The sequence below is a fragment of the [Leptolyngbya] sp. PCC 7376 genome (assembly GCF_000316605.1).
GTDB lineage: Bacteria > Cyanobacteriota > Cyanobacteriia > Cyanobacteriales > MRBY01 > MRBY01.
In genome coordinates this window covers 1,499,459-2,422,204 of record NC_019683.1, presented here as the reverse complement: position 1 = coordinate 2,422,204, position 922,746 = coordinate 1,499,459, and the positions used below count along the sequence as shown (strand labels likewise).

787 protein-coding genes, 11 tRNA genes, 3 rRNA genes, 1 other RNA gene and 53 pseudogenes (2 of these 855 only partly in view) are annotated in these 922,746 nt (G+C 43.8%); 428 read left to right on the top strand and 427 right to left on the bottom strand.

Features of this window, described 5'->3' with window-relative positions; translation table 11 throughout:
- On the bottom strand, positions 1-18 hold the beginning of the coding sequence (locus tag LEPTO7376_RS10775; RefSeq protein ID WP_160148440.1) for a filamentous hemagglutinin N-terminal domain-containing protein. 5,958 nt of this gene lie to the left of the window's left edge; 18 of the gene's 5,976 nt are visible here — the first part of the coding sequence; the start codon lies at positions 16-18; its stop codon lies off the left edge, out of view.
- A 277-nt stretch (positions 19-295) separates the two neighbouring features.
- Here LEPTO7376_RS10775 and LEPTO7376_RS10770 point away from each other — a divergent pair, with 277 nt between their 5' ends.
- The 5 genes from LEPTO7376_RS10770 (at position 296) to serS (ending at position 4,054) form a co-directional block, all read left to right on the top strand.
- Positions 296-514: an NAD(P)H-quinone oxidoreductase subunit O gene (locus LEPTO7376_RS10770; RefSeq protein ID WP_015134206.1), complete on the top strand. Its 219-nt coding sequence runs from the start codon at positions 296-298 to the stop codon at positions 512-514.
- Positions 515-538: 24 nt separating this feature from the next.
- A complete protein-coding gene (mdh, locus tag LEPTO7376_RS10765; protein WP_015134205.1) occupies positions 539-1,510 on the top strand; it encodes a malate dehydrogenase in 972 nt (323 codons plus the stop codon).
- A gap of 8 nt (positions 1,511-1,518) precedes the next feature.
- Positions 1,519-2,094, top strand: a complete 576-nt coding sequence (locus LEPTO7376_RS10760) for a Pycsar system effector family protein (RefSeq protein ID WP_015134204.1) — start codon at positions 1,519-1,521, stop codon at positions 2,092-2,094.
- Positions 2,095-2,170: 76 nt separating this feature from the next.
- On the top strand, positions 2,171-2,701 hold the full coding sequence (locus LEPTO7376_RS10755; protein ID WP_160148439.1) for a hypothetical protein: 531 nt from the start codon (positions 2,171-2,173) through the stop codon (positions 2,699-2,701).
- A gap of 69 nt (positions 2,702-2,770) precedes the next feature.
- The gene (gene serS, locus LEPTO7376_RS10750; RefSeq protein WP_015134202.1) at positions 2,771-4,054 is read left to right on the top strand and encodes a serine--tRNA ligase; all 1,284 of its coding nucleotides are present in this window, start codon (positions 2,771-2,773) and stop codon (positions 4,052-4,054) included.
- A gap of 147 nt (positions 4,055-4,201) precedes the next feature.
- Here serS and LEPTO7376_RS10745 read toward each other — a convergent pair whose 3' ends face one another.
- Together LEPTO7376_RS10745 and LEPTO7376_RS28375 are read right to left on the bottom strand one after the other, a co-directional pair.
- Positions 4,202-4,750, bottom strand: a complete 549-nt coding sequence (locus tag LEPTO7376_RS10745; RefSeq protein WP_015134201.1) for a hypothetical protein — start codon at positions 4,748-4,750, stop codon at positions 4,202-4,204.
- 118 nt (positions 4,751-4,868) lie between these two features.
- The gene (locus LEPTO7376_RS28375; RefSeq protein WP_264309018.1) at positions 4,869-4,994 is read right to left on the bottom strand and encodes a hypothetical protein; all 126 of its coding nucleotides are present in this window, start codon (positions 4,992-4,994) and stop codon (positions 4,869-4,871) included.
- Positions 4,995-5,130: 136 nt separating this feature from the next.
- Here LEPTO7376_RS28375 and LEPTO7376_RS10740 point away from each other — a divergent pair, with 136 nt between their 5' ends.
- The 3 genes and pseudogenes from LEPTO7376_RS10740 (at position 5,131) to LEPTO7376_RS10730 (ending at position 8,600) form a co-directional block, all read left to right on the top strand.
- Positions 5,131-6,570 carry a pitrilysin family protein gene (locus LEPTO7376_RS10740; RefSeq protein WP_160148610.1) on the top strand — a complete coding sequence of 480 codons (1,440 nt, stop codon included), beginning with the start codon at positions 5,131-5,133 and terminating at the stop codon, positions 6,568-6,570.
- Entirely contained in the window at positions 6,570-7,679 is a 1,110-nt protein-coding gene (locus tag LEPTO7376_RS10735; protein WP_015134199.1) for a N(2),N(2)-dimethylguanosine tRNA methyltransferase, read from the top strand. The genes LEPTO7376_RS10740 and LEPTO7376_RS10735 overlap by 1 nt, the downstream gene beginning before the upstream one ends.
- 124 nt (positions 7,680-7,803) lie before the next feature.
- A pseudogene (locus tag LEPTO7376_RS10730) lies at positions 7,804-8,600 on the top strand (IS5 family transposase).
- 343 nt (positions 8,601-8,943) lie between these two features.
- On the opposite strand, the pseudogene LEPTO7376_RS26390 reads toward LEPTO7376_RS10730, so the two are convergent.
- A pseudogene (locus tag LEPTO7376_RS26390) lies at positions 8,944-9,105 on the bottom strand (IS1 family transposase); the annotation flags it as partial.
- Between the two features lie 31 nt (positions 9,106-9,136).
- On the opposite strand from LEPTO7376_RS26390, the pseudogene LEPTO7376_RS26800 reads away from it, so the two are divergent.
- Positions 9,137-9,278, top strand: a pseudogene (locus tag LEPTO7376_RS26800) (IS1 family transposase); the annotation flags it as partial.
- A gap of 26 nt (positions 9,279-9,304) precedes the next feature.
- Here the strand turns inward: LEPTO7376_RS26800 and LEPTO7376_RS24715 are convergent.
- From LEPTO7376_RS24715 to LEPTO7376_RS10700, 5 genes and pseudogenes are all read right to left on the bottom strand, one after another.
- A pseudogene (locus LEPTO7376_RS24715) lies at positions 9,305-9,556 on the bottom strand (IS1 family transposase); the annotation flags it as partial.
- A gap of 133 nt (positions 9,557-9,689) precedes the next feature.
- A pseudogene (locus tag LEPTO7376_RS29050) lies at positions 9,690-10,776 on the bottom strand (ISAs1 family transposase).
- A gap of 107 nt (positions 10,777-10,883) precedes the next feature.
- Positions 10,884-11,970, bottom strand: a pseudogene (locus LEPTO7376_RS25710) (ISAs1 family transposase).
- A 224-nt stretch (positions 11,971-12,194) separates the two neighbouring features.
- A complete protein-coding gene (locus LEPTO7376_RS10705) occupies positions 12,195-12,668 on the bottom strand; it encodes an NAD(P)H-quinone oxidoreductase subunit N (protein WP_015134196.1) in 474 nt (157 codons plus the stop codon).
- A gap of 143 nt (positions 12,669-12,811) precedes the next feature.
- Positions 12,812-14,353, bottom strand: coding sequence for a sodium:solute symporter (locus LEPTO7376_RS10700; protein ID WP_015134195.1), 1,542 nt, complete (start codon positions 14,351-14,353; stop codon positions 12,812-12,814).
- Between the two features lie 389 nt (positions 14,354-14,742).
- Between LEPTO7376_RS10700 and LEPTO7376_RS10695 the strand changes: the two genes are divergently transcribed.
- Genes LEPTO7376_RS10695 through LEPTO7376_RS10670 form a run of 6 tightly spaced genes read left to right on the top strand, consistent with a single transcriptional unit; the run spans position 14,743 to position 22,181 of the window.
- Positions 14,743-15,930: a radical SAM/SPASM domain-containing protein gene (locus LEPTO7376_RS10695; RefSeq protein ID WP_015134194.1), complete on the top strand. Its 1,188-nt coding sequence runs from the start codon at positions 14,743-14,745 to the stop codon at positions 15,928-15,930.
- A 19-nt stretch (positions 15,931-15,949) separates the two neighbouring features.
- Positions 15,950-16,990 (top strand): hypothetical protein, encoded by a 1,041-nt coding sequence (locus LEPTO7376_RS10690; protein ID WP_015134193.1) that lies wholly within the window; start codon positions 15,950-15,952, stop codon positions 16,988-16,990.
- A 54-nt stretch (positions 16,991-17,044) separates the two neighbouring features.
- Entirely contained in the window at positions 17,045-17,494 is a 450-nt protein-coding gene (locus LEPTO7376_RS10685) for a hypothetical protein (protein ID WP_015134192.1), read from the top strand.
- Positions 17,495-17,520: 26 nt separating this feature from the next.
- Entirely contained in the window at positions 17,521-18,444 is a 924-nt protein-coding gene (locus LEPTO7376_RS10680) for a UbiA family prenyltransferase (protein WP_015134191.1), read from the top strand.
- A gap of 55 nt (positions 18,445-18,499) precedes the next feature.
- A complete protein-coding gene (locus tag LEPTO7376_RS10675; RefSeq protein WP_015134190.1) occupies positions 18,500-21,094 on the top strand; it encodes a PEP/pyruvate-binding domain-containing protein in 2,595 nt (864 codons plus the stop codon).
- A complete protein-coding gene (locus LEPTO7376_RS10670) occupies positions 21,033-22,181 on the top strand; it encodes a DUF3419 family protein (RefSeq protein WP_015134189.1) in 1,149 nt (382 codons plus the stop codon). The genes LEPTO7376_RS10675 and LEPTO7376_RS10670 overlap by 62 nt, the downstream gene beginning before the upstream one ends.
- A 33-nt stretch (positions 22,182-22,214) precedes the next feature.
- On the opposite strand, the gene LEPTO7376_RS10665 is transcribed toward LEPTO7376_RS10670, so the two are convergent.
- From LEPTO7376_RS10665 to obgE, 4 genes are all read right to left on the bottom strand, one after another.
- Positions 22,215-23,555 carry an ATP-binding protein gene (locus LEPTO7376_RS10665; protein WP_015134188.1) on the bottom strand — a complete coding sequence of 447 codons (1,341 nt, stop codon included), beginning with the start codon at positions 23,553-23,555 and terminating at the stop codon, positions 22,215-22,217.
- Positions 23,545-24,162: a cysteine hydrolase family protein gene (locus LEPTO7376_RS10660; RefSeq protein WP_015134187.1), complete on the bottom strand. Its 618-nt coding sequence runs from the start codon at positions 24,160-24,162 to the stop codon at positions 23,545-23,547. The genes LEPTO7376_RS10665 and LEPTO7376_RS10660 overlap by 11 nt, the downstream gene beginning before the upstream one ends.
- Before the next feature lie 274 nt (positions 24,163-24,436).
- Complete coding sequence (locus LEPTO7376_RS10655; RefSeq protein ID WP_015134186.1) at positions 24,437-25,489, bottom strand: D-alanine--D-alanine ligase family protein; 1,053 nt, start codon at positions 25,487-25,489, stop codon at positions 24,437-24,439.
- Between the two features lie 79 nt (positions 25,490-25,568).
- Positions 25,569-26,669 (bottom strand): GTPase ObgE, encoded by a 1,101-nt coding sequence (gene obgE, locus LEPTO7376_RS10650; RefSeq protein WP_015134185.1) that lies wholly within the window; start codon positions 26,667-26,669, stop codon positions 25,569-25,571.
- Positions 26,670-27,135: 466 nt separating this feature from the next.
- On the opposite strand from obgE, the gene LEPTO7376_RS10645 reads away from it, so the two are divergent.
- Positions 27,136-27,591 (top strand): hypothetical protein, encoded by a 456-nt coding sequence (locus LEPTO7376_RS10645; protein ID WP_015134184.1) that lies wholly within the window; start codon positions 27,136-27,138, stop codon positions 27,589-27,591.
- Positions 27,581-28,453 (top strand): ABC transporter permease, encoded by an 873-nt coding sequence (locus LEPTO7376_RS10640; protein WP_015134183.1) that lies wholly within the window; start codon positions 27,581-27,583, stop codon positions 28,451-28,453. Before LEPTO7376_RS10645 ends, LEPTO7376_RS10640 begins: the two co-directional genes overlap by 11 nt.
- A 4-nt stretch (positions 28,454-28,457) precedes the next feature.
- Here the strand turns inward: LEPTO7376_RS10640 and LEPTO7376_RS10635 are convergent, their stop codons facing one another.
- Positions 28,458-29,012 carry a hypothetical protein gene (locus LEPTO7376_RS10635; RefSeq protein WP_015134182.1) on the bottom strand — a complete coding sequence of 185 codons (555 nt, stop codon included), beginning with the start codon at positions 29,010-29,012 and terminating at the stop codon, positions 28,458-28,460.
- 77 nt (positions 29,013-29,089) lie between these two features.
- Here LEPTO7376_RS10635 and LEPTO7376_RS10630 point away from each other — a divergent pair, with 77 nt between their 5' ends.
- Positions 29,090-29,359 (top strand): TIGR02450 family Trp-rich protein, encoded by a 270-nt coding sequence (locus tag LEPTO7376_RS10630; protein WP_015134181.1) that lies wholly within the window; start codon positions 29,090-29,092, stop codon positions 29,357-29,359.
- 138 nt (positions 29,360-29,497) lie between these two features.
- Here the strand turns inward: LEPTO7376_RS10630 and LEPTO7376_RS28370 are convergent, their stop codons facing one another.
- Positions 29,498-29,620: a hypothetical protein gene (locus tag LEPTO7376_RS28370; RefSeq protein WP_264309017.1), complete on the bottom strand. Its 123-nt coding sequence runs from the start codon at positions 29,618-29,620 to the stop codon at positions 29,498-29,500.
- Between LEPTO7376_RS28370 and LEPTO7376_RS10625 the strand changes: the two genes are divergently transcribed.
- From LEPTO7376_RS10625 to mreD, 3 genes are read left to right on the top strand one after another with little or no spacing between them, the layout of a single operon-like run.
- Positions 29,619-30,623: a rod shape-determining protein gene (locus LEPTO7376_RS10625; RefSeq protein ID WP_015134180.1), complete on the top strand. Its 1,005-nt coding sequence runs from the start codon at positions 29,619-29,621 to the stop codon at positions 30,621-30,623. The genes LEPTO7376_RS28370 and LEPTO7376_RS10625 overlap by 2 nt on opposite strands.
- A gap of 38 nt (positions 30,624-30,661) precedes the next feature.
- Entirely contained in the window at positions 30,662-31,471 is an 810-nt protein-coding gene (gene mreC, locus LEPTO7376_RS10620; protein WP_225901199.1) for a rod shape-determining protein MreC, read from the top strand.
- Positions 31,449-31,994: a rod shape-determining protein MreD gene (mreD, locus tag LEPTO7376_RS10615; protein ID WP_015134178.1), complete on the top strand. Its 546-nt coding sequence runs from the start codon at positions 31,449-31,451 to the stop codon at positions 31,992-31,994. Before mreC ends, mreD begins: the two co-directional genes overlap by 23 nt.
- Here mreD and LEPTO7376_RS10610 read toward each other — a convergent pair.
- Positions 31,967-32,803, bottom strand: a complete 837-nt coding sequence (locus tag LEPTO7376_RS10610) for an HAD family hydrolase (protein WP_015134177.1) — start codon at positions 32,801-32,803, stop codon at positions 31,967-31,969. The two genes, mreD and LEPTO7376_RS10610, sit on opposite strands and share 28 nt — an antisense overlap.
- Positions 32,804-33,296: 493 nt before the next feature.
- Between LEPTO7376_RS10610 and LEPTO7376_RS23520 the strand changes: the two genes are divergently transcribed.
- Positions 33,297-34,757, top strand: coding sequence for a glycosyltransferase family 39 protein (locus LEPTO7376_RS23520; RefSeq protein WP_160148438.1), 1,461 nt, complete (start codon positions 33,297-33,299; stop codon positions 34,755-34,757).
- Positions 34,733-35,503 (top strand): M48 family metallopeptidase, encoded by a 771-nt coding sequence (locus tag LEPTO7376_RS10600; protein WP_015134175.1) that lies wholly within the window; start codon positions 34,733-34,735, stop codon positions 35,501-35,503. Before LEPTO7376_RS23520 ends, LEPTO7376_RS10600 begins: the two co-directional genes overlap by 25 nt.
- Here the strand turns inward: LEPTO7376_RS10600 and LEPTO7376_RS10595 are convergent.
- From LEPTO7376_RS10595 to miaB, 4 genes are read right to left on the bottom strand one after another with little or no spacing between them, the layout of a single operon-like run.
- On the bottom strand, positions 35,481-36,056 hold the full coding sequence (locus LEPTO7376_RS10595; protein ID WP_015134174.1) for an HD domain-containing protein: 576 nt from the start codon (positions 36,054-36,056) through the stop codon (positions 35,481-35,483). The genes LEPTO7376_RS10600 and LEPTO7376_RS10595 overlap by 23 nt on opposite strands.
- 44 nt (positions 36,057-36,100) lie before the next feature.
- A complete protein-coding gene (locus LEPTO7376_RS10590) occupies positions 36,101-36,358 on the bottom strand; it encodes a hypothetical protein (protein WP_015134173.1) in 258 nt (85 codons plus the stop codon).
- A 4-nt stretch (positions 36,359-36,362) separates the two neighbouring features.
- On the bottom strand, positions 36,363-36,836 hold the full coding sequence (locus LEPTO7376_RS10585; protein WP_015134172.1) for an MEKHLA domain-containing protein: 474 nt from the start codon (positions 36,834-36,836) through the stop codon (positions 36,363-36,365).
- Positions 36,837-36,843: 7 nt separating this feature from the next.
- Positions 36,844-38,199 (bottom strand): tRNA (N6-isopentenyl adenosine(37)-C2)-methylthiotransferase MiaB, encoded by a 1,356-nt coding sequence (miaB, locus tag LEPTO7376_RS10580; RefSeq protein WP_015134171.1) that lies wholly within the window; start codon positions 38,197-38,199, stop codon positions 36,844-36,846.
- 373 nt (positions 38,200-38,572) lie between these two features.
- On the opposite strand from miaB, the gene pipX reads away from it, so the two are divergent.
- The 11 genes from pipX (at position 38,573) to LEPTO7376_RS10525 (ending at position 49,796) form a co-directional block, all read left to right on the top strand.
- Positions 38,573-38,842, top strand: coding sequence for a transcriptional coactivator PipX (gene pipX / locus LEPTO7376_RS10575; RefSeq protein WP_015134170.1), 270 nt, complete (start codon positions 38,573-38,575; stop codon positions 38,840-38,842).
- Between the two features lie 16 nt (positions 38,843-38,858).
- A complete protein-coding gene (locus LEPTO7376_RS10570; RefSeq protein ID WP_015134169.1) occupies positions 38,859-39,533 on the top strand; it encodes a YggS family pyridoxal phosphate-dependent enzyme in 675 nt (224 codons plus the stop codon).
- A gap of 398 nt (positions 39,534-39,931) precedes the next feature.
- The gene (locus LEPTO7376_RS10565) at positions 39,932-40,531 is read left to right on the top strand and encodes a cell division protein SepF (RefSeq protein WP_015134168.1); all 600 of its coding nucleotides are present in this window, start codon (positions 39,932-39,934) and stop codon (positions 40,529-40,531) included.
- A gap of 203 nt (positions 40,532-40,734) precedes the next feature.
- A complete protein-coding gene (gene proC / locus LEPTO7376_RS10560) occupies positions 40,735-41,544 on the top strand; it encodes a pyrroline-5-carboxylate reductase (protein WP_015134167.1) in 810 nt (269 codons plus the stop codon).
- The gene (gene cofH / locus LEPTO7376_RS10555) at positions 41,541-42,713 is read left to right on the top strand and encodes a 7,8-didemethyl-8-hydroxy-5-deazariboflavin synthase subunit CofH (protein ID WP_015134166.1); all 1,173 of its coding nucleotides are present in this window, start codon (positions 41,541-41,543) and stop codon (positions 42,711-42,713) included. The genes proC and cofH overlap by 4 nt, the downstream gene beginning before the upstream one ends.
- A 98-nt stretch (positions 42,714-42,811) precedes the next feature.
- Entirely contained in the window at positions 42,812-43,831 is a 1,020-nt protein-coding gene (ccsB, locus tag LEPTO7376_RS10550; protein ID WP_015134165.1) for a c-type cytochrome biogenesis protein CcsB, read from the top strand.
- 139 nt (positions 43,832-43,970) lie between these two features.
- The gene (locus LEPTO7376_RS10545; RefSeq protein WP_160148437.1) at positions 43,971-45,902 is read left to right on the top strand and encodes a KGK domain-containing protein; all 1,932 of its coding nucleotides are present in this window, start codon (positions 43,971-43,973) and stop codon (positions 45,900-45,902) included.
- A 6-nt stretch (positions 45,903-45,908) separates the two neighbouring features.
- Positions 45,909-46,883 carry a tRNA lysidine(34) synthetase TilS gene (gene tilS, locus LEPTO7376_RS10540; RefSeq protein ID WP_015134163.1) on the top strand — a complete coding sequence of 325 codons (975 nt, stop codon included), beginning with the start codon at positions 45,909-45,911 and terminating at the stop codon, positions 46,881-46,883.
- Between the two features lie 424 nt (positions 46,884-47,307).
- Positions 47,308-48,102, top strand: a complete 795-nt coding sequence (locus LEPTO7376_RS10535) for an RNA polymerase sigma factor SigF (RefSeq protein ID WP_015134162.1) — start codon at positions 47,308-47,310, stop codon at positions 48,100-48,102.
- A 204-nt stretch (positions 48,103-48,306) separates the two neighbouring features.
- Positions 48,307-49,095, top strand: coding sequence for an ABC transporter ATP-binding protein (locus tag LEPTO7376_RS10530; RefSeq protein WP_015134161.1), 789 nt, complete (start codon positions 48,307-48,309; stop codon positions 49,093-49,095).
- Positions 49,095-49,796: an ABC transporter ATP-binding protein gene (locus tag LEPTO7376_RS10525; protein ID WP_015134160.1), complete on the top strand. Its 702-nt coding sequence runs from the start codon at positions 49,095-49,097 to the stop codon at positions 49,794-49,796. The genes LEPTO7376_RS10530 and LEPTO7376_RS10525 overlap by 1 nt, the downstream gene beginning before the upstream one ends.
- Before the next feature lie 22 nt (positions 49,797-49,818).
- Here the strand turns inward: LEPTO7376_RS10525 and LEPTO7376_RS10520 are convergent, their stop codons facing one another.
- Both LEPTO7376_RS10520 and LEPTO7376_RS10515 read right to left on the bottom strand, forming a co-directional pair.
- Positions 49,819-50,763 carry a hypothetical protein gene (locus LEPTO7376_RS10520; protein WP_015134159.1) on the bottom strand — a complete coding sequence of 315 codons (945 nt, stop codon included), beginning with the start codon at positions 50,761-50,763 and terminating at the stop codon, positions 49,819-49,821.
- A gap of 102 nt (positions 50,764-50,865) precedes the next feature.
- Positions 50,866-51,819, bottom strand: coding sequence for a Gfo/Idh/MocA family protein (locus tag LEPTO7376_RS10515; protein WP_015134158.1), 954 nt, complete (start codon positions 51,817-51,819; stop codon positions 50,866-50,868).
- 345 nt (positions 51,820-52,164) lie between these two features.
- Between LEPTO7376_RS10515 and LEPTO7376_RS10510 the strand changes: the two genes are divergently transcribed.
- Both LEPTO7376_RS10510 and LEPTO7376_RS10505 read left to right on the top strand, forming a co-directional pair.
- Positions 52,165-52,458, top strand: coding sequence for a ferredoxin (locus tag LEPTO7376_RS10510; protein WP_015134157.1), 294 nt, complete (start codon positions 52,165-52,167; stop codon positions 52,456-52,458).
- A 384-nt stretch (positions 52,459-52,842) separates the two neighbouring features.
- On the top strand, positions 52,843-53,136 hold the full coding sequence (locus tag LEPTO7376_RS10505; RefSeq protein WP_015134156.1) for a 2Fe-2S iron-sulfur cluster-binding protein: 294 nt from the start codon (positions 52,843-52,845) through the stop codon (positions 53,134-53,136).
- 125 nt (positions 53,137-53,261) lie between these two features.
- Here LEPTO7376_RS10505 and nfi read toward each other — a convergent pair whose 3' ends face one another.
- Together nfi and LEPTO7376_RS10495 are read right to left on the bottom strand one after the other, a co-directional pair.
- Entirely contained in the window at positions 53,262-53,939 is a 678-nt protein-coding gene (nfi, locus tag LEPTO7376_RS10500; RefSeq protein WP_015134155.1) for a deoxyribonuclease V, read from the bottom strand.
- 83 nt (positions 53,940-54,022) lie between these two features.
- Positions 54,023-56,428 carry an endonuclease MutS2 gene (locus LEPTO7376_RS10495; protein WP_015134154.1) on the bottom strand — a complete coding sequence of 802 codons (2,406 nt, stop codon included), beginning with the start codon at positions 56,426-56,428 and terminating at the stop codon, positions 54,023-54,025.
- Positions 56,429-56,609: 181 nt separating this feature from the next.
- Here LEPTO7376_RS10495 and LEPTO7376_RS10490 point away from each other — a divergent pair, with 181 nt between their 5' ends.
- Positions 56,610-57,848: a hypothetical protein gene (locus LEPTO7376_RS10490; protein ID WP_015134153.1), complete on the top strand. Its 1,239-nt coding sequence runs from the start codon at positions 56,610-56,612 to the stop codon at positions 57,846-57,848.
- 86 nt (positions 57,849-57,934) lie between these two features.
- Here LEPTO7376_RS10490 and LEPTO7376_RS10485 read toward each other — a convergent pair whose 3' ends face one another.
- From LEPTO7376_RS10485 to LEPTO7376_RS10475, 3 genes are all read right to left on the bottom strand, one after another.
- Positions 57,935-58,420 (bottom strand): cupin domain-containing protein, encoded by a 486-nt coding sequence (locus tag LEPTO7376_RS10485; protein WP_015134152.1) that lies wholly within the window; start codon positions 58,418-58,420, stop codon positions 57,935-57,937.
- An 80-nt stretch (positions 58,421-58,500) separates the two neighbouring features.
- Entirely contained in the window at positions 58,501-59,250 is a 750-nt protein-coding gene (locus LEPTO7376_RS10480) for a carbonic anhydrase (protein ID WP_015134151.1), read from the bottom strand.
- Positions 59,251-59,378: 128 nt separating this feature from the next.
- Positions 59,379-61,592: an AAA family ATPase gene (locus LEPTO7376_RS10475; protein WP_015134150.1), complete on the bottom strand. Its 2,214-nt coding sequence runs from the start codon at positions 61,590-61,592 to the stop codon at positions 59,379-59,381.
- A 450-nt stretch (positions 61,593-62,042) separates the two neighbouring features.
- Between LEPTO7376_RS10475 and folE the strand changes: the two genes are divergently transcribed.
- Positions 62,043-62,681 (top strand): GTP cyclohydrolase I FolE, encoded by a 639-nt coding sequence (gene folE / locus LEPTO7376_RS10470; RefSeq protein ID WP_015134149.1) that lies wholly within the window; start codon positions 62,043-62,045, stop codon positions 62,679-62,681.
- Positions 62,682-62,783: 102 nt separating this feature from the next.
- Here folE and LEPTO7376_RS10465 read toward each other — a convergent pair whose 3' ends face one another.
- Complete coding sequence (locus LEPTO7376_RS10465) at positions 62,784-63,761, bottom strand: GTP-binding protein (protein WP_225901197.1); 978 nt, start codon at positions 63,759-63,761, stop codon at positions 62,784-62,786.
- A 284-nt stretch (positions 63,762-64,045) separates the two neighbouring features.
- On the opposite strand from LEPTO7376_RS10465, the gene LEPTO7376_RS10460 reads away from it, so the two are divergent.
- Both LEPTO7376_RS10460 and LEPTO7376_RS10455 read left to right on the top strand, forming a co-directional pair.
- A complete protein-coding gene (locus LEPTO7376_RS10460; protein ID WP_015134147.1) occupies positions 64,046-65,371 on the top strand; it encodes an efflux RND transporter periplasmic adaptor subunit in 1,326 nt (441 codons plus the stop codon).
- A gap of 50 nt (positions 65,372-65,421) precedes the next feature.
- Positions 65,422-66,171, top strand: coding sequence for an ABC transporter ATP-binding protein (locus tag LEPTO7376_RS10455; RefSeq protein WP_015134146.1), 750 nt, complete (start codon positions 65,422-65,424; stop codon positions 66,169-66,171).
- Between the two features lie 39 nt (positions 66,172-66,210).
- Here LEPTO7376_RS10455 and LEPTO7376_RS10450 read toward each other — a convergent pair whose 3' ends face one another.
- A complete protein-coding gene (locus LEPTO7376_RS10450; protein WP_015134145.1) occupies positions 66,211-66,759 on the bottom strand; it encodes a Uma2 family endonuclease in 549 nt (182 codons plus the stop codon).
- A 329-nt stretch (positions 66,760-67,088) separates the two neighbouring features.
- Between LEPTO7376_RS10450 and LEPTO7376_RS10445 the strand changes: the two genes are divergently transcribed.
- From LEPTO7376_RS10445 to LEPTO7376_RS10430, 4 genes are all read left to right on the top strand, one after another.
- Entirely contained in the window at positions 67,089-68,411 is a 1,323-nt protein-coding gene (locus tag LEPTO7376_RS10445; protein WP_015134144.1) for a hypothetical protein, read from the top strand.
- Positions 68,412-68,454: 43 nt separating this feature from the next.
- Complete coding sequence (locus tag LEPTO7376_RS10440) at positions 68,455-69,471, top strand: hypothetical protein (RefSeq protein ID WP_015134143.1); 1,017 nt, start codon at positions 68,455-68,457, stop codon at positions 69,469-69,471.
- 13 nt (positions 69,472-69,484) lie between these two features.
- A complete protein-coding gene (locus LEPTO7376_RS23515) occupies positions 69,485-70,168 on the top strand; it encodes an HIT family protein (RefSeq protein WP_015134142.1) in 684 nt (227 codons plus the stop codon).
- A gap of 128 nt (positions 70,169-70,296) precedes the next feature.
- Positions 70,297-72,666, top strand: a complete 2,370-nt coding sequence (locus tag LEPTO7376_RS10430) for an ABC transporter permease (protein ID WP_015134141.1) — start codon at positions 70,297-70,299, stop codon at positions 72,664-72,666.
- A 138-nt stretch (positions 72,667-72,804) separates the two neighbouring features.
- Here the strand turns inward: LEPTO7376_RS10430 and LEPTO7376_RS10425 are convergent, their stop codons facing one another.
- Complete coding sequence (locus LEPTO7376_RS10425; protein ID WP_015134140.1) at positions 72,805-73,185, bottom strand: ectoine synthase; 381 nt, start codon at positions 73,183-73,185, stop codon at positions 72,805-72,807.
- A gap of 540 nt (positions 73,186-73,725) precedes the next feature.
- Here LEPTO7376_RS10425 and LEPTO7376_RS10415 point away from each other — a divergent pair.
- The 3 genes and pseudogenes from LEPTO7376_RS10415 to LEPTO7376_RS10405 form a co-directional block, all read left to right on the top strand.
- The gene (locus LEPTO7376_RS10415; RefSeq protein WP_041763457.1) at positions 73,726-74,085 is read left to right on the top strand and encodes a helix-turn-helix domain-containing protein; all 360 of its coding nucleotides are present in this window, start codon (positions 73,726-73,728) and stop codon (positions 74,083-74,085) included.
- A 116-nt stretch (positions 74,086-74,201) separates the two neighbouring features.
- Complete coding sequence (locus tag LEPTO7376_RS10410; protein WP_015132805.1) at positions 74,202-75,059, top strand: IS982 family transposase; 858 nt, start codon at positions 74,202-74,204, stop codon at positions 75,057-75,059.
- A 39-nt stretch (positions 75,060-75,098) separates the two neighbouring features.
- Positions 75,099-75,573 (top strand): annotated as a pseudogene (locus LEPTO7376_RS10405) (IS630 family transposase); the annotation flags it as partial.
- Here the strand turns inward: LEPTO7376_RS10405 and LEPTO7376_RS10400 are convergent.
- Complete coding sequence (locus tag LEPTO7376_RS10400; protein ID WP_041763131.1) at positions 75,570-75,776, bottom strand: hypothetical protein; 207 nt, start codon at positions 75,774-75,776, stop codon at positions 75,570-75,572. The pseudogene LEPTO7376_RS10405 and the gene LEPTO7376_RS10400 sit on opposite strands and share 4 nt — an antisense overlap.
- 132 nt (positions 75,777-75,908) lie before the next feature.
- Here LEPTO7376_RS10400 and LEPTO7376_RS25705 point away from each other — a divergent pair.
- A protein-coding gene (locus tag LEPTO7376_RS25705; RefSeq protein WP_398338393.1) for an IS1 family transposase occupies positions 75,909-76,633 on the top strand; the annotation gives its coding sequence in 2 pieces (ribosomal slippage) (positions 75,909-76,232 and positions 76,235-76,633; 723 coding nt in all).
- 13 nt (positions 76,634-76,646) lie between these two features.
- Here the strand turns inward: LEPTO7376_RS25705 and LEPTO7376_RS23510 are convergent.
- The 7 genes from LEPTO7376_RS23510 to LEPTO7376_RS10360 all read right to left on the bottom strand — a co-directional run bounded on the left by LEPTO7376_RS23510 (position 76,647) and on the right by LEPTO7376_RS10360 (position 82,106).
- Positions 76,647-77,342, bottom strand: coding sequence for a DUF1499 domain-containing protein (locus LEPTO7376_RS23510; protein WP_015134139.1), 696 nt, complete (start codon positions 77,340-77,342; stop codon positions 76,647-76,649).
- Positions 77,343-77,400: 58 nt separating this feature from the next.
- A complete protein-coding gene (locus tag LEPTO7376_RS10385) occupies positions 77,401-77,802 on the bottom strand; it encodes a VOC family protein (RefSeq protein WP_015134138.1) in 402 nt (133 codons plus the stop codon).
- Positions 77,803-77,923: 121 nt separating this feature from the next.
- Positions 77,924-78,781: an IS982 family transposase gene (locus LEPTO7376_RS10380; protein WP_015134137.1), complete on the bottom strand. Its 858-nt coding sequence runs from the start codon at positions 78,779-78,781 to the stop codon at positions 77,924-77,926.
- Positions 78,782-78,836: 55 nt separating this feature from the next.
- A complete protein-coding gene (locus LEPTO7376_RS10375) occupies positions 78,837-79,694 on the bottom strand; it encodes an IS982 family transposase (protein WP_015134136.1) in 858 nt (285 codons plus the stop codon).
- Positions 79,695-79,900: 206 nt separating this feature from the next.
- Positions 79,901-80,386, bottom strand: a complete 486-nt coding sequence (locus tag LEPTO7376_RS10370; protein ID WP_015134135.1) for a hypothetical protein — start codon at positions 80,384-80,386, stop codon at positions 79,901-79,903.
- Positions 80,387-80,485: 99 nt separating this feature from the next.
- Complete coding sequence (locus LEPTO7376_RS10365; RefSeq protein ID WP_015134134.1) at positions 80,486-81,589, bottom strand: NmrA family NAD(P)-binding protein; 1,104 nt, start codon at positions 81,587-81,589, stop codon at positions 80,486-80,488.
- A 52-nt stretch (positions 81,590-81,641) separates the two neighbouring features.
- On the bottom strand, positions 81,642-82,106 hold the full coding sequence (locus tag LEPTO7376_RS10360; protein WP_015134133.1) for a MarR family winged helix-turn-helix transcriptional regulator: 465 nt from the start codon (positions 82,104-82,106) through the stop codon (positions 81,642-81,644).
- Positions 82,107-82,134: 28 nt separating this feature from the next.
- On the opposite strand from LEPTO7376_RS10360, the gene LEPTO7376_RS26385 reads away from it, so the two are divergent.
- Complete coding sequence (locus LEPTO7376_RS26385) at positions 82,135-82,329, top strand: hypothetical protein (RefSeq protein WP_160148436.1); 195 nt, start codon at positions 82,135-82,137, stop codon at positions 82,327-82,329.
- A 118-nt stretch (positions 82,330-82,447) separates the two neighbouring features.
- Here LEPTO7376_RS26385 and LEPTO7376_RS10355 read toward each other — a convergent pair whose 3' ends face one another.
- Positions 82,448-82,681 (bottom strand): hypothetical protein, encoded by a 234-nt coding sequence (locus tag LEPTO7376_RS10355; RefSeq protein ID WP_015134132.1) that lies wholly within the window; start codon positions 82,679-82,681, stop codon positions 82,448-82,450.
- Positions 82,682-82,901: 220 nt separating this feature from the next.
- Positions 82,902-83,786, bottom strand: coding sequence for a hypothetical protein (locus tag LEPTO7376_RS10350; RefSeq protein WP_015134131.1), 885 nt, complete (start codon positions 83,784-83,786; stop codon positions 82,902-82,904).
- A gap of 227 nt (positions 83,787-84,013) precedes the next feature.
- On the opposite strand from LEPTO7376_RS10350, the gene LEPTO7376_RS10345 reads away from it, so the two are divergent.
- Both LEPTO7376_RS10345 and LEPTO7376_RS10340 read left to right on the top strand, forming a co-directional pair.
- Positions 84,014-86,689, top strand: coding sequence for a hypothetical protein (locus tag LEPTO7376_RS10345; RefSeq protein ID WP_015134130.1), 2,676 nt, complete (start codon positions 84,014-84,016; stop codon positions 86,687-86,689).
- Positions 86,690-86,738: 49 nt separating this feature from the next.
- A complete protein-coding gene (locus LEPTO7376_RS10340) occupies positions 86,739-88,760 on the top strand; it encodes a WD40 repeat domain-containing protein (protein ID WP_216700291.1) in 2,022 nt (673 codons plus the stop codon).
- Between the two features lie 54 nt (positions 88,761-88,814).
- On the opposite strand, the gene LEPTO7376_RS10335 is transcribed toward LEPTO7376_RS10340, so the two are convergent.
- Both LEPTO7376_RS10335 and LEPTO7376_RS10330 read right to left on the bottom strand, forming a co-directional pair.
- A complete protein-coding gene (locus tag LEPTO7376_RS10335) occupies positions 88,815-91,178 on the bottom strand; it encodes a tetratricopeptide repeat protein (protein ID WP_015134128.1) in 2,364 nt (787 codons plus the stop codon).
- A gap of 113 nt (positions 91,179-91,291) precedes the next feature.
- On the bottom strand, positions 91,292-91,756 hold the full coding sequence (locus tag LEPTO7376_RS10330; protein WP_015134127.1) for a hypothetical protein: 465 nt from the start codon (positions 91,754-91,756) through the stop codon (positions 91,292-91,294).
- A 274-nt stretch (positions 91,757-92,030) separates the two neighbouring features.
- On the opposite strand from LEPTO7376_RS10330, the gene LEPTO7376_RS10325 reads away from it, so the two are divergent.
- The 3 genes and pseudogenes from LEPTO7376_RS10325 to LEPTO7376_RS10315 all read left to right on the top strand — a co-directional run bounded on the left by LEPTO7376_RS10325 (position 92,031) and on the right by LEPTO7376_RS10315 (position 96,476).
- Complete coding sequence (locus LEPTO7376_RS10325; RefSeq protein ID WP_015134126.1) at positions 92,031-92,762, top strand: DUF928 domain-containing protein; 732 nt, start codon at positions 92,031-92,033, stop codon at positions 92,760-92,762.
- A gap of 62 nt (positions 92,763-92,824) precedes the next feature.
- The gene (locus LEPTO7376_RS10320) at positions 92,825-95,569 is read left to right on the top strand and encodes a CHAT domain-containing protein (RefSeq protein WP_015134125.1); all 2,745 of its coding nucleotides are present in this window, start codon (positions 92,825-92,827) and stop codon (positions 95,567-95,569) included.
- Positions 95,570-95,625: 56 nt separating this feature from the next.
- A pseudogene (locus LEPTO7376_RS10315) lies at positions 95,626-96,476 on the top strand (IS982 family transposase).
- A 24-nt stretch (positions 96,477-96,500) separates the two neighbouring features.
- Here the strand turns inward: LEPTO7376_RS10315 and LEPTO7376_RS26380 are convergent.
- Positions 96,501-96,615: pseudogene (locus LEPTO7376_RS26380) on the bottom strand (IS1 family transposase); the annotation flags it as partial.
- Between the two features lie 42 nt (positions 96,616-96,657).
- On the opposite strand from LEPTO7376_RS26380, the pseudogene LEPTO7376_RS29045 reads away from it, so the two are divergent.
- Positions 96,658-96,768 (top strand): annotated as a pseudogene (locus LEPTO7376_RS29045) (transposase); the annotation flags it as partial.
- Positions 96,769-96,776: 8 nt separating this feature from the next.
- Here the strand turns inward: LEPTO7376_RS29045 and LEPTO7376_RS27535 are convergent.
- Both LEPTO7376_RS27535 and LEPTO7376_RS10305 read right to left on the bottom strand, forming a co-directional pair.
- Positions 96,777-97,295 (bottom strand): annotated as a pseudogene (locus tag LEPTO7376_RS27535) (IS1 family transposase); the annotation flags it as partial.
- Positions 97,296-97,396: 101 nt separating this feature from the next.
- Positions 97,397-98,050 carry a glycosyltransferase family A protein gene (locus tag LEPTO7376_RS10305; RefSeq protein ID WP_015134124.1) on the bottom strand — a complete coding sequence of 218 codons (654 nt, stop codon included), beginning with the start codon at positions 98,048-98,050 and terminating at the stop codon, positions 97,397-97,399.
- Positions 98,051-98,140: 90 nt separating this feature from the next.
- Here LEPTO7376_RS10305 and LEPTO7376_RS10300 point away from each other — a divergent pair, with 90 nt between their 5' ends.
- The 4 genes from LEPTO7376_RS10300 (at position 98,141) to sbcD (ending at position 103,650) form a co-directional block, all read left to right on the top strand.
- Entirely contained in the window at positions 98,141-98,599 is a 459-nt protein-coding gene (locus LEPTO7376_RS10300) for an NUDIX hydrolase (protein ID WP_015134123.1), read from the top strand.
- Between the two features lie 295 nt (positions 98,600-98,894).
- Positions 98,895-100,217, top strand: coding sequence for a carboxyl-terminal processing protease CtpB (ctpB, locus tag LEPTO7376_RS10295; protein ID WP_015134122.1), 1,323 nt, complete (start codon positions 98,895-98,897; stop codon positions 100,215-100,217).
- 108 nt (positions 100,218-100,325) lie between these two features.
- Positions 100,326-102,299: an AarF/ABC1/UbiB kinase family protein gene (locus tag LEPTO7376_RS10290; protein WP_015134121.1), complete on the top strand. Its 1,974-nt coding sequence runs from the start codon at positions 100,326-100,328 to the stop codon at positions 102,297-102,299.
- Positions 102,300-102,417: 118 nt separating this feature from the next.
- The gene (gene sbcD / locus LEPTO7376_RS10285) at positions 102,418-103,650 is read left to right on the top strand and encodes an exonuclease subunit SbcD (RefSeq protein ID WP_015134120.1); all 1,233 of its coding nucleotides are present in this window, start codon (positions 102,418-102,420) and stop codon (positions 103,648-103,650) included.
- 18 nt (positions 103,651-103,668) lie between these two features.
- On the opposite strand, the gene LEPTO7376_RS10280 is transcribed toward sbcD, so the two are convergent.
- Genes LEPTO7376_RS10280 through queA form a run of 3 tightly spaced genes read right to left on the bottom strand, consistent with a single transcriptional unit; the run spans position 103,669 to position 107,394 of the window.
- Positions 103,669-104,961 carry a TldD/PmbA family protein gene (locus LEPTO7376_RS10280; protein ID WP_015134119.1) on the bottom strand — a complete coding sequence of 431 codons (1,293 nt, stop codon included), beginning with the start codon at positions 104,959-104,961 and terminating at the stop codon, positions 103,669-103,671.
- Positions 104,962-104,973: 12 nt separating this feature from the next.
- Positions 104,974-106,299, bottom strand: coding sequence for a tetratricopeptide repeat protein (locus LEPTO7376_RS10275; RefSeq protein ID WP_015134118.1), 1,326 nt, complete (start codon positions 106,297-106,299; stop codon positions 104,974-104,976).
- A gap of 12 nt (positions 106,300-106,311) precedes the next feature.
- A complete protein-coding gene (gene queA, locus LEPTO7376_RS10270; RefSeq protein WP_015134117.1) occupies positions 106,312-107,394 on the bottom strand; it encodes a tRNA preQ1(34) S-adenosylmethionine ribosyltransferase-isomerase QueA in 1,083 nt (360 codons plus the stop codon).
- Positions 107,395-107,487: 93 nt separating this feature from the next.
- Between queA and LEPTO7376_RS10265 the strand changes: the two genes are divergently transcribed.
- Positions 107,488-108,024, top strand: coding sequence for a TIGR02652 family protein (locus LEPTO7376_RS10265; RefSeq protein WP_015134116.1), 537 nt, complete (start codon positions 107,488-107,490; stop codon positions 108,022-108,024).
- Positions 108,025-108,087: 63 nt separating this feature from the next.
- On the opposite strand, the gene LEPTO7376_RS10260 is transcribed toward LEPTO7376_RS10265, so the two are convergent.
- Positions 108,088-109,068, bottom strand: a complete 981-nt coding sequence (locus tag LEPTO7376_RS10260; protein WP_015134115.1) for a LysR family transcriptional regulator — start codon at positions 109,066-109,068, stop codon at positions 108,088-108,090.
- 144 nt (positions 109,069-109,212) lie between these two features.
- Here LEPTO7376_RS10260 and LEPTO7376_RS10255 point away from each other — a divergent pair, with 144 nt between their 5' ends.
- The 3 genes from LEPTO7376_RS10255 to miaA all read left to right on the top strand — a co-directional run bounded on the left by LEPTO7376_RS10255 (position 109,213) and on the right by miaA (position 111,314).
- Positions 109,213-109,929: an NnrU family protein gene (locus LEPTO7376_RS10255; protein ID WP_015134114.1), complete on the top strand. Its 717-nt coding sequence runs from the start codon at positions 109,213-109,215 to the stop codon at positions 109,927-109,929.
- A 144-nt stretch (positions 109,930-110,073) separates the two neighbouring features.
- Positions 110,074-110,412, top strand: a complete 339-nt coding sequence (locus LEPTO7376_RS10250) for a co-chaperone YbbN (RefSeq protein ID WP_015134113.1) — start codon at positions 110,074-110,076, stop codon at positions 110,410-110,412.
- Entirely contained in the window at positions 110,412-111,314 is a 903-nt protein-coding gene (gene miaA / locus LEPTO7376_RS10245; protein WP_015134112.1) for a tRNA (adenosine(37)-N6)-dimethylallyltransferase MiaA, read from the top strand. The genes LEPTO7376_RS10250 and miaA overlap by 1 nt, the downstream gene beginning before the upstream one ends.
- Here the strand turns inward: miaA and LEPTO7376_RS10240 are convergent.
- Both LEPTO7376_RS10240 and LEPTO7376_RS10235 read right to left on the bottom strand, forming a co-directional pair.
- Positions 111,309-111,830: a hypothetical protein gene (locus tag LEPTO7376_RS10240; protein WP_015134111.1), complete on the bottom strand. Its 522-nt coding sequence runs from the start codon at positions 111,828-111,830 to the stop codon at positions 111,309-111,311. The two genes, miaA and LEPTO7376_RS10240, sit on opposite strands and share 6 nt — an antisense overlap.
- 61 nt (positions 111,831-111,891) lie before the next feature.
- On the bottom strand, positions 111,892-112,476 hold the full coding sequence (locus LEPTO7376_RS10235; protein WP_015134110.1) for a VOC family protein: 585 nt from the start codon (positions 112,474-112,476) through the stop codon (positions 111,892-111,894).
- An 85-nt stretch (positions 112,477-112,561) separates the two neighbouring features.
- Here LEPTO7376_RS10235 and LEPTO7376_RS10230 point away from each other — a divergent pair, with 85 nt between their 5' ends.
- The 3 genes from LEPTO7376_RS10230 (at position 112,562) to LEPTO7376_RS10220 (ending at position 114,467) form a co-directional block, all read left to right on the top strand.
- Positions 112,562-113,209, top strand: a complete 648-nt coding sequence (locus LEPTO7376_RS10230; RefSeq protein ID WP_015134109.1) for a hypothetical protein — start codon at positions 112,562-112,564, stop codon at positions 113,207-113,209.
- Between the two features lie 422 nt (positions 113,210-113,631).
- A complete protein-coding gene (locus LEPTO7376_RS24695; RefSeq protein WP_015134107.1) occupies positions 113,632-113,802 on the top strand; it encodes an NAD(P)H dehydrogenase subunit NdhS in 171 nt (56 codons plus the stop codon).
- Positions 113,803-113,807: 5 nt separating this feature from the next.
- Positions 113,808-114,467, top strand: coding sequence for an HAS-barrel domain-containing protein (locus LEPTO7376_RS10220; protein ID WP_015134106.1), 660 nt, complete (start codon positions 113,808-113,810; stop codon positions 114,465-114,467).
- 91 nt (positions 114,468-114,558) lie between these two features.
- On the opposite strand, the gene trpB is transcribed toward LEPTO7376_RS10220, so the two are convergent.
- From trpB to LEPTO7376_RS10200, 4 genes are all read right to left on the bottom strand, one after another.
- Positions 114,559-115,812 (bottom strand): tryptophan synthase subunit beta, encoded by a 1,254-nt coding sequence (trpB, locus tag LEPTO7376_RS10215; RefSeq protein WP_015134105.1) that lies wholly within the window; start codon positions 115,810-115,812, stop codon positions 114,559-114,561.
- Positions 115,813-115,901: 89 nt separating this feature from the next.
- Complete coding sequence (locus tag LEPTO7376_RS10210; protein WP_015134104.1) at positions 115,902-117,287, bottom strand: hypothetical protein; 1,386 nt, start codon at positions 117,285-117,287, stop codon at positions 115,902-115,904.
- Positions 117,288-117,439: 152 nt separating this feature from the next.
- Complete coding sequence (locus tag LEPTO7376_RS10205; RefSeq protein ID WP_015134103.1) at positions 117,440-118,579, bottom strand: ATP-binding protein; 1,140 nt, start codon at positions 118,577-118,579, stop codon at positions 117,440-117,442.
- Between the two features lie 316 nt (positions 118,580-118,895).
- Positions 118,896-119,396, bottom strand: a complete 501-nt coding sequence (locus tag LEPTO7376_RS10200; RefSeq protein ID WP_015134102.1) for a DUF427 domain-containing protein — start codon at positions 119,394-119,396, stop codon at positions 118,896-118,898.
- 318 nt (positions 119,397-119,714) lie between these two features.
- On the opposite strand from LEPTO7376_RS10200, the gene LEPTO7376_RS10195 reads away from it, so the two are divergent.
- A complete protein-coding gene (locus tag LEPTO7376_RS10195; RefSeq protein ID WP_015134101.1) occupies positions 119,715-120,443 on the top strand; it encodes a hypothetical protein in 729 nt (242 codons plus the stop codon).
- A gap of 182 nt (positions 120,444-120,625) precedes the next feature.
- The gene (locus LEPTO7376_RS10190; protein ID WP_015134100.1) at positions 120,626-120,853 is read left to right on the top strand and encodes a hypothetical protein; all 228 of its coding nucleotides are present in this window, start codon (positions 120,626-120,628) and stop codon (positions 120,851-120,853) included.
- Here LEPTO7376_RS10190 and LEPTO7376_RS10185 read toward each other — a convergent pair.
- Together LEPTO7376_RS10185 and map are read right to left on the bottom strand one after the other, a co-directional pair.
- The gene (locus LEPTO7376_RS10185; protein WP_015134099.1) at positions 120,850-121,209 is read right to left on the bottom strand and encodes a hypothetical protein; all 360 of its coding nucleotides are present in this window, start codon (positions 121,207-121,209) and stop codon (positions 120,850-120,852) included. The genes LEPTO7376_RS10190 and LEPTO7376_RS10185 overlap by 4 nt on opposite strands.
- Positions 121,209-121,979: a type I methionyl aminopeptidase gene (gene map, locus LEPTO7376_RS10180; protein ID WP_015134098.1), complete on the bottom strand. Its 771-nt coding sequence runs from the start codon at positions 121,977-121,979 to the stop codon at positions 121,209-121,211. Before map ends, LEPTO7376_RS10185 begins: the two co-directional genes overlap by 1 nt.
- A gap of 326 nt (positions 121,980-122,305) precedes the next feature.
- On the opposite strand from map, the gene ilvC reads away from it, so the two are divergent.
- From ilvC to crtC, 5 genes are all read left to right on the top strand, one after another.
- Positions 122,306-123,301, top strand: coding sequence for a ketol-acid reductoisomerase (gene ilvC / locus LEPTO7376_RS10175; RefSeq protein WP_015134097.1), 996 nt, complete (start codon positions 122,306-122,308; stop codon positions 123,299-123,301).
- Between the two features lie 766 nt (positions 123,302-124,067).
- Complete coding sequence (locus LEPTO7376_RS10170; RefSeq protein WP_015134096.1) at positions 124,068-125,426, top strand: glycosyltransferase family 4 protein; 1,359 nt, start codon at positions 124,068-124,070, stop codon at positions 125,424-125,426.
- 357 nt (positions 125,427-125,783) lie between these two features.
- A complete protein-coding gene (locus LEPTO7376_RS10165; protein WP_015134095.1) occupies positions 125,784-126,386 on the top strand; it encodes a PTPA-CTERM sorting domain-containing protein in 603 nt (200 codons plus the stop codon).
- Positions 126,387-126,650: 264 nt separating this feature from the next.
- The gene (locus LEPTO7376_RS10160; RefSeq protein WP_015134094.1) at positions 126,651-127,289 is read left to right on the top strand and encodes an HpsJ family protein; all 639 of its coding nucleotides are present in this window, start codon (positions 126,651-126,653) and stop codon (positions 127,287-127,289) included.
- A gap of 25 nt (positions 127,290-127,314) precedes the next feature.
- Complete coding sequence (gene crtC / locus LEPTO7376_RS10155; RefSeq protein WP_015134093.1) at positions 127,315-128,256, top strand: cyanoexosortase C; 942 nt, start codon at positions 127,315-127,317, stop codon at positions 128,254-128,256.
- Positions 128,257-128,441: 185 nt separating this feature from the next.
- Here the strand turns inward: crtC and LEPTO7376_RS26370 are convergent, their stop codons facing one another.
- Positions 128,442-128,618, bottom strand: a complete 177-nt coding sequence (locus LEPTO7376_RS26370) for a hypothetical protein (RefSeq protein ID WP_015134092.1) — start codon at positions 128,616-128,618, stop codon at positions 128,442-128,444.
- A gap of 322 nt (positions 128,619-128,940) precedes the next feature.
- Here LEPTO7376_RS26370 and LEPTO7376_RS10150 point away from each other — a divergent pair, with 322 nt between their 5' ends.
- From LEPTO7376_RS10150 to LEPTO7376_RS10140, 3 genes are read left to right on the top strand one after another with little or no spacing between them, the layout of a single operon-like run.
- Positions 128,941-129,330, top strand: a complete 390-nt coding sequence (locus LEPTO7376_RS10150) for a hypothetical protein (RefSeq protein ID WP_015134091.1) — start codon at positions 128,941-128,943, stop codon at positions 129,328-129,330.
- A gap of 37 nt (positions 129,331-129,367) precedes the next feature.
- Positions 129,368-130,015: a DUF2301 domain-containing membrane protein gene (locus tag LEPTO7376_RS10145; RefSeq protein WP_015134090.1), complete on the top strand. Its 648-nt coding sequence runs from the start codon at positions 129,368-129,370 to the stop codon at positions 130,013-130,015.
- Between the two features lie 3 nt (positions 130,016-130,018).
- Positions 130,019-130,627: an L-threonylcarbamoyladenylate synthase gene (locus tag LEPTO7376_RS10140; protein ID WP_015134089.1), complete on the top strand. Its 609-nt coding sequence runs from the start codon at positions 130,019-130,021 to the stop codon at positions 130,625-130,627.
- 6 nt (positions 130,628-130,633) lie between these two features.
- Here the strand turns inward: LEPTO7376_RS10140 and LEPTO7376_RS10135 are convergent, their stop codons facing one another.
- Together LEPTO7376_RS10135 and LEPTO7376_RS10130 are read right to left on the bottom strand one after the other, a co-directional pair.
- A complete protein-coding gene (locus LEPTO7376_RS10135; RefSeq protein ID WP_015134088.1) occupies positions 130,634-131,590 on the bottom strand; it encodes a cobalamin-binding protein in 957 nt (318 codons plus the stop codon).
- 40 nt (positions 131,591-131,630) lie between these two features.
- Complete coding sequence (locus tag LEPTO7376_RS10130) at positions 131,631-132,848, bottom strand: response regulator (protein WP_015134087.1); 1,218 nt, start codon at positions 132,846-132,848, stop codon at positions 131,631-131,633.
- 183 nt (positions 132,849-133,031) lie between these two features.
- On the opposite strand from LEPTO7376_RS10130, the gene LEPTO7376_RS10125 reads away from it, so the two are divergent.
- On the top strand, positions 133,032-133,337 hold the full coding sequence (locus tag LEPTO7376_RS10125) for a hypothetical protein (RefSeq protein WP_015134086.1): 306 nt from the start codon (positions 133,032-133,034) through the stop codon (positions 133,335-133,337).
- Positions 133,338-133,516: 179 nt separating this feature from the next.
- On the opposite strand, the gene gatB is transcribed toward LEPTO7376_RS10125, so the two are convergent.
- The gene (gene gatB / locus LEPTO7376_RS10120; RefSeq protein ID WP_015134085.1) at positions 133,517-135,004 is read right to left on the bottom strand and encodes an Asp-tRNA(Asn)/Glu-tRNA(Gln) amidotransferase subunit GatB; all 1,488 of its coding nucleotides are present in this window, start codon (positions 135,002-135,004) and stop codon (positions 133,517-133,519) included.
- A 211-nt stretch (positions 135,005-135,215) separates the two neighbouring features.
- Here gatB and LEPTO7376_RS10115 point away from each other — a divergent pair, with 211 nt between their 5' ends.
- Positions 135,216-136,151, top strand: coding sequence for a ribonuclease Z (locus tag LEPTO7376_RS10115; RefSeq protein ID WP_015134084.1), 936 nt, complete (start codon positions 135,216-135,218; stop codon positions 136,149-136,151).
- A 50-nt stretch (positions 136,152-136,201) separates the two neighbouring features.
- On the opposite strand, the gene LEPTO7376_RS10110 is transcribed toward LEPTO7376_RS10115, so the two are convergent.
- The 6 genes and pseudogenes from LEPTO7376_RS10110 to LEPTO7376_RS26920 form a co-directional block, all read right to left on the bottom strand.
- Positions 136,202-136,534 carry a hypothetical protein gene (locus LEPTO7376_RS10110; RefSeq protein ID WP_015134083.1) on the bottom strand — a complete coding sequence of 111 codons (333 nt, stop codon included), beginning with the start codon at positions 136,532-136,534 and terminating at the stop codon, positions 136,202-136,204.
- Between the two features lie 236 nt (positions 136,535-136,770).
- The gene (locus LEPTO7376_RS10105; RefSeq protein ID WP_015134082.1) at positions 136,771-137,496 is read right to left on the bottom strand and encodes a fatty acid desaturase; all 726 of its coding nucleotides are present in this window, start codon (positions 137,494-137,496) and stop codon (positions 136,771-136,773) included.
- Positions 137,497-137,599: 103 nt separating this feature from the next.
- Positions 137,600-138,559: an orange carotenoid protein N-terminal domain-containing protein gene (locus LEPTO7376_RS10100; RefSeq protein WP_015134081.1), complete on the bottom strand. Its 960-nt coding sequence runs from the start codon at positions 138,557-138,559 to the stop codon at positions 137,600-137,602.
- Positions 138,560-138,913: 354 nt separating this feature from the next.
- A pseudogene (locus tag LEPTO7376_RS24690) lies at positions 138,914-139,474 on the bottom strand (IS1 family transposase); the annotation flags it as partial.
- A 138-nt stretch (positions 139,475-139,612) separates the two neighbouring features.
- A pseudogene (locus tag LEPTO7376_RS10090) lies at positions 139,613-139,954 on the bottom strand (transposase); the annotation flags it as partial.
- A 17-nt stretch (positions 139,955-139,971) separates the two neighbouring features.
- Positions 139,972-140,130 (bottom strand): annotated as a pseudogene (locus LEPTO7376_RS26920) (transposase); the annotation flags it as partial.
- 64 nt (positions 140,131-140,194) lie between these two features.
- Here LEPTO7376_RS26920 and LEPTO7376_RS10085 point away from each other — a divergent pair.
- Positions 140,195-140,991: pseudogene (locus LEPTO7376_RS10085) on the top strand (IS5 family transposase).
- 12 nt (positions 140,992-141,003) lie between these two features.
- Here the strand turns inward: LEPTO7376_RS10085 and LEPTO7376_RS27530 are convergent.
- From LEPTO7376_RS27530 to holA, 11 genes and pseudogenes are all read right to left on the bottom strand, one after another.
- Complete coding sequence (locus LEPTO7376_RS27530) at positions 141,004-141,306, bottom strand: transposase family protein (protein WP_225901196.1); 303 nt, start codon at positions 141,304-141,306, stop codon at positions 141,004-141,006.
- Positions 141,245-141,460, bottom strand: a complete 216-nt coding sequence (locus LEPTO7376_RS27525; protein ID WP_225901256.1) for a hypothetical protein — start codon at positions 141,458-141,460, stop codon at positions 141,245-141,247. Before LEPTO7376_RS27525 ends, LEPTO7376_RS27530 begins: the two co-directional genes overlap by 62 nt.
- Positions 141,461-141,485: 25 nt before the next feature.
- Positions 141,486-141,737 (bottom strand): annotated as a pseudogene (locus LEPTO7376_RS29040) (IS5/IS1182 family transposase); the annotation flags it as partial.
- Between the two features lie 18 nt (positions 141,738-141,755).
- A pseudogene (locus LEPTO7376_RS29035) lies at positions 141,756-142,236 on the bottom strand (transposase); the annotation flags it as partial.
- Between the two features lie 47 nt (positions 142,237-142,283).
- Positions 142,284-142,382: pseudogene (locus LEPTO7376_RS26365) on the bottom strand (IS1 family transposase); the annotation flags it as partial.
- A 252-nt stretch (positions 142,383-142,634) separates the two neighbouring features.
- Positions 142,635-142,757 (bottom strand): annotated as a pseudogene (locus tag LEPTO7376_RS26360) (IS1 family transposase); the annotation flags it as partial.
- A gap of 9 nt (positions 142,758-142,766) precedes the next feature.
- Positions 142,767-143,494 (bottom strand): annotated as a pseudogene (locus LEPTO7376_RS25700) (IS1 family transposase).
- 69 nt (positions 143,495-143,563) lie between these two features.
- The gene (locus tag LEPTO7376_RS28365; RefSeq protein ID WP_015134080.1) at positions 143,564-143,698 is read right to left on the bottom strand and encodes a hypothetical protein; all 135 of its coding nucleotides are present in this window, start codon (positions 143,696-143,698) and stop codon (positions 143,564-143,566) included.
- An 83-nt stretch (positions 143,699-143,781) separates the two neighbouring features.
- The gene (locus LEPTO7376_RS10065; protein WP_041763422.1) at positions 143,782-144,864 is read right to left on the bottom strand and encodes a hypothetical protein; all 1,083 of its coding nucleotides are present in this window, start codon (positions 144,862-144,864) and stop codon (positions 143,782-143,784) included.
- A gap of 190 nt (positions 144,865-145,054) precedes the next feature.
- On the bottom strand, positions 145,055-145,525 hold the full coding sequence (locus tag LEPTO7376_RS10060) for a DUF4168 domain-containing protein (protein WP_015134078.1): 471 nt from the start codon (positions 145,523-145,525) through the stop codon (positions 145,055-145,057).
- 161 nt (positions 145,526-145,686) lie between these two features.
- Positions 145,687-146,667 carry a DNA polymerase III subunit delta gene (holA, locus tag LEPTO7376_RS10055; RefSeq protein ID WP_015134077.1) on the bottom strand — a complete coding sequence of 327 codons (981 nt, stop codon included), beginning with the start codon at positions 146,665-146,667 and terminating at the stop codon, positions 145,687-145,689.
- A 70-nt stretch (positions 146,668-146,737) separates the two neighbouring features.
- Here holA and LEPTO7376_RS10050 point away from each other — a divergent pair, with 70 nt between their 5' ends.
- From LEPTO7376_RS10050 to LEPTO7376_RS10040, 3 genes are all read left to right on the top strand, one after another.
- A complete protein-coding gene (locus tag LEPTO7376_RS10050; protein WP_015134076.1) occupies positions 146,738-147,259 on the top strand; it encodes a photosystem I assembly protein Ycf3 in 522 nt (173 codons plus the stop codon).
- An 87-nt stretch (positions 147,260-147,346) separates the two neighbouring features.
- Entirely contained in the window at positions 147,347-147,640 is a 294-nt protein-coding gene (gatC, locus tag LEPTO7376_RS10045) for an Asp-tRNA(Asn)/Glu-tRNA(Gln) amidotransferase subunit GatC (RefSeq protein ID WP_015134075.1), read from the top strand.
- A gap of 180 nt (positions 147,641-147,820) precedes the next feature.
- Positions 147,821-148,483, top strand: a complete 663-nt coding sequence (locus LEPTO7376_RS10040; protein WP_015134074.1) for a CAP domain-containing protein — start codon at positions 147,821-147,823, stop codon at positions 148,481-148,483.
- An 84-nt stretch (positions 148,484-148,567) separates the two neighbouring features.
- Here the strand turns inward: LEPTO7376_RS10040 and bchM are convergent, their stop codons facing one another.
- Together bchM and LEPTO7376_RS10030 are read right to left on the bottom strand one after the other, a co-directional pair.
- On the bottom strand, positions 148,568-149,266 hold the full coding sequence (bchM, locus tag LEPTO7376_RS10035) for a magnesium protoporphyrin IX methyltransferase (RefSeq protein WP_015134073.1): 699 nt from the start codon (positions 149,264-149,266) through the stop codon (positions 148,568-148,570).
- A 62-nt stretch (positions 149,267-149,328) separates the two neighbouring features.
- Positions 149,329-149,817 (bottom strand): CYTH domain-containing protein, encoded by a 489-nt coding sequence (locus tag LEPTO7376_RS10030; RefSeq protein WP_015134072.1) that lies wholly within the window; start codon positions 149,815-149,817, stop codon positions 149,329-149,331.
- 219 nt (positions 149,818-150,036) lie between these two features.
- Between LEPTO7376_RS10030 and LEPTO7376_RS10025 the strand changes: the two genes are divergently transcribed.
- From LEPTO7376_RS10025 to gyrB, 5 genes are all read left to right on the top strand, one after another.
- Positions 150,037-150,423 (top strand): DUF2780 domain-containing protein, encoded by a 387-nt coding sequence (locus tag LEPTO7376_RS10025; RefSeq protein WP_015134071.1) that lies wholly within the window; start codon positions 150,037-150,039, stop codon positions 150,421-150,423.
- A 97-nt stretch (positions 150,424-150,520) separates the two neighbouring features.
- A complete protein-coding gene (locus LEPTO7376_RS10020) occupies positions 150,521-151,177 on the top strand; it encodes a Uma2 family endonuclease (protein WP_015134070.1) in 657 nt (218 codons plus the stop codon).
- A gap of 72 nt (positions 151,178-151,249) precedes the next feature.
- The gene (locus LEPTO7376_RS10015; RefSeq protein ID WP_015134069.1) at positions 151,250-151,936 is read left to right on the top strand and encodes a hypothetical protein; all 687 of its coding nucleotides are present in this window, start codon (positions 151,250-151,252) and stop codon (positions 151,934-151,936) included.
- 110 nt (positions 151,937-152,046) lie between these two features.
- Positions 152,047-153,990, top strand: a complete 1,944-nt coding sequence (dnaG, locus tag LEPTO7376_RS10010) for a DNA primase (RefSeq protein WP_015134068.1) — start codon at positions 152,047-152,049, stop codon at positions 153,988-153,990.
- Positions 153,991-154,224: 234 nt separating this feature from the next.
- A complete protein-coding gene (gene gyrB / locus LEPTO7376_RS10005; protein ID WP_015134067.1) occupies positions 154,225-156,147 on the top strand; it encodes a DNA topoisomerase (ATP-hydrolyzing) subunit B in 1,923 nt (640 codons plus the stop codon).
- Positions 156,148-156,155: 8 nt separating this feature from the next.
- Here gyrB and LEPTO7376_RS10000 read toward each other — a convergent pair whose 3' ends face one another.
- From LEPTO7376_RS10000 to sat, 4 genes are all read right to left on the bottom strand, one after another.
- Positions 156,156-156,551 (bottom strand): hypothetical protein, encoded by a 396-nt coding sequence (locus LEPTO7376_RS10000; RefSeq protein WP_015134066.1) that lies wholly within the window; start codon positions 156,549-156,551, stop codon positions 156,156-156,158.
- A gap of 17 nt (positions 156,552-156,568) precedes the next feature.
- On the bottom strand, positions 156,569-158,332 hold the full coding sequence (locus LEPTO7376_RS23505) for a serine/threonine-protein kinase (protein ID WP_051188758.1): 1,764 nt from the start codon (positions 158,330-158,332) through the stop codon (positions 156,569-156,571).
- A 312-nt stretch (positions 158,333-158,644) separates the two neighbouring features.
- On the bottom strand, positions 158,645-160,207 hold the full coding sequence (locus tag LEPTO7376_RS09990; RefSeq protein WP_015134064.1) for a glycosyltransferase family 39 protein: 1,563 nt from the start codon (positions 160,205-160,207) through the stop codon (positions 158,645-158,647).
- A gap of 80 nt (positions 160,208-160,287) precedes the next feature.
- Positions 160,288-161,454, bottom strand: a complete 1,167-nt coding sequence (sat, locus tag LEPTO7376_RS09985) for a sulfate adenylyltransferase (RefSeq protein WP_015134063.1) — start codon at positions 161,452-161,454, stop codon at positions 160,288-160,290.
- A 199-nt stretch (positions 161,455-161,653) separates the two neighbouring features.
- On the opposite strand from sat, the gene LEPTO7376_RS09980 reads away from it, so the two are divergent.
- The 3 genes from LEPTO7376_RS09980 to LEPTO7376_RS09970 all read left to right on the top strand — a co-directional run bounded on the left by LEPTO7376_RS09980 (position 161,654) and on the right by LEPTO7376_RS09970 (position 166,308).
- Complete coding sequence (locus LEPTO7376_RS09980; RefSeq protein WP_041763378.1) at positions 161,654-164,305, top strand: chloride channel protein; 2,652 nt, start codon at positions 161,654-161,656, stop codon at positions 164,303-164,305.
- A gap of 78 nt (positions 164,306-164,383) precedes the next feature.
- Positions 164,384-164,752: a hypothetical protein gene (locus tag LEPTO7376_RS23500; protein WP_015134061.1), complete on the top strand. Its 369-nt coding sequence runs from the start codon at positions 164,384-164,386 to the stop codon at positions 164,750-164,752.
- On the top strand, positions 164,752-166,308 hold the full coding sequence (locus tag LEPTO7376_RS09970; RefSeq protein WP_015134060.1) for a GUN4 domain-containing protein: 1,557 nt from the start codon (positions 164,752-164,754) through the stop codon (positions 166,306-166,308). The genes LEPTO7376_RS23500 and LEPTO7376_RS09970 overlap by 1 nt, the downstream gene beginning before the upstream one ends.
- Positions 166,309-166,373: 65 nt before the next feature.
- Here the strand turns inward: LEPTO7376_RS09970 and LEPTO7376_RS09965 are convergent, their stop codons facing one another.
- The 8 genes from LEPTO7376_RS09965 to purT all read right to left on the bottom strand — a co-directional run bounded on the left by LEPTO7376_RS09965 (position 166,374) and on the right by purT (position 172,618).
- The gene (locus tag LEPTO7376_RS09965; RefSeq protein ID WP_015134059.1) at positions 166,374-166,994 is read right to left on the bottom strand and encodes a Uma2 family endonuclease; all 621 of its coding nucleotides are present in this window, start codon (positions 166,992-166,994) and stop codon (positions 166,374-166,376) included.
- A gap of 156 nt (positions 166,995-167,150) precedes the next feature.
- A complete protein-coding gene (gene trpA / locus LEPTO7376_RS09960) occupies positions 167,151-167,945 on the bottom strand; it encodes a tryptophan synthase subunit alpha (protein WP_015134058.1) in 795 nt (264 codons plus the stop codon).
- Positions 167,946-168,014: 69 nt separating this feature from the next.
- Positions 168,015-168,317 carry a DUF3007 family protein gene (locus LEPTO7376_RS09955; protein ID WP_015134057.1) on the bottom strand — a complete coding sequence of 101 codons (303 nt, stop codon included), beginning with the start codon at positions 168,315-168,317 and terminating at the stop codon, positions 168,015-168,017.
- Between the two features lie 62 nt (positions 168,318-168,379).
- Positions 168,380-168,616, bottom strand: coding sequence for an NAD(P)H-quinone oxidoreductase subunit L (gene ndhL / locus LEPTO7376_RS09950; protein ID WP_015134056.1), 237 nt, complete (start codon positions 168,614-168,616; stop codon positions 168,380-168,382).
- A gap of 74 nt (positions 168,617-168,690) precedes the next feature.
- The gene (locus LEPTO7376_RS09945) at positions 168,691-169,029 is read right to left on the bottom strand and encodes a hypothetical protein (protein ID WP_015134055.1); all 339 of its coding nucleotides are present in this window, start codon (positions 169,027-169,029) and stop codon (positions 168,691-168,693) included.
- 285 nt (positions 169,030-169,314) lie between these two features.
- On the bottom strand, positions 169,315-169,890 hold the full coding sequence (locus tag LEPTO7376_RS09940) for a hypothetical protein (protein ID WP_015134054.1): 576 nt from the start codon (positions 169,888-169,890) through the stop codon (positions 169,315-169,317).
- A gap of 29 nt (positions 169,891-169,919) precedes the next feature.
- A complete protein-coding gene (gene dacB, locus LEPTO7376_RS09935) occupies positions 169,920-171,413 on the bottom strand; it encodes a D-alanyl-D-alanine carboxypeptidase/D-alanyl-D-alanine-endopeptidase (protein WP_015134053.1) in 1,494 nt (497 codons plus the stop codon).
- A gap of 35 nt (positions 171,414-171,448) precedes the next feature.
- Entirely contained in the window at positions 171,449-172,618 is a 1,170-nt protein-coding gene (gene purT / locus LEPTO7376_RS09930; RefSeq protein ID WP_015134052.1) for a formate-dependent phosphoribosylglycinamide formyltransferase, read from the bottom strand.
- A 306-nt stretch (positions 172,619-172,924) separates the two neighbouring features.
- Between purT and LEPTO7376_RS09925 the strand changes: the two genes are divergently transcribed.
- Positions 172,925-173,887, top strand: a complete 963-nt coding sequence (locus LEPTO7376_RS09925) for a CAP domain-containing protein (RefSeq protein WP_015134051.1) — start codon at positions 172,925-172,927, stop codon at positions 173,885-173,887.
- A gap of 204 nt (positions 173,888-174,091) precedes the next feature.
- The gene (locus LEPTO7376_RS09920; protein ID WP_041763375.1) at positions 174,092-174,469 is read left to right on the top strand and encodes a hypothetical protein; all 378 of its coding nucleotides are present in this window, start codon (positions 174,092-174,094) and stop codon (positions 174,467-174,469) included.
- 171 nt (positions 174,470-174,640) lie between these two features.
- On the opposite strand, the gene trmB is transcribed toward LEPTO7376_RS09920, so the two are convergent.
- Positions 174,641-175,291 (bottom strand): tRNA (guanosine(46)-N7)-methyltransferase TrmB, encoded by a 651-nt coding sequence (gene trmB / locus LEPTO7376_RS09915; protein ID WP_015134049.1) that lies wholly within the window; start codon positions 175,289-175,291, stop codon positions 174,641-174,643.
- Positions 175,292-175,430: 139 nt separating this feature from the next.
- On the opposite strand from trmB, the gene LEPTO7376_RS09910 reads away from it, so the two are divergent.
- Positions 175,431-175,865, top strand: a complete 435-nt coding sequence (locus LEPTO7376_RS09910; RefSeq protein WP_015134048.1) for a DUF2996 domain-containing protein — start codon at positions 175,431-175,433, stop codon at positions 175,863-175,865.
- Between the two features lie 44 nt (positions 175,866-175,909).
- Positions 175,910-176,680 (top strand): nickel pincer cofactor biosynthesis protein LarB, encoded by a 771-nt coding sequence (gene larB / locus LEPTO7376_RS09905; protein WP_015134047.1) that lies wholly within the window; start codon positions 175,910-175,912, stop codon positions 176,678-176,680.
- A gap of 37 nt (positions 176,681-176,717) precedes the next feature.
- Here larB and LEPTO7376_RS09900 read toward each other — a convergent pair whose 3' ends face one another.
- The 3 genes from LEPTO7376_RS09900 to LEPTO7376_RS09890 all read right to left on the bottom strand — a co-directional run bounded on the left by LEPTO7376_RS09900 (position 176,718) and on the right by LEPTO7376_RS09890 (position 181,618).
- Positions 176,718-178,097 (bottom strand): chloride channel protein, encoded by a 1,380-nt coding sequence (locus LEPTO7376_RS09900; protein ID WP_015134046.1) that lies wholly within the window; start codon positions 178,095-178,097, stop codon positions 176,718-176,720.
- Positions 178,098-178,550: 453 nt separating this feature from the next.
- A complete protein-coding gene (locus LEPTO7376_RS09895) occupies positions 178,551-179,393 on the bottom strand; it encodes a mechanosensitive ion channel family protein (RefSeq protein WP_015134045.1) in 843 nt (280 codons plus the stop codon).
- 635 nt (positions 179,394-180,028) lie between these two features.
- Entirely contained in the window at positions 180,029-181,618 is a 1,590-nt protein-coding gene (locus LEPTO7376_RS09890; RefSeq protein ID WP_015134044.1) for a glycoside hydrolase family 57 protein, read from the bottom strand.
- Positions 181,619-181,932: 314 nt separating this feature from the next.
- Here LEPTO7376_RS09890 and LEPTO7376_RS09885 point away from each other — a divergent pair, with 314 nt between their 5' ends.
- Positions 181,933-183,138: a histidine kinase gene (locus tag LEPTO7376_RS09885; protein ID WP_015134043.1), complete on the top strand. Its 1,206-nt coding sequence runs from the start codon at positions 181,933-181,935 to the stop codon at positions 183,136-183,138.
- On the opposite strand, the gene patD is transcribed toward LEPTO7376_RS09885, so the two are convergent.
- Entirely contained in the window at positions 183,101-183,526 is a 426-nt protein-coding gene (gene patD / locus LEPTO7376_RS09880; RefSeq protein ID WP_015134042.1) for a heterocyst frequency control protein PatD, read from the bottom strand. The genes LEPTO7376_RS09885 and patD overlap by 38 nt on opposite strands.
- A 246-nt stretch (positions 183,527-183,772) precedes the next feature.
- Here patD and LEPTO7376_RS09875 point away from each other — a divergent pair, with 246 nt between their 5' ends.
- Positions 183,773-186,022 (top strand): bifunctional (p)ppGpp synthetase/guanosine-3',5'-bis(diphosphate) 3'-pyrophosphohydrolase, encoded by a 2,250-nt coding sequence (locus LEPTO7376_RS09875; RefSeq protein ID WP_015134041.1) that lies wholly within the window; start codon positions 183,773-183,775, stop codon positions 186,020-186,022.
- Between the two features lie 83 nt (positions 186,023-186,105).
- Here the strand turns inward: LEPTO7376_RS09875 and LEPTO7376_RS26355 are convergent, their stop codons facing one another.
- Positions 186,106-186,261, bottom strand: coding sequence for a hypothetical protein (locus LEPTO7376_RS26355; RefSeq protein WP_160148433.1), 156 nt, complete (start codon positions 186,259-186,261; stop codon positions 186,106-186,108).
- 15 nt (positions 186,262-186,276) lie between these two features.
- On the opposite strand from LEPTO7376_RS26355, the gene LEPTO7376_RS09870 reads away from it, so the two are divergent.
- A complete protein-coding gene (locus tag LEPTO7376_RS09870; RefSeq protein WP_015134040.1) occupies positions 186,277-187,332 on the top strand; it encodes a diguanylate cyclase domain-containing protein in 1,056 nt (351 codons plus the stop codon).
- On the opposite strand, the gene LEPTO7376_RS09865 is transcribed toward LEPTO7376_RS09870, so the two are convergent.
- The 6 genes from LEPTO7376_RS09865 to LEPTO7376_RS09845 all read right to left on the bottom strand — a co-directional run bounded on the left by LEPTO7376_RS09865 (position 187,319) and on the right by LEPTO7376_RS09845 (position 194,325).
- Entirely contained in the window at positions 187,319-188,176 is an 858-nt protein-coding gene (locus LEPTO7376_RS09865; protein WP_015134039.1) for an NAD(P)-dependent oxidoreductase, read from the bottom strand. The two genes, LEPTO7376_RS09870 and LEPTO7376_RS09865, sit on opposite strands and share 14 nt — an antisense overlap.
- 118 nt (positions 188,177-188,294) lie before the next feature.
- Positions 188,295-189,872 carry an iron uptake porin gene (locus tag LEPTO7376_RS09860; protein ID WP_015134038.1) on the bottom strand — a complete coding sequence of 526 codons (1,578 nt, stop codon included), beginning with the start codon at positions 189,870-189,872 and terminating at the stop codon, positions 188,295-188,297.
- Between the two features lie 222 nt (positions 189,873-190,094).
- Positions 190,095-190,229 (bottom strand): 4a-hydroxytetrahydrobiopterin dehydratase, encoded by a 135-nt coding sequence (locus tag LEPTO7376_RS29030; RefSeq protein ID WP_225901210.1) that lies wholly within the window; start codon positions 190,227-190,229, stop codon positions 190,095-190,097.
- Positions 190,230-190,482: 253 nt separating this feature from the next.
- Entirely contained in the window at positions 190,483-192,120 is a 1,638-nt protein-coding gene (locus tag LEPTO7376_RS09855) for an iron uptake porin (protein ID WP_015134037.1), read from the bottom strand.
- A gap of 198 nt (positions 192,121-192,318) precedes the next feature.
- The gene (locus LEPTO7376_RS09850; RefSeq protein WP_015134036.1) at positions 192,319-192,597 is read right to left on the bottom strand and encodes a 4a-hydroxytetrahydrobiopterin dehydratase; all 279 of its coding nucleotides are present in this window, start codon (positions 192,595-192,597) and stop codon (positions 192,319-192,321) included.
- A gap of 333 nt (positions 192,598-192,930) precedes the next feature.
- Positions 192,931-194,325 (bottom strand): TldD/PmbA family protein, encoded by a 1,395-nt coding sequence (locus LEPTO7376_RS09845; RefSeq protein WP_015134035.1) that lies wholly within the window; start codon positions 194,323-194,325, stop codon positions 192,931-192,933.
- A gap of 80 nt (positions 194,326-194,405) precedes the next feature.
- On the opposite strand from LEPTO7376_RS09845, the pseudogene LEPTO7376_RS29025 reads away from it, so the two are divergent.
- The 3 genes and pseudogenes from LEPTO7376_RS29025 to LEPTO7376_RS27500 all read left to right on the top strand — a co-directional run.
- A pseudogene (locus LEPTO7376_RS29025) lies at positions 194,406-194,657 on the top strand (IS5/IS1182 family transposase); the annotation flags it as partial.
- A 25-nt stretch (positions 194,658-194,682) separates the two neighbouring features.
- Positions 194,683-194,898 (top strand): hypothetical protein, encoded by a 216-nt coding sequence (locus LEPTO7376_RS27505; RefSeq protein WP_225901256.1) that lies wholly within the window; start codon positions 194,683-194,685, stop codon positions 194,896-194,898.
- Positions 194,837-195,139, top strand: coding sequence for a transposase family protein (locus tag LEPTO7376_RS27500; protein ID WP_225901196.1), 303 nt, complete (start codon positions 194,837-194,839; stop codon positions 195,137-195,139). The genes LEPTO7376_RS27505 and LEPTO7376_RS27500 overlap by 62 nt, the downstream gene beginning before the upstream one ends.
- A 12-nt stretch (positions 195,140-195,151) precedes the next feature.
- Here the strand turns inward: LEPTO7376_RS27500 and LEPTO7376_RS09835 are convergent.
- Positions 195,152-195,948 (bottom strand): annotated as a pseudogene (locus tag LEPTO7376_RS09835) (IS5 family transposase).
- Positions 195,949-196,012: 64 nt separating this feature from the next.
- On the opposite strand from LEPTO7376_RS09835, the pseudogene LEPTO7376_RS26915 reads away from it, so the two are divergent.
- Positions 196,013-196,171, top strand: a pseudogene (locus tag LEPTO7376_RS26915) (transposase); the annotation flags it as partial.
- A 323-nt stretch (positions 196,172-196,494) separates the two neighbouring features.
- A pseudogene (locus tag LEPTO7376_RS24675) lies at positions 196,495-196,644 on the top strand (4-hydroxythreonine-4-phosphate dehydrogenase PdxA); the annotation flags it as partial.
- Here LEPTO7376_RS24675 and LEPTO7376_RS29020 read toward each other — a convergent pair.
- The 3 genes and pseudogenes from LEPTO7376_RS29020 to LEPTO7376_RS09815 form a co-directional block, all read right to left on the bottom strand.
- Positions 196,634-197,505 (bottom strand): annotated as a pseudogene (locus tag LEPTO7376_RS29020) (IS630 family transposase). The pseudogenes LEPTO7376_RS24675 and LEPTO7376_RS29020 overlap by 11 nt on opposite strands.
- Before the next feature lie 615 nt (positions 197,506-198,120).
- Positions 198,121-198,930 carry a hypothetical protein gene (locus LEPTO7376_RS09820; RefSeq protein WP_015134031.1) on the bottom strand — a complete coding sequence of 270 codons (810 nt, stop codon included), beginning with the start codon at positions 198,928-198,930 and terminating at the stop codon, positions 198,121-198,123.
- Positions 198,931-199,171: 241 nt separating this feature from the next.
- A complete protein-coding gene (locus tag LEPTO7376_RS09815; RefSeq protein ID WP_015134030.1) occupies positions 199,172-199,975 on the bottom strand; it encodes a hypothetical protein in 804 nt (267 codons plus the stop codon).
- Between the two features lie 153 nt (positions 199,976-200,128).
- Here LEPTO7376_RS09815 and LEPTO7376_RS09810 point away from each other — a divergent pair.
- Positions 200,129-200,589: pseudogene (locus tag LEPTO7376_RS09810) on the top strand (IS1 family transposase); the annotation flags it as partial.
- A 63-nt stretch (positions 200,590-200,652) separates the two neighbouring features.
- A protein-coding gene (locus LEPTO7376_RS25690; protein ID WP_398338393.1) for an IS1 family transposase occupies positions 200,653-201,377 on the top strand; the annotation gives its coding sequence in 2 pieces (ribosomal slippage) (positions 200,653-200,976 and positions 200,979-201,377; 723 coding nt in all).
- Between the two features lie 67 nt (positions 201,378-201,444).
- Here LEPTO7376_RS25690 and chlG read toward each other — a convergent pair.
- The gene (gene chlG / locus LEPTO7376_RS09800) at positions 201,445-202,440 is read right to left on the bottom strand and encodes a chlorophyll synthase ChlG (protein WP_015134029.1); all 996 of its coding nucleotides are present in this window, start codon (positions 202,438-202,440) and stop codon (positions 201,445-201,447) included.
- A 209-nt stretch (positions 202,441-202,649) separates the two neighbouring features.
- Here chlG and LEPTO7376_RS09795 point away from each other — a divergent pair, with 209 nt between their 5' ends.
- The 4 genes from LEPTO7376_RS09795 (at position 202,650) to LEPTO7376_RS09780 (ending at position 207,334) form a co-directional block, all read left to right on the top strand.
- Complete coding sequence (locus tag LEPTO7376_RS09795) at positions 202,650-203,798, top strand: alanine--glyoxylate aminotransferase family protein (protein WP_015134028.1); 1,149 nt, start codon at positions 202,650-202,652, stop codon at positions 203,796-203,798.
- 77 nt (positions 203,799-203,875) lie between these two features.
- Positions 203,876-204,667 carry a thioredoxin domain-containing protein gene (locus LEPTO7376_RS09790; protein ID WP_225901195.1) on the top strand — a complete coding sequence of 264 codons (792 nt, stop codon included), beginning with the start codon at positions 203,876-203,878 and terminating at the stop codon, positions 204,665-204,667.
- Between the two features lie 171 nt (positions 204,668-204,838).
- Positions 204,839-205,732 carry a mechanosensitive ion channel family protein gene (locus tag LEPTO7376_RS09785; protein WP_041763369.1) on the top strand — a complete coding sequence of 298 codons (894 nt, stop codon included), beginning with the start codon at positions 204,839-204,841 and terminating at the stop codon, positions 205,730-205,732.
- Positions 205,733-206,341: 609 nt separating this feature from the next.
- Entirely contained in the window at positions 206,342-207,334 is a 993-nt protein-coding gene (locus LEPTO7376_RS09780) for a hypothetical protein (RefSeq protein ID WP_015134025.1), read from the top strand.
- Positions 207,335-207,352: 18 nt separating this feature from the next.
- On the opposite strand, the gene LEPTO7376_RS09775 is transcribed toward LEPTO7376_RS09780, so the two are convergent.
- Positions 207,353-208,288 carry a LysR family transcriptional regulator gene (locus LEPTO7376_RS09775; protein WP_015134024.1) on the bottom strand — a complete coding sequence of 312 codons (936 nt, stop codon included), beginning with the start codon at positions 208,286-208,288 and terminating at the stop codon, positions 207,353-207,355.
- Positions 208,289-208,511: 223 nt separating this feature from the next.
- Here LEPTO7376_RS09775 and LEPTO7376_RS09770 point away from each other — a divergent pair, with 223 nt between their 5' ends.
- Positions 208,512-209,876, top strand: a complete 1,365-nt coding sequence (locus LEPTO7376_RS09770; protein ID WP_015134023.1) for a cytochrome P450 — start codon at positions 208,512-208,514, stop codon at positions 209,874-209,876.
- A gap of 184 nt (positions 209,877-210,060) precedes the next feature.
- A complete protein-coding gene (gene ftsH4, locus LEPTO7376_RS09765; protein WP_015134022.1) occupies positions 210,061-211,926 on the top strand; it encodes an ATP-dependent zinc metalloprotease FtsH4 in 1,866 nt (621 codons plus the stop codon).
- Between the two features lie 96 nt (positions 211,927-212,022).
- Here the strand turns inward: ftsH4 and LEPTO7376_RS09760 are convergent, their stop codons facing one another.
- The 4 genes from LEPTO7376_RS09760 to LEPTO7376_RS09745 all read right to left on the bottom strand — a co-directional run bounded on the left by LEPTO7376_RS09760 (position 212,023) and on the right by LEPTO7376_RS09745 (position 216,485).
- The gene (locus LEPTO7376_RS09760) at positions 212,023-213,375 is read right to left on the bottom strand and encodes a UDP-glucose/GDP-mannose dehydrogenase family protein (protein ID WP_015134021.1); all 1,353 of its coding nucleotides are present in this window, start codon (positions 213,373-213,375) and stop codon (positions 212,023-212,025) included.
- 95 nt (positions 213,376-213,470) lie between these two features.
- Entirely contained in the window at positions 213,471-214,403 is a 933-nt protein-coding gene (locus tag LEPTO7376_RS09755) for a UDP-glucuronic acid decarboxylase family protein (protein ID WP_015134020.1), read from the bottom strand.
- 67 nt (positions 214,404-214,470) lie between these two features.
- Positions 214,471-215,961 (bottom strand): BCD family MFS transporter, encoded by a 1,491-nt coding sequence (locus LEPTO7376_RS09750; RefSeq protein ID WP_015134019.1) that lies wholly within the window; start codon positions 215,959-215,961, stop codon positions 214,471-214,473.
- A gap of 101 nt (positions 215,962-216,062) precedes the next feature.
- On the bottom strand, positions 216,063-216,485 hold the full coding sequence (locus LEPTO7376_RS09745; RefSeq protein ID WP_015134018.1) for a YraN family protein: 423 nt from the start codon (positions 216,483-216,485) through the stop codon (positions 216,063-216,065).
- 50 nt (positions 216,486-216,535) lie between these two features.
- Here LEPTO7376_RS09745 and LEPTO7376_RS09740 point away from each other — a divergent pair, with 50 nt between their 5' ends.
- Positions 216,536-217,468 carry a DMT family transporter gene (locus LEPTO7376_RS09740; RefSeq protein WP_015134017.1) on the top strand — a complete coding sequence of 311 codons (933 nt, stop codon included), beginning with the start codon at positions 216,536-216,538 and terminating at the stop codon, positions 217,466-217,468.
- Between the two features lie 333 nt (positions 217,469-217,801).
- On the opposite strand, the gene LEPTO7376_RS23495 is transcribed toward LEPTO7376_RS09740, so the two are convergent.
- Positions 217,802-223,870, bottom strand: a complete 6,069-nt coding sequence (locus LEPTO7376_RS23495; RefSeq protein WP_015134016.1) for a CHAT domain-containing protein — start codon at positions 223,868-223,870, stop codon at positions 217,802-217,804.
- A gap of 155 nt (positions 223,871-224,025) precedes the next feature.
- Positions 224,026-224,259, bottom strand: coding sequence for a hypothetical protein (locus LEPTO7376_RS26350; RefSeq protein ID WP_015134015.1), 234 nt, complete (start codon positions 224,257-224,259; stop codon positions 224,026-224,028).
- 98 nt (positions 224,260-224,357) lie between these two features.
- On the opposite strand from LEPTO7376_RS26350, the gene LEPTO7376_RS09725 reads away from it, so the two are divergent.
- Complete coding sequence (locus tag LEPTO7376_RS09725) at positions 224,358-224,957, top strand: hypothetical protein (protein WP_015134014.1); 600 nt, start codon at positions 224,358-224,360, stop codon at positions 224,955-224,957.
- Between the two features lie 131 nt (positions 224,958-225,088).
- On the opposite strand, the gene LEPTO7376_RS23490 is transcribed toward LEPTO7376_RS09725, so the two are convergent.
- Both LEPTO7376_RS23490 and LEPTO7376_RS09715 read right to left on the bottom strand, forming a co-directional pair.
- Positions 225,089-231,178, bottom strand: coding sequence for a CHAT domain-containing protein (locus tag LEPTO7376_RS23490; protein ID WP_015134013.1), 6,090 nt, complete (start codon positions 231,176-231,178; stop codon positions 225,089-225,091).
- 132 nt (positions 231,179-231,310) lie between these two features.
- A complete protein-coding gene (locus tag LEPTO7376_RS09715; protein ID WP_015134012.1) occupies positions 231,311-232,042 on the bottom strand; it encodes a hypothetical protein in 732 nt (243 codons plus the stop codon).
- Between the two features lie 392 nt (positions 232,043-232,434).
- On the opposite strand from LEPTO7376_RS09715, the gene argJ reads away from it, so the two are divergent.
- From argJ to glcD, 3 genes are all read left to right on the top strand, one after another.
- Positions 232,435-233,679: a bifunctional ornithine acetyltransferase/N-acetylglutamate synthase gene (gene argJ / locus LEPTO7376_RS09710; protein WP_015134011.1), complete on the top strand. Its 1,245-nt coding sequence runs from the start codon at positions 232,435-232,437 to the stop codon at positions 233,677-233,679.
- Between the two features lie 357 nt (positions 233,680-234,036).
- Complete coding sequence (locus tag LEPTO7376_RS09705) at positions 234,037-236,817, top strand: ATP-binding protein (protein ID WP_015134010.1); 2,781 nt, start codon at positions 234,037-234,039, stop codon at positions 236,815-236,817.
- Between the two features lie 146 nt (positions 236,818-236,963).
- A complete protein-coding gene (gene glcD / locus LEPTO7376_RS09700) occupies positions 236,964-238,448 on the top strand; it encodes a glycolate oxidase subunit GlcD (RefSeq protein WP_015134009.1) in 1,485 nt (494 codons plus the stop codon).
- Positions 238,449-238,463: 15 nt separating this feature from the next.
- Here the strand turns inward: glcD and LEPTO7376_RS23485 are convergent, their stop codons facing one another.
- The 4 genes and pseudogenes from LEPTO7376_RS23485 to LEPTO7376_RS09680 all read right to left on the bottom strand — a co-directional run bounded on the left by LEPTO7376_RS23485 (position 238,464) and on the right by LEPTO7376_RS09680 (position 241,091).
- Positions 238,464-239,054: a transposase gene (locus tag LEPTO7376_RS23485; RefSeq protein WP_051188757.1), complete on the bottom strand. Its 591-nt coding sequence runs from the start codon at positions 239,052-239,054 to the stop codon at positions 238,464-238,466.
- Positions 239,055-239,119: 65 nt separating this feature from the next.
- Positions 239,120-239,517 (bottom strand): annotated as a pseudogene (locus tag LEPTO7376_RS29015) (transposase); the annotation flags it as partial.
- A 101-nt stretch (positions 239,518-239,618) separates the two neighbouring features.
- On the bottom strand, positions 239,619-240,203 hold the full coding sequence (locus tag LEPTO7376_RS09685; protein WP_264309013.1) for a putative colanic acid biosynthesis acetyltransferase: 585 nt from the start codon (positions 240,201-240,203) through the stop codon (positions 239,619-239,621).
- Positions 240,204-240,332: 129 nt separating this feature from the next.
- Complete coding sequence (locus LEPTO7376_RS09680; protein WP_015134007.1) at positions 240,333-241,091, bottom strand: hypothetical protein; 759 nt, start codon at positions 241,089-241,091, stop codon at positions 240,333-240,335.
- Positions 241,092-241,317: 226 nt separating this feature from the next.
- Here LEPTO7376_RS09680 and pyrF point away from each other — a divergent pair, with 226 nt between their 5' ends.
- The 14 genes from pyrF to LEPTO7376_RS09615 all read left to right on the top strand — a co-directional run bounded on the left by pyrF (position 241,318) and on the right by LEPTO7376_RS09615 (position 252,991).
- Positions 241,318-242,016 carry an orotidine-5'-phosphate decarboxylase gene (gene pyrF, locus LEPTO7376_RS09675; protein ID WP_015134006.1) on the top strand — a complete coding sequence of 233 codons (699 nt, stop codon included), beginning with the start codon at positions 241,318-241,320 and terminating at the stop codon, positions 242,014-242,016.
- A gap of 79 nt (positions 242,017-242,095) precedes the next feature.
- Positions 242,096-242,356 (top strand): BolA family protein, encoded by a 261-nt coding sequence (locus LEPTO7376_RS09670; RefSeq protein ID WP_015134005.1) that lies wholly within the window; start codon positions 242,096-242,098, stop codon positions 242,354-242,356.
- Between the two features lie 64 nt (positions 242,357-242,420).
- On the top strand, positions 242,421-242,750 hold the full coding sequence (gene grxD, locus LEPTO7376_RS09665) for a Grx4 family monothiol glutaredoxin (protein ID WP_015134004.1): 330 nt from the start codon (positions 242,421-242,423) through the stop codon (positions 242,748-242,750).
- A gap of 485 nt (positions 242,751-243,235) precedes the next feature.
- Positions 243,236-243,901 (top strand): MotA/TolQ/ExbB proton channel family protein, encoded by a 666-nt coding sequence (locus LEPTO7376_RS09660; protein WP_015134003.1) that lies wholly within the window; start codon positions 243,236-243,238, stop codon positions 243,899-243,901.
- A complete protein-coding gene (locus LEPTO7376_RS09655) occupies positions 243,901-244,314 on the top strand; it encodes a biopolymer transporter ExbD (protein ID WP_015134002.1) in 414 nt (137 codons plus the stop codon). Before LEPTO7376_RS09660 ends, LEPTO7376_RS09655 begins: the two co-directional genes overlap by 1 nt.
- 46 nt (positions 244,315-244,360) lie before the next feature.
- Complete coding sequence (locus tag LEPTO7376_RS28360) at positions 244,361-245,833, top strand: energy transducer TonB (RefSeq protein ID WP_015134001.1); 1,473 nt, start codon at positions 244,361-244,363, stop codon at positions 245,831-245,833.
- Between the two features lie 314 nt (positions 245,834-246,147).
- Positions 246,148-246,660: an iron ABC transporter permease gene (locus tag LEPTO7376_RS28355; protein WP_264309011.1), complete on the top strand. Its 513-nt coding sequence runs from the start codon at positions 246,148-246,150 to the stop codon at positions 246,658-246,660.
- Positions 246,660-247,055, top strand: a complete 396-nt coding sequence (locus LEPTO7376_RS28350; RefSeq protein WP_264309010.1) for an iron ABC transporter permease — start codon at positions 246,660-246,662, stop codon at positions 247,053-247,055. Before LEPTO7376_RS28355 ends, LEPTO7376_RS28350 begins: the two co-directional genes overlap by 1 nt.
- Positions 247,052-247,888 (top strand): ABC transporter ATP-binding protein, encoded by an 837-nt coding sequence (locus tag LEPTO7376_RS09640; protein WP_015134000.1) that lies wholly within the window; start codon positions 247,052-247,054, stop codon positions 247,886-247,888. Before LEPTO7376_RS28350 ends, LEPTO7376_RS09640 begins: the two co-directional genes overlap by 4 nt.
- Positions 247,889-247,949: 61 nt before the next feature.
- Positions 247,950-250,601, top strand: coding sequence for a TonB-dependent hemoglobin/transferrin/lactoferrin family receptor (locus tag LEPTO7376_RS09635; RefSeq protein ID WP_015133999.1), 2,652 nt, complete (start codon positions 247,950-247,952; stop codon positions 250,599-250,601).
- Between the two features lie 73 nt (positions 250,602-250,674).
- Complete coding sequence (locus LEPTO7376_RS09630) at positions 250,675-251,037, top strand: VOC family protein (protein WP_015133998.1); 363 nt, start codon at positions 250,675-250,677, stop codon at positions 251,035-251,037.
- A 72-nt stretch (positions 251,038-251,109) separates the two neighbouring features.
- Complete coding sequence (locus LEPTO7376_RS09625; RefSeq protein ID WP_015133997.1) at positions 251,110-252,024, top strand: ABC transporter substrate-binding protein; 915 nt, start codon at positions 251,110-251,112, stop codon at positions 252,022-252,024.
- A 44-nt stretch (positions 252,025-252,068) separates the two neighbouring features.
- Positions 252,069-252,404 carry a glyoxalase superfamily protein gene (locus LEPTO7376_RS09620; protein WP_015133996.1) on the top strand — a complete coding sequence of 112 codons (336 nt, stop codon included), beginning with the start codon at positions 252,069-252,071 and terminating at the stop codon, positions 252,402-252,404.
- Between the two features lie 38 nt (positions 252,405-252,442).
- A complete protein-coding gene (locus tag LEPTO7376_RS09615) occupies positions 252,443-252,991 on the top strand; it encodes a hypothetical protein (protein ID WP_015133995.1) in 549 nt (182 codons plus the stop codon).
- 19 nt (positions 252,992-253,010) lie between these two features.
- Here LEPTO7376_RS09615 and LEPTO7376_RS09610 read toward each other — a convergent pair whose 3' ends face one another.
- Together LEPTO7376_RS09610 and LEPTO7376_RS09605 are read right to left on the bottom strand one after the other, a co-directional pair.
- A complete protein-coding gene (locus LEPTO7376_RS09610; RefSeq protein WP_015133994.1) occupies positions 253,011-255,257 on the bottom strand; it encodes a CHASE2 domain-containing protein in 2,247 nt (748 codons plus the stop codon).
- Positions 255,258-255,460: 203 nt separating this feature from the next.
- Entirely contained in the window at positions 255,461-257,770 is a 2,310-nt protein-coding gene (locus LEPTO7376_RS09605) for a CHAT domain-containing protein (protein ID WP_015133993.1), read from the bottom strand.
- A gap of 556 nt (positions 257,771-258,326) precedes the next feature.
- Between LEPTO7376_RS09605 and LEPTO7376_RS09600 the strand changes: the two genes are divergently transcribed.
- Complete coding sequence (locus tag LEPTO7376_RS09600) at positions 258,327-258,524, top strand: hypothetical protein (protein WP_015133992.1); 198 nt, start codon at positions 258,327-258,329, stop codon at positions 258,522-258,524.
- 41 nt (positions 258,525-258,565) lie between these two features.
- On the opposite strand, the gene LEPTO7376_RS09595 is transcribed toward LEPTO7376_RS09600, so the two are convergent.
- Positions 258,566-259,228, bottom strand: coding sequence for a nuclease-related domain-containing protein (locus LEPTO7376_RS09595; RefSeq protein ID WP_015133991.1), 663 nt, complete (start codon positions 259,226-259,228; stop codon positions 258,566-258,568).
- A 115-nt stretch (positions 259,229-259,343) separates the two neighbouring features.
- On the opposite strand from LEPTO7376_RS09595, the gene LEPTO7376_RS09590 reads away from it, so the two are divergent.
- Positions 259,344-259,943 carry a nitroreductase family protein gene (locus LEPTO7376_RS09590; protein ID WP_015133990.1) on the top strand — a complete coding sequence of 200 codons (600 nt, stop codon included), beginning with the start codon at positions 259,344-259,346 and terminating at the stop codon, positions 259,941-259,943.
- A 127-nt stretch (positions 259,944-260,070) separates the two neighbouring features.
- On the opposite strand, the gene LEPTO7376_RS09585 is transcribed toward LEPTO7376_RS09590, so the two are convergent.
- Positions 260,071-260,697 carry a hypothetical protein gene (locus tag LEPTO7376_RS09585; RefSeq protein ID WP_015133989.1) on the bottom strand — a complete coding sequence of 209 codons (627 nt, stop codon included), beginning with the start codon at positions 260,695-260,697 and terminating at the stop codon, positions 260,071-260,073.
- Between the two features lie 221 nt (positions 260,698-260,918).
- Between LEPTO7376_RS09585 and LEPTO7376_RS09580 the strand changes: the two genes are divergently transcribed.
- Positions 260,919-262,028 (top strand): S-(hydroxymethyl)glutathione dehydrogenase/class III alcohol dehydrogenase, encoded by a 1,110-nt coding sequence (locus LEPTO7376_RS09580; protein WP_015133988.1) that lies wholly within the window; start codon positions 260,919-260,921, stop codon positions 262,026-262,028.
- Positions 262,029-262,213: 185 nt separating this feature from the next.
- Complete coding sequence (gene fghA / locus LEPTO7376_RS09575) at positions 262,214-263,053, top strand: S-formylglutathione hydrolase (protein WP_015133987.1); 840 nt, start codon at positions 262,214-262,216, stop codon at positions 263,051-263,053.
- On the opposite strand, the gene LEPTO7376_RS09570 is transcribed toward fghA, so the two are convergent.
- Positions 263,054-264,196 (bottom strand): PP2C family protein-serine/threonine phosphatase, encoded by a 1,143-nt coding sequence (locus LEPTO7376_RS09570; protein WP_015133986.1) that lies wholly within the window; start codon positions 264,194-264,196, stop codon positions 263,054-263,056.
- 53 nt (positions 264,197-264,249) lie between these two features.
- On the opposite strand from LEPTO7376_RS09570, the pseudogene LEPTO7376_RS27480 reads away from it, so the two are divergent.
- From LEPTO7376_RS27480 to LEPTO7376_RS09550, 5 genes and pseudogenes are all read left to right on the top strand, one after another.
- Positions 264,250-264,630 (top strand): annotated as a pseudogene (locus tag LEPTO7376_RS27480) (ATP-binding protein); the annotation flags it as partial.
- 42 nt (positions 264,631-264,672) lie between these two features.
- On the top strand, positions 264,673-265,515 hold the full coding sequence (locus LEPTO7376_RS09565; RefSeq protein WP_041765392.1) for a sulfurtransferase: 843 nt from the start codon (positions 264,673-264,675) through the stop codon (positions 265,513-265,515).
- A gap of 341 nt (positions 265,516-265,856) precedes the next feature.
- Positions 265,857-266,627, top strand: a complete 771-nt coding sequence (gene mddA / locus LEPTO7376_RS09560) for a methanethiol S-methyltransferase (protein ID WP_015133984.1) — start codon at positions 265,857-265,859, stop codon at positions 266,625-266,627.
- 345 nt (positions 266,628-266,972) lie between these two features.
- A complete protein-coding gene (locus LEPTO7376_RS09555; protein WP_160148432.1) occupies positions 266,973-267,560 on the top strand; it encodes a hypothetical protein in 588 nt (195 codons plus the stop codon).
- A 208-nt stretch (positions 267,561-267,768) separates the two neighbouring features.
- Positions 267,769-267,975: pseudogene (locus LEPTO7376_RS09550) on the top strand (lipid II flippase MurJ); the annotation flags it as partial.
- A gap of 113 nt (positions 267,976-268,088) precedes the next feature.
- Here LEPTO7376_RS09550 and LEPTO7376_RS26910 read toward each other — a convergent pair.
- From LEPTO7376_RS26910 to LEPTO7376_RS28345, 12 genes are all read right to left on the bottom strand, one after another.
- Positions 268,089-268,406 carry a hypothetical protein gene (locus LEPTO7376_RS26910; protein ID WP_041763347.1) on the bottom strand — a complete coding sequence of 106 codons (318 nt, stop codon included), beginning with the start codon at positions 268,404-268,406 and terminating at the stop codon, positions 268,089-268,091.
- A gap of 93 nt (positions 268,407-268,499) precedes the next feature.
- On the bottom strand, positions 268,500-268,742 hold the full coding sequence (locus tag LEPTO7376_RS09540) for a hypothetical protein (protein WP_015133980.1): 243 nt from the start codon (positions 268,740-268,742) through the stop codon (positions 268,500-268,502).
- A gap of 22 nt (positions 268,743-268,764) precedes the next feature.
- Positions 268,765-269,712 carry an ADP-ribosyltransferase domain-containing protein gene (locus LEPTO7376_RS09535; RefSeq protein ID WP_015133979.1) on the bottom strand — a complete coding sequence of 316 codons (948 nt, stop codon included), beginning with the start codon at positions 269,710-269,712 and terminating at the stop codon, positions 268,765-268,767.
- Positions 269,713-269,730: 18 nt separating this feature from the next.
- Positions 269,731-270,030, bottom strand: a complete 300-nt coding sequence (locus tag LEPTO7376_RS09530; RefSeq protein WP_015133978.1) for a hypothetical protein — start codon at positions 270,028-270,030, stop codon at positions 269,731-269,733.
- A gap of 17 nt (positions 270,031-270,047) precedes the next feature.
- Entirely contained in the window at positions 270,048-270,329 is a 282-nt protein-coding gene (locus LEPTO7376_RS09525) for a WXG100 family type VII secretion target (protein ID WP_015133977.1), read from the bottom strand.
- A 9-nt stretch (positions 270,330-270,338) separates the two neighbouring features.
- Positions 270,339-273,257 carry an FtsK/SpoIIIE domain-containing protein gene (locus LEPTO7376_RS09520; RefSeq protein WP_015133976.1) on the bottom strand — a complete coding sequence of 973 codons (2,919 nt, stop codon included), beginning with the start codon at positions 273,255-273,257 and terminating at the stop codon, positions 270,339-270,341.
- Between the two features lie 19 nt (positions 273,258-273,276).
- Positions 273,277-274,206, bottom strand: coding sequence for a hypothetical protein (locus tag LEPTO7376_RS09515; RefSeq protein WP_041763343.1), 930 nt, complete (start codon positions 274,204-274,206; stop codon positions 273,277-273,279).
- A gap of 256 nt (positions 274,207-274,462) precedes the next feature.
- On the bottom strand, positions 274,463-275,005 hold the full coding sequence (locus LEPTO7376_RS09510) for a hypothetical protein (RefSeq protein ID WP_015133974.1): 543 nt from the start codon (positions 275,003-275,005) through the stop codon (positions 274,463-274,465).
- Between the two features lie 6 nt (positions 275,006-275,011).
- Positions 275,012-275,962 carry a protein kinase domain-containing protein gene (locus LEPTO7376_RS09505; RefSeq protein WP_015133973.1) on the bottom strand — a complete coding sequence of 317 codons (951 nt, stop codon included), beginning with the start codon at positions 275,960-275,962 and terminating at the stop codon, positions 275,012-275,014.
- A gap of 16 nt (positions 275,963-275,978) precedes the next feature.
- A complete protein-coding gene (locus LEPTO7376_RS09500) occupies positions 275,979-278,108 on the bottom strand; it encodes a protein phosphatase 2C domain-containing protein (protein ID WP_015133972.1) in 2,130 nt (709 codons plus the stop codon).
- A gap of 63 nt (positions 278,109-278,171) precedes the next feature.
- On the bottom strand, positions 278,172-278,840 hold the full coding sequence (locus tag LEPTO7376_RS09495) for a vWA domain-containing protein (protein WP_015133971.1): 669 nt from the start codon (positions 278,838-278,840) through the stop codon (positions 278,172-278,174).
- Between the two features lie 48 nt (positions 278,841-278,888).
- Complete coding sequence (locus LEPTO7376_RS28345; RefSeq protein WP_264309009.1) at positions 278,889-279,104, bottom strand: U32 family peptidase; 216 nt, start codon at positions 279,102-279,104, stop codon at positions 278,889-278,891.
- Between the two features lie 519 nt (positions 279,105-279,623).
- Between LEPTO7376_RS28345 and tnpA the strand changes: the two genes are divergently transcribed.
- A complete protein-coding gene (gene tnpA, locus LEPTO7376_RS09485; RefSeq protein WP_015133970.1) occupies positions 279,624-280,073 on the top strand; it encodes an IS200/IS605 family transposase in 450 nt (149 codons plus the stop codon).
- A 196-nt stretch (positions 280,074-280,269) separates the two neighbouring features.
- On the top strand, positions 280,270-281,871 hold the full coding sequence (gene murJ / locus LEPTO7376_RS09480) for a murein biosynthesis integral membrane protein MurJ (RefSeq protein ID WP_015133969.1): 1,602 nt from the start codon (positions 280,270-280,272) through the stop codon (positions 281,869-281,871).
- 11 nt (positions 281,872-281,882) lie between these two features.
- On the opposite strand, the gene LEPTO7376_RS09475 is transcribed toward murJ, so the two are convergent.
- Together LEPTO7376_RS09475 and LEPTO7376_RS09470 are read right to left on the bottom strand one after the other, a co-directional pair.
- On the bottom strand, positions 281,883-282,473 hold the full coding sequence (locus LEPTO7376_RS09475; protein ID WP_015133968.1) for a DUF6940 family protein: 591 nt from the start codon (positions 282,471-282,473) through the stop codon (positions 281,883-281,885).
- 25 nt (positions 282,474-282,498) lie between these two features.
- Positions 282,499-283,428, bottom strand: coding sequence for a carbohydrate ABC transporter permease (locus LEPTO7376_RS09470; RefSeq protein ID WP_015133967.1), 930 nt, complete (start codon positions 283,426-283,428; stop codon positions 282,499-282,501).
- 121 nt (positions 283,429-283,549) lie between these two features.
- Between LEPTO7376_RS09470 and LEPTO7376_RS09465 the strand changes: the two genes are divergently transcribed.
- From LEPTO7376_RS09465 to LEPTO7376_RS09455, 3 genes are read left to right on the top strand one after another with little or no spacing between them, the layout of a single operon-like run.
- Positions 283,550-283,969, top strand: coding sequence for a hypothetical protein (locus LEPTO7376_RS09465; RefSeq protein WP_015133966.1), 420 nt, complete (start codon positions 283,550-283,552; stop codon positions 283,967-283,969).
- A 5-nt stretch (positions 283,970-283,974) separates the two neighbouring features.
- The gene (locus tag LEPTO7376_RS09460; RefSeq protein WP_015133965.1) at positions 283,975-284,565 is read left to right on the top strand and encodes an ACP phosphodiesterase; all 591 of its coding nucleotides are present in this window, start codon (positions 283,975-283,977) and stop codon (positions 284,563-284,565) included.
- Positions 284,566-284,608: 43 nt separating this feature from the next.
- Positions 284,609-286,747, top strand: coding sequence for a tetratricopeptide repeat protein (locus LEPTO7376_RS09455; RefSeq protein WP_015133964.1), 2,139 nt, complete (start codon positions 284,609-284,611; stop codon positions 286,745-286,747).
- A gap of 127 nt (positions 286,748-286,874) precedes the next feature.
- On the opposite strand, the gene LEPTO7376_RS09450 is transcribed toward LEPTO7376_RS09455, so the two are convergent.
- From LEPTO7376_RS09450 to LEPTO7376_RS09435, 4 genes are all read right to left on the bottom strand, one after another.
- Positions 286,875-287,567: a M41 family peptidase gene (locus LEPTO7376_RS09450; protein WP_015133963.1), complete on the bottom strand. Its 693-nt coding sequence runs from the start codon at positions 287,565-287,567 to the stop codon at positions 286,875-286,877.
- A gap of 23 nt (positions 287,568-287,590) precedes the next feature.
- Positions 287,591-288,184, bottom strand: coding sequence for a molybdenum cofactor guanylyltransferase (locus LEPTO7376_RS09445; protein ID WP_015133962.1), 594 nt, complete (start codon positions 288,182-288,184; stop codon positions 287,591-287,593).
- 2 nt (positions 288,185-288,186) lie between these two features.
- Complete coding sequence (locus LEPTO7376_RS09440) at positions 288,187-288,837, bottom strand: hypothetical protein (protein WP_015133961.1); 651 nt, start codon at positions 288,835-288,837, stop codon at positions 288,187-288,189.
- A gap of 157 nt (positions 288,838-288,994) precedes the next feature.
- A complete protein-coding gene (locus LEPTO7376_RS09435) occupies positions 288,995-289,624 on the bottom strand; it encodes a hypothetical protein (RefSeq protein WP_015133960.1) in 630 nt (209 codons plus the stop codon).
- 113 nt (positions 289,625-289,737) lie between these two features.
- Between LEPTO7376_RS09435 and LEPTO7376_RS09430 the strand changes: the two genes are divergently transcribed.
- The 4 genes from LEPTO7376_RS09430 (at position 289,738) to LEPTO7376_RS23470 (ending at position 293,120) form a co-directional block, all read left to right on the top strand.
- Positions 289,738-290,451, top strand: a complete 714-nt coding sequence (locus LEPTO7376_RS09430) for an ABC transporter ATP-binding protein (RefSeq protein WP_015133959.1) — start codon at positions 289,738-289,740, stop codon at positions 290,449-290,451.
- Between the two features lie 272 nt (positions 290,452-290,723).
- Positions 290,724-291,953 carry a hypothetical protein gene (locus LEPTO7376_RS23475; RefSeq protein WP_015133958.1) on the top strand — a complete coding sequence of 410 codons (1,230 nt, stop codon included), beginning with the start codon at positions 290,724-290,726 and terminating at the stop codon, positions 291,951-291,953.
- Between the two features lie 119 nt (positions 291,954-292,072).
- Complete coding sequence (locus tag LEPTO7376_RS09420; RefSeq protein WP_015133957.1) at positions 292,073-292,549, top strand: SufE family protein; 477 nt, start codon at positions 292,073-292,075, stop codon at positions 292,547-292,549.
- Between the two features lie 76 nt (positions 292,550-292,625).
- Positions 292,626-293,120, top strand: a complete 495-nt coding sequence (locus LEPTO7376_RS23470; protein WP_015133956.1) for a hypothetical protein — start codon at positions 292,626-292,628, stop codon at positions 293,118-293,120.
- A gap of 259 nt (positions 293,121-293,379) precedes the next feature.
- On the opposite strand, the pseudogene LEPTO7376_RS25685 reads toward LEPTO7376_RS23470, so the two are convergent.
- Positions 293,380-294,257, bottom strand: a pseudogene (locus LEPTO7376_RS25685) (IS630 family transposase).
- Positions 294,258-294,738: 481 nt separating this feature from the next.
- On the opposite strand from LEPTO7376_RS25685, the pseudogene LEPTO7376_RS09405 reads away from it, so the two are divergent.
- Positions 294,739-295,017 (top strand): annotated as a pseudogene (locus LEPTO7376_RS09405) (IS982 family transposase); the annotation flags it as partial.
- A 33-nt stretch (positions 295,018-295,050) separates the two neighbouring features.
- Here LEPTO7376_RS09405 and LEPTO7376_RS09400 read toward each other — a convergent pair.
- Positions 295,051-296,276 (bottom strand): annotated as a pseudogene (locus LEPTO7376_RS09400) (IS256 family transposase).
- Positions 296,277-296,336: 60 nt separating this feature from the next.
- On the opposite strand from LEPTO7376_RS09400, the pseudogene LEPTO7376_RS09395 reads away from it, so the two are divergent.
- A pseudogene (locus LEPTO7376_RS09395) lies at positions 296,337-296,927 on the top strand (IS982 family transposase); the annotation flags it as partial.
- Between the two features lie 128 nt (positions 296,928-297,055).
- On the opposite strand, the gene LEPTO7376_RS09390 reads toward LEPTO7376_RS09395, so the two are convergent.
- Both LEPTO7376_RS09390 and LEPTO7376_RS09385 read right to left on the bottom strand, forming a co-directional pair.
- The gene (locus LEPTO7376_RS09390) at positions 297,056-298,786 is read right to left on the bottom strand and encodes a diflavin flavoprotein (protein ID WP_015133954.1); all 1,731 of its coding nucleotides are present in this window, start codon (positions 298,784-298,786) and stop codon (positions 297,056-297,058) included.
- A gap of 894 nt (positions 298,787-299,680) precedes the next feature.
- Positions 299,681-300,043, bottom strand: a complete 363-nt coding sequence (locus LEPTO7376_RS09385) for a single-stranded DNA-binding protein (protein ID WP_015133953.1) — start codon at positions 300,041-300,043, stop codon at positions 299,681-299,683.
- A 113-nt stretch (positions 300,044-300,156) separates the two neighbouring features.
- On the opposite strand from LEPTO7376_RS09385, the gene LEPTO7376_RS09380 reads away from it, so the two are divergent.
- The 4 genes and pseudogenes from LEPTO7376_RS09380 to LEPTO7376_RS09365 all read left to right on the top strand — a co-directional run.
- Positions 300,157-300,957 (top strand): glutathione S-transferase family protein, encoded by an 801-nt coding sequence (locus tag LEPTO7376_RS09380; RefSeq protein WP_015133952.1) that lies wholly within the window; start codon positions 300,157-300,159, stop codon positions 300,955-300,957.
- Between the two features lie 265 nt (positions 300,958-301,222).
- Positions 301,223-302,113, top strand: coding sequence for a beta-carotene hydroxylase (gene crtR / locus LEPTO7376_RS09375; protein WP_015133951.1), 891 nt, complete (start codon positions 301,223-301,225; stop codon positions 302,111-302,113).
- Positions 302,114-302,164: 51 nt separating this feature from the next.
- A complete protein-coding gene (locus LEPTO7376_RS09370; RefSeq protein WP_015133950.1) occupies positions 302,165-303,226 on the top strand; it encodes an Mrp/NBP35 family ATP-binding protein in 1,062 nt (353 codons plus the stop codon).
- A gap of 282 nt (positions 303,227-303,508) precedes the next feature.
- Positions 303,509-303,787, top strand: a pseudogene (locus tag LEPTO7376_RS09365) (IS982 family transposase); the annotation flags it as partial.
- Between the two features lie 194 nt (positions 303,788-303,981).
- On the opposite strand, the gene LEPTO7376_RS09360 reads toward LEPTO7376_RS09365, so the two are convergent.
- On the bottom strand, positions 303,982-304,566 hold the full coding sequence (locus tag LEPTO7376_RS09360; protein WP_160148431.1) for an IS256 family transposase: 585 nt from the start codon (positions 304,564-304,566) through the stop codon (positions 303,982-303,984).
- Between the two features lie 53 nt (positions 304,567-304,619).
- Here LEPTO7376_RS09360 and LEPTO7376_RS26340 point away from each other — a divergent pair.
- A pseudogene (locus LEPTO7376_RS26340) lies at positions 304,620-304,802 on the top strand (IS1 family transposase); the annotation flags it as partial.
- Positions 304,803-306,227: 1,425 nt separating this feature from the next.
- Here LEPTO7376_RS26340 and LEPTO7376_RS09355 read toward each other — a convergent pair.
- Positions 306,228-306,425 (bottom strand): hypothetical protein, encoded by a 198-nt coding sequence (locus LEPTO7376_RS09355; RefSeq protein WP_015133948.1) that lies wholly within the window; start codon positions 306,423-306,425, stop codon positions 306,228-306,230.
- A gap of 68 nt (positions 306,426-306,493) precedes the next feature.
- Complete coding sequence (locus LEPTO7376_RS09350) at positions 306,494-306,721, bottom strand: chlorophyll a/b-binding protein (protein ID WP_015133947.1); 228 nt, start codon at positions 306,719-306,721, stop codon at positions 306,494-306,496.
- A gap of 293 nt (positions 306,722-307,014) precedes the next feature.
- On the opposite strand from LEPTO7376_RS09350, the gene LEPTO7376_RS09345 reads away from it, so the two are divergent.
- The 3 genes from LEPTO7376_RS09345 to LEPTO7376_RS09335 all read left to right on the top strand — a co-directional run bounded on the left by LEPTO7376_RS09345 (position 307,015) and on the right by LEPTO7376_RS09335 (position 309,641).
- Positions 307,015-308,520, top strand: a complete 1,506-nt coding sequence (locus LEPTO7376_RS09345; protein WP_015133946.1) for a bifunctional UDP-sugar hydrolase/5'-nucleotidase — start codon at positions 307,015-307,017, stop codon at positions 308,518-308,520.
- A gap of 59 nt (positions 308,521-308,579) precedes the next feature.
- Entirely contained in the window at positions 308,580-309,257 is a 678-nt protein-coding gene (locus LEPTO7376_RS09340) for a GGDEF domain-containing protein (RefSeq protein ID WP_015133945.1), read from the top strand.
- Between the two features lie 99 nt (positions 309,258-309,356).
- Positions 309,357-309,641, top strand: coding sequence for a hypothetical protein (locus tag LEPTO7376_RS09335; protein WP_015133944.1), 285 nt, complete (start codon positions 309,357-309,359; stop codon positions 309,639-309,641).
- A 27-nt stretch (positions 309,642-309,668) separates the two neighbouring features.
- Here LEPTO7376_RS09335 and LEPTO7376_RS09330 read toward each other — a convergent pair whose 3' ends face one another.
- Positions 309,669-309,920, bottom strand: a complete 252-nt coding sequence (locus tag LEPTO7376_RS09330; RefSeq protein ID WP_015133943.1) for a chlororespiratory reduction protein 7 — start codon at positions 309,918-309,920, stop codon at positions 309,669-309,671.
- A 49-nt stretch (positions 309,921-309,969) separates the two neighbouring features.
- Between LEPTO7376_RS09330 and LEPTO7376_RS09325 the strand changes: the two genes are divergently transcribed.
- From LEPTO7376_RS09325 to LEPTO7376_RS09285, 15 genes and pseudogenes are all read left to right on the top strand, one after another.
- On the top strand, positions 309,970-311,400 hold the full coding sequence (locus LEPTO7376_RS09325; RefSeq protein WP_015133942.1) for a YdiU family protein: 1,431 nt from the start codon (positions 309,970-309,972) through the stop codon (positions 311,398-311,400).
- A gap of 78 nt (positions 311,401-311,478) precedes the next feature.
- Complete coding sequence (locus LEPTO7376_RS09320; protein ID WP_015133941.1) at positions 311,479-311,661, top strand: PCP reductase family protein; 183 nt, start codon at positions 311,479-311,481, stop codon at positions 311,659-311,661.
- Positions 311,662-311,787: 126 nt separating this feature from the next.
- Positions 311,788-312,333: a YHS domain-containing (seleno)protein gene (locus tag LEPTO7376_RS09315; protein ID WP_015133940.1), complete on the top strand. Its 546-nt coding sequence runs from the start codon at positions 311,788-311,790 to the stop codon at positions 312,331-312,333.
- 55 nt (positions 312,334-312,388) lie between these two features.
- On the top strand, positions 312,389-312,937 hold the full coding sequence (locus tag LEPTO7376_RS09310) for a YHS domain-containing (seleno)protein (protein ID WP_015133939.1): 549 nt from the start codon (positions 312,389-312,391) through the stop codon (positions 312,935-312,937).
- Between the two features lie 194 nt (positions 312,938-313,131).
- A protein-coding gene (locus LEPTO7376_RS25680) for an IS1 family transposase (protein WP_398338393.1) occupies positions 313,132-313,856 on the top strand; the annotation gives its coding sequence in 2 pieces (ribosomal slippage) (positions 313,132-313,455 and positions 313,458-313,856; 723 coding nt in all).
- An 81-nt stretch (positions 313,857-313,937) separates the two neighbouring features.
- A pseudogene (locus tag LEPTO7376_RS29010) lies at positions 313,938-314,147 on the top strand (transposase); the annotation flags it as partial.
- 73 nt (positions 314,148-314,220) lie between these two features.
- Positions 314,221-314,400: a hypothetical protein gene (locus LEPTO7376_RS09300; protein WP_216700290.1), complete on the top strand. Its 180-nt coding sequence runs from the start codon at positions 314,221-314,223 to the stop codon at positions 314,398-314,400.
- 77 nt (positions 314,401-314,477) lie between these two features.
- A complete protein-coding gene (locus LEPTO7376_RS28340) occupies positions 314,478-314,609 on the top strand; it encodes a hypothetical protein (RefSeq protein WP_015133938.1) in 132 nt (43 codons plus the stop codon).
- 341 nt (positions 314,610-314,950) lie between these two features.
- Positions 314,951-315,289, top strand: coding sequence for a hypothetical protein (locus LEPTO7376_RS09295; RefSeq protein ID WP_041763322.1), 339 nt, complete (start codon positions 314,951-314,953; stop codon positions 315,287-315,289).
- A gap of 389 nt (positions 315,290-315,678) precedes the next feature.
- Positions 315,679-315,808: transfer RNA gene (locus LEPTO7376_RS26335), tRNA-OTHER, on the top strand.
- Positions 315,809-315,939: 131 nt separating this feature from the next.
- Positions 315,940-316,068, top strand: a tRNA-OTHER gene (locus LEPTO7376_RS26330).
- Between the two features lie 11 nt (positions 316,069-316,079).
- Positions 316,080-316,205, top strand: a tRNA-OTHER gene (locus LEPTO7376_RS26325).
- 20 nt (positions 316,206-316,225) lie between these two features.
- Positions 316,226-316,332 (top strand) — tRNA-OTHER (locus tag LEPTO7376_RS26320).
- A 20-nt stretch (positions 316,333-316,352) separates the two neighbouring features.
- A tRNA-OTHER gene (locus tag LEPTO7376_RS26315) sits at positions 316,353-316,479 on the top strand.
- Between the two features lie 56 nt (positions 316,480-316,535).
- Positions 316,536-318,134 carry a TROVE domain-containing protein gene (locus LEPTO7376_RS09285; protein WP_015133936.1) on the top strand — a complete coding sequence of 533 codons (1,599 nt, stop codon included), beginning with the start codon at positions 316,536-316,538 and terminating at the stop codon, positions 318,132-318,134.
- Between the two features lie 92 nt (positions 318,135-318,226).
- Here the strand turns inward: LEPTO7376_RS09285 and LEPTO7376_RS29005 are convergent.
- Positions 318,227-319,098, bottom strand: a pseudogene (locus tag LEPTO7376_RS29005) (IS630 family transposase).
- Between the two features lie 94 nt (positions 319,099-319,192).
- Here LEPTO7376_RS29005 and LEPTO7376_RS09270 point away from each other — a divergent pair.
- From LEPTO7376_RS09270 to LEPTO7376_RS09255, 4 genes are all read left to right on the top strand, one after another.
- A complete protein-coding gene (locus tag LEPTO7376_RS09270) occupies positions 319,193-319,798 on the top strand; it encodes a Uma2 family endonuclease (protein WP_015133934.1) in 606 nt (201 codons plus the stop codon).
- A 144-nt stretch (positions 319,799-319,942) separates the two neighbouring features.
- Positions 319,943-320,637, top strand: a protein-coding gene (locus LEPTO7376_RS24625) for an IS1 family transposase (RefSeq protein ID WP_015132314.1) whose coding sequence is annotated in 2 segments (ribosomal slippage) — positions 319,943-320,267 and positions 320,267-320,637 — 696 coding nt in all. Because the reading frame shifts where the segments join, the coding sequence is not laid out codon by codon here.
- Between the two features lie 251 nt (positions 320,638-320,888).
- Positions 320,889-321,524 carry a class I SAM-dependent methyltransferase gene (locus tag LEPTO7376_RS23465; protein WP_015133933.1) on the top strand — a complete coding sequence of 212 codons (636 nt, stop codon included), beginning with the start codon at positions 320,889-320,891 and terminating at the stop codon, positions 321,522-321,524.
- A 206-nt stretch (positions 321,525-321,730) separates the two neighbouring features.
- Positions 321,731-322,225, top strand: coding sequence for a hypothetical protein (locus LEPTO7376_RS09255; RefSeq protein WP_041763321.1), 495 nt, complete (start codon positions 321,731-321,733; stop codon positions 322,223-322,225).
- Positions 322,226-322,272: 47 nt separating this feature from the next.
- On the opposite strand, the gene LEPTO7376_RS26310 is transcribed toward LEPTO7376_RS09255, so the two are convergent.
- Positions 322,273-322,428: a hypothetical protein gene (locus LEPTO7376_RS26310; RefSeq protein ID WP_160148430.1), complete on the bottom strand. Its 156-nt coding sequence runs from the start codon at positions 322,426-322,428 to the stop codon at positions 322,273-322,275.
- Between the two features lie 22 nt (positions 322,429-322,450).
- A complete protein-coding gene (locus LEPTO7376_RS09250) occupies positions 322,451-323,290 on the bottom strand; it encodes a phycobilisome rod-core linker polypeptide (protein ID WP_015133931.1) in 840 nt (279 codons plus the stop codon).
- 656 nt (positions 323,291-323,946) lie between these two features.
- Here LEPTO7376_RS09250 and LEPTO7376_RS09245 point away from each other — a divergent pair.
- From LEPTO7376_RS09245 to LEPTO7376_RS09235, 4 genes are all read left to right on the top strand, one after another.
- A complete protein-coding gene (locus LEPTO7376_RS09245) occupies positions 323,947-324,786 on the top strand; it encodes a MerR family transcriptional regulator (RefSeq protein WP_015133930.1) in 840 nt (279 codons plus the stop codon).
- A 117-nt stretch (positions 324,787-324,903) separates the two neighbouring features.
- Positions 324,904-325,308 carry an MAPEG family protein gene (locus LEPTO7376_RS09240; RefSeq protein ID WP_015133929.1) on the top strand — a complete coding sequence of 135 codons (405 nt, stop codon included), beginning with the start codon at positions 324,904-324,906 and terminating at the stop codon, positions 325,306-325,308.
- Between the two features lie 123 nt (positions 325,309-325,431).
- On the top strand, positions 325,432-325,629 hold the full coding sequence (locus LEPTO7376_RS26305; RefSeq protein ID WP_160148429.1) for a hypothetical protein: 198 nt from the start codon (positions 325,432-325,434) through the stop codon (positions 325,627-325,629).
- A gap of 245 nt (positions 325,630-325,874) precedes the next feature.
- Positions 325,875-326,081: a cold-shock protein gene (locus LEPTO7376_RS09235; protein WP_015133928.1), complete on the top strand. Its 207-nt coding sequence runs from the start codon at positions 325,875-325,877 to the stop codon at positions 326,079-326,081.
- 105 nt (positions 326,082-326,186) lie between these two features.
- On the opposite strand, the gene LEPTO7376_RS26300 is transcribed toward LEPTO7376_RS09235, so the two are convergent.
- On the bottom strand, positions 326,187-326,375 hold the full coding sequence (locus tag LEPTO7376_RS26300; RefSeq protein ID WP_160148428.1) for a hypothetical protein: 189 nt from the start codon (positions 326,373-326,375) through the stop codon (positions 326,187-326,189).
- A gap of 50 nt (positions 326,376-326,425) precedes the next feature.
- Here LEPTO7376_RS26300 and LEPTO7376_RS09230 point away from each other — a divergent pair, with 50 nt between their 5' ends.
- Both LEPTO7376_RS09230 and LEPTO7376_RS09225 read left to right on the top strand, forming a co-directional pair.
- Positions 326,426-326,650 carry a hypothetical protein gene (locus tag LEPTO7376_RS09230; RefSeq protein ID WP_015133927.1) on the top strand — a complete coding sequence of 75 codons (225 nt, stop codon included), beginning with the start codon at positions 326,426-326,428 and terminating at the stop codon, positions 326,648-326,650.
- The gene (locus LEPTO7376_RS09225; RefSeq protein WP_015133926.1) at positions 326,647-327,060 is read left to right on the top strand and encodes a type II toxin-antitoxin system death-on-curing family toxin; all 414 of its coding nucleotides are present in this window, start codon (positions 326,647-326,649) and stop codon (positions 327,058-327,060) included. Before LEPTO7376_RS09230 ends, LEPTO7376_RS09225 begins: the two co-directional genes overlap by 4 nt.
- Positions 327,061-327,095: 35 nt before the next feature.
- Here the strand turns inward: LEPTO7376_RS09225 and LEPTO7376_RS09220 are convergent, their stop codons facing one another.
- Positions 327,096-327,917, bottom strand: a complete 822-nt coding sequence (locus LEPTO7376_RS09220; protein WP_015133925.1) for an oxidoreductase — start codon at positions 327,915-327,917, stop codon at positions 327,096-327,098.
- A 246-nt stretch (positions 327,918-328,163) separates the two neighbouring features.
- On the opposite strand from LEPTO7376_RS09220, the pseudogene LEPTO7376_RS29000 reads away from it, so the two are divergent.
- The 6 genes and pseudogenes from LEPTO7376_RS29000 to LEPTO7376_RS09195 form a co-directional block, all read left to right on the top strand.
- Positions 328,164-328,388, top strand: a pseudogene (locus LEPTO7376_RS29000) (YchJ family protein); the annotation flags it as partial.
- A 113-nt stretch (positions 328,389-328,501) separates the two neighbouring features.
- Positions 328,502-328,546, top strand: a pseudogene (locus tag LEPTO7376_RS28995) (hypothetical protein); the annotation flags it as partial.
- A gap of 339 nt (positions 328,547-328,885) precedes the next feature.
- The gene (locus LEPTO7376_RS27465; protein ID WP_225901193.1) at positions 328,886-329,104 is read left to right on the top strand and encodes an IS630 transposase-related protein; all 219 of its coding nucleotides are present in this window, start codon (positions 328,886-328,888) and stop codon (positions 329,102-329,104) included.
- Positions 329,105-329,124: 20 nt separating this feature from the next.
- Entirely contained in the window at positions 329,125-329,868 is a 744-nt protein-coding gene (locus LEPTO7376_RS25675; protein ID WP_225901192.1) for an IS630 family transposase, read from the top strand.
- Positions 329,816-330,982 carry an actin, cytoplasmic 2 gene (locus LEPTO7376_RS09200; protein WP_083891087.1) on the top strand — a complete coding sequence of 389 codons (1,167 nt, stop codon included), beginning with the start codon at positions 329,816-329,818 and terminating at the stop codon, positions 330,980-330,982. The genes LEPTO7376_RS25675 and LEPTO7376_RS09200 overlap by 53 nt, the downstream gene beginning before the upstream one ends.
- Positions 330,983-331,043: 61 nt before the next feature.
- Complete coding sequence (locus tag LEPTO7376_RS09195) at positions 331,044-331,190, top strand: Thymosin beta-4 (RefSeq protein WP_015133923.1); 147 nt, start codon at positions 331,044-331,046, stop codon at positions 331,188-331,190.
- A gap of 348 nt (positions 331,191-331,538) precedes the next feature.
- Here LEPTO7376_RS09195 and LEPTO7376_RS26295 read toward each other — a convergent pair.
- The 5 genes and pseudogenes from LEPTO7376_RS26295 to LEPTO7376_RS09175 form a co-directional block, all read right to left on the bottom strand.
- Positions 331,539-331,699, bottom strand: a pseudogene (locus tag LEPTO7376_RS26295) (IS1 family transposase); the annotation flags it as partial.
- A 241-nt stretch (positions 331,700-331,940) separates the two neighbouring features.
- Entirely contained in the window at positions 331,941-332,549 is a 609-nt protein-coding gene (locus LEPTO7376_RS09190; RefSeq protein WP_015133922.1) for a transglutaminase family protein, read from the bottom strand.
- Between the two features lie 76 nt (positions 332,550-332,625).
- Positions 332,626-333,171, bottom strand: coding sequence for a DUF3592 domain-containing protein (locus LEPTO7376_RS09185; protein ID WP_015133921.1), 546 nt, complete (start codon positions 333,169-333,171; stop codon positions 332,626-332,628).
- A gap of 240 nt (positions 333,172-333,411) precedes the next feature.
- Positions 333,412-333,798 (bottom strand): hypothetical protein, encoded by a 387-nt coding sequence (locus tag LEPTO7376_RS09180; RefSeq protein ID WP_015133920.1) that lies wholly within the window; start codon positions 333,796-333,798, stop codon positions 333,412-333,414.
- A 51-nt stretch (positions 333,799-333,849) separates the two neighbouring features.
- Positions 333,850-335,049 carry a glutathione S-transferase family protein gene (locus LEPTO7376_RS09175; RefSeq protein ID WP_015133919.1) on the bottom strand — a complete coding sequence of 400 codons (1,200 nt, stop codon included), beginning with the start codon at positions 335,047-335,049 and terminating at the stop codon, positions 333,850-333,852.
- A gap of 281 nt (positions 335,050-335,330) precedes the next feature.
- Here LEPTO7376_RS09175 and LEPTO7376_RS23460 point away from each other — a divergent pair, with 281 nt between their 5' ends.
- Positions 335,331-336,020: a hypothetical protein gene (locus LEPTO7376_RS23460; RefSeq protein ID WP_051188753.1), complete on the top strand. Its 690-nt coding sequence runs from the start codon at positions 335,331-335,333 to the stop codon at positions 336,018-336,020.
- Between the two features lie 98 nt (positions 336,021-336,118).
- On the opposite strand, the gene LEPTO7376_RS28990 is transcribed toward LEPTO7376_RS23460, so the two are convergent.
- From LEPTO7376_RS28990 to LEPTO7376_RS09155, 4 genes are all read right to left on the bottom strand, one after another.
- Positions 336,119-336,292, bottom strand: a complete 174-nt coding sequence (locus LEPTO7376_RS28990) for a DUF4278 domain-containing protein (RefSeq protein ID WP_083891085.1) — start codon at positions 336,290-336,292, stop codon at positions 336,119-336,121.
- A 633-nt stretch (positions 336,293-336,925) separates the two neighbouring features.
- Positions 336,926-337,525 carry a heme-copper oxidase subunit III gene (locus tag LEPTO7376_RS09165; RefSeq protein WP_015133917.1) on the bottom strand — a complete coding sequence of 200 codons (600 nt, stop codon included), beginning with the start codon at positions 337,523-337,525 and terminating at the stop codon, positions 336,926-336,928.
- Between the two features lie 16 nt (positions 337,526-337,541).
- Entirely contained in the window at positions 337,542-339,191 is a 1,650-nt protein-coding gene (gene ctaD, locus LEPTO7376_RS09160; RefSeq protein WP_015133916.1) for a cytochrome c oxidase subunit I, read from the bottom strand.
- A gap of 64 nt (positions 339,192-339,255) precedes the next feature.
- On the bottom strand, positions 339,256-340,257 hold the full coding sequence (locus LEPTO7376_RS09155; RefSeq protein WP_015133915.1) for a cytochrome c oxidase subunit II: 1,002 nt from the start codon (positions 340,255-340,257) through the stop codon (positions 339,256-339,258).
- A gap of 383 nt (positions 340,258-340,640) precedes the next feature.
- On the opposite strand from LEPTO7376_RS09155, the gene LEPTO7376_RS09150 reads away from it, so the two are divergent.
- The 3 genes from LEPTO7376_RS09150 (at position 340,641) to LEPTO7376_RS09140 (ending at position 344,143) form a co-directional block, all read left to right on the top strand.
- Positions 340,641-341,576, top strand: coding sequence for a heme A synthase (locus LEPTO7376_RS09150; protein WP_015133914.1), 936 nt, complete (start codon positions 340,641-340,643; stop codon positions 341,574-341,576).
- 168 nt (positions 341,577-341,744) lie between these two features.
- Positions 341,745-342,698: a heme o synthase gene (locus LEPTO7376_RS09145; protein WP_015133913.1), complete on the top strand. Its 954-nt coding sequence runs from the start codon at positions 341,745-341,747 to the stop codon at positions 342,696-342,698.
- Positions 342,698-344,143 (top strand): aminotransferase class I/II-fold pyridoxal phosphate-dependent enzyme, encoded by a 1,446-nt coding sequence (locus tag LEPTO7376_RS09140; RefSeq protein ID WP_015133912.1) that lies wholly within the window; start codon positions 342,698-342,700, stop codon positions 344,141-344,143. Before LEPTO7376_RS09145 ends, LEPTO7376_RS09140 begins: the two co-directional genes overlap by 1 nt.
- Here the strand turns inward: LEPTO7376_RS09140 and LEPTO7376_RS09135 are convergent.
- Positions 344,127-345,011 (bottom strand): prohibitin family protein, encoded by an 885-nt coding sequence (locus tag LEPTO7376_RS09135; RefSeq protein ID WP_015133911.1) that lies wholly within the window; start codon positions 345,009-345,011, stop codon positions 344,127-344,129. The genes LEPTO7376_RS09140 and LEPTO7376_RS09135 overlap by 17 nt on opposite strands.
- Positions 345,012-345,530: 519 nt before the next feature.
- Here LEPTO7376_RS09135 and LEPTO7376_RS28335 point away from each other — a divergent pair.
- From LEPTO7376_RS28335 to LEPTO7376_RS09120, 3 genes are all read left to right on the top strand, one after another.
- Positions 345,531-346,052, top strand: a complete 522-nt coding sequence (locus LEPTO7376_RS28335; RefSeq protein WP_015133910.1) for a type II secretion system protein — start codon at positions 345,531-345,533, stop codon at positions 346,050-346,052.
- A 132-nt stretch (positions 346,053-346,184) separates the two neighbouring features.
- Positions 346,185-347,477: an alkaline phosphatase PhoX gene (locus LEPTO7376_RS09125; RefSeq protein ID WP_015133909.1), complete on the top strand. Its 1,293-nt coding sequence runs from the start codon at positions 346,185-346,187 to the stop codon at positions 347,475-347,477.
- An 86-nt stretch (positions 347,478-347,563) separates the two neighbouring features.
- Positions 347,564-348,526 (top strand): hypothetical protein, encoded by a 963-nt coding sequence (locus tag LEPTO7376_RS09120; protein WP_015133908.1) that lies wholly within the window; start codon positions 347,564-347,566, stop codon positions 348,524-348,526.
- Between the two features lie 14 nt (positions 348,527-348,540).
- On the opposite strand, the gene LEPTO7376_RS09115 is transcribed toward LEPTO7376_RS09120, so the two are convergent.
- On the bottom strand, positions 348,541-349,092 hold the full coding sequence (locus tag LEPTO7376_RS09115; RefSeq protein WP_041763314.1) for a hypothetical protein: 552 nt from the start codon (positions 349,090-349,092) through the stop codon (positions 348,541-348,543).
- 370 nt (positions 349,093-349,462) lie between these two features.
- On the opposite strand from LEPTO7376_RS09115, the gene LEPTO7376_RS09110 reads away from it, so the two are divergent.
- On the top strand, positions 349,463-352,111 hold the full coding sequence (locus tag LEPTO7376_RS09110) for a GAF domain-containing protein (protein WP_015133906.1): 2,649 nt from the start codon (positions 349,463-349,465) through the stop codon (positions 352,109-352,111).
- 55 nt (positions 352,112-352,166) lie between these two features.
- Here LEPTO7376_RS09110 and LEPTO7376_RS09105 read toward each other — a convergent pair whose 3' ends face one another.
- Entirely contained in the window at positions 352,167-353,528 is a 1,362-nt protein-coding gene (locus tag LEPTO7376_RS09105; RefSeq protein ID WP_015133905.1) for a serine/threonine-protein kinase, read from the bottom strand.
- 60 nt (positions 353,529-353,588) lie between these two features.
- On the bottom strand, positions 353,589-353,960 hold the full coding sequence (locus tag LEPTO7376_RS25670) for a hypothetical protein (protein WP_015133904.1): 372 nt from the start codon (positions 353,958-353,960) through the stop codon (positions 353,589-353,591).
- Positions 353,961-354,205: 245 nt separating this feature from the next.
- On the opposite strand from LEPTO7376_RS25670, the gene LEPTO7376_RS09095 reads away from it, so the two are divergent.
- On the top strand, positions 354,206-354,949 hold the full coding sequence (locus tag LEPTO7376_RS09095) for a 2-phosphosulfolactate phosphatase family protein (RefSeq protein WP_015133903.1): 744 nt from the start codon (positions 354,206-354,208) through the stop codon (positions 354,947-354,949).
- A 121-nt stretch (positions 354,950-355,070) separates the two neighbouring features.
- Here the strand turns inward: LEPTO7376_RS09095 and psaM are convergent, their stop codons facing one another.
- Positions 355,071-355,166 carry a photosystem I reaction center subunit XII gene (gene psaM / locus LEPTO7376_RS09090; RefSeq protein ID WP_015133902.1) on the bottom strand — a complete coding sequence of 32 codons (96 nt, stop codon included), beginning with the start codon at positions 355,164-355,166 and terminating at the stop codon, positions 355,071-355,073.
- Positions 355,167-355,398: 232 nt separating this feature from the next.
- On the opposite strand from psaM, the gene LEPTO7376_RS09085 reads away from it, so the two are divergent.
- The 3 genes from LEPTO7376_RS09085 (at position 355,399) to LEPTO7376_RS09075 (ending at position 357,859) form a co-directional block, all read left to right on the top strand.
- On the top strand, positions 355,399-356,121 hold the full coding sequence (locus LEPTO7376_RS09085) for a TerC family protein (protein ID WP_015133901.1): 723 nt from the start codon (positions 355,399-355,401) through the stop codon (positions 356,119-356,121).
- 290 nt (positions 356,122-356,411) lie between these two features.
- Positions 356,412-357,368 (top strand): RNA polymerase sigma factor, RpoD/SigA family, encoded by a 957-nt coding sequence (locus LEPTO7376_RS09080; RefSeq protein ID WP_015133900.1) that lies wholly within the window; start codon positions 356,412-356,414, stop codon positions 357,366-357,368.
- A 161-nt stretch (positions 357,369-357,529) separates the two neighbouring features.
- Positions 357,530-357,859 carry a DUF760 domain-containing protein gene (locus LEPTO7376_RS09075; protein WP_015133899.1) on the top strand — a complete coding sequence of 110 codons (330 nt, stop codon included), beginning with the start codon at positions 357,530-357,532 and terminating at the stop codon, positions 357,857-357,859.
- Between the two features lie 982 nt (positions 357,860-358,841).
- On the opposite strand, the gene ssrA is transcribed toward LEPTO7376_RS09075, so the two are convergent.
- The 7 genes from ssrA to LEPTO7376_RS09035 all read right to left on the bottom strand — a co-directional run bounded on the left by ssrA (position 358,842) and on the right by LEPTO7376_RS09035 (position 365,349).
- Positions 358,842-359,238, bottom strand: a transfer-messenger RNA (tmRNA) gene (gene ssrA / locus LEPTO7376_RS24610).
- A gap of 44 nt (positions 359,239-359,282) precedes the next feature.
- Entirely contained in the window at positions 359,283-360,605 is a 1,323-nt protein-coding gene (locus LEPTO7376_RS09060) for a DUF2252 domain-containing protein (protein ID WP_015133898.1), read from the bottom strand.
- A 212-nt stretch (positions 360,606-360,817) separates the two neighbouring features.
- Positions 360,818-361,702 (bottom strand): ABC transporter permease, encoded by an 885-nt coding sequence (locus tag LEPTO7376_RS09055; protein ID WP_015133897.1) that lies wholly within the window; start codon positions 361,700-361,702, stop codon positions 360,818-360,820.
- Between the two features lie 5 nt (positions 361,703-361,707).
- Positions 361,708-362,868, bottom strand: a complete 1,161-nt coding sequence (locus LEPTO7376_RS09050; RefSeq protein WP_015133896.1) for a PotD/PotF family extracellular solute-binding protein — start codon at positions 362,866-362,868, stop codon at positions 361,708-361,710.
- Between the two features lie 8 nt (positions 362,869-362,876).
- Positions 362,877-364,058 carry an ABC transporter ATP-binding protein gene (locus LEPTO7376_RS09045; RefSeq protein ID WP_015133895.1) on the bottom strand — a complete coding sequence of 394 codons (1,182 nt, stop codon included), beginning with the start codon at positions 364,056-364,058 and terminating at the stop codon, positions 362,877-362,879.
- Between the two features lie 169 nt (positions 364,059-364,227).
- On the bottom strand, positions 364,228-364,710 hold the full coding sequence (locus LEPTO7376_RS09040) for a Dps family protein (protein WP_015133894.1): 483 nt from the start codon (positions 364,708-364,710) through the stop codon (positions 364,228-364,230).
- 252 nt (positions 364,711-364,962) lie between these two features.
- Complete coding sequence (locus LEPTO7376_RS09035) at positions 364,963-365,349, bottom strand: CU044_2847 family protein (RefSeq protein WP_015133893.1); 387 nt, start codon at positions 365,347-365,349, stop codon at positions 364,963-364,965.
- A 348-nt stretch (positions 365,350-365,697) separates the two neighbouring features.
- On the opposite strand from LEPTO7376_RS09035, the gene LEPTO7376_RS24605 reads away from it, so the two are divergent.
- Positions 365,698-366,392 (top strand): IS1 family transposase gene (locus tag LEPTO7376_RS24605; RefSeq protein ID WP_015133892.1). Its coding sequence is split into 2 segments (ribosomal slippage): positions 365,698-366,022 and positions 366,022-366,392, totalling 696 coding nucleotides; the frame shifts between segments, so codons are not numbered across the junction.
- Between the two features lie 151 nt (positions 366,393-366,543).
- Here LEPTO7376_RS24605 and LEPTO7376_RS28985 read toward each other — a convergent pair.
- From LEPTO7376_RS28985 to moaC, 10 genes are all read right to left on the bottom strand, one after another.
- On the bottom strand, positions 366,544-366,753 hold the full coding sequence (locus tag LEPTO7376_RS28985; RefSeq protein WP_225901208.1) for a CHAT domain-containing protein: 210 nt from the start codon (positions 366,751-366,753) through the stop codon (positions 366,544-366,546).
- 206 nt (positions 366,754-366,959) lie between these two features.
- A complete protein-coding gene (locus tag LEPTO7376_RS27450) occupies positions 366,960-367,532 on the bottom strand; it encodes an IS630 family transposase (RefSeq protein WP_041763060.1) in 573 nt (190 codons plus the stop codon).
- Between the two features lie 13 nt (positions 367,533-367,545).
- Entirely contained in the window at positions 367,546-367,944 is a 399-nt protein-coding gene (locus LEPTO7376_RS27445; RefSeq protein WP_225901096.1) for a transposase, read from the bottom strand.
- Between the two features lie 27 nt (positions 367,945-367,971).
- Positions 367,972-370,056 (bottom strand): AAA-like domain-containing protein, encoded by a 2,085-nt coding sequence (locus LEPTO7376_RS23450; protein ID WP_015133891.1) that lies wholly within the window; start codon positions 370,054-370,056, stop codon positions 367,972-367,974.
- Positions 370,057-370,128: 72 nt separating this feature from the next.
- Positions 370,129-371,784: an AAA-like domain-containing protein gene (locus LEPTO7376_RS09000; protein ID WP_015133890.1), complete on the bottom strand. Its 1,656-nt coding sequence runs from the start codon at positions 371,782-371,784 to the stop codon at positions 370,129-370,131.
- Between the two features lie 582 nt (positions 371,785-372,366).
- On the bottom strand, positions 372,367-373,176 hold the full coding sequence (locus LEPTO7376_RS08995; protein ID WP_015133888.1) for a DUF2993 domain-containing protein: 810 nt from the start codon (positions 373,174-373,176) through the stop codon (positions 372,367-372,369).
- A 44-nt stretch (positions 373,177-373,220) separates the two neighbouring features.
- The gene (gene tsaE / locus LEPTO7376_RS08990) at positions 373,221-373,676 is read right to left on the bottom strand and encodes a tRNA (adenosine(37)-N6)-threonylcarbamoyltransferase complex ATPase subunit type 1 TsaE (RefSeq protein WP_015133887.1); all 456 of its coding nucleotides are present in this window, start codon (positions 373,674-373,676) and stop codon (positions 373,221-373,223) included.
- Between the two features lie 9 nt (positions 373,677-373,685).
- Complete coding sequence (locus LEPTO7376_RS08985; protein WP_015133886.1) at positions 373,686-373,979, bottom strand: DUF3181 family protein; 294 nt, start codon at positions 373,977-373,979, stop codon at positions 373,686-373,688.
- A complete protein-coding gene (locus tag LEPTO7376_RS08980; protein ID WP_015133885.1) occupies positions 373,972-374,226 on the bottom strand; it encodes a hypothetical protein in 255 nt (84 codons plus the stop codon). Before LEPTO7376_RS08980 ends, LEPTO7376_RS08985 begins: the two co-directional genes overlap by 8 nt.
- 35 nt (positions 374,227-374,261) lie before the next feature.
- Positions 374,262-374,774 carry a cyclic pyranopterin monophosphate synthase MoaC gene (gene moaC / locus LEPTO7376_RS08975; RefSeq protein ID WP_015133884.1) on the bottom strand — a complete coding sequence of 171 codons (513 nt, stop codon included), beginning with the start codon at positions 374,772-374,774 and terminating at the stop codon, positions 374,262-374,264.
- 60 nt (positions 374,775-374,834) lie between these two features.
- On the opposite strand from moaC, the gene LEPTO7376_RS08970 reads away from it, so the two are divergent.
- Positions 374,835-374,908 (top strand) — tRNA-Arg (locus LEPTO7376_RS08970).
- Positions 374,909-375,150: 242 nt separating this feature from the next.
- On the opposite strand, the gene LEPTO7376_RS08965 is transcribed toward LEPTO7376_RS08970, so the two are convergent.
- Together LEPTO7376_RS08965 and ctpC are read right to left on the bottom strand one after the other, a co-directional pair.
- The gene (locus LEPTO7376_RS08965; protein WP_051188752.1) at positions 375,151-378,162 is read right to left on the bottom strand and encodes a plasmid replication protein, CyRepA1 family; all 3,012 of its coding nucleotides are present in this window, start codon (positions 378,160-378,162) and stop codon (positions 375,151-375,153) included.
- A 509-nt stretch (positions 378,163-378,671) separates the two neighbouring features.
- Positions 378,672-379,976: a carboxyl-terminal processing protease CtpC gene (ctpC, locus tag LEPTO7376_RS08960; RefSeq protein WP_015133882.1), complete on the bottom strand. Its 1,305-nt coding sequence runs from the start codon at positions 379,974-379,976 to the stop codon at positions 378,672-378,674.
- Positions 379,977-380,291: 315 nt separating this feature from the next.
- Here ctpC and dxr point away from each other — a divergent pair, with 315 nt between their 5' ends.
- From dxr to LEPTO7376_RS26735, 9 genes and pseudogenes are all read left to right on the top strand, one after another.
- On the top strand, positions 380,292-381,470 hold the full coding sequence (dxr, locus tag LEPTO7376_RS08955; RefSeq protein WP_015133881.1) for a 1-deoxy-D-xylulose-5-phosphate reductoisomerase: 1,179 nt from the start codon (positions 380,292-380,294) through the stop codon (positions 381,468-381,470).
- Positions 381,471-381,640: 170 nt separating this feature from the next.
- Positions 381,641-386,476 (top strand): PAS domain S-box protein, encoded by a 4,836-nt coding sequence (locus tag LEPTO7376_RS08950; RefSeq protein WP_015133880.1) that lies wholly within the window; start codon positions 381,641-381,643, stop codon positions 386,474-386,476.
- Positions 386,477-386,583: 107 nt separating this feature from the next.
- Positions 386,584-387,405: a Cof-type HAD-IIB family hydrolase gene (locus LEPTO7376_RS08945; protein ID WP_015133879.1), complete on the top strand. Its 822-nt coding sequence runs from the start codon at positions 386,584-386,586 to the stop codon at positions 387,403-387,405.
- Between the two features lie 152 nt (positions 387,406-387,557).
- Positions 387,558-387,683, top strand: a pseudogene (locus LEPTO7376_RS25660) (transposase); the annotation flags it as partial.
- 100 nt (positions 387,684-387,783) lie between these two features.
- A pseudogene (locus LEPTO7376_RS08935) lies at positions 387,784-388,611 on the top strand (IS982 family transposase).
- Positions 388,604-388,861, top strand: coding sequence for a transposase (locus LEPTO7376_RS24595; RefSeq protein WP_071880686.1), 258 nt, complete (start codon positions 388,604-388,606; stop codon positions 388,859-388,861). Before LEPTO7376_RS08935 ends, LEPTO7376_RS24595 begins: the two are co-directional and overlap by 8 nt.
- On the top strand, positions 388,843-389,010 hold the full coding sequence (locus LEPTO7376_RS23445) for a transposase (protein WP_160148426.1): 168 nt from the start codon (positions 388,843-388,845) through the stop codon (positions 389,008-389,010). The genes LEPTO7376_RS24595 and LEPTO7376_RS23445 overlap by 19 nt, the downstream gene beginning before the upstream one ends.
- 75 nt (positions 389,011-389,085) lie before the next feature.
- Positions 389,086-389,310 (top strand): transposase, encoded by a 225-nt coding sequence (locus tag LEPTO7376_RS28980; protein WP_398339554.1) that lies wholly within the window; start codon positions 389,086-389,088, stop codon positions 389,308-389,310.
- Positions 389,262-389,465, top strand: a complete 204-nt coding sequence (locus LEPTO7376_RS26735) for a hypothetical protein (protein ID WP_051188750.1) — start codon at positions 389,262-389,264, stop codon at positions 389,463-389,465. Before LEPTO7376_RS28980 ends, LEPTO7376_RS26735 begins: the two co-directional genes overlap by 49 nt.
- Positions 389,466-389,640: 175 nt before the next feature.
- On the opposite strand, the gene LEPTO7376_RS08920 is transcribed toward LEPTO7376_RS26735, so the two are convergent.
- The gene (locus tag LEPTO7376_RS08920; protein WP_015133878.1) at positions 389,641-390,105 is read right to left on the bottom strand and encodes a hypothetical protein; all 465 of its coding nucleotides are present in this window, start codon (positions 390,103-390,105) and stop codon (positions 389,641-389,643) included.
- A gap of 209 nt (positions 390,106-390,314) precedes the next feature.
- On the opposite strand from LEPTO7376_RS08920, the gene LEPTO7376_RS08915 reads away from it, so the two are divergent.
- Entirely contained in the window at positions 390,315-391,679 is a 1,365-nt protein-coding gene (locus LEPTO7376_RS08915; RefSeq protein WP_015133877.1) for an NAD-dependent succinate-semialdehyde dehydrogenase, read from the top strand.
- A gap of 112 nt (positions 391,680-391,791) precedes the next feature.
- Positions 391,792-393,429, top strand: a complete 1,638-nt coding sequence (locus LEPTO7376_RS08910; protein ID WP_015133876.1) for an acetolactate synthase large subunit — start codon at positions 391,792-391,794, stop codon at positions 393,427-393,429.
- 92 nt (positions 393,430-393,521) lie between these two features.
- Here LEPTO7376_RS08910 and LEPTO7376_RS08905 read toward each other — a convergent pair whose 3' ends face one another.
- The 4 genes from LEPTO7376_RS08905 to LEPTO7376_RS08890 all read right to left on the bottom strand — a co-directional run bounded on the left by LEPTO7376_RS08905 (position 393,522) and on the right by LEPTO7376_RS08890 (position 397,253).
- Complete coding sequence (locus tag LEPTO7376_RS08905; RefSeq protein ID WP_015133875.1) at positions 393,522-394,301, bottom strand: ABC transporter permease; 780 nt, start codon at positions 394,299-394,301, stop codon at positions 393,522-393,524.
- 60 nt (positions 394,302-394,361) lie between these two features.
- Complete coding sequence (locus LEPTO7376_RS08900; protein WP_015133874.1) at positions 394,362-395,054, bottom strand: NrtR DNA-binding winged helix domain-containing protein; 693 nt, start codon at positions 395,052-395,054, stop codon at positions 394,362-394,364.
- A 32-nt stretch (positions 395,055-395,086) separates the two neighbouring features.
- Complete coding sequence (locus tag LEPTO7376_RS08895; RefSeq protein WP_015133873.1) at positions 395,087-396,442, bottom strand: OB-fold nucleic acid binding domain-containing protein; 1,356 nt, start codon at positions 396,440-396,442, stop codon at positions 395,087-395,089.
- A 526-nt stretch (positions 396,443-396,968) separates the two neighbouring features.
- Positions 396,969-397,253: a hypothetical protein gene (locus LEPTO7376_RS08890; protein WP_041763296.1), complete on the bottom strand. Its 285-nt coding sequence runs from the start codon at positions 397,251-397,253 to the stop codon at positions 396,969-396,971.
- Here LEPTO7376_RS08890 and LEPTO7376_RS08885 point away from each other — a divergent pair.
- Positions 397,241-397,939, top strand: coding sequence for a pseudouridine synthase (locus LEPTO7376_RS08885; RefSeq protein ID WP_015133871.1), 699 nt, complete (start codon positions 397,241-397,243; stop codon positions 397,937-397,939). The two genes, LEPTO7376_RS08890 and LEPTO7376_RS08885, sit on opposite strands and share 13 nt — an antisense overlap.
- A 97-nt stretch (positions 397,940-398,036) precedes the next feature.
- Here LEPTO7376_RS08885 and LEPTO7376_RS08880 read toward each other — a convergent pair whose 3' ends face one another.
- Complete coding sequence (locus LEPTO7376_RS08880) at positions 398,037-398,237, bottom strand: hypothetical protein (RefSeq protein ID WP_015133870.1); 201 nt, start codon at positions 398,235-398,237, stop codon at positions 398,037-398,039.
- Between the two features lie 163 nt (positions 398,238-398,400).
- Positions 398,401-399,480, bottom strand: a complete 1,080-nt coding sequence (locus LEPTO7376_RS08875) for a RuBisCO accumulation factor 1 (protein ID WP_015133869.1) — start codon at positions 399,478-399,480, stop codon at positions 398,401-398,403.
- A gap of 109 nt (positions 399,481-399,589) precedes the next feature.
- Between LEPTO7376_RS08875 and LEPTO7376_RS08870 the strand changes: the two genes are divergently transcribed.
- Positions 399,590-400,444: a carbon dioxide-concentrating mechanism protein gene (locus tag LEPTO7376_RS08870; RefSeq protein ID WP_015133868.1), complete on the top strand. Its 855-nt coding sequence runs from the start codon at positions 399,590-399,592 to the stop codon at positions 400,442-400,444.
- A 46-nt stretch (positions 400,445-400,490) separates the two neighbouring features.
- A complete protein-coding gene (locus tag LEPTO7376_RS08865; RefSeq protein ID WP_015133867.1) occupies positions 400,491-401,993 on the top strand; it encodes an MBOAT family protein in 1,503 nt (500 codons plus the stop codon).
- Positions 401,994-402,009: 16 nt separating this feature from the next.
- Here LEPTO7376_RS08865 and LEPTO7376_RS08860 read toward each other — a convergent pair whose 3' ends face one another.
- The 4 genes and pseudogenes from LEPTO7376_RS08860 to LEPTO7376_RS08845 all read right to left on the bottom strand — a co-directional run bounded on the left by LEPTO7376_RS08860 (position 402,010) and on the right by LEPTO7376_RS08845 (position 407,626).
- Positions 402,010-402,357, bottom strand: coding sequence for a c-type cytochrome (locus tag LEPTO7376_RS08860; RefSeq protein ID WP_015133866.1), 348 nt, complete (start codon positions 402,355-402,357; stop codon positions 402,010-402,012).
- 96 nt (positions 402,358-402,453) lie between these two features.
- Positions 402,454-404,148, bottom strand: a complete 1,695-nt coding sequence (locus LEPTO7376_RS08855) for an HD domain-containing phosphohydrolase (RefSeq protein ID WP_015133865.1) — start codon at positions 404,146-404,148, stop codon at positions 402,454-402,456.
- 92 nt (positions 404,149-404,240) lie between these two features.
- A pseudogene (locus LEPTO7376_RS28670) lies at positions 404,241-405,758 on the bottom strand (cryptochrome/photolyase family protein).
- Between the two features lie 287 nt (positions 405,759-406,045).
- On the bottom strand, positions 406,046-407,626 hold the full coding sequence (locus LEPTO7376_RS08845; protein WP_015133863.1) for a sodium:proton antiporter: 1,581 nt from the start codon (positions 407,624-407,626) through the stop codon (positions 406,046-406,048).
- A gap of 283 nt (positions 407,627-407,909) precedes the next feature.
- On the opposite strand from LEPTO7376_RS08845, the gene LEPTO7376_RS08840 reads away from it, so the two are divergent.
- The gene (locus tag LEPTO7376_RS08840; protein ID WP_015133862.1) at positions 407,910-408,260 is read left to right on the top strand and encodes a DUF5684 domain-containing protein; all 351 of its coding nucleotides are present in this window, start codon (positions 407,910-407,912) and stop codon (positions 408,258-408,260) included.
- Positions 408,261-408,389: 129 nt separating this feature from the next.
- On the opposite strand, the gene LEPTO7376_RS08835 is transcribed toward LEPTO7376_RS08840, so the two are convergent.
- On the bottom strand, positions 408,390-409,490 hold the full coding sequence (locus LEPTO7376_RS08835) for a peptidylprolyl isomerase (RefSeq protein ID WP_015133861.1): 1,101 nt from the start codon (positions 409,488-409,490) through the stop codon (positions 408,390-408,392).
- Positions 409,491-409,514: 24 nt separating this feature from the next.
- On the opposite strand from LEPTO7376_RS08835, the gene LEPTO7376_RS26285 reads away from it, so the two are divergent.
- Both LEPTO7376_RS26285 and LEPTO7376_RS08830 read left to right on the top strand, forming a co-directional pair.
- The gene (locus LEPTO7376_RS26285; protein ID WP_160148425.1) at positions 409,515-409,655 is read left to right on the top strand and encodes a hypothetical protein; all 141 of its coding nucleotides are present in this window, start codon (positions 409,515-409,517) and stop codon (positions 409,653-409,655) included.
- Positions 409,656-409,883: 228 nt separating this feature from the next.
- Positions 409,884-410,114: a hypothetical protein gene (locus LEPTO7376_RS08830; protein ID WP_015133860.1), complete on the top strand. Its 231-nt coding sequence runs from the start codon at positions 409,884-409,886 to the stop codon at positions 410,112-410,114.
- Between the two features lie 141 nt (positions 410,115-410,255).
- Here the strand turns inward: LEPTO7376_RS08830 and LEPTO7376_RS08825 are convergent, their stop codons facing one another.
- The 5 genes from LEPTO7376_RS08825 to LEPTO7376_RS08805 all read right to left on the bottom strand — a co-directional run bounded on the left by LEPTO7376_RS08825 (position 410,256) and on the right by LEPTO7376_RS08805 (position 416,489).
- Positions 410,256-410,681 carry a DoxX family protein gene (locus LEPTO7376_RS08825; RefSeq protein ID WP_015133859.1) on the bottom strand — a complete coding sequence of 142 codons (426 nt, stop codon included), beginning with the start codon at positions 410,679-410,681 and terminating at the stop codon, positions 410,256-410,258.
- Positions 410,682-410,931: 250 nt separating this feature from the next.
- Positions 410,932-411,660 carry an NYN domain-containing protein gene (locus LEPTO7376_RS08820; protein WP_015133858.1) on the bottom strand — a complete coding sequence of 243 codons (729 nt, stop codon included), beginning with the start codon at positions 411,658-411,660 and terminating at the stop codon, positions 410,932-410,934.
- An 80-nt stretch (positions 411,661-411,740) separates the two neighbouring features.
- A complete protein-coding gene (alaS, locus tag LEPTO7376_RS08815) occupies positions 411,741-414,374 on the bottom strand; it encodes an alanine--tRNA ligase (RefSeq protein WP_015133857.1) in 2,634 nt (877 codons plus the stop codon).
- Positions 414,375-414,465: 91 nt separating this feature from the next.
- Positions 414,466-415,875, bottom strand: coding sequence for a hypothetical protein (locus LEPTO7376_RS08810; protein ID WP_015133856.1), 1,410 nt, complete (start codon positions 415,873-415,875; stop codon positions 414,466-414,468).
- Between the two features lie 65 nt (positions 415,876-415,940).
- Positions 415,941-416,489 (bottom strand): Uma2 family endonuclease, encoded by a 549-nt coding sequence (locus tag LEPTO7376_RS08805; RefSeq protein WP_015133855.1) that lies wholly within the window; start codon positions 416,487-416,489, stop codon positions 415,941-415,943.
- Positions 416,490-416,700: 211 nt separating this feature from the next.
- Here LEPTO7376_RS08805 and LEPTO7376_RS08800 point away from each other — a divergent pair, with 211 nt between their 5' ends.
- The 4 genes from LEPTO7376_RS08800 to LEPTO7376_RS08780 all read left to right on the top strand — a co-directional run bounded on the left by LEPTO7376_RS08800 (position 416,701) and on the right by LEPTO7376_RS08780 (position 426,341).
- The gene (locus tag LEPTO7376_RS08800; RefSeq protein ID WP_015133854.1) at positions 416,701-417,114 is read left to right on the top strand and encodes a hypothetical protein; all 414 of its coding nucleotides are present in this window, start codon (positions 416,701-416,703) and stop codon (positions 417,112-417,114) included.
- 239 nt (positions 417,115-417,353) lie between these two features.
- Complete coding sequence (locus tag LEPTO7376_RS08795; protein ID WP_015133853.1) at positions 417,354-417,929, top strand: dihydrofolate reductase family protein; 576 nt, start codon at positions 417,354-417,356, stop codon at positions 417,927-417,929.
- Between the two features lie 889 nt (positions 417,930-418,818).
- Positions 418,819-424,791 carry an AAA family ATPase gene (locus LEPTO7376_RS08785; protein ID WP_015133851.1) on the top strand — a complete coding sequence of 1,991 codons (5,973 nt, stop codon included), beginning with the start codon at positions 418,819-418,821 and terminating at the stop codon, positions 424,789-424,791.
- Positions 424,792-424,970: 179 nt separating this feature from the next.
- Positions 424,971-426,341, top strand: a complete 1,371-nt coding sequence (locus tag LEPTO7376_RS08780; protein WP_160148424.1) for a sensor histidine kinase — start codon at positions 424,971-424,973, stop codon at positions 426,339-426,341.
- An 85-nt stretch (positions 426,342-426,426) separates the two neighbouring features.
- On the opposite strand, the gene LEPTO7376_RS23435 is transcribed toward LEPTO7376_RS08780, so the two are convergent.
- The 3 genes from LEPTO7376_RS23435 to LEPTO7376_RS08770 form a co-directional block, all read right to left on the bottom strand.
- Positions 426,427-430,731 carry an EAL domain-containing protein gene (locus LEPTO7376_RS23435; RefSeq protein ID WP_015133849.1) on the bottom strand — a complete coding sequence of 1,435 codons (4,305 nt, stop codon included), beginning with the start codon at positions 430,729-430,731 and terminating at the stop codon, positions 426,427-426,429.
- A 592-nt stretch (positions 430,732-431,323) separates the two neighbouring features.
- Positions 431,324-431,554 carry a hypothetical protein gene (locus LEPTO7376_RS28305; RefSeq protein WP_264309001.1) on the bottom strand — a complete coding sequence of 77 codons (231 nt, stop codon included), beginning with the start codon at positions 431,552-431,554 and terminating at the stop codon, positions 431,324-431,326.
- A gap of 5 nt (positions 431,555-431,559) precedes the next feature.
- Complete coding sequence (locus LEPTO7376_RS08770) at positions 431,560-432,273, bottom strand: bile acid:sodium symporter family protein (protein WP_264309000.1); 714 nt, start codon at positions 432,271-432,273, stop codon at positions 431,560-431,562.
- Positions 432,274-432,441: 168 nt separating this feature from the next.
- On the opposite strand from LEPTO7376_RS08770, the gene LEPTO7376_RS08765 reads away from it, so the two are divergent.
- The 4 genes from LEPTO7376_RS08765 (at position 432,442) to LEPTO7376_RS08750 (ending at position 434,779) form a co-directional block, all read left to right on the top strand.
- On the top strand, positions 432,442-432,795 hold the full coding sequence (locus LEPTO7376_RS08765) for a Spx/MgsR family RNA polymerase-binding regulatory protein (protein WP_015133848.1): 354 nt from the start codon (positions 432,442-432,444) through the stop codon (positions 432,793-432,795).
- Positions 432,796-432,842: 47 nt separating this feature from the next.
- Positions 432,843-433,226, top strand: coding sequence for a phosphomannose isomerase type II C-terminal cupin domain (locus LEPTO7376_RS08760; protein WP_015133847.1), 384 nt, complete (start codon positions 432,843-432,845; stop codon positions 433,224-433,226).
- A 185-nt stretch (positions 433,227-433,411) separates the two neighbouring features.
- A complete protein-coding gene (purN, locus tag LEPTO7376_RS08755) occupies positions 433,412-434,059 on the top strand; it encodes a phosphoribosylglycinamide formyltransferase (protein WP_015133846.1) in 648 nt (215 codons plus the stop codon).
- 42 nt (positions 434,060-434,101) lie between these two features.
- Entirely contained in the window at positions 434,102-434,779 is a 678-nt protein-coding gene (locus tag LEPTO7376_RS08750) for an N-acetylmannosamine-6-phosphate 2-epimerase (RefSeq protein ID WP_015133845.1), read from the top strand.
- Positions 434,780-434,816: 37 nt separating this feature from the next.
- Here LEPTO7376_RS08750 and LEPTO7376_RS08745 read toward each other — a convergent pair whose 3' ends face one another.
- The 8 genes from LEPTO7376_RS08745 to tatA form a co-directional block, all read right to left on the bottom strand.
- On the bottom strand, positions 434,817-436,544 hold the full coding sequence (locus LEPTO7376_RS08745) for a hypothetical protein (RefSeq protein WP_015133844.1): 1,728 nt from the start codon (positions 436,542-436,544) through the stop codon (positions 434,817-434,819).
- A gap of 158 nt (positions 436,545-436,702) precedes the next feature.
- Positions 436,703-437,476 carry a matrixin family metalloprotease gene (locus tag LEPTO7376_RS08740; protein WP_015133843.1) on the bottom strand — a complete coding sequence of 258 codons (774 nt, stop codon included), beginning with the start codon at positions 437,474-437,476 and terminating at the stop codon, positions 436,703-436,705.
- 26 nt (positions 437,477-437,502) lie between these two features.
- Complete coding sequence (gene secG / locus LEPTO7376_RS08735; protein ID WP_015133842.1) at positions 437,503-437,766, bottom strand: preprotein translocase subunit SecG; 264 nt, start codon at positions 437,764-437,766, stop codon at positions 437,503-437,505.
- Between the two features lie 56 nt (positions 437,767-437,822).
- The gene (gene gpmI, locus LEPTO7376_RS08730) at positions 437,823-439,400 is read right to left on the bottom strand and encodes a 2,3-bisphosphoglycerate-independent phosphoglycerate mutase (RefSeq protein WP_015133841.1); all 1,578 of its coding nucleotides are present in this window, start codon (positions 439,398-439,400) and stop codon (positions 437,823-437,825) included.
- 128 nt (positions 439,401-439,528) lie between these two features.
- The gene (locus LEPTO7376_RS08725) at positions 439,529-441,067 is read right to left on the bottom strand and encodes a Gldg family protein (protein WP_015133840.1); all 1,539 of its coding nucleotides are present in this window, start codon (positions 441,065-441,067) and stop codon (positions 439,529-439,531) included.
- Positions 441,068-441,187: 120 nt separating this feature from the next.
- On the bottom strand, positions 441,188-441,982 hold the full coding sequence (locus LEPTO7376_RS08720; protein WP_015133839.1) for an ABC transporter permease: 795 nt from the start codon (positions 441,980-441,982) through the stop codon (positions 441,188-441,190).
- Positions 441,979-442,977: an ABC transporter ATP-binding protein gene (locus LEPTO7376_RS08715; protein WP_015133838.1), complete on the bottom strand. Its 999-nt coding sequence runs from the start codon at positions 442,975-442,977 to the stop codon at positions 441,979-441,981. The genes LEPTO7376_RS08720 and LEPTO7376_RS08715 overlap by 4 nt, the downstream gene beginning before the upstream one ends.
- Positions 442,978-443,120: 143 nt before the next feature.
- Positions 443,121-443,294: a twin-arginine translocase TatA/TatE family subunit gene (gene tatA / locus LEPTO7376_RS08710; RefSeq protein ID WP_015133837.1), complete on the bottom strand. Its 174-nt coding sequence runs from the start codon at positions 443,292-443,294 to the stop codon at positions 443,121-443,123.
- Between the two features lie 163 nt (positions 443,295-443,457).
- Between tatA and LEPTO7376_RS08705 the strand changes: the two genes are divergently transcribed.
- Positions 443,458-444,198, top strand: coding sequence for a phycocyanobilin:ferredoxin oxidoreductase (locus tag LEPTO7376_RS08705; protein WP_015133836.1), 741 nt, complete (start codon positions 443,458-443,460; stop codon positions 444,196-444,198).
- Between the two features lie 202 nt (positions 444,199-444,400).
- Here the strand turns inward: LEPTO7376_RS08705 and LEPTO7376_RS26280 are convergent, their stop codons facing one another.
- The 7 genes from LEPTO7376_RS26280 to LEPTO7376_RS08675 all read right to left on the bottom strand — a co-directional run bounded on the left by LEPTO7376_RS26280 (position 444,401) and on the right by LEPTO7376_RS08675 (position 450,396).
- Positions 444,401-444,577, bottom strand: coding sequence for a hypothetical protein (locus LEPTO7376_RS26280; RefSeq protein ID WP_015133835.1), 177 nt, complete (start codon positions 444,575-444,577; stop codon positions 444,401-444,403).
- 287 nt (positions 444,578-444,864) lie between these two features.
- Entirely contained in the window at positions 444,865-445,197 is a 333-nt protein-coding gene (locus LEPTO7376_RS08700; protein ID WP_015133834.1) for a hypothetical protein, read from the bottom strand.
- A gap of 160 nt (positions 445,198-445,357) precedes the next feature.
- Positions 445,358-445,431, bottom strand: a tRNA-Arg gene (locus LEPTO7376_RS08695).
- 11 nt (positions 445,432-445,442) lie between these two features.
- A complete protein-coding gene (locus LEPTO7376_RS08690) occupies positions 445,443-447,146 on the bottom strand; it encodes a hypothetical protein (RefSeq protein WP_015133833.1) in 1,704 nt (567 codons plus the stop codon).
- 35 nt (positions 447,147-447,181) lie between these two features.
- Positions 447,182-448,894: a hypothetical protein gene (locus LEPTO7376_RS08685; protein WP_015133832.1), complete on the bottom strand. Its 1,713-nt coding sequence runs from the start codon at positions 448,892-448,894 to the stop codon at positions 447,182-447,184.
- Positions 448,895-448,952: 58 nt separating this feature from the next.
- Positions 448,953-449,954, bottom strand: coding sequence for an ABC transporter ATP-binding protein (locus tag LEPTO7376_RS08680; RefSeq protein ID WP_015133831.1), 1,002 nt, complete (start codon positions 449,952-449,954; stop codon positions 448,953-448,955).
- Positions 449,955-450,198: 244 nt separating this feature from the next.
- On the bottom strand, positions 450,199-450,396 hold the full coding sequence (locus LEPTO7376_RS08675) for a DUF2949 domain-containing protein (RefSeq protein ID WP_015133830.1): 198 nt from the start codon (positions 450,394-450,396) through the stop codon (positions 450,199-450,201).
- Between the two features lie 677 nt (positions 450,397-451,073).
- Between LEPTO7376_RS08675 and LEPTO7376_RS08670 the strand changes: the two genes are divergently transcribed.
- The 5 genes from LEPTO7376_RS08670 (at position 451,074) to LEPTO7376_RS08650 (ending at position 454,338) form a co-directional block, all read left to right on the top strand.
- Entirely contained in the window at positions 451,074-451,415 is a 342-nt protein-coding gene (locus LEPTO7376_RS08670) for a histidine triad nucleotide-binding protein (RefSeq protein ID WP_015133828.1), read from the top strand.
- Between the two features lie 61 nt (positions 451,416-451,476).
- Positions 451,477-452,046, top strand: coding sequence for a gamma-glutamylcyclotransferase family protein (locus LEPTO7376_RS08665; protein ID WP_015133827.1), 570 nt, complete (start codon positions 451,477-451,479; stop codon positions 452,044-452,046).
- 53 nt (positions 452,047-452,099) lie between these two features.
- Positions 452,100-452,585: a thioesterase family protein gene (locus LEPTO7376_RS08660; RefSeq protein ID WP_015133826.1), complete on the top strand. Its 486-nt coding sequence runs from the start codon at positions 452,100-452,102 to the stop codon at positions 452,583-452,585.
- Positions 452,586-452,656: 71 nt separating this feature from the next.
- Complete coding sequence (locus LEPTO7376_RS08655) at positions 452,657-453,643, top strand: hypothetical protein (RefSeq protein WP_015133825.1); 987 nt, start codon at positions 452,657-452,659, stop codon at positions 453,641-453,643.
- A 68-nt stretch (positions 453,644-453,711) separates the two neighbouring features.
- Positions 453,712-454,338, top strand: a complete 627-nt coding sequence (locus LEPTO7376_RS08650) for a methylated-DNA--[protein]-cysteine S-methyltransferase (RefSeq protein ID WP_160148423.1) — start codon at positions 453,712-453,714, stop codon at positions 454,336-454,338.
- On the opposite strand, the gene LEPTO7376_RS23430 is transcribed toward LEPTO7376_RS08650, so the two are convergent.
- The 3 genes from LEPTO7376_RS23430 to LEPTO7376_RS08635 form a co-directional block, all read right to left on the bottom strand.
- The gene (locus LEPTO7376_RS23430) at positions 454,335-456,143 is read right to left on the bottom strand and encodes a GAF domain-containing sensor histidine kinase (protein ID WP_015133823.1); all 1,809 of its coding nucleotides are present in this window, start codon (positions 456,141-456,143) and stop codon (positions 454,335-454,337) included. The two genes, LEPTO7376_RS08650 and LEPTO7376_RS23430, sit on opposite strands and share 4 nt — an antisense overlap.
- Before the next feature lie 9 nt (positions 456,144-456,152).
- Positions 456,153-457,046, bottom strand: coding sequence for a hypothetical protein (locus LEPTO7376_RS08640; protein ID WP_015133822.1), 894 nt, complete (start codon positions 457,044-457,046; stop codon positions 456,153-456,155).
- Between the two features lie 84 nt (positions 457,047-457,130).
- A complete protein-coding gene (locus tag LEPTO7376_RS08635; protein WP_015133821.1) occupies positions 457,131-457,454 on the bottom strand; it encodes a hypothetical protein in 324 nt (107 codons plus the stop codon).
- A gap of 255 nt (positions 457,455-457,709) precedes the next feature.
- Here LEPTO7376_RS08635 and LEPTO7376_RS08630 point away from each other — a divergent pair, with 255 nt between their 5' ends.
- Together LEPTO7376_RS08630 and LEPTO7376_RS08625 are read left to right on the top strand one after the other, a co-directional pair.
- Positions 457,710-458,264, top strand: a complete 555-nt coding sequence (locus LEPTO7376_RS08630) for a GNAT family N-acetyltransferase (RefSeq protein ID WP_015133820.1) — start codon at positions 457,710-457,712, stop codon at positions 458,262-458,264.
- A gap of 132 nt (positions 458,265-458,396) precedes the next feature.
- The gene (locus LEPTO7376_RS08625) at positions 458,397-459,659 is read left to right on the top strand and encodes a VWA domain-containing protein (RefSeq protein WP_015133819.1); all 1,263 of its coding nucleotides are present in this window, start codon (positions 458,397-458,399) and stop codon (positions 459,657-459,659) included.
- 6 nt (positions 459,660-459,665) lie between these two features.
- Here LEPTO7376_RS08625 and LEPTO7376_RS08620 read toward each other — a convergent pair whose 3' ends face one another.
- The 6 genes from LEPTO7376_RS08620 to gshA form a co-directional block, all read right to left on the bottom strand.
- On the bottom strand, positions 459,666-459,893 hold the full coding sequence (locus tag LEPTO7376_RS08620) for an RNA-binding S4 domain-containing protein (RefSeq protein WP_015133818.1): 228 nt from the start codon (positions 459,891-459,893) through the stop codon (positions 459,666-459,668).
- Between the two features lie 56 nt (positions 459,894-459,949).
- Positions 459,950-461,590: a sensor domain-containing diguanylate cyclase gene (locus LEPTO7376_RS08615; protein WP_015133817.1), complete on the bottom strand. Its 1,641-nt coding sequence runs from the start codon at positions 461,588-461,590 to the stop codon at positions 459,950-459,952.
- A 158-nt stretch (positions 461,591-461,748) separates the two neighbouring features.
- Entirely contained in the window at positions 461,749-462,498 is a 750-nt protein-coding gene (locus tag LEPTO7376_RS08610; protein ID WP_015133816.1) for a dienelactone hydrolase family protein, read from the bottom strand.
- Between the two features lie 178 nt (positions 462,499-462,676).
- Entirely contained in the window at positions 462,677-464,788 is a 2,112-nt protein-coding gene (locus LEPTO7376_RS08605) for a peptidoglycan DD-metalloendopeptidase family protein (RefSeq protein ID WP_015133815.1), read from the bottom strand.
- Between the two features lie 537 nt (positions 464,789-465,325).
- Positions 465,326-465,781 carry a tRNA (cytidine(34)-2'-O)-methyltransferase gene (locus LEPTO7376_RS08600; RefSeq protein ID WP_015133814.1) on the bottom strand — a complete coding sequence of 152 codons (456 nt, stop codon included), beginning with the start codon at positions 465,779-465,781 and terminating at the stop codon, positions 465,326-465,328.
- 137 nt (positions 465,782-465,918) lie between these two features.
- Positions 465,919-467,064, bottom strand: a complete 1,146-nt coding sequence (gshA, locus tag LEPTO7376_RS08595; protein WP_015133813.1) for a glutamate--cysteine ligase — start codon at positions 467,062-467,064, stop codon at positions 465,919-465,921.
- A 172-nt stretch (positions 467,065-467,236) separates the two neighbouring features.
- On the opposite strand from gshA, the gene LEPTO7376_RS26795 reads away from it, so the two are divergent.
- Both LEPTO7376_RS26795 and cobA read left to right on the top strand, forming a co-directional pair.
- A complete protein-coding gene (locus LEPTO7376_RS26795; protein ID WP_015133812.1) occupies positions 467,237-467,380 on the top strand; it encodes a hypothetical protein in 144 nt (47 codons plus the stop codon).
- Positions 467,381-467,669: 289 nt separating this feature from the next.
- Positions 467,670-468,440 carry a uroporphyrinogen-III C-methyltransferase gene (gene cobA, locus LEPTO7376_RS08590; protein WP_015133811.1) on the top strand — a complete coding sequence of 257 codons (771 nt, stop codon included), beginning with the start codon at positions 467,670-467,672 and terminating at the stop codon, positions 468,438-468,440.
- Here cobA and LEPTO7376_RS08585 read toward each other — a convergent pair.
- From LEPTO7376_RS08585 to LEPTO7376_RS08555, 7 genes are all read right to left on the bottom strand, one after another.
- The gene (locus LEPTO7376_RS08585; protein WP_015133810.1) at positions 468,432-469,121 is read right to left on the bottom strand and encodes a hypothetical protein; all 690 of its coding nucleotides are present in this window, start codon (positions 469,119-469,121) and stop codon (positions 468,432-468,434) included. The two genes, cobA and LEPTO7376_RS08585, sit on opposite strands and share 9 nt — an antisense overlap.
- 41 nt (positions 469,122-469,162) lie before the next feature.
- Positions 469,163-469,576, bottom strand: a complete 414-nt coding sequence (locus tag LEPTO7376_RS08580) for a DUF1824 family protein (protein ID WP_015133809.1) — start codon at positions 469,574-469,576, stop codon at positions 469,163-469,165.
- 48 nt (positions 469,577-469,624) lie between these two features.
- Positions 469,625-470,287 (bottom strand): hypothetical protein, encoded by a 663-nt coding sequence (locus LEPTO7376_RS08575; RefSeq protein WP_015133808.1) that lies wholly within the window; start codon positions 470,285-470,287, stop codon positions 469,625-469,627.
- 37 nt (positions 470,288-470,324) lie between these two features.
- A complete protein-coding gene (locus LEPTO7376_RS08570; protein ID WP_015133807.1) occupies positions 470,325-470,873 on the bottom strand; it encodes a tetratricopeptide repeat protein in 549 nt (182 codons plus the stop codon).
- 91 nt (positions 470,874-470,964) lie between these two features.
- Positions 470,965-471,396 (bottom strand): tetratricopeptide repeat protein, encoded by a 432-nt coding sequence (locus LEPTO7376_RS23425; RefSeq protein ID WP_015133806.1) that lies wholly within the window; start codon positions 471,394-471,396, stop codon positions 470,965-470,967.
- 33 nt (positions 471,397-471,429) lie between these two features.
- Complete coding sequence (locus tag LEPTO7376_RS08560) at positions 471,430-472,575, bottom strand: murein transglycosylase A (RefSeq protein WP_015133805.1); 1,146 nt, start codon at positions 472,573-472,575, stop codon at positions 471,430-471,432.
- A 176-nt stretch (positions 472,576-472,751) separates the two neighbouring features.
- Positions 472,752-473,249 carry a pentapeptide repeat-containing protein gene (locus tag LEPTO7376_RS08555; protein ID WP_015133804.1) on the bottom strand — a complete coding sequence of 166 codons (498 nt, stop codon included), beginning with the start codon at positions 473,247-473,249 and terminating at the stop codon, positions 472,752-472,754.
- A 126-nt stretch (positions 473,250-473,375) separates the two neighbouring features.
- On the opposite strand from LEPTO7376_RS08555, the gene trpD reads away from it, so the two are divergent.
- Entirely contained in the window at positions 473,376-474,413 is a 1,038-nt protein-coding gene (gene trpD, locus LEPTO7376_RS08550) for an anthranilate phosphoribosyltransferase (protein ID WP_015133803.1), read from the top strand.
- A gap of 42 nt (positions 474,414-474,455) precedes the next feature.
- Here trpD and LEPTO7376_RS08545 read toward each other — a convergent pair whose 3' ends face one another.
- Positions 474,456-476,195: a peptide ABC transporter substrate-binding protein gene (locus tag LEPTO7376_RS08545; RefSeq protein ID WP_015133802.1), complete on the bottom strand. Its 1,740-nt coding sequence runs from the start codon at positions 476,193-476,195 to the stop codon at positions 474,456-474,458.
- 71 nt (positions 476,196-476,266) lie between these two features.
- Positions 476,267-477,046: a fumarylacetoacetate hydrolase family protein gene (locus LEPTO7376_RS08540; RefSeq protein ID WP_015133801.1), complete on the bottom strand. Its 780-nt coding sequence runs from the start codon at positions 477,044-477,046 to the stop codon at positions 476,267-476,269.
- 220 nt (positions 477,047-477,266) lie between these two features.
- Between LEPTO7376_RS08540 and rpsF the strand changes: the two genes are divergently transcribed.
- The 3 genes from rpsF to LEPTO7376_RS08525 all read left to right on the top strand — a co-directional run bounded on the left by rpsF (position 477,267) and on the right by LEPTO7376_RS08525 (position 479,282).
- Positions 477,267-477,623, top strand: coding sequence for a 30S ribosomal protein S6 (rpsF, locus tag LEPTO7376_RS08535; protein WP_015133800.1), 357 nt, complete (start codon positions 477,267-477,269; stop codon positions 477,621-477,623).
- A gap of 279 nt (positions 477,624-477,902) precedes the next feature.
- A complete protein-coding gene (locus LEPTO7376_RS23420; RefSeq protein WP_160148422.1) occupies positions 477,903-478,862 on the top strand; it encodes a type IV pilin-like G/H family protein in 960 nt (319 codons plus the stop codon).
- A 171-nt stretch (positions 478,863-479,033) separates the two neighbouring features.
- Positions 479,034-479,282 (top strand): Ycf34 family protein, encoded by a 249-nt coding sequence (locus LEPTO7376_RS08525; protein ID WP_015133798.1) that lies wholly within the window; start codon positions 479,034-479,036, stop codon positions 479,280-479,282.
- A gap of 143 nt (positions 479,283-479,425) precedes the next feature.
- On the opposite strand, the gene ftsH3 is transcribed toward LEPTO7376_RS08525, so the two are convergent.
- From ftsH3 to LEPTO7376_RS23415, 3 genes are all read right to left on the bottom strand, one after another.
- Positions 479,426-481,288, bottom strand: coding sequence for an ATP-dependent zinc metalloprotease FtsH3 (gene ftsH3, locus LEPTO7376_RS08520; RefSeq protein WP_015133797.1), 1,863 nt, complete (start codon positions 481,286-481,288; stop codon positions 479,426-479,428).
- 138 nt (positions 481,289-481,426) lie between these two features.
- Positions 481,427-487,078, bottom strand: coding sequence for a translocation/assembly module TamB domain-containing protein (locus LEPTO7376_RS08515; protein WP_225901190.1), 5,652 nt, complete (start codon positions 487,076-487,078; stop codon positions 481,427-481,429).
- A 412-nt stretch (positions 487,079-487,490) separates the two neighbouring features.
- The gene (locus LEPTO7376_RS23415) at positions 487,491-487,952 is read right to left on the bottom strand and encodes a hypothetical protein (RefSeq protein WP_015133795.1); all 462 of its coding nucleotides are present in this window, start codon (positions 487,950-487,952) and stop codon (positions 487,491-487,493) included.
- Positions 487,953-488,186: 234 nt separating this feature from the next.
- Between LEPTO7376_RS23415 and LEPTO7376_RS08505 the strand changes: the two genes are divergently transcribed.
- Positions 488,187-489,722 (top strand): FAD-dependent oxidoreductase, encoded by a 1,536-nt coding sequence (locus tag LEPTO7376_RS08505; protein ID WP_015133794.1) that lies wholly within the window; start codon positions 488,187-488,189, stop codon positions 489,720-489,722.
- Here the strand turns inward: LEPTO7376_RS08505 and LEPTO7376_RS08500 are convergent.
- Together LEPTO7376_RS08500 and LEPTO7376_RS08495 are read right to left on the bottom strand one after the other, a co-directional pair.
- The gene (locus LEPTO7376_RS08500) at positions 489,719-490,312 is read right to left on the bottom strand and encodes a hypothetical protein (protein WP_015133793.1); all 594 of its coding nucleotides are present in this window, start codon (positions 490,310-490,312) and stop codon (positions 489,719-489,721) included. The genes LEPTO7376_RS08505 and LEPTO7376_RS08500 overlap by 4 nt on opposite strands.
- A 74-nt stretch (positions 490,313-490,386) precedes the next feature.
- Entirely contained in the window at positions 490,387-491,064 is a 678-nt protein-coding gene (locus LEPTO7376_RS08495; RefSeq protein WP_015133792.1) for a uracil-DNA glycosylase family protein, read from the bottom strand.
- A 917-nt stretch (positions 491,065-491,981) separates the two neighbouring features.
- On the opposite strand from LEPTO7376_RS08495, the gene LEPTO7376_RS08490 reads away from it, so the two are divergent.
- The 6 genes from LEPTO7376_RS08490 to LEPTO7376_RS08465 all read left to right on the top strand — a co-directional run bounded on the left by LEPTO7376_RS08490 (position 491,982) and on the right by LEPTO7376_RS08465 (position 504,812).
- Positions 491,982-493,205 (top strand): response regulator, encoded by a 1,224-nt coding sequence (locus LEPTO7376_RS08490; protein WP_015133791.1) that lies wholly within the window; start codon positions 491,982-491,984, stop codon positions 493,203-493,205.
- 73 nt (positions 493,206-493,278) lie between these two features.
- Complete coding sequence (locus LEPTO7376_RS08485; RefSeq protein WP_015133790.1) at positions 493,279-493,641, top strand: response regulator transcription factor; 363 nt, start codon at positions 493,279-493,281, stop codon at positions 493,639-493,641.
- Between the two features lie 148 nt (positions 493,642-493,789).
- Positions 493,790-494,284, top strand: a complete 495-nt coding sequence (locus LEPTO7376_RS08480) for a chemotaxis protein CheW (RefSeq protein ID WP_015133789.1) — start codon at positions 493,790-493,792, stop codon at positions 494,282-494,284.
- Between the two features lie 103 nt (positions 494,285-494,387).
- Positions 494,388-498,776 (top strand): GAF domain-containing protein, encoded by a 4,389-nt coding sequence (locus LEPTO7376_RS08475; protein ID WP_015133788.1) that lies wholly within the window; start codon positions 494,388-494,390, stop codon positions 498,774-498,776.
- A gap of 242 nt (positions 498,777-499,018) precedes the next feature.
- Complete coding sequence (locus tag LEPTO7376_RS08470; RefSeq protein WP_015133787.1) at positions 499,019-502,240, top strand: response regulator; 3,222 nt, start codon at positions 499,019-499,021, stop codon at positions 502,238-502,240.
- Between the two features lie 301 nt (positions 502,241-502,541).
- Positions 502,542-504,812: a cation-translocating P-type ATPase gene (locus tag LEPTO7376_RS08465; RefSeq protein ID WP_015133786.1), complete on the top strand. Its 2,271-nt coding sequence runs from the start codon at positions 502,542-502,544 to the stop codon at positions 504,810-504,812.
- Positions 504,813-504,953: 141 nt separating this feature from the next.
- On the opposite strand, the gene LEPTO7376_RS08460 is transcribed toward LEPTO7376_RS08465, so the two are convergent.
- On the bottom strand, positions 504,954-505,160 hold the full coding sequence (locus tag LEPTO7376_RS08460) for a DUF751 family protein (protein ID WP_015133785.1): 207 nt from the start codon (positions 505,158-505,160) through the stop codon (positions 504,954-504,956).
- A 175-nt stretch (positions 505,161-505,335) separates the two neighbouring features.
- On the opposite strand from LEPTO7376_RS08460, the gene LEPTO7376_RS08455 reads away from it, so the two are divergent.
- From LEPTO7376_RS08455 to LEPTO7376_RS08435, 5 genes are all read left to right on the top strand, one after another.
- Positions 505,336-506,226 (top strand): branched-chain amino acid ABC transporter permease, encoded by an 891-nt coding sequence (locus LEPTO7376_RS08455; protein ID WP_015133784.1) that lies wholly within the window; start codon positions 505,336-505,338, stop codon positions 506,224-506,226.
- A gap of 173 nt (positions 506,227-506,399) precedes the next feature.
- Positions 506,400-507,407 (top strand): tryptophan--tRNA ligase, encoded by a 1,008-nt coding sequence (gene trpS, locus LEPTO7376_RS08450; RefSeq protein ID WP_015133783.1) that lies wholly within the window; start codon positions 506,400-506,402, stop codon positions 507,405-507,407.
- Positions 507,408-507,447: 40 nt separating this feature from the next.
- The gene (locus LEPTO7376_RS08445) at positions 507,448-508,359 is read left to right on the top strand and encodes a methylenetetrahydrofolate reductase (RefSeq protein ID WP_015133782.1); all 912 of its coding nucleotides are present in this window, start codon (positions 507,448-507,450) and stop codon (positions 508,357-508,359) included.
- A gap of 38 nt (positions 508,360-508,397) precedes the next feature.
- Positions 508,398-508,694 (top strand): hypothetical protein, encoded by a 297-nt coding sequence (locus tag LEPTO7376_RS08440; protein WP_015133781.1) that lies wholly within the window; start codon positions 508,398-508,400, stop codon positions 508,692-508,694.
- A gap of 20 nt (positions 508,695-508,714) precedes the next feature.
- Positions 508,715-509,602: a PhzF family phenazine biosynthesis protein gene (locus LEPTO7376_RS08435; protein WP_015133780.1), complete on the top strand. Its 888-nt coding sequence runs from the start codon at positions 508,715-508,717 to the stop codon at positions 509,600-509,602.
- Between the two features lie 8 nt (positions 509,603-509,610).
- Here the strand turns inward: LEPTO7376_RS08435 and LEPTO7376_RS08430 are convergent, their stop codons facing one another.
- From LEPTO7376_RS08430 to LEPTO7376_RS08420, 3 genes are all read right to left on the bottom strand, one after another.
- Positions 509,611-510,339, bottom strand: coding sequence for a Stp1/IreP family PP2C-type Ser/Thr phosphatase (locus LEPTO7376_RS08430; RefSeq protein ID WP_015133779.1), 729 nt, complete (start codon positions 510,337-510,339; stop codon positions 509,611-509,613).
- A gap of 58 nt (positions 510,340-510,397) precedes the next feature.
- The gene (locus LEPTO7376_RS08425; protein ID WP_015133778.1) at positions 510,398-512,143 is read right to left on the bottom strand and encodes an AarF/ABC1/UbiB kinase family protein; all 1,746 of its coding nucleotides are present in this window, start codon (positions 512,141-512,143) and stop codon (positions 510,398-510,400) included.
- Between the two features lie 79 nt (positions 512,144-512,222).
- Positions 512,223-512,552, bottom strand: a complete 330-nt coding sequence (locus LEPTO7376_RS08420) for a DUF6825 family protein (protein ID WP_015133777.1) — start codon at positions 512,550-512,552, stop codon at positions 512,223-512,225.
- 160 nt (positions 512,553-512,712) lie between these two features.
- On the opposite strand from LEPTO7376_RS08420, the gene leuD reads away from it, so the two are divergent.
- The 3 genes from leuD to yvcK all read left to right on the top strand — a co-directional run bounded on the left by leuD (position 512,713) and on the right by yvcK (position 515,312).
- Positions 512,713-513,306: a 3-isopropylmalate dehydratase small subunit gene (gene leuD, locus LEPTO7376_RS08415; protein ID WP_015133776.1), complete on the top strand. Its 594-nt coding sequence runs from the start codon at positions 512,713-512,715 to the stop codon at positions 513,304-513,306.
- A 15-nt stretch (positions 513,307-513,321) separates the two neighbouring features.
- A complete protein-coding gene (gene queD, locus LEPTO7376_RS08410) occupies positions 513,322-513,696 on the top strand; it encodes a 6-carboxytetrahydropterin synthase QueD (RefSeq protein ID WP_015133775.1) in 375 nt (124 codons plus the stop codon).
- 197 nt (positions 513,697-513,893) lie between these two features.
- Positions 513,894-515,312 (top strand): gluconeogenesis factor YvcK family protein, encoded by a 1,419-nt coding sequence (yvcK, locus tag LEPTO7376_RS08405; protein WP_015133774.1) that lies wholly within the window; start codon positions 513,894-513,896, stop codon positions 515,310-515,312.
- Between the two features lie 33 nt (positions 515,313-515,345).
- Here the strand turns inward: yvcK and LEPTO7376_RS08400 are convergent, their stop codons facing one another.
- A complete protein-coding gene (locus LEPTO7376_RS08400) occupies positions 515,346-515,852 on the bottom strand; it encodes a molybdenum cofactor biosynthesis protein B (RefSeq protein ID WP_015133773.1) in 507 nt (168 codons plus the stop codon).
- Positions 515,853-515,903: 51 nt separating this feature from the next.
- Between LEPTO7376_RS08400 and LEPTO7376_RS08395 the strand changes: the two genes are divergently transcribed.
- Together LEPTO7376_RS08395 and LEPTO7376_RS08390 are read left to right on the top strand one after the other, a co-directional pair.
- The gene (locus LEPTO7376_RS08395) at positions 515,904-516,386 is read left to right on the top strand and encodes a flavin reductase family protein (protein WP_015133772.1); all 483 of its coding nucleotides are present in this window, start codon (positions 515,904-515,906) and stop codon (positions 516,384-516,386) included.
- 48 nt (positions 516,387-516,434) lie between these two features.
- Positions 516,435-516,785, top strand: a complete 351-nt coding sequence (locus tag LEPTO7376_RS08390; RefSeq protein WP_015133771.1) for a phenylpyruvate tautomerase MIF-related protein — start codon at positions 516,435-516,437, stop codon at positions 516,783-516,785.
- Positions 516,786-516,811: 26 nt separating this feature from the next.
- Here LEPTO7376_RS08390 and LEPTO7376_RS08385 read toward each other — a convergent pair whose 3' ends face one another.
- The 3 genes from LEPTO7376_RS08385 to LEPTO7376_RS08375 all read right to left on the bottom strand — a co-directional run bounded on the left by LEPTO7376_RS08385 (position 516,812) and on the right by LEPTO7376_RS08375 (position 519,520).
- Positions 516,812-517,525, bottom strand: coding sequence for a class I SAM-dependent methyltransferase (locus LEPTO7376_RS08385; protein ID WP_015133770.1), 714 nt, complete (start codon positions 517,523-517,525; stop codon positions 516,812-516,814).
- Positions 517,526-518,244: 719 nt separating this feature from the next.
- Positions 518,245-518,607: an NAD(P)H-quinone oxidoreductase subunit M gene (locus LEPTO7376_RS08380; RefSeq protein WP_015133768.1), complete on the bottom strand. Its 363-nt coding sequence runs from the start codon at positions 518,605-518,607 to the stop codon at positions 518,245-518,247.
- Between the two features lie 73 nt (positions 518,608-518,680).
- Complete coding sequence (locus tag LEPTO7376_RS08375) at positions 518,681-519,520, bottom strand: MBL fold metallo-hydrolase (protein WP_015133767.1); 840 nt, start codon at positions 519,518-519,520, stop codon at positions 518,681-518,683.
- Positions 519,521-519,767: 247 nt separating this feature from the next.
- Here LEPTO7376_RS08375 and LEPTO7376_RS08370 point away from each other — a divergent pair, with 247 nt between their 5' ends.
- The 6 genes from LEPTO7376_RS08370 to LEPTO7376_RS08350 all read left to right on the top strand — a co-directional run bounded on the left by LEPTO7376_RS08370 (position 519,768) and on the right by LEPTO7376_RS08350 (position 523,846).
- On the top strand, positions 519,768-520,163 hold the full coding sequence (locus LEPTO7376_RS08370) for a hypothetical protein (protein WP_160148421.1): 396 nt from the start codon (positions 519,768-519,770) through the stop codon (positions 520,161-520,163).
- Between the two features lie 83 nt (positions 520,164-520,246).
- A complete protein-coding gene (locus LEPTO7376_RS08365; protein ID WP_015133765.1) occupies positions 520,247-520,789 on the top strand; it encodes an RDD family protein in 543 nt (180 codons plus the stop codon).
- 53 nt (positions 520,790-520,842) lie between these two features.
- On the top strand, positions 520,843-521,037 hold the full coding sequence (gene rpmG / locus LEPTO7376_RS24580) for a 50S ribosomal protein L33 (RefSeq protein WP_015133764.1): 195 nt from the start codon (positions 520,843-520,845) through the stop codon (positions 521,035-521,037).
- A gap of 122 nt (positions 521,038-521,159) precedes the next feature.
- The gene (gene rpsR, locus LEPTO7376_RS08360) at positions 521,160-521,375 is read left to right on the top strand and encodes a 30S ribosomal protein S18 (RefSeq protein WP_015133763.1); all 216 of its coding nucleotides are present in this window, start codon (positions 521,160-521,162) and stop codon (positions 521,373-521,375) included.
- 117 nt (positions 521,376-521,492) lie between these two features.
- Positions 521,493-523,505 (top strand): ribonuclease catalytic domain-containing protein, encoded by a 2,013-nt coding sequence (locus LEPTO7376_RS08355; RefSeq protein ID WP_015133762.1) that lies wholly within the window; start codon positions 521,493-521,495, stop codon positions 523,503-523,505.
- 134 nt (positions 523,506-523,639) lie between these two features.
- The gene (locus LEPTO7376_RS08350) at positions 523,640-523,846 is read left to right on the top strand and encodes a hypothetical protein (RefSeq protein WP_015133761.1); all 207 of its coding nucleotides are present in this window, start codon (positions 523,640-523,642) and stop codon (positions 523,844-523,846) included.
- 126 nt (positions 523,847-523,972) lie between these two features.
- Here the strand turns inward: LEPTO7376_RS08350 and LEPTO7376_RS08345 are convergent, their stop codons facing one another.
- A complete protein-coding gene (locus LEPTO7376_RS08345; RefSeq protein ID WP_015133760.1) occupies positions 523,973-525,118 on the bottom strand; it encodes a GDSL-type esterase/lipase family protein in 1,146 nt (381 codons plus the stop codon).
- A 249-nt stretch (positions 525,119-525,367) separates the two neighbouring features.
- On the opposite strand from LEPTO7376_RS08345, the gene LEPTO7376_RS08340 reads away from it, so the two are divergent.
- The 3 genes from LEPTO7376_RS08340 to murI all read left to right on the top strand — a co-directional run bounded on the left by LEPTO7376_RS08340 (position 525,368) and on the right by murI (position 529,626).
- Entirely contained in the window at positions 525,368-526,720 is a 1,353-nt protein-coding gene (locus LEPTO7376_RS08340) for a cation:proton antiporter (protein ID WP_015133759.1), read from the top strand.
- 139 nt (positions 526,721-526,859) lie between these two features.
- Positions 526,860-528,653 (top strand): N-acetylmuramoyl-L-alanine amidase, encoded by a 1,794-nt coding sequence (locus tag LEPTO7376_RS08335; protein WP_015133758.1) that lies wholly within the window; start codon positions 526,860-526,862, stop codon positions 528,651-528,653.
- 106 nt (positions 528,654-528,759) lie between these two features.
- Entirely contained in the window at positions 528,760-529,626 is an 867-nt protein-coding gene (murI, locus tag LEPTO7376_RS08330; protein ID WP_015133757.1) for a glutamate racemase, read from the top strand.
- Between the two features lie 68 nt (positions 529,627-529,694).
- Here the strand turns inward: murI and LEPTO7376_RS23410 are convergent, their stop codons facing one another.
- Both LEPTO7376_RS23410 and LEPTO7376_RS08320 read right to left on the bottom strand, forming a co-directional pair.
- Entirely contained in the window at positions 529,695-530,981 is a 1,287-nt protein-coding gene (locus tag LEPTO7376_RS23410) for a hypothetical protein (protein ID WP_015133756.1), read from the bottom strand.
- A 32-nt stretch (positions 530,982-531,013) separates the two neighbouring features.
- Entirely contained in the window at positions 531,014-532,153 is a 1,140-nt protein-coding gene (locus LEPTO7376_RS08320; RefSeq protein ID WP_015133755.1) for a HetZ-related protein 2, read from the bottom strand.
- A 241-nt stretch (positions 532,154-532,394) separates the two neighbouring features.
- On the opposite strand from LEPTO7376_RS08320, the gene LEPTO7376_RS08315 reads away from it, so the two are divergent.
- The 9 genes from LEPTO7376_RS08315 to LEPTO7376_RS08275 all read left to right on the top strand — a co-directional run bounded on the left by LEPTO7376_RS08315 (position 532,395) and on the right by LEPTO7376_RS08275 (position 543,008).
- Entirely contained in the window at positions 532,395-534,197 is a 1,803-nt protein-coding gene (locus LEPTO7376_RS08315; protein WP_015133754.1) for a response regulator, read from the top strand.
- 458 nt (positions 534,198-534,655) lie between these two features.
- The gene (gene gap / locus LEPTO7376_RS08310) at positions 534,656-535,693 is read left to right on the top strand and encodes a type I glyceraldehyde-3-phosphate dehydrogenase (protein WP_015133753.1); all 1,038 of its coding nucleotides are present in this window, start codon (positions 534,656-534,658) and stop codon (positions 535,691-535,693) included.
- A gap of 194 nt (positions 535,694-535,887) precedes the next feature.
- Positions 535,888-536,991: a CIA30 family protein gene (locus tag LEPTO7376_RS08305; RefSeq protein ID WP_015133752.1), complete on the top strand. Its 1,104-nt coding sequence runs from the start codon at positions 535,888-535,890 to the stop codon at positions 536,989-536,991.
- 285 nt (positions 536,992-537,276) lie between these two features.
- On the top strand, positions 537,277-538,596 hold the full coding sequence (locus tag LEPTO7376_RS08300) for a hypothetical protein (RefSeq protein WP_015133751.1): 1,320 nt from the start codon (positions 537,277-537,279) through the stop codon (positions 538,594-538,596).
- Positions 538,597-538,604: 8 nt separating this feature from the next.
- Positions 538,605-539,603, top strand: a complete 999-nt coding sequence (locus LEPTO7376_RS08295) for a pentapeptide repeat-containing protein (protein WP_015133750.1) — start codon at positions 538,605-538,607, stop codon at positions 539,601-539,603.
- Positions 539,604-539,765: 162 nt separating this feature from the next.
- Complete coding sequence (locus tag LEPTO7376_RS23405; RefSeq protein ID WP_015133749.1) at positions 539,766-540,272, top strand: salt stress protein, Slr1339 family; 507 nt, start codon at positions 539,766-539,768, stop codon at positions 540,270-540,272.
- Positions 540,273-540,332: 60 nt separating this feature from the next.
- On the top strand, positions 540,333-541,442 hold the full coding sequence (locus tag LEPTO7376_RS08285; RefSeq protein WP_015133748.1) for an ABC transporter permease: 1,110 nt from the start codon (positions 540,333-540,335) through the stop codon (positions 541,440-541,442).
- A gap of 30 nt (positions 541,443-541,472) precedes the next feature.
- Entirely contained in the window at positions 541,473-542,453 is a 981-nt protein-coding gene (locus LEPTO7376_RS08280) for a DUF5357 family protein (RefSeq protein ID WP_015133747.1), read from the top strand.
- 117 nt (positions 542,454-542,570) lie between these two features.
- The gene (locus LEPTO7376_RS08275; protein WP_015133746.1) at positions 542,571-543,008 is read left to right on the top strand and encodes a hypothetical protein; all 438 of its coding nucleotides are present in this window, start codon (positions 542,571-542,573) and stop codon (positions 543,006-543,008) included.
- Positions 543,009-543,305: 297 nt separating this feature from the next.
- On the opposite strand, the gene LEPTO7376_RS08270 is transcribed toward LEPTO7376_RS08275, so the two are convergent.
- Positions 543,306-544,145 carry a hypothetical protein gene (locus tag LEPTO7376_RS08270; RefSeq protein ID WP_015133745.1) on the bottom strand — a complete coding sequence of 280 codons (840 nt, stop codon included), beginning with the start codon at positions 544,143-544,145 and terminating at the stop codon, positions 543,306-543,308.
- A 110-nt stretch (positions 544,146-544,255) separates the two neighbouring features.
- Here LEPTO7376_RS08270 and LEPTO7376_RS08265 point away from each other — a divergent pair, with 110 nt between their 5' ends.
- Together LEPTO7376_RS08265 and LEPTO7376_RS08260 are read left to right on the top strand one after the other, a co-directional pair.
- Positions 544,256-544,915 carry a Crp/Fnr family transcriptional regulator gene (locus LEPTO7376_RS08265; protein WP_015133744.1) on the top strand — a complete coding sequence of 220 codons (660 nt, stop codon included), beginning with the start codon at positions 544,256-544,258 and terminating at the stop codon, positions 544,913-544,915.
- Between the two features lie 319 nt (positions 544,916-545,234).
- The gene (locus LEPTO7376_RS08260; RefSeq protein WP_160148420.1) at positions 545,235-548,993 is read left to right on the top strand and encodes an ATP-binding protein; all 3,759 of its coding nucleotides are present in this window, start codon (positions 545,235-545,237) and stop codon (positions 548,991-548,993) included.
- Here the strand turns inward: LEPTO7376_RS08260 and LEPTO7376_RS28975 are convergent.
- The 4 genes from LEPTO7376_RS28975 to LEPTO7376_RS08245 all read right to left on the bottom strand — a co-directional run bounded on the left by LEPTO7376_RS28975 (position 548,990) and on the right by LEPTO7376_RS08245 (position 553,835).
- Entirely contained in the window at positions 548,990-549,202 is a 213-nt protein-coding gene (locus LEPTO7376_RS28975; protein ID WP_225901206.1) for a glycosyl hydrolase-related protein, read from the bottom strand. The two genes, LEPTO7376_RS08260 and LEPTO7376_RS28975, sit on opposite strands and share 4 nt — an antisense overlap.
- A 130-nt stretch (positions 549,203-549,332) precedes the next feature.
- Entirely contained in the window at positions 549,333-551,300 is a 1,968-nt protein-coding gene (locus tag LEPTO7376_RS08255; RefSeq protein ID WP_051188747.1) for an alpha-mannosidase, read from the bottom strand.
- Positions 551,301-551,385: 85 nt separating this feature from the next.
- Positions 551,386-553,086: a hypothetical protein gene (locus tag LEPTO7376_RS08250; RefSeq protein ID WP_160148419.1), complete on the bottom strand. Its 1,701-nt coding sequence runs from the start codon at positions 553,084-553,086 to the stop codon at positions 551,386-551,388.
- 113 nt (positions 553,087-553,199) lie between these two features.
- The gene (locus LEPTO7376_RS08245) at positions 553,200-553,835 is read right to left on the bottom strand and encodes a hypothetical protein (RefSeq protein ID WP_015133741.1); all 636 of its coding nucleotides are present in this window, start codon (positions 553,833-553,835) and stop codon (positions 553,200-553,202) included.
- Between the two features lie 125 nt (positions 553,836-553,960).
- Here LEPTO7376_RS08245 and LEPTO7376_RS08240 point away from each other — a divergent pair, with 125 nt between their 5' ends.
- From LEPTO7376_RS08240 to LEPTO7376_RS08220, 5 genes and pseudogenes are all read left to right on the top strand, one after another.
- Positions 553,961-556,192 carry a glycoside hydrolase gene (locus LEPTO7376_RS08240; RefSeq protein WP_015133740.1) on the top strand — a complete coding sequence of 744 codons (2,232 nt, stop codon included), beginning with the start codon at positions 553,961-553,963 and terminating at the stop codon, positions 556,190-556,192.
- Between the two features lie 167 nt (positions 556,193-556,359).
- A complete protein-coding gene (locus LEPTO7376_RS08235) occupies positions 556,360-557,466 on the top strand; it encodes a vWA domain-containing protein (RefSeq protein ID WP_015133739.1) in 1,107 nt (368 codons plus the stop codon).
- Between the two features lie 637 nt (positions 557,467-558,103).
- Complete coding sequence (locus tag LEPTO7376_RS08230) at positions 558,104-561,232, top strand: hypothetical protein (RefSeq protein WP_015133738.1); 3,129 nt, start codon at positions 558,104-558,106, stop codon at positions 561,230-561,232.
- A 158-nt stretch (positions 561,233-561,390) separates the two neighbouring features.
- Positions 561,391-564,198: a hypothetical protein gene (locus tag LEPTO7376_RS08225; protein ID WP_216700288.1), complete on the top strand. Its 2,808-nt coding sequence runs from the start codon at positions 561,391-561,393 to the stop codon at positions 564,196-564,198.
- A 311-nt stretch (positions 564,199-564,509) separates the two neighbouring features.
- A pseudogene (locus LEPTO7376_RS08220) lies at positions 564,510-565,123 on the top strand (IS982 family transposase); the annotation flags it as partial.
- A gap of 23 nt (positions 565,124-565,146) precedes the next feature.
- Here the strand turns inward: LEPTO7376_RS08220 and LEPTO7376_RS25655 are convergent.
- The 4 genes and pseudogenes from LEPTO7376_RS25655 to LEPTO7376_RS08200 form a co-directional block, all read right to left on the bottom strand.
- A protein-coding gene (locus LEPTO7376_RS25655) for an IS630 family transposase (protein WP_160148418.1) occupies positions 565,147-565,996 on the bottom strand; the annotation gives its coding sequence in 2 pieces (ribosomal slippage) (positions 565,147-565,668 and positions 565,670-565,996; 849 coding nt in all).
- Between the two features lie 67 nt (positions 565,997-566,063).
- Positions 566,064-566,153, bottom strand: a pseudogene (locus LEPTO7376_RS28970) (IS1 family transposase); the annotation flags it as partial.
- 62 nt (positions 566,154-566,215) lie between these two features.
- Entirely contained in the window at positions 566,216-568,645 is a 2,430-nt protein-coding gene (locus LEPTO7376_RS08205; RefSeq protein WP_015133735.1) for a tyrosine-protein kinase domain-containing protein, read from the bottom strand.
- A 183-nt stretch (positions 568,646-568,828) separates the two neighbouring features.
- Positions 568,829-570,517, bottom strand: a complete 1,689-nt coding sequence (locus LEPTO7376_RS08200; RefSeq protein ID WP_015133734.1) for an SLBB domain-containing protein — start codon at positions 570,515-570,517, stop codon at positions 568,829-568,831.
- A gap of 311 nt (positions 570,518-570,828) precedes the next feature.
- On the opposite strand from LEPTO7376_RS08200, the gene LEPTO7376_RS08195 reads away from it, so the two are divergent.
- Together LEPTO7376_RS08195 and LEPTO7376_RS08190 are read left to right on the top strand one after the other, a co-directional pair.
- Positions 570,829-571,566 (top strand): ABC transporter ATP-binding protein, encoded by a 738-nt coding sequence (locus LEPTO7376_RS08195; protein ID WP_015133733.1) that lies wholly within the window; start codon positions 570,829-570,831, stop codon positions 571,564-571,566.
- Positions 571,567-571,616: 50 nt separating this feature from the next.
- The gene (locus LEPTO7376_RS08190; RefSeq protein WP_015133732.1) at positions 571,617-572,294 is read left to right on the top strand and encodes a YkvA family protein; all 678 of its coding nucleotides are present in this window, start codon (positions 571,617-571,619) and stop codon (positions 572,292-572,294) included.
- A 63-nt stretch (positions 572,295-572,357) separates the two neighbouring features.
- Here LEPTO7376_RS08190 and LEPTO7376_RS08185 read toward each other — a convergent pair whose 3' ends face one another.
- Positions 572,358-573,263 (bottom strand): D-hexose-6-phosphate mutarotase, encoded by a 906-nt coding sequence (locus tag LEPTO7376_RS08185; protein ID WP_015133731.1) that lies wholly within the window; start codon positions 573,261-573,263, stop codon positions 572,358-572,360.
- Between the two features lie 89 nt (positions 573,264-573,352).
- Here LEPTO7376_RS08185 and LEPTO7376_RS23400 point away from each other — a divergent pair, with 89 nt between their 5' ends.
- Positions 573,353-574,162: a glycerophosphodiester phosphodiesterase gene (locus LEPTO7376_RS23400; protein WP_160148417.1), complete on the top strand. Its 810-nt coding sequence runs from the start codon at positions 573,353-573,355 to the stop codon at positions 574,160-574,162.
- A gap of 58 nt (positions 574,163-574,220) precedes the next feature.
- Positions 574,221-575,021, top strand: coding sequence for a DUF1350 family protein (locus LEPTO7376_RS08175; protein WP_015133729.1), 801 nt, complete (start codon positions 574,221-574,223; stop codon positions 575,019-575,021).
- A gap of 46 nt (positions 575,022-575,067) precedes the next feature.
- Here the strand turns inward: LEPTO7376_RS08175 and LEPTO7376_RS08170 are convergent, their stop codons facing one another.
- From LEPTO7376_RS08170 to tal, 5 genes are all read right to left on the bottom strand, one after another.
- Positions 575,068-575,448 carry a hypothetical protein gene (locus LEPTO7376_RS08170; RefSeq protein ID WP_015133728.1) on the bottom strand — a complete coding sequence of 127 codons (381 nt, stop codon included), beginning with the start codon at positions 575,446-575,448 and terminating at the stop codon, positions 575,068-575,070.
- Positions 575,449-575,701: 253 nt separating this feature from the next.
- Positions 575,702-577,039, bottom strand: coding sequence for a glucose-6-phosphate dehydrogenase assembly protein OpcA (gene opcA / locus LEPTO7376_RS08165; RefSeq protein WP_160148599.1), 1,338 nt, complete (start codon positions 577,037-577,039; stop codon positions 575,702-575,704).
- A 109-nt stretch (positions 577,040-577,148) separates the two neighbouring features.
- The gene (locus tag LEPTO7376_RS08160; protein WP_015133726.1) at positions 577,149-577,460 is read right to left on the bottom strand and encodes an antibiotic biosynthesis monooxygenase; all 312 of its coding nucleotides are present in this window, start codon (positions 577,458-577,460) and stop codon (positions 577,149-577,151) included.
- A 20-nt stretch (positions 577,461-577,480) separates the two neighbouring features.
- Positions 577,481-579,010, bottom strand: a complete 1,530-nt coding sequence (gene zwf / locus LEPTO7376_RS08155) for a glucose-6-phosphate dehydrogenase (RefSeq protein WP_015133725.1) — start codon at positions 579,008-579,010, stop codon at positions 577,481-577,483.
- 123 nt (positions 579,011-579,133) lie between these two features.
- The gene (gene tal, locus LEPTO7376_RS08150; protein WP_015133724.1) at positions 579,134-580,282 is read right to left on the bottom strand and encodes a transaldolase; all 1,149 of its coding nucleotides are present in this window, start codon (positions 580,280-580,282) and stop codon (positions 579,134-579,136) included.
- A gap of 1,123 nt (positions 580,283-581,405) precedes the next feature.
- Between tal and LEPTO7376_RS23395 the strand changes: the two genes are divergently transcribed.
- Positions 581,406-583,475 (top strand): ShlB/FhaC/HecB family hemolysin secretion/activation protein, encoded by a 2,070-nt coding sequence (locus tag LEPTO7376_RS23395; RefSeq protein ID WP_015133723.1) that lies wholly within the window; start codon positions 581,406-581,408, stop codon positions 583,473-583,475.
- Positions 583,476-583,517: 42 nt separating this feature from the next.
- Positions 583,518-589,880: a CHAT domain-containing protein gene (locus LEPTO7376_RS08140; RefSeq protein ID WP_015133722.1), complete on the top strand. Its 6,363-nt coding sequence runs from the start codon at positions 583,518-583,520 to the stop codon at positions 589,878-589,880.
- A gap of 137 nt (positions 589,881-590,017) precedes the next feature.
- Here the strand turns inward: LEPTO7376_RS08140 and LEPTO7376_RS08135 are convergent, their stop codons facing one another.
- From LEPTO7376_RS08135 to LEPTO7376_RS08115, 5 genes are all read right to left on the bottom strand, one after another.
- A complete protein-coding gene (locus LEPTO7376_RS08135; protein ID WP_015133721.1) occupies positions 590,018-590,713 on the bottom strand; it encodes a hypothetical protein in 696 nt (231 codons plus the stop codon).
- A gap of 10 nt (positions 590,714-590,723) precedes the next feature.
- Positions 590,724-593,438, bottom strand: a complete 2,715-nt coding sequence (locus tag LEPTO7376_RS08130) for a CHASE2 domain-containing protein (protein ID WP_015133720.1) — start codon at positions 593,436-593,438, stop codon at positions 590,724-590,726.
- Positions 593,439-593,497: 59 nt separating this feature from the next.
- A complete protein-coding gene (locus LEPTO7376_RS08125; protein WP_015133719.1) occupies positions 593,498-594,772 on the bottom strand; it encodes a DUF1822 family protein in 1,275 nt (424 codons plus the stop codon).
- 114 nt (positions 594,773-594,886) lie between these two features.
- Positions 594,887-596,305 (bottom strand): helix-turn-helix domain-containing protein, encoded by a 1,419-nt coding sequence (locus LEPTO7376_RS08120; RefSeq protein ID WP_015133718.1) that lies wholly within the window; start codon positions 596,303-596,305, stop codon positions 594,887-594,889.
- A gap of 169 nt (positions 596,306-596,474) precedes the next feature.
- Positions 596,475-597,872: an efflux RND transporter periplasmic adaptor subunit gene (locus tag LEPTO7376_RS08115; RefSeq protein ID WP_015133717.1), complete on the bottom strand. Its 1,398-nt coding sequence runs from the start codon at positions 597,870-597,872 to the stop codon at positions 596,475-596,477.
- A gap of 132 nt (positions 597,873-598,004) precedes the next feature.
- On the opposite strand from LEPTO7376_RS08115, the gene LEPTO7376_RS08110 reads away from it, so the two are divergent.
- The gene (locus LEPTO7376_RS08110) at positions 598,005-598,646 is read left to right on the top strand and encodes a DedA family protein (protein ID WP_015133716.1); all 642 of its coding nucleotides are present in this window, start codon (positions 598,005-598,007) and stop codon (positions 598,644-598,646) included.
- Between the two features lie 32 nt (positions 598,647-598,678).
- Here LEPTO7376_RS08110 and LEPTO7376_RS08105 read toward each other — a convergent pair whose 3' ends face one another.
- The gene (locus tag LEPTO7376_RS08105) at positions 598,679-599,722 is read right to left on the bottom strand and encodes an NAD(P)-dependent alcohol dehydrogenase (protein WP_264308998.1); all 1,044 of its coding nucleotides are present in this window, start codon (positions 599,720-599,722) and stop codon (positions 598,679-598,681) included.
- Between the two features lie 129 nt (positions 599,723-599,851).
- Here LEPTO7376_RS08105 and LEPTO7376_RS08100 point away from each other — a divergent pair, with 129 nt between their 5' ends.
- The 4 genes from LEPTO7376_RS08100 (at position 599,852) to hslO (ending at position 603,307) form a co-directional block, all read left to right on the top strand.
- A complete protein-coding gene (locus tag LEPTO7376_RS08100; RefSeq protein WP_015133714.1) occupies positions 599,852-600,526 on the top strand; it encodes a TetR/AcrR family transcriptional regulator in 675 nt (224 codons plus the stop codon).
- A gap of 124 nt (positions 600,527-600,650) precedes the next feature.
- Positions 600,651-600,851: a hypothetical protein gene (locus LEPTO7376_RS08095; RefSeq protein WP_041763269.1), complete on the top strand. Its 201-nt coding sequence runs from the start codon at positions 600,651-600,653 to the stop codon at positions 600,849-600,851.
- Positions 600,852-600,943: 92 nt separating this feature from the next.
- Positions 600,944-602,308: a PrsW family glutamic-type intramembrane protease gene (locus tag LEPTO7376_RS08090; protein ID WP_264308997.1), complete on the top strand. Its 1,365-nt coding sequence runs from the start codon at positions 600,944-600,946 to the stop codon at positions 602,306-602,308.
- Between the two features lie 102 nt (positions 602,309-602,410).
- Positions 602,411-603,307, top strand: coding sequence for an Hsp33 family molecular chaperone HslO (hslO, locus tag LEPTO7376_RS08085; RefSeq protein ID WP_015133711.1), 897 nt, complete (start codon positions 602,411-602,413; stop codon positions 603,305-603,307).
- Positions 603,308-603,397: 90 nt separating this feature from the next.
- On the opposite strand, the gene LEPTO7376_RS23390 is transcribed toward hslO, so the two are convergent.
- Positions 603,398-604,075: a sulfotransferase family 2 domain-containing protein gene (locus LEPTO7376_RS23390; RefSeq protein WP_015133710.1), complete on the bottom strand. Its 678-nt coding sequence runs from the start codon at positions 604,073-604,075 to the stop codon at positions 603,398-603,400.
- 261 nt (positions 604,076-604,336) lie between these two features.
- The gene (locus LEPTO7376_RS08075; RefSeq protein ID WP_015133709.1) at positions 604,337-605,128 is read right to left on the bottom strand and encodes a tetratricopeptide repeat protein; all 792 of its coding nucleotides are present in this window, start codon (positions 605,126-605,128) and stop codon (positions 604,337-604,339) included.
- A gap of 145 nt (positions 605,129-605,273) precedes the next feature.
- Here LEPTO7376_RS08075 and LEPTO7376_RS08070 point away from each other — a divergent pair, with 145 nt between their 5' ends.
- The 10 genes from LEPTO7376_RS08070 to LEPTO7376_RS08025 all read left to right on the top strand — a co-directional run bounded on the left by LEPTO7376_RS08070 (position 605,274) and on the right by LEPTO7376_RS08025 (position 614,402).
- A complete protein-coding gene (locus tag LEPTO7376_RS08070; RefSeq protein WP_015133708.1) occupies positions 605,274-606,011 on the top strand; it encodes an HAD family hydrolase in 738 nt (245 codons plus the stop codon).
- Positions 606,012-606,051: 40 nt separating this feature from the next.
- Positions 606,052-606,282, top strand: a complete 231-nt coding sequence (locus LEPTO7376_RS08065) for a hypothetical protein (protein ID WP_015133707.1) — start codon at positions 606,052-606,054, stop codon at positions 606,280-606,282.
- Positions 606,279-606,680 carry a type II toxin-antitoxin system VapC family toxin gene (locus tag LEPTO7376_RS08060; RefSeq protein ID WP_015133706.1) on the top strand — a complete coding sequence of 134 codons (402 nt, stop codon included), beginning with the start codon at positions 606,279-606,281 and terminating at the stop codon, positions 606,678-606,680. The genes LEPTO7376_RS08065 and LEPTO7376_RS08060 overlap by 4 nt, the downstream gene beginning before the upstream one ends.
- Positions 606,681-606,756: 76 nt before the next feature.
- Complete coding sequence (locus LEPTO7376_RS08055; RefSeq protein WP_015133705.1) at positions 606,757-606,960, top strand: hypothetical protein; 204 nt, start codon at positions 606,757-606,759, stop codon at positions 606,958-606,960.
- A gap of 83 nt (positions 606,961-607,043) precedes the next feature.
- A complete protein-coding gene (locus LEPTO7376_RS08050) occupies positions 607,044-607,958 on the top strand; it encodes a tetratricopeptide repeat protein (RefSeq protein ID WP_225901189.1) in 915 nt (304 codons plus the stop codon).
- Between the two features lie 52 nt (positions 607,959-608,010).
- The gene (locus tag LEPTO7376_RS08045) at positions 608,011-609,315 is read left to right on the top strand and encodes a tetratricopeptide repeat protein (RefSeq protein ID WP_015133703.1); all 1,305 of its coding nucleotides are present in this window, start codon (positions 608,011-608,013) and stop codon (positions 609,313-609,315) included.
- 179 nt (positions 609,316-609,494) lie between these two features.
- Positions 609,495-611,798, top strand: a complete 2,304-nt coding sequence (gene dnaK / locus LEPTO7376_RS08040; protein WP_015133702.1) for a molecular chaperone DnaK — start codon at positions 609,495-609,497, stop codon at positions 611,796-611,798.
- Positions 611,799-611,896: 98 nt separating this feature from the next.
- Positions 611,897-612,856: a DnaJ C-terminal domain-containing protein gene (locus tag LEPTO7376_RS08035; RefSeq protein WP_015133701.1), complete on the top strand. Its 960-nt coding sequence runs from the start codon at positions 611,897-611,899 to the stop codon at positions 612,854-612,856.
- Between the two features lie 6 nt (positions 612,857-612,862).
- A complete protein-coding gene (locus LEPTO7376_RS08030) occupies positions 612,863-613,774 on the top strand; it encodes an RluA family pseudouridine synthase (protein WP_015133700.1) in 912 nt (303 codons plus the stop codon).
- Between the two features lie 61 nt (positions 613,775-613,835).
- Positions 613,836-614,402, top strand: coding sequence for a 2OG-Fe(II) oxygenase (locus LEPTO7376_RS08025; protein ID WP_015133699.1), 567 nt, complete (start codon positions 613,836-613,838; stop codon positions 614,400-614,402).
- A 28-nt stretch (positions 614,403-614,430) separates the two neighbouring features.
- Here the strand turns inward: LEPTO7376_RS08025 and LEPTO7376_RS28300 are convergent, their stop codons facing one another.
- Both LEPTO7376_RS28300 and LEPTO7376_RS08015 read right to left on the bottom strand, forming a co-directional pair.
- On the bottom strand, positions 614,431-616,875 hold the full coding sequence (locus tag LEPTO7376_RS28300) for an ATP-binding protein (protein WP_015133698.1): 2,445 nt from the start codon (positions 616,873-616,875) through the stop codon (positions 614,431-614,433).
- 609 nt (positions 616,876-617,484) lie between these two features.
- On the bottom strand, positions 617,485-617,673 hold the full coding sequence (locus LEPTO7376_RS08015) for a HAMP domain-containing histidine kinase (protein ID WP_041763268.1): 189 nt from the start codon (positions 617,671-617,673) through the stop codon (positions 617,485-617,487).
- A 360-nt stretch (positions 617,674-618,033) separates the two neighbouring features.
- Here LEPTO7376_RS08015 and LEPTO7376_RS08010 point away from each other — a divergent pair, with 360 nt between their 5' ends.
- On the top strand, positions 618,034-618,909 hold the full coding sequence (locus tag LEPTO7376_RS08010; RefSeq protein WP_015133697.1) for an S-methyl-5'-thioadenosine phosphorylase: 876 nt from the start codon (positions 618,034-618,036) through the stop codon (positions 618,907-618,909).
- 321 nt (positions 618,910-619,230) lie between these two features.
- Complete coding sequence (locus tag LEPTO7376_RS24570; protein WP_015133696.1) at positions 619,231-619,401, top strand: DUF4278 domain-containing protein; 171 nt, start codon at positions 619,231-619,233, stop codon at positions 619,399-619,401.
- 180 nt (positions 619,402-619,581) lie between these two features.
- Here LEPTO7376_RS24570 and LEPTO7376_RS08005 read toward each other — a convergent pair whose 3' ends face one another.
- A complete protein-coding gene (locus LEPTO7376_RS08005; RefSeq protein WP_051188744.1) occupies positions 619,582-621,243 on the bottom strand; it encodes an iron uptake porin in 1,662 nt (553 codons plus the stop codon).
- Between the two features lie 361 nt (positions 621,244-621,604).
- Here LEPTO7376_RS08005 and hflX point away from each other — a divergent pair, with 361 nt between their 5' ends.
- Together hflX and LEPTO7376_RS07995 are read left to right on the top strand one after the other, a co-directional pair.
- A complete protein-coding gene (gene hflX / locus LEPTO7376_RS08000) occupies positions 621,605-623,305 on the top strand; it encodes a GTPase HflX (protein ID WP_015133694.1) in 1,701 nt (566 codons plus the stop codon).
- Positions 623,306-623,406: 101 nt separating this feature from the next.
- On the top strand, positions 623,407-623,823 hold the full coding sequence (locus LEPTO7376_RS07995) for a hypothetical protein (RefSeq protein ID WP_015133693.1): 417 nt from the start codon (positions 623,407-623,409) through the stop codon (positions 623,821-623,823).
- 12 nt (positions 623,824-623,835) lie between these two features.
- On the opposite strand, the gene LEPTO7376_RS23380 is transcribed toward LEPTO7376_RS07995, so the two are convergent.
- The 4 genes from LEPTO7376_RS23380 to LEPTO7376_RS07975 form a co-directional block, all read right to left on the bottom strand.
- Positions 623,836-627,588, bottom strand: a complete 3,753-nt coding sequence (locus LEPTO7376_RS23380) for a chemotaxis protein CheB (protein ID WP_015133692.1) — start codon at positions 627,586-627,588, stop codon at positions 623,836-623,838.
- 775 nt (positions 627,589-628,363) lie between these two features.
- On the bottom strand, positions 628,364-628,789 hold the full coding sequence (ruvX, locus tag LEPTO7376_RS07985) for a Holliday junction resolvase RuvX (protein WP_015133691.1): 426 nt from the start codon (positions 628,787-628,789) through the stop codon (positions 628,364-628,366).
- Positions 628,790-628,813: 24 nt separating this feature from the next.
- Positions 628,814-629,989, bottom strand: coding sequence for a GNAT family N-acetyltransferase (locus LEPTO7376_RS07980; protein WP_015133690.1), 1,176 nt, complete (start codon positions 629,987-629,989; stop codon positions 628,814-628,816).
- A 181-nt stretch (positions 629,990-630,170) separates the two neighbouring features.
- Positions 630,171-631,106 carry a hypothetical protein gene (locus LEPTO7376_RS07975; protein WP_015133689.1) on the bottom strand — a complete coding sequence of 312 codons (936 nt, stop codon included), beginning with the start codon at positions 631,104-631,106 and terminating at the stop codon, positions 630,171-630,173.
- A gap of 186 nt (positions 631,107-631,292) precedes the next feature.
- On the opposite strand from LEPTO7376_RS07975, the gene LEPTO7376_RS07970 reads away from it, so the two are divergent.
- Together LEPTO7376_RS07970 and LEPTO7376_RS07965 are read left to right on the top strand one after the other, a co-directional pair.
- Positions 631,293-631,502 (top strand): hypothetical protein, encoded by a 210-nt coding sequence (locus LEPTO7376_RS07970; RefSeq protein ID WP_015133688.1) that lies wholly within the window; start codon positions 631,293-631,295, stop codon positions 631,500-631,502.
- Positions 631,503-631,618: 116 nt separating this feature from the next.
- A tRNA-Met gene (locus tag LEPTO7376_RS07965) sits at positions 631,619-631,695 on the top strand.
- Positions 631,696-631,856: 161 nt separating this feature from the next.
- Here LEPTO7376_RS07965 and LEPTO7376_RS07960 read toward each other — a convergent pair.
- Positions 631,857-637,718 carry a PAS domain-containing protein gene (locus tag LEPTO7376_RS07960; protein WP_015133687.1) on the bottom strand — a complete coding sequence of 1,954 codons (5,862 nt, stop codon included), beginning with the start codon at positions 637,716-637,718 and terminating at the stop codon, positions 631,857-631,859.
- Between the two features lie 110 nt (positions 637,719-637,828).
- Here LEPTO7376_RS07960 and LEPTO7376_RS07955 point away from each other — a divergent pair, with 110 nt between their 5' ends.
- The 4 genes from LEPTO7376_RS07955 (at position 637,829) to LEPTO7376_RS07940 (ending at position 643,180) form a co-directional block, all read left to right on the top strand.
- A complete protein-coding gene (locus LEPTO7376_RS07955) occupies positions 637,829-638,602 on the top strand; it encodes a peroxiredoxin-like family protein (protein ID WP_398339549.1) in 774 nt (257 codons plus the stop codon).
- Positions 638,603-638,757: 155 nt separating this feature from the next.
- A complete protein-coding gene (locus tag LEPTO7376_RS07950) occupies positions 638,758-639,210 on the top strand; it encodes a pentapeptide repeat-containing protein (protein ID WP_051188862.1) in 453 nt (150 codons plus the stop codon).
- A 3-nt stretch (positions 639,211-639,213) separates the two neighbouring features.
- A complete protein-coding gene (locus tag LEPTO7376_RS07945) occupies positions 639,214-641,253 on the top strand; it encodes an ATP-binding protein (protein WP_015133684.1) in 2,040 nt (679 codons plus the stop codon).
- 103 nt (positions 641,254-641,356) lie between these two features.
- Positions 641,357-643,180, top strand: a complete 1,824-nt coding sequence (locus LEPTO7376_RS07940; RefSeq protein WP_015133683.1) for an ABC transporter ATP-binding protein — start codon at positions 641,357-641,359, stop codon at positions 643,178-643,180.
- Between the two features lie 17 nt (positions 643,181-643,197).
- Here LEPTO7376_RS07940 and LEPTO7376_RS07935 read toward each other — a convergent pair whose 3' ends face one another.
- Positions 643,198-643,785, bottom strand: coding sequence for a Uma2 family endonuclease (locus LEPTO7376_RS07935; protein ID WP_015133682.1), 588 nt, complete (start codon positions 643,783-643,785; stop codon positions 643,198-643,200).
- Between the two features lie 151 nt (positions 643,786-643,936).
- On the opposite strand from LEPTO7376_RS07935, the gene recG reads away from it, so the two are divergent.
- From recG to LEPTO7376_RS23375, 5 genes are all read left to right on the top strand, one after another.
- On the top strand, positions 643,937-646,405 hold the full coding sequence (gene recG, locus LEPTO7376_RS07930; protein ID WP_015133681.1) for an ATP-dependent DNA helicase RecG: 2,469 nt from the start codon (positions 643,937-643,939) through the stop codon (positions 646,403-646,405).
- Between the two features lie 99 nt (positions 646,406-646,504).
- Positions 646,505-647,572, top strand: coding sequence for a sugar ABC transporter substrate-binding protein (locus tag LEPTO7376_RS07925; protein ID WP_015133680.1), 1,068 nt, complete (start codon positions 646,505-646,507; stop codon positions 647,570-647,572).
- 223 nt (positions 647,573-647,795) lie between these two features.
- Positions 647,796-647,930 carry a hypothetical protein gene (locus tag LEPTO7376_RS28295; protein ID WP_264308995.1) on the top strand — a complete coding sequence of 45 codons (135 nt, stop codon included), beginning with the start codon at positions 647,796-647,798 and terminating at the stop codon, positions 647,928-647,930.
- A complete protein-coding gene (locus LEPTO7376_RS07920; RefSeq protein ID WP_160148414.1) occupies positions 647,911-648,942 on the top strand; it encodes a sugar ABC transporter substrate-binding protein in 1,032 nt (343 codons plus the stop codon). The genes LEPTO7376_RS28295 and LEPTO7376_RS07920 overlap by 20 nt, the downstream gene beginning before the upstream one ends.
- Before the next feature lie 104 nt (positions 648,943-649,046).
- Positions 649,047-651,851, top strand: a complete 2,805-nt coding sequence (locus LEPTO7376_RS23375; protein WP_015133678.1) for an EAL domain-containing protein — start codon at positions 649,047-649,049, stop codon at positions 651,849-651,851.
- Between the two features lie 417 nt (positions 651,852-652,268).
- Here the strand turns inward: LEPTO7376_RS23375 and LEPTO7376_RS07910 are convergent, their stop codons facing one another.
- Complete coding sequence (locus tag LEPTO7376_RS07910; RefSeq protein WP_160148413.1) at positions 652,269-653,141, bottom strand: IS982 family transposase; 873 nt, start codon at positions 653,139-653,141, stop codon at positions 652,269-652,271.
- Between the two features lie 99 nt (positions 653,142-653,240).
- On the opposite strand from LEPTO7376_RS07910, the pseudogene LEPTO7376_RS24560 reads away from it, so the two are divergent.
- The 4 genes and pseudogenes from LEPTO7376_RS24560 to LEPTO7376_RS07885 form a co-directional block, all read left to right on the top strand.
- Positions 653,241-653,387, top strand: a pseudogene (locus LEPTO7376_RS24560) (transposase); the annotation flags it as partial.
- Between the two features lie 229 nt (positions 653,388-653,616).
- The gene (gene purL, locus LEPTO7376_RS07895; protein ID WP_015133677.1) at positions 653,617-655,911 is read left to right on the top strand and encodes a phosphoribosylformylglycinamidine synthase subunit PurL; all 2,295 of its coding nucleotides are present in this window, start codon (positions 653,617-653,619) and stop codon (positions 655,909-655,911) included.
- A gap of 79 nt (positions 655,912-655,990) precedes the next feature.
- Entirely contained in the window at positions 655,991-656,890 is a 900-nt protein-coding gene (locus tag LEPTO7376_RS26270) for a hypothetical protein (protein ID WP_015133676.1), read from the top strand.
- 32 nt (positions 656,891-656,922) lie between these two features.
- Positions 656,923-657,237, top strand: a complete 315-nt coding sequence (locus tag LEPTO7376_RS07885) for a hypothetical protein (protein ID WP_015133675.1) — start codon at positions 656,923-656,925, stop codon at positions 657,235-657,237.
- A gap of 19 nt (positions 657,238-657,256) precedes the next feature.
- On the opposite strand, the gene LEPTO7376_RS07880 is transcribed toward LEPTO7376_RS07885, so the two are convergent.
- Complete coding sequence (locus LEPTO7376_RS07880) at positions 657,257-657,814, bottom strand: DEP domain-containing protein (RefSeq protein ID WP_015133674.1); 558 nt, start codon at positions 657,812-657,814, stop codon at positions 657,257-657,259.
- A gap of 164 nt (positions 657,815-657,978) precedes the next feature.
- On the opposite strand from LEPTO7376_RS07880, the gene LEPTO7376_RS07875 reads away from it, so the two are divergent.
- From LEPTO7376_RS07875 to LEPTO7376_RS07865, 3 genes are all read left to right on the top strand, one after another.
- Positions 657,979-658,491 carry a DUF3592 domain-containing protein gene (locus LEPTO7376_RS07875; RefSeq protein WP_015133673.1) on the top strand — a complete coding sequence of 171 codons (513 nt, stop codon included), beginning with the start codon at positions 657,979-657,981 and terminating at the stop codon, positions 658,489-658,491.
- Between the two features lie 14 nt (positions 658,492-658,505).
- Positions 658,506-659,000 carry a GNAT family N-acetyltransferase gene (locus tag LEPTO7376_RS07870; protein ID WP_015133672.1) on the top strand — a complete coding sequence of 165 codons (495 nt, stop codon included), beginning with the start codon at positions 658,506-658,508 and terminating at the stop codon, positions 658,998-659,000.
- Between the two features lie 141 nt (positions 659,001-659,141).
- A complete protein-coding gene (locus LEPTO7376_RS07865) occupies positions 659,142-659,966 on the top strand; it encodes a lipase family protein (RefSeq protein ID WP_015133671.1) in 825 nt (274 codons plus the stop codon).
- A 54-nt stretch (positions 659,967-660,020) separates the two neighbouring features.
- Here LEPTO7376_RS07865 and LEPTO7376_RS07860 read toward each other — a convergent pair whose 3' ends face one another.
- On the bottom strand, positions 660,021-660,659 hold the full coding sequence (locus LEPTO7376_RS07860) for a DUF3386 domain-containing protein (RefSeq protein WP_015133670.1): 639 nt from the start codon (positions 660,657-660,659) through the stop codon (positions 660,021-660,023).
- Positions 660,660-660,751: 92 nt separating this feature from the next.
- On the opposite strand from LEPTO7376_RS07860, the gene LEPTO7376_RS07855 reads away from it, so the two are divergent.
- From LEPTO7376_RS07855 to LEPTO7376_RS07840, 4 genes are all read left to right on the top strand, one after another.
- Complete coding sequence (locus LEPTO7376_RS07855; protein ID WP_015133669.1) at positions 660,752-661,591, top strand: DMT family transporter; 840 nt, start codon at positions 660,752-660,754, stop codon at positions 661,589-661,591.
- Between the two features lie 155 nt (positions 661,592-661,746).
- Positions 661,747-662,328, top strand: a complete 582-nt coding sequence (locus LEPTO7376_RS07850; RefSeq protein WP_015133668.1) for a TetR/AcrR family transcriptional regulator — start codon at positions 661,747-661,749, stop codon at positions 662,326-662,328.
- A 97-nt stretch (positions 662,329-662,425) separates the two neighbouring features.
- Positions 662,426-662,779 carry a hypothetical protein gene (locus tag LEPTO7376_RS07845; protein WP_015133667.1) on the top strand — a complete coding sequence of 118 codons (354 nt, stop codon included), beginning with the start codon at positions 662,426-662,428 and terminating at the stop codon, positions 662,777-662,779.
- Positions 662,780-662,822: 43 nt separating this feature from the next.
- Positions 662,823-663,008 (top strand): hypothetical protein, encoded by a 186-nt coding sequence (locus tag LEPTO7376_RS07840; RefSeq protein WP_015133666.1) that lies wholly within the window; start codon positions 662,823-662,825, stop codon positions 663,006-663,008.
- Positions 663,009-663,019: 11 nt separating this feature from the next.
- On the opposite strand, the pseudogene LEPTO7376_RS24555 reads toward LEPTO7376_RS07840, so the two are convergent.
- The 4 genes and pseudogenes from LEPTO7376_RS24555 to LEPTO7376_RS07825 all read right to left on the bottom strand — a co-directional run.
- Positions 663,020-663,217, bottom strand: a pseudogene (locus LEPTO7376_RS24555) (transposase); the annotation flags it as partial.
- A 52-nt stretch (positions 663,218-663,269) separates the two neighbouring features.
- A pseudogene (locus tag LEPTO7376_RS28965) lies at positions 663,270-664,141 on the bottom strand (IS630 family transposase).
- 40 nt (positions 664,142-664,181) lie between these two features.
- On the bottom strand, positions 664,182-664,436 hold the full coding sequence (locus tag LEPTO7376_RS23370; protein ID WP_160148412.1) for a transposase: 255 nt from the start codon (positions 664,434-664,436) through the stop codon (positions 664,182-664,184).
- Positions 664,418-664,762, bottom strand: coding sequence for an IS5 family transposase (locus LEPTO7376_RS07825; protein ID WP_051188742.1), 345 nt, complete (start codon positions 664,760-664,762; stop codon positions 664,418-664,420). Before LEPTO7376_RS07825 ends, LEPTO7376_RS23370 begins: the two co-directional genes overlap by 19 nt.
- Positions 664,763-665,156: 394 nt before the next feature.
- Between LEPTO7376_RS07825 and LEPTO7376_RS24545 the strand changes: the two are divergent.
- Positions 665,157-665,402 (top strand): annotated as a pseudogene (locus LEPTO7376_RS24545) (nucleotidyltransferase family protein); the annotation flags it as partial.
- A gap of 12 nt (positions 665,403-665,414) precedes the next feature.
- Here LEPTO7376_RS24545 and LEPTO7376_RS07820 read toward each other — a convergent pair.
- The gene (locus LEPTO7376_RS07820; RefSeq protein ID WP_015133664.1) at positions 665,415-666,026 is read right to left on the bottom strand and encodes a Uma2 family endonuclease; all 612 of its coding nucleotides are present in this window, start codon (positions 666,024-666,026) and stop codon (positions 665,415-665,417) included.
- 168 nt (positions 666,027-666,194) lie between these two features.
- On the opposite strand from LEPTO7376_RS07820, the gene LEPTO7376_RS07815 reads away from it, so the two are divergent.
- Complete coding sequence (locus LEPTO7376_RS07815) at positions 666,195-666,617, top strand: GFA family protein (RefSeq protein WP_015133663.1); 423 nt, start codon at positions 666,195-666,197, stop codon at positions 666,615-666,617.
- A gap of 56 nt (positions 666,618-666,673) precedes the next feature.
- Here LEPTO7376_RS07815 and LEPTO7376_RS07810 read toward each other — a convergent pair whose 3' ends face one another.
- Together LEPTO7376_RS07810 and LEPTO7376_RS07805 are read right to left on the bottom strand one after the other, a co-directional pair.
- Positions 666,674-667,072: a hypothetical protein gene (locus tag LEPTO7376_RS07810; protein WP_015133662.1), complete on the bottom strand. Its 399-nt coding sequence runs from the start codon at positions 667,070-667,072 to the stop codon at positions 666,674-666,676.
- A gap of 73 nt (positions 667,073-667,145) precedes the next feature.
- Positions 667,146-667,496 (bottom strand): YtxH domain-containing protein, encoded by a 351-nt coding sequence (locus LEPTO7376_RS07805; protein WP_041765277.1) that lies wholly within the window; start codon positions 667,494-667,496, stop codon positions 667,146-667,148.
- Between the two features lie 81 nt (positions 667,497-667,577).
- Here LEPTO7376_RS07805 and dtd point away from each other — a divergent pair, with 81 nt between their 5' ends.
- The 5 genes from dtd (at position 667,578) to LEPTO7376_RS24535 (ending at position 682,215) form a co-directional block, all read left to right on the top strand.
- Positions 667,578-668,030, top strand: coding sequence for a D-aminoacyl-tRNA deacylase (dtd, locus tag LEPTO7376_RS07800; protein WP_015133660.1), 453 nt, complete (start codon positions 667,578-667,580; stop codon positions 668,028-668,030).
- Between the two features lie 168 nt (positions 668,031-668,198).
- The gene (locus tag LEPTO7376_RS23365) at positions 668,199-671,870 is read left to right on the top strand and encodes a CHAT domain-containing protein (RefSeq protein ID WP_015133659.1); all 3,672 of its coding nucleotides are present in this window, start codon (positions 668,199-668,201) and stop codon (positions 671,868-671,870) included.
- 83 nt (positions 671,871-671,953) lie between these two features.
- Positions 671,954-676,669, top strand: a complete 4,716-nt coding sequence (locus LEPTO7376_RS07790) for a CHAT domain-containing protein (protein WP_015133658.1) — start codon at positions 671,954-671,956, stop codon at positions 676,667-676,669.
- 252 nt (positions 676,670-676,921) lie between these two features.
- Positions 676,922-680,716 carry a CHAT domain-containing protein gene (locus LEPTO7376_RS23360; RefSeq protein WP_015133657.1) on the top strand — a complete coding sequence of 1,265 codons (3,795 nt, stop codon included), beginning with the start codon at positions 676,922-676,924 and terminating at the stop codon, positions 680,714-680,716.
- A gap of 813 nt (positions 680,717-681,529) precedes the next feature.
- A protein-coding gene (locus tag LEPTO7376_RS24535) for an IS1 family transposase (protein ID WP_015133656.1) occupies positions 681,530-682,215 on the top strand; the annotation gives its coding sequence in 2 pieces (ribosomal slippage) (positions 681,530-681,854 and positions 681,854-682,215; 687 coding nt in all).
- A 58-nt stretch (positions 682,216-682,273) separates the two neighbouring features.
- On the opposite strand, the gene LEPTO7376_RS07770 is transcribed toward LEPTO7376_RS24535, so the two are convergent.
- The 5 genes and pseudogenes from LEPTO7376_RS07770 to sigZ all read right to left on the bottom strand — a co-directional run bounded on the left by LEPTO7376_RS07770 (position 682,274) and on the right by sigZ (position 687,260).
- The gene (locus LEPTO7376_RS07770) at positions 682,274-683,083 is read right to left on the bottom strand and encodes a hypothetical protein (RefSeq protein WP_015133655.1); all 810 of its coding nucleotides are present in this window, start codon (positions 683,081-683,083) and stop codon (positions 682,274-682,276) included.
- Between the two features lie 107 nt (positions 683,084-683,190).
- On the bottom strand, positions 683,191-684,174 hold the full coding sequence (locus tag LEPTO7376_RS07765) for an IS630 family transposase (protein ID WP_015133654.1): 984 nt from the start codon (positions 684,172-684,174) through the stop codon (positions 683,191-683,193).
- Positions 684,175-684,917: 743 nt separating this feature from the next.
- A pseudogene (locus tag LEPTO7376_RS28960) lies at positions 684,918-685,789 on the bottom strand (IS630 family transposase).
- 137 nt (positions 685,790-685,926) lie between these two features.
- Positions 685,927-686,649: a glutathione S-transferase family protein gene (locus LEPTO7376_RS07750; RefSeq protein ID WP_015133653.1), complete on the bottom strand. Its 723-nt coding sequence runs from the start codon at positions 686,647-686,649 to the stop codon at positions 685,927-685,929.
- Between the two features lie 68 nt (positions 686,650-686,717).
- Positions 686,718-687,260 (bottom strand): RNA polymerase sigma factor SigZ, encoded by a 543-nt coding sequence (gene sigZ, locus LEPTO7376_RS07745; protein ID WP_015133652.1) that lies wholly within the window; start codon positions 687,258-687,260, stop codon positions 686,718-686,720.
- A gap of 38 nt (positions 687,261-687,298) precedes the next feature.
- Here sigZ and LEPTO7376_RS27405 point away from each other — a divergent pair, with 38 nt between their 5' ends.
- Positions 687,299-687,448: a hypothetical protein gene (locus tag LEPTO7376_RS27405; RefSeq protein ID WP_225901187.1), complete on the top strand. Its 150-nt coding sequence runs from the start codon at positions 687,299-687,301 to the stop codon at positions 687,446-687,448.
- Positions 687,423-690,215 (top strand): NACHT domain-containing protein, encoded by a 2,793-nt coding sequence (locus LEPTO7376_RS07740; protein WP_225901186.1) that lies wholly within the window; start codon positions 687,423-687,425, stop codon positions 690,213-690,215. Before LEPTO7376_RS27405 ends, LEPTO7376_RS07740 begins: the two co-directional genes overlap by 26 nt.
- Here LEPTO7376_RS07740 and LEPTO7376_RS07735 read toward each other — a convergent pair.
- From LEPTO7376_RS07735 to LEPTO7376_RS07700, 7 genes are all read right to left on the bottom strand, one after another.
- Complete coding sequence (locus tag LEPTO7376_RS07735; RefSeq protein ID WP_015133650.1) at positions 690,212-690,667, bottom strand: hypothetical protein; 456 nt, start codon at positions 690,665-690,667, stop codon at positions 690,212-690,214. The genes LEPTO7376_RS07740 and LEPTO7376_RS07735 overlap by 4 nt on opposite strands.
- A gap of 65 nt (positions 690,668-690,732) precedes the next feature.
- Positions 690,733-691,284, bottom strand: coding sequence for an SUKH-3 domain-containing protein (locus LEPTO7376_RS07730; protein WP_015133649.1), 552 nt, complete (start codon positions 691,282-691,284; stop codon positions 690,733-690,735).
- Positions 691,285-691,474: 190 nt separating this feature from the next.
- The gene (locus LEPTO7376_RS07725) at positions 691,475-692,200 is read right to left on the bottom strand and encodes a VC0807 family protein (protein ID WP_015133648.1); all 726 of its coding nucleotides are present in this window, start codon (positions 692,198-692,200) and stop codon (positions 691,475-691,477) included.
- 72 nt (positions 692,201-692,272) lie between these two features.
- Positions 692,273-693,025, bottom strand: coding sequence for a leucyl/phenylalanyl-tRNA--protein transferase (locus tag LEPTO7376_RS23355; RefSeq protein ID WP_015133647.1), 753 nt, complete (start codon positions 693,023-693,025; stop codon positions 692,273-692,275).
- 19 nt (positions 693,026-693,044) lie between these two features.
- On the bottom strand, positions 693,045-693,593 hold the full coding sequence (gene rsmD / locus LEPTO7376_RS07715) for a 16S rRNA (guanine(966)-N(2))-methyltransferase RsmD (protein WP_015133646.1): 549 nt from the start codon (positions 693,591-693,593) through the stop codon (positions 693,045-693,047).
- A 9-nt stretch (positions 693,594-693,602) separates the two neighbouring features.
- Positions 693,603-695,138 carry an AAA family ATPase gene (locus tag LEPTO7376_RS07710; RefSeq protein ID WP_015133645.1) on the bottom strand — a complete coding sequence of 512 codons (1,536 nt, stop codon included), beginning with the start codon at positions 695,136-695,138 and terminating at the stop codon, positions 693,603-693,605.
- A gap of 382 nt (positions 695,139-695,520) precedes the next feature.
- On the bottom strand, positions 695,521-696,432 hold the full coding sequence (locus LEPTO7376_RS07700; protein ID WP_015133643.1) for an FTR1 family protein: 912 nt from the start codon (positions 696,430-696,432) through the stop codon (positions 695,521-695,523).
- Positions 696,433-696,867: 435 nt separating this feature from the next.
- On the opposite strand from LEPTO7376_RS07700, the gene LEPTO7376_RS07695 reads away from it, so the two are divergent.
- Together LEPTO7376_RS07695 and LEPTO7376_RS23350 are read left to right on the top strand one after the other, a co-directional pair.
- The gene (locus tag LEPTO7376_RS07695; protein WP_015133642.1) at positions 696,868-698,523 is read left to right on the top strand and encodes an AAA family ATPase; all 1,656 of its coding nucleotides are present in this window, start codon (positions 696,868-696,870) and stop codon (positions 698,521-698,523) included.
- Positions 698,524-698,586: 63 nt separating this feature from the next.
- A complete protein-coding gene (locus tag LEPTO7376_RS23350; RefSeq protein WP_015133641.1) occupies positions 698,587-700,197 on the top strand; it encodes a serine/threonine-protein kinase in 1,611 nt (536 codons plus the stop codon).
- Between the two features lie 328 nt (positions 700,198-700,525).
- On the opposite strand, the gene LEPTO7376_RS07685 is transcribed toward LEPTO7376_RS23350, so the two are convergent.
- Both LEPTO7376_RS07685 and LEPTO7376_RS07680 read right to left on the bottom strand, forming a co-directional pair.
- Positions 700,526-700,798 (bottom strand): MSMEG_0570 family nitrogen starvation response protein, encoded by a 273-nt coding sequence (locus LEPTO7376_RS07685; protein WP_015133640.1) that lies wholly within the window; start codon positions 700,796-700,798, stop codon positions 700,526-700,528.
- 166 nt (positions 700,799-700,964) lie between these two features.
- Positions 700,965-701,165 (bottom strand): hypothetical protein, encoded by a 201-nt coding sequence (locus LEPTO7376_RS07680; RefSeq protein WP_015133639.1) that lies wholly within the window; start codon positions 701,163-701,165, stop codon positions 700,965-700,967.
- A 123-nt stretch (positions 701,166-701,288) separates the two neighbouring features.
- On the opposite strand from LEPTO7376_RS07680, the gene LEPTO7376_RS07675 reads away from it, so the two are divergent.
- Positions 701,289-701,810, top strand: coding sequence for a hypothetical protein (locus tag LEPTO7376_RS07675; RefSeq protein ID WP_015133638.1), 522 nt, complete (start codon positions 701,289-701,291; stop codon positions 701,808-701,810).
- A gap of 76 nt (positions 701,811-701,886) precedes the next feature.
- On the opposite strand, the gene LEPTO7376_RS07670 is transcribed toward LEPTO7376_RS07675, so the two are convergent.
- The 5 genes from LEPTO7376_RS07670 to LEPTO7376_RS07650 form a co-directional block, all read right to left on the bottom strand.
- Positions 701,887-702,858 carry a sll0787 family AIR synthase-like protein gene (locus LEPTO7376_RS07670; RefSeq protein ID WP_015133637.1) on the bottom strand — a complete coding sequence of 324 codons (972 nt, stop codon included), beginning with the start codon at positions 702,856-702,858 and terminating at the stop codon, positions 701,887-701,889.
- A 6-nt stretch (positions 702,859-702,864) separates the two neighbouring features.
- The gene (locus LEPTO7376_RS07665; protein WP_041765266.1) at positions 702,865-703,377 is read right to left on the bottom strand and encodes an MSMEG_0567/Sll0786 family nitrogen starvation N-acetyltransferase; all 513 of its coding nucleotides are present in this window, start codon (positions 703,375-703,377) and stop codon (positions 702,865-702,867) included.
- 95 nt (positions 703,378-703,472) lie between these two features.
- The gene (locus tag LEPTO7376_RS07660; protein ID WP_015133635.1) at positions 703,473-704,558 is read right to left on the bottom strand and encodes an MSMEG_0568 family radical SAM protein; all 1,086 of its coding nucleotides are present in this window, start codon (positions 704,556-704,558) and stop codon (positions 703,473-703,475) included.
- 68 nt (positions 704,559-704,626) lie between these two features.
- Complete coding sequence (locus LEPTO7376_RS07655; protein WP_015133634.1) at positions 704,627-705,661, bottom strand: Nit6803 family nitrilase; 1,035 nt, start codon at positions 705,659-705,661, stop codon at positions 704,627-704,629.
- A gap of 265 nt (positions 705,662-705,926) precedes the next feature.
- A complete protein-coding gene (locus LEPTO7376_RS07650; protein WP_015133633.1) occupies positions 705,927-706,409 on the bottom strand; it encodes an MSMEG_0572/Sll0783 family nitrogen starvation response protein in 483 nt (160 codons plus the stop codon).
- A 469-nt stretch (positions 706,410-706,878) separates the two neighbouring features.
- On the opposite strand from LEPTO7376_RS07650, the gene LEPTO7376_RS07645 reads away from it, so the two are divergent.
- The 5 genes from LEPTO7376_RS07645 (at position 706,879) to LEPTO7376_RS07625 (ending at position 711,562) form a co-directional block, all read left to right on the top strand.
- Positions 706,879-708,108, top strand: coding sequence for an MSMEG_0569 family flavin-dependent oxidoreductase (locus LEPTO7376_RS07645; RefSeq protein WP_015133632.1), 1,230 nt, complete (start codon positions 706,879-706,881; stop codon positions 708,106-708,108).
- Positions 708,109-708,272: 164 nt separating this feature from the next.
- Complete coding sequence (locus LEPTO7376_RS07640) at positions 708,273-709,091, top strand: DUF6602 domain-containing protein (RefSeq protein WP_015133631.1); 819 nt, start codon at positions 708,273-708,275, stop codon at positions 709,089-709,091.
- Between the two features lie 313 nt (positions 709,092-709,404).
- The gene (locus LEPTO7376_RS07635) at positions 709,405-709,971 is read left to right on the top strand and encodes a Uma2 family endonuclease (protein WP_015133630.1); all 567 of its coding nucleotides are present in this window, start codon (positions 709,405-709,407) and stop codon (positions 709,969-709,971) included.
- Positions 709,972-710,069: 98 nt separating this feature from the next.
- Entirely contained in the window at positions 710,070-710,867 is a 798-nt protein-coding gene (locus LEPTO7376_RS07630) for an AraC family transcriptional regulator (RefSeq protein ID WP_015133629.1), read from the top strand.
- A 146-nt stretch (positions 710,868-711,013) separates the two neighbouring features.
- Positions 711,014-711,562, top strand: a complete 549-nt coding sequence (locus tag LEPTO7376_RS07625) for a YbhB/YbcL family Raf kinase inhibitor-like protein (RefSeq protein WP_015133628.1) — start codon at positions 711,014-711,016, stop codon at positions 711,560-711,562.
- Positions 711,563-711,584: 22 nt separating this feature from the next.
- Here LEPTO7376_RS07625 and LEPTO7376_RS07620 read toward each other — a convergent pair whose 3' ends face one another.
- The 10 genes from LEPTO7376_RS07620 to lipA all read right to left on the bottom strand — a co-directional run bounded on the left by LEPTO7376_RS07620 (position 711,585) and on the right by lipA (position 723,094).
- A complete protein-coding gene (locus LEPTO7376_RS07620) occupies positions 711,585-712,712 on the bottom strand; it encodes a LuxR C-terminal-related transcriptional regulator (RefSeq protein ID WP_015133627.1) in 1,128 nt (375 codons plus the stop codon).
- A gap of 139 nt (positions 712,713-712,851) precedes the next feature.
- Positions 712,852-713,244: a hypothetical protein gene (locus LEPTO7376_RS07615; protein ID WP_160148411.1), complete on the bottom strand. Its 393-nt coding sequence runs from the start codon at positions 713,242-713,244 to the stop codon at positions 712,852-712,854.
- A 75-nt stretch (positions 713,245-713,319) separates the two neighbouring features.
- Positions 713,320-714,285, bottom strand: coding sequence for a protein translocase subunit SecF (secF, locus tag LEPTO7376_RS07610; protein WP_216700311.1), 966 nt, complete (start codon positions 714,283-714,285; stop codon positions 713,320-713,322).
- A 69-nt stretch (positions 714,286-714,354) separates the two neighbouring features.
- Positions 714,355-715,758: a protein translocase subunit SecD gene (secD, locus tag LEPTO7376_RS07605; protein ID WP_015133624.1), complete on the bottom strand. Its 1,404-nt coding sequence runs from the start codon at positions 715,756-715,758 to the stop codon at positions 714,355-714,357.
- A 27-nt stretch (positions 715,759-715,785) separates the two neighbouring features.
- On the bottom strand, positions 715,786-716,769 hold the full coding sequence (locus LEPTO7376_RS07600) for an alpha-ketoacid dehydrogenase subunit beta (protein ID WP_015133623.1): 984 nt from the start codon (positions 716,767-716,769) through the stop codon (positions 715,786-715,788).
- Positions 716,770-717,005: 236 nt separating this feature from the next.
- Positions 717,006-717,818 carry a nucleoside triphosphate pyrophosphohydrolase gene (gene mazG, locus LEPTO7376_RS07595; protein ID WP_015133622.1) on the bottom strand — a complete coding sequence of 271 codons (813 nt, stop codon included), beginning with the start codon at positions 717,816-717,818 and terminating at the stop codon, positions 717,006-717,008.
- Positions 717,819-717,919: 101 nt separating this feature from the next.
- Positions 717,920-720,046 carry an Rne/Rng family ribonuclease gene (locus tag LEPTO7376_RS07590; protein WP_015133621.1) on the bottom strand — a complete coding sequence of 709 codons (2,127 nt, stop codon included), beginning with the start codon at positions 720,044-720,046 and terminating at the stop codon, positions 717,920-717,922.
- A gap of 370 nt (positions 720,047-720,416) precedes the next feature.
- Entirely contained in the window at positions 720,417-721,589 is a 1,173-nt protein-coding gene (locus LEPTO7376_RS07585) for a cysteine desulfurase family protein (RefSeq protein ID WP_015133620.1), read from the bottom strand.
- A 1-nt stretch (position 721,590) separates the two neighbouring features.
- Positions 721,591-722,142 (bottom strand): hypothetical protein, encoded by a 552-nt coding sequence (locus tag LEPTO7376_RS07580; RefSeq protein WP_015133619.1) that lies wholly within the window; start codon positions 722,140-722,142, stop codon positions 721,591-721,593.
- Positions 722,143-722,215: 73 nt separating this feature from the next.
- Entirely contained in the window at positions 722,216-723,094 is an 879-nt protein-coding gene (lipA, locus tag LEPTO7376_RS07575; RefSeq protein ID WP_015133618.1) for a lipoyl synthase, read from the bottom strand.
- A gap of 91 nt (positions 723,095-723,185) precedes the next feature.
- Between lipA and LEPTO7376_RS07570 the strand changes: the two genes are divergently transcribed.
- Positions 723,186-723,259, top strand: a tRNA-Pro gene (locus tag LEPTO7376_RS07570).
- A gap of 230 nt (positions 723,260-723,489) precedes the next feature.
- Here LEPTO7376_RS07570 and LEPTO7376_RS07565 read toward each other — a convergent pair.
- From LEPTO7376_RS07565 to LEPTO7376_RS07555, 3 genes are all read right to left on the bottom strand, one after another.
- Positions 723,490-724,713, bottom strand: coding sequence for a response regulator (locus LEPTO7376_RS07565; RefSeq protein WP_041763256.1), 1,224 nt, complete (start codon positions 724,711-724,713; stop codon positions 723,490-723,492).
- A 4-nt stretch (positions 724,714-724,717) separates the two neighbouring features.
- Positions 724,718-726,934: an ATP-binding protein gene (locus LEPTO7376_RS07560; RefSeq protein WP_015133616.1), complete on the bottom strand. Its 2,217-nt coding sequence runs from the start codon at positions 726,932-726,934 to the stop codon at positions 724,718-724,720.
- Between the two features lie 288 nt (positions 726,935-727,222).
- A complete protein-coding gene (locus LEPTO7376_RS07555) occupies positions 727,223-728,428 on the bottom strand; it encodes a DNA cytosine methyltransferase (protein ID WP_015133615.1) in 1,206 nt (401 codons plus the stop codon).
- A gap of 662 nt (positions 728,429-729,090) precedes the next feature.
- On the opposite strand from LEPTO7376_RS07555, the gene LEPTO7376_RS07550 reads away from it, so the two are divergent.
- From LEPTO7376_RS07550 to LEPTO7376_RS07535, 4 genes are all read left to right on the top strand, one after another.
- Entirely contained in the window at positions 729,091-729,432 is a 342-nt protein-coding gene (locus LEPTO7376_RS07550) for a hypothetical protein (protein ID WP_015133614.1), read from the top strand.
- A gap of 47 nt (positions 729,433-729,479) precedes the next feature.
- Entirely contained in the window at positions 729,480-730,982 is a 1,503-nt protein-coding gene (locus tag LEPTO7376_RS07545; protein WP_015133613.1) for an AAA family ATPase, read from the top strand.
- Between the two features lie 141 nt (positions 730,983-731,123).
- Positions 731,124-731,477, top strand: a complete 354-nt coding sequence (locus LEPTO7376_RS07540) for a DUF1257 domain-containing protein (protein WP_015133612.1) — start codon at positions 731,124-731,126, stop codon at positions 731,475-731,477.
- Positions 731,478-731,568: 91 nt separating this feature from the next.
- Positions 731,569-731,844: an acylphosphatase gene (locus LEPTO7376_RS07535; RefSeq protein ID WP_015133611.1), complete on the top strand. Its 276-nt coding sequence runs from the start codon at positions 731,569-731,571 to the stop codon at positions 731,842-731,844.
- On the opposite strand, the gene LEPTO7376_RS07530 is transcribed toward LEPTO7376_RS07535, so the two are convergent.
- The 4 genes from LEPTO7376_RS07530 to pheT all read right to left on the bottom strand — a co-directional run bounded on the left by LEPTO7376_RS07530 (position 731,836) and on the right by pheT (position 736,132).
- Complete coding sequence (locus LEPTO7376_RS07530; RefSeq protein WP_015133610.1) at positions 731,836-732,477, bottom strand: hypothetical protein; 642 nt, start codon at positions 732,475-732,477, stop codon at positions 731,836-731,838. The genes LEPTO7376_RS07535 and LEPTO7376_RS07530 overlap by 9 nt on opposite strands.
- Positions 732,477-732,845, bottom strand: a complete 369-nt coding sequence (locus LEPTO7376_RS07525; RefSeq protein WP_015133609.1) for a hypothetical protein — start codon at positions 732,843-732,845, stop codon at positions 732,477-732,479. Before LEPTO7376_RS07525 ends, LEPTO7376_RS07530 begins: the two co-directional genes overlap by 1 nt.
- Before the next feature lie 33 nt (positions 732,846-732,878).
- The gene (locus tag LEPTO7376_RS07520; RefSeq protein WP_015133608.1) at positions 732,879-733,583 is read right to left on the bottom strand and encodes a MerC domain-containing protein; all 705 of its coding nucleotides are present in this window, start codon (positions 733,581-733,583) and stop codon (positions 732,879-732,881) included.
- A gap of 119 nt (positions 733,584-733,702) precedes the next feature.
- The gene (gene pheT, locus LEPTO7376_RS07515; RefSeq protein WP_015133607.1) at positions 733,703-736,132 is read right to left on the bottom strand and encodes a phenylalanine--tRNA ligase subunit beta; all 2,430 of its coding nucleotides are present in this window, start codon (positions 736,130-736,132) and stop codon (positions 733,703-733,705) included.
- Between the two features lie 351 nt (positions 736,133-736,483).
- Here pheT and LEPTO7376_RS07510 point away from each other — a divergent pair, with 351 nt between their 5' ends.
- Together LEPTO7376_RS07510 and LEPTO7376_RS07505 are read left to right on the top strand one after the other, a co-directional pair.
- Positions 736,484-738,166, top strand: a complete 1,683-nt coding sequence (locus tag LEPTO7376_RS07510) for a serine/threonine-protein kinase (RefSeq protein ID WP_015133606.1) — start codon at positions 736,484-736,486, stop codon at positions 738,164-738,166.
- Positions 738,167-738,285: 119 nt separating this feature from the next.
- On the top strand, positions 738,286-738,849 hold the full coding sequence (locus LEPTO7376_RS07505; protein ID WP_015133605.1) for a glutathione S-transferase family protein: 564 nt from the start codon (positions 738,286-738,288) through the stop codon (positions 738,847-738,849).
- A gap of 93 nt (positions 738,850-738,942) precedes the next feature.
- Here the strand turns inward: LEPTO7376_RS07505 and LEPTO7376_RS07500 are convergent, their stop codons facing one another.
- The 3 genes from LEPTO7376_RS07500 to LEPTO7376_RS07490 form a co-directional block, all read right to left on the bottom strand.
- Entirely contained in the window at positions 738,943-739,080 is a 138-nt protein-coding gene (locus LEPTO7376_RS07500) for a photosystem II reaction center protein K (protein WP_012308371.1), read from the bottom strand.
- 43 nt (positions 739,081-739,123) lie between these two features.
- Positions 739,124-740,254 carry a tRNA guanosine(34) transglycosylase Tgt gene (tgt, locus tag LEPTO7376_RS07495; protein WP_015133604.1) on the bottom strand — a complete coding sequence of 377 codons (1,131 nt, stop codon included), beginning with the start codon at positions 740,252-740,254 and terminating at the stop codon, positions 739,124-739,126.
- Between the two features lie 117 nt (positions 740,255-740,371).
- Positions 740,372-740,830, bottom strand: a complete 459-nt coding sequence (locus LEPTO7376_RS07490) for a hypothetical protein (protein WP_015133603.1) — start codon at positions 740,828-740,830, stop codon at positions 740,372-740,374.
- Positions 740,831-741,131: 301 nt separating this feature from the next.
- Here LEPTO7376_RS07490 and cobS point away from each other — a divergent pair, with 301 nt between their 5' ends.
- The gene (gene cobS / locus LEPTO7376_RS07485; protein WP_015133602.1) at positions 741,132-741,908 is read left to right on the top strand and encodes an adenosylcobinamide-GDP ribazoletransferase; all 777 of its coding nucleotides are present in this window, start codon (positions 741,132-741,134) and stop codon (positions 741,906-741,908) included.
- On the opposite strand, the gene LEPTO7376_RS07480 is transcribed toward cobS, so the two are convergent.
- The 7 genes from LEPTO7376_RS07480 to LEPTO7376_RS07450 all read right to left on the bottom strand — a co-directional run bounded on the left by LEPTO7376_RS07480 (position 741,895) and on the right by LEPTO7376_RS07450 (position 748,760).
- Positions 741,895-742,308, bottom strand: a complete 414-nt coding sequence (locus tag LEPTO7376_RS07480) for a PPC domain-containing protein (RefSeq protein WP_225901203.1) — start codon at positions 742,306-742,308, stop codon at positions 741,895-741,897. The two genes, cobS and LEPTO7376_RS07480, sit on opposite strands and share 14 nt — an antisense overlap.
- A gap of 351 nt (positions 742,309-742,659) precedes the next feature.
- Positions 742,660-742,777 (bottom strand): 5S ribosomal RNA (rrf, locus tag LEPTO7376_RS07475).
- A gap of 83 nt (positions 742,778-742,860) precedes the next feature.
- Positions 742,861-745,680, bottom strand: a 23S ribosomal RNA gene (locus LEPTO7376_RS07470).
- A gap of 193 nt (positions 745,681-745,873) precedes the next feature.
- Positions 745,874-745,949: transfer RNA gene (locus LEPTO7376_RS07465), tRNA-Ala, on the bottom strand.
- Between the two features lie 51 nt (positions 745,950-746,000).
- Positions 746,001-746,074 (bottom strand) — tRNA-Ile (locus tag LEPTO7376_RS07460).
- Between the two features lie 122 nt (positions 746,075-746,196).
- Positions 746,197-747,685 (bottom strand): 16S ribosomal RNA (locus LEPTO7376_RS07455).
- The 16S, 23S and 5S rRNA genes sit together here with 2 tRNA genes alongside, the layout of an rRNA operon.
- Positions 747,686-748,157: 472 nt before the next feature.
- Positions 748,158-748,760 (bottom strand): TetR/AcrR family transcriptional regulator, encoded by a 603-nt coding sequence (locus tag LEPTO7376_RS07450; protein ID WP_015133600.1) that lies wholly within the window; start codon positions 748,758-748,760, stop codon positions 748,158-748,160.
- Positions 748,761-748,815: 55 nt separating this feature from the next.
- Between LEPTO7376_RS07450 and LEPTO7376_RS07445 the strand changes: the two genes are divergently transcribed.
- From LEPTO7376_RS07445 to LEPTO7376_RS07435, 3 genes are all read left to right on the top strand, one after another.
- Positions 748,816-749,460: a hypothetical protein gene (locus LEPTO7376_RS07445; protein ID WP_225901185.1), complete on the top strand. Its 645-nt coding sequence runs from the start codon at positions 748,816-748,818 to the stop codon at positions 749,458-749,460.
- Between the two features lie 77 nt (positions 749,461-749,537).
- Positions 749,538-750,080 (top strand): hypothetical protein, encoded by a 543-nt coding sequence (locus LEPTO7376_RS07440; RefSeq protein WP_015133598.1) that lies wholly within the window; start codon positions 749,538-749,540, stop codon positions 750,078-750,080.
- 80 nt (positions 750,081-750,160) lie between these two features.
- The gene (locus tag LEPTO7376_RS07435) at positions 750,161-751,312 is read left to right on the top strand and encodes a saccharopine dehydrogenase family protein (RefSeq protein WP_015133597.1); all 1,152 of its coding nucleotides are present in this window, start codon (positions 750,161-750,163) and stop codon (positions 751,310-751,312) included.
- A 5-nt stretch (positions 751,313-751,317) separates the two neighbouring features.
- Here LEPTO7376_RS07435 and LEPTO7376_RS07430 read toward each other — a convergent pair whose 3' ends face one another.
- From LEPTO7376_RS07430 to LEPTO7376_RS23340, 4 genes are all read right to left on the bottom strand, one after another.
- Entirely contained in the window at positions 751,318-752,100 is a 783-nt protein-coding gene (locus tag LEPTO7376_RS07430) for an FHA domain-containing protein (RefSeq protein ID WP_015133596.1), read from the bottom strand.
- A gap of 175 nt (positions 752,101-752,275) precedes the next feature.
- The gene (locus LEPTO7376_RS23345; RefSeq protein WP_015133595.1) at positions 752,276-753,097 is read right to left on the bottom strand and encodes a DUF732 domain-containing protein; all 822 of its coding nucleotides are present in this window, start codon (positions 753,095-753,097) and stop codon (positions 752,276-752,278) included.
- Between the two features lie 253 nt (positions 753,098-753,350).
- Positions 753,351-755,102 (bottom strand): ABC transporter ATP-binding protein, encoded by a 1,752-nt coding sequence (locus LEPTO7376_RS07420; RefSeq protein ID WP_015133594.1) that lies wholly within the window; start codon positions 755,100-755,102, stop codon positions 753,351-753,353.
- Between the two features lie 107 nt (positions 755,103-755,209).
- Positions 755,210-756,667 (bottom strand): CheR family methyltransferase, encoded by a 1,458-nt coding sequence (locus tag LEPTO7376_RS23340; RefSeq protein WP_216700286.1) that lies wholly within the window; start codon positions 756,665-756,667, stop codon positions 755,210-755,212.
- A gap of 352 nt (positions 756,668-757,019) precedes the next feature.
- Here LEPTO7376_RS23340 and LEPTO7376_RS07410 point away from each other — a divergent pair, with 352 nt between their 5' ends.
- Positions 757,020-758,168 (top strand): anhydro-N-acetylmuramic acid kinase, encoded by a 1,149-nt coding sequence (locus tag LEPTO7376_RS07410; protein WP_015133592.1) that lies wholly within the window; start codon positions 757,020-757,022, stop codon positions 758,166-758,168.
- Here LEPTO7376_RS07410 and LEPTO7376_RS07405 read toward each other — a convergent pair.
- The gene (locus tag LEPTO7376_RS07405; RefSeq protein ID WP_015133591.1) at positions 758,165-759,082 is read right to left on the bottom strand and encodes a histone deacetylase; all 918 of its coding nucleotides are present in this window, start codon (positions 759,080-759,082) and stop codon (positions 758,165-758,167) included. The genes LEPTO7376_RS07410 and LEPTO7376_RS07405 overlap by 4 nt on opposite strands.
- 45 nt (positions 759,083-759,127) lie before the next feature.
- On the opposite strand from LEPTO7376_RS07405, the gene LEPTO7376_RS07400 reads away from it, so the two are divergent.
- The gene (locus tag LEPTO7376_RS07400; protein WP_015133590.1) at positions 759,128-759,472 is read left to right on the top strand and encodes a hypothetical protein; all 345 of its coding nucleotides are present in this window, start codon (positions 759,128-759,130) and stop codon (positions 759,470-759,472) included.
- Positions 759,473-759,562: 90 nt separating this feature from the next.
- Here LEPTO7376_RS07400 and LEPTO7376_RS07395 read toward each other — a convergent pair whose 3' ends face one another.
- The 3 genes from LEPTO7376_RS07395 to LEPTO7376_RS07385 form a co-directional block, all read right to left on the bottom strand.
- A complete protein-coding gene (locus LEPTO7376_RS07395; RefSeq protein ID WP_264308992.1) occupies positions 759,563-760,189 on the bottom strand; it encodes an adenylate kinase in 627 nt (208 codons plus the stop codon).
- A gap of 118 nt (positions 760,190-760,307) precedes the next feature.
- A complete protein-coding gene (locus tag LEPTO7376_RS07390; protein ID WP_225901184.1) occupies positions 760,308-760,772 on the bottom strand; it encodes an N-acetyltransferase in 465 nt (154 codons plus the stop codon).
- Positions 760,753-762,876 carry a bis-aminopropyl spermidine synthase family protein gene (locus LEPTO7376_RS07385; protein WP_015133586.1) on the bottom strand — a complete coding sequence of 708 codons (2,124 nt, stop codon included), beginning with the start codon at positions 762,874-762,876 and terminating at the stop codon, positions 760,753-760,755. Before LEPTO7376_RS07385 ends, LEPTO7376_RS07390 begins: the two co-directional genes overlap by 20 nt.
- A 184-nt stretch (positions 762,877-763,060) precedes the next feature.
- On the opposite strand from LEPTO7376_RS07385, the gene LEPTO7376_RS07380 reads away from it, so the two are divergent.
- Positions 763,061-764,182, top strand: coding sequence for a succinylglutamate desuccinylase/aspartoacylase family protein (locus LEPTO7376_RS07380; protein WP_015133585.1), 1,122 nt, complete (start codon positions 763,061-763,063; stop codon positions 764,180-764,182).
- A gap of 40 nt (positions 764,183-764,222) precedes the next feature.
- Here LEPTO7376_RS07380 and ftsY read toward each other — a convergent pair whose 3' ends face one another.
- On the bottom strand, positions 764,223-765,659 hold the full coding sequence (ftsY, locus tag LEPTO7376_RS27400; protein WP_398339545.1) for a signal recognition particle-docking protein FtsY: 1,437 nt from the start codon (positions 765,657-765,659) through the stop codon (positions 764,223-764,225).
- A 691-nt stretch (positions 765,660-766,350) separates the two neighbouring features.
- Between ftsY and LEPTO7376_RS07370 the strand changes: the two genes are divergently transcribed.
- The 3 genes from LEPTO7376_RS07370 to LEPTO7376_RS07360 all read left to right on the top strand — a co-directional run bounded on the left by LEPTO7376_RS07370 (position 766,351) and on the right by LEPTO7376_RS07360 (position 769,859).
- On the top strand, positions 766,351-767,208 hold the full coding sequence (locus tag LEPTO7376_RS07370; RefSeq protein WP_015133583.1) for a hypothetical protein: 858 nt from the start codon (positions 766,351-766,353) through the stop codon (positions 767,206-767,208).
- A 16-nt stretch (positions 767,209-767,224) separates the two neighbouring features.
- Entirely contained in the window at positions 767,225-768,007 is a 783-nt protein-coding gene (locus LEPTO7376_RS07365; protein WP_015133582.1) for a photosystem II S4 domain protein, read from the top strand.
- A gap of 148 nt (positions 768,008-768,155) precedes the next feature.
- Complete coding sequence (locus tag LEPTO7376_RS07360) at positions 768,156-769,859, top strand: YdiU family protein (protein WP_015133581.1); 1,704 nt, start codon at positions 768,156-768,158, stop codon at positions 769,857-769,859.
- Positions 769,860-769,985: 126 nt separating this feature from the next.
- Here the strand turns inward: LEPTO7376_RS07360 and LEPTO7376_RS07355 are convergent, their stop codons facing one another.
- The 8 genes from LEPTO7376_RS07355 to LEPTO7376_RS23330 form a co-directional block, all read right to left on the bottom strand.
- Positions 769,986-770,693 carry a metallophosphoesterase gene (locus tag LEPTO7376_RS07355; RefSeq protein ID WP_015133580.1) on the bottom strand — a complete coding sequence of 236 codons (708 nt, stop codon included), beginning with the start codon at positions 770,691-770,693 and terminating at the stop codon, positions 769,986-769,988.
- Positions 770,694-770,710: 17 nt separating this feature from the next.
- Positions 770,711-772,138, bottom strand: a complete 1,428-nt coding sequence (locus LEPTO7376_RS07350; RefSeq protein WP_015133579.1) for a deoxyribodipyrimidine photo-lyase — start codon at positions 772,136-772,138, stop codon at positions 770,711-770,713.
- A 114-nt stretch (positions 772,139-772,252) separates the two neighbouring features.
- Positions 772,253-774,013: a biosynthetic-type acetolactate synthase large subunit gene (ilvB, locus tag LEPTO7376_RS07345; RefSeq protein ID WP_015133578.1), complete on the bottom strand. Its 1,761-nt coding sequence runs from the start codon at positions 774,011-774,013 to the stop codon at positions 772,253-772,255.
- Between the two features lie 290 nt (positions 774,014-774,303).
- The gene (locus LEPTO7376_RS23335; protein ID WP_160148410.1) at positions 774,304-776,436 is read right to left on the bottom strand and encodes a CHASE2 domain-containing protein; all 2,133 of its coding nucleotides are present in this window, start codon (positions 776,434-776,436) and stop codon (positions 774,304-774,306) included.
- Positions 776,437-776,490: 54 nt separating this feature from the next.
- Positions 776,491-777,603, bottom strand: coding sequence for a DUF928 domain-containing protein (locus LEPTO7376_RS07335; protein WP_160148409.1), 1,113 nt, complete (start codon positions 777,601-777,603; stop codon positions 776,491-776,493).
- A gap of 52 nt (positions 777,604-777,655) precedes the next feature.
- Positions 777,656-780,256, bottom strand: a complete 2,601-nt coding sequence (locus LEPTO7376_RS07330) for a CHAT domain-containing protein (RefSeq protein ID WP_041763251.1) — start codon at positions 780,254-780,256, stop codon at positions 777,656-777,658.
- A 63-nt stretch (positions 780,257-780,319) separates the two neighbouring features.
- A complete protein-coding gene (locus LEPTO7376_RS07325; protein WP_015133574.1) occupies positions 780,320-784,288 on the bottom strand; it encodes a filamentous hemagglutinin N-terminal domain-containing protein in 3,969 nt (1,322 codons plus the stop codon).
- 100 nt (positions 784,289-784,388) lie between these two features.
- Entirely contained in the window at positions 784,389-788,033 is a 3,645-nt protein-coding gene (locus LEPTO7376_RS23330; RefSeq protein ID WP_015133573.1) for a DUF11 domain-containing protein, read from the bottom strand.
- A 476-nt stretch (positions 788,034-788,509) separates the two neighbouring features.
- Here LEPTO7376_RS23330 and LEPTO7376_RS07315 point away from each other — a divergent pair, with 476 nt between their 5' ends.
- On the top strand, positions 788,510-790,579 hold the full coding sequence (locus LEPTO7376_RS07315) for a M3 family metallopeptidase (RefSeq protein WP_015133572.1): 2,070 nt from the start codon (positions 788,510-788,512) through the stop codon (positions 790,577-790,579).
- Positions 790,580-790,677: 98 nt separating this feature from the next.
- Here LEPTO7376_RS07315 and LEPTO7376_RS07310 read toward each other — a convergent pair whose 3' ends face one another.
- A complete protein-coding gene (locus LEPTO7376_RS07310; RefSeq protein WP_015133571.1) occupies positions 790,678-791,484 on the bottom strand; it encodes an OmpA family protein in 807 nt (268 codons plus the stop codon).
- 178 nt (positions 791,485-791,662) lie between these two features.
- On the opposite strand from LEPTO7376_RS07310, the gene LEPTO7376_RS07305 reads away from it, so the two are divergent.
- The 4 genes from LEPTO7376_RS07305 (at position 791,663) to LEPTO7376_RS07290 (ending at position 795,978) form a co-directional block, all read left to right on the top strand.
- A complete protein-coding gene (locus LEPTO7376_RS07305; RefSeq protein WP_015133570.1) occupies positions 791,663-792,373 on the top strand; it encodes a hypothetical protein in 711 nt (236 codons plus the stop codon).
- Positions 792,374-792,461: 88 nt separating this feature from the next.
- Positions 792,462-793,085 (top strand): protoporphyrinogen oxidase HemJ, encoded by a 624-nt coding sequence (gene hemJ / locus LEPTO7376_RS07300; RefSeq protein WP_015133569.1) that lies wholly within the window; start codon positions 792,462-792,464, stop codon positions 793,083-793,085.
- A gap of 186 nt (positions 793,086-793,271) precedes the next feature.
- Positions 793,272-794,171, top strand: coding sequence for a FecR domain-containing protein (locus tag LEPTO7376_RS07295; protein WP_160148408.1), 900 nt, complete (start codon positions 793,272-793,274; stop codon positions 794,169-794,171).
- Positions 794,155-795,978 (top strand): CHASE2 domain-containing protein, encoded by a 1,824-nt coding sequence (locus LEPTO7376_RS07290; protein ID WP_015133567.1) that lies wholly within the window; start codon positions 794,155-794,157, stop codon positions 795,976-795,978. The genes LEPTO7376_RS07295 and LEPTO7376_RS07290 overlap by 17 nt, the downstream gene beginning before the upstream one ends.
- 3 nt (positions 795,979-795,981) lie before the next feature.
- On the opposite strand, the gene LEPTO7376_RS07285 is transcribed toward LEPTO7376_RS07290, so the two are convergent.
- From LEPTO7376_RS07285 to mgtE, 3 genes are all read right to left on the bottom strand, one after another.
- Positions 795,982-797,475 (bottom strand): CPBP family intramembrane glutamic endopeptidase, encoded by a 1,494-nt coding sequence (locus LEPTO7376_RS07285; protein WP_015133566.1) that lies wholly within the window; start codon positions 797,473-797,475, stop codon positions 795,982-795,984.
- A gap of 65 nt (positions 797,476-797,540) precedes the next feature.
- Positions 797,541-799,145: a WD40 repeat domain-containing protein gene (locus tag LEPTO7376_RS07280; RefSeq protein WP_015133565.1), complete on the bottom strand. Its 1,605-nt coding sequence runs from the start codon at positions 799,143-799,145 to the stop codon at positions 797,541-797,543.
- 60 nt (positions 799,146-799,205) lie between these two features.
- On the bottom strand, positions 799,206-800,579 hold the full coding sequence (gene mgtE, locus LEPTO7376_RS07275; protein WP_015133564.1) for a magnesium transporter: 1,374 nt from the start codon (positions 800,577-800,579) through the stop codon (positions 799,206-799,208).
- Positions 800,580-800,939: 360 nt separating this feature from the next.
- On the opposite strand from mgtE, the gene LEPTO7376_RS07270 reads away from it, so the two are divergent.
- Entirely contained in the window at positions 800,940-801,191 is a 252-nt protein-coding gene (locus LEPTO7376_RS07270) for an RNA-binding protein (RefSeq protein WP_015133563.1), read from the top strand.
- Between the two features lie 241 nt (positions 801,192-801,432).
- Here LEPTO7376_RS07270 and LEPTO7376_RS07265 read toward each other — a convergent pair whose 3' ends face one another.
- The 5 genes from LEPTO7376_RS07265 to LEPTO7376_RS07245 all read right to left on the bottom strand — a co-directional run bounded on the left by LEPTO7376_RS07265 (position 801,433) and on the right by LEPTO7376_RS07245 (position 805,670).
- Positions 801,433-802,380: a hypothetical protein gene (locus LEPTO7376_RS07265; RefSeq protein ID WP_015133562.1), complete on the bottom strand. Its 948-nt coding sequence runs from the start codon at positions 802,378-802,380 to the stop codon at positions 801,433-801,435.
- An 89-nt stretch (positions 802,381-802,469) separates the two neighbouring features.
- A complete protein-coding gene (locus LEPTO7376_RS07260) occupies positions 802,470-804,074 on the bottom strand; it encodes a cation:proton antiporter (protein ID WP_160148406.1) in 1,605 nt (534 codons plus the stop codon).
- Between the two features lie 53 nt (positions 804,075-804,127).
- Complete coding sequence (trmH, locus tag LEPTO7376_RS07255; protein ID WP_015133560.1) at positions 804,128-804,790, bottom strand: tRNA (guanosine(18)-2'-O)-methyltransferase TrmH; 663 nt, start codon at positions 804,788-804,790, stop codon at positions 804,128-804,130.
- 38 nt (positions 804,791-804,828) lie between these two features.
- Entirely contained in the window at positions 804,829-805,215 is a 387-nt protein-coding gene (locus LEPTO7376_RS07250) for a GFA family protein (protein ID WP_015133559.1), read from the bottom strand.
- Between the two features lie 11 nt (positions 805,216-805,226).
- A complete protein-coding gene (locus tag LEPTO7376_RS07245; RefSeq protein WP_015133558.1) occupies positions 805,227-805,670 on the bottom strand; it encodes an Rrf2 family transcriptional regulator in 444 nt (147 codons plus the stop codon).
- Positions 805,671-805,885: 215 nt separating this feature from the next.
- Between LEPTO7376_RS07245 and LEPTO7376_RS07240 the strand changes: the two genes are divergently transcribed.
- Positions 805,886-806,272 carry an AbrB family transcriptional regulator gene (locus tag LEPTO7376_RS07240; protein ID WP_015133557.1) on the top strand — a complete coding sequence of 129 codons (387 nt, stop codon included), beginning with the start codon at positions 805,886-805,888 and terminating at the stop codon, positions 806,270-806,272.
- A 77-nt stretch (positions 806,273-806,349) separates the two neighbouring features.
- Here LEPTO7376_RS07240 and LEPTO7376_RS07235 read toward each other — a convergent pair whose 3' ends face one another.
- The 4 genes from LEPTO7376_RS07235 to LEPTO7376_RS07220 form a co-directional block, all read right to left on the bottom strand.
- Positions 806,350-806,982, bottom strand: a complete 633-nt coding sequence (locus LEPTO7376_RS07235) for a bifunctional 4-hydroxy-2-oxoglutarate aldolase/2-dehydro-3-deoxy-phosphogluconate aldolase (RefSeq protein ID WP_015133556.1) — start codon at positions 806,980-806,982, stop codon at positions 806,350-806,352.
- Between the two features lie 7 nt (positions 806,983-806,989).
- On the bottom strand, positions 806,990-807,409 hold the full coding sequence (locus LEPTO7376_RS07230) for a heavy metal-responsive transcriptional regulator (RefSeq protein ID WP_015133555.1): 420 nt from the start codon (positions 807,407-807,409) through the stop codon (positions 806,990-806,992).
- Positions 807,410-807,424: 15 nt separating this feature from the next.
- A complete protein-coding gene (locus LEPTO7376_RS07225) occupies positions 807,425-807,700 on the bottom strand; it encodes a hypothetical protein (RefSeq protein ID WP_015133554.1) in 276 nt (91 codons plus the stop codon).
- Positions 807,701-807,781: 81 nt separating this feature from the next.
- The gene (locus LEPTO7376_RS07220) at positions 807,782-808,405 is read right to left on the bottom strand and encodes an exopolysaccharide biosynthesis protein (RefSeq protein WP_015133553.1); all 624 of its coding nucleotides are present in this window, start codon (positions 808,403-808,405) and stop codon (positions 807,782-807,784) included.
- Positions 808,406-808,836: 431 nt separating this feature from the next.
- Between LEPTO7376_RS07220 and LEPTO7376_RS23325 the strand changes: the two genes are divergently transcribed.
- From LEPTO7376_RS23325 to tsf, 8 genes are all read left to right on the top strand, one after another.
- Positions 808,837-811,449 carry a serine/threonine-protein kinase gene (locus LEPTO7376_RS23325; RefSeq protein ID WP_160148405.1) on the top strand — a complete coding sequence of 871 codons (2,613 nt, stop codon included), beginning with the start codon at positions 808,837-808,839 and terminating at the stop codon, positions 811,447-811,449.
- A gap of 166 nt (positions 811,450-811,615) precedes the next feature.
- Positions 811,616-811,822 (top strand): hypothetical protein, encoded by a 207-nt coding sequence (locus LEPTO7376_RS07210; RefSeq protein WP_015133551.1) that lies wholly within the window; start codon positions 811,616-811,618, stop codon positions 811,820-811,822.
- Positions 811,823-811,840: 18 nt separating this feature from the next.
- Entirely contained in the window at positions 811,841-812,869 is a 1,029-nt protein-coding gene (locus tag LEPTO7376_RS07205; protein ID WP_015133550.1) for a mannose-1-phosphate guanylyltransferase, read from the top strand.
- A complete protein-coding gene (locus LEPTO7376_RS07200) occupies positions 812,870-813,595 on the top strand; it encodes a lipoate--protein ligase family protein (protein WP_015133549.1) in 726 nt (241 codons plus the stop codon).
- A 467-nt stretch (positions 813,596-814,062) separates the two neighbouring features.
- Positions 814,063-814,725 (top strand): calcium-binding protein, encoded by a 663-nt coding sequence (locus tag LEPTO7376_RS23320; RefSeq protein ID WP_015133548.1) that lies wholly within the window; start codon positions 814,063-814,065, stop codon positions 814,723-814,725.
- A gap of 358 nt (positions 814,726-815,083) precedes the next feature.
- Positions 815,084-815,791, top strand: a complete 708-nt coding sequence (locus tag LEPTO7376_RS07190; protein ID WP_015133547.1) for a class I SAM-dependent methyltransferase — start codon at positions 815,084-815,086, stop codon at positions 815,789-815,791.
- 198 nt (positions 815,792-815,989) lie between these two features.
- Positions 815,990-816,862, top strand: coding sequence for a 30S ribosomal protein S2 (rpsB, locus tag LEPTO7376_RS07185; protein ID WP_015133546.1), 873 nt, complete (start codon positions 815,990-815,992; stop codon positions 816,860-816,862).
- A gap of 40 nt (positions 816,863-816,902) precedes the next feature.
- On the top strand, positions 816,903-817,559 hold the full coding sequence (gene tsf, locus LEPTO7376_RS07180; protein WP_015133545.1) for a translation elongation factor Ts: 657 nt from the start codon (positions 816,903-816,905) through the stop codon (positions 817,557-817,559).
- Between the two features lie 46 nt (positions 817,560-817,605).
- Here the strand turns inward: tsf and queG are convergent, their stop codons facing one another.
- From queG to LEPTO7376_RS07160, 4 genes are all read right to left on the bottom strand, one after another.
- Positions 817,606-818,580 (bottom strand): tRNA epoxyqueuosine(34) reductase QueG, encoded by a 975-nt coding sequence (gene queG / locus LEPTO7376_RS07175; protein ID WP_015133544.1) that lies wholly within the window; start codon positions 818,578-818,580, stop codon positions 817,606-817,608.
- Positions 818,577-819,017, bottom strand: coding sequence for an anti-sigma regulatory factor (locus LEPTO7376_RS07170; protein ID WP_015133543.1), 441 nt, complete (start codon positions 819,015-819,017; stop codon positions 818,577-818,579). Before LEPTO7376_RS07170 ends, queG begins: the two co-directional genes overlap by 4 nt.
- A 5-nt stretch (positions 819,018-819,022) precedes the next feature.
- Positions 819,023-820,669 (bottom strand): SpoIIE family protein phosphatase, encoded by a 1,647-nt coding sequence (locus tag LEPTO7376_RS07165; RefSeq protein ID WP_015133542.1) that lies wholly within the window; start codon positions 820,667-820,669, stop codon positions 819,023-819,025.
- A 91-nt stretch (positions 820,670-820,760) separates the two neighbouring features.
- Positions 820,761-821,471, bottom strand: coding sequence for a response regulator transcription factor (locus LEPTO7376_RS07160; protein ID WP_015133541.1), 711 nt, complete (start codon positions 821,469-821,471; stop codon positions 820,761-820,763).
- Positions 821,472-821,566: 95 nt separating this feature from the next.
- Here LEPTO7376_RS07160 and LEPTO7376_RS07155 point away from each other — a divergent pair, with 95 nt between their 5' ends.
- Positions 821,567-822,106, top strand: a complete 540-nt coding sequence (locus LEPTO7376_RS07155; protein ID WP_216700285.1) for a cofactor assembly of complex C subunit B — start codon at positions 821,567-821,569, stop codon at positions 822,104-822,106.
- A gap of 279 nt (positions 822,107-822,385) precedes the next feature.
- On the opposite strand, the gene LEPTO7376_RS07150 is transcribed toward LEPTO7376_RS07155, so the two are convergent.
- Positions 822,386-822,715 carry a DUF3155 domain-containing protein gene (locus LEPTO7376_RS07150; protein ID WP_015133539.1) on the bottom strand — a complete coding sequence of 110 codons (330 nt, stop codon included), beginning with the start codon at positions 822,713-822,715 and terminating at the stop codon, positions 822,386-822,388.
- 302 nt (positions 822,716-823,017) lie between these two features.
- Between LEPTO7376_RS07150 and LEPTO7376_RS07145 the strand changes: the two genes are divergently transcribed.
- Positions 823,018-824,316, top strand: a complete 1,299-nt coding sequence (locus LEPTO7376_RS07145; RefSeq protein WP_015133538.1) for an ATP-binding protein — start codon at positions 823,018-823,020, stop codon at positions 824,314-824,316.
- Positions 824,317-824,318: 2 nt separating this feature from the next.
- On the opposite strand, the gene sbcC is transcribed toward LEPTO7376_RS07145, so the two are convergent.
- Positions 824,319-827,345, bottom strand: coding sequence for an exonuclease subunit SbcC (gene sbcC / locus LEPTO7376_RS07140; RefSeq protein ID WP_015133537.1), 3,027 nt, complete (start codon positions 827,343-827,345; stop codon positions 824,319-824,321).
- 234 nt (positions 827,346-827,579) lie between these two features.
- Here sbcC and LEPTO7376_RS07135 point away from each other — a divergent pair, with 234 nt between their 5' ends.
- Complete coding sequence (locus LEPTO7376_RS07135; protein WP_041763248.1) at positions 827,580-828,341, top strand: pentapeptide repeat-containing protein; 762 nt, start codon at positions 827,580-827,582, stop codon at positions 828,339-828,341.
- A gap of 70 nt (positions 828,342-828,411) precedes the next feature.
- Here the strand turns inward: LEPTO7376_RS07135 and LEPTO7376_RS23315 are convergent, their stop codons facing one another.
- Positions 828,412-829,188 (bottom strand): hypothetical protein, encoded by a 777-nt coding sequence (locus LEPTO7376_RS23315; RefSeq protein WP_015133535.1) that lies wholly within the window; start codon positions 829,186-829,188, stop codon positions 828,412-828,414.
- 369 nt (positions 829,189-829,557) lie between these two features.
- Between LEPTO7376_RS23315 and LEPTO7376_RS07125 the strand changes: the two genes are divergently transcribed.
- The 3 genes from LEPTO7376_RS07125 (at position 829,558) to nrtS (ending at position 830,916) form a co-directional block, all read left to right on the top strand.
- Complete coding sequence (locus tag LEPTO7376_RS07125; RefSeq protein WP_041763247.1) at positions 829,558-830,100, top strand: hypothetical protein; 543 nt, start codon at positions 829,558-829,560, stop codon at positions 830,098-830,100.
- 118 nt (positions 830,101-830,218) lie between these two features.
- Positions 830,219-830,674, top strand: coding sequence for a globin family protein (locus LEPTO7376_RS07120; RefSeq protein WP_015133533.1), 456 nt, complete (start codon positions 830,219-830,221; stop codon positions 830,672-830,674).
- Positions 830,675-830,685: 11 nt separating this feature from the next.
- Complete coding sequence (gene nrtS / locus LEPTO7376_RS07115) at positions 830,686-830,916, top strand: nitrate/nitrite transporter NrtS (RefSeq protein WP_160148404.1); 231 nt, start codon at positions 830,686-830,688, stop codon at positions 830,914-830,916.
- Positions 830,917-830,926: 10 nt separating this feature from the next.
- Here the strand turns inward: nrtS and LEPTO7376_RS07110 are convergent, their stop codons facing one another.
- A complete protein-coding gene (locus tag LEPTO7376_RS07110) occupies positions 830,927-831,616 on the bottom strand; it encodes a Crp/Fnr family transcriptional regulator (protein WP_015133531.1) in 690 nt (229 codons plus the stop codon).
- Positions 831,617-831,917: 301 nt separating this feature from the next.
- On the opposite strand from LEPTO7376_RS07110, the gene LEPTO7376_RS07105 reads away from it, so the two are divergent.
- The gene (locus LEPTO7376_RS07105) at positions 831,918-833,675 is read left to right on the top strand and encodes a bifunctional diguanylate cyclase/phosphodiesterase (RefSeq protein WP_015133530.1); all 1,758 of its coding nucleotides are present in this window, start codon (positions 831,918-831,920) and stop codon (positions 833,673-833,675) included.
- Between the two features lie 181 nt (positions 833,676-833,856).
- A complete protein-coding gene (locus LEPTO7376_RS07100) occupies positions 833,857-834,570 on the top strand; it encodes a polysaccharide deacetylase family protein (protein WP_015133529.1) in 714 nt (237 codons plus the stop codon).
- 169 nt (positions 834,571-834,739) lie between these two features.
- Here the strand turns inward: LEPTO7376_RS07100 and LEPTO7376_RS07095 are convergent, their stop codons facing one another.
- Together LEPTO7376_RS07095 and LEPTO7376_RS24525 are read right to left on the bottom strand one after the other, a co-directional pair.
- A complete protein-coding gene (locus LEPTO7376_RS07095; RefSeq protein WP_015133528.1) occupies positions 834,740-835,411 on the bottom strand; it encodes a hypothetical protein in 672 nt (223 codons plus the stop codon).
- A 489-nt stretch (positions 835,412-835,900) separates the two neighbouring features.
- Positions 835,901-837,067, bottom strand: coding sequence for a CAP domain-containing protein (locus LEPTO7376_RS24525; protein WP_015133527.1), 1,167 nt, complete (start codon positions 837,065-837,067; stop codon positions 835,901-835,903).
- Positions 837,068-838,047: 980 nt separating this feature from the next.
- Here LEPTO7376_RS24525 and LEPTO7376_RS27390 point away from each other — a divergent pair.
- Together LEPTO7376_RS27390 and LEPTO7376_RS27385 are read left to right on the top strand one after the other, a co-directional pair.
- Positions 838,048-838,446, top strand: a complete 399-nt coding sequence (locus LEPTO7376_RS27390) for a transposase (protein WP_225901139.1) — start codon at positions 838,048-838,050, stop codon at positions 838,444-838,446.
- A 13-nt stretch (positions 838,447-838,459) separates the two neighbouring features.
- On the top strand, positions 838,460-839,032 hold the full coding sequence (locus tag LEPTO7376_RS27385) for an IS630 family transposase (RefSeq protein ID WP_041763060.1): 573 nt from the start codon (positions 838,460-838,462) through the stop codon (positions 839,030-839,032).
- A 161-nt stretch (positions 839,033-839,193) separates the two neighbouring features.
- On the opposite strand, the gene LEPTO7376_RS07065 is transcribed toward LEPTO7376_RS27385, so the two are convergent.
- The 7 genes from LEPTO7376_RS07065 to LEPTO7376_RS07040 all read right to left on the bottom strand — a co-directional run bounded on the left by LEPTO7376_RS07065 (position 839,194) and on the right by LEPTO7376_RS07040 (position 845,537).
- Complete coding sequence (locus LEPTO7376_RS07065) at positions 839,194-839,607, bottom strand: hypothetical protein (protein WP_041763245.1); 414 nt, start codon at positions 839,605-839,607, stop codon at positions 839,194-839,196.
- A gap of 152 nt (positions 839,608-839,759) precedes the next feature.
- Entirely contained in the window at positions 839,760-840,002 is a 243-nt protein-coding gene (locus LEPTO7376_RS27380) for a transposase (protein WP_051188737.1), read from the bottom strand.
- Between the two features lie 49 nt (positions 840,003-840,051).
- Positions 840,052-840,252, bottom strand: coding sequence for a hypothetical protein (locus tag LEPTO7376_RS27375; RefSeq protein WP_051188736.1), 201 nt, complete (start codon positions 840,250-840,252; stop codon positions 840,052-840,054).
- 11 nt (positions 840,253-840,263) lie between these two features.
- On the bottom strand, positions 840,264-840,632 hold the full coding sequence (locus LEPTO7376_RS27370; protein WP_041763033.1) for an IS630 transposase-related protein: 369 nt from the start codon (positions 840,630-840,632) through the stop codon (positions 840,264-840,266).
- A 187-nt stretch (positions 840,633-840,819) separates the two neighbouring features.
- Complete coding sequence (locus LEPTO7376_RS07050; protein WP_015133524.1) at positions 840,820-841,146, bottom strand: CAP domain-containing protein; 327 nt, start codon at positions 841,144-841,146, stop codon at positions 840,820-840,822.
- 348 nt (positions 841,147-841,494) lie between these two features.
- Positions 841,495-844,509 carry an L-glutamate gamma-semialdehyde dehydrogenase gene (gene pruA, locus LEPTO7376_RS07045; protein WP_015133523.1) on the bottom strand — a complete coding sequence of 1,005 codons (3,015 nt, stop codon included), beginning with the start codon at positions 844,507-844,509 and terminating at the stop codon, positions 841,495-841,497.
- A 236-nt stretch (positions 844,510-844,745) separates the two neighbouring features.
- Positions 844,746-845,537: a DUF1796 family putative cysteine peptidase gene (locus tag LEPTO7376_RS07040; protein WP_015133522.1), complete on the bottom strand. Its 792-nt coding sequence runs from the start codon at positions 845,535-845,537 to the stop codon at positions 844,746-844,748.
- A 192-nt stretch (positions 845,538-845,729) separates the two neighbouring features.
- Between LEPTO7376_RS07040 and LEPTO7376_RS07035 the strand changes: the two genes are divergently transcribed.
- Both LEPTO7376_RS07035 and LEPTO7376_RS07030 read left to right on the top strand, forming a co-directional pair.
- Positions 845,730-845,915 (top strand): PCP reductase family protein, encoded by a 186-nt coding sequence (locus tag LEPTO7376_RS07035; RefSeq protein WP_015133521.1) that lies wholly within the window; start codon positions 845,730-845,732, stop codon positions 845,913-845,915.
- Between the two features lie 149 nt (positions 845,916-846,064).
- Entirely contained in the window at positions 846,065-846,838 is a 774-nt protein-coding gene (locus LEPTO7376_RS07030; RefSeq protein WP_015133520.1) for an OB-fold-containig protein, read from the top strand.
- Positions 846,839-846,930: 92 nt separating this feature from the next.
- On the opposite strand, the gene LEPTO7376_RS28955 is transcribed toward LEPTO7376_RS07030, so the two are convergent.
- Positions 846,931-847,167, bottom strand: a complete 237-nt coding sequence (locus tag LEPTO7376_RS28955) for a DUF2116 family Zn-ribbon domain-containing protein (RefSeq protein ID WP_071880680.1) — start codon at positions 847,165-847,167, stop codon at positions 846,931-846,933.
- Between the two features lie 38 nt (positions 847,168-847,205).
- Between LEPTO7376_RS28955 and LEPTO7376_RS07020 the strand changes: the two genes are divergently transcribed.
- Together LEPTO7376_RS07020 and LEPTO7376_RS07015 are read left to right on the top strand one after the other, a co-directional pair.
- Positions 847,206-847,862 (top strand): DUF4079 domain-containing protein, encoded by a 657-nt coding sequence (locus tag LEPTO7376_RS07020; RefSeq protein ID WP_015133518.1) that lies wholly within the window; start codon positions 847,206-847,208, stop codon positions 847,860-847,862.
- A gap of 43 nt (positions 847,863-847,905) precedes the next feature.
- Complete coding sequence (locus tag LEPTO7376_RS07015) at positions 847,906-848,514, top strand: hypothetical protein (RefSeq protein ID WP_041763243.1); 609 nt, start codon at positions 847,906-847,908, stop codon at positions 848,512-848,514.
- A gap of 22 nt (positions 848,515-848,536) precedes the next feature.
- Here LEPTO7376_RS07015 and purE read toward each other — a convergent pair whose 3' ends face one another.
- The 7 genes and pseudogenes from purE to LEPTO7376_RS06980 form a co-directional block, all read right to left on the bottom strand.
- Positions 848,537-849,061: a 5-(carboxyamino)imidazole ribonucleotide mutase gene (gene purE, locus LEPTO7376_RS07010; RefSeq protein WP_015133516.1), complete on the bottom strand. Its 525-nt coding sequence runs from the start codon at positions 849,059-849,061 to the stop codon at positions 848,537-848,539.
- 227 nt (positions 849,062-849,288) lie between these two features.
- Positions 849,289-849,997 (bottom strand): annotated as a pseudogene (locus LEPTO7376_RS25635) (IS1 family transposase).
- Between the two features lie 412 nt (positions 849,998-850,409).
- On the bottom strand, positions 850,410-851,111 hold the full coding sequence (locus LEPTO7376_RS07000; protein WP_015133515.1) for an IS1 family transposase: 702 nt from the start codon (positions 851,109-851,111) through the stop codon (positions 850,410-850,412).
- 200 nt (positions 851,112-851,311) lie between these two features.
- Entirely contained in the window at positions 851,312-851,875 is a 564-nt protein-coding gene (locus LEPTO7376_RS06995) for a DUF3885 domain-containing protein (RefSeq protein ID WP_160148403.1), read from the bottom strand.
- 121 nt (positions 851,876-851,996) lie between these two features.
- Complete coding sequence (gene acnB / locus LEPTO7376_RS06990; protein ID WP_015133513.1) at positions 851,997-854,594, bottom strand: bifunctional aconitate hydratase 2/2-methylisocitrate dehydratase; 2,598 nt, start codon at positions 854,592-854,594, stop codon at positions 851,997-851,999.
- Positions 854,595-854,772: 178 nt separating this feature from the next.
- Positions 854,773-856,956 carry an EF-hand domain-containing protein gene (locus tag LEPTO7376_RS06985; protein ID WP_015133512.1) on the bottom strand — a complete coding sequence of 728 codons (2,184 nt, stop codon included), beginning with the start codon at positions 856,954-856,956 and terminating at the stop codon, positions 854,773-854,775.
- Between the two features lie 107 nt (positions 856,957-857,063).
- The gene (locus tag LEPTO7376_RS06980) at positions 857,064-857,489 is read right to left on the bottom strand and encodes a hypothetical protein (protein ID WP_015133511.1); all 426 of its coding nucleotides are present in this window, start codon (positions 857,487-857,489) and stop codon (positions 857,064-857,066) included.
- 87 nt (positions 857,490-857,576) lie between these two features.
- On the opposite strand from LEPTO7376_RS06980, the gene LEPTO7376_RS06975 reads away from it, so the two are divergent.
- Positions 857,577-858,095 carry a hypothetical protein gene (locus LEPTO7376_RS06975; protein ID WP_015133510.1) on the top strand — a complete coding sequence of 173 codons (519 nt, stop codon included), beginning with the start codon at positions 857,577-857,579 and terminating at the stop codon, positions 858,093-858,095.
- Positions 858,096-858,105: 10 nt separating this feature from the next.
- On the opposite strand, the gene LEPTO7376_RS06970 is transcribed toward LEPTO7376_RS06975, so the two are convergent.
- The 5 genes from LEPTO7376_RS06970 to petH form a co-directional block, all read right to left on the bottom strand.
- Complete coding sequence (locus tag LEPTO7376_RS06970) at positions 858,106-859,017, bottom strand: oxidoreductase (RefSeq protein ID WP_015133509.1); 912 nt, start codon at positions 859,015-859,017, stop codon at positions 858,106-858,108.
- A gap of 78 nt (positions 859,018-859,095) precedes the next feature.
- The gene (gene murD, locus LEPTO7376_RS06965) at positions 859,096-860,442 is read right to left on the bottom strand and encodes a UDP-N-acetylmuramoyl-L-alanine--D-glutamate ligase (RefSeq protein ID WP_015133508.1); all 1,347 of its coding nucleotides are present in this window, start codon (positions 860,440-860,442) and stop codon (positions 859,096-859,098) included.
- Positions 860,443-860,502: 60 nt separating this feature from the next.
- Entirely contained in the window at positions 860,503-861,258 is a 756-nt protein-coding gene (locus LEPTO7376_RS06960) for a winged helix-turn-helix domain-containing protein (protein ID WP_015133507.1), read from the bottom strand.
- A 74-nt stretch (positions 861,259-861,332) separates the two neighbouring features.
- Positions 861,333-861,845, bottom strand: a complete 513-nt coding sequence (locus tag LEPTO7376_RS06955; protein ID WP_015133506.1) for a GAF domain-containing protein — start codon at positions 861,843-861,845, stop codon at positions 861,333-861,335.
- Between the two features lie 284 nt (positions 861,846-862,129).
- The gene (gene petH, locus LEPTO7376_RS06950) at positions 862,130-863,305 is read right to left on the bottom strand and encodes a ferredoxin--NADP reductase (protein WP_015133505.1); all 1,176 of its coding nucleotides are present in this window, start codon (positions 863,303-863,305) and stop codon (positions 862,130-862,132) included.
- A gap of 666 nt (positions 863,306-863,971) precedes the next feature.
- On the opposite strand from petH, the gene LEPTO7376_RS06945 reads away from it, so the two are divergent.
- Entirely contained in the window at positions 863,972-865,975 is a 2,004-nt protein-coding gene (locus LEPTO7376_RS06945; protein ID WP_015133503.1) for an NAD(P)H-quinone oxidoreductase subunit 5, read from the top strand.
- 134 nt (positions 865,976-866,109) lie between these two features.
- Here the strand turns inward: LEPTO7376_RS06945 and LEPTO7376_RS06940 are convergent, their stop codons facing one another.
- Positions 866,110-867,198 (bottom strand): DUF389 domain-containing protein, encoded by a 1,089-nt coding sequence (locus tag LEPTO7376_RS06940; RefSeq protein WP_015133502.1) that lies wholly within the window; start codon positions 867,196-867,198, stop codon positions 866,110-866,112.
- Between the two features lie 85 nt (positions 867,199-867,283).
- A complete protein-coding gene (locus LEPTO7376_RS06935) occupies positions 867,284-869,947 on the bottom strand; it encodes a peptidase C14 (RefSeq protein WP_015133501.1) in 2,664 nt (887 codons plus the stop codon).
- Between the two features lie 266 nt (positions 869,948-870,213).
- Between LEPTO7376_RS06935 and rpmF the strand changes: the two genes are divergently transcribed.
- From rpmF to LEPTO7376_RS06915, 4 genes are all read left to right on the top strand, one after another.
- The gene (gene rpmF / locus LEPTO7376_RS06930) at positions 870,214-870,384 is read left to right on the top strand and encodes a 50S ribosomal protein L32 (RefSeq protein ID WP_015133500.1); all 171 of its coding nucleotides are present in this window, start codon (positions 870,214-870,216) and stop codon (positions 870,382-870,384) included.
- A 216-nt stretch (positions 870,385-870,600) separates the two neighbouring features.
- Entirely contained in the window at positions 870,601-871,530 is a 930-nt protein-coding gene (locus tag LEPTO7376_RS06925; RefSeq protein WP_015133499.1) for a DUF1361 domain-containing protein, read from the top strand.
- Between the two features lie 281 nt (positions 871,531-871,811).
- Positions 871,812-872,474 (top strand): M23 family metallopeptidase, encoded by a 663-nt coding sequence (locus LEPTO7376_RS06920; RefSeq protein ID WP_015133498.1) that lies wholly within the window; start codon positions 871,812-871,814, stop codon positions 872,472-872,474.
- Positions 872,475-872,609: 135 nt separating this feature from the next.
- Positions 872,610-872,975, top strand: coding sequence for a glyoxalase superfamily protein (locus LEPTO7376_RS06915; RefSeq protein WP_015133497.1), 366 nt, complete (start codon positions 872,610-872,612; stop codon positions 872,973-872,975).
- Between the two features lie 109 nt (positions 872,976-873,084).
- Here LEPTO7376_RS06915 and LEPTO7376_RS23300 read toward each other — a convergent pair whose 3' ends face one another.
- Complete coding sequence (locus LEPTO7376_RS23300) at positions 873,085-873,672, bottom strand: cupin domain-containing protein (protein ID WP_015133496.1); 588 nt, start codon at positions 873,670-873,672, stop codon at positions 873,085-873,087.
- Positions 873,673-873,825: 153 nt separating this feature from the next.
- Here LEPTO7376_RS23300 and LEPTO7376_RS06905 point away from each other — a divergent pair, with 153 nt between their 5' ends.
- Complete coding sequence (locus tag LEPTO7376_RS06905) at positions 873,826-874,860, top strand: AraC family transcriptional regulator (RefSeq protein WP_015133495.1); 1,035 nt, start codon at positions 873,826-873,828, stop codon at positions 874,858-874,860.
- Between the two features lie 18 nt (positions 874,861-874,878).
- Here the strand turns inward: LEPTO7376_RS06905 and nagA are convergent, their stop codons facing one another.
- Positions 874,879-876,051, bottom strand: a complete 1,173-nt coding sequence (gene nagA, locus LEPTO7376_RS06900) for an N-acetylglucosamine-6-phosphate deacetylase (protein WP_015133494.1) — start codon at positions 876,049-876,051, stop codon at positions 874,879-874,881.
- A 327-nt stretch (positions 876,052-876,378) separates the two neighbouring features.
- On the opposite strand from nagA, the gene LEPTO7376_RS23295 reads away from it, so the two are divergent.
- Positions 876,379-877,332, top strand: coding sequence for a glycosyltransferase family A protein (locus LEPTO7376_RS23295; RefSeq protein WP_015133493.1), 954 nt, complete (start codon positions 876,379-876,381; stop codon positions 877,330-877,332).
- A 37-nt stretch (positions 877,333-877,369) separates the two neighbouring features.
- Here LEPTO7376_RS23295 and LEPTO7376_RS06890 read toward each other — a convergent pair.
- A pseudogene (locus LEPTO7376_RS06890) lies at positions 877,370-877,960 on the bottom strand (IS1 family transposase); the annotation flags it as partial.
- A gap of 241 nt (positions 877,961-878,201) precedes the next feature.
- On the opposite strand from LEPTO7376_RS06890, the gene LEPTO7376_RS28950 reads away from it, so the two are divergent.
- From LEPTO7376_RS28950 to LEPTO7376_RS06870, 6 genes and pseudogenes are all read left to right on the top strand, one after another.
- Positions 878,202-879,641: a DUF4158 domain-containing protein gene (locus LEPTO7376_RS28950; protein WP_398339188.1), complete on the top strand. Its 1,440-nt coding sequence runs from the start codon at positions 878,202-878,204 to the stop codon at positions 879,639-879,641.
- Positions 879,642-879,772: 131 nt separating this feature from the next.
- Positions 879,773-880,782: pseudogene (locus tag LEPTO7376_RS28945) on the top strand (Tn3 family transposase).
- A complete protein-coding gene (locus LEPTO7376_RS28940) occupies positions 880,664-881,128 on the top strand; it encodes a Tn3 family transposase (protein WP_083891145.1) in 465 nt (154 codons plus the stop codon). The pseudogene LEPTO7376_RS28945 and the gene LEPTO7376_RS28940 overlap by 119 nt, the downstream one beginning before the upstream one ends.
- 767 nt (positions 881,129-881,895) lie before the next feature.
- Positions 881,896-882,921, top strand: a complete 1,026-nt coding sequence (locus tag LEPTO7376_RS06880) for a chlorophyll a/b binding light-harvesting protein (protein WP_015133492.1) — start codon at positions 881,896-881,898, stop codon at positions 882,919-882,921.
- A 220-nt stretch (positions 882,922-883,141) separates the two neighbouring features.
- Positions 883,142-883,654, top strand: a complete 513-nt coding sequence (gene fldA, locus LEPTO7376_RS06875) for a flavodoxin FldA (RefSeq protein WP_015133491.1) — start codon at positions 883,142-883,144, stop codon at positions 883,652-883,654.
- A gap of 184 nt (positions 883,655-883,838) precedes the next feature.
- Positions 883,839-884,588, top strand: coding sequence for an alpha/beta fold hydrolase (locus LEPTO7376_RS06870; RefSeq protein WP_015133490.1), 750 nt, complete (start codon positions 883,839-883,841; stop codon positions 884,586-884,588).
- On the opposite strand, the gene LEPTO7376_RS06865 is transcribed toward LEPTO7376_RS06870, so the two are convergent.
- Positions 884,585-885,691 (bottom strand): saccharopine dehydrogenase family protein, encoded by a 1,107-nt coding sequence (locus tag LEPTO7376_RS06865; RefSeq protein ID WP_015133489.1) that lies wholly within the window; start codon positions 885,689-885,691, stop codon positions 884,585-884,587. The genes LEPTO7376_RS06870 and LEPTO7376_RS06865 overlap by 4 nt on opposite strands.
- A 71-nt stretch (positions 885,692-885,762) precedes the next feature.
- Between LEPTO7376_RS06865 and LEPTO7376_RS06860 the strand changes: the two genes are divergently transcribed.
- Together LEPTO7376_RS06860 and LEPTO7376_RS06855 are read left to right on the top strand one after the other, a co-directional pair.
- Positions 885,763-886,089 (top strand): STAS domain-containing protein, encoded by a 327-nt coding sequence (locus LEPTO7376_RS06860; protein ID WP_015133488.1) that lies wholly within the window; start codon positions 885,763-885,765, stop codon positions 886,087-886,089.
- A gap of 20 nt (positions 886,090-886,109) precedes the next feature.
- A complete protein-coding gene (locus tag LEPTO7376_RS06855) occupies positions 886,110-886,430 on the top strand; it encodes an STAS domain-containing protein (protein ID WP_015133487.1) in 321 nt (106 codons plus the stop codon).
- Positions 886,431-886,509: 79 nt separating this feature from the next.
- On the opposite strand, the gene LEPTO7376_RS06850 is transcribed toward LEPTO7376_RS06855, so the two are convergent.
- Positions 886,510-887,949, bottom strand: a complete 1,440-nt coding sequence (locus LEPTO7376_RS06850) for a hypothetical protein (protein ID WP_015133486.1) — start codon at positions 887,947-887,949, stop codon at positions 886,510-886,512.
- A gap of 199 nt (positions 887,950-888,148) precedes the next feature.
- Here LEPTO7376_RS06850 and LEPTO7376_RS06845 point away from each other — a divergent pair, with 199 nt between their 5' ends.
- Together LEPTO7376_RS06845 and mfd are read left to right on the top strand one after the other, a co-directional pair.
- A complete protein-coding gene (locus tag LEPTO7376_RS06845) occupies positions 888,149-888,733 on the top strand; it encodes a hypothetical protein (protein ID WP_015133485.1) in 585 nt (194 codons plus the stop codon).
- Between the two features lie 322 nt (positions 888,734-889,055).
- Positions 889,056-892,538: a transcription-repair coupling factor gene (mfd, locus tag LEPTO7376_RS06840; RefSeq protein ID WP_015133484.1), complete on the top strand. Its 3,483-nt coding sequence runs from the start codon at positions 889,056-889,058 to the stop codon at positions 892,536-892,538.
- A gap of 116 nt (positions 892,539-892,654) precedes the next feature.
- Here mfd and LEPTO7376_RS06835 read toward each other — a convergent pair whose 3' ends face one another.
- The 4 genes from LEPTO7376_RS06835 to LEPTO7376_RS06820 all read right to left on the bottom strand — a co-directional run bounded on the left by LEPTO7376_RS06835 (position 892,655) and on the right by LEPTO7376_RS06820 (position 895,852).
- The gene (locus tag LEPTO7376_RS06835; protein ID WP_015133483.1) at positions 892,655-894,259 is read right to left on the bottom strand and encodes a hypothetical protein; all 1,605 of its coding nucleotides are present in this window, start codon (positions 894,257-894,259) and stop codon (positions 892,655-892,657) included.
- 117 nt (positions 894,260-894,376) lie between these two features.
- Complete coding sequence (locus LEPTO7376_RS06830) at positions 894,377-894,988, bottom strand: Uma2 family endonuclease (RefSeq protein WP_015133482.1); 612 nt, start codon at positions 894,986-894,988, stop codon at positions 894,377-894,379.
- 73 nt (positions 894,989-895,061) lie between these two features.
- Positions 895,062-895,412 carry a hypothetical protein gene (locus tag LEPTO7376_RS06825; RefSeq protein ID WP_160148401.1) on the bottom strand — a complete coding sequence of 117 codons (351 nt, stop codon included), beginning with the start codon at positions 895,410-895,412 and terminating at the stop codon, positions 895,062-895,064.
- A gap of 38 nt (positions 895,413-895,450) precedes the next feature.
- The gene (locus tag LEPTO7376_RS06820) at positions 895,451-895,852 is read right to left on the bottom strand and encodes a helix-turn-helix domain-containing protein (RefSeq protein ID WP_015133480.1); all 402 of its coding nucleotides are present in this window, start codon (positions 895,850-895,852) and stop codon (positions 895,451-895,453) included.
- Positions 895,853-896,056: 204 nt separating this feature from the next.
- On the opposite strand from LEPTO7376_RS06820, the gene acsF reads away from it, so the two are divergent.
- From acsF to LEPTO7376_RS06790, 6 genes are all read left to right on the top strand, one after another.
- On the top strand, positions 896,057-897,133 hold the full coding sequence (acsF, locus tag LEPTO7376_RS06815) for a magnesium-protoporphyrin IX monomethyl ester (oxidative) cyclase (RefSeq protein WP_015133479.1): 1,077 nt from the start codon (positions 896,057-896,059) through the stop codon (positions 897,131-897,133).
- Between the two features lie 71 nt (positions 897,134-897,204).
- Complete coding sequence (locus LEPTO7376_RS06810; protein ID WP_015133478.1) at positions 897,205-897,960, top strand: heme oxygenase (biliverdin-producing); 756 nt, start codon at positions 897,205-897,207, stop codon at positions 897,958-897,960.
- A 73-nt stretch (positions 897,961-898,033) separates the two neighbouring features.
- Complete coding sequence (gene hemN, locus LEPTO7376_RS06805) at positions 898,034-899,437, top strand: oxygen-independent coproporphyrinogen III oxidase (protein WP_015133477.1); 1,404 nt, start codon at positions 898,034-898,036, stop codon at positions 899,435-899,437.
- Positions 899,438-899,521: 84 nt separating this feature from the next.
- A complete protein-coding gene (locus LEPTO7376_RS06800) occupies positions 899,522-900,355 on the top strand; it encodes a fatty acid desaturase (protein ID WP_015133476.1) in 834 nt (277 codons plus the stop codon).
- Positions 900,356-900,713: 358 nt separating this feature from the next.
- Entirely contained in the window at positions 900,714-901,796 is a 1,083-nt protein-coding gene (gene psbA, locus LEPTO7376_RS06795) for a photosystem II q(b) protein (RefSeq protein ID WP_015133475.1), read from the top strand.
- Positions 901,797-901,942: 146 nt separating this feature from the next.
- Positions 901,943-902,437 (top strand): DUF3122 domain-containing protein, encoded by a 495-nt coding sequence (locus LEPTO7376_RS06790; protein ID WP_015133474.1) that lies wholly within the window; start codon positions 901,943-901,945, stop codon positions 902,435-902,437.
- Positions 902,438-902,495: 58 nt separating this feature from the next.
- On the opposite strand, the gene LEPTO7376_RS06785 is transcribed toward LEPTO7376_RS06790, so the two are convergent.
- Entirely contained in the window at positions 902,496-905,795 is a 3,300-nt protein-coding gene (locus LEPTO7376_RS06785; protein ID WP_015133473.1) for a tetratricopeptide repeat protein, read from the bottom strand.
- 570 nt (positions 905,796-906,365) lie between these two features.
- On the opposite strand from LEPTO7376_RS06785, the gene LEPTO7376_RS06780 reads away from it, so the two are divergent.
- Together LEPTO7376_RS06780 and LEPTO7376_RS06775 are read left to right on the top strand one after the other, a co-directional pair.
- Positions 906,366-906,980 carry a GUN4 domain-containing protein gene (locus tag LEPTO7376_RS06780; protein ID WP_015133472.1) on the top strand — a complete coding sequence of 205 codons (615 nt, stop codon included), beginning with the start codon at positions 906,366-906,368 and terminating at the stop codon, positions 906,978-906,980.
- Between the two features lie 54 nt (positions 906,981-907,034).
- Positions 907,035-907,712 carry a hypothetical protein gene (locus LEPTO7376_RS06775; protein ID WP_015133471.1) on the top strand — a complete coding sequence of 226 codons (678 nt, stop codon included), beginning with the start codon at positions 907,035-907,037 and terminating at the stop codon, positions 907,710-907,712.
- A 94-nt stretch (positions 907,713-907,806) separates the two neighbouring features.
- On the opposite strand, the gene LEPTO7376_RS06770 is transcribed toward LEPTO7376_RS06775, so the two are convergent.
- Entirely contained in the window at positions 907,807-908,217 is a 411-nt protein-coding gene (locus tag LEPTO7376_RS06770; protein WP_015133470.1) for a hypothetical protein, read from the bottom strand.
- 58 nt (positions 908,218-908,275) lie between these two features.
- On the opposite strand from LEPTO7376_RS06770, the gene LEPTO7376_RS06765 reads away from it, so the two are divergent.
- Both LEPTO7376_RS06765 and LEPTO7376_RS23290 read left to right on the top strand, forming a co-directional pair.
- Positions 908,276-908,893, top strand: coding sequence for a Uma2 family endonuclease (locus LEPTO7376_RS06765; RefSeq protein ID WP_216700283.1), 618 nt, complete (start codon positions 908,276-908,278; stop codon positions 908,891-908,893).
- A gap of 200 nt (positions 908,894-909,093) precedes the next feature.
- Positions 909,094-910,005 carry a hypothetical protein gene (locus tag LEPTO7376_RS23290; RefSeq protein WP_015133468.1) on the top strand — a complete coding sequence of 304 codons (912 nt, stop codon included), beginning with the start codon at positions 909,094-909,096 and terminating at the stop codon, positions 910,003-910,005.
- Positions 910,006-910,077: 72 nt separating this feature from the next.
- Here LEPTO7376_RS23290 and LEPTO7376_RS06755 read toward each other — a convergent pair whose 3' ends face one another.
- Together LEPTO7376_RS06755 and LEPTO7376_RS26895 are read right to left on the bottom strand one after the other, a co-directional pair.
- Positions 910,078-910,566 (bottom strand): Uma2 family endonuclease, encoded by a 489-nt coding sequence (locus LEPTO7376_RS06755; RefSeq protein ID WP_015133467.1) that lies wholly within the window; start codon positions 910,564-910,566, stop codon positions 910,078-910,080.
- An 87-nt stretch (positions 910,567-910,653) separates the two neighbouring features.
- Positions 910,654-911,292, bottom strand: coding sequence for a hypothetical protein (locus LEPTO7376_RS26895; RefSeq protein ID WP_015133466.1), 639 nt, complete (start codon positions 911,290-911,292; stop codon positions 910,654-910,656).
- 213 nt (positions 911,293-911,505) lie between these two features.
- On the opposite strand from LEPTO7376_RS26895, the gene acs reads away from it, so the two are divergent.
- The 7 genes from acs (at position 911,506) to LEPTO7376_RS06715 (ending at position 917,742) form a co-directional block, all read left to right on the top strand.
- Entirely contained in the window at positions 911,506-913,470 is a 1,965-nt protein-coding gene (acs, locus tag LEPTO7376_RS06745; RefSeq protein WP_015133465.1) for an acetate--CoA ligase, read from the top strand.
- 80 nt (positions 913,471-913,550) lie between these two features.
- Complete coding sequence (locus tag LEPTO7376_RS06740; RefSeq protein WP_015133464.1) at positions 913,551-914,114, top strand: Uma2 family endonuclease; 564 nt, start codon at positions 913,551-913,553, stop codon at positions 914,112-914,114.
- 75 nt (positions 914,115-914,189) lie between these two features.
- Positions 914,190-914,765 (top strand): Uma2 family endonuclease, encoded by a 576-nt coding sequence (locus LEPTO7376_RS06735; protein ID WP_015133463.1) that lies wholly within the window; start codon positions 914,190-914,192, stop codon positions 914,763-914,765.
- A 241-nt stretch (positions 914,766-915,006) separates the two neighbouring features.
- On the top strand, positions 915,007-915,207 hold the full coding sequence (locus tag LEPTO7376_RS06730; protein ID WP_160148400.1) for a hypothetical protein: 201 nt from the start codon (positions 915,007-915,009) through the stop codon (positions 915,205-915,207).
- A 397-nt stretch (positions 915,208-915,604) separates the two neighbouring features.
- The gene (locus LEPTO7376_RS06725) at positions 915,605-916,573 is read left to right on the top strand and encodes a sodium-dependent bicarbonate transport family permease (RefSeq protein ID WP_015133461.1); all 969 of its coding nucleotides are present in this window, start codon (positions 915,605-915,607) and stop codon (positions 916,571-916,573) included.
- Positions 916,574-916,577: 4 nt separating this feature from the next.
- The gene (locus LEPTO7376_RS06720) at positions 916,578-916,889 is read left to right on the top strand and encodes a P-II family nitrogen regulator (protein ID WP_015133460.1); all 312 of its coding nucleotides are present in this window, start codon (positions 916,578-916,580) and stop codon (positions 916,887-916,889) included.
- A 130-nt stretch (positions 916,890-917,019) separates the two neighbouring features.
- Positions 917,020-917,742 carry a carbonic anhydrase gene (locus LEPTO7376_RS06715; protein WP_015133459.1) on the top strand — a complete coding sequence of 241 codons (723 nt, stop codon included), beginning with the start codon at positions 917,020-917,022 and terminating at the stop codon, positions 917,740-917,742.
- A 186-nt stretch (positions 917,743-917,928) separates the two neighbouring features.
- Here LEPTO7376_RS06715 and LEPTO7376_RS06710 read toward each other — a convergent pair whose 3' ends face one another.
- The 4 genes from LEPTO7376_RS06710 to LEPTO7376_RS06695 form a co-directional block, all read right to left on the bottom strand.
- Positions 917,929-918,330: a fasciclin domain-containing protein gene (locus LEPTO7376_RS06710; protein WP_015133458.1), complete on the bottom strand. Its 402-nt coding sequence runs from the start codon at positions 918,328-918,330 to the stop codon at positions 917,929-917,931.
- A 51-nt stretch (positions 918,331-918,381) separates the two neighbouring features.
- The gene (locus tag LEPTO7376_RS06705; protein WP_015133457.1) at positions 918,382-919,668 is read right to left on the bottom strand and encodes a CO2 hydration protein; all 1,287 of its coding nucleotides are present in this window, start codon (positions 919,666-919,668) and stop codon (positions 918,382-918,384) included.
- Positions 919,669-919,701: 33 nt separating this feature from the next.
- A complete protein-coding gene (locus LEPTO7376_RS06700; RefSeq protein WP_015133456.1) occupies positions 919,702-921,195 on the bottom strand; it encodes an NADH-quinone oxidoreductase subunit M in 1,494 nt (497 codons plus the stop codon).
- Positions 921,196-921,257: 62 nt separating this feature from the next.
- On the bottom strand, positions 921,258-922,746 hold the 3' portion of the coding sequence (locus tag LEPTO7376_RS06695; RefSeq protein WP_015133455.1) for an NAD(P)H-quinone oxidoreductase subunit F. It continues 374 nt past the right edge of the window; only the last 1,489 of its 1,863 coding nucleotides appear in the window; its start codon lies off the right edge, out of view; the stop codon is at positions 921,258-921,260.

Below are 922,746 nucleotides of genomic sequence, written 5' to 3'. Positions count from 1 at the left end.
ACATAATACTGGCCCCATTAACTGGATGTTCACTGATGCCACCACTGATTTATCCATATCTACACTAATTATTGCAGAAGCTGCATTGGCGATCGCCTGTTCTGACTCGCTTATGAAAGTTGCCTAATGCAGGAATAGCAGATTGTTTAGGCTTGCTTCACGGTACTGAAGGACTTGATTTAACGCAACGAAAATGGATGTCTATACCTCAATTAAAGCCAAGGTGATGTATGGGAAATCCTCTCCCGTTAAGATTTAAAATGAAAGGCATCACACTTTGGAGAATGTTGCAATTATGGCGGCTAAACTGAAAAAAGGAACCCTAGTGCGGGTGCTTAAAGAGAAATTCACGGATAGCCTCGAAGCAAAGGCGAGCGACTCTCGTTTACCATCCTATTTTTTGGAAAGTAAAGGGGAAATTCTGGCGCTGAAGGATGATGAGTATGCTCTCGTTCGTTTCTATACACCGACACCTAGCGTTTGGCTGCGCATTGATCAGCTTGAAGTGCTCTAACTAACGTCATTCAGGAGAAAACCTATGTCTGCGATCACCGCCCCTTCTATTGCTTGTAAAGCGCCCCAAGTGGCGGTGATTGGTGCCGGGAAAGTGGGGAGTACGGTGGCTCAACGCATTACAGAGAAAAATCTGGCAGATGTGGTGTTGCTGGATATTGTTGAAGGAATGCCCCAAGGTGTTGCGCTGGATCTCTACGAAGCTCAAGGGTTAGAACGCCATGATAAAAAAATTACAGGGACGAATGATTACGACGATACAGTCGGTTCAGACATTGTCGTGATTACCGCGGGGTTACCTCGCAAACCTGGCATGAGCCGGGATGACTTGCTCTACACAAATGCCAAAATAGTTATTCATGCCGCAAAGGAGGCGATCGCCCGTAGCCCGAATGCCATTGTGATTGTGGTGACAAATCCCCTCGATGTGATGACCTATCTCGCTTGGAAGGCGACTGGTTTGTCTCGCGACCATGTGATGGGGATGGGTGGTGTGCTTGATTCTTCGCGGCTCCGGAGTTTTATTGCCCTCGAAACTGGTGCAACGACGGGTGATATTTCGACTTTGGTTTTGGGTGGACATGGTGATTTGATGGTGCCAATTCCAAGGTATTGCACAGTGAGTGGTGTCCCAATATCAGAATTTTTAGAGCCAGAGGTGATCGCCCGTCTGATCGAGCGCACAAAAAATGGTGGCGCAGAGATCGTCAAACTCTTAAAAACGGGCAGTGCCTTCTATGCACCAGCCTCATCCGTTTGCTATATGGTCGAGTCATTAATTCTCAATCAATCGCGCTTGTTACCCGCTGCAGTCTATCTCGATGGGCAATATGGACTAAACGATTTATTCCTTGGTGTGCCCTGTCGTCTCGGATGTCGTGGCGTAGAGCAAGTGGTGGAAATTGAGTTAACCGATGAAGAACTAGCCCAATTACATTCTTCGGCGGCGGCAGTAAAAGAGGGCATCGAAAAGGCGATCGCCAAAGTAGACCTTTAAAAATCAATATGCCGGATCAAGATAACCCAAATCTCAATCCCGAGCAGCGTTATCTGCCGAGCCCGGAAAAAGCCTATCGCATTAATATGTTGCGTCTTGTGCTTCGGAACCATATCCAACTCAGCGAGATGGCTGACAATAAAGCCAACATTATTATTGGAACTTCGGCGGTGATTTTTTCGTTACTGCTACCCCAGGTAAACGAAAATGGCGTGAAGCTCCATATCGTTGCTTTGTTGATCACGGCTGCTCTCGCTGCATTTGTGAGTATCCTGTCTGTGAGTCCCCGCACTAGAAATTGGCTGCAATCTCTATTTCGAAAAGCGCGTCGCCAGGAACCCCAAAGTTTTAACCCACTATTTTTCAGTGCCTATGTCCATTTGTCTGAACAAGATTATGTGGACTATATGTTTAAAAATATTTTGCGAGAAGAAAGCGATACCTGCGAAGCCATCCTCATTGATCTCCATCGTCTCGGCATCATTCTGGAACGAAAATATCAATATCTCACCTACAGCTATACGATTTTTGCGGTGGGTTTAATTTTGTCCGCACTCCTGCTCGTTATTGATCTCTTGAGCTAGATTTCTCACCAAATTTCTTGACTACCAAAGTTATAATAAGGCCGTTCTTCACGTCGGGAAATCCACGGTGTTGTCCATGCTGAGTCGAAAAAAAATAGCTGCAATAGCGATGTGCTCAGCTTGTTTTAGCTTTTGGGGAATGGAGGCGATCGCCGCGCCGATCTGTGTGAATAGTTTCCCGGAAATGATGCCGCAACTCTTAGCAGATTTACCGAGCTATAGCAATCGTGTCATTCAGAGAGCCCGTAAATTAGAGCGCCAAGAAGATACCTTCAGTTATGTCATCGAAGCTGGATTGCCAGATTTTCGACCTTTGGCTCTGAAGCAACAGCAGTTTACGCCGAGTGCTGCTGACACCACCGAACAAGTTTTTTTCTCCACGCTCAACCGGCAATACATTAAGAACCAAACGATTACCCTTGAAAACCACCATTGGCTCTTTGTTACGCCATCTTCCCAAGGGTGGGCTGTGGTGCATCTCTTGAGTGCGTTGCATCAAACTGAACCCGGGGCGATCGCCATTCCGCCGAGGAATGCCACCAACGGTAGCGTCGGCAAAGCAATTCAGTTATGGCTAAGGGATTACAACGCCTACTGCCCTGAGTAAACGTCGATTGATTAATGCCAAAGCATCATGAATAATGTTGAATGGTTCACCCCCTAGTAAAACAAATCCGTGTTAGACATTAAACTGATTCGCTCCAATCCCGAACTTGTTCAGGAACGCCTCAATACTCGCAAAGCTGGCGAATACGATATTCAACCGATTCTTGATCTGGATTCTCAGCAACGTTCCCTTGAGGGCGATCGCAGTAAGTTACAAGCACGGAGTAACGAAATTGGTAAGGCGATTGGCAAAAAAATGAAAGGTGGTGCTGATCCAAAGAGTGAAGAAATCACAGCCCTCAAAGCTGAAGGTAATGATCTCAAAAAACAACTTGCTGCTCTTGAACCCAAAGAAAAAGAACTTAAAGCTCAAATCCAAACACTGGTTTTAGCACTTCCAAATCTGCCTGATGAGAGTACACCCGTCGGAGCAAACGAAACCGAAAATGTTGAAGTCCGTCGTTGGGGTGATGAGCATATTCGTAGTAATGAAGGGATTTTGCCCCACTGGGAAATCGGTGAAAAACTTGGCATTCTCGAATTTAGTCGCGCTGTAAAAGTTGCCCAAAGTCGTTTTGTCACCCTTGTTGGTGCAGGTGCAGCATTAGAACGAGCCCTCATTAATTTCATGCTCGATACCCAGATTGAAGCAGGTTATACCGAGTTGATGCCACCCGTTCTCGTCAACTCAGAATCCTTGACAGGTACAGGACAACTCCCCAAATTTGCAGAAGAAAGCTTTAAATGTGCAGATGATGATCTCTGGCTAACCCCCACAGCGGAAGTCCCTGTCACCAATCTCTATCGCGACGAAATCATTGAAGCGGATAATCTGCCTATTCATCACTGTGCCTACACGCCTTGTTTCCGTCGGGAAGCAGGCAGCTACGGTAAAGACACTCGCGGTTTAATTCGTCTCCACCAATTTAATAAAGTAGAACTCGTCAAATTTGTTCACCCCAAAAAATCGGCCGAAGAGCATGAAAAGCTCGTTGGTAATGCAGAGGCAATTCTGCAAGCTTTAAAGCTCCCCTACCGTGTGCTGGAACTCTGTTCTGGAGATATTGGGTTTAGTGCGGGTAAATGCTATGACCTCGAAGTCTGGCTTCCTTCTGCGGAAACCTATCGTGAGATTTCGAGCTGCTCTAATTTCTATGATTTCCAAGCGCGACGGGCAAGCATTCGCTTTAAGGAAGCAGGTAAAAAAGGAACGCAATTTGTCCATACGCTAAATGGTTCTGGTTTGGCGATCGGTCGGACGATGGCTGCTATTCTCGAAAATTACCAGCAACCTAACGGCACAGTTGAAGTGCCTGAAGTATTGCGCCCTTATATGCGTCGCGATTTTCTATAAGATCTAGGCAATTTTCAGGCAGATTAAGCGATCAAGCTTTTGATATCTTGCTAAAGAAAAAACTGCTGATCTTCAAAACACATTTCAATGTGTCAGAGGTCAGCAGTTTTATTTTTGGGAAAATGAGACTGAAGCTCTATCGATTATTTAGCCTGCTTCTGCTTCACAGAATTCCTTGATCTGTGAGGTTAGCTGATCGCCTTCGGTGGAGAGAGAGTCAAGGTTAGTGAAAGCATCGACTGCTTTCTCTTGGAATGCTGTTGCAGCGGGGATTAGATCCGCTTCTGTTTCCACATCTTTGAGGGAGGCCATTGCTTCACTCGTTTTGGCTAATTCTTGACCAAATTTTGTGGTGACTTCTGCATATTGATCACGATAACCAGCAAGGGTTTCGTCAGGTAGGTTGACGGCTTGGAGATTTGTGGTCATCTCTTCAATTTTGACGACGACGCGGCCAACAACATCCATATAGCTGCCTGCCATTGTTTTGATGCTTTCGATATCGGCTGAGTTTGCGAATTGGCTGCCGAATGCTTCCATTTCTGCTTCAAATTCTGACTCAAACTCTTCGCTTTGGTTCATGACTTCTGCTAAGTCGTTGCATTGCTGCACGGTCGATACGCCACAGCTGGAAAGACCAAGGGTGAGTACTGCCCCCATCGATAAGATGGCGTGACGTCCACGAAGCTTTAACATGAAATTCTCCTAAAGGTTTTGACCGAAAGGTAATCTTGAACGGCCTTGTTAGCCTCTAGATTTTTTTGCAATTCGGTGCAAGTTAGCTCGTTAATCTTAGCAATGATCTTTTGTTTTGTTATCGGGCTTGGTGCGTAGTCTGGGCGATCGCCACTAGTGATGATTTTGCACATATGAAAGATGATGGTGAAGAAAATTCGTAGGGATGATTTTTGGGTTGGTCGGTATCGGAGGATTCCGGCAAAGATAAAGATTCTCCTGTTAGAATTTCTAGAGAGAATTTAGTGTTGCCCCTCCCTTCGATAAATAATTTCCCTATGAAAAGTTCTTGGTTTGTTCAGCCCCGTCGTCTATTTAAAGTATTTTGGCGACGGAGTTTGATGATGTTTTGTGTCGGGCTCACTGTCGCTACGGTTGGGGGCTATGCTCCGGCGATCGCTCTGACACCAAAAGATTATGACGAACTAGAATTTCCACCTCTCCCCGAAATTACCCTGCCCGATTACGAACGCTACGAACTCGATAATGGCATGGTGATTTATTTGATCGAAGATCACAAACTTCCCCTTGTTGGTGGCTCGGCGATTATTCGCACTGGATCGCGTTATGAACCTGCGGATCATGTGGGTTTAGCCGGAATTACTGGAACCGTGATGCGGAGTGGTGGCACTGTAGATCACCCTGCTGATGAGCTGAATGAAATTCTTGAACAGCGAGCTGCAAGCATTGAAACAGGTATTGGAGGCAGTTCTGGCAGTGCAAGTTTTGGGGCGTTAAAAGAAGATTTTGAGCTGGTTTTTGATCTGTTTGCAGAAGTTTTGCGGCAACCTGCTTTTCCACAAGATAAGCTCGACCTCGCTAAGAGCCAAACTACTGGAGGAATTGCTCGTCGCAACGATCAGCCTGATGAAATTGCCTCTCGCGAATTTAGCAAGCTCATCTATGGGGAAAATAGTCCCTACGCTCGCACTGTTGAATACGATACCCTCGCCAATATTGAACGGGATGACTTAGTTCAGTTTTACGACACTTATATCAGACCAGACCAGATGATTCTCGGCATTGTGGGAGATATTGATGTTGCGGCAACTAAAGCCATGATTGAGGAGAATTTTGGCAGTTGGGGAAATCCAACCGCTGCTCCTGAGCTAACCCCTCCCGCTGTTGCTCTCCCTGAAACACTCGGTCAAGCCTTTTTCGTAGATCAACCTCAACTGACTCAGAGCAATATCTTAGTAGGGCATCAGGGTGGTCAACTCAGTAACCCTGATTATCCTCAAATCGCAGTGATGAACGGTGTGATTAATGGGTTCGGTGGCAGACTTTTCAATGAAATCCGCTCTCGCCAAGGTCTTGCCTATTCTGTCTATGGTGTGTGGAGTCCCCGCTATGATTATGATGGTTTATTTATTGCAGGCGGTTCAACGCGATCTGATGCAACTGTTTCCTTCTTACAGGCTTTAAAAACTGAGATTCAAACAATCCGCGAAGCACCTATTACCGAGGAAGAATTATTTAATGCTAAGGAATCGATTCTGAACTCCTTTGTCTTTAATTTTCAGGATCCTAGTCAAACGTTGTCCCGCTTAATGCGCTATGAATATTACGACTATCCTGAAGATTTTATTTTCCAATACCAACGCGGTGTGAAAGCGACCACGATTGAAGATGTGCAACGGGTTGCTGAAACTTATCTGAAGCCTGAAGAATTGACTGTTTTAGTGGTGGGTAATTCTAATGAAATTAATCCACCTCTCAATGATTTATTTGGGGATATGACAGAGCTAGATATCACGATTCCTGAGCCATCAGCCAACTAGTGAAGCCGTTACAGCGAGAGCGGTCAGTCACTTTTGAAGTCGGTGCTGGATTTTATCGTCCCAAAAGTCGGATTGTTCGTGATCTTGGGGTTTTAGCCGCTGCTGTTTATCAAGCTCAAAATGGATCGCTACGTGTGCTGGATGGGCTATCTGCAACTGGTGTGCGATCGCTGCGATATTGCCATGAGGCAAAGGCTGATTGGGTGTGGGCAAATGAGGGAAATCCTGATCTCTGCAACACCCTCAAACAAAATTTAGCGACTCTATTACCAGATAAAGCTGAGGTGAGCTCGCTTAATGTTCACCATCTTTGTATGGCCAGAACTTTGGCGGGCGATCGCTACGATTTTGTCGATATTGATGCGTTTGGTTCGGGGTCGCAGTTTGTGGCTGATGCGCTTGATGTCACAAAGATTGGTGGGCTAATGTATCTCACCAGCACTGATGGCAGAACTTACAGTGGTCGGGAGCCACAGCGGGCGTTACGGCAATATGGGTCTTTCATGCGATCGCATCCTTCAGTTCAGGAGCAAGGATTACGATTACTCCTCGGCAATTTAGTGCAACAAGCGGCTCAACGAAATCTTGGCATCGAACCTATTTTTTCGTTTTTCTGGGGTGATACTTGCCGGGTGATGGCGCGATTAACGCACAAGCCGACTTTGACCGAACTAAATTATGGTTTTCTTGGCTACTGTCACCACTGCGGTAATTATCATCAGCCGACTTGGAAAAAGTTATCTCAAGCTGTTTGTCCTCATGATGATTTTCCCTTAACTTTGAGCGGAGCATTGTGGTTAGGGAAATTACATAATGCTGATTTTTTGAGTGAGATGGCAGAACTAGCAAAGGATTGGCAATGGCCGGATGTCGTGAAATTACTCACAACGATGCAATCCGAAAGTGAGTTTCCACCTTACTTTTTTCCGCTCAAGGAAATTGGCTATCGTGGTAAGTTGGATTTGCCGCCTCTCGATCAGTTACTCACAGCTTTACAAACGAAAGATTTTCAATCGAGTCGCACCCACATTCAAACGCAAGCGATTAAAACTAATGCCTCTATGCAAGAAATTGTGGCGATCATCCTCAACATCAGTCGGATACTATAACGAAAGCGGCAAAAAAAGTATATGACCAAAGTTTTTTCTCTGCTCTAAGAGGATGTTTGAAAAAGGTATCGCAAGCAGAAAAAAAGAGATTTAGTCTATAGAAGTACTGAAATCTCTGAATAAAATCATGTCTGAATCATATCCAACAAATCTCAGTGATGACCAGTGGCATCTCCTAAAACCATTATTGTCATCAGTAAAGTCTGGAGGAAGACCTCGCTCCGTTGACTTGAGACAGGTGGTGAATGCCCTGCTGTATATCCTGATGGGAGGGATTGCCTGGCGTTCCTTGCCCTATGACTTTCCCAAATGGCAAACAGTCTATTGGTACTTTGCCCAATGGCGCGATGATGGCACCCTCGAATGTATCAATCAGACCCTCTACGAGTATGAGCGTACAGCTAATCATGACCGCCCTCCTCTCCTAGCTATGTGGTGGTGGATTCTCAGTCGGTGGATAGTGCCTCGATGATTCATGAGCACGTTGGGATTGACGGCAATAAACGGGTAAAGGGGAGGAAACGACACATCATAGGAGATAGCCTTGGTCTTTTGATGGTTGCTGTTGTCACTGCCGCTAATGTTAGTGATACACAAGGATTACGACTGCTATTAGAGAGATTACGACAGAGTTCATTCAATTTTCAACGATGGTATTTGCTCTATGTCGATGGAGGCTATCGAGGTCAGGCGCTCTGCCATTGGGTAATGGATACTTTTGGCGTTATTTTGCAGATGGTGCTGCGCCCATCTGAACGCAAAGACTTCTGCTTACTCCCTCGTCGTTGGGTGATTGAGCGTACCTTTGGATGGTTTTATTGGTGTCGTCGTCTCAGCCGCGATTATGAATACACGACTGCAAGTGCGGAGGCCTTTCTCTATCTTGCTTCTATTCGGTTATTACTGAGAAGACTTGCTTAAAACTTTTACTTTTCAAACATCCTCTAATTATGAAATTTGAATAAACTTGTTTTTTATAGCCGTGGTCATTTCGTTTGATACGTCATGTGAACCTCAATCCTGGGCTTTTCTGCAAAGCCATTATGGAGTGTCTTACATTTATCTGGCGACTGCTATATATAGAATCCATTTGAGATCTAATTGCGTAACTTTGCTAATCTTTTGAGCATCAATCGGAAGAAGGGCATTGCATATTCAAACTTTTACATTTCACTTTGTTTTAAAGGCGTTGCAGAATAGAGGAATGAATCTATGAGCATTGGGGGACAGGAACATTCTCGAATTTGAGGTCATGAATCAGCAATCAAATCGAATACTCTAACATTTCCAGAGACTTTGAATAACATCAAGTCTTTCGATGAAGTCGAGCGAGATAGTGCCGCAATCGAGTATTCTCCCCTTCCACATGAGTCATGTAGGTTTTACTGACAACCGAGTCACTATCCGGTATAAACATGGGATACATCATAGAGGGATGAATGGAGGATGCTGACCCAATGAAATGTCCAGGATGCCAATCTACTCATATCCGTTAAGAACGGAAACAAAAGAGGCAAACAAAATCACATCTGTATAGATTGTGGCTGTCAGTTTATCGACCACTACAGTAAGCTCAGCTACTCCAATGCCTTTAAACGTGGGCGTTGCAGAATAGAGGTATGAATCTATGAAGGTTGGGGGATAGGCACATCCCAGAACTTGAGATAGCGAATCAGCAAGCGAATCGAATGCTTTAACATCTCCACAGACTTGGAATAATAGAAGGTCTTTCGATGGGGTCGAGCGAGATAGTGCCGCAATCGAGTATTCTCCCCTTCTACATGAGTCATGTAGGTCTTACTGACAACCTAGTCACCATTCGGTATAAACATGGGATAAACATTCCAGCCATCTGTGACGTAGAAGAAACATTTCCAGAGACTAAGGGAGTGTCAAGAATTTTGTGTAAGCCAAGAAAATTAGTGAAGAAAATACTCTGGATTATCAATGGCAAAGTAGCTTAAGGCCCTTTTCCAATGGCAGGGCTGCTTCATTCTGTCGAGAAAAAGGCTAAGAAGTACAAAAAGACAGTAAGAGAGGTAGTTTATGAGAAATCATCGCCATGGCTTCCGTCATGGAGTGATAACCATGTAATCGCAATAGCGAAATCACCCAGCTACGGAAGATAGCAAAATTCTGCGGAGCATTACCTCGTGTCTGTTGTGCTTGGTCTTCTTGGAAGATGACATCCTTGACCCAATGCAAGTTGTTCTCAATTTGCCAATGTTGACGAATCACCCGGCTTAACTTCTGCCCCTGGGGTGATAGTGATGTGATGTAGAACATTTGATTGTCATAGTCTTTGTTTTGTCTGCAACCCCAACGAGTTACTCGCACAACAGACTGGACATCACACCATTGCGTTGTGAAAAATGTCGGTAGAGACCAAACTTCCACCCACCGTTTCTCCTGACGACCATGATCAATATCCTTTGATTCAGTTTTGGCGAGTGGTTCATGCTCCAGACAATAGTCAATAAGAACTTGATACAACTTTTTCTGATTACCTTTGACTGTAATCACATAATCATGCTGATGATGTCGGAGTAGCTGAACTGTTTTTTTGAGTGTGTAAGGCATCTAAGGTCACAGTCACTGGAGGCAAATCCAACTCTTCCAGTAACTGCTGAATCACCGATATTTCACTTTCTTGCTTATTTCGGCTCATCTTGATGCCCAAGGCTATTTTTCGTTGTTGACAGAATAAGGATATTGCTGTGACAAAATCTTGACTGTTGTTGTCATAGTTCTCCACTGTATTCTTAAGAGATTTACCATCCCCTGCCACTACATCCCCTTTTCTTACATACTGCCTTGCCCACTGATTAAATACTTTGGCTACCTGCTCAAAATCTAACTCCATCATTACTCGCCGAACAGTTGAATATGAGGGCACACGGGCTTGAGGAATCTGCAGCGTCTTAATCAGTTCACGACGATGTCGTTCGATAAAGCGTCCAATACCTCGATATCCCCACTCGTCTCTCATACCTGCCATGATGATAATTAACAAGATTAGAGGCAGTGAGTATCTTCGTCCTGATGCTTCTCTTGGGTCTTCAATACGATTCAATGCCTCCAGCAAACTTTCGCCCATTTTTTGTCACCAACTTCTTCTTTACTCTCATTCTCTTACTTCTTCTTTAGGCTGAAACAGCCCTGCCTTACAAAAGGCAGGGCTGTTTCATTCTTGAGAGAAAGAAGCTAAGCAGTACACAACGATAGTAAAAACGGTAATCGGTGAGAAATCAGAGCTATGGCTTCCGTTATGGATGAATAGCCGTTCAATCTCAATAGCGAGATTACCCAACTACGGAAGATGGCAAAGTTCTCTGGAGCATGGCCATCTTTTTGTTGTGCTTTGTCTTCCCCAAGAAGTGCATCCTTTACCCAATGTAGGTTGTTCTCGATTTGCCAATGCTGTCGAATTACTCGACTCAGCTTTAGTCCTTGTGGTGGTAATGAAGTGATGTAGAACATCTGATTTTCATAGTCTTGGCTCTGCCTCTGTCCCCACCGAGTCATGCGGACAACGGATTGTATATCTTTCCATTCTGGCGTTAGTGAAGTCGGCACAGACCAGACTTCTACTCGTCTTTTTTCAGAACGACCATGACCAACATTTTGGGATTCATGTTGAGCGATTGGCTTTTGTTCCTGACAGTAGTTTGTTAAAGCTTGATACAGCTTTTTCTGGTTGCCTTTGACTGTCACTAGGTAGTCATGTCCGCGTTGTCTGAGTAACTGGATTGTTTTTTTGAGTGTGTAAGGCATCTAAAGTCACAGTGGCTGATGGTAAATCTAACTCTGTCAGTAATTGCCGGATTACTGAGATTTCACTCTCTTTCTTATTCCGACTCATTTTCATGCCCAAAACAACTTGTCGCTGCTGACAGAATAAAGACACTGCTGTGACAAAATCTTGACTCTTGTTGTCATAGTTTTGCACGGTGTTTTTGAGGGATTTACCGTCCCCAGCCACAATGTCTCCCTTTCTCACATATTGTCTTGCCCATTGGTTAAAGACTTGTGTCACTTGCTGGAAATCTAATTCCATCATCACTCGCCGTACCGTTGAGTAGGAGGGGACACGAGCTTCAGGAATCTGTAAGGTGCTAATCAGCTCCCGGCGATGTCGCTCAATAAATCGCCCAATACCTCGATATCCCCATTCACCACTCATACCTGCCATGATGATTATCAGTAATATCAAAGATAATGAGTGTCTTCGTCCGGAAGCCTGTCTCGGGTCTTCAATACGACTCAGTGCATCGAGTAAGCTTTCGCTCATTTTTCATCGTTGAACGCCTATCTCCTCTTATTCTCTCTATTTTTTCTAAGAATGAAACAACCCTGGGGGTTTAGCGGGGGCAGTAAAAGCTCTAGAAGAGACCATTGTTCCTCAGTGAGGTCTGTTGGATAGGATAGAATCATTTTTTTGAGTTAGGGATTTTAGTACTCTTTCAGACTACATCTCCAACTTGTTCACACACACCTACTCTTTTCAGACATCCTCTAAGCTAGGGTCTCAGCAAGAGGCTTAAAGCTAAAGATGCGATCGCCGCCCATTTCGATTACCACTTTAATTTGGGGATTTTCGCGTGTGAGCGTCACTAAATATTCTTGTTCTTGGCGGGAAAGTACATATCCTTCAATAATCCAGAGGATAATGCCTTTGCTTTTAGCGGGGATATTTTCGAGTTGGTAGGTGGCAATACCGGGAACATAAGCCCGTAAACCAACCATTGCACCGCTGCCAGCAATGTCTTTTTTTCCTAAGTGAGCAGGACGAACGCCATGATAGTCGGTGAGATAAGCGGCAACATCGCCTAAACCACGTGCTGTGAGATTAACGACTTTGTAGCCAGAGCACCGTAAACGACGCACATAGCGACCTTCATAACCACCTTCGAGAGGGGCATAGATTGCTACTGCTCCGGACTTCTCTACCGCACGAACAAATCCTTTTCCAGTGGTCAAAAGTGCCATATCGTTTATCAAAAATCGGGTGTTAAGCTTCTTTGCAGATTATATCGGATTACATCGAGTGATAAACTAATGATTTGTAGACGATATTTTTCAGCACGTGAGAGTAGGCGATCGCCCCAGGCTATTACTCGCCATTTATTGTTCTAATAATCATACTCCTCGTCATCGTCATCATCCCCGAGGCCCGGACGACCAATCGGTTTAAACTCAGGCTCTTTTGTCCAAAGTGTTAAACCTTTAAGCGATCGCCGAGGCGGAATGCCACCAAATAAAGAAATACCGTAACCGAGTAAAATCGCCGTGGGCACCGTTAAAGCCGAGCGCCAAATCCCGAGATTATTCAACACCTCTGTTTCTGTACCGATCACAATTAGGATGACTGCGACCACCGTGCCGTAAAATGCACCATTTGCATTGATGCGAGGTAACAAAACTCCCATCAAAAAGATTCCCAGTAATGGTCCCAAGAAAATGGCTGAGTAGGTTACCAAGAAGGGCAGCAAATCTTCTTCGGTGGAGGCGACATAAAACGCCGAGAGAATACCGAGGATGCCCCAAACAACAATTAAAAGTTTGGCGACGGTGAGGGAATCGAGTTTACTGTTTTTTGCAAAATATCGATCATAAAAATCGACCGTCATACAAGTGGAGACGGAATGTAAGGCTGAGTCGATAGATGACATTGCCGCTGCAAAAATTGCTGCTACTAAAAGGCCTGATGCGCCAGCCGGGACTTGATTAACGATGAAGAAAGGTAAGATTTTGTCCCCCGTCACGGCTTCGGGTAAACCTGTATTTAACGAGTAGAAACCGAACAGCAAAACCCCCAATAGTAATGTCGCGGCAACGCCGATAAATCCAGAAAACCATCCCACTAAAATGGCGTTGCGAGCGGAGGGGACATCAGCACAAGAAACGTACCGCTGAACAGATTGTTGGTTCGTTCCTGCGACTGCGAATGCAAAAATACCGTAGCCGAAGAGGGCTGTGGGCAAAGAATAAATATTTTTGGGTTCCCAAGAGAGATTAATTACAGAAAGTTTGTCGCCTTCACCTGCGGCCTGCCATAACGCGCCAAAGCCACCGTCAACACCATGAATTGCTGCCCAGATCCCTGCGCCAATGCCGATAAAAATCATGCCGAACTGCAACACATCCGTCCAAACAACGGCGGTAATTCCACCGGTGACGGTATAAGCGATGGACACAATTCCTACAATCAGGATGGCGATCGCCAGAGGTATTCCGGTGACAGTGGCAACAACAAGAGAGGCTCCATAGAGTAGTGCGCCGAGTCGAGAAATTACGAATAATAGAAAACAAAAAGAGCCGAGGGATCGAGTTTTCGCGTCAAAACGTTTTTCGAGATATTCGTAGGCCGTCGTCAAATTTAGCCCAACAAAAAATGGCAAAAATAGCGCAATGACTAAGCCATAACCCAACAGATCCCCCAATTGCAGTTGGAGCCAAAGAAAACCGTGGTTATAACCTTGCCCTGGGCCGCCGAGGAGAGATGCTGCTGAGAAAGATGTCGCAATAATCGAAAGGCCTACCGCCCACCACGGTAGTTGCCGCGACCCACGAAAATATTCGTCAGTATTGCTTTGCTTGCGGCTTGCAGCGAGACCAATGGCAATAACAATACCTCCATAAATCGCGACGATTAGCCAATCGAGCGTGCCCATAAATTTCCTCTACTCCCCGTTCCGTAACAGAATGGCTCAAAACTGGTCTTATTTTATTGGGCTTGGGGATTTTCTTTTGGACTTTGCAACAAATCCATGTGGAAGATGACTTTCTGGGGATATTATGGCGATCGCCCCCTAGAACAAAAAAACACTTTGTTATTTAAGAGTTGTCCGAAATATTTTTTCAATAAAACGCACAAAATTTCATCGATTTCTGTGAATATAAACCGCAGAATATCAACAAAGTCAACAAACTAATAAAAGAAAGGCAATGTTCCTAAATCATTATTTAGAATTCAGCTATTCAATAGCATTAGTTTTTATTTTTGCGAGTTAATTTGTCGTAACTCCAAATGGAAACTATGCAGAGACATGGCTAGAGAAATATGACTTTACTTGCCAAAAAAACTTCGTTTTGGAAAACGTTGCGCCTGAAATGGTTTCTTGCGACCCATGCTGTTGATTGCAGTGTTGACTTTGTTTCAATTCTCTACAAAATCTATTTAAATCACGATAAAATCATCCATTTCCGCGACGGATATCCTGTCTATTCATTATCAACACCTGCTTTATTTAGTAAGCCCGCTGCACATTTTATTTCTCGTGCTCTATATAAGACAATCCAGAATCGTAATCTCCCCAATATGATGAGTTTTGCGGTGAATGATGTCTGTAATGCTACTTGCGAACACTGTAGTTTTTTCCAAGGAGTGGAAGAAGCCGGTCGCCCAATTTTATCTCTTCAAGAGTCTCAAAAGTTTATTCAAGATGCTCAGGAATTAGGAGTTTCTGTAATTAATTTTGTTGGTGGTGAGCCATTAATGCGGAGCGATTTGCCAGAGATTATTCAGTCTGTGGATAAGGATTTATCTACGACTGTTGTCTTTACAAACGGTTGGTATTTAGAAGCAAGAGTAAAGGAACTGAAAAAGGCTGGTCTTGATAGTATTTATGTCAGTCTTGATGCAGCAAACTTTGAAAAGCATGACCGATTTCGTGGCAAAGAAGGATTGTTTGAGCAAGCTATTCGGGGTCTAAAAAAAGCGAAAGAGCTTGGTTTCTCAGTTGGAATATCCTGCACAATTACTCCAGAAGCTTATGCAAATGATGAGTGGCGATTGCTAATTGAATTAGGTAAGAAATTAGGTATTCATGAAATATTGATCTTCGATGCTTTGCCAACAGGACGCTATGACCAACGAGATGATTTAGTGGACTCTGGTGATTGGGTTGAGGCGATGATCCAATCCGCAAAATATTATAATCAACGCGATGAATATCCGGGTGTGACCTTTTATTCGTATGGAACAAGTCACCGGAGTGTAGGCTGTGCTTGCGGAACAAGTTACTTTTATATGTCCCCTTATGGAGACATGATGTCCTGCGATTTTAACCATGCCAAATTTGGCAATATTCTCGAAGAACCACTTTGGAAAGTTTGGCAAAGATTGAGTACGTTACCAGATTTTTGTCAGGCTAAATGGGGTGGTTGCAAAATCAAAGATAAAGACTATCGTAATACTGAAAGTGTGTGTGGTAGTCATAAAGAGTCTCGCCCTTTAACAAGATCTTGAGTTGGGAGAAAAATAGTCAATGTTATCAACAAATTTATTCTTCCAACCTCTTTTTTATCTCGCCCATTGTGATTTTGATAAAACACCAACGGCTAGCATTATTGGGTTTGAAATTTTTATTGGGCTCGCGGCGATCACCAGTTTCTTTGTTCTCAGTAAAATTCAAGAAAAAATTTGGCTACGATTTATTTTAGCGAGCGTAGGAATTTTAATCTTTGAGCTATTTACAGGGCCAATGTGGTACAACTATCACATGGGAAAATGGGCCTATGTTTACCGCGATGTGAGTTGGATTTTAACCATCGGCTGGACAAGTTTGGTTGTCTCGGTTGTGATTTTAACAGATAATTTTTTCCCAAATCTCCGTGATATTTATCGTTTCCCGATTTACCTCGGCATTCTCACCTTTATTGCATTTCCTTTAGAAATTTTAGTCGTACAAATGGGTGTGCGTGGTTACGCTGATGAAACCTTATCTGTTTTGTCTGGTATAAAGCTTTTTAGTGTGCCAATTGAAGCTATTTACTATATTCCGGTGTTTATGGGGTTAGTGGTTAGTTTTTATAAATATTGGAGTTTTGTCTTAATTGATGATGAGCCATTAGTGCCATTAAAGCATCGAAAATGGCTGCGGAGTTTTCTTTTAGCATTTCTCGCAATTTTCTTGTTTGAAGTGATGATTGAGCCGATGGTGATTAATGAAAAATTTCCGAGTTGGTCATATATTTTTCATGATGTGAGCTTTTTGATGATTACAGTCTGGATCCTAATTGTTGGGATTGCCGCAGCTGTGATTGGTCGTTATTTTGCCTATCAACCGATTCCTTTACGATTTGCCTTAGCAATTGGGTTGACGAGTGGTTTAGCTGTTCCTTTAGAAGCTTGGCTAATTCATCATGATTTTCGTATTTATGCTGATAATGTCGTCCATGAATATATTGGTTTTAAATTAGCAGCTTTAAATGTACCGATTGAGTTGGCTGTTGCTATTCCTCTCTACATGGCATTGATTATTGCTTTTATTCGTTATTGGGAAACAGTGATTGATAATCGTTTATAAAAAGGCTTTGATTGGATTCAGGAAGTTGACATTTGATGGAGACCTGAAGTTGAAATGAGTAAAAAAAAGTCAGAAATCCAAACCTATCGCCTGCTTGTTGGAACAGTAGTGCTTTATATCGGTATTGCTATTGCTGTTGGCGATTTTGTTAGTGCTGGTCTATTAATTGTTGCTTCTTTTGTGTGTACTTTGGGTTTGGGAGGATTGATTTGGTTTCCTTGTAGTTGGCTCGTAGGTTTTTGCATTCTGTATTTGATTAATTCAATTCGACGTAAATCTTTTTTGCCAGAGCCAGTCATTGGAAGTTTTGATACTCCTGTTAATGAGACTACTCCAATTCCCGTTGTAAGTAATGATGTTTTGGCGATCGCCCAATATATTTTAAAAAGTCGTAAACGGAACGCGAGTGATACACAGATTACGACTCGTCTCAAACAAACAGGCTGGACCGAAAAAGAAATTGAACTGGCTTTTGCTTATGTCAATGGTGCACCTAGTCCATAGTTTTTTAGTAAGTGGGACATCAATCTATGTTTGAGGCGATCGCCCATGGTAAGAGCTCGCTACTAGAAAATCGTTGGTGGATTTATCAAAAAGAAAGATTTCCTATTTTTAAGTATGGCTTTTTGATTGCTATTTTTAGTGGCTCGGCTGTGAGCTATCCAAAACTATTAGGAGTAGAAACAAGTAGCTTTGGGATTGCTTGGGCTGTCGCCTTTATTGTCATATTTTGTCTGTTTTTTCAGATGCGTATCGCTGACGAATTTAAAGACTATGAAGATGATTGCCGATATCGCCCTGAAAGAGCAATCCCAAGAGGATTAGTTTCCCGTCAAGAACTTGGCTATGTGGGCTTATTTACTGGGATTATTCAATTTATTACTACTTACTTATTTAATCCTCCACTACTACTATTTCTAGGATTGGTCTGGGGATATTTTGCTCTAATGTGTGCCGAATTTGGTGTACGCAATTGGCTAAAAGCTAATCTGAGCCTCTATATGATTTCTCACATGATGATTTTGCCGCTAATGGCATTATTTTGTTTAGTTTGTAGTGGCTCTTTTAAAACGATTTACTTGCTCTTCTGTCTTACGTGTTTTTTCAATGGCATCGTGATTGAGATCGGTCGAAAAATTCGTGCTCCCCAAGACGAGCGTGTAGGAGTAGAAACCTATAGTTCTATTTGGCAACCAAAAAACGCTGCTCTTGTTTGGTTAATATCAATATTTTTGACCACAGTTACTGCAATTTGGACTGCTACTCAGATTGGATTTGGTTGGCAATTATCAATTGCTTTATGTGTTTGCTTAAGTCCTACAATTTCAATTAGTTGGTGGTTTATAAAAAAACTTGATCGCAAATCTGCAAAATGGATCGATCGTATGTCTGGTATTTGGACAATCGTTCTTTATTTTAGTTTGGGATTATTACCTTTATGGCTATCGTCATGACCTGAAACTAAATCCATAAAAAGCTTTAATACTATATACAAGAGCAGCTCTGAAAATGACAAAAATTATTTGGCTACAGGATATTGAAGAGCATCAAAATGAAGTTGGTGGCAAAGCGAAGGCGATCGCCCAATTATTACAAGCTGGATTTTCTGTGCCAAATGGATTTGTCGTAACAGATCTTAGTTTTGATATTGAACTAAAACAGCTAGTCACTATAAACTCTACCATTCAAAAAGAAAAGGATGGTGTGATATGCAAGCTGCGAGCAGAAGACAAGTTATTTCTAGAAAAAGCTTTTCATAAACTTGAGTCAAATAATAAATTTGTGGCTATTCGTTCATCAGCAACTTCCGAGGATGGACAACTACTTTCTTTTGCCGGACAATTTAAAAGCTTTTTAAATGTCAGCTCTCAAAATATTGAAGATGCTGTTATTGAAGTTTGGAAATCAGCACAAAATAAATCCGTATCCAGCTATCAGAAAGCCCAAAAAATTCAGTCATCGTCTCAATCAATGGCTATTTTAATTCAGCCGATGATCGTAGCAGAATTAGCTGGTGTTGCGTTTAGTGTAGATCCAATTTCCGGGCAGCGTAATGTTGTCATTAATGTAGTGGAAGGCTTAGGCGATCGCCTCATGTCTGGGGAAGTGACTGGACAAAGCTATACCGTAAATCGATTTGGGCAAGTCACCTCACGATCTGCAGAAGACGCAATACTAAGCGATGAGCAACTTTTACGAATTACAGAGCTTGTTCGACAAGTTGAGAGATATTTTGGGCAACCGCAGGATATAGAGTGGGCGATCGCCGATAACAAGCTTTATTTATTACAGGCTCGTCCGATTACAACATTAAAAGATTTGCCAGACCCAGATGGTGTTTTTCAACTTTGGGATAACAGCAACATTGTTGAAAGTTATAGCGGAGTAACGACGCCACTGACGTTTTCTTTTGCGCGTAAAGCCTATACCAAAGTTTATCAACAGTTTTGTCGATTTATGGGTGTGTCAAAACCGCAAGTATTGCAAAATCAAGCGATCTTTCGCAATATGATTGGCTTTATTCAAGGCAGAATTTATTATAATTTGCTGAATTGGTATCGAATATTAGCAATGCTCCCAGCTGCGAAAATAAATGCTCATTTTATGGAGCAAATGATGGGAGTTAAAGAAGAATTACCTGAAGATATTATTGCTGAAATTCAAGCCTCAACACAGCCGAAAAATTGGCGAGAAGATTGGCAAGCTCGAAAAGTTATTTTTAGTTTGATTCTTAATTTTTTAACTCTGGAGCGACGAATTAAAAAGTATTATCAGCGTGTTAATGAGGCTTTAGTACTTAGAGAAACTGAAACTACTCCATCTAATATGAACCTTTGGCGAGTAGATGAATTAGTTGCTTATTATCGATCTGTTGAAACTAATTTGCTAGCTCATTGGGATGCACCATTAATTAATGACTTTTTTGCCATGATTTTTTATGGATTGTTGCATCGTTTAACCGAAAAATGGTGTGGTGATCAAACAGACTCTCTCCATAATGCTTTAATCTCGGCTGAAGGCGATGTCATTAGTGCTGAGCCTCTTATCTTAATGAGAAAGATGGCATCCGAACTAAATGAAGAAGATGTGAAACTTTTAGCTCAAGGAAATCTACGAGAAATTAAGCGATGGCTACAAACTCAACCCAATTTTGCTCGACAGTATCAAGCTTATTTAGAGAAATTTGGCGATCGCTGTCTGGCTGAATTGAAATTAGAAAGTCCGACACTACATGATCAGCCATTGCTGCTTTTTCGTTCTATTTCCCAAATATCTCAGGTTGCTCCAGTGGAAAAGGAATCAAATAATCAATTACGACAAGATGCTGAAAAAAAAGCTTTTATTGCTTTGAAAAAAAAGCCATTGAAACAAATTATTTTTCGATGGATTTTAAATAACACTCGTCGCTTAATTCGCAATCGTGAAAACCTTCGCTTTGAAAGAACTAGAGTGTTTGGATTAGCTCGTCGAATTTTTATGCAGCTTGGCCGACAGTTAGCTCAAGTCCAGAAGCTAAATACCGCAGAAGATATTTTCTACTTGGAAGTCGAAGAAATTATGAGCTTTTTTGGTGGTACTTCTACTTGCCAGAACTTACAAGGATTAGTCGATTTGCGACGAGTTGAATTCCAAAAATACAAGATAGAGTCAGCACCAGGCGATCGCTTTTCAACGAAAGGGATGGTGTACCAAGGTAATCAATTTCAGTCGATTCAAATATCTGATTTTCAAGAAATGACGACGTTTCGACAAGGCAAGAGTTGTGCTGTCGGGCGAGTCAAAGGACAAGTTTGTATCGTGCGAGATCCTCAAAAATTCTTGCAGCAAAACAGGCAAAACTCAGATTACAGCTATATTCTGGTAGCAGAGTCCACTGATCCTGGTTGGATTTTACTCTTTCCCCATGCGATGGGTTTGTTGGTGGAGCGCGGTAGTGTGCTGTCCCATGTGGCAATTGTCTGTCGTGAATTGGGACTGCCAATGATTACGGATTTGTCGGGGATTACGCAGTGGCTAAATGATGGTGATTGGGTCGAAATTGATGGCAGCACAGGTAAAATCTATAAGCTCGAAACAGAGGCGATCGCCGACCACACATCCTAAGAAATTTTCTGAGATTCGATATGCACAGTCTTGGGAAGATACTGATGTAATGCTTGCTGCCCTTGACGTGCAGCCTTTTCATACTTGTCTCTCAATCGCTTCGGGTGGTGATAATACCCTTGCTTTACTGAGTCGCCAACCCAAAAAAGTGATTGCGATAGATTTTAGTTTGGCACAGATTGCTTGTCTCGAATTGCGTGCTGCAGCCTATCGAAATTTAAGTCATCCCGAAATGCTCTTATTGGTTACATCCAAAACTGGAGTGGAGCCTAAATTACGGTTGGACTTATATTACCGTTGCCATGCTGACCTATCGCCTGCGGTAAAAAATTTCTGGGGCGATCGCCTATCTGTTATTAAGAATGGCTTAATGTCTGGCGGCAAATTCGAGCGATATCTGACTCTATTTCGTCAGCGTGTCTTGCCTCTGATTCATTCCCCAAAAATTCTTGATGAGTTATTCCAGCAGGGCGATCGCCAAGAGAGAGAAAAATGGTTTGAGCAAAACTGGAACACATGGCGATGGCAGTGGATTTTTCGAATCTTTTTTTCTCGATTTGTGATGGGGAAACTAGGGCGAGATCCTAGTTTTTTTAAATATGTCGAAGGAAATGTTGCTAATTCTATTTTAGAGCGGGCAAATTTTGCTCTAGTACATCATAATCCCCAGAAAAATTCTTATTTACAATGGATTGCTACTGGCGATTATCAAACTGCTCTACCTTATGCTTTACGACCTGAGAATTTCAACTCGATTCGTAATCATCTGGATAGCTTAGAAATACATTGCTTAGGACTCAATAGCTATTTAAAAAAATATCCATCTCAAATAGTTGATCGATTTAATCTAAGCAATATTTTTGAATGGATCTCCGAGGAAGAATACCATCTCTTATTAAGAAAATTGATCAAATCAAGCCAATACAATAGTCGTTTAATGTATTGGAATCTTTTAGTGTCACGCCAAAGGCCAGAATATTTTTCTAAGCAGATTCAGCCTTTATCTGTATTGTCTGAAGAACTTTACCAATCTAGCCAAATATTTTTCTATAAAACTTTAGTCATTGAAGCTATTAACTCAGTCTAATAATAATAATTTTTTATTTATTAATCGAGATGATTATTTATGAGAGACTGGAATTTTGATGATGAATTTTGTCCCTTGCATCTCTTGAGAAAAGCAGCCTAAACTTCCGCCATGTTTTTCTGTGATGATTTGATAACTAATTGCCATTCCCATCCCTGTGCCTTTACCAATAGGCTTGGTTGTAAAAAATGGGTCAAAAATTCTTGTTCTCATTGCTGATGGTACTCCATCACCATTGTCTGAAATACAAATACTTACCCATTTATCTTTTTTGATCAGGCTTGTTTCAATCGTGATTTCTTTAGCTTTATTAACTTGAGATGAGCTTTCTAAAGCATCAATAGCATTAGCTAAAATATTCATGAATACTTGATTGAGTTGTCCTGGATAACATTCAATATTTTGTTTGAAATTGTAATCTTTGATGATCTTGATATCTGGGTGATCTCGCAGTCGATTTTGCAAAATCAATAATGTATCGTCAATACCTTTGTGGATATCAACTTTTTTGAAACCTTGTTCATCTGTGCGGGAAAAACTTTTGAGAGAAAGGACAATTTCTTGAACTCTCCGAGTACCTAAACTAACTGACTCTAATGTTTTGGGTAGATCTTCTTTGAGAAACTCAAAATCAACTTCTTTCTGCCATTCAATAATTTTTGAGTGAGACTCTGGATAACATTTTTCAAATAGATCGATTCCATCTAATAATTCTTGAGAGTAATCTTTGATGAAATTAAGGTTGCCGTGGACAAAGCTAATTGGATTATTGATTTCATGGGCAATACCTGCGACAAGCTGCCCTAAACTAGACATTTTTTCTGCTTGAATTAATTGCAATTGTGTTTTTTGTAATCTATCAAGTGTGAGCCTGAGCTCTTGATTACTCTGGGTTAATTCATTTGTTCTTTCTTGGACACGATTCTCTAAGTCTTCGTTGAGTTTTTGTTGTAGAATCTCTGTATTCTTACGGTCTGTAATGTTGACTAATGATCCTGAAAATTGATGGTTGTAATTCTCTCTAAAAGACATTTCTAACCAAACTATTTCTTTTTCACTATTTAAAAAACGGACTTCTAAGCTAGGCTGTGTAGAAGGAGTTGTTTGGCGAAATATATCTGCTACTAGTTCTTTATCGTTAGGTTCAACATAATCAAGAATCGAGTTGCCGATTACATTTTTTACTGGATAGCCTAAGGTCTTTTCCCAAGCTTGGTTTAAAAAGATAAAGTTTCCAGAGGTATCGCATTCAAAGATGATTTCTTTGAGACTCTGGATTAAATTGCGATGAAATCTCTCCGATTGTGCCAGTTTCTCAGTCAGACGGTATTGGATTTGGGTATTTAGTTCGTTTTGGAGATTTTCATCGGACATTGGTCATCTCTAAGCTACGCACTAACTCTTTAGAGGATAAGGTTTGGGCATAGAGCGGAAAAACATTTTCTAAATAAAACTCTTGTTCAAAGACTGTACGAGCGGAAATACAGTCGGACAGGATGGTTACTTGATAATTTTTTTCGTGGGCTGAGCGGCCTGTGGAGTCGATACAAATTGAGGTGACAGCTCCGGCTAGGATGACATGCTCAATTTTATGGGCTTGTAGATAACTCTCAAGGCTGGTACCGATAAAGGCATTAAAGCCTCTTTTACCTGGAATTTCTTGGATGCGATCGCCAAAGGCTGATAGTTCAGGAATCGTTTGTGCTCCATTTGTCCCTGACTGAAATGCTTTTACTTCTTTAATAGTTTTGAGGATTCCGACTGGTTCAGAAAGCTCTTCATAAGTTGGTGTGAAGATAATCGGTGTTGTGATGATGTGCAGAGGCGTTTCAACAACTTGATTGAGCAGTGCCACCGTGTTATCAACGGCTTTTGTTGCCTTGATAGATTCCTCAATAACACTATTTAAGATGCCATCTTTACAAAAATAGTCGTTCTGAAATCCAATTAAGATGAGGGCTGTTTTATCAAGGCTTGCCATGATTGAAAAAAGATTCGGGTTAACTGAACCTAGAGAGAATGGGGATAAATAAAGTAATCAGAGAAAAAACTGATGCATTGAGCTAAGTCGTATCTAATCAATCGGGATGTCTTTCAAACATTTCAATTAGTTTTGATATGAACCAGTCGATTTAATTTTATCTCAGATGCTGTTTCCCTATTAAAAGGTTACCTAAACACTCTGTTTTGATTTAGAGAAGTTTAGGTGTTATTACGGATAAAGAAGACCCTGAAATCCTATTTGTGAAATGGGTCTAGCGATCTTCTAGAGCTAATTGAATGAGTTGATCGACGAGGTTATCAAACGGGATTCCTGTATTTTTCCAGAGTTGTGGATACATGCTCAGAGATGTAAATCCGGGGAGTGTATTAATTTCATTAATGAGTACCTCGCCTGTTTCTTCGACGTAGAAAAAGTCAACTCGACCAATACCTGCACAATCAAGTGCCTGGAATGCGGCGATCGCCCCCTCTTGGATTTTCTCGACAATCTCTGCCGGGAGATCAGCGGGAATATTCATACTTGATTGGCCATCGGTATATTTTGTTTCGTAGTCATAAAAATCGCTTTCAAAGCTGATTTCGCCCACCACAGACGCTTTCGGGTTATCGTTGCCGAGCACCGCACATTCCACTTCGCGTGCAATTACGCCAGCTTCGACAATAATGCGACGGTCGTATTTAGCCGCTAGATCTAATGCTGCTTCCAATTCATCGCGCGTACGCACTTTACTAATACCGACGGAAGAACCAAGATTGGCCGGTTTTACGAACATTGGATAGTTCAGTTTTGCTTCAACGTCGTCACATACTTTCGGAAAGACACAGGGGCTAGACCAGACTTCGGAACGCAACACGCCAACGTAGTCCACTTGCGCCAATCCTGCCTGAGCAAAGATCATTTTCATGGAAAGTTTGTCCATGCCAGCGGATGAGCCGAGAACATTACTGCCAACAAAAGGCTTTTCCATCAGAGTTAATAGCCCTTGCAATGTGCCGTCTTCACCATTGGGGCCGTGGATAATTGGGAACCACACACCAACCGTTGAGGCCGCATCGGGAAATTGCCAGCGGGCAGCTGCATCAATTGTTTCTGGGTCGAAAGATTTGCCGGAGTCTAAAATGCCTTGGGAAAATTCTGGGTTGTGCCAAATGCCGCCTTTATCGATGTAGAAGGGGATAAGGTCATATTTGCCGGGGTTTTCGCCCATTTGGAATGCACTGGCGATCGCCTGAGCTGAGACAATGGAAACCTCATGTTCACCAGATTTCCCACCGAAAAGTAACCCAACTCGTTGCTTCATCATTGCTGCCAGTCCCTAAAACATCGGCATACATTATAGAGCGCAGCGTCTCTTTTCAGAGTTTAGGCAACGATTGCCCCCTCTATTCAGATAAAGATTCGAGTTCAGTGGGAGTCGCTGTCAACAATAATGCTGCTTCAGCCCGTCGTGCTTCCTCTAGCTCAATGCGTTTTTGTTCCGCTTCCCGGGCATTAATCTCATCCAAAATCTCCCAAACCCGCTGCAGCAATTGGTCTAGACCTGCCCGAGATACTGCCGAAATAGTCATAATTTCGTAGTCTGTAATCTGTTGCAGTTCCTCGGTAATGAAATCTGCAAATTCGCGATCGCCCGTATCCGCTTTATTAAGTGCGACAATTTGCGGCAGTTCCGGCAAACCCCGACCGTAAGCAATCAATTCCTGCTGAATCGTCACATAATCTTGAATGGGATCTTCTGCGTTTAGATCAACCACATGCACCAAAACTCTTGTCCGTTCGATGTGACGTAAAAACTCATGGCCGAGACCAACCCCTTGGTGTGCTCCTTCAATCAAACCGGGAATATCTGCAAACACATTGCCATCCCCAGTGGGACGACGCACAACTCCCAAATTTGGAATTAAAGTTGTAAACGGATAATCCCCAATCTTTGGACGTGCTGCCGACAAAGCCGAAATAAGCGTTGATTTACCTGCATTCGGTAAGCCAATTAATCCCACTTCTGCCAGTAATTTTAGTTCCAGACGAATTTGTTTAATCTCTCCTTCTAGACCAGGCAGGGCATGTTCGGGTGCTCGATTTTTATTACTCAAAAAGTGTTTGTTGCCTAGGCCACCTTTGCCGCCAGCTGCTACGCAAAACGTTTGGCCATGGGTAATCAGATCACCAATTTCCTCACCCGTTTCTTTGTCGTAAACGACTGTTCCGCAGGGTACATCAACAATCAGATCATCACCTGATGCTCCTGTGCAATTGTTGTTGCCACCCTTTTGACCATCCGGCGCTTTAAAGACGCGTGCATAGCGAAAATCCAGAAGGGTTTGTAAATTCTGCTCGGCTCGAAAAATTACGGAGCCACCCCAGCCACCGTTGCCTCCAGCAGGCCCACCCGCAGGTACATATTTTTCCCGACGAAATGCCACTATGCCATCGCCTCCTTTTCCGGCGACAACTTCTACTTCGGCTTGGTCAATAAATTGCATGGCTGTTTTCTACGCTTCTCACTGGGCATTTCGGCAATCTGCCATTATAGTCGTAATTTCTCAAAATTAGGTGATTAAATCAGTTAGCAAGCAGAGCGAACACATACCGTCAAGAACAGAAAAAGTAAGCTAGAATATAAAAAACGCATAGATGGGCGAGCTTCAAGAGCACGTACCCATCTATGCGTTTTTCACGTTTAGAGCCTTTGACATTCGCTTCAAAAAACTTTCCCAGAAGACTCTAAGAAGCCAATTAGCATGCGATCTCACACAATCACCCAAGAAACTCTTCCAGTGAAAAGTACATAGATTGCATTATCTCCTGTTCCGCTAAATTGAGAATTATTTTTTTGATCAGCTGTCAAATACTATGTTGCTGTTAAGAATTTCGGAGAGCATACGTTGGCCTTAGGCTAGCAGAGGACAACTGTTATCCTATTGAAGATGCGTTTGAGAATGGAAACTGATGCGACGACAGGGTTTACTGGTTAGTTTTGTTGCGGGTTGTTTGTGGTGTTTGTTGAGTTGGTTGCCCTTCAGTCAAGCAGAAGCACTAACACCGATTAAAATCTACGATCTCAGCTACGAAAAATGTCCAGCAGAAATGCAAGGGATTGTAACGAGTGGCTCAAATCGTGGTGCTACTTGCTATTTGATTAAGGGCAAGGCGAAAAATATGACCAATAAATTGATCGTTGATGCGGATGTGTTTGGTCGTATTTATGACGGCAATGGTTCGCCGACTTTTGAAAACCGTGGTCGTGTTGGCACGATTATGGAAGTGCCGCCTGGCGTGAGTGATTTTGAAATTCCGGTTTCTGTGGCGGCGAATCAGCCAGAACCGCTAGAGCTAAAGCAATTTAAAGCGTCTGGTTTTACATCCCAGGTTCGTCCTTTTTATTACGACAATGATGATATCTAGTGCAAGCTCGGGAGCTTGGCGACGGTTCCGGCAAAATAAAACAGCAATACTGGGTGGGGTTGTCCTTGGGGCGATCGCCCTCAGTATTTTTTTATTGCCATTTCTCTATCGAGTGCCCATTGATGCGATTGATTTTACGCGGGGCTCTCTTCCGCCCAGTTTTTCCCATCCCTTTGGCACAGACGATCTAGGGCAGGATCAACTCGCGCGGGTTTTATTCGGCGGCAAAATTTCCCTGAGTGTTGGTTTAGCAGCCATGATGGTTGCGATTACCCTCGGGACAACGATTGGGGCGATCGCTGGATTTTATGGCGGCTGGATTGATCAACTGCTGATGCGCCTGACTGATTTATTTTTGTCTTTGCCACAACTGCCTGTTTTATTACTGGTGGTCTATCTTTTTCGCGAAAAATTGCGAGCGATCGCCGGAGCTGAGTGGGGTACTTTTATCCTTGTTGTGATAGTGATTGGCAGTTTGAATTGGATGTCCGTTGCCCGTCTCGTCCGTTCCAAATGCCTCAGTCTCAAGACATTAGAATTCGTTTCAGCTGCGAGGGCGATCGGCGCTAACCCATTCCGAATCCTGCAAGTCCATATTCTGCCCAACCTGATTAGTCTGATTATTGTTGCCGCCACTCTATCTGTTGGCAATGCGATTATCACCGAATCAACTCTCAGCTTTCTCGGTCTCGGCTTTCCCCCAGATGTACCGACTTGGGGCCGAATGCTCTATGATGCCCAGAACTTTTTAACCTCTGCCCCTCATATGGCGCTTTTCCCGGGGCTGGCAATTTTTTTGACGGTGCTTAGCCTCAATTACCTGGGAGATGGCTTAAGAGATGCCTTTGACCCAAAAACTTGATCACCTAGGCTTGAGTGAGAAAAATGAGTCCTCCAACTACCGTGTGGCTCACGAAATTTGCAATAAAAACAGTCACTACCAAGCGAAAATCTTTTGATAAAAAGATGACTAACAATCGATCTGCCCAGGGTGACAGCTTCAGATCAATTTCTTCCTCTTCTTTTTTCTCTCCGGTTGGTAAAACAAAGACTTTTAGCAAGGTCAACATTTTTAGCTCGAAATAGCATACTGCCCCGAAATAAAGCACCATTGCCAGCAACAGTGGATTGGAAAAAGGATTCACAAATAAGGTGACTAAAAGCTTTTCACTGACGATGCCTAGAAGCATGTAGCCCAAAATATCATCCTGAAAATTGCTGCCTGTAACGAAATAGAAGGCCAATGTGACTAAAAGCCAACCAAAATTAAACGAGAATAGATTCACTAAAAATAAATAAATCATGCTATCTCTCTTGGCGATACCTTCGATGAAATGTAAAACCGCAGCTTCAATGGCGACCATCACTAAAAAAATAAGACATTGAAGGATTAACCACTTAATCGGCAGCAGTAAAAGCATAAAATTTGGTTCTGCGGATTATTTACGAAAAACAATTACCTTAGTATTTTGAGGCTAATTTACCGTTTCCGTTCGTTATGGCAAAAAAAACAAAGCAACGATACCCACATCTCCTCGGCTCAAAATGGACAGCAACCCAGAAAACCTGGGGATGGCGACATTTTCAAGTGGTGAATCGTCGTAATGAAGGGAAATGGGTTTTTGCGGAATTAGTCTCCTCCTGTGACCCCACTACAAGGTTTTGGATTAATGCTAAGCAGCTCAAAGATAAGGAAATGTGGGAAGCGGGCTGGAAAACTCTCGAAGAGATGAATGCTGCTCCGGAAGCACCTTTTTGGCAGGAGTAGTAAGAAATGTCTTGTGGTTTAATTCGGACTAGCCAATGAGTCAGGAGGCGATCGCCTTGTGATCAAACAAGCGTGGATCCCATACCAGAGTTAGCTAGACGCAAAACAAGAAACATAATAAAATCCAAAAGCAAAACTTTATCCCAGCACCAATTCTAAAAAAGGTTGACTAGGATAGAAAACAAAATCAATCACATTATCGAAACTAGGGGTTAGCGCACCAGTGGGTTTATTTAGTCGCCTTTCATTTTCACGAGACATGGGCATTGATCTCGGCACAGCCAATACCCTTGTTTATGTGTCCGGTAAGGGAGTTGTGCTTGAAGAACCTTCCGTCGTTGCCATTGATAAAGAAAAAGGCCCTCGTGCTGTCGGTCTCGAAGCAAAGAAAATGCTGGGTCGCACACCTGATAATGTCGTCGCCATTCGCCCCCTCAGAGATGGTGTTATCGCAGATTTTGATACCGCAGAATTAATGCTGAAGCATTTTATTCGCCGCGTTCATGATGGCCGAAATCCCCTTGTTCGACCCCGTATGGTGATTGGTATTCCGAGTGGTGTAACTGGCGTTGAACGTCGTGCTGTGGAAGAAGCCGCAAAAGAAGCTGGGGCCAGTGAAGTTTATTTGATTGATGAGCCTGTGGCAGCAGCGATCGGTGCAGGTTTACCAGTGTCTGAACCGACTGGAAACATGATTATTGATATCGGTGGCGGTACTACTGAGGTGGCCGTTCTGAGTTTGGATGGCACAGTGTTGAGTGAATCCGTTCGAGTTGCTGGCGATGAACTGAGCGACTCTATCATGCTCTACATGAAGAAAGTCCATAACCTTGTTATTGGTGAGCGGACAGCTGAGGATATCAAAATTCAATTGGGTTCTGCTTATCCCACCGAAGAAGATGAGCCAATTATGGAAGTACGTGGTTTGCATCTCCTCTCTGGCTTACCAAGAACAGTAACCATTAAAGCCCCCGAAATTCGCGAGAGTATGTCTGAGCCTTTATCCGTGATTATTGAAGCGGTAAAACGTACCCTTGAACGGACGCCCCCCGAACTTGCCGCAGACATTATTGATCGAGGCATCATGTTGGCTGGTGGTGGTGCTTTACTGTCTGGCTTAGATACCTTGATTAGTCATGAAACAGGTATTGTTACTCATGTTGCATCTGAACCCCTTAGCTGCGTTGTTTTGGGTACAGGCCGCGTGCTTGAGAATTTCAAAGATCTAGAACGTGCAACTAATAGTTATGCTCGTTACGAATAATCTAAGATAGAGAGCATGATTATTTTGGGTTTATGGTGATGTTTAGCCGTTGGTGGCAACGCAACGGTTTCACGATTGTTTTTGTTGGCATCGGTCTGTCAGCTGTATTTTTTCTGCGTCAAACTCAAGGTGGGATTATCCAAGAGTTTTATGCACTGCTTGCGAATACAAGTGGTGCAGCTTCTGCTCCCGTAGATGAAGAAATTCTCTTGCAAAATAGTAAGTTGCGAGAACTACAGAATCGTGTGGAGGAGCTGGAACAGCAAAATAAACAGCTCAAATCATTGCTGGATTTCTCTAAAGAATTAGATATGGAGGTGATCGCCGCACCAGTGATTGGCCGTAGTGCTGATTCCTGGTGGCAGCAAATCACCATTGGTAAAGGCAGTAACGAAGGGATAAAAGTTGGAGATATCGTGTCAGGGATCGGCGGTTTAGTGGGCCGTGTTACTCAAGTGACGCCAAATAGTAGTCGAGTGATGCTCATTAGCGATGCTAACCAGCAGATTGGGGTGATGGTCACCCGTAGCCGCCACCAAGCTTATCTCAAGGGACAGAGTAACCGAAATAATCAGCAAATGGCACAGATGACTTTTTATCAGAAAGTCCCTGATGTTGAGGAAGGTGATTTGGTGACCACTTCGAATTTAAGTGTTTTGTACCCGCCTGGAGTGCCCATTGGAAAGGTAGTCAAAGTGGATAAAAAAGGTGGTCCTGCACCGATTGCGACAGTCGAATTATCAGCATCTTTCACGGTGTTAGAGTGGGTGATGGTTTCGTCGTTTGAGCAAAAGCCTTTGGACTTTGAGCCGTTACCAGAACAAAATGTCGAAGAAGAAGTTTCCTAGATCGTCTAACCCTTGGCTGAACGGCTTTGTGATTGTTGTGTCACTGCTCGTTTGTTCATTACTACTACTGGTGCGAACACCCGGGATGACAATTCTCGGATTTAGCCCTCAGTGGTTATTGATGTGGCTAGTGGCATGGAGTATTAAGCGTAATGTGTCGATTGCTGTCCTCGTGGCGATCGCCGTGGGGCTACTCCACGATAGTTTAATGGTGACGGCTTTCCCTAGCCATATTCCGGGATTTGTCCTTGTGGCCTGGCTCACAGCAAGTTGGCGTCACCAGCGATATTTACAGGAAGATTTCATTTCCCTGGCATTAATTGTTTTTATTATGACCTTCGTGGCAGAGACCGTGATGGCTCTGCAACACCTGATTTTTGGGTTCCGGTCTTTTGGTGATATATGGCTCGATTATCAACAAATTGCCCTTGCTTCTGCTGTTTTAAGCAGCCTCTGGGCACCATTAATTTGTACACCTCTGGTTCGATGGTGGAATCAGGTTAGGGCGTTGGATAGGCAGTAATTGAGGTTAAGCGGGAAATTTTTTGGAGTATTGTCATAGCGATCAATGAGATAGTGTGCAGTCGCTAGTAAATCCGTGCAAATGTGGTCAGGACTATAGGTTTTGAGATAATTCTCATCACGAATGCCGCAAGTTAGGGCGATCGCCGGAATTTTCACCCGTTGTGCAGCTACAATATCCGCCTCGGTATCTCCCACCATTAGCCAGTCATCACTTAATTGGCCCTGCTCTGTAATTGCTTCCTTAAGGAGAGCTGTCTTTACATCAATATTATTTTCGTAGGCTGTGTGGCGATCGCCGCTGCCATAGATCCCGTTGAATAATCGTTTTAATCCGTAACAATCCAACATCCGGTGTACCTGTTGCTCCTCGCGGAGAGTCACTAGAACCAGTTTCACACCGTGAGAATGCAAGAGCCCCAAAGACCAGTTGATGCCACTTTGCATTGCATCTAGATGGAGTAGATTCGCCCCATTGACGATTTTTCCGACGTAATCCAAGAAAAATGTAATTTGCTCTTCCTGCAGACCTGACTTCATTGCAATTTCAATATCGCTAACCCGTTGACGCTTCATCCGCCAAAACTGAGCTTTCGTCAATAACCGGATTGGCAAGGGCTGACCTTGTTCCTCATAACTCCTTTTGGTGTGCTGTAGTGCTGTTTGGTAGGTACTGTAATACCTTGTCGAAACATCTACTAAAGGACCATCAAAGTCGCAAAACAACGTTAAATTAAGTCGTTTACCATTCGTTCGCTGTGCCATTCGCAATGGAGCTGCCGCTTTTTTGAGAAAATTGGTAAAGGCCATAGGATTTTCTTAGTAAGTGACTTGGTAAGTGTTTTACACCTTTAGCATGATTAATTTTTGGAAATCTGTTGTGCCGAGCACACATATTTTTGATGAAGTTTAGATAAAATTCTAAAACAACAATCTTCGTAATACTTCTTCACAATAACAAACTTATGGCGGGAATTGCCTGAGGGAAATCACTGATGTGGCGTGATTCTCTTAGGGAGAGTCAGGAGATTCTGATCGGTCTATGACAAAATAAGTGAGGTGATCGCCACCATAAAAATCATCAAAATTCACAGATTTATCGCCAGAAAAGCACCATCAAATTTATCCAACTATTGCTCTCCATACCTCTTCAAGAGACATAATGAAAACCTTTTCCCGGCTCTACCAGTCTCCTCATCTCTGCATTGTTTTTTGGGCATTGCCAATTTTAGTCGTTGGTTTATTTGCTGATCAGAGTCTCCTTGCCCATGACGAAGGTTTGTATGCCACTAGAGCAAAGATCATGTTTGAAACTGGAGACTGGATTAACCCTTGGGAAAATCCTCACCATAAAACACCTGGTCCCTATTGGCTGATTGCTTGTTTTTATCAGCTACTAGGTGTTAATGAAATTGCTGTACGGTTACCCAGTGTATTATTGTCTTTGGGCTGTCTTTTGTTGATCTATCAGATTGCAGTAAATTTATTTGATAAACAGATAGGATTATTATCCGCTTTTATTTTAAGTCTTGAATTTCTCTGGCTACGTTATAGCTATTTAGGCAACCCTGATTACATCACTATTTTTATATTTCTGACAGCTATTCTATGTCTAATTAAATACAGTGGACGAGTTGTGTTTCCTAATAGTCATGGAAATCTGGAATATGGAATACTGTCGAAAGATCTTTATCTATTACTTTTTGGGTGTTGTCTATCATTAATGATTTTGTGCCGTGGCTTTCTTGCTGGGATGCTAATCCTGAGCTTATTGCCATACTTGAGTGTGTCGATACGGAAATTTAAATATTTTCAGAAAAACTATTTTTATCTTGGCATCTTCATAGGTTTGATCCCTTTAGGTTTATGGCTTTATTTGAGTTTTCAGAGATATGAAGTAGAAAGTTTTCGTGCATTATTTAGTTTGTTTGTGAGTTTGTCTCAAGAACAACGACGTAATAATGGATATTTTTATTATGTGATCAATACTCTAGGATTATGTTTTCCGTGGATATTTTTTTCGATTATTGGTGCGATCACCTACTGGAAAAAAAAGAAGAAAGAGCATTTTTTAATATTGGGCATTCCTCTCAGTATTTTTTTAATGATCACTTTTTATGAAACTCGTCTTTCTCACTATGCGCTTCCCCTCTATCCATTTCTAGCAATCTTTGCCGCACTAGGAATTCATGAGCTCATAGAGTCCTGGGAGAAAGAGCGATCTCCACAATTATTGATCAAGGTTATTTCTTGTATGTTGGGCTTTTTGGGGAGTTTATTTATTCTGCTGAATATCTTGGCTCAAGTCCCAGAAAGTTGGCTATTCTTTGAATTTGATGGCTTAGAATTTGCATATATTGTTTTGCCCTTAGGATGTGCTTGGGTTTATTTAGCTTGGCTGATTTTTCAGAAAAAAACATCTCAAGAATGGATCGCTAGTTTACTTTTAGGTCAGTGGCTGAGTTTTATTCTTTTAGTAGCATCTGGTTTGCTTACTGATGTTAATCCTGAACTAAAAATGATGATCTCAGAACCTGAAATACAAACTGTTTTACAGAATCATCAGATAGCATTATTTGGTGGTGGAAAAACTCAAGTGCTATTGAAATTTTATTCTCCTAAGGTTAACTATATGGCTAAAGAATTGAGTGATGTAAATATTGATGGTTTTGCATGGGTGAAATCTGAGTTTTTGGCTAAAAATTGGATTCAGCATGAAGTAGTGGGTGAGTATAAATCTTGGCAGCTAATTCAACGAAAATAAATAAGAGGTCTTCTGAGACAATCAAAATTTCTATTGATGGTAGAACTCTTCTCGTCATTCTTAAACGGAGCGATCACCGCCGGACGATTCAGATTTCAATTAATCAGGAGCGAGAGATTATTCTCCATACTCCGCGTAGTGTGTCGAAGGCTCAACTCGAAGATATTTTAGATAAACGTCTTGAGTGGATTAGGAAAAACCTCAAAAAAATAGAAGACTCTGCTGCTAAGCGTTTTATTCCCCAATGGATCGAAGGAGAAATTCATTATTATTTGGGGCAAGGTTATCCGTTAAAGATTTCTTGTGGCGATCACCCAATGTTTGAATTCGAGAATGGTGTTTTTCGGGTGTGTGTTGATCAACCAGATGATATCCATAAAATTCAATTTTTGATGCGGCGTTGGTATCAGCGGCAAGCGAAGACTTTATTTCGAGAACGATTGGCTTATTGGCTAGAGCAGACAAGGCCAATTTTGCAACTGGAGCAAACGGAAATTCCGTTGCGAGTAAAAGCGATGAAAACACGATGGGGCAGTTGTAGTAGCCTTGGCCGGATTAATCTCAATCTCCAGCTAATTCAATTGTCGTTGGATTGTTTGGACTATGTGATTGTCCATGAGCTGTGTCATTTTCGCGAGATGAATCACAGCAAAAGATTTTGGAGTCTGGTGACGCAATGTATGCCTGATTGGAAGATACGTCGAGCATTACTGAAGCAACAATCTATGGCGACTTGGTTGAAATAAGGGTGTCGAGGGTGGCGATCGCCCGTTTAAATTCTTGAGTTAAGGGATGCTCTGGATCGAATATTTTGCTTAGTTCTTGGTAATACCAAAGGGTGCCATCTTTTTTTCCGCGAAATCGAGACCACAAGTCTTCACCAACCAAGCGATAATCTCGCACGATGGACTGAAGATTGTAGAGTTTGTCGGCCATCGACACAAGACGCACAGATTTGGGAGCAGTTTTAAGATGGTCTAGATAAGCAACTTTTCGTTCTCGCCACGGCAATTTGATTTCGCCTTCAACACTATCGGAACAGCCCATCACAATTTCAGTAACGCGATCTCCAAATTTTTCTTGAATCAAATCTCTCGTTGCCAAGCCCCCTTGATCCTCGACAGCATCGTGAAGTAGTGCGGCGATCGCCTCATCCTCGTTCCCACCTGCTTCCAAAACAGTGCTGGCAACTCCCAGCAGATGAGCAACATAAGGTGTACCAGAACCTTTGCGGCTTTGTTGGCGATGTAACTTTTCGGCAAAAACCAATGCTTCAGAAAATCGATCTGATAATTCCATCTTTCGATCTGCAATTCAATAGCTCGATCGTAGCGGGTTGTAATTTAACCTAATTCGTCGGATTTAGGCTGAAAGAAAGTGCCAATCTTTTTGACCACCCAACTTAAAATCGCACCCAACATCAAAATGCCAATTGCTGGCGTAAAGACGGGTTCCCAGAGTGAATACCAAATATCCCAACCGAGATTAACGCCAGATGATTTCCCAATGAGGGCGATCGCAAACCAAAAAAACGCGAACAGCACCACAAAAACGTCCGCTACCAAAAACCGATCTAACCACACTGTAAACTGCTCTTTCATTCACCTAATCTAAAAATGTCCATTTAGAATATACGGCAGCCTGACCACCATAATTTCCGTCTTTATCGAGTAAGTCCCAAAGCTTAACATCTTCGATTCGGACGCGTTTACCGTTTTTTGTCACTCGCACCCCAGAAAAACCCGTTTTAAAACCATAATCCCGACTAGATGCTAACAGCTGATTTCGCTCTGTTTGCACCTTTTCATTGGGTTCTGCTGATTCGCGCGAGGGCATGGCTAAAAGCTCTTCCCAAGTTCGTTCCCAAAGTTTTAGGCCTAGTCGAGAACCGTAGTTATAAATCGGATCTGTCTGTGTGCCATGGGAGAAAACAACCATCGGTGCCTCAAACAAAATGTCTGCCTGAGTTTCGGGAGTCTCATCCCTCGCAATTAAATCTTCCCCGAACCAATGGCGATAACTATCCAGAATGAGCTGGACTTGGGCGATCGCCTCGGGTTCTAGCCACGGTTTTGTCATGACTAAATTAAGCCGTCACGAGGGCTTCTATAGGTTCACCAGTGAGACTAAATGGCCGAACTTCAGTAATTCTCACCGAAACAATTGTTCCCTTAAGTTCGTTGATATCACCCTCAAAGAAAGTGAGACGGTTGCCACTAGTGCGCCCCATTACCTGATTGGGATTTTTGGGGTTTTGACCCTCCACCAAAACTGCCTCAACCCTTCCCGCATAGCGCTCAGAGCGTTCCGCTGCTTTTTGATTGACTAGGCGATTCAGTCGTTGGAGGCGATCGCTCTTCACTTCTTCAGACAATTGATCTTCCCAGACTGCCGCAGGAGTTCCAGGGCGAGGCGAATAAGCTGCTGTATTTAGTTGATCAAAACCAATGTCCTCAACCAATTTGAGGGTATTTTCGAATTGTTCTTCTGTTTCACCAGGAAAAGCCACAATTGCATCCGCGCTAATAGAGGCATCCGGCATATATTTACGGACATTGTCGATAATCCGACGATATTTTTCGTGAGTATAACCGCGGCGCATCGCCTTCAAGACATCATTGTCACCGGACTGAAACGGAATATGAAAATGCTCACAAATCTTTGGTAGCTCGTGACAAGCTTTAATCAGACGCTCCGTGAAATAACGAGGGTGACTGGTTGCAAAACGGATGCGCTCAATACCCGGCACATCATGCACAAAATACAAAAGATCCGTCAGATTATATTTATTGCGTCCTTCGGGTGTTGTACCAGGCAAGTCACGGCCATAGGCATCAATATTTTGACCAAGGAGCGTGACTTCCTTAAAACCTTGGCGACCCAACTCTTCCATCTCTGCGTAAATCGCTTCAGGATAACGAGACTGCTCCGTGCCTCGTACACCGGGGACCACACAGTAGGTACAGTGCTCATTACAGCCATAAATCACGTTAACCCAAGCGGTTACCGAGCTGTCGCGACGGGGCTTGGTGATGTCTTCAACGATATGAATTGGCTCAGTGGCGACAATCTGACTGCCACTATCGACTTGCTCTAAAAGTTCTTGGAGGCGATTAGCGTGCTGAGGCCCCATGATCAAATCAACTTCGGGCACGCGGCGTAATAGACTTTCTCCCTCTTGCTGGGCAACACAACCTGCGACGATGAGTGTTAAGTCTGGCTTTGAATGCTTTCGTTTTGCTTGACGACCGAGATAAGAATAAACTTTTTGCTCTGCGTTATCCCGAATAGTACAGGTGTTGTAGAGTACTAAATCTGCCTCGTTTGGGTCCTCTGCAAACAGGTAACCCATACCTTCTAAAATACCTGCCATACGTTCGGAGTCAGCTTTATTCATCTGACAACCAAAGGTAGTGATGTGATATTGGCGAGACTCAGTCATGGTTTTCAGGATAAGGTTTGATAGCGGTGTGCAAAAAAGCAATTCTTAATCTTACCAAGCCGTGTTTCATTTAGTTGCATTTTTGCGGTTAGCTTGGATAATTGTGGCGATCGCCTGGCGCAACTAGTAGAACAGAAACCCTTTAAGATATAGTACAAATGTTTTTAAAAGGCTGTAGAGTAAAAGACCATTCAGTCAAATAAATTTTCCCATTCCTGACCTATCGTCTATATACTAAACAGATGATGCTTATGTATCTGAAGATACCGTCTTCTACGCATTTCGGTAACAAAGCATCAGCATCGCCACTTTTTGAACGATTTGTAGCCCGTCACAGTTCGGTTACTGAGTTTTTGGAACCCATAGAATTTGAATGAATACAGAGTCCTATTTCAATCACCCAACTTTTGGGATGCTTTTCTTGATCTGTGAGCTAGAAGATAACGAAGAATTATTTACGACACTTTATGCTCAACGATTATTTTTCGTGGTGCAGCAGAACAAAAAAAATATGGTTTTCGAGCCCATCACGCGTATGGATGCTCGCATGAAAGTAGAGCAGAGATTACGCAAAGTTCGTCGCCTCGGCCCTTCACCTCAACTCGATGCATTACAGGCTTTATACAAGCGTACGTTCCAGTAAATTGTTTTTCGCTGATATGTCTGACCAACTTGCTAATCAGATCGCTTTTTTTCAGCAGCAGCTCCCTGCAACTACTAAATTGATTGCAGTCAGTAAAACCCACAGCGTTGAGAAAATTCGGGCAGCGTATGAAGTTGGTGTACGAGACTTTGCAGAAAATCGACTCCAAGAAGCCTTAGCGAAGCAAAAAGAATTAGCGGATTTAAAAGATATTTGTTGGCACTTTATTGGTCATCTCCAAAAAAATAAGGCAAAAAAGGCGATCGCCCACTTTGACTGGATTCACACTATTGACAGCCTTGCTCTGGCTAAGAAATTAAATAATTACGCTGCGACAATGGCTGTTGTGCCGAAATGTTGTCTTCAGGTCAAGCCTTTGCCTGATCCCAATAAATTTGGCTGGGATTTTGAACAGCTACAGCAAGACCTATCAGGCTTAGCGGCATGCAATCATCTAAAGATTCAGGGTTTAATGACAATTTTGCCATTGGGGCTAACTTCGAATGAAATCCTAGCCGCCTTTACCTCTGTGCAAAAACTAAAAGAGCAGCTCAACGAAAATTCTGCCTTTCCTTTCGCACTCAGTGAATTATCTATGGGTATGTCTGGTGACTATGAGCTGGCAGTGCAGGCTGGTAGCACTATGATTAGGGTCGGTAGTGCCATTTTTGGCCAGCGTAGCTACGCTTGATTTTTGATACGAAAAAGTGGCGATCGCCCCGAGAGGTCTTCCCTTATTAACAGGAACAAAATCTTTCTATTATTCCCTTCTCAAGGAGCTTGTTGCATCATAAACTCTTGATTAACAAAAGTTTATGGTGGTGATTTCATCAAAGCAGGGATTTTGGGGCAGAATAAAGCGTAATTTAGGAATTTGGATTTAATTTGCCAAAACTCAAAAAAAAACTGACCAAACTCTAGACAAAATAAAAACATAAGATATGCTGAGGAAGTATCAAGTCTAGATAAAGTCTCTTTCTATCCTTGAGTCTTTCTCCCATTAGACTTCCTGGGAATTTAGAAAAAACTATTTCTCATGCCAAACAAAGCACACTAAACTGACAATCAATATCAAGGATATTTCGCACTATGTTTACTAAGTTACGTGATTTTTTGGGCTTTAACGAGACCGAGGAATTCGAGGAGTATTACGAAGAAGAGGTGGATAACACCGATTACGCAGCCCTCTATCCTGCCGATAGCCCTGCGCCCCTCGTTGAAGAAAAGTCCCGCCCTCGTCGTCTCCGTGAAAACCCCACTGTAGCTTCTGATTTTGGCATGAATTCTAATTCCGCGCCCCGTAATAATGTCATTGGTATGCCTGGCGTTAACAATGGCTTATCTGAAGTTGTTGTTTGTGAGCCCCATTCTTTTGAAGAGATGCCTCAGGTCATCCAATCTCTCAGGGATCGCCGCTCTGTGGTTCTCAACCTCAACATGATGGACCCAGATGAAGCGCAACGTGCTGTTGACTTCGTTGCTGGTGGTACCTATGCAATTGATGGGCATCAAGAGCGCATTGGCGATAGCATTTTCCTCTTCACACCTAATTGTGTTCAGGTTACTAATCAGACTGGTGTTGTCCACGAAGCTGCGACTCCTGTGACTGCACAGCCCGCTGCTCCCCGTACTGCAACTCCCACACCTGCTTGGAACGAAGAAATGGCTCCCGTTGCGCAGGCACAATAATTATTTAGCTAGAAGCGAGCAGATTCGTCAGTTGTGACGGATTTGACTTCGTATCTCAGTTGATCGAAAAATACATTTCCATAAGGGACGGCTTGGTCGTCTCTTTTTTTGTGAGTTGATTTCGTTTGGTGTCATGGGTGAATATATTTTGAAATGAGATGTTCGTACTGAGAAATATATCTGGGCGAAATATTTGAGGGCTTATGGCTGTGAAATTTGGGATGATCGGTGGCGGAGTAATGGGTGAGGCTCTATTGTCTCGTTTATTAAAACAAGGTTTATACGCGCCATCTGATGTTGTGGTGAGCGATCCTGTTGCGGCACGACGGGAATATCTACAGCAGGAGTACGGTATTGCAGTGACAGCAAATAATGCTGATGCGGCGATCGCCTCAGATGTGCTGATGCTGGCGATTAAACCCCAAATTTTCGAGAAAGTAGCGACGGAATTGCAATCCAAAGAATTGATGGAACGCCCTCTTGTTTTATCAATTTTGGCAGGGGTGACATTAGAGAAATTGCAGACGGGATTTGTGGGCTATCCGGTGGTGAGGGTGATGCCAAATACGCCTGCCATTGTCGGTCAAGGGATGACGGCGATCGCCCCAAGCGATTTAGTCTCCCCAGAGCAGGTGGAGTTAGCGAAACAGATTTTTACAGCAGTGGGACAGGTCGTTGAAGTCCCAGAATATTTAATGGATGCCGTAACCGGGCTGTCCGGTTCGGGACCTGCATTCGTGGCTTTGATGATTGAGGCTTTAGCGGATGGTGGCGTGGCTTCTGGGTTACCGCGTCAGATTGCTCAGCAGTTGGCGTTACAGACTGTTAAAGGGACAGCTGAGCTCCTGCAAGATTCAGGTTTACACCCAGCGCAGCTCAAGGATCGAGTCACTAGTCCCGGCGGCACAACGATTACAGGTGTGGCAACATTGGAGGCAAATGGGTTTCGTTCGGCAGTGATTGAAGCGGTCAAAGCGGCAAAACAGCGTTCTGAAGAACTAGGGAAAGGATGAAGCTTACCGAAATTTTAGATAAGGCGATCGCGCTTCAGGATCTCTCGGTGGCAGAAGGGATTTTTTTGCTAGAGCAATATCAACCGGATGCCATTGAAGAAATTCGACAGGCTGCAGATGAATTACGGCGATCGCTCTGCGGTGAGACAGTAACCTATGTGGTTAATCGGAACCTCAATTTCACCAATATTTGTGAACAGCATTGTCATTTCTGCGCATTTCGGCGAGATGCTGACGATGAAGGGGCATTCTGGCTAGATAATGGCCAATTGCTTGAAAAAGCAGCAGATGCGGTTCAACGTGGCGCAACAGAAATTTGTATGCAGGGTGGTCTCAATCCTGAAGCAAAAATTAATGGGCGATCGCTGGACTATTATCTTGATTTGGTGCGATCGCTGAAAACTGAATTCCCGCAGTTGCATATCCACGCCTTTTCGCCACAGGAAATTGAATTTATTGCTCGTCAGGATGAGCTTACTTTTGCTGAGGTGATCCTAGCCCTCAAAGATGTTGGAGTAGGATCTTTCCCCGGCACAGCAGCTGAAGTTTTGGATGATCAAATTCGTCGTCAAATTTGCCCTGAAAAGCTCGATACAGCCACTTGGTTAGAGATTGTGAGTCTGGCTCATTCTCTCGGCATAATGACCACTAGTACGATGTTGTGCGGCCATATCGAAACCCTAGAGCAGCAAGTTTGTCATTTAGAGCAGATGCGATCGCTACAACAATATGCGGTTGAAAAAAATTATTCTGCCAAAATCAGCGAATTTATTTTGTTGCCTTTTGTGGGTCAGGATGCACCCGCCGTATTGCGCAAAAAAGTTGGTCGCGACCAACCGGATTTAAATCTGACATTGCATTTGACGGCTGTCTCTCGTTTATTTCTTGGAAAATGGATTGTTAACCACCAACCCAGTTGGGTCAAACTTGGTTTAGATGGAGCAACGGAAGCGTTGCGGTGGGGTTGTAATGATATTGGGGGAACACTAATGGAAGAGCACATTACCACAATGGCCGGGGCGCAAGGAGGTACTTGCCTTACCATTGAGCAGCTTCAACATGCGATCGCTAGTCAAAATAGACCCTCTGCTGAGCGCACCACGCTGTACCACTTTGCGATTGCTACAGAAACGCTCACTGATGAAAAGTTACCAATTATGATGAGCTGAGGTGACAAGGATCCCCATTTTCCAGCACACTATTAGATAATCCATAACAAAATTTTTTATTCGACGTTTATCGACCCTTACCGATAGGAGAACCGAAAATGGATTTGGTTGCACTCCAAAGCCTTTTAGATAACACTTCATTTCTAGTTTTATTTCTCACCATGCTCATCTACTGGTGTGGTGCTGCCTTTCCGAATCTAACTACCTTGCAAAAGCTCGGCACCATTGGTGTAGTGGTTGCTAATCTCTGTATGGCAACCCTCCTGGGGGCACGTTGGTTGGAAGCAGGCTATTTCCCTCTGAGTAACCTCTACGAATCCTTATTTTTCTTGGCTTGGGGCATCACGACAATGCATCTCATTGCCGAGCAGATGAGTCGGAGTCGTTGGGTGGGAACTATTACAACACCGGTAGCTATGGGCATTACTGCCTTTGCTGCTCTGTCTCTTCCCGAGGAAATGCAGAACTCTGCTCCCCTCGTACCTGCCCTCAAATCTAACTGGTTAATGATGCACGTCAGCGTCATGATGATCAGCTATTCTGCGCTGCTGGTAGGCTCTTTGTTGGCGATCGCCTTCTTGATTGTCACCAGAGGCCAAAAAATCGAATTGCGTGGTAGTTCTGTCGGTAACGGTTCCTATCGTCTCCGCAATGATCAACCAGAATCTGACGACACGTCGCCTGTTACTGCCGTTGCGTTCACTAAAGAGCAACCAAGTTTTGATGGTAATGCTGCGGTCTTGACCCAGCCTTCCCTCGAAAATTTGGCAGTCGCACCTAGTCTCAGTCCCCAAATGTTGAACCTTGCCGACACCTTAGATAACATTAGCTATCGCATCATTGGTCTAGGTTTTCCACTTTTAACCATTGGCATTATTTCTGGTGGAGTTTGGGCAAATGAAGCATGGGGTTCATATTGGAGCTGGGATCCCAAAGAAACATGGGCCTTAATTACATGGCTTGTATTTGCTGCTTATCTCCATGCCCGCATTACCCGTGGCTGGCAAGGTAGACAACCTGCATTGCTAGCTGCAGCCGGATTTGTTGTCGTTTGGATCTGTTATCTGGGCGTCAATATTTTGGGCAAAGGATTACATTCCTACGGTTGGTTTTTCTAAACAGACTTGAATTTTGGAAAAAAAAGCCATTCCGACTGGAAAATCCCGACTAAAATGATTCAAGGGATACACTACGTATCATTTAAGAACGCTCTTTAACCTTTATTACCTAGTATTCGAACATTGTGGGGATATGACCGTGAGCAAAAACTTTCAACCACTTAGCAGCGGCGAGGTTTTGTCTGTCAGTAATGAGTCACAAATTGTGATTGGACATAGTACCTTTCGGGTCAGTGAATTCACTGCTGCCTTGAAAAAGCTCATGCTTGAAAATAGCGTTGGTGGTGTGACCTCCGAAACTATCGACTGGCTGAATGCTGAAGGAATTGATTGCGATGTGCTGCGGTTCGGCTCCGATGGCTGGGTGAAGGGAAAAGTTCGCCTACATCTAGAATTTGCAGAAGACGCTGATTCGGAGGCAAGCCCAGACCCAAAAATTGAGGCAGCTATCGAGTCCTTTGCTCCGGTAGCTGCCGCTGTTTCCTCCACTTCTGAACCTGTCCTCGATGAATTTGATGATGTGGATTTAGGTTTAGCTGATGATGACTTCAGTTTTCCTGAGGCCACTACTCCAGCACCAATCACTTCTGATACCTTGGTCGATCCGCAAGAAACGTTCGTCCAGGAAGATGACGCGAGTTTTGATGATCTTTTCGTGGAAGAAGAGCTAAGTGAAACGGTCGAAGAAACTGATGATAGTGGTTTCGATGATTTATTTGCTGATGAATCCCTGGAGGAAGAGACTCAGGATATTGCGATTCCAGCTCCTGATAGCACGCCAGAATCATTAGATGACGATGATTTCGATCTGGACATCGATGATGGCTTTGATGATTTGCTGGCAGATAGTGAATCTGAAAGTAATCCAAGTGTGATCGCCGATGCAGATGGAGATACTGAGTTGGAGACCGCAAGTGCTGTTGTTGATGAAGACGACAACTTGGATGAGCTCTTCGATGACGACAGTCTTTTTGGTGATGAGAGTAATGATGGTGCCGCAGGTGAGGCAGAACAAGACGCAGGACTTACTGATTTAGAATCTCTTGGTGATGACTCTTCTGGTGATGAGCTAGATTTTGATTTGGGTGATGCCGATGGTGAGCCTAGCGCTGAACTTGAGGCGATCGCCGATGATGATGGCGATGATCTATTTGGGGATGCTGAAGATCTGTTTGCAGAGACCAAACTTTCTCCCGATATGGGTGAGACCGAAGATGATGCTGATGACTTAGATGATTTGTTGTTGGAAGACACTGGCGATGATCTAGGTTTAGATGACTTAGATGAACCTGCTTCCGCATTAGGAGATGATGCTGATTCTACGTCGGATGCTGCTGTTGACGATGATCTTGAGCTAGATAATTTATTTGACGAAGATACTTCAGAATTTGACGAAGATACTTCAGAATCCGAAAGCGATCTCTTTGATAATCCTTTTGATGAGGCGATCGCCGCAGAAGAATCAGAAACAACAAATGATTCGTCAACAGATGATTTGATTGACTTCGATAGTGCAGAAGATACTGAAATTACCACTGCTGACAAAAAAGAAGAGCCTTCAGATGAAATGGCTGCTGACTTTGATCTTGGTGGAGACGAAGAAGAATTTTCTTTTGAAGCTTTTGATGAGCAAGATGAGCCTGACTTAGATGCTCCAGTGGATGATGAAGTCGCAGATCTCTTATTTGAGTCCGAGGAAGAGGACGAAGAAGACGATTTAACAGCTGATGAGCTACCTCCCGAAATTGATTTTGGGTCAACAGAAGATCTTGGGGAGTTTATCGATGTTTCGATTATGAAGAAGAAGATGTCACCATCGGCTGCTCCGCCTACAGCTCCAGCAGCAGAATCAACAGATGAAGAAGTCGAGTCGCCTTTTGAACTAGGTGACGATAGCAATGTCTTTGATAATGATGACGATGATGACATTAGCCTCGGAGAGCTGTTTGAGAACGATGATGACAGCGACGGTGATTTCGACTTTGCTGCTTTAGATGATGGAGATGATCCTCTTGATGCTGTCACTGGCGAAGAGGAAGAGGTCTCTGCGGATATTTGGGATTTGGAATAGTCTGCTGTGAACTGGTCACTTCTCCATGCCCGTGTTCATCAACATTTAAAAGAGACTCAATTATTGCCTACTGGTCAGCGAATTTTAGTCGCTGTGTCCGGTGGGCAAGATTCTTTATGTTTAGGGCAGCTTTTGCTTGATCTGAGTAGACGTTGGCAATGGCGACTAGCGATCGCCCATTGCAATCATGGATGGTCTGGGGATGAAGCAATCGCTGATCATGTATGCCGTATTGCAGTAACTTGGCAACTGCCCTTTTTTTTATGTGCGGCTGAAACACCAATTAAAGAAACTGAAGCCGCAGCGCGCCAATGGCGTTATCAAGAACTAGGCGCTGTGGCGATCACCGAACAGTTCTCCATTGTGGTGACAGGCCATACTCTCAGTGATCGTGCAGAAACATTACTCTTCAATCTTGCCCGAGGGTCTGGTTTAGGAGGACTGGGGGCTTTAACAGAACGACGATCACTAACTTCGGAGGTCTCGCTTGTACGTCCTTTATTGACAGTCCATCGTGATGAAACGGCCGCTTTTTGCACCGATTTTAATCTGCCTATTTATGAAGATACTTATAATCACAATTTACGCTTTTCTCGCAATCGACTCCGTCAACAAGTCCTTCCAGAACTAAAAGTCATAAACTCCCAGGCTGAGCAACATCTTGCCCAAACTGCTATTATTTCCCAAGCTGAAAATGACTATCTAGAGGCAATCGCCGCAGAACACTTCGCAAAATATTTTGCCGCTGATCTATCACTTCAGCGTTTGCCGCTCCGACAAATTCATCCGGCATTACAGCGTCGCATTCTGAAGCAATATCTCATTCAGCTATTACCTAAACAACCAAGTTTTCAACAAATAGAAGCTTGTCGTAAATTGATCTATGCTCCAAATCGGAGTCAAACATCGAGTTTTTCAGGAGATATTAAATTCATCGTCAATGCTGAATATATTGTGCCCCTAGACAAAATGAAAAAATGATTTTGTGATAGCTTGAATTTAAAGTTATTGAGAACTTTTATACTTACGTGAAAGCTGTGGAAGTATTCTTTTTATACGAGCTCCAGCTAGTCCAAATGCACTTTTGTTGTAAGTAATCATCAATAAAAACAATATGCTTACGTATTTTCACTGGAATTAGTGGCCAATTTATCATTCAATATTAAATTTTTCGTGATGTGAAGCAAAATGTGTCAACATTACTATGTGCATAACTCTTAATGACTCGTTTTATTCAATCTTTCCTAGTTTAATTTTTAATTAACTTTTCTCTCTTATAGTCTCTGCTATTTATAGTTTTAAGGCGATCGCATCGAGCACTTGGGCAATCGTACTGTACTCTCACTGTCTGAAATAGCAGAAAGGTCGCATCTACAGCCTCCAACCAGAAGCCATGGGAACTATCATGACGACCGTAATGGGTGAAACAATCAAACAGCAGACTCTGCAATTGTTACAGCAGTATCAAAAAACTGGTGACGTCTCTCTGCGTAATAAGATCGTTAATTTAAATATTGGTCTCGTACGGAAAGAAGCACATCATTGGACGAAACAGTGTAGTGAGAGTTTTGATGATCTGCTGCAAGTGGGCAGTATTGGTCTATTGCGTGCGATTGAGAGATTTACCCTAGAAAGAGGGAATGCCTTTAGCTCCTTCGCTAGTCCCTACATTCGTGGCGAAATTCAGCATTATTTGCGTGACCGAAGTACGACTGTTCGTATTCCGCGCCGTATATTGCAGTTGCGTCGTAAATCAACCAAGTTTATTCAAGCTTTTCGGGCAGAGCATCATCGTCAACCATCGCCACGAGAAATTGCGGAAAGCCTTGAGATTTCTCTCGCTGAATGGCAGGATGTCAAGCTCGCTTACCAAAATCGCGATCCTTTAAGTCTTGATCTCGCTGTCTCATCTGATAGTAGTGAATCTGCTTGTCTTGGCGATCTTGTACCAGATCCTAAATACAAGAGTTTCCAGTTGGCGATGGAAGACCAGATTCGTTTACAACAAGGATTAGCCCAGCTTGAGGATCGAACACGCAAAGTTTTAGAGTTTGTCTTTTTGCAGGATTTAACGCAAAAAGAAGCCGCAGAAATCATGGGTGTTAGCGTGATTACAGTATCGCGTCGCCTCAAAAAAGGACTGTCTTCGCTGAAGCAGATTTTAGGCGGTAACGAAGAAGAAACTTTGGGTAAGAATTAATCGATCAAGCTTTGATTTGAGATTAGAGTTTCTAGTGGTGGATGATGAAAGGTTGAATCGTCACGAATTCAGCGATCGCCGTGATTGCCTATAGCCTAGACAGTTAAAAACTGACTCTGAGTAAAAGATTGGAAAGCTGGGCTATTTTTAAAGCCAGGTTACGACTAAAATTAGTCTGACTTTGGTACTGGATGTTTGTCGTCAATGGTTTCTGCTCCATCGAATTCGGTTTCGTCAATCCTTGAAGTTAAACAGCTCACCCGTCGTTTTGGGGGTTTAATAGCTGTTAATAATGTGTCGTTTCGAGTAAGTCGCGGCGAGATTTTTGGGTTGATTGGCCCGAATGGTGCCGGGAAAACGACATTTTTTAACATGTTGACTGGGATGATTCCACCTTCAATGGGGACTGTTGTTTACCAAGGTCAGGCAATTCAAGGGTTTGCGCCTCATCGCATCGCTAAATGTGGCATTGCGCGCACATTTCAGAATTTACGCTTGTTTGGAAATTTATCAGCTTTAGAGAATGTGGCGATCGCCCGCCATCGCCACCAGAAAACAAATCTTGTCGCTGGAATTTTAGGATTACCTTCGGCGCGTAAGGCAGAGCAAGAAACCTATGAGCGCGCTAAAGAATTGTTGGATTTGGTCGGTTTAACTGGAAAATATCGGCAACAGGCTAAAAACTTTTCCTATGGAGATCAACGTCGCTTAGAGATTGCACGGGCGATCGCTCTAGAGCCAGACTTGTTGCTCTTGGATGAGCCCGCCGCTGGTATGAACCCTAATGAGAAAGGTGCATTAAGCGATTTGATTCGGCAAATCCGTGAGCAATTTGATTTAACGGTTCTTTTGATTGAGCATCATATTCCGTTGGTGATGGGACTTTGTGATCGTATTGCTGTGTTGGATTTTGGGGAGCTAATTGCCCTTGGCATACCGGAAGTGGTGAAGGAAGATCCAGCAGTAATTGAAGCGTATTTGGGAGATGAATAATGCTGGAATTAATTGATTTATCGGTGAATTATGGCGGTATTGAAGCTCTCAAAGATATTCATCTCACCGTAAACGAAGGAGAAATTGTCACCCTGATTGGAGCAAATGGTGCAGGCAAAACCACCACTCTGCGTGCAATTTCGAGATTAGTCAATCCCATTAAGGGCAAAATTCTATATAACGGCAAAGATTTAACGAAAATGTCTGCCCATGATGTTGTGCGCGTTGGCATTGCCCACAGTCCGGAAGGTCGCCGCATTCTCGCTCAACAAACAGTCCTCACAAATTTAGAGTTGGGGGCTTATGTTCGTAACGACAAATTGGGGATTAAGTCAGACCTTGAAAAGCAATTTGTGATTTTTCCACGTCTTGCTGAGCGTAAAGATCAAGTTGCTGGAACCTTAAGCGGTGGTGAGCAACAAATGCTGGCGATCGCCCGTGCAGTGATGAGTCGTCCCAAATTACTTTTGCTAGATGAACCAAGCCTGGGCCTCGCTCCTCAAATCGTTAAAGATATTTTCAGAGTAATTCGCCAGCTCCATGCTGACGACACCACGATTTTACTTGTCGAACAAAATGCAAATCTTGCCCTCGAATGCAGTGATCGTGGCTATGTACTCGAAGCTGGTTACCTCAAAATTTCAGGCGAGGCGAAAGACCTGCTCAATAATGAGCAAGTCAAAGCTGCTTATTTGGGTTAGGACTAGAGCAATTTGATATGGTCTATTGAATCGTTATGGACAAAGCATAATTCGAGTTATTCTCCTGACCTTTTACCGTCACAATGTAATCACCACTGAAGGGTGATGTAAACTCAATAAATTCTGGTAAATCCTCTTGGATTACTTCGCCATTGTCCACTTCCACATCAAAAATCGCTGCACCACTGCCATTCGTGATTTCAAGATACATCTCCTGTCCCTCCTGAGCATTGATTAGATAGACTTGCTTTTGGTCAGCAGCAAGACTGCCTTTAACGACGCTTTCGGTTGAACCACTATTAAAGGCGACGCGGATCGGAGATGTGGATGGTGCTGGTGCTTGAGGACTGGGTGTAGATGTTGTGAGGGGAGCGCTTGGGGTCGGAGCAGCTGCTTGAGGTTTGGGAGTAGGAGTTGGGACTTGGGTCGGGACAGCTTTTGGTGGAGCCTTTTCTGTTGCTTTGAGAGCAATAATTTCTTCGCAATCAACGCGCTTCAGGAAAATGGCGCTGTCACTACTCAATTGTTTTTGGTCTAATGTCCAAGTCTCTTTACTTTGCTGGAGATCGTCTTCAATTTTGGTCGTAATAGCTGCTTCAAAAGTATCGCCTTCTAGAACTCCGGCAAAGGTTTGTTCGTAGGATGTGTAGTAGGCGTTGGCATCATCAGTGACGGTTGCTTCAAGGGTTCCTGTGACGCTGTTGTCTGGTTCGACTAGAAATTCAGCAGTTGCCTGGAGAGTTGGTTCATCGGTGCGGTAACAATAAGCACCTGCATTAAGTGCTAATTTGTCTTCTGTTTTAGTATCGGGTGATGTTTCAAGGGGTTCGCCCTGAATGGCTGGGGTTGAGGTTTCTGAGTCGAGTGCACTCTCTTCGGGTTCTGAGCCGCCGCAACCAACGAGGGCGATCGCCGTGGCGAGTGTGACAAAAACAACAGTAAATCGAGAAGAAAGATTGAGCCTCACAAAGGTTACCCCTACAGGATTCTGGTCTAATTCTTCTTATTTTATCGAGGCCTTATTTGTTTGCCGGGAAAGATCACAAAAGATTAACGTCTACTGAGTTAATTATTTGAGCGTATCATGGCGAATTTGGTCGGCAATTTTTAGGGCATATAGACTTTGTTCAGGCTGAATATATAGGGGTTTTCCTGCGATTAAGTAGTCCAGCACTGCAGTTGTATCCCGCAGGAAAACACCTCGTCGGCTTCCGAGTTTAATAGGAGTAGTGGTTTCACCTTGGGTTAAAGTCCCTTGGCTGCCATTAAATTCGAGAGTGCCTTTGTCTCCATAAATCGTAAATCGGCGATCGCCAGTCGTGACGAGAGAACCTTTACCGTAGGTGAGATGGGCCACAACGCCACTCTGAAATTTGAATTGCGCTGCACAGAGACAACTTTTGTAATACCCCTCAAATTCTGAAGGCAGAAAATCTGCAGTTCCTTGTACTGTGTCGACTTCACCGAATAAATCAATAAAACGATTTACCCGTGATAATGCAGCCACAAGCGGAAAACCATAATCTTTGTGGTGAAATGTCCAATGGGGAAGGGGATGACGTTTGGGCGCGAGGGTCATGTATTTGGCGAAAAAAATCTGGCCTAATTTTGGTAGATACTCGCGAATCGTTTGGTGTAGACCTCCCAAAATTTCAATATGTTCGACGTGTAATAATTTCTTTTTTGTCCTTGCCAGCTCGACAATTTCCGCTGCTTCCGTTGGATCGAGCGCCAGAGGATATTCCACCACCACATGTTTATCCGCTTCTAAAGCTGCTCGGGCGATCGCCCCATGTTTACGGTTAATATTGCAAACCACAACAATATCTAAATCCGGACGCTGCACCAACTCCTGCCAAGTGGCGATCGCCTCAATCCCATATATTGCCGCAAAACTTTGGCGAGACGACTCTCGATGCCCAGTAACTGCTATTAATTGCGATCTTTGCTCCTGTTGAAACGCATCTGCTCGACGTTTTGCTGCGTAGCCTGTCCCGACAATTCCGACTCGAAGTGCTGTCATTCTGTCTCAACCACCCAAAAATTTCGCTCCTTATTCTCGCCCAAATTCTCGAACCTTGTCTAAACTCTTCTACACCGAAGGGCGATCGCCACCACCCTCTGAGTCTTCATAACTATCAGCTCAACCCGTAGCTATTTCCTTTGAATATAAGTTTTGGTAATATACACTCTGCTTATTCATCCTAATTTTTGAAACGATGGGACTCTCCTCTTTGCCCACCGCCACCTAATCAAGAATAATTTTGGTAGATGAATATATTCAGGATTGGCAATATTGATCTAACTCAATCACGGTCATCCATACTTTTCAAAATAGTTAGTTATCCCAAATCCACTTATTAACCCTATGGCAAGCTATCAAGTTACCCTTATTACCTCCGAAGGCAACCACACCATTTCCGTACCCGAAGACGCTTATATTCTTGACGAAGCAGAGAACCAAGGCCTCGACATCCCTTACTCCTGCCGAGCGGGTGCTTGCTCTAGTTGCACAGGAAAACTTGTATCTGGCACCGTTGATCAGAGTGACCAAAATTTCCTATCACCTGAGCAAGTCGCTGCGAAATATGTCTTGACTTGTGTCGCTTATCCCACCTCAGATTGTTCTATCGAAACTCACAAAGAAGACGAACTTTACTAGGTTTTTCGCTGAACACAGAGGAAATTCACTCAATTGTTCTATATAAGTTGACAGACGTATAAATTTAGTTAATGTCTGACCAAGGCATAATTTGTGCCAAAAACCAAGGTAAATACTCTACATAACCTTTAGACTATGGGCTTCCTAGATGGAAACCCATTTTTTTGTAGCCTGTTTTACACTCCTAAAATGCATAAGCTGGTCTTATCTTAATTCTCCGCATTAACTTCATTTTTAATGCAATGGGGTCGTGGTTTTCTTTTACCCTATGATCTAAAAATAACTTAATAATTTCGTAAAACATTCTTGGGTTCGAATAGATCGCCATAGAATGCTAAACAGAAATTTTTAGTCAACCCACTTGTTTTACTTGAGGAAATTTTAATGGCTACATATAAGGTCACTCTTGTTACTCCCGAAGGCGAAATTTCTTTTGACGCTCCTGATGACGAGTACATTCTAGATACTGCGGCTGATGAAGGTCATGAACTTCCTGCGTCTTGTCGCGCTGGTGCTTGCTCTACTTGTGCAGGTAAAGTTGAGTCCGGAACAGTTGACCAAGGCGATCAGTCTTTCTTAGATGATGATCAAGTTGAAGAAGGTTTCGTTTTGACTTGTGTTGCTTATCCTAAGTCTGACGTTAAGATCATCACTCACCAAGAGGAAGAGCTTTACTAAATTGAGTGATGGATTTACTCAGTAGCGACATTTAGTTTGGCGCGAATAGCTTTTTGATTCAGGGATGCTTCTCTTAATGAGGCATCTCTCTTTTGTTTTTATGGGCTTAGTTTTCTTCCCATTGGCTAGACATCTTTGGCATGGGATGCGAGATGATCAGCAATGCGAGTGGTTTCGGGTAATCGATATTTTGGTGTACAAGCAAGGACATAGGCGATCGCCGTTTCGAGACTAATGCGATGGCCAACAGAAATATATAAAGGACGAACTTTTTTTCTGCTGCGTAATACTGCACCGATGCGTTCATCTTTGTCCATTAGATTTACCCATTCGCCCTTTTCAAGAGGGAGTTCATCATGTTCTCCGATGTAGCGTGATTTTGCGACACCGATGGTCGGGCAATCTAGTAGGACGCCGAGATGACAAGCCAATCCGAATCGACGAGGGTGGGCATAACCTTGACCATCACAAAGAATTAAATCTGGAAAGTTTTCGATTTCGCCTAAGGCCTCAACAATGGTGGGTAATTCCCGGAAAGATAAATAGCCTGGTACATAGGGAAAAGTTGTAGGACGACGGATGACTTTAGTTTCAATAACTTCTAATTCCGGAAAAGATAAAACGGCGACGGCAACGCAAATGGTCTCAAATTTATTTTCAAAGCCTGCATCAACGCCTGCTACTAATTTGATTGGTTCCTGAAATTGGTCTTGGCAAATAACGTATTGGCGAAGATTTTCTTGGACTTCTTTCGCCTCTGCCGTCGTTAAATCCCAAGGGTGTTGATGATGTAGCTTGAGCATTATGTTTTGAAAAACTTCAGGCCAAATTTAATGAATTTAATACACATATCGCAGGGCATTTCGCGAAACGCCCCTACAAAAAACTAGTTCGACAAATAGGCAATCGTTACGCCGGAACCACCTTCTTTTTGTTCGGCGATATTATATTTTTTGATTTGGGGATGATGCTTGAGGAATTCATGAACGCCTTCCCGGAGCTTACCTGTGCCTTTACCATGAATGATCCAAACTACTTGGGAACCTTGGGCTGTGGCTCTGGCGATCGCCCCTTCGAGAGAACTTTCAGCCTGGTGGATTCGTTGGCCGCGAATATCGATTGTATTGCTATCGGTACGAACTGTGACAACCTCTTGGGATTGTTTTGGCTGCTGCTTTTTCTTAGTTTTTTGTTTTGTTTTTTTCGGTTCTGCTTCAACTTTTTGACCTTGGAGAGATTCGATTTCTGTCCATTGCAATGACATTTTCATAATGCCAAAACGAGCGACAAGAGTTTTATTTTCTTCGTTGAGTTCGATAACTTCGGCAGTTTGACCCAGTTTAGAAATGCGGATTTTTTCGCCAAGTTTTGGTTGATAACCCGCTTTTTTCTTTTTTGGTTGAGCTAGTTTTTCTTGGGCAATTTCTCCAAGGGCGTTGGTGGCTTTTTGGGCTTTTTGGGCTGATGGTTTGCCTTTTTGGAGGGTGCGGATGACCTGCGCAATTTCTGATTTTGCCTCGGCGATCGCCTCTTGAACTTGTTGATCTTGGGCTTGTTTAAGTTCGGTTTCGCGGCGTTGGAGATCGGCTGCTTTTGAGGAAACTTCAGTGTAGAAACGCTCAGTTTGTTTAAGAAGAGCTTCGGCTTCCTGGGATTTTTGCTCTTGCTCGCGGCGTTGGGCTTCAAGGGCGGCAATCACTTCATTCACATCTGTATTGGAATTGCCGAGTAAACTTTGAGCCGCGTCGATAACCTGTTCATCTAATCCTAAGCGTTTTGCGATCGCCAATGCATTAGACCGACCGGGAATTCCCCACAGCAATTTATAGGTGGGACGCAGAGAATATTCATCGAATTCTACCGATGCATTTTCAAAGCGGTCATCGTCATATTTCAATGCTTTCAGTTCGCCGTAATGGGTGGTGGCAACTGTCAAAGCGGCATGGTCAGCCAAATACTTTAAAAGGGCGATCGCCAAGGCACTTCCTTCGGTTGGATCGGTTCCAGCGCCCACTTCATCGAGTAAGACTAAATTATTTTCATCCTCTGCTTGGAGAGTTTCGATAATGCGACCAACACGGCGGATATGTCCTGAAAATGTCGATAAGCTTTGCTGCAATGATTGTTCATCACCAATATCGGCGAGAACATGATTAAACCAAGGTAATTCGACTGGAGCAATCGCCGGAATAAATAGTCCAACTTTTGCCATCAGTGCCGCCATCCCAAGGGTTTTGAGCGTAACAGTTTTACCTCCAGTATTTGGGCCAGTGATCGCCACAACCTTGATATCGGGGCGAATTTGCACATTAATCGGCACAACCTCATCGCCTTCTTCCTGCTTCTGCTGCCACACCAATAAGGGATGGTGAAGTTTGCGCAACATGGTTGGCTGTTCTGGCTTGGTGAATTTCGGCGGATTTGCCTCTAACCAATGGCTATAGCGGGAGCGTGCCGTTGCGAGATCAATGGTTGTGGCGATCGCCAATAATTTCTCTAAATCCTCAACAACTTCGGCAACCTTTTCGGTGAGTTGTCGCAGTATAATTTCGATTTCGCGTTGTTCTTGTTTTGTCGCTTGGCGGAGACGATTGCCGAGATCAATAATCGCTTTTGGTTCTACATAAAACGTCGATCCTGTACTCGAAATATCGTGAACAATGCCGGGAATATGTTCCTTTTGCCCCGCCTTTACTGGGAGGACAAAGCGATCACCTCGTTGCGTAATCACGGCCTCCTGAATCGAACCGCCATGGCGCTGCATAATGCGATTAAGGGTTTGGTAAATGCCATCTCGCGCTCCTTTCATTTTCTCGCGAATCCCCGCCAATTTTGGGCTCGCGCGATCCGTCACATCACCGCGATCATCGATGCAATGGTGAATTTCTTTTTCGAGTTCTGGATATGTGCGCAACTGTTCAACGAGAAATAGCAGCTGAGGCAATTCCAACTCAGAGTTTTCTACCAAGCGGCGAAGTTTTCGGACACCAGCTAATGTCGTTGCGATTAGCAGTAAATCTTGCCCTGAAATGATCCCACCAATGGTCGCTCGTTCTAACGACTCGCTGACATTGCCAATTCCTTCAAAGGAAATACCGCCTTCTGTCTCCGCATCTAACTCAGTGATTTCTACCGTCTGCGCCAATAAAATTTCACTCTCCGCCTGACTCCCCGGAAATACTAAATTCCGCGCGGCGATCGCCCCAAGTTTTGTCGCAGCGAAAGTCGAGAGATGTTGGCAAAGCCGTTGCCATTCAAGAAGATTAAGGGTTTCGGTTTGGATCTGAGTCAACTGCAACCATCAGAAAAACTGCAAGGGTTACATTATAGACATTTCAGGGGAGCAAGCTGCTCTAGTGACGGACTTATATCCAGTGAAAACAGGCTAAGATTTCGTTGTATGGTGACCGGAGCTAAACGATGTTGTACGAGCAAGATGTTGTTGTGTGTTTAGAGAATAGTAGGCGAAAAATATGGCAGTGAAATGGAAAGGTAAAAGATTTAAGCCAGAAGTTATTTTTGAGAAGATAGAGGAGACAGATAAAACTGTCAAAGAAGATGGAAAAATCTCGTGGCATGGCTTGGAGATCATTCCGATAACTTATGCACTGAAAAATATGTTGGATTTTCCTTCTGACATCAATGATTCAGAGAAAATATCTACAATAGGAGATGCAATTGAAGCAGTTTTAAGAAAAAGGGAAGTTATTGACTCAGGGAGATTTCTTGCTGAATTGAAGCTTCTTATCAGGAAAAAGCTTGCCACACCTCTTGTCTCTTTTTATGTACTTACTAGTATTTCTCTCGGCGAGGTGAATTTACCTGGAATATTCAATATTGAAAAATGTTCTATTAAGATTTTGGAAGGAGAATATCCAATCTGCTTTCAAGATAGTGGTCGTGCATTGAGGGCATTGCCTCACATTTCAGATAAGACACCTCAGGAGTACCGGAAAGTAATAGTTGAGACTCAAGCAAAATCAGAAGAGCAGGCGTTTCATCATGCAATGCGAGCATTAGATCTGCAACGCTCGATATGGCTATTAAATCATTATGCAGTATTTCAATCTCCAGAAACAACGAGAGAGCCAGTCAACCAAATTCGTTTAGGTCATGTTCACACAATTCATGGAAGTGATGGTGAAGCTTCTCAAATGTATATTTGGTATGAGCCAAATTTTGTTGAAGCAAAGTTATTTAAACCCAGTGAATCTGACTTATTTAATGACAATACGACAAAGATCTGGGCGAAAATAAAACAGTTGGAACCGAAGTACCAATGCCGATTGAAGGATGCTTTAATTCGATATGTCAGAGCACTAGATGAACCAGATCCTACAATTGCAGTTATGAAACTCTGGGGAGCTTTGGAACAATTAACTAATACCGGAAATTATGCAGACTATGATGCTCTGATTCGCCGAGTTTCATTTGTTTTTGAGGAAAGGGAATATCATAGACAGCTTTTAGAATCTATTCGTGAGTATCGCAATCAAAGTATTCATTCTGGTGAAGAAAGCGAATCAGCCAAGCAATATGCAAGATTTCTACAATTTTATTTTTGTCGTTTTGTCATGTTTCATCTTAGGGTTGCTGGTAAATTTGAAAGCCTTAGCGATATTAATGACTTCCTAGATCTACCTAAGGATCAACAGAAGTTAAGTAAATTGCAGAAATCAGTTGAGATTGCGGTTAGCATGTCAGCAAATTGAAATTTCAATTAATATTTTTATCTATTTTGTTTTTCGGAATAGATCTTTAAATTAAGTAGTTAATTCAACTCTTACTCTTCTTGCTTTTATTCGACGAGGTATCGTTCGGGGTGACCTTCTACATGGACTCGAAAAACGATCGCCCTTGCGCCTTCATCGGTTGCGTAGGGAGCATGCTCAACTCCGGGAGGCATTACAAAGGTTTCTCCAGCTCGCATGATCGTATCGGGTAATCCTTCTACGACATTTACGACAGAACCTTCAATCAAATAAATAAACTCTTCGCCGGGGTGGAAATGCCGCGGCACTGTGGCATTTGGTGGAATAATCACATCGGAAACAATGACCTCTAGACCATCAGCCATTGAGATCGGTGCGCGCAGCATTTCATTGGAGCCGGGCTTGAGCTTGTATTCGTTCTCGCCCTCTTGTTCAAGGATTTCCTGTTCGTTTTGTGGCTCTACGGATTCATGTTCATGGGCATATCTAACTTTGTGAGCGATCGCCTCACCACCACAAAAACTCATGCCTACAACAGCTAATGCCGCTGACAAACCTAATATTACTTTCATTTTTACGCTTGCTCTCCCAATTAGAATCACCACTTTATGATTTAGGGTAATTCACAATTTGGCGATCGCCGCGTCGCTATTTACTTACCGCTGACAGAAAAAGTGTCGCTGTTGCCGTACCAGTTCTGAACGCTTTCAGCAGAAATAGTATTAGGGAGTGGACAACCTTCAATAGGTTCGTGATCTTCTAATGGCCCTTCATCAATGAGGCCATAATCAGGCTTTGTATAAGCGTGATTCGATTCGTCGTAGGCTAGGACTTCACCATTTTCGATATTGTAAATCCAGCCATAAATTTTTAGCTTGCCTTGATGCAGACGAGAGCGAACTACGGGATAAGTCTTGAGATTGTCAATCTGAACGAGAACGTTCTCTGCAACGAGAGTTTCGACCAGCTCGTCACCACGACAATGAGGATAAGTGTCTTGCACCAGACGACGAGTTGCTTCAGCTTGTTTAAGCCAGTCAAAAACTAATGGCATACTTTCTTGCAGCTTATTGAGCTTCAGTAAGCCTTTCATCGCGCCACAGTGAGAATGACCACAAACAATAATTTGTCGGATGTCTAAACCTTCGAGGGCATATTCGAGGGTACCGCCTTCACCGCCGTTCGCTGCACCAAATGGAGGAATGATATTACCTGCATTGCGGATGACGAAAAGCTCACCGATGTCAGTGTGGGTAATGAGTCCGGGATCAACGCGGGAGTCGGAACAGCAGATGAAGAGAACGCGTGGTTTTTGGCCATGCTTTAGCTGTTCAAACAGGTCAACATGACTCGCAACGTAGTCTTTCTTATATTGATCTAGTCCACGAATGAGTTTTTTCACCAGTCGATTGCCCGTACTCGGAGTTCAAAATCTATGCGAAACAATAGTAAACCAAAATGATCCCTTTACTGAGGTTGACCTATTTGTATTTCCTAAGTCAGTGATAATCTGCGATCGCCTAGTGATTTCTATGATCCCGATGCTGTAATCCATAAAATTGTGCTTTGCCATGGGACAGCTTTGTTGAGTAACTGCCGCTCGAATTGATGTTGAATCAGTTGAATTTCTGCGTCATCTAATTTGGCATGGAGATGATCGATATAGGACGGACGTTGGGGCTTTTGAGACGTAAACCAACGCTTTAGTAATTGCGGGCTAATAAAAATCTGAGTGGTTTGAATTTCTTTTTGGAGATTCGTCTCTAAACCAAGCTTTTTAAACAGTTTCTGTAAGTCGTTATCATCCCAATTCACCATATCGTCATTGGGATTTGTGTAGATTGCTTCTTCCGCGGCAATCAGTTTTTTCTGGATATCCGCCGCTAAATTTTTGAGATCCAATAACTGATAAAGTCGTTGCCCCTCACGGGGAATGGTTTCGACAATGCGCAATTGAGTTTGAGGTTGTAAGAGTTGCTTCAATTGTTGGGCGATCGCCTTTTTCTCAGAAGAAGCCATCAATACATTGCGACCAATAATCTTATCGAATTGAATATCAGGATTTAAACAGTCAGTGAGTTCAGTTAATTCGCCACGAATAATTTTCGGTCGTTGCAATTCATCGAGGCTGATGGCTTGACCATTCAAATTATTGTCATCATTAATGCTAGTCACTACGCTATAAACCCCACCTTCAGGAGTTTGTCGCAGCGCTTCCCAAGTGAGCAAACCATTCCCGGCATTAAGATCGAGAACAATATCATGGCGTTGAATAGTGATGTCTGCAAAGAGGCGATCGCGGATCTTACCGAGTTGTTGTCCTGTTTTCGAGAGGGTTCGTTGTAACCAACGTTCTGTTACTGCGTCAGTTTTGCCATAGGTCAGAATATCGAGACGATGATCATTCATCCCCCCAGAAAATGCCGCTAATTGTGCTTCTCGCCGCCGTAAAACCCGATCTTTAATTTGCTTTTCATAGCCTTGGGAGGACGGATCGTAAAACTGTTTTCCCTGCAAAAAATCCGGTAAATATTGTTGCTCTACCCAATGCTCGCGATAGGCATGGGGATATTGATAATCTGCGCCGTGGCCAAATTCTTCCTTGTCGCGATTAGGATCTTTAAGGTGGTTTGGCACATCCGCAACTTGCTCTTTCTCAACCGTGGCGATCGCATCGAAAAAGCCCATTACGCTGTTAGATTTATCGGTGGTGGCGAGATAAAGTGTTGCTTGAGCAAGGGGATAACGACCTTCTGGCATTCCAATACGGTCAAAGGTCTCCGCGCAGGAATTGACGATGGTCACGGCACTCGGATCGGCTAAACCAATATCCTCACAGGCCAAAATCAACAACCGCCGAAAAATGTACCTCGGCTCTTCCCCGGCGTAGAGCATTTTTGCGAGCCAATATAATGCCGCATCGGGATCGGAACCCCGCACACTTTTAATAAACGCACTAATCGTATCGAAATGGGCATCCCCTTCTTTGTCGTAGAGCACCGCTCGCTGCTGAATCGAATCTTCGGCGATCGCCAACGTAATTAAAATCCGGCCATCGAGTTTAGGCTCTGTGGTTTCAACAGCCAATTCCAATGCGTTTAATAATGTCCGAGCATCACCATTAGAAACTTGAATTAAATGGTCTTTTGCTGCTGTTTCAATCGTGACTTGTAGCTCCCCATAACCCCGCGCATTATCATCTAATGTTTGCGCTAAAACCTGTTCTAAATGACGAGATTCTAAAGAAGTTAACTGAAAAATTCGGGAGCGACTAACGAGAGCTTTATTAACTTCGAAATAGGGATTTTCTGTGGTTGCCCCAATCAAAATCACTGTGCCATTTTCCACCCATGGCAACAGCGCATCCTGCTGAGATTTATTAAACCGATGCACCTCATCCACAAACAGTAACGTACTTTTTTGATAGTACTTAAACTCAGCCTGGGCTTTGGCGATCGCCTCCCGGATATCCTTAATCCCCGCCAACACCGCATTCAAACTTACAAAATAGGATTCGGTGGTGTTCGCAATAATTCTGGCTAAAGTTGTTTTGCCTGTTCCCGGTGGCCCATAAAAAATGAGAGACGAAATCTGGTCAAGGGCGATCGCCCGGCGCAATAATCTTCCCGGCGCAATGATATGTTCCTGTCCCACATACTCATCGAGAGTTCTAGGACGCATTCGATCCGCAAGAGGGGCTTGGGTTTGGCGACGTTGAGCAGCTTGATGATCAAACAGATCCATATAGTTTGCGACAAATGATGCTGTCTTATTATCGCTGTGAGTTGGTATGAAAGGGCGATCGCCAAAAGATGATTCTTACAGCCCAAGACGTTACTGAGTTGCTGCATGAGTTTCAACTTGATTAGATTTTCGACCAAGAAAAAGCCAACTAATCAAGCAGCTTAGTGGGCTATATCAACCTTCTACCCTGAGCAAATGCATTCCCTTCACCATCGATTACTATGCGATACACCTAATGGCTCACAAAAATGCAGCATTCGTAATAAATCATAAAAATATAGTGTAAGATCATCAGGAATGATAATCATTCTCGTTTTGTGGATTGAAGGATGCGGATCATGCTGTGATACGTACTCCAAAGGATTCAAGCGAATACTTTTCCCAAAAAAAACGACTGAATTATTACGACTGAGTTGTTCAACAAATACTTTAACTGACTGAACTCTATCTATGACCTTATCTATTTCACCCGAAGATCTCCGCAAGAAAGCTATCGTTACTGAATCTCAAGCTCCTGTGTCTGATGAGGAAATGCAGCGAGCAGTCCGCACTTTACTTTTAGGGCTAGGTGAAGACCCTGATCGTGAAGGCCTGCGCGACACACCCAAGCGAGTTGTTAAGGCCCTGAAGTTTTTGACCTCTGGCTACAACCAATCCCTAGATGAATTGTTGAATGGAGCTGTCTTTCACGAAAATGCCAATGAGATGGTTTTAGTCCGTGACATTGACTTGTTTAGTTCCTGTGAACATCATATCTTGCCAATTTTGGGACGCGCCCATGTCGCCTACATTCCCAATGGCAAAGTGATTGGTCTATCCAAAATTGCCCGCATTTGTGAAATGTATGCCCGTCGTCTACAAGTACAAGAACGCCTAACCCAACAAATCGGCGATGCATTGCAAGGTCTTTTGCAACCTCAAGGGGTGGCAGTTGTTATCGAAGCGAGCCATATGTGTATGGTTATGCGGGGAGTACAAAAACCAGGTTCTTGGACGGTAACTAGTTCAATGCAAGGTGTTTTTAAGGAGAATGCCCGTACCCGCCAAGAGTTTATGAATTTAATTCGTCACAACCCATCTTTGCACTAAGAATAATTTCTTACTCCGAGGAGGTCTGGTCAATTCCTACCTCCTTTTTTATGCTCATTATCAAATCAACGCCTATTTCAGCGATAAGTCTCCAAAAGATAATTACTGACGACCCAGGCAGTTATTGAGTTGCTGCATCAGTGTTAGCTTATCTAGATTTCGGCCAATAAAAACCAATTGATTCAATGGTTCTGTAGGCCATTGATCACGATCGAGGCTGTAGCGTTTGCCACTCAGTTGAAAAATGAATCGGCCAGTTTCCCCTTGTAACCAAAGCAATCCCTTAGCCCGGTAAATGTTATCTGGTAATTGCTCCCTTAGAAAGTGCTCAAATCTTTGTATATCAAAAGGGCGAGTACTTTTGAAAGATAAAGAGTCAAAGCCATCATTCTTTAGATGATTAGAGGAACCAGCTTGCTTTTCTTTTGCTAATTCTTCTAATGTTTGCTCCCATTCATCGTGTTGCTCTGTGGAGGAAAGTCCTATATCTAAAATCATGTCGAGCGGTACTGCTCCATGACTACAGTGCAATATCCTTGCCCCATCTTTGACTTGTTGAATATGGGATTCTGCGGCTTCAAGCTGTTCAGGAGGGATGAGATCTACCTTATTGAGCAAAATAATATCGCCATAGGCAACTTGGTTTAGAGCCGCTTCACTGTTCAGAAACTTCGGGGAAAATGTTTCTGCATCAACTACGGTCAAAATCGAATCGAGTCGAGTAAGTTGTTTCAGTTCTGTACCGACAAACGTAAGGGCTAAAGGCAAAGGATCGGCTACGCCGCTTGTCTCTACTACCAAGTAATCGACTTTGTCTTCCCGCTCCAGAATGTCATAGACCGTCTCAACTAATCCCTCATTAATACTGCAACAGATGCAACCATTGCTGAGTTGCAGCATATCTTGATCTGCTGAAATCAGGAGTTGGCTATCGATATCAATGTTGCCAAATTCATTGACAAGCACAGCAATTTTCAATCCTTTCTGGTTTTGCAAGATGTGGTTCAGCAATGTGGTTTTGCCACTACCCAGAAACCCCGTCACAATCGTGACTGGTAATCCTTGATTCGGCATATCCATTATTTGAGACACAGGACTTTGAGAGAGCATCAGAATGGAAGACCCATTGGCAGCATGAATAATGTAGGATTCTCATCCTTGAATCAACCAAGAATGAGAATCATTATCAAATATTAGCATTTGGTCATAAATTAGGAATTAGAGCAATGTTGTAATTTGAGAGCGATCGCCTAGCGCTATAACTCTGTCCAGTGAGAGGGAGAAAGGTAACTTCTTCTAACTTTGTCAATAGTTATAGGTAAATTCAGCTCAAAATTAAGGTGTCACTCTTAAGCCTAAAAGCGATGAAACTCCCAGCGAAACCAGTGTTATTAGGTGTGGGTCTTGTAGCCATGCTTGGTGGTTTGCTTGTGTTGTTGCGCCCGGCACCGATTGTTGTAGAAACAGCGACAGTTGAAGAGGGAGAGTTGATGGTCACCGTCATTGAAGAAGGACGAACGCGCATTCAGGAACGTCATGTTGTTTCGTCGCCTGTGGCGGGTTATTTGCAAAGATTGGCTTGGGATGAAGGGGACCCGATAACGCAAGGTCAGGCGATCGCCCGCATTGATCCGATTACTATCGATAGCGAAGTGCAATCGTTACTGGCAGAAATTGATGCTTTGCAAGCTGAGAAAGATGGAGTGCAAACTTTACGCCCAAAGGATTCTCGGTTATTGCAGGCGGATGCGGATATTGCGGCGGCGGAAGCTTCGATTCAGGGCAGCTTGTCTAATATTGCTGAGTTAGAGGCTCGCTTAAAACAGGCGATCGCCGATCGGGAACGGGCAGAATATTTGCAAGAGACGGGGGCAATTTCCGACCAAGCTTTGGAATCAGCCGAATTATTGGAAACGGGTACTGTTCAGCAATTAGAGACAGCTCAACAGGAGCAAAAGCAATTTCAAGCGGCATTGCAACAGACCAAGGCATTGCGGCAACAGTTAGCGGCAGAACAGCAAGACCCGGACTATCTACTGAGTGTTTATGATGCGCAAATCCGGAGTTTGGAAGCGAATTTGGCAGAGCGTGTTGATCAAGCCCGTCGCACAGAAATTACTTCTCCAACCTCTGGCCAAGTGTTACGCCTCTACACCAAAAGTCAGCAATATATCGAAGCGGGTGTGCCGCTCCTTGAATTAGGGACATTGCAAGATTTGGAGCTGGTAGTTGATGTTTTGTCGAGTGATGCGACCCAGATACAAACCGGGAATGAGGTGATTATTGAGCAATGGGGTGGCGATCGCCCTTTAAATGGCAAGGTTAAGCGCATTGAACCAGCGGCATTTACGAAAGTTTCGGCTTTGGGGGTAGAAGAGCAGCGAGTGAATGTAATTGTCGAACTGAATGAGATTCCGCCAAATCTGGGGGATCAATATCGAGTGGAAGCCCACATTGTCGTGTGGCAGGATGAGCAAGCTTTGCAAGTGCCGATTAGTGCGTTGTTTCGGTGTGAGGAAGATTGGTGCGTATTCCGAGTTGATAATAATCAAGCCCAGAGAACGACCATCGAACTGGGTCAAAAAACGGCGATCGCCGCACAGATAATATCGGGATTGAATGCTGATGATCAAGTAATTATCTACCCATCAGAACAGATCCAAGATGGTAGCTCGGTCAAAATTCAATAGTTAATAATTTTGCCTAAATTGATGTCTTAATAAACCCTATTTTGATCGCTATGGTTAGCTCTCCGATATCCTCTAATTCAGAAATTCAGCATGAAAAAATTGTGCTGTTTTCGGCAGAACAGGTCTCAAAGTCTTATCAGATGGGTGAGGTTCAAGTTCAGGCATTAAAAACTGTTAATTTAAATCTGTATGAAGGGGAATTTGTAGTGCTGCTGGGGGCATCCGGGAGCGGCAAATCAACTTTGCTCAATATATTAGGTGGATTGGATATTCCAACGACAGGAAATGTGTATTTTCGAGGGCGAAATCTCACAGCAGTAAATGAATCCCAACTCACAAAATATCGCCGGGAACATGTAGGTTTTGTTTTTCAGTTTTATAATCTGATTCCTAGTTTGACGGCAGCAGAAAATGTTGCTCTGGTGACAGATTTAGCGAGTCCTTCCATGAAACCCAAAGATGCGTTGGCATTGGTGGGATTGGAGGAACGTTTTGATCATTTCCCCGCACAGCTATCGGGAGGGGAACAACAGCGGGTGGCCATTGCACGGGCGATCGCCAAACGTCCAGAGGTTTTATTTTGTGATGAACCGACCGGAGCGTTAGATTTCCAGACAGGCAAACGAGTGCTGGAAGTGCTCAACCATGTGAACCGAGAATTTGGGACGACTGTTGCCGTGATCACTCACAATGCTGGTATTGCGGCGATGGCAGATCGGGTCATTCACATGCGCAGTGGTGAGATTGTGGAGATCGAAGAGAATACCGTGAAAAAATCACCTGCCGAGTTGGAATGGTAGTTTATTACATCAATCTCAGCTATGTTTACCAAAGCTTTTTTATTGGAGAAGCTTCTCAACAGATACTGGTAAATCTGGAAAACTGAGAGGAGAAATAATACCCGCCGTCAGCGTTTTCTCGGTGGTATATGAACCGTTTTGGAGATCCTTAAAGACGATTAACTGGTGATGCTGCAAATCAATCACCCAATATTCCTTAATACCTGCTTCGGCATAGAGGTCTTTCTTTTCAGTCAAATCTTTCGTGAGGGTCGCCTGAGAACATTCAATGAGCCAAAAAATATTTCCGGGATAGGGGTGATGCTCCAAATACTCTCGTCCCAAAGGCTGGGCGATCGCCACATCAGGTTCTGGCTCAGAGTTATTCGGCAATGTGATGGGATGAGCTTCACTAACTAAAGCACGCTGACCTAGTAGTCTCTGTAAATACTGACCAATACTTCGAGTGTAATAAGCATGGGGTTCACGCTCTGGCGACATAACAACTAAATTTCCCCGTAATAGTTCAACGGCCTCATCAGCAAATAGACCTGCATCAATCGCTTGATGATAGTTTTTCACTGTCCATCTGTAGGTTGCCAGAGTCATATAGCTCTACTCTCTGCGTTCTGGTTCGATTGTAGTTTATTGCTTAAGTCAATACATCAAATGTCTAGGGCAATCACCTTGGGTACTATTACTATCGCAATGACCAAGAAGATTAAGAAGGTGTTGCTTTTAGGGTCATATCCATAGCTGCTCTAAGAGAAAGATTCTGTTTGAGTTGCTTGCGAATACGGCTTTTCAGCCAAGACCAACATTTCCTACTGTAGAAGGAACTAATCGAATCGTATAATCAAAAAAGATAATGGCTATTTATTGACTAGATTATATTGCCATCACAAATCTCTATCAGCAAAACTTAAGAAGATCTGAAAATGAGCAGAATCGAATTTTGGATAGACCATGAAATTGATGTTGACATTAATAAACTAAGACAAAATTCCTTATCAGTAAAAGGAAAGAGTTATCATAATCCTTACAGAGGTATTGAAATCTTTGGAAATCTGGACAGCATTCCTAGCAATAGAAATCAAGATTTGACGATCAAACTTGCAGGTTTCTCTATTAAGAAATCTTGCCTGCAGTTTCAATCTGGATTTAGCATTCCTTTTGGTCAAAATATATATCATCCTCCTTTTATTTGGAAAGAGTGCTCGCCAAGTGACTTATTAATAAACTTGACATATATGACTAATGCTTTCTATCGAATTTTTAGTAGTTTGGCAAATCAAAATATCATAGCTGCGAATAACATTGATGATCTTCTTGACGAAGCTTGTTTAAGGTTAAGTCAAATCTATAGAGTACACAATGGCTTCATCATGAAGCATGTTAGTAACACCTTGAATATGTATCTGGTTTCTAATGTTATAGAGAATTTAGTGGGCAGAAAAATTTACAAGTGTGAGTCTCAGGAAACAGTTTTAGTCAATCGCTCTTTAGAACAAACACTGAACTCAATTGATGCTTATACTTCAACTTCTGTAATTCAACAAATGTCACTGGCTTTAGGTCGTGGAGTTACATTCTCTGAGAGTTTTTTAGTTGGAAATAAAATATCCGAATACACTAACAAAATGGTAGTTGAAGAACGAACAAATTTGTATATAGATACTCCGTTAGCAATAGATCATAGAGAACACTTGATTAAACGAATTCAATCTGCTGAAAGTCAAGGTGCCAGTATATCTATGTGTGCTATTTTGGACGATACTTCAGAAACAGTTTTTGATCTGCTTTGGATACAGCAACTCTTGAAACAGAGCAAGCACTTTAGAGTCAATCTCTTGCTAAACAGAGCCCAAGTCAGCATTAATTTTTCATCATTGATGTTAACAAAAGTCTTGGCTAACAAACATTTTTCAGGACTTGCAGAAAAAATCAACACACAATTATTTGTATTTGAGACTTTGTGTCCACTCATTTCTTTTCAAACAAATCTTTTAAATCAAGATGCTTGGAAGGTCATAGATAACTCTGATTTCGTCTATGTTAAAGGACTTAATTTTTTTGAAACATGCCAAATAAAAAGTAAGGATACTTATCACGCCTTTGTCGTTTATGGGAATGTATCTCGTTTATATACAGGGTTAAAGAATTTTGATGCAGTATTCTCCTTTATTCCAAAAGATCAAGAAGGATATATTCATGACCAAGACAATTCAAAAATAGTTACCTTATCTGATGTTTTTACATGAAAAAGTAAAGTAGCATTATTGATAAGCCAAAGGAGAGGATGAAATGTCAAGATACAATGAAGTTGAAAAAATCTTCAAAAATATCATGTGGAGTATGGTTGTAATAGTGGTAACGATCATCCTCTTGTTACCTATATTAAATCTACCAGAAGAAATATATGTAGGCTTAGTAGTAGGTTTGGCAGGGTGGCTAATATCTTACTATCTGCAAAAATTATTTGAACGAGATGAATTAAAAAGAGCAAATCAAATAATGCAAGAATGTTTAAATGAAATTTCAGAAACTAAAAATAAATTCATTGAATATCGTGATAGGGAGTTTGAAAATCACAAGCAAGATACAACCAAGATCCTTGATGTTGTACAAAACAAAAGTTTATCGTTAATAAGTTCAAGAAGAGATGAAGTAGACGTTGATTATAATAATTACTTTGAAAATGCAAATCAAGTCAAAATATCTGGCATTGCAAATGGCACTTTGATAAGGCGTTTATATGAAGAACAAGAAGCACATCCTTTGATAAAAATGCTTAAGATTGGCAATAATAGTAATGTCCAAATACTAATGGCACATCCAAAATCAGAATTTGTAAAAATACGAAATTATAAAGAGGGAACTCAGGATAATAGTCAGCCATGCTCAACTGATATTGAGTGTAATATTAACTTGTTATCTGATTTGGCAAAACAATATGAAAATACAGCACTATGGGACACAGAAAATGAATTAAGGATAGTTCTTTCTTATACTCCATTTGATTCAGCAATAACTTATATCAAAAAAGCTTTGGCGGAGAATAAGGATTCGAGCGAAAAGCAGCAAAATGAAATTCTTTTAATGGGTCCTATTTATGACTTTGAAAAAAAAGCGAATTTAAGCCCTCTATACCAAATCCCAAAAAGCAGTGATCTGTTTAATAATTGTGTAAAAAATTTTGAAAGTATTTTTAAGGAATACAAGTATGAGTTCACCATTTTTGAATGGAATAAGAATGGTGCTAGATTTTATGACTCTTATCAAGACAGATCTCCAAATTTCATATTAAAAAATAACTGCTAGAGGTCTGTTTGAGTTGAATAAAGCAAATCATTATACATCTCATAAATGTACATTCTGTGCCCAGTATGTTTTGCATACTCACGCAATCGCTTGGTCTAAAATAGGGCAGGAATATGGACAATTTTCAGATGTAATATTAGAGACCGATAATTGTCTTGCTATCGCTGGTTTTGGCGCTCTAACAGAAGGATATGTACTTATAATTCCGAAAGATCACTATCTTTCAGTCGGAGGATTGCCCAAAAAGCTGATGTCTGAATTCATTGCTGTAAAGCAAATCATTGGGGACTCGATCAAAAAAATATATGGGCAAGTTGCTTTTTTTGAGCATGGAATGTCGACTTGTAGCTTATCAGGAGGATGTATTGATCATGCACACATACATGCTATTCCTTGTAAAACTGATTTTCGAGCTCATCTTCAAATCGATTTCCCTGAAATACAGATAAGCGATATCTTTGAATTAAGCAAGTTTTCTAATGCTAATATTTCCTATATTTTCTATGAGAATATCTTCGAAGAAAAATTTGTATATGTCGCTACTGAAACAATTAAATCTCAATATATTAGAAGATTATGGGCAGGTTCTATAGGCAAACCAAAGGAATGGAATTGGGGAATATTTATAGGGGAGAAAAATATTGCTCGAACCATCGAGAAAATACGCCATGATCTTAATAATGAAGGGAAGTTTTAGAGCCTTATAACTTCATTTAAAATGCGGTTGAAAATTTTTACTTATAGAAAATAGGATATTTACTCAATTAATCTATCCTCCTCCCATCTCTTATGCCACCATTGAGGAAAGAATTGGCATGATAATCGATGCTTGCACCACTGGATCGCAAATTATTTCGGGAGCTTTGGCAGCAGTGGGGACAATTGCTGGCGATCGCCCTGGTGGTGGCCTGTGGGATTGCTTGTTTTGTGTTGATGATGAGTGCCTACAACTCATTGACACTGACCCAAAATGCCTATTACGAACAATTTCGATTTGCTGAGGTTTTTGCCGAGCTGAAACGTGCTCCCAAAAGTTTGCAAAGCCAGATTGCAGGTATCGATGGCGTTAATCAAGCCCAAACGCGAATTGTGGTGGGGGTGACCCTCGATGTGCCGGGATTAGATGAACCTGCGACGGGACGGCTGATTTCATTGCCACAAATCCGAGATGGGATGCTCAATGACTTATTTCTGCGCAGTCCGGGGAATTATCCTGACCCCCAACGTCCCGAAGAACTCCTGATCAGTGAAGCCTTTGCCACCGCGAATAATCTCAAAGTGGGCGATCACCTCGGTGCGATTCTCAATGGTCGTTGGCAGGAGCTGCGGGTGACGGGCATTGCACTCACGCCGGAATATATCTACGCGGTGTCGGGCGGTAATCTTTACCCTGACGACAAACGGTTTGGCATTATTTGGATGAATCAGGAGGCGCTGGCAAAAGCTTTTGATCTCGATGGTGCGTTTAATAGCGTGGTGCTGACCTTGATGCCGAGGGCGAATGAGACCGCTGTCATTGCCCAGTTAGATGATTTGCTCGAACGCTATGGCGGCTTGGGAGCCTATGCCCGACATGACCAGTTTTCCCACCGCATTATTGATGATGAAATTAAAAGTTTAGAAGTTTCGGCGACCTTTTTGCCCACTATCTTTTTGGCGATCGCTGCGTTTTTATTGCAAGCATTGTTGTCGCGCCTCATCGCCACCCAACGGCAACAAATCTCTGTCCTCAAAGCCTTTGGCTATAGCGATTTTCAGGTGGGTTGGCATTACCTGAAATTTATGTTGGTGGTGTTTAGCGCCGGGGCAATGCTCGGGGTTGCTTTGGGGTTATGGCTGGGGAAAGGTTTGACGCAACTTTATACCGAGTTTTTTCACTTTCCGATTTTGCGATACGAAGCCGGATTTCCCTTGGTAATGTCTGCGTTGTTGGTGAGTGGAGGAGCCGCTTTTGTTGGGGGATTAATGTCTGTGCGCCAAGCCGTAATTTTGCCGCCAGCCCAAGGAATGCGACCAGAACCACCCGCCACTTTTCGCCAAACCCTATTAGAAAGATTGGGATTACAACAGTTTTTCTCACCCGCAGGACGCATCATTCTACGGAACCTCGAACGTCGTCCCGTCCGCGCCGGATTTTCGATTTTGGGGATTGCGATGGCCGCTGCGATTTTGTTGACGGGCTTTACCTTATACGAATCGATGCAGGAGTTGATGGAGGTGCAATTCCAAACCATTCAGCGGGAAGATGTGACCCTCATTTTCAATCAACCATTGTCCTATCGCAGTCGTTATAATTTGCGCCATTTGCCGGGAATGCTGCAAACAGAAGTGTTTCGTTCTGTGCCCGTGCGATTGCGCCACGAACATTATCAATATCGGCTGGGCATTACGGGATTGCAACCCGACGGCAACTTACGACAACTGATTGATCGCAATAAGTATCGAGTACCATTGCCACCAGAAGGCGTTGTCATCACCACCAAACTCGCCGAAATTCTCCATGTCCAACCGGGCGATCGCCTCAATCTCGAAGTATTAGAAGGGGCACGACCAAAACGCCAAGTCCAGGTCACCGGGTTAGTGGATGAACTAATTGGACTGTCCGTTTATATGGATCTCAATGCCCTCAATCGATTGATGGGAGAAGGCCAAACCATTTCGGGAGCCTATGCAACCATTGATGCCAATGCAAAAGATCAGCTCTACCAAGAACTTAAACAAACCCCAGCCATTGAAGGTATTTCTTTCCGGGAGGCATTACTCGAAAGCTTTGAAGAAATTAGCGGTGAAAGTCTCCAGATTATGACGGGGATTATCGTCATTTTTGCCTGCATTATTACCTTTAGCGTCGTCTACAATTCCGCCCGAATTGCCTTGTCCGAAAGAGGTCGAGAGTTAGCCAGCCTCCGGATTATGGGCTTTACCCAAAACGAAATCGCGATCATCCTGCTCGGAGAACAAACCATCTTGGCGATCACCGCTATTCCAGTGGGGTTAGCTTTAGGCTTTGGGTTGTCGGCATTGTTAATGAAAGCCTACGACTCAGAACTTTATCGCTTACCCCTCGTAATTACTCCCTCTGCCTACAGTTTGACCGCATTTACTGTGATTATCGCGGCTTTCATTTCCAGCGTAATTATTTACCGCCAACTACAAAACATCGATCTAATCGCCGTCTTGAAAACACGAGAATAAGTTGAATTTTGTGAGTGATTACTGTGATGATTCATTCAGAGTCATCACAGATCAAAAGTAATAATTGATTGAGGCGATCGAACGAAGATTCATACGAAAATAATCACTATACAAAGATCATTTTATAGTGCATGTTTGCTAGTAGCTACTTCCATCCTCTCTGTTCAGGTCATGAGCTTCATCCCCCTTCAAAGCTGGAGCAAAGACACAAACTAGACGCATAGTTGTTTTGGCTCGTAAATAATGTTGGTCATGCTTATCTAAGGCATACATTGTTCCAGGTTTAATGGGATAGATTGTTCCATCCATACTCTCAACTTCACCTTCACCCTCAATGCAATAGCAGGTTTCAAGATGATTGTTATATTGCAAAAGGGATTCGCTGCCTGCATCAATTACAGTATCTGTCAGGCTATACCCCATCCCATCATTTCCCAGTAAAAATCGACGGCTTTGACCATTTCCCCACGCGACATCACGTTCAGTCCCAATCATTTGTTGCAAATCACGTACGAGCATAGTCTTATCCCTTGAGAAATTATGTCAATCTCATTATTGACTGATCTTGTTCCACCACTTTGATTGCTAACGTATGTAACTTGTCGCTATCTCATGGGTGTAGCAGTATTATTTGATGCAGGTGGCATCCTATCACAACGGTTGCATAGTGACACCCAATGCCTCCTTAGCTGTATTGCTCTTCAATTGAAAAGGCGATCGCCCATATCAAAAATACCAGTGCCATTGGGAGAGAGTGAAAAATACTTGCATTCCACATTAAAGTTTGGAAATTCGTGTATTGAATTTGTTCGATATACCGAATCTGGTTGTCGGAGTAGATTTCCTCGCACCATCTCAGGTGTTGGATGAGAAGTATTTCAGCACTGCCCTTATGTCCAAAGCCACAGAAATCGCAATGGTGAGTAAAAGCAGAACTGTCCAAACTCCATATAAGTTCAAGAGGCTAAAAACTGAGGTCTTCAGCTGCCTTAACTGGAAGGTATAGCAATGGCCAGATGGCTTAGGCAGTAGTATGGGAATGTTGTGTGAAGTAAAGAAATGCCAGCTGCTTATAGTGATGACCTACGCCGTAAAGCTCTAGCAGCAGTGGAGCGAGGCATTCCCAAAAAAGATGTATGTGACATGTTTAATATCAGCCGCAGCAGCCTTTCTCTCTGGATACAGCGACTAAGGCATACAGGGAGCTACAGCGCCAAAACAGGTTATCAAAAGGGCTATGGTCACAAAATCATAGACTTAGCAGCATTCAAAAACTTTGTGCAACAGCACCCGGATAAAACTCAGGCAGAGATGGCAGAACTATGGCCAGAAGATGTGAGCCGCCGCACTATCTCCAGAATGCTGAAAAAGATAGGTTTTACTCGAAAAAAAGACCTATGGCTATCGCGAAAGGGATGAACAGAAGCGACAGGCATTCAGACAACAACTTGCTAACTTAACGTGAGTTCTGGATAAGGAAAGAAAAGGAGAAAGCCCATATCGTGGAAGTTGTAACGAATCCACGGCTTTCTCCCATGTCCAGTCTAGAGGCTCTGTTTTGCCATGTTGATGATTTCTGCCAAGTCTTTGAACCCTTATGGCATCAAGCGTTACTCAGCTCTGGCAAAAAATACCGTCGCCGTCAGAGAAGCCTCAGTCTGAGTGAGGTGATGACTATTCTCATTGCTTTCCATCAATCTCACTATCGAAATTTCAAGCATTTCTATCTCATCAAGGTGAAATGCGATTGGCAACAAGAGTTTCCTCTAGCTGTGAGCTATCAACGCTTTGTGACATGGATACTTTCGAGCTTGATTCCTCTCTGTACATATCTGCGACGATGCTTCGGACAATACACTGGTATTAGCTTCATTGATGCCACCAGCATCAAGGTTTGCCATAATCGCCGTATCTCTCAACACCGTGTTTTTGAAGGTTGCGCGGCAAGGGGCAAGACTTCGGTGGGATGGTTCTTCGGCTTCAAACTACACCTGGTCATCAATGAGCGAGGAGAATTACTCAACGTCCAAGTGACGCCCGGAAATACCGATGACCGCCAACCTATAGTGGAGTTATGGCAAGACTTATGGGGTAAAGTCTTTGCCGATAAAGGCTATGTCTCACAATCTTTAGCCCAGCATCTTCAAGAGGAACATGAGGTGACCCTAATGGCTAAACCTCGTCGAAATATGAAGCATCATTTGATGGTTTATCAAAATAAACTTTTTGCTCGTAAGCGGGCTTTGATTGAGACAGTTATTGACCAACTGAAGAACATCTCACAGATTGAACATTCCCGACATCGCAGTCCCACAAACTTTTGTGTGAACTTGCTGTGTGGGCTGATTGCTTACTGCCATCAACCCAAAAAACCTTCTTTACAGCTTGATTAGACCTATCATTCCTTATCCAGAACTCACGTTAACTTAAGACCAGAACAAATTATTTATTGCGATGAGTCGGGAATTGGATGAGCGAGATGGAAACTACGATTATGGCTATAGTCCCGAAGGTGAACGGCTCTACGACCTCAAGTCCGGAAATCGTCGCGGCAGAGTCAATATGATTGCGGCATGGAGTCAAGGCAAACTGTTTGCTCCCTTTACAGTAGAAGGCTCCTGTAACCGTAATGTGTTTGAACTGTGGCCAGAGACTTGTTTACTGCCAGAATTAAAACCTCATCAGGTCTTAATTTTGGATAATGCTACTTTTCATAAGGGGGGAAGAATCGCAGACATTCTGGCACAGGCGAAGTGTGAGCTATGGTATCTACCTCCTTATTCACCAGATTTGAACAAGATTGAGCGGTGCTGGTCTTGGTTGAAAAGCCGCATTCGAAAGCAACTCAAACACTGCCCATCTCTCAGAGATGCGATGGATATGACTCTTCGTTCTGCTACGTCTTAACTCTTTTGACCACTGCTATAGCTCAAGAGCGGAGTCCAAAACAAAATGTGAGGCACACCCGACATCGCGATATCTCTGGTGTAGAGATAAAAAGGGACCGCGACTGGAAAACAGACCAAGTATGCGGCGATCGCCCAGCGGACAGCACCATGATTGGAAATGAACAACAAACCAGCTAGGAAAACGACGTTCAACCACAGCATCCAATTTTGGACGGGGCGTGGAAGTGACGTGATCTGTTGTCTAGCGTCCTCAAATGCTGTTCTTTTCTTGAGAGTTTCAAGTAGGTAATGCTATAGCAAAATGGAGTGAGTCGTTTCCTTGGAAGTCTCGCTATGACAATTCACTGTCCCCAATGTAATGCTCAAGACATCATCAAAAGTGGATTCGCTAAAAATCGTCAACGATTTAAGTGTAAGCAGTGCAATTATCAATTTACAAGCTTTTCTAAAGAGCGGGGCAAGCCTCTCTGGATGAAATTAGAAGCTGTATTGATGTATATGAGTGGTATGTCCATGAATGCGACAGCCAAGATTCTCGGTGTATCAGCTCAATCAGTGCTCAATTGGGTAAGAGATTTCGGTGAAGCCAATTATGAAAAGCCCACTCCTGAGTCTGCTGTCGTGGTGGAGCTAGATGAGCTATGGCATTTTATCCAAGAGAAAAAAACAAACTTTGGGTCTGGAAAGCATATGACCGTAATACTGGGCGACTCATTGACTGGGAATTGGGAAGTCGTGATAGTCGAACTTTAGGTCATTTACTAGAGCGGTTCTCGCAATGGCAAATCACTGTCTATTGCACCGATAATTGGAAACCCTATCAACAGCTATTAGAGAATCACCCAGATGCTTTTCATGTCATTAGCAAGAAAGAGACAATAGCAATTGAGAGAAACAACTCAGACAATCGCCATTGGTTTGCTCGGTTTCATCGCAGGACGAAGGTCGTCTCTAAATCAAAACACATGGTGGACTTGAGCATGGCACTGTTTGCGAAATTTAGAGTGAATGGAAGTATTGAGCTACTGCGCAATTGGCGTTTAACATTACTCTCTTGAAACTCTCCTTTTCTTAACTATCGACATGCATTGCCTCCGCCTTGGAGTTATCAAGTTGTTTAAAAAACGTCTGAATTCGTTTTGCGTTTGCGCCTGCATCAACCAGTCCGTCGCGCGATTTTGAGCGTATGTCGATCCGAGCCTTTCCTTCGTAATCTGAAACGTGGATGATGAAATCATCAATGAACCGGAAAAATGATGTCGTGGCTTCACCCTCCAAAGTAAAGGTGATCGCGTCATGGCGAGTGATTACCCAGCCAGGTTGAATCCTCGCGAGGGTTTCGATACGTTGGAAGACATGTTCTAATGGTTCATCCAAAATGAGCGGGTGAATGTTTGGATAGGCCTTATGTATAATTGGCCCGTTCTTCTCAGGAAATGACATGTCACGCCTCGTATTTGGAGCAATCTGAAGCGCTGCAACAAACGTCGGAGGAGCCTCAACATTCGTCGCCACGTCATTAATGCGTGGGTAACGCAGATCGTTCATGACCATAGGGATTGCAACCATTGAAGGTAAGACGGCGATCGCTGCAGCCCACCACAAATCCACCTGTCTGGAGAACATCACAGTGACCGCGAATCCGAGGCCGGATAGAACACCCAGTGCAGACAGTACCCAGCCTGTCATCGCTGGCAGCAGACCGACATAACTCAACCCAACTCCGGCGAGGATAATTAAGTACGGTACTAAAGTGAAATATGGCATGTCTCATTTTCCTCTGTAGTGATCCTCCATGAGACCCAGAAACTCCAACCGTTGGTGGTCATGAGCCTGAATTTTGATGAAACTCGATCACGTTCCTATCTTGATCGCGGATAAAAAACATTACATCCCCATCGGGTAAAGTTATTGGCCTCTCTGTAATCTCAATTCCTAAATCTTTTATGGCTATTTCAACTGCTCCGATATCAGTTACATCTAAAGCGATGTGGGTGTAACCGGGATGTTTTTCGGGCACATCCATCAGTATGTTTTCCGCAATACCGGAGTCTGCATTTAGTATCAGGTTGATATTTACTCCCGAAGGATGTTCCATAATTGCGACAGGCTCCGGGCCAATGGGTCCTATGAGAAATTCAAAGCCCAATTGTTCGTAAAATTTTCTCGCCTTTTCTAGGTCGGCCACCCGAATGCCTACGTGATTAATTCCAGAAATTTCTTTCATCTTTACTGTCTGTGAATACTTGATGGAGTATGAGCCATTGAAGACTGCTAACGATGAGTTATGCCGCAAGCGCAAAATCATCACCTAATTTAACGTGAGTTCGGGATAAGGAAATGAGGTTCTAATCAAGCTGAAGAGAGGGTTTCTTAGGCTGATGACAGTAGGCAATGAGACCGCAAAGCAAGTTGACACAAAAGTTCGCTGGACTGCGATGGCGAGAGTGTTCAATCTGAGAAATATTCTTCAGTTGGTCAATGACGGTCTCAATTAAAGCTCGCTTACGAGCCAGCACTTTGTCACGCCAAAGCATCAGGTGATTCTTCATATTGCGACGAGGCTTAGCTAGAAGCCTCACATCATATTCTTCTTGTAAATACTGTGCCAGAGCTTGAGAGACGTAACCTTTATCGGCAAAGACTTTTCCCGATAACCCTTTCAAAAGCTCCACTACCGGCTTTCTATCATTGGTGTTGCCAGGCGTGATTTTAACATTGAGTAATTCGCCATGGTCATTGATAACCAGATGTAGTTTGAAACCAAAGAACCAACCCACAGAGGTTTTACCTCGAGCGGCATGACCTTCAAAAACGCGATGTTGAGAGATGCGGCGATTGTGACAAACCTTGATACTGGTGGCATCAATGAAACTAATACCTGTGCATTGACCATAACAGTGCTGTAGGTAGACACATAGAGGTACTAACGTCGAAGGCATCCACTCCACAAAACGTTGGTCACTCACGGCTCTGGGAAAAGCTCTTCGCCAGTGATGACGCACATTGATGAGATAGAAATACTTGAAGTTACGATAGTGAGATTGATGAAATGCAATCAATATCGTCATTATCTCGCTGAGACTAAGGCTTCTAGGGCGACGTCGCCGCCGTTGTTTCGAGGCCAGTAATTGTTGTTGCCATTGAGGTTCAAAGACTTGGCAGAAATCATCAATGGAACAAAACAAAGGTTCTAGACTGGTCATGGGAGAAAGTGGTGGATTGCTTATTAACGTGAGTTCTGGATAAGGAAATGAGACTCTAATTGAGTTGGAGAGAAGGTTTCTTAGGCTGATGACAATAGGCAATCAAGCCACACAGCAAATTGACACAGAAGTTCGCTGGACTACGATGTCTAGAGTGCTCAATCTGAGAAATGTTCTTCAGTTGGTCAATCACGGTTTCAATCAAAGCTCGTTTACGAGCGATGAATGTATCTTGCCAGAGCATCAAGCGATTCTCCATATTGCGGCGAGGTTTAGCAATTAACATCACATCATGTTCTTCTTTGAGATGTTGTGCCAGAGCTTGGGACACATAGCCCTTATCTCCAAAAACTTTGCCGAATAAATTCCGTAACAGTTCAACGACAGGCTTTCTGTCATCAATATTGCCAGGAGTGATTTGTACATGAAGTAATTCTCCTCGGTCATTAATGACCAGATGGAGTTTGAAGCCAAAGAACCACCCAACAGAGGTTTTGCCTCTAGCGGCATGACCGTTAAAGACTCGATGTTGGGCAATACGGCGATTGTGACAAACTTTGATACTGGTGGCATCAATGAAACTAATGCCTGTGCAATCTCCATAACAGTCACATAAATAGGCACATAGAGGCACTAAGCTGGAGGGCATCCATGCCACAAAGCGTTGATAACTCACTGCTTTGGGAAAGGCTTTTTGCCAATAGTGTCGCACCATCAGGAGATAGAAATGCTTGAAATTACGATAGTGAGATTGATGAAATGCAATCAGTATCGTCATCACCTCACTCAAGCTTAGGCTTCTAGAACGGTGACGATACCTTTTGCAAGAGCTCAGTAATTCTTGATGCCACTGAGGTTCAAAGACCTGGCAGAAATCGTCAACGTCACAAAATAAAGCGTCTAAACTAAGCATAGGAGAAAGCTGTGGATTGGTTTCAACTGCCACGATATGAGCTTTCTTCTTTTCTTTCCTTATCCAGAACTCACGTTAATTTACGTGGAATATTACCGCACAAGTTTGCTAGAGATGACTTCAAAATATGGATTCGTTTTAATTCAACAAAATCAAAAAATGAGATAAGGCGATCGCCGTCCATCTGCTAGAGTGTCGATTTTAGGTTAATGGGAGTGTGCTTGCTTGCGTGTCTTAAATACCTGAGCAAAAATCATGACATGGGTGACCAAAAGAATTGGCACTACAAAAGTTGGGATATACCAAGTTGTCCCCAAATATGGAACGACCTCAACTTTTCTCAACGCATTTAAGAGATCTACCGTGCCGACAATATTAAATATCCAGACCAAACCTAGGGCGATCGCCCAACGGGAACGCAACGCAACCATCGCCAACAACGCGAGTAACCCACTGATTAAATCACCATAAGCAGCTGCATTGGCAAAACTACTGGGCAACGGCTGCACAACTAACCCTGGCACCAAGAAAACCAAACCAAGATGGCGCAAGGTATGGGGAATGAGGAGTAGCAGGAGTGCCTGTGGCGTTGAATATTGAGCCAATCGAGGTAAGAGATACCACTTAGCGAGCAAGCTAAAAACCATCAGGCTCAAGATGAATTGAAGACCAAAAATCGTGAGCGTATCCATAGGTATGACCTCATTGAATAAAGATTAAAAAATTAATGTTGGAAAATACTTCTTTTACTGTCACAGCGATCGCCGAGATACGGAGTTTCAGACAGATTGTTACCGCAAATTTCCCGACAAATGTCCTGAGTGAATCAGGGCTAATTGCTTCTGTTGGGCAACTTCGCGCCACTCATCACTCTCATGGGCTAAGGCCGAATTAGACAGCAGTGGATAATCACGCTTTGATTCCCAGCGATCTAGATCCGGCACACGAGTCAATATAGTTTTCACTAAAAGCTGAAGTGCGTACCAGCGATTCCCAATCTGTAGTCTCGGAAAAACCAACGCGGGATTCTGGATATAGCGACGGGCTGTGGTTTCAAAATCTTCTGGGGGGCGATCGCACACCTGTTGAATATGGTCTGTCGGTGCGCTAATGGCATAAGTACCATGGCGAACTTCCCGAGCATAATGGCGCACTTGAGCGATCTCAAAATTAGAAAACCCCAATGCTTTTGCGGCCTTCGCAAACATTGCTATAGAGACTGACTGATACGTTACAGGGCGATCGAGAATGCGTCCCATAATATCCGCCACATCGTACCCAGAAATTAGCTGAGGGCCTGTAGGACGGTACACCTTACCGATATGCTTGTCCGGTTGCGCTAAAACACCAGCGGCGATCGCCGCAATATCTTCATTGGACGGCGGAGCATTCAATCCATCGCCAAATGGCAGCATCAACTGTCCAAAGTGAACGATTTGCGGCAGACCAAAGAAATAGGTAAAGGCGAACATGCCCGGATTGATATGCACCACATCCACCGTCGGCATCCATTGATGGATATTGTTCGCGAGCCAATGTTCTCGTTGGTGAATCGAAGGGTGGGTTGGATGTGGATTCCAAGCCGTTAAAGCGACCATCATCTCAAGCTTTGCTTCCTCCGCAGCAAGGGCAAAGAGCATCGACCCATGCAAAAGATTTGGGGCAAAAGGGAAACAATAGTAAGCACGCTGCACACCAATCAGCGCCTTTTGGAGATCTCGAAAATCGAACAAATCACCAACGAAAATTTCAGCACCGAGTTGCTTGAGTTTTTTAGAGCGACCATCTTGACGACGCACAAAGGCACGAACTTTGAAGCCTTTTTCTAGCAGCTGTTTCACAACAACTGAACCTGTATGACCAACAGCGGAAGTAACAAGAATTCGTGGTTTCATAATTCCCCGTGATTTTATGTTGTATATACAACTTTGAGTGCAAAAAAAATTCTTAATCCCCGGCATCCTTTGGCTGGAGCTGGTCTGCTGCTTGCCTTAGCTCTATCGCAGTTTGTTCCCCAAGAATGGCAGTCACTTGTTCTTGGGCTTTAACCCAATCTGGTGCTGCTTTTACCAATAGTTCATGCCCCTTTTGTGTCGCCACTAAAAAGCGATTGCTGCCTTCGTCAGACTGACTTTGGAGCCAACCTTTGGATTTCATCAGGTTGACATTGCGACTAAGCGTGGATTTTTCGAGCGAGAGCATCCGTCCAACTTCTACTTGCTGAATGGGTTCGTGCAAGGTGACTACGGTCAGAATGTTCATCTGAGAGAACTTAATGCCATGGGGTCGGATCCTGTCATCGTAGATGCGAGAGATAGCTCGACTAAGGATACGAACTCTCGCACCAATGCAATCTGATGCAATCACCTGGGCAAACTGGATTGCTTCTTGGGGATTGTCTTTTTTTCTCATACATTAGTTGTATATGCAACCTCGATGGATGTCAATAGTATTTTCTGTTGGGTGGTACAGCCAAAGTTGTAGAAGACGTCGTTTCATTTTGACGGCGATAACTGATGTCACGAGTACGCTTCGCTATATTGCCGAGGAGGATGCCAAACTTTGGGTGATGAATCGTGAAAGGCAAGGTGATGCAACCTTTGTGGCTGATATCAAAACACAGTTTGGGTTGTAAATCCTGCTGAAATCGTTTTAATAGGGAGATGGGCGATCACTATTGTCTCTTTTTTGAGGTAGAGTGATCGCCTGCGAGTTCCCCGTAGGTTTCGTAGACAATTTCAGCTGTTCGGTGTCTATTCATCGTCCTTGATAAAGTCCCAAGGAATTTCTCTTTTAAATATCTCAATGCACTCTTCCACCAATTCAAGAGAAACAGATTCCTTAAATACGGTTACAGTGCGAGTCCTATCTGTATCGTCGCGGAAGATTTCTACAACTAATTCGTTATTTCGGTATATTTCGACACCAATACCATCTCTAGTGTTAACGTCGCTTGCAACAACAACTCTGTCTTTTGAGTCAATCATTGGTTCTCCACTGACACGTAACTACGAGCTATGCCGCAAGTACAGTGTAACTCTTCAATTCACGTAGAACATTACCGTACATTTCTAGCATCGATTTTTCGAGAATAGGTCTTCATGAAAATTAGACTGAGCTGAGGATGGCGATCGCCTCCTATTTGCTGCTGAATAAAAAAGCTTGAATTGGCCTAATTAAACAGTAGGTTATGTCGAGGAAAGCATTTTAAAACAAAGGTTCAACCACTTTGAATGCTGGTGGAATATTGCACCCTGGTGCTTCACCGAGATCTAGCTTGCCATCAGGTGTTGGTTTTAACTGAAACTCGCTTACTGTACCAATTGTTCCATCTGCATATACCTGGTCAAATAACTGATCCATTTGTTGATTCAGCTCGGTGGGAATTGGCTGACCATTAATCAATACGGTGTCATAGGAAGCGCTTGTATTTTGGGCAGTGCGGGTCAAAAGATTGTTGTTCAGTGAATAAGTCCCGGATTCAGTCCCCCGCCCACTAAAGGATACTGCCTGGCCATCGGTCATTGTGGTCGTAAATTCAAAGTATGATTTGCTGCTGTACTGCTGGTTAGCACCATAGTCAGTTGTTCCTCTCATATCAACTTTGACATTTTGCACGCCCTCTTCTGGTGCACTTTCTTGGCAGACGACTTGGGCATACCAGATGCCTTTGAGTTGGTCTTGGCTGATAGTTGTGGTGTCGCTAGTGAAAGGAGACAGAGCCGCTGCTGGAATGGCTGGCTGATCAGAAGGCGGAGTAAAGTTACCAACTTGGGTATTATTTCCACCGGGCAAAATATCTCCTGTACTTCCTGCGCAATAGTCCGCTGCTGGCCAATCAGGAATCACTGAGCCTTGATCTCGCATAATCACGAGTCGAGCGCGGAAATAGTTTAGTTCTTGGCGATTGGCTGTGGTGATTTTTTTTAGGTGGTCAATCGCCCGAATTCCAGCAGCCCAGTTTTGGGAGCAGAGGGCTGTGCGCAGTTCGAGATTGGCAGCCCGCATACTCAGAGTGTGGGCGATCGCCGCATTAGATTGCACTCCTAAACCAAGAATAGTAAGTCCTGCTGCAATCCATTGACGCTTCATGTCGGTTTTCTCCACACTCATCTAAGAGTTATTCTCGGTGTAACCATTTGTGTCCGGTCATTTTATTCTACTGGTGATTTTGGGAGCGATCACCCAACGTAAAGCAATTACACTCTCAATTGAGTTGGCACATTCATTAGCTTCACATCCATAGAAAATGTAATATTTCCTCCTGAAATTGCGACATAGACTTGGAACAAGCGTCATAGAATTTACCGCAAAAAGCCATGGCAGAAGTTCCCGCAGCATTACGCACCGCGATCGCCGCCTATACCGAAGCCGTTAACCGTTTGGCAGAAGACCCTGATATTGTCTTGTCCCTTCTCCGTCAACGGAATGAAATTGAACAATTGAAACAGGATTGTGGTGATCGCAGTGATGCTGTTTTTGGGGAGCTGGTGGTTGCAGATAAAGCTCTGAAAAATCAGCGGGCGGCGATCGCCCAGTGTGAAGACCTCAGCCAATGGCGACAAACGCTCGATATCCCAGCGCAATATTGGTGGTGGTTTCTCGAAAATTATGCGGATCATTCTCTCGAAGAAGCTATCGAAAACTATCGAGTTAGTATCGTCACTGCTCAGGCTAACTCGACTACGAACACCTTATTAGAAGTACTCACCAGTCGCGATCAGATTGAGCAAGCTTTAGGCAAGATTCGCCGCAAACCAAAGCAGGCGATCGCCGAAATTATTGACCTTGATGAACAACTAAAAACGTTGGGTCTGGCGATTTCCTATGATCGCAAGTTAGAAGATTGGAAGGAAAATTTAAAGCCGCCGGAAAGTCATTGGTGGTGGGAATTTACAAATCCATTACCGTTACTGCTGCAAACTATTGATCGCTATGAACAGGCAATTAATGCGGTGGATGCGACAGCCAATCCCCAGAGTGAGCAGCTCCTCGAAATGTTGCAAGCGCGGGATTCGGTGGAACGGGCAAAGTTAGGTCAAAATCCCCTCCCCACGGAAAATATCACCAAAATTATTCGTCTCGATGATCGTCTCAAAGCCCATGCCAAGGCGATCGCCGTCGATAATACCCTCGATGAATGGAAGCAGTCGTTAAACATTCCCGGCACCTATTGGTGGTGGCAACTGACCGATCCGATTCCGCTACCGAATCAGGCAATTGATCGTTATGAACAGGCTCTCCGTAAACTCGAAGAACCCCCTTCCCCCACCTCCGCTGAACTGCTGGAAGTTTTACTTGCGCGGGATGCGGTCGAATCTGCCGAAAGTGGTCAAAAACAGCCACCTATTGAACGATTGACGCAAATTATTGAGCTGGATAATCGCCTGCGCCAACAGGGAAAACTGATTGCTGACGACGATATTCTCGATGAATGGAAAAACAGTCTCCAGCCTAAAGATAATTGGTGGTGGCGACTCACCGAAGCGGAAACTCCAGTTGCCCAAGCACTTGACCGTTACAACAAGGCGATCACAACCCTCGAAAGTACGATTCGTCCGTCGTGGGAAATGATCCTAGAGGTTTTGCTCGCTCGCGATATTGTCGAGGAATATAACAGTAGCGCTGTACCAGAGGCGATCGCCCGCCAGATTATTGATCTAGATCAAAGGTTAAAAAGACAACGGGTGGCGATCGCCAAAGGTAATCAACTCGCATCCTGGCGTAAAAGTCTCAAAGGCGGTGGTGGCGAATGGTGGTGGCATCTCAAGCCAACGTTATTGGGAGGAGACGACGATAATGTTTCTCTCTTTGATTGGGTTTGGACAGCAGCGGCAGTAGGTTTGTTGGGATTGGCTGCAACCTTTATGACTACGACCACCCAAGCATTGGTACAACCGGTGAATGGTGCAGTGATTTCCGATGCGGTGCAGAATGGAACACTCATTGCCCAAGGTGCAGCACTAATCGCCGGAGCTGGTGGAGCCTTAACGAAAAACGGCCAAAAGGCAATCGAAAATGTTTTGGCTTCTTTGCGGTTACCGCCAAACTGGAATTCGCGGTTTGCGTTCGGTTTCTCTGCGGTGATTTTTCTCGGAGCCTACGGTACCAATGTGAACCTGCCGAAATTAGGGATTTGGTATCAATCGCGGGGTGATCAGTTTGCCCGCCAAGGGGATTATCTCCAAGCGTTACGGGAATATCGCCAAGCCACGAAGTTTTACCGTAAAGCCGCTCCGAAAGCCGCTTTGAGTTTATCCCTCGGTAAAGTTTATGAGCAACTGGGTCAACTGGAAAAAGCCCAAGAACAATACGAAACTGGCGTAGAAACGGAAAATACTGAGGCAACCATTCGTTTGGCGCGGGTGATGTTATTGCAAGGATTGCAGGATGCCAGTTGGACAGAGCTGATGGAAGACACCACAGCATTGCACCAAGCGGGGATTTATCTCGATTCGGCACTCAATCAACTGCGTGACTTTACTGCGGCGAACCCCGACAATTTTTATCTCGCGGAAGAACGACAATTATTGCGAGATGCCTACATTAACTATGGTCTCTTTTTCTGGGCGCAACTGGATGCCGAACATCCCTGGGTTCCAAATCTTGAGCAATATTACCCGGTGGCTCAGTATGAAGTTGGAGTTGATGAAATTCCAGAGCCATTACTCGATGAACGGGCGTTGCATTTCTCTTTTAGTGCCTATGAAGCCTTTTTAAAAGCGGCAGAAATTGAAGCCACTTTACCCACAGAAGCCGATGGCGGAACGGCGCAATGTTATTTGGAATTAGCCAGCCATGTAGAGGAAAATCTGCGGGGTCAAGCGCGGCAATATACGTCGAAGCCACCCTATGAGGTTTGCTATGAACGGCTAGTTCAAGAACCGGAGCACAATCTCCATGACGCAACAATTATGTGGCACACCATTCATATCGAGATACCGGCAGTTTTGGCGGAGGATGGTTCCCCCAATGTTTATCTGTCCGAAGAATAATTTTCCCATCACAAGCACTCTACTTTTACGCATTATTTAACGCACAATTTTGCTCAATTTTCTTATGGTTAATGTGGCAACGGAAAACCAAAATTCAACGGATTCCAACTCAAAATTTCCACTGAGGATTTTGTTGGTTTCCTGTGGGGCGATCGCCTTTTTTGCGGGATTGATTAGTCTGGTTGGTCGACTAGAAGATCGCGAAGAGTCTCGTCGTATTATTCAGCCAGATAACACGGTGAATGTTGCGGAAGTGCCGAATATTTTGATGGGTCACAACGACGATATTTTGTCCCTAGATTTTGGTCCTGATAGTCAGACGCTATTTACGGGGAGTGATGATCTGACCTATAAAACATGGGATTTGCCAACTGGGGAAAACGCGACTATCCACGAAGGCTTTGATGAGGTTTGGGCGATCGCCTACAGTCCAGATGGTCAGCTTTTAGCCAGTGTGACGAGAGATTATCAGATTGCGTTGTGGGATACGCGCACCCGGCAAATTGTGCAGACATTGGTGGGACATGGCAATGAGATTTTAGATCTGGAATTTACCGCTGATGGTCAAAGTTTGGTGAGTGGTAGCGTCGATGGCACGGTGCGGGTGTGGGATGTGGCGACGGCAACGGAAAAACAAGTAATTGATACCGGATTCCTCGTCTTTCGCATTAGCGTTAGTCCCGACGGTGCAACCATTGCCAGCAGCACAACTCTAATTCCAGATATTCAACTTTGGGATTTAGAGTCTGGGGGCAAAATTGCTGATCTGCAAGGTCATTACTATGGTCTGCGTGGTTTGGATTTCAGTCCCGACGGGTCGCAGCTTGCTAGTGGTGATGAACAGGGCATCGTTAAACTTTGGAATCTTGAAACCTTTCAGGAAATCCCCACCGATATCGAAGGGCATTTTGGGGCGATCGCCAGCCTTTCTTTCAGTCCCGATGGCACCACCTTAGCAACGGCAAGCGCTGACAATACTGCCAAACTATGGAGCCTCGAAACCGATAAATTAATCCACACATTTTTGGGACATTATGACGAAGTTTTTGAGGTGGCCTTTACGCCCGATGGCAAAACTTTAGCAACAGCCAGCGGCGATTACACGGTGAAATTATGGAGTCCCGAAACGGGCCGCGAAACCCTTACGCTCAGGAAAGAAAAAGATACCGGGGGCATCGCCGAAGTCCGTTCCATTGCCCTAAGTCCCGATAATCAATTTGTGGCCAGTGGCGGCGATGATTTTGTCGTATCCGCTTGGAATATTGTGGCGCGAGAAGAAGAATTCCCCTATGAACCCAGCGATATCACCCAATTTAGCGCGGTGGCCTACAGTCCTAACGGTCGGGCGATTGCCACAGTCGGAGCGAACAATTCCATTTATCTCTGGGATGCCAACCAACCACCGGGTACAACACCTCAAGTTTTGACAGGCCATGGCGCAGAAGTTACCAGTTTGGTTTTTAGTCCAGACAGCCAAACCCTTGCTAGTGGCAGCGATGACGGCCAATTAAAACTTTGGGATGCTGCCACCGGAAACGAATTACCCACAAATTTCGTCGGTCATGAACAGGGCATTCGGGCGATCGCCTTCCATCCCAGTGGGAACTTTGTGGCAAGTGGTGGCGCTGATACCCTCGTTAAACTCTGGCGGGTGAACAATGGCGAATTAGAAGTTGAGCTAGCAGACCATCGTGATTCTGTTTTGAACCTCGCATTTAGTCCAGATGGCAAGGCGATCGCCAGTAGTAGCTACGATTTATCCATCAAACTTTGGGATTGGCGTAGTGGCTCGGTGAAGAAGACTTTACTAGGGCATAACCAACCGATTTATGGCTTGGACTATAGTCCTGATGGTGAACTCTTGGCGAGTAGTGCCTATGACCACACCATTAAACTCTGGGATGTTAAAACCGCCGAAGAATTAAAAACTCTCCGAGGTCATGCCGCGCCGGTCATGGTTGTGAAATTTAGCCCTGATGGGAAGACTATTGCCAGCGGGAGTTATGACCGCACAATCAAACTTTGGGAAACTCAACCGACTCCTTGGTGGCTCTTTATGCCTGGTCATTAAGCGTCTAAGCTATCAACTGTGATGACATCATGAAATAAATTCAATAGGATTTTATTAAATCCTGAGCCTTAGTAAAGAAAATAAAGCCTGAAGTATTACGCGAAGTAACTGCCAACATAAATACAAAGGAACTATCGGGAGAGTGATGAGAAATATAAAAACTTTTCCTCCTACAGAATCTAATCTTTGTAATCTGCTTATATTCTTCTGAGCTGTGAGTGTTTCAGGATTACTATTCCCCAGAGAAGTTTTTAATATAGACAAAGCTTGATGATATGAATCCAATGCTTTCTTTTTATTTCCTTGAGAATAATAAATAGTTCCTAGATTGATTAAGCTATTAGCAATATCGGGGTGACTACCCCCCAGTTTCTTTTGCCTAATGAGTAGTGAGTTTAGTATGTGTGACTCTGCTTCAGAGTAACGCTTTTGCGTAGTATATAAAGCTCCCAAACTAACATGAATTGCTGCATTATAAAGGTGCTCTTTGCCAAAATTTTCTTCCAAGATTAATAAAGAATGCAATAATAACTCTTCTGCTTGTGCATATTTCCTCTGGAAATGATATATGTTTCCTAAGGAGTTTAAGCTAATAGCTATATCAGGATGGTTTTTTACTAGCTTTTTTTCTCTAATTTCAAGTGAGCGCAACACATAAGGTCTTGCTTTCATATAGAGTTTTCGGTAGAGATATAGTTCAGATAAATTAGATAGGTTTGTTGCTATCAAAAGATGTTCGGAGTCTAATTGTCTTTCAAAGATAGAAAGTGAGCGCAAAAAATAAAATTCTGCTTTCTGAAAATGGCCTTGAGCTCGATAAGTCAATGCTAGATTATGCGTACTTTTAGCTGTCTCTAAATCCTCTTCTCCTAATATTTTCACAGTAATCTCTAATGAGCGTAAATGAAGAGCTTCAGCTTTGTGATAATCGCCTTTTAATCGGCAAAAATCAGCTAAGTTATTTAGACTAGTTGCTACATCAATATGACTCTCTCCAAATCTTTCTGTTACTATCTCTAAACATTTTTCATACCAATATTCTGTATCTACGTACTGGGTTTGATTTTTGTAAAATCTAGCTAATCCTACATGAATCCACATGATTCCATGATCTTCATCAAGAAATAAGTCTAAATATTCTCTTGCTACTTCTTTGAGATGAGGGATAAGCTTTTCTATATGTTTTAATTGTTGTAACGTTAATGTTGCATAAATGTTCTCTCTACTTTGTTCAACCATTAACATGACAACTTTTCGTCTTAATTGAGATCTCCAATCTTGATAATTCGGTGTAGTCAACTTTCTCTGCATGAATTCTCGGATTAATTGATGCAATAGAAAGCAATTCTGTTGTTGTTGAAGTAAATGTAAATTTGTTAGCTCTAATCGTGCATCTTCAATATCTTCAACTGCCTGATCGAGCGAGACTAATATCTTTTCTGGCAGTTCCCACGGAATCACAGCCTGTGCAAAAATTCCCAACAGCATCCCCAGTACCTTCGCACTGTCCGACAATTCCGCCCAACTCAACTCAAACGCCGCCTTGACTCCCCGTTCAATCTGTAACGTCCAAGTTTTATCGTTTTTGTCTACATCCAATGCTGGATGCTCTAAGCCTTTTTTTGCCAACCTATCGAGCATTTCTGCCAAAGAAATTCTTCGTTTTCGCACATAGCGCCCAACCAAGTTCAAGGCTAACGGCAAATAGCCCAACCGCAATGCCAATTCTTTCCCGTCTTCTTTCTGTTCCGCTAGCTGAGCCGCCCCGATCCATTCCCCTAGCAATTGCAATGCTTCGTCTTCGTCCAGCACATTCAGGTTCAGTTTCGGCAAATCCAAATCTAGCCGCGTCGTCACCAGCACCTTAAACCGAGGCTCTTGAGGCAGATAGGGGATAATCTTCTGATAATCTGCCGCATCATCAAACACGACCAGCACATTTCCTGCCAACCAACGATTCCAGCAATGTTTTACCCGCGCTACTGGATCAGTGAGCGCATCAGGAATATTCAGCCCAAACTTTTCCCGCGCAAATCCCGTAATCTGTAGACCAATATCTTCATTCCGCGATCGCACCCAACAGATCCCCCCCGGATAAGCTTCCGTGAGGTAATAGAGCCAAGCATATTGCGTTGCCAGTTCCGTTTTTCCGACACCGCCCATCCCCGCCAAAGCTGTCACCATCACCGCATTACGTGAGCGCAGCAGATCATGAAGTTCGATGAGTTTCTTTTCTCGACCCACAAACTTTACGGTGTTGCTGGTCAGCAAATTGGCAGGGGTTTCCTCTGGGATAAACCGTTCTGGCTGCGGCAGATTAATAATCTGGGTGATGTCCCCCACCGTCAGATTACCGTGAACAACAATGTCACTAATCGCCTTTTGAATTATCTTTTTCTGCGCGTCAAATTCTGTCATCCTTTGCTCCAAATCCCCTCTTGGGAGGGGTTAGGGGTGGGTTCTCCGTGGGTTACATAACTGATCGAACCCCTTCCACCCTTCGGGCACCTTCCCTAGGGAAGGATTTTTGATTAGCCTTGCTGATCGACATTGCCAATTTTGAGATTGCCGCCCACCTTCACATCTGTAATCGCTTCCTGACTGACATTGCCCCCAGAACTGGATTGGCTCATATCACCAATTTCCGCATCCCCAGCCACATCGATATTTTTTAGCAACACCTGTTTCACCTGAGCGTCCCCTTCTAATGCCGCCAAAATCCCTTGGAGTTCCGCGAGAAATTCTCCATCATCTTCCAGCAATTCCTCCAGTTCACTTTGAAAACGCCCAACATTTTTCTCAGAAGGATCAGCTTCTGCTTTTGTGATTTTCCCCGCTACATCTTCCGCCTGAAACTTTGCCCGCACCGCATCCCAGAGTTTCCCTATTTGCTCAGAAGCCATATCCCCCAGATTTTCACCAGTCTTTTCGAGCGCTTTCGTGAACAAAATGGTGGCGACTGACGTCGCAATAGTTGCAGTAACAGGTTCAATCATAATTCGGCTCTAAATTCCTATGAACTTGGTGTGCTGATTTGTAGTATTACTCAAATTTTAAAGTACCTTTTTAGAATCTGGCTGCTTCAAAAATTGAACCTACACTGGAAGAATGACCAACCTCTATGGGAAGACTATAGCCAGCGGGAGTTATGACCGTACCATCAAGCTCTGGAGAACCCAGCCGACCCCTTGGTGGCTCTTTATGCCCAATTAACTCGCCGGATTGCTTGCCCCGTTTGTTGTATTAAATATTGTGCTTTTTGTTGTGACTATGTTGAATGCCATTGTGAAATCTCTACCTCTTTCTCTGCTCGTGTTCGCTCAGGTAATTGGCATGATGCCAGCTCAAGCTAGGACAACACCGCCACAACTGATAGCACAAGCCTTTAGAGCACCCTTTGGTGCTGCCGTTCCTGATCGTCGTCGTCTGCCTCCCCCTCGTGCCAGTGGTGACTGTTCGACAGGAGACATCAAACTCGCTTCTTTGCTTCCCGGTGAAGCGTTTGGAATGCCCCTCACAGGTAGCGCAAATCCTGAATTTTATGTTTACCTGCCAGAAGTAAGCGCTGATTATGTAGAGTTTTCGATTTTTAAAGGCCGTAAATCAATTCACAAAGCGCAATTTGCAGCACCAACTGAAGCGGGTGTCGTGGCGATCGCTCTCCCAGAAGATATTGCCCTCGAAGCTGGCACAAATACGACAGGTAAACCGATTGCGTATCAGTGGTATTTCAACGTGGTGTGTGATGCAGAGGATCGCAGCACTGATCTCAAAACCAATGGTTGGATTCATCGTTTAACGGATATTGATATTTCAGAGCAAAGCGCCACTGAGCTGGCCGATATGGGGCTATGGTATGACGCTCTTAATGCCGCATATAACGAAGGTCAAACTGCAGTGGACAATCTGCTCGAATCAGTGGAATTAAATGATTTTGTGGGTGTTCCGTTGCTGCCAGAGCTGATGCCGATGGAACCTGATACTGCAATACTTCCGGAATAATCCAATTCAACATTGAGGGCGTAGATAAGAAGTTTGCGCCTTTTTCTTTACCTATTTTTCTTATGAATTCTAAGTTCTCCGCCGCTAGTCTGTGTTTAAGTGCGATCGCCTGTGTGAGTGTTACTGCTCCGACGAATGCGACTCCTGACTACCAAACCTTTGCGGAATGGTGCCAAAACCAAGACCAGATTTCAGAGGATGCCCGCCATACGGTGCAGGTGCTTCTGGGACAGGTGGGAACGACGGATTGCGACACTGCTCAAACGCTACTCAGCGGAGTACCGTTACTTGCCTTGCCCGGTCAAAATATTCGCGATGTGCGGCCGATTGGGACTTTAACGCAGTTGCAGATGTTGCTGTTGTTGGATAACGACATTTCTGATGTGTCGGCGATCGCCAAACTCACGAATCTCACTAGTTTGGATTTGGGGATGAATCAAATTACTGATATTCGTGCCCTAGCACCGCTCACAAATTTGAGCATGGCAAGCTTTTTAGATAATCCGATTAAACAGAAAATTTGCCCGTTACCGAATGCAAGAGTTTGTGTTTTTAGTGATGATATTACAGGGCTCGCTGGCGGAGATACGGATGTTTTTTCTCTCGGTGAAGCAGCTTACAAAGATGGTGATTTCCCCAGTGCTTTAGGTCATTTTCAAGATGCATTAGAAATTTATACTCAGAATGGTGATCAAGTCAGAATGGCGCGGATGTTAACCCGTATTGCTGATACCCATACCAACCTTGGGAATTATGCTAATGCGACCCTGACTTACAGAAAAAGTATTCAGCTCCGGGAGAATCTAGGAGATACTGGCGGACTAATTATTTCCTATGGCAATTTGAGTAATCTTTATCAACAAATTGGTCAACTTAATGCCGCTAAAGAAGCAATTGAAATGGCTTTGGTGAAACAAGAAGAATATAACTCTGGTACGGGGGGTTTTGATTTTGATACGAATCCTTTATTCGCCTTTCTCGACCAAGGAGATTTAGAAAATAATTTGGCCTTGGTGGAAATCCAGCTCGGGAATTATGATGCGGCGATCGCCAGTGCGAGTTCAGCATTAGAGCGATTTGAAAAAACTAAAGGCGTATTTGAGGCTGGTTTACTCGGAGATAAACGACGTATTGCAGGCACTCGTCTATCCCTGAGCATTATTGGAGATGCTCGCCTAAAACAAAATAGTGCAGCAGAAGCCCTCACCTATTTTCAAACTGCTTTAACCCTTGCCGAAGAACTCGGTGATCAGTCGGCGATCGCTAGCTCTCTTACCTATATTGGCAATGCCCAGCAAGCATTAGAACACCATGATCAGGCGATCGCCACCTATGAAAAAGCCTTAGAAATTCACGCAAACATTGGCAATAAAAAAGGGGTTGGTAGCACTCTCAATTCCATGGGAACTAGCTTATTATCCCAAGAAAAATTATCTGCATCAGAAACTGTTTTATTAGAAGCCATTGAAACTTGGGAAGCTCTGCGTCCCGGCCTCCAAGACGAATACAAAGTATCTCTATCCGAGCTACAAAACGAAACTTTCAAAACACTCCAACAAGTTTTAATTGCCCAAGGGAAAACATCCGAAGCTTTGGCGATCGCCGAGCGGGGTCGAGCCAGAGCCTTTATCGAATTACTTGCTACGAATTTCAAAGATAATCCTCCATCTACCGAGCCACCGACTGTTGAGCAATTGAAGGCGATCGCTGCCGAGCAAGACTCAACTTTGGTGGAATATTCCATCATTGGTGATGACCTCAATATTTGGGTCATTAATCCCACGGGAGAAATTGATTTTCGACAGGTTGATATCGCCAACCAAGATATTGATGACTTAGTACAAGCTAGCCGCGATGGGATGTTTATCGAGCCGTATTATCCCGTTGATGAACTACAAGCCCTCCATGAAATACTGATTGCACCGATCGCTGAATTTTTACCCTCCGACGAAAATCAAAAGGTTGTTTTCATCCCCCAAGGTTCGCTATTTCTTGTTCCCTTTGTGGCGCTCCTAGATGCTGAAGAGCATTACCTCATCCAAGACCATACAATTCTTACCTCGCCATCAATTCAGGCCTTGGAACTGACCCGCCAACAAAAACTAGCCAATGCCGCCAAAAAACCAGAACATAATCTGATTGCAGGTTTTCCTCGTAATCCAGAAGCTGCCAAGGATTTAGTGTTAGGCAATCCCGAGATGCCAATCAACTTGCAAACGGGCACAACCTTATCGCCATTATCCGGCGCAGAACAGGAAGCCTTGGATATTGCCGATTTCCTTAAAAGTAATGCCATCACCGGAAAACAAGCGACGAAGGAACAAATTCTGACAGACATTTCTAGTGCCCGAATTGTGCACATTGCCACCCATGGATTATTGGAAGATGTTGCCGGATTAGGAACCCCCGGAGCTTTGGCCTTAGCCCCTACCGAAACCGACTTGGGTTACCTTACTTCCAACGAAATTCTCGACTTAAAACTGGTCGCCGATCTCGTGGTGCTCAGCGCCTGTGATACTGCCCAAGGAGACATTAAAAGTGACGGTGTTATTGGCCTGTCTCGCTCCTTCATTGCCGCTGGAACTCCCAGCATTATTGTTACTCTTTGGAAAATCCCTGACGATTCCACTGCTTTTCTGATGCAAGAGTTTTATCAACAACTCGACCAATCTGGAGATAAGGCGATCGCTCTCCGACAGGCAATGCTTGCAACCCTACTCGAATTTGCCGAAGACCCCGATGACCCAGCACTCTGGGCAACCCCAAATCTCTGGGCAGCACCAACTCTTATTGGTGAATCACTCTAATAAACGTGAGTTCGGGATAAGAAAGAAAAAGGAGAAAGTGCATATTGTGGAAGTTGATGACCAGTCTAGAGCCTTTGTTTTGTGCCGTTGATGATTTCTGCCAAGTCTTCGAACCTCAATGGCAACAACAGCTGCTGGCCTCGAAACAACGGCGGCGACGTCGCTCAAGAAGCTTGAGTTTAAGCGAGATAATGACGATATTGATTGCATTTGATCAATCTCATTATCGTCACTTCAAGTATTTCTATCTCATCAATGTGCGTCATCACTGGCGAGGAGCTTTTCCCAGAGCAGTGAGTGACCAACGTTTTGTGGAGTGGATGCCTTCGACGTTAGTACCTCTCTCTATGTGTCTACCTACAGCACTGTTATGGTCAATGCACAGGTATCAGCTTCAAGTATCAAAGTTTGTCACAATCGCCGCATCTCTCAACATCACGTTTTTGATGGCCATGCCGCTCGAGGTAAAACCTCTGTGGGTTGGTTCTTTGGTTTCAAACTACATCTGGTTATCAATGACCATGGCGAATTACTCAATGTTAAAATCACGCCTGGCAACACCAATGATAGAAAGCCGGTAGTGGAGCTTTTGAAAGGGTTATCGGGAAAAGTCTTTGCCGATAAAGGTTACGTCTCTCAAGCTCTGGCACAGTATTTACAAGAAGAATATGATGTGAGGCTTCTAGCTAAGCCTCGTCGCAATATGAAGAATCACCTGATGCTTTGGCGTGACAAAGTGCTGGCTCGTAAGCGAGCTTTAATTGAGACCGTCATTGACCAACTGAAGAATATTTCTCAGATTGAACACTCTCGCCATCGCAGTCCAGCGAACTTTTGTGTCAACTTGCTTTGCGGTCTCATTGCCTACTGTCATCAGCCTAAGAAACCTTCTCTTCAGCTTGATTAGAACCTTTATTCCTTATCCCGAACTCACGTTACTGTAGTGGTCGATAAACTGACGGCCACAATCTACACAGATGTGATTGTGTTTGCCTCTTTTTTCCGTTCTTACGGATATGAGTAGATTGGCATCCTGGACATTGCATTGGGTCAGCATCCTCCATCCATACCTCTATTCTGCAATGTCGATTTTGGATAATGCCACTTTCCACAAAGGAGGAAGGATTGCAGAAATCTTGGCAAAGGCGAAATGTAAGGTGTGGTATCTGCCTCCCTATTCACCAGATTTAAACAAGATTGGGTAGTCCTAAAGGTTTAAGGATGCATTGTAGTGATGGACAAAAAGCCAGATAGCTCCGATGCGATTCTCTAACTTCTTGGAGAAGGATAGAGTCTTTCGGACTAGAGGTGAAACCCTCTAGCGTACAGTGCAGTTAAAACGCTCAATGTAGCTGATTTTGCCGGTCTCTTTGCCTACAGCTTGATGATATTTACGAGGGAAGACAGTGCTATAAGCTGACCAAAAATCAGTATAAGCCACAGCGCATTGACAATAGACCCCAGGTAAAGATTCTCACAAATGCTTTGCTCCTAACTCAGAGCGGTCTCCTACATAAAGCCCAACAATCTCACGAGCATCGACATCTAGAGCAAACCAAATCCAGTATTGTTGCTGTTTATTGTCCACAAAAGACTACATCTCATCACATTGAATTGTGAGTCGCCCTTTTTTTGAGGAAACATGCACTTTTTGCGGTACGGCCTCATATTGCTGGTTGACATAGCTTTGTAGCCAAGGTTCAGAAACATCACAGAACCGAGCAATATAGTAGTGGTCATTTAGTTTGATACGTCATGTGAACCTCAATCCTGAGCCTGTCTGCAAAACCATTATGGAGTGTCTTCATCTATCTGGCGACTGCTTACTCATATGAGATTTAGCGTTGCTTTCCCTGTGATGCTATCTGCTGTGCGGATATAAATGTAGGTTGGTGGCTCAGTGATTTTTGCGACATTAAAGGCTTCTTCTGCTCTGGCCCAAAAGTCGGTATCATCGCCATATTCTTTTGGTTGAAAGCCTTTTAGCTCGAAATAAACTTCTCTTTTGCCGAAAAATGTGCCGCCAGCAACACAATCATAAATACTGATTTTCTTGTCTCGCTGATAATAATCGCTGACCCAGACATCTCCTTTGACTTCTAGGCCGCCTGAGAGGATATCAATATCTTCATGGCTGTGCATATAGTCGACTCGGGAGCTGATGTGATGGGGTAAGTACAGATCATCACTATCGATAAAGGTAATGTATTTACCGAAGGAGGCTTGAATACCTGCGTTACGAGAAAATCCAACCTTGCGATTTTGATGTTTGATGTAACGAATTCTTTGATCTTTTTGCAGCAGGGGATTAATAACGTTAAAAGTCTCGTCGCTGCTTCCATCATCAACAACAATTAATTCCCAATTCTGAAAATCCTGCGCCAATACGCTCTGGAGGCAGTCTAGTAGGCAGTGAGCGCGGTTGTAAGTACAGAGAATGATTGAAACTTCTGGTGTATATGAAAAGTTGATGGAGGCCATGTAGGAGACTTGCGCTGAAAATTATGATGTAGTGGATTGGCCTATAAAGACGGCAATCTGTTTTGATGCACCATGTAGAGGTTAATGGGCATGAACAATTCTATCTTGGTGGCGATCGCCATCCTAACCCAAGGCGATAGCGTTTTAATGCAGCTACGTGACGATATTCCTGGGATTATTTATCCGGGATGTTGGGGCTTTTTTGGAGGACATCTCGAACCCAGTGAAACTCCTGAAGAAGCTTTAGAACGCGAAATTTTAGAAGAGATTGCTTATCAAATTCCTCGGACTAAGATACAAAAATTTGGTGTATATAGCGACGAACTCCAATCGGAGACTTTAAAAAGTGTGCATCGCCATGTTTTTCAGGTGCCGTTGACTGTTTTCCTTCGTGATCTAATTCTTAATGAAGGATGGGATATGAGATTACTAAACCAACAAGCTGCCCAGGATGGCGGCGCCTACTCCGAAAAAGCAAAAAAATGGCGACCCATGCCAGCTATCCATCAGCAAATCCTTTTGGATTTCTATAAACAATATAAGGAATGAATTTTATTTCCCAAGAAGTGAAATTTATTGATTACAATAGTTTGGTAAGCAGCTGAGACGAAGTCAAACTCCCGATTTCTGCATCTATTTGCCCTCTGTCTCACACCAAATTTGTTAGCCACTGCTCTTCTCCTTAGACAAGTACTCCTCTGGGATGACTAAATTTCCCGAAAAGTGAGTTTGTTCGAGATACCCCAGCGGGAACAATATTTAGTAAAGTCCTGACTTCGATAAATAGGCTGTCTGGTCGCTCTTCCGCCTAACTTATTCGCTAATCTCTTGGCATCTAAATCCTATGACACAAACTGCTCCATTCCTAGCGATTTCCCCCAAAGCTATTTTTAATGGTGCCCTTGGAACAATTTCTCTTTTAACCTTACTGACGACAACTCCCATAATGCGTCCGGCGATCGCCGCAATGGAAGATAGTCCGAAGGTGGTTGTGGACGAAATCTGGCAGATCATCCATGCTGAATCCGTTGCCAAAAATTATGATGCAGAGGAATGGTTAAAACTTCGTAGTGAGCTGTTGGAGCAGCAGTATGATAGCTACGATACAGCCTACAGTACTATCCGTGATGCCCTCGACACATTGGGTGATCCCTACACTCGTTTCCTCGATCCAGAGCAATTTGAAGATTTAACCAGTCAGACAACTGGCGAGCTTTCTGGGATTGGTATTCGGTTGGCGATTGATGAAGAAACAGGTCTTTTAACTGTTGTTGATGTTTTAGATAGTTCTCCTGCTGAAGCTGGTGGACTAAAGGTCGATGACCAAATCGTGCAGATTGATGGTCAGATCACCGCTCTGCTCACTCTGGAGCAATCTTCTAATTTGATTCGTGGTCAAGAAGGTTCTGCTGTGCTTTTGAAAGTGAGCCGTCCAGAGCGTCCGGAGTTTGACCTAGAGCTTGTCCGTGCGACGATTGAGTTGCCCGCAGTAACCCATCGCATGAAGCAAGTTGATGGTGAAAGCGTTGGTTATATTCGTCTGGATGAATTTAGCTCCCATGCAGCTGAGCAGATGTATAAGGCGATTCAGGATTTGGAATCCCAAGCTGTTGAAGGTTTTGTTTTAGATCTACGAGGCAATCCTGGCGGTCTATTGTATTCGAGTGTTGATATTGCTCGGATGTGGATGGAAGAAGGGGCAATTGTTCGTACTGTTGACAGGAAAGGTGGCGATCGCGAATTTAGTGCGAACCAAACTGCCATTACAGATTTACCCTTGGTTGTGCTTGTGAATGAAAACTCGGCTAGTGCCAGCGAAATTTTGGCCGCAGCGTTAAAAGATAATAATCGTGCCACTCTTGTTGGAACGCGCACTTATGGTAAAGGCACTGTGCAGTCTGTTCATGAACTCTCTAACGGTGCAGGACTAGCTGTGACAATCTCTCGGTATTATCCTCCCAGTGGCATCAGCATCAACATGAATGGGGTTAACCCAGACATTACTGTGGAATTGAGTCGAGAGCAGTTTGTTGAGCTCAATAGTGACCCTGGCTTGATTGCGACTAATGCGGATCCGCAATATTCTAAAGCGATTAATATTTTGCGTAACCAGCGTCTGAGTGAGCAATCTCTTGAGGAAAATCCCTTGAATGCACGCACGCCCTAAGGCGGGGATCAGCGATCGCCCCCCAGAATTGTCATAAGAGTCTGAGAAACATTTGTTACAATCGTTTACATTGAAAGTATTCAAGTAGGCGATCGCTTCAGATAGGTTATGCCCGAACAGACTCAGACTCCTGAAACTACAACCAGTCCGGTAACTATGGTCGACTCTGAAGACTGGCGTTATAACCCTGAGAAAGTCGATAAATTAGCTAAAGAGAAGCCTTTTGCTGTTTTTGGGCGACTGAGCACTATTGTTACTAGTTTTGTGGGTCTAGCTATTCATGTCTGGTGGGATAGTTTTCGAGGTAAGACCAAATCTCCCCAAGCGCAGAAGTCTCAAGCTAATCACCTCAAGCAGATCTTGACAGATCTCGGGCCGACCTATATCAAAATTGGTCAAGCACTCTCTACACGCCCGGATCTTGTACCGCCGACTTATCTTGCAGAATTAACGGATTTACAGGATCAGCTACCGTCTTTCCCAACGGCGATCGCCTTTAAATTTATTGAAGAAGAACTCGGCCGTCCTCCTGAAGAGATCTACGCTGAAATTTCTCCTGAACCTCTCGCTGCAGCGTCCCTCGGGCAGGTTTACCAGGCTCGTCTAAAAACAGGTGAAAAAGTTGCTGTTAAAGTACAGCGGCCAGACTTAGAAAATCGTATTAACCTTGATATTGCAATCATGCGGAAAATTGCGCGGTGGTTGCAAACTAATGTGAAACGAGTCCGTTCTGATTTGATCGGCATTACCGATGAGTTTGCTGGTCGGATCTTTGAGGAAATGAACTATTCCCAAGAAGGTCGTAATGCTGAGCGTTTCAAAAAATACTACGGCGGTATGGAAGAAATCTATGTACCTAGTATTTACTGGGATTACACAGGGCGGCGCGTGCTTACAATGGAATGGTTGGATGGTATTAAGCTCACGAACCTTAAAGAAATTGCTGCATTAGGAATTGATGCTACCCATCTTGTGGAAGTGGGCGTGGAATGCTCCCTCCGACAACTTCTCGAACATGGCTTTTTCCATGCCGACCCTCACCCCGGTAATTTGCTCGCTCTAGAGGACGGACGCCTTGCCTATCTTGACTTTGGCATGATGAGTACGATTAAGCCTTATCAGCGGTATGGCTTGATTGAAGCGGTTGTTCATCTCGTCAATCGTGACTTTGATTCCCTTGCCCATGACTATGTGAAGCTCGATTTTTTGACGCCAGACACCGATTTGACGCCGATTATTCCAGCTCTTAGTACGGTCTTTGGTAATGCCCTTGGTGCAAGTGTGGCGGAGCTGAATTTTAAGAGCATCACGGATCAGATGTCCGGCATTATGTACGAATTTCCATTCCAAGTGCCTGCCTATTATGCGTTGATTATTCGTTCGATGGTGACGCTAGAAGGGATTGCGATTGGTGTTGATCCAGAATTTAAAGTACTCAGTAAAGCCTATCCTTACGTTGCGAAACGTCTATTAACTGACGAATCTGAGGAGCTGCGTAATTCTCTGAAAGATCTGTTGTTTAAAGATGGCAGTTTCCGTTGGAATCGTCTCGAAAATCTCTTGCAGAATGCGAAAACATCCCAGGATTATGATTTAGAAGGGGCTGTTAATCAGGCGGTTGATTATATTTTTTCGGAACGCGGTGATTATATTCGTGAGCAGCTCGCTTCGGAAATTGTGCAGTCAGTGGATGCTTTTGGCCTGAATACGCTGCAAAATTTCACGAATTTAGTACAACAGCGTTTTGGTCAAAAAGATACGCCAGCGCGTTCTAAAACCGTCAATGTGAAAGATAATGCCGCAAATTTAGAGCATATTCAAACGATCTGGCAGATTCTGCAAGATACGCCTAACTTTGACCCAACATTTTTGTTGCCATTAGTTCCCCGCGTTTTAATGAAGCGAGAAACACAGCAACTTGGTCAAAAAATTGCGGAAGGTTTGCTTCAAAAAGTCGCAGCACGATTTATTCGTAATGTGTTGTTGGCAGATAATAAGCCTGCGACAGAACCGAAAACAGTTAATGCTGATGTAATTCGTTATCCTTCGACGATTTCAGCTCCGAAGGCAGCTCTGCGCTAAGTTCGTTAATTGGTTTTGAGATTAAGGCGATCGCCCTTCTGAGATGCCACTGGATTCAAAATGTCAGAACCGAGCTAATGTTAAATCATTGAGCTTGGGCGATCGCCTTTCGAGTTAGATGTTTAAAATTCTCCATCTTTCAGATATTCATATGGGGAGCGGCTTTTCCCATGGGCAAGTTAACCCTGAAACCGGTATTAATAGCCGCCTTGAAGATTTTGAACAGACCCTTAGTCTTTGCATGGATCGGGCGATCGCTGAACCGGTAGATTTAGTGATTTTTGCGGGGGATGCTTTTCCCGATGCGACCCCTGCACCCTATGTGCAAGAAGCCTTTGCTGCCCAATTTCGTCGCCTTGCCGATGCGAAAATTCCGACTGTTTTGCTGGTGGGGAACCATGATCAATATTCCCAAGGGAGTGGTGGCGCGAGTTTAAGTATTTATCGCACCCTTGCGGTTCCAGGTTTTATTGTTGGTGAAAGCCTGAAAACCCATCGTGTGGAACTGGCAAAAGGTGAACTGCAAATTATTACGCTGCCTTGGATTAATCAATCTACATTGCTCACGCGCCAACAAACAGAAGGCAAAACCCTGGCTGAAATTCATGATATTTTGCTCGAAAAATTAAAACCGGTTCTTGAAGCTGAAATTCGCCGCCTTGACCCAAATATTCCCGCGATTCTAGTCGGTCATCTGATGGCTGATCGCGCCAACCTTGGTGCCGAACGTTTTCTCGCTGTGGGTAAAGGATTTAATATTCCCATTGCCTTTCTCAACCGCCAAGAGCTGGATTATGTGGCTCTCGGTCATGTCCATCGCCACCAGAATTTAAACAAAGATAATAATCCGCCGATTATTTATCCTGGCAGTATTGAGCGGGTGGATTTTAGTGAGGAGAAAGAAGACAAAGGCTATGTGATGGTACATCTCGAAAAAGGCAAAGCTGATTGGGAATTTGTACCGTTACCTGTGCGTAAGTTTCTCACGCTCAAAATTGATGTTAGCGAGGAAGCAGAGCCCGAAGCGACAATCTTGAAAAAGATTAAAAAGGCAAAGATTAAAGATGCGGTAGTGCGGCTGCTTTATAAGTTACGTTCAGAGCAAATTGAGCTGGTTAATCTCAAAAATTTGCGGGAAGCTCTTATCGAGGCCCACCAAATGGCTATTCAGCCAGAACTTGTCAGTCAGTTGGCGCGGCCTCGTTTGCCGGAACTGGGTGCTGGCCAATCAATCGACCCACTGAATGCTCTTGATGCCTATCTCAATAACCGCGAAGATTTGCGAGATATTGCCGAAGAGATGCAAATGAAAGCGGAAGAGCTTTTTGCTGAACTTGATCTTGTGCAATGATGTTTTAGCCTGTAATGGTTAGCCTGTAATCGAGAGAGATTCTAACAAAATAGATGGGGTTAAACAGGAACCTTGCCAGTGGCGATCGCCCCCTACTTCCACTACATTTTTGAGTGCTTCGTAGACATTCCCAGAAACCATTGTGTCTTTTACTCTGCCGATCACTTCGCCATTTTTGACTTGGTAGCCGAGGTCGATATTTACTGAGAAATCACCAGATAAATCTGCGCCACCGCCTAAAATTTGGTCAACAATAATTGCATCCTGAAGCTCTGCAATCATTTCCGAAAGCTGTTTTTTGCCGGGGGCAACGATTAAATTAATCAGTTCTGGTGTGGGATAGCGGCCTAGGCTTGGTCGAAACCCATTGCCTGTGGGACGTATGTTTAATTCTTTTGAAGTGTGGCGATCGCCATAAAATTCTTGGACTGTGCCTTCACGAATGAGCGACAGAGAACGTGCTTGGGTGCCTTCGTCATCGAAGTGGCAAATATAAGGTTTTGCCGTGGGGTCTTGATATAACGAAATTTCAGGAGAAATAATCTGCTTGCCTGCGGCTCGACTCCAAGGGGATGACCCCTCTAAAATCAACTTGCCGTTTAGGGCCGAGGCGACCGTTGACCACAGCATCGACGCTGCGTTACTCGTGAATAACACAGGCACTTGACCTGTACTAGGCATTGTATTTTTCGTGGCCCATTGTAAACGTTGCAAAATAGACTGAATCGTTGCCTGGGGCTGTAATTTATCCTGAGCAACCTCACCGTCATAAACCGCGAGAAAATCATCGCCTCGCACCCATTCTGTCTCTAGAAAATAGCTCAGGGAAATGTCTGCAGCCTCGCAATATAATCCCTTAGAATTTAGCAATAGTGTTTCTGAATGGTCGCACTCAAAACTGCCATGGCAAATTAGATCTGGATAAGCTTCTCGCAATTGGGCGATCGCCACTTTTCCCATCTCGATAAACGTTTCGACAGAAATTTCTGTCCCAATGGGAGGGTTGATATCCTTGCGTGCCTTACAAAAATCTGGCGGGTTAACTTCGTTGAGCTGGCTTAGGGCGATCGCCTTATCGACAAGAGTTTGGGCTTCAAACGCACCATAGGCCACCGCTAATCCCGGCCGACCATCCCGCCAGATTCGGAGGGCTGTGCCTGTGGATTCAGAGCTTTCCAGTTGTTTGAGGCGATTAGACTCGAAAGTAACGGGGCGTGAAAAAGACGACGATTGGTAAACATCCGCATCCTGTGCCCCACATTTTAAAGCTGTGTCGATCAGCTCTTGGGCAAACTCGGCTTTTAATTGCATGGCTATTTATCGCTAGGCCTGTACTTCGGTCGGACTGGCTTTTTGTTCCACAGGTTCTGCTGGAGGAGTTGTGCCGGATGTGGGGGGATTAAGGATTTGCTGCTGTAAAAAACGGTCAGCTTCTTGCACCTTAAAGTCCCGACCTTCTTGGGCGAATAATTCCCGTGCCTGCACAATAAATGTGGTCGCCTGTCGGGAATCGCCAAGGGCTTGATAGGACACACCGATATTAAAAACAGCTTCGCTGAGTGCTGGGTCGTAGATTAAGGCCTGTTCATAGGCGGCGATCGCCAATGTATATTGAGCTTGCTTTTGATAAACCACACCGAGGTTGTAGTGAGATAGCGGATCCGAGGGGTCTAAATTTAGCGCTTCTTGGAAGGCCACTAGAGCATCATCAAGATCACCATTCGCCAGTTCAGCAACGCCAAGCTGGCGGTAAGCACTGACATTAGTGGGATTAATATCGATGCTGCGCTCGAAGCGTTTTGCGGCACCATCATAGTTTTCCGCCTCAGCCAACAGTAAACCGTAATGATATTGGGCGAGGGCATTGTCTGGGTCGAGGGATGCGGCACTGCCAATGGCCTCTAGGGCCAGCTCAAATTCATTTTGTTTAAGGTAGAGCAATCCAAGTTGATAATGCGCTGGCGCATAATCTGGGTCAAGTTCGATGGCTTCTTCAAAGGTGGCGATCGCTTCGGCTGTGCGTTCATCCGCTGCGAGCAAAATACCTAGGTTGTTGTGGGCAGCAACATAGGTATTATCTAGCTCTAACGTCTTAATGTAGTTCGTCTGAGCGAGGCTGGATTGTCCTTGCACATCGTAGGCTAACGCTAATTGAAAATAAGCATCGACAAATTCTGGCTCGAGTCTAATTGCTTCCCCAAAAGCGGCGATCGCCGAGTTAATGTCACCGAGATCGTAGGAAACTAAACCGAGATTGTAATAAGCTTCAACAAAAGTTGGATCGAATTGAGTCGCGTTTGCATAAGCTTCCTGAGCTTTTTTCGGCTTCTCTGCCTCGAGGAAAAGATGGCCTTGGAGATAGTGCGCCATCGGCATCCAAGGATCGAAGGTTAGGGCCACTTCAACATATTTGTTGGCTCGTGGAAATTCGCCCCGCTGGTAAAAATCGATTGCCTGCTGGAAGGCATTACCCGCATCTAAATTTTCGGTATAAATGCCATTGAGAACCTGTTTATTGCCAACTGAGCTGCCAGCTTTTTCGGCGATCGCTCCCTGCTGCAAAAAAATACTGCCACTCAGGGCAACCATTAAACCGAGGGTAATACGTTTTTGTTTTGAGCCAAATAACACAGGGGTAACCTCCACCATTTTCCCTATGTTTCACATCATACCCTTAGCTTGTGGCAAGATAGCCATCGCATCGCCAAATGAATAAAATCGATACTTCTCGGCGATCGCCTCTTCGTAGAGACTCAATAATCTCTCCCGTCCGATGAGCGCACTGACCAGCATCAGCAAACTTGATTTCGGTAAATGGAAATTCGTGATTAAACCGTCTACTACTTGCCACTCATAGCCAGGGTAAATAAATAAATTTGTTTTCCCTTGGAACCCTTGTAGTTTTTTGCCCGATGCCACCGCCATCCCTTCCAGCGATCGCACAGCCGTCGTCCCTACAGCAATGACCCGTCCCCCTTTCGCCTTGGTTTCACGAATTTTCTCGACTGTACTCCCCGGCACATCGATCCATTCATAGTGCATATCGTGGGTGGTAATATCATCAACTTCCACAGGCCGAAATGTACCAACCCCCACATGAAGCGTGATAAAAGTCCGTTCTATTCCTTTTTGTTCCAGTTGCTCGAATAGCTCCGGCGTAAAATGTAATCCTGCAGTCGGTGCAGCCACTGCCCCGGGTGTATCAGCGTAAATCGTTTGATACTGATCAGGATTTGCTTCAGAATCGGTGACGTAGGGCGGAAAAGGGATTTCTCCAAAATCATCCAAAACAGACCAAAGATTTTTGTTGGCAGGTAAATCAAATTCGAGAATGCGCCCACCAGTCTCTGGATCACGCGCAATGACTGTTGCTGTTAGGGTTTGCTCTAAATCATGAGGTGAGGTGAAAACAATTTCTGCGCCAATCGTAAAACGTTTGCCAGGTTTAACGAGGGCAAGCCATGTATTGGCTGAACGTTCTTCGAGTAATAACACCTCAACCGGAGCACCTGTTACCTTACGTCCGTAGAGTCGCGCCGGAATCACTTTCGTATTGTTCATCACCAGAAGATCATTGGGCTGTAGCCAATCGCCGAGCTGATAAAACTGTTGATGATGGTGAGTTGTCGGAGAATCCAGTACCAATAACCGAGAATGATCGCGCGGTGTTACGGGGGTTTGGGCGATACGCTCTGGCGGAAGAATGTAGTCGTAACTGGCGAGGTTTTGGTCAGCGTTAAGCATAGGATGGGCAGGTGAACAAAAATCTCTGAGTATAATAAGTAGAATCCGTTGACGATACAGCGTCACTACTATCGGTGTAAATTTAAAGTCGTAATGCTTGAACCCAGCTTACATTACCCTATTTTCGGCGCAGAAATTCTTTGTCCGCATTGCCGTCAAACAATTCAAGCTCTGACTCTGACAGATAGCTATCTCTGCGATCGCCACGGAGCTTTTGAGGCTAACCCCGACACCGAAGAGCTCGTTCATCTCCAGTCAAGCCGCCAATGGAAACGCTGGGAAGGCAAATGGTATCGCCAACATACTCATCCCGATGGTATTCGCTTCGAGATCCATGAGGCGCTAGATCGCCTATATACAAAAGGATTTCGTGCCACAAAGCTAACGATTGCAAACCGTTATGAAATGTTAGTGAGTCGCTCTCTCGAGCTACGTGCAGCGCAGACGCATATCCCAAGTAAGTCAGACCCGCAGCCACAACAATCCCATGTTCCTGTCTTGTATGGGTTACCAGTCACTTTTAGTGAGCATAATAATCTCGATGCAAAGTGGCAAATTGTTAATTTCGAGCTAGAAACTGAGCCAGGTGTGCCCCACCGTTATCCTTATCACTATCTGTTACGCGAATAACGAAATGGCATGAATGTAGGCGATCGCCGCAACTTAACTGTATTAATTTAATTTTGAAAAAGTCTATTTCGATTTTGAATCAGACTCGCTCGGCATCAATTCACTCAGGTCAAACTTTTTAAGTTGATTGGCAAAATGAGGCAAAATTTCTTGGCAAAATGCTTCTGCTGCCTTGGAGCGATAACGATTTGGATTAATGATAACGCTGAGGATACGACGGACTTCGACCTCTTCAATATGGGCGCGGTGTAATGCACCCATCCGTAATTCCTTTTCAATCGCTGTTACAGAAACAAAAGATGCTCCTAAGCCGGATTGAACCGCATTTTTAATTGCTTCAATGGAATTGAGCTCCATTTCAATGCGAAGCCGCTTGGTGTCGATATCGCAACGCGTGAGAACTTGGTCAATTACTTTTCGGATCGTTGACTGAGAATCCAGCGCAATAAATTTGAGTTTATATAGATCATCGCGGTGAATGGTTTCTGCTTTTGCCAAGGGATGATTAACTGGCAAAATTAGAGATAATTCATCCTCTGCATAGGGCACAATTTTGAGGGTGTCTTGTAGCTCAGACGGAACTTCCCCGCCGATAATTGCGAGATCTACTTGTCCATTTGCTACACCCCAAGAGGTTCGCCGTGTTGAATGGACTTGCAGTTGTACTGCTACATCAGGATACTTCTGGCGAAATAATCCGATCATTCTGGGGATTAGATATGTACCTGTGGTTTGAGATGCGCCAACGATTAAGGTACCGCCTTGTAAATTCTGTAAATCTTCGATCGCCCGGCAAGTTTCTTGGCAGAGGGTAATAATTTTCTCGCCGTAATCAAGTAGTAAATAACCAGCTTCTGTGAGTTGTGCTCTTCTCCCGCCTCGATCAAATAGGGGAACGCTGAGCTGTTTTTCTAAATTCTGAACCTGTAGACTGACAGCAGGCTGGGAAACGTAGAGACTATCTGCGGCTCGTTTAAAACTACCTTCGGTAGAAATTGCTTTAAGGATACGCAGTTGATCCAGAGTAAATGGGATGTCAGACATACAGCCTCGGCGAGGGAAAACGATTTAAAGAGGTATCGATGCTGGTTTCATGATTGACAGTACCACAATAAGGGGATCGTATCTCTTTTGAGACATAATATAGCCTGTACTAATTCGTTTAAAAATACTTCTATTGGCTGAATTATGGCGGAAATGAGCTGGTTTACGACGAGTCACTGGGTGATATTCGGGCTTTTGTTGGGGTTTGCGATCGCCCATAGTGGTTTAGCTGCATTGCGTCCTTGGGCAGAAAATAAGATTGGCTCGCGGTTATATCGGGTGATTTTTGCGCTAGTCAGTATTCCGTTTGCGACTTGTCTAATTATTTATTTTTTCAATCATCGTTATGACGGAGCAGTGCTTTGGCAACTGCAAGGGGAAGCCTGGGTAAAACCAACGGTATGGTGGCTTTCCGCAATCTCGTTTTTCTTTCTTTATCCCTCTACCTTTAATCTCCTTGAAATCGCTGCAGTGCAAAAGCCCCAGGTACATCTCTATGAAAAAGGGATTACCCGTGTCACTCGCCACCCACAAATGGTAGGTCAGGTGATTTGGTGTGTGGGGCATTTGCTCTGGATTGGTAGTTCGTTTATGTTACTCACCTGTACTGGATTGGTAGCGCATCATTTGTTTGCAGTTTGGCATGGCGATCGCCGCCTCGAATCTCGTTATGGCAAAACATTTCTCGCGGTAAAAGAACGCACATCCGTTATTCCATTTGTCGCAATTTTGCAAGGACGACAAACTTTTAAATTAGGGGAATTTCTAAAGCCTGCCTATATTGGTGTTAGTGGTTTTATTGCGCTGCTATGGTGGGGACATCCATGGCTAATGGTGATGACAGCGAAAGTGCCTTGGTAAATATGCATAACTAAATTTAGTGTTGATGGGGATCAAAAAAGCATGGTCATCAATTCATGGAAAAAATATGATCCCCACGACCGATACAGGTAAGATAAGAGACCAAGATAAAATGTGTACATAGAACGAAAACAACGGGAGATCATGGTTCTGTCGATCACCGAGGAAAATTTCAAGCAAACTGTTTTAGAAGCAGACCAACCCGTCTTGGTGAATTTTTGGGCTCCTTGGTGTGGTCTTTGCCATTTATTACACCCTTTCCTGATTAAAATGCAACGAGAATGGCATGGGCGTTTTTTGCTCGTTGACGTGAATGCTGATGACAATCTTAAGCTGGCAAATACTTATCGTCTCAAGACTTTGCCTACTGTGATTTTGTTTAATAATGGCAAAATTGTTGAACGTGTTGATAATTTTCAAGATCGCGATCGCCTTCATGCTCAGCTCGAACAACTATTGCAGGGCGTCGTGATCCCGAACTGATGACTCTGCCTCTAATCGTAATTTGTGGTGCAACAGCGACGGGAAAGTCAGGTTTAGCTTTGAAGCTGGCAGAAGAATTAAATGCGGTCATTCTCAGTGCAGATTCGCGGCAAATATATCGAGAATTTGATATTGGTACAGCTAAGCCGAGCCGAAAAGAATTAGCTCAAGCACCTCACTATTTAATTGATATTTGTGAACCAACTGAAACGTTAACTTTGGCAGAATATCAAGCTCAAGCTCAAGAATTAATTGCAAAATTTCAGGCCGAAAATCGCCATATTCTTTTAGTCGGTGGGACAGGTCTTTACGTCAAGGCGATCGCCAAAGGCTTGAAAATTCCGCGCGTGGCTCCCCAGCCTGACTTACGAAAACAATTTGCCGAGTTGGGCCAGAAATATAGCTATCAACTATTGCAGCAACTTGACCCGGTGGCCTGCGAGAAAATTCATCCCAACGATCAAGTTCGTACTTTGCGGGCTTTGGAAGTTTTTTATGTGACGGGTAAACCGATTACGGAGCAGCAGGGCGAAAATCCACCAGACTATCCGATTATTCAAATTGGCTTAGATTGTGATCTTGACCATCTCGAAGATCGGATTCGTCGTCGCACTCACCAAATGGTAGAACTAGGCTTTGCCTCAGAAGTGAAAACTCTTGGGAAGAAATATGGCTGGGATTTACCGTTACTGAAAACCCTTGGTTATCAAGAGTTTGGGGAATATGTCAGAAACGAAACGACAGTTCAGGGGGCGATCGCCGCAACGGTTTTACACACGCGTCAATTTGCAAAGCGCCAACGCACTTGGTTTCGAGCTGTCAAAGAAATTAATTGGTTGAATAACGAAGCCTCCGATTTATTTGATCAGGCGATCACCCTCATCCAGAATTCCGAATCATAAAACATAGGCACAATACCAATCCCATTCCCGATAAATTTCCGAGATGCGCCCAGGAATCTGTTCTTCAGGGTCATAACATTGTTCAGTGCCTAAGCGATTCTCATCGTCCATCCCAAAACTGGCGATCGCCTCTGTTTCAAACAAGCCAATGTCAATAATTCCAGTACCACCACAGCGGGGAAATATTTGGGTGAGGTAATCCTTAATCAAGTCGTCTGACTGCCAGATTGTTTTGGCGATCGCATCAGATTTGCCAGTTTCTCCCAACCCGAGAAAAAGACCATTCACTCTTTTTTTATTCTCAAATCTCGCTCCCACAAAACTTTGATAATCAGCGTTGTCATAAACCCGAAACGTGACCTTTGCCCCTTGCTTTCGAATATCTGCCATGACCGAATTCACTGTTTCTTGGCAAGTCATTTCCTGTGCATTCACTTGATTCTCTTGCATTGGCAGCAATGGACTAGCCCAAAGTATTACAGCTGCCATCAGACTTTGAAGTGGTGCGTTTTTCATGAAAAAATCCCAGTGTGATTGATCTTGTGATGAGTCGAGCGCTCACCTCAATATCCAACCTCTAGGACATTACTTCCGCAATTTCGATGACTTGATCTTCCCAATCTTTCACGAGGAAATTTAGTGGTTTTTCTTGGCGAATTTTATATTTCAAACGACGAGATTGCACACGTAATAGAACTGACTCTAAGCATTCCTTATCAAAACAAACGTGGCGTTGCTGATTTTTCTTGCCTAAACTTGCACCCGAAACAACATGGAGCTGAGTATCTTTTTTGAGTTGATACCAAAGTCCCTCACGATCTTTCACCGGAGACATTCCCATTGCCGAGGGCGATGCTGCGCTCATATACATTGGGTCAATACCGCCTGCGCCACCGAGGGTTTGCTCGTAGTTGTAGTAATAATGCATCGGCACATCTGCCGTTGGTAATTGCAGAATCCCCTCATAAAACCGTTGTGCCACATCCAAATCCGAAACCATTATCGTGTGAACTTTCGGGGCACTAGTTAGAAACATCCACATCGCCACCCCATAAGCACAGAGCAGAATGACCATAATGCCTTGGGTGGAGAACAGCGAATCAAAAACTGGGAAAAATGCGCCGAGGTAAAGATGAGTAAGGATTGGGGCGGCTGCAATCATAGATCAAGCGTTTATGGGTAAATCGACTATGATGAAAGTCTAAATAGTCTGTTTAGGTGATTTTGTAGGCATTATATTGTAGGACATGGTTCAGATTCCGAGTTTTCCCGAAGCGAATCATCCCTTGATTCAATCCCTTAACCATTATAGCGATTTGGATATGCTCACCCTTTTCCAGCGTTATCCGGAGCAGGGGAAATATTTTACTGGGCTTTTTTGTCGCTATGCACCCATCGTTTATTCGCTAATTGGGAATTCTGCGCGATCGCCGGTGCAAGCAGACTATATTTTTGCACTGACATGGCGACATATTTTTCATGAAATGCGCGGCCTGAATTTACGAGACGAAAATACGAACGCTGATACTCTTCAAAATTGGCTTATTAATACGACAGCGATGTGCATCAATGGCACGGAAATGCCGCCTGTCGAATCCATTAATTACGACATTAACGAAGCAACCCCCCCACTGTGGTGCTACCTCGAACAGGCTCTAGAACTCATTCCACCTTTGGCGCGACTGATTTTGGTGATGGCTGATAATTATCACTGGAGTCCCACTCGAATTTCAGCATACCTTCAGGCAGAGGGAGAAAATCTCTCTACTGAAGATGTCGAATATTGGATTCAGCAGGGTCGTCAATTCGTGATTAATGAGTTGCCACAGGATATTTGTGAGCTATATTTCCCTGAATCTCTTGAATCCCGCGAAGATTTACTGGATGCAGTCTAGATTCGTTTAGAGAAGAGCGTTGAATGTTAATAGGGAGAGTTCTAGCTACATTTGAAATTACTGGTCGAGGTCTTGTTGTCGCTACTGACATACTTTTGAACGAACTTCCTTGTAATGCACAAGCAATCTCGGGCAGTCAAATTGAATTTAGAATTCACGGAGTGATAAATAATGTGGCAACTGTTCATGGGGTTGAAATGCCTACACCTTTGAATGATCGAACTCCATTTGCATTCTCACTCAGCTCTGGAATTAGCAAAAATGACATCCGAATCGGTTCGGAGTTTGCAATCATCTTGCAATCTAAAGTGGACTTGAGAAATAGCTAAGTTTCTATGGATGGAACTATTCGGCTAGCGCTGACATACAACTACGGTAAACAGCTATCATAAATTGAGTATTTTTTCAGAGGTCATATTCTTATGATTCTTCCCGGCAGCACAGTACGAGTAACTAATCCCGACGATACATTTTATCGTTTTAAAGGTTTGGTGCAACGGGTGACGGATGGTCGCGCAGCAGTTTTGTTTGAGGGCGGTAACTGGGACAAAATTATTACGTTTAATCTCTCTGAACTCGAAGAGAGCAAGTAGACGATATGCGTTTGCCCTTGCCTCAATTTAGTCTTGGCGATCGCCACCCGGATCATATTGCGGAGGTCATCGAGACAACCACCACAGAGTTCACGGCACAATGCTTGGAACCAGAAGATTTAAGCTTCCCGGTGATGCCGCCTTTTGGTAGTTGGGTGAAATCCTATGACGAAGAATCCGGCAATGTTGTCTATGGCATCGTGACCTATGTGACGACCTCGCCGATTGATTCTGTTCATCGGGCAAGGGCATTGGGCATGAGTTTGGAAGAATTGCGAGAGCAGCAGCCTCAGATTTTTGCGATGCTCAAGACAGAATTTCGAGCTGCAATTGTTGGGTTTGAAGCTCCACCCAAACGTAAAAATGGCAAGCATGGCGAAGTGTTTCAATATTTGCCGCCTCGCCCACCCCAAATTCACCAATCGGTTTACCATTGCGAACCGGAAGAAATTATTCACTTTACCGACAAGCTCGAATTTTTGCGGGTTTTATTACAAGTGAATTGGGTTCCACCAGAATCACTCATCGCGGCATCTGTGCGAGAAGTTTATCGACTACGGAAAGGCGATCGCCAATGGCTAGTAAATGTCGGACGAATGATCAGTACTTTGCTCAAGGATGACTATGATCGGTTGCGTTACATCCTGAGCCAAATTCATTGGTAATTGAATCGAACTCAATAAAAAAGGCGATCGCCCCATGTGAAAAATCAGGATGGCGATCGCTTAAATATTTGACTGCATTATTTGTCAACGATTAATCCCAACCATTTTTATCAAGGTATTTCGCGACAGTTTGCACGTCCTTATCGCCACGACCAGAACTGTTAATCACGATGCGAGGACTGCCTTCTAGTTGAGGACAAAGAGTTTCGAGGTAAGCGAACGCGTGCGATGTTTCTAGAGCAGGAATAATACCCTCAAGCTCAGATACAAATCGGAAAGCCTTTACCGCATCCTCATCAGTCACACTGTAATATTCTGCGCGACTCGTATCCTTGAGATAACTGTGCTCAGGGCCAACACCGGGATAATCAAGGCCCGCACTAATTGAATGCGCCTCAACCACCTGACCTTCTGTATCCTGTAACAAATAACTCATCGCGCCGTGCAAAACACCCGGTTGCCCTTGGGTTAGAGTTGCTGCATGGTGACCACTTGCTACACCAGAACCTTCAGCCTCGACACCAATTAAACGAACAGAACTATCTTTTACAAACTCGTGAAATAAGCCCATTGCATTTGAGCCACCACCCACACAAGCCATGAGAATGTCAGGTAAGCCTCCCCATTTCTCTTCGCATTGAGCGCGAGTTTCTTCCCCAATAATCGCGTGGAAATCCCGTACCATCATTGGATAAGGGTGAGGGCCAGCCACAGAACCCAGAATGTAGTGAGTATTTTCGACGTTCGTTACCCAATCTCGAATGGCTTCAGAAGTCGCATCTTTGAGCGTACCTGTTCCCGCTGCTACAGGTTGAACTGTTGCACCGAGTAGCTTCATTCGGAAAACATTAAGAGCTTGACGCTCCATGTCCTGCACACCCATGTAGATGATGCATTCCAATCCGAAACGTGCGCAAACAGTTGCTGTTGCCACACCGTGCTGCCCTGCGCCAGTCTCTGCAATAATCCGCTTTTTACCCATCCGCTTCGCTAAAAGAGCTTGGGCGATCGCATTATTAATTTTGTGAGCACCAGTATGATTGAGATCCTCACGCTTGAGATAAATCTGAGGGCCAGAACCATCTGGGCGTGCATAACGTTCAGTTAACCGTTCCGCAAAATATAACGGGCTAGGACGACCCACATAATCCTTTAGCAAAAGCTCTAATTCAGCCTTAAATTCTGAATCGTTGCGATATTGAGCATAGGCAGATTCCAGCTCAGCTAGTGCAGGCATCAAGGTTTCGGGCACATACTTGCCGCCATACTGACCAAAACGACCGAGGGCATCGGGCTGATTGGCATCAAAAGTTTGACTGCTAGGAGAGATCGGAGAAATAGTCACGATGTACGTATAGATGAAGACAACAATTCTAAGTAGGGATATTGTAACCCCTTCATCCAAGTAGATTTGTAATCATCTCCCGAACTTGCCTATGCAGTCACTACTGGCATGATTTTCATCAAAGAAGCTTGGCGCTGTTCAAACAACTTATTAATGCCCTTAACGACAGTTAGAGTGATTTCTGGATTAATACTTTCGAGGAATTCTTCTTGGGATAGCTCACCCCGGAAAAAGAGTTTGGCGCGATCGCACTGTTCCCGCACTGCATCAAAACCAATCGATTTCACAATATAGGTTGCCAATGGCGAATTCTTTAGATCATAGGATGCGCTTTGATAACGGCCCTTTTCAAGTAGATCAAGAACTTCTTTCTCCACCTCATTTCTAAGCGGGAATGCACTATCAATTGCAGGGATGTAATCAATTAACTTGGACTGAATATCGTCTTCTCCCTGCGACGGTAATTCACCCATCATGCTGGAGAGCGGAATATCACGACCAAGTCGACGAGAAATAGCCTCAAGAAAACCAATCGTAAATAACTTGCAACCGAGGTATAAACGACCAACCTGCAAATTATGCTCAGACTGCGCCACTAATTCGTCATAAATAGCTTTGTCTGGCTCACCCATAAATTCTTGGAAAATAATATTAGGTCTAAGGAAGTTCATAAACCCTTCCATTTTTTGGAGAGCTTGACGATATTCCACGACTGTATAGGAAGAGCGATTGTGGAGATTATGATTGGTTTCAGGCAGTAGATCCCATGTCCCATCTAGGAAACGTGCAGCTTTCGGATGGGCAAAGCTACCGACATCACGGTTTGACAATCTAACCGCACGGCGAATCGTATCCTCCATTTGCGCTTTGGAGAGATGCACATCATATTTTTGATTAACGACCTCTAGGCGATGGAACAGCGCCATCGCAGCGCTAACACCTGCTTCATTATCGGGACGGAAAGGAATCGTTGTCTCGATGCAGCAAATTACTTCAACAAGCTGTGCAGGAGATAAGAATGGTTCTAAAACCTTGGCACCAACGACAGCGCTCAAAAATTCGTTCTGCCCACCAAAGGAAGACAAGGGTTGTCCTGGCTGAAACCCAAACAAATCAAGGATAATTCGGAATAGCGGGTCATCGGGGAGTTCGTCTACTTCACGAATAAATAACTGTTCGCGGACTTCCTTAACAAAAGGAACGATGTAATAGCTGAGGTTGAAATTGACACTCTTGTCCACCTGAACGTAGACAACATCATGGAAGAGGGCTGCAAGGAGCTCGATGGGATGATCCGAACCTCCAACTTCAAAAATGTGCTCTGGTGTATGGAAAGAGCGCCAAGGACCTGTCATGGTCTGCACGATGAGATTCGCTATTTTATTTAGCTGAGTCATCTCAAAGTCAATGTGAAGTTCTTCCATTGCCCAGATGAGTTTTTGTAGACATTGTTGGTGATCGTTTTCAAAACTCACGGGAACCTCCCCTAATTGCGCCAAAAATATTGGTAGTGTGGCAGTTGATACTTACGTGTGTGATATCAAAGGTATAGATGCTCTAAATTTAGCAAAGGTAATTCAATGAGGGCAAAGATCTAGATCACTCCTTTGGTTGATCTTCAAGAGAGTTAGTCAGATTCGGGTGGTATAGGTAAGGAAAAAAAGAAGGTAGAGCCTTTGCCATGAATCGATTCTAGCCAGATTTTGCCACCATGGCGCTGTACTATTTTTTTACAAACTGCTAAGCCGATACCTGTACCTGTGTACTGAGTTTGGGAGTGGAGTCGTCTGAAAGCATAAAATATTTCTTCAAAGTAGTGTTCTTCGATGCCGATGCCATTGTCTTGGCACCTGAAAATCCACTGTTGGTGAGTCTTTTGGGCGCTGATATGGATATCTGGTCTTATGTCTTCTCTATGGTACTTAAGGGCATTTTCGATCAAATTTTGAAAGAGTTGGCCGAGTTGTAAAGGATTGCCATAGACTTCCGGGAGACAACCAACTGTGATTTTTGCATTGGTGGTGGCGATCGCCGAGCTGAGGCGATTTAAGACTTGATGGACAATAATCTTGCAATTTACTTCTACAAACTCGCTGTTTGCTCGATCAACTCGAGAATAGGTCAAGAGGTCTTCGATCAGTTGGGTCATTTGTTTGACGGAGCTTTGCACTGATCTGATATATTGCTGCCCTTTTGCATCAAGGCGATCGCCGTAACGCACTTGTAAAAGCTGTGACCAAGAATAAATGCTGGAGAGAGGCTGTTTCAGATCGTGAGAGGCAATGTAGGCAAATTGCTCTAACTCTTGATTTGATTGTTGAAATTTGAGCTGAGTACGCTCATGCATTAGTATCTCTTGCCGTAATCGTTCGTTGGCAATCCGCAAATCCTCTTGGTTCTTTTTACGCTCGATGGCATAGAGGAGCGATCGCCATAAACTTTCTTGATCTCGCGCAATATTTTTTTTGACTAAATAATCTTGAGCGCCTTTTTGTACTGCTTCTAGGGCAATGTCTGAATTATTTGTATTTGTCAGGACTACTACAGGGGTGTGGGGAGCCGCTTCAATAATGACTGAGAGAGATTCCAAATCTGGGTTATCTGGCAAACTCAAATCGAGTAACACCACATCAAAGTGATTTTGACTGAGTGCATCTAACGCCTTTTGTAGATCGAGTTCATGGGAAATTTGACAGTCTTGTTCCGTTAGATCAAGCAACAGTTGCTGTAATAAGTCAGCTTCTGCTAGATCATCTTCGACTAACAAAATAGCTAATTCGTTGGGAAGAATAACTGAACTCCTTCTGCACTCTAAATGTCTTGATTGTGAATTGATTGGGCCAAACTAACAGCAAAATAACATCTCAATTGCAAGCTTCGAGCATACTCTGCTCGTTAAGGGCATTGCTTAATAGGGGGCCGCCAGATGACAAGAAGAAGTTTGTTGTATGGACAAAAGCTATATTCTCGCCATAACCAACTCAATTGGGTTAGCAACATACTTTGAGACTGCCTTGTGTTGACACTATTCTAAGGCTCTGCGCCACAAAACTGAGGGATATTAAAGTTTTGCTTGTCAGGTTTCACCAACCAAAACTGCCAGGTTCTCCTTTGAAAGGGCCAACGATATCTTTGGTAATCCAGCCGCCGTAAAATCCACCGGGTTGAGGCGTTACTTTTTCGTCATCGACGTAACATGCATCCATTGGTTGGGCATAGAAGGCGACATAGTTTTTGAGCTCGGTAAAAGTCGCAGTGGGTTCGGGATAATACCAAGCGACTTTTTCTAAGGTTTTATCGTTAACGATGACGCTGTAATAGCGAGCGATGCCTTTCCATTCGCAAAAGGATTGTCCGGGAGCTTCTTTAAGATATTTTTGTTGGATAGAGTTTGGTGGTAAGTAATAAACGGGGGGATGGCTTGTTTCTAGAACGCGATAACTTTCCTTGGTTTCGGCGATCGCCACGCCATTAAAAATAATTTTGATTGGCTTATCGCAAGGTTCGAGACGAGGAGGACGTGGATAATCCCAAACGGATTCTTGATCGGGAGCAGCTGGGAGAGGTTCGGGGCGAAAAAACATATATAGACTCAGAAAGAATGGTGTTAATTGATCATCAGTGACGTACAGAAAATGCTCATAAATCAGGCTGAAAGGCTTGTCATACTTGGCCTGAAAGTTTTTGTGATGGAATGGGAATAATAAAGTTAAGGAACTCTAGTTTATCAACTTACATCATTAATGTTTGAGTCGATTGACTGCTGAGTTTGACAGAAAAGTTGCGGTCATGATCGGTAACTAGCTAAGACTTAATTTTGATTTCAGATCGTGCGCAAAGACTAATGGCTACCAAAATTCTATTCACGCTTTATTGAAGATCATTAAAGGCATTTGAGTATTATGGCTAAGCGTCATTTTTTGGAGTTGGCTCGTAATGGTGAAGCACAGGCGATCGCCACTTTAATCAATCGGAATCTCCATCCGAAAGGGATTTTTGCCATCGTTAAATACGAGTTGGGCTATCTACAGATTTGTTTAGAAGGGCAGGAGATGATGCGGCGTGCCTCCCTCATGCGATTTATCCGCGAAGGGCTAAAGCGTCTCGATGTTAATGGGGTGCGTCTGGTGCGGGTTTATGGCAGACGTAAAGGTGAGTCTTTTTTCTGCTGGCATGATTGTTTTACCCTCTCGGACAATCCACCTAAGTTAACTGATTTGGATGTGACGCCAGATGATGTCAAACAGTTGGCTCGCCAAGGAGATTTAGAGGCGATCGCCTTATTGCTCAATGATGCGATTAGCCATAAACAATGGAACGCTATCGTCGAAATTAAAGACGGTTGTTTAAAGATTGATATTCATGGTGAAACGGCTCCCGATTCAGATGCAGCAGTGACTTTGGCTACCCGTCTGATCGCCAAAATTCGCTCGGCATTTTTCAATCGCGTTGAAATTCGTGGCTATAGTACCAATCCCGAATTACTCCATTGGCTCGATTCCTTTGAAAATGAGGATCAAGAGATTTTAGAAAAATCGACGATGCCCAAGAAAAGCACAATACCGCCTAATACCAAAACCAATTCCGATAATCGTTTTATGATCATTAGTAAAATTAAGACTTGGTTTTAACGCTTAAACTTTGTGGATTGCTGGACAGATTGACTCACCTATTCAACTGTCGAGTGGATAACAATGATTTACAAATCTTGTTGAGATAGCCGTTAAATGGTGGCGATCGCCGTACCAAGGGAGCAACAGTGATTCGCTAAGATGGAAATCCGAATTTTTGACATCTATATCGAATCACTACCATGACAACCGAACGTGAATTAGCCGAATGGCCCGAGAAAATCAGACGGGTTCGTGGTCAATCCCCGCTACCTAAAAGTTCAAGCCGTCACACTCGCGGTAATTCGTTCTTCTTGCGGGTTGTTTTATTTATTAGTGGCTTGGCGATCGCCCTAGCTGTTGGTAATCAACTCCAACAAGTCCAACAATCGGAATCCCAACCCCGCATCATCCGAGAATATCGTCGTTAGGGTCGTCCCCATTCGATTTCCCGTATTTTCCGATCCATTGTGATTACGACAGCAACTGCCTCGCCGAAACCATCACCATCCACCGCCACATAAACCCAACCCCAATCATTGGGCTGTTTGTTTGGCCAATCGTCGAGCAGCTCTAAAGCTTCAATCATGTCCACAGCAGGCGTATCCCAATAATCAATCATCGTTAAATACTGCTGACGCAATTGCTCCGCTGCATTCTCTCCTTGTAACTCAGATGCCAGATAAGAAGCCGCTTTCTCAAAATCCAAATCGACTAATGCTTGAGCAAACTGTAGAGCACATTGACCGATAGGCGTGTTATTAAAATTTGGTGCTTGATCCGTCATTATTCCGATAGAGTCATAATTTCAGGGCCGTTAGGAGTGATGGCGATCGTGTGTTCAAACTGGGCAGATAACTTGCGATCTTTGGTGACTGCAGTCCAACCATCCTTTAGTAATTCCGCTTCATAGGTACCTTGATTGATCATCGGCTCAATCGTGAATACCATACCGGGACGAATCTTTTTGCCTTTGCCACGAGTGCCATAGTGAGGGACTTGGGGTTCGGTATGGAAAATATTGCTTACACCGTGGCCGACAAAATCACGTACAACTGAATAACCTTCAGCCTCAGCATATTCCTGAATAGCAGCACCAATATCACCGATACGTCCATTGGGTTGAGCTGCTTCGATACCAAGGTAAAGACATTTTTTTGTGACCTCAACCAGATGCTCAACTTCAGGCTTGGGTGTTCCGACGAGAAAAGTACGAGATGTGTCGCCGTGATAACCCTCGAGAATTGGGGTCACATCAATATTAATAATGTCACCATTTTTTAAGACATCTTTTTTGTTGGGAATGCCATGGCAAATGACCTCATTAACACTGGTACAGATCGACTTTGGATAAGGATTGCTTTTGCCATAGCCAAGGGGAGCACTTTTCGCGCCATGTTCTTGCGTCCAGGCCTCCGCCGCATCATTCAGTTCTAAAGTACTTACGCCAGGTTTAACCAGGGGAGTTAGGTAATCAAGTAATTGTGATGCTAAACGCCCCGCATTACGCATCTTTTCTATTTCTCGTTTTGAAAGCAGAACGATTCCTTTACCCATGAGAGTTAGCCGTCTTTATATATAAGGTGAAATTTGACTGAGGGAAATTAATGAATTTAGCTATTGTAACAGCCTCAAAAAGTTGAAGATATCATCAATCCTCTGCACATCGGGGAAATGATTCGGCGATCGCCATCTACCCTTACTCTAGATATCCTGTGCGTAGAAAAAGAGTCTTGGAGTACATACTCGCGAGAAATCTGAAAAAAGCCGATCGAAAAATTCACCCATGAGAATGGCGAGACAACAATCCCCTATAATTAACAATTTGCAGTATGCATTAACACATATTCGTAACTTTGTAATTTTTGTCGGAGAACTGTCCTATGGCTCGCATGTATTATGATGCGGACGCAAATTTAGATCTTTTAAACGGGAAAACCGTTGCCATTATTGGTTATGGTTCCCAAGGTCATGCCCACGCCCTTAATCTGAAAGAAAGTGGTGTCGATGTAGTAGTGGGTCTATACGACGGAAGTAAGTCTACGGCGAAGGCTGAAGCCGAAGGTCTGAAGGTATTGTCCGTTGCAGAAGCGGCTAAAGCTGCAGACTGGATCATGATCTTGCTGCCTGATGACGTTCAGAAGAGTGTCTATACAAATGACATTGCTCCTAACCTCAAAGCTGGTGATGTGCTCTCCTTTGCCCATGGTTTTAATATCAACTTTGGTCAAATCGTCCCTCCCGCTGACGTTGATGTTGTGATGGCTGCACCCAAAGGCCCTGGTCACCTCGTTCGTCGTACCTATACTCAAGGCCAAGGTGTACCTGCATTATTTGCAGTTTATCAAGATGCAAGTGGTCAGGCTCGTGACCTTGCTATGGCTTATGCAAAAGGTATTGGTGGTACTCGCGGCGGTATCCTCGAAACAACATTCCGCGAAGAGACAGAAACAGATCTGTTCGGTGAACAGGCAGTTCTCTGTGGCGGTCTCAGCGAATTAATTAAAGCTGGTTTTGAAACCCTCGTAGAAGCTGGCTACCAACCTGAATTGGCTTATTTCGAGTGTTTGCATGAAGTAAAGCTCATTGTTGACCTCGTCGTTGAAGGTGGTCTCGCGAAAATGCGTGACAGCATCTCCACCACTGCTGAGTATGGCGACTACATGAGTGGTCCTCGCGTTGTGACCGCTGACACTAAAGCCGCAATGAAAGAAATTCTGAGTGAAATTCAATCTGGTGAGTTTGCTCGTAACTTCATCTTAGAAAATCAGTCTGGTGGTGCACAGTTCAAAGCAATTCGCCGTAGCGAAGCAGAACATCCTATTGAAGTTGTCGGTAAAGACCTTCGTGCAATGTTCAGCTGGCTCAAGGACAGCTAGCAACCTGCTGAACTTTAAAACAATTTGATATTGATGACAACAAGGTGGGATTTATCTCACCTTTTTTCTTTTGTTTCTTGTCCTAAACCTTGTCTGGCAAGCATTTGAAGGTGTACGGTAAGTCATGAAAGAACCTCACAATATTCTCTTATCTGGACTAGCAATAAAATCTATAGGGATGGTCTGCAACGAAATCTCGCATCATCTTCTTGCTCATCACAGGATGACTTGGTTTGTACACTTCAGCTACATAAGCCATCTTTTGAGTTCTCCATAACCTTCCTCTGAGGAGCTCTGAACATTTCAAGGACTAGAAACTCATAGCCTTATAGGTTTCACCATGTAAGCTGCTAATTTTCTCTTCAAATGTGTGAAGAGAAGAAGGACTTAGTTGGATATATCTAATGATAAATATGAAGACTTCATTGGAGTCTACTTAAGGATATACGTACTCAATTTCCGCAAAAATAATACTGAACAAAAGAAAATAACAAATTGTTCTACTTATAGTGCCTTGTCCCAAGCTACACGCTTTATATAGCGTATATGGGTCTACCCCATCACATTGAATCAAGCGTTTTGTAATGGAATTTTGTTGATCCTTTATTGCCCCTTCACACAAAAAAACAAGCTTCACACAAGCTTTAAATAAAGTGGGGTTTCGAGGCGATCGCCGCCAGTGCTACGTTGTTAGACTCGTACTAACGAAACGAGCAAACCAAGTTTGTAAGTTCAGCAAGTTGATTCGAAGTAGAGAGATTGAGCCGTGACTGTTAGCCGCAACATTTCTTCCAAAAAGTTTTTCAGTACATCCTTGAGTCGCCCTTTCGAAAGGTATCGCTCCCAGGATGTTGTTACTGACAGTTCCACCAAGCTCTCAGTTGTCACCCAGTTTTTTCCCCCAGATTATGCAGCGACTGGCCAACTCATCGAGGAGTTAGTCAAGCACCTAGGTCGCAATGGTCTAAACATTGACATCTTCACTGGTCAACCTGGTTATGCTAACCAAGACCAAGTCGCTCCTAAAGAAGAAGAATTACTAAACGGTGTGACAGTACGTCGTTCCAATATCACTAAGTTCAGCTCTAAGAGATTGAGAGGCGCTCTACTTGGTGGTTTGCTATTTGCTTTCAGAGCAATCCTCCACATTGCAGCTAACTACAGAAAATATAATCTTCTACTTGTTACAACTGCTCCTCCTTTTCTTCCAGTAATCGGTTATCTCCTCAACTTCTTTTTCAAGACTCCTTATATCTGCTTGATTTATGATATTCACCCAGATATTTCTGTTGAACTTGGAATGATTAGTCGTGACAATCCAATCGTAAAAGCTTGGACTTGGATTAATAAGCAAGTATGGCGTAGATCTAAAGAAATTATTGTTCTAAGCAGCAATATGAAAGACAGAATTGTTGCTCACTGCCCCGAAGTTGAAAACAAAATCACAATCATTCATAGCTGGGCAGATCCTCAAAAGATTTACCCAATTGAGAAAGAAGAAAATTGGTTTGCTCAGAAGCATGATTTAGTTGAAAAATTCACTGTTCTCTATTCTGGTAATATGGGTCGCTGTCACGACATTGACACAATGTTCAAAGCCGCGCTGAAACTAAAAGACGAACCCATTCAATTTGTTTGTATCGGTAAAGGTGCGAAGCAAGAAAATTTAAAAGCAAAGATTAAAGAGCACGGTTTAAATAATTTTGTTTTTCTTCCTTACCAAGATAAAAAAGATTTAACTTATTCCTTAACTGCCTGTGATGTAACCCTCGTTAGTGTTAGCGAAGGAATGGAAGGATTGGTTGCTCCTAGTAAAGTTTATGGTTACTTAGCAAGTGGTCGTCCCATCGCTGCGATTTGTCCGGAATCTACTTATCTCAACAATATGCTTGAGGAAGGTGATTGTGGTGCAGGCTTTAAAAACGGTGATGCACAAGGGTTAGCGGATTATATTCTTGGTCTAAGTCAAGACACTGAAAAAACAAAGCAACTAGGTCAATCTGCGAGAAACTATCTCGAAAATAATTTCTCTCCCGAGGCGATCGCCAGTCAGTACAATACTGTACTACAGAAAGAAGGACCTGTTATTTTTCCAAGATTTGATTTTAGTCCTTTCATTATGTAGAGATAGTTAGAAGACCCTAAATCTGGAAATTACATGAATTAGAAGTACAAATAAATATTAGATTGACTGCCTTCATCACTTAAGTCCTAGGTTCAAACTAGGACTTTTTTGTTATGTGTATGTATCTGATTTTCTTTAATCTCGAAAAAATCACTTAAATGCAAACCATTAAGTAATTGTAAAATGCCTCGCCAACCAAAAAGGAGTTATGTGAAAATACGGTAAAGATGGGAAATAAGTGTTGCCTTCTTAGAATTTCGTACGTATAATGAGGGCAAGAAACGAAAAAGAAATTAAGTGACTCTTGGTTAGAGCATTTAAAGATATCTTTCGACAATTACGAGGTTATTCAAAACAATGAACTTTATCGGCAACAAAGTAATTCCTGCAACTCTCTTCGCAGCTACAGCTTCCTTCGCAATCTCCGCTCCTGCTCAAGCTTTAGATTTTTCTGGTGTTGGACAAGTTGAAATTAGTGGATTTGAAGTAGTATCTGATGGTGCAGGTGGTCTAGATTTTGTTGGATTAGAACTCGCAATTCTTGGTGCTGTCCAAGATGAAGATGGTGTTGATATTGCCGCATGGTCTCCTTATGTGGTTGGTGGTGCTTTAAATAGTGTTGGTTCTTTGACTGATGTTAGTGCTGGAGCTCTTACTGACGATGTATTCGCATTTACATTCGGTGACGGTTCGACATTAGAGTTTGATTTGACAAGTCCAGTAAGTATCCAGTCCTTGGCTCCTCTTGAAGCAGGCTTATTGGGTGACTTGATCTTTACTGATGCAACAGGTGTATCTTCAATCTTTGCTGGCGCTCACCTCACTAGTCAGTCTGTTGGTGACGTGGCAACTTCATTCTCCATTTCATTGACTCCAGTTCCTACACCTGCAGCTGTTCTTCCTGTCCTTACTGGTCTTTTCGGCGTAGCATCTCGTAAGAAGCAAGAGGAAGAAGCTTAAATTTGCTTTTTGGATTTTGCTGAGATTCTCTAATTTCTTATGTAGAGAGTAGGCGGTCTAGAAAGAAATCGTAGAGTTGCATGCATTTATTTAATTAGAAGAGCGTTTTATGGAAGGTTACTTTCGTGAAACGCTTTTTGATTCTTGTTTTGTTTGTAAAGTATGTCTAGCTCTGATTTTGAAGATGTACAATCGTAACAGTAGATAAGACACTGAACTTCTTTCATTCTTTGCTACTGTCGCATCAATTTTTGCTTATAAAAAATGACTTATAACATTGATAAAAAAGAACAGCCAGCTGCTTCAGGAGGCGGTGGTGGTAGTTATAGCGCCAAGAATATTGCCAAAATTGTTGGATTGGTCTGCACTGTTGGCTTTATTTTCGACATGTTGATCCTCTTCTTGCCACCCCAGCTCGGTAATGTGTCTTGGCGGATTGGTATGGAGCAACAATTTGCTAATCGTAGTGTGATTTTCTTATTCGGGATGGCACTTCTTGTGTTTAGCAGTGTTGGTATTGCGAAAGGAAAGGGTCGTTTACTACTCGCTTCCCGTACGGCTCTTGTGGCAGGGGTTGCTTTTTTCTTGATTAGTTTGTTGGCGATCGCCGATGCGATCCAACTTCAAAATCAAGCTTTGGGGAATATCGACACAAGAGAAAGCGAAATTCAGCAACAACTCAGGGATGCTGAGAAAAATCCAGAGAATCTCCGTGAAGGTGTGAACCTTGAGGATCTAGAGCGTATTTCAGATGAACTGACAAGGCAAGCTGAAGAACGCCGGAATTTAGCACGAAGACAAGCGGTGAAGACTGCGGTTTCTAATGTCGGTAACTTGTTTTTAGTAGGTGCTGGCTTAGTGGGCGTTGGTCGGAGTGGTTCTCGCCTTTCAAAAAATGGGTAATTAGCACAAAGAGATGCAAAATCAAATGAAAAAAATCGATCTCAAAAGTCTTGGCACAAAAGCTAAAACTTCGGCTCAATACCTATTCCAGCTAAGTAATAAATCCTGGCATAACAGGATCATTGCCCTTGGCTGGATTGCCATGGGCTTATTTATGCCTTTATGGATTTACGATATCGTCTATGGCACGATTAATGGGGCTGCAAGTTTATTGCTGGTTGCTCTAGCAGGGTTTGGTTTTTTTCAGCTCTGGCAAAAGCGAGCGCAGTTAGCAACATTAAAAGCCTCTGATGAGGATCGGCTTCTCGGTTATATTCTTATTTTTGCGGCGATCGCAGCTGTACCATTTTGTTTTTCCGTTGAATGGCAACAGAAAGTTCTCTTTTATATTTTTCTTACTGGAGCAGCCCTAAGCACATGGGGATTTGGCTTTTTTAGCAAATATCCTTTGCCAATCTCTTTGATTTTTATGGGATTCTTCCCCCAGCCGACTACCTTCGGGAAAATGGTGTGGGTAACCTTTACACCTGAAGCTGGTCTTGAGCGATTTATGGCTGTAGCTGGCGCTTTTGGTTTAAGAGTGATTGGCCAAGTTCCCACTGTACAGTGGGACATTATTAGTTTGCCTACTGGTTCTGTACGGGTTGATTGGGGCTGTAATGGCTTTGACCTTGCTACGATTGCAGCTGTTACGAGTTTGCTGCTCGGTATCTTCTGGAAACAGCCCATGTGGAAAACGACGTTATTTGTTTTGATGGGTATTGTCTTTAGCCTGATTGCTAATGTCCCTCGGATTATGCTGATGACTTTAGCATCTGTTTACTGGGGACATGAGTCATTTGAATTTTGGCATGGCTTTTGGGGAGGACAAATCTTTCTCTCTATTCTTTTCACAGTTCACTACTATGCAATGCTTGCTTTGCTAGATTGGGATCCATTTAAGGTTAAGAGCCAAACCGCAGGATAGGTGAACTAACTGCTTGGATTTTGTAAGCGATTGAATCTCTTCTCATTTTTTGTGGCCACAGAAAACTCAATATTTTTATAAATGACTCCTAGATTTTGATCGAAGGAGTTTTTTCTTAGAAAAATAGTTGTTTTATAAAATGCCAGACAGAATAGTGATGAGCAGAAATATCGGTGATCGCCCTACTAAACAGGCATTACTAGAATTTCACCAGCTTCAAGCTGAGAAGTGAGAAGTGCTAAACAGTTAATCTCTTGTTCATTTAGATCACGTTTATCGACTGACATTTCGATAAGAGCTTTCATCTCAGGTGTGATCACTCGTTGAAATAAAGCAGTTTCTAAGACAGTTTGAAAGCTCATTGTTGCGTCCTCTTAGGTAACCAAGTAGTTTTTTTTGCTTATAGGTTAAGTATCCCTTGAGAAGCTGTTTAGTGTTGTGACTCTAACAATTAGGTAAAGATGTTGTTTATCAGTTTGTCTCTTGATCGAAATCGATGAGTTTTATCGGTATAAGTCTGTCGAAAGAATGATTTTGATCACAAAAGATTCGTGTGAACGTTGTCGATGGTGATTTACGAAGCTTCGAACTCTCCCATATGCTGATGGTTTATAGGAAGGAGAGCCAATCTTCAGAGGTATCGATTATCCTAAGAAAAGAAGTATTGAAAGAGTATTTGTCATCATGGCTGACTTCGGTAATCTGGTTCAAAAGGCATTTTATCTAGGGGTTGGTGCGGCCTCAATTGCAGCAGAAAAAGCAGGCTCGACGATTCAGGATCTGAGAGAACAGGCTCAAGGCGTTGCTGATGAGATGGTACAAAAAGGTGAGATGAATGCCGAAGAGGCGAAGAAGTTTGTGAACGATATGGTGAAGCAGGCTCAGGATAAAATTCCTAACGCAACGAAAGCCAAGCCTGAAGAGGCTTCAGATCAGCCTAAAGAGCCGCGTCGTATCGAAATTTTGGATGAAGAAGAGCCTGAGTCAGCGGTGAATCAAAAGTCTCAGGAGGCTGCTGAGCTACGTCGCCAACTCGAAGAGCTTCAACAAGAACTTAAAAATTTAAAGCAATAATTTAGTTATGAGTTGTGGAACAAACTGAGGTGAAGAAGTGGATAGTGCAATAACGCCAGAGATTTATCAGGGATACTACGGTGAGTTTACAATTACGGATGATGATCGCCGTGATGTGTTGCTCTATCGTGGTGGGTTGGCGATCGCCGCGCTGTGTTTTTCGGCTGGGACTAGCCTTATGTTTTGGCGGAGTGAGGCGGTTTGGGCTCAGCATGCGGTGACTATTTTCTACGGTCTATTTTGTAGCGCATTGGGCGTGAGTTTAGCGAAGATCCATATTTATCTTGTGCCGCTTCACCGACTACTCCAAGTTTTCTGGGGTATTGGCTGTGCTGTGGCGATCGCCTTGAGTCTTTTTTCTGGTCAACCTCTTGTTCGTTTTGTTGTTGAACATCCAGTGAGTATTTGGGGGATTGGTTTTACCTTCGCAGCACTGACAGGCATATTTTTTAAGGAAGGATTTTGTTTTCGGCGAGTGGAGACGATGCTGTTAACGCCTTTAGTGCCGCTACTGTTGCTCGGCCATTTAACCCAACTTCTATCCATGAATCTTGCAACGTTTGGCTTTATTACCTGGAGTGTTTTATTTGTCATTTTTGCGGCGCGGAAGTTTACACAGCCCCCCGCTGCTGATATTGGTGATAAGAGCGTTTTTGATTATCTTAAGCAGCAAAAAGCAAGTTAATTTATGCCTCTCGTTACCCTTGATCAACTGGTTGCCCAAGCTCAGGCGAATGAAGTTGTCAGTTTTCCAACGGATACGGTGCCTGCCGTCGCTGTTAAACCGGATTATGCTCAGAAAATTTATGAATTGAAGCGGCGATCGCCCGATAAACCTCTAATTCTCATGGCGGCTTCCCTTGAGGAAATTTGGGATTATGTTGTGGGTAGCGAGACAGAGAAAACTCAATGGCAGGCGATCGCCCAGAAATATTTACCTGGCGCGTTAACCCTTGTTTTGCCAGCATCCGAACTTGTGTCGAGCGCGATCAATCCCACCAAATCTGGAACTATTGGTGTGAGAGTGCCAGATTTGGATATTGCTCGCGAAATCTTATCCCAAACTGGTGCCATGGCAACCACAAGTGCGAATTTATCAGGGCAACCTCCGATCGAATGGACAGAAGAAATCGCCCTAACCTTTCCCTCATTACCTGTTTTAGATTGCTGGGATGTGGAACAGTTCGGCAAAATTGGAAGTGGCCAACCCTCCACCGTCATTCAATGGCAACGGGACTCGACTTGGACTGTTTTACGGCAGGGGAGTATTGCTCTAGAAACCACTGAATTCGCTTAAGAGCGGTTAGGACCTACTCAATTCTACTGGTGATAAAACTCGCCAATCGGTGTCAGGATATTGCTGCTTAAATAGGTTGGGATGCATAATTTCCGCCAAAATTTCTAACGAATCAACTAATCTTGGGCCGGGACGATTGAAGTAGGCATTACCGTCGCAAATAAAGAGTTTGTTGTCTTGCACTGCCCGGAGTTGTTGCCATTGAGGATGAGCCTTTACATCGTTAAGCATTTCCTCATAAGTACGTTGTAAATCAAAACCACAGGGCATAATGACAGCAATGTCTGGATCCGTTTCTAATAGTGTTTCCCAGGTGACGTAAGGGGAATGTTGACCTTGGTGCCCGAGAATATTTTCGCCGCCTGCAATTTCGATGAGTTCTGGCAGCCAGTTGCCGCCACCCATCAGCGGATCAATCCATTCAATCGCTGCAACTCTAGGTCTTTTTGATGATGTTAGAGAAGCTGTGCGTTCACGACAGAGATTAACTCGTGCTTGTAAGCCGTTAATAGTAGTTTGGGGATCGAGATCAAAGTGTTTTGCCACGCGCTCAATGTCGGCGTAAACATCTGACAATGTATTGGGCTGGAGGGAAATGAGTTGGATATCTGTGCCGGCGATCGCCCCAATCGCTTTTTGCACATCATTTAGAGTGACCGCGCAAACATCACATTGATCCTGCGTCACAATATGGGTCGGCTGTAATTCTTTGAGGACGTCTAGCTTTACTTCGTAGATCCCAATAGCTGCTTTAAGGAGTTCTTGGACATCTCGATCAATATCGCCACTAGATTTTGATGAGTTTAACCGGGCTGAGGTGCAAATAGGACGGCTCTGGATCTCGGCTGGATAATCACATTCATGGCTACGACCAACAATAAATGGCGTTAGCCCTAACGAGTCAAGCACTTCAGTGGCACTGGGTAATAACGAAACAATCCGTGGCGATTTGGTAGAAATCATTATATTTCCATGAGCAAAACTTTTCGGGGCGATCGCCTAACTACAAAAGTCGTAGGTACTTCTGGAGCGTTACCGCGATCTCTGTTTGATCAAAAGGTTTCAACATAAAGTCTGTGGCACCCATTAATCGACTTTTTACCCGATCAAAGATCCCCGAAGTGTCCGTAACAATAAGCACTGGCGTTTGGCGGAAAAGCGATAATTTTTTGAGTTGAGCGCACATGTCCAACCCACTGACTCGTCCTAAATCTAGCTCTAACAAAATTAGATCAGGCTTCTGAGCAAGCAAAACAGACATTGCTTTAAACGGATCATTAATAGGTAAGTAACGATACTTGAGTCCCTTTAAAAGAGTGCCAACATACTCTAGCTGGTCTTCGTTGATGTCGATGTAGGCAATTGTGATTTTTTGATTGCCTGCAGTTAGATCTTGGCTGATCGGTTCGCCTGTAAATTTGGGTTTGCTGGCGACAGTAATAAGATTTGCTGGAGCTGGGAGATCATCGATGGTCGCTAAATCGATAAACCCTAATTTGATATAAGGCATCATTGAGCGGGCCACTTGAATGACATCCCGTTTCATCCGAATTGAGAGATCCCAAAAAGTTGCCCGCCCGGTGATCAGAGTATTGAGGAGATTATAGGTACTAGCTGATGACCTTGTTTTTAAAAGCTCAGCATTTTGAATCTTTGGGGCACAGTTGGGGGATAGATGGGAAATATCGAGAGTGTTCCACTGTTTGAGGAGTTTCCAGGCTTTTAAAATCATCTGGTCAACATCCAGCAAAATTAAAGGATTATCGCCATAGTTACATTGGGTGAAACGGTAAGTGACCTGGGTACTCTGGCTGACGTCGAAGAAAATTTCAGTGGTAATTGCTTGTACAACCTGACTGACTTGTTCCCGTGATACGCGCCCTTGGTCATGCCATTTGCGTAATAGATCATATTCCCAATACAACTGGGCTGGCTTACTACTAACACTCAGTAAATCTTTTTGAAAACGGTCGCGATCTGCCGCAATTTCAGGCATATGAGCGGTGAGATTCCGTCGCCAGCAGCGCACCGCATGGCTCCCTCCAGAGGCATAGACGAGGCGGCCAAGATAAAGATAAAAATGCCATTCCCTTGCAAGGGGATTGGTCAGAGTTAGACAACCTGTAAACCTTGGTTTTTTTAGGGTGTGAAATAATTTAGTCTGTTTTGACGCATTAAAATCACGGATAGGAATTTCAGGTGGTACGTTAGGCTCAGTCATGTATTCCTAGGCTCACTCCCACAAATGCTGCGTGGTGCGATGGTAGATCCACGAATTAAAGGGCATTCGAGACAGGTATCGGCGATGTAGAGGGTGAGTAGTTGTTAGTTTCAGTGCGTTTAAATATATTGCGATACCCAATTATAGGTAATATACATTTTCTCCGCGTTTCTTTTTTACTATATGAAAATCACAATGGCGATCGCCCAACAGCTTGAAGCTTATAGTCGCAATCACCCTGAGGAAGTCTTATTGATCACCACAACCGAGGCTGATATTGAAGACCAAGTGATGATTTTTAAAGGATTTTCCAGTTCGCTCATGCGCCCTACTGATTCTAATCCCGATAACTCTGTCTTTACCGCCAATGCTGAATTCGTTTGTCTAGACCGACTTCAGAGTCCCTATCTCCCCAATGACCCGACTTATATTGAGCAAAATATGTTCTGGGAAGCCATGCAAAACTTGTTAGTAGAAAAAAATAGCTAAATACGCCAAAATTTTATTGCTCACCAATTGATTTTTCTGTTGCCCAAAAATTAGGCAAAAAAAAGGAGAGCCTATCTCGGCTCCCCCAATCATCAGGGTGCATCTACTGCAATCAATATAGCTCGATGACAATGGGGGGTCAACCCCCTCACCCTCAAAAAATGTGAAGTTTCGATAAATTAACCGTTTAATTTCTTCGCGAGAAGTTGGTTGACGAGCTTGGGATCCGCACGGCCACTGGTTTTTTTCATCATTTGACCAACAAAAAAGCCTTGTAATTTTTTCTTGCCCGCCCGGAATGCTTCCACCTTATCGGGATTCGCGGTGAGTAATTCGTCGATCATTGCTTCAAGTTCACCTGTGTCAGAAATCTGAGTTAAGCCTTTGCTTTCGACAATTTTCTTGGGAGAACCACCTTTTTCGAGAAGCTCAGGAAGGATTTCCTTGGCAATTTTGCCGCTGATGGTGCCATCATTAATCAAATTCACCAATTCCGCGAGACTGGCCGCAGTTAAAGGTAAGTCGTTAATGGTTAAATCAACGTTTTTATTGAGGTGAGCTGCAATGTCTTGGGTCACCCAGTTGGTTACTTGCTTGGGATCTGCACCTGAAGCAACAGCTGTTTCAAAGTATTCGGCGACATCGCGGTCATCGGTGAGAACACGGGTGTCATAAGAAGACAATCCATATTCGCTCAGATAGCGGGCACGTTTCTGGGCTGGGGTCTCGGGAAGGGCTGCGGCGATCGCCTCTAGTTGTTCTTTAGAAACTTCCATCGGCGGCAAATCGGGTTCGGGGAAATAGCGATAATCGCTGGCTCCTTCCTTCATCCGCATACTAAAGGTCTTTTGGCTGGCTTCATCCCATAAACGTGTTTCTTGGTAAATGGGTTCACCTGCTTCGACTGCTTTAATTTGTCGCGAAATTTCGTAGTTGATGGCTTTTTCAATCGCACTGAAGGAGTTCATATTTTTGATCTCCACTTTCGTGCCGAACTTTTCTCTGCCAACGGGACGCACTGAAATGTTGACGTCACAGCGCAATGATCCTTCTTGCATATTGCCATTGCCGACGCCAAGGTAACGCACTAAACGGCGTAATTCCTGAGCATATTCGGAAGCTTCTTTGCCGGTACGGAGATCTGGCTCGGAGACGATTTCGAGGAGTGGAATACCGGTACGGTTAAAGTCTACTTTTGAGTAGGTCGAACCCGCGAGGCGATCGCTCCCAGCATGGACGAGTTTACCTGCATCTTCTTCCATATGGAGGCGGGTAACACCGATGGTCTTTTTGACAGGTGTGTCGCTTGGCTTATCGACGAGTTCAATTTCGAGTTCGCCATGTTCAACTATGGGAAGGTCGAACTGGGAAATCTGATAATTCTTGGGGAGGTCGGGATAAAAATATTGCTTCCGATCAAACTTGCTATAAGGGCTAATTTTTGCTTTTAGTGCCAAGCCCATTTTTACAGCGGATTCTAAAACTTTCTCGTTAAGGACAGGCAAAACCCCCGGGTAGCCTAGGCAGACGGGACAAACATTGCTGTTGGGGTCGCTGTCAAATTCGGTGGAACAATTACAAAAAATCTTGCTGGCAGTATTTAACTGACAGTGGGTTTCTAACCCAATCACGGCTTCATACTCGGTTTTGCTGGATGCAACTGCCATAGAACTAGTTAAAAAGAAACGATACGAAATGAATATTACTCTTTATTCTAGCTTTGTGTGAGCCGTGCAAAAGGGTCAGATTGTTCGTAGGGAAAAGTGCTCTCATTCAGAAAGAATTTAAGCGTCGAGATTATTGTGTGCTCTTGGTAGGCGACATCTGAAGCGTCATTTACAATAGTGGGGTTATAGTTGCGGCGATCGCCCCAGAGAGATGGACATTACATTTTTAGGAACAAGTTCGGGCGTGCCTACCCGTGCGCGGAATGTCTCCAGTGTTGCTCTGCGGTTACCTCAGCGTGCAGAGGCATGGCTCTTTGATTGTGGCGAAGGGACGCAGCATCAACTGCTTCGCAGCGATCTGAAATCATCTCAAATTAGCCGAATTTTTATTACCCATATGCATGGCGACCATATTTTTGGGTTGATGGGTTTAATTGCCAGTATGGGCTTGGCAGGTAATGCGCAACCGATTAATATTTATGGCCCTGTTGGATTGAAAGAGTATTTGCGTGCCTGCGAACAGTATTCTCATATGCGGATCGGCGATCGCCTTCAAATTCATCAATCACAACCTGGTGTCATATTTGAGGATGAGCACTTTTTAGTGCGTTGTTTACCCCTCAAGCATCGCGTAACTGCGTTTGGATATCGTGTCGAAGAGAAGGATCGTCCTGGCCGATTTAATGTTGAAAAAGCGAAAAAGCTGGGAATTCCTCCCGGCAAAGTTTATGGCGAATTGAAAAAAGGTAAAGTTGTCACTCTAGACGATGGGCGCATTATTAATGGTGCCGAACTTTGTGGCGATCGCGAAGTTGGCAGAAAAATGGTTTATTGCACCGATACCGTCTTCTGTGATGCGGCAGTGGAGTTATCCCAAGATGCAGATGTCTTAATTCATGAAGCGACCTTTGCCCATAAAGATGCAGAAATGGCATTTGACCGCCTGCATTCGACTTCAACGATGGCTGCGCAAGTGGCGCTACTTGCCCAAGTGAAACAATTGATTATGACGCACTTCAGTCCGCGCTATATGCCGGGCAATCCTATTACCCTGGATGATCTCTTGGAAGAAGCCAAGGCGATTTTTCCTAATACAAAAATGGCAAGAGATTTTTTCAGCTATACAATCCAGCGTCGTACTAGCTAAGTTGGTTTGATACAAAATATGATTTCTTGTTCCTCGCTCTGGGAAGAAGATTACATCAGAGTCGAAATCAAGACTTCGATTTTCGCGAGCTTATCAATGCTCAAACCTTCAAGCTCACTAATCTCTAGCCAACCCTCTTTTGCCAGTTGTGCCAAGACGAAAACACGAGCTTCTGAGCGAAAATCATATTTACCATCTAAATCATGTCTTCTTGCACTTAAAAAATCATTCAGAATCCAAAAATCATTAGGATCTGCGGCGAGTTCTGCTTGTCTTTTTGCCTCTGCCATCATTGCTGCCGCTTCACGACGATAAGCCATATCAAAAGCTGTTTTTGCGATCAATTCTTCAGTCGTTGACCATTCTGATTTTGTGGTGGACATTGTTAGCATTTAATTGAAAAAAACTCTTTAAAGTACTTTGAAGTAATGGCGTTTGTGCACTTAAGGGCACTCACTCTTCCGACTTTCTACAGACGGTGGGCAAAATTATAATTTAGTTGACCTCATAAAAACCATAATGAATTCTCATATTTTCTTGATATTAATGCTTGTCATGAGCACTCATGAGCTTGCCTGAATTGCATTACAGCGATTGTCTTTTTTTTGTTACAACATTGTTAAGAGTGCTCGCAAGATGGTAATTGAAACCAAGATTTGCGAGGAAATGTATGATGTTCTTCGTGATAAAGCCCGAAATGGTAGCAGCTAATAAGTGACCAAAAGTAAATTAATTTCGAGTCTAGGCTTTGCTTGCTTCGTCGCTGATGTTGACAACCATGGGGCCGGTAAGTCCCAAAAAAGAAAAGCTGTACTGTACTGAAACAAAGAGGCAGCAATAAAAAATAGAAGAGATTTAGATAAGCGAATCCACAAGAGTAATGTAATCCCGCGGCTATAGCGATAAGGATGCTAGAAAACCTGGTGAGATATTTTCTAGATAGATAATTGTTAATAAAATGGCAGAACCAAATCAAGGGATTTGCGTTGATTCCATCATGAAAATCAGGGTCACCTGCTTGAGCGGGAAATCGATGATGTTGGATATGGTTTTTGCGGCAGTGCTCATACGGTAAGCCAGCATACAAAGTAATCGCTATACAGCCCAATTGTTGGTTTAATGCCACATTGCCAGGGGCTAAATTACCGTGCATGGCATCGTGAGCAACAATAAATAGCCCAGTATGTAGAAAGGTTCGCAAACCAATTCCACTTAAAGTTCCAGGGATTCCGAGGGTTGAAATGGGAGTGGCAATCAACAGAATAGTACTCAACAACCAGAAGATAAGGATAATAATCGCCAGACCTAGGCCTGTATATTCATCTCCTTGTTTTCTGGCTGTCATATTCTTCTCCAATCCGTTGATTTGCCTGAAAAAAGCGCATCATAAAAGACACGCTTAATCAAATAGTTATGTAGATACTGAATTCATGCTTGAGAAGCTGAATTTAGCGACGGAACTTCAGTAATTCTCTAGCGGAAGCAAGTAAATCAACTGCAACAAAGAAGATTTTGCCATCAGGATTTAGCAAAAAGCGCCAAGCGACATTCATGCCAACATCATTACCAAACCAAGGTGTTTGGCATGTTCCAGTGACTTTGATTTTTGTATATCCACCACTGCTAGGCTCAACGACACCAGACTCAGGCTTCAATTTTAGATTCTGACATTCTTCTCTAAAGAAATTTAGAACAGCGTTTTTACCAACAATTGGACGTTTGAAAGGAGGTTGTAGGGCACCATCTTCAGCAAACAATTGGATTAAGGCATCGAAATCATTAGCGTTGAGATTCACCATATATTTAGTAATGGTTTGATTCTCAATACCTTCAATGACAATCTCGTCACGATCAGCCATCGCAGTTGGGACAACAACTGGTTCTGCAACTTTTTGATAGGTCTCCATCCCACTGAAGGAGTAGCCCATATCAACAACTGTATTTCTGAGGATTGTAATTTGCTGAGGAGCATCTGCACTGCGAATAGTATCTAGTACTGCGGAGGCATTGGCAGACAATCTATAACCAGCAGGGATCGGTGCAACAAGACCTCCCTCCATTAATTGACCGAGGCGATACCAAAAGCCGAGTTTGATATTGACAGACCATGTAGCGTAGGTGCGGTTGATGGGTGTATCAATCCGGTTCGCGAGGTCGCACATCACTTGGGTTTGATCACGGAAGGAAAGTTGCTGGATTTGCGCTAGTGTAGACTCCGCAAATTGCATGTTCGCTGCACCGGGGGCTGCCACAGTAATTGACTTACCCATTTCCAAGTAAGCAAACCAAATTAGAGCCAGCTGATCCTCTGCGCTGAGCTGAGAGAAACGAGCGGTTGTCGCAGGAACAATGTCAGCAGCAAGGGTATCTGGAAAAATATTACGTGCTGCATCGAGAGTGTAAGACATTAAGATTTACTCCTTGGATATCTGATTTACAGATAAAAAGTATTGTGTGTTCTTCAAGTCAAGCTTGATATACAAATCGTAACATAAAGTTATGTTTCTTTGTGAGATGCCTTGCAGCTGATCATTTTTGGCGATCATTCTGCCATTTCTGCCTAGGTTTTGTCGGGATGCTGTTATACAAAGCTTTTGAATGCTTCCTAGTCTGTGATTTTGTGGCCATAGCCTTTCTGATAACCTGTTTTAGAGCTGTATAGCAGTCGCCAGATAGATGAAGACACTCCATAATGGTTTTGCAGACAGGCTCAGGATTGAGGTTCACATGACGTATCAAACTAAATGACCACTGCTATATAAAGCGAAATAGTGCCGCAATCGAGTATTCTCCCCTCCAACATGAATCATGTAGGTTTTGCTGATAATCTGGTCACCATCGGGTACGAACATGGGATAAACATTCCAGCCATCTGCGATGTAGAAGAAGCATCTCCAGAGACTAACGATTGCCCATAATGGTTTGAACGTCTCTGCGCTTCTGTCACCAACAGTCCAGGCGAGAATACCTGGTTGGAAGTGGTCTACGGCAGTCCAGAGCCAGACCTTATTTTTTTAGCACCGACAAAGGTTTGAAGTTCATCGAGTTCACTAACCTGAGGCACCGGCTCAGGTTCATAAGCATCAGGTAGCAATCGACTTGTTTGACCCAAGTGATGACAAGTGTGATGCACTCCTTTCGCCCGTTCAATGGCCTGAAAGCCTATGCCATTGACGTACATTTTGAGGCTGTCAGTTTATCTACCACTAACTACAGTAGCCGATAAACTGACAGCCTCAATAATCTACACAGATGTGATTATGTTTGCCTCTTTTGTTTCCGTTCTTACGGATATGAGTAGATTGGCATCCTCGACATTTCATTGAGTCAACAACCTCCATTCATCCATCTATTCTGCAACGCAAAAGAAAGATATCCTCAACTCTCAAATATCCCTATTTAACGTGAGTTCGGGATAAGGAATAAAGGTTCTAATCAAGCTGAAGAGAAGGTTTCTTAGGCTAATGACAGTAGGCGATGAGACCGCAAAGTAGATTGACACAAAAGTTGGCAGGACTGCGATGGCGGGAATGCTCAATCTGAGAAATTTTCTTCAGTTGGTCAATGACTGTCTCAATCAAAGCTCGCTTACGAGCCAGCACTTTGTCTCGCCAAAGCATCAGGTGATTCTTCATATTGCGACGAGGCTTAGCTAGAAGCCTCACATCATATTCTTCTTGTAAATACTGTGCCAGAGGTTGAGAGACGTAACCTTTATCTGCAAAGACTTTTCCCGATAGCTCTTTCAAAAGCTCCACGGCTGGTTTTCTGTCATCAGTGTTGCCAGGCGTGACTTTCACATTTGACCTCTTGCAAAAGGTTATGGCAATTCAAAGTTGTAGAGACCAGCAATGAGATTGAGTCTTAATCCCCATCTCCGACGGCGGTTACGATATCGACTGGATAATATACGAAATCTTTTGAGCATTCTGAATACCATCTCAATGATGATTCTTTGAGCTGCTAAGAGGATGTTTGAAAAAGGTATCGCAAGCAGAAAAAAAGAGATTTAGTCTATAGAAGTACTGAAATCTCTGAATAAAATCATGTCTGAATCATATCCAACAAATCTCAGTGATGACCAGTGGCATCTCCTAAAACCATTATTGTCATCAGTAAAGTCTGGAGGAAGACCTCGCTCCGTTGACTTGAGACAGGTGGTGAATGCCCTGCTGTATATCCTGATGGGAGGGATTGCCTGGCGTTCCTTGCCCTATGACTTTCCCAAATGGCAAACAGTCTATTGGTACTTTGCCCAATGGCGCGATGATGGCACCCTCGAATGTATCAATCAGACCCTCTACGAGTATGAGCGTACAGCTAATCATGACCGCCCTCCTCTCCTAGCTATGTGGTGGTGGATTCTCAGTCGGTGGATAGTGCCTCGATGATTCATGAGCACGTTGGGATTGACGGCAATAAACGGGTAAAGGGGAGGAAACGACACATCATAGGAGATAGCCTTGGTCTTTTGATGGTTGCTGTTGTCACTGCCGCTAATGTTAGTGATACACAAGGATTACGACTGCTATTAGAGAGATTACGACAGAGTTCATTCAATTTTCAACGATGGTATTTGCTCTATGTCGATGGAGGCTATCGAGGTCAGGCGCTCTGCCATTGGGTAATGGATACTTTTGGCGTTATTTTGCAGATGGTGCTGCGCCCATCTGAACGCAAAGACTTCTGCTTACTCCCTCGTCGTTGGGTGATTGAGCGTACCTTTGGATGGTTTTATTGGTGTCGTCGTCTCAGCCGCGATTATGAATACACGACTGCAAGTGCGGAGGCCTTTCTCTATCTTGCTTCTATTCGGTTATTACTGAGAAGACTTGCTTAAAACTTTTACTTTTCAAACATCCTCTAAGAGCTGATTCTCCTGTTTCTGCTCCGCACCTTTAGGCTTCTTGTGAGGAGTGTGACTCCGCTGATGTCGCTTGTGTAGACCTTGATATCCAGCGTCGGCAAGGCAGAGTTGTCCCTGCTGAAAATGCACTCTACTCTTTTTGAGTAGTTTGAAGTCATGGGTGCTACCTTTCTCACAGTCACAACAGATAATCTGTGCCCACTGCCAAGCAATGACCATTTGGGCTTTAAGGGAATGATGCTTCTTTTTCCCTGAGTAGTAAAGACGTTGTTTTTTCGGGCTTTTCAATCGCCTGTTCTGTGGCATCAATGACCATCACCACTACTGTTAGAGATAACTCTTCTGAACCATGGAGCTGTTTCATGCCGGGTAAGTGGAAATCGGTTTCTTTGATGAGTGTATTCTCTGTTTTTTTGCACCATGCGACAAACTGTTGATTCATGAATGCCCCATGATTGAGCGATAGGAAAATAAGTGCGATATTCCCTCAGATATTCCAAGGTGAGGAGTAACTGATTTTCCAGGGATAAAACACTGGGACGACCGGGTTTTTGCTTTGCTTTAGCTTCTGCTAGGACTTCGACCAGACGATTGAAGGTCTGAAGTTTAACTCCACAGGCTCTCCTGAATTGTTCTGGAGATAAATGTTGGAGCTGTTCGTAAGTTGGCCTTTTTATCGCTATGGCTCTGATACTTTCCTCTTTTTTACCTACTCTCACCCCTTTTGCAAGAGGTCAATTGAGTAATTCTCCGCGGTCATTGATAACCAGATGTAGTTTGAGGCCAAAGAACCAACCCACAGAGGTTTTACCTCGAGCGGCATGGCCATCAAAAACGCGGTGTTGAGAGATGCGGCGATTGTGACAAACTTTGATACTTGAAGCTGATACCTGTGCATTGACCATAACAGTGCTGTAGGTAGACACATAGAGAGAGGTACTAACGTCGAAGGCATCCACTCCACAAAACGTTGGTAACTCACGGCTCTGGGAAAAGCTCCTCGCCAGTGATGACGCACATTGATGAGATAGAAATATTTGAAATTACGATAGTGAGATTGATCAAAAGCAATCAGTATCGTCATTATCTCGCTTAAACTCAAGCTTCTTGAGCGACGTCGCCGCCGTTGTTTCGAGGCCAGCAGCTGTTGTTGCCATTGAGATTCGAAGACTTGGCGAAATCATCAACGGCACAAAACAAAGGCTCTAGACTGGTCATGGGGCGTTGGTGAGTTAAGGGATGTTTCTCAACGGCACAGGTACATCCTAAAACTTGAGGTAGTGAATCAGTAACTTGAGAGAGTTAGCTAACATTTCCACCGACCTTGAATAGCAAAGTGTTTTGCGATGTAAACGAGCTAGATAACGTGAGTTCGGGTTAAGGAATTAGGATGAAATCCCGACAAGTTAGCCTGAAACTCCTATAAATCAAGAGTTTGTTTGGAATTTCATCTATGTACTGATTCGCAATAAAGCATTCTAATTGAAAATATTGTATTGATTGAGCTCAATCAGTAGAATATTGCATAAAATAATCGCTGCTCAATAAAGAATCAAGAAGTCTCAAACCCAGATTAGGAAAGACTTTTTCCTGTTGTTCTTATCCCGAACTCACGTTAGATAGTTTCTTAAACGACCGTTTTCTCCTTCTACTCTGGTCATATATGTCTTGCTGATAATTCGGTCTTCCTCAGGAATGTACATAGCGTAAACAGGATAACCATCGGTCACGTAAAAATAACGAGAGTTTCAAGAGAGTAATGTTAAACGCCAATTGCGCAGTAGCTCAATACTTCCATTCACTCTAAATTTCGCAAACAGTGCCATGCTCAAGTCCACCATGTGTTTTGATTTAGAGACGACCTTCGTCCTGCGATGAAACCAAGCAAACCAATGGCGATTATCTGAGTTGTTTCTCTCAATTGCTATTGTCTCTTTCTTGCTAATGACATGAAAAGCATCTGGGTGATTCTCTAATAGCTGTTGATAGGGTTTCCAATTATCGGTGCAATAGACAGTGATTTGTCATTGCGATAACCGCTCTAGTAAATGACCTAAAGTTCGACTATCACGACTTCCCAATTCCCAGTCAATGAGTCGCCCAGTATTACGGTCATATGCTTTCCAGACCCAAAGTTTGTTTTTTTCTCTTGGATAAAATGCCATAGCTCATCTAGCTCCACCACGACAGCAGACTCAGGAGTGGGCTTTTCATAATTGGCTTCACCGAAATCTCTTACCCAATTGAGCACTGATTGAGCTGATACACCGAGAATCTTGGCTGTCGCATTCATGGACATACCACTCATATACATCAATACAGCTTCTAATTTCATCCAGAGAGGCTTGCCCCGCTCTTTAGAAAAGCTTGTAAATTGATAATTGCACTGCTTACACTTATTAAATCGTTGACGATTTTTAGCGAATCCACTTTTGATGATGTCTTGAGCATTACATTGGGGACAGTGAATTGTCATAGCGAGACTTCCAAGGAAACGACTCACTCCATTTTGCTATAGCATTACTTACTTGAAACTCTCTTATTTTTAAAGAGTTTGGCGAAATCGCAGTCGTTGGAGAAGACAGATCGCCGACATGATGATCTTTGTATCGACTGCATAGTCAATCAAGGTTTCGCAAAGGAGCTGGGCATCTTCGAGGGGTAGTAAGAAAGTGAGCATTTGACTGAAATTATGATCGCCCCAATGTCATTTAAAAACAGAGAGGCGCTCGCTAAAGCTCTTGAGATTTAAGAATTGAGATCCTATTGTTGCTCGACAACGAATTCGATTTCTTCCTCTTGGTCGTCTAGCTCAGCCACCACAGTAATCGAATACTGTTGACCCTCATTCACAATGGCAGGGCGGGGCACAACGATTTGGAATTTTCCAGTGCTATCCACTTGCGCTCTAGATCGGTTTAGTAACGTTGTTTCACTACCAATACTGAGGAAACCACCAAGGATACTGGGCGCTTCAGAAACAACTGTCACTCTCACGTCAGCATCGGGATTGGTTTGACCTTCTAAGGTGAACCCTGTATTGGAGCTAATGGTGTCACCATCGCTATGGCTGGTCACTTCCAGAGTCAAAGGCTCAACTGTTTCGGTGATCAAGGCTGTTTGGGGAGAATCACTCGTAATTTCTTGGGTGACCACTGCGCCACTACCGACAGCGGTGGGGTTAAAGGCAAAAGGACTATCCACGACAGAAAAGGCAACTTGTCCAGCTTTTTCGAGACGACCAATCACAATCCCTTCACTGACGCGATCACCACTACCGATAGGCATCGAAATCCGATAGGTACCAGCAGTAGTTTCCTTCGCTTCAATAGTTTTGAGAGTATTGCCGTTTTGAACGAGGAGAATGGAAGCGGTGGCATCAGGTGTCCCGCGCAGTTCGGCGTTAAAAGTATCTCCGGTGGTTAAAGCTGCATCCACGGCATTGTGATAAATCGCAGTGATATCAAGCTCGACATTAACCACTTCAAATGACCATGCAGCTCGATAGCCAACCCCAGTCGTAGACTCAAATTGAACCTCAACCTCGTGGGTTCCAGGGCTCAAAGGAGCAGAAGGTTTATAACCAAAGGTATTGCCACTCAGATCAATAAAGCTGCTGCCTGTTACATCGGTATCATCAACCAAAATCTGGATTGAACCGTTTTCTACTAGGCTGGAATTGTCAAATTTCCAAGTGATAGAGCTGTCGTTTGGAACGTCTGTGCCAGAGGGTGTCGCACTGGTAATCTGTTGGGCGATCGCCGATGGCATTAGCAACAGTGGACTAGAAATAGTTGCTGTACTGAGCAAAAAGCCAAGGCCAAGTTTTGATAAGGTATTTTTCATAGGATTAATGAGAGGCAATGGGTTTGCGCTCTTTTGAATTTATAAAGATACTCATAGTCTAGTGAGAAAATCTGTGGCAAAAAAAGGAATGATTGTAAATTTCATCACTCACCCATCCACAACAGGTTGCGGCGATCGCCTGACGACATACCCACAAAAAATTATTGATTTAATCTCTCTCTATTCCCTATTAGCGATTATTTAAAATTTCGGTCATCAAATCAAAAATCGTGCTCCGCAACGCTTCATCATTTTCAAGCTGGTTGCTGATGCTATTAAAGGTGCTACGGGTAATAATCTCGTCGATTAGGGCAGGAAGTTCTTCGTTGCAATAATTTTGAACTTTGCTGATTGCTTCGCGGTTCCCGAGTTTACGAATACTGTTGGCGTTGTCGCAGCGTACTTCCCAACTGGTTTTCTCGCCGGTGAGAGCTTCGATCTCCATCAACAAGTCTTGCATTCTATTGCCACCATAAATCGCGAGGTAGGCTTCGGCATAGTCTCTTAATTCACCTTGGGTAAACTCTTGGGCGATCGCCTGTTGTTCCCAAGAAAATGGGACAAGATTTGCTTCGAGCTGAGGCGCAACACCAAGGGCAATGGCACTGACAGTCGCGAGACTACCAAGGGCGAAATAGCGAAGGCGGATAGATAAGGACATAATCGGTTGGTGTGGGTAGGGGATGAGAAAGTTTGGGGTAAAGGGAGAAATATAACTATTTTTAACGAGTATCGCGTCTAGGGCTATCGCCTCTACTTATGCCTAAAGAAGGAATTTCGGATGCAGAAGTTCCATATTCTCAAGATTTTTGCATCACTAGATTAACGAAAAAGTTGGCAAAGTTCGAGTACCTTCGTTTGTAAGATTTCTTGGGCGATCGCTCCTTGTTTCAGGCCAGCTTCTAACTCCAGCAAAATTGGTAAAGTTTTGAGTAATTGCGAACCCCGGAGCCGTGCTATTTCTTTACGGAGAAAGTATAAACGCTTTGGGTTTCGTAAATCTGCTAGTTTGGCGATCGCCTTATCGTCGCGCTCACCGTTTTCCATCATCACCTTAATCACTGTCCACATCCGGAATTGCCCGATCATCGTCGCCACAATCCTCAACGCGGGTTCATTTTGCGCCAATAGCTCCCCAACCAACTGAATCGCATCGCCACTTTTTCCTTCGCGAATCGCTGCACAGAGTTGCAGACTGTTTTGATTCGTTGCTGCCACCAACCGCTGAATTTCTTGCCGCGTTAATGGTTGTGGGCGATCGCTCTGATAAATTTTCAGCTTTTCTAGTTCATTCCAGAGACGACGACTATCATTGCCAACCACTTCCCCCAAAAGCTCTAGCGCCTGTCGATCTAATGTCACCCCAATCTCTCGCGCCGTTCCCCTCACTCGATCAGCCAACGCTTCTGTTTGCCAAGGTGGAATAGGCGAAAACTCCCGAACCTTTGCCCGCTCCTGGACTAATTTTGTGGATTTAATCCGTTTGTCTGGCTTTTTCCGCGTCGTAATTAATAAGTGGGTCTGCTCCGGAACCACATTTAATGTTCGCTGAAGTTCCTTTAATAAGCTTTCAGAGCAACTGTTACAAAACGTCGCCTCCGTCAGCCATACTAACCTTCCCCCCATCCCAAATGGTGGTGTCATCGATTCATTTAACGCCTCAACGACAGTCTCTTCCTTGCTGCCATCATAGGTTTGAAAATTAAACGACAACCAGGCTGGATCGAGGACAGACTGCTTAATCTGCTCTACCGCTTGGACGATCGCAAAATCATCTTCTCCCCAGAAAAAGTACACAGCCATAGCAATCCGTTAAAATCAAAACAAATCAAGGTAAAGTGAACAAACGATTATTCCCTGCGACTAGACCATTATGCCGAGAACCCAACGTAACGATAACTTCATCGACAAAAGCTTTACGGTGATGGCAGATATTATTCTCAAAATCTTGCCCACCAGCAACAGAGCAAAAGAAGCTTTTGCTTATTACAGAGACGGCATGTCAGCGCAAGCGGATGGTGAATATTCTGAGGCTCTCGAAAACTACGAAGAAGCTCTCAAACTCGAAGAAGATGGCAACGACCGTAGCTATATCCTTTACAACATGGGTCTCATTTACGCGAGTAATGGCGACCACGAGAAGGCTTTAGGACTTTATCATGAGGCAATCGATCTAAATCCAAAGATGCCCCAAGCTCTCAATAATATTGCTGTGGTTTATCACTACCAAGGGGAGAAGGCAAAGCAAGCTGGCAACGAAGATGAGTCTGAAGCATTGTTTGATAAGGCAGCTGAATATTGGAAACAGGCAATTCGCATTGCACCCAATAACTATATCGAAGCTCAAAACTGGCTCAAGACCACAGGGCGTTCTGAAATGGATGTCTTCTTCTAAGGATTAAGTCTTTAAGACCTCCGTAAGTTCTCTTTAATAGAGAGATTTAAACCAATAATTTTCGTTTTGATAACTAATAACTAACAAATGATTGATCTCGAACAGGTTCGTAAGGTTGCCAAGCTTGCTCGTCTGGATTTAACTCCAGAAGAAGAGGCGGTTTTACCGGAACAACTCAACGGTATTTTGGATTATGTCGAGCAGCTCAGTGAGCTTAATACTGATGATGTAGCTCCCACAACGCGGGCGATTGATGTCAGCAATATTTTCCGAGAAGATACTCAAAAAACGTTTGGCGATCGCGAAGGTCTTTTAGAGAATGCGCCTGAGCGGGAAGACGACTTTTTCCGTGTCCCTAAAATCATGGGTGACAGCGAATAATTTTTTACTTTCAACTTCAAGATTTTTCTTTGCCTTCATCTATGAGATGGAGGTTTTTTATTAACCACGTTGGAGCATCTCTCAAGTTTCATAAACAAAGGGAGATTCTCTCTAAAAACCTGTCCTATGATTCCAGAGCATTTTTGACTTTCTATATCAGGGCGATCGCCTCTACGACAGATGACTACCAGAACAGAACCCTTACCTTTTGATGGCAAACCCGTTTTTGTTGATAACGATGGCACTTGGCGCGAAGCCGGACTCAGAGGTTATGGCTACAACAGCGCCACAGGTTACCAATACAAAGTTCAGTACAAAGATGATGGCTCTGAAGAAGCAGGGGTTTTATCTGCACGCATTAAAACTTTTGCGGAAGCACTCGCCGAAGGCATTGTCGAAAATGTCTATGACCTAACATCTCCTACGGCGATCGCCCAAATGGTAGAGGCTCACAATGACTGGCGAGCGAACTATGGCATCACGGAAACTGTAGAGTGGGACGAAACCATTGCCGCCTATGCACAGGAATGGGCTGATCATCTCAGCGCCAATAATCTACGTGGTCATCGCCCTGACTGCGATTATGTTGAAAATATTGCCTATGCTTCAGGCCAAATGCTTTCGTCAGCTGCGGTCGTCGATCTATGGGGCAACGAAGTTCACGATTATGACTATGCAACGAATACCTGTGCACCGGGTAAAGTCTGTGGACATTACACTCAAGTCGTGTGGCGGGATTCTCGAAAAATTGGCTGTGGGATGGCTCGTACGGCTGATGGGAAAGAAGTTTGGGTCTGCAACTATGATCCGAAAGGAAACTGGGTCGGTCAAAAACCCTATTAATTCAAAGCTTGGAGATTGCAAAAAATAGAGGGGCGATCGCCGCAACAATCACCCCACTCAAAATTTCTGCAATCAACGTTTTGCTTAGCGGAGACGAGCTGCTTCGATGAGACGAGAATAATAGAAACTAGTGCTGGTCATTTCAGTACGCTCAATCGCAAAGCCATTGTCGATCAGAATATTGCGAATATCGAGTTCTTTATGTTGATAAGCACGAGTTGTTTTGCTAGGGCCAGGGAAAAACTCACCAATTTTCTTGAGAATGGTCAAGAAGAACGTCTTAGGCGCAAAGCTCAAAATGAGACGGTCTTCGCTGAGAGAAGCAAGGTGCGCGATCATCTTTGCCGCGTCCTCAGTGGGATAGTGAATCAACACATCAATACAAATAACAGTGTTGTACTTGCCGGAGATACTTTCAAGATCCTTCGCTTCGAACGTGACATTAGCATTTTCACCAAGCTCTACCTTTGCTCGTTCTGCAGCTTCACCGGACATTTTTTCGGATATGTCGCTCGCATAAATCGAACGTGCACCCAGCTTCGCAAGTGGAATACTGAGACTACCGACACCACAACCCGCATCACAAATACTACGCATTGGGAGATTTTGGTCGGCTTTTAACCAGCCAATCACCTTATCAATTGTCTGCTGGTGACCCACCCGAATATCAGCCTGTACTTTATTAACTTCACCATCACCATAAATCCGACGCCAGCGGTCAAATCCTTTCGCATTAAAGTAATTTTTAACGATGGTCTTGTCGTTCTTGACGGTGCTAGTCATAGCTTAATTAATTGCGGGTAAAAATTTTTGTTATTAGCTAACTAATGTAGCAGTTTTGGGGTCTAGTCTAGCTGCTGTTCAGCGGTTGTCCATCGGCTATAGGGATAGCTCACGAGTTTTGCATTGAAATACCGTGAAAACTGGGTCACTTCAGCACCAATCCAATCCGGTTTCAAGAAGGTTTGCGCTTCGGATTGCAGTTCGATTTCCGCCAAAATCAAGCCTTCATTTTCGCCAAAAAATTCATCGACTTCCCAAATAAATCCTTCGTAAGGAATACAATAGCGTTTTTTCTCGATTTGGGGGCAATCGCACAAAATATCAAGCATTTCTAGAGCATCAGCTTGCGGGATTTGATATTCATATTCGAGCCGCGAAATCCCAGTAGATTTACCTTTAATGGTGAGATAGCCTTGTTCTCCGGCTAAGCGCACCCGCACAGTTCTTTCAGGTTGCCGTTGCAGATAGCCTTGCCGATAATAAACACCCTCTGCCAACTCCCGCCAGCGATCGCCCACCACTAAGAATTTCCGTTCAATTTCCTGCGCCATGGCAATCGACTTCCCCTTCAGCTAACTTTCTGACTTCCCTAGATAATCAAAAATTTTCCTGGAGAGCAACAAACCTCTGCCATTGATAACCGCTGTAGATATCATGATCAGTTTGTTATCACCCCTATTAATTTTTGGTACGAATCCCGAGCAGACCCCGAATATTTTGCGATATAAGCACAGTGGATTACATCACATTCACGCGGGAGAACCCAAAATATGGAACTTATCCAGATGTTAACGAGCCAGTTAGGCGTATCTGAAGAACAGGCAAAAGGCGGCTCTGGTCTCTTATTCAAGCTGGCAAAGGACAAACTAGACGATGGTGAATTTGGTCAATTAGCAGGTGCAATCCCCCAGATCGAATCACTCATCGATGCAGCACCAGAAACTGGTGGCGGTATGGCTGGAGCCTTGGGTGGCTTAGCTTCTTCCCTCGGTGGCGATGCTGGGAAATTGGGCACTATGGCGACTTTAGCCAGTGGTTTTCAATCCCTAAAACTCAACCCTGCCATGGCGAGCAAATTTGCGCCAGTGATTATGTCTTTTGTGCAATCCCAAGGTGGTGAAGGCTTACAGGAACTTCTTAAAAAAGCAATGAAATAAGTTACAGCCTTTTTATCTTTTTTGATTTTTTAATTTAAACGCAACCATAGCCATTCTGAAATGATGTAAAAAACATAATTCAGGATGGCTCTTTAATTTGAAAGTTTCGGTTGAAAGTGAAGCTTTTATAATCGGTAGTAGTCGTATCAAGCAATGGGCGATCGCCACAATGAATATCAGCTTTCCCATTGAACTTAATCTTGATAGCTGCGATTTAAGTGATGAACAATTTTTCCAACTTTGCCAATGTAACGAAGTTTGGCAGTTTGAGCGTAGTGCCACCAATCAACTTATTATCATGCCGCTGGCGGATGGAGAAACAAGCAATCGCAATGCAGACGTGACGTATCAACTATACATATGGGCTCAGAAGACAAAATCAGCAGGCATAACCTTTGGGTCTTCGACAGGATTTACCTTACCGAATAGAGCTGTTCGTTCCCCAGATGCGGCTTGGATTCCGATAGAGAAATGGCAATCCTTGACTCAGCATGAACGCGAAAAATTTCCGCCATTGAGTTTAGATTTTGTTGTGGAATTGCTTGCTGTCAACGAAAAACTGGATGTCACCCAAGCCAAATTACGCGAATATATTGATACTGGTACATGCTTGGGTTGGCTAATTAATCGAAAGACTCAGCAGGTTGAAGTTTATCGACCCAATCAAGAGGTTGAAATTTTAAATTCGCCAGCAACACTCAGTGGAGAAGATGTTTTGGTGGGCTTTGAGCTAGACCTCTCAACCATTTGGTAGGTGATCGCCTCGAAGCTTAGTAGTATGCGAGCAAACCCCTAGAACGAATATTTATGGCAAGGAAAAGAGAGAATGATGGAAAAGTCCACTACAACGAAAGGTATTTGCCAATTTTGTGGCAAAGAGTTCTCTAAAGGCGGCATCTCACGGCATCTTAAATCTTGTCATATGAGGCAGTCGGCGATCACAACAGTAGAAACGAATCAACGCAAAGCTCAAACGATCTACCATCTTCAGATTCAGAGTTATGGCGATAAAAATTTTTGGCTTCATCTCGAAATGAGAGGCGATAGCAACCTACGTGACCTAGACTTGTATCTACGAGCAATTTGGCTGGAATGTTGTGGACATTTAAGTGCTTTTTCCCACCGCCACAGTTTACAGCAAGAAATAGCAATGTCTCATACAATCAGCTGGATTTTTGAGGAGTTAGATCAACTAGAACATATTTACGATTGGGGAACGCCTTCCGAAACAATAATTCGCCATGTCAATCACCGGCAAGGAAAAATGCTGAATTCAGAGCCAATTTTCCTGATGGCAAGAAATAATCCACCCGTGTATTCATGTATCCAATGTGAAAAACCCGCAACTCACTTCTGCCAAGAATGTATGTACGAAGATGGAACAACGGGGATGCTCTGTGATCGTCATACAAAGGGACATCCCCACGAAGATTATGGTGAACCGATCTCCCTTGTGAATTCACCGCGCTTAGGGATATGTGGTTATGATGGGCCTGCTGAAGCCCCCTATTAACCTTATTAAATTAACTCAATCGACTTGAGGCGATCGCCCCCCCTTCATTTCTCCCAAAATCTTTGAAGGTCAGTAAAATTTAAAGACGTTCAATTCGCAGCATCAACACCATGGCGATACCTGCCATCCATCCCGACACAATTGAAGATGTAAGGCAGCGAGTCGATATCAGTGAGGTGGTATCAGATTATGTGGTGCTGAAAAAACGAGGTAAGGACTTGCTAGGTCTTTGTCCGTTTCATGACGAGAAAACGCCGAGTTTTACGGTCAGTCCGTCGAAGCAGTTTTATCACTGTTTTGGTTGTGGGGCTGGGGGCAATGCCATCAAGTTTTTGATGGAGATTAATAAAAGCTCCTTTGCTGAGGTCGTACTGGATCTGACGAGACGATATCAGATTCCTCTCAAGACCCTTGAACCAGAACAGCGCCAAGAAATTCAACGGCAACTGTCACTCAAGGAACAGCTCTACGAAATTGTGGCGATCGCCGCGAGTTTTTATCAATACGCCCTCAAGCAACCCCAAGGGGAAATGGCACTACAATATGTGCGCGAGGAACGAAAGTTATCTGAGGCAACGATCCAGAAATTTGGGATTGGCTATGCGCCCGGCGGTTGGGAAACCCTTTATCGATATTTAGTTGAACAAAAACGTTATCCCATCGCATTGGTCGAACAGGCAGGATTAATTAAGCCGCGCCAGTCAGGCAATGGTCATTATGATCAGTTTCGCGATCGCCTGATGATTCCGATTTATGACAGTCAGGGTCGTGCCATTGGGTTTGGTAGTCGCACACTCACAGGCGAGGAACCCAAATATCTCAACTCTCCTGAAACGCCCCTCTTCGATAAAAGTAATACCCTTTTTGCTCTCGATAAAGCAAAACAGGCGATCGCTAAAGCTGACCAAGCAATTGTGGTGGAAGGCTACTTTGATGCGATCGCGTTACACACCACAGGTTTTGCAAATGCCGTTGCATCTTTGGGCACAGCCTTTACGCAAGGTCAGGTCAGACAGTTATTACGCTATACCGATTCGAAACAAGTTGTCCTCAATTTTGATGCCGATAAAGCGGGTGTAAAAGCAACTCAACGCGCCCTAAGGGAAATTGAACCACTGATCTATTCAGGGCAAATGCAAGCACGGGTTTTGAATTTGCCCGGCGGGAAGGATGCCGACGAATTTCTCTTAATGCCCAATGGTGTCACTCAGTACAAAGAAGCATTACGGGATGCACCGCTGTGGATCGATTGGCAACTCAATCAATTGTTGCTCGGCAAAGATTTAGGCGAAGCTGATCAAGTACAAAATCTTGGTCGTCAGGGCATTCGCATCCTTGCAAAGATTAAAGACCAAACCCTCCGCAGCCACTATATTTCCAATTTTGCGCAATCCATCAGCAAAGGCGATCGCCAACATTACCAGCAGCTCCAGGAAAATTTTTACTACCAAATTAAACGCCTCCGCAGATCCCAGCAGCAAAAACCCGCAGAACCAGAATACGAAGAACCCACCCCAGTTGAAGATATTCCTGTTGCCACTGCATCGATGCAATTGGTCCAGGCAGAAGAACATTTACTGCGGCTATATCTGCATTGCACAGCCTTTCGTCGTCAAATTGAAACCCAGCTCAGCGAAAACGAATTGATGTTTGGCATTTCCCATAATCGTTGGCTGTGGCAAGAAATCTCTGAAATCCCCAAAGAAATCAAGCAAAATCTTGCTCATAATCAGCTTCTCGGCAGAATTCTCGATATCCTCACAAATCATCCTGAAAAGATGCAGCCCCTTGGGAACTTGATGTATCTCAACGAAAAAACTGAGATCGACATCCACCGCGTCCCTCTCCAAATCCGCGCGGCGATCGCCACCATGGAATATGTCAACACAAAAAAACACTACGAATATTGCCGCGAAAAATACGAAAGCCTTGACCCCAGCCACAACGATTACCTGTATTACATGCAAGAATTTTGCCGCCTTAAACAGGCTCTAATTACCACCAACAAAAAGCGGAATTTCAGCAATCTCGAAGTGATCAAATACGACTCCTAAGAACCCGCAACAAAACGTCCCAGATCCAAAAGGTTAAGGTAAAATAAACGTACTACTAATAGCAGCTCTATTTGTGCAGCCTATCACCACACCATTTCAGAGAGTTGCACCCCACCTCAAAACCGCCTCCATTGCCTGACTATTCCGCCCACAAACCTTTCATGCTATAATTTTTGTCTGATTTAGCCAGAAAAACAGGCAAAGAAGTTTCACGCCCTATTTCGGAGTTTGTCCATGTCCAGTAACTACGGTGCCCAACAGATTCAAGTTCTTGAGGGTTTAGAACCAGTCCGGAAGCGTCCGGGTATGTATATTGGTACCACTGGGCCACGAGGCTTACACCATCTGGTTTACGAGGTCGTTGACAACTCCGTTGACGAGGCACTTGCAGGCTACTGTGATGAGATCAACGTTGAGATTTTAGAGGATGGTTCCGTTCGCGTTACCGACAACGGCCGCGGTATCCCCACAGATATTCACCCCACGACAGGAAAATCCGCCCTCGAAACAGTGATGACTGTCCTCCACGCAGGCGGTAAGTTTGGCGATGGTGGTTACAAAGTATCAGGTGGTTTGCATGGTGTGGGTGTCTCCGTCGTAAATGCTTTATCCGAATGGGTGGAAGTAACGGTTTGGCGAAATGAAACTGAACATAAGCAACGTTACGAGCGCGGCATTGCCAAAGGTGACTTAGTCACAGCACCAGCCACAGGCCATAAGTCAGGAACATCCGTTCATTTTTTACCAGACGCAGAAATTTTCACAGAAACCACGGTTTTTGATTACAACACCCTCGCGGGACGTTTGCGTGAGTTGGCTTATCTCAATGCCAGCGTAAAAATTATCTTTACCGACCATCGTGCAGAAGAACCCCGCTCCAACACTTATTTCTATGAAGGTGGTATCAAAGAGTATGTCGCTTACATGAACCGCGAGAAAACGGCGCTCCACGAAGAAATTATTTATGTTTCCGGCGAGAAGAATAATGTACAGGTGGAAGTGGCTCTGCAATGGTGTATTGATGCATATAGTGATAATTTGCTCGGTTTTGCGAATAACATTCGAACGATTGATGGTGGTACACACCTCGAAGGTTTAAAGGCTGTTCTCACACGCACAATGAACACCGTTGCCCGTAAGCGCAACAAGATTAAAGATAATGAATCGAATCTAGCTGGTGAGAATATTCGCGAAGGTTTAACAGCGGTTATCTCAGTAAAAGTTCCTGAGCCTGAGTTTGAAGGGCAAACTAAAACAAAACTCGGTAACTCGGAAGTGCGCGGTATTGTTGATTCCTTTATGGGTGAAGTGCTCAACGAATATTTTGAATTTAATCTAAACGTAGTTGATAGCATCCTAGAAAAAGCCATTCAGGCATTTAAAGCGGCAGAAGCGGCTCGTCGCGCTAGAGAGCTTGTTCGTCGTAAATCTGTGCTTGAGTCTTCTTTGCTTCCCGGTAAGTTGGCGGATTGTAGTGAGCGGGATGCCGCAAAATCTGAGATTTACCTAGTAGAGGGTGATTCTGCGGGAGGTAGTGCCAAGCAGGGACGCGATCGCCAGTTCCAAGCGATTCTGCCATTGCGAGGCAAGATCCTCAATATCGAGAAAACAGACGATGCCAGAATTTATAAAAACAATGAGATCCAATCGCTAATTACGGCATTGGGATTAGGCATTAAAGGCGAAGAATTCAACCCCGAAAAGTTACGCTATCACCGGGTTGTGATTATGACAGACGCGGATGTGGATGGTGCTCACATTCGGACACTACTCTTAACATTCTTCTATCGTTATCAACGTTCTCTAGTAGACCAGGGTTACATTTACATCGCTTGTCCTCCCCTCTATAAGCTGGAGCGCGGGAAAAAGCATACTTACTGCTACAGCGATCGCGAACTTCAAAGTGAGATTGCGGAACTTCCCACCAATGCGAAGTACAATATTCAGCGCTTTAAGGGTTTGGGTGAAATGATGCCTCAACAACTCTGGGATACCACAATGAATCCTGAAAGTCGTACGCTCAAGCGCGTGGAAATTGAAGATGCGGCGGAAGCAGATCGGATCTTCACGGTGCTGATGGGCGATCGCGTTGCACCTCGTCGTGAGTTTATCGAGACCAATGCGCCCAAGCTAAATATGCTTGACCTCGATATCTAAATTTTCAATCAGATTGTATCTACTGAACTATATATGCCGTGGGGATAAATTGTAATGACAATGTCCCCGCGGTTTTTCGTTATGCGCTCTAAAACCTCGGTTGAGATAGGAGATCGCCAACTTTTAGGTTCATCGCCAGCTTCATAGCCAATATTAAAATCGATGCGAGTGCAACTATCCCAAAGCATTCGTGATGATTCGCTCAGATTTTCGATTAGGTTGCAATAGAAATTGATATCGCTTGCTACAGAACCCTCATGGAAAAGGCCAAAACTGGCAGCATGGCGATCGCCGACAGCACCGCAAAAGTGAACCAGAACATCATCCTCAAACTCTTGCACAATCGACGTTAAATCATTTGGGCTTTCTAGCTCTAAATCTGTGGTGATGTATTGAGTTCGCATGGGATTTACCTGTAATATCAAAGACCCAATTTTTCTTGGGCTTGAGTGAAATCTGGCTTTAGGGCAAAAGCCTTTTCATAGGAGGCGATCGCCCGATAATCATTCCCTATTGCCTCAGCCGCTAAACCTGCACGGTAATGATGCCATGCATGATCTGGATTGAAGGTAATTGCCTTGTCAAATGCAGACAACGCTTGCTCATATCTTTTTTGGGCATAGAGTACACGGCCTTGTTCACCCCAGATCAAGTGAGAGCTTGGATCGACTAAAGTACCCTGATTGGATGCTTCTAGAGCTAACTCTAGAAAACCCATCCGTCGTAACGCTTTAGATTTCTCGTACCAACCGCCCGACGCATTCTGATCAATTTCAATACCTTTCTCTGCTGAGGCGATCGCCTGATCATATTTTCCGAGTGCTGTTAATGCTCGTGCGTGGTTCACCCAAGCCCAAAAATAACCAGGATTTAGTTGCTGCGATCGTTCAAAGGATAACAATGCTTCTGCGGGACGATCTAAACCTCCGGTTAGCACCAAACCATGACGATTATAAACGCGATAATCTTGGTCATTAATGGCGATCGCTCGTTCACATAAATCTAATGCTTCCTCTGGTTGATTGAGATAGTAATAGGCTGCACAATTATCCGACAGCGCATCAAAATGATTTGGGTCAACCTCTAAAACCTGATTGTAGTAATAGGAAGCCTCATCATAACCATCACGATTTAACGCGCTTAATCCCTTTTGGTAAAGATCAGCAATTAACTTATCGCTCAGATCGATACTCGGCAAATTTGGTTCGTTAAGCGGAGTTGGTTGAGTAACAGTGTCCTGCGGTGCAAAGGTTGGGATTGGCAACATATTGAACAATCCCCATAGCTTCAGTCCCAGCATTAAGCTCAAAACTCCCACCAAAAATTGCCATGCAAAATGCACATTATTGTAGTCATAAGTGACGTGATTCGACTTGCGTTCCAGCCGTAATAAAGCCTGTAATGCGGCTTTCGCGTCGGGATAGCGTTTGTTAAGATTGGGCTCAGTAAGAATTTCTAACCAATCGAGAAAAGCGTTCGGCAAATGCTTCAGTTGTGAACGAAATTGAATTCGATAATCGCTATTTACCAAAGCACCAATTTCACCAGAGCGCTTGCCACACAAAATCGAAATGAGCGTAATGCCCAACGAATACAAATCCGATGCAGTGGTGAGTTCCCGCTGAAAAATTTGCTCCGGTGGCATAAAACCCAACGTTCCTTTCACTGTGCTGCTGGCGGAAAGATCATCCATCCCCAACCGCGCAAACCCAAAGTCAATTAAAAATACACGCCAACTTTTACCCCAACGACGAATCAAAATATTTTCGGGCTTAATATCGCGATGGATAATAGGCGGTTGCTGTTCCTGCAAGCTTTGCAAAATTCTGAGCAACTGGATGGCGATCGCCTTTATCTCTTTAAACGAAAGCGCTTTAGTCTGGGCAAGGGTCGACGCATCAATATATTCTGTGATCAAATAAAAGCCATCATCCGTGGTGAAAGACCCAAGATAATCGGGAATTTGCTCATGATTTAATCGTTGGAGCACTTTGATCTCGGCTTCGATACTGTCATAGCCACTCCAATCCGTTGCCCCTTGCACAAAAGCAAATTTTTTGAGCACGACAGGGCGATCGCCTTCAATTTGTCGCGCGAGATAAGTAAACCGTCGACCTTGAAAATTCTGGCCTAGAGTCTTCTCAATTGCATAGCCATAGGTCGTTAAAGCGGGGAAATTAGTCATAACCTGAAAAGAACTCAAAAAAATCCAAGCAAACGAATGCTGGATACTAATTACTTCAATATATAGCCGATTATTTCCAGAAATATCTGCTTACAATATGGCCCCAATAGTCAAGAATCCAGGCGATCATCTCTCAAAACGAACTTACTTATTTCATCTATCTATAAGAGGCTGTCTGAAAAGGGTCTGACCGTAACTTTTGTCGAAATGAGTTGCACGTAAAAATAAGCACTTCAGGCGATCAACCTGGCGGAATTTACGCAGCATTTATCGAACATAAAGACTTTTCAGACAACCTCTAAGTTTTTTAGACTATTTATTCAGTCGATAAATTTTTGTCTTTAAATTATCTATAGGAATTTCAGAATATTTTTCTTGTAAAAAAGAGTTCAATAATTGCTGTGCTTCAGGATTTGTTTGAAAATATGTTTCCATACGCTTACCTTCAATAAATTCAGGAGGGCTTGCAATAATTTTTTTAAGTTCATTTACTGTCGATGATTGCTCTCCAAACCAACTTCGAAGAAGAAACTCCTTATGAATATTACTAGGATGTGTAGTACTAGAAATAGGAGGATTGATATTCTGCTGCCAATAATAAAAATGATGATTTGCTAACCAAATACTTTTATCATTTGGTTCACGATCACCCAACTCTTTATCTAGCTCTTGTGCTAGTTGATATGATGGGCCATAAAAGAGACTACCCATGCAAAAAAAATTATTACCAATTGAACTATATTGAAGACCAGTATGAATGCCATAAACACTTAATGTCAGAAAAAGAAACAGTTTGCCTGCCGTCATTTGATTCTGTTGGATTATGTTATAAACAGTTGGTGTAATAAAAATCACGACAAATCCGGCAAGCTGCATATTGTAGTGCCCCCAAAATACGCCTGATTTCAAAATAGAAAATTCGATACTGATCCAGAAGACACAAATCAAGCTCAATAGTCTTTTTTCTAATGTGTTGAGTTCATTAGAATTTGACAACAATAAACGTAGTTGAGCCCCGCAGATAATTGCAACAAACAAATGAAGGAGAAGCAAAGCAATAGACGTCTTAAAAGAACCTGCAATATAATAAATAATTTGCTCTTTAAGGACTATAAAAAAACTGCTTTGTTGGTTCGCATAGCTCAGAGATGATTGAATCAATCCTCGATAGAACTCAGGAATATTGTGACTCAGAATATATGGCATTATTGTGAGTATAAGAATGCTAATACACCCAGCAGCATAGCTACAGATGTTAAGTAGTTTTTTTTGAATATTCAGTGAAGAGTTATTTAAGACTAAGACACACAAATACAAACCTAAAATCACCATGCTATAGGCTAGGTTAAGCCGTATCATGCTGGCAATAGTCATACAAACGCCAGCACAGTAAAGGAGTATTATTTGCCTTCTATAAAAAAGACAGCATAGAAATGCTAATAGGAGAGGAATAATGACTAAATGTTCAGAGATAAGTGCCTGGCCTCCAGCACTTAAGTTGATGAAAATCACCAACCCAAATCCTGCAATAAGTGCTCGATTTTGTCCCCAAACTTTTGAAATACAAAAGTAAATAAGATAACCTGACATTGCCGTGATCATGGCACCAGCAAAACGAACAAAGAAAAAAGATTTACCAGTTAAAGCAGTTAGAACAGCAAAACAATACCAGAGCAATGGTGCCTTAACATCAATAACATCTCCGGTATAAGGAAGTTGACCTTTTAATACGGATTGGCCTAATAAAAGAAAAGTTGATTCATCCCAATCAATATCAATTTTGAAAAAATATGGTATTCGCGTCAAAAGAGCAACGAGAATAAACCATATCCATACAGGTAGGATGTGAAATGCCCGGGTATATTTTGTGCTCATCGCGATATTCTTCTTTTTAACACTAAAAAAGGGATTTACCGTGAAAATCCCTAGTCATGATTAATAATGTTTGTTTAGTTTTACTTGTGCATTGCGCGAGCAAGTTCTGCTGCCACGAGGGGACGAGAGAATTGCGGAGGGGGAAGCTCACCATTACGCAACATTTCGCGAACCTTCGTACCGGAGAGATGCACACGATCCTCAGGGCCACTGGGACTTGTTTTCGCTGTCGCCATTTGCTCAGTCTTCTTACAGTAGAAAGCATGCTCAAACTTCATTGGTGTAATACCAAGAGCAGCAGGGTCGAAATTATCGAACATTTCCTGAGCTTCATAAGTACCGTAGTAATCGCCCACACCAGCATGGTCACGACCAACGATGAAATGAGTACAACCATAATTCTTGCGAATCAGTGCGTGGAAAATTGCTTCACGGGGGCCTGCATAACGCATTGCCGAAGGATTAATCGCAAGGATGACACGATCTTGGGGAAAATAGTTTTCCATCATGATCTCGTAGCAACGCATGCGCACATCAGCAGGGATATCATCACTCTTTGTTGCACCAACGAGAGGATGGAGGAAAAGACCATCAACTGTTTCTAAAGCACACTTTTGGATGTATTCGTGAGCACGGTGGATGGGGTTACGGGTTTGGAAGCCCACAACAGTTTTCCAGCCACGCTTTGCAAATGCCGCGCGGGAAGCTGCAGGGTCAATTTGGTATGCGGGGAAGAGGGGGTGAGGATCACGCTCTAGCAACCAAACGGGACCTGCGAGGTTTACATCACCTTGTTCATAGATAACCTTAACGCCAGGGTGCTTATCTTCGTCTGTTTTGTAGACGTTGATTGCTTCGTGAGCTTTGTTGTAGTGGAATTTTTGAGAGAGTTCGAGGACACCAATAAAACGACCATTGGCATCGTCAAGACGTACCCAGTTACCTTCCTTGAGAGGTGCAGCGACTTCTTCGGAAACAGGTAGGGTTACGGGAATAGACCAAGGCAAACCATTGCTGAGGTGCATGGTGTCAACGACAGAATCATAGTCGGACTGCTCCATGAAGCCTTTGAGGGGACTGAAGCCACCAATGGCAATCATTTCGAGGTCGGACTGGGCGCGTTTGTCGAGGGTAACGCGAGGGAGGGTATCTGCCTGTGCCAAAAATTCTTTCTTTTCGGCTTCGGAGGCGATTCGGTTAATTAATTGTCCGCCGTGGGGAGCAATTAGACCTGATTCGGTACTCATAAATTTTTAGGAATAAAAGCATGTTTATCTTCAAGCACACATACTATCAGTTCGGGACAGGAACCGGGATCATGCTTCGGTAAAGAACAAGGGCGATCGCCCACTGAGGAAAGCGTTTTAACTCTGAGAGTTTGTCAATAATTTGGTAGCTTAAGGGCAGATCGATTTGTGTTCGAAACTCTACGGGCTAGAAACAATCATGCTTCCCGTGCGTAACTGGGGAATTTTTCATCGATTCGGACAGCTCAGTCTCAATCGCAATTACTTAATTTTTGAAGCCTGTCTTATCGGAACAATTTCAGGTTTATCGGCTCTATTTCTGAAGGCCGGTATCGGCACCCTCGGCAGTTATCGGGTTGCGCTGAGTCATCAATATGGTGCGTGGTTAATTTTGCCGCTCTTCGGTTTAGTGTGTGGTGGTCTCGCAGGATTCACATTACAGACTTTTTCTCCTGCGGCAAAAGGTGGTGGTGTACCTCAGGTAAAGGTGGTGTTGGCACGGCTGCCATTTCCGCTGTCTTGGAAGGTGGCGATCGCCAAATCGATTGGCACAATTTTAGTCTTGGGGGGCGGTCTAACCCTCGGGAGACGGGGGCCAACAGTACATATCGGGGCAGCACTGGCAGCACAACTGAGTCAATGGTTACCGATTACGCCAGACCATCGACGGCAAATGATTGCAGCGGGGGCAGCAGCAGGGTTGGCAGCTGGTTTTAATACGCCGATTGCTGGGGTGTTATTTGTGGTGGAAGAGTTGATGCGGGATATGTCCGGCCTCACTCTCGAAACTGCCATTGTCGCTTCATTTACAGGATCGGTGGTGTCGCGGTGGTTTGGTACATCGGATTTAAATTTACCCAGTGAATTATTGCTGGCAGCGAATCAGAGCCATTTTTCAGTTAAAGAAATTCCTCTCTACCTAATTTTGGGCGCTTTGGCTGGTGGGCTGGGCGCTTTTTTTAATCGCGGTATTCTCACGGTTTTACATTTCAATCGACGGATGCGACTTAACCTTGCCACGAGAATGGCGATCGCCGGGATGATTTCAGGAATTGTAATTTCATTTTTGCCGCCTTTCTTTAGGGATAACGCCGGATTACGGGATTTTTTATTGACGGGGGATGCAGGGTGGCAGGTGATTGCGATCGCCTTTATTGCCCACTTTGGACTGAGTTTATTGGCCTATGGTTCGGGAGCGCCAGGAGGATTATTTGCTCCTACCCTCGTTTTGGGAGCAGCCCTTGGCTATCTGATGGGATTTTCAGCTGAAGCACTAATTCCTGAAGCTTCCCAATATACTTATGCCCTCGCTGGAATGGGCGCATTTTTTACGGGGGTGGCGCGAGTCCCTGTGACAGCTATTGTGATTGTCTTTGAGTTGACGACGGATTTTAATTTGGTATTGCCCTTAATGTTGGCATCGGTGACTGCTTTTATCGTCGGCGAAAGTTTTTTTAAAGGGTCAATTTATGAGCATCTCCTCGAAGCGAGTGGCATTCGTCTGAAGGAGAAAAATGATCCACAGGTTTTGATGGATTTAACGGCGGCGCAGGTGATGCAACCCAATGTCGAAACGATAGACAGTAGCCTCTCCCTTACTGAACTGTTACCTATTTTGTCGCAATCGCACCACCGTGGTTTTCCGGTATTAGAGAATGGCAAATTAGTGGGGGTTTTAACCCAAGGGGATTTAGCGCAAATTGCATCAAGTGAACGGGATGTGACGGTTAGTCAATTGATGCAACGTAAAGTAATTACGGTCGCGCCCCAAGCTTCTCTCAGCGATGTTTTATATCTGCTTAATCGCTATCAAATTTCGCGTTTACCTGTCGTTGAGCAAGAATGTTTGCAAGGGATTATTACCCGATCTGATATTATTCGCGCCGAAACGCAAAAACTCCTTGGTAATAGTGACCATGCGCTCAAATTGCAGGAGCCGAGCTATTGCGTTTATCGCACCCAAGATATTGATCGCCATCAACCAAAACTCTGGGTGGCGATCGCCAATCCCAATACAGCCGAAGCACTACTCACAGTCGCCTATGCGATCGCCAAAGATAAAAATGCGATCATTTGCTGCCTGCATATCATCCCGGTTTCTGCCCCTTGCCCTCTCCCAGAAACGGCCATTAACACCATTCCAGAACGACAATTATTGCAGGGTCTCGAAAAGCTAGGGCATAAATGGGGAGTTGCGATTCACACGCAGATTCTCTTAGCCCATGATGTTTCTGCGGTGATATTACAACAATTATCTACTGACGATGTGGGGTTAATTCTCGGTTGGCAAGGCGATCGCAACCCCGCCGGAAAACTATTTGGCAATGTCATCGAAGTACTCATTAAAGAAGCACCTTGCGATGTCCTTTTAACAAAAACGAGCCATGCCCATCCTTTGAAATTGGCATCAAAAGACGCTCCTCATTTGCGTGCCCTCTGCCCGATTTCTAGAGGTCACAATGCCCGACGAGCCCTAAAACTCGCTCCGGCTCTACTGCGATTAACCCCGGATGTTCATCGATATTCTCTTTCCTCAGAAATTTGTTTATGTCAGGTCTATCAACCTAAATATCAAACCCAAAGATTTCCGTTGCTGCGCAAAGCTCAAGCCAAACTCAAAGAATATGTGGAAGTTCCGGTGATTTCACTGCCGGTTCGTTCGCGGTATGTCTCCGAAAGTTTACTCCGGGTCATTAAAGAAAATACTTATGATCTCGTGGTGATGGGAGCCAGCAGCGAAAGTCTTCTCCAAAAAGCACTCCACGGTAATATCCCCGAGGCGATCGCCAGAGGAACAAACCGAACAGTCATCATTGTGCGCGGGAAGTTGAATAATACGAACAAAGCTTAATTCTCTTGGGAGAACTTTAAAGTAATCGTCTTCCATTTTCTTCCCCTTATGATTGAGGAAATTTAGGGAGACTTAAGCATGGCTGAACACAAAGAGAAAGGTATATATGTCATCACTCAGGCGATTGCCGCGACAGGTGCAAAAGACGGTCAAGATACCGGAGCGAGTTATCGGAGTAACCCCAAAAAGTCCACTGGGCAAAAGGTACGGGAGTTTGTGTCAGCGGAAATGCTCAAGTCTCAAATCTCTGGGTTTCTCGATGTGATTGAGGATGTTTTCTCTAATAATCTCAAGGCGGCTTCGGAGATGGAATTGGATGAAATTAGTTTTTCGCTAGATATTGATGCCAATGGGAAAGTAAGCCTCATGGGGAATGGTGTCGAGGTTGGTACAACTGGAGGAATCCAAGTTACATTTAAACGAAAGGATTCTGCTAAGTCTGACTGATGGCAAGGAATTGGGCGATCTGCATCGGCGTAAATGAATATGACAATCTGCCAAATCTCAGTTTTGCGAAACGGGATGCGGAAAAGATGCAGCAATATTTCCGGTCAGATGTGAAGTTTGACAAGGTTTATTTGTTTACGGATGATTCGCCGCCGATCGATGATGCGGATAAGCCCTATGCTTCTCGCCCTACCTATGGGGCTTTACGTCGTTTTTTGCGGGTACGGTTTGAGGAAGATTTTCTTAGTGATGGGGATAATCTCTGGTTTTTCTTTAGTGGGCACGGCATTCGTCATCAAGATCGGGATTATCTGTTGCCATCAGATGCTGACCCAGATCCAGCAGGTATTGAGGATACAGCGATTCCCATTAGCTATGTGTCGGAGCGATTGCGGCGTAGTGGTGCAGACAATGTCATTTTGCTTTTGGATGCTTGTCGTAGTGAACAAAGTTCTAAAGATATGGGCATTGGCAATGAGAAGCAGCAGGGTGTAATTACTTTTTCGTCCTGTAGCCCAGCAGAAAGATCCTATGAGATTGAAGCTTTGGAGCAAGGGGCTTTTACTTATGCGCTATTGGAGTCACTGCGAATTCAGGGAGAAGGTAATTGTGCGACAGTCGAACGACTTTCTAAACGGATTAAATATCGGGTGAAAGAGATTAATCGGGATTATGAGAAACCGAAGCAAACGCCCTATCCAATAGTAGAGCCTGCGTCAAAATATCATTTAATTCTCTTGCCAGATGCGGCAACGGCTCAGGATATTACGACGTTAAAGTGTGATGCACTTTTGGCGGAAACAAAGAAGCAGTGGGATGTAGCAAAACAACTTTGGATGCGGGTGAATGTGGCGGCGCGGGGAACGGATATGGATGCAATTGAGGCGATTCAACGATTCCCGACTTTTGGTATAATGCTTATCGAGTCAGTTGTCAAACCGAAAACTGTGATCAAAAGTGCGACTCCACCGCTTATCTCCGCAGAAATAAAGACGGAAAAGATTGCAGCAAAACCAGCTCCTAAGATGCAAAAAAGAGAGCTACTTAAAATCATTATTCCGGAAAGATATCAGCAGTTAGATAGTTATTTGAAAGCACAAAAATTCAAAGATGCAGACAAAGAAACAGTTCGGGTAATGCGGGAAGTAGTTGGAAAAGAATCAAATCAAGATCTAAACGTTGACGATATCAGGTTATTTCCTTGTAAAGATCTAAAAACGATTGATGGGCTATGGAAAAAATACAGTAATGATAAATTTGGATTCAGCATACAAAATCATATATGGCTCGATTGTGGCGGTGTTCCAGAGATACATGATTGGGATACCTACATTAGATATGCCAAGCAAGTTAAATGGTATGGGAATGGTTCATTCAACAATGGGGAATTTTTTGATTACAGTCAGTTGAACTTTTCCCTTAAAGGTGTCAAAGGTCACTTACCTCGTCTTTATGAAAGAGTCCAAGGCTGGTATCCAACGTCCTACTATCTTTTTGGTTGCTTGGAGAGGTGTAAAAAACTCAAGGATTATAAAATTCCAATGTATCCAAAATAATGCGTTACGACAGATGATAAATTGTGGACTGATTTCTCAAGTTTTATTTACAGTCTCCATGCATCCTACATTTGCTTCGCCCAGGCACGAATAGCCTTGCGAATAGCTCGACGACCTAGAGGACGATTGTCTTCTATTAGATCCATCATTTTATCTACAGAAATTCTCGGTAAAGCCAAACTATTTTCTGATATTTGATACTCGTTATTCTTCAGAAGATAGATCGTAATTTTGCCCTCTTCATAACTCCAAATCTCCGGCACTCCCAACCGCGCATAAATAGGGAAACGTTCTAAAGATTTACTTGTCAGATCAATCTCCAAAGCTAGGTCTGGTGGCGGATCTTGATTGAGGTCATATTCCAGTTGCCCACGAATTAATGGCTCATTCTGAAAATAAAAACAATTATCTGGCTCTAAACCGGCCATTTTTAATTGCTTACGCCACGTTGTCGATCCTAGACTTTCATAATCAATATCCGAAGCATCCGCATATTCTTTGAGCGCATCGCTAATTACTTCTTTGTAATATTCGTGTTCGGGAAGTGGAGTCATAATTTCTAGAGTGCCATCGCAATAGGCAATGCGGCTACCACGGGTTTCGCCCAGCTCTAACAGAATATTTTCAAATTGCTGCCAACCGATATTTTGCAGTAACACGCGATTTGCCCGTTGTTTTGTCAGCATCGGATTGCCCAAAATCTTTTTCTACACATATTCTATTCTCGATGATTTATTTGTTGGCGATCGCCACAGTTTTTGACCATCTCTATCGAAACCCAAAAACAAAAAAAGGCCAATTCTCACGAATCAACCTCCCAATAACTTATGCTCGTAAATTTTCTAGGCGATCGCCCCTTTTAGAGATTCACAGAATTCTTTAACTGCTTGGAGACCTTCTTCAGGAGTACCGGACGCAAGACGTTTTACGATCGCACTACCAACAATTACGCCATCGGAACCCCAGTCCTTCAGTTTTTTCGCTTGCTCAGGATCAGACACACCAAAACCAACACCGACAGGCTTCTCAGTAACCGCGCGCAAACGAGGCAATAACTCCTCAACGCGGCTGGCAACGGATGTTCTTGCGCCTGTTACACCGGTCACACTCACTAGATAAATGAAGCCTTGGGATGCTTTGGCGATCGCCTCAATCCGGTCATTGGGACTAGTGGGCGCAACCAAAAGCGTTAACTCTAGATTATTCGCTGTCGCCGCCGCCAAAACTGCATCGGATTCCTCTAAGGGCAAATCAGGAATAACTAATCCTTTTACGCCAGCAGCAGAAACCTGTTGCATAAACGCATCCACACCACGGTAAAAAATAGGGTTGTAGTAAGTGAAAAGAATAATCGGTGCGGTAATGGTGGGATTCACGCGCTTCACAATATCCAAAACATTTTCGAGCGTGACACCACGGCTTAAAGCACGAGTTGCTGCCGCTTGAATCGTCGGGCCATCTGCCAACGGATCGGAATAGGGTACGCCCAACTCAATAAAATCTGCGCCAGCTTCATCCAAAACTTTTATCGCTTTTTCTGTTGTTCCCAAATCCGGGTCGCCCGCCGTAATGAATGGAATCAGGGCGCATTGTCCGGCTTGTCGTAGAGATTGGAAATGTTCAGAAACGGAAGTCATAGCTTTAGCGAAATGGTTACACAAGGGGTTATTGTACGTCCCTAGCTCCCCCTGTGCGATCGCCGACTGTTATTTTTTCTCGGATTCGACCTCAGCAGCTAACTTTGCTAACTCTTCAGGACTCATCGCATCCAAGCGCCTTTGCAGAGCAGCTTCCTCATAATCTTCCCGCTGCTTATGAAAAGTCATAGTTCGAGTGCCCACCCGAAATAGATAGGTACTCACCCAGCCAATCACCACCAACACAAGGGCAGCCTGAGACCAGATGCCAGCGTCCATACTCTCTAAGCCAACTAATTTAAAGCCACCATAGAGCAAACCACCCACTACAAAAATTCCAAAGCAGATGGCGAAAACATCAATACGTCGCATAGCGATAGCAGCAGATAAATAACTGAATAATTTGAGCCGTCTTCAAACTTCAAACAGAAGTTCTAAACTTCACGACGACGGGGGCGCAAATTTAGGAAGGGGCTGAGAAGCAACATACCGGGGAACAAGAAAAAGACTAAGAAATACATAAATAGTCTTTCGATGGAGCTTGCCACCAGCGATCGCTTCTGAATATAGAGATACAATGCAGCGGGCAAAACGACGAGATAGGTTACGCTCAAACCCAGATATAGAATAGCGACCAAGAGAGTTTCAAAAGGTAAATCGAGGGGTGGCATAACGTTACTTCTGAGACAAAAAATTTTCGTTAGTAGTTATTTTAGCTTAGAGCCCTAGCGTTACAGCAAAGGTTTTAAGCATCGAGCCATTGGTTCGAGAGAATATTATTCACACCTTGGGCAATCCGACTCAGATCTTCATTCAGAAGTGGCGGCCAGTTTGCACCTTCACGTTTGCCGGCCTCGTAATATTGACGGCTATCGTAGGCGAGTCGAAAGAGCATTTGAGCCAAACCACGATCAATAGAATCTAGACCTTCCACATGCTGATAAATTGCCTTGAGAGTCAGCAAAATATTGGTTACCTGACCAGGAATTGGTGCTTGCCGTTGTTCTAGCAAGGCCAAAAAGGAGCGGCGATCGCTTAATGAACTTTGAGAGGAGAGATATTGATAGGCGGTTTTGTAGTCCATTAGTTTATGACTAAAAGTCTTGGGAAAGAGAAAAGAGTTTGTTGGAAAATATGCGATCTGACAATCACAGTGGCCAAATTATAGGAGCCTTATTCAAAACTATGTAAGGGCAAAAAGTGCGAGATTTTTTGAGGAAAAGCACATTAACGAGTAAGAGAACTAAGACAAATTGCGTAAATCTATGCCGAAAGGACAGTCTTCTCTAGGCGATCGCCACCCCCAAGAACCCTTACTCGATCTAGTATGACGCTCAGGTTTCTCATCAAATTGGTAACAAAATCAGCCTTAATCGGATGTTTCGTTCCAAAGTCTTTCTAATTGATATTGCCAAGCGATCAGGGCTTGTTGTCGTTGGCGTGGCTCTTGATCGAGTCCACCCATAACGCCCTCTTGATAAAATCTCGTAATCGTCTGCATTGTCATTTCCATCGTTTGACCTTGGGCTTTAGCCGCAGCAACGATTTCACGTACTTTATTCTCGGCCAGCTCATTAAAAAATGGCCTGAGATTTTTTTTATGCAACTCAATTAGTTCTTCTAGGGCTTGCTGGAGTTGGGCGGCTTCAAGGATGCCAATGGGATATTTAAAGGCTCCCCAAATCATATTTTGACTAATGGCATAACGGACTAATTTATTTTCATCGAAATTCTGTTCAAGCAATTTTTCGTAGTATGGTTCGGCATCTTTCTGTGGGGCGATCGGCACAAAAACACGCAGCATCTCACCATTTTTTGAAGTGTTCACCAGCAAATGAAATCGTTTTTCAGCATGATGCACTTTCCATGTTGTGCGGTCAGGTTGGTTAATCTGAGCATCAGGGAAGACATTTGTCAGGACTTGGGTTACGGCATCAGGAGTCATAGTTTTTTGATATCGCTGGTTAACTGATCTTAACGAGATTTGGACAAAGTATCAGGGTCAAGCTCAGTAGGCATAGCACCTAAACAGTTTTCTCCCCAGTGGTAAATACTTTGCACAATCGAATCGATGCCCTGGCGAGTGGTGCTGGCAGATTGAGGAGATTGATTGACGAGAATACTGAGGGCAAGGGTGCGATCGCCTTCTAAATCTAGATAACCAGATAGGGTGACTACATTCGTCATCGTCCCGGTTTTACCATAGAAGCGACCTGCTATAGGTGTGTCTTGAAAACGACGGGTTAATGTGCCAGACTCTGCGGCGATCGCCAATGAATTTCTATAAATCTCTGCATTGGGATGATCAGCCATTACATCAAGCAATTGCGTAAAACTTTGAGGGCTAGCGAGATTATGGCGCGATAACCCAGAACCATCTTTTATCCGAAAGCTATTTTCGGTTACACCAAGGTCAATCAATGTTGTGGCGATCGCCTCTGCTCCAGTCATGTCAGGCTCAATGGTGCCAAGGGTATGGCGCAAACTTTCAGCGTAGAGATTATTACTTTTTTGGTTGGTGGTATTCAGAATCGTCGGCAAGGTGGGTGAGGTTAATATTGTCAGTGCAGACATTGATTGATAATCGTCAAATCCTGTCTGTGTGACCTCGAAACGATTCACGTTAATGCTCTGTTGCGCCAGTTCATATCGCAATTGGTCAAGGAAATTTTGAGCTGGGTTCGGAATAGCCAAGCCCCAAATGTCTGGGTTCGCATCAGCCGGAATTTGTCCGGTCACAACTAATTCATTTGTGCCAAAAGTCTGGGTGATTGTGCCTTGGTATTTAGTTCCTGCTGGTGACGTGATGAGCTGATTATTAATTCGCCACTGGCTAAGGGCGATCGCCCCCATTTCTGGTTGTTGAATCCTTGCAGGTTGTCCCACTGCCCCTGGCGTAAGCGTGAGTACAACAGCGTTTTCATCCAGGATCAAACTATTAACTGGCGACCCATAATAAAACGCTAAATCAGACCATTCCCAAGTGGGATGAATTGCTGTTTCTGTAAATAAGCTGTCATCAACAACAACCTGCTCAATGCTTGCAACGCCTTGCTCTGCCAATAATGATGTAATTTCAGTTAGGCGATCGCCAGTCAAAGTCGGGTCACCACCACCTTTAATCACCAAAGCCTCTAGATTTGGTGCGGAACCAAGCACATAACTTTCCATTGCAAATTGGTGATCAGTCCCCAATATGTCCAGAGCGGCCGCTGTCGTAAATAACTTGGCATTAGAAGCAGGAACAAATAGCGTGTCTGCATGGTATTCATAAACCAACTCATCCCTTGCCAAATCTTGAACCGCAATGCCCCACTGAGCCTGACTATATTTCTCATCCACCAAAATCCCAGCAATATTATTTTCAAGCTGGCAAATCTTCCCTGTTTGGGCAACAGCAATATCACTAAGCAAACAAACTGATGAGAAAAAAAGACAGGGGGCGATCGCCAAAACTTTTTTAAGCATTGATGCTACTCCAATCTACGAATTAAAAAGATCGATTAGCCATACACAATTTTGACTTTTTGGGCAGCATCGAACGCTTTTTTGCGGGCATCACCCGTATCTTTCCCTTTAGCAAGAGCAACACCCATACGACGGTAAGGACGAGAATCTGGCTTCCCGAACAACCGTAAATCCGTTTGAGGTTCAGCTAGAGCGTCTGCCATTCCAGTAAAAGAAATTTTGTTACTGTGCTCAGTCGCCAGAATAACTGCACTTGCAGCGGGGCCCAATTGCTCAATAGTAGGAATGGGCAACCCAAGAATCGCCCTTAAATGCAATTCAAACTCGTTGAGATTTTGGGAAATCATGGTTACCATCCCTGTGTCATGGGGGCGTGGCGATAGCTCAGAAAAAATCACTTCATCTTTGGTGATAAAAAATTCCACCCCAAAAATCCCAGCACCACCAAGAGCATCCGTGACTTTGCAAGCAATCTCCTGAGCATCCTTAATTTGGGAATCCGTTAATCCCACAGGCTGCCAGGACTCTTGATAATCTCCTCGTTCTTGTCGGTGGGCGATCGCCGGACAAAAGAGTGTTTCTCCTTCCCACTGACGAATAGTCATCAAAGTAATCTCGACTTCAAAATCAATAAACTCTTCAATAATGATTTTGGCGGTATCACCCCGCGCTCCTTCAATTGCATAATCCCAAGCTTTCTCTAGCTCAAAAGCAGTCTGCACAATCGATTGCCCTTTTCCAGAAGAAGACATCACAGGCTTAATCACATTGGGGAAACCAATTTTCTGAGCGACCGCAGTCAACTCTTCGAGGCTAGTGGCATAGGCATATTTGGCAGTCCGCAACCCCAACTCATCGTGGGCTAAATCTCGGATACGATCACGATTCATGGTGAAATTCGTAGCAGCGGCAGTGGGAATGACGGTATAGCCTTGCCGTTCAAATTCCAATAGCTTTTCAGTCCGAATTGCTTCCACTTCCGGCACGATAAAATCCGGCTCATATTTTTTGACGACAGCTTCTAAAGCTTCGCCATCCAGCATCGAAATCACTTCACGATGATCCGCCACTTGCATCGCTGGCGCATTGTCATATCGATCCACCGCAATCACAGTATTACCAAAGCGTTGGGCTGCAATTACCACTTCTTTACCCAATTCACCTGACCCCAACATCATGATTTTTTTTGGTAACGTGATCGCCATAACTCCCAGCCTTTTATCTCGATAGTTTTTTGCCACCACTCATCATATCGGAACTCTCACCGCCCCACCCATTAGCTGTTTACCTTCAAAATTGTGTATCAACTTATTTTTCGCTAAATCAAAGTATTAGAGTTCTTCTAGAAGATATATCGAGAAATCAAATCACAGAAATCAGGATATTCACCCATTTGCATAACTTCTAAAGAATCTAACGATATTTAGTTAGATTCACTGATAATTTTTTTTGTGATCGCCGGGCATAATCACCATAGTTTTGTCCGATGATCGTACTCTTCTATATTGTCCATGCAGCTACAACAGTCCATCACTACCCTCGCATTCACATCTTTACTCTTGGGACTTAGTCCTCTCACCCTTCCCTCTCTCGCCAATCATTTCTCTTCAGTTACCATCGCCGCAGAAGGCTTTCAAGTGGGTGATAAGGTCGAAATTTTCAGAAAAGACCAATGGCGAGACGGAGAAATTTTAGGGGTTATAGGAACCAGTTACCGAGTTCGATATCTGGATGTAGGCTTTGTCGAAAATAATGTCACGGGCGATCGCCTCAAAAAATCGACATCTCACCCAGAAAAATTTAACCATAGACAGTTTGCAATTGGGACTCGCGTCATCGTCAAAGGTGAAACTTATCGAGAGGGAGTCATCACAGGCTTTGTCCTAGGAGGGCGTGGTGGCGATCACTACGACATAAATTACAACGACGATAATTCAACTGACACGGGGATGAAATCCCATCAGCTTATGACCCTGCCAGAAGCTGAGAACCAAGGCATCACTGTCCATAATTATGATCTTTCAACAGAAGTGGCGATCGCCGAAATGCTTGACATGCATAACGAATGGCGTGCCAAAGTCGGTGTCACACCACTCACATGGTCGGAAGATTTAGAAGAACACTCACGCATTTGGGCAGAGCAATTAGTGCGAGAACGACAAATGTACCACCGGCCAGTTTCACAAAATCCCTATGGGGAAAATATCGCAAGGTCAACAAAACGGCCGATGACACCAAAGTTTGTTGCTAATCTTTGGGGGTCTGAAGAGAGAGATTATGACTATGACAACAACCAATGTCTCGGCTTAATGTGCGGTCACTATACTCAAATGGTTTGGCACGAAACAACACAAGTAGGTTGTGCGATGGCACGAGAAAACGATTTTGAAATATGGGTCTGTAGCTACGATCCACCGGGCAATTATGTCGGAGAACGACCTTACCCGAGGCAATCAACAGCCACGCTGAAATAAATTGTGGCGATCGCCTTTTTTGCTAATTCAGAAAAGATTTTGTAAACAAATATTAAAAGTTGATCTCTTTAGATATCTATTTTGGGAAGGATAAGCGATTTAGCTGATCTCAAATCTCTCCGATATACCGTAATATATAAACAAGAAAGAAATTGTTGTCGAAAGTCTCTGGTCTCCGCATTATTCGGAGGTCAGAATTTTTTTGTGAATGGGATCACAAATTTTCTTGATATTCGTCAGCGAAAAAGGTCAAACGCAACAGACGATCACCTGACGAAGTACAGCACTAAAACAGTATTTAGATCACAGAAAAGGACTTTAGTACAGGCCAAGATTAAAGTAATCGACAAACAACACTTTCTTTCTCTCCGAGCCATGACGACTTTCTCCTTTACGAACAGGTACCCCTTCACCGCTGAACCAACAACTCCCGGCCCGATCTTCAAACTAAAAAAAGAAGTAGTGACCGAAGATCAATATGTAAACGACGAAATCGTACAAAGCTCAAACACAAAATCGACCTTACAAGCAGTGTGGCAGGTTGAAGATGGTCAGCTCGTAAGGCATTGGCTGGCAGAGTAACACTGGTGGATTAACAAGTTTTAAATTTTCGATCTTTCCTCTTGTGTGGGTGGCTCTCCTTCGGGAGAGCTTTTTTTAATGCACTTTTCCGTAGCTCTCTTTAACAACGTATAGAAAGCAAACATTTTTTCACACAGAACTCATCATCAAAACAATCGAAACATTTGAGATTCAAGAATCAGATGACGGCACTTTTTGTAAAAGAACGCGATAAACAGGCTCGCCTTTGTTCTGCGTCGCAACCTCACGTTCTGTTGGCACTTCAAAAATATTGTCTGACAACCAATATTCATCATGAGTCGTTTCAAACAGTGGATGTTCTAAAAATTTTTCGCGCATCTCCCGAGCCACTTCCTCCACATCGGATTGCAAAAAGAAAACGGTATCTGCTGGGGTATGACGCGCCAAAATATCCACTAAATCGGGTTGTACAACGCGACGTTTATGGTGGCGCTTTTTAAACCAAGGGTCAGGAAATTGAATCGTGATCCAATGCAGGCTTTCAGCAGGTAGAGACTCCAGAAGAGCTTGGAGAGAGGTATTGATATTTGCGAAAAGGTAATGCAAATTTTTGAGCTGGAGGCGATCGCGGATATCATTGGCATCTTTTACGAGGGGATCGCGAATCTCAATGCCGAGAAAATTTCGCTCTGGATAACGCTGAGCCATATCAAGGATAAACCGCCCACGTGCGCAACCAATATCGAGATGAAGCGGCGCGGCAAGATCTGCATAAATGCCTTCCCATCCAGGCATTTCAAACACTTGCTGATACTTATCTGTTAACGGATTAACATGCTGTCTGACCCGCGATCGCCCCACTGAACAAACTCCCCAATATGGCACATAAAAATAGCTTTACTATTGTGCCACGCTCAGTAAGCCAAACTTCGATATGCTTAAATGAATAGGAGCAAAATTGCTTTGCCCTTTGTGACCCCCTTTCAACTTTTGGCAGAACATGGCAGAAACTACCGATCCTAAAGCGAAACCAGCGGCAAAAAAGAAGAAAGCAAAGCCTCCGAAGCTTGAGGATAAGCCGTTTAAAGAATTTATTGAGAAGCACTTTTTGCCTGACGTACAAACTGCGTTGACGGACAATGGCATCAAAGACATGAGCCTAAAGTTTGTCGAAACAAATATTCCAGTTAAAGGGCTCGAATCTCAAGTATGTTGGCAAATTCAAGGCAGTTGGTTTAATAACCAAAGGCAATTCATTTTGTATTTTGTCGATGCCGATATTAAGGGTCAAAAGGCTTGGTCTTTTGCGACTGATGGTTCTCCCCACAGCACGTTAGAATCTTTCATGATCGACGAACGCCGGGTGACATTAGCATTGCTTGTGAGCTATGTACTCCAGCGTCTCGATGCTCAGAAATGGTTAGCCTTGAACTAGTGCTTTAACTAACGTTTTTGAGACAAGTGCAATAATAGTTTTTTATGAATAATCAGGATGCCCTGAGACAGTTACTAGAGGCCGTTGCCCGAGGGCAAGTTAGTCCTGATACAGCCTTTAGCGATCTCAAGCACTTATCCTTTGAGTCGGTAGGTGATTTCGCGAAAATCGACAATCACCGCGAGCTGCGCACTGGTTTTCCAGAGGTGATCTGGGGGCCAGGAAAAACACCTGAGCAAATCGCTCAAATTATGAATGCGATGGGCGATCGCCACCCGGTTGTGATGGCAACCCGAATTGATGTGGAGACATACCATTATCTCCAGCCAAAAGTTAATCAGCTCACCTATTATCCCGAAGCTCGCATTTGTGCTCGGATTGAATCATTTCCAGAAGTCACCCATCAGGGTGTTATTTCAATTGTGACGGCTGGCACAGCTGATCTTCCTGTTGCCGAAGAAGCCGCCATTACCGCCGAGCTGTCCGGTTTTGCCGTTAAACGATTATGGGATGTTGGCGTTGCCGGCATCCATCGTCTCCTCAGCCATCGCCACATTATTGATGAGGCAGACGTTTTGATTACTGTGGCAGGAATGGAAGGAGCACTACCCAGTGTGGTGGCAGGTCTCGCTGATTGTCCCGTCATTGCGGTGCCAACAAGCGTTGGTTATGGCGTTAGTTTTGGCGGTGTTGCCCCTCTGCTCACAATGCTTAATTCTTGTTCTGCTGGAATTGGGGTGATGAATATCGACAATGGCTTTGGCGCCGCTATCCTCGCAGGACAAATCCTCAGAACAGCAGCTAAATTACGCTAAACAAAAGCTCACTTTAAGACCAGACCCAAACACAAACTTAGCTCACTAATTTCTCGGGCAAATAGACTTGCTTCGGCAACGCGCTATTGAACCAACTCTCATTATCAAAGCTACGCTCTCGTTGGGTGCGAATCATTGCAATATTGGTAGTGAGTAAGAAGCTGGTAAAACTTGCAATCACAATCACAGGCAGCATCGCCGTTCCAGATAAAACGCTGAGAATAATGCTCGTACTGACCGGTGTTTTCGTAACAGCAACATTCACGGCAGCCATTAAACAAACCATACCGACAGTGGGGTGAATTTGGGGAATAGCCATGGCGATCGCCAGACCGACATTCGCACCAATAAAAAAGAGCGGAAAAATAAACCCACCTAAAAACCCAGAATGCAACGTAAAGCTAATCGCAAACATTTTCGCGACAGCAATCAGTAGCAACATTGAGACTCCGAGGGTCATACCAGTCTCAATCACATCATGAATCTGAGTTTCACTGAAGAACAACGTTTGGGGAAAACAAAAAGCGATTAGACCAATTGACAGACCACCAAATGTGGCTAAACCAATCCGATATTGCCCGAGGGGTTCTAGTAAATGACCAACCAAGCGGAACACAGCAATAAATAGCACCGCAACACCAGCACCAAAAATACCAAGGAAAAACCCTTCCAACAAATTCATGGGAGTTAAAGCTGGCACTGTTTCAAAATGATAAAAACCGCCAATAGTCATACCTGTACTAATGCGAAATACAGCAAATGAGCAAATTGCAGAAACAACAGCTGGAGCAACAGCTTCGTAATACTCTAAGCCTCGTCGGTGAGGAATTTCCAAGGCAAAAATAGCAGCACCAATCGGTGCGCCAAAGAAAGCACCCAGAGCAGCACTCATCCCACAAAAAGTAAGCAAACGAACGTTGCTAGTACTGAGTTTTAAGGTGTCGCCTAACCAACTACCTAAGCTGCCATTCACCTGTACTAATGGTGCTTCTGGCCCAGCACTTCCTCCAGCAGTAATCGCAATTAGTGACGCGATAACCATGGCAGGGGTTTTGTTGATATCAATGCGTCCCGGCTGATGAATGCGATCAACTACCTGAGCCATCTCTCCGGGTAAACCCATAAAGTACAACACAAGTCCAACGCAGAGTCCACCAATAGTTGTGGCAATCCAAACGTAGTTATTTGTGGGCAACCAACTGGGGAAGTATGGTTCTATTTTTTCGGGAAGAAACTCCCAGACACCATGCATCATGGTTTCTAGGACAAAATAATAAATTGTTGCGACTAATCCTCCACAAAGCCCAATGGCAGCGGCGCAGAGAACTGTTTGGGTATAGGTTAATTGATGTGATTCAGACTGTTCAGGAGCACTAGCGGCTGACGGATGCTCATTGGCTAACTCGGATGAAGTCATTTGAGGTGTTCTCACTTATTCCTCACCAAATTAACCATGATGAATTTTGAGGATGGGTAAACCTCGATACATGATTTTATGTACAAAAACAAACTTGCATAGCCCCCATGAACATTCAAAATCATGAAGGAGTTATTGTCTTGTTTTACACATAATGATGCTTGGACAAAATAGAGCAGTCACTTTACAAAAAATGGCGATCGCCCTAAATGATTTACACCACTATGGCGATCGCCTAAACAACCAAAATATGTCAATTTCTAAATCTTGATAATGCGATGTTGTTTTATCGCTTTAACGTTTTGTTCCAGTAGAGATGTCTAAGTAGATACACAAGGATAATTCTGGGGAGTACAACAATCTCATTCATTTTTTTAGCCTCTCCCAAAGCAATGCTTGCTATTGAAAGAGGCCATTTAAATTCGTTGTTACAAGATATTGGGCACTAGCTCATTAAGCAACCTGTCGCAACGCATAGTGATTTTCGGGAGTGGGGAAACCAGCTTCACCAAAGGTCTCACGGATAGCCTTATTCGTATCAAAATAAACCTGCCAATAGTGGTCATTGTTGCAGTAGGGACGAACTGCCAATACAGGTCCTGCTAGGTTGAATTCCAACACTTCGACATCTGGTGCAGGGTCTTGAAGAACATTATCAATTTTGCCAACGCTTTCCTTTAACAGGGCGATCGCCTGATCAGGAGCAACACTATGATTTAACTGCGCAACGAGATCCACACGACGGTAAGGATTCGAAGAGAAGTTCTGAATCGTGCCCGCAAAAATTGTGTTATTACCGACGAGTGTCCGAACATTATCCAAAGTATCAATCGCCGTCACAAACAAGCCAATCTCAGCAACTGTACCAGTTACACCACCAGCTTCGATAAAATCTCCAACCGCGAATGGACGGAAAATAATCAAAAACACACCAGCCGCAAAATTCGCGAGGAGACCACTCCAAGCCGCACCAATTGCAATACCAGCTGCAGCTAACAATGCGGCAAATGACGTTGTCTCAATGCCGAAGTAGCCAAGAATAGCAACAATGAGGATGATATTAAGAACCACCCCCAAGAAATTCACAAGATAGCGGATTAATGTAGCGTCAATATCTTGCTTTTTAAGAATGCGTGATAACAAGCCAATGGACTTACGAATCAACCAACTCGCAACAATCCAGAGCAATATTGCTCCACCTAATTTCAGAGCTAAAGCGGTTAATTGTGTTTGTAATGTAGCAACGATGTTTGAAACCTGAGAGGAATCAATTGGTATTTGCGAAATAATATCCATGAATCAATACTTACGTGATATCTCATTCCCCAGCATAGTCACGGTTTTTTGATCAACTTTCATCCATTCATAAAAGTAAAAAAAAAGAATCATTTGGTTACTCGACCTAGGAATCTTCAATGAAGAGGCTTCAACAATGCTGAACAATATCATGCTATTTTCCTAGTTCAAATTCAGCAAATTCAGCTAGATTTCATTAAATAGAAAAAGATAATTAGTCCAGAGACAAAATACCTTGTCTACTAACAAAAATCATTTTTCATATCCTCAGTATTATGGCTGAACAGTTTGGATTAGTTCTTGAAATTCAAATGCCTACCCAAACTTCTGGAAGCATGATCTCGATCCCTTTTTTCTTTGCTTTTGATATATCAATTCATTATTGCCGAAATATTTTCCAATGATAATAATTCATCAAGTATTCAGCATTATGCTGGGACAAAATATGCTCAATTTTAGTCTTGGTAACATCGTGGCTCGATAACAAAGAGGACGGGCGATCGCCACTGCCACAAACTCACTATCAAGTACACGCAAATGTCGCCGGAACCACAGTAACTGTATCACTCTTAATCATCCCTAAATAAAATCCCCCTTGATCCAAAAACCGAGGGGGACTCATTAAACATATTTATCTAGAGCGGACGATAAACCCGATAATCAATATTCGGGAAGATATTATCCATTTTTTCTACCTTTTCAAGCCAGCCCGAATCAATCTTGCCTGTCTTAAAATCATCATAGATTTTCTCTAGACGTAACACATGGCTCTTCGTACGTCGTTCCGCATAGGGAACCATTGTGCCCGTTCGCATAATGAAAGCCCAGTCGGATGATTGAGCTAACAGCAATTCCCGCGCAGCCTGATTTAATGCCCGTTCTTCCAGTTCATCCTCAGGATCGCGAGCCGACAATTCGATCATGCGCTCAGCAGCCTTATGCAGATAAGGGTACACCCAAGCATTAGTTTGATTCAGCCAATACTCATGAAAGCCCTTATAACCCCAACTTGATTGCGAAGGTACAGCCACCTGTTGAGTCGGCTCCATCCTTAGATAATCGGCCAAATGCGTCATGTCGTAAGTACCTTGATCATGCCAAGACTTACGGAAGAAATAATCAATAAACCAAGGCCCTTCGTACCACCAGTGGCCAAACAACTCCGCATCATAGGGCGAAACAACTAACGGATGACGACCCATCATCTTATTTAGACGACCAACCTGGTTCTCGCGGTTGTACATGAAGTTTTCCGCATGTTCCGCAGCCTTCTCTTTTGCCCAGTAGGGATCATAAAGAGCCTTTTCGCCAGAACCACCATCGCGACTAGTAATCTTGTGATATTTCACACCAGTATTTTTGCGCTGACCATTGGGCATGATGTAGGGCTTAATGTACTCATACTCCGCTTCCCAGCCCAAGTCTTTATAAAATTCACGGTAACAAACATCACCTGGATAACCAACCTTAGAAGACCAAACCTGCTGTGATGATTCATGATCCCGACCAAATGCAGCAACTCCAGTTTCTGTAAAGATAGGTGCATAGTTACCATAGCGGGGACGAGGACGCGCATACAGAATGCCGTGACCATCCGTGAGGAAATAACGTAAACCAGCATCCGCCAGCATCCGCTCTAGACCTTCGTAATAGGCACATTCCGGCAACCAAATACCTTTGGGGGGACGACCAAAATTCTCTTCGTAGCTCTCACAGGCAACCTGTAGCTGTGCCCACACTGCCTGAGGATACATTTTCATCAACGGCAGATAGCCATGAGTTGCACCACAGGTAATAATTTCAAGGTTATTTGAATCCTGAAATTGCTTAAACGCTTTAATTAAATCCCGGTCATAGCGTTCCCAGGTGCTGAGAATGGCACTAAATTCTTTGCGATAGTACTCAGCAAGATATTTAATATGGCCGTTGTGCTTGTTGTGGACGATCTCTTTCTCGACCAACTCCATCAAAAGTGCCATATGGGCGTCGTAGCGATCTTGGAGGAGAGGATCCCGGAGCATCGCCACCAATGGTGGAGTCATGCTCATCGTGATCTTAAAGTCGATACCGTCGCGTTTTAGACCTTCAAAAACGTGGAGTAATGGGATGTAGGTCTCAGTAATCGCTTCAAATAGCCATTCTTCCTCGAGGACAAAATCACTTTCTGGGTGACGAACAAAGGGCAGGTGGGCATGGAGAACAAGGGCAACGTAGCCTAAAGCCATAGTGGTATTCCTTCCTTAAGAATGTCGCTAAGTAACGATTTTGAGGGTTTGACTGAGCCACTGGTTTGGTGGTTCAAGGACTTGGCGAAGTCACATGTGAAGATTTTAAAACGATTTGGTTGCTCTCTCGCATCTTGCTAAAGTCTGAGGGATCGCTCTCTTCCCTGAAAGTACCGCCTAAGGATTACAATTGTCTTTATGGAGATCGGCTTGTGCATAGACCGATTCTTCGTTATTGCTAGGGGTATCTGGGTGAGTTTACGCTACTGGATAGTCTCTGCGCTGAGGCTCGTTTATTCTTCTACAGAAAGCCTGTGTCTTCTGAAAATCATTCTGATCCTGTCGAGTTTAAGGCGACTTCGGTCGTGCCGCAGTTACAGTTATTGTTGTTTACGGATGCTCGTATTTCTCACCGTGCTGACATCAAACAGGTGCAGGATTATCTGGAAACTTTAGGGCAAGATCATGATTTTTCGTTAGAGATCATTGACATTAAGGAACAGCCACAGTTGGTGGAGCTATACCGTTTAGTAGCAACGCCATCGCTGGTCAAGGTATTTCCGAAGCCGATGCAGGTTTTTGCAGGCAGTAGTATTTTGCCGGATTTAAAGCGATGGTGGAGTCAATGGCAGGATACTCTAGCGGATTTGCGACAACGTCACAAGGAGTTTGGCGATCGCCCGGCCTCTAATTTATCGGTAAGCACAGAACTCGATGCAGAACGTCGTTCCCATTCGGCAGATGTGATGCGGTTATCCGACGAGATTTTTCAGCTACATCGGGAAAAGGAAGAGCTCGCGAAACAAATTGAGTTTAAAGATCAGATTTTGGCAATGCTTGCCCACGATCTACGTAGCCCGCTTACAGGGACATCGATCGCCCTCGAAACCCTTGAAATTATTGCGCAGCGTCCCGAAACAGCTAAAACAAATGATTTAAAGCAGCAACTCTATCAACAGGCAAAGAGTCAGCTTCAGATCATGAACCGGATGATCACTGAACTCTTAGATGAGTCACGACAATTGTCGACCAAGCTCGATATTAAGCCTCGCCGCATGAATTTAAATGACTTATGCCAGGATATTTTGAAACAGCTTGAGAGTCGTTTCAAACGCCGTTCGATCAACTTAATTGTTGATGTGCCTCTAGATTTACCGGAAGTTTATGGGGATGCGGAACTATTGCGACAGGTCATTGTAAATCTCCTAGACAATGCCATTAAATACAGTTCGGAAAATGGTGAAGTGAAATTGATTGGGCTCCATCGCACGCTACAGAAAGTTCAGGTGACAATCATCGACCACGGACATGGCATTCCCGATGATGAGCAGGAAAAGATTTTTGAGGGACATTTTCGTCTCAAACGTGATTCGACAAAGGAAGGTTATGGCCTGGGCCTAGCGGTTTGTCGTCGAATTATTCAGGCACACCACGGACGGATTTGGGTAGATAGTACGTTGGGTCAAGGAAGCGAGTTTCATTTTACGCTTCCGGTTTGTGTGGATCGCCCGACGTTATAACCTGCTGAATTTGGGTGCAATATTGCAATAACTTTGCAAGGCGATCGCCAACGTTTTTTTGCTTAGCTGTTTGGGTAGTAGATGAATTACTGCGTCCGAGAAACATTAAATCAACATTGAGTAGACGTAATTCTCGGTGAATCTCAGTGTGGAGCGATCGCCATTGATTTAGAGCAGCCTCTGATAGTTGCTCTCCCTGTACCATCGCGAGATTGTTTTGCCAAAGCTGTAGCAATTGCTGACCATCAGTCATTAATCCCTTTTTCTCAAGGGGTTGCGCCAATACCTGTTGATGAATGTGCTGGAGCTGCTCGTACAGAGACTGATAGGCAGTAGCAAGGGAATCCATAGAAATCAAAGCCGCGATCAACACATAAAAATATGTCATAAGTATGATGGCCGAATCACCCAATCAATAGTTTTTTTTGCAAAAAACGATTTTTAAGTAACAATTAAGATAATTAAAAAAGCTTTAATATATCTTTCCAATAGTTCAGCATCACAAAATATCTTCAGTGATGCTGCCATACATTAGCGACATACAGTGCAGTTTTAGCGATCACGATGCTGCACCCTATTTCTATATCTGCTTTGTTTCTCCATTCCTTGTTTCCACCCCCACCGTGCATTATCTATGGCTGTTTCTCCTATTCCTGTTCCAGAAAAATTTGATATTCCTCTGCCTTCATGGCTAAAAGATTATCTCTATGGGGGAGGGGTGCAAGAAATCTCTGTGGGCGATCGCCAACTCATTTGCAAGGCGTTTCGGTTTGCCCATGAACTCCACGAAGGGCAGGAACGGAAATCAGGGAGACCTTATATCGAGCATCCTGTTGCAGTAGCGGGGCTATTGCGGGATTTAGGTGGCAACAGCGCGATGATTGCAGCGGGCTTTTTGCATGACGTCGTCGAAGATACTGACGTTACACCCGAAGAAATCGAAGAACATTTCGGCGAGGAAGTGCGCCAACTCGTTGAAGGCGTCACTAAACTCACGAAATTCACCTTTTCAAGCAAAACAGAGAGACAAGCAGAAAACTTCCGCCGTATGTTTCTCTCTATGGCTGAGGATATTCGAGTGATCGTCGTTAAACTCGCCGATCGCCTCCACAATATGCGGACGCTAGAGCCATTACGTCCAGACAAACAAAAACGGATTGCCCTAGAAACAAAGGAGATTTTTGCCCCCCTCGCTAATCGTTTAGGAATCTGGCGTTTTAAATGGGAGCTCGAAGATCTTTGCTTTAAATATCTAGAATCCGAAGCTTTTCGGGCAATGCAGGATCACATCTCTGAAAAGCGAGCTGAGCGCGAAGCCCGGGTTAATGAAGCCATCGACATTGTGCGCGATCGCCTCCACAAGCTAAAGCTACACGTATGGGAAATTAAAGGCCGCCCCAAACATCTCTACAGCATTTACGATAAAATGCAGCGGCAGCACAAAGAATTTGACGAAATTTTTGATATCTCAGGCATCCGTGTGATTGTCGAGAGCACTGATGAATGTTACCGTGCTCTAGCCGTAATTCACGATGCCTTTAAGCCAATTCCCGGACGCTTTAAGGACTACATCGGTCTACCAAAACCGAACCGCTACCAATCCCTACATACAACGGTTGTCGGCTTAAATGGTCGCCCTCTCGAAGTTCAAATTCGGACAATGGAAATGCACCATATCGCCGAATATGGGATCGCAGCCCACTGGAAATATAAAGAAGTAGGACATTCCAACGCATCCATCTCTTCCACAGACGAAAAATTCACCTGGCTACGTCAACTCCTCGAATGGCAAAGCGACCTTCAAGATGCAAAAGAATATATCGACAACCTCAAGGACAATCTCTTTGAAGATGATGTCTATGTCTTTACCCCTGACGGTGATGTCATTGCCTTAGCGAAAGGGGCAACTTCTATTGATTTTGCCTATCGCATCCATACCGAAGTTGGCAATCATATGAAAGGGGCACGCATAAATGGCCGCTGGAGTGTCCTAGATACCACCCTAAAAAATGGCGATATTGTCGAAATCATCACCCAGAAAAATGCTCATCCTAGCCTCGACTGGCTCAATTATGTCGTGACACCAAGTGCAAAAAATCGCATTCGGCAATGGTTTAAACGATCGCATCGAGATGAAAATTTAACGCGAGGCAGAAGTCTCCTTGAAAAAGAGTTAGGCAAGAGCGGTTTCGACAGTATTCTCAAGTCCGATGACATGCAGGCGGTGGCAGAAAAGTGTAACTATCAAAGCACCGACGATCTCCTCGCAGCTCTAGGTTATGGCGAAGTCACCCTCAAACATGTGGTCAACCGCTGGCGGGATATGGTGCGAGATCAAGAGGAAGAGCATCTACCACAATTTGAATCCGAAGCAGATCTTAACCCCACAAAAACACCAAAATCACTAACGTCTGATAACCATAAATATCCGATTGCAGGCATCGAAGGACTTGTCTATAGCTTGGCTGGTTGCTGTTCACCACTACCGGGAGAACCCATCATGGGCGTTGTCACCCGGAGCCATAAGGGTATTTCGATCCACCATCGTCACTGCAATAACATGCGTAACTTTGAAGGCGATCGCCTGATTCCTGTTCATTGGAATCCTAATCATGACCACAAATCATCCCCTGTTTATCCTGTCGATCTCAGTATCGAAGTGATTGACCGGGTTGGTGTACTAAAAGATATTTTGACCCGTCTCAGTGACCAAAATATCAACGTCCGTAAAGCAGGCGTTAAAACCAGTCATAGTAAGCCTGCCATCATTTCTCTCAGTATCGATATCCGTGATGCCCAGCAATTAAATGCCAGCATGAACAAAATCAAAAATATGAGTGATACGCTCAATGTACGCCGGGTCAGCCAGGTCGAACATGATTAAATCGTTCATCGTCTTCACAGAATGGTGATGAACACCATCAGAAGCTGATTTTTTTGCCATAATTGTATTGCTCCGCTGCCTAGTTATAGGAACAAACGGAGTTGTTTACCGTCTTCATTAGCTAATTCAGTAGTCTTAATGCCATCAGTCTGAAAGCTAACGAAGCTTTTTTGTGACGTATAATTTCCCATCAGTACATCTAATCTCCTAGGTTGGCGATCGCCCCAGAGATATTTCACTTTCGGTTGGCATTCATGACTATCGATCCACAACAACAACCGAATAAACCTCTCATTTTGATTGTCGATGATGACTCCGTCATGCGTCGTCTTATTCGCTTTGCAATGGAAAAAGAAGGATATGAAGTTGTAGAAGCAGAAAATGGCAAAGAGGGTTTAGAGCTTTTTAACCAGCGTATCCCAGACATTATTTTGCTTGATTTTATGATGCCCGTAATGAATGGCATTGAATTTTGTAAGCGACTACGACAAATAAATACTTCTGAAATTGAGGCAATTGAGAGCCAAACATCAATATCAGAGCAGAACAATCTTCAAGAGGCAGCACTCACAACGGAAACATCCGTTAATTTAGTTAATCACACCCCAATTCTGATGATCACAGGGTTAGGGAATGATGAGTCAGTCACTCAAGCGTTCGAGGCTGGGGCGACTGACTTTATGACGAAGCCAATTAATTGGACAATTTTGAAACAGCGAGTCAAGCATCTCCTCAATCAAGCCCGACTATACAAGCATCTCGAAACTAGTAATAAGCAATTAAAACAATTGGCAGTGGTTGATCCTCTCACTCAACTGGCAAATCGTCAGGTTTTTGATCTTTTTTTGGAGCGGCAAGGTCGTTTAATGTTTCGGCATAAGCGACCTTCTTCCTTAATTCTGGTAGAGATTGACTATTTCGAAAATTTTAATGATGTTTATGGCGAGAAGGCTAGCGATGATTGTTTATTTGCAGTTGCTCAAGCGATCACAGCCCAAGCCAAACGCCCGACAGATCTTGTCGCCCGTTATGGGAATAAAGAAATCATTGTTTTGCTACCAGAAACAGATGGCAAAGGCGCAAAATTTATTGCTGAAAATATCCAAGACAGTGTGCGTCTCTTAAAAATTGCTCACGAAAAATCAGAAATTAATCCTTTTGTGACCGTAAGTTTAGGGGTTGTCTCGATCCAAACACCAGACAATCAACAAACATTATTTCAGCTTGTTGAAGTTGCAGAGCAAGCCCTCGCCGAAGCGAAGGAAAAAGGTAAAAATTGCACTGTCAACAAAGAGATTACTCCGGCGTAATCACGTTATAAATCGCAGAATAATCTAACTCGGCGAGGTTATTTTCCACAGCTTGGGCAATAATTTCCCGAATACCGACTAAACCTTCACTATTTAATCCCGCAGCCTTGGATGCCTGTAAAAAAAGGTCAGTATCTTTTAGTAGATGTTTTGTCGGGAAATTGGGATCCGCAAATTGGCGATCGCACATTCGCTGTAGTTTTTTGTCGAAAGTCGGCGCATATAAAGCACTATCTCGCAGAATTTCCATAAATTGCTCTAGATCAACCCCCTCTTTTTTGATTAGTCCCAAACTCAAGGAAAATCCAGCTGTCAATGAAGCAATTAATTGATTTAATGCGAGTTTTAATGCCGCAGCAGAACCAACATCACCAATTAAGCGAGGCTCTTCACCCAACTTTTTCAAAATCGGTAAACAGCTTTCAAAAGTTGAGGCATCACCACCAGCCATCACAAGTAATGTCCCTGTTTTTGCTTGGGGAATACTCCCTAAAACTGGAGCTTCGAGATAAGACCCACCTTTTTGCTCAATCTGTTTAGCAATCTCGCGACTTTCATTGGGGGCGATTGTACCCATTTGGATAATTGTTTTATTGGTAAACTCTCGGGCGTCTGTCAACAAAACAGATTCGATTGCCTTAGCATCGCTTAAGGTCAACAGCAAATAATCTGATGCGGCGATCGCCTGCGAAACATCGGTTGTGACAGCCAAACCATTACTATCAAGTTCAACTAATTTAGCAGCCGTGCGATTGTAGCCCATCACCTTAAATCCTGACTGGGTCAATGTAAGGGCAATAGGTGTACCCATTAAACCAACACCAAAAACACTGACACTCACCATGAACGCTTCCTCTCGCAATACCGAATCACCTCTATCAAACCACAAAAGAAAACCCCACCCGAAGGTGAGGCTTTCTTCTTTCTAATAGAAACTTAAACGATTAAATTCGTTAAGAAACTTAGAACTTGAAAGTAGTACGGACAGTACCGATAAGAGCGCTATCCACGGTGTCAGTTTCAGTAGCGTTATTCAACCAGATTACACCAGGAGTGATGGAAATGCTGTCATTAAGTTGATACTTATAGAAGCCTTCAACTTGAACAGGAGTGTCATCGCCACCACCAGCAGAACCACCAACATAGGGAGGAACACCAGCGAAGATACCGAGTACATTACCTTCTTTACCCATGTCGTTGAAGGCTACACCAGCACCGTAGCTCCAGATCTCTTCGTCACCACCAGCAACGAGGTCTACATCAGAGTAGAGACCGTAAGCCGCAAGGGAAACTTTTTCTGTAATGTCAAACTTACCTTGGACACCGAAAGTGTTAGCTTCAGAAGTACCTAAGCCGTTAGCACCAACAGTACCTGCAAATGCAGAACCACCACCAAAGTCAAAGAATGCGCTACCCGCTTCTTGATAACTGTTTACATAAGTCACACCAAGCTCGGCACGAGAACCAAGGTTGAATGCAACTTGAGCAAGAGCACCATACTGACCGTTGAATAAACCATCGCCTTCAGCAGGAGATGCATGATCATCAGCAAGGTAACCCAAAGAAATATCAACTGGGCCTGCGGGGAAGTTAAGACCAAAACCAGCGCCACCACCAATCAAGTAAATTGGACTAGAAGCAGCATTGAAAGTCAAAGAACCACTAGCACCAGTGTAATCTTCAAGGCCATTAGCACCGAATGTTGTGCTGACATAGTCACTTTGAAGTCCACCAACAGCCGCTACATAAGCATTAGCTCTCTTGAGAGGGAAGTAATAAGCCAGCCAATCAACAATAACATCATTATCAGCTAGTGCATTGTCATACGTAAAGCGGCCTACACCACCTGCACCAATGACAGTGGATGTTGCATTACCGGCTGTTAGACGAGTGATCAGTGTATCCTTCCCAGTAAAGCTAGTCTCAAGTTGGAGACGAACTCTGTTGTTGAATACAGTTTGACTGTCGTCATCATCACTGCCATCAGTAAGGTCTGTATCACCAAAGCTATCGCTAATACCGAAAACAACTTCACCATTTAGCTTAGTTGTAGTGGAGAACTGATTGTCTTCGAGGAACTCAACACGACCTTCGATGTCGTCTACACGTGCACCGAGAGTTGCAAGCTCAGCTTCAAATTCTTGAACGAGAGCGCGGAGACGAGTGATGTCTGCTGCATCTACATCAGTACCACCACCAACGATTAGACGCTCGATTTGTTGCATACAAGCGTTTAGACCTGCTGCGAACTCATAACGGCTGAGGGGGCGATTGCCGCGGAAAGTACCATCGGGATAACCAACGATACAGTTGTATTTCTCAACAAGGTTACGGAGTGCGTCGAATGCCCAGTCGGAAGGAGCAACGTCACGGAGTTGAAATACGCTGTTTACTTGAGCAACGTCAGTACGGCCTTCTTGGCTGTAGTTGTTGAGTTGGTCGAGAATTGCAGAATTGTTAGGAGCTGCTTGTGCTGCACCTGCGACAGTTACGCTGAGAGCCGCGCCTGCAATAGATAAAGATTTCCAGAATTTAGTCATTGTTTCCTCACACATTTAGATATACGACATCGACTACTGCTGTTTAGCATAGAAGTCGAGCTTTTAACCTATATATTCATGATAATAACTCAAAGGTTTCAGGATTAGGGTGTCTCAGAATAAGAAATTCTTAGTCTCTCCTTTACCTATACAAATGAGTTATTGATCTGTTGCCGCCATGATAGTCGGCTTTGCTTCTTAATGAAGTATTGTTTTTGACGGTTAGAGTTTGTCAAAGGTTGCAACAAGGTCAAAGTCTTTTTGACTTAGGCTGCCTTCGTCATAGATGGTGAGGTTAATCATGACCTTGTTGTAAGAGTAAATTCGGAAATCTGGATGGTGGTCTACTGCTTCGATGGGTCAACTAATCTTTACTGTGAAAATATTTTGATCTGGAGTGTGATCTTGAATATGGAGCTCCTCAATCAAGACCGCAATAGTGTGAGATTCAAGAAGACGTAGTACGAACTGTCTCTAATATGCTTAATTTTGGGAGATTTCTTAACATCCTGTATTTCGCAACTGGAGGCTCAAAAAAGAAAACCCCGCCCAAAGACGAGGATTCCTTACTCTTCAATAGAAACTTAAACGATTTAAGCCGTTAAGAAACTTAGAAGGTGAAAGTTGTACGGACAGTACCGAGAAGAGCACTGTCTTCACCATAGAAACCTTCAGCAGCGTTATCAATCCAGACAACACCAGGAGTAACGGAGATATTGTCGTTAACTTGATATTTATAGAAGCCTTCGATTTGGATGGGAGTCTCGTCACCACCGCCAGCGCTACCACCAACATAAGGAGGAACACCCACAGATAAGCCAAGAACGTTACCATCTTTACCTAAATCGTTGAAGCCAAGACTAGCAGCGTAACTCCAAATTTCTTCGTCACCACCGCCGATAACATTAACGTCAGAGTAGAGGCCGAAAAGGGCTAGAGATACTTTGTCGGTGATATCAAAACGACCTTGAAGACCAAAAGTATTCGACTCAGTACCACCAGTATTATTGAGACTGTCAACCCCAGAATTAACTAGGCCAGCACCATTACGGAAACCTGCACTACCAACAAGGGCAGAACCACCACCGAAAGCGAAAATAGAATCAGTTTGGTAAGCATTGACATAAGTAGCACCAAGCTCGATGCGATCGCCAATATTGAAAGCAATCTGCGCTAAAGCACCATAGTCACCGTTGAACAAGCCAGCACCTTCACTAGGGTCAGCATGCTCATCAGCAAGATAACCGAGAGAGATTTCAACAGGTCCAGCAGGGAAATTAATACCGGCACCAGCACCACCACCAATCAAATAGATGGGACTAGATGCAGCGAAATAAGTCAGAGAACCACTTGCACCAGTTAAGTCTTCAAGACCTTTTGCGCCAAAAGTTGTGCTGACATAGTCGCTTTGCAAACCAGCAACTGCAGCAACATAAGCATTCGCTTTACCGACAGGGAAATAATAAGCCAACCAGTCAACAGCAATGTCGTTATCTGCCAAATTGTCGGTAATTAGGGTACCAACACCACTTCCAGTAGGTGCAAGGGTTGTTGAATTGCCTGCAGTCAAGCGAGTAATAAGTGTGTCTTTACCAGTGAAGCTAGTTTCGAGCTGGAGACGAACACGATTGTTGAAGACAGTCTCCGTGGTGTCGTCATCAGTGGCGTTATTGATATTATTTCTACCGTTGTCACGGGCAGAAGTATCTCCAAAACTATCTGTTAAGCCGAAAACAACTTCACCTGTGAGTTTAGTTGTAGTGGAGAACTGATTGTCTTCGAGAAACTCAACTCGGCCTTCGATGTCGTCTACACGTGCACCGAGAGTTGCAAGTTCAGCTTCGAATTCCTGAACGAGAGCGCGGAGACGAGTGATGTCTGCTGCATCTACGTCAGTACCACCACCAACGATTAGACGCTCAATTTGTTGCATACAAGCGTTGAGGCCTGCTGCGAACTCATAACGACTGAGGGGACGGTTACCACGGAAAGTACCATCGGGATAACCAACGATACAGTTGTATTTCTCAACAAGATTGCGGAGTGCGTCGAATGCCCAGTCAGAGGGCGCAACATCGCGGAGTTGGAATACGCTGTTTACTTGAGCAACGTCAGTACGGCCTTCTTGGCTGTAGTTGTTGAGTTGGTCGAGAATTGCAGAATCGTTAGGAGCTGCTTGTGCTGCACCTGCGACAGTGACGCTGAGAGCTGCACCGACAGTGGATAGAGATTTCCAGAACTTTGTCATTAATTTTCCTCACATATGAAGTATGTAACTGATGTGTTTTGTTTGATAAACACAACGTTCATACAAGCTATGCAGGTCAAGATAACTGGACATCTTAAGAGATTGGGGTTTACCACAATAAGAAGCCCTTAGGCCTTCCTTGGGAAATCCTTAATTCTTGCCTTTTTGATTTTTCGACAAATGTCAGAATTTCTTCATTTAAAGCTTTTCGAAGGTTTCAGCAAGAGAAAAATCCTTCTCGGTGAGGCCTCCTTGGTCATGGGTGGAGAGGTTAATGGTGACTTTGTTATAGGAGAAGATGCTGACGTCTGGATGGTGATCAGCAGCTTCGGATGGTTCCACTAATCTATTGACGAAGGCGATCGCCTCAACAAAGTTTTTAAACTTGTAGGTTTTGGTGATTGCGTTGCCGTTGCGCTGCCAATCGGGAAGAGCTGCGAGTTTGGTTTGAATATCTGCGTCAGTGAGTAGTGCCATGGAAAAATCCTCTAAAAAACTATCCGCCCTCGTTAGGGTTACCTAAAAAGATAACGAAACGAGGGCGGTCTAGTAGGGTCTCTTTTCAGTTGGAATCAGACTGCCGGAAGGAACTCCGACGACTGGCACTAATCTCCTAAGAAATTAATGAGGTTTAGAGAACAGCCCCGGCACACAGCCGATATGCTCCAACTGTGAGACCCACGATCATACTACTGTCACTCATGGGCATCACCTCCTGTTCCCGGCAAGGTTTTATTCCGGTAGAACACCCATATGGTGGCACAGCTATTTTTGAAGTTCAAGGTAATTTCGTTACATTATCTTGCAGGGTTATGCGTCACCGCCAACAACAACATCACGAATTCTCAGGGATGGGCCTCCACAACCAACGGGTAATCCACTCTGTCCACCTTTGCCGCAACCGCCAGATTCGTCCCAATAAAAATCGTCGGCGATCGCCTCAATATTTTTGAGGGTTTTAAAAACATTGCCAGAGAGGGTGACATCTTTAACGGGTTCAGCAATTTTGCCGTCACGGATCATCCAGGCTTCCCCGGCACTAAAAGTAAACATTTCGCCATTGGTCATGCCGCCCAGCCAGTTTCTGGCGTAAACCCCTTCCTTAATATCAGTGGGCAAATCAGCTACTGGTGTTTCACCCCGTTCAATCCAGGTATTGGTCATACGGACAATGGGCGGGTAATGATAGTTCAGGCAGCGGGCGTTTCCAGTAGGCGTTTCGTTGAGTTTGCCAGCAGTTTCGCGAGAATGCAGTCGGCCAACCAATTCGCCATCTTTAATGAGCTGTGTTGTCGTCGCAGGAACTCCTTCATCGTCATAAATGTAACTACCACGATGGCCTTCCGGTGCTGCACCATCAAAAATCTGTAGATCCTCACCGCCGAATTTTCGTCCCATACTCATGGTTTCGAGAATATCTGGATTTTCATAGGCCATATCTGCTTCTGACAAATGACCAAAGGCTTCATGGACAAACAGTCCCGTCAAAATTGGATCAATCACAACGGTATAGGTACCACCTTTCACTGTTGGTAAAGTCAAAGAATTAGTGGCGCGCTGGGCTGCACCAACAACCTGTTTATCTAGATTTTCTAAATCTTCAAAAGCTTTGCGAGAGCCAGTGGTTTCGCGTCCAGTTTGTACCGTTTCGCCATCACGAGCCACAGCAGCAAAACGCATTTCCATATCAGCCCAAGATTGCTCAATAAGCGTTCCTTCCGATGTCACTAGCAAAATTGATTGAGTACTGTCTCCATAGCGAACCGTAGTGCTCGTAATTTTGTTGCCGTAATCCCGGAGCAACTGATTGTAATGATCACACAAGTCTTTTTTTCGCTGTAGAGAAACAATACGCGGATCAGTACCAGCTAGGGGCAAAATGCAAACAGCTTTAATCGGATCAACGGAAGCTAGCAAGGTTTCATCATCGCCAATGAGTCGAGCTGCGGCGATCGCTTCTTCAATTCTCACTTGCAGATTATCGAGATTATTAAATGCAGCAAAACCCCAGCCGCCTTTGTGACAAACACGCACTTGCCCACCAAGAGAGGTATGTTCACTAATCGTCTCAATTTTGGTGTTGCGAAGCAAAATACTACTACCTTCCGACTGCTCCAAACGAATCGACAAAAAATCTGCTTGATTACGATACTTCCCAATAAACTCTGTCAATCGATTTTTATAGCCGGCTAGTTGCTGTGCCATAACTCAAGCCACCTGAGGTAATGAGATAAAAAAATTGTAGAAGATTCAGCCCAGTATTCACATGACCTCTTGCAAAAGGGGTGAGAGTAGGTAAAAAAGAGGAAAGTATCAGAGCCATAGCGATAAAAAGGCCAACTTACGAACAGCTCCAACATTTATCTCCAGAACAATTCAGGAGAGCCTGTGGAGTTAAACTTCAGACCTTCAATCGTCTGGTCGAAGTCCTAGCAGAAGCTAAAGCAAAGCAAAAACCCGGTCGTCCCAGTGTTTTATCCCTGGAAAATCAGTTACTCCTCACCTTGGAATATCTGAGGGAATATCGCACTTATTTTCCTATCGCTCAATCATGGGGCATTCATGAATCAACAGTTTGTCGCATGGTGCAAAAAAACAGAGAATACACTCATCAAAGAAACCGATTTCCACTTACCCGGCATGAAACAGCTCCATGGTTCAGAAGAGTTATCTCTAACAGTAGTGGTGATGGTCATTGATGCCACAGAACAGGCGATTGAAAAGCCCGAAAAAACAACGTCTTTACTACTCAGGGAAAAAGAAGCATCATTCCCTTAAAGCCCAAATGGTCATTGCTTGGCAGTGGGCACAGATTATCTGTTGTGACTGTGAGAAAGGTAGCACCCATGACTTCAAACTACTCAAAAAGAGTAGAGTGCATTTTCAGCAGGGACAACTCTGCCTTGCCGACGCTGGATATCAAGGTCTACACAAGCGACATCAGCGGAGTCACACTCCTCACAAGAAGCCTAAAGGTGCGGAGCAGAAACAGGAGAATCAGCTCTTAGAGGATGTTTGAAAAGTAAAAGTTTTAAGCAAGTCTTCTCAGTAATAACCGAATAGAAGCAAGATAGAGAAAGGCCTCCGCACTTGCAGTCGTGTATTCATAATCGCGGCTGAGACGACGACACCAATAAAACCATCCAAAGGTACGCTCAATCACCCAACGACGAGGGAGTAAGCAGAAGTCTTTGCGTTCAGATGGGCGCAGCACCATCTGCAAAATAACGCCAAAAGTATCCATTACCCAATGGCAGAGCGCCTGACCTCGATAGCCTCCATCGACATAGAGCAAATACCATCGTTGAAAATTGAATGAACTCTGTCGTAATCTCTCTAATAGCAGTCGTAATCCTTGTGTATCACTAACATTAGCGGCAGTGACAACAGCAACCATCAAAAGACCAAGGCTATCTCCTATGATGTGTCGTTTCCTCCCCTTTACCCGTTTATTGCCGTCAATCCCAACGTGCTCATGAATCATCGAGGCACTATCCACCGACTGAGAATCCACCACCACATAGCTAGGAGAGGAGGGCGGTCATGATTAGCTGTACGCTCATACTCGTAGAGGGTCTGATTGATACATTCGAGGGTGCCATCATCGCGCCATTGGGCAAAGTACCAATAGACTGTTTGCCATTTGGGAAAGTCATAGGGCAAGGAACGCCAGGCAATCCCTCCCATCAGGATATACAGCAGGGCATTCACCACCTGTCTCAAGTCAACGGAGCGAGGTCTTCCTCCAGACTTTACTGATGACAATAATGGTTTTAGGAGATGCCACTGGTCATCACTGAGATTTGTTGGATATGATTCAGACATGATTTTATTCAGAGATTTCAGTACTTCTATAGACTAAATCTCTTTTTTTCTGCTTGCGATACCTTTTTCAAACATCCTCTTAGCAGCTCAAAGAATCATCATTGAGATGGTATTCAGAATGCTCAAAAGATTTCGTATATTATCCAGTCGATATCGTAACCGCCGTCGGAGATGGGGATTAAGACTCAATCTCATTGCTGGTCTCTACAACTTTGAATTGCCATAACCTTTTGCAAGAGGTCAACAGAACAAAAAAGCACCCAGGCGATCGCCAAGAATGATCAGTCGCAAGGCAACTCACAAAGAAATGCAACTTTGTGTTGTGATTTGTATATCAAGCTTGACTTGAAGAACACACAATACTTTTTATCTGTAAATCAGATATCCAAGGAGTAAATCTTAATGTCTTACACTCTCGATGCAGCACGTAATATTTTTCCTGATACCCTTGTTGCTGATATTGTCCCTGTCCCCCAATGCTCATAGATTCATACCTCTATTCTACAACGCCCTTTTTTCTTTTGAATCCAGAAGGTGATCGCCAAATAAATAAAACTAATGGCTTTTGATTGCACGATCAACACAACTGTTGGTTCGCCGTTTATTCGAACATCGCCAGACCACGGCATAGCTTTTGACATTGCCAGACAAGGCATTGCAAATCCGACTATAGCAGCGAAGGAGAAGGTTAGGACATAGAACAGAAGGCTATTCTGATGGCATCGAACAAATCCTCAGTCTTCTTGATGAGCTTACTTACCTCCTTCTTTAACCTCCCCCAAAACTTCTCTATCTTGTTCAGGTGTGGTGAGTAGGGTGGCAAAAATATCACTTCACATCCTGCCTTCGCCACCAATGTTTGTATTCTTTCCTTTGGATGAACACTGGCATTATCCAGAATAATAATTTGACCCGGAATCAACTCTGGCACTAAGCAATCCTCTACCCATTGGCAAACTAAGGCGCTGTTGGCATAGCCCTCAAATACCATCGGTGCTATCTGCTCTCCCTCTCGCCATCCTCCAATCACGCTAACTCGTTCTGTACGATGACCTAACTTCTCTGCGATAAACCTCTCTGACTTATGGCAGTAGCCATACCCATAATCTAAGGTATTATCAAATCCACTTTCATCGATATATACGAGTCGTTCTTGGACATACTGCTTCAGTTGTGCCACAAATGCTTTTTCTAATTCTTTATCTCTCTCTTGATATCGATAGGTCTTTTTTTTCGAGTAAATTCAATTTTCCGTAGAGCTTCACGTCTGGATGCATCACTAATAGACTCTGGCCATTTCTCCGCCATTTCCTTCTGGGTTAGATGCCCATATTTCTCTGCAAAAGCACGAAAAGCATCTAGATCATTAATCTTCGGTTGAGGGCCTCGACGGTAATCTGTCTTCGGAGCGACTGAACCGATTTTCTCTCGTCGTTTCAGCCACAGGTCTAGCGTATTTCGGCTAATACCAAAGAAGCGACAGATATCACTTTTTCGTTCACCTTTATCGAAGGCGGCAACAGCTTTTAGGCGTAAATCAAGACTATGGGGAGCAGGCATGGCATCTATGTTTATTGCTTCTATCCTATTCTGTCTTAACCCACTCCTTGCCTGCTATATCACTTTTTCGTTCACCTTTATCGAAGGCGGCAACAGCTTTTAGGCGTAAATCAAGACTATGGGGAGCAGGCATGGCATCTATGTTTATTGCTTCTATCCTATTCTGTCTTAACCCACTCCTTGCCTGCTATAGTATTAAAGAGGTGATCGCCTTTGAAAGAAAAATTCAGTATGAATTGTAACCAGTCTCAATTCGTTTCGTTGTGATCAAAGAGACTCTAATTTCAAGTCTAGGAGATATTTTTTTGCTTTTGAATATAGAAAGTGATCGCCAAATAAGTAAAACGATAGAGTGTCAAAAATACGGTGATATAAGCCAGTATTCTACCGAAAATTTATGTAGCTTAGAGGATGTCTGAAAAGGGTCTGACCGTAACTTTTGTCGAAATGAGTTGCACGTAAAAATAAGCACTTCAGGCGATCAACCTGGCGGAATTTACGCAGCATTTATCGAACATAAAGACTTTTCAGACAACCTTTTATTCAGAATACTAGTTCAGCTTTAGAAGGCTTTGATCTAATTAGATAGAGTTAGTTCATAAACTTAGCTACTTCTTAAGAAAGTCCAATTTCCTCTAGTGTGAGAAATATGCCTTGGTCGATGCCATCGATGACAATCGGTTTTCCGGAAGGATATTCGACAAATTGTCGTTCTTGTTGATTAAACTTCAGATGAGAATGCATTGTATAGCCGTTGATCTGAAACCTTGTGGTTCCCCCTGTACAATAATTTGCATGGGCAGCAGGAGCAAAAGCTTCTTTAAGAGAAGGAATGCTTTCGCATTTTTGTAATGTTTCTCTAAAGTCATCACGAATAAAAAATGAATTAACTCCGCTAGAATCACATCCAACAAGCGTATAGCCTTTTTTCTTCGCCAAGATATCTAATGCTCCCAATGAAGCTCCTATATACGATGTGCCATCCCATTGGTGTGAAGCATCGTATGGAATAGTTACGGAAATCGGAGGAGGTAGTGCACCATTGAATTCCATGATCACAATACGAGGTTGATATTTTTCGTCTAAGGCTTCCCATAGCCATAGATCATTGCCATCAACATCAATAGATAATAGTTCAAATTCATTCGGAACTTTGTATTTAAAAAACAACTCATTAATATTGTCTCGATAAATCATTTCTTGATACAAATCAATATCAAGATTTTCGTGTCCACCATCCATTAATAAGCCTTGAAATCCGGCATGTTCTCTCAAGTATCTTGTATTACACTCATTCCCATCTGCTGCACCAAATTCGACGTAATATTTATTTCTTCGGCCAACAATATCTAGGAGGAATGCAATAATGCCATCTTCTCCATTTTGAGAATAAATTTTATGTTCAAATTTTTTGAGGATAGACATAGATTTAAAATGTTAAAAGTAGTTTTTATTTCCGCAATAAACACTTTTTGACTTATTTATCTCTTAAAAATAGTCTTGAAAAAGATTAATAATTACGGAATTATTCATAGAGGTTGTCTGAAAGGGGTCTGGACGTAACTTTTGTCATTGCCCACCTGATAAAAGAATAGGGATTTTAGAAGATTACTTGAGTGTAATCATCCAGGTATTAGTTTTCAAAACAGACTTTCTAAACATTCTCTTAGGGAAAATTGATGTCAATTTCTGGAATAATTAAAGTTTCGCCAGACGGATATTCAACAAATTGAACTTTTGATTGATCGATCCTGCCATGACCATAAAGAGTATAGCCACAGAGATCATACCTTGTTTGGCCATAAGGATTGTCTAGTGTAATGTAATATACACACCCACAATTTGCTGGGACGAAAGCTTCAGATATTTGCTTTGGTAATGCAAATGATTTGGTTAGTCTAGACACATAGTCATTACGTATAAAAAAAGCATTAATTCCTTTAGAATCACACCCAACTAATGTGTAGCCTTTTTCTTTGGCAAGGATTTCTAAGGCAGATAGTGAAGCACCATAATAACAAGTCCCATCCCATGAATGCTCTGTTGAATAAGGCATTGTGGCGCTCAATGGCGGGGGCAGATGGCCATTGTATTCCATGATGACAATTTTGGGTTGATATTTTTCATCAAGAGTTTTCCATAACCACAAGTCATTACCATCAACATCTATAGACAGCAGCTCAAATTCATTAGGTACTTTATATTTATGAAATAGTTGATTGATATTGTCTTTGAAGATCATTTCTTGATATAAGCCAATATCATGATTTTCATAGCCACCATCCATCAATAAACCTTGGAATCCTGCATGTTTACGTAAATAATGAGTGTTGCATTCATTGCCATCCGAGGCCCCAAATTCGACGTAATATTTTTTGTCTCGGCCTACTTGGTCTAGGAGAAATGAAATGATGCCATCTTCACCATTTTGGGAATAAACTTTATGTTCAAATTTTTTAAGTAGAGCCATTTTTCTGAATTGAATTATTTAAATAACGTGAGTTCGGGATAAGAAAGAAAAAGGAGAAAGTGCATATTGTGGAAGTTGATAACCAGTCCACCACCTTCTCCCATGACCGGCGTTGGTGAAATGAGAGAGGAGGAGTAAGCTGTCAAATAAAAAATGAACTGTCCTGAATGCCATTCAGAGCATATCTGCAAAAACGGCTTTCGTCATGGCAAGCAAAACCATAAGTGTAAAGATTGTGGTCGCCAATTCGTTGCTCATCCCCAAACTCACCGTGGTTATAGTGACGATGTCCGCCGCCTCTGCCTCAAAATGTATGGCAATGGCATGGGATTAAGAGCAATTGCGCGAGTCACTGATATTCACCACACCACGATTCTTCATTGGGTGAAACAAGTTAGTACTATTTTGCCTGATGCCTATGACCCGGAATCGACACCGCAAGTAGGCGAGATAGATGAATTACAAACATTCGTCGGCTCGAAAAAAACAAAGTCTGCATATGGACAGCCGTAGACCATTTCAAACCCGGTATTTTGGCATGGAGCATCGGAGATAGAAGTGCTCTGACCTTCAAACTATTGTGGCAAATAGTGAGCTGTTGGCAATGTTATTTTGAGAGTTTCAAGTAAGTAATGCTATAGCAAAATGGAGTGAGTCGTTTCCTTGGAAGTCTCGCTATGACAATTCACTGTCCCCAATGTAATGCTCAAGACATCATCAAAAGTGGATTCGCTAAAAATCGTCAACGATTTAAGTGTAAGCAGTGCAATTATCAATTTACAAGCTTTTCTAAAGAGCGGGGCAAGCCTCTCTGGATGAAATTAGAAGCTGTATTGATGTATATGAGTGGTATGTCCATGAATGCGACAGCCAAGATTCTCGGTGTATCAGCTCAATCAGTGCTCAATTGGGTAAGAGATTTCGGTGAAGCCAATTATGAAAAGCCCACTCCTGAGTCTGCTGTCGTGGTGGAGCTAGATGAGCTATGGCATTTTATCCAAGAGAAAAAAACAAACTTTGGGTCTGGAAAGCATATGACCGTAATACTGGGCGACTCATTGACTGGGAATTGGGAAGTCGTGATAGTCGAACTTTAGGTCATTTACTAGAGCGGTTCTCGCAATGGCAAATCACTGTCTATTGCACCGATAATTGGAAACCCTATCAACAGCTATTAGAGAATCACCCAGATGCTTTTCATGTCATTAGCAAGAAAGAGACAATAGCAATTGAGAGAAACAACTCAGACAATCGCCATTGGTTTGCTCGGTTTCATCGCAGGACGAAGGTCGTCTCTAAATCAAAACACATGGTGGACTTGAGCATGGCACTGTTTGCGAAATTTAGAGTGAATGGAAGTATTGAGCTACTGCGCAATTGGCGTTTAACATTACTCTCTTGAAACTCTCCAAATTCTCCTTTACAGTCAAAGGAGGATCGACAAAATTGATGATGTTTGTGATTGAGCCTTAGATACCAGCGTGACCCATCGCCAAACCAGCGACCAACATGCCCAAAACGAGGAAAGGCTGAGCACTGGCCTGATATTTCACGTCATTATTTAGAGGGTCGGGTAGGAAATAAATGTTCTGGAACGTAATCTGCGGAATCACTAAGAGTAATAGAATCAACGCATAGATTTGCTCATGGATACTGACGAGATAACCAGCGATTCCCGCTTGAAAAGCATCAATCATAATCACGCAAATCCAAGCAGCTGTACCTACACCGAACATCACAGGTAAAGATTTGAGGCCAAGCTCTTCATCACCTTCGACACTCTTAAAGTCATTCACAACCGCAATACCGAGACCGGCAAAACTGTAGATGAGCGTCACAACCATCACGGTAGGAGTGAGCGTCCCGAACAAAGCGTGGCCAGCCCACCAAGGCAAAGCAATATAACTTGCACCGAGAGCGTAGTTTCCGAGCCAGCCATTTTGCTTGAGTTTGAGTGGAGGCGCAGAGTAGATATATGCGACAAAAGAACCACCCAAGGTGAGCACCAACATAATTGGGAAATCGTGACCTGCCCACACATCGAGCCCGTAACTTAAAGCAATACCAGCACCTAAGAGGATTAGGATTTGCGCCACAACCTGAGGCACCGAAATTGCTCCTGAAGGAATCGGGCGATATGGTTCATTGATCGCATCGATTTCGCGATCATAGTAATCGTTTAGGGTTTGGGTATAGCCAGTGAGGAGTGGCCCAGATAGCAACATACAAGTCATTGCCATCGCAAAATTTTCGATATTCCAGACATAACCGCCAGAGGATGCTGCACCGCAGACAACGCCCCAAATTAGTGGAATCCAAGTGATGGGCTTCATGAGCTGGAGGCGGATTTTCCAGATGGATGTTTCACCGTCGGCGGCTCCTTTCATCCCAAGCAGTTGGCGGGCTTTCGAGCCTTGCTCTTCCTGCCCCTGCTCTGTCGTTATGTTTTCTGGCGTTTCAGTCATGACGATTTATTGTTGATTAATTGTGAAAAATAAAACTTTCAAAATATAGGCTAAAAGCGCCTTAAGGAAATTATTGTAGCAAGGCGATCGCCGTGATTTTGTAGAAACGCTACGGGAATTCTGTCTCTGTAAAGAGAGCTTCGCCGATGTGGGAAAATGAATCTCGTTAAATTTTTTACAGTTTGCTTTTATAAAAGAGCTTGTAGCCCATGAGCGATCGCCCCACCGTTAGCGAAAAATATCTCAAGAAAGTCGACCAACTCGATTTACCGCCTCGCCTTCTCCTCGGCCCTGGCCCCTCCAATGCTCACCCGCGAGTTTTAGGCGCATTGGCAATGCCTCCTATTGGTCACCTCGATCCCAAGTATTTGGAGATCATGAATGAAGTCAAAGATCTGCTGCGCTACACCTGGCAGACCTCTAACGAATTCACTATTTCCGCTAGTGGTACAGGTAGTGCCGCGATGGAAGCGACCCTCGCTAATACTGTTGAACCTGGCGATGTTGTTCTAGTGGGTATGAATGGCTATTTCGGTCATCGCCTTGTGGATATGGCAAGCCGCTATGGCGCAGACATTCGTACATTCTCTACGGATTGGGGTAAAGCTTTTACCCTGGAGGAAATCACTGCGGCAGTTGCAGAGCATGAACCCAAAGTGCTTGCGCTCGTCCACGCCGAAACCTCTACAGGTGCAAGACAGCCCCTCGAAGGTGTGAGCGAAGTCTGCCACAAACATGGCTCCATGTTGCTTATCGACACGGTGACCAGTTTGAGTGGTGTGCCCCTCTTCCTCGATGAATGGGGAGTGGATATGGCCTACAGCGGCACCCAAAAAGCCCTTGCTTGCCCTCCTGGCCTTGGCCCCCTAACTCTTGGTCCCCGTGCGCTCGAAGCATTAAATAACCGCAAGACCCCTGTTAAAAACTGGTATTTGGATATGTCCATGATCAGTAAATATTGGGGTACTGGTAAGCGGGTTTACCACCACACTGCGCCTGTGAATATGAATTATGCGCTCCGCGAAGCATTGATGCTGGTGGCTGAGGAAGGCCTCGAAAATCGCTGGAAGCGTCACCAAGATGCGGCAGATCTATTCTGGGAAGGTCTCGAAGACATGGGCCTCAAGTGCTATGTCGATAAAGAGATTCGCCTCCCAACTCTCACCACTGTTTGTATTCCTGATGGTGTTGATGGTGCTGCTGTTGCAAAACAATTAATGGCAGACTACAACATCGAAATTGCTGGTGGTCTCGGAGATCTTGCAGGCAAGGTTTGGCGTGTGGGTCTCATGGGTCATAATGCTCGTGCCGAAAACGTAATGTTACTTTTGGCGGCTCTAAAAAAGGTGTTGTTTTAGTTAAACTAGGGACGATATTTTTTCCCTGGAATCTAATGACACTTTTATCTTTATCTCGGCAAGGATTTTCTCGGAAAATGCTTGCCTTTTTTGCTGTCCTTTTGCTCAGTACAGGTCTGTGGAGTTGTACACCTGAAGATGATGCACAAGCAGATAGCCCAGCGGATAAAGAGTTAGAGGAGCAAGTTTTAGAGATTATCCGCAATAATCCTGAGGCAATTCTTGAAGCGGTTCAGAAATATCAACAGGAGCAACAGCAGGCTCAGCAGGAACAGCAACAGGCGATCGCCCAAGAATTTCAGCAGACAATGACCACCAACCCGAAAGAGGTTGTTGGAGATGCTCCAGTGATGGGGTCTGAAGACTTTAAAGTCGTTTTAATCGAATTTTCTGATTTTGAATGTCCGTTCTGTGCCAATGCCCACAGCTCCATCAAAACCTTTATGGAGAAAAATGGCGATACGGTGACGCTTGCCTATAAGCACTTGCCATTGCAACAGATCCACCCCCAAGCTATCCCGGCGGCACAAGCATCTTGGGCGGCACACCAACAGGATAAGTTCTGGGAATATCACGACCGTCTTTTCGAAAGCCAAAATCAGTTAGGCGATCGCCTCTACGAAGAAATTGCACAAGAGCTAGACTTGAATCTCGAAAAATTTCAAGCTGATATTATTGCTGCCGAACCCACAATCCAAAAAGACCTTGAGCTAGCTCAACAGTTGCAATTAAATGGGACACCTTTCTTTATTTTGGCCTCCACAGAAACTGGGAAAATGGAGACATTTTCCGGTGCTCTGACTCCAGAGGAATATGAAGCTAAACTTTCTCTCGTTAACACTCCTGATGCTAAGTCTGAGACAGAATAATACTAAAAATATTCCCTGAAATACATCAACTAAATATAGACAAAAGACCACCTGGGAACTATGGTTTTGAGGTGTCTTTCTTTCTTTTGCTGGATTATCAATAGCCAAAAAGAATCACTATGATTCAGAGCATAAAGTCAAGTAGCTTAGGTGGTAATTCGCTCTGATATTATGGATCAATTTACAGATACGATTGTTGATAGTCTTCAGTCCATCTTAAGTATTGGGATTCAGAGAATTCCTGGTATTATCGGAGGACTTATCATCCTTTTTTTTACGAGATATGTAACTGAATTCTCTCAGAAAATTGTCCATGAGATCGCTGAGAAAACCATAAAAAATCGCTCCCTACAAATCTTAGCTGATAAGGCGAGTTATGTCGGTATTTGGATTGTTGGTGTGCTCTTTGCCTGTGTGATAAGTTTCCCGGGTCTGCGTTTAGGGGATATTATTGCGACCCTTGGAATTGGTTCGATTGCTATTGGTTTTGCATTTCAGGATATTGTTAAAAACTTTTTGGCCGGCATTATTATCTTAGTAGAAGAGCCTTTTCGGATTGGCGATGAGATTTCTATTAATGGCTATGATGGCGTTATTAAAAATATTAATATTAGAACAACTCATATCCGTACCTATCAGGGAGAAAAAGTTTTGTTGCCTAATGCAGATGTTTTTACTGATGCTGTCAAGGTAAAGACAGCCTACGATGCAAGACGTACAGATTTGGAAGTCGGGGTTGATTACCATACGCCTTTGCCAATTGCAAAAAAGATCTTGCAAGAAACAATTAATGATTTAAATGGTGTATTTTCTGAACCACCGCCAGAAATTGATCTGGTGAATTTTGGCGATAGTTCAATTGATTTTATTTTGCGCTACTGGACAGCACCTCAACAACGTAATGTTCGTCGAATTCAAACGGATGCCATTGTTGCAATTAAAGAAGCACTAGATGAAGCCAATATTCGTATTCCTTATCCGATTCGTACGCTGCATTATTATGATCAAGATAAATATGATCAGGCTATGTCTATACCTTCGAAAGTAAAAGATAAGGTTGCGTAATTAGAAGGTATTGAACAAGCATCTTTATTTTTGAGAGTTAAAAATTTTTTGCCGAATAAACTGTCTTCCGGGGTCAGGGCATCAAGGAAGGCAGTTTGGGCTTTTTTATCAGTGGAGAATTCCTTGGCCACCTAGGTCGGCAAGATTGGCGATCGCCGACTAGCGATTTTTGATTTAACTGCGACATGAATTTGAGAGCAGTTGCCATAAGAAAACTGAATTCTCTCATCATTGTATTTGGACGAATTTGAGACTGTCCTTCTCAAAGTTCTCTTTTGATGTACAAAATAATTGCTCAAAGCCCTCAAGAACAAAGGATTTGGGTATATGCAATAGAAGTTGAAAAATTACTTAAATGTGGTGATCTGGAGACTGTCACAAGAGTATCCGGAAAGAAATGCGTAGCCCATATCGTTTAAGTGTCGCGAGGCAGATATAGCTAAGCCAACACATCTCTATCACTAAAACGTTTGACCGTTCCGGAAGAACTCAAGATTCTCCCGTAGATATTGATCTGGTACCTATGTTTAAGGCCGCACGATATAGATCACTCTGTTAGATCAAAACAAAAAACGAGAGAAATATTGTTCTAGTAATTATTCGAGACCAATGGTTGCATCAAATTATCAAAAGACTTCCAGCATAACGGACACAGGGAATTCCTCTGGCTTTTTTGATCGAATGGTTGGTCGTATTACTGGACAACCTGTCCCTAAATCGATTATTCAGTTTCATCACAAAACATACCGGGATTTATCAACGAAAGCTTGGCATATTCAACGTATTCAACTGGAAAAATTTGATAATCGTGAATTCGTGAAGTTTCTGAGGATCAAGCGAGATCTCACCCTAGGCCATGGGAAATATAAAGGGCTTAATAAAGCAGTAAAGTTATTGGAAGTTGGACTAGCTGTAAAAGATAGTTTTCTGCTAATTGAACAAACGGAGATGCGGTTTCGTAGCTCTAGTCAACAAAAATTCTATAAGTTTATTGGTCAGCTTTTGGCAAAGTCTTACGACAAAAAGAAAACTTTGAAATTGATTCGTGTTGCCTTCAAAAAAATTTCAAAAAAAATCAAAACTAATGAAGGGCATCTCGTAATGAAAGATTATGTTGCTGCCCTTGAGATTGTTGTGCGACATAACTTGGGTCTGGAGTTGTTAAGAGCATTTAAACGTAGTCGCACGCGTTACTATACGATGCTCTCCAATATTTCTAAAATCACTAAGACGATTCGCAAGGGCGATCTTAGTGATCTACGGAAAATCGCTATTATCGTGCGACAAAATCAAGCAGATTTTGAGCAGTTAGGGAAAGTGCTGAGTTTGCCATCTAGGTTAAATTCTCCAAATTCCTATGCTCGTATGCTGCAGTATGTGGCTCTCAAGCACCGTCATCAGAGTTCAGTACGAAAATTTAATGAGCTCATTAAGCATCTGATTGCTTGGGAAAGTTCTTTCCTGACACTGTCAGAAATTCGGCGTGAGTATACAACAAAACAATATCAACCTGTCGATGATTTCTTCTCTTCAGTGCCGGCGTGGACGATTTACCGTCAATATCAAGAGTATTTAGATGCTTATCGACAGGAGTGTTTCTAGATAGTTTTTGTTAAGTCTTTAGGCCTGTAAAGCGAGCGATCGCCGACTGGAATTTTCGATGGTTGTTTGGCTCGACTTCAACATAAATTCGAGGAATGCGGCGGCAATAACAGACAATTGTTTGCCAGCAAGGTGGGCTACATACCATTCTCGCTTGATGGGGAAATGCTTCACATCCAACACGGTTAATTCTCCGTTGGGTGGCTCTGTGATGAGGGTATGGCGAGATAAAACAGAAATGCCCAATCCTCCGGCGATCGCCTGTTTAATCGCTTCGTTAGAACCTAGCTCTAAACGCACCTGCACTGAAACATCATTCTCACCAAATAATTTTTCCACTGCTCGTCTCGTACCGGAACCCATTTCCCGTGAAATAAAATCAACGCCTTCCAATGCCGCAATGGGAATATTTTTCTTGTTAGCGAGGGGATGATCTGCGCGCGCGACTACAACTAGAGGATTGTCTAGAAAGGCTTCTGAATGGACTTCGAGATCTCCTGGCAAATTACTGAGGATATAGAGATCATCTTTATTGTCTGCCATGCGGTCATGGAGCTTTTGGTGGTTGATGACCTGTAGCGACACATCAATATTGGGGTAACTTTGGCAAAATTCCCCTAAAATGCGCGGGACAAAATATTTTGTTGTTGTAATTACGCCGAGGCGGAGTTGACCACGTTTTGCGCCTTGTAGGGCTGCCAATTTCATTTCAAAATTGTCTAATTGCTCAAACACATTTTGGCAAGTAGACAGTAGCTCGGTACCTGCTTCTGTGAGATAAAGCTTACGCCCAATATGCTCAAACAAAGGCATACCAATGGTTTGGGTTAATTGCTTGATCTGACCTGAAACGGTGGGTTGGGTAATCGACAGTTCTGCTGCTGCTTTTGTGAAACTGCCATGTCGTGCTGCTGTTTCAAAAACCTTAAGTTGATGTAATGTCGCAGGAATCAAGAAATATACCTATCCATCGGGCTACAACGTTCAGTGTAGCGGTGGCATAGGCTTTGGTCAATGATTATCTTGAAACCATAGTAAATAGCCTATGAAGTGTGCTGCTGTTGTTACATGGTTGTGATCGCCTGTGGGGCTTATAATTTCCTATCGCATCTAGGGCAATCGTAAAAATGTTCGGAATAATAAGGGTATGTGTTTATCTTGTTTGGGGTAATGTGTGATGGCGATTGCGACGGATCTGAGCAAAACAATTCCGATGTTGCCACAGCCAAAGTTGTTGCAAAAGTTTCGGGTCATTCTGAATCCAACGGGTTATCTCCAAGAAGTTTTGGATTATGCGCCAGACTTGGGCTATATGCCATCGGCGGGCTATGAGCAGCCTTTGATCCTCGTTCATCATCCCCAAGCACTAAAAGAAATGTTAGTGGATAATCGCAAGGTATTTACGGCACCCGGGGAACTGAATAGCATTATTGAGCCATTAACGGGTGCCCATTCTCTTTTGAGCCTCAGCGGCGATCGCCACCGCCGTGCCAGAAAGTTGATTATGCCCTCCTTTCATGGGGAGCGGATGTATAACTATGGCACTCTCATTCAGCAAATTATTCGTGAAGAAGTGGAGCGGTTGCCTATCAATCAGCCATTTTTAGCGGTGGAACTAACCCAACGAATTACGCTACGGACGATTATTGAAGTGGTGTTTGGGATTCGTAGTGGCGATCGCTATGAACCAATTATTGAGCTGACAAGAGGCATCCTGAATCGCTTTCAATCTCCTGCGGCAACCAGTTTTTTATTTTTTAGTAGCTTGCAAAAAGATTTGGGGGCGTGGAGTCCGTGGGGAAATTTTGTGCGAGCAAGGGATGCCTTGGATGAACTAATTTATGCAGAAATCAGCGATCGCCAAGCCAATCCTGACCCGACGCGCACAGATATTTTGTCGTTACTCATTCAGGCAAGGGACGAAGACGGTGAAGCGATGACTCCCCTAGAGCTGCGGGATGAACTGATGGTGTTGCTCTTTGCCGGGCACGAAACAACGGCGATCTCCATGGCTTGGTCTTTGTATTGGATGCATGTCCAGCCTGATATTTTGCAAAAAGTGCGAGATGAATTGGAAGCGTTAGGCGATCGCCCAGACCCGATGACGGTTTACCGCTTGCCTTACGTTGCCGCCGTGGGTAATGAAAGCTTACGCATTAACCCTGTGGCGATGTTTACCTTCGCCCGATTAGCGACCCAGACGACTCAACTTCTCGACTATGAAATACCTGCCGATAGTATTTTGATGGGCTGTGTCTATACCCTCCACCAACGTCCCGACATTTACCCAAACCCCCGCGAATTTCGGCCAGAACGCTTTCTCGACAAAACCTTTACTCCCTATGAATTTATGCCGTTCGGTGGAGGCGATCGCCGGTGTGTGGGCGAGGCATTAGCCCAATTTGAATTACGTTTAGGCATTGCCAGCTTTGCAACCCTCGGAAAATTTGAACTTCTCGAAACGGAGCCTGTGATTGCCCAGCGGAAAGGCTTAGTTTTATCTCCCAAAAACGGCATCAAAATGCAATTTCTTGGCACTTAGCTCGAACAAGTGACACCTCAAATTTAAATCCCAATCTTGTTTTGTGAGTGCAAATTTAGACACCTTTATTAGCAGAGCTGAACCGTTGTATTAGCCGAACAAATGGTTCGGTTAACCACGTTGTTTACAAAATGTAACTTTTCTTACAATTGAAACTGTAAACGCTTTTCGCGGGGTCTATGCCATGAGCATTAAAGACAAGCCTCCTTCTCGGGCAAGGCAAATCGGTTCGATACTCCTGTGGGTAACCGGACTGTTTTTCTTATTCAATGCCTTTTTTCCGACATTTTTTGGAAACCCTACACCCCAAGTGCCCTACAGCCTTTTCATCAGCCAAGTCGAAGATGGCCAAGTGGCAAAAGCTTCTGTTGGCGACAAGGAAATTCGCTATCAGATGACCGACACAGCAGATCAAGCTGGTGCTGTATTACGCACGACGCCAATTTTTGACCTTGATCTCCCGAAGCGTCTTGAAGCTAATGATGTGGAATTTGCTGCACCACCACCACGCAATAACTTCTTCGGTAATATTCTTGGCTGGGTAATCCCTCCGATTATCTTTGTCCTAATTTGGCAATTCTTTATCGGACGTAATGCTGGAGGTGGCGGCGCTGGTGGCGCATTGTCTTTTACCCGCAGTAAAGCAAAAGTTTATGTCGAGGAAGACTCCACCAAAATCACCTTTGATGATGTTGCTGGTGTCGAAGAAGCAAAAACAGAATTAACAGAGATTGTTGATTTTCTCAAAACGCCCCAACGTTACACGGCGATCGGTGCAAAAATTCCCAAAGGCGTGCTCTTAGTAGGCCCTCCCGGAACAGGTAAAACCCTTATGGCAAAGGCGGTAGCTGGTGAAGCAGGTGTTCCTTTCTTCTCCATCTCTGGTTCCGAATTTGTTGAATTATTTGTTGGTGCTGGTGCAGCGCGAGTTCGCGATTTGTTCGAGCAAGCCAAGAAAAAAGCGCCTTGTATCATCTTTATCGATGAGCTTGATGCAATTGGTAAATCTCGTGCGTCTGGCGGTTTTGCTGGCGGTAATGATGAGCGCGAACAAACCCTAAATCAGTTGTTAACGGAAATGGATGGTTTTGCGGCAGGTGATGCAACAGTAATTGTTCTTGCTGCGACCAACCGCCCTGAAACCCTTGATCCTGCGCTCTTGCGCCCTGGTCGCTTTGATCGACAGGTTTTGGTAGATCGTCCTGACCTTGGTGGTCGTCTCAAAATTCTTGAAATCTATGCCAACAAAGTCAAACTAAATGATGAGGTGAATCTCAAAGAGATTGCGACAAGAACGCCCGGTTTTGCTGGGGCTGATTTAGCGAACCTCGTTAATGAAGCGGCATTGCTTGCGGCTCGTAATCATCGCGAAACAGTTGCCCAAGCAGATTTTGCGGAAGCAATTGAGCGAGTTGTCGCTGGTCTTGAGAAAAAGAGCCGGGTTCTTTCTGATAAGGAAAAGAAAATTGTGGCTTATCACGAAGTCGGTCATGCGCTTGTTGGAGCGTTGTTGCCTGGCGGTGGTAAGGTCGCAAAAATCTCGATTGTTCCTCGCGGTATGGCTGCCCTTGGTTATACGCTGCAAATGCCGACAGAAGATCGCTTCTTAATGGATGAACGGGAAATGCGTGACCAGATTGCGACATTACTCGGTGGGCGATCGGCTGAAGAAATTATCTTTGGATCGATTACCACTGGTGCAGCTAATGATCTGCAACGGGCAACGGATCTTGCTGAACGTATGGTGACCACCTATGGCATGAGCAAGGTGCTTGGGCCTTTGGCTTATGAGAAAGGTCAGCAAAATAATTTCCTTGGTGAGGGAGGGATGAATCCCCGCCGCATGGTCAGTGATGAGACGGCAAAAGCCATTGATGCGGAAGTCAAAGAAATTGTGGAGTCGGCTCATCAACAGGCTCTGGCGATCTTGAAGGAAAATCATGGTCTGCTCGAAACCATATCCAAAAAGATTTTGGATACAGAGGTTATCGAGGGGGATTTACTTCAAGAGCTATTAGCGGAAGTGAAAACTCCTGAGGCGATCGCCTAATTTTCACGCCATAAAAATTCCGAAACAAAAAAGTCCGAGGCTTATGAATTACTAGTTCAGCCTCGGACTTTTTGTTATTGGGCTTTGGTGATGAGTTTAGTGACCGACACCAACATAACGGAAACCTAATTCCGTGAGTTTATCTTTGTCGAGGAAGTTACGGCCATCAATGATGAGACGATTGTGGAGACGATTGGCTAATGCACCGAAATCAAGATCTTGGAATTCTGCCCAATCGGTGACGAGAACGAGAGCGTCACAATCGTCAGCGAGCATCTCAGGACTCGACTCAATAATCACACCCGTCAAACCGTGACTAATGCCATTGGGAGACACAATTGGGTCATAGGCTTTCACCCGAGCACCAAGACGATTGAGTTCGGCAATGAGTTTGATGGAAGGGGCATCACGCATATCATCGGTGTCAGGTTTGAATGTTAGACCCAACAAGCCAATGGTTTTACCTTTAAGGATTTTGAGTTCCTGTTGTAATTTTTCGAGGACAATCAGTTTTTGACGTTTATTTACCTCAACTGCCGCCTCTAAAATTTGTGAATGGTAACCATAATCTTCAGCGGTGTGAATGAGTGCTGCCACGTCTTTCGGGAAACAGGAGCCACCCCAGCCTAAGCCTGCTTGCAAAAACTTTTTGCCGATGCGGCTATCTAAACCAATACCTTTGGCGACTTGCAGAACATCAGCGCCAACGCGATCGCATACATTCGCCACTTCATTGATGAAACTAATTTTGGTAGCGAGGAATGCGTTGGCCGCATATTTGATCATCTCGGCCGAGTTGAGATCCGTTTCGACAACTGGGATAGGTGTCGGTGTGCCTTCATCGCTAAATTTGCCACCTACGAGGGGCGCATATAGTTCTTTCATTAGGGCGATCGCCTTATCGTTGCTACTGCCGAGGACAATACGATCGGTGTTAAATGTGTCCTGAATTGCGGAACCTTCGCGCAAAAATTCAGGGTTACTCACCACATCGAACTGTACAACAGTGGGGTCGCCACCTTTCTCTTTCACGCCATCGAGGATAATCATCCGTACCCAGTCACCAGAACCAATGGGTACCGTGGATTTGTTGACGATTACTTTGTAGGCATCTGTTGGGAGGTGTTCTCCAATGCCGCGGGCTACTGCCTCAACATAGCGCGTATCACTTTCACCAGTGGGGAGTGCAGGTGTCCCCACTGCAATGAATAGAATTTCACCGTGGTTTACCCCCATTGCTAAGTCAGTCGTGAAGGTTAAGCGCCCTGAATCCATCGAAGACTGCATCAACTCAGATAGGCCTGGCTCATAGATCGGCGATCGCCCTGACTGCATGAGCTTTACCTTTTGCTCATTATTATCGATGCAGACAACCTCATGGCCTATGTGAGAAAGGCATACCCCTGTAACAAGACCAACATAACCAGTTCCAATAACGCAAACTTTCATAGCAGTTGTAATTAAAAAATGTTTGAAATTAACGAAAAATAGCGAAGCTAATCAATCAGAGACAGATCCGTTTGTGCTTCATCTTCAACCGTGAATTATTCCTTGAGTTGATCGCGGAAATAGGCGATTGTTTTTTCCAGACCCTCTTGGAGTGGAATGATTGGTTGCCAGTTATTTAAGTACTTTCTGGCGCGAGTGATATCCGGCTGTCTTTTCTTTGGGTCATCCTGAGGCAAAGGCTCAAAAATAAGCTCAGCATCAGGATTGATCATTTTTTGGATAGTTTCGGCGAGTTGTAGAATCGTGTATTCACCAGGATTTCCTAGGTTGACTGGCCCGATATAGTCTCCCTCCATTAATCGGATAAATCCTTCTACCAAATCACTGACATAGCAAAAACTACGGGTTTGGGAGCCGTCGCCATAAACCGTTAAAGGTTTTCCCTGTAGGGCCTGGACGATAAAGTTACTGACGACTCGACCATCGTTAGGTAACATTCGAGGACCATAGGTATTAAAGATTCTAACGACTCGAATATCGACATCATTAGAACGATGGTAATCAAAAGTTAGGGTTTCGGCCATGCGTTTGCCTTCGTCGTAGCAGGAGCGGATCCCGATTGAGTTGACATTCCCCCAGTAGGTTTCGGGCTGGGGATGGACTTCCGGATCGCCATAGACTTCTGAGGTCGATGCCAAGAAAAAGCGTGCTTTGACGCGCTTGGCTAAACCCAACATATTTAGAGTCCCTATCACGTTTGTTTTAACGGTTTTAATCGCGTTGTACTGGTAATGAACTGGGGAAGCCGGACAGGCGAGATGATAAATCTGATCAACTTCGAGGCGAATCGGTTCGGTGATATCATGGCGAACCAGCTCAAAGTAGGGATTTCTCATCCACTTCAACACATTTTGTTTTCGCCCTGTGTAAAAGTTATCGAGACAGATAACTTCGTGACCGGCTTCCATTAAGCGATCAATGAGGTGTGAGCCAAGGAAACCAGCTCCGCCCGTAACAAGAATTCTCATACCAGTTGTATTGGGTTAAAACGTTAAAGGGATCTTCACTAAAAGTAGCGAGGGATCCGGTTTATGTCTAGCCATCAAGTTCGCCTTCGAGCACTGTGGCGATCACCTGCTTTGTATTTTCTTTAAATTCGCGCACATTAACGCGGTTAAGGACGAGCACCGCACAAGTCATCCCAATGGCTTGTAATGCAAAAACTGAACTGTAAGCAAGTAATGGTACTTCGAAAATTGCTCGTCCAATATCAAGGACAACACCACCTAAAAGAGTGGCGATCGCCCGAGACATTGCTTGAGCTAGAGCCCATGTACCGATAAAGGTTCCAGCGGTTTCTGCGGCAGTAAGATCGAGCATTAAACTAATCGCGCCAATAGTGCCAATGCCTGTTGCTGCACCGAAGAGAACAAGGGCATATTTGAGAATATTGGGCTGTTGGGTAACGCCTGCGAGAATCATTAGCCCAAAACACGCTGCGGTTAAGACACAGCCTAGCCTCGCGGTATTTTTTTTGCCGAGTTTTGGCACAACAAAGAATCCTGTCGCGCTATAGCCTGCCAGCACACCCATACCCCAATAGGAATTCAGCAGGGTACTTTCGCCAATGGACATCCCAAACACCTCTCCACCATAGGGTTCAAGCACTGCTTCTTGCATAAATAGGCTAATGGTAAAAATTACAAGAAACGTAAAGAAAATGGCGGTTTGACGGCTAGTAGTGACGATTTTTAAAGATTCTGCAAAGGTGATTTGATCGTCTCGCTGTTTGACTGATTGCTTCTGTCTAAATCGGGAATATTTACGCTCTACGCCGATGGTGCCGAGTAATCCTAAACTGAAGGCGATCGCCGGCGCGATTATAAATAATGAGTTAATGGGGGCACGCAGACTGTCGAGGGGAGTATTGAGGAGTTTTTCGCCTTGGCTGATCATTGACCCCACATTGGCACCGAGGATCACGCCGGACTGCTGCACCTTGCTGAGAAAAATACTGCCGCTAATACCGCCAATGACCACCCCAACAAGCAGCATTGACCAGACCACTGCCACAATTTTGGAGCGAGTTTTTTCTTCAGAAATATCTACCAGTAACGCGGTAAAGGGAGTGGAACTCGAACTCAGGGCTAAACCATAAAAACCGAGCACAGAACCGAGGGCGATCGTCCAAAGGGTTGTTTCGCCAGTCCATATCCAGCCACCATTTGCCTGAACAATGGCTGCTAATTTCCAAACAATTTGCACGGCGAGAAAAACGGCTGAACCAAATAAAATGGTGCCGATCCAGACATAGCCACTGCGATGCAACCCAAAAATCTTTTTGCTATCGGAAAGCTGCCCAAAAAATACCCGTGCTGGGGCCATAAATTGTGGGACAGCTAATGCTCCAGCTGTGACGGTGGCAGGAATATCCAGCTCACTAATCATGACGCGGTTTAATACCGCCAGGGTGAGCACTGCCATCAGACCTAAACCCATATTGAAAAGACCCAGACGCATCATCGTCAAAGGTCCCACTGATGGCAATCGGTCGGGCGGTGATTGGGAAAGGTCAGAAATGGTCATAGGGCGATCGCCGCAGTTTTGGTAGCTGGTTTGGTGTGATTGATCAGTCTGTATTTTAAAGTTTGTTTGTCGCAAACGGTGAGCAATGGGGCGATCGCTTTTTAGTCGTAACAATCTTCGACCTCAAAGGCAGAGTCGAGATATTGCTCTAGTTGGAATTCGTAAGTTTTAGGTGTGTTGCCCAAGTAGGAAACTAACGCCACATCAAATCGACAACCATAATTTTCGTATTGGGGAAATTCTGCGAGAAATTGCAGAGCCGCTTTAATGATTTTTTGTTGTTTGGTGGGCGTAATGGCTAATAAACCTTGCTCATCTACGCCTTGCGATCGCCGGGTTTTCACTTCTACAAAAGCTAATATTTTCTGGGTGGTTTGGAAGGCCACAATATCCAGTTCTCCATACCGACAATGCCATTGGGTCGCTACAATTTCCCATTGGTTTTGTTCGAGATATTCACAAATGAATTTTTCGCCGCGATCGCCAATGATCTTATTTTTTGTTTGCGGCTTCGGTTTTGGCATCTCGCGTATGATTTGAAGAGTTTTTGGGAATTTAATCGCTGGGGTTAAGCATGACAGATCAGGGGCGATCGCCGACCAATTTAATGATTTGGGGAATTCTCTCTATTGGGGTGATAGCGGTTTCTACCTCAGCTATTTTTATCCGTTTGGCAATGGACGCTGCGGATCAACAGGGTATTGGTTTTAGTTTATTGATTGCCGCATCTCGTTTAATTTTTGCGTCTATCGCTTTAATTCCTACATGGCCGATTGTTGTTAAAACTAAATCTACAAAAAAAGCTGTTGGTTATGCGATCGCCGCCGGAATTGCCTTAGCGTTTCATTTTGGCTTATGGATTAGCTCTTTATCCTTTGTGTCGGTGGCAGTATCAACCAGTTTGGTGACGACAAATCCGATCTGGGTCGCGTTAATCGGCTGGCTCTGGCAGAAAAAAACGTTATCCAAACAAACGATGGTTGGCATTGCGTTGGCGATCGCCGGAAGTTTTATTGTCACATGGGGTAAACCCGTTGAGGCGAGTTTTAATTCGTCACCAGTATTAGGAGCAGCTCTGGCATTATTGGGCTCGATTGCCGCAAGTTTTTATGTGGTGTTTGGTCAAGAAGCCCAGAAACAGGGATTACAAATCCAAAACTACGCAACCATTGCCTATACTGTGGCGGCGATCGCCCTATTACCGATGCCGATATTGTGGGGCGAAAACTATGGTGGCTATGGACTAGAGGTTTATGCTTATATCCTTGCAATGACGATTATTGCTCAATTGATTGGTCACACGAGCTTGAATTGGTCGCTACGCTGGTTACCCTCAGTCACTGTCACCTTATGTATTTTGTGTGAACCTGTAATTGCCAGTATTCTCAGCTTTTTTATTTTGCAAGAAATCCCAAGTTTTTCTGTTGTGTTCGGAGGATTAGTGATTTTAAGTGGTGTGGCGATCGCCGTCCTGAAATTTCCGAGAGAGAGAGTTAATGACAGCTGATTTATAAGTTTTTGATAAGTCAACGTGAGTTCGGGATAAGGAATTAGGATGAAATCCCGACAAGTTAGCCTGAAACTCCTATAAATCAAGAGTTTGTTTGGAATTTTATCTATGTACTGATTCGCAACAAAGCATTCTAATTGAAAATATCGTATTGATTGAGCTCAATCAGTAGAATGTTGCCTAAAATAATCGCTGCTCAATAAAGAATCAAGAAGTCTCAAACCCAGATTAGGAAAGACTTGTTTCCTGTTGTTCTTATCCCGAACTCACGTTTTTTAGCGTTTTATTATTACGATTATCTAAATCTAGAAGATTGTTTTTTTGCGAGAATCAAGTTTCGCCCATGAGTGTAAAGGCAGCCCAATCACGCGGTTGGCCATACTTTTGCAAATTAGCGAGCATCGCTTGGCGGAGGGCTCGGGCTTTATTGGGATTGCTTTGGAGCTGTCCATAAAACTCGATCATCAGATCAGAAGTTGATTCATCGGGCACTTGCCAGAGAGAAACCAGCACGCTCGGTACACCTGCCCCCATAAATGACCGCGACAAACCAATTACGCCATCTTCGGTAATCGTTCCGCGCCCAGTATCACAGGCACTGAGTACGACCATTTCGCTATTTAGCTTCAGCTCTAAAATTTCACTAGCAGTGAGAAAACCATCATCTGCTTCCGTCGGTGCAAGGGCGATCGCCCCTGGTATTTTCTGGGCATCATTATCCCCCAGACCATCGAGTAAACCGTGGGTCGCCAGATGAATAATTCGACTATTGGCAATAGTCTGACTGACTAAAGTGGGAGTGGCGTCATCCCCCGTAATAAATTCGGTATCGAATATCGCGGCGATCGCCTGAGCCTCCGTTTCAGCACCAGGCAGTTGTTCCAACCCTTGCGGCATTGTCGGATTTCCCACAATCGTAATGCCTTCTCCAGAAACCTTTTGGCGTTGTTGATGGGTGAGATCCAGCACTTGAATTGAGGGTGCTGTGCGAATTGTGTGATCTTCGATGAGATATCGTCCTGTCGAATCTTGCAAGGCGGCAAAAGGCACCAGAAAAAGCGCACGGTGGGGAATGAAAACAACCTCTTTATTTGTATCAGTGGGCAATAAATCTTCGATAGGTGCAATCAGCAATTGATGGAGTTGGGCAAGATGTGGATCAGAGATGTCAGCCTGTCCATTGGAAGATAAACCTCTACCGCCCCGCCGCGATTGACTCCGCAACATACAGAGGCGATCGCCAAAACAACGACTATCAGATACGAGATCTTCCACACTTAATCCCTGAGCCGTAATAGCTTGTAAATCTTGGCGACGAAAATCCATGCTCCCATCAGGCTGCACCACCCAAATCCAAATTTCTGAATCAATCTGTTCCCGCTGACCATTGCTATCAATGATTTGTCGGCCAATAGAATAGCTCACGAGAGTAGCCTGCTGTTCAGCCGCAATTCGCCGCATCTGAGCAATATCTGGCGCGTCAATATCTTGGGTTTTCGCTTGAGGAGCAAGACCACGATCTAATAACTCCACAAAGGCGCGCGATCGCCCCCGTTCCGACACTTCTAAAGCATCTATAAATTGCCCTGACTCGATTAACACTTCCTGGAGGGTGCTATAGGTCGTTTCTTGGGTTTCAAACAGAGACACTCGGAATAAATCTTGATCGCCTAAATTCGCTCGCAGGTCTTCCCAAAGCTGAATCGCATTTTCCAGGGAGCCAATCGCTGCTGAATTTTGTTGGGTTTTGTATTGCGCATCACCGAGGGCACTCCAATTTCTCGCCTGGGCATGGCGATCGCCCACCTGTTCCGACAAAGTTAATGCCCTTTCAAAATGATTAATAGCTACATCATAATTTTCGAGGGCGTATTCGGCGATCGCCAACCCTTCATAAGCTCGGAGTTGATTGGGGATGGATTGCTCATTTTTCGCGAGGCTTAAGGCTTTGCTTTGGGTTTCCTTCGCCGCAACATAATCAGTTTGCTGAAAATAGCTCAATCCCAACTGACTTAAAATCTCGATTTCTGTGGGGCGATCGCCGCTGTCTTGGGCAAGTTGCAAACCCTCTTTGTATTGTTCTACCGCAAGATCATAGGATTTTTGAGCATAAGCAATGAGTCCTGCATTGTTGGCGATCGCCTGTTTGAGCCTAATTAATTGATTAGGATTACTTCGTTCATCTCCTTCTAGTTGTGCCAATAGCGTCGAGGTTTGAAAATTAGCATCGCGCGCCGCAGCATAATCACCCAGGGCACTATAGGTTTGGGTTAATCCCTGTAGACTCTCGGCTTCAGCCAAGAGATTTTGGGTGGATTGGGCAAGAGCTTGGCGTTCTTGATAGGCAGCCAATGCCTGCGAATACATATTTTTCTGGTAATAGCGTGAGCCTAACTGTCCGAGTGTCGCCAGTTGAGTGGGAATGTCCTGAGCTGCTTTTGCAACCCGTAAATTATTTTGCTGACAACTAATAAATTTTTCGTCATTTTCAGAACTAGTAAAGTCAACACCAGTACAAACAGCGATGCTTGTTTCCTCGGGTTTTTCTTCTGATATTGCGGCGATCGCCTTATTATTTTCCTGCTGCTCAATTAAATCTTGACTAAGACCAGTGCCCCTTGTCCCAGTTATCGGCGCAAATGATTGGTTACTGGCTTGGGCGACAGGATTATCGATTTCATTGAGGCTAACCCCCGCACTATTTAAGCCATCACTCAGCAAGGGATTGAAATCAAGGGCGCTACTAAGCGGAGCAATAATAAAAGAACCAGGTTGCTCAATGCCTTGCTGCCTTCTGCTCGCAACGAAAGTATCACCATCATTTGGAATTGGGTCTAAATTCAAAGGAAAGCGTCGTAGCACATAGGGAAAATTCAACTGAATACCATCTAATATGGCGTTCTCTTCGGTCATATCTGCGGCATTAGCAGCAATCGAAATATCCAGCGGCACTAATCCGGGATCATTCCCTGTCACAGACAGCAAAATATCAGGATGATTTTTAGTTCTGACCATTGACCCATCATCCGGAAAACCATAGGCAACGGGAATGTCTAGGTGAATTGATCCAGCAGTAATGGTGCCCTCTGCATTGAGGATGAGCGATCGCCCAGTGAAATCATTAAATGCAATATCGCCGCCCGTGTTGATTTGCGCTAGATTCACTTGGCCAATGGGCAAAAAAGTACCGCCGATTTGGCGCTGCAAACTCTCATTAGAATTATTACTGTTGACATTGACTGTACTCTCCCAGTCTGCGAGGGAACCTGAGAGATCCCGTACAGCAAAATCATTACCCACTTGATAACGGATATTACTCAAAATAGTGCCGTCACTGATGAGAGTTGTATCGCTACCACTCTGAATAAAGGAGCGTACATCGTAGGATTCAATACTTAGTCCGGTTCCCCCTTGAAGAGTGATATCGCCATTGGTTGTGATGAGTTTATTTGGGGAATGAAGAAAAATATTGCCTCGTACATCGGCTTTTCTGATATCCGTTAAGGACAGTTGACCACCCGCCGTAATCGATAGGTCTTCTCCTGCCGTCAATTGAGAGAAGACCAGAGTTGCATTGTTATCTGCATCAATGGATAGGTTTTCAGCAGCGGAAATTTCCCCTGATAAAGATAAATTTCCCAAACTACTGATCGCTAGATTCGAGCCACTTTCGATTTTGCCGCCCGTTAAGTTATCAAGCACGAGATCAATATTAATCTCATTGCTCGGGCTGAAATTAATCTGTGGGGCGATCGCCGAAAAGAGATTTGCATCATTCAAACTCTCAAGCTGTAAAAGCTCAGGGGCAGTAAAACTAATGCTTTCGCCTGCTGTAATCTGACTTCCCTGCAATGCAATTATGGGTGCAAAAAACTGAATATCTTCACCAGCACTAATGATGCCTCCACCCACACGACCGATAAATTGATTACTCTCAAATGAAATATCCTTAGTCGCCGTAATGTTTGAGCGAGAGTCGTTCGTGAGGTCAAACAATAAACCCTGATCGAAAAACGGACTAAAATTTTGTCCCGTATCACCAGATAAATAAATATTTTGTCCTGTGAGAGTGAGGGGTTGTCTCTCATAATCAGACAAGGTCAATGCTTCTTCTGCTGTAAAAGTCAGATCCCCACCAGCAGAGAAATTGCCGCCCCAATAAGCTTCATCTACGAATCGACGTCCCATATTTTCGACGAATCGACCATCCTCGAATGCATCGAGTCTTGCCCCTGCCAATTCTGCCGGAACAATTGGCGTCACGTTTATTCTTAGCTGCCCAATATTTAGAGTTTTCCTTCCATCAATCCCACCCACACGATCAAGATTGACACCGATATCGATATTACGTGCAGCAATATTTAGATTGCCCTCAGATGCAACAGAACCGGTGACTCTAATGTTGTTAGAGTTGGCCAAGGTGAGATCCTGAGTACTTTTAATGCTGGAATTTTGACCAAGATAAATCTCAATTAAGTTATCACCAGCAAAATTCAACTGGTCAGCATTTATATTCAAAGGTGCACCAATCCGACCGTAATTGTCCTCTGTCTCATGAAAATCTTGAAGAATTAAATTGTCTTGAGCTAATAAGGAAATATCGCCTGCCGCTTGCCAAGTTCCTCCTTCAATCTGAACGGTAGAGTTAGTGCGATCACCGATTTGTATGCTGCCGTCACTAGTGAAATTGCCCAGCACATCAAGTCTTGAGTCGTCATTCGTAACCAGAATTTGATTACCAGCTCGGAATAAAGAATCAGCTTTGGGGGCGATCGCCCGGAAAACCTCTTCACTGCGGAGCGTTAAATTATTGCCAGCAATTAGTCGCAGAGGTTTATCCGAAGTAAAATTCTCGCCTCGTTCCTGATCAGCAACATCCTCTAAAAGCAATTCATTTTGCGCATTTACAGAAAGATTTTGAGCACTGGTGAGTTGACTATTTTGAATCAAAATATTATCGCCATTAATAACGAAATTACTCTGACTTTCAAAAGTCCCTTCGCGCAGTTGTAACTCCCCAGTGGAAATAAATAAATTCCCGTCGCTAGCTATCTCTGAATCAGGGTTCGTAAAAGAATTGCTAATTAGTTTGTTGTTACCGCGAATTGAAAGATCACCAAGACTTTGGAGAGCTAGTTTCTCTGTCGCTGAATCACTTAGTTCAACCGTATCTAGACCGAAGATATTTAAGTTTCTCGTCGTAGTGAGTTGCGAGCCAATCAGATCAATATTTTCACCGAGAATATAAATATTTTGACCAGTGAAAAGGCTATTTTCTAGACGAATATCTGCGGCATTTAAGGTCTCGGCTGTAACGTTATCGATTAGATCATCTGTGACGATTATTGGTGTGCCATCAATAGGATCGGCTTCAATCGCAAAATTAATTTTGTTGGCGATCGCCGTCAGAAAGGGTTTCTGTGCTTGATAAATCTCAGACAGTTCACCGCTAATCAGAAGTTGATTGAGGCCACTGTCGCTAGAGGTGCTATTGGTTGTAATGCCTTGGCCGAGGAGCGTGAGATGACCAGCAGTTTGAATGTCGCTGTTGTTGAGGGTGAGTTGTCCATCTGCTGCGATAAGGCCATATTGTGCGGCGACTTCATTCAGCTGAATTTCACCAATCCCTGTGAGTAGTTGGGGGAGTTGATTAACAGAAAAATCAACTGTATTCCCGTTATCTAGGCTCGTCGTATCCAGTTCGATGCTTAGGAGATTACCAGGTTGTTGGAGACGGACAATACTTTGGTCAGTGACAGTTGTAACGAGTAAATCTGCGGGAGTACTAATGCGGCGATCGCCCTGAATTCTTCCCCCAATTAAACCAATATCGCCGACTGGAGTTTCAAGATTACCTTGCACCAAAATATCGCCGACTACACCATTGGTATTAAACGAAAATAGAGAGGGTTCACCAACTAAATTTGCAAAATCACTGGAACCCACGACATTCAACCAGCCATTATCAAAACCGAGGGCTGTCGCTGTCGTCCCCACAAAAGCACTCGGCACATTGAGCTGAGCATTCTTACCGAAAATAAGGCCTGCGGGATTAATAAAATAGAGGTCGGGATTTCCCTGTGCAACGCCGATCAGCCCATCAATAAAAGAGGGTGTCCCGCCAGAGATTTTTGAGAAGAGATTACTGGCATTAGGTGAGTTGAGGAAAATTGCGGCTTGGTTAGCATCAAGATTAAATGCATCAAAACCATGAAAAAGATTTTGTCCATCACGGGATACAATGCCGCCATTAATGACAAATTGGTCACTCCCCAACTCCGTAACGTTGGTTTGGGTGAGATTATTAGTTTCTTGAATGGGCTGTGCCGCAACTTCCAGTACGACGAACGGAAAAATTCCGAGGAATAGGGAAAGTAAGATTTGGCGCCAATCATTCATGTCGATAACACACGAGAAAGAATAGAAGATAAAAATGGCAATACATTAGGCGATCGCCGATTTCTGATAAGTAAAAGACAAGCTATTCCTCTATCCATAAATCTATCAACATTGTCCAATACTTTTTAACGATTCATTACCTCACATCACGATTATTACAAAAGCAATAACGTTTTGCTTTCCCAAATCCGTCGGCAATATTGGTCAACGACGGCGCTAATACGAATAATCAAGGAACGAATATAGGCAATGGCCAGATTATTGATAATGATGGTATTTACCGCATCATTATTACAGTCGGCGATCGCCACAATGCAGAACGCTCTTGTTTTGCTTGCTATGTGCTGAGAGAAAAGAAACGACGCATCATTAATTTGCCACAGTGCCATGTTCCCCAAATATAGCCATCCAATTCTCAACGCATAATTGTAAATATAAAGGTTCAGTAGAATTTCAAATATCAAATAAAGCTGTAGGGAAATACGTAATGAAAAGCTTAATTGCGAAGATGGGCGTGGGTTCTGCGGTAATCGGATTAGCGTTAGTATTTGCACCATTAGCCAATGCTAGGGAATTCTCATTTTCCTTAAGTGGATTTGATGGGGACGGCGAAATCACAGGCAGTTTTTCTGGAGAAGATGGAAAAAATGGCTTCGAGCTTGATGGAATGATCGAACTGGGAGAGCTAACGGAATTTGAATTGAATTGGGGAGGGAATTCTAAGGGTGCCCCCTTAGAGGATCTAGTTGGCAAGGTGCCCGCCTTCAGCCAAAACTTGTCCGACCTACTCAACTGTGAGTTGTCCGAATTCAGCGCGAGCTTATCAGATCAAACGGCTGAGCATGTGGAGTTTGGAAGCTCTGAGAATGAACGTTTAAAGATTTTTTGTATGTATACTTCGGGGGCAGGAGGGTATCTGATATGGATAGATGGAAAACGTGGAGAGAATGCCGGTGAAGTGTGGTGGGCTTGGGGAAGTGCAAGCAATTTCGAGGAAGGGAGTAAAAATTTCAGGGAGTGGAGAGAGGACAAGGAACAAGAGATGAATGAGTGGTTTGAGAATTTGACTCCACTGACTATTAACTAAACCCAGAAATAAATAAAAAATGGCTCTTAGAGTATTAGTAAACGCAGAACAGCATCATCAGAGAACAGCGTAGTCAACTTATCTTTGACACTGCTCCATAAAGAAAATTTCGATAAAGTCGACTCAAAAATCTAAGTTTCTCCCATCAGCGTAAATCCAGCCCAATCGATAGGTTGACCATATTTTTTTAGATTGACGAGCATTGCCTGTCGGAGCGCTTGAGCTTTGTTGGGATTTTGGCGAAGCTGCTCATAAAACTCAATCATAAGATCAGAGGTTGATTCGTCTGGGACTTGCCACAGGGAAACGACGACACTCGGTACACCAGCACCCATAAACGATCGCGACAATCCAATCACGCCATCCTCGGTAATCGTTCCGCGTCCAGTATCGCAGGCACTAAGTACCACCATTTCGCTATTCAGATCTAGCTCTAAAATTTCACTCGCTGTCAAAAAACCATCGTCAACTTCCGTCGGTGCAAGGGCGATCGCCCCTGGTCGTTTCTGGACATCATTATCGCCATAGCCATCCAGCAACCCATGGGTCGCTAGATGGATAAAGCGGCTGTTGGCAATGCTCTGGGTGACTAAAGTCGGGGTAGCTTCATCGCCAGTAATAATATCTGTATCGAACATCGCGGCGATCGCCAAAGCTTCTTTTTCGGTGCCAGGGAGCTGTTCTAATTCTTTGGGCATTGTTGGATTCCCCACTATCGTAATACCTTGTCCTGAAACAGTTTGGCGTTGCTGGCGGGTGAGATCTAGAACCTGGATCGAAGGTGCAGTCCGAATGGTATGGTCTTCGATTAAATAACGACCAGTGTCATCCTGTAGCGCGGCAAAAGGCACCAAAAATAGGGAGCGATGGGGCACAAAAACAACTTCCTGTTCTGGCGCTGTCGGTAATAGATCTTGAATCGGAGCAATCAATAGATCATGTAATTGGTTGAGATTTGGGTCGAAATTTACGGCAGCATTATCGGCATGAACCAGTCCTTGACTAACCTGTTGCGTTTGGCTGCGTAGGAGACAGACGCGATCGCCAAAACAGCGACTAGCAGACACCAAATCATCGAGCTCTAGCCCTTGAGCAGTGAGGGATTGCAAATCCTGACGACGGAAATCAACAGTGCCGCTTGGCTGCACCACCCAAATCCAAATCTCTGAATTCACTAAATCGCGCTGGCCACGTTGTTCCACCACCTCGCGAGCGATGGCATAGCTGACTAGAGTTGCCTGTTGGTCTGCCGCAATCTGTCGCATCTGATCGATATCCGGCGCTTCAATATCCTGCTCATCAGCTTGGGGAGAATTACTATCCTCTAATAACTCCACAAAGGCCCGCGATCGCCCCCGCTCTGTAATTTCGAGAGCTTTAGTGAATTGACCCGACTCAATTAAAACTTTTTGGAGAGTGCTATAGGTACTTTCTTGAGTTTCAAACAGAGAGACACGGAATAAATCCTGCGCCCCTAAATCTTGCCGCAACTCTTCCCAAAGCTGAATGGCATTTTCGAGAGATGTAATCGCTATGGCATTTTGCTGAATCTGATGTTGAGTATCCCCAATCGCACTCCAATTTCTTGCCTGGGCATGGCGATCGCCTAACTGCTCTGCCAAAGCGAGAGCCTGCTCAAAGTTCTGAATCGCCACATCATAATTTTCTAACGCATATTCGGCGATCGCCAGCCCTTCATAAGCTCGTAACTGATTGAGCTTTGAGTCTGCTGTTTGCGCTAAAGCCAATGCCTGTTCTTGGATTGATTTTGCAGCTTGATAATCCGTTTGCTGAAAATAGCTCAACCCCAATTGACTCAACACTTCAATCTCGGCATTGCGATCGCCACTTTGTCGAGCCAGCTCCAAACTCTGTTGATAGCGCTTTACCGCAATCGGATAACCCTCTTGGGCATAGGCGATAAAACCAAAATTACTGGCAATGGACTGTTTGAGAGGAATCAAAACTTCTGGATCTTCCGCCACAATTTTGCTCACTAAAGCCAACGCGCGGCGATTCATCACACGGGCTGTCTGATAGTCTCCGAGAGCGCTATAAGTTTGGGTCAAGCCTTGAAGACTTTGTACTTCAGCGATGGTATTTTCAAGATTCTCAGCCAAAGTGAGTCGCTCTTGATAGGCTTTTAAAGCATCTTGGTAATGATTATTTCGATAATAAAAAAAGCCAAGTTGATCAAGAGCAAATAGTTCTTTTGTTGTATTCCCAGTTAAGCGAGCTAAACGGAGTTCTTCTTGCTGACAGGTCAAACTTTTTTGCCTAGGGTCATCATTCACACAAGTCTCAGCTGTTTTTATTTTTATCTCGTCAGTTTGGCCATCTATCACAGTAATCCCATCAGAATTCTTGGTATTCTGCCCTGTGAGATCTTGCGTTAATCCACTCCCTCTTAATCCTGTTGCTGCCACAGAATTTGGATTCGAGTTCGTTGCATTCTCTAGAGGATTGTCCAGAAGCTTGAGGTTAACCCCAAGACTATTAACCTCACGATTTCCTGATACCGAGGAGAGTAACCGTGCATTGGGAGGATTCAAAATAAAAAATTCAGGTGAATCTACTTCGTTGGGTTCAGGGTTTGAGATAAAGGTGCCATCACCAAAACCAACGGCGATCGCCCGGCTAAACGAGAGAGGAATAAGTGGATCATTGAGACTGACAGCCTCAAATAGCTGATCCACTTCACTAAAATCAAGATCAAATGTTCCTTCTTCAAGGGGGAAAAAGCCACCCACAGAAATCGAAGGTTCGAATATGATTGGTGGTGCTGGCAAGCCAGGCTCTAACGATGGAATAGGCTCAGCTGGCAGTGGTATTAAAGAGGTTCCAATAAATAATGCTTGAGCTGGCTCGGTAAAGTTTTTGCCACCCGTAATGGATAACACTTGATCAGGAAAATTTCGAGTGCGAATAGTTGGCTCGTCATTTGCATACCCAAAGGCAACAGGCACATAGATATTTATCTCATTGGCGGTAATAGTTTCTCCTGCTTCGAGGATGAGCGATCGCCCATTAAAATCACCAAAACGAATATCACCTTCCGCATAGACCTCCGCCAAATTAACCTGGCCAATGGGCACGAGGCCTTCTCCTTCCTGAAAATAGACACTCAAAAATTGATTCAAAGTATTATTGACATCGACAACACTCTGCCAATCCGTAGGCTGTCCAGCCAGATCTTCTACAGAAAAATCATTGCCAACCCGATATTCAAGGTTGCTTAAAATCAAGCCATCACTAACGAGGGTTGTATCGCCACCGCTTTGAATAAATGAGCGCGAATCATAGGAGGGTATCTCAATCGCATTATTTCCCTGGAGAGTGATATTGCCATCTGCCAGAAATTGGAGCGGACTATAGTCCAGTTCATTTGTCCCCCCGCGCCCTTTGATATCTTCCATAAAGAGGCGATCGCCCGCTGCAATTCGGAGATTACCACCCACCGTGAACTTTGGTTGGATAACATCAATATTGCCCGCGGCAGTGACAATAAATTCGCCTGAGGTAGCAATATCACCAGAAAGATATATATCCCCAGCACTATCGAGTATCAAGTCTGCCTCAGTACGAATTTTTGATCCTTCCACACCAGACAGATCAATTCGAATATTATTACTCGGACTAAAATTAATCTCTGGGGCGATCGCCTGAAAAGGAAGAGACTTTAACCGAAAAACTTGAAATTTACTGAGAGATAAAGATTTGGCCGCATCAAAAGAAATACTTTGAGAGGCATTAAGTAGACTTCCTTGTAAAACTATTTCAGGCGCACTGAACAATATATTTTTACTCTCCCCAATCGTGAGCAATCCGACACGGCCAATGTAATTATCACTAAGCACAGAAACATCGCCCGTCGCGACAATCTGAGATGTTGGATCATTAGCTGCATCAAGAGAGACTCGATTCAGACCTTGAAGCACAACATTGTCACCAGCCAGATTTAAGGGTTTTCTTTCAAGATCAGCCAAAGTCAAAATATTATTTGCGAATAAAACAATATCTTTTTCTGCAGTTAAATCACCTCCAAAATAGGAAGCTTCCCAGAAGTCTTCATACTTCAAGAAAGACTTGGCTGGTAGCTCCCCAAGAATCAAAATGTCTGCAATATTCGTATCATCTAGACGGTCAGTGTTAATACCAAGATTAATATCATCGGCGACAACGATAATATTTTCGGCAGAAGTAAGAGAACCAACAAGATTGATTTTTTCGGAGAAAATAGCCAAATCATCAGTACTACTTAATCCTGAGTTGTCACCAAGATAAAGTTCGATCAAATCATTACCGACCAGAGTAATTTCATTAGCTGAAATATTTAAAGGAGAGTCAAAAGAGCCATAATTACCAAGTCGCGTTTCATGGAAATCTTGCAAAATTACATTCTTTTCAGCCAAGAGCGAGATGGTCTGATCGGCTTGCCAGACACCGCCTTCAATCAAAATTTCCCCAGTCGTCAGATCCCCAATCTGGATATCACCACTACTTTTGAAATTGCCCAGTAATTCTATTTGTTCACCTGGGGTAATAGCCGTAATGGTAGTTCCCGCCTGAAATATAGAGTTTTCCTTCGGGGCGATCGCCCGCAGAATATCACCACTCTCTAAACGCAATTCATTTCCAGCGATTAGTCGTAAAGGCAAATCAGAATTGAACGTGGCATCCCGAAGACGATCAGGAATATCTTCTAACAGCAAACTATTAGCGGCTGATACTTTAAGATTTTGACCACTGGTTAATTGACTATTCTGAATCAACACATCATTTGCATTGATTAGTAAATTATTTTGTGTTTCAACAACAGCTTCTTGGAGGTTTAAATCACCAGCCGAGAGTAATATATTGTCTGAGCTTGTAATTTTGGAATTGGGGTGATTTGCAAAATCAACGGTGAGAGTATCATTCCCTCGCAGAGATAATATTCCACGACTAGACAAATCCAGTGCATGTGTTGAGGTATCACTAAGCGTAGCGGTATCTAAAGCAAAAAGACTGAGGTTTTCGGTTGTCGCAATGTCAGAGCCAATTAGATCGATATTGTCACCAAGCAGGTAAATATATTGCCCAGTAAATTGACTCTTTTCTAAATAAATATCGGCAGTATTTAAGGTTTCAGCACCAACATTATCGATTAAGTTATCTGTAACAATAATCGGAGTGCCATCAATAGGATCAGATTCAATTGTGAAATTAATACGGTTGGCGATCGCCTCTAGAAATGGCTTTTGGGCTTGATAGCTCTCAGCAAGTTCACCACTGATCAAGAGCTGATTCAAACCACTATTACTAGTCGTACTGTTCGTTGTAATGCCTTGTCCGAGCAGCGCTAAATGGCCATCAGTTTGGAGAGAACTGTTGTTGAGAGTGAGTTGGCCGTCAGCTGCAATCACACCATATTTTGCAGAGATGTCATGGAGCTGTATTTCACCGGAACCAGTAAGCAGTTGTGGAAACTGCTGAATCGAAAAATTGACGCCATTACCATGATCCAGACTTGCGGTGTCTAGCTCTAAGCTCAACAGATTTCCGGGTTGCTGTAACCGCACTAAACCTTGATCTGGAACAGTTGTGATCAATAAATTTTCTGAGGAACTGATGCGGCGATCGCCTTGCACTCTGCCACCGATTAAAGCAAGATCGCCTATTGGTGTGTCGAGATCACCCTGCACCAAAATATCACCGACCACACCATTAGTATTAAACGAAAATTGTGTCGGTTCACCTACCAAATTTGCGAAATCACTATTGCCCACAGCATTTAGCCAACTATTCCCAAAACCTAGTCCTGTTGCTGTCGTTGCAACAAAATCATTGGGGACATTTAGCTGAATATTTTCACCGAAAATAATGCCTGCTGGATTAATGAAATATAGATTGGGATTACCATTTAGAACACCAATCAAACCATCAATGTAAGACGGATTACCACCAGAAATTTTCGAGAATAAGTTCAGAGCATTGGGCTGATTTAAAAAGAGTGCAGTTTGCTCTGTAGTGAGATTAAATTGCTCAAAGCCATGGAATAAATTACGTCCATCATTGGATAAAACACCACCATTAATTAGAAATTGCTCAGGCGCTAATTCACTAATATTTGTTTGGGTGGAATTACTGCTTTCTGGAGTCGGTTGAGCTGCTCCTCTAACTGCAAAAAAAGGACTAATACCGACACTAAGACAAATTAAAAATTTCAGAAAAGTATTCATCTTAGTTAAAGTCGGAGAAGACAAGATTGTTAGGTTGAGCTAAAAAATAAATATTTGGGCGATCGCCTTAGACTTAGAAGTATTCCCAAAACCTTCAAGAAAACCAGCTCCACAGCGATCAAAAATAATAATTTAGTTTGAAGATGACGAATCTATCGTTGTTTGAATCTTCTCATAATTTTCCAAAGATTTAGCATCATCAAAATCTAACGTGATCTCATAAACATTACTAATCTCATTATCGATGTAATGGATAAACTGAGACATTTCCATCTCTTCACCGACTTTATTCTGCCCTGTCGCCAAATAACTGAGAATTTCTTCGATGATTAAAGAATAACTAATTGAGAGCCTTTCATTATTAGTGATATTCCTTTTATAGTCCAATGAGACCATTAAGTTTCCATATAGAACAACAATCCCAGTGGAAACAATAAAAACATTAGAAAGATATTTGCTGGCATTTTCCCAACCACTTTTACTAATTGTGAGTAAGGATAGGGAACTAGCAACAGCACCAATTGAGATGATGTATAAGGTTGCAAAATACCTCGCATAAAACAATGCCATAACATCACTATGGACATAGCGTCTGAACATTATTTTATTATAAATTTCTTTGATTCTATTTAATTGTCTTTTCTGAGTAGGATCTTGAATAGAGCTATCTAAAACTGTGACATCTTCTATTTCATGAACTTTAGCAGGGGAAATGTGGCTACGCCAATATTGATTTCTAGACAGCGCAATTTGTGTCAAAGAATAGTCAAGTAATCCTGTAGTACAGACAATAGAAATGGATATTAACGCATGAACGGCTGTGCGAGATTTAATAAATGATTTAAATACAGACAAAAAAGACATTTTAGATATTTCATATTAAGTGAATCAGCCAAAATATTTCGATTCAAATCCCTTCCTCAAAACTGGTTTTAATACCGAAAAAATGCAGGGTATTATCTATAACTAAAATTCCGTTGGTATTTAATAATTCCGGATAAGTCTTTTTTGATCAATACTACAGAACAAATAAAGAATTGCAATTCTATACTTTTCAATAGTACTCAGAATATGGGGTATTGAGAGATATGAGGCGATCGCCAAAGATATCAAATTTCTACATTGGCTCGGCATGATTAATGAATCTACTTTGAGGAAACTCAGACCATGGCGATCGCCTGCTGACTTCAACCAGAATAGCTTTGGCGTCGCCTAGTATAATTTGGTCAATTCTTTTCAAGCTGATGACAAAGATTATGGCAGATTGGCAAAAAATTTCAGGTAGTGTGACCGCCCCCAAAGGCTTTCGAGCTGCTGGCATCACAGCAGGGCTCAAACCCTCTGGTGCACCAGATCTCGCGCTGATTGTATCCGATAGCGAAGCGATCACCGCAGGGGTCTTTACCCAAGTAGAAGTACGCGCTGCCTGTGTCAAATATTGCCGTAAACAACTCCAAAAAAAGGCCAGTAGCCGTGCCATTCTCTGCAATGCAGGTCAAGCGAATGCTGCGACCGGTGAACAAGGTTGGCAAGATGCTGTCGAATGCGCAGAACTCGTCGCCAAAGAATTAAATATTACGCCCCAAGCGGTTCAAGTTGCGTCAACAGGCGTCATCGGACAACGGATCAAAATGGATGCGATGCGATCTGGTATTCCGCAAGTGGTTGCAGCGCTCTCGGCAGAAGGGGGAGATGATGCATCCAAAGCCATTGTGACCACAGATCTCGTCCCCAAGGCGATCGCCCTTGAGACAATGATCGATGACCGCTCCGTACGAATTGGCGGCATCTGTAAAGGTTCCGGCATGATTCACCCCAATATGGCGACAATGCTCGGTTTTGTCACTTGTGACGCTGCTGTTTCAACCCAACTCTGGCAGGAAATGTTATCCCGCGCCATCGATAAAAGCTTTAACCAAATCACGGTGGATGGCGATACTAGCACCAACGATTGTGTCATTGCGATGGCCAATGGCCAGTCCCGCACCACCGCGATTACCGAAGCAGGCTCAGCTAATGCGAAAAAGCTCGAAGCTATGCTCACTGAAGTCTGTCAGCACCTTGCCAAAAGTATTGCTCGCGATGGCGAAGGGGCAACTTGCCTGATGGAAATTCAAGTTTCTGGCGCTATCGATGATGCCTCTGCCCGGAAAATTGCGAGAACAATTGCGGGCTCCTCCCTTACCAAATCAGCGATCTTTGGTCGCGATCCAAACTGGGGCAGAATTGCAGCAGCAGCAGGAAGAGCGGGCATGTCCTTTAACCAAGACGATCTAAAAATCAACCTAGGTGATTTTCAGTTGATGAGTGAAGGACAACCTCTCGAATTTGATCGCGACGCAGCGAGTCAATATCTCAAGGATCGAGCTGATGGCGAATATTTAGTCGATGACACAGTTTTAATTGCAGTGTCAGTTGGTGAGGGTAATGGTTCTGGGACGGCTTGGGGCTGCGACCTAAGCTATGATTATGTGCGTATCAATGCCGAGTACACAACCTAGTTTGTTACTCACTTTTTTCTAGCCACCGTAGCTTTAATTTATATATAGGAGTTGAGTTTTTATAGCTCGACTCTTTTTTGTTCACAATGAATTTAATGACTTTTTATTTTCAACAAAATTAATAAAGCATCAAGAAAAATCTAACAACTAAAAGTAGCGAAAGACCTCACTTTACTTGCTAAATTTCGATGCAGTATCACAAAACATCAAAAGAATGAAATATCTTGAGCACCAGTGTTAGTGTTAATAATCTTTAGGAGAAAAAATATTTTTCCTCATCATTTCATCAAGCTAATTTGATTTGGTCAATCAGAAAGCAGTTGCTACGAGAAGAAGTTGGAAACGATATAACCAAACATGAAAATCCAAAATTTAAACACTGACATTCAAGAGAATTTATCGTGGCGCGAGAAACTAGCAACAATAGAGCAGGAACTTAATTACACCGAATCGCTAGTTTATCTTGATCAGATTCAAGCAACGGGATGTTTGTTAATTTTACAGCTGCCTGAGTTCACGATTATACAAGCTAGCGAAAATACACCTGAGTATTTAGGGTTAGAGGCGGAGCAACTCCAAGGTAAACACTTCAGATCATTATTTACAAAAAAACATATCAACGAGATTCAGAAGGCGATCGCCGATGCAGAAAATCCAATTCAATCCCTCAATCCTTATGTCCTCACCCTCAAGAAATCGTTAGCAAATACGGCTCCCAACAAAAAATTACTTGGAGAATTTCAGATCGACAAAGATAAACTCTTTATCGGATTAGAAGCTTTCACTCCTCTCTCAGGAAAAATGCTGGAGGATCTTTATAGTCAATTAGCGACAGGTATCCTCCGCATTCGCCAGACAGTTAACCTAGAAGAACTCTACGATGCCCTTTGCGAGGTATTTGCTGAAATCATCGGCTATGACCGAGTAATGTTATACGAATTTCAGGAAGATGACACGGGCGTTGTTCGGGCTGAAATTATTCCAGAAGGCCAGGAATCTTTTCTCGGCTTAACCTATCCAGCCTTCGATGTGCCAGCCCAAGCGAGGGCTTTGTTTAGAGAACGGGGCATCAGCCTCATTGCGGATACTCTAGCCACCCCAATTTTGGTACAAGGAGATGAAAAATTTGCAATTAGCAAAATGACACTTCGTTCTCCCAGTCTCTGTCATTGTCAGTATCTCGCAAACATGGAAGGAATTCGAGGTTCCATCGCGATCGCCTTGACTGATGAAAACCGATTATGGGGCTTAATCGCAGGACACCATTACAGTCCCCGGTGGCTTAGCCCCCATATTCGCAAAGTTTGTGGGTTGCTCAGAAATGTGGCATCCCTAGAAATTTCAGTTAAACAAAAACAAGCTTTTGCCCAATACGAACAACACATTGAAGCCATCGAAACCCGTATTCGCCAAAGCTTAATTGCTTCTCCTCAACATTTTCTTGAACAGCTTTGCAATAGTCTCGATCAACTCCTCACACTCGTTTCTGCCGATGGCTGCGTCGTGCGCTTCGACCAAACCATCAACTCTAGTGGTACGGCACCCAGTAAAGCTGAGACACTTGCATTTTTAGATCGGATTAGAGAAAAACATAGTAATGATCTTTACATCACAGATGCCTTAGAACGTGATGATCCCGATGCCCACAACTTTCAACAGTCTTTTGGGGGAGCAATCGTGATTACTATTGGCATCGACGATATCTTTTGCCAATTAGCATGGTTTCGCTTACCCCAAACTTACACAGTGAATTGGGGTGGTCATCCCCAGGACACCATAATTCCCAAAGATGCAGATGACCTCACCGCACTGACCCCACGCACATCTTTCTTGTTGTGGCAAGAATCGGTCACAGGCCATAGTTTTCCTTGGGCACCAGTGGAAATTAAAGCAATTACGAATCTCCGCCATAGTCTCATCTTTGCTGTACTCAAACAGTCTCAAGCTGTCTTACAACATTCCCTAGAAAAAGCTGAAGTCGCGAACATCGCAAAAAATGAATTTTTGGCAAATATGAGCCATGAAATTCGCACACCGATGAATGCAATTTTAGGTTTTACCCAGCTTTTAGAAACAACGGATTTAGATACCGAACAACAAAGTTATTTAGAATCAATTAATTATGGCGGCGAACAATTATTAGAAATAATCAACGATATTTTAGATCTTTCTAAACTTGAAGCTGGAGAGCTAAAACTTGAGGAAGAAGAATTTTCATTAACTGAATCTTTCCAAAGAAATCATCAATTGTTCTCACCCTCTGCCACTAAGAAAGGATTAAAGTTCATCTTAGAGCTGGAGCCTAATTTACCCATTGTCTATGGCGCACGTATAAGGGTAGAGCAGATTTTAATAAATCTAATTCGTAATGCTATTAAATTTACGGAGAAAGGTTCGATCAAGGTTTCTTTAACGCGAGATCATAGTCAGGGTGGTTCCTCAGAAACGATCATCAATCTTTGTGTTTCTGATACTGGCATTGGTATTTCTGAGAAAGATTTAGATTATATTTTTGACTCATTTAGTCAAGTTGATAGTGCCATGAACCGCTACTACGAGGGTACAGGTCTTGGTCTCGCAATTTGTCGCAAGCTAACTCGCTTGATGGGCGGTAAAATAAGTGTAGAAAGTGAACTTGGGGTTGGGTCTCGCTTCTCGGTTTCTCTCCCTTTTAAAATCACCGAAGATCTGCGAGTAGAGGGAATAAAGACAGTGGATGCTCCGCTAGATATTTCAAGTAATCTTCCGAAAATATTGATGGTTGAGGATAATCCTTTAAACCAAAAGCTGACTCAAAAAATGCTTCAAAAGTTTGGTTTGGACTGCGATATTATTGCAGACGGAAATTCGGCGATCGCCAAGTTATCTGAGTTTCCAGATTACGATGTGATTTTGCTGGATTGTCAGCTCCCTGGTGTGAGTGGCTACGACATTATTGACCAGCTTAGGGACTATGAAGAGGCTCGCGACTTGCATACACCAGTCATTGGGATGACGGCAAATGCAATGACAGGCGATCGCGAGCGATGTATTAAGGCTGGGATGGATGATTATTTAGGGAAACCTTTTAGAATCAGTGCCTTGAAAGACATCTTAAGAATCTGGATACCGCAGGAAAAACAGCCTCAAGATTTTTAATTTCAAGATAATTTATTAGGTGATGAGAGTCTAATCGCAGTTTATTGGTTGGTGATCGCGATAAAACTTTGTAGCAAATGTTTCAGTTTGACGAGAGAGAAAGTTAAAATTTAGGCCTGTCGATTTTTCCAAGCTCTGAGAAAACTATGTCACAGGCGATCGCCTTCCCAGAAAATTCAGCAACTGATTGGCGATGGGTGCAAAAGCGACTCACGGAAATTGTCGGTCGTAATGGGGTGGTACGCCGCAAAGAAGAAATCTTGACCTATGAATGCGATGGTTTGAGTGCCTATCGTCAACGTCCAGCCCTTGCGGTTTTGCCGAGAACAACAGAGGAAATTGCGGCGATCACAAAGTTTTGCCACGAGCAAGAGATTCCTTGGGTAGCACGGGGAGCAGGCACAGGCTTATCGGGTGGCGCATTACCACTAGAAAATGGCGTGCTGATTGTCACTGCAAGGATGCGCGAGATTTTAAATATTGACTACGACAATCACCAAATCACTGTTCAGCCCGGCGTGATTAATAACTGGGTAACTCAGGCAGTGAGCGGTGCAGGGTTTTATTATGCCCCCGATCCCTCAAGCCAAAGCGTATGCTCTATCGGCGGCAATATCGCTGAAAATTCTGGTGGTGTCCACTGCTTTAAATATGGTGTCACCACCAATCATGTGTTGCAGCTCAAAGTGGTTACGCCCACAGGCGATATTGTGACCCTCGGTGGTAGAGTCCCTGAAATGCCGGGCTATGACTTGATGGGGGTTTTTGTGGGGTCGGAAGGCACTCTCGGCATTGCCACAGAAATCACTCTAAAAATCCTTAAAAAACCAGAAGCGATTTGCACGCTCCTTGCAGACTTCACTTCCATCGAAGCAGCAGGAAATACCGTAGCGGCGATCGTCAGCGCAGGTATCATTCCGGCGGGCATGGAAATTATGGACAACTTCAGCATTAATGCTGTCGAGGATGTGGTGAAACTAAATTGTTACCCTCGAGATGCAGAATCGATTTTGCTAGTGGAAATTGATGGTATGGAAGCGGAAGTTCACGCTGTCAAACAACGGGTTAAAGAGATTTGTTTGGCACAGGGGGCGCGGGAAATCACCACAGCGTCTGACCTTGAGACTCGTATGAAACTTTGGAAGGGTCGTAAGTCTGCCTTTGCCGCAGCGGGTAATATTAGTCCTGATTATTTTGTGCAAGACGGTGTCATTCCTCGCACAAAACTGGCAGAAGTACTCACAGAAATTAACGCGATTGGCGATCGCCACGGTTACAAAATTGCGAATGTTTTCCATGCTGGCGATGGTAATTTACATCCTCTAATCCTCTATAACAGTGCCATTCCGGGAGACCTCGAAAATGTGGAGGAGATTGGCGGCGAAATTCTCAAACTTTGCGTCGAAATGGGCGGCAGTATTTCCGGTGAGCATGGCATCGGCTCCGACAAAAAAATGTATATGGCCGATATGTTTAGCGACGCCGACCTCGAAACGATGGGCTATGTCCGCAATGCGTTTAACCCCAAAGGTTTAGCCAACCCCGGCAAATTATTTCCAACCCCTCGCACCTGTGGCGAATCCTCAAAAATGGTAGATGTAAGCAAGTTCAAAGATAATGATCTCTTCTAAAACAAAAACCCTTTTCTAAAATAAAACCAAGCTCACACGATAAGTATAGTCATTAGTAACGACGAATTCCGTCCGGCGTGGTGATACCATAACCCGGAACAGTTTCACTTTTTTATGAACTGGAAAGCCTCGAATGTTAATCTCTTTCCCTTGCTTTTTCTCAGATGCATTCCAGCAGTGCATCCACCCGTTTGTCTTTATGTTGTCCAGAATGACCATTTGACCAGGTAATAACTCTGGCACTAGGTAAGCTTTAAACCACTGACAAAACACTGCACTATTGATGTAGCCTTTAGTCACCATCGGAGCAATAACCTCCTTTTGATGCCATGCTCCTATCACACTCAATCGTTCCGTACGATGGGCCGGTTTGTCAGCATAAAAATATTCTGAGCGATGGCAGTAACCATAGTGATACTCGAGGGTATATTGAAATACACTGTCATCCACATACACCAAACGTTCTGGTGCCAAACCATGAAGCTGTTGTCGAAAGGCTTGCCTCAATGATTCATCTCGCTCTTGGTATCGATAGTTTTTTTGCGGGTAACATTTTGACTCCGCAGAGCGATACCAATGGTCGTAGTGCTTACTGACGTAGGCCATAGTTGAGCCATTTCCTTTCGGGCGAGATGACTATATTTCTGAGCAAAGATGCAGAAAGCCTTTAAGTCATCAATTTTCAGCCGAAGCCCATGGTGATATTTCGTCCCGACAGAGGTTTTACCTCGAGCGGCATGGGCATCAAAAACACGATGTTGGGAGATTGCAATTATGACAAACCTTGATACTTACTGGTGGCATCAATAAAACTAATGCCAGTGCATTCGCCATAACAGTGACTCAGATGGCTACATAGAGGAACCAATGCGGAAGGCATTCATGCCACGAATTGTTGATAACTCAAGGCTCGGGGGAAAGCCTGTTGCCAATAATGATGCACATTGATGAGATAAAAATACTTGAAGCTACGATAGTGAGATGGGTGAAAGGAAATCAGTATCGTCATCATCTCGCTGAGACTCAGGCTTCTGGGGCAACGCCGCTGTCTTTGTTTAGAGGTCAGCAATTATGGACTGGTTATCAATTTCCACAATACGCACTTTCTCCTTTTTCTTTCTTATCCTGAACTCATGTTATCTAGGAGCTATCCTGAAGCAAGAAAGTATTTCACTCAGTTGTGGAAATTGAAATTTCGGATGGGCTTAATTCTCTAATCTGTCTTTGCCTAACGGCGATCGCCGGATTACCCTGATAAATCATCATAGGTTCAAGGGGTTTCAGTGCAATAGCTCCCAAAGCTAAAATTGCCCCTTTGCCGATAGTTACTCCCGGCGCAACTCGTGCTCCTGCCGCCAACCAACTATCTGATTCAATGGCTATCGCCTGGGTTTTCAGCGAAAATTCTGGCGCAGACCAATCATGATTTCCTGTGCAAAGATACACTCCTTGAGAAATACACACATGGTCGCCAATCGTAATCGGGGCCAGATTATCAAGCCACGCATCCTCACCAATCCAAACAAAATCTCCAATAACTAATCGCCAAGGGAACTTAACTCTTACACCTGGCTTAATACGCACTCCCTGTCCAATAGTTGCTCCAAACAACCTTAAGAGGACAACCTTGAGCCCAGAGAATGGTATCAAATAGCTCCGCACCAGCACAGCTCCAAAAAAATACCAAAGTAATCTTTTTAAGAGAGAAGCTCCCGGAGAATAGGAACCAACGGTATATAAATCTAATCTCATCATTGCTCTAAGTTAGCTCATGCTCTCAAAACCTTAAAGCAGAATTGTTTGTACTCAAAGGGTTTATTATGCTGCATTTTCAACCAATACAATAGTTGCAACTCCCATCGCTGACTAATAGAGAAACTATTGTTAATTAGTGTCTAAAGGAATTGCACCAGTAGGAGCATCAGCATCCTCATCCATCCAGAATAGCTTTCGATCCTGAAAATAGTAATAACCTTTTTTTCCAGCCTTCTTCCGGATGTCTTCTTCTCGTTTTTGCTGCTCATGTAATGAGAACGAGTCAAGAGATTGAGGGTTATGTTGCCACTGGCGAAAAGGAGGCTCTAAGCGAACATTCGAGATTGCACGTGTAGGCAAATCCGAAAGACAATAGGATATCGCATCTAGTTGCTTCAAATTATCGCAAATCTGCAAGCCTGCGGTGAAGACATTTTTGAATAAAAAGGTCGCTGTTACAGCATCTGGTTTGTCTTGCTCTTGATTCATTAGGTGGTCAATATCAAATTCGATATTTCCACCAGAACTATCAGCTAAGACAGTCGGATACACTGAAAACAAAACACCTGCTCCCAGGGAACTCATCATCAACTGCTCAGTGGAATCTAAAAATTCTATTTCAGCTTCAAACTCGCCAGGTTCTGTTTTGCTTTGAGCTTCACTACCAAATGCATACCCGAAGAATTCTGTCAGAGATAAAGCCTGGCTAGGAAGAGCTGTAGATACTAATGCTACTATTGCATTCAAGCAAGTGATCAGCTTAATGGTAGAGGGGGTTTTCATGACAAATTCACGAGAGCTAAATTCGCATTGATCGCGGCGCGTTCTTAAATAATCGCGAAATATGGCTAGAGACCAAAAGATTTTAGATTTAACTTTAGCCTTCATACCCTTAACCTTCAAAGAAAGTCAGGAAAATCATTAGTTAATTATATTAGTACTTACGGGGATTCTGCCAATATTCTACAAAAATATACGAGGGAATCTCCGTATATCCTAAATGAGATAATCATTTAAGAAATTGACAAAACAAAATTTGGTTGAGGCGATCGCCATTGACGTAGACAATGAAAAAGCTATGGTGAACAGTGGCTTGCTTTGTGAAAAGAACAGAATGATCAAACAAAATAATGTCGTAATTGTGCCGCTCGATGTACCAAATCTTTCGGCAGCGATCGCCTTAGTAGACGCATTGCCAGAAGTGAATTTCTGGAAAGTCGGTTTAGAACTATTTGTGGCGACAGGTGCAGAAATTCTAAAATATCTAAAAAAACAGAAGAAGCAGATTTTCCTTGATCTGAAATTTCACGACATTCCCAATACAGTGGCAGGAGCTTGCCGTTCAGCGAAAGAGTATGAAGTCGATTTACTCACAATGCACGCGACGGCTGGTACTGAGGCAATGCAACGCGCCAAAGAAGCACTGGGAGATTCGCCCACAAAATTAATTGCCATTACGGTACTCACTAGTTTAAGCCCTCAAAATTTGCGGGATGATCTCAAAGTTTCGATTGATCTACAAGCCTTTGCGCAACAGATGGCGAGTTTGGCAAAGCAGTCTGGGTTAGATGGTGCAGTCTGTTCTCCCCATGAAGCAAAAATCTTACGAGAGATAAATGGTAAAGAGTTTACGCTCGTTTGCCCGGGAGTCCGTCCAACATGGACACAAACAGGTGATCAGCAACGCATTATGACTCCGAGTGATGCGATTAGACAGGGAGCTAATCATTTAGTAATTGGTCGCCCGATTACCAAAGCATCGGATCCGCAAATAGCTTGGCAAAAAATTCAAGATGAGATTGCGATCGCCTAAAAACATCTTTGGGCGTTGTGAAGATACAATCGATAAAGATTACATTACATCTGCAAACTCTTATTGCTTCATAAACTATATGGTTAGCCTATCAGCCGTAAAAAATTCCATTGAGGGACATCTCGGTGATGCCACAGTCTTTGTGAAGGATTTAACGGGCGGTGGAGATCACCTTGAAGCCATTGTTGTTTCACCCGATTTTGCTGGAAAAACCCGCGTTCGTCAGCACCAAATGGTCTACGCGGCTCTGAAAGACGAAATGGCAACTGAGGCGATTCATGCCCTTGCTCTGCGCACCTTTACACCAGACAAATGGCAAGAAGCTGGGGAACCATCCTAGTTGCTTTTATCACAACTATCCCATCACATAATTATTTACTGTTTATCTACAAGGAATTATCGCTATGTCTTTAACACCTGAAACCAAGGCAAAACTTGAAGAACTCGTTAATAGCAGCAAGATTTTTGTATTTATGAAAGGTACAAAATTAATGCCTCAATGTGGTTTCTCCAATAATGTGGTTCAGATTCTCAATAGTGTTGGCGTTGAGTTCAAAACGTTTGATGTGCTTGAAGATTATGATGTGCGCCAAGGAATCAAAGAGTTTTCCAACTGGCCAACTATTCCTCAGGTGTATGTAAATGGAGAATTCATCGGCGGATCTGACATCATGATCGAGCTGTATAACAATCGCGAACTTCACGAGATGCTTGAGGTTGCGCTAGCATCTTAAGTCTGGCGATCGCCTGATCACAAAAATGATATGAGATGGGTTGAGTATTTACACCGCAATACTCAACCCATCTTTTTTAGTAATGAGTGCAGGTTACCAACGAAAGCAGAGCAGATATTTTATGATAATAAGTATCATTATTTATAAGTATATCTTCAACTTTCAGCCTTTATGTCAGACAATACCTAGTTCCAGCATAAGCAAATAACATTACAGCAGAAATCTAAATATCAGACCGCTCTCTCTGCAACAATTCCCTTACAGAACAAGCTTTCCCCTAAGTTTACTTGATTGAGAATATGTTATAAAACGCCATTTCCACACGCCCCGATATATCACCTCCTCTATAAGTCAATAAATACTTCCGTGTATTTATTGACTTTTTATCGCAATAAATCTAGAATCTATCTACCTTTGTAATAATAAAGATTCTCAATTAATAACGCGGTGCTTACCTTGGTATCCGTCCATGCTCTGGAGGTAATATGCAGAGGCTCGGTGAACTTATCGCAACAGCAGGAATCGTGGCAGTCCCACTACTGATTTTTTCAATCGTGGCGATCGCCCTTGTGCTTGAGCGGATTGCATTTTGGTATCGCATTAATAGCCAACAAACAAAGGTCGCAAAGGCAGTTTTAAAGACCTATGCTCATGACCCAGATGCCGCAAGACAGCGGCTTCAGCGTCATGTCAACCTACCAATGGCTCGTATTTTCCTTGAGGCACTGTCCCTTGAAGACGCGGAACCAGATGAATTGGAGCTAGCCATTAGCGGCGCAATCCAAGCAGAAATTCCGGTCATCAAACGATTTAACAATATTTTCGACACGATTATTGCGTTATCGCCTCTGCTCGGTCTCCTCGGAACAGTTTTGGGACTGATTCAATCTTTCAGTTCTATCGACTTTAGCTCTATTGGTGGCTCAGAAAGTGCAGGTGTTACCTCCGGTATTAGTGAAGCACTCACCTCCACTGCCTTTGGACTAGTTGTCGCAGTTTTTACACTATTTTTTGCGAATACTTTTCGGGGTTTTTATCTCAGGCAATTGGCTTTATTTCAGGAATACACAGCCGAACTAGAATTGCTGCATCGCCGCCATCATCGCTATGGAAAGCCAGAAGCTACGCCTGAACCAGTGGAGGTTTCCTAATGCGTCGCCACGCCATTGATGAACCAGATTTGCCGCCTCAAATCAATATTGTGCCGATGATTGATGTGATCTTTGCGATCCTGACATTTTTCATCATTTCGACTCTCTTTTTGGGTCGCTTCGAAGCATTAACAGTCAACCTCCCTAAAGCAAAGACATCTCAGTCTCAGGATTCGGTTAAGGCAACAGTCACCCTTGATGAAGCAGGGATTGTTTATCTCAACAAAAGCGAAGTATCACTGGATGATCTCAAAGACGAAATCACTGACCTCGTTGAATCCGAGACGAACCTTGTCGTCGTCCTCAATGCCGATGGGGCAGTGACCCATGACAAAGTTGTCACCGTCATTGACCAAGTCCGGCAGATCGAAGGGGCAAAATTGGCGATCGCCACCAAATCTAAAGCAGATTAAGCCTTAATAACCACACTAAGTCACCATCCCACTCAGTTTCAGATCGATGAACTATAACGAGATTATTGAACAGCAACGGCAGCGGGAAATAAAAATCCTCAAAATTTTTCTTGCAAGCAGCTTAATTGCCTCAGGTGTGTTGCATGGCTTGGTGATGAGTTCTCCCGTTTCATTTTTTCGAGATCTTTTAACCATTGAGACAGAAACTGAGTCCGAAGAGCTCGAAGAAATCGAGTTTGTCGTGACGGATGTTCCCGAAGAAGAAATTCCAGAAGAAGAGGAGCTCGAACCCGAACTTGAGCCCGAGCCGGAGCCAGAATCGGCGATCGCTCCTGAACCAGTCCAGACAATCGCAGCCATCCCAGACGAAGCTCCACGACCTAAGCCCCTTGCTCCTGACAGCTCCGAACCAGAACCTGTTGGTGAAGATGCACCATCTCCAGAAACAACCACGAGTTCAGAAGAAGGGGATATTGAGACCGGAGAAGAAGGAGATGAAGACAATTACGATACAGGTGCAATAACAGACCCCGACGGTACGGGTGAAGGTTTTGGAGACAACGAAGAATCCACAGGCCAAACCGCTAATGGCGATCCTCAAGGTGACGTGAATGGCGATGATGAAAATGGTGATACAGAAGGTAATGGCAGCGGCGATGGTGAGGAGAAACCCCAGCCTTCTCCTGCGCCAGAAAAAAAACCAGAGAAACCAAAATCAAGAGTTCTCCCGACATGCGTGAGTTGTCCTAAACCCGACTATCAGGGTTCAGAGACTATAGCCGGGGTTGATATGCGCATTCGTCCCGATGGCTCAGTCCAAGTCCGCCTCCGCGAATCTAGTGGCGATCCAGAAGTCGACAGAAAAACATTAGAAACCCTTAGCCAATGGCGATTTGACCCTGGTACAGTACCCGATCAAGGAGTACGCCGTAATGTCCAGGTGACCTATGAAGAGGAAGGCTCAAATTTCCAGCGACAAAATGAGACAAGACGACAGGAAGAAGAACGCAAACGTCAACAAGAACAACAGCGATTAGCTGAGCAGCAACGCCAGGCTGAGCAGCGTCGTGCAGAACAGCAACGCCAAGCCGAACAACAACGACTAGCTGAACAACAGAGACAAGCTGAGCAAGCGAAACCAAGTCCAAGCCCAACAGCCCAACCCTCACCCTCAAGTCAACCAACAACTTCAGAAGACGAATCCACACCTACTCCGGCTTCAACAACTCCGACTCCTTCAGCACCTACACCTGCGCCCGTTCCGGCTCCAACACCTACTCCTCCAGCTCCAACACCTACACCATCTCCAACACCTACTCCTCCAGCTCCAACACCAACACCATCTCCAACACCAACACCTACTCCGGCACCTGCATCTACTCCGGCACCTGCATCTACTCCGGCTCCAGCACCTGCTCCGGCTCCAGCACCTGCTCCGGCTCCAGCCCCAAGACCTGCTCCAGCTCCAGCCCCAAGACCTGCTCCAGCTCCAGCCCCTACACCACCACCAAGTCCTTAAATGTTCTTTTCTAAGTTGGGTTAAAACCTTAAATCAACCTTTTCAGAAACGGTCTATTTTTCACAATGATTTCTGAACAAAAAAAGGGCAAGCGCCAACTTGCCCCCAGAAATCGACATTCACATCGATACTTTTATGTTACGCAGCGATCGCCAATTTTGGTTCAACTATGTTTTTTATGGTGAGGGTTGATTATGATGACGACCTTACAAAAATTGTCTCGACATTGGCAGCAAAATCGTAGTGTTGCGGTACTTTTTTTGATTTGCGGATTAATTATACTCACCTGCATCTTGGCTTTATGTCAGGGAGCTGTGTCTTTAAACTCGGGTCAACTTTGGCAAGCGTTACAACGTCAAGGAGATCCACTATTTCAAACAATTATTTGGGACTTGAGACTACCGCGCATTGTGGTGGCTCTAGTCGTTGGCTCAGCATTAGGTCTATCAGGGGCACTCTTGCAGGGTTTACTCCGCAATGGTTTAGCTGATCCATTCATCCTCGGGATTTCGTCTGGGGCAGGTCTCGTGGCGATCGCCTTCATTACGCTCTATGTCTTTGCGGCATGGATCCCTTTGGGGGCATGGTTAGGAGCATTAGTGACAGCAGCAGTGGTTTATGCCTTGGGTTATGTGGGTAGCGGCTTGGCGGTGGATAGTCTGGTCTTAGCCGGTGTCGCAGTGAGTTCAATGTTCGGTGCCATTCAAACGACGCTGTTACTGATGTCTGATGACGGCCGAATTCAAGCAGCACTCAATTGGCTAGTAGGCAGTCTCAATGGTCGCGACTGGGATGATGTCAGTTTGGTTGCGCCCTATTTTATTTGATGGTGGCGTTAATCATCGGTTGCTTGCTCGGTCGTCCATTGAATTTGCTTAATCTCGGTGACGACATGGCTGTGGGATTGGGCATATCACTTTTACAGTCACGGCTGGTTATTGGAGCAGTAGCAAGTTTACTAGCGGCAAGTGCGGTGAGTATTGCAGGCTTAATTGGCTTTGTTGGTCTAGTCGTTCCCCACGGCGTAAGACTCTTAGTGGGCTCTGATTATCGCTGGATTTTACCGTTATCGGCTTTAGCTGGGGCTTGGGTGCTAACTTTCGCTGATCTAATTTCTCGTTTAGGCGCAGTGGAATTACCAGTTGGTGCCGTAACGGCATTACTTGGTTCGCCATTATTTATTTTCCTCCTCTATCGTCGTGGACAAGGGGTCAAGGCATGAGTTTTTCTAGTGAAACAACGCCCCAAACTCCCGATTCCGTTGTGGAAGAACAACGCCCTCTGCTGAACGCGCAGCATTTAAGTGGTGGCTATGGCAAAAAGGCAATTGTTCAAGATATCAATCTCAGTTTGCGTCAAGGGGAATGGCTGACTTTAGTGGGGGCAAATGGCTCTGGGAAGTCAACGTTATTGCGATTGCTCTGTCGAATTTTGTCACCTCTGAAAGGGGTTGTGCGTTTGGATGGCAAAGCGATTCAACAGCAATCTCCTCAGGCGATCGCCCGCAAATTAGCGATATTACCGCAACAATCCCTCGCGCCTAGCGGTTTAACGGTGCGGCAATTGGTTGGCCTCGGACGATCACCCCATCAGGATTGGTGGCAGTGGGAACTCAATGCAGCGGATCAAGAGCAAATTTCTTGGGCTCTAGAAAAAACCAATCTCTCCAACTATGGCGATCGCCCAGTAGAACAGCTTTCCGGTGGAGAAAGACAACGCGCTTTTCTCGCCCTCGCGTTGGCGCAAGATCCCAAAGTTTTAGTTTTGGATGAACCGACCACCTTCCTTGATGTGCACTACCAACTCGAACTTTTAGAACTCCTAAAAACCCTTAACCATGAACAAAATCTCACCATTATCACCGTGCTACACGAGATCAACCTCGCCACCCGCTATAGTGATCGCGTTGCCATGATCAAACAGGGTAAACTCTTTGCCCTTGGGGCACCCAAACAAGTGGTTACCCCCGAAAACCTCAGAATTGGTTTCGGCGTAGAAGCAGTCACCATTGATACCCCTGTGGGTATGCAGGTCTGTATCCTCTCGCCAGCCTAGGATTAGCGCCAACTAATCCGAACCCTTTTAACAAAAAACATCGACATTCACATCAAAATTCATGAAACCCTTTTCTACTCAGCTCACCCTGAGCCTCATTAGCTGTTTGCCTATCCTCACTTGTGGTGCAATGGGGGTAATCGCCTCCCCAACCCCTTTAATTGCCCAGGCAGAAGACATTCAGACGGTCACTGCCATCAGTTTCGAGCCATGGGAAGGCGGTTATGAAGTCATTTTTGAAACCAGCGATGGTGAACCACTAAATATTGATGCAGGTTTATTTCGTCGTGATGGCAATGATTTTGTGACCATCATTGAGAACGCAACACTTGCTTTAGACGAAGCCGACAGTTTTGCTAGTGCCAATCCCACCGAAGATATCTCTGAAGTGAGTGTCATCCAACTGACAGACACTAGCCTTGAAGTCAGAGTAATGGGGATCGATACACCGCCAACAACCGAGGTTTCTTTACGTTCCAGTTATCTCGCCTATGTTCTGAATCCAGGCGATGTGGCGATCGCCGACCAGGAAATCACAATTTTAGGTACGAGAAACCCAAGACCGGTTGCGCTTACACCGAACTTTGTCACCGTGATTGATAGTGATGATTTAGATCGGACTTTGAGTCAAGACTTAAGAGATGCTTTCCGCTACGAACCTAACGTCTCTGTCGGTAATAACCGTCGCTTTGGTCTCCAAGATGTCCGGATTCGAGGTCTAGGCGGTAACCGAGTTTTACTTTTGAATGATGGTATTCGTCTGCCAAGCTTATTTAGTTTTGGTACACCAAGCCTTGGTCGAGATTACGTCGACATCGAAAGTTTGCAGCAAATTGAAATTGGCCGTGGCCCTGCATCATCACTCTTTGGTAGTGATGCCCTTGCTGGGATCGTTAATTTCCGTACCCTTGAGCCTTCAGATTTATTAGACAAAAAACCTGGCCAGGATTGGGTTAGCCGAATTTCCAGCACTTATGAAACAGTTGATAAGAGTTGGCAGACTTCTGGTGTTACAGCTTTTGCCTATGACAATTTAGAATTCTTACTCGGCTACACCCGTCGTGATGGATACGAAGCTCGTGTGCCCAACGACAATGAATTCGTGGATGATCTCTACACCAGCCGCGATAACTTCTTAGGGAAAGTCAATGTAAACCTCAACGAAGAATCTAGTCTTTCTTTAACAACAGAAATCTTTGAGAGTAACTTCAGTTATCAAGTCGCTCCAATTATTGCTGAAAACCTCCTTGGACCACGGGGCTTTATTGGTCAAGACGAAAGAACTGATACTGATTTCTTCCGTAATCGCTACAGCTTAGCCTATCGCTACAACAGCGAGACAGAGGATGGATTCCTTGATGCAGCACGTTTCCAGTTCTACTACCAAGATGCAGGTACTGATGAATTCCGTTTACAGAATTTCCTCAATCCCACTGGCACGGAACGTCGCATCCGGAATTTAAACAATACTTTTGATGACGATATTATTGGTATCGATCTCCAACTCCAAAGTATTTTCAATATCGGTAAAGCTCGTAATACTTTGACCTATGGTGTTGATTTCTCCAACACAAGCAACGAGAGAATTCGAGATGGTCTTGAAACGCGTTTTGATGCTGCGGGGAATCTCACTCTAAGTTCTAATCAGGTTGGCTCGGATAGTTTTCCAGTGAAAGACTTCCCTGACTCGAATACTTCCCGTATTGGTGTTTTTGTTCAGAATGAGTTGGAATTATCAGATAAATTCACGTTGCTACCAGGTTTCCGATTTGATAGCTATGAGCTAACAACCCAATCGGATGAGCTGTTTGAAAACAATAGCCCTGAGGCACAGTCAGCGGACTTTAGTGATTCGTCTTTCTCGCCTAACCTTGGTTTTGTCTGGCAAACCTCTCCAAAGCTTGCTGTTGTCGGTCGTTATGCTCGTGGTTTCCGGGGTCCGCTCTACAGCGAAATCAATGCTGGTTTCACGAATTTGTCTAGCCCTTTCTTCCGTTATAAGACCCTATCCAATCCTAATTTGAGACCAGAAACTAGCGACACGTTTGAGCTGGGTATTCGTAGCGAAATGGATCGTGGGAGTTTGAGTTTGACTGGCTTCTATACGAAGTACAACAACTTTATTGAAACTTTTGCTAGCGCTGGTGTTGAAATTGACGCACAGACTGGTGCTCCTATCTTTCCATTTCCTGGTAGCCCAACAGTCGCACCGATTCTACTATTCCAATCTCAGAATATCGGTGATGCACGTACCTATGGTTTAGAAGTAGCAGGTGAATATCGCTTTAGTGATGCTGACCATGGTTTCAGTGTTATTGGTAGTTTAGGTTGGACAGTGGGTGATGACCTTGATTCTGACCAGCCTCTTGAGAGTGTTGACCCGATTAAGGCTGTTCTAGGTCTGCGTTACAGCGGCAAGGATGACCGTTGGGGTACAGAACTCGTGACAACGTTTGTTGGGGAACCTCGTTTAGCTGATAATCGCCCTGATGATGCGTTTACTCCTGATGCTTATACCGTCGTCGATCTACTGGGCTACTACAACATCAATGAGGATGTGAAGTTAAATTTCGGGGTCTTTAATCTCTTTGATACGGAATACTTCCAATACTCTGATGTGCAAACGTTGGTGAACGGATCAGAGCCAGAGGATATTAGCCGTTTTGCGCAGCCGGGAATTAGTTTACGGGCTGGTTTGAGCTGGCAATTTTAGGAGATCGCCTCCCATGATTTCAGCATAGTTTTCGGTCATTATTTGTTGTTTAACCCCTTAGGAAAATCACGCTATGTCTGCTCAATTTCGTCACATTATGCTCATGGTCAAAGATGTCGCGGCGGCGGTGCAGTTTTATCACGAAGGTCTCGGTTTACCGATCAAAGTGCAAAGTCCTGGCTGGGCTGAAATCGAAGCCAATGGCGCCACCATCGCCTTTCATGGTGCTGCGGAAGCGCCTCAAACGGGTAGCTCTCCTATCCTCAGCTTCACTGTCGATGATGTACATCAGGCGATCGCCAACCTAGAGACCCTTGGCGGCAAATTAGAAGGCCGAGTCCGCGAACCATCTTTCGGGAAAGTTGCCGCTGTTCGCAGCCCCCAAGGTCACTTAGTCAGCTTGCTACAGCCTGTCGCGCAGCCTACCACTGTTTAGCAATTCCCACTTTTTCTCCCTCTCCCAATCCATGCATCTACTACTACCCTGCGTCCTCTCATCCCCAAACTCATGCAGAACCTAAAAACAAAACTCACGATTAGCTTACTCACGTTGTCCCTTGTGGTTGGCTGTAGTCAAACACCGGATGTCGAAGTATCCACTGCCAATACATCTTCCAATACGGCCGAAGTCACTGAGACAAACCCTTCTGAGACTGCCACTGCGAACAAAATTGTAGCCCTAACCTCTCTCTCTGCCGATATCATTCACCGCCTTGATGAGAGTAAGTTAGTCGGCATTCCCGGTAGTCGTCTCCTCGCCCAAAATCCTGCCTTTAGTGAACTGCCAAAAGTTAGCGAAGGGCGTACTCCTCCGAGTATCGAAAAAATTGTTGCCCTTAAACCAGATCTTGTTATTGGTGCGGTGGGATTCCATGATCAGATCCTCGAAAAGCTCACCGCATTAGGCATTGAAACGATTGCTGCGGAGGTTCCTAACTGGCAAGCGCTCGAAGATCTCACCACTAACATTGCCGAAAAGATTGATGCTGACCCTACAGCACTTTTAGCTGAATATGCAGCTTTTCTCCCTGAAAATCCCACCGAAACAGAGGCGACTTTAGTACTCGTCAGCAATCAACCAATCATGGCGCCAAACCGCGACAGTTGGGCCGGAGATCTACTCGAACAATTTGCGATCAATAACCTCGTCGCTGAACTTCAAGGCAATAGTCCTCAACAGGGTTACATCACCCTTTCTCCGGAAAAAATTCTCGAAGCCAACCCCGAAATCTTAATTTTGGTCGATGTGGGGGATGATTCGATTGAGCAATTGCAGGCTGCTCCTTTTTGGGGCGATCTCAACGCAGTTAAAAATGAGCGGGTTTACACTTTTGATTATTACGGACTCGTCAATCCGGGAGGTATTGATGCGATTCAAGTTGCCGCTGAGCAATTGCAAAACATCACAGCAGCAGTCAATTAACTAAGTTTGGAGATTACTCCCATCAACACCATCAGAAGAAAATCATGACTGAAGAAATAATCCCCATTCTCTGGGTCGAGAATGCCAAGGAAGCAGCAAAATGGTATTCACGTCTAGATTTCATCGTCGAAGGGGAACATCAATTCGAACCAAATTTTCCGATTTATATGTTTCTGCGTCGTGGAAAAAATGCCATTCATCTCTCTGAACATCAAGGTGATGCAACGCCTAATTCGCTTGTGTATCTTTATGTCGAAAATATTGATGAGATTGCAACGGAGTTTGAAGTTTCAATCAAACAACAACCTTGGGGGCGAGAGATTCATTTAAGTGATCCAGACGGTAATCATTTACGTCTCGGACAGTCCCAGTCAGATTAAGTTCCACTTTGGTTATCTGTTTATTTATTTGATTTGCTATGACTAACAACACCACTACAGATCTCAACAAACTCTCTTTTCAGGAGGCGATCGCCTTCACTGGAAACTGGCTCGACCAAGTGATGACAAGCTCTTTATCTGATGCAGAGATTTTATCTAATCTCATCGAGCTTTTAAGTCATCGCAATGGTGTGCGGGGCTTTTTTGTGGCTTACCTCACCGGCAGTTGCCCCCTCGCTGATCATCCACCAGCAATTTTTATCGAAGCGTTTCAAGCTGTGGCATCAGAAATCAAAGAAATTCTAGTTAAAAATGTAGCCATGTCCACGGCAATGGCGATCGCTCACAGCCGTAATCAGGATAAAGAGCAACAGGCTGGTTCTGAACAAGTTAAACGACGTTCCCAAAATCTTTTGCAAACTTTAGAAGCAACGCCCTACGGCCAAACATTTCAGCAGGAACGCCAAGCACTACTCGATGCCCTCCAAACTCAAACGGGCGATTATGAAACTTTCCTACAGCGGTGGCAATATGACGAAGAACAACGCCGTGCCATTAAAAATTCTTTAGTGGCGATCGCCAACTAAACATATGATGGCGCAATAATTATTGAGAAGAAGAAGCGAGATTCTCAGCTTCCTGCGCTTGCGAATAAAGTTGCGAAAATTCAGTGTGAATTTGTGGCGGACGCATCGTAAATTTAATTTGAAAATCAGGTGCTGCAAGGTTAGGATTGGCGATCACTTTTGCGTAAAAATCATCGCTTAAATCGTTATGGGCAGGCGCTGCAAAATTCAGTTTGAGATTTGCTAAAGCTTTTGGGGGCATCGCACCATTGGTTGTGTGCAATCGCAAATAGGCTTCCCGTTCTGAGAGTTGCCAAATCTCAGCGTAATTCAACTCTGACACAATATCTTTGCCCTGTAGGACAGAAAATTTAACGGCGATCGCCTCGGGCACTGGACAAAACTCTTCCACAATCTCTGGGAGTCGCAAATTATATTTGCCCTTGATACCTCCCACTTGATAGATCGTAATCGGCTCTTTTACACCTTTTGGAGAAACCTGTTGCGTCCCACGAATTTCGAGAATGTCTTCCAAAAGATTATAGGTGCGTTCCGAAATGAGGATCTGTCCACCCGTTGTATAGGACTCGATCCGGTAGGTTAAATTCACTTGGCTACCGACAACGCCGTATTTCGCGCGCTTTTCAGACCCAATATTACCAACGACCACATCACCGGTATGTACCCCAATCCCCATTTCAAACGGTGCTAAACCAAATGCCTGAATTTTTTCATTCACGGCACTTAAAGCCAATTGCATTGCAACCGCACAGGCGATCGCCCGTTCAGGGTCATCAGCACGAGGTAACGGCGCTCCAAATAAAACCAGAATGCCATCACCCATAAACTCATCGATCGTCCCCATATAATCCGTGATCACATCGGCCATGTCACTCAAATAAAGATTGAGTAACTTCACCACTTCCTCAGGATCAAGACGTTCTGAAATTCCCGTAAAGCCTCGCAAATCTGATGTCAAAATCGTAATTGTTCGCCGCTCTCCCCCAAGCTTTAAACCTTCTGGACTTTCGAGGAGTGTCGCCACAATTTCGTCGCTGAGGTATCGCCCAAACGTATTCCGAATTTGCCCAGCAGAGCGCGCAATAAATCCAGTAATTGCCACTGCCGATAAAAACAGTCCTAGCCCTGGCGATACAATGGGTAGCCATAATCCCGAGAGCAAGGCCCCATAGGTACTACCAACCAGCACCATGGCAACGAAACCAATACCAATCAAACGCTCCCAGGACCAAGCCTTTCCCTGACCCGTATTTCGTAAACCCCATGCCAAAGATGCACCAATCCCTGTCCAGAAAATAATCCACAACGCCTCCTGCCACTCCACCCAACTCCGCATTAATGGACGATCATCTAAAACCGCACTGATCAATTGACTTGCCATATGAGCATGGATTTCTACACCAGGCATTCGCTGCTTTGCGGTCAAAGTATAGGGAACAGGAAATAAATCCTTGCTGACTTCCGTCACATCCCCAATTAAAACAATACGATCACGCACAAGTTCTGGTGGCACTTGTCCAGAGAGAATTTCTGACATTGTCACTTGTGCAAATGAACCTGCTGCACCGCGATAATTAATAAAGATCTGATAGCCACCATTATCAACACCAGTGTAACTACCACTATTGCTATCTAAAGGCTCTAGGACAACATCACCAAGTTTATACCAGCCAGTCTCTTCATCCGCTCCGATGGAAATGCCCTCTTCTTGCAAATAGAGTCCTGCCATCAATAGATTCAGCGCATAATGATCTTTGCCTGTTTCATCTTCCACCGTGAGCAATGACCGACGAATACGTGCATCATCATCAGTCACCAGATCATTAAACCCAACTTGGTCTTTTTCAGCTAGGGTTTCCGGAGGGGGAACAGTCTGGGTATCGTTTTCTCCAACGATTTTCTCAATACCAAAAATATTGTCGTATTTCTTGAAAACAGCAACGAGATCATCATGGCCTGGATCAATCGGAATATCGCGGTAAATATCCAGTCCAATCAGGCGAGGTTCCAAATCCTGTAGCTTGGACAGCAACTCAGCATAAACGGCATCAGGCTGAGACGTATAACCAGCTTCAATACCAACGATTAAAATGCGATCATCTAAGGGTTCGGATGGTTGCCAACGTACAAATTGATCATAGGCAGCCAACTCCACAAACTGTAGAGCTCCACTCAGTCTTAATACCCACACCAATGTGGCGATCGCCGGGGTCGTTACGAGGACACCGCGCCAATTCCAACCAAATTCTTTAATGCGATGCCACACAGGAAATTACTCAATGCGAAAGAAATAGATGCCCGTAATTGTGTTCCCTGAATCGCCAGGCTCAATCAGGATTGTTATTCAACAATGGCTGATCTTAAATCAATAACGATTGATCTTTGTGTTGCCCAATTGTATCGAGTTCAAGCGGAGTTATACGCCATTTTACAGCGTTGTTCTGCCAGACTAGCGCAGATCAGCAGTGATCACTTAAGGTCACTCAATTCACGCCATGTGGCGATCGCCGTCTCAGACCACAACCAATTTTGACTCAACGCCTCAACGGTAATACCGTCTGGATCAGTGCGATAGGCACTCGTCCGCAATTTCATCGCTTTACTCTGAGAATCTTGCTGTGGCTCACCGGATTGTGTTTCAGCCTGCTGATAAAAAGCCAAGGCTAAACCAGCATAAGCCTGTGCCAAAAGTGGTGGATCATCCATCGCCAGATTAATGACTTCTGTCCAAGTTTGCACTGCGGCATCATATCGACCTGAAGCATAATCGGCGAAACCTGCGGCGTAGAGATAGTAAGGTTGCTGGGGATCTGCGTCATAAGCTGTTGACCAAAACCGTCGCACATCATCCAAACTTGATTCATCGATATTATTAACTGGATCTTTCAGAATCAAGTGCCAAGCATAACGGCCTTTCAGAAAATTGAGTTGAGCACTATCTGCGCTATCAGGATTTGCGATGTCATACAAAATAGCACGGGCTAAAGGCAACGCTTCTTGGTCGAGAAGATGAGTTGTGATGCGGTAGAGCAATGACCAATCTCCTTTTCTTTCCCGTGCTAGCTCAAGCAATGTTTCATTACTGAAACTGTTTAATTCAACATTTTCGGATTGGGGAATAGAAGTTTCAACAACGGGAATTCTAATCGAGCGCTGACGATTAGCTTGCCATAATAAGCCGCCCCCTATGGCGATCACCGCTACTAGACCAAGAGCAATCTGCCAAGGGTATCGCCTAACAAACTGATTCGCTTGGGCACGAGACGTTAACACCAAACCTTTTGGTTCACTGTCTGTTTTATTTGTTTGTTTGTCTTCTTTAATATCTTGGATATCAGAGCTAATCTCCGCCAAAATATTTTTAATAAATGCTGTTTCTTCGCCAGCTTCAGAGGAGAGATTACTTGGGGGAGAAAATAATGATTCATCAGATTCATCTGCCAGAAAATCATCTCCCGTAGTCGTCAGATCGGCGATCGCCAACCTTGCTTCATCCTCTGGCGATAGTGCGGCTAATTCAGCTTCGGAAATATGCAACAGCTCCGCAAGGCCTTCACGATTAAGGGGACGATGTTGTAATAGCCCATGGAAATGAGGATTCATGTAGAGCACTGGCAAAGCCCAGTACAGTTGGTGAGATCCATAGGCCGAAATTAATCCCTGTCTGACTCGCCCCAAACTAAAATCGATGGGATAGCCAAGATGGAGATTCCGGTAAAGCAATCGCGTAAAGGTGAGGGCCACTTGGTCCGGAATTTGTGCAGACATCGCCAATACCGCTGGGATGCCTCGTCGCACTAAAGCCTGCGCTAAATTTTGTTCACTGGTGCCTTCTGCTTGGTAATTGGCAATCCCATCAGCTCCATGACAGGAATTAAATAACGCAAACTGTACGCCATTATTTACCAGTAATCCTGCCAGATCATCTCCGGCAAATTCCTCAGTTAAGCCAGTCTCACGGTTGACTAAATAAATATCGCCACCAGAATTACCAAGGTTGCTATGACCCGCATAGTGGAACACTTGATATTGACCCTGCTCCAACATTTCTGTGAGCTCTTGTCGTCCAGGATTATCCAGAATAGTGAGTTCGAGTGGAGGCATCCCAGAAAGAGTTTCTTTATCGAGTTCACTCTGGAGATGGGAGGCTTCCTGTCGCAATTCGAGACGATCTTGATCAGCGGGGCTGGCCAAAACCATTAAAATTTTGAGGGTCTGTTCTGCCACATCATCCATGGAAGGGGCATCGGATGAGGCTTGGGTTTTGCTGTGATAACGGGAAAAACTAGTTTCGATACCTGTGGTCAAACTTTCAACTTCACCATCCTCGACATCAATACGGTTAATCACTTCCCAAGGCAAACTAAGTAACCGAGCTTCTTTGAATCCCAGTCGCAATCGTAAAATCTGGTTTTGATTGTGGGCGATCGCCTGTGCTTTACTCCAGCTATCCCGCAAACTCCCCACGAATAAAGCTTGATGGAGCTGTTGCCCAAACTCCATTAATGTTGTGGCCACTGTAGGCACTTCCGTCATACTCAGCGCAGCAAGATCCGTATCCGGCGTCACTAGACGATTTTGCGCACTCAGGCGACCCGTCCCCTGCAATAACCGCGAGAGAGGATCACTCATCAAATTTTGCGCTGTGGCTAACCAATAATCGACATCCCATTCCACCTGTTCTTCTGCGAGGGGTACACCAGCCGCCACCTTTTCTGTGCGGAGAAAATAACGGTTATCACCCAGATGTGTAATCGATAATTGAAAGTCTTGGAACATGCTGGCTTACAGGTTGGATTACAAATTTAAATATTCGAATACCTCACCCTTATTGATAACACTTGTCGGAAAAATGTTTCCACTCCTGTCGTGAGACTTAATCCAGCTCCCATCAGCTTTACAGAAGCTTTAATCTATTTCGCTAAAAGTCCCAAAACCCCCACAAAACCCTTACACAAATGCTCCGGATTATTGAACATCAATCCGGAACTAGGGCGATCGCCTTTGCATCTCAATTCCCCTTTATCAAATCCTTAAATTCAAAACAGCTGAAACTTCCGGATTCACTTCTCAGCGGCAGAATAACACTAAGGCACACGTCGAAATATTTGCTCAATCAGCTCGATTACCTTTTCGTTCAAACTAAATATCTGCCGTGATAAACGTCACCCAAAAGGCTGATTTCTATAGAACAAGATTGTAATCTCACAGAACTTTTTTATTGATTGGGAACATCACCTACCTATTGCACAGTCACAGAAAGTGAATTGTTCAAACGTGATACTAAAAGTACTCTCGACATTACAACTCTTTCTTTCTTAGGAAACTTCAACCGATGCAAATTATAGAATCTATCCGAAACTTTCTTTTCCCTTTTGAGTACGAGGTCACCGACCCAAAAATCTCGACTGAGCAATCTGCGAAATATACAGCCCAATACAGCTATCTCAAGCGTCTCAAAACAGAAGATGGTATTGAAGACTCTAAAGAATTCATCGTTTCAGATAGCTTTCTTTACCTTAGTAATCTCTAATTTTTCTTTTAGTTATTAAGTAGACAAATAGGATTCAAGGGCTAGCCCAGCTCTTGTAATCTCTTTACAAGATCATCTTGGGCAATAACATAAACACCTCGAATTTTTTTCTGAGAAACAGCTAATTGTGCCCTTGTAAAAACTAACATTGGAGTAACAAAACTCCATTGTTTTTTTTCCCTAACTTGTAGGGCTTGTTTCATCACAATTTGCAAAAAATCTTTTCTAAACGGGTAAATTGTCCGACCCATACGACGGTGGAGGCGATGCTCCTGAAAAATGACAGTGCCTTTATGGGATTTTACGTCAATGACATAGGCTTTTTTTCGGGGTGAGACACAAACGACATCCGCGTCCCCCAAGCCTTGATCAAGTTTCATGCCATATTGAAATTGCCAGCCCTTCGGTTCTAAAGCTTCGAGAACTTCGGCGACCCGTTCTTCTGCCTGGGCACCAAAGTCAGCACGATTAGCCGCTTCCCAAAGATCTAAGCCTCGAAACACAAAGCTAATAGCCCCAAAGACGGCGATCGCCACAAGAGAGATGGCAAGAATAAAGCCCAATTCCAGCGCCAAGATGGGGAATGAAAAGACCACAAACAGCGGTAGCAGCGCAGCCCAAAGAAACGATCGCCAAGCCTGCCAGCGCCTCCGATTCGCCATCTGACGAACATTCTGTCCCGCTCTACCGGTAAAACCAGTCATAAATTAGTCTGTGTTGAGTTTGAATGTCGCGGTCATCCGAATAGAAAAGTTTGTATCCTGTATTGGAGCAGGGCTAAGTTCCTGTCTCTTCCATTGTTGCGCACATTTATCTCTTATGGAAAAACCAGCCCAAACAGACTATCCAATTCATGATTTGCTTCGCCAACGCTACAGTACCATTGCCTTTGATGGCTATCGCCCCGTAGAAGCTGACAAAGTGGGGAGTCTCCTTGAAGCGGCGCGTTGGTCTGCCTCTTGCTTTAATGAACAACCTTGGCGATTTATCATGGCAACGAAACAAAATCCCACTGCCTACCAAAAATTACTAGGCTGTATTGTCGAAGCGAACCAAACTTGGGCAAAAAATGCCGACATTCTGATGATTTCCGTCGGAAAACAACGATTTACTCGCAATGATAACCCGAATCCCTATGGAATGTATGATGTCGGTCAAGCTTTGGGGACTTTAACGATCCAAGCAGAGGCGATAGGTTTAAGGGTGCATCAGATGGGTGGCTTTGACAAAGAGAAAGCGCGTGAGGTTTATGGTATTCCCATCGGATTTGAGCCTGCAGCAGCAGTTGCAATCGGCTATCCTGCAGATTTGACGTCTCTTGAGGATGAAGGTTTAAAGGAACGGGAAATGTCTCCTCGCGTTCGTAAACCCCTCTCCGAAATTGTATTTAGCGAGACTTGGGAACAAAGTTATTTCTAAACTCAATGAGTGAGACTAAAGGGTTGAGCTTAGAAAGTTATCTCGAAAAAATAAAATCCCCATCATCTCAATAGAATCGGGGACACCATCAGGTCAGCAAGTAAGCTGGCTATTTTTTTCGTTAATATTATTCGCCTGTATCCTCAGTGGGAGTTTCTGTTTCTGGGACAGCGGCGATCACCATCGACTCTGTAATTGCTTCAAGGACAGGCTTACTTTTATCCCATTCACTAGGAATCGCCACTTGTAAGGTTACAGCTAGTTGATCAGGATTCTCGATAAATTCAATCACTGCAAATTTGTAATAGAATCTCGACGAATCTTTTTCCCCAGAAAAGACTGCGGTTGTAACAGTTTTATCGTCAAGCTCTGTTTTTGTAACTGCTTGTATTTCCTCAAAATTATCCCGCTTCGACTCGAGATCCTCGATTTGCAATGCAAGGATGGCATCCGCATCAATCTCTGCCGCAAAATCACCAGTGTCATAGAGAAAAACACCAGTATTCATCCGCTGATTTTTTGAGAAATATTGCAGATCATAGGGATATTCGTCAGGGTTTTCATACCAGCCCTTCGGAAAATCGACATTCACTGCACTCTCAGGAATCGCAACAGTAATTATATTTTTAGCTGGGGGTTTCTTTTCCTGTTGCTCTGCCGCATTGGCATCATTTGGCTCAGTCGTCGTATCGCTATCACAACCGGCGATCGCCAGAAGGCTGAGACCCACAGCAAAGATTATTTTTTTAGACATTGTCACAATCACTCCTCAAACAAATCAAAACTAAAGGCTATGTTTCTGGGTAATACCTTTTTCTTTGTAGCACCGTGTTTTTACGGAAACAGTGATTTGAAACAGGGGCGATCGCACGATCTAGATCAACGTAACTTATCTATGCAGAGCGTAAAAGAAACGCAGATCCCTCGCTACATTTAAAAAATAAGACGAAGATCAGCGAAGGATTATTGAAGCCCATGGATGTTAAAGCGGCGATCGCCTACTCTGCTAAAGCCCCTCTCACTGTAGAAACCGTGCAGCTAGAGCCCCCAAAAGCTGGGGAAGTATTAGTCGAGATTAAGGCCACAGGTGTCTGTCATACCGATGCCTATACATTATCCGGCGCTGATCCAGAGGGTTTATTTCCCGCGATTTTAGGCCATGAAGGAGCAGGTGTTGTCGTTGAAGTAGGCAAAGGCGTTAAAAGCCTCAAACCCGGCGACCATGTCATCCCGCTATACATCCCCGAATGTCGCGAATGTGAATATTGCCTCAGCCTTAAAACTAACCTCTGCCAGGCGGTGCGGGCGACCCAAGGAAAAGGCTTAATGCCCGATGGCACAGGTCGATTTTCTAAAGATGGCGAAACGATTTTCCATTACATGGGCACCTCCACCTTCGCGAACTATACTGTCGTCCCAGCAATTGCCCTTGCGAAAATTCGTGAAGATGCCCCTTTCGATAAGGTGTGCTACATCGGTTGTGGCGTAACGACAGGAATTGGTGCTGTGATTAATACCGCCAAAGTAGAAGCGGGTTCAAAAGTAATTGTTTTTGGTCTTGGCGGCATCGGCCTTAACGTGATTCAAGGCGCAAGAATGGTCGGTGCAGACATGATTGTTGGCATAGATATTAATCCCGATAAACAGGCGATCGCCAAAAAATTTGGCATGACTCATTTTGTTGATCCGCGGGAGGTGGAAGGAGACTTAGCACCCTATCTTGTTGATCTGACAAAAGGTGGTGCAGACTATACCTTCGAATGTATCGGTAACGTCAAAGTAATGCGGCAGGCCCTCGAAAGTTGCCATAAAGGCTGGGGTGTTTCAACGATTATTGGTGTGGCAGGAGCAGGGGAAGAAATTAGTACCCGTCCGTTCCAGCTCGTTACTGGACGCGTTTGGAAAGGCACAGCTTTTGGAGGTGCTAGAGGTCGCACCGATGTCCCGAAAATTGTCGATTGGTATATGGACGGCAAGATCAATATCGACGATTTGATTACCCACACAATGCCTATCGAGAAGATTAATGATGCTTTTGATCTAATGCATAGAGGCGAATCAATTCGTGGTGTCGTCACCTTTTAAATCTAATGCCATAGGGCTGACAAGCCTCAGAGAGAAAGGACGTAACAACATCAAAACCATTTCCGGCTTCATCCCATTCCCCAAGGAAGAGTTGGTAAAATAAGCCCTTTCAAACTTGTTCAGACCCATCAGAAAATGCTGGACATTTTCGGCATTTACAACACATCGTCATTGGGGAAAGTGTCATGGCAAAGCTCGTTTTACAAAAAGAAATTGTCTGTTTCGGTGGCAAGGTCAGATATTACAGCCATCAATCGATCGCCTGTGGTGGGGAGATGAAGTTGACGGTGTTTCTCCCTCCCCAAGCGCAACAAGAAGCAGTACCAGTGCTTTATTACCTGTCGGGGTTGACCTGTACTGAGGAAAATTTCACAACGAAAGCTGGGGCTCAACAATATGCAGCGCAGCACGGCATTATGCTCGTGGCTCCGGATACGAGTCCTCGCGACACAGGTATTCCTGATGAGGAGAAGGATTGGGATTTGGGAAGTGGTGCAGGGTTTTATGTGAATGCTACGGAAAAGCCTTGGTCAAAGCATTACCGGATGTATACCTATGTCACCAAAGAATTGCCTCAGTTAATTGAAGATAATTTTTCGGTGACAGATAAACGGGGAATTTTTGGGCATTCGATGGGTGGTCATGGGGCGCTGATCTGCGCATTACGAAAACCAGATTTTTACCACTCGGTTTCGGCATTTGCACCAGTGGTGGCACCGATGCAATGTGCCTGGGGTGAAAAAGCGTTTACGGCTTATCTCGGTGAGGACAGAAAAACATGGCGCAAGTATGATGCGACGCAGATTATTACGAAGCGACAGTTTAACGGCAAAATTCTGATCGACCAAGGAAAGGCAGATACTTTCCTCGAAAATCAACTGTTAACAGATAAGTTTGTGATCGCCTGTGAAAAAGCCGGACAGCCGTTGCGGCTGCGCTATCAGGAGGGCTATGACCATAGCTATTTCTTCATTGCAACTTTTATGAAAGATCATATTGAGCACCACGCCCAAAGCTTGAAATAGTCACAGTAATAACTTCATCATCGAAAAGTCATCTTCCAAGTCATCATGGTGGAGGCGATCACCCAACATTGCCGCGAGATGGTCAAGCTTCGATGTTGAGTGGGATGTAGACTCGATGAGCAATTCTAAGAAATCCTCCCAACTTTTATGGGCATCGGGTGAACGGGAGTTTTCATAAACCCCATCGCTAATGACATAAAGACACGAATTGAACGGAATATATTGCTGCTGCTCTTGGTAAATAGAATCCTCAGGCTCAAACATCCCCACCGGAAATCCTTTCGTCCGCAAAAGTTGGGGATAGTCCTCGGGGCGATCGCCGAGCAAAATGGCTGGTGGATGTCCTGCACTGGCATAGGTCAACACCCGCTCGTCAATATCAAAGACGCCGTACCACATCGTAAAATATTGCTCTTGCTGCTCAATAAATTTGCAATTGGTGCTGAGGTATTTAAGGACATCTTTGGGTTTGCCATAATCTACGCCTTGATGACCATTGCGTGATCGCATCAAATTCAACACGGCAATGGAAGGGAGAGCTGCCTTAAGGCCATGTCCTGACACATCCAGCAGATAAAAGGCTAAACGTTGGTTATCGAGCCAAAAATAATCAAAGCCATCACCCCCAAGCTGAGATGAAGGAATGAAACAAGTTTCGATTTTGATGCGGGCGCGGTTCAGAGGCGGTGGTAGAAGAGACTGTACATATTGCGCTGCTTCGGTGAATTCTGCTTCTAACTTTTGTTTTTGATGATGCAGATCCTGCGCTAACTGTTGAATTCGGAGAACGGCTCTTACCCGTGCCTGTAGCTCCACGATTTCAATCGGTTTGCACAAAAAATCATCCGCCCCAGCATCTAATCCCATCACCTTGTCTTCGGTCGAATCAAGGGCTGTGAGAAGAATACAAAATGTACTGGTCGTTAGCTGTGGATGTGTTTTAATTTTTCGGCAGACATCAATGCCACTCAAACCTGGCATCATCCAATCACAGATCACTAGATTCGGTTGGAGGGCGATCGCCATTTCGAGGCCAGTAGTCCCATTATCTGCCTCGTGGATGTCATAACCCTGACGTACTAAAGTGCGTTTTAGTAGCGTACGGATAGCAGGGTCGTCATCAATAACGAGAATCTGAATCATAATTAAGCTAAACTACCAGAAATGACCCTTCTGCAACTCAGTAAACCGTACCTTTGGCTATCTTAGACCAATATCAATTTCACGTTGCGAGTGATTTGGCTCAGTTGGATCAAGTATTAGCTGAGTGCAACCGGATTAATCGTCATGACCGTATCCCTCCCCACGATTGGATGCAATGTCAGATGGCGATCGCCGAAGGTTTTACAAATGCTGTACGCCACGCCCACGGCGACGATCTCAAAGATCAGCCAGTTGGCATTGATCTGACCTTAGCGGAAAATCAGCTCGATATACGTATTTGGGATCATGGCCCAAATAATTTTAATTTAGACCATTATCTCAATAACCTCGATATGCAAGTGAATGAATTTGCATCGGGGGGACGCGGCATTATTATCCTCAAAAAAATTGCATCAAACCTTGACTATTGCCACGATGAAGAACGTCAACAGAATTATTTGCTCATCTCAAAAACGTTGACTAATCGTTTAGCGCCTTATTTTGTCTCTGTCGAAAAATTAGGCGATCGCCTCAACGATCCTAATCTTGTCATTATCGACTGTCGTTTTCGACTCAACGATACAGAGTGGGGCAGAACTCAATACAAAAAATCACACATTCCCGGCGCACATTACCTACACCTTGATGAAGACCTGTCATCACCTCTACAAAAACATGGCGGCCGCCATCCCCTACCTGATCCAGAGAAATTCACTGCCACTCTCACAAAATTAGGGATTGAACGGGGCAAAACAGAAATCGTTATTTACGATGATTTGCGATTTGCTTTTGCCGCACGGCTTTGGTGGCTCCTAAAATTTTACGGACACCACAATGTCAGTATCCTCAATGGAGGTTATGACGCATGGGAGAAAGCTAATTATCAATGCACTCCTGAGCCTCCTTGCACAATAAAAAAGCAACCTTTTAAACCTCAAATGCAGTTGGAATTGCTCATTAATCGGGATGCTCTTTTGGCTGCGGAGGATGATCAATGGGTTGTTTTGGATTGTCGGGATGCGGCGCGGTACCGTGGAGAAGTAGAACCGATTGATCCCATTGCTGGGTGCATTCCAGAAGCAATGAATTCCCCTTGGAAAGCTGTCTCCGATGAAAATGGCTTTGCATTACCCTTCGAGAAACAGCAAGAACTTTGGCAAGAATACCCAAAAGAGCAAGAGCTAGTTTTGTATTGCGGCTCTGGAGTAACAGCCTGTGTGAATTGGTTATCGCTAGAAATTACAGGCCACACCAATCTCAAACTTTACGCTGGTGGCTGGAGTGATTGGTGTTCCTATTTACCTAGTGAATACAAATAACTTTTAGCAAGCATAATTCTAGTCCCAATATCGATTTGCATAAAGCAGCAATATAGTCACTCCTCGATCATCTTGTCATAAATTGGGTGATCGCCTTCCTCGACACCTGGCATCAAAAACAACTCAAAGACTAAATATCACGCCTCATGATTTATTTAGAGAGCAATAGTCAAGGAAAAATGCATTCGTCAGTTCCTAAGAAATATTGACGAAAAGTGATTTTTTCATTTAGCTCACCAGACAAATCAATATTTTTCAATAGGATGAGCATATCTCAAACACTTATTTTTAGTGAGATTTCTCCACCGAATTGAGGCACAACTAGATATTGTTGCAAGCTAATGAAAAACACATTGGGTAGGATTAGTGCGTTTAGTTATGGCGTGATTTGCTATGGCATCTTTTTCGGAACATTCTTGTATTTAATGGGCTTTGTCGATAATTTATTCGTCCCAAAAGCCCTAGATTCTCCAAGAGTGATAGGACTATCTTATGCCTTACTAATTAACGCAGCATTAATTCTTTTATTTGGCATTCAACATAGTGGCATGGCACGAAAAAGCTTTAAAGAAAAATGGACAAAAATTGTGCCTGAACCAATCGAGCGGAGCACCTATGTTTTGTTTTCTAGCCTATGCCTAATAACCCTATTAGTGTTTTGGCAGCCAATCGGGATTCAAGTTTGGCATATCGATAATTCTTTTCTTTTCTATGCTTTGTATAGCCTGAGTGGCGTAGGTTGGGTATTAGTCTTCGCCTCGACATTTATGATCAATCACTTTGATTTATTTGGCTTGCGACAAGTTTACCTCTATCTCAGAGAACAACCATATGAGCATTTAGATTTTCAGACACCAGCTTTTTATAGTGTTATTCGTCATCCACTCTATTTAGGATTTTTATTTGGGATTTGGTTTACGCCAAATATGACCATTTCTCACTTTGTCTTTGCTGCACTTCTAACGCTTTATATGCTCATTGCAATTCCTTGGGAAGAGAAGGATTTAGTTGATGCTCATGGCGAGAGTTACCAACAATATAAAAGTCGTGTCCCGATGCTAATCCCAAAATTCCTTAGCAATCAGAAAAATATGCCATCGTCACAGGAGTAATCCTCAAATTTCGAGCTGTCAATTTAAATGCTTGACCATTAGTGCAGAGAATCAAATTTCTCTGCATTTTTTGTTAGGTCTCAAAAAAACTGAGAGAGTTTGAGGCGATCGCCTCAAAGAACTCTCCAGACAGTAAGTCTTCTTGCACTAATTATTGTTTCTATTCGAGCTAACACTTTGTATGGATCTGAAAGATAAGGGTCTTCACACAAAACTTTTTTTGCAAAGACATGACTAAAAGTGACTTTTTCTGGATTGTTTCTACCGAGATTTTCGGTGATAGTCAAATCAGTCAAGGACATATCAACTGAATCCTTACGCTGATTGAGGGAATAACTAAGTCTCATGAAAAATTTACTAGCTCTAATCTCCACTTTTAATACTATGGATGCTGCCGCTGACTGTACTCCAGTCAATGTCAAACCAGCTCACACAGTGAATCTAAAAACCTACACAGCTCGATGGTCTGGCGCTGATTTGGGTAATGGAGTCACGGTAACCGCAAAAATCATGCTTGACCTTAACTTAATCAGTAGTCCAGGAATCATCGGCAGCGCTATCGGAGCTGGGGCTGCATTCAAGAGCATTGACATCGAAGTGACAGGTGCGACTAACTCAAATGCAAATGGGCGCTTCACAGCAGATGACTTTGGTCGTGCTGTCTTACGTTTTCTAGGTCCAGTTGACCTAACTAAAGAGCTTGTTGGGCAAGCTGGTTTTTCTGGCATAACATCTGAATTTAATGTTTTCCGGTCAGTATCAAATCCCTTGGCACCGACTGCTATTTCTTTTAATAAATTGCGGGTGTTTGGTGAGGAAGAGGCCGTATTGACCAGTTTTGCACCGACTATGGTTGAGGATGTGACTCCTACTCAAGCGGTCAACTTCCCAATGCTTCTAGATATGGGTAATATGGCGCTTTACTGCAGGTAATCTCAAGCTTCTCTGGAATAACTACTGCTGGCGTAAAACTTTATGGCGATCGCGATCTTTCCTCTCCTAAAAACAATAAGCAGATTTTCAAAATTCTAGGGCTGCTGTAGAAAATTGGAGGCGATCGCCAATTGTTATTCTGAGGGCAAAATTCTCAAAGCAACCGTTCTGAGCAAGAATAGAGAAGTTTTGTTCTTCCGGTATAGCTGTGGCTGATTCCCCGAAAAAATCCCGTTCTCTGGCTGGCATTGCAGGTATTGTTGCCCTTGCCACCCTCATCAGTAAAGTCTTTGGCTTGGTCAGAGAACAGGCGATCGCCCGCGCGTTTGGTGTGAGGCCAGTGGTGGATGCCTATGCCTACATTATTCTGGGATTTCTGCTCATTCTGCTAGGCGGAATTAATGGGCCATTCCACTTTTCTAAAGATTCGTTTTAAACGCTACAGCTAATAGTATTGAAGACATTTTTCATAATGTCCCAATCCGTCGTTCTTATCCCTAACTCAACAGGGAAATGTATTACATTTTCTCAGTTATCTTGAATTTCCATCCATGGGCTTGTCTCTGGACAAAAAAGCAATAATCGCTTAGATTTGATATCTATTTCATCCCATTCATTTGTTAAATCATCAAAGCTTTTAGGAATATTTATCGGATAGTAACTAGTGCATAATTCATCCTTTATATCTAATCTAGATAGTTTAAAGTTTTGGGCACAACCCAAATTTCTGATTGAGGGAGAAGCTTGCCGTGTGAGTTCAATCGCGTGACGGTAGGCATTAGGATCTTCAAATTCACAGTAGATCGTTGCAATGTTAGTTTTGAGGATGGCTTTCGACTGTGCCATGTGCTGTACAAGGGCAATGATTTGGAGTTGCTGGGGTTGAGCGGTTTCGGGTTGGGGTATTAAATCACAATAGAAGACAGCTTTTTCGAGTTACTAATGAGATTCATCTATGATCTCAGAAGAAGTTTGTGAAACTTCTCCTGTATTTTCACCAGTTATTTCAGAAGAAATATTAATAGTTTCTTCACCACCTACTTCTATCAAACCAATAGGATCTTCCATTTTCCAAGATGCCATTGCTCTAACAGGTTCAGAGGGGGGATTTTCAAGCTGTTCTTCTTCAGCAGCTTTCATCATGGCTAAAATTCGTTTTTCTTGTTCTGTTAATTCGCTCATAATAGTTACTCCTCAACTTTAATTAATTTGTTTGAATTTCCATCAAAAAAATACGAATTTCACCATTCTTGTTTTCAACGGATAAAACTTTAAACTTTGTGTCTGGTCGAAAAAGTACTTCATCTTCACCAGAAAATTCAGATAAATCTTTAATCGCTTTGCCTGTTTGAGAAACGATACTGTAAAAAACGTTGCCAGAAAATGCTTGACCAATAGCTAGATTACTACTGGTACTTAAAAAACCTTTTTCTGTTACAATTTGACCAACTTTATATTTAGCAAGTTGTTTTGGATCTATTGTAGTACCTCTATAAACTACTCCTCCATGATTTGGTAATTTATTAAGAGCTTCATTAATAAATTTAATATGTTGTGTATAGTCTCGTTTTGCTTTTGCGACATTCCAACCTATTGCTTTTTCAGTATTTGCAAATTTCATCATTTCACCTCGTAGTAAACGATTAATTTGACGATATCCCTCACTTTCCGAGGTATAATAGATTAAAGCGGCAACAGCTTCTTTGCTTAATCGAGCATAAGCTCCTTTAAGTTTAGTTTTTGCTTTATCAAGAAAATTTTCAGGAAGATGACTCAAACCATTAAGAATTTCTTGAGCATAGGATCTTCTTTCAGCTAAGGTTATTTTGGAACTAGATGAGCTTATTTCTTTAGAATATAAACCTAATAAAGGAAAACAATCTTCTAATTCATTAGCTGAATCAGCAATCTCAATTTTATCCTGTAGATATTTAATGCATTGTTCACAATTTTTAATGGCTTGTGAATATTTATATGAAAGTATTCCAAAAACTTCTTCAAGTTGATAAATATGGCAATCATACCAACTTAATTTAAGGCTATACCATTGATTTGAAACCGTTAACCATTCATCTTTAAGAACTTCGTGAAAGTCTTTTACTCGGTTGAGAAAATATTCAGCATCTTCGATATCAAATGAAGTTTGTGCCATGGTTTATTTGATTATTTATTACATTTTTTCTATTACAGAAGCAATATCAATAACATCATCTTTTTTCTCAATATTAATTTCTCTATCTACAAATTTAATATACTTTTCGCATTTAGTCTCAGCTTCTTGATAAATATATTCTAGTTTCTTAAATAGAGGATAATACTTTTCATATTGTTTGTCATGCCAAGTCTCATCTATATTTTTCCATTGGTTTTTGACAGATGACCATTCTGTTTTAAGAGTTTCATGAAATGACCTTAAAGTATCCAATAGTTGTTCAGCATCTTCCCTGACAAATGATGTTTGTTCAGGCATTAAATATCTCTCCTTATTTATAAATATTGGTCTTCAAATTCTTCAACAATAGATTCAAAAACATCTAAAAAAACTTCAGAAGCAGTTTGACCTGCATTAATTGCTCTTTCTACAGAGTCTTGAGTTTGCTCAAAGTCTTTAGTAAAACGTTTTTTACTTGCACCTTGCCAAGATTCATTACATTGATCCCAAGCAGTCTGTACAGATTCAAACTTTTCTCCAATAACTTGGTGAAATTGATCTACAACATCAATAAATCTTTTTAATTCATCTAAATCAAGATCTAAATCTCTAGACATAATTTAACCTCACTCAATAATACGTTTAATTAATTTATTACTATAGTCAAAAACTTCCTCGGCTGAGGGCACAGTATAAGGTTTGAATTTTTCTGGCATTTCCGCAGCATTTGCTTTATCCCAGAAATAGGCAACGGGAAAAGTTGGGTGAAATTTATAGGTTTCTCCTAATAACAATCTAGAATCTTCGAGAGACATTTTTAAAGCAACCCTTAAGCCAAAATGATTGAGCCATGAACGGCTACTATCTCCTGAGAGAGTATTTAATGTAGTCATATTATTAAGCCAAAGGATAACATGAATACCTAATTCTGAGCCTTTAGAAATAAGCTCTAGTAGTTTTTCTGCATCTTCAGAAGGTTTTTCTCCACGTCGTCCCTCAATCGGAATTAAATTAGGAGCCAAATTCAGTCCTCCTACAGCATAAACCAAAAATAATGATGCTCCAAAATTTAACTCATCAGGGTTTTCTTTACGTTGTTGTTTGCGATTTTTAAATTCATCAAAGGTTTGCCGTAGTAGCGTTTCCCCTTTCAAGATGTCACTTTCACTATCTAGAGAGCGTTTTCCTATAAAAACAGAAAAATAAGATTGAAAAGCATCTCTGAACATGATTGGCATTTGTGTCCATTCTGTATCCTCGTCAGGAGAAAGATTAATAATATGAAATCGAACTTGTTGAGGTTCATAACAGTTGACTAAACTGAGTAAAAGTCCTCCTAATAAGCCAAAAATAGTTTCTTCTGATGTTCCTATTAAAATCATATTATTACGAGGTCTTCTACGGAAAATAGCTAAGGTATGATTACCTAGTCTCATGGCTTCTCCTAACCAAGCAATACCTGGAGTTTCTTGAGCTTTCCAGTCTTTTTCGTCAATAAATTCCTTAAGTTCTTTAGAAGATAACCAACGAGTAAAATCAAATAATTTATTGAGTTGAATATTATGTTTTAACTTAGCAGGTTCAGAGCCTCGAAATACAGTTAAATGTTTAGTTCGTTTAAAATTCTTTTTATGGAAAATTGTTTGAATATATTTTAAAGCGTTAATTCTTTCTTCTTTAGATACATCGGCAATCTGACCTATTTGATTATAATCTTTTGTTCCCAGTCTATCGTTATAGATAATTTTACCTGGGCTATCTAATAAACTTACAGCATCACTATTTCCTTCACTGAGTACAGATGAAGCTAAACTTTTATCCATCTGTTGCACCATTCTTAACTCAATTAAAGTTGAGAAAAAACGATTCATGTTAGGGACACTAGGGGTTTGAGACGCTAACAGTAAATGAACTCCATAGGAACGTCCTTTGCGTAGTATTGGGTCAAATACATCATTAATTTCTCGCATAATACTATCATTGTCTTCGAATAATACTTGAAATTCATCAATGACTATGAAAATACGAGGTAATTTCTCTCCTGTAATATCACGATAAGCCTTTATTTTTTCCGCACCAACTTCTTTGAATTTTTCACTTCTTTCAGTAATTTGTTGACGAATATATTTAAGGACATTTAAACCAAATTCTCTGTCACTTTCAATAGATATCATTTTGGCATGCGGGAGGGCTTTATCATCAGATTCTTCCTCAGTCTCTATTTTTAAAGGTTCAGGATTAACATAAATTTGAAATTCCACTCCTTCTTTGTAATCTAAAAGATACATTTCTAATTCATCGGGAGCATATCTCATAGCTAAGCCAAGAATAATCGCGTGAAGTGTATAGCTTTTTCCCGCTCCGGGTTTTCCTGCCAATAAACCTTGACTGACGTTAATTGGTTTACCTTCATCGTCTTCATCCTCACCTAGCCAAAATTCTAATTTTCCTTCTGCTCCCACTAAACCAATAGGTGTTCTAATTTGTTGGCGGTTATCATATTCTTTAGACCATGCTGAATGTACAGAAGGATAAAAGTCTCTAAAAGATAAAGTTTGAGTTTTAAGTTCTTTAAAGGTTTTAGTAAAGAGATTTGTTAGTTGATTGAATTGTTCTTTTGACGGTGGTTTGTCTAAGAGGATATTGAATGCTTTATTAATTACTGAAGTAGTAAATAAAGGGTTCTCTTTTATGTGATTTCCAGTCGGTAGAAGGCTGGTAGTATGATGACTAAAAGTCTTATAGCTGAAATCACGAGGTTTTTCAATAACTTCATCAACATGAATAACGACATAAACTCCAGCTCTTGCACCATTTCGTAAGATACTTTCTAACGCTTCTCTGGAGTTATTATCAAAACCATTAGGAAAGTCAGTGATAAATAGGTAACGATAGGCCTCTGCAACTACAGAATTAGCTTGATTGAATTCTTCGATACTCTCATAGTCTTTCCCTAAACGTTGAATTACCTTTTCTACGTGAGAACTAAATAATTGTAATTGTTCTCGAATGCCGCTACTACTTGTATAAATTCTTTCCCCAATTATTAATGAAGGTAACTTACCATTAAAAGGAAAGTTACTCCCTATATCAACAGGATCTATAAATGTGCATTGCAATTTTTTAACTGGGAAGGTACAAATAGTCCTCAGTGCCATTGACTCAATTGCAGTAATAGCAGTTTTTCTCGTTTGATTATTATTGCTGAAAATTGCAATATGTCCAGGATGACTTTCCCCTTGTAGTGGGGTGTAAGACCGAATGGGAACAAAGGCCGCTGCCACCATATTTACAGGTTCAACTTCATCTTTTGTTCTAGATTTTAAATTATTTCTTACTCTAGATGTTGTTTTCTTCGCTGATAGAATGTCATCTTTCTCAATATATGTTTTAAATATACGTTTCAGCTCTCCAACTCGTAATCTTCTGGGAGCGTCTCCTTTTATTTGTGGACGATAATGTTTCGGATCATGCTCTAAGGGAGTCCAGCGAGGTTCATTCCAAGACAGAGATAGTAAACGAGGGTTTTTTTTATCTGAATCCATAATCACAACAAATAATAATTTAACGCCTAGAAACTTTTAAAGTGAAAGAAGTGGATTTATTTCCATATAGCCAGACTTTTACATAATAGCTACCTGATTCAACAAAAAAATTATCTAGTTCATCTCCTCCCTCGGTCTCCTGCCTTGAATTTTCAACCTTTTCACCTCTATGATGATACAGTTCAAAATCTGCATCTGCCCCCTCTGCCAGATTGTATAAAGTTATGTCAAGATAACTATCTTCCGGAATTATAAAAGTAGAGAGGGCATCACTACTATCGTTTGGAGAAAGAGAATTTTCCCAGCTTGTATTCCAGCCTTCTCTTATAACATTAAGATTGTGATTATTTTTCAGGATATCAACATAATTATCATCAATAGTATCCACCTTATTTTTCAGCGACTCTTTACGTTCTTCAAGGAATGATTTGTCAGATTCTAATTCTTTTATTTGAGATAGCAGCAAAGATTTATCGGATTCTAATTCCTCAATTCTAGAGTTTAAGCTTTGCCGAGTGGAACGTAAGTTGGCAGCTAAGGACTGACTTGAAAATTTTAGCTCTTGATACTTTGTGTACCCCCAATATCCCCCACCACATACACTAAAAGATATGAACAACAAAACAGAATTAAAGATATTAATATTTCTTGTTGATAAAAATAGAGACTTGTTTTTATAGACTGATTTCTTTCTTTGGGTTCGAGTTTGATTTCTTAAGTGCTTATTATCTTCAGATAATATCTTATTTTGATTCATTAAATCAGAATTGATACTGCCCAAGTCATTATTTTTAGATTCTAGCTGAATGTTAAGTGTAAGCAATTGCCCATGAGAAGATAAATCAACAAAAAAAACAGCATTTTTACAATGAGGAGTGACTTCACATTTAGAAGGTGGAGTTTCTTGTTTATATTCATTTCCACAGCTTCGACATTTGTATGTGGGCATAATGTAATGTATTTCGGATTTTGTTCTGGTGGAATTGTGTTCTTTTCTGTAGCTCTTGGGAAATATAGCTTTACTAAAACGATTAATATTTCCTTTAATCAATAATGTAAGTTGTATAGGATCAAAAAAAAGGCAGTCTAAGGAACTATACAAATATATTACTCACGGAATTATTGACTTATATTTTTTTTGTTTTTATTGCTCTTTATTTAAGTTGTTTTCTCTATTATTCTCTTGAAATGTGTATTTTTAAAACTCAGAAAATCAATATTAATACAAATATTACATTAATTACAAAAGACACTATAAATGATGTTTGATATCTTTCTTTTTCTTCTTGTAGTGGAATAATCTTATCTGTATGTGTTTGTTTTTGTAATCTTTGTAACTCTCTAAGTTTGCTCTCAAGATTGTTGTTTTGAACTACTAATTTTGTTTTTTCTTCAGATAAAAATCGAACTTGTTCTTTGAATTTATTTGATCGTGAAACTTCTTTCTCTCCTTCCTTTTTATCTTCTGTTTCTTTTTTGTGCTGTCCTATTCTTGTTTTGATACGACTCTTAGGGATAGACGAAGTTTCTATTGATGGAATCTCTATTATTTTTATGGATATATCATCTTTCCTCAGCTCAGTTATTTGCTCTTGTAAACCATTACATCTAGCTTCTAGTTGACCATATGATGTTAGGTCAATAAAAAAGCCTGAACCTTTACATTCAGGTTTAACACGGCATTCAACGGGAGGAGTATCTTGCTTATATTCATGTCCACATTTCCTGCACTTATATATTTTTTTCATATTGCTTTACAGTCGCTCTATTATTGTTTTGAGATTTTCATGAACTTCTTTCGCTGTTGGTCTTTTAGTTCTAGAAAAAGACAGCATATATTCAATGAGTTCAACAACTAAATCTTCTGGGGAAAGTTTTTTGGAGCCCCGAAGATTTCTACTAGTTTGGATTCTAGACTTACGAACTTTACCCTTTGAAATCTTCAATCTATTTCCTGCGAGAATAGCTTGATAAGGATAGGTGAAATCCGAGCTGAAATTAGGTAGTTTTCCCGTCCAATATTTACTGAAAATCAAACCTAATGCAAAAACATCTGATTTGAAATCAGGAATCTCTGTTTCACCCTCAGTTTCAATATATCGAGCTAACTCTGGTGAATAATAGACAAAATCTCCCACGATTTCATCAGGCTCGATTTTCCCACCAGCAATGATACTGTCATCAAAATCAATCAACTTAGCCGATGTTCCCCATGCTTTTTCGACTAAGATATTATCTGGTTTAAGATCAAAATGGATAATATTTTTTTTATGTAATTCAGAGACGGAGTAAGCAGCGCTTGTCATAATAGATAAACGCTCTTTTAAGTGGAGGGCATGGATATCTTTTGCAAGTAAATTTGTATCTATTTTATGAAATATCTTAAAGTACTCTTCTGACTTATTGCCATATCTGAAAAAGTCTATAGGCTGGACTATTAAACCACCTTCTCCAAAATGCGAAAGTGCATTTTTGATGGCTGTATATCTAGCCTCGAATACCTTACAACGCTCTCGCTTTTTTTTCTTACTTTTTTCACTACCTGGTGCTTCTTTGCCTGGGTAGACTGGAGAATCGAATTTCTTAATGAAGTATTCCTGTTCCTTACAAGAAACAAATCCCCATTGGCAGCGGCCAGCATTCTGAGTAGTGAAAGTTCGAGTAAGAATATACTTTCCTATTTTATCTCCAACTTTATAGACCATTGATAACTTTGATACCTTAAAAAATACGTTTATTCCACACAGAATCAAGTTTTTTTATTTCTTTATTGCATTCATTTACTCGCCTAGTGTCTCCTCTTTGCTCATAGATATTTTGAGCGTATCTAAAATCTTTTTTTGCCTGTTCTATATAATTTTTTTCTTCTTTCTTTTGTATTGTTTTCGACTGCGCTGCATAAATTTTTCCAGTAACATACCATGGGTGAGGATTTTGCTCACGATAAGTTTTTATTTTTCGACAAATTGCTTCAATTTCTTTTAGTTCAGAAGAACTAAAGACTTTACTCGATATTTCAACTTGAGTTAAGCATTCGACAAGAATTATTAATGATATGCGAATCGATTCATGCTGACTGTCTTTTTCTAAGTACTTTTTTTTCTCAATAATATTTAATGTTTGACGAAAAACATTTGCCCACTTATCTGTTTTCGGAAGAGGCGCAAGAACTCCACTGTTGCTCTCCATAAAATAAGCTAAGCCGAGGAAAGATAATGCTGGTATTTCTTCACAATTGCTTTTTAAGATTTGTATTATTGTTTGGATTGCTGAATTGTAGTCTTTATTTTCATATAATAATCCTTTAGCAATATAAATGTAGTCGATACAATGCGTACTTATTTTATTGCCAGATGCTTTAGCAAGTAAATCTATTTTCTTGTTTTTGACGTGGCTTGGATACGGTGGGTTAGAAGGTTGAGCTTGTTTTTTTTGGTCTGGCACATAGACATTAGTATTAGGTTCTTCAGAAGGAGCCGTTACTCGATTTGTTGTTTTGCTAATATCACTTGGGTGATCTTGGTTTGTGTTGTAGCTAAGAGGTTGTATTGGGGGTAATGTATTTTGACTTGGTGAGTTATCAATATCTAGTGAGGGATTTTGATAATTAGGTTGATTCGAAAATTTTGATTCTTTAATTCCCAGTTCATTTATCCTTTCTTGAGGATTTTTTTGATTCGCACCATAACTAATCGGTTGCTCTAAAGGTGCTCGCTCTTCATTGAATTGTTGACTTCCTCTTGGTGGTTGTATGGATTTCTTCGATATCGACTGTTCTGGATCATTAAAATCTAGATCGATATCAATAAGTTCATTAATGACTTCGGAATCACAGAGAAGAGCTATTGAATCATTGGATACCTGAGAAGCAGTTTGTTCAATCCTTTCTTCATAATTGACTCGATACTTATTCCAAACTTCCGCATAATTTTTTAGTTCCCTGCAAGAGTTGGCAAGATCTTCAACTGTTCGGTATCTTTCTTGATATTTTTCTTGTATTGAACTGAAATTATTACCAAAAGCTAGGGGCTGTAAAATTAAAGTAATATCATCACCAACTCTTCGCTCTCTCAAGTATTCTGAAAGTTTTTGCTCATACTCACGCATGCTGCCTGAACTTTGTAGGAAGAAAAGGAGCAGATACTCGAAATACCAAGGATGTAATCCATCGAAAGCTCCATCAGTACTTACAATGACTAATCCCGGTTCCTCAATTGAAAAATGATTGAAATTTATTCCTACGTCTGAATCCATATCAGGAGTTAGATATTGAGTCATCGGTGCACCAGAGTTTGATACAGAGTCAAAATCATCTTTATATTCTTTGACATCATCTTGGGTAAGTTGCTGTAGGCCTTTCCGAGAACTCAAAAAATAGACGCGAGAATCACCGATCCAAGCTACGTCTAGATCTAAAGCCTTCTGACTAGACCGAGATTTAGAAATATTCGCTAGAGCAAGAGTTGTACTTGCTATGTCTTTTGACGGTTTTAGGTTACTTTTTATTCGAGAACTTGGTTTATTCGATGTTCGTTCATAGTCATTTTTTGATTTCCTTAAATCCTGCTGAATAAACCTTTGTAAATCAAAAGCATTCGTTTTATCTAACTTTTGATGTTTGTTTATAAGATCTTGAAAAAAAGAATAAGTTGAGGTCTTAGCTGACCGGGAAGCAACTCTTGCGCCATGTTCACTACCCATCATGCCGGATCGACCACCAAGCCCATCAAACACAGCCAAAACAAAGCTGTCTAAATAGCTAAGATATAAATGAGCATCTTGCCCTTTATTGGGCTTCGTCTCTATATCAATAACTAACAAATTGTCTGGTTGCTCATGTTGTTTTTGCATGGTTTCAACAGCCTTTACTATGCTTAACAGGGGGATAAATAGAATAAAGTGTTGTGAAATTATCTAGACACTGTTGGCGATCGCCTCTAGGATTTCATCCATTTCATAATCTTCAAGACCCTGTCCTGCTTTTGAAGGAAAATGGATTACATTTTCCCAATTGTCTTGAATTTCAGCCCAAGGAGTAGTGTCCGGTGAGAAAAGGAGTAGACGTTTGGACTTTATATCTACTTCATCCCATGCATCTGTTAAATCATCGAAGGTTGAAGGTATATCAGAGGGATAATAACTAGGCTTTGGGCTTTTTTCTAAGGGATGTGCAGAAGCATCAGTCCACACTAGAACAACATATCTTTGTTTAGAGCCTTGAGTTGTGTCCCAAGGAGACTGCATAGCTAAAGCGAGGGCTTCCAAGGCGTTTTCAGGTTCATCTCCTCCTCCATCGGCATAAATACCAGAGATAAAATTACTGAAAGCAGAGGATTCAGATGGAAGGTTGAAAAACTTGGAACTGATCATGACTTTATCTGATGCATCTGCCCAATAATCACGAAAAACGATAACTCGGATTCTGGTTTGATCAATTTGCTTGTCTTTCTCCGCCATTTTTGCTTCAAGCCTTGGAAAAAAATTTAAGGCGGAGGCTTTAACTTCCTCAATAACTGGACTCATTGAACCTGTCGCATCAATGCAGATTACTAAATCGACGGAGTATCTCAATCCTTGACTCATGACTCAAATTAGGGTTTCGCATAGTGTCTTCTTGGATTGTATCTCACTTCAAAAAATGGATCGCCCACCCGCACTCTCCGATACTTCCAATGGCCTCGAAACTTGGCGATCACCCAACTGTTGCTGAATTTTATTGATTTCCTTAATGGAAGTTTCCCGCGCCAAAACAACGAGATGACAACCCACTTCCTGAGCAAATTCCACGCCGGTACTGCTCGAAACCGTCATCTGGGTGGAACCATGAATGCGAAAATCAGGCGACAAATGGCGAATCAATTTGCAGAGACCAATATCCTGAACGATCGCCGCATCACTACCTCGATTTCAAATAACCTTCAACATCCGTCAATTCCGAAGTAAACACCAGCGTATTGAGGGTTACATATCCTTTCACGCCTCGCCGATGCAAAAACGCCATTAATTTCGGCAAATCCGCTTCCGTAAAATTATGGGCACGCATCCTTGCATTAAACCGATCCAAGCCAAAATAAATCGCATCTGCCCCGTTTTCTACTGCTGCCTTGGTACAATCCCATGTTTCTGCTGGCGCTAATAATTCCGGCGATCACATTGCATTGACCACACCAGTTATCAGGAGAAGTTTCGGAGGAAGTGGGCATAAGATTCGCAGGAAATCGAGAGCCGATAATACTAATACGCTCATGCAGTATAAAGCGTCTAGTCTTTACTTTAGGTCAGGGTATCTCCATCGTATTCCGCCATTTTTCAATCTCTGTGGGTAGATTCCCCGCTGCTCTGCGGCGAAAGCTCTAGACTAGAGAAATGAGCGAATATATTCATAAAAGCCACAATGTAAGCATTGTGCTATATCACCTAGTATTTCCAGCAAAATATCGTCGAGCAGTATTTGATGAGCAGGTAGATGCAGAGCTAAAGGAAGTATGTCTAGAAATAGAAAAAAGATATGAAATCAAATTTCTAGAAATAGGCATAGATAAAGACCATGTACATTTTCTAATTCAGTCAGTACCGAAATACAGTGTGACAAGGTTGGTAACAATGATAAAAAGCCTGACAGCAAAAGAAATATTCAGGAGGTGTCCGCATGTAAAGAAGCAATTATGGGGAGGAGAATTTTGGAGTGATGGTTATTTTGCGAGTACGGTGGGAAAGCACGGAGATGAAAAAATGATTGGGAAATATGTGAAGGAACAGGGAAAACAATATTTACAACTGCACCAAGATTTTCAACTAAGTCTATTCAAATTCTGATACCCCGTCCGTTTACGGCGGGGTTTGTTCATTGTTTATAAAATTTTTAATGTTTATAAAAAGATAGTTGTGTAGACCTCATAAGACATCAGAGACTTTGCTAAATAGGCGATCGCCTATTTTTATTCTGAGGGCAAAATTCTCAAAGCAACCGTTCTGAGCAAGAATAGAGAAGTTTTGTTCTTCCGGTGTAGCTGTGGCTGATTCCCCGAAAAAATCCCGTTCTCTGGCTGGCATCGCAGGCATTGTTGCCCTTGCCACCCTCATCAGTAAAGTCTTTGGCTTGGTCAGAGAACAGGCGATCGCCCGCGCGTTTGGGGTGGGGCCAGTGGTGGATGCCTATGCCTATGCCTACATCATTCCGGGATTTTTGCTCATTCTGCTAGGCGGAATTAACGGGCCATTCCACAGCGCATTAGTGAGTGTGCTGTCTAAACGTGATCAAAAAGATGCCGCTCCCCTAGTCGAAACGGTCTCAACCATCGTCACCATTGGCTTATTTTTTGTGGCGATCATATTGGTTGTTTTTGCCGGAGTCTTTATTGATTTACTCGCACCCGGTTTAGAAGGAGAAGTTCGCAACCTAGCCATCCTCCAACTCCAAATCATGGCGCCGCTGTCAGTTCTGGCAGGACTAATTGGTATTGGCTTCGGGACATTAAACGCCTCCGATCAATATTGGTTACCAGGGATTAGCCCTCTATTTTCTAGCCTAAGTATTGTGATTGGTGTTGGTAGTTTAATTTGGCTATTTGGCGGAGAAATTAATGCACCCGAATATGTGAGGTTAGGCGGAATTGTTCTCGCTGGAACGACCCTCTGTGGTGCGGTTTTACAATGGCTAGCCCAATTATTTGCCCAATGGAAATCAGGATTAGGATCGCTGCGTCCGAGGTTTGATCTGGCGATTCCAGGGGTAAAAGATGTTCTGAAGGTGATGATTCCGGCGACCCTTTCATCTGGGATGCTACATATCAATGTTTATACCGATATGTTTTTCGCCTCCTATATCGAAGGGGCAGCGGCATCGATGCGTTATGCGAACTTCATCGTATTAACCCCCCTTGGCATTATTTCGAACATGATTTTGGTACCGCTATTACCTGTTTTCTCAAGGTTGGCAGCACCAGAAAACTGGGATGAACTGAAGCAACGCATTCGTCAAGGTTTATTGCTCGCAGCTTTATCGATGTTGCCCTTGAGTGCGATTTTTATTTCCCAAGCCAAAACCATTATCCGCATCATCTACGAATACAATGCCTTCGCAGCAGACGCGACATTGGTAGTGGCTCCGGTTTTAATGGCCTATGGCGTTGGCATGTTTTTCTATCTCGGCCGCGATATTTTGGTGCGAGTTTTTTATGGATTAGGGGACGGGGTTACGCCATCACGCATTAGTCTGATCAATATTTTTGTGAATGCAGTCCTCGATTTTTTCCTCGTTAATGCTTTCAAAACACCGGGTCTTGTCTTTGCAACCATCGGCGTCAATATCTTCTCAATGGCAATTATGATTGTCTTGCTTAGCAAGCGTTTAGGCGGTTTGCCGCTAGGTGAATGGGGATTAAATCTACTGGGATTAGTGGGAGCAAGTGCGATCGCCGGATGTGCAAGTTGGGGTATTTCCCTCGGCGTTGCATCCTTAAGTTTCGGTAATAATCTCTATGTTCAAGGTCTGGAACTAGCCGTGGCGATCGCCGTTTCCCTTTCTATTTTCTTCGGACTCGCAATGCTCCTAAAATTACCTGAACTCGAAATCCTGAAAGGACGTGTCATGGCGAAGCTCAAGCGTGGATAATTGCGATTCAACTATTTGTTTTCAAAGATTTTGTAAGGAGCATACCGATAATATTTCGGAAAGGAATCAAGCCGCACATGGAGCCATGCCACACCACCTCCTGCCGTACTTAACCAGAGTGGCTTTTCGCTTAAATGCTCCTGTACAGCTTTACTCATCCGTTTGAGGAGAGTATGTTTTTGGGTGGTTGGTGCTTGTCGAATAAAACTTGCTAGATGTACATAACTATCAGGTGGAGCCACAGCACAAGGAACAATTAGCCATGCGTCACCACCAAGATTTGTAAACTCTGCAATCTGATCCGATGGTGGTGGTTCTAGATGAGAGCGAAAAGTTCGTTGGTCTGGTCGACGACTAAGACCTGGACTATCGCTCACCACGCACTCAAAGGGGCGATCGCCTGTGTTTTTTGTAAGAGGCGGTGTCTCCCAACGGAAAGCTTGAAATGGAACTTCAATTAAAGTCTCAATAAAAAGCGCTCTAAAATTTGCATTCTGCTGCAATAGCGTTAAGACAGTATCAAAATTAATCGTCTGACCATTCTCTAAAAAACGATATTTTATTTGGCGATCACCTAGTTGTTCAGCCGTTATAGTCCACATCGTTTTTCAGCATTCAAGCTTTGACTTAAAGAGGTTGATTCGTTTGGCGAGACAGATAGAGATTGAAAATTGACAGAATAAAAATGAACAAGAATAAAACTAAGCCAATGGTGCAAGCATAACTAATTTCAAGATTTTGAAAGGCCTGTTCATAGAGATAATAGACCACCGTTTTCGAAGCATTTAGCGGGCCACCTTGAGTCATCACAAAAATTTCTTCAAAGACTTTTGTCGCGGAAATCGCCGAAATAACAGACACCAACAAAATGTAGGGACGCATTAAAGGCACAGTGATATCGAGATGTTTGCGCCAACCATCCGAGCCATCCAAGGATGCGGCTTCATACAGCTCTGGTGAAATACTTTGCAATCCCGCCAAATAAATGACCATGTAATAGCCTAAGCCTTTCCAGATAGTCACGAGCATCACGCTCCAAATTGCCAACGTCGGATCTGTAAGCCACGGAATACCACCACTGAAATCAATTTTTGGGAAGAGCTGATCAACGATCGGCAAAATATTGTCGGTAAAGCCGACTTGCTTCAGCAACTGATTCAAAAAGCCGTTGGAAGCATACAATGCTTTCCATGCAATCCCGGCCACCACTAACGACACAATTACCGGAGTGTAATACGCCGCCCGAAACCAAGTAATGCCGCGTAGTTTTTGATTAACGGTGATCGCCAATCCAAGAGACAAGCTCACGAGCAGTGGTACAACGCCAATTAGATAAAGCACCGTATTGCCAAGGGTTTTCCAAAACAGTTGATCTTTCAACAAAATCGAAAAATTCTTAAAGCCTACCCATTGCGGCGTTTGCGTTAAATCATACTGATATTCAGTGAAGCTCAAATAAAATGCTTGCACGGCAGGCAAAGCGACCGTTAAACCCAGAATCGCCAAGGCAGGAAATAAAAATAGATAGGGCGTGGCAAAGGAAAACTTGGACTTCATGGTTCGCCAAAATCAGTACGAGCTTGATGAGTCATTGTAAAGGGTTGGGCGATCGCCGCCGAAGTTTATTTCTATACTGAAAAATAGACAACATTTCTTTCTAAGCCGAGTCATCCAAATCATGGTAGATAAAAACGAGAAGACCAATCCTTCCCCTCTGATTATTTCCATCATCACAGCCTTCAGCGGGTTGATTGGCACAGGTATTGGCGCCGCAGCCATCAGCAGCTTTGCGGATGAACGTCTCGAACGCCAAAAATTTGAATACACTCTGATCCAAGAAGCTCTAGAAGCAGAAAGTCAAAATGAAGTTCTCGCCAATCTGCAATTTCTGCTAGAGATGGGAATGATTCAAACTTTGGATCAAGAAAAGTTAGAGGAACTGATCCAAAAACCAGAGCGTTTAGAACAATTAAAAAACTTACCTACCGCCGTTCAACAGACTCGAACACTACTTTTAAATAATGATGAAGTTGAGGCTATTGAGGTTTCAGAGGAAGCAGAAGAAACGATTCGCCCTCGCTTAGTGCGCCCCGAATAATCCCAATGAATCTTTTGGCTCACCTCCATGTTGGCGATCGCCTATCTCCTGTGGCAGCAGCGGGGAATTTAGCGGCAGATTTTTGCAGGAAATCTGATTGTCCCGAATATCGCAAAGGCATCGAACTTCATAAAAAAATTGATGCTTTTACCGATTCTCATCCAGTTGTTTTAGAAGCACGCAAACTCTTTCCGGGGAAGTTGAGGCGATTTGCCCCAGTAATTTTAGACCTTGTTTTTGACCATTGCCTTTCACAATCTTGGAAAAAGTGGCAAAGCACAATCCCACGAGGTGAGTTTATTGAGTCTCGTCTCACCGAAATTCTGCAATGTACGCCTCAATTGCCAAGCCAAGCTTCAATGATGATTCGCAGTATGCACCAAACAAAACTACTCCATCGATATTCAGAGTTGGCAGGAGTGGAATTTTCGATGCGTCGGATTGTGGCACGTCGTCCAAAGTTTGAGCCAATGCTTCAGGCGATCGCCCTATTAGAGTCCCATTATCCACTCATCGATCAAACCTTTCAAATTTTTTATCCAGAGCTACTTGCTCATACTATTGAAAACCCTAGTGACATAGCTCTGAAAACGTAAAATTCAGCAAGATATTTAGCGCATTGTTTCCCACACAAACAAGATGAATCAGGATCAATCTTCCAACATCCAAAATGCGCGATATAGAGCTTTGTATGACCAAGGTTTAGCATTAGCTCAACAAGGGGAATTTGAAGCAGCGATCGCTGTTTACGAAGAAGCCATTGCCCTAGAATCTTGTTGCGTTCTGAAATATAATTCATGGCGAGAAAAAGGAAATGCACTCGATAAACTAGACAGATACGAAGAAGCATTAGCTTGCTATGACCGAGCTCTTGCCATTGACCCCGATGAATTTGATACCAAAAGAAATAAACGAAGAACCTTTCGGCGTTATGGCAAGTTTGAAGAAACAATTCTTGAATATGACGCGATTCTGACAGAAAATCCCGATAATTACGAAGTCTGGTGTGATCGCGCTTCTCTATTGAGATGTTTAGACAGATATGAGAAGGCAGTGACAAGTTATGACCGGGCTATTGAGATTCAACCCAATTTCTATAGGGCATGGCACCATCGAGGTTTTTGCTTACGATACTTGAGCAAATATGAAGCAGCAGTCACTAGCTATGACACAGCAATTAATCTAAGACCAGATAATCACGAAGCTTGGTTAGATCGGAGTTTAGTTCTATATAATCAACAAAAATATGAGGCGATGATCGACAGTCATGATCAAGCTCTCAAACTAAAACCCAATACTCATCCAGATTGGCAGCATCGAAGTTCGATCCTTTATGGTTCAAGCAAAAGTGAAGAGATAGTTGCAGAATATGACCGAGCTTTTTATATTGAGCCGGAGCTAGAGCTTGTATGGGTCAGACGCATAGAAGCACTGCGTAAGTTAAAACGAAACGACGAAATTCTGACAGGTTTAGACAGCCTCATCGAATTAAGGCCGAATTATTCTCAGGCGCAATTCGATAAAGCTAGACATCTTGAAGCATCAGGGCAAATTGATGCAGCCATTAGAAGTTATAAGAAAGGGATTGAACTAGGGCCTTCAGAATATCCTTCGGTATGGCATACAATCGGGGAACTACAAGAAAAACAGGATCAGATAGAAGAGGCGATCACGAGTTATACCAAAGCAATTGATTGTAAGCCTAGTTCTGAAAAATCTTGGGAAGCGCGTTGGTCAATCCTGTCGAAATTAGGACGAGAAACAGAAGCTTTAACGCTCTATGAAAAAGCTGTTGCCGATGATCCCAATGACCGTATAGCTTGGTTTTGCCAAGGTCGTGCATTACAGGATTTAGAGCAATATAAAGCGGCGATCACAAGCTATGATCATGCTCTTGCAATTCATACAAATGTTTCCTATGTCTGGCTCCAGCATGGTATTGCCCTATCTAAATTAGGTCGGAATCGATATACAGAAGCAATTGAAAGTTTAGATCAGGCACTAGGAAGAGAGATTCACCATGACTCAGAGCCGATTCACTATGCAAAAGCCATGATTTTTTATAAGTGGAGCAAAAAAGCAGATGCCATCATCGCCTGTAACAAAGCAATTGATGCCCAAAAATGGATGTCAATAGACAACTATCGAGCGTGGCATCTCAAGGGTGAAATTTTGCTCAATTTAAAACGATACCAAGAAGCTCTTACTCATTACGATGCAGCTCTAAATAAACATGATCACTACTACAAACCTCATTTTTATCGCGGCTTAGTCTTGTCCAATTTAGATCAATATCTTGAAGCGATCACTAGCTTCACTGAAGCGCTTAATCGTTTACGAAACCATCAAGAAATTAATATCAATCCTAGTCAGCCACAGCCTTGGGATCCAGAATATTGCGATACATGGAAACAGCGAGGTTGGTGCTTCATTATGCTCGATAAATATGACGAGGCAATCACGGATTTCGAGGCTGTACTAAAACTCCAACCAAATGATTCTTGGACATTATGTTATCGGGGAATCGCTTTAACTGCCCTGGGCCAAGATGAAGAGGCAATCGCCAGTTATGACAAAGCTTTAAAGATCGACGCTGATGATTCCTTTACTTGGCATTATCGAGGTGTGGCGCTGCAAGCATTAGGCAAAAATGAAGCGGCGATCGTCAGTTACCAAAAGTCCCTTGAACTTAATCCAGATAATGATATTACTCGTAAAAAATATCAGTCTCTCCAACAAAAACTTGAATCAGAATCATCCAATGAGACTCTGAGGTAAAAATAAATTAAGCGATGGATTAACCGTTTAAGGGGTACCTATAGCAAGCAAAGAGTTGAAGAAAGAAGGAAATATCCAAGTTTGCGCAACAACTCTAAGCCGCTCAGTCTGATAAGCAAGAAAATGATTAGGCGATCGCCTCTAATTCTGAAGATGTTTCGCCGATAATTTCGTAGCATTCTTCTAAAGATTTCCGGGCTGCCATCGCTTTAACGAGGTTGTCATAACCTGCTTTGTTACGCTCCAAGAGATTGGTGGCTTGAAGAGTTGCCCACTTTTCTTTTTGCTCATAAACCACAGAAGGAAGACCCGCTTTCAGCAACATTTTCTTGAGTTGACGGCGATCTTCAAAGCCACCTTTGTCTTGGTCATAAACGAGTTTTTCAGCAGCAATACCGGCCATTAAAGTCGTGCTGATGCGCTCGACCAAAAGATTAATGTGCTGGGATTTTTGCAATGATTCTTCCACTGCTTCTAAATCAAAATTCACGCCACCCAAACCGCCTTGAGTATTTTTGATGGCTTCCCACGGCGTCAAGCTATAACCCGTGATTGGAATGCCCAATAAATATCCCGCCAGAAAATGTCCAGCTTCATGTTGGATAACGCGTTTCCGTTCTTCTTCTGGGGTAAATAAATCAAGAAATAGCATTGCGCCGCGACCCTGAAGCTGAAACGTATCCACCGACGCGATGCCCATAATAAATATAGTAATTCCTGCCGGGACAAAGGGCGAAATATGAAAAATACCACCGAGCAAACTAGTCATCGTCATTAAAAAGACACCAATGGCAATGAGATTTAGGGCTGTTTGTTGCATAGGATAGTGGCTTAGAAAGATGATTAGAATTGGGCTTTCAGGGTAGCGAAATCTTCTGGAGTGTTGCAATTAAACAGCATTGTCAGATCGTCTAAAACTAATTCAAAAACCATTTCTGTTGCTAGCCATTTCTGAAAGGAGCGCTCGCCTTCTTTTCGGTATTTCTCTAGTGAGTTGGCCACGGTTCCCCGATAAAAACCACACAACGGTTCATAAAATCCCGCTGCATTTTTCACCAACGCAACATCGCAAGATTCTGGAATCTGAGTCAGCTGTTGCTTCCATTTTTGTAACTGTTCAAGCTTGAGATAGGGCAAGTCACAGGCCAATAATAAAATCCACTCATCGATTGGTTTTACCGTCAAAAATTCTGCGAGTGCTACTAAACCACCTTGTTGCAACGAGTCATCAACCCATTGCACCTGTTCTGAAAATAAATACTCGTATTCCTTACGCCAAGGGGTGCTCACCCAAACAACTTTCGACAGTTGGGAGGTGATCGCCACAGTTCTTTGGAGCAGCGGCACACCGTCAACTATGAGTAGGGCTTTATCCTGTCCCATCCGACGACTTTGCCCGCCCGCCACAATCAAACTGACAACATTATTTTCTGGCATCGCTAATTATTGAATGACTTGGCAGCTAGCAATGTGGCAGACCGATTTATTTCCTGCAATTTTTCATTGGCAGTATCCCAATTTTTTGGCGCACCACCTTGCACCATCACTAAGAAATAATCTGAATCTTCCGTAAACTCAATCAACGCAATTTTGTAATGGAAGCTCATCAAACCACCAACCTTAATGACATAGGTACTGCTTGTAATTCTTTTGTCTGGAAGAGTTTCGATAGCCTCTAACTCAACCAATTCCGCAGAACCCTGCAAAGATTCGGTGATGGACTCAATCTCTTGCAAATAAATATCCTTGGGCATCAAACCGACGGGTAGCTCATCAAACCGCACCGCACGCATCGCACTCCCTAAAAAGTCACGGCGAGCAATGTAGTCCTTATCGAATACATTGTCTTTCCTAAAAGAATTTTGTTTGGGATTTGGTCGCCAATTTCCCGGTACTTCAACGGCGATCGCCCCATCAGCCAATTTGATTTCTTTGGTTTCAATGATGTCAGAGATAATTTCAACGGCGATCGCCTCAGAGTTCATCGCAACAGTCCGACGATCGATCAAAGGGTTATTGATGCCCAATCCAGAAAACGACAAACCAACCACCAAGACAATCAACAACACGTAACGCAGGAAAAGATTCATAAGCCATCAACTTTGTCATCATGTGAGCCGAACCAAACTCGACACATTACCTTTATAGCTAACTGTTTTCGCTCGACTTATGCCAACACTAAAAAAGAAAGAGGCAACCATCCACTATTTCCGATGGTAAAGGTTACCTCTATCAGTTTGATACTAATTATTCAGCCGTCGCGATAGTGGCAGAGCGATTAATCTCCATCAAGATTTCATTTGCAGTAGCCCAATCTGTTGGCGCACCACCCTGAACCATAACAAGAAACAGATCGGGATCTTCCGTGAATTCAATCAGCGCAAACTTGTAATAGGCAGCCAAACCATTAATTTCACCAGCGTAAGTTGTCGTTGTGACCGTTTTATCTTCAAGAGATTCAACGGTTTCAGCTTCAGACTCAGAATAATCACCCTGGGACGTCAAAATTTCAATATCACGTAGATAGGCATCCTTAGGCGCTGCTCCTTCTGGCAACTCCGCAAGTCGCAAAACTCGAATGCCTGTACCTAAACGCTTATCTGGCGAGAGAGATTGCTCATCGAAGGGATGTTGACCAGGATTTGCCGCCCAACCAGCTGGCAAATCAACTGTAACTGAACCATCAGCAAGGACGAGTTGTTCTGTTGGAGCAGCTTCTGGCGTTTCGGTTTCGGTTTCGGTAGTCTGAGTTTCTGTCGCTTCGGGTTCTGAGGAAATCGACGTTTCACCATTCGAAGGACTATTTGAACTACATCCCACCAAGGTCAAAGCACAAAGAAGACTGACGGATAAGATAGGGCGAAATAAAGATTGCATAGGAAATGAAAGCGTATTTATTTACTCTAAAAGTACGATTGGCAAACTCGCTACAATAGCATTGCGGCTAAGTTTGGCCTGTTTTTATCAGCCCAGTTGGGCGATCGCTGTCCATGATTGAAATCAGAAATCTCTCCAAAATCTATGGTTCCGGCGAAACGACGGTATACGCCTTGCGAGATGTGGAACTCCAAATCAAAACAGGTGAGTATTGCTCCATCATGGGAGCGTCCGGTTCCGGCAAATCCACGCTAATGAATATCATTGGCTGTCTTGATCAACCGACAAAAGGTGACTATTTTCTCAACAACGAAAACGTCTCCACTCTCAGCGATCGCCAACTTGCGCTCATCCGTAACCAAAATATCGGCTTTGTCTTCCAGCAGTTTCATCTCCTGCCCCAACTCAGTGCCTTAGAAAACGTTATTCTCCCGATGATTTATGGCAATGTCTCGCCCCAAGAACGCAGAGCTCGCGCCGTTGCCGCCCTCACAAAAGTAGGCCTGGCCAACCGCCTCCATAATCGCCCCAACCAGCTTTCCGGTGGCCAACAACAACGCGTGGCGATCGCCAGAGCAATTGTCAACGAACCCTTACTTCTCCTCGCTGACGAACCAACGGGTGCCCTAGACTCCAAAACCACCCACGAAATCCTCGATCTATTTAGCGAACTTCAAAGCACAGGCATGGGTGTCGTTATGGTCACCCACGAAAACGATGTTGCCGCCCAGACAAACCGGATTATTTGGCTCAAAGATGGTGAAGTCACTTACGCTCACCTAACCCCAGAAGAAATGCGCGACGTCACCATGGCTCAGACCTTTTAGAGCAAACAGCCAACAAAAATATCTCTGTCGCAGTCCGTCTTTTCCTGCAGCAAACTGATTAAATTCAATAAATTCAGCAAATAAGCGCGAGCAATTTTCGAGATCCTCTGTACAATCGTAAAATAGCTTTAGAATTCAAGAGATTAAGTGGAAAACGAAGCAAGATACAGCTTAATTGTGTCGAATTTTTTTCCATCCCTTGATACACTTCAAGCAGCATTACTCCCCACCATCCCTAAACTGTGTTGCCTCACGTCTAGATTCACGAAACTATGAGCCACCAAAATCCCGATTCACAACAGCCGAATCCCTTCGAAACAGAAGCATTTTTAGACGGAGACTCTCCTCAAACTATTGATGTTTCCGCAACGGCTACTGGCTCTGAGTCCTCTGAGTTAAATCCTTTAGACCCCACAGCACTCATTCCCTCCAGCGATGAGCTTGAAGCTGATAATGATGGCTTCCTGCTCGCTCGCAAATTAAGACAACATAATCGCGAACTTGTGAAAACTGTTGTTCAACTCGAACAAGCATTGGCAGAGTCCCAAGAAAGACTTCAAAAACAAATTGCCCGCTCCCGTAATGCCGATAGTCTCCTGAACCAACAAGCAGATAGCTTGACTGGCAACCAAGACGAGCTCGAAAATCTCAGAGAGAATTTGAAGTTGGCAAAAGAAAATGTTCGTGAACATCGCACCATGATGAACGAACTCAACCTCACCCTCAAGAGAAGCCAGACCCAACTTGCCCAAGTTGAACGGGAATGCACTCTGTTACGTGAGTCCTACGACGAACAACAGCAGAAATTAGCCGCTGCAGAACAGGAAATTCAAGATCTGCAAGCACGACTCCAGCGTCAACAACGTTACGCAATCCAATACAAAACGGCTCTAGAACAGCAAGGCGTTCAAGTCGATGAATCTAATATTCCCTCCACACCCATTGCAAAAGCTCCTATTCCCAAAGTCAGTCGCATCCAACCTTGGTCAGAACAAAAGCTAGAGCCAAAACCTCTCTTCCCAAATAATGAAGTCACTACAGAGGTTGATCTAACCGAACTTACAAGCCAAGTATTTCCGGCAGAACAGCAAGCACCTATCGCTACACCAGATATCGCAGCAGAACTCCAAGAAGCCTCCGTCGTTCTGCCACCGGATATTAACGATGATCTTGAGCAACAACTCAAAGATTTAGAAGCTGAAATGGAAGCAATGTCCCAAGAGGTTATCGAGGAACCAGAAACAATCGCACCCAAGACAATTGTGCAATTTCCTCAGTTACAAACGAGTGTTCGCCAAAGCAATACCCCAGCTCCAAATATTGCTCAACCGACATCTCCAGCACCAACTATTCAGCGTCAACCCCAACAGCCAATGGTGGCCGCCAGTGGTCTTCCAACCCAGCAGAAGAATTTCCCTTCTCCAACGTTGAATCCTCTACGCACAGCAAAGAAACGTTCTTCTCTAGCTGCGGTTGAACTTCCTTCCTTTAGCCGTCGTTAAGTCGCATCTATCTAATTAATAAAAAACTCGGTGAGCCCTTCAGTGGCGATCGCCGAGTTTTTTTTGTCACAATACACCGTAGTATTACTTAATATATTCTCGCTCCAGATTTTTTTGCTATGTCATCAGCATTGCCTGCCAACCTCGCCAAAATTGTGAGTCGTTTCAAACGGAAAACTGACCCGAAGCAAAAATACCAACAACTTCTGTGGTATGCCAACAAACTAGAACCGATGGCAGAGGCAGATAAAAATCCTAATAACAAAGTCCATGGATGCGTCTCCCAGGTTTTCATTACTGCTGACTATATAGATGGCAAAGTCACTTACCATGGGGATTCTGACGCCCAACTCGTTAAGGGGTTAGTCGGTTTACTCATTAATGGTCTTAATGGACTTTCCCCTGCTGAGATTATCGAAATCAAGCCCGATTTTATCGAAGAGACAGGTCTAAGTTTTAGCCTTACACCCTCCCGCGCCAATGGCTTTTTGAATATTTTGAAACTAATGCAAAAGAAAGCGAAGGGTTTTGCGATTGCCCTAAATACAGAAGAAACACAAACAAACAAATCTAAAGGGAACCTGTCAAGTGTCTAAATCAGTACTTAAATGAGAAGATCTTTGATATCATTTACACAAAGTAATGTTGTTTGTTGAAGATTAATTTAAATTTATGGCACTCTTTGGATTATTTGGCGGAAAGACAGAGCAGCAGCAAGGTGACTTCTTCCTCGATTTCGAAGAAGCTCAAACCTTAGGCGATACCGAGTATATGAAGCAGTCTAAGACAATTAAGCGCACATTCCCTAAGCTCAAGGGCAATGAAGGCAAGACTATTATTTCTCAGGTTTCTTCCGATAACATGCGTGAAGTAGACCCCAATCAGACTCCTTCTCGTTCTAATAGCAGCGCATCTTTTGCCTCTAGCACTCCTAGCTTTGCCTCTGCCACACCTTCTTTTTCTTCTAGCTTCACACCAGCACAACCTGCTGCTCCAGAAGAAAAGGCACCCATGGTTGCAGAGACAGCGGTTCCTGAGCCTGTGGCAGAAACAAAGCAAGAAACTCTAGCTCCTGTTCCGTCTTTCACTGCTCCTCCTGCTCCGCAGCAGAAAACTGATACAAGTATGGATATGTTCCGCAATATGGCGAAAAATATCCGTAAATAAGCTTCATCTGTTGACTGTGATTTTTCTTAAAAAGATGACAACGAATGCTACATAAAAAGTCACAGATCGTTTAGACACATGAATTTTTTTTCTATAAAAGAAATCGAGGAGAGCAATATTGCATCTCCTCTTTTTATTGTTTGACAGCTTATATTCAGCGCAACGCGATTTAAAGATTTATGAGGTATTAAGCTCCACTCCAAGCTTTTACGCAGAAATAAAAATAAAATCTTGCTCCATATAGCAATGGTCAAAAGGGTTAAAAAGTTGCTGTACGCAGAGTCATATCCATGGCATCTCTGAGGGATGGACTATGTCTGAGCTGCTTCCAAATACGACTTTTTAGCCAAGATCAGCATTGTGCAATCTTGTTTAAGTCTTGGTGAATAGGGAGGCAGATACCACACCTCACATTTCGCCTTTGCCAGGATTTCTGCAACCCTTCTTCCCTTATGGAAAGTGGCATTATCCAAAATCAATATCTGATTGGGCTTTAATTCCGGTAGCAAACAGTTCTCTAACCACACCTCAAACACATGGGGGTTACAAGAGCCTTCCACAATAAAAGGTGCAAACAGTTTGCCTCGACTCCATGCGGCAATCCTCTTAACTCTTCCGCGACGGCTTCCTGACTTGAGGTCATAAACTCTTTCCTCTTCAGGGCCATAGCCATAGTCATACTGACCGTCTCTCTCATCCATTCCCGACTCATCACAGTAGATGATTTGTTCGGGTTTTAATCTTGCTAGTTCTTGCCTCAATGCTTCCCGCTTCTGTTCATCCCTTTCCTGATACCCATAGGCCTTTTTTGCGAGTAAAATCTATCTTCTTCAACATTCTCGATATGGTGCGACGACTCACATCACCCGGCCACAACTCTGCCATTTCTGCCTGGGTTTTATCTGGATGCTGTTGCACAAAGCTTTTGAATGCTTCCCAGTCTGTGATTTTGTGACCCTAGCCTTTCTGATACCCTGTTTTAGAGCTGTAGTTCCCTGTTTCTTTTATACGTTGTATCCAGAGATAAAGGCTATTAAGGCCAAGACCGAACATTTCACAGACATCTTTTTTCGGGATACCTAGTGCTATCGTAGCAAGGGCTTGACATTGTAGGTCATCACTATCAGCAACTGGTATTTTTAATCTAGATATAGACTTTTATTCTAATTCTGAAACTATTCGGCCACTGCTATGACATCAGTTTTGGATAAGGAATTGGGCTGAAATCCCCATAAATCAAAAGTGTGTTTGGAGTTTTATCTATTTTCTGATTCGCAACAAGGCGTTTTTACTGAAAATATCTTGTGTATTGTGCTCAACTAGTAGAATATTGCATAAAATAATCCTTCCTGAAATAGATAGAAAAAAGCCCGAAACCTATAGGAGAAGAAACTTTCCCATATTTCTCTTATCTAACACTCACGTTACTTATTATTCTGACAAGATTTCAACATTGGCGGCTAAAGGAATTAAACCATCTAGCCTTGATGGGGATATCCCTTTTTGGGGCTTTATTTATGTTTTCCAGCCTTGCTAAACTAACGTGAGTTCGGAATAAGGGAAGAAAAGGAGAAAGTACATATTGTGGAAGTTGATAACCAGTCCACTACCTTCTCCCATGACCAGTCTAGAACTTTTGTTTTGTGCTGTTGATGATTTCTGCCAAGTCTTTGAACCTCAATGGCAACAGCAATTACTGGCCTCAAAGCAAAAGCGACGGCGTCGCCCCAGAAGCCTTAGTCTCAGCGAGATAATGACGATATTGATTGCTTTTCACCAATCTCACTATCGCAATTTTAAATATTTCTATCTCATCAATGTGCGTCATCACTGGCGAGGAGCTTTTCCCAGAGCCGTGAGTTACCAACGTTTTGTGGAGTGGATGCCTTCGACGTTGGGAGTGTCAAGAATTTTGTGTAAGCAAAGAAAATTAGTGAAGAAAATACTCTGGATTATCAATGGCAAAATAGCTTAAGCCCCTTTTCCAATGGGGTATTGTATTGGTATCGTCCATCTCTTCATCAAATGCTTCAGGGCTAAATACAGCAATTTCAGGGCAGCATCTGCATGGGGGAACATGCCCTTGGTTTTTCACACCTTGCCCAAAGAGCGATTGACCGCCTCAATGGCATTGGTGGTGTAAATGATGCGGCGGATGGGAGCTGGATCATCAAATAATGGAATGATGTTTTCCCAATGATTCAGCCATATTTGGGAAATAGTGGGGTAGATACCGTCCCAACGCTCCGCAAAAGCAGTTAAGGCGGATTCTGCCTCGGAAACTGTGGCGGCCTGGTAAATAGGCTTGAGGTCTGACACCACGGACTTACGGTCTTTCCAAGAAACGAATTTCAGGCTATTTCGTATCAGATGAACGATACATAATTGCACTCTCGTTTTTGGGAACACCGCTTCAATGGCAGCGGGAAATCCCTTCAACCCATCCACACAAGCTATGCAGATATGTTCGACCCCCCGATGGTGGATTTCATTCAGCACTGACAACCAAAATTTTGCCCCCTCTCCTCCCGAGGATAGCCACATTCCTAAGACCTCCTTGTGACCGGACTGCTTCACTCCCAGTGCTAGATAGAGAGTCTGATTCGTATCCCGTCCTTCCTCTCTGATTTTTATTCTCATGCCATCCAGCCACAGGATTGGATATATCTCCTCCAGAGGACGATGCTGCCATGCTTTGATTTCCTCCATCACTGCCGAGGTCACTTCACTCACTAGCCCAGCTGAAATCTCCACCCCATACAGTTCTTGCATTTGTGCCTGAATATCTCTGGTACTCATACCTCGACTGTACAAAGCCAGTATCTTCTCTTCTAGCCCTTGAATACGCCTTTGACCTTTGGGCACTAACAGCGGCTCAAATTCACTTTTCCTATCCCTTGGGATGCTGATATCCATTTCCCCTTGGGTTGATTTGATTGTTTTCTTGGAATAGCCGTTTCGACTATTCTGCTTACCTGCTTCTTTGACTTGATTCAGATGATGACTCAATTCCCCTTGCAAGGCTCTTTCAATTAATCTCTTACTCAACTGCTGTAGCAAGCCTGATTCTCCCAGAATTGATTCCGAGTCTGGACAATCTTGCAGTAATTCATCAATCAGTTCATCGGCTCTACTGGTTTGATTCTGTTTTTTCATGGGTCATGGTCTCCTTGCTTTTTTCTGGATTTTGACCGCTTACACAAATTAATTTACATACCCTCGACGTTAGTACCTCTATGTGTCTACCTACAGCACTGTTATGGTCAATGCACAGGTATTAGTTTCATTGATGCCACCAGTATCAAGGTTTGTCACAATCGCCGCATCTCTCAACATCGCGTTTTTGATGGTCATGCCGCTCGAGGTAAAACCTCTGTGGGGTGGTTCTTTGGCTTCAAACTACATCTGGTTATCAATGACCATGGCGAATTACTCAATGTTAAAATCACGCCTGGCAACACCAATGATAGAAAGCCGGTAGTGGAGCTTTTGAAAGAGTTATCGGGAAAAGTCTTTGCTGATAAAAGTTACGTCTCTCAACCTCTGGCACAGTATTTACAAGAAGAATATGATATGAGGCTTCTAGCTAAGCCTCGTCGCAATATGAAGAATCACCGGATGCTTTGGCGTGACAAAGTTTTGGCCCGCAAGCGAGCTTTGATTGAGACCGTCATTGACCAACTGAAGAATATTTCTCAGATTGAGCATTCCCGCCACCGCAGTCCTGCCAATTTTTGTGTCAATCTACTTTGCGGTCTCATTGCCTACTGTCATCAGCCCAAGAAACCTTCTCTAAAACTTGATTAGAACCTTTATTCCTTATCCCGAACTCACGTTAAACTAGTTCTTCGATAGATAAAAATCCATCCTTCTCAAAAGCTCAATTTTGTGAATTGAACCTCCGATAATTCTTTTGCCCGTTCCCTTTCCCAACCTTAGTAATGTGTGCCAGACTTACGGTGGTGAATTGCTGTGATGCCATTGCTTTGGAGCAATTGACCTTTGTCAGTGGTTGCGTAAATTACCCAGTGATCGCCACATTCCATGCGATTGGCTACTTTACATTCGAGATAAGCGAGAGCATCGGAGAGAATTTGACAGCCATTTTCAGCCTCCGTTGTTTCGACCCCTTCAAAGCGATCTTCACCAGGGCCAAATGGTTTGAGGAAATGTTTCATCAAGCCAAGGTGATTCCCTTCTTGAAGCACATTAATCACAAAATCTGTACCCGTATTCATCAAAGATTCAATAGCTCGCTCCTTGGCTACGGCCACCGTGAAACCAGGTGGGTTAAATGTTGCTTGGGAAACCCATGAGGCCAACATTGCGCCAGAAAGTTCGTCTTGTTTTGTTGTGATCACACAGAGGGAACCAACTATCCGACCGAGAGCTTGTTCAAGGTTTGCGGTTTGGGAGGTGGAAGCAACATTCTCTTTTGGCTTACGGCGTTTGGCAGCTTTCTTGAGAGCTTGGGCAAAATCTGTACCTGTCTCTTCGCAAGTTTTTAACGTGACATCGGTAGGCTTAAATTTGACGCGGATTGGATCAAAGCCAATTTGATAGCCTGCGTCTTTAAATTTTCCATCAAGCAAATCAATAGCTTCTCCACTCCAACCAAAGGATCCGAAAACCCCTGCTAACTTCGTTTTTTCAGCATTGGCTAAGACGATACCAAGGGCTGTCTGGATTTGGGTCGGTGCATGACCACCAAGAGTTGGAGAACCCATAATGAAGCCGCTACAGTTGGCGATCGCCGTTTTAATGTCTTCGGGTTCAGCATGTTCAGCATTAAATGTTTCGACCATCACACCAGCTTTAGAAATGCCTCGGGCAAGAGCCTGGGCGACAGTGGCGGTGTTGCCATAGGCAGATGCGTAAATGAGGGCAACAGAGATTTCGTTTTTCTGTTTCTCTGCCCAAGTTTGATAATTGTTTAAAAGTTCTTGGCGACTGTAGCGTACTAAGGGGCCATGACCTGTGGCATAAATAGTTGCGGGTTTGTCTGCAATTTTGCCCAAAGCTAAAAGGGTTTGACGAAGGGCCGTCGCATGGATGCAATCAAAATAGTAGCGACGATCTTCTTCATAAACTTGCCACCCTTCATCAAGCACTTGGTCACCACAGACATGGGCTCCAAAAAATTTATCGGTAAATAAAATTTCTGTGGCCGGATCGAAGGTACAGAGATGTCCCGGATAACGAGGGCTAGGAGTTAAAACAAATTCGAGGTTATGTCCTTTCCCTAAGTCGAGAGTGTCACCTTTTTTGATGATGTGGAGAGTGGGCTCTGTGTCTTTTAATAAGTCTTTGAGGGCGATCGCCGCAGGATTAGAACAGACAACCACAGCTTGAGGAGCCAATTCTAAAAGTGCTTTTAACGTCGCACAACGGTTGGGATTTGTGTGGCCGAGGATAATGTAGTCTAAGGTGCGCAGATCAAAACGTTCTTGTAAGGCTTGGATAAAAACTTCTGTGAACGATTCACCAGGAGGATCAATCAGAGCTGTTTTGTCACTGCGGATGAGATAGCTATTGGCCGTTGTTCCTTTTTGTAAGCCGTATTCGATTTCAAATTTCAAGCGATCCCAAGTCCGTGATCGCAGCGCAAGGGTATCAGCACTAAGAGGATAGGGCTGTACATCTCTGGGTCTTGTCTCAACGGCCATAGTTCTGCTGGGATCACTGATACTTCATTCCTCAGTATTACAGAACAGGTTAGGCGATCGCCATTTCCTAAAAATCAGAAAACTTGATGACTATAATTACCAAGGTCATCATGCACCTTAATCCTTGTAAATAGCCGAATTCTTACATCTAAAGGCGTCATAGGGGAGTCACCACCCACTACACTTGAGGGGATTATGTTGCATAATATTCACAAGAAAGAAATTGTTGCCGAGATCTCCGAGTGTCCTATGTTGTTGATACTTGGAGATTTTTTGTGACTAATATCACTTGACAATTTGATAGCGATCTCCAAATATCCGTAATTCAGTTAACCTTCTAAACTGATCACAAACATCAACTCTGTCCCTCTCCATCACAGAGTTTCCGCGAATATCAAGAGATACTAAAGACATAGAGAACAAACGAGGTTTTACCTCTTCTCTGAGCAACAATTTTTCTTTTTCTCTGGGCAATAATTCTTTCTCAAAAGGTGAAAATCATGACAACTGAACTTTGGTCTGTGTTCCAGTTTTCTCTCATCGTCATTATCTGTGGCGCGCTGTATGCACCATTTTTAAGTTGGATTTTCGCCTATCACTAAAAACTAGCTGCAACCTTTTCTTCTCTTTTTTCGAAATCATCTTGAGTAATAATTTCTTCTTCTAAATCTCCTCACAGCCATTGACGGTCTTGATCCGGTATTCATTCTCTAATTTTCAAAAGCTTTGTTTACTCAAAGTGCTGTTCTGTAGACCTCCCAAATATTGGGAGGTCTTTTTCTTTGATGCTGTAGCAGAACGATTCATTTTAAGAGTAAAGGACATAAGTTCGGGAGTATGGAAAAGATATCTTTGTGGCGATCGCCGCCATACCCCAAACTTTTTTCTCAAGCCCTAAAATTCGTGACCTTCATAATTACCCACCGCGCTCGGATCGACATCACGGCGAGACCCTAACAAATCTAAACGATTTACCCGCACTACAGGCTTTGTTCGGTCGTAGCCATTGCGATCAGTATACTGTTCGATTTTGATCGCTCCTTGAATACCGATTAGACTCCCTTTTTTGACGTAATTTGCGGCGACCTCTGCTGTCTTTCCCCAAATCTCCAAATTGAACCAATCCGGTTTATCATCACGGCTTGTGGGGCGATTTACTGCCAGAGTCAAATTGCACTTCACTGATCCAGACTCAAAATAGCGAACCTCTGGATCTCCCCCAGCTCTTCCAACCAAGTTGACGATATTGATGCTCATAACAGACTTTTTGTACTAATGGTCTGCCCTTATTCTGCCACAGTTGTTCGTAGCAATTTCTGTAGAATTTTTGTAAGGTGTGGTTGATTTATCTACAACGAAGCCGAGTCATAATGCTAGAGCTACATCAGTTTGAACTGTCGCAATTTTCCGAAAAAATTCGTCTTATCCTAGATTACAAAGGTCTAGAGTACAAAAAGATTGAGGTTACACCTGGTATCGGTCAATTGGAGCTCTACAAGATGTCCGGCCAGCGCCAAGTACCTGTGCTCAAAGATGGCGATACCGTCATTAGTGATTCAACTGAGATTGCTTTTTATTTAGACCGTAAGTATCCCGACAAACCAATCATTCCTGTTGACGTGATGCAACGGGCGCAATGTTTGATCATGGAAGAGTGGGCGGATGAATCGATTGGGGTAAAAGGTCGTACCGCATTTGTTGGCGCACTAAATCAGAACTCTAATTTCCGCACCTCGATGTTACCGAAGGAAGTGCCTGATTTTTTGAAGAATATTTTGGGTGCTGTTCCCGGTGATGTGCTCGACTTTTTCGGTGCTGGTGTGGGTCTGGGCGGTGATGCAGTGAAGTTTGCACAACGTGGCCTCAAGCAAGATTTAGAAGCGCTGACCGCAATTGTGCAAAATCAGCCTTATTTACTCGGTGACCAGCCAACGCTAGCTGACCTTAGTGTGGCTGCTCTAAGTATTTTGCTTAAGTTTCCTGCTGGTAATTATCTCGATATTCCTGAATATCTCAAAGGGAAAGGCATTCCGGGATTGGGCGACAATGCTGAATATGCACCGTTTTTTGAGTGGCGCGATCGCCTTTACACTGATTTCCGCCAACAGTCTGGTAACAACAGCAAAACCAAAGCTGATGATGGCTCACCGATGACTATTGAGATCGACTAAGCATATTTATTTTTTTACGAATATTGCAGCATTAAGCTGTTAAATATTTCAATTTTTTCAACATCTGGTGGGGCGATCGCCTCACCTTTTTGTTTTACTTCAAGCCGTAGAAAACATCTTGAAATGCCTATTATCTCAGGCTTTTATTACACAACATCTTTAGTGTGCCGGAGACGTCAAGCTTTATGGAATAGGCTTAAGTATTGTAAACTACGCAAGATTGCGAAATTTTTTAGAATTTAAGTAGTAAGGAGTATAGACAGTTATGACGGCGGTGGCTACGTCATCACTCAGAATGTCAAAGGAGTATCTACGCGCACCTGGTGGCATGAATCCAAACGTATGGATGGTTATCATCAGCGTTGTTTTGATTGCAACTTCCGTGTGTGGTTATTGGATTTGGGGCTGGTACGACTGGGTTTGTTTTTCCGAAAATGTTTTGGCATTACATCTCGCCGGTACCGTCATCCATGATGCCTCCCACCGCGCGGCTCATAGCAACCGCACTGTCAATACAATTTTGGGCCATTCGAGTGCCTTGATGTTGGGTTTTGCCTTCCCTGTCTTTACAAGGGTTCATTTACAGCATCATGCTCATGTAAATGATCCTGACAATGATCCCGACCATTTTGTCTCTACAGGTGGGCCGCTCTGGATGATTGCTGCTCGCTTTTTCTACCACGAGTTTTTCTTCTTTAGGCGCCGTCTTTGGAAGAACTATGAATTATTGGAATGGTTCCTTAGCCGTGCCTTTTTGGGCGTTATTGTCTATCTTGGTATCCACTTTGACTTTATCGGCTACATCATGAATTTCTGGTTTGTGCCAGCTCTGGTTGTCGGTATTGCATTGGGTCTATTTTTTGATTATTTGCCCCACCGTCCTTTTGAAGAACGTGATCGTTGGAAAAATGCTCGTGTCTATCCTGGGAAACTCCTAAACTTACTGATCCTTGGCCAGAATTATCACCTTGTGCACCACCTTTGGCCCTCTATTCCTTGGTACAAATATCAGCCTGCTTACTATCATATTAAGCCCCTCCTCGATCAGAAAGATTCTCCTCAATCCCTTGGCTTGCTGAGAGGGAAAGATTTCCTCGGATTCCTTTACGATATTTTTGTGGGTATCCGCTTTCACCCTAAATCTGACGCTAAGTAATTTGTTTTAGTCGTCAATTCTCTATCCATTTTCCTAATTGTCTCCAAAGCCATGATTGATTCTCAAGTAGTGCTTGATGCTCTGAAACCTGTTAAAGATGCTGAACGTAAGCAGAGCTTGGTAGAAGCAGGCAAAGTGCGGGATGTAGTCATTGATGGTAAGACTGTGTCTTTTACCCTTGCCTTAGCCACACCACAGGGCATGATTAAAGATTTAATTGTGGAAGATTGCGAAAAGGCTGTGATGGCCCTTGATGGTGTTGATGCTGTGGATGTTTCTGTGATTGCAGCTCCTCCTACACCGAAGCCTCTCCCTAGCCCGCAGGGCATTGACGATGTAAAAAATATTATTGCGATCTCTAGTGGTAAAGGAGGTGTTGGGAAAAGCAGTGTCGCTGTAAATGTGGCGATCGCCCTTGCCCAGAGTGGTGCGAAAGTTGGCCTTTTAGACGCAGATATTTATGGCCCAAATGTTCCCAATATGATGGGCGTTGGCGAAGTCGATATTAAAGTTGATAAAACAGATGGCAAAGATATTCTCCAACCTGAATTTAACCACGGCGTAAAAATCGTTTCGATGGCATTTCTGATTGATCCTGACCAGCCAGTGATGTGGCGTGGTCCGATGATCAATAGCATGGTCAGACAGTTTTTATATCAAGTGAATTGGGGCGAACTCGATTATCTGTTAGTTGATATGCCTCCTGGTACAGGTGATGCCCAGTTAACCATGGCTCAGGCTGTGCCGATGGCGGGCGCAATTATTGTGACAACCCCCCAAACGGTATCTTTGCTAGATTCTCGTCGTGGCTTGAAGATGTTCCAACAAATGGATGTGAATCTTCTTGGTATTGTGGAAAACATGAGTTACTTCATTCCGCCTGATATGCCTGAGAAGCAATATGACTTGTTTGGTTCTGGCGGCGGTGAGAAGACAGCAAAAGAGTTAGATGTACCTTTACTTGGATGTGTGCCGTTAGAGATTGCGCTGCGTGAAGGTGGTGATAATGGGATGCCGATCGTGGTTTCTCATCCTGAATCTGCTTCTGCAAAAGCTCTTGTTGAAATTGCTCAGGCGATCGCGGCGAAAGTTTCTACTCCGGCCTTTACTTAAGCCCCAATTCTCAAAGATCTAATCTTCTTGAACCTGCAGAAGTGCTTTAATGTCTCAGTATTTCTGATGCTCCATACTATAGCAGTGGCCAAAAGAGTTAAGAAGTTGCTATACGCAGAGTCATATCCATGGCATCTCTGAGGGATGGACTATGTCTGAGTTGCTTCCGAATACGACTTTTGAGAGTTTCAAGAGAGTAATGTTAACGTAAGTTCGGGTTAAGAAAGAAAAAGGAAAAAGTGCATATTGTGGAAGTTGATAACCAGTCCACTACCTTCTCCCATGACCAGTCTAGAACTTTTGTTTTGTGCTGTTGATGATTTCTGCCAAGTCTTTGAACCTCAATGGCAACAGCAATTACTGGCCTCAAAGCAAAAGCGACGGCGTCGCCCCAGAAGCCTTAGTCTCAGCGAGATAATGACGATATTGATTGCTTTTCACCAATCTCACTATCGCAATTTTAAATATTTCTATCTCATCAATGTGCGTCATCACTGGCGAAGAGCTTTTCCCAGAGCCGTGAGTTACCAACGTTTTGTGGAGTGGATGCCTTCGACGTTGGGAGTGTCAAGAATTTTGTGTAAGCAAAGAAAATTAGTGAAGAAAATACTCTGGATTATCAATGGCAAAATAGCTTAAGCCCCTTTTCCAATGGGGTATTGTATTGGTATCGTCCATCTCTTCATCAAATGCTTCAGGGCTAAATACAGCAATTTCAGGGCAGCATCTGCATGGGGGAACATGCCCTTGGTTTTTCACACCTTGCCCAAAGAGCGATTGACCGCCTCAATGGCATTGGTGGTGTAAATGATGCGGCGGATGGGAGCTGGATCATCAAATAATGGAATGATGTTTTCCCAATGATTCAGCCATATTTGGGAAATAGTGGGGTAGATACCGTCCCAACGCTCCGCAAAAGCAGTTAAGGCGGATTCTGCCTCGGAAACTGTGGCGGCCTGGTAAATAGGCTTGAGGTCTGACACCACGGACTTACGGTCTTTCCAAGAAACGAATTTCAGGCTATTTCGTATCAGATGAACGATACATAATTGCACTCTCGTTTTTGGGAACACCGCTTCAATGGCAGCGGGAAATCCCTTCAACCCATCCACACAAGCTATACAGATATGTTCGACTCCCCGATGGTGGATTTCATTCAGCACTGATAACCAAAATTTTGCCCCCTCTCCTCCCGAGGATAGCCACATTCCTAAGACCTCCTTGTGACCGGACTGCTTCACTCCCAGTGCTAGATAGAGAGTCTGATTCGTATCCCGTCCTTCCTCTCTGATTTTTATTCTCATGCCATCCAGCCACAGGATTGGATATATAGCAGGCAAGGAGTGGGTTAAGACAGAATAGGATAGAAGCAATAAACATAGATGCCATGCCTGCTATAGCAATTGAGAGAAACAACTCAGACAATCGCCATTGGTTTGCTCGGTTTCATCGCAGGACGAAGGTCGTCTCTAAATCAAAACACATGGTGGACTTGAGCATGGCACTGTTTGCGAAATTTAGAGTGAATGGAAGTATTGAGCTACTGCGCAATTGGCGTTTAACATTACTCTCTTGAAACTCTCTCTGTTTTTTGTGTTTGCTTCCTTTTTACCTTCTCTCTACCCTGTTGCAAGAGGTCTAGTCTATGAAATCTCTCACTAACCATGGTCTGATTTCCTTCGTCCGCAGCTTCAATCTCCTGCTCTCAAGTTTTCTTTTGCGTAAGTTCTGAACAATAATCATCACTTCACTCATTAGATTCAGATGAGAGTAGCTTTGGCTAGGTTATTCTGTTCCAGAGAGCAATTGAATACTGTAATAGTGCTATTCGCAGGTTAGGTAAAAGTCATCTACATTATAGAAGAATGAGGTAAGAGCACAGCGAATTTTTATCTCCATAGCGGATAGATCTGAAATGTTTTTCAGTCTGAGATTTAGCTTTTTCTTTTGAAAGTGAACTTACATTTATCCTGTTTCAAAGTATTGCCTTAGGACTTTTTATCCTGTTAGATTTTATTGGTTTATCTCTCTTCTATGGACATAGAAGATATTTTTTTCTGAATGAGGTGAAGATTTTTCCTCTTCTATTCTCGGCGAAATAGTTAATGAAAAGAAGCAATTTTCAGCAGAAATCCAAGGTGAGTATTACATCCTTGTTTTCGACTGAAGATAGTCAGCAAATATCCAATATCTATACCTGGGAATCCATTGTCAGCCATAGACAATAAAAAGCCCCAGATGCTTACTCTCAAAGCATTGGGGCTTGGACAATTTCTTTCCTACTTCTTAGTATAGTCAAACCAAAGTTTTTTCATATCGGAGAAATAGCTTAAAGTTCATAGTCGTTTTTTCGGTGATATGGCGTACGATTACTTGCTTTTCTTTTTGTTTTTTGGCGATTGTATGATAATTGATTTTGACAACAGAAAAAAGTATTAATTGATCTCATCAAAATGTACTAATTCTGATTGAAAAGAATGCCTTTTTTGAGGAGATATGATTATCGCAAAAAAACAAAAAACTTTCCATCGCTTGGATGAAAAGTTTTGAAATACCTTACAAAAGAATTGAGCTGATTTTAGAATTCTTTAGTAGTAATTTTATTGTTATAGAAAGTGAGCTATGGATCTGTGCTTAAACCTATTTTATTTTTTGTGGGCGATCGCCCGTTGCTGTGGCTAGACATGACCATGACAGAAAATAAAGTAGTGAATGTGCATTGCATTGCTCTGTAAGAAGAAAATAAGTTGCCTGTCTCTATGTCTTTATTATCGAATTTCCATAAGCAAAAGAAAGTGACGCTAGAAGCCTCTGACTTGTGTACCTAATCAGTCATAATACCTGCCGATATTACAGAGCTCTTCTGATCTCTCGGGCGATCGCCAGTGACGAATATCACAAAAAAAGTCCCTGATGCGGGGCACACCGACATCAAGGACTTAGAGTCAATTTTGTTTAGGAGGAGAAAACTTTAAAAGGATAGAAAATTAAAGTCGTAGATTTAAGCCATAAACCCGAGCTGCTTACCATTGTTACGAGCGAGACGAATTAGGCTTTGACGTTCTTTGGAGTCAATACCAATGAAGTTGCAGAAATTGGTGATTGTCTTGCAATGGAGGCCAATAGCCTTGCCTCGGATTTGGTTGAAGCGGCTCTTGCCCATGATTTTGCGTAGTCCGATAACTAATGATGCAAACATGTTTTTGTCCTCGTTATGGCTTAAATACTTCTAGAGACTAGAAAAGTCGAAATCTTCTAACTGAAAAATTAGAGTTGGAACAATAGATTGATGATTGTGTCGCCACCGATGAGTTCAGTTGCGATGAGGGCAACAAAACCAATCATTGCTAGACGACCATTGAGCTTCTCTGCATATGCTGTCCAACCTGCAGTGTTTTCCGCATCAACGTAAACAACAGGCTCAAGGGCGAATGTGTTGGTGTAACCATCATCAGTTGTGACAAATCCGCCTTGAATAGCTTGGTTAGTAGTCATAGGTTGTTACCTCTTCGTTGCTTGTGTAACTAAATATAACGAATCATTACAAAATATTACAGTGATCGTGATTTTAATGTTTTGTGACTTGGCTCACATTGTTGATTTGTAGTCCTTGAAATCCGTGAAATCTTTGCTTTGAAGGAATTTTGAGGATTCTCAAAGATGGCTTGATTTCTGCTTTCGACTTACTGCTAGATATGTCATTTTGTCAAGTGATGTTAAGGGCGGCATGTCCGAACCGTAAAAAACAGCATGATAGGGAGATTGAATGTCGCTGCGATTGAACTATTATGTTTCGTTGGAAAGTTTGGCTAAATCGAATTGCTCTAGTCTGTCTGATTTCTGTTGTGATGATCAGCTGGTCAGTGAGTCATAGTTCGGTATTGGCGGAAAAGGTTCAATTCCAGATTTTGCAGATAAATGATGTTTACGAGATTGCGCCGTTAGCGGGTGGTGCGGAAGCGGGTTTGGCTCGGGTCGCAACGGTGCGGAAGGATTTGTTAGCGGAGAATGAGAATACTTTTACGGTGATGGCCGGGGACTTTTTTAGTCCTTCAGCGCTGGGAACAGCAACAGTTGATGGCGATCGCCTGGCCGGTCAGCAGATGGTCGGGGTACTGAATGCTATGGAGCTGGATTTGGCGACCTTTGGGAATCATGAGTTTGATCTGACAGAGCCTCAATTTCGCGATCGCCTAGAAGAATCTAAATTTCAGTGGTTTTCAGGAAATGTGCGTGATGCTGAAGGCGAACAATGGAAAAATGTGCCAGATTATGTGATTCGGACGATTGAGAGTGAGTCTGGCGAAAAAGTACGCATTGGGTTTGTGGGGACGACTATTCCGAGTAATCCAGCGCCCTATGTGTCTTATCTTGATCCGCTCGACAAGATGAAAGAAGATGTCGAGGCGATCGTCGATGATGTGGATGTGATCGTGGCGGTGACGCATTTGAACTTGCCTGATGATCAGTACCTCGCGGAAAATATTCCGGAGATTGACATTGTTCTTGGCGGTCATGAACATGACAATATTCAGCAATGGCGCGGTAAGGATTTTACGCCAATTTTTAAGGCTGATGCTAATGCTCGCACAGCTTATATTCATCGGTTCACTTACGACACTGGTTCCGATGAGCTAGAGGTTGAATCGGAATTGGAGTTTCTGACTGAGGCGATCGCCCTAGACCCAGATACTGAGAAAGCCGTGGATTATTGGGAGCAAAAGGCTTTTGATGGATTTCGGGAGAATGGCTTTGAACCTGAAGCGGTGATCACAGAAACGGAGATTCCCCTAGATGGTCTGGAAAGCTCTGTGCGTAATGAATCAACTGAGCTAACCCACGTCATTGCCGATGCGGTATTAAATAGTGCCACTGATGTAGATGTGTCGATTTTCAACAGTGGGTCGATTCGGATCGATGATGTTATGCCACCAGGGATAATCACTCAGTATGACGTGATTCGAGTGTTGCCATTCGGAGGAGAAATTGTAACTGTGGAGATGTCTGGGGAGTTACTCGAGCAGGTTTTGAATCAAGGTCTGGCCAATCGCGGCTCCGGTGGATTTTTGCAGACAAGTGGCGTAACACAAGACTCTGATACCCAAAACTGGCTCGTCGGCGATCGCCCCCTAGACCCAACAACTACATATAAAGTCGCAACCGTTGAATTTCTCATTTCCGGCAATGAAATCGGCTTAGACTTCCTCAATACCGATAATCCCGACTTAAAAGTACTTTCTAAAGAGGGCGATATTCGCTTTGCTTTGATTGATCAGCTCCAGGCCGCTAATTAGTAGATATATAAAGAGAGAGGCGATCGCTATTACTATCGAAACTTTAATCTAGACTGCTCATGAATCCAAAGCTACTCCAAGAGTTTCTGTATATTATCTCTGATTGTCCGTCAGGTTATTTGGCTTCATATAACGGCTCTGGTTTTAAAATACGCAATGATTATTTTGGTCATCTCTTAGTGGATGAAGAGATTAATTACTTTAGCTATTTGTTGAATAACAAAAGTAATGGACTATGCAAAAGAGTCGGTGGCAATGAATGGCTAGCTTATTTTCCTGCTACCTCATTGAGACAAATCCAAGAAGTTATGGGCGAATTTTATGAGGAGAAAAAATATAATGCAGGCTGGGCTTGTTTGGGTGAGCGTGGTAACGAAAGAAAGGTCAAGCGATGTACTGTTAAATCGAAACTTTTAAGAGCGGTACGCAGTGTCTACATTTATATAGATCGTTCCTTTGAGGCACGATCTATCGCAGTAAATTTGGTGGAACAAAATTGGAATTTACCACCAAATACTATTCATAAGCTTTCATCACTTGCTGGCGTTACTGATAACGGTAGAAAGTTCTTTTCTATTATTGAGGCTTGGCCAACTGAATCTCCTTCTTGTCCTTTTTGTGGAGAAGTGGACTTTGATTGGATAGATGGAGATGCAAGTAGTGCGTATGGCATATGTAAGAATTGTCGTGCGGAAGTTACCATAGGGCATGCCGAATCTCTGTCACCTAGTGTTTGAAAAAAAGTCTAAATTCAGTGGTGTATTTTGTCTGAATAAGTAATAGCTCAGTCACATAAATGTCGCGGAACAAACAAATGTAGGCATTAGACTATTTTTATGGCAAGAAGGATTAACAGTAAAAAGTATCGTGCGGCTCAGAAAGCTAAGGCAGAAGCTGAAGCTAAGGCCAAGGCAGAAAGGAAATACTATCAAGAGATTAATCAAAAGGTATGCCCAAACTGTGGCGCGCAAAATACCGCATTGATTTTGTATGGGCTGATGAATTTTGATGAGTCGCTAAAACGTAATCTAGCCAATAATTGGGTCGTGCTGGGTGGTTGTGACCTTAGTGAAACGAATCCAGCATATGAGTGCAACGAGTGTCATCATACATGGAAATAATTTCAGTTTGAGGTTTCGCGTTGAGGCCTATTTTTCGAAGCGGACGGCATACCATTGCAAAAATCCATCGGGAATATCCAGCTCACAATAATCTTCGAGCAGCTTGGTGAGTTGGTCGGTGGGAGGAAGGGATTCTAATTCTGTGGGGAGTAAATCTGGTTCTTTTGTAAATAAGTCAGTGAAAAATTGGCGAATTTCGTTAGGTTCCATGATCTGTTCGGGTTGATCATGGCGAAGAACCACATAACCATCCTCTTGGTACATAATCGGATCTGGCATAATACCTCTTAATCTTTTGTTCAAGTTTGACTCTTCAAATTTTAAGTGAATGCCTCCTCTTAGTGAGTTAACTCAAAATCCGTTGGTGTGTCTGCCCTATGAAAATGTGTTTGCTGGTCTGGGTGATCAGTATTCGGATGTGGTGGAAGCAGCAGATTTTCCAAAGTATGAGCTGCGATTTCGGAATGATCAGCTTTTAGGGAAATTGGGTTTAATGTCGGAAAAGGTTGAGGAGCAAGATTTCATTGAGGCGTTTGGTCAATTTCATGTGCCCCACCATCTGCGGGCAATGCGCTATCACGGCTATCAGTTTGGAGAATACAATCCAGATTTGGGGGATGGTCGGGGCTTTTTATATGGGCAGGTGCGATCGCCGGACGGATTGTTGTACGACTTTGGGACAAAGGGTTCTGGTAGAACACCGTATTCCCGAAATGGTGATGGTCGTTTGACGTTGAAAGGCGGTGTACGGGAAGTGTTGGCAGCGGAAGCGTTGCATCAACTGGGTGTGAATACATCCCGGACCTTAAGCCTCATTGAAACCGGCGAATCTTTATGGCGGGGCGATGAACCTTCTCCGACGCGCTCTTCGGTAATGGTGCGGTTCCAGCGATCGCACATTCGCTTTGGGACATTCGAGCGATTGTATTTTTACCAGCGGCCTGATCTTGTCGAAACGCTTTTAGACCATGTGATTGAGCATTATTACTCGGATTATATGGGTGAGGAAGAGGTCTATGGGTTATTTTATGCGGATTTGGTGAAACGAGTGGCGCGGTTGGCGGCGCAATGGATGACGGCAGGTTTTTGCCATGCGGTACTGAATACCGACAATATGGCGATCGCCGGTGAAAGTTTTGACTATGGTCCCTATGCTTTTATCCCGACCTATGACCGTAAATTTACGGCAGCATATTTTGATTACAGCGGGCGCTATAGCTATGGCAACCAACCGATGATCTGTCGGATTAATCTCGAAGTTTTGCAGCGACCACTCGGGATGGTGATGGATAAGCAGGATTTGGCAACAGGTTTGGATGGTTATGACGCGGAATATGAACACACCTACCGTGAACTGATGTTGAATAAGTTGGGCTTTGAAAGTTTGCCGGAGACTTTAGGGAAGGACTTGTTGGGCAAAACGATTAAATTACTCGAAGAATCCCAAACGGGTTACCACGACTTTTTCTATCAATTGGCTGCTCAGTTTAATTTTGCTTGGCGATCGCACCCCGAAACGATCCTCGAAAATAGCAACTTATCGGCGGCAGTTTTCGAGAAGTGGCGCAATGTTTATCAAACAGCGCTCCAAACAATTCCCGAAGCTGAACTCAATACCGTGGGCGATCGCCTGACTCGTACAAACCCAAAGACTGCATTATTACGACCTGTGATCGAATCAATTTGGGAGCCGATTGTCGCCGAAGATAATTGGCAACCTTTTAATGATCTGCTCAAAAAAATTCAGCAACGGAAATAATGCTGGGGATTGAGCATTTTTACTCAATAACCTTGTAAAGTATCCCCTAAAGCAATATCTATAAAGAGAAAAATCCCCATGGAATGGACTGACGAGGCAAAGGCACTGTGTAAAACGATTCCCTTTTTTGTGCGTCCTTTCGCGAAAAAGAAAATCGAAAAGCTAGCCACAGAAATGGGCGCAACCCTTATCGATAAAGAGATTTATGTGGAAGCAAAGGCTAAATTTAACGACCCGAAAAAGTCTGGCGAACTGAAATAAGCAAACTCGCACCGCTTTTTCAGCGAAATTCAAAAAGTTCTTACGGATCTCTCAGGAATCGTTTAGGGGAGTAATGGTTTCGGTTTCCATAATGAAATTGTTGAAGTTCGTTCCTCCCCACTTAATATGAAAATTTCTTCTCTTAAATCCCTCTCCCTCGCAACCGTTTTAAGCATTGGGGCGATCGCCGGATTTTCTCACCAGGTAGACAGTAAGCCTGCACCAACTCACGCAACTATCGCCGTGAAAGCCGACAAAGTTGTTCGTGCGAATAAACTGAATACTAACAACACCTCCTTCATTAACAAACAATCCAACGGCGTTGCAATTCGTGGCACAGATCCCGTTGCATACTTTACCCAAGGCAAACCCGTTGCAGGGAGTGCGAGCTTTACCCACCGTTGGAACGGCGCAACATGGCGTTTCTCCAGTGCCGCAAACCGTGACAAATTTGCAGCAAACCCCACCGCATATGCACCTCAATATGGTGGTTACTGCGCATGGGCAATCAGCCAAGGTTACACCGCAGACATCGACCCCAATGCTTGGAAAATTGTTGATGGCAAACTCTACCTCAACGTCAGCCAAGGCATTCAACGCCGTTGGGAACGCGATATTCCTGGCAATATTTCTAAAGCAAATCTTAACTGGCCTGGTATTTCTGGCCGCTAATTAACCGTTAACCTAAGCACAGATTGATTTCAATACAGCTTTATTTTTTGATGCTATGAAAATTTCTCCGAAAAAAACAGTTATTCTCGGCGTTCTCCTAACCCTGGGTATTCTCGGTGGTTGCGGTCAAGCTTCCCAAAATGAAGTTTCTACCACGCCTGAAACGACGACGACTTCTGAAACAACAACCACAGAAACGGCTACGGCATCGGTCGGTGTTAGTAGCTTTATCTATAAAGATGGTGATGTGGCGATTAAAGGTACAGACCCCGTCGCCTATTTCACTGATAGTCAAGCCGTTGAAGGTTCTGCCGAGTTTGCTTATGAGTGGAATGGTGCCAAATGGCATTTCGCGAGTGCAGAAAACCGGGATTTGTTCAGCGCAGATCCAGAGAAATATGCACCACAATATGGCGGTCACTGTGCTTGGGCTGCGGCTCAGGGTAATGTTGCTCCGATTGATCCCACTGCATGGAGCATTGTTGATGGAAAGTTATACCTAAACTTCAATGACAAGATCCAAGCGCGTTGGGAAAAAGATATTCCCGGCTTTATCGCTGACGCGGATGCGAAATGGCCTGGGATTGTCGAGCAAAATTCCTAAAGTTTTAGGTTTGCATCTACTCCTAGTTTCTTAAAGGATGCTAGATTTTTCTCTCTGTGTGTTTATTTTTTCTACTCTTTCCATCAACCTCCTGGCATTTGCTGTGGAGGTTTTTTTGACCAAAAATTTAAGAGAGTTTCAAGTAAGTAATGCTATAGCAAAATGGAGTGAGTCGTTTCCTTGGAAGTCTTGCTATGACAATTCACTGTCCCCAATGTAATGCTCAAGACATCATCAAAAGTGGATTCGCTAAAAATCGTCAACGATTTAAGTGTAAGCAGTGCAATTATCAATTTACAAGCTTTTCTAAAGAGCGGGGCAAGCCTCTCTGGATGAAATTAGAAGCTGTATTGATGTATATGAGTGGTATGTCCATGAATGCGACAGCCAAGATTCTCGGTGTATCAGCTCAATCAGTGCTCAATTGGGTAAGAGATTTCGGTGAAGCCAATTATGAAAAGCCCACTCCTGAGTCTGCTGTCGTGGTGGAGCTAGATGAGCTATGGCATTTTATCCAAGAGAAAAAAACAAACTTTGGGTCTGGAAAGCATATGACCGTAATACTGGGCGACTCATTGACTGGGAATTGGGAAGTCGTGATAGTCGAACTTTAGGTCATTTACTAGAGCGGTTCTCGCAATGGCAAATCACTGTCTATTGCACCGATAATTGGAAACCCTATCAACAGCTATTAGAGAATCACCCAGATGCTTTTCATGTCATTAGCAAGAAAGAGACAATAGCAATTGAGAGAAACAACTCAGACAATCGCCATTGGTTTGCTCGGTTTCATCGCAGGACGAAGGTCGTCTCTAAATCAAAACACATGGTGGACTTGAGCATGGCACTGTTTGCGAAATTTAGAGTGAATGGAAGTATTGAGCTACTGCGCAATTGGCGTTTAACATTACTCTCTTGAAACTCTCAAAGTTACGTCTCTCAAGCTCTGGCACAGTATTTGCAAGAAGAATATGATGTGAGGCTTCTAGCTAAGCCTCGTCGCAATATAGAAGAATCACCTGATGTTTTGGCGTGACAAAGTTTTGGCCCGCAAGCGAGCTTTGATTGAGACAGTCATTGACAACTGAAGAATATTTCTCAGATTGAGCATTCCCGCCATCGCAGTCCTGCCAATTTTTGTGTCAACTTGCTTTGCGGTCTAATTGCCTACTGTCATCAGCCCAAGAAACCCTCTCTAAAACTTGATTAGAACCTTGATTCCTTATCCCGAACTCACGTTAAATTAGTGATCGCAGTTCAACACAGATTTTCTAATTCACCTCTTGTTGCTCGGCACATGGATTTCATGGCGAGAAGGTTTTTCGCTCAAAGGATTTGTCTTTGGTTTTCTGAGTATTTTCCTTGGTGGAATGTTTGGCTTCCCCTATCTCCTCTATACCACCTATCAAGCCCAAGGCAATCCCAAAGAAATCTTACTCGGCATTCACTATAGAACCAAATAAATGAGTTTAAGATAGATTAGATATTGAATTGAACATTATATTTGTCTCTAAATTATTTTCCGAGTTCATAAAAAAGCATGAATAAACCATCAAAAAAACAAGCTAACATTGACAAAATATATGAAGAGATAAATGATCTTTTGATTGCAAATTTTGTATATGACAAAATAAAAGATCCAGAAGGACTTTTGGATAAGATAGACACTTGATGGGAATTAGGAAATATAATGTTTTCTATTGAAGCAATATTTAAAAACATTGTTCTCAGAATATGTAGATTAACGTGAGTTCGGGATAAGAACAACAGGAAACAAGTCTTTCCCAATCTGGGTTTGAGGCTTCTTGATTCTTTATTGAGCAGCGATTATTTTATGCAATATTCTACTGATTGAGCCCAATCAATACGATATTTTCAATTAGAATGCTTTGTTGCGAATCAGTACATAGATAAAATTCCAAACAAACTCTTGATTTATAGGAGTTTCAGGCTAACTTGTCGGAATTTCATCCTAATTCCTTAACCCGAACTCACGTTAGATTAGATGATGATATGAAAGGTACATGGTCTTTTTATTCAGCGAGAACCGAATTGTATAAGACTTGGAAAGATCAATGTAAAATCAAACAGCTTAATGAAAAAATGAAGTCATTTCGAGTCCTTATTAATCCTATCAAAACAAAGATAAGAAATAATGGAATTGCTCATACTCTAATCAATGAAAGAGAATATTTGAAATCATTTGATCGAACACCTATATTGCAAATCATCTGTGAAATTGGTGATTTAATGAATGAAGGTACAAAAATGAAATATACATATACATGTGGCACTTATGAAAAAATTGTGCTTCGTGAGTACTTTGATATTAGAAATTTAGTTGATAAATAAAACTACATGGAATCAATAGCTATCTAGTTAAAATAGATTTTTTATTATCTATTTATATAGAAGCAGAGAGCTATTTTAGAAAATTAATGCCATAGCGCTAATCTTAATTTTCTAAAATAGCTCTTGATAGTAAAAATATTGTTATGGAGTAATTGGTCGAGTTTATCTATGAAGAGGGTTTGTTGCGCATGCGATGAGTTCTATCTCTGTATATTTTTCTAATAACTTCAAAATCTCGACAAAGTTAGGGGGAGACCCTAACTCAAATCATCACCCCTATTTCAAAGTGCTTGTGGTGTAGATATTTCAGGCGATCGCCCCTTGATTGGAATAGGGGTAAACAGTGCCCGTAAATTAAAGACATCGAACGGGACACAACCCAATCGAAAGTAGCAGAAGGTCAAATTGGTGAGGCGCCAGCTTAAATAACCTTGTTCAACTCACTTACCCAATCTGGGTCGAAGAATGAGGATTATCGAAGGGAGCTGGAATTGGAGGTTCGATTCCTCCTCTGCTACGCCTCAACACTTGGGCGAGGTTTCCTTCTCTGTTCATCACTTACCCATTTCGGGTCGCGGAGTGGAGATTATCGGTAGCTAAGGATGCGGGGTTCAAATCCCCTCTTGTCCACCAAAACCAACCATCAACATGAGCGAATAGTTCAACGGAAGAACACCTTATTTTCCCTTATTCACTAACTTACTCTCACGGGTCGCCGAAATTTAGGGTTATCGCATACCACGCGGGAGATGGGGGTTCGAATCCCCCTTCGTTCACCAACACAAAACATAAGCGGATAGTTTAATGGCAAAACACTTATCCCCCTTATTCAAAAACTTACCCAAGCGGGTCGCCGAATTTAGGGTTATCGCCTGTTAAGCGAGAGATGGAGGTTCGATTCCTCCTCCGCTTGCCAAAACCACAACTAAATAACTTGGGCAGGTAGCTCAGTGGGTAGAGCAGTTTTACCTTTTCGTTTTCTTACCCCTTTCGGGTCGAAGAATGAGGATTACCGGTCGGGAGTTCGAATCTCCCCCTGTCCACGATTCACACATAAAGCCATGGAGATGGTAGCTCAACGGTAGAGCACAATTTTTTGCCTAATCAGGCCGCAGGACTAAAGGTTATCGCTTTTGAACGAACTCCCCTTTTGTCCGCCGAGATGCGGGTTCAACTCCTGCTCATCTCCCTTCCCCATCTGGGGCCTTATTTTTAAATTCATTCTCCCGAAAGGGACAGAGTTGTTATGTCATATAAATTTTTCACTTCCCGTAAAAACACACCTCAGTCTCAGCCTATCCCTGGCCGTGAAACTGAAATGCTGAAAGGTCGTTCCGGTGGTTATCATTTCGACCCTGGTATGTGGGCAATGTTAAAGCGTTGTTTATTGATTGGGACAGCCCAAAGTACTTTTTATGCGGATAAGCATGAGCTGACAGGTGAGTTCACCCAGGTTGTTAATCAATGTGTAGCAGCAGATCCTGCACGAGTTGCAAAGGAAATTGCCTATGCCAGTGATGGTCATGCGATTAATAACAGTGCACCTATCTATGCGTTGACGTTGTTATCTATGGGCGAATCTCCCGATGCGAAACGAGCATTTATGGAAATTTTTCCGCAGATTGTGCGTACTGGAAGCCATTTTTATGAATGGTTGAGCTATTCCAAGGCGTTGCGTGGTTTCGGTAAGGTGGTGCGTGAGTGCGGTACATCTTGGTTGAGTAATGCCAATGTGAAATCCTTGGCGTACCAATTGCTGAAATATCAACAACGTCATGGTTTCACGAATCGCGATGTGTTGCGTCTGTTTCACGTAAAACCTGCCACTGATGATCACCAAACGCTCTATAACTGGGTGGTAAAGGGTTGGGATGTTTTGCCTAAGCAAGCGCCTTCTGATGCTTTGCAACAAATCTGGTGGTACGAATGGCTCAAGCGTAATCCTAGCCAAACTAAAAAGGCGATCGCCGAGGGTCGTTTAACCCATGAGATGGTTGCACCTATTGGTGAGATGGATGAAGGTGCCTGGAAACTATTGATGCAGGGTATGCCTATTGGTGCGTTGTTGCGTAACCTTGGTTCCCTAACTGAAATTGGTGTATTGCGCGCTCACTACAACAAACAGTTGAAGTACGTTGCATCTGTGCTAAATGACAGAAATCGCCTCCGTAAAGGTCGTATCCATCCTATCGATGTGCTGAAGGCATTAAAGACTTATCAGTCCGGCGGTAAGTTGGGTCGTAGCAAGAAAACTTGGACTGTTATCCCTCGTATTGTGGATATCCTGGAGCGCGCTCTAGAGATGTCCTTCGATACAGTGGCACCTACAGAAAAAACCTTCTTGCATGCAGTGGATGTCTCTGGCTCGATGTCTTGCTATACCGTGAGTTCGGTCAATCTGACTTGCGCTGAAATTGCGACAGTATTCGCCTTGGTGAGTGCAAAAGCAGAGAAAAACTATGCGATTCGTGGTTTCTCTACTTCTTTCAAGGATTTGGGTATCACGGCATCCGATAGCTTCCAATCTGCGATGCAGAAGACAACCAATCAAAACTTTGGTGGGACTGATGCGTCCTGTGCCTACAAGTGGGCCATCAAGCATAAGTTCTGGGCAGATGTGATTTGCTTCTGGACAGACTGCGAATCCTGGGCAGGTTCTCAGCCTAGCCAAGTGTTGGAGAAGTATCGCCGTAAGGTCAATCCTGATGTGAAAGCGGTTTATGTGACCCTTGCTCCCTACAAATTAAGTTTGGTGGATCCTAAAGATCGTAATTCTTGGGATTTAGGTGGCTTCGATCCTTCTATGCCTAAAATCATTCAGGCGATCGCCAATGGTGATCTTTAAAACCTAAACTCAATGCAGATATCCTTCGGGGTATCTGTTTTTCTGTTGGGCAAATGGATAGGCGATCGCTACTATAGCAGCGAAGGAGAAGGTTAGGACATAGAACAGAAGGCTATTCTGATGGCATCGAACAAATCCTCAGTCTTCTTGATGAGCTTACTTACCTCCTTCTTTAACCTCCCCCAAAACTTCTCTATCTTGTTCAGGTGTGGTGAGTAGGGTGGCAAAAATATCACTTCACATCCTGCCTTCGCCACCAATGTTTGTATTCTTTCCTTTGGATGAAAACTGGCATTATCCAGAATAATAATTTGACCCGGAATCAACTCTGGCACTAAGCAATCCTCTACCCATTGGCAAACTAAGGCGCTGTTGGCATAGCCCTCAAATACCATCGGTGCTATCTGCTCTCCCTCTCGCCATCCTCCAATCACGCTAACTCGTTCTGTACGATGACCTAACTTCTCTGCGATAAACCTCTCTGACTTATGGCAGTAGCCATACCCATAATCTAAGGTATTATCAAATCCACTTTCATCGATATATACGAGTCGTTCTTGGACATACTGCTTCAGTTGTGCCACAAATGCTTTTTCTAATTCTTTATCTCTCTCTTGATATCGATAGGTCTTTTTTTTCGAGTAAATTCAATTTTCCGTAGAGCTTCACGTCTGGATGCATCACTAATAGACTCTGGCCATTTCTCCGCCATTTCCTTCTGGGTTAGATGCCCATATTTCTCTGCAAAAGCACGAAAAGCATCTAGATCATTAATCTTCGGTTGAGGGCCTCGACGGTAATCTGTCTTCGGAGCGACTGAACCGATTTTCTCTCGTCGTTTCAGCCACAGGTCTAGCGTATTTCGGCTAATACCAAAGAAGCGACAGATATCACTTTTTCGTTCACCTTTATCGAAGGCGGCAACAGCTTTTAGGCGTAAATCAAGACTATGGGGAGCAGGCATGGCATCTATGTTTATTGCTTCTATCCTATTCTGTCTTAACCCACTCCTTGCCTGCTATAAAATAGAAAAAAGTCTTCAACCGAGTAGGTTTACGATGGCAACAACATTACGAATCCAGTCTGAAACTACACCTCTAACTGTTTCACTGCCTGCTAGTAAACCGATGAGCCAAGAAGAATTTTATGAGTTTTGTCTTGCCAACCGAGATTTACGCATCGAGCGCACCGCCACAGGAGAAGTGATTGTTATGCCCCCAGCTTTTTCGGATACGGGCAATCGAAATTTTAATTTGGCTGTACAGCTGGGCATTTGGGCGGAGAAAGATGGAACAGGTTTAGGATTTGATTCTAGTGCTGGTTTTACTTTGCCAAATAGTGCCATGCGATCGCCGGATGCGTCGTGGATGCGAAAGGAAAAATGGGAGGCTTTATCAGAAGAAGAAAAGTCATCTTTTGCGCCAGTCTGTCCAGATTTTGTCATCGAGCTACGGTCAAAAAGTGACACTCTCAAAGGTCTACAGGCAAAAATGGAAGAGTATCTGAAAAATGGTGTTGCTCTAGGTTGGTTAATTGATCGTCGAAATAAAACCGTTTATATCTATCGCCCTAATCAAACGCCACAAATCCTCGAAAACCCGGATGTCGTTAATGGCGATCCTGAGCTACCTAATTTTCAGTTACCCATGGCAAAGATCTGGTAATGGTTTGTTTGGGTGAGGGACGATCGCCAAAGGTGATCTTTAAAAAGTTCTCAAAACTAGACTTAATGCAGATATCCTTCAGGGTATCTGTCTTTCTTTATTGGGCGTTGCAGAATAGAGGTATGAATGGAGGTTGTTGACTCAATGGAATGTCCAGAATGCCAATCTACTCATATCCGTAAGAACGGAAAGAAAAAAGGCAAACAGAATCACATCTGTGTAGATTGCGGTCGTCAGTTTATCGACCACTATAGTCAGCTCGGCTACTCAAATGCCTTCAAACGTGAATGCCTCAAAATGTATGTCAACGGTATGGGCTTTCGAGCCATTGAACGAGTGAAAGGAGTGCACCACACTACCGTCATCACTTGGGTCAAACAAGTCGGTGCATTGCTGCCTGATGCTTATGAACCGGAAGAGATGCCTCAGGTCGGGGAACTCGATGAACTTCAAACATTCGTCGGTGCTAAAAAAACAAGGTCTGGCTCTGGACAGCAGTAGACCACTTTCAACCAGGTATTCTTGCTTGGACTATTGGTGACAGAAGTGCAGAGACATTCAAGCCACTATGGGCAATCGTTAGTCTCTGGAGATGCTTCTTTTACGTCACAGATGGCTGGAAAGTTTATCCCATCTTTGTACCCGATGGGGACCAGATTGTCAGTAAGACCTATATGACTCGAGTCGAAGGAGAGAACACTCGATTGCGGCATTATCTCGCTCGACTCCATCGAAAGACCTTATGTTATTCAAAGTCTGTGGAAATGTTAGAGCATTCGATTCGATTGCTGATTCACTATCTCAAGTTCTGGGATGTTCCTATCCCTCGACCCTCATAGATTCATACCTCAATTCACCAACGCCCTTTATTGAAGCTGTTGGGCATTATCTAACGACAGCATATGTAGAATGAATGGCTGCGTTCTGTATTTCGGTCACATCTCTATAGCAGTTTTCCTATTGCTGAGGTACCGCAAACTCGGAATTGGGCAAAAATTAAGTATCTAATCTTTTCCCTGTTAATGCGCAAATTACTATAAGCGTAGGTAGACGCCAAACTTCTATGGTGGGTATTTGTTAAGGAGAAAAGATGAAAGATCAGCAGAAAAAACAAAATTTCACACAAAATTTAAGACAGTCATTATCTACTAAAGGTTCATATGATTCTTGGGCTGCGACTTATGATGAAGGAGTGCAATCAGCGAATTATCAAGCACCTGAACTACTCGCGAGTACGGCTCTATCGCTTATAGATAAAGGCGCATATCTTGATATTGGTTGTGGTACTGGTCTGGTCGGAGAAGCCATTTTTCTCAGACACCATGGGGAGTTAGAAATTGATGGCTGCGATTTTTCTGAAGAGATGTTAAAAATCGCCGAAAGCAAAGGGATTTATAAATCACTAGTTTGTTGCGATGTTTTCGATATGCCTTACTCTAATTCCAAATATGACGTCGTGATAGCAGCAGGAGTATTTGCGGGTGATGAGGATTATCGACGAGCGGGAGATCCAAACTCTCAGGCTTTAGGTGATGTCATCAGAATTATTAAACCAATGGGCTACTGCATCTTTTCTGTAAGCGAGCGCGTTTGGAAAACTGATAGCAAAAGCTATGAAAGAGCTATTGCTGATCTGCCAGTCAGAATAATTCAAATGCTTAAGCAGCCATATCACAATGAGATTCCTACAATGTTTAATATTGTTCTTCAAAAAAATAGTTTCTAGAATTATTGAATATTTGGAGATACTCTTCTCAACTTAATTTGTGGAAAATGACCTGTTGCTCACCGATAGATTATTGCGTATTTAGTTTGATAGGGGTTGCAACCATAACACTTCACTTAGGTTTAAGGCTTGTGCTCCTATGATAACGACTACTAGGCGATCGCCTCCTTCCCCAGACCATTCCAATTAGCGAGATTAGAATAGTAGTGACTTCAATCGCTTTCAAGCATATGGAAACCAAGTTGCGATCAGTTGGCACTATTGGTGTGGGGTTTATATTTCCTGAGGAGATTTTGACTCAGACTAATTTGAAAGTAAGAGATATCTGTGCTTTTGCATCAGTAGACAATGGCATTAAGTTGATGATCTATGGCTTAGAATCTGGACATCTAAAAACAGCTCATCAACAAGATGAAATTGAGTATGTCAGCGTCATATCTCACATAGGAAGCATTGGTATTGGCACAAGCATATCTCAAGAGCTTCTACAGCGATTCGATTTGCAAATAGGAGATGTTGTTCCTCTTGTAAAAATGGGTGATTGTCTACAATTGATGGCAACTCGTAAGCCAAAAGCTCCACGGAAATTAATTCTTAAAGATAAGACTCCAGAAGAGAAAAGAGCTGAGAAACGAAAAGAAGAATCGTGGCGTAAGCCCGCAGGCTGGTGGCTTAGGGATGATGACCGTTGGATGCAGTGATCAACAAAGACAGATGATCTTTCTAGTTCAAATCAGGCGATCGCCTTTCACCCTTCCCAAACGCCACTCCAATTTTTGTCTGCGGAATGTTTACGGAGATATTGGAGAAATAGTTTGGTCGGTTTATCTTCTGGGGCGATCGCCTCTCCTGACTTCGGTACAAAAAACGTAAAGCCAGAGAAGAAATTCTCTGGCTTTCGCAACTTGCTCTTTCACAACTGCATTCTAAAGAATCTGATTGACAGCTCTTCGAATAATCTCTCTCGTTGAATAAATACTTGATGAAGGGAATGAAGTAACAGACCCATATCTCGTGATCGGAGCATCTGCGGGATAGGTCGATTGCTTTGGCTTTGGCTCTACAGTTTCTGCAACACCTACACCATTAAGTAAAGCAGCCGCAGTTTCAAAATCACCTTTGAACAAACTATTTTCGAGTCGTCCATATGATTCTGCTGGCGTGGATTTGTCACTACTAGACATACTCCGAACAAGCTGGAATGAACGCGTATATCCCGCCAAATTTTGACCCGTTTGAGTGTTGTAACCCCGATAGTGAGGCACTATGTCTGTACCAAAACATTTCCAGTACTCATCGCTATTGATATAAGAATCAATTTCTGCCTCAAACCCTTCATTTGCCAAGCGAACAATATGTTCAGAAACTTCTTCCTTATTTTCTGGTGCACGACCCAATAGGTGTTTGAAGTTTAGTTCAATGGCGCGTACGTTTGAATGTTGTTCAAGCACTAAAGCACGGTAGCGCTCCGACTTCGCCAACCGACGAACAAACTCCATCACTGTGATGGAACCATTACGGAGTTGAGACTCGGCATATGTGTCTCGCTCACTTTCCATCAGATGTGCATTGCCAAAAACCTGCTTATAGGCCGCAGCAATTACTACATCTTGTTGCTCAACATCTCGTTGCCCAATTGCCTCAGAAATATTTGCCCGTGAAATGTATTCCACTGGATCTACTGTCGAGAAAGCTTTGTTTGCCACGGCTGAAATAGCAGCGGCTGGCTTTGGGGCCGATGGAATGGCTTTAGATGATGATTGCATTTCTTAAGGTGATTTTTTACTTATTTTGCAAGTATGCGGCGATTAAATTGTCTTTTTAAAAAGTTAAGTCTCTTGAAATTCAAGATATTAAGGATCTTAAATCCTTTAGGGAGTGGGTGTGTATTAAGATTCTTGAGTATTATTAAAATTCTTGAGTACCAGTTTCATCTTTGATTTCTATGGCAGCCTAGCCTTGTTACTTCAGGCTTTACGTTGCTCAACGACAGGATTAATTTGCCAGATGTTCTCAAGTGAGGGAGGAATCAACTGAGATGCATCACTATCAATCGACCAACGAAAATTGAATTGCTAGCCATTATGGTGCCCAGTGCAGTATGAAAATACATGATATTTTGTTATGAAAATACATGATATTTTGTTGCGTAGTATGCAACGGATCCAATGAGTCGGCAGTTTGGTGGCTTTTAAGTTTTTTCAGTAAATGTGGGATTGACGAAGTCTTAATATGGGCGATTGCCACAAATTCCCTTTTCGATTTAAATCCAACGTAGACGTTGGGATATTGGATGTAACGCAGATAATGACTGTCTAGCTAGCTCAAAATGTATACGCCTTTCGCGTAAATCAACAAGCGGCTTGACCTTCAAGTAACTTGAAACTTTAGACTGCGAAGCATTGAGTTCAGAGGCTAAAGTATGTTTCGTATTGGTGAGTTTTCCAAGATTGCTCAAGTCCCAGCTAGCTTATTGCGCTACTACGATGACATTGGTTTATTTACCCCAATTCATAGCGATCGTGATACTAGCTATCGTTACTACAGCGTGTCGCAATTAAGTCAGCTCAATCGAATTTTGGCTCTCAAAGATTTAGGATTGGCGTTAGACCAAATTAAGCGTCTCGTATCGGATGAAGTGTCTCCCGATGAAATTCGTGGCATGCTGTCGTTGCGTAAAGCTCAAATTGAACAAACCCTTCAAGCCGAAGCAATGCGTTTACGGGCAGTAGAGTCTCGACTACAGCAGTTAGAACGTGGCGATGATTTTCAAGATGACGATGTGGTATTGAAATCCTTGCCTGCCCAAACATTTCTTTCTCTGCGCCACCAGTTCCAGGATTTAGAACAAACCATGGCTGTCATCAGTCAAATTAGGGCGGCAGTCAGCAAACAAGTAAAAAAACAGTATCTCGAGAGATTTGCCGCAGTTGTCCATAGTGAATTGTATGAAGAGCAGCAGTGGGATCTTGAATTTGGATTTTATCTCAAGGAAGCTCTAGATCTGACTTTAACACTGCCAAATGGCTCGACTTTAGGAGTTCGCGATTTGGAACCTGTTGAAACGGCAGTAACAGCCGTGCGTCATGATGGCCCAGAAAATGGTCATCTCTGCTATAGCGCGATTGGGACTTGGGCGGAGAAACATCGATACAAATTGGTTGGGCCGGGTCGGGAAGTTTTTCTGGTTCCGCCTCAGGCAGGTCGCGAAACGGAAATGGTGGTTGAAATTCAGTTTCCGGTGCAAGCTCCTCAGCTTTAGTTTTTTCTCTGCTCAACCATATTTTGGCTGATGGTCGTAGCTGGCGATCGCCTCCAAGTTTTTGACTTTACTTCAGACAACAAGCAACTAGTAATCAATTTTTTCAGGAGAAAGATTATGACGATTGAACTTTGGACTTTATTTGGCGCAGCAGCCCTACTCTGGATTGCAATTTTGGCGCAACAGCTTGCTCTCGATGTAGCAGTCGGTGCTCAATATGCCTTGTCTAATCGGGAACAGGATCACAATTTCAAGGGAGCAACTCGTTTACACGGTCGTTTAACCCGCACAGTGCGCAACCATGTGGAAGGTTTAGCTATTTTTGCGCCACTTATTTTGATTGCGGCAGTGGCTGGGATTTCTAATATTTGGACTCAATGGACAGCGATCGCTTTTCTGGTTACTCGTTGTCTACATTTACTGTTCTATGCCGCAGGAATTACGCCTTTCCGTAGTTTTGCTTGGGCGATCGGTTTCTTCCTTTCCCTTGGTGGCTTTGTCTTTGGCTTAGTAATAGGATAATCATTAAACCACAAAGGCACTGTCAAATTTATCATCGCAGTCTACAAAAAAGTAAGCAGCGACGACAGCTCACAAGCTAGGTATTGCCTGAGAGGTTGTCTGAAAAGTCTTTATGTTCGATAAATGCTGCGTAAATTCCGCCAGGTTGATCGCCTGAAGTGCTTATTTTTACGTGCAACTCATTTCGACACAAGTTACGGTCAGACTCTTTTCAGACATCCTCTGAATACGATGCACATGGCGATCGCCTTTTTACCCTTCCCAGACACCATGCCAATTTCTATCGAGGGAATGTTTGTGTCGGTGTTGGATTCTTTCTAAAAAGAGTTGGATGGGTTTATCTTCTGGGGTGATCGCCTAATTTTTTGTATCGGTGAAGATTTACCCCTAATGAGTCGAAGTCGGGTCGATACCATTACAAGGCATCTGTCGAGGTAAAGTATCCTATCGAATTTGATCTGGATAGAGATAATGCTATGACGAGATAGTTATCGAAACTATATCTGGCAGCTTTCACTGTAAACAAGTAACATTACATATGATCTAACTGAATAGAGAATGATTTTATGTCTCAAGTAACGGGCGTTGTGAAGTGGTTTAACTCAGATAAAGGGTTTGGCTTTATTGAACAAGAAAATGGACCTGATGTCTTTGTTCATTTTCGTGCGCTTAACATCGAGGGTTTCAAGACGCTAGACGAAGGGCAAAAGGTGCAGTTTACTGTCACTCAAGGTAAAAAGGGGCCTCAAGCTGAGGATGTAACTTTAGTATAAAAGGCAAATAAATCATTACTCTATGGGAGACTGAGCGATCTAAGTTGGCATAAAATCCTGTTTCTTAGAGCTGTCATGCTTGGTCTCTTTTATAAATCGCGCCATTTAGGTGAGCACTAATCGTGATGATGAAGACAGATTGCAGGTATTCTCTGAGATATCTGCTTTTTGTTTAAGGGCGATCGCCAACCTTTGTACTCTCCATGATTGATTCAGAGGAAAACAACGCATCTGGCGGTCTTCTTGCTGGCGATCGCCCTGATGAGCCGTGAAAAATTTTCTGCCTTTTGCCAAGCGAATCGTGAGCTACATCATGATGACGCCCTCCATACTCACTATTTTTTATGACTACAACAGTTTTTCTCCCTGATGAAATCGTCGAAAAAGCTAGGGTTTTAGCTCAAAGATTAGATGTTTCTTTGAACGAACTTTCGGCGATCGCCCTCGAAGAATTATTGAAAAAATATAGTCGCTCTTCTAACGCGGATTTAGACTTTGAGCAAAAAATGGCGATTGCCCAACGAGGTATGAAGAAATATCGGAAAGCATTGATTGAGTTGGCGAAATGAAAGAACCGATTTGGCTCAATGCGGCGGATATCTATGGCATCCACAAAGAAATCATTGCCGTGGCTGGTGGTAAAGCTGGCATCCTAAACGCTGGGGCGATCGCCTCTAGTCTCAGCAAGGCAAAAAATGTTTTCCATTACTCCGACAATATTGATTTATTTACCCTCGCTGCGGTGTCTGGCTACGGCTTTACGAAAAACCACTGCTTTCTAGAAGGTAATACCCAGGTTGGCTTAATTGCTGTTTATACGTTTCTTGCCATCAACGGTTTTGAGCTCATCGCCTCAGAGGAAAATGTCACCCAAATGTTTTCAGAGGTAGCGGCGAGTCAAACATCTCAAGCGACAGAAATAGAAAAACTTGCTCAGTGGTTGAGAGACAACACCAAATCGAATCAGTTCTTGGAGTAATGGGTTGGCGATTGCCCCTAATTGATTGTCTGGTCTTATTTGAGCATATTGCCAATGAGCCAATCAAAAAGGCGATCGCCTCCCCATTTACGAGCGAATAGTAATGGTGTTGCTAGTTTGCCTCCGACATAACGAGTTTTCGGTTTTTTCGCCTTAATCGCTTTGAGAATTAAATCTGCAACAACCTGTGGTTTCGATGCACTATTGTTGGCGTACATATCTATGGAGCTGCGCGCTAAAGTCTTCGCTAAATTGCCGTAAACACCACGGCCAGAACGCCTCATCATGGGCGCAATCATTACATTTCCAAATTCAGTTTGGATGAGTCCTGGTTCAATAATCACAACATCGATGTTGAAAGCTTTTAGCTCGAAACGAAGACAATCTGACCAACCTTCAAGGGCGTGTTTCGTTGCGTAATACCAGCTTCCCAAGGGTGTATAAATCTTGCCACCAATCGACGAAATATTAATAATCTTGCCAGATTTTTGACTGCGCATATAAGGCAAAACCAATTGAGTTAATCGCGCTAATCCAAATAAATTCACTTCAAATTGATATCGAGCTTCATCGATAGAGATGTCTTCCATCGCGCCATACAACCCAAACCCCGCATTGTTCACGAGGATATCAACACCATTATTCTCTGCTGTTATTTGTTCGACCGCTGCTGCAACCTCTGTCTCTTTGGTGATATCCATCTGAATGGCGATCACCCCCAATTCCTCTAGGTCTTTCATTTTCCCAACCCTTCTAGCCGCAACATAAACGGTGTAGCCTTCTGCTAAAAGTGTTTTTGCTGTTGCCTTACCGATGCCTGCGGATGCCCCTGTAACTAGGACGACTTGATTTGCCATAGATGAAATAGATGTTGATTTCGCTCTCAAATTATAGGGATCGAATAGACTGGCGATCGCCGAGTGAATTGGTGCATTAGACCTTTCAACCTAAAATAATGCCAACCATTTCGGAGTTTAGTCGTGCTTATTTCTGGCGATCGCCTCCCGTCTTTACCTTGCCCTTGCGGTAGTGAAAACTTATTAGCGCAATGCTGTGGCGTTTATCTTCAGGGGCAACTTCCCGCACCCACTGCCGAGAAATTAATGCGATCGCGCTACACAGCCTATTGCCTCAAGAATATTGACTATTTAGTTAATACCCACCATCCGACTAAGCGGGCAATGAATAGCCGCCGTCAAATTACAGCGACAGCCAATAATGTGACGTGGTTGGGTCTAACCATTGTGACAATTGAAGCTGGTCAACCCGAAGATAAAACAGGCATTGTTGAATTTGCCGCTGCGTACCAAGAAGGGAACCAAGTTGCCCAACTCCATGAGCGATCGCAATTTGTGAAGGAAAAAGGTAAATGGTTTTATCTCGAAGGTGATATGTTGCCCCCCATCAAACCCCAAAAAAAGAACCTTGTTGGTGTGGTAGCGGCAAAAAATTCAAACAATGCCACGGTAAAAAACGTACCAAATAAAATTGTTTCAAATATCAGCTATCTCAATAACCAAATACCTGCTCTTCAAAATATACTTTCATGACATTTCACAAAGAATCATTTGAATAGAAGTATTTTCTCCGAATATTGCTCATACAATCCATGTGTTTGCTTTTTAACTCCAGATAGCTCTTATTTACGCTCAAAAGCAAGCCCTCAAATTTGTGGCGCTATATTTCAGCCTCATGAGCAGAATACTGAGAAGAACAAAAAAGTAATAAGACATCTACCTCAATGCATAAAACTAGGAGAAAACGATGGCAGGAACACCTACAGCAAATTTCAGCCTAGCAAGGTGTATGAAGTAGTATAGGTGAGTTGACTGGTGAGGAAGAAAGTAGCATCTTGCCGAAAGCCTACTCATTAGACTTAAGACAGAAAATAGTGGATGCCTACGAAAGGGGTGGTGTGAGTCAAAGTAGTCTTGCCCGACAATTTGGAGTGGCGAAAAGTTTTGTACAAAAGCTCCTCGACCAAAAACGACTGACAGGGTCGATTGCTCCGAAAAAACGAGCCAACAAACACCTCCCAAATTAAACGAAGAGCATCAAACAATATTGCGCCAGTTGCTCACCAAGAAAAACGATGCGACGCTAGCGGAACTATGTGATGAGATGGAGAAACGCACTGGTCTCCGTGTGGCCAATAGCACCATGCATCGCACCTTAAGAAGAATGGGATATAGCCTCAAAAAAACATTCTATCCAGACCTTAAGGCGACAAAACGAGTGCAACAAGCCAGATATGATTTTTGGCAGAAAATGCAAGCGACTCTAGCGAAAAACTTGATTTTTATCGATGAATCGGGCGTGAACTTAGCCATGACAAGACTGAGGGCACGTTCTGAGAAAGGGAAACGAGCTTATAGTCCGAAATCCAGTAAACGAGGCAAGAATGTTTCTTTGATTGGAGCATTAGGCTTCAAGGGAATGGTCGCTAATTATCATCTGCTGGGGAGTACGGATGGATTAACCTTTGAAGCATTCATCAGCCAGAAGTTAATACCAAACTTATGGGCGGGAGCATGTGTGGTGATGGATAACTGTTCGATTCATTTAGGAGAGTCAGTACGCACAATGATTGAGGCCGTGGGAGCTAAGTTGATTTACCTTCCTCCCTATTCTCCAGACTTTTCACCCATTGAAAATTGCTGGTCAAAGTTGAAAAGTACCTTGAAAAGTATCGGGGCAAGAACTTATCTAGCTCTAGACAAGGCAATTGAGGTAGCTTTTTCCAAGATTACCCTTGATGATATTCGATGCTGGTTTACACATTGCTGCTATTGCACCTCACTCGACTAGAAATTGCTATATTGTCATTGATATTGGTTCGGGCATAGTAAAAGTTGGCTTCGCAGGAGAGGAGGCTCCCCGAGAAACTTTTCCAGCAATTGTCGGCAGACCTCGCCACCAAGGTGTAATGGTGGGCATGGGACAAAAAGACTATTATGTCGGCGACGAAGCGCAAAGTAAACGTGGCATTCTTACCCTCAAATATCCTAATGAGCATGGCATTGTCACCAATTGGGATGATTACGAGAAACTGCTCGAGTACGCTTTCAAAGAACTAGAAGTTGATCCAGCAGATCACCCTGTCTTACTTACTGAGGCTCCTCTCAATCCCAAAGCGAATCGAGAGAAACTGACTCAAATTATGTTTGAGAAGTTTAATGCTCCTGCGATGTATGTCGCTATTCAAGCAGTACTTTCTCTCTATGCCAGCGGCCGTACAACCGGTATTGTTTTGGACTCTGGTGATGGTGTGAGTCATACTGTTCCGATCTACGAAGGCTATGCTTTGCCTCATGCCATTATCCGTCTCGATCTGGCTGGACGCGATCTAACCGACTATCTTATGAAAATTTTGACGGAGCGAGGCTACAGCTTTACGACCACAGCAGAGCGCGAGATTGTTCGGGATATAAAGGAAAAACTGTGTTATGTTGCCTCAGATTTTGAGCAAGAGATGCAAACTGCCGCGAGTAGTAGTTCTCTCGAAAAATCATATACACTTCCTGATGGTCAAGTGATCACTATTGGAAATGAGCGCTTTCGCTGCCCAGAAACATTATTTCAACCAGCATTTATTGGAATGGAATCTGCGGGGATTCATGAAACTACCTACAACTCAATCATGAAATGTGATGTAGATATTCGTAAAGATTTGTATGCAAATACGGTTTTGAGTGGGGGGACTACGATGTTCTCTGGTATCGCAGATCGCATGCAGAAAGAGATCTCTGCTTTAGCTCCACCAACAATGAAAATCAAAATTATTGCTCCACCTGAGCGAAAGTATAGCGTGTGGATTGGCGGTTCTATTTTGGCTTCTTTAAGCACTTTTCAGCAGATGTGGATCTCGAAGCAGGAATATGATGAAAGTGGCCCATCGATTGTTCATAGAAAATGTTTCTAGAGACCCGAAATTCTAGACTTTAATTCCTGTTTTTAATTTGTAAAACTGAGGTAAATCAACCATGGCAAATGCAGAAAACAAACCCGATCTTTCAATGATCTCAAGCTTCGACAAGACTAAGCTCAAGAAGACCGAAACAAAGGAAAAGCAATTCTTACCCACAAAGGAAGAGATCGAAGCTGAAAAAGCAGATGAAAGTCAAAAGTAATTAACGTGAGTTCGGGATAAGAACAATAGGAAAAAAGTCTCTCCAAATCTAGGCTTGAGGCTTCTTTTTCTCTATTGAGCAGCGATTATTTTATGCAATATTCCACTGATTGAGCTCAATCCACAAGATATTTTCAATAAAAATGCTTTGTTGCGAATCAGCAAATAGATACAATTCCAAACAAACTCTTAATTTATAGGAGTTCCAGGCTGAATTGTCGGGATTTCATCCCAATTCCTTAACCTGAACTCACGTTAATCAGATAGATAATGCGATCATATGTGATTGATGATCGCATTATCTATCTGATTATATAAAATGCTAGAAGTATTGGGTCAGCGATTGAGTGATCGCCATTTTGAGACATTCACGTTTGAAGGCATTGGAGTAGCCGAGGTTACTGTAGTGGTCGATAAACTGACGGCCACAATCTACGCAGATGTGATTTTGTTTGCCTCTTTTTTTTCGTTCTTACGGATATGATTAGATTGACATTCCGGACATTTCATCGGGTCAGTATCCTACATTCATACCTCTATTCTGCAATGCCAAAATTTTGACAATAAGGCTCCAATATTTGAATTTTGACAAGAGAAACCCAAGGATGTTGTGATTGAGAGATTGACTCAAGAGGCTGATAATATTGCAGCCGCCCGCTCAGTATTAGTGAAGTGAGTCGAGGACATGCCCGTCCTTATGATGTGGCTTTCTACCAATGTTTAAAACACTATTTTTTTTGAAAAAACAATTTTATTGCGTTTGATATAGGCCATGATTTGTCGCTTGCTTGAGAGAAATATCTGGTAAATTTTGCAATAAATCATCCCAAGTATTGTGTGATTGCAGAGCCTCTATGACGACTTCTAATGGCTCTGAAACAATAGCTGAAAAATCTACTTCCTCTGGAAAATTGATTGGGAATGCTAACTGTTCATTGGGTGGAGTGAATTGGGCATTGACTGTTTCTTTGTTGCCCCTTGCATCCATTCGATACCAGCCAAACTCAGGTAGATAGACCCCATTGAACCCATGTAAAGAGTAGGGAGCACCTGTGTCATCGATGCTTAGTCGTTGATAACAAAAGCCTGCTGGGATTTCGTTGGCTCTTAATAATGCTGCCAATAAATGACTTTTGGCATAGCAATAACCCGTTCGATGCTGCAATACTTCTGATGCTTTACAAGTGATGGGATTCATTTGAAAGTCGTAGCTGTGACGAATTTCATCGCGTACCCATTCAAAACATTTTTTTGCGATCGCCGTGTGATTTGTTTGTCCTGCGGCTAATTGCTGTGCGAGGTTGAGGATTGCTGGATTTTGCCAATCAATTACGTCACTAGCCGTTAAAAATTTTTCCATTTCTTTTTGCCGTAATACCCCATGCTAGCAAACTAGATTTCTTGTTAGTTCTTGGGTCAATATCGATGTAGGTGACTTAATAATTCACGCAGTTTTGTGTGGCGACACGAATAAAGTGATAGCTGAAATAGCCCATCCCTCCAAACAACAGTGTTAAGCCAATTCCCATGCCTAAATATCGATAGATGTTTTGGAGCCAATGCTTTTTGTCGATATCAGGAATGTAATCGAGAAGGGAGTGTACCAGCATTAAGCTACCTAAAATCGCCACAGTATAGATAACTCCAGAAATCTTTGGCTGAATGACTGCATAGGCTGGATTGCGTTGATTCACATAGGCTGTAATCGTATCACCAGTCTGATATTGGCACACAGCTTCAGAATTATTTCTGCCGAGATAGGTATAGCGGCTCGATTCATAACGCTGATCCCCATAGTCATATTTGTAGGTGAAGATGTAGCGAAATCGTCTTGAGCCATTAGTCGAAGTCGAGATCTCGAACCGATTAGAGTCAATCACCGTTGCCTCTATGGGCGTAAAAGATGTGAGACGCGATTGCAGGATAATCGTCAGGCTTAACCCCAAAAACAACAAACTAATTAGGACTTTATATTTTTGCATTGGGTGTCAAAACCTGCGGTGATTTATGGTTGTTTCGTTGTTAATCTTTCACGCTTTATTGTCGACAAAAGTATCAACAATAGGTGTCGTTTATGAGCGATCGAGAGTTTGGGGTCGTAATACCTCCCAAACAGATTCTGGTGCGGTATTCATGTAAGTCAGAATGCCGCGAGAGATCTCAAGATGGCGATCGCCACCTTGAATTAGTGCGTCTTTTCTACCAGTGAAAAATACCCATCTTTAGTTTTCAATGAGGTCTATATCACAGTCGATTGGAAACTCATAGACTGTCGTGAAAATTTTCTCGGCTAAGTTGGCTCCTGAAGCTGCTGAGTTACACACAACATTAAATGTGAATTGCTGCCCAATTACCTCTCCATCTGGCTGATCCAATAAATCATATTCACTACCTTCGATCCCCATTTGCTGAAACAGTTTGACTGCTCGATAAAATTCAATCTCAGAGAGAGTTTGCGATGGCAGGTCAAGTAGTAATGGAGTCGTTATAGAGCCTGCGAATTGAACAAATTTCTTTGTTGGCAACTGTTTGATAATGACAAAAGCATCGTCATTTTTTCTTGTGAGAAGGGCTAATAGGGCGTTGACGATTTTTGAATGATTATCCATTTTTGATAATTACAACAGAAGCGTGAGGCGATCGCCTGAGACTCCATTTTACTAGCGGAAATTTGCGGGATCTTGATCGCGACGATTACGAACTGGAATGGCTTTACCTTGGCGATCACCTGCTAATTTTGCTGTATTTTCTAAAGCTGTGCGGAGGTGTTTTGCTGCATAAATTGACATATCACGGGGCACATTAATTCTGTCTCGCAGGTAGCGTAACGCCTGATCAGAATCATTTGGTGGCTCACAAACTTCTCCTGTCATCATGGTCGTCAACGCACATCGCAATGCTTTGTCAAAGAACATATCGTTCGCGGGATTTACTTTGACGATGTTCCGACGATGCAATACAACTCGTTTTAAAGCTTCTTGTTTCGCATTAGCTGGTTCTGGATAAGTGACATCTGGAAGCCCAAACCATTCGCCTTCGTCTACCCGCGTTTGGTTGGCGATCGCCTCAGGTGCACCATTGGCATAACAGCCTCCCATTTGAGGGGGGAGATCATGAACGTGAGTATGAAAATCACTCTGGGTACCTCGGTAAGTGGGGCGACTTTCCATTGCATCAAACCAGTCTGACATCCGAGGATTTTCTTCCCGCAGCGAATAGCCTTTGTAATAAAACAAACTGGCATTCATCCGTTCGACATAGGGTGTAAACACCACATCAGCGGTGCTAAATTCTTCGAGAAAATAAGGGCTGGGCGTTGCGGCGATCGCCTTTTCAACTTGCTCAACGACTTGAATAAATTTGCGGTGACCTTCCTTATCTTGACCGGGAAACATCGGTGGGCGACAGAGCCAATTGCACCAAGCCCGAAATAATAATCTTTCCAAACGACGCAGCGGTAAAACTCTTGGGTCTTCCATACCAAACTTTAATGCCCCAAAAGTTTGCTCCAGTGCCCACAAAATATCATCACTTTCAGTGATCATGCGCCCATCAAGCTCAAGAGCTGGCAACATTCCCGACGGTACTTTGCGTTTATACCAAGCTTCCTTTTCGCCATAACAAAACATTGTCACTTTTTCGATGCGGTAGGGTACTCGCATTTCCTCTAGCCATAGCCATACTTTTTGGCAATAGGGGCACCATGCGTGATTGTCCCGGTAGAGCGTGACCCGCACATCAGTTTCGGATTGGCCAAATAACCGTAGGCAAGACTGGGCATTGGTCGGGCCATTAACGCGATCAATTTCAAAATCAGTAAGGGCTTCGAGTTCTGTCCAACTGAGGGGGGAAACGGCCATGGTAATCCGGTAGTTCGCATGAAGTGATGTCGAAGAATATTATGACGGATTTTTCGAGACAGGGCGATCGCTACAATCAATTAAACTTGAATCACAAACTAAAAGTTGTCATGCAATGAATTAATAGGTGTTGACATCCAGGAATTAACAGTTTATGGTTTGTGTAGTGTTAAATTAAAACAAGCTTTTACAGTTTGACACCAATGAAAATCAGAAGAGTTCAAGAGATAGACATTCCCGATTTGCCCCAAAAACTATTAACAGCTAGGAAAACCTCACCCATGAGTCTGTTGGAAATTTGCCGCCAGCTCAATGTGAGTGCCACCTACTGGTACAAGTTGGAGCGTGAAGAGACGAGTTCTATCAACTACGACCTTTTGGAGAAGATTGACAATCTGTTGTCTCTCGATCTCAACCTTGATTTTCCAAGCATCGACAAATCAAACCTAGAGCAGGATTACGGTATGAATTTCACGCATTTGAAATGGATTAAGCTGGTGACTCCCCAAGGCGATGAGGCATGGGCGTACTCACGGCCACACTTAAAAGAAGTGCGTCAGCGAGAGCAAGTAATTGACGATCAAGGATTAACAATTTTTCCCCTTGGATTTAAGCGAACTGGCTCAAAAGTAGTGATGGCAGGGGATGCGATGATTTTGACCCAGCGGACAAAAATCACCCATGTGGTGGAAGTTCTTGATGATGATTTCTTTGAACAGGGAGGCTGGTTTTTCCGCTATGTGAAAGTGTTGTGGTGGCAACCGGAAGCTGATTGGTCTGACTATCCGCACCGCGATGATATTTTGAATTTTCCGCTGAATATTCAGCAAAGTCTGCCTTATGAACTAGAACAATCGCTCAAAGCTTTTCAGGAAAAGTGGGGCAATCAAGGAGGATTAAAAGCTTTTCAACAACATATCGCTCAGCAATTACAACTTCTTGGAGAATTACAGCGAGTTTCTATTGAATAGCTTGAGTACTTCGAGGCGAGCGCCATTCCTAAAGAAAAAAAGACTCCTTCCTGAGAAGTTGCCTTTGGATTAGGTAAAAAGTTGAAATGCTTGGGTCGTTAGTATTCAATCCCGCGGAATTTTAATCCTTTACGTGACGCTGGTTGGACGACGGGTTGATAGCTGATGTAGTTGGAACCCCGGTATTTAGCTGAACAGGTTTTACATCGGAGCGTATTGAGACTTGTGGGCTGATGTTCGACAAGGCTACCGCGAAATTTAAGATTTGTCATGATTTTAGTGGGAAAGAAATTGTTGTCGGAAAAAGAAAGAAAGAAAAGAGCCTAAGCCTGAAGTAATGAGTCACAATTAACCATTTTTTACACGGTAAATGCACTACTAAAAGGCAAATGCACGGTTTAAGAGATTGCAATCACAAAAGTGAACTTTGGGACTGCAAGGTAATTGCTCGTCATTGGTTTAGGCTCTGTCAGAAAGAAATTGTCGTCTGTCTCTATGTCTTTAGTATCCGGCGATCGCCAACAAAACTCTGTGACCAGACTTCGTGTTTTCCGTGAATTTTGTCAGAGTCTCGTCTGCCAGTCGTTACAGAGAAATAATGTCTAAAAACCCAAAATAAGGTGATAAATATCACAAAAAAACCTCTTCGACCTGTAGAGTGGGCCGATAAGAGGTTCTAAACAATTTCTTTCCTATGCCCTAATCATAAGATTTCTAGCCTGTAGAAGGCATGGGTAAATCCGCGTATGTTTTGTTCGGTTGCCCTACGCCAAATCATTGAGTTTGTGTGGCATGCGGAATGGCGATCACCGTAATCTTTATTTCTGAGAGCTTCAGAATAAAAAAGGAGCAGCACTATTGCCACTCCCATAATTTGATTTAGTCTTGCAAGATTGTGATGTCATCTAGAGCAGATAGACCAAAACGAAGAGCACGAGCCAAACGACATCGACAAAGTGCCAATATAATTCTGCGGCTTCAACGCCAAAGTGGGAATTGCTGCTGTAATGTCCTGCTTCGCGCGATCGCCACAACACCGCAAGGGTAAATAATAAACCCGCTGTTACGTGGAGACCGTGGAAACCTGTCAGTACATAAAAACAACTGCCGAAGAGGTGTTCCGTGAGGCCAAATTCCATATTGGAATACTCAAACACCTGACCACCTAGGAAGATGGCGCCCATCAGTGCTGTCAGTCCGAACCAAAGTTGTAGCCCTTTAACATCGTTTTTTTGAATCGCACTTTGGCCTTTGTGCATGACGAAACTACTGCTCACTAGAATTATGCTGTTAATGGTGGGTACTAACAGCTCTAATTCTTTTGTGAAATCAGGGACCGTGCATTTATAAATGACGAATGCCGCAAACAGACCCATAAAGATCATACTCTCTGCGACGAGGAAGAGAACCAAGCCATACATCCGGTAATCTGCATGGCCGTGATGTTCTGTCGGAGCGTCTTGATAGCCAGTGGCGATCGCCGAACTTGTTGTAGAACTTTGCATGTGTATAAAAGTCTCCCTAACCTACGTTTGCCACTTCGCTGAGCATATCTTCGATATCTTCGTCACCATCTTCTGATTCACTATCGATACCGTATTCATAGGGGCCAGCCCAAAGTACAGGCATCTCCTCGAAATTTTCGATTTCTGGGGGTGAAGTTGTCTGCCATTCAAGCGTGAGTGCCCGCCAAGGATTGCGACCTGCTGCTTCACCTTTGATCAAGCCCAGAAACATTGAGACAAGAAAAGGTAAGGTCGAGATAGCCAAAATATAGGAACCCCAAGTACAGATCTGATTAATGCCTTGGTACTGGGGATCGTAGAGGGCAACGCGACGGTTCATGCCTTGCATACCGAGGTAGTGCATCGGCAGGAATGTCATATTAAATCCGACAAAGGTCAGAACAAAGTGAATTTTGCCCCAAAGTTCGTCGTACATTTTGCCCGTCATCTTTGGATACCAGTGGTAAATACCTGAGAAGAGCGCAAAAACTGAGCCACCGAACAAGACATAGTGGAAGTGTCCGACAACGAAATATGTGTCATGGACATGAATATCAAAGGGAGCCGCCGCCAACATCACGCCAGTGAGACCGCCAATGAGGAAGGACGACAGAAAACCAATCGCGAAAAGTAGGGCAGAGTTTAACTGAAGTTTGCCGCCCCAAAGAGTGGCGCACCAGCTAAAGATTTTGATACCTGTTGGTACTGCTACCAACATGGTTGTGGCCATGAAGAACATTCGCAGCCAGCCGGGAGTACCGCTAGTAAACATATGGTGTGCCCAAACGATTAGACCCAAAAAGCTAATCGCTAAACCGGAATAGGCGATCGCCCGATATCCAAAAATTGGCTTACGAGAGTGGACAGGGAGCACCTCAGAAATTACTCCAAAAAAGGGCAACACCATAATGTAGACTGCCGGGTGGGAATAAAACCAAAATAAGTGCTGATAAACAATTGGGTCGCCACCACCAGTGGGATTAAAAAATGACGTCCCGGCCATGAGGTCAAAAGACAATAAAATGAGCGCTGCTGCAAGTACTGGAGTAGACAGAAGAATTAATGCCGAAGTCGCCAACATTGACCAGCAGAACAATGGCATACTGTGGATATCCATGTCTGGAATCCGCATTTTAAAAATCGTGGTGACAAAATTAATTGCACCCAGAATTGATGCTGTCCCTAAAATTAGGAGACATAAAATCCAGAGCTCCTCTCCCCATTTACCCGAGATCACACTCAATGGTGGGTAAGATGTCCAACCGGCTTGGGGCGCACCGACAAAAAAGCTGGAGATTAATAGAATTCCGCCTACCGGTTGCATCCAAAATGCCACAGCATTTAGACGAGGAAAAGCCATATCATCCGCACCGATCATCAAAGGGATCAAATAGTTGGCGAAAGCTGCTCCCGCAGGCACAATCCATAAAAAGATCATGATGGTGCCATGCATTGTAAAGAGTTGGTTGTAGACCTCAGGACTCACAAAGTCTGGGTCTGGCGTGGCAAGCTCGGTGCGAACTATTTCTGCCAATACACCACCCACAAAATAAAACACGAAAGAAGTAACGAGGTACTGGATTCCGATGACTTTGTGGTCGGTACAAAAGGTGAAATAGTCAGTCCACTTGCGATCGCCCGCATGGTGAATCGTTGCGTCACTCATAGTTGATCGTCAAAAAAATTGAAGTTGAAGTTGTTAAAAAGAGATTGCTAAACAAAATACAAACCTAAGGTTGAACCACAGGCAAAGTACTCAAAGGTCTATGGGGAATCTGTTTCAGCGTATTTTCGATAATGCCCATATCCTTTGCATAAGCTTGGAGATAGTCGGCATCGCTCAGCTCACTTGGATTCACCGCTACAGACTCACTGTCGGTCATCGCAATCGTGTGATCCTGAACCCATTGATCATAGGCTTCCGGAGAATCCACAGTCATTGTTGTTTTCATACCGCCGTGATAGGCACCACATAACTCGGCGCAAATCACTGGGTAAGTACCTTCACGATTAGCCACAAAACTCAGTTGAGATTCTTGACCTGGCATCACGTCTTGTTTAATGCGGAACTCCGGCAACCAAAATGCATGGATCACATCAGCTGCCTGCATATTTAAAAGCACTCGGCGATCCTTCGGAATATGGAGATCACCGGAGACAATACCCGTTTCGGGGTAAGTGAAAATCCAGGCATATTGCAGACCATTCACATTGACTTGAATCGGAGGCTCATCACTGGCACCCGGAGATTTTCCGATGCCAAGAGCCATCTGAGAATCATCAGCCTCTCCCATCGCGACCATATTTTCTAGATTCTGACTGCCGTGGTGATGATGCTGGTGCATCGCCATGCTGCTACCGCCAGACACCATCGGGTCTAGCCCACCCATGTTGTTATAAATTTCGAAACTGTAAATCGCCAAAATAAAAACGATCACAGTAGGGATCGCCGTCCAGACAATCTCAAGAGGGACATTGCCTTCGATAGAAGGACCGTCGGTCATATCGCCTTCTTTTCGTCGAAAGCGGATTAGGCAAATCACCAAAACCCCTTCGATCAGAAAAAATAGCCCAGTGGCGATGGTCATCATTAAATTAAACAGATCATCGACGTCATTGGCATCGGCGGAGGCAGCGATGGGAAGTAAGCCGTGGTTCTGACCAACCCAAAGACTCACTAGGGTAATCGCAATTCCGGCAATCAATGTTGTGATGTTACTAGGAATATTCACAAAAAATCTAACTTCTTTAAGCTATGTTTGCTATCTCTTACGTTAGATCAAACCTTTAGAAAATGCTGGTTCTTTGTCACAATTTTCATCCTTAGTTCTTGACAAAAATTTAATTTCTATCAGAAGGGAGATTTATGACGATGTAATTAATTTTAGGAAGCCATAGACCTTTAGATTGTCTTAACAAATAAAGATGGTCTTTTATTAACTTTGTTAAGAATTTGTACAGGATGAGTCTGTGGTTGTTCCGCTCTAAATGTGTTTACTACAGTGGTTTATAAGGTTTCGAGAGTAAGAGTTTCAGTCTCTTGTCCCCATAGCAGTGTCGAGAGTGTTGATAGCTCTAGCTCCACACTTGTTAAGTTAGTTTATGAAGAGGCTCTATGACGCAATCATTATCTCCATTGAAGTCTTTTTCTCCTGATAGTGGACAGGTGAAAGTCTGGATACGCCGCCTCGTTTGGAAGATGTCTATTGCGACATTTTTATTGATGGCAATTGGTAGTGCTACTAGAGTTATGAATGCTGGTTTGGCATGTCCTGATTGGCCTTTGTGCTATGGACAATTTGTTCCTACTCAGCAAATGAATTTACAGGTGTTTCTTGAGTGGTTTCATCGGCTTGATGCAGCTCTGATCGGGATGTCGGCGATCGCCCTTGTGGGTTTATCGGTGTGGTTCCGTAATGTGTTGCCTCGCTGGTTGCCCTGGGCTTCTGGATTTGCCCTCTTTCTCATCGTCTTTCAAGGCATTCTTGGCGGTCTAACTGTTACGGAGTTGCTCCGATTTGATATCGTGACTGCTCATTTAGGTACAGCGCTCTTTTTCTTCGTCACTCTACTCACAATTGGCGCCTGTTTAAGTGATTTTCAAGGCAATAATACTGCGAATAAATTGCCTTGGATTGGGTTGACTGCAGCATCCTTAATTTATCTCCAAAGTTTGCTCGGAGGCCTTGTTGCTTCTCAGTGGGCATTACATCAATGTTTTTTCCGTGGTGACATGTGTATTGTGATGAATACCCATATTATTGGTGTTGTTCCAGCGGCTCTGGCTACCCTCGCCGCCATTGTGATTTCTTGGCGCACCGCAGCGCTCCATCCTTTAATCCGCACGTTTGCCAATATTGCTTTAGTATTGATTTCTTCTCAAATTTTGATTGGCGTTGCGACGTTTAAATTACATCTACAAGTGGCGCCGCTTACAGTGACTCATCAAGCAGTTGGCGCGGCTCTCCTCGGTAGCCTGACGTTGTTGACTGTTTTTGCTCTGCGCGATCGCCAATCCTCTGGCCAATATCCCGCATCAAAACTCACTTAGTTTTTTCTCATCATCTCAACTGTTTAAACCGCGAAGATTAAATACTTTGATTGCTTCAAAATTTAATCCCCTCACGTTCAAAACCTTAAACCTTTTTCCGTAGCAATATTTCGTTTGGCGCTACCCGAGCACTGCTTCACCGCATATTTCCCAGTAGGTATTTTCTATATGATTGGCACAAGCCTCTCCCCCCGTCACGACAACTTCCTTGCCGTTGTCAAAAGCTATTATCAGCTCACCAAACCCCGTATTATTCCGCTACTACTGATCACTACTGCTGCATCAATGTGGATCGCATCCCACGGTGAAATTGATCCGATTAAATTGATTTTGACGATGTTGGGGGGCACTTTAGCCGCTGCTTCTGCCCAAACCCTTAATTGCATTTATGACCAAGATATTGATTTTTCGATGCAGCGTACTCGCAAGCGTCCGATCCCCTCTGGTCGTGTACAACCGCGTCATGCCTTAATTTTTGCGATGGTGCTCGGTGGATTGTCGTTTTCGATTCTGGCAATCTTTGTAAATGTGTTGAGTGCTTGTTTGGCGTTCTCTGGCATTGTTTTTTATATGCTGGTTTATACTCACTGGCTAAAACGTCATCACGTGCAAAATATTGTGATTGGTGGTGCTGCGGGATCAATTCCTCCTCTAGTTGGCTGGGCTGCGGTCACTGGCCATTTAGATTGGTCTGCTTGGATTTTGTTTGCGCTAATTTTCCTCTGGACTCCTCCCCACTTCTGGGCTTTGGCGTTGATGATCAAAGATGATTATGCGGAAGTAAATGTACCCATGTTGCCTGTGGTCAAAGGTGAAGAGGTTACAGTCAATCAAATTTGGATTTATACGCTAATCACAGTGCCCTTCAGTTTGTTATTGGTTTTTCCATTCCATTCCTCTGGGTTGATTTATGCGATCGCCGCAGTGTGGCTCGGTGTGATTTTTCTTAAAAAAGCATGGGAATTGAAGCACAATCCTTTTGATAAGCCTCTGGCAAAGTCGATGTTTAAATATTCAATTTTGTACATGATGTTGCTTTGTACAGCGATGGTGGTGGATAGTTTACCTGCGGTACACAATGTGACTGCGACGGTGACGACAACTCTGGCCTCTCTTGGATAATGACCCCTCTGTTTTCTAAACTTCTCGAACTTTCAAGTAAAAAACACGCTCCTTTCTATGCCCCCGGTCACAAACTCGGTCGGGGGATTTTTCATGGCTTAACGGATGCTTGGGGGACAGATATTTTTCGGGCTGACTTGCCAGAACTGCCGGATCTCGATAATCTCTTTGCGCCGGAAGGAGTGATCGAAGAGGCTCAAAAACTTGCTGCTCAAACCTTTGGGGCTGATCGCACTTGGTTTTTGGTGAATGGTTCTACCTGCGGGATTATCGCGGCGATTCTTGCAACAGTTGGTGACGGGGAAAAAATCCTGCTGCCTCGCAATATCCATCAATCGGCGATCGCCGGACTGATTCATTCAGGGGCAATGCCTGTATTTGTGAATCCACCCTACGATCCCCAGTGGGATTTGAGCTATGGTTTAACGCCGGAATCAGTTGCTCAAGCTTTTGAGCTCTATCCCGATATCGAGGCTGTTTTAGTTCTCTCGCCTACATATCAAGGAGTTTGTCCAGATCTTGCGGCGATCGCCACAATTACCCAAGCAAAAAATGTGCCGTTAATTGTCGATGAAGCCCACGCCAGTCATTTCAAATTCCATCCCGATTTACCGCCCACAGCCCTCGAACTTGGAGCCGATATTGTTATTCAATCAACCCATAAAACCCTTGGTGCGATGACCCAAGCGTCGATGCTACATACTCAAGGCGATCGCGTAAATCCACAGAAGATCAGTCGAACTTTACAATTAGTAGAATCTACTAGTCCTAGCTATTTACTGCTTGCTTCCCTCGATGCTGCCCGCGAACAAATGGCAACGGAAGGCAAAAAACTTTGGGCTACAACGATTGAATTAGCCAACTCAGCAAGACAAGCATTAAGAGAAATTACAGGTGTCAAAGTTTTTGAGTATGAGTCCAAAATAGGATTTAAATATTGCGATCCCACACGCCTAACAATCGATGTCACAGGTTTAGGCTTTACAGGCTATGAAGTAGACGAAATATTACACGAAGAATTAGATGTTACTGCCGAACTCCCTCTAGAGAAAACCCTGACGTTTATCTTGACTTTTGGTAATACTGAAGAAGATATTTCGAGACTTATTGATGGGATAAAGAAATTGGAAGATCTCTCCCTTTCTCAAGCATATAAACCAAAACATAATTTTAATGGTTCAAAAAATATTTTTGATTTACCTCGACTTACACCCAGAGAAGCATTTTATGCAAATGATTGTCCTATTTCAATAGATAAAAGTATTGACAAAACTTGTGGAGAATTAATTTGTCCATACCCTCCAGGCATCCCAATATTAATGCCTGGAGAGATCATCACAAAAGACAAACTCACCAGGCTACAAAATACTTTAAATTTAGGTGGCATTATTACTGGTGCCGATGACCCAACTTTAAAGACAATCCAGATTATTGACCTTGATTAAGTTGATTCACGTCGAGAACTAAAGGCAAAGATTCACCACTTCCCATATTTAAAATTGTTGGGACTTGGCTACCGCCTTTTTCCCATGCTTTAATCATTTCATGTTGGTTCTCTAATTCTTGTCGTTTAAGAGATAATTCACCACCATCACCTTGTAGCGCTTGAGCCAATAATTTTTGAGCTTTTGCCTGACCTTCTGCCTTTGCAACAGTTGCCTCGGCAACTTTCTTTGCTTCTTCTAATTTGTAAATGGCTTCCTGAGCTTTTTGTTGAGCAATTTCCTTTTGTTCTAAGGCGTCAATTACGCCTTGAGCAAAATCTAAATCTTGCACTTGAACTCGTTTTGGTGCAATTTGTGGATACCCTTCTAATGCACTGAATACTGCTTCTTCAATCTCATTATCAATGCGTTCTCGTTCCGCAATTGTTTTTTGGAGATTGCGTCTAACCAAAACACTTTTTGCTTCTGTTTGAACAATATTACTCAAAAAATTTGATTGGAAATTTCCAATCGTTTTATAGTTCACATAGAAATCAACAGCCTCTGTTGGTTTCAATGAATAAGTGAGCTGAGTATCAAGGAAAATATTATTTCCCTCACTCGAACTACCATCTAAATCTTCAAGAACAAGGGATTGTTGTTGGATACTAAGGGTTGCTACTTCAGTAATAAAAGGAAGCTTTAAATGAAATCCTTCTGGCAAATAATTAGGGTTCGTTTTTCCGAGAACAACCTTGACACCTACATTGCCAGGTTTAACAATTGCAAAACTGTTTAAAATACTTATCCCTCCTGCAAAGAGGATTATCCAACCAAGGAAAATCCAACCAGTATTTTCACGAAGATTTTTTAAAATAGTGTCTAGCATTATTCTTTGCTCGAATACATCAAAGCATTATTTATTCGAGGTTAACATTTGTCTTTTAACTCTGGAATCTCGGCTTAATTTACCTAAATATTGCTTTATGGTTCACAATGTTTTTAAGGGTTATAATAGGTGGCTTTTCTCTGAGCTCAGGTGCTGAAATTCTAGCTTCAAATAAGGGATACTGATGAGACTTGTTCGTCTATTTTCTAAGAAGGCATCTTCGATATCTATCTGTTCTCTAAATAAAATATATTTAAGAATTTGACTAGAAATAAAATATATTTAAGAATTTGACTAGGGATTTTTTTGTGTATTGGGATTGCATTCAATGGAAATCTGATTTGATCAATATTTTTTAAGCATGAATTCCTGTGTGCAATATATCTCGACTGGACGGAGATGCTAACTACAAGGATTTGGTGAATGTCGAAAAGTGCTTTAAAAAAGAAATTTTTGTAAAGTGTCGTTTTTACGTTCCTACTTACGTCATAATCACTGGGAAGTTAGTGTTGAATTGTGATGTTTGAGCGGCGACATGTTTATTCTGACGGTAATTCTCGAGGTTTTACCTTGCTTGAAATTCTTGCAGTAATACTGCTGCTCGGCATAACAGCGGCGATCGCCTCACCGAGTTTATTAGGATTTTTGGCGAGAGCAAAAGTTGATAGTGCTTTTAGTGAGTTGCGAGCAATGCTCCAGTTAGCCCAAAGAAATGCAATACGTAACAGCAAAACCTGTACAATGTTTTTGCCAGAAAATAATAGTGAAAATGGTGTTTTAACGTCTGATTGCTCTGTGACAGGTAATGAAACTTTAGAGGATGCTCGTATTAAATATAATCGTGCGAATAGTAAAAAAGTGAGTTTTAGCTATCGTGGAAATACAGGGTCTCTACGAACAATTGTGGTCTATAGTGAATCGACTAACTTTAAACGTTGTATGGTCATTTCAAATGGTCTGGGCATGATGAGATCTGGTGTTTATACCCGTAATGACTTAACAACAATTTCTGCAAGCTATTGTCAAACAACTCGTTATTGAAAATTGAGATTTTCGTTTTTAGCTTTGGCTTGTCGTTGATTGAGAAAAGAGTGGATAGAAAATTGAACTGAATAGGACTCTAATGTGAGGATCTAGTTAAGATATTGTTGTCTAAAAATTTTGTGTAACTCTGTGTCTTTCTCTCGCCGTAATTTTTTAACATTGTTAGGGGCTAGCGCCGTTGGTACGACAATGCTTTCCCCTCTCAAAAGCCACTATCGTCGTGTAGCAGCTGGAGTGCCGACGCTTGCACAGGATAGGTTTGGAGCACTGTTACCTGATCCGGATGGCATTTTTGATTTACCGGAAGGATTTCAGTACAAAGTTTTGGCTTATAGCGGCGGCAACTTAAGTGATGGTGGTAAGGTGCCGCTAGCTCCGGATGGGATGGCTGCTTTTCCGATTGCAGATGGCAAAACAGCGCTCATTTGTAACCATGAAGTCGGCCTTGGGCAAACTCCAGGGGCGATCGCCGCCGCAGATTATCATTACGATGAACTGGCGACGGGAGGTACTACAACCCTTGTCATCAATAAACAACGAGAACTAGAACAACACTATATTTCGTTGGCGGGGACGATTCGGAATTGCGCAGGTGGCACAACGCCTTGGGGCACATGGGTGAGCTGTGAAGAGGATATTAGTACGCCGAAACTAAATAGCTCTCTGCGTCAAAAGCATGGCTACAATTTCGAGGTTTCTCCTGAAGCTTTAACGGTTCCTGTGCCGCTTAAAGCGATGGGACGATTTAATCACGAGGCGATCGCCGTTGATCCTGCGACAGGTTTTGTCTATCAAACTGAAGATCGTAACGATAGCTGTATTTATCGTTTTCGACCTAATAAGTGCCAACATCTTTCTGAAGGAGGGACTTTAGAGGCCCTGGCGATCGCCGGACAACCGACCCGGGATACCACGAAAGCTTTTCCGCAAAATCAACCTTTTTCCGTTGAATGGATTCCCCTAGATAATATTGACCCTGAAGACGACACCCTTCGCTATGAAGCCCAGGCAAAAGGGGCAGCTATTTTTAAGCGAGGCGAAGGGATGATCTATGGTCAAGGCAAAATATATTGGACTTGTACCAGTGGTGGCGATCGCAACCAAGGTCAAATCTTCAGCTATGAGCCAGCCACAAATCAACTAAGTCTTTTTCTCGAAGCAGTTCGCGGTAGCGTCTTTCAATATCCTGATAATCTGACGATGGCGCCTTTTGGCGATTTAATAGTGTGTGAGGATGGCGTACAACCTCAATGTCTTTATGGCGTGACTCCGACGGGCAATTGCTATAAATTTGGGCGGAATGCACTGAACGATAGTGAGCTGGCTGGCGTGTGTTTTTCTCCAGATGGCCGGACAATGTTTGTGAATATACAAAGACCCGGTTTAACTCTTGCGATTTGGGGACAGTGGCAAAGATCCTAGAGCGCAATAGAATTGTTGTCAGCATCACGCTAATGTTTGGCTCGCATCATTAATCATTAATCGTAAATTTCTTGGTGACTTTAACCATGACCCACTTAAAAATTCAGCGATCGCCCCAGTCTTTTAAAGATTCTGTTGAATTAATGATGGGCTATGTGCGGCATCAAATGGAATTGGAAACAGCCGATAAAATGCTGTATTTCCACAATTTTGCCCATGTGCAGGGAGTACGACGGCGAGCAGAATTGATTTTTGATGCAGTGCGCCCCCATTGGCAAGCAGAACTGAATCAACTCCATGACTCACTCGATTTAGAACGAATGCGTGGTCTATTGAGTCTTGCGGCGATCGCCCATGATATGGTGCAAGAGTTTTTGCCTCTGAAACCTTGGCAAGCCCGCCGTCGAGAAATGGGGGTCAGCGAAAATAAAACGATTGATAAACTATTAGGCGCGATCGCTGAACTGAATGCAGATTTAGCTAACCAACACCCTGACCGTCCGGAACTGCAATTCTCTGATGCGGATTGTGAGGTTTTGCGAGAAGCAATCTCGGCGACGATTTGTGACTTTGATCCCAGTGACCGCGCTATTTTTCAGCCTTATCTCTATACTGATGAAGAAAAATCCAAAGTGGCGGTTATCCTTGCCCTTGCTGATATTGGCGCTTTAGTTGTTGAAGGCATTGATGCTTTTCGCCAAGAAGGACGAGAAATTTTCCTAGAGGAAAACTTAGATTTTGTGCCCCTCGTGCTCCATCCCCAGGAAATTGAGCAATATCCCCATGAAACGAAAATTGCTTTACGAGATAATTTGCTGGGCCGTGCCCGTTTTCAGATTGGCTTTGCGACCGGACGTATTAATCGTCTTGCTGTAGAAACCAGCTCTTTACCTGCCCAATCGCTTGTCACACTCCAGAATGAAGTGTTTAGCTATGCAAACCAACGCACCCTCGAAGAATTAAAGACGACAACACCCACCAGCTCCGATACCAGCCTCGAAGAATTGTTAAATTACTTTCGCTTTGACCGCATTCCTGTCACCCTCTAAATCCCAGAAGAGCTTTATCGATTTGTTTTGTCCGTCTCGTTTAGTTCTGTTAAAACGAAATCGGCGATCGCCACCACATATTGAGCTTGTTCCACCGCTGACATTGCCTCCCAACTTTTATTAGAAGAAGTGAGCTTTCGGCTATCCATCTCTACGCCACCCCGAAACGCTCCCGCATAAGATCGCATTAAAATTGCTCGATCCTCTCCGTTCCATTGCGGCAATAGATCGGCGATCGCCAGTTGCAATTGCTCACTGAAATCCTTTGCTAGATCCCGTTTCTCTTGACAAATCTTAAGAATGTCAAGGCACTGCTGACGCGGTAAAAAATTTCCAATCCGTGTAAATAAAGTCGTCTCAATAGACCCTTGACTATTCTGAATAAGCGGCTCTAAATTCTCAAAAAAACGCTGAGAGCGGTTTGCTAAATCAGCTTCCTCCATCTCAGAGATTGGTTCTAACTCTCGCTCCAAATCATCGGCGATCGCCCCAGAATTTAGTGTCCAGGGATAGGGCTGGCGATCACCCTCAAAATAATTTAAAAAATCCTTAAAAGCTTCAGACATTAGGCCTTCCCCGTCCCAACCGTTAATTGACACCCATAACTTCAGTTGCCCTATTCCACGTTCCGCAAAATAGTTCACCTAAGATCCTGAAAAAATATTCAGATAACAACACACTATACGTTTTAAAACGGAATCTTCCCCTAATATTTGTAACCAATAACCCTATGCAGGGTGGTACCTACCACTGTAGATTTGAAGATCCAAGAAACGATCCTTTCCTGACTTAAGCCAGATCACTGTTTTCTACTCTGCCCTACGGTAAATGTTCATATTTTGCCAAAGCATTACACTGGTAAAGCAGAAGATCAGTTAATTTAGCGGTATAGCACAACAACCTGCCATCTAACCATCAACTACGTGAGAACGGGACATGACAACATCCCCTTACCCGCAAGCTACCATCGACGTTGTACCAGAGGGTGATATAAACTCCAATTCCGCTGACTACGACAATCAACCCGGCAGTGCCCTCGTTTCAACCCGAGGGAATTTTTCCGCGTTTCTCGCGCCTCTAAATCAGGATAGTTTCCGAGAAGTTGTCACTGGCGTTGAAGATAAACTCCGAGTCTTTCATCAAACCTTGGGGATGCTCGATGATGTTCTTGATAGTCAGGGTTTCGACGCAATTCTCAACGACATGTTGCAGTCGATTACTCAGAAAACTGGGGAACTTCTGTCTGCTGATCGCACCTCGATTTTTCTCCTCGATGAAGAACAGCATCAACTTTGGTCAATTGTGGCGAGGGATGATACAGGTAAGCCCTTAGAAATTAGGATTCCGGCGGATAAAGGTATTGCAGGGGAAGCCGCAACCTTTAAGAAGGTGGTGAATATTCCCTTCGATTTTTACGATGATCCTCGCTCTACGGCTGCGAAAGAATTTGATAAGCGCAACCATTATCGTACTTACACGATGTTGGCATTGCCCCTCGTCAATGAAGATGATGAATTAGTTGCTGTGGTGCAGCTGATTAATAAAGTTAAATCGCCCCACGATCCGAGTGCATCATTAGAGCAACGGGTATCCCATGATGGCTTTACAGAGCATGATATTGCCCTGTTTAAGGATTTCGCACCTTCCATTCGTCTCATTCTCGAATCCTCGCGGTCTTTTTATAAGGCAACTCAGCGGCAACGCGCGGCTCAAGCATTAATCGATGCGACTAATTCCCTCAGTAAGGGCAATCTCGATCTAGACACCACCCTAAATACGGTGATGGATGCGGCGAAAAAGCTGATGAATGCCGCGCGCAGTACCCTCTGGCTTATAGACCATGATCGTCATGATCTCTGGACCAAAATTCCTATTGGCGACGAGATTAAAGAGTTACGAGTGCCTGTGGGTGTGGGTTATGTGGGGAAAGTTGCAGCAAGAAATTTGGTGAGCGATCGCCCGAAAGATGGCTATACGCTCAATATTGGCTTTGACCTTTACGACGACGAAGATTCTGCGAATTCACAGAAAATTGACCAAACGACGAACTTTAGAACCTGTAGTTTGCTTTGTATGCCTGTGTTTAACTCTGATGGTGAACTCATCGGTGTGACCCAGCTTGTTAACAAGGAAAAGCAAGGAGAATTTCCACCCTATGACCCGGAAAATTGGCCGGAACCACCAGAGCAGTGGCGAGCGAGTTTTAACCGTGGTGACCAAGAGTTTATGCGTGCCTTTAATATTCAGGCAGGTGTAGCCCTTCAGAATGCAAAGCTCTTTGCACAGGTGAAACAGCAGGAGCAGATGCAGCGTGATATTTTGCGGAGTCTCACCAATGGTGTGATTTCCACTGACCGCCATGGCATTATTATTGCGGCCAACGAAAAAGCGAAAGAACTACTTGGCTTTGATGCGGATGATCCCCTAGAAGGGAAACAAATGGGTGAGTTGGTCGAAATTAAAACGGCTGATATTACCGACAAAGCGGATGTTTCCAAAACAGGTGAATTTTCTAAATGGTTAGATCGGGCTTTGGCACCGAAGGATGTGGCCAAGGATCGGGAGCAATATTACCCGGATCAACCGTTAATTTCCTCTGCCGGAGAAGAGCATAGCGTTAATCTTTGGATTAACTCGATTAGTAACGCGACAGATGCTACCAACGTTTATGGTGCGCTGGTGGTGATGGATGATATTAGTGATGAAAAGCGTCTAAAGAGCACGATGTATCGCTACATGACCCAAGATTTGGCGGAGCAGCTTCTTGAAAGCGGCAGTGTCGAACTTGGAGGCGATCGCAAGGAAGTTAGCGTTCTGTTCTCAGATATTCGGAGCTATACCAGTCTGACCGAAAAGCTTGAAGCAGAAGAAGTGGTCAGTATGCTCAATGAGTATTTTGAAACGATGGTGGAGGCTGTCTTTAAGCACAAAGGTACTCTCGACAAGTACATTGGCGATGCGATTATGGCGGTCTTCGGCTCGCCTTTACCTCTTGAAGAACATGCTTGGGAATCTTTGCAAACTGCTGTAGAAATGCGTCACCGTCTTGCTGACTTTAATGCGAGACGTGCTGCGGATGGCAAAGAACAAATCCGGATCGGGATTGGCATTAACTCTGACCTCGTGATTAGCGGTAATATCGGCTCCAGTAAACGGATGGAGTTTACGGCGATTGGTGATGGGGTAAACCTTAGTTCTCGTCTGGAAGGAGCGAGTAAGCAGTATGGTTGCGATATTATCATTAGCGAAAATACCTACAATTATTGTCCTGAAAATTTGGTGGTGCGTGAACTCGATCGAATTATTGTAAAGGGCAAGAAAAAGCCGGTTTCGATTTATGAGCTGGTGGGCTTGGCCTCGGAGACAATTACGCCAAAGCAAGAGCAAGTGATTGAGCTTTATCATCAAGCGCGAAAGTTTTACCTCAGTCGCCAGTTTGCTAGGGCATTAACGCAGTTTGCACGGGTTTTAGAAGTGTCTAGCCATGACAAATCAGCCAAGTTGCATATGCAGCGCTGTCAATATTTCTTTGCTCATCCGCCTTCCGATGCATGGGATGGTGTTTGGACAATGACGTCTAAATAAAAATACTGTGCTAGCAGTGTTTGAGTTAGGGGAGGCGATCGCCGCCATTTCTGCCCTAATCAAATAGCCATCGTCGGATTTCTTGGGCTAACCAAATTAATTCATCCTCATCTAACCCTTCACCGAAATTCCGCCGGTCATATCGCCTCTCGTTGAGCAATGCCTCGCAGGTCATCATAATTGTGCTGGGCTTATAGACATTAGCGCCCCAGCCAGTGGCCGTTTGATGGGCTAGAGAAATATCTTGTACCTTGGCAGTGATGCCCTTCGATGAAAAATATTTAAATCCCCAGATATTTTTGGTGATTGTAAAGGTGTTGCGATTAAACAGAATTTGGGTTTCGCGAAATAAATGGGTTAGCGATCGCCACCCCATGAAACCCCACAACATTAACCAACTCAGAGACCACCAAAGCGCTCCTGGGCTAGTGAATAACAGCAAAATAACGACACCAGCATATGCTGCTAGATGAAGCCCATGGAGATAGTCAGTAAACGTGCGAAATCGATGGCGTGGAATCGAGATTTCGAGGCGATCAGCAAAAGCTTTCAACACAATCGAACTCTGCCATGGTTTATGGATACGGATTTTGCCTTGGCGATTAACGACGCTAGCTAATGATGGTCGATTGAGCTGTTCTAAAGCATCTGTCGCTGAACTTAAACGATTTTCTAGGGCTGGCTCCACAAGCTTTTCCAGCCAATCTAATAAATGCGTATCTGCCGTGATCAGTGGGCGAAAATTTAAACGGAGATTTTTTGTGGGCAAATCACCTGGCGCTACTCCTGTTAACAAATGAATTAATGTTGCACCAAGGGCATAGAGATCTGATGCGGGGCAAGCCTTTCCTCCAAATTGCTCTAGGGGACAGTAGCCATAGGTGCCAATCACAGTAAAAGTTGACCCCTCAGATACTGCTTTATCCTGTACGGCGCCAAAATCGACGAGATAAATCTTGTTATCTTCCCCTTGGATTAAATTGCTGGGTTTAATGTCCCGATGCAAAATCTGAGGATTGAGCTGGTGGAGATACAGCAAAATATTTAAAATTTGGCGGGCGATCGCCTTAATCTCTGTCTCTGTAAATCTTCGACCTTGATCTAAAAGCTCTTTGAGTGAAGACCCCGGAATATATTCCTGCACTAACCCAAACCATAGGTAGCGATCATCAATCGAAAAATAATCCCGATAGCGTGGAATAAACTCATGCTGGAGTTGCTTTAACGTTTGCGCTTCCCGCTCAAATAGTTTGAGAGCTTGCCATTGCACATCCCCGCCGAAGGTCAATAGCTTGATTGTTACCGATTCCTGCTGTGGTGAACCTAAATCTTTTGCTAGCCAAGTTTGTCGCCCAGCATTACGACCCATCTGGGTCACTAGCTGATAACGCTTATTTAAAACCCGCCCTGACTCCATGGCTTAGTCCATCGTTGCTCTAGGGCTATGGTAAACAATCTATCTGGGGCAATTTTTTGTCTAAATTAAAATCTTTACAACATCAAATGGGTCATCTTCCCAGCAGGGAGTCGGCAAAATTTGCTCTAGAACAATAGAGATCTCATTAGCAATTTCAGTGATATCATCCCGCAAAAATAGCTCATCTAGCGTTGTTACATCACGGCGATTAATACTAATCAGCGGCGCTGCATGGGGTGAAATATAAGTGTTTTGGGAAGGACGTTGTTTTCTTGGTTTACGCTGCTCAGCCTGAATACTGAAACGAATAAGGTCGATGGGAAAACTGCCATCATTACCGCCAGTGCTGAATCCAAATTTGATGGGCGATCGCCCGCTCTGATCAACCTTCGTATTTTTTGAATGACTGGACGGTTGGGAAGGACGGAACATGAAAGGCTTCAACCCTAGGGACACAAGTAATAATACTGGAATCAACTAGAGATGTTTGATAGAGCGCAGATGGACGACAGCAAATCTTGCTCTAAAACTTTAGAACAGGCACACTGAGGTCAACTATCTAGAATTTAGCGTATCACCTCTAAAAACAAAGCTATCGGATCACGAAAAAAAGTGATTGATATCACGTATGTGGTTATTTGATACTCTATTCAGGACTCTTCGTTTGGACATAGTGCGTGAAGCTTTTCGTTTATCACACCCCTGAGGCAGCCCCTGCGGATCAACAGCTACCCGATTGTGCCGTCGTTATCGATGTTTTACGGGCCACCACCACCATCGCCACAGCTCTAAATGCTGGGGCAGAAGCCGTACAAACTTTTGCTGATGTTGATCAGTTGTTTGAGGCGAGTGAAGCATGGCCGGAAGCAAAGCGTTTACGGGCAGGAGAACGTGGCGGTAAGCAGGTTGAAGGGTTTGAGCTGGGCAACTCTCCTCTAAATTGCACACCCGATGTTGTTGCTGATAAACGATTATTTTTGACGACAACCAATGGAACAAGAGCATTAAAGCGGGTTGAGAAAGCCGAAACAGTGCTCACGGCGGCTCAGATTAATGTCCAGTCCGTTATCGATTATTTGAAGGCGAAGCAACCCGAAACGGTTTGGTTCGTTGGTTCTGGCTGGCAAGGGGATTATTCTTTAGAGGATACGGTCTGTGCTGGGGCGATCGCCGCAGCATTATGGGTCGAAAATTCTGATCCAGCGACCCTTGGTAACGATGAAGTGCTTGGGGCGATCGCCTTATACCAACAATGGCAAGATGATCTGGTGGGCTTATTAAAGCTTGCGAGCCACGGTCAACGCTTACTTGGTTTAAATAAAGAAAAAGACATTATCTATTGCGCGGAGAGTAATACCTTTGACGTGTTACCGATTCAGCGGTCTCCCGGTGTCTTGGTGAAGTATAACGGCGACGCTTAAAGTGTTTCATCTTCACCTATTCGTGTGTATTGGAAATAGGCTACAAAAAAGGGTTCCAATGTGGAACCCTTTTGAACTTAATAGTTAAAACAAATTTTTAGCGTTTGAGATTAGCTAAAGTCTACTTGTAAAGCTCTGTAGAGAGACGGAAAGCCAAGATACCAGGAACGAGGGCAATCAAGAGAGCGACATAGACTTGAGTTTCAGAAATTCCCATTGTTAAAACTCCAAAATAGATAAATAAAGAATTTATTCCTTAATTTGCGCCATTATCGCGATTTAGCCCAAGGTTTTGTAACAAGACGCAACATACGACATTCTCATTAATGCTTTCATCGATATGATGGCCTGATGGATTATTGCAGCCAAGGTTTCTAAGGTTTGTTTACAATTGTTAGTAATTTGTCTGCTGCTTGGTGTCTTTGTTCCTACCGCGATTTATTTTATCTATGTTCGATCAGATCCTTCATCCTCAGTTTCATTTCAGCTTAGAAACCGGTCTATTGCTGGTTATTCTGGTTGCCCTCGAGGCTGTACTCTCTGCGGATAATGCCATCGCTCTCGCGGCGATCGCCCAAGGACTAAAATCCCCAGAAGAACAAAGACACGCTCTAAATATTGGTTTAATCGCGGCCTATCTCCTACGCATCACCTTGATTTTTACTGCGACTTGGGTGATTGATTTTTGGCAAGTGGAACTACTCGGCGCTTTCTATTTACTGTGGCTGACGTTTCGGTACTTTACTTCTAGCGAAGATGAAGACGGCCATGAGCGTAATTTAGAATTTAGCTCCCTCTGGCAAGCGATCCCAATGATTGCCGTAACGGATCTGGCCTTTTCCTTGGATAGCATTACGACGGCGATCGCCGTGGCAGATGACATTTGGCTGATTATTATTGGTGGCACCATTGGCGTCATTACTCTCCGATTTCTCGCTGGGTTATTTATCCGTTGGCTCGACGAATTTACCCATCTTGAAGACGCAGGTTTTGTGACCGTTGGCTTTGTTGGTGCAAGACTTTTACTAAAAGCCGTATTACCGAGCTTGATCGTGCCGGAATGGCTGATGATTTCTCTCATATTCGGCATGTTTGTGTGGGGCTTTTCCAAGCGTAACCCCGACTTTGTGCCACCTAGTCATCAAAATGAAAAACAGAGTCTAGAAGTCTAAGGCTTAATTAGCTTGGGTTTCCAACATTTTGTGAGGGCTCAGAATCCGTCTTTCTGAAAATTGCTACTTTGATTAAAGAAACTTAACAAAACTCTAATAGTTTGCTAATATAAATTCATAAATAATAAAAGTTCTAAGTTAGATTTTCCGATGTGGTGCATTGCATCGCTGTCCTGATCGCATCTCTCACCCACTGTGGACAACTCATCCATTTTCTCCTGCGCTGACTGGTTCAGGAGCGGATCTTAATTGTCTCTTTTTTTGATTTCTCTATACAGACGAGTTGACCTATGAAAATCGCCAAGCATTCCTCTGATCCAGTTCGTTCCTACCTAAAAGAAATCGGACGTGTACCATTGCTTACTCATGAAGAGGAAGTCGTGTATTCTCGTCGAGTGCAGCAAATGGTTGCCCTCGAAAAGCTCAAGGCTGAATTGACAGAGCATCAGGAAGATGAACCAACGCTAAAAGAATGGGCAAAGGCTGCAAAGATTACGCAGAAAGAGCTCAAGAAGCGGATGAGTATTGGTGCTCAAGCAAAGCAAAAGATGGTGGAAGCCAATTTGCGTCTCGTGGTCTCTGTGGCAAAAAAATATATTAAGCGCAATCTAGATCTGCTTGATTTGATCCAAGAGGGCACTATTGGTATGCAGCGTGGTGTTGAGAAATTCGACCCCACAAAGGGCTATCGTTTTTCGACCTATGCTTACTGGTGGATTCGTCAGGCTATCACACGGGCGATCGCCGAAAAGAGCCGTACCATTCGTCTGCCGATTCACATCACAGAGAAGCTCAACAAAATTAAAAAAGCGCAACGTCAACTCGCTCAGAAAAATGGTCGAGCTGCGACAATTCCTGAGTTGGCAGAAGAATTGGATTTAACTACGAAGCAAGTTCGTGATTATCTCGAAAAATCCCGTCAGCCCCTATCTCTCGACCTGAGAGTGGGTGATAACAATGACACTGAGTTAATCGAGTTGTTGGAAGATCACGGTACAACGCCTGATGATTTTGCGACGAGTGCTGCTCTCAAACGAGATTTACACCGTATGATTAGTGATCTCACAGCCCAACAGCAAGAAGTTCTTACTTTGCGTTTTGGTTTGAATGATGGTCAGCCCCATACTCTTGCGAAAATTGGTGAACACCTCAGTATTAGCCGTGAGCGTGTGCGCCAAATCGAACGAGAAGCTCTCTCGAAACTCCGTAAGCGTAAATCTGAAGTAAATGAGTACCTTGCGAGCTAGGTTCCTCAAACAATCACCGTAAAAATGCGACTCAGAGGGTTCGGTTACGCACCCCCTTTGTTGTGGAGAAGCTTGTTACATTAGTCATTAATGAATCATTTCATATTATCTAGACGCATTAATCCGGAAGGGTTCTCGCAGATTATTTAGAGGTAAGACAGATGGCTAGTGAAGCTCAACATTTTGATGGTTTTTTAGACAATGCATCCGCAGAAATAAAAGATGATTTATGGCAGTATGTCCAATCTCTAACTCCAGAAATGGTTGTTCAAATGTCGCAACCTCAATCAAAAGAAGTTCAGCAAGTGATGGAGCGTCAAATTGCTGGTTTGTTAGGGGGTTTATCAGGAGAAGGCATAGATGTCTCGATCACTATGAACCGCGAAAATTTAGGACGTTTGCTTAGCTCTACGATTATGAGTGGCTATTTTTTGCGGAATGCAGAGCAAAGACATGAAATTGAAAAGTTGTTGCCTTTCGGTGATGCTTAAATCTATGTGATTTTAATTTGATTGCTTCAATTTTGATAGCAAAATAATACGAAGGCGATCGTCAACTTTGTCTTCTCCAAACAAAGCTGAATTTCTGAATAGCTAATCAGCAAATTAGACAATGAAAAACCCTTGATCAAGTTCCTTGATCAAGGGTTTTTGATAGTAACTATTTTTTGTTAGAGGTAATGGAGCCGAGCCGAATTACTCTACCAAACGGATATTGATTCTGAATGATTCCCCTCCACCATTGATTTAATTGGACTCAGTTAGTAAATTGGAACGACTAGATAAATCGAATTAGGATCAGAAAATCTATTGAGCTGAATATATTTTTGCAACCGATTTAAATAGTTATGAGAATTTGCAGGATGTCTCAGAGAGAATGTAACTCAAAGCTCAATCACTATTTTTTGAACTATGGTTTGCCTTTCTGTTCGTGTAATATTGCTCAATATCTCCAATAATTTCTGGGCAGTAATAAGTGGTTTATCTCATACTTCAAAATTTTGTAGTTCAAAGCATCAACAATCAAGCAATCAACTTATGTAAAGGTGAAATCTGGTTTCTATATAAGTTTGAGCGCAACGGCTCTAAATACACACTTACTAAGATGTATTCGTCCGAATATAGTACATGGAAATATTTAAAGTTTAAATCTGAGACTAATAGTGAAAAAGAAGAGTTTCTTTATTCAGTACCCTCAAATTTTTCTATTAGCTCTCAAGCAAAAGATAATTTCTTGAATAATTCAGTATGTATCCAAAAAATTGATCCAACAGTTCACATGGTCATCTGCCCTAACTGTGAAGGTGGCAAGTTCTACGATGGTAACTGCACCAAATGCAAAGGAAAAAACAAAGTCAGCTTAGCGAGCTACATACGTTTTAGGATGCATAATCCATAAAAAGACGATTGTAATAAAAAAGCTTTCAACCGACGATTGAAAGCACTCAAGTATGTAACTGATTTTTGGTTTGAGTAGTGGAGCCGAGCAGAGTCGAACTGCTGTCCAAACTGGGTATTCACCCCTAGCTCATTCACAAGTTTAGTCCTTCTAATCCTCAGAACGGGAACGACTGCTTATTCCGAGTCGACAAGAATCTCTGGTCTAGTCTTAGCCCTAGTGCAAACCAGATGTATTCCTAGAGGGCATCCGTTGGGGGTAAAGTCATAATCCTTAACGGAGTCGAATTATGAATGCTCGAACCTAAGTTAAGGTATTTCTTATTAAGCTACAGCTGCAGCTTTGCGAGCGAAAGGAACGATGTTGTTCGCAGTTACTATTTGTTTGAATCTTTGATTTATGAGAGGAGATTCACTCTCAACTTGCATCACAGTGGAAGCTTTCGCCAACCTGTCGAAACCGTTGCGGCCCCATGCATTTGGACTTACCAGTATAACATGCAATTTTTTTGCTGAACTATTCTAAACATTTCAGTTTGGGGTTGTCTGTTTGAAACGCTTTGTAATCGAGATTGACTTGCTCCGCATAGCTTGTTGCGACTTTCTGGATTTGCGCGATAAACTCATCTGCTTTCTCGCCAGCGAGTTTATCTACATTTTTTGCGAAAGATATGGCTGTTTGGGAGAGCATGGTTGCAGCGCCACGGCTATGGCAAGTCGCCAAAATTCTGCCCCATTGTTCGGCCATCTTCTGGAAACGCTTGGTTTTCTTGAGTGTCTCCAACGGAAACGCTTCTTTGTAGGGCGATCGCTCCCGGATTGAATAGGATTGTCCGTCTAGTTCAAGCCAACCCAGATGATCATCGGTATTGCGGATTAGGGCTTTGTAAGCGATCGCATGGCGTTCTGCATCGTTCTCAAACTCTGCATTGTAGGCTTTTTGAAATTCTTCGCCGAGATAATGGTAAGGAGTGGGTTTGCCCTGTGCCTTCATATCGAGAATGCAGTCATGTTTATGTTCCTTATCTTCACCTTGAATCAAAATGTAGTAGCGATTGGTGCCGAGGGAACCTGTCCCCGCTAAAAGCCGTTTGGCAATATCTTGCACATGAAAATATTTCGGGTCATAGGCCAGTTCGCCAGTGAGGGTATTGCCGTACTTGGGCATCTGCTCCACAATCGCCTGATAGGTTTCTTTGCAAATTGCCTGAAGCTTGTCCGACTGCAAATCCCGGTAGCGCTCTTCGTGAACATTCGTCCATTTTTTGAGCATTCCCTTACGATTTTTTGTTTTCTCAACTTCCTCTAGAAACTCGTCGAGTTTGCCATAGGTATTCTTTGCCGTGAACTCAATATGAATTGCATTGGGATCTTTGGCATACAGGGTGATCGCCTCTAGATATCCCTCACAGAATGATTTGATAAATGATTTTTGTTCTTTCTTCGAAAAATCAAACTGAGGTTGATCTGCCACCAGAATTAAACTGCTTGCCATGCGCCATAGATCATATTGATAATCGGTGATTATCGACTCGTCAAAGTCGTTGAGGTCATAGACAATATGGCCTTCGTCATTATGGAAACTGCCATAATTTTCAGCATGAAGATCCCCCTGAACCCACACCTGCGTCTCATCGTTACTGAATTGCGCTAGGTCTGGATGATTAGCAAAATCGTGCCAAAACAGGTGATTTGTCCCTCTGAAAAAAGGGAAAGCTCCACAAATCATTTTGCGATATTTGTAAGTGCGATCTTTCTCTTTAAGGTGTTCATTCCACTTTTTCAGCTCCGCCAAAACATCTTTATCTCTTGCGGTGGGCTCAAAATCAAAGTGAGGCATAATCCAAATTTTCTCGTGATATTAAACTTTTTGATGCAGCCTGAAGTGTGAGATCCTCCTAAATCCCCCTTTGTAAGGAGACTTGAGATGGCCAGTTGTTTCATCACGATTTGGAATGACCAGTTAGCAAACAAAACGCGCGACTAATTCAGTGACACATTGCCTTCTTTTCAAAGGGAGGTGCCGAAGGCGGAGGGATCTTTTCCTGACACTTAAGCGGCTACATCGCGATCGCCATATTTCAGCAACAAAGCAATCGAAATACTGACCGCAAAAATCAAGGTCATACTGAGTGCAGAACCAAAGCCCCAATTGCGTGAAAGGCCAAGGAATTGGTTATAGATGAGGCGAGACATTGTCATGCTCGATGCACCACCGAGCAGCTCTGGATCAACAAAATCTCCCAAACCGCTAATAAAGACGAGTAATGATCCCGCGAGAATACCAGGCATGGTCTGGGGAATAGTGACTCGCCAAAACGTTTCTGGAGGTTTTGCACCGAGATCCGCTGATGCTTCGAGCAGTTGACGATCCAGTTTTTCGATAGACGCATACAAAATCAGCACCATGTAAGGCAGATAACTATATGCCATCCCAATAAATACCGCCGCGTTGGTATTGAGCAAATTCAGTGATATTCCCGTAAAGCCCAACGCTGTATTCAATACACCTGTGGGACTGAGGATTGTGATCCACGCATAGGAGCGCAATAGCGAAGATGTCCAGAGCGGTAAAATGAATCCAAGCAGTAGCAGCGTCCGCCACCGTTTGGGAGCCATTTGTGCAATCCAGTACGCTACTGGAAAACCCATTAGCAAACAGGCAATGGTTGTGCCAAATGCAAAAAAGAGCGATCGCCCAACGACTTTGAGATTATCACCATCGAAAATCCGAAAATAATTATCGAGACCGCTAGGATTAACGAGGTCACCGGGGTGAATATTTGGGACGAGACTCAGCTCAAAAATGACTAATGTCGGCAATACCAACAGCAGCAACAGCCAAATACCAGAAGGCCCCAACAACGTAAAAATGCCAGTCCAAGGTAATTTATCGCGGAATTTTTTCTGAGCCATTTCTTCTAGTTCTTCTGCCATAACAATTAACCACTGGTGAGTTTCGTCCAATATCGGTCGTAGATTTCACCCACCTCTTCACCTAGAGGTTTTAAGCCTTCGCAGCGATCAATCGTCTCTGAGGAAGGGAATAAATTTGGGTTGGTGCGGACATCTTCGGGGAGCAGCTCATAACCGGGGCGGTTTGGTGTCGCAAAGCTGAGGCGTTGGGTGATTTCGGCGGACACTTGAGCACGCATCATAAAGCTCATCCAAGCGTAAGCTCCAGGAACATTCGGTGCAGTTCTGGGGATTACGAGGGTGTCTGCCCAAACGGATGACCCGCTGCTGGGAACCACATAGGCAAAGTTGTCATCTTCCTCGGTAATCTCGTTAGCGTCGGAGGAATAACACATTGCCACTAACAAATCACCGCTCAAAATCTGAGTTCGCCACGCATCGGAATTAAAGGAGGCGATCGCCGGGCGGAGTTCTACTAGTCTTTCGTAGGCGGCTTTTACTTGAGCTTCCTCAGTTGAGTTGTAGGAATAGCCAAGGGATTTTAATGATGCACCGAGTACTTCCCGTACGTCATTGAGTAATGTCATCCGGCGCTGTAACTTGTCGGCATTGTCCCAGAGATAATTCCAATCGGTGGGAGCCTCGTCAAGGGCACTCTTGTTATAAATCAGTCCGGTGGTTCCCCAGCTAATCGGGATGCTGTAGCTATTACCAGGGTCGTAACCGGGATCTGTAAAGGTTTCAAATAGATTGTCGAGACCGTTAATTTGACTATGATCCAGCTCTTGCAACAGCTCTAGATCAATCATCTCTTGGACAATATAGTCCGACGGATAAATGATGCTATAGTCGCCGCCACCCTGTGCTTGAATCCTTGCCAACATGGCCTCGTTGGAGTCAAACACATCGGCGATCGCCCTAATGCCCGTTTCTGCTTCAAATTGTTTTAGGAGGGCATCATCCGTATAACCCGCCCAAGTATAGATATAGAGGGTATCGGTGGAGGTACGCCGTGCTGTGGGTTTCACATCAGCGAGCCGCCAGCCGCAACTGGACAACGCAAAACCCGACAGAGCCGCAGCAGACCCTTTCAAAAATTTACGGCGATTAAGCTGTACACCGTTGAATTGTGTGCCCTGCTCACTCATTGGTAGACGGTTATCGTGGTCATAATTGCCTTCAATCATAGGTGAGGTTAGGCATTTAGCGCCAAACAATCTGCGGTTGACCAATAGGCATAAACTGGTGTGCCGTGATTGATACTAGCGGCGGTATTTGGCTGCTTAATGCGGAGGGTATCACCACTCTCTAAACGCACAACGTAGAGCACGTGAGTTCCCATAAACATCGTGTGTTCGAGCTGGCCTTTATAACAGTTCGCTGCCCGCTCTGGTGGCTCAAGGCTAATTTGAATTTTTTCCGGGCGGACACTCACAACGACTTCGCCAGAGGGGACTTCTGGACGTTGTTTTTTCGCGCCGTAATTGTTGTGAGTATTGGCGACCATCACGTTCGGTTGGTGCTCAGGCAAATCTACAACGATTTCTAGACCTTTGCGGGTGACGATATTTTGAACAGTACCCTCGGTGCGATAAACCTTACCGTTAATTAAATTTGTATCGCCAATAAAATCTGCAATGAAGGGTGTGGTTGGACGCTCGTAAATTTCGTGGGGTGTGCCAATTTGTTCAATCTTGCCATTCGACATCACCGCAATGCGATCGCTCATGGAAAGGGCTTCTTCTTGGTCGTGGGTCACCATCACAAAGGTTAAACCGAGATCCTGATGTAGGCGCGATAATTCCACCTGCATTTCCTTACGGAGTTTTAAATCCAAGGCACCGAGTGGTTCATCGAGGAGCATCACAGCGGGCTTATTGACTAAAGCTCTAGCTAGGGCGACTCGTTGCTGTTGACCACCAGATAATTGATTGGGGAAACGATTTGCGTAGCCTTCCATCTGCACGAGCACTAATGCTTCTTGGACGCGATCGCGCACTTCATTTTTCGGTAATTTTTGAATCTTTAAACCGAAAGCGACATTCTCGATCACGGTTAAGTGATTAAACAGGGCGTAACTTTGAAAGACTGTGTTTACTGGGCGGCGATAAGGCGGCACATCGTTAACATTCTGCTTTTGGATCAGGACATCTCCCGCAGAAGGTTGTTCAAATCCGGCGATCAAGCGCAGCGTTGTTGTTTTACCGCAACCGGAAGGGCCGAGGATACTAAAAAATTCGCCTTTACGAATATCGAGATTGACACCACAAACTGCGGTTTCGCCATCAAAAATTTTAAAGACTTGACGGAGTTCTACATCAAAAGGCGACGCATTCACATCGGTTGGTGTTTGCTTTTTCGTAAAGGTAGAGGACATAGGTTGGCTCAAAATGCAGCGTGCAAGAATCTCTGTTTTATCCTTGGCTTTATTCTATATGGACTCGCCGAAAACCGTGACCTTTCACCAATTTTTCTAAATTAAAAAAAGAGGCAAAAAAGCAAAATTTCAGCTCCTTAACCTCTCATATCCTAATGTTGTTTATGGTTTAGCCCAACAAACTACGCAACATCCAAGCATTTTTCTCGTGGACTTGCATACGTTGAGTAAGTAGATCTGCGGTGGGTTCATCGTTCGCGGCATCTACGGTTGGAAAAATAGAACGGGCTGTCCGCACCACTGCTTCTTGACCTTCGACAAGTAGCCGAATCATATCTTCGGCAGTGGGTACACCTTCGGTTTCATTGATAGACGACAGCTCGACAAATTCTTTGTAGGTTCCGGGTGCTGCGACGCCCAATGAACGAATCCGCTCGGCAATGAGATCTACGGCAAGGGCAAGCTCGTTGTACTGGGTCTCGAACAATAGGTGCAAGGTTTGGAACATTGGCCCTGTGACATTCCAGTGGAAGTTGTGAGTTTTGAGATAAAGGGTGTAGGTATCTGCGAGGAGACGACTCAATCCTTCGGCGATCACCTGCCGATCTTCTTCTGGGATACCGATATTGATAGGGAGTGGTGTAGTTGCCATGATTTTTAGTGCGAGGAAAGGTTTACTTAACTCAAATCATGGCATAGCTGTTTTTCGGGAACTAGGCGATCGCCCGCCCTCTTTTTGTACGGATACCCATCTTCAAATCCAATAAATCTATGGCAAGGCTTGCTAAAAAATTTCCCTCTTTGCTTCAAGAGGGAGCTAGAGGGGAGCTGCGATAGGTTCGCCACCTACTGAAACCCCTGACCCCCTAAGGGCACCTTCTCCAAGGAAAGACATGAAATTTGATTAATCTTTGTTGAATTCGCATTTGACGGAAATATTCATATTGCATTCGGCGGTGCCATTGGCGATGTAGGGAATGCCGCTCTCCGCACCAATATTCACGCCAAACTCAAGGGTAATCTCCGTGACTTCGGCTAGGGCTAGTTCTTTAAAGGATTGGACGACATGTTTTGTGTAGCCCTGAATTGTGTTCTTGAGGGCTTCGCTTTGTTGTTTGGGGTCGAGTCTTTCTAAGCCAAAGATACGGTCTTGGTTTTCTGGTGGAGCTTCGGTGAGAAAATCGAGCTTGTCGTCTTTGGTTGGAGCTTGTGCTGGGATAACTGGGTTAGGTTGGGCGTGGATATAAATCAGTGTGCCGTCGTCGAGTTCGATGCGTTGGAGGTTTGACATAGCTGCCTCAACAAATTTGATATTTTTTCTTCAGGAAAAAAATGCATAGAGGGAAATAACAGCTAGGAGCAACTGTCTAAACCCTATCCCCCCAACTCCCTACTTAAAAGATAGATATAATTGTAGTAGTCAGGGGGATATCATATTCCTTGATTTATATCTAGATATAATTTTATGTTGAGTGAATTTTTTAATAAAAAACCACAAAAATTATATCTTTGACTTCTTCGGAAGTTTATTTGACTCGGCGAACTGGATAGGAATATATAAATGAAGAATACTTTTAAATGAATCAATATAAAATTCGGCGTTGCAGAATAGGAGTATGAATTTGAGGATGCAGACCCAATGGAATGTCCAGAATGCCAATCTGCTCATACCCGTAAGAACGGAAAGAAAAAAGGCAAACAGAATCACATCTGTGTAGATTGCGGTCGTCAGTTTATCGACCACTATAGTCAGCTCGGCTACTCAAAGTTCTTCAAACGTGAATGCCTCAAAATGTATGTCAACGGTATGGGCTTTCGAGCCATTGAACGAGTGAAAGGAGTACACCACACTACCGTCATCACTTGGGTCAAAGAAGTCGGTGCATTGCTGCCTGATGCTTATGAACCGGAAGAGATGCCTCAGGTCGGGGAACTCGATGAACTTCAAACATTCGTCGGTGCTAAAAAAACAAGGTCTGGCTCTGGACAGCCGTAGACCACTTTCAACCAGGTATTCTTGCTTGGACTATTGGTGACAGAAGTGCAGAGACATTCAAGCCACTATGGGCAATCGTTAGTCTCTGGAGATGCTTCTTTTACGTCACAGATGGCTGGAAAGTTTATCCCATGTTTGTACCCGATGGCGACCAGATTATCAGTAAGACCTACATGACTCGTATCGAAGGCGAGAATACTCGATTGCGGCACTATCTCGCTCGACTCCATCGAAAGATCTTATGTTATTCAAAGTCTGTGGAAATGTTAGAGCATTCGATTCGATTGCTGATTCACTATCTCAAGTTCTGGGATGTTCCTATCCCTCAACCCTCATAGATTCATACCTCTATTCACCAACGCCCTATTTTTCAATTATCTAAAAATTTTCAACTATCTAAAAAAACTCAAATAGCAAAGATGAAAAACTTTTGAGCTTATTTTTTTGAGTTGGCAATTATCAAAGCTTGGCGTAACACTTTAATTAAAATCAAATCTCTATTCTAAAGCCTCCCCAGTAGTAAGGATGAGAGAAATCAGAGTTATTTAATAATGAAATCTGAGCATTACGCAAAGACTCGGCAAAAGTTAGATTTCCCTTTGATAGCTCTTTGTAAAAACTATGTATTAAAATAGTTGTTGCTTCGTCTTCAATACTCCAGTAAGGCGAGATGATGCTGTTAGTATTATTTAATAACATTATGTCGGTTAATGAAGTACTTTGAAATATACCGTTGTAGCTCACGCCTTCTCTATGAGCTCTACTAAAAAATAATAGATCAATCCTTTTCTCGCCTAAGATTTTATAGAAGTCCCAAATATCGATCCTTTGATTGTTCCAGCCTGATATATATATCTCTCCTTGGAAGTGAGAGGATAAGATGCCCAAGGATGCTATAGCAATTTCTAGTCGAGTGAGGTGCAATAGCAGCAATGTGTAAACCAGCATCGAATATCATCAAGGGTAATCTTGGAAAAAGCTACCTCAATTGCCTTGTCTAGAGCTAGATAAGTTCTTGCCCCGATACTTTTCAAGGTACTTTTCAACTTTGACCAGCAATTTTCAATGGGTGAAAAATCTGGAGAATAGGGAGGAAGGTAAATCAACTTAGCTCCCACGGCCTCAATCATTGTGCGTACTGACTCTCCTAAATGAATCGAACAGTTATCCATCACCACACATGCTCCCGCCCATAAGTTTGGTATTAACTTCTGGCTGATGAATGCTTCAAAGGTTAATCCATCCGTACTCCCCAGCAGATGATAATTAGCGACCATTCCCTTGAAGCCTAATGCTCCAATCAAAGAAACATTCTTGCCTCGTTTACTGGATTTCGGACTATAAGCTCGTTTCCCTTTCTCAGAACGTGCCCTCAGTCTTGTCATGGCTAAGTTCACGCCCGATTCATCGATAAAAATCAAGTTTTTCGCTAGAGTCGCTTGCATTTTCTGCCAAAAATCATATCTGGCTTGTTGCACTCGTTTTGTCGCCTTAAGGTCTGGATAGAATGTTTTTTTTGAGGCTATATCCCATTCTTCTTAAGGTGCGATGCATGGTGCTATTGGCCACACGGAGACCAGTGCGTTTCTCCATCTCATCACATAGTTCCGCTAGCGTCGCATCGTTTTTCTTGGTGAGCAACTGGCGCAATATTGTTTGATGCTCTTCGTTTAATTTGGGAGGTGTTTGTTGGCTTCGTTTTTTCGGAGCAATCGACCCTGTCAGTCGTTTTTGGTCGAGGAGCTTTTGTACAAAACTTTTCGCCACTCCAAATTGTCGGGCAAGACTACTTTGACTCACACCACCCCTTTCGTAGGCATCCACTATTTTCTGTCTTAAGTCTAATGAGTAGGCTTTCGGCAAGATGCTACTTTCTTCCTCACCAGTCAACTCACCTATACTACTTCATACACCTTGCTAGGCTGAAATTTGCTGTATTATACTATCTAGATTTTCTCGTGCTTGTTTTTCTTTTTGTTCTAAAAGAGTTAATTGTGATGCAATCTTGTTAAGGTTTTCCTCTGCTTCTCTCTTTGTCCTCTCAAGTACTGTTCGTTCTGTTACTAATTCTTGTTCAATTAAATTAAATTCTTGTTGGAATGTTCCCAACTGTATTTTTGCTTTGTCAGCTTGAGAAGCTGCTTCTTTCTGTTTGATTTCTGCTGTTGTGAGTTGCTTTTTCGTTTCTGCTAATCTTGATTTAGCTTTGTTCTCCTGATCTAATGTTTCTTGTTCTGCTGCTTGTAAAGCTTGCTCTGCCTTAATGACATTTTGCTGGGCAATAGTAACTTCTTGATTTGCTTGTGTTAAATTCTCTTGTGCCTGTTGAGTTTGTTCCCATGCTATTTTTGACTCTTCTTTAGCTTTCTCTGCTGCGAGCTCCATTGCCGTTAAATCGCTTTTAGCTTGTCTTGCACTACGTAATACGCCGCCCGAATAAACAAGTGTTCCAGATAGAGATACTGCTCCTAAAATCAAAAGGGCTAGACCTTTTCGTATAGTGTTGCGTGCTTTTTGTTGTGCCTCTGCGAGAATCACATTAGCTTCGACTAGTTCCTTTTCCTTAAATTCTCGCGATGCATTAAAAAACTGATAATCTTGCGGGCTCAAACTTTTATTGGCTGCCCAAGTTAAAGCGTCTTCTAATGCATTGCCTTTGAGCAGGTATGACTCATCACCTGATGCCAGCCATTGGGAAATCGCCTCACTATAGGGACGTAACTTGTTCAGAGATGCTTCAATCCACCGCTCGTCAAAAATCTTAAGGTAGATTTGATTACTAATGATTAGTTGACCACCATTTTTTTTAACTAAACCTGTGAGCCTCAGCGCCATCTCTTCCTCCAAATCTATCGAAAGAAAATCGTTTTCTTGTTCTCTTACTTCAGAAGTGAGATTAGGAATGTGCTTCTCAGACATCTCCTCAGATCTACTAATACTCTGAGCCAGTTGTTCAATTGAGCTGGCAATAACATCCGTTGTTCCATCACCTGGGGGACTCTCCACCTCAGCTTTCCTTGTCAAGGGAGGAGTAGAAATTACCTGTTGATAAATACCGAGTAATCTCCCCGTAACCTTTTCATCCCGCGAGAACAACCGATTTTGGATTGTCCGCAAATGCTCCGGCTCATCCTGCGATTCCCAGTGGTCGAGGATTTTTCGCTGTACCAAACTATCCACCCAAACCCCTTCTGTTCCTGCCAGAATTTCTCCCGCCGCATCCATCACCAACCGACAAAGCTTTTGCGTCAGAAACGGTTGTCCCCCAGTCCAACCCAGAATTGCATTGAGTACCGCTTCCCCATCCGTTGCTTTTCCCTGAAGACCTGCTACCAAAGGTTGCGCCTCTGAGAGTGTAAACCCAGAGAGATTAATTGCTGTACCGATATTAAAAGGTGTACGGGTTTTGTCCTCGATTAGGTCGCCCGGCGTGGCCACCCCCAAGAGACAAAAGGTGATTTTGTTGTATTCAGGATTATTGACCCGCTGATTATAAAAAGCCCGAATCAGTGCAAAGAAATCATCCGTTGAGAAATTGAGGTTGATGGTGCTGTCAATCTCATCGATAAAGACAACAATTTGTTCTGGGATCTGAGTGAGCAGAATATCCTCGATAAACTTGCTGAACCACCGCACTGGCGATAACTTTTCTACCGAATCCAGAAACTGATCAATATCAAAATCACATTTCTCTTCTAGATCCAGCTCTCCCGCCAAAGTATCAATCAGATCAGCGTACCAAGTGGCCTCATCGACGTTGCTACTGCCGAGACTCGTAATATCAATAAACGCACAGACAATCCCCTCCGCTTCCAGCCGTTTTTGTACTCGCGCCCGCAACGAAGACTTTCCCATTTGCCGTGAATTGAGCACATAGGAAAACTCACTCTGCTTGAGTGCTGCATAGAGCGTTTCATCCGCTTCCCGCGTCACATAGGTTGGCGCATCAGCAGGCAGGCTACCACCATATTGATATTCAAAATTTGGCTGTGCCGAAACCATCGTTTTACGGTTTAGATTTTGTTGGTAGGGACATTATCGTGAGGGCGGTTCGCGAACCGCCCCTACAAGGGACTAATCATTGAGGCGATCGCCGAAGTAGAGACGATACAGATCGCAGAGGGGAACCAGTTCATTCCCGACCGCTTTTGCCAGTCCCATACTCTTGAGTTTAAAAGAATCTACTGGAGCTAATCTCACGGGGCGATCGCTTTCCACTAGTTCTAACATGGCATCCTTCAGGCGTGGATTTTCTTCTAGCAAAAGTAAATGTCGGTAAAGATGATCACCATAAATTCCTTCCTCAGTCGGCGCAATTTTAAGCAGCTTGTCTAGTGTCATGGAATTTGTCGCAATCTGGTAAAGCGCTACCCTCACCAAATAGGGATGTCCATCGATCATTGTCATGAGCCGATCAATCTCTATTTCTGACCAATCTAGGCCATGCCGTTCCGCTAAATCTTTAACCTGCTCCCTCGTAAATTCTCCCAGCTCAATCGGTAGACCCACATTAAAGGGCGATCGATTCACATTGAGCGGAATATAGACCTCCTGTGAATGGGAAATCACTAGCCGCAGCTTTTGCCAAATGTCATTATTTTTGCCCAGCTCATGCCAAGACCGCAGCAACGCGAAGAAATCATCCGCAATTTCTGGATAAGTAAACACCCGATCCACCTCATCCAGACCCACAATAATCGGCGTATCGATTTCCTTCAGCAGATATTTCTGAAAATAATTACTGCAATTTTTCTGACTACCAAGGCGCTTTTTCCAGTACTTATCAATCTTTTCCTCAATATCCAGTTCCTCGCTCATACAAGCGCAGAAATATTCGAGAAAACTATCAATATCCCCTAGAAATTTTCGATCCCAGAGATTAATCATCGCGGATTTATATCCGAGCTTTTCACCCTCTGCGAGGATACGACTCATGAGAGAAGTCTTATCCATTTGACGTGGCGCTTTAATGCGAACTAGACCAGCCTTTTTCTGAATCGCATTAAAACAATCCTGCTCTGCGGGAGGACGCTCAACGTAGAAAGGTGACCCTAAAGGCACTTGCCCATCTAGATTTTCAAAGGGAATATCAATCATTCTTGCGACAGCTGACTGAGGTGGGATTTCTTCTTCTATTTCAATAGGCAGTGCTTCAACCTCTGCTGCGGCTTTCTGCTTGAGGACGGGTGTGAGATGTTCTGATATTGCCTCTAGCTCGATGGCACTACAACCGATATTAAAGGACGTTTCAATCGATTCTCCAGCAAAAAGTGTGTCATAAAACCCAATCGCAAACTCCTGCGCTGCCTGATCACCAATTTTTTGGTTCATCCCCACAACAGAATCGACGTAGGGAGAAATCTCATTGGCTTGCAATTCTGAATAACAAGCATTGAGCACTACGCAATCAATGTGGAAAATATCTTGTAATCCTTTAAAGAAACGTCTTAGGGCTTCCGGCTTTAGCAATACGGCTACACCACTATCACCCATAAGAGCCAAGCCATTTTCGCCGCCACCATGTCCTGCAAAATGAACAATATCGGGCTTATTTTCCACCAAGGCTCGCCGAAACTCTTTTGGGCGGACTGCTTGTTTGACAATAATTTCAAAAGTTGTTCGGGCTGTCGGCGATCGCTCCCAAGACGCTTCAATTTCTTGCACCTCTTCACTCAACCGTAGCGGTGTTGTATTTGTCGGATTCGCAGTGAGGATCAGAATTTTTTTCATGGATAGTAGACCGCAACCCATTTAGCTGAGAGCATTCTCTCCCTAAGCATATCGACTTGTCGGTTTACGTAGGTACACTAACCAATATTTCTTGTGATTTCTCGGCGATCGCCCTCCTTTTTTTTGTACCGATACCCATCTCCAAATCCAATAAATCTATGGCAAGACGAGCACAAAAAATTCCCCCCTTTGTTTCAAGGAGGGCTAGGGAGGATCCTTCTATTAATTTTTGCCTTTAAAAATTTAGAAGGAGCCTAAACAATATTGTGCTAGAGAAGTTAAATCGTCTCTATTCAATTTCTCTATAATGTATTGTTCTTGGGTGAGGCTTTCTGATTGATCTACTAATGACTCTTTCGTATTTTGAGCGGAGTCATTTTTCGGGATGTGAGTTTCCGGCAATCCAGGTAGAGATGAAACGGTTAAAGTCGTAAACGCGCTGATGTTTTTCATGACAGGACAGGAAAGAAAATATGATTGTCATGAACGTATTCTTTACGTACGTAATCAAATCCGGCATGATCGAAATAGCACTTAATCATTGATCTCTGTCATCGGTTTTGTGTGATCTGAATTTTGTGTTTATTCCTCTGAAGTTGGCTCGAATTTTAGGAAGAGAGCCGTTTCGAGTTCGGTGTCATCAAGATTAAAAGCAAAAAAGCGTGCTGTGACACCCCGTTCATCAAATCGTTGCAAGTTCAAACGACCACTCATCCCTTGAGAAAACCCCATAATTGCCGGTGAAGGTAATGGTCGATTGTTAATTGTGCCTGTGCCTTCTAGCCACTGGATTTCGCTACCAGAAGTGAGCTGAAGTTTGTAGGACAGAGTTAGTTTTGAATATTCAGTTTCACCTGTTTGGGGATTGAGCTGGGAAATATCTCCGTTAAACTCAAAACGATTTTCGCCGACAAAATCAATGGTTGCGACATCGAGTTGATATTGGGGTGGCTTCGGTGAACCAGGGCGAACTAACAAGCGATTAATTAAGGGCTGTAATACTCTCCGTACTCGTGGCGATCGCAGTGACTCATTTAAATCATCTTCCGTGAGTACCAAGCGTAATCCTGCTTGTACTGGCTCTCGGAAAGTTTCACTATCAAATTGTCTTTGGCGCAGCCTTTTGAGATCGATATTGAGCGGATCTGTTTCCAGTTCTAATGCTTCTAAGCGAAACCCTTCAACGATTTCCACACCGCGACTGGCGATTCGAATTTTGTCGATTTCACCATCGATAATTTTGTGAGCAGGTAAATTATCAATCCGCACCTCAAATGTTTCGGCGGATTCGAGGCGCTGACTAAATTGCTTATCGGTTATTTCTTCAACGATTAATCCAACGGGCGCTCCCGCTGAGAGTAATCCCGATAACAAAATGGTCAAAATTTCCATGCGATCGCCCCGTGTGCGAAAAGTATTAAGCGTTGCCCCTCACTTTACTGAAAAATTTCAGTAAGGTCGGCGTTTGTTGCAGTAATGATTGCTTGCCGCTGATCATCTTCGGTGTGGCTCAAGGTGATTTCAAAATAGCTTTCAGGTAAAAAGAGCATCCGTTCAGACCATTCGATCACGGTAATGCCCGGCTCACATTCAATCCCTTCCCAATAAGTCTCGGGGTAAATGCTATCCACTTGCTCCGGCTCTAACCGATACAAATCCAAGTGATAAAGAGGGATTCGACCGACATGATATTCATTTACCAACGTAAATGTCGGACTGGCGATCGCCTCAGTGATGCCCAATCCTTGACCAATTCCCTGCGTTAAAGTCGTTTTCCCAGCTCCGAGATCACCCTTTAGGAGAAGGACAGAATAGGTTTCTAAACACTCCCCTAACTGCTTGCCAAATGCTAAAGTTGCTGCCGCATCCGGGAGCAGAAATGATTTAGCCATCCTTCCGCACTAATATTGATAATCTTCGAGAAGCTTCACCAAATCCTGCTGAACTGCCTTTGGCACAAGCTGAAGAAGACTTACAAACGTTTGCTTGCCGCCCAAAGGCACTTGAACCCCCCTGAGCACATCTAAAGCTGCCATTTCATCAACGTCACCATCTTCAATTAGCGGCATCATCTTTTCCGCAATTTGTGTGTGTAGATGAGCATCTGACAAATACAAGTGCCAACCCGCAACATCGATGTAAATATTTTCGCCAATCTCAGCGGCGAGCTTTTCAATTTCAATGGTACTAGCCATTAGATTTCTCCGAATAGTTTGCAATCACTCGAATGTAGGTGATATGCAGGAGGACAATGCCAAACCATCCCAGACTGAAGGGAGTCGCCCAAGACCAATCGGCTTGCTTGATGATATCGACAAACCAAACGCCAGAGACAACTGCTAAAAATAGCATTACGTGAACGATAAAATTCATCACATCTTCGGCGCGACGGAATTCGGGATCGCTTTTACGGTCGGGTTTGCGGGGCCAACTGCGAGGCATAGGATTTCTTGTGTGAAAAATGAATTCAGTGACTATTATAAGGAGTTTCGGAAGTAGTCCCCGGATTTGCCACCTGTTTTTTTCAGCAATTGGATGTCGGTAATGGTCATGGCTTTATCTAATGCTTTCGCCATGTCATATAGGGTTAGTGCGGCGACAGACACAGCGGTGAGGGCTTCCATTTCAACACCTGTTTCAGATTTTGTGGTGACGGTGGCTTCGACGAGATAACCGATATTTATTGCATCTGGCGTAAAGGTGACAGTCACTTTCTTGATGGGGAGTGGGTGACACATGGGAATTAAGTTAGAGGTTTGTTTCGCTGCCATAATTCCGGCAATACGCGCTGTACCCAAGACATCTCCTTTTGGGGCATCTCCCGCCTGAATCGCCTCAAAACAAGTTTGGCTCATCAACACTTTTCCTGTGGCGATCGCCTCCCGTTTGGTGATTTTTTTATCGGAAACATCCACCATCTGAGCTTCACCAGCATCGTTGATATGGGATAGAGAGGCATTCTGAATTTTGTTTTCGGAAAAATCTTGCATAAATAAAAAATGTCTGTTAGATTAGTTAACTGTTGATGAAACAACAAATTTCTTCGGCGAGGGCTTGTAGCTCAGCGGATTAGAGCGGCTGACTACGGATCAGCAGGTCGGGAGTTCGAATCTCTCCAGGCTCGTATCGAAGATAATTGAGACCCTTCTAGATTAATCTAGGGGGGTTTCGTTTTGGCAAAAAATTAGCGACACAGGCACTGAAAAAGTACAGCATCAAAGTGGCTAATTGATGAAGCTACCGCCGTGAAAATTTTGGATTTTACTCAACAAAAATAAGGGGGATGTCAGGCGATCGCCTTTTCTTTAACAAAAAATCATTCATCCGGTTACCACCTCATTTTTCTGTAACGCACAGGCATGAGAACTAAGATGCTTCTTGCGGAGGCAAATCAAATGTCAGTTGCACATAGTCAGACGTTGTCTCGGTACGGGTTTTTTGGAGTTGCTTGAGATATTGCTTACAGTCCTCCTGCCAAAATGCCGATGTGCCGGGACATTTTTGATCGATTTGTAGCCAATGCTGGAAGACGCTTTGGCGACCATCTTCGGGAACAGCGATTTGGTAAATGCGCGTTCGTTTTTTCTGAATGCTGCGCATTTTGATATATTTCAGCTCCATCCCCAATAATTCTAAGAACCGCTTGAGGATCATCATAGCCGTAGAGTTTTTCGCTAAGCCGATCCCCACAGTTGTTTTGATCGCTTGTCTGTTTTCTAAGGCGATCGCCGCCATGTGTTGCATATCGAAATCGAGATTATGAATTTCTCGCTGTGGCTGCTGCAAGAGATCGTTGATCCCCAAAATTTCTAAAGTGCCAATAATTGCGCCCAGTTGAGAATGGTTAAAGTCCGGTTGGAAAATTTGGCCATTACCCTGCTGCATCAGATGGGTGGCAATCAAAGCATCACGATCTGCCAAATAGGGACGACCAAAGCTCAGGAAATAATGGCAGCGCAGCTTTTTGTACCAGCCTTCGCTATCTTGGTTGACTAGCTCCGTCGTCACCGGAATGTTGTAGCGTTTTTGCAACTCATATTTTTTGAGTTGGTGGCGTTCTTTTGTAGTTTTGACTAATTTCTTTTTGAGCGTTTGATAGCGTGTTTTGCTCAGAGGACTCGCCTGGGCGATCGCCTGACATTCTGCCCGATAGTTTGTCTCACGAATAGAGTTGATTGCTGTGGTTAACTGATTTGCTTCGGGTTTTGCTTTTTTCCCCTTCGCTGTTTTCTTTGGCTTAGCCTTCGTTTTTTCGACCGCATTGAGGCGATGGCCTTCCTGCGTCAGGTGAGCAAGAACAGCCTCACGATAATTCACCATGCCCGCATTGATCCGCACCGCAAACTTTGCCCAGCAGAGGAGAGATTCTGCCTGAAACTCAGTGTCGAGATCCTCTAGTGCTGCAAAGTCAGATTGCTGCAATAGACGAATATTTGTTTGCGTTAATTTTTGGCTGGAAGTCAGTAACGATGGAATGGAAGACGAGCCATTACCAATTTTGTTAAAACCATACTTTGCGACCCAGAGATGACGAGGCACATTTTCCCGGACGCGGCTCAGCGCTTGGCAAATGGAGTTGACGGTTTGGACGCCCTGAGCAATTCCCCACACGGAAGTAAAGTAGCCTTTTAGATCTAAACTAATGCCTGTTTCAACCGCTGGACTCGCTAAAACAAGGTCATAGCCTGTCACCACTTGATTGAGATTCGTCATGCAGCCATAGGCCTGGTGTTTTGGATCAGCTAAGGTTTCAGAATCAATTCGTAAAATTCTGAGCTGCGGAAATTGAGTTTGGAAATAGAGCTCAAGGGTCGAGGTGCCCCATTGGCTTTTAAGTTTTTGAGCGGAGAGACAAACAAAAGGTTTGCCACCCTCTTTGATATGTTGCTCTAAATCTTTAACAAGGCGTTTCGGTGTACCGTCATCGTAATGATTGAGATCATAGCCACTTTTTAGGTCGGCTTGCCAAGTATTTTCAATGACAAAGGGCGTAAATTCTTGACCGCCTAGGCTCCGTAAATAATCGAGAGAAACATCGCTCAGATCGGCATCGCTGACGTAAATTTTCCCTTCCCCTTCAAACACGTTTTGCATTAATGATTTGAAGTTCTGGAGAATGTTAACCCGGTGTTCGCGGCAGGTGCTGGAATTTAAACCATGCCAAAGAACCTGTTCTGCTTCATCAATGATGATCAGTGCATCAGACCAATGGCTGGGATTAAAACGCGCTTGGGATTTTCCATGGAGAGAATCGATGCACAGACCATAGCCATTGATTTTTAGGCTTGGTTCGTTACTACGTTGTTGATCGGTGGGTAAATCGCGAATGTAATCCAGCCCAAATCGTTGGCAGAGTTCTTCTACCAGTCGAATTCGGTGACCGATCACTAAAACTGGCTGTTGTCGGGCGATCGCCTGGGCAACGACTTTTTCTAATTGGCGAGTTTTACCAGTACCTTTGGGAGATTTGATTGCGACAATTTTTGCGGCATCCGGAACGGCTATTTCACTGAGATAACGCTTATTGAGCTCGTAGTGACGATTGTAGGTGAGCTGATTTAGACCTCGCGCCTTCCAGAGAGCGAGGGATTGAGCCTGCTTGTAACGTCGATCAAATTCATCTTGACCATGGGTGGCGATTAGATCATCTACTCCTTTGCCTAGGTGGCTCTCCCATGTGATAACGGCAACTTTACAGCCCTGCTGCTTGAGTAAATACCCTGTCTTACGAATCGCCGCATTAACTGCTTTAACGGTACGAGGCTTTTCGTCTTGGTCGAATGCGATAAAAACTTGGCGTTGTCCCTCAACCAATTTTTTCATCTGAGGAATTAGACGCAATCGCCCGATCTTATTTCCTTCTGCATCTTTGGGTGTTCGCACGGCCCCATAAATCCCTGGCAAGGCGATCGCCCCGTAGCCAGCACTGAGTAAAGTCCCTGCTTTTTTCGCCCCTTCGGTGATCACTAGCGGAATCTCTGGGTGCTCTTTCATCCATTGCCAGAAACCACCATCTGGCTGAGACTCATCCCATTCATCACCACTAAATTCCACTTGATAGCGGGTCGCAACAAGTTGCCAAATGTGCCGTGGCACTCGCAGCGCAAATAAACCTGTACTGATTTTAGGAGGATGCTCATATTTGATCGGCTTTCCTTTTTGCCCGGCAACCCTTGGTTGCTCTGGCTTAAAGCAGCCCCATAGATCTGCTTCTCCCGTGAGCAAATCTACGCCAGAACACCACCAACCACCAGCCTCTGTATGCTGATAGCGCTGTAAATAACCTTCCCCTAAACGCCCATCATTCCGACGGGGCAATTCATCCGAATACAGCAAATAGTCCAGAGGGCGATCGCCTTCAAGCGCTACCACATTCATATCGATTACATCATTATCGACACAACTGCTTTGCCATTCCCGAACGTAATTGACTTGCTGCACCTAATACTCCATATCTGGGGTACCTAACAATAACTCACACTACATTTGGTGTGCAAGTCTTTTTTTTGATCTGCGTTTAATATTTTCTTAAGCAAGCGGATGAAGCAAAGTGGCGCTTGGTTTTCTGGAGAGTTGAAGCTGAGAAAAGATTTGTAACTCTCTTAAAGTGATCTGATATGTCTTGTCGGGCAAAAAAACTGAGCTGGCAACTGAGTAACAATTGAACTTGCCAAAAGCTCTATATGTAGCGCATTCTAACTCTAAACTACGCTATATGTCAGGGTCTTGATTGATATTTTTGCGATGCCAGATTATTAATGCGTTCTTAATTAGATTAACAATCGGACAATCAGTCTAGCGTAAAGATGGCGATCGCCGTCAAAAAATATTGGAGGATAAGTCCATTGTTGAAGCAGTACTTTTTTGACGGCGTTACACACAGTCTGTTAGCTGTTTTGATCGGCGTTATCACTCTCAGTAGGGACTGGTAAATTACCCGTTGCCAACTGTTGCTTGAGGAGATCAACTGCTTTTGAGTATTGAGGATCTTCCATTGTCCCAATCTTTGTGCGGTCATCTTGGAGTTCTTCTCTGACCTCTTCTTCTAGCTCCACAATAAAATCAGGGGCAATCCCTTCTTTATTGATGTCGCGACCTGAAGGTGTTAAATATTTGGCGATCGTCACTGCTACCCCTGAATCATCACCGAGACGGCGTACTGATTGCACTAAACCTTTACCGAAGGTCTGGGTGCCGACGAGGACCGCTCGCTCATTATCTTGGAGCGCACCAGAAAGGATTTCACTTGCACTGGCGGAGCCGCCATCAACAAGGACAACGAGAGGCTTTTCGGTGATTGCTTTGTCTTTCGCTTCCTGACGATCAACTTCACCCACACGGTTCACCGTCGAAACGATGCCACCTTCGTTAAGCCACATCTGGGCGATATCGATACTTGCATAGAGGAGACCGCCAGGATTTGAGCGGAGATCAAGGATATAGCCATCGACGTTTTTGTCTTCGAAGTCCTTAATGGCATCGCGCATCTCGCTGGTTGCCTGGCCACTAAATTGCGTTAAGCGAATGTAGCCAATATCGCCAATGGCATTTTCATCAATGCTGGCTTTAACGGGGTGGATCTGAATAACTTCGCGGACAATGGGGAAATCTATAATTTCGTCATCTCGACGAATAGTGAGGATGACTTCTGACCCGCGTTTACCCCGGATCATGTTGACAACATCATTAAGCTCCATGCCCTCAGTAGGTGTACCATCTACGGCAACAATCTTGTCCTGAGAAATAATGCCTGCTTTAAAGGCTGGTGTTTCCTCAATCGGAGCAATGACGACAACTTCGTCAGTATCTTTATCTTTACTAATTTGAATGCCAACTCCGGTCAGTTCACCAGAGGTATCGATCTGCATATTCTCGAAATCTTGGGGCGGCATGAAGCGTGTGTAGGGATCATCTAGGAGGTCTAGCATCTCCCGAATTGCTTCGTATGCTTCTTCTTGGTTTGCGTAATCTTTTTCGAGGTATTCTTTGCGAACGCGCCGCCAATCGTTTTGGTTAAAGGTGCCGTCAACGTATTCTTTGTTGATGACAAACCAAACTTCGTCTACTACTTCCTTGGGACTATTTTTTATGTAGGCTTTGCTCTGGGAATAGTGCATTCCTGCCCCTGTGACGGTTACTGCGGTCAGCACGAGAGCTGTGGCACCAAGTACAAAGGGTTTGTAGTTAGACATGAAACTTTTTGATTAATTAAGAATCGAGGGGCATAGGGGAGTCGAAACTAATGCTTCAGTTGAGTAGACTCGCCAGGAGATTAATGATTTTTTTGTAATCTTGGTCTCTTATCCATGCTAATGCAGTCTTCATGAAATCGGGAAGGATATCAGGGTGATCGCCAAAACTTTAAGGGCGTTTTTAGGTCTTTCTCACTTTTGTTGTGGTTCTGGGAAAACGGTGGAAGAGGTTGTGCTCTGGTGTGATCCCTGGTAAAACCCCACCCCTTAATGCGATGATATTTGGCAATAAACGGGTAAGTAATAGTAACGATCATGACCAACGCCAAAGCGATTTCTATTTTGGGTTCTACGGGATCTATCGGCACACAAACCCTCGATATTGTGCGATCACACCCCGAGAAATTCCGCGTTGTTGGTCTGGCGGCTGGACGAAATATTGAACTTTTAGCTGCGCAGGTGGCAGAGTTCCAACCAGAAATCGTTGCGACTCATGATGAGAGTTTATTGCCTAAGCTCAAAGAGCTAATCAAAGATTTTCCGCAGGTTCAGGTCATTGCTGGAAAGGAGGCGATCGCCGAGATTGCTCGTTACGGTGATTCGGAGAGTGTTGTTACTGGGATCGTCGGTTGTGCAGGATTACTTCCGACAATTGCAGCGATTGAAGCGGGTAAAGATATTGCCCTTGCGAATAAAGAAACTCTGATTGCTGGTGGCCCCGTTGTTTTACCTCTCATCGAAAAACATGGCGTGAAATTGTTGCCTGCAGATTCTGAGCACTCGGCAATTTTTCAATGTTTACAAGGAGTGCCTGAAGGTGGCCTGAGACGAATTATTTTGACGGCTTCTGGTGGCGCATTCCGTGATTTACCCGTTGAAAAATTAGCCAGCGTCACTGTTAAAGATGCTCTTAAACATCCCAATTGGTCGATGGGTCAAAAAATTACGATTGATTCAGCGACCTTGATGAATAAAGGTTTAGAGGTAATTGAGGCGCATTATTTATTTGGCAAAGATTACGACGATATTGATATTGTGGTGCATCCCCAAAGCATTATTCACTCTCTGATCGAGGTACAGGATACGTCGGTTTTGGCACAACTTGGTTGGCCTGATATGCGCTTGCCATTGCTCTATGCCTTGTCCTATCCCGATCGTATTTATACAGATTGGGAAAAGTTTGATTTAGTGAAGGCTGGGGATTTGACGTTCCGAGAGCCAGATCACGAAAAGTATCCTTGTATGAATCTGGCCTATGCGGCGGGACGAGCTGGTGGCTCGATGCCTGCGGTACTGAATGCGGCAAATGAGCAAGCTGTTGCTTTATTCCTCGAAGAAAAGATTGAATTCCTTGATATTCCCCGCGTGATCGAAAAGGTTTGCGATCGCCACCAAGCGGAGAATAAACTCACGCCTAGTTTGGATGATATTTTGCAAGCGGATCAATGGGCTAGACAGGAAGTGCTGAATCTTCAGCCCCAAGTAATTGCATAAATATTTGAGAGTTGTGATCATGATTGTTCTCTCTCTGATTTTTGATGGAAAGCTAGGGATTGATGACATTGATGCAATATCCTGATGCACTTGTAAAATTCATTAGCCTAAATTATCAGAGTGTCAGTTTAGGATAGAGACAACTTTTTGTTGTGTTTCAACAATGTTGTATGGCATTTCTTCCTGCTTGTGATGCGGACATGGTGACCACGAAGGCGCAAATGCAAGCTTGTGACGCTTTTCTAGAAGGTCGTCCAATTGTTGCCTATGAATATTTGCCATTAAAAACCGGAGACGCGTTTACGTTTGTTAGCGATAATCTATCGTGCTTGTTGGGCTATTCGGCCACTGCTCTAATCGCAAAGGATGTGGATTGGTTTGCGTTGATTCATCCCGATGAGCGTGAGGCGATCGCCAAAACTCTAAAGACACTCAAACCTACTGAAACAAAATCATTACGGTATCGAGTTCGCCACCAATCGGGAGAATATTACTGGCTGCAAGATGATCTCCGAGCGATACAGCGCAACGATAAAACAATAATTCTCGGATCTTGGCTCGATATTTCAGAGCAAGAGTCTCTGCGTCACTCGCTTCAGCAAGCGCAACAGGATTTAAAGAATGCTCAAACGTTTACCCAAGAGCTTATAGAGGCGATCGCCGAACCCGTTTTTATCAAAGATGCTGATGATCACTATATTTATGCAAATCAGGCATTTTGTCAGATTGTGGAACGGCCTTGGGTAGAAATTTGTGGCAAAAGTGATGATGATATTTTTGCGACAGAGCAGGCCGCTAAATTTCGAGAACAAGATCTGCAAGCGAGAGAACTAGGTGAGATCGAAAGTGCAGATATTTTTCAACTGGACTCATTACAAAATACTTATTTTGCTACTCAAAAACGATGTTTCTATGCTGATCAAGAGTATTTGTTTGGCCTCTTGCGGAATGAAACGGAAGTGCATCTAACTCGGCAAGCTTTGCGGCAATCTATTGCCCATGCCCGTAAGGTAGCTGACAACGTTCCTGGTATGATGTGCCGTTTTACCCGCGATGATCAGCGTGAGTACCGTTTTTCCTATGCCAGTAATTATTGTGCTCAGATTTTTGGGGTGTCTCCTTATGAGCTGATGGCTAATAGTCAATGGTGGCTGGCTCAGGTGCATCCTGATGATCTTGATGGATTGCTAAATTCTCTGGAACAGGCGATCGCTCAGGGTACAAAATGGCAATATCAATGGCGACTCCAAACTCCTGATCAATCCATCAAATGGCTACATGGCATGGCAGAGGCAGAGTCTTTGTTTGATGGCCGCATTGTTTGGGACGGCATTATTCTTGATGTCAGCGATCGCCTGGCTATGGAGACAGCTTTAGATCAGTCGCTAGATCGTTTTCAGAAATTATCTAATAACATTCCCGGCATGATTTATCGCTTAGTGCAGCGAGCGGATGGCACTTTTAAACTGCTCTACTGCAATGATTATGTCGAGACCATTTTTGAGGTTTCCCGTGATGTGGCGATCGCTGATATTTATATCCTTTTAAATCTCACTCACCCTGATGATAGAGAACTGTTATTGGACTCAATTCAAGAGTCTCGCTGCACCCTATCGAAATGGCACGGTGAATGGCGAATTTGTTTGCCATCCGGTCAGATTAAATGGCTGAAAGGGATTTCGGAACCACACCAACAAGACAATGGCGAGACTGTTTGGCATGGCATTATGCTCGACGATAGCGAGCGCAAACAGGCAGAACAAGAACTCCTCCAAAATCAAAACCTGCAGGAAATCGTTATCCATACGCTCCAAAATCTACTGAAAAGTCCCCATCAAAACTTTGATGCCATCCTGCAATATTTAGGTCAATCCTTTGACACAGACTATGCTTTTTTGATCTGTCATAACATCCCAAAACGTGGCTCCCGTGTGGTGAGTGAATGGCATGGTGAGAATTCTCAAGCCTCGATTGCGACAGTTTTTCAAAATCTCGAAGCAATACCTGAAAGTTGGTGGATGCAGCAGGTTACCCAAAATCAAGACATCATCATTGATGATCCAAATTTGTTGTCACTGGATGCGCCTGAGTTAAAACGTCGTCTCAACTGGTCTGATTTAAAAACAATATTGGCCATCCCAATTTTGCAAACGAACCAACGGCCTTGGGGAGTGCTCTGTCTTGCTTATAGCGGAGAGAATGCACGTCTTTTTACAAAACCGGAAGCCCAGGCACTACGACTGATTGGGGAAATGCTTTATGTCTGTGCAGAACGCCAGGATCAGCAACTGCAACTGAAGGCGAGTGAGACAAAATTTCGAGAGATTTTTGAACATGCGGCAGTGGGCATTGCCAAGCTCGATCAGGAATTTTGTTTTACACAGATCAATAAAACCCTTGCCAGAATGATTGGGTCAACCTCACAATCATTGGTTGGGCAACCCTACTGGAATATTAGTTTGGTGGCGGAAATAGAAGGCGATCGCCAAATGTTTGTGGAGCTAGAAGAGAATGGCTTCGTGCAGCGAGAAACTCGCATTCACCAGACTCTCGGTCGGGAAATATGGGTGAAAATTAACCTCTCTGAAGTTCAGCCTTTTCCACCAGATGAAGCCTATTACATCGCCATTTTTGAGGATATTTCCCAGCGCAAACGCTCGGAAGAAATGCATGCTGACCTTGTGTTACATGACAAACTTCTGATTAAGGCATTAGCGGAAGTGACCTATGACCATTACATGCCGCAGGATATTTTGACTTGGCAGGGAGACTATGAAAATATTCTTGGCTATACCCCAGAAGAGATGGGGATGGATACGGCAAGCTGGTTGGAGCGGGTCTATCCCGATGATGTAGAAGCCGTTGAAGCTGAATTGGAGCGAGCTTTTCGGGAAGACAAAATTTTCGATATTGAATATCGTTTTCGCCACCATGATGGCCATTATTTGTGGATGCATGATCGCGGCGTTCTGCATGGTGAGCACTTGGGGGAAGCTGAACGGTTTATTGGTGTTTTTCGGGACATTTCTAAACGTAAGGCGGCTGAGGAAAAGCGACAAAAACAGGACCGACTTTATCAACAGATTGTAGAAACAGCTCAAGAAGGGATTTGGGTGATTGATGAAGAGGCGAAAACAGATTATGTCAATCCACGGATGGCTATGATGTTGGGCTACAACGCCGAGGATATGCTTGGTAAATCTTTGTTTGAGTTTATGGATTCGAAACAATTAGAGGCTGCCAAACTTAATTTTCAACGTCGCCAACAAGGTCTTTCAGAAGATCATGATTTTTGTTTTCGTAGTCGAGAAGGACAGGAAGTCTGGACCATGATTACGACAAATCCTCTACTGGATGATCACGGGAAGTTTGCGGGTGCTCTCGGAATGGTCACGGATGTGACTGAGCGACGAGCGGCAGAGCAAGAGATTATTCGCAGTCAAAATTTATTAGAAGCAATTTTTGATGAGTCAGCGGATGCGTTATTTCTAGTGGATATGGACACGCTCCGGACGTTTGATTGCAATAAAAAAGCGATAGAAATGTTTGAGCGGGATGATAAGTCAGAGTTGATTGATATTGAAGGCCATATTTTGCAAGCGAAACAGTTTTCTGATGAGGAATTGGAGGCGATCGCCGCGGAGATTAATGAGACGGGGACTTGGAGTCGAGAAGTCGAATATGTGACTAAATCAGGGCGGTTATTTTGGGGAAACCTCGCTGCAAAACAGATTACGGTGGGCGATCGCCGAGTGAATTTAGTGCGGGTGACCGATATTGATGATCGTAAACGGGCGGAACAGGCATTACGCCGTACTAATGAGGAGCTCGAGCGCGCCACAAAGTTAAAAGATGAATTTTTGGCGAATATGAGCCATGAATTGAGAACACCACTGAATGCAATTTTAGGATTGACGGAAGTGCTGGGGGATGGCACTTATGGTCTTGTGAACCAACGCCAACAGCGATCGCTGAATACGATTGAGCGGAACGGACAGCATCTTTTAGAACTTATTAACGATATTCTCAACCTCGCCAAAATTGAAGCAGGACAAATGGTCTTTCATCCAGTACCTGTGGAGATTAATCAGATTTGTCGAGGAAGCGTTGTGTTAATTCGTCATCAGGCAAGCAAAAAAAATATTGAGATTCAACTCGATTTGCCAACGCAATCACCGAAGATTGAAGGCGATCAATTGCGTCTACGGCAGGCTCTGATCAATCTACTGGGGAATGCGATTAAATTTACGCCAATAGGGGGCAAAATTAGTCTTCGCTTAGAACTAAAAGCCACTGAAAATCTGGTTCGTATTCACATTCAAGATAATGGTATTGGTATTGCGCCTGTCGACCAAGCTCAACTCTTCCAACCCTTTGTTCAGTTGGATAGCAGCTTAACGCGGCGTTTTTCTGGTACTGGTCTTGGGTTGGCGCTAGTTAAACAGATTGCAGAACTCCATGGTGGCTCCATTTCGGTGACGAGTACTCTCGGGAAGGGAAGTGAATTTTTACTATGTTTGCCTTGGTCAGCACCATCCCCGTTAGAACTTCCGACGGCATCTGCTCCAAGTTTCTCGCCAAATTCCCAGCCGCATTTAGGGCAAACAGCTACTCTCTTTACAGGCGATCGCCCTTTAGTGTTAATTGCCGATGACGATGACGACAATATTGAAACGATTTGGGATTATCTGATGGGACGGGGTTACCGTTTAATACGGGCAGTAAATGGTCGAGAAGCCGTGACTCTAACCGAATCTGAGCAGCCGGATTTAATTTTGATGGATATTCAGATGCCAGAGCTGAATGGTCTTGAGGCAATGCAGTTGATCCGTGAACAGTCGAGTATCAACCAAGTACCGATTATTGCCCTCACTGCTTTAGCTATGGATAGCGATCGCCAACGGTGTCTTGATGCTGGTGCAAACCTGTATTTAGCGAAACCCTTTCGACTAAAAACCTTAATTGAGCATATGCAGACTCTTTTAGCTTCAATGCATTCATCCTAAAAAGTGAGACATTGATCGCTCAAAAAATTACTTTTCTATTGCGGCATTCATTTATGGCGATCATCCCTTATTCTGAACCTTAATACCAGCAGAGAAGCTACGATTCTATGGAAGATATTCGCCTCCTCGTCCTCGATATTGACGGTACGATTTCGGGTCATACTAACCAAGTTACTACCGCTGTCCTTGATGCCATTCATGATGTGCAACGACGCGGTATTCGGGTGGCCATTGCCACAGGGAGAATGTTTCGCTCGGCCCGGAGATTTCATCAGGCGATCGCCTCGGATTTACCTATCATTGCTTATAACGGCGCGTGGATCCAAGACCCGGTTAGTCAAGAACTTCATCGCCGTCTCTCAGTCCCAGCTAAACTCGGCGTTGAAATCGTAGACTACCTAACAGCGGAACCTTGGCAATCAACCATGCATATTCACGTCTACCACGATGATGAACTATATGTATCCGAGGTGAATGAACGCACAAACTTCTACGAGAAAAGAACAGGCTGTAAAGCAAATCTCCTCGTGGATTTACGAGAGATTGTGAACCATGCCCCGACAAAAATTTTAGCGGTCTGCCATTGTGAGGATATTCCCAAGAAACTTTTGCCCGCCGTCAAAAAACGCTATACAAACCAGCAAATCCATTGCACGCAATCCACAGAAGTGTATGTTGAATTTACTTCCCCAACAGCGACAAAAGGGCGAGCGGTTAAATTCCTCACTGAAGAGATTTTAGGTTGGCAGCCAGAAAATGTGATGGCAATTGGCGATAATTTTAATGACTGTGAGATGTTGCAATATGCTGGAGTTGGTGTGGCAATGGGCAATGCTCCGGATGCTGTTAAACAATCTGCTGATTATGTCACCAGATCTGTTGAGCAAGATGGAGTTGTTCAGGCGATTTCAAACTTCAGCCTATTATGAGAAATACTTTTACTCGTCATAAAAGATTTAAGCAAAGCTTAGGCACCAGACTAGGATGATTTTTATCTTAGAGGATGTCTGAAAAGATTAGTGGGGAGAGAAAAAGTTAGAGATTTAGTCTGAAAGAGTACTCAAATCCCTAACCGAAAAAGATGCCTCTATCCTATCCAACAGACCTTACCGATGAACAATGGTCTCTTATTGAAACCTTATTACCTCCAGCGAAATCCGGCGGTCGTCCTCGTTCTGTTAATCTACGCTGTGTTCTCAATGCCATACTCTAACGTGAGTTCGGGATAAGAAAGAAAAAGGAGAAAGTGCATATTGGGGAAGTTGATAAGCAGTCCACCACCTTCTCCCATGACCAGTCTATAACCTTTGTTTTGTGCCGTTGATGATTTCTGCCAAGTCTTTGAACCTCAATGGCAACAACAATTACTGGCCTCGAAACAACGGCGGTGACGTCGCCCTAGAAGCCTTAGTCTCAGCGAGATAATGACGATATTGATTGCATTTCATCAATCTCACTATCGTAACTTCAAGTATTTCTATCTCATCAATGTGCGTCATCACTGGCGAGGAGCTTTTCCCAGAGCAGTGAGTGACCAACGTTTTGTGGAGTGGATGCCTTCGACGTTAGTACCTCTATGTGTCTACCTACAGCACAATGCACAGGTATCAGCTTCATTGATGCCACCAGTATCAAGGTTTGTCAAAATCGCCGCATCTCTCCACATCGCGTTTTTGATTCATGCCGCTCGAGGTAAAACCTCTGTGGGTTGGTTCTTTGGTTTCAAACTACATCTGGTTATCAATGACCATGGCGAATTACTCAATGTTAAAATCACGCCTGGCAACATTGATGACAGAAAACCAGCCGTGGAGCTTTTGAAAGAGTTATCGGGAAAAGTCTTTGCAGATAAAGGTTACGTCTCTCAACCTCTGGCACAGTATTTACAAGAAGAATATGATGTGATGCTTCTAGCTAAGCCTCGTCGCAATATGAAGAATCACCTGATGCTTTGGCGTGACAAAGTTTTGGCCCGCAAGCGAGCTTTGATTGAGACCGTCATTGACCAACTGAAGAATATTTCTCAGATTGAGCATTCCCGCCACCGCAGTCCTGCCAATTTTTGTGTCAACTTGCTGTGTGGTCTCATTGCCTATTGTCATCAGCCCAAGAAACCCTCTCTTCAGCTTGATTAGAACCTTTATTCCTTATCCCGAACTCACGTTACTCTACGTTTTGAGGGGTGGTATCGCATGGCGGTTGTTGCCTCATGATTTTCCTAAGTGGCAAACGGTTTACCACTACTTTCGCCAATGGCGTAACGACGGCACTTGGCAAAGGATTAACCCTCAGCTTCATCAGTGGGAGAGAACGATGAGTCATGACCTCCCTCTTCTCCAAGCTATGGGGTGGTGGATTCTCAATCGGTGGATACCGCAACAATGATTCACCAAGATGTCGGTGTGGATGGCAACAAACGCATCAAAGGTCGTAAACGCCATGTGATGGTTGATAGCTTGGGCATCCCTCTAGCAGTGGTAGTCACCGCAGCTCATATCTCTGATATCAAAGGATTGCGATTCCTACTAGAGTGAGTTCAACATCTAGATTTAAATTTAGAGCACCTCTATTTGCTCTATGTCGATGGAGGCTATCATGGCGCGAATCTCGTGCGCTGGGTGATGAATAGCTTCGGTTGGATATTGGAGGTTGTGTTACGTCCAAAAGAACAAAAGAGTTTTACTCCTCTACCAAGGCGATGGGTTGTAGAAAGAACCTTTGGCTGGTTTTATTGGTGCAGGCGTTTGAGTCGTGATTATGAATGTTCAACCGAAAGTGCAGAAGCTTGGATTTACATTGCCTCTATGCGTCTACTATTAAGACGATTAGCCTGAAACCAGACTTTTCAGACATCCTCTTAGAGAAACATGATGATAATCTCGAGCAATATAAAGCATCAGCAAAAGAAGCTTTATATCAATTTAGCACTGAGAATCCAGAGAATATTAATGGATATAAGGCAATTATTGCAAACTTACTTTCGCGGTAGGAAATGGAAAGAGATTGAGACTAATCGCTCATACAAGCTCTCAACAAGCAAGACATTCTAAGAGGCCTAATATCTGTGAAATCCCTTGTTAATTTCAATATGTTGCTTGCCTGAATTTTTCGGAGATATTGAGCTCTATTCACTCAAGTCTAAGGGAGTGAATAGAGTTGCTGGTTTATAGAACTTTGTGAGTATGGGAATGTTGTTTGACATTATCTTCAGTACTGACAACGTTGTCTTGGTTGAGGACTCGTTTTTTCTCGGTGGAGAAGTTGAATGCTTCGTAAGTGGTGCCGATGGCGATATGTTCTTTGGCTTCAGGGCGACGTTTGTAAGTTCTGGCCGCAGCGGCAGTGCGCTCTAACAAGTCATCGGGAGTCTGGAGGCGATCGCCCAAAACCCGTGGAATCACAATATGATTATCGGTAAAGACTTCGCCGAGGGTTGTGGCACAAGCTCGCTTGTAGGATGTTGGGATGCCTTTAAGCAATGCTTCAATGGCTGCGGAAGGGATTGGCTCCATAATCTCAACTTCTTTGACTTCACCCTCTTCCCGCACAAAACAAGTAGCTACTCCAAATACACAATAGTCGGCTGATGTTAAATCGGTAGTGCTAAAAAAATCTTGGTGAGTGCTCATAGTTATTTTTACTTATTTTAAAAAAAGTTGTGATAGGTCGATATGAACTTGATGCTAGCAGGCTTTTTTCTAAGACCAAATTTATAGCAAGGATTCTTTAAGACTAAGAATATTTAAGTAATCTTTAAGTCTGTAATTTTTCCTTAAAATCCCCGTTTACACTGGAAGAGTGAGTTGATCACGAGACCCATATGGGTAGAGAGGTTGTTATGGCGATCGCCACAGTGAATCCGGCAACAGGGGAAATCCTCAAAAGATTTAATGCACTAGCATCAGAGGAAATTGAAGCGAAGCTAACCCAGGCGCAAGAGACCTTCCAAAGTTATCGTCTCACGAGCTTTACACAGCGACAAAAATGGCTGAATAATGCGGCATTGATCCTAGAACGGGATGCAGAAAAGTTTGCGACAATTATGACTACAGAAATGGGCAAAACGAAAAAAAGTGCCATTTCTGAAGCGAAGAAATGTGCCTTAGTTTGCCGCTATTATGCAGAGAATGGCGAAGCTTTTCTTGCAGATGAATATACAGAAACTGATGCAACAAAAAGTTATGTTTCTTATCAACCATTAGGCATTATTTTGGCCGTCATGCCATGGAATTTTCCATTTTGGCAAGTTTTTCGATTTGCTGCGCCCGCATTAATGGCTGGCAATGTTGCTGTTTTAAAACACGCGTCGAATGTGCCTCAATGTGCGTTAGCAATAGAGGCTATTTTAGAGGCCGCAGGTTTTCCTGAGGGAGCCTTCCAAACCTTGCTTATCGGTGCAGCTCAAGTAGAAGATGTGATTAATGACGACCGAGTGAAGGCTGCAACATTGACAGGGAGTGAGCCTGCTGGAATGAGTCTTGCTTCTCTTGCTGGTCATCAAATTAAACCGACTGTGCTGGAGCTGGGTGGTAGTGATCCTTTGATTGTTTTTCCGTCGGCAGATCTTGATGAAGCGGTAGATATTGGTACATTTTCACGCACTCTGAATAATGGCCAGTCTTGTATTGCTTCAAAGCGCTTTATTCTCCATGAGGCGATCGCCGAGCAATTTCTCGAAAAGCTACAAATTAAATTTGCGAGTCTAAAAGTTGGTGACCCGATGGATGATGACACTGATATTGGGCCTTTAGCGACAGAAAATATTCTGAATGACATTGTGCGACAAGTCGATAAAGCTGTTGAGTTGGGTTCTACTGTTTTGCTTGGTGGCAAGCGTCTTGATCGTCCTGGCAACTTTTTTCCGCCGACCATTTTGACTGATATTCCTGTTGATGCGCCAACCATGAAAGAAGAATTTTTCGCGCCAGTGGTAATGGTCTTCACTGTAAAAAATATTGCTGAGGCGATCGCCCTGGCTAATGATATTCCCTTTGGGTTGGGGAGTAGCGCTTGGACGAATGAACCAACTGAACAGCAAAGATTTATTCGCGATCTTGAAGCCGGTGCTGTGTTTATTAATGGACTGGTGAAGTCAGATCCGCGATTACCTTTTGGCGGCATTAAGCGCTCAGGCTATGGACGAGAGCTAGGAGTACCTGGTATTCGAGCTTTTGTAAATGCGAAAACCGTTTGGATTAAATAGTTAAGAACGGTGACGGATTAGACGGTTCAAATGCGACGTTTTCAACACAATCAAGGAAATATCACATTTGACCTTCGTAAAATTTCAATACAATAGCTCAAGGGGATCACCCATGAATACTGCCGAATTATTGGTGAAATGCTTAGAAAATGAAGGTGTCGAATACATTTTCGGCTTGCCAGGTGAAGAAAACTTACACATTCTCGAAGCGTTAAAGGATTCATCGATCCAATTCATCACAGTGCGCCACGAACAAGGTGGAGCGTTTATGGCAGATGTTTATGGGCGACTTACGGGGAAGGCTGGGGTCTGTTTATCGACCTTGGGGCCTGGAGCAACAAACTTGATGACGGGCGTTGCGGATGCCAATCTCGATGGTGCGCCATTGATTGCGATTACCGGGCAAGTTGGCACTGATCGAATGCATATCGAATCCCATCAATATCTCGATCTTGTGGCAATGTTTGGCCCTGTGACGAAATGGAACCGACAAATTGTTCGACCCAGCACAACGCCAGAAGTGGTAAGGCGCGCGTTTAAAATTGCCCAACAGGAAAAACCGGGTGCGGTACATATCGACCTTCCAGAAAATATTGCAGCCATGGAAACGGAGGGTCTTCCTCTAACTAAGGCTAGCAACGAAAAAATTTATGCTTCTTCCCGCAGTCTCAATCAAGCGGCACAGGCGATCGCCCGATCAAAAAACCCAGTGATCCTTGCTGGCAATGGTGCGATACGCGCGAAAGCAGCTGAAGAGCTGACTGAATTTGCGACAAAGCTCAATATTCCTGTCGTGAATACTTTTATGGGTAAGGGTGCCATTCCCTATACCCATCCCCTTGCCCTGTGGACAATTGGTTTACAGCAGCGCGACTTTATTACCTGTGCTTTCGAGCAGAGCGATCTCGTCATTGCCGTTGGTTATGACTTAATTGAATATTCCCCGAAACGTTGGAATCCCGACGGTTCAACGCCCATTATTCATGTTGGTGAAGCCGCTGCCGAAATCGATAGCAGCTATATTCCTCTCGCTGAAGTTGTCGGTGATATCGGCGATTCGCTCAGTGAGATTATGAAGCGTGCTGATCGTGAGGGAAAGCCTCTTCCGAGCTATGCTTCAGTGCGTTCCGACATCCGTGAAGATTACGAATTTTATGCCAATGACAAAGGGTTTCCTGTAAAGCCTCAAAAAATCATTTACGATTTACGCCAAGTGATGGCACCAGAAGATATCGTTATTTCTGATGTCGGGGCACACAAAATGTGGATGGCGCGGCATTATCATTGCGAACGTCCTAATACTTGTTTGATTTCGAATGGTTTTGCTGCGATGGGAATTGCTATCCCTGGTGCCTTGGCCGCAAAACTTATCTATCCTGAGAAAAAAATCGTAGCTGTGACTGGCGATGGCGGTTTTATGATGAACAATCAAGAACTTGAAACAGCGTTGCGGGTCGGGACAAATTTTGTGACCCTCATTTTTAGCGACAGTTGTTATGGCTTGATCGGTTGGAAACAAATTAACCAGTTTGGACAACCCGCATTTGTTGATTTTACAAACCCTGATTTTGTGAAATTTGCAGAGAGCATGGGACTAAAGGGCTATCGGATCGAAGCGGCTGATGATTTAATTCCGACCCTTGAAGAAGCGTTTAAGCAAGATGTACCTGTGGTGATTGACTGTCCTGTGGATTATGGCGAAAATGTAAAATTTTCCCAGAAAGCAGGAGATTTAATCTGTCGTATTTAAAGATTGACTTGTCAGTTCTAGGTGTTGGTTTTCTCTGGATAGTCTCAGGGAAAGCCTATTTTTTTGTCCGGCGATCGCCCCACTATTTATCTTTATGGGAGAGGTGAATCATGAAAAATTAAGGTCGATACGAGAAAATCACAAATAAAAATACTGATCCAAGTGCAAACCACTGCAGAAGTTGCCGATTGCCCAACCTGCTTGGCGCCACCTTCCGTGGTTAACCCCCAACTACAGCCGATTATTCCGACTAACAATCCAAAAATAATCCCTTTAACGCCGATATTTAGGAGATCGCTGGGCTTCAGAAATTCTTGTACAGACGCCAGAAAACGTATGGGAGCAAGGCCATAAAACTGATAGGCTGCCACCATGCCGCCGCAAATCCCAATTACTAAAGCGAATGTAATTAAAATTGGCAACATTAAACAACTGGCGACCACCCGTGGAACCACTAAATGGTCAATAGGATTTGTGCGGAGCATGAGGAGCGCATCGATTTGTTCAGAAATTTTCATTGCCCCCAACTCTGATGCAAAGGCTGCCCCCACTTGACCCGACATAATACTGGCCGTGAGAATGGGAGCGAGTTCCCGACAATAGGCGATCGCAAAGGCACCACCCACAATATTTTCAGCACCAAATGTGCTCAGCTCCCGTGCGGTCTGAATGGTGAAAATCATTCCACCAAATAGGGCGACAAGTAGCACTGGCACCAAGGCACCAGGCCCAGCCGCCACCATCTGCTCGGTGACGAGAGGTAAGCGAACTTTACCGCGTACAATTCGCCAAAGAACTTGACCTGAGATCAAGATAGCTGTGGAAATGCGGGTGTGGAGAGGGACTTGGAGATGCGTTTGGGGTTGCCTCATGGGCTAGAAGCGATCGCCCTATAAGACGAAAAACAATAGAACAAACGCGGTAACCTCAACCTAGAGCTCGAAATTAAACCCAGCTTCTTTTAAAGCTTTATATTTTTGCTCATCAAAAGAATAAAGTCGTGCTGCGCGGTGAGCCACTCCTGTTTGCATTTCATCTAGCTTAATCAATAGATCCATTTTTAGGATCTTGCGGCGGAAATTACGCTTATCTAATTGTGTTCCGAGCACCTGTTCGTAAAGCTTTTGGAGCTGAGTTAGGGTGAATTTTTTCGGTAAGAGTTCAAAACCAATCGGCTCATACCGCAGTTTGCCTTGTAATCTTTGTTTGGCGATCGTCACAATCTTGTCATGATCGAAAGCAAGGGACGGTAAATTTTCGAGAGAATACCAAGCTGCATCATCCGCATCAGTTTGGGCATTAATTGGATAATCAGCCAGATTAATTAGAGCATAATAGGCTACCGTAATGACGCGATCGCGAGGATCTCTACCTGGCTTACCAAACGTATAAAGTTGCTCTAAAAATATTTCCTCAACGCCCGTTTCTTCCTTTAGCTCCCGTAAGGCTGCTTCCTCAAGAGATTCCTCTAACCTAACGAATCCCCCTGGTAGAGCCCACTCACCTTTGTAAGGTTCCACACCCCGCTGAATCAGCATAATTTTTAAATCATGTTCTGCATCTAATCCGAAGACAACGCAGTCAACGGTAACAGATGGTTTAGGGTAATCGTAGGTATAAGACATGGTGAAGAGAATTGCAAAAAAATAAAAAGAAATTAGCTAGCTTGGACTTGGGGGATGAGACTTTCGCGATAAGTCTGCTTAAAGCCCCCTTGTCTTAGTGCAAGAAACGCTTGGTGATCATCCTCGACCCAATAGTCTTGTCCGAGGCGGATAAAGGTGCGATCGCCCCCATGACCAGCGACGACAATCACAGGCACACGTCCTTGTTTTTTCTCCCCAGCTTGTTGGGAGAGGATTTGTTTTAAACGTTGTTGCGTCGCAGACTGGTTGAGTTCTGCCAAAGAGAGAGGAATCATCAACATCCGTACTTCCTCAATTGGCTCTAGATCATCGACAATGAGCTGCACGCGATCATCTTTTTGTTGAACCTTTCCCCAGACAATTACACGACGATCAATATTGAGTAATTGTTCCACCTTTGGATAGGTCCTCGGGAAGACAATACCTTCAATTTGACCTGTAATATCTTCAAATTGGACAAAGGCCATTGGCTCATTTTTTGCCTTTGTGAAGATCTTTTTGACCTCAGTCAAGATGGCCACCACACTGACTTTCTTTTTGACATGATCGCCAATCGCAGCCAAATTAATCGGCGCGAGAATTGGGGCGATCGTTGTCCGTAATTTTTCAAGTGGATGCTCAGACACGTAGAACCCTAATAACTCCTTCTCCTGACGTAATTTTTCTTCAAGGGAAAGATCAGCCACTTTGGGAAATGTTGGCGCTTCGTCAAACACAGTATTGGCTGCGTCCTCTGATCCGCCACCCATCATGTCAAACAAGTTTGTTTGACCGCTGGCTTTTTCCTTTGCCTTCTGTTGTGCCCAGTTGATCATTAAATCCAGACCTTTGAGCATCTGCTGACGATTGTCATGGAGATCGTCCATCGCCCCACAAGTGATCAATGTTTCAAGAGCGCGTCGATTGACAACACGTAAATCAAGACGAGAACAGAGATCGGCTAAACTTTCAAAATCGCCAGCTTGCCGAGCATCTAGAAGCGCTTGAATTGCGTTTTCTCCTAAGTTTTGAACTGCTGATAATCCAAAACGGATGCGATCGCCAACAGGCTTAAAATCTAGATCAGACTGATTAATGTCGGGCGGTAGGACAACGATGCCCATCTTGTCGGCATTCTCGCGATACTTACGAACTTTATCTTTATTCCCACTGCTTGCACTTAGCAAAGCGGTCATATATTCAACGGGATAATTTGCTTTTAAATATGCCGTTTGATAAGTGACATAGGCGTATGCTGTGGAGTGGGACTTGTTAAAGCAGTTTGATGCAAACAAACCATTCGCCAACAAAAAGTTGTGATTTTTGCTAACACCAATATCGTAAGTTTTCGCTTTGCCAATAGAGTGACGGCGAAGAATTTTGACCAAAATTGTTCAACAGTAAAAGGCTCTACAACTTATATTATCTAATAACGCAATCCCTGTCAGAGCGGAATATAAGGGGAAATTCATAAAAGTATGAATTTTACGTGGTTTGGCTGATGAATTCGGACAAATTCAAAAAAAAACTACGATATTCTCCTTACCTGTCTCTTGTTTTTGTCTGGAAAATCAGCTAATAGTTGTAATTACTTTCTGCGTGCTTCTGACACCATCCTTGATGCCGATTCATGCTTAAAAAAGCATTAAATGAAACATGAATAAAATATGATCTTCCCTGTTTGTAACGAAAGGGGCTTTCGAGAACTATTAATGAGCAAAGAGATATCAATATTTTTTTATATGAAGGTGAATCTATTTACCTGCTCAAATTCCGATTTTCTCATATCGGAAAACTCGTTAGTTTGGTGTGAAGATTTCAAAAAGTTTTCCGACACAATTACAGTAATTTAAATTAGATGTACTGTTAGTGAATAGAAGTGATGGAATGTGCTTTGTTTCAATACTATGAGCGTTAAAGTTCATTCATCTGACTGTAGGCTGCTGCAACTGGTGCTGTGTTTTTATTGTTCGCAGATTTACGAAGTCCCCATTTGACTAGCTTTGTCGTCAAAATAATAGCGATCGCCCCGAGGTAAATAAAGGGGATAAAAACCAGAAAGAAGGTTAAAGGGCTGGGTTTATTTTTTGTGTCTACTTTTTCTTTTCGGACGAGAACCATTTCACCCGGAGCGGTGTCGTCGATCTCGACTTCGGGCATTATGGTAGCAGTAATGACTTGATTAGATGGATCGTTCATACGTCTTATTCCACAAACCTTACAACGTGCTCTGTCAGTTCACTGATGATAGCTCCCAAGCGGCTAATCGACAAACGCTTAAAAATTTTATCTCTGTGCCAGATGTATATTCTGTGGGTCGTCTCGACCGTGATAGCGAAGGCTTATTATTATTGACGAATGATAATCAGCTGAAGCATTATCTTTGTGAGCCAAAATTTGCCCATCCACGTACTTATTGGGTGCAGGTTGAAAATATTCCTGACCAACAGGCTTTAAAACAATTGCAGCAGGGTGTGATTATTAAAGGTGAAAAAACGCGTCCGGCGATCGCCCGTCTACTCACATCAGCTCCAGAAATTGGACTTCGCCAACCACCAATCCGAGAACGCAAAAATATCCCAACGGCTTGGCTAGAGCTAACTTTGACGGAAGGGAAAAATCGTCAAATACGGCGTATGACGGCAGCTGTGGGTTTTCCTACTTTGCGTCTAATTCGGGTTGCTATTGGAAAAGCCCCCAATCAACTTACCTTGAAAAATGTGGCTGTTGGGGAATGGCGACATCTCACCACTGCAGAAATACGAATGCTGCGATCGCCCTTAAAAAAATTAGCGATTGAGAGCAAGAATGTAGGGCGACGCCGATCTAAGAGCCTGTATCGCCCAAAAAAAACAGCTGTCCGCAGATCGAAAAAACGTCGATAACTGCTTGTGGGAGAGCTGTTGATTAGAGGTTATTAAAATATGGGCGACTAAGCCTAGAAGTTAGAAAAATAATGTGTAGTGATCACTATTTCTCTGTCTAATAAGCGAGGGTTTCTAGAGTTTCTTTGAGATATGTACTAACTTGCTTATCGACAGTGAGCTGATCGAGATTTAGGGTTTCGCAATGATCTGCATGCCAGCGCTTGAAGCCGGAACTGCGGGCGATCGCCTGCTTGAGACTATCCCAGATGGCGTGATCAGGGGTCGCTTCGTTCGATGTCGTAGTAGAGTTAGGCATTTTTCACCTCAGAAATAACGCTTAATGACTCTACTGTAACTTACTTGGCAGGGGAGTGAATGGTACGAAATACACCGTTTGGTCATATAAATTTAGTTTTTATTTATTTTTCTCTGGTAAATGTAATTTGATGGGGATTACTTTTGCTCGATGCTAGTAGTTTTTAGTCATCCATTTGCCAGGGTTCATGGAGGTTGTTTTCGTCAAAGATTTTCTTTGGACGCATTATGAGTACCACTTGGCCAATAATCTCTGCTTCCGGTCGCTCTGCAAACCAACCTAATTTAACCATCTCGTTGTCGGCGATCACAAAATAACTATTGTCATTCCACTCAAGCTTGGCGCGGTCAATCAGGACGAGTACAGGCTCCGGTTTGCCGGGGATTGGCTGCGGCAGCTGATCTGTTTGATGAAAGATCACCACTGGATCTTCAGCTGTGAGAACACTTTGCCAACAAGGGAGAGGGACAACTGTGATATTGGCTTGAACCTCAACGACATTAAAAGGCTCTTGGAGTTGAAGTGCTGTGATCTGTTTAAATGTCTCGACTGAGAGCGGTAAAGTCCCCGCAACAGGGAGGAGAGCTGGCACATTATTTTCATCTTCGTAGCGATAAAGCGGTAATAATGGTGCGTTTTTTGTCGAGGTAACGGTTAAATCACTCAAAAGTTGCTCAATTTTTTGGCGAGCGGTTTGGGAATGGGCAAACCGTAAACCCTTTGCGATTAAGCGGGTACGACCTTGTAAATCTTTTTTCTGTTTGGCGGCCCGCCAAGCCTGGTATGCCATAGCGTCACCGGGATGTTCGGTAAAGCCATCTGGGATTTGAGGTAATCGCAGGAAATGTTGGATCGATTTTGCGAGTTCTTTCGCGTCGTCAAATTCTAGGTTTTTATCCTTGGCAACCTGAGCGGCGATCGCCCGTTGTTCATTATTTAAAATCCGTAGCTCATACAGCACATCAGAGCGAGGTCCTCGACAATACTCGAGCAATTCGGCAGACCCCCCATTTTTTTCGATGCTCTGATACACCTGAGATGCCACAATAATCATATTTTGGTGGGAGCCCTGGAAACCCGTTTGCTCAAAGATTTCCATCGTGCCATAGCCACATTTTTGGAGCGTCTGGCAGCCAACTCCCCAGTCAACCCATGACCCTTCCTTGTGCAACAGTGAACGGAATAATTCTGCAGCAGCCTCTTCAGAAAGTTTTTCACCTGTGGGTTGTGGTTGTCCAATCATAAATCTGAGCGGGAATTGCGATAACGTAAAATGATAGGTAAATCAGTATTTGACCGATAAACTTAATCATAAGCCAGAGCGTTCCCAACCGAACTTTTCTCCAGACCCTATGAATTTTCCTGCCCGTCGGCAATCCCTACAACGTTTTCCGAAACAAGCAGCCAAACAAGAGCATCCGTTTCGAGATTTTGCCTTGGGCTTGGTTTCGACAAAAAGTTTTCCGGCGATCGTGGGTACAGCCGACATGATGTTGAAGTCCGCTGATGTGACTTTAGTAGGCTATGAAAAAATTGGTGCCGGCTTTTGTACGGCCGTAGTTCGAGGGAAAACAGCTGATGTACGTCTTGCGGTAGAAGAAGGTGCTAGAACGGCAGCACAATTTGATCAATATGTTTCTAAATTAGTGATTCCGCGTCCTTTAGAAAATCTTGAAGCTATTTTCCCAATTGGCAGTCATTTAGTGGAGATTGCCCATGAGCAGCGCGGCTATAGTCGCCTAAGCAATCGTTCAATTGGTTTACTAGAAACCCGTGGCTTCCCGGCGATGGTGGGCGCTGCTGATGCCATGCTTAAGTCGGCTGATGTTCAGCTTGCGTCTTATGAAACAATTGGAGACGGATTGTGTACAGCGATTATTCGAGGCACGGTTTCCAATGTAGCGATGGCGATCGATGCAGGGATGCATGAAGCTGAGCGCATTGGTGAACTCCATGCCGTGATGATTATTCCTCGCCTACTGGAAGATCTCGAACACACATTGCCTGTGGCAGATTACTGGCTGGATAAGGCTGAACCGATGCCAGATCTTGTTAAGAAGGAAGTACCGCAACGGATCGCATTGCCTGAGCTTGAGCCTGTGTCTGTTCCTGTGGTGGTTGATTTGGAAGTTGAGCCTGAACAAGAACAAGAAAAAGCGGTGGAAGTGGAAATTGTTGAGCCATTTAATCCGGGAGAGGGGTACTAATCGTCGTCCCTGATATAGTGAATCTGATTTTCTTGCCATTGCTCCGATGAAACTGGTTTCTTTTTCGTATGCCTGTTTCCTACTGGGAACTTTAATTTGCTATTGGGGTTTGGGGACGTTGTTGCCAACGTTGCGGGTCTGGATTTTGCTGATCGCAAGTCTGGGTTTCTATGCGCTATTGCAGCCGCAATTTTTACCGTTGTTACTTGGTTTAACGACGGTCAACTATATTGTTGGGCGATTAATTTATGCGCAGCTGAGGCAGAGTGAACGTCTGAAAAAGAGTGGGCGATCGCCAAGTTTCTGGAATCGCCAAGCATTGTATTTGCTGATATTGGGTGTTTTTCTAAATCTATTTATCCTGTTCGGTTTTAAATATGTGCCGTTCACGCTGGAAAATTTAAATACCTTTCTGGATATGCCCTGGGCAACGGATGTGGCCATGGTGCTGGAAGAAAATCTGATTGCACCAGTGGGGATTTCGTTCTTCACATTTGAGTGCATTTCCTATCTGGTTGATGTGTATCGCGGTGCTCCTGCAACTCTTTCCTTTAGCCACTTCAGCAGTTATAAGTTATTTTTCCCGAAGATTTTGTCGGGGCCGATTAGCCGTTTTCACTATTTCGATAACCAAACCAAAGGTAAACCCCATCTCTTTTTTGATCAGGGTGTGGAAGGTCTATGGCTTATTGCCAGCGGTGCGTTTAAAAAAGTTCTGATTGCTGACAATCTCGGCGTTTATGTGGAGCTATGTGTCAATAATCTAGACCGAGCAGGTAGCGGTGATCTATGGCTTTTTGTGATCGCTTATGGTCTACAGCTTTATTTTGATTTCAGCGGCTATGTCGATTTAGCAATGGGGAGTGCAAAGCTACTGGGCTTTAATCTCCCTGTTAATTTTGACTTCCCGTATTTTTCGACGAGCTTGGCAGATTTCTGGCGGCGCTGGCATATGAGCCTTGGGGAATGGCTACGTAACTATCTCTATTTCCCTCTGGGGGGTTCTCGTCAAGGGTTGATGCGCACTTGTTTTAATTTATTTCTAGTGATGTTTCTCGCCGGTATTTGGCATGGTGCAGCTTGGGGGTATGTGCTCTGGGGTTGTATTCATGGTGCTGGTCTAGCAATTCATCGGCTTGGGGATGCGATCGCCCGAAAATTCTCTCTTATCAAACGCTTCTGGGAGTCTATACCCGGCACTGTTTTGGCTTGGGGGATAACACAAATTTTGGTATTTATGGCCTGGATTCCATTCCGATTGCCCGATGGTCAGCAGGCAAACTTATTGCTCTCTCATTTCTGGAAACATCAAGGCGATATTCAGTTTGGCCAAAAGATTTATTTTGAAGGTCTCAATATGGGACGTTCGTATTTTGTGCTTTTGTTGGGGTTGATCAGCATTGGGATGGGTCTTGCATATTTGATTCAACGACGTTGGCAATTGAATCTCAACTGGGCTTTGAAACTCGCATTTGTGCCTCTGTGTTTTTACGTCGTGTGGATTTTCGCACCAGAAGGGAATGTGCCTTATATTTACTTTGATTTTTAGGGTTTAAAGCTAGGGTCTAGTTTTTCCAGTTCTTTTGGGATTGGGTAAGAACGTATTCGGAAACAGCTTGGGTTTCTTCTGCGGTGAGGCGATCGCCATAGGCAGACATACTACCTTTACCATTATTGATAATCTCTGTAATGTTTTCGACAGATGTAAAGCCATACTTTTCCATGGCTCGTTGCTTAAGATTTTTACCACGACGAATAATATTGCCACCATTGACATGACAGCCTGCACAAGTGGATTCAAAAACCTGTGCGCCATCGGGTAGCTCTGCTGAGAAAGCTGGTGCAATCAATACTGGCAGTGCCAACAGAATAATCATGGCGATGATAATAATGCGGATAACTTGCTTGCTCATTGACCTGCTTAAACTATGGGTTTCATCAATAATTTTACCTGCAACTTGACGTTGTTTTGGCTGAAGGAACTTGGGATTCCTAAAGCTGTCAAAGTCTTAGAGAGAATGGCCTAAAACCCGAAAGACTTTGCGATTGACAAAGGCCTGTACCAGATCGTCATTAAGGTGATTTCTGTCGACTTCTTCCCGTAAAATTCTGATCACCACATGCACTGGTAAGGGTTTTTTGTAAGGGCGATCAGCGGCGGTGAGGGCATCGTAAATATCGGCGATCGTCATCATCTGAGTCTGGATCGGGATTTCGTCACCTTTGAGACCACGAGGATAGCCTGTGCCATCCAGTTTTTCGTGGTGACCATAGGCGAAATGAGGGACATTTTTGAGTTCTTTTGTCCAAGGAATTTCTTTTAAAAATTCGTAGGTTTGACTGACATGGGATTCAATCGCCTGTCGTTCTGCTGGATTTAAATTGCCGCGTGGGAGTAAAAGTTGTTCGAGATCCGCTTCGTTCACAATCGGCTTGAGTTTGCCGTCTACATCCCGATATCGATATTTTGCCAGCTTTGTAAATTCACGAAAAACTTGTTCTGATAAAATCTCAAACTTTTTTGTGGCGATCGCCTCAGGGGCATTAAATTGCTCGATGAGGGCGAGATGATAATCCAGTCGATCAAGGGTTTCCTCGACCTCATGGTCCATTTTTTGGATCTTCTCACAGTGAGGACAAGCGGATGTGCCTTCAGTGTGGGCATGGGGATGTTCTACTAAATATTGAAACTTTTGCTGGGCGCATTCCCATTGCAGTGTGCGTTTGGCCACAGCAAACCGTTGGCGAATCACTTCAAGGTCGCCAGGGTAGAGCTTTTGACGTTTATTTAAAATTGCTTCTGGGACGCTAATCTTGCCAAAGTCATGGAGCAGTGCCGCATATCGAATCTCTTGCAGTTGGCGATCGCCGAAATATTCTTGTCGGAGTGTTCCTTGGGAAATTCGCGATACTTCCTCTGCCAACCCAACCGTTAGGAGGGCCACCCTCTCCGAATGTCCTGAGGTGGTTGGATCACGGGATTCAATTGCCTTTACCGATGCTTTGACAAACCCTTCAAACAGATTTTCGATGTCATCTTGTAACAAATTACGTTCAATCGAAATTGCTCCTTGGGAGGCCAATGATCGCAAAATAGTTTCTTCCCACATCGAATAGGATTGCGTCATGTGCAGCGCATTTTCGGGCGTGATTTTAACTTCACTTTCGATCTTGCGGTTAATTAATTGCAGTACACCGATGGTATTGGCCTTTTGATCCTGCATCGGCAGCACCAACACGGAGCAAGTTCGGTAGTCAAACTTTTGATCAAAACCTCGGTCAAAATGATATGGAGACTCGTCAGGCAGCTTGTAAGCATCCTCAATACTGAGAGTTTCTCCGGTAATCGCCACATAGCCAGCCAGACTTTTTGGATTTAATGGCAATGAAAATTCTTTAAAAGGGATATCCGGCAGAGAAAAATTTTGAGCCGCTTTAAAAATTAGTTTGGGATTATCTGTGTCCCGTGAATCTAGGAGATAAATACTCCCCGCATCACTTTTTGTGATTTCACAACACTTGACCAAAATTAATTGCAAAAGTTCGCCAAGGTCATGTGCACTGGAGAGAGCGGCTCCGATTGCTAATAACTTTTCGATTAGCGCAATGCGTTGTCGTGCTTCAGACCCACCATAAATTTTGGCCATTAAAGCCTTATGGTCTTGCTCTAGATGCTGTGCTAAAGATGGTGAACTGTCGGTCATGGGCAACTTAACCGTTTTTAAAACAGTGAATGGGTTAAACGCAAATGCATCCGTATAAACAGTTGATCGAGCTTAGGAAATATTGTGATATTTCACTGTGAAATCTCGGGGCGCAACCGTTCTCGCCATTGCTTAGCCTGTCGTCGAATCTGAGAAAGTTCTGCTGCATCCATACGCTCTAAACTTTTTAAAATTAAGTTCATGCGCCCCTGTGACCGGAGTTTTTCCTGATGGCGATCAAGGAAATCCCAGTAGAAAGTGTTGAAAGGACAGGCTTTTTCGCCGTAGCGATCGCTCCTATTGTAGCGACAAGTCGAACAATAATTACTCATTTTATTAATATAGTTTGCGGATGATGCATCGGGTTTGCTTGCGAGAATTCCACCATCAGCAAATTGACCCATGCCAATCACATTTGTTTGCATCACCCAGTCGTAGACATCGATAAAAGCGGCATGAAACCATGCTTCTAAGTCCTGGGGATTGATACCAACAATCAGTGCAAAATCACTCAAGATCATTAATCGTTAAATGTGATGAGCATAGCTTGTACGTTCGGTTTGGGAAAGGGTCTGTTTGATGCAGTTTCAATCTGTTTTAGAGCTATTCCAAAAGTAATCAGGGAAAGGGTTTGGGTTATTGAAATGTTTTTTTGTGGATAGTCTACATCGACATGATGATAGATGTCATAAAGATATTCTCGCTACCCCAAAATTTGTCGAATGAAGCCTTCTATATTGTTGATAAGAAATTGCTATCTATTTGCTTTACCTCGACAATTTGAACAAAATCTAGCGGCTGTAATAACCCTATATTTACGTATGGTGAGATTAGAGAGTACTAGAGTATGTCTTCTCCTTCGACTATTGCATCTTGAAATGTCCGAATTTTTTCAAGTCCTTTTGCTAAAAAATGTTGGAAAACTTGCTGGGTTTGGGGATGAGTGACAGCCTATCGAAACTGCTTAATATTGCCATAGCCCTTCAGGTTTAGTGATGTAATGCGATCAATGACAGATTGGGTGATCGTATCGGGTTCAAACCATTGAGGTGTGGGAGGATTAATTTTTTTTGAGGGTGACGGTTGTCTTTGTCAAAATTTCATTTGTCGCCTACTGGTTTTGTTTGTCCATGAGGATGTCAAAACGTTTGCGGCTCGCTCGATAAAAGTCTTCGAGGACAAGGTGTTTGCGTCCTGTCGCCCAAGTCCGAAATTCTTCGCATGCCCAGAGGAAATGGTTATTCTCAATAAATCTGATGGGGCAATCTAAGTCGAGAGTTTTGAGAAATGCTGCAAAGGAGCGATCGCCCGGTTGCATGATGAGTAATTCTAAAATCTGGTGAGTGTGAATCCAGTTTTCTTAAGGGAGTCAGAAAATTTGCGGCGATCGCATAGTTCACTTGCCAATTGTCTTCGCGCAATTCTTCTGCGAGGTGGCGCATCGCTGACCAGAGCAACATTAATTTTTGGTAATGCTAGAGGCGTTGTCGGGGGTAATCGCTGGATTCAATGAGGATGACTGGTGGATTTTCTTTCTCGTGCTGCTGCTGTAATCGTGCGGCTTGCCCATGGGAAAACTGATCTCCCAGCATCCTGATTCCTGTCGCCATAGTGAACTGCCTAAAATTACGATTGAGATCTAGCACATCTTAGATACAGCCTAATTTAGCGGTTTGATAACGGGGAGATTAAGTTTTTGTGATGCTTCAGGCTAGCGATCAATAAAGGGTTTTAACGTGGGAACCATGATGCTTCCATCGAGGAAATTTTTTATGTCTGGCACAGAATTAACGACACTTGTCACCTTGCTCGCTCCCGGCCTGGCGCTTTCTTTTATTGTGATGATTTGTTTTGCCAAAGGTGGTTAGGAGCACTCAGATGGTAGTGATCGCCTGAATTAACCGCGGAATTCTCGCTCTGTAGACTTGACGAGGATTTCTTGGAGGAGGGGCGAGAGATCTTTGTTTAGGCGGCCAACACGAATGAATTCGGCATAGGTATCTGCTTCAATGTCGAGCAATGTATCCCGCAATTGCTGCATATCCAGCTCCCTGAGTGGTGGGTGCTTAACTTTGAGCTTTTCGATTTTTTCGTCGAGGGTACGCAATTCCGCTTTTACCAAATCGCGCTCATAGTTATAAAACTCTTCATCGACATCCGGTGCCAAATCGAGTCGACCTAGATAGTCAAGTACTCGTCGCAATGCCACCCGTCGTGCCAATAACTCGGAATATTCTTGGCGGAGAGGTTGGTCACCAATCAAATTTAATTTTTCGAGCACGAACTGGGTGGTCAATCCTTGTACCAGTAGGGTGAAGAGCACCACTCCAAAAATGATATTGATAATTTCTTGGCGATCGCCTAGCACCACAGGCACACTCAGGGCGACGGCAATGGACACAGATCCCCGTAAACCGCCCCACCACAATACGACTTGTTCCGATAAACTCAGGGGATCTTTACTAAATCGATTCGAGATCCAACCCAAGCCAAACACTGAAATGGCACGGGTCACCAATACCGAGGCGATCGCCACAAAAATCAGATCCAGACTTTCGCCGAGACTCGCAAAGTTGACTTGATCGCCGATCAGTAGAAAAACAATCGAATTCACAAAAAAGGCGAGGAATTCCCAAAACTCTGAGACTACAAGGCGGGTACGGGGATTCATGCCGATATTAGAGCCGAAATTGCCTAAAATCATTCCGACTGTGACCACCGCAATTACGCCTGAACCGCCCAACTCTTCCGTTAAAAGGTACGTGCCATAGGCAGAAACTAAGGTAAGCGATTGCTCAACGAGAGGGATATCAAATCGTTGTGTCAAAAACGAAATACCGTAACCAATTAGGCATCCTAACCCAACGCCAATCCCGACAAAACTCAAAAATGTAGCCACTGTTGCCGACATCGAAAAGCTTTGGGCACCCAGCGGAATACCCACTAACAGCAAAAATGCGACAACTGCTACACCGTCATTGAAAAGGCTTTCCCCTTCCATCACGACGGTCAGTTTTTTACTGGCACCCAATTCTCGGAATAATGCGACAACCGATACAGGGTCTGTTGCAGAGAGAGCGGCCCCAGCCAATAATGCGGAACTTAAGGCGAGATTGGTCCATTGGCTTAGTGCAAACCCGATACCGAAGATGGCGATCGCCACCCCAGCCAGCGCAAATAACCCAATCGGCAACCATTGCTTTTGCAATTCCCGCCACCGAATATTCCACGCTGCCTCAAACAATAATGGCGGCAAGAAAATTTCTAAAATCAGTGCGGGTGAAAGATTGACCAGACGCACATCCACAAACGCTAAGCCCAAGCCCACAATAACCAATAGCAACGTGTAGGGAATTTGTCTGAGCCAACTAAAAATCCTTGAAAAGGTTGCAACCGTGAGCGATATCGATAAAACCAATACAAATTGCTGCAAATTTGCCTTGATCGAGATTTCAGCGACTTCAGCCAGAAAAACCATTGTAAATGCTCAAAAATGCGCTAGGACTTTACTTTCCCTATGCTAGCAATAGAATTTTGGCACCGGCAGAAAACATCACAATACCCAACGTAAATCAATCATCATTTCTTGAAAAATGGTGGCGATCGCCTCACCCTTCAACCCCATCCCTTGATCCGTATGAGAAGAAATTCTAATAAAAGCCCTATTACACAACGTAAACTTTTGGTGTTCAGAAATAACAAAATCCTAGAATAATGGTGCGATACGAGCTGATTTTTGAATTTTTAAAGAGAGAACACCTATGGATAAACTGATTTCACTGTTACAACTCGTGGTGATTATTGCCGTCATCGCAAGCATGTGGCAAGTCTTCGTCAAAGCAAGTAAGCCCGGCTGGGCATGTCTGGTTCCTATCTATAATTTGTATGTCATGATGCAAATTGTCGGGAAGCCTGGATGGTGGACTGTGCTATTTATTGTGCCGATTGTCAATATCGTCATGATTGTATTATTGCCATTCTGGGTCGCTAACTCGTTTGGAAAAGGTATGGGATATGGCTTTGGTTTATTATTCTTGCCATATATCTTTTACCCAATTCTTGGCTTTGGTGATGCTCGCTATCGCGGTGCCCTCACGGACGGCGGCATGTAGGCCCGATTAAGAAATGCGCTTCACCTAAAGTCTTTGAGCTTTAGATCTAAAAAACACCCCACGAACTAAATTTTGGTGGGGTGTTTTGTTTTTAGGATTGATGGTTTAAAAAACTATCGAGTTCCTAATTTAGCTAGAAGAAACAAGGTTTTCTGCACCTTTGATAATCTTGGCAGAAATAATCTTGTCTTGCTTAGTTAGCGCTTCGAGAACATCTTTGCCTTTGGTGGTGTAGCCAAAGATAGAGTACTGACCATCCATGAGATTAAATCCAGGAGGGGAAAGCTCTGTATCAAACTTAAAGAAGAAGACTTGAGAGGAACCGCCATTCACGTCTTCAGTGGGACGAGCCAAAGCTAAAGCACCGTAGGCATTAAAGGGAAGATTAATGTCGGGGAGATAAATACCAAGGTCTTCGAGGGTAAATTCGTAGGTCGCTTCGGTGTCACCCTTCTGCATAATCTCCATGGGAATGGCGCGATATTCCTTGGTCTTCGGATCGATAAAGCCAACTTCCGCGCCTTCAGGATCACCAGTTTGAAGGATGTATAAATCTTCTGCACGGATAAAAGGTAGACCATCATAGAAACCACGTTTCACAAGATCTGCGAAGTTTCCAGCGTTAATTGGTGCGTTGTAGCCATCGAGCACAATGGTTAGGTCACCTTGGGTTGTTTTCATTTCAACGGTGGCGCGACCGAGTAAGCGAGGCAGGTTGTCGAACTCTGGGGGGATGGTGGTGGGATATTCACCGATCATGTTCTCTTCGATGATGCCAACATCGGTGAGGATTTCACTGCGCTTTGTCCAGATCGTTTCGCGATCTTGTTCTTTAATTGCTTCACGAATGACTTCTACGTCTTCTGAAATTTCAGTGAGTAATGTTTCGGCTTGGGGACGAAAATCTTCAACTACGTCGTCTAGGATTTTGTCTTTGCCAATATTTGCGGCACGACCCGCTTTTTTCGCTGCGCTTGCAATCGGTCCCCAACGTTTAGCACGGAGATCTTTATTCATAAATTCCATGCTGTCTTGCAGGCGACGAATTTGCTTATTTTCGATAGGCAGAGCGTAGCGCAGGATTGCTTCTGGGTCTGTGATTGCATCGCCTTGGGCAAGGGCTGCAATGGTGAAGGTTTGGCTCGGTAATGCCCATGCGTTCTGGTTGCTACTGAAGCTGATGGCGATCGCCAGCACAACGGCGCAGAAATATTTGAACAGTTTGATCATGGTGCTTGGAAATATGGTTTCGTTTTGCGGCAGTCTTCTGTCATATTCTTCGTTTCGCTGAAGGGTTGTCAACAAATTACACTCGTCATTGGTGTATTTATTCCTATTGATGGTGATTTTGTGGCGATCGCCGGAAAAAATTTTAGCGTTAAGTTGAGTCGATAAGTCCAAATTCTCAATTGCTCAAAATTGCTGCTGTCAATTATAGAATTCAGATCTTTGCGCTTGTGTCTACAGAGTTACCTTAATCAATATTCACCAATACTTCACAATGGCTTCCAAGTTTTGACCGATAACAGAGGCCGAGTTCCTGATATACGATGCAAAATAGGTAGTAGGTATGGCATTCAATATCTGCATGAACCATCTGGGTCTTCTCTTGAGGTAAAAATAATGCGTATTAAGTTTCTCAGCACAGATAACACGATTAAGCTTGTAATTGCTGGTCTGATCTTTTTTGTTCTTTTGGGAGATGTTCTCCTGCCAGAGCCTCTAAAAAGTGCGAGTAAAAATACAAAGTCTGCTATCAACTCTGTGATTATTGGTGTTTTGCCATCTAAAGGATTTGATGACCCCCATGATCGTACTGAGAAAGCTGTGGAAGAGCTTGAGCAGAGAAATTAGATGCTTGGCCAATGTCGCCGATGAAACCAATTTAATAATTGGGGGCGATCGCCTGAATCGTTCATGAATAAATCACTAAAACCCCAACTTTAAATATTAAAGTCAGGGTTTATTTTGGTGAGAATTTGTAAAATCGATTTATTATTCGACTTCTTGTAAACGCTGTTGACGCATTTGCTTTGAATCCCAACTTGGGAAACCTGCCCCAGTCAACATTAAAGACAAACCAGCACCTGCCATCACTAGACCATAGGTGAATTTATAGGGGTTCCCAATCGTGAAGAAGCCCGGCACGACGAACGTCATCAATCCCATAAACACATAAATCGCGGCGATATAACGCGTATATACACCGGCAATGAGCCCAACTGCCATAATAATTTGGCAAATACCCGCGATAATCAAAAATAGCCGAGGATCAAGGAAGATTAATTGTTGGAAATCTTTGACATAGACAGCATCCATTGCTGGCGTTGTGATTTTCTGAAATCCCCACATAAAGAGAGAGATAGCAAGGATAATCCGTAAAATTAGCCTTTCACGGTTGACGAAGTATTTAAAGCTCATTGGATTGTCTTTTGCGAATGGAGTTGCGCTTAGTTTATAAAAACAACATAAGTTTTCTCTGAGACAAAAAAGCTGTATTTCCAAGAAAATATTGAGACGAAGATGATCTTCGTGTGAGTTTCTTTGGGAGAAGATGATAATTCGATAAGGATTATCTTCGAAATCGATGAGTAACTGAATCTGCTATTGCTACACAAGCCATTGATAATGCCTCAATTGATGAGGCTCGCTATTACTGGAAAGCTATTGCTCAAGATTTTTTATCTTTTCGGCGTACTGAAATAATATTTTTTTCGCGCCGAACTTCAAATAAGTCAATGGCTTCAAATAGACCACTGAGTTTTGCGTAACCGTAGTTTCTGGAATCAAATGATGCTTGATTTTTAATATGTCCTCCCACTAAGCCAAGTTTTGCCCAACCATCTTCATCTTTGGTGTTGGCGATCGCCCCACGCAAAAGATTCATTAATTTGGCGTCCTGTTTTAATTTATTGCCTGGTTTGCGAGGAATTGATTTGTTATTCGCGTCGTCTGCATCAGGCTGATTGAGATTTTCTAGATACAAAAAAGTAGAACAAGCTGAAACAAAAGGCGACGGCGTTTTCTTTTCCCCAAAGCCATAAACTTTGAGGCCATTCGTTAAAATCCGCATCACTAATGGCGTAAAGTCGCAGTCACTGGAAATCAGGGCAAAAGCATCTAGTTCTTGGGTGTAGAGCAAATCCATTGCGTCAATAATTAACGCGGCATCTGTTGCATTTTTTCCTTTGGTGTAATCAAACTGTTGAATCGGTTGAATTGCATAATCATGCAAGCATTCTTCCCAAGGTTTGAGACTCGGATTCTTCCAGTTGCCATATGCACGCCGAATATTCGCCACACCATACTTTGCGACTTCGGCAAGGATGACATCAATCTTTGAGGCTGGGGCATTGTCCGCATCAATCAGAAGGGCAATACGGGATTCTGCTTGGGGCATGGGTGCAGAGTATTACAGATTTTTTCGCAATAAAAAAGATGAGGAATTGTCCCCACCCTTTTGTTTTAGCTTATGTTCTCTTAACTGAGTGTTTCGAGAAGTTGTTGTTTGGCTGTTTCGAGCGCTTCTGGTAATTTGCTGGCATCTCGTCCGCCTGCTTGGGCAAGGTTCGGGCGACCACCACCGCCACCGCCGCAGAGTTTGGCAATGCCGCCAATAAATTTACCTGCGGGCAACTTTTTGCCTTTGAAAATGCTTTCGCTAAAGGCTGCCACTAATGAAACTTTTCCTTCGCTAGGTGTCGAAGCAAGAACGACGGCTGCTTCTCCTAACTTTTGTTGGAGACGTTCTGCTGCGGTTTGGAGGGCTTTGGCATCGAGGTTGCCCATGTTCTCCACCAACACTTTAAAGTCACCCACTGCTTCAGCTTGACTCACAAGGGCTTCGGATTTGGCGATCGCCAGTTCACCTTTTGCTTTTTCGAGTTCCTTTTGGGTATTGCGAAGTTCAGCCTGAATATTGTCAACGCGCTCGGTTATTTCTTCAGGTTGGACTTTAAATTTATCGCTGAGGGTTTTGACGACTCGATCACGCACCTTGAGATAGTCGAGTACCGATGCTCCGGCGATCGCCTCAATCCGACGAATACCTGAAGAAATACCTGTTTCAGAAACAATTTTAAAGAGGCCAATTTCCGCCGTATTATTCACGTGGGTGCCGCCACAGAGTTCCATCGAAACACCTGGAACATCGACCACACGCACTTCCGCGCCATATTTCTCGCCGAACATTGCCACTGCACCCTTTGCCTTCGCGTCGGCGATCGCCATGGTTTCCACTTGAGTGTCGTGGGCTTCGGAAATCCAAGTATTAATTTGGTCCTCGATTTGTTCTAGCTCTTCGGCGGTGATGGCACGAGGACAGTTGAAATCAAAGCGCAAACGATCAAAATCTACGAGTGAACCTGCTTGGGAAATAGAGTCATCGACAATATTTTTGAGGGCTGCTTGTAATAGATGTGTCGCGGTGTGGTTTGCCTGAGCACGGCGACGACAAGCACGATCGATTGTTGCGGTGACAGTCTCGCCGGTGTTTAAAGTGCCGCGCTCAATTTTGCCGTAGTGAACAAAGAAACCAGACTCTTTCTGCACATCATTGATGCGAACGACGAGATTATCGCCCGAAAAATACCCGCGATCGCCAATTTGACCACCGGACTCTGCATAGAAAGGCGTTTGATTACAAATGAGCTGTACTTCTGCTCCAACTTCTGCCGTGTCTACACGCTCTCCAGCAACGAGAAGCGCCTCAATTTTTACTTGAGATTTCAGGTCGGTATACCCCAAAAATTCGGTGGGATGAATATGTTCCGCCAGTGCATCAATACTTCCCTGCACCGTTAGATCAATAGTTTTGTGAGCTGCTTTTGCCCGTTCCTGTTGCTTGGTCATCTCTTGCTTATAACCAGCTTCATCGACGGTTAAACCTTGCTCTTCCGCAATTTCTTGAGTTAACTCCATAGGGAAGCCATAGGTATCGAACAACGTGAACGCATCCACACCAGAAATTTGTTTGTCGCCCTTTGCAATAATTTCAGCCAGCAGCTTTTCACCCCGTGCCAAGGTTTTGAGAAAACTCTTTTCCTCGCGATCTAATTCTTGCTTAATAAAGGTCTCCCGCTGACGAGTTTCAGGGTAAGGGGCTTCAAGCATTTGAATTGCTGTTTCAGACACTTGATTAATAAATTGACCGTCGATGCCAATTAAACGACCATGACGAACGACCCGGCGGATTAGACGACGCAAAATATAGCCGCGATCTGTATTGGAAGCGGTGATGCCATCCGAAATCATTTGCACGACAGAACGGACATGATCACCAATGACTTTCAGGGAAACTTGAGTCTTGTCGTCAGAGGTTTTGTAATCGATGCCTGCAATCTTTGCTGCGGTTTCGATGATGGGGAAGATAAGGTCAGTTTCGTAATTGTTGGGGACACGCTGAAGAATTTGCGCCATTCGCTCCAAACCCATACCCGTATCAATATTTTGCTTGGCGAGCGGTGTTAAATTGCCTTCTGCGTCGCGGTTGTATTGCATGAAAACGAGATTGTAATACTCGATAAAACGATCATCGTCTTCAAGGTCAATATTTTCGTCTCCCAGCTCTGGTTTGAAGTCGTAGTAAAGTTCCGAGCAGGGACCACAGGGGCCAGTGGGGCCAGATTTCCAAAAATTATCTTCTTCGCCCATTCGAATAATGCGAGACTCGGGGACTCCTTCTTGGTCACGCCAAATTGCATAAGCTTCGTTATCTTCCCGGAAGACACTGACCACAATATTTTTCGGGTCTAGTTTATAAACTTTTGTCGAGAGTTCCCATGCCCAGGCGATCGCCTGCTTTTTGAAATAATCCCCAAAACTAAAATTCCCGAGCATCTCGAAGAACGTATGGTGGCGAGCTGTCCGACCGACATTCTCGATGTCATTGGTGCGGATACATTTCTGGGAAGTCGTGGCGCGGGGGGCAGGTGCTTCCTGCTGTCCAAGGAAAATCGGCTTAAAAGGTAACATTCCGGCAATGGTTAACAGCACCGTCGGATCTTCCGGCACAAGGGAGGCACTGGGAAGAATAGGGTGTTGCCGCTCATTGAAGAAGTTTAGAAATTTCGACCGGATTTCACTTCCGCTCAAGACAGGAGGCACACTAGACATGGGTTTACAGAAAAATTTTCGCTTTACAAACTTTACTGCATCTATTGTGACATTCCGTAGAATTTATCGGGATGCGTGAAGGGCGATCAGATTACTCATCCCATTTTGCTTTACGCTTCTCAAAGCTATATCGAGGAGTTATGGTTGTTTCCTCCCGTAAAGAGCGGCTACGGTGAGCTCCAGAATAACCTAGTCGCCATAAAATCATCTCTTCTACCCATTGGATTGCTTGCTGTATTACTTCATACTCCTGTAAGCCGCTGAGTTTAATGCCATCACGTTCAATCGTCTTTTGCTTTGCGTGAGTAGAGTTTGTCCTTATCTTATTAAATAGCTCTATGTCTTGAGAGGGGATAATACCCATTTCTTTTTGTAACTCACGGATTCGTTTTACCGCTCCTAAGTCTTGGTATTTCCCATTACTAATAAGTTGATCCTTGACAAGAATCAGTTGACATACATTTTCCAGTAATGTACCCAAGACATTGGCAAGAATAGAGGGGTGTTTATTCTTTTGTCTGCCACCAGCTTTAGGTATGGCTTGAAAATACCACTCCAAGATAAGCCCCCATTTTTTCTGCCAATGAGAAGTTTGATGCATAGTTTCAAATCTAGTGAAATTCTCAATAAGAGTAAGTACATCTTTGATGCCATAATCTGCTAGGAAACTAATCCCTATTTCTTCCTGTGGTTTTATGACTGGATATACTTCACAAATACTTGCTACTGTTTGTAAGTTGACGTCACCTTCATCTGCAAAGAATTGAACAGCAGAACTATAAATTGGGGCGACAGAACCACCGTTAGCATAGGATAGTAGCAGGCATAATTTATCTACAATTTTTTTCGCTTCTCGTAAAGAAAGAGTCTGTAGCTCAGATATGGATTGAGTAGTGATCTGTCGGTTTCTCTGAGCATCTTGAAATAAACCGATACTTAAAGTGATCATTGAGCCTCTATTCTGAGACTGTGGGTCAAGCCAATCTATGGCATCTTGAGTGGTATTTAGGCTGAGATTCCAACCATCTCTTATTTGGGCCCAGAATTCGCTATTGGGCATTTGATTTCTAATAATATTTAGTCCTTGTTTAAGAGCTACTCTTATGAAATCAGTGTTAGGCAGGTAAAATTTAAAATAATGAGCTTGGTGATCTGGATCTCCATATTCAACTGACTTGGCATATCCAGAAACTACTTGGCGGCCACTAATCCAAGAGTTAGGACGAGGATTCTTGATAATAAGCTGAGACTCTGCACCATCCCAAGAAGTTAATTGAATATTGGAAGATGGGCGAGGACTTAAATTATCCGTACCTCGTGCTTTCTCAAATTCCCAATAAATTCTAGGAGTTGGACTTACTTCAAGTTGTACGGTCAAACGACCTTCTAGATTAATGATATGAGCATCCGAAGTATTTTCTTCTTCATACCAATGACCAATATTATTGAATATCTCAATCTTGTCGGTTTTGCCAATAAGATCTTCTTCTTGTAAGTGCATTTATCTCAAAATATGAAAATCAAGTATAAGAAAACTTAAAAGTAATGATGCATTGATGTTTGTCCCTAATCCAGAAGCTTCATGACAGAAATCTCTAGATCGGGAAAACTAATGGGGGAAATTATTCCTATGGTGAAAGTTTGCTTAGTAATATATGAAGCATTTTTCAGATCTTTAAACACAATTAATTGGTGATTTTGTAAATCAATGACCCAATACTCTTGAATACCCGCTTCTGCATAGATCGCTTTCTTTTCAGTTAAATCTTTGGTGAGAGTGGCTTGGGAGCATTCAATCAGCCAAAAAATATTTTCAGGATAGGGATGATGCTGCAAATACTCTCGCCCCAAAGGCTGCACGATCGCCACGTCGGGTTCTGGCTCAGAATTGTTCGGCAAGGTAATTGGGTGCGCATCCCGAACTTTCGCGCGATCGCCCAGTAATGCTCTTAGGTAGTCGCTGATCTCGCTATTGTAATAAGCGTGAGACTCTCGCTCTGGCGACATAACAACTAAATTTCCTCGTAATAGCTCAACTGCTTCATCTGCAAATAGACCTGCATCAATCGCCTGATGGTAATTCTCCACAGTCCATTTGTAAGTTGCCAGAGTCATATCTCTCTACTCTTTGCGTTCTGTCTCGATTGTAGTTTATCGATTTTGTCCATACATTTGAATTTTTGAGGCGATCGCTCACTATTTCGGAACATTAAACTCTTATCTGTAACAGTTCCTTTACGAAAATCTCAAAGAATTTTCTCCTTTTATAGCCGAATCCAAATCCTGCAATACTATGCTGGCAACGAAGAGACTGGAGATTGGGATTATGTCCGCATTCGAAAATTTTTGGATAGGCACAGTTATCGTGCCACTGTTTGTCATTTTGCTCAAAAAAGAAATTGTCAATCTGTACAAATCATGGTCAGTATTTCAGACTCGCCCTTTCGATGAAGACCGTGATCCCAGCACTCCAGATAGTTGTCAAATCTATAACACTGCGACTGGTGAATGGAATGACATTTTCATTGCTCGTTATTCTTTTTCTTTGGACAAAAATAATCGAGGAGTCTTTGTTTTTCATCCTGTTGATGGCAAATTGGGCGCTGATAAAGATTGGGCTGCCGAGCGAATTCCTCTCTTAGTTTGGGCTGATATGAGAAAGCGACAAATGCCAAAACCTCTAGATAGTGACTTAGAGAAAATTTTGGAAAGTAAGTTTTCCCAATCAACAAATTCCTAAGCTTTATCATTAATTAAGCCAAAGAACGGAAGCAGCAAGATAAAGGATTCTTAGAAAAAAAACACGTCATTTTTCTATGATAAATTTAATTTCTATCGTTGATCTAAAAACTATTTATAATTTGTTCAGTGATTTGTTATTTAAGCTGCTAATCTACCTATAAAAAAGATAGCTAAAAAAACTTTTTGGTGAGAAAAAATACTTGCAAAAAAAATAATTAAGTATTAGAGGAAAGAGAAGTGCGAATACTTTCGTATTTTGTAGCCTGTAGCGTTGATGGATTTATTGCACACACTGACGGTTCACATGGTGGCTTTTCCCAAGATGTTGAATATTTCACAGAATTATTTGCGTCTTTTCCTGAAACTGTTCCATCTCATCTACGAGACTTAATGGGTATTCAGGCCAAAAACAAACAGTTTGATATTGTTCTTATGGGCCGCAAAACTTATGAGGTCGGTTTACAAGATGGCATCACAAGTCCTTACTCACATATGAAACAATATCTCTTTTCACAGAGTATGCAGCAAAGCCCAGACAAAAATGTTGAGCTGATTTCAGAAAACGCGATCGAATTTATAAAAAACCTAAAAAATCAATCAGGTCAAGGAATTTGGCTTTGTGGCGGCGGAAATTTAGCTACTACACTTTTCTCTAACCACTTAATTGATCAGCTTATTTTGAAAGTAAATCCTTTTTTGATGGGATCAGGTATTCCACTTTTCTCTGGAATGATTCAACAAACAGCTTTAGAGCTGACCGATCGCAAAATTTACGATAATGGAGTTGTTTTGCTTGATTACAAAGTGATCTAAGAAAATGTTTATAGTGGGCTACTGATTCATCGATAGATACATAGCCTTAAGATTTTAATTAAACAGTCAAAATACAAAATTAGTTTTTTAGATTAAGAGGATGTCTGAAAAGGGTCTGACCGTAACTTTTGTCGAAATGAGTTGCACGTAAAAATAAGTACTTCAGGCGATCAACCTGGCGGAATTTACGCAGTATTTATCGAACATAAAGACTTTTCAGACATCCTCTTAACTTGAAATGCCAATCTTTAAATTGTTCAGAAGAATTGGGCTTAAGCTTGATCAAGCCTGCGGTGATTTCCATCCTGTTTCCCTGAATAGTTACAAGTATTGCACTTACGCTAAATTAACATCTGAGTTTTTTAGATATAAAGTTAATGATTTTTATCAAAATGTGTCAAAAATCAAGGCTATTTGGCCTCTGCTATTACTGAAATATATTGTTTATATTTTGTCTGCAAATGCTCTTTTGATACTGAGTATTTCAAGCTTTTTATTTTTCGAGGTTGAATAAAATAGAATTAAGCAGCCATAGCCTTTTGCAACATCATGCAAGATTGACAGATTTATCTCTTGCTCGCTAATCATTTCTAGAAATCAAATATAACTGAGTAATATCATCCTGTCCTGCTGTGATTGGGGTGGTATTACTTTTCAGTAGCGATCGCTGAGATATTACAATCTAAACCTCATATTGAATTGCTTGTATTTTCTAGGCCAAAAAATTTGCAGTAACTTCACGTATATACCGGGATGAGATCTTGTATTCTGCGAGATATCCTAGTGATGCGGCTTGAGCGTGCCGAAGTTGAATCGTGAGCCAAATTAACCTTGGGATCGCATCTCATTAAACTACGCAAAAAAACGACCTGATCTCAAAATCCCGCAGATGACTAGCGTTTTCAACCAAGCTATAACCCAAAAATTACCCGGCTATACCTTCGTTAAAACGATTTATCGAGGTACTCGGACGACTGTATATAAAGCCGTGGCTGATGGAACTCAGCAGCCTGTCGCCATTAAGGTGCTTTCTCATGAGTATCCAAGTTTTGCAGAATTAGTCCAGTTTCGGAACCAATACACTATTACCAAAAATTTGCCAGTTGCAGGCATTGTCCAATCTCTTAGCCTGGAACCCTATGGTTATGGCTATGGGCTGGTGATGGAGGATGTGGGGAGTATTTCTCTCTCGCAATATGCTGAGCAGCAAATTTTGAGTTTGGCAGAAATTCTTGAAATTGCTATTCAGCTGGCCGATATTCTCCATGACTTACATCAGCACCGAGTCATTCATAAAGACATTAAACTCGCCAATATTCTGATCCATCCTGACTCGAAGCAGGTCAAACTGATTGACTTTAGTATCGCATCGTTATTACCGAAAGAAACCCAAACAATCCAAAGTCCCCGAAGCATCGAGGGGACATTAGCGTATCTTGCCCCTGAGCAAACGGGTCGTATGAACCGTGCCATTGACTATCGCACGGATTTTTATTCTTTGGGGGTTAGCCTCTATCAATTACTGACGGGTCAATTACCGTTCGCCAGTGATGATCCGCTTGAGTTGATTCATTGCCATATGACTCAGTTGCCCAAGGCTGTGGATCAGGTTCGGTCTGAGATTCCGTCGATGATAGCAGCCGTTGTGGCGAAGCTGATGGGGAAGAATGCAGAGGACCGGTATCAAAGTGCTTCTGGCCTTAAATATGATCTCGAAAACTGTCTCATGCAATGGCGATCGCAGCAGGAAATTACAGTGTTTGATTTAGGGCAACGGGATTTAGGCGATCGCTTCTTAATTCCCGAAAAGCTTTATGGGCGAGCACCAGAAGTGCAAACACTGCTAGATGCTTTTGAAGAAGTTGCTCAAGGTGTCTCGAAACTGATGCTGGTGGCTGGATTTTCGGGGATTGGTAAAACTGCCGTGATTAACGAAGCACATAAGCCCATCGTGCGGCAGCGAGGCTATTTTATTCAGGGTAAGTTCGATCAATTCAATCGCAATATTCCGTTTAGTGCTTTTGTGCAAGCTTTTCGGAGTTTGGTGAATCAACTGTTGAGTGGCTCAGATCGTGAGCTAGAGCAATGGAAAACTAAAATCCTTGCTACGGTGGGTGAAGGTGGACAGGTTTTAATTGATGTGATTCCTGAACTGGAATTAATTATTGGTGCTCAACCCACGATTCCTGAACTGGCAGGGAATGCGGCGCAGAATCGTTTTAATCTCCTTTTCCAAAAATTTATCGCTGTTTTCACCACACCAGAGCATCCTTTAGTTATTTTTCTCGATGATTTGCAGTGGGCCGATTTTGCCTCTTTGGGCTTACTCAAATTACTGATGACAGAGCCGGCAATGGGTTGTCTACTCGTATTAGGAGCGTATCGAGATAACGAGGTTTTTCCAGCTCATCCGTTGATGTTGGCATTGGATGATATTAAGTACTTTCAACCGAATATTCATACGCTGACTTTAAATCCTCTGGCGCCAGAGCATATTAATCATTTGGTCTCGGATACGCTGCAATGTTCGAGCAAATTGGCGACACCTTTGGCAGAACTCATTTATCAGAAAACTCAAGGGAATCCTTTTTTCTCGACCCAATTTTTGCAAGGTCTACACGATGAAAATCTGATCACCTTTGATATGACGGCGAGGTATTGGCAGTGTGACCTCGCGAAAATTCAACAGTTTGCCCTCACAGATGATGTGGTGGAGTTTGTGGTGCGGCGCTTGCAGAAATTGGCTCCGGCAACGCAAGAGATTTTAAAAGTTGCGGCTTGTATCGGTAATCAGTTTGATTTGGAGACGCTAGCAATTGTCTGCGATCGCCCTCCCAATGATGTGGCCGTGGATTTGTGGCGATCGCTCCAGGAAGGGTTGATCCTTCCCGAAAACGAAAATTATAAGTTTTTCCAACAGGATGAACAGCCTCCTGCCAATAGTCTGATAGTGGCATCTTCCCCAGAAACTGCGGTTCGCTATCGCTTTCTGCACGACCGAGTACAACAGGCTGCCTATTCGATGATTCCGGATGACGAGAGAGCAACAACCCATTATCAGATTGGGAAATTGCTCCTCGAAAAAATTCCAGCCACGACCCATGGCGATCGCATTTTTGAGTTAGTTGGACAATTAAACCAAGGAATCCCACTAATCACTGAGCAAGCAAAACGCGATGAACTTGCCCGTTTGAACTTGATTGCTTGTGAACGTGCTAGGGCTTCCACTGCCTATTCATCTGGTCGAGAATATGCCCGTATCGGATTAGCGCTATTGGGAGATTTAGCTTGGCAACGGCACTATGACATTAGTCTTAAACTGAATCAGCTGGCGGCTGAGTTGGCATCTCTGGGTGGCGATGTTGAAGCTATGGAAAGTCATTTTCAGGTTGTCGTTGCGAAAGCGCAGTTGCTATCTGATCAAGTCAGTGTGTATCTCACAAAAATTCAGGCACTAATGGCTCAAGGGCAAGCGGCTCAAGCCTTGGCTACGGGTGTCTATCTCCTGGAACAGTTGGAGGTGACATTTCCTGAGGAACCCACGCCTGATGATACGCAACAGGCGATCGCCGATATTAAAGCCTTATTGGGTGAGCGGGAAATCGATGAGTTGATTCATCTACCGACCATGACTGTCCCTGAAACTAAAGCGATTGTTGAACTGGCCAATAGCCTTTTATCAGCAGCTTATGGTTGTGGTTCACCGCTATATCCGTTACTGGTGGCTCTTGCTGTAAAATGCTCGATTCAGCATGGGAATACTACAACATCCGCTGCAATTTACGCATCCTATGGTTTGATTTCTTGTAACTTATTGCAGGATGTGGCGACGGGTGTAAAATTTGGCGAACTGGCTCGACAACTGATGGGCAAACCTGAAGCGAAGGCTGTTGAATCACAAATTTTACTGCTGCTTGGGTCTTTTATTGTCCTGCGTAATGCGCCATTGACGATAACGCTGCCTCTCCTCAAAGACGGGTATACCAAGGGTTTAGAGCTTGGAAATCAGGAGATGGCTGGCTATAACGCTTATATTTTCTGTGTCAATTCATTTTGGAGCGGCCAACCCCTCACCAATGTTGAACAAGATGTGCGAGCTTATTGCGACGTTCTGCTTCAGATGAACCAAAGCTCATCGGCAATCTGGTCGCAGCTTTGTTGGCAAACCATGTTGAATTTGATGGGCGAAGGGGAAGAACCGACAATTCTTTCGGGTGAAGTCATTCAAGAAACAAAGTTTCTTGCACAACTTGCTGCTAGCAAGAATTTACTGACTTCGTGCTTGTTCTCGATTTATAAAATGATGCTGTGCTATCTCTTTGCAGATATTGAGATTGCACAGGACTATGCCGCGCAGGCAAGGCAATGTTCAAGTTTTGTCACTGGTCTGATTGTTGAGCCAGCCTTCTATTTTTATGATTCGCTCATCGCTTTGGCTTTAGTCTCAGATGAAGAGTTAAATAACGCCTCAAAGTCTTTACCGGAAGCCTTAAGTCGCGTGGGCCAAAATCAAGTGCAACTGCAGCGATATTGGGCTAAACATGCCCCCATGAATTATCAACATAAAGTTGATTTAGTGACAGCAGAGAAAAGCCGTATTTTAGGACAAAAAGCAGAAGCGATTGACCATTATGATTTGGCGATCGCCGGTGCGAAGACGAATGGTTTTACCCAAGAAGAAGCCCTTGCGAATGAATTGGCTGCAAAATTTTATCTGGGCTGGGGGAAAGAGAAAATCGCTGCCAGCTATATGCAAGATGCCTATTATTGTTACTCGCGCTGGGGGGCAAGGGCAAAGATCTCGGAGTTGGAAACGCACTATTCGAATCTTTTACGACCTGTAATTGACTCATCTACAACCTTAGGAGACGTGCTCACTCCTTTGACCACACTGCCTGGGCAAACAGACTCGATTTATACGACTATCCATCAGAATTTTAATAGTCCCAGCTTTAATCAAACTCTTGATCTCGTCAGCATTCTGAAAGCTTCCCAAGTCTTGGCCGGTACTATTCAACTGGATGAATTGTTACGCTATCTAACCCAAATTATTTTGCAAAACTCTGGTGCTGATCGTTGTGCTTTGGTCTTGCTCGATGAAACAGAAGAGTCGCAGGTTCGGGCGATCGCCACGAAAGAAGAAACCTATCTTTGCTCAGACCCACTAACCAATAATCCAGATGTGCCTGTCAAACTGATTCAGTATGTCAAAAATACCCAGGAAGTTGTTCTCCTTGAGAATCTACAAACTGACTTACCAGTAATTGGAGACTATCTCAGTCAGCATCAACCCAAAAATGCCTTATGTTTGCCAGTGCTCAACCAAGGTCAACTTATTGGCGTTTTATATCTCAACAATAATTACACCAGTGGTGTGTTTACAGAAGAACGTATCTTAATCCTGAATTTTCTCTGTACCCAGGCTGCGATTTCTATTCAAAATTCTTTACTCTACAAAGAATTAGAGCAAGCGCTCCAATGTGCCCAACAAACATCCCAAGAACTCGAAGAAACCGTTGCACTTTCCCAAGGTCAGCAGCGAATTTTGGCACTTATTGCCCAAGGTTTATCTTTAGCAGAAATTTTAGATGAAATAGCTTTATATATTGAAAGCCAGAGTCCTCATCCTGCCTATTGCTCGTTTTTATTGCTCAATGCCGAAGGTCGTTTGCGTCATGGTGCTGGCCCAAGCTTACCTCCTGAATACAACAAAATAATTGATGGTCTGGCGATTGGGCCAAAGGTTGGCTCCTGCGGTACTGCTGCCTATTTCAAAGCTTCTGTCACGGTGACAGATATTGCTACAGATCCGTTGTGGGTTGATTTTGTTCAACTAGCCTTAGATTTTGGGTTGCGAGCTTGTGCTTCGACACCAATCTTGGGATCTGAGGGTCAAGTGTTAGCCACTCTGGCCATGTATCAGCCTGAACCTAGCCAATTTACACAGCATGATCGCCAATTAACGGAAGTTGCAACCTATCTGGCACGCATTGCAATTGAACGTCATCAAGCAGATTTAGAGCTACAGCAACTTAATCTGCAAATTATTCAAGGGGAAAAAATGGCGTCGCTAGGTAATCTAGTCGCTGGTGTTGCCCATGAGGTCAATAATCCCGTTGGATTTCTGAATGGGAGCGTCAATAATGTCAAAGAGTATATGCAGGATTTGTTTGAATATTTAGAGCTTTATCATGCGCAACATCCACCGAATGCTGCAGTCAAAAAAGAGGCCGAAGATATTGATCTTGATTTTCTTTTAGAAGACTTTCCAAAGCTCCTTAATTCCATGGTCAATGCCGCAAATCGTATTATGGATATTAGTACAAGTTTGCGGACATTTTCCCGTGCGGATAAGAAATATAAGATCAGCGCGAATTTGCATGAAGGGTTAAATAGTACGTTATTAATTCTCAAGTATCGTCTGAAGGCAAATGACGATCGCCCTGAGATTAAAGTGGTGAAACATTACGGTGATTTGCCAGAGATTAAATGTTTTCCTGGACAGATCAATCAGGTTTTCATGAATCTTTTGGCGAATGCGATTGATATGTTTGACGAAGTTACTCAAGAAAAAGCATCTGAAATGGTCGAAAAAGATACTCCGGTGATCACTATTCAAACTTCTTATTTGGCTGAAGAAAACATTGTCGAAATTCGGATTTCTGATAATGGTAAAGGCATGCCAGAAATTGTTCAATCTCGGATATTTGACCATTTGTTCACCACGAAAGGAGTCGGTAAAGGGACTGGACTCGGATTGGCGATCGCCCATCAAATTATCACTGAAAAACATGAGGGGAAAATTGAGGTGCGCTCTAAATTAGGAGAAGGCACTGAATTTAAAATTTATTTAAGCTGTTGATGATTGAAACTTTAAATAAATCGAAAATAATCTTGCTTAAAAAAATGCTGTGTTTGGAATCAAATTAAACTATTCATAAAATATTCATGGAAGTCTCAAATAACCTCACCAATTTAGCGGAAGAAACTCAATCGAGAATCTTTGAACAACGCCATTGGGAAGCAGACCTTAAATTGATTGTGGAAGGACTTGCCTCTCAAATTGGGGAGGAATTCTTCCGTGTTTGTGTCCATTACTTAGCAGAACTTCTTCAAGTTCAATATGCATTTATTGCTAAATTTATTGATGGTGAAGAGCCAAAAGCTCAAGTGTTAGCTTTTTGGGCAGGAGAGGATTTCGGACCGAATTTCGACTATGTCCTGTCAGGAACTCCTTGTGGTATCGCCATTGAGAAAGGACTGCAAATTTACGATAGTGGGATTCAGGAAAAATTCCCAGAAGATGAAGACTTAGTAACAATGGGAGCAGAAAGTTACCTAGGAATCGCTATTTGTAACAGTCACGGGAAAATACTTGGTCATATTGCAGCTTTGCATACTCAACCTTTGACTCGCAGCTATGAGGAACAGGAAGCTATTCTGAAAATTTTTGCTGCTCGTTCAGCTGCCGAGATAGAACGGCAGAATACTGAGCAAAAGCTTAAACAGCAGAATCAGCGATTAGAAGAAACACTCATGGAGTTAAAGCAGACTCAAGCCCAACTGATTCAAGCTGAAAAAATGTCGAGCTTAGGGCATATGATTGCTGGCATTTCCCATGAAATTAATAATCCTATTAGCTTTATTTGTGGGAATCTAGAACATGCCAATCAATATTATGATGACTTACTAAAAATCATTCAATTATATCAACAAGAATATCCTCAACCGAGTACCGTTATTCAAGAGGAACTTGAATCGCTAGATTTTGATTTTATCCAGATAGATATAAAAAAATTACTCCAGTCTATGCAGATTGGTTCTCAGCGAATTAGTAAGATTGTTGAATCTTGTCGCAATTTCTCACGCCTAAATGAAGCCACTTTTAAGGTTGTGGATATTCATGAAGGTTTAGAGTCTGCATTGATGATTGTGCAAAGCCGTATCCACTCTAGTGACCAAAATTTTGAGATCAATATCGTCAAAAGTTATGGAGAATTGCCTCGTATTTTTTGTTCTCCTGGACAACTTAACCAAGTCTTTTTAAATCTTCTTAATAATGCAATTGATGCTTTAGAGGAGGCACACCAAAAGCGAAATCAAGAGGGAGTTCTTGAACCGCATCATACACTTCAAATTCAGACTACTCTCACTTTAGAAAACCAGGTTGTTATTTCAATAGCAGATAATGGCATAGGAATTCCCAACGAGATTCAAGATAAAATTTTTGATCCTTTTTTCACAACTAAACCTACAGGGAAAGGTCGCGGATTAGGGTTGTCTGTGAGCTATCAGATTATTACTGATATACATGGTGGTACATTGAATTGTTATTCTTCTGTTGGAGGGAGGACAGAATTTGTGGTGACCCTACCCATACGATTGAATGCTGACAATACTGCAAAAATCTAAATGTTATTTGTTGAGCTCATAGTAAAGAAATAGGCAGAGTATAATTGGGCGATCGCCCACCAGATTATTGTTGATATAGCTCTGATCAAGACAATTGGTGAGTTGGGAAACTTGTTTTCTGGAAAAACTGAGCTTCAATTTCTGCCGCTGGTAGTGGCTTGGAAAATAAATATCCTTGACCAAACTGACAGCCTAGTTGTTTAAGATGTTCTAGCTGTGGTGTAGTTTCAATACCTTCTGCCACTGTTCTTAAGCCGAGTTGATTGCTTAAAGTTAAGACCGTGTCAACAACTTTGGAATTACGGCTTTCCAGCTCCATTTTACTAACAAAAGATTTGTCGATTTTGAGATTGTTTACAGGTAAGCGATGCAGATAATTTAGAGAGGAATAACCCGTACCAAAGTCATCAATACTAATTTGAATCTGCCTAGCTGTGAGCTGATTTAATAAGTCAATGGTTTGATCAATATCTGTGATCAGCATACTTTCGGTGATTTCTAGGGTAATTGCTTTTCCTGGTAAACCCGTCGTATTGAGAATATAGTCAATATCCTGAATTAGCGTGGTTTGACGTAGATCTTGGGCAGATAAATTAATACTAATTTTTAGGGAAGAGTATTGGGGAAATTGAGTATGCCAACGTTTAAGTTGTTTGCATGATTGTTCAAATACCCAACGATCAAGTCTGATAATAAACCCGATTTCTTCGGCGATGGGGATAAATTCGATGGGAGAAATTAAGCCTCGTTCTGGATGTTGCCAACGCACTAATGCTTCAAAACCCATCAACTCATGGTGACGCAAATCAATAATAGGCTGGTAATAAACGATGAATTCTTCTTGCTCGATGGCTTTGCGGAGATCTGCTTCTAGGGTTAAACGCTTAAGAGCTTGAGTATGCATGATGGCATCGAAGAATTTGTAGGAATTATTTCCTTCCGCTTTTGCTCGATACATTGCAATGTCTGCATCACGGATGAGCTCGCCTGCTTGTTGATATTCTGGCTTGCCTAATGCAATACCGATACTAATACTGGTAAAAATTTGATGCTCATTAATAGTGAGTGGTGTTTGACAATCGACGAGAATTCGTTCCGCAATATGAATAACATCATCTGTATGGTTGAAGTTTTCCAACAAAATCAAAAATTCGTCGCCACCTAAGCGTGCAACTAAGTCCGTTTCTCGTAAATGTTTTGTTAGTCTTTGGGCGATCGCCATGAGGAGTTTATCACCGACGATATGGCCCAGACTATCGTTAATTACTTTAAAGCGATCGAGATCTAGGAATAGAACTGCATAATTATGGTTTTCTATTCGTTTTGCTCGGTGAATGGCGAGATCTAACCGCTCTAGAAGCAGGGTGCGATTAGGGAGATTTGTCAGCGGATCATGTAAGGCATTGTGGGTGATTTGCGATTGGGCTTTTTTGAGATCGCTGATATCACGACACACTGAAATTAATAAATCGTTTTCGGTGAGGGTTAATGATAATCCTTGTGCAAAGGTCGAACCGTCTTTTCTGATGGCGATCGCCTCCCCTTGCCAGGCCCGCTTTTGTTTCAGTAATGGGAAGACTTGTTCCTTTAAACGTTTTGCCTCATCCTCGGAATACAATACTTGCCAACCTTTACCGAGAAGCTCATTTTGATGGCTATACCCAAAGAGATTTAAATAAGCCTGATTTACATAGAGATATGCATCATTTTGTAAGAGTCCGATGCCATCAATAGCCGCTTCCATCGCAGCCAATTGACGATTAATCGCTGTTTCAGAGTGTTGTCTTTCTAAATCAGCTGCTGCCCTAGTCGCAAAGACACTTAAAATCTGTTCAGTGTAGTGAGGATTGGACATTTCTTGCTGATTGAGGACGCATAATTCTCCAATAATTTCTCCCTTCGTATTTTTCAAAGCAATCCCCAGATAGCTCTCTGCATTCATCTCGACCAAATCAATATCTTCGGGGAAATGTTCTTGTACAGAATGTTCACAGCAATATGTACCCATTGCCAAAGTACGTTCGCAGGGTGTTTTGACGGGGTCATAGGCTAAATTGTCTTGTAGCTCACCATTGGCCCAAAATGCCAAAGTCTGAAGCTTACTATCCGTCCATTCAGAGATGATGGCATAGGACACGGGGAGTGATTCCGCTATATGCTTCGCCAAGGCCGAAAAAAATTCAGGGCCAGTGGAAGCCGAAGTACCTGCAATTAAATTTTGTAGAGAAGCTTCTACTCGCTGACGTTCTAGTTCAGCAGAAGCGCGAGCCGCAAATATTCGCAGGATCTGTTCTGCTCGATCGGGGTCAACGATAAGCTCGCGCGAGAAAATGCAAAGCGTTCCAAATGACTGACCTTGATGATCCCGCAGAGCAACCCCCATATAACTTTCCACACCCATTGGAGCTAGGTTTGGGTTGTCAGGAAAGCAATCGATCACATCACGCTCACAATGGTATATCCCCTCATGGAGGGCGATCGCACAGGTTGTCCCTGCAATATCAACTGTGGCATTCGGCAAATATTGGCCATCACCCCAAGCTGCAACAAAATAAAGTTGATTCCCTTCAACGGCTTTAGTCACAAAAACATGGGAGGCCTGTAGCGCTTCACCGATGTGACGTACTAGAGCAGGGAAAAAGTCTTGACCCGTTAAAGCTGCCGTACCTGCAATAAGATTTTGTAACGCGATTTCTGCTTTTTTGCGATCGCTGACGTCACGACTCACTTGAATTTGTAGGCCATCTTCTGTGACTGTCCATGACACTTCTTCTGTAAAAGTAGACCCATCTTTTCGAGTCGCGATTAGTTCTCCTTGCCAGACGTTTGCCTGTTTTAGAACAGGTAATATCTCTTGTTCAATGCGTTGTACTTCAGCTTCTGAATGGAGCATTCTCCAGGGCTGACCGACTAATTCTGTGGAATGCTTATAGCCAAATAGGTCTAAGTGAGCCTGATTGACGTGAAGATAAGTGCCGTCTTTTAAAATACTGACACCATCGACTGCAGCTTCCATGGCCGCCGATTGTTGTTTAATGATTGCTTCTGCCTGCTGTCTTTCTAATTCTGCAGCGGCACGGGCAGCAAAGACTTGCAAAATTTGTTTTGCCCAGCTTGGGTTAGGGAGCCGCTGCTGATGCATGATATACAGATGACCAATGGCTTTGCCTTGGGTATTGATAAGGGCAACGCCAAGGTAGCTTTCTACTGACAGATCTACTAGATCTTGATCGCGAGGAAAACGTTGCTGGACATTGTGACTACAGTAAAATTCATTCTCTTGAAAGACATGTTCACAAGGGGTATGGGCTAATGCATAGGTGTAAGGAGACAGCAACTGCCCATTCGCTAAAAATGCCAGTGTAGTAAGTTGATCGTCAATTTTTTCTGTGATGATGGCATGGGAAACATGAAGCGCTTCAGCAATATGTTGCACGAGGGCAGGAAAAAAGGCTTCGCCTGTTGCTGCTGTTCCAGACACTAAATTTTGTAATGCTAATTCTGATTTTTTCCGTTCTGTAATATCAATTGCAATACCAAATAATTTCTGAACTTGACCGTTGGCATCAAGCTCTACATCCGCCCGACATTCGTGATAACTGATACTGCCATCCGAGTGTTGGGCACTGTACTCAATGTTGTAAGGTTTACCTTCTGCAATGGCTTGTTCCACACATTGTTGTAAACGTTGAGCTGCATCGACTGGCAAGAGCTCCATAAACTCCGCAAAAGAAGGACTCCCTTTTGTTGGTTCTAAACCATACATGCGGAACATTTCGGGTGACCATGTAATTGTCTGACTGGCTAAATCAAAGGTCCAGTGGCCAACATGGGCAACTTTTTGGGTTCTGAGGAGCATTTGTTCGCTTTGTCGCCGCTGCTCCTCTACTTGCTGGCGTTCAATCGCCATACTGCCAATATTGGCGATTTGGGTAATGGCTTCTAAGTCATGATCTTGTGGCGATCGCCTCGCTTGATGATGGATCGCAACGACACCGAGCACTTTATCTCCACTACCGTAAATTGGGATAAACCAACCTGCTTTTAAGCCATGGTTTAGTACTAGCTCTTGGTATTCCTGCGTCAAAGATGTTGTTGTGGTATCAGGAAAGATGAATGCTTGACGCCTTAAAATCGCCAAAACATAAGGGGTCGTCTGATCATTGAGCGAAATAGTTTTTAGGTATTGTTGATATTGCTTCGGTAAATTTGGAGCTGTGACGTGATAAATATCGTGGTTGTAATTAACTAGTAAAATTGAACATAAAGCCCCATTAATACTTTGCTCAACTGCCTCAACTAAAGCGTGAAGAACACCGAAAAAAGAATCACTTTTGGAAAGTTTCGTGAGTAGTTTACTTTGGACTTTTAGCTGGGATTCAGCAAACATCTGATTACTCATATTGGTCAGTCTGAATATGCCGTCAATCTAGCTAATTTGATATTTTCAAAACACATAATGAAGGATGTTTAAGCCCTTTTTTAGATATCACCAAATCAACACAAATCAGAGAGATTAATACTTCCATACTGTCTGATTTTTTGCGTATATATTGTCAATCTTAGCTTTGTCTATCTATTGAAAATAAAGTTGTTTTCTAAACACACCACGGAAAAACAGAACAATAATTTATTTGTTTTCTTGATTAAGAGTGTAACTTTTTTTTGCTGTAAAAGCTACCGTGAATCTGCTGTATAAGCTTAATTTATATAGCTAATAATCTCAGCAAAATGGCGTATCTTTAGCTGGTAATATCTCACACAAATAGATAAGAGTTTAGTCGCTACATCAGCAAAATGGCGTATTTCTTGAGAGTGATTTATGCAGTGATTATGAACTGAAATATTATCTAGAAATATCAATAAATCTAATTCTAAGTGTGCTAGATGGATCCTCGTCTCTAGGGTAGAGAAAGATGTCTTGTGATTTTCATAAATCTTGCTAGCAAATTAAAAGGCGATCGCCCTTTGTTTATTGTTGATTATGAATATTTTTTTAACTGAGTTTTCTTTGCATCCCGCTGCCATAGTGCTGCGACAAAACTGCCAATGAGACAATGGGTCAGGCTAGAGATTGCACTAGGAATAGCCGTGGCTGGATTCGCGAAGTTTCCACGAGCCAAGACCACACCCAATCCCGAATTTTGCATCCCTACTTCAATGGAAATGGTACGAGAAATAATTTTTTTCTTAAACAGTACATGACTGATCACATAGCCTAGTCCGAAGCCCAATAGATGTAATGACCAAACTGCCCCAATAATTGGAATCCAGATTCAATCAGCTTTTCGCGGCTTGCCCCAATGACACTCGCCACAATTAGCGTGATGACTAACACTGCTACTAATGGTGAATAGGGCAAAATTTGTTTCGTTACTTTGGGGAGATAGTGATTTAAAATGACACCCAATGCGACTGGCAATAACACGACTTTCACGGTGCCAAGAAATAAGCCTAAGACGCTTACTTCCAACCTTGAACCAACTAGTAGAGCTGTTAGTGTTGGAGTCATGATGGCAGCTAGCAAGGTTGAAACTGCAGTCATTGTTACTGATAAAGCGACATTTGCACGAGCAAGAAATGAAATAACATTTGATGCTGTTCCCCCTGGACAACAAGCCACTAAAACTAAACCTGCGGCAAGTGGTGTCGGTAACTGAAAGACATAACCCAACGCCCATCCCAACAAAGGCATAATCGTATATTGCAGCAGAACGCCAGTGCCAATCCAGAGGGGATATTTCGAGACTCCTTTAAAATCTTCTAGCTTGAGCGTTAAGCCCATACCCAGCATGATGATGCCTAGACCATAGGTAATCCAGGGGCCTGTAAACCAAGTGAACAGCTCTGGGAAAAACATGGCCAGAATACTTGCACTTAGTACCCATGCAGGGAAGGCATTAGTTAAACGTTGAAGGATTTTTTCGAACACTGATTTATCGTCTAGAAAATTCAAGATGTTTGAATTTTACGAGATAGTCACCCTCAGTTGTCTTCTTCTAGTTTTTTCCTCGTAGTTATGAAGGGAGCACCTGAACTTCTAGAAAATCAAGGATAATTAATTTTTAAATATGGTGATTATTTATCCATTCTAAAAACTATGGCTCTCCAAATTTATGGCATCCCCAACTGCGGTACTTGTAAAAAAGCACTGCTCTGGCTCGATAATAATGATGTTGAATATGAATTCATTAATACCAAAGAGCGATCGCCGACTAAAGAGATGATTGCAGAATGGGTCATCGCTCTCACTGCGCGACCCATGCGTAACACGTCTGGTAAATCCTACCGGGCAATCGGTGAAGAGAAAAAGACTTGGACGGATGAGCAGTGGATTGAAGCATTTGCGAACGATGCAATGCTGCTCAAACGTCCGTTATTTGTAAAAGATGCCAAAGCTGTCCTTGTCGGCTTTCGGGCAAAGGAAGAAGTATTACAAAGTACTTTGCTCTAGGAATGTGCTTTTACAATCAAAAAAAGAGATATTGCGAGAACTGAATCATGACTGCGGAGACTGACACTCAAGCTGCCCCCATTGAAACCCGTAACCCGCCCTGGGGGAAAGTGATTGTCCTCGAAGAAGGCGATCGCTACCGAATTAACCGGATTGAAGTAAAACCAGGACAACATATTAGTACCCAAATGCACTACCATCGCAGCGAACATTGGGTCGTTGTGTCGGGGACAGCTCGGGTAATTTGCAATGACCAAGAAACGATGTTGACCTCGAAGCAATCGACCTATGTCCCGATGAATACTCGCCACCGTGTCGAAAACCCTGGAACCATCGATTTGGTGATGATCGAAATTCAGAATGGTGAGTTTTTGGGTGATGAGGACATTATTCGCTTTGATGATGATGGCAAGATGTTACCGAAAAAATAAGTGAGGATCTTCCGGATCGTTAGGGGTGTTCTAGGTACTAATAATTGGTAGATGCACCCTGATTGATATCCTCGGCTAAATAGTCTCAGCTGAGGATTTTTTTTGCGAATTTTTAGGCAATTGTCTCCGCGATTAGGTTAACCGATATGCTTAGTGGTTGTAAGTTACGGGATTAACTTCGCTTCATGGGTAATGTTGATCGAGATTTTGCCTTAATTTCTCCAAATATTTCATTGGTTGATGTGCCACTTCCTCGCCGAGCTAAGTTGGGCATTTTAGCCTCTGGGAGTGGAAGTAATTATGGGGCGATCGCCGCCGCGATTGAAGCTGGTGAACTAAATGCAGACATTCCCGTTTTGATTTGCAACAAGCCCAGGGCAAAAGTCTTAGAGCGGGCGGCAAAATTTGGTACAAAAACACAGTTACTCAATCACCGGGAATTTGACTCGCGGGAAGCCCTAGATGAAGCAATTTTGGCTTGTTTCCGAGAGCATGGCGTGGAATGGGTGATTATGGCAGGCTGGATGCGGATTGTGACGGATGTTTTGCTGAAGGGTTACGAAAATCGCATTTTAAATATTCATCCCAGTATTTTGCCCAGTTTTAAAGGGATTCGAGCGATTGAACAAGCATTAGCAGCGCAAGTGAAAGTTACTGGTTGTTCAGTTCATTTTGCCAGCCTGGAAGTTGATAGTGGTGAAATTGTGATGCAAGCGGCGGTGCCAATTGCGCCAAATGACACTGCTGAAACCCTCCATGCCAGAATCCAAGCGCAGGAGCATCGGATTTTTCCTACGGCGATCGCCCTTGCAATTCGGGACAGCGAACAGTAAACAAGTAACAGTCATCAGTTATTGCAGGAGAAAATTGTAAAGATGGTTGAGATGCTGGATTCGTTCGCGGGAAAACTTATTATCTCTTGTCAGGCTCCGGCAGATTCTCCGCTCCATCAACCGGAAATGATTGCGGCGATCGCCCAAGCTTGTGTAAATCAAGGCGCCGTTGCCGTCCGAATTGACAGCCCTGCTCATATTAAAGCCGTCCGCAAAGTCTTGCCCGAGATTCCGATTATTGGCCTGTGGAAACGGATGTATACAGGCTCAGATGTTTACATTACGCCGCAACTATCAGATGCTGTGGCGGTTGTTGAAGCAGGGGCAGATATTGTGGCGATCGATGCTACCGCCCGCCCCCGTTATGGTGGGGAAAATTTGGCGGAGATTATTACAGGCATTCAAAAGCAAACTGGCAAATTGGTAATGGCGGATCTCGATGCCTATGACAATGCCGTTTTAGCTGCGAAAGCTGGTGCAGATATCCTCGGCACAACTCTCTATGGCTACACTGGTGAAACAAAAAATCTTACGCCACCAGGCTTCGAGTTACTCGAAAAACTAGCTCAGAATTTCGATTTACCTATCATTTGCGAAGGTGGTATTGGTTCTCCGGAGATGCTCAAAAAAGCATTTGCAGTCGGTGCCGATAGCGTTGTGGTTGGCACGGCTATTACAGGGGTTGACCTCCTCGCTCAAAGATTTCTCCAAGCACTTTAGGCGATCGCCCCTGAAACATTCATGTTTTTGCCAAGCTTTAGTAGCGTTTCCAACGGTTGAGCATTTGTTCACCGATATTAGCGACAGAGCTATTAAGTGCTGCTTTTAATTCAAAATCCTGCATTTGAGCACATTGGGCATCATACTTTCGCTGTAAAGCTTCGCATTGAGCTTTTAACGGTGAAAGCGCGGTGATTTGTTGTTGCAATTGGCGCACAAAATCTTGACTGGTAGAAAGTTGGGTTTTCTGAGCATCATACTTGCTTTGCCAATCTGCGCATTGAGCTTCTAAAGACTCAAAGGTGTCGATTTGTTTCTGTAACTCATTTACCAAATCTTGGCTGACAGTAAGCTGAGTACTGATTTGAGATAGCTCTGCAACTTGTTTTTCTAGAGATGCTTGTTGCTGAGCTGCTGTTTTTAATTGAGCGGTTAAAAGGGTGTTTGCTTTCTCCGAATTATTTAATTGCGCCTCTAACTGCTGTTTTTGGGATGCGATAGTCTCTGATTGTTCGGTTGTCTGTTTTTGTTGTTCTTGAGCCTCCGCTAATTGTTTTTGGAGGCGATCGCCTTGGTCTTGAGCTTTTTCTAATTGAGCTTTGAGCTGATCTAATTGTTCAACTGCTTTTTTCTGCTGAGTAACTTCTTTCGCCAAACTAGAAACGCGAGCATATTGCTCTTCCAATTGTTTCTCCAGAGTCTGATTTTTTTTCTGATTCGCTTGGACTTGAGTTTCCTTCTGATCAAACTCTCGTTGTAGTGCGGCTAAATTCTTATCTTTTGCTGCAATCGCCTCATCGAAATCTGCGGCTTTTGCTTCAGCTTTGTCGACAGCCCCTTGCACGGTAATAATTTCCGCACTCTTTTCCTCTAAATGATTTTGGAGGTTAGATACCTGTTGTTCTAGTTTTGACTTGGCTGACTGTAGTTCCTTCAGAGCTTTTGGTGATATGTCTGCTTTCGCTGACTTACTGGTTTCTACTTCAGCCTGCAACTGTTTGTTTGCCGCTTTTTGAGCTGACAATGAATCTTTCACCTCATTCAAGTCTTGTTTGAGTGTCTGAACCTCGCCTTGACTGCTTGCTAATTGTTTATTTAAACCTGCAATTTCCTTGTCTTTTGCTGCTGATTGTTTTGATAGGTCAGCTTTGGCTGGTTTACTAGCTTTCACTTCAGCCTGCAATTGTTTGTTTTCGGCTTGTTGGGCTGATAGTGAATCTTTCAACTCATTCAAATCTTGTTTGAGTGTCTGTATCTCTCCTTGGCTCGTTTCTAATTGTTTATTTAAACCTGCGATCTCTTTGTCTTTTGCTGCTGATTTTGAGTCTTCTTTTGGTGAAGGTTTAGACTCATTTTTTGAACGACTGGGAGGTTCTTTTAAAGCTGATTTTGATGTCGATTTTGATGTTGATAATGTTTTGATTTGTTCTGCTTGTTCTTCAATCTTGGCTTGGAGATTTTTGATTTCTTTGAGTGAAGAATCATCTATTACTGGCGCTGCTTCTGGAGCTGTCTTTTCCTCATTCTCTAATAAGGCGATCGCCATTTTCTTCGGTTCTGCTGCTTCATCCTCAATAGTGAATGCCAAGCTTTTTTCTGGCTCGATGGGAGCGATCGCCACTTTGCCAGACATAACACTTTCAACGAAAGCAGAGCGGGAATAGCCCGCCTTTTGTGACATCTCTGCAAGGCGTTCACGGGCTTGGGACGACAGGGAAAGAGTTAATGAAGATTTACCTGTGGTCTTACGCTTTTTCTTCGCCATGTTGCTTGCCTCAAAATGATCACGAATCCATAACTATAAAATACGAATCAGGAGCATGTAAAGTCACCAAGCCATTCACAATACTTCACGAAATCCAATACTGATAGTGAGGAATGAAGTCTGAATAAATAATAAAAAAATATGTTGTTTGATGCTGATTAAGGTAGCGACCAACCGAGTTTTGTGGGTTGTTGATAAATTCTTTTTAAAGTATTAATGTCTGCTTCGCTAATGCCATTATCTGTCGATGTTTGGCTCACATACAAAGCATCTTTTGAATTATTGCTATGCCCCCAAATGCCAAGGGCATGGCCAAGCTCATGCCGAGCCGTAATCAGAGTGGCGATCGCCCGTTGGTGGGGACTGAGATAAATAGTCATTTGGTGGCGGACTCGCCGTTGATCGTCGAGATAAAACCGATAGCGAGTTTCTGCGTTACGGCCAAAAGAATAGTCTCGTTCTCCCGTTTCTGGGTTGACTGTTATTTGAATTGGTGGAGGCTCACGCCAAATGATAATATCCGCGTTTTCGGCATCCTCAATCTCTTCGATTGGTAGATAAACAGACCACGCGGCGATCGCCTCTTGCACCGCTTGCTGCCATTTCGTTTGTTGCTGTTGCTGATTTGAGGATAAATTTGAGTCGAGCTTAGAGTAAAAAACGGTGATTGGAAATTCTGACCAAATCAGATGACCAAGTGGTGAAGGTTTAATCTCTGCAAAATAATCTCGTACTTTCTCAGAATTTTGTGGTTGCCATTGCACTAACGTTTCTGGTAGAGGATGAGTTGCTAAAGCTGGTAGAGATTGTGATTGTGTTTGACCAATATAAATAAAACTGGTGCATAAGGCGATCGCCCCACTTAGAAATAACCCCAAGAAAAAACGCCACCAAATCCGGTAGCGTCGCCAAGCATAGCAAAATAGTTGCATATTTTTATTTACGGGAGTTTAGAATATTACTGTCCCGTAACTGGTGCTGCTGTTTCGACAATAGACGTTAACCAGCCTGCACTGAATACGACAGTAATGCTGATGAACGTAATAAATAAGACCCAAGTTGCACGATTTAGTGCCGTCTCTGCACTTTTTGTACTGGTAAACATTTGCGCTTGACCACCGATACCACCAAGGCCATCACCTTTAGGACTGTGGAGGAGAACTAATAAAATTAGGCCGATCGCCGACGCCGTCCAGACGACTTGTAAAACAGTTTCAAGCATAAAAATTACGTCTAAAAATAATATGAATCTCAATATAGATTCTTAGGATAACCGATCTAGCTACGGCTTGAAACCGCGTAGGGAGCTGTGGCAATCAATGATTCACCCGTCATTTCTTGCGGTTGCTCGATACCGAGAATTTCGAGAATTGTCGGTGCCACATCCGCAAGACAGCCATCGGGACGTAATTGAACGTCACCACCATGCCCTGCAATCTTCCGTTTTTCGCCTTCGATCAGCATAAAAGGCACAGGATTTGTTGTGTGAGCTGTCCAAGACTTACCGTTTTCATCAGCCATATATTCCGCATTCCCATGATCAGCGGTGATTAATGCTGTGCCACCAGCCTGATTGATGGTCGTGACGAGGTGTCCGAGGCAATTGTCGACAACTTCAATTGCTTTTTTGGCGGCCTCTAATTTTCCGGTATGGCCGACCATGTCAGGATTCGCATAGTTAATGACGATTAGACTATAAACCCCTTTCTTAACTGCCGCGCAAGCTGCATCCGTTACCGCTTGGGCAGACATCTCTGGCTGTTGGTCATATGTTGCCACTTGAGGACTCGAAATCAGCTCACGATCTTCACCTTCAAATGGGACTTCTAAACCACCATTGAAAAAGTAAGTCACGTGAGGATATTTTTCTGTCTCTGCCGTACGGAATTGCTTCAGGTTATTATCTGCGATCACTTCTCCGAGAATCTTTGTGAGATTTTGGGGAGGGAAGGCGACTGCTACGTCGAGCTTGGCATCATACTGTGTAAAGCTTAAAAAGCTTAAGTCTTGAATTTTCTCGCGCTCAAAACCATCGAACTCATCCTGTACAAAAGCATAGGATAGTTGACGGGCACGGTCAGGACGGAAGTTATAGAAGATGATGCCATCGCCCACTTCTATTGCACTTTCTGTCAGACGTACTGGCGGAATAAATTCGTCAGTAATATCCTCATCGTAATGAGACTGTAGAATTTCGGCGAATGAGCGTTTCTCAATTTCACCAATACCAGTCATCACATCATAGGAGCGCTTTACCCGATCCCAGCGGCGATCGCGATCCATCGCGAAGTAACGACCGCTTATTGTTGAGATTTCTCCAACGCCAAATTTGTCGATATGCTCTTGAATTTGAGTTAAATAATTAAGACCTTCGGTAGTATTTGTATCGCGACCATCGGTAATTGCATGGATGCAGACGTCACTAATGCCATTAACCTTAGCCAGATCTAATAGACCAAGTAGATGTTTAATGTGGGAATGTACGCCACCATCAGAACATAGACCAATCAGGTGAAGCTTTTTTCCCTTGTCGCGGACTGCTTGGCAAACATTGACGAGGGTTTGGTTGTGGAGAAAAGATCCGTCTTCAATAGCATCAGAAATACGAACAAGTTCTTGGGGGACAACTCTTCCTGCCCCTAGATTCAAGTGACCAACCTCTGAATTGCCCATTTGCCCATTTGGCAGTCCGACTCGCTTCCCAGAGGTGTGGATCAGCGTGGAGGGATATACATCGAAAAAAGTATTTACATTCGGAGTTTCCGCTGCGGCAATGGCATTCGCATTTGTTTCCTTGCGATAGCCCCAGCCATCTAGAATTACGAGCACCACTGGGGATACAGGTGCATGCGCCATGATGAAATCTTTCCTTTTTTGGGTGGGTACGAAAGAATGCAAATTGATAATAGCATTTTCTGTAATTTACGCTATCTTTTTGCAAAATTAATGATGTCTTAAGGTCATTTTGTCAACATTCTGTGGCTTTATCGCCTTTTTTTAAAGAGAATCAGACCGGTAATGAGGCCACCTAGCGGGAAAATGACTGGGCCTAGCCACGCAATGAGATTGACTTGGGCTGTTGTTAATTGTAAACGACGATTTTCGGGCGATCTCGGTCGAATTGCCAGGGAAACATCACGATTTTGATCTAACCAATTCATGACATTGAGTAGGATATCGCCGTTGGCATATTGGCTAAAGCCATTATTTGTCGCGAGGCTCGTATTGCCGATGACAACGACACGAGCTTTGGGGAGTTCAAGATCCTCACGATATTGGGATTCTAGGGCAATGCCGAAGTCAACGGGCCCTCGGAGATCTGTTGCTGGGTCGAAGGTTGCGTCGGGACTGGGGAGTTGGCTTTCTGCCCAGGTAAGTTCGTCACTTAGAAGAAAACTATTTGCCTTGATGCCAGCAGTCGGTTTGACTGCGATAGGTCGTACAAATTGGTAGAGGGAAATATCGTCGTCGAGGGATTTTGTGATTGGGTGGGTGCCGTAGCGGGTTGTGATAATTGCTGTGTTGCCATATCCGAGTTGTTCTGAGCGGCGATCGCCATCAATCAAAATGCGTTGATCGAGGCCAATGCCCCATTGCTCCAGAATAGAATCGAGATTGGGATCTGTATTGGGATCGAGTAGAAAGAGGAGACTTTTCTGTTGGTCGAGAAATTCTTGGAGGAGTTCGACTTCACCGGGCAGTAGGGCAGTTTGCGGCGCAATGATCGCAATGATGTCGCCATCAGCAGGAATATTTGGTGTTTGAATGAGATTGAGGGCATTAACGCGATAGCCTTGGGCTTCCAATGCTTTCACCATCTGCACGAGGCCTTTCTGAGAGTCGTCAAGGGGTGGTTCGCCATGGCCTTGCAAAATATAGAGTTGGGGCTGGCGATCACTGGTAATCCTTAGAATGGCATTGGTGAGTTTTGCTTCTGTGAGAGATTCTTCGGCAGCAAGGGTCTGTACAAATTGAGTTTTCTCGCCATATTCGAGATGTACTTCGCCGCGATTTTGCACATTAAAGCGGCGGATTAGACGGACATCAATATCGGGATCAACGAATTGGTACTGAATTCGGGAATTGATACGGCGATAATTTTCGAGGAATGGTGTAACTTCGGCATCATCCACTTCCTGAAATAGCCAAATTTTCAAAGGTTCTTTGAGAGTCTGGATTGTTTGCCGAGTCTGGGAGGAGAGGGAATTAACCTGGGTTTCGGTTAAATCAAATCTAAGGGGAAATTGGGCGGCAATACCGTTAATCGATAGCCAAATGAATAGCATGGCGATCGCCGACAAAAAACCATTGGTTCCTAACTGTACTGAACGGCGTGACCAAAATGTCATTAACCAAGTTTGAGTTTGCTTGCGACCTGCAACACCGCATATTAATAGCGTTAAACCCACCATGATCAGTCCATAGGCCAGCAAAATATTGCCTTGCACTGCCGTCAGCACCACTAAGCCCGCGATGGCGATCGCCGTACCGCACCAAATTAGATAAAGAGACCAATTCCCCATAGAGCTTGTGACGGGAGTAATCTCCCCTAAAAATGTTGATTATTTCGCTAGAAATGCACCCTGAATTTTCTAGTGAATCGACTGATTTGTATCGTCTGTAACCAAACAAACCATATCAGTTTACCGTCGCGCAAATCTTAGGTATTCGATGGATTGCGCTGTCAAAACCACGCCTAGCACGATATAGCTACCGAATAAAATGAGGCTACTACTATCAAATATTCCCGCTAAAAAGTTGTTGTAGTGTCTCAATAGGGAAATATGACGAATCACACTGCCCCAATAGCCTGTGAGACGATCGCCCAATAATTCCAGCAACCACAGCACCAGCACAAGGGAAAAGGTCATAATCGCGGCAATTAAAGCACTTTCCGTGAGGGATGAAATAAACATGCCTAAGGACAATACCGCCGCAGCTAAGAGCATGACGCCAACGTGCATCCAAAGAAAATGTAGCAATGGAAAAGCAGGCTCCGCTGAACTGATGACAATCAATTCCCACAAAATTAGGGGAAATAACAGTACTGAAAAAAAAGAAACTACGCCCAATAATTTGCCGACTGCAACAGACCAGTTGGTGAGGGGTGAAGTGGCAAGCAATTCTAAAGTGCCTTGTTTTCGTTCCTCGGCATAAAGACCCATCGACAGCAACGGTAATAGAAAGACACTGAGCGCTCCCATCACGCCCCAAAATAGCTGTAAAAATTCGGCAGCAACGTCAACAGGTGGTAAAGGAATACCTCGCTGTTCTTCGAGTGCCACATTCATGACGACGCTATCGGGCCCTGTTAAAAAACTCAGAAAAAAGATGCCACCCACAAACCAAAATAAGGTTGCAAATATATAGGACACTGGCGAATAAAAATATTGCTGGAGCTCCCGTCGAAAAATCGCAAAAATATTAGTCAATATCATGATGCAATGGGGCGATCGCCTGTTTCTTCTTTTTCTGCTACTGGTTCGGTTTCGGGTGGAATTGATTCGTCGCGGGTTAACTCTAGGAAGACATCTTCAAGAGAAGACCGAGTTCGCCGCATTTCGTATAATCCCATCCCAGCGCTCACAATAATTGAGGCAATATCCCGTCCAGGCTCATGATCTGCAGCAATCGTAATATCTAAGCTCGCGCGGCGATCGCCCAAGATTTCTGTTTTGATCTTTTGCACACCGGGTAAAACTGCCAATAGAGGTTTTATTTCTTCTGGGTTACCGTCAATCTCTAGATAGTAGCCACCATCGCCGCTGACCAATTGCCGTAGATTATCGGGGGTATCTGTTGCCACGAGACGGCCTTGGTTAATCATCACCACCCGCGTACAAGTCATACTCACTTCCGAGAGCAAATGGGTCGACAGTAAGACTGTGCGATCGCCCGCCAGAGATTTAATCAGATTGCGGACTTCGATGAGTTGGGCCGGATCTAAACCGACTGTGGGCTCATCGAGAATAATCACAGGTGGCTCATGGACAATGGCCTGAGCAATGCCAACTCGCTGCTGAAATCCTCGCGACAACTTACGAATAACAGTGTTGCGTTGATCTTCTAAGTTGCAGGTTTCAATCGCTGCAGAAATCTTTTCGGGGCGATCGCCTGGACTAATTCCTTTAATTTGCGCCACAAAATCAAGAAACGCACTGACCGTCATTTCCGGATAGAGGGGCAGTTTCTCTGGTAAGTAACCAATGTTCTGCCGTACTGCCATCGAATTTTCGTGGACATCGTGACCTGCGATTTTCGCTGTGCCAGAACTGGCTGGGAGGTAAGCTGCCAGAATGCGCATTGTTGTGGTTTTGCCTGCACCGTTTGGTCCCAGAAAACCCACAATTTCGCCAGCGTCAACCCGAAAACTTAAATCGGTGATCGCTGACGTTGACCCATATCTCTTGTTTAGTTGTTCAACTTCAATCATAGACACCCTAAATTACGGCTAGCCTAGACTCCCTGATGATCTTGCTCTCTGAATTGTTTGTCAGGTTGGCGATCGCCCAAACCCTCAACAAATTCTTTCGATGTGCACCAATGACTATATAGATAAATAAAGAAAATAGAAATTTAAAGATCACGGTCTTCAAAATCTTCTGACTCTTCAGGAGAGTCGAATTCTTCTTTAAAACCCCGTAATGTTTTGCCGAGAGCACTACCCACTTCAGGAATGCGCTTCGAACCAAATACCAAAACGACCACCCCAAGGATGACTAACACTTCTGGCCAACCCAAGCCCAACATATTGCCCTCTCACAGTAAAGTTAATTTATGGAACAATGTATAAGTATTTGATCCTGCACCAGTATATCTTTAAAGCTATCTTTGCCTTGTTTTGCCTCTCCGATGTTCCGGAGAATGCTTATGCAATGGCAGTTGGCAGCCCTTCCTTCGCCACTAAATTAGTATGATCTCTAGCCATCCTTCGCCTGTAAAGTCAGTGTTTTATCCCCTCATACAGCAGTTGGCAGATGCAATCACAGCGGCATGGCAGCAACATCTTGAGCTGGAACCTTTTGTTCTACCAGAGGATTTAGGCTATATCGAAGGCAAGTTAGAAGGGGAACGCCTCGTTATCGAAAATACTTGTTACCAGAGCCAACATTTCCGTAAGATGCATTTGGAAATGGCGAAGGTTGGTAAAAACTTAGACATCCTCCACTGTGTAATGTTTCCACGCTCGAAGTATGCGTTACCGATGTTTGGCTGTGACATTGTGGCAGGGCCTAGAGGGATTAGTGCGGCGATCGCCGATTTGTCTCCCACCAATGCTGAACGTACTTTGTCACCTCAATACAAAGAACGTTTAGCGAAAAACCACGCCAGAATGATATTTTCAGAACCTCGCACCTTACCAGAGTGGGGCTATATTTTTTCTGAATACTGTGTGTTTGTTCGCCCAACATCTCTCGTAGAGGAAGCACTCTTTTTAGATTGTGTAAAAGAATTTCTAAAAGTACATTGCACCCAGGCGTATCAGCTCACACCTCTATCCCCAGAGCAGCAGTATATTCATCTCGAAGGTCAACGGAACTACTGCTCTGAACAGCAGCAAAACGACAAAACCCGCCGCGTTCTCGAAAAAGCATTCGATGAGCAGTGGGCAGAGCGATACATTAGCCAAGTTTTATTTGATGTGCCGTCTTAGAGAAGTGATGGGCGAGCGCCTTCAATCTAATACCGTTATTCCCTCTTAATGCTGGGCAACCAATATAACTGGAATTAGATTACTTTGCTATGCGGATTTCCCGAGTCGCACAAGCAATGGAAAGAGAAATAATCGAAATAAAAAGAGTGAGACTTGCCATTGTTTAAACCAAATAGATGAGAAAAAGACTTAGATTGTGTTCTTAGGATGCAACGACTTGCATTTTTCCAGATTCTAATTTTTCAACCACAACCTGAAGAAGGTTTAATTGCTGTTGGGTCACTTCATCTGTCCACAAGCATTGAGCGATAATGGCTTGCGTTTCTGGTGTGATGAAATTTTGGCGTAAAGCAGTTTCGAGTAAAGTTTGAAATGACATGAGCTTTAGCTCCCTGAAAGAAAATTGTTGCTCGTTCTCTATGTCTATAAGTATCGCTTGATTTCAGCTCTTTCCCTGTGATGCTGCTAGTGACGTCATCATGAGGTTGATCATGATGATGCCAAGATGAAAATTACCAGGTGATAGTTACCGCAATCTCGGAATAATGTGACGTTGATCACGGGATTAAGCTTGGTGTGTTTTCCTACACAAAATCCCCTAAGCATTGTGCCAAAGGGGATTCAGAATCTTTCATGAAATGATTGATACTTGGTGAAGCGACTTGTTTAGTTGCCACAACAGCGATCAATACCGAGACTATCGAGGATGAGATCACTAACAGCATTTGCCACTGCAAATTCGCCATAAAAAGACTCTTTGAAGTTAAAAGATCGCATTTCAGTGACGATCGCAATTACAAGGGAACCTAGATCATTTTCCCCTTCTAGCCGCTGGCGGACATAAATTTGTTTTGCTCGTTCTGCGATTTTAATATTGGCAGGCTCTGGTAAAAATTCTTCGTCGAGCCATTTTTGGAGCGATCGCCGTAACCACTCTCCCTCAATGTCAGGATCAGTAATCGGCGGTAGGGTAATGGGTGGGATCGGTTCAGCCGACATAGTTTCAGACAAGGTTACTTCAGGAGAAAACTTAGTGAATTAGTATATCAATCGACCTAGATGTGGCTTGGAAATTGCAACAAAAAACGACCAATGCTTAACATCAGTCGCTAAAAGCCTTGCGCAATTTCTCAATTACGTCTGGAAACTGAATTAGAAGCGAGCACGGAGGGATTCGAACCCCCGACCCTCAGAACCGGAATCTGATACTCTATCCAACTGAGCTACGTGCCCTAATCAGTTCCCTAGGTTAGCATGTTTTTTGAGGATTCGGCGGGTGGGGTGAGCAAAGTTTTTAGTTCGGAAGCGCCAATATTCTGGATGGATCTCTGGATATACCAAGCGCCTGAAATCATGGCGATACACTGACCGGCGATCGCCCACAGTGCGAGGTGAGCAACGGCATCGACAGCAGCATTAATCGGGAAAGCAGAGAATAATCCCAAGGCCACAACCGATGGAAAACGATGGTTAAAGATGATATAGACCAAGAATGGCGCAATGGTCAATGTGCTCAAGGAGACAACTAACAACACTCCCTGTTTTCGAGTTTGTAGGAAAATCAATTGCACAATACAGGCACAAATAAATAGAAAGCCCGCTTGCAAAGTGAGTCCGACGAGCACAGCTCCTGTTTCAGTGACTAATGGATCTTTGATCGCCACAATTGCCATAATCCCAGTTGAGAAGGCTAGCATCACGGCGATCGCCAACAGAGCTGGACTGCGATCACCCCATAGTAAATCACTCCAAAACTGCTTCGCATAACGACTTGTCTGACGATCTCTAAACCAATCTTGTACGCGCTGACGCTTGGGTGTGAGACAAAATGTCAAAGTGAAAAATAGCAAGAGATAGAAGACTTGTAATCCCTCAAAATTACCGAGCAAACGATAATCACGATTACCAACAGCGACAAAGCCGACCAGCATAAAAGTTGTCAAAATAGCCGCAATATAGCCTGTCCGCTTCGAAATGATTGTGGCTTGGGGCTCATAAAAGCGACGTTGAATCCCTTCCCAAGAAATTGAAGTGAGTACAAAGTAATGTCCCGCCATTAATACTAAGCCTAGAAAACCTGTAGACCAAGCCGTCGAATGGAAAAATTCTGTTGAAAACAATCCACTCGGCTCGAAATAATGAATGACCTCTGGTTCGAGGGAGTTGCTATCAACGATGTAATAAAAAATATTCCCTGGATAAAATAGTCTGAGCCAATCAAAGGAGTTATTTACTGGGAAGTTGGAATCGAAACCCATGATGCTCGTCACCATGAGATAGAAACCTAAACTGCCGCTATAAAGCCAAGATTGGAATCCCCCAAAAAAGTCTTGTCCGACAAAACTGATCAGGGTTGCCAAACTATAGGACGCGATACAAGCACCGATGATCACAAGATCTACCATGCCGATCCAAGGCAATGTAATACCAGCTTGTAAACCAACCCAGAGATGTAAAGGCAGTGCTAGGGCAATCCCCAGATAAATGAGACTAGGAACTCCCAAAATTTTGCCGATAATAATGCGGTGTAATGCCTGCGGACTGAGACGGACAAATCCTAAGGTGCCGCGTTTCTCTTCTTTAATCAGATCTGCGCTAATTAGGTGGGAACCGATCACAAGTAAGACCACTGCACCGAGCATACTCAGGCCGACAAAGAGGTCAAAATTCCACAATTGCCAATTAACTTGCCAGGCATCTCCTGCTGCTGTTGAAATGCATTGATAGGTTGAACGCCAATATTCGTCGTTATAGCCAGTGCAATAGCGATTATAGGTTTCTCTGAGGAGTGGATCCGGCAAGCCGCCGGAATATCCGAGGAGCATCATGATTTGTGCCACCAAGGATGTACCCACGGCGATCGCCAAATTACGCCGCCTAAATCGTCCTTTTAGTTCTCGAAAGAGTTGAGGGTTCCAGTTACCGATCTGATCAAGCAGTTTTGTCATGGTGAGAAACAAATGAGAGTCTACATGTTTTGAGGCTATGAGGTAGCACTTTCTGGGGTCGATGCTAAAAGTTGTTTCAGTTCAGAGCTGCCAATTTGGTGCAAACGTTGCTGAATGATTTGATTAATGACGGTGATCGCCACAATTTGTCCCATGAGATTGGCAATTAATGTCGCTGGCCCTGCAAATTGAGTGACCACCACTGGCGTAATCGTCCAGAGCCAAGGAGCTGGATTGAACTCAGGATTAATCGAGCCAAAGGCAAAGATCATGAGGGGAAGAAAGATACAGCTGAGCACAATTGTCGCTGCGAAAATTGCCCGTTTTCGGTGACGACTGAGGAGAAAACGCATGCCGATTGCAGCTAGCAAGATTGCCATTAGTCCCTGCATTACGAGGCCAATGGTAAATTCCAAATAATATTGTTTTTCGATGACGACGAATCCAGCCAGAATGATGGGCAAAAATCCGATCACAGTATTTAAGGCGATCGCCCAAATTGCTGGGCTTCGCTCCCCGAAGAGCCATTCCCGCCAGCTATGTTTCCCTTGATAACGAGTCCAATCTTGAATCGATTGGAATGATGGAGAGAGAGCTGTCGTCAGAACCAAAATATAGAGGACACCAGAAATCGCCAGCATCCCAAAATTCATCAGCCAGTTATTGTAATCTGACGAATAGGTATAAGGTTCTTGTACCGTAAAGCCAAGACTGATGGTTACCAAAGAAGCTGTTAGCCAATAACTTTGGCTCTTACTAATGAGCGTGCCTTGGGCATTATGGAATTTACGTTTAAAAGCTTGAGCGAACCAATATGTCCCAACCCCATAAATCATCAGATGAGCTAACGTCGCCCCTAAAACTGAGTTCCAAGCGGGTACACCATAAAATGTGATTTCACCGAGACTATCGTATCGGAACCAATCCACCTGATCGGCCACTGCGGTTGCTTGCACCAAATAATGCAGCAAATGGGTGGGGTTTAATAACGTTACGCCATCCATCATGTTCGCGACATGGGGAGTTTCATGCATGATGAACATGGTGGTCATGGACGAGAAATAAAACAGTGCGCCACTCGCTAACCAAGATTTCAGCGCAGAGCCGCCTTTGCCGACGAGAGCATAAAGGATTGCGCCACTAAAGGCAAAGAGACAGCAAGCTGCTAATACACCATAGAAAAGCATGATGAGATGTAATGGAATGGCGCCTTTTAGTCCTGCCCAGAGGTGTAACGGTAGGGCAAAGGCAATCATGCCATAGATAAAAGTGGGAACACCCATAATCTTTCCGAGGGCGATCGCCAGCGCAGATTGTGGGGTGAGGGTGACAAAATTTAGAGTGCCTTGTCGCTGCTCCTTACTGAGATCTTGAATGAGTAGATAAGTCCCACCAATCAATATCCCAAAGAAACCGAGTAGGGCAATGGAGATAAACATTTCTGTCCACCACAACGGCCAATTGAGTGACGTAATATTGCCTAACGAATCTGTCAGACACCAATTTTGATTGCTGTATAGATAGTGCTCTGGATCCCAATTGGCCGGTGCTGTGCCAACGCAATAATGATGGGTGTTTTGACCTGAATAGGGTAATGAACTCGAAAAACTAAAATAAACCAAGCTCTGGATTATGCCAGAAACGAGAACCATCAGACCGATAGATTTTCGAGTTAACCGACCTTTCAGTTCGCGAAATAACTGGGGATTCCAGTCGCCAATACGGTCAATCCATTTATTTAAAAACATGTTCTTTTTGGAAAGAAAGGGCAGGGATAAAAAACGATAAACAGGAAAAACTTGTAGACTAACTGGTTTGTTGGTGTCCGAGTTTGAGGAAAATGCTTTCTAAATCTTCGGTCTTCGCATAAAACTCTGATACTGAAATATCAGCAGCAATCAGGTTTTTTAGGAGTTGGGTACTGTCTTGGGGAGTGCCATCAAATTCCACTTTGAGACGGTGTCCGCCGTGGCGATCGCCATCAGAAAGTTTCATGGCTGGTTCCCAACCTCGCACTAAAGCATTATTTTTCAGTTCACTTTCGAGAGTATCTAACGACTCTAGGGTTGAAATTACCAAATGTTGGCGAGATAACCGCTTATACAAGTCATCAAGGGAGGTACTTTCGACAAGGTAGCCCAATTCCATAATACCCACCGAGGAACAGAGTTCTGCCAAATCACTGAGGACATGGGACGAGATCAAAATGGTCATCCCTGCTTCTTGTAAAACCTTTATGATTTCGCGAAATTGCATCCGCGCAATGGGGTCGAGACCAGATACTGGCTCATCTAGTAACAACAAAAGTGGTTCATGAATGATTGTCCGGGCAAGACTCAAACGTTGCTTCATCCCTCGCGAGAGGGTAGCAATTCGATCATCGCGTTTGTGGGTGAGCTGGACGAGTTCTAATACCTCGCTCAAACGGCGACGTCTCCTAGGTTGGCGGAGATTGTAGAGGCGCGCAAAATAATCTAAATAATCCCAGACAGTCAAATCATCGTAGAGGGGAAAATCGTCTGGGAGATAACCAAGTCTTTGTTTAATGTGGGGGTTACTATCGTCACGACGCAGGCGATCGCCATGGATATAAATATCACCAAGAGTCGGCTCTTCTGCTGTGGCTAACATCCGAATTAGGGTGGTTTTTCCCGCACCATTCGGCCCAATTAATCCATACACTTCGCCAGATTGAACCTGAAGCTCAAGGTCATTGACCGCTACATGTCGATCAAATCGCTTCGTCAAATTAAACGTGGCGATCGCCAAATTTTCTAGATCAGGGGGAGCAGCAACTTCAGGGGTCATGCGTGTCACATTCACTAAATTTGTTTCCAGCTTAACGACTCGTTTTCTCGAATCAGTCCGGCGTTACAAAATTGAAACAGCCTTTTTCCTTCGTCTTTTATAAATAGAATTCCCAAGAAAATAAGAATGGGTGGCATCAACTGATTGCCACCCACTCCGGAAACATAAATTGTCAATAACATATGTGATTTACTTGAATTCACCTAATAGTCATACCCACAATTTTGGATTGACTACGACAGTTTTAAATCGTTGCGAGCCAGTCGTAGATGAGATCTAACTGTTCAAGCGTTACTAAACCGTATTGCCACAAGACCATCGGTAAAGGCGAGAGCGAAGAATTCTTTTGCCAGTGGCGATCCATCACAGAGATGGATTCACCAGGAATTGACAACTCTTCCCTAAGGAAGTTAATAAATTTTAGGTAGGTGATCTGGGTCATAATCTGAGAATAAACTCCAAGCTTAAATTTGAGCTTTTATTGTGTATTGAAATACGACGGATAAAACATATAACTAGGACAGTTTTACGATTGTCTGAAGATGCACGTTTCCCTTGAGGGAACTCACCAAATATATTCTAGATAATTGATGTTTTGTGCAGTGTGCTAGATCACTTGTGAACGTGATTTTTGCGTTGGCGCAATTATCTCTCTGAGGGCGGAGCCACAGCGCTTGAGTAAGCGCTTAGAACCATCGGTGAAGAGAGCTTTAATGTCTCATACTCCCTACAGATTGACAATGGATTTTGGGGAATTATCGCCAATGGGGAAACAAGGGGGTTTAGAAACAGTTTTTCTCTTTGAACGCAGTTTAGAAGTACTCAATGTGAAAAGGCATTGTGTTTCGGAAACTGAAACCCTAGGTTTACGCTTTCACGTTGGCAAACTTTTGCCAGACTGAGGACTATGCCAACTATGTTAAGAACAGTCAGTAAATGTAAGAATCTGACTTTAAGGACACTATCTTAATGCCAATCTAGCTCGTAAGCGAAAAAGTTTAGATTCTTTTCCATTTGTGATCAACGAGCGTTGATTGCTTAACTGAACTTAATAGAGGCAATGTCGGTCTATGGAAGCGGATACAATATCGCTCTATAGACTCCTATAAGCTACAGTCCATGAGCGATACGCTTTTCGAGAAAATTATTCGACGGGAAATTCCAGCAGACATCGTATACGAAGATGATTTGTCGCTAGCATTTCGAGATATTACGCCCCAAGCCCCTGTCCATATTTTGGTAATCCCCAAAAAACCGATTCCGATGTTGGAAAAGGCGGAGGCTGAAGACCAAGCGCTTCTGGGTCATTTATTACTGGTTGTTCAAAAGATTGCAGCCCAAGAAAATCTCACAAAGGGTTTTCGTGTGGTGATTAACAATGGTGAGCATGGCGGTCAAACGGTTTTTCATCTACATCTACATCTTTTAGGCGATCGCCCACTGGATTGGCCACCGGGTTGATTTTGCGTGTGTTGTCCGTGCGCTCCTAAGTTTAAAACCCCACACTTGAAGTGAAGTGCCTATGTCCTTTGATCCTGCTGACTTTTCCATTCCCACAGATTCAATCCCTCAGATCTCCGCCAAGACTGATGCTGCTGTAGCGCTCGATAGTTTTTATTACTTTGCTTACGGCTCCTGTATGTGTCCAGTGGACTTGGAACGGACAATTGGTGAGGATGCCCATGCCCTTGTGGTGGGGAAAGGAATTTTGCAGGATCATCGGCTTGCTTTCAATCGTCTATCGCCCAAGCGTCAAAGTTGTGGTGTCTTAGATGTTGTGCCCCATCGGGGTAGCTGTGTGGAAGGGGTTTTATATAAGTTGCCATGGCGAGTGAGCGATCGCCTCGATATTCGTGAGGAAGTTCCCCATAATGGCTACCGCCATGAACTCATCAATGTGCAATGTGAAGGCAGACTCTACCAAGATGTCCGCACCTACGTTGTTGTGGAAAAAGAACCTCAGGAAGTGCCACCAGACGATTGGTATTTTTACATTGTGATGCGGGGAGCTGTGACGGCAAAACTGTCGAGTGATTATTCCTGGCAACTGTTTACCCATATGAAACGCCTCCAGCGAGACAAAGCCGCCTAAAATCCGATGGGTTTTCTATTTTTATTTAGCGAAATGACGATGGAGTAAGTGTGATGGCAACTGAATCAAAGGAACTTCCCACTACGGCGATCGCCCGTCCCCCAGACCTCCATGCGACCAGTGAGCCTTGGTTTGAATATCCCATTACTGTGTATCCCCACCATACCGATTACGCTGGTATCGTCTGGCACGGTAACTATATAAATTGGCTCGAAGAAGCACGGGTCGCCTGCCTCAAATCTATCGGAATGGACTATGCCGAATTCGTTCAACTAGGTTGTGATTTGCCTGTTGTCGAATTAAATACCCGTTACCATCGTCCATTGCGTATGGGTATGGAGGCGATTGTTAAAGTACGTATGCAGGAAATGAAAGGCGTCCGGATGGAGTGGGAAAATCGAATCGAATCTCCTGATGGTAAAGAGCTTTACCTCACTGCTCAAATCATCCTTGTGAGCATTGATCGCGAGAAAGGCAAAGTGATGCGTAAACTTCCCCCTGCATTTATGGATGCGTTAAGAAAAATTCGTGGGATTTAACTCAATTTCTACCGATAATAGACAGTCGGTATATCGTCGAAAATTTTTGAATTCTATAGAGAAGAAAATCTATGAGTAATGTAATTCGTGTTGGTGTCTTGGGCTTTGGAGGCTTAGGACAAGCTGCTGCCCGTGTACTCGCGCCCAAATCTGAAATGATTCTCGTGGCCGCTGCCGACAAGAAAGGCTATGTTTACAACCCCGAAGGCCTAGACCCAAATACTTGTATTGCCGCTTACAACAGCCAAGGTTCTGTTGGCCATGTTGAGAATGGCGGTGTCCTCAGCAATGACAGCATTGCTGATCTTATCGAGAATTCTGATGTTGATGGCTTTTTCCTTGCCCTGCCGAATCTTCCCAATACATTTATGGCAGATGTAACCCGCCAATTCGTGAAATCTGATTGGACTGGTGTGTTAGTTGATGCTCTCAAACGTACTAGCGCAATGGAGCAAATTTTCACCCTACGCGATGATGTTAAAGATGCTGGTATTACCTACATGACTGGCTGTGGTGCAACGCCTGGTCTGCTCACCGCAGCTGCATCGGTTGCAGCTCAAAGCTATGCTGAAATTCACAGTGTGGAAATTACGTTCGGTGTGGGTATCGCAAATTGGGAAGCTTACCGGGCAACTATTCGTGAAGATATTGCACATATGCCTGAGTTTGATGTGGAAAAGGCACGTGCGATGACCGATGCGGAAGTAGAAGCTTTATTAGATGAAACCAATGGTATTATTTCCCTCGAAAATATGGAGCATGCGGATGATGTGATGCTCGAAATGGCAGGAATCTGCTCCCGTGATCAGGTGACTGTTGGTGGCATTGTGGATACTCGCAATCCGAAGAAGCCTCTCAGCACCAATGTGCAGATAACTGGTCGGACGTTTGAAGGCAAGATTTCGACACACACATTCACGCTTGGTGATGAAACCAGTATGGCAGCTAATGTTTGTGGTCCAGCGTTTGGTTATCTGAAAACTGGTATTTGGCTCCAAAAGCAAGGTTTATCCGGTATCTTTACTGCCGCTGAAATGATGCCTCAGTTTGTGCGTTAGAAATATCATTAAGTAGGGATTTAACTGGTTAAATCCCTATATCTTAGGGGCAAATAATTATCCTAGTATTGGCGTTAGCAGAGCTAAATAAGTTTGGCGATCGCCCCAAAAATTACACAATAGAAATTACTCTTATGGGTCTTCCACAAGTGCAACGCTGGCAAAATCCTCTTCCTCTTCAATATGGTTTATATGATTCGCCCTTTGGGGATTGTTTGATTGCGACCACTGAAAAAGGTATTTGTAATTTATATTTTCCGGATAGTTCGGATCCGGCGATCGCCACTGATTTTCTCTCCTCAGAATGGGGCAACAAAGTTGAACTGCGTCATACTCCAGACTTGATTAAGGAATTGGGCGATCGTCTCTTTGCTCCAGATGCCACTCACGCCAATATTGTTGACCTCCATCTGAAAGGCACCGATTTTCAGCTCAAAGTCTGGCGAGCCTTACTCGAAATTCCCTATGGACAGACCACAACCTATCAGCAGATAGCTGAACAGATTGGCCAACCGAAAGCCGTTCGCGCTGTTGGTACTGCGATTGGGCGTAATCCAGTGAGTTATGTTGTACCGTGCCATCGAGTGATTCGAACATCAGGAGCGATGGGCGGTTATCGATGGGGGATTGAGCGGAAAATTGCGATCCTTGACTGGGAGAAAAAACATTTGAACTTGGCTTTGTGTCGCTCCTAGAGACCGACCATGCTTTGCGGAAAGGTCATCACAAAACAAGTTTCATGGGTTTCGCCATCATTATTCGGCTCGCTACTTACATCAATGGTGCCTTCGAGTTGTTCGACTAGTGCTTTAACTAATGCCAGTCCTAAGCCAGTACCCGGAATCGCTTGATCTGTAACCCCTGCCCCTCGCCGGAATTTCTCGAAAATATGTTCTTGTTCTTCGACAGAAATGCCTGAACCATCATTACAGAGGCGGAGCTGCACAAGGGCGGGAGACTTCGATAAATATTCAACTTCGAGGCGTACTTTGGTGTTGCGAGCTGAATATTTCCCAGCATTGGTCAGCAATTCACTGAGAGCGCTGCTGAGGCTTTCTTCATCAGTTTCGATTTGGAGTTTTTGGGAGATATTTTCAGGGGTATAGTTAATCTCTAGTTCGATGCCTTTAAGTAATTGCCAACGCTGGTTAAATTCTTTTTGCATTCCTTCGAGAATAGGTTTAAGCACTAGGCGCTGAGGTTTAATGGCAAATTTTTCTGACTCGAAATGCTGCAATTTCAGCAGGTCTTTAATCAGTTTGCTTTCGCGTGTGAGTTCTTGTTCGAGGATGTCGAGATAGGTGGCTTGTTTTTCTGGCGATCGCCCAGGTTGCTTGAGCATTTTTACAGCAACTTTCATCGTAGCGAGGGGCGTATTTAGCTCGTGACTCATCGTGCTGAGAAATTCATCTTTGAGCACATTGAGCTGACGGAGTTGCTGAATCTGCTGACGCATTTTTGCCCCTAATTTTGCCTGTACATCGAGACTCCATTTGAGCTGTGCTGTTCGTTCATCCACAAGGGTTTGCACCCGTTGGAGAGATTGCTGATGGATCATCGCGGTACTGAGCTGGTGCGCTAAAAATGTCGCGAGTTGTTTTTCTTGGGGCTGCCAAGCACGCGGTTCCTGTTGCCCCAAAATGATTAAGCCGACAATGGTACTGTTTTGACCATCGGTAGACTGCTGACCCATTAGAGGAGTGACGAGAAAACTTTGATAATCATCAGCAAGGGGAGACGCAATCGTCGAATCGGTTCCTAGCTTTTCGATCGCCAAAATCTCTGGTGCTAAAAGCCATGCTCGCTGGCAAAGCGTACAGTCTTTGAGCAGGACTTGCTGCGGCAAAATATCTGTCTCATTAACGACATTGAATGTGGCATCGGGACAGGTTTGGCGATCATTTCTCGCAAGGAGAGGATTTGCATATTTGAATAATCCGACTATGCCAAAATCAACGTCGTAGCAATCTGTCATGGCGGCGATCGCCTTTTGCAGCAATTTGTTGATGCTCATTTCGGCATCGATCAGCTGATTAATTTGAGCGAGGAGTGCATTACTCTCGTGGTTTTGATTTTTGTGCTGTTGCAAGCAAAGCAGCTGAGTTGCAAGTTGTAGCGGTGGAATAACCGTGCTGGTGATTTCCTCTAGTGTGGGGAGTGAGGAAAAAGAGCCAATCCCAATCCAGTTGGCACCATTATCCTCTGTCTCGATGGGGATTAGTGTAATTTCTTGGATGCTCTGTTGTTTTAATTTCTGATATTTCTTTGCTTTGAGCTTTGTTTCTATAACTGCTTTTGTGGGAGGCGTTAGATCGACAAATCCATTCAGATCAGGGTTTTTGCTGTAATGACCGATCAGAGGCTCCGGAGTTAAACGGTCAATAGCAATATGTACCACCTCTACCGAAAAAAGATGGGCGATCGCCTCCGCTAAATTATCAACAACAACATCTGGATCAGAGGAACGTGTCAAACAACGGTAGAGAGAATCGAGTGCCATGGAGTACTGTTACTGAGAAAGATCGGGAACTAGTGCCTTCGCATTAACGAGGGCTACTTCACTATTTTGACGATAGCTCAAGACTCGCTCCTGTGCCTCCGCATACCGAGGATGATTTGGTGCCACTAATTCCATCAGCTCTGAAGCTTGCTGCCAACGGTTTGCTAAATCAAGCCATTCACCATAGGTTGTGGCAGATTGTCCCTCTTCTACAGCTTGATTGGCGAGGCGGACAGCTTGATTAAAAGGCTCTATATTTTGGTCGTTTGTTCCTATTTCTTTGTTCTGGGTAACGCTAGTGACCGTCGATGTATTTTGCTGAACTTGCATTTTTAGTTCCCACCAATCGTGGCTAAACCAGCCAATAAAGCCGATGGCGATCGCCCCCATAATTAATTGTTGTTGGGGAGAAAATGTAACAAGAGGTGACGTTTGTTGCTCGGCAGATTTCGATGAATTTGAGACCTGAGAAGAATTGAGTCTCGCGCGGCGACGCTTGAATTTTAAAAATCGTTTGGGTGGCTTAATTCCCCAACGACGTAACAATCGGTTGAGCCATGGGCGATGTTGAATCTGGATATTTTCGGACCAAAGTAATTTACGCCGTGCATCACAACTGAGAGTCGATACCCAGAGAGACTGAACATCATTTGTGAGACAGCTCTGGATATGAACCTGTCGAAATGGCCGAGGCGATAACTGATCAAGACTGTGCTGAATGCGACGCACAATTATCTTTTTATCTAAGTTTTCGGGATGTCCCGCTTCACACAAGATTTCTAAAATCCCATTAGCGCCGAGGGCAACGCGGGTATTGACCCCAGCCTCTTGCAACTGCTTGTTGAGGATTTCCATAATGGCTTTAACATTGCCCTGATGTGCGAGTCGGGTAAGACTTTTCATGTTTCCGTGCTGTTACCACAATATTCTCTAGTACATAAAGCAACCGCTAAAGTCCGTCAAAATCGACATAAATCTCTGAAATTTCTATTCAAGCTCTGTATTTTCGAGTTGTTCAGCTTCGGCTTCCATGAGAGATTGCATAATGAGTTTGAGCTTTGGGCGGGCAATGTAAGGCCATCCGCCGTTTTCTTCCATATCCCGCAGGAGATTATATAAATCCCGTCGACGTTCGGGCAGAGTGGGATAAAAGTAGTTTTCGCAGATATTGCGATGGAGCAATTCGAGCTGTCTTAGGATTGCGAGTTGAGTGTGTCCTTCCCCTTCATGTTGTGTGGCGATCGCCACAACTTCCTGTAAAAGCGGCCCAAGGCTTTGAGAGACATCCAAATTCTGTTTACCAGCAGTCATAAATCTTTATACGAAAAGGATAGACGCCTTGATCTTATAGTACTTTTGCAGATATCAAGCTATCCATATCCTCGGCTAGATACAGTACGCAATAGAAACCCTAGAAACAATTTCATCACGCTAAAATTTCTTCGTTAGCCTCATCTCTATTTCTATAATTTCCCCACAAATCTAACGATTGACCCCCATTCTTTTATTGAGCTTTCCTCACACATCAGCTATCTCAGACAAAATTACTGCCTCATTTAAGCCTCTATGAAATTACTGTATCGCCTTGCTGAGGCACCGGACTTTAATGAGCTTTTAGCTGTCCAAAATCTAAGTTTGCAGATATTGTTAGGCACTTCATTAGATGAAGCTATCCTCAATGCTCTGATTAAAGACCAGCATCAGAAACGATCCCAACTAAATGAGCTAATTGTCGTCGCAGTCTGTAATGAAAAAATTATTGGCTTTATCGCTTTTCTCCCAAGAAATGCGCAAATTACAGGGTTATTTGTCCATCCAGATTTCGTTCGGCAAGGCATTGGCTCAGAGTTGTTAGCAGCGGCAATTGAGATTTTAGATTCGCAAAAACGCCGTACTGTTTATGTTTGGTCTTCTGAATACGCGAAACCTTTTTATCGTCAAAATGGTTTTCGTTCTGCCTATAGTCGATATTTGCTCTTGGGACGACATCTCAAAGTACGGATATTTTGGATGAATAAACTCATTCGCCCACTCACGGATGCTGAAAAAAAACGAAATACTGTCATTGTCGTCATTCTCTCGATTTTAACTGCCGTGAGTTTGGCTGTGGCTTTGAGTTAGGATTCGGGGTCGCAGATATTACAATCCACTGCGGAATACTGGCATGGGCAGAGGAAAAAGATATGCTGAATTTACGGAATTTCCCTGCTGGAGAGTGAGGGGAAAACTAATGTTTTGTGCGAGAGAAACAATATGAAAGTCGGCCTGCAAGTTCTTTTGAGTGATGCTCACCTTGATGCGCAGCAATCCCATAGTCAACGGCAGTTGTCTTTTTCGATTTCGGCGATCGCCGACGAGTTGTCTCAGCAGCAAGGCTTACCGTTAAACCTATGTTTAGTGCTTGACCATAGTGGCTCGATGGCAGGCAAGCCCCTCCGCACTGTAAAAGAAGCGGCCATTCAATTAGTTGATCGCCTTGATGCGGGCGATCGCCTATCTGTGATTGCCTTTGACCATAAGGCAAAAGTGATTGTCAATAATCAAACAGTCGCTGATAAAGAACAAATCAAAAAGAAAATTAGTCGTCTAGAAGCCGCTGGTGGTACCAGTATTGACGATGGAATGCGTCTCGGACTCGATGAATTGGCTGCAGTGAGCGGCAACTATGCATCTCAGGTTTTTATGTTGACCGATGGCGAAAATGAACATGGTGATAATGACCGTTGCCTAAAAATTGCGCGATTAGCCGCAGAATTTGGTGTCACTTTAAATGCCCTTGGTTTTGGTGTGAACTGGAATCAAGATGTCCTCGAAAGCATTGCCGACGCGGCGAATGGCAGCCTCGCCTATATCGAAACACCTGAACAAGCGAGTGAAACTTTCAATCGATTATTGTCCCGAGCACAGTCTGTTGGCTTAACCAATGCTCAACTTTTGCTACAACTCACGACCTATTCTCGTTTGGCCGATCTCAAGCCTTTAGCACAAGTGGCTCCGGAAACAATTGAGCTAGAGGTAATTCGAGAAGGGGATTTTTATGGTGCGCGCTTAGGGGATTTGTTGACGGATGTACCTCGTGTCATTCTCGCCAATGTATATATCGATCAACTGGCGGCTGGCGATCACATCATTGCTACTGCGCAGGTTCGTTATGATGACCCAGCTTCAGGACAAACCCAACTGTTATCGGAAAGCATTCCTGTGAGCGTAGAAGTTCAAGCGAATTATCAGCCAGATGTTGACTCGACGGTACAGATGTCGATTTTAGCTTTAGCAAAATATCGCCAAACGCAGATGGCTGAGGCTAAACTCAAATCCGGCGATCGCCAAGGGGCGGCAACAATGCTCCAAACAGCCGCAAAAACAGCCATCCAATTGGGTGATGATAATGCGGCGACGGTACTCCAAAAAAATGCGACCCAACTTCAAAGCGGAAATGAACTCTCAAAAGGCGATCGCAAACGGACCCGTATGGTTTCAAAAACAATTATTCAACCACCTAGCAATAGCAATTGATTCGGCTTAATCAGCATCCTCATTAAACTCGACTTCTACTGTCTCACCTTCGAAAGTGACAATATCACCATGGCGGAGCTTCTTTTTACGGCGGGTTTCCGTTTCGCCATTGACCTCGACAAATCCCCCTTGGATCATCGCTTTGGCTTGACCTCCTGTCGCGACGAAATTCATCACTTTCAGAAATTGATCGAGCTGGATCACAGGTTCATCAAGGGGAACAGGATTCGACATGATATTTTTTGAGCGGTGGTAAATAACTCCCAAAATTGTACTGGTTTGCGCGAAATTTAATGGGGGCTTTCTTTGGGGGCGATCGCCTCAACTTCCAATCCCACAGAAATAACACAATTGCGCCCCTCATCTTTGGCCTGATAAAGCGCTTGATCTACGGCCTTGAGCACTTTGGTTACTGTATTAAGCTCATCAGAAAAATTAGCAACCCCTGCCGATACAGTAATTGAAGGCAAAAATTGCTGTTCATGGCGAATCTTTAGTTGTTGGATACCTTGCCGTAAAATTTCTGCTCGTTGATAAGCCTGTTGTAAAGGAGCATTCGGCAGAACAACTAAAATTTCTTCCCCACCATAACGGCAGATGAGATCGATGTTCCGTACATTGACCTTGAGAAATTGCGCGATATATTGCAGTACTAGATCCCCAGCATCATGACCATATGTATCATTGACCATCTTAAAATGATCCACATCAAACAAAATCAAGCTGGCGACTCTATCCTCTTTCGTCCAACCTGAAAATCTCTGAGTCAAGTAAATTTCCAGATAACGACGATTGTAGAGCCCTGTTAAGGGATCCGAATAACTTTGTATCTTGAGCTCACCCCGAAGTTTGAGATTTTTAAAAGATAAAGCCAGTTGATCCGCAACATTTTTGGCATAACCCTGAGTTAAAGGCTCAAGCACTTTATCCGATTCCAGTTGGAATAGCCCTAAAACTTCCCCTTGAATAATTAAGGGTACACAAATAATCATCGCAGCGGGAGAGCCCTGGAGATGCTCACAACATAAACCTGCCCCTTCTAGATCCGAGATATGGGGAGTACTTTTCCGAATGCCCCAACAATCTTGTTGCTCAAGGCTTGTAATCATTTTTGTTATGGCTTGATCACCCCACTTTGCAACACAGTCTAACTGAGATGAGGACACTGAGCGTGCCATGAAAATATAGCCTCGGCAGTTGGGGAAAATTCCCTTAATTAATTTTGCACTGACCTTAAAGGCCTCTTCCAGCGAATGACAGATTTGTAAGGTCTCACTCAGCTCACTAATACAAGTTTGGACTGCCGTAAATTGTTCGAGTTGTGCAAGCTGGTCAGCCAGTTTGTTATTCGCAATCTGAAATGATTCTTCGGCTCGACGACGTATTGCAACCTCTTTCGTCAGGCGCTCATTTGTTTCTGCTAATGATAGAGTTCTTGCTTCAATCCGTGATTCGAGCTGTTGATTTAACGTGAGAATTTTGGCTTCGGCAACTGTTCGTTCCTGAATTTGATTCTGCAATTGCTCATTCAGAATTTGAAGTGTTTTTGGAGATTTGAGAGATAGAGCTTGGGGAATGGTCGGCACTAATTTAATGGAAGTATAGACGGAAATTACTGCTGTCAAGGCTTTTAAGCTGCCCGATAGCCAATAAGCAGGATGCCATAATGTCCAAACTTCAGCGAAGTGAGTCAAACCGCAAGCAATGATAAATAGGGAAAAAAGCTGAAAAATTCCACGGAATGGCACATTCTCTGCGCGGCGCACAAAATAAACGAGGCAAAGGGGAATTGAAAAATAAGCCAGACCGATCAACACATCGGATGTGACATGCAGCCAGACGAGGGGAGTTTGCCAAAGATAGCAATGACCATGGGGCATATAGCCTTCTGGCGAAATAATGTTACTCCAAAGATCTAGCAATTTATCCATCTTTCTATCCCGCTCTCCGTAACGTGTTTCCCCTGATTCTCTGGTGCTCAGGATTATCTGATAGCAACAAGATCTGATGTTGTTGTGATCATCTATCTTTTCTAGGGTGGCTCAAATTTGCAATGGATGGGAATAGGCGTAATGGCTTAATTTCAATTTTATTTATCGTCGGAAAGCACATGCTCAAATAGCCTACAAGCTTTTTCCCAAGCATCTGCCGCAGCCGTGGGCTCATAACTAGCACGGCGATCGCAACAGAAACCATGACCTGCGTTGTCGTAGATAAAAATCTGATGTTTGATGTTGTTATTTTGGAGTGCTGCCTCAATTTGTTTTACTTGTTCCATAGGAATGGAAGTATCTTCTTTGCCAAAAAAACAGTATATTTCGCCGTCAATATCGGCTGTTCTGTCTATTGTTGTGGGCTCCTCTTCTCCCGGACACCAATTAGCAATGCCCGCGCCGTAAAAAGAAGCTGTGGCTTTTACTGCATCTAGTGTTGCCCCGAGATAAGCAACATGACCTCCAAAGCAAAATCCAATTAAGCCAATTCCTTTTTGTTGTACTTGTGGCAATGCGTAAAGATAATCTACTGTTGCTTGTAGATCGCTGAGTAGCTCAGAGGCTTTAGTCTGAACCTTATATTGCCGCCCGAGTTTAATATCTTCTGGTGCATACCCTGTTTCAAAACCAGGAGCTATACGCTGGTAAATAGCTGGGGCGATCGCCACATAGCCTAAAGCCGCAACTCTCTCTGTTACCTCACGAATATGAGCATTTACCCCAAAAATTTCTTGCACCACAATCACAGCAGGACAAAGTTCATTTGTTGTTGGTTGGGCTAGATAAGCGTCAATTTTCAACTCACCGTTTTGAATTTGAACGTTGCTTGTTGTCAGCTCACTCATAGGTCGTTACATCAAGTTGTGGAAATGGATATTGCTGATTGTCTGAGGGAGATTGTCTCTTATCGAAATCTACTTTGTTTTGAATTGTCAGGACAACTCTGAGCAATAAAAAATAAAAAAGAGAACGATGATCATCGTTCTCTCTAAGAAAATAATTAGATTTTATATCTGATGCAAATTAGCGCTTAGGCAAGAAAGCAACAGGGTTTCTTGCACCTTGACCAGCCTTATGAACCTCGAAGTGGAGGTGAGGACCAGTGCTAAATCCAGTGCTACCCATAGCAGCAATCTGTTGACCCTGCTTCACTTTTTGTCCCTTACGAACCAAAATGCGGCTGTTGTGAGCATAGAGCGTCACACTGTCATCACTGTGCTTAACCTTGACCAAGTTACCGTAACCACCGGAGTTCCAACCTGCACTCACAACTTCACCACCAGCAGCAGCGAAAATTGGTGTGCCAACAGGAGCTGCGATGTCGATACCCTTGTGCATGCGACCCCAGCGACGACCCCAACCAGAGGTTAGGACACCCTGTGCAGGCCAAATGTAACCGTTAAATACTTCTTCGCCGGGAAGGTATTCATCAGGATTAGCTAGAGGGGGGAGCTCAGGACTAACAGTTTCACCTACGGACAAACGTAGTAGGGAATTGTAGTTCGTGATATCAGCTTGGGATGCTGCAGCTAGTTGTTGAGGTGCTTCAGGAACGACTTCTTCTACAGCCTTCACTTCACTTTGCCATTCTGGATTAACCACAACAGTTTCAGTGGGATTAGAGCGGAGCGTGAATTCGACAGATGCTTGAGCTTTGGGAGATTCACTTGCCCGTTGCTCTTGGTAATTCTGACGCATCCGTGCAATGTCTGCCCGCAATTCATTGACTGCAGATTCAGCAGTGACGTCAAAACTCAAAACAAGAGGCTCTTCTTCCCTATTCTGAGTGGGCTCTGAAAGAGTTAGACTTGGTGCATTTGCAAGGGTTTGACTATTGCGATTAATGCCCTGAGTCGCTTCTGTACGAGGCAGAAGAGCAACAAAGTTTTGACCAGAGTTTTTGTGACCTGTGGGGATAACCAACGTTTGGTTAACCTTAATCACATTGGGATTGTCCAGACGATTAGCTGCGATGAGCTCATGACCTGCAACGCCATAACGACGGGCGATCGCGTAAAGAGTTTCACCAGAACGAACGACATGAGTCTTATTGAGTGTTGCGGTTGCAACGACAGTTGTAGACTCGGTGTCTAGTGCTCGAGCAGTCTGGATTTCAGGAATTTGCTTTGCAACGGGAACCTGAGCTGTAACGCTAAGGGGCTCATTGGAAACTTCTAGCTCAGCAGATGGTTCAACACCAGGTAGCTGACTCAGGCTAGGAGGCTCTGGCAAACGGCTATCGCTAGAGATTGCACGGTTGGCAATGAGAGTCTCTGTATCAACCTCTGCCACCTCTTCACGCTTAGCTGTAGGCTGTTGCGGTAGAGGTACAGGGATAATGACAGCTTCCTCTTTTACGACAGTTGCCGAGGTTGGTTGCTGAATAGCAGTAGAACTAATGAGGGTTTCGGGCTGCTCTCGCTTGGCATCTTCTGCATCAAAGACTAGCTCTGTCTTTTGGTCACGCAGTTGCTCAATATCTTCTGCGAGATTTTCTTGCTTCGCCCGGAGTGTGGCGATCGCCTCATCTTCTTGAGCTTGTAAATCTGTAGCAGTGGGCGCAAAAACGCGCTTACTGGGTTCTAAGGTCGCGACCTCAGGTGCTGCTTTTGGTATTTCAACCGCTTTAGGAGCCACAGCAACGGGCTGACTAAGGGTTGTCGGGATTTTGATCGACTGTCCCGCAGACAGGCTAGCGTCAATAGCTAGATTATTCAGTTTAGCGATCGCCTCGGCAGAGACCCCATAACGCTGGGCGATAGACCAAAAAGTCTCATTGGCCGCAACAGTGTGCTTAATGGCGGGGAGTTCAGGTTCAACCCTATTGGTTGAACTTGGGCTTACAGCAGCGACTAGCTGGCTAGATTCAACCGCGGGTTGAACCTCAGGAGCCGTTGCTAAAGTTACCGGAGCAGGAATCATAAACGTTTCTCCTTGGGAAATAGGTCGGTCTGTTTGTGAATTTTCCAAGGTTGCTGCTTCAACTGCCTGAACCTGTTGATGGTCAGGGAGTAAAAGTCCAACGACACTGACTGACAGTGCGAGGGAGACTTTAGCGAGAGATGAGCGAGAGCCAATTTGGCCGGATCCGACCCCTATGGGAGTGGAAACTTGATCATCCCGGAGCAACCTCATGGACGACATTGAAGTATTCATTTCCATCGTCAGTTGACTAATGGACTTCTGTTGTACGTCTTTCAAAAACAACCTCCTGTTGTGTGGTGAGCGATACATCAGGGTCAAAGTGAACTTTGAACTTGAATTTGTGTATCAACTCGATGTGATCTAGATCACTAAATTTGAGTTTGCAATGAATGTCTAGGCAAGGTTACCTTGCTTTTTTATTTTGCACAAGGGCGAGGCAATCATTGTCGCCTAGTTAAGGCAAAAATCAATTACCAATCAGTAATCTGCAATACAAAACAAATTACTGTTCCCATCAGAATCCAATAAAGTTTCTGAGAGTAGCACTGGTATAGCACATTTTTTTTTGATCTGTTTGGGTAACCGCCAGAATCATTGCTACATCGTGATCTTGGAGAAAATCAAATGTCAGTAATTTTACGTACTTTTGAGCAAAAGCATGCAAAAGAACTGTGTGATCTGTGGTTTAGTTTTCTATTGGATGCTGTTAATTCAGGAATTTGATAAAAATTTCTTATGCCCTTGCAATTACAGGCCCAATTGACGACGTACTTCGAATAGTCCAACGGCGGCGCTAACGGAAAGATTCAGGCTACGGACATGGGTTTTGCTGATAGGAATTGTGAGGGTGTCATCGCAGTTTTGGAGAAGGTCAGCGGGGAGTCCTTGGGTTTCGCTGCCGAAGAGGAGCCAGTCATCCGAACAGTATTCGTATTCGGTATAGGTGTATTGGCCGCGGACACTATAGCCGAGTAGTCTGCCACCTCGTTGTTTATGTTCAGCGAGAAAATGATCAAGACTTGGGTGCAAAGTGAGTTTGACGTGAGGCCAGTAGTCTAAGCCTGCACGCTTCAATTGGCGATCGCTGATTTCGAAGCCAAGGGGACCGACGAGGTGAAGTTCGGTTTCAGTGGCGGCACAGGTGCGGGCAATATTGCCAGTGTTGGGAGGGATCTGTGGGTGGACCAACACAAGTTGAGGCATGACGTGTTTTTTTTGGTAAAGGTCGGAGGCTTACTATTCATAAGCCGTTGGTCACTATACATAAGTGTCGTGATAGGAGCTTTATATATAGTGGGCAAATTTTGGCGAAAACTTCAAGCTAAGCTTTTGTGCAATCTTTAGGCGACAAGTGCTGCTGGTTCGCAAAGATATTTGCTGAGTTCTTGGTCTTGTTCAGCTGCTGTGGCGATCGCCTGCTGAATAATCTTAGGAAGCGGTTGTCCTTGGGTATGGGCTGTGAGCCATTGCTGAGCTTGGTTGCCTTCCCGAAGAATTTTTTTCAGTGGACTGAGGAAGCAAGCAAATCCTGCTCCCTTCGCAATCGGATAAACCTCATCATAAATATTGCTAATCCAATCTTTTGCCGTAATCGTCTCACCTGTACGCCAATGAGTTAACGCTGCTTCGAGACTATGTTGTGCTGCAAGCTTTTCATTTTTATCGGTGATCTCAAGCAATTTCTCCACACTAAGTTGACTGGATTTCAGAGGGTCGAGGTGAGGTTGATCAATTAATTGTTGAATACGTGCCTCTAAAAACGCCACAATCGAAAGCAGTTGCAATGGCTGAACAACGAGATCAGTAATACGTAGTTCTAAACGATTGAGGGAATAGGGGCGGCGATCGCCATTCGGACGGACAGAGGACCAGAGATGACGGACATTTTGCATTGTCCCCAACTCTAATTGTTCATTTGTCCAGTCAATAAAATGCTGATGATTCCGAAATAGCGGTACTTGTCGAGGCGTTTTCGGGAAAACTTGCCAACGGTGAGAATGGGAACCCGTGACCTTACCATCTAGGAATGGAGACGATGCACTGAGTGCTAAAACGAGTGGTGCCTCCAGACGGACTAAACGGCAAGCTCGAAATAAGACATCTAAATCTTCGATACCAATATTGATATGTACACTCGCGGTGACCACATCAGTGCCATAGGTGTTTTCGATATAGGCGTGATAAGGATTATTGGGGTCAGAGCGGAAAAAACGACTCGCATCGCCCAAAGATAAAGTACTGCCAGGAATTAATGTGTAGTCTCCCAATGTCTGGAGATAATTCCTTAATTGCAAACGAGGCTGCAAAATCGCACAAAGCAAACTTTCATAGGAGCAGCAGGGAGGAGTTGTATATTCGACGTTGCGACTATCTGGCTCACGCACAAAACCATCTAGCTGTCTTACGATCTGATCCGACAAACCGATAACCTCTCCCTGTGGTGTGCCTGTGAAGATCTCGATTTCTAAACCTTTTGATAACAGCACCTGTGTTCCTCAAGTTTTTTCTGCAACTCGCGCCCAAGAATTTGGCGACAATATATTCTATCCTGCTACTTTCACTGCACTAGGAAATCACTTTGAGAACGGTACAAAAGTACGTTTTGAGTTAATATACCTACCTAATTTAAAAAAATAATTTTAGTAGTACTTAAATACCATGTCTCAATCTGCCATTCAGGATCGCATTGCAACGAAATTATCTCTTGATGCCCAAGTTAAGTATCTTTCGATCCAGGCGGAGCTAGATCTTCTACTCCAACAGGTTCGTGCTAATCAAGTTAAAACAGCACAAAAAAACTAACAGCAATATCGCTGAATATATTGCTCTGACTTGGTTCGTTCTATTTGAGGAAGCTTTTGCTTCCTCTTTTTCGTCGCTGTCGATTTTGATCGTGTAGCAAGAGGAGTGTTGTGATGTTTGCGAATTGGGGATTCCCATGGTTTCGTCACATCAATGCATCAAAGAGATATCCGTGCTACAAAAAATATTTGTCACCATGATATGCTTTGGCATTCGTAAATCACATAAGTAAATCTTAAATAGCCGTTAACAATTTATTGGCTCTCTCTATCCCTGTTCTACAAACAATATGACTCAAGTTTCTAGTCCTGTCGGTAAGGTTTATTTGGTTGGTGCGGGTCCTGGTGACCCTGGTTTATTTACGCTGAAAGGAAAAACGCTTTTAGAAATGGCGGATGTTGTTGTTTATGACGCCCTTGTGAGTGACCCAATTTTATTGATGATTAATCCGCGGGCTGAACGCATTCACGCGGGGAAACGGCGGGGACGGCATTCGCTTAAGCAGGATGAAACGACTCGGATTTTGATCGAGAAGGCTCAGGAACATGCCATTGTTGTGCGTCTGAAAGGGGGTGACCCGTTTGTTTTTGGGCGTGGCGGTGAAGAAATGGCTGATTTGCAGGATGCAAATATTCCGGTAGAGGTTGTGCCGGGAATTACGTCGGGTATTGCGGCACCAGCTTATGCCGGTATTCCTTTAACGCACCGTGGTTATAGTTCTTCGGCAACTTTCGTTACGGGACATGAGGCTGTTGGCAAATATCGCCCCAATGTGAATTGGCAGGCGATCGCCCAAGGTTCAGAAACACTCGTTATATATATGGGAATCCACAATTTGCCGCAGATTGTGCTGGAATTGTTATCTGGAGGGCTGACTCCTGAAACGCCAATCGTATTAATTCGTTGGGGGACACGCCCGGATCAAGAGGAATTACTGGGTACTTTGGCGAATATTAATGACAAGGTTGAGGCCACTGGATTTTCTGCGCCGGCGATCGCCATCATTGGCCGTGTGGTTGAATTGCATCCACAAAATCAGATGGAAAAGGCCTTAGGGTAAAACTTCCAGAAAAATTCCGACACGGCTTTCTTTTGCTGCAGTAGAATTATGCTTTTGGATTTCTGTGGCTAGGCGTAAATGGCGCGCAAAGGCATAGCCAACGCCTAGGGTTGTAATCCCCATTTCCTCATCGCCTGAGAGATTGACGAACTGTTGACTCAGGGAAATGGTTGATGCGCCAGAACGAGAAAGATTGAGCTGGATTTTTCCGCCAACTTCTAAACCATCGCGATCATAGCTTTCACCAGAAAAGGTGTGGTAACCCAAGGTTGGGGCAAAATTTAGACGGTTGCCCAAAGGGAAAAGATAATAATTCGCCCGTGCTGCAAAATTAGAGCGATCGCCATCAAATGTAGTGTGACCTTCCGCCGAAAATGTGAGAGGCAATGTGCGCTTAATAAATAGATCTTCTACCCCAACACTGATCCCACTGCGATCATCATTCGACGGAAAGGTGCTATAGCCAACCCGCCAACGGGTCGTAAAACTCGGATCATGGCGAATATCCTCCAATACATTGGGTGCTTCTTCACTCCAACGTTGGATTACGGGACTATGTTCGATAATCTCTGGAGAGAGTTCGAGTTGATCTGGAGTGAGAGTTTGTGCCATTGCTGGCGAGGAAAGGTAGGCGATCGCCCCAAAGTTGAAAAGAATAGAGGCGGATAACGCTTTAATCAAGGCACAGCTCCCGAGAAAACCACAAGTTTTTCTATGCTAAATCATCCAGCAAACAGATCAAGGGGAAAATGTCCGTAGGTTCCCTGTAATTCGTCAGTTTCTGACTGGATTGCGATGAGTACGCCGCGATATTTGCCTTCATAATCGTCGAGGTAGTGCGCCATCTTTTGGGTATTAAATTTGAGGTAAACCGGTTTGTCTGCCCATTCACTGACGTCAGCTTTAAAGTCATTTTTATAACCCAATGCTGCTAGATACTGTCGAACCGAATCCACCGCAACTGTCGCATTATCAGCGCAAATCCCAATATTTTCCCAATCTGCTTCTTTCGAAACGAACTGAATATTTTGCCGCAGTGTTTCCCGCTCTGTTTCGGAGTCGATGTGGGGTGTTTCAATACAGCTTTTTTCGTTCAGGATGGCGATCGCTGCTGCTAATTCGGGGGATAAACTCATGGATAAATCTCGCAATAATGCCGTCCTAGCGTACCAGACTAAATCTGTCTAAATCCATTCTTCATCGTCATCTAAATTGGGAATTTGAGGTGGCGCTTCATCGGCGTTGTAGGGCGGTGTGATTACTCGATAGTCAGCATCATAAACACTGTTGCCTGATTTTTTTGGTGGTTGGGATGTTGTGCGGCGAGGTCGTTGTGAGGGGTTAGATTTATTATTCGGGTTAGGGCGGGGACGTTTGGGCTGGGGTTGATTTGACCGCACTTTCTCTGTTTTAGAAGCGTCTTTCGCTTTTGGCGGTGGTTTGGGACGTGTGGGGTTTTGGGGAGGCGATTCAATATCCCAAGATTCAGCATCCTCTTCCTCAACATCTTTATCTGTCCAATCGTAATTGGCGCGGCTGCGTTCCCAGTCAGAGCGTCCGGTGCGATTATCTGGTTTACGGGGAGGGCGTTGCTTGAGATTTTCGAGACGTTCATTTAGGCGATCGCTCTGCTTTGAACTTTCAAATCCCAAGAGAAGTTGCAGAATTAGATTGGTGATAATACCCGCAATCACCGCGAAAATCACCCAAAAACTTAAAGGTAATTTCAAAGGTAATGGACGATTGAGAATAATCAGGTTCAGTGGCTGGCTATTTTGCAGTAGGAGAATACAACCCCCAGTAATGAGGAGTAACAAAACAGCAGCTGACAGTGAACGTGAATTCATACGTTGGAGAATTTAATGGGGCGATCGCCAAAAAAGTTTATTCAGCAGCAGGATTTTCTGTATCTTCTGTTTCTGGAACAGCCTCCGATTCAACCTCTAGCCCATCCGTTGCTTCGGATTCAACGATATCTGGTGTGGTTGTAGGGCTAACATTTTCTTCTACTGGAATACCTTGAGGATTTGTCTGCACGATATTTTGCTCTAGTTGAACTTTAAGATCCTTGAGCACTTGATCCTCTGGAAACAATGTAATCAGCTTATCCAGCGGATCAATAGCTCCTGGGAGATCGCCCATTTCCAAACGTACTCGCGTTAAATTTTGCAGGGCATTTGGATTATTGGGTTCCCTTTCTAAAACGAGTAGTAAATTCGCTTCTAGCTCTTGCAACTCTGCTGTGGATCTTGAAGCACCTTGATTTCCAGCGGAGTGAGCTGGAGTATTTTGTTCATTGCGGTTGAATAGTCCCCCAATGATTGGGAGCATTGCAGTACCTAGAAATGCACCACCACCGATAAAAAGAACAGCTTTCTGCCAAAATTGTCCTTTGCCCTTACTTTTTGCAGATTTTTTCGAGGTAGATGGCATAAGTTTATGGTGGTTTTTGGATGAAAAATTTCTCCTATTTTAGCCCATACCCTTTCTGAAACACTGGAATACTGGGCGTGCCAATGTCTTGTTATTTCTCTGTGGTTGTTCCCGATTCAGATGAGCTGTTTAAATTCTGCTCTGCTTGCGATCGCATCTCTTGAAATTTCTGATTGTTCGGGAATATGCCCAATAGTTGATCGAGTGGTTCAAGGGCTCCTTCATAGTCTTCTAATGCGATCCGAGCTTCTGCCAAACTTTTGAGGGCATTAGGATTATTTGGTTCACGCTCTAAAACAATTAATGCTCCCGCTTCTTTCTGAATAAGGTTTTGATTTGCCTGTAGCCGTTGTTCGGTCGCATCCTTGGATAGGTCTTGAGTAAATCCTCCGACAATATTTTTACTGATGGAAATCAGGCCTGTGGCTGCAAATGAACCTGCACCAATTGTTAGCATGATGATATTCCGACGTTTATTTTTTTTTCGATTTTTTTCGATGGCTTTATCAGAAAAAAAAGGCATTTTGATGTTTCGTATTAAGAAAAAAGTGGATAGTTATTTGAGTAAGAGATAGTAGAGTTGCCCTTGATCATTCACTAGTCCAGCTTCTGTTTGGACGTTTGTGCCTGTGCCAAGAAAAATATCGACTCTGCCAGCCCCTTTTATCGCACTACCTGTATCTTGATCCAAGGCATAAAAAGTGCGATCTAGTTTGAACCACTCGCCATTGTAGGCAGGAAAAGGTAACACGGTCGAAACTAAGGCGATCGCCCCTGGTGGCATTAGTGATTTGTCAGTGGCAATGGAGCGGTGGGCAGTGACAGGGACATTCAGGCTGCCGATTGGGGGAGAACCAAAGGTTTCGCGGAAGAAGATAAAGCGGTTATTGCGAGGAATGTATTCACTGAGCTTGTCGGGATTCGTTTCGAAGTAGTCGATTAATTTGGGTAAACTCAATTCTTCGGGTAAAAAGATCTCATCGTTAATCAGTTCTTTCCCGAGACTTACATAGCCATAGTCAGTACTACCATCAAAACCGACTGTCATGATCTTGCCATTGGGGAGTTGCAAACGTGCGGAGCCTTGCACTTGAACTAAGTAAGCTTCCAAACGACTGGGTAACCAAACTAATTCTTGCCCTCGCAATGGACTATCGGCTGGAGCAAGGCCATTGGCTCCTTCTAGCTCAGCGCGGGTGGGATGAGGAGATTGCCATTGGTCAAATGTGGGTGGTTGGCGATAAATGGGATAACGAAATTTTTCGGTTTGGACAGGACTTGCTTGATAGGACGGTTCAAAATAAGCGGTAAAGTCTACGGTGCCCAAACTATCAGTGCCAACAGATTGGTAAAAATCGAATTCTTGTTGGATTTGTTGTTGCAATTTATGAGGATCATTGCTTGCTTGCACTAATTCTCGAAACCTAAGGAGCGATCGCCGAACATTGTCGCGGGAAAACTTTGGGGGTAAATCGAGGTTAGCGTAATCTTCTGCTGACTTTGCGGTATCGAGATAGGTCAAGCTGTGGTTGATGGATTCGATTAAAGGCGTTCTATTGCATTCACACCATAGATCTAAATCCGCATAGGAACTTGCTTCTAGCTCTACTTTTTCTAGCACCTGAGCCAAGATAGGATTTGCCCCAGCTATTGTCCAGAAACATCCGGCGATCACCGTAACCGCTAACCAATTTCGTCCCATCAAATCCTCAAGCCCCGCTCTTTTGAATCATTCGTATCATAATCCGACTTGTTATAACCCAATTCAGTTTCTGGATGGGACAAAAATCAAAGAAAAACTGGCCAAGCAAATACCCAACCAGTCCAATCAACTGAATCATACTTACTGAGCAAATACGACTAATCAGCAAAATAACACTAACAACCCAACGAGTCAGCTGTTTCAATACCTGTCACAGGATTGACACCTGTTGCAGCGGCACAAAGTTTCTTCTGCTGGGAGCCATCAAGTACTGCAAAGCTAAAATCAGCGCCATCAATATTTGCATCATCAAACGTGGAGCGTAATAGAATCGCTTCCTCAAAGATTGCACCAGACAAATCAGCGCCTGTAAATGCTGAGAGATAGGCAATACCATTACTCATATCTGCACCATGTAAATTTGTGTTTTGCAATTGTGAGCTATTAAATACAGCACCTCGCAAATCAGTATTGCTCATATCTGCATTGCGGAAATTGACCTGGGTAAACTCAGCCCCCTGGAAATTTTGACCCGCAAAATTTTCATTAGCAAAGTCTTCACTATCAACCGCAGACCGAGATGTTGCCGCAGGACTAGATGCATAAGCAGGAGAACCAAACCCCAAACTTAAGACCATCATTAATAAGACTGCAATTCTCACTAAAACCTTCATAACCCTCAAATTGCCCGTTGCCTAAAAGAATCTTTTTCAAGGCATATTCTAAAAGATTCTCGGAATGGCTGGGAATTCCGCTAAAGTTTTTGGAGAGAATAAAATTTTTTTGCTTGCGTTTTTGCTATGACCACCACAAATTGGACAGACTTTCTTAAACAACTCATTGAAGGGGTTTCCCTCGATCAGGAACAAGCTCGCACATTGATGACGGGTTGGCTCAATGAAGAAATTTCTCCAATTATGTCGGGGGCAATTCTCGCCGCAATTCAAACCAAAGGGGTTTCGGCGGATGAGTTAACCGGGATGGCGCGCGTCCTCAAGGCTCAATCTCTCCAACAGGAAACCCTGACCCATAATCAACCCGTTGTGGATACTTGCGGTACGGGAGGCGATGGTTCCTCGACATTCAATATTTCGACAGCGGTAGCTTTTGTCACGGCAGCGGCGGGGGTCAAAGTCGCAAAACATGGTAATCGTTCGGCCTCCAGTCAAGTGGGTTCGGCGGATGTATTGGAAGCGTTGGGTGTTGATCTCAGTGCGCCTAGCGATAAAGTGGCAGCGGCATTGGAGGAAGTCGGCATTACGTTTTTGTTTGCGCGAGGCTGGCATCCAGCGATGAAGGCAGTGGCTCCGATTCGTCAGGAAATGAAAATCCGTACAGTGTTTAATTTGCTTGGCCCTTTGGTAAATCCCCTCCAGCCCACAGGTCAAATTATTGGTGTGTACGATCCGAAATTTATCGAACGCATGGCGATCGCCCTGCAACAGCTCGGTACAACAAAAGCAATGGTTCTCCATGGTCGCGAGAAACTTGACGAAGCAGGATTAGGGGATTTGACAGATTTGACTGTAGTAAATGGCGATGATGTGCAATCCATTACCCTCGATCCCCAAGAATTAGGATTAACTTCCGTGCCCCTCGCAGACTTGAAAGGTGGCGATATTCCAGTGAATCAAGAAATTCTCACTAATGTTCTCCAAGGAAAAGCGACTCCAGCCCAAACTGATGTTGTTGCCCTCAATGCTTCTCTAGCCCTGCAAGTTGCTGGTTCCATTGAGTGGGGAGATCACACCGCAGGTATTGCCAAAGCTAAAGATGTCATTGCCAGTGGCGCAGCATGGGATAAACTTCAATCCCTAGTTACTTTTCTGAATTCATAAATCAGTCGGTAAGGGCGTTTGCTAAATGCCCTTTCGATGAACTTATTCGGTCGTTTCGGAAATCTTTTTCCATTCAGCAATATTCCAAGTATTCATATCCCAAGGCGTGAGAGAAACCCCAGATAACTTGCTGCTAACCCCAGCTGTTTCGGCGCGGTGTACAAGGGGAATCACCACAAAATTATTGATGAGCAAATCGTTCATCTCGATAATTGCTGCCTGACGTTTTGCAGGATCAAGCTCCTTATTTGTTGTAGTCCAAAGTTCGTCGTAGTCAGAATTGCAATAGCGAGAATAATTATCCCCTGTCCAACTGTTTGCCATCGTCGGAATTTGGTCGCAAGTGTAACGCTTGAGATAGGGCATCGGATCGGGATTGGTATTACCTGTCGTAAACATCTGCAAATCCGCGACAAATCTTTCGGTTGTGTCAGCATTCGCCGGATCACCCGAAAAGAATACGCTGGCATCAATGCTTTTTAGCTCCACATCAATGCCAAGTTCTCGCAAATTTTGTTTGGCGATCACCTGAGTTTTTTGACGTAATGGATTCACCGACGTTTGGAAAACCATTGTCATTTCCACGCCGTCTTTATCGCGTGTGCCATCGCCATTGCTATCCACCCAGCCCGCTTCATCAAGCAAAGTATTCGCTTTCTCTAAATCAAATTCATAGCTCGTATTCAGCGATACTAATTCCGGTGGATTCACCACAAAATTAGCGTTTGCCGTGCCCGTAATGCCATAAAGCTCCTCGGTAATCGTGTCACGGTCAATAGCTATGGCGATCGCCTCCCGGACTTTTATATCAGTCAAAAATGGGTGAGGAAATTCCGTGCTGGATCGCTCTCCCTCAGCGGTTTCCTTGTTGGGGTCAGTGAAATTGAGAATAATCCGCTCGCCGAGAGAACCATAGCTAGCCACTACCTCTCCCTGTCCACCTTGACTCAGCTCATCCAGAATTTTCGATTCCACTTGGAGGTTGTAGGCGAAATCTGCATCCCCTGTCTGCAACACTGCCCGTGCCGCAGAGGTCGCATCTCCACCACCCTTAAGTTCAATCCGCTCAAAACTAACGGTTTCTGCATCACGGTAATTGGGATTTTTTTCATAAACCACTACATCCCCCGGTTTAAATTCGGCGACTCGATAAGCCCCAGTTCCTACGGGCATTAAATTTGCTGGAGCTGTTCTCGCCTCAGTGCCTTGATATTCCTCAAACTCATGCTTCGGTAAGATCATCCCTTCGCTGCCCACAAAGACCCCAAACCAAGCAGGGGCAATCTCTTTAAAAGTCACTTTTACGGTCAAATCATCAATCGCTTCAACACTGTCAATCACCTCAAAAATCCCAAGACTGGTCGCGCCCGTATCAGGATTACTCGCCCATTCGTAAGTGAAAACAACATCAGCTGCTGTAAACGGTTCACCATCAGACCATTGAATATCCTGCTTTAATGTCCAAGTTACCGATAAACCATCTTCCGCTACCCCACCATTTTCGATGCTTGGAATTTCGGCCGCCAAAATGGGAATTAGCTCACTTTCTTCGTTAAAGGTCGCTAGCGGTTCAAGGGTAATGCGACTTGCTTCCCAATCTTTAAAGCCTGTGGAGAGATGAGGATTTAAGATTGTTGGTGCTTGCCAATAGAGAAGTTTTAAGAGCGTTGTATCGTCGGTTGTGGTTTGGGATGATGGGGAAATTTGAGTACCACCACAGGCGGTTAAGCCCAACAAAGAAACGAGCGACGCACTAATAGCAAAGCGAGAAACGGGAGACATAGGCTTGGGGCAAATCCGATAAATGTTGTGGGATAACTGTGGAGTAAATTTTACCGGATGTTCTTTCGTCTCTACTGTTTTGGGGCAACCACTATATTTTCGAGTTCACCAATGCCTTCAATGGCAATTCGGATGCGATCGCCGATATTGACTTTCCCGACCCCTGAAGGTGTGCCCGTCAAAATCACATCGCCTGGCAGCAAAGTCATAATTTTGGAAATATAGCTTACGAGTTCCGTCGTCGAGAACACCATATCCAACACAGAAGCTGACTGGTGCGGCTCAAATGCATCATTGAGATAAGTCTGTAATTTCGCCTCTGGACTCAGTTCCCGCACAATCCAAGGCCCCAGTGGACAAAATGTATCGAATCCTTTTGCCCTTGTCCATTGACCATCTTGTTTCTGTAAATCTCTTGCCGTCACGTCATTGGCGATCGTGTAGCCCCAAATCTTTGTATGAGCTTCTTCCGCTGTGCAATGAGACGTGCGATCGCCAATCACCAATGCCAATTCCCCTTCAAAATCCACCCAATTGGACTGGGATGGGTAAACAATATTTTCTTCATTTGCAATGATGGTTGTGGAAGGTTTGAGAAAGAGTAAGGGTTCCGTGGGTACTTCATTGCCCAGCTCCGATGCATGACCCACAAAATTTCGACCAACCGCAATCACTTTTGACGGCGCACAGGGTGGCAAAATTGAATAACTGTCTGGCTCAATGACCATTTCTGTTAACTGACCACCTAGCCAAGCTGGCGCATCTAAAACCTTGACCTCACGATTTAAATGAAGTACGCCATAGTAAATTTGTCCTTGGCGAGTTTGGATCCGGACATAACGTTGCGCCATAGCAAAAAATCAGAACCAATTTTCATAACATAAAGTCCATCACCCGTGCCAGCATACTGGAGAAGCGCCACAAAATAAGCGGGCTTTCAAAAGTAATATCCAAATCGGTACCAGGTATAGTAGAATTTTATATCCTTGCTACTTACTAAAGAACAAATGATGTTCTTTGATTTACAAAAAGTCTGGAGTAGCCCATCGTCCAAAAGGAATACTTTCTTTAATGAGCACAAATAATTACGAATTAATGTACATCTTGCGTCCTGACCTCGGTGAAGAGCAGGTTCAAGAAGTATCCACAAAGTACAAGACCATGCTGCAAGAGTCCGGTGCGACTGACATGCAGGTTCAAGTACGCGGCAAACGTCACCTTGCATATCCCATCCAAAACTTTAACGATGGCATTTACATCCAAGTTAATTTCAAGGCAGATGGTAGCCAAATCAAGACCTATGAGCGTGATATGCGTCTGGGTGAAGAGGTTATCCGCTACCTAACTATGAGAATGGATGCTGAGCCTGTTGAGGTTACCGATGCGGAAAATGCACCTCCTTCTGAGCCTGCTGCTGCTGGTGCGTAAATAAATTCTTTGACATTGTTGGTCTAGAAATTCTGTTTGGCTATTTGAAAGTTTTCTCGCTGCAATGTCAACAAGCATAATTAATTGAGATTCCGACGACAGGTTATGCCTGTCGTTTTTTTTTGAGAACATATGGCTATAAATTAATTGCTTTAGAAGTCATCTATATTCAGAGCTAATAAAAATCCTTGCAAACAGTGAGCTATCCGAAATTTTTTAGAGAAAATGGAGAAGCTAACTCCATTGGGGACGATTTATTCTCTGAGTTCTATGAAGATAATGCATTGGATTTCTCAACAAAAAACTGCTGCTTTTTGTCTCGCTAGTTTGATGGCGATCGCCCCAGCGGCAATGAAGCAAAATAGCAGCGCTGCCCAAGCTAATCCCCTCATGCCAGATGCTTCTGATCATCCCCTAGATTTAACTTTGGGTGAACTGGATGGCTCTTGGCGTGAATTCCGGATTTCGGGCCAATATGAATTTGCGGATCTGATCCAAACTTGGTTTAGCCTATTCGGAATTTCAAATGTCTATAGTAATACCTACTTTACCCAAGGCAATACGATTGATATTGCCGGAAAACAGTATTTAGTCGCTTATCGTTTCCCCCTCGCCCCCCAAGAGCTGAATCTCGAAGATATGTTCTCTGTCTGGGATACAGGGCAAGGATGTGAGGATATGGCTATGCTTGAGTCAGAGCTCGTTAATCTGGACACGACAATTAATCTATCTCTACTAAACCCCAACACCATTGGATCTCTGAATGATATTCAAACGCTGGATGTTGCTGAATTGATTGAGCAGTCGAAAGAACGCTACGACATGATGCAAGAACGCTGTCAGGAAGCAGAAGCTGAAAGTAAAGTGACCGAAGCAGTGCAAAACTTAGGGGCGATGAACCGTGCCCAACAAGCATTTTGGCTAGAAAATGAAACGTTTACAAGTGATATTAGTGAGTTACAAATCGGAGTGTCTGAGGATACTGAGTATTACAGCTATTATCTGACCAGCGAAAATGCGAAATTAGTCACCTCCCAAGCTGTCGCTAAATCGCCGTCTGGTCACCATATTGTCGGTGGAGTCTATGCGTTAGAAAGCGAGGTAGAGCTTGGCTATCCAACGACTGTATCGATTCTGTGTAAAAAGTCTGAAAAAGGTGGTCAAATTCCTGATGAACCTTATTTTGATGAAAGTTGGCAAACTCTAGCCTGTCCGCTTGGCACGACTCAGACGTATTAAATACTCTTTCTTTGGCGATCACCAAGTAGATATCTCACGCTTTAATTACGATAGTGATTGGCTAAATTGATTGATATTTCTTGCGGCGATCACCACCCACTAATTCAGCCTTCCCAAGCCTTTTGACAGAATCGCTATACTGAGAAGACCTTGAGGTTAGCGAGGCGTAGCATGTGTATTTGTATCAACTGTGAATATGTGGATCGATGTCAGACTTACCATGTGGTCGAAACTCAACATCAACAACCCCATCTCACTGAAGACCCGACCTTCGAACCCAAAGAACCAACTATTAATGTCAATATCCGTTCTGAGGGTGAAATGATTGAGATGGAATGGGATGTCGTCGGCTGTGAAAGTTTTTCCCGTGAAGATGGTAAATGGGCAAAATTGCGCCCTGGCGAAGCTGTTCCCACCTAAATTTTTATCCAGCATCAACCCGTTTTTTGCTGACAAGAAATAAGATCCCCACTAAAAAAGTGACTCTCAAATTGAGAGTCACTTTTTCATTATTTATTCAGTGTAAATGAAACTCACAGTCTGTGAGTTTCCACTAAATTCGCCTATGCAGAAGCATTGGAGAAAGCGGCCATTTTGACATCGCTTTCCATTAGCAATGTTTGTAACTCTTCAGAGTCAACAGTTTCTTTCTCGACAAGCATGTCAGCCAAACGGTCAAGAACTGAACGGTTGCCAACGAGGACATCCTTTGCGCGGACATAAGCCTCTTCTACGAGACCACGCACTTCTTCGTCAATGACAGAAGCCGTTTCATCAGAGAAATCACGGTCAGATGCAATGTCACGACCCATGAATACGTTTCCGTTTTGGCGACCAAGGGCAACAGGGCCAAGGCGATCGCTCATCCCAAAGCGAGTAATCATTTGACGGGCGACATTTGCAACCTGTTGGAGGTCATTAGACGCACCAGTAGTAACCTCTTCCGCACCGAAGATAATTTCTTCAGCAATCCGACCACCAAGGGCAACTGCCATTTGGTTTTGGAGATAAGAGCGAGAATACAAACCAGAGTCCATCCGATCTTCACTAGGCGTGAACCAAGTGAGACCGCCAGCACGACCACGAGGAATAATACTGATTTTCTGAACAGGATCATAGTCAGGCATCAAAGCACCAACAAGGGCATGGCCAGCTTCGTGATAAGCAACAAGTGTCTTGCGCTTTTCACTCATTACACGATTCTTCTTCTCAGGACCAGCCATCACACGATCAATCGCATCGTTGATTTCATCCATCGAAATTTCAGTCAAATTACGACGTGCTGCAAGAATTGCGGCCTCATTAAGAAGGTTAGACAAATCTGCACCTGTGAAACCAGGTGTACGACGACTAATCTTTTCAAGATCGACATCCTTGGATAGCGTCTTGCCGCGAGCGTGGACATTAAGAATTTCCAAACGACCTGCATAATCAGGACGGTCAACCACAACCTGACGGTCAAAACGGCCAGGACGTAGAAGTGCTGCATCAAGTACATCAGGACGGTTTGTTGCCGCAATGATGATAATGCCAGTATTGCCTTCGAAACCGTCCATCTCAGTAAGAAGTTGGTTCAAAGTTTGCTCACGCTCATCATTACCGCCACCAAGACCGGCACCACGGGAACGACCGACAGCATCAATCTCATCGATAAAGACGATACAAGGCGCGTTTTGCTTAGCTTGCTCAAAAAGGTCACGGACGCGGGATGCGCCGACACCAACGAACATCTCTACGAATTCAGAACCAGAGATGGAGAAGAATGGTACACCAGCTTCGCCAGCTACAGCCTTTGCAAGGAGAGTTTTACCAGTTCCAGGAGGGCCAACGAGGAGAACGCCCTTAGGAATTTTTGCTCCGATAGCAGTGAAACGATCAGCATTTTTGAGGAAGTCAACAACTTCAGTCAATTCCAGCTTTGCCTGCTCAATACCAGCGACATCACCGAAAGTAACTTGAGTTTGAGGCTCCATCTGTACACGAGCCTTAGATTTCCCGAAGTTCATTGCTTGGGAACCAGGGCCACTTTGAGCACGGCGAAGCAAGAAAAACAAACCGACAAGTAGCAGGATTGGGAAAATCAAAGTGCTGAGTGCACGGAAGACCCAATTGTCATCGCTCTGAGGCAATACTGCGATATCAACGCTGTTGTTGCTGAGGATATCGATAAGCTCAGTATCTCCGGGAGGAAGATTTACGAGAATTGGTGTCCCATCTTGGGCGGGAACAAATGCTTGAGAACGGTCAGAGCTAATCTTAACGCTCTCAATATTGCCACTTTGAACTTGTTCTAGAAATTCACTGTAGCGCCATGTTTCACGGCTCTGGGGTTGCTGATCAAAGAAGGACACAGCCAAGGAGATCACAACGATCGCCAAAAGTGCATAAAGCCCTGCACTGCGCCATTTTTTATTGTTTTTATTCACTACTGGGAGCCTCCTAGCATTTGAGGATAAGCAATATGGTGGTTTTCTTAAAAGAGAGTCTTATCCTGTCATTCAGGTTAGTTATTAACTAATGTTAACGTTTCTCAGGAAAGATTGTTCACTTTTCTTGTTTTATGCCTAGAATTTCAGGTCGTACTCTACAGTTAGGCGACTATCATCACTCAGATTTGTCGAGCCACGGATAAAAATTTCATCGTTAAGGCGATATCTAATACCAAATTGAGTCGTTTCGCTGCTATTGAGGATTTGGAGGAGAGAGAAGGAAAAACTAGGCGTGATATCGATACCTAATTCGGCTCCTAGACCAAGGGTCGTGTTGCGGTCTTCTTCATCGTCAGCAATTACTGTGGGGAAGAGTCTTAGTTCGCTCAGCCCAAGGGCATTGCCGATTGTATCTTGGACGGTATTGAGTAGGGCAGAACCTGCTAGGTTGGCAAGGGCTAGACCACTATCTGTCCCTTCTGATGTGAAGCTATCAAGTAATGTGCCGCCGAGTAAAGCAACAAGTTCGGTTTCGCTGCGGGGCGGGCTACTGCTCAGTTCTACGCTGTTGTCGAGTTGGCTGGCTTGGCCTTCAACTTTGGCTCGGACACGAATGGTCTCGATAGTGCCGATCTGGGTTGCGCTAAAGACGCTGTTGTCCTGAACTTCTGCTGACAATGGATCTGTGTTGATTAGCGATGATTGAGGGGTTTCGACAAGTGATGCTTGAAGAGCAACATCAAGGTAAGGGTCAAGGCCAAGACTGGGGATAAAGGTTGCTGTATTTTTATTGCCTTTGTCGAGGCGGAATTGGGTGGCGAAGAGATTCACTTGGCCTCGTTTGAGTTCGATAATGCCGCTGGGTTTTGGATCAATCAAGGTGCCATTGAATAGCATATCGCCGGTGGCAAGGAAATTTAGGATTGGGCTACGGGTAATTTGTATATTCTTCCCTAGGGTGATTCTTAGATCGCGGAATTCGGTGAGAGCAGTGAGATCGACATTCGGGGCTGCTGGGCTAGGGACTATTTTTGTGGACTGTTTCAGCTGCTTTGTATCGGTTGTTTTAGGGTCGGATTTTGTATTGGTTGTTCCTTGTGGAGTCACTGCGACTTGTTGTTGATTGTCGACGAGGAAAATACGACCCTCACTAAGGTTAATATCACCACCAATAATTGGTTCTAGGGCAGAGCCTGCAATGGTGAGATCGCCATTGACACCGCCTTCGTAAAGGTCTGGTAGGACAAAGTTAAGGTCGTTTAGTTTTACGTTGAGGTTTTCTTCTGCATTAGCTTGGGCAATTGGCAGAGTGCCGCTGATATCGACTTCCCCACCACTAAAGTCTCCGGTGAGTTCGCGAATAGTGAAGTTATCAAAGTTGAAGTCGATCTTTGCATTGACATCAGTGAGAGGGGCATCGGGTAATGTTTTCGCCTGGATCTCTGCATCGGCGATCGCCACTTGCCCTTGCGCGATCAAATCTTCTGGGCGACCTGTTTCCGGATCAATCTCGCCATCAATTGTCAAATCCATCTGACCTTGACCGTCCAGCCAAGCTAACTGTCCTCTCGACAAAATATTGAGCAAAATAAACCCTTCATCCTTAAGATTAAACGTCAATTTCAACTCATTACTATCTGGAGCCACATCTGTATTCGGTAACTGATAGGGAATACTACCCACCACCGTTAACGGATCAACCCCCTCTAGAAGTTCGCCGTCCACAGTAAAGTCCAGATGGGCATTCTCATAGGCGAAGTTTCCGGTAACCGCACTAATCTCGGCATCGTTAATACGCGCATTGGTCATACTCATCTCACCCCTTGCAGAAGGGTCTTTTGGCGTACCAGCAAGGTTGGCACTCGCATTAATCGACCCTTGTAAACCAACGGCTTCAGGCAAATCGACAAATTTTTGGAGGAAGGCCACGGGAATTTCATTTAATCGCAGCTGTCCTGACTGGGTTTCGCCACCAAAGCTACCGATAAAAATGACTTGGCCATCGGGCAGTTGAATATTAATGGGTCTGAGAGTCAACACATTATTGCGTAGGACACCGCGAGCCACGACATAGGGAATTTCAATTGCGCCCCACTGCCACGGTCGTCCAATTAGAGTGGTTTCGCCGAGTTCTGTAATTTCTTGGTAGCCACCTCGGAGGTCAAAGTCTGCTTCAAGGTTTGCTTCACTATCTAGATTGAGAGTGAATTGGCCATTAACTGCTCCTCGTAAGTCGGCAAGTTGCGCTGGCAGTAAAGTCTTACTTGCCTCGCGATCATTGAGAGCAATTTTGGTCTGGACACAGTTAATGAGAGCTGCACGTTCGGCAAAGGATAAGTCTTGGCTATTGCGTACGAAGAGTGTATTTGGATCTTGGGACTGGCTGGTATTGCGATTGAGCAGTTCACGACAACTGGTAGTGGGGCGGGTATCGTTATCGGGTTGAATCAGTTTTGGATCGGCGGGGACATTAAGGGTGATTACTTCTTTGGGGAAATCTCTTGGGTTGACGAGATCTACAGTGTCGTAGAGGTCTTGGCTATCACCAAAGATGCTGGATTTGCCAAAGTAATCTGGTAGGGATAATTTGCCTAAATTTTGAAAGTCGCTGTAATCAAACAGCTGCATTGCCACGAGAATATCCTCGATGCGGCCTTGTTCCACTTGTCCGGTGAGGGCAATTGTGGGTTGGCTATTATCGTTGGGAAGGTTAATGGTGGTGTTAACGGCGTACAGGCTACCTTGTTGTCGCCAAGCCATATCCCGTAAGACAAGTTGGTTATTGCCGTAGTAAAAGTCGCCGTTGAGGCGATCGCCCCGAATCACACCAACGGTAGGGGAATCAACAATTAACCGACCGGAAGCAGATAAGTTTTGTAGATCCGCAGTTAACTCACTCGAAATTCGTCCATCCATCGGAATGTCTGCAAGGGGAAAATCGATCTGTTGAACTTGGGGCTGGTCTTGGGCGATCGCCTTGGCGAGGGTAACGGGAAAATTCTTGGTTGTGAGACGAAGTTGTTTGGGGTCAATTTGATTTGTGCCGTATTGCACCGCAACATCGAGGCTGGTGTCTGCAACTTGAAGTACGGCTTGTTCGGGACGCAGATTTTTATTCAGACGGGCAATGAGGCGATCGCTTTCCCCTTCGAGAGCAATGAGGAGACGGCGATCGCTACGGGTTTGGATAGAGCCTTCGATCTGATTTTCAAAGATAAGATCCCCGACCTCCAGATTATTGAATCGCAAACTACCATCGACTTGGGGTTGGAGCGGCGCCCCCTGTACTGTCCCCACAAAACTGGTTTGTCCCGCCAAGGTGAGTGAGCGTGCATTCGGTGGTAAGGGTAAACCTGCCAATTCAAAATTCGCGAGATTAAGGTTTAATCCCACATTTTCGATAGCGGCCAACGGATCAGTTTCTAAACGGGCTGTATTAATATCCACTAAGCCATTGGCCGAAAATCCGGTGGCGATCGCCTCTTGAATTTGGAGTTGGGAGCCAGTCCAAGTAAATTTACTCCGTAGGGGTGACTCAATCAGCGATAGTCCCTCACTAAAACGCGCCTCACCCTGAACTTGTAAGCGACTCAAGTCAGGATTAATCGCATCGGCAATGACGGCAAATTCACCAGAACCAAAGCCTGTCATTTGCTCAGAAAAGGGGAAAAGGGCGACTCCCATCGCTACCATTTGGCTCGCGAATTCACCTTGCTGGAGCGTAATATTATTGCTTTCAACCCTGCCCCCTGCGAGTTGGGAGACGGCTTGTCCTTGGGCGAGCACAGCTTCGAGGGCAATATTGTCGAGCACACCGCGTACCTCGAAGGAACCATTGGTGGGTACAGTGCTGACGTAGTTGCCGAGTAATGGCGAAAAGTTAACGAGATTAACGTTGTCCACTTCCGCGCGGCTATACCATTCACCTTTGGCGATCGCCACATTTTCGGTACGAATTACGCCACCATCCGCAATGGTTAGGCGACCCGCCCCAGCAGCATCGATGGCATCAGCACTGGGATTATCGAGCATTCCCGCCGCCACAAACTCGCCGCTATAGGTGGCAGCTACAGGTGGTAAATCCGGTGCCAAACGATTGAGTTCTAATCCCTCAAGGCTAATATCTGTTTTCCATAAGCCATCTTTGACCCTTAAATTGTTGGCGATCGCCGTGCCGCCCGCGAGAGTTGTGCGCGCTTGACCTGTCACTTGAAGCGGATCGGGATCTGCGGCATCAGGAGAAAGTGCACCTGTTGCGTCAAACTCACCATTCACCAAGCTATTTTCTGCGAAAGGCGGTAAGGGCTGTGTATAAAGTTCATTGAGCCTTAAACCACGGGCGGTTGCGGGAGTTTGCCAACGTTCTTGGGTGACCTTCAAATTCGTGGCGGTGACCAGTCCTCCCGCGACTGGAATGACAGCTGAACCTGACACCACAAACTGATCAACTTTATCTACCGTTGCCTCAAAGACAAAATCCCCTTGTCCCGTTCCCAGTGGCACAGGCGTTGGAATTTCGTAGAGTTGCGCCAATGCATTAGTCGGTAATTGAGTGCCCGTTGTATTGATGGCGATCGCCCCTTCAGGGAATGCCTCTGTTGGCATTTGAATTAAACCCTGACCCTGAAACTGACCGCCAAGAGTTGGTGTGGCAACAAAATTTTCAACGAAAAACTGACTGCCAATAATCGCCAACGTGCCCTGAAACTGATCAAACGTAATGCGGTCAAACGTCAACGTATCGTAATTGACCGCATCGATAAACAGTTGCGGCTCCTCTAATGCCCCCGTCACAGAGACCAAAGCACGCAGCTGACCATCCAGCACAAATTCCGGCGCATCCAACTCAAACGTCGTCAACAAATCTCCAATCGTCACCGGCTGACTAATCAGCTTGCCTTCAATTGAACCGCTGAGATCTAAATTCATTTCACCAGCGAGATCTACTTTCCCTAAGCTGCCCGACAGATCTGTAAAATCTAGACGCTGTTCCTCAAAAGTGATTTTGCTGTCCATTCCTTTAATCGGCTTGACCAACTGCGGCAAAATCAGGGTTGTACCTTCTGTGATTACTTCCCCTTGCCAATCTGTGAGCTCACCACCGGGTGCCAAATTCATCGCTAGTTGGCCATCTACCAAGCCTTCCGCCAGGGTAAAAGGCAATGGCAATAAATCTGTCACGGTCGAAATTTGAAGCTTTTTGGCGCGTAGATCGAGAGAAAAAGAACTATCAGTAAGATTCGCGATACCCGTTACGCCTAAAGTTCCGCCACGTTTTAGGGTGCCCTCTAGGTCAAAATCAATAGCTTCATCGTTTTGAACGAGCTTGCCCTTGCCATAGGGGACTGTTATTTCAATAGGGGTTTGTAGAGTGCCCGACTCCATGCGTGAGCGCGCGGTTAAATCTGCATTTTTGAGATAAATATTGTTGACATCAACTTTGATGCCACCGCCATCATCGTCGTCATCGTCCTGAATATCGAGAGCGACCCACACATTATCAATGTCTTGCTCGATATAAATTTGGGGTTTGAGGAGAGTGATATCGAGATTGAGCTTGCGTTGGGTGAGTAGTGGCCAAAGACTAAAATTAACAACAACGCCTTCCAGCAAAACCTGATCGGTTTCATCTTCTGTGGCAGGGAGTTCGGAGTAGCCAAGACGAACACCATTTAGGGAAAAGGATTTTACTTCCCCTAGGTTGACCGGGCGATTAATTAAATTTGTCAGTTGTGTTTCGATGGTGGGCGAGAGGCGTTTAAAAATGAAATAGCGAGCGAACCCCATACCGCCTCCCACTGCAACCAGTGCGCCAATAACCAGTCCGATCAGAAGGCGGTGCTTTTTCAGGGGTGACGTGTTCTGTTCGGAAAGTGCGGGAGAGTCCGGCTCGTTGGGATGCATAGACGCGGCAGTACACAGGAGTTTGGACTCATTATAAATAGATGTTTCTCTAAATTTGGTGGTTTCCGGAAATTTCAGGTGATTAGTGTTGCATTATCGGAATCGCAATGATCAGCTGGCTACATCTGACATGCTTCTGGAAGCACTGTGACTGAAGCTATTTCACTAGGTTTTGGAAATAAATCTACAAAAAAAGAGAGGCGATCGCCCCTCTGGTCATACTCAACAAATCCAACTCGATTATTTCAGCTGTTGTTGCTACAGCCTTGATATGTCTCTCAATACAATGGTGAATTTAACGACCACCCATTGTGCGAGCCAATCCCATAAATGGATCCATACTTTTACTGGGGCGACGACGAGCATTGGTATTGCCCGCATTGACTAGAAACTTGTCAGAAAAAGATCCGACTGGCGCTGCGGGAGTCGCAGCTACTGCTGTATTTTCAGTCGTCTCCTCTACTACTGTTGCAGCTGGAGTACTTGCCTTCTCAACTTCAGCTTGCGCAGAAGCAGGAGCTGTAGTCGCAGCTTTAACGGGCTCTGGAGCTACAACAGGTGCAGATTTAGGAACGTCAATCTCTGTCGTTGCATCACTATCGACAGCGATGATTGCCATCTTTTCTGCTGGAGCAGATGTTGTTTCTTCTTTTTGGATAATAGTAGGAGCCATTGCCGCACTAGAATTTTGTCCCTGAGAGTCAGGTAATTCCATTACAAATTTTTCTTCGGCATTTCCAAACAATTTCTTAAGCATGGGTAAGCTCCTTGGGGGATAATCTAAAAAATATTTCTTAAATCTTTAAATCTATAGAAGACATCGTCTACGAATAGGCGAGCAACATAAGTTACGCTGATTTTATTCATTGCGTTTTGTTAAGTCAAGCAAATCCTCTTTTTTGTCTGCTTTTGAAGTACTTATTGTCAATGACTTAGCCAGAAAATGATAAAACTAGCCTAGAAAAATGAGAGATAGCGGGAGGTGATCGCCATGGGACAAGTACAAGAGATTCTCAGTCAAGTGAATGGAAACCCGTTAAAAGGCCTGCAATTTGCTGATCAGCGATGGTCTCAATGGCGTAATGGACAGATTCCTCAGCTAGAGATTGTTCAGACTAGTAATCAAACTCTGCAAGAGTATGACTGCGATGTGGTGGTCTGTGGCGGAACTCTTGGCATTATGTTGGCGGCGATATTACAGCGTCAGGGCTGGCAGGTCATTGTTCTCGAAAAAGGTATTTTGCAGGGACGTGACCAAGAATGGAATATTTCACGCTCAGAGCTGGTAGTTCTAACTGAGTTGGAGTTGCTAACGCCGAAGGAGCTACAGGAGGTGATTTACACAGAATACAATCCAGCGCGAGTGCAGTTTCTCCATGGTGAACCCCTCTGGGTCGAGAATATCCTCAATATTGGCGTCAGTCCAAAAGCCTTACTCGCAAAATTAAAGGAAAAGTTTTTGACTTGGGGTGGCAAAGTTTTTGAGCATAATGCCTGTACCACTATCGAAGTTTATGACAATGGGGCGATCGCCAAAACCGCTAAGCTCACTTTAAAAACACGCCTTATCCTCGATGGCATGGGACATTTCTCCCCTATTGCCCAGCAAGCTCGCCAAGGCCGTAAACCCGATGGAATTTGCCTAGTGGTGGGGAGTTGCGCCAAAGGATTTGAGCAAAACAAAACAGGTGATTTGATTTACTCTTTCACGCCGATCCGTAACCAATGCCAATATTTTTGGGAAGCATTTCCAGCGAAGGATGGTCGCACCACTTATCTTTTTACCTACCTCGATGCCCATCCCGATCGATTTAGTCTTGAGTTTCTACTCGACGAATATCTCAAGCTTCTACCGGAATATCAGCAGACTGAGCTGGCAGCCTTGGACTTTCGTCGATTTCTGTTTGGATTTTTTCCCAGTTATCGCCAAAGTCCAGTGCGATATCCTTGGGGTCGTATTTTGCCGATTGGAGACAGTAGCGGTGCACAATCTCCAGTGAGTTTCGGAGGCTTTGGGTCAATGCTCAGACATTTAGCAAGGCTGACTGCTGGAATTAATGATGCTCTAAAGCAAGATTGTTGCGATCGCCATTCCCTTGCAAAACTGCAACCCTATCAACCGAATTTATCTGTAACCTGGCTTTTTCAAAAAGCGATGAGTGTCGGCGTGCAGCAGCGGTGTAATCCCAATCAAATTAACGATCTGATGAACGCTGTGTTTGAAGTGATGTCAGAGCTGGGTGATGACGTGCTCAATCCTTTTTTGCAAGATGTTGTGCAGTTTAAAGGGCTGGCGAAAACATTGCCTCGTGTCAATTTCAAAACAGTACTGCCGTTATTGCCGACTTTAGGAGTGGGTACTCTCAGTGATTGGTTACGTCATTATTTGTCACTAGGTGTGTATAGCTCTGGCTATCATCTCAGCAAAAAATTGCCTCCCACTGTTGATTTTCGGATGCAACGACTGCGGGAGGCACTTAAGTATGGCTCTGGTAATGATTTTGAGCGAGAGAACGAAACAACCTAACGGCTGCTAATTTGATTTTCGAGGGCAGGCAAATCGATTTTCTCTAAAACGGTGATGTGTCCACGATTGGCAAAGCCAGTCTCTGGATTGGTTTCGACAATCTCGATCCAGTATGCAAAGCGATCGCCTTCATAAAGTTTGCCATTCTGAGCACGGAGGGTCGGCAGATTTTCGCGTTTGGAACGGTTGACTGTTGCGATATCAGGATAAGAATAAATCTCCCGGGCACTGGCATAATCCTGATAGATATTTACGCCATAGATGGTGCGTAGCGCTTCCTCTAGACGCTCGAATGTCACACCATTCGTGACATCAAAAAAGCTGATTTTTTCGCTGCGAATGAGGCCGAAATTTTTCTCGTTGATGTAGGTCGGCGAATAGAGCGATGCCTCAAACGTGAATTTCTGAGCCGCAGTATTAAAGCGAGTCACCATGAGATTGTGGACTTGGCTATCTCGAAAACTTGGATTTGCCTCAATCCAAGTTGCGACATCTTCTTTTAAATCACCTGGCAGTGCATTTGCTCCCAGGCAAATACCAAAACTGCCAACAAGTGCGGCGATCGCCCCCGTTGTAAACCACTTAGCCATTGTGCGAGCTCTCCTCAAGACTGTGTTTCTATCATAAGAAATTTTGCTTCATCCCCAACAATGCCCAGAAAATATTAAAAGGCGATCGAACCAAGGCGATTTTGTAACATTTGGGGAAATTTTGCGTAGTAACGTTGGTTCAGTGGAGAAGGGTGAGGAAGGGGCGAAAGAGCTACTGTTTTTTGATGTTCAATACCTTGATCATCCGTTGCTCTCAATGTCACCTGAAGCGATGTGTCAAAGCGATCAGCCTGCCGAAAAAAGCCATTGATTTCACCACGTCGTCCATAGGGATCAAACCACTTAAATGCTTCCGTACCCAAGGTAATAATTTGTTGGCCTTGCCAGTGCAATACTAATAACTTTTCGATGAAAGGACGAAATCGCTTTTTTACTGCGACAGAATAGGCCTTATTGCCGGGTGGCTTGTAAGGAACTGTATTCGTTAACAGAACTCGCTGACAGACTGTGGCTAACTGCTCTTTATCATGAATTTTTTTGCCGTGCATCGCATAGTAAAAACCCTGCCGTACTAGCGTTCCTGCTGCGCCGTAAAGTGGCTGACGTCCATGTACCTCATCCCGCCCGAGGTCCCGCCCAAAAAAGCACAGCTGACTTTTCAGATTCCCCCCATATAAAACCGGTTGCGTTGGTTCGAGTTTGGCAGCGCGATACACCGGACTATCAATGGGGAATTCTTCCCGCTTCGCTTCGGCGCGTACTTGATTAATTAGTGATGCGATATCTGCCATAACAAAAAAATCTTATTGTCTCATTCTCTTTAGGCGATCGCCATCCTATCGTTAAAGCTGATAAATATCCTATTGCAAAAAATTATATTTAAAAAATATGATCAATATTCTGTTGAAAATGCATTTGTTGTAATTAATAAATGCTGGGGATTGTGCGATAAAAACTATAAACCTACCCTCTGGAAATACTAGATTAGTTTTAGATGTTGCTTACTTCTTTTTTAGTGTGGATATTGTTTGGGATAAAACAATATTTTTTTCTCTTTTTAAGACAAACTTTTAAAGCTTGATTGAAATTCAGAGTACAGTCTTTCTTCTTGTTTTTATTTGAGATTAGTTGAAGCAAAAACTGGCGTACTCTGTTTACTTTGTCATTAATATCGGATTACTTTTCTCCAATGATAGTGATATTGAAAACCACGGTTCTCAAGCTAATCATTTATAGTGGAGAGTACTGCTCTATGGTGATTTGCCACTCATTTCTTAGGCATAGGATTTTCTCTTGTTAGTTACATGTCTTTATAGGCAAAAAACAATGTCGCTTGAGATGTTTATTAAAACAATTAAATAGTTGCTTAAAGTACAATTACTTACCTCGAGCACCTGCGTGAAATCACTTAAGTATGGGCAGAACTTTTTTTTCTTGTCCGGATTGTTTTCCTGAGTCTACGAACAAGTGTCAAGCAGCAAAGAGAGTAGTATCCCACTAGATTAGTTGCTGAAGCTGGCATCTGAATTTTACTAACTTGAAATAGCAATTGACTTAGCGTTAAATTTAAATAGAGTTAGAGTGCAAGGTTGGTGACTCCTGTGAACATAGAAATAGCAGAATAAGTTTTCTATCGTTCTTAAAAAAAAGCAACAAAAACATAGAATTCCAAAGTTATTATTAGTGAGCGATAAAGCTCTAAAACGATATGACAGCCACAGTCAACACCCTCAAATTGATCGCTGAACAACTCAATGTTCTTTGTCAAAAACGGGCAACAGGGGAGTTGGTTATTGGTAATAGTCAGACAAAAGGACGGATTTATCTTTTGTCTGGTCGTTTGCTTTATGCGAAAGCTGGGATTCATGAAACGCGTCGCTGGAATAGAATTACCAAGCGATTGGTGCCTGACTGGATTCCAAATCCAAAAGAATTACACGATGCTCATATGTGGGAGTATCAGCTCCTCTATCAAGGGATTAACCACAAACAAATTACGGTGGTTCAGGCAAAGGCAATTATTCGGGCGATCGCCCAAGAAGTTTTTTTTGATCTTGGCTGTTATGGCAATGCCACGATTGAATGGCAAGAAAACTCCAAGCAGGCGACAGAAATTGCCCTGAGTTTATCCCTGTCCTATCTAGAAGTAGATCCAGATATTTCGAAAGTCGTCGCCTTACAGCGGCAGTGGCAAAGCGCTGGTTTGGGAAACCTTAGTCCGACTCTCGCACCAGTATTGCGTACAGGAGTAAACCCTTCTGCCCTAGGGGTTTTTGGGCGTTATCTTAATGGACAATCGACGCTCTGGGATATTTCAGTTCAATTAGGAAAATCTGTTACTAACGTGACGAAAGCGCTCATCCCCTTATTGAAAAAGCGCATCGTACAGCTCAAAAAAATCACGGACTTACCTCATCCTTTGGCTGGAATGGATAAAGCAGCGAGTTCATCCGCTCGCCAGTCTCGGGGCAGTCAAGAGCCTAGTCGTGAAGGTCTGATTGCTTGTATTGATGATAGTCCGGTCATTCTCCAGACTTTGAAAAAGATTTTAGAAGGCGCAGGTTACAAAACATTGGCTATTAATGAGCCGATGCGAGGTGTTGCAAAATTAATTGAAAATCAGCCAGACATTATTATTCTCGATCTCGTCATGCCGAATGCGAGTGGCTATAGTGTCTGCAAATTTTTACGGCAGACATCGGTTTTTGAGAAAACCCCCATTATCGTACTGACGAGTCGAGACACGCTGATTGATCGCAATCGAGCGAAATTGGTCGGGGCTTCTGATTTTCTGGGTAAACCACCAGATGCAGAGAAGACTTTGGCCCTCGTTGAAAAATACTTGGAGGAAATTGCCGAAAAAAAACAAACGACTGACCAGATTCCGGTTGATGTAGGGGTTGCGAATTCTGCCTTATCACGAAATCTATAAGTTCCATTGGGGCGATCGCCTTCAAATACCGTAGGATTTCATGTCCGTTTCAATTATTTTTTAGAGGTTTAAGATGTCAACATTATTGCTCGTTGAAGACAGTCCGACTGAAGCGCAAATTATTACATCCTGTCTGGAAGGGGCGGGATTTACCCTATTGAAGGTGACGACTGCAGAGGCAGCAAAAGCAATTTTGAGCCAGAAAGCCGTAGATGGCATTGTCCTGGATGTTGTGTTGCCTGGTCAGAGCGGGTTTGGACTATGCCGTGAACTCAAAAAAGATCCTAAAACTGAAAAAATTCCGGTGATTATGTGCTCCAGCAAATCCGAAAAAATGGACAAAAAATGGGCTGCTAAACAGGGCGCCAATGATTACATCACCAAGCCTATCGATCAAGATGCGCTCCTCGGTGCTGTCCGTAAATGGGTCGGCTAATCATCGGGCGGTAAGGGTTCATTTACTGATTGCCAGTCCCTTTCTAAGTTGCGGCTGGCGATCGCCCTCGAAAAAAACGAGCATAACTTTTTGGCTTTAAACCCCACTCAGGACATCTGCTATCCCCTCCCATCAAAGGTTGCATGATATGGCTCCAAAAACATCGACAGATCCCCCTACCACAGAACAGCAATTTATTAGCTTTCTTCTAACCCAGAAACTATGGGGCATGATTCCCACTAGTCAGCTGACGGAAACAGTCAATCTTGGCTTAGACAGCATTGTTCAAATCCCCGATTTGCCCCCCGCCGTTGTTGGTATATGCGGTTGGCGTGGTGAAGTACTCTGGCTAGTTGATTTATCCTATGCCCTGGGCTTGCCACCCCTCCTAAGCACTGACTATCAATCTGCAAAATGCAATGTGCTCAAAGTCACTATAAATCAACAAAGCTTTGGCATTCTCGTTGCGGAAGTGCGTCAGCTGATCCGGTGTGATAGTACGAAAATCCAGGCTAAATTGCCAGATTCGTTTAAACCTGAAGTAGCTCCCCTACTCAATGGTTCTTTTGCTGCCATGAAGGATACCTCTGTGGTCAGTGTCAATCTTGGTGCATTACTCGAAACCCTGCGATCGCCGACTTGAAAAGAAAATTTCATAGACGAGATCAAAAACAATTTTGAAATCATACTTTCTTCCTTTTTTCTCCAACATTCTTACCTAACTTGTTGAATTTGCCGCAATAACCATGACTCAGACTCCCATCCGTCCCAACAACGATCCCAATAAAAACAGTGGTCTAGAAAACCCTTCCCTTTCTGCCCAAGAACGACGGATTGAAGAGACCCTGACCCTCGTTCCCGTACAGTCCCTTTCATCTGATGCCAAGCACTCTGCCCTGAGTTCTAAAGCAGGTGCCTTGGTGGGAGAGCTTAGTAGCCTCCGCTCTAACATCGATATGATGACTGACGAGCTGCAATCCCTCCTCGCAACTGAGCGAGCAGCTGTAGAACGGGCAGAATTGTTGAATGCGATGACCTCTCACATTCGAGAGTCCCTCAACTTTGAATATATTCTCAACGCCACAGTCACAGATGCTCGTAATGCCCTCGATGTGGATCGGGTAGTTGTCTATATTTTTGATGAAAATTGGCTGGCAAAAGGTTCCTATGAATCGGTTGAGCGTCTTTGGCCGAGTGCCTTGGGCTCTTACTACATGGGCAATTCCATGTCGGATCAAGCGATTAAGTTATATCAGCAAGGGCGAGTAGAGGCGGTTGATGATGTCAGTAATAGCGTTCAGCTTGATAGTTCTTTATTAGAGCAACTGCAGCGTTTGGATACCCAAGCCAGTTTGACAACCCCCTTACTTTTAGAAGGCGATTTATATGGCTTGTTAGTGGCGCACCATTGTTCTAATGCGCGGGAATGGTCTGAATCCGAGATTGATTTTTTCCGTCAGCTGGCTGTTCAGGTGGGTTATGCCCTTGACCAAGCGCAACTTCTTGGTCAACAGCGAGAGGCTGCAGAACAGGCGCAGTGGCTAAACCAAATTGGTTTGCGTATTCGAGAATCCCTCACTGCAGATGATATTTTTGCGGCAGCAGTTCAGGAAGTTCATAATGCGCTGAAGGGCGATCGCGTCGTTGTTTGTCGCCTCAATGCTGAAGGACAAAACCAAGTTGTGGCAGAGTCTGTCGAACGGCAATTTCCCACCACTATGGGAATGGCATTGCCAAGTCCGTGGCTAGCTCTGTCCTATCTCGAAGCCTATCAACGCGGTCAGCTTAACCGTGTGAACGATGTTTATGAGCTAGAAATTGATGATGCCACCCTCGATCAGCTCAAGGCAAGAGCAATTCGGGCAAGTCTTGTCGCGCCGATTATGGCAAAACAAAAGCTAATGGGCTTTTTGGTCGTCCATCAGTGTACTTCCGCACGACGTTGGACAGGGAATGAAACTGAAATTCTCAAGAAAGCAGCAGTACAGATTGGGACAGCCCTTGACCAGGCATTTGCGCTGCAGCAACAAGAAGATGCCGCACTTCAGGCACAGATTCTCAATGATATTTCGGCACGATTGGGTGGCTACAGCGATATTGAAGAAATTCTCGATAGTGTTGTCGATGATGCTCGGGAAGCACTTAAGGTTGATCGGGTTGTTATTTTCAAGGTGGATGCTCAACTGAAGGGTACGGCGATCGCCGAATCTTCAGAACCCCGCTGGAAGAGTCTCCTTGATAAAAGTCTCCATGATTGTGGTCTAGATGAACGTTACGTTAAACAGGCACAACGGGGCAAAATCACCGTTCTGAGCCGGATGACTGGGGCTGGCCTGAGTGAATTTCAGCGCGAACATCTCGAACTCTCCCAGGTGCGATCGCTGATGATTGCGCCTGTCACCATTGAGAAAAAACTATTCGGACTGATGGTGGTGCATAGCTGTCAATCGGTTCGACAATGGCAAGAATCTGAGAATAGTCTATTGCGTCAAATTAGTAACCAGGTAAGTTTTGCCTTAGAGCGAATTAATCTGATTGAGCAGCGGCAAATGACCGCAGAGCGTGCTCAGCGTTTGAGTGATGTTAGTGCTCGCCTGCAAGAATCTTTTGAGGTAAGCGAAATTCTCAATGCTGCCGTCGATGAAGCTCGAGACATTCTTGATGCGGATCGTGTATTCGTCCATAAATTTGATGGAGAATGGCGGGGCATTGTTAATGCTGAATCAGTTGCCACTGGAGTAGATTCAGTTCTGGGATTCAAAACCAATGAGCAACTGGTAGGCGACAAATTAGCGAAGTCCTATATACGCGGTAAAGTGCTCGCCTATGAAAATGTCTATGAAGCAGGCTTTATAGAATGTCAACTGAAAGAGGTGGAAGCCCATGGCGTTAAGGCTTATATGGCAGTGGGACTTGTTGCTAACCAAAAACTATATGGCATGTTTATGGTGCAGCAGTGTTCTGATTTCCGTCAGTGGACTGACACTGAAATCAATACTCTAAAACAAATTGCTCAGCAAACAGGTTATGTACTTGAGCAAGCATTTCTACGAGAAGAGCAAGAGCGGGCAAAACGCTTGAATGAAACGCGTTTACGCTTACAGGAATCCTCTGAAGTTGAAGCGATTTTGAATGTGGCTGTCGAAGAAACTCGAGAAATTCTTGGGAGTGATCGCGCCATTATTTATGAATTTGACTCCTCTTGGAAAGGTATTATCACCTCAGAATCCGTGAATACAGGCTATCCGGCTACCCTTGGTGTCCGTACGAATGAGCCTCATGTCACAGAGAAATTCTCGAAGTATTACCTGAAGGGCAACATTAAAACCGTTACGGATATTTTTAACTCTGATTTTGTTGACTGCCACGTTAATGAGTTTTCACCCTACGGTGTGAAAGGCTATATGGCCGCAGGCATCGTAGCAAACCAACGGCTGTATGGCCTTTTAGTGGTACATCAGTGTTCGAATACACGCTCTTGGACAGAGTTGGAAACAGATACGATTCGACAGCTGTCAGAGCAAATCGGTTATGCCCTTGACCAAGCTCTTCTCCGCCGTGCTCAAGAAGAAGCGGTTGCTCGAACCAAACAGGTGAACTTGATTAGTTTCCGGGTGCGTGAGTCCCTTGACGTTGAACGAATCTTCCGGACAGGTACAGAGGAAGCACTCAAACTCATGAAGTGCGATCGTGTTGTGGTCTATCGATTTGATGAAAACTGGGGCGGTAATATTCCGTATGAAGCGGTTGCTAGTGGCTGGCGGAAGTTGAGCCAAGACATGATGGCAGATGGTGAGGTACCTTGTTTCCCTGAAGATTACGTTGAACCCTATCGCCAAGGACGTGTACAAGTGACGCCCGATGTTAACCAGGCCGGACTCACCGCTTGTCACGAGGAACAACTTGGAAAATGGCAGGTGAAAGCCAACGTGGTAGTGCCGATTTTGGTGAATCAAAAACTGTATGGGTTGCTTGGGGCACACCAATGTTCCAGCACCCGTGAGTGGGAAGCCCCCCTAGTGGAATCTTTCCGGCAGGTTGCAATTCAGCTCGGTTATGCCCTGGATCAAGCACTATTACTCAATGAAATTGAAGAATCTCGTCAGCAAGCGGAAGAAACATCCCAAGAGCAACGGCAACAGAAAGAGCAGCTTCAAGGTCAAATCGAAAATTTCCTCGAAGAAATCGAGAATTCTTTTGAAGGCGACCTCACCGTAAGAGCTGGTGTAACAGAGGGGGAAATGGGAACCGTTGCTGACTTCTTTAATGCAACGATTGAGAACCTCCAACAACTGGTGCAACAAGTACAAGATTCGACATCTATCGTGTCGGAAACCGCTCAAGACAGTGAAAGTCAAATTAAGAACCTGTCCACAGAAGCGTTGCGTCAAGCGGAAAGTGTTGGGGAAGCACTCCAGAAAATTACTGATATGACGACCTCTATCCGTGAGGTTGCCACGAATGCCCAAGATGCTCAACAAAAGGTACAACTCGCAAACAAAACCCTAAAAGCTGGTGATGTAGCGATGAACCGAACTGTACAAGGTATTTTGGCCATTCAACAAACTGTAGAAGCAACGGCGCGCAAGGTAAAAAATCTTGCGGATGCTTCTCAGAAAATTTCGCGGGTACTGAATTTGATTCGTGAACTGGCAAATCAGACGAATCTTCTTGCTCTGAATGCATCGGTTGAGGCCACAAGAGCTGGAGAAGAGGAACAGGGTTTTGCGGTAGCCAATGAAGTCCGTACTTTAGCGGAACAGTCTGCCAATGCGACCAAGGAAATTGAGGAGATTATCGAAGAGATCCAATCGGAGACTAATGAGGTAATCAAGGCGATGGACATTGGTCGGAAGCGGGTATTAATCGGGACAAAGCTTGTGAAAGGAACTCGTCAAACTCTGACAGATCTGGCAAAAGTGAGTACAAGTATTAACCGTGTGGTTGAAGAGATTGCGAAATCGGCATCAACTCAGGTAAATATCTCGAATGAACTAAACCAGACTATGCAGGATGTGGCGGAAATTTCTAGCCAAACATCTGAGCAATCAGTCAAGGTGGCGGAATCCTTTACGAAGCTCCTCGGTGTTGCGGGAGAACTGCAACAGAGTGTGTCGGAGTTTAAGGTTCAGTAAGTCTCTCGGAGCGATCGCCCCGCCTAGACCTGCTATCGCCTAAACATCACCATTAGATAGGGTTACAGCAGGTTTGGGAGGACTCTGGATTGCTTCATTTCTATCGTTAAAGAGTCAGCTTGGCGAAGCTTGACCCTAATGAATGATTGTTTATTTTTCTGAATCACACCCGATTGCTGCGTATGGTTGTTGTAGGTGTAGTTTAAATGTTTATTGGCTGCTAAGAGGGTCATGTTTTGGTGATGGCAAGGGAAACACGCGTTGATACCAATGATCAGGCATATGAATTCTTTGTGCAGGAGTCAATGGAATTGCTCCAGCATCTTGAGTCTGGGTTGATGACCTTGGTTCAGGAGCATGAAGCGCAAAAAATTCATGGCTTGATGCGGGCCGCTCACTCGATTAAGGGTGGTGCAGCTTGTATTGGTTTGATGGCAGTGCAGTCCATTGCCCATGATCTGGAAAATGGGATCCGTGCTCTATATAAGGAAGATACGGTTTTTGATCTAGAGCTAGAGAATCTTCTTTTGCAAGCCTATGATGCTCTTCAGGAGCCGATTCGACAGCAGATTCAAACAGGTGAGTATGATCCAGATCGAGCGTTAGATAAAGCAAAGCCAATTTTTGTGTCCCTAGAGGCAAAACTTGGCCATGCCCTCTCGGAAGCGGCAGAACTCCCTGAAATGCAGATGGAAGGGGACATTACAGAATTTATTTTTACGGAAGAGGTACCCCAAGCCCTTGCGCGTCTTGAAAATTTTGTGAAGCAGCCGCCTGTTAAATCGCCGGTGTCTGATCTAGCCTCTCAGTTGGAAGTGTTGGCGACATTGGGGGACATGTTGAATTTAGAAGGGTTTGCGGCGATCGCCCAAGCTGCGGCAGATGCGGTGGAGGTGAATGGTGAGCATGTTGTTAAAATCGCATCCCTGGCTCTCCATGATTTCCGATTAGGGCAACAGGCCGTTGTTAATGGCGATCGCACCCAAGGTGGTGAACCGAGCCAAGCTTTATTAGAGCTAACCCAAACTCAGCCTAAAACCAGTCAGACAGAACCTGAAGCTGTAACCAATGAAGATACAGTGCCGCTTATTCAAGAAACTGTACCAACGATAAATGGCGATCGCCCCGAAGCTGAAACACCAGTAATAGATGATGATTTAGAGCTTGATCCTACAGAATTAGCTGCTATCCAATTTTTGGGAGAAGAGAGTGATGATGAAAGCACACTACTCTTTTCTGATGATGAGCTAGCTAGCCTAATTATTGAAGACGATGAAGATGATGCTGGTGATTTATTAACTGCTGTTGTTGAAGAAACAGTGCGAGAGCCCATGCCCCAAGTGCTTGTCACTAATGGAGCAAAACCCCCTGAAGAGCCAATCGTCGCAGCACCAGAAACTGGCCCGCCTCCTACGGAATTGCCGATTGTCAAAGAAATGGCTGTAGAAGAAAAAGAAATGGCCGTAGAAGAAGACGTTTCTCCAGCTGTAGCGCAAATACCAGAATCTTTACCAAATAAGCCAAAACGTGATTTATCAGTTGGGCGATCGCCGAGTCAGGCGGCTCCAATGATCGACACCAGTAGTTTGAGCGTCCGTTTGGATATGGGACGACTGAATTACCTCAACAACCTTGTTGGTGAACTGGTTACTCAGGATAATAGTGCCCTACTTCGCAATAAACAAAGCCTTGATGCTCTCGATTCTCTGAAACGTTGGTTTAATCGCTTCAATAAAATCACCAATCAATTTCAGCAGTATTCTAAAGAACTTGTTATTAAGAACCCCCAGGCCCGAGCTCAATTAGCTCAATTTGTGGTCTTTGCTTCCACCATCGCTGAAGAAATGGCACAGCTTGGTGAAACCATCGAAGATACAACCCTCATCAATCAGCAGGATCAACAAAATCTCAAACAGCGCCAACAAACTATTAAGCAACTCGAACATAATTTGCTTGAAGCGCGGATGTTGCCGATTGGAGATCTGCTCAATCGCTTTCCGCGAACAGTGCGAGATTTATCGGTTAAAAGTAATAAGCCTGTTTCCCTCGAACTCGAAGGAACCACGACTTTGGTGGATCGCGCTATTTTGTCAAAGCTCTATGATCCCCTTGTACATCTAGTGCGTAATGCTTTTGATCATGGCATTGATACTCCGGAAGAACGCTTAGCCGCAGGTAAGTCTGACTCCGGCACCATTATCATCAAAGCTTATAACCGTGGGAACTCCACCTACCTTGAGGTGCGTGATGATGGCCGGGGTATTGATATCGACAAAATCCGTGATCGAGCAATTGAGAAAGGTGTCATCGATGCCGATGAAGCTGCCGCGATGTCTTCAGCTCAAGTCTATGAGTTATTGTTTGTGCCGGGCTTTTCCACTGCGGCAAAGGTTAGTCATTTGTCAGGACGAGGTGTTGGTCTTGATGCAGTACGTCTCCAAATCCGGGCACTAAAGGGCAATATTTCCATCACCTCAGAGCTAGGTAAAGGGACAACGTTTACGCTGCGTTTGCCTTGGAGTATGACCATTACAAAATTACTCTTATTCCGTGCGCAAGAAAGTTTTCTCGCTATTCCCGTTAATAGTCTCTCGGCGATCGCCGCCGCTGCGCCAGAGGATATCAAGCAAAAAGATAATAAAGAAATTTTCACTTGGAAAGGTCGTCCCGTACCACTGATTCAAGATTTGCTGGTTGGATTTAATTATCCTTCATCGCTAATCGCTAGCCGCCAACAAATTATGGGCACTTGGGCGCGCAGCAACATGAGTAGCATCTGGAAACAGGCAGGGCAGCAAATGGTGCTTGTGATTTCCCAGGGGAATGATGTGATTGGTATTAAGGTTGATCAAATTTTGCTAGAGCAAAATCTCGTGATTAAACCCTTTGGCAGCGCGATTAACCCACCCAGCTATATTTCTGGCTGTACGGTGCTTGGTGATGGACGTTTGGTTACGGTACTAGATGGTGCTGCTTTACTTGAGCGAATGATTCGGAAAGGCACCCAAAAAATTGCGATGATCGATACTCATATGAGACATCTCAAGCCAAAGCTGGTGTTGCCGACTGTCCTTGTGATTGATGATTCTTTAACCACTAGGCAAACGCTATCGACGACATTGCAGAAAGCTGGATATCGCGTTGTCCAAGCTCAAGATGGCGCTGATGGTTTAAATCAGTTAGAACAACATCCAGAGGTTGAAGGAATTATTTGTGATGTGGAAATGCCGCAGATGAATGGATTTGAATTTTTAGGGCGATGTCGTAAGCAACATGCGAAAACTGATTTACCTGTGTTGATGCTCACTTCGCGCGGCAGTAAGCGCTACCGTCAATTAGCACAGCAGCTCGGGGCAAACGGATATCTCACTAAGCCTTATCTGGATCAAGAATTAATCGAAACATTACAGTCTGCCGTCGCTGAAACGAAACAATCTCAAACTGCGGCGATCGCCCCATCTTAAGTTTCAGGCGAAGAGAGATGAAAATAGTTTGGGTTTAGGGACTTCCAAGAGGCGGGAGTCCTATTTGTTTATCTGAATTTTGGCGATCGCCTGAGCTTCAGTTTTATGTTGACAAAAAAAATCCCGACCTAAAAGGCCGAGACTATCAATCAGGGTGCATCTACCACTTCTTACTTTCTCTAAAGGAGGACTACTCTCCGGAAGAGTCTGAAGATTTTTGTCGATTTGAGCGTAAACGGTTTGGAGTCTTGAATTTTCGTCATACTCGGATCAGTAGGCTTTCTGGACTGAAAAACTTTTTATGACCTCATCTTCCGTCCTCCAAAATCCTGAATCGATGACCACCGCATTTGACGTACAAGGTATGCGTTGTGCTGGCTGTGTTGCTGCTGTAGAACGACAGCTAAAACAGCAATCTGGAGTGCTATCAGCCACGGTTAATTTGATTACAGAAGTGGCAGTGGTTACCTATGAGCAGGAAAAAATTGTCCCAGGGGCGATCGCCGGCAAATTAACGGATATGGGGTTCCCGACCCAACCAAGAACAGCAGAAACCGAAACCTTTGAAGATTACCAGGCAAAACGTCAGAAGACTCAGCGCGAACAATATTGGCGTTTAGGGGCGGCGATCTTACTATTGGTGGGGTCAACCCTCGATCATTTACATCATCTCGGCGGTATCAGAGTCCCGATTTTTAATTTGATGGCTGTGCATTGGGGCATGGCGACTTTAGCCCTATTGATTCCAGGTTTTCCGATTTTGCGAGATGGTTGGACTGGCTTGGTAAAAGGCCATGCCAATATGAATACTCTCGTTGGACTGGGGACATTGAGTGCTTATCTGACGAGCTGTGTGGCTTGGGTTGCGCCGCAGTTGGGTTGGGAATGCTTTTTTGATGAACCTGTGATGTTGCTTGGTTTTATCTTGTTGGGACGCACCCTAGAGGGGAGTGCCCGGCTAAATGCGATGTCTGCATTGGAGTCATTATTGGCGTTGCAACCCCAAGGAGCACGTCTAATGGGTCGGGCAAATAAAGGCGAAACCGATGAAGTTATTATTCCGGTGACCCAGGTACAAATTGGGGAATGGGTAAGGGTTCTGCCTGGTGAAAAAATGCCCGTGGATGGTGAGGTCTTGCGAGGTGAAACGACCGTTGATGAGTCGATGTTGACAGGGGAAGCCATTCCAATTGAAAAACGACCTGGTAATACGGTAAAAGCAGGTACACTCAATCAATTAGGCGTACTCATCGTCCAAGTGACAAAGACTGCTCAAAATACAGTTTTGGCGCAGATTATTCGAACAGTGACTGCCGCTCAAACGCGTAAGGCTCCAGTACAGCAGTTGGCAGATCAGGTAGCTGGTTATTTTGCCTATGGTGTCATGGCGATCGCCCTGTGTACATTTTTGTTTTGGGAATTTATTGGCACAAAAGTTTGGGTTGAATTGGCGAGTATTAGCCCGGAAGTCCTAAGTCTAAAATTGGCGATCGCCGTGTTGGTTGTTGCTTGCCCCTGTGCTTTGGGTTTGGCAACGCCCACAGCATTGCTAGTCGGCACAGGCATTGGTGCAGAGCAGGGGATTTTAATTAAGGGCGGTGACATCCTCGAACGACTTCACAGACTTCAAACAGTTGTTTTTGATAAGACTGGGACATTAACCCAGGGTCAACCTAGCATTGTTGAGATTCTGTGCGCTTCAAACTATGACTCTGCGACGTTACTGAGTTTGGCTGCGAGTGTCGAACAACATACTAATCATCCCTATGCCAAAGCATTTTTACAGGCAACTGATCCTGAATTTCTTGATGAACCGACTGAAGTGGAAACAGTTTTAGGGAAAGGTGTGCGGGGAACAGTGGGCGATCGCCAAATACAGATTGGCAGTGTGCGTTGGTTTGAAGCGGAGCAATTCAATATTCCTACTGCGTTTTTGCAAACCTCGGCAGAATGGTCAGCCCAAGGCCATACCTCCGTTGTCATTGCGATTAATCAACAGGTGGTCGGTATTGTGGCGATCGCCGATCCTTTGCGGGATGATGCCGCCCAGATGGTTCACGATTTACAAAATGTGGGCTTAAATGTCGTGCTCCTCAGCGGCGATCAAAAAACAATCGTCTCAAACCTTGCTCAAAAGCTCGGGATTCAAAAATATTTTTCTGCTGTTTCTCCCACCGAAAAAGCAAAAATCTTGACCGAGCTTAATGCAGAAAAGCAATCTATTGCGATGGTGGGTGATGGGATTAATGATGCGCCAGCCTTAGCCACTGCTGATGTAGGGATTTCGTTGTCTGGCAGTACTGACGTTGCTCTTGCCACCGCTGACGTTGTGTTGATGGGCGATCGCCTCTCAGATGTTGTGAAGCTTCTCAAATTAAGTCGTGCAACCGTGGCTGTGATTCGCCAAAATCTCTGGTGGGCATTGGGCTATAATCTCATCGCAATTCCCTTAGCCGCTGGCGTTTGCCTTCCTCTGTGGAATGTTAGCCTCAGTCCATCTGTTGCCGCTGGATTTATGGCAATGAGTTCTGTGTTGGTTGTCCTAAATTCTCTGAGATTACGATTTGGCTAATGCTCCAGCACTTACACTTTTTCGATAAAAGAGAGATTGAAATATAAAAAAGAGGGTTTGATCGGTATTTTTCTCTATCGTCGAACCCTCTTCTGTTTTCGCTCTTTAGTTTTTTGTCCTAGTCCGTAGAGTGATGCTGTTTTATAAAGCCTCTAGGCCGAGCATGGCTCGCAAGGTGAAGTAGAAGAATGCCAAAATACTTGCTAGAAAACCAATTGAAGCGGTTGTTGTGAGCTTATTTTTGAAAAATACTGGTTTGAGCCAATCATAAACACTAATAAAAATCCCTAGGATAAGGGCGACCATATAGGTGGGATAACGAGCAACATTCTGAAAAAACTCTTGCATAGCTGAAATAAATTAGGACAAAAAAGAAGAATAAAGTGTTGTTTTAAAATCGATATTTCATAGGTCAAAATACGCATCAAAATTGTAGCATTCTCGATTGCTTTCACAGTTGTCCCCCCACGGGGTAGTCTGTTGTGTGAACCTGTTACAGCCTTACCTAATCTCCCTCGCCTCTATGGATATTATCCAACTCGTTTTAAATGGTCTCTCTGTTGGCAGCATTTTAGCGCTGGCGGCCGTAGGCTTGACATTAACCTATGGCATTTTGCGCTTATCGAACTTTGCCCATGGCGACTATATGACCCTCGGCGCTTATGTCACGTGGCTTTGCAATTCTTTCGGCCTCAATATTTGGCTATCGATGGTAGTGGGCGCTTTTGGAACGATTGGAGGGATGCTCATTGCAGAAAAATTACTCTGGCAGCCGATGCGAGATAAGCGGGCGACTTCGACAACACTGATTATTATTTCGATTGGTTTGGCGCTATTCATCCGGAGTGGGGTGTTATTTATTTGGGGCAGTGGGAATCAACAGTATGATTTGCCTGTAGTCAAAGCGATAAATCTCACGGAAATGTTTGGTTTACCGGAAGCATTCGGTGATATTCGCATTGCTTATTACCGGGTAGTGGTGATGGTGATGACTTTGCTTGTAATTCTGGGGCTACACTTCGTGTTGCAAAACAGCAAGATTGGTAAGGCAATGCGGGCGGTAGCTGACAATATCGATCTTGCACGGGTGTCAGGGGTTGATGTAGAACGGGTTGTACTTTGGACTTGGGTAATTACTGGTTCATTAACGGCGATCGCCGGTAGTATGTACGGTTTGATCACGACAGTCCGTCCCAATATGGGCTGGTTCCTAATTTTGCCGATGTTTGCGTCGGTGATTTTGGGTGGCATCGGTAATCCCTACGGGGCGATCGCCGGAGCGTTTGTAATTGGTGTCGCTCAGGAAGTGAGCGTCGCGTTTCTGGGCCCTGACTATAAGCTCGGAGTCGCATTACTCATCATGGTGGCACTTCTCTTTATCCGTCCCCAAGGCTTATTCAAAGGCACCATGTAATAGTTACGCTGGATTGAGAAAAATACATATTTGGATTGGAGATTTATGCGAGGAGATTTTTTTCCCTATGACATAAACCTCTTGTGGCGTTTTGGGATGATCGCCAGCGCAGCTTTACAGTCCGAAACATTTTGTATGATAATTCGGTGAGCATTCAAATACAGCAGCAACACATGGCACAGCGTATCCTCTCAGGCGTACAACCTACTGGTAATCTCCACCTTGGTAATTATCTAGGCGCGATCCAAAACTGGGTTGAAATCCAACAGGATTACGATAGCTATTTTTGTGTTGTGGATCTCCATGCGATTACTGTTCCTCACGACCCGAAAGTGCTCGCTGAAAATACTCGGGCGATCGCCGCACTTTATCTCGCGTGTGGCATTAGCCTCGAACATTCAACAATTTTCGTCCAATCCCATGTCACTGCCCACAGCGAACTCGCTTGGTTACTGAACTGCATTACGCCGCTGAACTGGTTGGAGCGGATGATTCAGTTTAAAGAAAAAGCCCAAAAACAAGGCGAAAACGTTAGCGTTGGTTTGCTCGATTACCCTGTGTTGATGGCCGCTGATATCCTGCTTTACGATGCCGATAAAGTTCCCGTTGGCGAAGACCAAAAACAACATTTAGAATTAGCCCGCGATATTGTTATTCGCATTAACGACAAATTTGGATCCGAGGACAAACCTGTTCTCAAAATGCCTGAACCTATGATTCGCAAATCTGGTGCACGGGTGATGAGCTTAGCCGATGGCACCAAGAAAATGTCTAAATCAGATCCCTCTGAACTGAGCCGCATTAACCTTCTCGATCCCCCTGATGTGCTTAAAAAGAAGATCAAAAAGTGCAAAACTGATCCTGTACGCGGCCTAGAATTCGGCAACCCAGAACGTCCTGAGTGTAATAATTTGCTCAGCCTATATGCATTGCTCAGTAGCCAAACCAAAGAAGCTGTTGCCACTGAATGTGCAGAGATGGGTTGGGGACAATTTAAGCCACTATTTACAGATACTGTTGTGTCGGCCTTAGAACCGATTCAAACAAAATATAACGAGCTCACTGCCGACCAAGCCTATCTCGATCAGGTGCTGCGAGATGGACAAACGAAAGCTGCGGAAGTAGCTGATACAACCCTGAAAAGAGTGAAAGATGCTCTGGGTTTTCTACCGGCCTTGTAGAATGATTAATTATCATTAAACTTCTCCACCGTAAGCTTCTATGACAACCTGCCTGCGACGTGCCATTGAAAACCAAGAATTTGTGATCACTGCTGAAGTCGCTCCCCCCAAAGGTGGCAATCCCCAGCATATGGTCGATATGGCAAGTTTGCTAAAAGAGAAAGTGCATGGTGTCAATGTGACTGATGGAAGTAGGGCAGTGATGCGCATGTCATCCATTGCTGCTTCTACGGTGCTTCTACAAAATGGTATTGAGCCAATATTTCAGATGGCTTGCCGCGATCGCAATGTGATTGGTTTGCAAGCGGATCTTATGGGAGCCTACGCCCTTGGTCTAAGAAATATGCTGGCGCTTACAGGGGATCCTGTCAAAGCAGGAGATCATCCTAAAGCTAGACCTGTGTTTGATTTAGAGTCCGTCCGTCTCTTAAAATTGATTACTAAATTGAACGGTGGTAAAGATTTTAACGATAAAAAATTACCAGATGGCGCACTTGATTTATTTGCGGGTGCTGCGGTCGATCCCCAACTAAAAAGTTGGTACAGTATCGAATCGCGTTTTGCTAAAAAGGTCGAATCTGGTGCCAGGTTTTTCCAATCGCAAATGATTACTGATTTCATTCGCCTAGAAGAATTTATGAGCCGTGTGGCGAGTCAACATAATGTGCCAGTGCTTGCCGGAATTTTTCTGCTTAAATCTGCAAAAAATGCCAAATTTATTAATCGCTGTGTCCCCGGTGCACAGATTCCAGACAGCATTATTGAGCGTTTAGAATATGCTGACCAACCTTTGGAAGAAGGTATCAAAATTGCAGCGGAACAAGTGAAAATTGCTAAAGATTTGTGCCAAGGGGTTCATTTGATGGCGGTTAAGCGAGAAGATTTAATTCCAAAAGTTTTAGAGCTTGCAGAAATCTCTATCAAGACTGACAAACCTGTTCTTGTTTCTTGATTTTTTTGTGATATAGCTGTTGAGCCATTGGGCTATTGATGAATCAATTGCTTACAAACCTAATTTTGCTGTTTCTGATTTTGGGACTGATTGTAATGTTCTGGCTTTTGTTGTCTGAGATTTTTCGGCAAAAGCATCGAAAAAAAAAGAAAGCAGCATATTTAGAAGCGAAGTTTTATGATTCTCTGACTAAAAGATATTTAATTGAATTATTTGATGGCGATCGCCGCGCTGTTGAACAATTGATGGATGCTGCCCAGCTTAAGCAACCTGGTAAGTCTCAATGTTGGTATGCCGAACAAGTGCTTCGCGATTTAAAGCGTGATCGCCGTTGATTTTTTGCTGAGGGGAATGAATGACTCGTTATATTTTTCACACACTAGACGTTTTTACAAACCAGATTTTTGGTGGCAATCCACTTGCTGTTTTCCCAGAAGCTGAAGGTTTAAGCTCTCAGCAAATGCAGGCGATCGCCCAAGAATTAAATCTTTCAGAAACAGTGTTTGTATTGCCATCAGAAAATGAGGTCTGTGACTTCAAGCTGCGTATTTTTACACCCCGTGCCGAAATCCCTTTTGCTGGACATCCCACTGTTGGTACAGCTTATTTACTCGCTTATTTAGGGAAAGTTTTGCCCTTAAAACACATCATTAATTTAGAAGAAGGCGTTGGTACAATTCCCGTTGCTCTACATTGGTTTGATAAGCAGATTCAAACAACTGCATTACAAGCAGCGCAATTACCTGCTTTTTCTGTAAGCCCATCTTTGGATATTGCAAATTTACTCTCTTTAGAAGCCAATGATTTAGCTGATAATTTAGATGCTGCTGTCATTTCTTGTGGTTTGCCGTTTTTCTATATTCCTCTCACAACAAAAGAAGCAGTTGATAATTGCGCTCTAAACATGACCCTTTGGCAAAAAGAGCTAGCTCAATCAGATTCTCAAAATATTTATATCTTTACTGTAGAAAAGAATGAAATTTATGCACGTATGTTTGCCCCTGGTTTAGGGATTACAGAGGACCCAGCCACAGGCTCTGCTGCGACATCTCTCGCTGGCTATTTACACAAATATATTGACTCTGAGACCTCAGAACAAACATGGCAAATAACCCAAGGGATTAAGATGGGTCGTTCCAGCGAACTATTACTCACTTTCAAATTAGAAAATAAGCAAATCTCAATGATTTCTGTTGGCGGGAGTTCGGTGTTGGTGAGCTGTGGCGAAATGAATGTTTGCTAATCAATTAATTATTCAGCAGCTTCATTAACCACAATGACAGTGACATTGTCCGAGCCACCATTATTTTTGGCAGCTTCCACAAGGTTTAATGCGGCTTTTTCGGGCGTGTCGCTATCCAACATAATTGTCTTAATTTCCTCATCATCCACTTCTTCAGTGAGGCCATCACTACATAAAATCAGGCGATCGCCATCCCCTAGTTCGATGGGAGCAATATCAATCTGGAATAAATCCTTACGACCGAGGCATTGCGAGAGAACATGACGCCAAGGGTGAACTTTCGCTTGTTCTGCTGTAATATCGCCAGCTTTCATCGCTTTCCCAACCCAAGTGTGATCCTCAGTGAGTTGCTCCAAGTTTTCTGTGCCAAGACGATATAAACGGGAATCGCCGACATGGGCGCGCCACACTTGCTTCTGGCGAAAAGCGACGATCACTGCCGTTGTCCCCATATCCTGACGCTCAGGATTCTCTACTTGGTCCACTAAGATTGCATTATTTGCTTCTTTAATCGCCGTCTTTAAGAGTTCCTCTGACTTTTCGGATGACTTCCAATGGGATTCTAAATATTTACGTATCGATTCTGCGGCAATACGACTCGCCTGCTCGCCACCAGCGTGACCTCCCATCCCATCAGCGACAATGAAAAAGCGTCCCTCAGGATCGAAGTAATAAGAATCTTGGTTAGCGGAGCGTACCAACCCCGGATCAGTGAGACCCGTAAAATGGCGTTTCATAAGCGTTTATTTCAGGGAGCGTATCTAAATAATCTTGAAATGAGTTTAGCGAATTTGCTTAAAATTTTCGATCATAGCGATCGAGCTTTTTTAGTAGTCGCCATAGAGTCCATGCTGGGATTAAGGTAATCGCACCAACAACAGCCGCTGGAATCAACGACTGATTCACAAATAACAGCGTAGCAGACAAAATTAGAGCACAGATGATTAGTGTATAATTCGTTGCCAATTGCATGCCACTAATCTTGCGGAGTAGGCGATCTGATTCCTGCGATCGCACTCGAATTCGAATATCTCCCCGATCCAGCTTTTCAATCGTATCTTCGATGCGTCTGGGTAGACCTAGGGTTGAGGTACTGAGTTGTGCCGCTTGTTTGCCCAGTTGGTCAATGATGCTGCTACCACTCGGTAAATTTTCACTCATCACTTGTAAAGCAAATGGTTGTGCCACTGCCATAAAATTAAAATCTGGGTCTAGTCCCTTTCCGACACCTTCGATAGTCGAAAAAGCACGCATTACAAAGGTAAAAGTTGCTGGGAATCGGAAGGGCTGATCATAGGCAATTTCATATAGATCATCGCCAATTGTTGTAATGGATTGGGCATCAAAAGGCTTATCCATAAAGTTGTCCAGCATAAATTGCACTGAACGGCGCACAGGACCCATATCGTTTGTTGGTTGCAATGCCCCCAAATTTACGAGGGAATCTACGACTCGTCCGGCATCTTTTTCGGTAATACCCACCATGGTATCCATCAAGCCAGCTTTGACATCTGCTTTGATTTCGCCCATCATGCCAAAGTCATAGAAAATTAACGCGCCATCTGGACTAACCGCTAAATTTCCTGGGTGGGGATCCGCATGGAAAAAACCATCATTTAAGAGCTGCTGTAGATAGGCTTGAGCACTTAACCTCGCTAATTCTTTGCGTTCTAACCCCGCTGCATCAAGTGCTTCGTAATGGCTGATTTTGATGCCGGGCATGTATTCGAGGGTGAGTACGCGAGGGGAAGCATACCGCCAATAAACTTTGGGTACTTTGACCCAGTTGGCACCTCGGAAATTGCGACGGAATGTATCGGCATTACGGCCTTCGCGCAGATAATCAGTTTCCTGCCAAAGGATACGGCAGCATTCTTCGTAAATGCCGAGCCAGTCACGGTTTGTTCCCCAGCGAGGATGGTTTTGAAAATACCAAGCAATCTTTTTAAGGATCGCAAGATCGATCGTAAATAATTGAGCAAGGCCGGGACGCTGTACTTTGACAACTACTTCTTCGCCGCTATGGAGCTGGGCTTTGTGAACTTGGCCAAGGCTCGCCGCAGCTAAGGGCACAGGATCGAAACTATAAAAGAGTTCGTTGAGAGGCTTATCAAAGTCTTCTTCGACAAGTTTTTTTGTTTGCTCGAAGGAGAAGGCGGGGACGCGATCCTGGAGCTTTGAAAGTTCGTCAACGTACTCTGATGGGAAAAGATCAGCACGAGTGGAAAAGAGCTGGCCAACTTTAATGAAGGTGGGACCTAGTTCAAGGAAACTTTCTTTAATCCATCGGGCTTGGATTTTGCGGCGATCGCTCAGTTTTTCTTCTGTGAAGCCACCAGGATAAGTCCACTTCTTAGAGTTGCGAATGAGCTTAAAAATTAAGGTTAGGACAAATTTCCAAATATCGAAACGCCGTCGAGTTTTGGAATAGTTACCACGGTTCCAACGATAGGCAGACTTCGCTTGCTCTAAGCGAGAAGAGCTTTTCGCAGACGATTTTGACGCTGCTGTCGAATTGATTTGAGGGGAAAATGCAGACACAAAAATGGTTGCCTATCGAAGGATTTTTAGAGAATGGAGAGAATTTCGTCAGAGATTCTGACAATGATTTTCGGAATGCTTAATTTGATTGGCGATCGCGGTACTCTCTGAGTTCAGCTTTCAATGCTGCAATTTCAGCCCGGAGATTATCAATTACTTCTTGCAAATCTGGAGCATCATCATCGTCAATATTGATGGTCACAGGTTTGCCAGTATCGGGAGTTCGTTGAACTTCTCGCTCGACTCTTGCTTGAAATTCCTCGTTAAAGTCTTGCATCCATTTGTTTCGCTCAGCATCGAACTTGCCGAGGTCGCTGAGGACATCGGTTAGACCAGTTTCGACTTTTTCCTTGAGCACTTCCGCGAAGACGCGACCGTAGACTAGGGCTTGATTTAGGGGATTGCTCATGGCACCGCAACATTTCTTAATGGGCTTCGTAACAAATTATATCTACTAAATCCGTTTTCGTCTGTTGATTGTGTCTGTGGGGCGATCGCCAAAAGGATTGTGAATCACGATGAAAGCATATGTTAAATTAACAATCTCTCCTTGGTTATAAACTGGCGAAATGAGTAGCGAAATCAAACAAGTTTCAGGCAATGGCATCGCGTTACGCGGCAACGATATCGATACAGATCGGATTATTCCGGCAAGATTTCTGAAGTGTGTCACCTTCGATGGTCTAGGAGAGCAAGCCTTTGCTGATGATCGTCAGCAGATGAACGGTCAACACCCCTTTGATCAAGTTCAATTCCAAGGTGCAAGTATTCTGGCCGTAAATAATAATTTCGGTTGTGGTTCCTCCCGGGAACATGCTCCCCAGGCACTTCTCAAATGGGGCATCAAAGCAATTATTGGGGAAAGTTTTGCAGAGATCTTTTTTGGCAATTGTCTCGCGAATGGCGTTCCCTGTGTGACAGCGGAGGCCGCAACCCTTGATGCTGTTCAATCTTTTATCGAAGCGTATCCAGCGGCAGAGGTCACTATTGATCTTGAGAATTTAGAGATTGTTTGTGGCGATTGGAAAAAAGCGATCAGCTTAGGGGAAGGGGCTCGCCAAGCTCTAATTCAAGGTAATTGGGATAGCTGTGGTCAATTAGTTTCCGCTGCGGATGAAATTGCGACAACTGCTAAACAGCTCCCGTATCTTGCTTGGGCCTAGTGTTCCGCATTTCCTATGGAACAATGGCAACTTTATAAGGAATTTCGCTTCGAGGCAGCCCATCGTCTGCCTCACCATGATGGGAAATGTGCCCGTTTGCATGGTCATAGTTGGGTCTGTCGGGTCTATATTAAGGGTGATCGCCTTATAGAATCTGGGCCAAAGCAGGGCATGCTTATGGACTTTGGAGACATCAAGCAATACATGAAACCTTTACTCGACGAGTACTTAGACCATTATTATCTGAATGAAAGTCTTGATATGGAGAGTCCTACTAGTGAGGCGATCGCTCAATGGATTTACCGGAAGTTGAAAGCCTCAGGTCTTAAAGGTTTGGCCGCTGTTGAAATTAAGGAGACTTGTACTTCTGGCTGTATTTATCGGGAATAATATGCTCTTTCATTAGTAAGAATGTCCATTCCTCTACCGAAAGATTAATCTAATGGGGCTGGCTGCTTTGCAATAAGTGAGCTCCGTTACACTTGGGGTGGTTAGACGTTTCGCTATTGATCTTTGAGTATTTTTCTGGCTAAAGACCAAAACAACAGCGGCGATCGCCTCTGCCACTGCGTTGTTCTGGAGAGAGTATGTTGATCAATCCTTTTCGCCGCGCTTTACGCAAAAGTGTCCGTGCCTACCCAAAAACAGTAAACGCTGTGAAAAACCGTACACCTGCTGGCCTAAACCATTTATTTAAGTGGATGCTCCCTGGCCTCTCCGTAAAGCGATGGCTCCTGATCAGTGCTTTTGGGGTGTTGTTCACCTCTTTGGGGCTGGCCATTTGGCTAGATCTGACGCCCGTTTCCCGCCTCATGATGCTCACACGAGATTTTCTTCGTTGGATCACCACCGTTATTCCCAGTCATATCTCTGGCCCGTTGGCGATCGCCTTCGGCTTAACCCTCATTCTCTGGGGACAAAATCGTACCTTTGGTGCGATTACCGATGTTCTAAATCCCCATGGTGAAGAAGAATTAGTTGATATGCTCCACACCCGCCGTCGACTGAATAAAGGCCCCAAAATTGTGGCCATTGGCGGCGGAACAGGTCTCTCCACTTTGTTGCGGGGTCTTAAAAAGTACAGTGGCAATATTACGGCTGTGGTCACCGTTGCTGATGATGGTGGCTCTTCGGGTCGCTTGCGTAGGGAAATTGGGGTGTTACCGCCAGGTGATATTCGCAATTGTCTAGCAGCATTCGCAGACGAAGAGAAATTATTAACTGAGCTCTTTCAATATCGTTTTAAAGCGGGCGATGGCCTTATGGGGCACAGTTTTGGGAATTTGTTTCTCACGGCGATGAGCGAAATTACGGGCGATCTCGAACAGGCGGTAGTTGCAAGTTCAAAGGTGTTGGCTATTAAAGGCTGTGTCTTGCCGGCAACCCTCAGTGATGTAAAACTTTGGGCAAAAATGGCCGATGGTCGTTTTGTCGAGGGTGAATCACGCATTCCACAGGCCGGTGGCAGGATTGTTGATTTTGGCTGTTATCCCCACAATCCACCTGCATTACCCGCAGCGGTGGCAGCGCTTGAAAAGGCAGATTTTATTATCATGGGGCCTGGCAGTCTCTACACGAGTGTGATCCCTAACTTGCTCGTCCCGGAAATTCGACAGGCGATCGCCAACAGTTCTGCACCCCGAATTTATGTCTGCAATATCATGACTCAGCCTGGAGAAACGGATGGTTATACCGTTGCAGATCATGTAAAAGCTATTGATCGAGTGTGTGGCGAAAAATTATTTGATGCGGTGCTCGTTCACCAGCGATCACCCTCCGAAACGGCCCTACGTCGATATTCCCTCGAGCATTCCCATCCTGTTTATCTCGACCGTGAAGAGGTTGCGAAACTCCGTCGACGGGCTGTACTTGCCAATATTATGGATGAAGATCCTGATACCGGTTATGTGCGCCACAATCACGAAAAATTGGCTGGATTGTTGATTCGATGGTTTAGTAAAGCTGCAGGAATTCAATCAAAAATGGCTCAGAGCGAAATTAATTAAGTCTGCATCTCTCTAAGATCTGTCTTTTCCTCTTCAGGATTTCCCACTAAGCTGTTTCACGAGATGGCGTAATTCCGGCAAAATCAATTCAGTCATCGCTAGACGCACCGCACCGCTAGACCCCGGCATCGAAAAAATCAGCGTACTTTCATAGGTTGCTGCCATCGCTCTGGAGGCGATCGCCCGCGAGCCGATTTCCTCGTAGCTCAATTGCCGAAAAATCTCCCCAAAACCCGGCAGAATTTTATCGATAATCCGTTCCAGTACATCGTAAGTATTATCCCGTGGAGAAATACCTGTGCCGCCGTTGAGCAATAGCGCTTCGATATTTTCCTGTTCGGCTAATTCTCTAACGAGTAATGCAATCTCATCCGGTTCATCTCTCACCACCTCATAGTGCGCAATCTCGTGACCCGCTTCCGATAATAAACTCTGAATAATTTTGCCACTCTTATCCGTTTTCGGCGATCGCGTATCACTCACTGTAATCACACCACAACGCACAGCACTTAAATCAGAATCAGGGTGAGGATGGGGCATGGTATGTAAAGATAAATAACAGTTGTTGAGAAGACTATTGGGAGTCCCCAGATGTTAGACGAAAAAGCAAAAAAAGAGATGCTACTCAAGATTCCCCACGCATTATATATTTGCGGTGTGCGGGATGGAGATGAGATGAATGGCTTTACGGCCAGCTGGGTAATGCAAGGCTCCTTTAAGCCGCCTCTTGTCATTAACTGTGTCCGCTCCGATTCTGGCTCCCATGCCATGATCAAAAAAACAGGTGTTTTTAGTCTCAGCTTCCTCGACAACACCCAAAAAGATATGGCTGCAAATTTCTTTAAGCCCAAGCGCCGCGTCGGTAATAAATTTGAAGATGTCGAATTTTACGAAGGTGAAGAAACAGGTTGCCCAATCATTAAGGACTCCCTCGGTTATGTTGAGTGTAAGGTGACTGGAACAGTCGAAGAAGGTGACCACACTATTTTTGTTGGCGAAGTGATTGGGGCAGGTGTCCACCGCGAAGGCAAAATTCTTGATTTAGAAAGCACTGGTTGGAGCTATGGCGGCTAGTTCAACTTACAAAACTCTTCTTTATCCACTGAGCAATTAATTAAAGCGATGCCACTAATTAAAGTTCAAACCTCCCTTGCTGCCCCAGCGAAAGGTGATGTTGAGTCAATGTTGCTGTCTTTGTCCAGTAAATTGGCTTCCCATCTCGGAAAACCAGAATCCTATGTGATGACGGCTTTTGAACCAGATGTTGCGATGACTTTTGCTGGAACGACTGAGCCTGTTTGCTATGTCGAAATTAAAAGCGTTGGCACAATGGGCGATCGTACCCGGACGATGAGTGACGATTTCTGCACTGAGATTAGTCAAACTCTAGACGTTCCTAAAGACCGGATTTATATAGAATTCGCTGATGCAAAAGGCTCTATGTGGGGCTGGAATAGCCGCACTTTTGGGTAAAGTTCTGACAAGCTTAATGATGCTTGTCAGTTTTCTAAAATTGCCAAAATTGCAACATGAGAAGCATCTTTATATAGGTCAATAGCTTTACCTTTTGTTGATAGTAAAAAAGTTTCAGTTGCCTTATTGGTAATTCCGTCTAGATGCTCAAACAATGAAAATGGGTAAAAGATACCATCATAATCAGTGTCATGGTATCCTTTGCCCTTCGTCATGATTTGAGAGAGGACATGAAATCCCAAGCTCTTACGCAATAATTGCTTAAAGAATTTTGTTTGACTAGATCCCATACCATAGATGTTGTGGTCAGAAATAAAAACAGCTTTTTTTGCTACTCGAAATATCTCCTTAATAACAGGTTCTGGATCTTGAATATGATGTAATATTCCAAACGCCGTAACACAGTCAATACTTTTATTAGGGAAAGGTAATGATTGTCCTTGTGCTTCTATTATTTGTTCTGAAGATAATCCCTTTTTTATGGCTTGCTGACGCATCGCTGACATAGGCTCAACTCCAGTAAGATCCATGTCAGGAAAAATTTCTTTTAAATAAAATAATGCTCGACCTGTTCCGGCACCAACATCAAGTAAAGAATCATATTTTTTCTCTGCAAGAATCCCTCGTAAAAACATAAGGGCATTGTAGTGTTCATCACCCTCATGAAGCTGCATCGCATCATACTGATCTGCGCTACTCTGATAATACTCGACTAATTTTTCTTCTTGAGATTCCTGCATGGTTTTTACTAGTTTCTATTAACAATAGAGTAACAAATCAGCTAGAGATTTTCCAGCTTATAACTAAGCTTATCTAAAGACTTTTAAGAGTGAAGAAAAGTAACGTATGTTAATCAATGATTTGAGATATATATCCAGAATATTCTTGTCTGGCAGTCTTGTAATAGATGTACTGGAGAATATTAGTGAATACGCGCAGTTTTAGTTATGAAAGCGAATGCAATTAAAGAGCTAGGTGGAATTGATTTGTATAGCGATGACCGGGCAGATGTGCAAGCAGGCAAGGGTTGTTATTTGAAGTTGACAATGGCAGAGGCTTTTTTATTCTTTTGAACACTGCTATAGATTTAAAGAACTTATTGTTTAGAAAAAAGTAAAGGAACTAAAAAGACTATTTCCTTAATGTTTTTCTGTTTTATTTAAAGTTCAAGTAAGACGAATGAAAAAGGCAATAATATTTATCTGTCTTCTATGAAATAGAGATGGTCTACAGGATGTTAAAATCAAAAGATTTTCAAATGATGGGCTGTAGCTTTTTTTGTGAAATGAGCTAGACTCATGGGACTCCAAACAATCGAACTTATATTAGATTTTCTGATGCTAAAGGCGCCATGTGAGGAGATGATCTTCGCCGCTAAAAAATAAAAAGACCCCCTCTGATACGAATAAATCATGAGGAGGACTACTTGTTTGATGACTTGGCGATCACTACAAAACTTTTAGTACATCAAATACTTGCCTTTACTATCAGGGTGATCTTGTTGCGGGAGCCCCATACTAAAGTTCATCACACGTGAATCGAGATTGTAAGAAAGCTCCCCTTTTTGGAGCATTTCGCGCATACAACCTTCTAGATCAGACCCGATGCGTCGTAAATTATATTCTGTTAAATCCTCACCGTCATAACTTTCGACAAGGGCATCAAACTTACGGTAGACCTTTTGGAGCGCTTCCTCAGACCAGATAAATTCATTATCTGGATCAATATCAAGGCTCAAGACCTTATCACTGGGAACCAATTCGTTTTTCTGAATTTCTGCCGTGTAAATGCGGACATGGCGAGTTGTGGACTTCAGTAACATAGGCGAATGGAGAGATTACGCTCAAACTCAACACTTGCTATTGTGACACTTCCACCGACAAAAAAAAAAGCCTTTAATCTGAAAGGGCGATGACTTTGCCTTCTTTTGCGAACTCTAGGTAATCTGAATGTTCTTTTAATGATGCTTCGAGGGTTTCTAATTCAGGATCGTCACAGTTGGGATCATGGGTGGAAATCAAGAGATGTTTAACGGCGATCGCCCGTGAAAAATCCAGTAAAGGTTGCCATTGTTGAATGTCTTGGTGATTAGGATGGGAAACAGGAGTATTTAGGATAAGCAGGTCTGCATTCTGGGCAAGCTTTTCTAAAGAGCTACGATTTTCGGCATCTTGAATATCGCTATCGGTAGCACAAACAATTGTTTGATTACCGTAGCTAATGCGAAATCCGAGGGCTTGGTGCTGATTATGAACTAAAGCACTTTTTATCCTGGCTGATTCGAAGATGAATTCATCGCCAGCTTTGAGAGAGTGGAATTCTAATTTTGCGCCCATAACCTGAATCGGGACTGGAAAATTAGGCCCGTGCATTTGCTTGGAAAGACTATCTTCAAAGGTTCTGCCTTCTGGGGTCTTTGTTCCGTAAATGTGAAAGTGGTTAATGGGGATAAATGCGGGGACGAAAAAGGGAAAACCTTGAATACGATCCCAGTTTGCATGGGTGAAAAAGAGATGGGCTTCGATAGGCATTTGTGCCAGGAGCGCATTGCCAAGCATCCGTAAGCCTGTGCCGCCATCAAAAATGAAACGTTGGTCGCCAGCATTGATTTCTAAACAAGGGGTATTACCACCAAAACGATACGTTTCTCGCCCTGGTGTGGGTACTTGTCCACGCACCCCCCAAAATCTTACGGTGAATGCTGTATTGGTCTTGGTAGGCTGGTCGATATTCACGTTGTGTGATGCAAATCCTATTGGCGATCGCCGCGTCAAACGTCCTAGGGTTATTCGACCCTCTCCCTATATTATCTAGAGAACATCTAATAATCAGTATTTTTTTTTAACTTGGGTGAGCTGATGTTGATGTCTAGCTTCTAATCGTGTTTGTTTGCTGCCCCTCGTTAAGCTGATAGAAAGAAATAAGCTAATAAATATGTTTGGCGATCACCCAATGCTTCAACGCTTCCTAATTAGACTTTGCATGAGCTTAATCGTTCTAAACTGCTTTGTCCTAACAGGTTGTCATGCAGGAAGTGCACCGAGAGAATTTGCCCCTGATGGCACCGTTATCCAACAAGCGATGCAAGGAGAATTACGGCAGCATTATCGTAAGCTCAGTGACTCTATTTCGGCATCTCCTCCCACCCTTCAATTAAAAAATATTCAGGTTGACCAGCTTGATTCTTTTTTTCTAAAACGTTTGCCTGTTTACCATGTGCAAGGAACATATGATTTGGAACTAGAGTTTCCAAGCCAAACGAAGCGTCGCCCCAAAAATCCGTTTGAGCTTTATTTACAACGACAAACGGAAGGTAAAACTTGGCGATCGCTGAAGAAAATTCCATTAGGCTGGCAATCCTATCCCGTCAGAGATTAGTCTCTCCTCTTGGCTTTTCCCGAACCGCTTACAATAAAGGTCAAGCTGAGTAAAAAATTTGCGATCGCCCCACCACCACGCCAATGTATGACGAAGACGACTATCAAGATTATCGACCCGTACGCCGTTTCCCAAAAGTCCCCTTAGACAGGCGCTTTTGGGCATTTTTTGTGGATTTTCTCTGCGCTTGGATTTTAAGTGGATTGGCCGGGCCTGCTCTGCAATGGCTTTTCTTCCTTGCCGCATGGTTTGCATTACGGGTAGGTCTTGTTGAGCGTAATCAAGGCCAGAGTGTTGGCAGTTGGGCTTTCGATATTAAAGTGATCGATATTAGCTATCGTATTCCCGAACTCGTGAGCCTCAGTAAACGCGAAGGTATTTTAGGTGGGCTTGCAATGCTGGCTATGTATGGTCTGCAAATTAATTTTGCCAATCCGATCTCGATGTTGATTTTGGTTTCCCCGCTACTTGCTTGCTGTTTGGTGGCGATCGCCGATGAAGAATTTAACCAAGCATTTCATGACCGCATTGCCGAGACCTACATCATCCAAACCCAACGAGGATTTTCCTTAGATTTGAGAATAAAAGAAATTGTTGCAGAGCTGCGGGACAATATGCAAAGATAGAAATTTGTGTGTAAACTCTAACGATTTGCACCGCTAACTAGAAAAACGAAATCATGGCAAGTAAGAAAGGCGTACGCATTACCATCACCGTGGAATGCACAGAATGTCGCACTAATACCAATAAGCGATCCAACGGCGTTAACCGCTACACCACTAGCAAGAACCGTCGTAACACTACTGGACGACTCGAAATCAAGAAGTTCTGTCCCCACTGCAACACTCACACAGTTCATAAAGAAATCAAATAATTCAATTTTATAATTGACTTTATTTCCTAAATTTCAGCGAACAATGGCAAAAGTTGTTTACTTCGGTAAGCAGTTTTGTTACATTTAGTCCCCTTTATTTTTAAAGATATATCTGAAAACACATGGCTTACTATCGCAAGCGTTTATCCCCTATTCCTCCCAGCCAACCCATCGACTACAAAGATGTGGAGCTACTCCGCAAGTTCATCACTGAGCGCGGCAAGATTCTTCCCCGTCGTATCACTGGTCTCACAGCGCGTCAGCAGCGTGATATGAACAGAGCTATTAAGCGTGCTCGTATGGTTGCTTTATTGCCTTTCATTAACAAAGAAGGTTAAAGCTCGCTCAGCTAAATTGCGTTGACTCACGGAAAATGTAGTGAGTCGACGATTAGCCGCAGATGATTACAGTATTAATTATTTTTTTGTCACAGCTAGATTAAGGCAATAAAACTGGTGGAACAGGGACAGCTGATTGAATTCAGGTTACAAGGTGAACGGTTACTTGCCGTCGCTGAACGTCCAGAAGGCAAAAAAGATTGGATTGTTGTGGATGCGAAGGGGCAATCCCATAAGCTTAGGCCTCAACGGGTTGAATATACCGTGGCTGGTTCCCCATATCTTTCGACTGATATCCCAGCATTTTTAAAAGTGTGTGAAAGCTTTCTTGACCCATCTGGGTTAGAGATTGCCTGGGAATTGCTCACGGAAATGGAAGAAAGTGCAACGCCAGAATCGATGGCACAGTTGCTTTTCTCTGAGCAAACACCCCATCAATGTTATGCCTCCCATGTGATGTTGGCAGAGGACAAAATATTTTTTAAGCGTAAGGGTGATCGCTACGATCCGCGCCCCGAATCACAGGTTAGGGAAATACAACATCAGCTCGAAGTCGAAGCGCAAAAAGAGGCTGAAAAGCTAGCTTTTATTGAAAAGGTGAAGCAGGCAGCCGATGGTGAAACAGTTGAATGGGAAGAAGGCGATCGCCAACGCCTAGAGACTTTAGAGCGGTTTATTTTGTACCCAGATCAGTCCACTAAGGCGGCACAAGAATTACTCCAACTTTTAGGGCGATCACAGACAACAGACAAAACATTTGAGCTTCTCGTCAGTTTAGGATGGTGGAGTCGTCACGAAAACCTCCATCTTCATCGCAGCGGTTATTCCCCCAGATTTTCTCAAAAGGTACTCGATGTGGCTGACTCTCGTTTCTCATCTCCCCTTGATGATGCCGATGAAGCGCATCGCCTTGATTTATCCCACCTCAAAACCTACACAATTGACGATGAGAGTACCTCTGAAATCGATGATGGCCTGAGTGTAGAGGCTTTGCCAGATGGTGGTCATAAGGTGTGGATTCACATTGCAGATCCAACTCGGCTACTTTCGCCGAATGATGATCTAGATCTAGAAGCTCGCCGTCGCAGTACAAGTCTTTATCTGCCCACAGGTATGATCTCGATGTTTCCTGTGGAGCTGGCAACTGGGCCGATGAGTTTGATTCAGGGTCAAGTGTGTGCCGCCCTGAGTTTTGGGGTTTTGCTTACGGAAGAGGGGGCGATCGCCGACTATAGTATCCATCCCAGTTGGGTGAAGCCAACCTATCGTCTGACCTATGATGATGTCGATGAAATGTTGCATCTTGGGATTCAGGCCGAACCAGAAATTGCCCTACTAGCTGACTTTTCTAAACAACGTGCCGCTTGGCGAAATTCCCAGGGCTCGATCAAAATTAAGATGCCCGAAGCATCAATTAAGGTCAAAGACGAAGATGTCACCATTGAAGTTTTAGAAGCCTCTATTTCGCGCGAACTAGTTGCAGAAATGATGATCTTGGCGGGTGAAGTTGCTGGAAAATATGGCGTTGAGCACAATTTACCTTTGCCATTTCGAGGTCAACCACAGCCCGAACTCCCTTCAGATCAAGAGCTATTATTGCTTCCTGCAGGGCCTGTGCGAGCCTGTGCTGTACGTCGTTGTATGCCTCGCGGCGAAATGGGGACAAATCCTGTACGCCATGCAAGTCTCGGTCTAGACTCTTATATTCAAGTGACTTCGCCAATTCGTCGCTATACTGATTTACTGGCGCATTTTCAGATTAAAGCTCACCTCCGGGGTGATGAACTACCTTTTTCTTCGGAAGAGCTCCAGGAGATTTTGTTTAGTGTTGTCACATCCAGCAAGGAAGCAGGGCTTGTGGAACGACAAACGAATCGCTATTGGAGCCTAGAATATTTGCGTCGTAATGCAGATCAAGTTTGGCAAGGGATGGTTCTACGTTGGCTTCGAGAGGATGAAAAATTAGGTGTGCTTCTCTTAGAGGAATTAGGCTTAGAATTACCCCACCGTTTTGAGCGTCCCGTTACTTTGGGCGATCGCCTTGAAGTTAAAGTGAGCCAAGCAGATCCCCATAAAGACGAAATTCGTTTTCGAGAGCTGCTAGAAACCGATGTTGCTACGGCATCCTAAGACTTTTAACGATTGAAGATAAGTTTTATAAGCTGTCGTTGAGAAATATTGCGTTTCATTTCTTCCTGCGAGATTTCCTTAATGGGCGTGATATTTTCTTACCAATCGAGTTTTAGGTTTAAACGCAAAAAGTAATGGCAATTCCTTCTTCCTCCGCAACTCAAGCTGATGCACCCTTTTCCGAGGATATGAGCAGCTACGTCGCCGAACTACAATTGCACATGTCCCTTCAAGCGAAAGATTTAACACCAAACCTTGAGCCCGCAACTGATAGTTTGCATAAGCTGTTGCATGATACTCAGCTCAATCTCGAGAAAATGGCTTCTCGTAATCTCGCTTAAGATTTTTGGCTAAATCACAATCCATAAAAGTTAGTAACTGAATAACTTTCTGGAAGCATCGTCCTTCTTATCTTGATGTAATGATGACGGTTCTTTCAGAAAGTTTCTTTTTGTGAGTGAACTTGCTTAGCTCGCTTTCGCAACCCACTTTTCAGCTTGTTGCATGGCTTGCTGCCAAACTTTGTAGCCTTGGCGATTTAGATGGAGACCATCGGTACTGAGGTCTTGTCGCATTTTTCCTTCTTGATCGACAAACAGTGCGTGGAGATTGAGGTATCCTGCATTCTCTTCGCCGGCGATCGCCTGTAATTTGTTATTTAATCGTATAGCCCGATCCGGAGAGAGATAAGCCATGCGCGTTGGCAGAAGGGATTGGAGAACGATGGTTGCGTAGGGATGTTGATATCGTAGGCGGCGGATAATCGCACGAGTATTATTGAGAACCGTTGCATCCGAAGCCCCTTGTTTGAGATCATTTACCCCAGCCATTACATAAATCGTTTCAGGACGGACGCGATCCAAAGCATTAAGACGTTGCAATACTTGACTAGTATTTTCGCCAGAGATGCCCTGATTCAGCCAGAGTTTACCTTCTGGTAATAAATCACTTGGGAACCACATACTTAAAGAGTCACCCACCAACACACCTAAACGATTATTTCCTTGACCAGTGGCGACAGACTTTGCTTCTTGTTGGAGGAGATTTTGCCACTCTTGGTGAGTTGGTTGTTGTCTTGCCCCTGCCCAAGCGGTTTCAAAGCTATTGCCCTTCAGTCTGGTGTAAAGTTGACCTGCTTTTAAGGCATTAACCCGCTGGCTAAATAATTGTGGATTGGAGCTGGGTCGGCGACTAGTGTTGGTATTACTTGTGGATGGCCAAGGATTTTGATTTGTGGTGGATTGGATCGGTCGAACACTGGTGGATTTAACTGTAAATGTTTGAGGCGTATTATTGGCTGGATTACTGGAATAGCGTTGATAGGCAACCGGATTACGTTTGGGTGTGGAAGGCTGAGCCACCTTTGTAAATGCTTGAGGGCTACTACCTTTAATCTGGGATGAGTATTTGCTGCTAACTTCTGGCTGAGTCACTGAAGCGCGCTGAGCGAGAGGCTGTGATCGTTGCTGATAACCTTGTACTCGTTGTTGATCAAGTAACCCCATCTGGTCAACCATTTGCCAAGGATCGGTTATGGGTTTGGTCTGAGGAGCCGCTCCCACCGTTGTCTCGCCACTCAATAGACTCGCCGCTAATAGCAAAGGTTCAGACATAACTGCACCGGAAATAACAGATGAACTATTTCCATAGACAGGGCGATCGCCGTAGTTTCAGGACAAATCCATTAGATTTAAACCCTAGAATGCCCCAGCAGTTTGTTAAATTATTGTGAATGCTTTGGCAGTAAGGCCTTTAATTGATAAATAGCAGCCAAAGCTACTGACCCTGCAACCTCGCAGATTCACAATAGAGCTAGAATTCCTGTTGGCTCACTATCGCTCGTTGTTACACCTCATAAATTTATGCCGTATTTTCAATCTTTTCTCCTCAATGCCCCGGCAGGGGAAGCCGTCGAGCCGTCAATGGTTCTGGCCTCAGTCTTGCTCAGTTTGGTGATTATTTATTTCGCGAGTAAAGTCGGCGGAGAATTATGTGCTCGTATTAACCTGCCGCCAGTTTTAGGAGAACTTGTCGGTGGTGTGCTTGTTGGTATTTCAGCCTTTGGATTACTCGTGTTTCCTGAGGGAGGTGTGCAAGCTTCCGATTCTTTGTTGATGAAATTTTTGGAGATGACTGCTGGTTTAAGTCCAGATGCAGCTCCAGCTTTATTTTCTACCCAGAGTGAAATAATTTCGGTTTTAGCAGAATTGGGTGTGATTATTCTCTTGTTTGAAATTGGACTAGAATCCGATTTACAGGAGTTGATCAAAGTTGGGCCACAGGCAGCAGTGGTCGCAGTAGTTGGGGTTGTCGCACCCTTCGCCGCAGGTACAGCCGGTCTAGTCTTGCTTTTTGGAATTAATACGATTCCCGCAATTTTTGCAGGGGCAGCATTAACGGCAACCAGTATTGGGATTACGGCGAAGGTGTTGGCGGAATTGGGTCAGCTGGCGACAAAAGAAGGTCAAATTATTATTGGTGCGGCGGTACTAGACGATGTCCTTGGCATTATCGTTTTAGCCGTTGTTGCAAGTTTGGCTAAAACGGGTGAAGTCGAGATTGTCAGTACAATTTGGTTAATCGTGAGCGCGGGTACATTTCTTATTGGCGCCATTATTGTGGGACGTTTGTTGAGTCCTTTGTTTGTCAGCCTTGTGGATGGGATGAAAACGCGAGGTCAACTACTCACTGTTTCGATTGTGTTCGCGTTTGTGTTGTCTTATATCGCTACAGTGATTCAGCTCGAAGCAATTTTAGGTGCGTTTGCTGCAGGTCTGATTTTGGCGGAAACGAGTAAACGAGGTGAATTAGAAGAGCAAGTTTTACCGATCGCTGATTTGTTTGTCCCAATTTTCTTTGTCTGTGTCGGTGCGAAAACAGATTTAAGTGTATTAAACCCTGCTGTACCTTCTAACCGTGAAGGTCTTGTCATTGCCGCATTTTTAATTGTTGTGGCGATCGTTGGTAAGGTGATTACTGGTTTTACCGTCTTTGGTCAAGACAAGCTCAACAAAATTGCTATTGGTGTTGGCATGATTCCCCGGGGTGAAGTGGGCCTCGTTTTTGCTGGGGTTGGCTCTGCCAGTGGCGCCCTTTCAGAATCTACCGAAGCGGCAATTATTATGATGGTAATCTTGACAACTTTTGTTGCACCACCGCTACTCCGCGTAGCTTTTAAAGAGCCAGAAGCTGTCGCCGAATCCAACCAAGGATAAGGAAAGATACAATGGGATGTCGCGATGAGACTCTGAAACATATCAGATAGTCGCTGCGTCCCTTGGACAAGCTGAGGATGATCCTCACTCCTAAACTGTTTTTAATTTTTTCCTATTCTCATCAGAGGATTTTTTGATCGTGAAATTCTTTTGGTTCTGCTTAACATTGCTCACCCTTTCGGCATGGCAGCTCCCAGCTTGGGCTGGTCAACTGATTTTTTGGGAGTTTAATGAGCAGCGTCGTGAACTACAATTTCGGACAAATTCGGGTGTGCAACCGCAAGCTCAGCTCATTCCAGATCCGAGTCGCTTGGTGATCGATTTACCGGGCACAACGTTAGCTCGTCCGCTACTTAACCGTAGTTATGGCGGCAAAATTCGGACAATTCGTTTGGGTCAATTTACACCGGATACAGCCCGCTTAGTTGTGGAGCTGGAGCCGGGTTATACGCTTGATCCGAGTGCGATTAAGTTTGAAGGGCGATCGCCGAGTGATTGGACAGTTAGTCTGCCAGAACCGCAACGCATTACTTCTACCCAAACTCCTCAGTCTGTCACTGGTGGCCAAACGACAACCACAACGGCACAGGTAGAAGATAGTTTTTTTGGCGATCGCTTCCAAGTTACCCAAGGGGGATTTTATTTAAGTCTTGACGGCACGACGGAAGGCAAAATCGAAACAGAACAGGATGGCGATCGCCTCGAATTCACGCTCAAGGATTTGCAGCTGCCCCAAGACTTACTGGGTCAGACGGTGTCAGTAAATCGATATAGAGTCGATAAAATCACCTTTGAACAATCCCGTAATAACGAAGCAAAGATTTCTCTTGAACTCGATGACAATAGCCCCGAATGGCGTGCACTGTATAGTTCCTATGGCGGTGGTGGCTTAGTCTTTTTCCCCGTTGGTGGTACCACAAATCTCAGTGGTTCAGGCACAAGATCTGTAACCGTACCAGAACAAACGGTCCAAACCTCTTCCGAGGAATTGGCGACAGTTGAATCAGTGGAGCTAGCAAATAATGGCTCGCAATTAGTGGTGCGGGGAAGTGATCGCCTCCAAGCATCGGGCGGCTGGAATCGTAACGATGGCGTTTACCAGATCCGTGTCGAAAATGCAGAACTTGCTCAACCTGTTCGTGGCCCAGAATTGAGTGCGACAAGCCCTGTGTCACGCATTTCTATGCGTCAGGAAACCAGCACCAGCGTTTTAATTCAAATTGAACCAGCTCTCGGTGTGCAAATTGGCGAGTTGAATCAGCCTGGCGATCGCTTCCTTGCCCTCGAACTCAACCGCCTACGGAACTTCGATAACAATGCGAATAACCCCGTGTTTGTGCCCCCAGCCCAAAATACAGACAATCCACCAGCCTTTAATCCGCCGCGCAGCAGTGTCGTCGTCATGATTGACCCCGGCCACGGCGGTAAAGACCCTGGTGCTGTGGGGATTGGTGGGCTACAAGAAAAAAGGGTGATTTTGCCAATTTCCCAGGAAGTAGCCCAAATTTTGCAAGAAAATGGTGTAGGTGTACGCATGACGCGAGATACCGACTATTTTGTTAGTCTTGCTGGTCGTACCCAGCTTGCAAATAATGCCAATGCCGATTTATTTGTCAGTATCCATGCCAACGCCATTAGCTTGAGTCGTCCTGAAGTTAATGGTCTAGAAGTCTACTATTATCAGTCCGGTAAAAAATTAGCCCAAACGATCCATCGCAATATTCTTGGTCAAATTCGGATGCGTGATCGCGGTGTGAGAACAGCTCGTTTTTATGTTTTACGCCACACTGCAATGCCCTCCGTTCTCGTCGAAGTCGGATTTGTCACTGGCCGAGAAGATGCCCCCAATCTTAGTAGTCCAGCCTTCCGCAGTCGTATGGCTAAGGCGATCGCCGATGGAATTTTAGAATATATCCAGACCAACAACCTCTAATAGCGAAGAGTCAGATTAAATCAACAACTCCAAACCAAAGATTGACGCAGAGTTCAGAAACTACGCTAATCTTTGTTTAATTAAATTGGTGTGAGTACTTTAATCTATGGGCAATTCAAAAACGCTTCCGATCGGGATATTTGATAGCGGTCTTGGTGGTATTACTGTGCTGCGGGCGTTGTATCATCAACTTCCCAAAGAATCAATTATTTACTTTGCCGATACGGCGCGACTGCCCTATGGAAATCGTTCTCCTGAAGAATTGATCCAATATGTGCGTGAAATCTTGACTTGGATGGAAGCCCAGGGCGTCAAAATGGTAGTAATGGCTTGCAATACCAGCTCTGCTGTTGCCCTCGATATTATCCGCTCAGAATTTAAAACGCCTGTCCTCGGTTTGATTCTGCCGGGTGCCAAGGGCGCTGTCAAAAAAGGCAAACGCATTGGTATTATTGCAACCCAAGCAACGGTTAACAGCAACGCCTATAAAAATGCGATCCAAGAAGTTGATCCAGAAGCAGAAGTTTGGCAGATGGCCTGTCCAGATTTTGTCCCTCTTATTGAGGCCAATCGCATTAATGACCCCCACACTAAACGAGTCGCTCGCCAATATTTACAGCCGCTAATTGATAAAAATATTGATACCTTAGTGCTTGGTTGTACCCACTATCGTCATCTTGCAGGTGTCTTTAAGAGTATTTTGCCTAATCATGTTGTGTGTGTTGATCCCGCAGAATATGTAGTGAAAGCAACGGAACAGGAATTGGAGTTAATGGGTTGGAAAAATACTAGTCCTCCTTTGCCAACTCAGTTTGCAGTGAGTGGCTGTCCTGAGCAATTTGCAGAATTATCCCACCGTTGGCTTGGGTATACGCCCCTTGTTGAAGGTGTTGATTTGGAGAAATTGATTGCTGCTGCGCCGATTTCCGCACCACAACAAACTTCTTCTGTGCAACCACCCAAATTCTCCTAACAGCTCTTGATTTCGGCTAGTATTCTTCCAACAAAAAGCTCACTGATCCAAAATGATCAGCGAGCTTTTTAGCCTCTATTAATATTTTCTAATTGGGCTTTGAGGCGATCGCAGGCAGCGAGAAGTTCTGGTAGGGCAGTGAGAGGAGAAGGATTAATTTGGCTACGGAGATAAATATGGCGTAACTTACGTTCAAGTTGCTGGGCAATCTGGAGAGCCTCATGGCCCTGGTCGTCCATTTGTTTTTGTTGGTGGAAGACTAAGGCTTGACCTCGCAAAACTTGTAATGTGCCTTCGTCGCCATGTTTGCCTGGCATGATGGTTAGGCGTAGCAAAATTCTTTCATCGAGATAGTACTGCTCCATCTCTGCTTTTTTTGCTTTAAGCACAGGCATCGGAGGAATATGAGCTAGCCGTTTAAATTCATTTAAAATGCCGTAAAACGTTTTAATTGGTAAGCCATACATCGCTTCCTTCATCACACCGCTTTCGCTGAGAAGAATTCGTCCTTCATCGGCGTGATTTTCAAAATAGAGTCGCCCAATGCCTTTGGATAGTATACGTCCGAGCACTTCTTGCCAGAGTTGTTTTGCTGGGAGATTCACAAGACTATCTAGAGTTTTATCAAGGTATCTGGGTGTTATATTGAGGCGATTATAGGCATGTGATAAGCCATTTTGAGGGATATCGTTTTCGACTTCGCGCAGTTGCACAGGGGCAGAGGGCACATGGACGGAAGGGATGCTGAGGCTATCTTCGTTGGATTTTTTTGTGTTGTTGAGGGTCGGGCGATCGCCGCCGTTCCCCATCATCTGCTCGTGTAGTTTTGCTGGGTCTTCATCAAAAATTGTTGTGGGCTGATCCTCTTTTGACAGGCGTTTCGAGACTGAACCTTGTCCCAAGGGAGGTACGACAAAGGGATCATTTGCGCTAGCGACAGGTGATTCGCCACTGATCGCAGATTTAGAGACTCCGTTATTAGAAACAGAGTTGGCAAAATTGTTGTTGGAATTTGCGGCAGATTGATTGTTGTCTGACTTCTCTTCGGAATTATTTATCTGATGGTAGTTGTGATAGGAAGAGAGAAGGAGTTGGAAGGTTTTGTTATCGAGCTTTTGGGCTGTCAGTTTGAGGTTTTTACGGTCTGACAGTTTTTTAATAATCTGGTGTATATTCGGATTTGCAGGATCCACAATGCCGAGGGTGAGGCAGTGGTTGTGAAATTTAAGGGGGATCAAACTATGAGCGAGGCAGACTTGGATCGGAATATATTTGTCGACTAGTCGGAATGTCTGTTCTAAATTTAGATCAGACCAACTAAAGGGTTCGATTGGGATTTGTAGTGATTCTGCCATCGTCAAATGTGCATTAATGCAAGGATGATGCCTCAGCCTCTTATTTTCTGGGCAGCTAGGTAGATCTTACTCCATTCTTGAAGGAGCGATTTAGACTTACAGTCTAGCTCGGTTGGTGAGGTTTGGCGGGTGGAAGTTTGTTGAAATATATCTAAAATCTCTTGCTGTTCTGGGGTTAGTTGCTCTTGCAGCGTTTGCCATTGTTGGCGAGTGAGGCCAAGTTGGTGTTCAGTTAGGGTCGTTTGCAACCATGCGGCAACGAGATCGGGCTGAGTTTTAATCGCGAAGTTATGGATGGCGTGGTATTTAACTTTGTCTCTCAGACGGTAGCTTTTCTGGATTGGGATATTGAGAATTTCGGCGATCGCCTCCTGGGATTTCCCCTGTAGATATAGTTCTAGCCATGGCACTGCAAGGGGATCTTTTTTCATCTTCTCTTTGAGGTATGCCAAAAAATTATCCATCACGGCTTGGCGTAGAAAATCTTGTTGCCAAATCTCATCCTTTGTCTGATGGCGGGCGATCGCCTCATTGTCGAGGAGATTGATGGTTTGCTCGCTATTTTTCAGTTCCAGCTCAGTGGAGAGCAATTTTAAACTTTGCTTGGCTGGAACATTGGTCATGCCAGACCGTTGATAACGGCGCATGAGATTTACGAAGCGATAGCTAATTAACGGTTGATTTTGAATCGGGCGCAAACAATATTCTTCTATGGCGGTGCAGAGAAAGGCTTCCTGTAAGCTACGAGGAGGATTACAAGTCCGGAGCCATTCTAATTCTTGTCGCAGATATCGATCCCGCTGCAACATTTCTTGGATCACTTCTTCTAGCACATCGTAAACGGTACGGCGGCGATCGCGACTAAGAGAAATCCAAGTTTGAATTTGCTGCCGTAGGGTGACTACTTGGCTCAGACGACGTAGCAACCGACCAAAACGTTGGCTTGGTCGCAGGGCTAAATACTTGGTGAGTACACGGTAACGATAGGCAATCCCTTTCTCGAAAAGCAACCATTTTTCCGCGGGTAAAGCCTCTTTCTCTGACGCTTCTGCTCCTAAGAGCCAATCCACAATCAAGGTACAGTCCACCTGCCCCAGTTGAGAGGTGTCGGTATTCTGACAGTGATTTCGCCATTGATCGCGAAGGGTGGCGATGTTGCCCATAGAATCCATGAGGAAAGAAAGGTTCACCTTCATCCTACAAGCAGTTCTGGCATTCTCAGATAACTTTGCGTAGCTAATTCTTTGTCCTATCCGGATCTTTAGCTGCCATTCCACTATTCATGAGTGATGAGCAGTGACTTAGTTGATGGCAGATGACCCATGTTGTCATCCCCCTTACAATGTCATCAAGATTGCAATTCATTCATTTCAAGTTCTATGTCTTGCCTTTTGGTGAGCATAGTCCCCTTTTATGTCATCCCAAGATCAAGAAATTCGGCGCCTTAGTTTTCTATTAGGGTTAGCTGAACGTCTACAGAGTGTTACGAGCGTTAAAGATATTGGAAAATATGCGCTCAAATATCTTGTAGATAATATGGGGGCGGCTTTTGGGGATATTAAATTAATCTCTGGGCAAGGCGATCGCCGCCGAGCCAATATGCTCACCAATGGTATGTCTTCGGAGTTTATTGCGACCTATGGTGAAGCGGTGATCGCCGATATGACTGGTTGCCTCGATGCAGGGATTCCTTATGGAGAAGGTCTCTTATGGAAAGTCGTTGAAACAGGAGAACCATATTTTGTTGATGACTATGCCAATCACCCAGATGCAGTAGAAGCCTTTCGCTATCCGAAGATTGGCAGCCTTGGTATGTTTCCAATTAAAGATCAAAAAGGCTTGATTTTAGCCGTACTTACCCTAGAGTCACGCACAGATGCTCCGCTTAAAGAAGCGCCACTACAAAATGTTCTAATTGCGGCCTGCCAAATTTTAGGCGCTGCTATTGAGCGTGCCCAGTCTCAAGAACAACTAAAACGTACCAATCAAGAATTAGAAAAAGTCTCCCGGCTAAAATCTGAATTTCTTGCTTCGATGTCCCACGAGCTACGGACTCCTTTAAATAGTGTGATTGGTTTTTCTGATTTGCTTCGTCGTCAAGCGGAGCAGCAGCTCGATGACCGTCAACGCAGTTATATCGACACCATCGAAAAAAGTGGTCAGCATCTATTGGCTTTGATTAACGATATTTTGGATCTCTCGAAAATTGAAGCGGGTAAAACGGAGCTAAATATTAGTTCCGTGAATATTATTGAGCTCTGCCAAGAATGTTTGACGATGATCCAGCCTCGGGCAAAGGCTAAAAAAATTCAGCTAACCTTAGATGTCTCGTTTCAAGTGGATCATGTTTATTGTGATCGCCGTAAAGTCCAGCAAATTTTAATTAATCTGCTCTCGAATGCCGTTAAATTCACTCCTAAAAAAGGCAATATTTCTCTCTCTGCACGGTTAGCCTATGGCGAAGAGTTGTTGCAGGAGAAGCGTCTCGATTCGAGCGTGATTGAAGGGAGCACCCCTTATTTACGGTTAGAAGTAGCAGATACAGGCATCGGTATTAGCCTTGAGGCACAAATTAAGCTGTTCCAACCTTTCTTTCAGATTGACGGAAAATTAACACGTCAGTACGATGGCACCGGTCTGGGGTTAGCATTGACGAAGCGTTTAGCAGAACTGCATGGCGGTGAGGCTTCTGTCGAATCGATAGTGGATCAAGGCAGTTGTTTTCGAGTGTGGTTACCGTTGACGTTGTCTCCAGCTGAAGGTGAAATGGTTTTGCCAACTAGAGTGCCGCAACCGTTGGTGACAGCAGCCACTGAAGAAGATAAAACGCGTCTAAAGCCAGAACAGAAATTCATTTTAGTTGTTGAGGATAAGCCGTTTAATCAGACGTTAATCACTGAGATTTTAGGCTTACATGATTATCAGGTTGAGATTATTGATGATGGTCAGCAGATGTTAGATCGATTGCAGGCAGATGGTGATGATCGCCTGCCGGATCTGATTTTGATGGATATTCAGCTGCCCCACGTTGATGGGTTGACCTTAACGAAAACAATTAAGCAGTCACCGCAATGGCAAAAAATTCCGGTGGTAATCATTACTGCCTTGGCAATGACGGGCGATCGCGAACGGTGTTTAGCCGCTGGAGCCGATGACTATATCAGTAAACCTATCCAAATCATTGACCTCGAAGACAAACTCAGCATGTATTTATAGCCATAAAATAGAATGTTTTTTCTAGATAAATTCCTTTTTTTAAACGTTGAAATCGAATTGGCGATCGCCATCTTAGAAATATCTAAACTTAATTGAGTATTTGTACTCGCGAGCAACAATAGATTCTCTCGAGAAAACATCAATTAATTGACAATTCTTTATCTTGAATAAAAATGAATGTCATGAATGAAACATGTCATTTTTCAAGGGATATGAGGCGATGTAAATAAAAAAGTTGAATTTGTGCGGAATAAGACAAAAAAAAAGCTGATTTATCGGCAAAACATCACCTATTTCAATAAAGTTCACACTCCGGAATATTTTGCTAACCAGTAATATTTTTCGTAACTTTATACTTCTTTGATAAAGCCAACCGAACTAAAAAATGCTTTCTAAAATAATCCCGTAAAGTCAAAATCCTTTTTTATCAGACAAGATTTTTCGGAGCAAAAATAGATATGTCATCCTTCCAAGTCGCCATTAATGGTTTTGGTCGCATTGGTCGCCTCGTATTCCGTGCGGCAATCCACAATCCAGAATTCAAATTTGTTTGCATTAATGATTTAATTTCTCCCGAAAAAATTGCCTACCTTCTTAAATACGACTCTACCCATGGACGTTTTCCCGGGACTGTTGAGTACAACGAAGAAGGCATTATCGTAAATGGCGAGTTTATCCGTTGCACCTCTATCCGTAAGCCGAGTGAATTGCCTTGGGCAGAGTTGAAAGTTGATTATGTTATCGAATCGACAGGCCGCTTCCGTGATTTTGTGGGCGCTTCCCAACACCTCGAAGCTGGAGCAAAGCGTGTTTTAATCTCTGCACCAACCACTGAACCTCAACGCATTCCAACCTATGTTGTTGGTGTGAATCACGATCAATACAACCCTGAATTTGACCGCATTGTTTCCAATGCAAGCTGTACAACAAACTGTTTAGCGCCGATTGCAAAAGTGATCGATGAGCATTTTGGACTGGCAGAAGGTCTGATGACCACAATCCATGCCACCACTGCAACGCAGCCGACAGTTGATGGGGCTAATGCTAAAGATAACCGCTCTGGACGGAGTGCTGGACAAAATATTATTCCGGCATCTACTGGAGCAGCAAAAGCTGTCACTCTTGTGCTTCCCCAGCTTGCAGGTAAGTTGACTGGTATGGCCTTGCGGGTACCAACACCTGATGTTTCTGTTGTGGATTTGACCTTCCGCACTGTAAAGCCTACGTCCTACACCGAGATTTGTGCAGCAATGCGCACCGAAGCGTTTGGTCCACTTAAAGGTGTGTTGGATTATACAGAGGATGCAGTAGTGTCCACTGATTTCACGAGTGATGCCCATTCGAGTATTTTTGATGCTGGTGCTGGCATGGCATTGAATGACCAGTTCTTTAAGATTCTGGCTTGGTATGACAATGAGTGGGGCTATGCAAACCGCATGATTGACCTTATGCGTGTGATGGCTCAAAAAGAGCAAGAATCTCCTGTTGCTGTATAGAGATCCCGATAACCTAAGCCATATTTGCTGAGAATTGGTTTGAGGTTGTTGATCAACGACACAACAGTTTGAGTGAAGTGTGTAAATCACTATGAATAGCAGTAGTCTGATGCGACATAGCGGTCGTGAAGGCTACTGTTTTTTCTTGTTTGGGATTGGCATGGGCAAGCGTGATCAAGGGAGAAATTGCAATAATGACGCTAGTGACTGGCGGAGTGGGCGACATGGCAATTTGGGATCTTGGACGGTTTGCGCAAACTTTGTATGAGTTTGATGTTTTACCTTGGAGTGGCTATGTAAAATCCGTCTTTGGTCAGTCGGTGTCCAATGGTGCTTTTTCGTCAGGAGAGCTTGTGAAAATGGGTCAGATATTAGTGATTGGCGGCGATCGCCCAGAGGATATGGTTGTGGCATCGCTTCTAGAGCAGCGTGGCTATACGGTTCAACCTGTGGCGATCGCCGATGTGACAGCAGAAAAAATTGACGCAGCCGATATGGCGCTCCTTTGTTTTGGGTTGTCGGAAGCGGAGAAAAAACAGGTTTTAGGATTGGCGCAGCAAGTAGAGTCTTGGCGATCGCCGAGCTGGACATTATTTGATTTTCAGCAGCCAACACCAGCTCTCTCGCAACTCTGGGGGGCTGTAGACGATGTGGTGATGGGTGGCGTTAGTAGTAGTCGTTTACAATTTGCTGACAAGTCAGCACAGTTTACTGGTCTTGTGTCCACCGAAAATAATGGTGGTTTTGCCTCGGTACGGACAAAGAATTTTGGCAGTGCATGGGATGTCAGCCAATATGATGGTTTCCGACTGCGAATCAAAGGAGACGGACAACGTTATAAATTTCTCGCCCGCTGCTCGGAAAGTTGGGATGGGGTTGGCTATAGTTTTTCCTTTGATACCGTTGCTGGCGAATGGCTCACAGTCGATATTCCTTTTGAAAAATTGATTCCTGTTTTTCGGGCGAGATCAGTGCCAGAACGAGGTGAGTTTAAGCAAGAGCAACTCCGGGCATTACAGTTGATGCTCAGTAAATTTGAATATGATGGTCAACTTAATTCTTCATTCCAAGCTGGTTCCTTTCAGTTGGCGATCGCCGCAATTTCAATTTACGGTGGCAGCCCCTTTCCAAGATTGGTGGCACTGAGTGAACAAACTAGCCTTCAGGAATCTCTACAAGAAAGTCAATTACCTTACTGTCTATTGCATTGCCCCGATGGTTTCTCCCCAGCCTTAATGTCGCAAGTGATGGCTGTGATCGGCGATCGCCAACAAACGAATCAAATTATCACTTGCTAAGGTGCCGTGACCCCCTCCCCAAACCATTGCGTCAGGGGTAAAACTGCAATTGATTTATCATTTGAGGACGGTTATCGTTGAATTGAACACCTAGAATTTTGACCAGAAAAAGATTAGCCACTATTTATTTGCCTAGAACGTAGTCTCCTCAAGGCTTCGTATGGATGTTGCCCTGTCGTTTGCCCTTGCATGAACTGTGGCTAGGTTCCTTCTTAGGCGCTGACGATAAAGTTATTGCTATAGCTGCGTTAATTTGTTTGAACCTTCGCTCTTGTCTGCCCCTCTATGACCTCCCACCCAGCACTACCAAAAATAATTCGGGAGTTTGAGCAACATAAGGATGCCCTCAGGCTCAAAAAGCTATTGATCTACACCCTTGATAATCATTGGGAAAGCAATTCTCGGCGGCTACAACAGCTAAATTTAGCGCCAATACTGGATGAGGTTCCCCAGCAATTTCCGTCCCTTGTCTATCTACAAGAAGCGCTCCAGGTCTCGGTCAATACCCTCAGTCGTCCAGATGCCTATAGTCAGTTCGCTGACTTTATCGTTAAGGCGATCGCCCCTTTGTACGAAAAACCCACGAGTCAAGATGATTCCGAAGGGGCAACTCGCATCGTTGCCGCTGCCCCCCCAAAGTCGGCGAAAGACACAGGCTCAACTTCCAGTCGCGTTATTATCGCCGTTGCCCGTGAGATGGAGAGTCATCCCGAAGGTATTCGCATTAAAAAACTTCTCTTTGCCCTTTGTCATGAACGTTGGGAAAACGATTTTCAGATTCTTGGGCAAGCCTCCTATTTGCAACTCATTCGCCAAGTTAAGGATTTACATCCGGTTCCCACTGAGTTGGCTGATGCTCTCCAGAGTTTAGTCTCTTCTCTAAATCGCCAGTCCCTTTACGCGATTCTCGCCAACTTTATCCTTGAGACAATCAGTCCTCTCTACCATGGCCCTGTGGATGCCCCAACAGGATTAACGAAACCCACTTTTCCGCCAATTAAGATGGCGCGACCCGAGACGGGGGAGCCTGATCAAAAATACCAAGGTTTTATGTTCCTCGGTAGCAAAGACTCAGAACCGTCACCGCCGCCAGCCGATATTGATATTTCTATGGCGGATTTGGATTTGCCTGGCAATATTCCAAGTGCGTCCCTCAGCGATATTACCGACCCTCGCTTGCAGGTGACAGCCTCCCTGTATGAGCAGCCTAATGGTATTTCTGAAGAAGAGAGTGGGGCAACTGCTTCTGCTCTGAATCTACCTGCGGGAACGGATGTCCCAGCTCAGCCTGAGCATTTCGCAGATGGGCTCAATATCTTCGAGCTGAAGTTGGAGATTATGAAATATGCGAACCCCTTGCGTGCGAAAATTTTATTATTCTCAGCAGCGCACCACACGTTTGATCTGAGTGGGCAAGATTGGTCATTATTGCGTACTTGTGATTTTGATGATCTACTCCGCACTACGATTCAAGCCTCACCCTCGGTGGTGGCCCTCGAAATTCGTCTCGCGGCGATCGCCCAATCTTTATTTGAACCGAAGGAACATTTGCAGGCGACCTCAGCATTGATCCAGGCCATTAAACTCCTCTCCCAATCCACTTGAGCAACTCCATGAATGTCAAAGTGTTACTCGAAAAATATGCTGCTGGTGAGACAGATTTTCCCAATGCCAAGCTCAGTGGTTCGAATCTTTGGGGAGCAGACCTGATCGGCATCAATCTCGAAAATGCCGACCTCCATAGCGCTATTTTGATGTTTGCTTATCTCAGCCGCGCGAATCTCCGCAATGCTAATCTGATCGGCTCGAATCTTAGTGGCACTAATTTAAACCAAGCGAATCTTTCCTACGCCGAACTCCATAATGCTGATCTGCACGGCACTATCCTTAAGAATGCAAATCTCAGCAATGCAAACCTCACTCTCGCAAATCTCCTCGATGCTAACCTGATGGGCGCAGATCTCCGAGGGGCAGATCTATCGGGAGCAAATCTTTCTGGCGTCTGTCTACGTGCCGCGAATTTACGGGAAGAGAAACGCGTTTATAACTCCAGCTTGCGGGGGGCAATTTTACGGAAGGCCGATTTGGAAGGAGCGGATCTAAAAGGGGCAGATTTGGCGAAGGTCGAATTTAGCCATGCCAATCTCAAAGGCGTTAATTTGCGGGATGCCGATCTTCATGAGGCAGATTTACAGGGTGTTGATCTTGAAAATGCAATTCTTACAGACACGAATTTGATTGGCGCCAATCTGGCTGGAGCAAATCTGAAAAATGCCAAGTTTGAACGGGCATTAATGGAAGATGTGGATTTGCGGGGAGCGAGTTTAAATTGGGCGAATCTCAGTCAAGCTCGCCTTAATCGCGCGAATTTGAGCAAGGCAATTTTGAACCATGCTCGCCTCAATAAAGCAGATTTGAGCCGTTCTACCTTACTGCAAAGTCATTTAGTGGGTGCAGAACTGATTGACGTCTATCTTGCCCGTGCGGATCTGACCGGAGCAAATCTTAGTAATGCAAATCTCGCTAACGCAGAAATTAGTAGTGCAAATATGGCTGGAGTGATTTTGATTGGGACAACGATGCCAGATGGGACAGTCTACGAAAATCCGTAAGCTTTATTGCCTGCTCTTTTGATAAGTTGGCGATCGCCGCACCACTGAACAAATCCCTGCGATCATCATCCCTTAAAATTAAGGAGTGCAGACAATGTTATTGCAAGACTATTGTTTGAGCAAAATATTTTGCATCGATAGTGAGTTTGGAATTGGTGAAATATGTCGTCCCTTGATGAGCAGCTCCGGGCTTTAGAACAGCAGCATAATAAGCCTTCTCCTCCACCCGCAACGGATTTGGATGAGCATTTAGCGGCTATTGAATCTCAATTTCAACAGAAGCCTTCCCAACAATCTTCCGCTCCAATTGCCACACCGAAACAGCATGAAAAGAATGACTCCCTCTCGGTAATGTTGCAGTCTCTGGAGCAGGATACGGTCTCGCAGCAGCTCAAACATTCTCAGAAAAATCAAGAGATTTGCCATGCGATCGCCGATCTGATCGAAACGAAACGCAAAAAACGCATTGATACGTCCCAAAATGCCAAGGCGATCGCCGCAGAAGAGAAAAAGAAACGGGAGCAGCAGAAATATTTTCGCGACAAAGCAGAGCAATGGTTGCAAGCTCTTGACCCGATCTCCAACGAAGGAATGTGGTTTTATGAATTCGCAGAAGCCTACAAATCTCCCCTCGATGCCGCAATGGACTATCTGATGGCATTAGAATGATGGGACAAAAATTCTTTTGTCTTTTTCTTCTGCAAACTTACCTAGGCGATCGCGACAACTATGGATTGGTGGCGCAAACTGCGAAATAACCCCCTTGCCCGACTCGGTGCAATTATTCTTCTCACCTTTTATTTTTTGGTGATTGGCGCAGATTTTTTTGCACCCTATGATCCCTATTCATCGCAAATTGATGGGTCTTTAATGCCACCCACAGCGATTCATTGGCAGAATGGTCAACCCAAAGTTTTTCCGACCAGTCAAGGCCCCACCGACCTCGAAACAGGCGATCGCCAACTCGTTATTGAAGAAGAAGATCCCCAGCTTGTTGGGCTATTCGTGAAAGGTGATCCCTATGCCTTTCTTGAGCTGAAATTGCCTTTGCCGCCGACCTTTGAAGAGAAAACAATTTTTCCCGGCTTTAAGGGCGATCGCCACCTTTTTGGAGTTGTGGGTGACAAAGCCCGCCTGAATATTCTAGGCACAGACGAACAGGGGCGTGATCACTTTAGCCGCTTACTCTACGGTGGACGCATTAGTCTCTTTATTGGTCTTGTGGGCATCTTCATTTCTTTTCCGTTGGGAATGTTGGTTGGTGGCATTGCTGGATATTTCGGCGGTTGGACTGATGCTGTCTTAATGCGTTTGGTGGAAGTATTGATGACCATCCCCGGCATTTATCTGTTGGTGTCCCTTGCGGCAATTTTGCCCCCCAGCCTCACGAGTGCCCAGCGCTTTATTCTTATCGTGTTGATTACTTCCTTGATTAGTTGGTCGGGCTTGGCAAGGGTAATTCGCGGTCAAGTGCTCTCAATTAAAAATCAAGAATTTGTCCAAGCAGCCCAAGCAACTGGCGGGCGATCGCTCTATATTATTACCCGCCATATTTTGCCCCAAACTTCCACCTATGCTGTCATTTCTGCGACCCTAGCTATCCCTGGATTTATTATTGCTGAATCTGTTCTGAGCCTGATTGGACTAGGGATTCAGCAGCCTGATCCCAGTTGGGGTAACCTCCTTTCCCTCGGCACAAATGCATCTATTCTTGTGTTGCAACCATGGCTCGTTTGGTCGCCAGCCGTTCTAATTATCATTACCGTACTGGCGTTTAACCTTCTCGGTGATGGCCTACGGGATGCCCTCGACCCGAAAAACCTAGGGCGATCGCGCTAACCTGAAAAACTAGACGTTCCCGCCGATCTAATGGGTAAAAAACTAAAGGAACTGTTCGAAAAATATCGACCAAAACGCTGGTACTCATGGCAAACTACCATCTGGCTGAGCGGCATTTCTGGTTTAATGTCTATTCTGGCGACTCTCATCGGTCAGGAAAACAGTATCGTTGCAGAGTTCCTTGCATCCTGTGGTTGGATGTTTCTCATTGTGGGTATTAGTTGGGTCGTTAAGGAAGAACGGTCGACCCTTGCCCCTTGGATTACTGCAGCTGTCATTACAGTATTTATTTTTGGGAGCTGGGAGATTGGAAGCTGGAGTACGGCAATTATTATTTGGCCAGTCATCTCCGCGATCATTTATGCTTTGCCTTATTTTTGGAATGAGAGTCTCCAAAAAAAATTACCCAACACGAAAGAAAGGATTCGTATTTTTTTGATATTGGGTTCACAATTGTTGCTGAGCTTTTGGATTCAGTTTTATCTTGTCCTTTCAGATTTTATTGTTGAATATCCGTCCCTCTACAGTGATGATCTCAGCGAAAGCCTATTTGTGGTGCGTACTCCCAACCGTAGTGCTCAAGATCCACGAGGGGTATTTATTTTAGATTTGCTAGATGTTGAGATACAAGAGCATTACGCTAATCGTCTGTGGGCCGAAGTCGATCAGGAATTGGAACAGGAAAATATTTTGGTTCCGACAATCCTGCAGCTATTTGAGCAGGTCGAAAATAAAACGGCTCGTCTCAAGGAAGATAAAGATTGGTTATTGTTGGATCCCTACACCAATCCAAAGGGTGAAGGGAGTCAGGAGTTGGTGTTGCAATACGATTGGAGAGGTTCACAAGCTAAGGATGATGAAGATTATCGTGTAGAAAAACTTTGTACTTTTCAGCCAATTCCTAGCCCACCTCCTTTGATAAGCAATGTGCTTGTCACTCAAGTAGAATGCAGCCCCAGCAAGGTCTTTGGGTGGTTGTCAGATTTGAAATCAGATGGACAATCAGGATAACAGCAGCAGAAGTTGATTCACGCAAAAATTTGTAGTCTGCTTTGCTCAGGAGCAAAAAGGTAAGGCTAGACTGGGAATGATGATGCTGTATGTAGATTGGTTTTGGAGTGTGATTGCATGATGGGTATAGTTCAGAAATCTTTGTTAGGAATTGGTGGTGGTCTTTTAGGAGCAATGGTGATGATGCCGATGCAACCACCTGCGGCGATCGCCCAGAGTTGCGTGGCGAACACCAGTTGTACCAATCGACCTGTTCGCGTCACGCCAGGAGAATGGATTAGCTTTGAAATTATTAATCGCACAGGCAGCATTATCAGTATCGAACAGCCAAGCTCTGTTGAGGCGATCGCCCTGAGTCCTGGACAACGAGTCACCCTCAGCGGCAGCACAAAGCAGAATGCATCCTTTCTCTTCTGGGATGTGCAGGGACTCAGTGTTGAAGCGAGAGTCCGTGAGATCTCAACCAATAATCTTCAGGTTGAGCTGCTCTGGGGAGATGGCTTTGGTAATAGCTCTCTGTATCTCAAAGATGATGGTCGAATCGAACTGTTATGACCTGGAATTGTCACCATACATGATGAAAGTCGTCAGCAAGTCTAAAAATAGGCACAAGAAAAGAGCTGGCGACTTTCCGTGTTTCGTCTCAGCTCTTTTCTTGGTTCGCTCCTCACACACCAGTTAGTTTAGTTCATCTTTTCGGAAAATGCCACACTTTTGTGAACTTTCTGTAAAAATTGGATGCTTTTGCTGTAAAGACAATCGGCTATATTACAGTCAGCACAAGGGGTTTGGCGTAGGTGCTTATACTCATTCTTTCTCGGTGGGTCGATGTGATTTGACTGTGATTTTGGATTAGATGCTGGTCGAAAGATGGGATGCGGCGATCGCTTGTACAAGATCTAACCAAGCGCAATAGTGCCAAAATCGTTCCGGTTGTGCAGGATAAAAAGCAAATAGGTGGCAATGGCGGTGGAATTCCCAAAATGCTTTATCAACCGTTTGGAAGTGGCGATCGCCTAGCTCTTGGTTAATGAGAGTGGCAAAGAGAAAGCGGACTGTGCCATCGAGTAATGTCTGTTCCCAGACTGGAATGGTGTAATTCGCAAATTGCCATTGAGGTGAACCATGATGTGCAAATTCCTTTGCTAATTGACTAAGGTCTTTGCAACGATGCCAAAGATAGTGATATCGAAAATTTGGTGGTGTGGCTTGATCAAGGGGAAGGATTACTTCCGGCTCTAATGTCACTAACTCTTGTCGACAGCAATCTAACCATCGCCCTAAGCTTTTTTGATCTAGGTAGAACTCTAACCAACCTGTCTCAGTGATCGTGACTTCGAATTGCCAAGCTTTTGCAAATTCTGGCGGTGAGATACGAGGAGTTTGGAAATGGTCGTAAGCCTTATCCTGCAATTCTTGTAAGCTTTTCTCTTGATGAGCGCTTAGTTGTAATAAGACTGCTGAACGGAAGCCTAAACCCTGACGTTGAAAACTTGAACTGAGGGGAATTGAACACCCCGTAGGTATCGGAAACCCTTGGGCGATCGCCGACTTTAGACCTAACATTAAATTAAGGGTGTGACTACTAGTGTAAACACGCACAATCAGAAAGTTGCCAAGAGCTGGAAACCCCCCTAGGATATTACAGTCAGACTCAGCTTCTTTTGAGTTATTGCAACCCAGTATGACCATTCCCCAGCATTCGTCGTCTGATTTCGTTGACGCCAGAAAATCCCCTCAGATTTCCCTTATTATCGTCAATCTTAATCAGTAGGCCGTCTGATTTTTGTAGTGTAAAAAATATGACCTACCCCTCTACCAACAATAGTGAAGTAACAACAACCTCATTGATCACCGAAGAATTACGGACGTGGGCAACAGAACATTACCGAGCACGTACGTTTTTTCGCGAGGAGAAAATCCCGACACGTTCTGGTTTGTTGTATTTCATTGATGGAGGATATGTTCGTCTAGAAAGTCGTATTCAAACTTTGCCAGTGGGTGCTTCGATCGACTTGGTTAATACTGCGATCGATTTTGTTGGTGAGAACCAAGCCATTGATGTGTTTAAGAGTGATGATTTGAGTTTTGAGGCGATCGCCCAGACTGACCGCACGACAATTTTTTGGGTATATTGGGCTGACCTAGACCGTTGGCAAAACCTAAAAGCAAAAGTCCTAGAGCACCTGCAATACCAGTCCCATAAGCAAATTATGCTGCGGACAATTTTGGGACAAAAACGCACAGTTGATCAGTTGCGTCTCTATTTAGAATTTCTTGCGAAGATGTATGGTGAGCCCCAAGAAACAGGCTTAAAAATTCCCTTTGGCTTGACCCATGACAACCTTGCTTCTGTTTTAGGCACAACGCGAGTTACCATTAGCCGTCTGCTGAATCAGCTGAAAGAAGAACAACAAATTCTCTTTTTTGATGACCAGTATTTTGGTGTGCCTACTGAGTAATAATTTAGGTTTATTTCTCTCCCAATCGTGATTTAGACAGATGAGATTTATCTGTGTTGAGCCATGAGGATCTATAGATGTTCGCGAGTGATTTGCTCTGGAGTCTGGGGAATGTGAAATTCACTGTGGGTTTGAGTTTGGCGGAATAGCGATACGATAAAATGAATTACCAAATTTCTATCGAGCAAACCTCTGGTTTGCCTCGCTCGAAAAGGTTGCATTCTACCTTGCCCCAGCCGCCATGACATCACCTGACTCATTCTCAGGCTTAAAGACGGCGATCGCCCGTTGTTTGAATAGGGTTCCACTCCGCAGCACGATGACAGTGCCGTTTGTAGTGCAGATTTGTGCAGTTGTTGGGTTAACAAGTTTTTGGTCATATCGGACAGGGCAAGCATCGATCCACCAAATTAAAGATCAATTACAAACTGAGTTATCCGGTCGGCTAGAAGAGAAACTTCAATCCTATTTAGCCTTACCCCATCGAATTAATCGGTTAACAGTCAATGCCGTTGAACAGGGATTTTTTGACCTTGATTTTACAGGTGATATTGAGACTCAAACACGTTTTTTAGCCAGTCAATTGCAGGCTTTTCCAGAGGCGTCTTGGATATATTGTGGATCGGCAAATCAAGGATCTTTTTTAGGGGTGAAAACTGAAAATGAAACGATGTTTGTCGCAGTGGCGAATGCTGAAACTGGATTTCGTACCACTTTTTATGATCTTGATTTACAGGGAAATCGCATCAGTTCATCTCCCTACGAAATCGAACAAGAGATTTATAATGCGGCTGAGCGGGATTGGTATCAGTCGGCGATCGCCATCGGCGGAGAAAAATGGACGCCGATCCATGCAGATATCACTAACACCTATTTGTATTTAACGGCGAGCTACCCGATTTATGATGGCGTTATGCAGACATTACAGGGAGTCTGTAGCGTTGATCTGACGTTGAATGATCTCGACCAGTTTTTGGCCGAAAATTTGCTGGTGGGCAAAGATAAAACAATATTTATTGCAGAGCGAGATGGGCAGCTCGTTAGTACCTCGACCGGGATTTCTACTTTTACGAAGCAACCTGAAACTGAAAATACCCAGAAGCGTGCCACATTACAGAATTTTGACGATCCACTGGTTCGATCTGTGGGTCAATATCTGACTGAAAAGCAACCGAATTGGTCTGAGCAGCGGCGATCGCAGTCTGTCGAATTTGACTATCAGGGTAAAAGACAATGGCTAAAAATTGTGCCATTTCAGGATGAATATGGTTTAGATTGGATGATTTTTGTGGTCATCCCTGAAGCTGAATATATGGCAGAAATTAATGCCAATATGCGCCAAAATGTTTGGCTTTGTGTTGGGGCGATCGCCGTGACGATTGGACTCGGATTTGCGACAGCGAATTGGGTGATTTTACCGCTACGGCATTTCACGAAATCGGTGCGAGCTATTACCCTTGGCAATTGGCAACAAAGCTTACCGGAACGGGAACGGAAAGACGAAATTGGTGAACTTGCTCGCTCGGTGGAATTGATGGCGAGTCAGCTGGAAATTTCATTTTCCTCTCTCCAAGAACATAACCAAGAATTGCAGCGGCTCGATACCCTTAAGGATGAATTTTTGTCGAATACTTCCCATGAACTGCGCACTCCTCTTAATGGCATTATCGGCATCGCAGAATCCTTACTGGATGGTGTTACGGGGCAGCTTCCCTTAGAAACGCAGCAAAATCTTGCCATGATTGTCTCTAGTGGTCGGCGTTTGGGGAGTTTAGTGGATGATTTACTCGATTTCTTTAAACTCAAACATACGGAACTAGAGCTGCAATGTAAGCCGATTGCCTTGCGGGAGTTGGTCGAAGTGGTGCTAACGCTTTGTCGACCTTTGGTAAAACATTCGCTCATTAGTTTCGAGAATCAAGTTGCTGAGGATTTAATTCCTGTTCATGCGGATGAAAATCGTCTCCAGCAAATTTTTCATAATCTAATCGGTAATGCCATTAAGTTTACAGATCAGGGCTATATCCGCATTACCGCAGAGCAGGTAGGGGAGACGATTAACATTGCGGTGAGTGATACGGGGATTGGTATTCCCGCAGAACAGCAGACTCGGATTTTTGAATCTTTTGAGCAGGTGGATGGGTCTTCCGCACGAGAATATAGTGGGACGGGTCTAGGTTTGGCGATCACCAAAAAATTGGTGGAATTGCATGGTGGGGCGATCGCCGTAACGTCAGAACCAGATCAAGGATCAACCTTTAGCTTTACATTGCCTGCGAGCACTGAAACTGTTATTGCTACAGAACGGAGCGCTCCCGCTCAAGCCCTTGAAAATATTCAACAATCCTTTGTAATGCGTCGATTGGTAGGGGATGCGGAGCGAGGCTTTTTAACTGATCCTGAAACCTTGAGGGCAGACCATGAGGAGCGCTATTCGATTTTGATTGTGGATGATGAACCTGTAAATGTGCAGGTTTTGGTGAATCATCTCTCGCTACAGGATTATGCGATCGCCCAAGCCAGCAACGGTATTGAGGCGTTGCAGCTGATCGAATCCGGCATTAAACCTGACATTGTTTTGCTGGACATTATGATGCCGAGGATGACAGGGTATGAAGTCTGCAAAAAGTTACGCGAAAAATATTCTCTCGATGAGTTGCCCGTAGTGATGCTCACTGCCAAGAATCAAGTAAATGACCTGGTGGCAGGTTTTAACTGTGGTGCAAATGATTATTTAACAAAACCAATTTCCAAAACAGAATTATTGGCGCGCATTAAAACCCATTTGCAACTCTCCAGCATTTCTGTCAAAAATGCCCAGCTCTATTTTCAGCTCAGCGAAAGTGAAACGCGATTACGCAATTTCCTCGAAGCGATGCCTGTGGGAGTGGTGATTGTGCGTCCGGAAGGTCGTCCCTATTATCTCAATCGTCTTGCGATAGATATGCTCCAAAAAGGTGTAGTCGAGGATGTCACGATTACAAATATTGCTGAAACCTATAATCTCTATAAAGCTGGGACTGATGACTATTACACGTCGATGGATCTCTCACTCATCCAAGCTTTATTAGGGAATAGTTCAGGGACGGATGATATTGAAATTCGACGTGATGATGGCGTGACGCTGCCGATTGAGAGTTGGGGAACGCCGGTTAAAAATGAAGATGGTGAAGTGGAGTTTGCGATTGTGGCGTTCCAGGATATTCGACTGCGGCGACAGGTGGAAGCCGAGCGTGAAAGTTATATCCACAAACTTTCAGATGTGAATGACAGTTTGCGGCGTTTTGTTCCGCAGGAATTTTTGCAGCTGCTCAATAAAACCAGTCTTGAAGAGGTTAATCTCGGCGAACAAAATCAGCGCCAAATGACGATTTTGTTTGCAGATATTCGGAGATTTACATCGATTTCAGAAGGGCTGCCTGCAGAGGATGTGTTTGCGTTGCTTAATGATTATCTAGGTCGTATGGAGCCTTTGATTGAGGGGCATAGTGGCTTTATCGACAAATATATTGGCGATGGGATTATGGCGTTATTTCCCAATGAACCTGATGATGCTTTGCGGGCGGCGATCGCCATGTTGGAGGAACTAGAGCAGCACACTTCGAGTGATTATCCGGAGTTACAGATTGGTATTGGTATTCATACTGGGGATTTGTTGTTGGGGACGGTTGGCGGTCAAAATCGGATGGAAACAACAGTGATTGGCGACTCGGTGAACTTAGCCGCACGAATTGAATCTCTGACCAAATTCTATGGGGTACGGCTACTCATCTCGGAGGAAACCTACAAATATTGTCCTCAGTTGATGGTGCGCGAAATTGACCGAGTCACGGTGCGGGGGCGATCGCATCCGACGACGTTGTATGAGGTGTTGCTACGTTCTGACCGCGCTAAACGAGAAACTTTGCCGCTCTTTACCGAAGCTATTACAGCGTTGCATGAAGAGAAACGTCAGATCGCTTTCCAGCTTTTTGCGAAATTACAGAAGATTGACCCTGATGATAAGGTTGTCCGAATTCATTGCGATCGCCTTATCAGCAAGCTTCGTCGCGGCATCAACAGCAAACTCGATATTTAGAGTTCCGGCGATAATCTAAGCGTTTTAATTTGCCACGGTTGGATCTGTGGAAAAGCAGCCGTATCCAATGTATTTTCTAAAGCATCTAACTCTTCGGTAATTTGCCAATTAAAACTATTTTCAAAGTCTAAGTTTGTTTTTGCACCAGCTGATTCATAAAAACGAAGAGTAACATCAGATTTATCTTCTGATTCTTTTAGTGCTAGCAGAACTAATGAGTTATCACTAAAACTTAAAAAGGATTTTTTTGTAGGTTGTAAACTAACATTTCTGGCTGAAGGGATTTCGCATTGATAACGTCGTAATGGTGTATTGAAATTTCTAGCATGACGAACAGTATCAGCTTCTTTCCAAGTTTGCTGATGAGGATAAATTGCATAAGAGAAAGTATGCTTGCCGCGATCTGCTGTGGGATCTGGCCAAACCGGACTTTTGAGAGCTGATAATTTCTACTCTTTCCCAATTTAAATCATTGAAAAATAGTAGTGGTTTGGCTTCAGGATGGGGTGGTTTGGATAAATCAATATGGGTGGCGATCGCCCCAAATATTTCTTCTAGCAATTTCTCGCCAGTATCGATCACATATTGCCAATCGCGATTTGCCTCCACAAAAACTTCAGGGATGGATGTGCCAGGTAAAATATCGTGGAATTGATTAAATAAAACCTTTTTCCAGAGGTCACGAATAATGTCATTGTGATCAAAATCTTCACCGAGAGCATTCGCAATAACTCCCCAAAGTTCTACCTGTCGCAATAAGGTTTCACAACGGCGATTAAATTCTTTTTGATCGCGATGAACAGTGTAATAGCCGCGATGTAACTCAAGATAAAGTTCGTCATCCCAAACTGGCAAATTCGGTGTGTCTTTGACTTGATTTAAAAACTGTTGGGCTGTCGAGAATTTCAGCTCTGGGAAGAAGGGTGATCGCCGCCATTTTTCAGCTACTTGAATCATGTCTTTGGTCGGGCCACCGCCATGATCACCCACACCGGGAATCCAAAAAATATCTTTGAGTCCGGTTTGTTCCTCCCACTTCAACGCATAATTCGTCATCGTGATCGGATTCGTATCCATAATGCCCGTGACATTCGGCGGCGTCATAAATGTCAAAAGCTCTGTTCCGTCGGGCGATCGCCAATTAAACAGTCCGTGAGGAAAAGGTTTGGTGTCATTCCAGTGGAGCTTGCCTGTACCAAAGGCTTCGATACCGCAAAGCTTACAAATTTGAGGGAGTTGCTGCGGAAAACCAAAGGTATCTGGCAGCCAAGCGATGGGTGCGGTCTTGCCAAATTTCTCCAGAAAATATTGCTGCCCATACAAAAATTGCCGAATGATAGATTCTCCTGAGACCAAATTTACATCCGGCTCAACCCACATTCCCCCCAGAATTTCCCAGCGATCATCCGCCACTGCTGCTTTGATTTTTTCCCACAGGTGAGGTCGATTTTGCTCAATCCATTCGTAGAGTGCCGGGGTACTGTGACCAAACGTCAATTCTGGAAATTCCGCCTGTAAATTCAACACAGAACTGAAAGTTCGTTGCCCTACTTCCCATGTCTCATCAGTCGTCCAAAGCCATGCCATATCGAGATGAGCATGTCCCATTACATGGAATTGCCGCGTTTTAATGGGCGCTGCTAACGGCATTAATTCCTCGCGCACTACCGCCAAAGCTTGATCCAATTCCGCTCGATTTTGAAACGTATCCAAGGGTAATGCTTGCAGTGCAGCTTCAACCTGTGGCAATGCTTCTGGCTGATATTTTTCGAGATAACGACTTAAAATTTTTAGCTCGGTCGCCACAAATCCTGCATCTGGTTGCGCCGGATTATCCGACTCAAAAATCAGTTCAGACTTCATCAAAGCCCCGATGTCATGACCTGGGCTAATAAGGGCGATCGCCACTTCAAAAGTTTCACCGGGTTTAGCATTAGGGGAGAGGGATAATCGCGTCGAAGAATCAAACAAATCCCCCTTACAAGCCAACTCACCATTTACGTGAATTTTTGCTTCACCCGCCCACCAAGTGAGATTCAGCCGACAATGCAGTCCTTCCAGCTCATAATTTCCGGTGTGCTGCGGAATTGTAAATTGTTGATAAAACCAAGCAAGTTGTCCACCTTTTGGAAATACTAGATAGTCATTTTCATTCCTTTCGATTGGTTCTAGCCGTTCTTGTTGAAAAGCTCTATAGTCAATCTCTTCAGCATTATTAGCAAGGCAATATTGCCACTGCCTCTGAGTTTGCATTGTAATGAGGGAATGGAGTTGTTCAAGAATTAAGGGGATGCTAACAGGAGGCATTGAGTAAGTACAAAAATCCGTCTGCCCATCATACTCTAATCGAATGAATGAAGCTTTTATTTGCTTCTATAAAAATAGTATTTTTCTATTTATTAAGATCAATAATGTTTCGCGTGATTTCTATGATGTTATTCAAGATATCTAGGTTACACAAATCATCTACTAAATATAAGATCAAAGAAATGAGTATGTATGAGTATAAAATTGGTGTAGTACCAGCATGTTGGTGTAAGATAGTAAGCCCTCCAACTGATATACTTAAAATAAATATTTTAATATAAGTTTTTGTCTTATCTTTTGCTTTAGTTTCGAGAGCTTGTTTCTCAGCACTGCCTTGCCAAGCGAATTCTCCATAATGCTTTGAAGCAAATATTTCTAACAGCTCAACAAAATCTTTTTTTAATTGTTCATGGGTTTCTTTTGTAGGTGATCGCAACCACATTTGCCGAATTGATAGGTATATTGATATTTGTTCGAAGTGCTTTTGCGACCAACGCATCTCATTTTTTGAGCCATAGCTATATTGGTAAGGTATCTTTCGGCATAGTACTCGAATATAATTTATTCGTCTCTCACAGAGTCTTAATGCTTCAGGAATAGAGAATAATTCATCTTGCTGTAAATCAAGATTCAAAAGTAGTAGCTGAAATAAGCAGAGTGTTTCTGCATAATTGAAAATTATTGGAATCAAAAAGTAGTTTGCTAAAAACTTTGCAATAAAAGATATCGTGATCAGGAAAAATGGAATAAGAAAGAGAGATAAAGCTACAGAAATTATTATGATTGGCTGAAGCCACCATGCATATTTTGAGAACCAAGATAGCTCAAGGAAATCAAGTATTCTGAAAGCTGAAGTCAACTGTGTCTTGTCAATTAAAAAGAAGAGTAAAAAGATACATAAAAATAAGAGAAAGAGATTTTTATAAAACTCAATGTATGTTTTTCTTTTTCTGGCTTCGTTTTTGAAAAAATCATAAATTCTAGATTGATTTTCGAAGGAATTTTGATGATTTAAAAGAGTGTTTTTTATTCTTCTTGTTACTTTCGTTGCAGTGAATGAATCCATGATAGTGATCCAGTCAGTGTGTGTATATCTTATGCTTGACAATCCATTCTCCGAGATGTCTTTAAACTCGTAAATAAGATTTTTAAAGTTCTCTCTCGCCTGAGTTTCTTTTGAATTATTAGTAGTCGATGTTACATCTTCTTGGATCAGATTGAGTATTGTTTCTGTATAATCTCTCAGTAAAATGCGTTTATCAATTAGATAATCAAACACTACCTGAAATGTCTTGATAAAACCTCTTTCAATGACCATTATAGGTTCTGGAGTATCTAGGATTAGGTATGCTTGGTTATGGCCACACTTTAGAAATTTGGTTGTCTCTAATGAATCTTCTTTTGTTTGTTCTTCTGAAGATATTCTTTGTAATTCATTCATTAGCTTGGAATTCTTTTTGAGATGCTTTGTTAAGGATTGCTCAGGCTCATCGAATGAGAAAACAAAAATATTTTCGAGATAGTAAATTGTGATTGGAAATAAAGCAGAAAAATAAAATATCGTTGTTCCTACAATCATTGAAAAATAAGCAATAAATTGTCTTTGATTCTGGGTTAAATCGACAATAGGAAGAATGGTTATGATAGGTATAATCAACGCCATAATAAAATACCAACCGAACATTCTCCGCAAGTATCTTTTGCTTTTATTTCTGTTGGCTTCATCAAAGATATGTTTCAAGAATGAAATATGTGAAACATAAAGATAGACAAAATTATTATTCAAGCTTTAGTCCCCATTTTATCTTGTTTGAGTTTGTGGCTTTTTGATGAACCTTTTAGATTTAGTTAGATTCTAAGTGATATGTATTCTGGATGAATGGGTAATATTGCCGTAGCCTATATGTTGGTATTCGGCGAGATCACCCACTCAATATTCCTTCTAGCTAGACTTTCATATCGTGGGTTGAAAAAACTGGTTTTATAAATTGAATTTTTTGCTAAAAATCTCTGGAGCATTGCTGCTCTCTTTTCTTGATAAAGCCCTAAAGAAACCCATTCGTATTCTTGGCGGATCTGCTCTTCAAACTGTTTGAACCTTTGAGGACTGTTACTCAAGATTGCGAGGTCAATATCCAGCACAAATTGGCAATCTAAATTAGCTGATGATTCATGAGTTTGTGTTGCCAAAATATAATCTGAAACTCGTTGAGTGATCGCCCCATCAACATTTGCATCTTCCAAAAAATTCTTTGCCCAGGCTGCACTATCAATTTCATTTGATGTCGAACGCGGTTGATACACAGCATCATGAAACCACAACGCTAATTCCACCTCAGCGGGACATTCTAATAAGTGCTGAATTTTTGGTAGCCAACTCAAACACTCTCGGAGATGATCGAGGTTGTGATAGTAGCGTTGTGGTTCTGAATAGGCGGCGATCAAAGCTTGGTAAGTTTGTCTGTGCTCAGAACATCCCAGAGTCGCCATCAAATTACGCCAACGTTGCCAAAATACTGAATGTGAGGGATTCATGATCATCCTTGCAAATAGTTACGTTTGAAGCATTAAAACGAGGGGCGATCGCTATGATTTAGGGGTACGTTTCTGCGCAGTCATTAGTGCGTAGATTCCCGAGAATCAACAGGCAAATTTCCTATATGTCTCACCCCCTCTACATCGCTTTCATCTGGCATCAGCATCAACCTCTCTACAAAGCTCCGGATGGACAATACCATTTGCCTTGGGTGCGGCTCCACGGCACAAAAGATTATTTAGACCTTATTCTGCTGCTCGAAAAATATCCTCGGCTCCATCAAACCGTTAACCTCGTTCCATCGCTGATGATGCAGCTAGAGGATTATGCCGAAGGAAAGGCTTTAGACCCTTACCTAAAACTAGCGCTCAGTGAAGTTGATACTTTGGATTCTGACCAGAAATGGTACATCCTTGAACACTTTTTCGATGGGAACCACCGTACCTTAATCGATCCCCATCCCCGTTATTCCGAACTCTATCAACAGCGGCAGGATAAAGGCCGTGCGTGGTGTCTCGAAAATTGGAATGGCCAAGATTTTTCAGATCTTCTCGCTTGGCACAATTTGGCGTGGATTGATCCGCTCTTTTGGGATGATCCAGAGATTGCCGCTTGGCTGAAAAAAGATCGCGGTTTTACCTTAGGCGATCGCCAGCGCATTTATTCCAAACAGCGGGAAATCATTAAGCGCATCATCCCAAAACATAAAGAGATGCAAGATAATGGTCAGCTCGAAGTGACCACAACGCCTTATACTCACCCGATTTTGCCGTTGTTGGCAGATACCGATGCGGGTCAAGTTGCCGTTCCCGAAATGGCATTGCCCGAAAATAGATTTATGTGGGAAGAAGATATCCCACGTCATCTCAATAAAGCCAAAGAAATGTACCGCGATCGCTTTGATCGAGAAGTGCGAGGCTTGTGGCCATCCGAGCAATCTGTTAGCCCAGAAGTGCTCGATCCCATTGCAGCAGCTGGCTTTAAATGGATTTGTTCCGACGAAGCTGTTTTGGGCTGGAGTCTCAAGCATTTCTTCCACCGCGACGAAGTGGGTAATGTTTACGAACCCGAATTGATGTATCGCCCCTATCGCCTCGAAACACCATCGGGAGATTTGTCGATTGTCTTCCGAGATCATCGTTTGTCTGACCTTGTTGGCTTTACTTATGCTGGAATGGATCCAGAAGCCGCAGCCAATGATCTCGTTGGTCACCTAGAGGCGATCGCCCGTAGCCTCCGCAAAAAACAAAAAGATCCCAAGACGACTACTCTCGAAGAACCCTATCTTGTCACCATTGCCCTTGATGGCGAAAACTGTTGGGAATTTTATGAGCGGGATGGCATTCCATTTTTAACCGCGTTGTACGAAAAACTTAGCGTCGATAGAAATCTGGAATTGGTAACTGTTTCCGAATTTACCGAGAAATTCCCGCCCACTGCGACTATTCCTTCAAAAAATCTCCATAGTGGCTCATGGGTCGATGGCAGCTTTACCACTTGGATTGGTGACCCCGCGAAAAACCGCGCTTGGGATCTCCTCTACAAAGCCCGTAAAACCCTTGAAGACCACCCGGAAGCCACTGAAATCACGAATCCTGAGGCTTGGGAATCGCTATTTGCAGCCGAAGGTTCCGACTGGTTTTGGTGGTTTGGTGAAGGCCATTCCTCTAACCAAGATGCAATGTTTGATCAGCTCTTCCGGGAGCACGTTGCTGGCATTTATAAAGCCCTTAATGAACCGGTTCCAGCCGAGGTGTTACAGCCCATTGAGAAGCATGACCAAAAGCAAGAACATATGCCCCAAAGCTTTATTCATCCCGTTATTGATGGCGTGGGTGATGAGCAGGATTGGGACAAAGCTGGTTGTATCGCAATCGGCGGTGCGCGAGGAACAATGCATCAAAGCAGTGCTTTGCAAAAATTGTTTTATGGTTGGGATCACCTGAATTTTTATCTGCGACTCGATTTGCGACGTGGGGTGAAATGGGGTGAAGAACTTCCGTCCGAATTACACCTGCTGTGTTTCTATCCCGGTGTTAATTGCCCGATTAGCCCTGCGCCGATTGCCAGTATGCCGGATCAGGAGCCGTTAAACTATTTATTCCGCCATCACATCGGGATTAATCTTGTGACGAAGTCGATGTGGTTTGAAGAAGCCATTGATTATGGTCGCTGGTGCCCGAAGGTTGCCCATACGAAAATGGCCTATCACGAATGTCTAGAGCTGGCAGTACCTTGGGATATTCTTGGCGTTAAGCCGGATGATCATTTAAATTTGATGGCAATACTGGCCGATGATGGTGAGTATCATAGTTTTGTCCCAGAAAACCAATTTGTGACAATGCAAGTTCCCTAGGGTTGTTTAAATGACTCTGCCAATTTTGAGTGTCGTTGCCGGAAGGGTAACGGCGCTAGTGGTAATAAGGAGAGCAAGCTATTGTTATCTAAAGTTTTAAGGACTTGAGACACAAAATTAGGGTCATTTGCGTCATAAAAACTTACGTCAGATTTTGGGTTTGGAGCATGTCTTTCTCTCGCTTATTTCGCACTGCTGCGCTTTCTTTATCGTTAGCCCTTGTTCCTTGGGTGGCGATCGCCGAAGAAGAGCCAACGATTCAATTGGCTATTTTGCTGGATTCCAGTAACAGTATGGATGGTCTGATTGATCAGACTCGCAGCCAAATCTGGAATGTGGTTAATGCTTTAACCGATGTCCGCAAAGATGGGCAAGTTCCCCAGTTTGAGGTGGCACTTTACCACTATGGGAATGATTCTCTGCCTTCCTATGAAGGATTTAATCGGCAGCTGACAGACTTTACGCCTGAGCTCGATAATGTCTCCGAAAAGCTCTTTGAAATTCAGACCAACGGCGGTCAAGAATATAGTGGCTGGGTGATTAAATCTGCCGTCAATCAACTCAATTGGGATGAAGATGAGGCAGATTTCCGGGCAATTTTCATTGCTGGTAATGAACCCTTTGATCAAGGCAAAGTAGGCTGGCAAGAGGCGATCGCCCTTGCGAGATCAGAAGACATTATTGTTAATACGATTTACTGTGGCAGTGCCGAAAATCGTGAGCGGGCATTATGGGCAGAAGGTGCTGAGATTGCGAGTGGTGCCAACTTTAATATCAACCAAAACCGCCAAGTGATTGTGCAAGAATCTCCCTATGACGAGGATATTCGGGCATTAAATGATCAGCTCAACTCCACCTATATTCCCTATGGCGCAGAAGGAACAAGAGGTCTAAATCGCCAAATTCAACAAGACGTTAATGCAGGTGCGGCAATTGTCACCCGTGGCAGCTCAAAGGGTTCAGCATATTATCGCAATGCATCTTGGGATTTAGTGGATGCCCTAGAAGAAGAAGCCGTTGACCTCGAAACTTTGTCTGATGACGAGTTGCCTCTTGCACTTCAAGGTTTAACGCTCGAAGAGAAAGAAGGCTATATCTCTGAAGTTGAGGCGGAACGAGAAGAAATTAAAGCTCAAATTCGTGACTTTACATCGAAGCGCGAAGGATATATTCGTAATCTTCCTGTCAATGATGATCGCACTGACACCCTTGACTACGCGATGATCCAATCCCTCCGAGAGCAGTTAGCTCGTAAAGGATTTGTCCTCGAATAAATTACTCAATAAATAATAAGTTTTGTAGATCCTCAATTTCCTAGAAAAGTTGGGGATTTTTGTTGTCAAGATCGTAGCGATCGCCTCTATTTATCTCAAGGATCAGTCATTTTTTTAGCTTTATGTTAAGAGAGTTTGATGCAAATTTCTGCGTGATATTCCTTGGTGATTAGACTTTTTATCTGAATGAAAAATAAGAGTGAAATGAGTTGAGAAAGCAATATATGACGAAAGGCAAAAAGAGCTGTTGTTTATTAACTTTTGCCGTCGCTGTAGTGTTAATAGGCAAACTTTCCATCTCATGGTGGATGTTCTGAAAATTATGAGACCACTAAGGGAAAAAGGGTGGTCACAATGTCTGTCAGTGGAAGGCTTGCTGATAATGCTTCTTCAAAGCTATCCATTGGGCTAAAGAACTCTGGGGTTGTCAACGATAGGATCTCTTTGCTTTCTTGGTTTATACAAGAGGTCTATTGTCGAAAATAAAGAAACAAGTCTTTTTCTTGCAACTTCAAAAGCCCCTGGAAAATTTACACTATCGTGCCTATTTAAGATAGTAGGTCAGCACAAGATTGATTCTTTATCAAATGCTCACCTTTTATTAACTGATACTTAATAATATATATGAGAAATTAAGATGACAATCACAACTTTTGATCGTTCCCATCTGGTTAAGAGCACTTCAGCATCTCTTAAAGGGAGCGAACTGCTGAAAGCTGATGTTAATCAACTGCTAGGAATCACGAACAAAGTCACCAGAACTCTCAAAGAGAGCCTGAACATTAGCAGTATTTTCGATCTGGCAACGTCCCGTGTCTTTAATAGTGCTCTGGAGTTAGTCGATCCTACAAATCCTGTGATGCAGGAATATGCTCGGCATGGTTTGATTCCTGCCGATTTGCTTCAGGATGGCGTCGATCTAAGTCAAGTTCAGGATTTTAGTGGTCTAGGGATCGAGCAACTGAATCTGCCCAATGCTGCCGCTGCGACGGCGTTGAAAGATACCTTAGGGATTGAGAGTATTCGCGATCTCGCTCTCTGGACACCTTTTCAAGCTGCGCGGGTAATTTTGGCTGGGGTTTTTGGCAAGCCCCATGGAACTGTTGCTAAAGCAGATGCCGAAGCGCCACAAGATCTAATTCCCACGAGTGGCAATTATCCAGTTGAGCGCGCCTACTTCCAAGGGTTGCATTTAATCGATACAGACTTAACAGACAACGATGTAACGGATGCGATCGCCCAGCAGAAAAAAGCAGCGGGCACGGAAGGGGAAGGTCCACCACCGGAAGATGCCGTGCGAACCACGGACTTAGCGGAGGAGGGCACCCTCGATCTGATGCAGACGGCTCTGCTGCGGGGCGGGTTCACCAAGCCAGCAGTGGGGGTCTCGATTACCAGCGAACAGTGTTGGTATGCCCAGGGGGTGACGCTGGGGGAGTTGCTCCATAGTGTGCCCTTGGCTCCGGGGGAAAGTACCCGCATTGCCGTGACCTCTTGGGAGCGCGCGACGACGGGCGATCGCCAAGAAGCGGTGAGCCAAACGGAAGATACCGACTCGGATACCAGCGAGCATCAGGCAATTAATGAAGTCACGGATGCGGTGGCGAAGGAAACGCAAACGGGGTCTTCGACAGCAACCAGCGAGAGTGATTCGTCTCAGCACGGTAGCTCCGGTGGTTTCGGGGCGTTGCTCTGGCATGTGGGCGGCAGCAGTTCCAGCTCTCACCAGCACAGTTTGGCGACGAATGTTTCCCGCAGCAGTGGGACGCGGAGTTTGTCCACCCGGATGAATCGCGATTTGCACCAGAACACTCACCAGCAGGCGAGTTCGGCGCGAGCGCGGCGATCGGCGGTGGTGCAAGAAACCACGGCGGCGGAGGGGGGCAAGATGTCTACCCGTGTGGTGACGAACTACAACCATATGCACGCGCTCTCGGTGCAATATTACGAAACGGTGCAGACTTATCGAGTGGTGACAAAAGCTGCGAAGTACGAACGTCACGCGTTTATTCCGTTTAAGCCATTCGACTTTAAGGATTATCGGATTATCGATCGTTATCGAGGTGTGTTAGAATCGGCTGCCTTGACAGATTCTGTGAAATTGGCACTACAAGACGCAGAGAAGAATAGTTGGAAAGATCATGCGGAAACATTTGTTTCAATTCACCCGCGAGAGCAGGGTCAGGTATTGTTTACTATCCCGTTCCCGGGAGCAACGCTAACCAAAATAACTTGGTCAGCATCAGGTGGTGTGGATTGCCTTGCCTTCGAATTTACAGATGGCTCTGAAGAAGATGTTTTAGGCTATGGCACTCCTGCTAGTGGAAGCAAAGATGTGAGTATTGATGTTGGTCGCATTAGTGATGTCTATTTGAACCCACGAAGTTGGAACACTACGCTTTATTTCTTGACTTTTCATTTTCAATCCAAGAGTGGTCAAATTTCCGAATGGAAGCACTCACTTTCGTATTCTTCATGGGACAATTTGGGAAGTTTTCATGGCTGGAGGATTCTCGACTTTAAACCGGCAGTTGTGAACCATGAGGCAACGCGGGAGATTATCCAACATCTCAACGAAAACGCAATTTACTACTCCCGTGCAATTTGGGCGAGCATGAGCCAAGGAGAATGGGCAAAAGCGCTGGGGCACTTCACCTATCGCGGCGAATCCGTTGGTGCAAATCTTGACCCCACCCCCACCACCATGGTCGGGAACTACATCGCCTTTCCCTGGCGCTTCCGCGACCCCGCCCATAAACTCGACTGGCTCCTAGAAAATAAACTCCTCTACAAAGACTTCCGCGCCTGGATGCAAAAGAAAGGCCACACCGAAATCACCGAAGCAGTGAAAGTAGCTTATCTCGCAGAACATGACGAGATCGAAGGCGACAAAGGACAGGAAGAAACCACCGTCCCCATGCCCACCGGCGGCGTCTTTGCGGAAGCCGTGCTGGGCCGAGCCAACAGCGCCGAGAAACTCGACCTCACCCGCTTCTGGAACTGGAAAGACTCCCCCATCCCCATCGTCCCCACTGAAATCAACCCCCTCAAAATGGGCAATCGGGGCTCAGTGGAACTCCTCAAAGCCCTCAAAGCCCAAGGCTTGGCCCCGCAGACCATCCACCTCCATACCGAAGAACCCGCTGCAACGGGCGCAGCAATGGGCGATGGTATGACCGCCTCGGCAATGAAAGCCCTCGCCGCCTCGAATATCTTCCGCGATATGAGCAACGCCGCAGGTGTGGCTAGCCTGCTGCAACAAGGGATGACCTCCGCCCAAGCTGGCGCAACCGAAGCCGGTAAACAGGCTACAGAGAGTGGCAAGACCGCCGCCGAACAGTTCACCAAAGGTTTGGGAATTGCCTCTGACGTGGTGTCGTCGATTCTGGGTGGCCCGGCGGGAGCAGGACTCCTTCCCAAAAACCCCACCAACGCGGGTGCAGCGATTAATGCCGCTGGAGAGTTGGAAGGCAAGGGTGACGATCCCACTTCCGCAGAAGCGGCGACTCCTGAGACTGGAGAAACAGGGGGAGCGACCGACCCGAACAGCGGCGAAAGTGTTGGCGAAAGCGGTGACGGAGACAGCCCCACCAGCCAACAGGAAGACGCCCTGCGCAAAATTGTCGGCCATTGGCAGTCCACAACGGCGCACTCTAAAACTCCGCAAGGTCGCTGGCAAGCTGCGGCAAGTAAAGCTAAAAAGTCCGCTAAATCGACGGACGAGCATACACCAGAAAAACAGGATGACGAGGCAGAAACCGAGTAAGAGCCCGATTGATTCCATCCTGACCATTTCTGAAAACTCAATTAATACAAATCATCATGTCTAACTTTTCCAAACTGGTGAAAGGCTCAGCAGCTGAGTTACCACGCCTCGACCTCCTCAAAGCACCTAGCGATCGCCTCTTGGGGGTGGGGGGAGCCATGGCTCAAACTCTCCGCGAAGAACTCAAAATTCATACGATCTTCGATCTCGCCACTTCCGGCATCTTTAACGCCGCCTTAAGCCTGGTTGCGCCCCAGAGCGAGCTAGCTCGAGAAGCGCTCAAAGATGGCCTCGTGCCGGGGGATCTCCTCAATCAAAGTGATGGTGAAGAGGTCAACCCGGCCACCATTGGCGGTGAGAGCATCGACAAACTGCGCTTTAATCACCCCCAAGCCGCCGCCAAAATCAAAGAAGAATTGGGCGTTGAAACGATTCGGGATTTTGCCCTGTGGACGCCTTTCCAAACCGCCCGCGCCCTGTTGATGGATACGTTTGAGACGGAAGGGGAAAGCAGCCAAGCGACCACCGGCGATCGCAACGGTACCCCCACCGACCTGCTGCCCAAAAGCGGCAATATGGCGAGCCAGAAAGCCTACTATCAAAGCACCTACATTATTGATGCTGACCTGGTGCACGACGGAGATGAAGGCCATGCCACCTTCGACCTCAGTCAAGAGGGACAAATTGACCTGCTCCATACGGCACTCACCCAAGAAGGGTTTAACGAAGCGGCGTTAGGGATTCGAGTGTTAAGCGAGCAATCTTGGTATGCCGAAGGAGTCACCCTCGGCCCCATGATTCACAGTCTGGCTCTGGCTCCCGGTGAAGCGACCCGTTTGGCGGTGACCAACTGGATGCAGCAAACCCTGGGACAACGGGGTGAGTCTTTGGAGCAAACCGACGATATGAGTTGGGATACAGACCATCAGATGGCGATCTCGTCGATCACCAACTCCGTCGCTCGTGAAACCCAATTTGGCTCCAACCGTACCGAAACTACTAGCGATGCCAGCCAAAGCAGTAGCTCTGGGGGCTTTGCCTTTGGCATTCTAGGCAGTGTGGGCGGCAGCAGCTCCAGTTCTCGGAATAATAGCCTCACCACCAGCGTTTCGCGATCGGAAGGAACCCGTAATCTCTCCTCCCAAAACAACCGGGATATCAACGGTCGCACCCATCAACAGGCCAACGCAGCTCGGGAACGGCGATCGGCAGTGGTGCAAGAAACCCGCGAAAGCGAAACCGAGACTCTGACCACGCGGGTGGTGGCGAACTATAACCACATGCATCCCATGACGATGCAGTATTACGAGGTGGTGCAAAACTACCGGGTCGCGACTCGGGCGATCGACTACGAACGTCGCATTTTCGTGCCGGTGAAGCTGTTCGACTTCAAAGATCCACGCGTTATCCTGCGCTACCGCCGCGTTCTAGAAGCCCTCACCACCGATGCAACGGTCAAAGAACAGCTCGCCGCCGCCAACGAAAATAACTGGCGCGAAGGGCATACCGTCAAGCTCGTCAATCCCAGCGGGAATCAGTTACACGAGGTGAAATTCACCAATCCTCAACTGGTCAAGATTGATTACCAGCTACAGGGCTCTGGCTTTATCGATGGCATCCAGCTGATGTTTAACGATGGCACGATGCTCAATAGCGGTCCTGGTGGCATTCCGGGGGACTCCAGCGGTGAAGCCAGTGGCAGCGTTTTTGTGGATAGCAATGTGCCCGTGAGCCAGTTGGCTAAGGTTCTCTACGACCCAGATTATGCCCAGGCGGGGAATGCCCTTAACCTGACCTATCACTTCCGCAAAGGCAATGAAACCGATAGCTACACCCAGGTGATTACCTTGACCGGGGACTATTGCGGGTATGAAGCAGTTCACTTCCAGGTTTCCAAGGAAGACGAGTCGGGGGCAATTCAACATCTAGAAGAGAATGCCCTGTATTACAGTCAGGGAATTTGGCTGGATATGGATCCCACGGATTGGATGAAGGCGTTGCTGACGGTTACCTACAAAGGCAAACCTGTTGCGCCCACTATTGAACCTAACCCTGTTGCCCTGCTAGGGAATTGTGTGGCTTTCCCCTGGCATTTTGACAATGAAAACGAGAAGTTGGATTGGTTGCTGGAAACGGGGCTACTCGATCGCGATTTCACCGCTTGGCAGACTAAGACAGGCTATAGCAGCGTGACTGACGAAGTAAAGGAAGCGTATCTGGATCTGGTGGGCGAGCCCCATGGGGATGGGGGGCTGAAGGAAACCCTGGTGCCAATTCCCACGGGCGGTGTGTTTGCGGAAGCCGTACTGGGTCGCGCTAACTGTGCCGAGAAAATCGATCTCACGCGATTCTGGAACTGGCAAGACTCGCCTATTCAGATCATGCCCCCGGAAATCGATAAGCTCACCGCAGGCGGTCACAAAGGCGCAGCAGAATTGCTATCCGATCTGGCAGCAGCGGGCTTCGATCCCGAAGCGATTCATATCCATCCGGCTTCTCCCCAAGAGGCGATTAATGCAGCTGCTAACTCTGCCCAAAGTTCTACAGATGCACTGATGCAGGCTTTGACTGCGGCCAATATGTTCCGCGATATGAGCAATGCGACGGCAACCACTGCGATTGGCGCTCAAAGTATTCAAGCTGCGGAAGCCGGGGCGAAAGCTGCGGGCGAACAAGCCACGGAGAATATGAAGATTGCCAGCGAGCAAGCGATTCAAGGGCTGCAAATTATGGGAGATTTGGCGAAGCAAGTGTTGCCCTTACTGTTAGCACCGGAAACCGGGGGAGCGAGTCTTTTAGGCGAAGCTTCGACAGCAGGTGCAGCTCTCAATGCGGCTGGCGATCTTGATGGAGCGTCTGAAGGTGGTGAATCTGCCGCTGGCGAGGCCGGAGCGACGGCTGAAGGCATTGCTGGTGCAACACAGGGATTGTCTTCGATTGCAGGCATCCTTGGTGGTCTGTTGTAGTTAACGTGAGTTCTGGACAAGGAAATGAGACTCTAATTGAGTTGGAGAGAAGGTTTCTTAACGTGAGTTCGGGATAAGAACAATAGGGGAAAAGTCTCTCCCAATGTGGGTTTGAGGCTTTTTTTCTTTATTGAGCAGCAATTATTTTATGCAATATTCTACTGATTGAGTTCAATCCACAAGATATTTTCAATAAAAATGCTTTGTTGCAAATCAGCAAATAGATAAAATTCCAAACAAACCATTGATTCATAGGAGTTTTAGGCTAATTTGGAGGGATTTCATCCCAATTCCTTATCCCGAACTCACGTTACCAACGTTTTGTGGAGTGGATGCCTTCGACGTTAGTACCTCTATGTGTCTACCTACAGCACTGTTATGGTTCATGCACAGGTATCAGCTTTATTGATGCCACCAGTATCAAGGTTTGTCACAATCGCCGCATCTCTCAACATCGCGTTTTTGATGGTCATGCCGCTCGAGGTAAAACCTCTGTGGGTTGGTTCTTTGGCTTCAAACTACATCTGGTTATCAATGACCGTGGAGAATTACTCAATGTGAAGGTCACACCCGGCAACACCGATGATAGAAAACCGGTAGTGGAGCTTTTGAAAGAGTTATCGGGAAAAGTCTTTGCAGATAAAAGTTACGTCTCTCAAGCTCTGGCACAGTATTTGCAAGAAGAATATGATGTGAGGCTTCTAGCTAAGCCTCGTCGCAATATGAAGAATCACCTGATGCTTTGGCGTGACAAAGTTTTGGCCCGCAAGCGAGCTTTAATTGAGACCGTCACTGACCAACTGAAGAATATTTCTCAGATTGAGCATTCCCGCCATCGCAGTCCTGGCAACTTTTGTGTCAACTTGCTTTGCGGTTAATTGCCTACTGTCATCAGCCTAAGAAACCTTCTCTTCAGCTTGATTAGAACCTCATTTCCTTATCCCGAACTCACGTTAATTTGCATACCCATGGACAGTGTTTGAGTTGCTTTCGAATGCGGCTTTTCAACCAAGACCAACACTGTTCAATTCTGTTTAAATCTGGTGAGTAAGGAGGCAGATACCACACCTCACATTTCGCTTGCGCAAGGATTTCTACAATCCTCCCTCCCTTGTGGAATGTGGCATTATCCAAAATCAACACCTGATGAGGTTGTAATTCTGGTAGTAAACAATTCTCTAGCCACACCTCAAACACATGGCGATTACAAGAGCCTTCCACCGTAAAGGGAGCAAACAATCTACCCTGATGCCAGGCTGCAATCATATTGACTCTACCGCGACGACTTTCTGACTTGAGGTCGTAAACTCTTTCTCCTTCGGGACTATAGCCATAGTCATACTGACCATCTCGCTCATCCATTCCTGACTCATCACAGTAGATGATTTGCTCGGGTTTCAATCTTGCCAATCCTTTTCTGAATTCCTGTCGCTTCTGTTCATCCCTTTCTTGATATCCATAGGTCTTTTTTTCGAGTAAAACCTATCTTCTTCAACATTCTGGAGATGGTACGACGACTCACTTCACCAGGCCACAGCTCTGCCATTTCTGCTTGGGTTTTGTCTGCATGCTGTTGCACAAAGCTTTTGAATACTTCCAAGTCTGTGATTTTATGACCATAGCCTTTCTGATACCCTGTTTTCGCGCTGTAGCTCCCTGTTTCTTCTAGACGTTTTCTCCAAAGGTAAAGACTATTGCGACCAATATTGAACATTTCATAGACATCTTTTTTGGGGATACCTCGCTCCACGGCTGCAAGAGCTTTACAACGTAGGTCCTTGCTATAAGCAACTGGCATCTTTACTTCACACAACAACTCCCATACTACTCCCTCAACCAACTGGCCATTGCTATACAACAAATTAGCGGGCACAATCTTTACTCTTATGGTTTTGCTGGCCATGACGAAAGCCATTTTTGCAAATTCGTTCTGAATGACATTCGGGATAGTTCATTTGTAATTCTGATTCTATTCCTCCTCTCTTATTTCATCAGCGCTTCTTATCCTGAACTTACGTTAGATAATACTTTCCTCTTTTTCATTATTCTCTGCCACTGGTAGCTGTTGTAAAACTTCGCCATCGTCATTAGTATGTTCACCAATCCCATGCTCGTAATCTGGTACACCCTCTAAGTTTTCTGAATCCTCTACTTCTAAGGACGCGAGAGATTGCTCTATTGTGGGTGGAATATCGCTATTATTCTCCAGATCCGGGAAATAATTGGTATTACTGGATTGGCTAAGGGTTGCCCGGAGCACGGGAGCCGCACCTTTTTGACGATTGACAACTAGGCCAAGTACCGGAATTTGTTTGTTCTCCAGCTCATCGAGAGTTTCTTGTAATATGGTTTGTCGGGTTTTGTGGAGACTCGTCACTAAAATGAGGGCGTCAGTATTTCGGCTAAATAGGGTTGCATCAGCCAGACCAAGCATACTGGGAATATCAAGAATAATTAGGTCAAATTCTTGTTCTAACTTAGCCATGACAGAATCAAGTCGTTCGTTATTCAGAAGTTTGGCAATCTCGTCTTCCGACTTGCCAGGAGATAATACGAAAAGCTCGCGATCCTCAAAGACTTTTTTTACATAGGATGTAATGTCCTGGGTTGGTTCCCGTAATAAATCCACCAGACCAGCATCATTATCTAGGTTGAGAAATTCAGGGATTTCTGGCTTACGAAAATTGGCATCAATCAAGAGCACCTTTTGCCCCATAACAGCAGCCGTATCTGCCCAATTGATCGCAACAGTTGTTTTTCCATCACCTACTGTTGCTGCACTAACAACAAAGGTTTTGTAATTGCGTTCCTCTATCAACGGCATGATGTTCGTATGAATAACCCGTAATGATTCAAAAAATTCGACGGTACCATCGTATTCTTCAAACAAGGCGATCGCCAACTTACTGGCGCTACTGGAGAAGCGTTGGCTCAGTCGAATCATGAGCTGTTTAACACGATTGAGAAATTTACGCTTGCGCTTTTTTGCCTTTCCGCTATTTTCTTGAGATAGAAAGACTTGTTGATTAAAGGGTAATACACCTAAAATAGGTGGTTTGACTTTTCTTTGGAGAGCACTAATAGTATGGAAACTACCATCTAGTTTATCTAAGGCAAAAGCCACAGCTAAACCCGCAACAATACCCACAACAATCTTATTCTGTAGTGCTTTCATAAAGTCATTAGGTTGAGCAAATGCAGAAGGTTCCCGCACTAGTTCCCAAGGAATTTCGCTCTGAGCTGCTTCTATCTGGAGTGCTTGGCGACTCTGTAAAAAATTTGTCAGGCTCCCTACGGCAATGCCTAATTGTCTTTCAATATTATTGTATTCGCGAATGAGAGCGGATAGATTTTGGATTTCCTCACTGATCCTAGTTCGTGCTGCATCGATGTTCTGTAAACGAGTATTGTATAGCCTTATTTGGGCAGATCCTTCTGCTAACTTTGCTTCAACGGTTGCATTTACCTGTTGCTGTAGCACAGGTAGTAAGGTGTCTCGTCTCTGCTTAAGTGCCTGAATGACTGAATTGCCCTCTTGAAACCGAGTGCGTTCAAGACCAAGTTGTGTATCTACTTCTCTAATCTGCGCACGGATATCTTGATAAGCACCATCGTTGATTAGTAATGCTTGAATTCCTTCTTCCGTTTGTATATTTCGTAAACTGACTTCTAAGATTGCCAATTCTTGCTCAATCTCTAGTCGTTCAGCTTCTAAGCTTCCGAGCTGTGCCGTGAGTTGGTTCGAACGATCTTCAGGACGAGCAAAGCCATTTTTTTGACGGAACTCCTGTAGTTGTTTTTGAAGCTCGTCAACTTTTTCTTGGGTAATGCGCCGTTGTTCATCTACGAAACGTAGACCTTGCTGTAGAAATGTTTGACGTTTTTCTTTGCTATATTCTAGATAGCTTGTTGAGAGATCGTCGAGTACAGCTCTAGTGAGTGCTTGATTGGTACTTGCAAATGAGACTTCAATGATTTTTGTTTTACCTAGTTGTTCGATTTCTAATCCCCCTAATAGTCTGCCAAAGCCTAAACTAGGATATGTCTCTCGGAGATCCTCAATAATTGGCAATAGTAGAGCTGGGCTACGGAGAATTGCTAGCTGAGTATCATAATCGAGGGCAGAGCTAGTTGCACCTGGATTACTAAGGCTTGCAAGTTCGGCATTAACAGGTTCAACAAGGAGCTGAAAATTGCCTCTGTATGTTGTCGGTACTTTACTGAGTTTGATCGCTGAGTTGCCGATCATCACGATGGCCACACCCATAATGATGAGGGCTCGCCGCTGCACCATTTCAATGATTTCACCAACTTTATTACCGCCGGATTCTTCATCCTCGGCATTCGGCTGGTTGGGAGTTTGCTGGGGGGCAGTCATAGAGAACCGTTCAACAGTCTTTGCCTCTACTGTGGGGAGATGGCGTTTTGAGGAAGAAGAATGCCGCATGAACTCTCAAGTTGATGATGGTTTAAGGAATGGTTCGTGGGTAGATAGCGATCGCACGGATGATTGACTGATGTCAGGTGGTTTTAAACCCGTAATGGTTTTAGTAAGCAAGTTGTAAGCAAAGCCAATTTATACAAATATGTATGATTTGAGAAGTGCTTACGTTTCCCCATCATAGCTCGATTAAAGCTGGGGATCGGAAAGGAAAAAGAGGAAAGGTAGGAAGAAATTGAGATTGCTACTGAAGCTTCCTATTGCGTCTTTAATTGAACCCCAAGTGGACTTTCCGACCATCACAATGTCATTCGGACGCAAGATTGGGTTATCTTCCGCGTTAATAGTGCGATTGAGATCTACATCAATTGTTCTTTCTGTGACGCTACCGTCGGGATTAAAGCTAAGTAATTTTACTTTTTTGCGGGCGAGTCCATTAAATCCACCAGCAGCAAGAATCGCTTGGTTGAGAGAGGTATTTGCTCTTACCTGTAAGCCACCTGGTCGTTCTACTTCCCCGAGAATCGCTACTTCGATAGGTCCTGTGGAGAGAGTTGAGCTGGCGATCGCAGTAACCTCGCTGTTGGGAAGTTCGGTTGCTGGAATTTGGATCACATCTCCAGTTTGCAGCGCTACATCTTGATCAATGCGACCCGATTCGAGAATCGTAAAGAGATCAATTGTGATTTTCTGAATATTGCCAGTACGGGTTGTTCGCTCTAGGGTTACCTCATGTACATCCGCAAAGGGAGTAAGGCCACCAGCCTGCTGAATAGCGCGGACAAGTGTTGTTTGATCGCCTGCTCCAAAACGGTAAGGACCCGGTAAACCAACTTCACCTAATACGGCAACATCAACAGGCAGTGTTGATTGAGAACGGGCATTGGAGAGGGCTAGTTGGTTAATGGTGTCGGTATTTATGATGGGTGCAGAGGGAATATTGACGACGTCACCATCACGCAAATCAATATTTTGATTTAGATCACCTTGATTGAGTAGAGCCAATAAATTAATAGACACAGTGTGGGAGAGGGTCGGATCTGTCGAGTCGCGGATAACCTGAATTCTCTCGATGTCTCCAGCCGCAGTAATACCACCAGCATTTTGGAGCGCTTGGTATAACTTTGGGGCTTGGCCGTTGGTATTGGAGGGAAAAGTATAAAGGCCTGGTTGAGTGATTTCACCTGAAAAAACCACCTGTAGAGGACGGCGGTTGATCAAGATTACATCGACATCTGGGTAACGCAGCTCTGATGCATACACTTCTGCAAGGCGATCGCCCGCTCCTGCAATGGTGAGATCTCGGAGGACTACTCGGCCAACCAAAGGTGCTGTAATGCTTCCTGTTGGGTCGATGGCAAATTGTCCGTTATATTCTGGCGTATTGAAAAATTCGAGTTGAATCGTATCACCTGCTCCCAGACGATATTCTGCATCGAGTATCTCTGGTGAAGGCAAAACACCATTATTCACAAAAGATGGCGATGAGGGTGAGGGCGACGAAAAGTTTGGTAAACCCGTTGGGGTAAAGACTGGCAATGCGTTATTGATAGTTGTACCGCCAGGCTCGGAAAGTACCCGCTGGAAAGGATTGATTTCATCCCAATAGGTGTCGGGCAAAAGATCGCGGTCTAAGATTGGTGGATCGGTTGTCGTTTCCAGGGGTTGGGGTGTTGTGCCAGATGGAGGAGTGTTTTGTTGATCTGCTGTTGCGTCGCCTAGTTCAGGAATTTGAGCGATATTTTGTTCAACAAACTGAGACGTTAGATGTTCTCGGTCTGGGGTGACATAGCTTTGGGCTGCTGGAGAAATCGAAACTGTGGCGATCGCCGCAAGCATCACCGGATGAGAAAGAAGAAAGAACGAATCAGTTTTCATAGCAACCGCAACATGAACAAAACATCGACGACAATATCGTCATACCTTAAAAGAGCCAGCAATCCAGTCAAATTGTTCCAGTTTGTGGAGCTTCTTTGCTTAAACTTTAATCTTGATATTAAGGTGTGAGCGCCGATTCTTTAAACCAAGAATTAAACAATTTGAATCTTCATAGTAGCCCAGCCGTTTTCGGGAATACATGAGCTTTATTAAAGACTTTGTAGGAATATCCTTAATTTTGATGATGGTGACCAAACCATTTGCTTTTATGCTTATGAATGGCAATTTATAGTTGATTTTTTTCCGAACCAATGACAAACACGGCAAACTTACTGGTCGTAGACGATGTACATGCAGGATACATTAAGGATCTCAATATTCTGCAAGGCATTAATTTTCGGATTGCGCCCGGTGAACTGGTTGTGGTGATTGGTCCAAATGGTGCTGGCAAATCAACTCTGGCAAAAACAATCTTTGGATTACTGACCCCAAACCAAGGCAGTATCACCTTTAAGGGCCAAAATATTGTAGGCCTTCGCTCCAATCAAATTGTGCAGCGAGGCATGTGCTATGTGCCGCAAATTCGTAATGTGTTTGGTAGTTTGAGCATTGAAGAGAATTTAGAGATGGGCGCGTTTGTCCGGTCTGGTTCCCTTGCCAATCTCAAAGAGCAAATTTATACGATGTTCCCGGTGCTAAAAACCCGTCGTAAGCAGCAGGCTGGAACGCTTTCTGGTGGAGAACGTCAAATGTTAGCGATGGGTCGGGCATTAATGTTAGATCCAGATTTGTTGGTTTTGGATGAGCCTTCCGCGGCGCTGTCGCCAATTTTGGTGAGTAACGTATTTGAGCAGATTAAGGCGGTTAATAGTTTAGGGAAGGCGATCATTCTTGTAGAGCAAAATGCAAAGCGGGCTTTGGAATTGGCGGATCGTGGATATGTCCTCGAAAATGGTCGCGATCGCTTTGAGGGGACAGGGAAAGAATTATTAGGGAATCCCAAGGTGGGTGAACTTTATCTTGGGGCGGCTTATAAAGCAGACGACTAAAGTTTAGAAAAATTTCGCTAGAGTAAAGTTATCGTCTATCTTTTCGGGCCGTGGTAAAACTTCAGGATCGATTCCAAAATTATTGGCAAAAGTTGCGGCGATCGCCTGACCCAGAGATTCCAGAGGTGATCGAGGTGGAAGCGGAACAGCTAGTGGATGAACCTGAACCTTCTCGTTGGCAAAAAATTTGCTCGCGATTTCAAGCGCCTTTAGCTGTGGATACAACAGAAAATGAGCTAGAAGAGCAGGTCGAAGAAGTTTTAGAGGCACAGAATAAAACACGTATTGCACAGGTCTTTCAGAAGGTGGTGCAGCGGGTTAAACCAGAAGATATTGAGCGAATTAAAGTGCGTCTCGATGAAATGCGTCGAGGGCCTGTGAAAGAGGTTTGGGGTAAGGTGCAATCCCTTGCCAAAATGGTTAAGGACCCAAATGTCGCCTGGAAATCTAAGGCTCTGGCGATCGCCGCCCTTGTGTATTTAGTATCGCCTTTTGATGCGGTGCCGGATGTGATTCCTTTTGCGGGTTTGGCGGATGATGTGGCCGTGATCGCGGCAGTGGTTTCGACTTTGGCGGTAGAGCTTGAAAAATATATGACTCGGCAAGCTGAGAAAAAAGCCGAAATTGAGATTAAAAAGCAAACAGAAATTGTTCGTATCACTCTTCTCGGCAGTATTGCGGCGGCGGCGATCGCCATCATCGTCAAGATTGTGTTGAATGCCCTTTAAAAATATTTGCAAAAATAAAGTGGCGATCGCCTGACCACCACTCCAAATTCTTTGTGGGATTTTTTAGAAAGACTCGCTGCGATATTCAACCGTGATGGAATATTGGCTTTGGGGTTGAACAGTAATCACCTCCTTGGCGGCATTGGCCGTTTCAACGCAAATCATTTGTTTATAGCCTTCGTTCGGAAAATCACCTAGAGCTTTTGACTTGTTTATCCAAGGATTCCAAACAATCGCTGTGGTGCTATTTTTTGAGGTGATGTGAATTTTGCGGTTGAGGGCAGGATCGGCAATGATGAGTTCGGCTGGGAGATCGTTATAAACTCGGTCAACTTCCGCGGCGATCGCCACTTCACCAAGTTGGGTTTTGAACTCGCCACCATCAACTTTATCGATATATTCGCAACCGTCTAAACCCAGCACTTGTACTTGATCGACATTGCCGATTTTGAAATAGGTGTGCAATGCCTGTGTAACGTCAAATGCTTTGTCGCCAGTGTTGCGGGTAATCAATTCAATATTGAGCGTTTCACCTACCGTTACGGCGATCGCCAGCTCAAAACGATAATCCCAAAGGGCGCGACTTTCTTGTGAATCAGTTAATTTTAAAATGACTCGTGTTGCTCCAGTTGTCGTGGTTTCGGTGCTACTCACTTGCCAAAAGGTTTTACGGGCAACACCATGACTCGGCTTGCTGCCATCGGTGGGATGGGGCCCAAACCACGGCCAACAAATTGGTATGCCACCCCGTAGAGCCGTACCAATTTTATAGATGACATCCTCACTCAGGTAGATGAGATCCTCATCAGTATTAACGGGTTGATATGAAATTACATGGGCGGCATAAATCGAAATTGCAGCGGTGGCAAAATTGTTTTTAATCTCGATGATGGGGAAGCCCGCTCGCTCCTCGGTAAACCTAACGCTGCCGTCGATACCAAAATCCTGATTAAGTTGTTGAATGTCCATAAACTCAGCCTTCGTTTGTCTTATTTTAGAAAACGTAGGTTAAGTCAGCCCTAAAGAAATATGTTGCGATCTGCATGAATATTCGAGAGATGACCAATAGAAAAAAGGGTGGCGATCGCCCACTCATTTTTGGCCATCGGGGTGTGCCATTAGTGCACCAAGAAAATACGCTTGCTGGATTTCAGGAGGCGATCGCCTTGGGCTTGGATGGTGTGGAACTAGATGTTTTTCTGACGAAAGATAATCAGTTGGTGGTGTTCCATGATGCTGACACCAAAAGGCTAACCGGGGTATCTGGCAAGATTACTGAGATGACATGGGCTGAGATTCAACAGCTCGATATTCAGCCTGTAATCAATGTTGGTCAACGAATGCTGTATTTTGAGCAATCTGAAAAAATTCCGTTGCTAAAAGATGTACTGGCGATCGCCAAAAATAAATTACGCATCAACCTTGAAATTAAACCAATCTCTTCGCCATGGCGGCAGCGAGAAACAGTTGCTGCGGTTTTAGCGCTATTAAATGAGCTGGAAATGAATAGACAAGTCTTTATTTCGTCGTTTGATATTTGGGCAATTTTTTGGCTGAGACAACTTACTGCAACACCAAATTACGGTTTGATTTTGGCAGTAGATTCGCCCGCTTGGTTCCAATCTCCACTCACTTCAACACTTCTCAATATGTCTCTGCTGAGCCTTAATCTCGATCTCGGTGACTCTGAAACCCTTGCAAAGGCTCAAAAAAAAGGTTTGGCGATCGCTCTGTGGACGATTTTTTCTCGCAATGCTCTTTCGCATGAAGCCGAGGAAAAACAAATTCGTCGTTTTTTGGCGCAAAAAGTTGATTATTTAATTACGGATGACCCCGTTAAACTTAAAACATTTCTGAATCGCCCGTAACGCGGGATTTCCAACGAACTTGTTAAAATCTAGGCTTATTGATTTGTGCGGTGACGTAATGATTTGGCAAGAATCGGCGGGCAGTTGGTATCTGATTCCAGCGCAACCTGTGGGGGTCGTGCATTTTCTCGGTGGGGCATTCGTCGGAACCGCACCTCAATTGACTTATAAATGGCTCCTTGAAAGGCTTGCAGATTCTGGCTTTGCCGTCATTACCACCCCATTTGTTAATGGCTTTGACCATTTGGCGATCGCCCGCCAAGTCCTAAATCGTTTCGAAAATATCTTAGACCGACTGCAAAATGCTCAGACGATTGGCTTTCTACCCGTTTATGGCGTAGGGCATAGTATGGGCTGCAAAATTCACCTGCTTATTAATAGCCTGTTTAATGTCCAGCGGGCAGGTAATGTCCTCATTTCCTATAACAATTTTCCAGTAAAACGCTCTATTCCTCTACTCGATCAAATGGACTCCATCCCCTTCCTTGATCAATTTGACCTGAACAATTCCATCGATAATTTTGAATTTACTCCCAGCCCCGCCGAAACTAACGAAATCATTCAAAGCAGCTACCAAACCCGCCGCAACTTACTGATCCAATTCGAAAACGACACCATCGATCAGACAGCTGAATTATCCCCAATTCTGCTCGAACGCTTCCCAAATATGGTGGTCTCTCGCAAAATTCCTGGGAACCATCTCACTCCCCTCGGCCAAGAAATTGACTGGCAAGTGGGGGAGGGATTTGCACCCCTCGAAGCTCTAGGAAAATGGATGAAACAAGAACTTTCTAAAGATTTAGTTGTCCTAAAAGCAGAGGTTTGTCGCTGGCTCAATCCTACTGGTGCAGTGATTTAAGAGATGAAAATTTTGCATATGGAGAAGAAAAGCGTCAACATTCTGACTAGCGATGTCGCTTCTTTTTCTTCGTGAAATGAGCTTGAGTGCCCCGCCATAAAATCCAGGGGATAATATTTGCCATTAGAAAAAGAGGAAGCATAGTCCACCCCCCCGAAATCAGGATGAGGATCGATAAACCCAGAGCCGGAAATCCGAGGAATAGCCATCCACCAACCAATACCCATAGTGGCATTCGACCGGAAGCTAAACTTCGATAGGATCTGCCCCGTAGCTCTATTTCTCCCATCGGCTCGTATCCAGATGGAATTCGATCATAAGAATAGGCATGGGGATTAACGGGGATATCTACACGATAAACAAGCTTCTCTTCTTCTGGGAAAACATACTCTGCATCTGAGTAATCTGTATTTTCGTTATTAGACATGGTTGATGACCTATAAAAACGTCGGATTCAATATGACGTGAAGATGTCTAGTTTCTATATCAATGCTTTGTCTTATTCCATCTTGATTCAAAGATTTATCAATCAGGAAAATTCGTTTTCTTTACTTAATGTCAGAGTCAAATAAATCAGGATTATCATCACTTCTGTTTGGCATCATTGCGCAATAAAAATCGCCACCAGCTAAAAACTTGTGGCGATCGCCCTTAGGGCTATTTATTTATCTCAGCAAGGATTAGCCCGCAAAAATTTCTCCCATTTTGGTCATACTTTCTTTGTAGAGCATGTCCTGACCCCAACGTTGGAGCTGCTGACCGAGGAGCTGTTCAGTATTTTGATCATCGAGGGGGGTTACCTGTTGAATGCGACATTCTTGAGCACCACCGCCAGATTCCATACGCATACAGCCACTTGTTTCAGAACAGAGCACTGTGCAGCAATCAGCATTGAGATTTGTAGAAGTGAGTTTGATACTGACTAAATCGCCCACAACTTCGCCGACATCGGCCATTGGAAGACCCGCAAGTTCTGCCTTAATCGTCTTTTGCTGGCTATCGTTGAACTGTACTTTATAGATGTCATAGTCTCCGAGATCATGTTCGATGGATACGGGATTCCACTGTAGTCGACTTGCTAACCAACTGAGATACATTAATGCTTGGGTGGCATTGCCTTTCTCGAAATTGATCGTCACTTGGTCAACTTCGGCGATCGCCGCCCGTCTTTCTGGTGGGTCAAACGCCGCTGCTGTCAGTTCTTGCCAAGCTGCCAGACGATTCCAGTTGAGATCAGCGACATTGTGACCTTGTTGGAGTAACTGGCCAAGTACTTGCAAATCTGGCTCTGCTTCATGGAATCCACTCGAATCAACGATCAATGTATCAGCTTCACTCATTAAGCGTTGGAAGAGTCCGTAATTCGTATCTGGTACTGCTTTCCACCATACAAACTTTGGTAGATCTCCGACTAATAGTTCAGTAATCAGACCATGAATTCGATCCAAGGCTGCCGCTGTTCCCCGCAGTGTGATGTATTCACAGCAGACTAACGAACTGCTGCCACGTTTATTGACCGGGCAATAGGCTGACACCTGCGCTGAAACCCCTTCATCCTCTCCAACAGTGGGAGAAAGTGTGATGATTCGACAGGGATTTGACGCGGCGATCGCATCAGCTACCCCAGAACTATTCAGATCAGCAGAATAACCTTTGGAACCCTCATCACCTTGATCTCTTTTTTCTTGCCAAACCTGCTGTAGTCTTGCCAAAAATTCTGGTGTGACCTTACCCGTCTCCTTGAAGCCGTAGGCTTTTTGCGCAGCTTGAATTGCCACAACCGTACGGACACTGGCAATCCCGTCTACAGGGCCCGAATAGAATCCCAATTTACCTAGTAAAGCTTGCGTTTCATCCGGCTCATAAACCAGAAAACTAAACGTTGTTGCCCGGGTTGCACTTAACCCTTCATCGGAATAATTATTTTGCCAAAGTTGTGAAAGTTCCGCTTCGATCTCTTCGAGCGAAACATCTTTTGGAGCTTGCAGAGAAACAAGGGGAGCTGAAGTCATCATGATGGTTTAGAAAGAGAGAGAACAATAGAGAAAACGAAGAAGTTGCCGTAACTGTAACGAGACAAAAATCTAAACGAAACTCTGAGGAATTAAAGACCTAAGCAGTTTATTCTTAAGACTTTGGGCGAAATGGCTCTGTCGAAATATAGTGTTCGACACTACAGGAAGAGATGTACCGATTCATTCCGGCGGGAATCGCCGCTTTCTCAAAATCTTCTCCAGCAAATGCCTGTAGTGATTCTTTGTTTTCCCAGAGCGAAATCATCGCATAGGTGTTAGATGTCTTGTGCAGTGGTTTAGTTACCTGACAGGACACACAACCCTTTTGACTTAAGACCAATTTCACCGACATTATTGCGGGGCCTTTTTCAAATTCATCCCGAAGTTCATGGAAGATTTGTGCTCTGAGAATCCGTAAAATCATTGCCGTTTTATCCGATCAATCTATAGTCTGCGCCAACGGCGACCATCACGGTTGATCAGAAATTCCGCTTCAGTAGGCTCCCAAGTACCAGCCTCATATTGAGGAACATTACTTGGATCGGAAGGAGCATCCCATGCAGCCAAAGCTGGGGTTACAACTCGCCACGCTTCCTCTACCTCATCAGCACGGGTAAACAACGTTTGATCGCCGACCATGCAATCTAATAGTAGACGCGTATAAGCATCTTGGGTTGCCATCCCAAAGGAAGAGCCATAGCTAAAGTCCATATCCACACTGCGGGTACGAATATCAGCACCGGGCATTTTCGCTTCAAAACGCATTGATATCCCTTCGTTTGGCTGGATTCTGAGAGCCAAAACATTAGGGTTTGCTTGCTTTGCTGCGGATGGGAAAATGGCAAGGGGAACCTGACGGAACTGAATTGCAATTTCTGAAACTTTTTTAGGTAAACGTTTACCTGTTCGGAGATAGAAAGGAACCCCCTGCCATCGCCAGTTATCGACCATGAGTTTCATCGCAACAAATGTTGGAGTGGTAGATTCTGGATTGACACCAGGCTCTTCGCGGTAACCTTGTACAGGTTTGCCTTTCATCCAACCTGCACTGTACTGACCACGAATTGCAGATTTATCGAGGTTGTTGATATCCGCAAGGTGAGTTGCTTGTAAAACTTTCGTTTTTTCACTACGAATACTATCTGCATTTAGGGCATTTGGAGCTTCCATCGCCGTCAAACAAAACAGTTGCATCAGGTGATTTTGCAACATATCCCTCAGCGCACCGGAGGTTTCGTAATAGCCTGCCCTATCTTCTACACCAACGGTTTCCGCTACTGTGATTTGTACATGATCAACGAATTGACGGTTCCATAACGGTTCAAAAATAGCATTGGCAAACCGGAAGACCAAAAGGTTTTGGACGGTTTCCTTACCGAGGTAGTGGTCGATGCGATAAACCTGTTCTTCACGGCAAACTTTTTTGACGACGTTATTGAGGACTTGAGCAGAACTAAGATCTTTCCCGAAAGGTTTCTCGATCACAAGGCGGTGCTTGATTGGATCAGACAGCATACCTGCGGCACCGAGATTCTTAATACCGAGGGAGAAGAACTTCGGAGACACGGCAAGGTAGAAGACGCGATTGCCTCTCGTGCCTCGTTTACCATCTAGTTCGTCGAGAAAAGCTTTTAGTTTGTGATAGCTCTCGGCCTGATCCATATTGCCGGAGCAATAATACAGCCCTTCTGCAAAGTTCTCCCAAAGTTCTTCGCTGCCAAGGCCATCGGAAAATTCCTCAATTCCTTCGCGCATTTGCTCGCGGAAGTACTCATGACTCCAGTCACGGCGAGCAACACCAACAATTGTTATTTCTGGAGGGAGGAGATTGTCTTTTCTGAGGGCGTATAACGAAGGGACGAGTTTACGTTTTGTCAGGTCGCCGGATGCACCGAAAATCACCATGATCAAGGGATCGGGAGTGCGTTCTTGGCGGAGTCCAACTCTGAGGGGATTTTCTTGGAGAGTAACCATAGGCGGAGAGCAGATGTGGGTGGGCTGTTTTTTGATAATTTGCTCCCCCTAAATCCCCCTTAGAAAGGGGGACTTGAAATATCGATAGAGGGATTTTAGGTCTTGGAAGAAGATTGGCAAATGTTAGGCAGTAGCGAGTTGCTTAACTTTTGTCTCAAGGGAAGCCATAAGAGATTCAAAAGGCTTGATGAATTTGTCAATGCCTTCTGCAAGGAGCTGATCCATCACTGCATCGAGGTCAATCCCGACATTGTCATCGGCAAGGGCGGCAATGATCTGCTTGGCTTGCTCAACGTTCGCATCGATGCGGCTGGCTGGGTCACAGTGGTCAGCACAGGCTTCGATGGTGTTGGGAGGGAGGGTGTTGACGGTATCAGCACCAACAAGTTCATCGACATACATGACATCGCTATACTCAGGATTCTTAGTGCTTGTACTTGCCCAGAGGAGTCGTTGGGGTCTTGCACCTTTTTCTGCTAAAGCTAACCAACGGTCACTGTTGAAAATTTCTAAGTAGTGTTGGTACGCGATTTTGGCGTTGGCGATCGCCACTTTCCCTTTTAGCGAAATCAATTTCACCGCGTCATCTTGGCTAACACCAGACTTGATTTTGGCATCGAGCTGATTGTCGATATTGACGTCAATGCGGCTGAGGAAAAAGCTTGCCACAGAAGAAATATTGCTGATATCCTCTCCAGCTGCTGCACGCTTCTCTAGACCTTCGATATAAGCCCAAGCGGTGTCGATATAAGCCTGTACGGAGAAGAGCAACGTCACGTTGACATTAATGCCTTCGGAGATTGCCGTTTTTACTGCGGGCAAACCTTCTGGTGTTCCCGGAATTTTGATCATCACATTGGGACGACCAATGGTTGCAAAATAACGGCGTGCTTCGCTGATTGTGCTCTCCGTATCGTTGGCGATGGTGGGTGGTACTTCAATGCTGACATAACCGTCTAAGCCCCCTGTCTTGTCATAAACGCCGGATAGAATATCACAGGCGTTACCGATGTCTTCAAATACTAAAGACTCATAAATTTCGTGAGTAGACTTGCCCGCTTCGATACCAGCTCTAATCGCGACATCATAAATCTCATTGCCGGCGATCGCCTTTTCAAAGATGGCTGGGTTAGAGGTAATGCCGTGAACACCCCGACTGTCGATTAATTGTTCCAATTCCCCAGACTCGACTAAGTCTCTGCTGAGGTTATCCATCCAAATACTTTGACCGTATTTATTTTCGATTTCAAGGATTGGGTTAGCGGTAGCCATAGATATTCTCCGTACGTTGATTGGCATTGCAAAGGAATATCTGCGAAATCATGTTGCGAATGCGACTCCCTTCACCTGCCTTATTCCTCAACTTACAAGATATTTTTGAAAATCGCCCTTCATTGTTTACGAAGCATTTACTTTCTGAAAAAATCGTGACTTCCTAACGGAATATATCTGCGTTTCTCTGTCTAGAAAACCTCACTGAAGTTAGCGTGCAATCCCTATTTACTTATCCTAGAAAATGTCTGAAATTGTTGCTATGTAAAAGTTATGAGAGATCACCCCATAGACTGAAATCTTGAATTTAATGAGGATTAAAGCTAATTGTCAGATTTCGCCAAGATCTTCGTAGATGTATTCAAAAATATTTTTAATGTTTTATGAAAATACGCTATGCAATGTTGCTTTTTTATAAGTGATTCTTAGCGGTTCTCTGAGAGGATGTCTGAAAAGTCTTTATGTTCGATAAATACTGCGTAAATTCCGCCAGGTTGATCGCCTGAAGTGCTTATTTTTACGTGCAACTCATTTCGACAAAAGTTACAGTCAGACCCTTTTCAGACATCCTCTGAAACGCTTGTTGCAAATACTGGAGATTTGGTGATTCTGCTCGCTAGTTTTTCTAAAGTTTTCATCATGATCGAGCTAACAGGAGTAAAAGCTACTTCTACTTCTCTGACTTCATCTTTTTTGGGAAATGATTCTTGATTGATATTTAATTAAATTTAGATTTTATGGATTTTGCAAAAGGCTTTTTATGAAAAATCAATAGTTGACAATTGCATGATAGGTTGATACCAAAGTAGAGATTTTAGTTGCGTTGGATTTATTTCTTTTGGTATAAATGATAGTTTTGATATAAGTTTTTTCCCTGGTTGAATATACGTATGAGAACATAAGTTTGCTTTGCATTAGAGCTGTATGCATATTTACTAGGTTTTTGAAATTCAGAAAGATCACAAAAGTAAGTCTTCTTTGCTATTGCTTCATACGCAAAACTATTTGAGGTTTTTTTTGATGATTTCGTAAACTTTCAGGGAACCATGTTACAAAATGCTAGCTCTATGAGAAAGTTCTGATAGTGAAGTTTGCTCCACATTCTTAAGACTCACTATTAGCCATGTCATTAGTAATCTATCAGTATTTTCGAGCTACAGTTTTAGCACTTTTCTCTTTGGGCTTAGTGGAAATGAACAAGGCTGTGCGGGCGCAAGCAGAGTTTATATTGCCCACAACATCTGTGAGCTTTGAGCAATCCCGTGAGATGTGGCAAAGCAGAGAGACAAACAGGATAGTCGCTACACAAGAGGATTCAGCGATCGCCCAAGATATTGAACTAGAGGAAACACAACAGGTTACTTTTCAGTTTGATTTTGGCGACAGTGAGGATCTAGAAGTCAATCGAAAAATCCTGCGTAGCTTAACTTCAGAGCATCTGAATGAGAGTAGGAAAAATCCATCGAGTCAGACAAAGAACCTTTTTCAAACAACAAAGATAGCTGGCAGAGATTTTTTAACCACAGAAATACCAGTACGTGTTTTGGAGAATCAGCGTGCGGATGGTAGTTGTGATGTAGAAACAGAATTTGGCGAGAGTTTAGAGTTTGCTAGGGCATTTATCCAACAAAAGTATTTTCAAGAAGGTTATCTGCTTAATTTTGTTAACTGTTTTACGATCAAATCTTTTAATCATCATCAAGAATCGGGAGAAGAGTTTTCTAATGTCAAAAAGATTTTTATAAATGTAAGCAGTAGAAAAATCCGAGATATTTATTACGAAATTGCTCAAAAGGATGATAATTCAAAGGAAAGTGAGCAGAGTACCGTCATTGAAGAGTCTGAAGATAACAGAAATCCGTGTAAGCTACGAGGTAAAGAATCCGATTTAAGTGAAGAAAGCCGAGAAAAATCGACACGGTTAGAAGAAGAAAATACTTTTCTAAAAAAAGAGATTTTATGTGATCGTCTCCGGTCTATTTTAGGTCGAGAAGGTGACATCATCCATTACCGAGCAATTGAAGATAATCTAGCTTATTGGAAAACAAATCCCCTTGTTGACAATATTGAGGTTTATTTAAAAGAAGTCGAGGGTGCAGATAACGTTTATGACCTAAATATTATTATTGATCCGGAGGAAGAGGAGCAATTATTACTGAGTTTAGATAATTCTTCACCAGAGAGTGTGGGAGATGAAAAGTTTTCCCTTGCTTATGTTCATAACAATCCGGAGAAGATAGGTGATCGCTTTATTCTCGGTTACACAGGCACAACGAGTGGTGGTATTCGTGCGGTTAATTTAGGGTACGAAATTCCGTTAGGAGTTACAGACAAATATCTGGCATTTAATTTTGCGCCTAGTTGGACAAGGGTAACCCAAAGACCTTTTAGCAAGTTTGATATTACGGCTCGGTCACAGTTGGCTTCAGTGGAGTATCGTCATCCTCTTATTCGTAGCTTGGAAGAGGAATTGTCTTTCAGTGTGGGATTTGAATATCAGAATGGTCGCACGTTTATTTTTAATAATATTCCGACAGCTTTTGGGAACGGCTCTAATGATGATGGGGTGACGCGCACCAGTTATTTCACCTTTGGACAACGATATGCGAGGCGATCACCGAATGGGGCATGGGCGATTGATTCTAAGTTTACGTTTGGTACAGATTTATTTGGGGCAACGGCTGGTCGATGGAACGAATCAGGAGGCATTTTTAATAGCTGGAAACTCTTCGGCCAGCGTATCCAGAAACTAGGCAAAGATCACAAATTAGTGATCGAGGCACAGCTACAGTTAAGCCCAAAAACATTACCTTCTTCTTATCAGTTTTCAATTGGGGGGCCAAATACGGTTAGAGGCTATCGCTCTAATGCTCGTACTGCTGATAATGGTGTGCGTTTTTCGATTGAGGATTACATCGTTTTAGACCGGGATGAATCGGGGGCTTCCCACACTGAAATTATTCCATTTATTGACCTTGGCTATGTGTGGAATAATCCAGATACAAGTAATGGACTACTTGACCAAAGATTCCTACTAAGTACGGGAATTGGTTTTCAATGGCACAAGCTTTTCGGGTTCGATGACTTAACAGCTCGTTTGGATATTGCCTATCCTTTTTTCAATATAGATGACCGTGGTCAAGCTCTACAGGATGACGGTATTTACTTCTTGATAAATTATAACCTTTTTTGATTTTTTTATCACTTTTTTTATAAATACTTTTTCTTCAAGTCGATGTCTACCAAGCTTTTTATTCCTAGTTCTGCTATCTATACTGTTGCGGCGATCGCCTCCATTAGCACACCTGTTTTTGCACAAAATATTGTTCCGAGTGCTGAGACTAATACGCTAGTCAATCAAAATAATAATCTCTACACGATTACAGGGGGAATGGTTACGCCAGATAATCTCAATGGCTTCCATAAGTTCGATATTTTCAATTTAGATAGTGGCGAAATTGCAAATTTTTGGATGCAGCAGGATCTCCGTAATTTATTTATTGGGGTGAATGGCGGTGACCCTTCCATTATTAATGGTCTAATCGAGCTGACGGGTAGTGACGCAAATTTTTTCTTTGCGAATCCGGCGGGTATTGTCTTTGGTCAAGGAGCGGCCTTTAATCTGCCTGCGGATTTGACAGTCACCACAGCGAATCGTATTGGTTTTGGGGAAGACAGTTGGTTTGATGTTTTAGGAGCCAATGGTTACTCAGCTCTACTGGGAGATCCAACAGGTTTTGCGTTTGATGCGCTGGAGCCTTCGGCCATTATTAATGAGGGAGATATTTATTTAGAGAATGGCAGCTTGTCTTTTTATGGTGGTGGCGTTGCCCACACTGGTAGCCTTAAAGCAGAAAAGGTAATGATTCAGTCGGTAGATGGTCAAACAACAGCAAGGATTTTACCGGAAGGGAGTTTGATTGGAATCGAAATTGATATAACGCCGGAAGAGCCAGCAAATATCTCTACTTCTAATTTTTCTGAACTTAATCAAAGTCAATCTACAAGTCAAAAAACACTATTACAAACGAATTCAGGAGATGTTGAATTTAGCACCATTATTTCTGGTGAGATTGATACTTTGTCAGGTAGTGAAATCGGTGGTGATATTAAGATTTTAGGGGAAGCAGTATTACTCAATGAAAATGCAAATATTAATGCTTTGGGAGAACTTGGTGGTGGTGATATTAATATTGGTGGTAGTTTTCAGGGAACAGGTGATTTAGAAAATTCTCAATTTACTCTGGTTGAAGAAAATGTTGCTATTAGTGCAGATGCTTTAACTTCTGGAGATGGTGGTGACATTATTATTTGGGCAGACAATAGAACAGATTTCTTTGGCTCATTAAGTAGTCGGGGTGGTGAAGTCTCTGGGAATGGTGGCTTTGCAGAAATTTCAGGAAAAAATGAGTTGTTTTATCGAGGGAATGCAGATCTTGGTTCAAAAAACGGCGAAATAGGAACTCTGTTATTTGATCCTGTTGATATTGAAATTAGCAATCAAGCAACTGCAACAGTATTGGAATCTGATATTGAAAATGGGATTACTACAAATCTAATTTTTGAGGCAACTAACGATATTATTTTCGAGACGTTGGATGATAATAATCTAGTCTTTCCAACATCGAATGTTGATATTGTTTTTGCTGCTAACTCAGATGGTATAGATGGCGGTAATATTTCTATGTCTGAAAATATATTTTTCAAGGCTGCAAGTTCTGCTGGAAGTACTCAAGGTAGAAGTATTACTTTTTCAGGGAACAATATTAGCTTAGGAGATTTTGATACAAACTCAGGTATAAGTGGCACTCCGGGAATTGGTAATCCCGCTCCGGGTGGAAGCATCATAATTAATGCCACAGGGAATATCACAACGGGAAATCTAGATGTTTCTGCCGATAGCGATCAGACTAATAGTCCTCGTATTCCTAATACTGGAAGTTCAGGAAGTCTTACTATAGCTACTAACGGTGGAAACATTACAACAGGCAGACTATCTGTTAATGCAGCGGAAGGATCTCCCGGTGATATCACACTACAAGCATCGGGCAATATTCTAGTCGATGGAAACATTGAAGCAGGAACTGTATTTGCTGAGGGTGGATCAGGCGGAGCAATAAATTTAGCCAGCGATACTGGAAGTATTCAAGTGAATGGCTTAATTGGCTCTACTACTGGTAATAACAGTTTCACCGGAGAAATATCAATTGGCGGAGAAATAACCTTAAATGCCTTTACTGATTTGAGTGTAAGTGCTGGAGTCTCAAGCAGAGCTGTGCAGTTTTCTAATGCCGCAAGTAGTCAAAGTGGTAATCTGACTTTCATTAGTCAAACGGGTAATATCTCCATTACAGAAGATATTTTTACTCAAGGTAATACAACAGTTGGTACTGGAGGAGCAATCACATTTAATGTTCCTAACGGAAGTTTAAATGTCGAAAATGTCACTTCCTCTGGTTTTAATTCGGGTAATATTATTCTTACAGCAAGAGATAACCTTTCTTCTGGACAATTATTAGCCATATCAGCTAGTGATGGAACTAATGGCGATGTTTCAGTTACTTCTAGTAATGGGAGTATTGATATATCCTCTAATATAGGAACTTTCTCTGAAACGACGAGTATTAGTCGCAGTGCAGGGGGAAATATTACTCTATCTGCTTCAGAAAATATAAACTTTTCAGGATGTGGTACAACTTCTAATGCTGCAGGTGTAACAACAGGTGTTTGTGTTGAGACTTTTGGTGGAGATATTAATCTTATAAGTGAAAACGGCGGAATCTCAATTACCGAAGGTTACTTAAATGCGGGAATTTCACAACCGGGTGTTGCATCTGGAAATATTACCGTTATCGCGAGTCAAGATATTGTGCTAACAGATGTTGATACTGGTGTTGATTACGATGACCCATTTACTCCTAATCAATCCACGGAGAATGCTGGAGATATAACGATTGAAAGTATAAATGGCTCTGTTTCACTTAGGGCCAATGATGACACTAATAACAGGGGCCAAATATTTGTTTCTTCTGCTAATGGGAATAGTGGGGGAATCACAATTAATGCAGCAACAGATATATCAATTGATGCACACATTCGATCTGAAGCAGGACAGAATAATAATGCTTCTGGCGGAGCAGTTTCTTTAACTGCAACTAATGGAGACTTAACCATTCAAAATATTTCTTCGACTGGTTTTAATTCTGACAATATCAATCTAACTGCAACAGGCAATATTACGGCTGGTACTCTAATTTCAAATCCAAACTTTGGAAATGCAGGAAATATTACAGTAAATGCAGGAAACAACTTAACCTTAACTGGAACTGATGATCCAGCGAGTGTTTTTAATGGAGTGGTTTCAAACTTTTCTAATGCGGTTTCTAGTAGTGGAATTGATTTGACTGCCGGAGGAAATATCACTCTTAATTGTCCTTATAACTGTTTGAGAGTTGGAGCTGACCCAAATAACTTAGCCCTTACAGATTCATTGCCAGGGAGCATTTTCCTTAACGCAGGTGGAGGTATCAAGTTAGAAAACATTTTCACTGGTGATACCTCTAGCTTTACGGACAGTTTGCCTCTATTTATTGATGCCTCTAATCAGTTAGGAGATGGTGGACAAATTTCCATTCAAGCAGTGGATGATGTTCAAGTGGGAACAATGTCTGTATCTAGCTTTGGCGTTGGTTCCAGTGCAGGAAGCATTGAAATTACTAGCACCGAAGGTTCTGTGAATACAGCATTTCCTGAACTAGGTGATACGGTGCTTGCAGGCAGGATACTTGGCACGAATATTGAAAGCTCGCAATCGGATGCAGGTTCTTTAATTATTAATGCTAATGAAAGTATTACAACTGGATTTCTTCGCTTCTGGGGAACACAGGATGGTGGTACTGTTAATTTGATAAGTCGAAATGGCGGCACTATCGATGTTACAGCGGGTGATTTGGAGCTTTTCACAACAGGTGATGGTGATGCCGGAACTGCACTCATTAAAACTGATGGCGCGATAAATCTGGGTGCTATCAACGCAACTTCCGTTTCGGGAAATGGTGGCAATTTAACCTTTAACAGTAATAGTGTTAATTTTCTGGAAAATGTCAGAACTTCTGGTGTGCTTCAGATTGAGAACGACGGTGATACGGTTCTTTCATCTGACTCAAATGTTGAATTTGAGATTGATACTTTAAGGCTCTCTAGTAACTCAGGAAATGCTCGCCTCGATAGTAATTTAGTTGTTAATAACGGCAATGTTGATATCTTGGCAGAATTAGATATTGATCTAGCGGGTAATATTACGACCAATGGTGGCAATATCAATCTACTAAGCAATAACGGTAATATCGCTACCCAAAATCTTGATGCCTCAAACGCAGGCGGAGTCGGTGGTAATGTTTCTTTAAATGCTCTCGGCAATCCCCAAACTGTTATTGAAACAGGCGACATCAACACTAGCGGTGATACAGGTGGCGACATCGAAATCTTTTCCGTTGAGGGTATTTCAGCAGGTCAAATTATTTCACGAGGAATCGTTGGTGATGGTGGCGATGTCACTATTGACCCCAATAGCGTCGACATTGTTTTTATTGATGCTCAAGGTGGTGGACTTGGTTCTGGTGGATCAGTAGATATCACTGTGACGGGTTTGTTTCAGGCAACAGGTGCATTTGTTGATGACACAGGTCTTTTATCGAGTATTTCGACTTTCGGGGGGGCTGGTAGTGGTCCTATTACAATTCGCCACAATGGCGGCGATCTATTTATTCCGTTTATTGTCGGAGATCCTTCTATCAACGGCACACTGGGCGCATTAAACTCTGGCGACTTTACTATCGATACATTCCGTGTGTTTCCCGGTTCTTTTTTCCTCGGCAATATCAGCATCATCACCAGCGATCGTCTTCCCAATGCCCTAGACAATGCCATTGACGATACCCTGCCGAAAATTCAAGAAGAGGTTGAAGCTAAAGACAAAGGTTTTTTTATTGATGAATTCTTCACCCGCCAATTTGAAAGCTACTTTACTGGCAATGAGTTAGCTAACGATATTCGTATTAAAAGTATTAACGAAATCCAAGATACATTGGCTTACATTGAAAGTGTTACAGGTGTTAGACCAGCGTTAGTCTATGGACTATTCCAACCACAAAATATACGGCTAAATTGCACCATCACACAAGAATCGACTCAAGGGATTCTAGAGCCTGAGCTAAAAGATTCTTGTGTACAAGATCCTCGAAAATTTGATGAACAGCCAGATGATATCCTGACTCTAATAACCGTGACAAAAAATGAAGAAATTAAATTTACGATTGTTCCCGGAGCAGAAAGAGGCATCATCAAAGCAAAAACGACACAGCTACGGAAAACACTAAAGGTTGACGAAACTACATCAGATATTGTCAGAAATTTTGATGATGAGTTTAGAAAACTATCTGCTCAGTTTCATGAATGGTTAATTGAGAATCTTAACCCAGAAATTAGACAAAAAGAAAACATCGATAATTTGACATTTATCTTAGATGATGTGCTGCGTAGTGTTCCTTTGGCGGCAATGGGTCAAGAAACAAATGATTGTCTAGAAGTAGAAATGGTCTTAGATCAATGCTTACTGGATTTTATTATTACTCGACAGAGCGTGGGATTAATGCCTAGCATGAGTTTAACGGAAACTAATTACCAGCCTCTAACGAGTTTAAGCTTAAGAGTTGCAGGAGCATCTCAAGTTGCAGACCCTATTGATGAGCAAGCACTTCTTTCATTTGTTCCTTCTGGTCTAAGGCGGTTTGAGGAGCTATGGCAAGAGATAGGAGAAGATATCAGTACTGATGCGGAGTTAATCGATTCATTTATGACTCTTCCCACCAATGTAGAGTCTTCTTTTACTATCCCAAAGGTCGGTGATCGCCAACGTGAAGCACCAATGGGAATTGTTCACTGGAGCACCCACGCAAATTTTGATAAGGAAACTGGCACTTATATATCTTTTAATCCAGACAGAACTGGAACAGACAATGGTCGTCTCGAACTTGACCACATTAGAAAAATGGGATTAGGGAATGTCAATCTTTTAGTTTTAGATGCCTGTGAAACGGCTATCGATGTGGATGAATTTATTGGAGAAGTCAACGAAGATGGTCTTCGAATAGAAAGACTAATTCTCACTCCTCAACAATCCGCAGAATTAGGATTTGCAGGCTTCGCCCATAAAGCAGAAACTAACTCAGTGTTAGGAACATTGTGGCGAGTGGGAGACAGAGCTTCCAGTATTTTCATGTCTCGTTTTTATAGTTCCTATGGGCAATTTCAAGATATTAAAACTGATAACTATACTAATCAGCTAATCAAAGCAGAAGCCCTCAGACAAACCCAAGAAGATTTATTAGAAGGTCGAGTTTACATTGAGAATAGCGAGGCACTTTGGCAAAGAGAAGAAGAGAATCATGTGAATATATTGCTTAATCTCAATATCTCAGCTTCCAATGGTGGTGAAGAACTCAATGACAAGAAACAGCTTTTGTCCGAGAGAGAGAAGTTTGATTTATCGGATCCAATCTACTGGTCTGCTTTCACAATGGTTGGTAGTCCTTGGTAAATTCCGAGTTAGTTAGCCGAATTTACTCAGAAATATGCAAATAGTTAACCTCCCTCCCTCGAATGTTCGAGGGAGGGAGGTTAACTATTTAGATGGATGCTCTGCCTGAAAACTGCATAGCACTGTGGTGAAACTGATTATTCTTCAAGATCATTTGAATTTCGCGAACAAATCTCTGCTTTGGCCTCTTCTAACTGTCTTTTCCATTCCGAGTTAGTTGCATAATTACTATGATAGCCTAGAGCGATAGTGTAAGCATCCCAAAAGACTCCCTTACTCAGTAAATCTTTTGCCATTAATTGTGCGTCATTGCTATTAGTTGGTATCTCACTAACAGAGTAGATGGTATCAGGCGAAATACGAAAAGCTTTTCTCATTCGGGATCGCTTTGGATTTCCATTTTCATCTAAGGGTTGGACAGAGAAGAAATATTCTCCTTCAGGTAACTGGGCTTGATCTTTATTTGGTTGGTAAATCCAATATCCTTGTTCAAAAGTTGGAGAATATTCAATTTCTCTTATGGTTACTCCTTCTTTGTCTGTGATTTTAAGATCTTCTGCTTTTCCTCGCCAGATGAAGGCTGGTTTTTGACTAATAGAAACATCAACTTCTTTCCCCGGTGAAACAAAGCAAAATCTAGAGCCTTTAGGCGGTTCACGCTCAGGTTTAGTGATGATATCTTTCAGCCAGCCAACAACACTTTTTATGCCTGATTTTATTTGAGCATCTTGATATATTAAATTACTTTGGTTCTGCATTGCTGCCTTTGTATTCATTGTAAAAGACAGCAATATAAATAAAGAGAAAATAGCAAGGAGTCTAGGGTTTTTCATGGTAATAAATTTATGAAGAAAGTGATTTTTGTGATGGAGATTTTTGCGCTGCAAAAATATAATACCAAAGGATAGGAATCGTAAAAATAAAAGGAATTGATAAGTTCAAAAAGAAAAAAATAAGACTATTTATTATTCCTGTTAATATTAGGGCTGCTTTAAATAGTTGTTTCTTTTTTTGACGTATCTCAAGCTCCAGAGTAAACAAGTATAAATGAATGATTTTCCCAACAAGAGTAGCGATTACCCCAGTGATCAAAAAAGAGGCTTGACGAAGATTTTTTCCTTCAAGATAGTGATATGCCATATATGCTTGGATTTCGCCACTGGTAAGATTTGCTTCGCAAGTTGTAGGGTTTATATCAAATGAAATAGGTTGTAATGAACACCAATACCATGTTGATAAAGGAAGATCTGAATCAACATCTTGTACAGCTTTATAATCTCCAGGGGCAATAATCACTACACGATTTCGTAACTTTTTCTGTAAGTGGCTATTATCTGCATCACTTGCCAAAAAATAAGATGAATTCATCTTTTCATAAACATGATGAGGTGGGATGGAATAGTCAATTAAAGAAGTTGGAAATAATCGCTTCAAGACAAAATTGTAAACCTTCCTTCGTAGGGAAATATCCAGATTGTTAGATGCTGGAATATCAAATTCTCGAAAGTTATGCGTGAATTGTCTCATGGAAAAAAGTTGATCATTTATTAATGTTTTAAATGCATCTAAGCGAATATCTGTTTCTGATGAAATATTTTCTTCTGTATTTTCCTGTTTCGCTAAAATAGCAAGCATACGTTCATTAATTGTCTCTTTTTCTGTCTTACTAAATTGAGAAACAAGAGCAGATAGCTGTGCTAACTGAAATGCAAATGAGCAATTTTCTGTACAATTGAGGTGAGGAGGTTTACTTAGTTCCCATGGGGTGTAACTTCCTTCTCCAGTGAAAGAAAGATTCGGATCATAAAATTGTGATGATGGTAGTGAGTTTCCATTTGTTGTGAAAACGAGTAAGGTTTGTTTTTTTGTTAGATAACTCTTAATTGCATTTTTTAGAGTCGGCTCTGGGCCACTTGTAAGGTCATAGGCGATCGCCACAATAGGAGTATCGAATTCCGATAATTTTGAAATGATTTTAGCCAGATAGGATCGGTCAATAAAAGGGGCTTCTTGAAAGTTTGGGTCTTCTGCTCGCGCTAAATTAATAGAGTCTTGGTCAATAGTAATAAGTTGAATAGGTGGCTCGGGTTGACTCTGGGAAAACACATTAGCTCGCAAGAACGATTGAGACAACAGACGCATATCTTGAAATGGATCTTGCACAAACCAGAAAGTGCTTGCTGCCAAGAAACTACATAGAGCGATCACTTCTTTTTGTGACTGAGGCAAGATTTGCTTTGCTAACCGCCAAATTGTCTTTGACTGAGGAATTTCGCTTAAGTAGAAATCTTGGGCAGTTGTATCTGGATGATAAAAAATCTGTGGCAGTAAATATGCAGAGGGAAAACTATTTTTCTGACTGTCTTCTAGGAAATAATCAGTAATCTGACTTTTGATTGACTCTACTGATTTATATTCTAAAAGCCCATCTACAAACTGCTTGGTAAATTCTTTCGTTAGGCGATCACCTACCTTCTCTGTCAGGAAAAATACTTGGTGCAGCCCATGCTGAACTAAGTCCTGGGCGATAAGTGTACCTCGACAACATCCCAGAAAAGCGAATCGCAAGCCATTTTGTTTAGCCATAATTAACGATTCAGCAAATCTTGAAACAGTAAACGAAATTCTTTGTGGAGAAATAATTATTTCACCTGCATGATTTTTATCATCACCATGGCAAACTAGAGCGAGGGCAGTCCAACCACGGTCATCTTGCAATAAACCCTTTAATTTATCTAAAAACTTTTTTTCTGTATTAAACTCTGCATCATTGGCATTGAGAAACTGAACATCTGCTAACTTTTTATCCTCTAACTTCTGAAAAAGGTCTATCTCTTCTTTAAAATTTAGATCCCGATACTCACCAACTAGCACTAACAAACGAGACTTCTTTTCTTGAAGTGGAGCTAAAGTACTATCGCTATTGAGATTATGATCAGTATGAAAGAATCTAATTAAATCAGGGTTTTCTTCATTGATTTTTTTCGGTAAAATCAGCCATTCTGACCACGGCAGCTTACGAAATTCTTTCGAATGCTCTCCTTGACAATCAATAAAAATATCAACTTTACTAAATAAAATATCGTGACTTCTAATGCCACTATCAGAAGCTGAAACTCCTATTTTTTGACGAATAAAATCTCGAATTAATAAAATTTTAGGATTCTCAAGCCACTCAGTAAAGACTTTCTTTAGATTTTTTTCAAGATCAATCAAATCCTTCAGTTTTCTTTCATCTTGATTCCCACCTCTAGCACGTCTAGCTCTCCTTCTATTGGAGTTTGTTTGCTCATCTTCAGACTTATTAATTTGGGCAGGTGGTTCTGCATTTTGATTGCCAGAAATATTCTTATAGTAGACATGATAGGCAGTACGCCACTCCTCTAAGGCAAGTACTAAATCCTCCGGATAATCTAAGCGAGCAGATTGTTCTGGACGAGGATATCCAGCTATTTGGTCATGTGAGCGAGCAGCAATAGAAAAACTTCTATTATGTTCCTCTATATTTAATTCAAACTTTATTTTTTTTATCTCTAAGCTATCTGTTACTTTTTTCATTGTCTTACATCAACATATTTATTGAGACTTCTTTAGACTCCAATCCAAAAAATCTTTTTTCAGTTTTCTAAATAAATAAACTCTTGTTGATAAGTGGCTTCTTTATAGTTAAGAATAATCTTGATTTCATTCTGTAGGTCAAGATCTAAAATCAGATCGTAATACAAATCGAATTCAGAATTTTTGTAGACTTCATCTGGGAAAGGTGATTGCTGAATCGTTACAGATATACCATTCGGCAAGTATTTCTGGTTTAGTGGAATCAACAGTAAGCAAAAATTCACACCGGTATGTAATTGTGTCTCAAATTTTGGCCAAGTAACAGTAATATATTGACAAATCAGAGAACCAATATTGATCTCATTGCTCTGTAACTTACTTTTATTTTCTGGAATCTCTTTTAAAGCGATGAATTCACGAATTTTTTCTTCTGCAAGATTGTCATTTGTCCCTCGAAAATTTCCAACAAACTTTCTTGGTGTTAAAAGGTTAGATTGCTTATCGTTAATGATTTCTTGGAACCATTCGTATAAATTTATTTTGGGTAAAATAGGCTTAGATAAAACTCGCTTTTCTAGTAAATTTTCCCTGGATTTTTTATCATCTAAGATGTAATTTAGCTCTTCACCAGTAAATAATTCTGCTAACCAAGATGTGCATGGCGCAAGAGCCATCATTTTTTCTGTTATTGTTCTCGCCGTCACTAACCCACTAACCGGATAGTGGAGACTGGACGGCACAACGACTTTATCAGGATTAACATAACGAATACAGGTATGAAGCGCACTGAAGCTTGGCTCAAGGTTTGTAAGAGGAACGCTATAACTTTTCAGAGTTTCATCATAGTCAATATCTAGTTTTCGCTCCCGAATCTGATCATGTCTCACAAACCCTAAAATATTCGCTTGAATAGATGTTTGGTTGTCAATACTATTTGCATTAGTCTCCTCTTCTCGTAAGCTGACAAATATGTATAAGTGAGAAGCTAGCTTAGGCAGTTCGACGGCGATCACCGGAATATCTAAAATATCTTCTTCTTCGTTTTCGCAGAGAACAACACAGACTTTAAAATTACCTAGCTTCAAATGTGTCGTAAAAGATAAGCATAGTAATTGGAAAAGATCGTCGCCCAAATTCTCTAGTCCTCCTATGGGAATTTGTAGATGATATTGCTCCAGCCAAACTTGTAATGCGAAGACCGCTATTAGCTTATGTCGTGCTTTATTGGTGAGAACAAAGTTCAAATTAGATGGGACTAATGCGTTTACTTTACTCAGATGCTTCTGATTAAGTTTTACGATTTTTTTTTCTAATACTTCACTTTTACTATGCATTATTTTTCTATTTCCTTCTTACTTTAATCGTTTTAGTTACTAAGAGTTATGCGTATGACTAAGATAATTTTTAATATCTGATTTTTTTGGAATTGAGTTATCTTCACGATTTTCCTATGAATAAAGTGAGCAAATAGCTTGAAAATAAACAGACTCAACATTTTTCCCTCGTTTACTTCGACTCGAGATTAGTTTCCTCGCTTTCTCAAAATCATTAGAGAATATCTCACGAATATAACGTTCGAGATCCTCAACAATATTTGGGTCGTCACTAAAGTAAAAGTCTTGCATAACAGAGCCTATAACCATATCGATACATTCGACGTAGGTCTGTTTCAGATATTTCTTTGGATTGAGTAATCTAGAAACCTGTGATTGATCCCGATTAATTTGCCGAGCTATTTCAGATTGACTCAAACCGACACAATAGTACAGATAAATAATTTTCTGAAAGTTAATATTATGTCTTTCCAAGCTAGACTGAACACTTTTTTGATGTTGGCTAAAAACTTTTTGAACAGCCTGCTGAATAATATTAATTTCTTCACCGAGTTTATCAAGAGCATCCAGAACAGCCCGTTCTAGGTCGTGGTCAATTTCTACAGCAGGGACCTCTAGTAATAGTTGTCTGTTAGTAGGCATATCAAAATACAGGCGGCGAATTTCATCTGCCAATTCCCTCAAATAGCTTTGAACTGCCTTGATATCCCACTCTGCGCTGACAAATTTTAATTCTATTTTTAGTAATTCTGAGACGTTGGCTAGCTGTTTTTGAGTTGGGTCTGGATAAGGACTGTTATAGCTTTTTCGATTCTGATCTAAATCAAGTTGGTAAACCTGTTGGAAGGCTTTAATGTATTTTTTGTCATAGTCACTAAATAATTTGAGGCGACGCTGAGCAATTTTCATGAGGCGGTACCAAGGCGTATGGCGGTCAATACCCAGTTGCTTCATGATGTTTGAGTCAAGTGCCTTCTGAGTTGTCCAGTTGTTTAGGCTAAAGGCAGATTCAAGATTGGGATTCCATGTCTCTAAAACCTCGAAACTTAGAGGAAGATATTCGACAGCATTACTTGAAGTTTCTGAAAAACCTCGTTCATCTCGACTCATCTTTTGCATTTTGTTGCGTCTATAGTTGCTAGAAGTTTCAAGCAAGTATAGGCACTCTATATCTGTATCTCTTAAAAGTAAATTTCTGACTTCATCTAAGTTGATGTTTTCTGGTCTAATGCTTCGATACTTCTTAAAAATAAATTTAGCAGTCTTGTCTAAGCACAAAGAGACATAACATCGTAAGGCTGTAACGGCGATTGCCCGTTGTGAGAGAGACTTATCCTTATCCTGAGCTTGTAACCAGAGTTTCTCATTCCATCGGTCAATGTATTTCTTCTTTGGACAAACCTCTGATAACTCAGCTGGAGCATGCTCATTAATGAAAAGTTCTACTGGTTTACTTACTAAATAGTTACACTGCCTCTCTGCTTTCAAAACAATCGGTAGAGTCAGTCGGTAGTAGTTCACTGCAAAGTTCATAACTCTGGTTGATATCTGCTGCACTAATCTTTTGAACGGCAATCAGTTCTTTTAGTGTGACATCTTAGGAGAAATCGGATATGAACTTTTTGTGATTTTATGATTATTTGATATGAATTTTATGATTATTTCTTTTTGTGCTTGATAATAGTTGAAAATGGTTTTTACTCTAATTAATGGGCGATACAACTTCTACTAAATCACCATCTTTGACATAAGCTGCGCCGTCAAGAATTAGGCGATCGCCCGCTTGTAGGCCACTGAGAATTTCCACTTTATCGTTGCTAAGGAGTTCGCCGAGCTGTACTGGCTGCGCTGCAACAGTATCATCCGAATTTAGAAGGAATAAGATTGCACCTTCGCCATCTTCTGGAATGACTGCAGATGTTGGTACAGCGTAACCACGAGCTTGGGCTGTTTTGATTTCAGCGCGGAGGAGCATCCCCGGTTTGAGATTACTGTCGGCAGCAAGGGTTATTTTCAACGTTGCCTGGCGAGATTGGGGGTCAACAGTTGGAATGATTTCGGCGATAGTCCCGCTAAATATGAGAGTCGGGTCGCTATCGGCAGTTAGCGTCACGGTTTGTCCCTGCTGCACTTCGGAGAGCTGCGTTTCCGGGATATTGGCCTGTAACTCTAGCTGCCCATTTTCAACGATTGAAAACAAAGGATCAGAACTTGTTAAGTCGCCTACTTGGGCAAATTTCTCGATGATTTTGCCGCCACGAGGGGCCACAATTTGGGTTTCCTGGAGGCGAGTTGTTACAACATTGACTTGGGCTTCAGATTGTTTGAGTTGGGCTTGGGCTTGGGTAATAATTTCACGACGAGTTCCCCGTTGAAGTTCGAGGAGGCGCTGTTCTGCTTCTCTAAGGGTTGCTTGATTTTGGTTGAGGCTAGCTTGGGCTGAATCTCGGCGACTACGGGCATCATCGAGGGTGTCGGCGGCGATCGCCCCAGAACTGAGTAGCTCTTGATTACGATCTAGGCGTTGTTGAGCAAGTTCGAAATCTGCTTCTGCCCGTTCAATACCAGCTTTCGCTTGGGAAATTTGTTCCTTGGCACGGGCAATTTCTTCTGGTCTTGCACCCGCAGTCAACTCGGCTAAACGAGCGGCAGATTGACTTTCCTGTGCTTTGGCTTGGAGCAATTCGGCGCGGAGGGTGTCATTATTCAGCTGCACTAAAACTTGTCCCGCTTGAACGTAGTCCCCTTCATCAACTAATAAATTCGTAATTTGCAGTCCATTGCGCGGTGAGGATACCGAAATGAGATCTGCTGCTGCAACAGTACCGACAACTTCAATTGTTTTGGCGATCGCCTGAGTTTCGATGGTTTCTACCGTAACGGCCCGGCTCGGTTCTCTAGAAGCAGCTGTTTCTTCTGTCGTCTCTGCCGGAGCGTCATTCTCTGCTCCTGACTGACCAAATCGACCCGCAACGCCACTGACAATTACACCGATCACAACGCCAATAACAATACCTTTCCAACCGAGACCGCGCTGCTTTGGAGGATGGGACATTTGCTCAGGTTCTGTAGAGTTGGGCTGGGGAGCGAGCTGAGTCACGGTAGGAAGTACTCTGTTACATTGCGTAATAATTATCTTAAAGAATTTTGGGGGAAATTGGGGGCTTCTTTTTGCAAAGAGTGTGAGCCTCTACCCCATAATGGATAAATGCAAAACCAATAAGAATTTTCGATGACCCTCGATTTTGTCATAGATTTTGTCACAAATTTTTTCACCTTAGAGTCGCTGCAACTGTTTATTCATGACTATGGCTATTGGTCTGTGTTTGTTGGGATTGGTCTGGAAAATACAGGGATTCCCATACCAGGGGAAGCGCTCACGCTGTTGGGGGGATTCCTCGCCGGTAGTGGTGAGCTGAAATATCAATGGGTGCTGCTCGGGGCGATCGCCGGGTCATTTTTAGGCAATAGCATTGGCTATTTCATCGGCAAATGGGGTGGGCTACCGTTATTGCGGAAAATTGCCCATGTCTTTCGGATTAGCGACCAGAAAATAGACGAAGCCCGTGAAAAATTCCTTGAAAATGCTCCTAAAGCTGTCTTCTTTGGGCGGTTTGTTACCTTCTTTCGAATTTTTGCCGCTCCCCTCGCTGGCATTGTCGAAATGCCTTTTGCCTTATTTCTCACCTGTAATTTAGCGGGAGCGGTAGTTTGGGCCGGGGTGACGGTGACCTTGCCTTACTTCCTAGGTCAATTTTTGCCGCTACCCGAGGTGCTCGATATTATGGGCAAATTTGGTATCGGGATTGTAGGTTTACTCGTTGCTTGGGTTATAGTCTCCATTTTCTTAGAGCGCCGTCAATCGACAACATAACGGGACACATCTGACCTGCCATTATTGTCTGCCTAAAGTGATGACACCTGAACTGCAATTTTGCCTCGACCTTGGCGTTGTTCGAGATAACGAATAGCATCAGGTACTTCTGTCAATTGAAAATCGCGATCAATGAAAGGCTTAATTTTTTGATCTGTTAACCAATCTCGAATGAGTTTCAGATCGTCTGTGTTCATTTTCGCTTCCAAGCACTTAATTTTTTTACCCGTAATTTTTTCGGCGATCGCCCCGAATAACATTGCTTGAAAGAATGGCGTTGTTGCGCCACCGACCATGACATAGGTTCCGGTGGGTTTTAGGAGAGGGAGATAATGCCAAAACGGTTGAAATCCTGCTGCATCGAGAATGAGGTCATATTGCTCTTCAAGGGTTGTTAAATCCGTTTTTTGGTAATCAATCAGATGGTCTACCCCGAGCGATCGCCCCATCTCTAATTTTTTTGTGCTCAATACTGCGGTTACCTCTGCCCCGAAAGCTTTGGCAATTTGGACAGCGAACGAACCGACACCACCTGACGCGCCTTTTACCAATACTTTTTGACCCGCCTGAATATTTCCAAAATCTCGCAAAGCTTGTAATGCGGCGATCGCCCCAGCCGGAACGACACCAGCCTCCCGAAAAGGAATGCTTTCTGGTTTGTGAATGAGAGAGTCTTCTGTTGCGCAAACATATTCAGCGAAGGCTCCAAACCCGCAGCCTGAGACATCCCCAAAGACTGCATCACCCACCTGAAATTGCGTAATATTTTGGCCAACTGCCGCCACTGTTCCCGCAACATCAACGCCAATAATTGGAATGGCTGGCTTCAGCAAACCGCCAAACATTAATCGAATCAGAAAGGGTTTTCCTCGCATCAGATGCCAATCGCCAGCATTGACCGATGAAGCATGAACTTTGACAAGCACTTCATTATCTTTTGGCACAGGTTTTTCTACCTTTGTCAAACCTAAAACTTCTGGCCCACCGTACTCTGATTGGGCGATCGCCTGCATTGTTTGTACCGCTGTGTGATTTTCTGCCCGCTCAAACATTTGTCTACTGGATATTTGCATCATGACTTCATTAATCTCGACTTACACTGTAAGTTTAACTTACGCCGTAAGTATGTCAATATTTGCAGCGAGACCTCTGCCGCAAAATCTCTAGTAGGGTAACGGTTTTGCGGCAATATCAAGAAAAATTACATGGCCAAGCGACAAAAACTAGACGACAAACAATCGATGCCTCTGAGCCGAGAGCGTATTTTGCAGGCGGCGCTCCATTGTGTAGATGCAGATGGTTTAGATGCTTTGTCGATGCGGAAACTGGCAGAAGGTTTAGGGGTGAAAGCGATGTCACTGTACAACCATGTCAAAAATAAAGACGACATTATCGATGGCATTGTGGAGTTGGCGATCGCCGAGATTGAGCGACCAGATCCCAAGCAAGATTGGCGAGTTGCGATGCGTAATCGGGCAATCTCCGCTCACCAAGTTTTGTTGAAACATCCTTGGGCGACCATGGCGATCGCCTCCCGCGTGAATATTGGCGAATCGAGTTTGTCTTATGTTGATGCGACCTTGGGATGTTTACTGGAAGCGGGATTTTCCTATGAGATTGCTGACCATATTTGGAATGCTCTCGATAGTTATATCTATGGTTTTACGCTGCAAGAACTAAATTTTCCGTTTGAGGCGAGTGAATATGCTAAGGTTGCGGCGGAATTTGTACACCTCATTCCGGTAGACCAATACCCGTATCTAAATGGCCTGACCCACCATGTGATTAAAGGGCAATATAACGGCATTCATAATTTTGAATTTGGCCTAGATGTGTTGCTGGCTGGCTTTGGAAAAATGCAAGAGTTGTCTCAAAAATAGAATGTTTTTGTAAATAAATGAACTGTCGAAAAGGCTTCTAAAATACGGTTTTCTTGTATCTAAGGAGTTAAGGGAATTATGATTAACAGCAAGTTGTCTTAGGGGAGTTTTTTCGATGGTTACAATGACGCCTAAAAGCGCGATTTTGCTGCTTCTTTCTTGTATTAGTGCGATCGCCGCGGTGGGTTGTGTATTTGAACTGGGCTACGGAGATCCTGATTTTGGATTTCGGACGACTCAGTTGATTTTGGCTGCTAGTGCACCGCTCACAGTTATTTCATTTGTTTTGGCTGTAATCGATGCCCGTCAAGCAAATCAAGAGTAAAGCAACAATAATAGATTCATTTTTATGCGGTTGGGCTGAGCCTAAGCCGTTATAAATTACCAAGGGGCGGCAATGTTCGCCTTTTATTTTTCTTGGGTTACGTTTCTGAGGCGATCGCGATGCAAAACTTAGGCAAGGTACAACAAATTTCAACGGGAGGCGTATCCGTTGGGCTGCTTGCGGATGTCCAGCTTATTCCCAACCAAGACATTGTGTTTGGTCGTGAGCCAAGCTGCCAAATTGCCCTAGACCCAAACCGCTATACCGTTGTGTCCCGTCGCCATGCTGTTCTTCGTCAAACGCCTGCTGGTTGGGAAGTTGTTGATCTTGGCAGTGCGAATGGCACGTTTGTGAATGGTCAGCAGATTTCTTCTTACACTCTTCAGTCCGGCGATCGCTTGATGTTAGGAGACAACGGCCCCGAATTTCTCTTTGAACTAACACCCAGTTCGCAAGCCGAAACTGTTGCTGCCAATTTTCAACCGACCTCATCTTCGCCAGCTCCCATACCTGTCCCCAGTCCAAACGCTAAAAATGCTGACACCAACGTTACCCTGTCCCAACTTTTTCCCATTGCGGGCTCAGGCAAAGACTTATCCCACAAAGGCTATTTAATTCCCGGCATTCTGACTGTTGTTTGCGTCGTCTTGATGTTTGCCTCCATCGGCGAGCCCGTACTCTTCAATCTTTTGCTATCCACCTATATCGCCGGAGCTGCTTTCTATTACATCTATCAGCTTTGCGGTAAACGTAAATCTTGGTGGGTATTGATTGGCTCTGCGCTATTGACGATGCTGATGCTGGTGACCCCAGTGATTAGCCTATTTATCTTTGTTTTTCGCGACATTCTTCCTGGTGGACTCTACGAAGACGGTGGCATTATTGCTTTGTTTATCGGAATGTTTTTTGGCGCAGGGCTAATGGAGGAAATCCTGAAAGCATTGCCCGTATTTTTGGCGATGTTTATTGGAAATAAATTCAAATCCTTAAAACGTCGTCAAAAAATTGGTGTCAATGAACCCCTTGATGGCATTTTGCTGGGAACAGCCTCCGCCGTTGGATTTACCCTCCTCGAAACCCTCGGGCAATATGTCCCAAATATTATCAGTGAAGTGTCGATGAATGTTGATGCTAGCACTGGAGAATTGCTTGGATTGCAACTACTGATTCCACGTATTTTGGGTTCTGTTGCGGGGCATATGGCCTATAGCGGTTATTTTGGGTATTTCATTGGGTTGAGTGTGTTGAAGCCATCGAAACGCTGGACGATTTTAATTGTGGGTTGTCTGACTTCCTCTTTGCTCCATGCCCTCTGGAATACGGTTGGTTCCTACAGTAGTTTGCTGCTGGCGGTTGTCGGTGTCTTTTCCTATGCATTTCTCGCGGCAGCTATTTTGAAAGCTCGTGCCCTCTCGCCTACCCGCTCTGAAAATTTTGCGACAAGGATTGCTCCGTAGAGTTTTGTTAGGGATAAATTGAGACTAAATCGAGAGTGACTATACTCAGGTACCCCGAATTGCCATAATAGTATTTACAAAAATTCATTTTTTCTAGATGTTATGGCAGATCAACTGATTCGCGGCACAGCTGCTGACAATGGCATACGAGTTGTTGGCGTGATTACCACCAAGCTCACCCAAGTAGCACGCGATCGCCACAACCTCTCCTACGTTGCAACAGCAGCGTTAGGACGGACAATGGCCTCTGCTCTGCTCATTTCCTCTAGCATGAAGAAACAAGATGCCCGGATTAATCTCCGCATTAAGGGTGATGGTCCGTTGGGAGGTTTGCTGGTGGATGGTGGCCCCGATGGCACAGTGCGTGGTTATGTCCACAATCCAACTGTGGAACTACCTCCTAATGAGAAAGGTAAGCTCGATGTCGGCGGAGCGATCGGTAAAGGCTTTTTGTATGCCGTGAAAGATTTTGGTCATGGCTATCCCTACTCCAGTACCGTTGAGCTGGTGTCTGGCGAGATTGGCGATGACGTTACCCATTATTTAGCCACCTCTGAGCAAACTCCTTCAGCCTTAGTGCTTGGCGTTTTTGTGGGGTCTGAGGGTGTCACTGCCGCAGGTGGGATTTTATTGCAGATTTTACCGAAAGCTGCACGAGATGAAGCTCTAATTGCCAAACTTGAAAGTCGATTAGGTAAACTATCGGGTTTTACGCCACTGCTCCAACAAGGGAAGTCATTGCACGATATTTTCCAAGATCTGTTGGGAGATGAGGGACTACATATTTTCTCAGAGACTCAAATGCTACGGTTTGATTGCAGTTGTACCTTTGAGCGGATGATGGGCGCTTTAAAAATGCTTGGTAAGGATGAACTGCTGGACATGATCGAAACCGATGGTGGTGCGGAAGCAACATGCAATTTCTGCAATGAGGTTTACCATGCCGACATTAATCATCTCAATAATTTAATTTCTCAGTTAGATGGACAAGGAGCATAGAATAAATGTGATATTTGCTCTAGCAGAAATATAAAAAATTTGAAGAAATTAGAGTTGATTACCTTCCAAAGCGAGAAATTATTGCTAGAGCTAATTATAACCAAAATAATCAATTTCAAAAGCAAATTCTTTTGCTATTTTTTGACGACTTAATTCTGTATATAGAGTTTCTCCTGTTGCATCTGGACGACGACGACCCCTTTTAAATGAAGGTAAAAGATCTGATTCATAGGGCACACCAATATGTTTGCATATCCTTTCAATATCGTCTTGAAGTGATTCATAACGAATAAAATCATTTACACAAATTTCATTGTCAATGATGTATTTATCTCGATCTATTGGAGGATTATTGCGGATATAATCATAAAAACGAAGTTGCTCATCTTTCATTCTTCGAGTTTGAATTCGATCCAATATCGACAGCCGCTTTGTTTGATGATTTTTCCCAAAGTGTTCAAACGCAGATATACATTTGTCATATGGATTGCGAATAACGCAAAACTTAAAATAACTATTCCAAATATCATCTCCTACTTGTTTTTTTATTTTTCGTGCTGACATATGATTTAACCATTTTGTATTTGATGGTGGATTTTTTCCTCTAAATCCAATAACACCTGTTGGTGATTCATATTCTGCTCGTGCATGTGTTGCCTCCCACTCACCATCTGGCATACAAAATCTTTCAAAAAATGATTCCACGCTTGTACTCGCTGTTTTTACAGTCTTGGTATAAATAAACTTGTAACGATGACTGATAAGCATGATCTCTCTTTGTGAAAGTTGTATGTATTAATAACTTTATTATCTAGCTCAAGAATACTGATTTATCCATATAACATATGGGTTCAGTAAAGATAATTCAAATGCCATAATATTTACGGCATTAATTTAGAGGATGTCTGAAAAGTCTTTATGTTCGATAAATACTGCGTAAATTCCGCCAGGTTGATCGCCTGAAGTGCTTATTTTTACGTGCAACTCATTTCGACAAAAGTTACGGTCAGACCCTTTTCAGACATCCTCTTAGTTGAGGTGCAGGAAGCTATCGAGATTATCGGCAACGGTAGGCGGAAAGCGACGAATATTGCGGATCCAATCAAGATCTTTGTAGCGTTTGTCTAGGCCATTGGCAGATACCCAGTTGCTCTCAGCTTCCCCAAATTGCTTATTACCCCAAAGCATCGCGGTGAGGCCAACTCTCGCATCTGCGAAAAGTGGATATTTGCGGACGACACTTTTCATCCTTTGGATCCCTTTTTCTATGTCACCGTTTTGGTATAATGCAAGGGCATAACTTTCGGCTGCCCATGCAAATCGTGGGTCTAATTCGGTGGCTTTCTTATAATCTTTAACGGCCTGTGACCAATTACCTAGGCTGCCGTAGGCATTACCGCGATTGTGGTAGGCGATCGCCTCGTTGGGGTCTAGCTCAATAGCTTTGTCGTAATCATCAATAGCTGCTTTGAATTGCTGTTTCTGTTCGAGGATGGCACCGCGATTAAAGTAGGGGTCAACTTCGTCGGGCGCAAGGCGAACAGCTTCGTTCAGATCGGCGAGGGCTTCATCGAAATTATTCATGCTGGCGCGGGTATTGCCACGGTTACTCCAGAGGGCAGGATTGCCAGGGAACTCGTCGATTAGGTCTGACCATATTTTTTCAGCAGTGAATAAGTCGCCCTTTTTCGCCGCTTGCACAGCTTCACGGGTGAGGCGATCGCCGCGCAGATAGGCTTCATTTGTCATGGCATCTGCTGGTGAGACCTGTAAACCCAACCACAGCATGAGTCCACAAACCAAACAAATTAATCCTTGCATCGCGCTTTTGTCCCCTCTCAAATCAACACTTTTTAGGATAACCTCCCTGGCTCTACGATTTCAGCGGAATATGCAAAAAAAACAAGCTGCAATGAATGCCGATTCGTACTAGGGTATGGAGGCAATTTGTGGGTTGGTTTGGGTCATGGTTACGGTTAAAGTTCACGACAAAGTTTTTGAAGATATTACAGGCATTATTTTCGATAAAGACGGGACATTATCAGATTCTCAAAGTTATCTCAAACAATTAGCTCAAAAGCGTGCGAGGCTGATCGATGCACAGGTGCCGGGGGTCGGTGAGCCGTTGCTAATGTCCTTTGGGATGTTGGATGGTGACCTCGATCCCGCTGGGCTGATGGCGGTGGGCAGTAACCATGAAAATGCGATCGCCGCCGCTGCTTATATTGCCGAAACGGGTCGCAGTTGGTTTGAAGCACTCGCAATTGCGAAAAAAGCTTTTGAAGAAGCGGAAACAGTGCTGGGCGATCGCAGTGGTACTTCCCCTTTGTTTACAGGAAGTTTGGAAGTGCTGAAATTTTGCCATGATGCTGGCTTGAAACTCGGTATTCTGTCGATGGATAATACCGCCAATGTGAAAAAGTTTGTCCAAATTTATCAGCTCCAAGACTTTATTCAGTTAGAAATGGGGGCAGAATTTGGTCTAAAACCAGACCCCGATTTATTCTTGAAAGCTTGTCGAGATTTGGGGACAGAGCCGAGCCAAACTTTAATGGTTGGTGATGCACCTGGCGATATTCAGATGGCGAATAATGCAGGTGCTGCGGGTTCGGTGGGAATTTGCTGGGGTGATGCAGCTGCTGCTCATCTCGATGCGGCAGATGTGGCGATCGCCTCCCTTGATGCCCTAGAAATTATTGCGTAATTGTATTGACAGGGATTCTACTCAAAAAACATAAATTGAAATGGAAAGTTTGCGACTAAAAACGACTGTAAATAATCAGGGTGTCCTGCACATTCAACTGCCAGAATATTCAGGTGAGGAACTAGAGCTACTGTTGGTCTATCAACCAACATCTAAACTTTCAAAGCATCAATGGTCCCAACGATTTTTAGAGACTAGTGGCGCTTGGCAAGGGGAAGCCTTACATCGAGAGGCTCAAGAACAGCAGCCTCCGCGAGAGAAGCTTCTATGATTTATTTGCTGGATACCAACACCTGCATCGGCTACCTCAACTGCCGGGATCCAATTTTGTACGAACACTTTCAGAATGTTTCGACAGAGGATGTTTGTATTTGTGATGTGGTGAAATCAGAGCTTTATTACGGCGCGTATACGGGTTCTCAAGTAGTTGGAAATTTAGAGACTTTAAAGTACTTTTTAGCGGAATTAATTAGTTTGCCGTTTGATAGCAAATCAGCCCAGCTTTGCGGCAAGATACGAGCAGATCTACGGAAAAAAGGGATATCTCTTGGTGCTTACGATTTGCAGATTGCGGCGATCGCCCTGTCCCATGATTTAATCCTCGTTACCCATAACACCAAAGAATTTAGTCTGATTGATAGTTTGAAGTTAATTGATTGGCAGGTTTGATGAGCTCGGCTTTGGGGGTGTGGCGATCGCCGTCCTTGATGCGCTACAAATTACCTAGGTGTGGTTAGAGGTGTCCATGAAAATTTGGCTAACGAGTGTTGTAATCCTATTTGTGCTGGTGCAATTGTTCCAGTCCATTAAAGGATTTTTCGTGCCACTGCCTGTGTATATCCTGGCCGGAGCATTTCTGGCGATCGCCTCAAACTATGACAAAGGAATTATTCCAAAGTTTAAAACTGATGAACCAACAGACACTTCTTCTGCTGACTCGAAGTCATAAAAGTAGTAACGCTTAAACTTAAGCAGCCCCATACAATAGAATTTGGATCGAGTTTATACAATAGCTCTAGATATACAGGGACAATGATGAAACTTGGCATTCGATATTGGGTCATCTTCGGCAGCACTTTCTTTCTTGCTCAGGCTCCTCTTTTTGCACAGGTGCCGGTTGAGCAGTCTCCACTGATATTGATGCCGTTAGAAATCGCACAAAATAATGACGAAACAAGCGCTGTTGAAACGCCTGAGGCTGAGGACAGTAGCGCAAGCGATATTGAGCGTCTTGAAGCAATCCAGTTTTATAATTCTGGCGTTGATAAATTAACCAATGGTGATTATCTCGGAGCAATAGACGACTTCTCTGCTTCTCTCGCCATTGATGCAAATGATGCCGATGCCTTTTATAATCGCGGTTACAGCCACCATATTTTAGGTGAATACCAAGCTGCTTATGATGATTATGGCAGTGCAGTTGAGCTAAATCCTGAATTTGCCGATGCTTATGGAAATCGTTGTTATGCGGCCTATTTGCTCAAGCAGTATGAAGAAGCTCTTGTGAGTTGCGAAGCGGCAATTGACTTAAAAGACGACAACCCAGACTTTTTTATCAATCGCGGCAATACCTATGATGATCTCGCGGTAGTTGCCATCGAAGCCGATAATCCAGACCTTGCCGCCGAGTATCACGAGAAGGCGATCGCCGATTATAATGCTGCCATCGATCTCAAACCTGATCACGCGAAGGCCTATTACAACAGGGCTTTAGCCTATAACCGTCTCGGGGATCACCAAGCTGCGGCTGATGATTACAGTGCAAGTTTGGAACGCAAAGAAAATTTTGGCGAAGCCTACTTTAATCGCGGCATTTCCTATTATCAGCTCGATCAAATGGATCTGGCGATCGCCGACTTAACGAAAGCGGCAGAAATTTTTGGCGAACAAAACCAAGCCGTCAACCAATCCCAAGCCCTCGAGATCCTTGAAAGCTTAAAACCCTAGGCCCGATACCAAAAAATTTCAAATTACATTTGTCTTTATCCACTCATTTCTGATGCAAAATTCTAAGAAGGTTGAGTCTCAGTCAGATGACCATGAAGCGCTGTTTGATCAAGGCTACGGCTTCAGTAATGACGGCAAATATGAAGAAGCCCTTGCTTGCTATAACGAGGCTATAAAACTAGAGCCAGATTATTATGCTGCTTGGTTAAATCGAGGTAATGTCTGCTACAAGCTTGGTCGATATGAAGACTCAATTATGAGTTATGACCAGGCTTTAGAGATTCGACCAATTTGTGAGCATGCCCTCAATAACAGGCGGTTTGTCTGTAAAGAAAAATCGGATGAGCTACTCAATAGCTTTGATGAATGCACTGCATTGTATACCGATGATGATCCGGAGAGTTGGTATATTCAAGCGCTCGTGTATGAAGCGTTTGGGCAATTCTATGAAGTTGTCATGCACTGTGATGATGCGCTCAGTGTGAAATCTGATTATTCCCGGGCTTGGTATGAACGAGCCAATGCTTTATATGAACTGAAGAGATATGAGGAAGCTGTTGATAGCTACAACAAAACGGTAGAGTTTAACCCAAAAAATAATGAAGCTAGATATCGTTGTAGTAATACATTGTGTCTGTTAAAGAAATACGATGAAGCGCTGGCAAGCTACGATGAAACGCTGGCATTTGACCCAGAGAATATTGATGCAATAAATAATAAGGGTTTAGTTCTGAAGGAGTTGGGGAGAAAAGAGGAAGCTCTAGATTGCTATGGTAAAGTTCTTGAACTGAAGCCTGATCATCACTATGCATGGCATAATCGGGTCGCTGATTTATCGGCAATGGGTCGGCAAGAAGAGGCTCTCGCCAGCTATGACAAAGCGACGGAATGTGACCCGAATTGTGAAACGACATGGTACAACCGAGCCATTGTTTTAGAACTATCGGAGAGGAATGAGGAGGCGATCGCCAGCTACGATAAAGCCCTCGAACTGACTCCGAATGATAATCAAACGCGATATAAAAAAGCACTAGCTTTAGAGAAAACTGGACAATATGAAGCGGCAATTGATATCTATGATTACCTCATCGAAATCAGGCCCAATTACTATCTCACCTGGTTTCAAAAAGGGATTGCCCTAGAGAAGTCAGGTGAGTATGAGGCGGCGATCGCCAGCTACGATAAAGCCCTTGAGCTGAGACCGGATTTACACGATGCATGGCAAAAGCGAGGTGATGTCTTGTCTGCTCTAGGTAGAGAAGAAGAGGCGATCGCCAGCCACAAAAAAGCTACTGAAGGAATCATTACAGTGGCTCCTGATTACATCATCATTGACGGCAAAAAAATACAAACTTGATCCGAGAACCCCAAAGCCTGAGCCTTGATTCTCTCGAAATCAAATCCCCTTCTCGACTACTCGTTTTCACAAAAAAAACAGCCCCTCCGATAAAATAGAGAGCAAATATTGTTAACAATCGTGGCGCGGCCTAATATAAATAGAATTGTCGAGCCACACCAAGGAGAACAAGAAAGCGCATGGGTAGAGTAGTCGGCATCGATCTCGGAACCACGAATTCCGTCGTTGCAGTAATGGAAGGCAGCAAACCCATTGTTATTGCCAACTCAGAGGGAACGAGAACAACTCCTTCAGTTGTCGGCTTTAACAAAGACGGCGAACTTCTCGTCGGACAAATGGCGCGTCGGCAATCCGTCCTAAACCCCCAGAATACTTACTATGGCGTCAAACGCTTTATGGGTAGACGCTACGCAGAACTAAACTCCGATTCGAAGCAAGTCCCTTACACGATTCGTCGCACCGAAGAAGATGCGATTAAAATCCGCTGTCCTCGTCTGCGCCAAGAATTTGCTCCCGAAGAGATCTCCGCAAAAATTATCCGTCGCCTTGCTGACGAAGCAGAACGTTACCTAGGCGAAGAAGTTACGGGCGCAGTTATCACCGTGCCTGCTTATTTCAATGATTCCCAGCGCCAAGCGACCCGTGATGCTGGACGAATTGCAGGCTTAGAAGTTTTACGCATTCTCAATGAACCTACTGCCGCCGCCCTGGCCTATGGTTTAGAGCAAAAAGAAAGCTCTTCAATCCTTGTTTTTGACCTTGGTGGCGGTACGTTTGATGTCTCCGTCCTTGAAGTGGGTGATGGCGTCTTTGAAGTGAAATCGACCAGCGGTGATACCCAGCTTGGTGGTAACGACTTTGACCGCAAGATTGTCGATTGGCTTGCAGAACAATTTCTCGAAGCAGAAGATATTGATCTCCGTAAAGATCGTCAGTCATTACAACGTCTTACTGAAGCTGCCGAAAAAGCGAAGATTGAACTCTCTGGTGTCACAACTACTGAAATCAACTTACCCTTCATCACCGCAACTGAAGATGGCCCTAAGCATTTAGAAACCCAGCTTGATCGCGCAACTTTTGAAAGTTTGAGTGGTGAATTGGTTAGCCGTTTACGTCGTCCTATTAAGCGTGCCCTTCAGGATGCTGGCATTAGCCCAGTACAAATTCGGGAAGTGGTTCTCGTTGGTGGCTCTACTCGTATTCCGTTAGTGCAGGGATTAGTTCGTAGTTTTATTGACCGTGAACCCAACCAAAATGTGAACCCCGATGAAGTGGTTGCTGTGGGAGCAGCGATTCAAGCTGGCATTCTCGGTGGTGAAGTCAAAGATATTCTGTTGCTCGATGTGACACCCCTCTCCCTTGGGCTTGAGACGATTGGTGGGGTAATGAAAAAACTCATCCCCAGAAATACAACCATTCCGGTGCGGCGCTCGGATATTTTCTCGACAGGTGAGAACAATCAAACTGTTGTGGAAATCCATGTGATGCAAGGTGAGCGGGAGATGGCTCAGGGAAATAAATCCCTTGGTCGCTTTAAGCTGACGGGTATTCCACCCGCGCCACGGGGCGTGCCGCAAGTGCAGGTATCGTTTGATATTGATGCCAATGGTATTTTGCAAGTTGCCGCGCGCGATAAAACCACTGGTCGTGAGCAGAGCATTACAGTACAGGGTTCATCCACATTGACGGATGCGGAAGTGAACCGTATGATGCGCGATGCCGAGCAATTCTCGCGGGAAGATCGTGAGCGACGTGAAAAGGTTGAAAAGCGTAATCGGGCGAAGGCATTAACAGATCAAGCTTCGAGACGATTGAAAGAAGTGACGCTTGATTTTGGGAGTCAATTTGCGAGTTATTATCGCCGTCGCATTGAGAGTTTGTCCCAGGAAATTCTTGAGGGTCTTAAGCAAAATGATGATCGCCGCCTAGATCGGGCGCAGGCAGATCTACAGGATGCGTTATATGAGTTAAACCGCGAAGTGCGCATGCAATATGACGATGAGGATGAATCATTCTTCAGCACCATCAAGAAAACCTTTATTGGCGATGATGAAGACGATGATTATTACTACGATTCTCGTCAAGCTTCTCGACCCACTAGTGGTTATGGAGCTGGACGCGCTTATGATGCGCCACGTCAACCTCAACAAGATCGCGGTTATGAATATGATCGGCGTCAACCACCCCAAAGACAGCAGCCACCAGCACAGGATTATAACTATGGAGCCGCTAATCCTCCCCGCCAAAATTACAGCGGCAATCGACCGATGAATGATGGTGGCGCTGGATATGGCAATGGTTCAGCACCTCGTCGTCCAGAGGAACGTTCCCCTGAGCAGCGTCCACCCCGTCGTCGCCCACCACAGCCTTCAGCGAGAGATCCCTACGAACAGCGTAATGTTTCACGGAAGTATTACAGTGAAGGCAAAGGTCGGAACATTCCCTACGAAAATGATTGGGACGAAGATGATGAATGGTTCTAAAGGCTTGTTTTCGTAGTCAATTCCTGCATAATTAACAGAACGTATCCTGATCATGCGCCACTCTTTAAGGAGATCTGTCTCTACTCCGTCGCCTAAATATGAACAATTTGCGTAACTATTATGAAATTTTAGGCGTTCCTCGGAATGCTTCGAGTGATGAGATTAAGCGGGCATTTCGTCGGTTAGCACGTCGATATCATCCTGATGTCAATCCCGGTGATAAGGTTGCTGAGGAAAAATTTAAGGATATTAACGAAGCCTACGAAATTCTCTCAGATGATGGGCGGCGATCGCAGTATGACCAATTCAGTCGTGCGGTCAACAATAAATATACGCGTCCCGGTTTTAACCGGACTCAAAATCGTAATAAGCGAAACGATTTTAGCCAATTTGCAAATATTGGTAGCGTAAATCCTTTTGGGGATAAAAATCGCCAGTCTTCGCAACAAACCCAATCACGTACCCGCACAGGGAGCTATGACGATTACCGTGCTGGTACAACCAAAACCACGAAAGTTGCGACACCAAAATCACCTTCAAAGCGTGATGTTGAGGCTCGGTTAACGTTGCCACTTGAAAAGGCTTACCGAGGTGGTCGCGAGCGCATTCGTCTAGAAGATGGGCGATCGCTGGAAGTAGAGATGCCGCCTCATATGGTCGATGGTCAGCGCATTCGACTGCGAAATCAAGGCATTAATGGTGGTGATCTATATCTGAAAATCACAGTTGCTCGTCACCCATTTTTTGATATCCAAGGTGCAGATATTTATTGCCAGTTACCCTTGAGTCCAACGGAGGCAATCTTAGGGGGATCTATCGAGATTCCAACGATTGATGGACTAGTCAAAATGACTGTCCCGAATGGTGTGAAAGCCGGACAGAGATTGCGGTTGGCGAATAAAGGATATCCCCGCAGTTCGGGGAATCGTGGCGATCAGTTTGTGGAAGTGCAGATTGTGTTGCCTGCCGAAATTACTCCTGAAGAAAAAGCACTATACGAAAAATTGCGGGAAGTGGAAAGTTTTAATCCGCGCAAAGATATTTATCAGTACTCATAACCTTTAATGCTTAATCAAGGTTGGATTTATTATGATCGCCTGAAGCCAAAGGACATTGGGTTAAAGGTGTTAGATTTTTATACCCAAAATTATCGACACTCTACCCGTGAGGAATGGGGCGATCGCCTTTTAGCTCAGCAAATATTTGTGGATGGAGAACCTGCGCAACCCAACCAAATCCTCAAAAAAAATCAACGACTCGAATACCATCGTGCGCCATGGGACGAACCAGATGCACCTTTAGATTATGAAATTTTGCATGAAGAAGCAGATTTTTTGATCATTGATAAACCGTCTGGATTGCCTGTGTTACCCGGTGGTTTTTTTCTTGAAAATACGCTGTTGCACCAACTCCGCAAAAATTTTCCTGATGAAACCCCTATTCCAATTCATCGTTTAGGTCGGGGTACTTCTGGGCTCATGATTCTGGCGCGATCGCCTGTTGCAAAAAAAAATCTGAGCCAACAACTCCGCCTACACCAAATCAAAAAAATCTACCATGCATTGATTCTTGCAGGCGACTACCCTGACCATGTCACAATCACCACACCGATCGGCAAAGTCCCTCACCCTATCCTAGGCTCTATTCACGCAGCTCATCCAGAAGGGAAATATTCCCATAGCGAAATGACTGTGCTCAGACGTGAGCCCAAAACTTCACTTGTTGCCATGGATATTAAGACAGGGCGACCGCACCAAATTCGGATTCATGTAGCAGCGATTGGTTTTCCCTTGGTTGGAGATCCTTTGTATGACGTTGGTGGCATTCCGAAAATTCCTGCTGACCCAACTCAAACAGCATTACCCGGAGATCTTGGCTATTCTTTGCGTGCCATGGAACTCAAATTTCGACATCCGCAAACTTCTGAAATACAGCATTTTTACGGTAGAGAGAAGCCTTGGAATTGCATAAACTAAGCCAAGAAGATCAAACTCTGACTTTCTTGTAAATCACGATGATTCCCCTCTTCCTGACATCATGGAATTTCCTCTAGGCGTTAAATTTCGATATGAGTCTGTTCCATTGTTGTGGGAAATAAAAGAGGTTTATTCTAAAGCTGGATGTCAAAGATTTATTCGGAAAATTGAGAGCTCAAACCCTGCAATTGCGACTCGTAATCCGATGTTCCGCAATCAAGATCGAGTGATTTTTGATGATAAAAAAATTGCGGATGATTTATTCGAAAGAATTAAAGATTCTCTGCCTCAGCAAATTGATGATTTTTCTGTAAGTCGTCTCAATGAAAGACTCAGATGCTATCGATATAACATCGGTCAAAAGTTTGAACCGCATATGGATCATTGGTATCAAGCTAATGATCGAGAAATATCTTTGTTTTCAGTGCTGGTTTATTTCAATAGTGATTTTGAGGGCGGCGAAACCAGATTTATGGAGCAGTTAAATGCCGTTATCAAACCAGAAATTGGCAAGGTTGCAGTCTTCCAACATAAGCTTCGTCATGAAGGTTGCGAAGTTCTACAGGGAATAAAATATGCGATGCGAACAGACGTGATGTACGTCAAAAATCAACTCGTGAAAAGTTGAGAAAGATCTTCTGATTTCTCTTTGTAAATTAAAGTGGGAGTGTGATTTTGAAGATACTACCTTGGCCGATTCTGGAGGTATTAGTCAGGGTTCCCCCATGTTTTTCAGTGATGATTTGGTTGGCGATCGCCATGCCGAGTCCAGTGCCTTTACCTATTGCTTTAGTGGTAAATCCTTGTTCAAACATCCGCGCTGCTGTCTCTGTTGACATGCCACAACCGTTATCTTCAATTTGAATAGTGACCTGCTGCTCAAGCAGTTGGGTTTGAATAATAATTACATTGGGATTGGCTGCGATTTCCTGGTAGGTTTTACCCTGATTGGTCTCTTCAAGAGCATCAATGGCATTGGCCAAAATGTTCATGAATACTTGATTTAACTGGCCCGGAAAACAAGCAACCTCGGGTAGTTCTCCATAGTCAGTAACCACTTCAATGGCCGGTCTTGTTTCATTTGCTTTAAGACGATGACGCAAGATGAGGACGGTGCTATCGATACCATCATGAAGGTTGAAAAATTGTTTCTGGTCTGTATCGGCACGAGAAAAAGTTCGTAGACTTTGGCTAATTAACTTAATTCGTTGTCCCCCATCTTTCATGGCATGGATCAATTTAGATAGATCCTTTTTCACAAAGTCGAGATCAATGATATCTAGCTCTTCTTCAATGGTTTCACTCGGTTTAGGCCACTCTTGGGCATAGAGATCTAACAATTTCAGTAAGTCACTAATGTAATCCTGAATTGCTCCCACATTGCCGATAATGCATCCTATAGGATTATTAATCTCATGAGCAACGCCAGCCACTAAATTCCCCAGTGCTGACATCTTCTCACTCTGCACAATGTGTAGCTGAGTCTGCTCTACTTTTGCGAGAGCCTCTTGACGATCTCTCAAGGCTACTTGTAATTCGGTAGTCCGTTGTTGTACACGATTTTCTAACGTTTTATTCGTATCCTTAATTTCATCAAACTGTTGTTCGAGCGTAGCTGTCATTTGCATAAAGTTAGTAATGAGCAGATTGATTTCTTTGAGATAACTACGAGGCCATTCAAGTACCCTCTTCTCTATGATTTTTTTCGGTAAGTTTGTCGTCATATCGGTCAGTCTTAAAATAGGATCGACAATTCTCTGGCTAATCTTTTGTGCTAATAAAATAGCCCCTAAAATAATGGCGAGCATGATCGACATTTCCCGTACGTAGATAGCCTGTAGATTATCTATATAAGGAGCTGCTGACACCTCCAAAATAATTGTGAAAGGAAAATTACTTAAGGTCGTTTGTTGAATATAGAATGAATTCCTCCATAACTTTATTAAGGGCATATCCGTATTCGGTAGCCAGTGGTAGAATTCAGACTTTTGACTGTTATTAGTGCTAGGCTTGACTCGATCAAATAAACCTCCGGTTTTGAGATCAGACCGAAAACTGCTCAATACTGTTTTATTCTCATCTACTAGAGTTATCTTGATATCGCTATGTTTAGTATGTTTATTTAAATAGGCTTTGATTGAATCAAGAGAATACTGGAGCTGTATTACCTCTTTTAACTGTCCTTGCTCATAGATTGGCATCTGGTTAATGATTTCAATATCAGTTTTTTCTGTGCCATCTCTTTTTGTCTGTTCACTCCAATCTAAAAATAAAGAGTCTGTGTTTTTTAATGCAGTCTCTTTATTGATTTGAAGTTCTACTGTTTGAGGCTTAATAGATTGAATTAGGTTTATTCTTTCAGTCTGATTCAAGTCGTATTTTGAATCGGTTAAGATACTTGATATTTGGCTTAGCAGAAATTTTCTATTGGAATCAAAATCTTGTAATTCTTCCGTTACCTGTGCTGAAACTAACTGTAATTTTTCAGGGATTTCTGTTTGAATATTTGCCATCACTTGACGACTATATACAATCATTAAGATCTGAGCAGGCAAAATAATACAGCAAACTAATAGGCTAAGTAATTGATGCTGAAATCGAATTTTTTTAGGCTCAGTCCCAGTAAATAAATAAGAATTTAAAGGTGTATACGTTAAAAGGAGACTGGCTATCAGAGCATTGAAAATTCCATTGATAGCCTGTTTGAGCATAATTAGCAAAACAGATTGGGTAGAGATTTTGATAATTAGCCCATAGAATATTAAGACTAAGGGGATGCCAATACAAATCCAATATAGGCTATCAATGAGAAGTAGATTTTTTTCTTTTTTTTGATTTTTTATACCGATAAAGAATGCTTCTAGCGTGAAGATAATGACAGCATAGGGATGTCCCCAGAGTGCAATAGTGTGAAGGCTCACTATAAAGGTGCTAAGACACCCCCAAGTCACACCATATACTTGAGTGATGAGCAGTGTAAAAATACTACCAAAGATAAAGTCAACGCCAAAAAATAGAGGCATGTTAATAACATTGCCTAAATATCCTAATAATATGAATATTGCTAATTTAAATAGAGGTTCACTTTTCCAAGACATCATATTATGTAAATTGGTCTATAGGATATTTATGAGAGTGACTCAAGAGAGAGTGTTTTTCTTGAAATAGAGTGCTCAAATTTTAGGTGACTTCACGATTTTCTTTAGTTAAGCAGTTAAGTTTGGCTTCTTCTAGAAACATTTTGTTCAATAGGTAAATAATTACAATCCCAATACCTTGCTTTGCTTACGAAACTGCCTCCAAGAGGGTTGGTTATGATTTGATTGAAGATCGTCATTCTTAGCTGGCTGGACTTTGGACAAAGGATAGGTTGGACTCGATGTAAATAACAGTTCTCTGGCGTTTCCCCTCCCTATAGAACCTTTTTTTGAATTTCGTCGAGGTTTGAATTTTTGGGTCAGTTGCTCAGACCTTCATGAAATTACTCGATCCATTTTTGTAGAGGGAAAAAATGTAGTTTTATCCCTTATGTCGTAAGGATTCTAGAGATCTAAAGTATTAGAACTGACTTTTTCGGTTTTGTCCAAAATCCAGTAGCTTAGTGTATTTCCCGAAACTTTTTATCGTAAATCCTTGCTCACAGATCTATGCTACTCTATCCGTATTTTATCTAAAATATTAGTTGTCTTTCCTCAATTTTTATAAGCGCTTTAAATAGAAAGATAAATGTAAAACTCTGCACCCTGGCCTACTTCAGACTGAACCTTCAGACTGCTACTGTGAGTTTCCACTACGATTTGCTTGGTGATCGCCCCATAAACAAGAGTGCGTGTCCCTTGGTAGATTGTTTCAACAAAGATATAACCTGCGAAGTGAGAGAATGTGGTTTGGTTGACCATGGGAACTTCAAGGATCAAAGAGATGCTTATTCACCTCAACAAACGAGTAAAAACGGACTGAAAACGTATATGATGCTCACTTTTTCTTCATTCAGGTTGCTATAAGCCAAATCCGACAATAGATACAGCGTACACAAATATTTTTTTTGATGTTAACGGCTAAAACGCAGTTGAATTCTACACATTGAGTTATTTAGGAGTATACTCTCAGCTCCCTTTGTGACGATCTATGAAAGTTTGCTGGGCGAGCACTACTCCTAATTTTCCAAATGTCGATGTTTATTCAGAATATGAGTCATTCTGAAAAGTTCTAATAAGATAAAGAGCGAACTTTAATACCTATCAACGCATTTAACTTTTATGGCAGACATCAAAATTGGGATTATCGGTGGCAGCGGACTATATAAAATGGATGCGTTGCAAGATGTGAAAGAGATTGCTGTCAAAACACCCTTCGGTGATCCGAGTGACAAATTTGTGACAGGAACCCTCGATGGCACGCCCGTTGTTTTTTTGCCTCGCCATGGTCGCGGTCATCATCTTTTACCTACAGAGTTGCCCTTTCGTGCCAATATCTATGCCCTGAAAACCCTCGGTGTTGAATACATCATTTCGGCATCAGCGGTGGGCTCTCTAAAAGCAGAATGTAAGCCTGTGGATATGGTGATTCCGGATCAGTTTATTGATCGCACTCGCCATCGCACCGATACTTTTTTTGGGGAAGGGATTGTGGCTCATATTGCTTTTGGTGATCCGATTTGTCCGAATCTTGCTCAAGTTTTAGGGGATGCCGTCGCCGAATCTAATCTGGAAGGTGTCGATTTACATCGAGGTGGTACATACATTTGTATGGAAGGCCCTGCTTTTTCGACTAAGGCGGAATCTAACCTTTATCGGAGCTGGGGGGCAAGCATTATCGGTATGACCAATCTCCAAGAGGCAAAGCTGGCGCGAGAAGCAGAGATTGCCTATGCTACTCTTGCTTTGGTGACAGATTATGATTGTTGGCATCCTGATCACGATAATGTGACAGTCGAAATGGTGATTGGTAATCTCCAGAAAAATGCGACTAATGCTCAAAAAGTGATTCGTTCAGTAGTGGCAAAATTAGCCGCAAATCCGCCTGAGTCTGTTGCCCATGATGCCTTGAAGTATGCAATTCTTACGCCAAAAGATCATGTGCCTGACGCCACGAAGACAAAATTAGCAGCGATTCTCAGTAAATATTTTAAGTAAATGGCATTTAATGCTGACAGACTAAGACGAAAGATACGCGTATTCACCCATGCCATCTGTGGGATAAGCTCGAGATAATGTAGTTAAGAAAAAAAATTGTTGCTCCAGAGCCACCAACCGTCATTGTGATCGATGTTTGGGGCTTTTTTTTGCTCATTTTTATTACTCTTTTTATCTGGCATTGTGAACTGGGAATAGACGGCTCTTAATCTGTCACAGCTTGGCAATCTACTTTTTGTAATCAGGACATACTAAAGACATAGAGAAAAAGGATACAAATTCTTTTCGCTATCACAACAATTTCTTTCTTAGATAAAAACAATGACAACTTTAAAATTTCGTGGCTCGAGCTTTTCTCTTCCATCCATGCATCTGTCTACACCGACAGATGGCAGAGTGATTAAGTATCGAGGTCATGAATGTCCAGCTCATCAGGCGATCGCCAAGACATCTGTCACAAAAGGTCTGAAATATCGCGGTATTTCTTACTAAAGACGAAATAAAGATTTGATTTAGGCATCTACCTTCAACAAGTTTGGGGTTTTAAGGCTTCTCAGAAATGGGAAGTCTTTTTTTGATCAAGAATAATCAATGAGAATAATTGGCGATCGCCTCCTCGTGAGCAATGAATATCACGAGGCGATCGCCATCCAATTTGGAATTCCCCAAAAATTAGAACTTAAACGTTGTTCGGAGGGTGAGAATATGAGCTCCCGCATCAATTTGATTTGGCGCAGAATAGAAAATCATACCTGGCGTAATCGAAATAAACTCATTAACCGGATAACGATAAAACACCTCAAAATGGTAAGGCACAATATCATTGCGGAACGTTAACGTCGGACTATCAAACCCTGCAACATAAGGTTGCGCCCCAGCAAAAAGACCCAGTAACCCGCCTTCCTTAAACAAATTTGGAAAAGCTAAACCTAGTCCATAAGTCCAGCTCTCATAATCCCCAGCATTACGACTCCCTAAAACATCACCATTCGTATAGGTCAAAAAGCCACTGAAAGAGACTGCATCAGAAGGTTGCCAAGCCATTGCCATACCATAAGAATTCGTGATTTTAGGAGAGCCAGCCCCAGCTGCTCCAGAATTTGCCAATTGTGTACCGACAACGCCTTGATTGCCCAAACCACCCATATCAAAAACAGCCGTATTACTTGGATGATAGGCATGGTTATAAGTGAGGCCAAAAGCAAGACGGTTGTTAATCCGAAAATCTGTTTGTAGAAGCAGTGAGTAATCTCCCTCAAACAACCCAAAACGATTTTGAAATCCTTGAGGCGCTAAATAACCCGCCGAAAAAGTTGCTGTCTCAAAAATTGACTCAAAAAACTTGAGATCATAATTGATGCCAACACCAGAGCCACCACCGATACGATAAATCGGATTATTTGACGCAAATAAAGAGAGAGCACCATTGCCGCCATCATAGTCTTCGAAATAGGGATTTAAAGTCGGAACAAAGTCGCTCCAGATTCCTCCAGCCCCAAAAACATGAACCTTCGCAGCATCACTTACCGGAAAAGAATAAGCAACAGTGAAATTTTGAGTTTTAAAAGTTGCTGTATTTGCACCCAGATTAAAGGTCTGAGTCGTTTCTCCTGTGATCGCTTCACCATTAGGGATACCTCGCCCCGTTAACTCATTAGCATCATCAAACATTGCTAAATTACTGGTGGTGATACGAATAAGGAGTTTGTCTTCACCAGAAAAACTTGTATTTAAAGTGACCCTACCACGGCTCCCAAATACAGCTTCTGCATCATCATTATCCGTAAGGCCAAGGAGATCTGAGCCATTGGCTGTCCCTCTTGACAAGAGTCTTGGAGACTTGTCGATAGACAGATTACTATAAGCGAAAATTGCTTCTCCGATAAATTTTGTGGTGGTTGAAAAAGCATTGTTTTCTAGCTCTTGAACACGTTCTTGAAGTTTTTCTAGTTCATCACCAGTAATGACAAGAGTTGCTTGGGTATTATTAAAAGTATTTTGTAATATCGGCCAACGATTGACATTGTTGGCATCAGAATATTTATCTGGGAGATCTCGATCTACTGCTTGAATACAATTATTTAAAGCTTGGGTAAACTCATTTCTGGAGGTTAATTGAGTTTCGTCTACATTATTTTCCCAGATATTTTCAAGGCATGAGTTTTGATCGATGAAATCCTGTAGCATCTCTGCTGTCCAAGTTTCAAAAGGTTCTTGGTATGGTGTCTGTGAGTATTGGTTTTCAACCAAGAGATGATTCTCTATCTTGGTAGCTATAGGGATATCTTCAGTTAATTTTTGATCTTCGACTTCAGCTTTAACACCATAAGGCATTATTAAATAGGACGAATACAATACAAGAACAAGTTTGAATATTGCATTTTTTCGTACCGCAGTAAGTTTCATAGTCGAGTTGGATAATTGACAATTAATATCAGCAAGAAATTGAGGCTAAAATATTTTTTGTAGGCTAATGAGCCTGATGCAAAGATAATTCGTATTTAGAGTCATTCTAGAGATATCTGCTAGTTATTAAAAATGAGTTGTCTAGCATTTTTAGATATGTAGAAAGAAACTTAATGAAAAGGCTGATAGAAGATTAAGGAAGTTTGGATTTATTTGAACTCAGAGAATAATCGTTATAGTTTGCTTGACGAACCTAGCGACATTCGTCACCATGTTGTAACAGTAGAATTTGCGCGAAACGCCTATTAATACAAGTATCTACGGCAGCCTTAAAGGTCTCAAAAGTAGCCAACTCAAACAACTCCAGCGGCTATATCAGCAATCTGTGCCGAGCGATCGCCTGACAACGCCAGAATTAGCTCAGCGTATCGCGGCCTTGAGTACAGATCTCAACCAGTCTGTGTGTGTTTATCTCAACCGACGCGGCAAGGTGATTCGAGTAGGGGTCGGTTCACCACGACAAACCCAGATTCCTGCGATTGAACTGCCTCGTTATGGTGCGGAACGTTTATCCGGGATTCGTTGCTTGGCTGCCACGCCGAAAGATGTACCGCCAAAAGAATCCAGCTTGACAGCGATGGTATTGCAACGATTGGATGCGTTGGTCACGTTCACTTTGACGCAAACGGGTACAACAAAACGTGGGCGTGGTGCGACGGGCTATGTAAAAAATGGTTATGTGGCGCATCTTTTACCGCAAACTCATCCATCCCATGAGTATTGGGAGGTTTCTGATGCGGAACCTCTAGAGGCGATCGCCGAACAGGATTTTCTCGATCTAGTTGAAGGCTTAGAGGAAGAATTTCGCCGAGAATTTACCGCCCAGAAAGTTGACCAAACCCATGACCGCGTCATTCTGGTGGGGTTACAGACGGATGGTATTAAAGACCAGCGTTTTACTGATGGCCTTACGGAATTAGCGCGTCTCGTGGATACTGCTGGCGGAGAAGTGCTTTTGACCATGGAGCAGCGGCGATCGCATCCTCATCCCCAAACCTTAGTTGGTTCCGGTAAGGTTGATGACATTGCTCTCCAGATTCAAACCCTTGGCGCTAGTCTCGTGGTATTTGATCAAGATTTATCTCCGGCTCAGAGTCGTAATCTCGAACGAAAATTTGGTGTCAAAGTCTGCGATCGCACCGAGGTGATTCTCGATATTTTTGCCCAGCGTGCCCAGTCCCGTGCCGGAAAATTGCAGGTGGAGTTGGCGCAGCTCGAATATATGTTGCCCCGCTTAACCGGTCGCGGTCAGGCGATGTCCCGTTTAGGTGGTGGTATTGGTACGCGAGGCCCCGGTGAAACAAAACTCGAAACGGAACGCCGTACTATTCAAAATCGTTTAAGTCGCCTCCAAAAAGAAGTTGATCAATTGCAAGCCCATCGCTCACGTATGCGCAACCAGCGGCAGCGACAGGATGTCCCCACTTTTTCGATTGTTGGTTATACCAATGCCGGGAAGTCAACTCTCATTAATGCCCTCACCAATGCTGAGGTGTACGCGGCAGATCAACTATTTGCGACTCTCGATCCAACGACTCGTCGCTTAACGTTGACCGATGATGACCATCAGGCGAGAACCATTTTGCTGACGGACACTGTGGGTTTTATCCATGAATTGCCCCCAGCATTGGTTGATGCCTTTCGGGCTACTTTGGAGGAAGTGACGGAAGCTGATGCGTTGATCCATGTGATTGATTTGTCACACCCAGCTTGGCAACATCAATTGCATTCGGTCGAAAAAATTCTTGAGGAAATGCCGATTATGCCGGCCCAAGCGCTACTGGTTTTCAACAAACTCGATCAAGTACCCAGCGAAGCTCTAGACACAGCGAAAACTCTTTACCCTCACGCCATCTTTATTTCGGCGGGCGATCGCCTGGGCTTTGAGACCTTGCGCCAAAGATTAACGCAAATGTTAAAACATCTCTAAAACATTAAAGTTTGCGTAGATCTGTAAAGAAACTAGCAAACGACATCGAAATCATCGATTAGCGTAGAAACATATGCAGTTTGCCCTAAGGAGGTTTAGAATTGAACGCCGCAGAACGAGCTTTAGGAGTTGATGTTGCAACAAAAATAGCCTCTGTTGTAAATCTCTTTCGTAATGAATTTCCAGATGCCAAGGCTGATTTGAAGCCGTGGCGTAATGACCCTGATACCCGCGAATGGATGGATCCAGATTCTATTGATATCGGCTTTCATTTACCCGGTTGGAGCCCTCGATTTCAGAGCCGCAGTATGCTTGTGCAAATTCGTTTTTTTACTGATCCTCTCGAAGAAGCCCAAAGATTTATTGGTATTGAAACTGCTGGTTTTAACCACGAAGGCGAAGCTTGGCGACTGTCTACCATTGCCCAATGGCAACTGGTGGGCAACTACGAACCGGCTAAAGATGTGCGCGATCGCCTCCAGCGTTTTTCTGAAAAAGCATTTGAATTATTTTCCTAAGTTCTCAGCGACTTAGACTGAAGAAAAGATTTTTCTCAAGATCTTTAGGATCGATTTGCTCTTAAAAGGCTTACGGATGAATCCTGAAATATGAGGGGTAACTTCCGCAGGAATATCTCCAGTATGAGCGGTCAAAATAATGATGGGAATATCTTTGAGTTCCGACATCTTTTTCATACGGGCGATCGCCTCTGCTCCGTTCAGGATTGGCATCAGTAGATCTAATAAAATTACATCTGGCTTATGTTTTAAAGCCATTGTTATTCCTTCTTGTCCATCTTCCGCTTCAAAAAAAGAATGCTTAGTTTGATCAAATATTGATTTAAGTAAAAGACGATTGGTTATATTGTCATCCACACATAGAATCTTAATCTGTGGCAAATCATTCAGTTGCTGTAAATAATTAGCGATCGGTGAAATACTTTTTTCTTTGCTTTGTCCCGAATTTATTGTGTTTGAAAAAGTGATATTGGAGAAAACTAAAGTAAATTTAGAACCCCGATCAACCTCACTATCTAAACAGATAATACCGTTTAACATTTCGGTGAGACGACTGGTTATATGTAGTCCTAAGCCAGTGCCACCATAATTTCTTGTACTTTGTCCTTCGCGCTGGGTAAAGGCTTCAAAAATACGCTCTTGATCTGAGACTGGAATCCCTATACCTGTATCAGCGATCTCAAGTTTGAGGTTGCTATCTTCTGAGCTCACATTATGAATAGATGCAGTGACCTGAACTGAGCCTTGGTTGGTGAATTTAATCGCATTGCTAATGAGATTAAATAAAATTTGTCGCAGTCGAACTTCATCAAAGACAACGAACTCTGGAGTGGATTCTTCGACAACCATCGAAAATTCCAAGCCCTTTTGGTTGGTTTTTGGGATGAACATTTTCTCCATATCTGCGAAGAGTTGAGGCAAGCTAAAAGTCTCATATTTGAGTCTTAGTTTCCCTGCTTCAATTTTAGAAAGATCAAGGATATCATTGAGAATAACCAATAGAGAATCGGCACTGGAGTAAATAATCTGTAGATATTCGGCTGTATCTGGATGATCTTTTAGTTCTTCCTGTAGGAGTTCTGTAAAGCCAAGAATTGCAGTCATTGGTGTGCGAATTTCATGGCTCATATTTGCTAAAAATTCATCTTTAGCAATATTGGCAGCCTGGGTTTTTTGGGAGATTTCTGTAAGGGTGACATTTTGTTGGGCTAATTTTTTTTGCTGCTCTTTTTCTGCGGTGATGTCATAGCTTACGCCTGCTAGTCCAATCACACGATTTTCTGAATCCATTAATGGTTCTAGGCGGAGATCAAAGTGGCGTTGACATCCATCAATATTGATCGCAATTTGTAAAGAATCACCTTGTTCGGAATCCAGAATTTTTTGTTTGTGGGTGATGAGTTGTGTAGCGATCGCCTCAGAATATAAATCCGAATCTAATCTGCCGAGAATATCTTTTGCTTTGAAAATTGTGGGGTTATAAACCCAGGTGTAGCGTAGATCAAGATCTTGGGTAAATACTGTGATGTCAGACTGATCGATAGTTAAACGGAAAAGTGATTCTTGCTTTCGGAGGTCTGCTTCCGCAGCTTTGCGAGCGCTGATATCGAGTAAAAAGCCGACATACTCTAAAGGCTGTCCATCGTCATCTCGGATTAATTTGAGATTGGCGGCGAGCCATTTATTCTTGCCCGATGCACAACGAAAACGGTACTCATGTTCAATGTGATTGAGGGGAGATTTTCGATGGAAAGAATCAATAACAGTTTGTTGATCTTGGGTTGCAATATGGTTGAACCACATATCGGGATCTTGGAAAAAGCGATCGCCCTCAAATCCCACTAAATCCAGAATATTTTGACTAATAAAATTAAATCGATATACAATTGTCGGTTGACAAGTGAAAATCACACCAGGGCAAGCATTTTGTAAATACTTTAAACGTCCTTCACGTTCTTGAATTGTTTTTTTCGCTTGCACCAAATCCGTAATTTCTGTAACGACAACACCCACACCGCAATCGCCATTTTGGAACGTCACAGGATAATAGTTGGCCAGCCAATCCCGCTCGATGTGTGGATCTGCTGGTGTTATCCCATGAATTGACACATTAAATAATCCTTCTCCTGTCTGGATGACCTGCGTTAGCAGCGCTTCAACTTGATCGCCAATTGCCGGTAAGATTTCCCTCGGCGTTTTGCCAATATGTGCTGAAATGGAAACCCCATCAATGTCTGCAACCTCTTGATTGAGACGCAGCCAACGAAGATTCTGGTCAAACAACGCTAATCCGACAGGCGCATTGCGATATAAAAACTCTAGAAAATTATTGCTGTCAGCAAGGCGAGTTTGGATATTTTTAAGTTCACTGATATCGACAAAGCTCAAAACAATGCCGTCACATTCTCCGAGGTGGGTTATGTAGGGATGTATGCGCATCAAGAGATGAATATTCGGGCGATCGCGCAATGTGACTTCTGATTCTAAGGGCTGTTCTGTCTCTAAAACTGTTAATAAAGGCTTAGTCAGATCCTGAAAATCTAAGTTATGGGTGATGTGATTGAGTGGACGATGGATATCTGTCTCCCGCAAATTAATGGCGAGCGTTGCTGTATGGGTAAACTTTCGGATACATAACTCGCTGTCGAGGAAAACAACCCCTATATATGTACTGCGTAGGACATTATTAATGTCTCCACTCAACTCCGTTAGTTCCGCAATTGTATCTTGGTATTCTGCATTGACCGTGTTGAGCTCTGCGTTAACAGAGAGGAGTTCCTCATTGGTATTTTGCAGCTTTTCATTAGATGCCAGTAATGCTTCTTTCGTTGCCTGCCATTCTTTATTTGTCGCTTCTAACTCTTGAATGGCTGTTTGAAGATTTTTACGAGTTTGTTGGAGTTCATCCTCCAAGCGGAATATCTGCAAGTCATTTTTCAAAAAGATTTTTTCCTCATGAGAAATCGTTAGAAAATTGAGATAGCTTGTTAGGTCTTTGGAACCAGCTAATGATGCACGGCGGTAAATAAGATGCGACAAAGTGCTGATTTTGTAATCAGAAATCTCTAAATCTTCTGATTCTTGTAGGAGAGTAATAATGTCTTGGACTCGTTCAACATTGAGATGTCTCTCTCCCAAAGATGCTTTAGTAATATCTATTTTGCCCAACGACACATAATCATAAATCACTTGAGCTAACTGTTGAGTCGGTAATACTTGATCAACTAATCCTTTGGCGATCGCACTTTGGGGCATGTCATCAAATTCTGCTGATGTCGGCGATTGCACCAAACTCATCCCCCCTTGATTATGGATACTTTCCAAGCCTTCAGTGCCATCATTACCTGTCCCAGAGAGCACAACACCGATCGCCTTTTCGCGACAATTTTTAGCTAAGGAATGAAAAAATTCATTGATCGGAAAGTTTTGGGAGGAATGAAGATTAGAGTCTTGCTCCACTAAATATAAGTGGCGATCGCGCAACGTTAAATTATTGCGAGGCGAAATCAAATACACATGATTTGGCTCCAATGCCATACCATTCTCAACCTGATGCACCATCATCTGTGTCTGCCGTTCTAAAAGCTCTTTCATTAAGCTCTTAAAATCAGGCGATAAATGTTGCACAACGACAAAAGCTGCCCCACTATCATTGGGCATGTGTTCAAAAAACTCTTCTAATGTCCGCAAACCACCAGCAGATGATCCGATCCCAACTACATGGAAATTTTCCCTTGATTTGTGAAACTGATCAGTTAGCGACATAAAATATGGCTTTCATGAAAAAGATTTATCCTTAACGACTAAACCATTTCTTCAAACAAATTGATGAGAAATATTTAAGGAGATAATTGGTCTGACATCTCAGTGAATAATATCGGCTTTTTTTATGCTTGTCATCGGCTGAATATTAAGTTATTAAAATCCTGTTTCTTCCCAAAAAAGTTTGTAGCATTTACTTTGTTTGAAAATAATTCAATATCACTTTGAATCATTAAGATTACTCATCAAAAATTCAAGTGTGATTATTCTTTTTTTGATCTGTGATAATGACACTTAAATCTTTTCGTGTCTTATCTGCTGATGATTGAGTGCATCTTTTAACGATTGGACGTGATTCGTATTGCGCTCTAAATCTGAAAATTGTGTGTTTTAGAATGTTGCATGATCCTAAAATACTGGAGCAAAATAGAGAAAATAGACTCTGAAGATAAGGACTCGTATCATATTTTGTCTCTATTTACATCTTAGTTAGGATAGTGAGTTTCTACCAATAAGCCAAATCGCCTAACTTTTTGTCTGGAGAGAGTGTTGGTGTTCATTTGATACTTCTGAGCAAGCCAAAGTAGCGCTGTTCTATTTTTTTGAGATCAGCCTGATCACTGAAGTGTTAGTGTCTGTTTGAAAGGCCTGAATTTAAAGTTAGAGCTATGCTTTTTAAACAAAAAATTGCCTTCAGGCTATATTTCTACTATGAAATAAAATAATTGATAAGTCAGAATCAAACGAATTGAAAAGAATGCTAATTGGCAAGCTGAAATTATGAATTTTCAGCGCGAGAGTCTAACCATTGCTGCAGAATAATTTTTGCTGCAAGTTGATCAACTAAGCCTTTATTGTTGCGGTCATATTTTTTCTTTGCTTTCAGCTGTGTTTCAGCCTCCACGGACGTTAAACGTTCATCGACATATTCTATGGGTAGCTCAAAGTGACGACTGAGTTTTCTTGCAAATTTTTGGGTGGCTTTAGCTTGTTTTCCTAGGGTGCCATCCATTTGATAAGGCAATCCCACCACCAATATTTTAATTTGACGAGCCTCAATAAGTTTGGCGATCGCCTCTAGGTCTGCTTCAATCGTTGTCCGATTAATTGTGGTTAAGGCAGTTGTGAATAAGCCCAAGCCGTCGCATCCGGCTACACCAATGCGTTTACGACCAATATCTAACCCCAGTGCGGCGATCGCCATATTACTCAGCTATTTCCTCACAACTTAATTTTCCGAGAGAAAATTCTGCTCTCCATGGGATTTGGGGAGGTTTAAACTGGGATGATTTTTAAACCAATTCATACGGCTGGGAATCGGCGTATGGATTGGTTGTAACCCTTGCAACATTCCTGATAATTGCCAAGCTTCCTGTCGTTTAGTTTCGCGGACTTTATGCCAAACGGAACGAGACATCAGCAAGGTATGTTCCATTTGAGTTGCGCCTACCGTGCCAAAGAATTCTTCGCGCTCTGGCTGATAATCCGTTGAAGTCATGTATAGAGGTTGTTCTGGACGGAGTTGCGCAATCTGCGACATCTTAATAAAGAGTTCGGGATAGAGCCATGTGTAGGCAGGATGAACTGTGAGCCGACCGTGGTGAGGGCGATCATCACGATGGGCAAGTTGAACCGCAAAATAACCAATAGCCGCTTTGCGTTGGGGTTCAAATACATAACCCTCGACCATATCTGTTTGTTGTGACCAGTTTTGGACACGGCAAATAAGATTGCCTACTGGACTAGTTTTAAAGTCTTGGATATGGCGGTCAAATACCTGCCGGAGCATTGGCGGCATGGATGCGGTATCGAGTTGGTACAGCAAACGGGCATCGGCATTACTCACAGGCATCAGGTTTGGAATCGCTGGTTCCTGAAGAGCAAGTTCGCTGAGAATTTCGGGGGCGATCGCCCAATAAGTTAGTTCAGCTAGAGGCTGGAAACCGTTTTGCCGATAAAGACTAAGCGCTTGCTTCGCATTGACATTGACTTCTAGTATCCAATTCCGTGCTTCAATTTCGTGGTCAAAGCAATAGCGCAATAAGGTAGAACCAGGTTGGCGGGCACTACCGTGATATTCCAATTTCGGGAAAGAAGAGTCAATGATGATTTGATCAACACGCCATGTACTCTGGGACGAGTTGAATGGAGAAATTTTAACGAAAGCGACCAATTCACCATTCACTTCCAACACATACCCATGGAAACTGTACTGACTGGGATTCGGGAAGACATCGAGTAACTTCACTAGGCCATAGTGATTTTTCGTATTTTCGATATGTTCTTCTAGGCCGATTTCTAGGGGCGAAGCGATGTCAATATCTTCTTGCTGCACCAATCGGGCGATCGCCGAAAGATCGCGATATTGAACTTGGCGGATAGATACTTTCGCTTGCTTTGTCATGCCCACGCTCAAGAATGAATGGTTGCTATCAAAACTGTTTGTGTTGCTCTTATCTTAACGATTTTCTGTACAGGACAGTATCGTTTATCAAAAAAAGTAGATGGTCTAATGACGATCTCCATCTACTTTTAAACATGACACTAATGCTTGCATCCGTAGACTTTTACTTGAGAGTCGACTTTTACTTGAGATCTGTCTCTGTTTCTTGAAAATCTTGATAGCGGCGCACAATCACTAAGGCATCACCAATTACCGGATTGCGCGCAACAAAATGTCCTTCTAAATCCTCGACACGCAACTTTTTGAAATCTAATATTTGCGATAGCTCTAAAACATCCGAGCCGAGGCGATCTTGCAATCTTTCCTTGAGGAGATACCATGCATCACCAACGGTAATCCGCAACATACTATTGTCAAAATCGGCTTCGACGGCCCGCACAATATTGTCGCCATAGGGCTGAGTGACATCGTCAATTTGACTTTGGATCGCTGCGACTAGCCGTTGTTCTGGTGTGAGTGGGCGGATAGGTTCTGGCTCGGGTTCTGGGGTTGGTTCAGGGATCGGTTGTGGTTCTATTTGTTCTATGGGCGATCGCTTGGTTTTCAGTTCGGCGGAAGGTTGGTCTATGTCGGGGAGGACGGTTTCGGTCGGTGTTGTATTGTCATTGGGTTGGGTGGCTTCTAATGTGACTTCTGGTGTTTTCGTTGTAAATTGCCAAATAAAAATGAAGGCGATCGCCGCTGAAACTGCCCCAATAAAGATTTTTTGATCTTGCCACCAAGGCCGAGATTTCCGTCGCTTAATACTTTGGGTTTGGGATACCCGTGAAGGGGTTGTTGTGTTTGGTTGTCGTGTCGGTGTAGGTGTAGCGGGAATACTATCCTCAAAGATGTCGCTATCCCACTCATCCGCTGCTGAAGTAGATGTTGCAGGCTGCTGTGAAGTATTTTGTGTCGTTAATGTTGCCGCCAATTTCGCAGTATCAGTCACTAAATCCGTCAAGACATCTTCAGAAAGCGTGATGTTTTGTTCGGCGAGGGATGTGGCGATCGCCTGTAGTTCAGCAATGGTTGACTGTAGACGTGCGAGGGAATCTTGGGATTCAGCTTGGCTCATAACAAGTGATATAAATCACGATAAAACGGTGGTTTCATCACTCATTTTAAGCGATCGCCTTCACCATCACCTAGAGCTAACGTCACGGTTGAAAGTTAAGATTTCCCTAAAAATGATTAACGTAGACGTATAACGATTTTGGCAGAGCTATAACTTTTTTGGCAGAGCTGAAATGGAGCAACAACAATGGCTTTTTCTCATATTCCCCCTGCTCAACTTCTTCCCGGCGCGATCTACCAAATGTTGGCTGATATTTCCTGCTCCGGTGAGGTTCACGAAGGTGATCGCTATGGCTTAATGGTGGCTTGTTGCGATGATCATCTCCAGGAAGAAGAACGTTTAGTTGTTAACCGTATTATCCGTTCGATTATTCGTGGTCAATTGCAAGTATGTTAAGGGATTGACCCCCTACTACCACTCAGACTTCTCAATACTTACTTCTCCGAGCCCAAAAAAAATATTTCTCTAGCGGTTGCACTTCTCAAATTAAGTTGCTATGCTAGTAGGAGCGGCGCGGGATAGAGCAGTCTGGTAGCTCGTCGGGCTCATAACCCGAAGGTCGGTGGTTCAAATCCGCCTCCCGCCACCAAATCAGAAATAAAGAAGAGGTTTAACTTAGGGTTAGGCCTCTTTTTTATTTGCAAAAATCCTGGGGTGATTGGGTGATCGCTGCAACTTTGATTTTGCGATTTAGAGTTTAACGTGAAGATAATTAAAGCATAAACTTGGTGGTGCGTTTCTAGCAGGTGATCATTGTTTTGGTTCGTCGGATAATTCTGTTGGCTGTGTGAGTTTCGCCAAGGTTTCAAAATTTAGTTGGTTTATTAATGTTTGCAGTTGTTGGGCGATCGCCTCAGTGCTAGGCGGTAATGTCTGCAATAGTTGTTCTAAGGTGTTAGTACGTGCTGCGCAGGCTGCTTTGTAGAATTCTTTGCGCCATTCGATCGGTAATGCCTCTATATCTGATTGGGTTAGCGATTTCAGCTCAACTAAATTTTGAGCGAGATTGTCCGGGGATGGCTCTTCTTCTAGTCTTTCAGCGTCACACCGTAACTCGAATGAAAAACAAGACCCTCGATTTGGTTGACTGCTAACGTTGATTTCTCCGCCCATTAATTTTACGAATTTTTGGCTCAGGGCTAATCCCAGTCCACTACCCTGACCATGGCGATCGCCAGCCTCTAGTTGTACAAAATCTTCGAATAATCGTGGCTGTTCCAACTCCTTAATCCCAATCCCTGTATCGCTTACACTAAAACGAATGATGAGAGGTTCTTGGCTTATCACTTCTACAATCAACCTGACATGGCCTACTGTCGTAAATTTGCTTGCATTACTGAGGAGATGAATTAAAACTGAATGGAGCTTTGTTTGATCTGCGGTAATGTAACGTGGCAAATCGGCACTGCGCTGGATTTGAAACTCTAGATTTTTTTGAACCATTGTTGCTCGGAACATATTGTGTAAATCATCGAGAAGGCCAAACAAATTAAAGAGTCCCAGATTTAATGATTCTTCTCCATCTTCAAAGCGTGCTAACTCAAGAATTTCATTGAGGAGTATTAATAGTTTTTTGCCTGATGCGTGAAGAATATCTAAATGCTGACGATGCTGTGCTGGAAAAATCTTTGACTCTCCCATTACTTGCGCAAAACCCAAAATTGTATTTAAGGGCGTCCGCAATTCATGACTCATACTCGTCAAAAACTGGCTTTTTGCATAGTTGGCCGTTTCAGCCTGTTCCTTTGCCCGTTCCAGTTGCTGGGTATATTGTTTGCGAGTCAGATAGTTGTAGATGAGATTACCGGCGATCGCCAAGAGATCCGCATCCTCCTTTGACCACAACGGATGATCTATCGCTGTCGAAGAACATTCAATGTAACCCCAGTGCTCACCATTGTGATTCTGTAATGGCAACCACATCACTGCTTTCACATTAAAGCTTGCCAGAAATTCCCGCTCCATTTCAGCAGACTCTGGCAACGGGCTATTCCGGTTTATGAAAATCGAACGTTGATCTCGCCAGTGCTCTAGCCACCAAGGATAAGGGCTTAGATCAATTTCTTCTAGCTGTCCCAAATCAACCATTAAGTCTTCCCGTGCGACCCATGCTGTCAAACGCTTTACCACCATTGGCCGCTGAGGTTGACTCAACATCACCGACATACGATCTGCCTGGAAGATCTCGCCTAGCAATGCCAGAATGTCGGTCAAATTCACCTCTGATTCAATAATCATACGGTTAGAAATTTCTGCCAATATCGTCTCTCGTTTACGACGACGGCGGAGGATGGCATCAATTTGCTTTTGCTGGGTAATGTCGAGGGCTAAACCACTAATGACATATTCCTCAGTGTTATTAATTTGTTCAATGCGGAAAGATTTATCACTTAGCCATCGCCAATTACCCTTAGCATCGAGGATGCGGTATTCCACAAGATATTGTTGATTGGGATCTGGATTAGTAAAAATATCTATGACTTTTTGGTAATCATCGGGGTGAATTAAATCACACCAAAGTCCACTATTCTCAAGCATGTAGTCTACGTCATAGCCCAAAATATCTTTCAGCCTGGAGGAATAAAAAATTGCGCCTCTGGTACTTGAATATTGGTACATGATTGCATGTACGCCATTGACGAGATCTTCGTAACGATTTTGGGTATGAGCTAGTTCAGTAGTTGCAGCTTTGTATGCGCTAATGTCTTCGAGCAGGGTGAGGATAGATTCTGGTTTCCCAGCTACATCATAGATAAACGAGATGATCACCTTAACCCACACAAGGTGACCCTGTTTATGTATATAGCGTTTTTCGAGAATCATGTTCGTAATGTCCCCTCGGAACATCTGATCCATGAGGGCAAAACAGTTTTCTAAGTCATCAGGATGGGTTAACTCAAACCAGTGGAATTGTTGTATTTCTGCTTGTTCGTAGCCAAGCATATTGCAAAAGGCTTGGTTGATTAATAGAAAATTTCCTTCTAAAGCAATTTGGGCAATACCGAGACTGGCTTGGTCAAAGATACTTCGGAAACGGGCTTCACTACTTCGGAGCTCCAACTCTATTTTTTTGCGATCGCTGATGTCTGTGATCACACCAATATGGTGTAATAAATGACCGTGATCATCATGAATAGGCGCAGAACGGGAGTGTACCCAGCGGTGTTGTCCATCAGGTCGGATCACACGATATTCTTCATTAAATAACGCTCCTTTTGCCATGTTTCTCAGAGCTGTTTTGAGATGAGGCTGATCTTCAGAATGTGCTGCTTCAAGCCAAGAGCATGAATCTTCTAGAACACTTTGGCAACTGCGTCCCCAAATCTTTTCGTAAGCTGGGCTAACATAATTGAGTTTTGTCGGTATTGGTGGACTGATCCAGAAACATTCGTCAATGTTTTCCACTAATTCTCGGAAGCGAGTTTCACTTTCTTGGAGAGCGATACTTGTTTGTCGGAAAGCAGTTATATCTTGTGATGTTCCGGAAAAATGGGTGACTTTTCCTGACTTATCTTGCACAACATCGATATTTTCGACAATGATTTTTTGAGAGGAAGTGGTGTTGATGCGGTACTCAAACCGATCTACTGTCTTTCTTGATTTGAGAGTCTCTCGTATTTCAAGGACACGTGGGCGATCGCCCGGCTCGACCATAGATAAAAAGAACTCAAAATTGGGCTCAATCGACTGTGGTTCAAGATCAAATATATAAAAACATTCATCTGACCAAGTGAGAATATCGGTCTTTACATCTAATTCCCAGACACCAACCTTGGCCACTTTCTGAGCCTTCGCGAGACGAGCCTCACTTGCTTCTAAAGCCGAAATAGTCTTTTTATCTTCAGTGATATCCTGGTTTGTCCCTCTAACGCTAATGGCTTGACCCGATTCATCTCGAATTGATTCCATATAAGCTCGAATGACTTTAATATCATCATTCGGTGTCACAACTCGGAATTCTAGTTGTGCAGATGTATTCTCTGTGTCTTGTAAAAGATTTTGAAAAGCATCATTAATGCACTGATGGTCATCTGAGTGCACGAGTGCGATAAAACTTTCAAATGTTGGCTCAAAAGTATCTGGTGTCACCCCAAAAAGTTCATAGGTGGTATCAGACCAAAAGATTTGATTATTGACTAAGTCATTTTCCCAATAGCCTAGTTTTGCAATTTTTTGGGATTGAGCAAGACGAGCTTCACTCGTTTCTAATGCGACGATTGCCTGTCGAAACTCAGTGATATCGATAGTTGCTCCCAATAACATCACAGGATCTCCTGCCTCATTGCAGACCGTTTCATGGAACTCCCTGATAACTTTTGTCTGGCCTTTAGGCGTGAGAATACGACGTTCAGAGAAGCTAGTGATATCCTCCTTATCAACGATTTTTTCAATTCTCGCTGTGGCTACTAGGCGATCATCTGGATGTAACAAACTGAGAAAAGCTTCAGCATTCGGCTGAATGCTCCCGACAGGAATATCAAACATTTTGAAGGTTTCATCTGACCAATAGGTTTGATCATTTTCGATATCCCATTCCCAAATACCAACATTGGCGATCGCCTGTGCCCGAGAAAGTCTAGCCTCACTAGCTTTTAATGCTGCGATTGTATTTTGAGACTCTGTGATATCTAGTGTTGTCCCCCTGAGAGCAATCACTTTTCCGGTCTTGTCGTATACCGCTTCATGGAAATCCCGAATAATTTTTGTTTCTCCTGCTGGGGTGATGATGCGGTATTCAGAAAATTCTGTTACTGGTTCGCCGTTGAGCAGAGCTTCGATTCGCGTGACAATTGCTGGACGATCATCTGGATGTACTAGTCCTAAAAAAGTCTCTATGGTCGGTTGGCAACTACCGATAGGCAAGCCATACATTCTAAAAGTTTCATCTGACCAATAGGTTTGATTTTGAATTGCATCCCATTCCCAAATACCGATATGAGCGATCGTCTGTGCCCTAGAAAGCCTCGCTTCACTTGCCTCTAGTGCTGCAATCGTATTTGTATAGTCGGTAATATCTTGGACGGCCCCTCGCAACTTAATGATTTCACCTGCCTCATCCCGCACAATTTCATAAAAATCCTTGATCGTTTTTGTTGTGCCTGTGGGGGTGATGATGCGATATTCCCAATATTCAGGAAACTCTTGATTATTAAGGATTTTTTGAATTACCGTCTGAATACTGGGTAGATCATCAGGATGTAGTCGTTCAAAGAAACTCTTAGAGTTAGGCTGAAAACTATTGACTGGTAAGCCATATATTTTAAAAATTTCGGCTGACCAATAGGTTTGATCCCGCTCGATATCCCATTCCCAAATGCCGATATTGGCAATCTTTTGAGCCGCTAGTAACCGTGCTTTACTCGTGCGCAGGGACTCTTCGATTAACTTGCGTTCATGAATATTTTCCACCGTCGCAATGAGGTACTCTGTATTGCCGTAGACATCTTGGACGGGAGCAATGCGGAGATGACCCCAGAACCATCTGTCTCCACGGCAATAACGTAGATCATGATTAAAACCTTCAAAATCATTGTTAGCAAAATCGTTCAACAGCTCATTTGTAAACTCAAGATCTTCGCTATTTGTAACTGTCGTAAGATTGCAACCGATAAGTTCATCAATGTTTTTTCCCACCATCTCTGAAAAGTGATGATTAGCAAACCGAAGATTGCCAGCGAGATCCATTTCAAAAATGCCTAGTGGCGCACATTCAAAGACACTTCTGAGCCGGGCTTCACTATTGGCAAGTGCTTGGGTTCTGGTTTGAATAATGCTTTGTAGATGAGCTTGGTAGGTCTGTAATTCTTTGGCTAAACGGTTGCGATCAGTGATGTCAGTCAGGATGGCTAAACATCGTTTTTCATCACCCACATTCTCCACAACTGCTGAGAGAGTTATATCAATAATCTCGCCATTTTTTTTCACAAATTGATAGTCAACATCTTCAATAAAGCCTTGCTGTTGCAGTAAAGCAATCATCTTTATGCCATAGGCTTGAAATTGGGGAGTGAGGAAGTCGATAGCTTTGCATCCAAGTACCTCCTGTCGTTCGTAGCCCATCACTTCTAGCCAGCGATCACTCACGGCAACGATTTCACCTTTTGGGTTAATCGAATGGAGCATTGCCGGGGTCTTTTCGTAGTAATCGTTGAGTGGTTGTAGAGGAATGTGCTCAAGATTTTGTGATGGAGATGCTTCGCGTGGGCGATCGCCCTGAGTTTCTTCGAGTTCTGCAGAAGGAGATTGCTGGACAGGCTGAAGATGCCTTTGGCGACGCAAACAATGACTCAACAAATCACCGTTAAATTCAGACCACAAAAAGCAATCGGTAATAGGTTGCTGTATGAGTTCCGCTTGAATGGTTTCTGAATCTGTCAACCAAAATAAAAATTTGCTGGCGAACAAGTGCTGCTTCTCAACTAAATAAGCTGTGGGAGCATCACTTAAAAAAATGTCGTATTGTGCGAGTTGTTCATCAGACCATTCTTGGCGAAGATCTAGCCAGTTCACTTGAAACTGACGACTATTACTCCGTTGCAATAATGTTTGAAGCTGTTTATAGGACTCCTGTTTTGCAGACAGGAAAGCGATGACAGAAGGAACTGCTTTCATAGCCTTGCCAGTACGTTGCCCTACTCTAGGGCGATCGCCTACCGTTTTTCGTGAGGATTATGTAAAGTTTTTATAAGTACTATCGTGGTGGGATTGTGAATACTCTAAATATTCTTCAAGAGACGACTTTAACGCGAGTTGCGAATAATAGTTTTGCTGCTCCAGCACCCAAGGATATAGTTTTACAGCAACCTCTTTTAATTCTCATCCTATCTCAGCTCGGAGATTTTGATAGTCTCGAATATGCCTGGTGGCTCAAAAAAGATCAGTCTCTCATTGCCGATTTAAATGTGGTTGCAGTTGGAATTGGCGATCGTCAGTCTGGTCAGAAGTTTTGCGACTATACAGGGTTTGACCCAGAGAAATTATTTATTGATCCGACTGCCGAATTACATCAGAAACTAGGATTGTATTCTGGCTTGCAATGGCAGTTTCCGGGATTGAAAGCAGGTCAACAGGCTTGGGTGAATTTGATGTTGATGTGTGCAGGTATTGCGAGTCCGGGAACCTTGAAAGAAGTATTTCGGGGCTATATCGGTGATAAAACTGCACCACAATTATTTGGTGACGAGGAAATCGTTAATGCTCCGCCTTTACCTGAGCTCAAGGGCAAATTCTTTGAATCAGCTGGCGGCAAAGGCTATCAACGTCCATTAGAGCTGGCGACATTACGCTTGCGCAATATGGGTGAAGTGCTGGGCAATTGGTCAACTTATGTGCCGGATGCGAGCTACATGACCCAACGAGGCGGCACATTTTTGTTTGATGTTGATGGTGAATTACTTTACGAACATCGTGATCGCAATATTCTGGGGTTTGCGGAGAATATGAGTCGGCCTTTGTCTTTTCTCGAAAAGATTAAGTTCAAATCTGCTTCTGCATAAGGTTACGAATCTCGCCTCTGCGCCATACCTGTCGATTGAATAAGTATAAAATACTCCTAATAAATACATATCAATAGTGAGTTGAGGTTTCTGTCGTGATCAAGCGACTCATCACAACATTTTTTTCGAAGGTGGCGATCGCCTGTGTTGCGCTAATGATGGTTGGCGGAATGGCGATTGTGTTTAGTCCCGATGCTTTGGCGGTGGATTACAACAAGCGCACCTTTATTCAAGAGGATTTTTCCCATCAGGATCTCCGCGATAATAGCTATGACCTCTCCAGTTTGCGAGGCAGTGACTTTAGTTATTGCGATTTGCGCGGTGTGCGTTTTTTCTCTGCGAACCTCGAATTTGTGAATTTTGAAGGGGCAGATATGCGGGGCGCGGTTTTGGATTCGGCACGGATTGGTCACGCGAATTTCACCAATGCCAACCTTGAAGGAGCGTACCTTGCTAGCGTAAAAATTACGCCGAGCACAGTGATTGATGGTGCAGATTTTACAGATGCGCTTATCCTAAAAAATGAGAACGATAAACTCTGTGACCTCGCGACGGGAACAAATCCCGATACCGGGGTTGACACCGCTGAATCCCTTTACTGTCCCTAGGGCATGACCGACACATTCGATTCCAATTTAGAAAAATTTCAACCCCTGTACGAGTTGGTGCGGCGGGTTGATTTTTTTATTGGTCAAGCATTGCAACGAGATGAAGCGAAAACATATCCTAATTTTTCTGCGACTGAAACTCTAGAGGAGTACCAAAATCCTTTTCTGCTGAACTTGGCCGCAGCGCTCCAACTGACCGAGTTTGAATTAGATGTGATTGCTTTGGCGATCGCCCCAGAATTAGATTCAAGTTATGGGGAAGTGTACGCCCATCTGCAAAAGGATTCACTAAGCGAACACCCGACTATTGATCTCGCCTTGAAATTGTTGTGTGACACTGCGGGCGATCGCCTCGAAAAACGATCAGCTTTTGCCAGTGGTTCGCCATTAATAGTCCAGCAAATTATTCAATTATTACCGCCGCTCAATCGTGTTAAACCTAGTTTAATCAGTCATTTTGTGGTGTTGGATCAGCAATTGATTCGTTTATTGCTACAACAGCCCGGACTAGATAATCGCTTACAAAATAGTTGCGTTCTCGAACAGCCGATTCCTGCAACTAGCACTTCGCCACTCCAACAAAAACTCTGCAAATTTGCGGCTGCACATCAACAGGAAAATCAACCCCTACGGCTTTATCTGAAGGGAAAATATTCAGCGATACAACTGGATACAGCGGCGGCGATCGCCTCTTCTCTGCAACAATCTTTTTTAGGCGTCAACCTAAAAAGTTTTTTAACTGCCACCGAGCAAAATTTGTCGCTAATCCCAATTCTGTTGCGAGAAGCTTGGTTCCAAAATGCGATTCTATTTGTCGAACAAGCAGATTTACTCTGGCAAAGCGATCATCAATGCTTCTATGAAAAATTTGTGGCGGCGATCGCCCGACATCAAGGGACTGTCATTTTTGCGGGAACCAAACCTTGGCAACCATCGCCTACCGAAAACCTAGATATCATCACCATTCCTCTCGACCCTCCCAACAATGATCAACGACTAACCACTTGGCAAACTTCTTTGGCACAAAATGCAATTAAGCTCGATAATTTTCAATTGCAACAATTGAGCCAGCGTTATGTATTGACTCCCGCGCAAATTAATAATGCTGTGGCGATCGCTCAAAAGACATTCCAGTGGCAACAATTAAGCGTATCTAACCCCGATATATTTCAGGAGTTGTGTAGTGCCGCACGATTGCAATCAGGCCATAGTTTAATAACCCTCGCTAAGAAAATTGAACCGCAATATTCCTGGGATGATGTGGTGTTGCCGTCGGAAATTCTGGCGCAGTTACAGGGTATTTGTAAGGAAGCCGAATACCGTTATGTAGTCCATGAGCAATGGGGTTTCGCCGACAAACTCTCGCTGGGCAAAGGTTTAAATGTTTTGTTTGCAGGGTCTCCCGGCACAGGTAAAACCATGACCGCTGAGGCGATCGCCAATCATCTGCAACTGGACTTATACAAAATCGATTTGTCGCAAATTATCAGCAAATATATCGGTGAAACGGAAAAGAACCTGAGCAAAATTTTCACAGCAGCGGCAGATTCTAATGCCATTTTATTGTTCGATGAAGCTGATGCTCTGTTCGGGAAACGCTCCGAAGTTCAGGATGCCCATGACCGCTATGCAAACATCGAAGTGGGTTTTCTGCTGCAACAAATGGAGGAATACGAAGGCATTACGATCTTGACGACAAACCTCCGCAGCAATATGGATCCAGCCTTTGAACGGCGATTGCGCTTTATCGTTGAGTTCCCGAAACCTGATGTCGGCGATCGCCAACGCATTTGGCAACAGATTTTTCCGCAGGATGCCCCAGTTGCCCAAAATATCGATTGGGATTTTCTTGCGAAACAATTTGAATTAACTGGCGCAAACATCAAAAATGTTGCCCTAACAGCCGCTTTCTATGCCGCAGATAACAAAACTGAAATTACGATGTCTGCAATCATTTTCGCCCTCAAACGTGAATATCAGAAAATGGGACAAATCCTCCGGGATAAAGACCTCGGAAAATATATTGATGTCACGCCAGAATGATTTGTTTGACTCATTAGAATTAGCGTTTGATGATTGCAATATATTGAATATCAGTAGCATTATATTGCAGCAGTTTTGAGAGATTTGATATAGTCGATCTCATATGAAACCAAGACAATTATCGCCTGCTGAGACCTTTAAAAGAAGCTTAGGAATGGTCTTACAGGCAGCGCCGCAGGAATTAAGTCGGCTAATATTTTTTAATCTTGTGAACGGTGTAGGGCCTTCCCTCTCGCTTTTCTTCAGCAAGATTGTTATTGACGAAGCGACTGCATCATTAGGTGATCGCACTTCATCGGAAGCATTGCAGTTATTGTTTGCCAACTCCACTCTGATATGGGCAATGGTGGGGGTCGTTGGCCTAAATTTATTTGTGGATTCCCTTGATGCCATTCGGAATCCTATTAACCATGCCATGCGCGATCGCGTGAAGGGTCATGTGCGTGGCAAAATTTTAGAAAAGGTGACTTTTTTCGATGATATTGCCCTGTTTGAAAATGCGGATCTACTCAATCTTTTAAAGCTTACGGAAAAAGGCGAAGAACGCTTAAAACGACTATCTTCGATCATGATGTCTTCATTGGTCGGCATCTTCTTATTTATCCCGTCGGTGGCTGTCACTGCATCCATTGCTTGGTGGGTGCCACTGGTGTTGATTATCTTTTGCTCACCTTCATTCCATGTGGAGATTCAGTACAACCGTAAAAGTTGGAAAGTCGAAAAAACTCAGGCTGGCTTAACCCGTGAAATGGAGATTTATAGCAATCTCATTAAGGGCGAAAAGTACGCGAAGGAATTACGATTATTTTCGCTGCAATCAATCATGTTAGAGCGGTGGCGACGACTTTTTAAAACCATTTTTGAACGCATGATGAAAGTCAGAAATGGTGAAGCTATTAATGTCTTTCTCTGGGCATTGTTTGGCGGATTGGGCGCTGGATTTTGCTATGTCTATGTGTTGTTGGGCGTATTACAAGGTGAGTTGACTTTAGGTGATTTAGCCTTGTATACCGGCATCATTATGCAAGTGCGTCGGAGTTTGTTTGTGATGATTGCCAACTTTGGTGATGTTTATGATGTGGCTTTGGCAACAGCTCCCATTTTCCAACTGTTAGACCTCGAACCCCAGTTGGTATCAGGTCAGAAAAAGTTAGCGGCACAATCGGAGCAGCAACCCCTCCGAATCGAAAATCTTTCGTTTGTTTATCCAGGGAGCGATCGCCCCACTCTCAAAAATCTCAATCTAACCATTCAGCCGGGAGAGATGGTTGCATTAGTTGGGGAGAATGGCGCTGGCAAAACAACCCTCGCAAAATTAATGTGTCGTCTTTATGACCCCAGCGGCGGTTCAATTTATTGGGGACAAAGTGATTTTCGGTCGCTGAATTTAGATGAATTGCGCTCAAAAATTGCAGTGGTGATGCAAGATTATTCTCGCTTTCCCACATCCCTCCGCGAAAATGTTGGCTGGGGTAATGCCGCCCAAAATCCAGAAGAAGTAACTGTATTGCAAGCTTTGGAAGATGCTGGTTTAAATTACCTTGCCAATAATCTTGATAATGGCTTAGAGACCCTACTCGGTAAGCAACTCAAGAATGGGACAGATTTATCTGGCGGACAGTGGCAACGGGTGGCGATCGCCCGTGCATTGATGCGGATTTCTGAAGCTGAACTCTTGATTTTCGATGAACCGACCGCAGCTCTTGATCCGAAAAATGAGCATGAGATTTACCAGATTTTCCGGCAGATTGCTCAAGACCGCATGAGTATTGTGGTTAGTCACCGTTTAGCCTTGGCGAAAATGGCTGATCGCATTGTGGTGATGGAACATGGCGAAATGATTGAGATAGGTAGCCATGATGAACTGATGTCCCAGGAAGGCGTTTATCACATGATGTTTAGCCGCCAGAAAAGTAGCTATGTATGATCTCTAAAGAAAAATGTTTATTCTTGATCTTCGATCTCCTCGAAAATGGCTCCCTCGTAGAGCATTTCCACAGAACATTTAAATTCGATACTGGGAATCAAAAAAGTTTCATCTAAGTCGTAGTCACTATACCCCCAGATCTTCCCTGTTTGACGTTGATACATCTCGACAGAGACTCGCTGGCTATCAATCAAAATATATTCTTGTAAGCTCGGAAATTGTCTATATAGTTTGAGTTTACGCTTTTGATCATAAGCGTAAGTACTCGGAGATAACACTTCAACAATTACTTTTGGATATTCTAAAAACTTATTATTGTTCTTGTCATCAGGATGGCAGGTCACCACTAAATCGGGATAGAAATAGCGTTTGCTTTTTGAGTCTTGCACCTTCACATCGGAGACAAATACGTCACAATCTCTTTGTGACAAATGAGGGAATAGAGATCGGTATAAATTCAAATAAATTCTTGTGTGAGTGACAGTTCCACCAGTCATGGCAAGAATTTCGCCATCGATATACTCATACTTCATCTCCTGAGTCGCTTCCCATTCGAGATACTCTTCTGGAGTCATTTGTCTGGGGAATTTGGCTGCGGCAATCATGGCGGAAGAATTGGGTTGCTTACCCTCTAATTTTAGCGTCAGGTTCTTTGGCGATCGCCAAGCTATTTTCTCTTAACCAAATTTCTAGCGCCAAAAGAGATAATGGATTGTAATGTTGATTGAGTGAGTGTTCGCCCAGTTAATTGAGGTTATGGATTCGCCCAATTTTTTGCGGTTACAAAAAGCATTATCTGTAGAAGCAGAACGGGGTTTTGCGAATCTTCAGGGGCACAAATATCGATTTAGTGAGTTTCTCTGTCTGAGTTTCGGGGAGATGCCACCGCCTAAATTAGATTTGGATACGCGACGACGCTGGACAGATTTCGCCCAAAAGTTTGCGCAGTATCAGGGATTTACGGTCTCGAAACGGCGGGTTGTGGTGGCAGAAACGCGGTCTTTTTTGCAGCAAGTCAAAACGCAATTAGAAACGCCAGTTAATCAACCCCGCAAAATTAAAGCACCTCGTGCTCAATCTGTTCAGGAAAAAGTACCGCAGCGTGCCAGTTACCAAAAGCAAATTACATTAGAACAACCGTTAATGTATTTGCCGAAGATTGGCCCCAAACGTAGTGAACATTTGGCAAAGCTGGGATTGCTAACGGTGCGAGATGCGTTGTTTTATTATCCTCGCGAGCACATTGACTATGCCAAGCAGGTGAAGATTACGGAATTGGAGCCGGGTGAAACGGTAACGCTGGTCGGTTCGGTAATTCGCTGCAATATTTTTACTAGTCCAAAGAATAAAAAACTCTCGATTTTCGAGCTATATATGCGGGACAGTAGTGGTCGCATTAAGCTCAGTCGGTTCTACGCTGGGGCACGGTTTAGTAATCGCGGTTGGCAGGAAAAGCAAAAGAAAATGTATCCCCGTGGGGTGGCGATCGCCGCATCGGGTTTGGTGAAGAAAACAAAATATGGATTAACGCTAGATAACCCAGAAATTGAAGTTTTGACTAGTGACGAGGCGGATATTAAATCCCTCAAAATTGGGCGGGTTTTGCCGGTTTATCCTTTAACAGAAGGGGTTCCTGCTGACTTGATTCGCAAAGTTGTCATTGCATCCATGGCAGCGCTGAAGTTTCTCCAAGATCCCTTTCCGTCGGTGCTCAGAGATGATTTTGAGCTGATGAAACTCCCCGAGGCGATCGCCAATATTCATTTCCCAGAAAATCCCGAAATTTTGGTGCATGCGCGACGGCGATTGGTGTTTGATGAATTTTTCTATTTGCAACTGGGCTTTTTACAACGGCGACAGGAAGAAAAAGCCAAACAAACTAGCGCTGTGTTCTTGCCTCAGGGTGAATTAATCGAGAAATTCCAGAAGTTGTTGCCGTTTCAACTGACTGGCGCACAAAACCGCGTGGTTGCTGAAATTATGGCCGACCTTGCGCAATCTACTCCGATGAATCGCTTGGTGCAGGGGGATGTGGGCGCAGGTAAAACCATCGTTGCAGTGTTCGCAATTTTGGCGGCGATCCAGTCCGGTTATCAGGCGGCTTTGATGGCCCCCACAGAAGTTTTGGCAGAACAACATTACCGAAAATTGGTGAAGTGGTTTAACCAGTTATATTTGCCTGTGGAATTATTGACGGGTTCAACGAAAGCGAAAAAACGTCGCGAAATTCATGCCCAGCTCAATACTGGCGAATTAAAAGTTCTCGTCGGAACCCATGCGCTAATTGAGGATCCAGTGCAATTTCAAAACTTGGGTTTAGTGGTGATCGATGAACAACATCGGTTTGGCGTGCAACAGCGCGGCCGTTTATTGGCAAAAGGCGATGCACCTCACGTTCTAACCATGACGGCAACACCTATCCCTCGAACTTTAGCTTTAACGCTCCATGGGGATCTTGATGTCAGTCAAATTGATGAGTTGCCTCCCGGCCGACAACCCATTGATACGCGGGTAATTAAAGGAGGCGATCGCCGCAAAGCCTATGAGTTAATTAAGCGAGAAGTTGCTCAAGGTCGCCAAGCCTATATTATTTTTCCATTGGTGGAAGAATCCGAAAAATTGGAAGCCAAAGCCGCTGTTGAAGAACACAAAAGACTATCTGAACAGGTCTTTCAAAGTTTTAATGTGGGATTGCTCCATGGGCGGATGAAATCAGCAGACAAAGATGAAGCGCTCACCCGTTTTAGAAATAAAGAAGACCAAATTATTGTGTCCACCACGGTGATTGAGGTCGGTGTTGACGTGCCTAATGCGACGGTGATGCTGATCGAAAATGCCGAACGATTTGGTTTATCGCAGTTGCACCAATTGCGTGGTCGGGTCGGTCGAGGCAAACATAAATCCCATTGTTTGTTGGTTACCAGTAGCAAATCCACGGATTCTCAAAATCGGTTGCAGGTGATGGAACAATCTACCGATGGCTTTTTTATTGCCGAAATGGATTTGCGTTTAAGGGGGCCGGGAGAAGTTTTGGGCACAAGACAATCGGGATTGCCAGATTTTGCCTTGGCGAGTCTCACTGAAGATCAAGAAGTGTTGGTGTTAGCGCGGGAAGCCGCAGAACAAATGTTGGCACAAAATCCGACCCTTGATCGTTATCCTTTAATCCAAAAAACTTTAGAAGTAAAGTACCGCAAATTGTTGGGCGCGGATGTGTTGACCTAGGAGATTTTTTAATAAACATTGTTTCCAATCGCTGATGCCATACATTATTAAGTCACGGCAAGAATCTTCTGCCACCGCAATATAATTCCGTATCTACCGATGAGTGCAAAAGTTTTAACCTCCATTTTGGCGATCGCCTTACTCTCTCTAGTCGGTTGTGGTCAGCCTTCTTCAACTGATAGTGAATCTTCTCAGAGCGACTCTCCGCAGGAAACGGTTGAGTCATCGGATACTAAAACCACCACTAAAATTACACACGCAAAGCCAGACTTCAAACTATCGACAACCCTACCAGATCCAGTCTTGGCAACGACTCAGTCTTGGAATGTTTCGATGGTGCTCAAAACCTCAACAGAACTGTATTGGCAACGGGTCGCTCTGAGCGGAACGGATATGGGGAACACATTACTGATCAATGTACAGGTGCAGAGCACAGAAAATTCTAGATATGTAGAGTTTGCAGGCGATCAAATTGACTTAATCTCAAAAGTACTCACGGAAGAATCCCCCAACGGTTTAATTTTGGGTCCAGCAGATTCTCAGCAATTAGTGAGTGTGGTCGACCAAGCTGCTGCCCAAGATATTCCTGTGATTGCGATAGATACACCGATCGAATCTGATAACTTGTTAACCTTTGTTGGTTTCGATGATTTTGCGGCAGGAAAAACGATGGGTGAGTGGGTTGTGGAACAGCTTGGTGAGAAAGGTAAGGTGCTAGTTGTGCAAGGTGCTCAAAATAATGCCAATGCCGTTAAACGCTATGAAGGTTTTCTCGCTGGTCTTGATACAGGAGACATTGAAGTTTTGGATAGTCAATCGGCTAATTGGAGAGAGAAAGAAGCTCAGGAATTAACAGCAGCTTGGCTAGAGGAATATCCAGAAGTCGATGCGATTGTGGCCGCGAATGACCAAATGGCTTTGGGGGCGATCACTGCAATAGAAGCCGCTGGTCGAGAAGATATTTTAGTGACGGGGTTTAATGGCTCGGAGGCAGGTCTCGATGCTATCCAGGCGGGTAAACTTGCCGCTTCTATTGATCAGCTCCCAGAAGAACTCACTCGTATTGCAGTGCAACTGATGGTGAACTACCTCGAACAGCGGGAGCCATTGCCCAAAGAAGTGCTCTTAGAAAATACAGAGCTCATCACCGCAGACTCTTTCTTATAAAGTTTGTGCGCTTTTCTGACATTTGTTTGGTGTCTGCAATAACTGATTTTATTGCTAGGAAAGAGATGGAATATTTTTTGCACCTGCTATCCTTTAGGGAATGAAAAGTAAGTTTAGAAATATTGCTGGATATAAGTAACTTACTTAGAAGATCTATTGTGTGAGATACGGCCTGTTGCGCCGATTTCTTGAAAGGAAACGCAGAGTTGTTGCTAATGCGTAAATGCCAAACATTTTGGACGGAGCACTACTATTTTCGCTCGTCTTTTATAAAGGAAACTTTCCCAAGCCTAAGGCGATCGCCAATATTCAACCTCGTTGTTTGCATGGCGTTCGTTGTGGCTGCCGTTGGATGTAGCCCTCAAAACCCACCTGACATCACGGAAGTTCCCACGACTCCAGAAGTAACTGTCTCAACATCTACAGGGTCACCAGACCCAAGCAACACACCCTCTAGTCCCACACAAGATGTCCAATTTCAGCTTTCTACGGCAATCCCCGAAGCAGTATCTGCGACTCAGCCTTGGAAAATCGCCTATGTAATCAAAGCCTTGCGTGAACCTTATTGGCACCGCATGGGTAAAGCTGCACAAGCCATGGCTACAAAGCTCTCTGCCGAAGTAGATGTTTACGGGATTGATAGTCCACAAAATGCAGAATTTGTTGAGGAGCAAATCATTTTAATTTCCGAATTGTTAGAACAGGAAGATTATGATGGTTTGGTTTTAGGAGCTGCAGACTCGATTCGACTTGCACCCATTATCGAGAAGGCGATCGCCCAAGGCATTTCTGTCATTGCTGTCGATACCCCCATCAGCTCCGAAAACATTGAGACTTTCGTCGGCTTCGATAATTTTGCGGCAGGGGAAAGTATGGGCCGCTGGGTTGTTGAACAATTGGGAGGAGAGGGGAATGTCCTCATATTGGAGGGAGCACAACACCATGACAATGCTCTTGAACGACACAAAGGATTTTTGGCTGGTTTAAAAACAGGGCAAATAAAAATTTTGGCTAGTCAATCAGCTAACTGGAATACAACAGAAGCAGAGGCACTTACAGAACAATGGTTACAACAATATCCAGAAGTGGATGCCATTGTTTCTGCAAATGACCAAATGGCTCTGGGGGCGATCGCCGCGCTAGAAGCAAGTAATCGGGACGAAATTTTAGTAACAGGCTTCGATGGTTCTGATGATGCTTTGGCTGCTATTCAAGCTAAAACTTTAGGTGCCACCATTGATCAAATCCCAGAACCACAGGCTGAGATTGTCATACAAATGATGATTAGTCATTTAGAACAGCAAAACCCATTGCCCCGCGAGGTTTTTCTGAAAAGCACTCAGCTGATTACCCTCGATAACTTTCCATAGGTAAATAGATCAAATATTTGTTACTGTGATTAGCCTTTGGTCTATAGAAGGTGATCGTTTTCCCTACAGCCCAAGGTTACTGATACCAAGCTTAATTGCCAACTATGACTGTTTCCCTTGCCCGCCAATTAATTCGTAAAGTTCTCTGGTTAAGCCTGATGGGATTGGTCGGTTTAGGTGGTGTTGTTACGCTAAGCCTAATGCTTACCTTTCAGCAGGTACAGCAGCGTTTAGAACAGGCTAGTTTGACTGCGGCCAATGACTTTGATGATGTTTTCCTGAAACTGGAAAGTGATTTATTGGCGACTAGCACCTCCCTAGCCAGCAACGGCGATATCAGCAAATTACTTAGCCAAATGCGATCTCGGAATCGCTACTTAATGCAAGCACAATTGCTCAATCATAGTGGTGATCTCTTTGTTTCCAGCAGTCGTAGTAAACGCCAGCCTATCAATATCCCTTTTGTCGTCCAATCCCGCCTCAAAAGAAATATTGATCAGATCTATATCAGTCCCGCTAATCTCGATGACAATGCTCTCTCTGTTGAACTAGCGACTGGGTTTACAGATGAGCTGGGTCTCTCCCAGGGGATCTTGGCGATTCAAGTGGATCTCACCGAATTAGAAAACCAAGCGATCCAGCAACAGGTAGGCAAAACAGGCTATGTCTACATTCTGGATGAAGCCCAACAGGTGGTGGCTACGAACCAGTTGCATCGGCTGGGTAAAACATTGCCTGAGCAAAAGTTTTCGTTGAGTTTCCTCAATTTAAGTATTCGACAGGGTCTGAATCAGAAGCTCGTTTTGTCGATTGATCAATCTCTTCAGAGAGTGCCTTGGTCAGCGGTTGTGGAGCAACCTGTTACGGAAGCGATTCAACCTGCAGTCCTTCCTATTGCTTTAACCATCATTGTTTTGTTCGTTAGCTTTCGGGTAATTGTTGACATCCTGTGTTTTAGCCAGAGAGATATCGTCACTCCTCTCCAAAATTTGCACCAAGGGGTAGAAGAGTTTAAAGCTGGTCATATTCCACAATTAACCCCTGCTAATCCTGGGAATGAATTGGGTCAGCTCACCAATGCTTTCCAAAATATGGTCATTCAACTGAAAAAAGCTTTCGAAGAGTTAGAGTCCAGGGTAAAAGAGCGGACAAGTCAGTTGGAGATAACCAATCAGGCATTACAACAGGAAGTTGCTAAACACCAAGCTACGACTCAATCGTTGCTAAAAAGTGAAATCCAATTTCGCCAAACATTTCAACTGGCACCGATTGGGATGGCTTTGATCAGTGTGGATGAAACGTTTCTAATGGTTAATCAATCGCTGTGTGAGCTGCTGGACTTACCGGAAAAAAAGCTTTTGTTAAAAACATGGTCTGATTTTATCGAGCCTGGAGATTTAGAAATTGTAAGAGCCTTAATTCAAGATTTATCTGATAGCCAACAAACATCGAAACAATGTGAAGTCCGTTGTCAAAGTCAGACTAGAGGTCCTCTATTTGTAGTACTTAATTTAGTGTTGATCAATGATTTTGGGACTGAAAAGAAGCCATCTCATCTTATTGCGCAAATTGTGGATGTTACTGACCGCAAAAAGGCTGAGGAACAGTTGGCTTATGAAGCGCTGCATGATCATCTAACGGGATTAGCAAATCGATGTTTTTTGATTGAGGTCATTGATCGTGCTCTCCGGCGACTGCGTCGGTATCCAGATTATGTATTTGCGGTGCTCTTTTTAGATCTTGATCGATTCAAGATGGTGAACGACAGTTTGGGACACAATATCGGCGATGAGCTATTGATTCAGTTCGCGCAACGGCTACGTCATCATCTGCGGGAAGAGGATACGATTGCTCGGCTTGGTGGGGATGAGTTCGCTGTGCTGCTCGATAATATTGGCGATCGCCAAGAAGTGATTACGATTGTCGAGCGTATTTTGTCGGCATTGGTGCCTTTGTTTGAAGTTGGGACACACCAAGTATCGGTGGGAGCAAGTATCGGGATTGCATTTTGTTCGCCACATTATGCAAGTGCAAAGGATGTCCTGCGTGATGCAGATATCGCAATGTATCAGATGAAAAAAAGTCGAGCTGGTGAGTATGCCATATTCCATGAGGGAATGTATGACCAAACGCTTCAGCGTCTGGAGCTTGAAAGCCAAATTCGTCAGGCACTAGAGCAACAGGAATTTTTCCTTAACTACCAACCCATTGTAGATTTGAAAACTCAAACGATTTCTGGTTTTGAAGCACTCGTGCGATGGCAAAAATCCGATGGCACGGTAATTTCGCCTGGTCAATTTATTCCTGTGGCGGAGGAGTCTGGACTGATTGTAGAGCTGGGCAGCTGGGTTATGGAGCAGGCTTGTCGAGATCTACAATATTGGCGATCGCAGAATTCCGAGTTTCAGTCTATTGAAGTCAGTGTCAATTTAGCGAGAGATCAACTACAACATCCAGATTTCTTACAAAGAATTGATCAAATCTTATCTACATTTCAAGTTGCTGATAGTCTGAAACTTGAACTGACAGAAAGTATGCTGATGGAGAGTCATAGCGTGACCTTTTTACATCAGCTAAAAAGACGTGGGATAAAGTTAAGTATTGACGATTTTGGTACTGGTTACTCTTCGCTCAGATATCTTCAAAATTTCCCAGTTGACACTTTGAAAATCGATCGTTCTTTCGTTATGAAAATGAAAAAAACAAAGAGCGATATGGAAGTTGTCCGAGCAATTATTAGTCTCGCTCATACATTTGGTCTAGATGTTGTTGCTGAAGGTGTAGAAACAACTGATCAAATGCATCATTTATCCATCTTGGGATGTCAGTTTGGACAAGGTTTCCTTTTCTCTAAACCGCTGAATGCAAAACAAGTTAAAAATCAATTTATTAATAGTTTGATATCCTGACGATAGAGGACTTTTTTAAGAGGGATTGCAGTGACTTGAATACTTAGAAAAGAATGCAAGAAGTAAATGCTCAAAACTCAATCTAGAAAAAAAATCCTTTTCTTGCTGTTGGCAAATAGATAAATATTCAGGCTAACTAACATTTATATTTAAGTTAGCCTGTCACTGAAAGTCGTGATTCTTTATTGGAGATTAACGCCATTTAATAGAACATACCATGCTGGGGATTTGTTCTTGAGGCCCTTTGCCTGTCGTGCCCACCTGACGCATTGCATTTAAAAGTTCAGTTTTTCTGTGAGTAGCCTTGCCCATGTGAACATCATCTAAACGACCATGATATTGAGTTCTCCTTGAGCATTAAAACCAAAGAAATCCAGTGTACATACAGCACCATAAGCTTTACCAACTGATTGATCTTCATCTACTAAATAACGTGAGTTCGGGATAAGGAATAAAGAGTTTTAGAGAAGGTTTATTGGGCTGATGACAATAGGCAATGAGACCGCAAAGTAGATTGACACAAAAGTTGGCAGGACTGCGGTGGCGGGAATGCTCAATCTGAGAAATATTCTTCAGTTGGTCAATGACTGTCTCAATCAAAGCTCGCTTGCGGGCCAAAACTTTGTCACGCCAAAGCATCAGGTGATTCTTCATATTGCGACGAGGCTTAGCTAGAAGCCTCTCATCATATTCTTCTTGTAAATACTGTGCCAGAGGTTGAGAGACGTAACTTTTATCAGCAAAGACTTTTCCCGATAACCCTTTCAAAAGCTCCACTACCGGCTTTCTATCATTGGTGTTGCCAGGCGTGATTTTAACATTGAGTAATTCGCCATGGTCATTGATAACCAGATGTAGTTTGAAGCCAAAGAACCAACCCACAGAGGTTTTACCTCGAGCGGCATGACCATCAAAAACGCGATGTTGAGAGATGCGGCGATTTTGACAAACTTTGATACTGGTGGCATCAATAAAGCTGATACCTGTGCATGAACCATAACAGTGCTGTAGGTAGACACATAGAGGTACTAACGTCGAAGGCATCCACTCCACAAAACGTTGGTCACTCACTGCTCTGGGAAAGGCTCTTCGCCAGTGATGACGCACATTGATGAGATAGAAATACTTGAAGTTACGATAGTGAGATTGATGAAATGCAATCAATATCGTCATTATCTCGCTGAGACTAAGGCTTCTAGGGCGACGTCGCCGCCGTTGTTTCGAGGCCAGCAGCTGTTGTTGCCATTGAGGTTCAAAGACTTGGCAGAAATCATCAACGGCACAAAACAAAGGTTATAGACTGGTCATGGGAGAAGGTGGTGGACTGCTTATTAACTTCCACAATATGCACTTTCTCCTTTTCTTCTCTTATCCCGAACTCACGTTCCTTTACCAAGACGATGGGTGGTAGAGAGAACCTTTGGCTGGTTTTATTGGTGTCGTCGTTTGAGTCGAGATTATGAATGTTCCACTGAGAGTACAGAGGCATGGATTTATATAGCTTCTATCCGCTTACTTCTCCGACGTTTAGCCTAGACTTCTACTTTTCAAACATCCTCTTACTGTCAATAGAAATCATATGTGAAGGTAAATCCAAATATTCTGCTCTTCTAAATTGGTCACAAATAGTGATCATTGAAGAAAAAATCCGTCTTTTACCTAAACGACAAATAGCTGAGTCAAGTGATGCTGCAAAATTTCAAGCCGATTTGGTTTCTTTAAGATTTACAATAACGCTGTTACAGACAAATTTGACGTAAAGCGTATGACTACTTGTCCCTTCACTCCCGAAGAAATTGCATCCGAAGGACTTAAGCCCAAAGAATACGATGAGATTGTGAGTCGTCTGGGTCGCCATCCTAATCGTGCTGAGTTAGGAATGTTTGGGGTGATGTGGTCTGAGCACTGTTGTTATAAGAATTCTCGGCCACTGCTTTCTGGGTTCCCGACGGAAGGAGAACGGGTTTTAGTTGGCCCCGGTGAAAATGCTGGTGTGGTCGATATGGGTGATGGTTTGCACCTCGCCTTTAAGATTGAATCCCATAATCACCCGTCGGCTATTGAGCCTTTCCAAGGTGCTGCCACTGGGGTTGGCGGTATCCTCCGCGATATTTTCACGATGGGTGCGCGTCCCATTGCCGTCCTCAATTCTTTGCGTTTCGGCAACCTCGATAATCCCCAAACTCGCCGTATTTTTGAAGGGGTAGTAGAAGGAATTTCTCACTACGGCAATTGCGTTGGTGTGCCGACGGTTGGTGGTGAAGTCTATTTTGATAAGGCTTATTCTGGTAATCCTCTCGTGAATGCCATGGCGATGGGTTTGATGGAAACCGAGGAAATCATTAAAGCAGGTGCCTATGGTATTGGTAATCCGGTGCTTTACGTAGGTTCTACCACTGGTCGTGATGGCATGGGTGGTGCAAGTTTTGCCAGTGCCGAACTAACCGATGATTCCATGGACGATCGCCCGGCAGTGCAAGTTGGTGATCCTTTTACGGAAAAATCTTTGATTGAGGCTTGTTTGGAAGCGTTTAAGACGGGGGCAGTAGCCGCAGCTCAGGATATGGGGGCAGCGGGTTTAACCTGTTCCACAGCGGAGATGGCCGAAAAAGGTGATGTGGGTGTGTTACTGGATCTCGATAAAATTCCGGTGCGGGAAACAGGCATGGTTCCCTACGAATACCTCTTGTCGGAATCCCAAGAACGGATGTTATTTGTGGCGCATAAAGGCCGTGAACAGGAACTGATCGACATTTTCCATCGTTGGGGTTTGAAAGCTGTTGTGGCGGGGGAAGTTATCGAAGAACCCATTGTGCGCATCATGTTCCAAGGGGAAGTGGCCGCAGAAATTCCCGCACGAGCTCTATCGGATGATACCCCTATTTATCATCGTGAATTAATGGCCGAACCGCCTGAATATGCGCAAAAAGCAGCGGCCTGGAGCGTTGATTCTTTATCAACTTGTGATGCTAATGGTATCGACGGCAAATCCTGGAATGATGTGTTGTTAACCCTGTTGGATGTGCCCACGATCGCCTCCAAAAAATGGGTCTATCGCCAATATGATCACCAGGTACAAAACAATACGGTAATGTTCCCCGGTGGTGCTGATGCGGCGGTCGTGCGCGTACGTCCTGTCAACGGCAAACCTGATGCCTCGACCATTGGCGTGGCGGCTTGTACCGATTGCAATCCCCGCTATGTCTATCTCAATCCTTTGGAAGGAGCAAAAGCGGCAGTGGCAGAGGCGGCCCGTAATCTGAGCTGTGTCGGTGCAGAACCGTTGGCGATTACCAATAATCTCAACTTTGGTAGCCCTGAAAAACCCATTGGCTATTGGCAACTGGCAAATTCCTGTAAGGGCATTTCTGAGGCTTGTCGCGCGTTGGATACTCCGGTTACTGGCGGTAATGTATCCCTCTACAACGAAACCCTCGATAGTGACGGCAAGCCCACCCCCATTTATCCAACCCCTGTAATCGGTATGGTGGGCCGCGTTGAGCATATCAATAAAATTTGTGGCTTAGCCTTTCAAAGCTCTGGCGACAAAATCTATCTCCTCGGCACAAAAGCGGCGGTTACCCTCGGTGGTTCTGAATACCTCAATACCATCCATGACACCGTGGCAGGTATTCCCCCCCAAGTTGATTTTGAGCTAGAAAAAGCCGTTCAAAAAATTGTGCGTGATGGCGTGGCTGAAGGCTTACTCAGTTCTGCCCATGATCTGGCGGAAGGTGGTTTTGCTGTGGCGATCACCGAATCTTGTATTGGTCAAGGTTTAGGAGCAACTGTGAGTATTGAAGCTGGGGGCGATCGCCTAGACACCACATTATTCGGTGAAACTTGCGGTCAGATTTTGGTCTCGGTTTCTGCGGCAAACCAAGCAGCTTTTGAAGCCAAACTCAATGCAAGCATTGCTGATAACTTCAAACAAATTGGTGAAGTAACAGATTCTGGTTCCCTCATGATTAATTCTGGTGGTACCAAACTCATTGATGTTGCCGTTGATGCAATGACTGAAAACTGGAGTCAGGCGATCGCTCGTCGTCTACAGGCATAAAGCATATTCACTGATTTTAGTTGCCTAAAAATTATGTAGCTTAGAAAAATCCTCTATTAAATGAGTTTCAAGCCATAACATGTTGGAAACGATCGAAAGCTTATTAAGTAATGCTATCAATAAAAGACTCATGACTTTTTTGATTAGCACTTATTTTTTGGGATATTTTGTATTTCATGCATATTTAAGGGGATTTAATTATCATTCCTATAATATCTTTGCTGCAAAATACTTTACTGTCGGATTATGGACTCTATTTTTTACTCTATATCATTTGATTCCATATTTCGCTGTTTATATTTTGTATGTTTGGAGCATCTCCCTCCCAAAAATAAAGAAACACAGAAGACGTAGGAATTCAACAATTAAACACAAATTAAGAAATGCCGCTTGTTTTTTTATTAGAAAAAGACGTGTCTTAAGTAGAGCTATGACTTCTTGGAATGAAAACAATGTTTTCTTTTTAAACGTTTATATGATCATTGTTTTCTCAATTCTCGCTAAGTATAGTCAACTTATGACAAAGGTGAGTCAAGATTACTATCTCAACTCCTTAAGTACTCTTTTGTTAGTTTCACCGATAGGAGTGACCGCTTATACTTGTATTTATAAAAAGTCAAAATATTACATCATCAATATATTTTCTATAATAGTTTCCAATTTACTCTTTATTAATTATTTGAATATTTGGGGAGTCGCATTTTACCAAAGCTATTCTTTGCCTCATTCTGATTTTTCTGATGGAAGTGGCATGAAGCCTGTTGAAGTTTATTTGACAGATGAGAAGCAGAATTATTTTGACAGTCAAAATATTGATTTTTCTAAGTTATGTTGGCTTGAGACTGAAGGTCAGGACCTCATTTTTGTGAAAAATAATTTAGAAAATCATCTTGAAACCTTTGTTTTGAATGTAGATAGTGTGGAATTGCTGAAATATCCAGATCAAGCAGAGTGGTCATGCCCTTATATTTTTCACTAATAGAGCAATATAAGAATTTGAAATCAACATTTATGACTGAGCTAAAGGGTCAATTAGAAGCATATTGGGAGCAAGGTTGGGAAGGTTCAATTGCTTTTACTTTTTATGATGTCAACAACCATCAATTAATCTTTTTACAGAATGGGCAAACACTCACAATTTATAATAGATATGACACAATTTTATGGTCTGGCAAGCTTCAGTTTGTAAAGCGTGGATTTTTCGAGAAGCATTCATTAGAAGCTAATATTTGGTCTGAGACAAAACAAAAAGGTGTTTCTTATGGAGATTGGATGGCTTGGTTTTGGCAGAAGCCACCACTCAAAGCTAAGTTAATTCTTGAATAAGTCTCCATTACAAATACTTTTATTTCTGTTCATCCCAGTAGAAACGATAAAACAAATATTCATCTTCAAATTGATGTCCATCTGCGACATGATGGATGATTTTTTCTTCGATTAGTCTTTGTCCTAATTCGACAGCTTCAGATCTTTCTATATCAAGCTTTTCGATAAACCAATCAACAGCTTCTTGACCAACAAAGCAACGAGGATAGACTTGTAATTTATAGCGGCGATCGCCAATTTCGATACCACCAATATCTCTCATTTTTGCAACGAGTTTCTTTAGATCAATCTTTTCAATAATTGACGGTTGGTCTTCAACAGTAACCCGGATCAAAGTGTCATCCTCCTGCCAAATCCCCCAACATTGAACTTCGTCAACCAGCAAAATATCTACTAAAGCTTTATTTTTCAAATAAGCATCTTTCGCTGATTTCAAAGCAAAATCACGATGGGTAATATCAAAGCTTGAAATGCGTCGATATAGTTTTTTTTGATATTCTAAAGTGTGGAAAGATTCTGATGAGTTAGCAGCTTTAACAACAACATCGTCCATCTGCTCAATATTAATAATCTTCACTGTATTACCTCAATACCAATGAATTCATCTAGTGCTGCACTCTTAATTTAATGTTTGTTTGATAACTTTAACTTAAGCGATTTAGTTTAATTTTCAGTAAGTATCAGTGTAGAACTGAATAAATATTTCAACGCAAAATCTTAATAATCCCTCTCGGAATAATAATGTCACAACAAACGATACAGCCTTGGCAATATTGGTTAGGTTTAGGCTTCTGCGGTCTGATCACGATAGGTGGCGCTGCGATGGTGGTCTTTGGTGTGAGCTTTCTGCAAGAGGCTTTCGCATCAAAAAGCTGGCCTGTGACTGAGGGGAAAATTAACGCAGTGCAGATTATTCGCGAAAGCCGTGGCAAAAATAATGTGACAACCCACCACATCATGATTAGCTATGGTTACACCGTCGAAGGCACTCCCTACACTAGCGATCACTACTCCTTAGGGGATGGCAGCACAGCCAGTAAACAGTTCCGGGAGAGGAGTGAGGCGATCGCCGAGAAAGCAAAATATCCAATTGGCAACAGCATCAAAATTTATTACAAACCCACCGAGCCCAGCTCTGCCGTTCTCAAACCAGGGGTGAATTTTGGGACCTGGGTTCCTTTAGTTTTAGGACTTGTGTTTGTACCTTCAGGCCTTGCATGCGGTTTCGCAATGCTCAAAAATTCAGCCCCATAGATTTTATTTGAGATATGTCTGAACAATTTACCTTTCGTCCTGCAACCATCACTGACCAAGATTTTTTGCTAGGAATGTTGATGCTTGCTGCCCACGAAACAACCATCGCAGCAGTCACAGAAAATCCAGATTTACACCGCTATGTAAACAAATGGGGCAGGGTCGGTGATTCTGGCTATATCGCGGAATTTAGAGGGAAATCCATTGGCGCAGCTTGGTGCCGTCTATGGTCAGCAACGAATAAAGGTTATGCCTTTGTTGATATGCAGACGCCGGAGTTGGCGATCGCCGTCTTACCTGAGTATCGCAACCAAGGTATTGGCAGAACACTCATCACCAAACTTTGCGAAAAGCTAAGTCCAAATTATCAATCTCTTTGCTTGAGTGTTCGCCTCGATAATCCTGGATTAAAACTCTATAAATCTCTAGGATTTGTAGCCCTGAAAAATAGTGGCAAACCGAATAGAGTCGGTGGTACTTCCATCATAATGGTCAAAACTTTAGCCTGAAATTTCATAACTCAAAAGCACAAAAAATGGGTGCTCATGAGAATAAAAACTTTAAAGTCTTATGGATTTATATCACAGTCTAAAACCGTTTATTTTTAGCCATGGGATCATTAAATTAGAAGAGAAAATTGGAGTCGTAAGATGGCACTCAGTTTTAATTATCGAGCCAAGTCCCTAAGCAAAATGAACATGCTTTATCTTGCGAACTGTGCCAAACTTGTTTACCAGTCCAAAGCAAAAATTGAGTCAGAGCTGACCAAATTAGGTTTTGATCTTACGGACAAAAACTTTTTTCTCTCTAGTACTGAGACCGACACCCAATGTTTCGTGGCAGGCGATCGCCGAAAAATCATCGTGGCATTCCGTGGCTCAGAGCGAAAAATTGCCGATTGGGCAACCAATGCTAAAGCAATCCAAAGACATTGGACAGACGATCAAGATGACGGCAAAGTACATCGAGGATTTTATCGAGCACTCGATAGTCTGTGGGATGAATTAGAAAAAGAAATTCGCAACCTCAGAACAGACAGCCAAACCCTCTGGATCACTGGACATAGCCTCGGTGGAGCATTAGCAACACTCGCCGCTGCCAGACTACATATTGATAGTCCCAAAATTGCAGTGAATGGACTTTATACCTTTGGGCAGCCACGTATTGGCAACAATCGCTTCGCTAAAGTCTTTAATTCCAAACTGAAAAATATTAGCTTCCGCTGCGTAAATAATAACGACGTTGTGACGAGAGTTCCTCCGCAAATCTTCAACTACAGTCACATCGGAAAACTGATGTATTTTGATGCAAAAGGCAAGCTCCGCAATGATCGCAACCTCTCTTGGTGGTCAAGATTTTGGGATCGCGTCGAAGGCCGTTACGACGATATTTTTGACCTTGATACCGATGGTATTGGTGATCACAGCATGGCCGAGTATGAGCGGTTAGCCATTAAGGCTCGCAAAAAAAGATAGGAACTTCACCATGAAATTCCTATCCTAATTAGCCGTATCGATTATTTAATCGTTTTAGAATTTGATGTTTGTGAAAGCAAAAACTTTCTCGCCCACAACTTCATCATTTTCTTTTGCTGTAATTTCGCGCTTAGTCAGAACGTAATAGCCATCAATCTTGTCGAAGCTATCGCGGAAGAATGAAGAGCCACCTTTTGGTTCTTTTGTCTCTGCATCGAAGTAAACAGAGTCATAGCCGAGGGAGAGATAACCTTCAGGAGTATCGAGAGTTTCGAAGGTATTGATATTAACGATGACGCTGCGGATCTTACGATTCACGAAAGTCACAGTGTCATTTTTAATGTTGTAGCTGTTGCCCATGGAAGCGCCAGTTACTTTAATTTCCTGAGCACCATCCTCGTACTTTTCACCAAACTCAAAGGAGTTTTTGCCGTGGCTCTCCTCGAAAGTACGACGCACACGGTGAACAGTAATCTCCCAGAGCTGGCCTTCGATTTCTTTTTTCGCAGCTTCGTCTTCAATGCCAGTCACTTCAAAAGACATATCAGGCTTAATCGCGACCTGACCAGAATGGCTCGCATCACCGTTAGTGAAACTGACGTCAGCCGTAAAGCCAGGGAAATTGCTGTCCCAGGTGTAGCGGTTTTCGTAGGCCGCACGAAATGCATCTTGTGCCGTCAATGTTTGCGTCATTGTTTTATACTCCAGCAGTGTTCACGAAATTTGCATCCTTTCTAGGATAACGATCTGCTCTACATCATTACTAGGGGAATACCGAACCACTCATGAATCCCGTTCTTCAAATTGCGATCGCCACAATATTGCTGGGTTCATCAGGTGTCTTCATCAAGTTTGCGGACTTATCACCATTGGTGATGACCTTTTTCCGGGCGGGAATTCCATTGGCGATCGTGTCGGGCATCTTTCTCTACCGCCGAGAAGCAATATTCAAAGGAGTCACACCATTTCTCCTTTTCATCTCATTCCTCGATGCAATTCGTAGCCTATGCTATGTCATCGGCTTTAGCTATGCCGACCTGAGCACCGCCGTGATCATCCTCTACACATGGCCATTATTTACGACATTATTCAGCTGGATTTTTCTAAAAGAAGCCATCCCTAAACGCAATCTATTACTCTTACCCTGCTTTCTCCTCGGAATTATCGTGATCTATGCCGACGGCGAATTCAGCTTCTCCAGCAAAAATTTTATTGGCCTAACCAGCATCCTAGTCTCGGCAATTCTAGTTGCCTGCACAGTCGTCGTCTACAAAAACAAATCAAAAGAACTCTCTGTTTACCGTCTCATTTTCTACCAAAATCTTTTTGCAGGACTACTTACTCTTCCTTTTCTATTTTTCACTCGCCCCTATCCAAATCTCTTTGAAACAGGCTTAGGCAGCAGCTATGGTTTTCTCGTCGGATTTGTCGGATTTATTCTATTTTTTTCTGCACTTAACAAACTGCCAGCCTCAACAACCTCGATCCTTTGCTACCTCGAGGTTTTGAGTACGATCATTTTTGGTGTCATCTTTTTCAAAGAGCAACTTTCTCCGAATACAATTCTCGGTGCATCATTGGTGTTAGGAGCAAGTGCTTTGCTGAAAACCAACAAGCAAACGTAAGCTCCACTTAAAGCACGCAAACGAAGCATGAGCACCACCTAACATCAAGCTTTTTTTGACCGCAATCAAACTATCAAAAAAACTTTTTCGCACTTTTTTTGGAACGATCGTTTCAGAATGTGTTATAGTCATTTCAAAGCAGCACATTAATCGCTATGGCTAGACGAAAAGAGTTTGACAAGGAGGAAGTTTTAGAAAAGGCAATGGACACCTTCTGGCGTTTTGGCTATGAAGGAACCTCCATGCAAAGCTTGGTTAAAAATATGGGGATTAATCGCAGTAGTCTTTATGAGACTTTTGGCGATAAACACTCATTATTTGAAGCGGCAATTACTCATTATGAACAAACCAGAGTCAAAGGGATGGTGACTTGCCTACAGGAGATAGGAGCATCTAAACCGGCGATCGCCAAAGTGTTCAATGACTTAATTGAACAAAGTGTTGGTGATAAAGATCGGCGCGGCTGCTTTCTAACCAATACGGCAATCGAGCTATGCCCTCATGACCCTCAAATCGCCGAGAAAATTGCTGTGGACATGAAGATCGTTGAACGCGCTTTTTACAAGGTTTTGGTCAATGCCCAAAAACAAGGGGAGATTGCACCCACAAAAGACTTAAGTGAAATCGCCCAATACCTCACCTCTAGCTTTCAAGGCATAAGGGTTATGGCCAAAGTCAACCAAGAACCAGATTTCCTCAAAAACATCGTCAAAGTCACGCTGTCAGTGCTGAACTAATTTTTTTACTCTTTTTCTAGAACAATCGTTCCAGAAAAAGAGATCCAACCTATTTCTTATTGACGAGATCAAGAAAGGAGAAAGTCGAATTCTCATAATGAGAAATCCACATCATGGTGTTAAGGCGCTGAGCATACCGATTCAAAACTCAGGATTTGTGACAGTTCACTCCTATTCATTTATTCGACAAGATATTCTGGACTTAATACATCAGAATAAAGAAGCTTTTCTTACTCATATTATTGAATTAAACAAATTGCTAAACGATTTTGAAAAAGTTACAATTGTAGAGTCTGATAGCCAGATGGATATCTTGTTCTTGAGTAACTTTTGCCAAAAATATGACTGCGTTAGTTTTGGATCTTTCTTATCCTATTTTGATAATCGTAAAAGTCAAACAGATGAAATCATTGGAGACTTTCTTGACAGTCTAAAAAAAACTAGAAGTTGATTCCTCATCATATGTAGAAAGAACTAACACTTATTTGGGAGATGTGAGAACTGAAAATCAAGAGAGTTTACTAGATGAAATTATTGATGAGTTGCCAGACAGTGAAGACATTATTATGGACTCCCGAGAAGAGTATATTTGGTCATCATATGAAGATGAAAAACTATCTTCTGAAGAATTAGAGGCTCAACAAAACATTTCTGATCACTACTATTTAGAGGATGTTTGAAAAGTAGAAGTCTAGGCTAAACGTCGGAGAAGTAAGCGGATAGAAGCTATATAAATCCATGCCTCTGCACTCTCAGTGGAACATTCATAATCTCGACTCAAACGACGACACCAATAAAACCAGCTAAAGGTTCTCTCTACCACCCATCGTCTTGGTAAAGGAGTAAACCCTTTTTGTTCTTTAGAACGTAGGACTATCTCCAATATCCAACCAAAGCTATCCATGACCCATCGCACTAAATTATAGCAGCGAAGGAGAAGGTTAGGACATAGAACAGAAGGCTATTCTGATGGCATCGAACAAATCCTCAGTCTTCTTGATGAGCTTACTTACCTCCTTCTTTAACCTCCCCCAAAACTTCTCTATCTTGTTCAGGTGTGGTGAGTAGGGTGGCAAAAATATCACTTCACATCCTGCCTTCGCCACCAATGTTTGTATTCTTTCCTTTGGATGAACACTGGCATTATCCAGAATAATAATTTGACCCGGAATCAACTCTGGCACTAAGCAATCCTCTACCCATTGGCAAACTAAGGCGCTGTTGGCATAGCCCTCAAATACCATCGGTGCTATCTGCTCTCCCTCTCGCCATCCTCCAATCACGCTAACTCGTTCTGTACGATGACCTAACTTCTCTGCGATAAACCTCTCTGACTTATGGCAGTAGCCATACCCATAATCTAAGGTATTATCAAATCCACTTTCATCGATATATACGAGTCGTTCTTGGACATACTGCTTCAGTTGTGCCACAAATGCTTTTTCTAATTCTTTATCTCTCTCTTGATATCGATAGGTCTTTTTTTTCGAGTAAATTCAATTTTCCGTAGAGCTTCACGTCTGGATGCATCACTAATAGACTCTGGCCATTTCTCCGCCATTTCCTTCTGGGTTAGATGCCCATATTCCTCTGCAAAAGCACGAAAAGCATCTAGATCATTAATCTTCGGTTGAGGGCCTCGACGGTAATCTGTCTTCGGAGCGACTGAACCGATTTTCTCTCGTCGTTTCAGCCACAGGTCTAGCGTATTTCGGCTAATACCAAAGAAGCGACAGATATCACTTTTTCGTTCACCTTTATCGAAGGCGGCAACAGCTTTTAGGCGTAAATCAAGACTATGGGGAGCAGGCATGGCATCTATATTTATTGCTTCTATCCTATTCTGTCTTAACCTACTCCTTGCCTGCTATAGAATCACGATAGCCGCCGTCAGCATAAAGCAGATAGAGACGCTCTAGATTTAAGTCCAAGTACTGCACTCGCTCCAATAGCAAACGTAATCCTTGGTTATCGGAAACATTGGCCGCTGTCACCACCGCAGCTATCGTAATACCTAGACTATCAACCATGACATGACGTTTACGACCTTTGACTCCTTTGTTGCCATCAATACCGACATCCTGATGCATCATTGTGGCGGTATCCACCGACTGAGAATCCACCACTCCATAGCTTGGGGATGAGGGCGGTCATGACCAGTAGTTCTCTCCCACTGATGTAATTTGTGATTAATCTGCTGCCATGTGCCATCATCACGCCATTGTCGAAAGTAGTGGTAGACCGTTTGCCATTTGGGAAAGTCATGGGGCAATAGTCTCCAAGCAATGCCACCCATAAGCACGTAAAGTATGGCATTGAGAACATCTCGTAGATTTGTAGAGCGAGGTCTTCCTCCAGACTTCGCCTCAGGCAATAGAGGTTCAATCAGATACCATTGGTCGTCACTCAGGTCTGTTAGATAGGATAGACACATCTTTTTGAGGTTAGAGATTCAGTACTTTTACAGACTAAATCTCTGACTTTTCTTCTGCGCCACCCTTTTCAGACATCCTCTAAGACCAAGGGTATATAAATGATATGAGTAATCCAAATGAATGGTAAGCCTTTATATCGATGTGGGAAATGATCGCCCTTTCCTTATCTCTTGTCTCTACCAAATGCGTTTCATTTTTACGGAAAAACCGGAAAGCTCAGGAGAATAATCAACGGTTTCAGGATTTTCTATGATTTGTGGTGATCGTCTCCAGATTTTTCTGTTGAGACGATAGACTTAATGCACTTAATCGCAGTAGTCAAGGATGACCACTCTAATCGAACGCTTGTCACAGCCAGCAGAAGAGATAGAGTGTTTTTGTCAACGATGGTAGATTACAGAATTTGCATTGTTTGGGTCGGTTTTAAGGGATGATTTTCGATCAGATAGTGATATCGATGTGTTGGTGACTTTCGAGCCAGATTTTCAGCGCAGTTTTACAGATACTATCCAGATGCGAGAAGAATTAGAGATTTTATTTGGACGCAAAGTAGATTTTTTAGTGAAAGCGGCGATCGCCCGTAGTGATAATTGGTTACGCCGACAAAACATTCTCGAATCAAGCCAGGTTATCTACGCAAAAAATAGAGACCTACCAAATACGCTTCATCTTGAGAGAAAAACTAGGAAGCTCAGGAGAACAATCAACTGTTTCTGGATTTTCTAGGATTAGTGGATCTTGCCCCGAACGATAAACATGAACTGTTTTATTTTTACGATCTACTAAAAGTCCTAACTGAATGCCATTTTTAATATATTCATCCATCTTGTCTTGTAAGCGTTTTAGGGAGTCGCTAGAAGACCGCAATTCCACAACAAAGTCAGGACAAATCGGTGCAAACGAGGCCTTTTGCTCATCAGATAATTGATTCCAACGCTCTAATCGAACCCATGCAACATCCGACGATTTCGTTGATCCATTCGGCAATGTGAAGCCAGCACTAGAATCAAACGTTTCACCAGTTCCATCTTTATCTGCCCAGTTACCGACTTGTTGAGCGATTTTCAAATTACGATTTCCGATATCGGAAAAAGCTGGTGGCATAACAATTACTTCACCTGTTGCAAGGCGCTCGATGCGTAGATCCCGATTAAGTCGGCAAAATTCGTAAAATTCCTCTGTGCTCATCTTGGTTTTGGGGACAAACATTGACAGATCCACATTGAAGAGCTGGGATGTCGTTGGAATCTGTAGAGTCGTCATAAGTTTAAATCCCAAATAATTTTGAGCTCACTTTAGTTTATCAACAGTTTTTTGTAGTGGCGATCGCCCCCTCAGATATCAATTAAGTAAATATTCATCTCATCGACTGTATGACCTAAACGTTAGCTAAGTTAGCATTCCGGATACATTGCATACTCCAAACTCGCTATGACACTCCAAGCAAAAGGCAACTGCCTCTGTAAATCCATCACCTTAGAAGTCACGCTCGAAAATTCCAGCGTGGGGACTTGTCACTGCAATATGTGCAGACAATGGGCAAGTGGCCCTTTCTTTGCGTTGGACTGTGGCACCAACGTGAAAATCACTGGCGAAGAAAATGTGACCGTCTTTGAGTCCTCGGAATGGGCAGAACGTTCTTTTTGCAATAAATGTGGCAGTAATCTTTTTTATCGAGTTAAGGCAACAGGCCAACATTTTATGGCCGCAGGATTATTTGATCTAGATCAAGAATTATTATTTGACCATCAAGTTTTTATTGACGAAAAACCTGATTTCTATAACTTTGCCAATGACACAAAAAATATGACTGGTGCAGAATTATTTGCACAATTTAGTGAAAGCAGTGGCTAGAGAATAGGTTCGCTATTTTCCAAGTCGAGCAGACTGAAATGATGAATGGTTGCAGGTTAGCGGCGTCGTTTGTTCCTCTTGGATTTGCGGCGAGGATGGCGCAGGACTTTCCATGCTGTTTTTAGCCCAGCCCATGTACTACGGCTATTGTGATGGACTTGTTTAATTTGTTTTTGTGTTTCCTGAATACTTGTTTCAGTGTGTTTGATAATATTTTTCGCGCCTTTGATACTGTCTTCTAGCTCATCGGTTAATCCAGTTAATTCCCCACCCGTTTTGCGGAGCGACTCTAAAGTACGAGGCAGTTCGCGGTTTAGGGTATCGAGTAGTTTGTCCGCACTGCGAGCCATTCGACCTAGCTCAAGGAAGGTCGGAAAAGCCGCCGCAAGAACAGCAGTGAGACTGATTGCGACGAGGAGAAAGGATAGAAGTAGCCAGAAAAAAGGGTTTTGCACTGATGGATGGTGGGCTTAGGGGAGCGCGTTGGCGAAGAGGTTAAGAGGATTTGGTCAGGGAATGAGGATTGAATTAGTTTTGCGATGGGTCAATGTCTTGGGCTGCATAAATATCTTCGTCTGTTGCTTTCTCTAAGCGGTCGGATTCGGCTTGGCTAGCTTCTACTCCTGCGGCGATCGCCTCCTGTAGTCTCTGGAGTGTACCTTCCCAATTGCGGCGGGCTGTGTCAGAAAGTTGATCCGCTTGGGATTGAAATGTTTCGGTGAGTTCTTCTGCGAGGTCTGGGAGTGTATCGAGGGATTTCTTTAAAACTTTGCGAGTGTCTTTGCCAGAACGAGGCGCATACAACAGCGCAGCGATCGCCCCAATTGCACCACCAATGAGTAAACCACCAAGAAAAGCGCCATCATTCTGATCAGACATTTCGATACAAATTCCCATCACTGCAACGTTTTTATTGTAAAAGAGGACTGGTCAATCCCTTACGTTGTTGCAAACTAAACCATGAAAATCATTATTCAGCGGGTGACAAGCTCCCAAGTGTCTGTCGATGGTCGGATTATTGGCAAAATTGGGCGGGGCTTAAATTTATTGGTTGGGATCGCCGCGACAGATACTCCTTCAGAACTTGAATGGATGGCCAACAAATGTCTGAATCTGAAGCTTTTTCCCGCTACGGACGGCAAACCTTGGGCACAGACAGTGCAGGATATTGCCGGTGAAATCCTAGTGGTGAGCCAGTTTACACTCTATGGTGATTGTCGAAAGGGTCGGCGACCTTCCTTTAGTGCTTCGGCTAAACCCGCTGATGCCCAGCAACTGTATGACCAATTTGTCGCGCTTCTCCAGAACAGTACTGTGCCGATTCAAACGGGAGAATTTGGGGCAATGATGCAAGTGGATATTCTGAATGATGGCCCAGTCACGATGGTATTAGAGCGAGAATCTGTATCGTAATATGCGTAAATTTATGGATAAAAAAACGACTGGATCTATCTGTAATCTTTAAATTTCTCTATTGTCGATCGCCTAACAAAAGACTCAAAATAGTAATGCAGTGCGAATCATCAGGGGAAATCACGATGAACTTCTGTGTCACTGCGCGCGATTTTTTGAGGTGATTACGTGTCTCGTTTGAACAATTTCTTAATTCTTTCTCTTCTCCCTTTACCTATTTCTCTGGCATTGTCTGGACAGGTGATCGCCCAGATTTCAGCGGCCAATGACGGCACTGGTACGATTGTGGATCAACAGGGCAATACCTTTGCTATTCAAGGGGGGAGTCTGTCTGGAGATGGCACGAATCTCTTCCATAATTTTACGGATTTCAACCTCAGCACAGCCCAAACTGCGACGTTTCTCGGGAACCCGACTTTACAAAATATTCTCTCGAAAGTGAGTGGCGGGAACCCCTCTTATATCGATGGTTTATTACAGGTTAGTGGTAGCAATGCGAATTTATTTTTATTGAATAGTGCAGGTCTGGTTTTTGGGGAAAACGCCCAACTCGATCTAACAGGGAATTTCACTGCAACAACAGCATCAGGTATTGGTTTTGGCGAAGAGGAATGGCTAGGCAGTAATAATTATTCGACGCTTATTGGTGCGCCAACAGTATTCAGTTTCGATGGCACAGGTGCAATTATCAATGCTGCAGATTTACAGGTAAATACAGGGCGATCGCTGAATCTCTTTGCCTCTAATGTCGTTAATACTGGAACCCTCACCGCAGAACAGGGCAATATTCAACTCATTGCTGTCCCCGAAACGAATAACCTACGCCTCAATCAAAACGGTCAGATACTTGGCCTCGAATTGCCGATGCCCTCGGAAAATCTGAGTCTTGTTGATCTGCCGCAATTACTCACTGGCGGAAATCTTGGGACTGGCTTAACTGTTGAAAATAACACCGTTAAACTTGCTTCCACCCAAACCGTAATTCCCCAAATATCTGGCAGCACCTTTATCCGTAATCTGATTGATGCTTCCGGTGATCTTGGTGGCAATGTCAATATCTTTGGCCAGGCGATCGCCCTCAATGATGCAACCCTCGATATCTCTGGGAATTATAGTGGCGGCAACATCCTAGTTGGTGGAGCTTTTCAAGGGAGTGGCGATTTACCCCGTGCTCTGACAACCTCTATTGATGCAACATCATTCCTCAAGGCCGACGCAATGGATGTTGGTAATGGTGGTGAAATAATTATTTGGTCAGATGGCAGAACTGATTTTGACGGTTTTCTCTCTGCCCAAGGTGGACTTAATGGTGGTGATGCAGGATTAGCAGAAGTTTCTTCAAAAGGATTTCTTGATTTAGCATCTGGCTGGTCTCAGCGCATTAACCTAGGTGCTTCAAATGGTAACTCTGGAACACTTCTGTTAGATCCCACTGATATTCGCATTGGTGCAGAAGGAACTTCAGGTGCTGTTTCTATCCCCAGTAGCCCATTTGAACCAGATACGGCTTCTATTATTCTCGATACCGATATTGTGCGTTTTCTCGATGGCATCGAAGGTGTTGGAGGAGCAGATTTAGTGATCAGCACAGCTGGTAGTGGTGGTGATCAAGGCAACATTACATTTGATCCATTGGCAGAAATTCAATGGGGAGCTTCTTCCAGTAGTCTGACATTTCAGGCAGATAACAATATTGTTATTGGCTCTCAAAATCGCTTAGAAACTTTTGGTCCGGGCAATCTGACACTACAAGCTGGCGGAGAAATTAGTAGTGGTATTGATATCGGTGTAACAGGCGGTACTTTGATGCTATCGGCGGATGGCAATATCAATGTGGCAAACCTCGTCTCAAATTTTGGTGCTCCATCAGCTGGTGACATCATTGTGACATCGACAAATGGCAGTATTGTGACTCAGCAAATTAACACATTATCTTTTATGGGGAATGCTGGCAGCGTTAATTTGCAAGCTAAGGGTGATATTCAAGTTGAGTATATTGATGCGACTAGTTTAGGTGGTAATGGCGGTGATATTGATGTCAAGACAGAAGGTTTTTTCAGAGCCACAGGAACTGGTCTTAGTTCATTTACCATGCTCGAATCCAGTCTCAATACCTCCAGTGAAAATATTGTGATTATCGATGGCGGAGATGGTGGTCAGGGAGGACCGTTTCCACCACCAAGTGGCGAAGGCGGTGAAGAGACTCCTATGGGGACTGCTGGAGTGGGTGGCAGTATTCGCATTGAGCATGGTGGTAATGGTGCAACGCCTTTTATTGTTGGAGACGCAACGACCAATGGCACTCAAGGTCGAATCATTAGTGATTTGGCCACAGAAACAACACTGACCAATGAGATCGTGCCGACAGAGTCTTATCTAGAAACCTATATTCAAGGCGATATCGCGATTATTACGGGAATGCCAGAAGTGCCTGTGACACCTATCGAGCCTCCTGTAGAACCAGAACCGATTCCTGATCCGCCAGACTGTTTTCCTGATTGTGCGAAAGAAAGACAATCAAGAGCAATTCCTACTGGAACCGAGGAGGAAGAAATTGAAGGGGAAGATCCACGCGCAACGCTGAAGCATATTAGCGAAGAGACAGGTCAAGAGCCTGCAATTGTTTATGTTTATACCGAGACAGTACCCTCGACTTCTGGTCAAAAGGCGCTGGGTAATAAAGTTGCTCGAAAGACTGCCGCTGGGGAAACGGAATGGGAATTTAGTGGCGATCGCCTGACGGATTATCTCAACAATGCCACTAATAATTTCTTGAATCCTAGGGCAACCCTCGACCAGGAAGCTATTCTACATATCGTCTTAATCACTCCCGATGGCCAAACCTTGCGCCGCCGTATCAATGGGATTACGCGCCGTGATCTGATGAATCAAGCGCGGGCTTTTACGCGGGGAGTGAGTAATCCTTTAGCGAGCACGGCATATCTTAAGCCCGCTCAATATTTGTATGATGCCTTAATCGAGCCAATTGAAGAATTGCTCGGCGAGAAAAATATTAATAATCTCAGCTTTATTTTGGATGATGGTCTGCGCACATTACCCATTGCAGCGCTCCATGATGGTGAGCAATTCTTGATCGAAAAATATAGTCTCGGTTTAATGCCTAGTTTTTCGCTGACAAATACATCTGGCTATTTGCCACCAAAAGAGAATCAGCTTTTGGCATTAGGAGCCTCAGAATTTGATGAACAACAGGATTTACCTGCGGCGCTCCTCGAAGTGGAAATTATCACCCAAGAGATTTGGCAAGAGAAAACAAATATTTTTCTGGATCAGCAGTTTACCATTGAAAATCTCTTGTTAGCGCGGGAACGGAATCCTTATGGCATCGTTCATTTAGCGACCCATGCAGAGTTTTCGAGTAGCGGTGCACAAGAATCCTATATTCAATTTCAAGATCAAAAGCTGACCCTCGATGAAGTGAGTTCATTAGGTTTAGGAGATCCGCCAATTGAGTTGCTGGTGCTCTCTGCTTGTCGTACTGCTCTGGGCGATCGCCAGTCAGAATTAGGCTTTGCAGGACTAGCTTTAAACTCCGGTGCAAAAGCGGCGATTGGTAGCCTTTGGTATGTCAGCGATGTGGGGACGATGGGGCTAATGGCCAAACTTTATGACGAACTTCAAGATGCCCCCACGAAGGCGAGTGCCTTACAGCAAGCGCAATTGGCGTTACTCAATAATCAAGTGAGTATCCGAGATTCGCAACTGCTGATTGATGATCGTTCTATACCCCTCCCGGATGAAATCCCTGCACTAGCAAATGCCGATTTGTCCCATCCTTATTATTGGAGTGGATTTACCCTTGTTGGTAATCCTTGGTAAATAACTTCGTGTGCCGTCTGGACTAGAGAAAGCCTACTAGGATCGCTAGAATAGTAATAATCATAGGGTTTTCAGGTCTGTGAATGGTGTTACGTTTTAGCTTGCTCGTCCCAATTTTGTCGACATCTTGTGTTCTTGCGAACGCGGTAGTGGCGATCGCCCAAATTTCTGCGAGCAATGATGGTACGGGCACTATTGTTAATCAGCAAAGTGATAATTTTACGATTCTTGGTGGTAGTTTGTCGGGTGATGGCACCAATCTTTTCCACAACTTCAGTGACTTTAATCTCAGTGCAACCCAAACCGCGACTTTTCTAGGTGACGCAACCCTACAGAATATTTTGTCGAAGGTGAGTGGTGGTAATCCTTCCTATCTTGATGGGTTGCTGCGAGTTAGTGGTAATGATGCGAATTTATTTTTACTCAACAGTGCAGGTATTGTTTTTGGGGAAAATGCTCAACTCAATCTGACAGGGAATTTCACTGCGACAACCGCATTAGGGATTGGTTTTGAAAACGGTGAATGGTTAGACGGTAATAATTATTCGATGCTTGTTGGTGCTCCAAAGGTTTTTGATTTCGATGGAACCGGTGCCATTATTAATGCCGCAGACTTGCAGGTGAATACAGGGCGATCGCTGAATCTTTTTGCCTCTAACGTCGTTAATACCGGAACCCTCACCGCAGAACAGGGAAATATTCAACTCCTCGCAGTCCCTAATACAAATAGCTTGCGGTTAAACCAAAGCGGCCAAATTCTGGGTTTAGAGTTGCCGATGCCTTCCGACAGTTTAAATATTGTCGATTTAGCGAAATTGCTCACAGGCAGCAATCTTGAGACTGGTTTAGTCGTTGAAAATAACGCGATCAAACTTGCCTCAACCCAAACCCCCATCTCTCAAAACTCTGGCAATACTTTTGTCTCCAATCTCCTTAGTAGTGCTGGAGAGTCAGGCGGTAATATCAATATTTTTGGTCAGGCGATCGCCCTCGAATCTGCAACCCTTGATGCGTCAGGTACAAATGGTGGCGGTGAAATTTTAGTTGGTGGCGCATTCCAAGGATCTGGCGATTTACCCCGTGCTGCGAATACTTTGGTTGATGCTGAGTCTATCCTCGATGCCAGTGCGATCGCCCAAGGAAATGCTGGCGATATTATTGTCTGGGCCGATAATGCCACAGGCTTTTATGGACAGGCGATCGCCACAGGTGGTTTGCAAGGCGGTGATGGCGGGCTAATCGAAACCTCTGGCAAAAACTATCTCGATGTCTTTGGCGCAGAGATTGATACTAGCACCATTAATGGACAAGCCGGCGAATGGCTCCTAGACCCCTCTGATATCAATATTTCGTTTACTGGTGGTATCGGCACATTACCTGATGGCTTATTTAACCCTCCGACATCTTCCAACATTAGTCCTATCACTATCGTTAATGCATTGGATAGTGGCACCGATGTCACCGTTACGACAAGTGATGGCACTGGCGGCAATGGCGATATCACTCTTTCGGATTCAATTTTTCAAACAGGTGCTGGTACAGCCTCACTGACCCTGACTGGCCGTAACTTTACTCGTGTTGCTACTTCTGAGATTAATCTGACAAGTTCTGGTGGACTGACCTTTAATCTCAATAGCGTGAATCCGAGTACTGCAACAGGGACAGAACTGGGGAATTCACTCCAAGCTGCCCATGATGCCATTGGTACAGTAGCAGGTCTTCGCACAATTAACCTTGGTGCTGGCACCTTTGCCAGAGGATCTGAAATCTCCTTATCTGAAGAAGTGACTATTAACGGTGCAGGCCAAGGCTTAACAATTCTCGATGGTGGTGGTGCAAGTCGTGTGATCGATGCTGTTGGGGCTGTCTCACTGCAAAATCTCACCATTCAAAATGGTAATGCCATATATGGTGGAGGCATTCGTAATATTGGCGGGACACTAAATCTGAACAACGTCACTATTGCGAATAACACAGCAGATTCTGGTGGCGGTCTCTATAACGATAATGGCGATGTCACAATTGCTGACAGTTTCTTTGCGGGCAATATTGCCATTGATGCTGGGAATGATGACAGTCCTGATGGTGGTGGGGCGATCGCCAACTTTGGCAACAGTAATCTCACCATTCAGCGCAGCACAATTACCGGTAATACTGCCATTAATGTTGGTGGTGGCATTGTTAATTATGGCAATACTCTCCTCAACGTTCAGAACAGCACCATCTCCGGCAATACTGCAACTACAGCTGGTGGAGGTATCTATAACTATTCTCTGGCTAGCCAAGCTACAGTCACAACTTTGACAAACAGCATTGTCGCAGACAATATTGTGCGCTCTGATAATGGTTTTGGTGGTGGACTACACATCGGAGATCAAGACACAGCCATCATTGTAGACAGCTTGATCACTGGAAATCAGCTTAATGGTGTGGATAGTATCGGCGGTGGGATTTCAAACTTTGGCGAGACCAGTCTGACTCGAACAACTGTTGCAAACAATAATGCCAGGGGGGCAGGGGGTGGTCTCTACAACGGTGAGAACAGTAATGTCAGCCTCCAAGATAGCACCATCTCCATGAATACGACCTTGGGTTATGGTGGCGGCATTTTCAATACTGGCTCTCTGGATATTCGCAACAGTACGATTTCTGGTAATACTGCTGGTGGTTATGGTGGCGGCGTTTTGAATGACAATACAGTGACCTTAACGAACAGTATTGTTGCAAATAGCGTTAATGGAAATGATATTGAGGCTGGGGATTCGGTTGGTGCTGTCGTCATCAGCAATGGCGTTAATCTCGTCGAAGATGGCAGTCTAACTGGGACGAATATCCTAAATCTTGATCCTGCTTTGACGCCTTTAGGGGATTATGGTGGGCCAGAAATTGGAGATCCGAATACAGGTACAAATCCTCTACTCACAAATTTTTTCTTACTTGATAGCCCAGTGATTGACGCTGGTGAGAATAGTGCTGTTAGTAGTTTCACTGCTCAAAGGGGAGGAAACCGTCTTGTTGGTAATGCCATTGATCTTGGGGCGGTGGAATTTCAAGGCGTGAATTTAAGTATTACTGGCGGCAATGCCCAAAGTGCGGTGATTAATACTGATTTTGCACCTGTGACCGTTTTAGCGACAGAAGAAAAGTTTGGTAATCCCCTCGCAAATTTGATAATCAATTTTGATGCACCCAATAGTGGCGCTAGTCTGAGTCAGAAAAGTTTGTCTGGCATTACCGATGCTGCTGGGCTGGTGAATGTGGTGCCTAGCGCTAATAATTTGGTTGGTTCATTTAATCTTCAGGTGGGTGTACCTAGATTTTCAGTCAGTAATCCTGTTGCAGCGACTTTGACTAATATAGTGCCGCCTCAAGAACCTGATCTTCAAGGTATTCGAACAGAATTGGAGAAATGTTTTGGTGATCTGAGTTGCGGAAAGGATGAGCCGAATTCAAATCAACAGCCAAATAATTTGGTTGCGGCTGGCAATCAGGACGACATTTTAACCATTGCCAATAAGCTCAAAAAGATCCAGGAGCAAACGGGTGTCAATCCAGCGATTGTATATGTCTTTTTCGATCAGAAGTCTAGTGATGCAGTTCCAGAAAGGGTTTATCTAAAAGGCTCTACTTCTAAAGAGAAAACAGCATCTAAATCTGGCGTAGATTCAGCAGAATGGCAGTTTAATGGCGATCGCCTGACGCAGTATCTCAACAGTGCTACGGTGAATTTTCTCAATCCTCGCGCCACCCTCGATGATGATGCGGTTTTAAACCTGATTCTGGTCACCCCAAACGACAAAGTGGTGCATCGAACAATCGAAAATATGACTCGTCGTGAACTGGTGCATCAGGCACGAATTTTTATGCGCGCACTTAGAACACTCCAATCTAGTGCATCCTACCTCCCACCGTCCCAAGCACTTCATAACGCCATCATTGATCCGATCGAAGAGACCTTGATTGCAGAAGGGATTGATAATCTCAGTTTTATTCTTGATGATGGTTTACGTTCTTTGCCTGTTGCCGCTCTATATGACGGTGAACAGTTTCTGGTTGAAAAATATAGTTTGGGCTTAATGCCCAGTTTTTCCCTTACGAATACATCTGGTTATATTCATCCAAAAGAAAATCAATTATTGGCTTTAGGTGCAGCAGAATTTGATGATCAGCCAGAGTTGCGAGCCGCTCCCTTAGAAGTGGAAATTATTACGCAAGACATTTGGAGGCGTCACACCCGTGCATTTCTAGATCAGCAGTTTACGCTGGATAATTTGCTGAATGCAAGGAGAAATGAACGCTATGGCATTTTGCACTTGGCAACCCATGCTGAATTTATTCGTGATGCACCCCAGCGTTCCTATATTCAGTTTCAAAACCAAAAAATCATTTTTGATGAGGTGGATAAATTACGGTTAGGTGAGCCTCCCCTTGAACTCTTAGTGCTCTCTGCTTGTCGCACTGCTTTTGGCGATCGCCAGGCTGAGTTAGGCTTTGCTGGGTTGGCGCTAAATTCTGGTGCAAAATCGGTGGTGGGGAGTCTCTGGTCTGTGAGTGATGTGGGAACAATGGGGTTAATGGCGGAATTTTATGACAAACTTCAGCGATCGCCGATTAAAGCAAATGCTTTACAACAAGCACAGTTAGCGCTTCTCGATAATCAAGTCAGGATTGAAGAATTTCAGCTCCGCCTTGATGACAGAACAATTTCGCTCCCCGATGAAATGCGTGAGATTAAAAATGCAAATTTGTCCCATCCCTACTACTGGAGTGGATTCACCCTAGTGGGCAATCCTTGGTAATTGCATCCTTGATTTAGTCGCGTTTTTTGTTGGTGCACTTGTAAAGTTTTTCGTGGCGTTATCCGTAATTCTACGGAGTGCCTAGCTATTATATGGATATAGGTATCAGATAGTCTCGCGATTGTTTTGGTGACTCGTCTAATGAACGATTATGGCGTCCAGACAAGATGGGCTGGGGTTTTGAACAAAAGTCTTGCGAGAAAAAGAATCAGATGATTCTCATCAAGAGTAGGATTCTCAGAGGTTGGAATTGTGTGGCGTTTTAGTTTGCTCGTACCCATGTTGTCGCTGTATTTTGCCTTAGCAAATATGGCTGTGGCGATCGCCCAAATCACCTCAGCTGATGATTTTGCTGACACTGTTGTCACGCCTGTCGAACAGGATTTTGAGATTACAGGGGGTAAGACTTCTGCCGATGGTGGCAATCTTTTCCACCATTTCAGCGATTTTAATCTCGATGCGGATGAAAGTGCGACCTTCATTTCTGATGCACTAACCACCAATATTTTGTCGAGGATTAGCGGTGGCAATATCTCCCAGATTGATGGTTTGTTACAAGTCGTCGGGAGTGACGCTAATCTGTTTCTGCTCAATCCCAACGGCATTGTATTTGGAGAAAATGCTCAGCTCAATTTACCCGCAGATTTTACCGCCAGCACTTCAACAGGTTTGGGATTTGCCGATGGCGAATGGTTGCTTGATACAGAGAATGTGGCGTCGCTCACTGGTAATCCGACACACTTCTTTTTTGATGGCACTAGTGCAATTGTTAACGCTGCGAGTTTAGAGATAGATGAAGGGCGATCGCTCAATTTATTTAGTAACAACATCGTAAATCTTGGAGAGATTACGACGGCGAGTGGTGAAATTCAACTTATTGCAGTTCCCGAAAATCAAACCCTCCGGCTCAGTCAAACGGGACATTTGCTCAATTTTGAACTCAACGCACCTATTGATAATCTCACCGCAACGAATCTACCAGAACTACTAACTGGCAGCGATTTGGTTACAGGTTTAACCCTCAAAGATGATCGCCCTTTCCATGCTGAAACGAATTCGGTGATCGCCCCAGAATCGGGCAATATTTTTATTTCTGGTGAGCTAGATGTCTCCGGTAAGTTGGGTGGTGAAATCAGTACGTTTGGCAAAGATATTCAGCTTGCCAGTGCAATGCTTGATGCCACGGGTACAAAAGGCGGCGGCAAGATTACTGTTGGTGGAGATTTCAAAGGAGAAGGCGATCGCCCCCGCGCTAAAACGACATTGGTTGATTCTAAAACTACTCTAGATGTCAGTGCTTTAGAAAATGGAGATGGCGGCGACATTATTGTTTGGTCAGACGAACGTACCGATTTTGATGGGTCACTTTTAGCTAAAGGTGGTGCGAAGGGGGGTGACGGTGGCTTTGCTGAAATCTCCTCCCAAAAAACATTAGATGTCTCAGAAGGTTGGTCAAAACGTATCAACCTCCAAAGTCCTCTTGGTAAAACTGGCAAATTACTCCTTGATCCCACTGATATCAGCATCATCAATAGTGCTTCGCCCACGACACCAAATCCTATTAGTAGTCCCGAAAGCAGTTCAGTCTTATTCGATGCAGATATCGCCGGTTTTCTTAGCAGTAGTGATCTCATCATTGCAACCGCCGACTCTGGCAGCGAACTCGGAGATATTACTATCGGAGCAGATGTTTTTCTTCTTTGGTCCTCAGGTAATAGCCTGACCCTCCAGGCTGACAATGACATCACTATTGATAGCAGTGCTTTTATTTTTGGTAGCTCGACCTCATTTGGCTCAACAGGTGAAGTTGTTCGTTTTGAAGCTGTAAATGATATTAACCATGAAGGATTTGTCGGCACAGGTAATTTAGATCTTGAATTTATCGCTGGCGGCAACATTACCGGCGGTGGTGAACTGAGTGTAAGAGGCGCAGATATTACAGTCGAGTCAACAAATGGCCTAATTGATCTGGGTAGCCTCAGTACCCAAACGTCATTTTTGGGAGAGGTTGGGGATATTACAGTGCGTGCGCCGGGTGATATTACCTTGACTTCTGTGAGTACTCGGTCCAGTGATTCTAGTGGCGATATTGATATTCGCTCCACCAATGGTTTTGTCAAAGTCACAGGCAATGTCTCTGGATTTAGGACGCCCAGTGGTGAGTCTGTGAGTATTGATGCCCGTGGGTGTTTACCCTTTAGCGAAACATCTCTTCCTCGACCTGAGCGACTACCTATTGCCCAAGAATATTCTAAACCTGAGCTTTTACTCGCATCAAAAGATCCTGTGACTAGGCCGACAGGTGGCGTCGTGACCCCTGAAAAATTATTACAATCGGTTGAGCTGAATGGGGCTGAAACAATAACTAATCCTTCGTCATTCCAGCATAGTCAAAAGCCTGAGCTGGCACAGATGCTGGATGTAACAGGTTGTGGTGCGGCTGATGAGAGTACGAATGGAGGTGTATATATTTTCCATGCAGGTAATGGCGAAGTTCCTTTTTCCGTTGGGGATGCATCGGTAAATGGTACGGCTGGCGCAATCACAACCGGAGAATCGGAAATTTTAGTGGTGCAAAATTTCCCTGACACAGAAGTTCGCGGCAATATCACCATTGATACTTTTGACCGAGAGCCAGAAATACCGGACACACCGCCAGAAGGTGTGATACCTGACTGCTTTCCCGATTGTGGTTTTAGTGGTGAGGGTGTGCCAATTGGTGAACCAACCGAGTCGAATTTAGAGATTGAGCCGATCACCTTAAAGCTCGAAAAAATCCATGAGCAAACAGGGGTTAAACCGGCCCTTATTTATGTCTTTTTTAATGAGGAATCTGCTGATTTAACCCAGACAAAAGCTCAAATAAAAACTCACACAAAAAACTTGAATCTAAAAGATCAAAAAGCTGTTGAGGTGGAATCGATTCAATGGCAATTCAATGGCGATCGCCTTTCAGATTTTATTAATGCAGCGACTCGAAATTTCCTAAATCCACGCCCTGTGCTGAATGGAAAAGACGAGCTGGAACTGGTAATGATCACTTATGGTGGCGAGATTATCCGCAAGAAATTACCTGATGTGACCCGCGAAGATGTGATGGCAGAAGTCGCTAATTTTGTGGGAGGCGTAACAAATCCGCGATTGACTAATACTTATTTGCCGCCTGCACAAAATCTTTATCGTGTGCTGCTTGAACCGCTTAAGGCTGATCTTGAAAAAGAACAAATCAATAATTTGACCTACATCATGGATGATGGCTTGCGGGTACTACCCCTGGCGGCATTGCATGATGGTGAGAAGTTCGTGATCGAAGATTACAGTATGGGCATGATGCCAAGTTTCTCGCTGACGAATACAACAGGTTACATCAAACCTGGTGATAATCAACTTTTAGCGATGGGTGCATCAGAATTTAGTGGTGAAGACGATTTACCTGCGGCTCCCCTAGAGGTACAGATTATTGCAGATCAAATCTGGGATGGGGATGCTTTCGTTGAAAATCAATTTACTGTCGATAATCTGCTGGCTGCCCGCGATCGCACACCCTATGGCATTGTTCATCTGGCAACCCATGGCGAATTCCGATCCGGTAATCCAGAGGATTCCTACGTGCGTTTTCAGGATGAACGGGTTTCCCTTGAAGATATTGAACAGCTCAGACTGAATGAACCACCCATCGAATTGTTAGTATTGTCAGCCTGCCGCACAGCGATCGGCGATCGCCAAGCAGAATTAGGATTTGCTGGATTAGCCCTTGCATCAGGTGCCAAAGCTGCAATTGGCAGTATTTGGTATGTGAGTGATGCTGGCACAATGAGCTTAATGACCCGGCTCTATGAAGATTTACAAGCAGCACCAACTAAAGCCGATGCGCTGCGTACTGCTCAATTATCTTTGTTACATGGAGAAGTTCGTTTAGAAAACAATCAACTCATCACTGCCAATAACCAAATTCCGTTACCCGCAACTATCAGTAACTTAAACAATCCCGATTTATCCCATCCTTTTTTCTGGAGTGGTTTTGCTCTTATTGGTAACCCTTGGTAACCATAACTTGGTTAGTTTTCTAGCACCTTGATAAATGATATGAAACATCATGAGACACTCAATGCCTAATAGCTAAAGCCATAGCAGTGGTCAAAAGGGTTAAAAAGTTGCTGTACGTCGATACTTGGGCACAAATACCACGTGATATTTACAATTCCACTTAGAATGGGACAAACTTTGATACATTTTTGTACTCCTACGGATGTGCTCCATCAAGCCACCGCGAGAGTGCTTTCCTTCGGGAACGCTTAAAGCTCGTCTGATCTCACTGGTCAAACCAGTAGCTTACCTCAATTCTTTAGTTATGGGATATTCTTTTAATCCGAGAGTTTCTTTTTCTGCTGGCATAACATTATTCATTTGAAACTCTCTTATCGTTTTGCTTGCCATTATGAATGGGATTATTTTTAACGACATTAGTGGACTGACAGTTTGGATAATAGGGTATTTAATGAGGACTTTTTGCTTACTCTTTTCTCTCTCATCCTTACATTTTTAGGACTACCAACAAAGATTCTAGGCTGATCATGGGAGAAAGTGGTGGATTGCTTATTAACTTCCACAATATGCACTTTCTCCTTTTCTTCTCTTATCCTGAATTCACGTTATTTTATGCAATATTCCACTGATTGAGCACAATACACAAGATATGTTCAATAAAAATACCTTGTTGCGAATCAGAAAATAGATGAAACTCCAAACAAACTCTTAATTCATGAGGTTTTCAGCCTAATTCCTTAACCAAAACTGACGTTACAGACAAACAAAATAGGGCGTTGCAGAATAGAGGTATGAATGGAGGTTGTTGACTCAATGGAATGTCCAGAATGCCAATCTACTCATATCCGTAAGAACGGAAAGAAAAAAGGCAAACAGAATCACATCTGTGTAGATTGCGGTCGTCAGTTTATCGACCACTATAGTCAGCTCGGCTACTCAAATGCCTTCAAACGTGAATGCCTCAAAATGTATGTCAACGGTATCGGCTTTCGAGCCATTGAACGGGTGAAAGGAGTACACCACACTACCGTCATCACTTGGGTCAAACAAGTCGGTGCATTGCTGCCTGATGCTTATGAACCGGAAGAGATGCCTCAGGTCGGGGAACTCGATGAACTTCAAACATTCGTCGGTGCGAAAAAAACAAGGTCTGGCTCTGGACAGCCGTAGACCACTTTCAACCAGGTATTCTTGCTTGGACTATTGGTGACAGAAGCGCAGAGACATTCAAGCCACTATGGGCAATCGTTCGTCTCTGGAGATGCTTCTTCTACATCACAGATGGCTGGAAAGTTTATCCCATGTTTGTACCCGATGGTGACCAGATTATCAGTAAGACCTACATGACTCGTATCGAAGGCGAGAACACTCGATTGCGGCACTATCTCGCTCGACTCCATCGAAAGACCTTATGTTATTCCAAGTCTGTGGAAATGTTAGAGCATTCGATTCGATTGCTGATTCACTATCTCAAGTTCTGGGATGTCCCTGTACCTTGACCTTCATGGATTCATACCTCTATTCTGCAACACCCAAAATAGTAAGCAATATAAAAATCTATGCTTTAAGGCGAAGTGGTAGAGAGCGAGGGTTCTTACCTTGTTGAATAAGCGTTAGATAATCAGAAAGTGGAAACAAAGAAAAATCACGTCTTATTTTTTTCGTTAATAGCTGTCTCTTAACAAAAGAACTCATCCATTTTCTGCGGCTTTTTATATTTTGTAAATCATGCCCACTGTGGTTTTCTCCACTTCCAGAAATATATATTCCAGCTCGGAATGGAATCCGCGCAATGTCTTTACCTTTAGAGCGATAAAATTCCTCAAAAATGTTATGACCACATAGCATAATGTCAAATTTTTTACCTTTTTTATTCATCGAATATGGCAACTCCTGAGGAGTCACTCTAATTAAATTAGATGAACCACATAAATTATGAAATTGTGGCAATTTTTGTATCCATTTTTTTCCATCTACATAAGTATAACCATTCTCTATATAATAGCCTTCTTTCCCATCTGTTGTGACAAATTGAACAAGATTCTGGTGTAACAAATCATCTGCATCAAGCTTCATCACATAACAAGGGGCATTTTTTTGAACCTCAATTAAAGCTCTATAGATTTTCTGGTATTTATCCTTGTGTCCATCATCCCATGTTGTAGGAATAGGGTAATCATGTTCTATGATATGAAGTTTTTCTGAAGAGCTAATATAGGGAAAACTATTACATGACAAATAAACATCAAAAGAATTAGATGATTGATTAAAAATGGACTCCAAACATCTCAGAAGTAGTGCAATAGTTACATTCCAATCTTTTGAAACTTCTTCGCTTTTAAGTGGTATGACAAATGCAACTTTCATTTTACAGATCTTTTATAGTAAGAACTACGTTATACGTTATGAAATTATGCTCTAAATATAATAAAAATTGCAATGTACATCGTCAAAATCAATATATATAGCAATTTCTAGTCGAGTGAGGTGCAATAGCAGCAATGTGTAAACCAGCATCGAATATCATCAAGGGTAATCTTGGAAAAAGCTACCTCAATTGCCTTGTCTAGAGCTAGATAAGTTCTTGCCCCGATACTTTTCAAGGTACTTTTCAACTTTGACCAGCAATTTTCAATGGGTGAAAAATCTGGAGAATAGGGAGGAAGGTAAATCAACTTAGCTCCCACGGCCTCAATCATTGTGCGTACTGACTCTCCTAAATGAATCGAACAGTTATCCATCACCACACATGCTCCCGCCCATAAGTTTGGTATTAACTTCTGGCTGATGAATGCTTCAAAGGTTAATCCATCCGTACTCCCCAGCAGATGATAATTAGCGACCATTCCCTTGAAGCCTAATGCTCCAATCAAAGAAACATTCTTGCCTCGTTTACTGGATTTCGGACTATAAGCTCGTTTCCCTTTCTCAGAACGTGCCCTCAGTCTTGTCATGGCTAAGTTCACGCCCGATTCATCGATAAAAATCAAGTTTTTCGCTAGAGTCGCTTGCATTTTCTGCCAAAAATCATATCTGGCTTGTTGCACTCGTTTTGTCGCCTTAAGGTCTGGATAGAATGTTTTTTTGAGGCTATATCCCATTCTTCTTAAGGTGCGATGCATGGTGCTATTGGCCACACGGAGACCAGTGCGTTTCTCCATCTCATCACATAGTTCCGCTAGCGTCGTATCGTTTTTCTTGGTGAGCAACTGGCGCAATATTGTTTGATGCTCTTCGTTTAATTTGGGAGGTGTTTGTTGGCTTCGTTTTTTCGGAGCAATCGACCCTGTCAGTCGTTTTTGGTCGAGGAGCTTTTGTACAAAACTTTTCGCCACTCCAAATTGTCGGGCAAGACTACTTTGACTCACACCACCCCTTTCGTAGGCATCCACTATTTTCTGTCTTAAGTCTAATGAGTAGGCTTTCGGCAAGATGCTACTTTCTTCCTCACCAGTCAACTCACCTATACTACTTCATACACCTTGCTAGGCTGAAATTTGCTGTAATTTTTGTTTCCTCTTAGCCAAGTTCAGCTAGAGATATATGGTTACATATACCAATACTGCTTATTACGATAATTCCACCCTTTATTGAGGTAAGATGATATCTCAATAAAGGGTGGATTAGGACAAAAATCAGGAATTCAGTCTGTGAAAGTACTAAAGTCTCTATCCAATACAACAGGTCTGAACGATAAATACTATCCTCTAATCAAATCCTTATTGCCTGAGGAAAAACCCAGGTAAAGTCTTCATTCTGTTAACATTCGTCATATTATCGGTGCGATACTTTATATCTTCATGAGTAGAATTGCCACACGATTTTCCCAAATAACAAACAATCCATCACTATTTTTGATCGCCTGCATAAGATAACTCTCAGATCTACACGAGGCAAGCTTCACAAGTAAATTCTGGTATTACACCGCAAACTTTAGAGGATGTCTGAAAAGTCTTTATGTTCGATAAATGCTGCGTAAATTCCGCCAGGTTGATCGCCTGAAGTGCTTATTTTTACGTGCAACTCATTTCGACAAAAGTTACGGTCAGACCCTTTTCAGACATCCTCTTACTTTTACTATCTCAGCAAAAGTCATAACTCCCTTAAGTATGTAGTAATTCGAGGGTATCCAGCGCCATGCAGGATAAAATTTGCATTTCTCTCGAATTGCTCTAGCCAGCTATAGCAGAGAAGGAGAAGGTTAGGACATAGAACAGAAGGCTATTCTGATGGCATCGAACAAATCCTCAGTCTTCTTGATGAGCTTACTTACCTCCTTCTTTAACCTCCCCCAAAACTTCTCTATCTTGTTCAGGTGTGGTGAGTAGGGTGGCAAAAATATCACTTCACATCCTGCCTTCGCCACCAATGTTTGTATTCTTTCCTTTGGATGAACACTGGCATTATCCAGAATAATAATTTGACCCGGAATCAACTCTGGCACTAAGCAATCCTCTACCCATTGGCAAACTAAGGCGCTGTTGGCATAGCCCTCAAATACCATCGGTGCTATCTGCTCTCCCTCTCGCCATCCTCCAATCACGCTAACTCGTTCTGTACGATGACCTAACTTCTCTGCGATAAACCTCTCTGACTTATGGCAGTAGCCATACCCATAATCTAAGGTATTATCAAATCCACTTTCATCGATATATACGAGTCGTTCTTGGCCATACTGCTTCAGTTGTGCCACAAATGCTTTTTCTAATTCTTTATCTCTCTCTTGATATCGATAGGTCTTTTTTTTCGAGTAAATTCAATTTTCCGTAGAGCTTCACGTCTGGATGCATCACTAATAGACTCTGGCCATTTCTCCGCCATTTCCTTCTGGGTTAGATGCCCATATTTCTCTGCAAAAGCACGAAAAGCATCTAGATCATTAATCTTCGGTTGAGGGCCTCGACGGTAATCTGTCTTCGGAGCGACTGAACCGATTTTCTCTCGTCGTTTCAGCCACAGGTCTAGCGTATTTCGGCTAATACCAAAGAAGCGACAGATATCACTTTTTCGTTCACCTTTATCGAAGGCGGCAACAGCTTTTAGGCGTAAATCAAGACTATGGGGAGCAGGCATGGCATCTATGTTTATTGCTTCTATCCTATTCTGTCTTAACCCACTCCTTGCCTGCTATAATATGAATTGTTCGGATAACGATGGGCGATCGCCAGGACATCCAGTACCGTAAATCGATACTGGACTATTAGAGCCGATTAAGAACAACAGTCAAAATCTTCGTCTCTACAATCAGACTCTCCAAAACAAGTTTTCCCGAGTTGAGTTTTGGCACATTGTCCCAAATAAGTTTGCTCTGACAAATAGAATGCTGCAAACTTCTCTTCAAAATCTTCTGACACCGATTTCTCAGCCAAGCCAGTTGCCAACAGCTGTTTTTGCAGTGCTTTCACTTTGGGAAACTGACCAATGAAATCGTAGCCAGAATGTTGCTCAATAATTGAAGCTCGATGCAGTAAAGGTAACCAGGCAATATCGACCATATCTAACTGATCACCACCAAAGAATTTTTCATTCGTTAACTTGGATTCCAACTTGGCGAAAGCCTTTGATAACTTGTGAGATCGATCTAATAAAGTCCCTTTGTCCTTGCTACGCTGGGCACTACATTGAACCAGGTAATGCTTGGTAGCGAGGTATGACCATGAACGCTCCTGTGCTTTTTTCACCAAGTCGGAATCAAACAAAGGGGTGGCGATCGCCTCGTCAATGTATTCCACAATGGCATCAGATTCGAACAGCACATCATTCGATTCGGTAATCAAAAGTGGCACTTGCCCATTCGGTGAAATCTCTAAAAACCACTCTGGCTTATTGCTGAGATCAATATATTGAATTTCATATGGTGCCTGTTTTGCCTCTAAAAGCGCTGTGACTCTCTGAACAAAAGGACAAATTTTAAAGCTGATTACTTTGATCATGTTTGGCTCCAGTTATTGGATGTCTACACCAAATAAGACGCGGAGCTAATCAAAAAGACGAAATGTAGCTAGCACTTCGCACAATTATTAGACTTGGGTTCAAAATCACTCACATGTCCATCATGATCAAAAGAAAACTCACAACAATCTTCAAATAGCTGACGTAACTGTCTTCTGCTTTTTTGAATCCGAGATTTCACAGTGGAATAGTTCGTATTCATGTCACGGGCGTAATCTTTTTGGGATTGACCTTGAATATCCACAACTCGAAGAGGCTCTGCTACATCTTCCGGTAGGTCACGAATAAAAGGCTCAAGACAAGGAGTCAACAACTGGATTATGTCAGGGACATCATTATGGGCTACCAAATCATTTGGATGTAGTTGCTGTCCTTTGTTTTTGTGGCGATAGTAATCAATGATGACGCGATTTGTTATCTGAAATAGCCAAGGCTTAATACTTTTTTCTGACTGGAGAGTGTGAATCTTTTTAGATGCTTTTATCCAAACATCTTGCAGTAAATCATCGGCATCATCAGCATTTGAGACTCGTGAATACAGAAATGCTTTGATGTCCGCTCGATATTCATCCCAGATGCTTTCAATATTCATGTTTCAGCTTTTATCTTTGCTCAGTTCGGCCAGAGATTATGTTTATTCCCAGTCTACTGAATCTAAAAAGGAGGGCGATCGCCGCCGAAACTTTATGCCAAACTGAAGAATATGCCGAAGCAAAGTTATGGAGCTGTACCGAAGAGGCGATCGCAGTCGCTATTGTTTGCGCTGTTAGATTTTGCTAATGATTCTTTGGACGCGGATGAAAGTCAGGTTGATCGGTTGCGGGATCAAATTGAAGCGCAATGGCAATCTTCGGAACGGTTAGTTATTCGAACAAAATTACGCTATCTCCAAACGTTATCGCGGTTAGCGACGCCGGATGCACCACTGACTTTGCCGCAAATTAAAACGGCTCTGAAAAGTTTTACTGGTTTTCTAGAGATTCTTGAGGACAATCGCACCATTACTCGCGGTTCCGAAAATTGGCATTTTACTTTGACTTTTTGGGGCGATCGCTGGGAGAGGGATTACAACATAGATTGTTTTGAGCAAGCATGGGAAAGTTGTCGATCTGGTGGGAATGGTGAGATTTCAACGCAACAAAAACAACAAAAAGCGGCAAAAGTTGAGCTAAAAACAAAGCATGATTGGCCATCGATTTGTCGCAATGCTCTCAATACTCGTTTAACGAGCAATCCCCTAACTGCTAGTGATGGCATGGTCTTTGAGCTGGGGGATTTATATGTGCCGTTGGGTGTGGTTGCTAATGATGGAGTGGATGAAAATTCGGATAGTGATGCAGATTTGCCGAGTTATACGCCAGAGCTATTTTTTCAAAATCATATTGATAGGGAGCAACCTAATCGATTAGCTATTGTTGGGGAACCGGGAACTGGCAAAACAACGTTTTTACAGCAATTGGCATTACATCTCGGCAACACAAAAACTTGTTTACCAGTTTGGATTTCACTGGCAGATCTCGATGGGCGATCGCTGGAAGATTACATCACCTCCACTTGGCTCAGACAAGCTCTCAAACAGTTTGCGATCGCCTCTGAAACAATTAACGAATTTGCGAGTTTAATCGAACAAGGTAAAGTCTGGTTTTTATTGGATGCCTTAGATGAAATGGGTGATCCATCCAGTCGCGCGGCCACCACTCTCGCCCATTCTGTAGAAAGTTGGCTTGGCAATGCCCATGTGGTTTTGACTTGTCGCAGTACGGTTTGGAAATCGGGCAAAAATCCGTTGGCCTATTTCACGACCTATCGTTGCCAAAGTTTTGGGTCAGATAATCAGCAACTGGAAAATTTTATTCAGCAATGGTTTCAGCAACATTCATCTTTGGGCGATCGCCTCATTTTTGAGCTGAATCGTCGGGTGAATAACCGCATCCATGCTGTGGTGCGTCATCCTCTGTACCTGACGTTGTTGTGCCGCACTTGGCAGTTGACCCAAGGCAAACTGCCTACAACTAAAGCTATTTTGTATCGACAATTTGTAGATGCTTTTTATGAGTGGAAACAGGATGCTTTTCCGACAACCCGCACACAACGACAAACCATAAACAAAGCTCTAGGTCAGTTAGCCTTACAAGGTTTGCAGAATGCTCTACAGCAATTTCGATTTCGGCAACGGGAAGTAGAAAATATTTTTGATGCTTTCGACCCAGATCTACTAACAGTAACTTTGCAATTAGGTTGGCTAGATGTCGTCGGAAAATCAGAAGAAACCAGCGAAAAAATTTATGGTTTTTATCACCAAACTTTTCAGGAGTATTTCGCGGCTACAGCGATCGCCCAATGGCAAGATTTAGTGGCATTCCAGCAAAGTGAAGAAACCCGCTATCCAGCTTTTGAATATGGCTGGCAAGAAATCATTTTGCTGTGGTTAGGCCGAGAAGATATTGCTAACACAGAGAAAGAAGCTTTTTTACAAACTTTGTGGCAATGGCAAGATAATTGCGGCGGTTTTTATAGTTTGTGGGCAACTTGTATGGTCGGCAAAGGCTTGGCAGAATTTCCTGATTTTTCCGAGGCCAAAACTGTTATCAATCAATTAATTCAATGGCGTTTTGAGACTCCCAAAGATGGTATTTCTTTACCGCCACCAATTATCAACCAAGCAGGCATTGCCTTATCCCGGAGCGATCGCCAACTCACTATCCCCGCGCTAGAAAACTTTTTAGAGCAAACCAACAATCCCTTTGATCAATGGCTGGCTGCTCATAGTCTCGGAAAAAATCATGATCCCGGTAATAAAAGGGCGATCACCATCCTCGAAAAGCTTTTAGCAGAAGATAGTCACCCTGACATGAAACTAAATCTCTGTCGAAGTTTGGGGCTAATTGATCCGACAAATAAAATCTTGCTTCAGACGCTAACTCAGATCCTGCAAACTGAAAGCAAAACGAGTACCCTACGCAAAGCAGCCTTGCGCCTAGGAAGACTTTACCCAGCCCATCCCTTGGCGATCACCACCCTCGAAACTCTTTTCAAACAAGCTACGGAAAAATCTCAGCGCAGTAATATTCTCGATACATTGTCTAAAATTGCGCCGGATAATCCCTTAATTCCAACGCAACAAGCATCCAAAACTCCAGCTAAAACCACTCGCAAATCCCGACAAAAAACACCGCGCGAAGTGGAATTAGCAACTGCAACAATTTTGAAAAAGCTAGATCAAGATTTACCGCTCCACAAACGCATTTATCACATCACAAAACTGGCAAATTTCAACCCTTCCCATCCAATCATCATTCCGACATTAATCGAAGGATTGGCGATCGCCCGCTGCAAAACAACATTACGTCTGATTATCGAAACCCTTGCAAAAATAGTGGAAGGCAATCACCTACGGGAAGTCTTGCCTCAAGTCCGTGAGATCTATCTCAACTCCGCAACTCAAGCTCCTAGTAAAAGAACCTGTTACAAAATTCTTTGGGAATGGTCGAAGGATTTGTCCTATCCAGATTTTCAAGGGATTTGGCAAAGTGGCGATCGCCTCTAATCTCCAAACGTTTTGAGCCATTGCTGTTGAAGCGCAAAGTTTAAGACCAACGCCGTCAGCCCAAAAATCACTAAACTTTCCCCACAAGCTGATAAAAATGGCCAACCATTTTGGGCGATCGCCGAGCCAGCATCCACCAACGCTAAACCTCGCACTAAAGTAAACGCCAGCACAACACCCATATTCAATTGAGGATTTTTATCTTGGCGAATGGCATAGCGATAAACCAAAGCGAATAATGCGCCCGATAGTCCGGCAATGCCTGCATTCACGAGCAAAGTCAATGTGGCCATCCCAGAAGCCAAAGTCAGGGCGATCACCTCAAAACCAAATACAAAAATCCGATTGACCACCAAAATCCCCAAACTAATTGCTCCCGCACAAACTCCTCCGGCGATCGCCACTTTTAGGGATTCAAGACGCTCAGCATCAGTAAAACGGGAAGAAGTCATTAACGGTGTAGTCACAATAAATAAATAATGGTCTTTATTTTGCACTATTGGACCAAATATAAAGTTCACCACATCGGACGACCAGTAACGCGATCGCCCATAGGAACAACTTCCCTTTCGACCATGCCATCACCATCTGTTTCAAACAAAACCGTATTGAGCAAAACAAATGGATTTGAGGCGCGTAGATAACCACAAAGAGATTGGTCGATAAACGCAGCACGACACGACAGCGTAATAAACAAAACTTTGCCATTCGCTTCTGCCACAGGAAAAACCTCTTGGTCTCCGAGAATCTCCTCAATATCCAGCTCATAGTCGGCAGCGCTCGTTTTCATTGAGGCAAAAGCTAGATCTGGGTAAAACCGAATGCGATTGATATGCTGACTTTGCTCACTAATATGACTCGGGGCTTCAATCATTAACCCTTCAAACTGCAATAAAAAATCAAAGGCACTTGGATGCAAAATAAATAAAGAAGCCTCTCTTACCCACGCGGATTTGTGGTGGCCCTGCAAACGCTTACCAGTCCACCCTGCTGCTTTAAGCTTCGCAAACAGCTCAGGGTAGCGCTCGACATAACAATGAGGTTCGAGCTGGCTTCCTTCAATCATCATTTTGCAATCTCACAAAAGTTCAAATTAGACTATCTTTTATTGCCTTAGAGTTTTTGCAATTGCATCAGTTTCTAATTCGGAAGCTAATAATAAAACTGTTGAGCGATCGCCGACCTTACAGCAATTAACGAGGAGATATTTATGATATTAGAAAAATCAGTAAAGGTTAAAGTTCCAATCATAGGAGACTCTAATCCAGCTTCTGGGCTTCGCGTAGTTCTAAAAGCGTCCAAAAATCGCTATCATCTTGTGCTTCGTCATCTTCTTCAGGAAGATAGTGCAAAATTGCTTGCCGGATACCCACAGCAGCTATCCCAATGCCTATAAATTCCGGTATTGTTAGCGCAATTCGGGTAATAGCATTAACCCTAGCAACTTGTTGATTAAAAATCGTCGTCCCAAAGTCAGCGACAACCATCTGGAGATTCAGAACAAAGTTTGCAGCTCCTGTAAATAAAGTAATGAGCAGAACTATTTTGGTTCCTTTGACCAGAGCACGATAGACACCTGGCTCGTCAAGAAGCTTTTTCAAGAATGCTTCTTGCTGTGGCGATGTTGGATTAAGACCTTGCACTACAAAATAATAAATAATGGGCTTGTGGATGATAATGGATACTCCAAATACCAAGGCAGTAAATATCGCAGCGAGGGTATCTTTGAGAGCAAACAAAATACCATCGACAAACCAAAATGCTAATACGCCTCGTCCAATTGCAAACACCCCAACATAGCTAGTAATAAAATTAAATCGCTTAGTGATAAACAACAGATCGATAAAGACCCAAAGAACAGAAACAAGTGCAGCGACAATATATGTGGTTACCGCTCCAAGCTGACTGTTTAAATTATTCAGAATCAGAATCGGAACGACAGATCCCATGAGAATATCGAGAGATAGTTTTACTGGACGATTCATGATTTAGCAGCTTTCCTGTTTGTGTAAAGCACTTTTTTCTCGAACAAAAACAATATCTTGAACCGTAACTTTTTATCTTTTATTGCGTTTTAGCTTTTGCAGGATTTCATCAGTATCTAATGTTAAAGCTGACCAAGTTGGTGTGGGGCGATCGCCGTCAGTTTTCCAACGCTTTAAAAAAGTCTCACGATTAATGACAATCGCTCCCAACGATTCTTTGTAGGGTATCGGCATTCCCAAATCCCAAAAGGCAAATTCACTTTCTGCAAGAATTAAGCCTAATACAGCTAGCTGCACAGAACCCGAACCATTTTGAGAATGAAAACCAGCAAGACTCGTATAAATTGCCCCTGTTGTATAGCCGATTTCGCCAGCAACAAAATTATCGCCATCATAAATTTCGATGGAGTGAAAAGAGACTCCTACCATTGGATTTTTGTGGAGAGAAATTAACGCGTCACATAACGGTTTAATAAGCCAAGTATCGGGATGGTAGTGGATGACAACACGATTTAAACACTCTGAAAAATTTCGATCAATATGAAATGTTAATGTGCGAGCATAACGTTTAATTTTGCGCGAAATATGTAGATTTTCAAAGTCTAAAATACACCGTTTTTGATGGGATTTAATTAAGAGAATGGGTCTATCCTGGGCGATTTCTCCCATAGGCATATAGCCATGGGCACAAGCTTCTGCAATAAAGCCCGGTTCCAAATCTAGTGCAACACAAAATTCGCCATTACGATGCTCAACCAACTGCGGTACATGGGGTAAAAGTCCACGGTCGAGAATTACTGGATACCAACCATCAATCCATTTCATTCGCTAGTTTATATATCCTCTATTTTTCGTTTTCTGATAACTGGTAAAAGGCGATCGCCGTCTTACCATAATTTTTATCTTTAAACTTTTCTAATCCTTCTAGTTCGATGGGCTGCCAAAGTTTTGGGTCATATTCCACAGCCATTTCGCCATTCGAGTTTAGTAAGTCTAAGGCGATCACTTTTTCGAGCACAGGTTGATAAAACTTAGCTGCATACGGCGGATCAAAATAAATCAAATCGAAGCGATCGCCACCCAGAGATTCCATTCGTTTTAGAACGTCACCTTTTAGCACCTGGAAAGTTTGATCGTCCTTCGCTACTTTCTCCCAATTTTCATTAATGATGCGACAGGCACGGGGATTTTTTTCGATACCGACTGCTTGCACTGCACCACGACATAAAGCCTCTGCCCCCATCGACCCAGAACCAGCACAAAGATCGAGCCATCGGCAGCCCTGCACCTGCCCTTGCCAAATATTAAAAATCGCTTCCCGCACTTTCGCCAAAGTGGGACGGGTTAGCTCCCCCGCAAGGGTTTTAATTTGTCGATTTCCGTAAATACGCATTCTCGAATTTTAGCGTGCTGACACAAATCGTTCTGAGGCGATCGCCCGCAATTTTTCCACATCTTCTTTCCGCGAAACAGAAAGGGGAACTGTATTTTTAATTTGCTGAATGAGACTGCCTGTCTCCAGCTTTTTTTGCTCATAGAGAGATTGATACAATCCTGCGATGATCGCCTGTTCAATTTCTGCGCCACTAAACCCTCTTGCTGCCGTGACTAGGGCCTTTAGATCAAAACTTTTTATGTCTTGGTGGTGGCGTTTCAGGTGAATCGTAAAAATAGCTGCCCGTTCTTGGGTATTGGGTAAATCCACAAAAAAGATTTCATCGAAACGTCCTTTACGCAAAAGTTCTGGCGGCAATTGCAACAAATCATTCGCCGTCGCCACAACAAAAACCTCTTGGGATTTTTCCTGGAGCCACGTCAAAAACGAGCCGAATAAGCGCAAACTTAAACCACCATCTCCATCACTGCCACCGCCAAAACTTTTTTCTATTTCATCAATCCACAACACCGTAGGTGCCATCGATTCTGCGAGCTTAATCGCCTGCCGAAAATTCTTTTCTGACTCGCCTACATACTTGTTATAAAGTCGTCCTGCGTCTAGTTTTAGCAAGGGTAAATGCCACTGTTGCGCAATTGTTTTCGCCGCCAGAGACTTACCGCAACCCTGTACCCCCACAATCAAAATGCCTTTCGGTGATGGTAAATTCACTTCCCGCGCCGCTGCACTAAAGCCCACTTTTGCCTGATTGAGCCACCGCTTTAACCCGACAAAACCGCCGAGCATCGCTTTATTTTCTTCGACAGGGTACAGCTCCAAGAGCGATTCTTCCTTAAGGATTTGCGCTTTACGGTGAATCACTTTCAAAATGTCGTCGCGATTCAACTCGCCATCAATTAACGCAGCATAGGCGATCGCCTGCCGAGCCTGTTTGAGCGTCATCCCTGAGAGCGCATGGACAAAATCATTCAGATCTTCACCCTGCAAACTAATTTTGAGCCGATAACGATGCTTCAGTTCCCGCATCATTTCCGAGAGCGTTTGATAGAGTTCATCCTCATCCGGTAACCCGAGCTCAAAATACACCGCATCGTGAGCAATACTTTTCGGGAGAGTAATCGATTCCCCCGTCAGAACAAATGCTGAGCCCATCAAACTATAGGCATCGGCTAAATCTCGCAACTCTCGCAAAACCTTTGGATCATCGAGATCAGACGAAAAATCTTTTAACCAAAAAATTCCGGCTCGCTCCATACCTCGAATATATTTCAGTGCATCGAGAGCCTCGACTGTATTTTCAAAAGGCACTGCTTGATTAACCGATGGGCGGGCATATTCATTAGTGCGGGGTGCATATTTTGTGCCAGGAGTCGTCGCTAGACCAAGATTTGTCGTCCATTCAAACAACGGTGTTTTCAGCTCCTTTGTTACCGCTTTCAGAAGGTCTGCAACCCGTTCTTCTTCAACAGTTTCCATGACAATAATCGGATGGAAAGACCGAATAAACGTTTTGAGAGCATGGATATTTTGGAGAAGGCTCATTGCGGCGATACTCTACGAGCGGCCCTACAGATAATTTTGATAAATTGAACGCAACTCGGTTGGCGTTTTAGCATTATAAATACTGGCCTCAACAGTTTTGAGCGCATGGAGGCTGCTCACTCGCTGAATTTCCAAAAAAAGCAGGATCGAGTCTTGGGGAAACTTGATGTCTAGTCCATGACGAATTTGGTTCAATAGAGCGCGACGTACGCCCTTGTTGATACCTCTTTTTTCTAACTTATTAAATCTAACCATGAGCTTCTAAATCGCACGCCCTAAGTAATTAACAATTCAGATAGTTTGATCTTACAAGCTGTTTTTAGTTGCGGTTAAAGTTTGGATTCGGATTTAACCAAATTCAATGTTTCATAAAGGTGAAGCCCTAAGATTTTGATCTAGCGAATAGTCCCAAACTATTCAGGTAGAGTGTTCCGACGGACACGAGAAACAAAACATAGGCGATCGCCTGGGCAAGATAAAGTGTTTGACGATAGCCAAATAACGTTTTTAGGACGATGCCGGGAAACTGTGTTTCAGGCAAAAAACTAGAGCCATCCCAAACCTGAATTCCCAGAACGCAGGACGGCGCGGGAGAAATACACAAGGCTTGATATTGAGTCTGAATATGGGCAAAAGCTGCTAATCCCACATCAACATGCTTCAAAACGCCAACTACTAAACCAGCAATAATCAGCAGCAAAAACACACCCATAATTTGAAAAAAGGCGCTGATATTAATACGTACACCCAAAGCAAAGAGAGCAAACCCCATGATCGTTGCCACGGACAAACCGCCAATAGCACCGAGACCCGGCATCAGCCAACCTGACTGAAATTGCGCCACGATAAAGACCACTGTTTCAAAGCCTTCTCGCAGTACAGCAATAAATATCACCCAAAATACAGCCCAACCTGCCGTCCCAGTTTCAGCGAGTGCCGCTTGAATTGCGCCCTCCATATCTGATTTCAGCGATTTTGCCTGGCGGGTCATCCAGATCAACATCCAACTCAACATGGCGATCGCCACCACCCCGAATCCCCCCTCAAGCACTTGCCGAAAAACAGGCGTATAAAGCCCATCGCCAGAAGAAACTCCAGACAAAATCCCCCACAAACCCCAACCCACGAGAATACTTGCCGCGATCCCGGCGGCCACACCACCATAGACCCAACTTTTTAACTGGGGCTGCTCCGCTTTGTAGAGACAAGCAAGCACAATTCCAACCACAAGAGCCGCTTCAAACCCTTCTCGTAAAGTAATAAAAAATGTAGGTAACGCTGCACTAATTCCCATAGATTTCCCGTTGACAAGATCACAATATTGATCCTAAAAGATTTTTTAATAGAAGACAGCCCAGCCCCTCGCCACATCCTAAATACCAAGCAAAACACCTAGTTTTACACCATTTCCACACTTATGTATCAAAGGATACATATAAGCAAAACATATGTGAATGATAGGTATCTGCAATCTATACAGTGATCGCCGACACATCTCTAAGGGGGTTTAACGGTGAAATATGCCAATACTTACATGAGTCATGCTCAGAATGTTTTCTAAGCGATTTCCTCGAAAAAACCTTGAAATTCATATAGTTCATAACTTTCTATATAAGTCTAGAACCCATAGAAAAATCTCGATACACTGCCAATAAGGCATCTTAGTGTTGGCAAAGGCTCACTTGTCAACACTAAGGTATGCTCTGCTGATCACCCCTGTTCTTGTTTTATGACCAACACAACTTATCTCAAATTTTGCGTTTGGCTATGTCAACGATCAGGGAAACCAGCCTTAGGGGGACTTGAGCAAAAAATTCTTGCGGAAGCCCTTGCAGGGAAAAAGCTCAAAGACATTGATATAGAGGGGTTTTCATCCCATTATATTGGCCGGGTTGTCGCGCCAAATCTCTGGAAAACCCTTAGCGATTGTTGTGAACAGCGGGTCGGAATTCGTCGACTCAAACTGGTTCTCGACCAAACTTATAGTCAGCTAACCCCCAGCGAACGGACAGGGATTTTAGCAGTACCCACGAAAATCAACCTTGATGATAAGGGTACAGATCCGCAAGGACAACCAGAACAATCTGGACTATATGACAGTAGTCCTTGTCCAGTTGTTAAAGATGAACTTTATAACCATGAATCCACGTTTTCTACACTTAAGCATCTCATCGAAGAAAATTATCATTCGCTGATTTTTGTATACGGAGCAGTGGGAATTGGCAAAACGTCTCTGGTGAGTCAGTTATTGACAGACTTTGTGCGTATTCCAGTTGTCTGGTGCAACTTGAGTGAGCAAGATAAGTTTGAAGAAAATATCGCCTCCATTCGCAATTATTGGGATTTTCCAGTTTCTTCCAGCGGGGCGATCGCCTCATTATGTGATTACTTGCAGCAGCATCCTGTTTTATTGGTGTTTGACCAATGGGAATCGCTCTTCGCTGAAGATGAATTATCTGGGACATATCAGCAGCAACATCAGCAATATGCTCAATTATTAGACGAGCTAGCAAAGCGATCTCTTGCTGGCCGAGTGATGGTTTTGAGCAGCACAATCACCCCATCGATGAAAACGCTTAATGTGGCCGAAAAATTAGTCGTTAATTTCCAAATTCCAGACCTCAATCACGACGAAGCGAAAAAGATTTTGCGGGAATATGACATTAAAGATCAAGAACTCTGGCTAGGTTTTATCCGTACCTATAACGGTAACCCCCTTCATTTACGTCTACTCTGTAGTGCAATTCGGGAGTGGCATGGTGCTTCGATTGCTAGGTTTCAGCAGCAAAATACAGTTATCGGTGGGGACACTCTGCGAGACATTTTGCGCCAGCTGACTGAGCCTGTGACAGAGTTTGAAAAAAAGATTTTAAACTGGCTCATGCTCTGGGGGCAGCCGATTAATCTACCGCAGTTACAGGATTATTTTGTTGATAAAGTCACATTTCCGACGCAGGTTTGGGATGCAATTCGTTCTTTAGAGCGGCGCTTTTTACTAGATAAAAGCAATAATACGGAGCTGCCTATTTTGAAGTTAAAGCCATCCATTCACCGTTATTTGATGCAGGAGTTTGTTCAAGGTTATTGTGAGGAATTATGGGTGGCGATCGCCGCGGGTTACGAGCTAGCCGAGCTTCGTTTACTTCGGGATTATCAGCTCATTATTAATGGCACGATGCCCAAAACAATAGAAACAGTTCCTCCAGTGATCGCCGCAATTTTAAAGGGGTTACGGCAAAAAAGTGGTAGTGATGATCGCCTAAATTTCCACCTCGATCAACTCACCTTAGCGACCCAGGCAAACCCAAGCCTCTGCCAACCCCACGGACTGTTTAACCTAAATCTTCTCAGTCAATCCGCAAACTTACTCGTACCATCCATCTGAATGCGATAGGTGCTCGTTCGCCTATAACAAAACTTCCTTTCCTCAAATTCGGAGGATCATGCCATGACCAGCGGCATACCTTGTTACTGCATTAATCCCCGCTGCCCAGACCGACAAAATCAATTTGGTTTTCAGCAGAAAGACTGTTTTGCTTGCGGTACGCCTTTGGTTATTCAGCCTCATAATCTGCTGCTGCGGGAACCGATCTATGGCTTCGGAGAGGATACGAATAGCGAAATTTTCACGGTAGAAAGTCTAAATTTTACTGGGGCTGATTATCCGCAACTGATCAAGATTTTACGGCCTAATGCGGGGGCGATCGCCGAACGACTTTTTCAGCAGGAAGGAGAAATCCTCAGCCAATTACGGGGTTATGCAGTGCCTAATGTTGAACCTCAGCCTTACTTTCAAGTAGCTTTTACTCACTCCCACACCAAGCGCCGCAAAGAATCTCTCCACTGTCTAGTAATGGAGCATATTCAGGGGCAATCCCTCGACAATCTTTTACAACAATCTGGCAAACTGCCAACGGCACAAGTTATTGATTGGTTACGCCAGCTGGCTCAACTTTTACTGACTATCCACAACCAAAATATTATTCACCGCGATATCAAACCTGCCAATATCATCGTCAGAGAACAAAAAGGGTTTCCCCATGGCGAATTGGTCTTAATTGATTTTGGGACAGCACGACGAAGTACGATCACCTATCTCGAAAAAGTAGCAGGCGATCGCCAAATGACACGGATTATGTCAGCGGGTTATGCCGCCCCAGAACAATGTCTCGGCAAGTACACCTTTCAATCGGATCTGTATGGGGTGGGTCAAACGATAATGCACCTTTTATCCGGCATTCATCCCTGCGACCAAAAATACGAGAACTTAGATTGGAAGACTCTCATTCCCCAAGCGTCTTTACGACGTTTGCTGTTACATCTCACTCAACCCCAACCGGAAAAACGAATCAAAAGTGCGGCTAGTTTGCTGAATGAAGTAAGTCGTATCATTAATCTCATCGACAGCCATCCTCTACAAGCCTGGTTTAGTCTTCATAAACGTCATGTTATGAAGGGTGCGGTGATCGCCTGTGGATTAACTTTTCTATTACCCATTAGCATCAAAACCGGAGCATCTCTGTTGCCTAGTGTCCAACTCAATGAAGCAGCTTTTGCAGCTTATGAATTAGGACAATATCGCAGTGCATTTTGGCTTTATTCTATGGTGCGAGATAAAAATGATCCTGATTACCATGCCCTTGCAGCCTATGGCATGGCGAGGTCACAAGAAGATCTGAACAATCACAATATAGCGATCACCTATTACAAAGAGGCGATCGCCCTTGGGAAAGATCAAAGTAAAGTCACTTGTCGCGCAACAGCGGATTTAGGCCATTTATTTCTCATGCGCGGTGACCAAAATAATGCACTAAATTATTTAAATCAGGCATTAAATTGCACCGATGAAGCTAAAACAAAAGCTGCTATCCAGCGTCATCTTGCAGCCATTCACCATGATGCAGGGCACAGACAAGCAGCTCAGTCTTATCTATCCAACGCTTTTGAGATAGACGATAGTCACACTATAGGTTTATGTTTGCAGCAATTATTTGATGAAGTGCACGGAAAAACCGCAGTACCCAAAAGCCCTGCGGTTGATTGCTTATTTTTTGAATAGCTTTAGCATTCAGCGAAGTAATGAAATGAAACTCCCTTTTGGCTCGGGTATAGAGCAGGCCCAGTGAGAGTCCAAGACCTGTTGCTTCTGAGAAATAATTGCGGAGGAAAACAATAGACAAACAGCAAAAAGCCAAAATAAATCATATTTGAGATGCACGATTTTACCTCGATAAATATTTGAATCCTTCTATAGATTCATCGGAGGATTTTGCGTGACTTATGCAGATTTTTCGAGACAAGAACAATTTTTACACCATAAACCTTTTTATGGTTCGGTGAGACTCTCGTCACCAGTGCAATCAAAAATCAATCGCCCTGCCAAACTTCTAAAGAATTTTTACTTGTGCCGCCGCCTCGTCAAATTGAACAGCCTTTGTTTCAATTTTTCGGAGTTGGGCGATCGCCATGGAACAGGGACTACCGTAACGTTGTCGGACTCTCTCGCTAGCGAGGTTTAATGATTCCTGCGATCGCCGCACAAAATCTTGGAGTTCATAGGTTTTGCCAGTTTGAAAATATTGATTCACGACGGTAGACGGCGAATAAAATTGCTCCTGTGAACCATCAGGCCAAACGATATCAAAGGTAACTTCGGGCATGGTTAGAACTATCTCCTGTCGATTGAGGGTGATGGCTGGGATGCTAAATCTAACACTAGTTTGAAGGGTCTCCATTTCCACTGTTGTAATAATGGGTACCTCTTGGTAATGGATGCGATGCAGAATAATTTTTTGTCTACTACATCAGTCTGCCTAGAGGCCAACACTACATTAAACTGGCGACAATAATCGTAACGACACATTTATCCTGCTGTTCAGCGGCCAATGATTCATAATCCTCGATCAAAATAAGGTATTGCTCAGCAGTAGTTTCATTTGCAAAACAAGCAATAAAGCCAACACTATTATCCGTAATCCTTCCACCAAGACCAATGGCAACCTGTCTTGCTTCTTGAAGTTCAATCATCACACTCTCGTCCCAATGAGAATCACATTATTTTTTGCATTCGATCTTCCCATAATCAACAAGGCTATCAAAGACGAAGTTTATACTTGTTACTATCGTTAATGCTAACGGTTACAACTGATTATGACTGTATTGTCAGAGCCATCAAAAGATTTACTGCGATATATTTTGTTAGACCAGCAGCCAGTCATTTGCCATGATGAAGCAACCTGGCGAAGGTTTATGAATGACGGTGATAATCTTCTCGTTGCCCATGATTTAGCTGGTCAATTTCAAGTTATCACAGTATTTTTGGGCTTTAATTATGGCACTGTCGATAATCCAAGATTTTTTCAAACCACTTGCTTAGGAGCCGATAGTGAAAAACACCCTCACTATTCACCAACATGGCAAAAAGCAGTTCTACGCCATCGATGTTCTGTAAAGTGCGGTGAACTTTTAACGGATTTTGAAGTTGAAAGAGCTGCTGGTATTGATCGTTCATGGGAATTTATTGACTGCAATATTGTGCCGGGAGAAATACAATTTCTATTGAAATCTGAAGCCGATGCACTCAAAGCTATGCCCAAGGACAAACATCATTGGCAGCGTCGAGGACGGATGATTGTTTTCTGTTTTAACACTGAGCTTAATGAAAGAGCATGAGAGCTATTCGTAATATTTGGAGTAGAGGCGATCACCATCTGACGGTTCAACTAAACATTATTTTTAGAATGACGAGTTAAATTTCTCCTGTAAATCCGGTGAGGGGGTTTTGGTTGAGATTCCAAAATTCTTGCGAGTCAGTGCCTAGTTTAAGGGCGAGAGAGTTTCCGGGATGTATCGTGGCGATCGCCTCTGCAACTAAACCAGCATTGTGAAATTCTACTCGGACGGCTTCAAGATTATCGGGATGCACACTGAGCAAAAATCCATAACTTGGAAAACTGAGCAGCCATTGCAAAAAATCTAAACCTTCCGGGCAAGGAATAGCGTCTAGATCTAAAGTTGCACCAACATTAGACGTTTCCAGCAACATCAAAGTTGTCCCAATAATGCCGCCCATACTCACATCTTTTCCTGCTCGACATAAGCCTGCTTCAGCTAACTTCGGTAATAAATCCCAGTGTTTTTGCAATGTTGCAGAATCGGTCATAATCGCAGCATCCCAGCAATAGGGAAGGTTGGGTCGTGGTTTTCCTTGAAAGTTTGTGACCAGTAATAGGCGATCGCCCACCTGAGCATCAAAGCTAGTAATTAAGGATTTGGCGCGACCGAGAATCGCCACACCCAGCGCATCATATTGACTGTGGGTATTGGTATGACCGCCGACAATGGGCACATTAAAACGCTCGGAAGCGGTCTGCATTCCCTGCCAAATTTGTTGGGCTTGGTCAGAAGATTGACTCCAAAGGGCATCCACCACGGCGATCGGCCGGCCACCCATGGCATAGATATCACTGACATTTACGAGGACACTGCACCAACCCGCAAACCAAGGATCCATCGCGATTAAATCGGATGACATTCCTTCTGCAGCCAATAGCAAATAGCCATCACCATCAGGAATTGCCGCGCTATCATCGCCTAACCGAATCGCTTGCTTATCAGCGGTAAATCGCGTTTGAAATTGTCGCGAAGCCACCTGAATATCTCGCTTATGGAGAATGCCTAAGGTTTGCCGCAACTCCGCAACTAACTCACCTAAATCCATCCGACTCTATGATGCTTGCCACATCGACAAGTCTAATTGGGGTCGCTCATTCTCAGCGGGGGGATAAAAGTCTAAATCTGCTTCCATTAAATGGTGGGGGCGATCGCAGATAGAGATTTCCTCTAGGGAATGCCAATGTTGTCGTTTAAAGAAGCGCACATTTTGGAGTTGGACCGTCGCCAAAAATTTTGTGCATCCCCATCCATGGGCTGTGGTCACTGCCTTGTAAATCAAGCCTTTGCCTAAACGGCCAGCCCGTCGATAATCCATGCTCACGCCCAAACGTCCGCCATACCAAACATTCGGTTCACTTTCATAGATGCGAACAATGCCCGCCACCTGATTGTTCATCTCGGTATCTAGCGCCACAATCGGAAACGCATATTGGTCAATGTCATCAATATCATGACCTGAAAAAATCTGTTGTTCTTCACAGAAAATTGCTCTGCGTACAGCGAAATAATCTCGGATTTCCTGTTCCGACTGCGCTAACTCAAATTGATATCGTGCTCTAGACATTTTCATACAATCTCCTTCTATGGTTTTTCAGTGAAGCCAAAGAGTTTTGCTCCCCCTAAATCCCCCTTCGAAAGGAAGACTTGGCCTTATAGCTTTTAGTTCTCAAAGGTTGATAGCGCCGAGCAAGCACCACATTTGGCGCAACCTGCTTTCATCTCGGCGGAAGAAATATTGGAGTCACGAATTAAAGCCCCAACTTTTTGATATAACGCAAACATGAAATCGGTATCCGGCGCTGGGTGATTGGCGAGGGGCGTATTGGAAATCGGCACAAACGGCACAACAAAGGGATAAACACCAATGTTTACAAGTTTCTCGCTGGCCTCGACCAAAGCATCAAAACTATCTCCCAAACCCGCTAAAAGATAAGTACTCACCTGTCCCCAACCGAAAACTTTCACGGCTGCTTCGTAAGCTTCGTAGTAATAAGACACTGGAACTTCCGCTTTACCCGGCATGATTTTGGCGCGAACTTCTGGTTCGACAGCCTCTAGGTGCATCCCCAAACTATCCACACCAGCTGCTTTCAATTTCTCGAACCACACAAAATCATCGGGGGGTTCACATTGCGCCTGAATCGGAATATCAACTGCCGCTTTGATGGCCGCCGCACATTTCGTGAGATAAGCCGCCCCGCGATCGCCTGAATTAGGAGTTCCGGTCGTCATGATGACCTGTTCAATGCCATCGAGTCTGACTGCGGCTTCTACAACTTCCGCTAATTGCTCTGGGGTTTTGCGGGCGATCGTTTGACCTGCATCTAGGGATTTTTCAATGGCGCAGAACTGACAAACAGTGGATTCATCGCGATAACGCATACAGGTTTGCTGCACCGTCGTCGCCAGAACATTTTTGCTGTGGAGTAAGGCAATCTTGTTGTAGGGAATGCCGTCAGCGGTTTTGAGATCGTAAAACTTTGGTGTACTGGGTAAAGAAACCTCTGCAATGTCTGTCTCATCTTCCTTGAGGGAAACGGTTTTTGCGGTCGGCTTTAGCTCAAGGTTGTAGGGCGATCGCCGGGCTGTTGAGTTGTAAATGGGAACCATCACCGTCGTACCATCAACCGTTACCGCGCGATGATCCGAAGGCCCTGCACCACCTTTGCGTCCCATTGGGGCTGTCGAGTCGACCAGTTGCAAACCCTTGGATTGGAGTTCTGTAATGAGACGCTGTTTATTCATTGCATTAAATTCGTTGGGTTAAATTTGTTCTGTTAAACAACCGAAATAGAAAAGTAAAATTCCACGACCTAGGTCAACGGCTGGAAATTAAATTCAGGTTTCTTTTGGGTGCCATTTTCAGAGGGGGGTTCTTCCGTGAGCGGCATTTCTGGCATCACCACTGGTGCGGCCGATGTCTGCATCGTTGACCAAGCCTGAGCGTTAAGTTGCAATTGCAGTAGGTCTGGACGGGCATAATGTCCCACCGAATCCATCATGCGTTTGCGCTTCGTAATCAACGAAAAATCTAATTCGGCGATCGCCAATCCTTCACCCTCACGAATGGGATCACAGAGATGCTTACCTTCAGGGCTAATAATGGCGGTATAACACCCACCACTGAGGGCTTTGTGCATCTTTTCGTTATCGGTGATTTGCAACTTTTGTTCGGGCGTTAGCCAACCGGTCGAATTAATGACAAAGCAACCCGATTCCAAAGCATGGTGGCGCATGGTCACTTCCATCTGATCGGCAAACACTTGACCAACCATCGAGCCGGGAAATTGACCACAATGAATCTGTTCTTGCTGAGTCATTAGGGCATAGCGCGCCAAGGGATTGTAATGCTCCCAACAGGCCAAAGCTCCTATACGTCCCGCTGCCGAATCCACAGTTTTTAAACCAGCGCCATCCCCCTGTCCCCAAACCATTCGTTCGTGGTAGGTCGGCGTAATTTTGCGACGCTTAAGAATGAGCTGTCCGTCGGCATCAAAAATTAATTGGGTGTTGTAGAGAGAGCCGCCATCCCGTTCGTTGACTCCCAGCACAACCACCATGCTGTGGGCTTTTGCGGCTTGGGCGATCGCCTCAGTGACTTTCCCCGGTACAGTTACCGCTTCCTCATAGAGTTTTAGATGGCTTTTCCCCATCAAAACTGGCGGCTCAATAAATGAAAAATAAGGATAATAGGGCACAAATGTTTCCGGGAAAACGATTAGCTCAACCCCTTCTGCCGCTGCTTCGGCGATCGCCCCGAGAACCTTTTCAGTTGTGCCATCCTGACTAAATAAAACAGGACTAATTTGTGCCGCTGCTGCACGAATCTTTCGAGAGTAATCGAGCATAATACCGCCACCAAATAAACATCAGAAATTTAATATGTCCTTCCTTGGGGAAGGTACCGAAGGCGGAAGGGGTTTCCGTGGGCTGCATACTCTATCGAAACCCACCCCTAACCCCTCCCAAGAGGGGAACTTTCAAGACTTATGCAAGAGAGCCATTTTTTTTACAAATCCCTCCTGAGGATTATTCGCGAACCACCCCTACATCGTTTGGGTATGTGTAGGGGCGTCGTCGAGATGCATCCTCGATCAATTTCGCGAGGCTGAATTACATCGTCCAAGTATCAAGAATGAATGCGCCATCTTTACGGTGCATTAGAACAATATCCAAAACATCAAGGGGATTGATCGGTGTAATTCCGGGAATTAGAGAAGGCTCACCATGACCGTACAGTGCCTGCAATGCAAAGCGGCAAGCATAAACTTTCGCGCCGTCAGCAATCAGTTTTTCGACACGATTATTCATTGCCATATGACCAGGGAAAGCCTCATCACCCAGCTTCGGGAAACCACGCTGAACACCGAGCGTAACACCGGGACCATAGAGCAATACAGAAGTCTCAAAGCCCTTTTTCATGAGACGACTTGCTTGCAACAAATTGACTAATCCAATAGACCCTTCAAATGCCACTGTGTGAAATGTAACAAGTGCTTTTTCACCAGGTTCTGCTTGAACATCTGGGAAAACTTTTTCCTCATAATCTACAAGATAATCACCAGCTTTGTAGGAGGGAAATTGTACCTCTGGCATGATTCTAAATTCCTAAAAAAATAAATTCTGTTGCGATTTGACCTCACTGTAGAAGTGAACTTTTCATTTTCTTGTATCAATTATCACAAATTACTTTTTTTACTACAAAATCACAGGCTTCAACATATTTCTATAGGTAATAATTCCTGGTCTAAACAAGTAAATCTATTGCAATTCTTTCTCTGTATCCCCACAGCAAAATTGCCCAACTCCTTTATAAATAGTCTCTCCAAGGTCAAATCGCATTAAATCAACAGGAACAAACACCATCTAAAGCATACCTATCTAAATCGATAGGCCGAAGCTATTAGCTACTACGAAATACTCTTTTTTTAGTTAGAAGCTGTAGATAAGAATAGACCTGAATATTTTGTATCAATAAGCACAAGAATTTCATTTTTAGGGCTTTAATGTTGAGCGTGAAAGGTCGAAATATAACGACATTGCCCATAGGTTGAGTGAAAGTTTTATGGATAGTCATTACTCAGTAATTATTGTTGGTGGTGGACAGGCAGGTTTATCGCTTAGTTATCTGCTGAAACAACAAAATATCCGTCACATTATCTTTGAAAAAAATAAGATTGGTCATGCGTGGCAAAATCAGCGTTGGGATTCTTTTTGTCTCGTTACTCCCAACTGGCAATGTCGTTTGCCGGGTTTTCCCTACGCTGGTGGTGATGACCAAGGTTTTATGCAGAAGGAGAAAATTGTCCAATATCTCCAAGACTATGTGGCATTTTTTAATCCGCCGATTCGGGAAGGGGTTGGCGTCACTCGATTAGCCCAGCGATCGCCCTCTGGTTTTGAAGTGACAACGAGTGATGGGGTTTATACCGCTGACCAAGTAGTGATTGCGACGGGAGGATATCATAAGCCAAAAATTCCGGCGATCGCCTCTCAACTGCCCGAAACGATCCAACAACTCCATTCGGTTAACTACAAAAATCCAGAATCTTTACCCGACAACATTTTGATTGTGGGAACAGGTCAATCGGGCTGTCAGATTGCCGAAGATCTTCACCTCGCAGGCAAAACTGTTCACCTTGCGACAGGTAGTGCGCCCCGTGCCCCTCGCCGATATCGCGGCAAAGATGTGGTGGAATGGCTGGAACTGATGGGCTATTACGATTTGCCGATTGATGAGCATCCTCAGAAAGATAAAGTGCGCCACAAAACCAATCACTATGTCACTGGCCGGGATGGTGGTCGCGAAATCGATTTGCGTAAGTTTGCCCTAGAGGGAATGAATCTCTATGGCCGACTCGAAACAATCCAAGATGGGCAATTCACCTTTGCAGATGATCTAAAAGCCAATCTCGATCAAGCCGATGCTACAGTTGCCCGCATCAAAAAAAATATTGATGACTATATCGAATCCAAGAATTTAGACGCACCAACAGAAGAGCCATATCAGCCTGTTTGGGAACCTGAAAATCCTTCCCAATCAATTGCCGTAAGTGATGTTGATGCCATCATTTGGTCTACCGGTTTTCACTTCAACTATGGCTGGGTTGATTTGCCCGCATTTGACGAGTTGGGTGAGCCAGTCCATGAACGCGGTGTTAGTGAATTAGATGGCTTATATTTCCTCGGCCTACCTTGGCTCTATACATGGGGTTCCGGTCGTTTCTCCGGCGTTGCCCGCGACGCTGAATATTTAGCTGGAAAAATCTCACAAAAAATTCCGGCGTTGTTTTAACTTTTGTCACTTCCATGAATATTACATTTATTAAAATCTAGAGAATATAATTTGTTAAATAATTGTGTTTTCAATCTTTTAAACAAAGGGGTTTTTAAAATACCTATTAAACTAGTGAAATATTCTCTTCATTGAGCTTATATATCATAAATGTCAGGTATTTCATGACTACAATTTCACAATTATTGAACAATATCGGTAGCGACTTAGTAACTGAGTTTGGACGTATCAAAGAGGCTGATCATCCAGGAGAAAAGGGTTCCATAGGAGAAACAACATCTCGGCAACGATTAGAAAAAACTCTTCCACAATATATTAAGGTCTCTACCGGTTTTGTATTAGATAGTTTCTCATCTAAATCCAGACAAATGGACATAGTTTTACATGAGTCTTCTTGCCCTTCGTTCGATCTAGGTGCAGGTGATGACTACTCTTATTTTCCATGCGAAAGTGTCGCTGCTGTTGGTGAAGTTAAAACCTCTTTAGGAAAAGATGAATTAGAAGATGCGTATGCAAAGATAGAATCAGCGAAATGCTTATCACGCAGTCTAGGTCGTAATTCTTACAGGAAGTATGGATCAACAGCGGCTATTATTGCAGACCATAGCAATTGTTTGGATCCGTCAAATATTCAATTTCAAACACTAGGCTTTATTCTATGTGGGTCTCTAAAGGTTAAACCAGATACAACATTATCTCACCTTGTTGAACTAGATCAAACAGTAGATCCTCATCATAGACCATCATTATTAGTTTCTATCAATCAAGGAATATTTGCCCGCGTGAGAGATAATCAAATAATCTTGGATGGTTATCAATGCCAGCAATGGGCTTATGTTAATTTTGAAGCCGATAATTTTTCGTATTTAGTGAAGACTTTAACAACACATATTACAAATGGAACAACAATCGCAGAGCAACCTATTTTACGATATCTACCACAATTTAATGAATTTGATGCAATCAGTATGATCGATTGCTAGATTTTTACTTGCTAAGGCGATTTTTTGCATGAGTTCTAAAAATAAATATCTTTCAATCTTTACAATAATCAACTCCTAATACTCCTACTAAATAATTGTTCAGCGATCGCCAAAGCTCCCTTAGTTTGAAGGAGATGGAGTTTTCGACGAAAAGCATTTCAGGAATATAGTGCGTTCCTACTGAGGGAAATCTTGATGAAAACAAGAGACTATTTTGCTTCGTACTGTATTTTGGGCGATCTGATTCTATGAAGAAAGTATTCCACAAGATTCTCTGCCACAATAGACATAGCTTTCATCGTAAAAAGTCATTATGATTGCTCTCTCCTCCAATCAGCCTTTAACGCCGGAAGAATATTTAGAGTTTGAGAAGACCAGCGAAATCCGTCATGAATATATTGATGGCGAAATCTATGCAATGGCTGGTGGCACAGGCAACCACAATATCATTTGCACCAACTTGCTCATCCTACTCAGAAGCAAACTGGGAGATTCGAGCTGCCGAACCTACATTTCAGACATGAAGGTCAACGTCAATGAAAGTAAGCGTTTTTTCCATCCAGATCTGGTAGTGACCTGCGACAAAACAGATGACCCAAAACTAAGCTACATCAACTTTCCCCGCGTAATTATTGAAGTCCTTTCCCCATCAACAGAGTCATTTGATCGTGGCAGCAAATTTGGGTTTTATCGCAGTATTCCCAGTCTTCAAGAATATATTTTGGTGAACGCTGATCGACATTTAATAGAGTGTTTTCGTCGTCAAAAACAAGATATTTGGTTACTACAAACCTACGAAGGCTCAGAGGCGATCACCCACATAGAAGCACTCGATATTAATGCGCCTCTTAGTGAAGTCTATGCAACAGTAGATTTCTAAATACATTTTTTACTTTGGCGATCGCCGCAACTCTCTTGCTTCAAATCTGATGAAATCGATAATCATGAAAGAAGAATTGATCAGGCAAATAAATCCATATGTCGGAAGCTAATCCCCTCTCGGATGTATCCGTCTTCACCATCACCCAAGCAACCGCCGCAACTTTTACAGACCTGTATTTCCAGTACACATTGCTCTTGTTTGTTCGGGTTGGCAGCAAAAAAGTTTTGTGCCCCATTAATGGCGAGTTGATTGGTAATGCAGATGATGTAATCGTTTTTCCGCCGGGAGCTATTGTTACTCTCGAAAATCGTCCGGTACTCAATGCTGGTTATCAAGCTGTGGGTATTTGCTTTCCACATCAGATGATTAAGGCAATTTTTGCGGATCAACAATCAAGAACAAAGCCTGTTGGCATCCAGATTTTGCAGAATATCTCAGACCAAGCCCTAGATATTTTGGACAAAGTTCAGACCATTCTTAATGATCAAAATCTGCCGCAACCGATTCGAGAACACCGCCTGTTAGAACCTTTGATTTGGCTGAAGTATCACGGCATTCACCTTTCACCTCAGGAAGAAGAGGAACCTTTAATGAGAGTCAGAAAACTGATTCAAACAAATTTAAGTCACCCTTGGCGATCGCCTGAAATTGCAGCTCATTTTTCTATTAGCGAATCCACCATGCGGCGTTGGCTATCAAAATCTGGTCTAGGTTTTGCCAAAACCCTCCACAATACAAGGCTTGAACATGGTCTGGCTCTTTTGCAAACTACCGATACTCCCATCTCGGCGATCGCCTTGAATTGCGGTTTTAATACGCCTTCCCACTTCTCTGATTCATTTAAACAAAGGTTTGGCATCAAGCCTAGTGAAATCCGCAAAGTAGAAGATTGAGCGTTTTTCGATAGTTTGTGGCTGATTCCTAGAAGTTCGCGGCGATCGCCCCTGATAAATTCAAAGAGTCCAGCAATTCCAATAGTTCGCAAGCACGGAATCGGTTTTGGACAAAAGATTATTTTGTATTTTAGGAAGGGCAAAAAATGCGCAACTCCCTCATCGCAATTGGATTTGGCCTCGTGACCAGCATCACATCTCCGGCGATCGCCCAAGAATTCACATTAACTAGTACCTCCATTTCCGAAGGCGAACAATTATCAAACGACTTTGTTTTTCAAGGCTTCGGCTGCGAAGGTGGCAACGAATCTCCCCAATTGTCTTGGTCTGACGCACCAGAAGGAACAAAAAGTTTTGCCATCACTGCCTATGACCCCGATGCTCCGACTGGCTCTGGTTGGTGGCACTGGAATGTAGTGAATATTCCCGCTTCTGTTAGCTCTCTCGATCAAAATGCCAGTGCAGAGCAGATATTGCCAATGGCAGCCCTCGAAATCAAAAATGATTTTGGAGTGACGGAATTTGGCGGGGCTTGCCCGCCTCCTGGTGAAGTCCATCGCTATATTTTTACGGTTTATGCCCTCGGCACAGAGCAATTAGAACTCCCAGAAAATCCCAGTAATGCCCTCGTCGGTTTTATGACTCGCGCGAATATGCTAGATAGCGCAAGCATTACAGCCGTTTACAATCGCTAATTTTTACGCCTAATCATCCCTCTTAAATAAGACCTTGAATTGCCGCTTGATAAATTGTTTGATAGCGGTTTTTCGCTTTGAGCTTGCCCATAATGCTGTTGAGATGAAATTTGACAGTACTCTCGCTAATAAATAATTGCTGGGCGATCGCCTTATCCCGTAGACCATCAGTCAATAACGTTAAAACCTGTCGCTCACGCTCCGACAGCAACGGTTTCTCATTTGCATTCAAATTTAGTCGTAAGTCATTGTTTGGATAGGATAACGTCAAAGTAACTTGGGTCATTTGTTGGGACGAAACCATCTGCACAGTCAGTTCACCATCCAGGTGTTTCCCTAAAAATTCCACCTCACCAAATTGCGATCGCCGCCATTGCTTAAATTGTGATTCATCCAGTTCTGGCAGCGAAATAATCCCTTCGAGGGTAACCGCACGATCGCCATAGGTGAGACGACAATACCCACATTGAAACTGATTGAGAATTTCCGTTGTCCGCAGCAAGAGATAGGCTAACCCCGTCGTGAGAGGCCGTTCGGTGCCAATTAATGACAGATTTGTGGCCGTTAATATGCCAGACAACACATCCGACAAAGGAGCATTATCAACCGCATTAGCTGCCGACGAATTCAGGCTCGGCGTAGAACGTTGGGCTTGTTGAGCTGCATCTACCGCAATGGTGACCGCCATACAGAGCACCTGTAAAACTTCCAAAAATTCTGGTACAAATGATTTCGTGCCAAAAGCCGCCAAAACGCCAATCACTTTATCCTGTCGCGCCAGAGGATACCCCGCAAATCCACGAATCCCATTGGCGATCGCCCAATCTCGATCCTTCACCCACCGCTCCGACGCCAAATTATTACTGAGAAACGGCATCCGGGTCGCCGCAATTTTCCCAACTTTGTAAGCACCGACAGGCACAAGGGCAAAATCCCCATCTGTACGGGTATGAAGCCCAGAGGACGAAACTAATTTCAACATTTGACCATCTGGTTCTGTCAGCCAAATCCGAGCAAAAACACATTGAAATTCTTGGATTAAAGCCTCAGTAATCGTCGTGGCGATCGCCGTGGTATCCAGACAACCAGAAATCCGCTGGATAACAGCATTGACTTTTTGTAAATCAAAAATGAGCTGAGCAGTATTCAAAACAGCACAGAATAAGCAATTCTATCCCTAAGCTATCAAGGGCGGGACATCGAGAAAGTCGATAGGGAACATAATGGCAAACAAATAAACCTTGCTGCCTTTTTTCTCAGCCCAAACCATATTTTCTGCAATGGCCAGTCTACTGAATTTTTTTCAATACTCGCCACAGCCAATGACGAGGATTTTCTGACATTTTTGTAGCTTGTTTTTCGAGACGGTAAATTTCTCTCGAAGACCAGCCATTCAATAATTTTTCGGAGTGCCACACCGCCACAGCACAGGTATAAGCAACACATAAAACCAGTGCCAAAGCGGCCATCGGATTATAGGCAAGACCATAACGTACACTGGCCCAAGTCAAATAATCACGCCACAGCGCAAGCTCTACTCTTAAAGTCCATGCCGCAAAAACACCGCAGGTCATCCAAAGAACTAAAACCATCAGCCAACGACTCACAATAATCGCTCGCATTAATCGGTTAGCAAGGGGACTTAGGGATTTTTGTCGTTCCTGTTTGCGGCGATCGCCCATGTCCATTCTTTCAATGACTTACCAATCACAAGTTTAACGCTTCAATTCTTTTGCGAATACCCGAAAAAGTCAGCTTTAGGCAGCTTCCGATACATCAACAGAATCACTTGTAATCACAGGAGGTTTACCATTACGACCACGCCACCATGCCAATAATGGTCCCGCGAGAAAAATACTGGAATAAGACCCCAATAAAAACCCGATAATTAAGGCAAGGGCAAAGAATTTTAGCGTTGCGCCACCGAACAAGAAAATCGCAACCAATGGCAACAATGTCGTCATGGTTGTATTAATCGAACGACCAAGGGTTTGCTGCACGGACAAATCAACAACTTGGTTAATGTCTCCTGCTTGATCCTTATCTAAATTCTCGCGGATGCGATCATAAATCACGACTGTATCGTTAACGGAGAAACCAATAATCGTTAACAGAGAAACTAAAAAGAGACTATCGACTTCCAGGCCAATCACTAAGCCGAACAACGAAAAGATACCCGTCGTAATCAAAACGTCATGGACTAATGCGGCGATCGCAATTAATGCATAATCAAATTTAAATCGAATACTCAGATAAACGATGATGCCAAAAAACGACACAATCAGCGCCAACATTCCCTGAATAAACAGTTCACGACCAATCGTCGGGCCAACATCATCAATCTGCACAGTCTCTTGGTCAAAGACACCGATTTCGTTGTTTAGCGCATCTTGTAAGGCAGTTCGCTGATCAAGCTCAAGTTTTTGCGTCCGAATGGAAAGATTCGTTTTGTCTTGCCCCAACACCTGCACACTACTTTTCCCGACATTTTGTGCCGTCAAAATCTCTTGCACATCAGCTGTATTAATCGGTTCATCACAATTGCCTTCAACGCCACAATCAAGGGCAATCTGAATTTTTGTGCCGCCAACAAAATCAATACTTGGCCTTAGGGGAGCCTGAATTTGCTGCTGCGAGACCAGCATAAAAATGACACTCGCAATCATGGCGATCGCCGAGAGAGACCACCAGAGCAGCCGTTGTTGTGTGACTTTAAATTTCAATTGCAGGCTCATCGACTTTACAGAAAATAACAGGGCAGACAAACAAACGATTCAGTGAATCTCAGCAAACTACTTCGTTGCATTCGGTGCAAACAAATTTGGATTTTGGCGTACCGTTGGTAAGCCCAAAACCGCGAGTAACATCAATGTGCGGCTACAGGTAACAGCGGTAAACATACTGACGGCAACACCAATTGCGAGGGTTAGTGCAAAACCTTTTACGAGACCAGAGCCGAGGAAAAAGAGTGCGCCACAGGCAATAAGCGTTGTGACATTACTATCGAGGATGCTGGAAAAGGCATTAAAAAATCCAGACTCGACAGAACGGTAAAGGGTATTGCCTTTATAAATTTCTTCCCGCGTCCGCTCAAAAATTAGGACGTTCGCGTCGACGGCCATCCCAATACTAAGAATAAAGCCCGCAATACCCGGTAATGTGAGCGTGACGCCAATCAAGGAGTAAGCTGCCATCGTCAAAATTGTGTAGACAATCAAGGCACAATCTGCGATTACGCCCGGTAGTCTGTAGTAGACAGCGACAAAGATCAGGACAAGAATGAGGCCTGCCAAACCAGCGTAAATACTACGACGAATGGACTCTTGACCGAGGGTTGCACCCACTGTTCGGTTTTCAACGACGGCAACGGGGAAAGGAAGCGAACCCCCTCGAATCTGAATCGCGAGATCACTAGCTGATTCTAAGTCGAAGCTACCGGAAATCGTCACATTATTACTAATCCCTGTCGCAGCGTATTCAGCACCAACAGTTGGGGCACTAATTAAAGCGTCATCGAGGAAAATACCAACGCTCCGACCCGTACCTGCCAGTTCCTTCGTAATCGTTGCAAAAATATCACTACCGTCACTATTGAAGTTAATAAAGACTTGCCAACCTGTACCGGATTGGAGAGGAGCGGGTTGGGCACTTGTGACATTTTCACCGGTCAAACCGACAGGGTCATAAAAACCCAAGATTGTTTCGTTAAGGCTGGCGATCGCCTCTTCGAGCTGATTAATCTCATCGACATTACCATCAGCATTTTCATCCTCGCGCAGGATCAAAACCTGAAGCTGTAACTGCTGTAACGTCTGATATTGGGTCGCAAATTCTGCTTCGGTACCTGGCCGTAAAGGGCGAAATTCTAGCTGGGCCGTACCACCAAGCACACGCTCGGCTTGTTCCGGATTCGTAACACCGGGGAGTTGAACCAAAACACGATCTGTACCCACCAACTGAGTAATTGCTTCAGCAACACCTAAACCATTAATCCGATTTTCGATGACGCGTTTCACTGCAGTGGTATCTGCTTCGGTCACCGCTCGGTCGCTATTCTCCGCAGGTTGCACCTGAATGGTTAGCTGTGCGCCACCTCGTAAATCAAGTCCGAGCTGAGGCGGCAAGGTCACCAAAATTGTCACGGCGATCGCCACAAGGAACAGGATCGCCACAATGACTAAGCGTTGTTTTTGCATAATGGTTTAGGTTAAATAAATTGTTGCCTAGACGTTATTTGCCATCATGTCTTGGACAGCTTGAACGATATTGTCAGGCTGAATGATGGTGAGGCGTTCGAGGGTGCCATTGTAAGGCGTTGGAATATCTTGGGAAGACAAACGTACCACTGGTGCATCCAGCTCATCGAAGAGTTGCTCATTGACTAATGACATTACTTCCGCTGCGACACCCGCAGTTTTCATACATTCCTCAACAATGATCACCCGATGCGTCTTCCGCACAGACTTGGCGATCGTCTCCATGTCGATGGGTTTTAAGGAAATCAAATCAATGAGCTCAACATCAACGCCTTGCTTTTCAAGAGTTTTAATCGCCTGGGTGCAATGGTGACGCATCCGAGAATAAGTCAAAATTGTGATGTCTTTACCTTCACGAACCAGTTCCGCCTTATCGAGAGGCACAACATAATCACCTTCAGGAAGATTTTCCTTAAGGTTATAAAGAAGAACATGCTCAAACATCAAAACTGGGTTGTTATCCCGAATTGCGGCTTTGAGCAAACCTTTCGCGTTGTAAGGCGTGGAACAAGCAACAATCTTTAGACCAGGAACCGCTTGGAAATATGCTTCGAGACGCTGAGAGTGTTCAGCACCGAGTTGACGACCCACACCACCAGGGCCACGGATTACCATCGGAATTTTGTAGTTACCACCGGATGTGTAGCGGAGCATCCCTGCATTGTTAGAAATCTGGTTAAAGGCAAGGAGCAAAAAGCCCATATTCATGCCTTCAATGATGGGTCGGAGGCCTGTCATTGCTGCCCCGACAGCCATCCCTGTAAAGCTATTTTCTGCAATCGGAGTGTCGAGTACCCGCAGATCGCCATACTTCTTGGCGAGATCCTTCGTTACTTTGTAGGAACCACCATAGTGACCCACATCTTCGCCCATGATAAAGACAGTTTCGTCGCGCGCCATTTCTTCATCGACGGCCTGACGTAATGCGTTAAAAAGTAAAGTTTCTGCCATTTGAAAGTAAGAGTTTTAAACCGATCGCAGCAAGTGACATCCTATCATTCCGACGACTTTCTGTGTCTAATCTTCTGGGTTTTTAGGTTTAGCATCAATAGCTAATTTTTCTCTTGATTCTGACGCTATAACAGATTGATTCCGATCAACCAGCGCAAAAATTACGGAATTAGTTTCTTTTTTGAGCAGTTTTCAGAAAAGTTTACGTGAGCATAAAGTGTTAGGACGATTAACCTTCATTGATTTAAATGGGATTTTGCCTGTTTCCAAAGCTCATCGAGTTCTCCAATTGAATAGTCTGTTAAGGGTTTATCTGCAAATTTTTCCATCATGGTAATCCGTTGCACTAGTCGCTGATTTGTACCATGCAGACCTTCGCTTGGATCCAGGCTATACCAACGCGCTAGATTCACAATCGTAAACAATAAATCGCCCAATTCCGCTTGCTGATGAGCTTTATTGTCCGTGGCTAAAGCTTCTCGAAATTCAGCTAATTCTTCATCAAATTTTGCCCACACATCCTCAATTTTTTCCCATTCAAACCCAGCTGCAGCAGCTTTTTTTGACATTTTCATGCTGGCCATCAGCGGTGGCAAAGTGGCATTATATCGATCTAATTTTCTACTTAATTTTTTTGCGAGTTCTACAGTCTCACCTTTTTCCTGAGCCTTGATTTCATCCCAATTTTGCCGGACTTCATCCACACTCGCCACAGCGACATCACCAAACACGTGGGGGTGACGACGAATTAATTTTTCACTAATGCCTTCCGCCACTTCTTGCAAGCTAAAATCGCCAGCTTCGTTAGCAATCTGGGCCTGCAATACCACTTGTAATAATAAATCACCCAATTCTTCGGCGATCGCCCCTTTATCTTCACTGCGTAGAGCATGGGTAACCTCATAAGCTTCTTCAATCACATAGGGAATTAGTGTTTGAGGCGTTTGGGCGAGATCCCATGGACAACCTCCATCCGGCGATCGCAGCTGAGCAACAACATCAATAAGATGTTCAAGGGCAGTCAAAATCGCAGCTGTTGGCTGAGTCATCACAAAAAATAGAGCGCAATAAAGTTCAGTTTAAAAATTGACAGAAAAAAGGCAGCTTTAACACTGCCCTAAAACCTTGTTTTGTTAAATTTCAGTCCCTATTACTCCGAGGCAGAAGAACGACGACGACGACGACGACGAACAATCTTTTGTTCAGGTTCAGACTCAGGTTCAGATTCTACGGATTTCTCCTCGACTACAGCTTCTGGTGCAGAAGTCACATTTTCATTCTTTGCATCAGACTCACTGACGAGCTTAGAAATCTCTTTGACTGTCGGCTTATCAACCACCTGAGGCTCAGTGTCTGCATCTTTTGGCTCAGATTCAGATTCGACAGGCACTGATGTTTCAGAAACTTCTGGCTCTGCCTTAACCAACGTTGCCGTTGCAACGGATGATTCTTCCACTGGTATTTCCACCGCTTCACCGGGGCGAACCACTTTCACAATCGTTGAGCGCGGATCTTTTTCATCACCACCAGTAATCTTCACCAGGGGAGATACACCAATGAGAGCATAAACATTTTGTTCTTCAGGAGTCATCTCCACCTGAACAGTCTCATACTTGATTTCTTCACGACGGTAACGACCACGACGATCATAACGACCAGAGTTGCCATTCTTTGAAGAGTTGCCATTGGATCCGTTGGAATTATTATCCTTAGATTCCTTAGATTTGGATACGCTCTTAATTTCATTTTCTGGCGACTCTGTATCCTTTTCATTAGGATCACGTAAAACTGGCTTAGCACTAACCTCAGGCGATCGCCGCCGCCGTCTCCGGTTACCACTATTATTTTGCTCTTGATAATCTGGGTGGTTAAGGAGATCTAAAGACTCGTTGGCCGCACTAGAAGATTTCGAACGAGAATCATTACGACCATTATTGCCCGAAGATACCGTACGGTTCGTCAATGTAGGACGACCATCTGTCGAAGAAGACTGAGTGGAAACCGGTAAAATATTTCCAATCTGTAAACCAGACGGATGCTCTTCACCTGGCAAATGAGCCAGATGACCCAAGCCATTACAGTGAGAACAGGGTGTCCCAAATAGTTCATAGAGATTTTTGCCTTGACGCTTCCGAGTTAGTTCCACCAAACCCAATTCCGAGAGCTGCGCAATTTGTGGTCTCGCCTTATCCGCTTTCAAAATTCTGGTGAAATGCTCTAGTAGCTTCAACTGATCTCGTCGTGAATCCATATCAATGAAGTCCACAACGATCACGCCGCCAATGTTTCTTAGGCGAAGCTGACGGGCAATTTCTGTCGCGGCCTCAAAGTTTGTCCACAAAACAGTTTCACGAGCTGTGGCAGATTTTGTAAAGGAACCAGAGTTAACATCAATAACTGTTAATGCCTCTGTGGGTTCCATGATGATATAGCCGCCAGAAGGCAGATCAACACGGGGTTTCAATGCCTCACGAATCGCGCCATTCACCCGGAAATATTCAAGAATATTTTGCTTTTCACGATGGTGGTCAATCAATAAACCATCAGGTGTTTTACCACCCTGCCAGTTCATCAACTGATTCTTTACACGCTTCACACCACTCGAAGAGTCAACAACAATTCGATTAACTTCATCACTGTAAATATCTCGCAATACCCGCTGAATGAAATCATCATCACGATTAATCAGCATCGGTGGGCGACCATAATTGGCCTGCTGTTGAATCGATTCCCACTGCTTTTGTAGAGATTCTAAATCTTCAATAATAGAATCTTCATCAGTACCTTCAGCCTCAGTACGCACCAATAGACCCATACCGGGAGGTTTCATCAATACGGCGAGGGCACGCAGACGACTACGCTCATTATCATTGCTAATACGGCGCGATAAATTCACGCCTTTGCCATAGGGCATCAAAACCACATAGCGGCCAGGCATGGTGATATTGCCCGTTAGTCGAGGGCCTTTATTGCCCGTCGGTTCCTTCATCACCTGTACCAAAGCCTTCTGCTGTGGCTCTAGTAGCTCGGTGATCGAACTAGAATTTTTCCGAAGGCGGATTGGACCCAGGTCGCTGACATGGATAAAACCATTCTTCTCAGAATCACCAATATTAATGAAAGCAGCATCAATACCGGGGATAACGTTTTCGACAACCCCGAGATAGATATCACCAACTTGTTGGGCACCTGTGGATACGACGATTTCTTGGATTTGGTCTTCCCAAAAAACGGCAGCAATCTGATGCTGCTCTGCAATGATAATTTGCTTTGGCATTCAAATTCCTCGATTTTTTTCGCTTAATGCTTAAAAACCTGATTGTTGCAAGTTCTTGTTAGTCAAAAGGCTCTGAAACTAGTTGAAAATCTTTCTTGTTTCGCGAGATTTCACCGCAAGCATGGTTCATAAAATGATGCTGGGTGAAGGGAGATGGGCAGGGAAAAGAAATCTTTACTTTCTGTCGTGGTATCAAGCTGTTTGTGTAATGCCACAACAGTCAATGCAGATCTTATATGTGTTTCTTTTGGGACACGCTGTGCACTAAATGAAAAGAAACTATGGCTAAATAATTAAATGTTTAGCGGAATGTTGCATCCATCTAGCTTACTATCTTACTGCTAAGTGCGCTTTTTGGATCAAAATCGTTTTAATCTGCCGAAATTTGTCGTAGAGAGTTAACAGTTTGTTGCACGGTTTTTGCGACTTGATCTATGTCTGCAATGGTAGTAGTTCGCCCAATTCCAAACCTTAGTGATGCCATACATTGGGCTTTTGTTCGCCCAATTGCCTGCAAGACATGGGAAGGTTTACCCGAAGAGCAAGCAGAGCCAGAGGACAGGGCAACAGTACCTCTAAGGCCTAGTAATAAGGCTGCGCCATCAATTTTGTCAAAGCTGATATTGAGATTATGGGGCAATCGTTGGTCAAGATCTCCATTTAGATGACAACCAGCAATAGTTTGGATCTGAGACCAGAGGCGATCGCGCAGTTGTTGGAGTCGTTTATTTTCTTCGATATGTTGTGCTAAGGCTATTTCAATAGCTTTACAAAATCCCACAATTTGTGGGACATAAAGGGTACCAGAACGCCTATTTTTTTCTTGGCCACCACCATGGAGTTGGGGTGCAAGGTTCACTCTGGGGTTCTTTCGACGCACATATAGCGCACCAATACCTTTGGGACCATAAATTTTGTGGGCAGTGATCGAGAGTAAGTCGATCTGTTGGGTTTGTACATTTAAGGGGACTTTGGCGATCGCCTGTGCCGCATCACAATGAAATAAAACACCTCGCTCATGGCAAATCGTCCCAATTTTTTCGATCGGTTGTAAGACTCCAATCTCGTTATTTGCCACCATCACTGAGACCAGCACTGTATCGTCGCGAATCACTTTGATTAAATCCTCTAAATCAAGCAAGCCATTAGGTTGCACAGATAGGTAAGTCACTTCAAAACCCAATGTTTCGAGATAAGCACAAGGGTCAAGGACTGCTCGATGTTCTGTTTGCAACGTCACAATATGTTTGCCTTGGGAAAAATAAGCTTCAGCGACACCCTTAATAGCGAGGTTATTTGCTTCCGTTGCACCGCTAGTAAAAATAATTTCTTCTGGGATGGCATTAATACTCTGGGCAATGATTTCCCGCGCATATTTGACAGCCGCCTCTGCTTCCCAACCATAACGATGCCCAGCACTGCCCGCATTCCCAAATTTCTCGGTGAAGTAAGGTATCATCGCTTCCAAAACCTTTGGATCAACGGGTGTCGTAGCGTGATGGTCGAGATAAATGGGTAATTTTGTGGCGATCGCCCTTTCCATATCAGTACATCAAAAATCTAAATTGCTTTGTTGTATTTGGGCTCTGATTTTCCCAATACAAGTCCTTGGGATTATTCGGTGCATCAAAGACATAACAATAGGTGACGCTATCCTGCGACAAAATCATCTGCTCAATATCAACGTCTTTACACTCAATCGATAGGAAAATATCTTCGTTATATTGTTTGCCAGCGGAGTCTTTTAACACGAGGGTTTGGGATAATTTTTCGGCCTTGACAGACTGGGGTTTGAGATTTTGAATCTGCACGGCGATCGCCATCCATTCATGCTCAGCACTTTGCTTCTCCCCAAAAGAAACCGTCTCTTTTCCCAAACTCTCAATATCCATCACGGTAATTTTCACATCGCCAATCTGCTGGCTATCACCCTTGGGAATGTCTACAGCTGTACCGTTATCGCGACCCGAAACAGACTCAGTATTGGATGATGTTTGAGTTTGATCAGCTTGAGATCTACAGCTAACAGTCGTTAGAGGAATTACAAAGAAAAAGAGAATTGACCATAGGGAGTAAAAAACAGTTTTTCTATTCATGCTCAAACAATTTTTCAAAATTTTTCCCTTATCAAGTCGTCAACAATTGCATTCTGAATATGTCCATAGAGTTTTAGGCTCTGCTGCGGGGATGAGTCTCCATCAAAATACGAACTTGCTCAGCATGATACGAACTACGAGTCAACGGACTGGATACAACCTGTAAAAAGCCGAGAGTTTCACCATATTCTCGCCAAGCAGAGAATTGTTCTGGAGTGACAAAATCTTTTACGCCAAGGTGTTTCTGAGTCGGTTGTAAGTATTGGCCAATAGTAATAATGTCACAATCAACATCTCTAAGATCACGCATTACTTGGCGAACTTCTTCATCTGTTTCACCGAGCCCCACCATAATGCCAGATTTGGTATATACCCATGGGGTTAGCTCTCGGGTACGCTGCAACAGTTCGAGTGATCGCCCATAATCTCCTTGGGGACGAGTCTTTTTATAAAGACGGGGAACCGTTTCCGTATTGTGATTGAGCACTTCCGGCTCAGCATTCAAAATAATTTTTAAAGCATCCCAATTGGCACAGAGGTCAGGAATAAGAACTTCGATTGTCGTGTCAGGGGAAAGATCGCGGGTACGCTGAATACATTTTACGAATTGGCTGGCACCACCATCAGGTAAATCATCGCGATTAACAGAGGTGATTACAACATGTCGTAGGTTAAGACGGCGCACTGCTTCAGCAAGATTTTCGGGCTCGAGAGGATCAAGGGCTTGGGGCTTTTTCTCGAAGTCAATATCGCAATAGGGACAAGCACGGGTACAGGCAGGCCCCATAATCAAAAAAGTCGCTGTCCCGGCATTAAAACATTCGCCAATATTCGGGCAAGATGCTTCTTCGCAAACGGTGTTGAGGCTGAGATCGCGCAGAATTTCTTTAACGCTGCCCACTCGCTGCCATTGGGGGGCTTTTACTCTGAGCCAATCTGGTTTCACCACCACGGCGATCGCTCCTTACTTAAATCTAGATTTGATGAATGCACAAGACCATATCCTAGCAAGGATCACCTATGTTAGGATAGATACGATTTTGCGGGATGTAGCGCAGCTTGGTAGCGCACTTCGTTCGGGACGAAGGGGTCGCAGGTTCGAATCCTGTCATCCCGATATTAATTATTTATTAGAAATTTCAACGGCAAAGAGAGTCTTCTTGCAGCGAGTTTTTTGGGAACTGCAGCGGGGTATTTTATGACTCGTTATTTTTTTGTGACTCACATAGTAGGGAAGATCTATTTCTGCGGCAATTTTGCCCATTCCAGCACTCAGTAAATCATTGTAGGGCGATCACGATAGAAATTTTCTACGTAAGGTAAATTGGGTATTACAATTCTCTAATCTTACTGAGAAGTCATGGAGATAAGTCTACGAAGGATTATCTCCACGTCTAAATCAGGTGTTCCGATACGTCCAAAAAAACTGTTGAACCGCGAGATTAGAGACTCTCGAAAAGGACTATCAACAGAGGCGATACGTTCTAGTTTTGAGTCAGGGGAAAAGACCTCCTCCAAGGGAATAGCTTTAACGTTCTGAAAGTCAACAATTAAGTCAGGAATTCTCCAAGCTTTGGGAAGAAAGAAATATCTTCCCTTCTGTCTCTTCTCAGGATTATTCAGGAGAAACTTTCTCAATCTAACAGCTAGTTTTTTGTGCTTTCCCGATAAATCTTCGTACGTTTTAAAATCTTCAGTTAAAGGATTGCTATCAAAATGTTCTTTCAACTCTGCGTACTCTGTTTGCTCAGTAAGTGATGCACATCCCGCAAACATAAAATAATCAGCACTACATGACGATCTACCGTTCTTCTCTCTCATCACCATATCGCACGACGGAGTGAGCAAAACCCAATACAACCCTGTCTCGTCTCTATATAAATCGCATGTCTGTGGATCGATAGATATTGGAGGAAGCACATAGTAACGCATGGAATGAGCCTGATTAGCCTCCGATGCTTGCGTTCCAGATTCTCCCAAGCCTGTTTCAATTTCACCTACATTCTCAAATGAAAAAGAAATTGCCAACCTTCTAGCAAGCAGATGAGCCAACTCGTTACGATCCTGAATTTGCTCAAATTCAGGCCAATTTTCGTTAACAAAGCCCCACATATAGCTTCTTTGGACCTTTTCTGTATGCTTTATGATGGCTCTATTAAGAGCGGGAAGTCCAGTTTTGAGAAGGCTTTCGATCTCTGTTAATAGCTTCTTTGGAGAATCATTTTCTCTAGGGACAACACGGATTAGATTTGAGGCCAGATCTTCAACTACCCTTGGCAAACCTGTATGAAAGATAACTGGAACAAACAAGTTCTCCTGAATTGCCTTTAGTGTTTTTCTTCCGGCTTCATCGTCTACTTCTAAATCATCGTCTATATCGCCTATTCTTACATCAAGGATTAGCAGATCAATTTTACGAGCTTCTAAATATTCTAGAGCTAGATTGAATTTTGTAATATACTCGACTACGATATTCGTATCTTCAATCTCACAAAAATCTTTTAAATACTCTTGTATCAGCTTGCAACTGTCTTCGTCATCGTCGACTAGTAATACGCGTAAATCTTTCACTGTTCTACACCCTCTTGTTAAGTAGCACGCGGAAGGTAGCACCTGACAGAGGGCCATTATCCATAAGTTCTAATCTGCCATCGTAGTACTCTGTGACTATTTCTCCAACAATAGTCAATCCCAGTCCTACTCCGTCTTTCTTTAGTGAGAAATATGGCTCAAATATTTTATCTCTATACTTTGACTCTATTCCTGGGCCGCTATCTGAAAAGAACAATTCGATGCTTGCAGCACTTTTTCTTAAGATGGAAACTGATATCTTGCGAGTTTCCTTTGGAACTTTTCTGAGCCAAACAATACTATTTTCGAGCAAATTAAGAACTATCTGTTGTATTTCTGATTGTTCTAGTGTCACTTTTGTCTTAGACCTTGGTAGTTGAACCTCGATGCCCAATCTATCAATTTCATTTTCAAGAATAGAGAATGTATCTGAAATAACATCTTCTAGTATTAAGTTCTTTGGTCTTCCTCTTTTTCGTCCGCCAAATGGTTCAATCCTTCTGAAAAGGCTGCTGATCAAAACCGACTGATCTTTTATAGCAGAAAATTTATCCTTTAAGGTCTCTAAGAAAGCACTCTCTCCATTTTTCTTTATCTCGTTCTCGATTTTTCTAATTGATATAGCCGATTCAGTATCTATCTTGAATATTGGTGCTCTCCCATCATGCAAAATAGTATCTATCAGTTGACCTAAAGTAGCTAACCTTTGATACCGTGATAACGCCTCTTTTACTGCAGTAACACTTCTTTCTAGTTTCTTTTCTTGATATTCAAAAAGGGAAATTATCTCAGCATCATTTGAGTACTTATCCTGAATGACTTTTCGAACTGGAGCGAAATCCAGTCCCCCAAATAAATTCTCATGTGAAGCAAATTTATTTGAAAGACTATTTTCTTCAGATAACTCAGGGATAGCTTCATTGCTTTCAGGTCGTCGTCTCGCAATGTATCGAATAGCTTCCAACTTTATTAAAACTTCTATAACTAGCTTTTGAAGATCTTCAACAGCCTGTCCATCCATCAGCCCTTCTCTGTTACTCTGATCTTGTAGCTCTGGGTTTCTATCTGCCGATATACTGATATATCCCACAATCTGGTTATTGGACAAGCGCATAGTAGGATTCTGAACTCTGCGCATATCTAATCGTAACCAATCATTGTTGGGCTCACCATACGGTAACACCCTAAAACCGTCCCTATAAACATTAATCCCAGCAGCCGATTTGAGGTCTTTTTTGATATCGCGAATAGTGACTTGTCTCTTTTTTGCGAGCCCGTCCAAATCGTCTAAATCCCAAACCCTAAAATCAACATCAAAAGAACCACATTTTAGTGATTTTCCACTTTCAGCAAGAGATGCTTCGATAGATTGCTGAAGCTTTTCGCCCATAACAAACTGTTCTGAAGTAAGCGCGCAAGAACCATTTTCATAGACTCTCCCAAATATTTTATAGTGAGGACTACCTAATGAATCCGGAGGTTCTATTTTCCCAGACAGGTCGCGGAAGTCTACAGGAAGCTGTAAATATATCGAAAATCCAGATGCGATTGAAGCTTCAAATGGAGAAACTAATCTTGACAAACTACTTTTTAGAGTTGTCAAGTTTTTGCGTGTCCATGAGTTTCTCAACTCTCCAGCTCTCAATATTGTCCCATGATCACCTTCAGTCCTAATCCCTTCCAAATAAGAAAAATCAAGGCAGCTTAAAAAACTATCTGGTTTGATTTCATCGGGTTCTGTTTCGTCCCATAACACCTCAATTTCATCAAGATATTTAGACTCATCATCAAATTGTCTCCAGTCAAACAGCGCTGTAACCTCGGAAGACGAATTTTTAGCACGAGTTATAATTTCTAAAGAGTGAGCAAGCCGTGATGCAGCAAAACGACCAACCCCCTTATTCCCTAATACACGACGTAATAGTTTAGGACTGCGATTATTTTGCTTTTTGTTAGAGTTGGCAGGCTCCATCCAAGAATTCTGAATTGTCTCCAAAGACATACCATGTCCATCATCAATAATCTCAATCTGTCCTTTATCTGTTTTCAATGGCCCTGTAAACCGAATCAGAACAAAACTTGCATCGGCATCATAAGAATTTTTAACCAATTCTGTGATTGCAACAGTTTCACTACTGACAAGTTCGTCACCAATTGTCCTTAATAGACGTGCCCTCGGACGAAAAGGCGCTGACTTTGAAGAAGGAGACAAGCTAGACATCGTAAATGCCTCTATAGAAAATGGTCAAATATAGGATGGAGAAACAAAACCATCGCATTGTTATTATGAGGAATCAAAATAGAACTTCTAAACAGGTATAGACTACACATGGTAGGCACTCGTTTTTTATGCATGTACCTTACAAGCAAACAAATCAATACAGGACAAATGTAAAGAGCACACAGCTTATAACTATCGAAATGTCATTCATTGTATATATCGTGGAATGAATGCCACAAAGAAGATGTATAGCATGCGGCTTCCTAACAACATCAGGTTCTAAGAAAGTTAGGAGACTTTTGATCGTACAGTATCATTCTGTCTCGTGACTTTCTGGCTATAATATCTCCGTATTAGTTTCACAATAGGTTTTGCCACGGCTTCAGCGAGTAGCGGAGGTACGGAGTTACCGATTAATTCAAACATACGAGTCATTGGTGCCTGAAACACAAAATTATCCGGAAAGCTTTGGATTCTCGCAGCCTCTCTAACCGAAATACTCCTAGTTTGCAATGGATGGATGTAAGCTAAACAGTCTTTACGCATATGGGCAGTCAGAGTCCAAGATGGCTTATCCCAGTACAATCGATGGTATTTATCGTCAAAAATATCAACCCGATAACGCATCATTTCTTCCGGAAGGTCTCGATATTTACCACCTTGCTTTAGGGTCTTAAATATTTCCAGATCTTTATCATTATGTGCCCGGCACAGATGATTACGAACTCGATCCCCGTTATGACGCCTCATCTTTTGCTGATAGATTGACTCTGGCTCCCCACGATATAGTAGGTCGCAATCCTTTTGCCTAGGCCCACGAGATTTACTTTTTAAGGAAAGTATAATCGGTTTGAGTTCAGGTAAATCACTAATAGCATCTCCAACACTAAATGCTTTCTGACCACTTGGCTTTGGAAAAATAGGTTCCCACAAAAGATCTGAGCGTACTCCTATGAGAAATATTCTCCGTCTTCGTTGAGGAACTCCAAATTTTGATGAATCTAATACTTCGTATTCGACTTTATAGCCGCAGGCTGCTAATTCATCGAGAATTGTACTTAATAGCTCTTTCTTGTTTGCAAGGTTATCTACATTCTCCATTACGAAAAAAAAAGGCTGATAATAGTCAACAAATCGAACGTATTCCTTATAAAGGAAATTTCTATGGTCTTTTTCGATATCCCACTTTAAGTCATGCTTCATTTTCCCAAGCCCAACACGCGAAAATACCTGGCATGGTGGCCCACCAATTAAAATATCAACCTCTCTAGGTTGGAGGTTCAAACTTGGTAAATCTTCTAGAGTCCTAATATCGGTAGCTTCAAGCTTCAACTTACATTTTGGGAAATTTTGATGATGGGTAGTCACTGCATGGGGATTATGGTCAATTCCACCGAGGATTTTGCATCCAGCCCTTTGGAATCCTAAACTCATGCCGCCTGCCCCACAGAAAACATCAAGAACGGCTGGCTTTAATGGTTGCTGGCTCGGCATATTTTCTTGCTAACATTTTGGGACTAATTTTCCAGCATAGAGTATACAGGATGACCAGAAGTGCGCAAGCCTGATGCACAGAGAAATTAGCAGAATTAGTATAGATTCAGTTTATTAATTCTTCAGGCAAAATCAAGAATGGAAGTTGGAATAGGGATAATCTCAAATACAGCTGAGAGTATATTCGACCAAAGATTTCACCGGATCATAAACTTCGTTCGGGATGAAGGGGTCGCAGGTTCGAATCCTGTCATCCCGATATTAACTATTTAGTTAGAAGTTTCAAAAAGTTGCAGATATTGGCTCAATACAGAGTCGAATTTCTAATGTGATGAAATATATCTTCAGTCTGTCCCTTCCAAGTGAAATCACTAGGATAATAATCACAACAAATCAATATTTATCCATCTCGATTTTTTTGATAGCTTAGGGACTCTTCAGCAACCAGACAACAGTCAAGAGACGATCACCCAGCAACTTATTTTTTTTTGCAATAGCCCAGCAGTAAAACGCAATCCTCTTTACAGAATGAGACTTTTCACGCACCTTTTGTAAAGCAATATTACAAGAATAGCGTCATGACGCTATGGAGGCTTGACGGTACAAAAAACGGTCATTAAAGTTAGGCAGTATACCCACTGGGTAAGTCATCAGTTAGTCGTATGCAAGATAAGCAAAAAGTCACTCTTTATCTCCCCACCACAATTCACCGTCAGCTCAAAATCAAAGCAGCCCTTGATGCCGAATCAATGTCTGCCCTAGTCGAACAAGCGGTCAGTTTTTACCTCAAACATCCAGAGGTCGTTGAGGAGACACAGGAGGCTCATGGTCAAACCCACCGCGTTCATATATGTCCAGAATGCGATGGTGCCGTCGTCCTCAGGGATGACCAACTCGTGTCTTTAAAACAGCAGCCCACAGTGTTGCTTGATGAAGACATTGCCCAAGACCTCCAAAATGCTTGTGTTACCACTGATGATGCGGAGCTTGTCCCTTGTCCTTAGGGGGAAGCTAAAGCTCACTTTTCTGTCCTTTCTTACTGGTCGGTGTTATGAAAGAAGAACTCAATACTCTCATTCAGGCGAAATATCCTCTCATTTATCTCGTCACGCCAGAAGAAGAACGGGCAGAAGCAGCGATCGCCCACATCGCGCAATTATGTGAATACGAAACGGTTTATGTCTGGACAATGACCCATGGTTTGGTCAAGTACGATTCAGACCGCAAGCCTCAACCTCGAACTTTGTCAGCCGAAGCTGCAATTCGTGAGGTAATTCACCACGAAGGCTCAGGCATTTTTATTTTCAAGGATCTCCATCCTTTCCTCGACGACCCCAGCACAGTCCGCTGGCTCCGGGATGCGATCGCCTCTTTTAAGAGAGGTTCAAACAAAAACATTGTGTTGATGTCGCCTTACCAGAAGGTTCCTTTGGAACTTGAAAAAGATGTCGTTGTCTTGGATTTTCCCCTGCCGACATTGGATGAACTAGATCTCGTTTTATCAAAGCATTTATCGCCCTTACAGCCCACCAGTCCTGCAACAAGAGAAAAGCTTCTCAAAGCAGCCCTAGGTTTAACGAAAGACGAAGCCGAGAAGGTTTACCGGAAAGCTCAGGTCACAGCGAAAAAGCTCACTGCCACAGAAGTTGATATCGTTCTCTCTGAAAAAAAACAACTCATTCGTCGTAATGGCATCCTGGAATTTATCGAAGAAGATGAAACCATTGATGCAATTGGTGGATTAGACGAACTTAAACGTTGGCTAAAACAACGGTCTAATGCCTTTACTGAAGCTGCACGCACCTATGGTTTACCTCAACCAAAAGGGATGTTAATTCTCGGTGTACCCGGTTGTGGTAAATCACTGCTGGCGAAAACCACATCACGCCTTTGGGGACTACCATTACTCCGCCTCGATATGGGACGAGTCTATGACGGCTCTACAGTTGGAAGATCAGAAGCAAATCTCCGTAGCGCTTTAAAAACTGCCGAATCGATTTCCCCAGCCATCTTATTTATTGATGAATTGGATAAAGCATTTGCTGGTTCATCTGGCTCGGCAGATTCTGATGGTGGTACATCCAGCCGAATCTTCGGTTCTTTCCTCACATGGATGCAGGAAAAAGAATCTCCGGTATTCGTAATGGCGACAGCCAACCGTGTTGATCGTTTACCCGGCGAGTTTCTACGGAAAGGTCGTTTCGATGAAATCTTCTTCGTTGATCTACCCAACTCCAACGAACGCGAAGATATTTTCAATATTCATCTTTCTAAACGCCGTCCAGAGGGCGATCGCTTTGATGCAGCCCAACTGGCAAAAATTTCAGAAGGTTTTTCCGGTGCAGAAGTTGAGCAGGCAATCATCGCAGCAATGTATGACGCGTTTGCTCAGGACAGGGAGTTCACTCAGCTTGATATAATCGCCGCGATTAAAGCGACTCTCCCCTTATCTCGCACCATGACAGAACAGGTTAGCGGCCTCCGTGATTGGGCTAGACAGCGTGCCCGACCTGCTTCGGCTTCCGTTGCTGAATACCAGCGACTGGAGTTCTAAATACAGTCTTAATCCCTCCCAGATTAAGGTCAGCAAGATTCCCAGCTTGTTGGCAGCTTAAACCAAAAAGACCACTTTTCAACGGGTGGCAAACTCAAGCAAAAAACTCAAAACTGTTGTTGTTTTTGGAGAACTATTTCCATGTCTCACTTTAGTACTTTACGCACGAAAATCACTGACTCTGAAGTCCTCAAGTCTTCCTTGCGCGATCTCGGCATTTCCGTCAATACTGACGCTGCGGTACGTGGCTATAATGGCCAACAAATCCAAGCGGACATCGTTGCAACTCTAGAAGGCGACTATGATCTTGGCTGGACTCGCAATTCTGATGGTAGCTTTGACCTCATCGCAGATCTTTGGGGTGTTGCGAAGAAGCACAATCAAACTGAACTTATTAATTCTATTAACCAAAAATACGCTGTGAATAAGACTTTGAATGAAGTCAAGCAGCGTGGTCTGAATAATGCCAACGTGAAGCTGGTATTGCAAAACTAAAATAATTGTTTTTGATGCGTTCCCACAATTATCGGGGTTGATCTGCTGCTATGGATCAACCTCTTTTTCTGTGTAAGGGGAATAAAAATTTATGGAATCAAAAGCGCTTCATGTTTGGGTCTCAGGCCGGGTACAAGGGGTCAGTTATCGCTACTACACCAAACTCAAAGCAGAAGGATTAGGTGTTCAGGGTTGGGTAAGAAATTTACGGGATGGTCGGGTAGAGGCTTGGTTTGAAGGTACAGATATACAATTAGAGGCGATCGCCCAGTGGTGTGAGGAGGGTTCACCGATGGCTCAAGTGACCAAGGTAGAACGACAAGAGGAAACGCCTCAGGGTATCAAAAATTTTCAGATTTTACGTTGAGAACGATTTTGTTTTGGCACGTTTGATGGCGATCGCCGCGGCCCAGATATGCAGATAATCAGTTGCAGTACGCCAAGAACCTTCTGCTTTCTCAATTATTTCCTCGGCTTCAGATAAAGATAATTTCACCGGGCAATTTTGTTCTGGAATAATCGCAGCTTTAATTTTCAGGTTTGCCCAAGTTTGTAGCAATTGTGGAGTAACGGGTGGCAATTCAATTGTTGTGACTTTCAAGCCAAATAATTTTGCCCAGAATCCCAAATCTCGATGAGTTCCGACGGCAATGGTTGTGCCAGTTAAACTTGCCAAAATTAATGCTGGAATTAGCAAAATGAATGGCAGGCGATCGCCTTCATCCCAGTAAACAATCGACTCAATTTTGGGAAATTTCCAACGCCCTAAACCCGGTGGATAATAACAATAACTCCCTCCAGTGTGCGATCGCCAATATTTGAGGTGAGATGATTTTCCAAACCCTTTATCACCGAGAATTTGGACTAGTTGGCGAGCCTTCGGTTCTGGAGGCTCCGAAAATCCCCGATCAAGCCAAATACCATCCGGCTCTGAAAGTTGTTCTTCTCCGATAAAAGGATTTCGCTGGAGACCAATCGCTGCGTAAGGATCGACAACCATTAGTGGGGAACGACTTGAATGATTTGGGTGACTTTTTCTTTAGGACGAAAAATACCGGGAAAGACAATGCGTACCTCCACCTCCCACATCAGCCGAAACATATGGCCGTTATAAGTCAGCGGTGCATCGTAGGGCACTGCAAGCTGAAACTCAAAAGGACGTTGCCGAAATTTTAAAAGGCGCTCCGGTTCAATAGATTGAGAAACAACAGTTTGATAGTCGCGCGTTCCTCTGCCTTCCGTAAACCATGCCATCGAAACTTTGGCTGACTTTGGTTCTTTATCAGGATTATCGGGCTGCCACGTAAACTCGCCAGACAATGTATGGCTCAGGGCAATTTGTGATTGTTCGAGTTGCAGATCGATCATCAGATTTCAGCGAAGTTTAGGTCAATTTCAAACTTAAGCGGGTAAGACTTTCACCACAAAATGGGACGCATCTTTAGCCACGCCGGGAATATGAATTTTCACTTGTAGTTCCCATCGCACTTGATTGTGAGGGGCATAAATCGACGTTGGTGCATCCTTAGGCACTGTTATTTGCGTGTCATATTCCACTTGCTTGACACCAGCCATCACCGTTTTATCCATCAGCTCAATTTTGTCTAATTCATGAGTAGCAGTGACAGTATCTGTGCCGCGACGATATTCCACCCATTCATAATTCACCCAGGAAGCAGTAACCGTTGTGGGATCTTTTGTGCGGCCCTGGCGCAGTGCGCGGCGATATCTGATGCGATAGGTTTCTCCTTGGCGCAGTGGGTAAGTCGGCAAAATAATTTCACCCACCTTAATCCGATAAATACGATAGAGCGATCGCCCACCCCAGATCAGTCCAGCTGTACCAATGGCGACAAAGAGACTCAGAAATAACACAGGTAACAAATGCTCTAGTTCTGGATCGGTAATAAACTTCCAGACAAACATCCCAAACATAGGGAATGAGATACCACACCACACCGACAGCCAAATGCCGATAAAGATAAAGGTAAAAATATTCAGGCCATCATTCGGATCTTTGAGCAGATAACCCTCTGGTACTTTGACAGGTTCAGGCAGCTGCCACGCCGTATTGACCTGCGTTTTTTTGAGCTTTACTTTTGCCATTGCTTTAAGTGGATTACTCCTCTTCTGCAACGGTAATCGATCTCTCTAAAAACGACGACTTTTTTGCCCGATATATAGGGCAGCGGCGATCGCCTCGAACATGAATATTTTCTAGCCAATTAGCTTCTGAGAGTCACCTTAAACTTTTTAACGAGAGTATCCCGCACTTTTTGGTGCACAGGATCAATTTCCTCGTCTTTTAAGGTTTTATCTAAAGCACGATATTTCAGACTAAACGCCAAACTCCGTTGACCTTCAGGAACACCTTTTCCGCAATATTCATCGAACAGCTCCACATCAGCCAACAATTTCTTCGCGGCTTTCTTCATAGCTTGCTCTAGTTCACCAACAGTCACCTCAGTTCCTGAAAAGAATGCCAAGTCACGAGTACTTGCCGGATAAGTGGAGAATTTCTTAAAGACAGGCACTTGCTGAGAAGGACGACTGAGAACGGTTTGGAGCATATCGAGTTTCAGCTCGAACACATAAACCGCATCCATTAAATCTTTTTCTTGGCGAACCTGCGGGTGCAACTGACCAAAAATACCCACCTGACGACCCTGTAACCACAACGATGCAGTGCGACCAGGATGGAGCTTCTCGACTTTTGTTTCAGTGCGATAGGAAATATCGAGATTCAGTTGAGCAAATACCGCTTCCAGTAAGCCCTTCGCTTCAAACCAAGTCATCGATTTACCTTTACCACCTGTTGTCCATGTGCCATCTGGTGCAATTTCACCACCGAGAATTCCAGCCAGCGAATCTGCTTCCATTGTTTGCTGATCGTCGACACGCCAAAATATTCGGCCAATTTCAAATGCGTTTAACGCTCCATTCCCTTGAGCTTGGTTGTAAGCAAATGCATCAACTAGACCAGTAATTAATTCTCTACGCAACGCAGAGTATTCTTCAAAGAGAGGGTTATCGAGCTTAATATCTGCTAGTTCAGGCTTTACGAGGGAGTAATGTACGACTTCTGTCAGACCCACAGAACGGAAACTTTCGCGGAGCTTACGATTGACAACTTCATTCGCTGAGAGATAACCAGCGGCGGTTTGGGCCGGTAGAGTCTCACAGAAATGGTCATAGCCATAAAGACGAGCGACTTCTTCAATGAGATCAATTTCGCGCTCTAGGTCACGGTAACGGTAGGGGGGAACTGTCACATCCCAAACCCCTTCGCCAACGGACTCAAGTTGACAATTAAGGTCGGTCAGAATACGCTCGGCATCAGCAATAGGCACATCAAAAACTTCACCCCCTTTCTGCACATGACCGAGAATTTCGTGGATACGCGCTAAGCGTAAAGTGATTTTCGGGCGAGAATTTGGGTCAGGGCGACTATCATGACTGCCTTTAGCAACGACTTTACCGCCTGCTAATTCCTGAAGAAGGGCGATCGCCCGTTGAGCTGCCCGATCGAGTTCTACTTGATTTACACCTCTCTCATAGCGAGTAGAGGCTTCACTACGGAGGGATTGGGCTCTAGACGACCGACGAACTGCGACAGGGTCAAATAAAGCAGCTTCAAGCACAATATTTGTTGTGCCATCAGAAACTTCAGAATTTTCGCCGCCCATCACACCAGCTAAAGCCACAGGTTGATCGCCAGCTGTAATGACAACATTGCGCTCAACTAATTTTCGTTCCTGACCATCGAGCGTTGTGAGAACTTCTCCTTCCTTGGCAAAGCGAACACCGAGAGCCACAGCATTAGACCCAGCAATGTCTTGCAATTTCTCTCTGTCAAATGCATGGAGAGGTTGGCCCCATTCAAGCAATACATAATTTGTGATGTCAACAATATTATTAATGGGTCTTGTACCAGCCGCCTGCAATCGAAATTTCAACCAATCAGGAGAAGGCTCAGTTTTCACACCTTCAATTACCGTGCCAATATAAGCTGGGCAAACTTCAGAATCTTCAACAGTCACTTCAACGATAGAAGGTGGGGCGATCGCCTCAGGAATTTCAGGAAGTTTCACATCAACACCAGTCAATGCCGCCACCTCACGGGCCACACCTACCATACTCAATGCATCGGCGCGATTGGCAGTGGCCGTTAAATCGAGCACAACATCATCCAAACCGAGTAACGGACGAACATCTTGACCTGGCTTGAGATCTGGCTGCTCAAAAATATGAATCCCTTCCGAATCCTTCTCTAAACCAATTTCCGAAAGCGAACAAATCATTCCAGAAGACTGAACACCGCGTAATTTTGTGGGTTTCAGTTTTAAATCCACTGTCGGAAGATAGCTGCCCAAAGTCGCCACAGGCACAAAAATATCAGCCCGAACATTCTTCGCACCACAAACGATCGTTGATAACTCCTCAACACCAATATCCACTTGGCAAACGCTTAACTTATCGGCATTGGGATGCTGCTCACGATTCACAACCTTACCGATCACGACACCGTCCGCTAAAGCACGACGATCTTCAATTTCTTCTACCTCAAACCCTGCAACCGTTAAGGTTTTTGCTAGCTCTTCAGGAGACAGCGTAATATCAACAAATTCTTTTAACCAGTTCAGGGAGATCCGCATTGACTTTGGGCGTTACATTTAGCTTTCAAGGAACTTATTCTAAACGTTTTCCTGTCCTTTAGCCGCGCAAACTTCCCCTCGCTTTCCGGACAGGGGCGATCGCCCCCTGCACAGTGCATCGTTTAAAATAACTTACCCAAAGCATCAGACAATTCACGATTGGTCATAGACTTTGGGATATGCTATTAAGTAAATTTATCCTTAGACCCATCACGATCATCGCCTATCAATAGAGATCTCTAAGATAAGATGGGAACACGAGCAATTTTTTTCTCTCATAGAAACGGCCATCTAGCCTTTCGTCATATTGCAAAACCAGCAATACTCTCCTGCCAAGCAAGGTGACTCTGCATGAGCTACTGTATCAACCCTGAGTGCGAAAATCCGAAGAATCCCTTGAGAGCAAGGACATGCCAAGCCTGCGGTAGTAGCTTATTTCTCCATGATCGCTATAAACCTCTCAAAAGTCTGGGAAAGGGTGGCTTCGGTGCAACATTTCTCGCCGTTGATTTAAGCTTGCCAGGAAAGCCATCTTGCGTCATTAAGCAACTACGACCCTCCACTAATGTGCCCCATCTTTTCGAAATGGCACGGGAGCTCTTTGAGCGGGAAGCCCAAACCCTTGGTCGCATCGGGAACCATCCCCAAGTCCCTCGCCTGCTAGATTACTTTGAAACAGACAAGCAATTTTATCTCGTCCAAGAATACGTTAAAGGCAATAACCTCCAGCAAGAAGTCAAGAAAAATGGTGTGTTTAGCGAAGCTGGCGCTAGACAATTCCTGAGTGAAATTTTGCCGATGGTGCAATATATCCACTCCCAACAAGTTATTCACCGAGACATTAAACCAGCCAATCTAATCCGTAGAGAACAAGATAAAAAATTAGTTCTTATTGATTTTGGCGCCGTCAAAAATCGCGTCAATCCAGAAGAAGCAGCCAATACTTCAGACCAAACTGCCTTAACTTCATTCGCTGTTGGTACCCCCGGTTATGCACCACCTGAGCAAATGGCGATGCGACCCGTCTACGCCAGTGATATCTACGCCATCGGTATTACCTGCCTTTATCTATTAACTGGCAAATCTCCCAAAGATCTGGACTATAACCCCAACACAGGCGAAATGATGTGGGAATCTTTCGTTGATATCAGCAATAGTTTTGCTAGTGTCTTACGCAAAATGTTGGAGAGTTCAGTTAAACACCGATATCAATCCGCAGAGGATGCTCTCAATGCCCTCGATATGGAGCCTTATATGGAAAGTTTGGCTCAGGGTTTATCCAATGGGGCTGATGGTGATTTCGCAGGGACAACAGGCGGGGTAAATGATCCAAACTCTCCTACCAGCGATGATGATGCAACAGGTGGCCCTTCAACTTCAGCCAATTCTCGTTTAGCAATGGCTATCCGAGCAAGACGCGATCGCCGCAAAGGTACTGGCAGCGTCAGGCAAGGGTTAGGAAGCCGTGGTGGACAAGGTGGCGCGAAGAAAAACACCCTCAATCGTATGGCACCCGGAGCAGGTGCAACTCCTCATAAATCGTCCTCTTCTCGGTTTAAATCCAAAAATAAAACAAAGGGCTCTGGTGGCAAGAATTCTCTCGGAAAGTTAGACGCCAAAGCCCTGCAAAATGCTTACAAAAAAGGACGCAGAGATTTTGGGCAACAAAATTTATTGAGTATTAGTTTGCCGCAATCCAATTTATCTGGCTGCATCTTCCACCAATCACGAATGATGCGAGCAAATTTTCAAGGGGCTAACTTATCTAACGCAGACTTCGGAAAAGCTAATTTAGCGAGTGCGAATTTACGAGATGCCAATTTAGGACGTGCTTACTTTAGCTACACAAATTTAAGTAAGGCAGATTTACGGGGCGCAGATTTAAGTTATGCCTATTTGAATTATGCAATTGTCGATGGTACAAACCTCTGTGGCGCGAATTTAACCAACGCAAAAATTACAGAAGACCAGCTCAAAAAAGCGAAAACAAATTGGGCAACGATTATGCCAAATGGAAAACGCGGTTTATTCTAACATTCAGAGAAAGTCATCCTTAAAGAAATAGAACACTAGACAAACTAAAGACTGGGTAAGCTAGATGCAATAAGACATTTCAAGTACTCAGTTAATAGACATCATTTAAACCAATCATCATGCTTAAACTCTACGGTGGCGCTCGGAGCCGTGCCTCAATCGTGCAATGGTATCTTGAGGAACTTGGCGCAGAATATGAATTTGTTCAACTTGACATGCAGGGTGGTGAACATAAACTTCCTAGCTATCTTGCCATCAATCCAATGGGTCAAGTCCCAGCTATTACAGATGGCAATAATGTGAAAGTTTGGGAATCGGGCGCAATCTTAATTTATCTCGCTGAAAAATTTGGCAAGATGCCAACCACTCCACAGGGTAAGGCAGAAGTTTATCAATGGGTGCTATTCGCAAACTCCAGTTTATCAATGGGATTAACACCCAATGAGAATCGCAACGAAGTAATGAAGCGGTATTTACAACCTTTAAACGATATTCTTAGCAGCTCACCCTTTATGCTCGGCGACAAGTTTGGGGTAGTTGATGTGGCACTAGGTTCGATTTTGGCATACATTCCCATGATGTTTCAGGATGTCGATTTATCGCTTTATCCGAATATTCAGGGATATTTAAAACGGTTAGGCGATCGCCTAGCATTTCGAAAAGCAATTATGAAACAAGACTAGGCTTTCGTTACAAAACAATACTCAAAACAACAAAAAGCATCTCTGTAGAGATGCTTTTATTAATTGGTATTTTTAAGTTGTTCAAGCGAAGATTTACTTGAAACCAACCGCTGCCTGCCAAACAAAAGCAAGGAGCAAGAAAAACAAAGGGATGAGAGGCAAAACATCGACGAGAGGATCGAAAATGGAGTATGCCTCGGGGAGTTTCGCAAGTAATAATGCCGCTTCCATATATGACCTTATGAACGTTGTATCTTAATATTTGCAGTCGATCCTAGCATGAGTTGGTCTTCTCAGAAGGCTCTGGTTCTAGCCAGTCGCCAAAATCCTCCACAAAGCGATCGCCCAAGATAGATTCACGAATTCTTACAGTAAACTGAATCAGCTCCGTAACGTTATGTAAAGAAAGCAGCATATATGCCAACATTTCTTTCGCTTTAATTAAATGATGCAAATAAGCTCGCGTGAAATTCTGACATGTATAACAAGGACAAGTTTCATCTAAAGGCTGAAAATCTTCCCTAAACTGAGCATTTTTTAGATTCCAGCGATCGCCTTGTACAAGGGCAGCCCCATGACGACCCAAGCGAGTCGGAATCACACAATCGAATACATCAATCCCTGAGGCGATCGCCTGCGCCATTTCCCGATAGGTTCCGACTCCCATCAAATACCGAATTTTTTCCTTCGGTAATAAAGGAGCCGTATGCTGAACCACCTTTCGAATATTTTCCGGCGACTCCCCCACACTCACTCCGCCAATTGCATAGCCGGGCAAATCTAAATCAACCAACTCAGCAGCAGCCTTTGCTCGCAAATCAAGAAAAATACCACCCTGCACAATCCCAAACAGCGCTTGATCATCTCGCTTATGCGCCGCAACACATCGCTTTAACCAACGATAGGTTCTCGCTGTTGCTGCCTCCACCACATCACGACCAGCATCCCCAGGCGGACACTCATCAAACGCCATAATTACATCTGCACCCAGATCATTCTGGATTTGAATAGAACGCTCCGGCGTCATATCAATTAATCGACCATCCTTCGGCGAACGAAAAACAACCCCTTCTTCGCGAATCTTGCGCATTTCGCTCAAACTAAAAACCTGAAACCCACCGGAGTCCGTCAAAATTGGTCCATCCCAAGCCATAAACCGATGCAAGCCACCAGCCTTTTTAACGATGCCCTCACCTGGCTGTAGATGCAAATGATAAGTATTCGATAAAACCATATGAGCCTGGGCTTGCGCTAAATGATCCGGCGTAATCCCTTTCACATTCGCCAAAGTTCCCACAGGCATAAACCGAGGTGTCTCTACAATTCCATGGGGCGTATTAAAAACGCCTACCCGTGCCTTAGTATCCTGACATTCTTTTTTCAGCTCAAAAGAAAAATGGCTCACCGATTAATATCCGTTACAAACAACAAAACGAGGGTAATGTACCCTCGCTTATTCTAAAACCCAAGATTCCTAATCTGCGACGAAAATCAAAGCTAACGTCTACTTACTTGCAAAAATTCAGAAATGAAAATGCTCATCATCATCCATCTGCACATCCCAACGCGCCGATAAAACCTGAGTAACCATTTCTTCTAGTGCACCATCAGGAACAGACTTTACCTCAAGAGGATTCGCCTGCTGAGGATTTTGTGCGACATCTAAACGCAATACTCGGTTATCTTGCACCAACTCAAAATAAGTTTTGCCATCATCTCCAACCTTCAGCTCTAAATAATCAAAGCTATGAAGATTTAAATATAGGGACTGATGAACAACAAGGGTTGCCTGTTGTTCATCATCAAAAACTTCAACAATCCAGCCTTCTCCTTGACTCTTCTGTTCCCCATCCAAAAAATGAGAGTACTTTACCCAAGCAAGGTCTTGGAGTAACCGCTTCATATCGCTTTTATTCACAACAGTACCTGTTGAAATAAGGCATGGGGCTGGTAGATGGCGAGAGTAGAACTGATGACTCATTAGTTTTTAAAGGCAGATAGAAACAAGGGATAATACGGTCGAGTGAAAAATTAAGCGCAAGATTCTGGATGATATCGCAATATCATCTAGTGCCCCAAGGCTAAAGCGTTTTCAATTTCGCTCAGAAGAAAGAGAATGGAGGAATAAGGATCGTACGTTACTAAAACGGTAGTTTGATCCAAATCTTCATGGCCAGAAGTTATCGCTTAATGATCTGCGACTCTCCGACATAATCTTAACTTAAGATTTTCTAAATTTCTCTCATAAAGAGAAAATTTTTTCCCTGAATCTAGCAAACACTATGCGACAAGCGGTTTTAGCTCTCATAAATCTTTGGCGATCGCTACTTGGAGCATTCATTTTCTATACGATTTTGCTCATTCCCAACAGTTGGAATCCTAGTTTTCACAGAATTGCTCGTTGGTGTCCTCTCGTCGGTTTAATCATCGGAGGAATTTTAAGCTCTGTTTTTCTTGGTCTATCAACAGTCAATGCACCCAGTTTAATTCGGGGAATAATTGTCACTAGTCTATGGCTAGGTATTACTGGAGGTCTGCATTTAGATGGCGCAATGGATAGTGCTGATGGACTTGCTGTAACTAATCCAGATAAGCGACTTGAGGTGATGGCAGATAGCGTAACAGGTGCTTTTGGAGCAATGACTGCCATTATTATTCTGCTATTCAAGTTTGCCGCAATCGCTTCTTTAGCAGAAAATCACTGGTGGCTATTACTGTTCATACCAATGTGGGGAAGATGGTCACAAGTCGTAGCGATCGCCTTGTTTCCATACCTCAAACCCAAAGGTAAAGGAGCATTTCATAAACGAGACTTCAACGGCATACCAGATCTTATTACTGCAACATTACCAGCCATCAGTCTACTTGGAATTTTCCGTATCGCTTCGATAGGTATTTTCAGTATTGCTCAAGTTACGATTATGTCAATAACTGTGGCGATCGCCATAAGCTTTTGGTTTAAAGCTAAATTCAACGGCCATACAGGAGATACATATGGAGCCACTGTGGAGTGGACAGAAAGTATTGCAATAGCCTTGGGTAGCCTTATTCTGCAATAGGCTGTAAACGAGTTACTTTCAAAGAAAACTCACCACCACCAGTTTCACCAAAAGCTCTAACTCGAACAATATAGCGACCTGTTTCTGTAATCCGCATAAACAATAATGAATTCGTTGAGCCGTCAGGCCCATCATCATTTTCAGCAACCGTTGTACCATCAGTCGCCAATAATATAACCAAAGAATCAAAATCATCCGAGAGCAAATCGATAGCGACCTGATCACCTTCAGTTAAATTCACAGCATAATCTCGGGCAAAACCACCTTCACCAGTAGGAATATCAGCTTCAGTAAGACGATCACTGATTTCCTGACCAGAAGAAATTGAAGCAGGTCGATACATCAAATCACTTTCCGTTTCAGCAGTGACCCGAGTAGTCATCGCAACCCCCAAACCCATCAATCCAGCGATAAAAATACAAGAATAGCGATTCATAAAACAACCATTAAATACCTCTATCAATATAGCGAAGAGAAACTCAACCAAACAAATAAGCTCCCTATCGAAAAAGTTACCATCAAGCCATCCTGTAATTCACAAGCCTGCTGCAATCTCTCAAAATAGAGAGAATCAGCCGGAATATTAGACTCTAGATTCATTAATTAGGACAGCTCAAAACACTACAAATTGATTATACGTTTCCCAAGAAAATTAGTCTTTGCTCAATCGACATTCAAAAACAAATAAGCTCCCTATCAAAGCTGATAGAGAGCCTAATTAGATATATTCAGTTTTATATAAAGAAGAGAAGCTTGGCATTGAGCTATTTTCCCGATGGGCTACCCCAGAGGTATCGTCGCCGCAATAGCGTTTCACAGCCGAGTTCGGGATGGGATCGGAGTGGTTCCACTATGCTAGAAACACCAAGCAGTGGTGTGTATTCACACCCTCAAGACTGCACAAAGAATTAGATATGTATCGATTACGTTAGATGTCTGATTTGATTGATTTAAGGACAAGCCCTCGGTCTGTTAGGACATCTCGGCTGCATATGTTGCCATACTTCCACCTAATGCCTATTAACGGGTGTTCTTCCCGTGACCTTACTGGATTAACTCCATGAGAGTACTCATCTTGAGGTGGGCTTCCCACTTAGATGCTTTCAGCGGTTATCCACTCCGCACTTGGCTACCCTGCGTTTACCGTTGGCACGATAACAGGTACACCAGCGGTGCGTCCTTCCCGGTCCTCTCGTACTAAGGAAGACTCCTCTCAATACTCTTGCGCCTACACCGGATATGGACCGAACTGTCTCACGACGTTCTGAACCCAGCTCACGTACCGCTTTAATGGGCGAACAGCCCAACCCTTGAGACCTACTTCAGCCCCAGGTTGCGATGAGCCGACATCGAGGTGCCAAACCTCCCCGTCGATGTGAACTCTTGGGGGAGATCAGCCTGTTATCCCTAGAGTAACTTTTATCCGTTGAGCGACGGCCCTTCCACGCAGTGCCGTCGGATCACTAAGACCATGTTTCCATCCTGCTTGACTTGTAGGTCTCGCAGTCAAGCTCCCTTATGCCTTTGCACTCAATGGCTGATTTCCAACCAGCCTGAGGGAACCTTTGTACGCCTCCGTTATCGCTTAGGAGGCGACCGCCCCAGTCAAACTGCCCACCTGATACTGTCCTTTCACCGGTTTCACGGTTTAAAGTTAGAATTCTAGCCTTGTTAGAGTGGTATCTCACCATTGGCTCCATATTCCCCACGAGGAATATATCAACGCCTCCCACCTATCCTGCGCAAACAAAGCCCGAACCCAATACCAAGCTACAGTAAAGCTTCATAGGGTCTTTCTGTCCAGGTGTAGGTAGTCCGTATCTTCACAGACAATCCTATTTCGCCGAGCCTCTCTCCGAGACAGTGCCCAGATCGTTACGCCTTTCGTGCGGGTCGGAACTTACCCGACAAGGAATTTCGCTACCTTAGGACCGTTATAGTTACGGCCGCCGTTCACCGGGGCTTCAGTCGTCAGCTTCGCCGAAGCTAACCGACTTCCTTAACCTTCCGGCACTGGGCAGGCGTCAGCCCCTATACTTCCTCTTACGAGTTTGCAGAGACCTGTGTTTTTGGTAAACAGTCGCCTGGGCCTCTTCACTGCGACCACCTCTCGGTGGCACTCCTTCTCCCAAAGTTACGGAGCAATTTTGCCGAGTTCCTTAGAGAGAGTTACCTCGCGCCCCTCGGTATACTCTACCACCCCACCTGTGTCGGTTTCGGGTACGGGTCCTATGCTTTCAACACATAATTAGCTTTTCTAGGCACTATCCTTGACTACACGGAGGTCGTAACCTCCTCCCAATCCATTAAGGGTGTAGCTATCTTTCATGCGTCATAATTATGCTCCCACACAGGAGTTGAGGAATATTAACCTCATGTCCATCGACTACGCCTTTCGGCCTCGCCTTAGGTCCCGACTAACCCTCCGCGGACGAGCCTTCCGGAGGAACCCTTAGGGTTTCGGGGTATGTGATTCTCACACATATTTTCGCTACTTAAGCCGACATTCTCACTTCTATATAGTCCACATCTGCTTGCCGCTAATGCTTCACACCGTATAGAACGCTCCCCTACCGATACATCGATAGATATATCCCGCAGCTTCGGTAAATTGCTTAGCCCCGTTCATTTTCGGCGCAGGAGCGCTAGACCAGTGAGCTATTACGCACTCTTTCAAGGATTGCTGCTTCTAAGCAAACCTCCTGGTTGTCTATGCACTCCCACCTCCTTTATCACTTAGCAATTATTTTGGGACCTTAGCTGGCGGTCTGGGCTGTTTCCCTCTCGACGATGGAGCTTATCCCTCACCGTCTTACTGGTTAAATATTATGCAGTATTCTTAGTTTGTCTCACTTTGGTACCGCTCTCGCAGCCCGCAGCGAAACAGTGCTTTACCCCTGCATAAGGAAACTAACCGCTGCGCCTAAACACATTTCGGGGAGAACCAGCTAGCTCTGGGTTCGATTGGCATTTCACCCCTAACCACAGCTCATCCGCTCCTTTTTCAACAGAAGTCGGTTCGGACTTCCACTTGGTATTACCCAAGCTTCATCCTGGCCATGGTTAGATCACCCAGGTTCGGGTCTACAAACTGTGACTTTCGCCCTATTCAGACTCGTTTTCACTTTGGCTTCGGCTTTTCACCTTAACCTGCCACAGCCTGTAAGTCGCCGGCTCATTCTTCAACAGGCACACAGTCAGACGTTAAATCGTCCTTCTATTGCTTGTAGGCTAACGGTTTCATGTTCTATTTCACTCCCCTTCCGGGGTTCTTTTCACCTTTCCCTCGCGGTACTGTTTCACTATCGGTCACACAGGAGTATTTAGCCTTACGAGGTGGTCCTCGCTGATTCATACGGAATTCCACGTGCTCCGTACTACTCGGGATACAGCTAAGCTGTTTCAATTTTCAACTACAGGACTTTCACCTTCTATGGTGTAGCTTTCAACTACTTCGTTTAACATTCACAGTCTACATTGCTGTCCCACAACCCCAACCGTCGAAACAGTTGGTTTGGGCTGTTCCCGCTTCGCTCGCCGCTACTAAGGGAATCGATTTTTCTTTCTCTTCCTTCAGCTACTAAGATGTTTCAGTTCGCTGAGTTGGCTCATATCATCCTATATATTCAGATGACTGTACTAAGGGTTGCCCCATTCGGAAACCTCCGGCTCAATGCTTGCTTCCAGCTCCCCGGAGTATATCGTCGGTAACCACGTCCTTCATCGCCTCTGTGTGCCTAGGTATCCACCGTTAGCCCTTTGTAGCTTGACCTTTCTCATTCAATCGAGGTCAGACTCTTGGCTATTATTTCGGATTGTTTTAATACTTTCCTACCTAGCTATTGTATTCGACTATCTTTTATTCTTTTGTGCAGTTTTCAAGGTGCTTTGCTGAAATCTCTTTCAGCATTCAACAATGTCCATCAGACAGTGCAGATGCTAATTTGATATCAATTTCGTGGTCTTGGTGGAGGTAAGCGGACTCGAACCGCTGACATCCTGCTTGCAAAGCAGGCGCTCTACCAACTGAGCTATACCCCCATTTGTTTATCAACTGTTTCCAAGTAACACTCAAAAACTTGATTTGATAAGTGGGCCATCCTGGACTTGAACCAGGGACCTCACCCTTATCAGGGGTGCGCTCTAACCACCTGAGCTAATAGCCCATTTCCACGAACCTATAATTTGAAAATGACTTCCGTTATTCCCCCTCGCACGACCTTCGAGATGACCTTACTCGTTCTTAATTGCTTTTTGCTTTCGGAATCGAATAGGTTAGGTCTCCCTAAAAGGAGGTGATCCAGCCACACCTTCCGGTACGGCTACCTTGTTACGACTTCACCCCAGTCACTAGCACTGCCTTCGGCGCCCTCCTCCGCGAACGGTTAGAGTAACGACTTCGGGCGTTGCCAGCTTCCATGGTGTGACGGGCGGTGTGTACAAGGCCCGGGAACGGATTCACCGCAGTATGCTGACCTGCGATTACTAGCGATTCCTCCTTCATGCAGGCGAGTTGCAGCCTGCAATCTGAACTGAGGCCGGGTTTGATGAGATTCGCTTGCCCTCGCGGGGTTGCTGCCCTTTGTCCCGACCATTGTAGTACGTGTGTAGCCCAAAATGTAAGGGGCATGATGACTTGACGTCATCCCCACCTTCCTCCGAGTTCGTCCCCGGCAGTCTCCCTAGAGTGCCCAACTTAATGATGGCAACTAAGGACGAGGGTTGCGCTCGTTGCGGGACTTAACCCAACATCTCACGACACGAGCTGACGACAGCCATGCACCACCTGTCTCCGTGTTCCCGAAGGCACCAATCCATCTCTGGAAAGTTCACGGGATGTCAAATCTTGGTAAGGTTCTTCGCGTTGCATCGAATTAAACCACATACTCCACCGCTTGTGCGGGCCCCCGTCAATTCCTTTGAGTTTCACACTTGCGTGCGTACTCCCCAGGCGGGATACTTAACGCGTTAGCTTCGGCACTGTCCGGGTCGATACAGACAACGCCTAGTATCCATCGTTTACGGCCAAGACTACAGGGGTATCTAATCCCTTTCGCTACCTTGGCTTTCGTCCCTCAGTGTCAGTTACGGTCCAGTAGAGCGCTTTCGCCACCGGTGTTCTTCCCAATATCTACGCATTTCACCGCTACACTGGGAATTCCCTCTACCCCTACCGTACTCAAGTCATGCAGTTTCCACCGCCGATCCACAGTTAAGCTGTGGGCTTTGACAGCAGACTTGCATGACCACCTACGGACTCTTTACGCCCAATAATTCCGGATAACGCTTGCACCCTCCGTATTACCGCGGCTGCTGGCACGGAGTTAGCCGGTGCTTATTCCTCAGGTACCGTCAAAATTCTTCCCTGAGAAAAGAGGTTTACAATCCAAAAACCTTCCTCCCTCACGCGGTATTGCTCCGTCAGGCTTTCGCCCATTGCGGAAAATTCCCCACTGCTGCCTCCCGTAGGAGTCTGGGCCGTGTCTCAGTCCCAGTGTGGCCGCTCATCCTCTCAGACCAGCTACTGATCGTCGCCTTGGTAGTCTATTACACCACCAACTAGCTAATCAGACGCGAGCTCATCTTCAGGCCAAATAAGTTTTACCCGTAGGCATATTGGGTATTAGCAGTCGTTTCCAACTGTTGTCCCCATCCTGAAGGCAGATTCTCACGCGTTACTCACCCGTCCGCCACTAAGTCCGAAGACTTCGTTCGACTTGCATGTGTTAGGCATACCGCCAGCGTTCATCCTGAGCCAGGATCAAACTCTCCATGTTAGATTCTTTACTCACTCCATAAAGAAGCTTTCTTTCCTCCTAATAAGAGATGTTTTTATAAAGGCTCTCTTTTATCCTTTAACTAAGTCCTACGGCATAAATTTTTCAATCTTACCGTTTCACTTGTTATAATCTTGTTAAAACAAGGGGGCGGATAGTCACTTTCAAATTATTCTTTTGTCTCGGTTCGGGGCGTCGGTTCAGTGCGTCTCTCTCAACCGCGCTTAACTATATTAACCACACTACCCGGCAATGTCAACTCCTTTTCAAGAAAATATTTTGACATTCCTGGATTACAAGGCTGGAATACAGCCACAGTAAAGGGTTGCTGGGGACAAAAATTTCTCGGATTCGCAGCAAAAGACTCCTGAAATCTAAGATTAACCAAAATATCCTTTATTCCAATAAAGCCCTCCTACTCTGATAGACAATAGGGGGGCTTTTAAGTCGGTTGGTATTTAGCTATAGGGGTTCATGGCTTTATAAGCGATCGCACGTGACGATTAATCATGGTTTTTAGTTGTTGCTGAGAATAATATTGGGGAGCTGCCAACATATTTACGCCGATACCATCCATCAAGGCAATCCATGCAGCTGCCTCAAAGTCTAAGTCTAGGTCTGTGGCGATCGCCCCCATATCCACCAAAGCAGTTAATTCGCTTTTCAAGAATGCTTTGAAATCTTGGTAGAGGGTTTTGTGTTCTTCCATCAAACCGTTATGACCCGGCATATGTCCCACAAATGCTAGCCAGACCCGCCAAATTTGTTTCAGCTCATCGGTAGTCGGCAGCACGGCTAACATCATCACCGTTAAACGTTCTATGCCTTGAATGTCTTGGGTGGCGATCGCCGTTTTTTCACCGAGGCGTTCCATCACGACTTCCAACATAAACAGTAGCAACTCGTCTTTATTGCGGAAATAGTGAGTTAAAACCCCTGTTGTACAACCTAACTCATGGGCGATCGCCCGCAAACTGGTTTTCTGCAATCCTTGTTCCGCAATGAGTTTCATCGTTGCTGAGGCCACCTGCGATCGCCGATCTGATTGTTTTTCCTCTACCGAAAGCTTAGTCATGGCTTCTGCGTTAACGAATGCAAAAAGGGTACTTGACCATTTTATAACACCTGTTATGATTATTTCAGATAACAACTGTTATGAGGTTTTGACGATGGTGGTCAATATGCAATCTATGCCGGGGATGCCACAGCCACGTTCTGGTTGGCGAGGAAATGTTGATCGGTTGATTGGGCCGGGTGCAACATCAGCGGAATTATTGGTGCAATTTGTTCCTGCTGTAGCTATGGCGATCGCTGCACCGCTTTATGCCAAGTCGGTATCGGCGGATTTCACGGGATGGCAATTGGGATTAATCGCATTTTTTGCGCTTGATTTCATGGGTGGCACACTCACGAATGCCACTGCTGCTGCTAAACGCTGGTTTCACCGTCCGGGTCAAGGCTGGCAACAACACCTCGGTTTTGTCGCCTTTCATCTCTGCCATATTGCGGTGGTAGCGATCGCCTTCCGAGGGATAGACTGGGGCTTTTTGATTAGTATGTCGAGTTACTTGTTGCTGGCAACGGGCGTGATTCTTGCGAGTCTGCTTTATCTGCAACGATCCATTGCCTTAGGATTGTTTATTTTGGCATTGCTTGGCGATTGCTATCTCATTGCACCCATGCCAGGCTTGGAATGGTTTGTCCCACTTCTATTCCTCAAACTTTTGGTGAGCCATTTACCCAAGGAAAACGCCTACCAACCAGGCGATCGCTAAGGTCACGGTTGTTATCTAAAGATTTCACCTAAATATTTACGCAAACTTACGCACAAAATCTGTTGAGGTTTACTATCATGGCCTTTCACACATTTTCCACTAAATATTCTGTTGCTGGTTTACTTGGGATTTCAGGGCTTGCCCTTAGTAGCTTGGTTCCCGGTGGCCCCATTGAAACCCGTAGCTTTGCCCACATCAATCCTGTGACATTGGGTGTATTTAATACCTTCCTCACTACATTGACTTTGGGTAGCTTAATTCTGGTGTATTTCGTCTTAAAATCCGAGCGATGGGCGATGCTTGGTGCGGCATTATGTGGCCTATCTTTTTTCGGAGTGTATGTGGCAGATCTCGCGGTGATTTTCCCGGTATCGCCGGATGCAATGCCCCCGGCTTTACTCACCATTGAAATTCTCGGCACTATTTTGTCGCTGCCATTAATGTTCTTTGCGGTGCAAGCATGGCGAGCTTTAAACCAACCTGCATTTGTGGGTGCTCATACTCCCCAAACTCATACCGCTCAAACAACGCAACCATGGCAACTGGTGTTGGGTTTTGCAGTGAGTGTTATCGGTCTTGGCATTATTATTTTCGCGACCCATGCAGCGATGGGTTTGTAGAGCAAAATTTTTAATCCCCTTGAGTCGAAGAGGTTTGAGGGGATCAACAATCACTTAATTTCGCTACAGGATAGATGGTTATGGATATCAGAAATAGCATTTTGATTGCCGGTGGTTATGGCGTTGTGGGTCGACAAATTGCCACTTTGATTCGCGATCACCACCCAGATTTACCGTTAGTGATTGCGGGACGAAATCTCAAAAAAGCAGAAGCTTTGGCACAGGAATTAGGCAATGCTAGTGGGTTGCAATTAGATGTAGAACAGCCCAAGCCATTACAGGAAAATACGCCTAGAGCTGTGATTGCAGTGGTAAACGATTCCTACGATTACTTATTAATGGATGCAGTATCCAAAGAAATCCCCTACCTTGACGTTACTCGGTGGCCAGAACGACTTCGACAATCCATTGATGCTCTAGACGAACAATCATTGCGATCGCCCGTGATGTTTGCATCAGGTTGGATGGGCGGTGTTGCCTCAGTCATTGCCGTTGCAGCCAGTCAGGCGATCGCCACCATAGATTCCATTGATATTAGTGTGTTGTTTTCGCTCAAAGACAAAGCAGGCCCCAACTCCGTGGAATACATGGATCGATTAGCAACGCCCTTTGAAACAATGATTGCAGGTCGCACCACCAAGGTTTTTCCCTATACCGATCCACTTAAAGTGAAATTTCCTGATGGTTATCAAACTGCTGTCTATCGTTTTGATACACCGGATCAGATGACGCTCCCCCAAACCACTGGCGCAAAAACTGTGGCTGCTCGCATTGCCTTTGATGATATTTTTTCGACCCAATTACTCCGTGTGCTGATTCGTTCTGGCATTTGGCGTTTAATTAGTGGCGATCGCTTTACCTCTTTGCGGCGATCGCTCCTCTACAATCCCGGCAGTGGTGCCAGTCACCAAATTCGAATTGATGTGAAAGGAAAAGATGCCCAAGATTTACCCCAAAAAGTCACTGCAACCATTGTTGATCCAAAAGGACAAACTCATCTGACTGCATTGGGTGCATTAATCCAACTAGAACGTTTACTTGGTTTAGACGGAATGAAGCCTCCTATACCGGGCATCATTTATCCAGATACCGCACCACAAATCAAAAATGCTTTGCAAATACTTCAGGAGTTTGGCGTGATCGTCACGGGAATTTCAGAAAAAATGTTTGAGAAGATTCCCATGACCTTACAGGAAAAGCTGCCCTTAAAAATCCTCTCGCTTTCACACTAAATAATCTATTTTTTCTCGCTGTTATCGAAAAAGAAATAACTCAGGCCAAATAAGACCAATGAAATGATGAGACCGAGGAGGTTGGTGAAGGCATAAATGCGTGCTTGGAACAGAACGACTAGCAGACCTATGCCAATGAGTAGCCAACCCCATTCCTTAGAGAGATTTTTTTGGAAGAGGAGATAGCCACCTAATCCCCAAAAGATCAGCACATAAGCATTAAAGCTAATACCTACATTCATGATCGACGCGAAATAAATAATTCCAGCGACCAAAAACGCCATTCCTAAAAATCGGCTAACAGAGGGGCTGAGATTCTTACGAAAATCGTCAACTGAAAACAACGAGCGATCGCCACTTTCCTGCTTAACCTCAATAGGTTTGTGGGAAAGCTGAGCAGATGTGTTTTGGAGATTTGTAGGGCTAGTTGCGACAGAAGGCTCTGGTGCTGGAGCATTACTAGCAGTCTGGCGAAATTTAAACGAAACGTTATTTTCTTGGCCAAGATTAATAGTGTCGCCGTCATTTAAAAATTGTCTAACAAAGGGATTTAGTGGCTGACCATTGATAAATGTGCCGTTGGAACTCCCTTGATCCTCGAGCTCACAGTGATTACCAGAAGGATCTATATATAGATAAAGATGAATCCGTGAAACAACATCCGCATTCGGGATATTGATGAGATTGATATCTTTGGCATCTGGTTCGACAAATTTACCCACTTTAATCAGATTGTGTTCTGTAAAAATCTTGAACGCCTGATTGGTTTGGATATGAAACAGCTCCATGGCTTGATTAACCTAGTTTTTACTTGAGCCTAGCAGTGATCGCCAGCCTCAATTTACTCTACAAACTGAAGCTATCGTTTTCCTTTATTTTTGGCGATCGCCCACCGAGAATCTTTAAGCAGAGAAAGATAAAAGGAGAAGCGATCACCTCATTGCCTTCGAGAGACAAAGGATTTTAAGAATCCATCCAGTTTGCAACGATATCGCCATACTCAGCACAATAGGAATCTGCCGCTGCGGTGATCAATAGACCAAGATAGCCACCAACCAGCTCTAGCTCTTCATCAGACATCGACAAAAACGGTTCATCTGAGGCCACAGTTTCAAAAAAGTCATCGACGGAATTCCCCATATCCATTGATGTGCAAAACTCACGGGCGATCGCCACCTTTTCAGGGTCAGAAACTTCGGCGGCAAGTAATTGAATACCTGAATCGTCAATAGTTTCAACAAAAGCCGCTTCTGTACTCAGGAAATCCGCTGCACTACCACCACCAGCAGCTTCATCTTCACCTTCCGAGTAGAAGACCAGCTCAACTTCCTCACAGAAATCGAACCACTTGGGGCCCACAACACTGCCATCCGTAAACACACCCTGTAGCAACCATTCACAGGAACTATCATTAGTGCTTTCATCCCAAGCTAAAGTCAGAGACTCACCCGGGGCGATCGCCTGCCCACCGAGATCAAAATCCCCCCAAACCTCCTCATCTTCAGAAGCTTGAATCGCGATTAAATCATCTTCAGTCTGATTGGTAACCACAAAAGTAAACTGTTCCGTTGCAGCATCAGAGGCGACATCCTCTTCTATCTCTTCCTCTTCTGCGGCAGGTGGAGCTTCCGAGGTGGAAGTTTCGACTTGCTCTGTGGCATTGTTCACCTCTTCTTCTACTTCCACTTCACCGCAACCTACGAGACCCAACCCGAGGGGAGCGATCAAGGCGAAAAGGGTCACCACTTTCAAACGGAGAGAGGCTTGCAAAATTGCTTTAAACATTATCGGTTGATCTCTAAAACTGTTTTCTATGAGTTATGCACTGAGGTTTAAAACACACCAAATAGATTCTCTAAATCGACGGATAAAGGCAGGCTTCATCCAAAAAATCTCACTTAATACACCCTCGAAATTGTTTAGACACCAGAGTTTCATAACCAAATTGATTTAACGATAATTAGAGAGATCTGAGGAAAATCAAAGTTGTAACAAAAAGATTGATAGTGTCTTCTTCTATTGGCGCTCGCCTAAGACCTTAGCCCAAAATTTCAGCGAGTTGGTTCTGCTCCCAAAGTTTTTTGTATAAACCCTCCTGAGCAACCAATTCTTCATGGACACCGACTTGAGTAATCTTGCCGTGATCCATCACAAAAATGCGATCGCCCTTTGCTGCGGCAGAGAGTTGGTGGGTGATAAAGATGACCGTTTTAGTGTCGGGAGAATCAGACAAATAATCGAGAATTTCGGTGGCTGTGCGATTATCGACGCTGGAGAGAGCATCATCAAGAATCAAAACTGGCGCATCAATCATAAAAGCACGAGCGAGAGAACTCCGTTGCCGCTGACCACCGGAAAGCGTAATGCCTCGTTCTCCCACAAGAGTTTCATATTGCTTGGGGAAGTTGAGAATCTCGTTATGGATTTGGGCTTGCTGGGCAGAATCTTCGATGTCGGGTTGAGGACTGCCGGGTAAACCATAGGCGATATTTTCCCGAATTTTCGAGCTAAACAAAAAGCTCTCCTGAGGAACATAGGCGATCGCCTTGCGAAGATCTTCGAGACGAATATTCGTAATGTCCTGCCCATCCAGGAAAAGCTGACCAGGTTCGATATCAACTAAACGGGGTAGAGCATTGGCAAGGGTTGATTTACCAGCACCAATAGACCCAACAATCGCAATGGTTTCACCAGGATTAATCGTAAAGCTCAAATCATCAAGGGCAGGGCGATCGCCTTCCGGATAAGAAAAGCGGAGGTGATTAGCAACAATTTTCCCTGTCACGTTTTTCGGCTCAAGCGTTGTGGCTTGCTGATTATCGGCAATATGAGGTTTATTGTCGAGAATCGCTTCCACACGATCAATACTGACCTCACCCCGTTGGTAGGTGGTAATCGCAAATCCCAGTAGAGCCGTGGGGAAAACCAATCGTTCGATTAACAAAATAAGCGCGACAAAATTACCAATGGTTAACTCTTCTGCGGCGATCGCCCTTGTCCCAAACGCCAACAAAATGAGCAGACTAATATAAGAAATCCCTTCGATCAGCGGGAAAAGCAGATTTCGCGTGCGAGCTAAACCAAGGTTGGCACGGAGTAATTTTTTGTTGCGGAAATCAAAAGCTTGGCGTTCATTCGCTTCCTGAGCATAGATTTTAATCAGGGCAATGCCACTCATATCCTCTTGGATGAGCTGACTCAGCTCCGACAACTCTTCCTGCACATTCTTTTGCTCATCGCGCAGACGACCACTAAAAAGTTGCACTGTAATCAACATGGCCGGATACACGGCGATCGCCATCAAACTCAACCGACCATGGAGCCAAAGCATCACCGGCAAAGTCATCACATAGGCAAAGACAGTATTCGCTAAACTCAATACCGAGAAACCCAAAAGCCGACGCACATTATCAACGTCACTAGTAGCACGGTTAATCAGATCTCCCGAAGATTGCTTCGCGAAATAAGCAGGCTCTAACGTTAATAAATGCTGGAAGATCCGCTGCTTCAGATCAAATTCCACCTGACGACCCACCCCAAAAATGGTGACCCGTGACAACATCCGAATGCCCCACATCACCGTGGCCAACACAAACATCAGCAGTACTGAGCGTGTGAGAATCGGCAACCCGGTTTCTGTCCGCAACGAATCAATCGTGTTACTCAAGATGAGCGGTAGATATACCCCAAGGCCATTCACAACCAGTAGAGAAATGATGCCAATATAGATCTCTTTTTTATAAGGGATCAGATAGGTCAGTAGCCTCCGAAGCCGGGAAGAAGAAGCCATAAAGTAGTCGCGTTTGGAAATCGTCAATCTCTCTATTGTGACGGATAACCTCAGCTATTGCCTAAGACATAGCAGAATCCTTTTCAGGCTTGATGCTCGTACGACAGTCAGGAGATAAGAGCTTGGCGTACATTAATCTCATCGTAAAGTTGCTGCACCGTGTACTGTCGGAAAGGATCAAGGACTTGATCTAAGTCTAAATCTTGGAGCAAAGCAAATGCCTTTTGTTCCAGGGATTGGGCATGTTCGCCGTCATTTTCAAGGTAATAAATTTGGGCAAGATCGTAATAGGCTAAAGCTGCTTCAGTATTAAAGAAGAGAATTTGCAGCAAAATTCGTTTTGCTTCATCCTTTTCACCCTGAATCATTGCAATTTGGGCAAGCAGATAACAAGGTGGCTCACTCATATGGTTGAGTTCGAGAGCCTGGTAACAATGGTGCGCTGCTGGAGGATATTGGCCGAGGTGAGCATGGAGACAGGCCAACGTGTAATGGGTTTGAAAGTTGTACTGTCCGTTTGATGACTGTTGTTCAAGTAGGGCGATCGCCTGAGCATAGCGACGATGCCGGATTAAGGTATTCAGTTGAGATTGAGATTGATTTGGATACTGGACCACTTGGTTCGGGTCAAAAATCGGGTCGGATAGCTTTAATCCTCGTTCGGGAAGAGGAGACGATTGCCACTGTAAATTTGTAAAACTAGGCAAAGAAAACATCGCCAAGTTCGACTGAGGTTCCAGCTGCGGTTGATAGATTAAAGACCCAGCATAAATATGAGCCCGAAAATCTGTGAGGGTCAGGCCATACAATTCACTATGCCCAGTGATCAGATAGCCATCAGGTCTTAAGGCTTGTTTGAAGTGGGCTAGGATTTTTGCGATCGCCTGCGTTTCTAAATGAATAAACACATGGCGGCAAAGAATTAAATCAATATCTTGAAAGCATTCTGGCAGGGTTGAATCCAGTAGATTGAGAGGATGGAATTCAACAAATTGGCGTAATTCTGGTTTGATCTGATGGCGATCGCCATCAGAGGTAAAATGCTGCTCACATAAAGCTAGATCTTGTAACCGCAGAGAAAACTCGCCATATTCACCTTTTTCGGCGATCGCCAAAGCTTCAGTATTAATGTCTGTCCCAAAAATTGTGATTTGCCACGTATCGATATCCGAGATCAACTCTTTTAATAAAATGGCGAGGGAATAAACCTCTTCTCCTGCAGCACAGCCCGCTGACCATAGCTTTAAGGTTTTTTCTGATGCTCGCCGCTGAATAAGCTCTGGCAAAATCTTTGAACGCAATAGCTCAAACTGACTCTGATCACGGAAAAAATAACTTTCTGGGTTTGCGAGGGAAACAATTAACCGCTGCCAGACAGGCTCCCAAATCGTAGACATCTGTAAGACCGTCAAATATTCGGCAACCAGATCCAAATTTAAATGCTCTAATTCACGGTAAACCGTTTTTTCTAACCGTTGATGTTCTATCGCAGAGAAAGAAAACCCTAGGTGATCGCCCACCAAATCACGAATTTTTTGAATATCCGGCAAGGTTACAACAGGCAAATGCACAGGTTATCTCCTCAAGTAGAACGATCAACAGACAAAACGATAGAAGTTTACCAACGTCTTATGACGAAAATGATTATTTCAAAGTTGCCCTAAAAATGTCGAAAACCTAACAATTTAGAAGTAACTTATTTTATCTATCTCTCTGCATCTTACTAGTAGCCACGGGTGTTTGCAGGTGATCATGATCTACTTTCTACGTAATCTCAGCATCACTTTGTTCCTACTGAGATCAGTACAGTACGACAAACTCCAACAAATACGTTTACAAGCACAACGTTTGGGAAAGGGAAGGGTTAAACTAAAACACTAAATTCTCAACCTTATCCTGTGGGGGCGATCGCCAACTATGAAAGTTATTGGTTTAATGAGCGGTACTTCAATCGATGGCATCGACGCAGCTCTCACAAACATTGAAGGGAACGCCGAAAATTTACAGGTTAAACTACTGGGATTTTGCACTTATCCCTATCCTGCAGAACTACGGCAAGAATTACTCGATATCTGTGCGGGCAAACTGATTAGTGTCGAGCATTTAGCCACCATCAATGATCAAGTCGCTCAAGTTTTTGCAATGGCAGCAGCAAAGCTCCAACAAAAATTTGGCAAAGCAGAATTGATCGGCTCCCACGGTCAAACAATTTTTCATCGTCCTCCTCAAAATAATCTCGGGTTTAGTTGGCAAATAGGACGAGGTGAGGCGATCGCCCATGCAACGAACCTACCGACAGTTAGTAATTTTCGACAGGGAGACATTGCAGCAGGCGGACAAGGTGCGCCATTAGTGCCAAAAGTTGATGCTTATTTACTGGCTCATCCGACAAAACATCGCTGTGTTCAGAATTTAGGCGGCATCGGTAATGTCACATATTTACCTCCAAAAAGTGAGCCTGATTGGGATAATCGCGTTATTGGTTGGGATACAGGCCCAGGTAATGTCTTATTAGATCTCGCGATTCAGAAACTAACCGATGGCAAACAAGCCTATGACCAAGATGGAGTCTGGGCCTCCCAAGGCACGCCGAATACAGAGCTACTAGAACAATGGCTGAGTGATCCATTTATTGAGCAACTGCCCCCCAAATCTACAGGCCGAGAATATTTTGGAGTGGATTTTCTCGAAAAATGTTGGCAACAGGCGCAGTCTCAAACTCTTTCTGAGGCAGATTGGCTAGCGAGTTTAACGGAATTCACAGCGCGTACAGTAATCGAAAATTACCGCTTATTTTTACCGCAGATGCCCGATGAGATTTTGCTCTGTGGTGGTGGTGCGCGCAATAGTTATCTCCGTGATCGCCTCCAAAATTTGGCGGGAAATATTCCAGTGGGTATTACCGATGAGGCAGGTGTTCACCATGATGCAAAGGAGGCGATCGCCTCCTTTGCAGTGTTGGCGTATTGGCGATATGCCCATCAATTCCCTGGCAACTTACCGAAAGTCACCGGGGCAAATCGCCCAATGTTACTCGGAGAAATCCACGAACCGCTTGGTGATTAATTCACGAAAGGTTCGAGGGTGGCAACAACAGATTCAGCAAGGTCTTTAAGATGATAGCCACCTTCAAGAGCAAATAAAATTGGGCACTTTAAAGTTTGACAATACTCACTAAATCTTTTGTAGTCAGAGGGTTCAAGATTCATACCAGCAAGCGGATCTTTTGCCGACGCATCATAACCCGCACTCACGAGCAAAATATCCGGCTGAAACTGACGCAAACGCGGCAAAACCGCTGACTCAAACTGATGGCGATAGGCTACCCCATTTGACCCCGGAGCCATCGGAATATTGAGGACATTATTATGTTTGCCCGTAAAGCTTGCTTTGCCAGTGCCGGGATAAGCGGGATATTGATGGAGCGAACAATAGAGAATATCCGGATTATCTTCAACTAAATATTCTGTGCCATTACCATGATGGACATCCCAATCCAAAATTGCCACACGGCTAATATTCTCAAAGCTAAGAGCATAATGGGCGGTGATCGCCACACTACCGAGGAGACAAAAACCCATCGCATTACTACGCACAGCGTGGTGACCTGGCGGACGCACTAAGGCAAAAGCAGGTCCACCAGTCGCAAGAATTTTATCGATGCCATCCAGACAAGCATTGACCGCGAGCAAAGCCACCTCATAACTGCGAGACGAAACAACCGTATCTGGATCCCAATGAGCACCACCAGAATCCGCAACCTTCTTCAATTCACCGAGATATTCTGGCGAATGTAATTTCAAAATCCAAGGCATCGGATCGCGTTCTGTAATGGCCTTGGGTTCATGCCATTGGAGTTGATTAGCCCAAGAAATTTCATGGAGCGCTTTAGTAATAGAAACCAACCGACGAAAACTTTCCGGGTGTGGTCGCCCAGTGTCATGTTCTAAAAACTGCTCGGAATAAATGAGGTAGATCATCAGACAAAAAGGCTATACTGCGATTTGTAGCACCAAAAATACACTATGAAAATTTTAGGCAAGCTTTTAGGGTTAGGCTTAATCTTATTAGGCGTTTATTTCCTCGGTAAAAATATTTTCTTCACAACAGGTGGCTACTACTATTCGTTCTGGCGAGGAATTTCTGCTGATTTGGCGGTGATGACCCTTGCAGGCGGTGTGGCTTGTCTATTTGCTTTTCCCAGCGATTACAAAACATTGGGTTGGTTTTTGATTGGTGGCTCTATCCTACTCATTTTCGCGGGAGGTACAGCAGTTCTTGCACCAGTGAGCCTCTGGCAACTCTTTATTTCCCTCGGCTCAATGAGCGCAGGCTATCAATTAATACGCACAGGCAGAATTAATTTCTAACTCTCGAATATTTGCAATATATCGTTATTGCAAATATTCGACTTCTGATTAAAATCCTTGTCAGCAGTCGTTTTTTATTGCCTAAAAAATTTATTGTAAACCGCTAAGCAACTCTGCACTCACTGCTTCGATTGCTTGTCCAGCATCGACAGTTAAGAGCTTTTGACGAGGGGAATAATAATCCAAGATCGGCTCAGTACTTTCTCGAAATGCTTTCAGTCGTTCTCGAATTGCTTCTGGGGTATCGTCAGTTAAACCGCGAGCTTGGGAACGTTCACTCAGTACCTGCTCATCCACTTTGAAATAGATGGCTTTATTTAAGGTTTGACTCAAATCATCTAGCAAAAAATCAAGTTCTTCTGCCTGAAATGCAGTGCGAGGATAGCCTTCCAACACCCAACCATTGACCATATCTGGTCGCGTGAGGCGATCGCGCATAAATTCAATAATTAGCGGATCGGGAATCAGTTTGCCTTGGTTGACATAGGATTCCGCTTGTTTGCCAAGGTCAGTTTGATCGGCGATCGCCTGCCGGAGAATATCGCCTACAGAGACCCGTTGGAGCTGAAACTTTTCGCAGAGAAACCTTGACTGGGTACTTTTCCCAGCACCAGGGCCACCGAGAAGAACAAGACGCATCATGACCGAACCATCCAAAAGCGTTTCAATAAAGTCACTACTGGAGAAGCGGTGAAAATTTTTCCTGCTTTCTCCCACATTAATAAAACCATCTTACTGATCTCTCCTCCAGCAATACGAGGGAAATCCCATGCAAGTTGAGATTTCGTCAGAATCATTGCATCTCACAATGTTTTCCAAGACCTCTGGCGATCGCCTACAACTCATAAAAATAGATCAAAGCCTTAGAAGAGTCGTAATAATACTGATTCATATGGCCTACCCGTTTAAACCCAAATCGCTTATAAAACTTTAATGCTCCGTAATTATCATGATCAATATCCACCATTAACCCCCGCGCCGAAACAATTTCAGCAGTATTAATCAATTGATCCATTAAAGCGGTTCCCACTCCTCGACGACGATAATCTGACGAAACCGACAGCATTTCGACCCAGACTCGACCTTCTTCTTCTAAACCGCCCATGATGACACCAATTGGCTCTTCCTTTATATCCACAAAAGCAAGGTAAGCAATATAAATGTTTTCGGTGAGGAAAAATGCTAATTTCCGTTTGGAAAGCCATTGCTCGATATCGGCGAGACCGTCAATTCCCGTATTTAAAATAAGGTCGACATCCTTTGACTGCACTACCCGAATATTAGTCATCGTCGTAGTCATAAATGGAGTCGCTATCCCCAGCAAAATCTTGGTCGGCAGTCAAAATGATTTGGGTGTCGTTTGTCCGTTGAATACAGAACATTAGAGAGGAATATTGAGCTTGACCGAGACGAATATCCGTTTCGTAGTCGATGTGAACTGTCTTACCAACTTGTCTTCTGCCGACTTCGACCTTCACGTTTTGGAGGATATTGTAAGTCCAGCGATCGCGCACCTCTCGGAGAACTTTTACTTGTAATAGCTCCAACATATATTTTGCTTTAAAGAGTTGACCGCCCTTATTTTCAAAGTTAATTAAACCAATACCATCAGGATTTAGTAAGGATAGTCCACGATTCAGGAATAGGAAAAAAGCTTCAATAGTAAAGTCTGAGTCTGTGACAAATAAATCAAATTTAGTGTTTAGTTCTGCTGGTAAAGCTTTGCGTAAATCGTGTTGGTAGATAGTGATGGGAAGTTTTTCCTGCTCGGCGATGTGGCTAATAAGAGCACAGGTATAGGGATCAATTTCGAGGATGCATACTTCAACGCCTTGTCTTGCTAGGGAAATAGCCACCAAATCATCGTCTCCCACTAATAGAACCTGTCGCGGTAGCATGTTGAGAATTTCTTTAACCTTGCGCTCATGAGACGCCGGAGATAATGGTGCTTGGCCAAGGGAATAATCCATCATCTTGCGACGAGCGAGTAAGGCTTTTATTGGTTCTAATGGGCTAGAAAGAGAAATATGGTGCTGAAAAGCAGACAAACTTGATGGATCGGCGATCGCAAAGCCTTTAGAGGGCTCAATGTAGGGTTGAATTTGTTCAGGAATTTTCGCCAAGTTGATGTTGTTGGGGGAGTTATCTGGATGCTCATCTATATGCCATTGGGTTGTGTCATTGGCATTCGCAATACCTAATGCCAGTCGGTACAACAAAATTAGGTTATGTTTTTTCGAGGTGAGTAATTGGCTGGATAAGCGCTTGTCTGCCTTGATATCGACAATGCCCAGGCGATCATCTACATCATTAATCACATACATTCCTTCACGGAGTTGAAAGGAATGATCTGGATCGATATTTGCCAATAAATCCTGATATTTGATGTCATTGGCCTGCCAAGCTGATAGAGAGCGAGTTAAGATTTCGCTCTGATCGCCCTGATTTGTTTTTGCAAATGCAATCACTTTTTCGACATGATTACGCAGAGCTTTTCGCCGCAACATAACGCTTCCGGTAACGCCAGCCCCTGCAAAATTCAACAGAACTAGCCTCTGGAGCCAGTCCAGGAGAGGGTTTTGTGGTTGGGAAGGAGTTGTCTTTCTAGGGGGAGCAGGGTTCGTTGTAGGGGCTACGGCAGGAGGAGTTGGTGCTGTTTCATTGGCGATCACCTCACCGGTAGAAAGGGTTGTGGTGGAAGTCCAGCGAAAGGAACCATAATCGGTATAGCCAGTGGCCTCCCAATCTCCGTAGAGCAATATTCCATTAGTTGGCCCATAAAAATAATTAGTAGTTTGGCTATCTAAAGTCCATTCACCATCGTCATCATATTCGGTGTTGTTGACTATGCGCTGGGAAGGTTCCGCTTGAGAGGCGGGAATCGCTTCCTGATTGAAGCCTCCTTTTTGCAGAGTTGTGGCGGGAGCAATGGTGAAAGTATCCCCCAAAATCTGTATTGATGTATCCGGTTGAGCGGTGCCAGGGGGAAGGTAGAACCAAGCAAAATCAAAGGTATTGTAGTCTTTATCAATTGGGAAACCATCAAAAGTCTCCTCTAAATATTCGCGGGTTTTGGCATGGGTTTTGACCGTAAAGTTGCCGCTTCGACTGGTGTTGCCACCTTCATTATCCGAGTAACTAAATTCTGTATCGACCTTCCAGGTGATCACATCCCCAGTAATGTCGCTCACGGTATAGGTGCGGCGATCGCTCTCAGTTTCGGTATAGCCAAAATAATCATTCGTCAATCCTTGCAATTGAGTTTTCGTATGCAACTCAAAGGTGTCGCCGACTTCGAATGTCGTAGGAATTTGGGCATTTACGATGGCGATCGCCCCAAAGCTAACCACACTGCTACAGAGCAAACTACCAAAACCGGCTGCGACAAGGGACGTTGTTTTCATTACACCACTACTATTAATCTTCCCGATTCTATAAAGCGCTTTAATAAAAAGCCTATTTCTTTAGGATATTTTGCCTAGCGATATGGCTATCAAACTCATCTGATAATTCAACAGAAAAGAAGAGGTAACTCGGTATAAGCTTTAGGGTGACTTTTCTGTATCCAGCGCCCAGATAACCTTCACCATGATTCCTTCTATTGAAACCATCGATTTATTTCAACTTGCTTCTGGCGATCGCCTTGCCATTCAGGTCTATAAATTTGTGGGAGCCCAGCCCGGTGCAAAAGTTTATATTCAGGCGAATCTCCATGGCTGTGAGATTGTGGGCAATGCTGTTGTTCATCAGTTAATTGAATATTTGAGTGATGTCGATAAGGGGGCGATCGCCGGAGAGATTTGGCTAGTGCCCACTTGCAATCCTCTGGGTACAAATCAGCGTGGCCACTTCTATGCGACAGGTGGTTTCCATTCCTATAGTGGCGAAGATTGGAATCGGATTTTTTGGGAATATGAGCCAACTGTAGATGAACTAAGTCAATTTGTAGACAAGCATTTAGGCAGTGACGAAGCCGAAATCATCCAAGCCTATCGAGGTCAAATTCTAGCTGCCTTTGAGAAAGAATTAGCCAAGCAAAATCATCCCTGTGGTGTCTCGGTTCCTGAATATTTTCGAGGAAAGCTCCAATGTCTTTGTTTGGATGCTGACTATGTAATCGATATCCACAGCTCCAGCAATGACGGCCTGGATTTTGTCTACTACTTTCCCAATCGTGAAACTCAGGCCAGTTGGTTTAATTTTGACTACAGCATTTTGCTGACTCAGGGTGGCGACTATGCCTTTGATGAAGCTTTTATTTGGCCCTGGATTGTCCTCGAAAAAGCATTTGCGGAGACTGGACAAAAGATTAAATTGGCAGTAGACGGCTGCACTTTGGAACTGGGTAGTGGTATGAAAATGCGTCCATCCTCTGTGGCAAAAGGATTAGCAAGTATCAAAAACTATTTAGCTCATCGCGGTATTCTCTCAGCAGAAATTCCTGAAGCAACGACAACCAAATGTTTACCTAGCGGGAATATTACTCGTTATCGTGCGACCGTTGGTGGAATGATCGGCGATCGCCTTCCTCTCGGCCAAGCCGTCAAAGCGGGAGAAAAACTCTATGACATTTTGAGCTTTAATCGCCAAGGAAAGCTGCCAAAAGTGACCACTATTAATTCGATGGTCGATGGCATTGTGTTTGACTTAGCCATCAGCGAATCCGCCAACCAAGGAGAATATGTAATGTCGGTTTTAGAAACAAATTAAAAAGTAGGGGCGTTTCGCGAAACGCCCCTACAGCAAATCATTAACCGTCTAGCAGAGCTTCCACAAATTCGTAGCTGGAGAATGGGCGCAGATCTTCAATGCCTTCTCCCGCACCAATAAACCGAATCGGTAAACCAAGCTGCTGACTCACTGCCAGTGCTACACCGCCACGAGCTGTACCGTCGAGTTTGGTGAGGACAACGCCGCTAAGTTTCGCGGATTTAGAAAAGACTTCGGCTTGGCGTAATCCATTTTGACCAAGGGTCGAATCGAGCACCAACAGGGATTCAATCTTGGCATTGGGTGCTTTTTTATCTACAATGCGGCGAATTTTGGCCAGCTCATCCATCAAGTTTTTCTTATTCTGCAAACGACCAGCAGTATCCACCAAGAGAATTTGGGCATCACGAGATTTTGCTGCTGTAATGCCATCAAATACAACCGCTGCGGGATCTGTATTTTTGCCGGGGTTGGCAATCACTGGGGTATTCGTGCGATCGCCCCAAACTTTGACTTGTTCAACCGCAGCAGCCCGGAAAGTATCCGCCGCTGCAATCACACAGGAGTAGCCAGATTGATTCGCGAGGTGCGCCAACTTACCGATCGTGGTTGTTTTACCTGCACCGTTTACACCTGTCAGCATCCAAATATTTAGCTTATCTTCCTCAGGAGCAAAGCCAGCATTTTCTAGTTTTGAGAGGGGTTCATCAAGGATCTTCCGCAAAATTTCCTTCAAATAGGCGATCGCCTCTTCAGGTGGAAGAGCTTCTTCCTTTAATTTTTCTTGGAGTGTTTCAATAATATAGTCCGTCGCCGCAACCCCGACATCTGCTTGTAACAGAAGCGACTCGATTTCCATCACAGCTTCATCATTGAGTGGTCCTTGACCCACTACAGACTTCAGCTGATTGACCAAACTACGACGGGTTTTACCGAGACCTTCGCGGAGCTTTTTCAGCCATTCGATTTCTTCGAGGGTAATATCCTCAATATCGCGGCCCTGATCTGCAAGCACTTTCGCAGACCAAAGGAAGTCTTCGTCAAACTCCATGCCCTCCGTATCAATCGCTGTTTCTTTTAACTTCTCCAAACCATCAGACTTCTGCATCCATGCAGGCATTGCAGCAGTTTCAGGTTCAGGTTCAGTCTCTTCAACTTCAGGTTCTGCTGGCGTTTCTTCTACAACGGGCTGTGGTTGTGGTTGTAGCTCTGGAATAGTCTCAACCTTGACAGGTTCTGGCGGCGCTTTAGGTTTAAGTTCTGGAATAGTCTCAACATTTTCTGGCTCGACCGGGGGTGTTGCAATTACTGTGGGCGGAGATTGGACCTCGGGTTCGGGCTCTGGTTCCGGCTCTGGCTGTGGCTCTATAATTTCTTCCTGAACAATCTCTGGTTCCGATACTTGTTCCGGTACTGGTTCTGGCTCAACGACTTCTTCTTGAACAATTTCTGGCTCTGGTTCTGGCTCTGGTTCTATAAATTCTTCTTGAACAATTATTGCTGGTTCTGGTTCTGACTCTGCTGGAGTTTCTTCTACAACAGGCTCCGGAGCTTCAATGATGGCTGGTTCCGAGACTTCAGCGACGGGTTCAGGTATAGGTTCCGGCGTAGGCTCAACAACTTTTGGTGCTTCAGCAACAGGCTCAATAACCGCCGGTTCTGTAACAGGAACAGGTTCCGGAACTGTCTCTTCAACAACTGGTTCCGGCTCTGGCTGCGCTGCGGATTCTTCGGCCACAGGTTCAGCTTTCTCAGCAGCGGCTTCCTGCTGTTTTTTCTCCTGAACATTTTTGTATGCGGCTTTAGCAAAGGCTAGATAATCGATTTCCGGCGTGGCGGCAGAAGTATCGGGAGTTTCGGCAGCTTTTTCTTCAGCCTTTGGTGCTTCGACCTTAGGTTTAGTTTCCTCTTGGGGTGTGTCCTTTTTTTTGCGCTTAAACCAATCGAAAATAGCCACAGAATTGCCAGAAGATAAAAGTACTCAATCCATTATCAGGGCTTGATTCTGCTTTGTAAACGGAGGGGTTTCCGCACTGATGTGCTCCTGGGACGAAGCTGGAGGGAGGTGAACATTTTTTTGAGGGTTGCGTCTTGGAGGGTAACTAGCAATTTTTTGGTTTAAAGTAGCTGGTATAGACGGGATTAAAGTATTCCATAGGGTTAAGGTCATGGAAGGGTTTAGGCAAAAAGGCTGGGCTTTCGGATTGGCGGTATTGAGTCTTTTCGGTGGCGTGCCAAAAGCTGCACAGGGACAGGCTACTTTTTATGAAAGATATAGCTACCCTGGTCTGACATCTTGCCAACAGGTGCGTAATTATCGGGCCAAAACAAAATATCGTACGCGTGAGCTTGCCACCCTCGAATATCGATATTGTGTGCAAAATCGTTCGGATTATGGATCGCGTCGCCGTTATGTTGATCCAATTTTAATTTCTATTCCACCGGCTTCTGCTTCTGAGGATTGTATTGATGCAACTGTTTTGGCTCGGTTGGCGATCGCCCATAATCCTTATGGCACAGCATCATCAGAAGTGGCAGGGTTCCAACAAGTACTCTGCAATTTACCGGAGCTATATCGTGAAGAAAATAATACGACTCTAGAGTGGCAAAACGGTCGGAATGCGAAGTTCGGTAATTCTTGGTATTACCCCAATGGTCGCAAGGCTAAATTTGGCAGCAATTGGTATTACCCCAACGGCAAAAAGGCAACCTTTGGTCGGAGTTGGTATTACCCCAATGGTGAAAATGCGCGATTTGGAAGCTCCTGGTATTTCCCTGATGGCGATCGCACCAACCTCACTTCTCTGTTGTCTTGGTCCTGTGGCGTGTTGAGTTACTTTGACTGTCAGGAACGGCTGAATGAATTACAGACAGCAGACGGCTTTTGGTATGATCTAGCGGTTGTCGAACTGTCGAGTCGAGCCTACGAAGAAATCTATCGTTACCGCTCCTACGATGAATATATCTATGACGATTCGGACCATGACACGGATGTGGATGTAGATATCGACATCATTATCAAATAACGTTGCAAGCTATTTTATGAATCTACCGAAAGATGATCTCCTGAAGGGTGCAGAAAATCGCGAGGAACTCAGTCGCATTCTTGACCAAGCGGATCAAGCTTTTCGGACTTGGGACATAGTACAAACGGATTTTTTGTCACCACCCGTCCTCTATGAAGCAACGGCAATTTTGGGACGACTAACAGAGTTTAGCTTCATAAAGGGTGGTGGCTATCCCCAAGCTGAACGTCAAAGGCTGGCGATCGCCCGTAATGAAATCCCTCTTGAAGCGGAACACATCGAAATTGCAGCCATTGATATTAGCGGTAATTTTTTATTCGATACGGCGACCCACCGCGATTTTCTCGGTTCACTCCTTGGAACAGGTTTAGTGCGGGAAAAAGTTGGCGATATTTTAGTGTTAGGCGATCGCGGTGCCCAGGCATTAGTTATTCCCGAACTGGTTTCTTTCCTCGAAACCTCGTTAGTTCAAGTTCGTTCTGTTCCTGTTAAAACTCGACCCATTCCCATTGAAGAGCTAAAAGTTCGGCCACCAAAAAAGAAAGAATTAACGACGGTAGAAGCTTCTTTAAGATTGGATGCGATCGCCTCAGCTGGATTAGGAATGTCTCGCTCGAAGATGGCAGACGCAATCAGCAAAGGGAACGTCAAAGTCAACTGGAAAACCATTACCCAGACTAGCTACAACGTTAAAGATGGCGATTTGATTTCCCTGCGCGGCAAAGGTCGTGTGGAAGTCGGCGAAGTCAATATGACGAAAAAAGAACGATATCGCGTGCAGCTAACTCGCTTTGTCTAAACGACCCAAAACTATTTTCAAAATCATTACCAGCTAGGCTTTTCGCGACTTACTGACAAGTCGAGTCGTTTCATATCGAATATGTTAGCCTCTACCAATATTCTCCACTAAACATAAATTTCCCCCAACAATACGGGTGCTAACAACAATGTCATCTCCATCTAAACTATCTGCTGAACCCCGCGTAACAACCTTTGACGAGTTTGTGCAATTGGCGGATTATTCTCTGATGGACACATTAAATGCTGATCCTGATGCCACAGTGGATGGAGATGATCACCGCGCTCGACAGGTTTTTTCTGGCCATTTTGTACCAGTGAAACCCACCCTCATTGCAGAACCAGAATATATAGCCCATAGCAGTACTTTTTTTAAGGAACTTGGACTGAGTGATGAGCTGGCGTTTGATGAAAAATTTCGCCAAGTATTTTCTGGCGATATCTCTGCTGCAAACGATCCTATGCATCCGTTTGGCTGGGCAACAGGTTATGCACTGTCGATTTACGGCACTGAATATATCCAAAATTGTCCTTTCGGCACGGGTAATGGTTATGGCGATGGTCGGGCAATATCCATATTTGAAGGCATCATCAACGGCGATCGCTGGGAAATGCAATTAAAAGGTGGTGGCCCAACGCCTTATTGTCGTGGTGCTGATGGACGTGCAGTCCTGCGCTCTAGTGTGCGTGAGTTTTTAGCACAAGAACATATGCATGCTTTGGGTGTGCCAACATCACGCTCTTTGACATTGTATGTTTCTAAATCTGAGACTATTAAACGGCCTTGGTATTCCCAAGACTCCTACTCCTATGAGCCGGATATTTTGATCGATAATCCAGTGGCGATCGCCACCCGCGTTGCACCATCTTTTTTGCGTGTGGGTCAGCTAGAGTTATTTGCCCGTCGTGCGCGTAGCAATTCTCATCCAAAGGCATTAGAAGAGCTACACATGATTGTTTCTCATTTAATTGAGCGAGAATATAAAAGTGAAATTAACCAAAACCTTAGTTTCGCAGACCAATTAGTTGAGTTAGCCAAGCTATTTCGTCAGCGTCTTACGACCTTGGTTGCTAATTGGGTGCGGGTAGGTTATTGCCAAGGGAATTTCAATAGTGATAACTGTGCGGCTGGTGGTTTCACCCTCGACTATGGGCCATTTGGATTTTGTGAAAAATTTGACCCTTGGTTTCAACCTTGGACGGGTGGCGGTGAAAAGTTTTCATTCTTCAATCAATCAACCGCAGCAGAAGCAAATTTCCATATGTTTTGGAAAACTGTGAGACTGCTACTCGAAGAAAATACTGAATCTTTAGAAGCTTTCGATCAAGTACGCCGTGGCTTTGCAAAAGCTATGCAAGCGCAACTGCAAAAAATGTGGGCTGCCAAACTTGGCTTGACTGAATTTAATCTAGAGCTATTCAAAACGTTAATGGAGCTAATGACTGAGTCAGAAGTTGATTACACCATCTTCTTCCGTGAGTTGTCCCACATACCAGAAGATATCTCTGCATTAAAGAAGAGTTTTTATACTGACACTTCACCGCAAGTCGATGAACAATGGCAAGCTTGGCTAAATAACTGGCGCAATCTCGCCATTAAAGACAGTGATTTGGCTGAGATATCAACCCAGATGAAACAAACAAACCCAAAATATACATGGCGAGAGTGGTTGATTGTCCCCGCCTATCAACAGGCTATGCAGGGTGAGTACGCCTTAGTTAGAGAGTTACAAGAGGTACTGAGTCATCCATATGACGAGCAATCAGAAGAAGTAGAGGATAAATACTATCGTCTAAGACCTAAGGCATTTTTTAACACTGGCGGTGTGTCGCACTATAGTTGTTCGTCTTAATGTCGATGCTAGGAGCATTGTTGAAAATGGCGATTTGATTTCCCTACGCAGCAAAGGTCGTGTCGAGGTGGGCGAAGTCAATATGACAAAGAAAAAACGATATCGCGTGCAGCTCACTTGTTTTGCTTAAAAACTTTCACGAAGATTTATTGATGATGCAGGTGTGGTCGTAATTTTGCATTCGTTCTCAAAATTGTGAAATAAGACCCGATAATTTTCTAAATCAATAATGGTGCAGCAGGGATCATGTTCTTGCTTGATTGTTCCGGCATTGATGATCGTCAATTGTTTAAAATGGCGAACCATTCGGCGATGAGTATGACCACAAATCACGAGTTGGTAATGGCCACCATACAAATAACCTTGTAGTTCCTCATTACATTCGAGGGCATAGCCAAAATCATCAATGCCGACGGAGGCCATATCATTTTCGCTTAAACCATGACAGAGCTGCATCAAGCCATAGCTTGTCTGAAGATCGAGAGTGGAAGGGCACACTCGTAAAAACTGTTGTGCTTCAGTGGAGACAGTCTTTAATAGCGTAGCCTCCGGCAAAGAACGAGCTTGTTCTGACAGAAGCCAACGATCATGATTTCCAGAGACTGTTGGAATCTGGTGTCGCTGCAAGATTTCACAGCACTTATTTAAATCACCGTTACCATCAGCCAGATCCCCAACGCACAAAACTATATCGGTATCTTGTGCTTGCAAGAATTTGATGGCTGTTTCTAATGCCCAATCTTCACAGTGGACATCCCCAATCACTCCAATTCGTTGTGGCGATCGCCGACCTTTTGAAAAGAGTGATTTGATAAAGTTATCCAGCTGTTGCACTGTTTTTACTCCACAAATTACCCTTCTTTCATTACCTTATAAAGACGCTTAAATTCTCGTTGTTGAACTGCATGATCCACAATCGGTTCGGGATAATTACATTGCTCACAAATCGAACTCGGAATTTTACCTGTCACTAAAACCTTCGTATCTAATGATCGCACTTCCGGTAGCCATTTACGAATATATTCAGCTTCCGCATCAAACTTTTTTGTTTGGGAGGCAGGATTAAAGATACGCAACGGCTTCGGATCCATACCGCTTGAAGCACTCCATTGCCAACCACCATTGTTTGCCGAAAGGTCGCCATCGACAAGGGTTTGCATAAAATATTTTTCGCCCCACCGCCAATCAATAATCAAATCTTTCGTCAGGAAACTCGCCACAATCATCCGGCAGCGATTATGCATCCAGCCCGTTTCATTAAGTTGCCGCATCGCTGCATCGACAATCGGATAACCTGTTTTTCCGGCACACCAAGCTTGAAATTTTGTCTCGTCATTTTCCCATTGGAAAGCTTGAAACTCATCACGGTATGGACCTTTGGCTAGCTCGGGAAAAAAGAACATACAGTGCTGATAAAATTCTCGCCAAGCTAATTCTTGTTGCCATGTTGTGACTCCTTTTTCAGCTTCTTCACTACGACAATTTTCAAGGGCATCGAGGGTTGATTGCCAAACTTTTCTAATACCGATTACTCCAAATTTTAATGCTGCGCTTAATCGAGATGTTCCTTCTATAGCAGGGAAGTTGCGATCGCCCTCATAGGCTTCCACAAAATTCTCAGTAAACGTTTCTAATTGCGCCAAACTCTGTCGTTCTCCCACAGGCACAGTAAAAGGTTGCTCCCATTCAAACCCCAAAGTTTCGAGACTCGGCAGCTCAATATTAAATTCTTTTATTTTTTCTCGTTCTGCGTCACTCAATCCCGCACAATCGGCGATCGCTGGTAAAGGTTCAGCTTTCTCTTGTTTCGACCAATTGCGCCAAAACGGTGAATAAACTTTATAGGGTGATTTTGATTTCGTCAGGATTTTGCCGGGAGGATGTAACAGCTGATCCCAAACAGTTTCTACTTTTGCACCCGCCTGTCGCAGGGCGATCGCCATGTCATGATCACGTTTTTGGGCATAGGGTTCGACATCGAGATTCCAGTAAACTGCTGTCGCTTTTAAAATTGCTGTAACCCGGGGCAATAACTCCACCGGTTTGCCGTTCAAAATCAATAATTCACTACCAACTTGACAGTAGCTTTCACTCAGCTCTTCCAAACAAGCCAGCAAATACTTCACACGAGCGGGAGCCATATCATCTGCCGTCAGAATGGCGGGATCAAAGCAAAACACTCCCACGACTTTTTCTGACTGTTTCCGTGCGCGAGTCAAAGCAACATTGTCATGCAACCGCAAATCCCGACGATGCCAATGTAAAACCAACTCACCCACAGCCCAATCTCCAGTTCATACGAACTATATGTTAATCGAGCCATAAAAAAGGAGCAAGGCTCCCCTCACTCCCACAACAATTCAGTTCGTTCAGAAAAAATTTAATTTCTGTGCTTATTCATTCTCCTGACCAATTCCCATCATGTGAGCATTGCTCTTACCGGGAACGACCATGGGATAACAGTTTTCGTCACGCTTCACCCGTACATCCAACAACACAGGGCCATCAAAAGCAATCATTTCGGCGATCGCCCCAGCGAGATCTTCAGGCTTATCCACAACCATGCCTTTCACGCCAAAAGCCTTTGCCAGCAACTCAAAATCAGGCATTCCCACTTCCATATTGGACGCAGAATAACGCTGACCATAGAAATTCTGTTGCCACTGACGGACCATACCCTGCCAACCATTATTTAGAATGACAGTCTTCACAGCAATATTGTACTGAGCGAGCGTTGCCAACTCCTGCAAACACATTTGGAAACTCGCATCACCACTGACACAAATCACCTCATCATCCGGTACCGCAACCTTCACACCCAGTGCAGCAGGCATCCCGAAGCCCATTGTGCCGAGACCTGCACTAGAAATCCAACGGCGGGGGCCATTCTTCAAGAATTGCGCCGCCCACATTTGGTGCTGACCCACATCAGTTGTGTAATAAGCATCGGGAGCCTGGCGATCCAATTCAGCAATTACGGATTGCGGTGAAATACTGTCCTCATAAACAGGCGCTACCATTGGATGCTTTTGTTTCCAAGCATCAATCTTCGCGAGCCAATCCCCCGTCGGTGTTGTGCTCAAAGGAAGTCCCTTGCCACCCTGAAGCATTTCAATCAGAACATGACGAACATCTCCAACAATCGCCACCTCCGGTGCACGATTTTTACCCACTTCTGCAGGGTCAATATCAATATGAATAACCTTTGCCTCAGACGCAAACTCATCGAGCTTACCCGTAACTCGATCATCAAAGCGCGCTCCCACTGCAACCAATAGATCACATTCACTCACCGCAAAGTTTGCGTAGGCAGTACCATGCATCCCCAGCATCCCCACCGAGAGATCATGATGCTCATCAAATGCACCTAGACCCATCAATGTTGTCGTTACAGGAATTTGGAATCGTTCAGCTAACTCTTTAATTTCTGCATGGGCACCAGATGTAATCGCGCCACCACCCACATAGAGCAGAGGTTGACGAGATTCGGAAATGAGGTGAAGTGCCTCAGTAATTTTGTTTGAATCCCCTTCAAAGTGAGGCTTATAGCCTGTAATTTCGACAGAACCAGGTTCCACAGGAATATATTCACACAGCTCTAAACCAACATCCTTAGGAACATCAATTAATACAGGTCCTGGACGTCCAGTACCAGCGATGTAGAATGCCTCTGCCACAATCCGCGCCATGTCTTTCGGGTCACGGACAACGTAGGAATGTTTAACAACAGGTAAGGTAATACCAAAAATATCGGTTTCCTGAAATGCGTCGGTACCGATTGCGGGTCGAGCGACTTGCCCTGTAATGACAACCATCGGGATCGAATCCATATGAGCGGTCGCAATACCTGTGATCAAGTTTGTCGCACCAGGGCCAGACGTGCCAAAACAAACCCCCACTTTCCCGGTTGCCCGTGCATATCCGTCAGCAGCATGGGATGCACCTTGTTCGTGGCGCACCAGAATGTGCTTAATCTCACCACGCTCATCCACTGGATGGAGAGCGTCATACACAGGCAGGATTGCACCACCGGGATAGCCAAAAATGAATTCGACGCCATGACGCTTCAAACTGTCAATCAGAATGTATGCACCAGAACGAACTTCGGAACTGACAGCAGTTTCATTTGCTGCGGGGGATGTTGTAGGAACCACGGGCACTACCTAGGGTAATAACTTGAAGAACGGTAACTAAATGCTGAAGATCTGTATCCTCTTCCGCAAGAGGGATGGATTATTTCAGCGTTTTGTTGTAATCGGAAAATACATTTTAGGAGAAATCATCCAGACTGTCGAGATCTCTAATACATGATGTTTCCCACTGTCTTTAGCTTAGGGAGAGGGTATTCGAGCCGCAATTCACTATTGCGTTTTTGTTACATATATCAAAGTAAACAACTCACCGTTGTGAGGTCAGCCAGAGAATTTTCTGACAGGAACAAGAATTAAAATTTCTCGTTAAATCGCCACACACCATCCCACTGCTTTTCGGCACTGCCATTATTAAGATAGAGATTTTCGAGGGTTGTCAGTCTTTCCAAATAGACTTTGGACACTGTATCTAAAGGATTCATTTCAGCAATAAGTTTAAAAAGATTGCGGGCTTGGGCAAACTTGCCTTGGGTATAGAGTTCTATGGCTTGGTTGTACTGGGTAAGAGTTGCTTCTTTTTTGGCGATCGCCTCGATGGGGTCATTATCAAAAACTTCGTAAACGCTAATGGGTTGGGTTCTTCCTTTAACAACCACTCGGTCTAAAAAGCGAATTTTATATTGTGCTGGGTCTGCTAACTCTACAAAAATCGTTTCTGAAATCAATAGGGAAATGCCATAAACTTTCGTGAGACTTTCCAGACGAGAAGTCAGGTTCACGGTGTCGGAGAGGATATCGCCCTGCATTCTAAATTCTTCCCCAACAATCCCCATCATCACTTTTCCAAAATGTAAGCCAAAGCCGATGCGAATCGGTTTTTGGGCTAATTTCTCTCTCTTTTCATTAAATAATCGGAGTTGCTGGAGTTGGGCGATCGCCGATTTTAAGCCATCCTCAGGATCTTCTGGAAAAACGGCCATCAAACCATCACCCAAGAATTTAATAATCAGCCCACTATGTTGACGGATTTCTGGGGAAAGTTGACCAAGATAAGCATTAATAAACTCAAAGTTTTGCTGGGGTGTCATACTCTCTGTCAATGGCGTAAAAGATCGAATATCAGAGAATAAAATGGCCATTTGTCGATCAACATGGTCGCCGAGTTTGACATCAATAATTTCTTCTTTTTTTAGAAATTCTAAATAGTCAAATGGAACAAAACGACTATATGAATCTGTGATTTGTGAAAGTTGATTATAGGTCTCTTCAAGTTTCTTATGCTGTATTTCTAGACTGGCATATGATTTTTTTAAGGTAGACCATAATGTCGCAATTATTGATAGCGTCGCCGTCGATACCAAAGCGAATAGTGGCGTAAAGACTGGAATTAGCCAACCTTGTAAAAACAGGACATAGGCACTGAGAATAAGAGCTGCTCCAGTAGTAAACAGAGCAATCAAACTCCAGTGTTGCGACTTTACGTAGAAGGCTCCTATACCACTGCTCAGGACAACGCAAAATACGAGTAAGCTGTAATTTATAGTCTTAGTAGACAGCCTCAACATTTGACGGCTATCGAGAGCACCCGCAAGAATTTGGCTTGTTAGATTGGCATGAATTAAAATGCCAGCCATATATTTTTGATCGGGGAAGAAACTATTGTTATAGGAGGTCTGATGAATATCATTAAGACTTGGCGCAATCGGGCCAATCATCACAATTTTATTCGTGAGAAGATTATCAGGAATTCGATTTTCTAAAACGTCTGTCATTGAGATATTCAGAAAAGAATTCAAACCACCTCGATAGTTCAATAAAATTTGATAACCGCCCATATCTTCTAAGAGATAGTCACCATCTTTTTCTGATAGTGGAACAAACCGAGCTTGTCCTAACTGATAAATATTTTCGTCAGAATTTTCGACCTCAAGATTAATATCTTCTGCTTCTAAAAATAGTAAGGCAAGCTTTGTCCCAAATCCTTCAATTAAACTCCCATCAACATTTTGCAGAAGTACTGGAACGCGGCGAATTTTACCATCAGCATCCACTAATAAATCATTTGCGGCCGTTTGACCTTGCTCAGCCAATGTTGGCGCTGGCGCAATCGTATTTCCTGCCACTTTCGTGACACCAATTAAATTTGGGGTGGTTTCAAAAACTTTAACTAAATCATCATGGCCTGGAGGAACGGGCAAATCTCGGTACAAATCTAAGGCGATCGCCCGTGGTTGTTGAGCACGAATATTTTTAATAATTTGGCTTAGGTCTCGGTCGGACATCGGCCATTGATTGACGTTGGTAATGTCATCTTCATCAATGGTAACGACCACAATACGATCATCAATCTCTGTTTCCTTGCGCAGTTGAAACCATTGATCCGCAATGAGCCATTCTAATTTTCGAAATACCCCAACACGGCTGCCCGTCACAAAGACCAGACTGAGAAAAATTGCCAGCACAATATTGGCGCGGTAGTTCTTCAAAAACTGCAGTTTTTTCTTCCAATTCATCTCAGCGTCCAATCCTAAAAATACTAGCTATGGTGAGCTAATAATGGGTTGGGTAGATAGCACTTCTAAATCAATTTGGGCGAGTAGATCTTGCCATTCAGTTTGATACTCGGCATTCTCTGGCTCACTCAGTTTTGCGTTGACCAAAGTTGTTAGCGTATCGTACCAAATCCCTTCTTCAGCATAGGCGATCGCCTGTTGTAAAGGTGGCATTTCTGGGTCGATGGCACGTTCTGACTGCACTCGCTTAATCCACCCAGTGATCGAATAATTATTCGGCACCAAATGACCATTCGGTTCAATTGGCGCAAAATACCAAAGGTAGGGTTTATCTAGTTCTAAAGTCGCTTCCGTCTCTGGAATTGTCACAGCCATAATGCCACCTGTCGGAGAAGCATTCAGCACAGTATCGTAGTAAAAATTTCCAGCTTCATCCTGCAAACTAAAGAAGATTTCCTCAGCGCCGAGAGGCGGTAAATAGATATAAATTGTTGGGCTTGTCGCCACTGTTCTGCCATTATTTGTTGGTGGCAATAGGGCCTGTAATTTTGGTATTTCTATCGTCTCAATATTGCCGTCGCGACTACCACCACTAATTGTCGAGATCGGATTATTGCCACTCCCGGGTAACCGAAACCCAATACTGGCACGGCTCCCACCACCAATGATGGCTACGGGGTTCCCGCGGTCATCCGGTAACTGAAACTGGATGCCGCCCCGACTACCGCCGCCAACACTGGATGTTGGATTTGAGCGATCGCCAGGTAAATTAAAGCGAATATCACCACGGCTGCCACCACCAATACTTGATGTGGGGTTTGAGCGATCATCAGGCAAACTAAAGCCAATGCCACCGCGACTACCACCACCAATACTCGATGTTGGATTTGATCTACTGCTGCCACTACTCGGTAATCGAAATTGCACCTTGCCGCGCTTCGGAGTACTAATTGCACTAGCTGGGGGCAGCTCCTCGGGAAATTCAACCGATAAACTCGTCAGCGTTTCAGTCGAGACATCTCCCTGTTGTGGAGCATTCACAGTTACGGCGATCGCCTGGCTTGTTGGCACAATCATCAGACTGCTCCACAACCCTAAAAATATAGAAAAATAATGGCGATCGCCCATGGCTAAAAACACTTTTTTTTAAATCAACAAATGGGTAATTTTAAAACTTTATCTTGTGCAACTTTTAGGACCAATTACCTACCAGAATAAAGGCTGACCAAAAATAGGGGTGGGTGTAACTCGAATTTCGTAACAATTCCAATTGAGCTTGGCGTAACGCTTCGGCCTTTGTTGATTGCTTCTCGACCAGCTGTTGATAAAACTGAATCATTAATTCTGTGGTCGATTCATCACTCACAGGCCAGAGACTACCAAGGGTACTTTTCGCACCGGAACGCAGGGCAAAACCCGATAGACCCAGCACCGCCCGGTCGTCGCCACTGGCCGTTTGACAAGCACTCATCACCAACAATTCAATCGGTTCAAGGATTCCCAATCGGCGCTTTTCAAATAAAGTATCAAACTTATCTAATGAAATATGTTGATCCCAAGCTAAAAGGAACGTTTCATCAGGATTAGAACTAAATTGTCCGTGGGTCGCAAGGTGGACAACGGGAAATGATTGATTGTTAATCGTGTCGATTAATTGATCATAGGTAAAATTTTGATTTCGTAAAACTTTCGAATTAGATTTTTGGGCAATAATATCAATTTCTTTATCGACACCAGGTAAAGAATCAAAACCTTGCCTTGCTTCGCTCAAACCACCAACAAAAAGATTGAGATTTTGCTGTCGTTCACCTTGGGGAAAGAGCTGTAAACCGGGACTAATTGCCACACCAAATTTTTCGATTAAATATTGTTCGCCATCGTAAAGTGCCGACATCGGCAAATTTTTCAGGAAGCGATCTGGGATAAATACTAATGTTTTAATCTGCTGCTCAAAGAGTTCTGCTTCCAGCGGTTCAATCAGCCAACTGTAAAACTTTTGGGAATAACGCCAGTGGCGATCGCGGGGGTAACCGGGCGAGAACGAAGAATAAAATAAATCAAAATTAAACTCTAGTTCTTCGAGAGGAACCCTAGTTTTATAATTTCGCAGGGTTTTATCAGGCAGCGACACGATGATTTCCATCCGATTATCGAGCAAAATCGGGTAAATAATTGCCGCAGTACTATCAACGTCCTCTAGGCTAACGGGGTGAGTATCAAGACAAGCATCTCGAAAATAATCATCCAATTCTGCTAACTGCAAGGCTTCCATCACTGAACGCGCTTGCTTAAGTGCGGCCTGAGTAGGTTGTTCATCTTTCAGTAATAAATCGACGTAATTGCGGTAGACTGGCTCAATATTTTCTTTAAATTCAAACTGCACATCAGCATTCACAGCGACTAAATCTCGACGTAATGCCTGCAACTTCTGAAAGGCAATCTCATAGGTGGCGATCGCCTGTTCCTGATCTCCTGCTGCACTTAAAGTTTCCGCTAGCTGACTCGCGCTACGAGCAACCAAATCATCAGCATTAATTAATTGCGCAAGATCTAAACTTTGGGCGGTTAAACGCTGGGCTTCACCCAACCGATTAAACTGCAAATAGACTTTCCCTAGCTGATGCAAAGCGTAGGCTTGAGCTTCTGTATCTTGAATATTCACTGAATCATTGACAGCAACCTTCAATAACTCAACGATCGGCTGAGGCTGACGAAACTCTGCCACTGCCGATAAATCAATATCACCATTATCTTCAACCTGATTTAATCGCAGCAAACTTTCGGCAAAGTTAATCACAGCATAGCTTTTGGGCCGACTCGCAGGCAGAGCATCTAGCAGCGGATAAATATCGTCAATATATTGTCTCGCCGAAGTAAATTGCTGTAATTGCAGCGCTAAACGTAATTGATTGAGACGCGTATCGAGTTTTCTCGCGGGAGAAGAGGCCAAGGAAACAGCTGTTTCGTAATACTCCTGGGCAATATCAAATCGGTCTAGATCTTTTGCGACATTACCTAAATCAAAGAGAATCTCAGCGGTTTCTGCATCACCAGCAATTTCACGACTGAGTTCCCAACTTTTATCAAGCACAGCCTTTGAATCAACAGGCTCCCCCAAGTTCTGAAGTACCACTCCAAGGGTTTTTAAAGCTCGCACTTTTAGAAGGTCATTGTCTCTGGTATCTAAGCTATCAACTAATGCTTCAATCGTGGTCTTCGCTTTGCGGTATTGACCGAGGGATTGAAATGCTTGAGCTTGGTTAATCCCAACGGTAATCGTGCCAGTGACATCATTATTTTGCTGATAAATAGCGCGAGCTTGCTGCCAGGTTATTAACGCCTGTTCTGCATTCCCAGACAATAAATCCAACATTCCACGACTATTCAAAGCCTGCGCAAACAGAGATTGAGTTTGCACTGTTTGCGGTTGAATTGACTCAATCAGCGTCACACTTTCTGTATTGCTCGTCGTCGCTGCATCTAAATCACCGGCATCAATATAGGCAGAAGTGAGAAAATTCAACGTCTGAATTCGCGCGGTATTAGACGACTGAGCTTCGGCGACTTCTAAGGCTGATTGCCATGCAGTAATAGATTGACTAATTTGGCCATTCGCATAATATTGCTGCCCCTGCTGTAAAAGATTCGGGCGATCGCCAAACTGTACTCCTTCGGGAATTTGTCGGTGTGGATCATCACTATGGAGAGAAATCTCTGCATTCACTGGCTTCTGAAACCCATGTAGTATGACGCTTGCAAGCAACGCCATTACACCAATCAGGAACAGCTTCATCTTGACTGATAATAAATTTGCGAATGATCGACGAAAGAACACAGAATTTACCCGATGAAAGATTTAGAGACAGTTAGACGAAACTTTATTTTGTAATGCCTTCGGATGAGTTGCGGCCAACTCAATGCCTTGTTCACTCCGTACGAGATGAGTCGCCTGACGGATAGTAGGCATCGGTTCAGAAGGTTGCACTGCCACCGCTTCATTCACTTCAGTGGAAACCGTTTCACCAGAAAAGTCTCGCACATCAGACAGCAAACTTGATCCTCGAACAAAAGAACTAGGATCTGCCGCAAGACCACCTTGCCCAGTCACCACAAAAGAATTTAACTCATCACCAGCCGCACAAGCCGAAACGACTCTATTCTCGCGATCGCCTAAATCTGTAATCAACTTTGCCAGCCCGGAGCTAGGGTCTACATCTGGGGAATTAAGAATAAATTCACCATCTACACCCAACTCAGAACTAACAGTAATGTCATTTCTCACCGAGATATCTTCATCATTAAACGCAATACCCAATAGAGCATCGGTGGTAATTTCAATGTTGCCACCATCCCCATCAAACGCATTAGCAGTAATGTTATTGTCTTGATTCGGATTGGCAATCACAAAGGGAACATTAATCATCATATTGCCACCATCGCCACCGCCGCTACTGAGGCCAGCATTCGTCGTAATATCACTGCCATTTTGTAGCAGAATATATTCCCCGATCTCAAAGGTTAAATTACCACCAGAGCCATTCTGAGACGATGCATCAATAAAGCCATTATCCAAAATCAGGAAATCACCAACAACCCTCATATTGCCCGCAACCCCTGACCCTTGGGCACTCACAGAAAACCGTCCAGCATCACTCAACCGAATAAAAATCGGGTCAATATCAACATTCCCGCCATCACCAGTAGAGGTTTCTGTAGTCGAGGCAAAGACTCCTGAACCTTCCCCAGAAACGGTGATGTCATTGGAAACATCAACTTTAATATCACCAGCATTCGCCGCACCAGATGTACTCGAACTAATACGTCCACCATCAGTCAGGGTCAAATTCTGACTCGTCACTGCAATTGGGCCGCCACTACCATTAGCGGCATTACTCGAACTCGTATCTGCAAAGATGCCTGTATCCGCTCCGGCGATCGCCACATCGTTGGTGAAGCTCACAGCGACATCCCCAGCCTTTGATTCTCCGGTCGTACTGGAGCTAATTCGACCGCCATCACTCATATTCAAGTTGCGACCAGTAACGGTGACTTTGCCACCTTCTCCAGCCACATTAAATGAACTGGTATCTGCAAAAATGCCTGTATCCGCTCCGGCGATCGCCACATCGTTCGAGAAGTTTACTGCAACGTCTCCAGCCTTCGATTCTCCGGTTGTACTAGAGCTAATTCGACCGCCATCACTCATGTTCAAGTTGCGACCAGTAACGGTGACTTTGCCACCTTCTCCAGCCACATTAAATGAACTGGTATCTGCAAAAATGCCTGTATCAGCTCCGGCGAGCACAACATCATTCGCTACCGAAATATCAATATCACCAGCAAGATTACTACTTTGTGTAGAAGACTTAATCGTCGCACCATTGGTTATTTCTAGATTAGCTGCTTGAAAATTAATGCTGCCACCTGCGCCAGTTGCCGAAGCCAGTGACTCTGTAAAGACACCGCTAGGAAATAGGGGGAAACCGGGATTTCCATCAAAAGTTGCTGTTTCATCCACAACTACTTTTATTTGACCCGCGTTACCTGCTCCTGCAGTTGCTGCGCTAATAATGCCACCATTGGTAAAGGTTAATTGCTTCGTCTGAATATCGATCAACTTAGCGCTACCAGTACTACTTGCTCCAACTTCACTGATAATCCCGCTAAATATTCCATTACCACCATCAATGGTTACAGCCTCATTTGCCTTGACTACAATACTCCCAGCAGCACCAGCACCAAAAGTACTTGTACGGATTTGGCCACCATCATCTAAGGCTAAGACATCAGTCTCAACTGAGATTTTGCCAGCATCACCATCTGAGCCATCAGCAGAAATACTACTTAAACCGCTAAACACACCACCACTATTTATCCCTGAAAGCTCGACTTGGTTCGCTTTAACAAAAATTGTGCCAGCATCATTGTTATCCCTTGTCGAAGTCCTAATTTGATTGCCACCCTGTGCGATCAAAGCATTTGCATTAATCGCAACATTACCAGCAGAATCAATTGAATTGTTTAGGAAAATTGTACCTTTGGCATCAATCGAGGCATTTCCAATTCTCGTATCATTTACAATCTTGCCTGAAGAAGCATCAATATCAACAGAGCCGAGGCCATTATCGACAAAAAGATCGCCATTTGCTTTTAGCAAAATTTCACCAATTTCTAGCCCTTTGGTCAAGGGTTTAATTTCACCAAAAACGATAATGTCATCTCGTGAGTCAACAACCAATGAGATATCACCTGAAGTATTAAGCGAGATTTCTCCTGGTTCCCCACTTAACCTCATTCCAAGAAGAATGTCTCCTCTTAGTAAATCATTAGTATTGGGTTCATATTGGTTGGAAATAAACGCAAAATTGTCAACTAAACCATTAGTGAAGGTGAGACTACCAATGATGATATCTGCGTTGCTTGGTGGAGCTGTTGTTGAGAATCCCTGAAGAACAGAAAGGGGGGGGACTGGAGGAAAACTACTGAAGCAGTTTGCACTGCCACTGACACAAGGATCATTAAAGAATGGAGGAAGTGGAGTTATTAAGCCCACAACTGAATCACTATCAAAAGCATTCGTTCCAGCACGAATATCTAAAGTCGCAATATTTTGACCATCTATATTTACTGTTGTTGAGCCATCTGATAATGTGACAACTTCTTGTAAACCATTTGTACTGTCAGCAGCATTAATCGTAATGTCACCGGTTTGGATACTACCACCAGCAAAAATATGTAAGGAAGCACCAGAATAAGCGTTAAAAGTGACATTGCCGCTAGATCGAATAACAGGATCGTTTGGGCTAAGGGCATCACCGGCGCCACCATTGGTATTTTCGAGACTGAAATTACCGAGGCTATTGAAATAGGAATCGATAATAATCGGGTTGGGCGATCGCAAGACCAAATCACCATAAGAATACAAACCGCTCTCAGGATGACTCAACGCAAAGATATCAATGATTTCGGCTTCGAGAGTCTGGCTTCCGCCACTCAAGGTAATAAAGGGAGCATCGAGGCGATCACGGATTTGGAGGTTATCAGCAGCCATCAGAGTTAGATCGCCACCAGACCACAAAACACCTTCTAAATCTAAAGATTGCCCAACAAAGGTCAGGTCATTCCCGACCGCTAATTGACTACGATTTGTAATCTCTGCCTGAGGCGTCGTCCAAGCAGTTAAACCTAAAGGTTGACTAACAGTCAGCAGCGGATTGGTCGGAATGGGATTCGCGTCAGTACTAAAGGCAAAACCATCGACAAAAGGAATACTGTCGGTCGTTGTAGCAATTAGGGAGCCTGCAATATCAAGGTAAGCAGTATCACCAAAATAAATTCCATTGGGATTGATGAAGTATAAATCTGCGGCACCGTTAACACCCAAGGTCCCGGAAATATCTGAAGAGCTAGACCCAGTAACACGGGTAAAAATTTGGTCGATAGCACTCGGATTTGCGAAATAAACCCGTTGGTTGGGATCGATACTAAAGTCGGTAAAGCTATGGAATAAGTTTTGGCCTCTTATTGCTCCACCACTGATTTCGTCCGCTAGACTCCCACGAATCAAAACATTGGGTGTGACCACAGAGCTTTCGAAGCCAAGGCTATTATCGGGAGCGATATCAGCAATCGCCCGACCATTAGCTCCACAGACAGCAAACAAAACGCTACTGCCAATCAGAATTCGTTTTACCAACTCCCAACAAATCATAAAAAAGAGCCAAATTTTCTGAGTAGTTTTCCTACCTCGGTGAGCTCCAGCAAGGGATAGGGGCTCGGAAAAAGGCGTAGCCCCAAAGACATTCCCTTCCATAACAGGGGTCATCACTGCTTTCTATCAAGGCAGAATTGAGTTGTAGGTAGATAACCCTCCCCAGTCTTTTTATAACCTAGGGAATCAACGTTACGGCAGAAGCACATTGTTTCTACACAATTACAGTGTGAGCCTTAATACTATGGACATCTTCTAATAAGATTGTGCCGCCTCCAACACTAGTGAGATCAAACATTAAATCTCCATTACTCACACCCACAAAGGCAGAGTTGTCGTGACCATTGATGTGGCGATCGCCATTAGTATCCAAGTTAGAAATATCGAGATTAAAGTCGCTTATATCTAAACGATCTTTAAACCAACCAAAATCGGTAATGACATCATTGCCGAAGTCGCCTTCAAACACAAACTTATCTTTTTGGTTCCGCTCGCGATGTTCAAAGAAGTTAGCGTAGTAGCCAGTATAATAACCGCCACCGCTGAGCAGATCATCACCACGACCACCATTGATGATATCGAAGCCTTTACCACCAATGATTTGGTCATCACCATCAAAGCCAGACAAAACATCTTTGCCGTTGTTGCCTTTAATAATTTCGCCAAATGAGGAACCCACTATTGCATCCTTAGAATTGCCACCAGCAATGATTAAATCAGGAGTCCCTTCTCCGTCCACATTAACGATAATTCTTGAAAGATCGATATGACTGCGGCCATTACCACCATCAAGTAAGACTTCACCGGTGACACTCGAATTGATCTTAATTTCACCAACGAACCAGTTTTGCTCTGTATTTAAACCAGGTTCTAGGTTCTGGAGGAAAGTCTTGACTTTGCCATCACCATTCGAATCATCAAACGTGATATTTAAACGAACAGGCTCAGCAAAAGATAAATCGGATAATGCCTCTTCTAAGCTCGAATAGCAAATATCGCCGAAAATGACGCCATGGTCATTAACCAGCAACTCCATGCTATCTGGTGTATTATCTGGTTCACCATCATCCGGTGTTAGCTCTACATCAAGAATTTCAAGGGTTGTGCGATCACCCACCTCATTTTCCAGGGTGAAGGAGCCTTCTTGGAAATTCTCAAAGCTAAATACTTCAGCGCTCAGGAATTTATCCAAAAGAAAATCGATAACGGCTTGTTCACCCTCGACATCAGAATCAAGAGATTCCCATACCGCTAGGTCAGCAAGGTATTGAGGATCATCGATCTTATTCCAAATAAACTCTGAGAGCGATCCACCAAACTGATCAAGAATACCGTCGTTATTTAAATCACCAGATAGGAGAAAATCAGAGTTGTTGTAGGTGGGAAAAGCACTATCACCATTAGTTACAGTCAAGGTATTCAACGCGACATCAATAAATAAGCTATTATCAGATGTATCAGTTGTGTTGGCGGGGATAGCTTGACCGTTGATATCAAAGTAATTCGTAAAGGTCTGTGCACCAAAAGCTGAGTCATTTACTGTTGTGGTAATAGCAAAAACCCTACTCGTTGACTCTCCCAGCGATTTTGCAATCAAAAATTCAGCGCTCACTTCTGCCGAATCCGAATCCAAATCAGAGCTACTACCGTCTGTTACAGCCAAAGTTTGTAAGACCTGACGACCAGTAACATCATCATCCGCATTACCGAAAATGCCATCTGCGCCAGCAGTGCCTGTCACCTCAGAGATAGTGAAGTTTGCGGATCCACCAGCGGCCAAACCAAACCCAGAAAAAGGGTTAGTCACATTGGCTTGTACAACAACACCTTCAGACTCGCCAACAGAAGTGTTAATAAAGAGACTATTACTCGTGGTATCAGTAGTATTGGCTGGTATTGCGTTGCCATTGATATCAAAATAATTGATAAATTGCTGTGTCCCAAGAGTGGGGTCTACGGTCGAAGTCGTCAGCCTAAAGGTTTTAGTCGGATCGAGAAATGCTAAATCAACAGCCCATTCAGCAATAATTTCACTTGCATCAGCGTCTAAATCGTCTGTACCTCCATCTGTGACATCAAACGACGTCACAAGAGTCCCTTCACCAGAATCATCAGTATTACCAAAGATGCCATCTGCACCAGCAGTGCCACTCACATCACGAATTTCAAAAGTAACTGTCCCTCCAGAATTTAAACCAAAGCCAACAAAAGGATTCGTCACACCAAACTGAAGTAGGTTCTGACCATTCACCAAAATCGGGTCTGGATTTAGTGAATAGGAGCGTGTTGAGCCAATGACTCCCAGTCTTTCTACTGAGCGAATAATGACATCACTTCCATTATTGAGTTCACCATCAAGGGCAATGGTTGTTAAATCCAAACGAGACGTGGAAGAGTTATCGAAGGTATTAGTTTCAAAGCTGTCAGATGTGACTTCAGCGGTGTTTTGAATATTGAGATGATTGAAATTGACGACTTGACTCCCAGCTTCTTTATCCAAATCAGGGCTGAGGAAAAATTTCCCCTGCAGAAGCAGGTTGCTATATTCGGGGATATCAGCATTTATTACATCAGAACCGGGGTCTTGGTTACCGAAAACAGCACTAAACTCAAACGCTTTAACAGCATCAATTTTGGCGCGGACTTTGACCTCTCTAGATTCGCCCGCAGCAAGATGCTCAAATCCGACCTCGATGGTGTTTGCATTTTCGTCTGTATCGAGGACAGTGCCACCGTCAAGGTCAATAAACTGATCAAACTCTAAACCGAAGGGCATCCCCTGAGTCAAGTCTTCAGTCAACAAAACATTCTGGGCTGTCGCTTCGCCGTTGTTAGTCACCATTAGGGTGTACTCAACAAAGCTATCAGTGTACTGATCACTGGGAGTCGCAATGTATTGATCTGCTAAACCATCACCATTGTTATCAAGAGCCTCAACAGTCGTGAGGTCAAAGACCTTACTAACAGCTAAATCTACCAGACTGAGAATGCGATCGCCATCAATTCCGTTTTCGTCTATATCAACACCATCGCCTGGGTCATAGGCCAAGTTATTGTGAGGATTAGGATCGACGACATTGTCTGGCACATTAACTTGAACACCATATTCCAGTTCACCAGAACCCAGTTCAGCAACAGTTCCTTTTACTTTGTAGGTAACGGCTTCCCCGGCAGCGAGACTGACCAAAATCTCATCTAAGCTGCCAACCTCTAAGAGATTTCCGGGATCAACAGCATCGAGATAGTAAGAAACATCAGCGAGGGATTCGGACAAAAATTCAGATAGATTGGCATCCGCCACATTGGCAACACCATTGTTGGTGACAGTGACGGCATATACCACTTCATCACCCAAGATAACGGTGTCAACATCGTTCGTCACGGTAATAGCCAAGTCGGCCAAAGAGATGAGGTGATCGCTATCGGTATCAAAATTATTGTAGGGATTTTTATCAACATACTTCCGAGGGACATCTACGCCAACGCTGTAGTCTAAATCTCCGATCGCATCCGGTGCTATTGTGCCTTTTACCTGATAAGTAATAGAGCCATAGGCAGGCACCTTAAACGAAAGATCTTCGAGACTATCAATTTCAAGCTGGTTCTCGAGAGAAACAGATCCTTTGTAATATTCAACATCTTGTAAGTCGCTAGGCAAACTGTCACTTAAGCTGGCGCCATACACAGTTCTCTTGCTGTGGTTGCGCACGGTGATTGTATAAACAACCTCACCACCAGCGAAGACTTCTTGTACGCCATTCGTCACACTCACCGACAAGTCAGTACGCTTCCGAGAACCATGATGCCAAAGCTGATACAACGATTGTTGCAGGAAGGAATAGAAATTGTAACCGCTCATAATCCTAAAGTAATCAGCAGGTAAACCACTGAGCCCACCAATATGTTTTACGAAATAATTTTTTGGGATAGTAAATAGCGATCAAATCATCAAGGCACCCGACAAAATCTCAATGTTATACGGTGCAATTCAACACCTAATCATCACTTTTTTACTAGTTTCATTTATAGCTCAAAATACCTATGTATTCTATGAGGAAAAACAAACTTTATCCAAGCTTTATTTTATTTGCCAATTTCGCTTAGGCTCTTTATCGTAGCTTCATGCGATCACCTAGAAGTAATGGCTTGGATTAAGTATTTTGGCGTAATATTTTTTCGCGAATAAATGTCATTTAGCACCTGTTTTTTAAGCCTATACGTAGTTATTTGGTAGGCGATCGCCTACCAGAGCCGAGATATCCCTACCTGACTTGCTCCAAAACAAACTGTCATAATGTAAAGCAGCAGATTTTAAGGAAGTTCGAGCAGAAAAATATGACTCAAAATCCCCTCCTAATTGGCCAAGGCCTTCCCTCCTTCAAACAAGTCAAAGCCGAACAAGTCGAACCGGCAGTGACTCAGCTCCTCAATGAACTTGAAGCAGCAGTAAATGAACTCGAAGCAAATGTGAAGCCCACTTGGACAGACTTCATCGAACCGTTGACCCGCATGGAAGAAAAACTCATGTGGACATGGGGTATCGTTGGCCATCTGATGAGCGTCAAAAATAGCTCTGAGCTCCGGGAAGCCTATGAAAAAATGCAGCCTAGCGTCGTGCAATTTATTAGCCGCTGGAGTCAAAGCAAACCGATCTACGAAGGTTACAAAGCAATCCGAGAGGGTGAAAACTGGTCTAGCCTTGATCCGGCTCAACAACGTATTATCGAATCATCTCTCCGGGAATCAGAACTCGCTGGAGTCGGTTTAGAAGGGGAAATGAAAGAGAAATTTAATGCGATTCAACTCGAACTTGCGGAACTATCCACCAAGTTTTCGAACAACACCCTTGACGCAACAAAAGCATTCAAACTGAAGCTCACGGATAAAGCTGATGTGGCAGGCTTACCGGACAGTGCCCTTAGTCTTGCTGCTCAAACTGCCCGCGGTGAAGGCGAAGAAAAGGCAACTCCAGAAGAAGGCCCTTGGGTCATTACCCTCGACTACCCAAGCTATTTGCCTTTCTTGAAATATGCCGAAAATCGTGAGCTGCGCGAAAAGGTTTACAAAGCAGCAATTTCAAAAGCTTCTGCTGGCGAATTTGATAATCATCCTCAAATTGATCGAATTCTTGAGTTGCGCAAAGAAAAAGCTCAAATTCTTGGGTTTGATAACTTCGCCGAATTGAGCCTCGCGCGGAAAATGGCTCCTAGTGTTGCAGCTGTCGAGAAATTGATGGATGAGCTACGGGAAGTAAGTTTTGATGCGGCAAAAGCAGAATTAGCAGAACTGACTGAATTCTCTGGTCAGTCTGAATTAAAGCATTGGGATGTGTCCTATTGGTCTGAAAAACAGCGGGAAGCAAAGTTTGGCTTTAAAGCAGAAGAATTACGTCCTTACTTCTCTCTACCTCGTGTCCTCGAAGGTCTATTTGGTTTAGCACAACGCCTCTTCTCTGTGACCATTACAGCAGCTGATGGTGAGGCTCCTATCTGGCATGAAGATGTGCGTTATTTCAAAATTGCGGATGAATCTGGCACTCATATTGCCAACTTTTACCTCGATCCATACAGTCGCCCTGCTGAAAAGCGTGGTGGCGCATGGATGAATGATTGTGTGGGTCGCGCCAAGATGACAGTTGAAGGTAAAACCACTACTCGTTTACCTGTGGCATACCTCATTTGTAATCAGACCCCTCCAGTGGATGACAAGCCCAGTTTGATGACTTTTGGTGAAGTAGAAACGCTTTTCCATGAGTTTGGTCACGGTTTGCAACATATGTTGACCCATGTGGATTTTCCTGGTGCGGCAGGCATTAATAACGTCGAGTGGGATGCTGTTGAGTTACCCAGCCAATTTATGGAAAATTGGTGCTACCACCGCGAAACTTTGTTCGGGATGGCGAAGCACTACGAAACCGGCGAGACTTTACCGGAGCATTATTACCAAAAACTTCTTGCAGCGCGCACTTATATGAGTGGTTCTGGCATGTTACGTCAATTGCACTTTAGTTTGCTGGATATTGAACTTCACGCGAAATACAATCCTGCCAGCAATGAAACGCCTGAAGATGTACGTAACCGCCTTGCCGAAACAACAACTGTGATGAAGCCTTTGCCAGAAGATTCATTCCTCTGCGCGTTTGGTCATATTTTTGCTGGGGGTTATGCGGCTGGTTATTACAGCTATAAGTGGGCGGAAGTTCTCAGTGCTGATGCGTTCTCTGCGTTTGAGGAAGTTGGCCTAGAAGATGAACAGGCGATCGCCACCGTCGGTAAAAAATTCCGCGATACAGTTCTTGGTTTAGGCGGTAGCTTGCATCCGATGGAAGTCTTCAAACAATTCCGTGGTCGTGAACCCCAGACTGAACCTTTATTACGCCATAGCGGTTTGCTTCAAACAGCATAAAATTTCTCACACAAAAACATCGAGAGCCTCTGAAATAATTCAGAGGCTCTTTTCTTAGATCAAAGTAATAGGCGATCGCCCAAAATAGTCGAACACGATTAATCAGCTTGGGTTGTAATCTCAATGCGTTGATTAGCATTTTTATCATCAGCGGCAAGTGGTTCACTGTCACCATAACCCACCACTAACCAACGATAATTTCCATCAATTTGGGCATCAAGAAAAACCTTGACTGATTGGGCTTGTTGAAAAGATAATGCTTCCGCCTGTGCCTCATTTTCAGGGAAGCTATGGCCAGAAATTTTAATCGTATTTAATCTAGTTTGTTGCAAATCAATGGCGATCGCCCCAAGGATTTCCTCAGCCTCAGCGGAAAGCTGACCACTATCGTTAAACAAAATATTGCTGGGCAATGTGATTTTGAGATCATTGCTCGGTGTCGAATTTGCAGCCGTATCACTGGCATCAAATTCTTCGGGACTCGTCTCCATCAGCTCAGTGAGATTAGAGAGGCGAGTAGCAAGATTACCCTCTTGATTGCCCAGTTCCAGTTCTGCTTCAAGCTTTTGGGTGCGGGTTGCCAAAACTTGTAGCTGCGCCTGAATCCCTTCAATTTCTGTTTCAATTTCTACCCGTTCTTCATCGGAAAGACTTGCAACTGTCTGGTTAAGTTCTGGTTGCGCCGTATCGACAAAACCACCAGAGCCATCAGCAAGCCTGAGGAATAAAGGTTTCTGAGGATCTCGCATCGGTGATAAATGTCCAGCCACTAAGCCTAAAGCGATCGCCCCAGCGGCAAAACCAGACAGCACCACAATACGCAATATAAAGACGATGATCCATTTTGTAACGGAAGAACGGCGAACCGTTGACGGAGCCTGAGGTTGAGACGAAGATGAACTCACAGTATTACAACAGTATTAAACGTAACGGGCAAAGGAAAAAACGAGTTTATAACAGAATTAATAAACCCATAAATTACAGCCATTGTAATGCCCGTGGGAAATTCCCCCACAATTCTCTTCGGGAGTTTGCATCTCCGACCCCAATCCGCCTCGACTACAATTTCTTTAACCTAGCCCTATGTCGATTTCTGCATCCTCTCCCGATTTGGTTCGTGACCCTTTAAATAGCCCTTTTCCACTGCCATGGCAATGGATTCTTGATACCCAAGCCGCCGTCACCGCAGGTAAACATCCTGGCAAAGAACTCTACCGCAGTCCATCTCTTTACGATCCCCAACATCGCTTTACAGCCTATTGTCGAGTGCGTCTTGATCTCAAACCAGCAATGCATGACAGCCGCATTACTAGCACATTATTTGTAGAAAATCTAGAGACAGGTGTGCTTAATACGGTGATTGCGCGATCGCCCCTTGCACCTCACCCATTTCAAAATGGCGATATTGTCGACGCACCGGGCATCATTTCGCTCATTATGCCTGTGTCTTGGTCCACTGATGGAAAAAAGCTCCTAAGCCGGCAATTTGAGGGCTTTTTAGGGAGCTGCGACATTAGTGATTTTGGTGTTATTTGGGACAGTGAAACAGAAGAAACTCTCACCCTCTCTCCAAGTGCCAATGTGGAGTATACTCATGCGATTTTATTGGGCTGGTGCGAACATCATCCAGAGCAAATTTTGTTTCAAGCTGGCAGTATTGGCGAAGATAATTGGCAAAACTGGGCTGTTGCCTTAGATGGTAAAACCTCATCCGCAGTGGATGATGCAGGCGTTGTCTTTGGTGAAATCAACTCTAATATTTGGTCGGGCAGCAACACGAAATTTAACATTTAGTTGCAAGTTGCGATAAATTTTGGCGATCGCCCCCATGCCCTTTTAAACTGACTAGAACTATAAAAAATGTTTATTTAAAAGACTTGCCATGGCACAGTTTTGGTCAGATATCGCCCCCCAAGCCTACTTTTGGTTTAAAGCCTTTCACATCATCGGTGTTGTAGTCTGGTTCGCCGGGCTTTTTTATTTAGTACGTTTGTTTGTATACCATGCAGAAGCGGAGAAGGAACCAGAACCCGCAAAAGGCATCCTAAAAAAGCAATATGAACTGATGGAAAAACGCCTCTATCACATCATTACCCAGCCAGGGATGTATGTGACTGTTGTCATGGCGATCGCCATCATTTCAACCGAACCGGCCATTCTCAAATCTTGGTGGCTCCATGCAAAACTAGCTCTCGTTGCATTGCTATTGGTCTATCACTTCTATTGTGGTCGCATCATGAAAAAATTGGCAGCAGGCGAGTGCGATTGGACAGGACAACAATTCCGCGTCCTCAATGAAGCTCCAACATTACTACTCGTCACGATTGTAATGTTGGCCGTCTTTAAAAATAGCTTGCCTCTCAACTGGACTGGCGGTCTAATTCTGGCATTGATTGTCTTTATGGCAGCCGCGATTCAACTCTATGCCAAGAAGCGCCGTAACGACCAAGAAAAACTTCGCCAAGCTCAAACTCAAGTTTCAACAGAGCTCGTTTCTAATTCGTAAGGCGATCGCCGAAACACCACTTAATTTTCAGAAGAAGTCCCCAACAGAAGAAATCTGTGGGGATTTTTTCATTTCTTTAAAGTTTTCACGGAAAATCTAAGACTTTTTGCGTATTTTCACGTAATCTATCGGTTTTACTATATAAACAGTGAATGGGTTGATTAGTCCCCACAGTTACGCATGATCATGAAACCCCATCAAAATCTACCTACTTTACTGCTGAGCGTTCTGTGTTTAGCGGCTCTGCCCACTATCTCAGCGCTGTCTCTACAAACTCCAGTGATCGCCCAAACCAGTTCCCGCAGTATGGAAGTGCGACGGGTAATTGGGAATGTGACATTCCGTAACTCTTTTACCCGCGCTAAATCCGGCGATCGCCTCACCAATGTGGGACAAGGCTTATCTACAGGATCTCGTTCCAGCGCTGTTTTAGCCCTAGATGCAGGGATCGGTACCGTGAGTGTTTCAGCGAAAACAAGCTTTCTGATTAAAGAATTCAACACTACCAGTAACGGTGGTAAGGTCACAGTGATTCAAGTGACAAAGGGTCAAGTACGCGTTAATGTCCGGCCCTTTACCAACCCCCAATCTCGTCTCCAAGTTAAAACGCCAGCGGGCATTGCAGGAGTGCGAGGAACAGAGTTTGGTGTTGCGGTGGCAGACAACGGACAAACCAATGTCTTAACCAATGAAGGAAGCGTCGCAGTGAGTGATCCAAACAAAGGCGAAACTGTTGAGGTGAATGCAGGCTATGCAACGATTGTGGTGGAAGGGGAAGCGCCAACAGAGCCAGTTCAATTTATCGAAAACCTTGATTTAGAAGTGTCCCGTGCTCGCTTAAATGCTGATGGGGTTTGGGAGATGAAGGGCAAAGTGGATCCCTTTAATTTCATTTGGATCGATGATGAGCAAGTGCAAGTGCAAGAAGATGGTTCATTTGAAATGAATTATGCTCGCTTGCCCCAAGGGTTAACCACAGTTCGGATGCTCACCCCTCTTGGCTCCACAAAAACAACTTACCTCTTTGTACGGGAGGAATCTTTCCCCATCCAATTGCGCGGTGAGGAAGATGAATTTGCAGGTTAAACCTTGGGCTTGGCTAGGTGGAATTATTGGGGTTAGCTGCGCTGCACTGTGGCAGTTTGGAGCTTGGGAAACGTTAGAAAGGTCTGCTTACAATACTTTGGTGCGATCGCAGGATCTGCCGATTTTTCCGGAGCAACAGTGGGATGATCGCGTTGTGGTGATTGCCATTGATGAACCAAGCATCGAAACCTATGGGCGATTTCCATGGGAGCGGAGCTATTACACTGATCTGCTCACCAATCTTTCTTTTGCGCCCCCTGCAGCTATTGGCTTCGATGTGATTTTTAGTGAGCCAACAGAATATGATGCAGCCTTCGCTGAAGAAATGATGTTTGGGGGTAATGTGGCGATCGCCCAAGCTATTCGAAAAAACTTAGAGCCGATTGAGGTATTACCCGCATTTACTGAGGTCACAAAACTCGGGCATATTGTGGCGCGGCCTGATCCTGACAGTATTATTCGCGAGGGTATTTCATACATTGGAGATTTTCCATCCCTTAGCGTGGCAATGCTGGAGATTTATCGCGACACCCTTGATTTAACAATTTCTGCACCAGAAGAAGAACTCGAAGGTATTTTTTTCGACTTACCCAATCCCATTGCGGCAGGCAAAGAAAAACTGCATACGCTCAATTGGAAACGCCCCAGCGCAGATTTTCCGACCTACTCATTTAGTGATGTGGCAAGCGGCAATCTCGATCCAGAGATTTTCGCGAATAAGCTTGTCTTGATTGGTATTACGGCAACGGGTTTTGACCCACTGCAAACGCCATTTGAACTAACGCCGCCATCTTCGGCTGTGTATCTCCATGCGGTGATGCTGGATAACTTTTTAACGGATTCTTTTTTGCGGCGATCACCTCAATGGTTAACGCTAAGTGGATTACTGTTATTGGCTCCGACAGCGATGTTTGTGCTGACTCCTTTGAATTTGCGAGGCAGATTATTTGTGCTCGCCCTAACGTTTGGAGGTTGGTGGGGAATTTGCCTATTGAGTTTGGGCTATGGTCAATGGCTACTCCCGGCGATCGCCCCCATTGGTACAATTTTATTGAGTGGCATGGCGCTGCAATTTTATGAGCAGTACGAAAAACAAGAATTGATGAATTTGTTTGCCCGTCACGTATCGCCGGAGATGGCGGAAGTGATTTGGCAACGTAAAGAAGAAATTTTCACAAAAGGACAGCTCGAACCTCAAGAACTTACTGCCACGGTTTTATTTAGTGATATTCGTGGTTTCACTAAAATTTCTGAGCATTTCCCACCGAACGAACTTTTACCATGGCTCAATGACTATCTCCATGAAATGACCCAATGCATCGTCAGTCATGGTGGCATCGTCGATAAATATATTGGCGATGGAATTATGGCAGTGTTTGGCGTACCTTTTGCTCGCGAGACCGAAGCAGAAATTCAAAAGGACGCTATACAGGCGATCGCCTCCAGCCTAGAGATGCATAAAAAATTAAAGCCTTTAAACAAATCCCTTGCTGCAAAAGGTTTACCGCAAATCGAAATTGGTGTCGGCATTCACACTGGCAAAGTAGTAGCAGGAACCGTCGGTGGTCAAGAACGACTTAGCTATTCTGTTGTTGGAGATACCGTGAATACTTCGTCTCGACTGGAATCACTAAACAAAAAAATTTCGGAGAAACGTTCCCGTCCCTACAATATTGTTCTTAGCGCAGCGACCTTTGACTTGATTCAAAGTCATTACAATACCGATGCTCTGGGCAAAATGCCGATTCGTGGACGCAACGAGCCAATGACCCTTTACACAGTGACCTCACCGCGCAATCAGGCTTAGCGACTAACTACCCAGAATAAACAAACTCAATAATGTGCCACTATTCCAAAGGCTATGGAGCAACATCGGCGCGAGTATATTTTTTGACTTCGTATAAACAAAACCAAGAATAATTCCTAAGGTCATCAACGGTAGTACTTCTGACAAACTTAGGTGGGCGATCGCAAACAAAAAAGCACTGAGCACAATGCTGCCCCATACGGGTAAATAGCGAGTTAATGAAGGCAATAAAAATCCCCGAAACATGATTTCTTCGTACAGAGGAGCCAGTACTGAGGCAGTCATAAAAAAGATCGTTAAGGCCACTTGATCCTGAGCTTTGAGGGCGAGAAATAAAATCGGGTTGCTGCCGCCCTGCCCCTGCCAAATCTGCTGGTTGATCAGCGAAACAATTAACACTAACGGTAAGGCAACCATATAGCCACCAAAGCCCCACACTGTCCAGTTATCAAGCCATTTAATCTGGAACCAATTTTTTGGTAAGGGTCGAAATTTCCAGATCGATGCCACCAATACTAATATTCCGGCGATCGCCATCATAAAATAGGTCGCCAACGTATAAGCTGCTTTTCCTCGCACTGTCCAACTGGCAGCATTAAGATTGAGACTTTGCAATAAATTTGGGAGAACGAGGGGAAGCAAGAGTTGCCCCACAAAGAAAAAGCCCACAATAAACACTTGCCAGATAATCTCGCCATCCCAAGGTGTTTCCCAGGCGGCAGTGTTGTCGGCAAAAAGCAAAGAATCCTGGCGTTTGCGGACAAATTGAATTACTAAAAAGATCAACAACCCAAAGCCGAAAATCCCCACACTGAACGGAAGAATCGTCACCACTGTGAGCTTTAAAAAGGCTTGCTGTGCCTCATACTGAATACTTTCTTGCAGCAGAGCGAGGTCTTGTTCTGCACCGATCACTTGAAAGAATTGTTGTAAGTTTTGCTGTTGAAACCACGTCTCTAGGCGATCGCCCAAAATTGTTACAGCACTTTCTGAAGCCTTCCCCTCTAACCACAACGGTTCCAAAACAGCAATTAAAGACGCATAGGTTTGATCATCTGCCGCAATTTGTTGCCATTGTTCTTTCGCTTTGGAGATTTGATCATTCACCGCATAAAGAATACCCAGCTTGACATGCAGCTCATCGATGAGAGTGGTTGTTTCGGCGATCGCCTTAGCTGTGGCAGGAGCCTTTGCCGTTGCTGCTCGCTCATTTAAAACATCGAGTTGCGTATTGCTACTTTCTAAAACTGACTCATATTGTTTAATAGCATTGCCATAGGGATCTTCACCAGTTAACTGCTCCACCAAAGTAGCGATCCCTTCAGGAGATGTCGTTGCCGCAGAATCACGATCATATTCCGTTGCTTCTAAAACAAGATTCGTTTGATACAGCTCAAGACGACCTTGAATTTGTGGTTCCTGAAAACTCGCCCACAGAGACGACAGCAACGGAATCAGGGTTAACACCGTCAAAATAACGAGAAAAAGACGTTTCACAGTTAAGGGCAATAGCAAAAACAATTGTTCTAGCCTAGCTTGTCCGCTTCCTTTGGATCAACGCTTTACCGCCGCAACCAAACTTTAATACGGCCATCAGAACTTCCCGCCGCCAATAAAGATCCATCTGCACTCAAAGCCAAAGAAAGCAAACGGGAATGGGTTGACTTAGATGCTGCATCATTGAGATTTAAAGTCGCGAGAGGTTCATTAATCCCCAGTTGCCAAATTTTGATGGTTCCATCAACGCAACCTGTCACCAGAAAATCGCCTTGGGGACTAAAGCGTAAAGAGGTAATTGCTTTTTGGTGAGCGGCTAAACTAAAACAAGGAACTGTTTCCGGCAAAGCGGTTAAACCGTTGCAGTCCAATTGCCAGAGGTAAACATAGCCACTTTCCCCAGCCGAGACGAGTAATTGACCATCGGGACGAATGGCGATCGCCGCAATGGCTTCAGGTTGGTCACTGCCGAGACTGCCGATAGATTGATGATCTTCACTCCGCCAAAACTTTAAAAGTCCTTCTTTGCCACCTGTCACGAAAATATTACTGGTTGGGGCACAGGCGATCGCCTCAATTTGATCACCGAGGTCTTGACCTGTTGCCAATAAATCACCATCTTTAGGACGCCACCGCCGAATCGTTTGGTCATGACTCGCAGTCAACACATCGCCATCCGGTGTATGGGCGATCGCATAGACAGAGCCATCATGTTTAGTGAGAGATTGACTTAATTCAAACTCTGGCATCTCAGAAGATTCTGGATCGATATGCCAAATTTTCACATCCGGCTCAAAACTACTACTGGCGATCGCATAGGGTCGGACATCACCATCAAGCAATCCATCTAACAACCGATCCATAAACCCATCAAGGAAACAGAGATCAAGCAAACCCTGACTATGAGCTTGTACCTGTGCCAGTTGTTTGCCATCCCTCACCTGCCAAACTTTTAATTGTTGATCCCAACTGCCACTCGCCAACAGCCGCTGATCATCACTAAAACTCAACGCACTCACACAATCTTGATGCGCCTCTAAAACCTGAATACATTGCCAAGCTTGCTGAGGTTCTTCAACCGATTGTGGTGGAGATGGAGTTGGCAAAGGTGATTCTGATTGGGGTTGTAGCGGCGTAATGGCCTTACTTTCCCAAGGATCATTCACAGGAGATTTGGGAGGTTCCTGTGCAATAGCTGGGGATGTGGGAGCAGGTACAGGTAAATTTTCGAGAGCAATATTACCTTCCTGTTGCAATATCAAAAGTACTTGCTCTAAATTCTTTAGTCGCTCATCCAGAGCTTCTTCGTTGAGATATTGCACCACATTAGTCAGGGATTTTTCGAGACTCCCTAAATAATCCTGCATCTCATCTTTCGTCTTGAGACTAGCAATACTGGTTTTAATATTGCTGCTCTGGCGGACTTGCTGACCAAGCTGATCCAGTTGACCTTGAAACTTATTTTCTAAACGGCGTATTGCCCCGAAAAATTGTTTTCGTTGTCGTTGTTGAAGATTCAGTCGATTAAAAATATTTATGCCTAGGGTCAGCGTCAGAAAGATTAAGGGGATTTGCCAAAGCCCGTCAAAAAATGACCAAATTACGGTGATTAACGTCGCGAGTAGCAATCCTAATTCTGCCAACTCCAACCATTGCCGTTTTTTGACCATTAAACTGTCCCATCATCGCGATTTATCTGGGTTTCCTACGGATTATTCCCAGTTCAGCCCCTATGATAACCCCAACATTAGGCGCGCGATATTAAAGTAAATCAATACACCAATCACATCAACAGCAGTCGTAATAAATGGGGCAGACATCAAGGCTGGATCTAATCCCATATACCGGAATAAAAAGGGTAATGAGGAACCTGCCACAGAAGCCAACACGGCGATCGCCACGAGACTAATTCCTACTGAAATCGCGACCCCTAAACTACCTTGTAAGAAATACGCCCAGACAATTACGACAAGGCCGAGGATCGAACCGAGTAATGCGCCGGCGATCGCCTCCCGCAAAACCACTTTTCCAGCCCCAAGATCATTCAGGTCATCAGTATTCAAACCACGAATCACAACCGTTGATGACTGTGCCCCAACATTACCGCCAGTTCCCGTCAGCAATGGAATGAACGCCGCCAACGTCACCACCTGCTGCAATAACGATTCCTGCGAGCGAATAATCCAACCTGTAAATGTATTGGTAATCAGTAGAACAAAAAGCCACACAACTCGTTGTCGCGCCACGGTTAGCAGATTCATCTGAAAATAATTATCGCCATCCGTCTGCAAACCACCCAATGCATAAATATCTTCCGTTGCCTCTTCTTGGATAATGTCAATCACATCGTCCACCGTAACCACACCAACCAAACGATTCTCACGATCCACCACAGGCAACGCCAGCAGGTCGTATCGCTGAATTGTCAATGCAACCTCTTCTTGGTCAGTATCCGTATGAATCGAAACCACATCACGGGTCATGATCGACTCTAGCTGCACAGTCGGCCCAGAAACGACCAAATCCCGCAAGGACACAATGCCCATCAATTGCCGAGACGCATCAGTAACGTACAAATAATAAATAATCTCTGACTTACTGGCTTGGAGGCGAATCCGTTCTAAAGTTTCCCCAACTGTCAGGGTTTGCTTAAGAGAAATATACTCCGGGGTCATGACCCGCCCAGCAGTATCGTCCTCATAACCGAGGAGCAAATTCGTTGCTTGCCGTTCCTCAGGACTCAGTTGTTCAAGCAACTGTCGGACAACTTTTGCAGGCAATTCATCAAATAATCTCACCCGATCATCCGGGGACATTTGATCCACCACATCCTGCACTTCTTGCCGCTTAAATTTCTGTACTAAGGCTTGCTGTACCGATGAATCTAAATACTCATAAACCTCAATTGCTTCCGCCTTAGAGAGCAACCGAAACGCAATCACCTGCATCGATTCAGGAAGATCTTCGATCGCCTCAGCAATATCCACGGGCTGCACAGGTACTAACAAGGATTTGGCTCCCTGCAAATTCTTTGATTCCAGTAGGAGAAGGAGTTGACTTCTCACTAACTGGCGTAACTCATTGTGTTTAGTGGATGTTGTCATCTGGTTACGTCGCTCAGCCCCACAGCTAAAGGTGCAATATCTACGAACTTCTGGCGATCGCCAATCGCTCCTTAAGCAGAAATACTCAACTACTTATCTCAATCCAAGGTAGTCCCTTTATAAAACTTAACCCATTCTACAGAAGAACTTGTCGAGCAGCTTGTGTTAACAAATTTCACTGTGCTAGCCTAGACATATTGGGAATTAAAAGAATTCGAAAGTACTCGGTTACGGTTATCTCGTTTGGTATTGTGTCAGGTTACGACAGTATTGACAGAAACATCTCGCCCCGATACGACTACGAACTCTCCTTCCCAGATGGACAACCCTCGTCATCTCTAAAAGGAGAAGCAAAACATCATGTCAATCTACGTTGGAAACCTCGACTACGCCGTCGAAGAAGATGACCTCAAAGAAGTCTTCGCTGACTATGGCACCGTTAAGCGTGTTTACCTTCCTATGGACCGTGAAACAAACCGTAAGCGTGGCTTTGGTTTTGTTGAAATGGCTAATGAAGGTGAAGAAGAAAAAGCAATTGAAGCCCTCGATGGCGCAAGCTGGATGGGTCGTGAAATGAGAGTCAATAAGGCTCGTCCTCGCGAAGAAAAGTAGAGAAGGCTTCTTTCCGTGACCATAAATCGTGAGGAAATCATCCTTTCTAGATATCTGCCTTTTTGGAATTATCTGAAGTGATTTACAAACGCACTAAACATCGCGGTCAGCCTAATCAGCTTTAATCTTTGATATAAATCAAAAGGAGTGAGATCAGTAAAGTCTCACTCCTTTTTTATGGCTGATTTTGCTGTGCAGGAAATAAAAAAGAAGGCGATCGCCTTCTTTTTTTAATTGTCATCTATGAAGCTGAACTACCGCGAGTTCTACGGCGGCGGCTACTACCACCACGGGCTGGACGACTACTTGAAATGTCATATTCCATCACCGTGCCAATCGCAAACAGTACACCACTAAAAATGAAGAAAATATCGAGAATACTCCCACTTTCATAATCCGGTAGATAAGCATACTGATATTTAAAACCCATGTCAGCAATGTATAGCGCGAGAGTCGCAGCTGCAATCATTCGCCATGACTGGGAGAAACGGCCTCCCCAAAACGCAAGCAAAAGCGTCGCGGCAATAATCAATAAAATCACATCACCAATGATGTAAAACAGGTTCACTGGCGCAGCGAAGTTAACTAAGAAATTCTCTGTGGCGACCACCCATCCAGGTAGCACTGGTGCAGCAGCTTCAGCGCCAGCTGCAACTTCTTCAATGATTTCAGCTGGTGCCCCAAAGGTAATCAGGATAGCTAAGGCGATACCCAATACGGCAATACAGCCCACCACAACCCATTGCCATAAAACAAGATTGAGGCGACGTGGCAAGACGGCTAGGAACATACCCCAACCAACAGTCACATAGAAGGCTAGATAGAAAAAGTCAGCGGGGGAAACTTCTGGGTCTAATCCAAAATAAAGCTCCCACCATCCAAACAAAATATTGGCAAGGAAAAAACAGAACATTCCAGATCCAATACCAAGCCAGACATTTCGTCCGCTAGCAATCTGGGGACTATTCCAATTACGGTAGCAAAGTAAAGCTGCAACGAGGAATGGTACTGTTTCAAAGATGTAAGTCCCGAGGGAATACCAGAGGGGATAATCCGCATCGGTTGGTTTCGTGCTAAAAAGCAAGAAGAAAATTAGTGCGAAGACACACCAGCCAATACCGACATAGATAATCGTTTGGCTTTTGAGAAGAGTTTGTGGGTTAAATGTTTTATCTGTAGAACTACTCATGAATGGCCCTCAATGTGTGAAGGGTTGATGGGGAGCTGCTTTTTTCCTAAATAATTGTTGGGTTTAGGTCAAAAGTTGAGGGCTTGTATTTATGGTGCAGCAACTACAGTCACGGGAATAGGACTGGTTTCGAGTACGGCTTGCGATACTGACCCCATCAACAGTCGCTGACCTAGGCCCTGTTTACCTATCACAATAGCAGTTACTTGCTTGGTGCGAGCAATTTCGACAATCGCCTCTGGAATGTTGCCGTTATAGGTGAGCCATTGGTGAGAAATATCGGCCAAATGTTGTTGGATTTGTTGCTGAAGGTAAAGGAGGGTATCGCTTTCAGGCTGCTCGGTAATGTGCAGGATAATCACGTCTGCATCGCTACGTCGGGCAAGATCAGCGGTCTTTTTCAAAATGGCGATCGCCGAATCTGAGGTATCGATGGCCGCAAGAAAAGTGGTTTGGTTTGTATGAAAAGTTTTCGTAGGATCGATAGTGTTTTTTTGTAACAGTTTTGGGGCAGTGAGAGGAATTGCCCAAGCGCCCAAGGGAGCAGTCACCAAAATCGACAGGGCAGCGATCGCCAGAATTACGTCCCCATGTTCGAGGCCTAGACTCAGAGGAATAGCACCAATGGCAGCTTGAACTGTTGCTTTAGCAGAGTTGCTTGGTAGTAAAAATAGTTTTTCGCGAACTGTCCAATCGCTACCGAGTGTCGAAAGCCACCATCCGATCCCCCGGCCAATCACCAAACTAATCCCGAGCAAAGCCAGACCTTTAAGCCAAAAGTCTTGCAAAACGGTGAGCTGAATACTGGCTCCCAACAACACGAATAGAAAAATTGCGGCGATCACCCAAATGTACGCAAAACTTCGACGCAGATAACGGGCTAGAGGCGGATCAAGTTGGGCAATAAAAAATCCGAGGGACATTACCGCCAAGTAACCAGAAAAGAAGGGCGATCGCTCGGCGATAAAAATCAAACCTAAAGCAATAACTGAAACGATTAATGTTGCTTCGAGGGGGGTTGTACTTAAGTTTTTGAACGTAAGCAGATAAATTATTGCCTTGGCAACGCCCCAACCAATTAGAGCCCCTACAATAATTTGCACCACTGCCTGCACTGGAATCTGGGCGATCGCTATCCAAGATAAATTTGCCCCAGATTCTTGGGCTAAAACCGACAGCAATAGACTAAAAATCAACAACAATACAGCATCAGAAAGAGCACTTCCCGTCAAAATTGCATCGGGAATGCCTTTTTTTACGCCCCATCCCTGACTTTTCAGTTTGAGCATCGCAGGCACAATTACTGCGGGAGATTCTGCGCCAACAATTGCCCCAAGAAGTAATCCTGTTAACCAGTCAAATTGCAATAAAAAAACGGCCACCACAGCAACCACAAGCATTTCGCATAAACCAGGCAATAGTCCCAATCGAATGGCAACAGTGCCTTGCTGCCTCAGTTTCTCTTGATCTAGTCCTAAGCCAGCCTTCATTAAAATCACCATCACGGCGATCGCCCGCAACCCAGATAGATTATCGACAATTTCTGGTGTGAGCCAATTTACGCCCGAACTGCCTAACGCTAGTCCGACTAAGATCATTCCCAACAAACTTGGCAATCCCAATCGTTGCACCAGCTTCCCACCGAGAAAACCACCCAACAAAATCGCGACCACAATCGCATTAAAATCCATCATTTTATTTTGAGATGCTGTAACGCTTGTGCCGAACTCAGTCCCAAAAAAGACATTTAAGACTCACTAATAATCTGCCCCTGCTCATCTAGCTGAGGATAAGGTAAATTCCGTTCCTGATAATGATCCACCAAATCAGGGTAACCCCATTCAAAAACCTTACGCTGATAAATCTTTTCGTCGAGGCGAGGCTGCTGATAAAATCCCGCTTCTAACCGCTGCCGTTGTGCCTCAAACAAAACCACCGCTGCCGCCACCGACACATTGAGAGATTGCACCATCCCCAACATGGGAATAATGATATGGCCATCCACAGCATCTGCTGTACTTTCACTCACCCCCCACCGTTCAGCTCCCATCAGCACTGCCGTTGGTTGTGTGTAGTCTATCTCTCGATAATCCACTGCTCGATCACTTAAATGAGCCGCATAAATTTTGAAATCTCGCGCTTGTAGCTGGGCGATCGCCCCTTCAATCGTCGTATGTCGATGCAGCTCCACCCATTTTTCACTACCTTGTGCCACCTGCGTAAAGGTCGGTAAATCTTCACCATCGACCACTTTATTCATCGCATGCACTTCAAACACCCCCACCGCATCACAAGTCCGAATAATCGCTGACAAATTATGGGGTTTATGAACATCCTCCGTCAGCACCGTTAAGTCTGGTTGACGGCGATCGAGCGTTTCACGAATCCGTTGATATCTTCTAGGAAGCACAATAAATGACTATTAGGACAACAATAAGAACGAAAATTTTAAGTGATTTGGGTAATATTGTCTTCCCAATTTTGTCCATCAAAAGGTTCAATGACAAATTGATCCAACACATCACCATCTAAGCACCTTAAATTCACATCGACACCATCAGGATGGGAGCGAGGATAATAAAACGAATGCACACCACAATGACGACAAAAAATATGGCGAGCCTGTCGAGTATTAAACTGGTAAACTGTCAAAAAATCTGACCCTTGTAGCAATTCAAAATCTGTTCGGGGAACGATGAGATGAAGAAATCCTTTTTTGGAACAAATGGAGCAATTACAATCAACTCCATTAAGTACTTTAACCTTTACTCGAAACCGCACTGCACCACAGTGACAACCACCGTAAAAAATAAACTCTTGGTTATCTCCGCTCATCAATAATTTCCTCAAATGATAAAACTGGTCGCTTCTCCTTGAGCTGCTTTCCAACTACGAGCATCGTAATATAAATCTGCAAGGCTAATACTAAAGAGTGCTTCTTGTAATTTTTCGTGGAGTCGCTGCCATAAATTAAAGGTTACCCAGTCTTCTGCTTGGGCAGGATCAGGCTGATATTTTGTTAAAGGTTCGATATTTTCACCGATTGCTGCAAAGATTTGCCCTAAGGAAATATTCTCAGGTTTTGCTAATAGTTGATAGCCACCTTGGGCTCCTCGTACAGACCGGACAATCTCGGCACGTCGAAGTTCGATCAAAAGCTTCTCAAGGTATGGTGCAGGTAGATTCTGGCGTTTGGCGATCGCCTTTACAGAAGTCGGTCCATAGTTTGGTTGCAAACTAATATCTAATAAAGCTTTAACGCTGTAATGACCTCTTGTGGTGAGCTTCATAGCATATAAAAATCAAAATTTAAAGGCTTCAATTTCATGCAAACTAATTTTCTCCAGAAAAAAAAGCATTTAATATTTACTTTAAGAAAGAATAATGTACTATATAAGTGAGCAAGAAAATATTTGGAGATATTGGGTCTGTTAGTACTTCTTCTGAACCTTAATACTAACCCCAGTCCATCCAAGTTTATCGTTATTCGTGATGTCTTAGATAAATGGCTACTAAAACTAAAATCGAACCTTTAACTGGTGATACTCTACTTGCAAAAGTGAAAGAGTTGGAAACCCATAGTAAGGAAGAGAAAGCACGAGAATGCGGCTATTATACCGTCACAAAAAATGGTGTAGAGCGTGTCAATATGATGAAGTTCTACAATGCTTTAATTGAAGCTGAAGGTGTAGAGCTAGATAGTAATACTAGCGCCCAAGGTCGCGGTGGTCGTGCAGCAACTTATCGCATCAGTGTCCAGTCCAATGGCAATCTTTTGATCGGCTCCGCTTATACAAAAAAAATGAATCTGAAGCCTGGTGACGAGTTTGAAATTTCTTTGGGCCGTAAGCATATTCATCTGAAACAAGTTGGTGGTGACGACGAAGAATAAGTCGAAGTTTAGAAATTTCTAATATTTTGGAGCGATCGCCAAGTATGGGGGTCGTTTTTTTGTGTAATTTTTGTAATTTAAGCTAGATAAGATTTTTGAATTCGAGTAATTAATTCAGACCAATTGTGAGTATCTTGGAGCTCTATTGGAAATAAATCGCTAGAGAGTCCTACGGCGATCGCCCCTGCTTCAATGAATTGCCGATAGTTGGTTAGGGTGACCCCACCTGTCGGAATCAGAGGAATTTGTCTGAGGGGACCCTGCAAACATTTCACAAATTGGGCACCACCCACTGATTTAATTGGAAAAACCTTCACGCCATCACTACCGTATTGCCATGCGTTGACAATTTCAGTCGGAGTCATTGCCCCCAAAACCATTGGGATATCTGCATTGTGGGCAATTTGGACAAATTGCGGATCGCTATGGGGACTAAAAGCAAACTCTGCACCACTGGCGATCGCCTCTTTAAGTTCAGAGCTACGTAAAATCGTTCCAGTGCCAATTTTGCAGTCGGGATATTGCTCGCGCAGATATGAAATCAGTCGTCCAGCTTCAGCACTACTCCAAGTAATTTCAATAAGATTTAGGCCACCTGCAATGGCAATCTCTGCCATTTTTAGACCCATTTGCCAATCACTTGCCCGGATAACGGCGATCGCCCGATACTTTTTCAGTTGTAAAAACCAATCAATTTGTAGGGGAGTCATGCTTGAGTCATTTTTGTAAGTTGGGGCAGATGGTTGGCCGATTGCCGTTCTGCTCCGGAAAATCCTGCCAACCTGACAGAATACCTTGTAACTCTGCCCTCAGGGTAACCAGTTCAGTAATTTGAGCATTGATATCAGCTAATTTATCCTGGAGCTGCTGTTTCACCACACCACAGGGTAAAGCGCCGCCATCATGAATCGATAAAATGTCACCAATTTCCTGGAGACTTAATCCTAATGACTGGGCGCGTTTGATAAAAGCTAAGCGATTTAATACTGTCGAAGCAAACAATCGATAACCTTTTGGCGATCGCCCCATCACCGCTGAGAGCAAACCAAGATTCGCATAGTAACGAATCGTTTTAACAGGCAGCGCACTTAATTTTGCAACTTCACCAATTTTTAACTGAGCTATTTCTGACGGCACAATAATCTCAATCGTTTATTCATCATCCCAACGCGGCAAAGGTCTTGGTGATTTACTAGGCGAAAGATAACGTCTCGGTAAAACTCGTTCGCTCTCCAGACGATGCTTTCGAGTCTGCGACCAACGCACGAAGAAAGCCCCCAACACGAGCCCAAATCCAAGGGAAAATAAATTCCACTGACTATCTACGCCACCGATTACCAGTTGGATGAGACCCATAACGATCAGAAAACTAGAAATGGGTTCTTTTTGATAGATTCGTTTCAAAAATTTGTGCTTGGGACGCGCCATACAGTTCTCAGCAATGGGGCGGCGATCGCCCGCAGAAAAGCTTTAAAGATTATTCTCAGCTTAGCAAAACAAACTTCAGAATTACGGCTTAATCCAATCCTTGACGATATCAATTAAGCTCAAGCCACCATTGAAAAAGACATAAATAACAGAAGCCATCAGCACAGCAATCAGAATTGAGAGCACCATACCCGCAGCGCTAATTAAGCCATCGTCTTCTTGCAAACCAAATGCAGTCAAAAATACGCTGATCGCAGGTAAGGTATTTGTCCCTGGAATCGGAATACTCATCGAAATCGCCATCAAACAAATGGTACAGCCCATCATCATCCGACCCACTTGGGTCTGACAGACCATCGGTAAACGTGGGTGGGCGATCGCCTCCACCTTTTGCAGCCACGGTAAGCCTTTTTTAAGGATGCCACGGATTTTTTCAGTCTGAATCGTTTTACGTTGCCAGGAAATCGGCAGTAACAAACTCTGACGACCGATCACCAATTGACCTGCAATCAGAAAAATAATAATGCCAAAAGGAGTCGAATAGCCGGGCGCAGGAACAGGAAGCGCCGAAGGAAACGCCAACAGTAATAAAACAATCCCGAAAACTTTCTCTTCCGCAAGGGCAATCACTTGAGCAAGACTCACTGTTTCGCCACGATCTTCTTCAAAAAAATAGCGAGTTAATTCTTTCGATAAGCGAGCCATACATTTTCCCTAAACAGGCGATCAGGTAATGAGAATAGCCTAATTTTGACGGCTTCGATAGATCATCCTCCAATAAGCAGTCAAAGAGAAAGGTAGCGATCGCCAATTCCCGATTCCCAAACAACAGTAAAAAAACAGCAAATTGACATTATGCCCAGTGATTTTAGTCGACAGTCAAACACTAACTTTACCAACTCTTTAAAAAAGTCAAAATAGTCATTAATTGAATCTTTTTGAGCCTTGATGGGCGATCACCTAACCCTGTCTCAATCAAGCGAAAACCCTTACACGAAAGGATAATCCGCTCCAAACACTAGTGCATCTTCACAACGTCACAACAATAGCAATATTACTGAAACTACAGCACTAGAATTTCCGGATAATCGAGCCTGCTCCCAGAACAGTAGAAAGGAATCTTTAGGGTGATGAATGTGAGCAATTTATTAGAAAGAAATTCTAATTCCAATACATTAATTATCGGTAGCATTATTCAGGGTCGCTATCAAGTCCTGAGTAAGCTGAAAGGTGGCGCTTTATCGCGGACTTATCTTGTCCAAGATCTGTCGCAGCCGACTGAGCCGAAGTGTGTCCTAAAACATTACCCCTACAATAAAGAAATTCCTCGTCTATATAAGACGAATATGCGCTTGTTTCTCAAGGAAGCAAAGCACCTACAGGTTTTAAGCGTTCATCCCCAGATTCCACGGCTAATCGATTACTTTGGCATCACGGATCAAGGCTGGTATCTCGTCCAAGAACTCATCGAAGGCAAACTCATTCACAATGCTTTGCCAATGAGTGAATACAGTGACAATTGCTGGAGTGTTTACGAAGTTGCCCGCTTTATCCATGATATTTGTGAGACGTTGCAATTTGTCCACAGCCAAAAAATTATTCACTGCGATCTAAAGCCCAACAATATTATTAGTCGTGAGCCTGATGGTCGCCTTGTAATTATTGATTTTGGATCGGCACAATATATCCCCGGTTTCCAAACAAGTAATGATGATTCTTCCCTAACTTCATTACGCACCAAGATTACGGTCAGTCCATCCGGCTATCTTGCGCCCGAGCAAATGAATGGTCAGCCCCAGGCTTGTAGTGATTTTTATGCACTGGGTGTCATGGCAATTCAGGCTTGGACAGGATTGGATCCAGCTCGGATTAAAAAAGATAGTCACACAGGCGAGTTTGTTTGGGATCAGTACGTCAAGATTGATCACCCTGAGGCTTGCCGTCAGTTAGTGGCGATCATTTCGCGGATGGTGAAGCCAGACATTGGCGATCGCTTCGAACGTGCGGCAGAGCTTTTAGAAGAATTAGATACATTTCTCCATACCTTTGATGATTCCACGCCCCTTGCCATTGATTACGGCAATATCTCTTTTGAGGATGACACCTTATTTAAAAAGCCAGATCCTGCCGACGAAGGACTCACACTGCCAGCACCAGAAGAGCTAGAACCTTCTATCGCCGATCGGTTTGGGGACGATGTCGATTTGCCGCCAGAACTGTCAAAGGAAACCTACATTCAGTTGGATGATGAGGATTTCTATGAGGAAACATATATTCAAGACAAGCCAGAATATCTGGAGATTGACGACTCCCTAATTTCAGAGCTTAGAGACGATGACGATGATGACGACGACATCGTTGCGGATCCAGATGCAGAAAATACATCCGAACTCAGCGCGAGTGATCTCCCTTCCAAATTGAAACGGAAAAAATCTGGTAAAAAGTTGCCAGTTCTTGCCTTAGTCAGTATTAGTGTGGTTCTCATTAATGGTCTGCTAATCGCATTTGGATTACAGCATCTCATTAAAAATATGGCGACCGCGGATTCTCCAGACAATGATTTCCAAAGAGCGCAGGATGCATATGCTCAAGGGGATCTACCTGAGGCGATCGCCATTGCAAAGGCCATTCCTCAACAAAGCCCTGCATATCAACAGGCTCAGGAAAATTTAGCGCAATGGGAAGGCGAACTCCAACAAGGTCAAGGTGAAACAGTACAAGCATCGGCAACAACAGAAACAGAGACTATAGCCGCCGCTGCAACTGAAGTAACAGAGCCTGCCGCAACCGAAGCTGAAGCTACAGAAACTGTAGAGACAGAACCTACAGCAACTGAAGCAGAAACTCCTTCTATCGAAACTGAAGCTACAGCGGCGGAAACCGAAGCCACAGAACCGGCTATAACCGAAGCCACAGAACCGGCTATAACCGAAGCAACTCCAGCTTCAACTCCCACGGAAACATCAGCTCCCGCCCAAAACGAGTTCCAACGGGCACAGGATATTTATGCTCAAGGAAACCTACCTGAGGCCATTAATATTGCTAAAGCGATTCCTCAAGATGCACCGAATTACCAAGATGTCCAAGCAAACCTTGCTAACTGGGAAGGTGAACTCCAAACACAAACCTCTCAAGTAGAGGCGATCGCCACTGCCCACGAATCGAAAAATTGGCAAGAAGTTGTCGCAAAAGGCAAAGAACTAAAAGATCCAGCTCTACAGAAACAGGTAGGTGAACTGGTCGAAGCAGCACAATTTGAAATTGATGTGGCAGCTTATCAGCGGGTTCAAAAGGCGTTTGATCTAGCGACTGAATATAAGTTCAATGAAGCTCTGGTGACTTTGGCGGAAGCACCTCCCAATAGCAAGTTTGCCAATGTCATTACGGATAAGCTCGCGGAATATAAAAATAAAAAAGCTGTTCGCAATCACTTCTATCTCCAACAGGCAGTTAACCATGCCGAAGCACGGGAGTTTAGTGAAGCAGTAGCTTTCCTTAAGCAAATTTCTGACGACTCAAAGCACCATGAACTGGCAGAAGTAAAAATCGTTGAGTACAGCGAAAAGCAACAGATTAAGGAAGCCTACGAACGGTGGGCAGCAGCTCAGACAAAGCAGAAGAGTGACCCAAATGCTAATTCTTCAGTGGAATTAACGAAGGGTTCGCCAACAGCCATGCGCAGACAATTACAAACTGCTGAAATGGTAAGTCAAATTAATCCGGGAATGGTTTTACAGCATATTGCCTAGAATATTTGGGCTATCCAAAGCCAGAGAAGGGGCGATCGTCTCTTTTTTATATCGCCTCTTTTTTATTCTTTCAATTTTATGGTGACATTTATCTGCAACATACAACCATGTTTTGATAGTCGCGATAAGCTTGAAAATAGACCAGTCGTGACAAGGATATTTGGCGATGGATAACGAAGATAAATTTGCCATGCTGGTACTTGGATTACCGGTGGCAGGGTTATTGTATGGCGGCTTGATTGTTGCCCTCATGGTGTCGCAACCTTATGTACGAGAACACCCTCTTCGATTTGGCTTTTTGTTTTTCCTGATTCCTTTTATAATCGCTGCAACAACATGGATTCGCGCCTCCGCAAAGGCGTATCGCAATTAACCACAGGCAATCAGCAATATGGCTTTTATTCCGGTAATTTTGGCAGGCGGTAAGGGTGAACGGTTTTGGCCTCTCAGTCGCCGCGATCGCCCCAAACAATTTTTGAGTTTAGACGGGTCTGGGGTCAGTCTATTGCAGGCCACAGCTAAGCGTTTATTACCGGATGGGCAATGGGACAATCTATGGATTGTGACCGCCTCAATGATTGCGGATCAAGTACAAGAACAATTGCCAGAATTACCGCAGAAAAATATTTTAGTTGAACCAGATCGACGGGATACAGCCGCAGCGATCGCCTGGACTTGTGTTGAACTAGCGAAACATTATGACGAAGATACAGTGGTGGCCTTTTTTCCGGCAGATCACTGGATTGGTGATGAACCCAAATTTCTCGCGACTTTAAATCAAGCAGCAAATTTTGTAGCATCACGGCAGGCGATCGCCACCATTGGCATTAAGCCCGAATATCCTGCGACAGGCTATGGCTATATCGAGCAAGGAGATATGGCAGAAAATGAGATTTGCAAAGTAAGTCAATTTCGCGAAAAGCCTGACGAAGCGACGGCCAAATCTTTTCTCGACACTGGCAAATTCAGTTGGAATAGCGGTATTTTCCTCTTTTCCATTGGCACAGCGCTCAAAGAATTAGCCCTCCATGCGCCCGAAATCCTAAAACCTCTCCAAGAAAAAGGCACCAATGCCTACGCAGAGTTACCAAAAATCAGTGTTGATTTTGCTCTGATGGAAAAGACTCAAAATGCCTATGTGCTCCCCGCAGAATTCGGTTGGGATGATCTCGGAGATTGGCGATCGCTCGAAAGATTATTGCCACCCGATGAGACCAAAAATGTGAATGTTGGCAATTACAAAGCCTTCGACACCAGTGGCTCCATCGTCTATAGCGATAATCCCGATGAGACTGTTGTGACCCTAGGCGTTTCTGATGTGGTGGTGGTGCGGCAGGGTAATGTAACCATTGTTCTCGATAAAAATCGCAGTCAAGATATCAAAAAAATTCTTGGCAAACTCCCCGAAGAGTTGCTGTAGATGTCTCCAAATATTTGGCGATATATCTCACCATTAGAAGCTGATGGTGCAACTCAAATGGCGATTGATGAATGGCTCTTAAACCAACATCTCGCCGGAAAAATGCCTTCAGTCCTGCGATTTTATACATGGAAACCTGTCGCCATTTCCTTGGGACACAACCAGCGCAAATATCCGAAAACATGGCATAACCTAACCTACAACGGCAAGAAAATTGACATTGTCCGTCGGCCTAGTGGTGGACGAGCAGTATTGCATCAAGGCGATCTCACCTACGCCATTATCACTTCCGACATGAAGGGCGATCGCTGTCAGAAGTATAAAAAACTCTGTGAATTTCTGATTGCGGGTTTTCGTGAATTAGGTATTGCGCTACAGTATGGCGATTGCATTCGAAATTATGCTCACCATGACAACTGCTTTCGCACCCATACAAGCGCTGATCTCGTCACAGCAGACGGCTACAAACTAATTGGCTCTGCACAACTCCGCCGCAAAAACGCAGTATTACAACATGGCTCAATCCGTCTAAACCCTGATGCTCAGCTCTATCAAAACATTTTCAATGAGTTATTGCTAGACAGCTCTCCTCTTCCCAATCTTTCAATTACTACGTTGATTCAAACACTCTTATCCAGCATCAAAGAACAACAAGGAATACAGCTTCAAGAACAAGATCTTAGCGCTACTGATCGGCAAAATATCCATTCTGATAACGAAGCATAAAAGTCTTACAAACCTCATTTATTAACCAAACAGCAATTTCCGATGAATAAACTCAAATTTATGATTTGAGTTTATTCAAAGCAATATAAATCATAAAAAAATATTCTGTTTTTCCCCTTTCAAGTATTAATCCACTCTATATTTTTCAAGAGAAAAGAGTTTGGCAAAAAACGACCTCAAACCCTAAAGAATCAAAGCACACTCAATCTTCACAAAATTAATATTTTTCATTCACAGATGACAAATAGTTAAAGTCAAAATTCAAGAACATTTCATCCCAAATACTTGACACACTAAACAACAATAATTTCAAGTAATTTCGATACATATTTAGAACTAATGTATCTCAGCTATTTGGCTTAGTTAGAAATCATTAAAAGTGTCTTGTTTTACCTGAGCTTTTTTTTATATACTTCCAAGTACATCTACTACCCAAAAACTAAATATTTATATCTAGGAGACTATTAATGACTCAGGGTGCATTAATCGACTTACTAGGATTGAGCCTAGGTACCAGCGAACCACAAGCTGATACCCAAATTGATCCTACAATTTTTTCAATAGTCGTCGATGCTTTGGCAGCTGCTGAAGCGGCAAGAGAGATAACTCTTGAGGGATGTGATCCTCTATTACCACACTTGATGACTGAGCGAGTAGCAGGCTTATCAAATAATGGTATCAATAACAGTACGACTATAGGAGTTGAGGCTGAGCTTTATCTCGAAGGCAGTGACCAGAATGATGTCCTCACTGGTAGCAGTGTAGACGAGTTAGTGGTGGGATATGCCGGCGATGACATTCTCACAGGTGCCGGCGGTGATGACTCTTTTTACTTCACCAGTTATTCAGATGGTGTTGATGTCATTACTGATTTTGGATTCGGTGCAGATCAAATTCGCATCGACCGTAATGGTTTTGGTGCCTTCGATATAGATGCTGGTATCTTAGGCGCAGAGTCTTTTGTGATTGGTTCCAGCGCAACAACTGCTGACCAGCATTTTATTTACGATCAGTCTACAGGTGCTCTGTATTTTGATGCTGATGGTGTTGGTGGTTCAGCACAAGTTCAATTTGCAACTTTATCAAATCATGCCAATCTCTCTCATGGAGACATCATGATTGGGATTTAATTTCTCAAACTAGAATCTAATCTTTTATTTTTAAGATGTGAACTAGAGCTCTTCATCATTAGATTGAAGGGCTTTTTTATTTGGAATTTATAGGTTCTAAGAATAAATTCATGTCAGATATCACAGAAAATAGTTTATGATATTGATTTCCAGTATCATTTTTTTAGAAAGAAAAAGTAGAAAGAAAAAGAATTAGTTTTAGACATATTAATTAGCTTAACTATTTCCATTTTCAGTAAATTCTTCTTTAGTAGGCTGGGAAATAAGAGTGCTCTGGCTTTACACAGTTACATAAACCGAGGAAGAAACAACTTTATCTCCGCTAGAATGCCAAAACACCTTTGTGGGGAGACACGCCATGACCTATTCAATTCCGACAGGCAACCAATCTGAATTGCAATGGTTTGAAATATCTGAGGCTGTCTCAAAACGATTCGATCAGGAGTTTCAAAATAAAAAGCCAGATCTACCAGATGAGGTTCAAGCGCTTCCAATTTTTCTTGATTGGCAATCTGGCAAGCTCCAAAATCGTGTGACTTCAGAATTTTGGACATTAGTAAAACCTAAAAAACGCCAGCGCTGTCTTGATATCGGTTGTGGCATTAGTTTTCTTATTTATCCATGGCGTGATTGGAATGCTTATTTTTATGGGCATGACGTCAGTAAAATCGCCACTGAACTAATTCAATCTCGCGCGCCCCAGCTGAATTCCAAATTATTTAAGAATATTTCGAATAAGCCTGCTCATCATCTGGAGGAATATGAGAAAGATTTTTTTGATATGGCGATCGCCACCGGGTTTAGCTGTTATTACCCCATTGAATATTGGGAGACCGTACTCGAACAGGTCAAGCGAGTATTGAAACCTGCCAGCTTTTTTGTCTTTGACGTGATTAATCCCGATGCAGACATTGCCGAAGACTGGTCTATTATCGAAACCTATCTCGGCACAGAAGTATTTCTAGAAGATTTAAAAGATTGGGAAGCCCTCATCAAAAAATCTGGCGCAAGAATCACGAGACAACAGGAAGGAGAACTCTTTCAGCAATTCAAAATTCGCTGGTAATTCTTGATTTTCAAATAGCTTCAATATTTCCTCAAACACTTTCGCAGGGGCGATCGCCAGAAAAAGAATAAAGAATTATTGGCCTATTATGCTACCCTTTTAAAGTTGTCTAAAAACGCACATCTGGGATCCTTCGGGTGTTTCCTAAAAAGAAATGTCCCCAGATGGAGGTTTAACCCGAATAGGAGTTAAAAGAATATGCCCGTAGTTTCTCTCGCAGAACTATTAGAATCTGGCGTCCACTTTGGTCACCAGACCCGTCGTTGGAACCCTAAGATGTCCCAGTACATCTATACTTCTCGCAACGGCGTACACATCATTGACCTCGTTCAAACCGCCCAACTTGTTGAAGAAGCATATGCCTACATGAAGGATGCTTCCGAGAACGGTAAGCGCGTTCTTTTTGTTGGAACGAAGCGTCAAGCCGCAGGCATTATTGCCCAAGAAGCAAAACGTTGTGGTGCATTCTACATCAACCAACGTTGGCTCGGCGGTATGCTCACAAACTGGGAAACAATTAAAACCCGTGTTGAGCGCCTAAAAGAACTTGAATCCCTTCAAGATAGCGGCAACCTTGACCGTCGCCCTAAAAAAGAAGCCTCTATGCTCCGTCGTGAACTCGACAAGCTCCAGAAGTATCTCGGCGGTATCAAGAACATGCGCAAGATTCCTGACATCGTTGTTGTGATCGACCAACGTCGTGAGCACAACGCAATCCAGGAATGCCGCAAGCTCAATATCCCTATCGTTTCTTTGTTGGATACCAACTGCGATCCTCACACCGTAGATCTCCCTATCCCTGCAAATGATGATGCGATTCGCTCGATTAAATTGATTGTTGGCAAACTCGCTGATGCAATTTATTCCGGTCGCCATGGTCAACCTGTTAAGGGTGAGAACTACGAAGAGTTTGAAGAGGCTATCGAAGAAATTAGCGATATCCCCGCAGCTGTCGAAGAAGTTGAAGCTGTCGAAGAAGTTGAAGCTGTTGAAACAGTTGAAGCTGTCGAGACAACTCCTCCTGCAGAAGTTGCTGAGACTTCCAGCGAGACTAATTCTGAATCAGCGTAATATTTTTTGATTGATCCAAACATTTTTTGGTAAACAGCAAATGGCAAAAATTTCTGCAAAGCTTGTAAAAGAACTGCGCGATAAAACTGGCGCAGGCATGATGGACTGTAAAAAAGCCTTATCAGAAACTGATGGTGATATCGCTAAGTCGATTGAGTGGCTCCGTCAGAAAGGCATTACCTCTGCCGAGAAAAAGGCGGGTCGTGTCGCAGCTGAAGGTTTAGTGGAGAGCTATATCCACACGGGTGGTGGCATTGGCGTTCTCGTTGAAGTGAACTGTGAGACTGACTTTGTCGCTCGTGGTGATATCTTTAAGGATCTCGCGAAAGGGATTGCAATGCAGATTGCAGCTTGTCCTAACGTTCAATACGTTAAGGTCGAGGATATTCCTGCTGAGATCGCGGATAAAGAGCGTGAAATCGAAATGGGTCGTGATGACCTCGGTGGCAAGCCCGACAACATTAAAGAAAAGATTGTTTCAGGTCGTATTGGTAAGCGTCTCAAGGAACTTTCTCTCCTTGACCAACCTTACATTCGCGATCAAAACATCACTGTTGATGAGCTTGTTAAACGAACTGTGGCAGAGATTGGCGAAAATATTCAAATTCGTCGTTTCCAACGCTTTGTTCTTGGTGAAGGCATCGAGAAGAAAGAGGAAGATTTTGCGGCAGAAGTTGCAGCTCAAATGGGTAAATAATTAACGAACCTGTCTCCCTTTCTTAATTAGAATGAGGGACAAACTTTTAACCTTCTCCATCCGTGGGGGAGGTTTTTTGTTGGGCTTCAAGATTCGCTTTCGCATTTCGTCGCCACATCCAAGGTTTGATCCGACGCAATGCTGAACCGATTAGGCGATCGCCCCATTCTTCATCAGTGATATCTGCAAGTTCGGTCAGTTTGGGAGCCAAATTTTTCGGGTAGGGTTGAAAATCTGTAACGTCCGTTTCTTTAGCAAAGCGCTGATTCCACGGACACACATCTTGGCAAATATCACAGCCTGCCACCCAATTTTGCAAGTGGGGTTTGATGGTTTCGGGTAAGTCTTCAGCGCGATTTTCAATGGTGTGATAGGCGATGCAACGGTTGGCATCCACGACATAAGGTTCGGCGATCGCCCCAGTTGGACAAGCATCCAAACAACGGGTGCAAGTGCCACAGTGATTAGTGTGGGGTTTATCTATCTCTAGTTCAAGGGTTGTCAAAATTTCGCCGAGAAACACCCAACTGCCATATTCACGAGTAATAACATTGCTATTTTTCGCCTGCCAACCAAGCCCTGCCCGTTGCGCCCAAATTTTATCTTGCACAGGCCCAGTATCCACATAAAATCGATGGCGATCGCCGGGAAATTCAATACTCAACCAATGGCAAAACGCTTTCAGTTTTTTGGTTAAAACGCGATGATAATCTCGCCCCCAACCATATCTAGAAATTTTGGCGATCGCCGGGTCATCGGAATGTTGATGGTCTGTGTAGTAGTTCAAGGCCACTGAAATCACAGACTTCACTTCTGACAAACACAACTGAATATCTTGCCGCTTCGGACTGGCCATCCATGCCATATCCGCTTGAAACCCTTTTGTCAGCCAATCATTTAAGCGTTCTAAATTCTCGCTATCTTCTGGGGCGATCGCCGCAATCCCTGTTTTATTAAACCCCAACTCTAACCCTTGTGCCTTAATTAGTCGGGTTTGTTCACTGATAGACTTCTTGCTCACTCTTCTTCTGAATCATCTATTTTCGACGGTAAACGCGTTTCTAATTTCAGACAATTTTTGCCATTTACCTGCAACTGATATTCCACTCGATCCATCAGCCGTTTCATAATCAACCAACCATAACCACCTTCCTGACAAGCACTTGGATCAGGAGCCATATAGGTCGACAAATCAAAACCATTACCAGAATCCCAAATCTCCAACAAAAAAATGTCGTCTTTCAATTCAAGACGTAACAGCACAGGGACTTCAGGCTGTTCTTTATGGGCATGACGCACCACATTGGAATAGGCTTCCACTAGAGCAAGGCGCAACCGACTCGATTGTTTATCCCAATCAATGCGATCGCCTAATTCAACCTGAAGACAATCGAGGAGCCAGGCCTCCACAATAGCAAGAAACTTTAGATCGCTGGGAATTTGTAATTCAGTACGCATAACTCTTACATGACCTCCAGCGACACAATGGTTTGGTCATCTTCTTGCTCTGTATAGGTCGATTCATTAAATCGATCCAGCAGTTCATACAGATCAAAACGCTCTGGATTTTGCAGAATGAGGCGCCATAAGCCTTCCTGATTCAGCATGTCGTTGCGTTCTTGGAGCAACTCAGGCTTGGTAACCGTTGCCTCGGTAATACCATCGCTGGTGATCAGAAGAACATCCCGTGACTTGAGAGTGAGCTCTTCGACTTCTGCCTGCCATTCGGGCAAAATCCCAATGGGAATGCCTCGTGTTTTTAGATAAGTTGGTTGACTATCCGAAGATGGTTGATGGTGAGACCAAAGCATCGGATAAATGTGACCAGCATTAGCGTAAGTAAGCTTGTGATGCTCAGGCTGATAGCATGCAATGACCATCGTAATAAAACAATTACTGTTAAAAAGGTCATCCGCCATGACGCGGTTTAGATGCTGGATAATTTCTTTGGGAGATGCTGGTGTCGTTTGATTGAGCTGTTGCCGCAGGGTAGACAAAGCACTCGCCATAAACAATGCAGCAGGAACACCTTTCCCCGAGACGTCACCAACTGCTAACCAGAGGTCGCCATTGCTATGGTGGTATGTTTCGAAGAAATCACCACCCACTTGCCGTGCAGGCAAACAATAGCCTTGGATTTTGGCATTATCGAGTTCTGGTGAAGCCTGAGGCAGCAAATTATGCTGAATTTGACGGGCAACTTCTAGTTCATTACGAATTTGCTCGGTTTGCTGTTGGATTTTTTGGTAAAGCTTTGCTTGGGCGATCGCCAGAGCCGATTGTTCTAAAACCGCATCTAAAAGTTGCAGATCTCCCTCTGACCATGCCTGATCTTCGATATTGTGCCAAAAGGTTAATATCGCATAGGTTTTTTGTTTCCAAATAAGCGGTACAGCTAACTGTAACCAGGATTGATCATGGACACATTGTTCGAGTTGGCGATCGCCCTTTTGTAATGCTTTTTCTGCAAGCTCAACATGCTCAACAAGTGGCGATGATGTTTGGGGATGTGAAAACTTTTCTGCTGACAATTGCTGTGGCTGTCCTTCCGTGACTGGATAGAGCACACCATACTCAGCATGGAAACTCTCACTAAGCCGCTCCACAATGGTTTGCAACGTACTCTCATAATCCAAAGATTCCCGGATTGCTCGAATCAGAGAATTCACCAGCTCTTCTTGCCGTAGCGATCGTTCTAACTGGTTTGTACGTTGCTTGAGGACTTTATAAGTATCTGCCGCCTGATGGATTGTGGACATCAAAGCATCAGGCTTCCAGGGCTTCGTGATGTATTTAAACACCTTGCCGGAATTGATTGCCCCAACCAAATCCTCAACATCCGTATAGCCTGTCAGTAAAATCCGAATTGTGTTGGGATAGGCTTCGACTGTCCGACTGAGAAATTCTGTACCATTCATCACTGGCATACGTTGGTCAGAGATGATAATCGCCATCTCTCCTTCCGAGGCCAAAATATCTAATGCTTCTGGTGCACTCGCTGCACGATAAACCCGAAATTCACGACGAAATGTCCGATACAACAGATCAAGATTATCTGTTTCATCGTCAACGACCATGAGTTTAAGTTTATTGGTATTCGCGACGCTCATAGACTCGTAATCTTAGTTGCACTGGTTGGTCAGAATTCAACATTTTCCCATGTCCTCTCAGAGCAATTGCAGGGAAGATATAGAAATTTATTTAACCAACTAAACCAGATCGTAGCGCTCTTACGGCAGCTTGGGTCCGATCATCCGCACAAAGTTTATTAAGAATATTACGCACATGGGTTTTAACAGTACCCACTGTAATAAACAGACGCTCAGCAATTTCTGAGTTGCTACAACCATCAACGATCAACTGCAATACTTCCAATTCACGCTCAGTCAGAGGACAACTCTCTAACAGTTGTTGATCTTCGGGAGATGTCGCTTGAATTTCAATGGTTGCTTCAGAGCCACTACCAGGCAGTTGCACTTGATTCAGCACAATACGGGCGATCGCCGGGTCAATCCAACTGTTACCCGAATAAGTTGTTTTAACTGCGTCAACAAGATGCTCGAACGTAATATCTTTCATGCAATAGGAATCAGCCCCTGCCGCAAAAGCTGCAAGTACGGCCTCTTGATCATCCTGTAGCGTCAAGATCAAGACTTTTGTTGCATCATCACCTGTCTGACCACCATTGATATCCTCTTTCAACTGACGGGTGACTTCAATACCATCAAGCTCCGGCAATCCAATATCGACAATTGCTAAATCAGGCTTTAGATCACGGAGCAATTTAAGACCATCAGCACCATTGCCAGCCTCTGCTAAGAAGTCAATGTCAGAACATTGCATCAAAGAGGTACGCAATCCAATCCGTGTCAAATCATGATCTTCAACTAGAACAACGCGAATTTTGGCCATGGTTTTTCAAAAATATTCCCCCAAAATATAGCATGATCGATATACATTTATATGGATGCGTTTTGCGAATCCTGTCGTGATTTTGCCTAAAAGCTGTGCTTGAACAATCTGTAATTACTTCAACGTTGATGTTGACTCTCCTACTAATGGTGGGTCTGTTTTTCTTTATTCGTGCATCCCTAAAAGATCGCACTGAGCAGATGGAGTTCATCGCGACGGAACCTGAAGAATCCGTCTTTGAACGTCTCCAAACCTATTTCGAAAAGCGTGCTTATCAGATCATTGATGTTGATGGTGTGAATAATGTCGTGACCTATCAAGGGTTTGTACCACCTAGTGGATTTTTAGCGGTATTTCTATCATTACTAACAGCCTTAGGTTTAACCTGTGTTGCTCTAGTCCTCTCATTGATCTATCCAGCTGTTGGCTTTGGGTTTCTAGGTATCTGTTTATTTGCACCGGCAGCCGGTTTTTTCTATTGGCAACGTGCTGGCAAAACTGAAAAAGTAATTTTGCAGATTACCAAAGAAACGCCGATTACTGAAACGCCAACCCAACGCATTTTAGTGACAGCCCATCGCGATGAATTAATTTTGTTGCGGCAGGTCGTCCCTTATCAGCTCAATGAAGCATAAGTGATGGCTCACTAAATTGTTTCGTTTCTACTGAATCCGGAATTAATCGGGTGGCGATCGCCCTAGACCTCATTTTTTTATTGCTCAGCAAAAAAACTGGGCAATAAAAAACACCCTAGTGAAGAAACTAGGATGCGATTAATGAAAAAATTTGCTCACATTATTTAGGTTTCTAGTTGGAAGCAGCCCGATACCAAATTCGTTTGATTACGACCTGGGGCCTCACTATCCAAAAAATAAAACCTAGATACAAATAAGATTTAGATAAAGCTCAAAAGCTTAACTGGAAGCAGCCACTTGTTTCTTCTCCGCGGTCTCACTGTCTTCGGTATTACAAAGAACTCGTAGACTGGGGAAAAGGAAGTGGTTTTCTTCGACATACTGAGCACCAAATAATCCTTTCTCCGCCCAAAAATAACGGTCTGTGGTGTGCTCATTACGCTTGACGACAATAACTGCGGGGGGCACAATACCGTTTGCGGCGATATGCTTACGAGCTGCGGTTACTGGTTTGTCCTCACCACTCTCAATATGGTGCTGGGGGACGCTCTCTAGAATTTTTCTCCCTTCCTGACGACGGCGACTCTTACGTTTGCGTTTTCTTGCCAACCCGATACCTCCTAGTCTTGCTCTGATAAGTCCGTAACAACAGTCACAGAATTTCGAGCAAAGTATATCCGGAACAATTTTTAAAAGCAAGTTAAATTTGGAGAATATTGTTCATAGGTGACATTTTTATGGTAGAGGAATAGGTTGCTTACCCTGCTACATAAACTCTTGACAAAGAATCTAAATAGTTTATTAAGTTTTCTTAATAAGTATGGATTATGGTGTTCCACTAAAAGGTATATGTCCGAATTATCATGTAATTTGCGGTCTACCATGGCTAGATGGAATTTTGGCGATCGCCGATGACAACATTTCCCCAATTACTTCCAGTCGGTGCCGAATTTACGGCGCTATGTCAACAACAACTCCGACTTCTCGCGTTAAGTTTGGGGGCGGATTGGAGTGTGTTGTATTTGGCGCAGCCCAACCATAGTGATCAAGAGATTGAGTTACAGGTAGTGAGTTCTTATCCTGAGCGGCTATTGACAGCGGATCGGGAAACAGTGGTGGTAGAAACAGCCGAGATAGAAACGCTCATTGACCAAACCTTAATGGTCGGTGAACTAGAGCCAGACGGCGAAGAGTTTGCGCAAGAGACTGCCGGAGATATTGCAGAGTCGTCAACGGCTTTCCCACTGTTTCATGAGGATCTGATTTTAGGGATTTTGGCAACGGGGCGCACAGATCGCGGGTGGCGATCACCGGAAATTTCACAAATTGAATTAGTAACGCAGAGTTTGAGTTGGGCCTGTGTACTGGATCAGCAAAAAAGCTGGGCGACGCAACAGTTAGCACAACAGCGACAGTTACAGGAAGTGGAGCAAGAGCACTTTCATGATCTATTGCATCAGCTCCGCAATCCGACAATGGCGATTGGGACGTTTGGGAAATTATTACTGAAACGACTTGAGATGGAAGATCGTAATTATCCAGCGGCGGTGGGAGTCGTGCGAGAGAGTGATCGCCTCAAAGAAATGTTGCATCAGTTTGGGCAAGAGGTGAATTTACTGGATGCACAGATCCAAATGTTGCCACCAGCTTCAACATTAGCTTTGCCACCCGATGCTCTAACGGGATCAAATAGAGACGATACATTAAATTTGTCACAGTCAATTGCCCTAACAGCGGTAAATCTCATCGCATTAATTGAGCCCATTGTGGAGTCGATGGCGGCGATCGCCACAGAAAAAGAAATTACGCTACGAACAAAGATTAATTCTGATTTACCTGAGGTTTGGGGAAATGCACAGGCTTTAACGGAAATCATCTGTAATTTGCTCGAAAATGCGATCAAATACACTCCTGAGCAAGGCCATATTTTATTGCACTTAGCCAAGATGGGTGAGGCTGTACAATTGGCCGTTCACGATACAGGCTATGGGATGCCAGCCGCAGATTTAGACCATGTGTTTGAACGTCATTATCGCGGCGCGCAAGCAGAAGGAGAGATTCCAGGGACAGGTCTTGGGTTGGCGATCGCCCATGAATTGGTAGAAAAAATGGACGGTGATTTAGAAGTGGATAGTCCCTGTGTTGGATTGCCAACTACAAAAAAATGCCCGGGTAGCACGTTTACGCTGTGGCTCAGAATTGCCCATTAACGTTAATTGCTAATACGAATTTGGGAGCCTTGTTTACTCTTATAAACTTCGATGCGACTCTGAAAAGCCTCTTTAAATTGAGGAATATGAGTCACGGCAAGGATACAGGCAAAATCATCGGCGATCGCATTAATAGCGGCAATCAGTCGAGCACAACCTTCGGCATCCTGCGTCCCAAACCCTTCATCAATCACCAGCATTTGTAACGCCATCCCCGATCGCTGGGCCAGGAGTTTTGCAAGGGCAAGGCGAATCGAAAAATTAATCCGAAAGGCTTCACCACCAGAATAGGTTTCGTAGGAACGGGTTCCCCGCGCATCGGCGATCACGATATCAAGGGTATCGATCATTTTTGAAGTGATTTTTTTGCGATTGCCCTTGCGAGCTTTTTGGGTAAGAAATTGCACATGAAATTGGTTCCCGGTCAGCCGCGACAAGATTTGATTCGTTTCAGCTTCGAGTTGGGGTAAGGCATTTTCGATCAGCAATGTTTGAATGCCATTTTTCCCGAAAGCACTTCCCAATTCCTTATAGATGCGATGTTGGCGACGGATTTCAGTAAGTTCAAGTTTGCTGTCTTCGTATTCATCGGCGAGGGTTTGCAATTGTTGCAGAGATTGTTGCAGTTGCCCTTGGTGCGCCAATAAATGATCGAGTTCTTGGCGACGATGTTGAATTTGGGCTTCGAGTTGTTCAATCTCACTGCCATGATCCGCAAATTGGGCGATCGCCTCGCGCGTGGTTTGCATTTGCGTTTCGATCTGCTCAAAATCTTTTTGACAAGATTGCTGGGCTTGCTGAAGTTCTTGAAGGCGAGTTTCTAGTTGGGGATGGCGGGCGATCGCCTGTTGTAATTCCTGATGACGCAGTTGCCACACCTGAGCTGTACGAATTTGCTGAGTTAAAGCTTGGTGCTGTTCCGAGTTGTAATCGAGAGCAGTAATATTCGCCGCAATTTGTTCAAGCTGTGTTTGCAGAGGTGAATGATCGCGCAATTGAGCTAATTCTTGTTCCGTTTGCTGGAGTTGCCATTGCAATTCCGGTTGTTGCCGTTGAATCTTTTCGAGACGGTGGGTGGCATCATCGATTTTGCTTTTGCGGATTTCTGCCCATCGCCATTTTTTTTCATCTTCACGGGCGATCGCATGGCTTCGTTCGTCATACCGCAGCGTTTCTAATTGCGTTTTTACTTCACCCAATTCTGCTCGCAAATCTTCTGCATAGGCTTCGAGGTTCAGCGATCGCCCAAGTTGATCTATTTCTATTTCTAAACTTTGCAGCGTTTTTTGAATATTGTTATTACGTTCCAGTTCTGCCTCAATTTTGAAAAATTGCTGTTCACAAGCCGCATAATTATCCAGCTCAAGTTTCAGCTCGCCAAGTTCTGACTCAAATTTGCCCAAATCTTGGTCACACCGTAAAAGCTGTTCCTTCAGTCGCCAAATTTCTGCCTCAGTTGCCGTTTGCCTGTCCTGAGTCTTTTGAATTACATGTTCACGGTGGTCATGGTCAAGATCTTGATCGCACAACGGACAAGTGGCATCTGGTGTTTGTAACAGACTGAGTTTCTGCTGTAATTCTTCAAGCTGTTGATGACAATTTTGTTGGCTTGCCTGCAACCTTTCCTTCAGTTGAGCTTGCTCTAATCGTTTATTACGCACCCGATCCTGATAGGTCTTTTTCTTATCCAACGTCACCAGTTGCGCATCTAAATGTTGCAACTTTTCACGCTGCTCAGGGATTTGGGCAATTTGCTGACTGAGGTTTTCCCGATCATTCGAGAGAGATTCCAATCGAACTTTTAGTTTTTCTGAAGCTTGCACAATCTGATTTTCGAGGGTGAAGCGGCGCTGGAGTAGCGGCGAAACCTGATGTTGCAAACTATCGAGACGATTTAATTCGATGCGGGCTTTTTCGAGAGAAACTAAAGCTTTTTCGATCTTTGGTGCTTCAGCAATAATCTTTTCTTCTTCAATTTGTCGCTGCGCCAAATCCTCTAACCGTGCTTGTGTCCGCCGGATACTGATTTGCAACGTACCTTCCTGCTGCTGAAGTTGTTGCTCTGCTTGTTGGTACTGCTGCTGAAGCTCCTGATATTGCCGAAATTTCTCGGCAAAAGCATCCTCAGCTTTTTGCAACGCCTGCCAGTGCTCAAATTGCTGGTTAATGGTTTCTGTTTGATCGAGTAATGCTTGATTATTCGCTAATTCGGCTTGCGATCGCCCCAAATCCTGACCCAACCTTGCAAGTTCATCTTGTCGGCGTTGCAAATCCTGTTGTTGCAACGATAATTGTTGCTCCCAAGCTTGGCGTTGATTCGCAATTTTTTGGAGTTCTTTGAGATTAGTACGGGTTTTTTCCTGTTGCGTTTTGAGTTGGGCGATCGCCTGGTTGGCGTTTTCGAGTTCTGCTTCTACTGAAGGTCGCGTATCCAGCTGTATTTGTTTGGGTTCTAAACTTTGTTCAAGCGCATCCCCTTGAATTTTGAATTCTTTTGCCCGTTCTTTTGCTTGCTGGGCAAGAATTTCATATTGTTCAAGCTTAAGGAGATTACCAAGGATTTCCTTACGTTTAGCGGGTTTTGCCAACATAAATTCGTCTGCTCGCCCTTGCCGCAAATAAGCCGAATTAATGAACGTGTCGTAATCCAGTTTCAGTTCCCGCACGATGTAATTTTGCGTATCCTTGATGCCTTTTGTAGACAGAGCCTTAAACTCACCCGCATCCGAACGCACTTGAAATTGCAATGCAGCAGCCTTACCGCGTGATCGCATCCGAATAATTTTGTAAATCTGCTGGTTATTTTCAAACTCGAAATCAACCCGAACATCTGTTTCGCCACTGTGGATCACATCATCCGCTGCTGCCGTCCGACTTTCTCCCCAAATTGCCCAAGTGACAGCTTCAAGCAGAGAGGATTTTCCTGCACCATTCACCCCACAAATACAAGCTGTGTGAAATCCCGTAAAATCGAGCGTTGCGTCGCGATAGCTCAAAAAATTTTGTAAGGTCAGTTTGAGGGGAGTCATTGAAGCGGTTGCCTGTAGCGTTGCACTGAGAAGCGGCTCTCAAATCCCCATGTTATCTCGATCTTTCGTTTACTCTGTCGTCTGTAATGCACTGCAATCTAAGGACTTTTAAGGGATTTAAGATGGGTCACGAAAAGGACTGCTATGATGAGCGAAAGAATTTTTGATGTTTTTGGAAACGTTTTTTGCGGCGGCACAGTCTTCATCCCTAGGTCACCCTCCCCTGAGATTGCTATGAAAAAGTCTTTATTTCTCTCCTGTTTTGTCGGTATCTTGGCGATCGCCCCTGTGACGCGTGCAGAAAATCTCAGTCATCTGAGCCAGCTTTTTTCGACTCGGAGCTGCCAAAATTGTGACCTCACTGCCACAGGACTCGTCAATGCAAAATTAGGACGAGTAGATCTGACAGGTTCAGATCTCCGGCAAGCTAATCTCAGTGGTGCAGATCTCAGCTTGGCCAATCTCAGTGGCGCAGACTTAACCGGTGCATCCTTAGCTGGTGCCAACATGGCAGGGGCAAACCTTGAAGGAGCAATCCTTGATGGTGCAGATTTACGAGGAACTTATTTATCCGGCGCCAATTTTACGAATACATCTCTCAATACCTATTACGTCACACGTGCCGTAGGGTTGCTGGAGGCCAATGTTTCGGCTGAGCGACTTTATCAATGGGGCTTTATCGAATCGGAAAGTAATAACCATCGTATGGCGATTACCTATTACAACTACGCCGCAGATATTGATCCTGATAATGGTGCCATTTATCTTTCACGGGCGATCGCCAGTTTTAAGCTAAAAGACTATTACAGCGCCCAGCAAGATGTTACTTTTGCACGCTCCTTATTTGAAGCCAGAGGATCACAAGTAGGCATAGATGCGAGCGATCGCCTCCTTGCCCAAATTGACTTAGCAGTAAACCCTGACAGTGGCTCCGGCAATAGCTTCGGAAACGTTGTTGGCACAATCACTTCAATGCTCTTCCGACTCTTCTTCTAAAGAGTTAGCGATGAATTCAACTCAATCTCAGATTAACTACGCCATTCAACGTTTAGTCTGGGATTTGAATTTATAAATCATTTAAGAAATCAAAATCTTCATCTTCCAATGTAGACAAATCAGGAGATGTGGAAATACTTTCTTTTGGCAAAACATTGCGTTTGCGAGGTGGTGGAGAAGGCTGATTTTTTTTTCGCTTGGCAGCGGGAGAATCTGGAGAATTTGCAGCTCGATTAACTTCCGTAATTTTATTTTGGACTTGCTTTTTCAGTCGATCCAGTAAATTTTTTCGTTGCGCAGCAGGCTTCGGTGGAAATGGCTTTGGGCGAGCTTGTCCTTTCTGGTATTGACGGTTTGTTTCATCAACCGTTTCTTCTGTCTGCTGCACTGTTGAATCATTCGTCATGGTGCGTCGCTGCGCTTGACTCTCGGTTGACTGAGTAATGCGTGAGAAAGGAGAAACCTCTTTAACGCGAAGCTGTTCTGGAAATAAATGTTCCACAAAAAATCTTACGGTTTCTTGCTTGAGATAGCCTTTCAGCACAGCAACTTCACCGAAACGCATGTTGCTCACCTTCTGCTCCACCAAGACATCTTCTACCTGCGCATCCGTCATTAATCGTGCTTCAACAAAATAACTACCAATACTTTGACGGTCAGCTTGTTTAACGCGCATCTCCCAGACAAGATCAAAGAAATCCACTGTTTCTTCTGCGATCCAACCCCGCAACGACAAAATCTCACCAAGCCGCATCTCTGGATTCAATGTCTGGTCATGGAGAGCAACTTGCACTTGGACTTCATTGAGTAGCCCTGCTTTGATTAGAGTGTCTGTAACATTGCTCATAAAAAAGATAATGGGTTAGGCGATCGCACATTCTAGCCGCGGTAAGAGCTCGTCAAGACTGAAAAATATCAGACCTTTTGACCTAAATGAGGGTCAATATTCCGCGTCTCGTCCCGTCATGTTATCAAACATAACAGTATGTTCATAGACTTTTGGTCACTATTAAACAGATAGACGAACATTATGATTTTTCAATCAAAACACAAGCTTAAAGTCAAACTTTCATGACAGTATCAGTCAACAGTTCAGACATCTAATTTTCCCAATTAGGTGACAAAAGACAACAACAATAACGTCCGCATATTTGTCACAGTGACAGCCTTTACAATTAGCCTTAAGCAGCTTGGGAAGTGAGACAAACCGATGTCGATGTGGCGCACCATCTATTTCGTTGATTGGAAAATTCTTTTAGAGCATTACAAGAAAGAAACTCTCGTTAGGGCTCTTTTGGATAGTGAAGATACACCCAATTGGGCTGAGGTTTACCATGATCTCCCCATCAGTGATCATCTTTATAATGCGGTGGCTACAGCCTATGAAACATTGCGAACAGGTCTTCCAGAGAAACTGCGACAGGATGCTGATAGCTTTATGCTGCCGCTGATTACCTTTGAGGGATACCACCAAGATCTCGACCACGCGAATCTTACGAGTTTAATCCAAAGTCTTAATCCTCAATCAGTCATTAAATATGCTCTGCTCGCGGATGAAATCGATTGGGGTGCATTGCAAGAGGCATATTATGAATTTTGCTCTGATTCGACCCGCAAAACGATTGCGACTTATACAAATTGTGAGAATGCAGAGAAAAGCTTTCGTCGAGGTTTTTTGGGCTACATCGAAGATGAATGGATAGAGCCTATTTATATGGCTGCCCGCAAAAAGCAGGGAATCGTAGTGGATTATCGTTAGCAATTACGAACGGCGATCGCCCTAAAAAATCTTTTCCATTAACTGAGGTAGCTCATAGAAACCAAACAAACATCTTGAAAAGATAGTTCCTGTACAAGTCGTAGAGCTTTGAACTCGAATGTCTTTAAATACTGAACTCCTAGAAACAAGCTTTGCTTTACTGCGTGATCACAAAACCGAATTCACCCAGCATTTTTATCACCATCTCTTCGCAGACTACCCACAAGTAAAGCCATTGTTTAAAGAAACTCAAATGGACAAGCAGGCTGCAAAATTGTTTGCATCCCTCGTACTTGTCGTGGACAATCTCAAAAAAACAGACACATTAACCCATGCGTTACAAGGGCTGGGTACCAGACATGTAAAATACGGCGTTTTGCCTGAACATTATCCAATGGTAGGTCGTACTCTCCTCAAGGCAATGGCGATCGCCCTCGATGAACAATGGACAACCGAATTTTCTGAAGCCTGGGCGGAAGCCTATGCCACCATTACAGAAATAATGCTGGACGGACTAGAATATCCAGCTGTTATCCTCGATCCAGAGAGTGCTTTGGCCAATTCACCTTCGTAAGCTCAAAAACAATGATGGGAAAATTTGTCTCGATGCTCGCTGATCGCCGTGCCCGTGCAATATCTCTTCGTGTTGCCATAGTAGTTGGCTCCACACTATTTGCGATTAACCACGGCCATGCCCTAGCGACAAATAAGATGACTCGCAATCGTTGGTTTTCTGGATTACTTACCTATTGTGTCCCTTATCTGGTGAGTCTGCATGGCCAATATCAAGGCACAGATCACGAAAACAAAGGCTAGTAAACAGAGCTTAGAATAACAACGATTCAAAAGCCGAAGAGTCTTGGATGGTTATAATTCCACCTCTTTCGTAAAGAATGATTGTAGCTAATTCTTTTTTTACAATGCGTACAGATTCCTCATAGGTAATACCAACCATACGAGCCATTTGTTGATGAGGGAGTCTTGCCTTAAGGCAAGCTCCTTTTTTTGTTTCTTGAACGCCATATTGACGGGCAGTATATTGGATCAGACGCGCTAATCGAATGACTGCCTTTTCTGAAATGAGGCCATGAATCGTTTGGTGCATTTCCTGTAAACGCTGGTTGAAATAATGCAGGATATGCAAAGCAACTTCTGGGGCAGTTTGAATCGTTTTTATTAAGGCTGATTTGTCGATGGTGATAATCTGAGAATCTTGTAAAGCTGTAACCGTGGCAGGTGCAATACCATCACCGAAGAGAGCAGGTGCCGCAAACATTTCACCACTGGATAAGGCGCGTAGGTTCGATTCTTTACCAGATAGAGCTATTTTGCTAACGAGAAAACGACCGCAAAAAATCACATGGAGTTTAGCGGGAAATTTTTCTCCTTCATGGATCAATACTTCGCCTTGTTGATATATGTCTATTTCGGACGAGCGGGCAAGTTCGGCTAAAACTTCGGCATTAAGATCTGAGAATATATGAATCGTCTTCAGCTGCTGGATGGTTGCATTCATTTTGTCAAATGGCGATCATCGATTTTATATTCCGAACTCTGGTTACTGAGTCTCCTCTACGAAAGATTTATGATAGTAGAGATATCATCGTAAATTGGCTTTCTGTTCAGAGGCTAAAAATATTGCTTCAGCTTATTTGGAGAAGTTTCAGAGGTCAAGCAGTTAATTCTCAAGTATCAGGCCATACAAACAAATTAAGGTATCTGTTTACCCTGAGGCGCCTAGCATCGAATTTGGCGCGCTAGACTTTTAAAGAGTACAATTCAAACTTTTATTTTTTGTGGGTATCACGCGGTCGGTAATGGATAAGGATCGGATTCGTGAGTTATCAAATTCCCTCGCCGTGGCTGAACGCCGACGCAAAGAAACCCAGCGCTTGTCTGGGGTAGGATTCTGGGAACTCGACCATATGACTGGAGCTCTTTATTGGTCTGAAGAGATTTTTACCATCTATGGATTAAATAGTGAGGCCTTAAGTCCAGATTATGAAATTTTTTTAAATCTGATTTATGACGAGGATCGTGATCTGGTTCATAAAACCTATCAAGACTCAGTCAAATTCAAAACCGAGTATTCTCTCCGGTATCGCATCAAGGCAGCAGGCTCAGTGAAATGGATAGAGGCGAAGGGTGTCACGCTCTACGATGAACAAGATCAAGCAGAGCGATCTATCGGTACTGCAAAAGATATTACGGAGATTGTCGACGCACAACAACAAATAGAACATTTGGCATACCATGATGCCCTCACTGACCTTCCCAATCGCAAATTCTTTTCAGATAGATTGAATGCGGCTGTTGAATTGGCGAGTCGCGATCGCACCAATATCGCGGTTATGTTTATTGATCTGGATGATTTTAAGCTAATCAATGATCGCCATGGGCATGCTGTAGGTGATGAGGTACTTATCAGTGTTGCGCATCGATTACAGAGCATTGTTGGGCCAAACGATTTCTTTGCGAGAATCGGCGGCGACGAGTTTGCTGGAGTATTGGTCAATATTCAAGATGCTGAAATAAATGAAGCTGTACACCACGTGAAACGTGCGATTGAGGGTTTATATGTTACCCAAGTGAGTACATTTGAGATCACAGCTAGCATTGGCGTGACAATGTACCCAAAAGATAACGTTGACCCAGAAGTCCTACTGCGTCATTCAGATCAGGCGATGTATCAAGCCAAAGAACATGGAAAATCACAGATGCGTTTCTTCGATACCGAGAAGCGTCAGCGAAGATTGTCAAAACGAGATTTACAAAGGGCGATCGCCACTGCAATTAGAAATGACGAATTCGTTCTTTATTATCAGCCGAAAATCAACCTTAGTGACGGCATATTAGCCGGAGCAGAGGCACTACTTCGTTGGTTCAGGGATGGTCATCCATATTCTCCGATGGATGTGATAACTGCTATTCAAGATACAGATCTGGAATGGGAACTAGATAACTGGGTCATTAAAAAGGCTCTTAGACAAAGCAAGATTTTTCGTGAGTGCAGCATCGAGGGTCCTTTTAGTGTGAACATCAATCCGAAAACTATTGAGGCTCAGAACTTTCCAAATCAACTACGTTCTTTGTTCGCTGACGCAGGTGTTTCAGGCAAGACTTTGGAGCTCGAAATTTTAGAGGTTTCATCGATCAAAAATTTCGAGCGCACTAATGACCTCCTCCAGCAATGTAAGGCTTTAGGCATAAGGGTATCACTCGATGATTTTGGCACCGGATATTCTTCACTGACGCATTTTCATGCACTTCCCATTGATGTGTTGAAAATAGATAAACGCTTTATCAAACATCTCAATTCTGATGCCAAAAGTTTGGCGCTGGTTAAAAGCATCTTGGCGATCGCCCAAGCCCACAAAATCAATGTTGTTGCAGAGGGGGTAGAGTCGTATGGGGTTGCAAGCATTCTCAAGAATCTCGGCTGTGCTAGTGGACAAGGTTATGCTTTTGCAAAGCCAATGTCCGAAGCTGACTATTTATTGTGGGTTCAGAACTGGTCACCAACTAAGTTCCAGGAAAGGCTAAACACGTATAAGTGCAATCAGGTCGCCATGTAGCTGCAAATATTAGTGTGTCTAATTTTCTATGAAGCGAATACGAGGAACAGGGCTTCTCATTACGCCCTAGAAATCTTATCAAACTGTCGTTAAAAATCGTTTTTGAGTCACTAATAAAAAAAGGCGATCACCACAACATTTCTACAATTAAAAGTATTCTTGGGATAGACAGGCTAATTTAGTGAATTGGACATTTTTGATATCTGGTAGCTTTAGTATTTTTTTGCTCGTCGCAGGAATTTTGTGGGCGCAACCTCGCTGGCTGTTACGAATAATTCAGTCTGTCTCATGGGGTGTTGTCTATTTTGCGGATACTGACGAAAAGGCGATCGCCTTTTCGATTGATGATGCGCCGGACAGGGAAACGACACCACTAATTCTTGATATCTTGGCAAAACACGATGTGAAAGCCACATTTTTTCTCATCGCCAATCAAATTGAAGGGAATGAAGACATTGTTGAGGCGATCACCAGTGTGGGTCATGAGCTCGGCAATCATATGACAGAAGACAAGCCAAGTATTTCGCTTAGTGCGGAAGAGTTTGAATACGATTTATTAGCGGCTCAGCAAATCATCACCAAGTTTGCTCCAGTGAAATGGTTCCGTCCTGCATCCGGTTGGTACAGTCGACAGATAATCGAAACCGCTAAAAAACATAATTTGGCGATCGCCCTTGGGGATGTGTTTCCCTACGACACACATATTCTTTCAGTTAATTTCGCCGTAAAACATATCTTGTGGAATGTCCGTCCGGGGTCAATTGTGGTGTTGCATGACAGTGGCGAGGCAGGAGAAAGAGGACATCGAACAGTGAAAACTCTTGAGCTTGTACTCCCAAAATTAAAATCACAAGGCTATAAAATTACGACTTTGTCTACACTCTTTGCTGAATAATCACGAAAATACTGGGTGGCGATCACTGCCCAGTATTTTGTGACAAACCGGAATAGGTTTTACCATCTCCTAGTTTTCTCCCAGATTTCAAGTTAACTCTCGGCGAAATGTTTGCTTGGTCACTGGACTAGGTTTCGCATGTAAAAGTTTGGCGATCGCCTCGAATCATCTAGAGCTTAGTAATTTGCGCCGAATCAAAGAATGCATTTACTTCTGGTGTATCCACCGCATCCCCTTCCCCAACCATCATAATTTGATGAAGTGTGGGGCCTTTTGGATCAATATATAGTTCTGCGCGGATAGTGAGCTCCCCGCCTTGTTCGGTATTCTTCATGAGTAATTTTTTCCCCGGAATCCCAAAGCGATCACTAGGCTCCTCACTGATCAGCGTCGAACCAGAATTTTGCAACGCTCCATTCTTCGCTCCCTCTAGACCTTGCTCCACGTCATACTCTTCTGGATTAACTGGATAATCGAGACTACTCACCATAAAAAATTGTTTGTCACTATCATCTGCATAGGTCGTCATTGTAAATTCAACATCACCTATATCACTCGGTGCTACCTGTTTTTCAGTTGTTGGCTCCCCCGGAAATTTGACAGAAATGGCATCGTTCTCTGTTGTGAAATCCACCCAATTTTCCGTATCTACGACAGTAGATGTTGGTGTATCTTCAGCAGTTGATGGTTCAGTCTCAGTTGTTGTGGCAGTGGTTTCTGTGGACGTGGTACTTGTATCTGTAGCAGTTCGCTCACCGCCGCCACAGGCAACCAAAGATAGTTGAACAGTGGTCAGTGTCAGGAGCAATAGCGTACAGTTTTTAAATTTTGTAAATGTCATAGAATTTGATAAAAGTGAGATCAATTGATGTCTTGATCTTCACGATACCTAAAAAATCTCTCAATAAATTCTGATTCGCTTTTTTGCAACGACTGAAGCTAGGGAAGTCTGAAAATATCTGGAAATGTAGAGGGGCGATCGCCTCTGCAGGCCATGAACTCGGCCATCATTAGTACAGTCAACAGATGCTTGAAACCGCTAAAAACACATTCCCAAGGGCGATCGCCTTTGGGAATGTGTTTCCCTATGACACTCATATTTTTTCTATCAGTTTCGCCGTAAAGCACATTTTATAGAATGTTCATCCGAGGTCAATTATGGTATTACATGACAGCGGCGAGGCAGGAGAAAGAGGACATCGAACCATGAAAACTCTTGAGCTTGTGCTCCCAAAACTCAAATCAAATCAAATGGTTACTCAATAACGACTTTATCTATATTGTTTACTTAGTAGGAGTTAAAGTGGGAGGGGTGATCGCTCTCAGCAGTTCAAATGAGAGAATCTGATCTACCTTCAAAATAACCATGTTCAATATAATGTTTTGTTGCTAGCTCAAGATTACTTCCAAAAGCATTTTGCAAATCCGAATATGAGCCAAGATAGGTAGCAGCATCGAAAGAATCTATAATTCTTTGCTCACGCCATCCATAATTTAAATAGTGCTCTGTAGCTAGGCTTAAATTGTAACCAAACGCTAAAATCAAGTCATGATTCGATGCAATGTATATATCTTCAAAAAAACTATCTTTTAAACGGTTTTCCGAATAGCCATAATCAACATAGTGTTGAGTAGCCAAATCATGATTATTCCCAAAAGCATTCAGTAAATCATTGTGTGAGGCCAAGTATTGGGATGAGTTAAAACTATCTTGTGAACGACCTTCATAATAACCATTCTGAATATAATGCTGAGTAGCCAATTCATAGTTATTGCCCAGAGCATTTAGTAAATCCTCATGTGAAGCCAAGTATTTAACTGGATTAAAACTATCTTGTGAACGACCTTCATAATAACCATTCTGAATATAATGTTGTGTCGCTACATCGCCATTGGTTCCAAATGCGACAATTAAGTCTGAGTTCGATGCAATGTAACGAAACTCATCAAATAAATCAATTGCTCTACCTTCAGACTGGCCACTTCCAATATAATGCTGTACCAAAGCATCTGAATTCAAACCAAAGACTTGAAGTAAATCAGCATGAGAAGCTCCATATTGAAAAGCATCAAATGGTGGTTCAATTTCACCTCTTCCGAAGACCTGAGTCCAATAAGAATTCCAGTTTTCATTACCAGTATCATTCTCTAGAAAGAAATATCCAACTCCAATTTCGTTATAACGAGAATTTAAGATATTTGCGCGATGCCCTGGACTATTAATCCAACCATTCACAACATCTTGTGGAGTTATATATCCCGCACCAATATTTTCTCCAACAAATCCTGATTCATAGCCTGCATTAATAGCCCTATCACTTGATCTATTTCCATCTAGGTCAATATGATCGAAAAAATCTTGATACGCCATATTTTGCGAATGATTTTGAGCTGATTCTTGTAAATCTAAATCAATTGATAACTCAGAGAGTCCATTCGCGGCTCTATATTCATTTGTCAAGCGAACAACTTCTAACACAAAAGTATAATTTTGCATTTTGATTTCTCAACTTTTATATTTTTATCTTGCAAACTTAAATCATGTCGAATTTCGAATTCTTTTTTATAAGTTCTATTTTTGGTATTTATAGATTTTCACTTTGATTTTTTGATGAATCAATTTCCAAGAAAAAATTGCTCCAGAACTAAGAGGATGTCTGAAAAGGGTCTGACCGTAACTTTTGTCGAAATGAGTTGCACGTAACAATAAGCACTTCAGGCGATCAACCTGGCGGAATTTACGCAGTATTTATCGAACATAAAGACTTTTCAGACATCCTCTAAACAAAGCAAAAAGTAAGTAGTAAAACTTTATTTAAGTGATAAAATAACATCACTTTTAATTCAGGATTGCGATAATACTAGACTCTCAATATTTATTTGATTTTTCGAAACGGTTAATAGAACAACAACATTACTTCAACTCCAAACTCAAGTGATTTAACAACAAGTACTTAAGCTCACTGAGAAGATCCGGAAAAACAAAAAAGATCCGGGAAAATACGGAGTACAAACATTAGTAATTTTTATGATTGATTCAAAATAATATCTAAACGAATATCTAAAAAATCCATTTTCATGATGAATTTATAAGTGATTTTATGAGCTTGATAGCAAAAAAAGCAGCCAGACCTTTTGCAGAGCACTTCTAAAGCTTTACCGAAAAAGAAGTAGTCCTTTAACCTCATCCCCAAGTAACTTCAATAGAGGAATCTGATCTACCTTCAAAATAGCCATATTCAATATAGTGTTTAGTTGCTAGCTCAAGATTATTTCCAAAAGCATTTTGTAAATCTGAATATGTGCCAAGATAAGTAGCGGCATCGAATGAATCGATGATTCTTTGTTCATTCCATCCATAACTGATATAGTGATTCGTAGCTCCCTGTAAGTTATACCCAAAAGCTACAATCAAATCATAATTAGAAGCTACAGCAAATTTCAGCCTAGCAAGGTGTATGAAGTAGTATAGGTGAGTTGACTGGTGAGGAAGAAAGTAGCATCTTGCCGAAAGCCTACTCATTAGACTTAAGACAGAAAATAGTGGATGCCTACGAAAGGGGTGGTGTGAGTCAAAGTAGTCTTGCCCGACAATTTGGAGTGGCGAAAAGTTTTGTACAAAAGCTCCTCGACCAAAAACGACTGACAGGGTCGATTGCTCCGAAAAAACGAAGCCAACAAACACCTCCCAAATTAAACGAAGAGCATCAAACAATATTGCGCCAGTTGCTCACCAAGAAAAACGATACGACGCTAGCGGAACTATGTGATGAGATGGAGAAACGCACTGGTCTCCGTGTGGCCAATAGCACCATGCATCGCACCTTAAGAAGAATGGGATATAGCCTCAAAAAAAACATTCTATCCAGACCTTAAGGCGACAAAACGAGTGCAACAAGCCAGATATGATTTTTGGCAGAAAATGCAAGCGACTCTAGCGAAAAACTTGATTTTTATCGATGAATCGGGCGTGAACTTAGCCATGACAAGACTGAGGGCACGTTCTGAGAAAGGGAAACGAGCTTATAGTCCGAAATCCAGTAAACGAGGCAAGAATGTTTCTTTGATTGGAGCATTAGGCTTCAAGGGAATGGTCGCTAATTATCATCTGCTGGGGAGTACGGATGGATTAACCTTTGAAGCATTCATCAGCCAGAAGTTAATACCAAACTTATGGGCGGGAGCATGTGTGGTGATGGATAACTGTTCGATTCATTTAGGAGAGTCAGTACGCACAATGATTGAGGCCGTGGGAGCTAAGTTGATTTACCTTCCTCCCTATTCTCCAGATTTTTCACCCATTGAAAATTGCTGGTCAAAGTTGAAAAGTACCTTGAAAAGTATCGGGGCAAGAACTTATCTAGCTCTAGACAAGGCAATTGAGGTAGCTTTTTCCAAGATTACCCTTGATGATATTCGATGCTGGTTTACACATTGCTGCTATTGCACCTCACTCGACTAGAAATTGCTATATATATATATCTTCAGAAAAACTATCTTTTGAACGGTTTTCTGAATAACCATGATTGATGTAATGTTCTGTAGCAGCACCATAGTTTGAACTAAAAACACCGAGTAGATCATCATAAGATGCCAAATATTGGGCAGGGCTAAAGCGATCTATTAGACGTCCTTCAAAATATCCATTAGTGACGTAATGTTTAGTCGCTGCACACCATAGTCATTCCGAAAAGCATTAAGTAAGTCATCATGTGAGGCTAAATATTGAGCTGGATCAAAACTACTTTTGGAGCGCTCTTCAAAATATCCATGCGTGACATAATGCTGTGTTGCTGCATTTCCATCAACTCCAAATACATTAATGAGATCAGGATTTGAGGCAATATATCTCAGCTCATCAAATAAATCTTTAGAGCGTCCCTCATAATAACCAGAGGTATTGTAGTGCTGATTTAAAAGCGTGGCATCACTGCCAAATATAATAAGTAAATCAGAGTAAGATGCAGCATACTGCAATGTATCAATAGGCAAGCCGAGTGGTTCCCCTGTCGGATCCACTTCTTCTCCAACCCACATCACGGCATATCCTTTGTATATAGCAACCCCTAAAGCATTCCATTGATTATCTTGCCAATTATTTAAATTGAGAATTACAGCATTATGCCCAGTACTGTTTCTCCACCCATCAAATGCCTTTTCTGCAGTTGCTATAGCAGCGAAGGAGAAGGTTAGGACATAGAACAGAAGGCTATTCTGATGGCATCGAACAAATCCTCAGTCTTCTTGATGAGCTTACTTACCTCCTTCTTTAACCTCCCCCAAAACTTCTCTATCTTGTTCAGGTGTGGTGAGTAGGGTGGCAAAAATATCACTTCACATCCTGCCTTCGCCACCAATGTTTGTATTCTTTCCTTTGGATGAACACTGGCATTATCCAGAATAATAATTTGACCCGGAATCAACTCTGGCACTAAGCAATCCTCTACTCATTGGCAAACTAAGGCGCTGTTGGCATAGCCCTCAAATACCATCGGTGCTATCTGCCTCTCCCTCTCGCCATCCTCCAATCACGCTAACTCGTTCTGTACGATGACCTAACTTCTCTGCGATAAACCTCTCTGACTTATGGCAGTAGCCATACCCATAATCTAAGGTATTATCAAATCCACTTTCATCGATATATACGAGTCGTTCTTGGCCATACTGCTTCAGTTGTGCCACAAATGCTTTTTCTAATTCTTTATCTCTCTCTTGATATCGATAGGTCTTTTTTTTCGAGTAAATTCAATTTTCCGTAGAGCTTCACGTCTGGATGCATCACTAATAGACTCTGGCCATTTCTCCGCCATTTCCTTCTGGGTTAGATGCCCATATTCCTCTGCAAAAGCACGAAAAGCATCTAGATCATTAATCTTCGGTTGAGGGCCTCGACGGTAATCTGTCTTCGGAGCGACTGAACCGATTTTCTCTCGTCGTTTCAGCCACAGGTCTAGCGTATTTCGGCTAATACCAAAGAAGCGACAGATATCACTTTTTCGTTCACCTTTATCGAAGGCGGCAACAGCTTTTAGGCGTAAATCAAGACTATGGGGAGCAGGCATGGCATCTATGTTTATTGCTTCTATCCTATTCTGTCTTAACCCACTCCTTGCCTGCTATATCACTTTTTCGTTCACCTTTATCGAAGGCGGCAACAGCTTTTAGGCGTAAATCAAGACTATGGGGAGCAGGCATGGCATCTATGTTTATTGCTTCTATCCTATTCTGTCTTAACCCACTCCTTGCCTGCTATATATAGCCACCAGATCCACCATGAGCATTTTCATAACCAGTACCAAGGTAACCTGTATTGAATCGCTGTGGGGCTCGCCACATTGAAGAATATGTGGCCGGATTTCCTCTATCATAAGGAGCGTCACTCCAACCGTGAGTTAACGAACCAATATTTTCTGCTAAATCCCAAACATGACGATTTGCTACGGTGCTTAAGGCTTTAGATACAGGTATAGAAGAAAGATTATTTTGATTACGATATTGATTAATTAAGTTTAATAACTTCAGTTCTTCAGCATTAATATCATCACCAGGCAAATCCGAATAAATATCAACATTCATTTGTCACTCTCCTATTTTTTTCTGAATACACTCAAAGCTCTTCAAGATAGCAACAAGCAATTAAATTAATATCTACAACACAGCAAGCTTTAGAAAAGCTGAATATCATAATTGTGCTGTGCATATTTTCAGCTTATTAAATATACTCACATGAATAGAACGTTGACATCCGGAAAAATACTTAGCTTTAAGATTGATGATTTTTATGATTATTCAAGTTATTTGTAACTAGAAAAATACATTATAAAAATCACTGTTAATTATTATTGGATGCTCCTCTCCACCTCCTATCAAAAAAGCGATCACCCCCCTGTATTCCCATAAAGAAGCGATCGCCTTTTGTATCGATTAATCAACTCCTTCAATGGGAGCAAAGCCTTGCCGTTGAACATTTTCAGTGATGTGACGAGGTTCAAGGAATTGGAGGAGATAATCAGGGCCACCAGCTTTGGAACCCACCCCGGACATCTTGAAGCCACCAAAGGGTTGACGCGCCACGATCGCCCCCGTAATTCCCCGGTTGATATAGAGATTACCAACTTCAAACTCCTCCGTTGCCCGCTCAATGGATTGCGGTGTGCGGGAATAAATGCCACCCGTCAAAGCGTAATCTGTGCCGTTTGCAACATCTAAAGCTTCATCAAAAGATGCCACTTTAATTACGGCGAGAACGGGGCCAAAAATCTCTTCTTGGGCAATACTATGATTCGCTTTTACATCTTTGAAAATAATCGGTGAAACATAGAAACCATTGTCAGGAACTGCTGTTTCATAAGCGACAGTGGATTGCTCTTTACCCTTCAGAATGTAGTCTTTGATTTTTGATTGGGCAGACCCGTCAATCACTGGCCCCATCTTGACGCTGGGGTTATCAGTTTCACCGACATTGATTGATTTCACTGCTTCGACAAGACGCTCCACAAAAGCATCATGGACAGTATCTATCACGATCGCCCGGGAACAAGCTGAACATTTTTGACCGCTATACCCAAAGGCGGAATGGAGTACTCCAGCAACGGCTTGATCGAGGTCGGCACTGTCATCGACGATAATGCCATTTTTGCCACCCATCTCTGCAATGACCCGTTTGAGGTGCTTTTGGCCGGGCTGGACGATCGCCGCATTCGCATAGATATCACAACCGACTTCGCGGGAACCAGTGAAAGCAATCAGATGAACGTCAGGGTGTTTCACCATATAGTTACCGACGGTGGAGCCACGCCCCGGCACAAACTGGAACACGCCTTTCGGCATTCCGGCTTCGATGAGGATTTCGGCGATTTTTGCACCAATAACACTGGATGTTGCGGCAGGTTTTAGTAATGTGCAGTTGCCTGTGATCAAAGCAGCAACGGTCATCCCAGTGGCGATCGCAAAGGGGAAATTCCAAGGGGAAATGACCACAGCAATACCGCGCGGTTGGTAATGGTAACGGTTGGTTTCGCCGGAAATATCATACTTTTTGAAGCCTCGCACCTGGGACAAATCATCGGGTTTGACGGTGTAGCCATTGTGCAAACGCTCCATTTCGTCGGCGTAGAATAAGCAAAAATCAATCGCTTCGGAAACCTCTGGATCAGCTTCCCGCAAGGTTTTGCCAGTCTCCAAACAAATCCAAGCATTCAATTCATGGCGGCGAATTTCCATGATTTCAGCAGCCTTACGGAGAATGTTTGCCCGTTCCGAAACCGGGGTTTTCTTCCATGCTGGAAAGGCAGCTTTAGCCGCGGCGATCGCCTCAGTTGCTTGGTCTTGGGAAATTTGCCCAACTTTACCGACAAGTTCCGCCGACCGGGAAGGATTTACCGAATCCACCCAATTTTCTGTTTGCACATATTCGCCATTGATATAGGGTAGATAGCGTTTGCCGAGCTGCTTTTTCACTTCGGACAGAGCAAATTGAGATTTATCGCGCAAATCTGGTTCCGCATAATCGGTATCAGCAGCACCCATAAATTGCAGATGGCTGCTGTCGAGGTCGTGGATGGTTGCGTTTAAATCTCCGGTGGGCGGCGCAATTAATTCTTCGACGGGACGCTCCTCAAGGTTTTGGCGGAGAAAAGAACTATTGGCAGTATTCTCCAGCAAACGGCGAATTAGATAGGCCATACCCGGCAACAATTTGCCGTAGGGACAATACACTCGCACGCGATACCCTTTTTTCATCAAAGCTTTCGCCAATTGGTCGCCCATGCCGTACAGCACCTGACATTCAAAGTTTCGGCGCGGAATATTCAGTTCCTTGGCGATCGCACAGGCAACGGCCTGAGACCGCACATTATGGCTGGCGATCGCCCCGTAAAGATACTGATGATTTTCCAGCAGCAAGCGGGTCATTTTTTCATAGTTAATATCCGTTGCGCCTTTCTCATTAAAAACGGGCTGTTTCCAATGATTTTGCAGTGCAGTAATAGTTTCCTGATCCCAGTAAGCCCCCTTCACAAGGCGCACAGTAACCGGCGTTCCTCGTTCCTTTGCCCAAGCCACAAGCCCTTCCAAATCAGCATAGGAATCCCGCAGATAACCTTGCATCGTCACGCCAATATCACGGCGCTCGCGGAACTCCTCTTCCATCAACACTTCTTTCAAAATTTGCAGCGTCAGAGTCTTATATTCGTAGTGCTCCATATCGAAGTGCACAGCCACACCTAAGTCTTTAGCATGGCGTAATAACAGACGAACTCGTTCAGCCACATTTTCTTTACTGCCAGTCGGATCGAGAGGGTCAAATTGTGAATAAAATGCCGTTAACTTCACCGACACTTGCACCTTTGCCAGTGCTTCCCCATCCGCTTCGTCAATGGCATTTACCTTTGACCACCGCTTCGCTTCTGCCGCAAGATCCGCCATCAAATCAAGATAGGTTTGCTGATATCTTTGCGCTTCTGATTCTGTAATAACCGCTTCTCCGAGGAGGTCGATCGTAAACGCCATTTTGTCCTTGCGCAGACGTTCGACGGTTTTCAGAAGTTGCTTTATGTTTTCACCCAAAATGTACTTAAACGCTAGGGTTTCCACCGATTTACTGATCGTTGCCGCAGCAAGCTGTGCTGGGGGGGTATTAGGCTCCGTGAAGTTCAAAATTTTCTTAAGAGCAGAAGGCAACTCAACAGTGTCATCACCTAAATATTGCTGGAGGTGGCGCGCAATATCACTATTCTCTTTTAGAGCTGGCAACGCATCAATGAAGCGGAATAATTGCACCCGTAAGAAGGGGTTTTCCATTGTCCAGCCCAGCAATTTATCGTCCAAGCGCATTTGATCTTGTAATTTCGAGAAAAATGACCGCTTGTCCCGTGTTGCAGAGATTAACTCTTTGGCGATCGCCTGAATCTGAGATTCGTAACTGACTGGAGGTTGCATAACCACGATGAAGAGAAGGGCTTTTAATTTATTGTAGAAAATCCTTAATGCCTAGTAACAGAATCTTATCGAAATTGTTATACTTTTCTCATCTTTCAAAAGACGACATATATTTCTTTTCAAATCAACTCAATCTATAAGATTTAAAAGAAACATATCCTATCAAAATCAATAAAATATAGTTGGCAAATTATTTTCCCAAAGCCTCCGAGCTTCAAAGCAGAAATAGCAAGAATCTATCTTGTTATTTTCTGCTTTATTCCTCCCAAAAATATACGTGACCGCATCATAAATAATTTAAAACGATATTGGAAAATCATCCCCAACGGCATGCGGGTTTGAGTAAAGAGAAGTGTTTCCCATTGTCTTTTCCATTGCTCTTTTAAAGCAATCTCGTTATCATTTCTATTTAAGCTACAAGCTAAAATAATTTTGTCAAATCTAGCCTTTTTTCTGATTTTTTGGCGATAATGACTAGTGAGTTTTTGTGCTTGATTTTGATCAAGAGGTCGCGTTTGTAAAACAAGAAGAAGAGAAGCTCTCTTAGCAGCTTCTGGATACTTCTTTTGCAACATTTCAATAAAGATTTCCCCTTCATTCAAAAGTTTTTTTAAAGTATCTTCCAATGTGGCATGCTGATCAAAGAGATCATTATTAAAGTTTCGGTAGTAAATAAAGTGTTTAATAGTGTCACTATTTAATTCTTTTTGGAAACGCTCAATACGACGGCAGAGGGTTTGATGAGCATCGGAATCTTCTAAAGGGTTTGTATGGAGATGGGCAATAGTCGGATAGGCTTTGTACACAACCATTGGATCAGGAAAACGGTAATGGGGCAGCTCAATATAACAATCTTGGAATGTTATTTTTTCAAAATCTTGCTCAATAATTTGTGTGACAGCAGTTAAGCCTAAGTCTAAATTCCATAACCAATCAAACGGGTAGCTACAGTGACGTAGTCCTAAAAAGTTTAGATTTTGGGCAGCATCACAGGCTGCACCAAGGGATATATAAATATGTTTTTTCATTGGTTGGAAGTGTAATTTCTAATATGGGTTGACTCAGTAACAGCTTATTCAAACAATTAACATAGTGAAAATAGGTAATCACCATTATGCTGGGAAGGATTGATGAAAACTTGATACGACAAGGCTTGTCGCTCTTCTGTCTCTATAAATCCCTGCTATGATCAAAAATATCCTTCTAATATTCAATGTGCTATGAATTACCCCAACTTTCTCGAAGAAATTCCTTGGACAGAAGATGCCAAGATTAAGTTCAAAAATATTCCTTTTTATGCGCGTTCCCAAGCTCGCCAAACCATTGAGGAATTAGCTCGTAAAGAGGAAGTCGAAGAGATTACTGCTGAACTCGTGATCCGTGCCCAAGAACATTTCGGCAAGTAGTTAACATTATCGATGTTTACATCGGTATTGTCTGTTTAGTGACGCTCTCTCAAATACAACACTCTAAACTTTGCGAGAAACGCCATCACACTTCATGCAGATTATCCTGAAAGGCAGACTAGTTCACCGTTATTGAGTCCAAAACACTAATGATTTTTGACACCGCCAATCTAGGGTATTGGGTATTGCTGGGCACAGGCGTACTGCTCTTCCTATTTGTTATATTTTCTGGCGGTGGCGACGATGATCTAGACGCGGATATCGATGCTGATGTGGATATTGACGTTGATGTGGATGTGGATGTGGATGTAGATGCAGACATAGACGCAGACATAGACGTTGATGCGGATATCGATGCTGATGTTGACGGCGATATCGATGGCGATGTTGAAGCCAACGGTAATTTTGGTATCCTCTCGATTTTGTCTTGGTTCGGGTTTGGGCAAGCTCCCCTAATGATTTTGCTCGCCATTGATTGCAGCTTATGGGGATTACTCGGCTGGATTTTTAATGTTTGGATTGCCGTAGGCATAGGAGAAATTCCAACAGGTTTATTAGGAATCGGCGTCTTTTGGGTAAGTGGGGCGATCGCCCTATGGACAGGTAAACTATTGGCTTATCCCCTCGGTAAAATCTTTGCGTCCTTCGGGGAAGATGTCAGTAGTGAGCGTTTAGTCGGTTGCGAAGGTACAGTCTCTTCAAAAATTCTCCCTTCATATATCGATGGCAAAGTCGGTCAAGTGGATGTTTATGATGCCGCCCGTAATATGGTGACGGTCAATGCCAGCAGTCCGCCCTGGGCTTCAATCATGCCGACAAGAGGTCAAAAAATCCTCATTATTGAGCACAGGGAACATAGCTACCTGGCCATTGTTAAGGGTAGTTCCGATGAGGACAAATGGTTGCGAGAGTCCAGTTCCTAAGGCAATTTAAGTGCTCTCAATCCATAAGTTATTCAAGGGTATTGCTCTAGTCTGCATCCTGTATCCTGAAAATTGACCTTGGCGATCGCCAGTTACCCTGTAAAGTTCTCTCTGCCGTCTATGCCTATCGAAGTTGTTGTCATCATTGCTGCTGTAATTATCTCTTGGCTCATTTTTACGGCGTTCGTTAATATCGTTAAAACCAGTATCAAAACTGCTGTCACCATCGCGGCGATCGCTCTAATCCTCCAAATTTCTTTTGGAATTCGCTCTGAGCAACTCGTCGAGCAACTTATTTCCTTACCTGGAATACTTTGGGACTTTTTCACTCAATAAAAACACCATTTAATCCATTAATAATCAAGCCATGGATATTAACCTCATCACGACTTGGATCCATCCCATTTTGGCAGTAATTTGGGTATTCCCACTCATCGGAATTGTTTGCTATTTCTCTTGGCAAGTGCGGCAAAGGCGTTTGGCGATCGCCGCAGGTAATAAAAGCAAAATTCCTCCCAAAGTAGGCGTTGAGCATGTCAATATTGGTCGTTGGCTAGCAGGAAGTGTGGTGGCATTATCTTTAGTTGGCCTTTTACACCCAACAATCACCAAAGGTTTTATCAAACAAAATCTGATGACAGAGAATCTTTTTCTTGGATTTTTTGTCATTATGATGTTTGTTCTAACAGCAGCTTCTCTAGTATTTCTCTACCGCGCCAAAACAAAAGTATGGCGAGGGACTTTTGCAACACTCACAAGTATGGGAGTCATCATTCTTGGTGGCCAAAATTGGATTTTTCGACGTACAAATGAGTGGTACATCTCCCACTATTACTATGGTTTAATTGCAACCATTTTGATGATAATTTCTCTCGCAATTGTTCAAGAAATCTACAAAGACAAATCCCAGAAATGGCGAAAAGCCCACATCATCTTAAATATAATTGCAACTCTTCTATTCATCGGCCAAGGTTTTACTGGCGTTAGGGATATTGCAGAGATTGCTTTCTACGCAGCCAAATAATAAACAAAGCTTAATTTCAGATTGATTATCTCGGTATTGTCCAGTGAAAAAGTTTCTATTTTTGAGTCTAATTCTTTCTTTCTCTGGGATTATGGCCGGATGTAATAACAACAGTGTTGAAGAAGAACTATTTTCAACTCCCCAAAACACAAACACCCAAACATCTTCCTCAACCTCAGCTCAGGAAGAAGAAATCATATCAAAGGATCAACAAACTACGGATGAGTTGGATGTTTCAGAAAACTCTACCTATCAAAATCAAGAATTAGGGTTTAGTTTTTTATATTCAGGAAAATATAAATTTCAAGAATCAGATGAGGGTATTACTATCTGGACTAAGCAGGATTATGAACAGATAGAAACTTTCGTCGAGGCAACTCCTCTCACCCTATCCTATGCCGAAAATCCAATTAACTTATCTTTGACAGAATGGGTAAAAGAAAGTGGTTTTCTTCTTGAAACAGAAATTACAGAACAAACAGTATCAGGTCTAGATACAGTTAGATTCCAATGGTCGGGAATGTGGAGTTACACTTCAGTTGTTATTTCTGTACCAGATTCAAATCAAGTTATTATTATCACTCTGGATAATGATATGACTGAATATCAACCCATTTTTGAAGAAATTGTGAATTCGTTAAAGGTTTTTTGATTGCTTAATTCTGTTTAGAGAATCACATTGTTTCAAGATAATTTTGGTAGCCCATTTTTTCTAGATTAGTTTGCTTATCCATCACCATATCTTTTAGACCTTGGCGATAATTTTGGACTTGCTTGAGAAGGTCGGGGTTGAATGCTCCAAGAATTTGAACGGCTAGTAAACCAGCATTCATAGCGTTTCCGATCGCCACTGTTGCGACGGGGATTCCGCGAGGCATTTGGACGATGGAATAAAGAGAATCTACACCGCTGAGAGTACGGGTTTTCACTGGAACACCAATCACAGGCAAAGCTGTTAGCGCTGCAACCATGCCGGGAAGATGGGCTGCGCCGCCTGCTCCAGCAATAATTACTTTGATGCCACGTTCATGGGCAGTTTCGGCATATTCCACCATGCGTTCTGGCGTACGGTGGGCAGACACAATCCCAACTTCATGAGATACATTAAATTGCTCACAGATGGCGATCGCCGCTTGCATTGTGGGAAGATCAGAATCGCTCCCCATAATAATGCCGACAAGAGAATTAGGGAAACTCATAAAATTCCAATAGATATACTGCCCAAAATATACATTTTGCAGAAATAAACATCAATCAAATCAGATAATTATTTATAGATTTTATTGCAATATAAATAATATTTCAGACTTCAAATAGTATTATATCTATATACTATTTGAAGAAAAACAATACATCTCAATCAACCCATAATTTAGTATTGTTATCAATCGAAAAATCCAAGCCATTTATAGAATGGTGGGTAGTCCTAAAGAGGTAAGGATGATTTGTAGTGATGAACAAAAAGCCAAATAGCTCCAATGTGGTTTGCGACTTTCTTAGAAAAGGATAAAGTCTTTCTCACCAAGCGCGAAACTCTTTGCCTCAAAGTACAGTTGAATCGCTCAATATAACTTGTCTTTCCTGTCTCTTTGCTTACGAATTGATGAAGTTTGCTAGGGAAGATGAGGCCATAAGCAGACCAAAAATTACTGTAAGCTACTGCGCATTGGCGATAAACTCCGGGTAAAGATTGCCATAGCCCTAATGCTCCTGCCTCAGAACGGTCTCCCACGTAGACTCCCACAATCTCGCGACTATCGACATCTAAGGCCAGCCAAATCCAATATTTCTGATGTTTATTGCCGACAAAAGACCACATCTCATCGCATTGAATCGTCAATTGTCCTTTTGTTTCGAGCATATGTGCACTTGCTGCGGTATGGCTTCGTATTTCTGGTTGACATAACTTTGTAACCAGGGTTCTGAGACATCACAAACTCGAGCAATTCCAGCCAGAGGAATCTTTTCGAGGAGTACTTATCAATTAACTCCGTGGTGTCAGAAGAGATGATTTTCTGTTGAGAATTTTCTACAAATTGTCTACCGCAGTCTCGAAATCTATGGTTTTGTTTGCCGTTATGGATACGAGCATTTTTTACAACTTTTGTGGATTGACAGTTGGGACAACGAAGCATTTGAGGGAGACTGGTGACTTAACTTCCCTTCTTATTATCCTTACCTCTTTAGGACTACCGAATGGTGAAATAGCAAAAATCAGAGAGACAAAAAAGTTACTTAGGTAAAAAAACATTTCCGGCATTGCAGAATAGAGGTATGAATTGAGGATGTGGACTCAATTCATACCTCTATTCTGCAATGCCATATAATAAAGCGGCCATTTCAACTCAATTAAACAAGTCTGATAAGTCAGTTAAGAAGCTTGATGCAATTTCCGTTTTCTACAACAGCCAGTCTCGTCATCGAAAGACCTTAACTTGGACAGTCGAACGTGAGTGATATCACTGCTAAAGGCATCATAATCATTGAGCAGAAAGCTTCAGACCTCAGTTTCTATAATCACAGCATTCAAAAAATGGCGTTGGTGAGTTAAGGGATGTTTCTCAACGGCACAGGTACATCCTGAAACTTGAGGTAGTGAATCAGTAACTTGAGAGAGTTAGCTAACATTTCCACCGACTTTGAATAGCAAAGTGTTTTGCGATGTAAACGAGCTAGATAGTTTCTTAAACGACCGTTTTCTCCTTCTACTCTGGTCATATATGTCTTGCTGATAATTCGGTCTTCCTCAGGAATGTACATAGCGTAAACAGGATAACCATCAATCACGTAAAAATAACATTGCCAACAGCTCACTATTTGCCACAATAGTTTGAAGGTCAGAGCACTTCTATCTCCGATGCTCCATGCCAAAATACCGGGTTTGCAATGGTCTACGGCTATCCATATGCAGACTGTTTTTTTCGAGCCGACGAATGTTTGTAATTCATCTATCTCGCCTACTTGCGGTGTCGATTCCGGGTCATAGGCATCAGGCAAAATAGTACTAACTTGTTTCACCCAATGAAGAATCGTGGTGTGGTGAATATCAGTGACTCGCGCAATTGCTCTTAATCCCATGCCATTGCCATACATTTTGAGGCAGAGGCGGCGGACATCGTCACTATAACCACGGTGAGTTTGGGGATGAGCAACGAATTGGCGACCACAATCTTTACACTTATGGTTTTGCTTGCCATGACGAAAGCCGTTTTTGCAGATATGCTCTGAATGGCATTCAGGACAGTTCATTTTTTATTTGACAGCTTACTCCTCCTCTCTCATTTCACCAACGCCCTATTCTGAGTCTTCATTTGAGGTGAAAACTTTCTCTTACTGCCAACCTCCTCTGCAGAATAAGATCGTTGAGTTTCGCCAAAAGGCTCTGGAGGAAAATGGCGGTTGCCCAGCAACATAGCGTTAGACATTGAAAAAATGAGCAACCAAAAATCCTAAAGGAGAAACTCGCTAGGTCGAATATCTTCGTAGCGTAGGATATTTAGGTTTTCCGGCAGAGTCGGTAGGGTTTCTTTCGAGGGCGACGCAATCAGCACACCTCGATCGTCATACATGAAATAGACTAATTCCTTCTGAAGACTGACAAATACAACCCACTCTCTAATCATCGGCTGAATATTAAAGTCAGCATGGGCAATGCCAAGAAATATATTTCTGTGGTTAAACTTGCGGCGATCGCCCAACACTAGAGCCTCCCTAATCCAAATACCTCGTTCTTTCGTTTTCCGCTTCTTGAAACTTAGGGAAACATCTTGGTCAAACTGAACTTGCTTTAATCCAAAACCACTAGTTCGTATATGCGTTCGTTTGGAACCCCATCGCCGACAAAGCATGGCGATCGCCTCATCCGGTGCAAAGGTAGATTCAAAAACTAGACTCGCAGCATCAATCACCGTCGGAAAATAATTCGGCTTTACCGCTTGGATATAGTCATACTCATCCAGATTGCGATCAGTGGGGCGTAGCTCTAACCTCACCGCAAACTGAGTATTTTTCAAACAAGACTTCACTTCATTCCACATGTTCTTTCTGAACTCATTACTAATGTTTGAGTTGATTTTTCAACAAAAAAGGTGAACTTCGCTGAAGTTCACCTCGAATTTTATTTAGGAATAAAGATTATTTCGAAGCAACAGGCATACCGAGAAGATCTTCAATCTTAGGCATTGCTTCTAGAGGAATGACACGGCCTTCATCTTCAAAGCCATCAATCTCGTTGAAGTTGAGGTAACGGTAAAGTTCACCCTCGAATGGAGCAACTTTTTCTGCCACGATCGCCTGATATTCTTCCACGGTTGGGATCTTACCGAGGAGGGCACAAACAGCCGCAAGTTCAGCGGAGCCGAGATAAACTTGAGCGCCTTTACCCATGCGGTTGTTGAAGTTGCGGGTAGAGGTGGAGAAGACTGTCGCGCCATCTTCAACACGAGCTTGGTTACCCATGCAGAGAGAACAACCGGGCATTTCAGTCCGTGCACCAGCACCAGCAAAAGTTGCATACACACCTTCTTCTTTAAGCTGCTGTTCATCCATGCGAGTGGGAGGACAAACCCAGAGACGACCTTTCACCGTGCCCGCTCCTTCAAGGATTTTCGCTGCTGCACGATAGTGACCGATGTTGGTCATACAGGAGCCGATAAATACTTCATCAACTTTGTCGCCTGCACATTCAGACATCAGTTTGACGTTGTCAGGATCGTTTGGAGCCGCAACGATAGGCTCTTTGATTTCACTGAGGTTCACCTCAATCACATCAGCATATTCGGCATCAGCATCAGCAGACATCAGAGAAGGATTTGCGAGCCATTCTTCCATCTTTGCAATACGACGGAGTAATGTCCGAGCATCGGAATAACCCCGCGCAATCATGTTCTTCATGAGTACGACGTTTGAGCGCAAGTATTCAGCAACAGTTTCTTCGCTAAGCTTGATTGTTGAACCAGAACAAGACCGTTCCGCAGTAGCATCAGTAAGCTCGAATGCTTGCTCAACCTTTAGATCAGGAAGACCTTCCATCTCCATAATCCGACCGTTAAAGACATTGATTTTGTCGCCTTTGCCAGCAGTGAGTTTACCTTGTTGCATTGCGACCCAAGGAATAGCATTCACAATGTCGCGGAGAGTTACACCGGGTTGAAGTTCGCCAGTGAAACGAACAAGCACAGACTCAGGCATATCGAGAGGCATCACACCGAGCGCCGCCGCAAACGCCACGAGGCCAGAACCTGCGGGGAAGGAAATACCGAGAGGAAAACGGGTATGGGAGTCACCACCAGTACCAACGGTATCGGGCATCAACATCCGGTTTAGCCAAGAGTGAATAATACCGTCACCAGGCTTCAGGGCAACACCGCCACGGGTGGAGAAGAAGTCAGGGAGATTTTTGTGGGTATTAATGTCAACGGGTTTTGGATATGCTGCTGTGTGACAGAAAGTTTGGAGAGTGAGGTCGGCATTAAAACCAAGGCATGCTAACTCTTTCAGCTCATCGCGAGTCATTGGGCCAGTGGTATCTTGGGAACCCACTGTGGTCATAATCGGTTCGCACGAAGTACCCGCACGAACACCTTCTAAGCCACATGCTTTACCAACCATCTTCTGAGCGAGGGTAAAGCCTTTACCTGTATTTTCCGGCATGGAAGGACGGGTAAATAAAGTTGTTGCTTCAAGTCCGAGGGCTTCGCGGGTTTTGTCAGTGAGGGCACGACCGATGAGGAGAGGAATGCGGCCACCAGCACGAACTTCATCGAGAATGGTGTCGGGTTTTAGATCAAAAGTTGAAACAGTTTCACCTGCTTCGTTGGTGATCTTGCCATCGTAGGGATGAATAGTAACGACATCGCCAGTGTTCAGGCCGTTAACGTCACATTCGATCGGTAATGCTCCAGAATCTTCGCCAGTGTTGAAAAAGATAGGTGCAATTTTACCGCCGAAAATATAGCCGCCAGCTTTTTTATTGGGAACGAAAGGAATTTCTTCGCCGAGCTGCCATAGGACAGAGTTGATCGCAGATTTACGGGAAGAACCAGTTCCAACTACATCACCCACATAAGCAACGGGATGTCCTTTTTTCTTGAGGTCAGCGATAGTGTCGAGACCTTCTGGCATTTTTGACTCCAACATTGCCAAGGAGTGGAGGGGAATGTCAGGACGAGTTGTGGCGTGGGGTGCGGGAGAAAGGTCATCGGTATTGGTTTCGCCGGGAACCTTAAAGACTGTGACAGTGATTTCTTTTGCTACTTCAGGCTTGTTCGTAAACCATTCACCTTCTGCCCAAGAGTTGATTACTTTTTTCGCGTAGTCGTTGTTCTTGGACAGTTCGAGTACGTCATTGAAAGCATCAAAAACGAGGAGGGTTTTGCTGAGAGCATCCACCGCTGCTTTTGCTAAGTCTGCGTCATCAGAACTGAGCAAGTCGACCAAAGACTGAACGTTATAACCACCGATCATGGTGCCGAGTAGTTCTACTGCATACTTCGGTGTGATCAAATCGCAAGTGATCTCTTTTTTGGCGATCGCCGTCAAAAATCCAGCTTTTACATAAGCTGCTTCGTCTACGCCGGGTGGGACGCGATCTCTAAGAAGACTAAGGAGTTCATCGGTGGGAGAAGTCTTTAGGAGTTCACATAACGCAGAGGTCTGTTCTGCATCGAGGGGAAGGGGAGGAATCCCAAGTGCAGCGCGCTCTTCAGCATGTTTACGGTAGGCTTCTAGCATAGAGACAAAGATAACTTATTCTAAATTTTAGTGACTCTATTGTACTCGGCACGGTATAGAAGCCATCTGAGAATCTTGATAGTTGTGATTTGTTATGTTAATCACTGTTTAAAGGAGTTAATCGCCACAAAAGAGTGGATATCCAAGGGTATACCTGCAATTTCCTCTCTTTTTCAGACTATTTTAAGGCTATGCGTTGTTGGCCAATTTTTTTGAACAGTACACAAAACTCTTCATAGGTGATCATGTTATTACCGATAATATCGGCGCGATTAAACATCATTTCAATCTGATCATCAGTGAAATCGGGAGTGATGTTTTTGATATACGTTTTTAATTCGTCAATATCAATGCCACCAGAGCCATCGGTATCGATTTCAGAGAAGAGTTTCCGTAGGGCGGAATTTTCGGATTCGGTACTATCGCTCACCAAAGTATTGATGACGTCAATATTTAGGGCGATCACCTGCCAGAGTTCATCGGGTTCAGTGCGTCTGAGGGCGATCATCTCATCATCATCGGAAATGCCATATTCCTGTCGGAGATAAGCCACCATGTTCTGATCGCTCTTAGAGAGATAAGCCATGAGCTTTTTCAGGTCTTCAGGCGAGCCATGTTTTTGGAAAACCTGTGCCAACTCCTGAATATGGGATTCCTCTGGGTGATCTTTCCAAGACTCCAAAACAGTTTCGAGGAAGGTCTCCCGGAAACTTTCTAAACGCAATGAATCTTCTCTGCTGTTTAGGCGATCGCTGCGGAAGAGTTCCGGATTTTCAGCCATCAGTTCATCGAGAATTTGCTCATGCTCCTTCTCGGAAATATCCAACTCCTTTCGCATTTGTTGTAACCCTTCAAGGACTTGATCTACCGCCACATAGCCCTCCTCAATAGACTCACGCATAATGCTCTTGTATGTTTGCAGGCGCTTTTCTTTCGAGAAGCCTGGCAACACTTTCGCTAAGACATAAATCTCATCTGCGTTGAGTTCATCTAGGGATTTACCTTCCAGAAATTGCGCAGTGTCGAGATTTAGTTTGCGTAATTGTTTACGGAGGCGACCCGCCAGACTTTCACGGTTGTAACGGTTATTGCTCCGCTGCCAAGTGCGATATAGCCAAAGAGTACTGCAAACCGCGATTAAGGTCGGGAATAGGTAAGGCAATGGTGCGGGCAATAAATCAATGTAGTTTCGGCCTGCAAAGAGGAAGAAGAAATTGAAGACAAAAAAGGTGCTCACACTGAAAACACGGTGACGCACTTCTTCCGAACTGAGAGGGCGATGTTTTTTGCGTTGATAAACTTTGTAGCGTGATTCAATTTGGCGACCGATACCATAACCCGCAAATCCAAAGGCCGCCAAAACGATTGGTGCTGCAACAATTTTGGGGATGGGAATGGCTTGATTAAAGAGATATAAGCCAGGTTTTAAGAGGGTATTTAATTGCGTTTCGTCGTGGCTCCAAGTGCCAGAAAGGTAATAATCCCAACTGCCGGAATACAAAAAATAGAACAGAAAATAGCCGACAACCACGCCAACATATCCGTAATAAAGCCATTGTTGCTGAGGATCAGTGAGTTTCTGCCAGTAGGAGCGCTCGGCATCAATATCAATGCAAGGACTGTTGCAAGCCACACAAGCAGTCATCTCTTTACCTTCGGGGCTGACGGTGCGGCACATTGACTGACTAATGGTTTGGCGATCGCCCTCGTGAGCTGTACTGGCAAGAAGACCTCTCGGTTCAGCATAAATTTGTTGAACAGGTGCCATCGGACAGAAATATTGGCACCAAGACTTACCGCCATACAGAAAACCAACTGTTAGAGCCGCCGCAATAGTGAATAGCAAAAATGAACCCAGCGCCCAGCGATTTGAGTTCACAAAGAGAATGCGGCAATTGAGACCAACGTAAAACAAACCCAATTGCAGAGGCAGATGATTTTTGGCTAACCAAGAATCTTTTTTGACCTTGACGAGCTCATATCGAACTTTTCCTGTTTTTTTGTTTTCACGCTTATTTTTACGCTCCCAACCCATCGCGCGGGGAATTTGGGAAATAAACGATAGCGGACAAATGCGTCGCCAAAATTCGTGCCCAAAAACCAGCAAAATAAAAATTGCACTGGGGACAATTAATCCCCAAAAGATGGGTGCACCAAGGGCATAGGATTGTTCAGGGAGACATTCACCCTGCACCAAAATGCATTGGCTAGGATCGAGGCGCATGGGACTCCATGGATGATCTGGCGCAGTGAACTGGCTGGAAACGGGATCAAAAAAGAGTGACATAATCAACAGAAACCAACCGATTGTTAGTCCCCACCGCACCCAATGCATTTGGCGTTCTGCAACCTTGGCAAGCATGATCTTTTGAGGAAATTAATTTCTCCCAAAATACAATAATGCCTACCCAATTACGTCATGTTTTTTCGAGCGTATGTCTCAAAGTAGGTGATTGGGCGATCGCCTGATTACTTTTCTGCGACTTCCTCTTTTGGGAGAACTAGCAAGATGCAAAAAATGCTGAGAATGATTAGTTCTGTGCCGATTAACTGATTTAAAACAGCGCCATCTTCTGGTTTCGCGATGAACTGCGATCGCCAGATGGTGTAAGGCAAAATCTGCAAACAAATAATTCCGCCGAATAGTAACCATATTGACCACGCGATTCCCATCCAGAGGGCGATCGCCGTGCTGACATCAAAGACTAATAATGCAATGTCCATACCTCGCCAGAGGACAGGTGTTTCTAACCAAGGTGTACCTGTCCACCCGGCGATGTTGCCGATATGAGCAAACCCGCCATAGATCAAAACAAAGGCCACTATTCTCGCGTAGGCTTTTGTCCACGATTGTTTGAGAGCTATGTCGAATGCTTGGTTAAAGGCTCTAAACATTGTGGTTGTTTCTCCAGTGAGTTTGTAGATGATTGAGGATTATTTTTACGCCTAGAATGAAATATTGCCATATTCAATTCAATTCATATGATTAACTGGCTCTTCTATCCGCTCAGCAAAAAGCCTCCTCAAATTGTGTATGACGTAGTCAAGTGCTTTGAGCTTACTGAAAGTGCTATTGCCTCAGATGTCCATGGATTAAAAAGTAATGAAGTTCTGGCTCATTTGTGTCGCCCTCTTCAACAAGAAGGTTTTGCTGTGGAGACAGGAAAAAAGGTAGACAAAAAAATACCTGTTCCAGTTTTATTCGGAAAGAATGGGATTGTTGAAAAATCATTCTATGCAGATGCTTACCATGAAACAGAAGGATTTGTTTTAGAAGTTGAAGCTGGTAGGGGAGTAGAAAATAACCAATTTCTTAAAGACTTATTTCAAGCCTGTATGATGACAGACGTCGAGTATTTAGGCATTGGAGTCTGTAATCAATATCGTTACAAGAACAATTCGAAGAATCACTTTGAGACGGTTTCTAAGTTTTTTGACGCTATGTACGCCAGTAATAGACTTCAATTACCGTTGAAAGGAATACTTTTGATTGGCTATTGAATCTAATTCTTTAAACGATAAATTTTTCCCCTGTGAGCTGTTCAGAAACTTGCCATAATTTCGTCGCAGCGTCTTGATCGAGGGCATGGCTAGCCTTTTCCGCTCGGCCGGGTTTGCCTGTCATTTCAGCAGTGCCTTGGGGCCCAAAATATTCGCCGCCTTTCACATCTGAGGCGATCGCCGCCATTAATGTGGGCAAAGCTGCCTGGTCAACGGGATGGGTAATAAATGGCGCAACGGTAAAGCCCATAATCCAAACCAACCAGCCAGGCATATGGCGAGCTAATTCTGTTTGCGCAACGCCGGGGTGAGCCGCCACAGAAATTTTTTGTTTCCCACTCGCTGCCAAACGTCGTTGCAACTCATCCGCAAACATCAAGCACGCAAGTTTACTTTGACCATAGGCTGCCGTTGCAGAATAATTTTTCTCCGATTGCAAGTCATCAAAATTGAGTTTGCCGAACTTATGGGCGTTGCTGCTGAGGGACACAATCCGCGAATCAGGCGTGTCAGGCATTAAATCAATCAAGAGCTGTGTGAGCAGAAAATGGCCGAGATAATTGACCCCAATCTGACTTTCGAAGCCCTCTGCTGTCTGGGTGTAGGGCGGAAACATGATGCCCGCGTTATTAATCAACAAATCCAATTGCTGATGCTGAGTGCGAAAATCTGCTGCAAACTGACGCACGGAATCTAGGCTATTCAAATCCAATGCCATCACGCTTACTGCGGCACTGGGGACTTCACTGAGAATTTTGGTTTTAGCCGCTTCCGCCTTCTCTAAATTGCGGCAAGCTAGTATCACCGTTGCGCCAAGTTTAGCGAGACCCAATGCCGTTTCGTAACCTAACCCTGTATTTGAGCCGGTGACGATCGCCGTTTTCCCTTGTTGACTGGGGGCATTCTCTACACTGAAACTCATGGGGTTATTCCTCGCGGTAAATCTTGACTGTTTTAGATTGTGCCGCAAGACAAAAATTTGTGCTGTGGATTAGCTGACTTAGGCGAGATCTTGGCAGAGCTTTCGGAAATGTTCACCCCGTTCCTCGAAGCTGCTGTATTGGTCGAAGCTCGCGCAGGCTGGCGAAAGTAATACCACTTTTGGACTTAGCTGAGGGATTAATTCAACACTTCGGGCGATCGCCTGATCTAAAGTTTCCAACACTTCATAGGCTTTGAAATCAGCCGCATCAAATGACTCGGAAAACTGATTGGCCGCTGCTCCAATTAAAAGAACTTTGCTTGCCTGGGTTTTGATTTTTTCAATCCACTGACTGGCATCTCCTTTCTTCGGGTCACCGCCAGCAATCAAAATTGCCGGTGCATCAACCGCCGCTAAACCAACTTCCGCCGCATCGTAATTTGTGGCCTTGCTGTCATTAATAAACTGCACACCTTGATAAGAGCGAATAATTTCTAGACGGTGAGGCACCCCAGGAAAAGTCGCAATAGCCTCGGCGATCGCCCCTTTCTCAATTCCCGCTAACCGTGCGGCGGCGATCGCCATGAGCAGATTTTGGAGATTATGATCGCCCACCATTTTCAGGAGCGAAATTGGCATAATCAATTCCCCAAACGCTTTCACCCAAGCGTCTTCGATGCAGACCCCTTTTGATTTATCGCAGGGCAAATCTGCTTCACCTTTAACCGATGTCCAGTAGGCATTCGGCCATTCACTGGCTTTTGAGCGGAGATAGGAATCATCGCCATTCAAAATTTGTCGCCGACTACGTTTTAGAAGAGAGGCTTTGATGTCGTAATAATTTTCGAGTGTTTTGTGGCGTGCCAAATGGTCTGGCGTAAAGGTTGTCCAGATGCCGATCTGTGGCGCTAATTCTGCGGAAGATTCGATCTGATAACTACTTACTTCGGCGATCGCCCACTCTGGAGTTTTCTCACGCATCGCCACTTCACAGGCCGCATTACCGATATTGCCGCAAGCTGGTGCATCCAAACCCGCCGTTTTAAAAATCGCTGCAATGAGAGCGGTGGTGGTTGTCTTTCCGTTGGTGCCGGTAATGCCGACCCAAGGGATATTGTTCAGCGATCGCCAGGCTAATTCCATCTCACCGATGGTATCGACCTTCTTTTCTCTGGCTGCTTTTAGAAAAGGAACATCCCAAGGAACACCCGGACTCGCGACCACCAAATCCGGCTGGTCACTATCGAGATCTGGCGTGTGACCAAGTTTGACAGTGATGCCTTGGAGTTTGAGTTCTGATTGCAACTGAGCCAATGCTTCATTTTCTTGGCGATCGCCCAGCACAACATCCCAGCCCTGATGCCGCAACAACTTCGCTGCGGCAATGCCAGAACGACCAACACCAATAATTAAAGCCTGACCCATATCCTTACAATGCAACGACGTTAAATATCGCTGATTGTATCGGATTTTGGAGTCACAATCCTAGCCGAAACGATAGCCAAAACCACGCACTGTAATTAAATATTCTGGTTGACTCGGATCCATTTCCAATTTCTCGCGCAACCAACGGATATGCACATCAACCGTCTTTGTATCGCCTAGAAAATCTGCACCCCAAATCTGATCAATCAGCTGATCCCGTGACCACACCCGCCGTGGATAGCTCATAAACAATTCCAGTAGACGGTATTCCTTGGGGGATAAATTTGCCTCTTCACCCCGTACCATCACTCGACATTCTTCTGGGAATAAAGAAATGTCTTTAAACTGACGCACCGTTTGCTGGGGTGTGCTCTTGATAAATTGCTGGCGACGTAACAATGCTCGACAACGTGCCACCAACTCTCGCAAACTAAACGGCTTCGTTAAATAGTCATCCGCACCGACTTCTAGCCCTAAAACGCGATCTGTTTCACTGGCTTTTGCGCTCAAAATCAAAATGGGAATTGTATTGCCTTGGTAACGAAGGAAACGGCAGAGATCCAAGCCATTCACTTCCGGCAACATAATATCGAGAATCAATAAATCTAAGGGCATATCCGGTGCATTGAACTCCGGATTTTGGAGCATATTTAATCCTGTACGACCATCATCGGCAAAGAAAACTTCGTAACCTTCTTCTTGCAAACCCATGACAATCATGTCACGAATTACTTCTTCGTCCTCGACTACTAAAATGCGAGCCTTAGTCGATAATTCAGCGTCTAAAGTATGTGACATTAAATCAAGGGAAAGCATATGTTTTCTAATGTACAAGGTTACGCAAACATATACATCAAAAGGAGTGAATCTGGCTAGTGTTGTGTAGCCTGCTATACACTTTTTCTTTGGTTGGCTGGCTCGGTGAGGACTGGTGCTTCTGCCAAATGTTCAGCTTGGAGCACAATTGCTTGGCGATCGCCTGCTGTCCAGGAACGCACTTCATTATGTTGGGCAATAAGCAAACCCCAGAGACGCTGATGAACAATCACAGGCACCACTAAATTTGCTCGCACATGAATCGAACGTAAAAACTCAAGGTGACATTCCTCATAGCCTGCCTCCTCGACATCATCCACCTGGGCAACGCGACCATCTAGGTAAAACTGAGCATAGTCGCCATTAAAGCAATCATCCGCTCCCGTCGAACCCAGAATAGAAGATTTGGAATTGCTTAAAGACTCAACGACGACTTGTCCTTTCCATTCACGGTAAAAGTAATAGAGCACGACACGATTAACCTTTAACTGTTGCCGCAGGTTACTGGTCACATCTTGCAATAGGCGATCGCGAGTAAGGGTTTTGTTTAAACGCTCATTTATACGATTCAAACTACGATCAAACATTATTTTGCTCAAGCAAATGCTGGGGTACGAAATGATTAATAACCATGGATCTGATCAAGGCAATTTTGTATTGATGCTGTGATCTTGACCTTACTATCCCTCAAAATTTATGAGAACCATGATTTTCAAAGAGATACTTTTGATTTTGGGCAAAGAATATCAGTAGTCCAAAATATTTAGCAATAAAAAAGGGCTCGCGATCGCCGTAACGACAGTAGCCCTTTTTTATTCAAAATTTAGAAGTCAAACAACTGATCTGTTGAAATATCTTACCAGGCGATCGCCTAGTAGACTTCAACGTGCCAGCGGTGCTCTTTCTTCATTGCCTTACGCATCTCATCCCAGTTCATGCCGCGCTTCTCAGCTTCAGCAGTGAATGTTTCAGCGATAGGAGGCTCCATACCTTTGAGACCACACATATAAACGTGAGTATTGGGCTTCTGGATGAGTTCAAAGAGTTCATCTGCATACTCACTTACACGGCTTTGAACGTACATCTTGCCGCCTTCCGCTGTCTTCTGCTCGCGACTAATCGCATAGGTAAGTTGGAAGTTATCAGGGTAGTCCGCAGCCATCTTTTCGAAGTCATCCTTATAAAGAATGTTCGCAGTGTAAGGAACACCAAAGATTAACCACGCCTTACCTCTGAACTTGTAACCCTCATGTTGTTCCTTGAAGAGACGCCATAAGAAAGCACGGAAAGGCGCAATACCAGTACCCGTTGCGAGCATGACAATAGTTGCTTCCTCATCATCAGGTAAGAGCATCTCTTTACCGACGGGGCCAGTCATCAGCACTTGGTCATCACCGACGGGCAAGTTACAAAGATATGTAGAACAAACACCTTGTACTGTCTCACCAGTTTCAGGATCTTGGTACTCAAGCTGACGAACACAGAGAGAAATTGTTTTGTTGTCTTCCATATCGCCGTGGCGAGTCGAAGCAATGGAATAGAGTCTCAACTTATGAGGCTTACCACGCTTTTCGTCAACACCGGGGGGAATGATGCCAAGACTTTGACCTTCTAGGTAACGGAGATCTCCTTCAGAAATATCAAACGTCACGTGACGAACTGTACCGCTACCGCCTTCTGCCACAAGTTCATAGTTCTCGATACATTTACCAGTGAATGGTGTTTTAGGTCGGTAAATGTTGACAGGTACCTTAGTATCTGTCTCTTTGGGGTGAACAATGGAAGAAGAACCACTTGTTGTCGCTAATGGTTGAGCGCTTGCTGGAACATCACCAGAAGCAGCGGGGCGAATGCTAAGGATTTTGCCGCCCATGCTCATGATGCGCTTCATTTCCTGATTCATTCTGGAATAGGGCACAGTAAAAAAAACACTGCCGCTTTTCCGAACAAGGGAATTGTTGTCGCAACCGTTGCTGCCGAGGCCGACCACTTCATAGATAAAGCTTCGGTTGGCTGCCGAATTCACTGTGTTTGTCATACCGTACATATATGTGCAGTTTCCCAATATCTTTGTTTTATCAGCTTTCTGAGCTCTTACTTTAGGATTACTAATCGACGCTTTTGCGATTACGCCCTGTTATAGAGTCAAGATTATATGTGCTTTGTGGTATATAGACTAGCATTGAGCGGTTCATCTTAAATGGGTCTTAAGGTGGGCATTTATTCCTACTATGGGGCGATCCTGACAAGTTTTGAGCTATTAAATACGTTTTACTTATTAGTGTTGCAAAACTTGGTCTTCTAGAGAGTAAGTCATATTTCTTATTGGATAAGGGGTTGGGCACTCTAAACGTTTTATTCGTTGCTCCAGATTTTTAAGATTTTCTAAAGCTTTTGTAGAGGTGCGTTTGGCGATCGCCACAAGACTTGATTTGTCTGGGTTGATTCGTCTAGATCGTTGGAAACGATACCGGAAATAATGGCAATACCCATCGGATAAGACATGAGCTTGAATTCCCTGGTGGATATGTCACAATGAGGGGCAAATTCTATAACTTATTGAAGCCTATTGCCATCACTTTAATCGGTCTTAGTGGCAGCGCGTAAACAAGGGTTAAACCTTTCCTTTTCTAAAGAGAAAACCCGGATTTATCTAGTCGTGTGGCGTCAATAACTATGAACTTGTAGAAGTCAAAAATCCTAGGCATTCGTAATGGAACCGCTCTATCAATATGCGTGGCTAATTCCGGTGCTCCCTCTACTCGGAGCAATGATCATCGGGATTGGACTTATTTCTTTTAATAAATTTACAAATAATCTGCGGCAGCTGAACGCGGTACTGATTCTGAGTCTAATTGGTGCGTCCATGACGATGTCATTTGCTCTGCTCTGGAGTCAGTGGCAAGGTCATGAGGCATTTACCTACACTCTCGAATGGGCGGCGGCTGGTGATTTCCATCTCCGGATGGGTTACACCGTAGATCACCTCAGCTCGTTAATGTCGGTCATTGTGACGACGGTGGCGTTGCTGGTGATGATCTATACCGACGGCTATATGGCCCATGATCCAGGCTATGTTCGCTTTTATGCCTATCTCAGTATTTTTAGCTCGTCGATGTTGGGGCTTGTTTTCAGTCCAAACCTCGTACAAGTCTATATTTTCTGGGAATTGGTCGGGATGTGTTCCTACCTCCTCATTGGCTTCTGGTATGACCGTAAGGCGGCCGCAGATGCTTGCCAAAAGGCTTTTGTCACAAACCGTGTGGGTGACTTTGGTCTCCTGCTTGGGATGCTCGGTCTCTACTGGGCGACAGGCAGTTTTGAGTTTGATGTCGCTGGCGATCGCCTTGTAGATTTGGTCACGACTGGCCAGATTAGCAGTCTATTGGCCATCGTTTTTGCCGTACTAGTATTCCTTGGCCCCGTCGCAAAGTCCGCACAATTCCCGCTTCATGTGTGGTTACCTGATGCAATGGAAGGCCCAACCCCAATTTCTGCCCTCATTCACGCAGCAACGATGGTGGCAGCTGGTGTTTTCCTCGTGGCACGGATGTATCCTGTGTTCGAGCCGATTCCCGAAGCAATGAGCGTTATCGCTTGGACAGGCGCAACAACCGCCTTCCTAGGCGCAACAATTGCGGTAACCCAGAACGATATTAAAAAAGGTCTTGCCTATTCCACGATGTCCCAATTGGGCTACATGGTGATGGCCATGGGCATGGGTGCTTACACTGCTGGTCTTTTCCACCTTGTGACTCATGCTTACTTTAAAGCGATGCTCTTCCTTGGCTCTGGCTCTGTGATTCATGGTATGGAAGAAGTAGTTGGTCACGAACCTATCTTGGCGCAGGATATGCGTTTGATGGGTGGTCTACGGAAATATATGCCGATCACTTCCACCACGTTTTTGATTGGTACGTTAGCGATTTGTGGTATTCCGCCGTTTGCTGGTTTTTGGTCTAAGGATGAAATTCTTGGTTTAGCGTTTGAGGCGAATCCAGCGCTGTGGTTGATTGGCTGGGCAACAGCTGGTTTAACCGCGTTCTATATGTTCCGTATGTACTTTATGACCTTTGAAGGAGAGTTTCGCGGGACGGATGAAAAGCTTCAAGCGGAGTTGCTAGTAGCAGCTGGTAAAGAATTAAAAGGTGGCGACCATCATGGTTCTAAGCCCCATGAGTCTCCTCTGACGATGACGTTTCCACTAATGGCTTTGGCTGTACCTTCAACCTTTATTGGTTTGTTGGGGATGCCTTGGGCAAATCGTTTTGAAAGTTTTGTATTTTCACCTAATGAAGTTGCGGAAGCTGCGGAACATGCAGAGCACTTTAATCTGAATGAATTTTTGATTATGGGTGGAAACTCTGTAGGTATTGCGCTCATCGGGATCACAGTGGCATCACTGATGTATCTCCAGAGAAAGGTGGATGCTGGGGCGATCGCCAACAAAATTCCTGCGTTGTATCGTCTATCCCTCAACAAATGGTATTTCGACGAAATTTATGACAGTGTTTTCGTCATGGGAACCCGTCGTATTGCCCGTCAAATTCTTGAGGTTGACTATCGTGTGGTTGACGGTGCAGTGAACTTAACCGGTATTGCGACGCTCCTCAGTGGCGAAGGCTTGAAATACTTTGAAAATGGTCGAGTGCAGTTCTACGCATTGGTTGTTTTCGGAGCGCTTCTCGGTTTTGTCGTGGTGTTTAGCGTCGTCTAAATCACAATCTTTTGAAATTAAAAAGCTTGAGTTTTAACAGACTTAAACCTCCAGTTCTCCTTTACAACTCGTAGGGGAGAGCTTTTTTTATGAATTGAAATTGAAAAAAATTCTGGTGTCTGTGATTAGTTTCTTTATTGTTGCTCTTGCATGATGGGCAAATCTAAGTTTCCGGGATTAATATCCTCTGATTTCACCTCTTGGATCGGACTGACACGAAAAATTACTTTGAAATTTTGTTTGGTTCGCCTGCGCAAAAAGGCCTCGACGAGAAGAACTTGCTTGGCCGTGATTTCTTTTTTTGACTGTAAACTGACGTAAATAATTGGTGGTGAGTCTGTCCAATCCACCCGAATTCTGACATTTTCGACATCTTGACCAACCGTAACAGTTTCAGTGGTGAGCTGGGAGGTGATGGCCCGCTGTAACTGCATTTGTTGGACAAGTTCAAGGAAGCGCGCACCGAGAGGAACAAACAAAGTCATGGTTAAGGCGATCGCCCATCCGAGGGTGTGATTGGCTTCTGCATAACCCGCAATGATGTAGACCACCATACAGGCGAGGGTAATGCCTAGAAGGTTTGTTAGATAGAGCAAAAATGCGCCCTTGGCGAAGTTGAAAAAGCCTTGTGATAGAGATAAACCCACCACGCATAAGGGAGGCATTAAAGCCACGGCGATCGCCGTCCCGGCCAAAGCATCGCTGATCCCTCGGCGTACCTTCGCAAAACCACTAATGCCGCCTGCTGCCACCGCAATGCCCAAATCAATTAAATTTGGCTGAGTGCGTGCCACCAACTCTGAACCAAAATCTGGGATCCCGACAATTGTGCCCATCATCCAAGACAATGCCAACGATAACGCCGTTGCCCCCGAAATCGAATAGAGCGATCGCCAAAATAATTTTAGTTCACCTTCTAGAGCTGCAAATGCTAAACCTCGCAAAGGCAACATTAATGGTGCGACAAGCATTGCCCCAATAATCACAGCGGTACTATTTGTAATCAGGCCAAAAGTGGCGATCATACAAGAGCTGACCGTCAACACAATAAAATTTAGTCGCCAACTTGCTTCCACTAAAAGCTGTCGATAGAGGCGGCGAGTTTTACGACCTGTTACTGGGCGAGGAATAAACCCTTCCACAAGGTCACAGCATTGCAACCACCATTCGATTGTCCGGCCAAGACTCGGCGATCGCCGACGCAGTAAGCGCTTGTACCACATAGGTTTGGGACTTATTGATTAGGATTATTCGATCTTAATCAATAAGTCCCATCATGATCCCAAAGTATTGTTTGTACTGCGTTTTTTATCGAATGCCTTGCTGCCAGCGGGCGATCGCCCCTTTTGCGGAAGTGTGGGATGGGCTATCAGCAGGGACTAATTTTGCTGTTTCGACGGCAAGTTTGAAGTTTCCTTGGGCTGCGCGGGAATTAGCGAGGAGATAAATGGTGCGACTCCATTGAGCTTGCAGTGACTGACCTTCCGCAAAAATAGGATCATTCGGTTTAATCGTTTTCAGGATACTAATCGCTCGGTTGTAGGAAGATGCTTGGTTCGGAATGATTTCCTCTTGAGCGTTAATAATAATTTGGCGATTAATATCTGTTTTTCCAACTTGCTGTTCCCATTTTTTAATGGCATTTTGCGCTAAGCCATGAACCTGCGGTACATCGGGTGGCACTAAACGCGCGGCGGCGATCGCCCCTTTGAGATCTCCCTTAATCGCTCTTGCTTCGGCGATGTCGAGGATTACACGGCTCCAACGGTTAATCTGAGTACGGGCTTCGTTATAGAGTGGTGTTCCTTGTTTAATGTTGCGGGTCGCGGCGATCGCCTGATTAAAACTAGATGCTTGGCTCGAACGAAGGACTTGATTGGCTTCAAGGAGAATTGCTGCATTTTTCGCTTGCACTTCCTGACCATTAGGAACAAGCACACTTGGGTTCGTTGTTTGCCCTGCTGCATTAGTTCCACCAGCTGTATTCGTTCCTGTTGCTGCATTATCAGTTGAACCATTCGTCCCAGTGGCATGGCCTTGGCTGTTGCCACTGCCATTATTCGCATTGGCATCATCACCAGCACTATTTGCGGCTTGGTTACCTGTCGCTGTAGAAGAAGCTGAACCATTTCCATTGGATGCTGTTGAACCCGTACCCGATGCCCCAGAGCCATTACCGCTAGTATTTGCTGCTGTACCAGTTCCAGCATTTGCTCCAGCACCATTATTGCCAGGCGTTGCTGTATTAACACCGTTTGCCCCAGAAGCGGCATCATTATCAGCATTGGCGGCGTTATTACCATTCCCTGCGGAGGCATTGTTTGTGCCAGCATTGCCAGAATTAGTCGCATTGCTACCATCGCCTGTTGCTGCACCATTAACGCCAGAGCTGTTACCAGGGTTTGCGGCTACATTGCCGTTGTTATTTTCTGTGCCGTTGTCTGCTGATCCATCTGCGCCATCTGGATTAGAAGCATTGCTTGGAGCTGCGGCATTACCATCATTTCCTGCCGCGCCGTTAACCCCAGTGCCATCTCCGGAGCTTGTAGCATTACCATTATTGCCGTTAGCATCGGAACCATTGACTGGGTTGCCGCCATTTGCTTCAGAGCCATCTGCTGTTGTGTCGTTGCCAGAGTTTGCTGGGCTACCATCCAGATTTGTTTCGCCGTTATTCCCAGAGGTTGCTGTGTTGTTGCCGTTGCCATCGGTCGTGTTATCGTTGCCCGGCAACTCGATGCCGATGGGCTGCAAAATATTATTCAGGTTAAAGCCTTTGCCCTGAAAGAGTTGCCAAGCCAAACCACCAAGTAATAGCAACAGTAAGAGCATGAGCCAGCGCCAACCAGCTAGATACCAAGGTTGCTTTTTCTTGCGTGGTGACGACGCAAAATTTGAGGGCATCATCGCGGGTTCGGTAGGGTCAATGTCTGTTTCACCTACAAACAAATCATTTTCATTAATGGCTGCTGCATCAAAATCATGGTTCGCATCAGTATCTTCTGCGTAGGGATATCCCTCTAAATCGTCGATAACAACTTCTGCTGGTTGATCTGCGGGGATTTTTCCTTCATCGTTAATGCCCATATTGATGTGGCTGGAATTCCCATGGCCATTGGTGAAGGGTGGCAATTCAATATCTTTTCCATTTGCCTGGCCAACTAAACTTGCGCCAATGGGGACAGCGGCTTGCCAATGGATTCTGGTTGAATCACCGGAAGGTACGATTAATTCCCGACTTGCTGCAAGGGAAGGCAGCACCATCACTGGAGTTTGGACAGGTCGCCAGTGATGTTCGCTCAATTCTTTGAGGCGATCACCCAAATAGTTATTGAGTAGATCGAGCGTCAGATTGCTGCGGTGATAGCGGAGCGCTTCAAGAACTGAAGCCGTAAACATGCCATGACGTAACGCTGCAGTTTCATGAGAAAACTGATCTGGCTTACAGGATAAAATCGCGGCAATTCCCATTTGTCCGGCGAGATCGAGGGTTTGTTCACCTACTTCGCCATTGCCGACTACGGCAGTAGAGCGGTTCATGTCGAGAAGCGCAATAATTTTGCTGGCTCCTTGTTGCCGTAATGCATTAAAAACTTGTTTGACGGGAATCCCTGTGGCTGCTGGATTATCTAGCTGTGCATCGATGGGCAATAAATAATCTTCACCGAGGTGATTTACCGCATAGCCACTAAACGCGAACCAGAGAATAGAGGAACCGCTGCGAGTGCTATTGGGGGAACCATTGTTGAGGCCGCGAGCGAGCCAATCTAATAAATTCTTTTTCGTTGGGTATGTGGGTTCTTCATTTACCCAAGGGGAGTTGTCTGTGAAAGTTAGAGTTTGGTCGGGGTGTATACGTGCTTCTTCACAGAAAAATTGCTCTAAACCTTCGATATCTGCTTGGGCATAGGAGAGCGGCTGCAGATTTCGGTAACTATTTATACCAATGCCGATGAAGTTGTAGTTTGTCATGGTCGTAGAGAATTTAGAGCCGATTGTTTTGTCCCCGTTTGTCGCTCAGTATAGCAACCTCTTTTCATTCCGCTCATGCGATCGCAACCACAGTTTACGCAATAAGCCGAATCACAATATTTTGTCAGTCCAAAATTTTCTCGTTGCACGCAAAAAATAGGGATAAATCAGGCTATTATTCGCGTAAAAGTTTCTCTAGGGGGTTACGATTTGAGAGCAGAGACTTTATACTTGAAGTTCTGTAAAAAATCGTACAGCAAAGTACTATGGCAGCTCCTAAGAAGAAAACCTCCAAGACAAAGCGCGATCAACGTCGTGCCCACTGGAACCGCAAGGCAGCCCTCGCCGCTCAGAAAGCCCTCTCTCAGGGTAAGTCTGTGCTCACTGGTCGTTCCACCTTCGTTTATCCTTCCCCTGAAGATGACGACGAAGAGTAAAAGTAAATTTCGTTTTATTTTTAAGCCTTTATCTCTTATTCAAAATTTGTATATTTATGCTTTTAGGTAGTCATTGCAAAATGTCTGCCTTTTTTATTTGGCTATATTTAGCCAGCTTGCGATCGATCTGTTTTTGCGGATTGGGACACCAACTCTGAAATTTGCGACCTACAGTAGAAAAATGTCGTCACGTTTTGTTCTGGGCACCCAATACCAATGGCTACGCTGAAGTCTTTGTTTTTTTCGATCTATGCTGCGCTCAATAATGTGTATAGCGGCTGGATTTTATGGAATTTGTTTTTGGCATTTCTGCCGTTGTTAATGAGTGTTGTTTTATTTCGGCGGCAAACGTTAACTAAATGGAAGTTGTTTGGAGCGTGTTTTGGGCTGGGATTCATCGGGATTGTCGGGACGCAACTCCGCACACCGTGGGTTATTGATCTTGTTTTAAATAAAGTGGATAGGGCGATCGCCACGAATCCAGCGATGTTATTAAATGCGTTGTGGTTTGGGGCGATTATTGTATTCACACTCACCTTGAATTTCTGGCTCTTCCGAAAAGAGAAAACGCTTAAATCAGGTTTGTGGTGGATTGGGTTTGTTTGTTTTATCTGTTTTTTACCGAACGCGCCCTATGTATTGACGGACATTATCCATCTAATTCGCGGGACAAGTTCTGGGCTAATTCCGACTTGGGTGGTGGCGCTAGTCTTTATTCCGCTCCATGTCACGGCGATCGCCGTTGCGTTTGAAGCCTATGTCCTCTCAATTTTGAATCTCAATGATTATTTGCGAGAACGAGCTGGAAAATTGTGGATTTTGCCAACGGAGTTAACCATTCATCTCCTTAGTGCTATCGGTATTTATTTAGGGCGATTTTTGCGATTTAATAGCTGGGATGTGGTTGTTGATCCGACAAGTGTGGTGGCGAGTACTCTCAATACTTTGACCTCTAAGCGTCCTTTGGCAGTGATTGGGGTGACGTTTTTGATTTTGGCGGTACTGTATTGGGTGATGAAACAAATTACCTTGGGTTTGCGATTGCGGTTTTATTTAGCGAAACAAGGCATTGATATTTTTGATTTACCGAATAAACTTCAAACAATTTCGGCGGCGGAATCTGCATCGGAAACTCACTTGGAATAAATAATTTCAGCAGACAACAGATCAAGAAAAAATCCTGAGTTTAATGGGTGATTGCCGAAATATATGGCGAGATTCCATCTTGGTGAATCGCTTGGGGATCGGAACATTTTGGTAGGCGATCGCTGTCTGAACAGGAAAATAAACCCTAAAGCAATGATTAATCTTGACAAACAGGTAATGCTACTCATTACTCATAAAGCCACGAAGCCACTACAATAAATGGTCAAACTGGATTTTTTCCCAAAACCAAGGTATGTCAATCCTTTAGATTCTCGATATTTATGCTAAATCAACGTTCTTTCCTCATCTGGCGTCATCATTGGCTCAAGTCCATCGCCCTTGCCGTTGTTACTTTTTCGTTGGTCCTCGGTCTAAATAGTGTGCCCCATCGCACCACAAATCCTGTGGCGATCGCCGGAGAATCCTTACAAGCGAGTAATACCTGGAAGCAAGCTTCTTTCCCTGTCGAGAATTTTCAAAGTTATACCTCTGGATTTGGATATCGCAGTTCCCCGGTCAGTGGACAACGACAATTTCACCGAGGCATCGACATCGCAGCACCGTTAGGCAGCTACATCCGCAATTGGTGGGGTGGCAAAGTGACAAAGCTATCTGACAACACCGCTTGTGGCACGATGATTTGGGTCAAATCTGGTGAATGGGAGCATATCTACTGTCATCTCAGCGGTTATGTTGCGAGCTCAGAACAGGGCACCTATCTCATGGATCGCAATGGTGGTATTCAATTGTGGTTAGGACAAGAAATTCCTGCTGGGACGCGTATTGGTCGTATCGGCATGACAGGACGCACCACTGGGCCGCACCTCCATTGGGGTCTTAAGTATTCTGGTCAGTATGTTGATCCTGCCCTTGTTTTGCAGGCGATGTACAACCAACGCACTGCATCAATTGAAGATTTAGACAGTTTGGTGCAGCCTTCCTAAAGTTCGCATTTGGACTAGGAGTGGCCACTACTTTTGATTAATTATCGAGAAAAAGGAGAAAGTAATTTCTCCTTTTTTATTGCCAATAAATAAAACCCGAGACAAATTGTAAGAGTGGAAAAGGCAATCAATACTATGAAGCTAATCGAAGTTATTCCTTGTCTCAGAATATTTGACGAACAAAAAGCGCGGGAATTTTATATCGAATTTTTAGAGTTCACCGTCGATTGGGAACACAAATTTGAGGATGATTTTCCGATTTATATGCAAATTGCAAAAGGTGATTGTCATCTTCATCTCACGGAACACCATGGAGATGGTTGTCCTGGCAGTTCGTTAATCATTGATATGAAAGGGCTGGAAGCTTATCAACAAACATTGTTGAGCAAAGAATACAAATATGCTCGTCCAGGATTTGAAAAAACGGAATGGGGTACTCTCGAAATGGCAATTTCGGATCCTTTTGGGAATCGCCTTACTTTTTCAGAACGGCTTCAATAGTTCTATTTTTGGCGGCGATCGCCCTCTTTCTGATTTATAGAAAAACACTGTAATCCCCAACTTTTGCGCAAGCTGAAGATTACAGAGATAACTCCGAAAAGATTATGTGCTATTTTTTTTGAGCAATATTGAAGAGCTTAGCCAAGGGGGCTGGCAAATCAGGGAAATTAGGGAGTTCTGGCATTTCGGACATCGCCAAGCTTGTGAGATTGTTCTCTTTCATCAACCGTAAAATATCATCCAAGTCGAACTTGAGACCCCAATCTGTCTCTGCTGTTAAAGCACTTTTGAGTTGACCTTGGGCGACGCCATCGACAAATCCCTCAAAACCTTCGCGACCAGATAATTCGATATAGCGGCAAGGTTCATTCGTTGCATTCCAGAAAGCATGTAGAATGCCGCGTGGTTTCTGCACATAGCTACCCGCAGGAGCCGTAAAGTGGAAGCCATCTTTGCCGCCAACTTCGAATTCCAATTCACTGGTGATGACATACACAAGTTGATCTTCATACTTATGGAAATGGGGAGCTAGTAGTTCTTTAGGGTTAATCACGCCTTCCATCACTGAGAAATCACCACCCATATCTCTCGCGCGGGCTTTGATGACCATATCAGTGGATGTTCTTTCGCCTTCGCCAGGTTTTTTGAGCAGGTTGCTAACGGTGTAACGGTCGCGGATTTGTGTTGCCGTGGTCATGGGGAAACTCCAAAAAGAAAAGTTATTGTTGTCGATATTGAGCATTTCTTACACTGGAGGAAGATGCTCGGCAGCTGTGAGGAAAGGCTTACAAACCTTGCTCTGTAGCTGTTATCTCTAATTTCGCTGATATTGCTGATGGCGACGAGGACGATGGACGACCAAAACCGGACATTTCACGACAATGCACCGACGATGTTGGGGAGTGTGGTGGGAAGTACGGTGAATTATGCGATCGCCCGCAGCATTTCGATGGAGAAAATTACGGCGATGACTGGGCTGCGTCTTGAGGATTTAATTGATCCAGAAGCGCGATTATCGCAATACTTTGTACCAAAAATTTGGCAGTTATTGAGCAAGGTTTATCCCGACGAAATTTTGTCTCTGCATATGGCTAGCGCAACACCATTTTCTTGTTTTGGGACGCTGGCTTATGGGGCGCAATATGCCCAAAATTTGCGGGAAGCCTTGCAATGTTTGATTCAATATCGGTTTGTTTTATCAGAGCGGGTGCAATTGGAACTGGTCGAAACAGCTGAGACAGCGCGCTTACAGATATATCACCCAATGGATGAGCTAGATGGCGGGCGAGCAGGGGAATTTGCGTTAGCTTTAGGGACTCGTTTTTTGCGGGAGGTGCTCAGTGTAAATGAGGCGCTGCTGCAAATCGAATATTCCCATTCTCCGTTTGGTGCTCAGCAGGAATATGAAAAGTTTTTTGGGATACCTGTGTTGTTTCAGCAGCCGAAAAATGCGTTTGTGTTTGCGATGGCAGCTTTGGATAAACCGATCCCAAAATGTGATCCACAGTTATTTCAATTTATTCAAAATCATCTCAAATTAGCCAGCGATCGCCTCCAAACACAACGAGATGATCCACTGGCAGATATTCGGCGAGTGATTTGTGAAAATGCGGAACGGGGGGAATATAGTGCAGATGGTTTGGCGAAAAAGATGAATGTGAGTTTGCGGGTGTTGCAACGTCGCGCTCAAGAGCATGGCACAACAATCCAGAGGCTTCTCGAAACGACTAGAGAAGAAAATGCAAAAGAGTTATTGGGCGATCGCCAGTTGAGTGTTGAAGAGATTGCTTATCTGGTGGGCTATTCAGAAAATCGTTCTTTTCGTCGTGCCTTTAAACGTTGGACAGGTAAATCCCCTTCGCAATATCGCAAAGCTTTGGTCTGAATTTTTTACTCGTGTTTTTTACAGTCTGCTGAATGTCACTCTCTTGCCTTTCTGCTGCCAGCGTAAAAGATTCATGGGTTGACCTGTGGTTAGAGTGGGGAGATTTAAGGCTTGTCTCGGTGCGACTGTCGCAAGGGCGATCGCCTCTTCGAGATCACAAATTCCCCATTTGACGAGATTTTTAACACCTTCAAGTAGTGGGAGAGTCGTGCCAGATAATGTGTCATTTTCTAAGCGAGCTGTTCCATTAGTCACGGTAATTTGGCGATCGTCCCAAGGATAAACACCGTCTGGCAAACCGATGGGTGCAAGGGCATCACTCACAAGAAATGGATGCTTCGCAGCGCGTAAAAATACTTCGAGCATGGTGCGATTGACGTGTTGACCATCCGCGATAAATCCACAATAAACATCGGGATAAACCATTGCTGCACCTAACATTCCCGCCTCACGGTGATGCAAACTAGGCATTGCATTAAATGCGTGGGTAATCATTGAAGCACCATAGGCGAAGGCTTGATTTGCTTGGGATTCAGTAGCGAGGGAATGACCGAGGCTAACGGTAATATTTTGAGAATGCAAGTATTCAATGCACTCATTGCTCGGGTCGAGTTCGGGAGCGAGGGTGATGATTTTGATAATGGGTGCAAAATCGGCGATCGCCTGCTTTAAGTTCTCAAGGGTTAGTGGCTGTAAATATTGTTCAGGGTGTGCCCCACGTTTAGCGTGATTTAGAAAAGGCCCCTCAAGATGTACCCCTAAAATTTCTGCTGTATTGGGTTGAGGATTGCCCCATAGCTCCGCAAAAACAGAGAGCGATCGCCGAATATTTTCGAGGGACGTAGTTACGATTGTTGGACAAAACCCATCAACCCCTTGCGCCCAAAGATAATCACAAATCTCTCGTAGTTTGGGTAAATCATCTTGAGTGACCTCAGGGAATGCTAGCCCTAAACCCCCATTAATCTGTAAATCTATGCCACCCAGCGAGAGCCAATCCCCTTCTATATCGAGCATTTCATCCTGAAATTCTGGTGGAATCGGCGATATCAGCGGTTCAAGATGCATTAAACACCGATTGTCATCCAGTCGTAGCCAATACTTATCTGGAAGTCCCACCACTTGAGCATTGATTAAAGTTTGTGTGGTGTTCTCAGTTTGTTTATGATTGGTAGTCGGTGTGACGTACACGAGTAAATACCTATAAGTAGTACAGCGAAGTTTTCGACTATAGTTCTTCGAAAGATTTTTACAATATATCTGGAAGTCGTAAACATAGCATAACGATAAAACTTAGCTGTTCTAAAGATTAAAATCATCAATCATAATTTTATCTTTGATCTGACTTTCTTTATTGTGTATTTGATACTATAGTAATTTGATTTTTTCTGAGGCTTGACTTATATTTGTGAAGATATTAAGTGATTGTCATAAAACTCTTCAACCTATCTCGAAAACTTTTGGTATAGCCACAACTATTGGAATTCAATATTAATTTGAATTGCATAAATCCAACCTATGAATAGTTCAAAAAACAAACTAATTAGTATTATTATTCCAGTATATAATGCTGAAAAATATATTGTTGAAACTTTGGAGTCTATTCGGAAACAATCAATAGAAAATTGGGAACTTGTTATTGTTGATGATGCATCCGAAGATAATACAGAATTAGTTATTCAAGAATATATAAAAGAGCATCCAAGTAGAAGTATTGTCTACGAGAAACTCAGCCAAAACTCTAATGCTGCAGTGGCAAGAAACGAAGCAATGAAAATAGCAAAAGGCTCATTGTTTGCTTTTTGCGATGCCGACGACTTATGGGAAAGCAATCACCTTGAAGTCGCGCTGAAATATATCGAAAAAGAACAAGCTGATATTGTTTACTCGACAATGAATGTCGTAGATGACCAAACAGGCGAAAAGATTGGTATGCAAGGCCCTAGTGAAGAGCATATTAATGATTTTCCCAATAGCTTATTTTGGTCTCCCTATAATTTTATTCAGCCATCTGCTGTCGTCATGAAGCGAGGAGTCTATGAGGATGTTGGAGGGTTCGATGCCTCATTTAGAAGATCACAAGACTTTGAATATTTTTTAAATATTGTAGGTGCTGGCTATTCTTTTTATTATATTTCTGATATCACATCTAATCTAAGAAGAGGGCATATCTCTTCTGTTTCTAGTATTTCTTTACTCGCAGAATATCATGCGCTTGCATTAAGAAAACATCGTTCGATAAATAGAGTTCCTCGATCCATTAGGATGGATGCTTTGTCTTATTCTCATTTGATTGTCGCAAAAAATGTATATAAAAAGAAACCTATAAAAGCTGCATTTTTTTTGTTTTGGTCATGGTTTGGAAATCCTATTAAGATCAAATATTTATTGTTTATTCCTCTCCTATATATTTATTCATTTTTCTCTCAATTCAAAAATCTTTTCTATATAGAGGAGAAAAAAAAGTTTTGAGATGCTCTAACATTTCCAGAGACTTTGAATAACATCAAGTCTTTCGATGAAGTCGAGCGAGATAGTGCCGCAATCGAATATTCTCCCCTTCAACATGAGTCATGTAGGTCTTACTGACAACCTAGTCACTATCCGGTATAAACATGGGATACACTTTCCAGCCATCTGTGATGTAGAAGAAACATTTCCAGAGACTAACGATGCCCCATAGTGGCTGGAATGCCTCTGCACCTCTATCACCAACAGTCCAGGCGAGAATACCCGGTTGAAAATGCTCTACTGCTGTCCAGAGCCAGACCTTGTTTTTTTGCACCGACAAAGGTTTGAAGTTCATCGAGTTCACCAACCTGAGAAACTTGCTCAGGTTCATAAGCATCCGATAGTAACTCACTGACTTGTTTGACCCAAGTGATGACGAGTGTGGTGTACTCCTTTCACCCGTTCAATGGCCCGAAAGCCCATGCCATTGACATACATTTTGAGGCATTCACGTTTGAAGGCATTGGAGTAGCCGAGCTTACTGTAGTGGTCGATAAACTGACGGCCACAATCTACACAGATGTGATTGTGTTTGCCTCTTTTTTTCGTTCTTACGGATATGAGTAGATTGACATTCCGGACATTGCATTGGGTCAGCATCATCCATTCATACCTCTATTCTGCAATGCCGGAATTAGTCTATTTCATGTAGGGGTAATGCAAGCGTAGCTGTAACGAAGTGCCATAAGCTTAAAACATTTGTCCTGTATGGGTTCCAGCCCATGTTTTCCGCCACCGTAAAAAACTAGCAATCGGTTAAATGATAAGTTTCACTTATATTGACTGGTGTGACCTGACGCTCGCCAGAGACGTGATTCTAAAGGCCTGGAATGAAACGAAAATGGGAAAATCAAGAGCTAGTTGAGCATTGGACAATTGACCAAGATGACCGACTCCTTGTCTTGCAAAAGCGTGGGGTTAATCGTCTAGGTTTTGCCCTCTTACTGAAATTTTTTCAGTGGAAAGGACGATTTCCGGAAAAGCAATATGAGATTCCTCGTATGGTTCGTACTTTTATTGCAGAGCAGCTGTCAGTAGATGTAGAAGGCTATGGCCAGTATGACTGGAAAGGAAGAGGCATCAAGCGCCACCGAGTCGAAATTCGCCAGCGATACAGCTTTCGGCGTACGGGCAAAAAAGAGCTTGATAATCTACGTCAGTGGCTAATTGAAGAGGTTGTGCCACGGGTAATTAATGATAGACAACTGAAGGCATCGCTCTATGAAGAGCTAAGAAGCCGCAAGCTGGAACCGCCGACCTATGCGCAAATCGAACGACTGATTAATTCAGCTCATCACCAGTTTGAGCTCCAGCTATGCGATTCGATAATGAAACAATTGCCAGTGAAATGCCGCAAAGGATTGGATAAACTCACTGGACCACAGTCAGATTCCTGGGTTTTAGACCCCGATAAAATTCCGCTGAACCAACTCAAGGAAGAGGTGGGGAGAGTAGGTCTCAACAGCTTGAAGGCAGAGTTATCAAAACTCTCAACAATCGAAGAGTTAGTGCTACCCATAGAGCTGTTCAAAGACCTAAATAGTCGTCTGGTAGAGCGCTATCGGCAGCGGGTCGAAACCGAGTCACTCACAGAGATTCGTCGACACCCAATAGCAATTCGCTACCTGTTGTTATCGGCGTTCTGTTCTCAGCGCTCGCAGGAGATAGTGGATAACATCATTGAATTGTTTATTCTGTTGGTGCACCGGCTAGAAAGCCGTAGCCGCAAGCGAGCCTCTTCAGAGCTCATTGCAACAGCCCAGACAACAGAAAACCATGACCAACTGCTTTATCAGATTGCAATGGCAGCGCTTGCTCAGCCAGAAGGCACAGTCCAAGAAGTAATCTATCCAGTAGCGCACGAGACCCAGCTAGAGACTATTGTGGAGCATTTAGGTGAAGGTGGCCAAAGCTTTAGAGAACGCCTCCATAGTAAGATGCGCCTTGCTTATACCCGCTACTATCGTCGCCTATTACCGCTGATTCTCAAGGCTCTGGAGTTTCGCTCTGATAGTCTCAATTTGCAGCCATTACTAAAGGCTATCAAGGTGCTAAAAATCTCTGCTGAATTTCCCAGTGCTGAACCTTATGCAGCAGAGATAGATGTGCCGATGGATGGAGTACTGAGCATGGATTGGCAGGAAACTGTAATGGTCACTGGAAAGGGAGGTGAACCTAGGGTTGACCGTGCTCATTATGAGCTAGGAGTCTTACGCACTATCCGCGAAAAACTGCGCTGTAAGGAATTAGCTGTAAGGAATTATGGGTGAAGGGAGCTAAACGCTATTGCAATCCCGATGATGACTTGCCTCGAGACTTTGAAAGCAAGCGAAAGCAGTATTATCAAGACCTTCAGCAGCCACTAGATGCTGCGACTTTTATTGAGGACCTTCAGTCGGAAATGACAGAAGCACTCACCGAGTTCAACCAAGGACTGTCAAACAATCCAAAAGTGAAACTCCTGAACAATCGAGGAGGGTGGATTCATCTGATACCGGTTCCCAAACAGCCGGAACCAGAGCGTTTGATGGCATTGAAGAAAGAGATTACCAATCGCTGGTCAATAGTGCCATTGCTCGATGTGCTGAAAGAGACAGAAATGCGGCTTCAGTTCACTGGGCACTTCAAAAGTATAGGGAGTCGTGAAGCACTGGCTCCAGGGGAGTTACGCAAACGGCTGTTACTCTGTCTCTATGCAGCAGGGACTAACCTCGGTATTCAGAGGATTGCCCACGGTGAACATGGGGTCAGTGCCTCTGAGCTTCGCTATATCCAACGCAAGTTTGTCTCGAAAACGGCATTGTCTCAGGCAATTGGTGATGTGGCCAATGCCATCTTCCGCGTCAGATTACCTCACATCTGGGGCGAAGCCACTACTGCCTGCGCTTCTGACTCCAAGCAGTTTGGCACTTGGGACCAGAATTTGATGACGGAATGGCACGCTCGCTACAAAGGGCGCGAGGGGTCATGATCTACTGGCATGTAGAAAAAAAGGCTGTCTGCATTCATTCCCAGCTCAAGCGTTGCTCCTCCTCAGAAGTCGCTTCCATGATTAAGGGGGTGCTCAGACATTGCTCTCAAATGTCCATCAACAAAAGCTATGTTGATACCCATGGCCAAAGTGAGGTCGGCTTTGCCTTTGCTCATCTCTTAGGTTTTCAGTTAATGCCTCGGATTAGGAACATTCAGAAGCAGAAGCTCTATCTATCAGAAAAGGGACAAAAACAGCAATTGGAGAATCTCGCATCAATCATCAAGCGACCTATCCGCTGGCAGCTGATTCGAGCGCAGTATGATGCCATGGTCAAGTTTGCCACTGCTCTTAAAACAAGACACTGCCGAGCCAGAAGTGATTCTTGCTCGCTTTACGCGCAATCATGCCAAACACCCAGTTTATCTCGCTTTAGCTGAGCTGGGTAGAGCAGTGAAAACCGTCTTCTTGTGTCGGTATCTACATGATGAGCGAGTTAGGCAAGAGATTCAGGAAGGTTTGAATGTTGTTGAGAACTGGAACAGTGCCAATGATTTTATCTTCTATGCCAAAAATGGTGACCTCACCGCCAGCAGAGTCGCACTACAAGAGATCTCCATGCTCTGCCTACATCTGCTCCAGATCAGTTTAGTTTACATAAACACACTGCTGATTCAGGAGGTTCTCTCTGACCCGCAATGGATGCAACAAATGGGTGTGGATGAGCTAAGAGCATTAACACCGCTGATTTATTCTCATGTCAATCCCTATGGCATTTTCGCTTAGTCATGACTGAACGATTGCTGATTGAGGATATTGCAAGCTGATGACTAGATTTTTGTGACCATCTCTTTTGCATCTCTGAGACGGAAAAAACCATCTTTGGAGACATAAGTTTAACTTATGGAAATACACCCTATTTGCTGCATGTGAAAGCTTGCACCATGCTTATGGCACTTCGTTGCAGCTACGCTTGCATTATCCCATGTATGACGATCGAGGTGTGCTGATTGCGTCGCCCTCGAAAGAAACCCTACCGACTCTGCCGGAAAACTTGAATATCCTACGCTACGAAGATGTTCGACCTAGCGAGTTTCTCCTTTAGAATTATTGGTTGCTCATTTTTTTTCAATATCCAACGCTATGTTGCTTGTTGCTGACGCCGCGAACTATCTCGATTAGGCGATCGCCCAATCTCCAACATCCCTCCTCATATAGACCCAAACCTCTCATCAAATCACTAAAGCAATAGCATTCTAATTTCACAAGACCCAAAAGCAAGAATATTTCTCAATTATTGTCTCCCAAAAGCTAAAAATAGCTCAAACAGCATCTCTATAGATACGTGTAGAGCAAGAATCAAAATACTCGAAGCCCTTTCTAAACGATACAAACCAAGACTTTCAGTCAAAGCCTTCTCTCCTAGAATCTCTTTGTTTACATAACTTAACTTGATCTTATTGCGAATCTTTGTAGAATAGCTCCAGAAAGATTATTGCAAAAGATAATCAATAAAATATTTAGCATCGAGTTTTACTCGTGAGCTTATAACTATGCAGACTTATGACAATCCAGGCGTTAAATACGATTGGTGGGCAGGCAATGCCCGGTTCGTAGATTTGTCTGGCAAATTTATTGGGGCACACGTCGCTCACACTGCGCTTATCGTGTTTTGGGCAGGAGCCTTTACACTCTTTGAGATTTCTTCCTTCGACCCAACTATTGCAATGGGTGAGCAAAATCTCATTTTGTTACCACACCTAGCCACACTAGGTTTGGGCGTCGGTCAAGATGGGGCAATTAACACCTATCCCTATTTTGTTATCGGAGCAATACACCTTATTTCTTCTGCCGTACTCGGTGCAGGTGGACTTTTCCACACTCTCAAAGCACCAGAAGATCTCAAGATCACAGATGGAACTGCAAAAAAATTCCATTTCGAGTGGGAAGAGCCAAAACAATTGGGCATGATCCTAGGCCATCACTTGCTCTTATTAGGACTAGGAGCACTTCTTCTCGTTGCAAAAGCAATGTATTTCGGTGGGTTGTATGACGCTGCAACCGAAACTGTGCGAATTGTCACCGAACCAACACTAAACCCTGCAAGCATTTACGGTTACCAAACTCACTTTGCAACCGTAGATAACCTCGAAGATATCGTTGGTGGACATATCTATGTTGGCGCTCTCCTCATTGGTGGTGGAATCTGGCACATTATTGTCCCCCCACTCAGCTGGGCGAAAAAAGTACTCCTTTTTTCTGGCGAGGCAATTTTGTCCTATTCTCTCGGTGGTATCGCTCTTGCTGGTTTCGTTGCGGCGTACTTCTGTGCAGTTAATACAGCAGCTTATCCCGTTGAATTTTATGGGCCAGTCCTTGATGTGAAATTAAGCATTGTTCCTTATTTCACCGACACTGTCGACCTGGGATTAAATCACCATACTTCACGGGCATGGCTAGCAAATATGCACTTCTTCTTTGCCTTCTTCTTCCTACAAGGTCACCTATGGCATGCTCTCAGGGCAATGGGTTTTGATTTCCGTCGTGTAGAGAAAGCCCTCTCTACGATTGATGCTTAAGTTTTAGACATTGACTTAGACATTGGTTGTTACTCTTACAAGAAAGTTTTTCCTCTCAACGATAATCGGGTTCCTTCCAGTGATTTGGAACCCTTTTTTTCTTCTTTTCTCGATATACAAATCTGACATCGAAAGATTTGTATCCCTCTTTGAAAATCTTTTGATTAGAGATGCCGATTTGTTTTCCTCTTAATTTACATTCACTTCAACGGAATTTATCATGGCAAAAATTGGTCTATTTTTTGGTACTCAAACAGGCAATACTGAAGAGATTGCAGAAACGATTCGCACAGAACTTGGTGGCGAAAGTGTTGTTGATCTTTTTGATGCAGCTGACATCGATGCTAGCGATCTCAGTAACTATGAATATTTAATTATTGGTTGTCCCACATGGGATATCGGAGAGCTGCAATCCGATTGGGGCGGACTATATGAAGATCTTGATGATGTTGATTTTAGCGGTAAAACAGTCGCCTATTTTGGCGCTGGTGATCAGATCGGTTATGGCGACAATTTCCAAGATGCCATGGGGATGCTAGAAGAGAAAATTTCTGGCCTTGGTGGTAAAACAGTTGGCCAATGGTCTACTGATGGATATGAGCACACTGCATCAAAAGCGGATCGCGGTGGTAAGTTCGTTGGCCTTGCTCTGGATGAAGATAATCAATCCGAAATGACAGCTGATCGTATCTCTGCATGGGTCGCTCAAATCAAGCCAGCATTTGGCCTTTAAAGTTTAAATTTTCCTCATGTGTGGGGAGTCGCGATACTGACTCCTCATTTCTTTTTTTAGTAACTGTCTTTACTAGGTTTAGATTTTTCACCTCAATCTTTTTCAGCAATCTAGTTTTTTAGAAGTTGATTTTAAAAGAAGTAGACAATTCAGATAGACAAAATCAATTTAAGGTTTATTTTTAATGATGGACAAATTCTCTTTGTTGGATGCAGTAGATATTTTGTGGATTAATGTAAGTCCAGCATTAAAAGTTTTTAATCAGCCTTTTTTAAGAGAATTATCGAAGTCTTATAAAGTTGCAACGTGGGATTATACTCAATCTCTTGATGAAGGAGCTTCCCTTGATAATACGATTCAGCTTCTCCATGAATACTTAAGTCAAAGCGATCGCCCACTTCATCTCATGGGCCATGGTACAGGTGGCTTACTTGCTCTGTTATACGCTTATAACTACCCGAAAAAAATTAAGTCCCTAACACTATTTTCTGTTGGCGCATACCCAGCTATTGACTGGCAAGCCCATTACTATGCTCAACTCAGGCTACTACCTTGTCCGCGTACAGTCCTTTTAAAGCAGACCGTTTACAACTTGTTTGGGATACAGAGTAATGACACGGTTCTGAATCTCATCAATCTTTTAGAGCAGGATCTACAGACAGCTCTGTCTTTGCATACGCTGTATCAAACCCTGAGATTAACGCCGAAGGGGATAACTGTCCCGCTAATGGTTTGCTGTAGCGAAGATGATGTCATTATCGATCCTAAATTACAAAAAGATTGGCGACCTTGGATGAAGCAAACAGATCATTTTTGGCAATGTCCTGAAGGTCGCTACTTTTTCCATTATTTTTATCCTCAAAAAACAGCTGAGGCAACAGCTAAATTCGTTGCACAGCAAGAAGTTTATGACTTTTTCTCAATCTCTGCTTAGTTGGAGATCTGTTGAGATTTTATAAAAATTTGAATATCTCGCTTTGTCGCCAATTCCAGAAATAAATCGCTGGGAATAATTTGTTCGACTGGATATAAGCCTTTTTTACTGAGTCGCTGAGTGAGTAGTAATTCTGCGACTAAGCCAACGCCCTGTCCTGCGGCGATCGCCGTATGCTCATGCACCATATCAATAGTCACTTGTGTCGGTTTACCATCTTTTACTCCTGTGACAATCGCTCGCATGGCCACTCCTACACCAGTAAGGCGATCGCTCACTTGCGTCATGCCATAACTAATTTTCGATAAACTTTTGATCACCCTAGAATTTTTGAGCAGACCAGAGGGCAAAAGCGTCATGGTGCGTGTGAGCTGATTATAAATATGCGGGATAGACCCGAACTTTGTAATGACCGTTTTAACAGGGAAAGATTCTGCAAACGTAAAAGTTTCCGCCACATCAAACCAATAAACAGTCGCTTTGCTAATAGGAACTGGGAAATCGATTTGCTGGGGCTCGGAATAAGGTTGTTTCTTCATCCATTGGCCATCCTGCCACACAGAAAAAGGTTCCAATAAGCCCAAGAAGGTCGTGGTCATTACCGTTTCGCCAGCGCCTCCAGAACCTGCTACACCGTAATACAATTCGATCTTTTCCGATTTATCTAACTGCTCGACCCCAAAGCGCACCATGCTATTGGAAATACCCGGAAACACACCCACATTACAAATCGCTGTAATCCCTGCCGCTTTAGCCTCTGCGCATAGAGGTTTTATCTTTTCGTAGAGACAACGATGGTCGCTCACATCAATATAGTTTGTACGCTCAGCAATGCATGCTCGCAATACTCGTCCATCACGCCGATGGAATGGCCCCGCACAGTGAATCACAAGGTCATGGTCGGCGATCGCCTGTCGTAACTTCCCTTGCCAACCTAGATCAAGCTGTAAAAATCCAACCTTTGGTGTAGAGGTAGAGAGAGGGTCAGACCCTGCACGTCTCCCTGTCACCGTAATAGACACCGAACCTTGTTTGGCAAGATCAGCTGCAACTCGCTGACCAATCTGTCCAGTTCCGCCCAAGATTAAGATTTTTTGTACCATTACACCGCCCTGAGTTGCCCAAGTTTTGGTATCGTTAAAAAGTTAGCGCATCAACTCTTACCTAGCACTTTATGTCTCCGAATGTCACTGTAGTTAAGCCAGCCGATATTTTGGATAACAACAAAGCTGTAAGCTTTCGCCGCCAAATCATTGAAGGAGCCAAACAAGCCTCGATGGTGTTGGTAGACTTTAGTCAAGTGACATTTATGGATAGCTCAGGTCTTGGGGCTTTGGTGCTCGCCCGTAAAGAAGTTCGCAATGCGGGATCTCAGCTCTACCTCTGCTCCCTTAACCACCAGTTACAAATGCTGTTTGAGTTAACGAGTATGGATCAAATTTTTGACATTTTTACGGATCAAGAAGAATTTAAGCGTCAATACTTAGACCCCCTTGGTTAATTTTTTGACTCCGCAAGGCTATGGATCAACTTAAAACATTTCACCCGACTGGAATCTTTGACAACATTAAGGTTCTAGAGTTTCGAGATGATTTGCTCAAGAGCGTGACCGATGAAGGAGCAAAGCGAATCCTCCTGGATTTCTCAGGGATTACGTTTATGGACAGTGCTGGTCTTGGCTCTCTAGTACTACTCCTCAAAACAGTGCGAGCGCATGGCTGCAAAATGTATCTCTGCAGCGTCAATCAGCAAATTAAGATGCTGTTTGAGCTAACCAATATGGATAGTATTTTCGAGATTTTCAGCTCACAAGAAGAGTTTTTAGAGCACGCTCAAGGCTAAAGCCTCATTATTTTGTAATGGGTCGGTTATGGCGATCGCCCGATTGAATGACATTAAAAATCTCTCAGAAAAATTCCTTCTACCGTGATGTAGGCAAATCTGATTCTGGATATCGCTGACACAGATTATAAAAACCTCTTATCCATAAGGGTTCATAACGGAATGTGCACCAAGCCAAAATGGGCATGGCTATGGTGCAGAGAAAAAAGAGAGAGGCAGTTCCTTCTAATCCAAGGGGAAAATGGACATTAGACAGTAGAACCAAGTCATTGTCGAGTAAGCCGCCTTTGCCGACACGGTAGGTAATCCGAAAGGTGTCGCTAAACATAAGCTTGCCGAAGAATGAGCAATTTTCGAGGAAACTAAATCCGGACAACATTGCATACATTGTTTGTTCGCCGCCAACATAGCAAAAATATCTACCGAGGGCGAAATAGCCACAAATGAAGACCGCCAAAATCTCGGCGACATGACCCATCATGGTGATAGCTGCTTGATGCCAAGGACTGATTAAACAGAGAAGATGCAGCACTGCTAAACCGCCCAACAGAATTAATGTGCGTGAATTGCGCCGATAGAGGAAAGCAATGTATCCCAGCAAGATATAAACTACTGCGACGAGGATGCCGACTTGATTGAGGGCGAGGGTGATACCTCCACCAAAAATAAAATCGAAGCTCGGTACTGCAGGATAGCCAAATGCCCAAAATGCTACTGCATGTCCCAACTCATGCACAAAGGTCAAAAAAGTATTCAAGATGAACCGGCTGAAGGGAATCACAAAGATTGCAACACCTATGCCTAACCCAATGGCGATCGCCTGAATGGTTTCTTTAGTGGGCGATCGCCATTGTTTTTGAGGTGAGCGAGCGATGGCAATATTTGCATTGAAAGCATCTTGAGGTGCAAAGACTTCTTTCCAGAGATATTTTTGTTGTTGGCGATGATAGACGTTGAGATAAACCTTACGAATCTCGTCAGCATTCAAGGATTGAACAGAGGTTTGGATAACCTGACGGCAGTGGTGACGGTCAACAGTTTCTATGACATTGAGTTTAATCACCAAGGCATTACTGGTTTGGGTGATCTGACTATGCCAGAGATGCGGTGCCAAAATTTTTTGTAGTTGCCTCGCTAAATCTGTACGCTGCTGTTTAGCTTCAGGCGATTTTTTGATTTTTGCGATGTCTGCGGAAGATTGTTGGCGTTCCTCTGATGAAAGTAATCCTTTGGCGATCGTCCATTCCCAATCCGGCTCTAGTTCTCCAAATCGACATCCAACGGCTGTAATCGTCAAAGTTAAATGCTTTTGCCAATAGGATTGCAAAGATTGTAGTTGCGCTTCGATTTTTTGTTGGTCTGGAGTTATGGCACCTTCAAAAATAATCTTGAGATGTTTTTCCGCTGGCATCTTGACCATCACCCGAATACCTTGATTGCGAAGTTCAGCCTTCAGAATTTCGGCGATCGCCCTTGGATTCCCTTGTTGGGCCAGTTGATAAATCTCTTCAGATTTCACAGCTCCGTCACGCTCTCATTTAAGTTCTCTCTTTAAATTTAGTCGCTGGATCAAGAGTTGCGGCGATCGCCCAATCATCGAATACAAGTTTTTACAAGTACGAAGAACCCATTATTCAGTTCCTTAGCAACGATATCTGAAAGTAGTCCTATGAGATAATTAGGTTGCTTTTGCTATATTTCTGTGGACTTTATAATTCATGAAATTGCTATCTTTTCAGAAGTCTCTACCTGTTCTAACCCAAGCTGTAATAGCGACTACTGTTGGCGCTTTTAGTATCTTTAATGCAACTCCCGCAATGGCAGGAAATGCTGTATTTAATGAAGATTTAGCAACTGTTGAGACTGCGTTTGGTCGATATTATACCCGCCTCACCACGCTTGATGACGGAACAAATACCCAACGAATTTATACCTTCAACACTACGGGCTTACGTGCGGCAATTCCCACTTTGCCTGCTGGAACAAAGTTTTCTATTTTATTCGTAAATGAAAAAGCCCAAGATGTTTTTCTTGATCTTCCTGATAGTGATGCGAATAAATTCCGCTATGACCAAGATGTTGCCTCTAGTTTCTTTCGATATGTTTTGGGATGGACACCACCAACTTGGTTTGAGCTAGATTTTTCTCTGTTCGGTGCGTACATAGAGTCTACATATGAGTATTGTCTTGGGGATGGGGTCGCCACAAGTTGGCAAACGGTTGAGCCGTCTGGACAGTATTTCTATTCGGAACTGCCAAAGCTGTACTACGACACTCAATGTGCACCTCCCTACGAGCAATAGATAGCAGTCTAGGTTGAGAAGGCTTTATTTACTGGCTATTAACAAGAAAAAGGCGGTTGTCTGCTGTCTAGGTTGATCTGTTTGGAGTACTTTGATGTACAAGGACTGTTGTAATGGCGATCGCCCACTTGTTTATCCTCACTGCTCGATTTCGCGAGATCGTAGGGTGATTTGATAGCTGTACTAAAAATTTGCAGCCTTACCCTATTCTCAAGGCGATCGCCAAGAGATTCGTAAACATAGACCCGACGGATATCCAGTAATGACGCTGCGCAGTAGGTTGTATTAAGTTATTAATCTGCATATCTCTATTGCGACTCCTATGACCTTTGATTCAGTTGTCCGCTACCTCAGCCGCTCACCACTTACTGAAGAGTTCAATCAAAAGCTCATTAAGCGTCAAGAAATTCAGCTTAGTGGCTTACCGCGTTTGCCAAAGGGTTTGGTGGCATCGAGCATTGCGCAGGTGCAAGAAAAGAATTTATTGGTCGTTTGTGCAACGTTAGAGGAGGCAGGGCGTTGGGCGGCGCAATTGGAGGCGATGGGCTGGAGTCAAGTGCTGTTTTATCCGACTTCTGAGGCTTCTCCCTATGAGGCGTTTGATACCGAATCGGAGATGGTTTGGGGACAGATGCAAACGTTATCGGTGATGAGTCACCAGTCATCACCGAATAGTAAAAAGCTGGCGATTGTGGCGACGGAAAAGGCTTTGCAACCCCATTTGCCACCGGGAGATGTATTTGCGGATTATTGTTTGACGTTGCAACCTGGGGAAGAAACTGACGGGAAGGCGATCGCCTCCACTCTGGAAAGGTTGGGATATGAGCGCACAACCCTTGTGGAGACGGAGGGACAATGGACAAGGCGTGGTGATATTGTCGATATTTTCCCGGTGTCGTCGGAGCTGCCAGTACGGTTAGATTTCTTTGGGGATGAGCTAGAAAGCATTCGGGAGTTTGACCCAGCAACCCAACGTTCTCTCGACAAGTTAAAGATTTTAAAGTTAACACCCACTAGATTTAGTCCGCTTATTGGTCAGGCGATCGCCGATCCAACAGATTTAAATCTAACTGATGAAGAATTAGAACAATGGGGTGAAGGGAATTATCCAGAAGGGATGCAACGATTTCTTGGGGTAGCGTTTAATGAGGTGGCATCACTCCTAGATTATTTACCCGAGGATACGCTGGTTGCTGTCGATGAACGCGATCAATGTTTAGCCCATGGCAATAAAACCTTTGAAACGATTGATGCCCAGTGGAAGCTGATTAATGGCGAACAGACTCTACCGAAAATCCACCGAACTACGGAAGAATCTTTTGAGTTATTGCAGGATGCATTCCATCGGATCATTCTGTCTGAACTAGACGACGCAACAGATAAAGCGATTAATTTATCCAGTCGTCCCCTACCGATTACACCCCATCAATTCGGGAAGTTGGCAGAAATTCTACGGGGTAAACGGGAAATTTACAGCACCATCACCCTCGATAAGTACAATACTTGGCTCGTTTCCGCGCAACCATCCCGTTCGGTATCCTTGCTCCAAGAACATGATTGCGCCGCACAGTTTATCCCAAACCCCAAAGATTTTCCTGCCATCAAAAAACACCAAATCCAAGGCACGGCGATCGCCCTGAAATATAAAGGTCAAGCGGAACTCGAAGGGTTTATTTTGCCGACCTATCGCATTGCGATTGTCACTGATAAAGAATTCTTTGGACAGCACACTCTCACTAGTTTTGGCTATATCCGCAAACGGCGACGGGCAGCATCAAAAACTGTTGATGTTAATAAGCTTCGTCCGGGTGATTACGTTGTCCACAAAAGTCATGGGGTCGGTCGTTTCCTCAAGATGGAAGTGCTGCAATCCCGTGAATATTTAGCCATTAAATATGCCGATGGTTTGCTGAGAATTCCAGCAGATTCTCTCGATACCTTATCTCGTTATCGCAAGACAGCAAAAGGTCGCCCCCAACTCCACAAACTAGGTGGTAAAGCTTGGGAGAAAACAAAAAATAAAGTCCGTAAATCGGTTAAAAAATTAGCCGTCGATCTCCTCAAAATTTATGCTCAGCGCGCCGAAATGAAAGGCACCATTTACCCAGTGGATGCACCGTGGCAACAGGAGATGGAAGATTCTTTTCCTTACCAAGCGACACCGGATCAACTCAAGGCTGTACAGGACATCAAGCGGGATTTGGAGAGCGATCGCCCGATGGATAGACTCGTCTGTGGCGATGTGGGTTTCGGTAAAACTGAGGTAGCAATCCGCGCTATTTTTAAAGTGGTGACTAGCGGTCATAAACAGGTAGCGTTATTGGCTCCGACAACAATCCTGACCCAGCAGCACTACCACACACTCAAAGAAAGATTTTCGCCCTATCCCATCAACATCGGTCTGCTCAACCGTTTCCGCACCGCCTCCGAACAAAAGGAAATTATGCAGCGACTTAAAAATGGCGAACTCGATATCGTTGTCGGCACACAGAAGCTCTTAGGAAAAGAAGTCAAATTCAAAGATCTCGGAATGCTTGTCGTCGATGAAGAGCAGCGCTTTGGTGTGAATCAAAAAGAAAAAATCAAGGCAATGAAAACAAAGGTTGATGTCTTGACGCTCTCCGCCACTCCGATTCCGCGGACGCTTTATATGTCTCTCTCAGGCATTCGGGAGATGAGCCTCATCACGACGCCACCACCATCCCGTCGCCCCATTCAAACCCATGTTTCTCGCTATCAATCAGAGGCGATTCGGACGGCTCTCCGCAATGAGCTTGATCGCGGTGGCCAAATTTTTTATGTCGTTCCCCGCGTTGAAGGTATCGAAGAGATTGCTGGACAACTACGCGAAATGATTCCCTCCGCACGGGTGGCGATCGCCCATGGCCAGATGAATGAGTCTGATCTGGAAGCAACGATGCTCACCTTCAGCAATGGCGAGGCGGATATCTTACTTTGCACGACTATTGTGGAGTCTGGCTTAGATATTCCCCGAGTAAACACGATTATTGTGGAAGATTCCCAGAAATTTGGCTTATCTCAGCTTTATCAACTCAGAGGACGGGTCGGGCGATCAGGTATTCAGGCACACGCATGGCTGCTCTATCCCAGTAAAGGCGAACTCACGGAAAAAGCACGGAAACGTCTGCGAGCATTACAGGAATTCAGTCAGTTAGGTTCTGGCTATCAATTGGCGATGCGTGACATGGAAATCCGGGGTGTCGGTAATCTCCTCGGCGCAGAACAGTCCGGCCAAATGGAGGCGATCGGCTTTGATCTTTATATGGATATGTTGCAGGAATGTATCAGCGAAATTCGTGGTCAAGAAATCCCACAGGTCGATGATTGCCAAGTCGATCTCAAACTTACTGCATTCATTCCCGGTAATTACATTACTGATACCGAGCAAAAACTGGATGCCTATCGTCTCATCACTAACGCCAACTCCAAACCAGAACGTATGCAAATCGCATCAGAATGGACAGAACGTTACGGCAAATTACCATCTTCTGTTGAACAACTTTTACAAGTAATCGAACTTAAAAGTATTGCTAAATCTCTTGGTTTTTCTCGCATCAAACCTGAAGGTAAACAAAATATTTTATTAGAAACTCCCATGGAAGAACCAGCCTGGAAACTCCTCGAAGAAAAACTACCGAAACATCTTCATTCACGTTTTGTTTATACGCCGAAAAAAGTAACTGTACGAGGTCTCGGCACAATTAAACCTCAACAACAACTTGACAACCTCATTCAATGGTTAGGCATGATGCAAGGAGCTTTAGCTGAAGCCTCAGTTGTTTAGTAGAAAGATGGGTGATCGCCTAGATATATGAACAAATAACCTTCATCAATCTGCCAATCTCTTTGGGGGTAGAATTAAAACTATGCTATTAGATTTAGACCATGAATTCAACACAACTACAATAGTGTTTGGCTAACAAAAAAAGGAAACAAACCCATATCTTCACTTTCTAAATATTGAATAAATTCTTCCGATTTTTGCTCAGCTAATTGTTGAGAAAACTCATCTGTTCGACAAATTATGGGAGAACCATAAATAATTCTATCAACAAATAATTGATATTTTTGACTTTCTAGTCGTACGATAGAACCAACAAAAGCCAGATAGAGTATCAATGTAGATTGACCTATTTTAAAACTGAAAAATCTAACTTTACAATCATATTTTTCTATATTAGCTTTACCTGATAAAAGTTCAAAGCTAAAGGCTAAATCTTTGGGATTAGTATTCAAAATACGATATAGCAAACAGACTGTTTGATTTGCATTAAATAGACTATCGATGCTTACTGTCTTTTTTAGTGTCTGAAGACCGAATTCCCTACAAATAAAAAAGAACTTTCCAATCGTATCATGGAGGAATGAGTGATCATTAAAAGAATCTGTAATACCAGTAAATGGTATAGATATAACATCTTCATATTCTTCAAACTGTATTTCAAGCGTTGAAGAGTCCTTTCTTTCATCAAAAAAATTGGCAACAGAAAAATATTTCTTTAAAAGATTGAAATCAACTTCTCCTTCTAAATATTCAAAATAAATTTTCACTTTGGTTTCTATTTTTTTATCTCGGCTCACTTCTACTTTAGAAACAATTTCCAAAAAGTCGTTTTTGATCCGAAATCGAGGATAAATTTCTTCTGCATATAATTTTATTGGAGTTGCATAAAGCAGGGCATCAAACTGAATACCCTCATCAAATTCATGATATCTGAATCTTATACTTACTGCTCGAGGAGTAGGCTTAAGAGTTAGTTTGGCTTCAGAAACCTCGAACATGGGTTGTAGAGAAACAAGATCAAATCTTTTGTGGAAATATTTTCCGTTTTTGACAGTGACTTCATCTGAAATTCCTAAGCTGAGATTAATAAGTTTTTTGATCTCATCTTCTCCCTCAAGGGTGATGTTCAAGTCTCCACAGCCATTTTCAAAACCAATTTTTTGTTGATATTCTGATTTCGCTTGAAGATAAGACTCTAATGTCTTTGGGATATACTTGTGAATGGCTCTCTTCAAATCATCATCTCGGTTTAAATCAATGATGTTTGCTTCATCATACGTGATTGAAATTTTATGCTTATTTAAACGAGCACTTTCTCCTTTATTGTCCAACTCTCTTATTCTTTTTAAAGTCTTTTGAGTTATCTCATTACCTACATGAACTAAATAGGCAGACTGCGGTGCATTTTGACCATCAAAATGTACGAAGCAGTAGAATGCAGGCATCTGGGCTTTTACTAATTTCTCTAAACTTGATACTTCAATGCTTCGTTGTTTCTTTTCTAAGTCAGTTGCTTTAACTTGTACTAAACATTTTATTGGTGAAGGAGCTAAGTCCCTTGGTTGCCCTTGGATATTTTCAATGGGAAGCTCTACGAGAAAATCCCAACCCATGACATCTTCTTCTTTAGAGTCAATTACTGTGATGCCCGCCTTTATACACAAGCCTCGGAACCCATGTTCACCCAATTTGCCTAACTGCTGTGTACGCTCAGAAGTCATAAACCAGCTAACTTATTAATTCATATGTTCTATTTTACTGAAACCAAATGAAAATGGAGAGCTAATCACTCTATGGACTAAATCTAGAGTTTATTTTTTTGCAATTGCCTAATTTCTCTACCAAATACGTTTCATCTTGAGGGATAAGCCTTGTAACTCTGGAGAGCAATCTACAGTTGCGGGTTTTTCTCGAATTTGTGGATCTTGGTCTGGTTGATAGATATAAACAGTTTGATTTTTGCGATCTACTAAAATGCCAAGCTTTACACCATTTTCAATATATTCGACCATCTTGGCTTGTAAACGTTTGAGGGAATCACTACTCGAACGCAACTCAATGACAAAATCTGGGCAAATAGGCGCAAATGAAGCTTGTTCTTCATCGGATAATTGATGCCAACGGTCTAAGCGAATCCATGACACATCCGGCGATTTGGTTGACCCATTCGGCAAGGTAAAACCTGCACTCGAATCAAAGGTCTCACCAGTGCCATCCTCTTCTGCCCAAGCCATAACTTGATAGAGCAGCTTGGCATTCCGGTTACCAGTATCAGAAAAAGCTGGCGGCATAACAATCACTTCGCCTGTTGCCAGACGTTCAATCCTTAAATCACGATTGGTGCGACAAAACTCTAAAAACTGCTCATCACTCATTTTGAGCTGAGGTGTAAATGCAGACAAATCGAGCGTTAGAGGCTGTAGCGAACTCTGAACTTGTAATGTTGCCATAACTGCTTACACCAAAGCGTTTTTCGATATTCCAAGTTTAGCAAGTGATAAAAAAGGCGATCGCCGCACATTTTTAATCATGGAACTGATATTTGAGTTGGATTTCACCGCCAGTCACAGAAGTCGGAGTGTATACAATTTCTGCATCATTGGCATACCAATCACCTTGCCATTGAAAATCGATAATGCCCGAAAGTTCTTCGGTTAGGTAGGGTTCTTCATCGAGCATGACTGAGATTTGAGCTTCGCCTTCAATCTCGCCACTGCCCTCTAATATCCAACCATAAATGTTTTCTTGGTTTGGTTGCTTGGTGAGGATAATGGTTTGGCTTTGGGTCGAATCGTTAACGGTGTGGGTACGAAAACCTTGACCACAGCCGGATAATAAAGTGGCGATCACTACACCATAGATAAAATTTTTCATAGGAACAAAATCGGCGATCGCCATTCTCCTGGATCAGACTATTTGGGCATCGAAAGAGAAGTCGTTTCAGTTTCTGGCATACCTGTTTCAATTGCACAGATACAAGGCTCCTGTTCCAGCCATTGTGTTCCTAATTGATGCATGGCCATCAGAACAGGGCGAAATTCTAAACCCTTTGGTGTCAGGGAATATTCAACCCGTGGTGGAATCTCTGGAAAAACTTCTCGTCGAACTAACCCATGATGTTCAAGATCACGGAGTCGGGCGGTGAGGGTTTTAGTGCTGATACCAGGAAGCGCTTTTAGAAACTCATTGGTGCGGCGCGGCCCCTTAAATAATTCTCGAAATACTAAAATTGACCACTTATTGCCCAGAAGATCGACAACAAATTGGATCGGGCAACGGTAAGACGGATCAAAACAAATATCTTTATCAGTCATAACAAACAGCCTTTTCCCAATTATTTTTTTGAACTTTTAGCATTTCTTTATAAAAGGCTAGACCCTAATCTCTACGCTAATTTTTCCCTTGCGGTAACTATAGGGCCGCAATAGAAACTATCTTGTCAGCCCTCAGAGCCTTCGGAATGATGGATTTTACGGAATGCAATTTTTGCACTCTTCTTTTAAGAACTTTTTATTGATATGGTTACTGCATTTTCTCCATCGGATACAGTCACTTTGCGACCGGGCATTAAAGCGCCAGTCAAAGAAACGCTCCTCACTCCTCGATTCTATACGACTGATTTTGAGGAGATCGCCAATATGGTGTTAGATCTCCAGGATGATGAGATTGCCGCCGCCCTAGATGAACTGCGTGCCGATTATAATCGCCATCACTTTATCCGGGATGATAGTTTTGACGGCTCTATCGATCACATCGATGAGAAAACCCGCGCCGCGTTTATCGATTTCCTTGAACGATCTTGCACCTCAGAATTTTCGGGATTCTTACTCTTTAAAGAACTATCCCGCAAATTAAAAGGTCGTAGCCCAGTACTCGCTGAAGCCTTTGGATTACTCGCCCGCGACGAAGCCCGCCATGCTGGATTTATTAATAAAGCGATGGTGGACTTTGGCTTATCCCTCGATCTCGGTTACCTCACAAAAAAACGCACCTATACCTTCTTCCCGCCAGAATGGGTAATTTACTCGGTTTATCTGTCGGAAAAAATTGGCTATTGGCGTTATATCTTAGTTTTCCGTCACCTCGAAAAACACCCCGAGCACAATCTCTATCCACTGTTTAACTACTTTGAAAATTGGTGTCAGGACGAGAACCGCCACGGTGATTTCTTTAAAGCTCTCCTGCGATCGCAACCAAAAATGTGGGACACCTGGCAAGGGCGATTATGGGGACGATTTTTCCTATTGACTGTCTTCGCCACTCATACAATCACAGTCTTTGAACGCGCAGATTTTTATGAGGCGATTGGTATGGATGTACAACAATACAACATTGATGTCATTCGCAACACCAACGAAACTTCTGCCAAAGCTTTTGCAGAGATTATGGATGTGGATCATCCACAGTTTTTTGCACTACTCGATAAATGTTCGGAAGCGAACGAGACAATGGCTGAAATCAGCATGGGCGATCGCCCCCCTATCGCAAAGTTTCTCCTGAAGCTCCCTTCAATTTTGACCATCATTTGGTGCTTAATTCGTCTCTATTTTTTCAAACCTATTGATGCCGAAAGCACCCGCTGCGAGGTCCATTAACCCTAGACACAAATATTTCCTTTCTTCTCAATTTTCTATTAAACACTCTACCCAGTCAGGACACACCAAAAATGATGACTTTATCTCAAGCGCTCCGTGAAGGGACAAAACAATCTCACACTCTTTCCGAAAATACAGCCTACATGAAATGTTTCTTGAAAGGTGTGGTGGAGCGTGCACCATTCCGTAAACTGTTGGCGAATCTGTACTTCGTCTATGGCATATTAGAAGATGCTTTATTAGATTTTCAGAACGATCCGATCCTCGGCACAATGTATTTTCCTGAGCTAAATCGAGCCGAGAACATCGCAGCGGATTTGGAATTCTACTACGGTAAAAATTGGGATGAAAAGATCAAACCAACTCGCAGTGGATTGTACTATGTCTTGCGGTTACAGGAACTAGCAAGTCATGATCCTATTTTGTTGATTGCCCATGCTTATACCCGTTATCTGGGAGATCTTTCCGGTGGGCAGGCTCTCAAATCAATTCTCCGTACTGCCCTAAAACTGCCTGAGAATAATCTGGGGGCGACAATGTTTGTATTTGATACGTTGCCGACACCGGGCGATCGCCGTGAATTTAAAGCAAATTACCGTGCAACCTTAGATGCCTTACCTCTAGACGATGCCACCATTGAGCGTATTGTTGCCGAAGCAAATTATGCTTTTGCCATCAACCGCGCTGTCATGCATGATCTTGAACCAGATGTAAAAGCAGCAATTGGTGAACATACTTTCGATTTATTGACTCGCCAAAATCGTCCCGGCAGTACCGAAGCCCGCTGTCCCCATGCCCAAACCGTTGCCCTAGCCACAACGGAATAGGTTTTTAAAATATTTTCTCCAACCTGTCCTTTTTTTAGTGGATTGTCGCACACAAATTCCGCACTATTTTGCCATGAAACATTTGTCTCAATCGGTCAAGTTTGATCGGGATTTAATCCAGAAATACAATCAATCGGTGCCGCGTTATACGAGTTATCCTCCTGCCACTGAGCTAACCGCTGATTTTGATATTGATGCTTTTCGCACGGCGATCGCCATCGGTAATCACAAGCAGACACCTTTGTCGTTATATTGTCATATTCCCTTCTGCGAAAAGCCTTGTTATTTCTGCGGTTGCAACACAATTATCACCCAGAATAAAAACTTTGTACCGCGATATTTAGAGGCATTAACGCGCAATATTGAGCAAGTCGCAGCATTGGTAAACCCAGATCGTCGCGTCCAGCAATTCCATTGGGGCGGTGGCACACCAAATTATCTCAATTTAGAACAGGCGGAATATCTATGGAATACGCTCAATCAGCATTTCACCCTTGCAGACGATGCCGAGATTTCCATTGAAGTGAATCCTTGCTATGTGGATCGAGAGTATATCTTTTCCCTCAGACAGCTAGGCTTTAATCGCATTAGCTTTGGCATCCAAGATTTCAATCCCCAGGTACAAGAAGCTATCAATCGTATTCAACCAGAACAAATGCTGTTTGATGTGATGAGCTGGATTCGGGAGGCTGGCTTTGAAAGTGTGAATGTCGATCTCATTTATGGTTTGCCGTTCCAAACGTTAGAGACATTCCGAGAAACCATTCAAAAAACCCTAAAGCTCAATCCAGATCGAGTGGCAGTGTTCAATTTTGCCTATGTGCCTTGGCTGAAACCTGTACAAAAACGGATGCCCCAAGCAGCAATGCCCAGCACTGCGGAGAAACTCGATATTTTCAAAATGACCATTGATGAACTGACCCATAATGGCTATGTGTTTATCGGCATGGATCATTTCGCGAAACCCGATGATGAATTGGCGATCGCCCAGCGAGAAGGAGAATTACACCGCAATTTCCAGGGCTATACGACTCAACCGGAATCCGATTTACTTGGTTTCGGCATGACCTCTATCAGTATGTTGCAGGATGTCTACATTCAAAATCACAAACGACTGAAGGATTTTTATGGCGCAATTGAAGCCGGAGTATTACCCATCGCCAAAGGATTTCAGTTGAGTCGAGATGACTTAATTCGACGAACAGTGATTATGGAATTAATGTGCGAATTCCAACTGTCAGCCTCGGATCTCGAAGAAAAATATCACCTCGGCTTTGACATCGATTTCAATGATTATTTCGCAGACGTTTTATCAATCCTCGATAACCTCGAAGCTGACGGTTTATTGCGCCGCTGGGGTGATGGCATTGAAGTAACTCCCCGTGGCCGTTTGCTCATTCGTAATATTGCAGCTGCTTTTGACCCTTATCTCCAAGGGAAAGGCGATCGCCACAAAACATTCTCTAAAGCAATCTAAAAAAACGTTGGTTTTGCAATAAGAGGGAGTGTTTAACTCCCTATTTTTTATACCTATTTAGTTGATAACAAATCTGTAATTTACATGACGAAAGCTATATCAAAAAACACCCAGAAACGCCCATTAGATTGGGTCTCTGTTTTCTTTTTTGCGGCAGTACATGGATTAGCGTTACTGGCACCTTGGTTTTTCTCTTGGTCTAGCCTTGGTATCGCAATCTTTCTCCACTGGCTATTTGGCAGTATAGGCATTTGCCTAGGCTATCACCGCTTACTCAGTCATCGCAGTTTACAAGTACCAAAATGGCTCGAATACACCATTGCTTTTATTGGCACATTAGCCTTGCAAGGTGGCCCAATTTTTTGGGTAGCAGGACATCGTTTACACCATGCCCATACAGAAGATGAAACTCAAGATCCTTACTCAGCAAAACGTGGCTTTTGGTGGAGTCATATGCTCTGGATGCTATATCCAACTCCCGATTTCTTTGAATATAAGCGCTATAAAAAATATGCTCCTGATCTTGTCCGCCAAGGCTACTATCGCTGGCTAAATCGAAATTTTCTCTTATTACAAATCCCCTTAGGATTATTGCTTTATGTCCTGGGTGGTTGGTCTTGGGTTATTTACGGTATTTTTGTCCGCGCTGTTATCCTCTGGCACAGCACATGGCTCATTAACTCTGCTACCCATGTTTGGGGCGATCGCCGCTTCGATGTAGACGATAACTCTCGAAACCTTTGGTGGGCTGCAATCTTTACGTATGGCGAAGGTTGGCACAACAATCACCATGCCTACCCTCGGGTGGCCAAAGCAGGCTGGCGTTGGTACGAAATTGACATGACTTGGTGGGCAATTTGGTTACTATCTCGCTTGGGTTTGGCAAAGAAGGTCATTATGCCTCCACCAAATTTATAACCACACCATTAATAGTTTTCTTTCTCATCTAATTAACAGCTTTAATCCCACTAGATCTATTTGATCTAGTGGGATTTTTTTAGATCTTCACCAAGCTTTTATGACTTTCTCTAGTAAACATAAAAAACAATACAAATAATAGTTCATCTTTTTTTGATCTTAAATAGTCTTTTAACTCGTATTCATTTAGATAGATTACTGAAAGTAAAAAAATTGAGGATTCAAAGCATAGGCAATATAGTCCTAAAAAACAGCATCAAAAAGAGTTGTCATTTATTTATTATTTTGTTTACAGTAGCAATGTGATTAAGTTTACAAAAAAGCTTGATCCCAGTACTTGAAACTGGACATTAGTATTATGACTACCGTTCTAAATTCAGGAACAAAAATATCTATTTGGGAACATTTTTGTCGTTGGGTAACCAATACCGAAAACCGCTTTTATCTTGGCTGGTTTGGAATATTGATGATTCCCACATTATTAACCGCAACAATCTGTTTTATTCTCGCTTTCATCGCAGCTCCGCCTGTCGATATTGACGGCATTCGAGAGCCAGTCTCTGGTTCCTTGCTATACGGCAATAACATTATCACCGCTTCCGTTGTCCCTAGTTCTAACGCCATTGGCCTACATTTTTATCCTATTTGGGATGCCACATCTATGGGTGAGTGGCTTTATAACGGCGGCCCCTACCAGCTCATTGTGTTCCATTTTATTCTTGGCATTTTTTGTTATATGGGTCGCGAATGGGAACTCTCCTACCGACTCGGCATGCGCCCTTGGATTGCTGTCGCTTTTTCAGCCCCTGTCGCTGCGGCAACCGCTGTTTTAATGGTTTACTCCATTGGGCAAGGTTCATTTTCTGATGGTATGCCCCTCGGAATTTCTGGCACTTTTAATTTCATGATTGTCTTGCAAGCTGAACACAATGTTTTAATGCATCCCTTCCACATGATTGGTGTGATTGGTGTATTCGGTGGAGCCTTATTTTCAGCGATGCATGGTTCTCTCGTGACTTCTTCTTTAATTCGCGAAACAACGGAGAGTGTATCTCAAAATCGTGGCTATAAGTTTGGTCAAGAAGAGGAAACTTACAACATCGTTGCAGCCCATGGTTACTTTGGACGATTAATCTTCCAATATGCCTCTTTTAATAACAGTCGTGCCTTACATTTCTTGCTTGCAGCTTGGCCTGTCGTTGGGATTTGGTTTGCCTCTTTAGCTGTTGCTTGTTTTGCATTTAACTTAAATGGCTTTAACTTCAATCAATCTCTATTAGATTCCCAAGGGAAAGTGATTAATACCTGGGCCGATATTATCAATCGTGCCAATCTCGGTATCGAAACAATGCACGAGCGCAATGTTCATAATTTCCCTCTAGATTTAGCCGCCAGTACACAATCTCCGGTGGCGTTACAGGCACCATTGATTAACAGCTAACGCTTTCACCTTTCCTCTCCAACAAGCTCATCACCATCAATCCCTATGTCACGGTAGGGATTTTTTCTGTCCGCCATTCATTTTGAGCAGTAGAGATGCAGTCATTATCTCGGCTCAAAATCAGATCAACTAAGGAATTATCAATCATGCAACGACTATCTCTCAAACAAATTCTAATCATTATTAGTCTTAGTTTATTGCTCCTATTTAGTAGCTTTGCTTGGGTATCTCCGAGCTATGCCAGCATCCGGCAACAGGAAGAAAAACCGGGACAAATACTCTATCAATCTCGCCACTCTATCCGAGATAATCAGGGTCACACTTGGCAAGTGATTTTATTTAAACGGGTAAAAGATGGTGAGGTTAAACAAGTCGATTTGCGCTTATCTGGCTATCCCGACCAAACCATATTTCTCCATCCTGCCGACTTAGAAATCACTCACGGCGATCGCCCACAACTATTAGCGCCCGATCAGTTTGCGGCAGAAGCTCCAGCCCCCAATGTTGGACAATTTGATCTGAGCGAAATTTTACCGCAACTACCCACCAACGGCACAGTAAAACTTAACCTGCCTCTCAACAATCCTGTCACCATTAAGATTCCGATTGCTGTCCTACTGGAATGGCAATTGATCATGTAATGACTAGGGCGATCGCCGGCCATCCAGCGCCTATCGTTTTACCCACCGGCTGTATTGATTAGTTCCATTCTCCTTGCAGGATAAAGGCAGACCAATAGTAAGGATGAGTCCATTGGGTCTCTTCGCGCATTTCTCGTTGGGTTTCTTTAAGGGCAGCGGCAGCAGTGAGCTTTTCTTCAAGTAAATTGCGATAAAAACGCGTCATAAATTCGGCAGTCGCTTCATCGCTCACTTGCCAGAGACTCATCACAATTCTCGGCACACCTGCATACATAAACCCACGGCTCAAACCAACTAATCCCTCACCTTGGACATTTTCCCCCAGTCCAGTTTCACACGCACTAAGCACAAGGAGATTAGCATTTAGTTTCAAATTAAAGACGTCATTGAGTCGTAAAAATCCATTTTGGAGCTGCTGATTTTCGTCAAACAGAGACAACACTAAACCCGATAATTCTGGTTCGCTAGCATTCAGAAAGCCATGGGTCGCAATATGAATCAGTTCATAATTTTGGAGGCGATCGCCCATCAAGATGTCACGGTTTGCCTCAAAATCAAAAGCCTTAAGGGTCTCGGTGTTATTGGGAAGCAGCTCCAAAATCCCTTGTGCTTCAGTGCGAGTACCGGGAAGGCGATCCCAATTAACCTGCTCAAAATTATTCGCCGAACGTTTTAGGGCAAGTAACGCTAGGTCATTTTCTGGAATCTCTAACTCTAAATTTTGTTGAGGTTGGATAGGCGTAGCACAATTTGCACCCTGGCCTTGCAGACGGCAATCAGCTTGATTAAAGACCGGATCAGCAAAAATTGCGAAAGATGAATCCTGCTTAATGGGGGCGATCGCCTGTTGCCGCAAAATCGCGAGGGTAGAAGCAGATGGGAGATTAATAATTTCGTGGCGATCGCTGAGGGGCTCGTAATCACTAGTACTACTCAGAATACTAAAGGGTAAATAATGTAGATTCCCATCAGCAACCACCAAAACTCGTTTGCCTTGTAACTGGACAGCAGCAGGAGCCAAAATCACTTGACTCAACTCTTGGAGTGTTGCTTGTCGGTCTTGTTGGCGCTGTTGTTGTCGGGCTGATGGTAGACCTTCTCGCACATCGGTAATCTGTTGTCGGGCTTCGTTAATTAGTGGGTTAAGTTCCAGAGTGGAGGGCAATTCATAGCTCATGAACTCATTTTTTGTGACTGCCCAGAGATAACTTTTTTCTGCTCCTAGTGCATATTGAAGCAGGATTGTATCTTCATCAAGAATTTGGTTTTGTAATGTTTTGACATCAAGGGTTTGAGGATATTTGAGGTCAGCATAATTGGGACTAAGACGGCGGATTTTATCCTGTAAGGCCTCATATTCTGTCACCAGAGCAGACAACGTTACATCGACTTGCTCTTTCTCTATGTCAGTACTCTGATCTGTGCCATAAATCTCGATACGTTCAGCTTCAGTTGAGTTTAATTGAGCGAGGAGGGTTTTTTCTTGTTCAAGGAGATCGGAATCAATACCTGTTCTAATGTCCGCATTGGCCTCAGTGAGAAGCTCCAATAAGGTTCTGGCACGGGATTTTTCGCTCGCAGCAAAGGCTCGTTGAGCAAAGCCTTGACCAGGATTTTCCTGATCCAGTTCCATCAATAATTTGATATAGAACTGATAGTAAGTTTGCACAGTGGCAAAGTAGCTTTGGCGCAATTCTGGGCTAACCACTTTCGTGCGTAAATCTTCGACGATGGCGATCGCCTGTTCCATTGTGTTGAGGGCGACTTCTGATTGACCCTGTTCATACTCTAGGGTTGCCAGATTAACAAGATTTAGGGCTTCTGCACTGCGATCGCCAACAGCTTGAGCTAAGAGTAATGCTTGGTTATAAAAATTGAGGGCTTGCTCAAATTCTCCCAAGTTACTGTGGACAAGGGCAATGTTGCCAAGGGTGGTGGCTTCCATACGACGATCGCCCACATCTCGAATGATCGGTAATGCCAGATTAAAAATCTCTAACGTGTCTTGCGGCTCATCAATTAGCGAAGAAATTAAGCCCAAATTATTTAAAGTTGTAGCAGTCATCCGGCGATCGCCAATCTCAGTGGAAAGAGAGAGAGATTCGTTGTAAAACTCGTAGGCCTTGAGGTACAGCTCATTATGTTGCCGTTGTTGCGCGAGGACTTGATAAGTCAACCCCAAATTATTGAGACTAGTGGCTACCATTTGGCGATCGCCAACAGCCCGCGATATTGGTAAAGACTGTTGATAATATTCCAAGGCCTGATCATATTCGCCGAGGGAATAATAAACGAGACCAATATTGTTTAGGGTTGTCCCCACCATGGGGCGTGCGCCACCGAGTTCCGAGAGAGGCAAAGATTTTTGATAGGCATCTAAGGCTTGTTGTTTTTCGCCCAGCGCATCGTACGCCAAACCCACATTATTAAGGACAGTGGCTTCCATCGTGGGGTCACCAATGGATCGGATAATCACCAATGCTTGATCATAGAAATCAAGGGCTTTTGGTTTATCTCCGAGGGAGTCATATACTAAGCCAATATTATTCAAAACAGTGGCTTCCATCCGGCGATCGCCCACTTCTTTTAGTAGAGGCAGCGCTTGGTCGTAATACTCTAAAGCCTCATCTTTTTCGCCGAGGTCATTGTAGGCAAAGCCAATATTATTGAGCAGAGTGCCTTCCATATTTTTATTGCCCAGCTCCCGCACAATCTCTACTGATTGGTCATAGAACTCAATGGCTTTTAACTTGTCACCAAGGGCATTGTGAGTCGAGCCAATATTACCCAGAACTGTGGCTTGCATTTCAAGATCGCCCACTTGCTCTGATAGTGCTAATGCCTCGGCATAAAGTCTAAACGCCTCTTGTCTTTCACCAAAACCATCTTGGAGCAGACCGATAAAATTGAGCGCTCTGGCTTCTCCTAACAAATCCCCTGCACTACGGAAAGAAGGTAAAGCTTGCTCATAATATTTGAGGGCAGTTTGGTTTTGACCCAAGAGATCATAAGCACGCCCCAACAGTAGATATAGCAAAGCAATATCGTCGGGTCTCTCACTAGCTAATACCTCTGGTTCGACCATTTCCCAGTTGGCGATCGCCAATTTATATCCTTCTTCTGTCTCTGTTTGAAAAGCGGCGAGCCCCTCCAGAACCAGTTGTTCGACTTCAGCAGAGAGAGATGACTCTTGAGCTTGGGCAAGAAGAGGTAACGAAGAGGAGAGAGGCTTGGATTGCAGTGTTGCTTGCGGAGTACCCTCAAGTACTGAAGCCGATTGAGCAGGAATCTGAGCATTGAAAACAGCACAAAATATAGCTGTAGTGAGGGTGAATAATGTTGCAGATTTCGTCTTCATACCAGTCTCCATTCTTTCTCTATCTTAATCTTCATCACTTGAGACTAAAAATCTGGCTTCCACTTACTTAACAGAAACGAAAGATCATTTTTTCTGAATTTTTCAAAGAAGTTTTGACACTATTTTTTGTTCTGGGATTGGGGCGATTTTGATGTCTATCTATCTTCTCTTTTCATCAGAGACATTAAGTTTGTTCCTGTGAAGAATGTATAAAACAATAAAGCTTCTTTCAAAAGACTCTACATAATTAAAATACGAACCACTCTATATTCAATTTCAACAATGCTTGATTTGTTTTCTCATCAAGACAAGTAATGGAAAACAAAAATCAATCAATTATTGGCTAGCTAAGATGAATATCAGACATAATCACCAAGTCGATTAGGATCCTTATTTAATCAACACTTATTGTCCAAATATCCAACCCTTTTCTGCAATATAAGCAGTTCATGAAATCAAACAATAAAATCAAATTCTTAGATGAAAAGATTTTTCACGCCTAAACCTCGAATAATAATCATAGGGTCAGGATTGATTTCAATCACATTTTTTCTTGCCTGGCGGATTATATTGTCCTATCCATATCTATTGGAAAATCCAAATTGGGTATTCAATCAACCTTCTGACAAAGAAATCATTGAGTCTTTACCTTCTCTGCAAGATGTTGACTATCAACCTCTCAAACTATTATTACAAAATAAAAAATGGGAAGAGGCTGATAAAGAGAACCAAAAAGTTTTAGGAAGATTATTATTCCCAGGTAGTTCTGGCTTTTATTTTTTACAAGCCAAAGAAATCAAAAAAATGCCCTGCACTGACTTGCTAACCATCGATCGACTTTGGATGACATTTAGCGATCACCGTTTTGGCTATAGCATCCAAAGGGATATTGTCGAAAAAGACAATCAGTTAATCAGTCCAAAAGAAATCAGACAAACCTGCGTCAATAAATGCCCGATAGAAAGACCCCGGACAATCAATAGCGAAAAATGTACATTCGATTGCGAAACTCAACGCATCCAAGCGGAATTTGAGAGAATTCCAGAGGAGATGGGGAGAGGAAAATCACAGGTTAATGTGCCATTTCCAATGGGCTATTATCCTTCACCACCTGATCTGCTCTCTGATCATCCAGCGAATATCTATCGAGCACTAGCCGAACGGGCTAACCGTTGCCAAATCTAAATTAATGGCTCTATCTAAATCGCATGAGTACAAGATCTGTAAGGTGAGAACATTATGACTAAACAGCTAAGATGGCAAGCTTTCCTAGGGCGATGGGTAATAGCCTGTGCAATCACTCAGCTCTTACAAATTTGGGGTGATGGTCTTGCGAGTTGGATTCATTCGGGTCTCAGTGTGGAAGGCTTAGGAGGGGGAATATTATTTAGCCTGACAGTATTACGGCTGGTAAGTGCGGCATTGGGTGGACTCGCTCAATGGTGGGCATTGCGACCTTGGTTATCTTCTTTTCGGGGCTGGGTCTTTGCAACAAGCCTCGGGAGTGCGATCACCTTACTTTTCGTCAATAGTCTTTGGTCACTAAATCTTAGGCCAGTGACAGAGGGATTCATGGGCATGATGATGCCTTTGGTCTCTACGTTACCTAGCTATGTATTTTTAGGAATGATGGGGTTAATTTTAGGGGCTGCACAGTGGATTGTTTTACGGCAAAAAATTGCTGGGGCAGGTTGGTGGATATTGTTAAGTGGTATTGGATTCCTTGGTGGACAGGTTTTGACAACGACCATTCAGTCAATGCTTGGGCCGACTGGCATAGATGTGAGGCAAGCTGCAATAAATCCAGTGTTTTGGGCGATCGCCACTGTCAGCACAATATTTTACTCTGTGATCACAGGATTGTTTTTAATCAATCGTCTAGCAAAAAACACTGTAAAAACAGATTTAGAACCATAGCGAATTAAAAGCAGATTAACGAAATTCTGACGTTGATGAATCAGTACATAAAGTGTGTATCTTCCCTGAAATAGGAAAGTGGCGATCATCGAAATTAACGTTTGAGATAAATAAGCTCCATTAGCGTGGGGGCAATGAAGCAACCGAAGGCACAAAAACTAATGCAAAACCAAATCCAATAACCCAAATACATCGTTTGAAACGCTAAAACTTCCAGCCGTTTTCCATCACCGTGGTCAAAAATCCGCACTCTATCACCGATCACCTTTGCTGGTGGATTCGTAGCAGGATGATTCACGAAAGTATGGGTTTTAAAATCAGCGCCTTGGTACTCAACTTCTAGTGCATAACTGATGCCATTATTATCGCGATGCTCCTTATGTCCAACAACAATGCCATCGTATTGAGCCGCAGTTCTCAAAGCATTATGTTTCTTGACTACATGGGGAATGCAGAAAAATAAGGACACAGCTAAAACTAAACCCACCGCTCGAATGAACCACATTCTTGCTTTTCTCCAATACTCTCCCTAAATCATAGAGTTTACCGATTGAAGTTTGAGCATGGGTGGCGATCGCCTTCATAAAACCCCGAATAGAATAGATGGCATAACGATTGAGGTCAGCAACGCGATGCAACTCGTTACTCACAAATTTTCCGTGGAAGACTATCACCGCATGGGCGAGACTGGCATCTTGCCTCCCGATAAAAATTTTGAATTAATCCGTGGAGAAATCCTTGAGATGTCCCCTGTTGGTTTTAAGCACGCTTACACAGTTCGACAAATTACTGCACTCTGTTATGAAAAATTTTCAGCTGTGATTAGTGTTCAAGACCCCATCCTCTTACTAAATGAGAGTGAACCAGAGCCAGATATTACGATTCTTTCAGGCTCTCCCCAGCAATATGCAGAATGTTTGCCGACTGCCACTGATGTTCAGTTACTCATTGAAGTTTCAGATAGCACCCTGCGATATGACCAAACAGTAAAACTCCCTCTATACGCGGAGAACCGAATTCCGGAAGTATGGATTGCTAATATCCAAGATCAGCAGTTGGAAGTTTATCGGGAACCTGATGGATCAACTTATTCTCAAATGCTAGTGCTGAAAGATTCAGAAAGTATTGCGCCGTTAGCTTTCCCAGAGATTCAGATTATGGTGAAAGATATTTTGGGGTAAAAATGAGGCGATCGCCAATAGCCTCAAAAAAAGAATAGATTCAAAAAAAGCAAAATCTTACGGTAACGCATTCCGTACTTGGGGATTAATTTAGAGTAGTGAAAACTTTTGAGTACAAAAATTTCTATGATTTAGAGAAAGCATAATTTGTCTCTAACACCTTCACTACAAACTTTCTATTCCATCTTGAGATGCCCTTCATGCCGAAACAATTTCTCCACAAAAATCGCAACTACCGAAAACCAATCACCTATCTAGCACTGGCATTGTTAATGACTAGCTGCGCAGGCCAAAAACTACCAGATGAACCTACAACGGTAACCTCTGGCAATACCCCTGAGGAAACAGTAGTCGCAGAAGAAACAACAGCTCCACCATCAACTCAGGCCAGCCAAGAATCGAAGACAAACACAGTTACCGAAGTGGCGACTTCATCCCAAACTTCCAATACACAAAAAGTTAATATCGAGACTGTACTCAAAGATTTTGACCAAGGAACACCATATGCGGTTGTCCGCGATCGCCTAATCAAAGAAGGATGGGTTCCCGTAGAAGCTCCAAACCCCGGTGATTTTGGTGTGGAGCGGGAGGCTTATGATGCGGGATTCACCGAAGTTACAGCTTGTGCGGGTACTGGATTAGGTCAGTGTCAATTTAATTTTGAAAACCCAGCCGGTCAGAAAGGGCTTTCGATTACGACCTATGGGGGTTCAGAGTTTCAGTTTGGTGATTGGAATATTTCCTCCAATGCTGCTACTTCATCTCTCAATGGCAATGGTGAAATTGTTGTAGCAGAGGGTAGCGAGCTGATCCAAGAAGGGCACAGTGAGATTCCCGCGCAGTTCCAAGGCGAGTGGAATATGGATCTAGAAGGCTGTGGCTCGTTATTGAGTGATGGTCGATTAGAAATTGGCCCTAATCAACTTCAATTTTATGAATCTGTGGGGACTGTCTCAAACATTATGGTGACGGGGACAGCTGGATTAACTGTGACGTCTGAATATTTTTCTGAAGGAGAAACTTTTACTGATACGGATTCTTTCCAATTATCCGGCGATAATTTAACCTTGACACACCTCGGAACCAATACTGTGCGGTATCGCTGCTCTTAATTCTCAACTGTTTCTAGCATGGCGATCGCCTGAAAAGTCTTTTGGCTAAATAATATGGCGATCGCCGCGAATTTATTTCTGGTTTCTGCGTTTAATCTGTAGGGGGAAGTCAGGGACAAAATTAGAAGTTTTTAGCTGTTGTTCTTGATTGAAAAAAGTTAGATTGCCGTGGCGATCGCAAATCCAGACTTCCTGCGCCCCAGCATCAAAATAAAGTGTTTTCTTGAACTCCATTTCCTTGGGTGTATTGCTAGCCGACAGTACCTCAACACAAATTTCAGGCGCAACCGAAGCAAAAACTTCGTCTAAAATGATATCTGCCCTTGCATCAGAAGCCCACGCCACATCCGCAACTTTCACATTGTCAGCAGTCTGGATTGCACATTCAATCATTGCCTCACCTTCAGTCGTCAGTTGCTCCAATAAAGAACCAATTCGATTTTGGTAAAAACCATGCTTAATTTTGGCTGGACTCATCACAATCTGACCCCATTGATTCAGCTCGATTTTGTAAGGTAAGTCCTGTAGTAATTTGTCATCACAAATGTCTTGCCATTGCATGAATTTTGCCTCGGTTTAGCTGACTAAATCCAATATACCTTGCTAGTATAGTAGGAGTTTTGAGAAAATTAGCGAGAGTGGCGATGCTTATTTAGCTAAATTTTCGACATCATTCACGAAAGTGCCTAAGATTGATATTTTATCTATTTTATTATTTTGGTGACCTAGATCTTTTCGCATTGCCAATAGTAATTGACCAAATAATAGAATAAGATTATTCGGAGACATTGAAATATTGTTACTTGCTATTTGCCGAAACTCAATGTAGAGCTTCAAAACATCATCAGATGCCCATAAAATCAGGTCGGGAGTCATATTAGCAAATCCCTGAACTAATTCATCTTCACTCTTAGGCTCTCGTCCCAGCTTAGAAGCCAATATAGAATCAAAGAAGAAATTAATGACTTGGTCGTATATTTCAGTTTTCTGAGGTTTTTGCTCATTACGGATTTGAATTTGTAAATTACCCGCAAATGTAATTAATGCGCCTAGGAGGGCAATCAAAATTGTGATGAATTGCCAAGGAGCTTTACCAATCTCATGAAACAAAGCCCAAATAACCAATCCAATAATAGTAATTGTGACTAGCCCAATACCTATACTTTGCCAGTTAGTATCTCTTTTCATATCTGTCAAATAACACAATAAGAATGGAGTCAATCTACTTTCTAAGGCTATAAAGCCTGAAAAATCTTTGTATAGCCTCAGCAATATCAGTTCATCCATACTAACAACTTTTCAAGAAAGCGAAGTGCTTATCTCGGCTAATTCCTCTCTTTATGTTGAATTGAGTGGCAATGTTGTCCATGGTCTATTGGACGATTAGCAGGCGATCACCCAATACATGCCCAGTCTCTATGTCTTAAAGAATTGCAATCTTCGTGAGCTTAACCTTGCGCGAAAATAGTGTGGAATAAATTTCACGATAATAAATTTAAGATGTCTGAAACTAATATCGAATCGATTTTGCAGGAGAATCGCACCTTTGATCCTCCCACAGCATTTTCTGAGCAGGCACATATCAAGAGCCTAGATCAATACAAGGAACTCTACGAAAAAGCAAAAAATGACCCTGAGGCGTTTTGGGGTGAACTGGCAGAGCAGGAACTGGAATGGTTCGAGCCATGGGACAAAGTATTGGATTGGCAACCGCCCTTCGCGAAATGGTTTGTCGGCGGTAAGCTCAACATTTCCCACAATTGTCTCGATCGCCATCTCAAGACTTGGCGCAAAAATAAAGCAGCTCTGATTTGGGAAGGGGAACCGGGTGATTCTCGGACTTTGACCTATGCCCAACTTCATCGTGAAGTTTGTCAGTTCGCCAATGCCATGAAAAAACTAGGCGTTCAAAAGGGAGATCGCATCGGTATTTATATGCCCATGATTCCTGAAGCGGTTGTGGCATTATTGGCCTGTGCTCGGATTGGTGCGCCCCATACTGTAATCTTTGGTGGATTTAGCGCCGAAGCATTACGCAGTCGCCTCGAAGATGCTGAAGCCAAACTTGTAATTACCGCTGATGGTGGATTCCGCAAAGATAAAGTGGTTTCCCTCAAGCCTCAAGTGGATGCGGCAATTTCTGGCGATCATGCACCCAGTGTTGAAAATGTTCTCGTGGTTCAACGCACCAAAGAAGACGTAGAAATGGTGGATGGCCGTGACCATTGGTGGCATGAGATGCAAAAAGAAGTGTCTGCCGATTGCCCCGCTGAACCGATGGATGCAGAAGATATGCTCTTCATCCTCTACACCAGCGGCACAACGGGTAAACCCAAGGGTGTTGTCCATACCACTGGCGGCTATAACCTCTACACCCACATGACCAGCCAATGGATTTTTGATCTCAAGGATGACGATGTGTATTGGTGTGGTGCTGATGTGGGCTGGATTACTGGACACAGCTACATCACCTATGGCCCCCTCTCTAACGGTGCGACGGCGGTGATGTACGAAGGTGCGCCCCGTGCTTCTAATCCTGGTTGTTTTTGGGAAGTGATCGAGAAATATGGCGTCACCATTTTCTACACAGCGCCCACTGCAATCCGTGCTTTCATCAAAATGGGCGAAGATATTCCGAACAAGTACGACATGAGTTCGTTGCGTCTGCTCGGCACTGTTGGTGAACCCATTAACCCTGAAGCTTGGATCTGGTATAACCGCGTCATTGGTGGTGAAAAATGTCCCATTGTGGATACCTGGTGGCAAACGGAAACTGGCGGCGTAATGCTCACTCCTCTTCCCGGTGCAACCCCTACTAAGCCAGGTTCTGCAACCTTACCTTTCCCCGGTATTGTGGCAGACGTGGTTGATCTCGATGGCAATCCCGTTGGCGCTAATGAAGGTGGTTATTTGGTAGTGAAACAACCTTGGCCTGGTATGATGCGCACGGTTTATGGCAATCCCGAACGGTTCCGCACTACTTATTGGGAACATATTGCGCCCAAGGATGGCAACTATCTCTATTTTGCGGGGGATGGTGCACGCTGTGATGAAGATGGTTACTTCTGGGTGATGGGTCGTGTGGATGATGTCATGAATGTGTCTGGTCACCGTCTCGGCACCATGGAAGTAGAATCTGCATTGGTTTCTCACCCTGCTGTGGCAGAAGCGGCGGTTGTCGGTAAGCCTGATCCCATTAAAGGCCAAGAGGTATTTGCCTTTGTCACCCTCGAAGGAACCCAAACCGCTAGCGATGAGCTAGAGAAGGAACTAAAAGCTCACGTTGTGAAAGAAATTGGGGTGATCGCCCGACCCGGAGAAATCCGCTTTACCGATGTGATGCCAAAGACTCGTTCTGGAAAGATTATGCGTCGTTTATTGCGTAACCTAGCTGCTGGCGAAGAAATTGCTGGTGACACTTCAACTCTCGAAGATCGTACAGTTCTCGAAAAACTACGCGGTTAAAATAAAAAAGATGGGGATTTAATTTACAAGTTAAATCCCTTTCTCAACTCACCCACCTTGGACATAGAGAGGTTTGGTTCGTGGTTGCAACACCTGTGCAATTGTCTCTGGATTCCTTTCTCGCTAGCGACTATATCGAGACTTCTCCTGCATGGGAATATCTCAACAATGCAGCGGTACAAAAACCAATGCCTAAATTTCGCCATTCTATTCTGCAAAAGCGATTATTGTTCGCGTTGACTGCAATTGAACCTCAATACTTAGCTCTACCAGAATTACGTTGTACTTTTGGCGATCGCTCCATTGTTCCGGACATTACAGTTATTGCCTTCGAAAATATCCAATTAGATGATTACGGAGAGCCAGAGGATAATTTCACTAAGGCTCCAGACTGGTCTCTTGAAATTCTTTCGCCCAATCAAAATGTTCATCGAGTTGTAGATAACCTCTTACATTGCCTCAAGTTTGGGACACAGCTCGGTTGGCTAATTGATCCTGGTGATCGCTCCATCCTAGTTTTTAAACCCAATCAAGAACCCAGCATTTTTCGAGACGAGCAATTATTACCAATACTGCCAGAAATCACTTTAGAATTAACGCCCCAAACTATTTTTCAATGGTTAACGCTTGGTCAGAAACAATAGGCGATCGCCTCTCCTCTCAAGTCTCAGAAAAATTACAAGATAAAATATAGCCAAGTTCTCTGATGGGCGATCGCCATGATGACCTTTACCCTTGATTTCACTTCTGTAGTGAAGATTGATGACGAACAATTTGCGCAGATTTGCAAGAATAATCCGGATGTTCAGTTTGAGCGTAGCGCAGCAGGAGAACTAATTATCATGCCTCCAGTTGGCGTAGAAAGCGGAAATCGAGAGATGGATCTGATGGGTCAACTCTGGAATTGGAATCGTAGTAAGCAGTTAGGTAAAGTTTTTAGCTCCTCAACTTGTTTCAAATTGCCAAATGGTGCCTTAAAATCTCCCGATGCGGCATGGGTTGAATTGTCAAAATGGCAGAATCTTGACCTACAAGAACGGAAAAAATTTGCGTGTCTCTGCCCAGACTTTGTGATTGAATTACGCTCGGAAAGCGATTCTCTCCGAACTCTACAAAACAAAATGACAGAGTATATCGAGAATGGAGTAAAGCTCGGTTGGCTTATTGATCCTCAGAAAGAAGAAGTGACAGTTTATCAAGTTGATAAAGAGCCAGAAGTTCTCGTAAAGCCTCAATCCATCAATGGTGATGATATTTTGCCTGATTTCGTTTGTACGCTAGATTTTCTCTGGTAAAAGTGTTTGAGGTGATGGAGTTCTCTAGAACACACAAGGTTGATCATCGAACTGACAAGTCATATTACTTCTACAAAAAATGATATTTTTCGCTGACTTAACACCTTAATATGTATGGGCACAGAGATGCTGAAAAAATGACCTCAATGTGGGATGGCTTGGCGAAGACCATCAATTTCCGGTGGGACAAGTCTCCATAAAATTCATTACTATCATTCAAAAGCTCTGTTCACAACCTGTCATGTTGCATCGCGGTTTTCATTGTTGCGAATTCTGTGATAATGCAACTGGTAATGGACAGATTTGTGTGCGCCACCCTAATGGTAATTGGTACTCTGCACCAACAATGCTGCATCATTATGTCACCGTTCATCATTATTTGCCGCCGGAAGAATTTATCGAAGCAGTACTCAATCCTATTGAAGTAATGAAACCGGAATAAAATGTTCAAGAAATTTTTCGTAGATAATTTCCTGAATGCATTGGACTGTATTTCATCTCTTTTCTACTAACTAATACTCAATCTTTTGTTTAACTAGATCTTTCCTAGTTAATCTGCTTTTCAGGGAAGTCTATCTCTACAATTTCCACCATAAAATATTGTTAGGCTCAGAAAATCAAAGAAAGCTTAATCCCAGAAAAACATTTAGATAAGTAAAGATTTCATCCCAAGAAAAATCAAGAAGAGTTACGTTCTATGACTTTAGTATCTTGATTCCAAGAATTAAATTGACATCTGGCAACTCGACACGATAAGTCAGAGTTAACCACTCATTATTTATAAGGCATTTAAAAACACAAACTTTCCAAAATTTCGAGTCTATTAGGCGCAGAATTACATGGATGCAAATTTAATCGTTTCTAATATTTTAAACCCTCCAGTCCTATTCTTTTTTCTAGGTATGGCAGCGGTTTTTGTCAAATCTGATCTGGAAATTCCACCACCAATTCCAAAACTATTTTCACTGTATTTGTTACTCGCGATTGGTTTTAAGGGAGGGGTCGAATTAGTTAAAAGTGGCGTCACACAGGAAGTTGTCTTAACGCTTTTAGCCGCAATGCTAATGGCATGTATTGTGCCTCTATATACCTACTTCATTTTAAAGATCAAATTGGAGACCTATGATGCGGCGGCGATCGCCGCGACTTATGGTTCTATCAGTGCCGTAACGTTTATCACAGCTGGTGCATTCTTGACAGAGTTAGGGATTGCTTATGATGGCTATATGGTAGCCGCGCTAGCCTTAATGGAATCACCTGCCATTATTGTCGGATTAATCCTCGTTAATCTATTCACTGTTGATGAAAAGCGTGAGTTTTCATGGAGTGAAGTATTGCAAGAAGCATTTCTCAATAGCTCCGTATTTCTATTGGTTGGTAGCCTAATAATTGGCGTATTAACTGGAGAGCACGGTTGGGAATTACTATCACCGTTTACTCAAAAAATGTTCTATGGCGTCTTGACTTTCTTCCTATTAGATATGGGCCTTGTCGCTGCGAAAAGGATTAAAGACTTACAAAAAACCGGTGTTTTTCTTGTTTCATTTGCAATCCTAATTCCGATTGTTAATGCAGCTATTGGATTAGTCATTTCAAAATTAATTAATATGCCCCAGGGAGATGCACTTTTGTTTGCTGTTTTGTGTGCTAGTGCTTCCTATATTGCTGTCCCAGCGGCAATGCGTATGACTGTACCAGAAGCAAATCCGAGTTTATATGTCTCAACTGCTCTTGCCGTGACATTTCCATTCAATATCATTGTCGGCATTCCGCTATATCTGTACGGAATCAACCTTTTGTGGAGGTAACCCCATGCACCTTGTGAAAAAGATAGAAATTATTGCTAATTCTTTTGAGCTGGACAAGATTTTAAATAACTTAGATACATCAGGTGTACATGGTCATGCAGTGATTCGCAATGTGATTGGGAAAGGATTACGAGGTAATGTTGAAGATTTAGATATGACAATGCTCGATAACGTCTACATTATTGCTTTCTGCACACCAGAACAGGTAAAAGATGTTGTCGGAAACATTCGTCCATTGCTAAATAAACTGGGAGGAACTTGTTATATTTCCGATGTAATGGAAGTGAGTTCTGTGAAGTGTGTATCGTCTATCTAAATGACTTTCAAGAATGAGAAATCTAGAGGATATCTAAATTCTATTAAACCCTTTTAGGGTTCAATTCTTGATTAATAAGATTTTCAGTTTTTCGGATTTTCAATCTTTCTAATACACCCGAATAATAATCATGAATGATAAAAGTAACTCGGTTGGTCGCCGCGACATTCTAAAAATCGGTTCGATTGGCGCAATTAGTTTAGCGGCAACAGCAGGAAATATATTTAGTCGTCCAAAGCGGGCTGAAGCAGCCGGATTGTCAGCGATCGCCCCTGATATCCTTTCCCCAGATACAGCATTGCAAGCATTGTTGGAGGGGAATCAGCGATTTGTGAATCATCAACTGAAGTATCCAGATCAAACACAAGCCCGCATGAAAGAGGTTGCGCAAGGTCAAAAACCATTTGCGACAGTTTTAAGTTGTGCAGATTCGCGAGTGTTGCCTGAGATTTTGTTTGATCAGGGTATTGGCGATATTTTTGATGTACGGATCGCAGGTAATATCGCGACTCCTGAGGCACTCGGTAGTATCGAATATGCAGTGGAATTGCTGGAGTCACCCATCCTAATGGTGTTGGGGCATGAGCGCTGTGGAGCTGTCACGGCGGCAGTGCAAAATGAGCCCTTACCGGGAGATATCGGCACTTTTGTAGAGGCGATTTTACCGGCACTCAAAAGTATCAAAGGCAAATCTGCGGATGCCGTCAATAAAGCCGTAGTCGAAAATGTACGCTACCAAATCGAACAGTTGCAGCGATCGCCTCTTTTAACGGCACGCTTAGAATCGGAGCAATTAAAAATCGTGGGTGCTCGCTATGACTTAGATACAGGATTGGTCACTCTGATCACCTAATCATTTTCATCGACACAAGATTTTAGTGATATGACTTAGATACAGGATTGGTCACTCTGATCACCTAATCATTTTCATCGACACAAGATTTTAGTGAATGGTCACACCTTCTGATAGGCGATCGCCACAAAAAGAGTCGCAGTCGCCCCATCGTTCATAGTGATTTTCGAATTCAAAATGGTTTGATTAACCCATCAGAATTACATTATCGAGCACATGAATAATGCCATTATCCGCTTCGATATTTTCCATGATGACAGTGGCATTTTTGACCTCGAAATTTTCACTGCAATCAATGCGAATTGGTGACCCTTCCACAGAGTTCACAATTTCCATTTTGGCTAAATCATCCTTCGTTAACTTGCCTGGCACAACGTGATAGCAAAGGATTCGAGCCAACTGGGGAATATTTTGTAGCAAAGTTGTGATCGTGCCATCCGGTAGCTTTTCAAAGGCTGCATTTGTGGGTGCAAAAACAGTGAAAGGGCCAGGACTTTTTAGGGTATCAACTAAATCCGCTGCGGAAACAGCTGCCACAAGGGTCGAAAAATCATCATTACTTACGGCAATATCAACAATATCAGGCATGGCAACTCTCAAAAAACAGTGATCAAATTATTAGAAATCAGTCGGTTTTAGTTAGCGATAATCAGCACTTTGAATATCCCGTAACCTTGCTTCGGGGCGACGGAAACGATCCATTTGTGCCTCAAAAAACTCGCGGTTTTTCTGCAAATGTCTCGGATTCGGATCATCGAGCGGATACAACAATGCTGTGCGAAGCGCTTGAATTACCGCTGAGGTGACGTTATACATGGACCGCTGGAAGGTAATCCCCAATTGGATTAGTTCGTCGTCCTCGCCTCGGCAATTTTCTTTGTAGTACTCCTTTAGATAATCTGGCAGAAAATGGAACATGTCGTCCATCAACAATGTTGGTGGGATACCAGCTGTCCCCACAGGAAAAACATCCGCATACAAAATGCCGTAGTGAAAATCCTTTTGGTTTTCGGGTACTTCACCGGCTTGGGCATTGTAGGATTTTGTCCCTCGGAAAGGTGAGGTGCGATAGAACACAGCTTCCACATAGGGCAATGCAGCTTCGTAGAGCCAAGTAAAACCTTTTGATTTCGAGATAATCTCAAAGCATTCGCCATCAATATAAACATGATGGTAAATCGGTCGGCCGGCGATCGCAAAAATACCGTTGACGAGGAAATTCATCGCGTCGGGTACACCATCAAATCCCCCTTCATCATAGATATCAGACATCTCGAAGAAGACTGGTGCCATCACTTCCCAGAACAAACCGAGATTGGAATAGTAGGACAGTTCCCTTACCTTCTCTAGAAACATCTCAGGGAAAAGCTTGTATAAACCCAACATCAGCGGATTCTTTTTGAAATAGGCTTTAATCGCCCGATCCGCATTGGCAATATATTCTTCCGAATCGAGATATTCATCGAATTTACCGAGACCCATATCCCGACCATGCCAAAACATCGCCCGCATACAAGCTTCCGCAAATTCCATATTGATCCGATCATGGGACAAATGATGGAATAACTTGGACGCTTTAAAGGTTTCCCCCTTATTCATAAACTCAAGCAATTCTGGGTGAGCGGAGCCAGTACCGCGCCAAATGCGGAGATCTGCTTCATCACCTGCATATTTATTTTGGCGATCGAGATATTCCTTAGAAATGAAGTACTTAAAAAAGGGCAATGGCTCTAAGAAAACTTGCTCGGCAATGTACATCAGATCACGCCAGTAGAAGTCCATCGGCACAGCATAAGCTTTGTAGATACCGATGATCTGCATCAAGTTTTCGGGGGTATCCGGCAACATCGAACCGCCTGCTTCTAGGCGATGGATAATGTCGGCATAGGGATGAGTAGAGGGGGGAATTTTTGTTTGCGTCGTCATGGTTTCTATCTCCTTCGTAGATCTGCTGGGCGGCTAGTTATTGTTCGCAATATCGGCGGGGTTTAAGGCAATAACCTCAGTATTAATCGTGGCCACAAATTGGCTCGTAGTTGGCTCAATCCAACGGGTCAGCCATGCGGGTTGTAAACCGAGGAAAAGAATGATGCCAGTCAGGGCGATCGCCGGAATTTTTTCGCTAGACAGCACCTTAGGGTAATAAGCAGTTTGGCTATCGAGGCGACCAAAACAAGTGCGGTTCAAGAGAATCACGAAATAAACTGCCGTTAAACCAGAGGCAATGATGCAGAAGAGCGTCGGAATGGGGAAGCGGCTAAAGCTACCTTGGAATACAAGAAATTCTGAGATAAAGCCCACAAGACCCGGAATACCAGCACTGGCCATCCCCGCCAAAATCAACATACTACTGGTCAAAGGCAAGCCCCGCACTGGATTCATCAAGCCATTGAGTACATCAAGATCACGGGTACCCACTTTACGCTCAATAATGCCAACGAGGTGGAACAACAACGCCAAAATCAAACTATGGCTAACCATCTGGGCAACAGCGCCAAGCACACTTAATTCAGTACCAGCAGCCGTTGCAACGATGATATATCCCATATGACCAACGGAACTATAGGCAACCATCCGTTTCAAATCTCGCTGGGTGATGGCAGCGAGAGAACCATACATCACACTGACTGTACCGATTACAACGAGAACAGGGGAAACTGTAGGCCAGACATCTGGGAATAGCTGTAACCCAAAACGCATTAATCCATAGGTTCCTAATTTCGCAAAGACACCACCGAGTAATACTGTGACTGCGGGGTTCGCTTCCACATAAGCATCGGGCAACCAAGTATGGAGAGGGACAACAGGAATTTTGATCCCAAAACCCACCAACAACACGCTGAGTAGAATGATCTTCGTTTTGAAATCGAGATTGCTGAGAGTCAAGCTGTCGATGTCAAAAGTTGGGGATTGACTGAGCCAAGTCATTCCGAGAAATGCCAGGAGAACGAGTAAGCCAGAAACTGCGGTGTAAATCAAAAACTTGATGGATGCGTAGCCTTTTCTCTCGCCACCCCAAATGGCAATCATTAGATAGAACGGGATTAACTCAATTTCGTAGAACAAGAAAAAGAGCAACAGATTATTCGCCGTTAATGCTCCGGTAATACCGCTATTAATCAAAAGAATCAGTGAGTAATAGAGTTTGGGACGATGATTACTTTCTCCGATGCTATAGATCGCAACGAGGGTGAGTAGGGAATTTAGAACAATCAGCGGCAGTGATAAACCATCAACGCCAAGGCTGTAGTTCAAACCCAACATACTTAACCAAGAATGGTATTCGGTATATTGCATCTGGGAAGTCGTTAGATCAAGGCCAATTAATAGCCAGCTACTAATCCCAAGGGTAGTCAGTACCAAGATAGTGGTTGTTAGACGGGTGGCCGGTCGAGGAAGTAAGGCGATCGCCCCAATTCCCAGCAGCGGGAGAAATAATAATAGGCTCAGCATGATGTTGGAGATCTACAAGAGATTGAAACGGCGGTTATAAAAAAGTGATTTAAATGGCAGTCTTAAAAAATTGAGGCAAAATCAATTTGATTAAGGAAGGGATAGAAAATGACGCCCACCAAAATCAAGATGCCAGCAAGGATAGATAAGGCATAAAACTGACTTTGACCAGAATTGCTGTATCTCAGACTTTGACCACTAAAGAGCGTCGCAATACCTAATAGATTGATGACACCATCGACAAAATAACGATCCAACCAATCAATCACTTTAGAAATTGAGGCCACTCCCAAAATGACAGTGTTTTTGTAGAGTTCAGCAGTATAAAGATCCTTCGCAAAAAACTCGCGGACAGGTTCGGGGAAGTAGTGGAGAGGCTTGGCAATTTTATCGGAGAGATAAAGATAAGATGCGGAACCGCCACCGATGAGGGTCGAGAGAATTAAGACTGAAACAACGGGTAGGTTTAGGGTTTGCCAGTCAGGTAAAAAGTTCAGAACGGAAAGAACGAAAGGGCTATGTAATGCAAAACCTGCGAGGATCACCATCGGTAATACTAACGCCCACAATCCTTCGGGCGATCGCACCATCATTGCCTTAGGTTTACCACCGAAAATCAAGCCAAATTCCCGCATAATGCTGAAGGCTGTTAACCCATTCACAAGAATCAGCACAATCGCCGCGGAGGGGCTAGTTTCCCAAAAATTACTCGCTAGTTGCGCAATACTCCAAAATCCACCAAAGGGAGGCAATGCAACGAGAGATGCAGCACCAACGAGATAACAAATTCCTGTAATTGGACGGCGAGACCATAGGCCACCATATTGGCTTAAATCCTGGGTGATATTGGTTAAAATTACGCTGCCGATCGCCATGATCAAAAGAGCCATCGCAACGCCATAGGTCAACAGTAAAACAAGGGTCACTTCATCTTGCTGAGAACCCACCGCCATAAAGATCATGCCCATATAGGCACTAACTGAATATGACAAAGAACGTTTCACATCAATTTGGGCGATCGCCACGAGGGAAGCCCCCAGAGCAGTCGTTGCACCGATGGCAATCATAAAAGTGGAAGCAAAATCGGAGAGGGCAAAAATCGGTTGTAATTTAATCAATACCCAAGCACCTGTTCCAACAACCAAACTGTTTCGGACAATCGTGGCTGGAATCGGACTTTCCATCGCTTCATCAAGCCAGAGGTGCAAAGGGAATTGAGCACATTTCGCCAAAGGCCCAGCAATTAAACCCAGACAAAGGAGCGTCGCAATAGTCGGATCCAGTTCCGCTGTCGCTGCCCATTCTGCCAAACCATCAAAATTCCAAGTGCCCGCCAAAGGCAACAATGCAACCACACTCATGAGCAAGAACAAATCACCAATCCGCTTTGTGAGAAACGCATCTCTTGCTCCGGTCACAACCAGAGACTGGTTAAACCAATAGCCAATGAAGAGGTAGGTTCCAAGGGTCAAAATCTCCAGAACCACATAGCTAAAGAAGAGGGAATTGCAGAGCACCAGAAAACACATCCCAGCTTCAAAGAGACTCATC

Coding starts and splice junctions, on each gene's coding strand:
- LEPTO7376_RS10770 (WP_015134206.1), top strand. CDS start 296: ATGGCGGCTAAACTGAAAAAAGGAACCCTAGTGCGGGTGCTTAAAGAG.
- mdh (WP_015134205.1), top strand. CDS start 539: ATGTCTGCGATCACCGCCCCTTCTATTGCTTGTAAAGCGCCCCAAGTG.
- LEPTO7376_RS10760 (WP_015134204.1), top strand. CDS start 1,519: ATGCCGGATCAAGATAACCCAAATCTCAATCCCGAGCAGCGTTATCTG.
- LEPTO7376_RS10755 (WP_160148439.1), top strand. CDS start 2,171: ATGCTGAGTCGAAAAAAAATAGCTGCAATAGCGATGTGCTCAGCTTGT.
- LEPTO7376_RS10745 (WP_015134201.1), bottom strand. CDS start 4,750: ATGTTAAAGCTTCGTGGACGTCACGCCATCTTATCGATGGGGGCAGTA.
- LEPTO7376_RS10740 (WP_160148610.1), top strand. CDS start 5,131: ATGATGTTTTGTGTCGGGCTCACTGTCGCTACGGTTGGGGGCTATGCT.
- LEPTO7376_RS10705 (WP_015134196.1), bottom strand. CDS start 12,668: ATGGCACTTTTGACCACTGGAAAAGGATTTGTTCGTGCGGTAGAGAAG.
- LEPTO7376_RS10700 (WP_015134195.1), bottom strand. CDS start 14,353: ATGGGCACGCTCGATTGGCTAATCGTCGCGATTTATGGAGGTATTGTT.
- LEPTO7376_RS10695 (WP_015134194.1), top strand. CDS start 14,743: ATGACTTTACTTGCCAAAAAAACTTCGTTTTGGAAAACGTTGCGCCTG.
- LEPTO7376_RS10690 (WP_015134193.1), top strand. CDS start 15,950: ATGTTATCAACAAATTTATTCTTCCAACCTCTTTTTTATCTCGCCCAT.
- LEPTO7376_RS10685 (WP_015134192.1), top strand. CDS start 17,045: ATGAGTAAAAAAAAGTCAGAAATCCAAACCTATCGCCTGCTTGTTGGA.
- LEPTO7376_RS10680 (WP_015134191.1), top strand. CDS start 17,521: ATGTTTGAGGCGATCGCCCATGGTAAGAGCTCGCTACTAGAAAATCGT.
- LEPTO7376_RS10675 (WP_015134190.1), top strand. CDS start 18,500: ATGACAAAAATTATTTGGCTACAGGATATTGAAGAGCATCAAAATGAA.
- LEPTO7376_RS10670 (WP_015134189.1), top strand. CDS start 21,033: ATGGCAGCACAGGTAAAATCTATAAGCTCGAAACAGAGGCGATCGCCG.
- LEPTO7376_RS10665 (WP_015134188.1), bottom strand. CDS start 23,555: ATGTCCGATGAAAATCTCCAAAACGAACTAAATACCCAAATCCAATAC.
- LEPTO7376_RS10660 (WP_015134187.1), bottom strand. CDS start 24,162: ATGGCAAGCCTTGATAAAACAGCCCTCATCTTAATTGGATTTCAGAAC.
- LEPTO7376_RS10655 (WP_015134186.1), bottom strand. CDS start 25,489: ATGATGAAGCAACGAGTTGGGTTACTTTTCGGTGGGAAATCTGGTGAA.
- obgE (WP_015134185.1), bottom strand. CDS start 26,669: ATGCAATTTATTGACCAAGCCGAAGTAGAAGTTGTCGCCGGAAAAGGA.
- LEPTO7376_RS10645 (WP_015134184.1), top strand. CDS start 27,136: ATGCGACGACAGGGTTTACTGGTTAGTTTTGTTGCGGGTTGTTTGTGG.
- LEPTO7376_RS10640 (WP_015134183.1), top strand. CDS start 27,581: ATGATATCTAGTGCAAGCTCGGGAGCTTGGCGACGGTTCCGGCAAAAT.
- LEPTO7376_RS10635 (WP_015134182.1), bottom strand. CDS start 29,012: ATGCTTTTACTGCTGCCGATTAAGTGGTTAATCCTTCAATGTCTTATT.
- LEPTO7376_RS10630 (WP_015134181.1), top strand. CDS start 29,090: ATGGCAAAAAAAACAAAGCAACGATACCCACATCTCCTCGGCTCAAAA.
- LEPTO7376_RS10625 (WP_015134180.1), top strand. CDS start 29,619: ATGGGCATTGATCTCGGCACAGCCAATACCCTTGTTTATGTGTCCGGT.
- LEPTO7376_RS28370 (WP_264309017.1), bottom strand. CDS start 29,620: ATGTCTCGTGAAAATGAAAGGCGACTAAATAAACCCACTGGTGCGCTA.
- mreC (WP_225901199.1), top strand. CDS start 30,662: ATGTTTAGCCGTTGGTGGCAACGCAACGGTTTCACGATTGTTTTTGTT.
- mreD (WP_015134178.1), top strand. CDS start 31,449: ATGTCGAAGAAGAAGTTTCCTAGATCGTCTAACCCTTGGCTGAACGGC.
- LEPTO7376_RS10610 (WP_015134177.1), bottom strand. CDS start 32,803: ATGGCCTTTACCAATTTTCTCAAAAAAGCGGCAGCTCCATTGCGAATG.
- LEPTO7376_RS23520 (WP_160148438.1), top strand. CDS start 33,297: ATGTTTGAAACTGGAGACTGGATTAACCCTTGGGAAAATCCTCACCAT.
- LEPTO7376_RS10595 (WP_015134174.1), bottom strand. CDS start 36,056: ATGGAATTATCAGATCGATTTTCTGAAGCATTGGTTTTTGCCGAAAAG.
- LEPTO7376_RS10590 (WP_015134173.1), bottom strand. CDS start 36,358: ATGAAAGAGCAGTTTACAGTGTGGTTAGATCGGTTTTTGGTAGCGGAC.
- LEPTO7376_RS10585 (WP_015134172.1), bottom strand. CDS start 36,836: ATGACAAAACCGTGGCTAGAACCCGAGGCGATCGCCCAAGTCCAGCTC.
- miaB (WP_015134171.1), bottom strand. CDS start 38,199: ATGACTGAGTCTCGCCAATATCACATCACTACCTTTGGTTGTCAGATG.
- pipX (WP_015134170.1), top strand. CDS start 38,573: ATGAATACAGAGTCCTATTTCAATCACCCAACTTTTGGGATGCTTTTC.
- LEPTO7376_RS10570 (WP_015134169.1), top strand. CDS start 38,859: ATGTCTGACCAACTTGCTAATCAGATCGCTTTTTTTCAGCAGCAGCTC.
- LEPTO7376_RS10565 (WP_015134168.1), top strand. CDS start 39,932: ATGTTTACTAAGTTACGTGATTTTTTGGGCTTTAACGAGACCGAGGAA.
- proC (WP_015134167.1), top strand. CDS start 40,735: ATGGCTGTGAAATTTGGGATGATCGGTGGCGGAGTAATGGGTGAGGCT.
- cofH (WP_015134166.1), top strand. CDS start 41,541: ATGAAGCTTACCGAAATTTTAGATAAGGCGATCGCGCTTCAGGATCTC.
- ccsB (WP_015134165.1), top strand. CDS start 42,812: ATGGATTTGGTTGCACTCCAAAGCCTTTTAGATAACACTTCATTTCTA.
- LEPTO7376_RS10535 (WP_015134162.1), top strand. CDS start 47,308: ATGACGACCGTAATGGGTGAAACAATCAAACAGCAGACTCTGCAATTG.
- LEPTO7376_RS10530 (WP_015134161.1), top strand. CDS start 48,307: ATGGTTTCTGCTCCATCGAATTCGGTTTCGTCAATCCTTGAAGTTAAA.
- LEPTO7376_RS10525 (WP_015134160.1), top strand. CDS start 49,095: ATGCTGGAATTAATTGATTTATCGGTGAATTATGGCGGTATTGAAGCT.
- LEPTO7376_RS10515 (WP_015134158.1), bottom strand. CDS start 51,819: ATGACAGCACTTCGAGTCGGAATTGTCGGGACAGGCTACGCAGCAAAA.
- LEPTO7376_RS10510 (WP_015134157.1), top strand. CDS start 52,165: ATGGCAAGCTATCAAGTTACCCTTATTACCTCCGAAGGCAACCACACC.
- LEPTO7376_RS10505 (WP_015134156.1), top strand. CDS start 52,843: ATGGCTACATATAAGGTCACTCTTGTTACTCCCGAAGGCGAAATTTCT.
- nfi (WP_015134155.1), bottom strand. CDS start 53,939: ATGCTCAAGCTACATCATCAACACCCTTGGGATTTAACGACGGCAGAG.
- LEPTO7376_RS10490 (WP_015134153.1), top strand. CDS start 56,610: ATGGCAGTGAAATGGAAAGGTAAAAGATTTAAGCCAGAAGTTATTTTT.
- LEPTO7376_RS10485 (WP_015134152.1), bottom strand. CDS start 58,420: ATGAAAGTAATATTAGGTTTGTCAGCGGCATTAGCTGTTGTAGGCATG.
- LEPTO7376_RS10475 (WP_015134150.1), bottom strand. CDS start 61,592: ATGGATCTGTTTGATCATCAAGCTGCTCAACGTCGCCAAACCCAAGCC.
- folE (WP_015134149.1), top strand. CDS start 62,043: ATGACCTTATCTATTTCACCCGAAGATCTCCGCAAGAAAGCTATCGTT.
- LEPTO7376_RS10465 (WP_225901197.1), bottom strand. CDS start 63,761: ATGGATATGCCGAATCAAGGATTACCAGTCACGATTGTGACGGGGTTT.
- LEPTO7376_RS10460 (WP_015134147.1), top strand. CDS start 64,046: ATGAAACTCCCAGCGAAACCAGTGTTATTAGGTGTGGGTCTTGTAGCC.
- LEPTO7376_RS10455 (WP_015134146.1), top strand. CDS start 65,422: ATGGTTAGCTCTCCGATATCCTCTAATTCAGAAATTCAGCATGAAAAA.
- LEPTO7376_RS10450 (WP_015134145.1), bottom strand. CDS start 66,759: ATGACTCTGGCAACCTACAGATGGACAGTGAAAAACTATCATCAAGCG.
- LEPTO7376_RS10445 (WP_015134144.1), top strand. CDS start 67,089: ATGAGCAGAATCGAATTTTGGATAGACCATGAAATTGATGTTGACATT.
- LEPTO7376_RS10440 (WP_015134143.1), top strand. CDS start 68,455: ATGTCAAGATACAATGAAGTTGAAAAAATCTTCAAAAATATCATGTGG.
- LEPTO7376_RS10430 (WP_015134141.1), top strand. CDS start 70,297: ATGCTTGCACCACTGGATCGCAAATTATTTCGGGAGCTTTGGCAGCAG.
- LEPTO7376_RS10425 (WP_015134140.1), bottom strand. CDS start 73,185: ATGCTCGTACGTGATTTGCAACAAATGATTGGGACTGAACGTGATGTC.
- LEPTO7376_RS10415 (WP_041763457.1), top strand. CDS start 73,726: ATGCCAGCTGCTTATAGTGATGACCTACGCCGTAAAGCTCTAGCAGCA.
- LEPTO7376_RS10410 (WP_015132805.1), top strand. CDS start 74,202: ATGTCCAGTCTAGAGGCTCTGTTTTGCCATGTTGATGATTTCTGCCAA.
- LEPTO7376_RS10400 (WP_041763131.1), bottom strand. CDS start 75,776: ATGCTGTGGTTGAACGTCGTTTTCCTAGCTGGTTTGTTGTTCATTTCC.
- LEPTO7376_RS23510 (WP_015134139.1), bottom strand. CDS start 77,342: ATGCCATATTTCACTTTAGTACCGTACTTAATTATCCTCGCCGGAGTT.
- LEPTO7376_RS10385 (WP_015134138.1), bottom strand. CDS start 77,802: ATGAAAGAAATTTCTGGAATTAATCACGTAGGCATTCGGGTGGCCGAC.
- LEPTO7376_RS10380 (WP_015134137.1), bottom strand. CDS start 78,781: ATGACCAGTCTAGAACCTTTGTTTTGTTCCATTGATGATTTCTGCCAA.
- LEPTO7376_RS10375 (WP_015134136.1), bottom strand. CDS start 79,694: ATGCTTAGTTTAGACGCTTTATTTTGTGACGTTGACGATTTCTGCCAG.
- LEPTO7376_RS10370 (WP_015134135.1), bottom strand. CDS start 80,386: ATGGATACGCTCACGATTTTTGGTCTTCAATTCATCTTGAGCCTGATG.
- LEPTO7376_RS10365 (WP_015134134.1), bottom strand. CDS start 81,589: ATGAAACCACGAATTCTTGTTACTTCCGCTGTTGGTCATACAGGTTCA.
- LEPTO7376_RS10360 (WP_015134133.1), bottom strand. CDS start 82,106: ATGAGAAAAAAAGACAATCCCCAAGAAGCAATCCAGTTTGCCCAGGTG.
- LEPTO7376_RS26385 (WP_160148436.1), top strand. CDS start 82,135: ATGTCAATAGTATTTTCTGTTGGGTGGTACAGCCAAAGTTGTAGAAGA.
- LEPTO7376_RS10355 (WP_015134132.1), bottom strand. CDS start 82,681: ATGATTGACTCAAAAGACAGAGTTGTTGTTGCAAGCGACGTTAACACT.
- LEPTO7376_RS10350 (WP_015134131.1), bottom strand. CDS start 83,786: ATGAAGCGTCAATGGATTGCAGCAGGACTTACTATTCTTGGTTTAGGA.
- LEPTO7376_RS10345 (WP_015134130.1), top strand. CDS start 84,014: ATGGCAGAAGTTCCCGCAGCATTACGCACCGCGATCGCCGCCTATACC.
- LEPTO7376_RS10335 (WP_015134128.1), bottom strand. CDS start 91,178: ATGACAGAATTTGACGCGCAGAAAAAGATAATTCAAAAGGCGATTAGT.
- LEPTO7376_RS10330 (WP_015134127.1), bottom strand. CDS start 91,756: ATGATTGAACCTGTTACTGCAACTATTGCGACGTCAGTCGCCACCATT.
- LEPTO7376_RS10325 (WP_015134126.1), top strand. CDS start 92,031: ATGTTGAATGCCATTGTGAAATCTCTACCTCTTTCTCTGCTCGTGTTC.
- LEPTO7376_RS10320 (WP_015134125.1), top strand. CDS start 92,825: ATGAATTCTAAGTTCTCCGCCGCTAGTCTGTGTTTAAGTGCGATCGCC.
- LEPTO7376_RS10305 (WP_015134124.1), bottom strand. CDS start 98,050: ATGGCCTCCATCAACTTTTCATATACACCAGAAGTTTCAATCATTCTC.
- LEPTO7376_RS10300 (WP_015134123.1), top strand. CDS start 98,141: ATGAACAATTCTATCTTGGTGGCGATCGCCATCCTAACCCAAGGCGAT.
- ctpB (WP_015134122.1), top strand. CDS start 98,895: ATGACACAAACTGCTCCATTCCTAGCGATTTCCCCCAAAGCTATTTTT.
- LEPTO7376_RS10290 (WP_015134121.1), top strand. CDS start 100,326: ATGCCCGAACAGACTCAGACTCCTGAAACTACAACCAGTCCGGTAACT.
- sbcD (WP_015134120.1), top strand. CDS start 102,418: ATGTTTAAAATTCTCCATCTTTCAGATATTCATATGGGGAGCGGCTTT.
- LEPTO7376_RS10280 (WP_015134119.1), bottom strand. CDS start 104,961: ATGCAATTAAAAGCCGAGTTTGCCCAAGAGCTGATCGACACAGCTTTA.
- LEPTO7376_RS10275 (WP_015134118.1), bottom strand. CDS start 106,299: ATGGTGGAGGTTACCCCTGTGTTATTTGGCTCAAAACAAAAACGTATT.
- queA (WP_015134117.1), bottom strand. CDS start 107,394: ATGCTTAACGCTGACCAAAACCTCGCCAGTTACGACTACATTCTTCCG.
- LEPTO7376_RS10265 (WP_015134116.1), top strand. CDS start 107,488: ATGCTTGAACCCAGCTTACATTACCCTATTTTCGGCGCAGAAATTCTT.
- LEPTO7376_RS10260 (WP_015134115.1), bottom strand. CDS start 109,068: ATGTCTGACATCCCATTTACTCTGGATCAACTGCGTATCCTTAAAGCA.
- LEPTO7376_RS10255 (WP_015134114.1), top strand. CDS start 109,213: ATGGCGGAAATGAGCTGGTTTACGACGAGTCACTGGGTGATATTCGGG.
- LEPTO7376_RS10250 (WP_015134113.1), top strand. CDS start 110,074: ATGGTTCTGTCGATCACCGAGGAAAATTTCAAGCAAACTGTTTTAGAA.
- miaA (WP_015134112.1), top strand. CDS start 110,412: ATGACTCTGCCTCTAATCGTAATTTGTGGTGCAACAGCGACGGGAAAG.
- LEPTO7376_RS10240 (WP_015134111.1), bottom strand. CDS start 111,830: ATGAAAAACGCACCACTTCAAAGTCTGATGGCAGCTGTAATACTTTGG.
- LEPTO7376_RS10235 (WP_015134110.1), bottom strand. CDS start 112,476: ATGATTGCAGCCGCCCCAATCCTTACTCATCTTTACCTCGGCGCATTT.
- LEPTO7376_RS10230 (WP_015134109.1), top strand. CDS start 112,562: ATGGTTCAGATTCCGAGTTTTCCCGAAGCGAATCATCCCTTGATTCAA.
- LEPTO7376_RS24695 (WP_015134107.1), top strand. CDS start 113,632: ATGATTCTTCCCGGCAGCACAGTACGAGTAACTAATCCCGACGATACA.
- LEPTO7376_RS10220 (WP_015134106.1), top strand. CDS start 113,808: ATGCGTTTGCCCTTGCCTCAATTTAGTCTTGGCGATCGCCACCCGGAT.
- LEPTO7376_RS10200 (WP_015134102.1), bottom strand. CDS start 119,396: ATGTTTTTTCGCCCCGAACCTCTCCCAGCTGCTCCCGATCAAGAATCC.
- LEPTO7376_RS10195 (WP_015134101.1), top strand. CDS start 119,715: ATGGCTAAGCGTCATTTTTTGGAGTTGGCTCGTAATGGTGAAGCACAG.
- LEPTO7376_RS10190 (WP_015134100.1), top strand. CDS start 120,626: ATGACAACCGAACGTGAATTAGCCGAATGGCCCGAGAAAATCAGACGG.
- LEPTO7376_RS10185 (WP_015134099.1), bottom strand. CDS start 121,209: ATGACGGATCAAGCACCAAATTTTAATAACACGCCTATCGGTCAATGT.
- map (WP_015134098.1), bottom strand. CDS start 121,979: ATGGGTAAAGGAATCGTTCTGCTTTCAAAACGAGAAATAGAAAAGATG.
- ilvC (WP_015134097.1), top strand. CDS start 122,306: ATGGCTCGCATGTATTATGATGCGGACGCAAATTTAGATCTTTTAAAC.
- LEPTO7376_RS10165 (WP_015134095.1), top strand. CDS start 125,784: ATGAACTTTATCGGCAACAAAGTAATTCCTGCAACTCTCTTCGCAGCT.
- LEPTO7376_RS10160 (WP_015134094.1), top strand. CDS start 126,651: ATGACTTATAACATTGATAAAAAAGAACAGCCAGCTGCTTCAGGAGGC.
- crtC (WP_015134093.1), top strand. CDS start 127,315: ATGAAAAAAATCGATCTCAAAAGTCTTGGCACAAAAGCTAAAACTTCG.
- LEPTO7376_RS26370 (WP_015134092.1), bottom strand. CDS start 128,618: ATGAGCTTTCAAACTGTCTTAGAAACTGCTTTATTTCAACGAGTGATC.
- LEPTO7376_RS10150 (WP_015134091.1), top strand. CDS start 128,941: ATGGCTGACTTCGGTAATCTGGTTCAAAAGGCATTTTATCTAGGGGTT.
- LEPTO7376_RS10140 (WP_015134089.1), top strand. CDS start 130,019: ATGCCTCTCGTTACCCTTGATCAACTGGTTGCCCAAGCTCAGGCGAAT.
- LEPTO7376_RS10135 (WP_015134088.1), bottom strand. CDS start 131,590: ATGATTTCTACCAAATCGCCACGGATTGTTTCGTTATTACCCAGTGCC.
- LEPTO7376_RS10130 (WP_015134087.1), bottom strand. CDS start 132,848: ATGACTGAGCCTAACGTACCACCTGAAATTCCTATCCGTGATTTTAAT.
- LEPTO7376_RS10125 (WP_015134086.1), top strand. CDS start 133,032: ATGAAAATCACAATGGCGATCGCCCAACAGCTTGAAGCTTATAGTCGC.
- gatB (WP_015134085.1), bottom strand. CDS start 135,004: ATGGCAGTTGCATCCAGCAAAACCGAGTATGAAGCCGTGATTGGGTTA.
- LEPTO7376_RS10115 (WP_015134084.1), top strand. CDS start 135,216: ATGGACATTACATTTTTAGGAACAAGTTCGGGCGTGCCTACCCGTGCG.
- LEPTO7376_RS10110 (WP_015134083.1), bottom strand. CDS start 136,534: ATGTCCACCACAAAATCAGAATGGTCAACGACTGAAGAATTGATCGCA.
- LEPTO7376_RS10105 (WP_015134082.1), bottom strand. CDS start 137,496: ATGACAGCCAGAAAACAAGGAGATGAATATACAGGCCTAGGTCTGGCG.
- LEPTO7376_RS10100 (WP_015134081.1), bottom strand. CDS start 138,559: ATGTCTTACACTCTCGATGCAGCACGTAATATTTTTCCAGATACCCTT.
- LEPTO7376_RS27525 (WP_225901256.1), bottom strand. CDS start 141,460: ATGAATCAACAGTTTGTCGCATGGTGCAAAAAAACAGAGAATACACTC.
- LEPTO7376_RS28365 (WP_015134080.1), bottom strand. CDS start 143,698: ATGCTCACTTTCTTACTACCCCTCGAAGATGCCCAGCTCCTTTGCGAA.
- LEPTO7376_RS10065 (WP_041763422.1), bottom strand. CDS start 144,864: ATGAAAAATACCTTATCAAAACTTGGCCTTGGCTTTTTGCTCAGTACA.
- LEPTO7376_RS10060 (WP_015134078.1), bottom strand. CDS start 145,525: ATGTCCTTATCTATCCGCCTTCGCTATTTCGCCCTTGGTAGTCTCGCG.
- holA (WP_015134077.1), bottom strand. CDS start 146,667: ATGGCTGTGTACTTTTTCTGGGGAGAAGATGATTTTGCGATCGTCCAA.
- LEPTO7376_RS10050 (WP_015134076.1), top strand. CDS start 146,738: ATGCCGAGAACCCAACGTAACGATAACTTCATCGACAAAAGCTTTACG.
- gatC (WP_015134075.1), top strand. CDS start 147,347: ATGATTGATCTCGAACAGGTTCGTAAGGTTGCCAAGCTTGCTCGTCTG.
- LEPTO7376_RS10040 (WP_015134074.1), top strand. CDS start 147,821: ATGACTACCAGAACAGAACCCTTACCTTTTGATGGCAAACCCGTTTTT.
- bchM (WP_015134073.1), bottom strand. CDS start 149,266: ATGACTAGCACCGTCAAGAACGACAAGACCATCGTTAAAAATTACTTT.
- LEPTO7376_RS10030 (WP_015134072.1), bottom strand. CDS start 149,817: ATGGCGCAGGAAATTGAACGGAAATTCTTAGTGGTGGGCGATCGCTGG.
- LEPTO7376_RS10025 (WP_015134071.1), top strand. CDS start 150,037: ATGGAACTTATCCAGATGTTAACGAGCCAGTTAGGCGTATCTGAAGAA.
- LEPTO7376_RS10015 (WP_015134069.1), top strand. CDS start 151,250: ATGATGGAAAAGTCCACTACAACGAAAGGTATTTGCCAATTTTGTGGC.
- dnaG (WP_015134068.1), top strand. CDS start 152,047: ATGGCGATACCTGCCATCCATCCCGACACAATTGAAGATGTAAGGCAG.
- gyrB (WP_015134067.1), top strand. CDS start 154,225: ATGTCCAGTAACTACGGTGCCCAACAGATTCAAGTTCTTGAGGGTTTA.
- LEPTO7376_RS10000 (WP_015134066.1), bottom strand. CDS start 156,551: ATGCGAACTCAATACATCACCACAGATTTAGAGCTAGAAAGCCCAAAT.
- LEPTO7376_RS23505 (WP_051188758.1), bottom strand. CDS start 158,332: ATGACTAATTTCCCCGCTTTAACGACCTATGGCTATGCAATTGAGAAG.
- LEPTO7376_RS09990 (WP_015134064.1), bottom strand. CDS start 160,207: ATGAGCACAAAATATACCCGGGCATTTCACATCCTACCTGTATGGATA.
- sat (WP_015134063.1), bottom strand. CDS start 161,454: ATGAGTACCGAATCAGGTCTAATTGCTCCCCACGGCGGACAATTAATT.
- LEPTO7376_RS09980 (WP_041763378.1), top strand. CDS start 161,654: ATGCTTCCCGTGCGTAACTGGGGAATTTTTCATCGATTCGGACAGCTC.
- LEPTO7376_RS23500 (WP_015134061.1), top strand. CDS start 164,384: ATGGCTGAACACAAAGAGAAAGGTATATATGTCATCACTCAGGCGATT.
- LEPTO7376_RS09970 (WP_015134060.1), top strand. CDS start 164,752: ATGGCAAGGAATTGGGCGATCTGCATCGGCGTAAATGAATATGACAAT.
- LEPTO7376_RS09965 (WP_015134059.1), bottom strand. CDS start 166,994: ATGCTGACAAAACAACGGGCAAATCGCGTGTTACTGCAAAATATCGGT.
- trpA (WP_015134058.1), bottom strand. CDS start 167,945: ATGACTTCCGTTTCTGAACATTTCCAATCTCTACGACAAGCCGGACAA.
- LEPTO7376_RS09955 (WP_015134057.1), bottom strand. CDS start 168,317: ATGCGACGTATTGATGTTTTCGCCATCTGCTTTGGAATTTTTGTAGTG.
- ndhL (WP_015134056.1), bottom strand. CDS start 168,616: ATGCCACCCCTCGATTTACCTTTTGAAACTCTCTTGGTCGCTATTCTA.
- LEPTO7376_RS09945 (WP_015134055.1), bottom strand. CDS start 169,029: ATGGACTACAAAACCGCCTATCAATATCTCTCCTCTCAAAGTTCATTA.
- LEPTO7376_RS09940 (WP_015134054.1), bottom strand. CDS start 169,890: ATGACTCCTGATGCCGTAACCCAAGTCCTGACAAATGTCTTCCCTGAT.
- dacB (WP_015134053.1), bottom strand. CDS start 171,413: ATGCTTAAAAAAGTTTTGGCGATCGCCCCCTGTCTTTTTTTCTCATCA.
- purT (WP_015134052.1), bottom strand. CDS start 172,618: ATGGCGATCACGTTACCAAAAAAAATCATGATGTTGGGGTCAGGTGAA.
- LEPTO7376_RS09925 (WP_015134051.1), top strand. CDS start 172,925: ATGCAGCTACAACAGTCCATCACTACCCTCGCATTCACATCTTTACTC.
- LEPTO7376_RS09910 (WP_015134048.1), top strand. CDS start 175,431: ATGGCAGAAACTACCGATCCTAAAGCGAAACCAGCGGCAAAAAAGAAG.
- larB (WP_015134047.1), top strand. CDS start 175,910: ATGAATAATCAGGATGCCCTGAGACAGTTACTAGAGGCCGTTGCCCGA.
- LEPTO7376_RS09900 (WP_015134046.1), bottom strand. CDS start 178,097: ATGACTTCATCCGAGTTAGCCAATGAGCATCCGTCAGCCGCTAGTGCT.
- LEPTO7376_RS09895 (WP_015134045.1), bottom strand. CDS start 179,393: ATGGATATTATTTCGCAAATACCAATTGATTCCTCTCAGGTTTCAAAC.
- LEPTO7376_RS09890 (WP_015134044.1), bottom strand. CDS start 181,618: ATGGCTTTAGGCTACGTTGCCCTTGTTCTCCATGCCCACCTGCCCTTT.
- patD (WP_015134042.1), bottom strand. CDS start 183,526: ATGACATATTTTTATGTGTTGATCGCGGCTTTGATTTCTATGGATTCC.
- LEPTO7376_RS09875 (WP_015134041.1), top strand. CDS start 183,773: ATGGCTGTTTCTCCTATTCCTGTTCCAGAAAAATTTGATATTCCTCTG.
- LEPTO7376_RS09870 (WP_015134040.1), top strand. CDS start 186,277: ATGACTATCGATCCACAACAACAACCGAATAAACCTCTCATTTTGATT.
- LEPTO7376_RS09865 (WP_015134039.1), bottom strand. CDS start 188,176: ATGGTGAGTGTCAGTGTTTTTGGTGTTGGTTTAATGGGTACACCTATT.
- LEPTO7376_RS09860 (WP_015134038.1), bottom strand. CDS start 189,872: ATGACTAAATTCTGGAAATCTTTATCTATTGCAGGCGCGGCTCTCAGC.
- LEPTO7376_RS09855 (WP_015134037.1), bottom strand. CDS start 192,120: ATGACAAAGTTCTGGAAATCTCTATCCACTGTCGGTGCAGCTCTCAGC.
- LEPTO7376_RS09850 (WP_015134036.1), bottom strand. CDS start 192,597: ATGGCACTACTCACTGACGCAGATATTCAAACCAAACTCGCAGCTCTT.
- LEPTO7376_RS09845 (WP_015134035.1), bottom strand. CDS start 194,325: ATGGCACAGCAACTAGCCGGCTATAAAAATCGATTGACAGAGTTTATT.
- LEPTO7376_RS27505 (WP_225901256.1), top strand. CDS start 194,683: ATGAATCAACAGTTTGTCGCATGGTGCAAAAAAACAGAGAATACACTC.
- LEPTO7376_RS09820 (WP_015134031.1), bottom strand. CDS start 198,930: ATGTCTATCCTCAAAAAATTTGAACATAAAATTTATTCTCAAAATGGA.
- LEPTO7376_RS09815 (WP_015134030.1), bottom strand. CDS start 199,975: ATGGCTCTACTTAAAAAATTTGAACATAAAGTTTATTCCCAAAATGGT.
- chlG (WP_015134029.1), bottom strand. CDS start 202,440: ATGACTGAAACGCCAGAAAACATAACGACAGAGCAGGGGCAGGAAGAG.
- LEPTO7376_RS09795 (WP_015134028.1), top strand. CDS start 202,650: ATGAGCGATCGCCCCACCGTTAGCGAAAAATATCTCAAGAAAGTCGAC.
- LEPTO7376_RS09790 (WP_225901195.1), top strand. CDS start 203,876: ATGCTTGCCTTTTTTGCTGTCCTTTTGCTCAGTACAGGTCTGTGGAGT.
- LEPTO7376_RS09785 (WP_041763369.1), top strand. CDS start 204,839: ATGGATCAATTTACAGATACGATTGTTGATAGTCTTCAGTCCATCTTA.
- LEPTO7376_RS09780 (WP_015134025.1), top strand. CDS start 206,342: ATGGTTGCATCAAATTATCAAAAGACTTCCAGCATAACGGACACAGGG.
- LEPTO7376_RS09770 (WP_015134023.1), top strand. CDS start 208,512: ATGGCGATTGCGACGGATCTGAGCAAAACAATTCCGATGTTGCCACAG.
- ftsH4 (WP_015134022.1), top strand. CDS start 210,061: ATGAGCATTAAAGACAAGCCTCCTTCTCGGGCAAGGCAAATCGGTTCG.
- LEPTO7376_RS09760 (WP_015134021.1), bottom strand. CDS start 213,375: ATGAAAGTTTGCGTTATTGGAACTGGTTATGTTGGTCTTGTTACAGGG.
- LEPTO7376_RS09755 (WP_015134020.1), bottom strand. CDS start 214,403: ATGAGAATTCTTGTTACGGGCGGAGCTGGTTTCCTTGGCTCACACCTC.
- LEPTO7376_RS09750 (WP_015134019.1), bottom strand. CDS start 215,961: ATGACCATTTCTGACCTTTCCCAATCACCGCCCGACCGATTGCCATCA.
- LEPTO7376_RS09745 (WP_015134018.1), bottom strand. CDS start 216,485: ATGCCAAAACCGAAGCCGCAAACAAAAAATAAGATCATTGGCGATCGC.
- LEPTO7376_RS09740 (WP_015134017.1), top strand. CDS start 216,536: ATGACAGATCAGGGGCGATCGCCGACCAATTTAATGATTTGGGGAATT.
- LEPTO7376_RS23495 (WP_015134016.1), bottom strand. CDS start 223,870: ATGAATGATTGGCGCCAAATCTTACTTTCCCTATTCCTCGGAATTTTT.
- LEPTO7376_RS26350 (WP_015134015.1), bottom strand. CDS start 224,259: ATGGCACTGTGGCAAATTAATGATGCGTCGTTTCTTTTCTCTCAGCAC.
- LEPTO7376_RS09725 (WP_015134014.1), top strand. CDS start 224,358: ATGAAAAGCTTAATTGCGAAGATGGGCGTGGGTTCTGCGGTAATCGGA.
- LEPTO7376_RS23490 (WP_015134013.1), bottom strand. CDS start 231,178: ATGAATACTTTTCTGAAATTTTTAATTTGTCTTAGTGTCGGTATTAGT.
- LEPTO7376_RS09715 (WP_015134012.1), bottom strand. CDS start 232,042: ATGTCTTTTTTGTCTGTATTTAAATCATTTATTAAATCTCGCACAGCC.
- argJ (WP_015134011.1), top strand. CDS start 232,435: ATGGCAGATTGGCAAAAAATTTCAGGTAGTGTGACCGCCCCCAAAGGC.
- LEPTO7376_RS09705 (WP_015134010.1), top strand. CDS start 234,037: ATGAAAATCCAAAATTTAAACACTGACATTCAAGAGAATTTATCGTGG.
- glcD (WP_015134009.1), top strand. CDS start 236,964: ATGTCACAGGCGATCGCCTTCCCAGAAAATTCAGCAACTGATTGGCGA.
- LEPTO7376_RS23485 (WP_051188757.1), bottom strand. CDS start 239,054: ATGGCCTACGTCAGTAAGCACTACGACCATTGGTATCGCTCTGCGGAG.
- LEPTO7376_RS09685 (WP_264309013.1), bottom strand. CDS start 240,203: ATGATGAGATTAGATTTATATACCGTTGGTTCCTATTCTCCGGGAGCT.
- LEPTO7376_RS09680 (WP_015134007.1), bottom strand. CDS start 241,091: ATGAAGGCTAAAGTTAAATCTAAAATCTTTTGGTCTCTAGCCATATTT.
- pyrF (WP_015134006.1), top strand. CDS start 241,318: ATGATCAAACAAAATAATGTCGTAATTGTGCCGCTCGATGTACCAAAT.
- LEPTO7376_RS09670 (WP_015134005.1), top strand. CDS start 242,096: ATGGTTAGCCTATCAGCCGTAAAAAATTCCATTGAGGGACATCTCGGT.
- grxD (WP_015134004.1), top strand. CDS start 242,421: ATGTCTTTAACACCTGAAACCAAGGCAAAACTTGAAGAACTCGTTAAT.
- LEPTO7376_RS09660 (WP_015134003.1), top strand. CDS start 243,236: ATGCAGAGGCTCGGTGAACTTATCGCAACAGCAGGAATCGTGGCAGTC.
- LEPTO7376_RS09655 (WP_015134002.1), top strand. CDS start 243,901: ATGCGTCGCCACGCCATTGATGAACCAGATTTGCCGCCTCAAATCAAT.
- LEPTO7376_RS28360 (WP_015134001.1), top strand. CDS start 244,361: ATGAACTATAACGAGATTATTGAACAGCAACGGCAGCGGGAAATAAAA.
- LEPTO7376_RS28350 (WP_264309010.1), top strand. CDS start 246,660: ATGGTGGCGTTAATCATCGGTTGCTTGCTCGGTCGTCCATTGAATTTG.
- LEPTO7376_RS09640 (WP_015134000.1), top strand. CDS start 247,052: ATGAGTTTTTCTAGTGAAACAACGCCCCAAACTCCCGATTCCGTTGTG.
- LEPTO7376_RS09635 (WP_015133999.1), top strand. CDS start 247,950: ATGAAACCCTTTTCTACTCAGCTCACCCTGAGCCTCATTAGCTGTTTG.
- LEPTO7376_RS09630 (WP_015133998.1), top strand. CDS start 250,675: ATGTCTGCTCAATTTCGTCACATTATGCTCATGGTCAAAGATGTCGCG.
- LEPTO7376_RS09625 (WP_015133997.1), top strand. CDS start 251,110: ATGCAGAACCTAAAAACAAAACTCACGATTAGCTTACTCACGTTGTCC.
- LEPTO7376_RS09620 (WP_015133996.1), top strand. CDS start 252,069: ATGACTGAAGAAATAATCCCCATTCTCTGGGTCGAGAATGCCAAGGAA.
- LEPTO7376_RS09615 (WP_015133995.1), top strand. CDS start 252,443: ATGACTAACAACACCACTACAGATCTCAACAAACTCTCTTTTCAGGAG.
- LEPTO7376_RS09605 (WP_015133993.1), bottom strand. CDS start 257,770: ATGTTCCAAGACTTTCAATTATCGATTACACATCTGGGTGATAACCGT.
- LEPTO7376_RS09600 (WP_015133992.1), top strand. CDS start 258,327: ATGCAAATTATAGAATCTATCCGAAACTTTCTTTTCCCTTTTGAGTAC.
- LEPTO7376_RS09595 (WP_015133991.1), bottom strand. CDS start 259,228: ATGACTGGTTTTACCGGTAGAGCGGGACAGAATGTTCGTCAGATGGCG.
- LEPTO7376_RS09590 (WP_015133990.1), top strand. CDS start 259,344: ATGGAAAAACCAGCCCAAACAGACTATCCAATTCATGATTTGCTTCGC.
- LEPTO7376_RS09585 (WP_015133989.1), bottom strand. CDS start 260,697: ATGTCTAAAAAAATAATCTTTGCTGTGGGTCTCAGCCTTCTGGCGATC.
- LEPTO7376_RS09580 (WP_015133988.1), top strand. CDS start 260,919: ATGGATGTTAAAGCGGCGATCGCCTACTCTGCTAAAGCCCCTCTCACT.
- fghA (WP_015133987.1), top strand. CDS start 262,214: ATGGCAAAGCTCGTTTTACAAAAAGAAATTGTCTGTTTCGGTGGCAAG.
- LEPTO7376_RS09570 (WP_015133986.1), bottom strand. CDS start 264,196: ATGATTCAGATTCTCGTTATTGATGACGACCCTGCTATCCGTACGCTA.
- mddA (WP_015133984.1), top strand. CDS start 265,857: ATGAAAAACACATTGGGTAGGATTAGTGCGTTTAGTTATGGCGTGATT.
- LEPTO7376_RS09555 (WP_160148432.1), top strand. CDS start 266,973: ATGAAAAATTTACTAGCTCTAATCTCCACTTTTAATACTATGGATGCT.
- LEPTO7376_RS26910 (WP_041763347.1), bottom strand. CDS start 268,406: ATGGCACAGTCGAAAGCCATCCTCAAAACTAACATTGCAACGATCTAC.
- LEPTO7376_RS09540 (WP_015133980.1), bottom strand. CDS start 268,742: ATGAGCGAATTAACAGAACAAGAAAAACGAATTTTAGCCATGATGAAA.
- LEPTO7376_RS09535 (WP_015133979.1), bottom strand. CDS start 269,712: ATGGCACAAACTTCATTTGATATCGAAGATGCTGAATATTTTCTCAAC.
- LEPTO7376_RS09530 (WP_015133978.1), bottom strand. CDS start 270,030: ATGCCTGAACAAACATCATTTGTCAGGGAAGATGCTGAACAACTATTG.
- LEPTO7376_RS09525 (WP_015133977.1), bottom strand. CDS start 270,329: ATGTCTAGAGATTTAGATCTTGATTTAGATGAATTAAAAAGATTTATT.
- LEPTO7376_RS09520 (WP_015133976.1), bottom strand. CDS start 273,257: ATGGATTCAGATAAAAAAAACCCTCGTTTACTATCTCTGTCTTGGAAT.
- LEPTO7376_RS09515 (WP_041763343.1), bottom strand. CDS start 274,206: ATGCCCACATACAAATGTCGAAGCTGTGGAAATGAATATAAACAAGAA.
- LEPTO7376_RS09510 (WP_015133974.1), bottom strand. CDS start 275,005: ATGAAAAAAATATATAAGTGCAGGAAATGTGGACATGAATATAAGCAA.
- LEPTO7376_RS09505 (WP_015133973.1), bottom strand. CDS start 275,962: ATGGTCTATAAAGTTGGAGATAAAATAGGAAAGTATATTCTTACTCGA.
- LEPTO7376_RS09500 (WP_015133972.1), bottom strand. CDS start 278,108: ATGCAAAAACAACATGAGCAACCAGACAATTTGTTAGTTATTGATATA.
- LEPTO7376_RS09495 (WP_015133971.1), bottom strand. CDS start 278,840: ATGAGTCAAGGATTGAGATACTCCGTCGATTTAGTAATCTGCATTGAT.
- tnpA (WP_015133970.1), top strand. CDS start 279,624: ATGAGCGAATATATTCATAAAAGCCACAATGTAAGCATTGTGCTATAT.
- LEPTO7376_RS09475 (WP_015133968.1), bottom strand. CDS start 282,473: ATGTGGACTATAACGGCTGAACAACTAGGTGATCGCCAAATAAAATAT.
- LEPTO7376_RS09470 (WP_015133967.1), bottom strand. CDS start 283,428: ATGAAGTCCAAGTTTTCCTTTGCCACGCCCTATCTATTTTTATTTCCT.
- LEPTO7376_RS09465 (WP_015133966.1), top strand. CDS start 283,550: ATGGTAGATAAAAACGAGAAGACCAATCCTTCCCCTCTGATTATTTCC.
- LEPTO7376_RS09460 (WP_015133965.1), top strand. CDS start 283,975: ATGAATCTTTTGGCTCACCTCCATGTTGGCGATCGCCTATCTCCTGTG.
- LEPTO7376_RS09455 (WP_015133964.1), top strand. CDS start 284,609: ATGAATCAGGATCAATCTTCCAACATCCAAAATGCGCGATATAGAGCT.
- LEPTO7376_RS09450 (WP_015133963.1), bottom strand. CDS start 287,567: ATGCAACAAACAGCCCTAAATCTCATTGCCATTGGTGTCTTTTTAATG.
- LEPTO7376_RS09445 (WP_015133962.1), bottom strand. CDS start 288,184: ATGCCAGAAAATAATGTTGTCAGTTTGATTGTGGCGGGCGGGCAAAGT.
- LEPTO7376_RS09440 (WP_015133961.1), bottom strand. CDS start 288,837: ATGAATCTTTTCCTGCGTTACGTGTTGTTGATTGTCTTGGTGGTTGGT.
- LEPTO7376_RS09435 (WP_015133960.1), bottom strand. CDS start 289,624: ATGCAATCTTTATTTCGCCCTATCTTATCCGTCAGTCTTCTTTGTGCT.
- LEPTO7376_RS09430 (WP_015133959.1), top strand. CDS start 289,738: ATGATTGAAATCAGAAATCTCTCCAAAATCTATGGTTCCGGCGAAACG.
- LEPTO7376_RS23475 (WP_015133958.1), top strand. CDS start 290,724: ATGAGCCACCAAAATCCCGATTCACAACAGCCGAATCCCTTCGAAACA.
- LEPTO7376_RS09420 (WP_015133957.1), top strand. CDS start 292,073: ATGTCATCAGCATTGCCTGCCAACCTCGCCAAAATTGTGAGTCGTTTC.
- LEPTO7376_RS23470 (WP_015133956.1), top strand. CDS start 292,626: ATGGCACTCTTTGGATTATTTGGCGGAAAGACAGAGCAGCAGCAAGGT.
- LEPTO7376_RS09390 (WP_015133954.1), bottom strand. CDS start 298,786: ATGGCCGTTGAGACAAGACCCAGAGATGTACAGCCCTATCCTCTTAGT.
- LEPTO7376_RS09385 (WP_015133953.1), bottom strand. CDS start 300,043: ATGAGCATCAATATCGTCAACTTGGTTGGAAGAGCTGGGGGAGATCCA.
- LEPTO7376_RS09380 (WP_015133952.1), top strand. CDS start 300,157: ATGCTAGAGCTACATCAGTTTGAACTGTCGCAATTTTCCGAAAAAATT.
- crtR (WP_015133951.1), top strand. CDS start 301,223: ATGACGGCGGTGGCTACGTCATCACTCAGAATGTCAAAGGAGTATCTA.
- LEPTO7376_RS09370 (WP_015133950.1), top strand. CDS start 302,165: ATGATTGATTCTCAAGTAGTGCTTGATGCTCTGAAACCTGTTAAAGAT.
- LEPTO7376_RS09355 (WP_015133948.1), bottom strand. CDS start 306,425: ATGTTTGCATCATTAGTTATCGGACTACGCAAAATCATGGGCAAGAGC.
- LEPTO7376_RS09350 (WP_015133947.1), bottom strand. CDS start 306,721: ATGACTACTAACCAAGCTATTCAAGGCGGATTTGTCACAACTGATGAT.
- LEPTO7376_RS09345 (WP_015133946.1), top strand. CDS start 307,015: ATGTTTCGTTGGAAAGTTTGGCTAAATCGAATTGCTCTAGTCTGTCTG.
- LEPTO7376_RS09340 (WP_015133945.1), top strand. CDS start 308,580: ATGAATCCAAAGCTACTCCAAGAGTTTCTGTATATTATCTCTGATTGT.
- LEPTO7376_RS09335 (WP_015133944.1), top strand. CDS start 309,357: ATGGCAAGAAGGATTAACAGTAAAAAGTATCGTGCGGCTCAGAAAGCT.
- LEPTO7376_RS09330 (WP_015133943.1), bottom strand. CDS start 309,920: ATGCCAGATCCGATTATGTACCAAGAGGATGGTTATGTGGTTCTTCGC.
- LEPTO7376_RS09325 (WP_015133942.1), top strand. CDS start 309,970: ATGCCTCCTCTTAGTGAGTTAACTCAAAATCCGTTGGTGTGTCTGCCC.
- LEPTO7376_RS09320 (WP_015133941.1), top strand. CDS start 311,479: ATGGAATGGACTGACGAGGCAAAGGCACTGTGTAAAACGATTCCCTTT.
- LEPTO7376_RS09315 (WP_015133940.1), top strand. CDS start 311,788: ATGAAAATTTCTTCTCTTAAATCCCTCTCCCTCGCAACCGTTTTAAGC.
- LEPTO7376_RS09310 (WP_015133939.1), top strand. CDS start 312,389: ATGAAAATTTCTCCGAAAAAAACAGTTATTCTCGGCGTTCTCCTAACC.
- LEPTO7376_RS28340 (WP_015133938.1), top strand. CDS start 314,478: ATGAATAAACCATCAAAAAAACAAGCTAACATTGACAAAATATATGAA.
- LEPTO7376_RS09295 (WP_041763322.1), top strand. CDS start 314,951: ATGAAAGGTACATGGTCTTTTTATTCAGCGAGAACCGAATTGTATAAG.
- LEPTO7376_RS09285 (WP_015133936.1), top strand. CDS start 316,536: ATGTCATATAAATTTTTCACTTCCCGTAAAAACACACCTCAGTCTCAG.
- LEPTO7376_RS09270 (WP_015133934.1), top strand. CDS start 319,193: ATGGCAACAACATTACGAATCCAGTCTGAAACTACACCTCTAACTGTT.
- LEPTO7376_RS23465 (WP_015133933.1), top strand. CDS start 320,889: ATGAAAGATCAGCAGAAAAAACAAAATTTCACACAAAATTTAAGACAG.
- LEPTO7376_RS09250 (WP_015133931.1), bottom strand. CDS start 323,290: ATGCAATCATCATCTAAAGCCATTCCATCGGCCCCAAAGCCAGCCGCT.
- LEPTO7376_RS09245 (WP_015133930.1), top strand. CDS start 323,947: ATGTTTCGTATTGGTGAGTTTTCCAAGATTGCTCAAGTCCCAGCTAGC.
- LEPTO7376_RS09240 (WP_015133929.1), top strand. CDS start 324,904: ATGACGATTGAACTTTGGACTTTATTTGGCGCAGCAGCCCTACTCTGG.
- LEPTO7376_RS26305 (WP_160148429.1), top strand. CDS start 325,432: ATGCTGCGTAAATTCCGCCAGGTTGATCGCCTGAAGTGCTTATTTTTA.
- LEPTO7376_RS09235 (WP_015133928.1), top strand. CDS start 325,875: ATGTCTCAAGTAACGGGCGTTGTGAAGTGGTTTAACTCAGATAAAGGG.
- LEPTO7376_RS09230 (WP_015133927.1), top strand. CDS start 326,426: ATGACTACAACAGTTTTTCTCCCTGATGAAATCGTCGAAAAAGCTAGG.
- LEPTO7376_RS09225 (WP_015133926.1), top strand. CDS start 326,647: ATGAAAGAACCGATTTGGCTCAATGCGGCGGATATCTATGGCATCCAC.
- LEPTO7376_RS09220 (WP_015133925.1), bottom strand. CDS start 327,917: ATGGCAAATCAAGTCGTCCTAGTTACAGGGGCATCCGCAGGCATCGGT.
- LEPTO7376_RS09200 (WP_083891087.1), top strand. CDS start 329,816: ATGATATTCGATGCTGGTTTACACATTGCTGCTATTGCACCTCACTCG.
- LEPTO7376_RS09195 (WP_015133923.1), top strand. CDS start 331,044: ATGGCAAATGCAGAAAACAAACCCGATCTTTCAATGATCTCAAGCTTC.
- LEPTO7376_RS09190 (WP_015133922.1), bottom strand. CDS start 332,549: ATGGAAAAATTTTTAACGGCTAGTGACGTAATTGATTGGCAAAATCCA.
- LEPTO7376_RS09185 (WP_015133921.1), bottom strand. CDS start 333,171: ATGCAAAAATATAAAGTCCTAATTAGTTTGTTGTTTTTGGGGTTAAGC.
- LEPTO7376_RS09180 (WP_015133920.1), bottom strand. CDS start 333,798: ATGGATAATCATTCAAAAATCGTCAACGCCCTATTAGCCCTTCTCACA.
- LEPTO7376_RS09175 (WP_015133919.1), bottom strand. CDS start 335,049: ATGGCCGTTTCCCCCCTCAGTTGGACAGAACTCGAAGCCCTTACTGAT.
- LEPTO7376_RS23460 (WP_051188753.1), top strand. CDS start 335,331: ATGAGTCTGTTGGAAATTTGCCGCCAGCTCAATGTGAGTGCCACCTAC.
- LEPTO7376_RS28990 (WP_083891085.1), bottom strand. CDS start 336,292: ATGACAAATCTTAAATTTCGCGGTAGCCTTGTCGAACATCAGCCCACA.
- LEPTO7376_RS09165 (WP_015133917.1), bottom strand. CDS start 337,525: ATGCAAAGTTCTACAACAAGTTCGGCGATCGCCACTGGCTATCAAGAC.
- ctaD (WP_015133916.1), bottom strand. CDS start 339,191: ATGAGTGACGCAACGATTCACCATGCGGGCGATCGCAAGTGGACTGAC.
- LEPTO7376_RS09150 (WP_015133914.1), top strand. CDS start 340,641: ATGACGCAATCATTATCTCCATTGAAGTCTTTTTCTCCTGATAGTGGA.
- LEPTO7376_RS09145 (WP_015133913.1), top strand. CDS start 341,745: ATGATTGGCACAAGCCTCTCCCCCCGTCACGACAACTTCCTTGCCGTT.
- LEPTO7376_RS09140 (WP_015133912.1), top strand. CDS start 342,698: ATGACCCCTCTGTTTTCTAAACTTCTCGAACTTTCAAGTAAAAAACAC.
- LEPTO7376_RS09135 (WP_015133911.1), bottom strand. CDS start 345,011: ATGCTAGACACTATTTTAAAAAATCTTCGTGAAAATACTGGTTGGATT.
- LEPTO7376_RS28335 (WP_015133910.1), top strand. CDS start 345,531: ATGTTTGAGCGGCGACATGTTTATTCTGACGGTAATTCTCGAGGTTTT.
- LEPTO7376_RS09120 (WP_015133908.1), top strand. CDS start 347,564: ATGACCCACTTAAAAATTCAGCGATCGCCCCAGTCTTTTAAAGATTCT.
- LEPTO7376_RS09115 (WP_041763314.1), bottom strand. CDS start 349,092: ATGTCTGAAGCTTTTAAGGATTTTTTAAATTATTTTGAGGGTGATCGC.
- LEPTO7376_RS09110 (WP_015133906.1), top strand. CDS start 349,463: ATGACAACATCCCCTTACCCGCAAGCTACCATCGACGTTGTACCAGAG.
- LEPTO7376_RS09105 (WP_015133905.1), bottom strand. CDS start 353,528: ATGGAGTCAGGGCGGGTTTTAAATAAGCGTTATCAGCTAGTGACCCAG.
- LEPTO7376_RS25670 (WP_015133904.1), bottom strand. CDS start 353,960: ATGTTCCGTCCTTCCCAACCGTCCAGTCATTCAAAAAATACGAAGGTT.
- psaM (WP_015133902.1), bottom strand. CDS start 355,166: ATGGGAATTTCTGAAACTCAAGTCTATGTCGCTCTCTTGATTGCCCTC.
- LEPTO7376_RS09085 (WP_015133901.1), top strand. CDS start 355,399: ATGTTCGATCAGATCCTTCATCCTCAGTTTCATTTCAGCTTAGAAACC.
- LEPTO7376_RS09080 (WP_015133900.1), top strand. CDS start 356,412: ATGAAAATCGCCAAGCATTCCTCTGATCCAGTTCGTTCCTACCTAAAA.
- LEPTO7376_RS09075 (WP_015133899.1), top strand. CDS start 357,530: ATGGCTAGTGAAGCTCAACATTTTGATGGTTTTTTAGACAATGCATCC.
- LEPTO7376_RS09060 (WP_015133898.1), bottom strand. CDS start 360,605: ATGCCTCACTTTGATTTTGAGCCCACCGCAAGAGATAAAGATGTTTTG.
- LEPTO7376_RS09055 (WP_015133897.1), bottom strand. CDS start 361,702: ATGGCAGAAGAACTAGAAGAAATGGCTCAGAAAAAATTCCGCGATAAA.
- LEPTO7376_RS09050 (WP_015133896.1), bottom strand. CDS start 362,868: ATGATTGAAGGCAATTATGACCACGATAACCGTCTACCAATGAGTGAG.
- LEPTO7376_RS09045 (WP_015133895.1), bottom strand. CDS start 364,058: ATGTCCTCTACCTTTACGAAAAAGCAAACACCAACCGATGTGAATGCG.
- LEPTO7376_RS09040 (WP_015133894.1), bottom strand. CDS start 364,710: ATGGCAACTACACCACTCCCTATCAATATCGGTATCCCAGAAGAAGAT.
- LEPTO7376_RS09035 (WP_015133893.1), bottom strand. CDS start 365,349: ATGTCAAACCTCCAACGCATCGAACTCGACGACGGCACACTGATTTAT.
- LEPTO7376_RS28985 (WP_225901208.1), bottom strand. CDS start 366,753: ATGTTATTAAATAATACTAACAGCATCATCTCGCCTTACTGGAGTATT.
- LEPTO7376_RS23450 (WP_015133891.1), bottom strand. CDS start 370,056: ATGGTTTCGGCACAGCCAAATTTTGAATATCAATATGGTGGTAGCCTG.
- LEPTO7376_RS09000 (WP_015133890.1), bottom strand. CDS start 371,784: ATGAAAAAAATTCTGATCCTCACTGCGAATCCGACAAATACAACACCG.
- LEPTO7376_RS08995 (WP_015133888.1), bottom strand. CDS start 373,176: ATGGAAATTTTGACCATTTTGTTATCGGGATTACTCTCAGCGGGAGCG.
- tsaE (WP_015133887.1), bottom strand. CDS start 373,676: ATGGCTAAATCATTTCTGCTCCCGGATGCGGCAGCAACTTTAGCATTT.
- LEPTO7376_RS08985 (WP_015133886.1), bottom strand. CDS start 373,979: ATGGCTAGTACCATTGAAATTGAAAAGCTCGCCGCTGAGATTGGCGAA.
- LEPTO7376_RS08980 (WP_015133885.1), bottom strand. CDS start 374,226: ATGCCTCGCAGTTGGCCCCGCAAACCCGACCGTAAAAGCGATCCCGAA.
- moaC (WP_015133884.1), bottom strand. CDS start 374,774: ATGCAAGATTTTTCCGAAAACAAAATTCAGAATGCCTCTCTATCCCAT.
- LEPTO7376_RS08965 (WP_051188752.1), bottom strand. CDS start 378,162: ATGAATGTGGTAGCGCTTGAAGGCGATCGCCCTCTGGACTATTTGCTG.
- ctpC (WP_015133882.1), bottom strand. CDS start 379,976: ATGTCTAACTACAAACCCTTTGTACTTGGTGCCACAGCTCTCGTGCTG.
- dxr (WP_015133881.1), top strand. CDS start 380,292: ATGACCAACGCCAAAGCGATTTCTATTTTGGGTTCTACGGGATCTATC.
- LEPTO7376_RS08950 (WP_015133880.1), top strand. CDS start 381,641: ATGGCATTTCTTCCTGCTTGTGATGCGGACATGGTGACCACGAAGGCG.
- LEPTO7376_RS08945 (WP_015133879.1), top strand. CDS start 386,584: ATGGAAGATATTCGCCTCCTCGTCCTCGATATTGACGGTACGATTTCG.
- LEPTO7376_RS08920 (WP_015133878.1), bottom strand. CDS start 390,105: ATGAGCACTCACCAAGATTTTTTTAGCACTACCGATTTAACATCAGCC.
- LEPTO7376_RS08915 (WP_015133877.1), top strand. CDS start 390,315: ATGGCGATCGCCACAGTGAATCCGGCAACAGGGGAAATCCTCAAAAGA.
- LEPTO7376_RS08910 (WP_015133876.1), top strand. CDS start 391,792: ATGAATACTGCCGAATTATTGGTGAAATGCTTAGAAAATGAAGGTGTC.
- LEPTO7376_RS08905 (WP_015133875.1), bottom strand. CDS start 394,301: ATGAGGCAACCCCAAACGCATCTCCAAGTCCCTCTCCACACCCGCATT.
- LEPTO7376_RS08900 (WP_015133874.1), bottom strand. CDS start 395,054: ATGTCTTATACCTACGATTACCCTAAACCATCTGTTACCGTTGACTGC.
- LEPTO7376_RS08885 (WP_015133871.1), top strand. CDS start 397,241: ATGGATCGTTCATACGTCTTATTCCACAAACCTTACAACGTGCTCTGT.
- LEPTO7376_RS08890 (WP_041763296.1), bottom strand. CDS start 397,253: ATGAACGATCCATCTAATCAAGTCATTACTGCTACCATAATGCCCGAA.
- LEPTO7376_RS08880 (WP_015133870.1), bottom strand. CDS start 398,237: ATGCCTAACTCTACTACGACATCGAACGAAGCGACCCCTGATCACGCC.
- LEPTO7376_RS08875 (WP_015133869.1), bottom strand. CDS start 399,480: ATGATTGGACAACCACAACCCACAGGTGAAAAACTTTCTGAAGAGGCT.
- LEPTO7376_RS08870 (WP_015133868.1), top strand. CDS start 399,590: ATGAATTTTCCTGCCCGTCGGCAATCCCTACAACGTTTTCCGAAACAA.
- LEPTO7376_RS08865 (WP_015133867.1), top strand. CDS start 400,491: ATGAAACTGGTTTCTTTTTCGTATGCCTGTTTCCTACTGGGAACTTTA.
- LEPTO7376_RS08860 (WP_015133866.1), bottom strand. CDS start 402,357: ATGAGCAAGCAAGTTATCCGCATTATTATCATCGCCATGATTATTCTG.
- LEPTO7376_RS08855 (WP_015133865.1), bottom strand. CDS start 404,148: ATGACCGACAGTTCACCATCTTTAGCACAGCATCTAGAGCAAGACCAT.
- LEPTO7376_RS08845 (WP_015133863.1), bottom strand. CDS start 407,626: ATGGTTTTTCTGGCTGAAGTCGCTGAAATCTCGATCAAGGCAAATTTG.
- LEPTO7376_RS08840 (WP_015133862.1), top strand. CDS start 407,910: ATGGATAAACTGATTTCACTGTTACAACTCGTGGTGATTATTGCCGTC.
- LEPTO7376_RS08835 (WP_015133861.1), bottom strand. CDS start 409,490: ATGATCAAACTGTTCAAATATTTCTGCGCCGTTGTGCTGGCGATCGCC.
- LEPTO7376_RS08830 (WP_015133860.1), top strand. CDS start 409,884: ATGCGTATTAAGTTTCTCAGCACAGATAACACGATTAAGCTTGTAATT.
- LEPTO7376_RS08825 (WP_015133859.1), bottom strand. CDS start 410,681: ATGAGCTTTAAATACTTCGTCAACCGTGAAAGGCTAATTTTACGGATT.
- LEPTO7376_RS08820 (WP_015133858.1), bottom strand. CDS start 411,660: ATGCCCCAAGCAGAATCCCGTATTGCCCTTCTGATTGATGCGGACAAT.
- alaS (WP_015133857.1), bottom strand. CDS start 414,374: ATGTCTAGTGTGCCTCCTGTCTTGAGCGGAAGTGAAATCCGGTCGAAA.
- LEPTO7376_RS08810 (WP_015133856.1), bottom strand. CDS start 415,875: ATGCACTTACAAGAAGAAGATCTTATTGGCAAAACCGACAAGATTGAG.
- LEPTO7376_RS08805 (WP_015133855.1), bottom strand. CDS start 416,489: ATGACTCTGGCAACTTACAAATGGACTGTGGAGAATTACCATCAGGCG.
- LEPTO7376_RS08800 (WP_015133854.1), top strand. CDS start 416,701: ATGTCCGCATTCGAAAATTTTTGGATAGGCACAGTTATCGTGCCACTG.
- LEPTO7376_RS08785 (WP_015133851.1), top strand. CDS start 418,819: ATGACTAGCGTTTTCAACCAAGCTATAACCCAAAAATTACCCGGCTAT.
- LEPTO7376_RS23435 (WP_015133849.1), bottom strand. CDS start 430,731: ATGTTTGCTGAATCCCAGCTAAAAGTCCAAAGTAAACTACTCACGAAA.
- LEPTO7376_RS08765 (WP_015133848.1), top strand. CDS start 432,442: ATGGCTCTCCAAATTTATGGCATCCCCAACTGCGGTACTTGTAAAAAA.
- LEPTO7376_RS08760 (WP_015133847.1), top strand. CDS start 432,843: ATGACTGCGGAGACTGACACTCAAGCTGCCCCCATTGAAACCCGTAAC.
- purN (WP_015133846.1), top strand. CDS start 433,412: ATGGGTAATGTTGATCGAGATTTTGCCTTAATTTCTCCAAATATTTCA.
- LEPTO7376_RS08750 (WP_015133845.1), top strand. CDS start 434,102: ATGGTTGAGATGCTGGATTCGTTCGCGGGAAAACTTATTATCTCTTGT.
- LEPTO7376_RS08745 (WP_015133844.1), bottom strand. CDS start 436,544: ATGGCGAAGAAAAAGCGTAAGACCACAGGTAAATCTTCATTAACTCTT.
- LEPTO7376_RS08740 (WP_015133843.1), bottom strand. CDS start 437,476: ATGCAACTATTTTGCTATGCTTGGCGACGCTACCGGATTTGGTGGCGT.
- secG (WP_015133842.1), bottom strand. CDS start 437,766: ATGCTTGAAACTGTTTTACAAGTCGTCTGGACGGCGTCGGCGATCGGC.
- gpmI (WP_015133841.1), bottom strand. CDS start 439,400: ATGGCGCATGCACCTGTATCCCCAGTGGTGCTCGTAATTCTAGATGGC.
- LEPTO7376_RS08725 (WP_015133840.1), bottom strand. CDS start 441,067: ATGGGGAATTGGTCTCTTTATCTAATTTGGTGCGGTACGGCGATCGCC.
- LEPTO7376_RS08720 (WP_015133839.1), bottom strand. CDS start 441,982: ATGATATTGACTAATATTTTTGCGATTTTTCGACGGGAGCTCCAGCAA.
- LEPTO7376_RS08715 (WP_015133838.1), bottom strand. CDS start 442,977: ATGATTGAAGTTGAACAACTAAACAAGAGATATGGGTCAACGTCAGCG.
- tatA (WP_015133837.1), bottom strand. CDS start 443,294: ATGTTGGGCTTGGGTTGGCCAGAAGTGTTAGTCATCCTTGGGGTGGTC.
- LEPTO7376_RS08705 (WP_015133836.1), top strand. CDS start 443,458: ATGATCTCTAGCCATCCTTCGCCTGTAAAGTCAGTGTTTTATCCCCTC.
- LEPTO7376_RS26280 (WP_015133835.1), bottom strand. CDS start 444,577: ATGTCATTTCAAACTTTACTCGAAACTGCTTTACGCCAAAATTTCATC.
- LEPTO7376_RS08700 (WP_015133834.1), bottom strand. CDS start 445,197: ATGTCGGCTGAACCGATCCCACCCATTACCCTACCGCCGATTACTGAT.
- LEPTO7376_RS08690 (WP_015133833.1), bottom strand. CDS start 447,146: ATGACAAAACTGCTTGATCAGATCGGTAACTGGAACCCTCAACTCTTT.
- LEPTO7376_RS08685 (WP_015133832.1), bottom strand. CDS start 448,894: ATGTTTTTAAATAAATGGATTGACCGTATTGGCGACTGGAATCCCCAG.
- LEPTO7376_RS08680 (WP_015133831.1), bottom strand. CDS start 449,954: ATGACCCCTGAAGTTGCTGCTCCCCCTGATCTAGAAAATTTGGCGATC.
- LEPTO7376_RS08675 (WP_015133830.1), bottom strand. CDS start 450,396: ATGACCCAGATCACCTACCTAAAATTTATTAACTTCCTTAGGGAAGAG.
- LEPTO7376_RS08670 (WP_015133828.1), top strand. CDS start 451,074: ATGAGCGATACGCTTTTCGAGAAAATTATTCGACGGGAAATTCCAGCA.
- LEPTO7376_RS08665 (WP_015133827.1), top strand. CDS start 451,477: ATGTCCTTTGATCCTGCTGACTTTTCCATTCCCACAGATTCAATCCCT.
- LEPTO7376_RS08660 (WP_015133826.1), top strand. CDS start 452,100: ATGGCAACTGAATCAAAGGAACTTCCCACTACGGCGATCGCCCGTCCC.
- LEPTO7376_RS08655 (WP_015133825.1), top strand. CDS start 452,657: ATGAGTAATGTAATTCGTGTTGGTGTCTTGGGCTTTGGAGGCTTAGGA.
- LEPTO7376_RS23430 (WP_015133823.1), bottom strand. CDS start 456,143: ATGGCACTCGATTCTCTCTACCGTTGTTTGACACGTTCCTCTGATCCA.
- LEPTO7376_RS08640 (WP_015133822.1), bottom strand. CDS start 457,046: ATGAAAAGTCTTACCCGACTCGCACATCAGGGCAATGTTAAAGCCATT.
- LEPTO7376_RS08635 (WP_015133821.1), bottom strand. CDS start 457,454: ATGACTGCTGGTAAACAGAATTTGGATGTCTCTCAAAGCCTTGGGCCG.
- LEPTO7376_RS08630 (WP_015133820.1), top strand. CDS start 457,710: ATGAAATTACTGTATCGCCTTGCTGAGGCACCGGACTTTAATGAGCTT.
- LEPTO7376_RS08625 (WP_015133819.1), top strand. CDS start 458,397: ATGAAAGTCGGCCTGCAAGTTCTTTTGAGTGATGCTCACCTTGATGCG.
- LEPTO7376_RS08620 (WP_015133818.1), bottom strand. CDS start 459,893: ATGTCGAATCCTGTTCCCCTTGATGAACCTGTGATCCAGCTCGATCAA.
- LEPTO7376_RS08615 (WP_015133817.1), bottom strand. CDS start 461,590: ATGGATAAATTGCTAGATCTTTGGAGTAACATTATTTCGCCAGAAGGC.
- LEPTO7376_RS08610 (WP_015133816.1), bottom strand. CDS start 462,498: ATGAGTGAGCTGACAACAAGCAACGTTCAAATTCAAAACGGTGAGTTG.
- LEPTO7376_RS08605 (WP_015133815.1), bottom strand. CDS start 464,788: ATGAGGTTGCTCCGGGATGATCAAGTTTCCACTCCCATAGGGGTCGGA.
- LEPTO7376_RS08600 (WP_015133814.1), bottom strand. CDS start 465,781: ATGCCTCAACTTGTGTTGGTCCACCCACAGATCCCTCCCAACACTGGC.
- LEPTO7376_RS26795 (WP_015133812.1), top strand. CDS start 467,237: ATGTCTCAATCTGCCATTCAGGATCGCATTGCAACGAAATTATCTCTT.
- cobA (WP_015133811.1), top strand. CDS start 467,670: ATGACTCAAGTTTCTAGTCCTGTCGGTAAGGTTTATTTGGTTGGTGCG.
- LEPTO7376_RS08580 (WP_015133809.1), bottom strand. CDS start 469,576: ATGAGTTTATCCCCCGAATTAGCAGCAGCGATCGCCATCCTGAACGAA.
- LEPTO7376_RS08575 (WP_015133808.1), bottom strand. CDS start 470,287: ATGAATTCACGTTCACTGTCAGCTGCTGTTTTGTTACTCCTCATTACT.
- LEPTO7376_RS08570 (WP_015133807.1), bottom strand. CDS start 470,873: ATGCCATCTACCTCGAAAAAATCTGCAAAAAGTAAGGGCAAAGGACAA.
- LEPTO7376_RS23425 (WP_015133806.1), bottom strand. CDS start 471,396: ATGCCTTTTTTTTCTGATAAAGCCATCGAAAAAAATCGAAAAAAAAAT.
- LEPTO7376_RS08560 (WP_015133805.1), bottom strand. CDS start 472,575: ATGGGACGAAATTGGTTAGCGGTTACGGTGATCGCCGGATGTTTCTGG.
- LEPTO7376_RS08555 (WP_015133804.1), bottom strand. CDS start 473,249: ATGAAGGTTTTAGTGAGAATTGCAGTCTTATTAATGATGGTCTTAAGT.
- trpD (WP_015133803.1), top strand. CDS start 473,376: ATGACCACCACAAATTGGACAGACTTTCTTAAACAACTCATTGAAGGG.
- LEPTO7376_RS08545 (WP_015133802.1), bottom strand. CDS start 476,195: ATGTCTCCCGTTTCTCGCTTTGCTATTAGTGCGTCGCTCGTTTCTTTG.
- LEPTO7376_RS08540 (WP_015133801.1), bottom strand. CDS start 477,046: ATGGCGCAACGTTATGTCCGGATCCAAACTCGCCAAGGACAAATTTAC.
- rpsF (WP_015133800.1), top strand. CDS start 477,267: ATGAGCACAAATAATTACGAATTAATGTACATCTTGCGTCCTGACCTC.
- LEPTO7376_RS23420 (WP_160148422.1), top strand. CDS start 477,903: ATGCATTGGATTTCTCAACAAAAAACTGCTGCTTTTTGTCTCGCTAGT.
- LEPTO7376_RS08525 (WP_015133798.1), top strand. CDS start 479,034: ATGTGTATTTGTATCAACTGTGAATATGTGGATCGATGTCAGACTTAC.
- LEPTO7376_RS08515 (WP_225901190.1), bottom strand. CDS start 487,078: ATGGGGTTCGCTCGCTATTTCATTTTTAAACGCCTCTCGCCCACCATC.
- LEPTO7376_RS23415 (WP_015133795.1), bottom strand. CDS start 487,952: ATGCTTAAGAAATTGTTTGGAAATGCCGAAGAAAAATTTGTAATGGAA.
- LEPTO7376_RS08505 (WP_015133794.1), top strand. CDS start 488,187: ATGGGACAAGTACAAGAGATTCTCAGTCAAGTGAATGGAAACCCGTTA.
- LEPTO7376_RS08500 (WP_015133793.1), bottom strand. CDS start 490,312: ATGGCTAAGTGGTTTACAACGGGGGCGATCGCCGCACTTGTTGGCAGT.
- LEPTO7376_RS08495 (WP_015133792.1), bottom strand. CDS start 491,064: ATGGCAGATATCGCATCACTAATTAATCAAGTACGCGCCGAAGCGAAG.
- LEPTO7376_RS08490 (WP_015133791.1), top strand. CDS start 491,982: ATGACAGCCACAGTCAACACCCTCAAATTGATCGCTGAACAACTCAAT.
- LEPTO7376_RS08485 (WP_015133790.1), top strand. CDS start 493,279: ATGTCAACATTATTGCTCGTTGAAGACAGTCCGACTGAAGCGCAAATT.
- LEPTO7376_RS08480 (WP_015133789.1), top strand. CDS start 493,790: ATGGCTCCAAAAACATCGACAGATCCCCCTACCACAGAACAGCAATTT.
- LEPTO7376_RS08475 (WP_015133788.1), top strand. CDS start 494,388: ATGACTCAGACTCCCATCCGTCCCAACAACGATCCCAATAAAAACAGT.
- LEPTO7376_RS08470 (WP_015133787.1), top strand. CDS start 499,019: ATGGCAAGGGAAACACGCGTTGATACCAATGATCAGGCATATGAATTC.
- LEPTO7376_RS08465 (WP_015133786.1), top strand. CDS start 502,542: ATGACCTCATCTTCCGTCCTCCAAAATCCTGAATCGATGACCACCGCA.
- LEPTO7376_RS08460 (WP_015133785.1), bottom strand. CDS start 505,160: ATGCAAGAGTTTTTTCAGAATGTTGCTCGTTATCCCACCTATATGGTC.
- LEPTO7376_RS08455 (WP_015133784.1), top strand. CDS start 505,336: ATGGATATTATCCAACTCGTTTTAAATGGTCTCTCTGTTGGCAGCATT.
- trpS (WP_015133783.1), top strand. CDS start 506,400: ATGGCACAGCGTATCCTCTCAGGCGTACAACCTACTGGTAATCTCCAC.
- LEPTO7376_RS08445 (WP_015133782.1), top strand. CDS start 507,448: ATGACAACCTGCCTGCGACGTGCCATTGAAAACCAAGAATTTGTGATC.
- LEPTO7376_RS08440 (WP_015133781.1), top strand. CDS start 508,398: ATGAATCAATTGCTTACAAACCTAATTTTGCTGTTTCTGATTTTGGGA.
- LEPTO7376_RS08435 (WP_015133780.1), top strand. CDS start 508,715: ATGACTCGTTATATTTTTCACACACTAGACGTTTTTACAAACCAGATT.
- LEPTO7376_RS08430 (WP_015133779.1), bottom strand. CDS start 510,339: ATGAAACGCCATTTTACGGGTCTCACTGATCCGGGGTTGGTACGCTCC.
- LEPTO7376_RS08420 (WP_015133777.1), bottom strand. CDS start 512,552: ATGAGCAATCCCCTAAATCAAGCCCTAGTCTACGGTCGCGTCTTCGCG.
- leuD (WP_015133776.1), top strand. CDS start 512,713: ATGAGTAGCGAAATCAAACAAGTTTCAGGCAATGGCATCGCGTTACGC.
- queD (WP_015133775.1), top strand. CDS start 513,322: ATGGAACAATGGCAACTTTATAAGGAATTTCGCTTCGAGGCAGCCCAT.
- yvcK (WP_015133774.1), top strand. CDS start 513,894: ATGTTGATCAATCCTTTTCGCCGCGCTTTACGCAAAAGTGTCCGTGCC.
- LEPTO7376_RS08400 (WP_015133773.1), bottom strand. CDS start 515,852: ATGCCCCATCCTCACCCTGATTCTGATTTAAGTGCTGTGCGTTGTGGT.
- LEPTO7376_RS08395 (WP_015133772.1), top strand. CDS start 515,904: ATGTTAGACGAAAAAGCAAAAAAAGAGATGCTACTCAAGATTCCCCAC.
- LEPTO7376_RS08390 (WP_015133771.1), top strand. CDS start 516,435: ATGCCACTAATTAAAGTTCAAACCTCCCTTGCTGCCCCAGCGAAAGGT.
- LEPTO7376_RS08385 (WP_015133770.1), bottom strand. CDS start 517,525: ATGCAGGAATCTCAAGAAGAAAAATTAGTCGAGTATTATCAGAGTAGC.
- LEPTO7376_RS08380 (WP_015133768.1), bottom strand. CDS start 518,607: ATGTTACTGAAGTCCACAACTCGCCATGTCCGCATTTACACGGCAGAA.
- LEPTO7376_RS08370 (WP_160148421.1), top strand. CDS start 519,768: ATGAGCTTAATCGTTCTAAACTGCTTTGTCCTAACAGGTTGTCATGCA.
- LEPTO7376_RS08365 (WP_015133765.1), top strand. CDS start 520,247: ATGTATGACGAAGACGACTATCAAGATTATCGACCCGTACGCCGTTTC.
- rpmG (WP_015133764.1), top strand. CDS start 520,843: ATGGCAAGTAAGAAAGGCGTACGCATTACCATCACCGTGGAATGCACA.
- rpsR (WP_015133763.1), top strand. CDS start 521,160: ATGGCTTACTATCGCAAGCGTTTATCCCCTATTCCTCCCAGCCAACCC.
- LEPTO7376_RS08350 (WP_015133761.1), top strand. CDS start 523,640: ATGGCAATTCCTTCTTCCTCCGCAACTCAAGCTGATGCACCCTTTTCC.
- LEPTO7376_RS08345 (WP_015133760.1), bottom strand. CDS start 525,118: ATGTCTGAACCTTTGCTATTAGCGGCGAGTCTATTGAGTGGCGAGACA.
- LEPTO7376_RS08340 (WP_015133759.1), top strand. CDS start 525,368: ATGCCGTATTTTCAATCTTTTCTCCTCAATGCCCCGGCAGGGGAAGCC.
- murI (WP_015133757.1), top strand. CDS start 528,760: ATGGGCAATTCAAAAACGCTTCCGATCGGGATATTTGATAGCGGTCTT.
- LEPTO7376_RS23410 (WP_015133756.1), bottom strand. CDS start 530,981: ATGGCAGAATCACTACAAATCCCAATCGAACCCTTTAGTTGGTCTGAT.
- LEPTO7376_RS08320 (WP_015133755.1), bottom strand. CDS start 532,153: ATGGATTCTATGGGCAACATCGCCACCCTTCGCGATCAATGGCGAAAT.
- LEPTO7376_RS08315 (WP_015133754.1), top strand. CDS start 532,395: ATGTCATCCCAAGATCAAGAAATTCGGCGCCTTAGTTTTCTATTAGGG.
- gap (WP_015133753.1), top strand. CDS start 534,656: ATGTCATCCTTCCAAGTCGCCATTAATGGTTTTGGTCGCATTGGTCGC.
- LEPTO7376_RS08305 (WP_015133752.1), top strand. CDS start 535,888: ATGACGCTAGTGACTGGCGGAGTGGGCGACATGGCAATTTGGGATCTT.
- LEPTO7376_RS08300 (WP_015133751.1), top strand. CDS start 537,277: ATGACCTCCCACCCAGCACTACCAAAAATAATTCGGGAGTTTGAGCAA.
- LEPTO7376_RS08295 (WP_015133750.1), top strand. CDS start 538,605: ATGAATGTCAAAGTGTTACTCGAAAAATATGCTGCTGGTGAGACAGAT.
- LEPTO7376_RS23405 (WP_015133749.1), top strand. CDS start 539,766: ATGTCGTCCCTTGATGAGCAGCTCCGGGCTTTAGAACAGCAGCATAAT.
- LEPTO7376_RS08285 (WP_015133748.1), top strand. CDS start 540,333: ATGGATTGGTGGCGCAAACTGCGAAATAACCCCCTTGCCCGACTCGGT.
- LEPTO7376_RS08280 (WP_015133747.1), top strand. CDS start 541,473: ATGGGTAAAAAACTAAAGGAACTGTTCGAAAAATATCGACCAAAACGC.
- LEPTO7376_RS08275 (WP_015133746.1), top strand. CDS start 542,571: ATGATGGGTATAGTTCAGAAATCTTTGTTAGGAATTGGTGGTGGTCTT.
- LEPTO7376_RS08270 (WP_015133745.1), bottom strand. CDS start 544,145: ATGGTCATACTGGGTTGCAATAACTCAAAAGAAGCTGAGTCTGACTGT.
- LEPTO7376_RS08265 (WP_015133744.1), top strand. CDS start 544,256: ATGACCTACCCCTCTACCAACAATAGTGAAGTAACAACAACCTCATTG.
- LEPTO7376_RS08260 (WP_160148420.1), top strand. CDS start 545,235: ATGACAGTGCCGTTTGTAGTGCAGATTTGTGCAGTTGTTGGGTTAACA.
- LEPTO7376_RS08255 (WP_051188747.1), bottom strand. CDS start 551,300: ATGCCTCCTGTTAGCATCCCCTTAATTCTTGAACAACTCCATTCCCTC.
- LEPTO7376_RS08245 (WP_015133741.1), bottom strand. CDS start 553,835: ATGAATCCCTCACATTCAGTATTTTGGCAACGTTGGCGTAATTTGATG.
- LEPTO7376_RS08240 (WP_015133740.1), top strand. CDS start 553,961: ATGTCTCACCCCCTCTACATCGCTTTCATCTGGCATCAGCATCAACCT.
- LEPTO7376_RS08235 (WP_015133739.1), top strand. CDS start 556,360: ATGTCTTTCTCTCGCTTATTTCGCACTGCTGCGCTTTCTTTATCGTTA.
- LEPTO7376_RS08230 (WP_015133738.1), top strand. CDS start 558,104: ATGACAATCACAACTTTTGATCGTTCCCATCTGGTTAAGAGCACTTCA.
- LEPTO7376_RS08225 (WP_216700288.1), top strand. CDS start 561,391: ATGGCTCAAACTCTCCGCGAAGAACTCAAAATTCATACGATCTTCGAT.
- LEPTO7376_RS08205 (WP_015133735.1), bottom strand. CDS start 568,645: ATGCGGCATTCTTCTTCCTCAAAACGCCATCTCCCCACAGTAGAGGCA.
- LEPTO7376_RS08200 (WP_015133734.1), bottom strand. CDS start 570,517: ATGAAAACTGATTCGTTCTTTCTTCTTTCTCATCCGGTGATGCTTGCG.
- LEPTO7376_RS08195 (WP_015133733.1), top strand. CDS start 570,829: ATGACAAACACGGCAAACTTACTGGTCGTAGACGATGTACATGCAGGA.
- LEPTO7376_RS08185 (WP_015133731.1), bottom strand. CDS start 573,263: ATGGACATTCAACAACTTAATCAGGATTTTGGTATCGACGGCAGCGTT.
- LEPTO7376_RS23400 (WP_160148417.1), top strand. CDS start 573,353: ATGACCAATAGAAAAAAGGGTGGCGATCGCCCACTCATTTTTGGCCAT.
- LEPTO7376_RS08175 (WP_015133729.1), top strand. CDS start 574,221: ATGATTTGGCAAGAATCGGCGGGCAGTTGGTATCTGATTCCAGCGCAA.
- LEPTO7376_RS08170 (WP_015133728.1), bottom strand. CDS start 575,448: ATGTCTAATAACGAAAATACAGATTACTCAGATGCAGAGTATGTTTTC.
- LEPTO7376_RS08160 (WP_015133726.1), bottom strand. CDS start 577,460: ATGATTTTACGGATTCTCAGAGCACAAATCTTCCATGAACTTCGGGAT.
- zwf (WP_015133725.1), bottom strand. CDS start 579,010: ATGGTTACTCTCCAAGAAAATCCCCTCAGAGTTGGACTCCGCCAAGAA.
- tal (WP_015133724.1), bottom strand. CDS start 580,282: ATGGCTACCGCTAACCCAATCCTTGAAATCGAAAATAAATACGGTCAA.
- LEPTO7376_RS23395 (WP_015133723.1), top strand. CDS start 581,406: ATGTCATTAGTAATCTATCAGTATTTTCGAGCTACAGTTTTAGCACTT.
- LEPTO7376_RS08140 (WP_015133722.1), top strand. CDS start 583,518: ATGTCTACCAAGCTTTTTATTCCTAGTTCTGCTATCTATACTGTTGCG.
- LEPTO7376_RS08135 (WP_015133721.1), bottom strand. CDS start 590,713: ATGAAAAACCCTAGACTCCTTGCTATTTTCTCTTTATTTATATTGCTG.
- LEPTO7376_RS08130 (WP_015133720.1), bottom strand. CDS start 593,438: ATGAAAAAAGTAACAGATAGCTTAGAGATAAAAAAAATAAAGTTTGAA.
- LEPTO7376_RS08125 (WP_015133719.1), bottom strand. CDS start 594,772: ATGCATAGTAAAAGTGAAGTATTAGAAAAAAAAATCGTAAAACTTAAT.
- LEPTO7376_RS08120 (WP_015133718.1), bottom strand. CDS start 596,305: ATGAACTTTGCAGTGAACTACTACCGACTGACTCTACCGATTGTTTTG.
- LEPTO7376_RS08110 (WP_015133716.1), top strand. CDS start 598,005: ATGACCCTCGATTTTGTCATAGATTTTGTCACAAATTTTTTCACCTTA.
- LEPTO7376_RS08105 (WP_264308998.1), bottom strand. CDS start 599,722: ATGATGCAAATATCCAGTAGACAAATGTTTGAGCGGGCAGAAAATCAC.
- LEPTO7376_RS08100 (WP_015133714.1), top strand. CDS start 599,852: ATGGCCAAGCGACAAAAACTAGACGACAAACAATCGATGCCTCTGAGC.
- LEPTO7376_RS08095 (WP_041763269.1), top strand. CDS start 600,651: ATGACGCCTAAAAGCGCGATTTTGCTGCTTCTTTCTTGTATTAGTGCG.
- hslO (WP_015133711.1), top strand. CDS start 602,411: ATGGCAGATCAACTGATTCGCGGCACAGCTGCTGACAATGGCATACGA.
- LEPTO7376_RS23390 (WP_015133710.1), bottom strand. CDS start 604,075: ATGCTTATCAGTCATCGTTACAAGTTTATTTATACCAAGACTGTAAAA.
- LEPTO7376_RS08075 (WP_015133709.1), bottom strand. CDS start 605,128: ATGCAAGGATTAATTTGTTTGGTTTGTGGACTCATGCTGTGGTTGGGT.
- LEPTO7376_RS08070 (WP_015133708.1), top strand. CDS start 605,274: ATGGTTACGGTTAAAGTTCACGACAAAGTTTTTGAAGATATTACAGGC.
- LEPTO7376_RS08065 (WP_015133707.1), top strand. CDS start 606,052: ATGGAAAGTTTGCGACTAAAAACGACTGTAAATAATCAGGGTGTCCTG.
- LEPTO7376_RS08060 (WP_015133706.1), top strand. CDS start 606,279: ATGATTTATTTGCTGGATACCAACACCTGCATCGGCTACCTCAACTGC.
- LEPTO7376_RS08055 (WP_015133705.1), top strand. CDS start 606,757: ATGAAAATTTGGCTAACGAGTGTTGTAATCCTATTTGTGCTGGTGCAA.
- LEPTO7376_RS08050 (WP_225901189.1), top strand. CDS start 607,044: ATGATGAAACTTGGCATTCGATATTGGGTCATCTTCGGCAGCACTTTC.
- LEPTO7376_RS08045 (WP_015133703.1), top strand. CDS start 608,011: ATGCAAAATTCTAAGAAGGTTGAGTCTCAGTCAGATGACCATGAAGCG.
- dnaK (WP_015133702.1), top strand. CDS start 609,495: ATGGGTAGAGTAGTCGGCATCGATCTCGGAACCACGAATTCCGTCGTT.
- LEPTO7376_RS08035 (WP_015133701.1), top strand. CDS start 611,897: ATGAACAATTTGCGTAACTATTATGAAATTTTAGGCGTTCCTCGGAAT.
- LEPTO7376_RS08030 (WP_015133700.1), top strand. CDS start 612,863: ATGCTTAATCAAGGTTGGATTTATTATGATCGCCTGAAGCCAAAGGAC.
- LEPTO7376_RS08025 (WP_015133699.1), top strand. CDS start 613,836: ATGGAATTTCCTCTAGGCGTTAAATTTCGATATGAGTCTGTTCCATTG.
- LEPTO7376_RS28300 (WP_015133698.1), bottom strand. CDS start 616,875: ATGATGTCTTGGAAAAGTGAACCTCTATTTAAATTAGCAATATTCATA.
- LEPTO7376_RS08015 (WP_041763268.1), bottom strand. CDS start 617,673: ATGGTCAACCAAACCACATTCTCTCACTTCGCAGGTTATATCTTTGTT.
- LEPTO7376_RS08010 (WP_015133697.1), top strand. CDS start 618,034: ATGGCAGACATCAAAATTGGGATTATCGGTGGCAGCGGACTATATAAA.
- LEPTO7376_RS24570 (WP_015133696.1), top strand. CDS start 619,231: ATGACAACTTTAAAATTTCGTGGCTCGAGCTTTTCTCTTCCATCCATG.
- LEPTO7376_RS08005 (WP_051188744.1), bottom strand. CDS start 621,243: ATGCCTTATGGTGTTAAAGCTGAAGTCGAAGATCAAAAATTAACTGAA.
- LEPTO7376_RS23380 (WP_015133692.1), bottom strand. CDS start 627,588: ATGTCGCTAACTGATCAGTTTCACAAATCAAGGGAAAATTTCCATGTA.
- ruvX (WP_015133691.1), bottom strand. CDS start 628,789: ATGGCGATCGCCGCACTGGGGTTAGATATTGGTCGTAAACGCATTGGT.
- LEPTO7376_RS07980 (WP_015133690.1), bottom strand. CDS start 629,989: ATGACAAAGCAAGCGAAAGTATCTATCCGCCAAGTTCAATATCGCGAT.
- LEPTO7376_RS07975 (WP_015133689.1), bottom strand. CDS start 631,106: ATGAGCCAAGCTGAATCCCAAGATTCCCTCGCACGTCTACAGTCAACC.
- LEPTO7376_RS07970 (WP_015133688.1), top strand. CDS start 631,293: ATGGCTTTTTCTCATATTCCCCCTGCTCAACTTCTTCCCGGCGCGATC.
- LEPTO7376_RS07960 (WP_015133687.1), bottom strand. CDS start 637,718: ATGAAAGCAGTTCCTTCTGTCATCGCTTTCCTGTCTGCAAAACAGGAG.
- LEPTO7376_RS07950 (WP_051188862.1), top strand. CDS start 638,758: ATGATGGTTGGCGGAATGGCGATTGTGTTTAGTCCCGATGCTTTGGCG.
- LEPTO7376_RS07945 (WP_015133684.1), top strand. CDS start 639,214: ATGACCGACACATTCGATTCCAATTTAGAAAAATTTCAACCCCTGTAC.
- LEPTO7376_RS07940 (WP_015133683.1), top strand. CDS start 641,357: ATGAAACCAAGACAATTATCGCCTGCTGAGACCTTTAAAAGAAGCTTA.
- LEPTO7376_RS07935 (WP_015133682.1), bottom strand. CDS start 643,785: ATGATTGCCGCAGCCAAATTCCCCAGACAAATGACTCCAGAAGAGTAT.
- recG (WP_015133681.1), top strand. CDS start 643,937: ATGGATTCGCCCAATTTTTTGCGGTTACAAAAAGCATTATCTGTAGAA.
- LEPTO7376_RS07925 (WP_015133680.1), top strand. CDS start 646,505: ATGAGTGCAAAAGTTTTAACCTCCATTTTGGCGATCGCCTTACTCTCT.
- LEPTO7376_RS28295 (WP_264308995.1), top strand. CDS start 647,796: ATGCCAAACATTTTGGACGGAGCACTACTATTTTCGCTCGTCTTTTAT.
- LEPTO7376_RS23375 (WP_015133678.1), top strand. CDS start 649,047: ATGACTGTTTCCCTTGCCCGCCAATTAATTCGTAAAGTTCTCTGGTTA.
- purL (WP_015133677.1), top strand. CDS start 653,617: ATGACTACTTGTCCCTTCACTCCCGAAGAAATTGCATCCGAAGGACTT.
- LEPTO7376_RS26270 (WP_015133676.1), top strand. CDS start 655,991: ATGTTGGAAACGATCGAAAGCTTATTAAGTAATGCTATCAATAAAAGA.
- LEPTO7376_RS07885 (WP_015133675.1), top strand. CDS start 656,923: ATGACTGAGCTAAAGGGTCAATTAGAAGCATATTGGGAGCAAGGTTGG.
- LEPTO7376_RS07875 (WP_015133673.1), top strand. CDS start 657,979: ATGTCACAACAAACGATACAGCCTTGGCAATATTGGTTAGGTTTAGGC.
- LEPTO7376_RS07870 (WP_015133672.1), top strand. CDS start 658,506: ATGTCTGAACAATTTACCTTTCGTCCTGCAACCATCACTGACCAAGAT.
- LEPTO7376_RS07865 (WP_015133671.1), top strand. CDS start 659,142: ATGGCACTCAGTTTTAATTATCGAGCCAAGTCCCTAAGCAAAATGAAC.
- LEPTO7376_RS07860 (WP_015133670.1), bottom strand. CDS start 660,659: ATGACGCAAACATTGACGGCACAAGATGCATTTCGTGCGGCCTACGAA.
- LEPTO7376_RS07855 (WP_015133669.1), top strand. CDS start 660,752: ATGAATCCCGTTCTTCAAATTGCGATCGCCACAATATTGCTGGGTTCA.
- LEPTO7376_RS07850 (WP_015133668.1), top strand. CDS start 661,747: ATGGCTAGACGAAAAGAGTTTGACAAGGAGGAAGTTTTAGAAAAGGCA.
- LEPTO7376_RS07845 (WP_015133667.1), top strand. CDS start 662,426: ATGAGAAATCCACATCATGGTGTTAAGGCGCTGAGCATACCGATTCAA.
- LEPTO7376_RS07825 (WP_051188742.1), bottom strand. CDS start 664,762: ATGTGTCTATCCTATCTAACAGACCTGAGTGACGACCAATGGTATCTG.
- LEPTO7376_RS07820 (WP_015133664.1), bottom strand. CDS start 666,026: ATGACGACTCTACAGATTCCAACGACATCCCAGCTCTTCAATGTGGAT.
- LEPTO7376_RS07815 (WP_015133663.1), top strand. CDS start 666,195: ATGACACTCCAAGCAAAAGGCAACTGCCTCTGTAAATCCATCACCTTA.
- LEPTO7376_RS07805 (WP_041765277.1), bottom strand. CDS start 667,496: ATGTCTGATCAGAATGATGGCGCTTTTCTTGGTGGTTTACTCATTGGT.
- dtd (WP_015133660.1), top strand. CDS start 667,578: ATGAAAATCATTATTCAGCGGGTGACAAGCTCCCAAGTGTCTGTCGAT.
- LEPTO7376_RS07790 (WP_015133658.1), top strand. CDS start 671,954: ATGGTGTTACGTTTTAGCTTGCTCGTCCCAATTTTGTCGACATCTTGT.
- LEPTO7376_RS07770 (WP_015133655.1), bottom strand. CDS start 683,083: ATGAAAGTTGCATTTGTCATACCACTTAAAAGCGAAGAAGTTTCAAAA.
- LEPTO7376_RS07750 (WP_015133653.1), bottom strand. CDS start 686,649: ATGATCAAAGTAATCAGCTTTAAAATTTGTCCTTTTGTTCAGAGAGTC.
- sigZ (WP_015133652.1), bottom strand. CDS start 687,260: ATGAATATTGAAAGCATCTGGGATGAATATCGAGCGGACATCAAAGCA.
- LEPTO7376_RS27405 (WP_225901187.1), top strand. CDS start 687,299: ATGTTTATTCCCAGTCTACTGAATCTAAAAAGGAGGGCGATCGCCGCC.
- LEPTO7376_RS07735 (WP_015133650.1), bottom strand. CDS start 690,667: ATGACTTCTTCCCGTTTTACTGATGCTGAGCGTCTTGAATCCCTAAAA.
- LEPTO7376_RS07730 (WP_015133649.1), bottom strand. CDS start 691,284: ATGATGATTGAAGGAAGCCAGCTCGAACCTCATTGTTATGTCGAGCGC.
- LEPTO7376_RS07725 (WP_015133648.1), bottom strand. CDS start 692,200: ATGAATCGTCCAGTAAAACTATCTCTCGATATTCTCATGGGATCTGTC.
- LEPTO7376_RS23355 (WP_015133647.1), bottom strand. CDS start 693,025: ATGAAATGGATTGATGGTTGGTATCCAGTAATTCTCGACCGTGGACTT.
- rsmD (WP_015133646.1), bottom strand. CDS start 693,593: ATGCGTATTTACGGAAATCGACAAATTAAAACCCTTGCGGGGGAGCTA.
- LEPTO7376_RS07710 (WP_015133645.1), bottom strand. CDS start 695,138: ATGAGCCTTCTCCAAAATATCCATGCTCTCAAAACGTTTATTCGGTCT.
- LEPTO7376_RS07700 (WP_015133643.1), bottom strand. CDS start 696,432: ATGGGAATTAGTGCAGCGTTACCTACATTTTTTATTACTTTACGAGAA.
- LEPTO7376_RS07695 (WP_015133642.1), top strand. CDS start 696,868: ATGACCAACACAACTTATCTCAAATTTTGCGTTTGGCTATGTCAACGA.
- LEPTO7376_RS23350 (WP_015133641.1), top strand. CDS start 698,587: ATGACCAGCGGCATACCTTGTTACTGCATTAATCCCCGCTGCCCAGAC.
- LEPTO7376_RS07685 (WP_015133640.1), bottom strand. CDS start 700,798: ATGCCCGAAGTTACCTTTGATATCGTTTGGCCTGATGGTTCACAGGAG.
- LEPTO7376_RS07680 (WP_015133639.1), bottom strand. CDS start 701,165: ATGATTGAACTTCAAGAAGCAAGACAGGTTGCCATTGGTCTTGGTGGA.
- LEPTO7376_RS07675 (WP_015133638.1), top strand. CDS start 701,289: ATGACTGTATTGTCAGAGCCATCAAAAGATTTACTGCGATATATTTTG.
- LEPTO7376_RS07670 (WP_015133637.1), bottom strand. CDS start 702,858: ATGGATTTAGGTGAGTTAGTTGCGGAGTTGCGGCAAACCTTAGGCATT.
- LEPTO7376_RS07665 (WP_041765266.1), bottom strand. CDS start 703,377: ATGTCTAGAGCACGATATCAATTTGAGTTAGCGCAGTCGGAACAGGAA.
- LEPTO7376_RS07660 (WP_015133635.1), bottom strand. CDS start 704,558: ATGAATAAACAGCGTCTCATTACAGAACTCCAATCCAAGGGTTTGCAA.
- LEPTO7376_RS07655 (WP_015133634.1), bottom strand. CDS start 705,661: ATGCTCGATTACTCTCGAAAGATTCGTGCAGCAGCGGCACAAATTAGT.
- LEPTO7376_RS07650 (WP_015133633.1), bottom strand. CDS start 706,409: ATGCCAGAGGTACAATTTCCCTCCTACAAAGCTGGTGATTATCTTGTA.
- LEPTO7376_RS07645 (WP_015133632.1), top strand. CDS start 706,879: ATGGATAGTCATTACTCAGTAATTATTGTTGGTGGTGGACAGGCAGGT.
- LEPTO7376_RS07640 (WP_015133631.1), top strand. CDS start 708,273: ATGACTACAATTTCACAATTATTGAACAATATCGGTAGCGACTTAGTA.
- LEPTO7376_RS07635 (WP_015133630.1), top strand. CDS start 709,405: ATGATTGCTCTCTCCTCCAATCAGCCTTTAACGCCGGAAGAATATTTA.
- LEPTO7376_RS07630 (WP_015133629.1), top strand. CDS start 710,070: ATGTCGGAAGCTAATCCCCTCTCGGATGTATCCGTCTTCACCATCACC.
- LEPTO7376_RS07625 (WP_015133628.1), top strand. CDS start 711,014: ATGCGCAACTCCCTCATCGCAATTGGATTTGGCCTCGTGACCAGCATC.
- LEPTO7376_RS07615 (WP_160148411.1), bottom strand. CDS start 713,244: ATGGGCGATCGCCGCAAACAGGAACGACAAAAATCCCTAAGTCCCCTT.
- secD (WP_015133624.1), bottom strand. CDS start 715,758: ATGCAAAAACAACGCTTAGTCATTGTGGCGATCCTGTTCCTTGTGGCG.
- LEPTO7376_RS07600 (WP_015133623.1), bottom strand. CDS start 716,769: ATGGCAGAAACTTTACTTTTTAACGCATTACGTCAGGCCGTCGATGAA.
- mazG (WP_015133622.1), bottom strand. CDS start 717,818: ATGACTCAGCCAACAGCTGCGATTTTGACTGCCCTTGAACATCTTATT.
- LEPTO7376_RS07590 (WP_015133621.1), bottom strand. CDS start 720,046: ATGCCAAAGCAAATTATCATTGCAGAGCAGCATCAGATTGCTGCCGTT.
- LEPTO7376_RS07585 (WP_015133620.1), bottom strand. CDS start 721,589: ATGGAAAGGGCGATCGCCACAAAATTACCCATTTATCTCGACCATCAC.
- LEPTO7376_RS07580 (WP_015133619.1), bottom strand. CDS start 722,142: ATGAATAGAAAAACTGTTTTTTACTCCCTATGGTCAATTCTCTTTTTC.
- LEPTO7376_RS07560 (WP_015133616.1), bottom strand. CDS start 726,934: ATGTCTAGCTTGTCTCCTTCTTCAAAGTCAGCGCCTTTTCGTCCGAGG.
- LEPTO7376_RS07555 (WP_015133615.1), bottom strand. CDS start 728,428: ATGCCGAGCCAGCAACCATTAAAGCCAGCCGTTCTTGATGTTTTCTGT.
- LEPTO7376_RS07550 (WP_015133614.1), top strand. CDS start 729,091: ATGCAAGATAAGCAAAAAGTCACTCTTTATCTCCCCACCACAATTCAC.
- LEPTO7376_RS07545 (WP_015133613.1), top strand. CDS start 729,480: ATGAAAGAAGAACTCAATACTCTCATTCAGGCGAAATATCCTCTCATT.
- LEPTO7376_RS07540 (WP_015133612.1), top strand. CDS start 731,124: ATGTCTCACTTTAGTACTTTACGCACGAAAATCACTGACTCTGAAGTC.
- LEPTO7376_RS07535 (WP_015133611.1), top strand. CDS start 731,569: ATGGAATCAAAAGCGCTTCATGTTTGGGTCTCAGGCCGGGTACAAGGG.
- LEPTO7376_RS07530 (WP_015133610.1), bottom strand. CDS start 732,477: ATGGTTGTCGATCCTTACGCAGCGATTGGTCTCCAGCGAAATCCTTTT.
- LEPTO7376_RS07525 (WP_015133609.1), bottom strand. CDS start 732,845: ATGATCGATCTGCAACTCGAACAATCACAAATTGCCCTGAGCCATACA.
- LEPTO7376_RS07520 (WP_015133608.1), bottom strand. CDS start 733,583: ATGGCAAAAGTAAAGCTCAAAAAAACGCAGGTCAATACGGCGTGGCAG.
- pheT (WP_015133607.1), bottom strand. CDS start 736,132: ATGCGGATCTCCCTGAACTGGTTAAAAGAATTTGTTGATATTACGCTG.
- LEPTO7376_RS07510 (WP_015133606.1), top strand. CDS start 736,484: ATGAGCTACTGTATCAACCCTGAGTGCGAAAATCCGAAGAATCCCTTG.
- LEPTO7376_RS07505 (WP_015133605.1), top strand. CDS start 738,286: ATGCTTAAACTCTACGGTGGCGCTCGGAGCCGTGCCTCAATCGTGCAA.
- LEPTO7376_RS07500 (WP_012308371.1), bottom strand. CDS start 739,080: ATGGAAGCGGCATTATTACTTGCGAAACTCCCCGAGGCATACTCCATT.
- LEPTO7376_RS07490 (WP_015133603.1), bottom strand. CDS start 740,830: ATGAGTCATCAGTTCTACTCTCGCCATCTACCAGCCCCATGCCTTATT.
- cobS (WP_015133602.1), top strand. CDS start 741,132: ATGCGACAAGCGGTTTTAGCTCTCATAAATCTTTGGCGATCGCTACTT.
- LEPTO7376_RS07480 (WP_225901203.1), bottom strand. CDS start 742,308: ATGGGTTTGGGGGTTGCGATGACTACTCGGGTCACTGCTGAAACGGAA.
- LEPTO7376_RS07450 (WP_015133600.1), bottom strand. CDS start 748,760: ATGACTAAGCTTTCGGTAGAGGAAAAACAATCAGATCGGCGATCGCAG.
- LEPTO7376_RS07445 (WP_225901185.1), top strand. CDS start 748,816: ATGATTATTTCAGATAACAACTGTTATGAGGTTTTGACGATGGTGGTC.
- LEPTO7376_RS07440 (WP_015133598.1), top strand. CDS start 749,538: ATGGCCTTTCACACATTTTCCACTAAATATTCTGTTGCTGGTTTACTT.
- LEPTO7376_RS07435 (WP_015133597.1), top strand. CDS start 750,161: ATGGATATCAGAAATAGCATTTTGATTGCCGGTGGTTATGGCGTTGTG.
- LEPTO7376_RS07430 (WP_015133596.1), bottom strand. CDS start 752,100: ATGGAGCTGTTTCATATCCAAACCAATCAGGCGTTCAAGATTTTTACA.
- LEPTO7376_RS23345 (WP_015133595.1), bottom strand. CDS start 753,097: ATGTTTAAAGCAATTTTGCAAGCCTCTCTCCGTTTGAAAGTGGTGACC.
- LEPTO7376_RS07420 (WP_015133594.1), bottom strand. CDS start 755,102: ATGGCTTCTTCTTCCCGGCTTCGGAGGCTACTGACCTATCTGATCCCT.
- LEPTO7376_RS07410 (WP_015133592.1), top strand. CDS start 757,020: ATGAAAGTTATTGGTTTAATGAGCGGTACTTCAATCGATGGCATCGAC.
- LEPTO7376_RS07405 (WP_015133591.1), bottom strand. CDS start 759,082: ATGATCTACCTCATTTATTCCGAGCAGTTTTTAGAACATGACACTGGG.
- LEPTO7376_RS07400 (WP_015133590.1), top strand. CDS start 759,128: ATGAAAATTTTAGGCAAGCTTTTAGGGTTAGGCTTAATCTTATTAGGC.
- LEPTO7376_RS07390 (WP_225901184.1), bottom strand. CDS start 760,772: ATGACTACGACGATGACTAATATTCGGGTAGTGCAGTCAAAGGATGTC.
- LEPTO7376_RS07385 (WP_015133586.1), bottom strand. CDS start 762,876: ATGAAAACAACGTCCCTTGTCGCAGCCGGTTTTGGTAGTTTGCTCTGT.
- LEPTO7376_RS07380 (WP_015133585.1), top strand. CDS start 763,061: ATGATTCCTTCTATTGAAACCATCGATTTATTTCAACTTGCTTCTGGC.
- LEPTO7376_RS07370 (WP_015133583.1), top strand. CDS start 766,351: ATGGAAGGGTTTAGGCAAAAAGGCTGGGCTTTCGGATTGGCGGTATTG.
- LEPTO7376_RS07365 (WP_015133582.1), top strand. CDS start 767,225: ATGAATCTACCGAAAGATGATCTCCTGAAGGGTGCAGAAAATCGCGAG.
- LEPTO7376_RS07360 (WP_015133581.1), top strand. CDS start 768,156: ATGTCATCTCCATCTAAACTATCTGCTGAACCCCGCGTAACAACCTTT.
- LEPTO7376_RS07330 (WP_041763251.1), bottom strand. CDS start 780,256: ATGAAGCTGTTCCTGATTGGTGTAATGGCGTTGCTTGCAAGCGTCATA.
- LEPTO7376_RS07325 (WP_015133574.1), bottom strand. CDS start 784,288: ATGACCCCTGTTATGGAAGGGAATGTCTTTGGGGCTACGCCTTTTTCC.
- LEPTO7376_RS23330 (WP_015133573.1), bottom strand. CDS start 788,033: ATGAGCGGTTACAATTTCTATTCCTTCCTGCAACAATCGTTGTATCAG.
- LEPTO7376_RS07315 (WP_015133572.1), top strand. CDS start 788,510: ATGACTCAAAATCCCCTCCTAATTGGCCAAGGCCTTCCCTCCTTCAAA.
- LEPTO7376_RS07305 (WP_015133570.1), top strand. CDS start 791,663: ATGTCGATTTCTGCATCCTCTCCCGATTTGGTTCGTGACCCTTTAAAT.
- hemJ (WP_015133569.1), top strand. CDS start 792,462: ATGGCACAGTTTTGGTCAGATATCGCCCCCCAAGCCTACTTTTGGTTT.
- LEPTO7376_RS07295 (WP_160148408.1), top strand. CDS start 793,272: ATGAAACCCCATCAAAATCTACCTACTTTACTGCTGAGCGTTCTGTGT.
- LEPTO7376_RS07290 (WP_015133567.1), top strand. CDS start 794,155: ATGAATTTGCAGGTTAAACCTTGGGCTTGGCTAGGTGGAATTATTGGG.
- LEPTO7376_RS07280 (WP_015133565.1), bottom strand. CDS start 799,145: ATGGTCAAAAAACGGCAATGGTTGGAGTTGGCAGAATTAGGATTGCTA.
- mgtE (WP_015133564.1), bottom strand. CDS start 800,579: ATGACAACATCCACTAAACACAATGAGTTACGCCAGTTAGTGAGAAGT.
- LEPTO7376_RS07270 (WP_015133563.1), top strand. CDS start 800,940: ATGTCAATCTACGTTGGAAACCTCGACTACGCCGTCGAAGAAGATGAC.
- LEPTO7376_RS07265 (WP_015133562.1), bottom strand. CDS start 802,380: ATGAGTAGTTCTACAGATAAAACATTTAACCCACAAACTCTTCTCAAA.
- LEPTO7376_RS07260 (WP_160148406.1), bottom strand. CDS start 804,074: ATGATGGATTTTAATGCGATTGTGGTCGCGATTTTGTTGGGTGGTTTT.
- LEPTO7376_RS07250 (WP_015133559.1), bottom strand. CDS start 805,215: ATGAGCGGAGATAACCAAGAGTTTATTTTTTACGGTGGTTGTCACTGT.
- LEPTO7376_RS07245 (WP_015133558.1), bottom strand. CDS start 805,670: ATGAAGCTCACCACAAGAGGTCATTACAGCGTTAAAGCTTTATTAGAT.
- LEPTO7376_RS07240 (WP_015133557.1), top strand. CDS start 805,886: ATGGCTACTAAAACTAAAATCGAACCTTTAACTGGTGATACTCTACTT.
- LEPTO7376_RS07235 (WP_015133556.1), bottom strand. CDS start 806,982: ATGACTCCCCTACAAATTGATTGGTTTTTACAACTGAAAAAGTATCGG.
- LEPTO7376_RS07225 (WP_015133554.1), bottom strand. CDS start 807,700: ATGGCGCGTCCCAAGCACAAATTTTTGAAACGAATCTATCAAAAAGAA.
- LEPTO7376_RS07220 (WP_015133553.1), bottom strand. CDS start 808,405: ATGGCTCGCTTATCGAAAGAATTAACTCGCTATTTTTTTGAAGAAGAT.
- LEPTO7376_RS07210 (WP_015133551.1), top strand. CDS start 811,616: ATGGATAACGAAGATAAATTTGCCATGCTGGTACTTGGATTACCGGTG.
- LEPTO7376_RS07205 (WP_015133550.1), top strand. CDS start 811,841: ATGGCTTTTATTCCGGTAATTTTGGCAGGCGGTAAGGGTGAACGGTTT.
- LEPTO7376_RS07200 (WP_015133549.1), top strand. CDS start 812,870: ATGTCTCCAAATATTTGGCGATATATCTCACCATTAGAAGCTGATGGT.
- LEPTO7376_RS23320 (WP_015133548.1), top strand. CDS start 814,063: ATGACTCAGGGTGCATTAATCGACTTACTAGGATTGAGCCTAGGTACC.
- LEPTO7376_RS07190 (WP_015133547.1), top strand. CDS start 815,084: ATGACCTATTCAATTCCGACAGGCAACCAATCTGAATTGCAATGGTTT.
- rpsB (WP_015133546.1), top strand. CDS start 815,990: ATGCCCGTAGTTTCTCTCGCAGAACTATTAGAATCTGGCGTCCACTTT.
- tsf (WP_015133545.1), top strand. CDS start 816,903: ATGGCAAAAATTTCTGCAAAGCTTGTAAAAGAACTGCGCGATAAAACT.
- LEPTO7376_RS07170 (WP_015133543.1), bottom strand. CDS start 819,017: ATGCGTACTGAATTACAAATTCCCAGCGATCTAAAGTTTCTTGCTATT.
- LEPTO7376_RS07165 (WP_015133542.1), bottom strand. CDS start 820,669: ATGAGCGTCGCGAATACCAATAAACTTAAACTCATGGTCGTTGACGAT.
- LEPTO7376_RS07160 (WP_015133541.1), bottom strand. CDS start 821,471: ATGGCCAAAATTCGCGTTGTTCTAGTTGAAGATCATGATTTGACACGG.
- LEPTO7376_RS07145 (WP_015133538.1), top strand. CDS start 823,018: ATGACAACATTTCCCCAATTACTTCCAGTCGGTGCCGAATTTACGGCG.
- sbcC (WP_015133537.1), bottom strand. CDS start 827,345: ATGACTCCCCTCAAACTGACCTTACAAAATTTTTTGAGCTATCGCGAC.
- LEPTO7376_RS07135 (WP_041763248.1), top strand. CDS start 827,580: ATGAAAAAGTCTTTATTTCTCTCCTGTTTTGTCGGTATCTTGGCGATC.
- LEPTO7376_RS23315 (WP_015133535.1), bottom strand. CDS start 829,188: ATGAGCAATGTTACAGACACTCTAATCAAAGCAGGGCTACTCAATGAA.
- LEPTO7376_RS07125 (WP_041763247.1), top strand. CDS start 829,558: ATGTGGCGCACCATCTATTTCGTTGATTGGAAAATTCTTTTAGAGCAT.
- LEPTO7376_RS07120 (WP_015133533.1), top strand. CDS start 830,219: ATGTCTTTAAATACTGAACTCCTAGAAACAAGCTTTGCTTTACTGCGT.
- nrtS (WP_160148404.1), top strand. CDS start 830,686: ATGATGGGAAAATTTGTCTCGATGCTCGCTGATCGCCGTGCCCGTGCA.
- LEPTO7376_RS07110 (WP_015133531.1), bottom strand. CDS start 831,616: ATGAATGCAACCATCCAGCAGCTGAAGACGATTCATATATTCTCAGAT.
- LEPTO7376_RS07105 (WP_015133530.1), top strand. CDS start 831,918: ATGGATAAGGATCGGATTCGTGAGTTATCAAATTCCCTCGCCGTGGCT.
- LEPTO7376_RS07095 (WP_015133528.1), bottom strand. CDS start 835,411: ATGACATTTACAAAATTTAAAAACTGTACGCTATTGCTCCTGACACTG.
- LEPTO7376_RS24525 (WP_015133527.1), bottom strand. CDS start 837,067: ATGCAAAATTATACTTTTGTGTTAGAAGTTGTTCGCTTGACAAATGAA.
- LEPTO7376_RS07065 (WP_041763245.1), bottom strand. CDS start 839,607: ATGTGGGTTGGAGAAGAAGTGGATCCGACAGGGGAACCACTCGGCTTG.
- LEPTO7376_RS27370 (WP_041763033.1), bottom strand. CDS start 840,632: ATGCCTGCTCCCCATAGTCTTGATTTACGCCTAAAAGCTGTTGCCGCC.
- LEPTO7376_RS07050 (WP_015133524.1), bottom strand. CDS start 841,146: ATGAATGTTGATATTTATTCGGATTTGCCTGGTGATGATATTAATGCT.
- pruA (WP_015133523.1), bottom strand. CDS start 844,509: ATGCAACCTCCAGTCAGTTACGAATCTCAGATTCAGGCGATCGCCAAA.
- LEPTO7376_RS07040 (WP_015133522.1), bottom strand. CDS start 845,537: ATGAAAAAACATATTTATATATCCCTTGGTGCAGCCTGTGATGCTGCC.
- LEPTO7376_RS07035 (WP_015133521.1), top strand. CDS start 845,730: ATGAATTACCCCAACTTTCTCGAAGAAATTCCTTGGACAGAAGATGCC.
- LEPTO7376_RS07030 (WP_015133520.1), top strand. CDS start 846,065: ATGATTTTTGACACCGCCAATCTAGGGTATTGGGTATTGCTGGGCACA.
- LEPTO7376_RS07020 (WP_015133518.1), top strand. CDS start 847,206: ATGGATATTAACCTCATCACGACTTGGATCCATCCCATTTTGGCAGTA.
- purE (WP_015133516.1), bottom strand. CDS start 849,061: ATGAGTTTCCCTAATTCTCTTGTCGGCATTATTATGGGGAGCGATTCT.
- LEPTO7376_RS07000 (WP_015133515.1), bottom strand. CDS start 851,111: ATGAACTGTCCTGAATGCCATTCAGAGCATATCTGCAAAAACGGCTTT.
- acnB (WP_015133513.1), bottom strand. CDS start 854,594: ATGCTAGAAGCCTACCGTAAACATGCTGAAGAGCGCGCTGCACTTGGG.
- LEPTO7376_RS06985 (WP_015133512.1), bottom strand. CDS start 856,956: ATGCTTGCCAAGGTTGCAGAACGCCAAATGCATTGGGTGCGGTGGGGA.
- LEPTO7376_RS06980 (WP_015133511.1), bottom strand. CDS start 857,489: ATGTTTAGAGCCTTTAACCAAGCATTCGACATAGCTCTCAAACAATCG.
- LEPTO7376_RS06975 (WP_015133510.1), top strand. CDS start 857,577: ATGATTAACTGGCTCTTCTATCCGCTCAGCAAAAAGCCTCCTCAAATT.
- LEPTO7376_RS06970 (WP_015133509.1), bottom strand. CDS start 859,017: ATGAGTTTCAGTGTAGAGAATGCCCCCAGTCAACAAGGGAAAACGGCG.
- murD (WP_015133508.1), bottom strand. CDS start 860,442: ATGGGTCAGGCTTTAATTATTGGTGTTGGTCGTTCTGGCATTGCCGCA.
- LEPTO7376_RS06960 (WP_015133507.1), bottom strand. CDS start 861,258: ATGCTTTCCCTTGATTTAATGTCACATACTTTAGACGCTGAATTATCG.
- LEPTO7376_RS06955 (WP_015133506.1), bottom strand. CDS start 861,845: ATGTTTGATCGTAGTTTGAATCGTATAAATGAGCGTTTAAACAAAACC.
- petH (WP_015133505.1), bottom strand. CDS start 863,305: ATGTACGGTATGACAAACACAGTGAATTCGGCAGCCAACCGAAGCTTT.
- LEPTO7376_RS06945 (WP_015133503.1), top strand. CDS start 863,972: ATGGAACCGCTCTATCAATATGCGTGGCTAATTCCGGTGCTCCCTCTA.
- LEPTO7376_RS06940 (WP_015133502.1), bottom strand. CDS start 867,198: ATGTGGTACAAGCGCTTACTGCGTCGGCGATCGCCGAGTCTTGGCCGG.
- LEPTO7376_RS06935 (WP_015133501.1), bottom strand. CDS start 869,947: ATGACAAACTACAACTTCATCGGCATTGGTATAAATAGTTACCGAAAT.
- rpmF (WP_015133500.1), top strand. CDS start 870,214: ATGGCAGCTCCTAAGAAGAAAACCTCCAAGACAAAGCGCGATCAACGT.
- LEPTO7376_RS06925 (WP_015133499.1), top strand. CDS start 870,601: ATGGCTACGCTGAAGTCTTTGTTTTTTTCGATCTATGCTGCGCTCAAT.
- LEPTO7376_RS06920 (WP_015133498.1), top strand. CDS start 871,812: ATGCTAAATCAACGTTCTTTCCTCATCTGGCGTCATCATTGGCTCAAG.
- LEPTO7376_RS06915 (WP_015133497.1), top strand. CDS start 872,610: ATGAAGCTAATCGAAGTTATTCCTTGTCTCAGAATATTTGACGAACAA.
- LEPTO7376_RS23300 (WP_015133496.1), bottom strand. CDS start 873,672: ATGACCACGGCAACACAAATCCGCGACCGTTACACCGTTAGCAACCTG.
- LEPTO7376_RS06905 (WP_015133495.1), top strand. CDS start 873,826: ATGGACGACCAAAACCGGACATTTCACGACAATGCACCGACGATGTTG.
- LEPTO7376_RS23295 (WP_015133493.1), top strand. CDS start 876,379: ATGAATAGTTCAAAAAACAAACTAATTAGTATTATTATTCCAGTATAT.
- LEPTO7376_RS28950 (WP_398339188.1), top strand. CDS start 878,202: ATGAAACGAAAATGGGAAAATCAAGAGCTAGTTGAGCATTGGACAATT.
- LEPTO7376_RS28940 (WP_083891145.1), top strand. CDS start 880,664: ATGATGCCATGGTCAAGTTTGCCACTGCTCTTAAAACAAGACACTGCC.
- LEPTO7376_RS06880 (WP_015133492.1), top strand. CDS start 881,896: ATGCAGACTTATGACAATCCAGGCGTTAAATACGATTGGTGGGCAGGC.
- fldA (WP_015133491.1), top strand. CDS start 883,142: ATGGCAAAAATTGGTCTATTTTTTGGTACTCAAACAGGCAATACTGAA.
- LEPTO7376_RS06870 (WP_015133490.1), top strand. CDS start 883,839: ATGATGGACAAATTCTCTTTGTTGGATGCAGTAGATATTTTGTGGATT.
- LEPTO7376_RS06865 (WP_015133489.1), bottom strand. CDS start 885,691: ATGGTACAAAAAATCTTAATCTTGGGCGGAACTGGACAGATTGGTCAG.
- LEPTO7376_RS06860 (WP_015133488.1), top strand. CDS start 885,763: ATGTCTCCGAATGTCACTGTAGTTAAGCCAGCCGATATTTTGGATAAC.
- LEPTO7376_RS06855 (WP_015133487.1), top strand. CDS start 886,110: ATGGATCAACTTAAAACATTTCACCCGACTGGAATCTTTGACAACATT.
- LEPTO7376_RS06845 (WP_015133485.1), top strand. CDS start 888,149: ATGAAATTGCTATCTTTTCAGAAGTCTCTACCTGTTCTAACCCAAGCT.
- mfd (WP_015133484.1), top strand. CDS start 889,056: ATGACCTTTGATTCAGTTGTCCGCTACCTCAGCCGCTCACCACTTACT.
- LEPTO7376_RS06835 (WP_015133483.1), bottom strand. CDS start 894,259: ATGACTTCTGAGCGTACACAGCAGTTAGGCAAATTGGGTGAACATGGG.
- LEPTO7376_RS06830 (WP_015133482.1), bottom strand. CDS start 894,988: ATGGCAACATTACAAGTTCAGAGTTCGCTACAGCCTCTAACGCTCGAT.
- LEPTO7376_RS06825 (WP_160148401.1), bottom strand. CDS start 895,412: ATGAAAAATTTTATCTATGGTGTAGTGATCGCCACTTTATTATCCGGC.
- LEPTO7376_RS06820 (WP_015133480.1), bottom strand. CDS start 895,852: ATGACTGATAAAGATATTTGTTTTGATCCGTCTTACCGTTGCCCGATC.
- acsF (WP_015133479.1), top strand. CDS start 896,057: ATGGTTACTGCATTTTCTCCATCGGATACAGTCACTTTGCGACCGGGC.
- LEPTO7376_RS06810 (WP_015133478.1), top strand. CDS start 897,205: ATGATGACTTTATCTCAAGCGCTCCGTGAAGGGACAAAACAATCTCAC.
- hemN (WP_015133477.1), top strand. CDS start 898,034: ATGAAACATTTGTCTCAATCGGTCAAGTTTGATCGGGATTTAATCCAG.
- LEPTO7376_RS06800 (WP_015133476.1), top strand. CDS start 899,522: ATGACGAAAGCTATATCAAAAAACACCCAGAAACGCCCATTAGATTGG.
- psbA (WP_015133475.1), top strand. CDS start 900,714: ATGACTACCGTTCTAAATTCAGGAACAAAAATATCTATTTGGGAACAT.
- LEPTO7376_RS06790 (WP_015133474.1), top strand. CDS start 901,943: ATGCAACGACTATCTCTCAAACAAATTCTAATCATTATTAGTCTTAGT.
- LEPTO7376_RS06785 (WP_015133473.1), bottom strand. CDS start 905,795: ATGAAGACGAAATCTGCAACATTATTCACCCTCACTACAGCTATATTT.
- LEPTO7376_RS06775 (WP_015133471.1), top strand. CDS start 907,035: ATGACTAAACAGCTAAGATGGCAAGCTTTCCTAGGGCGATGGGTAATA.
- LEPTO7376_RS06770 (WP_015133470.1), bottom strand. CDS start 908,217: ATGTGGTTCATTCGAGCGGTGGGTTTAGTTTTAGCTGTGTCCTTATTT.
- LEPTO7376_RS06765 (WP_216700283.1), top strand. CDS start 908,276: ATGGGTGGCGATCGCCTTCATAAAACCCCGAATAGAATAGATGGCATA.
- LEPTO7376_RS23290 (WP_015133468.1), top strand. CDS start 909,094: ATGCCGAAACAATTTCTCCACAAAAATCGCAACTACCGAAAACCAATC.
- LEPTO7376_RS06755 (WP_015133467.1), bottom strand. CDS start 910,566: ATGCAATGGCAAGACATTTGTGATGACAAATTACTACAGGACTTACCT.
- LEPTO7376_RS26895 (WP_015133466.1), bottom strand. CDS start 911,292: ATGGATGAACTGATATTGCTGAGGCTATACAAAGATTTTTCAGGCTTT.
- acs (WP_015133465.1), top strand. CDS start 911,506: ATGTCTGAAACTAATATCGAATCGATTTTGCAGGAGAATCGCACCTTT.
- LEPTO7376_RS06735 (WP_015133463.1), top strand. CDS start 914,190: ATGATGACCTTTACCCTTGATTTCACTTCTGTAGTGAAGATTGATGAC.
- LEPTO7376_RS06730 (WP_160148400.1), top strand. CDS start 915,007: ATGTTGCATCGCGGTTTTCATTGTTGCGAATTCTGTGATAATGCAACT.
- LEPTO7376_RS06725 (WP_015133461.1), top strand. CDS start 915,605: ATGGATGCAAATTTAATCGTTTCTAATATTTTAAACCCTCCAGTCCTA.
- LEPTO7376_RS06720 (WP_015133460.1), top strand. CDS start 916,578: ATGCACCTTGTGAAAAAGATAGAAATTATTGCTAATTCTTTTGAGCTG.
- LEPTO7376_RS06715 (WP_015133459.1), top strand. CDS start 917,020: ATGAATGATAAAAGTAACTCGGTTGGTCGCCGCGACATTCTAAAAATC.
- LEPTO7376_RS06710 (WP_015133458.1), bottom strand. CDS start 918,330: ATGCCTGATATTGTTGATATTGCCGTAAGTAATGATGATTTTTCGACC.
- LEPTO7376_RS06705 (WP_015133457.1), bottom strand. CDS start 919,668: ATGACGACGCAAACAAAAATTCCCCCCTCTACTCATCCCTATGCCGAC.
- LEPTO7376_RS06700 (WP_015133456.1), bottom strand. CDS start 921,195: ATGCTGAGCCTATTATTATTTCTCCCGCTGCTGGGAATTGGGGCGATC.